This window comes from Janthinobacterium svalbardense (genome assembly GCF_002327145.1).
GTDB lineage: Bacteria > Pseudomonadota > Gammaproteobacteria > Burkholderiales > Burkholderiaceae_D > Janthinobacterium > Janthinobacterium tructae.
Genome location: NZ_CP023422.1, coordinates 1,382,101 through 2,286,826 on the forward strand (window position 1 = coordinate 1,382,101; position 904,726 = coordinate 2,286,826).

The window sequence follows — 904,726 nt, forward strand, 5'->3', positions numbered from 1 at the left end:
CATGGCCGACGATGAAACGCTGGTGAAAAGCTTTTCCCGCTCGCTGGAGCTGGGCGCGTTGCCCACCGTGCATGCGGAAAACGGCGAGCTGGTTTTTCAGTTGCAGCAAGCCTTGCTGAAAAAGGGGATTACCGGGCCGCAGGCGCATCCCTTGTCGCGTCCTCCCGCCGTGGAAGCAGAGGCGGCCAACCGCGCCATCGCGATTGCCAATGTGTTGAATACCCCCGTGTACATCGTGCACGTCTCGTGCGCGGAGTCGCTCGACGCCATCACGCGGGCGCGCGCCAACGGCCAGCGCGTGTATGGCGAAGCGCTGGCGGGCCACCTGGTGATCGACGACAGCGTCTACCAGAGCGATGATTTTGATTTCGTGGCGGGCCACGTCATGAGCCCGCCGTTTCGCGGCAAGCACCATCAAACGGCCTTGTGGCACGGCCTGCAAAGCGGCAACCTGCACACGACGGCTACCGACCACTGCACCTTCTGCGCCGAGCAGAAGGCGGCTGGCAAGGACGACTTCACGCGCATCCCGAACGGCTGCGGCGGCGTCGAGGAACGCATGGCCGTGGTGTGGGATGCGGGCGTCAATTCCGGCATGCTGACGCCCTCCGAATTCGTCAAGGTATCGTCGACCAATGCGGCGCAGATCTTCAATATGTATCCGCGCAAGGGCCTCATCGCTGCGGGCAGCGATGCCGACATCGTGCTGTGGGACCCGCAGGGCACGCGTACCATTTCCGCCGCCACGCAGTTCGCCAAAGGGGGCTTCAACGTCTTCGAAGGGCGCACCGTGCGCGGCATCCCCCACACTACGATTGCCGCCGGCAAGGTGGTGTTTCACCAGGGCGAGCTGACGGCCGTCGAAGGGGCAGGGCGCTATATCGAGCGCCCGGCGTTTGCCGCCACCACCGCATGAAGTCAGGAGACAATAATGGATGATCTACGCATCAATGGCGAACGGCTGTGGGCAGCCCTGATGGAACTGGCGCAGATCGGCGCGACAGTGAAGGGCGGCGTCAAGCGCCTGGCCCTGACGGACCTCGACAAACAGGGGCGCGACCTGGTGGTGCGCTGGGGCCGCGAGGCTGGCATGAGCATTACCATCGACCAGATCGGCAATGTCTTCATGCGCCGCGACGGCACGGACAACACCTTGCCGCCCGTGATGACGGGCAGCCATATCGACACGCAGCCCACGGGCGGCAAGTTCGATGGCAATTACGGCGTGCTGGCGGGCCTGGAAGTGGTGCGCACCCTGAACGATTTACAGATCAAGACGCGGGCGCCCATCGAGGTGGCGTTCTGGACCAACGAGGAAGGCTCGCGCTTCGTGCCCGTGATGATGGGTTCCGGCGTCTTTTGCGGCGCCTTCTCGCTCGAAACCGCGTATGCGGCGAAAGACACGGAAGGTAAAACGGTGGGCGAGGAGCTGGCGCGCATCGGATACAAGGGCGACCAGGTGCCGGGCGACCATCCGATCGGCGCCTATTTCGAAACGCATATCGAGCAGGGCCCCGTGCTGGAAGACGCCGATAAAGTCATCGGCGTGGTGCCTGCCGTGATGGGCCTGTCGTGGTACGACTGCGTGGTGACGGGCATGGAAGCGCATGCGGGTCCCACGCCCATGGGCTTGCGCAAGGATGCGCTGCAGGTGGCCACCGTCATCATGCAGGAAGTCGTCGCCATTGCCAACCGCTACCCGCCGTATGGGCGCGGCACGGTGGGCATGGTGCAGGTGTTCCCGAACAGCCGCAACGTGATCCCCGGTGAAGTGACATTCAGCATCGACCTGCGCAATGTGAACGACGAACTGCTCAACACCATGCATGGCGAGATCACGGCCTTCATCGACGCCACGCGCGAAAAAACAGGCTTGGGCATTTCACTGGAAAGGGTGTCCTATTACCCGCCATGCCCGTTCCATCCCGACTGCGTGGGCGCCGTGCGCAATGCCACCGCAAAGCTGGGTTACTCCGTGATGGACGTGGTCTCCGGCGCCGGTCACGACGCCATCTACGCGGCCCGGCTGGCGCCGGCCGGCATGATCTTCGTGCCCTGCAAGGACGGCATCAGCCACAATGAAATCGAGGATGCCAAGCCCGAGCACCTGGCAGCGGGCTGCAATGTGCTGCTGCACGCGATGCTGGAGCGGGCCGTGGCCGTTTAAGTAATCTTCGGGGAATTATTGTGAATTTATAGCGAACAGAAGCGGATGCGATGCAAGGCGCCCGCCGCGACGCAGTACAGGCACTGCTAAGTAGTTCGTCAATTTTTGCTGTCAAAGCCTGACAGGCAACGACGCAGGAGTTGATGTGATGAAACTACTGATATTGCGGCAGGTTGAACAGCAGACATTGCGCGAGATGGGTATTTTTCATCCCCACCCACGTGTACGCATACGCGCCCAAGCGATAGTTCGGCTGAGCCAAGGATTGACGTTGCCACAAACCGCGAACGAATTCCATGTCCACCTGAACAGCATCGAAGCGTGGCGGCAGCGCTGGAACAAGCAAGGCCTGATGGGCCTGTACCAAGGACGTCACACTGGGCGCAAGCGCAAGTGGACGGCCGCACAGCAGCGCGCCGCTTATGGAGGCTAGATTAATTCCCGGCCGCCGCTATCGCGTAGCTGGAACTTGCTCCAGGTCACGCTCAGGGCGGCATGTCGTCAATTCTTCTTTTCAAGAAAGTACAGCGTCCGGTTGCCGGCGACGAGTGGCTGTTTTTTCTCGATGGTGTATTTTTCGCAAAATACGCGTTCAAAACTGTCGATCGACATCCCCGCATACAGTTCTTCATTGATGCCGGCGATTTCGGCAAAACGCCGGTCCTGCGGTTCTATCCATTCCAATACCAGGAAGCGCGGCGCTAGCGACAGGAAGAATTCCAGGATCATCGGCAGACTGGCGCGTTCGGAAACGAGCAAGTGATGCACCAGACCCAATGCCATGATGCAATCGAACTTGCCCGCAGCCCGCGCCATGAAACTATCCACCTCCTGGTTCATCCAGCCCACCGCCGGCGTGGGGCGTCCGATGTCGAGCAGGATCGGGGAAATCGGCAACGCCACGTCGCGCAATTGCTGGTACAGCCGCGACAACGCACCATGATCGTAATCTGCCGCCACCACTGTTTTTCCGGCGTTGGCCGCAACCTTGCTGAACTCGCCAGCGTTGCAACCAAGATCGAGCACTGTGGCGATGTCGGGCCGGTCCACGGCAGCGCGCACGAAAGCAGTTTTCACCACGACGTCGGGCGCGCTGTAGTGGTCCCGGTCAGCCTCGTAATTTTCCCATTTGGACGGTTTGGCCGACGCGGCGGGCTTGAGCGCATCGACATGTTTCTCCAGCCGCTTCAAGGTACGCGCCAACAAGAACATCGCCAGTTCGGCTGACCTGGCTTTCGGCGCGCTGGCGCCGCCGCTGGTACGCGATTGGCCCATTCCGCCGAAAAACGTCGGCAAGGTCACCGCTTCCAACGCCGGCTGCACATAGGCGCGCCAGCCACCGATAATGCGTCTGGCCTGCTCAGGCTGCACGCCATCGCGGTACTGGACAAACAGAGCGGACGTCTGCATGCCGGTGTGGCGATAAAGCAACAAGGGGATCAGAAAATGCCGGCAAAACTGTGCATACGCGATCCAAACGCCAGACTCATCCATACGCTCGAATGACAGGATATCGCAAAACCTCGGCTTGCCATGTTCGAACAGGATATTCCACGCCGATGCATCCTTGATGATCCAGCCGTGTGCCAAAGCTGTCCTGGCGATTTGCAGTGTCATTTTTGCCGCGTCATACAACTGCAAAGCGGTAATTTCATGCGGATAGCATGGGAAATCGACAGCGCGGTGTTCCAGCCAGCGTAAAGGCGCCGTATCAGTGACAGATTCGACGCGGCCGGCGACCCACTCGGATTGCGGGAACCAACCATCGGCGACTCCTTGTCGATACCAGGGCGCGTTGATCAACGTTTCTACATCATCGACTTTTTGCGTACTGACGGCGCGAAAAATACGGCCATTTTTCTTTGCGACAAAACCGGACGGGTCGCGCCAGGAAACTTTTTTCAGGATTTCAATATTTGTAGCCATCCGGCGCGCTCCAGGTTTCATAATAGGGTGTACGCCGCAACGCATCGGCCAATTCAGGCTGGGTATCGAGTTTTCCGGACAAAAAATCCAGCGCCAGTTGCTTGCTATGGACGGTGCTGATGCGGTCCGGCAAGACAATGGGCTCACTGGCGCCCACCTTCCAGACGACAAAGGGAATCGCGGCCGGCTGCTTGGAATGTGTCCTCAGCCAATGATCGGAAGAAACGACAAGGAGAATATTTTGTTTGTCGGCAAGCGCTTGCAGATCTTTGACGACACGTCCAAGCACCATGTCGGCGCCGATCAAATTTTGTCTGTAGGCATCGGTGTCATTTTCTACCGGCTGCTTCAACAGGCGCTGCACATAGATATTGGGCAAATGCGGCAAATTCATATGGATGAAATCGAATGAACTGCGCTGGTTGGCAAGTGTTGCGTCGAGGTGAGACAGCACGTTATCGGACGCACGGTACATATGATCAAAATGATATAACACGAATTCCGGCAAAATTTGGGTGGCCCCTTTGATATTCTTGATCGCTGAAATCAGTGCTGTGCTGAAAAAAGTCAGGCTGTCAAACCATCTGCCCGCATTGACTGCATAGGTGCTATTGCAAGATTGCAATGACGGGAATATCTTGCAATAGGGGTGATAAAAACCCAGCACCGTTGCGGCCTGTGGCCCGCCGGGCAATTGCGAAAATATGGCGCTATCCGGGCCAAAACGTACCATCTTGTGCTGCTGATCCACCAAATCGAGTCTGTTTTGGGATCTGATCGTGACCCCCGATAGCGCTGTGCCCGTCAATAACGCAGGGATGGAATATGACGTGTCCTGGCCAGGTGAAAACGCCTGGTTTGCACTGATCGCACGCGCCGTCAACGCCGAAAAATTTGGCATGGCAGCGGCCATGCCGGAACCCGGCTTCAAGCTCAGTGCATAGTCCATTTCATCAAAAATAACCCATACCACGCGTCGATCGACGGTGGTCACCGCGTGATCCGGCGTGACCGCCGCAGGTGCCTCGGGTTGAAAAAAGAAGTCAAGAGCGATACAACGATACAGCGCAAGAAAGACAAAGGCATATCCCATCGTTGACAGCGCGCGTATCCACTTTGACAAGTTGTTTCGGGTCAGATATAGACATCCGAAGATAATCGCCAGCGTAGCGCCGACCAGCATGATTTTCCCGATACCAAATCGATTCGTCGATTCAAAAACCGATGGCAAGACGAGTTGTGCGAGATTACCCCATGGATAATCCGCCGCATTAAAAGCGCTTTTTATCGCCACCAGTGTCAACGCCGCAGTACCAAAAAACATCAACTTGCGCTTGATGCCGGCACTTGGCAGGGAACTGGTCGCCAGCAAAATAACCGGTACCAGGCAAAAAACGGTGACCAGCGACGGATAAACAATATAATCAAAAAACGATGGCACAAAATAAAGCGTCAACGGATTTAAAAAATTCAGAAAATAAGCCGATGCATAAAGCAGGGACAAACCTGTTGCCGTATTCAGACGCGTCATTATTTTTTATTTTTTCTTGAAAAAAAATTCCGGATCAACTTGAATAATTGGCCAGGCCGTGAAATATAAAACATCACCGCGCCGAAGACGGTGATCAAAAGCTGCAGCAGATAGGCCCCGGTTCCCGGATCGACATAGGCGAATGCAGTGCCGGGGAAAAGGAGAATAAAAGCGGCCATAAAAATTGATTTTTTGTCAGGCATGGTATTACCTTGTCGGAGGTTATCCCATTAAATAAAAATTTCAATCAATGAAATTAAATTCAAATATGAATAATGTGGAGTGGCGCTTGATTCAAGCGAGGCTGCGACTTCTTCCTGCTGATTGACTATTATATACGCAACAGGGCTGATTCCGCCTCCTCCCTGAATGCTCTTCGGCATCACAAGGGATGGCGTTAATGCAACACTGCGATTTTCCGGTTATGCTGCCGTGGCGTCAACTGCCGTCTCCTGACCATGTCCTCGCAAGTATGCGCGCCATTTAATATTTGTAATCGCCAGACATATGATTTCCGCTTTTCCTCTGCAGCGATGCCTCCACCGCACCGATGACTTCGTTGAGCGCATATAAGCGGTCAACGCCAGACAGCATGGCCAGCAGGGTTTTCAATGCTGGATGACAAATCAGCGTGCTCCGCACTTAACAAACTGCCGTTAGCTGCCGCTGCGCGGCGGTGCTATGCTGGGCGCCTTGCGACAACAGGCGGCCCAGCGATGAGCATTTCCGATACCGATTCCGATACCCGGCGGCGTCCGGCCGCGCTGCATGCCGCGCGTGGCGGCGAACTGCTGTCCATGGGCGACGTGGCGGGCGCGCAGGCGTGTTTCCAGCAGGCGCTGGCACTTGACCCCGACAACGTGTTTGCCCTGGCCAACCTGGCCTGGATGCGGGAGCAGGAGGGCGCGCTGGAACAGGCCGTGGCCTTGTACCTGCGCGCACTGGCGCACATGCCGGACGACGCGCATCTGCTGCAAAACCTGGGCGCGCTGCTGCTGCGCATGCGTCGCATGGACGAAGCCGGGCAAATCTTGCGCCGCGTGCTGGCGCTGGAGCCCGAACGGTCTTCCGCCTGGTCCAACCTGGGCGTGCTGCAGGCCAGCCTGCAGCACGAAACACAGGCCGAGCGCAGCTACCGCCGTGCCATGGAACTCGATCCGGCCTACGCGAACGCGCGCTATAACCTCGCCTACTTGCTGCTGCGCCAGGGCCGCCTGGCGGAAGGCTGGAAAATGCTCGAAGCGCGGCCGCAACCGTCAGCGTTTGGCGACTACTTCCACTTCCCGCGCTGGCAGGGAGAGTCGCTGGCCGGCAAGTCGCTGCTAATCTGCCCCGAAGCTGGCATGGGCGATATGCTGCTGCTGTGCCGCTACGTGCCCTTGCTGCGCGATCTGGGCGCGGCCAGCGTGTCGCTACTGTGCCATGCGCCGCTCAAGGCGCTGCTGCGGACCGTGCCTGGCATCGACGAGGTGCTGGCCATCGGCGAGGCGGTCGCGCAGGGCGGACGCGATTATTGGGTCGCCCTGCTGAGCATTCCCGGCCTGTGCGGTACGGTCCTGGAAACGATACCGTCGAACGTGCCGTATCTGCACGCGGATGCGCGCGCCGTGGCTGCCTGGGCCGCGCGCTTGCCGCCCGCGCCGCTGCGCGTGGGCCTGGCCTGGAAAGGCAATCCCGCATTTGAAAACGATGGCGAGCGTTCTCTGGCGGCGCTCGACACGCTGGCGCCGCTGGGAGGGGTGGCCGGCGTGCAGTTTGTCAGCTTGCAGAAGGGCGCCGGCGAGGATGACACTTCGGCGTCACTGACCCTGGTCGGTGGTGGCGCGGCGCTGGGCGACATGGCTGATACGGCGGCGCTGATCGCCAACCTGGACCTGGTGATCAGCGTCGATACGGCCGTGGCGCACCTGGCGGGCGCGTTGGGTACGCCGTGCTGGTTGCTGCTGCCGCACTATCGGCCCGACTGGCGCTGGCTGGCGGGGCGCAGCGATAGTCCCTGGTATCGCGCGATGCGCCTGTTCCACCAGCCTGCGCCAGGCGGTTGGGCACCGCTGATCGCGCAGGTGGCCGAGCAACTGACGCACTGGCGCCAGCAGGCGATGTATTCATCTACCGGGATAGACTCTTAGTCTTTGGGCTTGGGCTGGAAATCGCGCAGGAACGCCAGCAGCGCGCGCGCCGCGATGTCGGCGTCGTCGGCCGTCATGGTTTCCAGCGGGTTGTGGCTGATGCCGCCATTGCCGCAGCGCGTAAACAGCATGGCCACATCGGTGATGGCGGCCATGGCCATGGCGTCGTGGCCGGCGCCCGACAGCAGCGCGTATGGTTCGATGCCGACCGATTCCACGGCTTGTGCCAGCTGCGCCATCAGCCATGGCGCGCACGGCGCAGCACGCGCCGACAGCAGCAGTTCCAGCTGGTAGTCGATCTGGCGCCGCGCGCAGATGGCGGCAATGCCATCGAGGATGTCGTCGACGGCCGCCTGGCGTACGGCATCGCTGGCTGCGCGGATGTCGAGCGACAGGGTGCAGGCGCCGGCGATCACGTTGACGGAACCGTTAGGCACCTGCAGTTGGCCGACGGTGCCCACCAGCGCCTCGCCCTGGTTGCAACGCTGTTCCACCAGCAGGATGATTTCGGCCGCCGCGCTGGCCGCATCCTTGCGCATGATCATGGGCGTGGTGCCCGCGTGGCTGGCCACGCCGCCAAGATTGAGCAGGTAGCGCGAGCTGCCGGCAATCGCCGTGACGATCCCCAGCGGCAAGTCGCGCTCGAGCAGCACGGGGCCCTGTTCGATATGCACTTCCACATAGCCCAGCAAATCGGCCGGATTGCGCGCGATGGCGCCGATGGCGCTCGCCTCGTGACCGGCGGCGGCCAGCGCGTCGCGCATGCTCACGCCATCCGTGTCGCATTGTTCCAGCAGCGACAAGTCGAACCTGCCCGTGACGGCCGTGCTGCCCAAAAACGTGCTCTTGAAGCGCACGCCTTCCTCTTCGGCGAAGCCGACGACCTCGACGTGGAAGGGCAGCTTTTCGCCCCGTTCGTGCAGGTGGCGCACGACGGCGATCGGCAGTACGATACCCAGCCGGCCATCGTACTTGCCGCCGTTGCGCACCGTGTCGTAATGCGATCCCGTCATCAGGGTTTTTGCACCGGGCGCGTCCGACAGATAGCGGCCGACCACATTGCCGACGGCGTCGATGTGCACCTGCATGCCCGCCTCGCGCATCCAGTCGGCCAGCTGCGCGGCCGTTTTCTGGTGCGCCGGCGTCAGGTAGGCGCAGGTCAGGTTGTAATCGCTGTCGCTCCAGCCGGCCAGTGTTTCAGCGTGCTGCATGATGGCCGGACCGAAGTCCAGACGCACGTCGAACAGGTCGTTCAGGCGCAGCTCGGCGATGCGCTTGATCTGCCGCAGCGATTCGGCCAGTTCATCGGCGCGCCGGTTCTTCAGGCGCCGGGCAAAGGTGGCGATGATGTCCTGGCGCGTCAAGCCTTCGCCCGTCGGGCCCTTGACGGCCAGGATAAAGGGAAAGCCGAACTTGGCGTTGTACTCGCTGTTGAGGCGCTGCAGGGTGGCAAATTCGTCGGCGCTGCACAGGTTCAGACCGGACTTGGCCTGTTCGCGCGTCGACTCGGCCGTCAGCTGTCCCGCGACGGCGGCCTTGCCGGCCAGTTCGGGGTGGGCGCGGATGAGTCCCAGTTGTTCTTCGGACGAGGCCAGGGCCAGCACGCGCTGCAATTCCGTCTTGAGCGCCGTCAGGCTGGCAAACGGCCGCGCGGCGGCTGCGCGCTGGGCGATCCAGGGTGAATGTTCGTAGATGCCATGCAGCTGTGCGATAAAATCGGCCTGGCTGCCGGCGTTCAGGTCTGAAAGGGTGGTCATGGTTTTCCGATCATGCAAGCAGTGATGATAGCGCCCCGTTCCTGCATCCATTATATGCGCGTGCTGATAGCGGCTATCGCTGCACCAGCGCCTTGGCCGCCGCGCTGACCTGGTCGCGCAGCCATTTATGCTCGGGCGCCTGGTGCACGCGCTGGTGCCACAACTGGTAAAAGCGCATCGGCGGGAATTTCAATGGCACGGTATATGTTTTCAGCGGCAGGGTTTTTTCATAGAAGCGCATGAACTGGCGGCCCGTGGTGAGTACCAGGTCCGTCTGCGTCAGCATGTAGGGGATCAGGCCGAAATACGCCGATTCCACCACCACGTTGCGCTGCAGGTTTTGCCGTTCTAGGAAGGAGTCGATCACGCCGTGGTAGCCCGGCATCATCTGCGACGGCGCCACGTGGGGCAGGCTCAGATAATCGTCGAGGGTCATGGCGTCGCTCGCCGTGCGCCGCGCATAGGCGTTTTCCGCATGCATGGCGCAGACGATGGGATCTTCGAACAGCTTCGAAATGTGCAGATGGGCGGGCGGCTCGTCCCAGTTGGCGATGACCAGATCCAGCCCTCCATCGGAGAGTTGGCGAATATGATCGATGCCCGGTCCCAGGCTGTGCAGCACGACGCGGCTTTTCGGCGAACCGCGGCGCAGCTGGGCCACCACATTGGGCAGGAACTGGCTGTCCAGGTAGTCGGGCGCGGCGATATGGAAGGTGCGCGCCTCTTCCTGCGCCACGAACGGCGTCTTCTTGATGAACAGGCTCTCCGTCTGGTCGAGGATGCGCTTGGCCGGATTGAGCAGGCTTTCGCCATGCTGGGTGGGCACCATGCCGCGCGCGCCGCGCACCAGCAGCGGGTCGCCCGTGAGTTCGCGCAGCTTGCGCAAAGAGGCGGAAATCGAAGGCTGCGGCTGGTTGAGTTTCAGCGCCACGCGCGAGACATTCTTTTCCACCAGCAGCAGGTAGAGGATGCGGATCAGGTGCAGGTCGAGGTGTTGCGGCAGGCTGGACATGTGGCGGCGGCTCTGTTGTATATCGATTTGAATATGTCAAATATACGATATTTTTCATGTGAAGGGCGGTAAATCCGTTTATCTTGTGTAGATTGGCACGAATATGGGTTCGGTCTGACTAGAGGAAATTTATGGAAGTATTTGCCTACCTGATTCCGTACGGCCTGGAGTGGCTGAACCTGATCGTCCGCTGGCTGCACGTCATCACGGGCATCGCCTGGATCGGCGCCTCCTTTTATTTCGTCTGGCTCGACAACTCGATTCGCCCGCCCGCGCCCGGCTCCGAGCTGGCGAAGAAGGGCGTCTCGGGAGAGTTGTGGGCCGTGCATGGCGGCGGCTTCTATAACCCGCAAAAATACCTGCTGGCGCCCGCCGAACTGCCGCAGGAGCTGCACTGGTTCAAATGGGAAGCGTATTCCACCTGGTTGTCGGGCTTTGCGCTGCTGACGATTGCCTATTATTTCAATGCCCAGGCCATGATGATCGACAAGGCCGTGGCCGATATCTCCAGCGGGCAGGCCGTGGGCATCGGCATCGCCACCCTCGTCATCGGCTGGACCGTGTACGACCTGCTGTGCCGCTCCAGGCTGGCACAATATGAGCTGTGGTTTGGCGTGACGGTGTTTGCGCTGATCGGCGCCGCCGCGTACGTGCTCACGCATTTGCTCAGCGGGCGCGCCGCCTACATCCACGTGGGCGCCATGATCGGCACCATCATGGTGGCCAATGTGCTGATGCTGATCATTCCCGGCCAGCGCAAGATGGTCGAAGCCATGGCCGCCGGCAAGCTGCCCGACCCGAAGCACGGCCTGAAGGCCAAGCAGCGCAGCGTGCATAACAATTACTTTACCTTGCCGGTGCTGTTCATCATGATGAGCAACCACTACGCGATGACCTACCGCAATGATCACGCCTGGCTGGTGCTGGCACTGATCATGGCGGCCGGCGTCTTCATCCGCCACTTCTTCAACCTGCGCCACAAGGGCAGAGTGGAGTGGCGCTATCCTGCCATCGGCGTGGCCCTGCTGCTGGCCGTAGCTATCGCCATCGCGCCGAAAGCGCCCGTGGCGGCCGCGCCTGCGGTGGACCCTGCCGCGCAGTTCAAGCGCGCGCATGCGATCATCGCCCAGCGCTGTGCCACCTGCCATTCGGCCCAGCCCACGCAAGCGGGTTTCGCCACGGCGCCGGCCGGCATGATGCTGGATAATGAAACGCAAATCCGCCAGCACGCGGCGCAAATCTACAAGCAGGCCATCGAGCTCAAAGCCATGCCGATCGGGAACCTGACCAATATGACGGAGGCCGAGCGCAGCGAATTGGGCGCCTGGCTGCAACAGACCATGTAAGGAGCAAAATGACTACGCACGCAGAAAAAATCACGGCCTGGATCGACGCACACTTCGACGAGGAAGTCGCCTTTTTGCAAAAGGTGGTGCAGCAGCCGACGGATACGCCACCCGGCAATAACGCGCCGCATGCGGAGCTGGTGGCGCAGCTGCTGCAGGCATATGGCTGGCAGGCGGAAAAACACGCGGTCCCAAACGACCAGGTGGTGGCCTATGGCATGCAGAGCATCACCAACCTGATCGTGCGCCGCCCGTATGCGGCAGGCGGGCCGACGGTGGCGCTGAACGCGCATGGCGACGTGGTGCCGCCCGGCGACAACTGGACGTATCCGCCATATGGCGGCCAGATCGACGGCGGCTATATGTATGGCCGCGCGACGGCCGTCTCGAAGGGCGATTTCGCCACCTACGTGTTTGCCGCGCGCGCGCTCGAAGCGCTGGGCATTCCCTTGAAGGGCCAGCTGGAACTGCATTTTACCTATGACGAGGAATTCGGCGGCTTGCTGGGGCCGGGCTGGCTGCTGGAGCAGCAGCTGACGAAGCCCGATTTCGTCATCGCCGCCGGTTTCAGCTACGGCATCGTCACGGCGCACAACGCCTGCCTGCAGCTGGAAATCACCGTGCACGGCAAGTCCGGCCACGGCTCCATGCCGGAGACGGGGCATGACGCGCTGCAGGCGGCCAACAAGATCCTCAACGCCATCTATGGCCAGCTGCCGGAGCTGAAAAAGATCAAGTCAAAAGTCGCCGGCATCGATTCGCCCACCATGCTGGTGGGCCGCATCGACGGTGGCACGAATACCAATGTGGTGCCGGGCAAAGTCGTCATGAAGATGGACCGCCGCATGATTCCGGAAGAAGATCCGGTGGCGGTAGAAGCGCAGGTGCGCGCCCTGATCGAAGACGCCGTGCGGGGCGAACCTGGCATCCGCATCGAGATCCGCCGCCTGCTGCTGTCGCACGCGCTGCGGCCCTTGCCCGGCTCCGAACAGCTGGTCGGCAGCCTGCAGAAAAATGCGCAAGCCATCCTTGGCGAGACGATTCCCGCCATCGGCACGCCGTTGTATGCGGATGCGCGCCTGTATGGCGAACGGGGCATCCCCGCCGTACTGTATGGCGCCGGTCCGCGCACGGTGCCCGAGTCGAACGCGAAGAAGGCCGATGAGCGCCTGGCGCTCGACGATTTGCGCAAGGCCAGCAAGATCGTCGCCCTGACCCTGCTCGACTTCCTGGGTGAAAAATAGGGCAGGGCGCTTTGGCTTACAATGGGGCGAACACTCACACTGTGAAGATGAGTCCCCATTGATTGAAGAGCCAAATTGAATACCCGTTTTCTCGAAGCGTTTGTCTGGGCTGCGCGGCTGGGCAGCTTCCGCACGGCGGCCGACAAGCTGCACATCACGCAGGCGGCCATTTCCAACCGCATCGCCTCGCTGGAGCAGGATTTCGGCACGCGCTTGTTCGACCGCGACGCGCGTGAAATCCGCCTGACTTTCGCCGGGCGCAACCTGCTCGTGTACGCCGAACGCATGCTGGAACTGTGCCGCGACATGTATGCGGCCAATTCCTCGCCCGCGCAGATCACGGGTGAGGTGCGTATCGGCGTCATCGAAACCATCGTGCATACCTGGCTGATCCCGTTCCTGCAGCGCGTGCAGGAGCGCTATCCGGGTATCGAGATTCAATTGACGTCGGAATCGACGCGCCGCCTGCACGAACAGCTGCAGCAGGGCGAGCTCGATATCGCGCTGCAGACGGACATGCTGACGGGCGACCATATCCGCAGCACGGGCAGCGGTGCCATCGCCATGGGTTGGGCGGGCAGAAAGGCCGACTGGCCAGACACGGGCACACCGTTCACGGTGGCGCAACTGGCGCAGCACCCGATCATCACCATGAACCGCGGCTCGCAGCCGCATTCCGCATTGAAGGCGCTGTGCCAGGACGAGGGCGTGCAATTGGGCCGCGTGCACTGCGTCAGCTCGATCTCCGCCATCGTGCGCCTGGTAAAAGCGGGCTTCGGCATCGCCGTGCTGCCGCTGGCGCCCCTGCGCGAGGAAATCGAGCAAGGCAACATCGCCCTGATTCCCTGCGCCAGCGCCCTGGCACCGCAGCGCATCGTCATCAGCTACAGCGAAGACATCACCACGGAAGCGATCCAGCTGGTGGCCATGCTGGCGTGCGAAGAAGCTGCCAGGTTCACCCTGGGCCTGGGCGAGGAGTATGGCGCCGGTACGCGGGCGTGACAATTAAATTGCTGTTATCACTGCGACCCACAAGAAAAACTTATCAGTCGCGTTCAGAATAACCCGTTTGCCAAGTGATGGCGCGCCACCTATTCTGGGTTGGCACACCACCCATAACGCAGAACGGAACCATCATGACGACGTCCCCCACCTTGCCCGGCATCCTGTTTGTCTGGACCAGCGCCGACCCGGAACACGAGCTCGATTTCAACCGCTGGTACGACCGCGAACACGTGGAAGAGCGCGTGCGCATTCCCGGTTTTGTCAGCGGCACGCGCTACCAGAGCGTGCGCGGTCCCCGTAAATACCTGGGCCTGTACCGCACCGACTCGCTGGATGCCTTCCAGACCCCCGACTACTTCAAGGCCTTCGGCCAGCAGACGCCATGGTCGGTGACGAATCTGCAGCGCATGCTTGACCCGATGCGCCGCGTCTGCGCCATCGAGGCGGAAACGGGCATGGGCACGGGCGCCTGGCTGGCCGTGCTGCGCCTGGGGGCGCCAGCCATCGGCCAGGACACGCACGCGGTGGCCACCATGGCCACGCTGGGAGCGACATTGCTGCAGATCGACGGCGTGATTTCCACGCGCTTGCTGACGCCCGACGCGAAGCTGTCCGGCCCCCTGCCGGCAGAGCAGAAGGAGGGCCGCGTGCTCGACCCGATCTTCCTGATCGACGCCTCGTCGGAAAGCGCCGCCGTGGCGGCGGCCGATGCGGCCAGTGCGGCGCTGGGGCTCGACGGCGAACAGGCGGCCATCCTGCAGCTGTCCTGGCAGCTGCGCGAGGCCGACCTGCACGCCGCCTGACGCGGGCACGCGCATCTTGCCGGCACGGATAACACGAGACACGGGCCACGGCGCAGGGCATAGCATCCTGCGCCGGGCCTGCAAAAAAAACTGACGAGAGAGGTAGGCAATGACTACACACACCACCGCGCAAGGTAGTACGCACATCAGCGCGCACACAGACGCACCGGCCGAAAAACCCAAGACGGGCCGCCTGGCCACGGCCAGCATGGTCGGCACGACCCTGGAATGGTATGACTTCACCGTCTACAACACCATGGCCGCGCTGATTTTCAACCATCTGTTCTTCCCTTCATTCGATCCGCTGACGGGTACCATCCTGGCCTTTTCCACGTATGCCGTCGGTTATATTTCGCGTCCCATCGGTGGCGTGATCTTCGGCCACCTGGGCGACAAGCTGGGACGCCGCTGGGTGCTGGTGGTCACCCTGATGCTGATGGGCGTGACGACGGGCCTGATGGGCCTTTTGCCAACGTATGCCACGGCCGGTATCTGGAGCCCGGTCCTGCTGGTGGCGCTGCGCTTCGTGCAGGGTATCGCGCTCGGTGGCGAATGGGCAGGCGCCGTGCTGATCTCCGTCGAACACGGGGCAGCGGACAAGCGTGGCCGCAACGCCTCGTGGACGCAGGTGGGGCCATCGTTCGGTACCTTGCTGGCGACGGGCTGCATCGGCCTGATCACCTATCTGCTGCCGCATGAAGCGTTCATGGACTGGGGCTGGCGCATGCCATTCATCGCCAGCCTGCTGCTGGTGGCCTTCGGCATGTGGATACGCAGCGGCATCGAGGAAACCCCGCTGTTCAAGGAGCTCGACCAGCAGGATGCGAAGGCGGAAGCGCCGATCGGCGACGTGCTGCGCATCTACTGGCGCCGTCTGCTGATCGCCGGCGGCGTGCGCATCGGCTCGGACGTGCTGTATGCGCTGGTGGTGGTGTTCACCCTCACGTATGTGACAACGGTGCTGCACCTGTCGTCGACCCTGGCGCTCACCGCCATCATGATCGGCACGGCTTGCAATGCGCTGTCGGTGCCCCTGTTTGGCGCCCTGTCGGACAAGATCGGCCGCCGTCCCGTGTATGCGCTGGGCGCCATCCTGGGCCTGGTGTGGGCGTTTGCCTTCTTCACTTTGTTGGATACGGCCAGCCCAGCCGCCATCGTCACGGCCGTCGTCGTGGGCCTGGTCATCCACGCCATTATGTACGGCCCGCAGGCGGCTTTCGTCATCGAGCAATTCCCCACCAAGGTGCGCTATGCGGGTTCCTCGCTGGCCTACACCCTGGCCGGCGTGATCGGCGGCGGCTTCGCGCCCCTCGTCATCGCCAGCCTGTACCGCTCGTACAACAGCACCATGGCCGTCTCGCTGTATGTGGCGGCGGCGTTGCTGATCACCGGCGCCGCCGTTTTCGCGGCGAGAGAAACGGGCCGCGGCCCTCTTGAGGAATAACATCATGACGACATTGAGTTTTCAACTGGCAGGCCACGGCCCCGTTACCTTCGACATCGACAATCTCATCATCGCCGGCTGGACGGGCCGCGACGTGGCGATGGTCGAACACCATATCGCCGAACTGGAAGCCATCGGCGTGGCGCGCCCGAAAAGCGTGCCGACGTTTTACCGCGTGGCGGCGGCGCTGCTGTCCAGCGATGCCGCCATCGAAGTGCCGGGCCTGGACTCGTCCGGCGAGGCCGAGTTCGTGCTGTTTTCCACCGAATACGGCTTGCTGGTGGGGATAGGCTCCGACCACACGGACCGCAAGGTGGAAAGCTATGGCGTGACGGTGTCCAAGCAGATGTGCGGCAAGCCCGTTGGCGACACCTTGTGGCGTTATGCCGACGTGGCTGGCCATTGGGATCAGTTGCAGATGCGCTCGTGGCGCGAACGCGCCGGCGTACCTGCCCTGTATCAGGACGGCCCCGTGACGCGCATGCTGTCGCCGGAAGATCTGATCTTGCGCTACACGGGGCAAGCGACCCTGCCCGTGGGCAGCGCCATGTTCTGTGGCACGCAACCGATCATCGGCGAGATGGGCCATGGCGACGCGTTCGAGCTGGAGCTGTATGATCCAGCCTTGCAGCGCTGCCTGCAGCACCGCTATGCCGTGCAAACCCTGCCCGTGGAAGGATAAGAGAATGACCCAGTTGACCAAGACCATCCGCGAACTGGCGTTTGAGCTGGCCGCCGGTCGTATCACCAGCGTGGCACTGACGCAGCAGATGCTGGCGCGCGCCGAGGCGCACCGGGCGCAAGGCGGCCATGCCTATGTCAGCCTCGATGGCGAACAGGCGCTGATGGAAGCGCGGGCCAGCGATGCGGCGCGCGTCGCGGGCATCGTTGCCTCGCCGCTGGCCGGCGTGCCTATTTCCATCAAGGACTTGTTCGACGTCAGGGGGCAGGTCAGCAGCGCCGCCTCGCTGGCGCTGGCCGATGCGCCGCCCGCTGACGTGGATGCGGGTGCCGTGGCGCGCCTGCGCGCGGCCGGTGCTGTCCTGCTGGGCCGCACCAACATGAGCGAATTTGCATTCTCCGGCCTGGGCTTGAATCCCCATTACGGCACGCCGCGCAATCCGCACGACGACGCGCGCGTGGCGGGCGGTTCCACCTCGGGCGGCGCCGTCACGGTGGCCTTGGCGATGGCAGCCGGCGCGCTGGGCACGGACACGGGCGGCTCGATCCGCATTCCGTCCGCCTTTTGCGGCCTGACGGGCTTCAAGCCGACAGCGGCTTCCGTGTCGCTGGCGGGCACGCTGCCGCTGTCGCGCTCCCTCGATTCGGCCGGCCCTATCGCGCACAGTGTCGATTGCTGCGCCATTTTGTACGCAGCGTTGTCTGGCCATGACATCGGCGCGCAGGCACCAGCATTGAAAGGCTTGCGCTTCGGCTTTACCCTTGACTACGTCGGTACGCACGTGGAGCCGCAGGTGCAGCAGGCTTTCGATGCCGCGCTGGACAAATTGCGCGCGGCCGGCGCGCAGGTGGAACAGTTTGATTTCCCCGAATTGCTGGAACTGCCGGGTATCAATGGCGGCGGCGGTCTGGTGGCGGCGCAAGCCTGGCACTGGCACAAGGTGTTACTTGAAGAGAAGGGCGCGCAATACGACCAGCGCGTGGCGGCGCGTATCCGCCGCGGCCAGCAGCAGGGCGCAGCGGACTACATCGATCTGCTCGATGCGCGCGCGCGCCTGATCGCCATCGCGAAGCAGCGCCTGGCGCCATTCGACGCCTGGCTGATGCCCAGCGTGGCTATTCTCGCACCGGAAGTTGCCCCGCTGGAAGCGGATGACGCCACCTTCTTTGCCACGAACGGCCTGGTGCTGCGCAACGCCAGCGTGATCAACTTCCTCGATGGCTGCGCGCTGTCGCTGCCTTGCCACGCCGAGGGTGAGCTGCCGGTGGGGCTGGGCATTTGCGGTCTGGCCGGCGCCGACGATACCGTGCTGCACATTGGCCGCGCCGTGGAGGCGCTGCTGCGGGGGAGTGGAAAAGAATAGTGCCTCAGTGCAGGAAAATGCCGGGTTTGTAATATGATAGCTGGCATTGACATGGGATAGTCGCGCTTCGGGCGCCGGCAAACTTCAACTGTGCACCGATACGACCTGATTAGCTGTCATGACTGCGGCGTGCTGTACCGCAAACGTCCGCTGCGTCCGCGCGAAAAGGCGCGCTGCATCCGTTGCCGCTCGGTGCTGTATCGCGGCGCCCACGCGCGGGGCGCCTCGGCCGAATTGACCAAGGTGGTGGCGCTGACCCTGGGCGCCGCCTTCGTCTTCCTGATCGCCCAGTTCTTCCCCATCGTCGAACTCGACGTCAATGGCCTGACCTCCAGCGCCACCTTGCTCGGCGCCATCCGCGTGCTGTGGCTTGAACAGATGCAGATCGTGGCGACGATGGTCTTCCTGTTAACCATCCTCTTTCCCGCCATCGAACTCGCTTCCCTGCTGTATGTGGCGCTGGGCCTGCGCGGCGGCGTCAAGGTGCCGGGCTTTAACCGCGTGCTGCGCGCCGTGCAGACGGCGCGCGAGTGGGGCATGACGGAAGTGCTGATGATCGGCATTCTGATCACCGTCGTCAAGATGACCAGCCTGGCCACCGTGCTGCCGCAACCGGGGCTGTTCGCGTTTGGCGCGCTGACCCTGATGCTGGCCATCGTCGTCTCGTTCGACCCCAAGGCCCTGTGGAACCTGGGCGACGACCTGACCCGTCAAGCGCTGCCGGGCATCCGCTACAAGGCCTTCGCGCCGGGCGCGAAGATTGTGCCCTGCCACGCCTGTGGCCTGGTGGCGCCGCCGCTGGGCAAGGGCAAGCATCTGGCGTGCGTGCGCTGCGGCACGGCCCTGCATGTACGTAAACCGGACAGCATCAATCGCACCTGGGCCTTGCTGATCGCCGCCATGATCCTCTACATTCCCGCCAACCTGCTGCCCGTGATGGTGACGTATTCCCTGTTTGGCGCACAAAACGACACCATCATGAGCGGCGTGGTGCTGTTCTGGACCAGCGGCTCGAAAGGCCTGGCCATCATCATTTTCATCGCCAGCGTGGTCGTGCCGATGTTGAAACTGGGCGTGCTGGCGCTGCTGGCGTTCACGGCGCAGCGGCGTTCGCGCTGGCGGCCGCGCCAGCGCACCATCTTGTACCGCATGGTCGAATTCATCGGCCGCTGGTCCATGCTCGATATCTTTGTCGTCACCCTGACGGTGGCGCTGGTGCGCTTCAAGTCGCTGGCCGTGATCACGGCCGGACCCGGCGCGCTGGCCTTTGGCGCCGTGGTGGTGCTGACCATGCTGGCGGCGATGCAGTTCGACCCGCGCCTGATCTGGGACCCCGTCGACGGGCAGGTACCTGGCGAGGAAGAACCCGTGGTGGTGGCAAATACCGGAAACAATACAGTGATTGGAGAACAGCATGTCTGACAAAGAAGCAGGCGACCTTGCCGAAACGGGTGGCCAGGGCGTCCCCCGTTGCCGCAACCCGATGTGGAACAGGGCAGCCGCTGGCTGCCGTCGCTGGTATGGCTCATTCCACTGCTGGCCGCGCTGATCGGTGCCGGCCTGGCCGCCAAGTCCATCCTCGACCAGGGCCCCACGGTGACAGTCAGCTTCAAGAGCGCCGAAGGGCTGGAGCCGGGCAAGACCAAGGTCAAGTACAAGGACGTCGACATCGGCCAGGTGCGCGCCATTACCCTCGGCGAGGACTTGAGCAAGGTGCTGGTGACGATCGACATGAGCAAGGAAGCGCGGCGCTTCGCCACCGCCGATTCGCGCTTCTGGGTGGTGCGCCCGCAGATCGGCGCCAGTGGCGTGACGGGGCTGGGCACCTTGCTGTCGGGCGCCTACATCGGCGTCGACACGGGCAAGTCGGAAGCCAAAAAGGAGAACTTCGTCGGCATGGAAAATCCGCCCGCCGTGGCGGGCGACCAGAAGGGCAAGTTGTACACCCTGCATGCGGACAGCCTCGGCTCCGTCGACGTGGGCTCGCCGCTGTTCTTCCACCGCCTGCGCGTGGGCAAGGTGGTCAGCTTCGCGCTGGACAAGGATGGCAATGGCATCACCATGTCGGTCTTCGTGAACGCCCCATACGACCAGTTCGTCGGCAAGAATGCGCGCTGGTGGCATGCCAGCGGCGTCGACGTGCGCCTCGATTCGAGCGGCTTCAAATTGAATACGCAGTCGCTGGCGGCCATGCTGGTAGGCGGCATCGCCTTCGAGGCGGAAAACGGCCGCAAGCCCGAGGAGCCCGCGCCGGCCAATACCAATTTCCGTCTGGCTGCCGACGAGGCCAGCGCCATGCGCGAACCCGATGGCGAGGCGATCACCACCGTATTCTATTTCGACCAGTCCCTGCGCGGCTTGCAGCCAGGCGCCACGGTGGACTTCCGCGGCATCGTGCTGGGCGAGGTGCGCTCGGTGGGCATCGAATTCGATCCCGTGAAGAAGAACTTCCGCATGCCCGTCACCGTCAATCTGTATCCGGCCCGCCTGGGCATGCGTTTCAAGACGGCCGTCGACGATGCGGAAGGCTCGGCCGGCCACCAGCTGCTTGAACGCATGGTCAGCCGTGGCTTGCGCGCCCAGCTACGCACGGGCAACCTGCTCACCAGCCAGCTGTACATCGCGCTGGACTTCTTCCCGAAAGCGCCGAAGGTGGCGCTGGACTTGAACAGGTATCCGCTGGAAGTGCCCACGGTACCGAATACCCTCGACGAACTGCAGACGCAGATCGCCAGCATCGCCCGCAAGCTCGATCAGGTGCCATACGCGGAGATCGGCAGCAACCTGAACGCCACCATCAAGCAGGCCAATACCCTGTTCAAGCAGCTCGATGGCCAGGTGGTGCCGGAAATGCGCGACACCCTGACGGCGGCGAAACAGACCTTCGGCACGGCCGAACAGGTGCTGCAAAAGGATTCGCCGCTGCAGTCGGACGTAAGACTGGCCTTGCAGCAACTGACGCAAACCCTGCAATCGCTCAATGCCTTGTCGGATTACCTGGAGCGTCACCCCGAGTCCCTGATCCGCGGTAAAAAAGGAGATGAAAAATGATGAAGCCGATGTCTGCCGCGCTGCTGGCGACCGTCCTGCTGGGCGCCTGCTCCACACCCCAGCCCGAGCATTTCTATACGCTCAGCGGCGGCGCCGACGCGCAGCCGGCCAAACCCGTCAAATACTATGTCGAGGTGCTGGCCGTCAGCGTGCCGCAGCAGGTGAGCCGCAACCAGTTTGTTGTGACGGCGCCGTCGGGACGCATCGAATTGCTGGAGCAGCAGCGCTGGGCGGGGCCGCTGGCTGGCGAGATCGGCCAGGCCCTGTCCACGGCCGTGACGAACGATCTGGGCGCCATCGATGTGTTCCGCACGCCGCATCCCGACAACCTGCCCGTGTACCGCATCAGCACCAATGTGCAGCGTTTCGAGTCCGTGATGGGCCAGTATGCGCTGATCGATGCCGTGTGGAGCGTGCGCCAGCTGGCCAGCAACAAGGTGGTCACTTGCCGCACGCTAGCCAATGAAAAGGTGGGCGGCGGCTACGATGAACTGGTGCTGGGCCACCGCCGCGCCGTGCACCGCATCGCCGCCGATGCGGCCAGCGTGGTGCGTGCTTTTGACAACGGTAACGCTGCCTGCCCGGCCGTCTGAGCGGCATTGCGCTACCCAGTCCCGGCGGCCGCTGGTAAAATGCGGCCATGGGAATGACCTTGTTCACGCGCCGCTTTGCCGCCTGGATCGCCTGCTTTGCGATCCTGCTGGCGGCGCTCGCGCCATCGATTTCCCAGGCCGTCGCCAATGCCAAGCAGGAATCGGGCTCCGGCTGGGCGGAAATCTGCTCGGTGGCCGGCATCCGTTTTGTCCCGCTTGTGCAGGCTGATGATGGCGCCGCCGATGAAAAATCCGGTGGCAAGGCCATGCAGATGGAGCATTGCGCCTTCTGTTCCACGCATGCGGGTTCCGTCGGCCTGACGCCCACCAGCCCCGTGCTGCCGCTGCCCGTCGCCAGCGGCACGGCGATTTTCCCGGCGCTGTACTACCAGTCCCAATCCCCGCTGTTCATCTGGTCCACCGCGCAGTCGCGCGCGCCGCCCGCCCTCGTCTAAGTTTCTGCATTTTTAATGTTTGCGCTGTCCACCTTCTGGTGTGACGCGCCGCATCCGCACACTTAAACGAGAATCACATGCACAAGAAATTATTGGTACTGGCCGTCGCCATCACCTTGGCCTACCCCTGCGCGCAGGCGCAGCAACTTGACCAAACCGACCACTCCATCGACACCGTCGTCGTTTCCGGTTCGCGCGCGCAATCATGGCTGTCCGAGACGCCGCAGGCCATCGGCGTCGTCAATGCCAAAACGCTGGAACGCGACAAGCCCAAGACCATGGGCGATATCCTCAACCGCATCGCCGGCGTGTACTGGAATGACCTGGGCAACGAGCAGCACAGCATGAGCATCCGCCAGCCCATCGGCACGAATGCCGTCTATCAGTACCTGGAAGACGGCATCCCCATTCGTCCGCTGGGCGTTTTCAACCACAACTCGCTCAATGAAATGAACATGGCAGGGGCCAGCGGCGTGGAAGTGGTGAAGGGCGCCGCTTCTTCGCTGTATGGCAGCAATGCCGTCGGTGGCGCCGTCAATTTCCTGACGGCCGGCGCCAGCGCCACGCCGACGGCCAAGGTGGGCGTGCGGCGCGATAACGTGGGCGGCTACACCCGTTACGACACGTCCGCCAGTGATACCTGGGGTCCGCTGGGATTGCGCTTTTCTCATTACAGTTCGCGCCGTTCGCGCGATAACTGGCAAGAGTACAGCTATGGCGACAAAGATTCGTTCTCGCTGCGCGCCGACTATGCGCTCAGCCCCACCTCGCAGCTGCGCGCCACCATCGTCCACACGGATCTCGATGCGGCCATGACGGGCAGCCTGTTCGAGAATGACTACCGCGCCAATCCGGGCAAGAGCCTGAACACGTTTACCTACCGCAAGGACAAGACCACGCGCATGAATCTGGCGTGGGAGGGTGCGACGACGGCCAATGGCACCAGCACCGTCACCGTGTTTACGCGCAAGAATGACCATGGGCAGATTCCCGCGTATTCCATCGGCAGTTGCGCGGGCATGCTGTGCAAGGGCGTCATCAATAACAACCACGTCGATTCGCTGGGGCTGGACGTGAAACACCAGCAGGAATTCGCGTGGCTGCGTTCGCGCCTGATCGCCGGCGTTTACGTGGACAAGAGCGACAATCCCTTTGTCAGCGATAACCTGTCCATCGTGCGCGATGCGGCCACGGGCCGCTACCTGCGCTATACGCTGGCCAATGCGTCCAATCCGCAGGGCGTGCGCGACTACCAGACGGACATTCTGAACACGGCCGTCTTCGCGCAATGGGAATTTTCTCCGCTGGCCGGCACGCGCGTGGTGCTGGGCGGCCGTTCGGACGCCATCCGCTACGACTACCATAACAATCTGGCGCCCGGCGGCAGCGTCAATTATGGCGCGCCCGACGAGTCGCGCAGCTTTTCGCATGTGAGCCCGAAGCTGGGCGCCACCTACGCCATCGGCCAGGCGGGCAGCGCGTATGCGAACGTCAGCCAGGGTTTTACCCCGCCCGAGGTGAGCCAGCTGTATGGCAAGACGGGCATCGCCGACCTGCAGCCGTCCGTCTATAACAACTATGAACTGGGCTTGCGCTGGGCCTTCTTGCAGGGCCGCTTGAAACTCGACACGGCCCTGTACCGCCTCGACGGGCGCGACACCATCGTCAGCTATACGCTCTCGCCGGGCAACAGCGAAAACCGCAATGCAGGGCGCACGCGCAGCGAAGGGCTGGAGCTGGGCCTGAACTACGACAGCGGCCCGTTCGACGCGCGCTTCGCCACGGCCATCGCACGCCACCGCTACCTGCGTTACCAGGTCTCCGCCAGCCTCGATTACAGCGGCCGCAGCATGCCGCAGGCGCCGCGCGACATCACCTCGATCGAGATCGGCTACAAGCCCGTGGCCGGCGCCAGGGTGGCGCTCGAAGCCGTGCACCAGGGCCGCTACTGGATGAACAACGCCAATACGGTGGAGTACAAGGGCCACGCCTTGCTGAACCTGCGCGCCAGCTACCAGCTCGCGCGCGGGCTGGAAGCGTGGGCGCAGGTGCGCAATCTGATGGACAAACGCTATGCCGATTCGGCCAGCAGCAGTTATTCGGGTGTGGGCAGTTACGCGGCCAATACGCAGAACCAGTACACGCCCGGTGCGCCGCGCAGCGTGATGCTGGGCCTGGGCTATACCTTCAACGCACTGTGAGGCTGGCCATGGACGATCACACCTTTCTTATCGCACGGCGTAAAAGCCTGTACTGGCGCATCCACTTCTGGGCCGCGCTGATCGCCTCGCCGTTTGCGCTGGTGGCTACCCTGACGGGCATTTTGTATGTGTTCACGCCGCAGATAGAGGCAAGGCTGTACCAGCACCTCGACCATGTGGTGCCGCAAGCGTCCATGCTGCCGCTGGACGCCGCCGTGGCGGCAGCCGAACGGGCGGCGCCGCGTGGCTGGGCGGTGCAGCACGTGGTGCCGCCGTTGCAACAGGACGACGCGGTGCAGGTGGCGTTCGCGCCACCGGGCGGCGCGCAGGATGAACATGCAGGCCATGGCGGACATGCCGCGCCGGCCACGCCCCCCAAACCGAAGTTCGGCCTGCCCGCGCAAGCCATCATCGTGTATGTGAATCCGTATGACGCGCGCGTGCTGGGCAGCCTGGCCGGCAGCGAACGCTTCGGCAACTGGGCGAAAAAGCTGCATTCGCGCCTGCTGCAAAACGATGGCTGGCGCTGGATGATCGAGCTGGCCGCCAGCTGGCTGATGGTGATGCTGGTGACGGGCGTGGTGCTGTGGTGGCCGCGCGGCGCGCAATCGGGCTTGCCGAAGCGTGGCGCGCGCGGGCGCAATGGCTGGCGCCAGTGGCATGCTTTTCTCGGCGTGGCGCTGGGCATCGTCAGCGTCGTGATCCTGACGACAGGGCTGACGTGGAGCCAGCAGGCGGGCGGGCGCATCCGCGCACTGCGCGATGCCAGCGGCCAGGCGCCGCCGCCCGTGCCGCGCGGTTTGCATTCGCGCGAGGAGGGCGCTCCGCTCGACTGGCAGGATGCCTGGCAAGTGGCGCGCAGCCATGCACCGGCCATCGCCGTGCAGCTGACGGCGCCGGCCAGCCAGGACGATGTGTGGCGCGCCACCATGGCCGACCGCAGCCAGCCCACCTTGCGCTTCGACCTGCAATTCGACGCCTACAGCGGCAAGCCTTTGTACTATGCGGGGTGGCAGGCGCAGACGGCGTTCGGCAAGGCCACGGCCATCGGCATTCCCTTTCATCGCGGCGAATTCGGCTGGTGGAACCAGGCCTTGCTGCTGCTGTTTGGCGCCAGCGTGCTGTTCTCGCTGGTATCGGGCTGGGTGATGTTCTTCAAGCGCCGCCTGCCAGGCTCGCTGGGCTTGCCCCGGCTGCTGCCGGGCGCCTGGACCTCGCCGTCCGCGCTGGCCTGGCTGGTGGCGGCCGGCATGTGCGCGCTGATGCCGCTGCTGCTCATTTCCGGCTGCATGCTGATGCTGCTGGAGCTCCTGCTGGCGAAATGGGGTGCGCGTATCGGCAGGATGCGTCTGCGCTAGAATAAGGGGCGCGGCCAGGCTCGTTGCCATGGGCCGCACCCTTGTACTGGTTGACGCATGTTATTCATCGACTTTCCCGCCTTGTCCGTACTGGCCGCCGCGTCGGCCCTGGTGACAAAAAAATGCAGCTGCTGCGCCGTCCCGCTCGATGCCTGGCAACGCCTGCCCACTTCGCTGGAGCTGGACCGGTTTGAAGAAATCGGCACCCTGCGCGAAGATCCGTACGAAGAACCGACGTTTGCCGAGTACCACCCGCACGGCACGCGCTATGACAGCATCGATGCGCCCATCGCGCCGCGCTACTATCCCGCCAACCTGAGCCAGGTGGCGCGCTGCCTGAACTGCGGCCGCCACTACCTGCGCTACAACGAGGCGGGCGGCTATTTCACGGAACTGCGTATCCGCGCGCTGCGCCCGGCATTGCTGGCCGACGCCGCCCTCTAGCTGCTACAGGCTTTCCTTGACGTGTGCAATGCCGAGTGCATCGTAGATCGAATATACGGCGGCGAGGAGGTTGTCCAGTTCCGGCGAGCGGTCCCTATGCCGCATGCTGAATAAAATGGGCGAGAACGCATGCTTGTCGTCCAGCTTGCGGTACACGACGTTCCGGTGATGCATCGCTTGCACGCTTTCGGGCACGATGGAAATGCCCTGGCCGGCCGCCACCAGTCCCATGGAAATCTGCAGTTCGCGCACTTCCGTGACGGGGCCGGGCGTGACATTGCCTACACTGAACATGGCCAGCACCTGGTCGGCAAAGCTGGGGCGGGGCGCTTTCGGATACACGAGCAGGGTTTCGTGGATCAGGTCAGTCAGGCGCAAGCCGCCTTCCCCCTTGGCCAGCCGGTGACCGGGCGGCAGGGCCACCACCAGCCGCTCTTCGCGCAGCAGGATGCGGCGGATGCTGGGGTCTTCGCTATTCAGGCGTCCAAAGCCCACGTCGATGCGGCCTTCCTTCAGGGCCTTGAGCTGCTGCACCGTCGTCATTTCATGCAGGGTCACGTCGACCTCGGGATGGCGTTCGCAAAAACGGTGCACGATGTCGGGCAATTCGCCATACAGGGTCGAGGCGACAAAGCCGATCGACAGGGTGCGTTCCAGCTTGCCCACGCGTTGCGTCATCGCCTTCAGGTCGCGCACCTGGTCGAGCAGGGGCCGCGCATGGGCGAGGAAAAACTCGCCCGCTTCCGTCAGCCGCAGGGGCCGTGAGCCCTTTTCGATCAGCGCCACGCCGAGGATTTCTTCCAGTTGCTGCATCTGCCGGCTGAGCGGCGGCTGCGCGATATGCAGGCGCGCAGCGGCCCGCGTGAAGTTCCTTTCCTCTGCGACCGCAACGAAGTAGCGCAAGTGCCGTAATTCCATCTTCATACCTTTCAGGTATAGGTTTGATACCAACTCGGTGTTGGACGTGGCCACATTCGGGGCATATCGTGTCACCACCCTACGGAATTATACGGAATAAATATGATTCAAAATATCGAGACCTACCTGGTCGATGTGCCAACCATCCGCCCGCACCGGATGTCCGTCGCCACCATGAACACGCAGACCCTGGTGCTGGTGCGGCTGCGCTGCGCTGACGGCATCACCGGCTGGGGCGAGGCGACCACCATCGGCGGCTTGAGCTATGGCGGCGAAAGCCCGGAAAGCATCAAGACGAATATCGATACCTATATCGCGCCGCTGCTGGTCGGCATGGAAGCGAGCGCAGTGGCCAAGGCCATGGCCAAGGTACGCAAGGTCATTCAGGGCAACCGCTTCGCCAAGTGCGCGATCGAAACGGCGCTGCTGGACGCGCAGGCGCGCCGCCTGAACGTGCCGCTGTCGGAATTGCTGGGTGGCCGGGTGCGCGACGCGCTGCCCGTGGCCTGGGTGCTGGCCAGCGGCGACACGGCGCGCGATATCGCCGAAGGGGAAAAAATGCTGGAACTGCGCCGCCACCGCATCTTCAAGCTGAAGATCGGCCTGCGCGACGTGATGGACGACGTGGCCCACGTGCTGGAGATCAAGCGGGCGCTGGGCGAACGGGCCAGCGTGCGCGTCGACGTCAACCAGGCCTGGAGCGAGACGGACGCCGTGCGCGGCATCGCCGCGCTGGACGCGGGCGGCATCGACCTGATCGAGCAGCCCGTCAAGGCCGGCAACCGCGCCGCGCTGGCGCGCCTGAAGCAGCGCTTCGACGTGGCCATCATGGCCGACGAAGCCTTGCACGGCCCCGCCGACGCGCTGGCGCTGGCGCAGGCCGATGCGGCCGACGTGTATGCGGTGAAGATCACCCAGTCGGGCGGCTTGCTGCCGGCGCTGGAAGTGGCCACCGTGGCGCGCCTGGCCGGCGTGGGCCTGTACGGCGGCACCATGCTCGAAGGCGGCGTCGGCACGGCTGCCACGGCCCACGTCTGCTCCACGTTTGCGGAACTGGCCTGGGGAACGGAACTGTTCGGCCCCTTGCTGCTGACGCAGGAAGTCTTGCGCGAGCCGCTCGTGTACCGCGACTTCATGCTGCAAGTGCCGACGGGTCCGGGCCTGGGCGTCGAGATCGATATGGACAAGCTGCGTTCCATGCAGCGTCAATAAGAAAGTCAAAGGAGAAACCATGTTATTCCATGTACGCATGAACGTGAACCTGCCATTGAACATGCCGGCGGAACAGGCGGCGCAGCTCAAAAAAACGGAAAAAGAACTGGCTCAGCGCCTGCAGCACGAGGGCAAGTGGCGCCACCTGTGGCGCATCGCCGGGCAGTACGCCAACGTCAGCATCTTCGACGTCGACAGCGTCGACGAACTGCATGATTTACTCACCTCGCTGCCGCTGTTTCCCTACATGCAGGTCGACGTGATGCCGCTGTGCCGCCATCCCTCGTCGGTCCGCGACGACGATTCCTGAGGAGGCATGCAATGACGCATACAAGCAACGACACTGCCAGGAAAACGTGCGAGGTGGACGGTATTCGCATGCATTACCGCACGGATGGCGAGCGCAGCAAGCCTTGCCTGGTCCTGTCGAATTCCCTCGGCACGGACTTGTCCATGTGGGATGCGCAAGCGGCCGCGCTGGCCGGCGACTTTTTTGTTGTGCGCTACGATACGCGCGGCCATGGCCAGTCTGCCAGCGGCAGCGCGCCATTCGGCATCGACCGGCTGGGACTGGACGTGGTGGCGCTGCTCGACCACCTCGATATCGCCCGTGCCGCCTTCTGCGGCATTTCCATGGGCGGCTTGACGGGCCAGTGGCTGGGCATACACCAGCCGCAGCGTTTGACGCAACTCGTGCTGGCGAATACGGCGGCGCGCATCGGCGGCGCCGCGCCGTGGCAGCTGCGGGCGGAGCAAGTGCGCCGCGACGGTATGGCCGCGGTGGCCGGGAGCGCTGCCGCGCGCTGGTTCACGCCGCAGTTTATCGAACGCGCGCCGGACACGGTGGCGCGCCTGGTCGGCACCTTGCGCGGCCAGGATGCCGGCGGCTACGCGGCCTGCTGCGACATGCTGGCCCAGGCGGACTTGCACGGCTGCGTCGGCATGATAGCCGTACCGACTCTGATCATCGCGGGCGAGCACGATCCCGTAACCACCGTCGACGACGCGCGCTGGCTGCAGCAGCAGATCGCGTGCGCCCGCCTGGCAAGCCTGCCCGCCTCGCATATTTCGAACATCGAGGCGGCTGACTTGTTTACGGCGCAGTTGCGGACCTTTTTGGTGTGAGGCTTGCTGTACCGTATCGGTACGGCAGGAATTTGACTTTCCCCTGAGCACCGCCACCGGCTGGTCCGGCACGCGGCAGGGGAAGCTTTCTTGAAAAATAATAATAAGAAAAGCAGACTTGGAGTAGACGAATGGAAAACAGATTAATCATCATCGCTGCGGTCACGGTGGGCTATTTCGCCCTCATGTCGTACATTACGTATAGTGTGCGCAAGCATGCCAACAGCGCCGAGGGCATGACAGCGGGCGGGCGCAATTATCCCGCCTACCTGATCGGCGCGCTGCTGTTGTCGGAATTCATCGGCAGTTCCGTCAGCATCGGTACGGCGCAAAAAGGCTATGAGCTGGGCATTTCCGCTGCATGGAATCTGGTGGCGCTGTCGTTGGGTTTCCTGCTGCTGGCCATCGTGCTGGTCAAAAAATACAAGGAAAGCGGGCAGTCGACGATTTCCGGCATCCTGGCGCAAACGTATGGCGAACCCGTGCGCTATGCGGCGTCCATTCTTACCATCGTCGCGCTGGGCATCGTTGCCGTCGCCCTGTACGCGAGCGGCGGCGCCGTGCTGGCGGCCGTGCTGCACATCAATAAAACCGTGGCCATTTTGCTGGTGGGCGCCATTACCGTGATGTATGTCAGCCTGGGCGGCATGCGTTCGGTGGTGTACACCAATTTTGCCCACTCCATCGTCAAATACCTGGGCGTGATCCTGGCGCTGGCGTATGCGCTGGAAGCCTCCGGCGGCATCGGCGCGCTGCAGGCGCAGCTGCCGGCCAAGATGTTCAACTGGGTCGAGATCGGCTGGGGCCAGATCATCGCCTGGATGATCGGCGGCATCGGCTCCATCTTCGCCACGCAATATGTGATCCAGGCTCTGGTCAGCACGGACAACCCGGCCGTGGCCAAGCGCGCCTGTTATTACGTGTCGTCGCTGATGATACCGTTCGGCCTGATGGCGGCCCTGATCGGCATGTGCAGCGCCGTGTTGTATCCGGGCATGAAGTCGATCGATGCCTTCCCGACCTTGATCGCCCACATGCCGGCGTTTTCCGCCAGCATCATGATCGTCGGCCTGGCCGGCGCCCTGTTTGGCGGCATTTCCGCCACCACCCTGGCATCGGCCACCCTGGCCATGAAGGATTTTTATGATCCCTGGTACAATAAGGCGAAGAACGACGCGAAATCGCTGATGTTCCTGCGCATCGCCATCATCGTGGCCGGCCTGCTGCCGCTGGTGCTGGCGCTGTATGCGGAAAAACTGCTGATGATCGCCTTCCTCGGCAAGGCCTTGCGCGCCACCCTGGCCGTGCTGGTGCTGATGGCCTTCTATGCGCCGAAATTCGGCACGCCGCGCGGCGCCTTTGTCGGCGTGATCGTCTCGGTGATCGCCACCATCGGCTGGTTCCTGGCGGGCAATCCGTACGGCGTGGACAGTTCCTACCTGGCGCTGGCCGGTCCGCTGCTGACCATGGGCATCAGCCATTTGTTCAAGTCAGGCCCCGCTCACACCAGCCCTGTCAGGTAGTAGATGGCGATGACGAAAAATACCACCACGGTCTTGATGATGGTGATGCCGAAAATGTCGCGGTAGGACTGGCGGTGCGTGAGGCCCGTGACGGCCAGCAGGGTGATCACGGCGCCATTGTGTGGCAGGGTATCCATGCCGCCGCTGGCCATCGCCACCACGCGGTGCATGACTTCGAGCGGAATGTGCGCCTGCTGCGCGGCCTGGATAAAACTCTCCGACATGGCGGCCAGCGCGATGCTCATGCCGCCCGAGGCCGAACCAGTAATGCCGGCCAGGGTCGTCACGGACACGGCCGCATTGACGAGGGGATCGGGCACGCTGCGCAAGGTATTGCTGACGGCAAGAAAACCGGGCAGCGCGGCGATGACGCCGCCGAAGCCATACTCTGACGCCGTATTCATGGCCGCCAGCAAGGCGCCGCCCACGGCCGCCTTGGTGCCTTCGGCAAAGGCGGCGCGGATGCGCCCGAAGGCCGTCACGCAGACGAGCAAGATGCCCAGCAACAAGGCGCCTTCCACGGCCCAGATGCCGGTCACGGAGGCTATCGCCGTCGTCACGGGCGCATGCAAGCCTGGCAGGGCGTCGGCGGTGAGCACGTAACTGGCGCCATACCATTGGGGAATCAGCTTGGTCAGCGCAAAGTTGGCCACGCCCACCAGCACCAAAGGCGCCACCGACAGCAGCGGATGGGGCAGCTCGCCACCGCCGGTTTTGGCCTGTTCCGCTTCCACGCCATACCCTTCGCCCGTCGCCATGACGGAGCGCCGGCGCCATTCCAGAAAGGCCAGGCCCATGATCACCGTCAGCACGGCGCCGATGGTGCCCAGCCATGGCGCAGCCCAGCCGGTCGTGTTGAAGAAGGTGGTGGGGATGATGTTCTGGATTTGCGGCGTGCCCGGTAAAGTGTCCATGGTGAACGAGAACGCGCCCAGGGCGATGGCGCCCGGCATCAGCCGTTTGGGGATATTGCTCTGGCGATACAGTTCGGCTGCGAACGGATACACGGCAAACACCACCACGAACAGCGACACGCCGCCGTAAGTCAGGGCCGCGCACACCGCAACGATGACGGCATTGGCGCGCGAACTGCCGATATAGCGGATGGCCGCCACGACGATGGACTGGGAAAAGCCGGACATCTCGATCAGCTTGCCGAACACGGCACCGAGCAAAAAGACGGGGAAATACAGCTTGATGAAGCCCACCATCTTTTCCATGAAGATGCCGCTGAAGACGGCCGGCACGGCGGACGGATCGGTAAGCAGCACGGCACCGAGCGCGGCGACGGGTGCAAACAGGATCACGCTGTAGCCGCGGTAGGCGGCCAGCATCAGGAAGGCCAGTGCGGCCAGAACTATCAGGAAAGACATCGGTCAGGCCCTTGCGCGATGGAAGTGTTTAATTAATCAATTGTTCAATTAATATCATACTTCTCGGCAACATGCCAACGCGTGGGTCAAGGATTGCGCGTAGATATAGACGCCAACGGCCAGCTATCCTACTGTGGCGTTGACCTTGCCAATGAGCGAGCATCTGCACGCCGTCTTGCAGCCATGGACGGCCGACGGAATACCGCCGGTGGTCAATCAGCGGGGGAGATTGCTTCCTATTTGGACCAAACTGGGCGTCTATTTTCCGGGATCTCCGGTTGAAAGAATGATTCAATCATACGCAAGGTATTGATGTCATATAAGGATTGGGTTCCTGCAAAATGCCGACCACCACAATCGATGGCGACCTGCCTGCCTTGCATCCAAAACCAATAATCTCGTATGAATGGCTCACACTTTATATGTCGAAGCTGACCGTCTCTGTAAATTGCAAGCTGGCTGGCACCTGGTTCGGTATCTCCTTCCGCAATCCATGAATTTAGCACTCGCCAGGCAGCGCTACGCTTATCGGGTGACAAGGTCGCGCCTGCCGCATCGCCGCTCTTGCTTATTTTTTCATCTCGGCCCTCTGCAGAAATGATATGAACATTTTTTCGTTATCAATATAAACGTTTTTTAAGTAACTATGGATTGCATGACAGTTTGTTGTTGATAGCATTAGAAATATGGATATGATTTTCTTTATCTGTCACTTCCTAAATACTTTGTCGCGATTTGAAGCATGCCTCGCTGCGGTGTCTCGTGAGCAACTTTGACCGCTTCAGCTTCGTCGCAGTTATTACCACCCGGGGCCCCTCAATTCTTGCCCCAGTTGCTGCAGGAAAATCAAGAACCGCACCACGACAATGAGTGTTGTAATAAAAACCAATCCATACTGCTCGCCCATTGCGATTTGGCCTGATTTTTGCAGCTTGAACGATGCCCAAAGAAACAGGCACAGAGCGACGCACGCAAGCGGAATTTTCAGTGGTCTGTCGTTGAAATCAGGCACGCTGATACCTGTGAATATCCCAATTAACTCAGTCGGGTGATCGATCAGGAGCAGGAAAAAGGCGAGGATCGGGAGAAATCCGATGAGCAGCCCAAGCAGATACGCTTTCTTCTTGTTTACTGGTTGCTCTGGAAAATGATTCATCATGGCATTGACGCTTAGCTCAGCAATTGATCGTGTACGAACGCAAAGCATGCGGTCAGTGTTCAGCAGTTTGCTTGAGTTGGCTGACGTCTCTCAGCACCTGTCCATATGATCGATACAAGTTGGCCGCCGGCAGGCGGCCTTGTTGCGCCATTAGTGCATGCACCTGCTGCAGGCGATAGAAGGGTACGCGTGGATATTCATGATGCTCGATATGGTAATGGATTCGATGGGGTCCGACGAAAAAAGTTTGCCAGCTGCGCCGGACGACGGTACGCGCACTGAATCGCTGATCTTCCGACGCCCGGTAGCCGGCATGCTCGGTGATCGCGCGTATGCGCCCGAACAGCGGTAGCAAGGTCAGCGCTGGCAAGATCCAAAGCCCGAAATACAGCGCTGCATGTCCCGCCGCCGCGAGCAGGCCGATCATCACGCCCTGCACCGCAACGATGCTGGCGATTGCGTAGAACCCCTTGCTGTGGCCGGCAGCCTTGTGCGGATTGCGGCCACGCTGCCTGGTGCGCACCAGATTGCGTGCGCTGAGGAAGTAACCAATGCCGGTGGCATCTTTTAACAAACGCCACACCAATTCCCTACGCGTCACGGGGTAGTCGTCGATGCCGAATATGGTGGCGACCGGATCGTCGGCCACCATCGGCGCGCGGTGATGCTGCAAGTGCCCGCTGCGATAGAAGTCCATCACCAGCAGCAGTGGCGCTGCAGCGAACAGCTGGCCTGCGATGTCGTTCAGGCGCCGATACGACAGCAGGGTACCGTGAGCGCTTTCATGCATCAGCACGGCTAGCGCGAGCTGGGTGCGGGCGATCAGGATCGCGCTCAGCAGGAACACCAGCGGATGGGAAAAGCGGATAGCCGCGACGAAGCAGGCAGCAATCAGCGCCCAGTCAAGCGCGACGGCGAGTAGTGCGCGCGGATTGCTGATCGTTGTGAGATGCGCCGGTAATGGGGGCTTCATGATGGGCGCCTCATCGGTGGACAGACCGCGCGGCCAGCTGGTACAGCAACGCTACCCAGCTCTGCAGGCGTGCGCCGGCTACCGCGCGGCCGTCCGGCGCAGGCAAGGTGGGGGCGCTCTGTAGCAGATCGGCGCACGCGCTGCACAGGTCGTGGGCGAACGTTGCCGCGTCGCCGCGCCAGACGACGATGCGATGTGCCAGCCCCAGCGCCGCCGCGCGCGCCGCGTTGATTTTCTGCTCCGGCTGCTCGGTTAGCACCAGCACGATGGGCCGACCGTAGACCAGCGCCACCGACAACGCTGCCATGCCGGGTGCGGAGACGATCAGGTTGCTGGCGGCAGCTTGCCGCACCCAGTCGGCGTTCTGCGCCCCCCATCGCGCGCGTCCGGCATAGCCTTCGCCGACCAGCGTTGCGTGCATGCCGGCCAGGTCCAAGCCGTTTTCGACGCCATCGGCCAGACAGGGGTCGCGGAAATGGGGATTGAGGTAGACGGCTGCGCACGCTTGCGCGCGCGGCACTGCGGCGTCAAACAGCGCGGCCACAACGACCGGAGTCGGCAGGCGGAATGTGGCGCCGTCGTAAGTCGCCTCGTAGCTGAAGTCGTGCTCAATGCGCGCTAAGCTGGCGTTGATCTGCCATCCGACGATGCGATGGAACAGGCGTGACAGGATAGCTGGTAGTCGCCCGGAAAAATTGTTTTGGACTGCCTGCCGCAAGCTGGCGCCGTAGACGTGTACCACCTTGCCCCGCCATGCCGGCATGCAGCCCATGAACAGTAGTGCCGGGTGAAAGGAGTCGTTGATGATTAAGTCCGCGCTGTGCAGAGCGACGCGTAGTTGCATAATGTCGCGGCACATCCGCGACGGTCGGAACAGATAGTTGGCGATATTTGCGTCGGTTTCTGCGGGCAGCATGTTTTGTCGGGTGTCGAACTGGACTGCGTAGTGTTGCGACAGCACGTGCGCAGTGATGCCGAAGCCGGCCAGGAAAGCGACCCCTTCGTCCGACGTGGTCAGTACATCGACATCGGCGCCGTACTCGCGCAACGCATGCGTGAGTAGTTGCGCGCGCATCAGGTGGCCGCGGGCATCTGCCGTTGCCAGATAGGTCACTTTGATGGTGTTCATGGACGTACGGGCCACAGCCGCAACGCGGCGCCGGCCAGATACATGATGAGTGCGCTGGAGACGCCCCAGGCACGGTCGATGGCGCGAATCTCATCGAGCAGCGATGCCAGGCTCCCGTGTTCGGACGGCAGCACCAGACGCGTCAGCGTATGCTGGCACAAGCGCACGTGGCGCTCTTCATCGCTCAGCACGCCAACCAACAGCGGATATAGCGGATGAACTGCGCCAATCAGCGCGCAATGGCGCCGTAGAACGCGGGTGAACGTCTGTTCGGCGCACAAGCCGATAGCGAACGCCGGGATGAGGTGGCCTGCGGAAAAGCTGGTAGCGTAGCGATGCGCGAGTGTGCGCCATTGCGCGATCTTGCGCAGGGTGAGCGCATCGGGCCGCGCGGACAAAGGCATCGGCGCTATCCCGCCCCGCGCCGTTAGCGCAGCGGCAAACAGCGAAGCATGATGCCGTTCGTCCGCCAGGTGCTTTTCCATTTGTCGCGCCAGCCAGGCCGGCGGCTGGCCCAGCAGGTCAGACTGCAGCGCGATTTCGCTGGACTCCTCGCCGATCAAGTAGATACGCAACAGCAGCCTTTCACCGGCCACGCTGGCATGCAGTTGGCGCAGGGCGGCACGCTTGATGCTGTCGACCCAGCGTGCCTGCATGGCCGGCAAGCCGCGTAGTGGCGGCGCTGCCAAGCGGGCCGGCAGCGGCCATCCATCAGCGTGCAAGCGCATCGCCTGCCGCCAGTTGATTGCCCAGCACCAGCCCGATAAAGCTTTGCTGCAGGAAAGCCGCCGCCGCATCGCCGGCCCCGGCAAAGGCCTGTTGCTGATCGCCGTAACGCAGGTAGCCCTGGCCGTGCACGGCGCCGATGGTCAGCTTGTCGCGCGCGGCGAAGCCACGCTTCATCAGCGGCTTGAGCAGCGGCTGGTCGCTCAGGCCGTACAGGAACAGTTCGCGCTGGACCACGTGGTCGGGGATTTTACCGGTCAGCGCTTCCAGCTCGAATGACCAAGTGCCGTGCGCCAGCAGGCCGCCGGCGTTGCCGGCGCTAGGCGGATCGCTGCGCAACCGTGCGCGCATCACCGGCTTGGCTACCTTGGCCGCACCGAGCGCGATGGTGATGTCGGGATCGCCCGTGTTCGCGCCGCGGTTGTCACGTACCTGCACCAGGTGGCTGGACAGGCGCGTTGCCAGGGCGGGATCGGACACCAGCTTTGTGGCTTGCTCGAACGATACCAGCACACGTCGGCCACTTGCTGCCGGCACGTCCACCAGATAGGGGTCGATGCGTACCGCGCTGAACGCCCCCTTGACCGGTGTATGCGCATGGCTGCTGACTGACCAGCCGTCTCCGGATTTGCTCAATATCAGGTGGACGCTGACCGGTACGCGGCGGCCCGCTTTGTCCAGTGCCGAGCCTTGCAACAGCACGTCGCCGACGATGGTCTTTTTGTCATAACTGCGGGCATTGTTGAAGTGGATCTGGTGCGAGCTGGTGTCGACTGCTGCCGTGGTGGCAAGGTCGTCGAGGCCGATGCGGTTGCACATCTTGGCGCGCATGCTCACCTCGGGAAGCGGGCAGCCGCTGTTTGATGCAAAATAGTGAACGCCACGCCCCTCCATGTCGGTGGCGCGGGCGCTACCGGTCAGCGCCAGCGCGCTCAGGGCTGCCCATTGGAAAATGGTGTAGGAACGGTGCAAGGTCATGGCAGGGTTTCCCGTGGTTAGCGTTCATGGTAGGACAGCGATTCTGCGTCGGCGCCCTCGGCGGCAGCGCTGCGGATACCCAGGCCCCGGCACAGTGCGCCAAGCATGTCCAGCCCGGAAAAAATCCCGATCAGGATGACGGCCGCCACCCAGCGCAGGCCGCGCACCGGCGCTGCATCCTGATGGTTGAGTGCGCGCAGGCTGTACCACAGCCGCGCCGTCAGCACGCAGAGCGGTCCGACAGGGCCGCTATGACCCAGCCATTGCATGGACCTTGGCAGATAGGTACGCACCAGGTGGGGCGTCAGGCCGAGCGTGTCCTGTCCGCGCATCCAGCGCAATTTGAGCAGCTCGAAGCGGGTATCGGGCAGCTTGTGCTCGGTGTGTGCCCGCGCCGCGTAGTGCAGAGCCACGCCCGCAGCTTGGAGGCGCAGGCCCAGCACCTGACAGTGCGCGCGGTACACGCCGTCGAGTGGCTGATAGCGGTGCTGCGCGAACACCTCGCGCAAGAACACCACGTTGTTGGCGTAGAAGTTGCGCGTCGCGTGAGCTTGCAGTTGGCTGGGGAAGTACATGAAGTCAATCGTGGTTAGTGCGGTGCCTGACACGGTGGCGGCGTAGCTGGTGCGGCCGGCCACCACTGCCGGTGGCGCTGCGTCCGTCAGCGGCGCGATCAACTGTTCAAGCCAGTCTTGTTCGGGCTTGCAGTCGGCGTCGGCGAAGCAGACGTAGTCGCAGCGGTCGGCATGGATGGCGTCGAAACCGTCGTTCTTGGCCTGGTAGTAGCCGGTGCTGGCATTGATCCGCACGAAGTCGATGCTGCGGCCTGCCAGGCGCTCCGCGCTTGTGCGAATGCGCTCGCACAAGCCGTCGTGCGTGACGACCACTTGCGCGAGTGCGCTTAGTGCTACGCTCTGTTGTGCCAGCAGGCCGATCACATGCAGCAGGCTGGTGCCGGCCGCATCCAAGCCGGCGCCGCCGCGCAGGTTATTCGTCTCCAATACCAGAGCGGTACGCGCGGTGACGTGTTCATGCGGCATATTGTTTTCCATTGCCCAAACATGACGAGGGCCGTTAATTGGTCAAATCGGTGCACCGTTGCGTGGCCGGCCCTTCAACTCTACCCAGATGAGGCTGCTAACCAAGCCAAGCTGCAGGCGTACGGATTGTCTATTCCGAGATGCCATTTTGCTTTGCTAGTTCCTGCCCCATCTTGTTTTTGGACAAGATCATCATGAGTTTTCCCTGGGGTATTTATTGGATCAGCTTACTGCCGTCATGCTGGCGAACGGCGGGCCACGGTGAGTCATGGAACTCCTGGCCTCACGTCCGTATTCTGGTTCGAGCAGGCTGATGCAGTGCTATTGACTTGGCAATATTTGCCTCTACGCTATCAGCCGAGCCCGGCCGATTGGTACTGGGGACGATTCCGGCCACACCGAGCCAGAGGAGTTCAGCTGAGATTGTTTGTGCGTTGTGTCGCGCTACTGACAAAGCCCAGTAACTGTGGCTTTTTTAAGTTCCTGATTTGTAAAAAAGAAATTTGGTCGGGGTGAGAGGATTCGAACCTCCGGCCTCTGCGTCCCGAACGCAGCGCTCTACCAGGCTGAGCCACACCCCGCTTTCCTTCATTACAGCAGATGGCGGGGTGGCTTTCAAGCGGCTGCGTCAAGGCCTATTTCTTTTCCTGCTGCGCTTTCTTGATGTCCGCTTCGCTGACTTTTTTTGCCGGTGCATGCGTCGCTGGTGAAGTGGGGGCCTTGCGCGTGGCGTTCGCTTGCGCCATGACGGCGGCGCAGTCTGTGTCGGGGGCTTTGTCGATGTTGACCAGCGGCAGCAGGGCGGCCAGCGGGGTGACGATGGTGGCCAGCGCCACGGCGGCGCCGGCTTTCAGGGCCAGCGGGCCTTTTTGCGGGCCCACGTCCGGGTTCTTGAACGTGCCTTTCGCGTACAGCGGCGTGCGCAGGGTGATGATGCGGGCGCCCTTGGTGCGCGGGCGCACGTCGAGGTCCAGGGTTTCGCTTGCCAGGTTGATGTTGCCCGTGACATTCACGACGGCCGTGTCCGTGTCGAGCACGAAGCGGCGCACGTCGGCCTGGCCGTTCGTCACGGAAAAATCGCTGGCCAGGCAGTTCAGATGCACTTGCTTGTCGCCAAAGATTTTCACGAAGACGGCATTGGCCAGGTTCAGGCCGGCCAGTTCCAGCATGAACTGGCTGACGGAGCCTTCGCTGACAGTGGCCGCCAGTTCGCCATTCGCGCTGGCCAGCATGGCCGAGACGGAATTGCCGTGGCCCGTCAGTGCCGCGTCGCCATACACTTCGCCGAAGCTCGCTTGCATCGATTGCAGCTTGGGAAACAGTTCGCGAATTTTGAGGTGGCGTGCCGCCACCTTGGCTTGCGCGGCGATGGTCTTTTGACGGCCGTCGAGCGTGATATTCGAGGTGATGTCGCCACCGGCCATGCCGAAGTTGAGCGGCGTCAGACTCAGCACCTTGTCTTTCATGTGGATATTGGCGACGACGTTGTTGAAGGGAATGTCATGCGTGCGCACCAGTTTCTTGCCCGTAAACTTCACGTCGGCGTCGAGCGCATTCCATTTGGCTGTGTTGAATTGTTCCACGGGCAAGGCTTTGCTATCCGGCTGCACGGGCGCTTTGCCGCGCGCCTGTTTCTGCGCATTGCTGTCCGCACCGATGGTGGGGCCCAGGTCTTCCAGGCGCAACTGCTGCGACGTCACTTCGCCGCGCAGCAAGGGACGCGGCTGGCGCGGCAGGTATTGCAGGGTGCCGGCCAGGTCGCTCTGGCCCACCGTGCCCTTGAAGTTTTGATAGGTCCAGGTCCAGCTGGCGCCATCCTTCTTGCCCAGCAAGCGACCCTTGGTGGCGTAGTCCGGCGTTTCCGGCAGCAACACGCCCGTCAGCGGGTACAGGTCGGCCATGCTGGCGCCCGCCAGGCTCAGCTGCAAATCGATGCCCGACAATGCGCGCGGGTCCGTCAGGGTGCCGGCGATGCTGGCCTTGTTCTTGCCCAGCACGGCGTGCGCCTGCACGGGATACACCGTGTTGTTGTCGGTCAGGGACAGCACGGCGCCCGCCTTGCCACCGCCCGTCACGGGCGCCTTGCGGTAGCTGCCGCCCAGGGTAAAGGCGATGCCGTATTTTTCCACTGGCGCGCTGTTTGGCACCGCATCCGGCGTGGCGTCGGGCGCCGTCGAGCTGACCTTGGCGCGCAAGTCCAGCGCGATGCCTTCGTCGAGGTAGCGGATGGTGCCGTCGCCAAAGGCCATGCGCTGGATTTCCACCTCCCATGGCGAAGGGCCGTTATCCTTCAAGGTCCAGCTATTGCTGCCATCGGCGCGCCGCTGCAGGGCAATGTTTGGCGCTTCGAGCGCCAGGTCCGTCAGCACCACGCGATGCTGCAACAGGGGCAGTGGATGGAGGGCCAGGTCGATGCGTTTCGCGCTGGCCAGTTGCGGGCCTGCCGTGGCCCAGTCCGGGTTGCTCATGCGCACGTCCTGCGCGCTGATGACAGGGCGCGGCACATAGCGGCGCCAGCCCTGCTCCGTTTTGAGGCCTTGTTTCCATTTGACTTGCAGGTCACCTTCGATGACGAAGCTGCGGCCCGTGCTCTCCGACACCTTCTGGTTGATGTAGGGGCGGGCGCGGTTCCAGTCGAAGGTCAGCACGAAGATGACGAGGAGGGCGATCAGGGCCAGCAGGGCGGCCAGGCTCCAGCCGAGGATTTTCAGGGGTGTCGAACGTGTCATGGGGATGCCAATCGCAGTGATTTGTCATCAAGGTAGACCGATAGGCCCTATCGGTCGGTGCGCTGGGTTACGTACGCATCGCGATTGCTGGCATTGATTCCATAATTCGATTATTATTGAAGTATGGAAAATGAAAACGTAATGACGCTGCAAGCGGGGCCGCTGACGAGCACAGCCGCCATCGCGGCGCTGGCGGCGCTGGCGCAGGAATCGCGGCTGGCCGTATTCCGCCTGCTGGTGCAGACGGGGCCGGAGGGCATGGCCGCGACGAAAATTGCCGAGGCGCTGTCCATTGCGCCCTCGTCGCTGTCGTTTCACCTGAAGGAACTGGCGCACGCCGATCTGGTGACGGCGAGCAAGGCGGGCCGCTCCATCATTTATGCCGCCAACTATGCGGGCATGAACGGCTTGCTGGCCTTTTTGACCGAGAACTGCTGCGCTGGTACGCCTTGCTGCGTCAGCGAACCACATTTACTGAAGGAAACCACGACATGACGATCACCATTTATCACAACACGGCTTGCGGCACCTCGCGCAATACTCTGGCACTGATCCGCAACACGGGCGTCGAGCCCGTCATCATCGATTACGTCAAGCACCCGCCATCGCGTGAAGAACTGGTCGACCTGATCCAGCGTGCTGGCCTGTCCGTGCGCGCCGTGATGCGCGACAAGGGCGCCCTGTACGACGAGCTGGGCTTGGCCAATCCCGAGCTGAGCGATGCGGCCCTGCTGGATGCCATGCAAGCCCATCCTATCTTGATCAACCGCCCCATCGTCGTCACGGAACTGGGCGTGCGCCTGTGCCGGCCGTCGGAAAAAGTGCTGGAGATCCTGCCGCTGCCGCAGCAAGGCGCCTTTGCCAAGGAAGATGGCCAGGCCGTGGTGGGCGCCGACGGCAAGCCGGTGGCTTGAGAGGCCGGCCATGGAGGATCTACCGAATATCAGCGCCGCGCACTTGGATGTGCCGGATCTGGACAAGCTGGCGCCAGCGCAGGTGTCCACCCACGCGCCGCGCATCCTGCTGCTGTACGGCTCCTTGCGCGAGCGCTCGTACAGCAAGCTGCTGACCCTGGAAGCAGAACGCATCCTGCGCCATTTTGGCGCCGACACGCGCGTGTTCGATCCGCACGGTTTGCCCATGGTCGACAGCATCTCGCCCGAGCATCCGAAAGTGCAGGAGCTGCGCGCGCTGTCGCTCTGGTCGGAAGGGCAGGTCTGGTGCAGTCCCGAGCGGCATGGCGCCGTCACTGGCGTCTTTAAATCGCAGATCGACTGGCTGCCGCTGGAAACGGGCAGCGTGCGGCCCACGCAGGGACGCACCCTTGCGGTGATGCAAGTGTCGGGCGGTTCGCAATCGTTCAACGCCGTCAACGGCTTGCGCGTGCTGGGACGCTGGATGCGCATGGTCACCATTCCGAACCAGTCTTCGGTGGCCAAGGCGTACCAGGAATTCGACGATGCGGGCCGCATGAAGCCGTCGCCGTACTACGAGCGCCTGGTCGACGTGATGGAGGAATTGTACAAATTCACCCTGCTGGTACGCGATCGCCGCGATTACCTGGGCAGCCGCTACAGCGAGCGGCTGGAGGCGGAGCCGGCCATCGTGCAGGCATTGGCGGGCGCGGCCATGGAGCATGAACGCAGCAGCGGCACATAAAGAAAACGGCGCCAGTGGCGCCGTTTTTTATTGCTGAAAGTGAAACGTGATCAGTGATTGCGGTCCACGGCAAACGAGCACAGTTGCAGCATGGATTGCTTGTAGACGCTGTCCGGCCAGCCGGCGATGGCATCGGCGGCGCGCTGGCCGGCGATTTCCGCCTGCTTGCGCGTGTAGTCGAGTGCGCCGCTGCTGGTGATGGCGGCCAGAATGGCATCGAAATGCTGTTCATCGCCTTGCTCGATGCAGCTGCGCACCAGTTCGCGTTGCTCTGGCGTGCCGTTTTCCATCAGCCAGATCAGCGGCATGGTCGGCTTGCCTTCGCGCAAGTCGTCGCCCACGTTCTTGCCGATTTCGGTGGCGTCGCCTGCATAGTCGAGCACGTCGTCGATCAACTGGAAGGCCGTGCCCAGCGAGCGGCCGTATTCGGCAGCCGCTTCGATATCGTCTTCGCTGGCACCGGCGATCAGGGCGCCCAGTTGCGCCGACGCTTCGAACAGTTTGGCTGTCTTCGAGCGGATGACGTTCAGGTAGCTCTCTTGCGTCACATCCGGATCGTGCATGTTCAGCAACTGCAGCACTTCGCCTTCGGCGATCACGTTGGTGGCGTCGGAGAGGATTTGCATGACGCGCATATTATTGAGCGACACCATCAGCTGGAACGAGCGCGAATGCAGGAAGTCGCCCACCAGCACCGAGGCGGCATTGCCGAACAGGGCGTTGGCCGTCTGGCGTCCGCGGCGCATCGACGATTCATCGACGACATCGTCGTGCAGCAGGGTGGCGGTATGGATGAATTCGACCACGGCAGCCAGTTCATGGTGCGCCGTGCCGCGATAAGCGTGGGCATTGGCCACCAGCAAAATCAGCACGGGACGGATGCGTTTGCCGCCTGCACTGATGATGTATTCAGCGATCTGGTTGATCAGAATCACGTCGGAGTGCAGTTTTTGGCGGATCACCGTATTGACTGCGTCCATATCGGCGGCAATCGTTTGCACGATGGTGTTTTGGTTAACGTGTTTGTTAGCGTCAGACAAGGCGAACCTGCATTAGATTGTGGGTGCGGCGATTATACGACATGGCTTGCGCGAGCGTGATGTTTGCCTATGACTGTAGAGCAATTGTTTGACCTTGTTGGCACTGGCGCGTGCTTTTCTGTCGGCCTGGCGCAAGCCTGACATGATGGTCAGGTTGTCGACATACCACGATCGTCAAGCTTTGTGAATAGTTTTTGACGCAATTTCTCAGTCCGTGTATAATCGCTGGTTCCCCCTGTTGTGTACGGCTTGCTTTGCGTGACAGTGGGACAAATTCTTTCAACATTTGATGAGGTTTCAAATCATGTACGCGGTCATAAAAACCGGTGGCAAACAATACAAAGTTGTCGCTGGCGAAAAACTTAAAGTAGAACAGATACCGGCAGACATTGGTTCCGAAATCACCATCGATCAAGTTCTCGCAGTAGGCGCGGGCGACACCATTAAGTTTGGTGCGCCATTGGTCGAAGGTGCAACGGTACTGGTTACGGTTGTGGCGCATGGTCGCCATGATAAGGTCAAAATTTTCAAGATGCGTCGTCGTAAGCATTACCAAAAGCATCAAGGCCATCGCCAGAATTTTACCGAAATCCAAATCGTTTCGATCAACGGCTAATCGCCGCTGTTTGAATTAATCAGCTATCAAGGAGTCTTAAATGGCACATAAAAAAGGCGGCGGCACAACGCGAAACGGCCGTGATTCAGAATCAAAACGTCTGGGCGTTAAAGTCTACGGCGGCCAAGCTATCAATGCTGGCGGCATCATCATTCGTCAACGCGGCACGCCAGTGCGCGCCGGCGAAGGCGTAGGCATGGGCAAAGACCACACCTTGTTCGCGTTGATCGCGGGCAAAGTGAAGTTCGTTGTCAAAGGTGCTGGCTCGAAGCAATTCGTGACCGTTGTACCTAACGCAGCAGTACCAGCGTAATTCATCGCGGGGCGCCAGTTCGCTCCGCCGTGATCGCATGATGTAAGGCGCAAGCCTTCAATCGAAAGGCTCTGCCCAAGGTAGAGCCTTTTTAGTTTTATGGCGGCAAAATTATGAAGTTTATCGACGAAGCAAAAATCGAAGTCATCGCGGGCGATGGCGGCAACGGCTGCGCCTCTTTCTGCCGTGAAAAATTCCGGCCTTTCGGCGGTCCCGATGGCGGCGATGGCGGCAAGGGCGGCACCATTTGGGCAGTCGCCGACCGCAATATCAACACGCTCGTCGATTTCCGCTTCTCCAAAATGCACAAGGCTCGCAATGGCGAGCCTGGCCGTGGCGCAGATTGCTATGGCAAGGGCGCCGATGACATCCATCTGCGCATGCCCGTCGGCACCTTGATCATCGACAACGCGAGCGGCGAAATCCTGGCCGATTTGACCGAACACGGCCAGACCGAAATGCTGGCCAAGGGCGGCGAAGGCGGCTGGGGTAATATCCACTTCAAGTCCTCGACCAACCGTGCACCACGCCAAAAAGGCGAGGGCAAAGAAGGCGAACGCCGCGAACTGCGCCTGGAACTGAAAGTACTGGCCGATGTGGGCCTGCTGGGCATGCCGAACGCCGGCAAGTCGACCTTCATTTCGGCCGTCTCGAACGCGCGCCCAAAAATTGCCGATTACCCATTTACCACCCTGCACCCGAACCTGGGCGTGGTGCGCGTGTCGCACGAGAAGAGCTTTGTGATCGCCGATATTCCCGGCTTGATCGAAGGCGCTTCCGAAGGCGCGGGCCTGGGCCATCAATTCCTGCGTCACTTGCAGCGCACGGGTCTGCTGTTGCACATCGTCGACCTGGCGCCGTTTGAAACCAACGTCGATCCTGTCAAGGAAGCCAAGGCGCTGGTCAAGGAACTGAAGAAATATGACGAGTCGCTGGTCGACAAGCCGCGCTGGCTGGTGTTGAACAAGCTCGACATGGTGCCGGAAGAAGACCGCAAGAAGCTGGTGAAGGACTTCCTCAAGCGTTTCGCCTGGAAAGGTCCCGTCTTCGAGATCTCCGCGCTGAACCATCAGGGTTGCCCGGAACTGGTGAATGCGATTTATCAACATCTGGAAGCGAAGAAACACAGCGAAAGCCGTGCCGAAGAAACGCAGATGACCGAAGAAGCACGCGGTATCTCGTCGATCGACCCGGATGATCCGCGTTTCAAGATCCTCGACTAAGGTAGTATCCTGATGTCAGTACAGGCGGTCGCTGTCGCGTCTTCGCGCAAGCAAGCGTGGCAGCGCCGTGTATTGCATCTGATCGCGTATGCTTACGGGCTGAGCGCGGTTACCTGCCTGCTGTTCGCCGATGAAATGGCGGCCGGCATGGGCATCTTCCTCAATGGCGTCAATGGCTACAGCCAGTTCTACGCCTCCCATGTCGGTGTCTGGGGCGCTACCGTGCTCCTGGCGCTGTTCGCAGCACGGCAGGGCGAACCGCCCATCCTCGGCGATATCACTGCAATGTTGGTCCTGGCGCAGCCCGCCGGCCGTTTGTACGCGGCCATCAGTTTCGGCTTGCCCCAGGGTTTTGTGTTGTTCATGTGCGCAATCGAGCTGACGGTGGGGCTGGCCTTGCTGCTGCTGCGTTCTGCGCGCTGACGTCTATTAAGTGAAGAGCGCCGCCCCATGGATTCCGTGATTCAAAAAGCTACCCGCATCATCATCAAAGTCGGCTCCTCGCTGGTCACCAACGATGGCCGCGGACTCGACCATGCTGCCATTGCCCGCTGGGCTGCGCAGATTTCCGGCTTGCGCGCCTTGGGCAAGGAAGTCGTGCTGGTCAGTTCCGGCGCCATCGCCGAAGGCATGCTGCGCCTCGGTTTCGAGCGGCGCCCCACCGATATCCACGAATTGCAGGCGTGCGCCGCCGTTGGCCAGATGGGCCTGGCGCAGATCTATGAAAGCAGCTTCCGCGCCCACCAGCTTGGCACCGCGCAAGTGCTGCTGACGCACGCCGACCTGGCCGACCGCGAACGCTACCTGAACGCCCGCTCGACCCTGACGACCCTGCTGCGCCTGGGCGTGGTGCCGATCATCAATGAAAACGACACGGTCGTCACCGATGAAATCAAGTTCGGCGACAACGATACGCTGGGCGCCCTGGTGGCCAACCTGATCGAGGCCGATGCGCTGGTCATCCTGACCGACCAGCACGGCCTGTTCTCGGCCGACCCGCGCAAGGACCCGAATGCCTACCTGATCACGCAAGGCGTGGCGGGCGATCCGGCCTTGGAAGCGATGGCCGGCGGCGCCGGCAGCAGCTTGGGGCGTGGCGGCATGCTGACGAAAATCCTCGCCGCCAAGCGCGCCGCCAAGTCCGGCGCCCATACGATCATCGCCTGGGGCCGCGACAGCGACGTGCTCAGCCGCCTGGCCCAGGGCGAAGCGATCGGTACGCAGTTACTGGCACAAACCGGACAGTTGACGGCGCGCAAGCAGTGGATGGCCGATCATCTGCACACGGCCGGCGCCGTCGTGCTGGATGCGGGCGCCGTGCAAAAGCTGCGCCAGGAAGGCAAGTCCCTGCTGCCGATCGGCGTGACGGGTGTGAACGGCGAATTCGGCCGCGGCGCCGTCATCACCTGCGTCGATGCCGATGGCGTGCCCGTGGCGCGCGGCCTGTCGAACTACACGAGCGGCGAAGCGCGCCGCATCATGCGCAAGCCCTCCACCGAGATCGAGTCGATTCTCGGCTATATGGAAGGCCATGAGCTGATTCACCGCGATAATATGGTGTTGCTGTAAACACCAACTTGCTGTGCGTGACATATCGAAACGGCCCTTGCGGGCCGTTTTTTGCTTTACACCACGGCCGGCATCGGCGACTTGTCCTTGTAATCGCACAGGTCGGCAATCATGCAGTTCCAGCATTGCGGCTTGCGCGCCGTGCACGTGTAGCGGCCATGCAAGATGAGCCAGTGGTGGGCGTCTTGCAGGAATTCCTTGGGAATGAATTTCAGCAGCTTTTGCTCGACGATATCGACATTCTTGCCTGGCGCGATGCCGGTGCGGTTCGAGACGCGGAAGATATGCGTGTCGACCGCCATGGTCGGTTCGCCAAACGCCGTGTTCATGACTACATTCGCCGTCTTGCGGCCCACGCCGGGCAAGGCTTCCAGCGAGGCGCGGTCGCGCGGTACCTCGCCGCCGTGCTGTTCCAGCAGGATCTGGCAGGTGGCGATGACGTTCTTCGCCTTGGTGCGGAACAAGCCGATGGTGCGGATGTAGCTGGCCAGCTCGTCGACACCCAGCGCCAGTATCTTGGCCGGGGTATTGGCGACCGGATACAGCAAGCGCGTCGCCTTGTTGACGGACACGTCCGTCGCCTGCGCCGACAGCAGCACGGCGATCAACAGTTCGAACGGCGTCGTGTATTCGAGTTCTGTTTTCGGCGACGGATTGGCGGCGCGAAAGCGCGTAAAGATTTCCAGGCGTTTGACAGCGTTCATGCGTCTTTTTTCGGCGTGTTGGGGGCGGGCGGTTCGGTCTGGGTGGCGGCGCTGGCGGCGGCCTTGGCGCGCGCGCGTTCCATAGCGGCAGCGATGATGGCGCGCTTGCGTTCCTTTTCCGCCTGTTCATCGGGCGTGACGGGTACTTCCTGCGTCACTTCCTGCATCTTGGCGACGGCCTTGGCGGCCAGGCGCGCGTCGTTGGCCTGGGCTTCGCGGCGCAGCCGCTGCGTGCGGAAATCGTGGCGCGCACGCGCCTCGTCGGCGTCCATCTGGCTCCAGGCATCCCAACCCGTGGCGTCGCCGCTGACGGGATACATCACGATACAGTCGACGGGGCAAGGCGCCACGCACAGGTCGCAGCCCGTGCACAGGCTTGTCACCACCGTATGCATCTGCTTGGCGGCGCCGACGATGGCGTCCACGGGACAGGCCTGGATGCACAGGGTACAGCCGATACACAGCGATTCATCGATATAGGCGACCGATCGCGGACGTTCGAGGCCGTTGACGGGATTGAGCGGAATGACTTTTTTGCCCAGCAAGCCGGCCAGGCGCACGATACCCTGCGCGCCGCCCGGTGGGCACTGGTTGATGTCGGCGCTGCCTGCGGCAATCGCTTCCGCATACGGGCGGCAGCCGCTGTAGCCGCATTTGGTGCATTGCGTTTGCGGCAGCAAGTCTTCGATCTGGTCGGCAAGTGAGGGAGAGGCGGGATGCGGCACGGTCATTTTCAATACGCTAAAACGTTATTATCGGCCATCTGGGCCGCGCACAAGTAAAAACCTGTTTTGTGAGAGGGGGATAACGTGCGCCGTGCCCGGCTGTTGCAGGCACGCCGCAATCGTATTTTATTTCTCACGAGAATGCCAAAGTGTAAATAAACAACTTTGAAATTTCTTTTTTTTGTGGGAGCATGATTTTTATCAAGCCAGTAATCCAAAAAAAAAGCCGACCGCCAGTCCTGTTGCCGCGCCTGCACTGCAAGACGCGCCAGGCCATAGGAGCAAAACATGCGTTTCCTCCGGACAGTTGGTTTGCCCTTCTGTTTGCTCATGCACTTTACGCTTGCCCTTGCGCACGGGCAGGCGACTTCCCCCATGGCGGCACCGGGTGCTGCCAGTTCGCGTATCGTCCGTTTCGCGGCGGAAGACTGGCCGCCCTTCATTTCCCATAGCCTGCCTGCCGATGGCATGTCGGGCGCCATGGTCAGCGCCGTCTTCGAGCGTCTCGGCTATACAGTCAGGTATGAATATTTTCCGTGGAAGCGCGCCATGCAGTTCGGCCTGGCCAGTCCCCGCTACGCGGGCTTCCTGGCCGTCTGGCGCACGCCCGAACGGGAAAAACTCTGCCACTTTTCTGTTGCAGTTGGCAACACACAAGGCGTGCTGGCCTACCTGAAGGAGGATGGCGTGCCCGGCGCCACCCTGGCCGAACTGGGCAAGCTGCGCATCGGCACCGTGGCCGGCTATTCGAATGGCGAGCAGTTCGATGGCATGGTGGCGCGTGGCGAACTGAAGACGGAAGAGGGCTTGAACGATGCGACGAATCTGAAGAAACTGTTCATCAAGCGTTACCGCGTGATCGTCATCGAGCGCCACGTCCTGCAGCACTTGCTGATGGGACGCAACTTCAGCAAGGCCGAGCGTGAGCGCATCGCCATTATCGATACCGTTTTCAAGGAGCGCCCCGTGCATGTGTGCTTCCAGCGCACCGCAGACGGCGCGGTACAGCAAAAGCGCTTCAACGAGGCGGCGCGCGATATCGATACGGCCCGGCTGGAACGCGATTACTGGAAGCGGCTCGACCAGAGCCTGGCGACGGCTCCACCGAATCCCTGAGCTGTCGCGCCACTGTTGTTCGTTGCCAAAACGAAATATCTAAATACGAAACCATTCGTTCTTGTTTGTTTGTCCATCCTTTAGTCTGCAACCACTGTGTTGACGACTTTGAAGGGGTGTTTTCGTATGCTGGAACTGATTCACAAGCACTACCCCGCAGCACGCCTGCGGCAACTGGCGCACGCCGTCTCGGTGGCCGTGCTGGCGCTGGCAGCGCCCGGCGTGGCGCATGCGCAAGCCGCCCTGGATGGCGCTGGCGCGCTCGACGCCGTCATCGTCACGGGCGCGCGCGGCACGGGCCGCACCGTGGCCAACAGCGCCGCACCCATCGACGTGATCAGCGCGCAGCAATTGCAAGCCACGGGCAAGTTGAACTTGCTCGATGCGCTGGACACTGCCTTGCCATCGTTTAACTTGCCGGCCCGCGTGCAGCCCGATCTGGGCAGCATCGTGCGCGCCGGCCAGCTGCGCAACCTCGACCCATCGCATACGCTGGTGCTGGTGAATGGCAAGCGCCGGCATACGACGGCCATCGTCAATGAAGATGGCTTTCCCGGTTCCGTCGCGACCGACCTGGCCCTGATCCCCACGGGGGCCATTGCCCGCGTGGAAATCCTGCGCGACGGCGCCTCGGCCATCTACGGCTCCGACGCCATCGCCGGCGTCATCAACATCATCTTGAAATCCGATGACAAGGGCAGCTTCAGCACGCAGCTCGGTTCCACCTACGATGGCGACGGCACGAACGGTTCCGCGCGCATCGATGGCGGCACGCGCCTGGGCGAGCACGGCTTTGCCCACTTCGGCGCCGAAGTCCAGCGCCAGGGCATCGCCGTGCGCAATTTCAGCTTGAATCCCGGCTATCTGTCGTATCCGGCCGTACGCAACAGCGATGGCCAGCTGGTCAAATTGGGGCCGAACAACAGCTTGCCGGCCGGCGCCTCGCCGAACCCGGTCGAAGCGAACCGCAACAGCAATCCGTGGCGCAATACGGGCGTGCCGCAAAGCACGACCGCGTCGCTCAGCGCCAACCTCGGCTATGACGTGTCGAACGAGGTGCAACTGTACGGCTTCGGCACGTATGCCCACCGCAATGCCCGCTCGGCGCAGAATTTCCGTATTGCCCAATACCATTTTCAATAACAACAAAGGCTTGCTGTCCGTGTATCCCGACGGCTTCACGCCGTATGAAACGACGAGCGAAAACGATTTTTCCTTGACGGGTGGCATCAAGGGCGAGACGGCGGGCTGGAGCTGGGATATCAGCAGCACCTACGGCCGCGACGATATCGACGTGGGCGTGGAGCACTCGGCCAATTACTCCCTGACCTATCCGGGTGGCAAGACCGATTTTGACATCGGCAACCAGCGCTACAGCCGCTCGACCACCAACGCCGACCTGCGCCGTCCCGTGCCGCTGGGCTTGAGCGAACCGGCCGACCTCAGTGTCGGTCTCGAGTATTCGCATGAAACGCAGCAGCGCAGCCCGGGCGAACCTGCTACCTGGCAGGGCAGCGGCTCATCGGCGCTGGCCGGCTACCTGCCCGTCGATGCGTCCGACACGGCGCGCCACAGCTATGCGGCGTATATCGGCCTGGGCGCCAAACTGACGCCGCAATGGCTGCTCGACACGGCCCTGCGTGCCGAAAAATATTCCGATTTTGGCAGCAAGACGACGGGGCGTTTGTCTGCCCGCTATGACGTCACGCCCGCCGTGGCCGTGCGCGGCACCGTCAGCAATGGTTTCCACGCCCCCAGCCTGGTGACGCAATCGTATTCGAACACCTCGGACCATGCGGGCGTGCCCTACACCCTGGCGCAGCCGAATTCGGCCGCGGCGCGTGCCCTGGGCGCGCAAGCGTTGAAACCGGAAAAATCGACGAATTTGTCGGCCGGGCTGACCTTCAATCCCACGCCCACCCTGCGCCTGGCCGTTGATGCGTATCAAATCAAGGTCAGCGACCGCCTGGGCGTGTCGTCGAGCATCGGCATCGACCGCAGCTCGGGCGTGGCACTCGACGGCAGCGGCCGGCCGTTGACGGCGGCGCAAGCAACCGTCATTGAAAACCTGCTGCGCTCGGCGGGTTTGACGGTAGGCAATGGCCTCGTCGCGCATTACTTTGCCAACGTGGGCGACACGCGCACGCGCGGCATCGATTTCACGGTGGAAGATGTGCTGCGCGTGGCCGAGGGCAAGCTGCGCTGGACGGCGGCGGCGAATTTCAACCAGACGAGTCTGGTGGGCAAGGCGGCACTGCCAACGGTGCTGCAAGGCTTGCCGAATATCGGCACCCTGAGCAAATCGGCCGAGTACGACTTGCTGTACCGGGCACCGCGCGACAAGGAAATCCTCACCCTGGCGTATGAAAAAGCCGGCTGGACGTTCAACCTGCGCGAGACGCGCTACGGCAAACTCAAGCGCCTGAACGCCATCACAGGCGGCGATTATCAACTGAAAGCCGCCTTCGTGACGGATGTCAGCGTCGGCTACGACATCAGCAAGCGCATCAACCTGACGGTGGGCGCCAACAATGTCTTCGACCAGAAACCCAGCCAGGTGCCGCGCGAGGCACGCAGCGCGTCGAATCTGGCGCAGTACACGGGCGCGTATGACAACTCGGGGCCATTAGGCGTCCTTGGCGGCTATTACTACGCCCGCGCCACGATTCACTTTTGATCTGCCATCGCTATCTCCATACTTATAATCAAGAACGGGAAATCCTCTATGTCTGACAAAAATCAACACGCGGCCATCGATCTGGAATGGGCCAATCTCCTTTCGCCGCAACGCCGCACGGTCTTGCGCGGCGGCGGCCTGGTGGCGGCGCTGGCCGCCTCTAGCCTGGCTGCTTCGGCGCTGGCGCAGGATGGCGCCGTCAAACGCGCGCAACCAGCACCCGGTAAAAGTCCGTGGGGCGAGCATACGGATACGGCGCCCACGCCGCGCCCTGTCAGCGTGCGGCCCGGCGAGGAAACCTTGCCGGGCAAGCCGCGCGCCTACACGGATATCGAGAGTTATCACGCGCATATCTATTTTGATGAAGACAGCTATCAGAAGGCGGCGCTGATACGCAAGTGGGCGGCCGAGCGCTTCCAGATCGAGCTGGGCGACTGGAACTTGGAGCCGCGCGGCCCGCACGTGACGCCCTCGTTCTATTTCGGCTTTACCAATGATTTGCTGCCCGTGATCGTGCCATGGTTGCAGCTCAACAGCCTGGGCTTGACGATATTGATCCACCCGAATACGGAAGATCCCCGTGCCGACCATCTGTATTACGCGCTGTGGGTGAACCGTTCGCAGCCCGTGAATGGCTATGCGATGAAGAAGCCGGGGCCGGGCGAACCGCGAGTCGAGCAGATCGTTGTCAATACGCGCCCGACAGTGAAAATCGAAACGTCGCGCGCATGAGCTGGGCATAAAAGAAAACGCCACGCCAGTGTGAACTGGCGTGGCGTTTTGATGGATATGCTGTGTATCAGCCGTGTTTCTGGATGAATTCGCCGATTTTCGGGCAAATGACCTCGCGCCAGCGGCGGCCCGAGAAGATGCCGTAGTGGCCGCATTTCGGCGCCACGAAATCTTGCTGCATCTCGGCAGGGATGCCGGAACACAAGTCATGCGCCGCCTGCGTCTGGCCGGCGCCGGAAATGTCGTCCAGTTCGCCTTCTACGGTAAACAGCGCCACATTCGTGATGTCTTGCGGACGCACCAGCTGGCCGCCCACTTTCCAGGTGCCCGTCGGCAGGCTGAATTCCTGGAACACCGTTTTGATGGTTTCCAGGTAGTACTCGGCCGGCATGTCCAGCACGGCGTTGTACTCGTTGTAGAACTGACGGTGGCCTTCCGCCGGCTCGTCATCGCCCGTCACCAGGTGCATATAGAACTCGCGGTGGCTTTGTGCGTGGCGGCCCGGGTTCATGGCGATGAAACCGGCGTGCTGCAGGAAGCCCGGATACACCTTGCGGCCAAAGCCAGGGTAGTTCGGCGGCACCGCGTAGATCACGGTGTTTTCAAACCACGAGAATTTCTTTTCCGTCGCCAGGTTGTTCACTTGCGTGGGCGAGCGGCGCGGGTCGATGGGGCCACCCATCATCGTCATGGTCTTCGGCATGTGCGGATCTTTTGCCGTTGCCATCAGCGAGATGGCGGCCAGCACCGGCACGGTCGGTTGACAGACGGAAATCACGTGCAGGTCAGGTGCCAGCAGGCGGATGAACTCTTGCACATAATAAATGTAGTCGTCCAGGTGGAACGGGCCTTCCGTCAGCGGTACCATGCGCGCGTCCGTCCAGTCGGTGATGTAGACATCGTGCTCGGCCAGCAAGCCGCGCACGGTATCGCGCAGCAGGGTCGAGTGGTGACCGGACAGGGGGGCAACCAGCAAAACTTTGGGCTGTTGCAAGCCAGTGGCTTCTTTTTTGAAGTGAATCAGGCGGCAAAACGGTTTTGTCACGACAACGTGTTCGCGGATCTCGACGCTCTCGCCCTGGACGAGCACGGATTTGATGTCGAATTGCGGTTTTTCGTAGTCTTTGCCAAGGCGGTACATCAGCTCGTAGCCGGCTGCGATGCGTTGCGAAAACGGAGTGTGGGCCAGTGGGGAAACCGGGTTGGTAAATAACTTGGAGGACATGTCTGCCCATTGCATCACCGGAGTGAGGAAAGAGCGTTGCAGTTCGTGCAGTTGGTAAAGCATATAGAGTCCTTGTTTAATTCCAAGCGCCAATATCGGCTCAAATATCATAATCCAATTCTACGATATTTGTTGAGGACAAAATGTGCTTTACCGCGCATAGGTCCATAGTTTGCGCATCGATGTGACAGCGCGCCACACTTGCGTGGATAGACCTGCAACGATGTTTTAAAAGCAAAAAAAGCAGCGTTTCCGCTGCTTTTTGTACCTTTATTTGCCGCTACGCCCCGGCGGGGAAGGCGAATCCCCGCCAGAACGACTGCCGCAACTGCCGTGCGTTAGCGCACAAGCATGTCGAGCTTGTCCTTGACGTCCTTGAATTGCTCGGCTTCCGGCAAGGCAGCCTTCGTCTTGGTGATCGAAGGCCAGTTGCGGGCCAGATCGACGTTGATCTTGATGAAAGCTTGCTGGTCGCCCGGCACGTCTTCTTCCGCGAAAATCGCGTTCACCGGGCACTCTGCCACACAGACGGCGCAGTCAATACATTCGTCCGGATCGATCGCCAGGAAGTTCGGGCCTTCCCGGAAACAATCTACCGGGCAGACATCGACGCAGTCGGTGTAGCGACAGGCGATGCAGGATTCGGTGACAACGTGGGTCATAACAGTCCTATCAATTTTTGGGGGAGGTGCTGTAGCGCCTGCAGGAACCTCGGCGGCGCATACTAAAGCAAAGCATTGTATTTTAAGGCAATTCGCTATTTCTCACAAATCCCGCTTATATACAATACGTATAAGCAAATTCATTTTTTCGCGTTGCCGTTGCCGTGCAGTGAGTGCAATTCAGCGACTATCCGGGACGTTGCCATGACGAACGCGGCAAGAAAGCGACAGTCGCCCGATGCGGCAGGGCGCAGTGCGGGCGGCGTGCCGACTTGCCGTGTGGTGTTTTTGTTTTACTCAAATCAAGATCGACACATAATACATGCCAGAAAAATCAGGCGCTGGCACGTATTTGCGTCAGTAACTGTTGCCAACGTGCATTTTCAGCACTGCCATCCTCGGCAAACGTGATGGTGCGGCGCGCAGTGGGCGCGTCGACGGTGATCTGCCAGCGGGGGATATCGGCACCCAGCTGTTCACCCGTGGCTTGCTGATGCGTGAAAAAGCCGCTGCTGGCCAGTGCCGCTTCCAGTCCGGGGCCAGCCGGATGGGCTTGGGTATCGATGTCATACTGTTCACTCAGGCCGGCAAAGCCGCCGCTGCTGCGGGCTGAAATTTTCATGCTGCTCCTTGTTGTCGATGGTGGTGGGGGCCAGTCCGGCAGGCCTGAAGCGGGCGTGCTGGTGCGCTGCTGTACTGCGTGCTTGTGCTGCGCAGTTGTACTGTCTAGCGGGCGCCGTAACTGCGGCACCAGGCGGCCAGCGCTTCGCGCTCCGCTTCCAGCAATTGATCCGACTCGCTGTATTCCGCATGGTTCATGGTACCGCAGCAGGCGCGCCTGTCTTGCACTGCGCCGTCCCCGTCGACGACGCCGGGGGCAAAGCTCATCTGGCCATCTTCTGTCATGGCATGGGCCTTGAGTACTTCGCGCACGGTAAAGCTGTTGCGGATGTAGTCCAGGTAGGCGCCATTGCCATCGGCCTCGGCGATCGTCAGCATGTGGCCGGCTACGTCGGCATACGTGGCGGCTTGCTCGGGCGATGCCACCAGGGCGCGCAAGACGAGGCTGCGCAGGTAGTCGCCACAGCGGTGCAGCACGGCCGCGTCGTCTTCCAGCTGGGGCTGGCGTTCGTGGGCAAAGATGTCGGCCAGGATGTCGTAGATGGCGCCCGTAAATACTTGCGAGATGGCGTGCACTTCCGTGCCTGCTTCCGATAGCTTGATGTCGTTGTCGGCATTGCGCAAGCCGTTTGGCCGGCCCAGGGCCAGGCCGAACTGTTCCGCCAGGTCGGCCAGGAAGGTCTTGTCGTGCAGGTCGGACTTGGTTTGGGCGATCACCGCTTCCACCTGGTCCAGCTGCGACAGGGCCAGGAAGATGGCGGTCAGGTCGCCGAACGATTCGTGCAAGCCGCCCGTTTGCGGTGGATTGTTACTGAGCAGCCAGTTCGGTTTCAGGCCATCGAGCACGGCGTGCCCCGTTTCATGCGAGACGATGTCGAGCGAGCGGCAGGTGTAGACGCGCTCGGTGGCGCCGCTGGGGATGAAGTCGCCGAACTTGAGGGCCTTGTCGCTGCGGCTGTAGTACGCGTTCATGACATTGGGCAAGCCGTGCGGAAACACACGCAGGGGCGCCGTATTGCTGGCGCTATTCCATTGCCAGGGCAGGGGCGGCGCCGTGTCGTTGCTGGCCAGTGCGCGCTGGTACATGGTGAGCGTCATGCGCACGATGGCAAAGGTGTGCACGGCGTCGAACTGGTCTGTGTTGGGCGAGACGATGAAGTCGCCGAAGGCATTCGGGCTGACCTGCGCGATGCCCGGTTCGCCAAACGTGATGCGCGCGTCGCGTGGGCCTTGCAGGATCAGGCCGGGCAAAAAAGCCTTGCGCGTGCCCAGGTCGCTGACGGACGGGTCTTGCTTCCAGATCAACACGCGCGAACCGACGGGCACGGCGGCCAGGTTGCGGGCCGTTGCCTCGCTCAGGCGGGGCGGGCCTGGCTGCAGGGTCAGTTGCGCATTCTTTCGGTGCTGGCGGTATGGCGCCGAGGGGGTAGGGACATAGCCGACGGGCAGGGACACGCATTTGGTCAGCACGGCTTCGACCGGCACGATGACTTTCTGGTCCATGGTAGCTCTCCAAGATACGCGCAGCTGGAACTGGAATAGTCGTCCCGCTTCGGCGTGTCCGGTTTGATCCCGCGCAAACGAGATGCGGGACGGCGGGCGTTTTTTTGCCAGGTCAGTGCCCGCTGCGGCCGTGCCTGCCGCATGGCGGCTGGTATGATGCTGGCCGTATGGCCCCCGTTTTTATAATAAAAGGATCGTTTGATGGCGGATATAAATATAGTTCAGCAACATAAGCTGACAGCAGCAAAGGCGCGCGAAGCGGCGCAGCAAGTGGCCGACAAGCTGGCCCAGGAATATGACCTGGCGTGTGCCTGGGATGGCGATGTGCTGCGCTTCGAGCGCAGCGGCGTCGATGGTTCGCTGACCCTGGAAAAAGAGCAGGCGCAACTGCAAATCAAGCTGGGCTTCATGCTCAGCGCCTTTGCTTCCACCATCGAAGGCAAGATTGCCGAGAAGATGCGCAAGGTGTTTACCGAAGCAGTTTGATGGTGTTCTACCCGCTTGTCTGGCGCCCTGTCTGCTGCTAGGGCAGGCGTCGCAGCGATGGGCGAAAAGACGATGCCAGCACATCTCTTTTCGCCTTTTTTACGTATGACTGTACGCTGGCGAACATTGCTATCACATTTCTATTTGGAAAGCCATTGGACTTTAGTGTCTTTTTGCGTTATACTTGAGTCATATTTACAACAGCTACACCGCGTTTCACCTTCTGCTTCGCAGTACTCTCCGCTCGCTGAGTGGTGAATAATTCTTTGGGTTTTACACCCGCATCCAGTTAAAAGTAGTTTGGTCGATTTTTCGGTCAAATACATTTGGTGCCATGTATTTGCATGGCGCTAGCGTTGTTAAAAGTCCTGAACCACAGCCTCTTTTAGCACGCACACGGCACCCAGGCATCGGCTTTGGCCATCCGCTGGTCACACGCGTGTCACCCCCTGTTTACTGTCGCTCCCGTGTGCTTTTGCGCCGTGGCGTAGCCGACGCAACAGGGTTTGCAGATTCCCGCCGCAAGCTAGCAGCTTGCTGGGTTTCATTCCATTCGTCAAATCGAGGGAGAACCACATCGTGGCAAAACAAATCATTATCGACCATGTGTTCAAAGTGTTCGGCGACAAGCCAGAAGAAGCACTTGAACTCGTCCGCAAGGGCGCCAGCAAGCAGGATATCCTGGCCAAGACCGACTGCACCATCGGCGTCTTCGACGCCACCTTTACCATTGAAGCGGGCGAAATCTTCGTCATCATGGGCCTGTCCGGTTCGGGCAAGTCGACCCTGGTGCGCATGCTGAACCGCCTGATCGAGCCGACCGCCGGCCGCATCCTGATCGACGGCAACGACATCAATACCTTGCCGGACGCCCAGCTGCGTGCCCTGCGCCGCAAGGACATCAGCATGGTGTTCCAGTCGTTCGCGCTGCTGCCGCAAATTACCGTGCTCGACAACACTGCCTTCGGCATGGAACTGGCCGGCATGCCCAAGGCCGAGCGCCATGCGCTGGCCCAGCAAGCGCTGGAGCAGGTCGGCCTGGACGGCTACGGCGCCAGCTATCCCGACGAATTGTCGGGCGGCATGCAGCAGCGCGTGGGCCTGGCCCGTGCGCTGGCTTGCGATCCATCGATTTTGCTGATGGATGAAGCATTTTCCGCACTCGATCCGATTATCCGTACGGAAATGCAATCGGAACTGCTGCGCTTGCAGCAAATCAAGCGCCGTACCATCGTCTTCATTTCGCATGACCTCGACGAAGCCATGCGCATCGGCGACCGCGTTGCCATCATGAAAGACGGCCACGTGGTGCAAGTGGGCACGCCGGAAGAGATTTTGCGTAAGCCTGCCAACGATTATGTGCGCAACTTCGTGCGCGGCGTCGATGCGGCGGCCGTCTTCAAGGCCAGCGATATTGCCCGCAAGAGCCAGATCGTCGTGTCCGAGTCGCCGAGCCGCGGTTCGCGCGCCGCGCTGTCGATGCTGGAAGAGCAGGATCGCGCGTTTGCCTACGTCGTCAATCCGCAGCGCAAGTTCCTCGGCGTCGTCTCGGTCGATTCGCTGCGCAGTGCGCTCGACGGCCATGTGGGCCCGCTGGGCCTGGCACATGCCTATTTGCCCGACGTGCAGACCATCAATGCAGAGGAGCCAGTCGCCGGCCTGTTCGGCCAGGTGGCGCAATTGCCTTACGCCGTCCCTGTGGTGGCCAATGACGGCAGCTTCCGCGGCGCCATCAGCAAGACGACCTTGCTGAAGTTCCTCGACCGCGATACGCCAGCCATTGCCGAGCCACAATTACAGAAAGGACAAGCATGAACCCAAGCACCGTTTCCACAGTAGAACCTGTTGTTGAACAGGCGGCCCAGATCAATCCCTGGCTGCCGGCAGCGCCGAGCGATACCTCCTGGCTGGACGCTGCCGCGTCTGCCGCCACGCCCGAACACGCCAGCGGCTTTCACCTGACGCAACTGTTTGACGGCTCGCTGCCGCTGGAAGCCTGGATCAACCAGGGCCTGGGTTGGGTCGTTGCCAATTTCCGTCCGTTTTTCCAGGCCGTGCGCGCGCCGATCGACAGCACCCTGAATGGCGTGAGCGAATTGCTCCTGGCAGCCCCGTCGCTGACCGTAATCGCCATCGTCGGCTTGCTGGCCTGGCAATTTACCAGCCGCACCCTGGCCATCGGCACCGTGCTGGCGCTGCTGGTGGTATCGATGCTGGGTATCTGGCCGGAAGCCATGATCACCTTGTCGCTGGTGCTCACCTCCTTGGCTTTCTGCCTGGCCATTGGCTTGCCGCTGGGCATTTTCCTTGCCAGCAGCGACCGCGCACAGAATATCCTGCGCCCCCTGCTGGACGCCATGCAGACCACGCCCGCCTTTGTTTACCTGGTGCCGGTGGTGATGCTGTTTGGTATCGGTAATGCGCCAGGCGTGATCGTGACGATCATCTTTGCCCTGCCGCCGCTGGTGCGTTTGACCAACCTGGGTATTCGCCAGGTGCGTCCGGACCTGATCGAAGCGGCCCGCGCGTATGGCGCCTCGCCGTGGCAGTTGCTGACCCGTGTGCAGTTTCCGCTGGCCATGCCATCCATCATGGCCGGTATCAACCAGTCGCTGATGTTGTCGCTGTCGATGGTCGTGATCGCCTCGATGATCGCCGTCGGTGGCCTGGGTCAGATGGTGCTGCGCGGTATTGGCCGCCTGGACATGGGCCTGGCAACGGTGGGTGGCCTGGGCATCGTGCTGCTGGCCATCACTCTCGACCGTTTGACGCAAGCGATGGGCCAGCCGCGCCGTGGCGTACGCCATTGGTATCAGACGGGTCCTGCCGGTTTCGTGCTGCGCCTGGTGCGCGGCAATGCGAAGAAAAATAATGTTGAACAGCAAGCAACGCTGGCCAACGCACAATAAAGGAAGCACATGCATCAAATTGACAATTTTAAAGTGACGCAAAAATCGCAACGCAAGTTCCAGCTGTTTTCGGCCCTGGCGCTCGCCGCCCTGGCCCTGACCACCAGCCTGGCCATGGCGCAAACGCCGGCTGCGCCCGCCGATGCGTTGCCCGGCAAGGGCATCAAGGTGCAGGCGCTGCAAAGCTCGATCGCGGAAGAAACCTTCCAGACCATGCTTGTCGAGCGCGCCCTGGAAAAGCTCGGTTATGAAATGCAGCCGATCAAGGAAGTGGAATATCCGACCGCGCATATCGCCATCGCCAACGGCGACGCGACCTTTCTGGCCGTGCACTGGGATCCCTTGCACAAGGACTATTACAACAATGCCGGCGGCGACACCAAACTGCTGCGCACGGGCCAGTATGCCGGTCCTGCCGCGCAAGGCTACATGATCGACAAGGCGACGGCCGAGAAGTACAACATCAGCAATATCGACCAGTTGCGCGATCCCACCCTGGCCAAGCTGTTCGACCATGATGGCGATGGCAAGGCTGATTTAACGGGCTGCAACCCCGGCTGGGGCTGCGAGGCGATGATCGAAAACCACATGGACGCCTACAAGCTGCGGGCAACGGTCAAGCATGTGCAGGGCAGCTATTCTGCGCTGATCGCCGATACCATCGGCCGCTACAAGCGTGGCGAGCCGATCCTGTACTACACGTGGACACCTTACTGGGTCAGTGGCGTGCTGGTGCCGGGCAAGGATGTTGTGTGGCTGAAAGTACCGTTCTCGTCCACACCCGAGAAGACGAATACCCGCCTTGACGATGGCAGCGACTATGGTTTTGCCGTCAATACCACACGCATCGTCGTGAACCGCGACTGGGCCGCCAAGAATCCGGCGGCCGTGAAACTGTTTGAAGTCATGCGACTGCCGATTGCCGACATCAATGCACAGAACGAGCGCATGCGCATAGGCGAAAACACGCAGGCCGATATCGCGCGCCATACGGCCGGCTGGATCAAGTACCACCAGGCTACGTTTGACGGCTGGATCGCGCAAGCGCTGGCGGCAGCGAAAAAGTAATTTACGGCTGATACCGGCGTAAAAAAAGTGGCTACCGATTCGGTAGCCACTTTTGCGTTTTCGGCCTGTTTTCACCTGTTTTGGTGGTTTTTCGTGAGTTTTCAGCCGTTTACGGCTGATTTCTCTGTCAAGCAGGCGTTGCTCGCGTTTAATCCTTCAAGTCTTCGATCAAGTCGATGTATTGTTGCTGCGCATCTTCCTTCGAGGTGCCGGCCAGGGCCGCCCAGGCGTCGAACTTGGCGCGGTTGACGAAGTCGGTCATGCCAGGACGCTCGCCCGTGGCGTCGCCGCTCGAGGCTTGCTTGAACAAGGCGTAGATTTTCAACAAGGTCATATTGTCCGGACGCTCGGACAGGGTCTTGGAATCGAGCTGCGCTTGTTCGAATTGCTCTTGTAAACTCATGATGGCTCCTGTGTGCTGATGGAATCGCTGGAAAAGTGCGGCAGGCGCGGCGGAGTGGCCACCGTGCGTGCTGCAGTGCCTGACATCATAGTGAAAAAAGCGCGCCGTGCATTAGAGGACACACTCAAAACAAAAGCGCCGCCGCTGAGTGAACAGGGGCGGCGCCAGAGACAGTCGCTTGAGCGCTGCGGAGTCCGTTCTTATACGCCCAGCAGTTCGACGTCGAAAATCAAGGTGGCGTTCGGTGGAATCGCACCGCCGGCGCCGCGTGCGCCATAGCCCAGTGCTGCCGGGATGATCAGCTGGCGCTTGCCGCCCACTTTCATGCCTTGCACGCCTTCGTCCCAGCCTTGAATGACGCGGCCTGCGCCCAGCGGGAATTCGAATGGGTCGTTACGGTCCTTGCTCGAATCAAATTTCGAACCGGCGCTGCCGTCGTCGTTTTGCAGCCAGCCCGTGTAATGTACGACAACATTGTTGCCGGCTTGCGCTTCAGCGCCTTCGCCGACGACGGTATCGATGTATTGCAGGCCGGAAGCGGTAGTGGTGGTGGTCATGATAATCCTTGTGTAGGCGATGAAAGCTTCAGATTGTAGAGCAATGAGTTGCAAAGCGCCATTCCAGGCGCGGGACAGGGAAAAAGGGCAAATGACGGCGATGTGTGGCTGCCCGCAGCATTTAAGGGGGATTTCACACAATAAATACAGTGTTCCACGTAAAATGCCTGTTTTGTATTTAACAGTGATTTCTTCCATGTTCCGCAGTCTACGCCGCCTTGTTTTTTCCTCGCTGTGCCTGGTTTCCGCAATATCGACGGCGCAAGCCGAAGTGGTGGTGGTGCTCAATTCCCGTGATGCTACGGTGCAACTGCTGGACCAGAAAACCCATGCTCCCCTGTCTACCTTTGCCGTCGGCAAGGAACCGCATCACCTGATGGAAACGCCGGACGGCAAGTCGCTGATCGTCGCCAGTTCCGTCGGCAATGAGCTGATCTTCCTCGACCCCGTATCGGGCCAGATCCAGCGCCGCATCAGCAATATCCTCGACCCTTACCAGATCGGCTTTTCGCCGGACCAGAAATGGTTCATCTCGAACTCGCTGCGCCTGGACCGCATCGACCTGTACCGCTACGACGGCAAGAACCTGACCCTGGCCAAGCGCATTCCGCTACCAAAATTGCCCAGCCATATGGCCTTCACGGCCGACAGCACCATGGCTTTCATTACGCAGCAGGGCAGCAACCAGGTCAGCGCCATCGACCTGGCCACGCAAACGGTGAAATGGACCATGCCTGTCGGCCCGGCGCCGGCCGGCATCACGATGACGCCCGATGGCAAGCATTTGCTGGTGGGCATCATGGGCAGCGATTACGTGGAAGTGATCGACTGGCGCACGCAAAAGACCGTCAAGCGCATCAAGGCGGGCGCCGGTACGCATAATTTCCGCGCGCTCGGTGATAACCGCATGACGTTTGTCTCGAACCGCGTGTCGAACACGATCAACATCATCGACCAGCAAACCCTGGAAAACGTGGGCACCATCAATGTGCCCGGTGGCCCGGACTGCATGGAAATCACGCCCGATGGCAAGACCATGTGGGTGACCTTGCGCTGGATCAAGAAAGTGGCCGTGATCGATCTGACCACGCGCAAGGTGATCAAGACGATACCGGTGGGCCGCTCGCCCCATGGCGTGTATTTCGCCACCCATTCGCCGCGCATGTGATGACGGGTGTGATGATGCAACGCCTTATTTTTGCGGGCCATGTGCCCGCCATGCTGCTGTGCGTCAGCACCATGCTGTCGCCCGCGCATGCCGCCGCACCTGTCGCTCCAGTCGCATCTGCCACCGCCTTTGCTACCCCTACTGCCGCGCCTGCCGCCTGCAAGGGCACCATCTACATGACGTTCGATACGGGCAGCCAGTCGCAAGCGCAACTGATCGCCGACGTGCTCAATCAACGCCATGTGAAGGCAACCTTCTTCCTGGCCAATGAAAAAACCACGCGCGGCGACTATTCGCTCGATGCCTCCTGGGCGCCGTACTGGAAAGCCAGGGTCGCCGAAGGCCATGCGTTCGGCACGCATACGTTTGACCATGTGTACTGGAAGAAGGATCTGGCCAATGGCTTGATCCAGGTCAAACCCCAGTTCGGCAAGGATGGCGGCAAGCTGGCCTCCTTCACTGATAAACAGTTCTGCGAGGAGTTGCGCCGCGTCGATACACGCTTCCAGGAGCTGACCGGGCGCAAGCTCGATCCGTTCTGGCGCGCGCCAGGCGGCTACACCTCGCCGCGTACCCTGGCAGCCGGCAGCGCTTGCGGCTACCAGCACGCGGGCTGGGCGCCGGCGGGCTACTCGGGCGATGAGCTGCCCAGCGAGAAGTATCCAAACGCCATGCTGCTGAAAAAAGCGCTGGCCAACTTGCGCAGCGGCGACATTTTCATTTCGCACATGGGCATCTGGTCGCGCAAGGAGCCGTGGGCGCCCGCCAACCTGGATGCCTTGATTTCCGGCTTGCAAGACAAGGGTTTCTGCTTTGCCACCCTGCGCGAGCATCCCGCCTACGCGCAGAAGAAGGGCCAGCCATGACCGTTGCCGACATCGTCAGCCTCGTCACGCCCGCCATCGATGCCGTGGTCGACGCCTTTGGCGTGGCGCAAGGCTGGCTATTCCAGACTGTGGTGAATCCCCTCGTGTATCACCTGGGCTTTGGCGAATTCACGGAAGAGGCGTTCGAGGGCACGGAATGGCTGCTGATCGGCCTGTGCGAACTGGTGCTGCTGTTTCTCGTGCTGCGTCCGCTCGAAGCCTTGATTCCCGCGCAAAAGATGACCGACCCGCGCGCCCGCTGGAACGATTTTCTGTATACCGTCCTGCACCGCATCGGCCTGTTTTCCGTGCTGGTCTTCTTTACGCTCGATCCGCTGATGGATGCCTTGGCCGGTGCTTTGCGTTTCGATAATATTCATCCATTCAACCTGGAGTCGCTGTTGCCCGGCATCAGTCCCTTGTTCAGTTTCATCATTTATTTTGTGATACTGGACTTCGTCGATTATTGCTACCATCGGGCTTCGCACCGTTTCGGCTGGTGGTGGGGCTTGCACAGCCTGCATCACAGCCAGCAAAACATGAACTTGTGGAGCGATGACCGCAACCACTTGCTCGATGACTTCCTGCGCGACGTGGTGATGGCGCTGGTGGCGCTGGGTATCGGCGTGCCGCCGGGCCAGTATGTGCTGCTGGTGTCGATTTCGCGCATTCTGCAAAGCTTGCAGCATGCGAATGTGAGGATGCACTTCGGCCGCATCGGCGAGCGGCTGCTGATCTCGCCCCGTTTCCACCGCACGCACCACGCGATCGGCGTGGGGCACGAGTCGAAAGGCAAGGGCAGCATGGGGGGCTGCAACTTCGGCGTGGTCTTGCCGATTTGGGATATGCTGCTGGGCACCGCGAATTTCTCGGCGGGCTATGCGCGCACGGGCGTGCGCGACCAGTTGGCCCGCATCGACAGCAATGGCGTAGGCCGGCCGGGACGCGAGTATGGCCGCGGCTTCTGGCAACAACAATGGCTGGGCCTGCGCCGCATGGTGGAATTTGCAAGATTGAAACGAAAAGGACGCCGTTGATGCGTAATGTGTTGAATTCGTATGGCCGCGCCTTGCTATCGCAATTGCACGGCAAGATACTGCTGCTGAGCGTCGCGCCCTTCATCCTCTCGCTGATCCTGTGGGGCGCCCTGCTGTATGTGGGCCTGCAGCCGCTGATCGACAGCCTGCATGCGCTGTTCACGCAGTACGATTTCTTCCGCACCAGCGGGCAGGTGCTGGCCACCTTCGGCCTGGGCGTGCTGAAAGCCGTCATCGTGCCGCTGATCGCCATGTTCATGCTGTTGCCGCTGATGATCTTGACGGCGCTCATTTTCATGGGCCTGTTCGCCATGCCGGCCATCGGCCGCCATATTGGCGGGCGGCATTTTCCGCAGCTGGAAAAGAAACACGGCGGCAGCCTGCTTGGCAGCGTCGGCACCTCCCTGGCTACCTTTTTGCTGTTCATCGTCGTCTGGGTGCTCATGCTGCCGTTGTACGCGTTTCCGCCCGCCGCACTGGTGGGGCAAGCCGTGCTGTGGGGCTGGCTGACCTACCGCGTGATGGCGTATGACGCCATGGCCGACTACGCCAGCGTGGAAGAGCGCCACGCCATCATGCGCACGCAGCGCTGGCCCCTGCTGGCCATCGGCATGGTCTCCGGCGCGGCCGGCGCCGTGCCGGGCATGCTGTGGATGGGTGGCGTGATGTCGGTGGTGTTCTTCCCCTTCCTGGCGGCGTTCGCCATCTGGCTGTATGTACTGATCTTTATCTTTACGGGTCTGTGGTTCCAGTATTACTGCCTGGAAGCACTGTCGCGTTTGCGGGGCGTACGCGGCATGACCGACGTGGCGCCGGCGGACGCTTGAGTATTTTTATCGAATTCTACGAGGGAGCTTCATGGCTATCGGATTGATTATCATCGGCGACGAAATCCTGTCGGGCAAGCGCACGGACCAGCATTTCCCGAAAGTAGTGAGCATGCTGAAGGCACGGGGCTTGCAGCTGAGCTGGGCGGAATACGTGGGCGATGAACCGGCCCGCCTGGTCGCCTTGCTCAAGCGCAGTTTTGCCAGCGGCGACATCGTTTTCAGCTTTGGCGGCATCGGCGCCACGCCGGACGACCATACGCGCCAGGCGGCTGCCGATGCGCTGGGCTTGCCGCTGGTGCTGCATCCGCAGGGCAAGGTCAATATCCAGCAGCGCATCACGGAAATGGGAGCAGAGGCGGGCGTGCCGGCCGATTTGAACTCGCCGGAAAACCTGCACCGCCTGAAAATGGCGGAATTTGTCGAAGGCGCCGAGCTGATTCCGAATCCGTACAACAAGATTGCCGGCTTTGCCGTGCGCGAGCATTATTTCGTGCCGGGCTTTCCCGTCATGTCCTGGCCCATGATCGAATGGGTGCTCGACACGCATTACAGCCATTTGTTCAATCAGGTGCCGCATGCGGAACATGCCTTGCTCGTGTACGAAACGGCCGAATCCCTGCTGACGCCGCTGATGGTGCGCCTGGAAGCGGAGTTTCCGCTGATTAAGGTGTTCAGCCTGCCCAGCGTGGGCGATGCGCAGACGCGCCGGCATATCGAACTGGGCGTGAAGGGCGAGCCCGCGCAAGCGGCGGCCGCCTTTGCGGACATGCGCGCCGCGCTCGATGCCCTGCAGGCGGAATACACCACCATCTGAGCTGCTGCCAGTCCGGCGCCGGCGGCTTTTTCGCTGGCGTCCAGCCCGCCTTGCATCTAATCTATGTACGCAAGCGACCGTTCCAGGACGTTGTTTTTTTGCGAAAATCTTCGATGAAGCAAGATTTTTGTGTGCGCTCGCCAGTCGTTTTCATGCCGATGTGGTGGAATGGTGAACAGGAGCCTGGCGTGTCAAACGCGGGGTTGCCTGCCTGTGCAGCAGCGTGTTTTTTTGATTCACCGGTATGGACATCATGTTAAGCAAGTTCTGTAGTGACCGGCCCTGGCCGGCCCTCGTCTTATCCTGCGCGGAGCGGTATTGCTACCGTATTTTCCGCGCCGTCCAAACCCAACCTTACCCCAGCATCCCATGAAAGACACAGGCGTCAACCTGGCTGCGCAAGAGCGGCCCCCCTCTGATCCAGCTGCCGAGGCGCCGCCGCCGGCGAGCCCGCCGAAGAAGCGCCGTTCGCGCATCTGGCCGATCTTTGCCATCATCGTGCTGGCGCTGATCGCCGGCGTGGCGTGGTTCGTCATGCGCGAAGTGCGCACCTCGGCCCTGCAGGCCGAGTTTTTCACGCGTCTGGACCGCCAGCTGACGTTCAAGGTCGAGCCTGGCCCCGCGCCGGCGGGCGCCATTCGCTATCCGCAGCACGGCCCATACGATGAGCGGCTCGGCTATGCCAGCCTGCCTGACTTCATCACCAAGCTGAATGCGCGCGACTATGCCGTCACGGCGCAGGCGCGCATGTCGCCGAAGATGGTGGAGCTGGTCGACCGGGGCATCTTTGCCACGTATCACGAGAAAAATCGCGCCGGACTGACCATCCTCGATTGCCGCGCCGCGCCCCTGTTCGCGGCCAGCTATCCCGAGCGCATGTTCGACGGCTTTGCCGACGCGCCGCCCGCGCTGGTACAAAGCCTGCTGTTCATCGAAAACCGCGAATTGCTCGACCCGGGCACGCCCGAGCGTAACCCGGCCGTGGAATGGGACCGCCTCAGCAAGGCCGCCTTCGACAAGGCGCTGAACCTGTTCGGCGGCCACCGCGGCGGTGGCGGCAGTACCCTGGCCACGCAGATCGAAAAATACCGCCATTCGGAAGACGGCCGCACCAGTTCCATGCAGGATAAATTGCTGCAGATGATTTCGGCCAGCCTGCGCTCGTACCAGGATGGCGAAAACACCATGGAAGCGCGGCGCAAGATCGTCGTCAATTACCTCAATACCGTGCCGCTGTCGGCCAAGAGCGGCTTTGGCGAAGTCAACGGCATTGGCGACGGCATGTGGGTCTGGTATGGCCGGCCGTTTGCCGAAGTGAAAACTTTGCTCAAGGGTAATATGGACCAGCCGGACAGTGCGCTGGCCTACAAGCAGGCGCTGAGCCTCTTGATTGCGCAGCGCCGTCCTTCGCATTACCTGGTGGCCGGCGGCGCCGACCTGGAAGAATTGACCAACAGCCATCTGCGCCTGCTGGCGCAAGCGGGCGTGATTTCGCCGCAGCTGCGCGATGCGGCTATCGCCGAGAAGCTGCGCCCGTCGACGGCCTCGGGCGTGCAGTCGGAAGCATCGACCTCGTTCGTCACGCGCAAGGCGTCGAATGCCGTGCGCAATCATCTGGCCAGCATGCTCGGCGATCCGCGCTTGTACAACCTCGACCGTCTCGACCTGAAGGTGGTCAGCACGCTCGACGCCCAGGCGCAAAACGCCGTCACCAAGGTCTTGCGTGAGCTGCGCGACCCGGAAGTGGCGAAAGCGGCCGGGCTGACGGGCAAGGGCATGCTGGGAAATGGCGACCCGGCCAACGTGGTCTACAGTTTTACCCTGCTGCAAAAGGGCGAGCAAGCCAACTTGCTGCGCGTGCAAACGGATAATTTTGACCAGCCGCTCGACATCAACGAGGGCGCCAAGCTGGACCTCGGTTCGACGGCCAAGTTGCGCACCCTGGTCACGTATCTGGACATCATCGACCAGCTGCACCAGCGCTACAGCGGCATGGGCGCCGCCGAACTGAATAAAATCGCCGTCGATCCGAAGGACATGCTGTCGCAGTGGGCGATTGCCTACTTGAAACCATTGCCGCTGGGCGAGGCGCGCAACTTGCCCGCCATGCTGGCGGCCGCCATGCAACGCCAGTATTCGGGCAATCCGGGTGAAGGCTTCTTCACGGGCGGCGGCTTGCATCATTTCGGCAACTTCTCCAAGCTCGACGACAGCCGCATCATGACGGTGCAGCAGGCGCTGCGCCAGTCGACCAACCTGGTGTTCGTGCGCCTGATGCGCGATGTGGCCCGCTACTACATGTTCTCGCGTCCCGATTCCTCGGCCTCGCTGCTGGCGGACGCGGACGATCCGCGCCGCGCGCAGTACCTGAGCCGTTTTGCCGACAAGGAAGGGCGCGAATTCCTGCACCGCTTCTATCAGAAGTACCGCGGCAAGAGCGTCGACGAGCAGGAAAAGATCCTGCTGGCCAGCATCCGCCCGACCCCCGTGCGCCTGGCAAATATCTTCCGCACCATCAATCCGAAGGGCACGGTGGCGGAATTCGGCGATTTCCTGAACGCCAACTTGCCGTCGCAAAATGAAGTGCCGCCCGAGCGCGTGGCCAAGATGTACCAGCAGTATGCGATGGAAAACTGGTCTTTGGCCGACCGCGGTTATCTGGCCAATGTGCATCCGCTGGAGCTGTGGATGGTGGCGTATCTGCGCCAGCACGAGGGTTCCACCCTGTCGCAGATGGTGGCGGCCAGCGAAAAGGAACGCCAGGAAGTGTATAAATGGCTGTTCAATACGCACCGCAAGCATGCGCAGGACCGCCGTATCGCCAACTTGCTGGAAGTGGAGGGGTTCCTGGAAATCCACCGCCAATGGAAGAAGATGGGCTACCCGTTCGATTCGCTGGTGCCGTCTTACGCGACGACCCTGGGCGCGTCGGCCGACCGTCCCGCCGCGCTGGCCGAGTTGATGGGCATCATCATCAACGATGGCGTGCGCAAACCAAGCGTGCGCATCGATTCCATGCATTTCGCCGCGAATACGCCGTATGACACCATGCTCAAGCGGGGCAGCAAGGTGGAGGCGGAACAAGTGCTGTCGCCGGACGTGGCGAAAGCCGTGGCCAAGGCCATCCGCGAAGTGGTGTCGGATGGTACGGCGAAGCGGGCCAAGACGGCGTTTGTCGGTGCCGATGGCGTGCCGATTCCGATGGGCGGCAAGACGGGCACGGGCGACCAGCGCTTCGACGTGTATGGCGCCGGTGGCCGCCTGATCGAGTCGCGCTATGTGAACCGCTCGGCCACGTTCGTGTTCAATATCGGCGAGCGCTTCTATGGCAGCATGACGGCGTATGTGCGCGGGCCGGAATCGAAAAACTACGATTTCACCAGCGCCTTGCCCGTGCAATTGCTGGTGTCGCTGGCGCCAAGCCTGATGCCGCTGATCGAGCCGCCCGCGCCGGCCGAGGGCGTGGCGAAACAGTGCACGAATTAAGGTATTGTTGCAGCTGAAATCCGGCCTTCACGGGCTAATGCCGTTCAGTTAAGCTGTCCGACGCATTTAAAGGCAAAGGTGTAAGGCGTAAAAACATAAAAATGGCGGGCCGGAGACGCGAGCCCGAGAAAATGCCGATGGCGGCGTTGCAGCTCCTAGCCGTACATGCGTACTGTCTTCGTCGCTGCGCCTTGCCCTCGACATTTTTCAGGCTCGCTTGGCCCGGTACACCTGTGCGGGCGACCGGGGCTTTAATCCGTGTTGCAGGTCTACTGGTCGCATAGGGGCGCTCTCTGAACGGCATTAGCCTTCACGGGCCGGTTTTTTTTGAGGGAGTGCAATTGGACAAGACGCAGCAGATTTTTCAGCAATATCACCGCTTTGACGATGGCGCGCTCGTGTCCATCGAGCAGCAGTATCAGCCCGGGGGCGTGCAAGCCGTGCGCATCGTCTTGTATGCAAGAAATCATGCGCTGGATGGCGATGTTTGGCGCCAGGTCGCCATCACGGTGGGCGAAGTGCGGGAAGTGCTGCTCAAGACGCCGGGCAACTTCATCAACCGCATCTGCTGCGGCGTGAAGTTGCTGCGTTTCGGCGACGTCTGGTGCGTCGATGTCGACGGCACCTACACGCACGACGATCCCGCGACACTGGACGAAGTGCGCCGCGATGGCGATTGCTACGTCATCGGCGGCACGGTCGAGGCAATCGAACTCGATTAGCCGGCAAATACGGCGGTTTTATCTTCCAGGCGTGCGTGATACGCGGCAATGGCCGGAGTCTCTGGACGTTGCATCGGCGCCATCAGCCAGCGCTTGACGGACAGACCCAGCACGATATCGGCCAGGGTGAACGTTTCACCGCAGACATAGGCGCCCGTGCGCTGCAGCTGCTGTTCCAGGATGCCCATCATCTTGTTCCATCCGGCAATGCCGGCTGCCAGCTGCGCCGCATCCTGGTGTGCGGGGCTGTGGCGCACCAGCGACATGAAGGCGTAGCGCCAGCTGTTGTTGAGGTCGCCCATTTGCCAATCCATCCATTTTTCCACTTCCGCGCGGGCGCGGGGTGTGCTTGGCAGCAAGTCGTCGCGGCCCGCCTGGGCGCACAGGTAGCGGCAGATCGTGTTCGATTCCCACAGTACCAGGTCGCCGTCAAGCAGCACGGGCACCATGGCGTTCGGATTCAGGGCCAGGAAGGCGGGGTCGTCGGTGGCGCGAAAGCCGCTGCCCCAGTCTTCGCGTTCGTACGGCAGATCGAGTTCCTCGCACGTCCACAGGACTTTGCGGACATTGATCGAGGCGGCTTTTCCAAGAATTTTCAGCATGCGGGGCTCCATGGGGCAGGTGATCGATCTATCACTGTAGCGGATTTTGCCACGCGGCGCCGGTGAAAGTGCCTTGCATAGTTGAGGTTTTCTTGGCATCGTAGCCACCCATGAAACCTATGCGCCACCACATGTCCAAAATCCTCGCGTTCAGTCGCTTTTCCGTGCGCGATTTCCTCGCCACTGCCGGTCCCACCCTGCTGCTGGTCGGCGCGTTTTGCGCGCTCGCTTATTGGCTGGTCGACCCGGCGCCACCGCGCCAGGTGAGCCTGTCGACGGGACAGGACAATAGCGCGTATGAAGAATTCGGCAAGAAATACGCGGCTACCCTGGCCAGGCACGGCGTCAAGGTGACCTTGCAGCCGTCGCTGGGCTCGCAGGAAAACCTGCAGCGCTTAAATAGCGGCAAGACCGATATTGCCTTCGTGCAAAGCGGCTCGACGGAGCACGCCGATGCCGAACGGCATGGCCTCATATCCTTGGGCAGCCTGTTTACGGAACCCGTGTGGCTGTTCTTGCGCGAAGACAAGGCGGTGACGGAACTGACGCAATTGAAAGGCATGAAGCTCAACCTGGGACCGGAAGGCACGGGCGTGCCCAGCCTGTTCCGGCAGTTGCTGTCCGTGAATGGCGTGGAAGCGAATGAACTGACCGTCAGCGACTTGCAGAACACGCCCGCCACGGTGGAGCTGCTGGAAGGGCGCATCGATGGCCTCGTGTTCAGCTCGGCGCCGGAAGCGCCGCTGATTCAGATGCTGCTGCAAACGCCGGGCATCAAGCTGTTTGATTTTTCCCAGGCGGAAGCTTATACGCGGCGCCTGCCTTTCCTCACACATGTGGTCTTGCCACGCGGTATCGTCGACCTGGGGCGTAACATCCCCGCGCAGGATTACCACCTGATCGCACCGACCGCCACCTTGGTCGCGCGCGAAGACTTGCATCCGGCCTTGATCGACCTGTTCGTGCAGGCGGCGGCCAGTATTCACGGCGGCACGGGCTGGTTCCAGCAGCAGGGGCAGTTCCCATCCGCGCGCTATACGGAAATTCCCGTCGCGCCCGAAGCGCTGAAGTTCTACAAGGATGGCGCACCCGTGCTGCAGCGCTATATGAGTTTCTGGCTGGCCAATTTCTTCGACCGCATGTGGGTGCTGGTGGTGGCGCTCGGTGCCTTGATATTGCCGCTGTCGCGCGTGGTGCCACCGCTGTACGTGTGGCGCATCCGCTCACGCGTGTACCGCTGGTATGGCCAACTGCGCACGGTGGAGCAGGCGCTGGAAGATGTGCCGCCAGAGCAGCGTGCACAAGTGTATGCGGCGCAATTGACGCGGCTCGACCAGATCGAGGAAATGGTCAACCAGATCTCGATTCCCCTGTCGTTTGCCGATGGCTTGTATGGCTTGCGCAGCCACATCAATTTCGTGCGCAAGCGCATCTTGACCTTGATGGGCGAGCACCAGCCGGCGGAATCAAACTAAGGTGATCGACAGCTTGCGCCCGACCAGCGCGGCGGCCCGCTCCAGGGTGGACAGGGTCACGTCGCTGGTAGGATCGAGCAGGCGGTCGAGCTGCGAGCGGCTGGTCTGCAGCAGGGCCGCCATGCGCGTCTTCGACATCGCTTGTTCCTGCATCGCCTGCGTCAGTTGCCAAGCGATCACTTCCTTGATGGCCTGGGTTTGCGTTTTCTCGAAGATGCCTTCTTCCTTGAGGAAGTCGTCCAGGCTGCTGCCCAGATGGGGCGAGGTGGCGTTCATGTCAGTTCCTTGTAGCGTTTGCGGGCCAGCGCCAGGTCGTCGTCCGGCGTGGCGCGGGTTTTCTTGATAAAGCCGTGCAGCGCCACCAGGCAATCGCCATGATGGCAGATCAGCACGCGGGCGATGCGGTTGCCGGGCAAGCTGCTGCGAATTTCCGATAGACCTTGCCCCAGATGCCGGCACAGGGGCATGCCCACGGGCCAGCGCCATTGCGCATGCATCAAGTCTTGCCCGATCACATGGCGCTCTTCGATGGGCAACGATTTGAGCCAGTCGCGCACGGGTTCGCCGCCATTGCCGTTTGCATAAAACAGCAGGGTAATCTGCCGCAAGCCGGAAGCATCCATGACGCACCTCTACGTTGTACTATATAAGGTACATGTTCGCAAGGGGAATTTGCGCCGCAATGGAAGAAAACAGGCGCGCATGGATGGTTGTAGCCCATGGCGAGCCACAAGGTGGCCCGCCAGATCAAACACGGTTCAGATAGTCAGGCGGCCAGCGTCAGGCGCCCAGCCACGGCAGCCCGGCCTTGCACCAGCCACCGATCTGCTTGCGGTGGCCGTCCGCGTCCTTGTCGCCTTCAAAACCTTCGAGGATGTCGAAGCAATTGATATAGCCGTGTTCGGTCGCCAGCTTGGCCGCATGGCGCGAACGCACGCCGGAGCGGCACAGGAACAGTAGCACCTCGTCCTTGCCGGCCTGGGCCGCCAACTGCGCGAGGAAGTCGGGATTCGGCACGCCGCCCGGGTAGGTGGCCCACTGCACCGCGCCATGCTGGGTATCGGCGATGTCGACCCGGCCGACCCAGTCGCGCTCGGCATTCGTGCGCACATCGATGAGCTTGACGGCGGCATCGCCCTGCAGCAGCTCGTACGCTTCCTGCGGCGTGATGGCGCCGGCATACGGCGTACCTTCATTGGCCCGGCTGCGGGCGGTGGTCAGGATGTCGGCGGCGGTAGTCATGGCGTCCTCGATGAAAGTGGATAGGTGTGAACGATTATAGTGCGCCGTCCGCGCCCCGCAAACGGGAAAGCACGGTGCACGGCGCATGCACCACAAGAAGGCATTTTTCAGGAAGTCGTGAAAAATGCACGATAATAGTGCGTTATTCGTTTTTTGCACTTGCATAGTGCATTCTTGATGTGGCGCAACCGCGCGTGAAAAGCGCGGGCAGGAAAACTTTCACTGGGATGGCAGTCATTTTGCTGCCGGGGCCAAGGCGCTTCAGGAGCTGGCATGGAATCTGCTATGATCCTTATGAGTTTTGGTGGCACGCAATGTTTGCTTCGCTTCATCAGCCCAGACGCATTAAGGTCGGCTCACCCCACATTCATTTAGGAGATACGCATGGCAATGACAGCCGCAGAAGTCTTGAAGATGGTAGAAGAAAACGAAGTCAAATTCGTTGATTTCCGCTTTGCTGATACCCGTGGTAAAGAGCAGCACGTGACGGTTCCCGTGTCGCACTTCGACATGGACAAATTCGAGTCGGGCCACGCCTTTGACGGTTCTTCGATCGCTGGCTGGAAAGGCATCGAAGCGTCCGACATGATCTTGCTGCCGGATCCAAACACGGCCAATATCGACCCGTTCATGGAAGAAACGACCTTGTTCATGCAGTGCGACGTGATCGAACCGTCGGACGGCAAGGGCTATGACCGCGACCCGCGCTCGATCGCGAAACGCGCCGAAGCCTACTTGAAATCGTCGGGCATGGGCGACACCGCCTACTTCGGCCCTGAGCCAGAATTCTTCATCTTCGACAGCGTGCGCTGGAAGATCGACATGTCGGGCTGCTTCGTCAAGATCGGTTCGGACGAAGGTTCGTGGTCGACCGGCAAGGACATCGAAGGCGGCAACAGCGGCCACCGTCCTACCGTCAAGGGCGGCTACTTCCCCGTGCCACCAGTGGACAGCTTCCAGGACATGCGTTCGGAAATGTGCCTGATCCTGGAGTCCTTGGGCATCCCGGTTGAGGTACATCATCACGAAGTCGCTGGCGCAGGCCAGAATGAAATCGGCACCCGCTTCTCGACCCTGGTCGAGCGCGCCGACTGGACGCAAAACCTGAAATACGTGGTGTGGAACGTGGCGCACAGCTATGGCAAGACCGCCACCTTCATGCCGAAACCTATCGTTGGCGACAACGGTTCGGGCATGCACGTGCATCAATCCGTATGGAAAGATGGCAAAAACCTGTTCGCTGGCGACGGCTATGCCGGCCTGTCCGATTTCGCCCTGTACTACATCGGCGGCATCATCAAGCACGCCAAGGCACTGAACGCGATCACCAACCCGGGCACCAACTCGTACAAGCGTCTGGTGCCAGGCTACGAAGCTCCGGTGAAACTGGCGTACTCGGCGAAAAACCGTTCCGCCTCGATCCGTATCCCGCACGTGGCCAATCCAAAAGGCCGCCGCGTCGAAGCGCGCTTCCCGGATCCACTGGCGAACCCGTACCTGTGCTTCGCCGCACTGCTGATGGCTGGCCTGGACGGCGTTGCCAACAAGATCCATCCTGGTGAAGCCGCCTCGAAAGATCTGTACCATCTGCCGCCAGAAGAAGACGCATTGATCCCGACCGTGTGCGCTTCGCTGGAAGAAGCACTGGAAGCCCTGGACAAGGATCGCGAGTTCCTGACCCGTGGCGGCGTGTTCAGCGATTCCATGATCGACGCTTACCTGGAACTGAAAATGCAGGACGTGCAGCGCATGCGCATGACCACGCATCCTGCCGAGTTCGACATGTACTACTCGCTGTAATGGCGCCATGCCGGCAACTTGCCGGTAGTGAATAAAAAACGCGGGTGAGGCGATCGGTCTTGCCCGCGTTTTTTTATGCGGCGCGCCAAGGCGGCGCCAGTGCAGTGTTGTATAGTCGGCCCAGGAACGATGCGGCATGTGCCGACAGGAGTGAAGATTGACCAAGCATTACAGAACGGCGCTGATGGCAGGATTGCTGGGCGCGGCGACACAGGCGCATGGGCAGTTGTATGTGTGCGCCGATGCGCAAGGACACAAGACGTACACGGACAAGCGGGCTGGCGCGCATTGCCAGCTGCTCGATTTGCCGGGCGCCATGACGGAGCCGCCACGCAAGACGGCGCCGCTGGCCGGCGCGCCTGCGCGGCCCGCCACGCAGGCGGTGGCCACGGCGGCGCCTGTCGCTGGCGCGTTTCCCAAGGTCGATGGTGCAGAGCAGCGTGCGCGCGACCTGGACCGGCGCCAGATCCTGCAGGACGAATTGCGCAGCGAAGAGCAGAAACTGGCGGCCCAGCGCCTGGAGTTCAATGAGGGCCAGCCTGAACGCCAGGGCAATGAACGCAACTATGCCAAGTATCAGGAAAGAGCGGCGCAGTTGAAAGAGAATATAAACCGGACCCAGCAGAACGTCGAGGCCCTGAAACGCGAGATTGCGAATATTCGGTAAAGCACATGACAATAGACAACCATTCCAGCCGTCCCGCCCACCTGGCCGGCCTTGATTTGCTCGCTTCGGCCGTGATCCTGCTTGACGGCGACGGGCGCATCAGCTATGCCAACGCGGCCGCGGAAAACCTGCTGGAAAGCTCGTTGAAAGCCTTGTCGCGGCAAAAGCTGACGGCGCTGTTCCTCAATCCCGAGGAGCTGGCCGGCATCTGCGCGCAGGCGCTTGAACACAAGTTTTCTGACTTGCGCCAGGACCTGAGCCTGGAGCGCCTGGGGCGCGAACCGCTGCGCGTGCACAGCATCGTCAGCGCGCTCGACGCGCCGCGCGACGGCGTGCTGATCGAGCTGCGCGAAAACGTGCAGCAGTTAAAACTCGACCGCGAGGAGCGTATCCTCGACCAGAGCCAGGTCAACAAGGAGCTGATCCGCAACCTGGCGCATGAAATCAAGAACCCGCTGGGCGGCATCCGCGGCGCGGCGCAGCTGCTGGAGCTGGAGTTGCCGGCCCTGCACCTGAGCGAGCTGCGCGAATACACGCAAGTCATCATCAAGGAAGCGGACCGGCTGCAAACCCTGGTCGACCGCCTGCTGGCGCCGCACCGCCGCCCGCACATCGTGGGTGACGTGAATATCCATGAAGTGTGCGAGCGCGTGCGCAGCCTGATCCTGGCCGAGTTTCCCAGCGGCCTGACCATTTCGCGCGATTACGATGCTTCGATCCCCGAGTTTCGCGGCGACAAGGAGCAATTGATACAGACCGTGCTCAATATCGCGCACAACGCGGCGCAAGCGCTGGCCGAGCGCATCGAGGCGGGCGATGCAGAGCTGATTTTCAAGACGCGCGTGGCGCGCCAGGTGACTCTGGCCAAGGTCCGCTACAACCTGGCATTAGACTTGCATATCATTGACAATGGACCGGGCATCGCACCCCAGATCCGCGACCGGATTTTCTACCCGCTGGTGTCGGGCAGGGATGGCGGCAGCGGGCTGGGACTGACCTTGGCGCAAACCTTCGTGCAACAGCACCTGGGCGTGATCGAGTGCGAAAGCCGGCCTGGATACACCGATTTCAGGATCGTTCTCCCCTTGCCATAAGCGAGGAAGTATCCCACCCATGAAATCCATTGCGGGACGCACACACTAATGAAGCCAATCTGGATAGTTGACGACGACGAATCAATCCGCTGGGTGCTGGAAAAAGCCCTGGCGCGGGAAAATCTCGCCACCAAGAGTTTTGCCAATGCACGCGACGCCATCGCTGCACTGGAGTTTGACACGCCGCAAGTGCTCGTGTCCGATATCCGCATGCCGGGCGCGTCCGGCCTGGAGCTGTTGCAGACGGTCAAGTCGCGCTTTCCCGGCTTGCCTGTCATCATCATCACCGCCTTTTCCGACCTCGATTCGGCCGTCGCGGCCTTCCAGGGCGGTGCCTTCGAATACCTGGCCAAGCCCTTCGACATCGACAAGGCTGTCGAACTGATCCGCCGCGCGCTGGAAGAGAGTCTGCGCGAGACCAGCGTCGAGTCGGGCCCGTCGGAAACGCCGGAGATCCTCGGCCAGGCACCGGCCATGCAGGAAGTCTTCCGCGCCATCGGCCGTCTGTCGCAATCGAATGTGACGGTGCTCATCACGGGTGAATCCGGTTCCGGCAAGGAGCTGGTGGCGCGTGCGCTGCACAAGCACAGTCCGCGTGCGGCGCAGCCCTTCATTGCCCTGAACACGGCGGCGATCCCGAAAGATTTGCTGGAATCCGAATTGTTCGGCCATGAACGGGGGGCGTTTACGGGCGCGCAGACGACGCGCCGGGGTCGCTTCGAGCAAGCCGAGAACGGTACTTTGTTCCTCGATGAAATCGGCGACATGCCGTTCGACCTGCAGACGCGGCTGTTGCGCGTGCTGTCCGATGGCCATTTCTATCGCGTCGGCGGGCACCAGCCCATGAAGGCCAACGTGCGCGTCATTACGGCCACGCACCAGAACCTCGAGCAGCGCGTGCGCGACGGCCTGTTCCGCGAAGACTTGTATCATCGCCTGAACGTGATCCGTTTGCGCCTGCCCAGTTTGAGGGAGCGGCGCGAGGATATCCCCATCCTGGTGCGCCACTTCCTGGTGCAAAGCGCGCGCCAGCTGGGGGTGGAAGCCAAGCGCATGAGCGAACCGACGATGCAATTTCTCAGCGGCCTCGATTTGCCCGGCAATGTGCGCCAGCTGGAAAACCTGTGCAACTGGATCACCGTGATGGCGCCCGGCCAGACGGTGGAAATCAAGGACTTGCCGCTGGAATTGACGCAGGGGCAGGGCGATGCCGGCGCTCCCGCAGCGCATGGCGAAGCGCCGCCGCCGGCCGTGGCTCATCCGCATGGCGGCCAGGTATTTGACGCCGCCGCGCCCGCCACCGGTGCGCCGCCGGGCTGGATCGGTTTGCTGGAATTGCAGGCGGCCGGCATGCTGGGTGCCGGGCAACAGGAAGTCATGGCGGTGCTGGGGCGGCAATTCGAGTCGGCCCTGATCAAGACGGCGCTCAAGCATACGCACGGGCGCAAGAACGACGCCGCCGTGCGTCTGGGCATCGGCCGCAACACCATCACCCGCAAGATCTCCGAACTGGGCATCGACGGCGCCAAGGACGATTGATCTATCTTCCGGACGGGACGTCTGTCCCGTCCGCGTTCCCTCCCGGTGTTTCTTGCACGCCACAACACCCACAGCAGGCGATAAGGTAAGCTGGCGCTTGCCGGACGGTTTCGTCCGGTCTTAACTTTCATTGTGGAACTGTATGCTGATTAACTGCGTGGCCTACCAGGATGGCAAAAAACTGGCCGACTTGCCGATTGACGATATCAGCGATTACGTCGAGCGCCCCGATTGCTTCGTCTGGGTAGCCCTGCTCGATGCCACGCCGGACGAGCTGAAACAGATGCAGCACGAGTTTTGCCTGCATGAACTGGCCGTCGAGGATGCGCAGCGGGGCCACCAGCGTCCGAAGATCGAGGAATATGGCGACTCCCTGTTTGCCGTGGTGAAAACCGTGGAAATGGTCGAAAACGAACTGGTCATGGGTGAAGTCGACATCTTTGTCGGCGCCAATTACGTGCTTTCGTCACGCAGCAACAGCTCGCAAGGTTTTCTTGGCGTGCGCGCGCGCGCCGAGCGCGAACCACACTTGCTGCGCCAGGGCTCGGCCTTCGTGCTGTACGCGCTGATGGACGCCGTCGTCGACCGTTATTTTCCCGTGCTCGACGCGCTGGAATCGGAACTGGAACTGATCGAGGACCGCATCTTCGACCGTGGCACCGAGCGCGACAATATCGAACGGCTGTATCAATTGAAACGCAAAGTCATGGTCTTGCGTCACGTGGTGGCGCCCCTGATGGAAGCGGTGGGCAAGCTGCACGGAGGGAGGGTGCCGCCGCTGTGCCACGATACCCAGGAGTATTTCCGCGACGTGCACGATCATCTGGCGCGCATCAATGGCACGCTCGACACCATCCGCGACACCATCAGTACTGCCATCCAGGTGAACCTGTCGATGGTGGCCATCGACGAGAGCGAAGTGAACAAGCAGTTGGCGGCCTGGGCAGCTATTTTCGCCGTATTTACCGCGTTTGCCGGCGTGTGGGGCATGAACTTCAAGTTCATGCCGGAGCTGGACTGGCAATACGGCTATCCCGTGGCCGTGGGACTGATGAGTTGTGTCTGCGGTTATATGTATTACTTGTTCAAGCGTTCCGGCTGGCTATAAAAAATTCCTGCGTATCTGTATTATTAAACAATAGCCAGGGGTACAATCGCGGCAGGTCCGCTCGGGCGGGCCATGGCTGAGGGTTGCCACGCCGGCAGGTTGTCTGGCGCTTCCAATGCTGCGCAGGAGCATTCATGAGTATTCCGTTGTTTGATGTGAATTCGCAAGAACCCCTGTTCGATCCCGAGCAGCGACGCACCCTGGCGGAAGCGGCCCTGCGCTCGATTACGGCCTCGACGGCGCACGCCCGTGGCGACGACTTCCTGCGCATCCTCGTCAAGGACCTGGCCGAAGCGCTCGACGTGCACTATGTGATCGCCGGGCGCCTGGTGCACATGGACGATGGCAGCGAAGGCATCCGCACGCTGGCCCTGTGGGGCGGCGACGGCTACCAGCCGAATATCGAATACAGCCTGCAGCACACGCCTTGCCAGGACGTAACCTGCCAAAGCATGTGTTTTCATGGCAGCGATATCCAGCGTCGCTTTCCATTCGATAGCCTGCTGGTCGACATGCGGGCGGAAAGCTATGTCGGCATGCCGCTGATCGATACCGATGGCAAGACCCTGGGCATCCTGTCGGCCATCGACACGCGTCCCATCGATGAAAACAAGCGCTTGCTGGCCTTGCTGCTGCTGTCGATCTTCTCGGCCCGCGGCGCGGCCGAGCTGCAGCACCAGGAGCGCACGCAGCAGCTGGAAGAAATCGTGCGCGTGCGTACCGAATCGCTGCTGGCGGCGCAAGCGAACCTGGTCGAGCAAGAACAGATGGCGGCCCTCGGTTCGCTGGTGGCGGGTGTCTCGCATGAAGTCAACACGCCCATCGGCGTGGCGCTGACGGCCGCGTCGAGCATGGGCAGCTATGCCGACCAGCTGGTGCAGCTGCTGGGCGGCGCCAAGGTCAGCCGCGCCGAACTGATCGACATTGCCGAATCGCTCAAAGGCGCAGCGGCCTTGATCGAGCGCAACCTGGCGCGCGCGGCCGACCTGATCGGCAATTTCAAGCAGCTGGCCGTGGACCAGGTCAGCGAATACGTGGCCGACCTGGCGCTGCACGACTATGTGCACGGCCTGGTGTCGGCGCACAGCCCCGAGCTGCGCAAGGCGGCGCTGGGCGTGGAACTCGATATCGCGCCCGATTGCCAGGTGCGCCTGGCGGCCGGCAAGCTGTCGCAAATTATCTCGAACCTGCTGATGAACAGCGCCCGCCATGGCTATCCGCAGGGTGGGCCAGGGCGCATCACGATACGCGCGCGCATCGAGGCGGACGGCGATGAGGCCGATTTGCGCTGGCTGCTGCTGGAATTTTCCGACGACGGCATCGGCCTGGCGCCGGCCGTGCGCGAACATATGTTTGAACCGTTTTTCACCACCAAGCGGGGCCAGGGCGGCTCCGGCCTGGGCATGCACATCGTCTACACCATCGTGCAGCAACTGGGCGGCCAGGTGTGCGCCATCGACTGCACTCCCGGCTGTCACATACAGATCAGGCTGCCGCTGGCCTCCACGCAGGCGTGAAAAAATCTCACTGACATAGTGCAGCGACGCTTATTCCTGGTGCATACCGTACACCATGATTGTGCAAAATAGTATTACTGAATTATAAATTGTTGTTTTCTATTCCCACGCTCAGTACATCGTTGACACCTCCCAATTCCGCGTGTTTTGATGGCTCATTAAGGTTTAGTTTTGCCAATGGCAGCTGGGCCTTTGACCGGTAGTGGCATGGCGGCTATGCATCATTCATTAAATTCGGGAAGCCCTTTGGCGCAAGCCTGAATGCGGTTTTCATAACGATAAAAATGTTAATGAGCAGATAGCCTCCCTGCACGGAGCGCCGCATGCGTAGTTCAGTGGCGCCGAGTTTACATGATAATAATGCAACATAAAACTATATCAAAGGGAGTTTGCAATGATGATGGAAACAGTCTTGTCTCGTTCTTTGCGTTTGATGTTTACGGGTAGCGCCGTCGTGGCTGGCCTGACCATGCTGGCCCAGCCAGCCATGGCACAACAGAACGATGCACCCATGCAGCGTGTTGAAGTCACCGGCTCCGCCATTAAGCGGATCGATGGTGAAACCTCGGTGCCGATCACCATTATTAAAATGGATGATCTGAAAAAACAGGGTATTACCACCATCGAGCAAGTGATGTCGAACCTGAGCGCTTCGCAGGCTTCGCAAGGCACCAGCCAGGTCGTCGGCCTGGGTACCGGCGGCGCGTCGTTCGCCGACTTGCGCGGTATTGGCGCGAACAAGACTCTCGTCTTGCTGAATGGCCGGCGCATGGCCAACAATGCGCTCGACAGCTCGGCGCCCGACTTGAACATGATCCCGTTTGCCGCGCTCGAACGCGTCGAAGTGTTGCGCGATGGCGCGTCGTCGCTGTACGGCAGCGATGCCGTCGGTGGCGTGATTAACTTCATCACGCGCAAGGACTTCCAAGGCGGCATCGTCAGCATCGGTGGCGACATGCCGGAACAATCGGGTGGCTTCTCCAAGAATGCGAATGTCGGTTTCGGCTATGGCGATCTGGATAAAGATGGCTTTAATATTTTCGGTATGCTCGATACCCAGAGCCAGCGTGCCATTACCGGTACCCAGCGCAATTACAACAAGCGCTATCCAGGTGGCATTTCGCCTACCACCAGTCCCGCCAATTACTATCAGGACGACCTGACCGGCAATCCGACCGCGCCTAGCTGCGCTGCGGGTACCTTCCTGGTACCTGGTGGCGATGGTCTCAGCTGCAATATGTCGACCTCGAACTTCGTCGACTATGTACCGAAAAGCAAGCGCACGACTGGCTTGCTCAAAGGCGTCTTGAAGCTGAACGCGAATCACGAGATCAGCCTTGAATACCTGAACAGCGAAAGCAAGGTCTACAGCGCCATCGCCCCTGTACCGTATGGTGGCCTGCGCCAGAACCGCACGCGCCTCGATGGCTCGCCGAATCCGTTCTACCCGGGCAATGGCAATTTCACGCCGAACATTCCGCTCGATGCCAACTACGTCGATCCCAACTTCATGCCTGCAGGCGTCAATCCTGGCTTCGTGAACGTCAAATGGCGCGATTTGCCGAACGGTTCGCGCGCTGATGAAAATATCAACAAGCAACAGCGTTTCGTCGCTGGCTTGAATGGCAACCTCGCTGGCTGGGATTACAACGCGGCGCTGACCTTCAATGAAAACAAGGTCGCTGTGAATCTGATGGGGTACAGTGACGGCGGCATTATCACGAAGGGTGTCTTGAACGGCATCATCAACCCATTTGGCGAGCAAGATGCGGCCGGCATGGCCTTGATTCAAAGTGCTGCTTTGAACGGTAATGTCCGCAATGCCAAGGGAACGACCAAGGTCGCCGACTTCAATGCAAGCCGCGAGCTCGGTGACTGGCTGGGCGCTGGCCGTGCTGCCGCTCTGGCCGTGGGTGCGCAAGCGGGACATGAGAAATTCCTCAGCACCGCCAATTCGGAATATGCGGCCAAGGTCGTTGCCAGTACCGGCATCGATCCGAACACGCATGATGAAGGTTCGCGCACCACGCAAGCCGTGTACGCCGAGTTGAACGTGCCTATCCTCAAGACACTGGACGTGACCGCCGCCGTGCGCTATGACCGTTACAGCGACTTCGGCAATACAACCAATCCGAAAGTGGCGTTCCGCTTCCAGCCGACAAAAGAAGTGCTGTTCCGCGGTTCGTATTCGACCGGTTTCCGCGCGCCATCGCTGTATGAGATCAATTCTTCGCAAACGTACACCAATACCAGTCAGCGTGATGATCCGATCAATTGCCCTGGCGGCAAGCCATTGCCAGGCAAACCCAAGGCAACGAATTGCGAACAGCAATTCCAGGCCTTGTTTGGTGGTAATAAAAAGCTGTCGCCTGAAGAGTCGCGCAACATCACCGTGGGTGTCGTACTCGAACCGGTCGCCAACCTGAGCATTGGTATCGATTACTGGGATATCAAGCTCGACCATTCGATCGGTGCCCTGCAGGAAGACGATGTGTTTGGCGACCCGGTTACCTACGCTGCCGTGTACCACCGCACGGCCAACGGCAACCTGGCTACCGACGGTTCACAATGCCCGAATCCGGCCACCTGCGGCTATGTCGACCTGCGTACCCAGAACCTGGGTGGCGTGAAGACCCGCGGCCTCGACTTGAGCGTCAACTACCGTTTGCGCACCAGCGACTTCGGCACTTTCGCCCTGATCACCAACAGCACTTACGTCAACAAGTACGAGTATCAAAGTGCCGAAGGCGGTAAATGGAAGCAGAACGTCGGCGTCTTCTCCGGCTCCGGTCCGATCTTCCGCTGGCAGCACACGGCTAGCGTGAACTGGAACAGCGGTATTTTCAGTGCCGGCATGTCGGGTCATTACAAGTCTGGCTACCTGGACCAGGATGAAGAGAACAAAGTGGCGTCCTACACCACCTTTGACGCTTTCGGAACGGTTGCTGCCACCAAGAACGTGACCCTGACCGTCGGCGTGCGCAATCTGTTCGACCGCGAACCGCCACTGAGCTATCAAACCAACACTTTCCAGGCTGGCTATGATCCACGTTACGCGGACGCCATTGGCCGTACCGTGTATCTGCGCGGCAGTTATACCTTCTAAGTCTGTTGCAGGCTGAAAGCTAAAACGCCCGGGTGAAAACCCGGGCGTTTTTTTTGCCTGGCCGTGTGGCACGGCAGCCGTTGCTTATTTTCCGCGCGCCGCCATCGACAGCGCAACCGCCTCTGCCACCTTGATGCCATCGACGGCCGCCGACAGGATGCCGCCCGCATAGCCGGCGCCTTCGCCTGCGGGGAACAGGCCCCGCGTATTCAGGCTTTGCAGGTTGTCGTCGCGGCGCTTGATGCGGATCGGCGAGGAAGTGCGCGTTTCCACGCCCGTCAGCACGGCGTCGGCCTTGTAGTAGCCCTTGATCTGCTTGTTGAATGCCGGAAACGCTTCACGCATGGCCGTGATTGCGTACTCGGGCAGGGCCGGCGCCAGATCCGTCAAGTGCACTGCCGGCTTGTACGAAGGAATCACACTGCCGAACTCCGTCGAGGCGCGGCCCGCCACGAAGTCGCCCACCAATTGGCCTGGCGCATCGTAGTTGCCGCCGCCCAGGGAAAATGCACGCTCTTCCAGGTCGCGCTGCAGGGCGATGCCGGCCAGCGGGTCGCCCGGATAGTCGGCCGGCGTGATGCCGACGACGATGGCGCTGTTGGCGTTGCGCTCGTTGCGCGAGTACTGGCTCATGCCGTTCGTCACCAGGCGGCCTGGCTCCGAGGCGGCAGCCACCACCGTGCCGCCCGGGCACATGCAGAAGCTGTAGACGGAGCGGCCATTGCTGGCGTGGTGCACCAGCTTGTAGTCGGCCGCCCCCAGAATCGGGTGGCCGGCGCTGGGGCCGAAGCGGCAGCTGTCGATCAAGGATTGCGGGTGTTCCACGCGGAAACCGATCGAGAACGGCTTGGCTTCGATGTACACGCCGCGGCGGTGCAGCATCTCGAAGGTGTCGCGTGCGCTGTGGCCGATGGCCAGCACCACGTGGTTGCTGGCGATGGTCTCGCCATTGTCCAGAACCACGCCGCGTACCTGGCCGCCGTCGGCACCCGGCACGATGTCGAGATCGACCACTTTGCTGCTGAAGCGGTATTCGCCGCCCAGTTGTTCGATATTGGCGCGCATTTCTTCCACCATCTTGACCAGGCGGAAGGTGCCGATGTGGGGCTTGCTCACATACATGATTTCCTCGGGCGCGCCGGCCTTGACGAATTCCGTCAATACCTTGCGGCCATAGTGCTTGGGATCCTTGATCTGGCTATACAGCTTGCCGTCCGAGAAGGTGCCAGCGCCGCCTTCGCCGAACTGCACGTTCGATTCCGGGTTCAGTTCGCGCTTGCGCCAGAAGCCGAAGGTGTCGACCGTGCGTTCGCGCACCTGCTTGCCGCGTTCCAGGATGAGGGGGCGCAAGCCCATCTGCGCCAGGATCAGCGCCACGAACAGGCCGCATGGCCCCGTGCCGATGACGATGGGACGCGCTTCATACGTGTGGCCGGCCAGCTGTTCGCCGCCGGCGACGAATTTGTAGTCGGTGTCGGGCGCGGGCATCAGGTGGATATCGTGGCCCAGGCGCGCCAGCACGGCCGCTTCATTCTTGACGTCCACATGCAGCGAGTAAATCAACACCACGGCGCTGCGCTTGCGCGCGTCATAGCTGCGCTTGAAGACAGTAAAGCCGAGCAGCTCTTCCGCGGCAATGCCGAGGCGCGCCAGGATGGCGGCAGGCAGGGCTGCATCGTCGTGTTCGAGGGGGAGTTTTACTTCGTTGAGTCGCAACATAATATCTGTCTATATAAATGGCCGGGCTCCGTATCTAGCGGAGAGTCTGTGAGGCAGCGCATGCGCGCTACCATCAAGCCGCCATTTTACCTGCAGCTGGCGTTTTTTTGAGAAGACCGGGCCTGGGTCGCTTGGGCTGCGGTGCGGCGGGGTAGTGGTGCAAGCATGCCGTGAAGGCCGCCGGGCGCAGTGCCAACAGAAATATAACGGGAAGCATAACGTGACTTAAGGCAGCCGCAAGCGACTACGGCGCGCCGCATCCGGTATGCGCAGGCGTACGAACCGGCTCGCGTCAAGCACCGCAGATGGACAAGCACAGGAATGCAGGAGGGAATCATCCGGAAGCGTACCAAAACCGTGGCGCGCACCGATGAAAAGCATTTTGTATCTTATAACCGGCGTAGCAGTTTTATTTTTTGAGAAATGATCAGGCGAGATACATCAGCCGGTGTATTGAGATTTACTCGGTTATATTTGGGCAGGACGTGGCTATCTTTTATTCCTGAAAATATAATTTATCTTTGGAATAAAAATGGAGCGCGGATTGTTTTAAAAAAAAGCAATTTGCATTTGGGTGCGCATGAATATCTGTATTCATGGCCGAGCGTGCAGATGAGGAGAAGCTTTTTATTTACCCCTGCATCATATAATGAAAAAATGAGATTGTGACGGATTTAACTTCCATTGTTGTGTTTTTGCAACTCTTGGCCGTTATCCCATGCCTCTGGCGCAAAAAAATCGCATCCATGCAAAGTCGCGATTGGAAAAACACTGTTTTTTTCTGGCGTTGCACCATTTTTGTGCGTTTGATTTAAGCGAGAACGTGGGGATTTGATGCTTTTGCTGGTAGTTGCAGGTGGTTTGCGTACCATTCCCTATTTTTCCGTACGCCAGGCAAGCGTCGACAGCGCACTGCAATGCAGCAGCCGAGTTCGTATCAGTCCGACTATTGCTCACGCCTGGTGCATCCGGTATTGCTATCGAGCACTACATGCTCTTTTTTCTACGGGAAACAGGAAATGCTTAGAGGAAAAGTGTTGTTTCTTTGATGAATCCATTTTCAACGATTATTGACAGTGCCGCTTTGGAAATGGTTTGATGATGAGATGTCATAGCAATCTTGCTGACTCGCTCATAAAGCGATAAACGGTTGGGCACATGGCCGACAGCACCAGGTTAAGAAAGACATTAGACATACTTGCTATGTCTACAAGAGCCTGACTAGATCAGTAGGTATAGTATTTTCAAATCGGAGAACTTATGCATCAACGCACTAAAATTGCTGTAGCAGTGGCAATGGCATTGAACTCGCTGACCGTGTTTGCCCAGGCACAAGCTGAAGCTGAAGCACCGCAGCGCGTGGAGATTACCGGCTCGCGTATCCGCCAGGTCGATCTCGAGACCGCTCAACCTGTTCTGAAAATGACGGCGCAACAGATCCAGGCGACCGGTCTGGTTACCGTAGGCGATGTTTTGAATCAACTGACTTCGGCCGGCCCTCCAGCGTTCAGCAAGGGCTCGACGCTGACGTCGAACCGCGAGCAAGGCGGCCAGTACATCGATATGCGCGGCCTCGGTTCGCAGCGCCTGCTGGTGTTGGTCAACGGCAAGCGCTGGACTACCACCGTTGCTGGCTACACCGACATGTCGACGGTACCGACCTCCATGATCGAACGCATCGATATCCTGAAAGATGGCGCATCGTCCATCTACGGTTCCGACGCGATCGCTGGTGTTGTTAATATCATTCTGAAAAAATCCATGCAAGGCGCCAACCTGAGCGTCTACCACGGCCAGAACGACAAGGGCGACGGCAAGAATTCGGACTACAGCTTCTCGTATGGCGCCGGTGATGAAAAAGCCTCGCTGATGTTCGGCCTGTCGCATACGACGTCGGGCGTGGTCTGGTCGAAGGACCGTGAAGCCACGCGGACCACGTACGGCCCGAATCATCCAACGAATGGTCTGGGTGTAGGTGAGTGGGGTCGTTACCGTCAAGTCAGCGCCAGCGGCGCTGCGACGGGCGTCAACCAATACCTGAACCACACCGGCACGTGGCAGAACCCGAACGGTGTTGGCCAGGATTCGCGCAATCCGCTGAACTACCATGTGTACCCAGCTGCCGCTCCTAGCCCTGACGACCTGTACAACTCGACGCAGCAAATGATGTTCGAATCGCCGAACGCGCTGACGACGATGTTTACCAAAGGTACGTTCGATCTGCCGATGGGCATTCGTTTTGCCAGCACGGCCATGTTCTCCGAGCGCAATTCCAGCCGCCAGAACGCGGGTTACCCTGTCAACAGCCTGAGCCAATCCAAGTATCCTGTCTATCTGGACAAGAACAGCTACTACAACCCGATCGGCGCTTCCGTCACAGGCGGCACGGGCGCGGATGCATTCTTCTACCGCCGCATGGTCGAAATGCCGCGCGTTACTGAGAGCAAGAACCAGACCGTGCACATTGATGCATCGCTGGAAGGCGACTTCACCTTGCGCGGTCTGCCATGGAGCTGGAGCACGGGCTACAACCACAATTCCGTAACCGGCCTGTCGTCGAGCACTGGTAACCAGAACCTGATCAACCTGAAAAAGGCTCTGGGTCCATCGTTCCTGAACTCCAGCGGCGTGGTGCAGTGCGGTACCGCTGCCAGCCCGATTTCGCTGGCAGAGTGCACCCCCTTCAATATCCTGGGCGGCCCATCTGCCTCGACCCCGGCAGCGCTGAAATACATCACGGCCAATGGTCAGGCAACGTACGGTAGCACGGTCAACAGCATTACCGCCGATGTCAGCGGTGAACTGCTGACCCTGCCGGCAGGCGCCCTGGGCGTTGCCGGTGGTCTGGAGCGTCGTGAAGTGCGCGGCTATGACATCCCGGATCAATTCGCGCAGTCGAACCTGACGACCGACCTGGCTGGCAATGCCACCTATGGCCGCTACACCGTCAAGGAAATGTACCTGGAAGCGAACGTGCCTTTGTTGAAAGACGCGCCATTCGCAAAACTGTTGTCGATCGACCTGGCTACCCGCTATTCGGACTACAGCAACTTCGGCACGACCACCAACAGCAAAGCCAGCTTCATGTGGAAACCGGTCAACGACCTGTTGACACGTGGTACCTGGGCTGAAGGTTTCCGCGCACCATCGCTGAACGATACCTTCGGCGGCGGTTCGCAGTCGTACGACAGCTACCTGGACATTTGTGACAGCAAGTATGGTCAAACGGCCAATCCGACGATCGCTGGCAATTGCTCCAGACTTGGTGTCCCTGCTAACTTCCGTCAGCGTAATGCTACCGGTGGTGAAGTGACGGCTGCAGCACAAACGCCAGTTCCATTCAACACGGGCGCTGGCAACAACAGCCTGAAACCAGAAACGGCGAAGACGAAAACCCTGGGTCTGGTGTACAACCCATCGTTCGTGCCTGGCCTGAGCGGTACCCTGGACTGGTTCAAGATCACCATCGAAAACCGCATCACGGCAGTTGGCGTGGCATACACCCTGAGTCAGTGCTATCTGTACAACGTCTCCGAGTTCTGCAACAACGTGACGCGTGATACGACTGGTCAGATCGTCGGCCTGAGCCGCGGCAATACCAACCTGGGTACCATGGAAACCGAAGGCGTCGATATCGGCCTGTCCTACCGTCTGCCTCGTACGGCATACGGCCAGTTCGTTGTCAATTCGCAATCGACCTGGGTGAAATCGTTCCTGACCAAGAGCAGCGCGACTGCCGATTGGTACGATTCGAACGGTGAGTGGGGTTCGCCACGCCTGAAGTCGAACCTGACATTGGACTGGAGCCTGGGTAACTGGAGCGCAACGGTCACGTCGCGTTACACTTCCGGCACCAAGGCTGCTTGCGCGTTCGGCGCGAACATCGAGTGCTCGAACCCAGTATCGCCAACTGGCGCTTACAACAAGATCGGCGCCTATGTTTATACCGACCTGAGCGTTGCTTACGCAACTCCATGGAAAGGCCGCATCATGGTAGGCGCGAACAACGTGTTCGACAAGGCTCCAACCGTCAACTACAGCGCCAACAGCAACTACTCTGGCCCGTCGTCGTCGTCGTCGGTAGATCCTAACCTGCCTATCGACCGTTTCGTGTACGTACGCTACAACCAGTCGTTCTAATCTGAGGCTCCGCAAGGAGCATCTGATGAACGTTTGAATAAGGTCCGCCAGGATTCCCTGGTGGACCTTTTTGCTTTCTACGTCCGTTGCCGGACGCATCTGCAACTCCATATTGCAAATTGGCGGGACGTCGCTGCTACGTCGAGCCACTGGCGCAGCGCGGATCCGTGTGTTGTGGGCGAAACCTCGCTACATCCCACCCCACAATGCACTCAGCGTCGCCAGCGCCGTCAATCCCGCCGTTTCCGTGCGCAGGATGCGCGGCCCCATCGCCAAGCCGATGGCGCCAGCCGCGATGGCGGCTTTTTCTTCCGCCTCGGTAAACCCGCCTTCCGGCCCCACCATCACGGTGATCGCTTGTGGCGGCTGGTGACGCGCCCAGTCGGCCAGCGACTGCTCCGCGCGCGGCGTCAAAATGATGCACTTATGCAGATCTTGCTGGCTGCTCCAGCTACTAAAATCCTGCAATGGCGCCAGCTGGGCCAGTCGGTTGCGGCCGCATTGTTCCGATGCGGAGACGATGATGCCTTGCCAATGCGCGAGCTTTTTCTCGGCCCGCTCGCTCGACAAGCGCACCACGCAGCGCTGCGCCGCCAGCGGCACGATGCCCGCCGCGCCCAGTTCGATGGCTTTTTCGATGATCCAGTCCATTTTCGATGCTTCCGGCAGCGCTTGGGCCAGGGTCACGGCATACGGCAGTTCCGCTTCGCGCGCCACGTGCGCCTGTATTTCCGCCGTCACGCTGCGCTTGGCGACCGCCACCAGGCTGGCCTGCACTTCGCCGCCTTCGCCATTGAACAGGGTGATGACGTCGCCCGGCGCCAGGCGCACGACCTGGATATGGTGGGCGACAGCCTCCGGCAGGGAGACGGTGGCGCCGGCGACGAGCGGCTGGGGGCAGAAAAAACGCGGCATGCAAATCCTCAACGGGGGTAAGTGGGGTGGAAAGACGTCAAAGTATAGCCATTTGGCGGGCCAGTACGCCGCAATTCTAATTTGCAGCCCCCCAGTCTGGTAAAATAGTTGACTACATAAAGCAGCCGGCCTGGGTTCTTTCTTGTCCGTGCTGTTGCAAACGAATCCCAAACTCGCGACTGACCCACACCATCATGACAACTACGCTCCCGACTACCAAAATGGCCAATGCGATCCGCGCACTGGCAATGGACGCTGTACAAAAGGCCAACTCCGGCCATCCAGGCATGCCGATGGGCATGGCCGAGATCGCAGTTGCCCTGTGGAGTGGTCACTATCGCCACAATCCCGCGAATCCAAAATGGCAGAACCGCGACCGTTTCCTGTTGTCGAACGGCCACGGCTCCATGCTGCACTACGCGCTGCTGCACCTGACCGGTTACGACCTGTCGATGGATGACATCAAGGCCTTCCGCCAGATGCATTCGAAAACCCCGGGCCATCCGGAAGTCGATGTCACGCCAGGCGTGGAAACGACCACTGGTCCGCTGGGCCAGGGCATCGCCAACGCCGTCGGCATGGCCCTGTCGGAGCAATTGCTGGCCGCTGAATTCAACAAGCCTGGCCACGACATCGTCAATCACTACACGTATGCTTTCCTGGGCGACGGTTGCCTGATGGAAGGTATTTCGCACGAAGTGTGCGCGCTGGCCGGCACCCTTGGCCTGAACAAGCTGATCGCCCTGTACGATGACAACGGCATTTCCATCGACGGCAAAGTCGAAGGCTGGTTCACGGACGACACCCCGGCCCGCTTCGAAGCGTACGGCTGGAACGTCATCCGCGCTGTCGACGGTCACGATGTTGCCGCCGTGGCTGCCGCCATCGCCGCCGCCAAGACCGCCAGCAAGCCAACCTTGATTTGCTGCAAGACCATCATCGGCAAGGGTTCGCCGAACCTGCAAGGCGGCGACAAGGTCCACGGCGCCGCGCTGGGCGACAAGGAAATCGCTGCCGTGCGCGAATACATCGGCTGGGATGCCGCACCGTTCGAGATGCCGGCCGACGTGTACGCCGCCTGGGATGCCAAGAAACAAGGCGCCCTGCTGGAAGCGGACTGGAACGAGCGCTTCGCCGCCTACACCCGCGAATTCCCGCAGCAAGCCGCTGAACTGACCCGCCGCATGCAGGGCGAGTTGCCGCAGGCATTCGAAGCGGCCTTGAGCGCCGCCATCGCTTCCTGCGTGGAAAAGAAAGAAAACATCGCCACCCGCAAGGCCAGCCAGAACGCCATCCAGGCACTGGCGTCGTCGCTGCCGGAATTCCTCGGCGGCTCGGCCGACCTGACCGGTTCGAACCTGACCAACTGGAAAGAGTGCGTGGCCGTGCGTTCGGGCCAGCCAGGCAACCACATCAACTACGGCGTGCGCGAATTCGGCATGAGCGCCATCATGAACGGCATCACCTTGCACGGCGGCTACATCCCGTTCGGCGCCACGTTCCTGACGTTCTCCGACTACAGCCGCAATGCCCTGCGCATGGCCGCGCTGATGAAACTGCGTTCGATCTTCGTGTTCACCCACGATTCGATCGGCCTGGGCGAAGACGGCCCGACGCACCAATCGGTCGAGCACGTCTCGTCGATGCGTCTGATCCCGAACCTGGACAACTGGCGTCCATGCGATACCGTCGAGTCGGCTGCTGCCTGGGGCGCCGCCGTGCGCCGCAAGGATGGCCCGTCGACCCTGATCTTCTCGCGCCAGAACCTGCCGTACCAGGAGCGTTCCAGCGAGCAAATTGAAAATATCTACCGCGGCGGCTATGTGCTGAACGACGTGGCGGACGCCAAGGCGATCCTGATCGCTACCGGTTCCGAAGTGGAACTGGCTGTCGCTGCCGCCAGCGCGCTGGCCTCGGAAGGCATCGCTGTGCGCGTGGTGTCGATGCCATCGACCGACGTGTATGATCGCCAGGACGCCGCCTACAAGGCCAGCGTACTGACCAAGGGCGTGCCGCGCGTGGCCATCGAAGCGGGCGTGACCAGCTTCTGGTACAAATACGTGGGCCTGGAAGGCGCCGTGGTCGGTATCGACACGTTCGGCGAATCGGCGCCTGCCGGCGTGCTGTTCAAGCATTTCGGTTTCACGGTCGAGAACGTTGTCGCCAAGGTGAAAGCCGTTATCGCTGGCTAATATTGATTTTTAACGGTCCTGGCGATGTGCTCGCCGGGGGCGTGCATGTACCTTCTTTTTTAATCAGGAGCAGAGTATGACGATCAAAGTTGCAATCAATGGCTACGGCCGCATCGGCCGTAATGTGTTGCGCGCTTTCTACGAAGGCGGCAAGAAACAGGATATCCAGATCGTTGCCATCAACGACCTGGGCGATGCCAAATCGAACGCCCACCTGACCCGCTACGACACCGCGCACGGCAAGTTCCCGGGCACGGTCACCGTCGAAGGCGACAACATGATCGTCAATGGCGATCCGATCCGCGTGTTTGCACAGCGCAATCCTGCTGAAATCCCATGGGGCGAGTTGGGCGTGGACGTCGTGCTGGAATGCACGGGTTTCTTCACCACCAAAGAGAAAGCTTCGGCTCACTTGAAGGGCGGCGCGAAAAAAGTCATCATCTCGGCACCAGGCGGCAAGGACGTCGATGCAACCGTCGTGTTCGGCGTCAACCACTCGGTACTGAAATCGACCGACACCGTCATCTCGAACGCATCGTGCACCACCAACTGCCTGGCACCGCTGGTCAAGCCACTCAACGACGCCATCGGCATCGAAACGGGCCTGATGACCACCGTGCACGCCTACACCAATGACCAGGTGCTGTCCGACGTGATGCATGAAGACCTGCGCCGCGCCCGTTCGGCCACCATGAGCATGATCCCGACCAAGACGGGTGCTGCTGCCGCCGTTGGTCTGGTGTTGCCTGAGCTGAATGGCAAGCTGGACGGCTTCGCCATCCGCGTGCCGACCATCAACGTGTCGCTGGTCGACCTGACCTTCATCGCCAAGCGCGATACCACCGTGGAAGAAGTCAACGCGCTGATGAAGGCCGCGTCGGAAGGCGCCCTGGAAGGCATCCTGACGTACCAGACCGAACCGCTGGTATCGATCGATTTCAACCACAACCCGGCTTCGTCGAACTTCGATTCGACCCTGACCAAGGTCTCGGGCCGTCTGGTGAAAGTATCGTCGTGGTACGACAATGAGTGGGGTTTCTCGAACCGCATGCTCGACACCACCGTTGCACTGATGTCGGCCAAGTAATTTTTGACCGCATAAGAAAAAACGCCCTTAAGGGCGTTTTTTTCGTCTGTATGATTAAAAACGGCGTCGGTAGAAGCGCCACAGCACGCGCAAGTCGCGCAGCACGGGCACGCCGGACAGCAGGGTCAGCACGCCGGCGAGCAGGATGGTGGCGGCCGGAAAGCCGATGTGCTTGAAGGCCAGGGCGCCGCTGACGCCGCCGATGAAAAAGCAGCTGATCAAGAGGCTGTGCGTTCTCAGCTTGCCGCGGTTGACCTTGACCATCCGGTCCGGCAGGTGGCGCCGGTTGTAATACGCCATCTTGCCCAGTTCGATGCCGATATCGGTGGACAGGCCCGTCACGTGGGTGGTGCGGATGACGGCGCCCGAAATCTTGGTGATGATGGCGTTCTGCAGACCCATGACAAAGCACAGCAGCAAGATGGTGACGGGGCCCAGCACGTCGGGCATGGTGGCAAGATAATTGCCCGTCAAGCCGAACAGCAATAGCAGGGCCGCTTCCAGCAGCAGGCTGGCGGCAAACTGGCTGTGCAGCCGGCGCCGCTTGCCCCAGTTCACCATGATGGCCGTCACGGCCGCACCGCTGACAAAGGCCAGCCAGGCGCCGAGCGCGGCCAGGGCCAGCGTGATATTGCCCAGCGCCAGGTCGTCCGCCATGCCGGAAACGATGCCCGTCATGTGCGAAGTATAGCCGCCGATGGCGAGAAAGCCGCCCGCATTCACGGCGCCGGCCACCAGCGCCAGCACGCAGCCCAGTTGCAAATTGGCTTGCGTGTCGCGCGCCGCGCCGCTCAGGCGGGACAGGTAGTGCAATGGCATGGCGGTAGATTTCCTTCGTCAACGCGGCAGTGACCTCCATCATACGCCCTGCCGTGGCCGTGGAATATCTTCAAAGAAACTTTCACTGGGTGCCCGCTACTGAATGCGTACCACCTTGGGTGAGCGGGACGCCCCTTCGATGTCGAGATAGATGGCGCCCAGCATGCCGCGTACCAGAGTGGCTTTTAAATCCTTGCCGACCACCACGCCATCACTGCCGTCGACTACTTTCCAGCGCTGGCCATTGGCCAGGGTGATGGTCTGGCCCGGCTGCCAGCCCTCGAACTTGCCCGGGATATGGCTGCTCAGGCTGGCAAGCTGCGGCGCCGGCATGGCATCGATGGCACGCTTTTGCCTGCCTTCCATGCCAAATGCCTGTTTTTGCTGTTCCACGGTGGGAGGCACGGCCGCCACTGCCGGGCCGCCGACGGGCATGGCGTCATAGCAGGCCAGTCGTGCCGCACCGTCGCTCAGCGTGCGACAGCGCAAGGTTGCCGCGTCGTCGGCCTGGGCGGGGCCACAAACTGCCAGCAACAGTAATAATTTTCTCATGTCGGTTCCCCTTGTTTTCTTCTGCGGAAATGAAAACGGCGCGCCGTAGCGCACCGTTGTTGCGAGGATGGCTGGCCGTCAAGCCCGCCATCCCGTGCAGGATTACATCGTCACGCGCACGCCGACATAGTAGCGGCGGCCAATCGGGTCATACGTACCCGCGTTGGTGTTGGTGCCGGTGCTGTTGCCGGTCACGCCACTCAAGATCATTGGTGCGGATGTGTCGAAGGCATTGTCGATGCCCAGATACAGTTGCACTTGCTTCTTCACGTCGAAGGTGAGCTGGAAGTCCTGGTAGGTACGCGAGCCAACCTTGATGGAGTCGGCTGGGAGCTTGAACTGTGCCAGGTACTGATCATCCAGCGCCGAACTGCCGATGAAGGTCGTGGTGCTGCTGATGCCGAAGGTGCCCCATTTGTAGGCCAGGTTCAGGTTAGCCTTGTTCTTGGCTGCACCGATTTCGCCCGCAAACAGATCCCTTTTTTCCTTGCTCTTGTCCGCATCTTTCAGAGGAATGACGTAACCCTCTTTGACATACGTATATTGAATCTTGGCGCTCAGACGGCCTGGGCCAACCATATCGACCCAAGATGCGGTCAAGTCGACACCTTCAGTGGCCAGGCCGCCGCTGTTCGACACGGCCGAGTCAATATAGGTGAGGGCGCCGACGTTGTTGTCGCCACTGGTAGCGGCACGGCGCGTGATGAAGCTGCAGAATGCCGGGTTGCCGCCACCGTAGCATTGGCTCAGGGCATACTGGCGCGGCGTGCTGACGATGGCATCCGAGATCTTGATGTCGAAGTAGTCCGCCGTGAAGGTAAACTTGCTGAGCATCGGGATCGAACGCGGGGTAAGTACCACGCCGACGGTTGTCGAACGGCCTTGCTCGGCCTTCAGGTCAGGATTGCCGCGGTTGTAGCCACTGATGCCCTGCAAGTCCGATTGCGACTGCTTGAACGTGCCATTTGCCTGGATATTAGCCAAGACGTAAGGATTGGCGCGACATGCGTCTGCGGTTGCGCCAGGCGTGCCGGCCGTGACGCCCAGGCATGGATCGGTCAGGCCGCTTGGGAAGTCCTGGCTCGGTGGCGAATACAGTTCGTTGATGTTCGGCGCGCGGGTCGAGATCGAACGTGTGGCTCGGAACTTCACATCCGATGTCGGCGCCCATTCCAGGCCCATGTTCCAGCTGTTGGTGTGGCCGACGGTGGAGTAGTCACCGACGCGGTAGGCGGCGCGGAAGTCGAGCTGCTTCGCCAGGAACTTGTCTTTCAGCAGCGGTACCAAGGTTTCCAGGTAGGCTTCCTTGACATTGAATTTGCCGTACGTCGGCGGCGTAGCGTTGCCTGCATTCAATCCAGCTTGCGTCAGCGGATCGGGTATGCTGCTCGATTCTTCCTGGCGCCATTCGAAACCGCCGGACAGGCCGACTTTACCCGCTGGCAGCTGGAACAATTCGCCGCTCAAGTTACCACCAGCAATTTTTTGCGTGGTTGAGGTGATCAACGAACCTGGCGCCGTGACGTATTTCAATGCTTCGGGCGAAATCGTGTTGTAGCCAAAGATATTGATTGGCACGCAACCTTGCTGACGCGCGATGGCATCCGAACATTGCACGCCGCCGGCGCCGTCAGGCGTGCCAAGCAAGGCATTGCGGAAGTTTTGCACGTTCACCTGGCCGCTCGAATTCTGTGCTTCCTTGGTCTTGCCGTACGACACGAAGGCTTCATAGTTCCAGTCCATGATCGTGCCCTTCAAGCCGGTCGCCAGGCGGAAGGTATCGCGTTCCGCCGTGCTGCCGCGCGTGCCGACTTCGGACAGCCGGCGCGTGAACGAGTAATCGGGAATACCATCGCCATCGTTGTCGGTAATACGGTCATACAGGTATTGCGGAACCAGTGGATTGCGCACCACGACGCCATTGACCAGGGTGCCGGCAGGAACCTGGCCCGTATCCGGGAAAATGTCGCCAGCTTGCAGGGCGAATGGTTCGATGCGCGATGTCACCTTGGTCGACGAATACGTGCCTTCAAAGAAGGCGCTGTGATTCTCATCGAAGGCATGGGTACCATTGGTGGCAAACAGGAAACGTTCGGTCGGTACGGCGATGGTACGGAAGGCATTGCGGTTGAAGCCCGTCGCCGCCAGGGCGGCAGTGCCGTTGGTGCTCCATGGAATGACGTTGCCGGCCTTGTCGTACGTGAAATCGCCTGTGTCATGGAAGAAACGACCCTGTGGCGAGATACTCGAGTAGAACGGCGAGATGGGGGTGAAGATGTCGGCAGCTTTACCTGTGATGGCTGCTTTCGACTGGTTGTCGACATCGGTGCCATTGCGGTCACGTGAGTACACGGCACCTTGCTTGGAGTAGCCGAAATGGCCCATGACATTGCTGGCGCCGTCTGCGCTGCTGGTGCCGAAGGTGATGGCCAGTTTTTTCTTCGAATCGTCGTGGTGGTCGCTCTGGCCCAGCGATGCATCGACCAGTACTCCATTGAAGTTGCGTTTCAAGATGATGTTGACTACGCCTGCCACGGCGTCCGAGCCGTATGCGGCGGACGCGCCACCGGTCAGCAATTCCACACGTTCGATGAAGTCGGTCGGAATGGTGTTCATGTCGACCGCGGATTCGCCTGGAATGCCGGAGACAAAGCGGCGGCCGTTGACCAGCACCAGGGTGCGCGACGTGCCCAGGTTGCGCAGGTCAACCGTAGCCACGCCGACACTGGCGGTCTGGAAGTTGGAATTGGTGCGGCTGATGGTTGGCGTGCCTAATGTTGGATTTTTCAGCAACAGTTCCTGCAAGTTGGTGGCACCGGAAGCGGCGATATCGGCCGATGTCAGGATTTGCAGCGGGGATGGTGATACGGCATTTGGCGAGGTCAGACGCGAACCGGTGACTTGCACCCTGGTGACGTTTTCCTCTTGTGTCTGAGCAAATGCGGAGTGCATGGTGAGCACGATACTGCCTGCGCATATGAGCCTGACTGAACGCGCTAGAACTGTTTCATTCAACATTGTCGATTCCCTTGTGCTGTAAGTTAATAGTTATGTTTTAAGAACTTTACGACGATTGACTGTACCTAGGCACAAGTTGCAAGTCAATTTAATACTTGCAATATTTAAAGAATAACAGCAAGTTGCATTTTAATTAACTTTTGTGCGGTCGCATATATTTTCATGATGAGTAACATGAATATTCATGCAGCGGTAACTGCAATGAAAGCGCAGGCAATATTTTCGTTCACTAAAAACTCTGCCGTACCCAATCCCTGAATTTTTGTCTTGCCTGTCTAGACAATATGCGGTGAAGAGGGGGAAATGCCGTCTTCTTTTTTTCCCGGAAGGATTAAATCGGCCTTGCTCGGGAACTTTTTTTTAAATTAACTTTAATTTATTGATATTTTATTGCGGTGATTAATTTCGGGTTAATGGATATTAATTAGTATATTTTATTTTTTATTTAATATATTGCAATTTTGAAACTTTTGATATTCTTTTGCAATCCTCGCATATAGAGAGCATAGGTAGTTTGATGACATTTTTTCTCCTGCATGCCAGTGGGCGGTGATGTGGTGGAAACTGGAAATGGATAGCGCCTTTCGCATGCGGCTATCGCTCGTTCACGGCCGTGATCGCCGATATACAGGCGGGGAATAATTTGATTATTTTTTGGTATGAATAAAATGTGGCCCGCGCTCATGATGTTTATTGAGAAACAACGTGCGACGGGAATCTGCGGACTTTTATTGCGTGTTAACGAGGATAATGAGCGTTGCCAGAAATGCAGTGGCTTGGCGTGCTTGATTCGTTTTGTCTGGGCGCCTGGTACTGCGTTCATGGCTCGCTGGCGCGCCAAGGGAGGCATGTTGGACCTGGCTCAGAGGCGAGAGATTCTTCCGTTCGCTGTGGTAAGTTTGCGACAGCAGCGAACGGGAGGGCAGGTTACGGCAGACCTGTCAGCGCGCATCCTGGAAGATGGCTTGCCATAAACGCCGCACATTGTCGGCATGCACGCGCACTCTTTCCGGTTCCACCCGTGCCAGGTCGTGGCCCTGCAGGCGCAACTGGTGCTGCAGCTTGCGCAGCGCGCGGTAGGCGTCGGCCACCAGGGCGGCCAGCTGCGCGTCGATCAGTTTTAACTCTCCGCAGAGGCGCAGCAGGGCGATATTGCCCGAGTTGGCCGTCAGCTGCGGATACTGCGCCGCATGCTGCAGCACCAGGTATTGCACCATGAACTCGATGTCGATCATGCCGCCCGGATCTTGTTTCAAATCAAAGCTGCCAGGGCGCGGCGGGTGGGCGTCCAGCATTTTCTTGCGCATGGCCACCACTTCGCCCTTGAGCGGGCCGTTTTCCGGGCGCTCCTTGCGCAAGATCGTGTCGCGGATGCGTTCGAAGTGCTTGCCGATGGCGACGTCGCCGGCGCAGAAGCGCGCGCGCGTGAGCGCCTGGTGCTCCCACACCCAGGCCGCGCTGCCCTGGTAGCGCTCGAATGCCTGCACGCTGGAAACCAGCATGCCCGAGGCGCCATCGGGGCGCAGGGCGATATCGATGTCGAACAGGATGCCAGCCGAGGTGTGCGAGGTCATCCAGGTGATGAAGCGCTGCGCCAGCTTGGCGTACAGGCCGGGCGCTTCCTGGTCGTCGTCGTCGAACAGGAAGATGACGTCGAGGTCCGAGACATAGCCCAGTTCCTTGCCGCCCAGCTTGCCATATGCGATGACGGCGAATTTCGGCACTTCGCGGTGGCGCGCAGGTAACGTTTGCCACACGGCTTGGACGGTGGCGGCGACGATGATGTCGGCCAGCTGCGACAGGTAATCGGCCAGCTTTTCCACGCTGAGGTCGCCCGCCAGGTCTTGCGCCAGGCACTGGAACAGCTGCGCATGGTGCGTTTCGCGCAGGATATCCATCTGCCGCTCCGTGTCGCCGGGCGCGTCGTCGAGCTGGCGCTGCAGGTCCAGCGCCAGCGCGTTTGGATCGGGCACCGTGTTGCGGATGCGTTCATCGAGCAGTTCGTCGAGCAGGATAGGATGTTGCGTGAGGAAGGTGGCGGCCCAGCCGCTGGCGCACACCATGCGCACGACGCGCTCGAGCGTATGTGGATATTCCGTCAGCAGCGACAGATAGGCCGAGCGGCGCGCGATGGCTTCCAAAAAGTCCAGCAGGCGGCCCAGGGTGGCCAGCTGGCTGGCGTTGCCATTGGAAACGGAGCAATCGGTGATCAGGGGCAGGGCGGAATTGACGAGAGCCACCAGGCGCGTGCGGCTCGCCTCGGGCAAGGATTGCAGCCGCGGCGCCTGCCACGTGGCCAGCAAACGGCGCGCGCAGGCGGCCGGCTCGTGGAAACCCAGGGCGGCGAAGCGCGCCTCGATGGCTTCCTGCTGGTCCGAGGCGGCGCAGTCGTTCGACGTCTGCGGGTCGATGCCCGTGTCGGCCGGCGGCGTACCGCTGCTCTTGTCGCTGAACATCTCATCGAACTGTCCTGCGACAAACACGCGGTGCGCTTCGAGCTGGGCCAGCAGGGTAGGCGTGTCGGGCAAACCCATCATCTGCGCCACGGTGAGACGGTCGGCGTCATTCGCGGGCAGGGTGTGGGTTTGCGCATCGTCCAGGTATTGCAGCCGGTGTTCGAGGTTGCGCAGGAAAGTGTAGGAACCGAGTAATTGCTCCACGATGGCCGGTTCCAGCAAGCCCTTGTCCGCCACTGTGCGCAGGGTGGCGCGTGTGGAACGCTCGCGCAGTTCGGCATCGCGCCCGCCGCGTATCAATTGAAACACTTGCGCGAGGAATTCGATTTCGCGGATGCCGCCCCGGCCCAGCTTGACGTTGTTGCTGCGGTCGGGATGCAGCCGCTCCTGGCGGTTGACCTCGGCGCGGATCTGGCCATGCATGGTGCGGATGGCATCGATGACGCCGAAATCGAGGTAGCGGCGGAAGACAAACGGGCGCACGATGGCGTCGAGCGACGCAATGTCTTCCGGCTTGCCCGTCACGGCGCGCGCCTTGACCCAGGCATAGCGCTCCCATTCGCGCCCTTGCACGATCAGGTATTGTTCCACCATGCCCAGGCTGGCGGCCAGCGGACCCGAGTTGCCGTTCGGACGCAAGGCCATGTCCACACGGAAAGTAAAACCGTCTTGCGTGATCTCGGCCAGGGAGGCGATCAGTTTCTTGCCCATGCGAATGAAAAACTCGTGATTCGACAGGCTGCGCTGGCCCGGCGCGGTGACTTGCGTGTCGCCATCTTCCGGGTAAACAAAGATCAGGTCGATATCCGACGAGACATTCAGCTCACCGCCGCCCTGCTTGCCCATCGCCAGTACCATCAAGGCCTGTTCCTCGCCCGATTCTTCGCCGACGGGCATGCCGTGCAAGGCCACCATCTCGGCCATGATGGCGTCCACATGCGTGCGGATGGCGAAATCGGCAAAGCCCGTCATGGCCGTGACGACTTCGTTCAAGTCTGCCTGGCCGTCCAGGTCGCGCTCGATCAGGCCGCAGACCAGCAGGTTGCGCAGGCGGCGCATGGCCCGCTCGGCCGGCAGCGGCGGCGTGGCGGCGTTCGCTTGGTCGGCCAGCGCGGCGGCAAAGTCGAGTTTGTCCAGCGGCGCGCGCACCAGTTGCGTTATCTGCGCGGCGCGCTCGGGGGCGGCGCTCAGCCAGCGCTGGTAGAAACGGGAGGCGGAGATCAAAGGCTGTGTGCTCATGGTGTCGGTAAGGCTCTCGTGAATGCTGCTTGCATGGTTCTTGTTTAACTTGGCTGTGAACGGCGGGGGATGCGGTAAAATTGTGCCGCTGGCGCGAATGCCGCCGGCAGTGCATGCTCTTCCGGACGATGGTAAGGGAGGCTTTGCTCAGAAGCAAGCGCAAGGATGCAGGCGCGCACCACGAATGCAGACGATTTTTGCCATTATTTGACGCCGGGCCAGTTTATTAGCTTATTGATGCAAAAACCGCCAGAAGCAAGCGTGACAGAACATGTGCCATTGGCCCTGCGCTGGCAGCGGCTGCGTGCCGCCTATCGCATGGCCAATCTGGCCACCCATCATGTGTTGGGTTTTACCATCAAACTGGTGCTGCTGGCGTATTTCGCCTTCGCCGTGCTGTTTTTATTCCTGCGCTACGCCATCTTGCCGAATATCGATTACTACAAGGGCGATATCGAGCGGGCGGCCAGCCGCGCGCTGGGCAACCCTGTCAGCATCGCGCGTATTTACGCCTCCTGGCATGGCGTGCGGCCGAATCTCTTCCTCGGCGACGTGAGCCTGCGCGACCAGGCGGGTCGCCAGGTGCTGAGCCTGCCGAGCGTCTCGGCCACCGTGTCGTGGTGGAGCGTACTCGGTTCCGTGCGCTTCGAGGCACTGGAAATCACGCGGCCCGACCTGGACGTACGGCGCAGCAAGGATGGCAAGCTGTATGTGGCAGGCGTACTGGTCGACAGCACGCAAGGCAGCGATGGCAAGGGTGCCGACTGGCTGCTGTCGCAGCATGAGATCATCATTCGCGACGGCAAGGTGCGCTGGACCGACGAAGCGCGCGGCACGCCGGAGCTGGCTTTAAGCCAGGTCAACTTGCTGCTGCGCAACCGCTGGCGCAGCCACCGGCTGGGCTTGCAGGCCACGCCGCCCGCCAGCTTGGCCGCCCCTGTCGATGTGCGCGCTCACTTCACGCATCCGCCCTTCAGCACGCGCATCTCCGATGTGTCGATGTGGAAGGGCGAGCTGTACGCCGACCTGAAAAACGCCGACCTGGCCGCCTGGCGCCGCTATCTCGATTACCCGTTCGAGCTGAGCCAGGGCAAGGGCGCCCTGCGCGCCTGGCTGAGCCTGGATCACGCGCGCCTGGCCGGCTTCACGGCCGATGTGGGCTTGACGGATGTGCAGGCGCAACTGGGCGAGCATATCGCGCCGCTCGACTTGCTGTCGGTCAGCGGACGCATTTCGGCAAAGGAAGAGCTGTCGGCGCAGGTGCCGGACGGCAAGCCAACCTTTGGCGCGAATGGACACCAGGTGGAGTTGACGAATTTCGCAGTGGAAACCCGCGATGGCCTCAGCTTGCCGCCCACGACCTTGTCCGAGCGCTACATTGCTGCAAGCAAACGCAAGCCGGCGCGTACGGAAATCACGGCCAGGTCGCTCGATTTGCACACCCTGGCCGCGCTGGCCGACAAGCTGCCGCTAGGCGAGCAGCAGCGCCAGCGCCTCGATGCCCTGGCACCGCGCGGGCGTTTGCAGGATTTTTCAGCGCAATGGGAAGGCGATATGGCCACGCCCGCCAGCTACCGTTTGCGCGGCAAGCTCATCGATCTTGGCCTGAATGCGCAGCCGGCGCGCCTGGCTGTGGCGAAGACGGCGACCAGTCCTGCACAGGCGGCTGCGCCGGCCATTCCCGGCTTCGACCACTTGAGCGGCAGCATCGACGCCAATGACAAGGGCGGCAGCATTGCCATCGACGCGCAGGACCTGGTGTTGCAGTTCCCCACCTACCTGAGCGAGCCGGCCTTGCCGTTCGAACAATTCGCCATGCAGGCGCGCTGGACCTTTGAAGCGGGCAATATGCTGCAAGTCGGGCTGGACAAGCTGGACTTCGATCAGCAAGGCTTGCGCGTCGCCTTGCAGGGCACGCACCGCATGCCGCTCGACGGCAAGAATCTGGGCCAGGTCGACTTGACGGGCACGATCGACAATTTCCAGATCAACACCATCGGCCGCTATCTGCCGCTGCAAACGCCCGAGCATCTGCGACACTGGCTGACGGGCGCGCTGGAAGGCGGCGTGGCGCGCGATGTCAGCCTGCGCCTGCGCGGCGAACTCGAACATTTCCCCTTCAAGGCCGACACGCTCGCCCAGCGCAATCGCGGCGACTTCCGCGTGGCCGGCAAGCTTGAGAACGGCATCCTCAATTATGCGCCGGGCGAATTGGCGGAAAACGGCCCGCTGGCGGGCAAGGCGCCGTTGTGGCCGCAGGCGGAAAAAATCAAGGGCAGCTTTATTTTCGAGCGGGCACGCATGGAAATTCGCGGCGACACGGCCACCACGGGCGGCGTGGCTTTGACGAATGTCAAAGCCGTGATCCCCGACCTGACCGTGTTCGACACCTTGCTCGATATCGAGGGCAATGCGGCCGGCCCGATGCAGGAATTCCTCAAGTACGTGACGGCCAGTCCCGTACTGGGCTGGATCGAGCATTTCACGGACGAAACGACGGCGACGGGCAACGCCAGGCTGGCCCTCAAATTGCACTTGCCGATCGAGCGCATGCTCGAGACGACCGTGCAGGGCAGCTTGCAGCTGGCGGGCAACGACGTGGTGCTGTTCCACGACATGCCGCCCGTGCTGGGCACGCAGGGCAAGATCGAATTCAACGAGAAGGGCGTCAACCTGAATGGCTTGAACGGCAGCTTGCTGGGCGGGCCGCTGGCCATCTCGGGCGGCACGCAGGCGGACAATTCCATCCAGGTGAAAATTGCCGGCAACATGACCATCGATGGCTTGCGCAAGACGTATCCGGCGCCCGTGTTGCAGCGCCTGGCGAAGCATTTGAATGGCGGTGCCCGTTACAGCGGCTTGATCACGGCGCGCGACCACCAGGTGGTGGTCAATGTCGAGTCGCCGCTGACGGGCCTGGGCCTGGATTTTCCCGCGCCCCTGAAAAAGCCTGCCGGCGACAGCCTGCCCGTAAAATTCACCCTGACGGGCAATGCTGCGAACGGCGCCGGCCTGCGCACGGACGATATCCGCATCGCGCTGGGGTCTGGCATCGCAGCCCGCTACCAGCGCCAGAAGCAGGGCAAGGATGTCTGGCGCCTGCTGCGCGGCGGCATCGGCGTGAACGTGCCGGCGCCGGAACCGGACAGCGGCATGATGCTCAACGTGAATATGAAAACCCTGGACGTGGACAGCTGGATCGACGTCGGCGGCGAAATCGCCGGCAACGCCACGGCACCGGCCGAGGCGGGTGGCAACGCCGATGACGCACCCGATATCGCGCAATATGTGGTGCCGGACATGATGGCGGCGCGCGCCGGCGAACTGATGCTGGGCGAGCGCAAGCTGGAAAACGTGGTGGTGGGCGCCACGCATCAAAAGGACGTGTGGCAAGCCAATATTGACGCGAAACAAGTGTCGGGCTATGTGACGTGGCTGGAAACGCCGTCCGGCCTGGGCAAGATGACGGCGCGCCTGTCGTCGCTGATCATTCCGGAATCGGCCGCCAACGATGTGAAGAGTTTACTGGAAGGCAAGAGCGGCGCCCAGTCGATTCCGTCGCTCGATATCATCGCCGAGCAATTTGAACTGTTCAACAAGAAGATCGGCCGGCTGGAGTTGCAGGCCTATAACACCATGGCGGCGGGCGGGCGCGAGTGGCGCGTGGGCAAGCTGCAGTTGTCGAATCCCGATGGTGCGCTGAGCGGCAATGGCAAATGGGTCATCAAGGATGGGCAAAGCACGACCAGCCTGCGTTTCGGCCTCGATATCGTCGATGCGGGCAAGTTGCTCGACCGCTTCGGCTTTGCCGATACGGTGCGTCGCGGCAAGGGGCGCCTGAGTGGCGACATCGCCTGGAACGGCTTGCCGTATTCGCTCGACATTCCCACCCTGTCGGGGCAGATCGAAATGAATGTGGAATCGGGCCAGTTCCTCAAGCAGGATCCGGGCGCGGCCAAGCTGTTGGGCGTGCTCAGCCTGCAAGCCTTGCCCCGTTTGCTGAAACTCGATTTCCACGATGTGTTTTCCGAAGGGCTGGCCTTCGACGGCATCACGGCCAACGCCAGCATCAAGCGGGGCGTGGTGAGCACCGACAACCTCAAGATGCACGGCGTGGCGGCCACGGTGCTGATGGATGGCAAGGCCGACATCGCCAATGAAACGACGAATTTGCACGTGGTGGTGATCCCGGAATTTAACCTGGGCACGGGGCCGCTCGTGTATGCGCTGGCCGTCAACCCCGTCATCGGCCTGGGTAGTTTTCTGGCGCAATTGTTCCTGCGTGCCCCCGTGATGAAGGCGCTCACCTATCACATGCAGATCGCCGGCCCGTGGAAGTCGCCCGTCGTGACCAAGCTCGATGGTGGTAAATTGGAGCCTGTCGCCGTGCCTGCTGCCGCAGCCGTGGAGGCGGTGGCGAAATAGGCGAGGCGTTCGAATGGAGAAGAGGTGGCAATGATGCATACAGTCGCAGCAGTACAAATGATTTCCTCGCCTTGCGTGGAAGAGAACCTGGCCACGGCGCGGCGCCTGGTTGCACAGGCCGCCGCCGCTGGCGCGCAGCTGGTGGTGTTGCCCGAATACTGGGCCATCATGGGCCAGCAGGAAACGGACAAGCTGGCCCATGCGGAACAGCCCGGCAGCGGACCCATCCAGGATGGCATGGCGCAGATGGCGCGCCAGCACGGCATCTGGCTGATCGGCGGCACCTTGCCCTTGATTTCCGGCGAGGAGGGCAAGGTCTTGAATACCACGCTGGTGTACGACCCGCAAGGCGAGCCGGCCGGCCGCTACGACAAGATCCACCTGTTCGGTTTTACGCGCGGCACCGAGTCGTACAATGAATCGCGCACCATCGTGCCCGGCGCGCAAGTGCGCGCGATCGAGACGCCGTTCGGCCGCGTCGGCCTGTCCATCTGCTATGACTTGCGCTTTCCCGAGCTGTACCGCGCCATGGGCGATTGCGCGCTGATCGTCGTGCCGGCCGCATTTACCTATACGACGGGCAGCGCCCACTGGGAAGTGCTGTTGCGCGCGCGCGCCATCGAAAACCAGTGCTATGTGCTGGCCTCGGCGCAGGGCGGCTTGCATCCGAACGGCCGGCGCACCTGGGGCCACAGCATGCTGATCGACCCGTGGGGCGAAGTGAGAGCCGTGTTGCCCGAAGGCGAGGGTGTGGTCAGCGCCGAGATCGACCTGGTGTTTTTGGCGGGCGTGCGCGAATCCTTGCCCGCGCTAACCCATCGGACGATGTAAATTGAATGTTGAGAAAAGATAGCCATGATTCCATTTGAACCCAATCTGTCTAGCCTGGCTGTGGCGCGCGACATCCTGCTCACGCCGTTCGGCCTGGACGAAGACAAGCTGCTCAAAGCCCTGGGCACGATGTTTACGCACAAGGTCGACTATGCGGACCTGTATTTCCAGTCGACCAGGAGCGAAGGCTGGAGCCTGGAAGAGGGCATCGTCAAGACGGGCAGTTTTTCCATCGACCAGGGCGTGGGTGTGCGCGCCGTGTCCGGCGACAAGACGGCCTTTGCGTATTCCGACGACATTTCCGAGCGGGCCTTGCTGGAAGCGGCAGCGGCCACGCGCACCATCGCGCGCGCGGGTGCCGGCAGAGTCAAGATCGCGGGCCAGATGCAGCCGCAGGGCGGGCGCTCCTTGTACCTGCCCAATGATCCGCTCGCCTCGCTGGACGCCACGGCCAAGGTGCAATTGCTTGAGCGCGTGGAAAAGATGGCGCGGGCGAAAGATCCCCGAGTCGTGCAAGTGATGGCGGGCCTGGCGGGCGAGTACGACGTGGTGCTGGTGCTGCGCAGCGATGGCGTGCTGGCGGCCGACATCCGCCCGCTGGTGCGCGTCTCGCTGACCGTGATCGCGGAGCAGAATGGCCGCCGCGAAACGGGTTCGGCCGGTGGTGGCGGGCGTTACAGCTATGACTATTTCAGTGATGCCGTGCTGGAACAATACGCGGCCGACGCCGTCAACTCGGCCCTGGTGAACCTGGAAGCGCGCCCCGCGCCCGCCGGCCCCATGACCATCGTGCTGGGACCGGGCTGGCCCGGCATCCTGCTGCACGAGGCGATCGGCCATGGCCTGGAAGGCGATTTCAACCGCAAGGGTTCGTCCGCGTTTTCCGGATGCATCGGCGAGCGCGTGGCGGCCAAGGGCGTCACGGTGGTCGATGACGGCACCCTGGCTGGCCGGCGTGGCTCCCTGAATATCGACGACGAGGGCAACCCGACGCAGTGCACCACCCTGATCGAGGATGGTATCCTGAAGGGTTACATCCAGGACACGATGAATGCGCGCCTGATGAAGATGCCCGTGACGGGCAATGCGCGCCGCGAATCGTTCGCCCACCTGCCCATGCCGCGCATGACGAATACATATATGCTGGGCGGCGACCGGGACCCCGGTGACATCCTCGCTTCCGTGAAAAATGGCTTGTATGCCGTCAACTTTGGCGGCGGCCAGGTCGATATTACCAACGGCAAGTTTGTCTTCTCGGCCAGCGAAGCGTACATGATCGAAAACGGCAAGCTCAGCTATCCGGTCAAAGGGGCGACCCTGATCGGCAATGGCCCGGACGTGCTCAACCGCGTCTCCATGATCGGCAACGACATGCGCCTCGATTCGGGCGTGGGTGTGTGCGGCAAGGAGGGGCAGAGCGTGCCTGTGGGCGTGGGGCAGCCGACTTTGCGCCTGGACGGCATCACCGTCGGCGGCACGGCCTGACCTTCAACCCAACGTCGAATGCTGGGGGCGGACCTGCATGGTCCGACCCCGGTATTTGCTGTTGGGGTAAGCGTGTTTTACATCAGAATTTGTACTTTACCCCCGCACTGATAAAGCGTCCCGCCGCGCCCGCGTAGTCGAGCGGGTTGTAGCCCGTGGCGCCATACGTGAGCGGATCGAGCGGGGCGATCTTGTCGAACAGGTTTTGCACCGTTGCAAACACTTCCAGCTTGGGCGTGGCCAGCCAGCGGGCCGTCAGGTCCACCGTCGTGAACGAGGCGATGCGGCAGCCGCGCGGCGCGTCCGTGCCGTCGGCAAAGTGCGTGGCGCAGCCGTCCGGATCGTTCTTGAAGCTGATATTGTCGAGCGGCGCGCGGTAGTTGACATTGGCCGAAACGCGCCAGTTCTGACGCTCCCAGGTGGCGCTCAGGTTGACCCTGTCATCGGGCGTGCCCATGCAGTTGGAGACATCGCAATTGCCGTGCGTGCCGGCGAAATCGCGCTGCGTGCCATCCTGTTCCGTGCGCAGCCATTTGTACAAATGCGTCCACTTCAGGTCGAACACCAGGTTGCCATGGTCGCCGCCCAGGTTGAAGCGCTGGCGCGCGTCGATATCGATGCCGCGCACCGTGGTTTGCGCGGAATTGACATAGCTGGCCAGCACGGCCGTGATGGCACCCGGATCGCCGGGCTTGTCGCTGGCCGTGGACGGGTCGCGCGCCACATGGCCCTGCGCAATCGCCGTGTCCGTCTGTTCCTGGTTGATCTCATTCTTGCGGCGGATTTGCCACAGATCGACCGAGAGGCTGGTGCGCGGCAGCGGGTCCCACACGGCGCCCACGGAATAGCTGCGCGAACGCTCGGGCGACAGTTTGGGATTGGGCGAGGTGATGACGGCGATCGATGCCGGGTCGCAGGCCAGGGTGACGCCCAGCGCGCAGCGCAGCGGGTCGCTGGCGGTGGAAAACGCGGCCAGGCCGCCGACGCCGTTTTCCGCCGCGCTGGGCGCGCGGAAGCCCTTGGCGAAGGTGCCGCGCAGGGCCAGTTCGCGCAGCGGCGTCCATTTTACGCCCACTTTCGGCGTGTAGGAATTGCCCACATCGGTGAAGTGGTCGGCACGCAGGGCGCCCGACAGCTCCACGCTTTTCAGCACGGGCGCCAGCACTTCGGCATACAGGGCCGAGGCGTTGCGGCTGCCCTTGTAGGCGGAATAGCCGAGACCGATGATATTGCCCCGTTCCGTGCCTGTGGTCGGGTTGAGTTCCGTCGCTTCGTGGCGGAATTCGGCGCCCACGGCCACGCCCAGGCCGCCACCATCGAGCTTGGCTACCTCGCGGCTCGCCTTGAAGTCGATCTGCGCGATATGCGTTTTGGCGTCGTTCGAGATGCGCGGCGACAGGGCCGCGTACAGTGCGGGCGAATTGAGCCCCGCGTTTTCCCCGATGCGCCATACGCTGCCAGCGGGCAGGGCCGCATAGGCCGGGTTCAGGCTGGCCGCGGCCACATTGGCGGCAGTGGGGTTGAGCAGGGCGAAGGCCACATCGCGCAGCAGGAAGCCGCTTCGCTCGTTCGCGACCTTGTTTTGCGAGTACAGCAGGGCGCTGTCGATATCCCAGCCCGCCACGCTGCCCTTGATGCCGGCGACGAAGCGCGCAAAGGTGGAATCGACTTCCGAGGTGCGCGGGCCGACGTCGGCGGCCAGGTAACGCAGCCGCGCCTCGCGGCCGAAGTAGGGGTTGTCAGGATGGCCGGCACCCAGCGCCACAGCCGCATTGCTGACCGGGCCGCCTGGATAGCCGACTGAGCCGCTGATGGTCGACGGCGTGGTGACGGAACGCGATTCGCTGTGATACAGATTCAATTCCATATAGGTTTGCAGTGCCGGCGTCAGTTGCCAGGCGCCGCGGCCAAAAAAATTGATGTTCTTTTGCCTGGGCTGGATCTGGCCGTATTGCTGCGCCGCATCGATGAGGCAGCCGCCGCCCGGATCGCCTTGCGGGTGCGTGGTGAAATTGCCGCAGGCGGCGCCGGGGAAGGTGCGCGTAAAGCCCGCGCCGGCCAAGTTGCCGCGGTTATAGTAATCGAAGGTGTCGGGATTGCGCACATTGCCGTTGACGGCGCTGCCGGCCGCATTGTTGTCGGTGATGGCGCCGGCGCCACTGAGCGATTCCTGCGCGCTGAAGCCCAGGTCGCGCAAGTCGCTGCGGCCGACGGCGCCCCGTCCGGCCCGGTCGCGGTTCGAGATCGCCCCTTTTTCGCTGTATTCCAGGTTCAGCAGCACATTGTAGCGGTCGTTGTCGATATCGCCGAAGCCGTGCGTGATGGACGCACGCGCCTCGCGCCCGTCCCAGTTCTTGGTCTTGCCGTAATTGCCCTTCACGGCCGTGCCCTGGTAATCGCGCCGCAGGATCACGTTGACGACGCCGGCGATGGCATCCGAGCCGTAGATGGCCGAGGCGCCATCCTTGAGGATTTCCACCCGTTCCACCGCTTCCAGAGGGATGATGTTCAGGTCGGCAAATACCTTTTGGCCGTCGTCGGCCAGGCCGTAGGGCGCCACGCGGCGCCCGTTCAGCAAGACCAGGGTCGACGCCGTGCCCAGGCCGCGCAGCGAGATGCCCGACGCGCCGGCGGCAAAGCCGCCGCTGAAGCTGGTAGGGACGGAACCCTGATTGTCGACGGCCAGGGTTTGCAGCAGTTCGGCCACGCTGGCCTTGCCCGATTTTTCAATGTCGGCAGCGCTCAGGGTTTGCACGGCCGAGGCTGTTTCAGCCTGGGCGCGGCGGATGTTCGAGCCGGTGATTTCCACGCGCTGCAGGGGCGCGGGTGCAACATTGTCCTGTGCCAGGACGGGTAGACTCAGCAGTGCGCTGGCCAGTGCCAGGCCCAGGCGTGGTGGCGAAAAGGCAGCGGGCTGAAGCAAGGGGGTAGGGCTCATTGTGTTCTCCGGAAAGGTCAGGCAATCAAAGGTCGTCGATGCGTCCTTGAGTCTTGTCCGTCCGGTCTGCCCGCGATTAGATCTTGATCAGTAGTGTGTCGCTTGCCGTCGCCGCAATGGGCGTCGTGTGGTGTGCGCGCCACGACGGGCTCAGCACTGGACTGGACCGACCATGCCGGTCTAACGGCGCGCAACTTTTTATGCTTTTTTACGCGCTTTGCCGTCTAAAACGGCAGCGGCATGCGGCTTTGCCGACAAATATACTTGCCAATCCTTGCAATTTAGGTTTATAGTCGTTCATCACTTATGGATGACTCGCATGTTCGCTCGCCACTTTTTTACCGCTTATTTTTACTTTAGCAATTCCAACCCAAAGGCGGTGGAGTAGCGGTCGGTTCACGTAGCAGCAAAAAACGAGATCCCAGCAAATTCTAAAAAACCGCCACTGATGGCGGTTTTTTTTTACCCAGATGTTTTACCCTTCCTTAAATTTTGGAGAAAATGATGCCCCGCACCGATGATTTGCGAATTCGCGAAATGAAGGAATTGACCCCGCCGTCCCACCTGATCCGCGAATTCGCCTGCTCGGAGCAAGCCGAACAGACCGCTGCCAGCGCCCGTATCGCCCTGCACCGCATCCTGCACGGCCAGGATGACCGCCTGATGGTGGTCATCGGGCCTTGCTCCATCCACGATACCAAGGCGGCGATGGAATATGCGCGCCTGCTGGTCAAGGAGCGTGCGCGTTTCTCTGGCGAACTGGAAATCGTCATGCGCGTCTACTTCGAAAAACCGCGCACCACGGTGGGCTGGAAGGGCCTGATCAACGACCCGTACATGGACAACAGCTTCCGCATCAACGACGGCTTGCGCATGGCGCGCGAACTGTTGCGCAATATCAATGAGCTGGGCTTGCCGGCTGGCACGGAGTTCCTCGACGTCATCAGCCCGCAATACATCGCCGACCTGATCAGTTGGGGCGCCATCGGCGCGCGTACCACGGAGTCGCAGGTGCACCGCGAGCTGGCCTCGGGACTGTCCTGTCCGGTCGGCTTCAAGAATGGCACGGACGGCAATGTGAAAATCGCCGTGGAAGCCATCAAGGCCGCCTCGCAGCCGCACCATTTTCTCTCCGTCACGAAGGGCGGCCATTCGGCCATCGTCTCGACCAACGGCAACGAGGATTGCCACATCATCTTGCGCGGCGGTAAAACCCCGAACTATGACGCGGCCAGCGTGGACGAGGCCTGCAAGGCGATCGCCGCGCAAGGCCTGGCGGCGCGCCTGATGATCGACGCCTCGCATGCGAACAGCTCGAAAAAACCGGAAAACCAGATCCCCGTGTGTGCCGACATCGCCAGCCAGGTGGCGGGCGGCGACAGCCGCATCGTCGGCGTGATGGTGGAATCGCACTTGGTGGCAGGGCGCCAGGATTTGATCCCGGGCAAGGAATTGATCTATGGCCAATCCGTCACGGATGGCTGCATCGACTGGAGCGCCAGCGTGGCCGTGCTGGAAAACCTGGCGGCGGCCGTGAAGCAGCGCCGCCTGCAGGGCGACGCGCAATAAGGTGGCGCGCAGCATGAAAAAAAGCCCGGAAAGCTAAAGCTTTCCGGGCTTTTTTACTTAATTCAAGACGCCTGACAAAAGCGTAGCGAGCGGCAGCGAGTTGCGGCCGAGACGCGGAACTGTGCTTGAGCCAGTGAGCATCGCAGGCCGCAACTCGCGACGCGCAGTAGCTTGTGTCAGGTGTACTTAGAACTTGTACGTGGCGCGCACGTAGAAGGTGCGGCCCAGCGGATCAGCGTAACGCGGATCGTAGCCGGACTGGAAGGTGCCGATCTGGTTACTGAACGGTGGATCTTCGTTCAGCAGATTTTTTACGCCCACGGTGACTTCGGTATTCTTGAAGCCGGAGTACGCGCCCGACAGCGACCATACCGAGTAAGCCTTGACGCTTTGCTCGAATTGCGGATCGACATAGTTCTGGTCGCGGTAGCCGCTCATGTACTTGTTCGACAGCGTGGCATTCCACTTGTCCATATTCCATTGCAGGGAGGCATTGTGTCTCCAGCGGAATACCGGTGCATTGTCGCCATACACGCCCACGTTTTGCACGAATTCACCGCCGCGTTCGTTCTGGTACTCATACTTCTGTACCCAGGTGCCGTCAAAGGCGAACGTGAAGTTGCCATACTGGCTACGTGGCAATTTCCAGTTCAGGCCCAAGTCGATGCCCGAGGTGTGCATTTCGCCTAGGTTGCCCAGGGTGGCCAGCACGTAATCGAGCTTGCCATCAGCGGTATAGATGAAGTTGTTCTGATACTTGGCGTAGTTGTCGAACAGGGTCTGTTCGGCCACGGTACCGATCTTGTCGCGCAGCTTGATCTGGAAGTAATCGAGCGAGACGGTCAGCGACTTGGTAGGTTCGATGACGATACCGGCGCTGAAGGTTTTCGATTTTTCCGGGCCGACCTCCGGATTGCCACCCGAGCGGATGTACTGCTGCGCGCCGCAGGCGACATTGCTGTTGGCGCCAGGAATCGGTACGCCGCCTGGGCACAGGCGTGGATCGTCGTACTTGTTGGCCGTGAAGGTCTTGGTTTGCGGACCATGCAGGTCATACAGTGTTGGCGCGCGGAAGCCTGTGTTGTAGGAGCTGCGCAGCAGCACCTGGCTCGTTGGCTGCCAGCGCACGCCGACCTTCGGATTGAAGCTGCCGCCGACGTCGTTATAGTGGTCATAACGGGCTGCCAGCGACAGTTCCAGGTCTTTCACGACAGGAATGCTCAGTTCCGAGAAGATGGCGGCGATATTGCGGCTGCCCGACTGGTTCTGTGCTTCGGCGTAGCCGGAGCTCGACGCCTGGCCGGCCAGATCCCGATTCACGTTGTACTCGGCCTTGTCGTTGCGGAATTCCGTACCGACGGCGAAACCGACGGCGCCAGCCGGCAGGTTGAACAGCTCGCGGCTGACCTTGGCATCGACCGCGGTGCTGGTCATCTTCGCGCTCAGGTATTCGCCTTTCAGGACGGAGTCCTTCAGGTACGCATCGCCAGCGCTACTCTGCGCGCCGAACGGGTTCAGTATGCCATTGCCGATGCCGTCGATGATGCGCTGGTCATTCAGGTAGCCGCCCGTGAAGGCGCTGGTGGCCTTGCTGACGGAGTAGCTGAGGCCGACGTTGTAGTCCCACGCACCCAGGACGCCTTCGGAAGCCAGTACCAGGCGGTCCGAGGTGCTGGTGTCGAAGCCGCTGCGCTGGCCCGACGCCACCGGACGCCAGCTGATGTCCAGCGGCTCGCCCGACAGGCCCGCCACGGCTGGTACACCGCCGCTGCCGCCTGGATAGTAAGGGGAGCTCGACGACATGAGGATGCCGATGTTCGACATCGGCGGCGGCGAGATGCGCGCCTCGTTGGTGCTGCGCGAGTGCAGGTATTCGATGGTGGCCAGGTGATCCTGGTTCAGCTTGAAGCTGGCCTTGCCGAGGAAGGATTCCTGCTGGGTTTTCGGGATGGCCTGGATGAATGGTGTGACATCCATGGCACAGGTGCTCTTGCCCGAAGTATTCTTGTACAGGTTCTCACCCACGCAACCGCCGGCGAAGGCCGGGTTGCCGATCAGGCCATTGCCGGTATCGTAGAAGTTGGCAGGGAAGGTGGTGCCGCTCAGGTTATCCACGCCCTTGCTTGGGATGTAGCCGCTCTTCGAGAAGGAACGGTCGGCCGTGCTCAGCGCCGACTGGCGATGTACGTCAACCACGCCGAAGACGTTGAAGCCATCTTTGTTCAGATCGCCGTAGCCGCCGGACAGGTTCAGGCGTGACTCGTCGCCGCCACCCGCTTTTTGTGGCTCGTAATGTTCGACCGTGACGGAGCCGCCCTTGACGGAACGCTTGGTGATGAAGTTAATCACGCCGCCGATGGCATCGGTACCGTAGATGGCGGAGGCGCCGTCGCGCAGCACTTCAACGCGTTCCAGGGCCGAAATCGGAATGATGTTCAGGTCGACGGACGAACCGTTGAATGGGTGGCTGGCGATACGGCGGCCGTTCAGCAGGACCAGGGTCTTGTCGCCGCCGATGCCGCGCAGGTCGGCGACGGACTGGCCGCCCGTACCGGAGCCTACGGATTGCGAGCTGCTTTGCGAGCTCTGATTCATGGAAATGGTGGACAGGACTTCCTGTGCCGTCGTCAAGCCTTGCTTGGCGAAATCATCGGCCTTGATCGAGGTGATCGGCAGCGCTGTCTCCGATGCCAGGCGCTTGATGCTCGACCCCGTGACTTCCACGCGTCGCATGGTGCCATCTGTTGTTTCTTGTGCATACGCGGCGTGCATGCTCAGGGCCATGCCGCCTGCAAACATCAGGCGCAGCGACCGCGATATTACATTTTCTATCATCATCTGAAATTCCTTGTTATTGTGATAAAGGCGGCAATTATTTTGAAATAACTTGTTGCTTGCCAACAATTTATTTGCCTTTTTGAAAATCCACCAATGAAAATTCTGTAAATTTTCTGGGCCCTCATCAAAACATTCATGATTCAGATTGTCAATTTCGTGCAGACTTTTTGGATGAAATGCAACATTTTCCTGTTTTTTTTATAATCCTTCAGTAATAAAGTATCGTGAACCCTTGTCAGGCGTGCTCAGATGGGTAAAATAAAACGGCGCACATCATCGCTGATGGCGCCGCTTTTCTGTTGCTGGCACGCTGTTGCCAGCGCTGCCTGTTTTATCTATCGACCTGAAAATTCCCCTTAAAACGTATAGCTGCCGCGCAGATAGTAGGCACGCCCGATCGGATCCGTGTAGCGCGGGTCATAACCTTTCTGGAACAGCGTGCCCTGGTTCGAGAACGGTGGTTCCTTGTCGAACAGGTTTTTCACGCCGGCCGTCAGCAGCAAGCCTTTCCACACGTAGCTGCCCGACACGTTCAGCAGGCTGTAGGAGGGCACATCGTGCCGGTACTGCGGATCGACCTGGTTCTGGTCCGTGTAGCCGGACTTGAATGATTGCGACACGGTGGCGCCCCAGTTTCCCAAGCGCCAGTTGAGGGCCGCCGTATGTTTCCAGCGGAACACAGGATTGTTGTCCGCATAGCGTCCGACGTTGGCAATGAATTCGCCACCGCGCTCATTCTGGTAGTCATACTTGTGGGTCCAGGTGCCGTCGACCGACACGCTGAAATCGCCGTAGGCGCCGCGCCCCAGGCGGGCATTCAGGCTGACGTCGATGCCGTCGGTTTTCACTTCGCCGAGGTTGTCGTTCAAGTCCAGGATGGCGAAAGGCGAACCGTCGGGATTGCGCAGGAACAAGGCCTTGTATTTTTCGTAGTTACCGTAGATCGATTGTTCGGGCAAGGACGAAATCTTGTCCTTCAGATGGATGTTCCAGTAATCGATGGCGACGGTGACTTCCTTGACCGGTTCGAGCACCAGGCCGAAGGCGAAGGTGGTGGATTTTTCCGGTTTCAGCTTTTCATTCCCGCCTTGCAGCTTGAATTGCTGCAAGTCGCAATCGCGCAGGGGATTGGCGCCCGGCTGCGGCACGCCGCCCGGGCAGAGGATGGGGTCGTCGTAGGAATCATTGGTATCGTTCTTCGACGGCGGCGCGTTCTTTTCAAACAAGGTCGGTGCGCGGAAACCCGTGCTGGCCGAACCGCGCAGCACCAGCGCGCTGCTGGCCTGGTAGCGCAGGGCCAGCTTGGGATTGGTGGTGCTGCCCACGTCGCTGTAATGGTCGAAGCGGGCCGCCAGCTGGACTTCCAGATCCTTAATCAATGGCAAGTTGACTTCGCCGAAGACGGCCTGGATCGTGCGCGAGCCGCTTTTCGACAGCGAACCGGACAGGCCGGAACTGGTGGCCTGGCTAGCGATCTCGCGGTTGACATTGAAGTCGGCTTTTTCGCGCCGCAGTTCGCCGCCCAAGGCGATGGCCAGCGGGCCGCCGGCCAGTTGCATCAGTTCGCGGCTACCCTTGATGTCGAAACCCGTGGTGGTGACCTTGGCGCTCTGCACTTCGCCGCGCAGGGCCGTGCTGTCGAGGTAAGCCTTGCCGGCCGCATCCTGCACGCCAAACGGGTTCAGTATGCCGTTCAGCACGCCAGCGGCAAAACCCGCATCCTGCACATAGCCGCCCGTAAATTTCTCGGACGACTTGCTGATCGCATGGCTCAGGCCCGTCTTGTAGTCCCAGCCAGCCAGCTCGCCTTCGAGCGCCAGCACCAGGCGGTCCGCCTTGCCGGTGGAATCGATCTGCCGCTGGCCCGCTTCCACGGGGCGCCAGTTGACGCTCAGCGGCTGTCCCGACAGCCCCGGCTGGGCCGGCACGCCGCCCGCATTGCCCGGGTAGTATTTGCTGCTGATGGGCAGGATCAAGCCCGTTTGTGGTGGCGGCGCCGTGCGCGCCTTCACCTTGTTTTCCGAATGCAAGTATTCGAGCGTGGCCAGGTGGCCGCCGCCCAGCTTGAAGGCGCCCTTGCCGAAGAATGCCACCTGCTCCTGTGCCGGCAGATCGTCGATCTGCCGCGTGTAGTCCTGGCGACAGGTGCCGTTGGCAGCCGCCACGGACAGGGGCGGGTTGCAGCCCGTGGCCGCATACGGATTGCCGGCCAGGCCCTTGCCGCCGTTGGCCGCGGCATCGAAGTAGTTGCCGGGGAAAGTGGTGCCGCTGGTGAGCGACAGGCCGCGTTCGGGAATGATGCCCGTTGCCGAGAAGGCGCGGTCTTGCGAGGTCAGCACATTTTGCTTGTGGTAATCGACCACGCCGAAAATATTGTAGCCGTCCGTATCGAGCTTGCCGAAGCCCGTCGACAGGTTGATGCGGTGTTCGCCGCCGCCCTTGTGTTCGGGCGCGACGACCTCGGCGGTGATGTTGGTGACGTTGATGGAGCGCTTGGTGATGAAGTTGATGACGCCGCCGATGGCGTCCGTGCCGTAGATGGCCGAGGCACCGTCGCGCAGCACTTCGACGCGCTCCAGGGCGGCGATGGGAATGATGTTCAGGTCGACGCTGGCGCCGTCATACGGATGGTTGGCGATGCGCCGGCCATTGAGCAGCACCAGGGTCTTGTCGCCGCCCAGGCCGCGCAAGTCGGCGCTGGCCTGGCCGCCTGTGGGCAAGCCGCTGGTATTGCCGCCGACGGCATTGCCGCTGCCCATGCTGGAGGAATTCGAGGGTATCTTGCTGAGCACTTCCTGGGCCGTGGTCAGGCCCTGCTTGGCAAAGTCTTCGGCCTTGAAGATGGAGAGAGGGGTGGCTGTTTCCGAAACCAGCCGCTTGATGGAAGAACCTGTGACTTCTACGCGCTGCATGCCGGTTGTTTCACCGGTTTCCTGGGCCAGTGCCGGCTGGCTGAGGATGCCGGCGGCGAGGCCGCCGGCGCAGATCAAACGGATGGAGCGGGACAGGCATATTTCTCTAATCATGTTCAAGACTCCTGATAAAGCGGTTGGCTAAAAGGGCAAGAACGGCCGCGCCGGTAAGCACGTCCGAGAATATTGAAAATGCGAAATGATTTATCTCTTTTCAATTGATCGAATGTAATGATTAACAAAACTCTTTGTCAACAGGGTGTTGTACTTTGTGTTTTTAAACAACGGCTTCCATTCAGTGATGTTGATTTGAAACAAAGTGTCCTCGTTTAGTGATGTATTCCCCGCCGAAACTGTTTTTTGCTGCGTAGCGTGCGCCCCGGCACGCAATGCTGTACTGCAGCGTAGATGTCCGGCCGGTCTTTTCCTTGCCGATGAAAATCGGGTGTGGTGCAATGCAGCAAAATCGGATGGGTAGCGGGCCGGGAGTGGCGGCCCCTGCATTTCTCTTTGTCGGCGAGGGCGAAACTGCGTTATCGTTACGCGTTTTTCAGGCAGTCGAGACGGCTGCGAACAAGGCACAGATCTTGCGAGGATGGACTGGTTTTGGCGGTGGAATCCTGTATCCCAGGGGGAAGCCAGTACAAGCGCACCAATACGGTGCGACAGATAATCGAGATGAAGGGTATTACATGAAGTCACCATGGATGCGGCGCGTGGCGCTGCTCGCCTGCCTGGCCACCCTGCCGCTGGCGGCCGTTGCCGCTGCCGCGGATGCCACCCCTGCCCCTGCGGCCGCGCCGGTCAAAACCTTGCGCTATATCTTGCCGGCCGCCGAGACGGGCTTCGATCCGGCCACCGCGCGCGACCTGTATTCGAACCACATCACGCAGGCCGTCTTCGACACCCTGTACACGTATGACTACCTGGCGCGCCCCGTCAAGGTGGTGCCGGCCGCCGCCGCCGCCATGCCGGAAGTATCAAGCGACGGCAAGACCTACACCATCCGCCTGAAAAAAGGCATTCTGTTTACGCCCGACGCCGCGTTCGGCGGCAAGCGCCGCGAACTGACGATGGCCGATTACGTGTATTCGTGGAAGCGCTTGTTCGACCCGCGCCTGGCGTCGCCGCACAGCTGGCTGTTTGAAGGCAAGGTGGTGGGCCTGGACGACCTGGCCAAGGAAGCGGCCAAGACGAACAAACTTGATTTCAACAAGAAGGTGGCCGGCCTGGAAATCCTCGACCCGTACACCTTGCGCATCACGCTGACCAAGACCGATTTCAACTTCCCCATGATCCTTGCCTACGTGCCGACGGCCGCCGTGGCGCGCGAAGTGGTGGACAAGTATGGCGACGTGAAGGGCGAAGTGGGCTCGAATCCCGTCGGCACCGGCTACTACACGCTCGGTGAGTGGACGCGCGGCAATCGCATCGTCTTGAACCGCAACCCGCAGCACTTGCCCGAGACGTGGAATTTCATGGCCGGCGACGACCCGGATGATCAGCGCATCGTGCGCCAGATGCAGGGCAAGCGCATTCCCGCCATCGACCGCATCGAAATTTCCGTGATGATCGAAGACCAGTCGCGCTGGCTGTCGTTCCAGAGCGGCGGCACGGACGTGTTCTGGCTCGACGGCCCGCTGGCGCCGAAAGCGCTGCTCAACGGCAAGCTGCGTCCCGAGCTGGCGGAGAAGGGCGTGCAACTGTCGCGCCTGCTGGACCCGGAAATTAGCTATTACTACTGGAATATGCAAGACCCGACTCTCGGTGGCTTCAGCAAGGAAAAGATCGCCCTGCGCCGCGCCATTGCCATGGCGCACAATATCGATGAAGAAATCCGCATCATCTGGAATGGCCAGGCCAAGCGCCTCGACTATCCGATACCGCCGGGTGTGGTCGGCTACGATCCGCACTACAAATCCCTGCTGCAATACGATCCCGTGCTGGCGAATAAATTGCTGGATAAATTCGGCTACAAGAAGGGCGCCGATGGCTGGCGTACTTTGCCAGATGGCAAGCCGCTGCTGATCCGCTACGCTTCGCGCAACGAAGCCAATGGCGTGCTGCAGGCGGAAATGTGGCGCAAGACGTATAACTCGCTGGGCATCCGCATGGAAAACGACCGCATGATCTTTTCCGACATTTTGAAGACGGAAAAGCAGTGCAAGATGCAGACGCGCACGGCGCCATGGCTGGCCGATTATCCGGACGGCGACAACTTCATGCAGCTGTTCTATGGCCCGAACACGCACCAGAACAACAACGGCTGCTACCAGGATCCCGAGTACGATAAATGGTACGCGGCCAGCCAGGCCATGCCGGCCAGCCCCGAGCGCGATGAGCTGTTCCACAAGATGGCGCGCCGCCTGGAAGTCAATGCGGGCGCCCTGATCGGCTATGCGCGCTACCGCAACATGCTGGCGCAAAAGACGGTGCAAGGCTACAAGAAGCACCCGATCCTGTTCCAGGAGTGGGCCTTCATGGACATCGACAGCAATGGCGCACCAGCTCCGGCGCCAGCCGCTAAATAAGCGCGGCTTATAAAAACAAGGAATCATTATGTTTGCTTATATCCTGCGCCGCCTGTGGCAGATGCTGCCTACCATGCTGGGCGTGGTCCTGCTGGTGTTTATCCTGTTCAACTGGGTAGGCGGCGATCCCGCGTATATTTTGGCCGGCAAGATGTCGAGTGCGGAAAGCATCGCCAACATCCGCCGCCAGCTCGGCGTCGACCAGCCGTATTATGTGCAACTGTGGATCTTCATCAAGCAGATCGTCACGTTTGACTTCGGCCAGAGCTGGGCCACGGGGGAATCCGTGTCGCACATCATCACCTCGCGCCTGGGGCCGTCGATGATGGTGCTCATTCCGCTGACCGTGCTGGAAACCTTCTTTGGCGTGGCGCTGGCGCTGGCCATCGCCTTCGTGCGCGGTTCGCTGACGGACCGCATGGTGATGATCGCCTGCACGGTGGGCATGTCGATTTCCATCCTCGTCTACATCATCGTCTTCCAGTACGGCTTCGCCTACAAGCTGGGCCTGTTCCCCGTGCAGGGCTGGGGCGACAGCTTCTGGGAAAACCTGCTGCGCTATTCGACCCTGCCGATTTTGATCGGCCTGGCCGTCTCCATCGCGCCGACCCTGCGCCTGTTCCGCACCTTCGTGCTGGACGAGGCGAACCAGGATTACGTGCGCACGGCGCGCGCCAAGGGCCTCAAGGAAGGCCGCATCATGTGGGTGCACGTGCTGCGCAATGCCGGCATTCCCATCATTACCTATGTGATGTCGAACTTGCCGGCCCTGCTGATCGGCGCTTTCCTGCTGGAACGCTTTTTCGGCATCCCCGGCATCGGGCGTGAAGTGATTTTGGCCGTCGAGCGCAGCGACTTTCCGGTGATCAAGGCGATCACCGTGTATGTTGCCGCCGCCACCATGCTCTTCAACCTGCTCACCGACCTGCTGTACCAGGCGGTCGATCCTCGCGTACAACTGAAGTAGAAAGAGACGATGTCGAAACCTCATACATCGCCCGGCCTGTGGGCCCTGGCGTGGCGCCGTTTGCGCGGCGACAAGATTGCAATGGTATCGCTGGCCGTGGTCGGCGCCTTTTTCCTGCTGGTGCTGGCCTCCGCCAGCGGCCTGCTCGCCTCGAACTGGGAAGACGAAGTGGCCGTCAGCTATGCGCCGCCCACGTTTGTGGGCGCCGACAAGGATGTCGCCGCCGATGGCGCGATTCCATTGCCCGATGAGCGCAGCGCGCCCACACCCGTCAACGTGCTCGATCCGCTGGCCGACGATATCGCCGAACTGCGCGCGCAGATGGGTAGTAACCCATCGGCTGGCGTCGAGATGTACGGCGTCACCGACCCGCTGGCCGACGACTTGACGGCCTTGCGCGCCGGCATGGGCAAGGCCAAGAAACTCGTCACGCACAAGGCGGCAACCTTGCCGTTCGGCGCCGACAAGTGGGGCCATGACATCGTGCAGAAAACCATCAAGGGCGGCGAAACGTCGATCGTCGTCGGCCTGGTGGCAGCCTTGCTGGCCGTGGTGCTGGGCACCTTGTTTGGCGCCGTGTCCGGCTACTTCGGCGGCATCGTCGATGATTTCTTCAACTGGTTCTACAGCATTTTTACCTCGATTCCATCGATCCTGATGATTCTCACTGTGGCGGCCGTGCTGCAGCAAAAGGGCGTGCTGACCATCGTGCTGATTCTGGGCTTGACGGGTTGGACGGGGCCGTACCGTTTGATCCGCGCCGAATACATCAAGCACAAGGCGCGCGAATATGTGATGGCGGCCGACGCCATCGGCGCCTCGCACTGGCGCAAGATGTTTTCGCACATCTTCCCCAACGTGAGCCACGTGGCGCTGGTGCAAATGTCGATTCTGGTGGTGGGCTTCATCAAGGCCGAAGTGATTCTGAGCTTCCTCGGCTTTGGCGTGCCGGTGGGCACCGTCTCGTGGGGCAGCATGCTCAACGAGGCACAAAATGAACTGATCCTGGGCAAATGGTGGCAGCTGACCGCCGCCGCCACGGCGATGGCCGTGCTGGTGACGGCGTTCTCGCTGTTTACCGATGCCTTGCGCGATGCGCTCGACCCCAAAGTGAAATAGGAGTTGCTCATGGACCAGAATAACCTGTTGGAAGTGCGCGACCTGCGCGTCACCTTCCGCCTGGACAAGAAGACCACGTTCGAAGCCGTCAAGGGCATCTCGTTCAACGTGCCGCGCAACAGCACCGTCGCCCTGGTGGGCGAATCGGGCAGCGGCAAGTCCGTCAGCTCGCTGGCCGTGATGGGTTTGTTGCCGCCAGATAACACCATCATCGATCCTGTATCGAGCATCCATTTCGGCGGGCGCGACTTGCTGCAACTGTCGATCGCCGAGCGGCGCACCATGTGCGGCAAGGATATCTCGATGATCTTCCAGGAGCCGATGTCGTCGCTGAATCCCGTCTTCACGGTCGGCTTCCAGATCGCAGAAGTGTTGCGCCAGCACATGGGCATGAACCGCAAGCAGGCGCGCGCGCGCACGCTGGAGTTGCTCGACGAAGTGGGCATACCCGATCCAAACACTAAGATCGACGCCTACCCGAGCCAGATGTCGGGCGGCCAGCAGCAGCGCGTGATGATCGCCATGGCGATCGCCTGCGAACCGAAACTGCTGATCGCGGACGAGCCGACGACGGCGCTGGACGTGACGATCCAGAAGCAGATCATGGACTTGATCGCGGCGCTGCAAAAGAAACATCAAATGTCCGTGCTCTTCATTACCCACGACCTGGGCCTGGTGGGAGAGATCGCCGACCAGGTGATCGTCATGCGCCACGGCGAAGTGCGCGAAACGGGCGAAGTGCGGCAAGTGTTTGAAGCGCCGCAAGACAGTTATACGAAAGCCCTGCTGCATTGCCGCCCGTCCTTGGACGAGCGCCCGTGGCGCTTGCCCGTCATCGCTGACTATATGGACGGCAAAGCCGGTCCCGGCATCGAAATGAAACAGCGCACGCGCGGCTACACGCCGGGCGATGAACCGGTGCTGGTAGTCAATAACTTAAGTAAAAGCTTTTATACGCGGGTAGGCCTGTTCGGCAAGCGTGAATTCCAGGCCGTCAAGGACGTGTCGTTCACTTTGCCACGCGGAAAAACACTGGGCGTGGTGGGCGAGTCCGGTTCCGGCAAGACGACGGTGGGCCTGACCTTGCTGCGCCTGCACCAGGCGACGGGCGGCACGGCCATGTTCCACGGCAAGGACCTCATTGCCATGCCGAACAAGGAGTATTTGCCGTATAAACGCCGCATCCAGATCATCTTCCAGAATCCATACGCCTCGCTGAACCCCCGCTTTACGGTGGGGCAGATCTTGCTCGAACCGATGCGCATCCACAAGATCGGCGCGAACGATCAGGAACGCATCGCCAAGGCTTACTGGCTGCTCGACAAGGTGGGGCTGCCGGAGCAGGCTTTCCACCGTTATCCGCACGAGTTCTCGGGCGGGCAGCGTCAGCGCATTGCGATAGCCCGCTGCCTGACCATGCAGCCGGAAATTCTGGTGTGCGACGAATCCGTGTCGGCGCTGGACGTGTCGGTGCAGGCGCAGGTACTCAACTTGCTGCAGGACTTGCAGGATGAGTTCGGCTTGTCCTACATCTTCATCTCGCACGATTTGTCCGTGGTGAAATACATCGCCGACCAGGTGATGGTGATGCACAAGGGGCAAGTGGTGGAGCTGGCCGATTCGGACGAGCTGTACCGCAATCCCGTGCATCCGTACACGCGCACCCTGTTGAGTGCGATCCCGAAGGGCGTGCAATTGTAGGGGGATTTTTACGGTAAGATAGCGGCCATGCCCAACCTCATTTACCTGCTCGAACATTACGGTGTCCTGATTGTCTTTGGCATCGTGCTGGTGGAGCAGCTTGGCTTGCCGATTCCCGCCTTTCCCATCCTCGTGGTGGCGGGGGCGCTGGCCGTCGATGGCGACATGAATGGAGGGCTGGTGCTGGCCGCCGCGCTGGGTGCCTGCCTTATCAGCGACTTCACGTGGTTCCGCGCGGGCCGCCATTTCGGCAAGCGCATCCTGCGCCTGCTGTGCCGCATCTCGCTGTCGCCCGATTACTGCGTCAGCCAGACGGAAGACAAGTTCAAGCGCTGGGGGCCGAAAGCCCTGATTGTCTCCAAGTTCGTGCCTGGTTTCAATACCGTGGCCGCGCCCATGTCGGGCGCGCTGGGCACGCCGCCGGGCCTGTTCTTCCTGTATGCGGGCCTGGGCGCCTTGCTGTGGAGCGGCACGGGCATCGTCGTCGGCGTGATTTTTCACGCCAGCGTGCAGCAGGTGCTCGACTTGCTAAGCACCATGGGCAGCACCGCCTTGCTGATGCTGGCCACCTTGCTGGGCTTGTTCCTGCTGTATAAATTCCTCGAACGCCGGCGTTTCCGCCAGGCCTTGCAGATCGAGCGCATCGGCATCGATGAATTGCTCGAACTCATAGAGCAGGGAGAAGAACCGTTGATGGTCGACGCGCGCAGCGCCACGGCGCAAGCACTGGAACCGGCCGTACCGGGCGCCTTGTTCTTCAATGGCAAGGAACCGGTGCCCGCCATGATCGCCATGGACAAGGACCGCCACATCATCGTGTATTGCAGCTGCCCCAACGACGTGACGGCCGCGCAAGTGGCCAAGCTGCTGCACCAGCACGGCTTTCACCGCGCCAAGCCCCTGCATGGCGGCCTCGATGCGTGGAATGCCGCCTACCGCTCAGATCAGCCGGCGCCTGCCAGCCTGCTGGGTGAAGGCATGCCCACCTGATCAGTAAAAACCGGTAGTAATAATACGAAAACACCGTCGCCGGGCCACCGGGACGGCAGCGCCACGCCTGCTCCGTTCCATACAAAGCGGCTTTGCGCAAACTGCGGCATACTCTCCGTGAAGGGCGACTCCTGCTGCTGTGCAGCATGCTTTTCGTGCGCTTGCCGAGTGCAAGTACTTACTATAAATTATTTTTTTTGAGTAGTTTTGGCGCCACTTGTTGCATTTGGAGTGGAACTACCAATAAAGGCTGATTTTGATGTACTTAAACTACAAACTTTGCTTGCCTCCGGGCGCATTCATCCTTTAAGCTTGGCGTCCCATGCGTCCCACTTCATCATTTAAAATCATGAGCGCTTCGTCTTCTCCCGTACTGCCGACTTCCGCCTTTGCCGATGGACCGCGCCTGCTGGCCGACGTGGGCGGCACGAATGCCCGTTTCGCCCTGGAAGTGGCCGCCGGCCACATCACCCTGGTGGAAGTGCTGCCCTGTGCCGATTACCCGAGCCTGTCAGCCGCCCTGCAAGCCTACCTGGCCCTGCCGCACATCGCCGCCGCCGGCGGGCAAGCCGTGCGCCATGCCGTGATCGCCATCGCCAACCCCGTCGACGGCGATTTCCTCAGCATGACGAACCATCACTGGTCGTTCTCGATCCGCGCCATGCGCGAAGAGTGCGGTTTCACGACCCTGGACGTGGTCAACGATTTCACGGCCCTGGCGCGTTCCTTGCCGCAGCTGTCGAGCGAGCAAAAGCACCAGGTGGGCGCGGGCACGGCCCGACCGAACACGGCCATCGGCCTGATCGGCGCTGGCACGGGCCTGGGCGTGTCGGGCCTGATTCCCTCGCACGGCGGCTGGATCGCCCTGCAAAGCGAAGGCGGCCACGTCAGCTTTGCGCCGTTCAATGAAGTGGAAGTGAGCATTCTGCAATTTGCCTGGCGCGAATACGAGCACGTCTCGGCCGAACGCCTGATTTCCGGCGATGGCCTGGAGCTGATCTACCGCGCCCTGGCCGACCGCGCGGGCGTGCCGGCGGAAGCCTTGCCGGCGGCGGAAATCACGCGCCGCGCGCTGGCCGGCGAATCCCAGCTGTGCGATGACGTCATCGAAGCGTTCTGCTGCATGCTGGGCACGGTGGCGGGCAACGTCGCCGTCACGCTGGGCGCGCTCGGCGGTATTTATATTGGCGGCGGCATCGTGCCACGCCTGGGGCCGCGCTTCGACCGTTCCGGTTTCCGCGCCCGCTTCGAGCGCAAGGGCCGCTTTGCCAATTATGTCTCGCAAGTGCCGACCTTCGTCATCACGGCGCAGTATCCAGCTTTCCTGGGTGCATCGGCCATTCTCTCGGAGAAACTCGCCTCCCTGTGATGCGGGCAGTGGGTGATGTGTCGCGCCAGGGCCGGGTAAAACGCGTGTTTTGCCCGGTTTTGCGCTTTTCCGCTTTTTATCAGGTACAATTGGCATCGTTGGATGAAACGACGACTGTCGCTCTCCTGTCTGGCTGAATCTTCGCCACGGGAATTGCAGCTGCTCCGGAGATCGTTTCATTGCTGGTTACTTAGTGAAGGTTAATTAAGGCCAGCACCATGGATGGCAGGACTTTCACTGCATCCGCTTTAATCCCGCTTTGCGCGCATCGGCCAAGGCGTCGGAAAAACAGCCTCAACTTGTAACCCAGCACGGCGTCATCATCGATGTCTGCCATCTGTTACGTTGAAATGAACGTTTTTGATTTCTTTCTCTGCCTACGAATTGCAATACACATCCGCACAGAATTGCTATGAATACAATTGAGGCTAAAAAAGTCCTCGAAACCGCGTTGCTGTGCGCTCGTGAGTCGCTGACGATCCACAGCCTGAAAAAGCTGTTCGTCGATGCGGACGAGAACGGTCGCGTGCGCGGTGTCGGCGTCGGCGCCGACACGATCAAGCAATTGCTGGAAGAATTGCGGCAGGAGTGGGAAGGGCGCGGCATCGAGATTGTCAGTCTGGCTTCGGGCTGGCGCTTTCAAAGCCGCCCGGAAATGAAGATGTATCTGGATCGCATGACGCCCGAGCGGCCGCCCAAGTATTCGCGGGCGACCCTGGAAACCCTGGCCATCATCGCCTACCGCCAGCCGGTGACGCGCGGCGATATCGAGGAGATTCGCGGCGTTGCCGTCAATTCGCAGACGATCAAGATGCTGGAAGACCGTGGCTGGGTCGACGCCATCGGCTACCGCGACGTGGTGGGACGGCCGGCCTTGCTGGCCACCACCAAGCAGTTTTTGGATGACCTGGGTTTGCATTCGCTGTCCCAGCTGCCGCCTTTGCAGCAAATCAGTGAAATGCAGGGCAATGGGCTCGAAGCCCTGGAAGCGGCCCTGCAAGAAAATTTTGACAAGGCAAGCAATGAGCTTGTCCCCCAGCTTGGTGCAGGTAGCAATACGGCTGTGACAGATGTAGATGTGACAGCAAGCCTTGATACCGGCCCCGATGCTTCGCCCACGGACGAAGCCTACACTCACGACCCTGCGCCAGAACTAACGGTTGACGCTGCGCCAGGTCAGCACAGCCAAGAAACGAAGAATGAATAATCCGAACACACCCGAGACAGTAATCGCCAGCGACGAAGCCATCGTTGCCAAGCCCAAGCGCCGCACCAAGGCCCAAATCGAAGCCGATGCGGCTGCTGCCGTTGCAACGGTTGCTGCCGGCGACAGCGTCGCTGCCAAGCCGAAGCGCCGCACCAAAGCCGACGTGGCCGCCGACGCGCCCGTCGCTGCTGCTGGCGATTCTGCTGCCGAAGCTGCTCCAGCCGTCAAGAAAACCCGCGCCAAGCCGGCCCTGAAGGCCGTCGCCGACGCCGCCGAAGCCGCTGCCGAGGCGGTTGCCGCCCCGGCGCCGCGTCCGCCGCGCGCCCGCGCCGCCGCCAAGGCCGCTGCCGCCGTCGCTGAAGCGGAGCCGGAAGTCGTCGCTGACAAGCCGGCCGAAGCACGCACTACCCGTGGTCCGCGCCAGATGCGTGGCGTGCAAGCGGAACGCGCGCTGCGCCAGCCGCCGCGCGCCGAAGCGCCGCAGGCCGCCGAAGCCGTTGCAGCAGCGCCTGCCGCCGAGCAGGCAGCTGCGCCTGTCGCCGATGTGTTCGATGCCGAAGGCAACCTCGTGTCCGGCCCGCGCCTGCCGCGCGGTCCACGCAACGACGTGCCGGGCGCCGGCAAGAATGCCGGCAAGAGCCGCAAGAAGGGCAAGGGCCGCCAGGCTGCGCCTGGTAAGCTCAGCGACGCTGATGCGGTCTTCTCGTTCGTCACCTCCGACGCGTTCGACAGTGAAGAAGGCGGCACGGGCCGCGTGCAGAAAGTGGCCGTACGCCGCGACCTGACGTCCGATGACGACGCGCCGAAGCTGCACAAGGTGCTGGCCGAAGCGGGTCTCGGTTCGCGCCGCGACATGGAAGACCTGATCATGTCGGGCCGCGTGTCCGTGAATGGCGAGCCGGCCCACATCGGCCAGCGCATCTTGCCAAGCGACCACGTGCGCATCAATGGCAAGTTGATCCAGCGCCGCGTCAGCAAGAAGCCGCCACGCGTGCTGGTGTACCACAAGCCGGCCGGCGAAATCGTCAGCCACAACGACCCGGACGGTCGTCCATCCGTGTTTGACCGCTTGCCGACCATGAAAGCCGGCAAATGGCTGGCCGTTGGCCGCCTCGACTTCAACACGGAAGGCTTGCTGCTGTTTACCACCTCCGGTGACCTGGCCAACCGCCTGATGCACCCACGCTACGGCATCGACCGCGAGTACGCCGTGCGTACCCTGGGCGAGCTGGAAGAAGGCATGCGCCAGAAGCTGCTGGCCGGCATCGAGCTGGAAGACGGCCTGGCGCAGTTTTCGAAGATCGCCGATGGCGGCGGCGAAGGCATCAACAAGTGGTACCGCGTGGTGATCGGCGAAGGCCGTAACCGCGAAGTGCGCCGCATGTTCGAAGCCATCGGCCTGACCGTCTCGCGCCTGATCCGTACCCGTTACGGCGCCATGACCCTGCCGAGCGGCTTGAAGCGCGGCCGTTGGGAAGAAATGGAAGAAAACACCGTGCGCGATCTGTTGACCGCCTATGGCATTGAAAAGAAAATGCCGGCATCGGGCGACCCCCGTGCCGCTGGCGCAGCCAAGGGCCGCGAAGCGCGCAAGGTCGAACGCAAGGACCGCGATGACGAGCCGAATGGTAACCGCATCGATGTCAGCAACCGCAACGCCGATCCATTCCCGGTCGCGCCGCGCCGTGGCCAGCCGCCAGGTCAGTTTGCACGTCCGCAAGGCCAGGGCCGTCCAGGCGGCACCGGCCGTCCAGGCGAAGCGCGTGGTCCTGGCCGTGGCCAGGCGCAAGGTCCGTTCCAGGGCGGCCAGCCGCGTTCGTCGGCATCGTTCGACGGTGCGCAAGGCCAAGGCCAAGGCCAGGGTCGTCCGCCGCGTGCGGCAGGCCAGGGCCAGGGGCAGGGACGTCCGGCCGGTGGTGAAGGCCGCGCGCCGCAGCGCGCACCGCGCCAGCCCGATCCGCTGCAAACGACCTTCGGCTTTGCCAACACGGGTCCGCGCCGCAATGCGGGCGGTGCAGGTGGGCAAGCGCGTTCCGGTGGCCAGCCGCGTGGCGGCATGGACCGTGGCGGCATGGATGGCATGCCGCGCCGTCGCAGCAAAGGTTAAATCAGGGGATTTCTTCTTGCGCGCCCGCTAATCTGCTGCGTGCGCGCGCTCTTGTAACTGTTGTAAGCCGGGCCGCTCCTTGTGTGCGGCATTGCGGCGAAGTTAATAAGAGGTTATAATCTGCAGCCTAATAAAAGTTCTCCGCAGGGTTGTTTGGCGGGGAGTGCTTATCTGGTTGGGGAAATACAGAAAGATGGGCAGATGCCCATTTTTTTTTTGTTGAACCGTTTGTCATGGCTCCGCAAGGGGCCATATATGACTTGAATGCGTGTTTTTGCATGTTGTCGGCGCTCAATGCGGCGCTGTCATGCCGAAAACGGGCCTTATTTCTGGAGAATTTCTTGCAGCAGTTGGGATTAATTGAAAAGACAGTTACAGGTCTGGGCTATGAGCTCGTTGATGTCGAACGTGCCGAGCGCGGAATGCTGCGCGTCTTTATTGATTTCAGCGCCGCCGATGCCGCTGAAAAAGGTCCGATCACGGTCGAAGACTGTGCCACGGTGAGTCACCAGTTATCGCATGTGTTGACGGTAGAGAACGTTCCTTACGAGCGTCTCGAGATTTCTTCCCCGGGTCTGGATCGTCCGGTGCGCAAGCTGGAAGACTTTGTCCGTTTCGCAGGCCAGGAAATCATCGTCAAGCTGAATGTGGCGATGCCGGGTACGAACAACCGGAAATCGTTCCAGGGGATCTTGCAAGAACCCGTGGGCGATAAATTGTCGTTGGAATTTGAAGGTAAGGATGGTCCGGCGATGTTGGAGTTTACGCTCGCGGATGTGGATAAGGCACGCTTGGTGCCGCAGGTGGTTTTTAAGGGACGCAAAGCATGAGCCGCGAAGTTTTATTATTGGTTGACGCGCTGGCGCGCGAAAAAAACGTCGATAAAGATGTCGTCTTCGGCGCCCTCGAATTCGCGTTGGCGCAAGCCACGAAGAAACGGTATGAGGGTGAGGTAGACATCCGCGTTTCGATCGACCGCGAAACGGGCGAATTCGAATCGTTCCGCCGCTGGCACGTGGTGCCCGATGAAGCGGGCCTGCAATTGCCGGATCAGGAGATCCTGCATTTCGAAGCAAAAGAACAGATTTCCGATATCGAAGTCGATGACCACATCGAAGAGCCGATCGAATCCGTTGAATTCGGCCGCCGTTTCGCCCAGGATACCAAACAGGTCGTCCTGCAGCGCGTGCGTGACGCCGAACGTGAACAGATCCTGGTCGACTTCCTGGAACGCGGCGATTCGCTCGTCACCGGCACCATCAAGCGCATGGAACGCGGCGACGCCATCGTCGAATCGGGCAAGATCGAAGCGCGTCTGCCACGCGACCAGATGATCCCGAAAGAAAATCTGCGTATCGGCGACCGTGTGCGTGCCTACATCTTGCGCATCGACCGCAATATGCGCGGCCCGCAAGTGATTCTGTCGCGCACCGCGCCAGAATTCATCATGAAGCTGTTCGAACTGGAAGTGCCGGAAATCGAGCAAGGCATGCTGGAAATTAAATCCGCAGCCCGCGATGCCGGCGTGCGCGCCAAGATCGCCGTCTACACGGCCGACAAGCGCATCGACCCGATCGGTACCTGCGTCGGCATGCGCGGTTCGCGCGTGCAGGCTGTTACCGGCGAGCTCGGTGGCGAACGCGTCGACATCGTGCTGTGGTCGGAAGATCCGGCGCAGTTCGTCATCGGCGCCCTGGCGCCGGCGAACGTGTCGTCGATCATGGTCGATGAAGAAAAACACGCGATGGATGTCGTCGTGGATGAAGAAAACCTGGCAATCGCGATCGGCCGTTCCGGCCAGAACGTGCGCCTGGCCTCGGACCTGACCGGCTGGAAGATCAACATCATGACGGCCGAAGAATCGGCTGACAAAGCTGCCCAGGAAACGGCTGCCGTGCGCATCCTGTTCATGGAAAAGCTCGATGTCGACCAGGAAGTGGCCGATATTCTGGTGGAAGAAGGTTTCGCCAGTCTGGAAGAAATCGCTTACGTGCCAATTTCCGAAATGCTGGAAATCGAATCGTTTGACGAAGATACCGTCAATGAACTCCGTACCCGTGCGCGTGATGCGCTCGTGACCGAAGCGATTGCTTCGGAAGAGGGTCTGGAAGGCATGGACGAGGCGTTGGTGGGTCTGGAAGGCATGGACCGCATTACCGCCGGCAAGCTGGGTCTGGCTGGTATCAAGACCGTTGAAGCATTTGCAGCACTGGCATACGACGAATTTGGCGCAATCCTGGCCTTGTCTGCGGACCGTGCGCGTGAACTGATTACAAGTGAATTTAAAGATGTGACCGACGATGAGATGAAGTTGGTTGACTCGAAATATGACGATCGTGCCAAGGCGTTGCAAGCCAAGGCATGGAGTCTGGCCGAATCCGCAAAGGCTTAATTTGAGTATCTTTATCATCTCCGCGACACATAGAAAAGAGGACTGAATGGCGAGTAACAACGTAGCCCAATTTGCCACCGAACTGAAGATGCCTGCAGATTTGCTGCTGACGCAGCTGCGTTCTGCCGGCGTCGAGAAAAGTTCGACGTCAGATCCATTGTCGAAAGATGATAAGGACAAGCTTTTGGATCATCTGCGCCGCACACACGGCGCAGCGGCTGACACAGAAAAGAAAAAAATCACCGTGACCCGCAAGGAAACGACTGAAATCAAGCAAGCTGACGCCACCGGCAAGTCGCGCACCATCCAGGTGGAAGTGCGCAAGAAACGCACTTTCGTCCAGCGTGACGAAGTTGCGCCGGTCGCAGCAGAACCGGTCGCGCCTGCCGCGCCGGTGATCGATCCCGCCGATGTGGCGCGCCGTGAAGAAGATGCCCGTAAACAGGCTGAACTGATCGCCCGCCAGGAAGCCGATCTGCGCGAAAAGCAAGAACGTCTGGCCAAGCTCGACGCGGAAAAAGAAGCCCAGGCGAAAGCCACGCAACAGGCTGAATTGGCTGCGAAGAAAGAAGCTGACGCGGAAGCGAAGAAAGCGGCTGCCAAGGCTGCTGCTGCGCCTGTCGCCAGCGCCGCTGCGCCTGTCGTTGACGACGCCGCTGCCGAAGCGAAAAAAGCTGCTGCCGCTGAAGAAGCGAAGAAGAAAGCCGCTGCCGCCGCTGTTGCCGCCAAGGAAGCCGCTGACAAAGCGGAAGCCACGGACCGTGCACGCAAGGCTGTTGCCGACGAAGTTGCCCAGATCAAGGCCATGATGAACGCGCCACGCCGCGCCATCAAGGCACCGGAACCCGTACCGGTTCCGGTCAAGCCGAAGGCGCCGGAAGGCACCTTGCACAAGCCTGCTGACAAGAAACCTGGCGACAAGCCGGGCGACAAGAAGCCTGCTGTTGCAGACAAGAAATCCATCAAGTCGGCCAATGTGTCGTCCACCTGGTCCGATGACGCGAAAAAACGCGGCACCACCGGTGGTCCCAAGCCACGCGGCAATAGTGGCCCAGGCGGCCGTGACAGCTGGCGCGGTGGCGCGAAGGGCCGTCGCCCGACGCACCATGACGACCGTGAATCGAACTTCCAGGCACCTACGGAAGCCGTCGTCAAAGACGTGCACGTACCGGAAACGATCACCGTGGCCGAATTGGCACACAAAATGTCCGTCAAGGCATCCGAAGTCATCAAGCATTTGATGAAATTGGGCCAGATGTGCACGATCAACCAAGTGCTGGACCAGGAAACCGCCATGATTCTGGTGGAAGAAATGGGCCACAAGGCGTTCGCCGCCGAGCAGGATGATCCGGAAGCGTTGCTGGCCGATGTGGGCGAACACGCGCACTTCGAGTCGAAGCCGCGCGCACCGGTGGTCACCGTCATGGGTCACGTCGACCACGGCAAGACCTCGTTGCTCGATTACATCCGTCGCGCCAAGGTTGCCTCCGGCGAAGCGGGCGGCATTACGCAGCATATCGGCGCTTACCACGTCAATACGCCACGCGGCATGATCACCTTCCTCGACACCCCGGGCCACGAAGCGTTTACCGCCATGCGTGCCCGTGGCGCCAAGGCAACCGACATCGTTATTCTGGTGGTTGCCGCCGACGATGGCGTGATGCCGCAAACGAAAGAAGCGATTGCCCATGCGAAAGCAGCCGGCGTACCGCTGGTGGTGGCGATCAACAAGGTCGACAAACCGGGTGGTAACGTGGACCGCGTGACGCAGGAACTGGTCGCCGAGCAAGTCGTGCCGGAAGAATACGGTGGCGAATCGCCATTCGTGCCGGTGTCGGCCAAAACGGGCCAGGGTATCGACGATCTGCTGGAACAAGTGCTGTTGCAAGCCGAAGTGCTGGAACTGACGGCACCGGTCGATGCGCCTGCGCGCGGCCTGGTTGTCGAGGCACGTCTGGACAAGGGCCGTGGTCCTGTTGCGACGATTCTGGTGCAGTCCGGTACCTTGAAACGCGGCGACGTGATTCTGGCTGGCTCTTCGTATGGCCGTGTTCGCGCCATGCTGGACGAGAACGGCAAGTCCATCGCTGAAGCGGGTCCTTCGATTCCGGTCGAAATCCAGGGCTTGACGGAAGTGCCGGTTGCCGGTGAAGAAGTCGTCGTCATGGCTGACGAGCGCAAGGCGCGTGAAATCGGTCTGTTCCGTCAAGGTAAGTTCCGCGACGTGAAACTGGCCAAGCAGCAAGCTGCGAAACTGGAAAACATGTTCGACCAGATGGCCGAAGGCGAAGTGAAAAACTTGCCACTGATCATCAAAACCGACGTACAAGGTTCGCAAGAAGCGCTGGTTGGTTCGTTGCAGAAACTGTCGACCTCCGAAGTACGCGTACAAGTGGTTCACGCGGCAGTCGGCGGCATCACGGAATCGGACGTCAACCTGGCAGTCGCCTCGAAAGCGGTCATCATCGGCTTCAACGCCCGTGCTGATGCCCAGGCACGCAAGCTGGCCGAGTCGAATGGCGTGGACATTCGCTACTACAACATCATTTACGATGCGATCGACGAGATCCGATCGGCGTTGTCGGGCATGTTGGCACCAGAGAAACGCGAAACCGTCATCGGCCAGGTCGAGATCCGCCAGGTTATCCTGGTCTCGAAAGTGGGCGCGATTGCCGGTTGCCTGGTCACCGATGGCGTGGTCAAGCGTGCTTCTTCCGTCCGCCTGTTGCGCAACAACATCGTGGTGTGGAGCGGCGAGATCGACTCCCTGAAACGCTTCAAGGACGATGCGAAAGAAGTTCGCGCCGGTCTGGAGTGCGGCCTGTCGCTGCGCAACTACAACGACATTCAGGTTGGCGACACCCTGGAAGTGTTCGAAGTCCAGGAAATCGCTCGTACCCTGTAATCACAGCAGTATTGGCGCGGACATAGTGATGTCCGCGCAAACACGTGGGGCGCATTGGTCAACGGGCAACCGTTTGACCCATGCGCCCTGCGGCACTTAGGACAGCATAAAATCATGGCTAAACATAGCAAAACCATGCCAGCGCGCGGCTTGCGCGTGGCCGACCAGATCCAGCGCGATCTGGCTGAAATCGTCGCCTACGAATTGAAAGACCCGCGCGTGGGCACGATGATCACCATCACCGAAGTGCAGATCACGCCCGATTACGCGCATGCCAAGGTGTTTTTCACGATGTTGAAAGACAGCAAGGAAGCCATCAAGAACACCACCGAAGGCTTGATGGCCGCGTCTGGCTTCATCCGTGGCTTGCTGGGCAAGCGCCTGCACATCCATACTCTGCCGATGCTGCATTTCGTGCACGACAGCTCGACGTCGCGCGGCATGGAAATGTCCTTGCTGATCGACAAGGCCAACGCCACGCGCGCGGCCGACGCCGAGCCGGACGAAAAGCCTGCTGACAAAGCGGACGAGCAATAAACGTGGCGGGTCCGAAGAAACCACCCGGCATCAAGCGGGTGCGCGACCTGGTCGATGGCGTCTTGCTGCTCGATAAGCCCGTGGGCTGGTCCAGCAACGATGCCCTGATCAAGGCCAAGCGCGTGCTGAATGCAAAAAAAGCGGGCCATACGGGCACGCTGGACCCGTTCGCCACGGGCTTGCTGCCGCTGTGCTTTGGCGAAGCCACGAAGTTCTCGCAGGACTTGCTGGAAGCCGATAAAACCTACGAAACCCTGGTGCACCTGGGGCAGACGACGGCTACGGGCGATACCGAGGGCGAGGTGCTGGAAACGCGCGACGTCAACGTCACCGAAGAGCAGATCGAAGCCGTGCTGGCGCAGTTCCGCGGACCGATTTTGCAGACGCCGCCCATGTACTCGGCCTTGAAACGCGACGGCAAGCCCTTATATGAGTATGCAAGGGCCGGCATCACCCTGGAGCGCGAAGCGCGCCCGGTGACCATCCACAAGCTCGAGTTCCTCGGCTACGAAGCCCCGTTCCTGAAATTGTCCGTGATGTGCAGCAAGGGCACGTATATCCGCGTGCTGGGCGAAGACATCGGCCATGCCCTCGGTTGCGGCGGCCATCTGAACGCCTTGCGCCGCACGCAGGTGGGCAGCCTGACGTTGGACGGCGTCGTCACGCTGGACGAGCTGACGGCGCATGCCGCGCCGCTGAGCTTGCTGGCGCCCGTCGATGCATTATTGTCGAGTTTCCCCGCCGTCCAGTTGACCGAAGAATTGGCCAAGCGTTTCCTGCATGGCCAGCGCATCGCACTGGGCAAGGAAGAGGTCGCCGTACCAGCCGAACCGGGCAGGGTGCGCGTGTATCACGACAGCAAGCTGTTGGGCACGGGCCAGTTGCAGGAATACAGCATCCTGGCGCCGGAACGCTTGATTGCCACGGCACATCAATAAGTCACAGCAACGTCATATTACCCAGCGACACTCGTTAAACAGTGTCGCTTTTTTAAACAAATCGTCCCCGACTGTGGGAGCCGCCAGCATTTTTAGATAGCGTTGCAACGCAACATGCTATACTACGCGGTTCCGGAAATAGATTAGCATTCGGGTATCTCGTACACCTTGTACGCACTCCGCAGTTTTTCAGTAACTACTACGACCATGTCAAATACAAAACGCGCAATTCGTAATATCGCCATTATCGCCCACGTTGACCACGGCAAAACCACGCTGGTGGATCAGCTGCTGCGCCAATCCGGCACCTTCCGTGAAAACCAAGCGGTCGACACCCGAGTCATGGACTCGAACGACCTGGAAAAGGAGCGCGGCATTACGATTCTGTCGAAGAACTGCGCTGTTGAGTACCAAGGCACCCACATCAACATCGTCGACACCCCAGGCCACGCCGACTTCGGCGGCGAAGTGGAGCGTGTTCTGTCGATGGTCGATTCGGTATTGCTGCTGATCGATGCACAAGAAGGCCCGATGCCGCAAACCCGTTTCGTCACGCGCAAAGCGCTGGCGCTAGGTCTGAAGCCTATCGTCATCGTCAACAAGATCGACCGTCCAGGCGCACGTCCGGACTGGGCCATCAACCAGACGTTCGAACTGTTCGACAAACTGGGCGCTACCGAAGAACAGCTGGATTTCCCTATCATTTACGCTTCGGGCCTGAACGGCTATGCCGGCCTGACCGAAGACGTACGCAGCGGCGACATGAAGCCGATGTTCGACGCCATCCTGCAACACGTGCCTGTCCGTGATGACAATCCGGAAGGCCCGCTGCAGATGCAAATCACCTCGCTCGATTACTCGTCGTACGTCGGCAAGATCGGCATTGGCCGCGTCAACCGCGGTACCGTCAAGGTCGGCCAGGACGTGCTGGTCATCAACGGTCCAGGCGCCACGCCGACCAAAGGCCGCATCAACCAAGTGCTGAACTTCAAGGGCCTGGAACGCGTGCTGGTAGACGAAGCTGTCGCCGGCGACATCTGCCTGATCAACGGTATCGACGAAATCGGCATCGGTTCGACCCTGTGCGCACTCGATACCCCGGAAGCGCTGCCGATGCTGACCGTCGACGAGCCAACCTTGACCATGAACTTCATGGTCAACAACTCGCCACTGGCTGGCCGCGAAGGCAAGTTCGTGACCTCGCGTCAATTGCGTGACCGTCTGGACCGCGAACTGAAAGCCAACGTTGCTTTGCGCGTAGCGCCGACCGACGACGACACGATCTTTGAAGTATCGGGCCGCGGCGAATTGCACCTGACGATTCTGATCGAAAACATGCGTCGCGAAGGCTTCGAGCTGGCCGTATCGCGTCCGCGCGTGGTCTACAAGATGGTCGATGGCGTGCGCCACGAGCCGTTTGAAAACCTGTCGGTCGACGTGGAAGAAGTCAACCAGGGCGGCGTCATGGAAGAGCTGGGCCGTCGTCGTGGCGACCTGCAAAACATGGAATCGGATGGCAAGGGCCGCGTGCGTCTCGAGTATCTGATCCCGGCGCGTGGCCTGATCGGCTTCCAGGGCGAATTCATGACCCTGACCCGCGGCACCGGCTTGATGAGCCACGTATTCAACGAATACGCGCCAGTCGACAACACCCGTGGCGAAATGGCTGGCCGTCGTAACGGCGTGCTGATCTCGCAAGATGACGGAGCCGCTGTTGCCTACGCCCTGTGGAAACTGCAAGATCGCGGCCGCATGTTCGTGGTCCACAACGATCCAGTGTACGAAGGCATGATCATCGGTATTCACTCGCGTGACAACGATCTGGTCGTCAACCCGATCAAGGGCAAGCAGCTGACCAACGTGCGTTCGTCGGGTACCGATGAAGCAGTGCGCCTGGTACCACCAGTGCAAATGTCGCTGGAATACGCGGTGGAATTCATCGCCGACGACGAACTGGTGGAAATCACGCCTAAATCGATCCGTCTGCGCAAGCGCTTCCTGAAAGAAAACGAGCGTAAGCGCGCCGGCCGCGACGCGTAATTGTTGTAGTGGTGCGGCGCTGCGTCGCCGCGCCAACCAGACCCGCTGTGCTTGCATAACCTTGCGGTGATGCGACACAGCGGGTTTGCCGTTCTGGATTCCCTTTTTTGTAGCGAGCGTATTGTGACTGTCCCAACCCTGCCTTCCCGCCGCCTGTCCGTTGCCCCCATGATGGACTGGAGCGACCGCCATTGCCGCAAGTTCCACCGCGAAATCACGCGCCACACCTGGCTCTACACCGAGATGGTGACGACGGGCGCGCTGGTGTACGGCGACGTGGAACGCCATTTGCGCTTCAACGAGGAAGAGCACCCGGTGGCGCTGCAGCTGGGTGGCAGCGACCCGAAGGACCTGGCCACCAGCGCCAAGCTGGGCCAGCAATGGGGCTATGACGAAATCAACCTCAATTGCGGCTGCCCGTCCGAGCGCGTGCAGAAAGGCGCGTTTGGCGCCTGCCTGATGGCCGAGCCGCAACTGGTGGCCGACTGCGTGAAAGCCATGCGCGACGTGGTCGATATCGACGTCACGGTGAAGCACCGCATCGGCATCGACGACAGCGAGTCGTACGACTTCGTGCGCGATTTCGTCGGCACTGTGGCCGATGCCGGTTGCAAGACGTTTATCGTGCATGCGCGCAATGCCATCCTGAAAGGCTTGAGCCCGAAGGAAAACCGCGAAGTGCCGCCCCTCAAGTATGACTATGCCTACCGCTTGAAGCGCGAGTTTCCCCAGTTCGAGTTCATTATCAATGGCGGCATCAAGACCCTGGACGAGATCGACCTGCATCTGCAGCACCTCGACGGCGTGATGCTGGGCCGCGAGGCGTATCACAACCCGTACGTGATGGCGCAGTTCGACCAGCGCTACTACGGCGACGACACGCCCGTGAAAACGCGCGAACAGGTGCTTGAAGCGATGATTCCGTATATTAGTGCGCAGCTGGAGAGGGAAGCGGGGCGGCTGAAGCTCAACAGCATCACGCGCCACATGCTGGGCTTGATGCAAAACCTGCCTGGCGCGCGCGGTTTCCGCCAGACACTGTCCGACTCGAAGAAGCTGGCCTCGGGCGACCCGCGCCTGCTGCTGGAAGCGGCGGCGCGCTTGTCTCTGCCCGCCTGATGCGCGGTGACTGCCACAGCCATGCGCGCCTGATCGACGGCTACCTGCTGGCCGTCAGCGCGCTCAAGGGTGATGGCAGCCTCTTTGGCTGTACCTATCTGGGCGCGTTGCCGCCGCAGGCGTCCTTTGACGCGCTGTGCCGCGCGCTGGAAATAGCGCCGGACGGCCTGCGCCTGCAGCCGATAGAAGCAGTCGTGTGCAGCGGCGCCTTGTGCACGCCGCGCCAGTGGCTGCTCGAGCGCTTGCACCCGATCAGCGAGGCGGACCGCCAGCCGCTCGACGCGCGTCTGTTCGACGGTTTCGAGCGCGAACTGGCCGAGCTGCTGGGCAGCGAGCCGCACTGGTATCAACTGGTATCATCGGGCCAGCGCAGCCTGGCCAGGCAATTGGGCGCCATCTGGAGCGTCTTTGTCTTTGGTACAGAGTGTCACGCCTATGTGATGCATTGCAGCTGGGACAATTGATCCAACTTGTCTATACCGCTGCCCCGGCGTAGTGGTATTGTCCGCACTACCCCCTCCTCTGAGTACCTCTCCAAAAACGATGCAATATGGCTACGCCATGTGTTGTAAATGCGCTGTTTCGGCGCACGCCCGCACTGTCGTGGGGCATTTCTATGGGGCAAGAAACGGCGTTGTTGCCATTTCCCCGAAGAAAGTTAATCAGGCATTTATTCAGGTACTTATTGCTTGCTTTGAGGCAAAATTTACACCTATAATTGATTATAGACAAATATTTCTCATATGAATTTTTGATGTTGATTTCATATTAACGGTGTCAACAATTCAGTGTGTGGAACAAATTTGCATTCGCAGTCACTGGCGTTTTCAGGGCTGTTGTAGACCAGGAAGTACACCAGGCTGCGTGCGGCCGGATACCGCCAGCATACCAATGGGTAAGGGCGGATACCGGTGTCTCGCGGCCTTCGTCTTGTCGTGCCGGGCAAAAATTCTTATCAATAGTTTCATTTACGAAGAGCCGAAATGAATTTAGCAAAAATGAAGGTTGGTACCCGCCTGGGCCTGGGATTCGCCCTGGTACTGGTTCTGCTGGTGGCCGTGACCGTCCTCGGCATCGCGCGCATGGCGCAAATCCAGGAACGTCTCGATCACGTGATCAATGTCAACAATGTCGTCACCCGCCTGGTGATCGACATGCGTGGCAACGTCAGCGACCGCATCACCTCGCTGCGCATCCTTACCCTGATGACCGACGCGAGCGATATGGAGCCGGAAATGGCGCGTATCAAGACGCAGACCAGCACCTATCAGGAAACGCAGAAAAAGCTCGAAGAGAAATTCGCCGTCGAGTCGACTGCCGAAGAAAAAACCTTGCTCGCTTCGATCAAGGAATACGAGGCGGCCGCCATGCCGGCCATCGCCAAGGCGTCGGCACTGTGGATGGCCAACGATGCGGAAGGCGCCACGCGCGTGATGATCAAGGAAATCCGCCCGGTACAGAAAAAATGGATCGATGCGCTGGAGCAATTGGCCACCCTGGAAGACAAGTTGAACGAGCAGATGCAATCGGATGCTCGCAAGGCGTTTGACAGTGCGCGCCTGTTCATGATCATCCTCGGCGTACTGGCCGTGGCGATGGGCGTGGCGGCGGCACTGATGATTACCCGCGGCCTGCTCAAGCAGCTCGGCGGCGAACCCGACTACACGGCTTCGATTGCCGGCAGCATCGCCAAGGGCGACCTGTCGATCGGCATCCATACGCAAAGCTCGGACAATTCCAGCCTGCTGGCGGAAATGAAAGAGATGCGCAATAGCCTGGTCGGCGTCGTCGGCCAGGTGCGGGTCGGTACGGAAACTATCGGCACGGCCTCGCATGAAATCGCCGACGGCATTATCGACCTGTCCTCGCGCACCGAAATGCAGGCCAGCGCACTGGAAAAAACCGCTTCCGCCATGGAAGAGCTGACCTCGACCGTAAAACAGAATGCGGACAATGCGCGCGAAGCCAACAAGCTGGCCGCCACCGCCTCGGACGTGGCCCTGAAGGGCGGCTCCGTGGTGTCGCAAGTGGTTGACACCATGAGCTCGATCAATGAATCGGCGAAGAAAATTGTCGACATCATCGGCGTCATCGATGGCATCGCCTTCCAGACCAACATCCTGGCGCTGAACGCGGCCGTGGAAGCGGCACGTGCCGGCGAGCAAGGCCGCGGCTTTGCCGTGGTGGCCTCGGAAGTGCGCAATCTGGCCCAGCGCTCCGCTGGCGCCGCCAAGGAAATCAAGATCCTCATCGACGATTCGGCCGAGAAAACGGAACGGGGCACGCGACTGGTCGGTCAGGCTGGCGTGACGATGGGTGAAGTGGTCGACAGCGTGCGCCGCGTCACCGACATCATGAGCGAGATCGCCAGTGCCAGCCAGGAGCAAAGCGCCGGCATCGAACAGGTCAACCTGTCGATCATCGAGATGGATGGCATGACGCAGCAAAATGCGGCCCTGGTGGAACAGGCGGCCGCTGCGGCGCAGAGCTTGCAAGACCAGGCGGCCGAACTGGCCCACGTGGTCAGCATCTTCAAACTGGTCGAAGGCGAAGAGAAACCGGCAGCGTATGTGCCGGCACCCGTGGCCGCCGCACCAGTGGCCGCGCGCAAGCCGGCGCCGGCATTGCGTCCGCTCAAGTCGCTGACACGCAAGACGGAAGCGGCCGCTCCCGCAGCGGCTCCTGCGCCACGCAAGGCGGCAGGCGCCGGCAGCAATGACGAGTGGGAAGAGTTTTAAGCGCGACCAACAGCGCTCAGGAAGTTGTAATTACCGTATCTGATAATCATGGGGAAGCACATGTTTGAGAATAAGCGTTTGATGAGTGTTGCAGCAGCCTTGCTGGTGTCCGTTTCTTCCGCCGCCTTCGCGGCCGAGGTGCCGGCGTCGTTCGATGCCAAGAACTGCAAGGCCGACTATCCAAAAGCCTCGCTGATGAACGAAGAGCAGGGCACCGTGTCGATGTCCTTCCTGGTCAATGCCGATGGCAGCGTTGCCGATTCGAAACTCGACAAGAGCAGCGGCTTCAAGAACCTGGACAAGGCCGCCATCAAGGCCCTGACCGCATGCAAGTTCAAGCCGGGCACCAAGGACGGCGCCGCAGCGCAAACCTGGACCAAGGTCGATTACGCCTGGAAGCTGGACTGATCCACGTAGCGCCGGGAGCGTCGCTCCCGGCATGGCCACTCCGCTACGGGCGGCGCCTGCAAGGGTGCCGCCCGTTCTGTTATGTGCGCCAGCCAACGGCACCGTCGCTGCCGATTCTGTTACCCTCGAAATATACCTTCGGGAAATCCCATCACAAGAGGCTTACCATGCAGCGCATCCTGACACTTTCCACCCTGGCCGCCAGCGGCTTGCTGCTTTCCGCTTGCGCATCGCTGGGCACGCCTGCGGGCTTGCAGGCGGGGCAGACCGTGGCCGTCGTGAATAGCCTGAGCTGGGACAATCCCCTGACGGGCAAGCGCGACGGCGTGCGCACCAGCTGGCCCATCAAGGATGGCAAGATTGTCCCTGAGTATTTTCCGCTGGCGCAGTTGAAACAATGCGGTACGGACGGCAAGCCTTGCGCCTGGGGCGTGATGCGGGCGCAGCGCGGCGCGCCCACGCTGGCCTATGTGGACGGCGGGGTCGACCTGGCCGTGAGCGTATCGATCGACGTGGCGCGGCGCCAGGATGCGCGCCAGGGTGAGACGCAAACGGCGATGGCGATTCCGCAGGATGTGGCCGCGCTGGCGGGCAAGCAGCGCGTGCAGCCCAGCTGGAAATTGAAGTATGGCAAGGTCGAGCAAGTCGAACTCGATTACGGCGTGCGCTACCAGGTGTGCGTGCAGCGCTACGATGCCGCCGGCAAGGCCATCGACACGTGTGCGATTCCGTTTATTTGAGGAAACATGCCGTCTGGTCTGCTTGTGGTCGCATTGCCACATTTCATGTTGCGGCGTGCGTCGGCGTGTAACAATCGGTAAAAGCGCAGCAAAGCCCGGCGTAATTTCTTATAGTACTGATAGTACACATTAGGAGAATTGCGATGAAAACCCTGTTGGCAGTAATCTCGCTGGCCGCCTTGGGTGGCTGCGCCGTGGCGCCCCCCGGTCCCGCGTATTACGGTTCGCGCGCGCCGCAGGGGGCCTACAATCCCTATGAATGGCATACGGTCTCTTCCGAGCCAGTGCAGTCGGGCCGTGTGATGAGCGCACCGCGCGTGGAATACACGAATGAGCCCGTCTACGTGCAGCAGCAGCCTGTGTACGTGCAGCAACCTGTGTATGTGCCGGCGCCCGTGTACGCGCCACAACCGTATTATTACAATCCACCCGTATCGATCGGGCTGGACTTCATGTTTGGTTTTGGACGCTACGGTGGACACCGGGGCGGCTGGGGTGGGCATGGCCGCTACCACGGCCGCCGCTAATCTATTGCGCTTGCATGCAGGACATAGCCGGACAAGCGTTGCTTGCCCGGCTATCTCATTTTACTAGTGGAAATATACCGAACTCTGGTGCAGCACATCCGCCGAGCACAGGATATACATCGCCGCCGCTGCCAGACCTATTTGCAAGGCGCCAAAGCTGATCGGGATGAGGCGGGACATGTCGTACTCCTGAGTGGTGGGAAATGTGTGGTCAGGCTTTCATCATAGGTTGAGTCGATGCTCTGGGGCATCGGATGAATGTCCGCCGCGATGTAGGACAACGCCTCGTGCCTGGCGCCCCGCCTAGCTCTCCGCTCTCTATCTGTTTTTCCAGCGCACCACAGGCTCTTCCGGCCCTGTGTCCGCCACGTTCGAGATCGCCAGCCAGTGCGTCAGGCGTTCCGGATGCTTGAGATTGATGCCCATGCCATCGATGATGCCGACCTGTTCCAGCATGCGCGCATCGATTTTCGCCTTTGACACCGTGGGCGCGCCCATGACCATGCGGTCATACGCCTTGCGCGCCTTGTGCTCCCACTTGTGCAGAGTGCTTTCGTCGAAGCGGTTCGCTTCGAAATACACGGTCAGGGTACCATCGAGGTTGCCGAAGCCGACGATGCCCGCGCCCTTGCGAATGGTGGTGGTGTTGTCGAGGTCAAATTCCGCGGTGGGCACGAAAATGCCGGCGCGGCCATCGATGTCGGGACGTCCCACGGGCGTATCCTTGCCGTAGGAACTGGTTTCGGTAATGGTTTTCTCTGCAGACATGGTGCGTGTGTGGCGGCCGTACCGGGAGCACAATCGGGCCCGGCAGCGCCAGTCATCCTGTTCAAAAAATGCGTGCTGATATTCAGGGCGGGGTAGGGGCCCTGGCGGAGCGATGCTTGGCATTGCTTGATACCTCGCTATTGTAGCGCCAATTTAATTCTTCTTTGCAACATTTCCTGAGGTAATGCACCCGTTTGCCCATGAAAAAGCCGCCCGGCCAAGTGGCGGAGCGGCTGTTGTGCAACGACCTAGGATTTAGGCGGCAGTCTTGCGGCGTGCCATGAAACCCAGCAAGCCCAAGCCCAGCAGCATCATGGCGTAGCTTTCCGGTTCCGGCACGGCGGCCATCACCGAGACATTGTCCAGGTAGGAGCCATAGGTCGGTGCGGAGACCGGGCCGATACTCACGCCAAAAAACCAGGGCCGATTAAAATATTTGCAATTGTGAAATTATTTATGTCTGTAATGCAATTAATTTCCATTGCGAGGCAATTGCTGGCGTGATGCAAGGCGAGCGCGACTATGAACCTTCTTGCATGGCAGTATTTTTGTAACATCAGGGCGTAAAAAAACCTGCATCATAATAACAACGATGCAGGTTTTTTGAGGGTATGTGCGGCTGCGGCGTCACCGATTCGATAGGCACTGCCGCATGCAGCGCTCAGAACGCCAGGCGGCCTTGCAGATAGACCATGCGCGGTGCGCCCACCAGCTTGCCCAGGTTGCCGTCCGAAGTGCGTGTGAAGTAGCGCTTGTCGGCGAGGTTGTTGACGCCGGCGACCAACTCCAGACCCTTCTGGCCCGGCACTTTCCATTTTACTTGCGTGTTCCAGGTGCGAAAGCCGGGAATCACGCCCAGGTTGCCGGCCGGGTTTTCCGCCACGGTGTTGGCCTCGTCGGCGAACTGGCGGCTCTGGTGGCTGCTCGACAAATCAAAACCCCAGGCGCCCAGCTGGTAGTGGGCGCCGATGGTGTCCGTGGTGCGCGAATAGAAGGGTACGTCATTGCCCGCGTTCACGCCATCCTGCAAGGTGGCCTTGGTGTAAGTGTAGGTGGCGTAGGCGTTCACGCCGGCCAGCGGACCGGATTCGTCGAAATGGTAATCGACGGCCGTTTCCAGGCCCCGGTGATGCGTGGCGCCCACGTTGTAGAAGACGGCGTTCTCGCCGCTGCCGACAGACTGGATCTGGTTGTCGAACTTGATGTTGAACAAGGTCGCCTCGGCCGACAGCTGGCCACTCTTCCAGCGTGCGCCCAGCTCGGCTGTTTTCGCCAGTTCCGGCTGCAACGGGTTCTTGCTTGACTGCGAGTTCAGCTGCGTATTTTGCACGGCGCCAAACGAGCTGTTGTAATTGCCGAACAGGGTCACGTTGTTGCTCAGCAAGTAGGCCACGTTCAGCGAAGGCAGGGCCTTGTTGTTGAGCAACTCGATCTTCTGGTCGAGCGGCAAGTGGTTGTAGCGTTCCGTCTTGATGTGCTCGTAGCGCACGCCGGGCGTGATGCGCCAGGCGCCGATGGCGATCTTGTCGTCGATATACACGGCTTGTGCATCGGTGGCATTGTTGGCGAAGCGCGTCGGCTTTTGTTGCACGCCGCTGGCGATGACCACGTTGTAGATGGTTTCGTCGGCCCGTTCGGCCAGGTAGCGGTAGCCGACGGTGACGTCCTGCGAAACCTTGCCGGTGGTAAAGCGCTGCGTGTAGCGCGGCTCGATGGCCGTCGTTTCATAGTTGCGCGGCTGGTGGCCCAGGCCTGTGCGGCCGGCGTTGATCAGTGTGCTTTCGCGCGAGCTCTTGTAGTAGTAGCTGCGCACCTCGAATTCCTGCGTGCCGGACAGGGCATTCAGATAGCCGATGTCGAAGGCCTTGCGCTCGCCGCTCCAGAAGTCGGTCGGACGCGTGTTCTGGAACGGATCCGCCTTGTACTGGGCTGACGTCAGGCCGCCCGGCGTGCGCGACGTCACGTCGTAGTAGGACAGCTTGGCGTACACCTCGGCCGTGGGGCTCAGGTCGTAGCGCAATTTCAGGGCGAAGTCGTTGACCTTCTCGTCGCTGCCGACGCGCCAGTCGCTGCCGCGGATGCCCGAGTACAGCACCGCCAGGCCCAGGCCGCTGTCGAGCTGGGTGCCGGCAAACACGCTGGCCTGCGTGTTGTGGCCCACTTCGCTGTAAGAGTTGTAGCGCACGCTGGCGTCGCCCGTGATGCCTGGCGTGGTGGGCACGCGGCGCGTCTTGAAGTTGATGATGCCGCCCACGTTTTGCGGACCGAAGCGCACGGCGCCGCCGCCGCGCACCACGTCGACCGTCTCGACATTGGCCAGGCTGACGGGCGCGAACGACAGTTGCGGCTGGCCATACGGCGCCACCGACATCGGGATGCCGTCGAGCAACACCGTGCTGCGCGGCGAATAGCGTCCGGCCAGGCCACGCACGCCGATATTCAGGGCGATGGCGCTGCCGGCGCTGCCCGAGTTGTCGCTGATCTGCACGCCGGGAATGCGGCGCATCACGTCGCTGAGGCTGGTCGCGCCCGAGTTGTCGATATCGTCCTTTTGCACCACCGTGCGGGCGCCCGCGAAATTTTTCGTGCTGGCGGCCATGCTGGTGCCCAGCAGGTTGCTGCTGACCTGGATCGATTCCAGGATGGGGCCGGCATTCTCGGCGCTATTGGCATCCTGTGCCTGCGCGGCAAGGGAAGTGCCCAGGCAGGCGAGGGCAATGGCCAGCGCGCATGGGCGCAGGGAAAACGGCAGTGGGGAAAGTGTGGCGGCCATGCATGGATCTCCGTAATGACAATGTTTGCGCGGGCAAGCAGGCGGCGCGACAACAGCGTAGCGTGGACATCCGGCGCAAGGGGATAAGAATGATAATGATTCTCATTTTATCCGTCAATTGCGCAAACTGCGTAGGCCTGCTTTCTCCGCTCGGGGGTAGGGAAGTGTTGCTGGCGCGGTACAGCGGGGCGCCTGGATTGCTGCTTGGCAGCATTGCTGGGGTGCGACGGCATTGCGCGCGCTTCTTGTATACTGCCGTTTTTGCAGCCGTCAGACATGAAGGTACAATGAGCCAGACAACTGAAACGACACCAGGCAGTTCCTCCGTGGAACGCCGCCAGGACGGCCAGCCGGCAAGTGCTGCGCGCAAACTCAATCTGCTGGTGGTCGACGACAACCAGGAAGTGGGCGAATCGCTGGCCATGCTGCTCGAAGCGCTGGGCCACCACGCGGTGGTGGTGCGCAACTGGCAGATGGCCGTCGAGCAAGTCAAGCTGTGCGTGCCCGACGCCGTCTACCTCGACATCGAAATGCCCGGCATCAGCGGCATCGAAATCGGCCGCCGCCTGCACCATAATCCCGAGACGGCCAACGCCGTGCTGATCGCCGTCACGGGCCACAGCCTGCCCATGTACATGGACGACGCGCTGGCCGTCGGCTTCCGCCACTTCCTCGTCAAACCCGTGCGCCTGGAAGACCTGGCGACGACGTTGCAGTCGGTGTTAGCGGGCTAGGTTTTCGCATCGTCAGGCACTGCCTGGCGAGCCTTTGCTTGCCTATTTTGCTTGGGATTCAGCTGCCCCGCTTGCACGAAAGGGCTCCGTCCCGCAGGTGCCTGTCTTCCTTTACCGTGCGCAAGCGGGCCAAACCTGGTGTGCTAAGGCTGGGGATTTTGGAAGTTGACATTCAAACATATTCAAATGATCATGCGATAGTTTTATTGCTCGCTGGCAGTGTATTTGCACGGCCGGTGCATTCTCTGACGTTGATCTTTGAAGGGTGGGTATGAAATTTCTGAAGTACTTGCTGATTGCTGTGGTGGTGCTTGTTATTGGCGTGCCATCGTTAATGGCTGCAGGTTATTATGTGCGTAACAAGATGGCCGGACCCGATGGCTGGGCTAAGGACGATGCTCTCAAGGCATTGAAGGCGAAAATGAAAGATCCCGATTCGACGGTAATCCGCTCTTCGTATCTCGTTCACAAGCGCAAGGACAGCGAAACGATGGAGATCGTCGTGTGCGGTATCGTTGACGGCAAGAATGGCTTTGGGGCATATACCGGCGGCACGCGTTTTGTTTCCGTCAGTGCCGATAATGAAAAGCTCAACACCTTTGATACGTATATTGTCGAGATGGATGAGGCCAGCATGCAGGACAAAGAGGCGTCAAGAAAAGGGATTTCCCTGACCTCGTTCGAGGAAGTGTACTGGAACGGTTATTGTGTTGATGCGCAGCACCCTGCGCTGGCGGCGAAATCGTAAAATCGGGCGGCCCTGTGTGGGCTGACGGGCAGTCTAGGCTGCCTGTCATTAACATGTACGATGATGCTCGCAATGAATTATCCTGAAAACAAAAAAGGGTTACAAGCCGAAGCATGTAACCCTTTTATTTGCCGCTAATTCTGTGGGGTGGCTGATGGGGAACCACCACCTACCCGCAGACCCCAGTGTTCATGCGGGTTCGCGGCGTGTTGTTACACAGCTATGTGTAGCAGTTAGTGTAGCAGATTTACCGTTCATACCGACGTTAGATGCCAGTATTTCTGAAATTTTTGGCTCTGTTTGGCGACGATTACACCTCCAGCAAAACAGCCGGTCATTAGTATTTAGCTCAGGTCCCATTCGCGGTTGTGGTCGCGGCCGAAGTCCCAGTCACTGCCTGCCTTGACACCGACTGGGTCGGCCTGGGAGTCGTGTCAACGTAACCCGCGGCTGGGAGAACCGCCAGCAACGAAACCGGCGGCCTTTGACAACATCCTGTTGGGCAAGGAGTACCAACGAAATAGCGGGACGAAAAAAAGCCCCCGAAGATTTCTCCACGAGGGCTTGAATCAATAATTCACTTTACCCTGCTTGCTGTGCGGTGAGCATCTCGATTGCGCCAACGTATTCCGGTCGGCTCATCATCGTCATCATACGCAGATGCCTAGCAACCGCATACCGCGCTTTCGAATCCCGCTCGTCATCACCGCCCTGGGCTGCCTCAGCTGCTACGGCGTCGCACTGGTGAACAATATCCAGTAGCGAGCTCAGTAGGCCCCCCATGCCAACTTCAGTGTAACCCTTGGTAATGACTTCGCAGAGTCCCTCGATAGCGTACTTTTCATACTCCAGAAGGCCTTCTTCCGTGGTACTAGCCTGTTGGAATAGGTTTGAACGTTCGATACGCGCATGTTCTTTGCTAAGCTCAGCGCTTGCCGCGCATGCAACTTGTTTTGCAGCCTTGCCAAACACGTAACCGCTCTCCGGATTGCTCACTGCTTTTTTCTTCGTCGACATTTTCAGTATCCTAAGTAATATGGTCCTACGCATGTATAGCAACACTTTCAGAAATTCTGTACTGGAATGTTTTCTATAGGAAATTTATGTTGTGCCCTGTGCTAGGCGGCAAGAACTCGATGTGGGAAGGGCGTGCGACGGCGACGGGCGGGTATTTCAAGACGAAAGTATCGACCTGACGGCGTTACTCTCGCAAAAAAAGACACTCCGCCCCTTCACGTGCGTCTTGTTGTCAGGGTTAGGACATCTTCCGTCTGGGGCGGCTCAGCGCCGATATCCTGTTCTCCTTTTTCGATTTGCTGAGTTAAGCGTCGGTGCTGCGCAATTTGGCGTTCCCAAGCATGGACACGACCGTATGCTCGGGGCTGAAAACTGGAAGGGACTTATTGACCACCGTCCCCAAGAGTTGAAGATTGAGTTCGGTGTGCCAAAGGCGAGGAATATCAGCGTTCATAATGAGCGCCTTCTTCTGCCGATTGATGCCTTGAAATCCGGGCACCCGGCGCAGAGATTCCACCAACTTGATGAGGAAGTCTGGCTTTCTTTCTTTGCTTGAGCGAACTCGGCCGGCAGCCTTGGTGAGTACGTGGCGCCATCGTGCGATGTAGTGCTCCTGCATCACCCACGTCCAGACGTAGGCCAGCTCGCCATTGCGCCGGCGAACCGGTCGGGACACCAAGTTGTACTGCTTCAGCCAGGGCAGGCGTGTCGCAGGCTGGCGCGCGTCAAGCGTACATTTTTCGCTAGCGAGTGTGCCGATGCCATCGGTGGCCATGAGCCAAAATAACCATTCACGTTCGGGACGCTCCACCGGATAGCTATCTTTCGGAAAAAGTACAAGCCGCGCACAGGAGCGTCCCCGCAACCTGTCATTGTCACGCATCCCGCGCGTAGCCAGCACGCGGTATTGTTTGTCAAATTTCTCGATAAGCTGCAGAACCTTTTCAGCCGATACCGTGCCGGCCTGAAATAGGTGATAGCCATGTCCGGCGGTTTCCGCGATGTAGCGCATCGCCGCAGATTTGGTGATTGCGATTGAAAGGTCGTAATTTTTCCCGGTCATTTTAAAGCCCCTGATGTTTTTGTTCCTTCGTATAGCGACAGGGACGCACGGAGCAGATTTCAGGCGCCATAGATACCGAAAGGGTCGGAATTTCGATGGCTCCAGCCGGAGGCGTGTGGTTTCATCCCCTGTGCCGAAGGCACCTAAAAAGAGGCCAAGAAAATTTTTGCGAAGGATTTTGCGAAGTCGCTATACAGGCCAGGACACTCATTGCAAGTGTTATGCAGGGGCTAGCCACCCTCAAGCCAATTTCGTTGGCTCTGGGGGCGCGCCAACGCCCCCTAGAGCCAGACACACACAGTTGATGCACTGCAAGCTGCTTTAGTCGAGCAGGAGGCAGCAGCGTCGGGACCGCCGGATGCACGTAATTGTGCCCGTCCGGCGATAACGGGCAGCCAGGGAGCGCCACTCCCTGGTTGACCCACACCGCCACACTCGAGGTTGTACGCGAGAGGGCGCGAACGTCTCAAAGGACCGCCTCGCAAGAGAGCGGCGCTGCAGGAGCAACCGGTGTCCGCAAGGGCTCCCGGTATGTGAAAGCAGATGAAATCCGAAGCTATGGAGAGACCAGGTAGGCAATCCTGGACTTGTATCGGGGCGCGAAAGCGTCCGCAAGCTACCCACACCTAGAACTCTGCCAAGTACCTGTAAAGGGCTTGGTGCGCATCTCAACTACCGAAGAGATACGACCGTGACCTCGAAAGAGAGCGGCGTAAACGCGGGGCACCATCGTGCGCAAGCATGATGGGTTCGGGGAGAGCTTAAGGGTGTAATTGCGACTAACGTTGAGGGCAGGGATGCTATCGACCAGGCGTTGCATTGGGAGAAAAAGAAACGGACCGCAAGGTCTTGCCGTGGGATGAGGCGGGTGGTACCCCTCGTCGGTGCGAACTGATGGAACTTCGAAGAAGCGCAAGCGTTTGGGCCTCTTGGCTGCGCGACGGGACACCATGGTGTTCGCCCGCTGGAAACGGGATTCGATGATTCTTAGGCACGGCTACTTTTTTGTAAATACTCCATTGTGAAGACGGGAATGTTGGCCGGTGACGGCATTGTTGATGATGGGGCTGACTACCCTGTAGACAATGCAGAATCCGAGATGCGGGAAACCGTACCGTGCCGACGGCTGCAAGATGATTAGTGATGGCGCAAGCCAGGCATCAGGAAGATTCGCACGAAAAACCTGTTTGCTTGCTCCCCCAGGAGCGACACGAAAGTCCTAACCGACGCGAAAGGCGTCAACTGTGTGTTTCGTTATGGCTTGGTCTGTGCTGCTTGGCGGCGGCGCAGATTCCGATTCCTTGGCCGGATTTCGGAGAAGATTAGGCACCTTGGCGGGTGCGAACGATGAAGGTATATCGGATATTTTTATTAACCAAAACGGGGGCGGCGAACCTGCCCCCGTTTTACCCATGCCCCGCAACCCAAGTGTGACCGCATCCCTGAAAGAGGGGGCTTGAGGTCGCGCCAGCATGATGAACGGGCCACCGACTAGAGCTATTCGCCAGACGAGGTGACGAAGTGTGAACATTTCAGGATAGCAAGATGCTATCCTTGCTTGGCCGGTCGAATTCGTCCACAACTGGACGGTCGCGCAAAGTGCACCGCCGATATCAATCGTGGGATTTCTAGGTTTACCAGACCTTTTCGATGAATACAAAATCAGAAAACTATTTAAACGAATGCAGAGCTGCCCTCAGCTCCGAGCAGACCCACTCTCTTGCCATAACGGCGAACTGGGCTCACGTCGATAAACAAAAGGTACATGCCGATTGGGATGAGCTATATCGGGAAATGGTACCAGTGATAGGGGTGCTTCTTCCTTCCGCAGAACCGGTACAAGCACTTATCGCAGAGCATTACCGCATAGTTTCCCGATTCTATAAACCATCAAAGAAGGCATATATTGGAATGAGCCTTTTCTACGGCGAAGACCAAGACATGATGAAATTCCACAATGGCTATCATCGGAATATGGTCCCATTCCTAGCTCAGGCAATATCAATATATGCCGAAGCCAATTTGTAGCGTTGTTTCGCCGTAGCCGTAACCACCAGCCTAGCTTACGGGCCGTAATCTCTAATGACGGATTTGAGTCGATTCTGGCTTGTCGTCGTTGCCGTCTGACTTTCAACTTGGCAACCACTATGTTTAGCCAAAGGGCCGGGTTCGGCCAAAAGCGGCCGCCCGTCGTAAGATGCACTTGCCTTAAAACTGAGGTGTGTGACGCTAACAGTCTGGTATTTTCTATCCGGTATCGGGAGTAATTTTGGAAAAAGAATCTGAACGTCGAGCCGTAGCGGTAAGAGTCGCAAATTCGGCAAATGATTTAGAGCGTGAGGCGTTACTTCTCTGGATGTTTCAGTTGATTCAAGTTCGTGAGAGTCATCTTTCAAACTGGAAGAAGGCTCGCAGTGCAGTGAAATTAACTTTGGAAAGTAAGGTAGTTTGGCCAATTGTGAAAATACTTTCACTCGAAGTTAAGAGGCTTGGCTGGGACGAACGAGGAACCAAAAGCAGGTTTGGCATTATTGGAAGCGGCATTGGGCTTACACTCTTTGGGACGCAAGGGGCGGGAATAGCAGCGCTTGGTACCGCAATAGGAGTTCCTCTTTGGGTTGTGCTTGGAACTGGGGCATATTTTGCTCCTGTCCTAATTGATGAACTTAAGAAAAAAATTCCGAGGCATCGCCAGCCTATTGTGGCGCCGCAAGAGCAATTGCTTAATTTCGATGGCCTATCTTTCAGCAGCCTGAAAAAGATAGACTTACTTAATAGCTCACCAGCTGCGCTTGACGAAAACCCAACGCTAGACAATGTAAAGTTTGAAAGTGAGAATGGGCAAGAACTGGTCGTAACTCTGCCGCAAGGTGCTGATGTTAACGATGTGATTGAATGTGCAAAGTGCCTTCACAAACTCACAGTGACGCACGTATGGCTAGACGAATTAGCGCAGCGAGTTGGAGCCTCTAGGCTTCTACGTCTTGACCAGGGAATGTTGAAGAGGCTGAGGTGCACGGAGTGCAGTAGTAGAAATTTTATAGTTGTCCAAGCCAGGCTGCCTGACGTCAATATAGCGGATGAAATTAAACCGTTTATGTGTGGGATATGTGGCGGAGATGGCGGGGCAGGTGGTCGATGCTGGAAATGTGGTGGCACTGGATTTGCGGATGCTTAGCAAATAAATTTGCTACCATTTTGACTCGAAATAAAAAATCCAATGTCCGCTTAGGGGCGTAAGCGGTCGTTCGACCTGCCATCCATTGTCATTGTAGTTTATGTCATGAAAAAAATAGCGAAATCAAAAGATTTCGCTATTGGTAAATAAGAGATGGGCCGATTTTCCCGTACCTGTTGGTGCGGATTGGCTCTTCTAGTCTGAGCTTTTGGTTAAATTAATGATGCACTTCGAGCCCCGTTTTTGGGAAGGTGAACATCCAAGGGGTGCCGCCATCCCGTGCTAAGCGCATCAGGTAAAACTGATAGCTGATAATCAGCCAGGCCGTCAACTCCGAGAAGGCTCGTGGCTTGGCTTCAGCAGTAACGTCCTCGCACGCTGCAAACGATGATTCAATCCGTTCGATGAGAAACGGGACAGCGTCTTCAGGCAGTTCCTTCTCATGCTCCATACGCTGAGCTAATTCCGGACTGTAAGTGCGTAAGTCCAAGAGTCTGTCAACGATATCTCCAATGTCGATTGGTCGCATAACGATGTCCTAATTGTTGTGACGCCGCTCGCGTCTGCGCCGGCCGTCCTGGTTGATGGGGCTGACTTTCAAATGAAGACGATGGCTGAGGCATTAAGCTTCAGCCAGTGCATCTTCGATGGCATCCTCCAAAGAACGTAAATGTTTCTCGAAGAAAATCGGTGCCCTACAGAGGGTGCCTTTCTCGACGACCCTCACTTTACAGCCTTGAGGTATACGGACCAGGTGGCTGACGAGCTGAGTACGGCGCCGCGCCTGTTTCTTACTTTTTGCCTGAATGAACGCGATGACTTGGCCCGATTTTGTGAATTCAAACATATCCTTGGTACTAATCATATCGTATGTCCTTATACTCCGGTTGACAGGGTTTATCGCTGTTAACACGTATAGCGACAGATTTTTGGATGTGATGATTTTTCTTGGGTGGCTTTAAAAAATATTTCGATTAAAAATAACTCGTTCTTTTTATTTGATTAAAAAATAGGCATATCTATTTAAGAAAAATGCTGCTAGAATTTTAAATCCTATAATAGAACAAAAGAAAAACAGATGAAATTTCTGGCGCACCTCTACGACCTGCTGTTCGCTCCAGCCGGCGTTTTCGATTCTGATTCGAGTGTGATATGCACAAGCGACGCAAACGATTTTCTATGGTCCGATGAATTTATGGTCAACCCGGCGACTGGTCTTCCGATGACTGGCGGTATGGGAGGCTTTGACGGTATGGGAAACGCGTTCGGATTCGACACGAACCACAACGATGACAGCGCGTCAATGTTTGACAATTGTGAGTTCGAGTAGACGTTCAATACCGGTCCGCCCTTCGACTGATAGCTCCGTTGGAAGCGGTCCGGCCTTGGCCTACTGAGACCTAACCCATAGTAGGGCCAATGCGCTGCCGGCAGACGCGGGCAGCACCGCTCTATGCTCGTTGGGTGATGGTTCGATAGTGGGAATTATCTCGCAAAGCTGGGCGACAATTATTTCTTCTTGCCAGCCTTCCAGTGTGCTGCATACGACGCAGCAAATTCATAGACAAACTTCTTCTCGCGCGCCGGCAGGTCTTTTATGACCTCGACCAGCATATCCGCCATTGCGCTGTCCTTGTCTGTGTCGGCCAAAAGGGCGGTGAGGGAGACTTTCAATACCCTTGCAACTTCATCCAAACGTTCAATGGAGGGTAGCTGGGCACCCGTTTCAAGGCGCGATAACGTGACATTTTCGAGGTCAAGGGACTCGGCGACCTGCGCCTGTGTGAGTCCGAGGGCGAGCCTGGCGATTTTGATGTTGCGGCCAATACGAATGCCGAGGGTGCTCCCGTTGGCGGCCTTGGGTTTCCTGGGCATGTGACTTTCTCACGAAAATGCAGCATGGTCGGATGGTCACCATTTTATTGAAATGACATAAAACGATATTAAAATTGATGTAAAATGTTGTTTTACGTAAACTATCGGTGCTTGGCATACGGAAAGGACGCAATGATGGCTTTAAGCATAAAGAAATTAATTAGGGCGTTTCAGGCCTTTCTTGCATTTGTCATTCTGCTACTTCCCGTAGTCAGCCATGCCTATTCCGCCGTCGCCGGTGCGGATGGAAACTCGGCTACTACTTATGTCGGAGGGAATTTTCCCACACAGAAGATTGCGGACTCCACGGCGTTGAACGGTTGTAGAACGGTAGCAAAGGAAGCCGGCCTGTCGAAGTTAGCGACAAATTGCAAGGTGTGGCACAGACAAAAGGGGGCGGGAGCGGGAGCAGTTGTTTGTGGCAAAAAGGGATGCGCAGTAAGCACTGGCTACGAGAGCGAGCAGGTTGCGGTAGACCGGGCATATCAACAATGCGAGGAGCAAAAGTATGTTGAGTGCCAAAAAACCGCAATAACTAGCTGGTGGGACGATGCCGGATACCGGAAACAAACCGCACAAAATTCTGCTCCAGCTAAAGCCTGTGGACCACCGCCTGGCCGGACTGTACGGTCGACCTATCAATGCAATAACGGTGACTGCACCAGGACATTCGAGAACGGATGCACTGTCCGATTCCAAGCCCCTTATTGTCATGACCCATTCACCGGAAAATGGGAGTGGAAGGCTGACGGCTGTTAGCGAAAATGCCGATATCCGCCGGTTGCGTCGCTCTAAACGTAAAACTTGGTATAGAGCCCGAACATCAGCATGCCGCTGAATATATTTCAAATTTACTGGGATTTATATGTATAGACTTGTCATCGCTATAACTTTTCCTGTCGTTGCGACGCTCACCGGTTGCGCCGCAGGCAACAGTTATCTCGCCAACCGCACCACCACGGTCGAGATGTACCACATCTTTGATATCAAGACCAATGCTGGCACCGGCATCGTAGTCAAGGCAGCGGCCGATGGATTGGCTCAAAACACGAGTGACATCAATCAGGTTACTCCGCTGCAGATGGGTAAAACGGTGCCAGTTGAACCTGGGAGATTCGTCATTGAGGATGTCGGGGCGAAACTTGCTGCCTCGAACGCTGGTCTGGGCGCGCTGATGCAAATGGGAGCGATGCAGAACGGCGGCGTGAGCATGAAAGCCGCGAAATGCGATGACGCGGTCTGGACGTCGCGCGCTCAGCGCAGTATCGCAGGTTCGAGCAATTTGACGTTGTATAGCTGCTTGTACAAATACCAGGCCGGCTACCGCCTTGACACCTATGCTGTGTTTCAGAAAACCGAAGGCGGCCTAAGCCAGGTCTCGCGTGACATTGCCAACTCGCTGGTTGGTACACCAGAGCAATGGGTCAACAAAACGATTCTCGACACGGTGCACGCCATCGAAAACGTAACTGGCACAAAAGCCGTCCGCATTGAAGGCCAGCCTGAACTCACCGAGTTGCCAAGTGGGGCACTCGTTGGCAAAAGCTAATGACTGTCGATGAGCTAGTTTAGGGGCTGTTTAAGTGGCCTGTTTGTACTTTACATCAAAAGGAATGCATGAAGACATTGAAAATTTTGGCGGTAGCCGCGATGGTCGTGGTGGCCGGCTGCGGCGGTGGTGGTTCGAGTAGCAACGGTAACGCGGCGACCCCGACCACGCCCTCGACGACTCCCCCGGCGACGGCTGGAACTATGGTGACTAACCCGCTGACCGGTGCAGTTGCGCCAGGCGTGGCGACAACGGCCATTTTCGGCACAGCCAGTGTAGGCGCCGTCGTGACAGCCTATGGTGTGCAGTCTGACGGCAGCGCTGGCGCTGTGCTAGGTGCGCCGGCCACTGCCGACATCAATGGCGACTTCAAAATTGGCGCTACTCAAGCGCCGCTTGGCATGGTGCGTTTGGTCGCAGTTGGAGGCAAGACGACGCGTGCGGCGGACAACACTGTACAGCCAAGCGGCACGCTCGAACTCGTGGCACCGTTCGTGACCACCGAGTACAACAACTTCAAAATCAGTCCACTGACGGACATCGCCGCCAATGCGATGACCTATCAAGCACGCAAGGGTGCTACGCTTGCCAATGCGTTCTCGACCGGCATGCAGAACCTGCTGGCTTTGGACTCTGCGAATCTATTAATGATGCAAGACAAGACGGTGTACCTCAATGTCCTAAAGGGCTCCGTCAAGAGCGACACGTTGTACTTTGGCGGCCAGTCGCTGCAGAGCCGGGAATTGCTCGATGGTCTGGAATACCTGGGCGTGATGCTGGACCTGCCGGCCAGCGCAGTGGCCAAGGCGGTCGGTGCTTCGGCTCAGGGTGGCTATGCAGCCGGCGGCGTGGACGGCGCTGGCAGCGCCATCAACGTCGGCGCCTGGTCCAACGGTGTGTTTGTGACGTCCGCAGCCATGACGCTTAAGACGCTGATGGACACGAAGACGCCGGAGACCCAGAAGGTCATTGATGCTGGGGCCAAGGTTGCGCCACGCCTGGGCGAGTACGTGAGCCGCTACATGATTGCCGACTTTGTGATGGACACGGCGTGCCGCAGCAATGCGTCGGTCTACTACACAAGCCGCTATCCGTTCTACCAGGTTGACAGCCAGGGCAAGATGGCTGCCGCCGACTGCAGCGCAGCCGCGCAACGTATCGCCGACCTGAAGGCGCGCATCGCCACTAACAGCAGCAGCGCGATGAAGTAATAGGCTTGTTGCTATTGCGACTCTACCCCGATTGCCCGCCAAAACACCAGGTAGGGTATTTGGGTGTCATAGGTGTGTAAAAATACCGTTATAGCGCGATGAGCGTTATAACGGTATAGAGTGAATCAGCTTTTCCTGCCAGGCACAAGCTTTTCAAGCCGGCCAAGTAACTCGACTAATTGTTGAGCACTGAGCAGACCCAATGCATGCAATCCTGCACGCACAACCTCACTTTTGCTGGTCGAACTTCGACCCTCCTTGTTGGCCATGATGCGCAGTTCCTCGATTCGTGCATAGTCATCCGGGGGCATGGAGAATGTATCCCGTACGACGGATGATTTTTTTGCAGTTGGCCTGGTTTCGGTGGCGGATTCGGGCGCCTTCAGCAGGATAGAATCTGCCTTGTCGAATCGCTCCACCAAGGCTACATCCTGTTGCGTGACGGTCGCCCGAACCTTCACATTGTCGAACATCTTTTTCGTCATTTTCCGTCTCCCAGTAGCGCCAATACCTCGTCGGCAAGTGCTTTGACCTCATCTGCGGCCGCCTTCGCATCGCGGCCCAAAGCCGACACCGATACGCCGCTCACGACCGCTTCCTGATACGCGGTTCGGTTCGTCAGCCTCGACGACATCAATGGGATGCCGAATTCACTCAATTCTTGCATGATGGCGTTTGATAGCGATGTCCTTACGACTCTGTTGGGCAAAATGACGGCCTTCAACGCTGGATTGAAATCTGCTCCCCGTTCAATCAAACGTTTGACTCCACGAGCCGCCCATAAGTCTGCAGGCGAGGGCGGCAACGGCACGATGACCAAGTCGGCTACGAGAATCACCGACTGCGGGCTTAACGAATCCAATCCCGGCGGACAGTCGACGATGATGAAATCATAGTTATCGAGGTGCTTTTGAATCTCACGATGTACTTTTCCCGCGTACGCCGATAGGTTGACCACCGCCGCTGGAAACGGCTTGCCCTCCGGTGCTGCATTTGCCCAGGCGGACGCTGATGCCTGCGCATCGCAATCAGCGACGAGAACGCGATGCCCCCGCTCAGCGAGTTCTGCAGAAAGGACCATGGTAGTGGTTGTTTTACCAACTCCGCCTTTTGGATGGGTTACGGCGATTAAACGTGCTTGAGTATGCATATAGTTTTCCTCTTATTGACAGTGCTTTCGGTTGGAACGGTGGTATTCGTTCTACTGATATGTAGCCAATGGATTTATATCGGCGGTGGAACGCGGCCCAAGCTGGAGCGGTCTTCGGAGCGAACCAGGCGACTGCAGAAGGCAGTGACAGAGTGCGATGGCGCGCATACCGATGTGTTACAAATCCTGTTCGCGTTGGGGTCTATGCACGTATAGCGAACGCGCGGTGGAAACAGCGCTGGCGATATCAAATTTTTGAGCAGAGGGATGACGTTGCGAATGGCTGGCTGGGGGTAGGCGACTTCTGGTGGTGGCAGCGGTGAGAGTTGAGAGTTGAGAGACGGTACTGGTCCGGCCAGAAGTGGAGCAGCACGCAACAAGCTATTACGATACAACCTGTGCGACAGAATGGAATGAGTTTTATGGTATAAATAATATAAACGATATTAATGGTCTATACGGTAATTTCAACATCCTAAGTGTGTTTGCCAGGTCAGGTTTAGTGACTGGACAGCACCCGAGCGATGGGTGCCGTTAATAACGTGTGGGTTTCTGTACGACCTCAGCCTACCGAGGAGCCGCGCGTGCGCTCCAGGACGGGCGATGCCGAACGACACCCCGCATCGTAGATTGAGGGCTGTGGAAGTAATATGTGCGATAAGCGTGGGAGCGCGGCACGCCGCGCGGCCAAGGCTACAGTGCGACGGACAGGCCAATTCTGTTGGCCAAGGAACAGCAGATGCCGGTGGGTGGCCCTGGAATTGTGTGCCGCATTGGCGCACTGCGTCTCACGGTCGCTGTCTGAGTCCCCGTTGACGCGTTGCGGTATCGATTGCGGATGGTTTCCTGTGCGCGCCAAACGCTCTTGGCCAACCGCATTTAGGGCACTTTTTTTCAGAACAAGTTTTATAAGAAGAAAGTCCCTGCCCGTCTTTCATTGCCAGGCAAGTCCGTTTTTTCAAGCGAGGACGGCGCCACATAGGCGCGGACCGAAGCGTCGCCATAGTCATTCCTAGTGGAGGTCTGGCTGTGGCCCTCCTACGGTACTTTGGGGTGGATTTTTTCCTGTGTTTCGTGCGTTTTTTTGCCGTCGTCGATAGTTCCCGGCGCGCGGCGATAGTTCCCGGTTTTGTCGTCGATAGTTCCCACTTTTCTCCGAGGTCAGCATCCCACTTCGAGGAAGGCCGTGCAGTTCCGGCAGGTATGCAAGCGGTCATCCATGGGCGAATACCGCAGCGGCGCCGGGACGCGGAATTGGGGCAAGCGGCCCCTTGGACAACTGCGCGCCAGCGCCACTTTCATTTTTTCTTAAAATAAGTTTTTTAAGAAGGAGTCTGAGTACGGGTCTCGTTGCCAGGCAAGCCCGTTTTTCAAGCAAGGGCGGCGCCCATAGGCGCGGACCGAAGCGTCGTCGGTAGTTATTCCAAGTGGGGGCTCGGCAGTGGCCCCGCAGACGTTGTTTCTGGGTGAACTTTCCCTTTGTTTCGTGTGTTTTTTTGCTGTCGTCGATAGTTCCCGGCGCGCGGCGATAGTTCCCGGTTTTGTCGTCGATAGTTCCCACCTCTTTATTCGGTTTCGAATATTGTGTCCTTCCCTGAAGGCCGCGTGTTTTTCGACGACGCTGCAGCATCCCGAAGCCATACGGGCTTTGAAGGTGGCCGGTAGCGGAAGCGGTCGCCCAGGGCGTGGGCGGCGGGAATTGGTGGAAAGAGCACGCCGGCGTGAAGAGCGTTCAGTGCCGGGTTGACCGAGGTGTTGTGCGCCCCCCAATGCACGGCTTCTTGCTCGGAGGCTGCGGCGCTCCTCGGTAAAGCAGGGTAGGGATATTAGTGGCGGGCTGTGGGCTTTGCACCGGCGCCAGGCGCGCCACTGCAGCTATGCGTGGGCCAGTCAAAGATGTGCTCTATCGCCGGCGTCCGGGGACCTCCAATTTGTCGTTGTCAGGACGCTCGCCGGACGCTTGCGGCGAAAGTTCCGCGCTCGCTCCGAGTAAAAGCCCCCGTCACACCCAACAAGCCCGTTCTGGCCCGCCGGCTGGTACGATATTTTTTGGACAGCTATTGTATTTGAAGAGAAGGGTTGAACCATCCCGTTGCCAGGCATGCGGACTCTCCGCTCGCGCTACGAGCCGCGCGCAGGTGGAGGGCGCGGCGATAGCGATGGCACTTCCAGAACCTCCGGCGAAGTCGTCGCCGTAGCACGCCATCAAAAAGGGGCATCTACCGATTGCATCGGAGCCGTTAGCGCTAGGCGCTGCTTTCTGGTGCACGGGGATTGTCAGCCGTTTTGCCGTCGATAATGTCCCGCTTGATGCGATGGATGTCGACCTGGCCGCGAGGTATTAGAATGCAACGCCACGCGGGCAGCAGGTCAATTGCCAGTAGCGCGGCACGCAGCTTATTATCCCTGCTGCGGAGTGTACTTCCCGTCGCTTCGCCGCTCCAGATATGCGCGTGCAGCTTGCTGATAGTCAGACGCCGCGTTGTGCCAGTGCGCATAGAACCGCTGAGGTAGGCATGCAGGGCCTTGGTCGATTCGTCCGGCAGCGCATTGCGTTCGCCCAGTGAAATTTTGATAAACTGGCGGCCGTAAATCGCCTCTGTCGCTCGCCGATTTAGCGCAATAATTACACCATTATCATTGCCGCGAATCCAGGACAGTAGCCTCGACTCATATTCGATTCCGTCACGGCATTCCCAAATAGTGGTCTCCGCCAGCCGTTTCACAGCGGATTTAATGTTCGTGATGTTGTTCCCGCTATGAGAACTGTAACCGGCTGCAATTTCAATCTTTCGCCAATGTGCGATTACGACTGCGACGTCAGATTGCGGGCCCTCGCAGGATAGTTGTTTCAGGAGCTTCGCTTTGTCGCCTACCGCGCTATTCGGGTCGATGGAAAACGCTTGTTGCCCCGCAATAGACAGCAGTGCTAATAGTGCCGATTGCTCCGGAATGCCCAGTGCATCGGGGCCGCGCCAGCGCACCGAGGAGACTCCAAACGAGCGGGTAACGTCGAGCTTTGCACGCGCTGTTTTCTTCAGTACCAAAAACACCGGCGCGATGGCCAGAGCGGGTTCTTGAAGTGCAAAGTCGAAACGCATCTCACCAGTCATAGATTCTCTCCTTACTAGCACTTGTTGCCGCGCTATTGCTTTCCTTACCGCCGTGTTGCGTGGCACCCAACACCCCCTTCAAAATCGTGTGCGTCATCACTCCGCCTTCGTTTCGTTTGAGCCATATTGTCGGTTCGGGCGCGATGTAATTTGCCTTGGCAAAATCGAGTCGGGCATACGATTTGTGATGTCCCAATAACCGATGCTTCCGCGCTACGGTCTCGGACATGGCTGACAGGTTGACTTGCCAACGCACGGCATCGGTAAGCGCGCTGGAACCGCGCGATGCTGCCGCAAGGTCTGTGGCGTCGTTGTATATCGCCCCTTTGCCTATGTGATGCGCCGCAATCACGGCGGCGCCGGTGCGTTTTGCCAGCGCCTCAAGCACCTGCACGATGTAGGTCATCGACGAAGAGCTATTCTCGTCGCCGTCGTGCAATCGCCGTAAAGGGTCGATGATGACTAATCGCGCTCCTGCACAGAATTTACAAAGGGTCTCGAAAAATTCGGTGGTCGCGCCATTGTCAATCAGGGCAACCGACTGTCCTGCCGCTGGCACGAGCAGCAGGTTCTTTTCCAGCAGAGTAGTAAATTCGCTTTCGGCGGCCACGGTCGAGGCCGAACATTTTTCACGTTGAAGGTCCATCCATTTCTTTATCGCGTGTAGGCGAATGCGAAGGATGTCGGACGATTCCTCGGCCGCAATGAGCACTACGCGCGCCGGCGCGCTGCGTGGCGTCAGAGGATTGTCGAAAGCCGGCGAGCCGGTCGCCACTGCCATCCCTAGTTGGGTCAGCAACATCGTTTTCCCCACTCCCCTGCACCGACCACAGTGCCGACGGACCCGGCCGTTAACCCGGGAAGGACGAAGTCGAGCGTGGGTGCGTTGGCGCTAAGTGCGGCGCGTATTCCCAACGGAATTATCTTCTTCATTCCAAGTCCCCTGGCGGCTTTCAACATGGCTGGCGAGCCAGTGGTCTACATCGATTTGCCGCCAGCGGAGTAATCGTGTTCCTGGAATGTGAAGCCGCGGCGGCACAGCAAGCCGATTCCGTTTCATGTCTTTCTTAATCGTTTCCGGGCTGCGGCCAAGCATGGCGCTGAGTTCGTTCAAATCTAGTAGTGCGTTATTCATGCAGGTCCCATTGGTGACGGTGGATGTACAGGCCTGCGTTGGTATGTTGCCGGCCATACGTGCCAGTACGTGGCGTACTGTTGAGCGGTATAGCGGATGAATTTATATGCGCGCTCGGTCATCAAGGCCGGCGGCGATTGATACTGGCCAACGCTGAGGCAGGTATGTTCATGGCGCTCTTCCTGCGCCGAGCACCATGTGCCCACTTAAAGGGGACGTCGACTTGCCCAGGCAACGCGTGCTGCCGTAAGCCGACTCTGATAGAGCAAGCGACAGGTTACGAGAAGAACTAATAACAGTTGACAATAAAGTTGCCGCGTGGAATACTGAATTTATCGCATCACAATGATGCGGCGTCCCCCCATAAAGCGGACGTGGTTTTCTGGGCCCTAATGCCATGTGCAATAGGGTTTGGAGAAAAAAACCTCTATGGCCAAGTGCCATTAGAGGTTTTTTTTCGTCCACGTTTTCTTATGGGTTGGCTTTTGCTCTTTAAAAACCAAACGAATGGACAGCCACGCGCATCAGGTTTACAGACCCGGCAGTGGATATGGACCATTTTGTTTCGCCTTCAATTTCCCCACTACTTCGGTAACCTAAGAGCCCATTTCGGACCGGTGAAAGTGCTTCCATGGAAGAGCTCCGCTGGAAAATAAAACAAAAAATCGGTACGGGTGACTTATGGCCAATTGGACTCTCGTCAGCGCCTCAGCTTCGACCGCGATACATGTGATATGTATTCCTCAACAATGAACCTACGAATTTGAACACCGCCTCAACCAAAGAGTACCGCGGGTTATCCCTGATTTTCGCAGTCCATGCGAGAGGCCGAAAAATTATTTGACTTGTACCACAAGAATTCGAATTTGTACCTATACGAGGTAAGGGAGCAGAGAAATCTCTCCACATAGGTCAATCGCACACGCCACTTAGGCCAATAAAAATCACAGGAAAATAATGGAAAACAAAATTGTACTTTCTCTCTACAAAAATAGTCGTAATGCTGTTATTGGGAACCTCTTTGTTGGAGGAGGAAAGGACAGGGTAATCGCGACAACACATCCAGCGACTATTGCTGCTTCAATTTTCGCAATGGAAGGGCGTACGTTAGTGTTCAAATCCGACAAGGGAGAAGCAGAATTCGCCTTTCCGATTAAAACGGAGGATTTGGTCGTGCTGGCGTCTCTGCTCAGCAATCAGGACCAAGCCGATTTCATGAGTGGTTTTGCAACATTTTCCCGATTTGATTTTTTACACCCGTTGCCGTTCGACGACCAGGCGGACCTGCATTTGCGCACTGCAATTTATCACATGGACAAGAGTCTAATCCGAATCGCTCCGTTATCACCGGCACCGAAGGGATTCAAAAAGGAGTTGCGGGCGCGGAATTGCTACGTGTATTACCCGTATTGCTGATTCAGTTGGAGGCTGTGGTGTTTGGTGTTTGGTGTTGAGTGAGTCGTAAAAGGAACAATTCAATGTCCGTGCTGCAAGCAATTCTGAACATGGCATATCTGATAATCGCGATTTTTGCATTGCTCGGTGCCATAGACTTCATAAAAGAGAGTCTGGTTATTTTCAAAGAAGCTCTCCGCAAGCGAAGAGAGCGCGATGACCAATAAAAGGTCTATTTAATTTTTGGCCCCCGCATCTTAGGGGCCATTTTTCATATCTGCGCTCCCCTCAGTTGGGAGCCTGGTGCGCGATTGTGGAAAACTCATTGAGGTTGAATTACACCGGGAATGGGGTGCCGCGTGGTGTCCGAGGTCGATGCTGACAACAGCCTCGCCTTAGAGTTTAACGGCCAGGCCGACGGGCGTTAGCGGCGCGGACTATATTTCGCGGGTCATAACGTTGGCTGTCCAAGTTTCCCGCGGCGATTAGCGTTTCGTACAATCCGTGCAGTGCATACAACCCGTCCAACTCGTCCAACCTATACAACCCGTGCAACCTGTGCGACCCATCCAAGCCGCGCAAATCGTGATAACGGTGCAATTTTAGACCGATAGCGGAAGCTATGTCTCTGGCGTTACAACCCAACGGGTGGCTACCGGCTACGCTTCAGGCGTATCTCTTTCGGCAGCCTGCGCGCAAGCCCCGCTCCGCTGTCAATCTCTGGCACAACCGGCGAACAGTTCATGAACGGATGAGTATGTCACCGAACATGAAGTGAAATATGCAGCCGCCGCGACGTGGCCGTAACTGGTACAGCAGAAATCGGTAGAAAATTGTGCGTTCACGCACAATTTGCCCAAATAATCGGCGACACGTGAAAAATTCCTGACTACGATGGCGTCTGTCGATGAGGTTGGCGTGATGCAACTTTATCTTAGAGTAATATTTTGTCATATTTGCATGATGGAGAGGAAATTTATAAACCAATTTTCGAGGAAAATGTTGATATTACGGCCATGTCAGATTTAGAGCCCGGTACGGTAGCAGACTATTACCTCAAAGGCGCTTCGCCCATCCCTCAAAGGTGTACAGTGCCCATCGCAGCGAACCCACGATAGCTCTGAAAATGTCATTGCATTAAATGACTTGTTCGGTGGCCAAGGTGCAGATAGAGGGAATCTACGCTGGTTGGCATCATCACATTTCCGACTGATACGTGAGGCCCATAGTCAGCGCTGCCCGTCGCTCTGATTCTTACCCCTGATTTAAATTGAGGTTTTCAATCGGCATTGCAGATGTCGAGGGATTCGTGTTGCTAAAATTTATTGATATTGCTCGACTAACCTAGCTGAAAATCTTTTTCTATAAAAGGAAATAATATGCAAGATGCTGAATTGAATGCGGTCGAAGTCGCCATCGAAAAATATCACTCCGGCGAAATGAGTGTGGCTGATGCGCAATGCTTACTACGCGACGCGTGGGAGTTAGAAGAAGTCAATGGACGTAAGCGTGCACTGGAAGTTTTTTCGTCAAGTGCCGAAGGTACCATCGGGGACCGATACCGTTTTCGCGCCGAATGCAGTAGAGATGCTGAGTTATTTATCCAGGCAATACAGTGCTTCATTGAGCCGGCAGGGAGCATTTCTCCACATTCGTACTACGCAGATGTCGGGGTCAAATTCTCCATCGTCAAGAAAATATCGCCGAGAGACCTTCTCTGGATTGCTTCATTTATCGTCGATGGTCATGTACTTGTACAAACGTTAGAAAAGGAAGATAGGTACACCGGAAAACGCGATTACTATCGCCGCTTAGATGTACACGAGCCTCGGTACAAACCTTCGAGAGACGTGCTCAAAGAAGTAAGAAAAAACGTGGCTCACCGCATACAGAACCTCAAGCATCTCCTTGCTGACTCCAGACAGTTTGCACAAGATTTGAAGGTATTAACCGCGTAATTTCTCAGCGTCCACTTTGGCAAACTTGCCCTTGCGTGTTGAAGCGTTTCACATAATTAATATACATAGAGGCGAAAAATCCATGATTGAGTATAAAACTAAATGTAATGGCGTAATTAACGTTCCGCCGCAAGTCGAACAACATTTGAACGCTCATCCGAATGTTGTTGAACATCTGAGTGCAGCTATCGGAAAGATACGTTTGCCTACAAGCCAGAAGAAGTTTGAGTGCGAAATCGAAATGGACAGAATCATTGGGCGGGTTGGCATTGTAAAAACCGGTCCGCTTCAAATTGGAGAGCGCGCGCTATTTGCTCTTCGGGAGAATCGCAAGCTGCCATCACGTGTTGCAAGTGTTGGCGAGTTTGGACAGGAGACGTCGCGGATTGTGGTAGTGGCCAAGCCGAGCCATATTGATGGGCAGTATGACCTCATCACAGCTTGGATTGGAAAACTAGCGGAGAAGGAACCTTGGGACCGGAACATATCCGGACGGCGGGAATTTGAGGACTGCTTGAACTTTTGGTGCTGTTCGGCATTGGTCTACGACCCAGCCCTCATGGGGCCTATGTTTGAAAGCAGCTGGAAAGATATTCTATCTCTAGGCAAGTGTCGATTTCTGTAGATTCGATGAGTTATTCAAAGGTATTGATACGATTGCCGTGCGGCGTTAGGTTCAGGGGCTGCTATGGCTATCCATGCACCTCTTTTATCGGCGATGGCGCCCGCGGTCGGAATCGGCTCGGAACCGGCTAGTTGACATCGTCAATTAGCCTAGCAGGCACACATTTAAATGAAAGCGGTTTCAATGATTTCTTGGCACTACACCACAGGCGATAAATACGAGCTAATCAAAAAATCCGGTTTGCTTCTACCCGCCGACATCGGAGTAATTGCTCCCGAACGCCCAATTCTTTGGTTCTCTACGCACCCGAAGTTTGAACCTACGGCTATGAAGCCATTACACGGAGCCCAAGGTTTTATTCGTATGCTGACGCTGGAAGAGCTGCGTGAAATGGCGGGCGGGTTGGTTCGTTTCCGTTGCCCAGTTAGCCGTCTTAAGTTTGGCGAAAACTTGCGCAAGGAGGCAAAGATGAAATCAAAGATATGGCGCGGTCTCGCAAAGGCTGCTGAAAAAGTTAACGCGAGGCAGAGTGATTGGTGGGGCCATGTTGGCACGATGGAAATCGCTGACCTGAAAGTCGAACTGATGAGTAATCGCATGACTTGGCTGCCGGAGAATGCTTGATTCTAGCCGGTGTTTTCCGCGACGGGAATATTCGGGATGGCGTCAGCCAACGTGGCGTCGGCGATGATTGCGTGCCAACGCCCGATGGGTAGCCGGCCGGCACGCCTTTCAGCTGACTGCGCTGTGCTTGAGCGCAAGTATGCGGGCCGTCTTCAGCAGGATAATGTCCTGCCTTGCCCCGCTATGGCGCGCACCCGTAAAAAACGGGGAGCACGCTGCGGATGCTACCGCTGACCCCATAACCGCTCGGCCAAAGTCGCTAAGCGTGGCCGGACGGCTTCGGCCGCACGTTGAGCACCTCCGCTGCCAAGTCGGCCACATGGCAATGCGCCAGCAACATATGACCGGCCACCGTCGTGTGCGCCACCCGCCCGTTAGCCTGAGCCGCAACCACCGGACTGCTCCGAGTAGCGGTGCCCACATTGACCTTGTAGTTGACGCCGATGTCGCAATCTTCCGTCCGGCGTATTTATATCGCGGCTCGGGCTGCGAGTGAATGGCCCACTTGTCCGTCCAGGTGAGGTTCTCGCGCGGCCGCTTGCTAGCTTCTTGACGCGTCGCTGGTTCAGGTTGGCAAGTAGAGAGGCCGTTGCTGGTTGAGCTTGTTGAGCTTGAGAGCGTTTGTGGCGTAGCCGCGCCGTCGCCGGCGCGTGGCCTCCAGCACGCCGTGCTCGACTTTGGCCTTGCCCTATGTTGGAGCCTGGATGTCGGCGGCTCGACCGCGCAGCAATGGTCGGTCAGGCTGCGCTAGGGAGAGCTGACGTCGGACTCATAGTTCGAGGGCAGCGAAGTGCCCCTGCGGAGTTCTTGGGCACCTGCAGCCCGATGCCGCCATCGAAGAATTCGAGCGGGTGCGCACCCTCGATGGCGATGGCGATGGCGATTGCTCTGGCGCGGCTGCGGGGTCCCAAAGCAATCGTTGGGGCGTTCGCGCTGAATCGATGTCATTCCAGATTTTAGATGAGATTCTCTAAAATTTCTTTATCCCTTATAAATCCTCGTTTTTTCAAAATCATCAGCTAGCTTCAGCCCTTTTTCTCTGGAGAACTCTGGATAAATATAAACGCACTTCCTAGATTTCGGGTGAGTGACGAATCACTTACATATCAAACCTTAACCAACATGGAGCCAAAACATGACCCGCGTATTTATCCTGAATTCACCCGTTCGCAGCATCAGAAACTTGACATCAGCAGAGTGCGCCAATCTGCGCGCCGAAGGTGTGAGCTGCTCTCCCGCGTGGATAGTTTCACCTGACGGTAGCGAGAGCGGCAGCGGAGGGCGCTTGTATTCCCCAGCTCCGGGTGGTGGTCACGACAACGCAGATATCTACGCGTTGCAGTCGTAATCATCAGCTCAAGAATGGGAGCCGCAATGAACAAATTCGAAAGCCGTACGGCGCAAGAGCCGACCGCCGTTACAGCAGCACGTTTCCTCGCGCTGCTGAAACGCCGAGGTCTGGAATACGGAATCGCGTACGAGTGGGTTGGCCGCTGTCGGCACGGAATCATTGAGGTCTTCGACGCGGCTCTGGGGCCCTTCGATGGCGCTGTAGCGTGCGAGCGGTTTAGCCGCAGTACGCATCTCTGGACCGAGGCAGACGGACGCATCGGGACTATGCGCACAGATTCGCCAAAGCATCTTGCGGTCAAGGCCCTGGTGGCCACGCTTGAAGATTAATCGATATAGACACCGAAGGCTATTCGGAACCGGCTCTCAAGCTGCGCTGCGCCGAACGGCTCGCCGAAAAAATCAGCATCACTAAATTCAGGAGTTCTCAATGATTGACTTGCCAAAAATTACCACTATCGATTCCAAGTTTCATTTGGATGTGCCGTTTTGGCTTAATGGCATATTCCGGACGATTTTCAAGACGGCGAAATGGAATCCTCACGGTAACGTGTTCGTGACACCAGCAACTGACCAGAATCTACAAAAATGGAAGAAATTCCATGGGTATGCGATGACGGTGGCAGAGTCTTTGAAAAAGGCCAATCTGGTGCCTTATAGTCGCGTCCCGGTCATCTACGCGCTCACGCATATCAATGCGTTTCCACTGCTGGGCGGATTTATCTGCGCAGCTCGTCGTGCCGGTTGGACTGAGACCGAAATTCGCGAGGTTGCCAAGCTCGCAACTTCCAGCCACAATGGACACCTACACTGGGTACTTGGCGTTTTCTGCTTGGAGCCAAGTCGGCGGTGCCGACGCTGATTTGGCAGTGCACCTGGGAGCCGTCGTGTGACGGCATCGCGGGTGTCGCACCGCTACCAGGCTTGTCCGACGCTGATTTGGGATGGCGACCCCCTGCATGAGCAGCCGCTGCTGTCGAACGAGCAGACGTGAGCCGGGCGCTGCATTAAACGACTTCGGGAAGTCTACAATAGCCAGTTGGCACTTCTTGTCGGGCGACGACCATCGGTTTGCTTTGTGCCGGCTGCAAGGGTGCCCACAGCACTCGGTATGGGGCCGGAAAAATCGGTGGTATAACCTTCCAACCCAGACGGCGCGCCGCGTAAGCGCTTCCCTGCAGGCGGCGGTATCGCTCGAGTTGTCCAAAGGGGCGCTGCGTTCGCCGACCGAGTAGTAACATCGGTTCGCGTACACGTGAGCGAAGCATTACTCGGCACCTGCGTTGTAGCCTATCCAGACGTTCGACTGCTTTGAGTCGATGGGCGACCGGGTACGCAATTGCCAACTTCTAACGGAGGTCGAAATGAACAAGAAAATTGCGCCTAAGGACAATAGTGCCAATATCGGGAATGCCAACAAGGGCACGCCTGGCAGAAACCGACAGTACGACCAGGCCCAAGGAAATCGAGGCAAGCAACTAGCAGAAACGCCAGACGCGACGCCTTCGGTTAAACCTAAAGATGCCACGAAAGGTCAGGGAAGGGACGGTTGAGCCTTAGCCAGCGCCGATGGCGCAAACGATGGTATGGATTGACATGCCGCAAATGGTATAAACAATATTACTGGCTTAACTCGTGCTACTCGTTGGAATCGTCCGATTCATACAACGCGTGTGGTAGCTAGAAACCTTGTCCCGGCGTTGGAGCTGTTTGGATGCCGGCGACCGCAGTCTGCGCTTACTGCCGCCAGCTCAAAATAGTTCGCTCTGCTTGACAATGGGTACCTTTGGCGCCGACTGTCCTGCCATCAGTTCGGCCGGGTAGGGCTGTAGGTATGTCCGCGCGCGTTCGGGGTCCTTGCATCCAAGCCATTCGTCATAGTCCGACGCCGGAACAATGACCAGCGAATGCTTTTCCTCGCCCTTCCGGTGGAAGCGTTTCATGAACGGATTGTCGTCGGCGTTGATGGTCAACTGGGTGAAAGAAAACGACTTCTTTCCATTCTCTTCTTCCCATTCCCGGTAGAGGCCGGCGACGGCAAACGGCTCACCAGTGGCCATCCCGATGGACCACCGAACATGCGTGGGTTGCTCTCAATTTGGTTCGAAGAAGCGGACCATAGAGACAAGGCAGAGCTGAGACTTGGCCCGTGCGGACTTGTACGTTCTCAGTTGGCCAACGGTTTCGGCACGGGCGTTCATTGTCGTCAGACGCTAACCAGGCGGCATGTGCCGTCTTCCGATGAACCCGATGGCACGGGTCCACAAGTCTCTTTGCAGGGTTTGCACGGCCACGAGGCTGTGACCCGTCAAGCCTTGCTGATTAGCGGTTCGGTAACACGGAATTCGCCAATATGGCCGTCCTCGACCTCGAAGAAGACGTAAGTCGGCGCGTCATGCGTCAGCAGGGACGTGTGCGATACTCTCACTTCGGTCTTGGCCTCCGAGGTGGCATTACGCAGGTCGCTCGCCAGCGCCCGCGCCGCTTCGCGTACGTTGGTTCTGCGAATAGCCAGCGTTTCTTTCTTGTTCCAAAAGGAAGTGAACTGCCGGCAGTCGCGCTCAGCGCTCTCCTCGATGCTCTGAAGGCGGTTTGCAACCTCTTCGGCGCTGCGCAGCAACCCTTCCATTCTCGCCTGTTTGAGCGCCGGCTCACCTGGGTATAGGGACAACACGTGCCAAGCCAGTGCACGGGTTTTAAGCGTCAGACGCATGTCCTTGGCAAGGTCTTTGAGTTTCTCATACTTGGTCACAGCTTCTTTTTCCAGGTCTCCAGTGCCCGCCAGTTCGTTATGTTCGATGGCTTGAGTGCAACGGCGCTCAAGCTCTTGCTGCAGATGGTGCTGTATCTGCAGCAGCTCGCGGTCGCAACTCTCGAGTTCGCTTCTAATCGCTGCCGACAGTTCGCCTTTGGCAATCGCAGATGCTGCCAACTCTAGATACTCATAGGTTCCTGAGACCTTTGCCCGCCGTCCTTCGTCGAGGAAGTGAGCGACGTTCTGTATCCCCTTGCGGATGTCCTCTAGTTTTGCCGAGATATCAGCCAGGTGCTTTTGTGCCACGATTACTGAAGCGATTTGCCAAACTGCGGCAGCATTAACCATACTTTGCAAATCGTTAGCGTCGAGGAGCTTGGCATGCTCCGAGATTTTGTTATCAGCACCAACCGCCCATGCGCGCAGACCCACGCCATCTTTCGCTCGAACCAGTTCGCCGCTAATGACCACCTCCATCAATTGCTTGCCGCGATGCCCCTCTTCGACCAGCAATGCGGGAACAGCCTGGAATCCTGCACTCAGCCGCGCTCCCAAACCAGATTCTTTGGGAAGTGCTTTTGCTGTTCGAAAGCGCTCTCCATCCGAAAGCGAGGTGATGCGGACACCTGGACGTTGGGCGTCCTCACCCAATACGATGGCAAGTGGTAGCCATGGCTTGCTCTCGACTGAGTCTGCGACCGAAGTCAGAACTGCTTCACCCCTTGGGATGAGCTGGAGAGCCTGCGTATTCGACGCGTGAGGCATGTTGTCTGATTTGCGTCGCTGGAAAAACATTAGGCCACCCGTGACAAAAATTACAGCGATTCCCAACCAAACGATGTACTGCACGCTCATGACCTCTCCTTTAAATTGGCTTTTACCAAGGACGCTTAACGATTCTGGGTTCGTTAGCCCTCGCCACCCGCCTTGCGAAGCGGCCGATAGACTGTGCCATGTCCGAGTGCTGCAATGCAATGCTTAACTACGTGGTTGTCTAGCCGCGTAGACAATTACGTCTTTCCCAGTGCTGTTGCGCGCGAAATAGCATAGTACTTGGCCACATACAACCGACGGGTGTTCATCATCGCAGACAAGTTTGGTTGAGCGTTTGTTCAACGCATCCTAAAATGCCACCCATCAACAAGGAGAAACTGAGTGAGCAACGAAACCGTAGAAGACCCATTATTCAGCGATGTCTCGCGATGTTTCGTGGAGGCTCTCCGTCGGAGTATGAGGGTAGCAGGTGAAGACGAGGACGGCATACCTGATGCGCTGTCGCAGACCGAGCTTGCCGAACGTGCCAATATGGGTAGGACGACTTTGAACAAGTACCTGGGAAGTAACTCAGAAGGTACCAACCCGGACCTGAAAATCATCTGTCAGTTGGCTGAAGCGGTGGGAGTCCCCCCTGCTATCTTGTTGATGCGTCCGCAGGACTGGGCCAGCCTAGGAAGCGGGATGTTGACCTTTCTTCAGGCGATGTCGGACCCAAAATTCACGGAGCTCGCGGCCGAGCTTCAATCGCTCGATTCGACGACCTCGTATCGCATCGCGGAAGCGGCACTGCGCGTTGGAAAACTTCTCAAGACTGTTGAGGATTCCCATGACCCACGGGTCTCGCAAGAGGTCCGCGCCTTTCGACACGCGTCGAAGGTGTCCATCGTAACTATAGCCGCATCGATTCCGTTTCGCATGGGCGGCGTCGCTACCTCTCACCTACCTGCGCTGCTGACCATCTGCAGCATTCTTGGAACTACTACCGCAAGGGCAAACCAATGAACGAAGAATTTATCAAAGAACCGGGCAGTCTCTCGTTGTTGCTCGCGCAAGCAGATGTCGCTGACTTGGATATCCTCGTCGACTACATTACCGATAATGGTGAAGGCCGAATTTCGCTGAATAACGATGTCTGCGCGAGGCTTGTTAAGTGTAAGGCGCGTAAGATTTATTCGGAAGAGGACCGCTCACGCATTGGGCGAGAAATTCGTGCCTTCGGCGGCAACACGCTTACAAATGTTTATCGTGACGTCCGTAGTAGTCTCGCGTTTGGTTCGCTTTTAGACAAGGTTCTCCCTGATGTTGAAGCTGCCATCTCCTACGATGAGGTAGTTAAGGACGTGGCGTCGCACCTTAAGGTTCCTTTCGATAAGAACGAGGATGTACTGGTTGTCGAAAGCGGTATCTTGCGTAAAATTCTGCGAGACTCTTTCGAAAGGATGTCGCCTGATGAGAGAGCCGCAGTGCTGAAAGAGCTGAATGTCGCTGACTTAGGAATGCTTGCGCCGGCTGCAAGCGCTGCGCTTATCGCGGCTGGGCGCGCTGGTGGCTTCGCTACCTATAAGCTCGCTCTTGTCGTAGCGAACGCGGTCTCCAAGGCGCTGCTTGGTCGAGGATTGCCCTTCGTCGTCAACGCGGCGGCAACGCGGACTATCGGCTTAGTCCTTGGACCAATCGGAATGGTCGTCACCGGCCTTTGGACGCTCGCTGACATGGCGAGCCCTGCGTACAGGGTCACAGTGCCTTGTGTGGTGCAAATTGCTTATATGCGACAGAAGGCTATCGTCGAATCGAGTAGCACGGCATGTACTGTTTGCGGTGCACGGAATGACCGAGCCGCACGTTTCTGTAACGAATGTGGCGAAGCCATCAAAGGAGATTGACATTTTTCCCAGCCCTATGGAGTTTCTTAAGTCTCACGCCATCGCCTTCTTGGCCGGGGCCGTCACTGTCGCCGCCGCGCAACTCTACGGCCGGCTCATCAGTAGACAAGCCCGAGGCTAAACATTGATTTGTCTTGATGGTAGTCCGTCACCCGATTGGAGAGCTGCTACATTGTTACTATTGGATAGTTTTCATATTAAAAATTAAGTTACTATTGGGAAATTAATTTCTAAACATTAACTTATTCGAGGAGTGAACTTTATGAGCGATAATGATAAAGGTGCCGCATTTGCAGGAATTGGCGCTGGCGCGGCTGGCGCGGCCGGTTCGGTTGGAGCCGTTGCTGCATCAGGCACAGTTGCCGGTTTAGGTGCTGCGGGAATTACCTCTGGCCTTGCTGCTGTTGGTGGGGTTGTTGGGGGTGGCATGCTGTCGGGCCTGGTTATCACTGCTGCCGCGCCGATAGCAATTGGTGCAGCAGGCTACGGCCTCTATAAATGGTTAAAGAAATAGTTTTGCGCTGGAATTCAAGCTAGACAGAAAAGACGTATGTAAATCGATATAGATTTTTTATTAATTCAAGGGGAGTGCCGTGAGTTTTTTTTCAGATTTAATCGGCGTCCCATTGTCTGTTGTCGAACTTGCAGGAAAAGCGATTGAAGTTATCGGTGAAGTTACTGATAATGATGCGCTTAAAACCGCCGGCAAGTCGATACAGGACTCTGCAGATACTATTTCAAAGTAGTTTATAAGCGCACGCAACCGCAGTTGCCATGTTCCTTTACTTGTGGCTTGCTGAGTTATGAGGTGGTTTCGTACTGTAAAAACCGTCATAACGGTATAAATCGTTATGACGATACAATCAGTCTGACGTCTTGGAGCCTGGCTACAGGCGCTCGGGTTCGTTGATGGCTCAATGAACTGAACATCTTGAAGCGCCGCCAGCGCATGTATGACCGTGTGTAAGGCAACTGGACCTGCGAACTTTACCCTCTGAGCGTGCGTTCAACGACTGATTAATGACGGTGATGGTCGGAAAGTTGAATGACGATTTTGGCGAGATAACTGCTGGTCCTCGAAGGTCATCTGTACCTGAACTCGTCCATTGCCCCTCTTACTCAATGAAAATTCCGCGACTTGGTGCCCAGTTCCTAAGCAATGACTCAGGTCCACGAGTCGCTTGGCAACCAGATGTCGCACATTGCTCTCGCACTGCCACGCGCCGTGCAATGTCAAGTAACTTTAGAACCATAATGGCTGACCATTTCGGAACGTAGAGATTTTCCTTGTCATCTTGTCGGTGTTTCGGTAACACTGGGGCGCGTTGGAAATTTCGCGCTTCTTGCGATTTCTTTGGTGATTATTGGGGAGAATTGCTCGCAATTTCCATTGGTGCGTGGCTTCAATCGAGAATTAATCGAATTTCATCGTTTTCTTGCCGGAAACGTCTTTGGAATAGCTTCGAAGACATTGCACTAGCAGAATGTCATCAGTTAGACTGACCAGCCCAAGGAATAATCTGTTTGAGAGCCATGAAGCAGGTCACCACCACCCAACTACAGCATTTGTATGACGCGGTATAACGCAGAAATCTATGTAGGCGCTTTGCTGCCGCTGGAGAGCCGACGCATTGCGCGATTGTTGCTGACCGAACCGGACCAGCGAGCATGGACGAATGCCATCGAGATAGAAAATATCCTGCAGAAGAGGACCGCAGCCACTGCGGCTCGGCAGGCCAGACTGTTACGTAGGCGGTTGACAACGTTGGATGCCGAAGGCTGGAAGATGATTTCCGAGCGCGAGAGCGAGGTGGTCATTCAAATGCTCATGTCTGCAGCCGTTAAACATAGCCTACTTTTAGGTGATTTTTTGCTTCGCGTTTATGCGGCCCGGCAGCGACGCCTCGAGCCAGCTCTGTCTCGGTCCGATTGGCAGGATTTCTTGACTGAATGTGAACATCACGACCCATCATTGGCCGGATGGCCCCAATCCACGAAGGACAAGATGCTTCAGGTCATCCTGCGCATTTTGGTCGAGGGGAAGTACATTGATAGTTCAAAATCGATGAAGTTGACCCCGCAATCTTTGCATCCCGACGTGCGGCGTTATCTGAGCGCACGTAATGAAACTTATGTCCTTGACTGTCTGGAACGTGTGAGATGAATCTGAGCTTTGACGAACGCCTCAACCAAATCCTGCCTCGTGTAACCTCGCGTGATTTCCTGTACAGCAAAGGCCTGGGCAATGAAATTGGATTCTGGATTTTTGATTACCCGCCTGACCGCGAGCTGGATATGCGCAGCTTTCTCCATGGCACCGTACTACCCGCGTTGACGAAACATGTGCCGGCTCTGCGCGCCGAGGCTATCGATTTGCTGCAACTGGTGAAGGGCTTGCTCGAGGAGCGCAACCTGCTCGACAAAGCCATGGATATGCAGCTCAGCAAAGGTGACGACAGCGCGCTGGCTGCGCTGCGCTCGGTTCTCAAAGAGGACAAGATTGCCCAGAAAATCGCATCTCAACATGATATCGCCAACCTCGACCTGTTAATTTTGACTGGCGTTGGCGCCGTTTATCCGATGCTACGCACGCACACCTTACTGTCTGCGCTGCATCCCATCATGGGCAACACGCCCTTGCTGATGTTCTTTCCCGGCCGCTACGACGGCCATTCATTACGACTGTTCAACACATTGGCCGAAGACCACTATTACCGCGCCTTCCGTTTAGTGCCAGAGAACACGTAGAGCAGCCCCGCCAGCACATTCCAGTCAATCACGGAACCATCACAATATGAAAATCAGCGAACTTTTCCTCAAGCCCATTGACCGCCCAATTAATGGCGTCATCAAAGCAGACCAAATGGACGCCGCCAGCGTCTGGCAAGAACTGGAAGAGTACGTCGTCACCAAACAGATAAGTGAATACTTGCGCAAGTTCTTTGACGCCTACTTGGCGGCCATCGACCGTCCGCATGATGCGGCCATCACCGACCGCATGGGTGTCTGGGTGTCCGGCTTCTTTGGCTCGGGTAAGTCGCACTTCATCAAGATACTTTCCTATTTGCTGGAAAACATCGCTGCTCAGAATCCTGAGACAGGGGAGAAGCGTAACGCCGCCCAATTCTTTGACCACCAAAAAATCAAAGACGCGATGCTGCACGCTGACATTCAGCGCGCGGTGCAAGGCACCGCCGACGTCATCCTGTTTAACATCGACGCCAAGGCCAACAAGTCCGACCCCGACGCCATCTTGCAGGTCTTCTTGCGGGTGTTCAATGAAAAGGTGGGCTTGTCGGGCGATACGCCGTACATCGCGGACATGGAACGTCATCTGATAGCCAAGGGTGCTTTCGAAAACTTCAAGGCCGCCTTTGCCGCCTCCAACGGTGGCACCTGGGAGCAAGAGAGTGATGCGGTCGCATTTTATCGTGACGATATTGTGACGGCACTTGCGCAAGCCTTGAAAATGACGCCTGAATCCGCTGGCAAGTGGTTCGACAATGCAAGAGATGACTATCGCATTACCCTTGAAGGGTTCGCCAAGGTCGTCAACGATTACCTAACTACTCGGCCATCCAGCCACAAGGTTATCTTTTTGGTCGATGAAGTAGGTCAATTCATCGGGGCCAGCTCCCCGCTCATGCTCAACCTGCAGACAATCACCGAGCAGCTCGGTGCCCAGTGCAAGGGCCGCGCGTGGGTCATCGTCACGAGTCAGGAAGACATCGATGCGGCAATTGGTGAAGACAATAAGTCCAAGGGCCAGGACTTCTCCAAGATTCAAGCCCGTTTTCACACCCGTTTGTCGCTGGCCAGCAGCAACACCGACGAAGTCATCGGCGAGCGCCTGCTGTCCAAGACGGAGGCCGCTCACGTTGCTCTGCGCGATACCTTCGCCAGCAAAAGTGACGTCATCAACAATCAGCTCGGGTTCTCGGGCAACTCGGTGACCTTGCGTGGTTACAAGGACGCCGCTGAATTCGTCACCTACTACCCGTTCGCGCCATACCAGTTCACGCTGCTGCAAAAGATATTTGAATCCATCCGCAAGGTGGGCGCCACCGGCAAGCATTTGTCGCGCGGGGAGCGTTCGCTGCTCGACGCCTTCCAGTCTGCGGCCGTGCGCAATGCGCCCCACGGCATCGATATTCTGGTTCCGCTTTACGATTTCTATCCCGCTATCGAGAGCTTCATCGACGGCGTCGCCAAGCGCTCGATAGACCAGGCGCCGGACAATCCCGGCTTGCAGAACTACGACAGTCTGCTGTTGAAGGCGATGTTCCTCATTCGCTACATCCCCGACATCGTCAAGCCGTCCATCGATAATCTTGCCACGCTGTGCATAGACCAGATTGACGCGGACAAGCTCGCACTGAAGCGCAAGATTCAGGAAAGTCTGGCGCGCCTCGAGCGGGAGCGCCTGGTCAGTCGCAACGGTGACCTGTGGTTCTTCTTGACCAATGAAGAGCGTGATGTCGCCCGCGAAATCGGTCACGTCGAGGTCTCCGCCGCTGAAAAGTCCCGCGAACTGGCCAAGCTGATTTTTGAGGATATTTTCAAGGACCAAACCAAGGTGCGCCACCGCGACACCAAGGCTGACTACGAATTCAACCGCCTGCTGGACGGCGCACCTTGGCGCCAGGCAAGCCACGCCCTGAGCTTTGAAGTGCTCACACCGTTGGGTGATGATTACGAACGTCTCCAGCCCGACCGCTGCATTCTGCGAAGCAGTGAGGGCAATGGCCGGGCCCTGGTGCGCTTGGGCGAGGGCGAGCGCCTGGACATTGAGTTGGCGCTCTATCTGCAAATCGAAAAATACATCATCAGCCCCAAGGCGGACCAGGCTTCGCCGTCTCTGAAGCGCATCCTGACCGACCGCAAGGACGAGAACCGCGAGCGCCGGCTGCGCCTGGTGCATCAGTTGTCGGAACTCATCACCACGGGTGACTTCTATGCCCTGGGCCAGCCTGTGCAAATCAAGTCCACCAGCACCGACAAGGTGCTCGATGATTTGCTCAATTACCTCATCACTAATACCTACAGCAAGCTGCCGTATCTCAAAGTGCGCCAAGTTGACCCGATAGGCGAAATCAAGGCCGTGCTCAACGCAGACGACTTGGGCCAGCATTCGTTAGGCCTGGACGGCGAGGCCGGCAACGCACTCGCCATCAAAGAAATGCGTGAATATTTGCAACTGGCTGCCAGCCAGAACCGGGTCTTGCTGTCAGACGTAGTGGACCGCTTTGCTGGTATCCCCTGGGGTTGGAAACCCGAGTGGGAAACCGTGTTGCTTATCGCCCGCCTGTTTATGTCCGGCGAAATCAAGCTCATGCTCGAAGGCTCTGACCTCGACCCCGCATCCGCAGCCGACCCGCTCACCAAATCCGTCCGCTTCAAGCAGGTGTCTATCCTCAAGCGCAAGACTGCCGATGCCACTGCAATCAAGCGCGCCCGCGAGTTGTACAAAGACTTGTTCCAAAAAATGGGTCGTGAGGAAGAAGACAGCCTGGTCGCCGACTTCCGTATCCGTTTAACGGATTGGCAAGCTGAACTCAAAAGCTACGCTCACACAGCCGCTACGCCGCACCACCCCGGCAAGACAGACATCGACGTCGCGCTCACCCGCATCGCCCAGCAACTCAGCATACGTGACAGCTTCGCCTTCATCGAAGCCCTGCTGGCGGCCAAGAACGAGTGGCTCGATGCCGCGGATGATATCCATGACCTGGTCAACTTCTACAAGACCCAGATTACCGCCTGGCGCAAGCTGCTGGATGGACTTAGCGCGTTCGAAAGTAATCGTGAAGCATTGACCAAAGTGCCTCAAGCCGCAGCCGCCTTGGTTGACCTGGCCCAAATCCGCGACAATCCCAAACCCTACGGCCAAGTCAACCGCATCGAGCCGCTGCTGGCCTCCGTCACCGCTATCAACGAGCAACTGGCGCAAGAAAAACGCGAAAGGGCCTTGCTGTCCCTTGATGCCAAGTTGGCTGAAGTTCAAACCAAACTTGGAGCAGCGGCTGCCACACCTGACCTCAGCAACAAAGCTCTGCGCCCGCTGCAAGACCTGAAAGCGCGCATCGCCAGCCAGACCAGCATTGCGCAGATTATGCTGCTACAAGGGGCGGGCGGCGATGCGATGGACAATGCCATCAATCTCATTGAAGCGGCTGCGACCAAAGTCCCTGACCATGTTGCGATGCCCGGCAATACCGCCAAGTCGCTGCAGACTGGCCAGCCCAACGTAGCAGCGCCCGTCGCCAAGACCACGCGCGTCATTCGTGCCGCCGAACTCTCCAGCAAGACATACCTGGAAACCGAAGCCGATGTCGACGCCTATGTAAGCAAACTGAAAGACGCGCTACTGACAACCGTGCGCGCCGGTCAAATAGCGCGGATTCAATAACGCATTCGACAACCGCTATCCCCCTCACTCAACCTATTCAAACGCTGCCCGTGTGCCATGCACGGGGCAGCTGAAAACCTTATCTGACCCATGAACAAAGCCAAACTCAAGTCCTACGCCCCGCAAGCCCGAAAAGACTTCATTGCCGCCGTCACCGCTCGTGCCAACTTGCTCGGCTTGTCAGAAAAGGCGGGCAATCTGGAAGTGGCTGCCAGCCAGCCACAGGGCGACGTGACAGTGATTGCAGGCCAAGCTTGGTCCATCAAAGTCCACAGTCAACGTCAGCAACTCATCACCCGTATCCAAAAAGACGGTTTTGCCCAAACCATGGAAGCGGTGGCCTACACTTGGTTCAACCGCTTTGCGGCGCTGCGCTACATGGAGTTGCACGACTATCTGGGCCACGGCCACCGGGCGCTTTCCAGTCTGGAGGGTACGTTGCCAGATATCCTGGCCCACGCCACAGACCTGGCGCAGATTAGTGCTGTAGACGGCGGATTGCCAGGGCTGAAGCCTGCGCTGGTCACTGAGATGAAGTTGGCGGGCAACCGCGACGGCGAGTTATACAGCATGCTGCTGGTTGCTCAGTGCAACGCGCTTAGCAACGTCATGCCGTTTTTGTTCGAACGCATCGACGACGAAACCGAGTTGCTGCTACCTGACAACCTACTGCGCACCGATTCCGTCATTGCCAAGCTGGTCAGCAGCATTGCCGAAGAGGATTGGAAACAGGTCGAGATTATTGGGTGGCTCTACCAGTTCTACATTAGCGAGAAAAAAGATGAAGTCATCGGAAAGGTGGTCAAGAGTGAAGACATCCCTGCCGCCACTCAGCTGTTCACGCCCAACTGGATAGTGCAATACCTGGTGCAAAACAGCGTCGGGCGATTGTGGCTGATGGCCAATCCGGCTAGCACCTTGAAGGCTCAGTGGCCGTACTACATTGAGCCTGCCGACCAGGCTGTTGAAGTGCAAGCCCAGCTCGATACCCTGATTCAGAACCGCGTTCGTGAGGACGGCGACAGCCTGAATCCAGAGTCCATTACCTTGCTAGACCCGGCCTGTGGCTCTGGCCACATTCTTGTAGAAGCCTACGAGGTGCTCAAGGCCATCTACCTGGAGCGTGGTTATCAGCCGCGCTCCATTCCACGCCTGATTCTGGAAAAGAATCTGTTCGGTCTGGATATTGACGACCGCGCTGCGCAAATGGCCGGTTTTGCGTTAATGATGAAAGCCCGCACCGACGACCGGCGCCTGTTCAATGAGCCGGTCAAGCTCAACGTGCTGTCCTTGCAGGAGAGCAAAGGGCTGGATGCAGACGAACTCGCCCGTGCCTTGCAGGTTGGTGGCGTCAACCTGCAGAGTGCGGACGGTGTAGCCAGCAGCGAATTTGGCGAAGGCTCCCTCTTCCCCTGCACCCGCCCGCAATTAAGCCTTGGTGAGTCCAGCGCGGCGTATATGGGGGTGGACCAGATGCGACAGACGATTGCCGAGCTTATAGCTGCCTTTGCACATGCGAAGACCTTTGGTTCGCTCATTCAGATTCCTCCGGTGCTGAACGCGAAACTAGCAACGATGCTCGAGCGTTTGCAGTTGGCACTCCAGAACGGTGACCTTTACGCCCAAGCTGCCGCCGAGGACCTCTCGCCGCTGGTGGCGCAGGCAAAGATGCTTGGTATGCAGTTTGATGCGGTAGTGGCAAATCCTCCATACATGGGAACGAAATACCTGACACCGATTTTGAAAGACTACGTAAAAGCCAAATATAATGGTTTCGAGAAAGACCTTTTTTCTGCTTTTGCTGCGAGAAACGCAGTGTTCGCAAAAAGTGGTGGCGAAGTAGCCATGATGTCGTCTAATGTTTGGATGTTTTTATCTTCATATGAGGAAATGAGAAAATGGCTTCTCGGTGATAATTCGTTAAATACATTAATTCAGTTGAGTAATAGCGGTTTTGACGGGGCAACAGTTTTCATATGTGCTTTTACATTTACAAACATACATGTTTCTAATCGTTTTGGAGAATTTATTCGTCTTGTGGATTTTAGTCGTCCATCGGAACAAGGGCCGAAAACGCTTGAATCCATTCAAAATAGAAAGTGTGGTTGGTATTATTCCGTGAAGCCAGATGACTTCAAAAAAATTCCTGGGAGCCCTATAGCTTATTGGGTTAACGACAATTTTAGAAGTCTGTTTTCCAGTTCCCGGCCATTCGGCAGCGCCATAAAGGTTGCAGTTGGATTGCAAACTGGTGAAAATAATCGTTTCGTAAGATATTGGTTTGAGGTAAGTAATAAGAATATATACTTCAATAATGGAGGTGTAGATAATTCTTGCCATTTGAAGAAAAAATGGTTTCCATATAATAAAGGCGGAGACTTTAGGAAGTGGTATGGAAATCAGGAATTTGTTGTAAATTGGGAAAATGATGGGTATGAAATTAAGAATTTCATGGGCGTCAATGGACGGCTGAGGTCAAGACCACAAAATGTTGATACCTATTTTAGAGAGTCACTTAGTTGGTCTGATATAACATCCGGCAATACCGCATTTAGATATTTTCCTCGTGGTTTCATACATGATGTGACAGGTATGTCTGCATTCTCAGATGATAAGACGCTCACATTAAAAATGTTGGGTTTCTGCAATACTAATTTGGCTAGATGGATAATAGAAACAACAAACCCAACTTTGCATTTCCAAGCTGGCAATTTTTCGACTCTACCATTCCTTGAAGTTGCCTTTCGTAGTGTTAGTAGCGAAATTCCGGCACAAGCCATTGATATTTCAATGGACGACTGGAATACCTCGGAAGTTTCATGGAATTTCAAATCTAATTTTTTGATTAAATTCGGCGAAAACAATCGAGAAATTGCCAGCTGTTGGCGGCGTTGGGTCGACCATACTCTAAATCAAATTAAAAAACTTAAAAATTTGGAAGAAGAAAACAATCGGCTCTTCATTGAAGCTTATGGCCTGCAAGGCGAAGTCTCGTCCGAAGTCCCAGATTCCGAAATTATCCTAGCTCGTGCCGACCGTGAGAAGGATTCACAACGATTAGTTTCCTACGCCATCGGTTGCACGATGGGTCGTTACAGCCTAGACGCGCCTGGCCTGATTTATGCAAGCGCCGGTAACGTTGGCTTCGACATCGGCCTATACTCTAGCTTTCCCGCAGACGCCGACGGCATCGTGCCGTTCACCGATGAACTCTGGTTCGAGGACGAAGCCGCCAGTCGAATCCGCGAATTCCTGCTCGCCGTCTGGGGCGTCGATACCTTGGCTGAAAACATGGCCTGGCTGGCGGAAAGCCTTGGCACCAAATCCGGCGAAACCCCGGATGAAACCATCCGTCGCTACCTCGCCGACAAGTTTTACAAAGACCACCTGCAAACCTACAAAAAGCGCCCCATCTACTGGCTCTTTTCCAGCGGAAAACAAGGTGCCTTTCAGGCGCTGGTCTATCTGCATCGCTACCACGAGGGTACGCTGGCCCGTATGCGCGCCGAATATGTCGTGCCCCTGACCGGCAAGATTCAGTCGCGCATCGATATGTTGGAGAAAGATGCGGCAGCCGCGACTAGCACCGCCGCCCGCAACAAATTGGCCAAGGAAGTCGAAAAACTCAAGAAGAAACACGTCGAACTGCTGGCCTACGATGAACTGCTGCGCCACCACGCCGACATGCGCATCACGCTCGACTTGGACGATGGTGTTAAAGTCAACTATGGCAAGTTCGGGAGTTTGCTGGCAGAGGTGAAGGCCGTAACTGGAGGGGCAAGCGATGATTGAACCGATTTTGTGCAACAGGCTGTTGCACTTTTGCCGTGAGGGAAGGCCCTGCTGCTGAGCAAGCTCAAGCTCAAGACTCACGAAGAGCGGGTTTGGTACAAGCCCAAAGTCATCGAATATGGTTGCTCACGGGTGGTGGTGTAATACGTCTTGCTGGGCATGGTGGAAAGGATAATGAGTGAATATCGACCAAATTGAAATAGCGGGCTTTAAGAGCGTAGCTCGGCTGACATTGAATCAACTGAAACCATATAGCGTGTTTGCGGGGCCTAACGGCTCGGGCAAAAGTAATTTAATGGATGCCCTGGCTTTTGTGAGTGCCGTCATTGAGTTGGGTGCAGTCAAAGCCATACGCAAATTCAGGGGTTTTCCACAGATTCACTGTTACAAGTTGCGCAGAAATAATGCAAGAACGTTTGAATTTGATATTCATGCAACGATGAACGAGCAGAAGCTTGCTTATAGTTTGAAGATTCATGACCTGCACTTAAATCCGCAATTGGAAGAGCGTTTGAGCGTGGACGGGGAAACTCTGCTGAGCCGAAAAAAAGGAGGGGTTCCAACTATCACCAAGGCGGATGGTAATAAGTCAACTATTGAGTTGTTGCCAGTCGATTATTCAGCCTTGATGTTCATACAAAGTGTCCCCTTATATGAATACCTGACCAATATTCAGGTATTTCGTTTTGACCCCATGGGTGCAAAGGAGCCGGATGCCTCTAGTGCCGATGCCACTGTGCTGGACCCGCATGGTCACAACGTGGCAACCATGCTTGCCACGTTGGAAAAAAATGACGAATTTCGTGCCCAAGTAACTGATTGGATGACACTTTTGGTGCCGGGCATGGAGCAGGTACGAACTGAACCTGAAAGACTAAGCGGTGGTACCGTCATTAAATTCAAAGAATATGGAATAAAATCACATTTTCCTGCTAATTTGATTTCCGATGGCACTATCTACGCCCTGTGCATCATGACTGCGGTGTTAAGCCGTTCAGAGGGATATGGCATCACCTTAATAGAGGAGCCTGAACGAGGTATCCACCCAAAAGGTATCGAGGCCTTGGCAGACCTTATGCGGGAAAATGCGACTCCTGAGCATCCAGTTTTTGTCACGACACACAGCGAATCGCTGGTGCGCGCATCCAGTGTGGAAGAGCTTTGGTTAGTTAATAAAATGGATGGTAAAACTGTGGCAAAAAATGCTGCGGAAAGCAGTTCCAATATTGGTCAGTTGAATCTCGATACAGCATGGCTTATGAATTTGTTTGATGGAGGGTTGCCATGGTGAAAATTGGATTTATCGTGGAGGGTGATACAGAAAAAATTCTTATTGAATCGACAGCTTTCAGGTCTTGGACGAAGGCTAATAATATTGAAATTTGTGCACCTGTCATCAATGCTAAAGGTGGTGGAAATCTGTTGCCACATCATATAGAGCCTATGCTTGCACAGTTTCATCAGGCCGCTCCTGAGCATATCGTCATCCTGACCGACCTGGAGAACGAAGCGGATATCGACAGTGTCAAAGCCAGGATTACAACGACACACACAGAATATATATTTGTGGCTGTCAAGGCAATTGAGGCATGGTTTCTGGCCGACACGCTTGCACTTCAACGATGGCTCAAAATTGATAATGTGCATGAGGCAGCGCCTGAGAATACCCCTGGTATGCCATGGGAACGCCTTAAGGCCCTTGCAATGGAAAAAGGGGCACGCGGACCAGGTCCCAATAAACCTGCGTTTGCAATGCAGATGTGCCGGCGTCATGGATTTGAAATAGCGCAAGCTGCCAATCACCCCGCCTGTCATAGCGCAAAATTATTTCACGATACGCTGCTTAGCCTTGGAAGTAATCAGGTGCCCCCCAACGGGGCGAGAGTCAGATAAAAACAGATAGGGGCGGTGATGGTTGAAGTTAGACACGTGAGAAATTTCAAGCCTTTGGGCGCAGTGTCGTTGCAACCAGATTAATCAAAGCGCCTGATTGGTATGAGTGGCGCTGGCAAGAGCATGTTGCTGCGAGCCTTTGATTTACTCTCGCATTGAGTCAGCAATTCAGAAAAACATAAGACAAATCACCGATGAGCCAACAACGCCTGTTTGAAAGTTTGACCACTTTATTCACTACCCACCCGGTGGTTTTTTGGCACGACGTGGAGGCCGAATTTGCTTCCGCAGTGGATAGCCTGCAGCTCGACGGCGTGCAATTGGTGCGCTTGGACGACATGCCAGCGCTGCGGGTGAAGCTCGACATTGAGGGTGCCCCAGACCAGCGCTGGCTGATTTATAGCGCCAAGCCCGAGCCGGAGCCGACCAAAGACTGGCTGCTTGATGTGCGCATGCGCAGCAAGTCGTTCCAGGCGGATACCACCTCCATCTTGCTGGAAGACCTGGGCCTGACCACCCAAGGGCTGCGTCAGCACCTGAAAGAGCGTGCCAAATTCCTGCGTGCCAAAGACAGGGTGGACCGCCTCAAGCGGATGGTGCTACCGGGCGATGACGCACAGGACCTCGACCGCAAGATGTTAGCGGTGCTGACCCGTGCCGACCAACCCGAGTTGTTTGCCATGCTGCAGCGCCTGTACGGTGCCGTGGTGGTGGATGGCGTGGCGGACTTGTCGGCTGAGCCGAAAGCCTGGCAAGATATCGCTGCCAACGATTTGACGCCTGCATTCTGGGAATTGGTGCAACTGCAACTGGGATATCTTGAGGCCAGCCCTAGCTTGCGCGACCTGTTGTTCCGTATTCTGGTGACGGATTTCTGCCGGGGCCTGCAGGGTGATGCGCCCCCTCAATTGGCGCACTTTGTGCTGCCTGACCGCACCCTGGCTGCGAATGCGTCGGTGTTTGTCGGGCGTTGGCGCTCGGATATTGCGCAGTTTGGCAATTACAACGCGCTGGCGCAGGCTGTGGCCAATGAACTTGAGCTGGTAAGTTTGTTGTCGAGCCAGTCTGCCGAGCAACTGGTGGAATGCATGACGTTTGAAGATGTCGAATTGCGGATGGTGCAAGAGCTTAAAAAACGCATCGTTGCCGGTGCCGGCGCCAACATGGATGTGGTGCGCGCGCTAATGGCGCGCCGCCGCGATGGGCATTGGGCGAATCCCTTGCTGGCCAGCGCTAACGAACGCACCCGCGCGCTGGCTGCTTGTTACGATGCCTTGACCGCTGCTGCCGATTTCTTCAGTCTGAAATCGACCCATGCCGCAGGCTTCAGTTTTGCTGACGCAGGCACCGCATTTGCACATTATCGCGATGAGCTGTTCCGCTTTGACCAGTTGTACCGGCACTTTCACACGGCGGCTGACGCGGTCGAACCCACCGGCTGGGCCGTGCTGCACGAGTTGCGCGAGACGATTGAGGGCGTGTATTCCGGTTGGTTCATTCCGCACTTGAGCACTGCCTGGTCTAAAGTGGTAGAGGGGCCGCAGGGCTTGCTCCAGCACTGGACGCTACCTGAGGTGACGCCACAACAGGCATTCTATGAGCGCAAGGTGCTGCCGCTGTTTGACGGCGGGGTGAAGCGAGTCTTCGTTCTGATATCCGACGCATTTAGGTACGAGGTGGCTCAGGAGCTGGTGCAGCACACAAACAGCAAGAGTCGCTTCAAGGCGTCGCTGGACGGCATGTTGGGTGTGTTGCCGAGCTACACGGCGCTGGGCATGGCCGCGCTGCTGCCGCACAAGACGCTGGCCTACAAAGAGAGTGCCAACCTGGATGTGCTTGCCGATGGGCATGCCGTGGCGACGCTGGAACAACGCAGCGAACATCTTCAACGATTTGGCGGCTTGGCCATCAAGGCCGAAGACCTGATGGGACTGGGCAAAGAGAAGGGCCGGGAACTGGTGCGCGACCAGCGGCTGATTTACGTCTATCACGACCGCATCGACATGACTGGCGACAAGCAGTCGTCAGAGACCAAGACTTTTGAGGCGGCGGCACAAACCGTGCAGGAGCTCTCCAACGTGCTGGGCTTCATCATCCATAGCCTCAATGGCTCTGCGGTGCTGGTCACGGCTGACCATGGATTCATGTACCAGGAATCGGCGCTGGATGAATCGGACAAGTCCACTCTGGACGAAAAACCCGCTGGAACATTGAAAGCCAAGAAGCGCTACCTGATTGGCCGTGATTTGGGAACTACCCCCAAAGCCTGGTCTGGCAATACGGCGGTGACGGCGGGCACCACACTGGAAGGCAGTCTGGATTTCTGGGTGCCCAAGGGAGCCAGTCGGTTCCACTTTGCCGGAGGGGCACGCTTCGTCCATGGCAGCGCCATGCCGCAAGAGGTTGTGGTGCCGGTCATCACCGTGCGGGTCAGCGAAGCGGAAAATGCAAAGACAAAATACGTGAGCGTCAGCCTGTTGGGTGCCGTGAACAAGGTGGTGACGAACACCCAACGCTTCGAGTTCATTCAGACCGATGCGGTGTCGGAGCGGGTGCTGGCGCGGTCCGTGGTGGTCTCGCTGCGCGATGGTTTGGATAACGACAAACCCATCAGCAACGTGCAATCCATCACTTTTGACAGCACATCACAGTTGCTCGATGAACGTAAACGTTGGATTCTGTTAACCGTCCTGGCTGGCGCGCATGACCCGCACAAGCACTATGACCTGGTGATGCGCGATGCCGTGAGCAACGTGGAAGTGTTGCGCCTGCCCGTCAAGGTAGACTTAGCCTTTGGTAATGACTTTTGAAGATTGAAATGATGGAAAACTCGACACCCGCCGACACATCTGCCCATGAACTGACGGAAAGCAGTCTGGACACGCTGCTCAACACCCACTTTGCTGGGAAGGTCGTGCGTAAAGACCTGACCAAGCTGATTAAAGAGGGGGCGAACGTGCCAGTGTACGTGTTGGAGTACCTGCTGGGCATGTACTGCGCAAGCAATGATGAAGCCGTCATCCAGAACGGTCTGGTCAACGTCAAGCGCATTCTCACGGAAAACTACGTGCGCGCGGACGAGGCGGAGAAGGTCAAATCCAAGGTGCGCGAAAGCGGCACCTACAAGGTAATCGACAAGGTCACGGTCAAGCTCAATGAAAAGCGGGACGTGTACGAGGCGCTGCTGTCCAATCTTGGGGTGAAGAACGCGGAGATTTCCAGCAGCTATGTGCGTCAGTTCGAAAAATTGCTGGTAGGTGGCATCTGGTGCATCGTCACACTGAAATACTTCTATGAGGAGGACCAGAAGGGGTCACCGTTTACGGTAACGGAGCTTAAGCCCATTCAGATGCCGAACATGGACATGGCAGCTCTGTTCGAGGCACGCAAGTCGTTCACGGATGAGCAGTGGATTGATGCTTTGATTCGCTCGACCGGAATGGAGCCCAGCCACTTCAAGGAACGGGTCAAGTGGCACTTGCTTGCACGCATGGTGCCACTGGTGGAAAACAACTACAACTTCTGCGAGCTCGGCCCACGCGGCACCGGCAAGAGCCACATCTACAAGGAAATCAGTCCGAACAGTATTCTGGTGTCGGGCGGACAAACTACGGTGGCCAACCTGTTTTACAACATGAGCGCGCGCAAGGTCGGTTTGGTTGGCTTGTGGGACGTGGTGGCGTTCGATGAAGTGGCCGGCATCAATTTCAAAGACCATGACGGCGTGCAAATCATGAAGGATTACATGGCTTCGGGCTCTTTCAGCCGGGGGAGGGAGTCCATCAATGCCAGCGCCGCAATGGTATTTGTGGGCAACATCAACCAGAGCGTAGAGTCGCTGGTCAAGACCTCACACCTGCTGGCGCCATTCCCTGAAGCGATGATTGATTCGGCATTTTTTGACCGTTTCCACGCCTATGTGCCAGGCTGGGAAATTCCTAAAATGCGGCCGGAGTTTTTCACCAACCAGTATGGGCTGATTGTCGATTATCTCGCTGAATACTTGCGCGAGATGCGCAAGCAAAGCTTTGCGGACGCCATCGACAAATGGTTCAAGCTGGGCAATAACCTGAATCAGCGCGACACCATCGCTGTGAGGCGTACGACTTCAGGCCTGCTCAAGCTGGTGTGCCCGAACGGCGAATACACCAAGGATTCTGTGCGCAAGTGCCTGGAATATGCGCTGGAGGCACGCCGTCGCATCAAGGAGCAGCTCAAGAAGATTGGCGGCATGGAGTTTTACGACGTGCATTTCAGCTACATCGACTTAGAGGATGGCGTTGAGCGCTTTGTGACCGTGCCCGAGCAGTCGGGCGGGGCTTTGGTGCCTGAAGGGCGCCTACAGCCAGGAACGCTGCATACAATCAGTATGGGTGCGGCAGAGATGCCCGGCATCTATCGGTTGGAGATTCAATCCATTCCCGGCACAGGCAAAGCGAACGTATCGGGCGTGGCGCCTCGTGAAGCAGTACGGGTGGCGTTCGATTATTTCAAAGCCAACTCTTCGCGGGTCAGTGCCTCCATCAGACCGGGGGAGCGTGACTTCCACACCCATCTGGTTGAGTTACAGAACAGCGGTGCCCCGCAGGCGCTGACTCTGGCCGGCTTCATCGCGCTGTGTTCGGCAGCACTGGGCAAGCCCGTGCAGTCGCAGTTGGCAGTGATGGGTGATATGAGTCTGGGCGGCACCATCGTGCAAGTGCGCAACCTGGCTGAGTGCATGCAGGTGGCGTTTGATGCTGGTGCCAAACGCATTCTGCTGCCAATGTCGAGCGTGACCGATATTGCGACGGTTCCTGGGGAGTTGTTTGCCAAGTTTCAAACAAGCTTTTATTCGGACCCGGTGGATGCCGTATTTAAAGCGTTGGGTGTGGAATAGCATGGCCAAGGTAATCAGGGTGTTAAACCAGAACGGATGAGGTATGAAGGAAACTGAACAAAAACAAAGGCAGAAATTCTTTGATGCAATAATAGAGTACCCCTACATCAGAGACGACGGCCGGTTAGAGCTGGAGCCATTTTGCGTCTATTTATCGCATTGCTTCGGTTTCGATGGAATCCTCGAGATTTCTCCGCAGCCAAGGGATGTGTATCTGCTATTGCTGGACATCATCCGAGAAACTCTAGGTCCCACGGACGCCAATCGCTACATCCGGCATCAGAGAATATCGGACTGGACTCCAGATATGGCGTACATCTTTCCCGAAAAAACAAAAACTTGCATTCATCCCTCTGCGCTTGTACACGTATCGCACATCTGGATTTATGGCATCGGTCACGACTTGATGCGCATTCCGGAACCAGCTGAAGGGGGCAAATACTTTGCATGGGTTAAAGAGGATTGGCTTGCAGTTCACACCTTCATAAACGGCTATCACAATGCCTTTTACGCATTTCAGAAGAGAATTGATAAGGCTAGAATTGCAGAAAAAGGATACTCGCTGTTTGAGGCACTCCATCTGTCGCGTAGAAAAAACATCGACTTTGACGAAGCCGAGGAACTGCTGAAGGCGCGTCATGCGTCATATCAAGCGGCACTAAATAGAATTGAAGCAGCAATTAATGATGGCTATTTCTTAGAAGCTATCACTTTAGAAGAGTGTCTTGTGAGTAATTGCCTTTTTAACTTTTTAGATAACGTCGGCGTCCGTCTTACGAATCCATCATTTCATACACTGTTGAATAAAATTTTGACTAGCGATAAAGCGCACCAAGAATTGCCTACAGAGCTTTTTACCGCGATTGATGAATGGCGGCAGGCCAGGAACACATCCATTCATGGGTATGTTACGTCGCGCAGCGATGGGCTAGACCAATCACGAGCTGATTTTGACGTAATGGCAACGTCCACCGCAAGACAAGGAAGGGATTTCTGCCAATCCATAGTCGCATGGTATGAATTGGAGTGTGTAAATTTTATTCGCCATCAGTTTCCCTCAAAGCGCAGCGGAAATATACATTAGCGCTCCCGGCCGCGCCGCTTGATAGCGGCGGTACGCACTGCCGTTGTGGAGCTCATCAAGTGAGCAAGGTAGTTCGGCCAGTAATACTTCTGCTCGTTGCCGGCGCGATGAATGGCCGGTCCCGAGCTGACGGTAGGTGAAGACTCTCCAGCACCGATGAGGTAGGTTAGGTGGCCAACTGGCTGCTCAACATCCGACCGGCGAATTCCCCGCCACCGCGGTTCGCAGCAATAATCGCCCGCACGTCCGCTTTGGCCGCAGCCTCATCCATGCCCACAGCGCCGGCCGCCGCGATAATCGCATCGTATGCGTTCAAGACGTCGGCACCTGTGATGTCGTAGCCCCACCCATTCACGATACCGCGTAGCGCCGTCATGCCGGCCGCCAACGCAAATTCCGGTCGCTCCACCGCAAAGTCCCTAGCCGCGCGCATGAGCGTACGAGGGTCTGACGGACTCTGATTCGCCAGCTCGATGGAAAGCTCAAAAAATCCCGCATCTTTGGCTGCAGCAAACCACTTGCCTTCATTCCCCGGCTGGCTCGCAACCAGGTCTCGCAAAATGGTCTCCCTTGGAATGTGGGGATACTTCTTCACGATGGCCTTGAATGTCGCCAAGTTGGTAGTTGAGTACGTCGCTGTAACCGCGTAGCGCGCATAGGCGAGGCGCCCGGCTTCCGCTCGAACGCCGGCGGCGCAAATCGCATGTTAGCCTTTTTTTGCGAGCAAGAGCCTCTGCGAAAGAAAGTAGTTTTGCACCTGTCGTTGGGGGACTATTGCTCGCCGGATGCGTCAGTAGTGACTTCGACGAACTGGGTGGATAGGACGGCCAGCCAGTCGCGGTGCAGCTGCAGCGCGACGATGGCGCTTGCCTGTCCCGCTAGGCATGCCTCGAACAGGTCAGACGTTTCTGGATAGAGTTTTCGACGTGCGGCGCGGTGCGACTTTACCCATTCCGGGTCGACTGGGCCCCCGAACGGAGAGAAAAGCATCATTTCCAAATCCTGGCAAAATTCAAACGAAGTCCACAGCTCTGCGTAGTTCGCTGGCATTCGGGGGAAGAGCCACTTGCGCAGCATCCGTTGCACTGCTAGGTAGGCTGGGCCGTTGATAGCAACCGGACCTTGCGGACTCTCGCTGCGGTGGATGTAGTCCCAAGGAATGTCGATGTTGTAGGCAGCCTTGTCCGCCTTGAAAGCGCTGAGGACGCGGTGATTGCGGGCCGCTAGTTCGATACCTTTTGCCGTTAAAGGGCTGCCATCTTCTTTGTAGCCGGACGCGCGCTTGAACCGGTTATTGACGCGCAACTCTAGGGGAACCAAGGCGATAGCGTTGGGCAGCTTTTCGCGCTCCCAGCCGTCAAGCGAGCCCAGCGGAGCGCGTTTCGAGTTGCGCGCGGCCCGGAGCGCTACATGCAGTCGCTTAAGGAACCAGAATTCGGCACGTTGGCGCTTTGCCTTCATGCTCTTGCCAGCAACATGCTCCAAGTTGTCTAGTTCCACCGGTGCCTGGCGACTGCCCGAAAGGATGATAACTTCGCCAGCGAGGCTCGGGGCGAGCACTTCGACGGAGCCAACATTCGCGACATAGGCGGCCAGGCCAAGCTGGATTCCGTCGAGCGACTCGATGGTATGCTTGCCAATAATAAGCCGACCGCGAACTGCGTCTTCCAGGTAAAGGTTGGTAGTGGGGGCGACAGGAAGCTGCTCGAGCTCAAGGCGGGCGCGAACAGGTTTAACTGGCTGGGGTTGCTCAGCTGCTTGCCGAGACTTGAATGTGAGTACGGTCATAGCGGTCAATTATGCCTGACGGCTAGCCAGCTCGTAATCGAATTAGTTCGTGATTCGGAACTGTTCCTTATCCTTGCCATCAAGCCAGCGTGGTGCACGACCACGCCCAGTCCACGTCTCGCCTGTTTCAGGATTTTTGAATTGTGCTGCAACCGTGCTCTTGACTTTTGCTGGCTTCGTGCGAGCTCCCGAGGACAGGTCTTCCACGGTGATGCCATGCAGCTGCATCAGTTCCTTGATTTTCTGGATTGCGCCACTGAGTTCATCTTTGCGGGCAGCTTCGGCAAGGGATTGCAATTTTGCGATTTGTTCAACATACTCTGCGTACGACGTCATAGCGTCTCCAAAATGTAAATGATTTAAAGGGATAAATATATGCAATGTAACATGATGGCGCGAAATGAGACAGGCTTGAGCTGATTCCCTTCCCACTGATTAGTAGACGGGGTAGTCAATCTCTATCAGCAATGGTTTGCATAGGCCAATTAGCACAATCTTGGCAGTGTGCTGTTTGCGTTCAGGACTGCCAGCAGTTGGCTATAATCCGACTGTCGTCGCGAATACTTTCAGAGTGATGTGAAGAATTCTTAGAACCAAGACATAATTGATGAAATGCTATCCTTGTATCGAACTACAGCACCGAGAGCGCCGGCGAAAAAAATTACACCTAAAACAACTGGATTATTCCTAGCGACTTCTAGTATTGCTACAGGGTGGATTCCGTACTTGTCAGAAAAAGAGGCCTCCGTCTTAATGCTTTTGTCGTGGGTTCTGTCAAATATATTTGCCAAAACATCGACTTTACGAAGTGTGGACTGTTGAAGCTTGATGAACTCGCCATTGACGAAGGCTGCAGCTTCTTCCGCACCTTGAAGGGCATCGGCATCAGCTATCCTGTTTAACTCAATTACACTCATTAATCGCCCTTTCCTTCCTTTTGAAGAGGTATGAGCTGCGTAGCGTTTGCCGAAAAGCGTTATTAATTCACGAGCCAAGTCAAATTTCTTGTTATCCTGTAGCATTATAGGATTTCCACCTAAAACCCGAAATCGATGTTCAAGAGCAGAAAATCCGTAATTGTCGTCTCGCATGTTCCAGTGAATATACGTACTGTCAGAATGGTCGCCAAGAAATGAAAAATATCCTTTCAGCATATCGAACTCAAGCGGATTAAGTATCTCACGGATATGTGCGGTCGAATCCGCTTGCTGCGTCTGAGAAATTTCGTCTTGAGTAGCTAGTGGTGCATTTTCCTTAATCAATTTGCTCAAGTTTTGTAATTGATTATTCAACTCGGCAGACTTGTGAATGGACCACGTTTTGGTCTGACCAGATTTCAAATTTCTCACAGCGATGGAGGTAACCCTTGTCGAGTGCTCTAGCGGAGATTTAGCATCCGGTGCATAGAAAGATTCACAAGAGTAGTGAATCAAATATGCGTTGATTGCCTCATCGTAAATTTCATTTAATCGCTTACGGCACTTAGACCGTTCCCGCACACGCGATATTTCTGAAGACGCCATGTTTCCCTTTTTGTATTATTAAAGACCGTCGTGAGGCACTTTTCCTTGTTAAGCAATTATCCATGATATGGGGTAGTTCAGTGCGACTAAATTGAAGAACCCTAAAGAAGGTGCACTCCGCGTCCGACTTCTCGGAACACGTATGATGTCAAGCTTATGTAGTGAACTGCGATTGTCCGCGATGAGTGTAGTTCCCGTTACCGTTAGCACTCCTAGGCCTGAATAACTCCAGCCGTTAGGGAGGGAGATTGACGGATTTCGGTGGCCCTAGGCATTACCTTAACCAACAGCCGATGAATCAACTGCGTAAATTCGCACTACCGCGTACCTGCGCCCCTCCTTGCTGGCAACTGGAACACACGCGACGCCTCAGGCATGAACTTGGGGCTATCATCCTCAACCAGCCCCAAGCCATCCGAATTCCGTGCGCTTACCACTACAAGGCAGTCCACCAAGGGTTTCAGGCCGCCATACGCGTTGTCCCAGTCCAAACTGCCGGCGCAGTACCGTTCTATCTCCAGCGCGCTTCTGGAAATCGGCGCCGCGGGCGCTTCGTCGCCAATCGCCGCCAGCACACTGGCGCGCCACCCGTTGCGCAGTTTTTTGTAGGCATGGAAATGCATGCCTTTGATTGCATTGTTAGAAGGCGTTGGTTCGGGCAGGTGAAATTCGTAGATGAGTTCGCGTGGGGGCATTGGAGATGACCGGGGAGGGGAGTGGTATCTCGTATAGCTACGTCAAAAAAAGGAAACACCCCGAAGGGCGTTTCAATTGACTCATATGGTGACGGGCAACAATTAATTCATATATCCGGTGCTGGCCGCGATGCTCGTAACGCTCATTTCGTCGCCGGGTTGCGTTTCTCTTTTCTCCAATATCCCACGCCTGGCTGCCAAGGAAGAGCGGGAATCGCTGGAAATTTAATCTTGCTGAACTCTTCATGTATCACATCGAATGGAACGCCCGAGCCGTAACCATCTGTGATGGTGCCGTCGCCGCTGGCATGACCAAGTATCCGTTTCAAGGGCTTGGTCGGTATTTTAGCGGCTTCCAAGAGGTCTTTCATGTTGTGCCTGAGCGAATACAGGACCTTTTTTGGCGAGGTAAAGCCAAGCTCGGTCTTGTAGCGCCCGAACCATTTGGAGAACGCGCCGCCCAATTTCCCGTGAAAATCTTTGGACAAAGTGGGGAACAGACGCGTCGCATCTTGACCGCGTACCCATTCGACATATCGGAGAAAGCCAAGCTCAATCAACTCCTTGGCAATCGGAATTTGCCGACGCGATGCGTTATTTTTGAGTAAGCGTTTTTCTGATGCATCTTTTTCGGCGCTCGATTCTTCATCGAAGAGACAGTCATCACCGTCTGTCAAATCGGTAATGTCGAAGCGCCAGCCGAATTTTTCGTCTCGTTGAATATCAGAAAGCTCTAATCCTGCGATTTCTTCGGGGCGAGCTCCCGTATAAAACATCATGAGAGGAATCCAGTATGAGGCCTCATCCGCCTGGCCGGATGAGCGCAGATGTTGAGTAAACACTGATGAGCCGAAAATCACATCGATATCCTGCGGCGTAAATGGCAGGCGCTTTTTTTCGCCCTTTTCCTTCTTGGACGCCTTGAATCCTAGCGTATTCTCGACGGGATTTCTCAATAGCAGTTCTTTTCCGACTGCGATTTTGAAAATCTCTCTTAGTTTGAGGATGCGGCCGTTGATGGTCGGCACTTCCAGCCCTGCCTTCTTCATGCCGCTTACAAATGCAGAGATGTGCTTTGGAGTCAGTTCCCCAGGGTCTATCAAGTTTAGGTCTGCAGCAAACGTCTTCAGTTGTCCCCATGGCGTCTGGTAGCCTATAACAGTGGATTTGGGACGGTCACTGACGTAATCTTGCCATGACTTGAACACGTCATCCCATCCGGAGCCAGTGGAGGTTTCGATTCCGATTTTTGCTGGGTGCGGGACCTCGGGGGCGACGACGTTGGTATTAATGACGTTACCGGCTTGACGTGACAATTGAAGGTCCAAGGTCTTCACGACGGATTCTAGGAAGACATAACCAGCTTTATGTGCTGCTTCAGAGCTCAGTTCCGCATCGATACCGCAAAGGTGCATGAAGCCGAACATTGCCGGCAAAATCGGTTTGACATGCCCACGCGCAAGTAATTTCCCGAGCTCCGTACGTTGATGCGAGAGAACCTCTCCATGTTCATCGAACTCGTCTTCGTCCATTCCTTTTTGGCGGACCTGCTCGTCGCGTAGCAGGACTCCGTGAGCCCAGTACTTCGCAAGGCCGCAAATCTGCTCGTCGGTTAAAGATTTAACATGGGATAGCTTTAATGCTTCATTGCGCTCTTTCAGCGAGAGCGAGTGTGCGGCGAACTCCGCGTCGATGCGAACCTGTTCAAGCCGAAGCCGTTTGGTCGCCTCAGCTTTGTCGGAAGTGCGCAGACTACGAATTATTTCGGCCTTACCTGTAGGGTAAGCTGCCAAGATTGCAGTGGGTATGCGGCGGCGAATGTAGAAATTGCCAGTTTTTCCGCGGGAGAAGAGATGCTCTGATGTGGATTTCACGTTTTTGCTCCAGTCTGTTGTTGTGTAACAGGCTGTGTAGCAACTACGTTTATTTATCCTATATGCCGCCTTGTTTTCAAGTGAAATCAAGGGGTTAGGGGACAATGGGGTGGCTGATGGGGCTCGAACCCACGACAACAGGAATCACAATCCTGGACTCTACCAACTGAGCTACAGCCACCACTGTCTTACTTGCCTGTTTAGCTGTTTTGCTGAACAGGTGCCGAATTATACAAAGAACTCGGCGAAGTGGCAAATCTAAATGCAGTCTTTTTTAAAGAATCGAAAGATTGCATGAAAACGGTCGCTTTTGCTCACACTACTCACACGGACAGGTGCGCGACGGGCGGCTGCAAGTCCAGCAAGCCGGCGAAGGCTTGTGCCAGGGACTCGACCTTGGCCGTCGTGTAGCCTTGCAGTTGCGGTGCGTCGTTGTTGGTGCGGCGCAGGCTTGCCGCGTCGAGCAAGCGGGTCAGCTGGCGCGCCACGGCGTCGCCTGTGTCCACCAGGGTGATCTGTTCCTGCGTATGCGCGCGTACCGTGCGTACGATGGCGTCTTGCACGAACGGGTAGTGGGTGCAGCCGAGCACCAGGGTGTCGACGCCTTGCGTCAGCATGGGCGCGATGTAGCGTTCCAGCATGGCGCTGGTAGCGTCCGTCGGATCATTGCCCAGCTCGCACTGCTCGATGCGGTCGGCCAGGCCGATGCAGGGCTGCAAGATGAACGTGGCGCCCGTGGCGGCGCTCACCTGTTCGCGCAGGGCCAGCAGCTTGTCGCCGCGCAAGGCGCGTTCTGTCGCCAGCACGGCGATCTTGCCGTTGCGGCTGATGGACGCCGCCGGTTTCAGGCCCGGTTCGACGCCGACGATGGGCAGGTCGGGGTAGCGCGTGCGCAGCGCCTTGATGGCGGCGATGGTGGCCGTGTTGCACGCCACCACCAGTGCTTTCGCGCCTTGCTGCAATAAGAAGGCGGTGATCGCCAGCGAACGGTCGACCACTTGCTGTTCCGTCTTGTCGCCATACGGCGCATAGGCGGAATCGGCAAAGTACATCAAATCTTCCTGCGGCAGCTGCGCGCGGATATGGCGCAGCACCGACAGGCCGCCCACGCCGGAATCAAAAATGCCGATGGGCGCGTCCGGGCGGGCAATGCTTGCAGTAAAAGTCATAGGGAACCGTTGAAGATAAAAAAACGCCGCGCTGATGTTGCCGCGCGGCGTCTATGGTAGAGCTTGTTTAAGCGACCGTCACGGGAATCTTGCTGACGCTATTGAGTTGCTCGATCTTCGCCTGCCACTCTTTCGGACCCGTGTTGTGCACCGAAGTGCCTTTCGCATCCACGGCCACCGTCACCGGCATGTCGACGACGTCGAATTCGTAGATCGCTTCCATGCCCATGTCGGCAAAGCCCAGCACCTTGGCGTGCTTGATGGCTTTCGACACCAGGTAGGCGGCACCGCCCACCGCCATCAGGTAAGCAGACTTGTGGCGCTGGATCGATTCGATGGCGACGGGGCCACGCTCGGCCTTGCCGATCATGGCGATCAGGCCCGTTTTTTCCAGCATCATGTCGGTGAATTTGTCCATGCGCGTGGCGGTCGTCGGACCGGCCGGGCCGACGGCTTCGTCGCGTACCGGGTCGACCGGGCCAACGTAGTAAATGACGCGGTTCTTGAAGTCGACCGGCAACTCTTCGCCCTTGGCCAGCATGTCCTGGATGCGCTTGTGCGCGGCGTCGCGGCCCGTCAGCATCTTGCCGTTCAACAGCAAGGTCTGGCCCGGCGTCCACGAAGCGACTTCTTCCTTCGTCAGGGTATTGAGGTCGACGCGCTTGGATTTTTCCGTGTCCGGCGTCCAGTGCACTTCCGGCCACGACGACAGCGATGGCGGCGTCATGTAGGCAGGGCCGGAGCCGTCGAGCACGAAGTGGCCGTGGCGCGTGGCGGCGCAGTTCGGGATCATGGCGACCGGCTTCGACGCGGCATGCGTCGGGTGCATCATGATTTTCACGTCGAGCACGGTCGTCAGGCCGCCCAGGCCTTGCGCGCCGATGCCCAGCGAGTTGATCTTGTCGCACAGCTCGATACGCAGTTCTTCCAGCTTGTTTTGCGGGCCGCGCTGTTTCAGCTCAAACATGTCGATGTCTTCCATCAACACTTCTTTTGCCATCAGCATGGCTTTCTCGGCCGTGCCGCCGATGCCGATGCCCAGCATGCCAGGCGGGCACCAGCCAGCACCCATCGTTGGCACGGTTTTCATGACCCAGTCCACCAGCGAGTCGGACGGGTTCATCATGATCATCTTGGATTTGTTTTCCGAACCGCCGCCCTTGGCAGCGACTTTCACGTCGACGGTATTGCCTTCGACCAGTTCCATGTGCACCACGGCTGGCGTGTTGTCCTTGGTGTTCTTGCGGTCGAAATGCGGGTCGGCCACGATGGAAGCGCGCAGCTTGTTGTCGTCGAAGTTGTACGCGCGGCGCACGCCTTCGTTGACGGCGTCGGTAACCGTGCCGGAGAAACCTTCGAAGCGCACGCCCATGCCGATTTTCAGGAAGACGTTGACGATACCCGTGTCCTGGCAGATAGGACGCTTGCCTTCCGCGCACATGCGCGAATTGGTCAGGATTTGCGCGATCGCATCTTTTGCCGCCGGGCTTTGCTCGGCCGCGTAGGCGCGCGCCAGGTGCTCGATGTAATCAGCAGGGTGGTAGTAGCTAATGTACTGCAACGCTGCGGCGACGGATTCGATCAGGTCTTCTTGCTTTATGACAGTCATGGTGTTCTCGCGGTGGATAAGAAGGGTAAGACTTTGATGCTGTTTGCTGTTGCTAATCAGTATAGGAGCGCCCGAACTTAGTGGGGTGCCCTGGCTTGGTTCTGCGTCACCGTCATGATGCGGTCCGTGTACGCAATCGCCATCGCCGACAGGATGAAGACCATATGGATCGCCGTTTGCGCGATGACCACATTCGGTTCCTTGGCATACGCGGTGGCGTTGATGAAGGTCTTCAGCAGGTGGATGGACGAAATGCCGATGATGGCCATCGCCAGTTTCGTCTTCAGCACGGACGCATTCACATGCGACAGCCATTCCGGCTGGTCCGGATGGTCATCGAGGTGCATGCGCGAGACAAACGTTTCGTAACCGCCGATGATGACCATGATCAACAGGTTCGAGATCATGACCACGTCGATCAAGCCCAATACCACCAGCATGATGGTCGCTTCATTGAGCTTGACCGGTGGCGGCACGCCGGCCACGGTGACGGCGCTGATGACGTGCTGCAGGGCCGCATCGTTGCCGAATACGGCGCCGATCAGGTCCGACAGTTCCACCCAGAAGTGAAATACGTACACGCATTGCGCGAGGATCAGGCCCAGGTACAGTGGCAGCTGCAGCCAGCGCGACATGAAGATGAAGGCGGACAGGGGATGCAGTTTGCTATGTTTGGGTTTTTGTGAATGGTCGATCATCTGGAGTTTCCTGGGGGTAAATACCAATTTTTGGTATGCCCGACATTTTACACTTGCTGCTGATCCCTGCGCATGCCCTCGATTTCGATTCTTGGCCTTGATGAAACACAAAGTGGCATCAAGTAGTTGGTGAGTTATCAGTTTTTCCATCCAGAATGCTGGACGGCGCGCTCTTGACGCCCATCGCCGGTGGCGACTATGGTTAGGGGATCGAGGAAAACGCTGCATGTAAGGCGTCCGTAAGACAGCAGGAATATGGTGTTACCAAACAATTACTACACTGGAGACTAGCATGGCCGCTATAGAGAACCAAGGGCAGGGCACTGAGCAGCAGGGACCGGAAGAGTCGCGCGTATTTCAACCGTCGGCAGCGTTTGCCGCACAGGCAACGATTTCCGGCATGGACGCCTACCGCGCCATGGTGGCCGATGCCGAACGCGACTACGAAGGCTTCTGGGCCAAGCTGGCGCGCGAAAACCTGAGTTGGAAAAAGCCGTTCACCCGCACCCTGAACGAAGACAACGCCCCGTTCTACAAATGGTTCGAAGACGGCCTGCTGAACGTGTCCTACAACTGCCTGGATCGCAACATCGAAAATGGCTTGGGCGACAAGACGGCCATCATCTTCGAAGCGGACGACGGTACCGTCACCAAGGCAACGTATACAGAGCTGCACGAAAAAGTCTGCAAGTTCGCCAACGGCCTGAAAGCCAAGGGCATCGCCAAGGGCGATCGCGTGATCATCTATATGTCGATGTCCGTCGAAGGCGTTGCAGCTATGCAAGCCTGCGCGCGCATCGGTGCCACCCACTCCGTCGTGTTCGGCGGCTTCTCGGCAAAATCCTTGCAGGAACGCATCATCGACGCGGGCGCCGTGGCCGTCATCACGGGTGACGAGCAATTGCGCGGCGGCAAGAAGCTGCCATTGAAATCCATCGTCGACGAAGCGCTGGCGCTGGGCGGCTGCGAGTGCGTGAAAAACGTCATCGTCTACAAACGCACGGGCAGCGACTTGCCGATGGTGGCCGGCCGCGACACGTGGCTGCACGACCTGGTCGAAGGCCAGAGCGCGCAATGCGAACCGGAATGGGTCGATGCCGAGCATCCACTGTTTATCTTGTACACCTCCGGTTCGACGGGCACGCCGAAGGGCGTGCAGCATTCGAGCGGCGGCTACCTGCTGTGGGCCGCGTTGACGATGAAGTGGAGTTTCGACATCAAACCGGACGACGTGTTCTGGTGCACGGCCGACATCGGCTGGGTAACGGGCCACAGCTACATCGCGTATGGCCCGATGGCCGTGGGCGCCACGCAAGTGGTGTTCGAAGGCATCCCGACCTACCCGAACGCGGGCCGTTTCTGGGAAACCATCAAGAAGCACAACGTCAGCATCTTCTACACGGCGCCGACGGCCATCCGTTCGCTGATCAAGGCAGCCGACGTGGACCCGAAAGTCCATCCAAGCAACTACGACCTGACCAGCCTGCGCCTGCTGGGTACGGTTGGCGAGCCGATCAATCCGGAAGCGTGGATGTGGTACTACAAGCACATCGGCGGCGAGAAATGCCCGATTGTCGATACCTTCTGGCAAACGGAAACGGGCGGTCACATGATCACCCCGTTGCCAGGCGCCACGCCCATGGTCCCCGGTTCCTGCACCCTGCCATTGCCAGGCATCATGGCCGCCATCGTCGACGAAGCGGGCCACGACGTGCCGAACGGCCAGGGCGGTATTTTGGTAGTAAAGCGTCCATGGCCATCGATGATCCGCACGATCTGGAACAACCCCGAGCGTTTCAAGTCCAGCTATTTCCCGGAAGAACTGGGCGGCAAGATGTACCTGGCAGGCGACGGCGCCATCCGCAACAAGGACACCGGCTACTTCACCATCACGGGCCGCATCGATGACGTCCTGAACGTGTCGGGCCACCGCATGGGCACGATGGAAATCGAATCGGCCCTGGTAGCCAACCCGCTGGTGGCCGAAGCGGCCGTGGTGGGCCGTCCGGACGACACGACAGGCGAATCGATCTGCGCCTTCGTGGTGCTCAAGCAAGCGCGTCCGACGGGCGAGGAAGCGAAACGACTGGCGCTTGAGTTGCGCAACTGGGTCGGCAAGGAAATCGGCCCGATCGCGAAACCGAAGGAAATCCGTTTCGGCGACAACCTGCCGAAAACCCGCTCCGGCAAAATCATGCGCCGCCTGCTGCGCGTGCTGGCCAAGGGCGAGACGATCACGCAAGACGTCTCGACCCTGGAAAACCCGGCGATTCTGGATCAGTTGAAGGAAACGTCGTAACAGACAGGCCAGGCCCTCCGGAAGGGCCGTGCGCACCACTGTGGCGCATCCTTCCGCCAGGCCTGGCCAAACTTTTACCCCAGGGTAAATAACTTTGGCAGTCTGTAGAATCTTTGCTATAATCTGCGGCTTCGCGACAAGCGATATGCAGTACACAATGTGAGCAAGCAAGACGCGCACATTGCCTTCAGGAGAGATGGCTGAGCGGCTGAAGGCGCACGCCTGGAAAGCGTGTATAGGGTAATACTCTATCGGGGGTTCGAATCCCCCTCTCTCCGCCAAAGATACAAATTGGCTAGTTCAAGGAAGTCCAAGAACGTCCACAAAAAACCGTTTTAGCCCGTGCTAAAGCGGTTTTTTTGTATTCTGGCGTCCAGTACTGTCCAGCTGCATCCAGCTCATCGGGGGCATTACCTAGGTCGTATGCCCCCGGCTCTAGGAACCTTGCCCCCGGAAGTTGGTCAAAAGTAGTTTCCGGCATTGTGCCGAGGGAGACTACCATGGCCAAGAACAACGTTTCGCTGACCGAGATGCAGGTCAGGAATGCCAAGCCCAGGGAAAAACCTTACAAGCTATTTGATGGTGGTGGACTCTATCTTGAAGTCGCAACCAGCGGTTCGCGCATTTGGCGTTTGAAGTTTCGCCAATTGGACGGCAAGGAAAACCGGCTCACCTTCGGCCCTTATCCAGAAGTGACGTTACAGGATGCGCGAGAAAAGCGTCTGGAGGCGCGCCGGATGCTGCTGAAAGGAATAGACCCCGCCAAGCACCGCGACGACGTCAGGCGGCTCGCCGCCGAAAAAGCATCCAATACCTTCGAGAAAATCGCCAGAGAGTGGTACGCAAACAAGGTGCCAACCTGGAGCGAACGCACAGCCAAGAACATGCTGCAGCGCCTGGAAGCCGATATTTTTCCACGCATTGGCGACAGGCCGATCACGGAAATCAGGCACCGTGAATTGATTGACACCCTGCGCAAGATCGAGGAGCGTGGCGCCACCGAGATCGCGCATCGCCTGAAGGCCGTCTGCTCGCAGATATTCAGCTACGCCATCCAGTGCGGCCTGGCCGACCGCAACCTGGTGGTGGACATGAAGGACGTCCTGAAGACCAAGCGCGTTTCGCACTTCGCCGCCATCGATACCGATGAATTGCCCGTTTTCCTGGACACGCTGGCGCGCAACGAGGCGCGCATGTTCGAGCCGACGCGCATCGCGCTGCGCCTGATGCTGCTGATCTTCGTGCGCACCAGCGAACTGATAGAGACGCCATGGAGCGAAGTCGATCTGGAGAAGGGCGAGTGGATCGTTCCCTGGCAGCGCATGAAGCGCGGCAAGCTGACCGTCAATCCAGACATGACCAACCACCACGTCTGCCTTTCGCGCCAGGCGCTGGCCTTGCTGCGCCAGCTGCACACCATCACGGGCCGCGGCACGTACCTGTTTCCAAACCAGCGCGACCACGACAAGCCGCTGAGCAACAACACGTTGCTGGTGGCGCTGGCCCGCATGGGCTACAAGGGCCGCATGACCGGCCACGGCTTCCGGGCGCTGGCCATGAGCACCATCAAGGAGCGCCTGGGCTACCGCCATGAAGTGGTAGACCGCCAGCTGGCACACGCGCCAAAGGACAAGGTGGCCAGCGCCTACGACCGCGCCCAGTTCCTGTCCGAGCGGCGCAAGATGATGCAGGAGTGGGCCGACTACCTGGAAGCCGTGGAGCGCGGCGATACGCCGAAGCCAGGCCATCATGGATCGCTGGAACTGGTGTGGCCAGCGCCACGTCGTTAAGGAGGCAGCCATGCCAAGACGAATTGAACCTCTGACAGAGCAGCAGCTGATACAGGCGGCGCCTGGAGACAAGCCATTCAAGTTATTCGACGGCTACGGGCTGTATGTTGAAGTCATGCCGACTGGAACAAAGGTCTGGCGCATGAAATTTCGCCAGACGGACGGTAAGGAAAATGCCCTGACATTCGGCCACTACCCGGAAGTCTCGTCGGCGCTTGCTCGATGCCGCCGCGCAGTCGCCCGCCAGATGTTGCATGACGGGCTGGATCCGCGCACCGAGTTCGACGCGGCCCATATGCGTCCACCGAAGCCCGTCAGGCGGCATTGCCTGCTTCCCGTTGCCATGGACGATAGAAAGATGGAGCGCTGCGTAAGCCAGGTTGGCAGGCAGGCGCTGGAGCGCTTGCTCGGCCTTGTATTCCCGGCGCTGAGCCGCGTCGTGGCCGACGAAGGCGTGCGAAACGACATGCAGATCATGCTGGAGAAAATCCAGAAGGAGCGCAGCGCAGAGGTGATTGATTTGCTGTACGACTACTGTGCCGACATGATCTTTGGCTGCCTTGGATTGGGCATTGATGAAGATGATTTGATCGAGGCCATGAGGGATGCCAGGGTAGTGCAGCGGCGGAAGTGAACGGCGCTATGCCGCAGGTATCCCGGTATCTCCCGGCTTCATTCGGCTCTGGTCCCTTTGTTGCCGATTGGCCTGGTGCTTGATGAAGTGTCGATTATTGAGCATACCGTGTCTGCAGGTCTGCTGGCCTCGATACACGCTTGCATCCAGCGTAGCACCTCGCTCCTGAGCCAGGCGGAGGAACGTCCCTGCAGCTTGACAGGGGCAGGGAAGGTGCCTTCCTTGATGCCTGCATAAACGCTGCTGCGCGACTTGCCGCAGGTTGCCAGCACTTCGCCCAGGCGGATGAAGCGCTCTTCGCCCATGCGAGGTTCCACGCGGCGCTCTTTCAGGAATTCGGCTGTCGCTGCTTTCATGGCGTCCCCCTTCGTGAATCAAAAATGCCAGCGGCAGCACCGGGGCGAATGGCATATGCCGCAGGCCTTGCCCTGCGACCGATTCGTCTTTCGTCTAGACGCGCTCGCAATCATTATTCCGAAAACATGGGTCCAGTATCGAATGCCGTAATCGCTGGTGCAACAAGAATCGGCCTGCCATGCCACTTGGATCAAGCCTGCCGCGCACTTTGTGTGAGATCAAGGCTGGACACAGGAGCGGGTTCGTGGAAGCTTTAGCAGCTAAAAATTGGGCAATCGACAGTGCATTCTTCATGCGATAGATGCATTGCCATCGACTGGTTTTCGTTGGCCCCTTTGCTGTACAGTCGCCACACGCGCATGCGACTGCTTGCATTCCGCGTCATTAATACCTTCCAGCAATCGTATCGACCCGCCCAGCAGGGGAAGTTTTTCTGTCCGTGCAGAAAGGCGCAGCCATCGGAGGAGAAGTGCGCTATTGCCGTGTAGAACTCGTAAAGCAGCCTATGAAAATTTGTTGCTGACATTGATCAAGGTTGGCCCAGATGCATGTCAAATGTTCCCACTTGGACGCTGCCTATTGCCGCTGATCAACCGTGCTACTTTCGGCATACATTCCTGCTAAATCTGCTCTCGTACCTGCAAAAAAATGGTTCGACCGAGGTATTGCCCGGTGATTTAAGGGTTTCAGTCGCTGCAAAGGGCGGAACTACCGTGCTAGTTTTGGCATACATTCCTGCTAAATTTGCTTTCGTACCTGTAAAAAAATGGTTTGGTCGAAGTTGTGTCCGACGATTTTTGTGGTTTAGTCGCTGCGCGAAGCGGGGCAGGATAGGTGAAGTTAGCTAACCTGCGGTTAGCTAACTTCACATCCCTTATTCGCGCCTGCGGCGCTCAACGGTATCCTGCTCTGCGAGGCCCGGCGGCCGAGGGCGCGTGTGTTGAACACGTGCGTTCACGCGCTGGTGCATAATTGCTGGGCCACGCCAAATAAGGTTGTACCCGAAACATTCATCACGCGCTGCGGATTTGACGGTTGCCGCTATGTCAACGCATACTTTGCCGTGCGCAAATGTTATATTATCGCCCCCTCTTTGAATCCCCTTCATCAACCTTCATGCCAATTACACTGCCACAGCTGGAACGTCATCTATTCAAGGCCGCCGATATCTTGCGCGGCAAGATGGATGCCTCAGAATTTAAAGAATATATCTTCGGGATGCTGTTCTTGAAGCGTTGCTCCGATGTGTTCGATCAGCGTCGCGAACAGGTGGTCGCGCAGGAAAAGGCGGGGGGCAAGTCAGAGGCTGATGCACAGGCAAGTGCCGAGCTCAAACGCTGGTACGGTCAGTCCTTCTACGTACCGCCTACCTCGCGCTGGGACTATCTGGTCAACGAGGCCCACGTCGATGTCGGCGGCTTTCTCAACCGTGCGCTCGGCGGCCTGGAAAGTAACAACTCCAGCCTGGCCGAGGTGCTCGAACACATCGACTTTTCCCGTAAGGTCGGCCAGAGCAAGATTCCCGACATCAAGCTGCGCCAGCTGATCAGCCACTTCGGCACCTACCGCCTGCGCAACGAGGACTTTGAATTTCCCGACCTGCTGGGCGCGGCCTATGAATATTTGATCGGCGAGTTCGCCGACTCGGCCGGCAAGAAGGGCGGCGAGTTTTATACGCCGCGTTCGGTCGTGCGCATGATGGTGCGGCTGGTCAAGCCCGAGCAGCAGCACAGCATCTACGATCCCTGCGTCGGCTCGGGCGGTATGCTGATTATGGCCAAGGAGTACATCGATGAGCATGGCGGCGATGGTCGCCGCGCCGACCTGTGCGGCCAGGAGGCGAATGGCACCGTCTGGTCTATCGCCAAGATGAACATGCTTTTGCACGGCATCAGCACTGCCGACTTGCGCAACGAAGACACGCTGGTCGAGCCTCAGCACGTGGAAGGGGGCGAGTTGATGCGCTTCGACCGCGTGCTGTCGAATCCGCCCTTCTCGATCAACTGGGGCAGCGCCGACACAGACCGCAACGGCCAGTCCGTCTGGGCGCCCAAGTTCCGCGTCGAGCGCTTCCGCTATGGCGAGGTGTCCCTAGGCAGCAAGAAGGCCGACCTGATGTTCCTACAGCACATGGTGGCAGTGCTGCGCGACGGTGGCCAGCTTGCCACCGTGATGCCACACGGCGTGCTGTTCCGGGGTGGCGAAGAGCGTGCCATCCGTGGCGCGATGATCGAGGCCGACCTGGTCGAAGCGGTAATCGGCTTGCCCGCCAACCTGTTCTACGGCACCGGCATTCCCGCCTGCGTGCTGGTGATGCGCCAGCGCCAGGGCAACGCCAGCGGCAAGGAGGCCGGACGCCGTGGGCAGGTGCTATTCATCAACGCCGACCGCGAATATTTCGAGGGCCGCGCACAGAATTACCTGCTACCCGAGCATATCGAAAAAATCGTCAACACTTTTGAAAACTTCAAGGCCGAGCCGGGCTTTTCTGCCATCGTCAGCACGGCAACCTTGCGCGAGAATGACTACAACCTCAACATCCGCCGCTACGCCGACAACGCCCCCGCGCCTGAGCCGCACGACGTGCGCGCCCACTTGCTCGGCGGTGTGCCCAAGGCCGAAGTGGCGGCGAAGATGGAAATGCTGGCCACTCACGGCCTCGATCCGCTGGCGCTGCTGACCGAGCGCGATGTCAGCTACTTCGACTTTGCGCCGCACCTGTCGACGCGCCAATCCATCAAGCTCGCCATTGATACCAACCCCGGCCTGCTACAGCGCGAACAAGCGGTGCGCGACGCCTTTGACGCATGGTGGCGGGCGCACAGCCCGCGCATCACTGCCATTGCCGGCGCGGCCAGCATCGTGGGCCTGCGCAACGACTTGTTGCACAGCTTTGCCGAGGCGATGGAGTCGGCCGGTGTGTTGGGACGCTTCCAGGTGCGCGGCATCGTGGCCGGCTTCTGGGACGATGCCAAGTACGAGTTCATGACCTTGATGGCGCGTGGCGCCAAAGGCGTCGTCGATGCCTGGCGCACCAGCATACTGGCGGCGATGGACGACGAGCAAAGCAAGGACCAGCCATTTGAACATAAGCTGGTCAAGTTCTTGATGGCCGACTTCGTGGATGCGCAGGCGGTGCTGGAAACGCGCAAGGCCGAGTTGGATAGTCAGATCAAGGCGGCTATGGCCAGCAAGAGCGTGGTTGACGATGGCGATGAAGCCGAAGCGGCTGGCGACGAGCCTGCCGTGGACGAGGCGCAGATCAAGGTTTGGAAAACGCAGCTAGTCGCGTTGAAGAAGGAGATCAAGACGCTGGAGCAGGGCTTTACCGTTCGGCTCAATTCGGCTGTCGATGTGCTGGACGAGAAAAAAGCCGCTGACCTGTTGCTGACCATTCTGCGCAACGACATGGAGGCAATTCTGGTGCGTTGCATCGACGCGCACAGGCAGCAAGTGGTGATCGCGTTTGAGAACTGGTGGGACAAGTACCGTGTGACGTTGGCGGCGATTGAGCGTGAACGGGATACTGCTGCCAAGACGTTGCAAGTATTTCTTCAAGGACTGGGATATGTCTGAATTGCAGATTCCGACGGGGTGGATTAGAACAAACCTTGCGGCACTTGGTGAATACGTCAATGGCTTTGCGTTTAACGAACGATATTGGTCCAAAGCTGGACTCCCAATTGTTCGTATTGCTCAAATCACCGGAACGCAAGATGTTGTGGATAGATTTGCCGGGCGACTCCCAAGTTCTTATCGGCTCGAAAGCGGTGACCTTATTTTTTCGTGGAGTGGGACGCTAGCAGTCGTAAGATGGCAAGGCGGTGCAGCTTGGCTAAATCAACATTTATTCAAAGTGATCCCAGCGCGAGCGGTTGAGCGACTATACCTCTTTCACATCTTGCAAAAATCAGTTGCGGAGATGGACAAGCGTGCACACGGCAGTACCATGAAACATATCAAACGGGGCGAACTGAGCGAGTTTGCTGTCGTCATACCGGAAGGGCTTGCGGAACAGGCGGCCTTGGCGCGTATTTTAGATACCCTTGATACTACTATTCGCCAGACTGAAGCGATCATTGAGAAGCTCAAGTTGGTCAAGCAGGGGCTGCTGCACGACCTGCTGACCCGTGGCATCGACGCCAACGGCGAACTGCGTCCGCCGCAGAGCCAGGCGCCACATCTGTATAAACACTCACCACTGGGCTGGATTCCAGTCGAATGGTCAGCAGGTCCTTTGTCCGATTCGCTGGATGGCCGACCAAAAAATGGTTATTCTCCGCAGGCAGCGGGGCGTTGGACGGGAAGTCAGATGCTTGGGCTTGGTTGCCTTACTCCGGATGGATTTCGAGCACGGCAACTTAAAGATGCGCCGGTAGATGACGTTCTCTTGAGATCTGCCCTACTTTCAAACGGTGATTTTTTGATCAGTCGAGCGAACACACGTGATTTGGTCGGACTCGTGGGAATTTACCGCGACGTAGGTACGCCTTGCTATTACCCTGACCTGATGATGCGATTGAGTCCGTCAACAAAGACATCAGCGGCCTTCTTAGAAGTCGTTCTTGGATCACCGTCAGTTCGACGGCAAATACAGGCGAGCGCATCTGGTACGTCGAGCAGCATGGTTAAGATAAGTAGCCTGACGGTCATGAATTTGAGTGTGGCCATTCCTGATGCGCAGGAGCAAAATCGAATACTCGACACGCTGGCGGCGGCAACTGCACACATCAACGGTGAAACTCAATTTATCGAGACTCAACGTAAGATCAAATTGGGACTGTCAGATGATCTTCTAACCGGCCGTGTCCGCGTTACCGAACTACTCGAAACGTTAGGCGCGTAACCATGATCCCTATCCTGCCCCAGCACGAATCCCTCACCGTCGAGTTCAAGAGCGACCGCAAACGCCTGTCCGACAACGATCTGGTCGAGGCCGTCATTTGCCTGGCCAACGCCGATGGTGGCGAACTGTGGCTGGGTGTGGAAGACGATGGCACGCCGACGGGCCTGCACGCCGAGCATATGCAACTTGCCGGACTGGCGGGGCTGGTGGCCGCGCGCACATCGCCGTCGCTGGCGGTCACGGTAACACCGGTCACACTGGGCGCTGTGCATGTGGCGCGTATCGCCATACCCAAAGCGCATGGCGAAGTGGCGACCACCGGCGGCATGTATCTGCGCCGGCGCCTGAAGGCCGACGGCCAGCCCGAGTGCGTGGCGATGTTGCCGCATGAGCGTGCCAGCCGCGCCACTACCTTTGGCCTGGTGGACGCCTCTGCCCAGGCGGTGACCGGTGCCAAGCTGAGTGACCTGGACCCGCTGGAGCGCGAACGGCTGCGCCAAAGCGTGCAGCAATATGGCGGTGACCGCGTGCTGCTTGAACTCGATGACGAAGCGCTCGATGGCGCGCTTGGACTGACCGCGCGCCAGAGCGATGGCACGCGCGTGCCCACGCTGACGGGCCTGCTGTTGCTGGGCAAGGAGCTGGCGCTGCGCGAACTGGTTGGCACGCATGAATTCGCGTTCCAGGTGCTGGCGCGCGAGGCGGTCGGCTTCAACGAATTTCGCCGCTTCCCCCTGCTCAAGGCGCTGGACTGGCTGGAGACGAATTTCCGCCCTTACAATCCAGAGCGTGAAATACAGGTCGGCCTGTTCCGCGTCCCCGTGCCCAAGGTAGACCTGGGCGCCTTTCGCGAGGCGGTCGCCAACGCGCTGGTACATCGTGACTATCACCGCATGGGCGCGGTGCATGTGCGGATGGACGACGAAGGGCTGACGATCAGCAACCCGGGTGGCCTGATGGATGGCGTGACGCTGGCGAACTTGTTGACCACCGAACCGCGCCCGCGCAATCGCACACTGGCCGACGCGATGAAGCGCATCGGCGTGGTCGAGCGCTCGGGGCGTGGCGTCGACAAAATCTATCGCGGCATGTTGCGCTTCGGGCGTCCCGAGCCGGATTACCGGCGCACCGATGCCACCAGCGTCATCCTGCGCCTGGCTACGACGGATGCCGACGAGGCTTTCCTGAAGCGCGTGGTCGAGGAAGAGGGGCGGCGCGGCAGTGCATTGCCGATCGACAGCCTGATCGCCCTGGCAGCGCTGCGTGGCCTGAAGCGCCTGACGACTGAGGAACTGGCCATCCATATCCAGCGCGAGCCGGCGCAAGCGAAGCGCACCCTGGAGGCGTTGGTGGAGGCTGGCCTTGCGCAAGCCCATGGCACGACGCGTGGCCGCACCTATACGCTTGCAGCCGGCGTTTACCAGGCTGAAGGAGGCAAGGCTGCTTACACGCGGCAGATGGGTTTTAGCAATCTCCAGCATGAGCAACTGGTGCTGAACTATGTACGCCAGCATGGCGCAATTCGACGCGCCGAAGTGATTGAACTTTGCCGTCTATCCGAGGGGCAAGCAAAAGACCTGCTCAAGCGGATGAAGACGAATGAACTGCTGTTGCTGGAAGGGGCGGGCCGCAGCGCTGCCTACCGGCTTGGTCCAAAGGGATAAGCGGCGCCTAAACGGATGGAATCGGATGGAATCGGATGGTTTTGGATGTCGCTATTTCCTATAGTGCTAATGAAATCAATGGCTTAACGATTGGATTGGATATTTATGCATTGGGAATTGGACGAAGTCGAACGTCCGTTTGTTGAACAGTTGACTGCGATGGGCTGGCGCTATGTGGCAGGTGACCTGGACCAGCCTGCCAATACCGGCCGCGCCAGCTTCGCCGAGGTGGTGCAAGAAGCTACGCTGCGCCGTCAGCTCTACGACCTGAATCTGCGCGATGTGGCCGGGGTGGCGCAGCCCTGGCTGGATGACGAACGCCTGTCGCAAGCCGTCGGCGCCATCACGCGCATCCCCACGCACCGCTTGATGGAGGCAAACCGCGTGGCCACCGAGTTGCTGCACGGAGGTATCACGGTCGACGGCATGCCGGATTGGGATGGCGGCCGCGTCCAGACCATTCACTATATCGACTGGACTCACCCTGAACGCAACGAATTTACCGTTGTTAACCAGTACCGGGTGGACTGTCCGCCGGGCTACAACCGGGGCAAGGCGTTCATCGTGCCCGATCTGGTGCTGCTGGTAAACGGCATTCCGCTGGCGGTGATCGAGTGCAAGAGCCCGTCGGTTCCCGAGCCATTGGCCGAGGCCGTGGACCAGTTGCGCCGCTATAGCAACGCGCGCCGGGCCAGCGGCGAAGTCGATGACAATGAGGGCAATGAGCCACTGTTTCACACCAATCAGCTGTTGGTGGCGACCAGTTTCGATGAGGCCAGAGTGGCTTGCATAGGCGCAGAATTTCGTCATTACGCGGCCTGGAAGACTGTCGCGCCGATGACCGAGGAAGCCGTGTGCGAGAAGCTGGGCAAGGCCCAGCTGTCCGAGCAGGAGCGCCTGGTGGCCGGCCTGTTCGAGCCACGCACCTTGCTCGACGTGCTGCGCCACTTCATGCTTTTCATGAATATGGATGGCCACACGGTCAAAACCGTATGCCGCTATCAGCAGTACCGCGCTGTCGTCCGCGCCATCGAGCGTCTGCGCAGCGGCAAGACGCGCCTCCAAGATGGCGAGCATGACCGGCGCGGCGGCATCGTCTGGCATACGCAGGGCTCTGGCAAGAGCCTGACCATGGTATTCCTGATCCGCAAGCTGCGCACCGATCCGCAACTGCGGCGTTTCAAGGTGGTGGTGGTGACCGACCGTACCGATCTGGAACGGCAGCTTTCCCTGACCGCCGCATTGACGGGTGAAACGGTGGAGCGGGCCACATCGGCAGACAAGTTGAAGGCGATGCTGCGCCGTCGCGGCCCAGGTCTGGTGTTCGGCATGATCCAAAAAGCACGCGGTGATGCTGCCGGCGAGGCTGGTCTGCAGCCTGCAGACTTGCCACGGTATGCGGTGCGCCAGTCGGCGCCCGCCGAAGTGCTCAACGAAGACGACAGCATCCTGATCCTGGTGGACGAGGCGCATCGCAGCCAGGCCGGCGACTTGCAGGCAGCGCTGCAGGCCGGCTTGCCCAACTGCGCGCGCATCGGTTTCACCGGCACGCCGATTCTGATGGGCGACAAGAAGCGCACGTATGAAATTTTCGGCGAATTCATCGACCGTTACACGATCCGCGAAGCCGAGCAGGATGGCGCCATCGTCCCCATACTCTACGAAGGCCGCACGGCCAATGGTGCGGTCAAGGAGGGGGCCAATCTGGACGAATTGTTCGAGGACCTGTTCCGCGAGCATACGCCTGAGGAACTCGAAGCGATCCGCAAGAAGTACGCGACCAAGGGGCAGATTTTCGAGGCGCCCGCGCTCATTGCCGACAAGGCGCGCGACATGCTGCGCCACTATGTGACACACATTCTGCCCAATGGCTTCAAGGCCCAGGTGGTGGCATACAGCCGACTCGCCGTGGTGCGATACGTGGATGCCTTTTTTGTGGCGCGCGATGCGCTGCTGGCTGAAGCCGAGGCCTTGAGCCCGGAAGACAAGGCGATGGACGACGAGGCTTTGTGCCGCCGGTCGCCGCTGTTGCAGGCGCAGGTTCAGGCGTGGCGCTATTGCGACACCTTGCGCGCGATCGAGTTCGCGCCGATTATTTCCGGTGGCAATAACGACGATCCCGTGTGGAAGCAGTGGACCGACGGTGTGGCGCAGGAGCAGCGCATTAAGCGTTTCAAAAAGCCACTCTTGCACAAAGACGCGGCGAAGACGGATCCGCTGGCCTTTCTGATCGTCAAGTCGATGCTGCTCACCGGCTTTGATGCGCCGATCGAAGGCGTGATGTACCTGGATCGCCCGATTCGCGAGGCCGAGCTATTGCAGACCATCGCACGCGTGAACCGCACTGGGTACGATAAGCAGTTCGGCATCGTGGTCGATTATTTTGGCCTGGCCCATCATCTCAAGCAGGCGTTCAATGTTTATGCGGATGAAGACATCGACGGTGCTTTGCAAAGCTTGAAGGACGAAATTCCGGTACTGCGTGACCGGCATCTGCGTGTCGTCGATCTGTTTCGTAGCAGGGGTATTGAGAGCCTGAACGATTTCGATACTTGTGTCGAAACGCTCGCCGACGAACGGCTGCGTGCCGAATTTACGGTCAAGCTCAAGCAGTTTTTGAATACGCTCGATGTGGTGCTGCCAAGGCCGGAAGGCTTGCCCTTCGCGCCGGATGCGAAACTGTTGGCCTTCATCTACGCCCGCGCCCGCAATCGCTATCGCGATACGCCGGTGCTGGGCAAGGACGTGGGCGCCAAGGTGCGCAAGCTGATCGATGAGCACGTCATATCGTTGGGCGTGGACCCAAAGATAGCACCCGTCTCACTTACCGATGCCGACTTTGCCATGAAGGTGGCGCGCGAGCCGAACGACCGTGCCAAGGCGTCGGAGATGGAACACGCGGTGCGGGCGCACATCCGCGAGCACATGGATCAGGACCCGGTGGCATTCCGCAAGTTGAGCGAACGCCTGAAGGATTTACTCGATAAGCTGGGTGATCATTGGGACCAGCTGGCGCTAGCATTGAAGGGATTGGTTGACGAAATTCGCAGCGGCTGCGTGGACCACGACGACCGCCTGCCTGACCTGCCCGAACAATACGGTCCCTTCCTTCGCTTGCTGGTCGATACGGCCGTCGGCGACGCTGCAATGGCCGATGTCGAGCGCAAGAAGCTGGTGGATCTGAGCGTTGAAGTAGTGGACACCATTACTTCGGAGTTGACGCCCAACTTCTGGCGCCCCAACCGCCAGCCGGCGCAGGACGCGTTGAACACGCGCATTTTCGAACTGCTGATGCGCTCACGCTTGCTACCCACGCCGCAGATCGAAGCTCTGGTCGACAAGCTGATGGAACTGGCGCGCGCCAACCACGAAAAACTAGTGACGACATGAACATGCTGACTGTCGATGACTTGTGCTTTGAGGTCCGACGCAGCGCCGTGCGTCGGACCTTGGAGATTACTGTTGACCGTAATGGTGATCTGATTCTGTCAGCGCCTGCAGAGACTCCAGAGGCCACCTTGCGCGATTTCGTCCAACGCAAGCGTATGTGGGTCTACCAGCAGCTGGCGCGCCAGGAGACCTTGACGCGCGAGGTGCCCAACAAGATGTTCGTCGATGGCGAGGGCTTTCTCTACCTCGGCCGCAATTTTCGTCTGCGCCTGGTTGACGAATCGATTGCGCCAGTCAAGTTAGTTGGTGGACGTTTCGTGATGTCCAAGATACTCGCGAGCGAAGGGCGTGAACACATGATTCGCTGGTACTGCGGCAACGCAACGCGCTGGCTATCGGCGAAAGTCGAAGACTACGCCGCGCGGATGGAGCTTGCGCCGGCCGGTGTGAAGGTGCAGGACCTCGGCTACCGCTGGGGCTCATGCGGCAAAGGGGGGCTGCTGTACTTCCATTGGAAGACCATTCTGCTGCCAGCGCGAATTGCGGAATATGTTGTTGTCCACGAGATGGCGCACCTGCATGAACCACATCACACCCCCGATTTCTGGCGACGCGTTGAACGTGCGCTCCCCGACTACGAATTGCGGAAAGACTGGTTGAGTAGGAATGGGGCATCGGTCGAGGGATTGTAGTATTTGGGTAGCAACTGAGAAAGTATTTCGCAAGGTGCTTGCCGCGAGTTGGCCAGGCGAGGAGCGCATTTTGAATGCTGCGCGTGAGCGGCCATTTTTAGTTTTGTAGAGGAACGGTGATTCTCTTTCTAGCTTCACATGCTCGTGGTGGCTCTGTAAGATTTCCTCTCTGCGCAGGCCGGTTAGAATTTCCGGTGACGACTTGCTTTCGCTCGACCACGGCTATCTCTGCGACTGGATGCCAGCTATCTTGAATCAGTGCGGCATTTCTTTCTGCATACGTGTGAGACAAGCGTGTGTCCGATAATGTGATTGAGCAAGTGATCTGTCCGATCGCCGTGAGCTACGCATTTAGCATATACCCTGCTATGCGCGTGTATAAGTTTTCTATTTTAAATATTCATCCAGTTTGGTATAGTTGTTATTCTTTCAAGCGGTGGTGCCTGTGCTGCACGATGCTGCGCTACTGGACGGTGACATGGACGTGCTGGCAACTAACTCAGTGAAATCCTGGCTAGGGGAATTCTTGTTGCTACGGGGACTCTCCCGGCCGGACGGGCGTCCGTTACATGCATACCGGGTCACTGAAACCGAGTACGAGGAACTGCACGCGTTGCTGCTGGCAACTTGGAGAAATCCGCAACCACGCCCGCGCTGGGCGGCGGTCTTTTGCCTTTTCATTGCCGAATGCTACCGACGTGAATACGACGCCGGCGGGGACGGTTGGTCTTGGAAGACGTTTGAATGCCGCATCGGCGCGCGCGTCACCTTCACAATTGCCCAACACGCAGAGTTCACGGACGACGGTCTCGCCGGTTACTGGAAGCGGCCGATTCGCCTGCGCGCAAGTGGACGGGATTTGTTGGGGTCGCTGTTTGCGGAAGGCGGGTTGCCATGGATGTTGTTGCAGGCAGATGGGCATGGATTTGGACGTGCCATCCACGCAGGTCTTCGCAATTTCTACAGGGCACAGACCGAGCGGCGCACCACCTCCGATCTAATGAGTGAATTTTTGCGCTATCTGCCTCAGGTTTTTCAAAACCTGGAAACCAGCCAGCTGCTTGCGGGCATAGTCCAGCAATTGATGCATCTTGCCGAGACCTATCCTCTGCGCGGCCATGCCGATCCTTCCGCCTTTCTCGATCAGACGATCCAGGGTTGGCGCGCGACTTTTCCCATCCCTCTTGATGAGGCGAATGGCCGGCGACTGCTCAACGACTGGCTCAAGGATGCGGAGCAACAGCGCCATCAACGTGCCCAGGAAATTGCACGGACGGTCGCCTTCACCTGTGCGCACCGACTCACCGGCGCGTTGCCCGATTGGCGCCTGAGGTCCGAGCTGGTACTCGGCGAGTCAGCATGGTTCGACGCCAGCGTGACTCCATTGCGCAATACCCGTCTCGAGCTTGCTGTGTTTGAAGGAGACCGGTTGCTCGCAAAGGGCGGCGCCGTCTATGTGCAGCAGGCCGAGTCCGGCTGGAAAGTGCGTTTTCCGCAACCCCGGCTGGAGATCGCGCGGCGCGATATCACGGCGCCACTCAGTCTTAGGCTGCTGGAAGATGGTCTTGCGGTCCACGCTTTTCATTTCGACGCTAGTGCCGTCCAGTACGACGATGTCCCGCTGGTATTCGAGCCGGACGGCAGCGGATGGAAATTGATTGGCAGCGCATCCTGCGCGCTGGCCTGCGCCTATGTCCGGCTGCGCATTCCGGCTGGGTTCAATGTAACGGGCGATGCCATCACGCACGTCGCTGGCGAGGCGAACGGCGCCCGCTGGATCGACGCCCGCAGCGACATCTGTTGCAGCAGCGACGGTGAAGTCTTTCGCATCAGGCTCGGGAAGGAGGCGGACGAGCTTTCTTTCCTCAATGTCAGGGGCCACTGCCTGCCATGTGAATCGTCGCCAGCGCTGGTCTACATCGGCTGGCCGCGTCTCGACCTGCCAGTCGACTATCCGCTAGCGCGCGAGACGCTGCGTGAATTCGTGAACGGGCAGCCGCTGGCGACGCTTCGGGTGCAAGAACGCGTCGGGCTAATTCATTACAGCGTCCGCACGCTAGAGGGAGAAACCCTGCTGCGGCGCAGTTTCGGGGTCGTGCCGGCGGATTTTGGGATCACCCTGCACCCCGGCGTGCCAGCCCGTGCCGTGCTGCGCCACAGCACCGGCCTCGACGTAAAGGTAATTAATGCGAACGTCACTGCAGCGGCGAAATGCAGCGCGGATGAAACGACCATCACGTTGAATGCCACGCCGGGACAGTTGCCGGAAAAGTTGGTACTCAAACTGCGCCGCGCTGGACGTACCGAAGGCATCGAACTGCGGTTCCCATACCCATACCAAGGCGCCTGCTTCTTCGGCGCCGATGGCCGCCCCGGCACCCCGTCTGGGTTGCTGCTCGACGAACTGCTTGGCGCCAGCGTTGTCCTGTTTTCAGGAAATTCCTGTGGCCAGACATTCGAGCTGCAACTCGAACTTTTCAGTACTGCGCTGCCACATCCGCGTCCCTGGCGACGCTACCGCCTGCATGCGGGCGTGGCGCCACTGGCAGTGAATCTTTTTAGCTACCAGAATGACATCATTCAGATGCTCGGCGTGGTCAGTGAACAGGATGCATATGTCCGCCTGACCGTCGAGGGGAACCGTAAGCTGCTGTCGATGGACATCCGGCGCTACCATGCCGCGCTGACTCTCCTCGACGACGGTGCATTTGCCATCGTCAGCGCTGGCGCCCGGCAGTTGCATTCCGGCGCACTAGTGGCGGCGATGCAACTGGCCGATCCCGGGAAACCGTCGCTGATGCTGAAGGAGCGCACTGGCCCGGATGAGCCGGTCGGCGAATTCGAGGTGGCCCTTGAAATGCAGCAGGGTGGACCATGGTTGATCTACCCCCTCCCGGAGTCACCGGTGCTGTTTCGTCCTCGCCTGTACATTCCCGCGCTGGTGGAAGCTGCACCGCTTGTCATCGCATCGCTGCACGATGCGGCGGTGGCGTTCCATCCGAAGCGCGCCCCCCATGTCATCGATGAACAGATTGTTGCAATGACGCAGGATTTTGCGCACAGCGGCTGGCAATATCTCGCGGATCTGCGGCGTCATTTCGCGCACCTGCCACTCTCGACTTTCTTGCCCTGGCAGTCGTTGGCCGCCAATCCGGAAGCGGTGGCAGTGGCGGTATTTCGACTCGAACTCGATACCGCCTTCTGCGAGCGCATCCGCGACGAACTGGCGCTGATCTGGGAATCGATTCCCCTGCCGCTCTGGGTCAAGATCTACGGCCTGATACGCGACTGGCTGTTAAACAATGGCCTGCCCGATAGCTATCAGTCGAACTTACTTGCGAACCGCACGGCGGCGCTCAGTACGGTGGTGCCCGGTTTCGATCAGTTTGGTCCCTATCTTGAAACTGGTGAGCGGCGCTCGCTCCCCAAAGTGCCGCCGCTGGAGTTCATCCTACCTGACTGGTATCAGACCCTGCGCCGTACGCATTCAGGCAACCTCGACTGGCCATCCATGCTCGGGGAACGGCTGAAGGATTGGATGCAGCATCGCGAGCCGGCGTTTTCGCGAGAAATCACCAGCCTGTCAAATGCCAACTTTACCGATGCTGTGACCTACCTGCCAATTTTTCTTGCGCATGTGACCAGCGGCAAAGCCACGCTGGACGAACTGTCCGACGACCCGCTGACGCTGAGGTTCGCGCTTAAGCTTATCGCCGATTTCGATCGTGCCCTCTGGTACAACCCGGTCTATGCGCTCCTCGTTTCGTACCTAACCCGCCAGTAGAGGCAAAAATACATGCACTATTTCAGCGAACTTATCCAACAAAGCCTTAATCGAAGCCGCGAAGCCAGCCTTAGCGTGCTGGGCATCAGCGACCAAGCTCTGCGTGCGCATCTTAACGAGCAGTTCAGTGACGAACTAGGCGCCGAGGGCAGTTTTCTGGCGCCGCCCGTCTTTGAACATACCTTCGGCTGGAAGGAGGCACCTGAGATCCTGGGCGAGCTGCTGTCACCCGCGATGCTCGCCAACCTGGAGCATGCCCATGCCTACCGTTTTTTGCCAGCGTCTCATCCTTACACCCACCAGGTCCAGGCATGGAAAACGCTGCTGAGCGAGCCACCCATGTCGGCGGTAATCACCAGCGGCACAGGCTCGGGCAAGACCGAGTGTTTCATGGTTCCTATCTTGGAAGACCTGATTCGCGAGCAGGCCGAGCGGAACGCATCGCTGGTCGGTGTGCGCGCACTATTTCTTTATCCGCTGAATGCGTTGATTAATTCTCAACAGGAACGTCTCGATGCCTGGACGCGTCGGTTCGGGGACAAGGTGCGTTTCTGCCTCTACAACGGCAAGACGAAAGAGAGCGATGCGCAGGTTCGCCATCTGCAACGCGACAATCCGGATAAATTTGGTCCTAATCAGGTGCTGTCGCGCCAGGCGTTGCGGCGCGCGCCGCCGCCGATCTTGTTGACCAACGCTACAATGCTCGAATACATGCTTGTGCGCCAGGTCGACAATCCCATCCTGCAAATTTCACGTGACGCAAGATCGCTGCGCTGGATCGTGCTTGATGAGGCGCACACGTACGTCGGCTCGCAGGCGGCCGAGTTGTCGCTGCTACTGCGTCGGGTCGTGCATGCGTTCGGCAAGCAGTCGGAAGAAATCCGATTCATCGCAACCTCTGCCACCATCGCCGATGACAACGCCAGCAAGCGGTTGCAGGATTATCTCGCCGGCTTGGCCGGCGTCAGGCCCGAACGGGTCGTGGTCATCGGCGGATCGCGCGTCGTACCGGAAATCATTGCAACGACTCCCCTGAAGAGTGCCGGCCCGGCCACGATCCAGGAAATCGCTCCTGACCAGGCGGTCTCTCCCGAGCGCTTCGCCGCCTTGTCGGAAAATATGGTTGCGACCCGGATACGCCATCACATCGTGGGTAGCGGAAAACCGGTCGGTCTGAACGAACTGGTAGCCAACGTTGCGGAAGAACTTGCCCCCGGTGATCTGGCATCACAACAGCGGCAGGTGCTGGCATGGCTCGATCTGATGACTGGTACTGCCAGGGCGCCCACCGAGCCGCCGTTCCTGAAACTGCGGATCCACCTGTTCCAGCGCATGCTGCATGGCTTGTGGTCATGCGTCGATCCCAACTGTGGTTATAAGACCGCACGCCTTGCCGAGTGGGCGTTCGGGAACGTGTACGTGACGCAACGCGCGCGTTGCGACTGCGGAGCGCCCGTCTACGAACTTGCTTTCTGTGATGAGTGCAAGACGCCCCATCTGCTTGCCGAAGACATTGACGGCAAACTGATGCAATGCAACGTAAATGCGGGAGATGAGTTTGCCCTGAGATATGAAGCAAACGACGACGACCGCGACCTGAACGAGGAAGTGGGAGGGCACCATCGCGGGGCAGTGCGCAAACTGGTGCGCACCGTCGCCAGTGAAAATGCCGACGCTTACATAGCCATCGGGCTCGATCTCGACAGCGCAGTGTTGGGCGGCGTATCCGCATCGCGCCAGTTGCCGGTCTACTTGGCCGACGAAAAGGACAGCGTATGCGCTTGTTGCAGCGATCATGCAAATGAGCGTGTGTATATGCGCAAGTCATACCTTGGTGCCCCTTTTTTTGTCGCCAACGTCGTGCCCACCGTGCTGGAATATTGCCCAGATCCGGACCCCGCCGACCTGAAAGGCAAGTCACCGGACGAGTTGCCGGCGCGAGGACGCCGACTGATTACGTTTACCGATAGCCGCCAAGGCACGGCACGGATGGCAGTGCGAATGCAGCAGGAAGCCGAGCGCTCAAAGCTGCGTGGCCTGGTGTTCGAAATTTTGCGTAATGAGCAGGCAGCCGAGGACCTCGCGCCGCGCGACACACCGATTGTTTCGCCAGAAGCGTTGCTGGCCCAGGCCGACAAACTCGAGGGGATGGGGATGAAAGCGATGGCCGAGCAAATCCGCGCAGATGTCGCGGCCATACGTGCCGGCCAGGCAATGACGGTGGCGCCTCCGATGGCATGGCAGACGTTGGTCGAGCGACTCGCGTCCCAGCCGGCCGTCAAGGAGTCCATCCTCAACTACAATCGCTATGCAAACCCGGCGCTGTTTGCCGGTGGTGGTGGCGAATCGACGATGGCCAGGTTGCTGCTGGCACGCGAATTTGCGCGGCGTCCGAAGCACCAGAACAGCTCGGAAACGCTGGGACTGGTCAAGGTCGATTATCTCGGTCTCGGACGGCTACCGGCGCCCGCTGAATGGCTCACCACGCGTGCTGTTAGCGTTGTCGGTGCCGATGGCTACGGTGAGCACCTCACCGAGCGCGACTGGAATGATTTTCTGAAGGTTACACTCGACTTTTTTGTGCGCGAAAATACTTACATCCAGCTTGAGCAGACGATGCAGTTCTGGATGGGAAGTCGGTTCAGTCCAAAAACACTGGTGCCGCCCACCCGCGACATTGTCGACACCACCCGCGTCAAGCGCTGGCCCCAGTTGCGCGGTGGGCAAGGTGGGCGCCTGGTCAAGCTGCTCGAACGGGCCACCGGATTTAACGCGCGCACTGACAACCGACAGCGCGTTCTCATCAACATGTGGTTGGAGCAAGCCTGGCGCGACTTGGTCAACGCACACATTTTGCAGGAGACCGATGGCCTTTACTCGTTGTCCCTGTCGCGCTTGGGATTCTCACTGCCAACGCAGGCCTGGATTTGCCCGGTAACGAACCGCCTTCTCGACACCGCCTTCCGCGGCCTGACGCCTTACCTTCCGTCCAAGAAGGTGGCTGGACTATTCCAATGTCGCAAAATCGACCTGCCTCAGTTATCGGCGCTGAAGACCGATGGTGGCATCACCGGCAAGCTGGCGCAGATTCGCGCGCTGACGGCATCTGACCCGGCAGTTTCCCGCCTGCGATCGGAGAACCTGTGGACCGACATGTCGGACCGGACCGTCGAGGGTGGCTTCTACTACCGGACTGCCGAACACTCGGCGCAGCAGTCGGCGGACAAGCTGCAGCGTTACGAGGAAATGTTCAAGGAGGGGAAAATCAACGTGTTGAATTGCTCGACTACGATGGAGATGGGCGTCGATATCGGTGGCATTTCAGCAGTCGTGATGAACAACGTGCCGCCCCACCCAGCCAACTACCTGCAGCGCGCTGGCCGCGCCGGCCGCCGCAACGAAGCCCGAGCCATTGCATATACCTTGTGCAAGGGAGACCCACACAACCGGCGCGTGTTCAGCCAGCCCAAGTGGCCCTTCATCACCGCCATCCCGGCGCCCACCGTGATGCTTAGTTCTGACAGGATCGTCCAGCGTCATGCGAATTCGTTTTTACTTTCCGCATTCCTGCTCGAAAACAGTCCGGCCGACGAGGGTGACCGCACCAGGCTGCACGTTAAGTGGTTCTTCGACGGTGGCGAGGACGCGCCAGCGCGGCGGTTTGCCGACTGGCTCGGCGCCTTGCCAGTGCAGACCGGCGCGGATCTGCGGGGAATTGTGCGCGGCACCGGGCTGGGAGGACGGTCCTTTGAGTCGATCGCTGCCGATACGTTAGGCGGGTTGCGGCGGATCGCCGATTATTGGGTTTCGGAAGCGGACAAGCTGCGCACCAAGCTCCTCGGCGCCAAGGACGGACCGTACACACGTGCACTGAAGTTCGAGCTCAAGCGGCACGAAGAGGCATTCTTGCTACACGAGCTGGCCGCACGGGCGTTCCTTCCCGGCTACGGCTTTCCGACGAACGTCGTCAACCTGAATACCTACAACATCGCCGAATTCGCAGAAACCCGGCGCCAGCGTGACACGAATGAACGGGAAGACAATATCTTCACAATGAAGGAACAGCCGACCCGCAGCCTCGACGTGGCGATCCGGGAATATGCGCCAGGGGCGCAGGTCGTCATTGATGGCCGCGTGCATCGTTCGGCCGGCATTGCATTGCCGTGGCAAGGCGATGGGACGCGCGAAGCTCAGAAATTCGACAAGTCGTGGCGCTGCGCTACGTGCGGCTGCACTGGCGTCATGGAGAACGCTTACCTGAACAGCGAAAATCTGCAATGCAGCAACTGCAACGTGCCGATTCCCGATACGGAACAAAAACTAGTGTTGCGTCCATCTGGGTTCGTCACCGACTTCTGGGAGGAAAGCACCAATGATATCGATCATCAAAAATTCATCCGTGTGGCGCGCCCGCGCGTCGCCCTCGATGGCGAAGTACTGGCGCTGCCTGATGCACGTTGCGGTTTCCTGCGTTTTGGCCACAACGGCACGGTGTTCCATCATTCCTCCGGTGAGCACGATAACGGGTATGCGATCTGTTTGACCTGCGGCCGCGCCGATTCAATGACCGCCGACGACCAAGTTCCGCTTGACTTGCGCGCCGACCGTAGCCACCGTCCAGTCGGCGGTATTACTGGCAGCAAGCGCGAAGAAGTCTGCCCGGGAACCGGCGTGCAGGCGCACGTGCATCTTGGGTTCCAGACTTGGACCGATGTACTCGAACTATTCCTGCGGAGTCCCACGACGCATCTCTGGCTGAGCGATTCAGCGGAGCATCAGGTCGTCGCCAGGACGCTGGCCCTGGCGATGCGCGATACCATCACCAGCAGCCTAGGCATCGCCAGCAGCGAGATCGGCTACGGTTTCCGGCTTGACAAGGATCTTGTCTCGAACAGCGGCCGCTCCGTGATCCAGCTTTTCGATCAGGTCAGTGGAGGCGCTGGTTTCGTCCTGGCCGCGCTTGACGATATTGTGGTATTCCTGCAGGCGCTGGCCAGTAAACTGGTGTGCCCAGCCAACTGCGACAACGTGTGTTCAAGCTGCCTCGCTGGCCAGGACAGCCGTGCCGAATCCGAAGAGCTAGACCGCCTCGGCGCCAAAAAATGGCTCGACGAGAATGTCTACCTGAGTCATCTCGCGCTGCCGCCCGGGATCGCCGGAATCGCCGGCGCGCGCTATTGTTCGTTCGAGCCGCAGCGCTTCATTCGCCAGACGATCAACCAAGGCGCCACCGGCATCACCTTGGTCCTGCGTGGTGAGCCGGAAGACTGGGACCTAAACTACCCGGAATTTCGTAACCGGATCTTGACCTGGTCAGCCGTGGACAAGCTGGAGGTCTGCATCGCTGTCCGGCTCCCGGCCGAACTTCCCGACGAGTCAAGGCGCGTGTTGGCCACCTATGGCGCGCTGGGAGTACGGATCGTTGCACTGAGCGGTAACGGCGCCGTGTCCGATGTGCCGGTGGCTGCCCAAATCGTTGGACAGGGCAAAGTCCGTTCCCTGTTCGCGACTGACTACAGGTGTCTGGTGCCGGGCGAGCAGTGGCTTGCGACCGACGCGGCGACAGTCTGGGCGACGTCGGAAGAGATCGGTGTGCTGGACGCCGGGATCGTCGACACCAGTACTTGGAACCAGGTGCCAACCGGGGCGACAGTACTGGAAATTGTTGCGGAACTGAACGGTACGGTCGCGTCGCTAGGCGCTAGGCTTCGCGAACTGTTCGCGACCAAGGTACCGACGCTATCGGCGCTGATCGACAACGACCGTGCGGTCGCGATCAGTTACTCCGACCGCTACATCAAGTCACCATGGTCGGTGATGTTGTTGAGTGGATTGCTGTCAGTGTTTAAGAACGAAGCACTGCGCAGCGTACAGATCCAATCGCTGGTGCCGGAATTAAAGCGCCCATCGAATGAACTGAAACATGACTGGGAAACGGAACGGGTGCAGTCGGAGATGCTGCGCCGCTGGCTCTCTGAGGAACTCGATACAGCACTCGCGATCGATATCCGTCAAAGGCCAAACGAGGTTCAGCACAGTCGGATGATTACGGTTACCTGGTCCTCCGGAAAACAGAGCCGCATTATGCTCGACCAAGGCATGGGATATTGGGCGCCACGCGCGCTGTATCGTGATCAACTGACGTTCAATTTCAACGCGCCGGTTGACGTACAGCTGAAGGCGATGCGCGAACGGCAGGGATGCGTCCTAGTCAGCAATCTTGGGGTTTGGCCAACCTATATGACGGTACTAGCCGATTAACGGGAGGCATGCGCTGTAGAACGATTACCATCGCATACACAAAATGACACTTGGCGGCATACAGCAAACACGGCTTTCCGGTTGCCGCCAATGTGTTGAACCGTGAGTTCAATTCGGTGGCGCCGAACAGCGCTTTTGCGAAATCACTTACATTTGGACCGAGCTGGATGGCTATACTTAGCGACGGTCAAATCACCGACACAATGATTTTCAATCCTTAGCTCGAATGGATATTTTGTGTTGCATTAATTCATAGTGCAGGTAGGCAACTTTTTGGTAAGGGCATCGTTGAGGGTATTCTTCAATCTACTACCCGTCAAAATCAGCCATCCATGCGCTTTGCCAGCTATGATTCGAATCCCCCTCTCGCTTCGCTGCCAGCCGACTGGACTGAGACTGGCTTGGCACGCGGGCGCGGTTTTGCATTGCTCCCCCGCAAACCTTGTCCCTTTTCAACTCCCCCATAGTTTCCCGCATGTATCGTAAGCCTCTCCCACCACCCCCGGAGAGTCCCATGTCCTACACCTACACCAAAGTCGACGACCTGGAAAAAACCACCATGGTCGGCAACCATCAATGCGTCGCCCTGGTCCGCCACTACGCGGGCGCGCCGGCCACGTTGGCCTGGAAGCAGGGGGAAGCAGTGCTGGGAAATCGCTTGCTGCGCAAGGGCACGGCCATTGCCACGTTTATCAACGGGAAGTATGCGAATCATCAACAAGGCAATCACGCAGCCCTGTATATGGGACAGACGCTGGACGGGATCATTGTCATGGATCAGTGGTCGGGCAAGCGCCTGGGCATCGTGACTTCGCGCACCTTGCGTTCCAAAGGCCAGTACAAGAATGGCTTGCATATCGATCCCAGCAACAATGCCGATGCTTTTTTCGTCATCGAATAGGGAGTATCCATGCAAGCTAAACGTTTGTTGACCGGCGCCGCCTGCTGCATTTTCCCGGTGCTGTCGCAGGCAGCCATGACCGCCTCATATGCTTGCCCGGAGAGCGTGCCTGCGGCATCGATCAGCCTGAATGCCGTGCCGGCCGGCTGGACGCCGTATATCGACAGCCCGCTCTACCTGAGCGCCGCAGCGCCGATCGATGGCGCACCGGAGCGCAGGGGGCAGCTCGTGCCCAGCGGGGAGCGCAAGAAGAAAGGGAAAACGACGCTCAGCTACCGTCTGGAAGGCCGCTATCCAGACGGCAAGTGGCTGCAATGCAGCTACGGCGTGCATGGGGAAGTTACGCTGTCGAGGAGAATGGACGACAGCGTCAGCCTTTGCCAATTCACCTACAGAAAAGGCAGCAAGGCCGGGCAGAACGAGATCGATATCGACTGCCGGTAAGTGAGTTGGTATCAGCGCTATTGCTGGGGAGATCGCAGGCCGCAAAGCCGATGCGCCTGCGGCCGTGCATGTCGGCTTACGCGTTCGCTAAGCCGACCTACGAAATTGCCGCCTGCCTGCAGCGCAGACGCAAAAAAACCCGCCGAAGCGGGTTTTTTACTCTACAGCCAAACCAAAAACTTAGAACTGGTTCATGGTGTTGTCTTTACCAGCTGCTTTCAGCGCCGCTTCGCCGCTGAAGTAATCCTTGTGATCGTCGCCGATGTCCGAGCCGGACATGTTTTGATGTTTCACGCAGGCGATGCCCTGGCGGATTTCCTTGCGCTGCACGCCGGCCACGTAGCCCAGCATGCCCTGGTCGCCGAAGTATTCCTTGGCCAGGTTGTCGGTCGACAAGGCGGCCGTATGGTAGGTCGGCAGGGTGATCAGGTGGTGGAAGATGCCGGCTTCGCGGGCCGAGTCGGCTTGGAAGGTGCGGATTTTCTCGTCGGCCGTGATCGCCAATTCCGTCTGGTCGTATTCCACGCTCATCAGCTGGGCGCGTTCGTAGGCGGACACGTCCTTGCCGTCGGCCTTCATGATGTCATACACCTGCTGGCGGAAGTTCAGGGTCCAGTTGAACGATGGGCTGTTGTTGTACACCAGCTTGGCGTTCGGGATGACCTTGCGGATTTCGCTGACCATGCCGCCGATTTGCGCGATATGTGGTTTTTCCGTTTCGATCCACAGCAGGTCGGCGCCGTTTTGCAGCGAGGTGATGCAATCGAGCACGCAACGCTCTTCGCCGGAACCGGCGCGGAACTGGAACAGGTTGCTCGGCAGGCGTTTTGGACGCAGCAGCTTGCCTTCGCGCTTGAGGATGACGTCGCCATTGCCCAGCGCGTCGGCCGACACTTCTTCGCAGTCGAGGAAGGCATTGTATTGGTCGCCCAGGTCGCCTGGTTCATTGGTGACGGCGATCTGCTTGGTCAGGCCAGCGCCCAGCGAATCGGTGCGGGCAACGATGATGCCGTCGTCCACGCCCAGTTCCAGGAAGGCGTAGCGGATGGCGCGGATCTTGGCCAGGAAGTCTTCATGTGGCACCGTGACTTTACCGTCCTGGTGGCCGCATTGTTTCTCGTCCGATACCTGGTTTTCGATCTGGATGCAGCAGGCGCCCGCTTCGATGAACTGTTTTGCCAGCAGGTAGGTGGCTTCCGCATTGCCGAAACCGGCGTCGATGTCGGCGATGATGGGCACGACGTGGGTGATGTGGCCGTCGATCTTGGCCTGGATCGCTTGCTTGTCAGCACCTTGGGCAGCGTCCAGCTGGCGGAACAGGCCGCCCAGTTCGCGTGCATCGGCCTGGCGCAGGAAGGTGTAGAGTTCGCGGATCAGGCTGGTGACGGCGGTCTTTTCATGCATCGACTGGTCTGGCAGCGGGCCGAACTCGGAGCGCAGGGCTGCGACCATCCAGCCGGACAGGTAGAGGTAGCGGCGGTCGGTGCTGTTGAAGTGCTTCTTGATCGAGATCATCTTCTGTTGACCGATGAAACCGTGCCAGCAGCCGAGCGACTGGGTGTACTTGGATGGGTCCGCATCGTAGGCAGCCATGTCGTTGCGCATGATCTTCGCCGTGTAGCGGGCGATGTCCAGGCCGGTCTTGAACTTGTTCTGGGCGCGCATGCGGGCGGCGGACTCGGGATTGATGGCGTTCCAGGCGCTGCCTTGTTGCTCTTTCAAACCAGCAACAGCTTTGATGTCGTCTTGATATTGGGACATGTGAATCTCCTAAAAAGAAAAACTAAGTTTGAGAAAATGGGGAAGTGCGTCGCCGGTGCGCCAGCGCGTTTGTCGAAGCCAACTGCATGACTAAATAGTAGGCCGATTGGCGCCAATGTTCAAGTCTTATATAAGACATATAACTTAAATTAAGTCTTTGTTTTTCAATGGTTTAATTATGATTTTTCAGGATGTGAAATGAATTTTCAAAAAGTGAGAGCATCAATGTCTGAGTCTGCTGTTTGAAATTTCGCGATGTGAAACGCCTTTTCAGAATTTGGTGCAGCGCGACATATCGGGGCGAAAAAAAACCACCCGAAGGTGGCTTGGGGCGCAGGCGGCGCGTTTATCGTCCCACGGTCTGCCGCTGGTCCTTGATGAACAGCGCCGTCAGCATGCCCACCACGCACACGCCGATCACATAATAGGCAGGGCCCAGCACGTTGTTCTTCAGCATCAAGGTCACGACCACGGGCGTCAGGCCGCCGAAAATCGCATACGACAAGTTGTAGGAAAACGACAGTCCCGAGAAGCGCACCTGGGCCGGGAACGCTTGCACCAGCACGTAGGGCACGGCGCCGACGACGCCGACGAACAGGCCCGTCATCGCGTACAGGGGCAGCAGCAGGTCGGGGCGGCTGCCGACGGTGGTGTAGAAAATATACGTGGAAATGGCCAGCAGCACGGAACCGACGAAGATCACGCGCTTGCCGCCCAGGCGGTCGGCCAGCATGCCGGCGATGATGCAGCCGAAGGCCAGGCACAGAGTGGCCACGGTATTGGCCACCAGGGTGGTGCGCGGCGCGATGTGATGGATCTTTTGCAGCAGGGCAGGCGTCATCAAAATGACGACGACGATGCCGGCCGACAGCATCCAGGTCAGCAACATCGACACGGCGACGGCGCCGCGGTGGCTGCGCAGCACGGATTTCAGGGGCATTTCCGTGGACAGCGCCTTGCGTTGCTGCATTTCCGCAAAGACGGGGGTTTCATGCAGCCAGCGGCGCAGATACATGGCGCCAAAGCCGAAGAGGCCGCCCAGCAAGAACGGATAGCGCCAGGCGCCATCGGTGATTTCTGCCGGCGTGTAGACGGTGTTGAGGCCCGTCGCCACGAGCGAACCCAACAAGATACCGACAGTCAGGCCGGCCGTCAGCACGCCGCAGGCAAAGCCCGTGAAACGGCTCGGTACGTGTTCGGACACAAACACCCAGGCGCCCGGCACTTCGCCGCCCACGGCCGCGCCCTGGAAGACGCGCATCAAGAGCAGCAGCAGCGGGGCGGCCAGGCCGATGGTGGCGTAGGTCGGCAGCAAGCCGATCAGCAGGGTCGGCACGGCCATCATCAGGATGGACAGGGTGAACATGCGCTTGCGGCCCAGCAAGTCGCCGAAGTGGGCCATGACGATGCCGCCCAGCGGACGCACGACGTAGCCGGCGGCGAAGATACCGAAGGTTTGCAGCAAGCGCAGCCATTCCGGCATCTCCGGCGGGAAGAACAGCTGGCCGATGGCGTTGGCAAAGAAGACGAAGATGATGAAATCGTAGAATTCCAGCGCGCCGCCGAGGGCGGCCAGCGACAGGGTCTTGTAGTCTTGTTTGGTGAGGGGACGGCTTGCGGCGTTGATTGCGGCGGTGTTGGAAGTAGGCATGTGTCTCGTTCTTGTGTGTTATCGGAGATTGCCAGACCTAGCATACGCATTTCCGCCGTGTGAGTAAATGCGGTGCGTATGGGGAACAGCCTCAGCTGTGCTTAATACAACGCCGCTATCATCAGCGTTGACTTCATTGGAAAGGACACACAATGCACATCATGATCGTGGGCGCCAGCCGGGGCCTGGGACGCGCGCTGGTGGACGGTTTGCTCGCTGACGGCCATACCGTCATCGGCGTATCGCGCCAGCAACCCGCCGACTTGCCTGCTGGCCAGGGCACACAGCTGCAATGGATCGCGGCGGACCTGGCCGTGCCCGCCGAGGCCGTCGAACGCATCGCGCGTGTCGCGCCCGCCGTGCTGGACGCGGTGATCTACAACCTGGGCGTGTGGGAAGAAAAAGCCTTCAGTGATGACTACGCTTTTCTCGGCGATGCGGACGAGGCCATCGTCGACATGGTCAATACCAACATCACAGCGACGATATTGCTGCTCAAGCGCCTGGTGCCGCGCTTGCTGGCCAGCAGCAAGCCGCAGCTGATACTCACGGGGTCCACTTCTGGCCTGCGCCAGAGCGGTCGCCCGGAAGTGACGTTCAGCGCCTCGAAATTCGCCTTGAACGGCATCGCCGATGCCTTGCGCGAAGGTTTCCGCGCGCAGGGATTGGCCGTGACGGCGCTGCAGCTGGGCTATCTGAATACCTACGATGGCTTGTCCGTGCCGCTGGCGGACGCTAGCGCGCGCGGCGAGGGCGAGCTGATCCCCGTGCATGACGTCGTTGCCGTCGTGCGCATGCTGTTGAGCCTGTCGAATGCCTCGTTCGTGCGCGAGCTGGTGCTGCCGGCGCTGCGCGACGAGCGTTTTTAGGCATTGTTTCCAGATATTATGCGTCCTCGCCGTGGACCTGGGACAAACACCCGGCGCACGCAGCGCGCGTAGCCGTCGCACTCGCGTGCATTCTGATAGCTGGCGCCCGCGTAGCGCTCGCCGGTGACGGCGCCCTGGTCGTTATGCTTGGCGCGCATACGCAAACATATGCTGCACATACTCGGCCTTGCCGAGCGGTACGCCGTTATGGCGCAGGATGTTGTAGGCCGTCACCAGGTGAAAATAGAACTGCGGCGTGGCCCAGTTGAGCGCATATTCCAGACCCGTCATGTCGAAGCTCAGGCCATCGGCCAGGGTGATCGACACTTGCTGCTCCGCACCCGCGTCGATCGCTGCGCGGTCCGCCGCAGCGAGCATTGCCAGGGTATCCTCGATCAACGCCTTGGCTTGCCGCATGTCGGCGGGCGTGGCGAGCCGGGGCAGCGCTTGCTGCGTCAGCCGGCACACGGCTTCTTGTGCCTGCGTGCACGTAAATTCCACCTGGCGCGCCAGGGTGTGCATGTCGGGCGCCAGCCGTGATTCGAGCAGGTTTTGCGGATCGAAGCCCAGCGCCTGGGCGTGTTCCTCGCCTTTGCTTAACAGGGTGCTCAGGGAGCGCAGCATTTGCGCGAAGCAAGGGATGGTAATGGCGTAGACCGACATGGATAGTCCTCGATTGAGTGGAGATGCAGGGGGCCTGGCGCCAGATGGGGCCAGGGCATGCCCAAGGCGGACCAGATATTAGCATATTGAAATTTGTAATGATTTGCTAAAGGACTGCCGTTCCCGCTACCATGGCAGCCTCGGATGGCAGCCCTGGCTGGCTGCCCGGGTTTGCGTATTTTCCCTCGATAGGAACTCCATGAAATCACTCGTCACCAGCGCCGTCTTCGCTTCCTTGCTGGGCTTGCTGCCGGCCGCTGCGCAAGCGCAAGATGCACGCGATCAATTCTTCGCGACCCTGAAAAGCCTGTGCGGCCAGCAATTTGACGGCGTGCTGGTGTATCCCACGGATCCGCGGCATGATTTCGCGGGCAAGCGCCTGCATGCGGACTTTGCCGCTTGCGGCGAGCGGCAAATCAAGGTGCCGTTCCAGGTGGGCGAGGACAAGTCGCGCACCTGGATCATCAGCCGCACGCCGGCGGGACTGGCCTTGCAGCACGATCACCGCCACGCGGACGGCACGCCCGACGCCGTGACCATGTATGGCGGCATGGCCAGTACAACGGGCTCGGCCTTGTCGCAATCGTTCCTGGCCGACGACTACACGGCCAGGCTGGTCAAGGGTGCGGCCACGAATGTGTGGACCATCAGCGTCAGCGCCGACGGCTCAACCCTCACGTATCACCTGGAGCGCGACGCCCAGCCGCGCGCCACCGTGGTGTTCCAGCGTAGCGGCGCCGGTTAAGTTCAGTTCGATCCCGTTGCCGGGTTCTTGCTGGAGGAGCTGCCGGGCCGTGTTCCAGCGTGCCCATCGGACATGCTACAGTCTGCCATCGCCGCCTTCCTCGATCATTATCGATGTCAACCTGGACTTCCCCGCCTCAACTCGTCGCCCTTGCCGCCTTTTATGCGCAAGCGCAAGCCCAGCCGGATGCCTTCAGCGACGCGGCCTTCCTCGACGCCGTCAAGGTTGCCCACTGGCCCACCAACTGCTGGAGTTACATGGAAGCGTCATTCGCCATCATCGCGCCCGCCTGTCTGCTGCGTCCGCATTTGACCGCCGAGCTGATCGCCATGCCTATCGACGCCATGATCGCCGGCTGCCTGGACGATGCGGGGCAAGTCATTGATATCGGCCTGGCGTACGCCAGGCGCGACGCGCCGTATGTGGTGCCCAGCGAGGAGGGCAAGCGCTGGCTGACGCAGGTGTGGCCGGGATTGGGAGAACTGATCGGGCAGGTATTTGCGGCCAGGCTGCAAGCGGCGCTGGCCGATGAAGATTGATGTAACTATAAACTGACAGGAATACACAGGATTGCAGGAAATTTCTTCCCTCCCGACTATAAAACTTTTCCTTTCAAGCAAGGAGATCTGCTGATATCTCAAGACGAGGGCGGCAACTTTTCTGTTTCCAAGGTGTTGAAGATAGATACAGTCGAGGTCGGCTGCGGCGAGGCGATTTACATGGGCGGCAAGGACATCGTGGCAACGAAGGACGATAACCTGTTGATCATCGGCTGTGCGTACGGCGAATACGAGTTTGACACGGCCGAGGAGGCGCAGGCCGCTGCGCGGGACGGTAGCTGGACAGTCAGGATAGGCCACGCTCCGAATCGCAGTCCGGGCGCGGCGGCGGGGCAGTCATTGATTGGCCATGAACCCGTTCATGAAAGCGAACTGGAGGGCTACCATCTGTGGAAAGAAGCCTTTGATGCGGGCGAGGCTGGCGTGTTCTGATATCGGCGTAGGCTGTTGTGCGGCGGCTACTTCTTCTTCTTCTTGACCAAGGAAACTGGTTTACGTTAGGGTATACGTAACTACTTACATATATCCCGATCTCATGTCCTCCAACTTGCAATCCTACGGCTCCCTGATGCTGGCCAGCCGCCTGCGCCGTCTTTCCGATCAACTGTATGCCGGTGTCGATGCCAGCTATCTGGCCGCTGGCGTCGAACTGACGTCTCGCTGTTTCCCCTTGTTATTGCTGCTGCGCGACAACGGTCCCACGGCGATCACGGCCCTGGCCGCGCAAATCGGGCAGACGCACCCGGTAGTGGTACAGCTGGGGCGCAAACTGCTCGACGCTGGCGTGGTGGTGGAGATGCCGGACGCCAAGGATGAGCGGCGCCGCCTGCTGGCGCTGACCGACGCCGGGCAAGCTTTGCTGCGCACCATGGCGCCCCTGTGGGATGACGTGCGCGCAGCCGTCGATACGGTATTCGAACACGGTACGCCGCAGTTGATGGCCAGCCTGGACCGCGCGGAAGCGCGCTTGCAGGCGCAAGGTTTCGGTGAGACGATCGCCGCCTGCCGGCGCCAGCGCGAGCGGGCCGCCGTGGAAATCATCGACTACGCCGCGCCCTACGCGGCCGATTTCAAGCGCCTGAATATCGCATGGCTGGAGCGCTATTTCTATGTCGAGGCGCTGGACGACAAGGTGCTGTCCGATCCGCAGCGCTCGATACTCGACGCTGGCGGGCAGATCTTCCTCGCGCGCCTGGACGGAAAAATCGTTGGCACTTGCGCCCTGATCCGCGCCGGCGACGCCAGCATCGAGCTGTCGAAGATGGCCGTCACGCCCGAGTGCCAGGGCCTGGGCATCGCGCGCCGGCTGATCGAACGGGCCTTCGACGCCTTCGAGGCCAGCGGCGCGCAGCTGCTGTTCCTGGAATCGAACAGCAAGCTGGCGCCGGCCATCCGTCTGTACGAAAGCAGTGGTTTTACGCACGTGGCGCGGCCCGCCGGCGACGCGCATTACCAGCGCGCCGACGTCTACATGGAGTGGCAGGGCCGGTAGCACCCGCCAGGGCGCCACGCGGCGCTCCCCATCGGCCGTCTCCCGCGTTACAATACGCGCACCCATAACGGAACTCAGGTTCCACTATTCGAGACGCCGACGCCGCATGCCTTCCTTCCCGATGCCCTTCCCGCAGATGATCGTTCCACCGGAGCCCACCCAGGCGCGCAGCAAGCAAGCGTTCGAGCGCTTGCTGCTGGTGGGCGAACAGTTGCTGGCGGAAAACCGTTTCGATGAAATCGGCGTGGCCGACCTGGCCCGGCTGGCGCAAACCTCGGTTGGTACCTTTTATCGTTTATTGGGCGACAAGGACACCTTGAGCCGCTTGCTGCTGCAGCGCTTTTTTTCCGATATGGTGGAAAAGGTCGAGACCCTGACGGAGTTGCGCCAGTGGGAAGGGCGCAGCCTGGAAGACTTCATCCGCGCCATGGTGGCCATGTTCGTGGCCGTGAATGGCGGACGCAGCGGCGTCTTGCGGGCCTTGATCACGCGCGCGTCGCAGGATGCGCAATTTCGCGACAGGGTGCATCAGATCAATCATTTGATCTCGCAACGCACGGTCGCCGTGCTGGCCAGCAAGTCGGCCAGCATCCGCCACCCGAATCCCACGCAGGCGATGATGGTGGTGCCGCCCGTGCTGCTGGGCATCCTGAACCAGCACACCCTGACGGGTTCGCTGTCCTTTTTATCGGGCGCGGCACTGGAAGATGAATTGGTGCGTGTTGCTTTAAATTACCTGACCTAAGATATTTAGCGATTTAACTTGAAATCGGAATTCGGATTCCGTATTATGTTTTCCAACAGCAGGAAAACATATTCCTGCACCTGAACACAAAGCATGTTCAACAGCAAGGAGACAGAATGCGGCGTCACACGACATCCGATGTTCCATTGCATTACCTCGACCTGAGTTCCGGCACAGAGACGGAGCAGGGCGAGCCCGTGTTTTTGTTGCACGGCCTCGGTTCCTGCGCCGCAGACTGGCGCCCGCAGATCGACGCCCTCGGCAGCAGCTATCGTCTGATCGTGCCCGATATGCGCGGCCATGGCGCCAGTCCCGCGCCAGACGGCGACTGGCAGATCGGCGACTTTGCCAACGACCTCTTCAACTTGATGGACCAGCTCGACGTGCCACGCGCGCACATCGTCGGCTTTTCCCTGGGCGGCATGGTGGGCCTGGAAATGGCCAACCGTGCCCCGGACCGGATAGCCAGTTTGTGTCTGATCAACTCGCAACCGTTTCAGGGCAGCAAGCCGGCGTCTTTGCTGTTTGCCTACTGGCTGCGCCGCACGGTGATCGCCACCTTCGGCCTGAAAGCCATGGGCAAGATCATCGGCAAGAAACTGTTTCCTGATCCGGCCCAGCAAGCGCTGGTCGAGCGCTTCGCCACGCAGATGGCCGGCATGGACAAGCGCGCCTATCTGGCCGCGCTGGACGCCATTTTCCACTGGGATATCGACATTCATTTCCAGGCCCTGGCCATGCCCGTCTTCATCATGGCGGCCGACCAGGATTACACGCCCGTCGCCAGCAAGCGGGCCTTTGCCGCACAGTTTCAGCAGTGCGAGATCGAGATTATCGCGAACTCGCGCCACGCCACGCCCCTGGACCAGGCGCAGCGTGTGAATACCTTGTTGCAGTCCTTCCTCGCCACACATTCAAAATAAACAGGCCACTCGCCGCACGGGCAGGGGCCGGGAAACAGTCATCGCAGGGCAGGTGCACGCTTTTTGCGCACGCCGGTACCGTTACGTCTTGCGCTTCTGGAATCCGGCCGTCTTCCCTGGTGGCAAGCAAGCCTGACATTGGAGACGCTATGAAACTTGCTTTGAAATTAATGCCCGCCGCCCTCGCCGTTGCCGGTGCCTTTGCCACCCAGGCCCAGGCGCAGGAAGCCACTCCCGCTGCTGCCAGCACGGCTCAGGAAGCCAGCGATGCGAAAGAACGCATGGAAACCGTGACGGTCTCTGCCCGCCGCCGCGAAGAGCGGCTGCAGGACGTGCCGCTGGCCGTCACGGCGTTTTCCGCCAAGGCCCTGGAACGGGCGAATATCCAGAACCTGGCCGACTTGCAGGAGCGCGTGCCGAACCTGACCGTGTACGCCTCGCGCGGCACGAATACCACCTTGACGGCCTTCATTCGCGGCGTGGGCCAAGCCGACCCCGTATGGGGCGTGGACCCGGGCGTGGGCATTTATTTTGACGACGTCTACATGGCCCGTCCGCAAGGTGCGCTGCTCGACGTGTTCGACGTGCAGCGCATCGAAGTGCTGCGCGGCCCGCAAGGCACCCTGTACGGCAAGAACACCATCGGCGGCGCCATCAAGTACATTTCGCGCCCCTTGGCGAAGGAAAATGGCGCCTCGGCGGAAGTGGGTATCGGTAATTACAACCAGCGCAACTTCAAGGCCGCCTTCAACCTGGCCAACGAGAGCGGCACCTGGCGCGCGCGCCTGGCGGCCGCCAAGCTGGACCGCGACGGTTTCGGCCGCAACACCTTCAATGGCGAACAGGTCAGCGACCAGGACAGCACGGCAGCGCGCCTGTCCGTCGGCTACTTTCCGCAAGACATACCTTTGACCGTCGTGCTGAGCCTGGACGCCACGGACGACAAGTCGGGCGTGCGCGGCTTCCAGCGCATGGGCGTGAGCGCCTTCGACCCGCTCAAGCGTCCCGCCAGCACGGATGCGTATGACATCCAGAGCGGCATGCCGGGCAACAACTTCACGCATAACCGGGGCGGCTCGCTGGTGGCCAACTACACGCTGTCGAACGAGTGGTCCGTGAAAGTGATCGGCGCCAAGCGGCGCAGCACGTCCGAGCAAACCATCGACTTCGATGGCTTGCCGCAACCGATTGCCGACGTATTCGGCGATTCGCGCGACGAACAGAAAAGCCTGGAATTGCAGGCCTCGTACAGCGGCGATGACGGCGCCGGCGTGATCGGCCTGTACCGCTTCGAAGGCACGGCCGGCGGCGGCATCTACAACAACTTCCTGGGACGCCAGTTCACGGCCGCCGTCAGCACGGTAGAGACGGACAGCACGGCGCTGTACACGGACTGGACCTGGCCGCTGGGCAAGGTGTGGAGCATCAATGCGGGCTTGCGCCACACGCGCGAGGAAAAGCGCGCCATCGTGCTGAACCGCGCCTTTGCCGACGTGGGCTTCACGCGGCCCATCCAGACGGCGGCCGACTTCGACAAGTCCTTATCGGTCAGCAATACTTCGCCGAAAATCTCCGTGCGCTATGAAGCGTCGAAGACGACGAATTTCTACAGCAACCTGTCGCGCGGTTTCAAGTCGGGCGGCTATAACGTGCGCGCCAACAACCTGGTGGTGCCCGATTCCGCGCGTCCTTACAAGGATGAAAAACTCGACGCCCTGGAAGTGGGCATGAAATACGCGGCACCCGACGACACGTTTGACGCCAACGTGGCCCTGTTCTACAACCGCTACAAGGATATTCAGTTGTCCGTCTTCACCAGCTATGTGCAGCCGGGCGGCGTGCCGGGCTTCTATGGCGACTTCACGAATGCGGGCAAGGCGACGGTCAAAGGCGCCGAATTCGAATTCTCGTGGCGGCCGAATCGCCAGTGGGAAGTCAACGGTTTCCTCGCCTTGCTCGATGCCAACTATGACGAGTTCATGAGCGGCGGCAAAAACATTGCGGATACGCAAAAGTTCAGCAATACGCCAGCGCGGCAAGTGGGCTTGAATGTGACGCGCACGGACCGCGACGTCTTCGGCGGCGCCCTGCGCAGCATGGTCGGCTACGGCTACCGCAGCAAGGTATATCCGACCACGGACTTGAGTGCAACCCTGGCGCAAGGCGGCTACAGCATCTGGACGGCCGGTGTCGTCTGGGAAGCGCCGAAGAACTGGACCTTCAGCCTGCACGGCAGCAACCTGGGCAACAAGCGCTACCGCACGGATGGCTACAACATTCCCGCCGTCTTCATCCTCGACGGTTTCTATGGCCCGCCGCGCCAGATCATCGCCAAGGCAGGCTACAAGTTCTAAGAGTTTGTTGAAGTGCCAGCCTGGTGAGCGCCAGGCTGGTTCATTGTCGCTGTTTTCGTCGTTAATAATAATCAGGAGACTGGCATGGTACATCTGCATCAGCAACTGCGTCACTTCTTATCCGCAATCATCGCCGCTTGCGGCTTGCTGGCCGCGCTGCCGGCGGCCGCTGGTCAGTGGGAATTCGGCCTGTACGCGAGCCTGTGGGGCACGCGCGAATACCAGGTCTGGCTACCGAGCAATTACAACCCGAACACGCCGCTGCCCGTGGTGCTGATGCTGCACGGCTGCGGTTCCGAGCCCAACAGCATGGCCGCCGTCAGCCGCTACAACCAGCTGGCCGACAGCGAGAATTTCATCGTCGTCTATCCGCGCCAGAACGCCACGGCCAACCCCATGCGCTGCTGGAATTTCATGTTGCCGCTGAATCAGGAGCGGGGCACGGGCGAGCCGGCCGTGCTGATGGGCATCTTGAACAAGGTCAAGAGCAAGTATGCGGTGCAGGACAGCCGCGTGTACGTGACGGGCATCTCGGCGGGCGGCGCCATGGCTTCCATCATGGCCGCCTGCTACTCGGACGTGTTCGCTGCCGTGATGGTGCATTCGGGCGGCATGTACAAGGGCGCCATCGGCATGCTCACGGCTGCCGATTCGCTGTTCAACGGCAGCTCGTTCGACCCGAAAGTACGCGGCAAGGATGCCTGGCGCTGTTCCGGTTCGCCGCGCCGGCTGATGCCGACGATGGTGTTCCACGGCACGGCCGACATCGTCGTCAACCCCGTCAACGGCGAGCAAACCATCGAGCAATTCCTGCAGACCAGCGATGTTGGCGACGATGGCCTCGACAATGACAGCGTGCGCTACCGTGCCGACAGCATCGTGCGCCAGACGGTGCCGTATGGCCGCAGTTACTCCATCGACACGTATCTGCACAACGGCGCCGTCATCGCACAAAAGTACACGGTCGAGGGCATGAATCACGCGTGGAGCGGCGGTCCTCCCGGCTGGCCATTCAGCGATGAACTGGGCCCGGACGCCACCGTGATCAGCTGGAATTTCTTCAAGCATTACCAGCGCTGATGGTGTGAGGAAATGTCCAGCTTGTACAATGGGACGCCGCGCTTGCGCCCCATTTTTCTGATGCCTGTGAATATCCCCATGCCTGTTTGCCGCCTGCTGTTCTGTCTTTCCCTTGCCTGGCTGTCCGCCTGCACCAGCGTCGGCCCGTCCGCGCCATCGGCGGCCGACGTGCAGGCGTTCGAGCGTGCCGCCCAGCAAGACAGCATGCGCAGCGAATGCGACTGGAGCGTGCGCTATGCGCCCGTCGCACCGAAGGACGCCAGCGTGGCGCAACTGCAGGCGATCGCCACGGCGCGCCTGGGGGCCTTGCAACTGCTGCCCGCCTGGACCCTGGCCATGCCCGACAGCGCGGCGCGCGCCTTTACGGAGTCGGAGCAAGACCGCGCCGGGCTGCAATTGTTGCTCAGCATCGTACTGCCCGCCATGGAGCGCTACCCGGCCGGCGTCTTCGCGCGCACGGGCTTGCGCCACGTCGTGCTGGTCAAGGATCTGAGCGTGGACGGCCAGCGCCGCCTGGCCATGCCGGCGCCGGAAATCGACAGCGTCGTCTACGCCGACAACCTGCTGGCCGCCCTGTGTCCATCCGGCATGGAGCTGCGCGTGCACCACGAGTATTACCACTTCATCGAACACCGCCTGTTCAACGATTTCTATTACCGCGACCCCGCCTGGCTGGCCCTGAACTCGCCCGGCACGGCCTACGGCCAGGGCGGCGCCACGGCCTACGGCAAGGGCTTCCAGAACCTGGGCCACCCGCAGCCGGGCCTCGTCAGCCTGTACGCCGCCTACGGTCCCGAGGAAGACAAGGCGGAAGTGTTCGGGTGGATGATGACGCCGGCTTACACCGTGCGCCTGCAGCAATGGACGGCATTTGATCCCGTCCTGCTGGCCAAGCGGGAAAAGTTGAGGGAAGTATTGGGAACCTTGGCGGATTCTTACTAAATATCAAGTATTTCCTTGCCATCCCATGGCATTGTCGGCTCTCCAGCTTGATGTAGGAACGAGGAGAACGCCATGGACGGTGATGAGTGGATATCGGGTACCCAGCGTCCCTTGCGCCTGCGCCTGGGTATCTCGCCCAAGGTGCCTGCCGGTGTGCTGATACCGCAGCGCATCGCCGGCAGCGAGGCCATCTGTGGCGGGATTGAATACCGTGTGCTGTGCGTCTCGACGCATGCGGATTTGCCGCTCAGTAGTTTGATTGCCTTGCCGGCCGCTATCGATATAGTCACCGACCAGGGGCAGCTGCGCAGCATCTGCGGCCTCGTCACGCAAGCGAGCGCCGGTGACAGCGATGGCGCGCTGGCCAGCTATCAGCTGGTGCTGATGGACGCCTTCGCCATCATGGAAAAACGCTGCAATACGCGCGTCTTCCGGCGCCTGACGGATATCGAGATCGTCAAGACCCTGCTCGATGAGTGGATACGCAGCAATACGGTGCTGGCGCATGCCTTCCAGTATGCGTTTGCCGATTTCTTCGAGGCGCAGACGTATCCACAGCGTGAATTTGTCATGCAGCACAATGAATCCGATGCGGCCTTCGTGCGGCGCCTGCTCAAGCGCAGCGGCGTCGCCTGGTTTTTTCGTGCCGAGGGCAATACGAATGCACATGCCGAGCCGGCGCATACCCTGGTGTTATTCAACCACGCCGATGGCTTGCGAAAGAACATGGCGGACACCGTGCGCTATCACGCGGACCGCGCGACGGAACAGCGCGACACCCTGACGTCGTGGAACGAAGTGCGAAAGCTGCAGTCGGGCAAGGTGACGCGCCATAGCTGGAATGAGGAACATCCGCGCGCGCGGCCGTTCATGACAGCCGATGCCTTGGGGCAGGGGCAGCAGGGCATGCATGGCAATGCCATTGCCGCCACCCTTGATGATTATCGCGTGCTGCCGCCGCGCGCGGGCATCGATCATGATGCCTTGTGTCAGCTGGGCATGTTGGCCATGCAGCAGCACGATTACGAGAGCCATTGCTTTCATGCCGAAGGCAGCGTACGCGACCTGTGTCCGGGTGAATATTTTACGCTGGCCGAGCATCCGGACATTGACGTCTTGCCAGCGGCCGCGCGCGATTTTGTCGTCACGTCGCTGCACGTGGCGGCGCAAAACAATTTACCCAAGGAGCTGGCCGCCCGGGTGGCACGCCTGTTTGCGCGCAACCGCTGGCTGGCCGATGACGCATTGCTGCCGCAGCGCGAACTGGCGGCGGCCGTGGACGGTGGCGCCTTGCGCATGCGTATCGAACTGACGGCAGTGCGGCGCGGCGTGGCCATCGTGCCGGCCTACGACACGCGCATCGATCTGCCGCCAGTCACCATGCAAAGTGCCATGGTGGTGGGGCCGGCGAATGAGGAAGTCCATTGCGATGCGATGGGCCGGGTCAAGGTGCGCTTTCCCGCCACACGCAAGCTGGACCATGAGCATGCAGGCGGCACGGGCGCCTCCGACACGGATGCCGATTCGGCCTGGGTGCGCGTTGCGTCGAACTGGGCGGGAAACGGACCTGGCAGCATGCAGCAATGCGGCTACCTGGGCTTGCCCCGCGTAGGCAGCGAAGTCTTGCTGGCTTTTCTGGGCGGCGATCCGGACCGGCCTGTCATCGTGGGACAGTTGTACAACCACAATGCGCAGCCGGTTGCCTTGAGCAAGGCGGGCGACCTGCCGGGTAACCGCTATTTGTCCGGCATCAAGAGCCGCGAGATCAAGGGTACGCGTGGCAACCAGCTGCGCTTTGACGATGTGCATGGGCAAATCAACGCTCAGCTTGCCAGCGATCATGGTTCCACGCAGCTCAACCTGGGCTGGCTGACGCAGGACCGGCGCAATGGCCAAGGCGAAGCACGCGGCGAGGGCGCCGAGCTGCGCACCGACGAGCAACTGGCGATGCGGGCAGGCAAGGGCATGCTGCTCTCGGCCTGGAAGCGGCTGAATGGCGATGGTGGCCACATGGCGCGCAGTGAATATCTGGGCCTGATGGAAAACTGTCTGGAATTGTTTCGCTCGCTGGGCAGCTATGCTGCCACGCATCAGGCGTTGGAGAACGCGGACGAAGCGCAGCAGGAGTTGCAGCACAGCTTGAAAAGCTGGGAAGGCGGCAGCAATACGCAGCCCCGTGCCGAACTGGGCGGTGCGGCGGCGATTGCCGTCACGGCGCCGGCCGGCATCAGCTTTGCCAGTTCGAAGGCCATTGTCAGCTATGCCGTCAGCAATATCGATACGGTGGCGCAGCAGCACCTGCAAGCGGTGGCAGGCCAGCGCTACAGCGTGAACGCCGGCAAGGGCATCTCGCTGTTTGCTCATGCGGATGGCATCCGCGCCATCGCCCACCATGGCAAGTTCTTGCTGCAAAGCCAGCATGACGACATGGAACTCAATGCCGGGAAAAACCTGAAGCTCACGGCCAGCGAAGGCAAGCTGACGGGCATGGCCGATGAAATCGTGTTGATTTCCAAGCATGGCGCTTTCATCCGCATCGCCGACGGCATCACCTTCGGCAGCAAGTCGCCGCTGCAGTTCAATGCGCCCAATTTCGTCTTCAATGACCCGCAAAGCATGGAGGTGCAATTGCCAAACTTTGCCGAGGGCAAGGCCGATCAGCAATTCATTTTTCAGTATGAGGGCGACGACAGCGCCGTCGATGGCGGGCCGCAACAACCGCAGTTGGCGCCGCAGGCGCACTTTGCCGTGAAGCTGGGCGATGGTTCATCTGCCGATGGCCGCAGCGACGGGGGTGGCAAGACGGACGTGCTGGAGCGCGCAGCGATGCACCTGGCCGCCATCGAAGTGTTCAACAACAAGGATTGATGACGCCAGGAGAGTGCGATGGGCAGCTATCCGAAAGTACCGTACGTGGTGGGCGAGGAAGTGGCGCTCCTGCATTGCGAACGCACCGTCTGCAAGAAGGTGAAAATACGCCGCAACTTGCCGGGCAATATCATCGTCATCCATGGCGTCAACGATGTGGGTGTCAGCTACAAGGCGGTGGAGCACGGCCTGTGCGAGGGCTTGACGCAAAGGCTGGGACGCGGCTTTACGCCCGCGTCGTATCGCATGCCCGTGGCGGCGGACAAGGACAAGCTGGAAGATGACCCAGATGCCGTCTTCTTCAAGCGCACGATCACCAAAGATACCAACAGCCCCGTGATTCCGTTTTACTGGGGCTACCGTGAAGTGGGAGAGAAATGCCGCACCGTCAATGGCCAGTTTGTTGACCGCTACGGAAACCGCCTGGACAAGGATCTGTCGAAGGAAGGTGGCCCTTTCGGCAACGCCACCAGCAGCTTGCCCGACATGTGGCGTCCGGGCATGTATGCGCCTGCGGACCCCATGGGCGATGCCTTGCGGCCACTGAAAACGGCGCCCGGGCGCATGTATATGGTGCTCGCGGCGCAGCGACTGGCAGCACTGATTTCCATGATCCGCGATTACGACGCGGATGATACCGTCAGCATCGTTGCGCACAGCCAGGGTTGCCTGCTGTCGCTGCTGGCGCAAGCCATGCTGATGGAGAAGGGGTTGGCGCCGGCCGATAATTTGATACTCACGCATCCGCCATACAGCCTGGTGGACAGCCTGCCTCTGCTGATGCGAGGTGCTGCTTGGTTCGATGGCGGCGAGGATGCGGCGATGAAGCCCTATTACCATTTGCTCAGTGGTGCGCAGACCATGGGTGCGCGCCTGAAGACATTGGTGAACATAGTTTCCGGCGTGGTGAAGGGGAACGGCCAGGCTTGCAAGCCGCCGTTTGCCGAGCTGAAAAAGGACGAATATCGTGGCATGGTCGGCAGCCGCTGGCAGAGCGCCGACGACCGCGACAACCGCCGCAAGGTTTATCTGTATTTTTGCCCTGAAGACATGACGGTGGCGCTCGATAACATCCAGGGCATAGGGTGGGATGGCGTGCCCGATCATGCATCGGGAAGTGAATTGGTGGAAGAAGAGGAGACATCCAGTCTTGATGGGTACAGTATTTCCTCCGGACATACCAAGATAGTGGAACACAAGCAGGTACGCGGCGCGCTGGCGGAACTAGGTGGCAGATTTTATCAGCGGGTATTCAGCAACAAGACCCGGCTGGATCCGGCCACGGGAAAGACCACGGTGTCGTTGGTCGGCAAGGCGCCACCGTTTGACTTTCCGTTGCGCCTGCCGACGGAAACGGAGCAATCGCACGTGGAGGTTTCTCTGCGAAAACACCGCGCACAACATCAAGCGGTGGCCTGGCCTGTCAATACCCGGTTGAGCAAGACGGAGCAGCGCAATGGCATTCGTACTATCACGGGCGAAGCATTGAAGCAGCCTGTAGCCGCCGACCTGCGCGGCACATCGCAAATCGATCCGGTGAATATCCCGGCTACGTCCATGATGAGAAATCGTCCTGTTGCCGATCAGGGACCTGCGGACGAAGTCGATCCCTGCGATGCATCAGTGGCACTTACCAGCGGAAGCGGCCTGCATGCAACCGCCGAGGATCGCCCGGATCCGGCCGGCTATCGCCGTTTCCCAGAGCGCGATGAAGCCATACGCGGGGCTGAATTGGTCTTGATGACGGCTGCCTATAACAAGGAAAAGAAACTCGATGGCAAAGGACCGCTCGATCAACGCAAGGTCATTGCCGCTACACGCTACACGGAAGGAAATGTCTTGGCAACCATCCAGGAAAGCCCGAATGAGGCACGCTTGCGCTGGCAGCGGGAAGTCAGTGCCAAGTCCTTCCACAGTTCGATTATCGGAAGCGCCAAAAATCACAGCCAGGTAACTGCGTACGACGTGGCGATTGGCAACGGCAAGGCGTCATCCGATCCGCAGTTCTATGCGTATTTATGTGCGGTGGCGGATTGGCGGGTGAAGATATCGTACGAAAGCGGAAAACGACGACCAGGAATCCTTTTATGGTCGGAGTTTCTTGAGAATTTTCGTATGTATTTTGATACGGAAGATAGTTGGAGGAAAAATGTCATCAAAGGGAACATATCTTATTACAACTCAGGTGTCTTGCCCGCTGATCTACCGTTGCTGACAGGACCTTTGTGGAAAATCGTCATATCAGAAACCAAAAGCGGTAAAAAGACTTCTGACGTCAAGCAGTCGAAGACTTGAGTAACTTTAGATTTCTATAATTTTCTGCTCGCTCTGCGATTAACTGAGGAGCGATACCCTTCAATAGTTAGAGCAGGAGGTCATCATGACCGTCGTTCGTTGGATTGGTATTCCATTACTAGTACTGTTTCTTGTCCTGTTTTTTAGGTGGATTAGTGTATCGGCACAAGCAAGTGAAAGAGAGTCAGCATCGAAAAAGAGATCTGCGCAGGTTCAGAATGAGAGTGTAAATAGTATGACATCACGGGATGAGTATGTCTTGGAAGTGATAGGCCTTGGTGTGACTTTCGATAGGTATCGGCAAGCTAGGCTATGGGATGTCTTACAAAAAGGAAGTGCTTTTACTTCTATCCGAGAACAGGACAAGAGCAAGTACGCGTGGAGCGCTTTGGATAAAAATGGGGTGAGCGGAGGGCGTGCATACGATGCGATGGAGAACGGAATCAACTTTACGCCGCTGTACTGGGGAGTGCCGTCATTTTATGCTGGGCCACCAATTCGCGATTCTAAGCAACAGGCTGAAACTGGAGTGCCGATGGCTGGATTAATTGCCGGCGCGGGAACTTCCGGCATGGCATGGCATTTGTTTTCGATAGCGCCTTGGAGTCTAGCTGAACATCCTGATAAATTGCTGCTCAACATCTTTGAGTTTTTTGATACCCATCCTGACGTACCGTATGTGGTTCTGATGTCCGATGATAGTGCGGGGACGAGAGATGGTATTCGCGCGAAAGGGGATACAAAGATGTTGCAGGATGGATATTACATCCCCGATATGCCCGATACCACCGTGGCATTTGTGCTGGCACGGCGCGAACGTGTTGATTTTTTGCGGCCAGCGATATGGGACGATCCCGGAAATAAGTTCGTACAAGAGCAATTCAGAGCGATGTATTATCAATTGATGGAATCTCTGGCGAAACCAGATAAGGAACTAGGAGCGGATTTTCCTCCCATCCCTCGTCAACCCACCGTCGCCGAATGGCTCGCCGCCGCTGCCGCCTTCGCCCAGCATCCCGATATCCGCGGCATCGGTTTGCAGGCGTTCGGCAAGCTCAACCCCTGGGAAAATCGCCCCCCGCGTGACTGGAAGCCGACGCCGTGGTTTCCCATTCCGTGGAACCGGGAACAGATGGAAACATTTGACCGCCTGCCCTCGTTCGGTTTCGTGCACCGACCCGTATTCGTCAAGTTCGCGGATGAGGAAGGCAAGCCCGTCACGCGGCGCGACGCTCGCCAGAAGATATTCAATGCAGCCTGGCAGCAGGCGCTGCAGACCTTGCCGGAAGCGGAGCGTGGCAAGGGGCCGGTGCGCATCGTGGCTGGCACGGGAAATCAGCCGGAACAGTTGCTGATGCTCGAAGGCCTGTTGCATGACTATGCGTCACAAGGCGGGCCGGAAATCGACAGCGGTAAGAGCGCGCAGTTCATCAATACTGATCTTCGCCTGGGCAACACGGGCGCAGCCACCTGGTTCATGCAGATGGCCATCGGCGTGATGGGCAGCTATCGCGATGGTGGTGCCAGTGCGGCGATTAATTTACGCGATAGCAATGAGGCCAGCATCATCTTCATCACGCCGCCATCGGATGCGAAACGCCAGCAGCAGGATGCCAGCGGCGATATCTTCCGCAGCCGCGTCACGCCGGCCGTCGACCCGGCCAACTACGCGGCGCCATCGGTGGAAGCCATCCTGGAAAGCTCGGCGGGACAATAATTCGGGAGACAGCATGCGCAAAGTCATCCGTTTGGGCGACACTACTTCGCATGGCGGCAAGGTGCTCAGTTGTGCCGCCACGCACTTCACGGTCAATGGTATTGCTGTGGCCTGCGTCGGGGACTTGTGCAGCTGCCCCATCAAGGGGCATCAGGGCTGCAAGATTGCCAGCGGCTCGTCCCGGCATAGCATCAACGGCATTGCCATCGCATTCGAAGGCGATACCACCACCTGCGGCGCCAAGCTGCTCGCTGGTGGTGTCAACTTCCACACGGCCTGACGCCGTACGCTCCCGGCATTTCCTGGTAACTATATAATCTGCGCTTGGGCGATCCCCGCCCCTGAACGTCGATTGAAGGAATGCCATGCCAGGATATTTCATGCGCTCTGTAGCGCTCTTTACCGTATCGGCCGTGTGCATCTCAGCCAGTGCCGCCGAGGTGGTGGCAGTGGATGCGCAGCAGCGCGCGTCCTTGCTGGAATTTTATGCGCAGCAATATCCGGGTGAGCCCGCTGCGCGCACCGTGTTCGAGAGCGTGCCGGTGGTAGGCGGCCGTGGCAGCGAAGTGGTGGGCAGCGTGGAAACGTCGCCGTATCGTGGCCATGGCGCGCTGTGCCGCACGCAGCGCACCAAGTTCGTGCTGCACGGCGAGGGCAAGCAGGCGCGCTGGCAGGAGGCGGGCATGGAGTATTACGCCTGGCTCGACCGTGGCACTTGCCGCGCGGTGGCTGAACCCGTGCGCATGCTGCAGCGCGTCCCCGATGCGGAACTGGAAGGCGTGTTGCTGTACCAGAAGCCGCTGCTGGAGCGGGCGCGATTATTGATGGCGGGTAACACGGCCTGCGCGCCGCTGCGCGCGCTGAAGTTTACGCTGGCGGCCGTCGACGTGGGCGCCGCCGCACCGCGCGCCGAAGAGCGTTATGCACTGGTGTTCAAGAGCGACCGCGACAGCTACGCCCGCGTCTGGCTGCGCAAGAGCGGCGCCCAGTATGACGCCTGGAATGTGACTTGCCCGCCCGTGCTGTAAGCTGCGCCTCCTCGATTTATTTTTTTGACTGTTGCAACCATGAACGAAAATTCCACTTCCGCCCGCAGCTGGGGCACCATCGTCACGCATAGCGACGAAATGGCCATCATCTACCGCTATGTCGACACCTTCCATGATGACTGGGACCTGTCGTCGCAACCGGACCGCATCATCATTGCCTGGCGCTACGAAGATGAAACGGGCATGCCTGCGCCGAACGAGCGCGAGCACATGGAAGAGCTGGAAGCGGCGCTGGCGCCCGTGGTGGAAGAGGGCGGCTTCGCCACCCTGGCGCTGGTGTCGACCGGTGAAAACTTGCGCGAATGGATTTATTACACGCAGTCGGGCGAAGAGTTTTTCAACCGCCTCAACACGGCGCTGGCATCGCGCCCGAAATTCCCGATTGAAATCCGCAGCGCGGCCGACCCCGCCTGGTCGACTTACGCGGGTTTCATGGCGGCCTTACCGAAGTAATTACATCAACGCGGCCGTCACGATGCGCGTGGCGGCCGTGATGATGGCCTGGTTGGTGTCCGCGTTTTTCTGTTCGCGCGTGTAGTACACGGCGATCACCAGCGGTGCGCCGCTGGGCGGGTAGGCCACGCCGATATCGTTGACGCTGCCATACGCGCCCGAGCCCGTTTTATCCGCCACTTGCCAGCCGGCCGGCACGCCGGCGCGGATGCGCTTGTCGCCCGTCGTGTTGCCGCGCATCCAGGCGTCCAGCTGCTGGCGTTGCGGCGCCGGCAAGCTATTTCCCAATAACAATTGCTGCAAGCTGTGCGCCATCGACGCAGGGCTGGCCGTGTCGCGCACTTCGCCGGGGATGGCGCTATTGAGTTCCGTTTCCCAGCGTTCCAGCTGGAATACCGTATTGCCGATGCTGCGCGCAAACGCCGTCACGGCTTGCGGCCCGCCTAATAATGTCATCAAGAAATTGGCTGCGCTATTGTCGCTGTACTGCAAGGTGGCGGCGCACAGGTCCGCCACGCTCATGCCGTCGGCCAGATGCTTTTCCGTGATCGGTGAATACGTGACCAGTTCCTTTTTCTCGTAACGCACGTGCTGGTCCAGCAAGCCCGGCTGGCTGACGCTGCGGGCCAATACGGCGCCCGCCAGCATCGCTTTGAAGGTGCTGGCCAGGGGGAAACGTTCGTCGGCGCGGTAGGTCACGCGCAGCTCGCTGCCCTGGCGCCAGGCGGCAACGCCGAGGCGTCCGCCTGCGGCCTGTTCCAGCGCGGCCAGCTGTGTCTGGGCGGCGGCGATGCCGGTGGCGGGCGCGGCAAACAGCAGCGGTGCCGGGCACAGCAGGGCGGCGCCACTGGCCAGCAGGAGGTGGCGGCGGATGTGGTTCGGGGATTCAGTCATGGTTTGTCGGTGTTTTCGGTGTGGAAAGGGTGGCCAGCAGTTCGCCGATGGCGAGCAGGTTGGCCGGTTTGGTCAGATGGTGGTCGAAGCCGGCCGCGCTCGACTGGCTGCGGTCGTTTTCGGCGCCCCAACCCGTCAATGCGACGAGCACGACGTTGGCGCCGGCCGGTATCCGGCGCAGCGCGCGCGCCACCTCGTAGCCGTTCATGCCGGGCAAGCCGATGTCGAGGAAGATAACGTCTGGCAAGAATTGCGGCGCCACGGCCAGCGCCTGCGCGCCATCGTGGGCCACTTGCGTAGCATGGCCCATCATATCGAGCACGGCGGCCAGGGTATCGGCCGCATCGATATTGTCGTCGACCACCAGCACGCGGAAGTGGGGGCCGCTGGCGCTGTGGACCGGCGCGGCTGGTGCGGCGGACGCTTTCGCTTCCGCCAGCAGCAGGGGCAGGCGCACGCTGAAGGTGCTGCCCAGGCCGGTGCCGGGGCTGGCCACCGTGGCGCTGCCGCCATGCAGCTCGGCCAGGCGCCGCACCAGCGACAGGCCGATGCCCAGCCCGCCCTGCGCCCTGCCCATGTTTTGCCCCACCTGGGTAAACATGTCAAAGACGGTGGCGATCGACTCGGCGGGAATGCCCACGCCGCTGTCCCTGACCTCGATCAAGACCTCGTTGCCATCACGTACCGCGCGCAAGCTGATATGGCCGCCGGCGGGTGTGTACTTGGCGGCATTGTTGAGCAAATTGCCCAGTACCTGCGCCAGCCGCGTGGGATCGGCATCGAGCGGCAGCGGGTCTTCAGCGAGTTGCATCTGGAACTGGTGGTGGCCCGCTTCGATCAGCGGCATGCTCGTTTCCACGGCGCTGGCGATGATGGTTTTCAAGTCCGCGCGTTCCAGCTTGAGTTCGATCTGGCCCCGCGTGATGCGGGCCACGTCCAGTAAATCATTGACCAGGTGCACCATCTGATTGACTTGCCGCTCCATCACGTCGCGCACTCTCGCCACGGTGGCGGGCTTGTCGGCGGCCAGGCGCATGATCTGCAAGCCGTTGCGGATTGGCGCGAGCGGGTTGCGCAATTCGTGCGCCAAGGTGGCCAGGAATTCCGTCTTGCGCCGGTCCATCTCGGACAGATTGTCGGCCAACTGGCGCAATTGCTGCTCTGAGCGCTTGCGTTCGCTGATGTCGCTGAACAATACCGTCAGCAGGCGGCTGCCGGGGCCGCCCAGGCGCGCGGCGAAGACTTCGAACCAGCGCTCCATGGCCACGGCTTCATTTTCGTAGCGCACGGGTTCGCCCGTCTTGACGACTTGGTCGTACAGGTCGAACCAGTGCTGGTCGTGCTCGGGCACGAAGCTGCGGATGGTCTTGCCGATGGCATTGTCCAGACCCGACTGCTTGACGAAGGCGGGGTTGCCTTCCAGGTAGCGGAAATCGATGGGGCGGCCTTGCTCGTCGTACAGCATTTCGATGACGCAAAAGCCCTGGTCCATCAGCTCGATCAGGGTGCGGTAGCGTTCCTCGCTGCGGCGCAGCGCATCTTCCACCTGTTTCTGGCGCGTGATGTCGAGCAGGACGCCGGGCAATTGCAAGGGCGTGCCATCGGGCGCGTATTCCGCGCGGCCCCGTGCGATGACCGAGCGGTACTGGCCATCGCCGGCAGCGACGCGGTAGCTGGCCTCGAACGGCATGTGCGCATGCACCGCCTGGCTTATCTGCGCGCTGACTTGCGCGCGCTCATCGGGATGGATGATGTCCAAGTAGCGCGCCAGCGGCGCCGCCGTGGCCGCTTCGGCATTGACGGGGAACCAGCGTGCCATATTGCTGTCGGCCGTGACCCGGTCGGCCACGATGTCCCAGTTCCAGGTGGCCACTTCACCGGCCTCCAGGGTCAGGCGCAGGGTTTCCTCGTTCTGTTTGCTGGCCGTCAAGTCGAGCGAGATGCCGGACAGGGCGATCACGTGGCCGGCACCGTCGCTGCTGCAGGTGCCGCGCATGTGCGCCCAGTGCAGCGATCCATCGGGCCAGCGCACGCGGATGTCGATCTCGAAATCGCTGGCGCTGGCGATGGCGGCGTGCACCACCGTCTGCCAGTGCTGCAGCTCGCCGTCGAGCATGGCACCAGTCAGTTGCGCGTAGTCGATGTGGCTGGCAGCTGGCAGGCCCAGATTGGCCTTGAACGCGTCGGAGCAGGCCATGCTGCCGCTGCCCAGGTCGATTTCCCACGTGCCCATGCGGCCGCCCTGCATGGCCAGGCGCAGCCGCTGTTCCGTCTGCCGTTGCTGCGTCACGTCGCAATGCGAACCCAGCCATTCAACGATGCTGCCGTCGGGCGCCAGCACAGGCAGCATGCGCACGAGCATATTGCGGTAGGTGCCGCTGACGTGGCGCAGCCGGTATTCCGCTTCGAACACGCTCGTCAGATGTGACGGCATGACGTAAGGCAAGTTGCGGTCGTCCGGATGCAGCGCATTGAGCCAGCCGCGGCCCAGCAGTTCGGCTTCGGTCTGGCCCGTGAAGGCGCGCCAGGAGGGTTGGTCGGCATCGAACTGGCCGAAGGTTTTCGTGCTCCAGACGATGTCGCAATGGGCGCGCAGCAGCGAATGGGCGGCTTGGGCGGCCTGGGCGGCAGCGATGGAGGACGGGACGGCGTTGCTGGGCTGGCTCGGTTCTGGCATGGAGGCGATCGATGATGGTGCGGGGTACCGCCGCCGCACTGGGATGGGGCGGCATGGCAGCTCAATTATGGCGATATTACAACTATTTTTACCCTCAGGGTTGTCTTGCAGGATGCCAATTCTGCTTTCTGCAGGCTATGAGAAAAAGGCGCGTAGTGCGGCAAATCATCGGGTGAAACAGCACTGCACTGGCGCTGTTGTGGCTGAATAACCACTAGTCAGGCCTTTATGTTGATGAATGAATATTTTACATAACAATATTCTTGCAGCGCATAAGGCGCTTGAATTAAATTGGCGCCTTACTTAAAAGTTGGTGTTCATCAGACATCCCAGAGATGCGGCCGCCACCGCTGTCAGCTTGGACGACAGCCAGGGCAGAGCCAGTGACGCCAGGAGCGGAGAAACATCCGTTCGCGCTGCTGCACCATGACGGTGCAGAGAACGCCAGCGCCGTACATAAGCCGGAGACAGGTTGGAAGACAGATTTCGCAATTCTTTTTTAAACTTCTGGGAAACAACATGATCAAGATGTCCAAGATGCACCAGCGTTTGTGCGCCAAAAGCGCCGCCATGCTGGCACTGTCCGCTGCCTTGCCTATCGGCTCGGCGTATGCTGATGAAGTCGCTGCTGATACGACCGCTGCCGCCAGCCAGCTGGAAACCGTGACCGTGACGGCGCAGCGCCGCAAGGAAAATATCCGCGACGTGCCCGTTTCCGTATCGCTGCTGCGCGATGAGAAGCTCGACGTGCTGGTATCCGGCGGACAAGATATCCGCGTGCTGGCCGGCAAAGTGCCTAGCCTGAACGTGGAATCGTCGAATGGCCGCACCTTCCCCCGCTTCTACATCCGCGGCTACGGCAATACCGACTTCAACATCTTTGCATCGCAGCCTGTTTCCCTGATTTACGACGATGTCGTGCAAGAAAATCCGATCCTCAAGGGCTATCCGATTTTCGACGTGGCTGGCGTGGAAGTGCTGCGCGGCCCGCAAGGCACCTTGTTCGGCCGCAACACCCCTGCCGGCGTGGTCAAGTTCGAATCCGTCAAGCCGAACCTGGACAAGGTTGAAGGCTATTACAACGTCTCCGCCGCCACGCACAACACGACCAATTTCGATGGCGCCGTCAACGTGCCACTGAGCAAAGAATGGGCCATGCGTGTCTCGACCCTGCGCCAGCATCGCGACGACTACGTCGACAACAAGTTTACGGGCAAGAAAAACGCCCTGGACGGCTACAACGAACACGCGGAACGCGTGCAATTGATGTATGCGCCGAACGGTACGTTCAACGCTCTGTTCAATGTGCATCAGCGCAGCACCACGGGCAGCGCGCGCGTGTTCTTCGCCAACGCCATCAAGCTTGGCACGAATGACCTGGTCGACGGTTTCGATCCGACCAAATCCTACACCGATGCCTTGAATTTCCAGGAGCTGCGCACCAATGGCGCCAGCGCTCGCCTGAGCTGGGAACTCGACGGCGTCAAGCTGTACTCGATCACTGGTTTCGAACGCGTGGGCAAGTATGTGTCGCATGGCGACATCGACGGTGGCGCACCAGGCATGGTGCCAGCTATTCCATTCCCGGTGGAAACCGCTGGCGGCATCAGCAGCGTGAAACAGTACTCGCAAGAATTCCGCGCCGAATCGAAAAATGCCGGTCCGCTCAATTGGCAGGCTGGCGTGTACTACTTCAACGAAGATGCCAACGGCTATACGGATAACTTCGGCGGTAGCGACCATGCGCTCGTTTCGCACCTGGCCAGCCGCCAGAAAAACACGGCCTGGGCCACCTTCGGTTCCGTCAACTATGCCGTCAACGATGACTTCATGCTGCGTGCCGGCTTGCGCTACACCAAGGACAAGAAGGATTTCAACACGGTAGTAGCGAACAACGTCCCGCAAATCAACCCAACCAGCGCCGATGTCAGCAAAGCCAAGGTCAACTGGGATCTGAGCGGTACCTACAAGTACAACAAGGACGTGAACTTCTACGGCCGTATCGCCACTGGTTTCCGCGCGCCAAGTATCGCGCCAGCCAGCAAGGATGTGTCTGTGACCGTGGCCGATGCGGAAACGATCACCTCGTTCGAAGCGGGCATCAAGGCCGACCTGTTCGAGCGCCGCGCCCGGGTTGCTTTCAGCCTGTACAACTACCAGGTGAAAAACCAGCAATTGACGGTCGTTGGCGGCACCTCGAACGTGACGCGTTTGATCAATGCAGCCAAGACGAATGGCCGCGGCGCGGAACTGGAACTGGAAGGTTTTGTCACGCCTAGCCTGAAGATGTCCCTGGGCGGCAGCTACAACTTCACGGAAATCAAGGATCCATCCCTGTCGGTGGCCACATGCCGCAGCTGCACCGTGACCGATCCGAAAAACGCCGCCGGCTTCGCCATCATCAATGGCAATGCGTTGCCGCAAGCGCCGAAGTGGACGGTCACGGCCACTGGCCGTTATTCGATCCCGATGGAAAACGGCGAATTCTTCGTCTTCACGGACTGGGCTTACCGCAGCAAGATCAACTTCTTCCTGTACGAGTCCACTGAGTTCACCGGCAAGCCGATGGTCGAAGGTGGCTTGCGCGTGGGCTACACCTGGGATGCCGGCAAGTATGAAGTGGCCGCGTTTGGCCGCAACATCACCGATACCCAGCGTATCACGGGCGCCATCGACTTCAACAATCGCACGGGCTTCATCAATGAGCCACGTCAATTTGGTGTGCAATTCAAGGGCAATTTCTAATTGCCTGATGCCTGGCGCCGGCCCTTGCGGCCAGCGCCTGCTTCAACCCGCCCGGTTTGCGCCGCGGCGGGTTTTTTTATGTGCACTCGGGAAGGCGCGCCAGCCGCTGCGCCCAGGCGGGAATGGTTTGCCGCCAGAAGTCTTCCACGTCGTCGGCGCGCACGTCGAGACCGAGGAAGCGGGCGGCCGGCAGCAGCGCCGACGCCAGCAGTTCGCCGGCATGCGTGCCCGTATCGAAGGCGAGGGCGCCTGTCTGTTTCGAGAGTTTCTCGCCGCTGGTATTGTTGACGACAGGCACGTGCAGAAAGCCCGGATGCGGCAAGCCCAGCACATCGTGCAGATACAGCTGGCGCGGCGTGGAGTCGAGCAGATCCGCCCCGCGCACCACCTGCGTGATGCCCTGCACGCCATCGTCCACCACCACGGCCAGCTGGTACGCCCAGTAACCATCGCCGCGCAGCACGATGAAGTCGCCCACTTCGCCAGCCAGGTCCTGCCGCTGCGGACCATGCCAGCGGTCGGCAAAGTCATATACGGCTTGCGGCGCCTCTGGCACGCGCAACCGCAAGGCCCGCGCCGCCTTGCCCGGCGCCAAGCCGTGGCGGCAAGTGCCCGGATACACGGCGGCGGCGCCCTTGGGGACACCTGCCTGCAACACCGAATCGTGGATCTCCTTGCGCGAACAGCCGCACGCATACACGAGGCCAGCGTCCTGCAAGCGCTTCAGCGCCGCCTGGTACAGCGCCAGCCTGCGGCTCTGCCACGTCGCCTCGCCATCCCACGTCATGCCGCAGCGTTGCAGGGTGGCCAGGATCGCCATATCGGCACCCTCGACATTGCGGTCATAGTCCAGATCCTCGATGCGCAGCAGCCACGTGCCGCGATGCACCTTCGCATCGAGATAACTGGCCATGGCGGCTACGAGCGAGCCCATGTGCAGGGGACCGGAGGGAGAGGGGGCGAAGCGGCCGATGTAGGGGGCGGTGGAAGAGTTCGGAGACGGCATGCTGTTAGTGTAGGCGGTGGTGGCAGGCGCTGATGGTTTATTGCTCAGGGTGGGGAGCTTTGGCGACAGCGGCAAGTATCGTGCAGGGCGATGGGCAAGTCAAATCCTGGGCTGTTATCGGAATTACCTAATTGATAATCAAATGCGTAACGTTATCTTCAACATATGAAATTTCTTCCTTGCAGTAATGCGCGTCATTCAACGCTCTGAAATGTAGATCCTTGTCGAATTCCTTCGTGCTGAACGTGTTACTCAGCAGTGCTACAACGCTCCCCTCATCTGGCCAGCCTGAAGAATGCATTGCTATCAATGAATTTCCTAACGAAATCTCATTGAGAAGACAGTTTTTTATTTTTTTGGGTAGCTTCTTCAATAAATTCAGCCAACGTATCTCACTTGCTTTTGGAAAAAATGTATCACTATTTTTTATGGATGCTACTATTCGTTGCTGCACTTCTATAGATTTATCTATATTGGTGTACGATTCACAACGATCGTTCATTTTCAATCGGATGGGTGATTTTCTGGCTATTTTGTACTGCAAGATTATGCATGATGAGGATATTTTTATGTCATGCTGTACGACAACGCTTCCCCAGGAAAATTGAAATACTATTTCTGATAGTCCTTTCACCTGGCCGGGAATTCCCAACTTTCTTTGAATTTGTTTGACTAACGATGATTCAATCACGCCGTTGCCTACAGAATTATTTTCAAAGTAATGCATTATTATGTAATCTATTTCGGGGAAATTTTCTTTTATAATAATCAACTCGACAACGTAATCGCCTACCCATCCATTGATATCAAAAATATAAAGTCCAGTCCCTGTTGTTGTGGGTTTTGTATGGAATGTATTGATAATGCTATTTATGAAATAGTTTGCTGGAGTTTTTTTCGATAAGGCAATCTCTCCATTGACGAGCAGTAATCCATCAATAAAATCAAAAATATAGCCTGGGATTTCAAATTTTTTCATTCTGTTATGCGGGATTTTGAATGAGGCATCTCGTATGAATTATTGCAGTGATTCAGCACGGTTCGTAGAGGCAAATATTGTTCCCCATAGGATCTTCGACGTTCAGAAAACTTGCGTAGGGAGCCTCTACGTAATTGACGAAAAAAGCAGTTTTTTCCAGTCGCTCCTTGAGCGTGTCAATATTTTTCGTTGGTAAAGTGAATAGATTGATCGTGCCACCTTTGCTACCTACGCGATGCGCTTGCTCAATATTTAAAGGATGCATGAATTCTATTGAGAATTTTTTGTTGGACTCGTGCGCCATCGTGAGGCGGCGACTGGTACCTGAATCACACTGAATGATGCTATCCATCGTAATAAAAAACCCGAGATTATCTATGTAAAACTCTTTTGCTTCGTCAAAATTCAGGCAAAGTATTCCTATATTGATTGTGTTTAACATGTGTTTTTTTCTGTATTTCATGGTTATCCTTGGAAGAGAGGATCAATACGAAAATATTTTTTTAAAATTGCACAAACCAGGATTTTATTATGAATAAAAAATTTTCACATGCTTCATGTTCTTCTTTGAAAACGCGAAGCCCTGTCTTTATTCCTCGTTCATAGTAAAAAACCTCCCAATATCCATTTTTTCTCTGATGCACAGACTCTCATCCTGAGTCGGATCGCCAATCGAGAAAGCATTTGATGGTATGTTTAAAATTGCCATCTCGTGCCCAATATGTGAAATATTAATCTATATGGTAATCTGAATTTAATATTGATTTTATTGATAAGCGCAAAAAACTGATGTGGTGTGATTATGTGGATCGTGGCAGGCGTCTATTTCCCCCCCCACGGCCCTGCTTGTGGCAGAACGATGTCAAACTCATCCAGAAACCAGCGTCTCACTCTTCTTGTATATTTTCCTTCTGGTTTAGACTGAAAACCATCCATGCAATTTTCCGGACCAAAATCCCAGTATTTTATGGGGCCATCATCTTTCTCAAAAAACAAATAATGATTATTCTCAATTTCTTTAGTTTGAACCTTGTTTTGTAGGCGATTACCTCCTCCTCATGCTTTATCCATGCTTCCCAGTCTTGATCCATTGAGTGTAGATTTTTTCTTTTCATTCCTCTAAATAGAATGATTGATTCGTTTGCAGAAAAATATCCATCTTCAAATTTAACATCACGAATTATATCCATTGTCAATAATTTTAATTTTGTGAAATTTTATCAGTTTCTTATTTTTATCAACTAGGCTTATCTTATAGTTTTCTGATTGGGCATAAAAATAAGCGGAAAAGAAACTCGGATTTAGAAAAATGCAAAAAACATATTTCCAACTCTTTTCCTCTGAATTTTCATTGATCAGTAGATTGATTATTTCTGATGTGATTAGTTTGGCATTCCAAGCCTTGGATAGCTTAATGTAGATTTCAGTTCCATTTCTAATTTCAAAATTGACAATTGACAAAAATTCCTTATGTGGATAAATAAGGATTTTCATTTTTGTCCTTTGATTTATTGAGTGTGAAATTAATAAATATTCCAGAATAGTCCAATTGATGCCATCGTTGATTGAAGAGATGCTGAAGCTGAAATGTTACCCCATGGAAAATTAAATGCGGAAAACGTTTTTTTTATCTCATCAGGACCTTTTCCCAAGACTTTAGAAAGTAAGTTGGCTAGCCTGTTTTTGTCGGCTATTAATTGGTACTCTGTCGTGTTATATCCATATTTTTTTGTATTCCCTCCATCCCACGATAGCCAAACGCTTTTCATACAATAATTCTCAAAAGTAAAATTTATGCCAAATTCAAATTCATTCAAGCTTCCGCACTTTGATAAAGTGTGCACATAAGTATTTGTTTTGTTGTCTTCTATTTCAATGTAATTTTCTTTTGCAATTTTAATAAACTCAGATTCGTTAAGTGGTGCCATCATAATGCCGTCCAATAGGAGGTAACCTTTTTTTGTATCAAAGGATACTTTTTTCATTTTTTAAAACCTTCCCGGATGAGTTGGTTACGGAGTGGTGGTACGATAATCCCCAACCGGAAACTATACATTGACCGTTAACGGATTAGATTTTCGCATATCCACTCTAGAGTCTTGGCATAGGAAATATTTCCTTTTTTTCGTTCCAAGGCCGCTTCATGAAGAAAAGAGTTCTGTAGTTCCGGAGTTCTCTTTTGCGCGATCCACATGCAAATAGAATCAGCGATAGCATGATCTATATTTTTCTCATCAAGTATTTTTGCCATCATGCGCAAACCTTTCAAAACATGATTTTTCCACATGTGGAATTCGGCCACAATCATGCGCAATCTCAGGGATTTGCTTTTTTCGAAGCTGTCAAGAATTTTCTCTTGTTCATGGCTTGGTGAGTTGTGTAGGTAGTAACTAAATATAGGTTCAATATGGCCATTGAAAACATTGTCGTCGTCGGCAGATACATTGATGGCGATGATATTTTGTGCAATTTTTAACATGGCTGCGTTTGCCGGACTTTGCCATGCTATATCCCAGATGACCTGATGTAGTTCCGGGCTATAAAATTGGTGTTCAAGCAAGCGGAAAAAAAAATCAAGTTCGTTGCTTGTAAGTGGCGCAGTTTTTTTTGCGATAATTTGTCTTCGCAAATTTTTAAGATATTTTTCTTCCAGACGCAATTTTTTCATGACTAATTAGAGTGAACTCTATTTCATTGATGGTCTGGTTTTATCTATGATAGTTTGAACTGATGATTTTTCTCGTTTTTTTTGAAATGGTATAAGTGATGGATCTTCCCAGTGATGTTTTTCCACCTAGTATTTTTTCACCGAGTGCAAAATTTGGTACGAAAGTTATTTTAATATCTTCGTTGTTGTCTTGAATGTATACTTCAAAATCTGAAATATTTCTTTGCTCTTTCTTGAATTCATCCAAAACCATGAGCAATTTCTCAAGATTTTTTCCGGAAATTTTTTCTTCTAAGTTTTCTATGTCGGGTGTGTATTTTTCCATATCTCTATCGGAGCAGGAAAGGTTTGTTGGAGTACTCTGTTAATTAATATTTATTCCTCATCATATGTTTGTATTTTTGCCATATATTATCATTATTGAGCAAAGTGATGATTTTTGATCCGCTTTTACCATTATGTATCCCCACGAGAAAGAAAAAAAATCCTCATACTTTGTCGATGTTTCAGCTGATTGACCTAGTGACTTTGAAATTAACTTACTTAGATATTTTTTTTCATTGATCATGTCCGAGTGACTGGTGTCATATCCAAGTCTGTTTGTTATTCCATCTGTCCAGATTATTTCAATAATGTAAAGGATTCCATTTTTAAATCTGAAATTTACTCTTGTTTCCAGATTGAGAAATTTAATATTTTGCATGCTATATGTTTCAAATTCATTTATTTCCCCAAAACTTTCAAGAAAATTTATGTTTTTTATTTCTTCGCTTGATGTGTTTTTGTTTACGTGAAAATTCTCATTTATTTCAATATCTCCAGTATTCTTATTTATATTCATTTACGGCCTCGGAAATTTAAATATTTTTGCGTTAGCTTTGAGTTTTGATATATCTGAATCATCAATAAAGTATTGATTTCCTCCTCCTGCGCCTAGTAATGTATTTGCTAATGCTTTTCCCGTGCCTGCACAGATATCTTCCGATAGTTTGAATGCTTGAACCTGATCTCTCATCGGTCGCGCCCCTGGAGTGTTTCCGGAATGTGAGATTTGCGTTAAATTATTGTATGTCAATGCGCTTCCATTTGCGGAAATAAGGGTTATTCTGTCGCTGTAATAATTTCCGGGTTTGGGACCATACGGATAAAGGGAATATAAGATAGTCCCTTTTTTTAAAACAATATTTGTATATGCATCGACTCCTGGGTAGGGCGGCTTACCTTGCCATTTTGTTGCTGAAGCTGATGGATTTTTACCAATGCAAGGATTGCATGGTGTGTTTTTTGCACATTTTTTTGCTAATCCTAATGGATCATTCCAGCCAGTGGGATTTGGTGCATATGTATATGTATTTAATCCACCAAGCAAGCCAACTGGATCTTGCGTCACGTACCTGGCTACATCCGGATCATAGTAGCGGTAACGGTTATAAAACAGCCCCGTTTCCCCATCCTCATACTGCCCCTGAAACCGCAGCGGCTGCTCGATTTCTCCTTCGACGTGCTGCAAGCGCCCCCAGGTCTTGTAGCGCCCGCTCCAGACCACGTTCCCTTGCGCGTCCGTTAGTTCGCGCGGCGTGCCCAGGTGGTCGCAGTGGTAGTGGGTGATGCGGTCGTGTGCTGCCGCGTCATCGGCTGCCGCCTGGGTACGCTGCCATGCCGATACCTGATTCGCCTCTATGTCCGCCTGTTCTTGCGCAATCGCCGTCTGCAGTTCGGCGTCGTGCCGCGTGGCAGGTAAATCCCATTGCGCGACGCGCGGCAGGTGGACCGTGCTGGCCTGGCGACAGGCTGGCGAAGCGATCCTGGCCAGCGGCACAAAGCTGTCCGGCTCGTACAGATATGTGACCGTTTCTGCGTGCCCAAGTTCCTGTGCCAGCGTGTCACCATCCCAGACGAAGAAAGTGGTGGTGCCGCTCGTGCGGGCGGGCTGGTCTTTGCTGATGTCTTGCTGCTTGCTCCAGCGGGCCTCTTCTACCCGCTTGGCGATGCGGCGGCTGAAGGCGTCATAAAAATAGCGGGCGCAATGGCGTGACTGGCGTTCTATCCTGGTAGCGTGGCTGAGGCGGTTTTCGGCGTCGTATTGCAGTTCCAGGTCGCTCCACGTTGACTCCCTGCCCGGCGGATGGAAGCGCTTGCCGGTGGCATTGCCTTGCTCGTCGTAGGAGTAGTCGGTATCGCCATAGCTGTTCAGGACGTTGCCGGGCGCGGGAGCCTTGTCGAGCAGATTGCCTGCCGGATCGAAGGCGAAGTGTTCGTCCAGGCCCGGTTGCACGGCGGCCAGCAGTTGGCCGACGGGGTCGTAGGTGTAGCTGAGTTTGCCGAGCGGGCCGGTAGCGGTGGTGCCTGTTTGAAAAATGGTGGTCAGGTTGCCCTGCGCATCGTATTCGAAGCGGCGTTCGCGCACGGGGGCGGGCGCATCGGCGCCGCGCGCCAGGGTCATTTGCGTGAGCCGCGATTGCGGGTCGTACTGGCGCGTGGCGAGCAAACCGCTGCTGCCCAGCTGCCGTTGTTTTTCCCGGTGCAGCTTGTCGCGCTCGACATCGACCACGGTCTGGCCCTGCCACAGCACGCCATGCCAGTGGCCGGAACCATAACGCAGGGTGTCGATGCGGCGGCCGTTCGGCAAGACCGTCTGGATGCGGTTGCCCAGCTCGTCATAGGCGTGCGTCATGACGAAGCTGGCATCCGGCACGCGCGGGGCGTTGGGCAGCCTGCCGGCGTCGGGCAGGGATTGCAGGAAATATGCGCTGCGCTCTTCGGTCAGCTGGCCCAGCGCATCGTGGAAAAAGCGCTGTTCGGCTTGCGGTGCGGAAACGGCTGTCAACCGGCCCAGTGCGTCGTAGGCGTAGCGCACCTCGCCGTCCGCCGTGGTCTTGACGGATAACAAACCGAGCGCGTCGCGTAGCAGCTGCGTGCGCTGGCTGCCGCACTCGCTAGCGGTCAGGTTGCCAGCCTGGTCATAGCTGTATTGCGTGCGCTTGCCGTCGAAGCCCGTTTCCGACTCCAGCCAGCCTTCCGCGTGATACGCGAGTCGGTAGCTTTCGCCCTTGGCGTTGATCAATTCCGTCAGTTGCAGCGCACTATCGTAGCGATACTGTAAAGACTGGCCGATGGCGTCCAGGCGTTCCACCGGCAAACCCTGGCCGTTGTAGCGGTAGCGCGTCTGCTGGCCGGCGCCATCCTCGTGCAAGAGCAGATTGCCGTCTGCATCGTAGGCGTAGTGTTCCCGTGTTTTGTCTGGTGCGATGAGCCCGGTCAGGCGGCCGAGGCCATCGTACTCATAGCTGCTGACGTGGCCCATGGCATCGCGTGCAGCCATCAATCTTCCCTGCTTGTCGTAGCTGTATTCGCTGCTGTAGCCGGAACAATCCGTGTAGCTGGTAAGCAAGCCCTGGCGGTTGTACTGGAAATGCTTGCTGCCGCCCCTGGCGTCGATCAGTTCCACCAGCTGGCCGCGCTGGTCGTAGCGGTAGCGCGTGACGTGGCCCAGCGCATCCGTGATGCTGACGGGACGGCCTGCCGCATCGTATTCGCGGCGTGCGGTGTTGCCCAGCGCATCAATGAAGGCGACGGGCTGATTTCCGGCATCGTATGCGACGCTGCTGCTGTGCCCCTTGGCATCGGTGCTGCGGGTCAGGTTGCCGGCTGCATCGTAGGCGTAGCGGATAGCGGCGCCGTTGGCGTCGATATCGGCCAGCAGCATGCCGTCGCTGTCCCATTCGCGCCGGCCCAGCGAGGCGGCCTTGTTGCCATTCACGCGGCGCACTTCGGTGACCAGCCAGTTGGCGTCGAATGTGTATTCGAGGACGCCGCCGTTTTCCGTGACGCGGCTGGTGTCGTTGTCCACGTAATCGATGCGCATGTGCTCGCTGCCATCTTGGGCGCGCGTGGCGATGGCGCGCGCCTGGTAACTGTTGGCCAAGCTGATGGGATGGCGCTGCGCCAGCTCCGGTTCGCTCAAGGGGGAACCGCTCCAGCGGGCGCGCAGCGCGTCCAGGCTGATCCAATCCAGCTCGTAACTAAAACCCGTGTAGCTGCTGCACGACGTGAGCAGGTGGTGACGATAGCTGTAGCGGCGCGTGTCGCCCAGCGCGTTCGACTGGCTGACCAGGTTGTGGCGGGGCGCGAAGGGTGGCTGGGCATCGTCCGTTTCGCTGGCATAGGCGTAGCGGACATGGCAGAGGCGGCTGCCGTCGGGCAATACCTCGTCGATGCTGCCGATGTAGATGGCCTGTTCCTCGTGCCCGCGCATCGCTTCGAGCACGCTGCCATCGTCGCTGCGCAGGCGCAGCAGTACTGCGCCCGGTTTTGCATCCATCAACCGGTCGATGCTGATGCCGCGTCCATCGCGGCCTTCGCTGCGCACCAGTGCAAAGCGCTGCGTGGCGACGGGCGCGGACGGGGCCAGCATGGCGTTGACGCCGTCGTAGCCGTGCGGCAGCCAGCCGCCTTCAGCGCGCGCGTAGCGCTCGACGCTGCCGTCGCGCCACAGCAAAGCAAACGTGTCGGCGCCGTCGCGCGTCAGCGTAAAACCTTCCTTGCGGCTGTCGTGCTGCTGGCCCGGTTCCAGGCCCGGCAGGCGCAGGGCGCGGCCGCTGTCGTCGTGCAACACGATGCCGGCTTCGCACAGCGACAGGCTGGTGGTGTAGGGCGTGGACCAGCGCGCGCCCAGCAAGCCCCAGTCTTCGCATTCGGCGCCGGAGCGATAGCAGCGCGTCCAGGTGATGGGGATGCTGCGTTCGAGCGCGAAATCCGTCTGGTACAGGATTTCCTGCCCCGTGCCGAAATGCACGGGCTTGCGGCCCTTGACGGGTTTCTTGGCCGGGCCGCTATCCTTGGGGCAGCAGTCGGAGGGGGCTTCCGATATCGGTTCCTTTTTGCCCCGGCTCTTGCCGTCGTCGCCGCCATTTTTTGGGGGAGGTTTGTCGAGTTTCGGGAGCGGCTTGTCCGGTTTTTTGCCGACAATCTTTTCCTTGACCTTGTTGATGCTCGGTGCCGCTTTCTTGCCGAGGAACTTGCTCAGTATTTTTCCGCCGGGAATCTTGCTGAACACCGCCGTTTGCAATAATGTGCCTGCCGCATTCATGACGATGTCTGAGGCGGTATTGAGCAAATCGGGTGTCTTGCCTGTCAACAGGTAGTCGGCCGCCTGGTCGAGCACCGTGGCCGATGCTTCCATTGCCGTGCCTGTCGCAACGGTCGCCGTGCCGGCAACTGCGCCGGTTGCTGCCGCTGTTTCCATCGCGGCAGCTGCCGGCAGGCCAACGCCGGTTGCCGCAACGCCCACTCCGGCGACTCCCAGCACGGCGCTGCCTGTCAGGATGGTGCCACCCGCATCCACGAGGTCTTCGGCGGCGCCATGCATGCTCTTCGATCCATGATCCTTGTAGTCTTGTGCCGCTTCCCGTATCGCCGCCTTCAGGTCCTTGAGGACAGGCTTGGCCGCCTCCGCGCCCCGCTCATAAATCTTGCCCACGGTATTGCGCGAATTCATCCATACTTCGCGCCCCATCTGCACAAGGCTGGCACCGTTGGCGCGATGGATGGGGCTGGCGACCTTGGTGTCGACCTGCTTGCCGACGGTGCCGCTCTTGACGCCGCCCGCCTTGCCGGCCGTGTCGCCCTTGACGGTGGGAATGATGCTGCGCTGGTGCAGGATGACGGGTTCGCTGTGCGACTTGACGTTGGGCGAAGCGTTCTGTGCTTCCGAGAATTCACCGATGATGCTGTAGGGAATAGGCGGCGTGCTGGAGCCGACGGGCGTCTTGCAAATGTCGGGGCTGAGGCTGACGCAATAGAAGCGCGAGGCCTTGGTGACGGTTTCATTCGTCATTTGTCTTTACCTTGCTCGGCCGCCTTGCCCAGTGCTTCCTGGGCCTGTTCCAGCAGTTCGATGCGTGCGATCTGCGCCGGCTCCATCGCGTGCAGCAGGCGCGACGCGACCTGGCCCGCGTCGGCCGGCACGATGGCGCGCCAGACCAGCTCCACAGTGGCCGCTTCGGGGTTGACCAGCACTGTATCGATGACCAGGCGCCAGACGAGCAACTGATCGTTCTTGTCCGCCAGCAGCAGGCACAGTACTTGTTCGGGCAAGGCGAAGCGCAGCACGGTGTTGCCGCGCGGGTCGATGCGGGCCGAGCGATGGTCGTGGCGGCACAGATTGGTCAAGGTGAATTGTTCCAGTCCCGCCAGGTACGGACATTGCTGGTCCAGGGGCGTGCTGTTCCAGTACGCGAAATCGAAGTCTTCCGGCAGGGCAGGGACTTCATCGGCATCCCATTTGTCCTTGACCAAGATGCTGCCGGCCAGTGCGCGGCGCGGCAACCAGCCACGGCCGATAGCGGCCAGCCCCGTCGGCGCGGGCAGCTCCTTGCCGCCCGCGCCTTGCCAGAACTGGGCGGCCGTGCATGGGTGCGTCGCTGGCGTGACGCGGGGCGCAGGCACCTCATCGATCTGTTTCGCATCCAGGTACCAGTGCCGTGCGAAACCGCGTCCCAGCGGATTGGCCTGGCAGGAATCGTGGGCCGCCGCGTTGCAGTCATCGGCCTCGATGCGGCATTGCCCGCCATATGCGTAGGCGTAGTGCAGCGGCAATTGCAGGAACGCTTCTGGCGCCGACAAGTGCCACGGGTTCGGTCGCAGCAAACCCACGGTGGCAATGCGGGCGCAGCCTTGCGCCAGGCGCGTCAGGATGGCTTTCTTGCGGAAGGCGCGCTCGCCGCATACCTGCAGGGTCTTGTCGATCAGGGTCTTCTTTTCTGACCGCACCTTCAGGTTGACGAGAAATTGCGGCATCGCCTGCCCGCGCGGCGCGTGCGCCACGCCATTGACGATCACGTCGCAGCGCGGTTTATACGGCGCGAAGTCGCTTTCCTGAACGGTGCCCGCCTGCGTGTCGCCGTCCAGGTGCCGGTCTTCCGTGGCCAGCGGCGACTGACGCACCATGGGCAGCAGGCTGGCCAGGCCGTCCGCGCCGCAGGGGCCCAGGGTGTAGCCCATGCGCGCCACCACCACATGAAAGGCCTCGCCAAACTGGTCGACCATGTCGAACTGGCTGGCCGCGTGCGGCGTGCGGTTGTCGAAGAGCAGGTTGGGAATGTTGAAATGGGCTGTGCCGGTGTCGTTCATCGTCAGCCCGGGTTGTTGTCGATGTCGTCGCCATGGATCTGCACCTTCGATCTGCCGCGGATGATGATTTCATCGGCAACGAGTTCGATGCGTCCCGGCGTGATGGTGATGCTGGACGTGCCAACAGTCATCGTGTGCGAATCGGTGGCCGTGAGCGTGCTGTCGGCGCCGACGATGACGCTTTTCGTCAGGCCGACTTGCTCGGCCTGCGCCAGCACCACGGTGGTGTTCATGGCGCCGATGACGGTGGTCTGGTAGGCGGCGCCGATGGTCAGCACCTTGGCCAGGCCGATCGTTTCGTCCTTGGCCAGGGTCACCCGTTCCGAACGGTGGCCGTCGATTTGCACCTGCTCGTTGCCGCCCACGTGTTCGCGGCGGTTGTCGCCGATGTCGATGTGTTCGTCATGGCCGACGCGTTCACGGCGGTTGTTGTGCACGGTGATGTCTTCATCGTGGTCCACCGTTTCCGTGCGGTCGCGCTTGACGTGCACCGTTTCATCGCGGTCGATGGTTTTGCGCCGGTCGTTGCCGACCCAGTGCGACTCGTCATGCTCGACTTCGATGCGCTGGTCTTTTTCTGCATGCAGCCACAGTTCTTCCGCATCCTTGCGGTCTTCGAAACGCAGGGCGTTGGCGTGCGCGGCGGAACCTTTTTTTGAGGAACGGCTCAGCATGCCGCTTTGCGTCTTGTTGGCTGGCAAATCCCACGGTGGCATATTGCGCGCGTTGTAGACGCAGCCGATGATGATGGGCATGGCGACGTTACCGTCGAGAAATTGGACGGCCACTTCCATGCCCACCCGGGGCAGGCTGATGTGGCCAAAATTCGGCCCGGCCCAGTTTGATATCACTCTTATCCACGGCGAACTTTTGTCGTCGAAGCTGCCCAGGCGGTCCCAGTGGAATTGCACTTTGACTCTTCCGTAACCGTCCGTATGGATTTCCTCTCCGGGCGGCCCGACCACGGTGGCCGTCTGCACGCCATAGATCTTCGGTTCGCGGCTATGAAAATTGCGGCCCGGGCGCCAGGGAGTGGCGCGGGGGATGCAGGTAAATGTGTTGCTGTAGTGCGAGGTGGCGCCGTGCCCTTGCTGATAGTTATTGCTGGCGTAGTGCTGCACGGAGAGGATCAGGTATTCGCCGGCTGCGCTGTCGAAATGCCCGTCCAGGGTGAACCAGCGCCCAGGTTGCGCCGTGCGGTCATTGCCCTGCGCCTCGAACAGCTGGCCCTGGGCATCAAGCTCTTCCATGCGGCGCTGGGCCAGGGCCTCGCCATCGTCGATGTTTTTGAAACCGTAGCTGCCCGTGTTTTCATACACTTCCAGGGACGGCACGGCGCCTTGCCGGTTCAGCGAGTCGCGGCTGGCGCGGGCGCTGCGTGGATTCTTGAAGTTGAAACTGGCCACCGTCATCTGGGCCGGGGCCATGCGCCGCACCGTGCTCCATTGATGCACGCCATCGTCTTCCAGGGAACCGGCCTGGTGCTGGAAAGGTATTTCGCTCAGATCGCCATCGATGGGCTTGCCCGTGGTGCTGTCGTCGTCCAGCCACAAGGTGTGGCCGTCAAGGCGGTGTTCGTAGCGGTAGTGCCAGCCCAGCTGTTCCCAATGGCGGTGCAGCAGGTTGTGGTCGCTCTCGTTGTGCTGGCACGTGTAGGTGATGGCGGGGTCCAGGCCGCTGGCGGCCAGCTTGTAGTCGCGCATCAGGTAGTCATCGAAGACCTTGTCCGTCAGCGCCGCCACCGTCAGGCCGTGGAAGGCGACATTGTTTTGCCGCAAGTGCAGATGCGCCAGCCATGGCTCCAGCACCATTTCATAAAAGGCGAAGCCGCCGTCCGTGCGCAGGAAGCGGAATTCGAACACATAGCCGTTGAAGTAGCGCAAGGTGCCGTCTTCGCGCACCAGTTCGACGGTCACCATCTTGCCCATCACCTTGTCGAGCGCGATGGCGGCGTCGTCGGACAATACTTCCACCACATGGGAAAAGTCGCGCGACAGGCTTTCGCTGGCGGCCAGGCTGTTGGCCAGGAACTGGACGTTGACAGGGCCGTCGCCATGCGGAAAGTGCAGGCGCAGCAGGCGCTGGCCCTGCATGTCGTCCGCCAGTGTGGTGAACGCCGCCGTCATATCGGAGAAATCGCTCATCGCGCATCGCTTCACGGTAGGGATCGTTGAGCGACTGTAGCAATAGCGAACACAAGCGTTTTGCGCCGCCGCAAGCTTCAATCTTTGAGTGAGGGCATCAATTGCATTTCGTAATGCATGTCGTCGCGGTGGCGCGGTGATGCTGCAGCGCCGAGGAAACTGTTGCAGCCGAGTCCGCCTTGTGGCGCGCTCGTCAATGCCAGTCCCCGCACCTCGCTGGCGTGCAGCACCAGCACGATCTGGTAGCGCACGAGCGGCTGGCCGAACAGCATCAGCATGTGCCGCAGCGCTTGGCAAGCAGGGGCGCGCGGCAGGAAGCTGGCGTGCTGCTGCGCCGTGAGCGGACCGAGGCGCAGGCGTACGGCCAGGTCGGGGCGGCGGCAGCGTTCGCCGATGGTGGCGCGCTGGCCCAGCACGGCATTAGCCATGCCCAGCGCTGTTTGTTCGCGCGGCGCCAGCGCGTCCATGGCGCCCGTCGCTTCGTCGATGTGGCAGGGCACGCCGAAGTGGTCGCTGAGGATGCGCGCCATGACGATGGACGAGATGTTGCGTTGCTGCAGCAAGCCGCTGTACAGGCCGATCGCCGCCTCGTCCTGGCCCTGGCTCTGGCCCGACTGGCACGCGGCCAGGTCCAGCAGGCGCGACAGGAAGGCGCCGCTGTGGCCGGCATGCTCGATGCGGTATTTTTGCCAGGCCTGGTAAAACAGGGTCACGGCACGGCTGGAAAACAGGTCGAGAAAAGCGCGCGCGCTGGTGTCGCGTTCACCATGCTGGTGCGCGGCGATGCGCTCCGAATAGTGGCTGGGCAAGCTGCCCTGGCAACCCAGCAAGCCCATGAAGGCGGGTGTGAGGTGGATGTGCTGGCTGTGGCCGGACAGCAGCGCTTGCAGCAAGGCATCGGCATCGGCGATGCCGTTGGTCGTGAGCGCCTCGATCTGGCTGGCGGGAAAGCGCAGCGAGACGCTGTTGTCGAAGCGCATGATCTTTGCCAGCGCCGTGTGTTCATCGATGCCGTGTTCGGCCAGCCACGCCAGCAGCAGGCGCAGCGCCTGGAAGCACTCGAAGCGCTGCGGCGCGTCGAGCAATTGCTGGATCACGCTGGCGTGGCGTCGGCGCTGCGTTCCGGGCATCGTATCAGTTCCTCGCCGCTGCGCTGGGACAGCAGCGTCAGTTGGCTAAAGCAGTTGAGCTGGCTGTTCAGGGCGAAGTAGCGCTGCAGCACCTGGGCGAAAATATAGATGCTGCTGCCGACGAAGGCTTGCTCGTCGATGCCCAGGCGGATGGCGACGCCGGGCATCAGGGTGGGAAACGGCACGGTTGGCATCCATGCGCGCGTGCTGCCGTGTTCGAGCGTGACGATGCCCTGGATCAGGCGCTGCGTGGTGGGTGAACGGGGCAGGTCGTACAGGCTGAGCATTTTCTGGAATTCGCCCAGGCCCGTTTGCGTCAGGCTGGCGTAATTGAGCGACAGGTGCGCAATCAGCCGCCAGTGCGTGTCCGCCAGGAAGCGCATGCTGGGCGTGGGCTTGCGCAGGAAGCGCGCGGGGATGCCGTCGGGCACGTCTTCGGCCAGCAGGTCGCCGCCGGGCAAGCCGTAGTGCAACTGCGTGGGCAAGTCGCGGTTGCTGCACAGCAGTTGCGTCGAGACGGTGGCGCAGGCCGCGCTACCCGGTGAAAATTGCGGGTCGATCAGGCTCAACCGCATTTCATGGCCGGGGCTGATGGCCGCCACGGCTTCGTCGCGGCGCGCCAGCCAATACTGTCCATGCTCTGGGCCATGCTCTGCCTGAGAACCTTGCAGCGAGGCATACAGCGGCAAGAAAGTGCTCAGGCGCTCGCCGGCCTCGTCCTTGCGCACCACGGTAACGGCCTCGATGCTGTGGATGTCGTAGGCAAACGCATGTGTGGCATCGGCCAGCAGGGCGTAGTCGGGCTCGGTATGCGTGAGGCGGATCGGCACGCCGGACTTGGCGAACAGGTTGACGACGGGCGTGCATCCCAGCAAGAGGTTGTCGCGGCTGACGCCGGACAAGAGCCGCGCCTCGTGGCTGTCGCTGCGCACGCCCTTGAGCGGCAGGTGCAAGGTGAATTGGCGGCATTGCTTCGGCAACAGGACCGCCAGGCTGGACCAGGCGATATCGATGAAATGGAATTTTTCCGGAAAGGCGAAATACTCGGTCAGCAGGCGCAGTGCCGGGTGCGAACGGGCGGAAATGGGGATCAGCGCGTCGTCGTCCGCATAGCCGGCCGGCGTCAACAGCATGCCATCGACAGCCAGCCACGGGCTGTGGTCATCCAGCGCCACATACGCGCCCGCACCGCGCAGGAACAGGGCGTCGAGCAGGGCCGCGCGCACGGAGGGTTCGCCGTCGGCAAACAGGCGCAGGCTGGAAACGCCGGCCTGGTCCAAGTGGTAGTTGTCGCTGCTGCTGGTGAATTGAATGCTGAGCAAGGCGCTGGCGCCGTCGGGCAGGCGCAGGCCGGGCGGCGCGTCGATGATGGCTGAAAAATGCAGGCGAGAAATGGCCAGCGGCGCCAGGGTCACGTCATACGTGCTGGTGAACTTGCAGGCCACGCCTTGCACCGGCTGCGAGCGCAGCACGGTGCCGCGCGCAACGTGCGCAAGCTGGGCCAACTGGGCGCCACCGGGCGTCTCGTCGGCAGCGATGCGCACGATGGAGCATGCGGGAAACGGCCGCAGATAATGCGGGTACAGGGTGTCGAGCAGGGCATGGGTGAATTGCGGATAGGCGTCGTCGAGGCGCTTGGCGACCCTGGCCGTGAGCAGGGCGACGGACTGGATCAGGCGTTCGACATGCGGATCTTCGCAGGTGTCGCCGGCGATCAGCAGACGCCCGGCCGCTTTCGGATAGCGGCTGGAAAACTCGCGCGTGTACTGGCGAAACAAGCCCAGCTCACGCTCGTAATACGGCAGCAGTTGTTCCACGGTCGCGCTCTCCGCCAGCTGGAAAGCTTCATGCTGGCATCAGGCGCTACCGTGGATGTTGATGCGTGACAATGATTCTTAGAAATGGTACTCCGCGCGTATCATCGGCGTCTTCGCCGTCTGGCCCACATTACCCGTGGTGGCGGCCGAGTTGCCGAACTTGTTTTTCCAGTACTGGTATTCCAGGCCCACGCGGAAGGTGTTTTTCGGACTGCCCAGAGCCGCGCCCACGTCGAACATCACCTGCATGTCGATATTCGTTTCCACTGCCGTCTTGCGTCCCACTTCATCGTTGCCTTTGGAGTCGATGAGGTTAAAGAAGCCTTCGAACGAGAACAGCGGCGACAGGGGAATGCCCCAGGCGCCCGTCAGCATGGCGTGCGTTTTATACGTGTAGCGGCCCGTCACTTGCGAGATGGGCGGGAAGGCGCCGCTGGGGGCATTGCTTTCACGCAGCAACAGCAGGCTGGTGTTGAAGAAGCCGGGCACGTCCCACATCAGCGTCGGGCCGGCCACCAGCATGCGCTTGCGCGAGTTGTAGCCGACGTCATTTTTCGTGTTGACGTCGAAGCCCAGGGTGACGCCGACGCCGCGCACGGGGCCGAACTTGATGTCGCTGCCGCGCACCTTGCCGATGTCGATGGTGTTGCGGTACACCAGATACGCTTCTTGCGCGCCGGACGTTTTACCCAGCGCGCCAGGGTCCTTGCTGTCGGACATGAGGAAATCGAGGTTGACGAAGTTGCTGCCGTATTTGTAGCCGCTGGCGTGCGTGATGGCAAAGATGTTTTTCTTGATGTCATCGGGATTGAATGGCTCGCGGTAGTCACTGCCGGCGCGCCAGCTGAGCGCGGTGTCGCTCCATTCGGCAGCCTGGGCGGTCGCTCCCAGGCCCAGGGTCGTGGCAAGGCATAGGCAAGGCAACAGACACGGTAAGATTTTTGGCACTTTCGGCTCCTGATGGCGGTGTTGGAAAACGGATACAAGGAATGGCGGGGCGAGTAGAGCGCATGATGCGCTGCGTTGCCGCAGAATGCGCGCCGTTCAATCCATGATGCGAGAGGCGCGGCATCAGACAATATGCAGTATTTACATACTTACTATCATTTCTTGCATATAATCATCGCATCTTCCAGCCCCTGTGGGGCAAGGCGGGGGCTGCAAAGCAGCTAATTTTTTTCAAAATTGTATACAGGTGTTGTTTTTTTGTAGAAATAGAAATGGACTGCCAAATGCCAGCCCCCAAGCATCCGCGGATGCCGATACGATAGCTATCGCGATGGCTTGATGCCGCGCCGATCGATAGACGGACAACTTAGCGAGGCACGAAAAAAACAATGACGGCACGTCTCGAATTACACGACATCAGCAAGCGCTATCCGTCCGTGGTGGCGAATGACGGCATCCACCTCACCGTGGCGCCCGGACAAATTCACGCCGTGCTCGGCGAAAACGGCGCCGGCAAATCGACCTTGATGAAAATCATCTATGGCGCCGTGCAGCCCGATGGCGGGCGCATCCTGTGGAATGGCCGCGAGGTCGAGATCGCCAACCCGTCGGCCGCCCGCGCGCTGGGTATCGCCATGGTGTTTCAGCACTTTTCCCTGTTCGACACGCTCACCGTGACGGAAAACATCGCCCTCGGTTTGCCCGCCGGCACCAACATGGCGGAACTGGCGCAGCGCATCGAGGCGACGGCGCGCCAGTACGGTCTGGACCTGGAACCGCAGCGCCACGTGCACACCTTGTCGGTGGGCGAATGCCAGCGCGTGGAAATCGTGCGCGCCTTGCTGGCCAAGCCGCAACTATTGATCCTCGATGAACCGACTTCCGTGCTGACGCCGGGCGCCGTGGAGAAACTGTTTACTACCTTGCGCCAGCTGGCGGCCGAAGGCTGCAGCATCCTGTACATCAGCCACAAGCTCGACGAAATCCGCGCCCTGTGCCATACCTGCACGGTGGTGCGCGCCGGCAAGAACGCGGGCGTGTGCGATCCCACTCAGGAATCGGCGGCCAGCCTGTCGCGCATGATGATCGGCGCCGAACCGCCCGCCGTCACGCGCGTGGCACGCCCGCCCGGTGCCGTCATGCTGAGCGTGCGGCAGCTGGACTTGCCGAAGAGCCACCCGTTTGCCACGCAGTTGACGGATATTCATTTCGATGTGCGCGCGGGCGAGATCGTCGGCATCGCGGGCGTGTCCGGCAATGGCCAGCAGGAATTGCTGGCCGCGCTGTCGGGCGAGGACATGCGCGCGGCGCCCGCCAGCATCGTGCTGAACGGCACCCAGGCGGGACGCTTGCCGCCGGGACGCCGGCGCGCGCTGGGCTTCGGCTTCGTGCCGGAAGAGCGGCTGGGACGCGGCGCCGTGCCCGACATGGGGCTGGCCGATAACGTGTTGTTGAGCTTGCAGACCCCCGCCACCATCCGCCACGGCTTCGTGCGTCATACCGTCATCGCGCAGCGGGCGGCCGCCATCATCGCCCGCTTCCAGGTGAAGGCGGGCGGGCCGCAGGCGCTGGCGCGCAGCTTGTCTGGAGGCAATTTGCAGAAATACATAGTCGGACGCGAAGTCATGCGCGAACCCAGCGTGCTGGTAGTGGCGCAGCCGACCTGGGGCGTGGACGTGGGCGCAGCCGCGCAAATCCGCGCCGAATTGCTGGCGCTGCGCGACGCCGGTTGCGCACTGCTGGTGGTATCGGAGGAACTCGATGAATTGTTCGAGATCAGCGACCGCTTGCTGGTGATGGCGAAAGGAAAAATTTCACCTTCGCTGGACGTGGGCGAGGCCAGCGTGGCGCAGGTGGGGCAATGGATGAGCGGGCTGTGGCCACAGGAGGTAGCCCATGGCTAAGTTTGCCTTGCGCCTGGAAGCCCGTCCAACCCCGTCGCGGCTGATGTCGTGGCTGTCGCCCGTGCTGGCCGTGCTGCTGACCGTGTTGTGCGGCGCGCTGCTATTTGTTGCGCTGGGACACGATCCGCTGGCCGGACTGGCCGTCTTCTTCGTGGAACCCTTGCGCGACGCGCACGGCTGGTCCGAGCTGGGCCTTAAAGTCGCCCCTTTGCTGTTGATCGCCGTGGGCCTGGCCATCTGCTTTCGCGCCAATATCTATAACATCGGCGCGGAAGGGCAGCTGACCCTGGGCGCCATCTGCGGCGGCGCGGCAGCCCTGTACCTGGACGATGGTGTGGGAGGCGCGACCGTCATTGGCGTGTCCCTGCTGGCCGGCATGGCCGGCGGCATGGCGTGGGCGGGCCTGGTGGCGTGGCTGCGCGACCGCTACAACGCCAGCGAAATCCTTGTCTCGCTGATGCTGGTCTACATCGCCCAATTGCTGCTCAGCTATCTCGTGTACGGCGTGTTGCGCGACCCGGAAGGCTTCAACTTCCCTCAGTCGAAACTGCTGTCCGACGGCTTGCTGTTGCCGATGGTGATCAGCGACACGCGCTTGCATGTGGGCATCATCTTCGCCTTGCTGGCCGCGCTGGGCGGCTGGCTGTATTTATCCAGGAGCATTGCCGGCTTCCGCTTGCGTGTGGGCGGCATGGCGCCGGCCGCCGCGCGGTATGCGGGCTTTTCTTCGCGCAAGACTTTATGGTCGTCCCTGCTGATCTGCGGCGCCCTGTCGGGCCTGGCGGGCGCCTGTGAAGTGCTGGGACCGATGGGGCAGCTCACGCCCACGGTATCGCCCGGCTACGGCTTTGCGGCCATCATCGTCGCCTTCGTGGGGAGGCTGCATCCCGTCGGCGTACTCTTTTCCAGCTTCGTCATGGCCCTGTTCTATATCGGCGGCGAACTGGCGCAGTCGCGCCTGGGTCTGCCCAGTGCGATTACGGGCGTGTTCCAGGGCATCTTGCTGTTCGCCTTGCTCGCTTGCGACGTGCTGATCCAATATAAATTGCGCTGGAGAAAACATGGATAACCTGGCCCTGACGATAGCGCCATTGATCGCCGCCAGCATCAATGCGGGCACGCCGCTGATGCTCGCCGCGCTCGGTTTGCTCGTCAATGAAAAGGCGGGCGTGGTGAATCTGGGCGCGGAAGGCATGATGCTGGTCTCGGCCATCACGGGCTTTGCCGTGGCCGTCAACACGGGCAGCCCCACCCTGGGCTTTCTGGCTGGCGCGGGCGCCAGCATGCTGCTGTCCGGCTTCTTTGCCTGGCTGACCGTCTGGCTGGGCACGAACCAGTACGCGACGGGCCTGGCCTTGTCGCTGTTCGGCGCGGGCGCATCCACCTACATCGGCCTGAAGTATGTGGGCAACAGCTTGCAGAATGGCCGCTTCGGCATTCCTTTCCTGGAAGATATTCCCGTGCTGGGGCCGGCCCTGTTCCGCCAGCATCCGATGGTGTATCTGTCGCTGCTGCTGTGCGTGGCCATCGCCTGGTTTTTGTACCGCACGCGGGCGGGACTGGTGCTGCGCGCCGTGGGCGAGTCGCCCGCGTCCGCGCATGCGCTCGGCTACCCCGTGCGCCGCATCCGCCTGGCGGCCGTGCTGTTCGGCGGCGCCTGCTGCGGCCTGGCCGGCGCCTTTTTATCGCTCGTGTACACGCCGCTATGGGTCGAGGGCATGGTGGCGGGGCGCGGCTGGATCGCGCTGGCGCTGACCACCTTTGCCACCTGGCGCCCCGCGCGCGTGGTGGGCGGCGCCTACCTGTTTGGCGGCATCACCATTTTGACGTTTCACGCGCAGGCGCTGGGCGTGCCCATCGCTTCGCAACTGCTGTCGATGTTGCCGTATGTGGCGGCCATCGTCGTGCTGGTGCTCATTTCCAGCAATGCCAATTACATCAAGCTCAACATGCCCGCTTCGCTGGGGAAAAATTTCAATCCCGGAAATTAATCACTCACCACAAGGAAAACCATGTCCAAGAAATTACTGTGCGCCGCCGTCTGCAGTGCTGTTTTGATGCCTGCCATGGCCGCCGCGCCCGCGACAGCGCCGCTGAATGTCGGTTTTGTTTACATCAGCCCCATCGGCGACGCGGGCTGGACCACTCAGCATGACCAGGCGCGCAAGGAAATGGAAAAGGCGCTGGGCAACAAGATCACCACCAAGTTTGTGGAAAACGTGCCGGAAAGCGCCGATGCGGAAAGGGTGATCCGTGACCTGGCGCAAACGGGCAGCAAGCTGGTCATCACGACCTCGTTCGGTTACATGAATCCCACCTTGAAAGTGGCGAAGCAATTTCCTAATGTGAAGTTCATCCACCTGACTGGCTACAAGACGGCCGTCAACGTGGCCAACACCAACGCCCGTTTCTACGAAGGCCGCTACCTGGCCGGCGTGTTGGCAGGCAAGATGAGCAAGACGCATGTGGCCGGTTATGTGGCGGCGTTTCCCATTCCGGAAGTGTTGCAGGGCGTCAACGCCTTCACGCGCGGCATGCGCAGCGTCGACCCCAAGGCGGAAGTGAAAGTGGTGTGGGTAAATAGCTGGTTCGACCCGGGCAAGGAACGCGACGCGGCCATCACCCTGATCGGCCAGGGCGCCGACGTGGTCACCCACCACACGGACTCGACCGCCGTGGTGCAGGCGGCGGAAGAGAAGGGCAAGTATGCGATCGCCTACCACTCGGACATGAAAAAGTACGGGCCGAAGGCGCAACTGGCCGCCGTCACCCACCATTGGGGCGAGTACTATACGAAGCAGGCACAGGCCGTGCTGGACGGTACGTGGAAGTCCAGCAGCACCTGGGGCGGCATCAAGGATGGCATGGTCAAGCTGGAAGGCATCAACGCCGCCGTGCCCGCCGATGTGAAACAGTTTGTATTGGCTCGCGAGAAAGAATTGGTTGCTGGCAAGCTCAATCCTTTCAGCGCGCCGATCAAGGATAACGATGGCAAGGTGCGCCTGGAGAAAGGCGTGCTGGACGATGCGGCGCTGACGAAGATGGATTATTTTGTCGAAGGCGTGGCAGGGAAAGTTTCCGGAAAGTAATAGGTTTGAGTTTGAACTTGCTGTAATATTGCCGGAAACGGGAGCAAGGCCGGGGATACATGCGCATTCCCGGCCCATCCACATAGCAGAGCCTGCATAGGCCCGTACCGGAGATCGACTCATGGACAGACTGGAAGTATTCAAGATTATCGCGCTGCAAGCGAGCAAGGGCGAGCTGACGTTCCCCGCCAACGTCAAGGCCACCTTGAAGCTGCAGGAAGCGCTGGACGACCCCGATTGCCATATCGAGGCGGCCGCCCGCATGGTCATGGCCGAGCCGCTGCTGTCGGCGCGGGTCGTGGCCTTGGCCAACTCGGCCGCCTACAACCGTTCCGGCAATGAAATCGCCAATGTGCGCGCAGCCGTCTCGCGCCTGGGCTTTGCCACATTAAAGTCGATGGTGGCGTCCGTCATCGTGCGCCAGCTGGGCAGCCAGATTACTGACCCGCAATTGCGCGCCAAGGGGGCCAAGCTGTGGGAGCACACGGCCCACGTGGCGGCATTGAGCCAGGTCATCGCGCGGAAAGTCACGCATGTGGACGTGGAAACGGCCATGTTCGCCGCCATCGTGCACGAGGTGGGCGGCTTTTATCTGCTGTCGCGCGCCGAGGAATATCCGGGCTTGCTCGACGACAACACGGAAGACTGGATCGAATACGGCGAAAAACTGATCGGCCGCGGCGTACTGCGCCAGCTGCAAGTACCGGACATGGTCTTGCAGGCCGTGGAAGGCATGTGGCATGGCGGCAGCCCGTTCCCGCCCCGCACTCTGGGTGCGACCCTGGTGCTGGCCAACGATCTGTCGCCTGTCGGCTCGCCCTTGCACCCGCCGGAAAGCGCCGAGCGGCGCCTGGCAGCGGCGAAGATCGACTTCGGGATTGGTGGCAGCACCCTGCACACGATACTCGAGGAATCGGCCGAAGAGATCGAATCCTTGGCGGCGGCACTGCTGGTCTGACGCTTTTTCCATCGCCTATCCCCGCCCTTGCTGCGGGGATTTTTTTCGTCCGCATTTTGATCCATCTTTCCCCATGGCATACAATCGCCGGCCCGGCTATCCGCCGGCCCGCTTTCCTCCTCTTACCCAAAGGATCTTATGCAGAAGCTGTTTTCTTCCCTCGCCTTGACTGCGCTGGCGTTTTCCGCGCACGCCGCTACCGGTTTGCCCGTGGTACAGGAAGCGCCGCTGCGCGCCCACCTGGCCTTCCTGTCCAACGATTTATTGGAAGGCCGGGGCACGGGTCAACGGGGCGCCGACCTGACGGTGGCGTATCTGGAAACCCAGGCGCAGATGGCCGGACTGGAACCCGTGCGCGGCAACAGCTACCGCCAGAGCGTGCAAATCGCCGGCGTGAAGTCGCTGCCTGCCGCGAGCAGCCTGCAGGTGGTAGCGGGCGGCAAGGGCGTGCCGCTGGCGTTCGGCCCGGACTGGGTCTGGGCCACGGGCGAATCCGTTGCCGCACACACCTTCGATGCGCCGCTGGTGTTTGTCGGTTACGGCATCACGGCGCCGGAAGAAGGCTGGAACGATTTCAAGGGCGTCGATGTCAAAAACAAGATCGTCGTCATGATGGTCAACGACCCGCAGCCGACCACCGCCGAGCCGAACCGCTTTGCCGGCAAGGCGCTGACTTATTACGGTCGTTGGACGTACAAATTCGAGGAAGCCAGGCGCCAGGGCGCCGCTGGCGTATTGCTGATCCACACGAAACCGTCGGCTTCGTACGACTGGAGCGTGGTGCAGAATAGCTGGAGCGGCAGCGAGCGCTTCCAGCTGGCGGATCGCACTGCCGGCACTCCCCTGCAGGGCTGGATTGCGGAAGACGCGGCGCGTCGCTTGTTTGCGGCCGGTGGCCAGGACCTGGACGCCTTGCGCGCGCAAGCGGAAAGCAAGGATTTCAAGGCCGTCGCCTTGAACGCCAAGTTGTCGGGCGACATGAAGTCCATCGTGCGCAAGGTGGAACAATTCAATATCGCCGGCATGGTGCCAGGCACCGACCCGGCATTGAAGGATGAAGCCGTCATCTACAGCGGCCACTGGGACCACCTTGGCAAGCAAGGTGACAGCGGAGACACGATTTACAACGGCGCCGTCGACAATGCCTCGGGCACGGCCGGCTTGCTGGCCATGGCGCAGGAAGCCGTGAAAAATCCGGCGAAGCGCACGCAGATTTTCCTGTGGGTGGCGGCCGAAGAGCAGGGTTTATTGGGCAGCGCCGCCTACGCGGCCGACCCGCTGTGGCCTTTGAACAAGACGGCGGCCGCGCTGAACCTCGATAGCTTGAATTTCGTGGGTGCCACGCATGATATCGGCGCGCAGGGCAGCGAGCGCACGGAGCTGGGTGCGATGGCAGCGGCGACCGCCAAAGCCATGGGCATGCACATTGCTGCCGCGCGTCCCGACCTGGCCGGTGGTTATTTCCGCAGCGACCATTTTAGTTTTGCCAAGGCGGGCGTGCCCGCGTTTTCCATCAATGGCGGACGCGAGTACATCAAGGACGTGGCAGAGTCGAAAGCCAAGGCGGCCGCCTACGGCCCCCGCTACCATCAAGTCACCGATGAGTACGATGCCAGCTGGGATTTGTCGGGCATGACGCAGCAGGCGCAATTCACGCTGAACCTGGGGCAAGCCGTGGCCAACGCGGCGAAAATGCCGGCCTGGAAGGCCGGCGATGCGTTCGGCAAGGCGCGCGCGCAGGCTGCAAAGTAAGGGGTGGTTTGTGCCAACAATGTTGGCGCCACAGCGCCGGATCAAGCCGTCCGTTCCAGCCGCCGTTGTGTATGCCTGTACTTGCTCCACACGATCAGCAGCAACAGCGGCATGGCGCCGCCCACCATGCACAGGGCGGGCCAGCCGCCAGCGGCGAAGCTGGCGCTGGCCAGCGCCGAGCCGGCCGAGGCGCCGATGAAGCCGCCTGCGATGAACACGGTGGTGACTCTTGCCCGCGCATGCGGCGCCAATTTATATATGATGGACTGGTGCGTCACTTGCAGGCCCATCACTCCCATGTCCAGCAGGACGATGCCGATCAACAGCAGCACCAGCGAATGGGCGCCGAAGCCGATCAGGGCCCAGCCCGCGATGGAGGCGACGGCCAGCAGCCAAGTGGCCTGCCGTGCATAGCCGCGGTCGGCCATGCGGCCCGCCGTATTCGCGGCAAAGGCGCCCGTGGCGCCGGCCAGGCCGAATAGACCGATCTGCATTTCCGAATAGTGGTAGGGCGCGCCGCTGAGCAAGAAGGTCAGGCCCGTCCAGAACACGCTGAAAGTGCCCAGGCCCAGGCCCGAGAACAGGGCGCGCTGGCGCAGCAAGGGTTCCTGGCGGATGATGTCGGCCAAGGAGGCCATCAGCTTGCCGTATTGCAGCTTGCCACGCGGCGCCTCGTTTGGCAGGATGCGGCGCAGCATGACGAGCAGGGCCGCCACGACGATGGCGGCCAGTACGTAGACGCTACGCCAGCCGCCGCTGATCTGCGACACCGTGCCGGAGACGGTACGCGCCAGCAAGATCCCCAGCAACAAGCCCGTCATGACGGTGCCCACCATGCGGCCCCGGCTATGGTCGGGCGCATACGAGGCCACCATGGCCGTCACCACCATCAAGGCGCTGGCCGTGATTCCCATCAAGACGCTGGCGATGGCAAAGACGATGATGTTCTGGCTGGTGGCGGCCAGCAGCAGGGCGCCGATCTTGGCGATCAGCATCCATGTCAGCAACTGGCGGCGGTTCAGCACGTCGCTGAGGGGCACCAGAAACACGATGCCTAGCACATAGCCGATCTGCGTGGCCGTGACCAGGTAGCCCGCTTGCGGCACGCTCACGCCAAACGAGGCGGCCAGCATCGAGGTGAGCGGCTGCACGTAGTACAGGCTGGCGACGAGCACACCGGCGGACAGGGCGAACAACAGGATGCGGGTGGAACTCAGCAGGGTGCTGGCGTCGATATGCGAGGGTGCGGATTTCATGCGATACAACTTTCTTGGAATGACGCTTTTGGATCAGCATGATAGCGGGGCTATGCATTTCCTGCCGGACAGGGCCGATTTTGCGGCTGTAACGTAGACAAGATGCAGGCAAAAAAATCCCGGCGATCGATGCCGACGGCCGGGAAAAGGGTATATGGGGATATACCGAGGGAGGAAGTTAAAACGTGTTCTAAACTTACTGCGCGTCGTTAGTCGCGGCCTGCGATGCTCACTGTGCACCCGCACAGTTCCGCTTCTCGTCCACAACTCACTTCCGCTCGCGACAGTTTAGAAAACGTTTTTATGACCGCTTGCCAGCTCCGCATGCACCTGCGCCGTGATTTCATACGAGCGCAGGCGGTGCTGGTGCTCGAAGATCTGCGAGGTGATCATCAGTTCGTCGGCGCCCGTCTCGGCAATGAAGGCGGCCATCTTGGCCTTGACGGTGTCCGGCGCGCCGATGGCCGTGCAGGACAGGACGGAGTCGAGCATGGCGCGTTCCTGCGGGCCCAATTGCTCCAGATAACCGGGCACGGGCGGCTGCAGGCGCGACGGGCGTCCCGTGCGCAGGTTGACGAACGCCTGCTGCATCGAGGTGGCGCGCAGATGTGCCTCGGCATCCGTGTCGGCGGCGAACACATTAAAGCCCAGCATCACGTACGGTTTGGCCAATTGTTTGGAAGGCTTGAAGTGTTCGCGGTAATACGCCACCGCTTGCAGCATCATCTGCGGCGCGAAGTGCGAGGCGAACGCATACGGCAAGCCCAGGTGGGCAGCCAGCTGGGCGCCGAACAGGCTCGACCCCAGTATCCACACGGGCACTTTCGCGCCCTTGCCGGGCACGGCAAGCACGCGCTGGCGCGGCTCGTCGGACATGTAGTCGATCAATTCCAGCACGTCCTGCGGAAACTGTTCCGCGTCGGACTGCAAGTCGCGGCGCAGCGCGCGCGCCGTGGTCTGGTCGGAGCCGGGCGCGCGGCCCAGGCCCAGGTCGATGCGGCCCGGGTGCAGCGCTTCCAGCGTGCCGAACTGTTCCGCGATGACCAGCGGCGAATGGTTCGGCAGCATGACGCCGCCCGCACCCACGCGGATGGTTGTCGTGCCGGCCGCCACATGGGCGATGACGACGGCCGTGGCGGCGCTGGCGATGCCGGGCATGCCGTGGTGTTCGGCCAGCCAGTAGCGGTTGTAGCCCCAGCGTTCACCGTGCTGCGCCAGGTCGAGCGTGTTCTTGAACGACTGGCTGGCGTTGCTGCCTTCGGCGATGGGCGCGAGGTCGAGTATGGAAAATGGAATCATGGTAGCGATATCGGGACGTGGTGGAAAATCACAATGGACGATTTGTCTATCCCCTGACGCTGGCAGGGTCACGCATGACGGCATGGCGGGGAAGACAGGCTGGACACATGATAATGCGAATCGGGAATTTGCGTACTGATCGGTAAAAAACTCGGTAGGCGATGAACGCGATCCAGGATAAACATGTACCGCTGAGCAAGTGCATCGCGCTGTATGTGTACAAGTCTGAGGCAGGGACTGGGAAGCGTTGCAACCGTTCCTGAAAACCCATGCGCCGCCGCAGGTGAACATCAGCATCGATGCGCAATACCCGCTGGTGCCGGCAGCCCTGCAGGTGCAGATCGGCGATGTACACGGGCATGCCGAACACGGGTTCACCACGGAAAAGCAGCTGCTGCTGCATCTGCAAATGTACACGGCTGTCTTGATCGAACTGGCGAAATAGCCGCTTGTAAAAATGGACGGAAGTCATAGACTGCAAGCCTGAGACGAATCCGGGCGCCGAACTTTTCATGCGCATGCGGGTCAGACGTTTCCATATAGGAAGGGAGCAGTTATGCATGAGCAACAGGAGGCCCGGCTGGCGCCAGGCAGGGCAGGCGGGGTGGTGCCGCGCCTGAACCCGGACGAGGGGCGGCCATGAACTGGCCGCTGGAACTGGAAGTGGCGCACAAGCTGGCGCAGATGCGGGGCTGGCTGGAGCAGGAACGTGCCGGTGCCGTGCGCCTGCGCGGCGTGGACTGGTTTGCGTGGGCCACGGCGGGCGCGTCGAACAGCCATAGCCATACGGCCGAGTGCGGTTGCGCGGAAGTGCTGGTGACGCGCGACGCGGCCTACATCCTGACGGACGAAGCCGAAGCCATGCGCATGCGCGAGGAAGAAGTGCGCGGACCATGGACGTGGCAAGTATCGCCTTGGATGCAGCCGCAGCTGTATGAGTTGCGCGAGCATTTCGTGCAGCATGCGGCCGGTGGTGCGCCTGTCTTGTCTGACCGGCCAGGCTTGCACGAACGCAGCCTGCCCGTGGCCCTGCGCGAAGAGCGGCTGGTGCTGCTGGAATCGGAGCAGCAGCGCTATCGCCAGGTGGGGCAGCTGGCTGCCGGCGCGGCCGCCGATGCGCTGCGCCAGGCCCGCCCCGACTGGAGCGAGCAGGAACTGGCTGCCGCCTGCGTGCGCGCGCTGTGGCTGCGGGGCTTGCAGGCCGTGCATGTGCTGGTCAGCGGCGCGGAGCGCCAACAGCGGTATCGGCGCGCGCCGCCGGCCCAGCTGGTGCTGGGCACGCAAGCCGTACTGGCCCTGTGCGCGCGGCGTTTCGGCCTGTGCGCCAGCCTCACTCGTCAACGCCGCTTCGGCCCGGCGCAGCATCGCGCCGATGGCGCGGCGGTGGCCATGGACGATGCCGATGCCGCCATGCTGGCGCTGGAAGCGGTGGCGCTCGACGCTTGCGAAACGGGCCACGCGCTGAGCATGGTGTATCACGCGCTCGACAGCGCCTACGCGTATGCCGGCCAGCCCGATACGGTGCGTACCAGCCGGCAAGGAGGCATCCATGGCTACCTGGCGCCCGAAGTGGCGGCCGGCGCGCACACGGAAATCATCCTCAAGCGAGGCATGGCGCTGGCCTTCCACCCCAGCCTGCCAGGCAGCACGGTGGAAGACACCTTTCTGCTCGACGGCAACCAATTGCACAACCTGACGCATGACCCGGCCTGGCCCTCGGCCATGGTGCAGGGGCGCAGTCGCCCGCTGACCCTGGCCTTGGCCTGATGCGGCCCTGTGCAGTAGCTATTGGCAGGGATCGGCAAGCCCCGGTAAGCCCCGGCACCTGTCAATAGCGCTGCAGCACGCCTTGTTGCACGCTGACCCGGTCGCCAATCTGGAAGACGGGCGGGGTATTTTGCATGAAGGTGCGCGTCGTGCCGTCGTCCAGGCGCAAGGTGACGCGGTACAGCATATTGCCCGCCGCACCCGAGGTGCTGCCAGCGGTACCCGATGTACCCGCCTGCATGTCGGCACTGCCTTGATCCATGCCACGCGGTACGGTCACTATCGACTGCACCGTCGCTGAATTGATGTTCATGCCGGACTGATCCGTATCGCTGCGCATGCTGCTGGCCGGCATGCTGCTTTGCAGCGTCGTGCCGGCCGGTACGGCGTAGGTTTCGCCGCTATTGCTGCGCGCCACGCTGGTACTGTCCGTGGAATGACAGGCCACCAGCAAGGTACAGGCCAGGCCGGCCAGCAGCAGGGTTTTTTTCGATCTCATCTTGGTCTCCTCATGGTCGAACACTCAGGATCGGTACCCGCGATGATGCGGATAGCAGCGATTGCTGCATGTAAGAGCATGGCGGCGCGGGGATGTTCTGCAACCGTCATGAGCGATTGAGCTAGATCAAGTGTCTAATTGCCGTGCTTGGTATAAACGATGCTGGTAATCACTAGGTCGTGCGCCCGCACGTTTCCTCACTGTTGAATCGGGAGAAAAAATGTCATCTGGTCCTACCGCAAAACTGATCAATGAACTGGTGCTGGCCGTCGGCGGCACCGCGCGCGATGCCCGTGCGCGCCATGTACTGGCGCAGGCCTTGCATGGCCTGGTGCGGCTGGCGCGCTCGGAACAGTTGCTGGACATGCAGCGCGATGCGGCACGCGCCATGGGGGCCGGCAGCCGGCGCGAGACGCGTGCCCTGATGCGGCGCCTGGGCACGGGCAGCCAGGGGCAGTTGCCGCTGGCATTGCAGGATAGCGAAGCGGACCGCGCCTGACGGGCGGTCATGCCGCATTCAGGCATTCGGTTGCGGCGTTCCCTTGCCGAGGGCAGAGGCGACCATTTTGGGCCAGAGGAAACACAGCGGCAGGCAGACCGCCGCCGCGGCCGTGATATCGACCACCCAGTCGCTCACGGCGCCACGGCGGTAAGGCAGGAAACTCTGGATGAATTCGTCCAGCGCGCCCATGGCCGCCACCATCAGCACCGACAGCAGCGCCCGGCGCGCCATGCCGCCGTTCGTGCCGCTGAACAGGATCAGGGCCAGCACGCCATAGCCGAAGGAATGCAGTACGCCGCCCGACGCATACTGGCCCACGTCCGCGCGCACGCCCGGGATATCGCCGATCAAAATCACCAGGGCATACAGCAGCAGCGCGGTGCGGTAGCGCAGGCGTGCGTGGCGGTCGGCAAAACAGAGTTCGGGCAATGCTGCAGGCATGATGCGTCAGGATAAATGGAAAGGCAGTCACAATATCATGTGCGTGGCGGGTCACCATGTTTTTGCGCAAGAGCTTAATGGACAGGCAAAAAAAGGCCCGCGGAGACGCGGGCCAAAAACCCAAATGAAATGGGTCAAGAGTGAGAGTTGCTCGGTGCTCACCATGTCGCGCGCCTTGCCGGCGCGCGCCACGATCATGAAAGGGGAGTGGTGTGCCATCGCGGCACACCTGTCTGTAGTCAGGCATATCGGTTGCCTGTACAGCAGATGAAGCAAGTATAGGGGGCGAACATGACGGGCCGATGACACGCCGCAACATTTTTTTTCGACCGGCAGAATGACCGCGAAGATTGGGTGTCATGGCAAGAATGGCCATGTTTCAAGGGCGACAGAAAAAAAAAGCCCGCTGGTGAAAGCGGGCTTAAAACTATTTTCTTGGAGGAGAATAGTGGAGACAGGTGCATTATGCTGCGTCGCACGATATGTGTCTAATTGTCTTTCTAGATATCTATTATGCATTTTTGATATAACTCGCTTGTTTCACTCCTTCACGGGCACCGTATAGTTGAGTGCCATGCGTCCGCCATCGACATAGATGGTCTGGCCCGTCATGTAGGTGGCGTCGTCGCTGGCCAGGAATGCGGCGATACCGGCCACTTCTTCCGGTTCGCCGCAGCGGCCCAAGGGGGTGCGCGACAGGATCGTGTGGCGCGCCTCGGGGCTCGACAGCACCGCCTGCTTGGCCAGTTCCGTCAGGATGGTGCCCGGGCCGATGCCGTTTACGCGCACGCCATGCGAGGCAAGATTCAAGGCCATGACCTTGGTCAGCTGGTTGATGGCGCCTTTCGACACCACGTACGGCACCTGGTTCGGAATCGCCAGCTCCGCATTCACGCTGGACATATTGATGATGCAGCCGCTGTTGCGCTTGACCATCTCGCGCGCCACGGCCTGGCCGCATAGGAACATCGATTTCAGGTTGATGCGCATGACCCGGTCGAAATCGTCTTCGCAGACATCGAGGAAATCGGCCGCGTGCGTCACGCCCGCATTGTTGACGAGGATATCGATGTGGCCGAACTGGGCCAGGGTTTCCTTCAGCATGGCGTCCACGTCCGCCTTCTGGCTGACGTCGGCGCAAAAGAAGCGCGCCTGCGGACCGAGGGCGGCCGCCGCCTGCGCGCCTTCTTCCTTGATGTCGACCAGCATCACCTGCGCCCCTTCGGCGATCAGGCGGGTGGCGCAAGCCAGGCCGATGCCTTGCGTGGCGCCCGTGACGATGGCGGTTTTATTGAGTAGTTTCATGTAATCGCCTCGGCGGGAAGGAATCAGAGGAGGATGGGTTCGTTCGGCAACTGGTTGCCGCGCGTGCCATCGGCGGGGAAGTGGCTTTGCAGCAAGGTATTTAACTGCTGCAAGGCATCGAGTGTGCTGTCGTGGTAATTGCCATCCTTGAAGCCGCCTGTCATGGTGCGGCATACGCCTTGCCACTGTTCCGGCGTGACGCGGCGGCCCACGTTGCGGTCGGCCACGATATCGACCTGGTGTTCGGCCAGGTTGATATAGATCAGCACGCCAACGTTGTCTTCCGTATCCCACACGCCATACTGGGCGAACAGTTCGCGCGCCCGCTCGCGGTTGCTCACGCCCTGGTAGGCCATGCCAGGCGTCAGGGCCGCCTCGACGATCAGGCGCACTTCCGCCTGGTGCATCGCTTCACCGCCGGCAATCGCCGTCTCGATGGCTTTCAGGGTGCGTTCTGGAAACGCCTGGCGCGCCGTCGCGGGCGTGCCGCGCAAATGTTTTAAAGCGCGTCCGCAGCGCTGTCCGAATGTCAGTTGTTTCGTCATTACCAATCTCCCGAGGCGCCGCCGCCGTCAAAACCGCCGCCGCCCCCACCAAAACCGCCGCCGCCACCGCCACCGCCAAAACCACCGCCACCGCCGAAGCCTCCGCCGCCACCGCGGTTGTTCAGCGCCTGGCTCAAAATGCTGCCCAGCACGACACCCGTAGCGCCGCTGGACCAGTTGCTGCCGCGCTGCAGCCTGTTAGGCCCGCCGCGCGAACGGAACACGGTCAGTAGCACAAGAAAGCCGAAGAACAGCAGCGGCAGCCAGAAGGTCAGGCCGCCCGCTTCCACCGTGGCCGGGGCCTTTTGCTGGGCGGGTGCGGGGAATTGCTCCTGGTTCAGCAAGGTGGCAATCGACCCCACGCCGGCGACCAGACCGCCGTAATAATCGTTTTGCTTGAAGTGCGGGGCGATCACGTCTTGCAGGATGCGTTTCGATTGCGCATCCGTCAGCACGCCCTGCACGCCGCGGCCCGCTTCGATGCGCAGGCGGCGCAGCGAGGATGGATTGTCTTTCGCCACCATCAGCAGCACGCCGTCATCGACGCCCTTGCGGCCCAGCTTCCAGGCATCCGTCACGCGGATGCTGTATTGCTCGATGGCTTCCGGTTCCGTGCTCTTGACCAGCAGCACGGCGATCTGGCTGCCCGTCTTGGCTTCGTAATCGGCCAGCACGCCTTCCAGCGCCGCTTTTTGCTTGGCATCGAGCATGCCGGCATTGTCCGTCACGCGCGCGGCCAGCGGCGGCACGGGCTGCAAGCCCTGCGCGCCGGCTGGCGGCATCGTCCACAGCAGCAGCGCCGTCGCCAGCGCCGCGAGGTAGGACCAGGCTTTCATCTTATTTGCCAAAGTTGACGGTCGGTGCGGTCGAGATGGCTTTTTCGTTTTCCACCGTGAACGATGGCTTGACCTTGTAGCCGAAGACCATGGCCGTCAGGTTGTTCGGGAAGCTGCGCGCATGCACGTTGTAATCCTGTACTGCGACGATGTAACGCTGGCGCGCCACGGTGATGCGGTTTTCCGTGCCTTCCAGCTGCGACTGCAAGTCGCGAAAGCTGGTATCGGCCTTCAGGTCCGGGTATTTCTCGGACACTACCATCAGGCGCGACAGGGCCGACGACAGCTGGCCCTGCACTTGCTGGAATTTCTCGAACGCGGCCGGGTCGTTCAGCACTTCTGGCGTGATCTGGAAACTGGTGGCGGCGGCGCGCGCCTTGGTCACCGCTTCCAGCGTTTCGCGCTCGTGCGTGGCATAGCCCTTGACGGTATTGACCAGGTTGGGGATGAGGTCGGCGCGGCGCTGGTACTGGTTGACCACTTCGCCCCAGGCGGCCTTGGTGGCTTCATCCTTGCTCTGGAAGTCGTTGTAGCCGCAGCCCGTCAGGATGCCGGCCAGGACGGTGATGCTCAGCGTCAGGCGCAGCCATTGGGTGAATTGTTTGGTGATTTGCATGATGGTTTCCGTGCAGAGTAAAAGGGATGCGGCAAATATACCTGAAACGGCCTGCAATGTCGGTTTAATCAGCGCCGGCCGCCAGCACCGGCTGACTTGATGGGACCGCGCCGCGTTACAATACGGGGTTTGCAACTGAATATAGAGGTGTGCCGTGAATTTCATCAATAAATTATCCGCCGCATGGACGGCCAATAATTCCCTGCTGTGCGTGGGACTGGACCCGGACCTGGCGAAACTGCCGGCCGAACTGCGCGATCTGCCCGATGGAATCACCACCTTTTGCACGCGCATCATCGACGCCACGGCCGACCTGGCCTGCGCCTTCAAGCCGCAGATCGCGTATTTCGGCGCGCTGGGCGCGGAAAAACAGCTGGAAGACATCTGCCGCTACGTGCGCGAACATTACCCGCACATCCCGCTGATCCTCGACGCGAAACGGGGCGACATCGGCGCCACAGCGACGCAATACGCGCGCGAAGCGTTCGAGCGCTATGGCGCCGACGCCGTCACCGTCAACCCCTACATGGGCGAGGATACACTCGACCCTTTCCTGGCGTGGAAAGACCGCGGCGTGATCATCCTGTGCCGCACCTCGAACCCGGGCGGCTCGGACCTGCAATTCCTCGACACGGACGGCGTGCCCCTGTACCAGCGCGTGGCGCGCCTGGTGGCCGAGAAATGGAACAAGAATGGCCAGTGCGCACTCGTCGTCGGCGCCACCTTCCCTGAAGAACTGGCGCAAGTGCGCGCCATCGTCGGCGACATGCCGCTGCTGGTGCCCGGCATCGGCGCCCAGGGCGGAGATATTGCCGCGACCGTCGGCGCGGGCCAGACGGCGAACGGCATGGGCATGATGATCAGCTCGTCGCGCGCCATCATCTACGCCACGCCGCAAGCGGGCGAAGACTTCGCCGATGCGGCGCGCCGCGTGGCGATTGAAACGCGCGATGCGATCAATCAACACCGCGCAGCGTAGGTCGGATTAGCGGCGTAGCCGCGTAATCCGACAACACCGGTAACGTCAACAATGTTGTCGGATTACGCGGGGCTTTGCCCCGCTATTCCGACCTACGGCTGTCTTGGGTTTCAGTCGCGCATGGGCGCCACCATCTCCGCGTAATCGTACAGTTCACCGAGAATTTCCTCGCCCCGCTCATCGACCGATTCCGACAGCACGTCGATTTCCGTAAACAGCATTTCGATGGTGCGGGCACCGCCGTCGCCGTCGAACAGGCGGGCGGCGCGGTGCTGTTCCCAGCGCAGGTTTTCCGCTTCGCTCAGGGTTTGCGGGAAATTGCGGGCGCGGTAGCGGAACAGCAATTCCTGCAAGCGTTCGTCGGCAAACGAAGGGCGAGCCGTGGCCAGCTTGGCCGGCGTGTCGCGGCGCAAGGATTCGAGCAGGCGGCGGTCGTCGTTGCTGACGAAACCGTTGTACAAATCCTCATCCACGTCCAGCGCCACGTTCGCGCCCGGGCGCTGGAACACTTCGGCCCAGATCGCATCCATGTTCGGCGCCGTGGCGGCCAGCTGGGCGTTGACCTTCGCCGCATCCATGTCGATGCCCCATTGCGTGGCCATGGCCGGCGACAGGGTCTTTAAATTGCCGACCAGCATGGGCGATTTGTTCAAATGTACGCTTTTCACCGGCAGGCGCGTCATGCCTTCCGGCATGGCTTCCTTGCGCGTAAACAGGCGCGTGCGGATGGTGTCGGCGTCCAGGCTGAACAGTTCGCGCGGGTCGTAGGCGCAATCCCAGACGAGGATTTCATTTTTGTTGCTCGGGTGCGTGGCCAGCGGCCAGACGACGCCCAGGCAGCCCCGTTCGGCGGGGAACATGCCGGACACGTGCAGGAAAGGCTGGCGCTCGGCGGAGGCCAGGTGCATGCCCATTTCACTGGCGACCCTGTCCTTCTTGTGCAGGGCCAGGCAGAATTCGAACAGTTTCGGCTGTTTTTCGCGGATCAGGCGGGCCAGGGCGATGGTGGCGCGCACGTCGGACAGCGCATCGTGCGCCGCTTCGTGCAGCAGGCCATTGGCCTTGCTCAAGTGTTCCAGTTTAAAACTGGTCTGGCCATCGTCGCGCTTCGGCCATTGCATGCCTTCCGGGCGCAGCGCGTGCGTCATGCGCACCACGTCGAGGATGTCCCAGCGGCCGCAATGGTTCTTCCATTCGCGCGCATACGGGTCGATCAGGTTGCGCCAGAACAGGAAACGCGTGACTTCATCGTCGAAACGGATGGTGTTGTAGCCCACGCCGATGGTGCCCGGTTCCGAAAAAGCCGCTTCGATGGTGGCGGCGAACTGGTGCTCGGGCACGCCCAGTTGCAAGCATTGCTGCGGCGTGATGCCCGTGATCAGGCACGCTTGCGGATCGGGTAGGAAATCATTGGCAGGCTGGCAATACAGCATGATCGGCTCGCCGATCTCGTTGAGTTCGGCATCCGTGCGGATGGCTGCGAACTGGGCCGGGCGGTCGCGGCGCGGCTGGGCGCCAAAGGTTTCGTAGTCGTGCCAAAGAAATGTCTGGTTAGTCATTGATGTCGTTGCTTGCTTAATTGTTATCTTAATTGTCCGGGCCGCTTCAGTTTTCTGAAAACCTGCCGATACTACACGAGAGGATGGTCATCACGGCGTTTCCCGCATGGTGGCATACATTGTCCGTTCAAGGAGGTCTATCGTGTCAATTCCCATCGCCGCAAGCGGCAATTCCACCCCTTCCGTGACTTCCGTCAGTACGGGCGTTGCCGGCAAGGACGATAAAGTCCAGAAAAAGGACGGCGTCAACACTGAAATGAGCGTGAACGAGCGCAGCAAGCTGCAGTTGAACGCCTCCATCATCCAGGCGTCGCTGAATGTCTCGCTCGGTTCGGAAAACGAGCCGCTGGCGCTGCTGTACAAGACGGCCATCACGAATATCAATGAAGCGCTGAAGGGCCAGTACGGCGACGATGCGATCCAGAACGCGGCCTCGCAAGACAATAGCGCCGAAGCGACGGCAAGCCGCATCGTGTCGCTGTCGACGGGTTTTTTTGACGCGTTCAAAAAACAGAATCCCGGCATGGACGACGATGCGGCTCTGAGCAAGTTCATGGACACCATCAGCGGCGGCATGGAAAAAGGCTTCAAGGAAGCGCGCGACATCCTGGACGGCTTGAAAGTGCTGAATGGCGATATCGCCGGCAATATCGACAAGACGTACGAGCTGGTGCAGAAGGGCTACGCGGATTTCATCGCCGCGCACAGCAGCAAGAAGGATGATGCGGCCAAGCCGGCCGACAGCAAGGCTGCCTGAGCTACAGCATGACCCTGTTGCGGCCTGAGGCTTTTGCCCGGTAGAGCGCCGCGTCGGCGGCCGCGATCAGCGCTTCATCGTCCTGTTCGGCCGCCAGGCTGGCCACGCCGAAGGAGCCCGTGATATGCGGCAGCGCGCTGCGCATGTCGGCGAAGATGATGGCGTGCTGCATGCGCTCGCACAGGCGCTCGGCCACCCGCAGGGCCACGTGTTCGTTGGTATCGGGCAAGATCACGATCATTTCCTCGCCACCATAGCGCACGGCAAAATCCGTCGGCCGCAGGGCTGCACCCAGCACTTGCGCGGCGATGCGCAGCGCCTGGTCGCCCGCCTGGTGGCCGTGCGTGTCGTTGAAACGCTTGAAATGGTCGAGGTCTATCATCACCAGCGATAGCGGCGAGCCGCTGGCGTGGGCGGTGATGATCATGTTCGGCAGTAAGTCGGTCAGCCAGGCGCGGTTGTACAGGCCCGTCAGGCTGTCGACCATCGACAGCTGGCGGTAGAATTCGCCCAGTTTCTGGCGCCGGCGCAGCAGGGCATTGGCGGCGCGGATGCGGAAGGACAGCAAGCGCAGCAGGTTGCGCGCCAGGCCGTTCGATTGTTCGATCAATTCCCAGACGACGGCCGCGTCGATCACCAGCAAATCGGTTTCTTCCAGGGCGGAAATGGCGGCCAGGTTGCTCGCTTCATCGAGCACCGATTGTTCGCCCACGCTTTCGCCGGGCAAGACCTTGCTGACGGTGCCGTCATCCATGCCCGTGTGGGTGTCGGCCGCGACGGCCAGCGAGCCGCGCAGGACGATGTACAGGCTGGTGCCCTGGCTGTCGGCAATGGCTTCGCCCGCTTCGAGGCGCATGACGGGGCAGGGCGCCAGCATGGCGGCCGTCTGGCTGTCCGCAGCATCGCTAAATAGCTGTAAATCGCCGATGTTGCAGCCTGAAGCGCCGAAGTTGCCGATCTGTTCCACAATCATACTTTCAAAAAGCCGGTGCGCGCGAGCAGAGGACCGGTATCTTCATGATAGCGTAAAGCGGCCTTGGCTGTAACGGCAAAGGCTTGCTTGATGTCACTTACTGTGGGAAATACGACAATTATTTCATTCTCGCGTCCATGCGCTGGAATGCTGCCGGTTTTGGCATTCTTGTTGCAGAGCGCGAAAGGCGGGGCGGATGTGCAAAGGCAGCCTTGAACGGCTGCCTTGGTCACTGAAGAGTGCTGCAGTTTGGGGAGTTACTCGGCGGTTTCTTCCGCTTCAGCCGTATCGATCACGGCATTCTTGCCGGTGGCGTGGCGCTTGCTGTCTTGCAGGCGGCCCAGGGCACTATCGATGGCGCGTTTCAGTTTGTCAGTGGCGCCGGCAACGGATTGATGCACGGTGGCGTTCTGTTCGGTCACGGCAATCGGTTGATAGCCAGCAACGCGTGCTTCCATGACGCAGCGGATATCGTCGGCGCCGCCTTTCGGGCCATTCGTGTCGCTGATGTGGACTTCGATGCGGGTCAGGTTGTCGCGGAAGCGGTTCAGTGCGCTTTCAAGTACGGATTGCACATGTTCGTTCAGTCCAGCGGTGTTGGCGATGGTGCTGTCGGTATGAATATTGATTTGCATATGCTTACTCCTGTCAATTCAAAAAAAACCCATCTCAGGCGTGCTGCGGCCTGGTTGCTGCCTCATGCACATGACCTCTGTGCATGGAACTTATCTTACTCCTCTTTCTGGTATTTCAAGAGGGTGCGCACGATTAAGATGAGCTTAACCCTACAGCCAGGTCAAGTTTCCTCGCAGAATCTTTTCAAGCCGAGTCAGCTTTATCCATTGATGAGGCCGGCGGCAATATTGATCGACAGGCCCAGCACGACCAGGTTGAAGAAAAAGCTCAGCACGGATTGCCCCAGCACGATCTGCCGCATCAGGCGCGTCTGCACGCAGACATCCGACGTTTGCACGGCCACGGCGATGGTGAAGGCGAAATACAGAAAATCCCAGTAATCGGGGTTTTGCTCGTCGTCGGGAAACTTCAGGGGGCGTAGCGCGGGGTCGGCCTGGTAATACAGGTGGGCATAATGAAAGCAGAACAGGGTGCCGACGAGAAACCAGGAACCGACCAGGGTGAGGATCGTCAAGCCGTAGTGCAGCGCGCGCTCGTCCGGCGCCATGTCTTTCATCGAAGACAGCTGCGAGACGATGGCCACCAGGCTCATTACGGATGCGACGGACAGGGCCGACAGGACCGTGGCGGCCCGCTCATCCTGGCGCGCGGCCATCACCTTCACCTTGTGATGGTTGGCGCGCATCATCATCCAGGCCATCGTCGCCAGGTAGAACCAGACGGCAACATTCCACGCCGTCAGCAAACGCGTCATCTCTTGCCAGGACGAGGGCAGCAGCAGGCCGGCCGCCACGCCGATGGCCGTGGCCATGCTCAGGTGGGGGCGGCTGCGGATGAAGCTGTGCAAGGGAAGCGTGATTTTCATGGTGCGAGTTCGCAGTGGTAATAGCGCATCTTAGCTCTTAGCTTGCGCTTGCGGTGGCCGTTATGGCGGCCGTTTCCTTCTCGTGGTGGGGGAAGCGGTCCATGCGCGACAGCACGGGGAACAGCACGGCCCACACGCCCGTCACGGCCAGGGTGGCGGCGCCGCCGAAGAGCACGGCGCGCACCAGGCCGAACCAGCCGGCCGTCAAGCCCGATTCGAATTCGCCCAGTTCGTTCGAGGCGCCGATGAAGACGGCATTCACGGCGCTGACCCGGCCACGGATCTCGTCGGGCGTCTCGAACTGCACCAGCAGGTGGCGGATGTAGACGCTGACCATGTCGCCGGCACCCATCAGGAACAGCGCCGCCAGCGCCAGCGGGAAATAGCTGGTGCTGCCCAGCACCAGGGTGCCCAGGCCGAAGACGGCCACGCCGCCGAACATCCACGCGCCCACGCGGCGCGTGATGGGGAAGATGGCCAGCGCGATCGAGCACAGGGCGGCGCCGGCGCCCGGCGCCGTGCGCAGCAGGCCCAGGCCGCTGGGGCCGATATGCAGCACGTCGTGCGCGAGCGCCGGCAGCAGGGCCGTCGCGCCGCCGAACAGCACGGCAAACAGGTCGAGCGAAATGGCGCCCAGCACGATGGGTTTCGACCAGACGAAGCGCAAGCCTTCGAGCAGGGTATGCCAGCTCACTGGGGCGCGCTGCACCACTTGCGGCGCCGGCGTGGTGGCGCGCATCAGCAGGACGGACAGCACCAGCAGCGCGGACGAGATCAAATACACCACCTTGGGGCCGAAGTAATACAGCAGACCGCCCACGGTGGGCCCCAGGATGATGGCGACGTGCGAGCTCGACGAGCTGAGCGCGACGGCGCGGCTGAAGTGTTGCGTGGGCACCATGTTGACCAGCACGGCTTGCGTGGCTGGCATCATGAAGGCGCGCGCGCTGCCGAACAGCACCAGCACGGCAAACACGGGCCAGACGATGGAAATGTTGCTTAACGTAAACGCCAGCAAGGCCAGCGCGCAAGCGAGCTGCGCCGCCAGGCACCAGGCGATGATGTTGCGGCGGTTGTAGCGGTCGGCCACGTGGCCGGCCGGCAAAATCAATACCAGGAAGGGCGCGAACTGCGCCAGGCCGATCAAGCCCAGGTCGAACAGGCTGCCCGTGATCTGGTATACCTGCCAGCCGATGGCCACGCTTTGCATCTGCACGGCCACGGTGCCCAGCACGCGGGCGGACAGGTAACAAGCGAAATTGCGGTGACGCAGGATACTGAAGCCGTTGCCGGCGGACGCGAGGGACATGACATTTCCAGGGGGCAGCGGGGAGGGGGGCAGCGGATGCCGCGCCAGCAGCCCCCCGCTGTCTGGATGCTTACTTGGCCAGGTCGGCTTCCGTGGTGAAGGCGTCCGCGTAGAACTCGTCGGCTGGAAGTTGACACAATTGTACGAAATCGCGGTTGGCCGACTCGACGACGATCGGTGCGCCGCAGGCATACACCTGGTACGCGGACATGTCGGGCAGGTCGGCCATGACGGCCTGGTGCACGAAGCCCGTGCGGCCGCTCCAGGCGTCTTCCGGCAAGGCTTCCGAGACGACGGGCACATAGGTGAACTGCGGCAAGTCGGCGGCCCACTGGCGGCACAGCGCATCCATGTACAGGTCGTGCGGCCGGCGCGCGCCCCAGTACAGGGTGATCGGGCGCGGCGATTGCTCGTTGATCATGTGCTCGACGATGGCTTTCAAGGGGGCAAAGCCCGTGCCCGAGGCCAGCAGCACGACGGGCTTGTCGGAATCTTCGCGCAGGAAGAAGGTGCCCATCGGGCCTTCGAAGCGCAGGATGTCGCGCTCCTTCATGCTGCCAAATACCTGGTCGGTGAACAGGCCGCCCGGCATGTGGCGGATGTGCAGGCTCACGGGGCCGCCGTCGACGGGCGCGCTGGCCATGCTGTAGCTGCGGCGTTTGTTATCGCGCAGCATGATTTCGATATACTGTCCGGCGCGGTAGTGCAGGCGCTCGCTGGCCGGCAATTGCAGGGTCAGCACGACGACGTCGGGCGCGACTTTTTCAATCGTGGTCACGCGCGACGGCATTTTCTTGATCGGGTAGTCGCTGCTGCCCGCCACTTCGCGCGCCTGCACCACCAGGTCGCCCTGCGGCACGGCGCAGCACAGCAGCGAGTAGCCAGCGGCCGCTTCATCTTCCGTCAGGGAGCGGGCCTGGTATGGCTTATGCTGTACGCTGCCGGACACGATCTTGCCTTTGCAGGAGCTGCAGGCGCCGCTCTTGCAGCTATACGGCAAGCCCACGCCGGCGCGGATCGCTGCCGACAGGACGGTTTCGTCCGCTTCACAGCTGAATTGGTGGCCGCTGGGCTGAACAGTAATTTGAAAAGTCATACAATCCTTGAGATGAAAAATATGTTAATGCACTCTTTGCGCAAGCCGGTGGGCTTGCCGCGCTTGCTGATCCTGGGCTGCGGCGACGTCGGCATGCGTCTGCTGCCCCTGCTGCGCGCGCGCTTTCGCGTCTTTGCCGTCACCAGCCAGCCGGCGCGTTGCGCGCAACTGCGGGCGGCCGGCGCCGTGCCCATCGTGGCCAACCTCGACGACCGCGCCAGCCTGAAGCGGCTGGCGGGACTGGCGACGATGATCGTGCACCTGGCGCCGCCCCTGTCGTCGGGCTTGCTGGACCGGCGCACGCGCAATCTGGCCGCCATTTTACCCGAGCATGCACGCCTGGTGTATGTGAGTACCAGCGGCGTGTATGGCGATTGCGGCGGCGCCTGGGTCGATGAGACGCGCCCGACGGCGCCGGGCAATGCGCGCGCGAAGCGGCGCGTGGATGCGGAACAGGTTTTGCGTGCCTGGGGCGCGCGCTGTGGCGCCAGCGTGGCCATCCTGCGCGTGCCCGGCATTTATGCGCCCGACCGCCTGCCCCTGAAGCGCCTGCGCGAAGGCACGCCGGCCCTGGCCGCGGGCGACGATGTGTACACCAACCATATCCATGCCGATGATTTGGCGCGCATCATCGAACGGGCCTTGTGGCGCGGCAAGCCGGGACGCGTGTATCACGCCAGCGATGACAGCGAACTCAAGATGGCGGAATATTTCGATGCCGTGGCCGATACGTTTGGCCTGCCGCGCCCGCCGCGCCTGCCGCGTGCCGAGCTGCGGCAAGTGGTCACGCCGATGCTGCTGTCGTTCATGTCCGAATCGCGCCGCCTGCACAATACGCGCCTCAAGCGCGAGCTGGGCGTGCGCCTGCGCTACGCGCGCGTGGCCGATGCCTTGCAGTCGCTGTCTGCCGATACGGCCGGCATCGGGTAAAATGGCCGGTTATCTGCGCACTTTGCCGGGCCGGTGCGCAGCGCCATTCACTTAAGGACTACAGCATGACCACCCTCACTTACGAAGAATACCTGGACGAGGTCACCACCGTCCTGACAGAACTGTATGACCTCGACGACGACGCCGCCATCAAGCTGGTCGTGGCGGCGCAGGATGCCGAATTTTTTGTTCCGCACGATGCGCATGAGGAAATGCGTACCGCCGAGCAAGCCAAGAAAGATGCGGTCACCCTGTTTGAGCGCAAGCAGAATCGCCAGCAAACGCAGGAAAAACAGCAACAGCGCGTGCGCCAGCAAAAGAAATAAGCTCCAGCCATCGGCCGCCAGGCCGCTGGAGCATGGCGCAGTGTGGGCTGCGGCGCAATGCCGGGGCCTGGCCATTTGATGCAACGCAAGGGCAGCATGGCGAACTGGCGATATGCTGAGCAATGTCGTCACGCGGCCTGGCTGGTTGTGGCGGGCTCGGCATCTACAATTAGCGTGACGTTGTTTCCCGTCAGCAGGAGCGATCCATGCGAGCTACGAGTCACCCCAGCAAGGAACAGGTGCGTGCCTATATGCGCGGCCGCGAACATGCGTTGCAGCCGCCACCGCCACCCGATGAAATTCGCCGGCAACTGGCCTGGTGCCGCGTGGACGCCTTCCCCGGCATTTGCCTTCCGGCCACCCCGGCCGGCCTGGCCGCGCAAGGCTGGCATTTATCCGCCGACATGGCCCGCCTGGGCACCCTCATGGCCATAGCCTGGCTGATGCACGGCGGTGTTGCTCATCGTAAAAATTGATGACGTGCAGCAAATTTTCCCGATTTGAGTTATCCTCTAGCACATTCCAAGTGCGTCAATTCTCTTCAATTATCACAATTTTGCTTTAAGTTACGCAAAAATCAACAATAGCGTGTATTATATTGTTTGTGGCGTAAAGGCCGCATAAGTGATGGCGCTTTTTAGTGTGTTTACCCTGAATTATTGCAGAAGAGACATTCGGTTTCTTTGTGCACTAATACAACAAGTACGGATTTTTGATCATGTCTCTCAAACAAATTACCTCTTTGCCTACCTACAACCCGAATCGCGTCCTCGATGCGATCATCGACAAGCTGCAACTGAAAAACGATGCCGCCCTGTCGCGCGCGCTGGAAGTGGCGCCACCGGTCATCAGCAAGATTCGTCACAACACCTTGCCGATCGGCGCCACGATCCTCATCCGCATGCATGAAATCAGCGATTTCAGCATTCGTGAACTGCGCGAGTTGATGGCTGCCTAAGAGCGCCTGACAGACGGCAAACTGAGAGGTGCCGTCTGGGTAAGTCAGGCTTGCCGCGTGCGGCAGCCACATCTGTTTTTGCTATTGCGGTTCGCTGTTCAACACCGGACGATCAACATAGAAACGCCCCATTTCCAGGCCGGTCGCGGACGACTTGACCACTGCGGCGGCCAGTGTCGCGGGCGCGCTGGAAAATGCGGTGTTGGCAGCCCCCGTCGCGCGGCCCGAATACGCTGTCGCCTGCACCGCTGCGCTGGAAAACGCCGTTTGCACGGCCCGGCCCGAGTACGCTGTCGCCTGTACTGCGGCACTGGAAAACGCTGTTTGTACAGCCCGTCCCGAATACGCCGCCTGCACGGCCCGTCCCGAATACGCCGTTTTTGCGCGGATATAATCTTCCCCGAACGTTTGCTCATACAGCTGCTTCATGCGCTCGCCCACGCGCTGGTGCGCCGCTTCGTCGTCTTCGCCGCGCAGGCCGATGTACGGAAAGTGATGCAGGAAGTAGCCGAAGACCTGTTCGCAGTCCGCCGCATATTTCAGGGTGTCGAGGATGTGGTAGTGCCAGAAGGTATCGACATCCATCAGCGGCGCTGTTTCTTCTTGCGGAAACTGTTTCATCAGGATCAGAAAGCGCCGGTACTCGAACTCCACCGCATTGGCCTTCTCCAGGCTCCATCCTTCGCCTGACTCCCGGTGCATCAGCTTGACTTTGATCGCGTCCAAATTCAAATCGGCAATTGCCTTGAAACTGTCGTTCGTATCCATGAATGTCCTTGTGGTAAAGAGCGTTGTGGGAAATACAGTGCAACAAGGGAGAGTGGTGGGTGTGTACTCCTGATAAATAGTTGAGGAATGCCTGGCCCATGGCGGGCAGGTGCTGAGTTGTTCTACATCAATATTGCATCTAATTGCAAAATACGCAAGCTGAGCTTGTTTCATGCGGGACGTGCCTGTCAGGTGCTGGCCCGGCTGTCTTCCTGGTAGGGAAATGCCGTGGCGTCCGCACCCAGCGGCACGCTGACATGCACGCGCATGCCTGCGCCGGGGCTGCTTTCGATGTAGAAGGTGCCACCCAGTAGCTTGATGCGCTCCTCGATGCCCACCAGGCCAAACGAGCCCAGCTTGTTGCGTCCGTCGATGGCCGCGCCCACGCCGTTGTCGCTGACGCTCATCGACACGGTGTCGCGGCACTTTTCCAGCTTGACTTGCACGCGGCTGGCATTCGCATGCTGGGAAATATTGCTGAGTGACTCTTGCAGGATGCGGAACAGGGCCGTGGCGCATTGATCGCTGAGGCAAATGTCGTCATGGCTTTCGCTGACTTCGCAGGCGATGCCGGTGCGCTGGCGAAATTGCGCCACCTGCCATTCGACGGCCGCATTCACGCCCAAGTCCAGCACGGTGGGACGCAAGTCGTTGATGATATGCCGCACGCTTTTGATCGTGGCGTCGATCTGCTCCAGGGTTGAGCGGGCGCGGGCGTTCAGGCGCGGATGGCGGCGCTGCGTACGCGAGGCCAGCATGTCGGCATCGATGCGCAGCACCAGCAGGTTCTGTCCCAGGTCGTCGTGGATTTCGCGCGCGATGCGCTTGCGCTCCTCTTCCTTGATCCGGTCGGCGTGGGCTGCCAGTCGGCGCAGTTTCTGGTGCGACAGCTGCAGGCGGATCTGGCTGGCGCGCAATTCCTCCGTCATGCCCGTCGCCATCTGGATGGCGCGCCGGCGCGACGACGCCAGGGTGTGGAACAGCATGTACAGCAGCATGGTGCTGGCAAAACCGGTCAGCAGGGCCAGCCACGGCAGGAAGGCGTCGAAGCGCGTGTACAGGTCGCTCTTGCGCACGCTGAACAGCGCTTGCCAGACGCGGCCATTGTGTTCGATCAGCATTGTGCTGCTCAGGTAGCGGCCCGAGTTGCCGGGCAGCCACCATGGCGCATGCATGCCCGCCGTCGTGCTGTCGAAGATGGGGCGCATATCGTGCGGCAAGTCCGGCTGTTCAAGCGCCTGCTGGCCGATATCGAACAGGGTCAGGCGGACATTGCGTACCGGCATGTCGGCCAGCGCGCTGCGCATCATCGCCACCAGGTCGTAGCCGATGCCGACGGAGCCCTGGTAAGCCGCGCGCCTTTGCTCCAGCGTATCGGTCGGCATGCGGTAGCGGTACACGGGCAGGCGCATGGCCATGCCCGTCAGCTGCGGCCGGCCATCCATCGGCACGGGCACGCCGGAATTGCTGAGCTGCCCGGTATCGCGCGACTGTTCCAGTGCTTCGGCGATCAGGGGCCGCGCAGCGATGTCATAGCCATACTTTTCCGGGGCGCTGGCAATCGGCTCAATGTACACCAGTACGGAATAACGGGGGCGCGGACCGGGCGGATGGATGGCAAACGCCGGATAGCCGTCGCGCCCGCGCGGATAGTCGCGCTGCATGGCCGCTTCGAAGGCGGCGCGCTGCGACTCGTCGAGTTCCTGGCTGTAATTGAGATTCATCACGCCCGGGTAGTTCTGTTGCAAGGTGAGGTTCGCCACGTAGCGGTGAAATTGCTCGCGGCTCACGTGTTCATTCGCGTGGAACAGGCTGGCCGTGCCGCGCAGCAGGTTGGCATACGACTTGAGGCGCGATGTGATGTTTTTCTGGGTATTGCGTGCCAGATTGTTGAACAGCTCGCTGGCATCGTTTTCGATCGATAGCGAGGCGGCCATGTAGAACAGCAGGCCCGCCATCAGCGACATCACGAAGCCGAGCAGCCAGAGGGGTTTTCTTTCAGCAGATAAGGGGTGTTTGCCGGCAGTAGAAGACATCGCCATCCGCATCAGGAAGAGGAATCGGGTGCCGCCTGTGTGCTGGAGGCTGTACTGAATTGCATAATCACTATCGGCATTGCAAATTGCTCAATAGCTGCCTAATATACAAAATTATCGTGAACATAGTCAACAGGCAATATTTCGCTGGTACGATGCTGCTAAGACGAAAAAAAACCGCCGCAGCGGTTTTTTTTGTGGCTCGTCCGGCGCCTTATTTTGCCGGCTGCCAGCTGTCTTTCAGGGTGACGATGCGGTTGAAGACGGGCTTGCCCGGCTGGCTGTCGACGCGGTCGGCCGCGAAATAGCCGTGGCGCTCGAACTGGAAGCGCTGTTCCGGCTGAGCCAGTTCCGCGCCCGGTTCCAGCCACGCTTGCACCACTTCCTTGGCCAGCGGGTTCAGGGCCAGCTTGAAGTCCTTGCCGCCCGCGTCCGGCTGCGGATCGGTAAACAGGCGGTCGTACAGGCGCACTTCGGCGGGAATTGCCGTCGGCGCGCTGACCCAGTGCATATTGCCCTTGACCTTGTAGGTCGAGCTGCCTTCGGTGCCCGACTTGCTGTCTTCAAAGTAATTGCAATGCACGGCGATGACCTTGCCGTTTTCATCCTTGTCAAAGCCCGTGCATTCGATCACATAGCCGTAGCGCAGGCGCACACGGCTGCCCGGCTTGTCGGCTATCGGTGGATACAGGCGGAAGTAACCCTTGTTCGGCACTTCCATGAAGTCGTCTTCTTCGATCCACAGCTCGCGCGAGATGGGGAAGGTGCGCAAGCCCCGTTCCGGGAAGTGCGGGTGCACGGGTGCCGTGCATTCCACGCTGTCGTTTTCAGGGAAATTGTCGATGATCAACTTCAACGGACGCAGCACAGCCACCGTGCGCGGCGCCTTCGGGTCCAGGTCTTCGCGCAAACAGCCTTCCAGCACGCTGTAGTCGATCCAGCCGTCGGACTTGGTCACGCCCGTGCGTTCGCACATCAATTGAATCGCTTCCGGCGTGTAGCCGCGGCGGCGCATGCCCACCAGAGTCGGCATGCGGGGGTCGTCCCAGCCGTCGACGATGTGCTCTTCCACCAGCTGGCGCAGCTTGCGCTTGCTGGTGACGATGTAGGTCAGGTTCAGGCGCGAGAATTCGAACTGGCGCGGCACCGGTTGCTGGAAGAAGCCGCCGGCCGACAGGGTTTCCAGCAGCCAGTCGTAGAACGGGCGGTGGTCCTGAAATTCCAGTGTGCAGATCGAATGCGTGATGTTTTCCAGCGCGTCCGAGATCGGGTGCGTGTAGTCGTACATCGGATAGATGCACCAAGCGTCGCCCGTGCGGTGGTGGTGCGCATGGCGGATGCGGTAGATGGCCGGGTCGCGCAAGTTCATGTTCGGCGAACGCATGGCATCTTCGCTCATCTTCGCGCGCAGGATGTGCTCGCCATCTTTGTATTCGCCCGCCTTCATGGCGCGGAACAGGGCCAGCGATTCGTCGCGCGGACGGTCGCGGAACGGCGAATTCTTGCCGGCCTGGCCGAAATTGCCCCGGTTGGCGGCCATGTCTTCGGCGCTCTGGCTATCCACATAGGCAAAGCCGGCCGTGATCAGGTACTCGGCCATTGCGTACAGCTGGTCGAAATAGTCGCTCGCGTAGTGCAGGTGGCTCTGGCCATCGGCATGCTTCGGTTCCCAGTCAAAGCCCAGCCATTTCACGCTGTCCATGATGGTGTCGACGTATTCCTGCTCTTCCTTCGCCGGATTGGTGTCGTCGAAGCGCAGGTTGCACTGGCCGGCGTAATCGCGCGCCAGGCCGAAGTTGACGCAGATCGACTTGGCGTGGCCCACGTGCAGGTAGCCGTTCGGCTCCGGCGGGAAACGCGTGATCACCTGGGGCAGGCCGGGACGCACGTGGGCGCCGGCAGCCAGGTCGGCTTCGATGATGTTACGCAAGAAATTGGGCGCCAGCGCTGGCGCGGCGGTATTCGGTTTATCGTTGCTCATTGATCAATGCGGAAGAGTGACAGTAAAAAGCATTTTACCGTACCGCAAGCGCTTTATAAGCACGTATTTGCCCCCATATCCCAGCATGCAAGCGACGCGGGCGCCGTTCTATAGGATAATCTGCCTTTAATTAGCAAACAAAACGTGACCCCGGAGCCATTTATGGAAAATTTATATAACGTCCTCGGTGTCGCGCCCAATGCCAGCGACGATGAAATCAAGAAGGTTTACCGTTCGCTGGCCATGCGCTTCCACCCCGACCGCAACCAGGCTCCCGGCGCCGAGGCGCGCTTCAAGAGCGTCACCAAGGCGTATGAAATCCTGGCCGACCCGGTCAAGCGCGCCGAATACGACCAGAGCGTGAACCACCGCATCATCATCGATCCGGAAGCGGAAGCGTATGCCCTGTGGTGCGGCGTGTTCCGGCTGCATGGCACAGTACTGCCAGCAGACTAAGCCTGCCGGCGGGTGCCCGGCCAACCCGCATGATTTGAAAAACAACAAACAATGGTGCTTTTGCTTTTAAGTAAAAGTGCCGCGCATTACATTGGAAAGCACAGCATGAGAAGAGTACACCCTGAATTCGCGTACCAGTCGCGCGAGCTGGAAGGCCAGATCGATGGCATCCTTGGCGACCCGCCAAACCGCAAGAACTATAAAAGCATGGTCGACACGCTGGTGAGCGAGTACGCCAGCGGCGGCGGCATCGAAGACGTGAACATGCTGGCCTTCGCGCTGGTCGACCACATCACCTTCAGCGACCCGAAAGGCTTGCTGGCCGAAAGCGAAGACTACGAGTTCGGCGACCCGGCCCGTGTGTTTTCCATGGCCACGTGCGCCGCGCCGGAAGCGGCGAAGATGTACGCCGCCATCGAAGAGAGCTTCCCCGACCTGGCGCGCCAGGCCATCATCACGGCCTTTTTGCACAAGAACCCGCGCCTGTGGGACGACGACGACCAGTCGCTCGACCAGCTGGCGGCCAATGACGACGGCGACGACGAGATGGATGACGACGAAGCCACCGATGATTTCGCCCAGATGTTTGACCAGGATGGAGACGACCATGGCCGATAACAAGGATGAACAAAAAAGCAACCTGCCCGCGCTGACCAAGCAGGTCATGGAATTGGTGCTGTCCGGTTCGCTGGGCCACGCCGAGCAGGCGTTTGCGGACGCGGCCGACCAGTACGGCGATCTGGCCGTGGTGGAAGTGCTCAATGCCATCCCGCCGCAAGTGACGGCCCTGCACCTGGCCGGCTTTGATGGCGGCAAGATGTCGCTGGCCACCTTGCTGGTGCCGCCGAAGGCCTGGGCTGACAGCCTGGCTTTCATCGCCGCCACCTGGAGCGACGACCAGATCGAAGATGATCCGGAACGCATCGCCGAATCGCTGTTCGCGCACATCCACGGCGTGGTGTTTTCCACCGACGACGCCGAGCGCCGCCGCGAGCTGCTGCTCGAAGCATCCGCCACCGACTGGGGCGCCACCGCGTTCGCCATCCTGTTCTCGATGGCGCCGAAGGAAATCCTCGAAGTGGCGGGCGAAATCGTCATCAAGGGACCGTACGTGACGGGCGTGACCTCGTCCGACAACGACATCGTGCCGCTGGCCATCGAGCTGGCGCAAGCGAATGAAGATGGCTGGGACCGCTCGCTGTTCGAACTGTTCCCCGACTTCCGTCACAGCGCCGACCTGGCCGATGCCGAATATTCGGACGACCCGGACGAAGAACCGACCATGTTGCAGCGCAGTACCAAGGAATTGCTGTACCGCCTGCGCAAGCAAGTGCCGAGCACGCGCAGCGCGCCGCGTTCCAGCACGCGCCGCAGCCTGGGCACCGGTATTTTCTCGTAATGAAAGCAGGGAACGTCTAATGCTGCCAGCAATTGTTGTAGAAAATCTTCCGCGCCTGGTGCGCGCCATCAAGCTGTTGCCGAACGACCCGCGCGAGGATGCGGCGCTGGACCTGGCCGACGAGTTGACGGGCATCACGGCCATGGTGGCCGAGAAGTTCACGAATGAACGCACGGCCGACGGCATCCAGAAAGCGCTGTTCCTGACGGTGGGCGGCGTCTCGCTGGGCCTGGAGCAGGCCGTCACGCATGAAGGCGACCAGGCCGCCCTCGATTTCCTCGTCGAGCACGGCGCCGAGCACGCGTTCCAGGTGGGCTTTCGCCTGATCAAGGAATTGTCGCAGCTGCCGGAAGATGCCCTCGTCGGTGAATACGACCAGGACCCCGTCTACCTTGCGCGCCGTTTGCGCGAGCTGTTCATCGATATTTGCCAGGCCGACCCGAACCAGAACTGGGCCGGCTATGAAAAGTATGCGCTGCAGTTGCAACAGCGCAAGGAAGTGCAAGCCGTGGTGCGCCTGGCCAGCTGGCTGCGCCGCCACCATGACAACGGCCCCGTCAGCGATAGCGACCTGAATGCCGAGGGTGTGATTGCCGTGGCCATCATCTTCGCCATCGAAGGCGGCGGACGCATCATGGCGCGCACGGGGCAGAAGGAATTTGAACGCTTTGTGCGTTCCGTGCGCAAGAACAAGCCCGATTTCGAGGAAGGCTGGGCCGCCCTGGTGGCCAAGGTGCCCGTGCAGCATCACCCGGTGTTGCTCGACCGCATAGAATCCTACCGCCGCAGCTGCACCGTGGTGCATAAAATCCTGACGAGGGCCAGCATGAAGAGCCTGTTCGAGGACCTGGAAAACTACGCGGGTTCGGAGCTGGATGCGGATTATTCCTGATCTGCGTCCATGTGGGCCGGCACGCGCCGGCCTATTCTTTTTCTTCCAGCGCCGCTGCCTCGGCCAGTGTCACGAATGCCGCCACCAGCGGCGACGTCTCTTCTTCCCTTTGTGCCAATAACAGACTGGTGGTCGCCTGCGGGTCGGCGATGGGACGGTAGCACACACCATCCATGCGGATGCGGTCGAACGAGGCGGGCAGCACGGAAATGCCGCAGCCGGCCGCCACCAGGCCGATGATGGTCGACGCTTCGCCCGCTTCCTGCGTCACCTGTGGCACGAAGCCGGCCGCCTTGCACAGGCGGAAGATCTGCGGATAAATCCCCGTGCCCGCATCCTTGGGGTACATCACAAAACCTTCGCCCGCCATGTCGGCAATGGCAATCGCCTCCTTGGCCGCCAGCGCATGGGCGACAGGCAGCACGAGGAATAGCGGGTCTTGCCGCAATTCGGTGAGGCGGATGTCGTCCGGGTACGTCGTTTCCGGCGGGCGTACGAAACCCAGGTCCATCGTCCTGCCCGAGATCGCTTCCAGCTGATGCAATGTGGCCATTTCGTGCAAGGTCAAGGTGACGTGCGGGAATTGCTGGCGGTAGCGGTTGATGACGGTAGCGAAGTAGGGCGTAAACGGCGTGGAAAACGTAAAGCCGATGCGCAACTCGCCCGCTTCGCCCCGCTGCGCCCGGCGCGCCGTGACGGCCGCTTGTTCCGACAGGGCCAGGATGCGCCGCGCATCGTCGAGGAAGAGCGCGCCCGCCTGCGTCAGGCGCACGGAACGCTTGTTGCGCTCGAACAACTGTGCACCGAGTTCGGCTTCCAGCGCCTGGATTTGCTGGCTCAGCGGTGGCTGGCCGATGTGCAGGCGCTCGGCCGCGCGCGTGAAGTGCAGCTCTTCGGCGACGGCGACAAAGTAACGCAGGTGGCGCAGTTCCATGTTCGTCCAGTAATCGTTTCAAAGTATGAGTTGGACCTTAAATATATATTGGACGATATGAGTTGGCAATCCTAACATGCAGATTCGCTTCTCTTTTGAAACACGGCCATGTCTGATTCATCGCTCGCTTTTGCCTCTGCCGCCACCCCGGCGCTTTCTCCTGTTGCTCCCGCCGCTCCCGCTCCCCGTTCGGCCATCGCCAAGGGATCCATCGAATTCAAGCGCAGCAACCGCGCCCTGTTCTTCGGCGGTTTTTCCACCTTCAGCTTGCTGTACTGCATCCAGCCCCTGTTCCCCCTGCTGTCGCAGCAGTTCCACCTGACGCCGGCGCAGAGCAGCTGGTCCCTGTCCGTGTCGAGCGGCTTGCTGGCCATTTCCTTGGTGCTGCTGAGCGCCGTCTCGGACAGAGTGGGACGCAAACCGCTGATGGTGGCGTCGATGTTTTTCGCCGCCATATTGACGATTTTGTCCGCCTTCGCGCAGGATTACGCGCAGCTGCTGGCGATCCGCGCCGCGCTGGGCGTGGCCCTGGGCGGCATGCCGGCCGTGGCCATGGCTTACCTGGGCGAGGAAATTGAGGGCCCGTCCTTGGGCTTGTCGATGGGGCTGTATATTGCCGGCAGCGCCTTTGGCGGCATGTCGGGGCGCCTGATCGCTTCGATGCTCAGCGATTTCCTCTCGTGGCGCTGGGCCTTGGGCGTGCTGGGCGTGGCTGGCGTGCTGGCGGCGGCGGAATTCTGGCGCAGCCTGCCCGCATCGAAAAATTTCGTGCCCAGTACCCGTGGCTGGAATGCCTTGCCGCACGCCATCAAACAGCATTTTTCCGACCGGGGCTTGCCGTGGCTGTTTTGCCTGGCGTTCGTGCTGATGGGCTGTTTTGTCAGCCTGTATAACTACATCGGTTACCGCCTGCTGGCCGCGCCGTTCAACTTGCGCCAGAGCACGGTCGGCTTGCTGGCCTTTCTGTACCCGATAGGCATCTTCAGTTCTGTCTGGGCGGGACGCCTGGTGGACCGCCTGGGGCGCCGGGGCGTGCTGTGGATCATGCTGTCGCTGATGCTGTCCGGCATTGTATTGACCCTGTTCGATTCCCTGCCGCTGATCGTCATCGGCATGGCGCTGGCCACCTTCGGCTTCTTTGCCTCGCATTCGATCGCCAGCAGCTGGGTCAGCCGCCGCGCGCGTGCGCCGCAGGCGCTGGCGTCGGCCTTCTATCTGCTGTTCTATTACCTGGGATCGAGCCTGATCGGTTCCGCCTCGGGCATGATGTGGGGCTTCGATGGCTGGACGGGCGTCATCATCATGCTGGGCCTGTGCCTGGGCGGCGGCGTGCTGATCGCCTTGCGCTTGCGCCATCTGCAACCGCTGGGCGCGCGCGAAGCGGTGGGTTGAGCGGCTATTTGGGGCAGTTGCCGATCATCGTTTCCCCCTGCTTGCCCGCGCGCGTGGTCACGCACAAGGTGCCCAGCGCGCTGGTGATCTTGTAGGTGCGGCTGCCTTTGGCCGCATTCGCGCCCACTTCCTCGATTTTTGACGCTTCATACCATTTCGGCGGCACGGCCGCGTAGGCCTCGGCAAAGCCTTGCTGCATGCGCTTGAAGCCTGTGTCGTCCAGTTTTTGCTCGCCGCGCTGCGGGAATTCCTTGCGTAAATCCTTGTCGATCTTGCCCACGTCGCGCTTGGCTTGCGCCAGGATCTCGGCCGCGCTGGGCGCTGGCGGCGCCGTGATCGCTTCCGGTGTTGCAGGCGCTGGCACCTGCTCGACGGTGGGGGCGGGCAGGGGGCGGCTGATGGGCGCCGCCATTGGCTGGCGCGGCGGGCGCGCGGCGGCCGGTTTGATGCTTGGCAACGGCAGGGGCTTGGGCGGCGCCGGGAGCGTGTGGCGCAGCCAGCTGATGGCCGGACCTTGCGGCAGGTTCTCGTCAGTGGCAAGGCGGGGCCGCGACTGCACGATGACATAGGCCAGTCCCGCGTGCAGCAGGACGATCAGCAGCAGGCCGGGCGCGCGGCGGGGCAGAGGTGGCAAAGAGGTCATGGAGGGCATGGTGGTTCAGGTACGCCAATGTATCCGAGGTATTTGATTATTATCTAAAATGTCACAAGCGCTTACAAAAAAGTGCCTCATGGAAATTTCAATGCCTTGGCGGGCGGTGGGGAACCTTGGATCGGCCTGACGATCCAACTGCAGATAGCATGGGAGGACACATCATGATGCAGGTAAAGGAAGTGGCACGGCGCTTTGGCGCCATCGAACACGCGATCGGCCAGGCGGCCCAGCTGTGCGGAAAACAGCAGGGCATGCCGATGGACTTGAAAGATTGCATCAACCAGCTGGACCAGCAAAAGAGCGCCGTGCGGCAAGCCATCGACACGCAAGACGATGCGCGCATCCGCCAGGCCGTCGACCAGATGGAGTCGCTGGGCGACCGCGCCAAGCGGGCCTGTGGCACGGCGTCCAGCGTGACGCCCGAAATGAAGAGCGCCGTGCTCAAGGTGCACGATGAATTATCGGACCTGAAGCACCAAATGCACTAGCTTACATCTGGCGGAACAGATGGGCATATAGCGGACTGACGCGCAGCTGTGCCGGATGCTGGCGCAGGGTCAGCGACAGCTTGCCGGCCTCGTCGCGCACGGCCGTGGCGATGGCGCTGGCATTGACGATGGTGCCCCGGTGAATTTGCCAGAATTGTTGCGGGTCCAGCTGGGGCAGCAATTCCTTCAGGCTTGTGCGTATCAGTGCTTCGCTGTCCTGGCACACGACGTTGATGTATTTGTCCAGCGCTTCGAAATACACGACGTCGGCCAGGGCGATCATGCGCACGCTGTTGCCGACGGCCGCCCGTATCATTTGCAGGCGCGGCGCGGGCGGCAGCATGGCTTGCAGCTGGCTCAGCAGTCGGGCCAGGTTGTCATCGCTGGCGGACGCTGTTGTTTCCGTCGTCGCCAAGGGTGCCGTCGTGGTGGATGCCGCTGGGCTTGCTGTTGTTGTAGCGTTGCTGCTGTCGCGCAGGCGCTGCTGCAGGCGTTCCACCGTCTTGCCCAGGCGTGCATCGTTGACGGGTTTTAATACGTAATCGGCGGCTGCGTGCTCGAAGGCGGCCAGCGCGTATTCATCGTAGGCCGTGACGAACACGATGTGGGGGAAAGGCACGCCGTCGGGCCACTGTTCTGCTAATTCCTCGGCCGCTTCCAGGCCCGTCTTGCCTGGCATCTTGATGTCGAGAAAGAGGATGTCGGGCTGCAGTGCCAGGCCTTGCCGCAAGGCTTCCACGCCGTTGGGGCAGGTGGCGACAATGTCGAGTTCCGGCCACAGCCGTTGCAAGGCGTGCGCGAGGGCGGCGGCAAGGATGGGTTCGTCTTCGGCGATCAGGGCGCGCGGGATGTGGTGGCTCATGCGAGGGGGCTCGTGATGGTGGGTGGAAGGGGGAGTGTCAGGCGGGCGATCGCGCCTGCCGGATGGTTGGCGGCCAGCGACAGGCTGGCGGCATCGCCATGCATGCCGCGCAGGCGTTCGCGGATATTCGCCACGCCCAGATGCGTGCCCTTGGTCTGGCCCGGATGATCGAGGCCCAGGCCATCGTCGGCAACCGTCAGGATCAGCACACCGTCGTTCGTGGAAGCCTGCACGTGGATATGGCCGCCTTCGATCTTTGCTTCCAGGCCATGCTGGATGGCGTTTTCTACCAGCGGCTGCAGCAGCATGGGCGGCACTTTGATATCGCGCAAGGCCTCGGGCAAGTCCAGCGTAAAGCGCAGGCGCGCGCCCATGCGGGTGGACATCAGGCCCAGGTAGGCTTGCATCAGGGAAAACTCCTGTTTCAGGGTGGTGGACCCGGCGCGCGAGGAAGAGAGGGTGGCGCGCAAATACTGGATCAATTGATCGAGCAGCAGCTGGGCGCGGTCCGGATCAAAGCTGATCAGACCCTGCAGATTGGCCAGCGTGTTGAACAGCATGTGCGGTTCGATCTGCGCTTGCAGCAGTTGCAGTTGCGCTTGCATGGCTTGGCGCGCCACGGACTCGGCGCGGGCCTTTTCCTGGGCTGCCTCCATTTGCAGGCGCGCAATCTTTTCGCGGCTGCCAAAGAACAGGATGGCCGCTCCCGCCACCGCCAAGGTGAACACCGTCATGCCGACATTGCGTGGCGACATGGAAACGGGCGCGGGAACGTCGATATTGGCGAGCCAGCCGAACAGCATGGTGCCGGCCACCTGCGCCACGGCGGCACTGACGATGACGAGGATGCTGAACGGCAGCAATGGGGCGCGCCGCTGTTCGCCCCACCATGCCAGGCGGATGCCGTCGATGAGCAGGAAGACGATGCCGCCGATGCACATCGAGGCCAGCAGGTTGAGCCAGAAGCTTTGCCCGCCGCTCAGCACGAAGGTGACGAAGAGGGCGCACAGCACATTGAGCAGCAGCGCATAACGGGCATCGGCCAGCAGGCGCCGGTAGGGAAAGCCCGTCTTGCGGGGGGCTGCGTCGGTAGTGTGCATGCGGGACTGCTTTCAGGTGGGCGCTCGGATTGGCAATGCGGCAATTATGGGCGGCTCTGCACGCGGGCGCAACGCGGTTGCGACGAAACTGTGCGGATGTGGCGCCAATCGCCTGATCGTGTCCTTTACGTCGCGTCCTTTACACAGTGGCGCTTGCGCGCGATGATGGCACGACGTCTTGATCGACAACCTCATCACGATAAAGGAACAGCATGTGGCCCTACCCACGCACCCTGGCGCACCGCGGCGGCGGTACCCTGGCGCCTGAAAACACCCTGGCCGCCCTGCGCTGCGGCCTGGCCTACGGCTACCGCGCCGTGGAGTTCGACGTCATGCTGGCGTCCGACGGCGTGCCCGTCGTCGTGCATGACCCGGAACTGGGCCGCACGGTGGCCGGCAGCGGCCATGTCAACGATTACACGGCCGCGCAACTGGGCGCCATGGAAGCGGGCGCTTGGTTCGGCCCGGAGTTCGCGGGCGAGGGCGTGCCCACGTTTGACGCCGTGGTGGCGTATTGCAAGGCGCAGCGCATCTGGATGAATGTCGAAATCAAACCGGCACCCGGCGTTGACGTGGCCACGGGCGCGGCGGTGGCGCGCGTCACGCGCGATTATTTCGCGAAGGAACTGACTGCAGGAGAGTTATTGCCGCTGCTATCGTCGTTCAGCATCGCCGCACTGGAAGCGGCACGCCAGGCGGCGCCGGAACTGGCGCGCGGCTGGCTGGTCGAAGCGATACCATCTGATTGGGCGCAAAAGTCAAAGGAACTGGACGTGGCGGCGATTCATTGCGACCACCAGCAGCTGACGCCGGAACTGGCGCGAGAGGTAAAGGCGGCAGGATATGGGCTGTTCTGCTACACCGTCAACACGCCTGAACGGGCCAGCGAGCTGCTGGCCTGGGGCGTGGATGGGTTTTGTACGGACAGGATAGATTTGATCAAGCCAGTCTGAACGTAACCCAAAGCAACATCTGGGGTCGTACCCTGCAGGGTACGACCCCAGTCTTTGCCGTTGGGTTCAGCGTCTAGAAAGTCACGCGCATGCCGACCGTGACATTGCGCCCCATCAACGGCGCCGCATTCTTGATGAACGAGGTATGGCTGTACGCCAGTTCATTCGTCAAATTATTCGCCTTGATGTAGAACTGGGCCGGCGTCGTGCCGATGCGGGTGTCGTAGTTGGCGGACAGGTTCAGCATGTTGTAGCCCGGGGTTGCCGTTTCGAACGCCGCCACTTTATCCTGCTTGCCCACGCGGTAGAACTCGGCCACGCCGCTCCACGCCTGCCAGTTGGCGTCAAACTTCACGCCGACGCGCTGGGCGGGGATGCGGGGTAAATTGCCACCACCGTCGGCCAGCTTGGCTCGCACATAGTCGCCGAACACGCTGGCGCCGAACATGGGGGTCAATTGCTGGCGCACTTGCCCTTCCACGCCAGTGAACGTGGCGTCGCGCTGGGCGTACTGGATCAGCTGGAAGCCTTCGTGGTTGTCCAGCGTGGAGCCGAAGATATAGTTGTCGACCTTGTTGCGGTAGGCGCTGGCCGAGAAGGTCGTGGCGCCCGCATATTTACGCAAGGTCAAGTCGATATTGTTCGACGTTTCCTTGCTCAGGTTTTGGTTGCCCAGCTCATACGTGGCCGTGGCCATGTGCACGCCGTGCGCATACAATTCCTCGGCGCTAGGCAAACGGTGCGTGCGGGAAATGGTCGAGCCGAGCGAATACTGGGGCGCAAATTTCCACACGGCGCCCAGCGAGACGGACGTGCCCTTGGCGCTGCGGTCTTGCAGGGTGGCGCTGTCGACCGTGATGTCTTGCCATTCGTGGCGCAAGCCCGCCTCGAAGCGCCATTGGTCGAGCTTGTATTCTTCCACCAGGAAAGCTGCGTGTTTCTTGGTCACCGTTGGCGCTACATACGCTTCTTCGCCCAAGGCGGAGAAATCGCGCTTCGACGTTTGCAGGCCGACCACGCCGCGCCAGCCGAAGACGGGATGGTGTTCCATTTCGAGGCGCGCATCGTGGCCCTTGTTCTTGAACGTGGTGGCAATTTCCGTGCCTTCGATTTCGTCGTGCTTGTAGTCGGTGAACGCGGCGCGCAGGCGCAGCTTGGCGAAGCCTGGCACGGGATCGCGCAATTCGCCGCGCACATCCCAGCGCTCGCTTTTCAGCTTCACGTAGGGCACGGCGCTATGTTCGTGGTCGTGCTCATGTTCGTCGCCATGTTCCTCTTCAGCACCGTGGTCGTGGCCGTCGTGACCGCCGCAATGCAGGTGCGTGCCGTGCGGGTGGCAGCTCTCGAATTCATGGTTGTGGCCAGGCAAGCCGTATTGCGCATGCTGGCTGGTGAAGGCCAGGCCCAGGAAGCCGCGTTGACCCACCCACGATACGCCCACGCTGCCCGTGTCCGTCTTGTTGTAGCTGCCGGCCACCTTGGAGCCGCCTTCCCAGCCGCTGCCGACCTTGTATTCTTTTGCATCGCGCTTGACGCCTTCCGCATGGACAGCGATGTTGCCGGAGCCGCCAGTGACTTCAAAGGCGCCCGCTTTTTCGCGCGCGGCCGAATTGGCGCGCACTTCCGCGCTGCCTTCGACACCTTTCGCTGGCACGCGCGTGGGGATTTTCTTGTCGATCACGTTGACCACGCCACCGACGGCGCCGCCACCGTAAGCCAGCGCGGACGGGCCGCGCAAGACTTCAATCTGTTCCGACAGCATCGGCTCGGCCGCGACAGCATGGTCGGGGCTGATGGTCGAGGCATCCTGCACTTCGGCGCCATCGGACAGCACCTTGACACGCGGGCCATCCATGCCGCGGATGATGGGACGGCTGGCGCCGGCGCCGAAATGGCTGGACGTGATGCCGGGCTGTCCCGCCAGGGTCTCGCCCAGGGTGGCAGCTCTTGCCAGCACCAGTGCTTCACCTTCCAGTACGGTCACTGGCGTGCTCATGTCGTCGCTGCCCAGGGCCAGGGCGCTGGCCGAAACGGTGACGGCTGGCAAGGTGGCCGCCTGCTGCGCCAGGGCGCTGGCAGGGGCGGCAAAGGCCAGCATGATGGCCAGCGCGAGGGGAGTGGGTTGTTGAGGACGGACGGACATGGGCAAGAGTTCCTTTATCGGCTATCGGTGTTGGCGGGGTTTGGGCAGGCGCTTGCCGGATGGGGTGACTGCCCGAAGATGATAATGATAACCCATTATCATTACTGTGTGACAGTTTTTCCGGGCGGTGGAAGAAGGCGGATGGTGTATTCTGTCGGCTATGGAACGCACAACACGTCAAAAAACCGCTATTCAAGCCGCCATCGAGTCGGCCCAGCGCCCCCTGTCGGCGCAGGAAATTCTCGAACAGGCCAGCTTGCAGGTGACGCAGCTGGGTATCGCCACCGTTTACCGCAACTTGAAGTCCTTGGTGCTGGAAGAAAAGGTGCACGTGGTGACCTTGCCGGGTGAAAACCCGCGCTACGAGTCGAACACGGCCGCCAATCACCACCACCACCATTTCCAGTGCACCACGTGCCAGCGCGTGTTCGATGTGCATGATTGCCCGGGCGACTTGAAGCGCATGGCGCCGCAAGGCTTTGTCGTCGAGCGCCACGAATTGACCTTGTACGGCCGCTGCGCCGATTGCAATGCCGCTGCCGGCGCCACGGCCGCAGCGGGGAGCGCGGCCGTTGCCACCACTGTGCACGCCTGTGCCAGCGGCCACGACCCGGCCTGAGCGGTCCAGCCCTTCGTGTTGGCACGGGCGCAACAATGCCCTGGCCAGCCGTCATTGCCGCACCCCATATCACGTATAATCTTCTCTTTAAAGCTGCCGCCACTCTTTGCCAAAAAAACATGAAATCATCTGAAATCCGCGACAAGTTCCTCAAATTTTTCGAATCCAAGGGCCATTCCATCGTCCGTTCCAGCTCCCTGGTGCCAGGCAACGATCCGACCTTGCTGTTGACGAACAGCGGCATGGTGCAATTCAAGGATGTGTTTACGGGCACGGACAGCCGTCCGTACACGCGTGCCACCTCGGTGCAGCGCTGCGTGCGCGCCGGTGGCAAGCACAACGACCTGGAAAACGTCGGCTACACGGCGCGCCACCATACATTCTTTGAAATGCTGGGCAACTTCAGCTTCGGCGACTATTTCAAGCGCGACGCGATTCAATACGCGTGGGAATTGCTGACCAAGGTGTATGGCTTGCCGGCTGACAAGCTGACCGTCACCGTCTACATCGAAGATGACGAAGCGTACGATATCTGGGCGAAAGAAATCGGCGTGCCTGTCGAGCGCATCATCCGCATCGGCGACAACAAGGGGGCGCGCTACGCGTCGGACAATTTCTGGCAGATGGCTGATACGGGCCCATGCGGTCCATGCACGGAAATCTTCTACGACCACGGCGCCGACATCCCTGGCGGCCCGCCGGGCTCGCCGGACGAAGATGGCGACCGCTTCATTGAAATCTGGAATTTGGTGTTCATGCAGTTCAACCGCGACGAAGCGGGCGTCATGCACAAGCTGCCGAAGCCGTGCGTCGACACGGGCATGGGCATGGAGCGCCTGGCCGCCGTGCTGCAGCACGTGCATTCGAACTATGAAATCGACCTGTTCCAGCATTTGATCCGCGCCGCCGCGCGCGAAACGGGCGCCACGGACCTGGAAAACAAGTCGCTGCGCGTGATCGCCGACCACATCCGCGCCGCCGCTTTCATGATCGTCGACGGCATCATTCCGGGCAGCGAAGGCCGCGCGTATGTCTTGCGCCGCATCATCCGCCGCGCCTTGCGCCATGGCCACAAGCTGGGCCAGACGAAACCGTTCTTCTACAAGCTGGTGGCCGACCTGGCCATCGAGATGGGCGGCGCCTATCCTGAGCTGGAAGAAGCGAAAGACAACGTCGCCAACATGCTCAAAGCCGAGGAAGAGCGTTTCGGCGAAACCCTGGAAACGGGCATGAAAGTGCTGGAAGCGCAGCTGGCCAAGGATGCCACGGGCATCGACGGCGCCACCGCTTTTACTTTGTACGAAACCTACGGCTTCCCGCCGGACCTGACGGCCGACATTTGCCGCGAACGCAATATCACGTTCGACCAGGTGGGCTACGACGCGGCCCTGAAAGAAAGCCAGGAACTGTCGCGCAAGGGTGGCAAGACGCACAAGGACAGCAAGGTCGAGTACAAGGGTGAGAAAAACAAATTCGTCGGCTACGATCAATTGACGTTCAGTAGCAAGGTCGTGGCGCTGTACGCGGCCGGCACGCCCGTGCAGGAACTGAAGGCCGGCCAGGAGGGCATCGTGGTGCTCGACACCACGCCGTTCTACGCGGAATCGGGCGGCCAGGTGGGCGACCAGGGCGTGATCGCCTCGGGCGCGGGCAGCTTTGCCGTCAGCGACACGCTGAAAGTCCAGGCTGACGTATTCGGCCACCACGGCGTGCTCGAATCCGGCGTGCTGAAGGTGGGCGATGCCGTCTCGGCCGAGGTCGACACGGCCAAGCGCGCGCGCACCATCCGCAACCACTCGGCCACGCACTTGATGCACAAGGCCTTGCGCGAAGTGCTGGGCAGCCATGTGGCGCAAAAGGGCTCGCTGGTCGATCCGGACAAGACCCGTTTCGACTTCAGCCACCATGCGCCGATGACGGCGGAACAGATCGTCGCCGTGGAAACCATCGTCAATAAAGAGATCCTGGAAAACCGCGCCACGCAGGCCCATCTGATGTCGTTTGATGATGCCGTCAAGCATGGCGCGATGGCCCTGTTCGGCGAGAAATACGGCGACGAAGTGCGCGTGCTCGACATCGGCAGCTCGAAAGAGCTGTGCGGCGGCGTCCACGTGCAGCGCACGGGCGATATCGGTTTGTTCAAGATCATCGGCGAAAGCGGCGTGGCCGCCGGCATCCGCCGCGTGGAAGCGGTGACGGGCGAGGGCGCGCTGGCGCTGGTGCAAACCATCAACCGTCGCCTGGTCGAAGCGGCGCAAGCGCTGAAGGCGCAGCCGGAAGAGCTGACTGCCCGCATCGTCCAGGTGCAGGACCATGTGAAGGCGCTGGAGAAGGAACTGGCTGCATTGAAATCGAAACTGGCTTCCGGCCAGGGCGATGAGCTGGTCACGCAAGCCGTCGATGTGAATGGCATCAAGGTGCTGGCCGCCGTGCTCGATGGCGCCGACGTGGCCCGCTTGCGCGAAACCATGGACAAGCTGAAAGACAAGCTGAAGACGGCTGCCATCGTGCTGGCCAGCGTGACGGATGGCAAGGTCAGCCTGATCGCCGGCGTCACGGCGGACGCCACTTCCCGTGTCAAAGCGGGCGAGCTGGTGAACTTCGTTGCACAGCAAGTGGGCGGAAAAGGCGGCGGACGCCCCGATATGGCGCAAGCGGGCGGTACCGATCCGAGTGGTCTGGCGAACGCTCTGGCCGGCGTACCGGCCTGGGTCGGCGAACGCGCAACACAGGCGTAAGCTAGAGGATATGCGGGGTTTGCGCCCCATAGCCCCTTGAAAACGGCCCGCAGACGATGTTTGCGGGCCGTTTTGCCGTGTGGAATCTCGTTGTGACACCACAACAGCCGATGAACTATTTTGGTGCAGCGCGTCAATGCCCCTGATTTAGAGTAGTATGTCGAAAATCAGTACAACAAAACAATGGTGGGATATTGATGATGAGCGACACACTACTTGATACCGAGATTATGGAATTTCACAAAGAACTCGACGCGCGCGGCTTGAATTGCCCGTTGCCGATTCTGAAGGCGAAAAAGGCTTTGTCAGAGCTGCAGAGCGGGGAAGTGCTGCGCATCATGGCAACCGATCCCGGTTCCGTGCGCGACTTCCAGGCTTTCGCCAAGCAAACGGGCAATGCCCTGTTGTCGCATGTGCAGACGGGTACCGAATTCGTCTTCCTGATGCAACGCAAATAATTCTGCCTGCCGGGGCCGCCGTGGCGCGGCCTGCTTGTACCTTGCCGTGCTGCGTCATTTTTGCGTCACTTTCGCGCCCTTTTGCTGCCCTGCAGCGTAGCGGCAGACTCCCCTGAAATCCTCGAAGCTGGACAGTTTAGATGGATTGCTCTAACAAAAAATCGCACGATCGTGCTTAAATTCGGTTCAGGATTCAAATTTCTCTTATAATCGAACACACAGTCAGCACTTGATCCGTCATTTTTATAATTTCCCAAAGGCATAGCTATGAAAGTCTTGGTACCCGTCAAACGCGTGGTCGACTATAACGTCAAAGTCCGCGTCAAGAGTGACGGCACTGGCGTCGATACCGCCAACGTCAAAATGTCGATGAACCCTTTCGATGAGATCGCGCTGGAAGAAGCGATGCGCCTGAAAGAAGCCGGCAAGGTCACGGAAGTGGTCGCCATCTCCTGCGGCGTGACGCAGTGCCAGGAAACCCTGCGCACCGCCATGGCCATCGGCGCCGACCGCGGCATCCTGGTGGAAACGACGACCGAACTGGAACCGCTGGCCGTGGCCAAGCTGGTGAAAGCCCTGGCCGAGAAAGAGCAGCCGCAACTGATCATCCTGGGCAAGCAAGCCATCGATGACGACAGCAACCAGACCGGCCAGATGCTGGCAGCCCTGCTGGGTTGGCCGCAAGCCACGTTCGCCTCGAAAGTCGTGGTGGAAGACGGCAAAGTCACCGTCACGCGCGAAGTCGACGGCGGCCTGGAAACCCTGGCATTGACCTTGCCAGCGATCATCACCACCGACCTGCGTTTGAACGAGCCACGCTATGTGACTTTGCCAAACATCATGAAGGCCAAGAAAAAGCCGCTCGAGACCGTGAAGCCGGAAGACCTGGGCGTCGACGTCGCGCCACGCCTGAAGACCCTGAAAGTCGTCGAGCCAGCCAAGCGCTCGGCCGGCATCAAGGTGCCGGACGTGGCCACGCTGGTCGCCAAGCTGCGTACCGAAGCCAAAGTCATCTAAGCGGCTTTGCCGTCTACCCAGAACAATTACAGGACATATCATGGTCGCATTAGTTATTGCTGAACACGACAACGCTACCTTAAAGGGCAGCACCCACCACACCGTGACCGCGGCTGCCCAGTGCGGCGGCGACGTGCACGTACTCGTCGCAGGTTCGAACGCCTCGGCTGCTGCCGCTGCCGCCGCGCAAATCGCCGGCGTGACGAAAGTCATCGTGGCCGACGCGCCATACTTCGCCGACGGCCTGGCCGAAAACGTGGCCGAGCAAGTGCTGGCCATCGCCGGCAACTACAGCCACATTCTGGCGCCAGCCACCGCCTACGGCAAGAACATCCTGCCGCGCGTGGCTGCCAAGCTGGACGTGGCGCAAATCTCGGAAATCACCAAGGTCGACTCGCCTGACACCTTCGAGCGCCCGATCTACGCCGGTAACGCGATTGCCACCGTGCAATCTGGCGACAAGATCAAGGTCATCACCGTGCGCACCACCGGTTTCGACGCCGCTGCCGCCACCGGCGGTTCGGCTGCCACCGAAACCGTCGCTGCTGTTGCCGACAATGGCAAGTCCACTTTCGTGGGCCGCGAGCTGGCCAAGTCCGACCGTCCTGAGCTGACCGCCGCGAAAATCATCGTGTCCGGTGGCCGTGGCATGGGTTCGGCCGAGAACTTCCACATCCTGGAACCGCTGGCCGACAAGCTGGGCGCCGCCATGGGTGCTTCGCGCGCCGCCGTCGATGCCGGCTTCGTGCCGAACGACTGGCAAGTGGGCCAGACGGGCAAGATCGTCGCGCCATCGCTGTACATCGCCGTCGGTATCTCGGGCGCGATCCAGCATCTGGCCGGCATGAAAGACTCGAAAACCATCGTCGCCATCAACAAGGATCCGGAAGCGCCGATCTTTGCCGTGGCCGACTACGGCATCGTGGGCGATCTGTTCGAGATCGTGCCGCAACTGGTCAAGGAACTGGGCTAAGTCTTACCCATTCAGGTTTTGTTATTGACAAAGCCACGCCGGCCCGCCCCACACGGCGAGCCGCGCGTGGCTTTTTTCTTGGAGAAATAGATGAGCTATCAAGCCCCGCTGAAAGACATGTTGTTCGTCATGAACGAACTGGCCGGCCTGGCCGAAATCCATACTTTACCTGGCTGTGAAGACGCCACGCCCGACACGGCCGAAGCCGTGCTGGAAGAGAATGCCAAGTTCTGCGGCGCCGTGGTGGCCCCCCTGAACTGGCCCAGCGACAAGGAACCCAGCTTCTGGCACGACGGGCAAGTGACCACCTCGAAAGGCTTCAAGGAAGCCTTCAAGGCCTACGGCGAAGCGGGCTGGCAGGGCGTGCAGCATCCGACCGAATTCGGCGGCCAGGGTTTGCCGAAGTTGCTGGCCACGCCCTGCATCGAAATGCTCAACTCGGCCAGCATCTCGTTCGCTTTGGTCGCGCTGCTGTCGGACGGCGCCATCGAAGCGCTGCTGACGGCCGGCAGCGACGAGCAGAAGGCGGTCTACCTGGAAAACCTGGTCTCGGGCAAGTGGACGGGTACCATGAACCTGACGGAGCCGCAAGCGGGCTCCGACCTGGCCGCCGTGCGCACGCGCGCCGTGCCGCAGGGCGATGGCACGTATAAAGTATTCGGCACGAAGATTTTCATCACGTATGGCGAGCACGACATGGCGGAAAACATCGTCCACCTGGTGCTGGCCCGCACGCCGGACGCGCCCGCTGGCGTGAAAGGCATTTCGCTGTTCATCGTGCCGAAATTCCTCGTCAATGCCGACGGCAGCCTGGGTGAGCGCAACGACGCGCACTGTGTGTCGATCGAGCACAAGCTGGGCATCAAGGCCAGCCCGACGGCCGTGCTGCAATTCGGCGACCATGGCGGCGCCATCGGCACCCTGGTGGGCGAGGAAAATCGCGGCCTCGAATACATGTTCATCATGATGAATGCGGCCCGCTTCGGCGTGGGCTTGCAAGGCATCGGCCTGGCCGAGCGCGCTTACCAGCAAGCCGTGGCGTTCGCCAAGGACCGCGTGCAGTCGCGCGACCTGGCCGGCTCGTCCGGCCCGGTGTCCATCATCCACCACCCGGACGTGCGCCGCATGCTGATGTCGATGCGCTCGCAGACGGAGGCGGCGCGCGCGCTGGCCTACGTGGGCGCGGCCATCAGCGACGTGGCGCACCACCATCCGGAGGCCGAAGTGCGCGCGGAAAGCCTGGCGACGTATGAATACCTGGTGCCCGTCATCAAGGGTTGGGCCACGGAAATGTCGCAGGATGTCACGCGCGATGGCGTGCAAGTGCATGGCGGCATGGGTTTCATTGAGGAAACGGGCGCCGCCCAGCATTACCGCGACGCCAAGATTCTCACCATCTACGAAGGCACGACGGCCATCCAGGCGAACGACCTCGTGGGCCGCAAGACGGTGCGCGACGGCGGCGCCGTGGCGAAAGCCATCATCGCCCAGGTGCGCGCCACGGAAGCCCAGTTGGGCGAGCTCTCCGGCGCCGACTTCCAGGCCATGCAGCGCCACCTGGCCGAAGGCAGCGCCGCGCTCGAAGCCGTGGTCGAGTACGTGGTGGTGAACATGAAGACGGATATCAAGGCCGTCTTCGCGGGCAGCGTGCCGTATCTGAAGCTGGCCGGCATCGTGCTGGGCGGCTGGCAAATGGCGCGCGCGGCCGTGGTGGCACAGCAAAGGCTGGGAGAGGGCAGCGGCGACGCCTCGTTCTACAAGGCAAAAATCGCCACGGCGCGCTTCTTTGCCGATCACATCCTGTCGCAGGCGCCCGGCTTGCGCGCCACCATCATCGATGGCAGCGCCGGTGTGATGGCGCTGTCGGAAGAGCAGTTCTAAGTTTAGCCAACCCAACAGCAAATGCCGGGGTCAGTCTCTTCGAGATCGGTATCAGTTCCATAGGAACTGATACCCCCGTCGGGTCTGACCCCAGTACTTGCTTTTGGGTTCAGCTTACCTTCTGGCAATACCATTACCCGAATTGCGCACCAGGTCGCCAGCGGCCAGGCCAGGGTCCTGATCAAACGCGAAGTCGGCCTTGGCGCCCGTCTCGTATTGCACGGTGACGGTCCAGGTCTTGGCATTTTTCATGTGGCCTTCCACTTGCTTGCCGGCATACGCGCCGCCAGCGGCGCCGGCCAGGGTGGCCAGGTCCTTGCCGCGTCCGCCGCCGACCTGGCGGCCCAGCAGGGCGCCAGCCACGCCGCCACCGATCATGCCCAGCGCGCCGCCTTCACCGGCCTTCTCGGCGACATTGACTGCCAGCACCTTGCCGCAATCGGCGCAGATCTGGTGTTGTGGCTGCTTGGAAGGCTGGCTGGCGTAGGAATTGCCCGCTTTCTGTGCGGCCTTGGCATTGATGATGGCCTGGTCGTATTCGCTCTTGGCGTCGCGCAGGCATTGCATGCGGGCTTTCGAGCTGCTTTCTTCCGCACATAATTTCTTGTCGTCTGCATAGCGCGTGTTCGCTTGCTTCGTGTCGTAGGTGTATTGCGCCTTCGGCGACAGGTTTTGCGCGAAGGCGGAGGTGCTGAACAGGGCCGTGATGGCGACTGCGAGGATGAGTGGGCGACGAATCATGATCTTCTCCTAGGGGTGTGAAATATGCCAGTAATGTCGGCATTGTGAATGCAGTATAGGGGAAAATCATGATTGCTTACCAACACTTACATGTGCGCGTGCCGCGCGCCATGCGATGTCATTTCTATATGGGAATTAACCGTAGGCGCCGCCCGTGTACAGCAAGTCGAACAGGCGCGCCATGGTGGCGATCAGCACGCCTGCGCCTAGCATCAAGGTAGCGACCAGCACCACGGCCAGGGGCCAGCCCGTGTCCGACAGGCGGCCGGAGCCGACGTTGTAGCGCGCATCCCACTTGTCGTCCGGCATCAAGCCCAGCACCAGCGCTTCCAGGAAGCCGACCAGGGCGGACAGGGTCAGCGGCAGTATCTGGTAAAACCAGTCGGCCTCGGGAAGCAGCTGGTGCAGCAGCAAGGAGGCGGGCAGGGCGGTCAGGTGCAGCCAGCCCCAGCGGTCTTTGCTGCCATGCAGGTAGAAGCGGTGCGCGCCCAGCATGCCCAGCAGGAAGGCCAGCAAGGTGGTGAAGGCTTTGTTCTTGTGCGACTGTTGCAAAATGGTAGCGGTGGTCATGGGACTCCAGAGTTGCTCATCGGTAAAGATTGTCAGTATCGGTCATTGTCTCGCACAACCATAGCACTTTCCTGTGGCGTTTATACAATGATTTGGCGTGATTTCCAGCCATGGCCGGCACGATAGGCGCAGACGCCTATTGCGTCTTCGGCCATGACTGGTCATAATGTTTGATTAGCCCAAATTACACGCCCGTCATCATAACGCTTGCTGCCTGGCGGTAAAGCGCGCTATAATTTGCGGCTTTTTCCGCCTCAGCACACTTTTTGGAAATATTATGGTCGTTATTCGTTTAGCTCGTGGAGGCGCCAAGAAGCGCCCGTTCTTCAACATCGTCGCTACAGATTCGCGCAATCGCCGCGATGGTCGCTTCATTGAGCGTATCGGTTTTTACAACCCGATGGCGCAAGGTGGCGAAGTTCCACTGCGTATCACCGCAGACCGTCTGGCCTACTGGCAAGGCGTTGGCGCACAATTGTCGCCAACCGTTGCTCGCCTGGTTGCCAGCAACAACAAAGCAGCAGCTTAATTAGATCACTGGTTTGACGGTCAAGACTGCATCCGGGGTGAAAGTCCCCGATGACCTGGTACAGGTAGGCTATGTCTCCGGTGCTTATGGCATTGCTGGCGGAATCAGGATCACTCCTTTCTCCGACGACGCGGATGCATTATTAAGCGTCAAAACCTGGTGGTTTGATAAACCGACCTTGCATGATGTTGAAGTCAGGCAAGCGAAGTTACACGGCGGCGACGTCGTGGCCCAGCTGGTGGGTGTGGTCGGGCGGGATGCCGCAGAAGCGCTGAAAGGCGTCTCTGTGCAAATTCCGCGTAGCCATTTCCCGACGCTGACGGCCGATGAATTTTATTGGTCCGATCTGATCGGACTGACAGTCGAGAATTTGCAAGGCGAGTGCCTCGGCACAGTGCACGACATGATGAGCAATGGTCCGCAGTCGATCTTGCGCGTTACGCCTGTGGCCACTGCCGATGAGACCGTTGAAAAGGCGCCTGAGCGCCTGATCCCGTTTGTTGGCCAGTTTGTCATTAATGTTGACAAGACCGCCAACAAGATCACGGTCGACTGGGGCCTCGATTATTAAACCGCCTGCGCATCATTTTGCGCCGGGCAAACATTGCAGAATGGTGAGCGATGCAATTTGATGTCGTGACCCTGTTCCCGGAAATGTTTGCCGCGCTGACGCAGTCGGGTGTGACCCGGCGCGCCTTCGAGCAGGGGAAATGTGGCTTGTCGCTGTGGAATCCCCGTGATTTCACGACCGACAATCACCGTACCGTGGATGACCGCCCGTATGGCGGCGGCCCCGGCATGGTGATGATGGCGCGTCCCCTCGAAGCGACAATTAATGCCGCGAAGCAACACCAGACCGATCTCGGCCTGGCGGCGCCCCGCGTGGTGTTCATGTCGCCGCAAGGCCGTGCACTGACGCATGAGCGCGTCACGCAGTTGAAAGCCGAACCTGGTTTGGTGATTCTGTGTGGCCGCTATGAAGCCGTGGACCAGCGTTTGCTGGACCGTTGCGTCGACGAAGAAATCAGCGTCGGCGACTTTGTCCTGTCGGGCGGTGAATTGCCCGCCATGGCGCTGATGGATGCGGTAATCCGCCTGTTGCCGGGTGTCTTGAACACCGAGGCATCGGCCATCGAGGACAGCTTCGTCAATGGCTTGCTCGATTCGCCGCACTACACGCGGCCGGAAACATATGAAGGCATGGCCGTGCCGCCCGTCTTGATGGGTGGCAATCATGCCGAGATCGTCAAGTGGCGCCGCCAGCGCATGCTGGAAGCGACCGCGACGAAGCGGCCTGACCTGCTGGTCAGTGCACGCGCCGCCGGCTTGCTCAGCAAGACCGACGAAAAATTCTTGGCCAGCCTGTAAGCCGTCTCTGACGGCCGGCAGGGTGGCCAGTAGTGCCGGGCATGTTGCCCAAATTGTGTTACCCATCCTCTACCGGGCGGATACTTGCTATCCACAGTGCGCCGGCATGATGGTTTTCGGAGTGTTAAAAATGGACTTGATTCAACAATTAGAGCAGGAAGAAATTGCTCGTCTGGGTAAAACCATTCCTGACTTCGCACCAGGCGATACCGTTATCGTCAGCGTCAACGTAGTCGAAGGTACGCGCAAGCGCGCCCAGGCTTACGAAGGCGTCGTTATCTCCCGTCGTAACCGTGGCCTGAACTCGAACTTTATCGTTCGTAAGATCTCGTCCGGCGAAGGCGTTGAGCGTACGTTCCAACTGTACTCGCCGCTGATCGCTTCGATCGAAGTGAAACGCCGTGGTGATGTTCGCCGCGCCAAGCTGTACTATCTGCGTGAGCGTTCGGGTAAATCGGCGCGTATCAAAGAAAAATTGCCAAATCGCCGCGTTGTGGCGAAAGCAAGCGCGTAATATCAGCGTCTGCGTTGGGAAAAGGGGTACCGTATTGGTGCCCCTTTTTTTATTCTGAATTGCTATTGAGGCAAGCTGCCATGGCCACCATCGCATTTGATCCCAAACAACTCGCCATCGATTCGATCGCCGGCGAGGCGGCGCTGGACGCCGTGCGCCTGACGCCCGCCTGGTTGCGCCAGCGCCTGGCCGAACAGCCTGACTGGCAGCCCGAGATTACCCAGGATTTCCTGTCCGCCCGCGCCGTGCCCGTGCGCGCCGCCGTACTCATTCCCCTGGTGCAACGGCCGCAGGGCTTGACCATCTTGCTGACCATGCGCACGGACCATCTGAGCAGCCATGCGGGCCAGGTCAGCTTTCCCGGCGGGCGCAGCGAAGCCTTCGATGCGTCGTCCATCGCCACGGCCCTGCGCGAAACGCAGGAAGAAGTCGGCCTGGCGCGCGAGCACATCGAAGTGCTGGGCCGTCTGCCTGACTACCTGACGGGCACCGGCTATCAGGTGACGCCCGTGGTGGGCCTGGTGACGCCGCCGTTCGAACTGCGCGCCGACCCGTCCGAGGTGGCGGAAATCTTCGAAGTACCGCTGGCCTTCCTGATGGATGGCCTGAACCACCAGCGCCTGTCGGTGGAATTGCCTGGCGGACGGCGCTCGTTCTACGCCATGCCCTACGAACGCTTCTACATTTGGGGCGCCACCGCCGGCATGCTGCGCAATCTGTTTCACCTCTTGCGCGCGTAAAATGGTGCCGCGCACGTAATAAGTTTGATTCCAGCACGGCACTGCGCTATCGTAGCGGGCATTGCGGTATTGCTGAAAAAGACAAAAAGGACGTTTGATGACATTTCTCTCCATACTTTGCGCATTGCTGATCGAGCAGCTCAAACCTTTGCGCGCGGACAATCCGATCTACGCCGAAATCAAGAGCCTGGCAATGCGCATGGAGACCTGGTTCAATGCCGGCCATGCCAACCATGGCCGCATGGGCTGGTTCCTCATGATCGGCGTGCTGATGCTGCCGACGGCAGGCGTGTACTGGCTCTTGCAGCATTACCAGCTGACCCTGCTGGCCTTTGCCTGGAACGTCCTCATCGTCTACCTGACCCTGGGCTTTCGCCATTACAGCCACTACTTCACCTCGATCCAGCTGGCCCTGAGCGCCGGCGATGAAGCGACCGCGCGTACCTTGCTGGCCGACTGGACCAAGCTCGACACGGTGGGCATGGAAGCGAGTGAAATCGCCCGCATCGCCGTGGAAAAAGCCCTGATCACCACGCATCGCAATGTATTTGGCGTCTTCTTCTGGTTCCTGATGCCGCTGGGCCCTGCCTGTGCCGTGATGTACCGCGTGGCTGAATACCTGGCGCGCGCCTGGAACGAGCCCGAGCACATGCGTAATGAAGCGTTCGGCCAGTTCGCCGCGCGCGCCTTTTACTGGATCGACTGGATCCCCGTGCGCTTGACGGCCGTGGCGTTTGCCGTGGTCGGCAATTTCGAGGATGCCATCTACGCCTGGCGCAATTTCGCCCAGCGCTGGCAGGACGAGGCCATCGGCATCATCCTGACGGCCGGCGGCGGCGCCATGGGCGTGCGCCTGGGCACGCCAGCGGAAACAGCGGCCCGTGTGCTGGTGACCCCCGACATGGCCGTCGATGACAGCGACAGCGAAAGCGATATCCTGCCCGGCGAAGAGCCGGGCGCGCGCGCCTTGCAGAGCACGGTGGGCCTGGTCTGGCGCGCCTTGCTGCTGTGGATGCTGCTGCTGCTGTTGATGTCGGGCGCCGTTTTCCTCGGCTGACGCGGGCGCACACGCGCTGTTCATGCGCCTTGCGCGTGGAACAAGGTTAAAATAGGGGCTGGCGCGTTACGCGTGCCGGCCCCTGTTTGCAGCGTCAGGGCAGATCGAGGTAGAACCCAAGTCTTCTATAAGATATAATACTGGCTTACCGCAGCAAACGTAGTTGACTACCAGCCCGGCTTACCCGCCGGGGCCATTCACGCAATCCAGTCCCGACAAGCCACATGGCCGAGTTATCTCAAAAAACAGGGGAACTCTCAGACGAGTTCTTCATCCTTGGTCTCACCAGCAATGGCAAGCAATTCCGACCCAGCGATTGGGCCGAGCGCCTTTGCGGAGTGATGTCCTGTTTCAATCCCGAAGGTGGCGGGCGCAATGCGCACCTCCAGTATTCGCCCTACGTGCGCCCGACCGTCGTCAATGGCGTCAAGTCGGTGGTGGTCAACACCAAGCTGCGCGAGATCGAACCGATGGCGTTTCACTTCGTGCGCGAGTTCGCCAAGGATAACGACCTGCAGATCGTCGAAGCCTGCTTCCTGCCGCCCCCGAAGAAAAGTAAGACCCGTTTCATTTGAGCTGGCGCAAAGCCCGCTAGGGCGGGACGGCGTAGCGTGGACACTCTGCCTCAAAAACGCAGTGGCGACATGCGTATCGGCGACATCTGTACCCTGCACCCCACCCATCGCGTCGCGCTTTGCGGCCGGCGATGCTCACCGGCTCGGCGCCCCCATACAAAGTACGGTTGCGCTTCTCAGTCACAAATCACTGCCGCTCGCTACGGCTTTGTCAGGTGTTCCGCTCGCCCGGTATTGCGCAATTCCGGTCAAGTCACGGCTTGCTGAAAATGCTACAGTCGCTGCTCGTTCAATGGGAAGCGTTCATGCACTATCTGGCCAAAGCACTCTGGTATATCGAATCGCATTACGCGGAGAATATCTCGCTCGGTGATATCGCCCACATGGGCGGCGCCTCGCCGTGCCACATGACGCGCGCGTTTGGCCTGGCCACTGGCCATTCCGTGATGCGTTATGTGCGGGCGCGCCGGCTCAGCGAGGCCGCCCTCGTGCTGGCGCAGGGCGCGCAAGACATTCTCAGTGTTGCGCTGCAGGCTGGCTACAGTTCCCACGAAGCATTTACACGGGCTTTCCGCGAACAGTTCCAGATGACGCCGGAAAGAGTGCGGGCCCAGCGCCATGTGGCCAACCTCGCGCTGGTGGGGGCCATCAAAATGGACGTGGCGCCTGGCGTGCCCCTGGAAGCACCGCGTTTCGAGCAGGGGCCCGCCTTGCTGGTGGCGGGCCTGGTCGAACGTTATCGCGTGGAAACGTCTGCCGGCATTCCCGCCCTGTGGCAGCGCTTCCTGCCCCACGTGGCGCCCGGCCAGCTGGTGTATGGCGTGTGCTGCAACAATGACGATGCAGGCAATTTCGATTACCTGTGCGCCATGCCGGTGAGCGACTTTTCCCAGGCCCCCGACGGCTGGACGCGGCTGCGCATCGCGCCGCAGCGCTATGCCGTGTTTCACCACCGCGGGCATATTTCCACCATCCGCGTCACCTGGCATACGGTGTGGAACGAGTGGCTGCCCCAGTCCGGGCTGGAAGTGGCCGACGCGCCCGATTTTGAACGCTATGACCAGCATTTCGATCCTGCCAGCGGCATCGGCGGCGTGGAAATCTGGCTCCCCTTGAAAGCCTGAGCATGTTCCCAACCTTGTCTGCACCGACTGCCGGCGCCACCGCGCTGCGCCAGCGCCTGTTGCAAACCGCCGCCGCGCTGGCGGCGGGCCTGCCCCTGTACTGGGTGCTGGGGCCGCAGCCGCTGGGCTGGCTGGCCTGGTGCGCGCCGTTGCCCGTGCTGTGGCTGGCCCTGCGCTCGTCGCGCCGCGATGCCGCCTGGATGACGTTCCTGGCCGCCATGCTGGGCCTGTCATCCAACTTTGCCTATTTCCGCCTGCTCATGCCCTTGCCGGCCGTGCTGGCCGTGATGCTCGCCAAGGCATTGCTGTGGCTGCTGGTAGTGCTGGCCACGCGGCGCCTCGTGCTGCGCTACCGGGCATCCTGGACGGTGCTGGCCTATCCCGTGCTGTGGGTTGCCATCGATACCCTGATGGCGGCCCTGCTGCCGGATGGTAATTGGGGCAGCCTCGCGTATTCGCAAGCGGATAACGTTGCCGTGCTGCAGGTGGCGGCCTTGGCGGGCGTGCCCGGCTTGCTTTTTTTGCTGTGCCTGGTGCCGTCCGCGCTGGCCTTGCTGCTGGCGGGCGGCCGCGCGTATACGTCAGCGGCGGGCGTGACCGTGTTGTTGCTGGCGGCCGCGTTCGCTGGTGGCGCCTGGCGCGTGCAGGGCGTGTCGGCATCAAGCGAGCCGGCACCAGGCGGGCCGCTGGCAGGGCTGGTGGCCATCGATGACTTTATCGGCCCGGCCACGCCGCCGGCGCGCGCGCAAGCCATCTGGGACCAATACGTGCGCCACGTTGAAGAGCTGGCCGGGCAGGGCGCCAGGCTGGTGTTGTTGCCGGAAAAGATCGCCGTGCTGGCGCCGGCGCAGGCGGACGCCGTGCGGCAGCGTTTCCAGGCGCTGGCGCGCAGTGCGGGCGTGTGGATCACCGTGGGCATCGGCGTGCACGACGCTGCCGGCCGGCGCAACCTGGCCTGGCTGTTTTCTCCCGATGGCGCCGCGCCTGTCAGCTATCAAAAACATCATCTGGCGCCGCCCGAGCGCGATTTTCTTGCTGGCAGCGCGTATGCCGTGCAGCCGGTGGCGGGGCAGGCCATGGGCCTGGCCATTTGCAAGGACATGCATTTCGCGCCGCTGGGGCTGGCATATGGCAAAGCTGGGGCGCAGGCGATGCTGGTGCCGGCCTGGGATTTCCAGTTTGACGCCTGGATGGGCGCGCGCATGACCGTGGTGCGCGGCGTGGAAAACGGCTACGCGGTGCTGCGCGCGGCGCGTGAGGGCATGCTGACGGTCAGCGATGCGTATGGAAGGGTACTGGCGGAGCGGGCCAGCAGCAGCATGCCGGGCAGCACCTTGCTGGCGCCGCTGCCGGCGCATCCGTCCGTCTCCACCTGGGCGGGATGGCTGGGGCCGCTGTTCGGCTGGCTGTGCGTGGCGCTGGGCGTGATTTTGCTGTGCCTGGGCCGCCGCGCGGTGCCCGCTGCCTGACGCATAACGGCACGTTTTGCTGCAATGCGCAAAACCGCATTGTGCGCCCTTCCTTTATATTCGCCGCACGCAGCCACATAATCGCCGCCGATGATTGCACCATCGCCGTGCATATACAGGCGCGTTGCCGGTATATATATATTGCACTGCAATAAGTGGTGTTATCTGGTATTGAGAAATTCGGGCGGCTGGTATTAATTGGTACTTAATTCGGCCACGAAGTCATACATATCGCCGCGGAAGTAGGAGCGGCAAAATTCCACGGCGCGGCCATCGCGCAAAAAGCCCAGTCTTTCCACCGACAAGCCCGCGTCGCCTTCCTGCGCCTGCAGCAGGCTGGCCTGTTCCCCCGTCAACAACAAGGCGCTGAGGCGCTGCAAGGCGCGCACGGGCCGGTTGCCTGCCTGTTCCAGCGCGTCATACATGGACACGTCGACGGCGTCGAGCGCCGGCAGGCAGCTGGCGACGATGGTCGCGTACTCCAGGCACATCGGTATCTCGTCCGCATAGCGGATGCGGTGGAAGCGGTACACGGGCGCGCCCGGCGACAGTCGCAGGCGCAAGGCCTCTTCCGGCGTGACGGTGCCCTCTGCGCGCTTGAGCCACACGCTGCGGGGCGTGCGCCCGCGCGCCCGCATATCCTCGGAAAACGAGGTCAGCTTGGCGAAATTCTTCTCGATGCGCGTATTGATGAAATTGCCCGAGCCGGGGCGCCGCACCAGCAAGCCCTCGTTGACGAGGCCATCGATGGCCTTGCGCACGGTGATGCGCGAGACGGACAGGTCGCTGGCCAGCTGGCGCTCGGCCGGCAGAGCTTCCTCGGGGCCAAGGATGCGCTTGTCGATCGCTTCGCGCAGCGCGCGCTGCAGTTGCTGGTACAGGGGCAGGCTACTCGTCTGCCCCAGGCCTTGCATGATGTGAGCCAGGGTTGTCATACGCTGAGGGTCTCCGTTACGGCGCGTTGCAGACGCGCTCTGTATCTGTTTTGTGTCGCTGGATAATACCAAAAAAGACCGTTATAAAACCAATTTGAATTATCAGGTCGGCAATTTATGCCTTGCCTCGCTGGTATTTACCTCGCTCATACGGGCTACGGATTGATTCAGCTGAAGTGGTCTGTGTGATTCAAACAACGTTATAAAAAAAAAGTTGCAACTGGTAGTGTTCTGGTATTGGATAGTAGTATATTGGCGTTGAATTGGTTTTGTAAGTGGTTGTGCCGAAGGGTCTGCAGCATGCCGGCGAGAGTGGGCGGGCTGGAAAGAAGATCTACGTTAAAAATGAAAAGGGTCCAATCCTGGAGCCTAAATCAAGGGGGAGTACATGAAACGCAATTTGACACCTGCAGCTGCCGTCGTGAAATCCGGTTCGCGTAGCCGTACGCCGATCGCTACGGCCGTTGCCGTGATGGTCGCTGGTCTGGCCTTTTCGGCGCAGGCGCAGGAAGCACCCGCCGCCGACGTGCCCACCGTAGTGACGGTGACCGGCGTGCGTGCCTCGCTGGAAAAATCGCTGAAGCAAAAACGTAATGCGGATTCTGTGGTGGAAGTGGTCACCGCCGAAGATATCGGCAAGATGCCAGACCGCAACGTGGCTGACGCGATCCAGCGTCTGCCAGGTGTGAATACCCAATCGTCAGCCGGTGGCGAAGGCGGCTTCGGCGAAAACGACCGCGTCAGCCTGCGCGGCACCAGCCCGAGTTTCCAGCAAACCCTGTTCAATGGCCACGCCATCAGCACCGGCGACTGGTTCGTCTTGAACCAGTTCGGCGGCAACGTCGGCCGCAGCAGCAGCTTTTCCTTGCTGCCATCGGAACTGGTGAGTTCTGTCGTCGTGCACAAGAGCGCCACGGCCGACCTGCCCGAAGGCGGCGTCTCGGGTGTGATCGACGTGATTACCCGCCGTCCGCTGGAATTCAAGAATCAGGTCACGGCCGAAGGTTCGATTCAGGGCTTCCATAATGACCTGGCGGGCAAGACCGATCCGCAGTTCTCCGGCCTAGTGAACTGGAAAAACGACACGAACACCCTGGGCATCATGGTGCAGGGTTTCTCGCAAAAATCGACCGTGCGTCGCGATGGCCAGGAAATCCTCGGCTACACACCGATTCTGGCCAACAGTGCCGCAGCGCTGGCCCATCCTGAACTGGCTGGCGTGAAAGTGCCGACCTTTATCGGCGCGAGCCTGTTCGAACAAAAGAAAACCCGCGAAGGCGGCGCGTTCGACATCGAACTCAAGCCGAACAAGGACTTGACCCTGGATGTGAACGGCTTCTATTCGCAGCTGAAGGCGCCGCATCAAAATACCAACTGGCTGGCCGCACCGGCGAACTCGATCAACAGCGCCAACCAGGTACCGACCAACTACACGGTCAAGAGCGGTACCCTGACGGCTGCCACGTTTGCCACCAACTCAGGCGAGGTCGACAATATCTACCGTCCTGACGCAGGCGGCGAATCGTACTACCTCGATTTCAACTTCAAGTACCGCGCCACCAAGGACCTGACCCTGAGCGGCAAGCTTGGCAAAACCCACGGCGTCGGCTATGACCGCGACGATGTGTACTACCAGAATAACGTCGACGGCGGCATGGTGTACCAGTTGAACGGCATGAGCCCGGCCAACGTGTCCTATCCAGGCGGCACCACCACCAAGCCAGGTTCGACGGCATGGGCGGGCGGTGGCGAATCGCGTTCCGTCGACCAGGAAAAATATGCCCAGATCGACGCCGAACTGCGCCTGTCCTCGGGCGTCTGGGACTCGATCAAGTTCGGCGGCCGTCTGACCGACCACAAGCGCGCTGCCGAGCATCCGTTTGAAACCCGTCCGGGCGCACTGGGCTTCTCCAATCCGGGCCCGATCTGGAATGGCACGATGTACCCGAGCGACTTCGCCAGCAACCTGGGCGGCAACCTGTCGAGCAACTACTTCAAGTACGACGGCGCGGCACTGGGCGCCTGGGGCGCGGCCAACGGCAACCGCCTGTTCGACTACGTGCGTCGCCACAACTGGACGGACGAATTCAAGCTGCAGGAAAAAACCTCGGCAGTCTATGCCATGGCCAACCTGACGGGCGATAACTGGAGCGGTAACTTCGGCCTGCGCGCCGTGCACACCAAGCAGTCGACGCTGGTCAACCAGGCCGGCGGCCCGATCACCGGTTCCGACTGGGGTCCGTACTCGCAGCACCTGTACGAGCGCAGCTACAATGACTTCCTGCCTAGCGCCAACATCAAGTTTGATGTGCGCAATGACCTGGTCGTGCGTGGCGCCATTGCCCGCACCATCGCCCGTCCTGACTACAGCGCGCTGGGCGGCTCCGTCTCGCTGAACGACGATGCATTGAGCGGTGCAGGCGGCAACGTGAAGCTGAACCCGGTCAAGTCGGATAACGCCGAAGTCAGCGCCGAATGGTATTTTGCGCCGAGGTCGGCCGTTTCGGCGGGCCTGTTCTACATGGACTTGAAATCGGTCGTGTCGAACGGTACCACCAGCGCCACTTACTTCAACAGCAAGCGCAATGCCAATGCCGTGTACCTGATCACGTCGCCCTTCAACACCAGCGGCAAGAACAAGGGCGTGGAATTGAGCTACCAGCAACCGCTGTTCGGCGATTTCGGCATCCTGGCCAACTACACCTATGCCGACGGCAAGCTCGACAATGGTGACGAGCTGGTCAATGCATCGCGCAACACGTACAACCTGACGGCTTTCTACGAAGCCAATGCCCTCAGCGCACGCCTGGCCTACAATTACCGTTCGGCTTATAAAGCGGGTGTGGACCGTGGCGCCAGCCAGCACGTTGCAGGTGCGGGCGGCCTGGCCGGTTCGCTCAATTACAAGATCAACGAACACTTCACGGTCACGTTCGATGCGCTTAACCTGACGAACACCACCATCAAGATGTACGCTGAGAACAAGGATCAGCCACGCGCTTTCTATAGCAACGGCCGTACCTTCTACCTGGGCCTGCGCGGCAAGCTGTAAGCAAGACGATCAGGCCTGATGCGCCCGCATCAGGTCAGGTCTTCCTCGGTCTTTCAAGCAAGTTCCTGCTTCAGGGGCTTGCTTTTTTTTTGCGCTCACCGGCAGGGCCGCTACTGTCTTTTTTGCGCCAGGACTGTCCCTGCCGGTCGCCAGCATGACTTGCGCCCGCTAAGTTTGTATCCGGCGGCGTGAGGTTTTCTGCCACCTCCTTGCCGCAAGCAGGAAGGCGGTTTTTCTCATCTGGAACTGTTTGATCATGACTATTGCATCTCAACGCTACCTCGCCCTCGACGTCCTGCGCGGCCTGACCGTGGCCCTGATGATCGTCGTCAATACACCGGGCGACTGGGGTGCCGTGTATGCACCGTTCTTACATGCCGAATGGCATGGTTTTACCCTGACGGACCTGGTCTTTCCCAGCTTTTTGTTTGTCGTCGGCAATGCGCTGGCCTTTGCGTTGGGGAAATATGAGCACCTGGGCCATGGTGCCGTGCTGGCCAGGCTGTGCCAGCGCAGCGCGCTGATCTTTTTACTGGGCTTCCTGCTGTACTGGTTCCCCTTCTTCAAGCTCGACGATGCGGGCCAGTTCGCCTGGTCGCCGCTGTCGCACACGCGCATCCCCGGTGTGCTGCAGCGCATCGCCGTGTGCTACCTGGCCGCCGCCCTGATCCTCCATTACTGGAAGACACGGGGCGCGCTGGTCTTTTGCGCCTGCGCCTTGCTCGCCTACTGGGCCATCCTGGCATGCTTTGGCGACTACAGCTTGCACGGCAATGCGCCGGCCAAGCTGGATTTGTTCCTGCTGGGCGACAGCCACCTGTATCACGGCGAAGGCATTGCTTTCGATCCGGAAGGTATCCTCGGCACCTTGCCGGCCATCGTCAATGTGATTGCCGGCTATCTGGCGGGCAGTTTTTTACGCCAGGCGACGCCGGCACGGCTGCGCTACAGCCTGGTTCAGCTGGCCGTGGCCGGCGTCATCTGCGTGGCGGTGGCCCTGTGCTGGAATGAAGTATTTCCGATCAACAAGAAGCTGTGGACCAGCTCTTACGTGATGCTGGGCATCGGCCTGGACTTGCTGCTGCTGGCGCTGCTGATGTTCATCATCGACGTGCGTCAAATGACGGGCTGGACGTATTTCTTTGAAGTCTTCGGCAAGAACACCCTGTTCATTTACCTGGTGTCGGAAGTGCTGGTGATCATCGCGTTTACTGTGCGCGTCGGCAGCGGCAACCTGTACCAGTGGCTGTACCAGCAGTGGTTTACGGGCTGGGCGCCGGCGCGCGTGGGGTCCTTGCTGTTTGCCGTCAGCTTCATGCTGCTGTGCTGGCTGATCGCCTATGCCATGGACAAGCGCAAGATCTACATCAAGGTATAGCATTAGAACTTCAGCTTCAGGCCGTAACGCGTGGCCAGCGCGGTGAAGAGCAGCATCAGGGCGGTGACGGCGGCGGCATTCCACAGGCCGGCCGCGCCGCCCGTTTCAAGGTGCGGCCACCAGAAGCGCGGCAGGTGCAGCACGGCCGCCAGTTGCTGCCACAGGTCGGGCACGATGTAGGCGAACAGGGCATTGGTGCCGGCGGGCAACAGCACCACCGCCCAGGCGCGCCAGCGCCACACATCGATGACGATGTAAAACACGAGGAACAGGGCCAGGATGAGGGCGCTGCAGACCAGGGTGTACGATTCCGTCGCCGCAATCTTGTTGATGTGGTGATATGGCCGCAGCAGCAGGCCGGCCGCCAGCAGGCCCAGCGCGAACCACGCCATGAAACGGATGCGCTGCCCATGGCTCAGGGCGGCGCCGCGCAGGAAGAGCTGGCCCACCAGGGTGCCGGCCAGCACATTGGCCGCCGTCGAACCGAGCACTTGCGGCACGTTGACGATGGCGTTCACGCCAGCCGGCAGGAAATCCAGGCTGCCCGCCGTGCCGCCCATGTACAGCACGAGCAGCAGGGAAAACATGCCCATCAGGGCCGTGCCGCTACCCCGGCACGCCAGGTACAGCAGGCTGCACAGCAGGTAGGACCAGCCGATCATGCCGAGAATGCCCCACCATGACGGTTGCAGCCAGGTGCTGGAAAATTCCGCATTCAATTCACCACGGAACGTCGCCAGCAGGAACAGCATCAGCGCGCCGCCGGCGGCCAGCTCCCGCTTGCCCGCGCCCTGGCGCCACAGCAGCATCATGGCCATATAAAACAGAAGCAAGTACACGGCTTGCGGCAGCAGCGCCGCCTGTGCATCGTAGCGGTAGGCATTCGCCAGTACCACGCCGGCCAGCATCAGGCTGGCGGAGCGCCACAGCAAACGTCCCAGCAAGGCTGGCGTGACGTGGCCGCAATGGCGCTGCAAGGCCAGCGGAATGGCCATGCCGACCATGAACAGGAATCCGGGAAAGACCAGGTCGGGCACGCTGATGCCGTCGGCGCGGGGACCCGCATGTTCGAGCCAGAAGGCGATGCCGGGCATGCCGGCCAGGTAGTTGACCCAGATCATGGTGACGATCACGCAGCCGCGAAAGGCATCCAGGCTGGTCAATCGTTCAGGTGCAGGTGCAGGTACGGCGGCGGTGGCTGGCGGCATGGAAGGATTAAAAAGGTCGAAAAAAAAGCAGCCCCGGCCTCAGCCGGGAACTGCTTTGCGCATGCTGCGGGGAGCAGGAATTACTGCGCCGCTGCTGCCGGTGCCGCCGCCGCCGTGGCAGGACGGTTCAGCCACAGGATCCAGTAGCGGGCCAGATCGCCCACGCCGTCGCCGCCCTTGACCGTTTCCAGGACCTTGATGGCGTCGTCTTTTTTGCCGGCCATGGCGTAGGAATAACCGAGGCGCAGTTTGGCGTCTTCTGGACGCTTCAAGCCGCCCTTGGCGATGCCTTTCTGGATCAGGTCGATACCTTTGTCGAACTGGTCCATCGTCACGAAGGCGTAGCCCAGGTTGATCAAGCCCGTGCCATCCTTGCTCTTCATGGCCGAAGCTTCGCCGCTGGCGATGCTTTTCGCATCGTCGGCGGCAGCCTTGTTGGCCTGGTCGCGCAGTTTCTTGTGCTTGGCGGCATTCGCGCCCGTGCCCAGCACGCCTTTGGCAAAGCCCGCGTCGAGGACTTTTTTCGCTTCCGTCGGGAAGGCGTTCTGCAAGGCGATTTCAGCCATGTCGCTGTAATCTTGCGGCGACATGGTGCCCACGGCCTTGAATTGCAGGCGCAGCACGTCCAGCGCGAAGCGGTCCGAATAGCCGGCCTTGCCTTGCGTGCGGCTCAGCAAATCGCTCCAGTAGTCATCCGACGGGTAGTAGCGCACCAGGTTTTCCATGGCGACCAGGTAGGTGGCCGGGTCCTTGCTTTTCGAGCCCGTATTGGCCAGCAATTGCAGTTCTTCGATGGTCGGCGTCTTGCCCGCTTGCTGCTTGGCCGTCAGGTCGGCCATCAGTTCCTGTTTCGCGCGCGCGAAATCGTTGCTGAAGTAATAGGCGCGGATGATGTAGGGACGCACGGTGGCCACGTCGCCTGTTTCCGTCTGGTAACGGGTGAACCACTTGATGGCGTTCGGGTAATCCTTGGCGTTGTAGTGGTAGTTCGCCAGCGCCTGGATGAAGTCGCCCTGGGCTTTCTTGTCCAGCTTGCCCGATTCGATCACCGCTTCCAGTGCCGTCATGGCCATGGCCGCATTGTTGGTAGTGGAGGCCAACGCTACGCGCAGGCGGTTCAGCACGAACAATTCGTAGGGTGTCAGCGCGGGAATGGCGGCTGCCTGGTCGATGCGGCTTTGCACGTCGGCATAGTTTTTCGCATCCATCGAGGCTTTGACGGCGGTCGGATCGAGCAGTTTGAATACTTCAGGACGCACCGTGTCTGCGGGCACGGCGGCGGGCGCACCGGCGGCAGCGGCTGGCTTGGCATCCTGCGCGTGCGACAGGGCAGGCAGGACATTGAGGCCGATGGCGGCCAGGAGCAGGCTGAGACGGGCAAGACGGAATTGGGACATGGGTTATCCTTCAATCAATAACAAAAATACGCTCCGGTACTGCTTGCCGCAACAGGGTGCGGCGGCATTGCCGGGGGCAGGGAATCTAAAAAAACACGTATTCTGCCATCCTGACCGCACAAGTCAAAGGGCGGCAGCATGGTAAACAAAGGCTATTGTCACATAAACGGCTGGGCTGGAGCGCCAAACGTGCGCGGCAGCGCCTGGCCCTCCGCATTGAACAGCAGGCAGTGCGCGCGTGGCAAGTGCAGGCAGAGGGCCTCGCCTGCCTGGCGCAAGCCCTCCTCGGCCGGCAGCTTGACGGCCAGCATCTCGTTTACCCCCGGCATGCTGGCGTAGACGATGGCCACGTCGCCCAGGTACTCGACATGGCTGACGGCCGCCTCGGCCACGTTGTCACCCGCATGGGCATGCGCGCGCAGGCTGAGATGCTCGGCGCGCACGCCCAGGGTCAGCGGGTCGCCCGGCGTCACGGCGTCACCGTGCGCCTCGACCTCGATCACGGCGCCGCCGGGCAGGCGCACGGCCACCGAGCCGGGACCGCAGGCGACGGCCTCGCAAGCGATGAAGTTCATCTTCGGCGCGCCCAGAAATCCGGCCACGAACAGGTTGCCGGGATGGTTGTACAGCTCGTGCGGACTGCCCACCTGCTCGATGCGCCCGCCGTTGAAGACGACGATGCGCTCGCCCAGGGTCATGGCCTCGACCTGGTCGTGCGTGACGTAGATCATGGTGGTTTTGAGTTCCTGGTGCAGGCGCGAAATCTCCACGCGCATCTGCACGCGCAGCGAGGCGTCGAGGTTCGACAGCGGCTCGTCGAACAAAAATACCTTGGGTTTGCGCACGATGGCGCGGCCGATGGCCACGCGCTGGCGCTGGCCGCCCGACAGGTCCTTCGGTTTGCGTTTGAGCAAAGGCGTGATCTGCAGGATCTCGGCCGCGCGTTCGACGGCGGCGCGCACCTCCGCCTTCTTGTGCCCGGCCAGGCTGAGGGCGAAGGCCATGTTCTCGTACACCGTCATGTGCGGGTACAGGGCATAGCTCTGGAAGACCATCGCCAGGCCCCGCTCGGCGGGCGCGATATCGTTGGCCAGCTTGCCGCCGATATGCAGCTCGCCGTCCGTGATGTCTTCCAGCCCGGCGATCATGCGCAGCAGGGTCGATTTACCGCAACCGGAAGGCCCCACGAAGACGACGAATTCGCCGTCGCCGATAGCGAGGTCGATGCCGTGGATGACGGGGTGCTTGTCGTCGTACAGCTTGACGATATTCTTTAAAACGATATGTGCCATGGAGTGGTTCTATCCTAGCTGGCGCTGGCTGGCGCCTGGGGGAATCGGCCTTGCTCAGGTCAGGCGTACCGGCATCGGCCTTGGCGCCGATGCGCATGAAGCGCGACAGGATCAGGACGGGCAGGGCCGACACCAGCACCCACAGGAAAAAGGTCTTGTAGCCGAGCGCCGTCTGGATGTCGCCGCTGATCATCTTGAACAGCACGAAGCCGAGCTGCATCACGCCGGTGGCGAACGCATAGTGGGCCGTCTGGTACTTGCCGACGGAGACCACCTGCATCATGAACAGGATCAGGCCGACGAAGCCGAAGCCGTAGCCGAACATTTCCACGCTGAGTGCGGCCGTGATCAGGGTCAGGTCGGTGGGCATGCTGTGGCTCAGGTAATAGAACACCAGGTTCGGCAAGTTCATGGCCAGGATCAGGAACAGCATGGCGCGTTTCAGGCCCAGCCAGGAAGTGAAATAGCCGCCGCCTACGCTGCCCAGCAAAAAGGCGACAGTGCCGGCCGTGCCGTACACGGCGCCCACTTCCGTCGTCGACAGGCCCAGGCCGCCCAGCTCGCGCGCTTCGCGCAGGAACAGCGGGCCGATGGTCTGTACTTGCGCCTCGCCGGCACGGAACAGGATGATGAAGGCGATCATGCCCCAGATGCCGGGCTTTTTCAGGAAGTCCACCAGCACGTCCCACAGGGTGCTGCTGATGCCGGCCACGCTCTTGTCGGCCACGGCCGCGTTGCGCACCTGCGGCAGCGCCCACAGGTGATACGCGGCCAGCGACAGCATCATGGCGCCGATGATCAGGAAAATCACCGACCAGGCAGGCTTGACGCCGATATTTTTTTCCAGGTAGCCGGCCAGGATCACCAGGCCGCCCAGCGAGATGAATTTGCCCGCGTTGAAGAAGGCGCCCTGCCAGCCCGCGTAGGCCGCCTGCTGCTTGTCGGACAGGCTGGCGATGTACAGGCCGTCGCAGACAATGTCGTGCGTCGACGAAGCCAGCGCGGCGACGAACAGCACGGCGATGCAGGCGGCGAACCACAGCGGCGTTTGCAGCGCCAGCGCGATCAGGCCCAGGCTCAGGCCACCGGCGAACTGGAACAGCACCACCATGGTCTTCTTGCTCGACGCCAGTTCCAGGAAGGGGCTCCACAGCGACTTGAAGACCCAGGCAAAGCCGATCAGGCCCGTCCAGCGGGCGATCTGGTCGTTCGGCACGCCCATGCTCTTGAACATCAGGCCGGCCACCAGGGCCACCGCGTAAAACGGCAGGCCCTGGGCGAAGTACAAGGTGGGCACCCACGAAATCGGGCTGCGGACGCCGCCCTTGCTACGGTTGCTGCTGCTGGTCTTGTCGTTCATGGATGCTTCCTCGGGTCGTCTTGAAAGTGCGGTTTGATTCGGTGGCAAGGGTGGCGTTCACTGGCAGCGCCGCCTGGCCTCGGCCATGATGATGCGGTCGGCCGCCTCCTGCGCGTACACGCCGCTGGCGGCCGGGTAGCGTGCGGCCATGGCCGCCAGGCGCTGCAGCCGCGCGCCCACCGCCTGCAGCGGCAGGGCGCCAGAGGCCAGCGCGGCGCTGACGTCGTCCAGCGCTGCCGGCAACTGCGCGGCATCGGCCAGCAGGGCCATGTCGGCGCCGGCGGCCAGAGCGCGCGCGCCGACATGCCCGCCCTGCGCGTCGATGCCGGGCGTCAGCAGCACGCCGCCATAGCCCCACTGCTGGCGCAGCAAGCCATGCATCACCGCGTGCGACAGACTGGCGGGCTGGCTTGCGTCGAGGGCTGGATAGGCTACGTGTGCGCTCAGCATCGAGGCTGTCTGCGTGGCGGCCTGGCGAAACGGCACGAAATCATGTTCTTCCAGCTGCGCGCGGGTCTTGTCGACGCTGGGCAGCTGGCCACTGGCAGCGTGCTGCGGCAGGTACAGCCTGGCGCAGCACGCTACGCCCTCGGCCTGGCAGCCCGCCGTCCAGGCTTGCGCCATGGCGGCCGCTTGTGCCGGATCACCGCCAAACGCCTGCGCCGCGCCAGGCGCCCGTGCGGCGCCGGTGTCGAGATTGATCAGGGGCGCCAGCAGCCAGTTGATGCCCAGTGCGCGCAAGCCGCGCGCCGTCGCCGCGCCCGTGCCGTTGGCCAGCTCCGCGTCGCCAAGGACGCACAGGTCCATGGCGCCCGGCGGCTGCGGCAGCCAGGCCGGGTAAGCCGGGGGCATGCCGGCCGGGTCGATGGCGATCAGCGCCTGCGGGCCCAGGGCACGGCGCAAGTCCGCGCTCAGGCGCGTCAGCTGCGCCGCGTCGCGCAGATTGGCCGCGCGCAGGCACACGGCGCGCACGCCGCTGGCCTGCAGCCATTGCGCCGTGGCCGCATCGAGTTCGGTACCGGGGATGCCTGTCATCAGCAGCTGCCCGGCAAGCCGGCGCAGGTCGGTGGCGATGGCGGCGCTCATTTGACGGCGCCGTCCATGCCGCGCATGAAGAAGCGCTGGGTAAACAGGAATGCCAGCAGGGTCGGCACGATGGTGATCAGGGTGCCGGCGGCGATCACGCGCGTGCTGCTGCCAAACGTGCCGCGCAAATACAGCACGCCCACCGACAGGGGGAATTCATCGGGTTTGCTCATGACGATGGAGGGCCAGATGTATTCATTCCACGATTCGACGGCCGTCAGGATGCCGACGGTGGCCAGCCATGGCGTGATCAGGGGCAGCATGATGCGGCTGAAGATGACCCACTCGGAGGCGCCGTCGACACGCGCCGCGTCGATCAGGTCTTGCGGTACTTCCTCGAACGCCTGCTTGAGCAGCAAAATGGCCACCGCCGTCACCACGTTGGGCAGGATCACGCCCGTGTAGGTATCGACCAGGCTCATTTGCGTGATGGTGATGAAGTTGACGAGAAAATTCACCTCCGACGGCAGCACCAGGGTGGCCAGGATCAGGCCGAACACCAGTTTGCGGCCACGGAATTTCAGGCGCGCCAGCGGATACGCGGCCAAAGAGCACAGCAGCAGTTTCCAGAAGACGGTGAACACGGCGATCAGCACGGAGTTCTTGAAGAACGACCAGATGGGGATCGCATTGAACACTTCGATGAAGTTCTCAAAAGACGGCGCCTTCGGCCAGAAGGTGGGGGGAAGGCGAAGATATTGCCTTGCGTGGAAATGGCCGTCACCAGGGTCCACCAGAACGGGAAGACGCAGACGACGGCGATCGCGCACAGCACGGCATAGTGGCCCAGTATTTGCAGGCGGGTTTTCAGGGGGCGGGAACGGGTTTTCATGGTCAGCGGTGCTTCGGTTTGAGGTAGCGCAGGCACAGCAGGGCGATGGCTATGCAGAACAGCGAAACGACGAAGCTGGCGGCCAGCGCGCGCGGCAGTTTCAAGTGCTTGAGGCCCTGGTCGTAGGCGTAGTACAGCGCCGTGAAGGTCGAGTTCATCGGGCCGCCCTGGGTCAGCACGTCGACTTCCTGGTAAGCCTTCAGGGCCGCCAGCACGGACAGGATGGAGCACAGCATGATGGTGGGGCGCAGCATCGGCACGGTGATCTTCCAGAAGCGCTGCCAGCGGTTGGCGCCATCGAGCATGGCCGCTTCCTGCATGTCCGACGGGATCGACTGCAGCGCCGCCAGGTACATCACCATGTACCAGCCCAGGCCGCGCCACAGCGTGACGAACATGACGGCGAACAGGGCCAGGCTGTCGTTCGTCAGCCAGCCCACGGGCGCGTTCACGAGTTTCAGGGTCAGCATCACGTAGTTCAAGGCGCCCTGCTCGTGGAACATGAAGCCCCACATGATGCCGACCACGGACACGGTGGTCACCACGGGTACGTAGAAGGCGGCGCGGAATAAACGGATGCCGGGCAGGCGGTTGTTCACCAGCACGGCCAGCACGATGGCGCCCACCTGCACGAAGGGCACCATCAGCAAAAACATCAGCGAATTCTTCAGGCCCGAGACGAACATCTCGTTGTTGAAGATGTAGCGGAAGTTATCCAGGCCGACGAAGCGCGTCTCGCGTATCAGGCTGTAGTCGGTGAACGCCAGCACGGAGCCGTAGCCGACGGGCCAGAAGGAAAAGGCGGCCAGCAGCAGCAGGGCGGGGGCGAGAAACAGCCAAGCTTGCAGGGTGTGGCGGTGGGTGAGTTTCATGCTGTCCTCAGTGGCGCGGCAGGGTGGCCAGCTTGCGGTTCCAGATGGCGACGGCCTGGTCCAGCGCCTGTTTCACATCCTGCTTGCCCGTCACGCCCGCCTCGACGGCTTTCACCAGCGAGCGGCGCAATTCGTCGTAGTCGTCGATGCCGGCCACGTACAGGGTGCGCGAGTGATGCATCGACAGGGCGCCGGCAGCGACGGCTTTCTCGGCCGCACCCGCGTTCTGCGGCGTGGACAGAAAAAACGGGTCGGCCGCCGCCTTGACGGTGGTGGGGAAGACGCTGGCCTGCCTGGCGAATTCCAGCTGGTTGGCGTCGTTCGTCAGGAAGCGCGCGAACTTGCCGACCGATGGCAGCAGGCGCGCCGGCACGCCTTTTGGAATGGCGAAGTGCACCAGCCAGCCGCCGTCGGCGATGCCGGTGGGGCCCAGCGGCGCGGGCGCCACGTCGGTGATGGCGTAGATGTCTTTCGCGTCGCCGCGAATGCGCTGCATGGCCGTGGGGGGCGCCAGCAGCATGCCCAGGCGGCCACCCTTGTAGGCGTCGATCACGGCCGGAAAATTGTCTTCGGCGAACAGGCTTTCCTTCAGCAGGCCGCCGACCTTGTAGGTGTCGGCCAGTTTTTGCACCAGCGCCACGTGCTGCGGCGAATTGAAGACGGCGCGGTTATTCTGGACCACGCCCAGGCCCTGCTGCATGAACAGGCCATCGATCTTCGACAGGGCGGGGGCGATGCCGGCCTTGCCCGTGCGTTGCGCGATCTGGCGCGCGAACGCCAGCTGTTCATCCAGGCTGGCGGGGCCGCGCGTGAGGCCCGCCTGCTTGAAAATATCGGTATTGAAGGCGATCACCGCGACATTGCTGTACATGGGAAAACCGTAGGTGCGGCCCTCGAAGCGCAAGTCTTCCAGGGCGCTGGGAATGTAGCTGGCGCGCGCTGGCGCGATCAGGCCATCGACTTGTGTGAGCAAGCCGTCGCGCGCAAATTCATCGGCCCAGGGCACGTTCAGGCTGACCAGCGCGGGCGGCGTGCCGGCCACGATGCGCGTGACCAGCTTGGTCTGGATGATGTCCCACGGGAAGTCGATCCACTCGATTTTGACGCCGGGATTTTGCGCTTCATAGCGCGCCACCACCGCATTGAAATACGGCGTGAACTTGGGCTTCATGCTGAAGGTCCAGAATTCGATTTTCTCGGCAGCCCATGCCTGTGGCGCGAGCAGGCCCGCGCAGGCAAACACTGCCAACAGTCTCTTGATCATTATTATTATCCCGACCAGTGGCCCCGCAAGTGCCGGGGTCGGACCCTCAGGGTCCGACCCCCGTCTCTGCCTTTGGGGGGTAAGTTACAACTTGTTGCTTAGTTTGTTTTTGTTACTTTGCTCAGGTGGCGCGGCGCATCCGGGTCCATGCCGCGCGCGGCCGACAGCTTGGCCGCCATCACGTAGAAGGACTGGATGGCGACGATCGGATCGAGATCCGGCGTGGCCGCCACGGGCAGGGTCAGGTCGCGCTCGGCCACGTCGGCGGGCGCCGCCAGCAAGACCTTGGCGCCGCGGCCGCGCATTTCTGTCGCCAGTTGCAGCAGGCCGGCCTGGGTCGGGCCGCGCGTGGCAAAAATGAGCAGCGGGTAGCCGTCTTCGATCAGGGCCATCGGGCCGTGCTTGATTTCGGCGCCGCTGAAGGCTTCTGCCTGCAGGGCCGAGGTTTCCTTGAATTTCAGTGCCGCTTCCAGCGCCACGGGGAAGCTGATGCCGCGCCCCACGACCATGATGTTGCGCGCCGGGGCCAGCACGTCTATCGCCGGCGACCAGTCGATGCGCGTCGCTTCGAGCAGCGCTTCGGGCAACGCTTCCAGGCCCGCCTGCAGCTCGGGGTCGTTCTGCCACTGGGCCACCATGCGCGCACCGGCGACCAGGCTGGTGATGAAGCTTTTCGTCGCGGCGACGCTTTGTTCCTTGCCGGCGCGCAGGGGCATGGCCCATTCGGCGGCGTGCGCCAGCGGCGAATCGATGTCGTTGACGAGGGCCACGGTGGTGGCGCCGCCATCGCGGAAGTAGCGGATCGGTTCGACCACGTCCGGGCTCTGGCCCGATTGCGAAATCGAGATGGCCAGCGTGTCGCGCGTCACCAGCGGCGACTTGTTCAGGGTCACCAGCGACATTGGCAGCGAGGCGACGACGCGGCCCAGGCGCGCCATGATCAGGTAGGCGACGTAGTTGCAGGCGTGGTCGGAGCTGCCGCGCGCGATGGTCAGCGCGGTCGAGAACGAGGTGCTCCTCAATTTGCGGCCCAGTTCCGCGTAGCGTTCCGTGTCGCTGGCCAGTTGCAGGGCGACGCATTCGGCGGCGGAAATGGCTTCTTTAAGCATCATTGAGGTCACAGATTTCTCCTTCTATATACACAGCTTTGAGTTTGAGATCGCGATCGAGTACCACCAGATCGGCGTAAGTGCCGGGGGCCAGCCGGCCGCGTTCTTCCAGGCCCAGGTAATCGGCGGCATTGGTCGAGACGCGCTTGGACGCGTCGGCCAGGTCCAGTCCCAGTCCCACCAGGTTGCGCAGCGCCTGGTCCAGGGTCAGGGTGCTGCCCGCCAGCGTGCCGTCGGGCAGGCGCACGCCGCCCATGCATTTCTGCACGGCGTGGCGGCCCAGCATGTATTCGCCGTCCGGCATGCCGGTGGCGGCGGTCGAATCGGTGACGCAGTACAGGCGCGGGATGGCGCGCAGGGCCACCTTGATGGCGCCCGGGTGCACGTGCAGCAGGTCGGGGATCAGTTCCGCGTATTCGGCGTGCGCCAGGGCGGCGCCGACCATGCCCGGCTCGCGGTGGTGCAGGCCGCTCATGGCGTTGAACAGGTGCGTAAAGCCCATGGCGCCATGCTCCAGCGCGGCCACGCCGTCTTCATAGGAGCCGAGCGTGTGGCCGATCTGCACGCGCACGCCGGCGTCGGACAGGGCACGCACCAGGTCCAGGTGGCCGGCGATTTCCGGCGCCACGGTGATGACGCGCAGCTTGGCCAGGGTTTGCAGGCGTTCGATTTCGGCCAGGGTGGCGGCGCGCGCATAGTTCGGCTGCGCCCCCAGCTTGCCGGCATTGATGTACGGGCCTTCCAGGTGGGCGCCCAGCACGCGCGCCGTGTTCGGGCGGCGGTGGTTGGCAGCGATGCCGATGGCCGTCAAGGCCATGTCGATGTCTTCCGGCGGCGCCGTCATGGTGGTGGCCAGGAGGCTGGTGGTGCCGTGGCGCGCGTGGATGGCCGCGATGGTGTAGACGGCGTCGCCGCCTTCCATGATGTCCTTGCCGGCGCCGCCATGCACGTGCAGGTCGATAAAGCCGGGCAAAATATAGTCGTCGCTATTGGTCGACGGGTGGAGGGAATCGCCCGTGATGCTGTCGACGCGCTCGCCGAAGGCGATGGCGCCGTGGATCCAGCCGCCGGGGGTAAGGATATTGCCTTTGATAGTGCTGCTCATCTGCGCGACTCCGCTACGAATTCATAATAATCACTGCGGCAATACGAGTGGGTCAGTTCCACCGCTGCGCCGTTGTCGAGATAACTGACACGGGTGATGTGCAGCATGGCTTCACCCGTCTTGATATTGGCCAGCTTGGCCTGTTCCGCCGTGGCGTTGACGGCGCGGATATGCTGCAGCGCGCGCATCGGGATGGTGCCGCGCGACTCCAGGTAGCCGTACAGCGAATCGGTCACCTGCTGCGGGTCCGGCATGTACAGCGCGGGGATGGTGGTCGTCTCGATCGCCATCACCACGTCATCGGCCGTGCGCAAACGGCGCAAACGCGCCACCGGCATGTGCGGCGACAGGCCCAGCGACAGCAGTTCCAGCGGCGCCGCCGCGCCGATATCGCGCTGCAGCCAGCGCGAGCCGGCCGTGAAGCCCCGCTGGCGCAATTCCTCCGAAAAGCTCGTCAGGCGCGACAGCGGCTGTTCCAGCTTGGGCGTGATGTAGGTGCCCGAGCCGCGCCTGCGCGTCAGCATGCCCCGGTCGCACAGCATGTCGATGGCCTTGCGCGCCGTGACGCGCGAGATTTCCAGGATGTCCGACAGCACGCGCTCGGAGGGCAGGGCCTGGTTGGCGCGCCAGTCGCCGCTGGCGATGCCGTCCGACAGCATGTTCGCCAGTTGCATGTAGAGCGGCGTGTCGCTGGCGGGATTGGGTTTGAAGGCGGACAGTTTGGTCAGCATGGTCATTGCTCCTGCAAGTGCTTGCTGATCAGGCGCAGGCCGCCTGCGGCCGAGTCGCCCTGTGCCGGCACGACCAGTTGCAACAGTGCCTCCGGCAGGTAGCTTGACAAGGGTGCCGCCAGGCCGCCGCACAGGGCCACGGGCAAGGTGCCGGCCGGGTCGAGCGCCCTGGCGATGAGGGCGATCTGCTGGCCCGCGTCGCTCAGGATGGTGCGCGCCACCACGTTGCTGGCCGCATGTTCGAGCACCAGCCGCGCCAGTTGCGCGAAGCTGGTCTGGCTGGCGGCCGCCAGCCACACCTGCATGGCGTTGCGCTGGCCGCCGCAGGCGTCGATGACGGCCGTGGCGAAGGCGCTGCCGGGCACGCGCCCGTCGGCTACCTGCTGCGCGTGGTTGATGGCGCGCATGCCGATCCAGGCGCCGCCCGCTTCGTCGCCGGAGGGAAAGCCCCAGCCGCCCACTTCGTGGCGGCTGCCATCCGCGTGCAACACTTCGCCCACGCTGCCGGTGCCGATGGCAACGATGACGCCCGGCTGGCCCGCGTGCGCGCCGAGCAGGGTGGTCAGGGCATCCGATTCGAGTGCCACCAGGGCATAGCCGGGATTGTGTTCGACAAAGCTGGCGGCCCATTGCTTGTTGTGCACGCCGGCCAGGCCCAGGCCGATGGCCATGCGCTGCAGCGACGGCTGTTCCAGGCCGGCGGCGCGGAAGGCCAGGGTGACGGCATGCGCCACGGACGTCCAGGCACGTTCGATGCCGTGCATCAGACCGGAAGGACCGCTTTGTCCCTGCGCCAGTTCCTGGCCATCGAGGCGCGCCAGGCGTACGCGGGTGCCGCTGCCCCCGCCGTCGACGCCGATTATGTATTCGATCATGTTGTGCAGTCCCGCATATGGTTGATTGCGCCTGTCTCGTTTTTTATTTGTCGGGCGGCGAAAAAGCTGAAGGCACTATATTGTCGCCTCGATGGCTTGTCAACAGGTATTTAAGTGGTATTAACAAATGCCGTGTGCGATGCCATGCCATGCCCGAGGGCGTGATTGCAAGTTGCTGTTAATAAAGGGTTTTTTGTGTGTTGTGAATGGTATTGAAATTGGCCTTGTTTAATGCCAATTTTTTCAGACTGGTCTATGTCTGGTGTTGCGCTATTGCTTGTATGCATGCTTGGCAAGGGACGCCATGAAGAGTAAAGTCCGCCTTTTACACCTGAGTTGGAAGAGCATGATGAACGACAAGGCAGCAAAGAGCGATTACTGGGACGACTGGCAGCAAGAGGCGCTGGCCGCCGGCGTGTCGGCGCCGCTGGCCAAGCTGGGCATGGAAATGATGCGCACGCACCGCAAGAACCGCTGGCCGAAGGATTTCCTGGGCCGTGAAAGCGATGGCCCGGTCATGCTCGAGATGTGCCTGGAAGATGAAGCGGAAACGGAATTGTTCTTTATCGAGAACCTGTATCCCTACGATGCGGAGCTGATCGAAAAGACGCGCCGCCGCCTGTGCCTGCACTGAGTGGGCGCTGATGCCTGACTGGAACGGCCGCCTTGTGCGGCCGTTTTGCTTTTCGGGTGGCATTTTCATGGGGGAGTGTCATAATGGCCCTGGCATTTCCGCCCAAGCATGGAGTAGATGATGAGCAAGGCACAGGACAGCAAGAAAGAAGCCAAGAAGGAACCGGCCAAGAGCATGAAGGAAAAGAAGGAAGCCAAGAAGGTCAAGAAAGAAGAGCGCAAGCGCTGATCATGCGCGTGCGCCGTGCATTGATGCGCCGCTGGCGTGCGCCGGCCCTGCTGGCGGCGTTCGCCTTGCTGGCCTTCGGTGTGCCCGTGTCCGGCGTGCTGGCGCAGGCCAAGCCGCCGCCGTCCACGTTCGGGCAAGTGGTGGGCAATGCCGTGCTGTGCATCGACCAGATCGACAACAAGGCCTTCTATGCCTATTTGCTGACGGCTTTCGGCCCCGCCTACAAGCATGAAGGCGGCGCCTACTGGTTCCGCACGGATGCCACTTTGTGGGGCGCGCCCGTTACCGACGTGATCGTCAGCGACGATACCAGTCCCCTCGTTTTCATGGGCGTGGTGGCGGACGCGACACCGGAAAAGCTGGAACCGGCCATCCGCAGCGCCTCGGGCCTGCGTTTCAATAAACTCGACAATTCCGCCTTTCCTGTCCGTGTTTCCATGCCTGGCAGTAAAATCGTCTACTTTCGTAGCAAGGCGAAAGTGTATTGCGCCAAATACAAGCCGTTGCCGCCCGCCCGCACCCGCTGAGGGGTTCGGCTTGCCGCCGCGCATTTTGATCGTTTCATCCGCAGGGTCTCCATGTACACGCATTATTTCCAGCTCAAGCAATCGCCGTTTTCGATCGCCCCCGATCCGCGCTACCTGTTCATGAGCGAACGCCACCGCGAAGCGCTGGCGCACCTGCTGTATGGCGTGGGCAGCGGCGGCGGCTTCGTGCTGCTGACGGGAGAAATCGGCGCCGGCAAGACTACCGTGTGCCGCTGCTTCATGGAGCAGATTCCGGAAAACTGCCAGCTGGCCTATATCTTCAATCCGAAATTGTCCGTCGAGGAATTGCTGCTGTCGATTTGCGAGGAATTCCGCATCGCCGTGGCGCCCGGCGTGTCCAGCGTGAAAGGCTATGTCGACGCCATCAATGCGCATTTGCTGGCCAGCCATGCGCAGGGCAAGAATAATGTGCTGATCATTGATGAAGCGCAAAACCTGTCCGCCGCCGTGCTGGAGCAGCTGCGTTTGCTGACCAACCTGGAAACGAGCGAGCGCAAACTGCTGCAAATCATCCTCATCGGCCAGCCGGAATTGCGCGCCATGCTGGCCCGGCCCGAGCTGGAGCAGCTGGCGCAGCGCGTGATTGCCCGCTATCACCTGGGCTCGCTGACGGCCGAGGAAACGGCCAGCTATGTCCGCCACCGCCTGGCCGTGGCAGGCAGCACGGCGCAGACACCGTTCGCGCCGCGCCTGATGGCGCAGATTCACGCCTTGAGCAAGGGAGTGCCGCGCCGCATCAACCTGCTGTGCGACCGCGCGCTGCTGGGCGCCTATGTGGAAAACCAGCCGCAGGTGACGCGCCAGATATTGCGCCGTGCCGCCGAGGAAGTGTTTGCCGAAGAGGGCAAGCCAGCTGCCGGCCGGGGCTTGCGCTGGCCGCACGTGGCCGGCGGCGTGCTGGCCGGTGCGCTGGTGACGGCTGCGCTGGCATGGCAGTTCATGCCGCGCTCGTCCGCCGTACCCGCTGTACCTGCCGTGGCCAGCTCCGTGCCGGCCGCGTCCGCAGCGGTGGCCGCCGCCGCATCCACGTCCGCGTCCGTCAGCGTGCCGGACCGCAACGCCGTGCTGCGCCAGCTGGCCGCCCTGTGGGGCGAGCAGTTGCCGGCCGGCGACGCTTGCCAGGCGGGCGCCCGTGCCGGCCTGCGCTGCCTGCACAGCCGGGGCGGCATCGCCGAGCTGCGCGTGCTGGATACGCCCGCCATGCTGGCCTTGCGCGATGGGCAAGGAGCAGAACAGCTGGCGCTGCTGACGCGCTTGCAGGGCGAGACGGCCACCTTGATGCTCGATGGCAAACAACAAAGCCTGCCGCTGGCCCAGCTGGCGCAGCGCAGCGATGGCAGTTTTACGACCTTCTGGCGCGCCCCGCGAGGCTGGCGCGACGAAGTGCCGCTGGGCGCCCGCGGCGCGGACGTGGACTGGCTGGCGCAGCGCCTGGCGCAGCAGCGGAGCTTGCCGGCGCCGGCCGCCAATCTGCCACTTGATGCCGAGATGCAAGGCCAGCTGCGTGCTTTCCAGCAGAGCCAGAAGCTGCGGGCCGATGGCCTGGCAGGTCCGAAAACGTACATACGCCTGAGGCAACTGGGTGACAACGCGGAGCCGCGCCTGAGCAGCGCGGCTCCTGCCGTGGCAGCACCCGCTGCGACGGCGATGGTGGCGGGGAAATAAGATGTCCTACATACTTGAAGCATTGAAAAAATCGCAGGCCGAGCGCCAACTGGGCGAGTTGCCGTCGATCCACGCACCGCAAGTGCAGCTGCATGATGGCGCAGCGTCCGCTTCTGCGCGGCGCATGCCCGTCTGGCTGGCGCTGGGCGGCGTGACGGTGGCCGTGGCTGCCGCATTGCTGCTGTGGCAGCCTTGGCAGGCGGACGCGGCGGCGCCTGCTGCCGTTGCTGTCGTCCCAGCCGTGCTGGCCCAGGCCGTGCCCGCGCCCTTGCTCGTGGCTACCCCGCCAGCGGCGGTCGCCCCCGCGCCTGTGGCGTCCTTCGTACCGCCAGCGGCCACCGCCGCGCCCGTACACCATGCCAGGTCCGTGGCGGAGCCGAAGCAGGAGACGCCCGGTCAGGCCGTGTCACCGCCCGTTGCGGCCCCGGCGCCTGTAGTGCCGCCCACGCCCGCCGCCGAGGAAAGCGTACCCGGCATGCGCGACTTGCCCGAGCCGATACAGCGGCAAATCCCCGCCATTGCCATCGGCGGCTATATTTATTCGAAGAATCCGGCCGACCGTCTGTTGCTGATCGACAAGGTGCTGCGCCACGAGGGCGAGGAGCTGGCTCCGGGCCTGGTCCTGGAAAAGCTGCAGCCGAAGGCGGCCATCTTCAGTTTCAAGGGCTACCGCTACCGCGTGCCGTATTGACTTGTTGCGCATCAAGGCCGGGTCACCATCGCTGAACTAACCTGGCCTGGTCGAACCAGAGTCGCTGCGCCCGTGTGCGCGGCCGGGGAGTTCCCATGAGTGCTGCCGCAGCTGCAGGTGAGGGTGCGCTTGATGCGGATGCGCCGGAAAATCTGGCGCGCATCGAGCATATCGTCGTGTTGATGATGGAAAACCGCTCGTTTGACCACATGCTGGGCTACCTGAGCCTGGAAGGGGGACGCGCCGACATCGATGGCTTGCAGGCCCGTCATGCCAACCTGCATGCGGGCGTAACGTACCCCGTGCACCATTTGCAGCGCACGGCCTTCGGCCCGCAGCAAGACCCGTCGCATACGGGCCTGTCGGTGGCGCAGCAATTGCAAAACAATAACGGCGGCTTCGTCGACGACTATGCGCAAACGCATCCGGGTGACCCCGACATCGACCTGGTAATGGGTTACTACAATGCGGCCGACTTGCCCATGTATGATTTCCTGGCGCAACAGTTCTGCGTCTGCGACCGCTGCTACAGTTCCGTGCCGGGCGCCACCTGGCCCAACCGCCTGTATGCGATCAGCGGCAAGGCGGCCGGTAGCCGCGACAGCAAGCGCGTGCCCCTGTATGCGAACAAGTCCTTCGTGCGCCACCTGGACCGCGCCCAGGTCGGCTGGAAATTTTATTCCGCCTGGAAACCCTGGAGCCTGGCCTTCAGCGACGACCATTACCGCTCGTCCGAGTGGTATGAGCCCTTCGGCTCCAGCGGGCGCCGCTATGGCTTCATCGGCGATGCGCTGGCGGGCACCTTGCCGTCTGTCAGCTGGATCGATCCGCATTTCTTCGACAATGACGACCACCCGCCGTTTGACATCCGCGCCGGCCAGGCGCTGGTGGCGCAGGTCTACCAGGCCCTGTCGCGCGGTCCCGCCTGGCCGCGCACCTTGCTGATCCTCAGTTATGACGAGCACGGCGGCTTTTTTGACCATGTGCCGCCGCCCGCCGCCGCCGACGACGACCCCGCGTTTCGCCAGTACGGCGTGCGCGTGCCCATGCTGCTGGTGTCGCCGCTGATCGCGCCGGGCAGCGTCAGCCACGAGGTAGTCGATCACACGTCGATCATCAAAACCATCCTGCAGCGCTTTTGCCGCGCCGCCGATGGTGGCTTGCCCCAGATGGGCGCGCGCGTGGCGGCCGCCAGCGGCCTGGGCGCCGTGCTGACCCTGGCGCAGCCGCGCGCGGCGCCCGTCGTGCCCTTTGCTGTGCTGGCGCAGCGGGCCGCATGGGAAGCGGATGTGCGGGCGCACGATTTCGCCCCGCTGGCGCAGGCCGGCGAGATGGCTGCCGTTGCCGCCGTGCCCGTGCAATCCGATGCCGAGGCGGGCGTGATCGCTGCGCATCGGCAATTGGCGCGCTGGGCCAGGTATGCGCAGGCAGCGCCCGGGCCGTCGGGCCGGCGCCGGCGGCAGGGTGGCAAAGTCGCAGGCGCTTGAGCTGGACAATGAGCTGGACAATGAGCTGGACAATGAGTTGGGCAATGCATGGCGCCCGCGCCGGGCGCTGGCGCCGCTAGGGCTGCGTATAATCACTGCTTCTCAATCAAGGAGTGACCATGCACGATGCGATGCCCGCCCACCCGGTACTGGGTGTGATCGGCCGTTCCGGTAGCGGCAAGACGACCCTGCTGGAATTTGTGGTGAAGGAACTGGCGGCACGCGGCTTGCGCGTCAACCTGGTCAAGCACAGCCATCATGACCTGGCGCTGGAGCCGCCGCAAAAAGACAGCGCCCGCTTGCGCCTGGCAGGGGCGGCGGAAGTACTGGTGGCGTCGCCGTACCGCTTTGCCATCGTGCATGAGTTGCGCGGCGCGCCGGAACCGAGCATGGCGCAGCAGTTGGCACGCATGGGGCCGGCGGACCTGACCCTGGTCGAAGGTTTCAAGACGGACCCCATTCCCAAGCTGGAAGTATTCCGCCCGGAAGTGGGGCAGGCTCCCCTGTATCCGCATGACCCGCATGTGATCGCCGTCGCCTCCGATAGCCCGGCGCCGGCCGACCTGCGCGAGGGCGTGCAATGGCTGGACTTGAATGCGCGCGAGCACGTGCTGGCCTGGTTGCTGCTGCAGCTGGAAAATAAGCTGGAAAAATAAGCTAAAGGTTTGCTGCCGCCATCCGTTAATACTGGTAGAACCTCATTGGAGAAATGTATGGACGTCGGAAGCATTGCTCAACTGTCAACCACGATGGCGGAGACAGGCACGCGGCAAGCCGTCGGTTTGACTGTCCTGAAAAAAGCCCAGGATATTCAAAGTTCGACCGCCACTGCCTTGCTGGAAGCGTTGCCACCGATACAGTCGGCGCCAAGTCTGCCGGCTCACCTCGGTAACCGCATCAATACGACAGCCTGAGCGCAGGTCTGTAGCGCCCGTCTGGCGCTTTGCCGTGCCCATGCCCAATCCACCGTCATCGACGGTGGCGTGGGCGTTTTTGTCTGTCTTTTCGCTTTTTCCCTGCTCCTGTCAAGTTGATTAATTGACCATGGTTCGCCATGGCGCCGCCGATTCAGTAAAATGACGTCCATCACCTCGCGTTGCCCATAGTGTAGCCTGGGGCGTGCCATTACTTTGACCCATGCAAGAGGAATCCCCATGAATAAACGTCAAGCTTTCATCGCCGCCGCCCTCGCGGGCCTCTGCGCCGGCACCACCGTCAACGCGGCCGCACACGATGGTCCCGCCCCTGGCGACAAGGAAAAATGCTACGGCGTCGCCAAGGCAGGGCAGAACGATTGCGCCTCGTCCGATGGCGCGCATTCCTGCGCGGGCCAGGCCGAGGCGGACAACCTGCCCACGGAATGGGCGTATGTTGCCAAGGGCACGTGCGAACAGGCGGGCGGCTCCGTCAAACCCATCAAGGCCGGGAAGGCCGCCAAACCGGCCACGCAGCCGTAAGCTCTCGCCGCTTGCCCATGCCGCAGCCACTTCGAGCGCTTGCCGGCGTCGGCCTGCGCGCCGCGCACTACCGCGATTTTCTGACGCACCGGCCCGCCGTGGGCTGGCTGGAAGTACATACCGAAAATTATCTGCAGCCATCTGGCTGGGATAGTCATGTGTTGCAGACCCTGCGCCAGGATTACCCGCTCAGCCTGCATGGCGTGGGACTGGGCCTGGGTTCCGCGCGCGGCTTTTCCGAAGCGCACCTGCAGCGCGTGCGCGCCGTGGAGGAGCGCATCGAGCCGGCCCTCGTGTCGGAACACCTGTGCTGGGGTGCCGTGGCGCAGCAGCAACTCAATGATCTGTTGCCGCTGGCCTTGAATGGTGCCGCCCTGGATTTGCTGTGCGCCAGAGTGGGGAGGGTGCAGGATGTGCTGAAAAGGCCGATCTTGCTGGAGAATGTCTCGACTTACCTGCGTTTTGCCGACGATGCCATGAGCGAGGCGCAATTCCTGGCGGAACTGGCGCGCCGCAGCGGCTGCGGGCTGCTGCTCGATATCAACAACTTGTATGTGAATCAGTGCAACCACGGCGAAGACGCCCTGCTTGCCATGCAAAGCATCGCGCCGGGCAGCGTGGGCGAACTGCACCTGGGCGGCCATCTGCTGACGCCGCACGCCGTGATCGACCACCATGGCGCCGCCGTGGCCGAGCCCGTCTGGGACTTGTATGCGGCCGCCTTGCTGCGCTTTGGCGCCGTGCCCACCCTGGTCGAATGGGATACGGATTTGCCGCCGCTCGATATCCTGCTGGGCGAAGCGGACAAGGCGCAAGCCATGCTGGCGCGCCATGCGCCGCAAGCGCCATGGCAGGGAGCAGCGCTGCCGCCACCGCCTGAGTCGCCGCCTGTGTCCCATGCTGCGCTGGCGGCCGGCCAGCAAGCGTTTGCCACGGCCTTGCTCGATACTGCGGCAACGTTGCCATCGTTCGCGGGAGAGGCGGTGCCGCAGCGTTTCGCACTGTACCGCGGCAATCTGAGCGCCACCTGGCGCCGTACCCTGGGCCACGCTTATCCCGTCGTGCTGGCGCTGGTGGGCGCGGATTTTTTTGGCGGCCTGGCGCGCGCGTACGGCCGCCAGTATCCGTCAGATAACGCCGATTTGACGCAGTTTGGTGCCCGTTTCGCCGATTTTCTGGCTGCTTTCCCGCCTGTGGCCGCACTCCCGTATTTGCCCGACATGGCGCGCCTGGAATGGGCCGTGCACCTGGCCCATTACGCGGCCGATGCACAGGCGCTGGCGCCCGAGTCGCTGGCCGCCTTGCATCCTGATCAACTGGAGGCGCGCCGTTTTACCTTGCATCCCGCTTGCGCCTTGCTGGCATCCGACTGGCAAGTGGCGGCCCTGTGGCAGGCGCATCAGGAGGGTGAAGGGCTGGGGAGGTTTCCGCACGATATGCAGGTGGCCAGCTGGACATTGGTATGCCGGGCGCGCTGGAAGGCGCAGGTGCTGCGAGTGGATGCGGCCGCGCATGCGGCCTTGCTGGCCTTGCGGCAGGGGCAAACGTTTGGCGCCGCGCTCGATGCGGCGTTCGAGCGGGACCCGGCATTCGACCTGGCCGCCCACCTGCGCCAGTGGCTGGCGCATGCGGTATTGGCGGCGTGACTGTTTACGCGAAGGCCCGCAGCAGGCGCGCTTCGCCCGTCTGATCGCGGTACAAGGCATTCGCGGCCAGGGTGGCGTCCATCATGCGCGTCACTTGCTCCTCTTCAAAGCGGGCCAGTTCGGCCGTGGCCGCGACGAGGGCCAGTTCCAGCCTGGCGCGCGCGCTCTGATACAGGCTGCTGGTGTACTTGTCTGTATTACGCAGTAATTCTTCCGCGTTTTCTATCACCTGGCGCAAGTCGCCGATCAGGCGTTCCTGGCTGCGCGTACCTTGTTCGGGCTGGTCCATGGCGCTCCCCTTCTGCAATCGATATTTATCTGACAATAACGACGTGTCGCAGCTTGACTTGGGCAGCCGGGCAGGCAGGTTGGCTGGACGCATGGGTCTGCTTTCGCACCCCATGCCGGAATCAGGCGGGAGCGACGACCGTGATACGGATATCGCCCACGCTGACGACCTGGCCCGCGCGGATCTTGGCGGTCTTGCGCAATTCCTTCTTGCCATCGACCTTCACCACGCCACTATCGACCATGACCTTGCCTGCGCCACCGCTGTCGCACAAGCCGACCAGCTTCAACAGCTGGTTCAGCTCGACGAACTCGGATGTTAAATCAAAGCTTACTTTTTGCATTGTATCCCTTATTGCAACGATGTGTTTTCAACACTGAAAGACAGTGTCAACTAAGGTCATAGTTTACATGAAGCGAGGGGGAATGCAGGCTGAGCCTTAACTTTTGTTGGGCTGCGTCATCTCCAGGGGCACGATCCACGCACTGAATTGCTCTTCCGTCACAAAGCCCAGGGCCAGTGCCGCTTGCTTCAGGGTCGTGCCTTCATGCTGGGCCTGCTTAGCGATTTGCGCCGCCTTGTCGTAGCCGATGTGGGGCGCCAGGGCCGTGACCAGCATCAGGGAACGTTCCATCAGTTCGGCGATGCGACCACGGTTCGGCGCGATGCCGTGCGCGCAATGCACGTCGAAGCTGCGCATGCCGTCGCCCAGCAGGCGCGCGCTTTGCAGGAAGTTGTGCGCAATCAAGGGCTTGAAGACGTTCAGCTCGAAATTGCCCGAGGCGCCGCCAACCGTGATGGCCACGTCGTTGCCGAACACCTGGCAGCACAGCATGGTCAGTGCTTCGCACTGGGTGGGATTGACCTTGCCCGGCATGATGGAACTGCCTGGCTCGTTTTCAGGGATGGTGATTTCACCGAGGCCGGAACGGGGACCGGACGCCATCCAGCGCACGTCGTTGGCGATTTTCATCAGCGCCGTGGCCAGGGTTTTCAGCGCGCCATGGGCGGCTACCAAGGCATCATGGGCGGCCAGGGCGGCAAACTTGTTGCTGGCCGTCTCGAATGGCTGGCCCGTCAGGCGCGCCAGTTCTGCGGCAATGCGGCCGGCAAATTCCACGTGGGCATTCAATCCCGTGCCCACGGCCGTGCCGCCGGCGGCCAGTTGCAGCAGCGGCGGCAGCGCTGCCGTGATGATGTGCTCGGCAAACTCCAGCTGCGCCACATAGCCGGAAAATTCCTGGCCCAGGGTCAAGGGCGTGGCATCCTGCAAATGCGTGCGACCGATCTTGACGATGTCGGCAAACTCCGTGGCTTTCGCGTCGAGCGTCGCGCGCAGCTGGCGCAGCGGCGGCAGGACCGTGTTGGCGACGCTCAGGGCGGCCGCCACATGGATGGCGGTGGGAACGATGTCGTTCGAGGACTGGCCCAGGTTGACGTCGTCGTTCGGGTGCAGCAGGCGCGCCTCTCCCCGCAAGCCGCCGATCAGCTCGGAACCGCGGTTGGCCAGCACTTCATTCATGTTCATATTGCTTTGCGTGCCAGAGCCCGTCTGCCAGACGGCCAGCGGGAATTCTGCGTCATGCTTGCCGGCCAGCACTTCGTCGGCCGCTTGCGTGATGGCGATGGCCTTCTTGCCATCCAATAGGCCCAGGTCCAGGTTGACGTGGGCGGCCGCGCGCTTGACGGTGGCCAGGGCGGCGATCAGTTCAGGCGGCATCTTTTCCGTGGAGATATGGAAGTGCTCAAGCGAGCGCTGTGTTTGCGCTCCCCAAAGCCGGTCGGCGGGTACGTCGATCGGGCCGAAACTGTCGCGTTCGATTCTGCTACTCATGGCATCCCTTTCATCGATGGAGGTGGATCGAGTGTACTCCAGACGTCAAAAAGACACAGGATGATGCTGTATTGCATCATTTTTGCCATGGCCCATCTATATTTTTGCGATTTCCTGCCGTTAAAGAGAGACGAGCTCCCCTTCCTATCTTGTTATCAAAGCGATCAGTCCATGCAAAGCAGCATTGTTCCTCGTTGGTCCCTGATCGCGTGCGCCGCCGCCAGCCTGGCCTTGCCGCCCGTGATGGCGGCCGAACTGGGCGAGATGGCGGTGCTGTCGCATGTGGGGCAGCCCTTGCTGGCCGAGATTGAATTGACGGCTCTGGCGCCCGAAGATGTCAACGGCGTAAGCGTGCGCCTGGCCTCGCCCGATGTGTACCGGGGCGGCGGCATCGGCATGGACCCGGCCTTGCAAACCTTGACGATCAGCCCGCTGGAGCGGGGTGGGCGGCAGTATGTGCGCGTGACTACCCGGCAAGCGATCCAGGCGGGGCATGTGCATTTGTATTTGTTACTGGGCAATGGTAGCGGCGCCCTCGTGCGCCTCGGTACGTTGTGGCTGACGCCGGCGCCACCTGTCACTGCCGCCGCCGCTGCCAGTGCGCCTGTCCGGCCCGTCATTCCGGCGCCCGTGCCTGTGCCGCTGCCGCGCGCTGCGCCCGGCGCGCCGCCGCCCGATGCCGCCGCGCTGGCAGCCCGCGCGCGCGCCGAGGGTCTGGTGCGTCCGAAGCGCGTGTTTGTGCCGCCGCGCGCCGCGCCCATGGCGGCTGCCCCGGCGCTGCGCCCACTGCCGTTGCGCCGCGCCAGGGCGCCCGTGGCCGCCTGCGCGCCCCAGGCGGATGCTGGGCAGGCGCAAGCGTGCGTGGCGCTGGATGAGAAAAACGCGGCCCTGAATGAAAAGCTTGGTGAATTGGAAGGCAAGATCGGCGCCTTGCAAAAAGCGCTGGCGCTGCCCGCCGCCGTTGGCGCCGTTCCGTCTGCCGCAGCGTCAGTCGTTGCGGAGGCGCCCCATGCCAAGCCTCAGCCCCTGCACGCGGCGCCGGCAGCCGACAAGGAAAAGAAAACGGGCGGCAACGGCTTGCTGTGGCTCGGTATCGGCACCCTGGCCTTCCTGTTGTTGACGGCGCTCATCGTGTATGTCGTGCGCAAGCGCAAGCAAGCGGCGGGGCCGGGCGCGCCGTCGAAGTACTGGGTCCTGCTGCGCAAGCCGTTCGGCCGCAAGAAAGAAGTGCCGGTGCTGACGGAGGCGGTGGGGGAGGACGTGGCCGACGCGGAAGCGGAGCCGTTCTCGCGTTAATGCTGCTGCAAGACCGCGCTAAAAATTTGATATAAAAAAAGATATTCAAAAAATACAGAAAGTACCTGGCTATCGTGTTGCCTATTTTTCAAAGATGGTGATATGATTAACTCAGTGGACTTGCTCTACGACAAAACAGTCCCAGCCTGTCGCAGTCACCAACGATAGTGTGGCGCGGCAAAACAGGTGTAGCGTTGCATAAACGCCTGGGTCTGGAAGCGGTTTGCGATGCCGACGATGTGCTCGCGAACGCCGGATGCAACCGGCAGCGAGGCGACGCCAGGAGATACCTGGGGTTCGCCTTCCAAATTTTCCCTCCTTGCTTTTTGAGTGCCGCAGATGGCGCGCTCCCCGGCACGGCGGCAGACGTAAAAAAAGCACCCGAGGGTGCTTTTATCGTTTCTGGCGTGGCAAGCTTGCATATTGAATTACATGCGAGCGTGCGATCCTGGCATGGAATTCGACAGCTGCGTCATCCACGGTTCCGTGATGGCGCGGATTTCGCGGTCATTCGCCAGGATTTGCTTGAGCAAGTCGATCTTGCGCAAACGCGAGGCGCCGACCTGGGCAGGCATGCTGCCCGTCAAGGTCGCGCTGGCGGCGCTGGCGCACTGGTTTTCCAGGGTATCGAGGCCATCCCAGTCGCTCGAACGTGCGGCCACGACCATTTTGTTGGTCATTCCTGCAATATTTTCATACATCGAGAGAACGTCGTTGGAGGTCATGAGCACACCCGTAACTAGTGAATGGATTACCGCTTGTCCAGATTAGCGGCAGGTTCAGCGGGAACTTGAGGGTGTTTTTGAAAAAAAAGTAAAAATAATGTGTATGGTTTTGGCTGGCCGCCGGAATCGCCCGCAAAACCCGCATGGATGCTGGGGTGACGATTCCGGCCGCGAGCGGTTTATTTGACGAGTTCTTCCAGCCCAGCGCTCAGTTCGGCAGGCGGCGGCATCTTGTCCACCAGCACCGAGGGCGGTAAACCCAGTGCTTCAGCCACGTCGCTGGGGTAGCAGGCGATGATTTCTTCATTGCTCAACTGGTTTTCATCGATGCGCGCGCGCCAGGCGGCCAGGTGCACGATGGCGGCCAGGCGGTTCAAGGGCGCTTTGGCCAGCGGATCTGGAAAGGCGGCGATGGCCTCGGCAAAGGTGGCGGGGAACTTCCAGCGGCGCGTCAGTTCTGCACCCACTTGCGCATAGTCATAGCCCAGCGACACCCGTTCCGCATCGAGCCGGCGCGCATCGAGCGGCGGCGCGATCTTGTCGAGCTGCATGGCTTGCTCGGGCATGGCGGCATGGATCACCAGTTGACCGATTGCATGCATCATGCCGACGGTGAACGCCAGGTCCTGGTTGTCGCCCGTCTGCCTGGCGATCCAGCGGGCCGACACGGCGCTGTGCAGGCTGTAGCGCCAGAACTGCGGCAGATCCAGGCCGGGCACGGTCTTGTAGCCGCTGACCAGGCCCGAGCTGATGACGAGGGTGCGCACGGTCACAAAACCGAGCATCAGCACGGCGTCTTCCACCGTGCCGACGCTGCGCGAGACGTGGTAATAGGCCGAGTTGGCCAGCCGCAGCAGCTTGGCGCTCAGCACCGGGTCCGCTCCCAGTTGGCGCGCGATGTCTTCGGTGGCAATGGCGGGGTTGTCGAAACTGCGCACCAGTTCATTGACGATCTTCGGGGCGACAGGCAGGGCGTGGGGTTGCTGGAACAGCGCTTCCAGTTGCATGGCAATCTCCTTTGGCGTACACGCGGCACGGGGTCGTGCAACTATAAGCCGATTTTTTGTCCGCATGAAAAAAAGTTTGGGGACGGTTTTTGGGCTCAAAAAAGGTATGATTTCAGGCTATGATTTTCTTGTTTTCATCGAAAGGATCGCCATGCACAGTTTGCGTTTTTCCTGGTCCCGGACGCCAGTCCAGGCTGCCATCGTCCTCGCCCTGGCCGGCGTCTCGCTGGCCGGTTTGCCGGCCCAGGCGCACGGCCAGGCCGCCGGCGCCACTGCCGCTGTCCCCGTCAAAGTCTTGCCTGGTGACGACTTCTATGACTACGTGAATGGCGACTGGCTGCGCAGCACGGAAATTCCCGCCGACCGCAGCAGCTGGGGCTCGTTCGCCATCCTTGCCAACGCGACCAACGAGCGCATCATCGGCCTCGTCGAAGGCCTGGCGGCGGCACCACAGGCGGATGCCTGCGCGCGTCAGGTCAGCGATTTTTACCGTTCCTGGATGGATGAAGCGGCTATCGAAGCGAAAGGCTGGGCGCCGATCAAGCCGTTGCTCAAGAAGATCGATGGCATACGTGACCAGGCAGGGCTGGCCCGTGCGCTGGGCGAGAGCTTGCGCGCCGATGTCGATCCGCTCAACGCCACCAATTTTCATACGGAAAACCTGTTCGGCCTGTGGGTGGCGCAAGACTTGAACGACACCACACGCAATGTGGCTTATCTGCTGCAGGGCGGGCTGGGCTTGCCGGACCGCGCCTTCTACCAGGGCGACAGCGCGCGCATGCAGGGCTTGCGCACGGGCTACCAGGCGCATATCGCCGCCATGCTCAAGCAGGCCGGCTACAGCGATGCGCCGGCCCGCGCCGCGCGCGTGTTTGCGCTGGAGCAGCAGATTGCCGCCAGTCACGCCAGCCGCGAAGATTCGGCCGATGTGGCCAAGGGCAATAACGCCTGGCGTGCCGCCGACTTCGCCAGCAAGGCGCCGGGCCTGGACTGGAAAGCCTTCTTCCAGGCGGCAGGGCTGAGCCAGCAGACGGATTTCATCGTCTGGCACCCGGCGGCCATGACGGGCAGCGCCGCGCTGGTGGCAAGCGTGCCGCTGGCCACGTGGAAGGATTTCCTGGCCTTCCACGCCATCAACCATTTCAGCACGATTCTGCCGAAGGCGGCCGCCGGGCAGCGCTTCGCCTTCTATGGCAGCACCCTGAGCGGCACGCCGCAGCAGTCGCCGCGCAGCAAGCGGGCGCTGGCGGCGACGAATGCGGCCTTGAGCGACGCCGTCGGCAAGCTGTACGTGGAACGTTACTTCCCGCCGGAATCGAAAGCCCGCGTGCAAGACATGGTGACGAATATCGTCGCCGCCTTCTCGCGCCGCATCGACAAGCTGGACTGGATGGCGCCCGCCACCAAGGCGCAGGCGCAGGAAAAACTCAAGACCCTGTACGTGGGCGTGGGCTATCCCGAGCGTTGGGACAGCTATGCGGGCTTGCGCGTGGTGCGCGGCGACGCGCTGGGCAATGTGCAGCGGGCGGAACAGTTTCATTACCGGCAGGAACTGGCCAAGCTGAGCCATTCCCCCGACCGCAAGGCCTGGGCCATGCCGGCACAGCTGGTCAACGCCGTCAACCTGCCGCTGCAAAATGCGTTGAACTTCCCTGCCGCCATCCTGCAGCCGCCATTCTTCGACCCGCAGGCGTCCGATGCGGCCAACTATGGCGGCATCGGCGCCACCATCGGCCACGAGATCAGCCACAGCTTCGACGACCAGGGCGCCCAGTTCGACGCCCAGGGCAAGCTGCGCGACTGGTGGACGCCGGCCGACCTGGCGCATTTCCAGTCGGCATCCCAGCAGCTGGTGGCGCAGTTCGCGGCCTACAAGCCGTTTCCCGACCTGGCCGTGAATGGCCAGCTGACACTCAGCGAAAACCTGGCCGACCTGGCCGGCGTGGCGGCCGCGCATGATGCGTTCACCCTGTCGCAACAGGGCAAGCCGGCGCAGGCGAACGCGGACCGCGATTTCTTCATCGGCTACGGCGTCAGCTGGCGCAGCAAGGCGCGCGAAGCGGCGGCGCGCCAGCAAATCCTCACGGATGGCCATGCGCCGGCGCAATACCGCGCCGCCACCGTGCGCAACCTCGACGCCTGGTACCCGGCCTTCGATGTCCAGCCGGGACAGCAGCTGTACCTGGCGCCGCAACAGCGTGTGCGCGTCTGGTAGACATGAGCGCTGCCGGACGGGGAGCCGGCCGGCAGCGTAAAATGCGCCCATCGATGACAGGAGCGCCATGAAGCCGACCCCGCAGCAAGATCAGCAAGACCCCATCCACGCCATCACGGGGCGCACCTTGGCCCATTACGATGCCAGCGCCGAGCAGTTTTTCGAAGGCACGCGCGAGCACGACGTCAGCCAGAACATCGCCGCGCTGCTGGCCGCCATCGGCCGGCCCGCGCCCCTGGACATTCTCGATCTGGGCTGCGGCCCCGGCCGCGACCTGAAGGCGTTCACGGCCATGGGCCATCACGCCACGGGCGTCGATGGCTGCCCGCGCTTCGTCGAGATGGCGCGTGCCTACAGCGGCTGCACCGTGTGGCAGCAGGATTTCGTCGACCTCGATCTGCCTGCCGCGCACTTCGACGGTGTGTTCGCCAATGCCGTGCTGTTCCACGTGCCCAGCGCGGCCTTGCCCGGCGTGCTGCGCGCCCTGTATGCCTGCTTGAAGCCCGGTGGCGTACTGTTCAGCTCGAATCCGCGCGGGCAGAACCAGGAAGGCTGGAATGGCGCGCGCTACGGCAGCTACCACGACGAAGCGACGTGGGCCGCGTACGTGCAGGCGGCCGGTTTTACCTTGATCGAGCAGTACTACCGTCCACCGGGCTTGCCGCGCGACCAGCAGCCGTGGCTGGCCACCGTATGGCGCAAGGATTTGGCGGCCTGATCGACGATGTTGGTACTGTGTTAGGAACCGTACAGAGCCTTTGATCGCCACTGCGTAGTATGGACACATCGACACGCAGCAAGCAGTTTGCAACAGCGTGTGAGCCGCAGTACCGGCCCTTGCGGGCTGGACAACAGATGTACCAACTACAGTGAGGATCCACCATGAACAAAGATCAAGTCGAAGGTAAACTGAAGGAAGTCGGCGGTAAAATCCAGGAAGCCGCTGGCAAAGTCGTCGGCAACGAAGAACAGCAAGCCAAGGGCCTGGCAAACCAGGTCGAAGGCAAAGTGCAGAAGAAGGTTGGCGATGTCAAGGATGCAGTAGAGACCATCACCCGCAAGCCTTAATTCTGGCAGCACGAATGTAAAAAAACCGCCGCCTGTCGCAAGACAGGCGGCGGTTTTTTATTGGATGCAGCGCAAGCTTACTGTGCTGGCTGCATCAGGTTCTGCTTGAAGAACATCTCAATTTTCCTGTACACGTGACGCTGGCCCGCGCGCGACGAGATGCCGTGTTTGGCGCCCGGATATGTCATCAGGTCGAACTGCACGCCGCGGTTCACCAGCGCGTCGATCAGGCGCGTGCTGTTGCTGAACAAGACGTTATCGTCGGCCATGCCGTGCACCAGCAGCAGCGGCGACTGCAAGCCGTCGAGGTGGGCGAACACCGTGCTGGCCTTGTAGCCATCCACGTTTTCCTTCGGCATGCCGAGGAATTGCTCCGTGTAGTGGGTGTCGTACAGCGACCAGTCGGTCACGGGCGCCACCGAGACGCCCATGGCGATCTTGTCGGATGCTGCCGACAGCAGGCGCAGGGTCATGAAACCGCCGTAGCTCCAGCCGAACACGCCAATGCGTTTCGCGTCGACGAAGCTTTGCTGGCCCAGCCAGGCTATGCCGACCAGTTGATCCGCCACTTCGGCCGCGCCAAGGTTATGGTAGATGGCGTCCGTGAAGGCGCGCTCGCGGCGCGACGATCCCCGGTTATCCAGGCGGAAGACGACAAAGCCTTGCTGCGCCATGTATTGGTCGAAGTTGTTGCCCCAGCGGCGAGCCACGTGCTGCGAGTGCGGGCCGCCATACGTCGACAGGTAGACGGGATAGCGTTTGGTCGCGTCGAAGTTTGACGGCTTGACGATCGAATAGTGCAAGGTCTGGCCATCGTTGGCTTTCAGGGTGCCGTACTCCGTCGGCAGGTGATCGGCCTTGTACTTGAAATACGGGTGGCTGGCGTTGAGCGCGTTTTCTTCCAGCCAGCCCACCATCGAACCGTCCGGGCGGCGGATGCTCACTTGCGGCGGCGTGGCCGGGTCCGAATACGTGTCGACGAAGACTTCACCATTGCGCGAGAACGTCGTGTCGTGCCAGCCATCGGCTTTCGTCACGCGCTGCGGCTTGCCGGCCGTGCTGCCGTCCAGGGCCAGGGCGTAGGTCTGCTTGTCGATCACGGCGTCGCGGTTCGATGAGACGAACACTTTGCCGTTTTTCTGGTTTACGGCCAGCACGCCGTTGATGCCCCACTCGCCGGAAGTGACCGGGTGCAGCAGCTTGCCGCTCATGTCGTATAAATACAGATGGTTGCGGCCCGTGCGCTCGGACGACCAGAGGAAGGTGCCGTTCGACAGGAAGCGCAGGTCGTCATGGATGCTGACCCAGGTCTTGGACGTTTCCGTCAGCAGGGTGCGCTGCGCCAGGGTGGCTGCATCGACAGCCACCAGATCGAGGGTCTTCTGGTCGCGCGACTGGCGCTGGTAGACCAGCGATTTGCTGTCAGCGCTCCAGTCGGCGCGTACCAGGTAGATGTCCGGGTTCGTGCCCAGGTTCACCTGGCGCTGCACGCCCGTCTCCGGCGAGACGATCAGCAGCTGCACCAGCGCGTTCGGATCGCCGGCGGCAGGGTAGCGCTGCTCGACGACGTCGGTGCGGTCGGCGAAGATTTCGAAGCGGCGCACGACGGGCACGGGCGCTTCGTCATAGCGTTTATAGGCGATGGCGGAATCGTCGGGCGCCCAGTAGTAGCCGGTGCGCTGGCCCATTTCTTCCTGCGCCACGAATTCGGCTTCGCCGTTGTGGATGGTGCCCTTGCCGTCGGTCGTCAGCTGGCGTTCCTGGCCCGTCTTGAGGTCGATCACATGGATGTTCTGGTCGCGCACAAACGAGACGTAGCGGCCTTTCGGCGAAATTTTCGGGTCCAGCACATTGCCCTTGGCGACCAGGCGCGCCTGGTCCGGGCGGGCCGCGTCGACCAGGTACAGATTGCCGGCCAGCGGCACCAGCAGCTGCTTGCCATCGGGCGACCAGCTGTAGCTGAGAATGCCGTTCAGGCTGGCCGTGCGCTCGCGTTCGCGGCGCGCCTGCTCTTCGGGCGAAATCGTTTCATTCGGCACCAGCGCCTTCGAGTCGACCAGGCGGTGCGTGCTCTTGTCCTTCAGCTTGAATTCCCACAGGTCGAGCTGGAACTGGTTGTCGGCGCGGCCGCGCAGGAACGTGACGCGCTCGCCGTCGGGCGAGACCTTCAGGTTGCGCACGCCGGGGCCGGCCAGCGCCGGATCGGCGTGGATGCGTTCCAGGGGCAGCTTTTCAGCCGATGCGGGAACGCTGGCCATCGCGGCCAGAAAACAAAGAATAAAACGCATGGGTGTCTCGGTGATGGTAAAGGGATGGTCAAGCAGATGCTTGACGGCAAACGATACCAGAGCACGGCGTTTAATGCGATAGGGCCAGCCACGGAATAATCCGGAAATTGCCTTCTTTACTTTGGTGTAAAGAGTGGACCAGCGGTGCTTTGTATGGCGAAGCAGTAAGGGCGGTACGCATAAATTGTGTGCCGCTCCGTGTTCAATGCACTGTTTCAATACGTCATGCGTAGGCGCTGCAGCGACAGCCGGTTCAAGTACCAGGTCAGCAGCACGGCGGCCACCGTCAAGCCCGTGACGAGGCCGATCCAGAAGCCGGCGGCGGCCATCGGTTCGGCCGGCGACCAGATGAAGCCTTGCGGCGCGAGGCCCAGCACATAGCCGATGGGCAGCGAGAAACCCCAGAACGCCAGCAGCTGGATCAGCATCGGCTGGCGCGTCACCTTGTAGCCGCGAATGGCGCAGGAAGTGGCCACCTGCGTGGCGTCGGACAGCTGGAACAGGGCGGCGAACAGCAGCAGCTGCGCGCACAGTTCCTGCACCTGTGGATCGGACGTATAGGCTTGCGCGATCTGGTGGCGGAAGACGGTGATGACGGTGGCCGAGACGATGGCCGCCGTCAGCGACATGGCCACGCCCACCCACGAAATGAAGCGGGCGCGGCGCAGATTGGCTTCGCCCACGGCATGGCCCACGCGCGTCACCAGGGCAATGCCGAAAGTGAGCGGCACCATGAAAACGACGGAGGAGAAATTGAGCGCGATCTGGTGCGCCGACACCTGGATCACGCCGAAGCGCGCCACCAGCAGGCTGATGACGCCAAAGGCGCTCACTTCGGCAAAGTAGGTCACGCCGATGGGCAGGCCAAGGCGCAGCATGGGGCCGATGGATGACGGCTGCGGCCATTCCCAGTGCGTGAAGGGATACGTGGCGTGGTAGGCGGGCGCGATCCTGATCCAGGCCAGCATGGCCAGCAGCATCATCCACACGCAGCAGGTGGTGGCCACGGCGCAGCCCACGCCGCCCATCTTCGGCATGCCCCAGTGGCCGTAGATCAGCAGGTAGTTGACGAGAATGTTCAGCGCCAGCGCGGCCAGCGCGATGACCATCACGGGCTTGGTCTGGTTGATGCTGGTGCTGTAGCCGTACAGCGCGCGGTAGGCGGCGAACGGCGGCAGTGCGCAGCTGATGATGTGCACGAACAGCTTGGCCTTGGCCGCCACCGCAGGTTCGAGCATCAGGTGGTCGAACACCAGCGCCGCCATGTTCGTCAGCAGGCAGGCCACCAAGCCGACGAGCAGCGCCTTCCACAGCGACTGGCGCACGATGTGCGGCACCTGGTCGTGGCGCGCGGCGCCGATTTCATGCGCTACCAGGGTATTGATCGCCATCATGATGCCGCTCACGGTGACCAGCACGATGGACCAGATGGCCGCGCCCAGCGACACGGCCGCCAGTTCCTCGGGATTCGTATGCCCCGTCATCGCCACATCGGCCGCGCCCATGCCGACGGTCGCCAACTGGCCGATCAGGATGGGCCAGGCCAGCTTCCATAATGAAGATACTTCGGTGCGGACGGCGGGCAGGGTGAACGAGGTCGTGTGTGGCATGGGTGGCAAGCTTAACTAAACACAAGATTCTACCGGCATTCGCCGTGCTTGTCCGCTGCGGCGGCCGAGCCGTCCGGCGCCGGTGAACTGCCCCTGTATTCGCGCGACGACTTTGTCGGCCGCAGTCTGACCGTGCGCAATGGCGCTGCCGACTTGCGTGAGCGCGATTTCAACGATACGCTGCAAAGCGTGCGCGTGCGCTCCGGCTATTGGGAAGTGTGCGAGGACGTGGATTTCCGTGGCCGCTGCCGCACGCTGGGTCCCGGCGAGTACGCGAGCCTGGAACGCCTGAGTAAGCGCATTTCGTCGGTGCGCGAAGTGCGCTGACGCGGGGCAGGCAAGAGTGGCCGGTCCCTGCGGGGGCCGGCTATTGCTTTTGGTAACAATTTATTGTGCTTTTCCCATACTTTGTTACACCGTTTTTTCTACGGATGGCTACACTGACATCAGTTGTCATGTAGAACACTCACCTTTGCCGCCCCGGAGACCGCCCCATGAATCGCCCATTCGCCTTTGCACTGTTGTGCGCCAGTTCGCTGTTTGTCCACCTCGCGGCGCAGGCGGGTGAAATCCGCCTGTACACCGATGACAACTTCAAGGGACGTGTGGTCGTCTTGCGCGATACGACCGATGACCTGTCGCGTGTCAATTTCAATGACACCGTGTCGAGTATCCAGGTCGATTCGGGCAGCTGGGAAGTGTGCACGAACGCCGATTTCAAGGGCGATTGCAAGACGCTGGAAAGGGGCGATTACCGTTCGTTGCCGGGCATGAACGACAAGATATCGTCCGTGCGCGAAATCGGCGGCGGGCAGGGGAGCGGCGGCAGCGGTGGCCGCCGCGCAGCGCTGGAACTGTATGCCGATGGCGGCCAGCGCGGCGCGTCGGCCGGCGTGAACTCGGACCGCGATGACCTGGTCGACATCAGCTTCAACGACCGCGCCAGCAGCGCGCGCGTCGAACATGGCTACTGGCAGCTGTGCAGCGATTCCAACTACCGTGGCAGCTGCCGCGTGTTCGGCCCTGGCAGCCACGATGACCTGGGCAGCTTGAATGGGCGCGTGTCGTCGGCGCGCCTGGTCGATCCGCGCGAGGAGAACCGTCCGCAACATGACGAGGGCCTGGTGGTGCTATATGGCCGCGCATTCCTGAAGGGGCCCGGGCTGCAGGTGAACCGCGACGTCAGCGACCTGGTACGCCTGAACTTCAACGACCAGGCAGAGTCCATCGCCATCAACGAAGGCACCTGGGAAGTATGCACGGACTCGCAGTTCAACGGCAGCTGCGAGCGCATGGGGCCGGGCAAGTATGAAGTGCTGAACACGGCGCTCGACAAGCGGATTTCCTCGCTGCGCCGCCTGTACTGAGCGTGTGATCGGGTTTTGTCCCTGGCCTTGTATTTGTTACACTAACATCCTGGCGCAACAGCCAGGAAAATCATCACCAAAGAATGAAGAATGGAGTTAATCATGACGGGCCCTTTCAAACACGCGCTGGCATGCGCCGCGACCTTGCTGCTCTCGCTGGGGGCGCATGCAAGCGCCCATGCGGGCGATATCACCTTGTTCGAAGACGTTGAATTCCGTGGTCGCGCAGTGAACCTGCGCGAGACGACGGACGATTTGTCGCGCATCGGTTTCAACGACAAGACGTCGAGCATCCTGGTGCGTTCGGGCACGTGGGATGTGTGCACGGACTCCGGTTTTCGCGGCAATTGCAAGACCCTGGGGCCAGGCGAATACCGCTCGATGCCAGGCATGAACGACGCCATCACGTCGGTGCGCGAATCGGGCCGCGGCGATGGCTACAATCCGGCGCGTCCGGGACGTGATCCAGATCGTGGCAACGGCGGCTATGGCCGTGGCGGCACCCTGGAAGTGTATTCGGGCGCGGGACAGAATGGCGGCTCGGCGCGCCTGAACCGTGATACGGACGATTTTGTCAGCATCGGCTTCAACGACCGCACCAGCAGCATCGTCATCCATAACGGCTACTGGCAACTGTGCAGCGACTCGAACTACCAGGGTACTTGCCGCATTTTCGGCCCCGGCCGCCACGATGACCTGGGGCGTGGCCTCGATGGGCGCGTGTCGTCGGCGCGCATGGTCGACGAGCGCGAAGCGCGTCGCCAGCAGCAGTACGAGAATCAGTACCAGCAGCCGCAGTACCAGCAGCGCGGCGCCGTCCTGTTGTTCCCCGAAGCGGGCATGCGCGGCGAGCCGCTGGCGCTGGACCGCAATGCGGATGACCTTGTGCGCTACAACTTCAATGACCGCGCCTCGTCGATCATCGTCAACGAGGGGCAGTGGGAAGTGTGCAGCGATTCGAACTTCCGTGGCCGCTGCGAAGTGATCGGACCGGGCGAATATGGACGCCTGAGCGGCATGGAAAACCAGATTTCCTCGCTGCGCCGCGTGCGCTGATTTTCGACCGCCGCCATGCTGACAGACCGCCTGCCGGGTTGATCCCGCCGGGCGGTTTTTACATTCGCTGCCGTGCGCTGACATTTGCTTGCCCTTTGTTACACTCGCCGCCTGCCGCCTGGACTACACTGGCGAAAATGTAATCAGTATTGGAGTTGTCATGGTTCGATCTTTCCGGCCCGCGCTGCTGTGCGCCGCCACCTTCCTCGCCCCTCTTGCCGCATCCGCGGGCGAAATCACCCTGTTCGAGGACGCCGGTTTCCGCGGGCGCCCCGTCACCCTGCGTTCCGACGCTGGCGATTTGTCGCGCATGGGCTTTAACGACAAGGCCTCCAGCGTCATCGTGCGCTCGGGCACCTGGGAAGTGTGCAAGGACGCCAACTACCGTGGCAACTGCCGTACCTTCGGGCCGGGGCGCTACGGCAGCATGCCGGGCATGAACGACGCCATTTCTTCGGTGCGCGAAGTGGGCCGCCCGGGCCATGGCGGCGGCGATCACCGTCCCGATCACCGTCCCTCCCCGCCGCGCCCTCCGCGTCCGGAGCCGGAGCGTCCTCATCCCGGTTATCCCGGCCACGGTCATGGCGGCGGACACCGTCCCGACATGAATGGCGCCGTGCTGCTGTTCCCTGATGCGGGCATGCGCGGCCGGCCCGTGCGCCTGGACCGCGAAGTGCATGACTTGGGCCGCTATGGCTTCAACGACCGCGCCGAGTCGATCGTCGTCAACTACGGACGCTGGGAATTCTGCGTCGATGCCAACTTCCGTGGCCGCTGCGTGGTGATGGGGCCAGGCAGCTATGGCCGCCTGCACGGTGGCCTCGACCGCCGTATTTCCTCGCTGCGTCGCGTGCGCTAGGCGTTTTTCGCTGCCACTTGCACCGCCCGCGCGACCCGTGTCCCGCGGGCGGTGTTGTATTGTGTGCACGCGTTGTCGGCGCCAATTCGTGTACTCTTCTCATAGGCAGTTCAACCATGGGGAGCAAGCGCGGTGGAATACAAGGACTACTACAAGGAGCTTGGCGTCGAGAAAACGGCGACCGAGGCCGAGATCAAGAAGGCGTACCGCAAGCTGGTACGCAAATACCACCCCGACGTGAGCAAGGAACCGGACGCGGACAAGCGTACCAAGGCCCTGAATGAGGCCTACGGCGTGCTGGGCGACGCGGAAAAGCGCGCCGCCTATGATGAACTGGGCCGCAACCAGGGTGCGCAGGGCCAGCCCTTCCGGCCGCCGCCGGACTGGGGTTCGGGTTACGAATCGTCGGGCGCCGACGACAGCGACTTCTTTGCCGACCTGTTTGCCCACGTGGGCGGCCGCCGCCGCGCCGGCGGCAGTTTCCAGATGCAGGGCGAAGACAGCCACGCCGCCATCACCATCGATTTGCACGACAGCTACCACGGCGCCAAGCGCCACATCGTCATGCGCGTGCCCGAAGCGGATGCGCAAGGCCACGTGGTGACGCGCGAGCGCACGCTGGAAGTGACGATACCGAAAGGCGTCACGGAGGGCCAGCAGCTGCGCATGAAGGGGCAGGGCAATCCCGGCAGCGGCGGCGCGCCCTCTGGCGACCTGTATCTGGAAATTCGCTTCCAGCCCGATGCACGCTACAAGGTGGAAGGGCGCGACGTGTTCGAGACGGTGCCCGTGACGCCATGGGAAGCGGCGCTGGGCGGCGAAATCGCCGTGCCCACGCCATCGGGCACGGTGGCCGTCAGCGTGCCGCCCAATTCGCAGACGGGGCGCAAGCTGCGCCTGAAGGGGCGCGGTATTCCCGCCGCCCAGCCGGGCGACCTGTATCTGCTGCTGGAAGTGGTGCTGCCGCCGGCGAACGATGACAAGGCGCGCGAATTGTATGCAACCATGGCGCGCGAGATGGCTTTCAATCCGCGCCAGAAGCTGGGAGGGTAAATCATGACAAACAAGGTAATTGGCGAACTGCTCGAAGATCGAGCCCTGAGCCTGGAGGAACTGGCGCGCGCCTGCGCCGTGGAGCCGGACTGGGTGGTGCGGCATGTGCAGACGGGCGTGCTGCTGCAAAATGGCCCGCCGGCGGGGCAGCTGACGGCCTGGCGCTTCACCAGCCTGGATCTGGTGCGCGCGCGGCGCCTGCACGAAATCGAATCCGTGTTCGATGCGAACGCCGAACTGGCCGCGCTGGTGGTCGATTTGTCGGAAGAAGTGGCGCGCCTGCGCCGCCGCCTGCACGTGCTGGGCGTCGAGTAACCCTCAGGCCGGGTCGCCGTGCCGCTGCACGGTGATCCTGCCGATATAAAACTGCCCATCGATGACCACCCGGTGCGGGATGCCTGCCACGTCGAAGCCGGGGCCGCCGTCTTCCATCCATTCCTGCGCCACGCTGTCGAACTGCTGCGGCGTCATGCGCAGCATCTGCGCCGTGATGACGAAGCGCGCGCCTGGTTTCTGTTTGTTGACGAAGTCGTCGATGCCGGCCATGGTGGTTCCTTATTAATGTATGCGCGCATGATACCCGCCCGCGCGCGCATCTAAAAGACTTGTTCCAGCAGCGGCAACTGCTCCGCAAAGCGCTCGGTGAGCCACTTGCCCGCCTGGCCGGGCGGCGTGTCGGCGCGCTGGATCAGGTAAATCGGATAATTCTCGCCCTTGTCGACGGCCAGCGGCAGGTGCACCAGCCGTCCCTGCGTCAAATCTTCGCGCACCATCGCTTCGGGCATGTTGCCCCAGCCCAGGCCCGCGCGCAGCAAGGCGTGTTTGGAACCGAGGTCGCCCAGGCGCCAGTTGCGCAATCCCAGCACGCCGAAGTCCTGGCCCTGCGTCAGGTCGCTGCGGTCGCTGAGCACCAGCTGCACGTGTTCGCGCGCCACGTTGGAGGCGATCGGGTCTTCCAGCTGCGCCAGGGCGTGGCTGGGCGCGGCCACGGGAATCAGGCGCACGTGACCGACGGCCAGGCGCTCGAAGACGCTGGCCGTGGCCGTCATCCAGCCGCCGAGGCCGATGTGGCAGCTGCCATCCATCACCAGCTGCGCCACGGCGCCCATGGCTTCGATGCGCAGGCGCAGGGCGACGGTGGGGAACTGCGCCTGGAACGCCTCCAGAATGCGTACCAGCACGCAGGTGGGAAACATCACGTCGACCACCACCGATACTTCCGCCTCCAGCCCGCCGGCCAGCGCCTTGGCGCGCGCGCGCATGCCATCGACCTTCAGGGCCACGGCGCGCGCATCGGCCAGCAGGGCCTTGCCAGCGTCCGTCAGGGTGGGCTTGCGCTTGCCCCGGTCGAGCAGCACCACATTCAGTTGTTCTTCCAGGTTGGCGATGGTGTAGCTGATCACCGACTGCGTGCGGTGCAGCTGGCGCGCCGCGTGGGCGAAGCCGCCTGCATCGATGACGGCGACAAACACGCGCAACTGGTCGAGCGAAGGCTGGCCCGGTTCTCTCATGGAAACTCCCTATCTAGAAATTCGATGCTAAACATTGATATTTATACGGTTTCATCGATGGTAGACCCGAACTATGCTGTGTGCAAGGGCTGCGACGTGGCCCATCCCCTCATCCATTTTCACAGGAGCAATTCATGAGCAAGGTCTTGTACATCAATAGCAGCGTGCGTAGCAGCGGTTCCCTGTCGCGCCAATTGTCCGGCGAATTCGTGGCGAAACTGGCCGCGCAGGGCGCCAGCATCGTCGAACGCGACCTGGCCGCGCAGCCCGTGCCGCACCTGACGGAAGAGGTGATGGGCGCCTTCTTCACGCCGGCCGAACAGCGCAGCGCGCAGGCGGCTGCGGCCGTGCAGTTGTCCGATACCCTGGTCGATGAATTGCTGGCCGCCGACGTGCTGGTGCTGGCCGCGCCCATGTACAATTTTTCCGTGCCCTCGACCCTGAAGGCGTGGATCGACCACGTGGCGCGCGCGGGCCGCACTTTTCACTATACGGCCACCGGCCCCGTCGGCCTGGCGACTGGCAAGAAAGCGGTTATTTTTACGGCCAGCGGCGGCGTCTACAGCGCAGGCCCGGGCGCCGCGTATGACTACCTGAGCACCTATCTGCGCACGGCGCTTGGCTTCATCGGTATCACCGACATCGAGTTCGTGCAAGCCGAAGGCGTGGCCATGGGCGAGGAGGCCGTCGCCAGCGCGATCGCCAAGGGCCGCGCTTCGATCGAAGCCCTGGCCGCCTGAAGCAGGCCTTCAGGGGGATCGTCAATCTGCGATGGTTGACATAAGCTTGCCGGCGGCACGCCCCGTGTCAGCCCGGCGAGCGGTTCGCCATGACAACTTCATCCAGCGCTAACCACAGCGTACTCCAGCATGCCATCCGCGTTCAGTACAGGGTTGCCCTGCAATAATTTTTTCGCATCGTCTATACTTTCAGCTTGCACAAGTAGATAGCCCGACAAGTGTGCCTGCACCGGCCTGGCCGTTGCAAGCAGATGCTTGTGTGTCGTCATGCATGCAGATGATGTAGTCATTCATCCTTTTCTCCTGTGCCGCGTGATAAAAAGAGAGCCGAATTGAGTATCCTGAGCAATCGCGAGCGCATGGTTTTACCCTCACCGCGTCAGTCCGTAGAGACAAGCTGTCCGGCCATGTCATTTTTGGAGCGCACATCGTGCCGATAAAGTATGTTGATTTTTATGAAGTGAATTACACGGCAGAGCGCTTGCCCGGCTGCAAACTATGGGGCGCGTACGTCGCCATCTATGCCCCCTCGTCCAACCCCATGCACCGGGTGAATTTGCTGCGCAAGCGCCGGGTGTCGGCCGACCACCCGTTTACAACGGAAGCGGACGCCATGGCGGAAGCGGGCGAGGTAGCCGTCAAGCTGGTCGAGCGGCGCCGGCGCCGCTATGTCTTCCACCCCTGATGCCATTGCGCCGCATCCTGCAGTGCGCGCCACGGCAGGAGCTGCACGCGGCCGGAATACACGGCTTCCAGTTCCACGTGCGTGACGGGCTCATCGGGCGTGGCCGCTGCGCATAGCTTGATGACGAGGAAGTGTTTTTCCTTGTTGGCTGGCGTGACGGCCGTCCATTTGCTGTTGAGTAATTTGTTCGGACGCAAGTTGTTGCGCTTTAGAAGGTGCATGGCGGCTCCCGGATTGGCGTGATGGTGATGTTGCCATTATCATGCAATATCCGCCACGCACGAGGAATGCCATGAAACGCCAGTTGCACCTGCTCGTCATCGATCCGCAAAACGATTTTTGCGATTTACCTCCCGCCTGGCTGCCGCAGGATGCGGCGCCGGCCCTGCCCGTGCCCGGCGCCCACGCCGACATGCTGCGCGTGGCGCAGCTGATCCGTGAAGGGGGCGGCGGGCTGACGCAGATCAGCGTGACCCTCGACGCCCACCACCGCTACGACATCGCCCATCCCGCCTTCTGGCGCACGGGCGATGGCGCTCCCGTCGCGCCATTTACGCAGATCAGCGCGCAGCAGGTGCGCGACCGCCTGTTCCTGCCCGCCGCCAGCGGCGCCTTGCCGCGTGTGCTAGCCTACCTCGATGCCTTGCAGCAAGCGGGGCGCTATCAATTGATGGTGTGGCCCGTGCATTGCGAGATCGGCAGCTGGGGCCAGAATATTCACGCGGCCGTGCGCGCCGCCTACAACGCCTGGGAAGTGCTCAACTTGCAAGTGGTGGCCAAGCTGAGCAAGGGTTCCAACCCGTGGACCGAGCATTACTCGGCCGTCATGGCGGAAGTGCCCGATCCTCAGGATGCGGCCACCCAGCTGAACCGCGCCTTCCTCGATACCTTGCTGCCGGCGCAGCAGATTTATGTCGCGGGCGAGGCGGGCAGCCACTGTGTGAAAGCCAGCACGGAACACATCGCCGATTATCTGCAAGCGCAGCAAGGCAAGCCGGCCCTGGCGCGTCTGGTCTTGCTGACGGACTGCATGAGCCCCGTCACGGGCTTCGAAGCGCAGCAGCGCGACTTCCTGGCCGCCATGCACGAGCGCGGCGCGCGGCTGGCCACGTCCGCCGAGGTCTTGCCCGAATTGCTGGTCAATGCGTTGGTCAATGCGCTGGCCTGAGCCATTGTCGAGCGTACCCTGCTGAAATGCTTGCGGTGGCGTACTATTCTGGCTTCAGGAAGTTGGAGAAAACACACATGACCCCGATAGTGCGCAGTTTGCTGGAAACCGATCTGTATAAATTTACAATGTGGCAAGCATTGCTGCATGGTCATCCGAATACCCATACCGAGTACGAATTTGTCTGCCGCAACGCCACCGCCTTTCCCCTGGCCGAACTGAAGGTCGAGCTGGAAGAGCAGCTCGATCACCTGTGCTCGATGTCGTTTGCCGACGACGAGCTGGCCTATTTGCGCACTCTGCGCTTCATGAAGAGCGATTTCGTCGACTTTTTGACGGTGTTCCGCTTCCAGCGCAAGTTCATCGACGTCAGCACGGACGGCGACACCTTGCTGGTGCACGCGGCCGGTCCGCAGGTGCACGTGATGGGCTTCGAGATTTTCGTGCTGTACATCATCAACGAACTGTATTTCCGCCGCTTCGACCTCGATGCGGCCATGCGCGAAGGGCGCCATCGCCTGGGCTTGAAAGTGGCGGCCGTCAAGGAATTCGGCAAGCTGCCGCGGCGTAAACACCCGTTTGAATTTTCCGACTTCGGCGTGCGCCGGCGCTTTTCCGGTGCCTGGCACGACGAAGTGGTGCAACGGCTGGCGCATGAAGTGCCCGAATATTTCAAGGGCACGTCGAATGTGTACCTGGCGAAAAAGCTCGGTATCGTGCCGATCGGCACCATGGCGCATGAATACATGCAGTCATTCCAGTCGTTCGGCGTGCGCCTGCGCGACTTTCAAAAGGCGGCACTGGAAGACTGGGTGCAGGAATACCGTGGCGACTTGGGGATCGCCCTGACGGACGTGGTAGGCATGGATGCCTTTTTGGCCGACTTCGACCTGTATTTCGCCAAGCTGTTCGATGGCTTGCGCCACGATTCGGGCGACCCCGTCGAGTGGGGCGAAAAGGCGCTGGCGCACTACGCGGCCCTGCGCATCGACGCCAATACCAAGCGCCTCGTGTTTTCTGACGGCCTGGACCTGGACAAGGCCTTCGCCCTGTACCGGCATTTCGCGGACCGCATCATGACGGGTTTCGGTATCGGCACCAATCTCACCAACGACGTGGGTTTGACGCCGCTCAACATCGTCATGAAACTGGTGCGCTGCAATGGCCAGTCGGTGGCGAAATTGTCGGATTCGCCGGGCAAGACCCTGTGCAAGGATGAAACCTTCCTCGCGTATTTGCGCCAGGTGTTTCACCATCCTGCAGTTTAGGATGCCGGCGCGGGTGTTACCAGCCCGTGCCGCCATTCCGTATCAGAAACCCGTGACCACCGTGTTCATGTGCTCGACCTGGGGCGGGGCGGCAAAGAATTCACCGACCAGGCCGCGCCATGCCTGGAAGTCGTCGCTGCCGCGGAAATGCACGGTGTGGTCTTCCAGGGTGCTCCAGCCGACCACCAGGCGGTAGGCATCGCCATTTTCGATCGAGCGCTCCAGGCGCATCGATTCGCAGCCACGCGCGCGCTGGAACAGGGGCACGGCTTTGGCGACGGCCGCTTCAAAGGCGTCATGCGTGGCTGATTTGATCTGGATGTGGGCAATTTCATAAATCATGGCAAGTTCCACTGTGGAATGAAGGAAGCTGGATCTTGCCATAGTTTGGCCGCGCGGGGGAGGGTGTCAGCCCGCCAGCGCGTGTTTGCCGGCACCTGTGCCTGCACGCCTGCCTGCCGCGTGGCTGGCCGTGCGCTGTTCGATGTCGCAGCCGTTGCAGGCCTGCACGATGGCGTGCGCCCGTTCGCGCTCATCTGGCGTGCCGATGGCCACGACGAGGCGGAACATGCCGCGCCACGCCGCCTTGCCCTGTACGGGCACGGCTTCGTCGTCGACCGTGTCAAGCTGCACGGCGTGCGCGGGGAAACCAGCGTCGAGCAGGGCGCTGCGGGCCTGCTGCGCATCTCTGAAATGGTCGAAGATACGGATCAGGGCAGGCGCAGAGTTGGCAAGGGGGCTGGTGGAGGTGCTCATGGCCAGGCTTTCAGGTTGGGGTATCCGAGTTTGACCTGCTAGCCTGTAAAAAATTCTGTCTCAGCCTGTAAAATCCTCGATCAAGGCGCGAAAATTTGATAAATATCCAGTATGGCTGCCAAGTCGCGCTAAGATACGCCTTGCGGGATCAATCTTTCATAGGAGAACTAAATGGCAGCGAAGAAAATTCTGTTTTTGACCGGCGATTTTGCAGAAGATTATGAAACGATGGTGCCATTCCAGGCCCTGCTGATGCTCGGGCATACCGTGCACGCCGTTTGTCCCGGCAAGAAAAGCGGCGCGACGATCAAGACGGCCATCCACGATTTCGAGGGCGACCAGACCTACACGGAAAAACCGGGCCATTTGTTTACCCTGAACGCCAGCTTCGACGAGATCGATCCGGCCGACTATGACGCGGTGATGATCGCCGGCGGCCGCGCGCCCGAATACCTGCGCCTGAACGAGAAAGTCATCGCCGCCGTACGCCATTTTGCCGACGCGGGCAAGCCTGTCGCCGCCGTGTGCCACGGCGCGCAATTGCTGGCCGCCGCCGACGTCATCCGAGGCAAGCGCATTTCCGCCTATCCCGCCTGCGCGCCGGAAGTGAAACTGGCGGGCGGCACGTATGCCGACATCGCCGTCACGGATGCCGTCACCGATGGCCAGTTCGTCACGGCGCCCGCCTGGCCCGCGCATCCGGCCTGGCTGGCGCAGTTCGTCAAGCTGCTCGGTACCGAGATCCGTTTGTAACCTTCACCAGCCCGGCAGGCCGCAGCGCTTGCCGGGCGCCCCACTTTTCAGATTCGAGTTCTTCATGCATGCGCCGCGCAGTCAACCTTCCCGCAAACAACTTCCAGCGTCGCGCTGGCGCCAGCGCCGCCTGGCGCAAGCTTCATCGGGCCTGAGCGCCGCGCAGGAACGCCAGTTGGCCACCCTGCATGAGATTTCCACCCTGCTGGCGGGACAGCACGCCATCGATGCGCTATGCCGTGGTTTTTTGCGCCACGTGATGCAGTTTGCGCAAGCCGAAGGCGGCACCGTGCGCATCCTCGATCCGCAGCACGATACCGTGCACATCATCGTGCATGAGGGCATTTCGGACGCCATGGTGGAAGAGGAACATTGCATCCGCAACAACGATTGCCTGTGCGGCGCTGCCGTGGCGCAGGGCGTGATCCAGATCCGCGATTTCCGCCAGGTCGATGCGCTGCAGCGCTTCCGCTGCCAGGACGAAGGTTTTATCGCCATCGCCGTCTTTCCCATCCTCGCGCGCGACCAGGTGGTGGGCAGTTTTTCGCTGCACTTTGCAGGCCCGCAAGCGGTGCATGCGCAGCAGCAGGGCTGGCTGGAAACGCTGGGCCAGAGCCTGGGCATCGCCATTGAGAACCAGCGCCTGATCGCGCGTGAGAAGGAATTTGCCGTCGCGCGCGAACGCAGCCTGCTGGCCGAAGGCTTGCATGACAGCATCGCGCAAAGCCTCAATTTCATCAGCCTGCAAGTACAGATGCTCGACGATTCCGTGCGCCGGGGCCAGCTCGACGAAGCGGCCGAAGTGCTGCCGCTGATGCGCATGGGCGTCGAACAGAGCTACCAGGACGTGCGCGAATTGCTGGTCAATTTCCGCACGCGCTGGCATGGCAGCGACCTGGAAAGCAAACTGTCCGAAGTACTGGCCAAGTTCGAGCTGCAGACGGGCGTCGCCGGCACCCTGGACATGAGCGGCAATGGCGCGCCGCTGGCGCCGGAGCAGCAGTTGCAGATCCTGTTCATCGTGCAGGAAGCGCTGTCGAATATCCGCAAGCACGCGCAGGCGAGCAACGTGGCCCTGCGCGTGGTCAACGGGCGCGATTTTGCGCTGCAGGTGCGCGACGATGGCGAAGGCTTTGCCGCCAACCTGCGCGACAAGAAAACGGAATTGCAGATCGGCTTGCGTATCATGCAGGAACGGGCCGAGCGGCTCGGTGCGCAATTTGCCATCGACAGCACGCCCGGCGGCGGCACGACGATCTCGCTGGCCTTGCCGGCAGCCCGGCGCCAGGCCGCGTAACAGAAGATTCATTCTTACCAGGTAAAAGATACAAATACGTGAACGCTCCAATCAAAATCCTGCTGGTCGACGACCACACCTTGCTGCGCAGCGGCGTCAAGCTGCTGTTGCAGCGCAATCCTCTATTCCAGGTGGTGGGCGAGGCATCGAACGGACTCGACGGCGTGCGCCTGACGGACGAGCTGCGGCCCGACGTGGTGCTGATGGACTTGAACATGCCCGGCGTGACGGGCGTCGAAGCGCTGCAGCTGATCTTGCAGGACATGCCGCAGATGGTGGTGCTGATGTTGACCGTGTCGGAAAACGCAGCCGACCTGGGCGCGGCCCTGCGCGCTGGCGCACGCGGCTATTTGCTGAAAAATATAGAAGCCGAGCAGCTGGGCCAGGCCATCTGCCGCGCCGCCGCCGGCGAATCGGTGATTGCCGACGCCATGACGGCCAAGCTGGTGTCGCAATTTCGCGCGGGGCAGAACGCGCCCCAGGCCGACTACGACAAATTGACGCCGCGCGAGCGCGAAGCCATGGCTTGCCTGGCGCAAGGGCTGAGCAACAAGGAAATCGCGCGCCAGCTGGACGTGGCCGAAAGCACGGTGAAAATCCACGTGCAAAACATCCTCAAAAAGCTTAAGCTCAGCAGCCGCGTGCAGATCGCCGTCTACGCGGTCGAGCGTGAGTTAAGCAAATAAAGATCAAACAATGCGCAAATAAATGGCAAAAAATGCGCGATTGTTTGATCTGCATGGCGTTCCGGCCTAGACAACCCTAGTTCCTTTGACGTATGGCCTTGACGCTGCCTGCGCATTACACTCTTAGTCATTCGCTAATCTAATAAGAGAGTGTCATGCATAAGGTCAACGTCGATGGCTTGTTATCGAGCCAGGCTCTGTTCCGCCATATTTCCCCTTCGCAATTAGAGCAATTGCGCCAGGATGTCGTGCGCGTCGAAGTGGAAAAAGGCAAAGTGCTGTTCCGCAAGGGCGAAGTGCCGGAAGGCGCCTATGTGGTGGTCTTCGGCCTCGTCAAGCTGAGCGTGTTTTCCATGGAAGGTACCGACAAGGTACTGGAACTGATCCGTCCGGGCCAGAGTTTTGGCGAAGCCATGATTTTCCTCGATGAACCGTACCCGTTCTGCGCCGAAGCGCTGGAGCACTGCTTGCTGCTGCGCATCCCGCCGCACGCGCTGCTGCGCCTGCTGGATCAGTCGCCGCGTATTGCACGCCAGATGATGAACAGCCTGTCGCACCACCTGATGGGTTTTATCCGCAACGTGGAACGCTGCTCCGTGCAGAACGCCACCCAGCGCGTGGTCGAGTACCTGCTGCAGGCATCGGACCAGCAGCGTTCGAACGAGGTCAAGCTGGACCTGAAGAAAAGTCTGCTGGCATCGTTCCTGAATCTGGCGCCCGCCACCCTGTCGCGCGTGCTGCACCAGTTGACGGACTTGCATTTGATTAAAGTCAGCGGTTCGCTGATCCAGATCCAGCCCGACGCATTGAAAACGTATCGCCACGGCTCCGCCACGGCCATGCTCAATTAAGTTCTATTTTTCGATAGGCAAGGTCAGCCGCCAGAACAGCAGGGCGAGCAAGCTGACCGCCGCGCCCAGCGCGCATACCGCATGCCAGCCCGCCAGCGCATACACGCTGGTGGCGGCAATCGCACCGAGTCCGCTTCCCACCGCATAAAACAGCATGTAGCACGCCACCAGGCGGCTGTGCGCGTCGCTATCGTCCTTGAAAATCAGGCTCTGGTTCGTTACGTGGATGGCCTGGCCCGCCAGGTCCAGCGCGATGATGCCGATAATCAAGGGCCACAGGGCCGTGCCGGCAAAGCCGAGCGGCAGCCACGCGGCCAGCAGCAATAGCAGGGCCGCGCCTGTCGTCCATTGCGCGCGGCCCTTGTCGGCCAGCGCCCCCGCGCGCGCCGCGCCCAGCGCACCGATCACGCCGACCAGGCCAAACGCGCCGATAGCCGCGTGCGTATAGCCTTGCTCAGTCAGTGGCAGCACCAGGGCACTCCAGAAAATATTGAAGACGGCAAACATCAGCAGCGCCAGCATGCCGCGCACGCGCAGCACCTTGTTGTGCAGCAGCATGTCCAGCATGGAAGCGAGCAGGGCGCCGTAAGCCAGCCGTTGACTGGCCGGCTGCGCTGGCGGCAGCTTGCGCCACAGCAGCAACAGCAGGGCGCAGGCGATGGCCGCCGAAACGAAATACACGGCGCGCCAGTCGGCCAGGTCCGCCACCACGCCGGACAGGGTGCGCGCCAGCAGCAAGCCGATCACCACGCCGCCCTGCGCCATGCCGACGACTCTGCCCCGCTCATGGCTGGCCGCCGCGCTGGCCGCATAGGCGATCAAGCCCTGTGTCATGGCCGTGCCCAGCAAGCCCACCAGCAGCATGCCACCCAGCAAGGCGGCCGTGGAACGGGCGCAGCCCAGCGCCGCCAGGGAGATGGCAAGCAAGCCCAGCTGGAACAGGGTCAGACGGCGCCGGTTCAGCATGTCGCCCAGGGGCACCAGCAGCAGCAGGGCCAGCGCGCAGCCGAGCTGCGTGGCCGTGATGACCATGCCGCTGGCGGCGTCCGTCATGCCGAATTCCCGCGCCAGGGTGGCGAGTAAAGGCTGGGCGTAATACACGTTGGCCACGCTGAGGCCGGCTGCGCAGGCGAACAGCCAGACGAGGGTGGGCGGGAGGGCTGTCGTGAAGGATGGGTTTGTGTCGCGCATGGGCTAGTCCATAAGTGGTTTCAAATTAAAACCAGTTGGAGTCTACGCCGAGAAGTTTTAAAATGCAACCAGTCAATCAAGGAGACACCAGTGGCCAAGCGCAAGAGTCTGAAAACCGACCCCTGTCCCGTGGCGCGCGCGCTCGACGTGATCGGCGAGCGCTGGTCGCTGCTGATCGTGCGCGACGCCTTCGACGGCATGCGCAGGTTCGGGGAATTCCAGAAAAGCCTGGGTGTGGCGAAGAACATCCTGGCCGACCGTCTGCACACGCTGGTGGAAGAGGGAATTTTCACCGTTGCGCCCGCCTCGGACGGCACGGCCTACCAGGAATATGTGCTGACGCACAAGGGGCTGGGCCTGTTCCCCGTCGTCGTCGGCTTGCGCCAGTGGAGCGAGGCGCAATTGTTTGAACCAGGCGAGGCGCACTCCACCCTGCTGCAGCGCGGCTCGGGCTTGCCCTTGCGCAGGATGGACGTGCTGGCCGAGGATGGCCGCGTCTTGCAGGCGGGCGATACCGTCGTGCACAAGGTGTCGCCACTATGAAGCGCGTGGCTGTGCTCGGCGGCGGCATCACGGGCGTCACGACCGCTTATGCGCTGGCGAAACGGGGCGTTAATGTCACCCTGATCGAGCGCCACCGCTACGCGGCCATGGAAACGTCGTATGCGAATGGCGGGCAATTGTCGGCCTCGCACGCGGAAGTGTGGAACCACAAGGCAACGATATGGAACGCCTTGAAATGGATGGCGCGGCGCGATGCGCCGCTGCTGCTCAATCCGACTCCCGGCTGGCACAAGCTGAGCTGGTTTGCCGAGTTTCTCGCCGCCATGCCGGACTACGAGCGCAACACCATCGCCACGGCGCGCATGGCGATCGCCGCGCGCGAACACTTGTTTGCGTGGGCGCAAGCAGAAAACATCGCATTCGATCATCGTCGCGCCGGCATCCTGCACGTGTACCGGGACCAGCGCGGCTTCGAGCGGGCGGCCGGCGTGTCGCGCCTGCTGGCCAAGGGCGGCTTGCAGCGGCGCGCCGTGAGCTTGCTGGAAATGCGCGCCATCGAGCCGGCCCTCACCGGCGACTTTTACGGCGGCTACTACACGGACAGCGATTCCACGGGCGACATCCACAAATTTACCAGCGGCCTGGCCGACGCCTGCGTGCGCCTGGGCGTGGCCTGCCGCTTTGGTCAGGTAGTTACTGCGCTGGCGCGCGAACACGGCAAGGTGCGCGTCAGCATCGGCGAGGACAGCACCCTGTTCGACGCCGTCGTCATTTGCGCGGGCACAGCCAGCCGCACCATGGCGGCCATGCTGGGCGAGCATGTGAATGTGTATCCCGTGAAAGGCTATTCGATCACCGTGCAGCTCGATGACGCCGCCAGCCAGGCGGCGGCGCCCAAGGTCAGCCTGCTCGACGACGCGACCAAGCTGGTCAGCAGCCGCCTGGGCGAGGACCGGTTAAGAGTGGCAGGTACGGCCGAATTCAATGGCGTCAACCACGACATCCGTGCCGACCGCATCCGCCCGCTGCTGGCATGGGTGGAGCAATGTTTTCCTGACGTGAATACGCGCAAGGTGATCCCGTGGGCGGGCTTGCGTCCCATGCTGCCGGCCATGCTGCCGAAAGTAGGGCCGGGCAAGGCCCCTGGCGTGTACTACAACACGGGCCACGGCCACCTGGGCTGGACCCTGGCGGCGGCCACGGCGGAGATGGTGGCCGATGCGCTGCTTAGTGCTTCGGCAGCAAATCGCTGAGCGCGGCGCGGCCTTTGACGGTGAGGAAAGGGCCGACCTTGCTGTAGGGCAGTAAAAAATCGTTTTCGCAGCCGCTGCCGTTCGAATCTTCCCAGAACGACACGCCTTCCGGCTTCAATGACAGGTGGAAGCGGCCACGGCCGTCGTAATCCGTGCCCTTGCACTCGGCGTCGATTGTCACATTCTTGAAGAGGGCCTGGCGCAGGCGGTCCGGCAATGCGGCCTTGTCGTCGCCATCGCTGGCGCTGGCGCCGAACCAATTCCACACGTCCGTTTCCTGGCCCGTTTTCACGTCCCAGGTGCGGAAGCGGATGGAGATGCCGCTGGCGCCATAGCCGGCCGGCCAGCGGTAAAATTTGAGCGTCACCCAGCGCGGCGACCAGTAGGTGGGCTCCGCATACACTTCGTCTTGCGTCGTGAAACCGTTGCGGCCCAGATATTCGCGGCGCGTGGCATAGAAATCGGCCAGGTCCTTTTTGTTCTTCGCCAGCACGGTGCGCAGTTGCGCGTTGATTTTCGCCACGCCGTCGCCGGGGGCGATCAATTCCACGGTGATGCTGTCGCCCACTTGCAGGTTGCGGTACTGCTTGCCTTCGAAGGCGATGGGTTTGCTGACCTTGGTACCGGGAAAGTCTTCCAGCGCCAGGTTGTAGGCATCGCTGGCGCAGGATGGATGGTCGCGGTCGCCCGCCGCTTCCAGCAGGGTCAAGGCCAGGGGCAGGGTCTTGCCGCTTTTCGGCTCCGTCCAGGTGCCGGTGAGCTTGCCGCCCTGCGGTGCATTGAGTTTCCAGGTGCCCGTGGTATCGCCCTTGGCATCGGCTTCGCTCCAGTCGCTCTTGCCGTTCGGCTTGGCCAGCATGATCGGTGTCTTGTAGCGCGTGTAGTAGTAATTGCCGCTGCGGTCAGATCCTTGCGTGGGGCTGGGCTGGTTGAAGCAAGCGACGATATTCGCCTTGCCCAAGGTGCCTTGCCACACGCCTTGCACGGGCGGCTCGGCCGCCATGGCGATATGGCAGGCGGGCAGGGTCAGGCAGGCTAGCAGTAAGCGGCGCATCGGGTTTTCCTGTGATTGGCGATGGCCGATTCTACATGGCCATCGTCTGGATATGCCGCACGCCAACTTTTACGCTGCCTTTTCCTGCGCCACCACAGCCATCGCCGCACCCAGGTATTGCAGCATGGCGGCGTCGACAAAGCTGCCTTCCATCAAACGCGGTTCCTGCTGGTGCGCCTGGCGAAATTTCAACTGCGTGGCCGGGTTCGTGCCCGCATACGAACGGAACAGGTCCAGCCATTGCCGCGCCAGTTGCAGCACGGCCGGATCGGTGGGCGGCGTGCGCGCATCAATGGCGGCGCGCACGGCGGCGATCAGGGCCGGCCACTCGCCCGAACGCTTGCCGTAATTGGCGGCCAGGTGCGCATATTCCTGCGCATCAAGGAAAGGGCGATACAGCGCGATGCGCGAGGCATTGAAGGCGGCGATGATGAATTGCATCAAGTCCGCATCGATGCTGGTCGTCGCTTGCATCGATGGTTCCTGCGCGTGCATGTCGTTCAGTCGCGCGAACAGGCCAGGGTGGGCGCCCGTGTCGCGCACCAGCTTGACCATCCATTGCGTGGCCAGCGCCTGCGCCTGCGCATCGTCGGGGCCGGCGCCCGCGTCTTTGACGGCGCGCACTCTCGCTACCAGTGCTTTCCATTCCTGTTCCACGGCCGCGTCCGACAGCAGCGGCAGTTGTTGCAGTTCTTCGTGACTAAAATATTTGTCGTACATGGTCATCAACTCCATTGTGGTGAGCCACTCGGCCAGTTCCGGTGCCTGCCCCTGCGCCAGTTGCGCTTGCAAGGTGCACAGGCGTGCGCGCAAGGTGGAAGCTTGCGCGATCTGGCGTTCCAGCATGGCGATCTGCTGCGCCACGATGGCGGAGAGCGGCAGATCCGGCCCGGCGAGTGCGTTGGCGATATCGGCCAGCGACAGCCCGAACTTGCGCAGCGCCATGATCCGGTGCAAGCGGTCCATGTCGCCGTGCTGGTACAGGCGGTAGCCAGCGGGTGTGCGCGCCGAAGGCGAGAGCAGGCCGATGCTGTCGTAGTGTTGCAGGGTGCGGATGCTCAAGCCTGTCATCCTGGCCAGTTCACCGATTTTCAACAGCATGGCGTACTCCTTTCCTGGTGCGTACGGACAGCATCGACCATGACGTAGCGTCAGGGTCAAGCCGTATTTTTAGCTGATTGTCAGCCGCTGCCGCAATTCCTGCAGCAGGGTGCCCGTCTTCGGCGTCAACTGGCGTGCCAGCGGCCAGGTCAGGTACAGGGGCAAGCCTGGCGTGGCCAGTGCCGGCAGCACAGCCACGATGGCGCCCGTGGCCAGGTGTTCCTGCACCAGCCAGGTGGCCAGCTGTGCCACGCCCAGGCCCGCCAGCACGGCGGCCGTGCGCGCTTCCGCGTCGCCCACCGTCATGCGTGGCGACGCCAGGCGGTATTCCACCTGCCCGCCGTTATCGCCGGGAAACAGCCACGGCATGGGCGAACCGTCGCCGCGTCCGTAGGCGATGCAGTCGTGCTGGTCCAGATCCGTGATGGACGCGGGCGTGCCGCGCCGCGCCAGGTAGGCGGGCGCCGCGCACAGGATCAGCTGCTCGTCGCCCAGGTGCATCTGCCCCAGCGCGGCCGGCCAGTGCGAGGGCGCGCCGATGCGCACGGCGATATCGATGCGCTCCTCGAACAGGTCGACGAAGCGGTCGCTGAAGGCGATCGATGGCTGCAGGCGCGGATATTTTTCGCACAGATCAGTCAGCGCCGGCATCACGCGCAGGCGGCCATACGCGGCGGGCACGCCGATGCGTACCTTGCCCGCCAGTGCCGTCGCGTGTTCGCCCAGCACGTCTTCCGCCTCCATCAGTTCCTGCAGCACGCGCTTGCAGGTGGCGTAATAGGCGCGGCCCGCCTCGCTCAGTTTCAGCCGGCGCGTGCTGCGCTCGAACAGCAGCACCCCCAGCCGTTCTTCGAGCCGCGCCACGCTCTTGCTGACGGCCGAGCTGCTCAGGTGCAGGCGCTCGGCCGCCTTGGTAAAACTGCCCGCGTCGGCCGTGGCGAGGAAGGGCGTGAGGCCTTTCAGATGTTCCGATGAAAACATGATTCGCGAAATTTATGCATGAATAAGGTGAAATAGTATCGCGGATAAGAATTTCAGTCGCGGATATGATGGGTTTTTATTTCGGAGGCTTTCCAACATGCACAAACACGCCCTCATCATCGGCGCCAGCGGCGTCATCGGCAGCAACCTTGCCACGCACTTGCTGGCGCAAGGCTGGCAGGTGACTGGCGTCTCGCGCGGACGCACGCCCGTGCCGGCCGGCTGCACGGCCTTGCAGCTTGATGCGACGGATGGCGCGGCCGTCGCCGCCGCGCTGGCGGGCCTGGCCGCCAGCCACGTCTTCTTCACGGCCTGGGCGCGCCAGGCCAATGAGCAGGAAAACATCCGTGTCAACGGCGCCATGGTGGCCAATGTGCTGGCCGCGCTGGGGCCGAACGGCCACTTGCGCCACGCGGCGCTGGTGACGGGTCTCAAGCATTACCTGGGACCGTTCGATGCGTATGGCAAGGGAACAGTGCCTGTGACGCCGTTCCGCGAAGAGCAGGGCCGCCAGGACGTCGAGAATTTTTACTATGAGCAGGAAGACCGCTTGTTCGAAGCGGCTGCCCAGTACGGTTTTACGTGGAGCGTGCACCGCCCGCACACCATCATCGGCTATGCGCTGGGCAATGCCATGAACATGGGCCTGACCCTGGCCGTGTACGCGAATGTGTGCAAGGCCAGCGGCGCGCCCTTCGTCTTTCCCGGTTCGCCCGCGCAATGGCATGGTTTGTCCGACATGACGGACGCGGGCCAGATCGCGCGCCACCTGGCGTGGGCGGCGGATAGCCCTTGCGCGCGCAACGAAGATTTCAATATCGTCAATGGCGACGTGTTCCGCTGGAAGTGGCTGTGGCCGCGCCTGGCCGCGTATTTCGGTGTGGCAGCGGCGGACTTGCCAGAAACGATGGCGCCGCTGGCCGAGCGCATGCAGGATGCGCCCGCGCAATGGCGTGCCATCGCGCAGCAGCATGATCTGGCGGAGCCTGATATCGACCGCCTGGCCTCATGGTGGCATACGGATGCCGACCTGGGGCGGCCGATGGAAGTGATGACGGACATGGGCAAGAGCCGCAAGGCCGGTTTCCTCGACTACCAGGATACGCAAGATGCCTTCATTGCCCTGTTCGAGCGCCTGAAGGAAGAGCGCGTGATTCCGCGCTGACCTGCTCCGCTGCGGCCGCATTGCTCTTGTGTTGCTGCGCCCGCTGCCATTCCAGGCCCGGGCGGTCGACGCGAAATTGCAGCAGGCGTCCCTGCACCACTTCCGTCACATACGCCGTGCGGCCGTCTGGGCCGCCGAAGGTGATGTTGCTGGGCTTGGCGCCGGGCACGCTGATCTCGCGCAGGATGCGCCCCTGCGGCGAGAGTTTGACCACTGTGCCCTTGCCGTAGCGCGTCACGTACAGGTTGCCATCGACGTCCACGCGCATGCCATCCATGCCGAAATCGTCAAACTTGATCAGCAAGCGCTTGCCGCTCAGGCTGCCGTCGGCGGCGATGTCATACATCCAGATATTGCGCTGCACGCTTTCATTCACGTACAAAATCTTGCCGTCAGGGCTCACTTCGATGCCGTTGGCCGTGCCCATGGTGTCGAGCGCCAGCGTCACCGTGCCGTCTTGCGCGATGCGCCACACGCGGCCCGTGTTTTCCTTCCAGTTCGGGTCGCTCGCATACAGCACGTCGTCGGCCGTGATGGCGATGTCGTTCGGCTGCGTCATGCGCGGCTCGCGCGCGTGGATGGTGAGCGCGCGCGTGGCCGGATCGACCAGGTAAATCGTGTGTTCCATGTAGTCGGCCAGATACATCTGGCCCCGGCTGCCGAAGCGGATGCCGTTGGCGATGCTGGTGCCGGGCAGGGTCAGCCACACTTCGCCGCTGCCATCGGGACGCACCTTGCCGATGGTTTGCTGGCGCGCAAAGTTGACGGCGTAGATATTGCCATCCGCATCCACGGCCGGGCCTTCGATGCCCTTGGTGAAGGAATGCGCGGGCGTGAAGGTGGTGGTGAGAAACAGCGCTTCGTGCGCGGGCGGGCTGGCGCAAGCGGACAGGTTGGCCAGTGCTGTGGCCAGCACGGCGGCGCGCAGCGCCGGCAGGGCGGTTCGGAAATCGGGCATCAGGGATCTCTGTATGGCAAAGGTGGCGTATGTTACCCGAGGCGCGCCGACCGGGGCGCCAGTCTATGCCGCCACGACCACCAGGTCGGGGAAGTCGTCTTGCCAGCCAGACCATGCATCCTGCAAATGCGCGTGCATGCCGGCGCGTTCTTGCGCCAGATCAAAGGCGTCGGCGCTGGCCAGCAGAAAATGGGCGATGGCGCGCAGGGTGGCCGGGTCGGCATGGATGGTCACGTCGGAGCAGGGCAGCGCTTGCTCGGAAGGCGTGTCTTGCAGGTAGCAGTGCAGCGATAAATGTGGGGTCATGGATGTCAATTGTTGATGTAGGCGCTCAGCATGGCGTGTGCGTTCAGTGCGGCGCGGGCCGCTTCCTGTTCCCCGGGCTGCAGGTAGCAGAAGATCCAGCCGGCATGTTCTTCACAGCGGCCATGGGCTTGCATCGTACCGCACAGCGCTTGCCGGCGCTCGGGCGGCAGCGCGTCCAGTCTGGCTTGCGTGAAACCATTGATGGGATACACATCGCGCAGGTGCGCATCTTGCAGCCCGCGCCGCTGGATGGCGGACCAGTTGTTTGCCGGGCAAGGAATGCCAAAGGTCATCGGATGGGCCTCATCGAGCTGCCATTAGCCGAGTGCGTAGCCGGTGCCATAGCCCTGCGTTTCAGCATAGCAGTACAAATATTCGCAATGGTCGTCAAACAGGCCGGGTATGGCCCGCGCAGCCTCGAACAACGACGCCAGCGCAAGCTTGTTGGCGAGTCCGACGAATACATGGCCTGCGCGTCGCAGTTGGTGGCCTCGTCAGCTTCGTCGGGCGGCACGATACGCGGCGAAAGCAGTGCGATGCTGTCGGTCTCTGGCGCGAACAGCATCTTCTCGTCATTTTGCTGTGAGAACTTGACGATCTTGCCGCGCTTGTTGCCGTAGCGCTCGACGCGCTCGCCGATGTGCGCGAACCAGGCAAACAGCTGCGCGCTGGCTGCGGCGGGAATGAAGGGACTGTTTTTTGCGAATTCGCCGACGAGGAAATGGTATTGGTCCATTGGCAATGCGGGTGAGGGTTGCGACAGGCGCATTTTTGCACGGAATGCAACATGTTGCCAATGCGCACGCGCGACCATTCCGTCAGGCGGCCTGATGCGTATGTACTTGATTTAAATGGAATTTGCGCCGCATTGTGCTTACTTTGAAGCGTATTGCGGTTACACTCAGTCTGACTATACTGCAAGGATGACCGTGGTGCTTGTTCACTGCGTCGCTGGCAATCCTACGGAGGCCTCATGTCTTATGCGAATCCCACCACCCATAATGGGTTCCTGATCTCGGCCTATGCCTGCGAACTGCCCGAGGGGTGCTGGCAGGGCCAGCTGGTGCTGAGCAAGTGCGGTTTTGAAGATGTGCGGCAAGCCAATCTGGAAAATCGCGATACGCAGCACGAAGCGGAGCAATCGGCCCTGGCCATGGGCTGGCAGCTGGCCAATTACGTGCTACCCCTGCGCACTGTTGACGATAAGTAATCTAATGCTTTCATTTGGCAAGGGAAATAGGGTATCGTGTTCGGATAAAGTAATACACCGTATGCAGCAATAGAGCTGGCGTGCGCGGCGATGTCTGAGTGAACGCCGCGGAGCGAAGAGTTGTCCTTGAGGTCGGTCCCCACAGGCCGTACACCGTTACCATGCACCATACAGCACTCTCGCCGGATCCAGAGGATGCACCCGCCCAGCAATTGCCCTCCGAGCACAATCTGCATGCCTTGCATAGCCGCGAAGTCAAGCTGCTGCGCGAGACGATCAACCAGCTGTTGGTCATGGCCAAGATGCAGGTGCAGGAAAAGGATAAATCCGACGCCTTTGGCCTGTTGATCATGCAGTTGCGCGAAGCGAATCAAAACCTGGTGCTGGCGACGTTTGGCGCGCAGGATATGCAGGCGTCCGCCGAAGCGACAACCGTGCGCCAGACAGAATTTCTGGCCATGCTTGCGCATGAGTTACGCAATCCCTTGCAGCCGCTGGCGATGGCCAATGATTTGCTGGCCAAGAAGGTCGACCTTGATCCCCAGCTTGTGGATGTGCATGGCGTGATCGGCCGCCAGGTGGCGCATATGGCGCGCCTGATCGACGATTTGCTCGACGCTTCGCGCGTCAGCAGCGGCAAGATCACCTTGCAGCTGGCGCCCATCCTGCTGAGCGACATCATCGCCAGTGCCGTAGAAGTCGGCCAGGCCAGCATCAGCCAACGCCAGCAAGTGCTGAGCGTGAGCATGCCGAAGGACGCCCTGGTCATCGAAGGGGACCTGGTGCGTCTGACGCAAGTGTTTGCCAACTTGCTCATCAATGCCAGCAAATTTACGCACGAGTTTGGCCACATCGACATCGTCGTCAGGCGCCACGATGATCTGGTAGAAATTGCCGTCAGCGACGATGGCGCCGGCATCGCCCTCGATATCCAGCCTTTCATCTTCGACTTGTTTACCCAGGGCTTCCGTTCGCTGGAACGGGCGCAGGGCGGCCTGGGCATCGGCCTGTCGCTGGTGCGCATCGTTACCCAGTTGCATGGCGGCACCGTGGATGTCTTCAGCGCCGGGGTCGGCTTTGGCAGCCAGTTTGTCTTGCAGCTGCCCCTGTCGTCGCTGGCGCCGCCATCGCAGGACATGCAGGCGGCACCTGCGGCGTGCGCACTGCCACGGCGCATATTGCTGATCGAAGATAACGCCGATGCGGCGGAAATGCTGGCGCTGCTGCTGACGCAGGACGGTCACCATGTCGACGTGCGCAACGACGGCCCCAGCGGCTTGCGCGCCGCGCTCGATGCGCCCTACGATGTGATCGTGTGCGATATCGGCTTGCCGGGCATGGATGGCTTCCAGGTCATCAGTTCGGCACGCGCGGCCTTGCCGGCGCCGCTGCCATGCTTTGTCGCCGCGTCAGGCTACAGCCAGCTTGGTCAGTTCGACCGCGCTGGCGAGGCAGGGTTTGACCACTACCTGGTAAAGCCCATCAATATCGACACTTTGTCGAAAATAATCACGGCAACGGTTCCGCGCTGATGGGCGAGGAAGTCCTGATGCTTTTGTTTAACATGCTCCATGCACCGAAAACCGCAGAGAAAAGATCCGATTATGGCCACAGTCCATGAACAGCGGCAGCGCAGGATAGAGCACGCGCTGTTACGCGACCCAGGTGCGGTGGTAGAGGTCAGTATTCGCCTGTGGGAGCAACTGGCCACTGAATTGAATCAGATCATAGGTGAGCGGGGCGTGGAGTCGATGTATGCCCGCAGCCTGCACCAGAGTCAGAAACAGTTCAGCTGGTTGACACCCCATCCGCCGCAAGCGCTGGCAGCTGCCATGACCGCCTTGCGCGCCAGCTTGCAGGGACAGGCGGACAGCGCCGCCTGCGCGGCAAGCACGGCGATGATGATGCACTTCATCAATACCCTTATTTTACTAGTTGGCGAACTCTTAACGAATAGCATCCTCCTCAAAGCCTGGGGTGATGACGTTGTGAATAATGCTGGAACGGAGCCGAACGAATGAACAAAGTCACCATCCACCGCCTGGCCACTGGCGTGCCGGGGTTGGACGAACTGCTGGGCGGCGGAATACCTGAATTTTCCTTCAACCTGGTGGCGGGCACGCCCGGCAGCGGCAAGACGACGCTGGCGCACCAGATCATGTTTTCCCTCGCCACGCCCGAGCGCAGGGCGCTGTTTTTCACAGTCTTGGGCGAGCCGCCGCTGAAGATGCTGCGCTATCAGCAGCAGTTTCCCTTCTTCGATGTAGAAAAGATCAACCAGTCGATCAAGTTCGTCAATCTGTCGGCTGACTTGCTGGAAGGCGATTTCGACCGCGTGCTGGCGCGCATCGCTGAAGAGGTCGAGGCGTTCTCGCCCAGCCTCGTCTTCGTCGATTCCTTCCGCTCCGTGGTGCAATCGGCCAAGGCCATGGACGTGGGCCCGGCCGGCTTGCAGAATTTCGTGCAGCAACTGGGTGCGCAAATGACCAGCTGGCTGGCCACGACCTTCCTGATCGGCGAATACCTGGCGCCCGAGGCCGAGTCCAGCGCCGTGTTCACGGTGGCCGACGGCATCCTGTGGCTGTCGCAGCTCGTGCACCGCGACGCCATGGTACGCAAGATCCAGGTGGTCAAGATGCGCGGCCAGGCGCAAAGCCTGGGCGTGCACACCTTCCGCATCAATGACGATGGGGTGCAGATTTTTTCCCGTGCCGTGCTGAAGACCAGCGGCATGCAAGAGGTCAGTATTTCCGGCAATGAGCGCCTGTCGCTGGGCGTGCCGGAGCTCGATGCCATGATGGGCGGCGGCTTGCCGGCAGGTTACTCACTGCTGCTGGTGGGGCCATCCGGCTCCGGCAAGACCGTGCTGGCCACGCAGTTTCTGACGGAAGGCGTGCGCTGCGGCGAGCCCGGCGTGATCGCCGCCTTCGAGAAAAGCCCGAACCGGTTGCTCAGCCATCAGATGAATGCACTCGTCAGTTCCGGCCAGATCGGCGTGATCAACACGCGCACGCTCGACCTGTCGCTGGATGAAATCCTGCATGACCTGGTGAGCATGATCACGCGCATGAAGGCCAAGCGCGTGGTGATCGATTCGCTGTCCGGCTTTGAAATGGCGCTGGCCTCGATGTTCCGCGAGGATTTCCGCGAATCGCTGTACCGCCTGGTGGCGGCCTTGACGGACATGGGCGTGTCGGTGCTGATGACGGCCGAGCTGGAAGACCAGTACACCATGCTGCGCTTCAGTTCCTACGGCAACGCCTTCCTGGCCGACGCCATCGTCATGCAGCGCTACATCGAGCTCGAAGGCCAGTTCAAGCGCGTGGTATCGGTGGTGAAGGTGCGCGGCAGCGGCCACAGCAAGGATATCCGCTTCTACGACATCGACGCCGGCGGGCTGAAGGTCGGCAGCGCCCTCGGCCAGTATCAGGGCATCCTGTCGGGCGAGCCGTACCGCGCCTAGACGCATGCTGTTGGTGACGGCTGAGTTGAGGCGTATGATGGAAGTGCGGCCATGCCGACGGTGATGGCTGTACCCAAGGGGACGGATGATGCGTCTTCTGGGTTTCCCAGCTGATCAATAGGAGATATGATGGACAAACCCGAATTTATCCTGGCCGCGAAAGTCATGGAAACGCTGGAGATGTATCAAACGTTTTATGGTCACTCCAGCGAATACCAGGCGCACCAGCAGGAAGTATTGAAACTGCTGCGCCACAAGGGCGCCTCCCTGCTGGTGTCGGATCATGGCCCGGCGAAGTTTTTGCTGGCCTTTGCCGATGCGCTGGAAGCGGCCAGCTTGCCGGGCGAGTATGTGCCGCTCAGCCGCAGATAAGGCGACCCCGGCCCTGCAGGGGAGGTCGTCTTCTCCGAGGGCGCGCGGCTAGCCGCCGTTCGCTCCCTCGCTGCGCCACACCCTGGGCAGGCGCACGGTAAATACCGTGCCGCATTCCAGGCTGGACTCGGCGCCGATGGTGCCGCCGTGCGCGCTGGCGATTTCACGCGCGATAAACAGGCCCAGGCCGATACTGGTGGCGTTGGGCGCTTTGTGATCGTCGGAAATGGCCAGCTGTACCAGGGGATCGAAAATGCTCTTCAGCGACGCCTCCGGGATCTGGCGGCCGAAATTCTTCACTTGCACCACGGCCGTATCGGCGTCGCCGCAGGCTGTGATGCTCACCGGCTGGTCGTCGGTGCGATATTGCGCAGCATTGTTGAGCAAATTGGAAAACAGCTGGGCCAGGCGGGCCGCATCGAAGTCGCCGATCATCTCGCCCGTGGTGCTCAGTTCAAACTTGCACTGCGGGTGAGCGGCAGAGGCATCCTCGACGGCTGTCTTGCAGATTTCCCCCAGGTCGCCCAGGCTGGGCGAAATGGGCATGCGTCCCCCCAGCTGCGTCCTGGCAAATTCCAGCAGATCGTTGACCATGGTTGTCATGGTGGCCGCGCTGCGGGCAACCCGTGCCCCGATCTGCACCGTGGAAGCAGAGGTCGCGCTCGGCCGGCTCAGCAGCGCACCGGCCATCGTCATCGTGCTCAGCGGACTGCGCAGATCGTGGCTGAGGATGGCGAGAAAGGTATTGCGGGTGCGGTCGCTCTGCTGCGAATAGCGTATGGCCGATTCCTGCAGCGCCTGGTCTATCGCTTCATTGAAGCGCAAGATGTCTTGCGTCGCCGTTTTCGTCGTCACCGACACCTGTGCCATCCACAGGCGCAGAACGCTGGCCCGCATCGCGCGAAATTCCGCCGTCAGCTGCGGCATCGTAAAGCCGATCTGCTGGCGCAGCGAGCCGTGCGTGGCCGCTGCCGTTTCCTTGCCCGCTATTTCCGACACGCCCGTGGTCGATTTCTTTTTCCGCTGCGCCGCGTTCTCGATGACATCCATGTCGCGCACGATGGTTTCCAGCATCTGCTTCGCATGATCGCGTAATTCGGCTTTCGAGATGGTGGCACCAGGAATGGGAAGCGACCTGGCGAAGAGTTCCCACTCTTCCAGGATCGGCTCCAGATGGCCGGTAATAAAGCGCGATAGTTTCACTGTGGACCAATGCGGTGATGGAAGAGGGGCCAGTGTACGCTGTTGCGGTGAGGGATGGGGGATTGGGCCTGCTCCGGGTGTCATATGCAGGTAGAGTCGCTCAGGCGGAAGAATTCGGCTGGCTATGCGCCGGTACAATGAGGCGGCCTTGGTTTTAGCTGCGCCAGGCAGCGCCCGGGCTCCATACATCCCTTTTCCGGTACGCAGGTCGAGTCCGAAATAGCATTCGTATGCGGCTGTATGAACGCAGGTAATATCCCCCCTGCGCCGCTCACGGTAGTGCGCCGAGGAACTGCATGCCTTCTCCTGTTTCACATCGGGGCCGAGCTGGGCAAACAGTTCCCGTGCCAATTCCCCTTTGACTCCGTTCCAGCTGGAATTGCGGTATCGCAAACAATTGCGGGCTGGAACAGGATTCACCGCCGCCATGGTGGAAAGAACACGTTGCCCGGCAAGTGTCGCGGTAGCTTTTTTATATCTTTTGTGACGATGTGTGAATATGTTGCTGCCTATTTCGTGCACACTTCACTCGATATCAAACCGGGAGTTAATCCATGACCAGGTCACGCAGCCTGCCGCCACGACTGCCGGGAGCGGGTTTCCGGGTTTTCCACTTGTTGCCGCTGGCCATCTCATTTGTCGTGCTGGTGTGCCTGTCGCTGCTGGCGCTCCAGTTATGGATGACCTTGCGTGCCCGGGAAGTGCAGCTCAATGAAGCGGCGCGTGAAAGCGCCAATCTGGCGCAATCCGTTGCGCAGCATGCCTATGACACCATCAAGGAGGCCGATACGGTGCTGGTCGGACTGGTGGAGCGGGTGGAGGCAGATGGTGTCTCCGACCTTGAACTGGAGCGTATCCATAAATTGCTGGTCACCCGTGTCGGCGAGCTGCCCCAGTTACACGGCATCTTCATTTATGCCAAGGATGGCAGCTGGCTGGTGAACTCCCAGAAAACGCTGTTGAGAAATCTGAATAATTCCGATCGAGATTATTTCAAATACCATCGAACGCATGATGACCGGGGGCCTTATGTCGGCCCGCCCGTGCGCAGCAAATCGACCGGGGACTGGATCGTCACGGTATCGCGGCGGATCAATATGCCTGACGGCAGTTTCGGCGGCGTGGCGCTGGCGACCATCCACATGAATTATTTCAGGCTGTTTTACGAACGTTTTTCGATAGGTGATAAGGGGGCTATTTTCATTGCGAATGGAGCGGGCATTCTTTTATTGCGGCGGCCGTTCGATGAGAGCTTGCTGGGACGCGATATTTCGCAATTCCCGGTATTTCATGATTATTTGCCCAAAAGCCCGGTTGGCACGGCCGTGATCAAGTCGCGCGTCGATGGCGTGACGCGTATCAATAGCTACCGCAGAATCGAGGAATACCCGTTGGTGGTCTCTGCCGCGTTGTCACAGGATGAAGAGCTCGCTGCGTGGCTCCTCGATACGGTGATACAACACGCCGTCGGTGGCGTACTGGTATTGCTGATTGCCTTCATCGGCTACCGCGGGGTACGGCAAATCGATTTGCGGGTCAAGAGCGAGGCGGGGCTGGTCGCGGCGCGTAATGAGCTGGAATTGATCAATGAAACCCTGGCCCGCCTTGCCAACCAGGATGGATTGATGGGGCTGGCGAACCGGCGCCATTTCGATCAGTCGCTAAGCGCCGAGTTCAGCCGTGCGCAGCGCGAAGAAAGTACTCTGGGACTGGTCTTGATCGATGTCGACTTCTTTAAACAATACAACGATATCTATGGCCATGTGGCCGGCGACGAGTGCCTGAGAAAAATTGGCAAAGTGGTGGCTTACAGCATGCGCAGACCGGGCGACCTTGCTGCGCGCTATGGTGGCGAGGAATTGGTCATTTTATTGCCCGGTACTGATCTGGCGGGCGCATTGGCGGTGGCGGAAAGCGTTCGCCATGCCGTGCAATCGCTGGGAATCGAACATCGGGGCAATCCTCTTGGCGTGGTGACGGTCAGCGTCGGCGTGGCGGCTTTTATGCCGTCGCATCTGGAAAACCAGGCAGTCGAGTTGGTTGAGCTCGCTGATAAGGCCTTGTACAAGGCCAAGGCAGCCGGCAGAAACCAGGTCTGCTATGAGTCTGCATGCGAGCCTGCCGAGCAGCTTGCGACTGTTTTTGCGTTTCGATAGCGATTTTTGAATGCTGAGGGCCGCCGTCAGCTTTGTGCTGCGTCCTGAGTGGCGCGTATGCCAGCGTCGTCCATGTACAATCGGCAACATACGGATCGACGTATCCGCCCCTTCATTGCGGAGTACGCTTGAGCGTGACACAAACATTGCAAACCTGGCTGCTGGCCTGGCGGGAAGCCTTCACGTGTATCGGCCTGGGACTGCGCGATGCGCGTCATGCGGGCTTGTGGTGGCGCTCCGCGCTGTGGTGCATGGCGGTCGTGGCGCTGTGGCTGGGACTGTATAGCTGCTTCGGCCGTTTCTTTGTCGAACTGAGCGCCATGCTGGCGCTGGTGTCCGTCACCGGCTTGCTGGGCCTGGGCGTGATGGATGGCGTCGGGACACTCGCCAACGGGCCTGCCACCGTCTCGCAGATGGGCAATATCGCCGGCGGCCTGGGCAGCGCCGCCAAGGCCCTGCTGTCGATCGGCCAGATCGCCCTGGCGCTGCTGGCGCTGGCTGCTTTTTTCTATGTGATGGTCTTTATCGTCGGCGCCATCGGTACGGCGCGCTTGCCGCTGCGCTGGTTGTTGCTGGAGCGCGCCAAGGCCGTGGTGGCGCGCCGCTATGTTGCCTGGCAAGCGCCAGCCAGCCAGGATGCATCCGCCGCGCGCCCCGCTTGGCGGCGGCGCCTGTTGCTGCTGCTTTCCCTGCTGATCCCCGTGTGGGCGATGTGTGTGCTGATCTCGTACTTGCTGGCCTGGAATGTGCAAATGATCTACGGCGCGGCGGCCGCAGAGGTGCTCAGCGTGGAACAACAAACGGCGTTGCGCCGCGAGCAGCGCCCGGCGATCTTTGCCTTGGGTCTGCTGCTGTGTTTGCTGATGCTCATACCGGTCCTCAATTTATTGTTGCCAGCCTTGCTGTGTACGAGCGTGTGCCACTTGCAGCGCCGCAGCTGGCGGGCAACGGGGTCACCAATCAAAGTGGAGTGAAGATGACTGAACACGCAAGACGCGCCACCCTGGAGCGCGCGATTGAAATCGCCGCCGCCACCCATGCCGGCCAGACGGACAAGGGCGGCGCGCCGTACATACTCCACCCCTTGCGCGTCATGCTGCGCGTCGCCCCTGGTGCCCAGCAGATTGTCGCCGTGCTGCATGATGTAGTGGAAGACAGCGATGGAAAAATCACCTTCGACGACCTGGCACGCGAAGGGTTTTCGCAAGAAGTCATCGACGGCGTGCGCGCCGTGACGAGGATCGAGGGCGAGTCGTACGAAGCGTTCATCGCTCGCGCGGCCCTGGACCCGGTCGGCAAGGCCGTCAAGCTGGCTGATCTGGCGGAAAACAGCGATTTGTCGAGGATAGGGGCGCCGATGCAAAAGGATCTGGAGCGGGTGGAGAAGTATCGGCGGGCGATCAAGCGATTAATGTCGCAGCAATGATTCTGGAATGTCGGGATCGTATCCGAATGGAAGGCCTGATCCCGGCACCTGCAAGCACTATCGCCGCATAGCTACCCTGTCGTTGGCCGGGGTACTTCTTGCTGCGCCTGGGCGCCGATTCGTATAACCCGGCATTGGAACCGCTGCCTTGTTTTCTGAGGCTCATACCGGTATGTAGTGCACGCGAGCTGAGGCGTCACGTCATTGGCAGTTGGCAGACCATGACTACCATTCCAATTGCAACTTTGTCTGTTTGGAAGGGGATTTCACCGCGCTCTTGAAAACCCTGTTTCGCGTAGAAGCGGCGAGCACTTAAGTTGGTTTTGAGCACATCTAACCATATCAAGCTCTCCCTGCGCTCTAGCGCCAGATCGTGAATGTAGCTCAAAAGCTGCTTTCCATAACCGCGCCCAGCCTCGGATTTGAGGAAGTATATCTTCTGCAGTTCCAGGCCCACCTCGCCGCTGATAGGCGCCGGCTTTGACAAGTTGACCTTGGCGAAGCCGACGACTTTTCCGCTTTCGTCGGAAGCGACAAGCCAGACTTGCTTCAATGAATTGAGCGAATTTTCAAGCGTGCTGGGAGAAAAATCTTGATTCAGGAAATCTGATATTCCGGTAGCGGACCAAATATCCGAAAAATGCTCGCGATAGGTCTGGCAGCCGATTTCTTGTAGAGCGCGCAGGTCTGTGATTTCAGCCTCACGGATATTAATCATATGCTTTCGATTTAGTCAGAAATGGGAGAGGCAATGATATTGTAAATTGCATCATTCCGTGGGTTCCCTATTGCCCGAGTCCTGCAGTGAACGGATTTTATGTTGCTTCCTGAGAAGCTGCGGAGGTTGGCATTAGGAAAAACCGCCTGCGGCGCAAAACCGAGTCAGAAGAGTCGGAGGGTTGCGCTCACCGCAAAATACAGACGATTAACCCGCAACGGCAGCTGTCGGACTATTGTGTTGAAAAACGCGGGTACGTTGAGCTGTAGATAGAATTCCTGCCAGCCTGGACTGGCTAGTGCCGTCGCTAGTGACCGATCACCGGCAGGCTGGAGATCTGAGGCCTCCCGAAATTGTTGCCACTCAACTTTTTCAACACAGAGGAAGCGCACGGAGCCGATTAGCGCTCTGAATTGCCACTAGTACTTAAGACCGCGAATCTCAGCGCGGGAATTTATACCGTACCAGCAGCGTAGGTCCTTTGCCGCCGGGTGGCGTCAGCAGTATCTCGTCACCCGGCTGCATCTCTTCATACATTACCGTGCAACAGGTCGGCATCGAGTGGCCGCGCGCGGGATAAACGCCAACGTCGGAGTGCAGGGTCGCAGCGCGTACGTCCACGCTGGTTTCACCGGCCTTTGCTGCTTCTTGCAACTGCTTGCGTAGTGCCGTGACGAAGTCCCCTTTGCTGAGTCTGGCAGGTGCTTGGTTTGCTTGCGGGCGAGCGGTTGCGTCGTTTTTCATGTTGGTTTCCTTCAGTGAATACATTCCCGGCACTATATCATTGGCTCCTGACACAGAGCGAGGCCCGGCATTCGTATACAGCCTGAGCCGCTAAGGTTGTCGTTAGGAAAAACCGCCTGCGGCGCAAGAGCCAGTCAGACGAATCGGAGAGGGTTGCGCTTGCAAGCGCAACCCGGTTTTGCGGCGCCGAGCTGCGCTCGCCGAAGGCCCCGCAAAACCCCCGCGCCCGTACCGGACGCGGATGCGCTGCCCGCGCTCTGCATGCGTTGAATAAATAAAAAGGGCCTCCCCGCCAAAACGGGGAAGCCTATAGTGGATCCCGAATCTGAGACGATGGTTTAAGCTGTGGTCCGCGAAAGGGATGACAGCAAATGAGTGAAGGAAAAAAACGTCGGGTACACACGGCTGAGTTCAAGGCCAAGGTCGGTCTGGAGGCCGTTCGCGGTGTCAAGACGGTGACGGAGATCGCGCAAGAGTTCGGCGTGCATCCGGTGCTGGTGGGACAGTGGAAAAAGGAAATCCTGGAGAACGCGGGGGTGCTGTTCGACACCAAGCGCGGCCCCAAGCCGATCGATGAAAGCAGCCCCGAGGATAAGCTGTACGGTGAGATCGGTCGGCTGAAGATGGAAGTGGATTGGCTTAAAAAAAAGCTGGGGCCGTGAGCCGGGAGGAGCGCTTGGGCTGGATCGAAACCGGGCACGAGAAGCTGCCCGTGACGCGCCAATGCGAGCTGGCAAGCGTGCCGCGCGCGACGGTGTACCGGCAGATCGACGCTGCATCCAGGCAGGCATGTGAAGACGAGAGCGACCTGCAGCTGCGCACGCTGATCGACGAGGAATACACCAGCCGGCCTTTTTATGGCAGCAGGCGGATGGTTGTGTCCTTGCGTGTGGCCGGCTACGTGGTCAACCGCAAGCGCGTGCAGCGCCTGATGCGCGGCATGGGCTTGGCGGGTATGGCGCCGGGGCCTAACACGAGCCGTGCGCATCCTCTGCACAAGGTTTATCCGTACCTGTTGCGCGGCGTGCCGGTGACGCGGCCGAACCAGGTGTGGTCGACAGATATCACTTACATTCGATTGGCGCGGGGCTTCGCGTATCTGGTGGCAATCATCGACTGGTACAGCCGCAAGGTGCTGTCTTGGCGCATCAGCAACAGCATGGACGCGTCGTTCTGCGTGGACTGCCTGGACGATGCCGTGCGCCGCCATGGAAGGCCTGAGGTGTTCAACAGCGATCAAGGTTCGCAGTTCACCAGCACGGCTTTCACCGATGTGCTCAAGCGCGAAGGCGTCGCCATCAGCATGGACGGGCGTGGACGAGCGCTGGACAACATCTTCGTCGAGCGGCTGTGGCGCAACGTGAAGTACGAGGATGTGTACCTGAAGGGGTACGCCAATATGGCGGAATTGATGGTGGGCCTGGCGCAGTATTTCGCGTTCTATAACGCCGAGCGACCGCACCAGTCGCTCAGCTACCAGACGCCCGACCAAGTCTACCGCGACGGCGTCGGCGGCGGTGCGCTGATCGTCGACCGGTTCGGTGACGACGATAAAAAGTCACAGGAAAAGAGCAATACGGGTCAGCGCCGGGCAGCTGAAGCAGTGGAAACGGGCACAGCTTAAATTAGTCGGCAAAGTGTCTTGACTGATGGATCCACTTTAGCCCTTTTATTTATTCAGTGGTGGGACGGCGGGAATCGAACCTACCGTAAACGTAGTATTTTTGCGACTTCAAGGAAAAATGCTGTCAAAATGTTGTCAAGAGCGGAAGGGGACTGTGCGATACTTTTTGCTTAGATGAAGTGCCAACTACGTATAGAGGGTGTATGAAAGCAAAAATTCTTTTTCCATATGATAATTATTCTGGGAATATACTTTGGAATAACGCTGAATGCGTTGGAAAAATGGAACAGATTAATCAGTCGCTGATGGTAATCAGAAGCATGGGATATTGGGTGAGCGCATTTCCTGAAGGCGATGGGGTAACGTTTAACGCCGGTTCTAGTAAGGTTTTGCCAAATGATGATACTATTTTTAGGGACTTTTGTACGGCATTTCCTTGGCTTGACTTGAAAATCAGCTCTGTGAAAAATTCAAATTTGGCACTCGCAGAACTGGTGTCAAATGAAGTAGTGAAATGTATTGTAATGGTTCCTTTGGAATGCGTTAAGATTGAGGAATCTTTTGAGATAGGGAAGTTTAGATTTGTTTGCAGACGTCAATTCGATGAAAATCCTGGCGATAGATTGAGTGATATTGAAGGGGAATATTTGGAGTTTGAGACTGATATTTTGTATTCCGATGTATTGAAAATTAACTCATCGGTTTCGCATAATGACTCTGTCATTGAAAAATGTTTGTCTCTGGCCGAACAGGCAATGGATATTATTCGATTTAAATTTAGCTCATTCGCAAAGCCCGAATTTACACCTGATCCAGCAGGGCAAAAACATGACGGATTCTATGATATCGAAATCATACCAATGGGGAAGGCTCATCTAAAACCGGTGTCATTGACAGGCATAAGTCGGCCAATTTCCTCACGGAACAATTGGTTAGGGCCAGAGTTGGAACGTGGCCAGATGGCTGGTGAAAGTGTTTTGGTTAATGCATTTGAAAATACCGCTAACGAATTGGAGTTGGCGGCAAAGAATGCAGTGCGAGGTTGCAGACAATCATTTTACTCCTCAGGTAGTGAATCAAAGTTTCTAAATCTAATATTTGTTCTTGATGCATTAACGCAGCCAAAGAGCAAATGGATAGGTTGGAAGCATCGCACATATATTTCAGCATTAATATCGCATGGTAATGTGGGTATATTCAAGAAGACTCTTGTTCGTTATTCAGAGTTGTACGCCGAAGTACGTAACAAGTTGGTGCATAATGGAAAGGATTTTTACGAGCTTCCATATGATCCAAATAGAACGAGTGAAGATGTTTATCAGTATATAAAAGATGTCATTGAGCTGATCGAATGGGGTGAGTATAAAACGTGGCAGAATTTATATGATTTTGCGCAAGAAATTTTATCTCGGGAGGATTTTGTTGACGCCTACACAGAAATTATGAGAAACGCAGGAGTCGAGGAAAAGAATTTTCCAAATTGGACAGTGCCTGCCTGAGGAGGTGGCGCCAGTTTTCTATAATAATAATAAATAATTATTATTTTTATTTTGGCGCCAATTTCATAATGATAGAAATAGTATTTCTAATTCTCTTTTCCAAAAATAGATTCTGCTCTTGAACCAGCAGCTAAATCCGCATCAGGCATCCATCGCCCGTATATCCTAGCAATCATCGTCCAGTCAGCATGCCCCATCTGCTTTGCAACCCACATCGGGTGCTCCCCGGCCGACAGCATCATGCTGGCATAGGTGTGCCGCGTTTGATAAGGGTTACGATACCGCACGCCAGCGTTTTGCAGGATGCCTGTCCATAATGTCTTGCGGATCGGCTGGTCCCCCTCCCAGCGCCGTTCCAGGCGCGGATTTTGAAAAACTTCTTCGCCCTTCGTCCAAGTGAATGTCTTTTGCTCCAGCAGCGCATGCATAGCGCGCTCGAGCAGCTTGACTTCGCGGCGGCCTGCGTTTGTCTTGGTGCTTTCTGCTGCCTTGGAGTGTTGTGTGAGGGCACGCGTCACCATCACGACGCCACGCACGAAGTCGACGTCGGCCCAGTCCAGGGCCACCAGCTCGGACGTGCGCAAGCCGGTCCAGAACGCAAACTGCAGCAGGTTGCGCCCCTGGCCGGTTGCGTGTGTGAGGATCGCGGCCTGCTCCTCCTTCGTGAACGGGTCGATATCGTCCTTTGACTGCGGCGCCTCCACCTTGGAGTAACACCAGCGCGCCAGCGGATTGACCTCGATCAGCTCGTCCTCTATCGCGTCGTCAAGCGCCTTGCGCAGCACGCTCTGGATGTTCGCCATGGTCTTGTTAGTTGCGTTCATGGGCTCCATCTTCGCCCGCACGTCTTTCTTGCGCAGAGCCGACAGCATGATGGTGCCGAACCAGGGGATCAGCTGGCCAACGACGATCTTGCGATAGCCGTTGTACGTGCTGGCCTTGAGGTGCTTTTTTTGTCTGTCGAGCCACTTGTCCAGAAACGCCTCGATGGTCTGCACGTCGCCGACCTGGTCGGCAAACTTGGCGGCATTGGACGATTGCGGAAAGGTGGCCGTGTAGTCAAAGCTGTTGGTGGCAATCGCGTGCAGGATCGCCGCTCGATGGTTCTCCGCCCGTTTCAGGTTAGCGGAGGTGGGCTTGAGCGCGATCCTTTCCCGGCACCTGGTGCCGCGATACATGAAGGTGATTTCGATGCTGCTTTCCGATGCAGCTTTAACACCTCGCCCGTCTCTACCCATGATTCATACCCTTTCACGTCAATTAAAATTCGATTGTCTGGCGCCTTGATCCAGACGGCGTCCTTCGGCCAGATCCCGTCCCGGATCTTTGTTCTGATCGCGTCGGGCGTATAGCCGGATTCGATGGAGAATTTCGGTATCGTCATGTATCGGAGCATTTTTTTTCCTACCTCCGCTCAGCGTCTGTCAAACATGCATCACACGAAAGGTCGACGGACATTTCGTACAAGTCCGATGGCTCTGCCATAACCGAACCGCAGCGATCACATGAGTGACGATGCTGGCGCGATGCAGGGCTAGTTGCCTTTACGCGTTCAGTATTTTGGGAAAATGCACCTATCGATAGTGCGAACGCTTCTGCCTCGGTGTGCTGGGGAACTTCGACGCCAGGCTTGCGGTAGTCGCGCAGCCGGCAGAATTCTTTGTATTGGTCCATTTTTCTCTTTCGTTTTGAACGTCTTATGCTGCATACAGCAGGTCAGCCTGCACGTACTTGCGATCCCAGAACGGTGAACATTGAATGCCATCCCATATCTCGGCCATCTCGCGCGGATTGTTTTTCCGGTTGTGGTTGCGGGCAATATCGGTGCTGTCAACGCTGGCAAATGGGTAGCCCCAACGCGCGGCATTCATTCCGCGCAGCATGTGGAGCCAGTTCGGTACACGGCCGGTTTGACATATCGCGTTCATCGCTTCCGTCATGCGGTGATGCCAGTTCGCGGCGCCGACCACACGAAACTGTGCTGACGATCCGATGCAGACACGCTCCCACTCGTCACACAAGCGCTTGAGGCGATCCAAGGGCTCATGCATGTGCCAAACCGGTGCACCGCGCTGACCATGCGGCCACTGCGCAATGAGGGCATCGTTAGCGCTGACATCGCCCATGATCGCGTCCGGAATAACTGCCCAGGTCGTTTTGTAGGTTAGCCAGCGTTCAGCCCAGGCGTAAAATCCCTGCCAAAAAGTGCCGTCCATCTCGACAGTCGCTTCTCCACGGGCCTTGCGCTTCATGTTCTCCGTCCAGATGGAAAATGCCGAATTGTCGAGCATGTTACTTTGCCCGTTTTCGTGGCACCACTCCACGTCATCCGGTCGAGCGAATGATATGCAGAACGAACGCCCCCTGAGCTGGGCCAGAACCTTGCGCGGCGTGATGGGCGTGCCATGGTAGTGCTGCGTCATGCACCACCCCGAACGGTCTTGATATCGACGCCGTGGTGATGCGCCATCAAGACTTGGCGACCGCCGAACTGTTTGTGCAGTGCATCGGCGATAGTTTCGTGATAGCCGGTCCGGATCATTCTGGTCGCGGTGACGATGTGCTCGACCATGATGACAGCCGTGGAGTCGATTACCAGGTCATATAAGATGTGTTCGCCATTGTTCGGGCAGGTCGCAAGAAATCTTGTGCTGTAGGTATTCATCGTATTGCCCTCACGCTGTCGCACAGCTGCTGCATTGGCGGAGCTGGTCCGCCTTGCTGGTTTTGCCACATGCGCTGCCCTTGATGAACTGCATGGATGCGGTGCCGGCCAGGCAAGCCAGATGCTGGCGTTCAGTTTGGGCTGGCTTGATAGATACAAGCGCGCCCAGCGGCACCGCACGGAACATGCCCGGCCACTGGTGGTCCAGTTCCACCCACGCATGCAGCTCCCCATTGCCCACGTCGCGGCGCAGGTCGTTGACGGTGCCGGCCTGGTAGCCTTCGTCGGTATCGAATGTCACGCGGTCGCCCAGGGCGATTTGCCGCGGCGAATTGGTCAGGGTGTTCAGCATTGCGGTGCTCCTTTCAGTTTGGCGGTAACGCCGCATACGCCGTAGCGGTCGATGGCAGCGTCGATCACGTCGCCGCTGGACGCGGCATCATCAAAAAATTCAAAGCGTTCGGTTTCCGTGCGAACGATCACGGCAAAGGTGCTCATGTGCCATTTCCTTCCTGGGGCGGGGTGTCGGGAACGATCAGCCGGGGATATGGACAGGCATCGACTGCCGCCCAGGCGTTGATAATTTCGGTTTTGCCCAGTCGGGCAGGTCAGGGATCGCCAGCGCCTGTAGCGTTTCAGGCGTGACTTGAACGTTCTGCGTACAGTTATTTACACGAGTCCGAGGAACGGCAACCCCAACAGCCACCCCGCGCCCGCCTGTGGCCTGTACGGGCGTCCAGGTATGGCGCACGGACTTGAAGACCACGCCGATCAGGTCGCTGCAGCGCACGCCGTAGGGCGTGATGCGCTGGGTTTCGCCGTAGCGGCCGATGACGGTTTTTTCGTCCTTGGCCAAGGTGACGACCAATTCCTTGCGTGGCACCAGGGCGCCGCCCTGGGCGCGCAAGTATTCGGCCCAGCAGGCGCGCTTTTCGCCGTCAATCTTTTGCACGGCATTCCAGGCGCGGCGCATGGCGGCCGGCGCTTCGTTGAGCATGCTTTTCTCGATGCGGCGTAGTTCGCGCCACACGGTGACGGGCGCGCCGCCCCATTGCTGGAATTGGCGGATGCCCCAGCACGCGGCCCAGGACTCGACGCGCGCCGATGGCGTCAGCTCGACATCACCTTCGGTGTCAGCCGTGACAACATAGCCCTCTTTGGTCTTATGGTCGGCCACGCCATCGATGTTCTTGGCCACGTACTTGGCGATATAGCCGGCGGCGCTGCCCTTGGCCCAGTCGATGCGTTTCACGTCCAGGCGGCGCGCGAAGGCGCCCGGTTCGCCACGGTCCACGCGCCAGGCGTAGCGCTTCATGATGCGGATGGCGCGGCCCGCCACGTCCTGCAGGTGGGCCGTCTTGTATTTCGCAGTCGGGCGGACGAACAGCAGCAGATGCCAATGCGGGCAGCCATCGTGGTGCGGCTCGGCGATGCGAAAGCCGTACAGGCCGATGCCACGGCGCGCCAGCGCGGAACGGCACAGCGACGTCATCTTGCCCAGGTAGGCATTGGCCTCGCGCGGCGTGGAACCGTCGAACTTGTCGTTGGCCTTGCCGCTGTGCTGCATGGCGTGAAAGCGCGATGGGCACGTCCAGGTGATGAAGATGCCCTGGTCGCCGCACTCGCGGGCGATCTGTTCAAAGCCGTTGATGCGCAACATCAGTTCGCCGCGCCGGATGGCTTTGTTCGCGGTGGTTTTCTCGGCCAGCTCGGCAATGCTGAATTGCTGACCGTTCTCGTTCTGCACCAGCGTGGCGGCCAGCGCCGCCGCGTTGCGACGGTTCTGCGCCAATCGCGACAGCACGGCGTCGTTGCTGGCGTAGGGTTCGCCGCGATAGTTCACATAGCCCAGGCGGATATTGCCCGCTTCAAAGGCGCGCTTGACGCGCTTGCGCAACTGGCGGCGCCACCAGCGGGCGTCCACCAGGCGGGCGATGGTGTCGGCCAGCGCGTCGAACTCCGGCAGTTCGATGCCATACGAGGCACATTCGTCTTCCATGATCTGCAGGGCGTGCGTGTCGGACACGGCCATCCACAGCATTTTGGTCACGCCGGCCGCTGCGCGCTCGGCGGTGGCCACGATGTCGGCGTCGCTTTGCGACAGGTCGACGCCGGCCGGCACGTACAGGTCGGCGAACTCGCGCACAAAGCCGGTGGCGACGGACTCATAGACTTTGTACCAAGACGACCAGGCCATCTTGGCCAGGGCGGCCGTGATGACACGGTTGCGCCATTTGTAGGGGATGCGGGCCAGCTCGGGCGCGAACTGGGCGGATCGCAAAAAGGCTTCGTGACGCTGCGGGGCAGGCAGCAGGATTTGTTTAGATTGCATTCAACAGTCTTTCGTACACACGGATAGCGGCAGAGGTGGCGGCGCGCAACTCGATGCGCTCTTCCTCGGTAAATGAGTGGATGGGCGATTCCCAGCGGTCGGCGTCCAGGCCGGCGGCGATCAATACGGAGCGGCGCGCGCCACGCGGCGACAATCCCCACGCCTGGGCCATGAAGGGCGCCAGGTTGCGCGGCTTGATGCTGCGTAGCTGGGCCTTGGCTTCGGCGATGGCGGCCAGCGCATGCCCGGCGCCTGGTGGCGTCGGCATATCCTTGTCGCGCGCGGCCAAAATCTCGGCGGCAGGCTGGAAGGAGAGGTGATTGTCGATAAGGGACGCCGGCATGGATCAGTCCTTGATGAAGCCAATGGCCCGCAGCACGTCGGGGGCAATGACCATCAGGAGCGATAGCAGCCAGATGCCGCAGGTTTTGGCCAGGCGCAGCATCAGCGTGCTCCTGCCTTGGAATAATGTTCCGCCCAGTACGGGAGCGTGTGCGATGCGCCGCAGCAGTGGCGGGCACCCGCTTCGGTGGCAAAAATGTAGTTCACTTCGATAGGCAGCTTGCCGACCAGGGCGCGCTGCTTGGCCGGCGCAAAAAAGCCGTCACGTTCCAGTGCCCGCGTATCGCTGACAATGAAGGTCAGATTGGCAGCGCCGTAGGCGTGATAGGTCTTGGCAATCTCATGGATATGGGCGGTCAGCGCCGCAATGCTGATGCCCGCGCCGGTTTGCAGCAGAAAACACGTTGGCGCCAAGGGGACAATACAATTTTGCAAGGTCGGGCGGATCGTGCTTGATGCCATGGATTTGTCGGCATGACTGGTGGCGTGCAGCGTGTTTTCCATCGGTTTTCCTTATTTCAGGTTGAACGAATCCCGCACGCTCAAAAGGGAGCGCTGCAGGGCACAACAAAAGAGGGGAGTTACAGCGGCCGGGTTATGGCGGCGCGAGGATCGGGATAGTCATCAGCAGCCCGCAGTCAGGTCCAGGGCCAGCTGGCTGGTGGCTGCCTTGCGCGCATGCTGTGACATCGGGATGCGAATATCGGGCTTGGGCATGGCGGACAGCGAGAGGGTGCGCAGTACTTCCAGGCCCGCCACGAAGGAGTGCCCGCAGTCGGGGTTCTGGCACATGTAGGTGATTTCCTTGAACATCGCGGACATCATGCGGCTTTTGACGGCGCGGACGGTGTATTCGCAATGCGGGCAGGGCAGGCCGATGACTCTCATTTCAGCTTTCTTTCCACTTGGTACAGGGCGCGACCGCGACCCGTCATGTTTTTTGACTGCTTGCGTAAGCGCGACTTGACGAGCCATTCCGCCGCCTGATCGATACTTGCCAGCCCCTGGCGCTGGCGCACGAGTTCCAGCACCGCGCGCTCTTCGTCATTGAGGTGAATTTGATGGTCTGGCATTTTCTGTAACTTTAGAGTTGCTCAAAAGTGACTCGGTTTAAACGCTGCGACGCTGTACGCTGTCGATGGTGGCGTCATCCAAGGCGATCACGGCCAGGGCTTCACGCATCACGATCTGGCGCACCAGCACCGCAAGCTCTTCGCCCTGGTAGTTGGCGATCGAGGAAACGAGCTGGTGCTCATAGTCATCGAGGCGCAGCATGACGCGGTGGCTGCGGATACGTTTTGCATCGGGATACATGACGTTGTCCTTAGTGAATGGATTTGGAAGCGAGTTCACGCTTGTAGTCGGCGAGGCCGCGCAGGATCAGGAAGCGGAGAAACCAGGCACGGGAGCGCTCAAGTTTTTCTGCGTAGCCTTCGACTTCGTCAACTTCATCCGATGTCAGACGAACGCCAAGAGGTTTAGTCGTGACGCCCTTCGTAGTGCGCCTCGCTATGGATACGTTTTTCATAATGTTATGATGTGTAATCGCTACAGGATGGCGTAACTATAGTGTCCAAAAACGCACTAGTCAAGAAAAAGATGTGAGTATGAGCATGTTTGGTGAAAGATTAAAGCAAGAGCGTCAACGTTTGGGCATGAATCAAGATGACTTCGCAGCGGTCGGCGGAGTCAAAAAACGCGCTCAAATTTCATATGAAAAAGATGAGCGATCTCCGGATGCTGTCTACCTGTGTGCGCTGTTAGAAATTGGCGTAGACGTTTGGTATGTGATGACTGGCAGCGTTTCAGCTACGGTGCTCAGCGCGGATGAAAGTGAACTAGTTTCTGGTTTCCGGAACCTGGATGCGCGCGGACGAGCTGGTGTTCTTGGAATGATTGGCGGCATGCGCCTGCCAACGTCCCATGCATCTTCCGTGGGGAATGCTCCGCACGTTGAAACCCACGGCAAGATTGGGCAAAATTTCGTGGGAAATATCATTGGGCCGCAGACTTTTAATGTGGCCGGCAGCGGACGAAAAAAGGAAAAATAGTCTGCAAATGATTCATCTTCTTATGCTTATTGTAATTGCAGCTTGTTTGGTCTGCATAATTTTTAGCAGCTGGAATTCCAGGAAGCGAGCGCTTGAAGCGGGCGAACCGGGAGGCTCCCTTTGGCGACATATTCAACTATGCATATCAAGCGCAAAGGTGAGAACGCCTCCATGCCTGACAGAGCGGATTGCAGCTCCGCAAAAAGTTCCTTTGGCTTGTGAGAATATTCCACAACTCAAGCAAGTCGCAGTTGAGGTGCAACCTGCTCAAGTTCCATCACGCGCAAAGAAAAAGTCGAAGAGAGAGCCACGAGCCGAAGCAGGAGATGTCGACGAAATTCAGTTTTCGTATCCGAGGCGAGACGGTTTGGGCTATGTAACTCGGAAGGTCTCAGTGTGGGCAGTTGATGCAGATTATTTAGAGGGTTATTGCCATGCAAGGCAGGGAAAACGAACTTTTTCTTTGCGGCGTATTCGTGGCAAGGTGACTTCGTTAAGGACAGGAGAAGTTCAACGTATCGGGAGGTGGGCGAGTGCGATGCGCCTCCTTCCCAACAACAGAATCATTACCGATGGTGCTGTTTATCGCCCGATGGGCATCAAAGACTATCCAATAGGTAAGTCCAATCGAAAGCAATGGCAGATAGCGGCATATTTTGCAGGTTTCCGCGAAGCTAAACGCTATGAATTGGAGTCGATAGCGAGGGCGGCAGATTGGCAGGTTCGGACTGCGTTCAGTACTTCGTTAGATGTTTTGATCGCTGGCCCGCTGGCTGGGCGTGTCCAACTGAGCAAAGCAGAATCGATGGGGATTGAATCTATTTCGGAAGCTGATTTTCGACACCGTATTTTGTAATAATCAAAAATTTCAAGGAAAAGTGCGGAAATGGAATTTTCAGAAATTAGAAGCTGGATACAGTTCCTCTTTATCATAGCGGGTGGGGTACTGGGTATGATGGCATTCTTTCAAAATATGCGACAAAGAGCACTTGAGAACGCATTGAAAATGACAAAGTGGTTTCACGATTCGATAGTCAAGGAGGACATATCAAGTTGGGCAGATCTGTTTCATAATGCATCCGAATCAGCTGGGGCGCCTCGGGGTTCTTATATAAGTGATGTTTATGGTCCTCGTCCATTGTCTGACTATTTCTCCGAAGGCTCACCGGATTCTGGGGCAGTGGGGAGAATTTCAGATTGCTTGAATGTTATTTGCCATGAGATTGTCGAAGGTGGCGTAGACCCAAAATTCATTTGGTTTGAGTTTGGTCAGTTGCTGAGAACCATCCATATGTGGTTAGGGACAATCAAAGAAGTATCGGAAACCGAAAGTTTGCTTGAAAGTGCGTATCCTTCCATCGATAAGGTATTCAGTAAATATGGAAAGAAATTTAATGCCTGGCCAAGTCGAACCTATGCATATTTGAAGTGAAAAGATTGAGCTCTATAGGGCCAATTCTCGAATGTTGGAATATTCATCGGAATGGCACAAGGTATCAAACGGCGGCGGGGGCAGGCCAGCCATCCGGACACGATCTTAGCCTTGGCATCTAAATCACAGAAAAATGTAATGTGATAATTGTTAATGTGTTAATGCGGCACGACTAAATATGCTGCGTATGCGAATTGACGTTGAGCTTACGCAGAGACTTTAGCTTGGGGATTCGCATAGTTGGGCCTGTGTCGGAATGGCAGACCTGACACTCAAACGCTCAAATGTTGTTGGGTACTGCACTTGAAGTAGTCGTAGAAATGCATAAGGATGCTGTTCAGTCTGGTTTTGGAGACGTTCAAAAACTCCTTGAAAAGAAGGTGCTCATAGCTAACGAAATTTTGAGAATTTGTGATGATATTCAGCAACGCATTGATAGGGGACAAATATTAGAATGAGTCGGCTAAAATTATTTTTAATTGGGTGTGCATTTATTGCGATAGTATTTATCGCCATGTACATGTATTTCGGTGATAAGTATAGTGTTTCTCCACTCGGTCAAATTTTTGGGTCAGGTTTGGTTGCGGCTGTGTTTTCTCAGTTATTAATTTTTATGAAAGAGCGTTCTCGAGATAAGCAGATAGAAGATCGAGATCGGAAGTTTATTGCGCTTCAATTGGCCGTTACATTGGAGCGGTATGCTATAGAGTGCGCTATGCGAATAAACAAGATTAGCGATATTCTTGAAGAGTATTATCAAACACGGTCCTTCATGGTGGCGATCCCTAGTATGCCAAATTTGACACTGCCAGATGCTGTTGAGTGGCGATGGATAGAAACCGCCTTGACATCTGAAGTGCTTTCTCTTGCTCCGAGAATCAGTTTCAGCGAAGGTTCGATTCAGTTTATTCTTGATGCCGCTGGCATGCATAGTGGAGCGGAAGAATCCCAGCGACAGTTGAAATTAATGGGACATGATGTATGGATGCTTGCAGAAAAAGTCAGAATGCAACATAAAATATCGCCGCAGACATATGTGTTAGGGCAATGGGAATTTTTGGATACTTTGAAAAAAGAAAGATCGTAATTTTTTCGCTTCTTTCTTCAACTTGCGAGGGCGGGGTCAGGTCTGCCATTCGGACACAACCTAAGCCTTGGCGCCTAGATTTGCGACAAACGGTGATATATTAATTGCCAATGCAAGCCGATTAACTATGCTGTGTATGCATGGCGCTGAGCATGGCTGGGCCGATGTCGGAATGGCGGACCTGGCCCTCCAACGTTGTTTAGGCGACAGCGGTGCCAAGAGTTACCGGCGCCGCTGAACGTGCCGTGTCAGTGCGCGTCAGCCAGTTCCAGACGCACTTCTTTGCCGGCGCGCGCCGCCAGCGTGATCAGCATATCCAAGCTGAACTTGTCCCACTTGCCACGCACCAGGTCGGATATGCGCGATTGCGCTACGCCAAAGCGCTCGGCCGCTTCGCTTTGGGTCCATTTTTTCGTTTCGATCATCAGGCGCAAGCGCGCCATCAGATCGGCGCGCAGGGCCAGTACTGCTGCCTCGCCTGGAGGAAAGCCCAAGTCAAGAAAGACATTTCCGCAAGATTCGGTGATGGTCAGGTCGGGATCAATATTGGATGCCATGGTTTATTCTCCAGTAACTTTGTAACGTTTTGCCGCCAGTGCAATATCTTCTTTTGCCGTTTTCTGGCTTTTTTTCTGGAAGCAGTGCAAGACATAGACTGCGTCAGCGCGTTTTGCGACATAAATCACGCGCCATTCACCCAGAACATGAATGCGAATTTCATAGGCCCCAGCACCCACGGTCGGCATGGCCTTCCAGTCAGAAGGCATCTTGCCAATTTGGGCCTGCCACAGTTCGAAACCAGCCATACGGCGTGCCTCAAGCGGAAAATCTGTCAGATCGTCTTGGCTTCCTCCGACGAATTTTAGTGTTTTCATAGGCTTGATTATATAAGTATTTCTATATTTTACGGTATTTTTATGCTGCCTGCTTGGTCATGATGTGTTCCCAAGGTATTGCTATTCCGCCTCGTTGTCGGGACTGGTATCACCTGGCTCTGGCTTCCACGGTTCCTCGCTGTTTTCCCTGATAATGTCCCGCACTTCCTTGATGTGGTTCCATGCAATTTTTGCCGCCCGCTTGGCGCCGCTCTTGCTTTTATAAAGGTGCTCCAGTGTCTTGAGCTTGGCCTTGGTGCCCGCCATTTCCTGCCCCGATTTTTTCTTCTTCGCCGCCACGTCCTTCCACTTGGCCACCACACCCGTGACGCCTTCGTCCGGGTCTTTCTCGTCCTCGCGCTCGGCCTCGACCGCTTCCGTTTTCGTCTCAAACTCCACGCGCGTGGTAAATCCGTTGCCGCCCAGGCTGTGCGTGACCTTGACCGATAGCCAGTCGGTGGCGTCGATCTCGGGCTTGAATCCTTGTACGGTCACCGGCGATTGCGGGAACACGGCCGGATTGCCCAGGGCCAGATTCATTTCGAAGGTGGCCAGGCCGCGCAGGATGCGCTGCCATTCGGCGACGGCCGCCGCGCGCGCGTCGGCTTCGCTGGCGAAGGTGGTGCGCAGGCGCTTGCTGTTGCCGGGCACGCCGGCCACGACGCTGCGGCGGCGCGCGTAGCGCTCGTCGTGCCAGAAGGCGCGCACGCCCGTGTAAGCATCGCTTTCGGCGCTGTGGTAGCGGTGGCCGTCGCCCAGGGCGCGCGTGATGGGGATGACGGGCAGCGCCTTGCCGCTGGCCGTGCGGCTGTCGTTGATGGGGATGAACAGCAGCTTGTCATTCTTGACGGTGGCCACCGCGTCGTATTTCCTGCCCAGCCGGCGCAGGAAGGCCGCATCGCTTTCGTGGGTCTGGTCGATGTGCTCGATGGCGGTATCGCGCAACCGCGCCGACACGCCTGATGCCAGCTCGTTGCGGAAGGCAATGGCCTCGATGATGGCGCCCAGGGTGGTCTTGTGAAAGCTGTGTTCCTGCTGCTGCTTGAACGTGTCGATCAGGTTGGCCGACCTGGCGCGCAGGGTGATGGTGTCGGGCGCGCCGCTGTGCTCCACCTCGTCCACGGTGAACTTGCCCATCTCGACCAGGCCAGAAGCTTGCCAGCCCAGCGCCAGTGCGATCTGCGCGCCGCGCGGCGGCATGGCCAGCTTGCCGTCGCTGTCGTCCAGGGCCAGGTCGAGCTGGTCGCTCTCGTCGCCGCGGCACAGCGTCAAGGTCAGATTGATGAGGCGCGGGGAGACGATGGCGGTGATGTCCTTGTCCTCGATGGTGACGCGGAAGGCGGGGATATGCGCGCTCATTTGAACTTGTCCGCCGCGCTGCCGATGGCGCCGCTGATGCCGGCGCCGATCTTGTCTTTCATCTCGCTGACGGCGCCGCCGTATTTCGAGGTGATGCCGCCGATCACGTTGCCCACGACACTGCCCACGGCATTCCTGACCGCGCCGGCCACGCTGCTGGTGATGCCGTCGATGCTGAGCATGTTTTTCAGGTCGCCAATGTCGCCCAGGCCGATCATGGCCAGTACGCCGTCGTCGTCGCGTTTCAATGCAATCGAAAATTCCACGCGCTTGGCGCCGCCGCTGCCGTCCAGGATGGTGCGGCCCTCCGTCATGCTGGTGATGCGGTAGGAGCCGAGGATGCGGCCCGTGCCCTGGATCAAAATCCACGATTTACCGGTGTCGGCCATCATGCGCAACGCATCGAGCGAATACAGGGAGCCGGTCAGTTCCGGCGCCACCCAGCCCGACAGGGTAATCGTGTCGTCGCCTGGCCCCACATACTGATGCGCGTCGCGCAGGCCCACGCGCGCCGTGCTGGCGTGCTTCCATTCCGTTTGCCGCTGCAGCTCGTGATAGGCCAGCGTGGGCAGGCTGAATACGAACATGCCTAAAATCATCATCATGGTGTGCTGTTCTTTCTTAATCGTGGTCGCGCAGGGACGAGCGGATGCGTGCGGCCTTTTCGCGGTCGCGCTGATCGAGCGCAACGCTCACCGCGCGCGCGATGGCCTGCGGATCGGTGCCGGCCTGCACGTGGAAGGTGATTTCGATCTTGTCGCCCTGGATGGTCATGCCGGCGCCGAATCCGCCCACCGGCAGCGGCGCGCGCGTGTCAAAGGCGCTGGCCGGTAGCGCCGTGGCCGTGCCGATGGCGATGCCGGCGCCCAATTGCGCCAGGCGCTGCGCCAGTCCGGAAACCTTGGCAATCGGTGCGCCTTCGCTGCGGTCCAGGCCCACGGCCAGACCTTGCATGGTGTAGTCACCCAGCTCGGCAAACACGCGGCTCGGGCTGTGGATGCCCAGCTTTTCCTTGAACCAGGCAATGGTGCTGGAACCGGCATTGCTGATGGCGTCCTTGACGGCGCCCATGGAACCCGTGATGCCATTGACCAGGCCGCGCAGGATGTTGGCGCCAAATTCCGTGAACTGGGCCGGTAGCTGGATGCCGAACCAGCTCATGACGCCCGCGAATGCCTGGTAAAACACGCCGACCGGCGACCAGTTGATAATCAGGGCGCTGATGCCCGCCAGGCCGCCGCTACACGTCGCCTTGAGCTGCGACCACACGCCGCTAAAGAACGTCTTGACCGGCTCCCAGCATTGGTAAAACACGTTCAAGGCGCTGGTGATGCCGCTGGCCATGCTGCGCAGCAGGCCGCTGCCGAAGTCGCTGAATTTGGCCGGCAAGGCGATGCCGAACCAGCCCAGCACCCCCGCGAAGACGCGATAAAACACGCCCAGCGGCGACCAGTTGGCGATCAGGGTGGTGACGCCGCCAATGCCGCCGGCAAAGGCGGTCTTGATATGCGACCAGATGCCACTAAAAAATGCCTTGATCGGCTCCCAGTATTTGTAGATCAGGAAGACGGCGCCGGCGATGGCCGTTACCGCCAGGCCAATCGGATTCAGCATAAAGGCGCGACCCAGCCACAGCACGGCGCGGCCCACCCACATGAAGGCGCCACCCAGTCCGCGCAGGATGGGCGTCAGCACGCCGCCCGTCATCCCCATTTTGGCGAACATGACGTGCAGCATGGCGTACGGGCCGATCAGGGCGGCAATGCCCAGCATCAGCGGGCCGAGCACCAGCAGCACGCCGGCCAGCACGGCGAAGGCGGTAATCATGACCTTGGCCACGGTCGGATTGCGCTCCATGAAGCCATTCAGGCGCTGCACGGCGCTGATGGCCAGTTCCATCCCACGAACATACAGCGGCAGGATTTTCTCGCCCATGGTCAGCTTGAGGTCGGCCAGTTTCGACTGCGCTTCCAGTTCCTTGCCGGCGGCCGAGTTGCGGCCCAGCTTGTCCAGGGTGCCGATGTCGGCGGCGCCACGGTTGAGCTTTTCGTTTTTGTGGATCTGCACGCGCTGCAAGTACATCTGCGAGTGCAAGTTCGATGCGGTGCGGTTGGAAAAGATGCTGCCGATGGCATCGAGCACCTGCTTTTTCTCCGTGATGCCCTTCTTTGCCAGTTGCGGCAACAGCACTTTTTCCAGCCATTCAAACTGATTTTCGCGGAACAGCTCGGAACCCAGCAGCGCGCCTGGATCGAGGAAGGAAATTTGCCCTGCCTTGTCGTGCTTGACCTTGCTCTTGTCGCCAATCAGGCCAAACTCTTCCAGCTTTTTGGCCGAACGTTTCGTGGTGCGTCCCTGGTACAAGTTCTGGTAGGCGCTCATCAAGGACGTGCCGACGCGGTTGCCGCCCATTTCCTGCACCAGCGGTTCCATCTGGTAGTAAAAGGCGTCATCTTTCAGACCCTTGGCGGCAAGGCCGCCCGTCTTGATCATGTTCAGCCATTCATTCGGGCCGACGCGCCCGCCCGTGGCCGTGATGACCTTCTGGACGATGTTGGCCTGGGCTTCGAATTTCTCCTTGCTTTCCAGGCCGCCGCGCAGCTCGATGACCTTGAGCATGTCCATGAACTTGCGTTCGTTGTCGGCGCCCTCGGCCTCACCAAAGAAGGCATGGTTGGCAAACTTCATCTTGGCCAGGGTAGGGGCGACCATTTCCGCGTGGTGTACGTCGGCAAAGGCGCTCATACCGTCGCGCATGAGCTGCAGGTTGTCGAGCTGGCTGGTGCCGTAGGTCTTCATGTTGCGCGCAAAGGCGACGGCCTCGCTTGACACCTTGTCGCCCAGGCCCAGGGCGTTGACCCTGCCCACTTCTGTTTGATAGTGCTTGGCCTCGTTCAGCCCCTTGACGACGGGCGCACCGATGACGGCACCCGTGGCGGTGGCGCCAGCGCCGGCCATGGCCAGGTTGCCCGCCTTGCTGCGCAGCTTGTCGGCGTGCTGGGTGGCGTTGGTGACGCGTTGCTGCCTGGCGGCCGCGTTGGCCAGCTTCTGCTGCTGCAAGGTCATGGTTTTGTTGGTGGCCTCGATCTCGCGTCGCAAGGTGCGCTCGTGGTTGGCCAGGTCCTTGGTGCCGATGCCGGCGCCAGCCAGGCGTTCGCGCATGAGCTGCAGTTGCTGCGCCTGCTGCTGGCCGGCTGTTTTGAGGGCGCCGGCCGCTTTGACGGCGGCGTTAAACTCGCGCGTCATGGCGCGCGTGGGCGCCTCCGTCTGTTTCATCTTGGTGGCCAGGCTGGCGACCTTCTGTTGTGCCGCTTCCAGCTTGGTGCGGGTAGCGTCCAGGCCGCCGTGCAGCTCGCGGAATTTGCTGATGCTCTTTTGCTGCGCGTTCAGGTCGCGCAAGCGGTCGCTGGTCGCCTTCAATGCCTTGGCCGTGTCGCTGGAACCGGCCAAAATTTTCTTGAGCGGGCCGGTGATTTTATCCAGCGCTGCAAACACTACCTGTAATTTCAAATCCCGGCCTGCCATTTATTCTGCTCCGCTTCGTTGCCGGGCGCGTTCGCGCCAGGCCATCAGTTCATCAATCGTAAAATCGTCCATCGCTGCCGGCGTCCAGTGGAAGACGCCGGCAATGTCGGCCATGGCGTCTTCTACTTCGCCGGGGATACCGAAAGGCGATCGGCTTTGCTCGCCAAAAAACCGGCGACCTCGGCGCCCACGGCCAGCAAGTCGGCCGGGTCCATGTTGGCGATGTCGTGCGCGGTCAAGGTCGGCTCGGTGATGCGCGGCAGCACGATCTGCAGGGCCGACACGTTCAGGTTGGCCAGATCGATCAGGGAAATGCCGCGCAGGGCACCCGCCTTGGGCTTGCGCACGGTCAGTGCGGTGATGACGGTGTCGCCACGCTTGATCGGCTCGTCCAGTTCGATGACGGCTTGGTTTTGGGTATCGATGTTCATGCTGTGTTCCTTGTGGTGGTGTGATTAAAAAGTGGGGTTACATGCCGATGGCGCGGCGTACGGCGTCGTTGCGGCTGACGCCGCCCATGATTTCCGTGCCGCTCATGAAGTCCAGTTCGATGATGGTGGCGCCGTCGATCATCAGCTTGTAATAGCTGCAAGGCATGGTGTACTTGTGGGTGGTGTCGTCGCCCATCTTCGCCGTGCCCATATCGACTTCCTTGTAACGGCCGCGCACGACGACTTCCACAGCGGCCACCGTGCCGTCATCGTCTTCCTGGTAGGCGCCGGCAAAGCGCAGTTGCACGGCGCCGTGCGAACTGGCGCCGTAGTGCTGCAGGGCGCTGGCGATCAGGCCGCCGGCGCTCCATTCCAGCTGGATGGCTTCGTTGCCGAAGTCCACGGACACGGGGCCGCTCATGCCGCCGGCGCGATACTCTTCCATCTTGCGGCTGAGTTTGGGCAAGGTCACTTCGGGCACCTGGCCCATGTAGGAAGTGCCGTCTTGAAACAAAATAAAGTCTTTCAGCTTGCGGGGCAGGCCCATGGTGTTCTCCAATGTTCAGTTGCGCCCGCGCGCGGCGGGCTGGGTGGTGTTGGCAATTACGCGGCGATGCGGGCGGCGAAGTCGGCCAGGTAGCGGTCGGTGATGCGCTGCTGGAAGCGCAGGTTTTCCAGCGGCGGCACGGGCGTGTAGTCGTAATCGATGGCCAGCTTGCCGTCTTTCAGTCCGTTCTTGTCGTTGTACTGCTCGTCATACCAGGCGTGGCCATCGATGATGTAGCCCTGGCGCTTGAGGTCGCGGAATTTGGCATTGATGCTTTCCAGCAGATCGCGCACCAGGGACGGATGCAAGGGCACGTCGACGTAGGCGAAATGCGCTTCGGCAATGGTGTCGGCCAGCACCTGGGCCGTGCGCGTGTAGCTCTCAAAGTAGAAGAAGCCGCCCGGCGCCTCGCAGGTGCGCGAACCCCAGAAGCGGTAGCCGCCCATGTTAATCAGGGTGGTGACTTCCTTGGCGTTGAGCACGCCGGCATCGGTGGCCGGGTCTTGCAGGTCGAAAAATACGTCCTTGCTGATGCCGGTCGGGCCGTTGATAACGACGTTGGACAGGGTCTTGTGCCAGCCCGTTTCCTCGTTGATCTTGGCGCGCAGGCCCATGGCGTAGGCGACGGCGGACATGCTGGCCTCGGCGTCCGTGGCGGTATCCCAGTTCACAAAATCCGGCCAGATGACCATGACCTCACGCTGGCCGAACTGGCCGCGATAGGTGGTGGCCGCCATGACGGTGGCGCAGCCATAGGCCGAGGCATAAACGAAGCCGCGCAGGCGCTGTGCCACGCTGGCCATGGCGTTGGTGACGGCTTGGGTGTCCAGGCCCGGCGCGCCCAGGATGCGCGGTTTCACGCCAAGCTTGCTTTGCGCGGCCAGCAGCGCCTGGGCGCCCAGGTACTTGCCGTCGGGCGACACGCCGCCCACGGCGTTGGTAGTCGTTTCCGCTTCCGTCTCGCCTGCGGCCACGCGCACCACGACGGTCAGGGGCTTGGTTTGCGCGGCGATGGCTTGCAGCGCGCGGCGCAGGGTGCCGCTCTTGCCGGCCTTGCCCATGGCGGCCAGCACGTTGGTGACGAGCACGGGCGTGTCCAGCGGGAAGGCGACCGGGTCGGCATCGTCGGCCGTGGCGATCAGGCCCAGCACGGCGGTGGACACGGTGCGGATGGGGCGCGAACCCTCGTTGATTTCAATGACGCGCACGCCATGGTGGTAGTCGGTGGGCAAAATTGTTCTCCTGGTAGGTGGTGAATGGGGCGTGGGTGAGCCGTTACGGGGTGGCAGGCGCCGTCAGCGTGATGCCGGCGTCGGTGAAGGCGCGCCGCGCCTCGTCGGGCAAGGTGGCGGCGATGCGCGCGTATTCGGCGCTGACGGCCGCTTGCAGCGCCTCGATGTCCTGTGCGGCGGCCACAGCGGTGCAGCTTGTGATGTCGAGAAGGTCAGCGCGTGCCCTGTGGATGGCTTGTACGGCCGCAGCGTCGTCATTTGCCAGCGCTGCCATGCCGATGCCGGCCAGGCGGTTGAGCACCACCTCGCGCGCGGTGCGCACGCTGTCGAAGTAGCGTGCGGACAAGGCGGCAAAGGACTCGTCCACCAGCGTGGGCGTGCGCAGGACCGCTTCCTCCTCCGGCGTGACGGCAACGGCATCCTCGGGCCAAGTGCCAGCCGTTTCATAGACCGCCTGTTTGCTTTCCGGATAGAAGCCGCCGGTGGCCTTCGAATAGAAATTACGCATTGTTAGTATCCAATCGCTAAGACATAGGCCATGACACTGGCGCCATTGGTGTAGTTGCTGCGCAGGCGTACGCCGGCCAGCTTGTTGGGGGCAGAGCCATCGACCGTGATGTTGACGGACGTATCGCTGCCGATATGGATGGCGGAAACAGCGACGACGGCATTGGGAAAAGCCATGTCGTAAGGCGTATCGGCTGCCGTGCCGCTGCCGCCGGCATTGGCGGCAGCGATCCATTGCAGAATGAAGCCGCCCGGCAAGGGCTGGCTTCCTGTGCTGGCCAAGTGCGGCGTAAAGTCGGCATTGCGCCACAGTTCGGCGGTAGATTCGATGACTTGCCAGACGCCGGAGCCGGTCGCCATGAGGGTCAGGAATTGCCCCGGCTTGATCGTGATGCTTGGCACGCTGCCGACATCAAATCCAATATTCACGCCTGGCGCGGCAAGGATGGTGCCGCTATTGAAGAGCCCGAAGAACCTGACGCACTTGCCGGAATTGTTGGGAATGCCCAGCGATTCGGGGGGCGGAATGGTGATGGTTCTACCCGAATACGGGAAGTACACGGCACAACCCATATCCTCGGCGGTGAGCGTGCGGCTCTCGATGACGTCGGCATAGCGCACCATGTTTCCTTGCGCGCGCTGCACAAAATCGGCATTGACCAGCTTGCCCGACGCGTCGAACTTCGGCGGCGTCGCCACCTCCTTCATGCTGTATTGCGGATGCGGATCGGCAGCCGCTGCGTGCTTGGCCAGTTGCTGGTCGCCATAGGCGCGAGCGCTGGCGTCCTGCTGATCGACATAGGCGACCTTGGCCAGGAGCGGGTGCGGATCGGCGGCGGCCTGGTGCTTGGCCAATTGCTGATCGCCATAGGTGCGTGCGCTGGCGTCTTGCTGATCGACGTAGGCGACCTTGGCCAGGAGCGGGTGCGGATCGTCAGCGGCCAGATGCTTGGCCAGTTGCTGATCGCCATAGGCAGCGACATTGCTGTCCTGCTGATCGACATAGGTGACTTTGGCCAGCAGCGGGTGCGGATCGGCCGCCGCCTGGTGCTTGGCCAGTTGCTGATCGCCATAGGCGCGCGCGCTGGCATCCTGCTGATCGACGTAGGCAACCTTCGCCAGCAGTGGGTGCGGGTCAAGAGCGGCCTGGTGCTTTGCCAGTTGCTGGTCGCCATAGGTACGCGCGCTGGCGTCCTGCTGATCGACATAGGCGACCTTGGCCAGCAGCGGGTGCGGATCAACAGCGGCCAGGTGCTTGGCCAGCTGCGCATCGCTGTAGGCACGCACGGTAATGTCCTGGTCATCGACATACTTGCGCGTGGCCAGGATGATGGATGGATCGATTTTCAGTTCGATGGCGGCCGTGCTGGCGACGATCAGCACGATGCGCACCACTTGCGTGCGGCCGCTGCCTTCGGCCATCAGCGGCTTGTAGCTGGGCGGGCAGTTGGCCACCGCGCACAGGTCGCCGGCCTCATCAAAGATACCGATTTCACGTATCCACCAGCCGCCCACGTCCTCGGGCAAGACTTGCTCGACGATGATCTGGCTGGTGTTGGCCGGGTCGACGGTTAGCTGGTTCAGGCCCGCGCGGCGCACCTCGTGCACCAGCGCTTTTTGCTTGCGCTCGGGCAGGGGGAGTGTGCCGTTGCCGTCGCCCACGGCCAGGCTTTTCAGTTTCAGGGTTTGGCCCAGGGCGATGGCGTTGGCCAGCTTGGCCTCGCCCACTTCGGTCAGGATGGCAAAGTATGTGCTCATGGATAGATGGTCAGGGTGTCGATGGTATGGGATGCGCCGGCCTGCAACAGCGTGCCGCGCACTTCGATGGTTTCCGCGATCCAGGGATACACGGTCATGGCGTCGCCGTGGTAGGCGCAAGCGCCCGCGTAGATGCTGCCGCGACTTTCCAGATAAATCGCCAGGCCCGTCATGTGGCGGCTGACGGGCTTGGCGTCGGCAATCAGGCGTTCCATTTCCTGAAACATGGCGTCGGTGATGCCGGTATCGAGCACGCCGACGTCGAGGCGGAAGGTGCCCGGCACGCCCGGCGGCGTGGTCTGCCACCATTCGGTGATGCGGATCAAATAGCCCAGGGACTCGACCACGCGGCGCACGGCGGCAATCGTGCCCTTGTGCTTGTGGATGAAATAGGCCGCCTTGATGGCGCCGCGCTTGATCGATTCGGGCCAGGCGTCGTCCCAGCGGTCGACGGAACAAGCCCAAGCCAGGAACGGCAGCAGCTTGACCGGGCAGCGGTCGGCGTTCCACAGCTCGCGCAGCGGCACGGGTACATTGACCAGCTCGGCGCAGGCCCCGGCAATGGCGCGCTCCAGCGCCGTGGTGTTGGGCGGCAGGGTGGGCACGGTCCTATTCATCGCGCACCACATTGAGCTTGATTGCCGTGCAGCGCGCGGCCTGGGTGGCGTTCAGTTCGATGTCCGCCGCCGGGCTGGTCAAGATGACCTTGCGCACGCCCTCGACGTGGACGGCGGCGCTGCAGGCGGAACGGTAGATGCTGTGGCCCAGCGGGCGGCGCGGCTGCGATACGTGCACGGCGTTGGCGCGTGCGGCGTCCAGCAGAATCGGCACTTCCGGGCCGACGCCGATAAACAAGGTGGCCTCGATCTGGTAGTCGATGACCTGGGCGGCCTGCACTGTCAGGCGGTCGCCCAGGGGGCGCACTTCCTCGGCGTTGAGCGCGCGCGCCACGGTGGCCAGCAGCGCGGCGTCGGCGATGCCTGTGTCGTTGTTGGCCAGCACCGTGACGGTGACGTGCGCCGGCGCGGGGCTGGTGGCGCTCGCGTCCTTGACGCGGCCGTCGCTGCTGCGGGCGTGGAATTCGTAGGAGGCTTTCGGGCCGGCCACGGACAGGCCGTCCGGCGCTTCCTGGATGCGCAGGCGGTAGGCGTCGTTGTCTTCCATGACGGCGGCCACGGGCGGCAGGGCGTTGGGATTGGCCGGCGTGATGACCAGGCGCGCCACGTTGACGTTGGCGCCCAGTTGATCGAGGTCGCCATCGAGGGCAAATGCCAGCATGACGGCCTTGCCCGCCTCGTTGACGCGGTTGCGCAGGATGGTTTCCTGATACGCGTTTTCTTCCAGCAGCTTGGTGGCCGGTTCCGATTCCAGCTCAAGCAGGGCCGTGACGGCCGCGCGCTGGGCTTCCGGCAGCAGGCTCACCAGGTGCTCCTTGCGGCTGGCCAGGATGGCTTCGAATTCCAGCACTTCCACCACGCTGGGCGCGGGCAATTGGGTCAGGTCGATGGGCGTGCTCATGCGGCGCCGCCTTTGACTGGCACGGCCAGCGTGATGCCCTGGCCATTCGCCGTGCCATCGAGCAGCACGGTGATGGCGCCGTCTGTGTCGCGCGTCAGCTGCACGCTGGCCAGCTGCAAACGCGGCTCCCAGCGGCGCAGGGCAAAGGCGGTGGCGGCGTAAATGCGTAATTGCGTGGCGCTGTTCAGGGGCTGGTCGATCAGCTCGGGCACTTCGGAGCCATAGCGGCGGCGCCGGATGCGCGAACCGATGGGCGTCGTAAGGATATCGGCCACGGACTGGCGCAGGTGGTCCAGGCCCGTCAGGCTGCGCCCGGTGGAAGCGTGCATGCCCATCATGCTTGCGGCCCGCCCGACTTGTCGCCGCCGGCCTTGACGCCGCCGTGCGGATGCTTGAGCAGGCTGATGACGCCGGCCAGCACATCGTCGGTCGCCTTGATTGTCCCTTGCACGGCCATGGCCACGCCACCAGCGGCGCCGGCCTTGGCGTTGACGCCACCGTTCAGAGTGGTGGCGCCGTTGACGGTCGTCGCTAGTTTGACCAGCAGATTGCCCATGACGGTCAAATCGCCCGTGCAGATGGTGCTGGGTGCGTTTGATGTGACTTTATCGGCGGTGATGGTCGCGGTACCACCGGGTAAATTGGCCGTCAGGGCGTGGGCTGCATGGTCGTACTGCACCACGGCGCCGTCGGGGTAATGCGTGGTGTGGATGGTGTCGCTGGACTCTGGCGCGTCAAACGCCTGCGAGTACAGCGCCGGCAGGATGATGCCGCGCGTCAGGTCGCCGCCAGGGGAAAAGACGATGACTTGTTCGCCCACGGTGGGCGCGGACCAAGTGCGCGTGCTGCCGGCGCGCGGGGTGGCCCATTTCAGCCATTCGGTGGTGAGTGTCGGCCCGAGCCGCACGCGCGCCTTGGCCCCTTTGACCTCGGCAATGGTGCCCAAGCGGATCAGGTTTTGCAGCAAGCGGAGGAGGTCGGATAGGTCGGCGTTCATGCATTGCATGTTGCCGAAGTCCGCGTGCGGATGCACGCGGGGGCGGGTTGATATTCAGCTTAGCGACTACCGCAGCTCGATTTATCGATAGGTAGTAGAGTTGGTGGTCATACGTTGTACCCTGCCGCCCTCAGTTCTATCTTCAAACTTTCTTTCCATTCGCCTGCGTCATCAAGAGCTAAGTAGACAACTCCGCTAATATCGTTCGGAGTCTCAATCAGTCCTTTAACAACCGCAGCAACTCTAGGACGTCCAAGCTTTCCTATTAAATACCCGTGTTCAAAGACAACGTTCTGCCTTGCCCTATAAGCTGAAGAAAGTGCGCCGACTTTGGCCCCAACGTCGCACGGCGTATATAAGACGACTCCAAATCCAACGTTAGAATAGTGTTCAATTTTTTCAATAATTGTTCTACCTGAACTAGCCTGAAGGTGAAGAATGATAGGCTCTAACTCAAGGCTCTTTACAAATGATGCCATTTCAAGTTTTGCAATGTCATCGTGCCCATGAACAATAAAAACTTGTTTCGTATTGAACTCACCAGGCCGCGTAGGAATAAGTAGCGGATCTGGGTGATTGGCGAAGATGAGTTTTTGCGATGCTTCAAATTGTTGGGCTGTTATCATTCTTTTTTCAAAAGAATATCAAAAATTGGCTCGTCTTTGATTGCCCAGTGAGTACGATTTAGCTCGTATTTTCCAAGATCAATTTGAGATCGGATATTTTCAATAGATCCCCTCGGTAATGGTGGGAAAGTTGGGCTGAATTCATACTCAATTAAAACTTTCGTGGATTGGACTCGGATGTTTGTGATACGACCAATTCGAGACTCCGTTTGTTCGTTCTCGGTCACAAATAAGGTTGGGAAGCTCTTTAATTCTTCGATAGCAGTTTTATCAAGAGACTTGTATCTTTCGCTGATTTCGTCGACAGTGTACTCAACGGCGACTCGACTTTTGTCGAATTCATAAGGTTCTCCAGACCAACTATTTGGATTAGATGAAATTAAGAGATTGAACATAAGCTATTTTTTCTGTGCTCACATGATACCCTGACGTGAGCATTAATCGGCGTGTCTCAGCGCAAAGGCTTTAACCTGTGTAAAGCATATATTTTCTTAACTTTCCTCAATTTTCTCCTAGCTATGAGTCTCATGCGACTCTAACTCATTTGATAACTAATGTCAGTTGAATTTTACATTGATGCATATTAGTTTTTTGCGATATGACGCAGAAGCGATTCGCGTATCAACGTCCGATCCGGTTCTCTCAATCCCAGCAGTGGCCGCTCCGGGTACTTGAAGGCCGGTCCCTTCTTGCTAACGCGGTCATGCCGGCCAAACTGATGCACATGCGCCACGCGTGCCACCCAGCCAAAGAAGCCGACCTCGATCTGGTCGCCGGTCGCCTTTACTTTCAGGTGTTTGGCGGTGCGCATCTTGGCGAACATGGCCGCCTTCTGGCGCTTGATGCGTCCATTCTTCCCCTTGAATTCCTTGCGCTTCTTGCGCGCGGGATAGGCCGCGCCATCCGGCCCCTGCTGCGCCTTGATGCGCTGCGCTTGGCTGCGGCGCAGGTCGATGGCCACTTTGTGATTGATGGCGCGGCGCTGGGCCGGCGCCAGCTTGGCCAGCAGGGCGCCGGCCCACGCTTCCAGCGCGTACAGGTCGTCGCTCATGCCGCCGCCTGCGGCACTTGCCATTCGGCCAGCAGGGTGTCGCCGTCGTACAGCGTCCAGAAGGCGTCCGCATAGCCGGGCGTGCCCTGCGGCTCGGCCGCGTGTTTGATGTCGTGGCGGCCGCCTTCGCCGCGCTTGACGATGACGCGCTCGCTCAAGTCCAGCTTAATCGAAATATCGACGGTTTCGTGGTTATTAAAATCCACTTCGAAGCTGATGCCGCCCTTGCGTTGTTCCTCGTTGGCCATCAGTTCGGCCTGGTGGACTTTCAGCCAGGCGATCATGGCCACCATGATGGCGTCCGCGTCGCCCGCGTAGTCGGTCACGATCAGGTTCAATTTAAAACGGTATTCGAAGGAAAGGGAGGCGGTGGCGGTGGCCACCACGTTGCCTTCGTCGACAAAAACGACGAGGCGGTCGGGATCGCGCTGCAGTTCGGGGATGGCGGCGGCCAGGTGCTGGCGCAGGCTATTCGGTTTGTACATGGTAGGTGTCTCGCACTAGGTTGTAGGCGTCGATGCAGGCGTTGAGCTGGCGGGTGGCGGCGTCGCCGTCGCTGGCGATGGCGTCAAGAGCTGCCGCAGCCGCAAGGTCAAGTTCGGCACGCGCTTGCTGGCGATCGCCGCTGGCAGCGGTGGAATCTGTGGTGCTGGCGCCAGTGCCAGCGCAATGGCTGGCGACGGGGAGTGACAGGCGCAGAGCGCCGCTGCGCACGTCAGCCATAAAGCGGTCGCGGTCATTTTGTGCATGCTGGTTTTCCTCGGTAAGTTGATCGGTGCGCGCGGCGAGCTGGCCGGTGGCCGCGCGCTCCAGTTGCAGCACGCGGCCTGTGGCCTGCACCAGCGCTGCAGCGGCCGTTGCCTGGGTGGTGGCCGCCGTGCGGCGCAAGTCGGCCAGGGCGGCGTCCTTGCGCCAGCCTTGTACGGTCCAGCCCAGCACGGCGCCCGCCAGCAGGCCCACGACCAGCGTGCACCAGGGCGGCGCCTCGATCACAGCGCCACCCGCGTGCGCAGCCAGCCGAACAGGAAGCGGCGCTGCGTCTTGTTCGCTTCCGTGATGTCCAGATAGCGCGCCGCCTGTAGTCCGTTCAGGGCGCGCAGCATGACGGTGGCGCCTTCCTGGCCGCGCCAGGCGAGAAAGGCCGCCAGCGCGCCCAGTGACTGGGTGCCCAGGTTGCCGTCGACGGTGAGCGCGGGATAGCGCGCGCCCGTGTCGTTAAAACCATTCAGCCAGCGCTGCAGGAATTCGGCGGCCACGCGCGGCCCCATGTTCACGCCCGTGTCGATCAGTTCCGCGCCGATGCCGGCGTGCATGGCCAGCACCTGGTCGAATTTCGGGCCCGTGATGTAGCGGGCCGTGTAGATGGCGCGCGCCAGCGCCACGGGCAAGTCGCGCATCGGCCCCGTGTAGCCGTTGGCGCGGGCCACGGCCACGGTGATGCCGAAGTTGGTTTCGCCGCCTTTGTCTTGCGGGTCGTTCACGTAGCCGCCTTCGGTGCGCAGCACGTCATCGATCACGCGCGCGATCAGCACATTGTTGTCGGTGCTGGCCATCAGTGCTCCTTCGCGTCTTTGACCAGCTCGGCGATGTCCTTGTCGCTGCGGCGCTGGAACCACAGGGCCACGGCGCGCGATACCCACCAGCCGGGCGCGCCCACGATCAGGTCAACGGAGGAAGCGTTGACCATGGCGCCGATGGCCGGCAGTTGCGCGCACAGCAGCTGGTACACAGTGCCGCCCAGCAGGCAGGAAAACACGCCGGCACAGGCCAGGCGGGCGACGAATTCGCCCTTGTTGAAGGTGCCGTCGCTGTTCAAGGGCGGCAGCACGATGTACAGCATGGCGGCGCCGATCATGCCCAGCGCGGCCTTGAAGCCGTACAGTTTGACCAGGGCGGCGAAGCCACCAAACGATTCTGCGGACATAGCTTGTTTCTCCATGATTAAGATGAATTGAAGGTTGTTAAAAAAGTCAGTCCCATAGCTGCACAACGTCGGCGAAGGTGGCCGTGCTGGCCACGGGTTCCGGCAGGGTGACGACCAGGCCGGCCGGCAGCACGGCGCCGTGCCGCGCCAGGGCCGGGTTCAGTTCCAAGGTTTGCTCGACGTAGCCGGCGCCGTCGTCCAGGTAGCGCCACACCAGGGCGTCTACCGTGTCGTGCTGCTGCGTGCGCACCTGCATCAGATCAATTCCACCGTCAGGTGCGTGCGCCCGACCATATCGGCGATGGCCCATTGCGCATTGCGTCGCTGGGCGCCTGGCGCTTCGTCCAGCCATTCCATGCTTTTCTTGTCGCTGGCGGACGACGCCGTGGTGTCGTAGTCGCGGTAACGCTCGATCAAGTCCGCCTTGGCCGTGCTGTACACGGCGCGCCGGTACTGCGCCAGCAAACGACTTTCGCGGTTGATGCGCGTGGCCGGCACATCCGCCAGCGCGGTGATGCCGGCGGCCGCATGCACGCCTTGCCAGGCGGCCAGCTCGCGGTTGACCTGCAGGATGGCATCGACCACGGCTTGCACCAGGCGCGCGTCGGTGACGGTGCCATCGAGGCGCATGGCGTCGCGCATTTCTTCCAGGGTGACGTCGGGAAACCAGCCATCGTTTTCCACGATGCCGGGCGTGGGGCTGGGCGCCGGCGGCGTGCTGGCGGCACCTGGTGCGCGGGAGGAAGGGCGATAAAGGACATGGTGTCTGCGGTGGGAGTGAAAGGGGAGGCGGTGGACGGGGTTCATCAGGCAGGTAAATTCGCCAGAATCCCCCCGTGCCGCCTGTGCGCCGGGGGCTGCTCTTTAGCTGGAATCGGCCGCGCGCTTGATGCGCCGCTCCAGCCGTTCCATGTCTTTCTTGACGCCGACGGACTCGGACAAAGCCCGCGCACGCTGCAACTGCGCCATGGCTACGCCAGCTTGTTCCAGCAGGGCCGGGGCGATGTCCGTTGCGTCCTGCTGGTCCAGCACGGCCACCATGGCCAGGCCGATGGCCTTGTGCAGCTTGGCGCGCGCCTGGTCGGGCGCGTCGCTGGCGACCGTCATGGCTTCGACGGCGCCCAGCACGGCCACGGCATGCTGAGGATTGTCACCCAGCTTGCCCTGCAGGTAGGCGGCGGCGAATTCATCGAGCATCATGGTGGGGATGTCGCGGCTGTAGCCATCGGGCAGGGTGAAGCCATGTTCCATGCAGTAGGCGGCGATGACCAGGGCGCGGTCGTATTCGCCCGTGTCGATGTGCCACACCAGCAGGGTGGCCACGACATCGTCTTGCGCGCCCTTGCCGCCGGCCAGCACGCCGTCGATCCATTGCGCATAGGTCGCCAGCATGGTGGCCTTGACCTCGATCTTGCGTTCGACGGACTGGATGGATTTCAGGCGGCGCCGGTCATCGGACAGTTTATAAAGCATCAGCTCATACGCGCTGCCGGTGGTCACGCCCAGCGGCTCGGCGGCGCCGGCCGTGCGCTCGGCCAGCATGCGCGCGCGGTGGCGCAGGGCAGGAGACAGATTGCTCATGGCTTAGGCTTTCAGCTCGATGTGCTCCACCAGCGCGGCCAGGCCCAGGTCTTCGAGCACGTAGGCGTCGTTGGACGACTCGTAGTTCTCGATGCGGTCGCGCGATGGCTTGTCCTCGACGCGGCGGCGGCGCGCGCCGTCCTGAAAGTAGATCGACAGATTGTCGAAGCGGGTAATCAGGATGGCGTTGTCCGGGAAGTAGGGCACGCGCACTGCCGGCAAGCCGCCAATACGTTTCTGGCTGATGATGATGTCGGTCGCCAGGGTTTCCGTGGGCGCTTGCTTGGTGTTCACCAGCGGGAAGTATTTATCGCTCAACAGCTTGCGGCCGACGATGGCGACCAGGCCCGTGTCTTCCTGATACCACGGGTCCAGCAGGTTGACGGCATCGACCACGGCCGCGTCCAGGTTGGCATAGTCGTCATCCGCGCCGGCGCCGATGATGACCTTGCCCGGCAGGCCGGCGCCGACGAGGCCCAGCACGCGCTCGGGCGCTTGTTCGCGCAGGTGCTGCAGCCAGCCCTTGTTGACGTCCTGCAGCAGAGGATTGGCAGCCAGGTCGGTGTTGGCCATGACCTTAATGCCATTAAAACCGATGACGATACGGTCCAGCGCCTGGCGAATCACGATGGCATTGGCCACGCGCGATTGAAAATCGGGGAACTTGGCCCAGGCGTCCAGCTTCGCATACGTCAGGTGCGTGTCGAAGTTGGTTTGTTCGCAGCGGTATTTGGTGCTGTCCAGGGTGGACAGGTCGCGCGTTTCGCGTTCCTTGGCCTTGGTATCGGTGCGGCCGGCAATCGGGCCGGACACGCCCAGGCCCAGCTTTTCGCCTTCCTGTTCCGCTACGCCCATGATGTTGATTTTTGAGAGGAACTCGCTCGATTCCTGCATCTTCGTTTCCAGCTTTTGCTGCACGCTGGGCGCCACGCTGAAGGTCTTGGCCACGCTGTCCGTGTCGTTGAGTTGGCCCAGGCGGGTTTCGTACTGGCTGAAGACCTGGCGGGTTTGCTTTTTCATTGATTGGTGCTCCGTTGTTGGATGAATGTGGGGTGAGGGCGTGGCCGCTTAAAACTCGGTCTGCACGGTGCCGTCGTTGCCGGTGGCGGACGGGCGGCGCGGCGCGTTGCCGGGCGCTTCGTCCATCTGCGTCTTGAAGGCGGCCAGCTCTTGCTGCGTGGCCGTCAAGGCCGTTTCCGCTTTTTCCAGGCGCGCCACGGCGCTGGCGTAGTTGTCATTCGCGGTGACGACGTGGCCGGCCAGCGCTTGCACGGCTTCGCTGATGTCGGCGAATTGGGCCGCGTCGCTGCCGGATTTATTGGAAAAGCGCGACAACAGGTTTTTGACGGCATCGGCCAGCTTCACGCCCGCCGGCTCATCGAATACCAGCTCGACTTCGACGGCAGTGCTAAACAGGTTGGTGCTTTGCTGCTTGCGGTTGGCCGAGAATTTCAGGGCGTCGGTGCCCAGGCTGGCGGGGCTGTCGGTGACGCCCAGGCCGACCAGATACGGCTGCGCCGTGTCGGCAAAGTCAGGCTGGATTTCCAGGCTGGTGTACAGCTTCTGTTTGGCCTTGTTGATGGCGACCAGTTCCGGCGTCGGCTCGATTTGCGCGAACAGGGCCAGGCGTTTGCCGCTGTCCGTGTCCACTTCCTCGGCTTTGACCGCGATCACGTCGCCGTAGGCCTTGAATTGGCTGTCGGGCAGGATGCCGCGAATGTGTTCCAGCCAGATGCGCGCGCCGTAGGTTTTCGGGTTGTAGCTGGCGGCGATCTGCTCGATGGTGGCGCGGTCGATGTTGCGGCCGTCCGTGGTGGCGCCTTCGGTGGCGACGCGGAAGAATTGGGATTTAGCCATGGTGGTGGGGTCTCGGTTGATCGGATAACGCCATGGTCAACGTTGCAGCCCGGCGATTCAATGCGGGGCGGGTTGCTATGGGCCATAGCGACTTTTGCCTTTCCCCGTTCCGCGCGCGCGCGGCCTACGCTGGCGGCATGTTAGACATTGACCAAAAAAGCGAACAAAGCCCCGACGAGAAAATCGCCGAATTGGCCGTGCCGGAATCCGAGCCGCGCCGCGTGGCGCGCGGCCTGTACTGGAAGGGCTGGCGCATTTCGTCCATTGCCCGCCACCTGGGGATCAAGCGCAGCACCATCAACAGCTGGAAAGCGCGCGACGAGTGGGATAAGGCGCAGGGCATCGAGCACGTGGAAAACGCGGTCGAACTGCGCATCATCAAGTTGGTCGAAAAAGAGGTCAAAAGCGGCAGCGACTTCAAGGAAATTGACTTGCTGGCCCGCGCCATCGTGCAGATGGCGCGCGTGCGCCGCTACGAGCAGCCGGGCGGCAACGAGGTCGATCTCAATCCCAAGCTGGCGAACCGCAATGCAGGTCCGAAGAAGAAGCCGACGCGCAACGACTTCAGCGACGAACAGCGTATTCAGCTGCTCGACGCCTTCCAGGATTCGCTGTTCGACTATCAAAAGGTCTGGTATCGCAATGGCGACCAGCGCACGCGCGCCATCCTCAAGAGCCGGCAGATTGGCGCCACGTGGTACTTCGCGCGCGAGGCGCTGGCCGATGCCATGGCCACGGGCCGCAATCAAATTTTCCTGTCTGCCTCAAAAAGCCAGGCCCACGTCTTCAAGCAATACATCGTGCAATTCGCACGCGAGGCGGCCGGCATTGACCTGACGGGCGATCCCATTGTGCTGCCGAACGGCGCGCACCTGTATTTCCTCGGGACGAATGCGCGCACGGCGCAGGGTTATCACGGCAATTTTTATTTCGATGAATTCTTTTGGACGCAGAATTTCCAGGAGTTGAACAAGGTGGCCTCGGGCATGGCCATCCACAAGAAATGGCGCAAGACGTATTTCTCGACGCCATCCTCGACCACGCACCAGGCCTATCCGTTCTGGACGGGCGAGCTGTTCAACAAGCGCCGCGCCAAGGCCGAGCAATTCAACATCGACGTGAGCCACCAGCGCCTGGCGTCCGGCTTTACGGGTGAAGACAAGATCTGGCGTCAGATTGTCACGATTCTCGACGCCGAGCGCGGCGGCTGCAACCTGTTCGACATCGATGAGCTGCGCAACTTCGAATACAGCCCCGACCAGTTCGAAAACCTGTTGATGTGCAATTTCATCGACGATTCGGACAGCGTCTTTCCCTTGAACGAGCTGCAGCGCTGCATGGTCGATTCCTGGGTGGAATGGGACGACTACAAGCCGCTGCTGGGCCTGCGTCCGTTCGGCAACCGCGCCGTGTGGATCGGCTATGACCCGGCCTTGAACGGCGACAGTGCCGGCTGCGTGGTGCTGGCGCCGCCGATGACGGCCGGCGGCAAGTTCCGCGTGCTGGAACGCCACCAGTGGCGCGGGCAGAGCTTTGAAGACCACGCTGAAGCCATCCGCCAGATGACCCAGCGCTACAACGTCGAATACATCGGCATCGATACCACGGGCATGGGCATCGGCGTGCTGCCGATTGTGAAGGGCTTCTTCCCAGCCGTCACGGCCCTGAACTACTCGCCGGAAGTCAAGACGCGCATGGTCTTGAAGGCCAAAAACATCATCAGCAAGGGCCGGCTGGAATTTGACGCTGGCTGGATCGACATCGCGCAATCGTTCATGGCGATCCGCAAGACCCTCACGCCCAGCGGGCGGCACGTCACCTATGTGGCCGGGCGCAGTGACGAGACAGGCCACGCCGATCTGGCGTGGGCCTGCATGCACGCGCTCGACCACGAACCCTTCGAAGGCAGTACCGACAACAACCAATCCATCATGGAGATTTATTCTTGAGCAACAAACGACATCAGCGTGCCCGCGCGCGCTCCGCACCTGGCGCAGACACGGCCACAGCCCCGGCACCGGACGCCGCCGGCATCCAGGCGTTTTCCTTCGGCGACCCCACGCCCGTGCTCGAGCACGGCGACATTCTCGACTGCTTCGAGTGCTGGAAGAATGGCGAGTGGTACGAGCCGCCCATCAACCTGGCCGGCCTGGCCAAGTCGTTCAATGCCGGCGTGCACCACTCCAGCGCGATCCACTTCAAGGCCAACGTGCTGGCGTCGACACTGATGCCCAGCAAGTATTTGTCGCGCGACGCCTTCAAACGCCTGGCGCTCGACTTCCTGACCTTCGGCAATTGCTACCTGGAAGACCGGCCCAGCCGCAGCGGGCGCCCGTTGACGTTCGCGCACGCGCTGGCCAAGTACATGCGGCGCGGTATTGACTGGGACACGTATTTCTTCGTGACCAATCACGGCACGGCGCACCAGTTTGAAAAGGGCCGCGTGTTCCACCTGATGGAACCGGACGTCAACCAGGAGCTGTATGGCGTGCCGCAATACCTGAGCGCGTTGCAATCGGCCTGGCTCAACGAGGCGGCCACCTTGTTCCGCCGCAAGTACTACAAGAACGGCTCGCATGCCGGTTTCGTGTTCTACATGACGGACGCGGCCGCCAACACCCAGGACGTGGACAACCTGCGCCAGGCTATGCGCGACAGCAAGGGGCCGGGCAATTTCCGCAACCTGTTCATGTACGCGCCGAACGGCAAGAAGGACGGCATCCAGATTCTGCCCGTCTCCGACGTGGCCGCCAAGGACGAGTTTTTCAACATCAAGAGCGTGACCCGCGACGACCAGCTGGCCGCGCACCGCGTGCCGCCCCAGCTCATGGGCATCCTGCCGAACAATGCCGGCGGCTTCGGCGCCGTCGAGCCAGCGGCGCGCGTCTTCGCCCGCAACGAGCTGGTGCCGCTGCAGTCGCAGTTCATGGCGATCAACGAATGGGCCGGCGTGGAAGTGGTGCGCTTCGCCCCGTATGAGTTGGCTGCAGGGGAGGGCGCGGCATGAGCGATCATATCGACAACACCGATACGATCATCTTCGCCGAGGTAGCGCGCGGCCTGGCCGCAGTCCGCGGACGGCCCGCCCTGGTGGCGCACGGCGCCTGCCACTACTGCGACGAGGCGCTGGCGCCTGGCCTGCCGTTCTGCAACGTTGATTGCCGCGACGACTACGAGAAGGAGCAGGCGGCGAAGGCCCGTGCCGGTCGCTCAGGATAGCCGCAACGCCGCGATAGCCGGCAGGGCAGGGCCGCGATAGCCAAGCCGCGCCAGAGCGCCCCAGCTACCCCACAGGCCGCCCATGAGGCGGCTTTTTCACGTCCCGACGAATGATATTGCCATGAGAGCAAGAAAAAGCCCCGTTTCGGCCCGGCGCGCGCAGTTGTCCCCCTCCACACCTGCCCGCTAGTTAGGGGTCTTTTGACTCAAATTTGCGCCAAGGCCGAAGGCGCATGAGGACTGGCGCGGCGGGGCGAAGAGGGGGCGCGCGATTTGACGCATTTTGACGCACTTTGAGCGGCTTTTAGTACTGCCGGTGTTGCGACGTGGGAACGATATTGTTTTCGCGCTGTGCCGCGACCTGGCGCGGTTCTGCGCCATGTACTGGTGTCCTTTTCTGGGCATCATTCATCTTCACGCTCTTGCATCATTGCTGGGTATTGCGACCTCAAGAACTCTTGATATACTGTATGTATGTACAGTATTTTACTTGGGTGTCACAATGATTGTTAAAATGTTAAAGATGCGCCTTGCTGGCGTGGAGGTGCCCAAGCGACGGCTGCATGATCGCTACAACTCAGCACGGCCCGGAACGTTGGAAGTCGTTGAAACGACAGATCAGGGCTTGCACCGTCTGGTAAGGCTGGCCCGCTTCACTTATGGAGAGAGCGGCAAATACGTTGACACACTGTTCGATGTGAATTTGCTCTGGTATCGGGATGGGCGCATGGTGTTGTCAGGGTTTGAGCGCAGCAAAGTGGATATGCAATTTTGCGACTATGCGCAGTCCTGGCTGTGTTTTGTCGGGACGGAGCCGCCGCCAATGCCAGAAGGCAGGTAGAATAAATGGCATGTGCGCCGACTATACCCCCAGCCGTAGCGATCAAATCGAACAGCATTTCGCTGTTCGCTCTCCTCAATTTGACCTGCCGCCGGAAGCCTGGCCAGGCTACATGGCGCCGATCATTCGCGCCTCGCATGACGTGCCCGGTGAGCTGGAAGTTGCGCCGGCATGTTTCGGGATGGTTCCGCATTGGGCCGATATGAAGCTGGCGCGCCAGACTTACAACGCCCGCACCGAAACCGTGGCGCAGAAGCCATCCTTCCGCAATGCCTGGAAGCGCAAACAGTTCTGCATTATCCCCGCCGGTAACTTCTTCGAACCCTGCTACGAAACAGGGAAGCCGATCCGCTGGCGCATCGAGCGCGCCGATGGAATGCCGGCCGCCATCGCCGGGATATGGGAATTCCGGCCGCAAGATTTGCTGCTGTCGTTCTCGATGCTGACGATCAACGCCGATGGCCACCCGCTGATGCAACGTTTCCACAAGCCAGATGATGAAAAACGGATGGTGATGATCCTCGACCCGGACCAGTATCACGGCTGGCTCAATGGTTCCCTTGTGGGCGAAGAGGATTTGTTCCAGCAGTATCCAGCGGAACGTCTGATGGCCGTAGCTGATCCGCTTCCTCCGCGTGTGAAAAAATGAACACGGGCTTGGATGGTTGCGAGTAAGGGGGCGGTCTGACAATCAGGCAAAAGCTTAACGGGGGGCGAACTTCACGGCCCCAGTTCTATGAAACCTGAGGTTGTGCCGAAATGTCAGGCCTGACCCCGATCCGTTGCTCTTGGGCGCTTGTTCAATTCTTCCGGCGCCAGGTCGCTACGACCGTTATACTGAAACTCCTGTCGATGCCACTAATTTTAAGGACGCAATATGCCAGAATTAGATTTCATGACCAGAAGTGATATCGAATCTGCGATTCGAAGGATTGATGAGCTGTTCGCCTGTCAAATATTTACTCAGGCAAACTCAAGGCATGTCCTCTTTCGGGCGGCCTTCATTGAGTTACTCATAGCACTTCGAGACTTGATGTACAAAACAGAAGCATTCTCTTCAAGAATCAATTTTGACGACGATGTCAAAAAGTTGGCCAGAGTGAACGACGTATCCGACCTCATCAAGTACGTGCGCGATGCACTGTGTCATCCAGACTCCGAGAACCATTACATTGAGGCGGGAATGAAGGCGACGTTTAACGTCGCTTTTGGGCGATGCAATCTACTGAGTATTGGCGATTTTGTGCAGGCTTCGCTCTATGAGGACGACATCTGCTTTTTTTTCGGCTCTCACGGCATTTACCTTCAGCGCCATGTCGTACGGGCATTTAATGAGGCCAAAGCAAAACTCCAGCCTCTTCTAGCGGTGCCACTATGAAAGTTCGGTGTCCAGGCAGCGCTAATCAGGCCTATAGTGTGGCGGCATAAAAAAGGCTGTCATTTTGTTGTCATTCCTAGGCTAAAACAGCCCAAAAACAACCCAAATAATGACAGCCTTCTTCTTGCTAACTACTTGATTCTAAAGAATTCAGTGGTGGAGACGGCGGGAATCGAACCCGCGTCCGCAAGCACTCTACAGACAGTTCTACATACTTAGCACTATCATTTAATTTAACTCAGCCAGCACGGATGTGCACGTTATGGGCAAGCGAGTTACCTATTATTTAGTCGGACGCTAAGTAACCCAGCATCAGACGAGTCCCTGTAAATGACTCTAGAGCTTTTGACGGCCCACCCCAGGGACGAGGTGTTCTAGAGCTAACAGCAATTAAGCTGCCAGTGCGTACGAGTTATCGTTTGCAGTTAAGTTTTTTCAGGTTGTATTTACGAGGTAGCCCGCCCTCGGTATGCCCTGCGCTGCTTTGCAACCCACGTCGAAACCAGGTCGTCCCCACAGAACCTTCATTGTAGCGCAATCTTCACACTCTTGCATGATGCATTCGTTTGTTGGCGCGCCAGATCAAGTGGAGGCCGATTTATGCGGCCAGCTGCCGCGCCTGCGCCGCCTTCACCACGCCAGTCACCAGCTCGAGCAGGGCCTGCGGCGTGTCCAGCAGGTGGTCGGCCTTCCAGTGCTGCGGCTCGACGGGGCCGCAGTAGCCCCAGGCGCAGGCGACCGTGCGCATGCCGGCGGCGCGGCCGGCCTGGATGTCGCGCAGGTCGTCGCCCACATACCAGCAGTCTTGCGGTGCCAGTTCCAGTCGGCGCGCCGCTTCCAGCAGGGGGGCGGGGTGCGGTTTCGGGTGCGCCATGGTGTCGCCCGAGATCACGCAGCCGGCGGCGCCCAGGCCGATCTGGCCCACCAGCGGGTCGGTGAAGCGGGCGGCCTTGTTGGTGACCACGCCCCAGGCCAGGCCCAAGGCTTGCAGGCCTTCCAGCATGGCGGAGATGCCGTCAAATAAACGGCTTTCCACGGCCAGAGCTGCTTCGTAATTGTTCAGGAAGCCGTCTTTCAGGGCTTCGTAGCCGCTTTCGCCAGGTTGCACGCCATACGACGCGCCTATCATGCCGCGCGCGCCGGCCGAGGCGGTGGGGCGCAGGATGTCATACGGGGTCGGCGCCAGGCCGGCGCGCGCGCGCAGCAGATTGATGGCCGCCGCCAGGTCGGGTGCGGTGTCGGCCAGGGTGCCGTCGAGGTCGAACAGGATGGCGCGCGGGGCTGGCAGATGGTCTGTGGTCATGGCGGGCAAAAGGTGTCAAGTAAGAATGAAAAATGGCGGCCGCAGCCGCCTTGTATTGTGCGTGATGGTTACAGCGGCCGGGTGCAAGCCACCAGATAATTGACGCTGGTATCGCTATTAAGTGAGTAAATCTTGGTCAGCGGATTGTAGCCCATGCCGCGCATGCTGTTGACGTCCAGGCCGGCGCTGCGCGCGTATTGCGACAGTTCGGACGGGGTGATGAATTTGTCATAGTCGTGCGTGCCTTTCGGCAGCAGGCGCAGGATGTATTCGGCGCCCAGGATGGCGAACAGGTACGCTTTCGGGTTGCGGTTCAGGGTCGACAGGAAGATGTGGCCGCCCGGCTTGACCAGGGTGGCGCAGGCCTTGACGATGGCGGCGGGGTCCGGCACGTGCTCGAGCATTTCCATGCAGGTCACGACGTCGTACTGGCCCGGCTCTTCCTCGGCCATGGCCTCGGCGGCGATCAGCTTGTAGCGTACTTTGGCACCCGATTCCAGGCTGTGCAGGTCGGCCACTTTCAGGGCCTTGTCGGACAGGTCGATGCCTGTCACGTCGGCGCCCTTGCGGGCCATCGATTCGGCCAGGATGCCGCCGCCGCAGCCGATGTCGATCACGCGCTTGCCGGCCAGCGGCACTTTCGCGTTGATCCATTCCAGGCGCAGGGGGTTAATTTCGTGCAAGGGACGAAACTCGGAAGTGGGGTCCCACCAGCGGTGGGCCAGCTCACTGAATTTTTGGATTTCGAGAGGGTCGGCGTTCATAGGTCGAATAATAGCGGCAATTTTACAATCGGGCAGCCACGGACGAAAAAAAACCCCGCCTTGGCGGGGTTTTTCATGCTGTCCTTGACTTGCGCGATGACTTGCGGCAAGTCCAGGGGCTCAGCTATTACTTGTTGCGGGTACCAACAACTTCGATTTCCACGCGACGGTTTTTCGCACGGCCTTCGGCAGTTTTGTTATCAGCAACAGGTTGTTTCTCGCCTTTGCCTTCGGTGTACACGCGGTTGCTTTCAACGCCTTTGGTGACCAGGTAGGCTTTGACAGCATCAGCACGACGTACCGACAGTTTTTGGTTGTAAGCATCGGTGCCGACGGAGTCGGTGTGACCCACAGCGATGATGACTTCCAGGTTGATGCCGCCCAGTTGTGCGGACAGCTCGTCGAGCTTGGCTTTGCCTTCTGGCTTCAGCGTAGCTTTGTCGAAATCGAAGAATGCATCAGCAGCGAAGCTGACTTTTTCCGAGGTAGGAGCAACAACGACTGGTACTGGTACGACAACGGCTGGTGCCGGTGCTGGTACGACTGGCGCTGGTGGCGCCACGCATTTGCCGTCTTGCAGGGTTTCTGGCTCTACGCACAGTGGCACGTCGCAACCTGGCACCGCGTCAGCAGGTGTCCAGTAGCCGGTGCGCCAGCACAGACCGAATGGATCGCGCACGATCACGCCGCGGGCATCTTGCACGTAAGCGCTTTTTGGGCTTGGTGCTTTGATGTCAGTGGTAACTGGCGCGAATGGTGGGGAGGTTGGGGTTTGGGCCGAAGCCGAGCCAGCAATCACTGCGGATGCAGCGAAAAACAGCGTTACAAATTTATTCATTCTTTTTTCCTTTCGGGGGGTGATATCCGCAGAACAACACTGCGCTACTGGTGCTACGTGCCAAGATTTTATCATGTAGACCATATGCGCTCGTTTCAGATTGCGAAACTAGCAATTAACTTCCCAGTCATTTTGCCACACGCATCAGGGGCACACGACCGTGGTTAAATCAAAGCTTGCCCGATTTTAGACCGCGCGTTGTTTTTGCGCAACGAAAATGCCTGTTTGTAACGCATCTGTAACAATTGATCGCTTTTTTTGCCACTTTGAAGGGCAGGCGTCTTGAACTGGTATTGCCATTGTGCATTATCGGCAGGCCGGCGTGCACGGCCTTGGTGCAATCTGACAATATTGTCGGCATGGCCAATTTGTACAGGTAGCTGGGCGCGCATGCTAAAATCGTGCGCTTGACTGTCAAGCGTGTCGAGTAATTGCCCACGACGACAGCCACCCAGGATATGCAGTATCGCGTCATACATTGCGTAACAGATAAGTTAACCACAGCCTGAGATCAGTCGAACCGCCAATGGATCAATTCGCAAAAGAAACAATTCCTATTTCCCTCGAAGAAGAGATGCGCAAGAGCTACCTAGATTACGCCATGAGCGTGATCGTCGGTCGCGCCTTGCCCGATGCGCGCGATGGCTTGAAGCCAGTGCACCGCCGCGTCTTGTTCGCGATGCATGAAATGAATAACGTGTGGAACCGCCCTTACGTCAAGTGCGCCCGCGTGGTCGGCGAAACCATGGGTAAATACCATCCCCACGGCGATGCCTCTATCTACGACACACTGGTGCGCATGGCGCAAGATTTTTCGTTGCGCTACATGCTCGTCGATGGCCAGGGTAACTTCGGTTCCGTCGACGGCGATGGCGCCGCAGCGATGCGTTACACCGAGTGCCGCCTGGACAAGATCGCCGGCGAACTGCTGGCCGATATCGACAAGGATACCGTCGACTTCCAGCCCAACTACGATGGCAAGGAAAAGGAACCGACGGTCTTGCCGACGCGTATCCCGAACCTGCTGATCAATGGCTCGTCCGGTATCGCCGTCGGCATGGCGACGAACATTCCGCCACACAACATCACCGAAGTCATCGACGGCGCGCTGTACGTGCTGCGCAACCCGGAATGCACGATCGATGAATTGATCGAGATCATTCCCGCCCCCGATTTCCCTACCGCCGGCATCATCTATGGCGTGTCGGGCGTGCGCGACGGCTACCGCACGGGCCGCGGCCGCGTCGTCATGCGCGCCAAGACCCACTTCGAAGAATACGGCAAGGATGGCGGCCGCATCGCCATCATCGTCGACGAGCTGCCATTCCAGGTCAACAAGAAATCCTTGCTGGAACGCATCGCCGAAAACGTGCGCGACAAGAAGCTCGACGGCATTTCCGACATCCGCGACGAATCCGACAAGTCGGGCATGCGCGTGGTGATCGAGCTGAAACGGGGCGAAGTGCCGGAAGTGGTGCTGAACAACCTCTACAAGCAGACCCAGTTGCAAGACACCTTCGGCATGAACATGGTGGCCCTGGTCGATGGCCAGCCGAAGCTGCTGAACCTCAAGCAGATGCTGCAATGCTTCCTGTCGCACCGCCGCGAAGTGGTCACGCGCCGCACCGTGTTCGAACTGCGCAAGGCGCGCGAACGGGGCCACGTGCTCGAAGGCCTGGCTGTCGCACTGGCCAACATCGATGACTTCATCGCCATCATCAAGGCCGCGCCGACGCCGCCGATCGCCAAGGTCGAGCTGATGGCCAAGGCCTGGGATTCGTCCGTCGTGCGCGAAATGCTGGCCCGTACGGGCGACGGCACGACGCCAGGCGGCATCGATGCCTACCGTCCGGAAAACCTGCCGAAGCACTACGGCATGCAGACGGATGGCCTGTACAAGCTGTCGGACGACCAGGCGCAGGAAATTTTGCAGATGCGCCTGCAGCGCCTGACTGGCCTGGAGCAGGACAAGATCGTCAACGAGTACAAGGACGTGATGGAACATATCGCCGACTTGCTCGACATCCTGGCCAAGCCGGAACGCGTCACCGTCATCATCACCGATGAAATGACGGCGGCGAAAAACGAATACGGCGTCGGCAACAAGGACGTGCGCCGCTCGCAGATCGAGCTCAATGCGACCGACCTGGAAACGGAAGACCTGATCACGCCGCAAGACATGGTCGTGACCCTGTCGCACACCGGTTACATGAAGGCGCAGCCGATTTCCGAGTACCGCGCGCAGAAGCGCGGCGGACGCGGCAAGCAAGCCATGGCGACCAAAGAGGAAGACTGGATCGACCAGCTGTTCATCGCCAACACGCACGACTACATCCTGTGCTTCTCGGATCGTGGCCGCATGTACTGGCTGAAGGTATGGGAAGTGCCGCAAGGCTCGCGCAATTCGCGTGGCAAGCCGATCGTCAACATGTTCCCGCTGCAGGACAACGAAAAGATCACCGTGATCCTGCCGCTGTCGGGCGAGAACCGCACGTTCCCGGAAGATCATTACGTGTTCATGTCGACCAGCCTGGGTACCGTGAAAAAGACGCCGCTGAAGGATTTCAGCAATCCACGCAAGGCCGGCATCATCGCGGTCGACCTGGACGACGGCGACTTCCTGATCGGCGCGGCGCTGACCGATGGCCAGCACGACGTGATGCTGTTCTCCGATTCGGGCAAGGCAGTGCGCTTCGACGAAAACGATGTGCGTCCGATGGGCCGCACGGCGCGCGGCGTGCGCGGCATGAACCTGGAAGAAGGCCAGCACGTGATCGCCCTGCTGGTGGCCGAGAACGAGCAGCAGTCGGTGCTGACGGCAACCGAAAACGGTTACGGCAAGCGTACGCCGATCACCGAGTACACGCGCCATGGCCGTGGCACGAAAGGCATGATCGCCATCCAGACCAGCGAGCGCAACGGTAAAGTGGTTGCCGCGACCCTGGTCGATGCCAGCGATGAAATCATGCTGATCACCACCGGCGGCGTCTTGATCCGCACCCGCGTGTCGGAAATCCGCGAAATGGGCCGCGCGACGCAAGGCGTGACCCTGATCGCCGTGGAAGACGGCACCAAGCTGTCCGGCCTGCAGCGCGTGGTGGAAACGGATATCGACGAAGTCGAGCTGACGACGGAGGCGGGCCTGGAGGCCGCAGCCGCGCCGGCAGCGGCTGAACCAGCCGATCCCGTTGATCCTGTCGATCCGGCCCAGCCGGAGTAAGATAATTGGGGCTCTTTCGGGAGCCCCAATTGCTGTTGGCGCGCCACTCGCGGCGCCAACCTGCGTGTCCAAGGTTATTTCCCCGCTTTTATAAAGTCCCGCATGCCATGAGAAAAATCGTCGCCACCTTCTTCGCCGCGTTTTCGCTGGCCTTCCTTGCGACCCTGCCGGCCCTGGCTCAGAGCACGCAAGCCACGCCCGCGCGCCAGGTCGCGCCCAGCCCCGCCATGAAAGTGGCCGTGCGGCGCATGCTCGACGCGATGCAGTTCCCGCAGCTGACGCGCAGCATCTTCGACCAGATGCTGCAATCGGTGCCCGCCATGATCCGCCAGTCGGCGCAGCAGCAAATCAACAGCAACCCGAAGCTGGACGAGCAGCGCAAGGCGCGCGCGCTGGCCAGCGCCGAGGAAGAAATCCCCGTCGCCATCGCCACCCTGACGCAGGTGCTGGCCGACCCGACCCTGATCGACGAGCTGAGCGCCGAAATGGTGCCCCTGTACGCGCGCTTTTACACGGTGCCGGAAGTCGATCAGCTGACGGCCTTCTACAAGACGCCGCTGGGACGCAAAATGCTGGCCACCATGCCGCAGCTGTCGGCCGAATCGATGGCCATCAGCCAGCGCGTGCTGATTCCGCGCGTGAATGCCGTGCTCGAACAAGTCATGCGGGCGGCCACGCAGCCGCCCCAATAATTTCATTTTACTAAGGACCGTATCGTGACCCATATCTACAATTTTTCAGCCGGCCCCGCCGTCCTGCCCAAGGAAGTGCTGGCGCAAGCGGCCGCGGAAATGCAGGACTGGCATGGCAGCGGCATGTCGGTGATGGAAATGAGCCACCGTGGTCCCGAATTCATCTCCATCTACAAGCAGGCAGTAGCCGATCTGCGCGAACTGCTGGCCGTGCCCGACAACTACAAGATCCTGTTCCTGCAGGGCGGTGGCCTGGGCGAGAACGCCATCATCCCCATGAATCTGGTGGGCCTGGCCGCGCAGCAGCCGGCCATCGTCGACTTCGTGCATACGGGCTCGTGGTCGGGCAAGTCGATCCAGGAAGCGGCAAAATATGCCAACGTCAACGTGGCCGCGTCGTCCAAGGCCACGCGTTTCACGGGCGTGCCGCCGGTGGGTGAGTGGAAGCTGACGCCAGGCGCCGCCTACCTGCATATCTGCACCAATGAAACCATCGACGGCGTGGAGTTCCAGCAGGCGCCGGGCGTGCCGGCAGGCACCACCATCGTGGCCGACATGTCCTCGCACATTTTGTCGCGCGTGATCGACGTGTCGCAATACGGCGTCATCTTTGGCGGCGCGCAAAAGAATATCGGCCCGGCCGGCCTGACCCTGGTCATCGTGCGCGAAGACTTGCTGGGCAAGGCGCTGCCGATCTGTCCGTCGGCCTTCGACTGGACCATCGTGGCCGAACATGAGTCGATGTACAACACGCCGCCCACCTACGGCATCTATATTGCCGGCCTGGTTTTCCAGTGGCTCAAACGCCAAGGTGGCGTGGCTGCCATGGAACAGCGTAATATTGAGAAAGCGGCGCTGCTGTACGCGGCGCTCGATGCGGACGACTTCTACCAGAACCGGGTCGATCCTGCATACCGCTCGCGCATGACCATCCCGTTCTATCTGCGCGATGAAAGTCTGAACGACGCATTCCTGGCCGGCGCCAAGCAGCGCGGCCTGCTGCAACTGAAGGGCCACAAGTCCGTCGGCGGCATGCGTGCATCGATCTATAACGCGATGCCGATCGAGGGCGTGCAAGCCCTGGTGACATATCTGAACGAGTTTGCCGGACGCTAGAATGCCTGCCAAAAAGTCCAGGGCGTTGTTGCATTGCCTTGTCGTACATTCGTACTGTCAGCGGCAACGCGCCTAGCCCTGATCATTTTGTCCGGCATTCTCATGAATAAGCGCGCCGGCCCGCCGCCGGCGCAGGCCGCGCGGCCATGATTGAAGTACAGCTGACGAAACAAACCACCATGACCGATAAATTGAAACCGCTGCGCGAACAGATCGATGCGATCGACGCGCAAATCCTCGAACTGCTGAACCGCCGCGCGCAAATCGCCCAGCAAGTGGGCCACGTGAAGGCCGAGACGCAGGCCCCCGTGTTCCGTCCCGAGCGCGAAGCGCAAGTGCTGCGCGGCGTGGCCGAGCGCAATCCCGGCCCCATGGGCGACCGCGAAGTGCAGACCATCTTCCGTGAAATCATGTCGTCCTGCCGCTCGCTGGAAAAGCGCGTCACCGTGGCCTATCTTGGCCCGGCCGGCACCTTCAGCGAACAGGCCGTGTACCAGCAGTTCGGCAGCGCCGTCGAAGGCTTGCCGTGCGCGTCCATCGATGAAGTGTTCCGCTCCGCCGAGGCGGGAACGGCCGACTTTGGCGTGGTGCCGATCGAGAATTCATCGGAAGGCGCCGTCAACCGCACGCTGGACATGATGCTGCAGACTAGCCTCATCATCAGCGGTGAAGTCGCCATTGCCGTGCACCACAGCCTGATGACGAAGAGCGGCAACATGGATGGCGTCACCTCCATCTGCGCCCATTCGCAGGCGCTGGCGCAGTGCCAGGTGTGGCTGAACCAGAATTACCCGCACATCGCGCGCCATGCCGTGGCCTCGAATGCCGAAGCGGCGCGCATGGCCGGGGAAGATGGCACGGTGGCAGCGATTGCCAGCGAACTGGCGGGCGCGCAGTACAAGCTGGGCGTGGTCAAGGGCCATATCCAGGACGATCCGCACAACCGCACGCGCTTTGCCGTCGTGGGCACCTTGCAGACGTCGCCGTCGGGCAAGGACCAGACCTCGCTGGTGCTGGCCGTGCCGAACAAGGCTGGCGCCGTGTACCAATTGCTCGCGCCCCTGGCGAAACACGGCGTATCGATGACGCGCTTCGAGTCGCGCCCGGCGCGCATGGGCAGCTGGGAGTATTATTTCTATGTCGATGTGGAAGGCCATGTGCACGATGCTGCCGTCGCCCAGGCGCTGGCCGAGCTGCAGAGCAATGCGGCGTTTTTCAAGGTGCTGGGGTCGTATCCGGTCAGCTTGTAACCCGGTAAGGACCGGGGTCGGACCCTCAGGGTCCGACCCCGGTCCTTGCTTTGGGGTTTCACCAATCATTCACCAACTTTTAAAGAACACCATGTCTAAAAATATCGGTCCAGAATACGTCCGCGCCATCGCCCCTTACCAGAGCGGCAAACCGATCGCGGAAGTCGCGCGTGAATTCGGCCTCGACGAGGCAGCCATCGTCAAGCTGGCATCGAATGAAAACCCGTACGGCATGCCGGAATCGGCCAAGCAGGCGATGATCGCCGCCATCGGTGACCTGGGCCGCTACCCGGACGCCAACGGCTTCGACTTGAAAGCCGTGCTGTCGAAGCGCTATGACGTGCCGGCCGACCGGATCACCCTGGGCAATGGCAGCAACGACATCCTGGAAATCGCCGCGCACGCGTTTGTCGAGCATGGCCAATCCGTGGTGTACTCGCAGTATTCGTTTGCTGTGTACGCGCTGGCCACGCAAGGCCTGGGTGCGCGCCACATCGTCGTGCCGGCGCAAGCCTACGGCCATGACCTCGATGCCATGGCGGCGGCGATTGCCGACGATACGCGCCTGGTCTTCATCGCCAACCCGAACAACCCGACCGGCACCTTCCTGTCGGCCGCGCAGCTCGAAGCGTTCCTGCAAAAAGTGCCGCAGCACGTGGTGGTGGTGCTGGATGAAGCCTACAACGAATTCCTCTCGGCCGACGAGCAGTACGAATCGACGGCGTGGGTGCGCCAGTATCCGAACCTGGTGGTCTCGCGCACCCTGTCGAAGGCCTACGGCCTGGCCGGCCTGCGCATCGGCTTCGCCATTGCCCAGCCGGTGCTGACGGACCTGATGAATCGCATCCGCCAGCCGTTCAATGTCAACTCGCTGGCGCAGGCGGCCGCGATTGCCGCCCTGAACGACAAGGCCTTCCTCGAGCAAAGCGCGCGCAACAACGCGGCCGGCTACCAGCAGTTCATCGAGGCATTCACGCAACTGGGCCTGGAATTCGTGCCGTCGCACGGCAATTTCGTGCTGGTGAAGGTGGGCGACGATGACGAAGCGGGCGCGCGCGTGAACCTGGCGCTGCTCCAGCAGGGCGTGATCGTGCGTCCCGTCGGCAGCTACGGCTTGCCGCAATGGCTGCGCATTTCCATCGGCCTGCCGCAGGAAAACGCCATCTTCATCGCCGCGCTGACGAAAGCGCTGGCCTGACGATATGACGACGCCTGCACTGAAAAAGGTTGTCAATAAGGTCGTCATCTTCGGCGTAGGCCTGATCGGCGGCTCGTTCGCGCGCGCCTTGAAGCACGCGGGCGCGGTCGCCACGGTGGTCGGCATGGGCCGTTCATCGGCCTCGCTGGCGCGCGCCCTTGAGTTGGGCATCATCGACGAAATCGGCGGCGGCATGGCTGATGCCTTGCTTGGCGCCGACCTGGTGCTGGTCGCCGCGCCCGTGGCGCAGACGGGTGCTATTTTGGCGTCCATCGCGCCGCATCTGCAGCCCGGCACCATCGTCACCGACGCGGGCAGCACGAAAAGCGACGTGGTGGCGGCCGCGCGCGCGGCGCTCGGTGGCAAGATGGCGCAATTCGTGCCCGGCCACCCGATCGCGGGACGCGAGACGAATGGTCCCGATGCGGCCATCATCGATCTGTATCAAGGCAAGAAAGTGGTGCTCACGCCGCTGGCGGAAAATTGCGCCGCCGACGTGGAACGGGTGGCAGCCGCGTGGCGCGCCTGCGGTGCCATCCTGCACACTTTGAGTCCCGAAGAACATGACAAGGTATTTGCCGCCGTCAGCCATCTGCCGCATTTGCTGGCCTTTGCGCTGGTCGACGACATCGCCAACAAACCGCACGCGGGCCTGCTGTTTCAATACGCGGCCAGCGGCTTTCGCGACTTTACGCGCATCGCCGGCTCATCGCCGGAAATGTGGCGCGACATCAGCCTGGCGAACCAGCCGGCGCTGCTGCACGAACTGGACGCCTACCTGGCGCATTTGACGACCTTGCGCGCCCACCTGGCCGCGAATGACGGCGCCGCCATCGAAGGCGTGTACGCGAACGCCCAGCACGCGCGGCAACAATGGATCGAGGCGATTGAAACGGCGGAAATACCTGCCGCGCCCACACGATAAATACTCAAGGATTCCAGCATGACCCAGACCAAGCACTACCCTCACCATATCGATTTGCAGCCGGTGATGCATGCCGAAGGCACGGTGCGTTTACCCGGCTCGAAAAGCATTTCCAACCGCGTGCTGCTGCTCGCCGCGCTGGCCAGGGGCACGACGAAAATCATCGACTTGCTCGCCTCCGACGACACCTTCGTCATGCTCACGGCGTTGACGTCGCTGGGTGTCAAATGGACGCAGGATGAATTGACGGGCGATCCGGCTACTGCCCACCAGGTGCACCACGTGGAAGGCTGCGGCGGCGTGTTCCCGCATCACGCGGCTGACCTGTTCATGGGCAACGCCGGCACGGCGATCCGCCCGCTGACGGCGGCGCTGGCCGTGATCGGCGGCGACTACACGCTGCACGGCGTGTCGCGCATGCACGAGCGCCCCATCGGCGACCTGGTCGACGCGCTGAACGCCGTCGGCACGCAGATCGAATACACAGGCGAGCAGGGTTTCCCGCCGCTGCGCATCCGCCGTGGCCACATTCACGCGCAGCGCATCGCCGTGCGCGGCAACGTGTCGAGCCAGTTCCTGACGGCCCTCTTGATGGTGGCGCCGCTGATGGCGCGCGACCATGCGGTGACCATCGATGTGACGGGCGAGTTGATCTCCAAGCCGTACATTGAAATTACCCTGAACCTGATGCGCCGTTTCGGCGTGACGGTCGAGCATGACGGCTGGCAGTCGTTCACCGTGCAGCCGGGCCAGCACTATCAAAGCCCGGGCACCATCCACGTGGAAGGCGATGCCTCGTCGGCGTCGTATTTCCTGGCGGCCGGCGCCATCGGCGGCGGTCCCGTGCGCGTGGAAGGCGTGGGGCGCGACAGCATCCAGGGCGACGTGCGCTTCGTCGAAGCCTTGCAGCAGATGGGCGCCACCATTACCATGGGCGAGAACTGGATCGAGGCCCGTTCGAACGGCGTCTTGAAAGCTGTCGACATGGATTTTAATCATATTCCCGACGCGGCCATGACGATCGCGGTGGCTGCCCTGTACGCGGACGGCACCAGCACCTTGCGCAATATCGCCAGCTGGAGGGTCAAGGAAACGGACCGCCTGGCCGCCATGGCGACGGAATTGCGCAAGCTGGGCGCGGAAGTGGAAGAGGGTGCGGACTACCTGCGCGTGACGCCACCAGCCGCAATCGCCGCAGCGACCATCGACACGTATGACGACCACCGCATGGCCATGTGCTTCTCGCTCGCTTCGCTCGATGGCGCCGCACGCCGCGGCAACGCCATGCGCATCAACGACCCGAAATGCGTGGCCAAGACCTTCCCCGAGTATTTCGCCGCGTTTGCGGGGATTGCCAAAGATACATTGATATAACCCAAGACAAGTGCCGGGGTCGGACCCTCAGGGTCCGACCCCAGTCTTCGCTCTGGGTCTCGTTTTTAAAGTGACAAAATAATGCTGACCTCCAACATCCCAGTCATCGCCATCGACGGCCCCACCGCTTCCGGCAAGGGTACGGTGGCGCACCGCGTGGCCGACAAGCTGGGTTTCCATTACCTGGACTCGGGCGCGCTGTACCGCCTGACGGCGCTGATGGCGCTGCGCCGCGGCACCGACTTGCGCGACGAGCACGCGCTGGCCAAGCTGGCCGAGCACTTGCCTTGCCATTTTGCGGGCGGCGAGATCCTGCTGGCGCAGGAAAACGTCACCGAGCAGATCCGTGCTGAAGAAGTGGGCAATACTGCGTCAAAAATTGCCGTTCTGCCAACCGTGCGCCATGCGCTGGTGGGCTTGCAGCTGGGTTTTCGCAAGACGCCGGGTCTGGTGGCCGACGGGCGCGACATGGGCACGGTGATCTTCCCGCATGCCCAATTGAAGGTGTTCCTCACCGCCAGCGTCGAGGCGCGCGCGCAACGGCGCTACAAGCAATTGATAGACAAGGGTTTTTCTGCTAAGATGGAAGACCTTCTGATGGATTTGCAGGCGCGGGACGAACGTGATACTCACCGTGCGATTGCGCCGCTGGTCCCTGCGGAAGGGGCGCATGTCCTCGATACGTCGGAAATGACGGCAGATGTTGCCGTTGAAACCGTGTTGAAATGGTATGCAGCTGCAGCAAAATAGCATGTTGTTGTGCTATGTGGTGCCCGTTGACGGCTCCTGGCCTGTCCGGGTGTGTCAAAAACCTAACCCAGTTTAAGTCGCGTCGTGCGATCTCTGCTGGATAACCTGTGTGAACCCTATGTCTACTGTTACAACTAACGAATCTACCGGTATGGAAAGTTTTGCTGCGCTCTTCGAGGAATCGTTGTCGCGTCAAGATATGCGCTCCGGCGAAGTTATTTCCGCTGAAGTCGTGCGCCTCGACCACAATTTCGTGATCGTGAACGCTGGCCTCAAATCCGAAGCATTCATCCCTGTCGAAGAATTCAAAAACGACCACGGCGAACTGGAAGTCAAAGTTGGTGACTTCGTTTCCGTGGCGATCGAATCGCTGGAAAATGGTTTCGGCGATACCATCCTGTCGCGCGATAAAGCCAAGCGTCTGGCTTCGTGGCTGGCTCTGGAAAAAGCGATGGAATCGGGCGAAATCGTCGTCGGTACCGTCAATGGTAAAGTCAAAGGCGGCCTGACCGTGTTGACCAACGGCATCCGCGCATTCCTGCCGGGTTCGCTGGTTGATACCCGTCCTGTCAAAGACACGACCCCATTCGAAGGCAAAACCCTCGAATTCAAAGTGATCAAGCTGGATCGCAAGCGTAACAACGTGGTTCTGTCCCGCCGCGCCGTCATCGAAGCTTCGATGGGCGAAGAGCGTCAGAAACTGATGGAAACGCTGAAAGAAGGCACGGTCGTGACCGGCGTCGTCAAAAATATCACCGACTACGGCGCGTTCGTGGATCTGGGCGGTATCGATGGCTTGCTGCACATCACCGACCTGGCATGGCGCCGTGTACGTCACCCGTCGGAAGTACTGACGGTTGGCCAGGAAATCACCGCCAAAGTCCTGAAATACGATCAAGAGAAAAACCGTGTTTCGCTGGGCGTGAAACAACTGGGCGACGATCCTTGGACCGGTCTGTCCCGTCGTTACCCACAAAGCACCCGTCTGTTCGGTAAAGTAACGAACCTGACCGACTACGGCGCGTTCGTTGAAGTGGAACAGGGTATCGAAGGTCTGGTACACGTTTCCGAAATGGACTGGACGAACAAAAACGTTGCTCCTAACAAAGTTGTCCAACTGGGCGATGAAGTAGAAGTGATGGTTCTGGAAATCGACGAAGAGCGTCGTCGTATCTCGCTGGGTATGAAACAGTGCAAAGCCAACCCTTGGGATGACTTTGGCGTTACCCACAAGAAGGGCGATAAAGTCCGCGGCGCGATCAAATCGATCACCGACTTCGGCGTGTTCATCGGCCTGGCCGGCAACATCGACGGTCTGGTACACCTGTCCGACCTGTCCTGGACCGAAACCGGCGAAGAAGCCGTGCGTCGCTTCAAGAAAGGTGACGAACTGGAAGCCATCGTTCTGGCCATCGACGTTGAGCGCGAGCGCGTTTCCCTGGGCGTCAAGCAACTGGAAGGTGACCCATTCAACAACTTCGCAGCCATGAACGACAAAGGCTCGCTGGTAACCGGTACCGTTAAATCGGTTGAGCCTAAAGGCGCCGTGATCCAACTGTCCGAAGAAGTTGAAGGCTACCTGCGCGCTTCCGAAATCTCGCGCGACCGCGTTGAAGATGCTGGTACGCACCTGAAAGTCGGCGATACCGTCGAAGCCATGGTGTTGAACATCGACCGCAAAGCCCGTGGTATCCAACTGTCGATCAAAGCGAAAGACAACGTGGAAACCCAGGAAGCCATGCAGAAGATGGCAGCTACCGACAACAACGCAGCTTCGGGCACCACCAGCCTGGGCGCCTTGTTGAAAGCTAAGTTCGATAACAAGAACTAAGACTGCGGATACGGCAGATGACAAAGTCCGAGCTGATCAACCGCCTCGCTGAGCGTTATTCTCAGCTGGTGGCGAAAGATGCGGAGTATGCCGTCAAGACCATTCTCGATGCGATGACCAACGCCCTGGCGACCGGTCAGCGTATCGAGATCCGCGGTTTTGGCAGTTTTGCCCTGAACAGCAGGCCCCCACGTATCGGCCGCAACCCGAAATCCGGCGACAAGGTGATGGTTCCCGAAAAACGGGTGCCCCACTTCAAGCCGGGCAAACAGTTGCGCGAGCGGGTGGACGCGATGGTCGGGCAACCGATTATCGAGGATTAATCGTCTGCTGGAAGGCGACATAAAGAGCGGCGTCCTTGGATGCCGCTTTTTTTTGTTAATATGCTGTAGAGCACTGCTCAAACCTACTGCGCGGCGCGCTTTGCGGCCGGCGATGCTCACCGTACTAAAGTACGGTTGCGCTTCTCGGCCACAAATCACTGCCGCTCGCTACGGTTTGATCAGCACTCTACGTTTGTGCCATGTGGCATGGGCATTTTTTTGTTCACTCTGGACCTATCGATGAAAATCATCTCCACCATCGTTGGCTGTGTTCTTTTCGTCCTGTTCTTCAGTTTTGCGCTGAAGAATGCGCAGGTTGTCGACCTGCATGTTTTCCTCAATTATGAAATTCGCGGCCCCCTGGTCCTGATGCTGCTGGGCTTTTTTGTCGCCGGCGCCAGCCTGGGCGTCCTGGCCTTGACGCCGACCGTGTTCCGTCACCGCCGCGAAGCGAGCAAGCAAAAAACCACTATTGCCGCACTGCAAACCGTTGGCGTGGCCAGCAACGTCCAGCCGCAACCGGACAGCGTGAGCGCGCAGTAAGCGGCGCCGTCGCTCCTATCTCTCTTACTCGAATAAAAACAATCGCATGGATTTTGAACTCTGGTGGCTCTTGGGTATCCCGGTGTTTTTCGCGCTGGGCTGGATTGCCGCGCGCGTCGACATTCATCAACTGGTGTCCGAATCGCGCAGCTTGCCGCGCAATTACTTCAAGGGCTTGAACTTCCTGCTCAATGAGCAGCATGACAAGGCCATCGATGCCTTCATCGAAGTCGTCAAGCTGGACCCGGAATCGGCCGATATGCACTTTGCGCTGGGCAACCTGTTCCGCCGCCGTGGCGAAACGGAGCGCGCCATCCGCGTGCACCAGAATTTGCTGGCGCGCCCGGACTTGCCGCTGGAACAGCAGGGCCATGCCGCCTACGAACTGGGCATGGATTACCTGAAGGCAGGCTTGCTGGACCGGGCCGAGGAAATCTTCAATAGCCTGATCGACACGCAGTATGCGGCCCAGGCGCGCCGCGCGCTGCTGGAAATTTACCAGCGCGAAAAGGAATGGCCGCGCGCCATCGAAGCGGCCGTGGGCTTGCAGGAATCGGGTGCCGGTGCGCGCCAGAAGGAAATCGCCCAGTTCTATTGCGAACTGGCGCATGACGCGCTGGTGCACATGAAGCCGGACGAAGCCATGCCGCTGCTGGAAAAAGCCCTGCAGACGGACCGCAAGAGCGTGCGCGCCACCATCCTGACGGGCGACGTGCTGCTGGCGCGCGGCGACGTGGAAGGCGCGCTGACCACCTGGCGCCGCGTGGAGCAGCAAAGTGTGCCGCACGTGGCCCTGGTGGCGCAGCGCCTGATGGATGGCTACACCAAGGTGGGCCGCGCGCAAGAAGGCGTCAACCTGCTGCGCTCCTACCTGGAAGAGGCGTCGTCGATCGACTTGATCGAGGTCGTCTTCAAGGCCGTCATCGAACTCGACGGCGTGGAAGCGGCGAAGCAGCTGGTCAGCGCCGAGCTGCGCCGCACGCCGACCCTGCTGGGCCTGGATAAACTGCTGGAAGCGCGCATGATGGATGCGCCGGCCGCCATCTGGTCCGAGCTGTCGATGGTGAAAAACCTCGTGCACGGCTACACGCAGAAGCTGGCCCGCTACCAGTGCAGCCATTGCGGCTTCAAGGCACGCCAGTTCTACTGGCACTGCCCTGGCTGCAACAAGTGGGAAACGTATCCACCGCGCCGTACCGAAGAGCTCAACGTCATGAATTAGTCGTGCCCACCACAGGGCCCATGGCTGCGTTGCAGCGCCTCGCCGTACTATTCGTACTGTCTTCGGCGCCGCGCCTTGCCCTGAACCCTGTGCTGTGCACTTGCAGGTCAGATAGACATATTACAAATACGGCACAACCATGAAAATCACCATTATCGGCACCGGCTATGTAGGCCTCGTGACCGGCGCCTGCCTGGCGGAGCTGGGCAACGACGTTTTTTGCCTCGACCTGGACGCGCAGAAGGTCGCCTTGCTCAACAGCGGCGGCATCCCCATCCATGAACCGGGGCTGGAAGAAGTCGTGGCGCGCAACCGCGCCGCCGGCCGCATGACCTTTTCCACCGACGTCGAGGCAGCCGCCGCGCACGGCGTGATGCAATTCATCGCCGTCGGCACGCCGCCCGATGAAGACGGCTCGGCCGACCTGCAATACGTGCTGGCGGCCGCGCGCGGCATCGGCAAGTACATGACGGATTTCAAGGTCATCGTCGACAAGTCGACCGTGCCCGTCGGCACGGCCGAAAAAGTGCGCGCCGCCATCCAGGGCGAACTCGATGCGCGCGGCGTGGCCGCCACGTTCTCGGTGGCGTCGAACCCGGAATTTCTCAAGGAAGGTGCGGCCGTCGAAGACTTCATGCGCCCGGACCGCATTGTCATCGGCTGCGACAGCACGCCGGACGGCGAGCGCGCGCGCGAATTGCTGAAAAGCCTGTACGCGCCATTCAACCGCAACCGCGAACGCACCTACTGGATGGACGTGCGCTCGGCCGAATTCACGAAGTACGCGGCGAACGCCATGCTGGCCACGCGTATTTCCTTCATGAATGAACTGGCGAACCTGGCCGACAAGGTGGGCGTCGATATCGAGGCCGTGCGCCACGGCATCGGTTCCGACCCGCGCATCGGCCACAGCTTCCTGTACGCAGGTTGCGGCTATGGCGGTTCCTGCTTCCCGAAAGACGTGCAGGCGCTCGAGCGCACGGCGCGCGGCTATGGGCAGGAGTTGCTGATCCTGCGTGCCGTCGAAGCCGTCAACGACCAGCAGAAGCAGGTGCTGGGGCGCAAAGTGGTCACTCGCTTCGGCGCAGATCTGACGGGCCGGCATTTCGCCGTCTGGGGACTGGCCTTCAAGCCGAACACGGACGACATGCGCGAAGCGTCGGCCCGCGTGCTGCTGGCGGACTTGCTGGCGCGCGGCGCCACGGTGGCCGTGTATGACCCCGTCGCCATGCCCGAGGCGCGCCGCGTGCTGCAACTGGACTTGACGCCGGAACAATTGGCAAGGGTGCGCTTTGCCGACAGTCCGAAGGATGCGCTGCAGGACGCCGATGCGCTGGTCATCGTGACCGAGTGGAAAGCCTTCCGCAGTCCCGATTTCGAACAGGTCAAGGCGCGCCTGAAGCAGGCCGTGATCTTTGACGGACGCAACCTGTTCGAGCCAGCCGTCATGGCCGAGGCGGGCATCGAATATCACGGGATCGGTCGCTCGATCCTGACACGCGCATGAGCGCCCACGAGGTGGCAGCCTTGACGGCGCCAGCCGCGCTGGCCCAGGTGCGCCTGCTGGTGGTGGGCGATGTGATGCTGGACCGTTACTGGTTCGGTGATGTCAGCCGCATTTCGCCGGAAGCGCCCGTGCCCATCGTGCGCATCGAGAAGCGCGAAGAGCGCCTGGGTGGCGCGGCCAACGTAGCGCGCAACGCGGCCGCGCTGGGAGCGAAGACGAGCTTGCTGGGCGTGGTCGGCGACGACGAGGCCGGCAGCCAGGTCGAGCGCCTGCTCGAAGGGGGCGGCATCCACAGCTATCTGCAGCGCGATGCGGCCATTTCCACCATCATCAAGCTGCGCGTGATCGGCCGCCAGCAGCAGATGCTGCGCATCGATTTCGAGGATGCGCCCAGCGATACGGTGCTGCGCGACAAGCTCAAGCAATTCAATGCTCTATTGCCGCACTACGACGTGGTGGTCCTGTCGGACTACGCCAAGGGCAGCCTGGTGAACGTGGCCGAGATGATCAAGGCCGCCAAGGCCGCCGGCAAGATTGTCATGGTCGACCCGAAAGGCGATGATTTCAGCCGCTATGCGGGAGCGTCAGTGCTCACTCCGAACAAGTCCGAACTGCGCCGCGTGATCGGCAACTGGAGCACGGAAGAGCAACTCACGGAACGCGCGCAGCAGATGCGCGCGCAGCTGGGCCTGGAAGCCTTGCTGCTGACCCGTTCCGAAGAGGGCATGAGCTTGTACACGGCCGATGAGGTGCTGCACATGCCGACCGATGCGCGCGAAGTATTCGACGTCTCGGGCGCGGGCGACACGGTGATTGCCACCATGGCGGCCATGCTGGGCGCCGGCATGGGCCTGGGTGAGGCCGTACGTACGGCCAACCGGGCCGGCGGCATCGTCGTCGGCAAGCTGGGCACGGCCACCGTCACCCGCGAAGAGCTGTTCCCGCAGTAACCGCCGCCGTATTCCGCATCTCGCCTGCGCCGCTCTGTTTGATCTGGCGCAGGTTTCCCCGTCATTCCGCTGTCCCGTCTTGTCAACCGTATCACGCCACAGCCGTTAAAGCCGTTAAGGCGCTGCTCCTCCCTTGCGTTCGAGTCATCTTGAAACCACACCACGGAGAGATTCCCATGTTCAAAAAAATACTGCTGGCCATCGTCACCCTGATCGCGACGATGGGTTTTGCCTTTGCCCAGGTCGATGTCAACAAGGCGGACCAGGCGGCACTCGACGGCGTCAAGGGCATCGGCCCCGTCACGTCGAAAGCCATCCTTGAAGAACGCGCCAAGGGCGGCGCCTTCAAGGATTGGGCCGATTTCGAAAGCCGCGTAAAAGGCATCGGACCGAAAAGTTCCGTGAAACTGTCGGAAGCGGGCTTGCAGGTAAATGGCCAGGCCAAGTCTGGCGCGCCAGCGGCCCCGGTGGCGAAAGCTGCCCCGGCAAAAAAGGAAACTGCTGTGAAGGAAGTTGCAGCGAAAGAAGCCGCAGCGAAGCCAGCTGCTGCGACCGACACCGCTGTGGCGCCAGCCAAGACGGCCGCTGAAACGAAAAAAGAAGCTGCTGCTGCCAAGAAAGAAGCGAAGGCTGCCGCTGCTGCCGCGAAGAAAGAAGCGAAGCTGGCTGCAGCCGAGGCGAAGAAGGCTGAAGCCGAGAAAAAGTAAGCGTGTTGCTGTAAAGCGTGTTGCGTGGTGGTGCCGCGCAGCACGAGAAGAAAACCCTGCGTGGTACCGGCCGCGCGGGGTTTTTTTTATGCGCCGCCACTTTGCCCTGCCGATGCGCCTACAGCTGCGACTCGATCGGCAGCCAGCGCATCACGCACACCAGCATGCGGCGCCAGAAGCCTGACTCTGGATCGTGCGTCCACACCTTGGCTGGCTGCTCGGTGGCGTCGGACCAGCGCAGGGCGCCGTTGTCGAGGAATACGCGGTAGCTGGTGTCGCTAGCCGTCGAGTGCAGGAACAGCGCGCGCATGTCGGCTCCCAGCGCGGCATCGTTGAACAGCACGCCCATCTCCGTGTTCAGCTGGGCCGAGCGGGGGTCGAGGTTGAAGGAGCCGACGAAACCCCGCTGGCCATCGACCACCACGGCCTTGGTATGCAGGCTGGCGCGGCTCGAACCCATCAGGCTGATGCGCTTGCGGTGCAGGGTCTTCAATTCAGACAGGTCGACGCCACCGCCCAGCAGCACTTCGCGGTAGCGCGCATAGCCCGCATGCACGAGGGCCACGTCGGTGGCGGCCAGCGAGTTGGTCAGCACACCGACCTTGACGCCGGCGGCAACCTTGTCGGCCAGGCTTTGCGTCAGCGCCGCGCCGGGCACGAAGTAGGGCGAGGTCAGCAGCGCTTCCTCGCGCGCCTCGGTCAGCAGGGGCAGCAAGCTGTGCATGAGCCAGTGCTCGCTGCGCTGCAAACTGGCCACGGGGGCGGCTTTTTCCGGCGAGTCCGACAGCACTTGTACCTGCGCGCTCCAGTGCAGGCGCAGACGGCCATCCAGGTGGGCTTGCAGCTGGCCCGTATCGGTCAGCTGCCGCAGGTACGGCGAAGCGCCCAGTTCACCCGTGAGCGCGTCGAGGCGGGCGCGCACAGCCTGCAGTTCCGGCGCGCCTGCGTTCTTGCCGGCGTGCAAGGCACCGATGGGGATGACGGCGCGGCTGTTCCAGAAGCGGTCGAAGATATCGCTCGTCTGCTGTACGGCGGGCCCCACCAGCAGCAAGTCGGCATCCTGGAAATTAACCTGCTCGGCGGCATCAAAATATTCATCGCCGATATTGCGCCCGCCGACCAGGGCCACCCTGCCGTCGACGATCCAGGCCTTGTTGTGCATGCGCCGGTTCAGGCTGACGGCGCGCAAGGCCATTTCCACGGCGCGCAACCAGATGCCGTCGCGGTTGCGGCTCGGATTGAAGATGCGCACGTCGATCAGCGGATGGCTGTCGAGCGCGAGGATGGCGGCGTCCTGGCCGCGCGCGTTGATATCGTCAAGCAACACGCGCACGCGCACGCCGCGGTCGGCTGCGCGCAGCAGTTCGCGCACCAGCAGGCGGCCCGTGACGTCGTTATGCCAGATGTAGTACTGCAAGTCGATGCTGCGGCCCGCCTCGCGCGCGCTCAGGGCGCGCAGGGCGAACGCTTCCAGGTTGTCGTCGATCAGGGCCGTGCCGCTCTGCTCCGCGCGTTGCGCCAGCTGCGGCGCCAGCACACGGTCGAGCAGGGTAGCGCCGGCTGCCACGGGCAAGGCCGTACCCGGCGCCCCCAGCGACCGTTCGGCGAAGCGCCCGTAGCTGTACAGCGCGGCGATGCTGAGCCCGGCAAACAGGGTGGCCAGCAGCAGCAATTTGACGAGCATGCGGCGCACCGTCAGCGGACCGCGCGCAGGCTGAGACTGCGGCGTGCGGGATGGAGGATGGGCTGGCGCATGCGGATGTCTTTCGTGAGCGGAACGGGAAGTGGCCGATTGTAGCAGTTTCTACAATGCACGATTTTCATCCTGGAACATCCTTGCCTGCCGTCAAAAATGCGAGAATGGCCAGCTCAATCAATCATCGGGGGATGCAGGCATGGTAAGGATTTTGACAGCAATGACGGCAGCCATGCTGTCGGCTAGCGTGGCGGCGGCGCCGGGCGCCGAACCGGCGCAGCAGCAGATACGGCAGGTGGTGGCCGACATCTCGCCGCAGCGCATCGAGGCGCACGTGCGCAAGCTGGTGGGCTTCCAGACGCGCCATACCATGTCCGATACCGTGTCCGATACGCGCGGCATCGGCGCGGCCAGGCGCTGGATCAAGGCGGAGCTGGAGCGCTGCGGCGCGCAGGCGGGCGGGCGCCTGCAGGTGGCGCTCGACAGCCATATCGCGCCCGTGTCGAAGCGCATCGCGCGGCCGACGGAAATCGTCAACGTGGTGGCGACCCTGCCGGGCAGCCAGCCGCAGTCTGCCGGGCGCATCTATGTCGTCAGCGGCCACTATGATTCGCGCGCCACCGACGTGATGGATGCGCAGGGCGACGCGCCCGGCGCCAACGACGACGCCTCGGGCACGGCGGCCGTGATCGAGATGGCTTGCGCGATGGCGCGCTACCAGTTCGACGCCACGCTCGTCTTCATGGCCGTGGCGGCCGAGGAACAGGGGTTGTTGGGTTCCGGCCACTGGGCGCAGCAGGCAAAGCTGAACAAGCTCAATATCGCCGGCATGCTCAATAACGACATCATCGGCAGTTCGCGCGCCGACGATGGAAGCGTCGACGGTGGCCAGGTGCGCCTGTTTGCCGAGGGCATTCCCGCCGTGAAGGAGATGAGCGACGGCGTGCGCGCCCTGGTGGCGACGGGCGGTGAAAACGACTCGATTTCGCGCCAGTTGGCGCGCCATGTGAAGCAGGTGGGCGAGCGCTATGTGCCCGGTTTCAAGGTCAACGTCATCCAGCGCGCCGACCGCTACCTGCGCGGCGGCGACCATATGCCGTTTCTCGCGCAAGGGTATGCGGCGCTGCGTTTCACGGAGCCGAACGAGGATTTTACCCACCAGCACCAGGATGTGCGCGTGGAAAACGGCGTGCAGTATGGCGACTTGCCGCAATTCGTCGATTATGACTACGTGGCAAAAGTGGCGCGCGTGAATGCGGCGGCGCTCGCTTCACTGGCCCTGGCGCCTGCCGCGCCAGCCGGCGTGCAGGTGCGCACGGCGCAGCTGGAAAACGCCACTTCACTGGTCTGGCAGCCGAACACGGAGCCGGACCTGGCCGGCTACCGCATCGTCTGGCGCGCCACCACGGCAGACCAGTGGCAGGGCGCGCAGGACGTGGGCAATGTCACCGAAGCCAAGGTCAAGCTGTCGAAAGATAACTATTTCTTTGGCGTCCAGGCCATCGACCGCGACGGCAATGTCAGCGTGGCAACATACCCCATGCCCTTGCGTTAGGCGCTGTTGACGGGCAGGCGCGCCAGAAAGCCGTGAATCTGGGAAACGACCGCCGCGCCTTCACCGACGGCGGCCGCCACGCGCTTGGTCGAGCCGGCGCGCACGTCGCCGATGGCGAAGACGCCCGGCACGCTCGTTTCCAGCGCGGCGCGCTCGGGCAAGTCCGCTCGATACTCGGTATGGCCGTGGCCATGGGCGCGGCATTCGGCGCGCGTGACGTCGAAGCCCGTGCGAATGAAACCCTGTTCGTCGACGGCCACGGCGCAGTCATGCAGCCAGTCCGTGTTCGGATCGGCGCCGACGAAGAGAAACACGCGGCGCACGGCGCAATCGCATTCTTCACCCGTCTGCTTGTTGCGCCAGCGGGCGCCCGTCAAGCCATCGTCGTCGCCTTCGAGGGCGATGATTTCCGTGTGCGTGTGCAAGGTGATGTTGGGCGTGGCGGCGATGCGCTCGATCAAATAGCTCGACATGCTGGCCGCCAGCCCTGCGCTGCGGATCACCATGTGGACCCTGGCCGCATGGCCGGAGAGAAACACGGCCGCCTGGCCGGCCGAGTTGCCGCCGCCGACCAAAATGATCTCTTCCTGCTTGCACAGCTTGGCTTCGATGGGCGAGGCCCAGTAATACACGCCCCGTCCTTCATATGTTTTCAGGTTCGCCAGCGAGGGACGGCGGTAGCGCGCGCCGCACGACAGTACCACCGTGCGGGCGCGCACCTGGGTGCCGTCGCACAGCTTGACGCGCAGGGGCCAGCTGTCGCACAGCAAATTGGCGGCGCTGGCCGGGGTGGCGATCTCGACGCCGAACTTTTGCGCCTGCACATAGGCGCGTCCCGCCAGCGCGCGACCGGAAATACCGGTGGGAAAGCCCAGGTAATTTTCGATGCGCGCGCTGGCGCCCGCCTGTCCGCCATACGCGCGCTGTTCCAGCGCCAGGACCGATAGCCCTTCGGATGCCGCATACACGGCCGTGGCCAGGCCGGCGGGGCCGGCACCCACCACCAGCACGTCGAAGATCTTGTCGCCGGACAAATCAGGCAACATGCCCAGGCAGCGCCCCAGTTCCGCATTGCCGGGGTTTTTCATGACCTTGCCGTCGGGACAGACGACCAAGGGCCATTCCTGCGGCGTGGGCTGGTAGCGCTCGGCCAGCGCAGCGGCGGCCGCGTCCAGGGCCGGGTCCAGCACCGTATGCGGGTGGCCATTGCTCGACAGAAAACTTTGCAGGTGGAACAGATTGCCATTGCCGCGCGGCCCCACCAGCACGGGGCCGCCTGAATTGACTTCGATCAGGGCCACGCGGCGCAGGATCAGGGCGCGCACGATGCGTTCGCCCATTTCTGCTTCCGCCACGATCAGCGCGCGCAGCGATTCCGAGCTGATAACGAGTACCTCCACGTCGCCCACGGCATGGCCATTGACGAGGGCGGGGCGGCCCGACAGCTGCGCCACTTCGGCGATGAAGTGACCGGGGCCGACTTCTCGCATCAGCGAGGTGCGGCCCAGGCCTTCGTGGCGCGTGACGGCGACGTGGCCCGCCAGGATGACCAGCATGCCGAAGCTGCTGCTGCCCGCCTCGAACAGGGTGGCGCCATCCGTATAGCGGCAGGCCTTGCCATAGCGTTGCAGGCGGCGCAGTTCCGCTGCGGTGAAGACGGGGGAAATCTGGTGCATGCGGCCCTGGATATCGAGGCTGCTGGCCTGGACGGGATCGTCCTGCGTGGTTTCGGGGATGAATTCGGGTGCGCTGCTGCTCATGACTGATCCATTGATTGAATAAGCAAATTACTAAAATAACTAACCGTCACGAGTCTAGCGCATGCGCGCGCGGCCCGCTGGCACACCGCACGCGGCACCCTTGGCAGGGGGCAAAGCCAGGCGCCATGCGGCCTGACGCACGGGCGGCCGCAGCGGGGGCAGCCTGGCGGGGCGGCGGTTTTTAGCCATACGCCGTCCAGCATCTCATATTAGAATGGGTCTTTGTTGAAATTACTCAAACAGACACGATGGCTTACAAGACACTTGAAGATACGATAGGCAATACTCCGCTGGTGCAACTGACGCGCTTGCCGGGCGCCGATGCGATTGCGCGCAACAACGTCATCCTCGGCAAGCTGGAAGGCAACAACCCGGCCGGCTCCGTGAAGGACCGCGCTGCCATGTCCATGCTCAAGCGCGCTGAAGAGCGCGGCGTCATCAAGCCAGGCGATACCTTGATCGAGGCCACCAGCGGTAATACGGGCATCGCGCTGGCCATGGCCGCCGCCTTGCGCGGCTACAAGATGCTGCTCTTGATGCCAGACAATCTCAGCGTGGAGCGCCGCCAGAGCATGGCCGCCTACGGCGCCGATATTCTGTTGACGCCGAAGACGGGCGGCATGGAATATGCGCGCGACCTGGCCGAGCAGATGCAGAAGGACGGCCGTGGCATCATCCTCGACCAGTTCGCCAACGAAGACAATTCGCGCGCCCACTACGAAAGCACAGGACCGGAAATCTGGCGCGATACCAATGGCCAGGTCACGCATTTTGTCAGCGCCATGGGCACGACGGGCACCATCATGGGCGTGTCGCGCTATTTGAAGGAACAGAATCCCGCCATCCAGATTATCGGCGCCCAGCCGGAAGAAGGCTCGCAGATTCCCGGCATCCGCAAGTGGCCGGAAGCGTACTTGCCGAAAATTTACGACAAGTCGCGCGTGGATCAGGTGGAATACGTGAGCCAGGGCGTGGCCGAGCGCATGGCGCGCAGCCTGGCGGCGGAAGAGGGCTTGTTCTGCGGCATCTCTGCAGCCGGCGCCTGCGAAATTGCGCTGCGCATCTCGCAAACGGTGGAGAACGCGACGATCGTGTTTGTCGTTTGCGACCGCGGCGACCGTTACTTGTCCACCGGCGTGTTTCCTGCTTGATAGTTAATACGGGAAAATAATATCGGCCAGAACGGCCTGAGAACTGCTGGAAATACCCCCTCCCCATGGCGGGGAGGGAAAACCTGCGAAACTGGCAGGATCAGCCTTGTGGCGTTTCGCCTTCTTTTGGCTTGAATTGCTTGTCGCTGATGCGGAATTTGTTACGACGGTCACCCATCAGGTAACGCAGGTCGCGGATGCTCAGGTCGCTCACTTCGTGCATGCGGATCAGCAGCGATGCGCCGACCGGCAGGCGGTGGTGACGGATTTTGCTGATCACTGGTGGTGCCACTTCCAGCGCGCGGGACAGTGCTGCGTCGTTTTTCAGGCGCAGGTTTTCGATCAGGGTATCGAGCAATCTGTTTGGGTTGTACTGGAGCAGATCGTCGGAGTCCGAATCGCTGTTCATATCAATGCCGACTTGGTTTGTCATGATGTTAATGTTCCTTCTGTAGTTGCACTGCAAAGTAAAAAACACTCGGAGCTCGCTCTTGCTGCGTTCATGTTCATTCTTTACTAAAAGGAACAAATTCACACATGGTACGATCCGGGATACAGTTTTTCATGGTATATACACAATTGTACAGCAGGATTCCATTTCAGGCCGGAAAGCTCTGTAATCTTGCTTTGGATAAAATAAGTGTTGTCATGTTGCAACAGCTATTTATTCTTTAATATGCTCTATGATAGAACAAAAATTGTACTTTGACAAAAGTTAAGTATAAAACCATTTCTGTATTCCGTGCCGCACAATGGCTGGCGAGCGAGGCTGGCACATGTTATCGCTGCCACCATAGACCTGTTTGCTGGTCGCTTCAACATCGCTTACGCTTTCTTACAAGTAATATTATAACTTTACACTGACTTTCGGTTAGCGTGCGCGCACTTGGCTGATGGCCTTGCCCAAGTCGATGACTGACATGGCATAAAAATAACTTCTGTTGTACTGAGTTATAGCAAAGAAGTTATTGCTTGCCAAGTGATACTCAGTTGCTTCTGAACCATTTTGCAGATCAATCAGGCCGAACAACATGTTTTGGGGCGTGGCTGCGACGGTACTCACGCCGGCCTCCTGCAATTCCTCCAGCCGGTACTTGGCTTGCAAGCCCTGGCCGATGAACTTTTCCCAGGCGTGGCTGCCCGAGACGGTGACGCGATATGTGCTGATGGCCGGGTCATCGCGCCGCCAGCCGTGTTCGACGAGGAAATGCGCCACGCTGCCGATGGCGTCGGTGGTGGAATTGCGCAGGTCGATGTGACTATCGCCATCGAAGTCCACCGCGTATTTCATGATGCTGCTAGGCATGAACTGGGGCAAGCCGATGGCGCCCGCATACGAGCCGAGCAGGGTCAAGGGATCGATGCCATCCTTGCGCGCGTACAGCAGCGCGTTTTCCAGTTCCCCCTTGAAAAATTCCATGCGCGCGGCGCGCGTCGGGCTTTCCGGGTAGGAAAACGCCAGGGTCGTCAGCGCGTCGAGCACGCGGAAACGGCCCGTGTTGCGTCCGTACACGGTTTCCACGCCGATGATGCCGACGATGATTTCGGCCGGCACGCCATATTCGCGTTCGGCGCGCGCCAGTGCTGCCGCGTTCTCTTCCCAGAATTTCACGCCCGCATTGATACGCACCGGCTCGATGAAGCGGGCGCTGTACGCTTGCCAGTTCTTCGGCTTGCCTGGTGGCGCCGGTTTCATCAGCTGCACGGTCGACTCGACATAGCGCACCTTGCCGATCAGGGTATCGAGCGCGGCGCGGTCAAAACCATGCTTGGCGGACATCTCGTCGAGGAAGGCGCGTACTTCTTTCCAGTTGGCATAGTCGACAAACTCGCCTTCGAAGTCGAATTTCGCCGGTGCTTTTTTGGCCGTCACCTTGGCGGGCGGGGCCTTGGCCGCGCGCACGGCACGGGCGCGGTCGGCAGCGGAAATATTGCCGTTTTCGCCAGCATGCGCGGCGGACAGGCACAGGGGAAGGGAGAGGAGCAGGGACAGGGCGGAGGTTTTGATCGGTAACAAGGAGCGTCTCATCGGCATTGGGTTAACAGGTGGCGCAAGCTGCGCCGCGCGCGGGATTGTTCGTCTGGGTTGGCATTACCATACTTCATGGTGGCATAGATTGCCAGAAACTGTGCGATGGCGGCGTGCGTCTCTTGTGTGGCCATGCCTGCGGCCAGGCGCGCAGCATAACCGTGCGGCCCTTCATGCGGCGCACGGCTGTAGCCGCGCCGCGCCTGCTGGCGGCAAAACTGCAGGTACAGGGCGTCGAGCGGATCGGCTTGCCGCGCTTGCCGCCACCAGACCAGTGCACCAACTGCGGCGGACAGCAGGGCCAGCACGGCGCAAGCGAGTGCCAGGGTCGTCGCTGGCAGGTTTTTCAAGCGATCGAGGATGGCGCGCTGGCGTTGCGGCGTGGTGTCGAGCACCCAGTTGCTCCAGGCGTGCTCGGCCTGCTGCCATTGCTGGCGCCATGCGGCAATCGCCCCGTGCGCGCCGCCATCGAGGCCGGCCAGCGCGCGCCAGGCCGTCAGCGGCGACGGGGCCGCTGGCAGGGCGGTATCGAGGTTGTGCTCCGTGCGCAGGGGCGCGACGGCGCTGGTGGGGTCGACGCGCACCCAGCCCCGGCCCGCCAGCCACACTTCGCTCCAGGCATGGGCATCGGACTGGCGCACGCTCAAGCTGTTGTCGCTAGCGTTGCGCAGGCCGCCCTGGTAGCCCGTGACGACGCGCGCGGGGATGCCCATGGCGCGCATCAGCACGACAAAGCTGCCCGCGTAATGCTCGCAAAAGCCCGCCTGCGTGGTAAACAGGAAGTCGTCGACGCCATTCTTGCCCAGCAGCGGTGGCTGCAGGGTGTAGCGGAAAGGTGTGCGGCGGAAGTGCGTGAGGACGGCGGCGATGGCGTCGGCGGGTGCCAGCGCCTGTGCGCCGCTGCCGCGCAGTGCGCGGGCCCAGGCCACGCTGCGCGGGTTGCTGCCAGCGGGCAAGGCCAGCCATGGCTGTTGTTGCGCGAGCGACAGGCCGGCCTGCAGCCGGTAGCGGGGCTGGGAACTGACGCGGTAATGCACGGTCGAAGTAATGGGTTGTATGGTCAGCACTTCCAGCGCAGACGACACGACATACGGATTGCCAGGCAAGCGTTCGATGCTGCGCGGCACGTCGAGCGCGAAGATGCGCCGCTGGCCGTTCGCTGGCAAGGTCACTTCGTAGTGGCTGGGCGGCCCTTCCAGCGCGATGTCGATGCGGCTGTCGCTGGCGGGCGTGCGCCGGCCAGCGCCCATGCGCGTCCAGGTGGCGCCATCGTAGTCACCCAGCACCACGCCGCGCCAGTACAGCTGGTCTTGCGGCGGGAGCGGCGTGGAAAAGCGGGCCGTAAAGACGGGTTCGTTTGATAGTGCCAGCGAGGCGATGGCGCCCGGCTGCATGCTGTCGGACAAGCCCGTGCGCGCCTGCGCCCCTTCTGGTGCTGCGCCCCACAGGGGGCCGTCGACGCGCGGCACGGCAAGAAATAGTACGCCCGCCAGGGGAATGGCCAGCGCCAGCATGCGTCCCAGCAAGCCTAGCCTTTGCGCCAGGCGCGGCTGCAGCGTGCCGTACTGGGCCGACAGCAGGGCGGCCAGCAGCACGATCACGGTGGCCAGCATCCAGGCAGCGCTGAGGATGCCTTGCGCATGAAAGAAGTTGGCCAGCAGCAAAAAGAAACTGAGGAAGACGAAGACGAAGATGTCGCGCCGGCCATGCATTTCCAGCGATTTCAAGGCTAGCAGCAGGGCCAGCATGGCCACGCCGGGATCGCATCCCAGCACGCTGCCGTAGCTGGCGTACACGCCGGCGATGCCCAGCAGGGCCAGCGGCGCCAGCACGGCGAGCCGCGGCTGGCGCCGGCCCCGCACGGTAATGACGGCGCGCCACAGCAGCGGCACGGCTGTCGCTACCGACAACCATGGGGGCAGATGCAGCGCGTGCGGCGCCAGCACCATGGCGGCGGCCAGCAACAGCAGCACAATGTCGGCCTTTTCGCGCGGCAAGCCGCTCAGCCAGGCTTTCATGGCATCGCCTGCGCTGGCGGCAAATCGTGCGGCGAACCATGCAGGGCCAGCGCGCACAGGCAGGCGTCGCGCTGGCCGTCACCCAGGGCCGGTGCCAGAGTCAGCTTGCCCAGACGCAAGCCATATGGCAAGCCCGTGCTTTCCGCCTGCAGCACCCAGGCGGCCAGGCGCGACAGGCGCGCTTCCGGCGCCAGCGCGTGCAGGTCCGCGTGGTCGAGCACAAGGTTGCCATGCGTGCCATGCGTGCCATGCGTGCCGTGCGGTGCGCCCTTTGGTGCGTCGGCGTCAGGCTGGAATTGCTTGCTGAATAAATGCTCGCCGTCATGGCGGGCGATCTGGCGCCAGGCCAGGCGCTGCAAGGGGTCGCCCGGCTGGTAGGCGCGCACGCCCGTCAGCTCCTGGGCGCCACCGGGCGAGTCTGGCCAGCTTGCCTGCCGTGCCTGCTGTATTGTGCCGGCCAGCCACGGCAGCGGCGGCGCATCTTGCTCGGGCTGCGGATACACGAGCACGCGCGCCTCGGGCTGCCAATGGCACCAGGCAACAAACAGGCCCAGCGGAAAACTGCCGGACAGGCGCACGGCTGGCGCATTGATCCAACCCCGTTGTTGCGCCGGCACGCCGATGCTGACGGCGGTTTCGCCGTGGGCGGCGATGTCGGCCAGATTGGGTGATGCCTGCGAACCGATGACGGCCAGACGGATCGCATGGCGCGGGCGGGTGCTGCGGTTGATCAGGCGCAAGGTAAACAAGGCGTGGCTGCCCGCAAACACGGGCTTGCCCGGCGTGGCCGCCAAGGCCAGGCCCGCCAGGTTGCGGCTGCTAAACAGCATGTCGGCGATGGCGCAGGCGGCCGCGAAATACGTGAGTGCATAGCCCAGGCCCAGGCGGTAATTGACGGCGGCGATCCACAGTGCCAGCAATAGCGCGGCAAACGCCAGGCCCGCACGCGAGGGACGGATGTGCACGCGCTGCGCGCCCAGCCAGGGGCGTGCCGGCAGCCATGGAATAGTGCGCCAGCGCATCTCGGTCAGACGGGGATGCTCAACAGCAGATGCTGCAGCAGCGCGCGGCTGTCCGTGGACCCTTGCGCCGCATGCAGGCGGTGGGCGCAGACGGGCAGCAGCACGGCTTGCACATCGTCGGGCGTGACGTGGTCGCGTCCGGCCAGGGCGGCCCAGGCGCGCGCCGCCTGCAACAGGGCCAGCGCGGCGCGCGGGCTGAGGCCGTCGGCAAACACGCCGGGCGCGCGGGTGGCATGCACGAGGGTCAGCACGTAGTCGACGACGGCGGGCGAGGCGTGGATGGCGCGCAGGCCCGCTTGCGCTTGCAGCAATTCTTCCGCGTTCATCACGGCCGGCAAGGTTTGCAGCATGGCGCGGCGGTCGGCGCCCAGCAGCAGCGCCCGTTCGGCGGCCGCATCGGGGTAGCCCAAGGTGACGCACATGAGAAAACGGTCGAGCTGCGATTCGGGCAAGGGGAAGGTGCCCAGCTGGTGCGCGCAGTTTTGCGTGGCGATGACGAAAAACGGCTGCGGCAGCGCGTGCGTGACGCCATCGAGCGTCACTTGCCGCTCTTCCATCGCCTCCAGCAAGCCCGATTGCGTCTTCGGCGTGGCGCGGTTGATCTCGTCGGCCAGCAGCACCTGGGTAAACAGGGGGCCTGGATGAAAAACGAAACTGGCGCTGCCCCGGTCATACACGCTCATGCCGGCCACGTCGGCGGGCAGCAGATCGCTGGTAAATTGCTGGCGCTTCCATTGCAGGCCCAGCGAGATGGCCAGCGCATGGGCCAGCGTGGTCTTGCCTACGCCGGGCACGTCTTCGATCAGCAGGTGGCCGCCCGCCAGCACGCAGGCAAGGGTCTGGCGGATCTGCAAGTGTTTGCCGACGAGAGCTTCGCCGATTTGCTGTGCGGCCTGGTGTATTTTCGAAAACATGTTATTTCTATCACAGTACAACGGATTATTTAATTTACAATCGCTTTGGCCAGGTCAAACGGCGCCGCCCGCCAGCTGCGCGCTCGTGGTAGATTAGAGTGACAGCAAAGGCGGCACAGACCAGCCAGTGATTTTATGCGAGAACGCGCAGGGCGAACAGAAATGCCATGCAGTGTTCCCGGAGAATGGACAGAGACAGAGGTAACCAGTACAGCGCATGAGCACAGCCATTTATACCCATCCCGATTGCCAGCGCCATGAAATGGGCGACTGGCACCCTGAATCGCCGGCCCGCTTGCAGGCCATCAACGATCAATTGATCCTCGCGCATATCAGCGACCTGGTCGAGCACCGCGACGGCGTGCGTGCGCAATTGTCCGACATCGAGCGCAACCACAGTGCCACGGCCATCGGCCTGGTGCGCGATAATGTGCCGTCCGAGGGCGACTACTATCCGCTCGACGGCGACACCTTGCTCAACGCGCACAGCTACGAGGCCGCCCTGGCGGCGGCAGGCTCGGCCGTGACTGCCACGGACGCCGTTATCGATGGCGAGATCAGCAACGCCTTTTGCGCGATCCGACCGCCTGGCCACCATGCGCGGCCCAGCGAGCCCATGGGTTTCTGCCTGTTCAACAATGTCGCCATCGCCGCCAAGCATGCGCTTGACGTGCGCGGCCTCGACAGAGTCGCCATCGTCGACTTTGACGTTCATCATGGGAATGGCACGGCCGAATCCGTGGCAAACGATCCACGCATCCTGATGGTGAGTTTTTTCCAGCACCCGTTTTATCCGTACAGCGATGTCGAGTCCTATACGGATACGCGCGTCAACGTGCCCGTGCCGGCCCGCTCGAAGGGCGATGCCGTGCGCCAGCTGGTGCTCGACCACTGGCTGCCCGCGCTGCACCGGCAGCAGCCGCAGATGATTTTCATTTCCGCAGGTTTCGATGCCCACCGCGAAGACGATGTGGGCGGCATGGGCCTGGTGGAGGCCGACTACACGTGGCTGACGCAGCAAATGATGGCCGTGGCCAATCAGTATGGCAAGGGCCGCATCGTCAGCTGCCTCGAAGGGGGCTACAATCTGTCGTCGCTGGGCCGCAGCGTGGCGGCGCACGTGAAGGCGCTGGCGGAGCTGTAACGGTGCCGCGAACTACAGCAAGCTGGGACGGCTGCTGGAATTGGTGTGGCGGTGGGTCTGGTAATCGAGCGCGTCGCCGGCCATGAAGCGGCGCCAGGCTTGCGTGTAGACGAGCGATGATTTCTCCGCATCGAAGCTGCCGAGCTGGAGCATGTCGCGGTGGTGCTTGATTTCATTGACCAATTGGTCATACAGCATTTGCAAGCCATAGCTGTCGGCGCTCTGGCGTTTCAGGCGCTCTTCCAGCTGCGCCACTTGCCCCTGCAACTGCCGGCATTCCCTCTTCCAGTCATTGCGTGGCACGCGCTTGGGCGCCATGCCAGTGTGTTCCTTCATCATATCGACCTATCCCCATCGCGTATCTCCCTGCACCTGGCGGAGCCAGCCTGGGAATAATTGCTTTTCATTTAAGAGGCGATATTAGAGCATACTTTTTTATTGCTTGCAGTAAATATAAAAATCCTTGTGGAAATATTTGAGCTGGCTTCGCGGGCGCCTATCACTGGCGCTGTACTGCTTTCAAGGGCGCAGCGGGGGCGGCTACGGCCATGTTGACGTCGTCGGCGTAAGTGATGGTCAGCAGGGTATTGTCGTCCCAGCTCTGGTCATGCAGCGGCGGCACGTAGCGCTGGCGGTCGTCCGTGACGCGGATCTCCAGCGTGCGCTCGCCCGAGCGCGCCTGCACGGCGGCGAGGCTGCGCGGCACGGGATACAGCACGTGGATCAGCGATGAGTGGCACGGTCCGCCCGCCAGGCGGAACAGGTTGCGCCGCACAAACGGTAGCTGGTCCTGTTCGACAGCCCAGCGGATTTCGCATTCCAGGCGCAAGTCGCCCAGACGGCGCACGTTCGCGGGCAGTCCCGGCGTATGGATGTCGGCGCGCCAGCGCAGGGTGTCGCGCTTCTTGTTGCTGACCAGGTCGGCATTCGCATCGTAGGCCGTCTTGTCGCGCGTCAAGGTGAAGCCGCCATCCGCCGCCAGGGGCACGGGGATCGACAGGTTGTCGGCCGACAGGTGCAGGGTCACGCCATCGAGCCTGGCCTGGGGCGTGGCGGGAACCAGCATGAAGCGCAGCGGCGCGCCCGGCGCCAGGCGCTGGTGGTCGGCATACGCGTCGAGTCCCTTGAGCATGGTGCGGTAGGGGCGCAAGTCAGGATCGCGCGTGCCTTGCACCTCGACAAGCTGCTGCATTTCCTGGTTCACTGGGTCGCCAGGCGCCGCCGTTTGTTCCTGGGCCATGGCGGGCAGCAGGCAGGCGCAGAGGGGGGCGAGGAGGAGGAAACGGGGAAGATGCATGGAATGCGCGCCAGGTTGAGTTTGCAATGGGGAAACCGGCCAGGCTGGACGGACTGCGGATCTTATCATTCAAGTAACTGCCAAATTATCACCAATTGTCTCGTTCGCGTCGCACGGCTGGCGCTGGGCGGCGGAAAATGCGACGTCGTGGCGGCAACCACGTAAAATAGCGGATTGACTGAACGAACTGAAGGCAAGAGCATGGCGATACAATGGTACCCAGGACACATGAACGCGGCCCGCAAGAAAGCGGCCGAGACCATGGAAAATACCGACCTGGTGATTGAAGTGGTGGACGCGCGCCTGCCGGCAGCCAGTTGCAATCCCATGGTGGACGAGCTGCGCCTGTTCCGCCAGCGCCCTTGCCTGAAGATCCTCAACAAGACCGACCTGGCCGATCCTGCCGCCACGGCCGCCTGGGTGGCCTATTTCAATGCCCAGGAAGGCGTGACCGCGTATGCGATGACGACCAAGAAGCCGGGCGACGTGGCGCGCATTCCGGACCTGGCCAAATCGCTGGCGCCGCACCGCGGCGTGCCGACGAAACCGCTGCGCATCATGATCATGGGCATCCCCAACGTGGGCAAGTCGACCCTGATGAACGCGCTGCTGAAAAAGCGTGTGGCGAAGGTGGGCGACGAGCCGGCCGTGACGAAAATGCAGCAAAAATTGTACCTGGACAAGAACACCATCCTGGTCGACACACCCGGCATGCTGTGGCCGAAGATCGCCATCCCCAGCGACGGCCTGATGCTGGCGGCCAGCCACGCCATCGGCTCGAACGCGCTGATCGAAGAAGAGGTGGCCGTCTTCCTGGCCGAGGAATTGCTCAAGCGCTATCCGGACTTGCTGGCGGCGCGCTACGGCACCAAGGTCGATGAAGTCGATGCCATCGGCGTGGTCGAAGGCATTGCCGCCAAGCGCGGCTTCCGCATCAAGGGCGGCGATTACGATTTCGAGAAAGCCTCGCATACCTTGCTGCTCGATTACCGCAGCGGCATCCTCGGGCGCATCTCGCTGGAAACGCCGGATACGCGCGCGGTCCTGCTGGCCCAGCACGCGGCCGAGATGGCGGAAAAAGCGGCGAAAGCGGCAGAGATTGCGGCCGAGAAGGCCAGGAATTCTGCGCGCGGCAAGCGCGGCACGTAAGTAAGAAAAGCCGCTTGTAGCGGCTTTCTTTTAACCCAATAGCGACGACTGGGGTCGGACCCTCAGGGTCCGACCCCGGCATTTTCGCCGTGCGGGTTTATGCCGCCGCCTGGCCAAACCTGAAGCTGGTCACCGCCAGCGCCCCAAAAAAATCCTCCTCGTGATACACCACGTGCGCCGCTTCCTGCTCGGCCGCACCGAGCGCCACCATCAACGGCAGCAGATGGTCTTCCTGCGGATGGGCCTGGCGCGCACCGGGCGCCTGGTCCCAGGCCAGCAATTGCGCCAGCCTTTGTTCTGGCGGCAAGGCCATCGCCTGGCGCAGCCAGGCATCGAACTGCTGCGAGGCGACGGCGCCCGCCTGGCCGAACTGGCGCAGATTATGGTAAGACAAGCCGCTGCCGAGTATCAGCACGCCCTGACGGCGCAAGCTGGCCAGCGCGCGGCCCACCTCGACGTGCGTGAGCGGGTCGTAGCCGTGTTTCAGCGACAATTGCACCAGCGGCACGTCCGCTTGCGGGTAGATGGGGAACAGGGCGCTGAAGGTGCCGTGGTCGAAGCCCCGCTCGTGGTCCAGGCGCGCCGGATGGCCGGCTGTATCGAGCAATTGCTTTACCTGCGCCGCCAGTGCCGGTGCGCCCGGTGCCGGGTACTGGATCTGATACGTGTGCGGCGGAAAGCCCGAATAATCGTAGATCATGCCCGGCTGCGGGCTGGCCGAGACGAGGAACTGCGGCCCTTCCCAGTGTGCGGTCACCACCAGCACGGCCTTGGGACGCGCGCCGAGCTGGCGCGGGATATCCTGCAAGGATGCTTCGAGCACGTCGTAGCGGTCGCCGAACTGCTCTTTCATGAACGGCCACGGGCCGCCGCCGTGCGACAGGAAATAGGTGGGGAAGGTGTGCTCTTGCATGGCGGCTCCGGAGTGGAATGGCTGATGCTACCGATGATAGTCATGCGCGGTCAGTTGATCAAGATTGAAATTATTGATATATCATTTCCATTTTGTTGATGATGGGATGGTCATGGATACCTTGCGCAGCATGCGCGTGTTTCGCGCCGTGGTCGAGCTGGACAGTTTCGTGCGCGCCAGCGAGCGCCTGGATGTATCGCCGGCCATGGTCAGCAAGCACGTGATGCACCTGGAGCGCCACCTGGGGGCGCGCCTGCTGAACCGCAGCAGCCGTCACCTGAGCCTGACGGAAATCGGCAAAGTGTATTTTGAACAATGCCGTGACATGCTCGACAATCTCGATGAGGTGGAAGCGACCGTCGGCCGCACGACGGTGGTGCCACGCGGCATGCTGCGTCTGAGCGCCCCCGTGTGGTTCGCCAACGCCATCTTTACGCGCACCCTGGTGGCTTACCGCGAGCGCTTCCCGGAAGTCACGTTCGACATCGACCTCAGCGGAAGAGTGGTCAACCTGGTGGAAGAGGGCTTTGATCTGGCCCTGCGCGTGAGCCAGGCGCCGTCGCCGACCCTGATCGCGCGGCCCATCGGCAGCATCGCTTTTCACCTGGTGGCCGCGCCCGCCTACCTGGCGCGCGCGGGCCACCCGCAAACGCCGCAGGACCTGGCGCTGCACGCCATGATCAGCTATTCCTTGTTGTCAAACGGTAATGAACTGGCCTTTGAGGGGCCGCAGGGGCGCGAGACGGTGAAGTTCTCGCCCGTGCTGCAATGCAATAACGAAAGCTTGCTGCATGCGGCCGCACTCGACGGCATGGGCATCGCCCTGCTGCCATCGTGGCAAACGGATGCGGACCTGGCGGCGGGGCGGCTGGTGCGTCTCTTCGACGGCTACCAGCTGGCGGGCGGCAAGGTGTACGCCGTCTACACGAGCCGCCGCTACCTGTCCTCGAAAGTGCGCACCTTCATCGACTTCCTGGCCGATGAAGGGCGCCTGGGCAGTTGACGGCCCCAGCGGCGCGCGCCGTGCGTATAATGATTCGCTTTTGCCATCCTCCCGTTTCACTACCGTGCGTGCCCCGATAGCGCACTCAGCTTGCCGCCATGATGCCTGCCCCTCCCGCCCTGACCATTGCCACGCGCGCCTTGCTGCTGTGCGCCCTGGCCATGCCGGCGTGCGCACAGGAAGGCGTGGATGGCGTCACGGCCGGCGTCACGCATGGCGACTTGTCCGCCGAGCTGGCGCAGGGCGGCCAGCACAGTCTGCGCGGCGCCCTGTCGCGCGACCAGGGCGGCATGATGCTCGATGTGGCCATCGACGGGCTGCGCAATGGCAACTACCGCGACGGCAGCGTGTTTCACCAGCGCGGCTTCAACGGCGGCGCGGAATGGAAGCTGCGCCAGGGCCGCTTCGGCTTCAGCGCCGACCAGCTGAAGCAGGACACCCGCTATCCCGCGCCCGAGGCGCCGTTCCTGGCCTTGCTGGCGACCCGCCCGGAAGACCTGTATCGCTATGAGGTGCGGCGCGCCAGCGCCTTCGTGCAGCGCTACGTGGGCAAGTTCGAGCTGGGCGTGGAGCTGTCGCAGCGGGAAAAGCGCGCCACGGCCCAGTATGCGGGCGAGGACGGCGGCAGCGAATCGAGGTACAGCAGCCGCCGCCGGCAACTGGCGCCGCGCCTGCGCCATTCCGGCAAGGTGGGGGGAGTGGGCACGGATACGGAAGTGGGCCTGGACCTGATGCAGTGGGAGCGGAGCTCGGGGCGCGATGGCGATGGGCAGCGCCGCCAGTACTCGCGCGCGCTGCTGCTGCGCGAGGAGCTGGCCTTCGGCGGCCTGTATGCGCCGCGCCTGCTGCTGGGATTGCGGCATGAACAGTTCCAGCTCGATCCGGCCGACCTGCCCGCCGGTGGCAGCGACTGGGAAAACCAGAACGCCTGGGACGTGCAGGGTAGCCTGCAACTGCGCCCGCAACTGAGCGTGTATGCCAAGGCCGCGCGCAGCTACCGTATCGACGACGATGGCTATACCCGCGCCGGCTACCGTCCCCTGGCGGGACAGCTGCGGCGCGAAACGGAAGTGGGCGCCACCTTCGGCGACGCGGCGCGCAGCGCTTCCGTGCGCATCTTCAGCGAGCGCCTGAGCAACCAGATCGTCTTCGACCAGAGCCTGGGCCAGCTGGGCTTTGCGGGCAACCTCGATCCTTCGCGCCGCGACGGCATTGCCATCGAGGCCAGCATGGCGCTGGCGCGTGACTGGCGCCTCGACGCGCAGCTGCGGCAAGTGCATGCGCGCTACGACGATTACGCCTACGATGGCCCGGATATCGCCCTCGTGCCCAAGACCCTGGCCAGCCTGCGCCTGTACTGGACGGGGCAGGCCGGCGCCAGTGCCGACGTGGGCGTGCAATGGCTGCGCGCCCTGCGCTATGGCCCGGATTTTGACAACAGCTGCCTGGCGCAAGTGCCCGCATTCGCCACCGTGGATGGGCGCTACGTGCGCAAGCTGGGTGCCTGGGAGCTGGAACTGGCCGGCAGCAACCTGGCCAACCGCCGCCATTACGGCGATGCGCCCGGTTGCCGTTCCAGCATTTACCTCAAGGATGCGCGCCAACTGCGCGTGTCGGCGCGCTACCATTTTTGAAGTCCAAGCGCGGCGGGGCTTAAATGCGGCTTAAGCGGGTGCAAAGCGGTGCGATAAACACGGCTTTTTTCTGCCCGGGCTTCATCGACCGGCGCAAAAAGTGGTAATCTCGCCCCGTTCACGACCACTTTATGATGAAGGATTAATATGCGTTTTCTGCGTTTCTTGCGTCCCCTGCTCGCCGCCGTCACCCTGGTGGCGGCCACCGGCGGCGCCATGGCGGCCGATACCGGCTTTACCACGCTCCCGACGCCAGTGCGCACGGACACGGGCAAGAAGGTGGAAGTGGTCGAATACTTCATGTATTCCTGCCCGCATTGCTACGCGCTCGATCCGCTGATGCACGACTGGGTCAAGAAGCAGGGCGACAAGATCGCCTTCCGCCGCATCCACCTGGCCTTCTCCGGCCCGAAAGACCCACAGGCGCACGCTTATGCCACCCTGGAGGCAATGGGCCAGCTGGAGCAGTTCCACGACAAGATCTTCCGCGCCATCCACGTCGAGCGCAACCGGCTGAACCGCGATGACGCCATCCTCGACCTGCTGGTCAAGAACGGCATCGACAAGGCGAAATACCTGGACATGTTCAATTCCTTTGGCGTGCAGACCAAGCTGAAACGCAACGAGCAGCTGATCGCCGCCAGCAAGATCGACAGCGCGCCGACCATCGTCATCGACGGCCGCTTCGTCACGTCGCCGTCGCAGCTGTCGCGTCCGGGCCAGTCCGAGCCGCAAACCCAGGCGGCGACCCTGCGCGTGATGGATGAACTGGTGGCGCGCACCCTGAAAGAGCGCGCTCCCGCGCCAGCGAAGAAGTAAGCGCAGAGCGCCATGAAACAGCTGCCCTGGACCTTGTGCGTACTGGCCCTCGCCCTCGTGGCGTGGCTGGCGCTTGCCGTCGTCAGCGTGGAAAACCAGCGCAATGCGCTGGCCAGCAAGGCTTGCGTGGACCCCGCGTTCAAGAACGAGGTCGACGCAAAATGCCTGGCGTCCGTGCAGTCGCGCGAGCACTGGTGGCAGCACCTCACTTACGCCATGACGCATTTCCGGAACTGAATGCATCAGTAGAAAAACCCGCCCAGCGGGTTTTTTTTCGTCCGCGTATGATGAAGCCACAACCATCCTGGAGGGACGATGAAGGAAGTGATCTTGATTACCGGTAGCAGCCGCGGCATCGGCGCGGCGACGGCGCTGCTGGCGGCGCGCCAGGGCTATGCCGTCTGCATCAACTATGTGCGCGATGCGCAGGCGGCCGAGGCGCTGTGCGCGCGCATCGTGGCCGGCGGCGGCGAGGCGATTGCCGTGCAGGCCGACGTGGGCGATGAAGCGGACGTGGAACGGCTGTTCGGCGAAGTCGATGCGCGCCTGGGCACGCTCACGGCGCTGGTCAATAATGTGGGCGTGCTGGAGCAGAAATGCCGGCTGGCCGAGATTTCCGTGCAGCGCCTGGAACGCGTGCTGCGCACCAACGTGATCAGTTATTTTTTGTGCTGCCAGCAGGCCGTGCGGCGCATGTCGATGGCCAATGGCGGGCAGGGCGGGCGCATCGTGAATGTCTCGTCGGTGGCCGCGCGCATCGGCTCGCCGGGCGAATACATCGATTACGCGGCCTCGAAAGGTGCCGTCGATACCTTGACCCTCGGGCTGGCCAAGGAAGTGGCGGCCGAGGGCATCCGCGTCAACGGCGTGCGGCCCGGCATCATCTATACGGCCATCCATGCGTCTGGCGGCGAGCCGGGGCGGGTGGCGCGCCTGGCGTCCGGCGTGCCCATGCAGCGCGGTGGCGAGCCGGAAGAAATCGCCGATGCCATCCTGTATCTGCTGGGACCAGGAGCGAGCTATGTGACGGGCAGCATTCTCGACGTGGCGGGCGGGCGCTAAAGGTTACGCGTTGGCTGGCGCGGCCTTTGCCGGCGCCGAATGGGGCGTGATCACCACGGTGCAAGTGGTGCCGGCCACCAGCAGTTGCCCCTTCGGCTGCTCGTCGATGTGGATGCGCACGGGCACGCGCTGCGCCAGGCGCACCCAGTTGAAGGTGGGATTGACGTCGGCCAGCAGTTCGCGGCCCGTGGCGGCGTCGCGATCGGTGATGCCGCGCGCGATGCTTTCGATGTGGCCATGCAGGGTGCCGCCGCTCATCAGATTCATTTCCGCCTTGTCATCCGGCGCCAGCATGCCCAGCTTGGTTTCTTCGAAATAGCCGACGACGTAGTACGAGGCGCTGTCGATGACGGCCAGCTTGGGGGCGCCGACGGCGGCGAAATCGCCCTTGTGCACGTTCAGATTCGTTACATAGCCGCTGACGGGGGCGCGCACGGTGGTGCGTTCCAGGTTCAACTGGGCCAGCGCGCGCGCGGCCACGGCGGCCTGCACTTGCGACGAGGCCGAGCTGGCGGCGTAGGCCGCGCTTTCGCGGCTTTCCGTGGAAATGATGCTGGCGTCCAGATTGGCGCGGCGCTGCGCTTCCTTGCCGCGGCGGCCCATTTCCGTTTTTTGCGTGGCCAGCACGGCGTCGGCCTGCGCCAGCGCGCTGGCGTAGCGTTCCTTGTCGACGACGAACAGCACATCGCCTTTTTGCACCACCTGGTTGTCGCGCACCAGCACGTCCGTGACGGTGCCGGCCACGTCGGCGCTGATATTGACGATGTCGGCCTTGATGCGGCCGTCGCGCGTCCACGGCGACTCCATGTAGCGGTCCCAGACGGTCTTGCCTATCCACAGGGCTGCGGCCAGTAGCAGCAAGGTGATTGCATAGCGGGTCAGTTTGCTTACCATGTCGGCAGCCTTTCCTTGATTGGGTTGAACAGTTTTTTTTATTTGCAGAGCTATTTGTACAGCGATAAGGTCAGCGCGCCGAAGATGGCGATGAAGATGCACAGCCGCGCCAGCGACGGGTGCCACACCATGCGGTACACGCCCAGCCAGCCCAGCACGCGGTCGAGCAGGGTTTGCAGGCCGATGCTGAGGATGAACAGGGGCAGCAGGGTAGGAATCAGAATTCCGAACAGGGCGAATTCACGCGGCATGGTGGTCTCCGGCGCCAGGCGCCATATGGTCGAGTAATGAGGTGTAGATCGAGTGCAGGTCGGCCAGCGCGGTCTGCAGGCGCGCGCTACGTTCGGCGCTTGCATCGACTTCCGCCTGGGCTGCGCGCACCACGGCGCCCGCCTGCAGGGTGGCGGCCAGCGCCGCTTGCAGTGCCGTGTCGCTGCGCGTGCGCAGCCAGCCGGCGATGTGCGCCACGCACTGCTGCAGCGCGTGGCGCGTGGCGCCCGGGCGGGCGGTCGCGATCAGTTCGCGCAGTTCGATCACGGAATGGCCGATTTCCAGCAGGGTCAAGGCCTGGCGCACGACGGCGCGCGTGGCCACGCCCGGCGCCGGTCCTGCCGCCGCATTGAGCTGGCTGAGGAGGTCGCGCACGCGGTTGTCGAAGCGGTGTTTGACGCGCCGTGCGGGTGCCGTGCACGCATGCAGCGCTTCGCGCCACAGGGCGCGGCCGATGTGGTCCTTGTGGCCCATCGTGTGCTCGGGCAGCAGCACGGCAAACACGAGGGCGGCCAGCATCAGGCCGACGATCAGCGCCATGCCGGTGTTCAAAAAGGCCGCGCCGTCGACATGCATCACGTTGGTCGGCGCCATCTGCGTGATGAAGGTCGATACGCCCAGGCCCACGCCCAGCTTGGCGGGATTGGTCATCAGATACAGGCCGACAGCGAGGAAGGGTGCAAAGCTCAGCACCAGCATGCGGAAACCGTCGCCATGCACCAGCACGAAATACACGCAGACGAGCGACAGGGGCATGGCGATGAAAAAGCCTGTCAGCACCTGGCGGATCATCATGATGGGGCGCGGCGAGGACGAGGCCAGCGCGCAGAACACGGCCGCCATCAGCATCGCCGTGCTGGCGTAGGGCCAGGCGAGGAAGTAGGCGCCCAGCGCCAGCAGGGCCAGGCTGATGGCCGCGCGCGCGCCGCTGGCGATGACCAGCGCGGGCGGCGTCTTCGGCGCATACGCCTGCGGCGTGCTCACTTCCAGCGGCGTATCGTGCGCCAGGCTGAAATACACTTCGTGAAAGCGGCTCATGTCGCGCGCGAAGCGTTCCAGCAGTTCGCACACGGTGTCGAAATCGATGCGCTGCGCATGCGCGATGGTCGCGCTATCGATGTCCGCACGCGCCAGCGCCAGCGCCGTTTGCAGGTACCGCTGCATGGTGTCGAGCGAGTCTTGCGACGGCGTCGCCTGCAGCGCCTCGGCGACGATGGCGTACAGGGGCGCACACGCCTGCATGACCTGGGTTTCGCCATCGCGTTGCAGGCGGTCGAACAGGCGGTGAAAGGTATAGAAGGTGGTCAGCGCCGTCATGAAAGTGGCGTTGAAGGCGTGCAGCTTGCGGTTTTGCGCACGCACGTGACCCACTTTGCTGGTCACTTCGAACAGCGCGGCCGAGCGCCCCAGTTCCAGCGCCGCCACGTCGGCGGCAAACTGCAAATGCGTCAATTCCACCTGCGCCGGCGTGAGCTTTTGCTGCAGCACGTCCTGGCAAAAGGTGAGAAATTTGCCATAGCGCGCCTGCACCGTGCGCATCACCTGCGTACCCTGGTGTCGCGGCAGCAGCACGCTGGAGACGACGGCCGAGCAGATGATGCCCAGGCCGACTTCGGCCACGCGCGTGACGGCCAGCGAGAACACCTGCATCGGCTGCTCGATGGCGGGCAACACGATCATGCAGGCCGTGTAGCCAGCCAGCACGTACACATACGACTGGGCATTACGGTGCAGGGCCGAGCCGCTCGTGCACAGGCCCACCCACAGGGCCAGGCCGGCGAACAGCAGTACGGGCTGCTGCGGGAACAGGCCGATCAGGGTCAGTGCGGCCAGGCAGCCCAGCAGGGTGCCGCACAGGCGGTAAAAGCTTTTTTCCAGCACCATGCCGCTGCTGGGCAGGGCCAGGATGATGGTGGTGGTCATCGCCGTGCTGGGTGAATCAAGGCCCAGGCGGTAGGCCAGCCACAGAGCGCAGAACGCGGCGATGAGGGTCTTGCCGACGTAGATCCAGCGTTCGCCTTCCGTCGTGCGCCAGTCTTGCAGCGCCAGCGCCAGCCAGTGGGCCGCCCGGCTCAGGGGGCCATATGTAGGTGTTGTGGCTGGCGTCATCGATAGGCTATCAGTTCTGGTTGTTGAGATTATTCAGGTTGCGCAACTGGCGCACGTACAGCTTGTCGAGCACTTGCAGCTCTTCTTGCGTAAATCCCTCGTACAGGGCCGAGGTATCCTGGTACACGTCGGGCAGCGCCGTTTCAATCAGGGCGCTGCCCTTGTCGGTCAGCGAGATCATCACCGAGCGGCGGTCGCCGGGGCGCGTGCCGCGGTGGATCAGGCCGCGCGTTTCCAGGTCGTTGCAGACGCGCGTCAGGTTGGCCGGCTTTTCATGGCACGCCATGCCCAGGGTGCAGGCATTCGAGGTTTCGTCGTCCGTGCCGTACAGTACGGCGAGCACCATGTAGCTGGCATCGACCAGGTCGTGCTTTTTCAGCGCGGCATTGGTCAAGTCCTTCATGCCTTTTTGAATGTGGTACGTCATGCGCAACAGGCGCATCAGTTCCATGGGGAAGCCTGGCATGCGCGTGCGGATGTTTTGCAGCCGCTTGGAGGTGGCGTCAAAAGCGGTCATGTCATATTCCTTCATGTGTGAATAAAGTTCTGATTGTATCTTGTTGAGCTAGGGCAATGCCAGGATTGCAAGCTTAGATCCCGCCTCCCAGTGCATTCATCAAGGAAACGTACAGATCCAGTTCGCGCGCCCCATTCTGCGCCTGCTGCTGTTCTTCCGCCAGCAGCGCCACTTGCGTGTTGAGCATGTTGATGGCGTCGCTCATGCCCGCCTTGTACGCCTTTTCCGCCAGGTCGCGTGCGCGCTGCGCCGTGGCCAGCGCCTGCACGGTCAGCTGGTGCTGCTTTGCCAGCGACTGGGCGCGGGTGACGGCGTCGGCCACGTCCGACATGGCGTTGATGACGCTGGCGTTGTACTGCTCCACGGCGCCGTCGTACACGGCCGTCTGGCTGCCCAGCTGCGCGCGCAGGCGGGCGCCCGCAAAGATGGGCAGGCTCAGCGCGGGCGAGGCGCCGCGTACCTGCGAATTGGCATCGAGAAAATGGCTGAAACCGAAGGCCTGGAAGCCGGCAAAGGCCACCAGGTTGACGTTCGGGTAAAACTCGGCCTTGGCAGAGTCGATGCGCTGCGCCGCCGCTTCGACTCTCCAGCGCTGGGCGGCGATGTCGGGGCGGCGGCCGATCAGGTCGGCGGGCAGGGCGGCGGGAATGGCCAGCGGCTGGTCCAGGCGCAGCACGGGACGCGTGAGCGCCGCGCCGGCGGCCGGACCCTTGCCTGCCAGGGCGGCCAGCTGGTTGCGCAGCAGGGCCAGCGACTCGGCCGACTGTTCCAGCTGGCGGCGGCCGGCGGGCAGGGTGGTTTCGATCTGCGCCACGTCGATATCGGTGCCGATGCCGGCGGCCTTGCGCTGGCGCGCGATGTCGAGGATGCGGGCGCGCTGCGCCAGGCTGCGTTCGATCACGTCCTGCAGCTGGAATTCATACGACAGCTGGATATAGGTGCGCACCAGCGCCGTTTCCAGGGCCAGGCGGGCCATCTGCGATTCGGCCGATGCCATCTGCACGTCGCCCAGGGCGGCGGACAGGGCGGCGCGGTTGCGGCCCCACAGGTCCAGGTCGTACGAAGCGGTGACGGTGGCCTGGTTGCGCCAGGCGTAATTGCCGGCCAGCGGCGCCGGCGTGCTGCCGTGCTGCGAATACAGTTCGCGGTTGATGGAGACGGATGCGTCGGCCTGCGGGCGGGTCTTGTCTTCCGCCGCGCCGGCCAGCGCCTCGGCCTGGCGCACGCGCGCCTGGGCGCCGCGCAGGGTGGGGCTGTCTTCCAGCGCCTGCTCCATCAGACGGTTCAACTGGGGATCGTGCAAGTCTTGCCACCATTGCGCGCGCGGCCATTGGATGGCGGCGCTGGCGGCGGCATCCATGGCTTTGCTGGCCTGAAGTTTGTTGGCGTCGAGCATGGCCGATTGCGGCGCGATATGGCCCATGTCGGCGCAAGCGCTCAAGGCAAGGGTCAGGCTGGCGGCAAGCAAACGGCGGTGCAGGGACATGCAGGGACTCCGGGAGAAATTGTGTAGGGGGGATGCTGACAGCTCGCCGCGGGAGCTTCGGGAGTGGCCCGAGTGCTGCGCCGCAACTGAGTTGTTACTGACTGAAACCGGCTGACTGGTTTCTTATTTCACGACGTGCTTGGCCGTTTGCGCGACATCAAAGTCTGCTTCCGTTTGCGGGATCAGGCCAGCCTTGCGGGCGGCGTAGAACTCGGCCATGACTTGTTCGCGCGTCACCTGGCTGGCGGCGGTGGCCGGCGTTTTCGGGTAGTCGACTTCGCTGGTGGCGATTTCGCCGGCGTTGCGGGCACGGACGTATTCGGCCGTGACGTCGGCACGCGTGAGTTGCTGGCTGGTGGCTGGCGCGGCGCTTTGGGCAAAAGCCGAGGTAGCGGTGGTGATGGCAAACAATGCTGCGATGAGTGATTTGGCTTGCATGATAAGACTCCAAAATGTGCATGATGGCTGGGTGGATGGGCCGGATCGCCACGTACCGGTCGGTTCGGCGGCATGGCGCTGGTGGGCGCCGTGCCGCCGATGAAGCAGTTTCTGGATGAGAAGATGCTTACTTGTATTAACTATAGCAATGAATAGTACATTTGTGAAGTAATTTATGAAAATAGTTGTGCGATGCCGCAATTCCTCGGGGGAAATGCCGTGCAGGCGTGCGCCGCTGGCCGGTCCAGGGGAGTAAGCTGGTTTTTTGATCAACGGGAGTCAGCCATGAGCAACAGCACACTCGATCCGGACAATTTGCCCGTCACTCCCGACCGCGTTCTGGGCAGCGGTCACGGCAAGGGCGCGCTGGGACCCAGCGACAGTTCCGACAGCGGCAGCGACATGCAGGGCGTGCCTGGCCAGGATGCGGAAGAGCTCGAAAACGACAGCGATGCGGCCGGCACGGGCGAGCGGGCCGGCGTGGAGCCGCACAATGGGGTAGCCGATGGCGGCGACATCGACGTCGATCATGTGGAAAGCCTGGCGCCACTGCCGCCGGCAGAGAAGGCTGAGGACGAATTGCCTCCACGAAGTACCGTCTCTCCTGCGCCATCAGCGTAAAATGCAGCCAAGGCGGCGTGCGCGTCGCCATGGCCAGCCGGCCGGCACAGGATAGGATGTCAGAGGATGCAAACGCAGATGTCGGAAGAGAAAGAAAAAGACGTGATGTCGATGTACCGCGAGACGCGGCCGCGCGAGTTTTTTGGCGAAAAAAGTAACACCAATCACCTGGCCTGGAGTGTGCTGGTGATGTTGCTGGCGCTGGCGTTCTGGCTCGTCGTGGCCCTGGCGGCGGCGGAAAACCAGCGCTATGCCCTGGCAACGAAGGCGTGCCAGGATCACGTGTTCCCTGCGGAAATCGATACGTCTTGCCTGAAGCAGGTCAAGTCGCGCGATCACTGGTGGCAGCACGTGGGCCACGCGCTGGTGCGCATGGGCGCCTGAGCCGGGCGCAAGCTGGCTGAACGACCTGGCTGAATCTGGCGGCGGCGAAGGCCGCTGCGGTGATGGAGCGATAGTGCGGGAGGCGCCATGCCACGCGATCACTCGCGCGAGCAGCCGCAATGGCTGCTGGCGCGCCACAGTGCCTTGACGGCGCGCCAGTTGCTGCGCGCCTATGGCTTGCTATGCCTGTTTTCCCTGGCGGTCGCCGCCGCCTTTGCGCTGCGCGGCATCTGGACCATTCCCGTCTTTTCGTTCGCCGAACTGGGCCTGGTGGCCATCGCCCTGCGCGACGGCGAGCTGATCATCGAACAGGTCAGCGCCGGTCACTGCCGGCGCCACCACTTTTCGCCGTGGCGCACGCGCATCGATGTGCCGCAGTGGCCGCGCCAGTTGATACATATCAACGATACCGGTGCTGGTGGGGCGCAGGTGGACGTGGGCGTGTACGCCACGCCCGAACGGCGCCGGCAGGTGGCGCAGGAACTGCTGGCCCTGCTGCCACCGCCCCTGTCGCCGCCGTGAATGCCTTACACGGCCCGCGACGGGCCTTCCCACAGGTTGATATGGCCTTCGCGCGCCTGCACGTCGATGGCGGCCAGCTCGTCGGCCGTGAACGTCAGTTGCTGCAGCGCGGCCACGTTTTCGCGGATTTGCGCGCTGCTGCTGGCGCCAATCAGGGTCGAAGTGACGCGGGGATCGCGCAGCACCCAGGCCAGCGCCATCTGCGCCAGGGTTTGCCCCCGCTGGGCGGCAATCTGGTTCAGGGCGCGCACGCGGGCCAGATTTTCCGCGCTCAGGTGCTGTTGCGTCAGCGAACCGCCGCCGGGGCGGTTGACGCGCGCATCCTGCGGCACGCCGTCCAGGTACTTGTCGCTGAGCAGCCCCTGCGCCAGCGCCGTGAACGTGATGCAGCCCATGCCTTGCTCTTGCAGGGTGTCGAGCAGGCCGTCTTCCTCGATCCAGCGGTTGAGCATGTTGTAGGCCGGCTGGTGGATCAAACACGGCACTTTCCATTCTTTCAGCAGGGCGGCCGCCTCGGCCGTCTTTTGCGGCGAATACGACGACAGGCCCACGTACAGCGCCTTGCCCTGCTGCACGGCGGTGGCCAGTGCGCCCATGGTTTCTGCCAAAGGCGTGTCGGCATCGTAGCGGTGCGAGTAAAAGATGTCGACATAGTCGAGGCCCAGGCGCTGCAAGCTCTGGTCCAGGCTGGCCAGCATGTATTTGCGCGAACCGCCGCCCTGGCCGTACGGACCGGGCCACATGTCCCAGCCCGCCTTGGTGGAAATGATCAGTTCATCGCGGTACGGCAGAAAATCGTCGCGCAGCAGCTTGCCGAAATTGCTTTCCGCGCTGCCATACGGCGGGCCGTAGTTATTCGCCAGGTCGAAATGCGTGATGCCCAGGTCAAACGCGGTGCGCAGCATGTCGCGCTGCGAAGCCAGATTGTTGCTGTCGCCAAAGTTGTGCCACAGTCCCAGCGACAGCAACGGCAATTTCAGCCCGCTGCGCCCGCAGGTACGGTATGGCATGCTGTCGTAGCGGTTCTCGGCGGCGTGGTAGGTCATGGCATCTCCCGGTTGAATGAAGCGTGTATTTTCGCGCAAAATCAAGGTGGGCGTGCGTGCGCCTTGCACACGACGGGACGCGCCTTACAATAACCGTTGAGGAGTCTCGCAAGGAGCGATCATGGAAATCGAATTGAAATTGCTGCTGGCGCAGGAAGACGCGCCCCGCCTGCGCGCGCACCCGCTGCTGGCGCAGTCTGCGCAAGGGCCACTGGTGCTGCAGATGCACGATATCTATGTCGATACGCCCGATTTTCAGCTGTGCCGCCACCAGGCGGGCTTGCGCGTGCGCCAGGTGGACGGGCGCTGGGTGCAAACCCTGAAGGCGGGCGGCAATGTCAGCGGCGGCTTGCACAGCCGCCATGAATGGGAAGGCGAGGTGCCGGGGCCGCAACCGGATCTCGCCGTGCTCGACTCTGCCATTGGCCGCAAGCAGCCCATCCGTGCGCTGCTGCGCCAGGATGCCATCCGCGACGCCTTGCGGCCCGTGTTTACCACGCGCATCGAGCGCACCGTATGGCAGCTGCGCACGCCGCAGGGCGACCAGATCGAATGCGTGCTGGACCAGGGTGTCATTGAAAGCGGTGCGGACGGTGCCGATGGTGCCAATGGTGTCGATGGTGTGGGATACCGCGTGGCCGTCAGCGAGATCGAGCTGGAGTTGAAGCAAGGGCAGGCCGCCAGCCTGTTCGACGTGGCGCTGGCGCTGCTGCAGGAAGTGCCGCTGCAGCTGGGCCACATGAGCAAGGCGGAACGCGGTTACCGCCTCGCAGCGCCGCAGCCTTTGCGCGCCGTCAAGGCGCAGCCCCTGGCGCTGGACGCGGCGATGTCGGTGGAGCAAGCGTTCCTGGCCATCGCCGGCAATTGCCTGGAACAGGTCAGCGGCAACCAGGATGGCGTGGCGGCGGGCGCGGATGTGGAAAGCGTGCACCAGATGCGCGTGGGCTTGCGGCGCCTGCGCTCGGCGCTGGGCATGTTCAAGTCCCTGCTGGCGCTGCCGGACGCCTTGAAGAACGAACTCGGCTGGCTGGGCGGCGCGCTGGGCGAGGCGCGCGACTGGGATGTGCTCGCTGGCTCTACCCTGGCGCAGCTCGATGGCGAAGCGCAAGCCGATGCGGCAGCGCTGGCGCAGGCGGCGCACGCGCAGGCCCGGCTCAAGCATGTGGAGGCCGCCCAGGCCGTCACCTCGGTGCGCTGCACGGCTTGCATGCTGGGCTTGCAGCGCTGGCTGCAGGCGCGCGCCTGGCGCGACAGCTGCTCCGTGCGCCAGGTGCGGCGGCTGGACGCGCCCGTTGCCCCGTTTGCCCATGCTACCGTGCGCAAGGACCAGCGCCGCCTGATGAAGCGCGGCAAGCGCCTGCTGCATGCCTCGCCGCAGCAGCGCCACCAGGTGCGTATCGCGGCCAAGAAGACGCGTTACGCGACGGAATTTTTTGCCTCGCTGTTTGCCGCGCGCACCGTGCAACCGTATGTGGGGCGCTTGTCGGCCCTGCAAGATGAACTGGGCTGGCTCAACGATGTACAGGTGGCCGACCGGCTGCTGCAGCAATTGCCTGATGCCCAGGCTGACCAGTCCGGCCAGGACGGCTTGCGGCTGCACGCGGCCTTCGTGCGCGGCTATCTGGCGGCGCGCGCGCAGGCGCAGGGCAGCGATGGCCGCATGCACAAGGCCTGGCGGCGCTTCAAGGCGGCCCGCTTGCCGGCCTGAGCCTGCCGCCCGCTCCCGTTTGCGCTGGCGCAGCTTCAGTTCACAGTTTGCTGTTCTGGCAGCCGGCACTGACGCATTCGCGCACGCGGTCTTGCAGGAATTGCGCGCGTTCGATGGTGGTCTGGGTGGCGCAATCGAGGTTCACATAAAAGCCCGACGATTCGCGTTTGGAGCAATTCTGGTTGCGGTTGCTGATCCACGCCAACTGGCCCGATTTCAGCTTTTGCTTGCCGCTGGCATCGAGCTGGGCGCTCAGTTTCTTGTAGTTGGCGTTGAGTTCCTTGTCCGCTTCCTGGTACACCTTGTTCAGGCAATACAGGCCGTCGAAGTCGTTGCGCGGCGTGTCGCAGGCGGAGTTGGCGAAGGCGGAACCGGAGGCAAGGACGAGCAGGGCAAGCAGGAATTTTTTCATTGTTTTCTTTCAGCAAGGGATGGCGGCGAGGCTGGCCGGCGAGCACGGGCGTGCGCTTGCGCATTTTACAATATTCCGCATGCTGATCTTGTTCGTTTGACCAGTGTGTGCCGCCTGCATGTACTTTCTGCCTGGACATAAAAAAAGCCCGCGCTCGCAAGCGCAGGCTTCTTTCCAGGATCCGCCACTGCGGCGCAGGCCGCGGACACGTCCGGTTTACGTTGTCAGGAACCGCTTACGCGAAGTTCTTGGCAACGAATTCCCAGTTGACCAGGCCCCAGAACGTTTCCACGTACTTGGCGCGCAGGTTGCGGTAGTCGATGTAGTAGGCGTGTTCCCAGACGTCGCAGGTCAGCAGTGGCTTGTCGCCGGTGGTCAGAGGGCAGCCGGCGTTCGAGGTGTTGACGATGTCGACGGAGCCGTCGGCTTTTTGCACCAGCCAGGTCCAGCCCGAACCGAAGTTGCCCACGCACGACTTGGTGAATTCTTCCTTGAACTTGTCGAACGACGACCATTTGGCGTTGATCGCGTCAGCCACGGCACCGGTAGGAGCGCCACCGCCGGCCGGCTTCATGCCGTTCCAGTAGAAGGTGTGGTTCCATACTTGCGCTGCATTGTTGAAGATGCCGCCCGACGATTTCTTGATGATGTCTTCCAGCGACAGGTTCTCGAACTCGGTACCCTTGATCAGGTTGTTCAAGTTGGTGACATACGCCTGGTGATGCTTGGCATAGTGGTATTCCAGGGTTTCTTTCGAAATATGCGGCGCCAGAGCGTCCATTTCATACGGCAGTGGTGGCAGAGTATGTTCCATGTGATGTCCCTTTATGGTGAGTGTTCGGAGTCTTCCGGCCCGGGCCGGAGGGTTGAGCCTGCGTGCTTGAACCAAGCATTCTTGCTGAACGAGCCACTATTGTAAAGCGGATGCGCCATTGCTGCAGATTCCCACACGCGTCGTGGATGTCGTTGGCGTAGTGATTCTCGTTTAGCCTGAATTGGGTGGAAAAGTTCCCCGTCGCAAGCCTTAGCGGACGCGCCGCGTGGTTTCCCTGACGATCAGTTCCAACGGCGGAATGGCCGCCTGCACGGCTTCGCCATTGATCAGTCCGAGCAGCGCTTCGGTGGCGATGCGGCCGATGTCGTACAGGGGTTGGTGGATGGTCGTCAGCGGTGGCGTCGTGTAGGACGAGCCGGGCAAGTCATCGAAACCCACGAGCGAGATATCGTCGGGCACGCGGATGCCCTTGCGGTACAGGCACAGGCGCACGCCGTAGGCGGACAGGTCGTTGGCGGCGAAGACGGCGCTGAATTGCTGCTGCGTATCGAACAAATGGTTCATGGCCAGCATCCCGCTTGCCTCGTGGAAATCGCCTTCCACCATCAGCTTAGTATCGATGGCGATGTCCGCTTCGCGCAGCGCGCGCTGGTAGCCCGTCAGGCGCTCGGCCGCATCCGTGTTGTTGGCCGGCCCCGAGACAAACGCGATGCGGCGGTGGCCCAGTTCCACCAGGTGGCGCACGGCCAGGTAGGCGCCGTATTCGTTGTCGAGCTTGAAGCCGATGGCGCTTTTCGTCGCCAGCAGGCGGCCCGTCGAGACGATCGGACGCTGCTGCGAGAAATCGAGCACGCTCTGGTCCGAGATGCGCCCGGACAGCAGAATGATGCCGTCGACCTTGCGCGCCAGCAGCAAACGGATGCGGTCGGCCTCTTCCTGCGCATTCCAGTGCCCGCTGACGATGACGGATGCGTAGCCCGTGTCTTTCAAGCCATCGTCCACGCCGCGCAGGCTTTCGTCGAAGAAGGGGCTGGAAATATCCTGCACCACGATGCCGATGGTCATCGAGCGGCCCTTTTTCAGGCCCTGCGCCATCTGGTTCGGCGCAAATTTCATGTGCGCGATGGCCGCCAGCACGGCGTCGCGCTTGTCGTCGGACACCCTGGCCGTGCCATTCAGGATGCGCGAGACGGTGCTGGGCGACACGCCGGCCTGACGGGCCACGTCGAGCAGGGTGGAAGGGGGAGCAGCGTGGGCGCTATCGTTCAAGGTGATTCCTGGGTATCAAGATGGCTGGTTGTCAGTGCTCTGAAAACCTTTTCATTGAAAGATTACCATAAATGGCCGATAACGATCGCAGGCCGGCGCAGGCCGGGGTAGGTCGGGTTAGCCCGCAGGGCGTAACCCGACACATCAAGGCTAACAATGTTGTCGGATTACGCGCTCGCGCGCTAATCCGACCTACGCATGAAAACGTTTTCATAAAAAGCCACAGTTTTTTCAAGCGCCATTTTTCCCGCTTTTCATAGGAGAAGGGGCAGTGTCGGCAGCATGTCGGTCAGCCATCTTAAAATAAATGACAACTTTTTCGGTTGACTTGATTTTCTTTGCGGTGTTAAATGGACACATGTTGTGAAAACGTTTTCAAGATAGAAGACGCTCAATAAACGGAGATGAAATAATGAAGTCAAGCATCCTTGGCGTAGCCATACCTGCCGCATCCCTGCTGGCCGCGCTGACCCTGGCCTTTGGAGTGGCCGCCGCGCCCGCAGCCGTCCCGCCGGCCACCGTTCTGCCGGCGCTGGCCCCGGCGACCATCACTGTCGCCTCCTTCCCCGACCTGGACCGCGCCGTCAAGACGGCTTTGCCCCTGTGGGAAAAACTGTACCCGCAAGTGAAGGTCAAGCTGGTCAGCCTGCAGATCGACGACCACCATAACTCGATGACGACGGCACTGGCGGCCGGCGCGCGCCTGCCCGACGTGATGGCCATCGACTTCCGCTATGTCGGCAGCTTCGCCGAATCGAAGGGCATGGAAGATTTGCTGCAGCCACCTTACGGGGCAGGGCAGTACCGCGCCCAGTTCGTGCCGTTCACCTTCGTCCAGGCGACCAGTTCGCGCGGCACCCTGGGCGCCATGCCGGCCGACCTGGGGCCGGGCACCCTGTTCTACCGCAAGGACTTGATGGACAAGGCGGGCATCAAGGAAAGCGATTTGACGGCCTCGTGGGAATCGTACATCGCCGCCGGCAAGAAGCTCAAGGCCGCCACCGGCACCTATCTGCTGGCCGGCGCCAGCGACCTTGCCGACATTTATATACGCGCCAATCTGAAGGATGGCGAAGGCATCTATTTCGGCGACAAGGGCCAGGTGCTGGTCGACTCGCCCCGTTTCGTCAAAGCGTTTGAGCTGGCCAAGGCGGCGCGCGTGGCGGGCATCGACGCGCGCACCGTGGCCTGGACGGGCGAGTGGGCCGAAGGCTTCAAACGCGACAAGGTGGCCAGCCAGATGATGGGTTCCTGGCTCAGCGGCCACCTGGCCAAGTGGCTGGCGCCGGCTTCCGCCGGCCAGTGGCGCGCGGCGAACCTGCCGGCCGGCGCGCTGGCGTCGTATGGCGGCTCTTTTTACGGCATCCCGAAAAAGGCCAGCAACAAGGCTCAAGCCTGGGAATTCATCAAGTTCATGACCGTCAACAAGGATATCCAGCTGCACTCCCTGAAAGAGATCGGCGCCTTCCCGGCCCTCAAGGCGGCGTATGCGGATCCGATGATGGACGAGCCGCAAGCGTATTTCGGCGGCCAGAAAACGCGCCTGCTGGCGCGCGACACGGCGGCGAAGATTCCCGTCATCCGCGTCGACAAGTTCGACGCCGTGGCGCGCGACATCGTCAACATGGAACTGGAAAGCGTGCTGGCACAAAACAAGGATATCAAGACGGCCCTGGCCGACGCCAAGGCCCTGATCACCCACCGCGCGCGGCGCTAGGAGCAGCATGACTACCTCCATGCCTTGTACCGAGGGCGCGCCCGCTGCTGCAGCGCGGCCCGCCAAAAAACGCTACAACATGAAGCAATGGGCGCCGTACATCTTCATCAGCCCCTTCTTCATTTTGTTCGCCATCTTCAGCCTGTTTCCGCTGCTGTTTTCCGTCTATCTGTCGTTCAACCAGTGGGAAGCGGCCAGCGGCGTGGAAGCCATGCAGTGGGTGGGCCTGGACAACTACAAGTACGCGCTGAGCGACCCGTGGTTCTTGCGCTCGCTGGGCAATACCGTGTGGCTGGCGCTGGCCTCGGGCGTGCCGCAGCACCTGGTGGCCATTCCGCTGGCGGCCTTCATCCACAACAGCTTCAAGCGCTCGCGCAACCTGGTGATCGGCATTTACTTTTTACCGTTCATCACCTCCAGCGTGGCCATCGCCATGGTCTTCAACACCCTGTTCTCGCGCGACTATGGCCAGATCAATGTGCTGATCCAATGGTGCGCCAGCCTGCCGCTGGTGGGCGGCTTGTTCCCCGCCGAATCGATCGACTGGCTGGGCAGTTCGCTGTTCATCAAGCCGGCCGTTGCCTTCGTGATTTTCTGGCGCTACCTGGGCTGGAACCTGGTGCTGTACCTGTCCGCGCTGCAGGTGATCCCCAAGGATTTATATGAGGCGGCGACCATCGACGGCGCCTCGAAACGCCAGCAATTCTGGTACATCACCCTGCCGCAGCTGCGCCCCATGATCTACCTGGCCGTCACGCTCACCATCATGGGCAATCTGCAGCTGTTCGAGGAACCGTTCGTGCTGGTGGCCGAGTCGAGCGGCGTGAGCCAGTCGGTGATGACGACCGCCATCTTCGTCTACAAGACGGCGTTTTCCTCGGGCGACTTCGGCACGGCGTCGGCCATTTCCTGGCTGCTGTTCCTGATCATCGCCAGTACCACCTGGGTGAATAACCGCATCTTCAGCCGCAACGAGCGCAGAGAAAAATGCAAGGAGGCCAAATGAAAACTACCCGCTGGACGGCTTACGCCATGGTGGCCATCGGCGCCCTGATCATGGTCGCGCCGTTTTACTTCATGTTCGTCTTCGCCACGCACACGAGCGCCGAGATCTACAGCCTGCCGCCGCCGCGCTGGTTCGGCACGGCCCTGCTCAACAACATCGAGCTGCTGCAGGAACGCCTGCCGTTCTGGCGCAATATCGGCATCAGCCTGTACGTGGCCCTGATGACCACGGCGCTGACCTTGTTCTTTTGCTCGCTGGGTGGCTATGCCTTCGCCATGTACGAGTTCCGCTTCAAGCGGCCCTTGTTTACCCTGGTGATGGCGTCGATGATCATCCCGTCCTTCATGAACATGATCCCGACCTTCATGCTGATGGATTTCCTCGGATGGCTGGACCAGCCGCGCGCCCTGTACGTGCCGGGCGCGGCCGGCGCGCTGGGCATTTTCCTCATGCGCCAGTACATCGGCACGGCTATTCCTAGGGACTTGATCGAGGCGGCGCGCATCGATGGCTGCGGCGAATTCGCCATCTACTGGCGAGTCGTGCTGCCGCTGATCGGCCCCGCCATGGGGACCCTGGGCCTGATCACCTTCATCAACTCATGGAACAATTTCATTACGCCGCTGGTGGTCATGCGCTCGGTCGAGAACTATACGATCCCGCTGGCCCTGCGTAGCATGCAGGCGCCGAACAACACGGAGTGGGGCGCGTTGATGACGGGCGCCGCCATCGCCGTGCTGCCGCTGCTGCTGATGTTTTTTGTCGCCTCGAAGCGCCTGATCGAGGGCCTGACGCAAGGCGCCGTCAAAGGCTAGCACTCTCTTTAATCCACTCACACTGACATGACCACCATGCATAACGACGACACCGATACCAACTTTCCCGCCACCTTCACCTGGGGCGTGGCCACCAGCGCCTACCAGATCGAGGGCGCCGCCGCCATCGATGGCCGTGGCCCGTCCATCTGGGATACCTTCAGCCATGCCGACGGCAAGATCATCGACGGCAGCAATGGCGACGTGGCTTGCGACCACTATCACCGCTATGCCGAGGACGTGGAGCTGATCGCCAAGCTGGGCGTCAACGCCTACCGCTTTTCCATGTCCTGGTCGCGGGTACAGCCGACCGGTTCCGGCGCCTGGAACGAGGCTGGCTTCGACTTTTATGCGCGCCTGCTCGACGCGCTGGCCGCCAAGGGACTTGATGCCCATCTGACCCTGTACCACTGGGACTTGCCGCAAGCCTTGCAGGACGAGGGCGGCTGGCTCAATCGCGCCACCTGCTACCACTTCGCCGCCTACGCGGCCGAGGTGGCGCGGCGCTTCGGCCACCAGGTCGCCAGCATCGCCACGCACAACGAACCGTGGTGCACGGCCGTGCTGGGCCACGGTACTGGCCAGTTCGCCCCCGGCATGGCCGATCCGGCCGCCGCCGTGCAAGTGTCGCACCACTTGCTGTTGTCGCACGGCCTGGCCATGCAAGCGATGCGTGCCGTGAATGTGCCGGCGAAACTGGGCATCGTGCTCAATCAATGGACGGCCACGCCGGCCACTGACAGCGCCCAGGACCGCGAGCTGGCCGAACTTGAATATGCGCGCTCGGTGCAGTGGTATATGGACGCCATCTTCAAGGGCCGCTACCCGGCGCTGGCCCTGAAACACCCAGATGCTTCCGCTTTAGCTATCTTTGAAAACGATTTCATAGATATCAAGCAGCCCATCGATTTCCTCGGCGTGAACTACTACACGCGCGCCTTCATGAGCGCCGAGACGCCGCCGCGCAAGCCCGAATGCAAGCTCGGTGTCAACGACATGGGCTGGGAAACCTATCCGCAAGGCTTGACGGAGCTGCTGGTGGGCTTGCACCGCGAATACCGGCTGCCGCCCGTCTACATCACGGAAAACGGCATGGCCGTGGCCGACAAGCTGCAGGGCGGAAAAGTGCACGACGAGCCGCGCATCGAGTACGTGCAGCTGCACCTGGACGCCTTGCGCGCCGTGATCGCGCAGGGCATCGACGTGCGCGGCTATTTCTACTGGAGCCTGATGGATAACTTCGAGTGGAACTCGGGCTACGCCAAGCGCTTCGGCATGCTGTACGTCGATTACGCCACGCAGCAGCGCAGCTTCAAGGACAGCGCCCTGTGGTACCGCGATTTTATTATCGCCCAGCGCGCGTCCCATGCCGTTGCCCTGGTCTGGGAGCACTGACATGGCCGCTATTTCCCTGCGCGGCATCCGCAAGACCTACGGCGACGGTCCGGAAATCGTCAAGGGCCTGGACCTCGATATCCATGACGGCGAATTCATGGTCTTCGTGGGGCCGTCCGGCTGCGGCAAGTCGACCCTGCTGCGCATGATCGCGGGACTGGAAGACATCAGCGCGGGCCAGCTGCGCATCGGCGACCTGCTGGCCAACGACGTGGCGCCGGCCGAGCGGGGCATCGCCATGGTCTTCCAGAGCTACGCCCTGTATCCGCACATGACGGCGCGCGACAACATGGGTTTTGCCCTCAAATTGGCAGGTAAACCAGAAGCCGAGGTGCGCGCGGCCGTCGGCAAGGTGGCCGAGATTTTGCAGATCACGCACCTGCTCGACCGCAAACCCAAGGCCTTGTCCGGCGGCGAGCGCCAGCGCGTGGCCATCGGCCGCTCCATCGTGCGCCAGCCCAAGGTGTTTTTGTTTGACGAGCCGCTGTCCAACCTCGACGCCTCGCTGCGCGTGCAGACGCGCATCGAGCTGGCCAAGCTGCACCAGGAACTGGGCACCACCATGATCTACGTGACGCACGACCAGGTCGAAGCCATGACCCTCGGCGACCGGGTCGCCGTCTTCCACGGCGGCCACCTGGAGCAGGTGGGTGCGCCTTTGGATCTGTACCGCCATCCGGCCAGCCAGTTCGTGGCCGGCTTCATCGGCGCCCTGCGCATGAACTTTTTGCCGTGCGCCGCCGTGCCGGCACTGGCCAGCCAGCTCGGTGGCGCGGCGGGCATGGTGGTCGGCATACGCCCCGAGCATTTGCGCCTGGTGCCGCGCAATGAAGGCTACGGCGCCACGGTCACCCTGATCGAGCAGCTGGGCGATGCGCAGATCATCCACGCAACGCTTGACGATCGCATCGACGGCGGCCCGCATGCGGTGGCCATCAAGCTGCATGGCGAGGCGCGCCACGCGCTGGCGCAGGGCAGCGCCATCGGCTTCGCGCCGGAAGAGGGCCATGCCTTTCTATTCGACACGGCCGGGCGCGCCGTGGCCACCCATAGACCCCGCACGGAGGCGACATGACTTCAGATTGACACCCAAAAAATGTGCAGCAGTAGCCAAAGAGCTATGTGATCATCATTCAACCAGCGGTACAGGAGACAACAACAATGCAACAGCTCAAACGCAATACCATCGCCCTCAGCCTGGCGCATGCGACCTTCGCCCAGCTCATCTTGCTGGGTAGCGGCGCCGCCATGGCCCAGGAGGCTGCAGCCACGGACGCGGCAAAACCGGCCGCCGAACAGATGGACCGCATCGTCGTCACGGCCACACGCCGCAACACCTTCGTGCAGGAGACGCCGCTGGCCGTCACCGCCTTCAACCAGGACACCCTGCAAAACAATCAAGTGAAAGATCTGGCCTCGCTGGCCACCATGGTGCCGAGTCTGGTCGTCGAGCAGCATGGCGACTCGGGCGGCGTGCACGTCTACATGCGCGGCGTCGGTTCGGCCAACCACACGGAGCTGGGCGACCCGGCCGTCGCCTTCTATGTCGACGGCGTGTATTCGCCGCGCCCCCAGGGTGCCACGGCGCTGATGTATGACTTGAGTCACGTGGAGGTGGCGCGCGGACCGCAGGGCACCCTGAACGGCCGCAATTCGACGGCGGGCGCCGTCAACCTCGTGTCGGCCGCGCCCAGCACGGCCAAGTTCATGGGTTCGGCCGGCATCACCGTGGGTGACAAGCGCCACCTGCAGACGCAGGGCATGCTCAATATTCCGTTGTCCGACGATGTGGCGTTGCGCATCGCCGCCATCAAGGATAGCCACGACGGCACGGTAGACTTCCGCCGCGGCTCGAACGTCATGCCGGGCACGGCAAAGTATGGTGCCGGCGACCAGATGGGCGTGCGCGCCTCGCTGTTGTGGAAGATTACGCCGCAGCTGCGCGGCACCTTCATCGCCGATTACTTCCTCGACCAGGGCGCCGGCAACGTCTACCTGGTGGCCGAACCGAAGCCGGGCGAGAAGCTGCGCTCGGCCCTGATCGACACGCCGGGCACCCTGGACCAGTCTATTCTGACCTACAAGGGCAAGCTCAATTACAAGCCGACCGATGCGCTGGACTTCACTTACCTGGGCAGCTGGAGCCGCTACAAGCGCCAGAACAGCAACGACTCGGATGCTGGCCTGTTCCCCGGCTTCAAGTCGGAAAACCGCACCGACTGGGCGCAGTTCGACAGCTATTCGCACGAGCTGCAGGCGCGCTCGGACGACGATGCGCCATTCCAGTGGGTGGCCGGTTTGTTCCTCTTCAATGAAAAGAACAAGGTGCGCTTCGATATCGACCGCAGCCAGATTTCGCAGGCGGCCGTGCAGCAGGATATCGCCAACGGCGCCGTGATTTTCGTGCAACCCACCGTGGGCCAGTATGCCTCGGCCATGTCCTTCATCCAGGGCGACCGCCAGTTGAAGTCCAAGGCCGCATTCGGCCAGGTCAGCCAGCAGGTGACGGACCAGATCAAGCTGACGGCCGGCGCGCGCTACACGAAAGACCATAAATTCGACGTCGGCGGCAAGAACTGGGCCTGCCCGAACTGGCCCGCGAATACGCCGCTGGGCACCACGGTCCTCACTGCCGACCAGCTGCGCCAGCTGGTCACGCCCGGCACGGGCCTGGCCAATACGCACAATATCGGCCCGGGCGGCGCCATCACGGCGGCCAGCTGCGGCAACACGCCGGGCGACAATACGGCCGACCTGAAATACGGCCAGGCCACCTGGCTGGGCCGCATCGAGTACAAGCTGCGCCCGGATATTTTGCTGTTCGGTTCCGTGACGACGGGCTTCCACTCGCCGGCCATCGGCGACGGCGGCGCCACCACCAAGCCGGAAAAGCTGACCAGCTATGAAATCGGCTTCAAGTCGGACTTGCTGAACCGCGAACTGACCCTGAACCTCGATGCCTTCCTGATGAAATACAAGGACAAGCTCGAATCGCAGGTGGTCAACAGCGTGCTGGCCAACTTCAATGCGGCCGGCGCCACTGTCAAGGGGCTGGAAGCGGAGTGGGTGTGGCGGCCAACGAAGGTCGACCGCCTGACGGGCAACGCCACCTGGCTCAAAGCCGTGTACGATGATTTCATGTCGTGCGATGTCGACGCGGCGCGCGCGAATGGGCAGTCCTGCGGCTCGACGGCGCCATTGGTGAACGTGGGCGGCAGCACCATGAAGCATGCGCCGAAGTTTTCCACCACGGTGCAGTACGAGCATGATTTCGCCGTCGCCGGTGGCCAGCTCACGCCGCGCGCCTCGGTGCACTACGAAACCATGTCGTATGTGGGCGCGGGGGCCTTCAACGGCGACGTGCCGGGCCACGCCGGCGTCAAGCGCCAGGAAGCCTACACGACCCTGGACCTGAGCCTGCGCTTCCAGCCGGCCAACAAGGCGTACACGGTTGAAGCGTTCGTGCAGAACGCCACCGACAAGGCCGTCAAGCTCGACGTCAATGAAATCTGCACGGATGTCGGCATGCCATGCCAGCCCACGCAGCAGATCTACGGCGCCTTCTACAACGCGCCGCGCACGTTTGGCGCGCGCGTGTCGATGAAGTTCTGATGTTGTTATCCCCAACGGCAAAAGAGCCGGGGTCGGACCCCAATCCACCCAAGTTAAGCAACAGGCTGCCATCAAGCAGCCTTGTAGGCCATGTATTTATGGGGCTTGTAGGCGTTGGTTTGCCGTGACCTTGATTGTCCTGGGCGATGTAGAAACGTTCGCTTGGCGATCAGAGCCAGCGCGTCGGCAAGCAAGTGTGCTGCCGCCAGCCCAAGCAGCAACGATGGCAAGAGCGGCTTGAGTACCGAATGGACATAGGCGCGGTTGATGCGTCTGTCCGTCGGCAATGCATCTTGCTGGCCGGCGGCACAGCTCGCCAACGCCTGCAGGTTATCGCATATTACCTTGGCGGCCAGATCCTGCATCAGGGCCTGCTGTGACAGTCCCGTCACGTGCTCCAGATGGAGGCGGTGTTTGATGCGCTTGAAGGCTTCCTCAATGCGCCAGCGTTGGTGGTAGAGGTCTCCGAACAATGCGGCAGGGAATTGTTCAACGTCCAGTAAATTGGTCATCAGAACACGCACCTTGCCGGTCGAGGCAACGTGGCGTATCAGGCGCACGGTCTGCGGTTCAGCGGGACATTCATAGTCAAGCGCATCGCGCCGATCCGGCGCCCGCAGCGTGACGATCTGCTCCTGCAGCCCCGACTTCAGAAACTGATTGACGCAGGGAAAGCCTCCGCCGCGGGCCTGCTCGACACGCATGCAGAAGGCAATGCGGCGCTGGTTCAACACGGCGGGCATCCAGTAACATGGATAGCCTCGGTCCAGCAACAGCAGATCTTCCTTGCCAAGCTGGTCGAGCTGTTCGAACAGCATCTGGCGTTCGCCGACGTCGGTACTGTATAGCGAGGCCGAGAGCATCAATTCGGCACCGGGCAGAAACAAGCCAAACACCAGTTGATCGGCCACGGCGGCGCGTTTGACATGGCTGGCGCGCAAGCCAAAGCGAACGGTCGAGGCGTCAGCGGCGACCAGCCTGAAACCGTGCCAGCGCGGCAGGTAGCCATGCTGCTGTGCTTGTGCAATGAGCCAGTCGTTAAGCTCTGGGATGGCCGTGGTAGCAAGTTTTGAGCGTGCCTGAGCGAAAGCCTGGGCGCTCACCTGGTGCGTCAGTTGCGCCTGCTGTTGCAGATGGCCAAAGAATTCATCAAGTTCGGTTTGCACGCTCTTGCGCATGCCGGTGAGCATGAGCGCCACCAAGGATGGCAGCGGCAGTTTGCGGCGACGTTGAAACGCCATCGGATGATCAGGATGGCGGGCGCTAAGCCGAAACTGGTCGGATTGAAGATGGTCGGAGAAATCGGACAGCAAGGAAGCGAGCGACATGAAGGGCCAATGAAGATCAAAAGACCTTCATTGGCCGCCGCCTTGCCGCTGTCGAAAAAAGAGAGGTCAGCAAGGCGGCGGCCGCGCAAAGCCAGTGCCACGTCAAGCACTATTTCATTGAATTGCCAGCAATTGCGCGGGCTTGCTCCTTAACTTGGGTGGATTGGGTCGGACCCTGAGGGTCCGACCCCGGGGTTTGCTTCTGGGGTTACATAAACAGTATGTGGCAGCTCTCAGTAGTATGTTTTGGCCGGGTGACGACACCCGGCCTTTTTTATTCCAAAGTGGCTTGCACGCTGGCGATGCCGATCTGCGCGCTGCCTTCGGCCAGGCGCACATTGACGTTCTGGCGCGCCTGCAGCTGTGCCGGCGAGCGCACGATGGCGCCTTTTTCGTCGCGCAAAATCGCGTAGCCGCGTTCCAGGGTGCGCTGCGGGTTGAGCAGTTCCAGCTGCGCGGCCAGGCCGTCGAGGCGGTGGCGCCGCTGCGTCACCAGCTGCGCCATGGCCGCGCCGCCGCGCCGCTGCGCTTCCACCAGGCGGGCGCGTGATGCCGTGACATCGGGCCGCAAGGCGGCCCAGCGCGAACGCAGGCGTTCCAGCGCGTACTGCGACTGGTTTACGGGCGCGCGCGCCGCATGCGTCATGGCCGTTGACAGCGCCAGCAGCTGCAAGCGCTGCTGCTGCAGCTGCGCCTTGGGGTTGAGCAGGCGACGGCTGTGGCGGTCCAGCGTTTGCGCCGCATCGTCGAGGCGTCGGCGCATGGCGCGGCGCAGGTCGGCCGCATCGGCGCGCAGGGAGGCGAGCCAGTCGGCGCGTGGCGTGGCCGCCAGTTCGGCCGCCGCCGTCGGCGTGGCCGCGCGCAGGTCGGCCGCAAAGTCGGCGATGGTGAAATCGGTCTCGTGGCCCACGCCGCTGATCACGGGCATGGAACAATCAGCGATCGCGTATGCCACGGCTTCATCGTTGAACGACCATAAGTCTTCGATGCTGCCGCCGCCACGGCACACCAGCAGCACGTCGCACTCGGCCCTGGTGGATGCCGTGCGGATGGCGTGCGCGATTTTTTCCGGCGCCTGCTGGCCCTGCACGGGCGTCGGGTACAGAATGATGGCCACATGCGGCGCGCGGCGCTTGAGGGCGATCAGCACGTCGCGCAGGGCGGCCGCCTGCGGGCTGGTGACGATGCCGATGCTGCGCGCGAACATGGGAATGGCGCGCTTGCGTTCCTGGTCGAACAGGCCCTGCGCGGCCAGTTTTTCCTTCAGGCGCTGGAACGCTTCATACAGGGCGCCCACGCCGGCGCGGCGGATGGCTTCCACATTGATCTGGTAATCGCCGCGTGCGCCGTACAGGGTGACGAGGGCGCGCACTTCGACCTTGTCGCCTTCGCGCGGCGTGAAACCGGCAAACTGGGCGCGGCCACGGAACATCACGGCACGCACCTGGGCGCCGTCATCCTTCAATGTGAAATACCAGTGGCCGGAGGCGGCGCGCGTGAAGTTGGAAATCTCGCCGGCGATCCAGGTCAGGGGAAACGAGCGTTCCAGCAGGCGCGCGACGGCCTGGTTCAGGGCGCTGACGGTCAGCACGGGCGGGGCGGCAAAGCCGCTGTCAGTCGGGGAGTCGTTCATCATCTGGCAAGGGGAAAGAAGCAAGCTGTCCACATATTATCGGCGAGGTCATGCTTATGTCATATATCGCGCAAAACAACAAGTTCTATTTCTAAGTATTTGATTTCATGCAGAATTCCCGTATGCCTGATTTGCGTGCACAGGGAAAAAAACCTTTAATATCAAGCACATCAGTGCAGCCACTGCCACTTACGCACAAAGTTATCCACAGAAAGTGTGCGGAACTTTTTGCCTTGGACAAACGTTGCCGGACAGGCCCCTGTCGGCAAAGGAAAATGCCCTGCTACATTTTTGCGCACGGAAATAAAGTACATAGGAATCAAGCGCTTAGTATCGCATGCCTGGCCTTGCGCACAATCTTATCCACAAAAAATGTGCAGAACTCTGGCGCAGCACCGGAATTATCCACTGAAATGTCCATGGCATGGTTTGCCTGAATTTTGCGCAGCATAAAAATAACCATATAAATCAAAGGTGTAGCATCCAGGTGTACGCCTTGCTCACAATCTTATCCACAGAATGTGTGCAAAACTGCATAAACCGTTTCGTGGTTTGTCCAGGTTTTCCACGGCATGCACAGGCTGCGTCGCTGCCTTATTTTTGAGCATTGAAAAAAACTCCTTTTAAATCAAGGGTCTTGCATGGAGTCAATCGGCTTGCTCACAATCTTATCCACACTTTATGTGTGGAACTGTATTGGCGGTGGAAAAGTATTGTTTGACGATGGGTTTTGGCATGAAAACCTGCGCTTTTCAGGCCCTGCTACATTTTTATGCAGGGTAATAAAAACGATATAAATCAAGGTACTTGGTGTCTATTCTTGCGCTTGCGCACAATCTTGTCCACAGATTGTGTGCAGAACTTTGACGCTGGAAATGCCGCATGTTTCGCTCTGCTTGCCACTTTTTTATGCATTGATTTAATATCCTTTAAAATCAATGGCTTAATTGAATTCCTCGGCTTTGCGCACAATCTTGTCCACAGTTAATGTGCAGAACTCTGTAACTATTAATTTATTGACATTGACTACTGTCGACAAGCTGCTATGCCTGTATTTTGCGCAGAATGATATTTTCCATATGAATCAAGTACTTGCATGCTGGACTTCATGCTTGCTCACAATCTTATCCACACAAAGTGTGCAAAACTGTGCGCTGGCCGCGCCCGCCCGCCGCGCCGTGTGGGCAAGTACGCATGCGGGCGCCACTTGCCGCCGGCGCGGCAACGCGCTACATTGCGCCATTCCCGCGCCGACATGCCATCAGTCTTCGGCGCTCGGTACAATACAGGCTGTCCGGGCGTTTCACCGCCTTCTCTTACCAGGAGTTTCTTTTGCTCGCTATATTTCAAGCCGCTGGCTGGCCCATCTGGCTGTTGTTGATCGCTTCCATCGTCGCCCTGGCCTTGATCATCGAGCGCCTGCTGTATTTGCGACGCGCCAAGATCCTGCCCCGCAAGCTGTTCGATGAAGTGGTGCAGGTGTATCGCAACGGCAAGATCACGCCCGATACGCTGGCCAAGCTGGAAGACAATTCGCCGCTGGGCGTGGTGCTGGCCGCCGCCCTGCGCAACGTCGACGCGCCGCGCGAGGTGATGAAAGAATCGATCGAAGAAGCCGGCAGTGGCGTGGCCCACACGCTGGAACGTTTCCTGACGACCCTGGGCACCATCGCCACCCTGGCGCCCCTGATGGGCCTGTTCGGCACGGTGGTGGGCATGATCGAAATCTTCGGGTCGCAAAACGCCAGCGGTTCGAATCCCGCACAATTGGCCCACGGCATCTCGGTGGCCTTGTATAACACAGGCTTCGGCCTGGCCATCGCCATGCCGGCCCTGGTCTTCTACCGCCATTTCCGCGCCCTCGTCGACAGCTTCGTCATTGACATGGAGCAGCAAGCGGTCAAGTTCGTCGATATTGTCCACAGTGGCCGCCAATGAACTTCCGCAAAGGCAAGGGGCGGGAAGACCCCGAAATCAACCTGATCCCGTTCATCGATGTGCTGCTGGTGATCCTGATCTTCCTCATGGTCAGCACCACCTACAGCAAATTTACGGAGCTGCAGATCACCTTGCCGACGGCCGATGCCGAGCAAGCCAAGGACAAGCCGCAGCAGATCGACGTCACCATCGACGCCAAGGGCAATTACACGGTGAACCGCGAACCCGTCTCGTTCCGCGACGTGGCCGGCCTGGCCGATGCCCTGCAAAATGCGGCCAAGGCGGCCAACGGCGGCAAGGCGCCCGCGCAGACGCCCGTGGTGGTGGTCAACGCCGACCAGTTCGCCATGCACCAGATGGTCATCCACGTGATGGAAGCGGCGCGCCTGGCCGGCTATGAAAAGCTGACGTTTGCTGCGCAAGCGGGTGGCAAGTAAGGCAAACCTCCAACCCCAACCGAAGTGCCGGGGTCGGACCCTCAGGGTCCGACCCCAGGTGTTGATTTTGGGTTCCAATTTTATTTGACACCCATGCCCACACCTTCCCCCGCCAAGCTTGAAACCACATTGACCCGCGCCTGGCTGACGCGCGGCCCGCTGGCGTGCGCGCTGTGGCCCGTCTCGCTGCTGTTCGGCGCCTTGAGTGCCGTGCGGCGCGGCCTGTACCGCGCCGGCGTGTTGACATCGACGCGCCTGCCCGTGCCCGTCGTCGTCGTCGGTAATATTTTTATCGGCGGCACGGGCAAGACGCCGCTGACGATCTGGCTGGTGCAAGCCTTGCGCGATGCGGGCATGCGCCCGGGCGTCATTTCGCGCGGCCATGGCAGCGCCGACCGGCTGCCGCGCGCAGTGACAGCAGCTTCGACGCCGCAGCAAGTGGGCGATGAGCCGCTGCTGATTTTCCAGCGCGGCGGCTGCCCCGTGATGGTGGGGCGCGATCGCGCGCAAGCGGGCAGGGCGCTGCTGGCCGCGCACCCGGACGTCGACGTGCTGGTGACGGACGACGGCTTGCAGCATTACGCCTTGCAGCGCGACGTGGAAATCGTGCTGTTCGACGGCCGCGGCGCCGGTAACGGCTGGCTGCTGCCGGCGGGGCCTCTGCGCGAATCGCCGCGCCGCCGGCGCGATGTGACGGTGATCAATGCGCCCGAGCTGGCGCCGGCGCTCGTGGCCAGGATCGCGCCACAGGGCTCTCTGGTGGTGCAGATGCTGCTGGCCGGTGGCGTGGCCGAACGCATGGCGAACCGCGGCGAAAGCCTGCCGCTTGCAACCCTGGCAGCCAGCGGCCAGCGCATCGTGGCGGCGGCCGGTATCGGCAACCCGCAGCGCTTCTTTTCCATGCTGCGCGGCGCCGGATTGGATTTTGCGGAGCTGCCCTTGCCCGACCATCACGACTTTCTCGACCAGCCATTTGCGGAACTCGACACGGATGTGATCTTGATCACCGAGAAGGATGCAGTAAAATGTGCGCAAATTGAACATCTCAAAGATGACCCGAGACTGTGGGTCGTCCCCGTCAGTGCGCGCATCGATAGCGCGCTGGCCCAACAAATTGTGGAGAAATGTCGTGGACGCTCGACTGCTTGATATCCTGGTCTGCCCTGTTTGCAAGGGTCCGCTTGAACACGATAAGAAGGCGCAGGAACTGATTTGCCGCGCCGACCGCCTGGCCTATCCTATCCGTGATGGCATCCCCATCATGTGGGCGGACGAAGCGCGCACCCTGCAAGACGCAGTGGAATAACGATGGCGTTCATCGTCATCATCCCGGCGCGCCTGGCCTCGACGCGCCTGCCGGGCAAGCCGCTGGCTGACCTGGGCGGCAAGCCCATGGTGGTGCGCGTGGCCGAGCAGGCAGCCCTGTCTGGCGCCGCGCGCGTCATCGTCGCCACCGACCATGACAGCATCCGCGCCGCCTGCGCCGCGCATGGCGTGGAAGTGTGCATGACGCGCAGCGATCATCCGTCGGGCACGGACCGCATCGCCGAAGTGGCGCGCACGCTCGCTTTGCCGCCGGATGCCATCGTCGTCAACCTGCAGGGCGACGAACCGCTGATCGATCCGGGCCTGCTGGCCGCCTGCGCGGCGCAGATCAGCAGTACCGTGCCCATGGCCACGTGTGCGCATCCGCTGCACGATGTGCTTGAGGCCTTCAACCCGAACGTGGTGAAGGTCGTGCTGGACAAGAACGGCCGCGCCTTGTATTTCTCGCGCGCGACGATCCCCTGGCACCGCGACGGCTTCGCGCAGTCGAAAGACAGCCTGCCTGCCGGCTATGTGCCGCTGCGGCATATCGGCCTATATGCGTACAGCAATGCTTTTTTGCAAACGTATCCGACGCTCTCCGCTTCGCCACTGGAAGCTATCGAGGCGCTGGAGCAGTTGCGCGTGCTGTGGCACGGTGTTGCCATCGCCGTGCATGTGACCGATAGCGCGCCGGCCGCCGGTGTCGACACGCCGGAAGATCTTGCCAGGGTGCAAGCCCACTACGGCGCCCTGTAGGCATTACCCGCAAAACGGCAGGCGTGCAAATATAATTTGTGCGCCTGCAGTAAAAACCACATTTTGAAACGTCCGTCGCGCTAATTGCTGGCTTTGATCAATCAGGGCATGGCAATTCGATAGCAAACTGGCGCTCCGGGGATTTTTTGTGGTAAGTTTCGTAGGGAAAGATAGCCATAGCAACATCATCTAAAAAAAATAATTACACATACCACCATCCAAAATCTGTTTTTTAGGAACTTTCAATGCGTCTGATACTTTTAGGAGCACCCGGTGCCGGCAAGGGCACCCAAGCTAACTTCATCAAAGAAAAATACAACATTCCACAAATCTCCACGGGCGACATGCTGCGCGCGGCGATCAAGGAAGGCACGGAACTGGGCCTGGCAGCGAAAAAAGTCATGGATGCGGGCGGCCTCGTGTCGGACGACATCATGATCGGCCTGGTCAAGAACCGCCTGCAGGAAGCCGATTGCGCCAATGGCTACCTGTTCGACGGCTTCCCGCGTACCATCGCGCAAGCGGACGCCATGAAAGATGCCGGCATCAATGTCGACTACGTGCTGGAAATCGACGTGCCTGACGCATCGATCATCGAGCGCATGGACGGTCGCCGCAGCCACCCGGGTTCGGGCCGTGTCTACCACGTCAAGTTCAATCCACCGAAGGTCGACGGCGTCGATGACATCACGGGCGAACCGCTGATTCAGCGCGACGACGACAAGGCGGAAACGGTCAAGAAGCGCCTGGACGTCTACCACAACCAGACCAAGGTCTTGCTCGGCTATTACAACGACTGGGCCAAGTCCGGCCTGCCGGGCGCACCGAAATACCGCCGCATCGCCGGCGTCGGTCCGGTCGAGCAAATCCGCGACAGCGCCTTTGCCGCCTTGGCGGAATAAGCAGTTTTTTAAAAGCGGACCTGAGTGTCCGCTTTTTTTCTGCCAGCTTTTCAGGCAGACTGCCAGCATGGCTGGATGCATAACGTTTTCGTGGTTCAGGTTTTTTGCAGGTCGTGTTTTCCTGGCTGCGCGTGCCTACCCGGTGCGGTCTGCAGCTGTTGGCAATGACGTCGGATAAAAACAGAAGGGGACGATATGGCAGCCAGTTTGTGGTTTGCGGTAGCCTGCGGCGTGGTCGCAGTCATTTATGGTTTGGTGTCGCGTAGCTGGATCCTGCGCCAGGATCCCGGCAACGCGCGCATGCAGGAAATTGCCCTGGCCATCCAGCAGGGCGCGGCCGCCTACTTGGCGCGCCAGTACCGCACCATCGCGTTTGTGGGCGTGGTGCTGCTGATCGCCATCTACCTGTTGCTGGGCTTGCACACCGCGCTGGGCTTTTTGATCGGCGCCGTGCTGTCGGGCGCCTGCGGCTTCATCGGCATGAATGTCTCGGTGCGGGCGAATGTGCGCACGGCGCAGGCGGCCACCCTGGGCATCAACCAGGCCCTGAACGTGGCCTTCAAGGGCGGCGCGATCACCGGCATGCTGGTGGTTGGCCTGGGCTTGCTGGGCGTGACCCTGTTCTACTGGCTGCTGGTGACGACGGGCGCGCCCGGCCTGACCCAGCATGACCTGATCAAACCGCTGATCGGCCTGGCGTTTGGCGCCTCGCTCATTTCCATCTTTGCGCGGCTGGGCGGCGGCATCTTCACCAAGGGCGCCGACGTGGGCGCGGACCTGGTGGGCAAGGTCGAGGCGGGCATCCCCGAGGATGATCCACGCAACCCGGCCGTCATCGCCGACAATGTGGGCGACAACGTGGGCGACTGCGCCGGCATGGCGGCCGATCTGTTCGAAACCTATGTCGTGACGCTGATCGCCACCATGCTGCTGGGCGCACTGCTGATGGCAGAGGCCAGCAGCACGGCCATCATCTATCCGCTGCTGCTGGGCGCCGTTTCCATCCTCGCCTCCATCGTCGGCTGCTCGATGGTGAAAACCAAGCCGGGCGCGAAGATCATGTCGGCCCTGTACACGGGCCTGTGGTGGGCGGCTGGCCTGTCGCTGGTCGGCTTTGCCGTGGTGACGTGGCTGCTGTGGCCGGACGACGCCATGCGCTACAAGATGCTGGGTTCCACCGTCGTCGGCATCGTCCTCACGGGCCTGATGGTGTACATCACCGAGTACTACACGGGTACGGACTTCAAGCCCGTGCGCCACATCGCAGAAGCGTCGACGACGGGCCACGGCACGAACATCATCGCCGGCCTGGGCGTGTCGATGAAGTCCACGGCGTATCCGGTGCTGGCCGTCTGCGTCGCCATCCTCGTCTCGTATCAATTGGCCGGTCTGTACGGCATTGCGATCGCCGCCACGGCCATGCTGTCGATGGCGGGCATCATCGTCGCGCTCGACGCGTATGGCCCCATCACGGATAACGCGGGCGGCATCGCGGAAATGTCGGGCCTGCCCGACTCCGTGCGCGCCATCACCGATCCGCTCGACGCCGTCGGCAACACCACCAAGGCCGTCACCAAGGGCTACGCCATCGGTTCGGCCGGGCTGGCCGCGCTGGTGCTGTTTGCCGACTACACGCATGCGCTGGAATCGGTGGGCCATTACATTACGTTCGACCTGTCGAACCCCATGGTTATCGTCGGCCTGTTCATCGGCGGGCTGATACCGTATCTGTTCGGCGCCATGGCGATGGAAGCCGTGGGCCGCGCGGCCGGTGCCGTGGTGGTCGAGGTGCGCCGGCAGTTCCGCGATATCAAGGGCATCATGGAAGGCACGGCGCGGCCCGAATACGACAAGGCCGTCGACATGCTGACGGCGTCCGCCATCCGCGAAATGATCGTGCCCTCGCTGCTGCCGGTGGTGGTGCCCATCGTCGTGGGCATGCTGCTGGGGCCAGCGGCGCTGGGCGGCCTCTTGATGGGGACCATCGTCACGGGGCTGTTCGTGGCCATTTCCATGACCACGGGCGGCGGCGCCTGGGACAATGCCAAGAAATACATCGAGGATGGCCACTTCGGCGGCAAGGGGTCGGACGCGCACAAGGCGGCCGTCACGGGCGATACGGTGGGCGATCCGTACAAGGATACGGCCGGTCCGGCAGTGAACCCCTTGATCAAGATCATCAATATCGTGGCCCTGCTGCTGGTGCCGCTGCTGCCGGCCACGGGCTGGCTGGCCGTCAAGGCGCCGGCGCCCATCCACGCGCCCGTGCCGCCCATCCTGGCGCCGGCGACGCCCGTGCAAGTGTTGCCGGCGCAGTAAGGCACTCCCTGCAGCCCCGCGGCACATGCCGCAGGGCAGTGCCGCGTCAGAAGCGCGACGTCAGGCCGACGAACATACGGCGTCCCGGCACGTAATAGTCGACCAGGCCGTCGGCCATCGGCCCCTTCTTGAACAGGTTTTGCACGCCACCGCGCACGGTCCACTGGGGCGTGACCTTGTACGACACGATGGTGTCGACGATGGTGTAGGCTTTTTCGGCCAGCTTGCCGGCATCGAGTTCCTTGCCCGTGTACTGGGCCGATACTTCGCCGAACAGCTGGTCGTTGACTTGCCAGCCCAGCGCCGAGTACCACGACAGCTTCGGTGTCGACAGCAGGTTGGCGCCCGTGGTCAGGTTTTTCGCTTCCGCCATGTAGGTCACGTTGTTACGCCAGTTCAGGTTTTTCGTCAGCGGGATGGTGGCTGTCGCTTCCAGGCCGCTGGTACGTGCCTTCTGGATATTCGTCATCTTGGTCCACCAGCGCTGCTGGTAAAAGCCCAGCGGCGCATAGTCGATCTTGTTCTTGAAATCCGTATGGAAGTAGGTCAAGCCCACGTCCCAGCCATTCTGCTCCCATGCCACGCCGATCTCGCCGGCCGTGCTCGTTTCCGGTTTCAAGTCCGCATTGCCGGCCATGTAGCAGGAGCCGGTGACGTAGCCCAGCGGTTTCAGGCTGCCGCAACCGCGTCCGCCCGAGTTGGTCGCCGCCGCCGGCGAGTTTTCCTTCAGGCTCGGGGCGCGGAAGCCTTGCGAGATGCCGCCCTTGATGGTCCAGGCGGGGGCAGGGTGGTACACCAGGTACAGGCGCGGGCTGTAGTGGTTGCCGAACTTGCTGTGGTGGTCGAGGCGCAGGCCGGCCGTGGCCGTCAAGTCTTCGCGCAGGAACAATTGATCTTCCGCAAACAGGGCCGAGGTGGTGCCCGACAGGGTCGCGCCGCTCACGGTGTTACCCAGGTAATCGGTGGGCACGGTGCCGATGGTACTCGTATTCGTCAGTTCCTGGTGCTTCCACTGGCCGCCCATCACCAGCATTTGCTCGATGCCGCCCCAGCCGACCCGTTTTTCCAGGCTGGCATCGAGCGTGCTGTCCTTGGATTTTGCTACCGAGCCGACGACTTCGTTATCGAAGTCGTTGTGATACAGGTTGACCATGGTCTTGCCGAAGTCCCAGCGGCCTTCGTAGCCGAGGCTGACGCTCTTGCGTATCAGTTTGTTGGCGCCCCAGCTGTAGACCAGCGGATCGCCATCTGCATCGCGCGCGGACGAATCCATCGATTGCTGCTTGCCGTAGCTGGCGTCCAGCGACAGGTTCTGTTTCTTGCCCAGCGCCCAGTTCAGCTGGCCCGAGACAGTCTGGTTGCGTTCGCCGCCCATGCTGCCCGCTTTCTCGAAGAATTTTTCATCGGGATTCTGACGCGACTGGCTTACGCCCAGGCGCATGCCGACCGTGTCCGACAGGGGACCCGCCAGGTTCACGCCCAGCTGGTGCGCCGTGCCGCGGTCGCTGTCCTGCGGCTGCGTGTAGTTGGCCGTGGCCGAACCGTTCCACTTGCCCGGTATCTTGCGCGTGATGATGTTGATCACGCCGCCCATGGCGTCCGATCCGTACAGCGAGGACATCGGTCCCCGCACCACTTCGATGCGCTCGATCATGTCGGGCGAGATCCAGTTCAAGTCCTGGCGGCCCAGGTCGGGGCGGTAGGCGGTGTCGGCCGAGCTGCCCACGCGCTTGCCATCAACCAGAATCAAGGTGTATTTGTCGGGCAAGCCGCGCAGCTTGATCTTCGACGCCTCGCCTTCGGGACTGGTGCCGCCCGTGACGCCGGGGATGCGGCGCAGCAAGGTGTTGAGGTCATACACGGGCTGGCGCTCGATTTCCTTGCGCGTGATGACGCTGATACTGGCCGGTGCATCCTTGATGTCGATGGCCGTGCCCGACGCGGTGACGACCACCGTGTTCATGGTGGGATCGGCGGCCACATTGCCTTCGGCCCAGGCGCTGCTGACGGCTAGCGACAGCAGGCAGGGCAGGAGCAGGGCGGCACGGGCGGGAGTGGCGACGGGGGCTACGATGGCGGGACTACGCTTGGTCATGGTGAACTTTCCGGATGTTGTTATTTCCTGGCTGCCTTCCGGGTGGCTCGGGTATAAATGAATGAAAAGAGAATAAGCTGCGCTCGAATTCCGCTAATGAGAATAAGAATCGTTCTTATTGTAATGCCATCCTGGCAAGAAGGAAAGTGCTGAGGGGAAATAAAAACACCGTTGCAAGGTGTGCATCGGTGGCGTGCAGCACGTGCAAACGTGAGAAATTGTTACTCACGCTGGCATCTGGCGCGGCGTGTGCCAATAATGAACGCTGTGCGATGGCTATTGGGGAAAGCGGCATGAAGACGATGATCAAAATGATGCCGGCGCTGGCCTGCGGCATGTGGCTGCTGGCTGGCGGCCATGCCTGGGCGCAGGAGCCGGCGGCGCCGGATCAACAACTGCCCGTGTGCCAGCTTGACCCGCGCGACAGCGGCAAGCTGGCGGTGGAACCTTGCCGCCCAGCGCAGCCCGTGCAGCCGCGCCGTTCCGTGGCGCAAGTAATCGGCCGCATGCCCGTGCAGCGCATGGCGCCGCCCGTCGTGCCCATCGCGCCCCTGCCGCCCGGCCCGGCGGTACCCATGCCCGGTGCGCCGCAGCCCATTGGTGCCTGCGACACGGGCGGTTGCCGCGATGCGGCCGGCGCGCGCTACAACGGCGCGGGCAACGCCACGCTTGATGCCAACGGCCGCATCTGTCACCGCAACGGCGCTTTCATGCAGTGTTTTTAGCCTTGCTATTGGTTGCTGCTACAAGTTTTCGCTGAGCGCGCGTAAAAGTGGCTACAATTGTCGCCGACATTACGTTTACGTAAACGTAATGATGGCATCATGCACCATGCAACCATCGGGCGCCGCGAACACGGCCCTCATCACTCAGGAGATTTCATGCAGATTCAGGACAATGTATTCATCATCACGGGCGGCGCATCGGGTTTGGGCGCCGCCACGGCGCGCATGCTGACGGCCGCTGGCGGCAAGGTCGTGCTGGCCGATGTGCAGACGGAGGCGGGCCAGGCGCTGGCCGCTGAACTGAACGGCGTGTTCGTGCAGTGCGACGTCACCTCGGAAGAAGACGGCATGGCCGTGGTGGCAGCGGCAGGCAAGCTGGGACCATTGCGCGGCCTGGTCAACTGCGCCGGCGTGGCGCCGGCCGTGAAAACCGTGGGCAAGGATGGTCCGCATCCGCTGGCCCTGTTCCAGAAAGTCGTCAACATCAACCTGGTGGGCACCTTCAATATGTGCCGCCTGGCGGCCGATGCCATGGCAAAACAGGATGCCACCGCTGAAGGCGAGCGTGGCATCATCATCAACACGGCTTCCGTGGCGGCCTACGATGGCCAGATCGGCCAGGCGGCCTACGCTTCGTCGAAGGCGGCCGTGGTGGGACTGACCCTGCCGATGGCGCGCGACCTGTCGCGCAACGGCATCCGCGTGATGACGGTGGCGCCCGGCATTTTCGAGACGCCGATGTTGCTGGGCATGCCGGCCGAAGTGCAGGATGCACTGGGCAAGATGGTGCCGTTCCCATCGCGCCTGGGCAAGCCCGGCGAATACGCGCAACTGGTGAAAGCCATTGTGGAAAACGTCATGCTTAATGGCGAAACTATCCGCCTGGATGGCGCGATCCGCATGCAACCCAAATAAGCCCAGCGTGATTTGATGTAGGATACCCCCGTATGGGGCGTACAGCCTTGCTCGGCTGTGCGCCCTTTTTTATCGGAGAATCCATGATCGCATTGAAGCCGCTGGCACTGAGCCTGACCTTGCTGGGGGCGTTGGCCGCCAGTCCCGTATTTGCCGAAGTGCCGCAAAAGGCGCCGGAAATCGCCACCGCGTATGCGGAAAAAAGTGGTTGGGCGGCGCAAAAATTCATGGTCGCCGCCGCCAATCCGCTGGCCGCCGATGCCGGCTACCAGATGCTGAAAAAAGGCGGCAGCGCCATCGACGCGGCCATCGCCACGCAGTTGGTGTTGACCCTGGTCGAACCGCAATCGTCGGGCATCGGCGGCGGCGCCTTTTTGCTGTACTCCAGCGCCAAGGGCGTGCAGGCGTTCGACGGACGCGAAACGGCGCCCGCCAGCGCCGATGAACACCTGTTCCAGAATGCCGACGGCAGCCCCGTCTCGCGTGCCACCGGCGTGGTGGGCGGACGTTCCGTGGGCGCGCCGGGCGTGCTGCGCATGCTGGAACTGGCGCACAAGGAGCATGGCAAGCTGCCGTGGGCGACCCTGTTCGGCCCCGCCATCCGCCTGGCGCACGGCGGCTTTCCCGTCAGCCAGCGCCTCAACGGCCTGTTGAGCTGGGACCAGGCCCTGAAGCGCGACCCCGTCGCCGCCGCGTATTTCTATGACCAGGACGGCAAGCCCTGGCCTGTCGGCCACACGCTCAGGAATCCTGCCTTGGCGCGCACCCTGCGCGAGATCGCCCGTGGCGGCGCCGACGCCTTTTACCAGGGCCGCATCGCGCGCGACATCGCCGCCAAGGTGGCCTCGCACCCGACCAATCCGGGCAAGCTGACGGCGGCAGACATCGCCGGCTACCGCGCCAAGGTGCGCGAGCCCGTGTGCAGCGATTACAAGGCCTGGACCGTGTGCGGCATGCCGCCGCCGTCGTCGGGCGGCATCGCCATCGCGCAGATGCTGGGCATGCTGGAAGTGAAGGATATTCGCCCGTATGCGCCCGTCGACGGCGTGCTCGATGTGCAGGCGATCCATTTGTTCTCGGAAGCGGGACGCCTGGCTTACGCGGACCGCAACCGCTACGTGGCCGACACGGACTTCGTGCCGCTGCCCGGCAAGGGCATCGCCTCGATGCTGGATAAAACCTACCTGGCGCAGCGCGCCTCGCTGATCGGCGACAAATCCATGCTGAAAGCCTTGCCCGGCACGCCGCCCGGCATGCAGGTGGCGTGGGGCATGGACAACGCGCTGCAGCGCCCGTCGACGTCGCACCTGGTGGCGGTGGATGCTTTTGGGGGCGGCCTGTCGATGACCACCAGCGTGGAAGACGCGTTCGGTTCGCGCCAGATGGTCGACGGCTTTTTGCTGAACAACCAGCTGACGGATTTCTCGTTCGATTCGCGCGATGCCGATGGCCCTATCGCCAACCGTGTCGAAGCGGGCAAGCGCCCGCGCAGCGCCATGTCGCCCACCCTCGTGTTTGAGAAGGGCACGCACAAGCTGGTGCTGGCGACGGGTTCGCCCGGTGGCTCTTCCATCATCAACTATGTCGCCAAGGTGCTGGTCGGCACCATGGACTGGGGCTTGAACGTGCAGCAAGCCATCAACCTGCCGAACTTCGGCAGCCGCAATGGCCCGACGGAGCTGGAAAAGGGCCGCGCGCCTGCCGCGCAAGTCGAGGCACTGCAAGCGCTGGGCCACGAGGTGCGCGTCATCGAACAGAATTCCGGCTTGCAGGGCATCATGCGCCTGAATGCGCACGGCAAGGATTTCTGGTTTGGGGGCGCCGATCCGAGAAGAGAGGGCATGGTGCGTGGCGACTGAAATTTCCACAAAGTATCAAGACCCTGCTAATCTGCCGGCATGGGAATACAAAATAAAACAGGCTTGATACTCACGGGAGGGGGCGCCCGTGCCGCCTACCAGGTGGGCGTGCTGCAGGCAATTTCGGCGATATTGTGGGAAGCGGGCTGGGCGCCGGCGCGCAACCCGTTCGACATCATTTGCGGCACCTCTGCAGGCGCCATCAACGCCACGGCGCTGGCCTGCCGCGCCGACAACTTTGGCGAAGGCGTGCAAAAGCTGCTCGACGTGTGGCAGCACATCCAGGTCGAGCAAGTCTACCGCGCCGATTCGCTGGGCGTGATCCGTTCGGGCGCGCGCTGGCTGTCGCTGTTGTCGTTCGGCTGGCTGCTGCGCCAGTGGCATGCCTCGCCGCCCAATTCCCTGCTCGACAATACCCCGCTGGTCAGCCTGCTGCACCGCATGCTCGACCTGCCGCGCCTGGACGCGGCGCTGGCCGATGGGCTGCTGCATGCGCTGGCCGTGACGGCGTCGTCGTATTCGGGCAGCCGCCACATGACGTTTTACCAGACGGGGGCCGAGATCGCGCCCTGGGTGCGCACGCAGCGGCTGGCCTTGCAAGACCAGATCGGTGTGGAACACTTGCTCGCCTCGGCCGCCATCCCTTTTATTTTTCCCGCCGTGCCCCTGTATATCGGTGGCCAGCGCGAATACTGTGGCGACGGATCCATGCGCCAGCTGGCGCCGATCTCGCCGGCCATTCACCTGGGGGCGAACAAGGTGCTGGTGGTGGGCGCGGGGCGCATGACGGAACCGGCGCCCGCCGCGTCCGAAGCGGCGCGCTACCCCAGTCTGGCGCAGATCGCCGGGCACGCGCTGTCGTCGATCTTCCTCGATGGGCTGGCCGTCGACATCGAACGCCTGAACCGCATCAACCTCACCCTGTCGATGCTGCCGCCCGAGTTGCTGGGCAAGACGGCCTTGCGGCCCGTGGAATTGCTGGTCATCGCGCCGTCCGAGCGGCTCGACGCCATCGCCAGCCGGCATATCGGCAGTTTGCCGCGTCCCATCCGCACCATGTTGTCGGGCATCGGCGCGGCTGAAGCGCGCGGCGCGGCGCTGGCATCGTATTTATTGTTCGAATCGACGTATACTAACGAGCTGATCCGTCTTGGACAGCGCGATACGCAGGCCCGCAAGGACGATGTACTGGCGTTTTTTGGTTCTTGAGACGGCCCTTGGAGCGGCGTGCGGGTTTTTCGCGTTTTTTTTGACAGGACGATTGTGCTGGTATTTCGACGTGTTTGCGAAGTGGTATTGCTGTTGTCTTTGCTGCTGCCGGGCGGCCCGGCCACGGCGGCGCCTGCACCCACCCTGCGTTTCGATCAGCTCAGCGTGGAACAGGGCCTGGCGCAGGAATCGGTGCTGGCAATCGCCCAGGACCGGCAGGGCTATATGTGGTTCGGCAGCCAGTCTGGCCTGAGCCGCTACGACGGCTATCGCATGGTCGTCTACAAGAATATCGAGGGCGACAAGACCAGCCTGGCCGACAACTGGGTCGGCGAACTGCATGTCGATATCCAGGGCCAGCTGTGGGTCGGTACCGACAACGGCCTGGACCGCTTCGATGCCGCCAGCCAGACCTTCATTCACTACGTCCCGGCCGAAAAGAGCAAGCGCGGCAACGGCAACCGGCATATTCACGCCATTCTTGACGATGGCGCGCGCGGTTTCTGGATCGCCACCTCGGACGGCTTGCAGCATTTCGACCCCGCCACGGGCGCCTTCCGTACCTGGCACCATGAAGAGGGCAATCCGCACAGCCTGGGCGACAATGAAATCAAGGCGCTGGCGCTGGACGCGCAACAGCGCCTGTGGATAGGCACCGTCACGGGCCTGGACATGCTGGCGCCGGGCAGCGACCGCTTCGAGCATTTCGCCGTCGACACGGAGCCCGGTTCGAAGTACAACGTGATCCAGTCGCTACTGGTGGACCGCCAGCAGAATCTGTGGATCGGCACCATGGCCGGCGCCGAGCGCTGGCGCCTGGGCGGCGCCGGGCAGGGGCCGCAGTCGCGCCTGCGCCTGAATGAAAAACAGGGCTTTTCCGCCATCCGCGTGGCCAGCCTGTACCAGGATATCGACGCCACCGTCTGGCTGGGCAGCAATGCCGATGGCCTGTTCCGCTGGCTGCCCGAGAGCGATACCTTCCTGCAGTACCGGCACCAGACGGGCGACAAATTCAGCGTCGCCGACAACCAGCTGTCGGCGCTGTACCGCGACCGCGCCGGTACCTTCTGGGTCGGCTCCTGGTACAACGGCGTGAGCCGGGTCGACCTGGGCAGCGGCGGCTTTTCGCGCATGGCGCGGGCGCCCGGCGATGTGGGCGCATTGGCGGACAAGAAAGTGCGCGCCGTGGCCGACGCGGGCAATGGCAAGCTGTGGCTGGCCACCAAGGGCGGCTTGAAACTGTACGATACGCGCGACGGCAGCTCGCGCCTGTTCGACCTGCGCAGCTCGCCCGGCATGTCGCGCGACGAGCAGGTCACCACCCTGTACAAGGCGCCGGACGGCGTGCTGTGGGTGGGCGGCTCGACGGGCTTGCACCGCTTCGATCCGGCACTCGGGCGTTTTTTTACCATGCGCTTTGCCGCCGGCGATCCGAACAGCGACACCATCCGCAATATCGTGAGCGACCGCAGCGGCATGCTGTGGGTCTCGACGCGGGGCGGCGTGCACCGTTTCGACCCCGCCAGCCGGGCTTTTACTACCTACCGCCATGATCCGGCCAACCCGAACAGCCTGTCCGACAACATGGTGCGGCCCGTGCTGGAAGACGCCAAGGGGCGGCTGTGGATAGGCTCATTTCACGGCCTCGATTTGCTGGACCGCGCCAGCGGCCAGTTCCGGCATTTCCGTCATGATCCGCAAAACCCGCATAGCCTCAGCCACGACGAAGTGCATTTCCTGCACCAGGACAAGCGCGGCGTGCTGTGGGTGGGCACGGCCAATGGCTTGAACCGCATGGATGTCGATGCGAAGGGCGAGATCCGCTTCCGGCGCTTCCTGCGCAAGGATGGCATGGCCGACGATGCCGTCGCCAGCATCCTGGGCGACGATAACGAGCAACTGTGGCTGAGCACCAACAGCGGCATCACGCGGCTCGACATGCGCAGTGGCCTGTTTCGCAACTACGACAGCGCCGACGGCACGGTGGAAGGCTCGTACTTCGATGGCGCGGCCCTGCGCGCCTCGGACGGGACCATGTATTTCGGCGGCTTTAACGGCATGACGGCGTTCGTGCCGCAGGATATCCACGACAACCGCGTGCCGCCGCTGGTGGCCATCACGGAACTGCAGATCTTCAACAAGCCGGTGGCCATCGGCCGCGGCGAGTTCGCGCACGTGCTCAGGACGGCGATCGACCACACGCGCCAGCTGGTGCTGACCAGCCGCGAAAGCGTCTTTTCGCTGGAATTCGCGGCCCTGCATTTCGCGGCCCCCCAGCGCAATATGTTCGCCTACCGGCTCGAGGGCTTCGACCAGGACTGGGTCATGACGGATGCGGGGCGGCGCTTTGCCACCTACACCAACCTCGATGCGGGCAATTATGTGTTTCGCGTCAAGGCGGCCAACAAGGATGGCGTGTGGAACGAGAGCGGCGCCACCTTGGCCATCACGATCCTGCCGCCGTTCTGGAAAACCTGGTGGTTCCGCACCCTGATGGCGGCGCTGCTGCTGGGCGCCGTGTATGGCGCTTACCGCCAGCGCGTGCGCGCGCTGCGGCGCCAGCAGAACGAGCTGGCAAAACTGGTCGGTGAACGCACTGCCGAGTTGCAGAGCAAGGAAATCGAAGTGCTGGCGCAGTCGAAAAAGCTGGCGCAAGCCAACAGCAGCCTGACGAAAAACGAGGAAAGTCTGCGCCTGGCCAAGCGCAAGGCCGAGGATGCGACGCGCCAGAAGTCGGAATTTTTGGCCAACATGAGTCACGAGATGCGCACGCCGCTGGCCGGCGTGATCGGCATGCTGGGCTTTGCCCTGCGCGACGAGCAGTTGCACGATGCCACGCGCGAGCAGATATTGCGTGGCCAGGCCAATGCCCAGTCGCTGCTGGTGATCATCAATGACTTGCTCGATTTTTCCAAGATCGAGGCGGGCAAGCTGAGTATCGAGAATATCGACTTCGCGCTCGGTGCGGCCATCGAGACGGTCGTCAGCCTGTTCGAGGAGCAGGCGGCCGCGCGCAGCATCGGTTTTGCCATCGATTTTGCGCCCGACTTGCCGCCCTTCGTGGTGGGCGACCCGACCCGTTTGCGCCAGGTGCTGGTCAACCTGGTCGGCAATGCCTTCAAGTTCACCCAGCGCGGCGGCGTCAGCGTCTGCGTCGAGCGGGCCGGCGTGGCCAGCGGCAGCGACGGGCACCGTGTCAACCTGATCCGCTTTACCGTCAGCGACAGCGGCATCGGCATCGATGCGGACGCGTTGGCCCGCCTGTTCCAGAAGTTCGAGCAGGCCGACGCCAGCACCACGCGGCGCTACGGCGGCACGGGGCTGGGCCTGGCGATCTGCCGCCAGCTGGTTGAACTGATGCAGGGCGAGATCGAGGTGGCCAGCACGCCGGGGCAGGGCAGCACCTTCGCATTCACCTTGCCGCTGGCCGATGGCGTGGCGCCGCCGCTGTTGCCGCAGGTGGCGCTGGCGCCGCACAGCCACCAGTTGCGCGTGCTGTGCGCGGAAGACTTCCCCACCAACCAGATCATCATCCGCGTCATGCTGGAAGACCTGGGACACCGGGTCGATGTGGTCGCCAACGGCGTGCTGGCGGTGGCGGCCTGCGTGCATACGCGCTATGACCTGATTCTGATGGACGGGCGCATGCCGGAGATGGACGGCGCCACGGCGACGCGATTGATCCGCGTGGGCGGCTGGCCGGACCAGCCCGTGCGCGACCAGGAACTGATGATCGTGGCCTTGACGGCGAATGCCAGCGAGGAAGACCGCAGCCGCTATCTTGGCGTCGGCATGGATGATTTCCTCAGCAAACCTGTCGACGAGGCGGCGCTGCATGCCTTGCTGGCGCGCGCCATCGAGCGCCAGCTGCAGCGCGGTTTCATGTTGCCGCGCATGCCGTCGAACGTGCCGCGCGCTAGCGCGCGGGGGCAGGCCGAACTCGATGCCCTGTTCGGCATCGCGCCGGCTGCCCCCGTCGCGGCACCCTCCCAGTCCATCCGCAGCGGTGAACTGCAACGGCGCATCCGCGTCGCCTTCGTCGCCGACCTGGAGGGGCGCCTGCGCGAACTCGACGCCGCCCTGGCGGCGCAGGACAGGGACAACGCCGGGCGCCTGCTGCACGGCTTGAAGGGCAGCGCCGCCTATCTCGATGAAACGCAGCTGCACATGCTGTGCACGGAAATGGAAGAGGCGGCGGATGGCGGACGCTGGACGCAGGTGGCCTTGCATTTGCCGCAATTGCGCGCACTGTTGGCGCAAATAGCCGTTTCGGGCAAGGAAATGTAAAATAGGCAATGCCGGCCATGGAGCGCGCGGCGAAACTGGGTAGAATACGGCCAGGCCCCGACGCTGCCGGCAATGGAGAAAGCAATGAAAGTACTGGTGGTTGACGATGATGTCGTGTCGCGCATGGTATTGATGCATTTGATCGACAGCTGCGGCGTGCACGATATCGTGGAGGCCGAAGATGGCGCGGCGGCGTGGGAGCAGCTCGAAGGGGGCTTGCGCCCGTCACTGTGCTTTTGCGATTTGCGCATGCCGCGCCTGTCGGGCATGGAGCTGCTGCAGAAAATCCGCTCCGACAGCACGCTCGACGCCATGCCGCTGGTGCTGGTGTCGTCGGCGAATGACCAGGATACGGTGCGTGACGCCGTGCAGGCCGGTGCTGCAGGCTACATCGTCAAGCCCTTCCAGCCGGAGCAGGTGCGCCAGCATATCGACGCCTGCTTCGACATCTCCGCATTGCCGGCCGAGGTGCCGCGCGACACCTTGCAGCGCCTCGGCATCGACAGCGAACGCCTGCTGGCGTATCTGACGGGTTTCCAGGGGCAGGTCGGCGCCGCCAGCGAACAGGTCGACGCCTTGCTGGCGCGCGGCGAGCCGGCCCAGGCGCGCCAGCAACTGGAACGGCTGCACCTCGGTTGCCGCACCCTGGGTTTGCATGGCGCGGAGGCCGGCATGATGGCCCTGCTGCAGGCATCGGTGCTCGACGGCGGCCAGATACAGGCGGCCCTGGCTGCGCTGGCGCGCAGCGTGGCGCAGCAGGCGCGCCGGCTACGGCAACAGGAGGGAATCGACTGAATCTGCTGTTTTTCGCTTGCCGGGAAAATACTTTAGGTTTAAAGTATCTGCTTCCGGGCCATGTGCACGCGCCCGCTACCAGCCAGGATGAGCATGAGCAGCGACCCTTCGCCCAGCACCGCATCTCCCCAGGACGACTTTGCGCGCGCGCACTTGCCGCCGCGCGCACTCTGGCCGCAACTGTGCCTGGACTTGCCAGAGCTGCAGTATCCGCCGCGCCTGAATTGTGTCGCCGCACTGCTCGATGCGGCCGTCGCCAGCGGTGGTGGCGAGCGCACCGCCATCCTTGCCGACGGCCAGCGCTGGACTTACGCGCAACTGGCGCGGCAGGTCGACCGCATCGCCCACGTGTTGCAGGCCGACCTGCGCCTGATCCCCGGCAACCGCGTGCTGCTGCGCGGCGCAAATACCCCGATGATGGCTGCCTGCCTGCTGGCCGTGCTGAAGGCCGGCTGCATCGCCGTGCCCACCATGCCGCTGCTGCGCGCGCGTGAACTGTCCACTATTATCCTCAAGGCGGAAGTAAACGCCGTGCTGTGCGCGCAGGGCTTGCGCGGGGAACTCGATGCCGTGCCCGGCTTGCCGACCATGCTGTGCTTTGGCGCCGACGACGCGGAACTGGAACAGCGCATGGCAGTTCACGCCACCCCGCCCGTCCCTTTTCCTGCGCACGACACGGCGGCCGACGACGTCTGCCTGATCAGCTTTACCTCGGGCACGACGGGCGTGCCCAAAGGCACCATGCACATGCAGCGCGACCTGCTGGCCATCTGCGACTGCTTTCCCCGCTCCATGCTGCAGGTGCGCGCCGACGACATCTTCATCGGCACGCCGCCGCTGGCCTTCACTTTCGGCCTGGGTGGACTGCTGCTGTTCCCCCTGCGCTTTGGCGCTTGCGCCGTGCTGCTGGAAAAACTCACGCCCGAGGGTCTGCTGCGCGCCATCGGTGAATACAAAGCCACGATCTGCTTCACGGCACCCACCTTTTACCGCCAGATGGCGCCCCTGGCCGCGCAGCACGAGCTGCGCAGCCTGCGCCTGTGCGTCTCGGCCGGCGAGGCGCTGCCGCTGGCCACGCGCGACGCCTGGCAGGCGGCGACAGGACTGGCCATGACGGACGGCATCGGCGCCACCGAGATGCTGCATATCTTCATTTCCGCCACGGGCGAAGGCATACGCCGCGGCGCCATCGGCAAGGCCATTCCCGGCTACCAGGCATGCATCGTCGACGACGCCGGCGTGCCGCAGCCGCCCGGCGTGACGGGCCGCCTGGCCGTGAAAGGCCCCACCGGTTGCCGCTACCTGTCCGACCCGCGCCAGCGCGAGTATGTGCAGAACGGCTGGAACCTGACGGGCGACACCTTCGAGATGGATGCCGACGGCTATTACTATTACCGCTCGCGCAGCGACGACATGATCGTCTCGGCCGGCTACAACATCGCCGGCCCGGAAGTGGAAGAGGCGCTGCTGCGCCATCCGGCCGTGGCCGAATGCGGCGTGGTCGGGCGCGCCGATGCCGAGCGTGGCCAGATCGTCGAAGCGCACGTGGTGCTGAAAGATGGCTGCCAGGCCAGCGACGCGCTGGCAGCCGAACTGCAGGACTTCGTGCGCCAGCAGATCGCCCCGTATAAATACCCGCGCGCCATCCGTTTCCTGCCTTCCCTGCCGCGCACGGAAACGGGCAAGCTGCAGCGCTTCAAACTTCGCACGGACACCGCATGAATATCGTTTGCATCGGCGGCGGTCCCGCCGGCCTGTATTTCAGCCTGCTCATGAAAAAGCAGAACCCGGAGCACCGCATCACCGTCATCGAGCGTAACCGCCCGTACGACACGTTTGGCTGGGGCGTGGTGTTTTCCGACCAGACCCTGGGCAACCTGGCCAACGCGGACGAGCCGACGGCGCGCGCCATCCTGCAGGCGTTCAACCACTGGGACGATATCGAGATCCACTTCAAGGGCGCGACCGTGCGTTCCGGTGGCCATGGCTTTTGCGGCATCGGCCGCAAGCGCCTGCTCAATATCCTGCAGGCGCGCTGCGAGGAACTTGGCGTGCAACTGGTGTTCGAGACGGAAGTGCAGGACGACCAGGCCATCGCGAAGCAGTACGGCGCCGAGCTGGTGATCGCCAGCGACGGCTTGAACAGCCGCATCCGCACGCGCTATGCGGCCAGCTACCAGCCCGAGATCGAGCAGCGTCATTGCCGCTTCGTCTGGCTGGGCACGCGCAAGAAATTCGAGGCGTTTACGTTTGCCTTCCGCCAGACGCCACACGGCTGGTTCCAGGCGCATATCTATCAATATGACGGCGATACTTCGACCTTCATCGTCGAAACGCCGGAACACGTGTGGCGCGCCGCAGGCCTCGATGCCATGAGCCAGGAACAGGGTATCGCCTTTTGTGAAGCCTTGTTCGCCGAGGAACTCGATGGCCATGGCCTGCTGAGCAATTCGCCGCACTTGCGCGGCTCGGCGCAGTGGATCACCTTTCCCCGCATCGTCTGCCGGCAATGGGTGCACCGGCACGATGGCGTGCCCGTCGTGCTGATGGGCGACGCGGCCCATACGGCGCATTACTCGATCGGTTCCGGCACCAAGCTGGCGCTGGAAGACGCCATCGAGCTGGCGCGCTGCTTCGGCCAGCATGGAGATACCGATGCGGCGCTGGCCGCCTACCAGCAGCTGCGCGCCATCGAGGTGCTGAAAATCCAGAGCGCGGCGCGCAATTCCATGGAGTGGTTTGAAAACGTGGAACGCTACAGCGCCATGCAAGCGCCGCAGTTCGCCTATTCCATGCTGACGCGCAGCCAGCGCATTTCGCATGAAAACCTGCGCCTGCGCGATCCCAAGTACGTGGCCGACTATGAACTGTGGCTGGCGCGGCGCGCGGGCGAACAGGCCGGAGTGGCATTGCCGCAAGCGGCTCTGCCACCCATGCTCACGCCGTTCCGGCTGCGCGGCGTGCTGCTGAAAAACCGCATCGCCGTCTCGCCGATGGCGCAGTACAGCGCCGTCGATGGCGTGGCTGGCGACTACCATCTGATGCACTTGGGCGCGCGCGCCATGGGTGGCGCGGGTCTCGTGTTTGCCGAGATGACGTGCGTGTCGGCCGATGCGCGCATCACGCCCGCCTGCCCCGGCATGTACAGCGAAGCGCACACGCAGGCCTGGCGGCGCATCGTCGATTTCGTGCATGCGAACAGCGATGCGAAGATCGCCCTGCAGCTGGGCCACGCGGGGCCGAAAGGCTCGACGCGCCCCATGTGGGACGGCATCGACCTGCCTTTGACGCAGGATAATTGGCCGCTGCTGGCGGCGTCTAGCCAGCAGTATCTGGCCGGTGTGTCGCAGGTGGCGCGCGCGGCCACGGAAAGCGACCTGGCGCGCATCGAGCAAGACTTCGTGCGCGCCACCCTGGCCGCGGCCGTCGCCGGTTTCGACTGGCTGGAACTGCATTGCGCGCACGGCTATCTGCTGTCGAGTTTTATCTCGCCGTTGACCAACCGCCGCACGGACGAGTATGGCGGCAGCCTGGAAAACCGTTGCCGCTATCCGCTGCGCGTGTTTCACGCCATGCGCGCCGCCTGGTCGCAAGATAAACCCATGAGCGTGCGCATTTCGGCCCACGACTGGGTCGAAGGCGGCATCACGCCCGACGATGCGGTCGTCATCGCGCGCCTGTTCAAGCAGGCCGGCGCCGACCTGATCGACTGTTCCTCGGGCCAGGTCAGTAAACTCGAACAGCCCGTGTACGGGCGCATGTTCCAGGCGCCGTTCGCCGACCGCGTGCGCAATGAAGCCGGCATCGCCAGCATGGCCGTCGGTTCCATCTTCGAGGCCGACCACGCCAACAGCATCATCGCCGCCGGGCGAGCCGACCTGTGCGCCGTGGGCCGGCCGCACCTGGCCAACCCGGCCTGGACCCTGACGGAGACGGCGCGCATCGGCTACAGCGGCGCCGGTGCAACTTGGCCGAAGCAGTACCGGCCGGCGCAGCTGCAACTGGAGCGCAATCTGCAGCGCGAGCGCCTGCTGGCCGCCGCCAGCACGGGCCTCACCCCGCAACAGGTGGCCGCGCGGCTGCTGGAAGGATGACATGAAGACGCAAGCATTGAAGGACAAGCATGCGTTGGTGACGGGCGCCGGCAGCGGCATCGGCCTGGCCTGCGCGGGCGCCTTGCTGGACGCGGGAGCCAGGGTCACCCTGGCCGGGCGCGACGGCGCGCGGTTGGCGCGCGCGCGCATGCAGCTGGAAGAGGCGGGCCACGCGGGCAGGGTGGCCATCTGCGTGCTCGACGTGAGCGTGGAAGCGTCCGTGCAGGCGGGCTTCGCGCAGGCGGGGGCGCATTTCGGCCGCATCGATATATTGATCAATAACGCGGGCCAGGCGCACGCGGCGCCATTCGGCAAGACGGATGCCGCCATCTGGCAGCAGATGCTGGCCGTGAACCTGACGGGGGTGTTCCACTGCTGCCAGGCGGCCATGCCGGCCATGCTGGAAGCGGGCTGGGGACGCATCGTCAACGTGGCGTCGACGGCGGGCTTGAAAGGCTATCGCTATGTCAGCGCCTATGCCGCCGCCAAGCACGGGGTGATCGGCCTGACGCGCGCACTGGCGCTGGAAGTGGCGCCGCGCGGCGTCACCGTCAACGCCGTCTGCCCCGGTTACACGGAAACGGAGATGGTGGTACAGGCCGTGCAGAACATCGTGCGCAAGACGGGGCGCGGCGAAGACGCGGCGCGCGCGGAACTGGCGGCTGGCAATCCGCAGCAGCGGCTGGTGCAGCCGCAGGAAGTGGCCGATGCGGTGGTCTGGCTATGCCTGCCCGCGTCGGCTGCCATGAATGGACAATCGATCGCCGTCGCCGGCGGTGAAGTCATGTAGACAATGGATAAAATGGACAATGAACGCGACCTCCCGCAGGCCGAACCGGTGCTGGACCTGGCCAGCCGCCTGACGCAGGACCACCACCAGTCGCTCAAGCTGTGGCTGCGCATGCTTTCGTGCACGGTGAAAATCGAAAACGAGGTACGCACGCGCTTGCGCGCCAGCTTTGGCATCACCTTGCCCCGCTTCGATCTGATGGCGCAGCTCGAGCGCTTTCCCGAAGGCTTGCGCATGGGCGAACTGTCCAAGCGCATGATGGTCACGGGCGGCAATATCACGGGTATCACCGACCAGCTGGAGCAGGAAAAACTGGTGCTGCGCGTGGTCGACCCGAAGGACCGCCGCTCGTACAGCGTCAAGCTGACGCCGGCCGGCCGGCGCGCCTTCGACGAGATGGCGCGCGTGCACGAAGGCTGGATCGCCGAACTGCTGCACGGCGTGACGCCGGACGACAAAACCCGATTGATCGACCTGCTGTCGCACATGAAACAGCAGTTGAATGACATTTCCATAAAGGACTGAGCATGCGCCACCTACCCGGCCAGCCGCAAGACCTGCCAGGCAACCGCGCCAGCTTGGGTCATTACGCCGCGCGGCATTTTCTGTTTTCCGTCGACGCAGGCGTCGCCACCTTGACCCTGCACCGGCCCGAGCGCAAGAATCCGCTCACCTTCGATTCGTATGCGGAATTGCGCGAGCTGTTCCGCGCTCTGGCGCATGCGGACGACGTCAAGGCCGTGGTGATCACTGGCAGTGGTGGCAATTTCTGCTCGGGCGGCGACGTGCACGACATCATCGGCCCGCTGACTCAGCTCGACATGCCCGGTCTGCTGGCGTTTACGCGCATGACGGGCGACGTGGTGAAAGCCATGCGCGCCTGCCCGCAACCCATCATTGCCGCCATCGACGGCATCTGCGCGGGCGCCGGCGCCATGCTGGCGCTGGCCTCCGATATCCGCATCGGCACGGCGCGCAGCAAGACGGCCTTCCTGTTTACCCGCGTGGGCCTGGCCGGCTGCGACATGGGCGCCTGCGCCTTGCTGCCGCGCGTGATCGGCCAGGGCCGCGCCGCCGAACTGCTGTACACGGGCCGCTCCCTGGCCGGCGCCGAGGCCGAGCGCTGGGGCTGGCTTAACCGCCTGGTCGAGCCGGAGGAATTGGGCGACGCGGCGCAGCTGTTCGCCACTGGCCTGGCCAGCGGCCCCACCTTCGCGCACGGCATGACGAAAAAAATGCTGCAGCAGGAGTGGAACATGGGCGTCGACGAAGCCATCGAGGCGGAAGCGCAGGCGCAAGCCATTTGCATGGCCACCAACGATTTCCACCGCGCCTATCACGCCTTCGTGGCGAAGGAAAAACCACAGTTCGAGGGTAATTGACATGCGTGATACGAGCTATCTGGATTGGCCGTTTTTCGAGGCGCACCATGCGCAGCTTGCGTCCGAGCTCGATGCCTGGGCGACGCAGCACCTGGACGAGGCGCACGGCGGCGACGTCGACGCGGCTTGCCGCGCACTGGTGGCGCAACTGGGGCAGGACGGCTGGCTGGCATACGCCACCGGCACCGATGGCAAGATCGACACGCGCGCCATTTGCCTGATGCGCGAAACCCTGGCGCGCCACAATGGTCTGGCCGATTTCGCCTTCGCCATGCAGGGACTCGGTTCCGGCGCCATCGGCCTGTTCGGTAGCCTGGAGAACAAGGCGCGCTATTTGCCGGACGTGGCCAGCGGCAAGCGCATCGCCGCCTTTGCCTTGTCCGAGCCGCAGGCCGGCTCCGACGTGGCGGCCATGGCGTGCGCGGCGCGGCGCGACGGCGACGCGTATGTGCTCGATGGCGAAAAGACGTGGATCTCGAATGGCGGCATCGCCGACTTTTACGTGGTGTTCGCCCGCACGGGCGAAGCGCCCGGTGCGCGCGGCATCAGCGCCTTCATCGTCGATGCCGACAATCCCGGCCTGGAAATCGCCGAACGCATCGCCGTCATCGCGCCGCATCCGCTGGCGCGCCTGCGTTTTGCCAATTGCCGCGTGCCCGTGTCGCAGCGCCTGGGCGAGGCGGGGCAGGGCTTCAAGGTGGCGATGGCGACACTCGACGTGTTCCGCACCTCGGTGGCCGCCGCCGCCCTGGGTTTTGCGCGGCGCGCCTTCGATGAAGCGCTGCGCCACGCGACAAAGCGCCAGATGTTTGGCCAGACCCTGGCGGACTTCCAGCTGACGCAGGCCAAGCTGGCGCAAATGGCCACCGGCATCGACGCTTGCGCGTTGCTCACCTACCGCGCCGCCTGGCAGCGCGACCAGGGCCGCAAGGTGACGAAGGAGGCGGCGATGGCCAAGCTGACAGCCACCGAGACGGCGCAGCAGGTGATCGACGCTGCCGTGCAGATGTTCGGCGGCATGGGCGTGGTCAGCGACCATCCGGTCGAGCGCCTGTACCGCGAAATTCGTGCCTTGCGCATCTACGAGGGGGCCAGTGAAGTGCAGCAATTGATCATCGCGCGCGAATTGCTGCGCGAGGCGAGCGACGCATGAAGCGCATGAATAACCAGGAGAATACGATGCAAGTGCTGCAACCACCGGGATGGGCCAAGCCGCGCGGCTATGCGAACGGCGTGGCCGCCAGCGGGCGCACGGTGTATGTCAGCGGCATGATAGGCTGGGATGCGCAAGGTCAGTTTCACACGGACGATTTCGCGGGCCAGGTGCGCCAGGCGCTGCAGAATATCGTCGCCGTGCTGGCCGAGGCGGGCGCCTTGCCCGAGCACATCGTGCGCATGAACTGGTATGTGCTCGACAAGAAGGAGTACGTGGCGGCATATCCGCAAATCGGCGTGGCCTACCGTGAGCTGATCGGCAAGCACTTTCCTGCCATGACGGCGGTGCAGGTGGCTGGCCTGATCGAGGATCGCGCCAGAGTGGAGATCGAGGTGACGGCGGTGCTGCCCGACTAACTGCCCGTGCTGAAATGCTGCACGTCAGCATCGTTTCTGGCAGGCTGTCAATGGCGCGCGCCAGCCTGTATAATGCCGCTGCGCGTGTCGCCATCGTACAATGGATAGTACAAGGTCCTCCTAAGACTTAAATGCAGGTTCGATTCCTGCTGGCGACACCACATTTCCACGCAGCGCGCGTCGGCAGCCTGACTTCATGCGGGCAACAATTACAGGTCGATAGCGATTGAAGTCCGAGATATCGGTACAATGCGTGCTTCATTCATCTAATCGGCAGCTGTTTTGCGCACCATGCGGTGTGCAGGAAACGGCGCCCGAGCACTCTTACTCATTATGGCTGTCATTTCTCTTTCATCGGCGCAACTTGCGTTCGGTCACGTCGCGCTGCTCGATCACGCGGAATTTTCACTGGAAAACTCGGAACGGGTAGGCTTGATCGGCCGCAACGGCACGGGTAAATCCTCGCTGTTGAAGGTCATTTCGGGCAAGTTCAAGCTCGATGACGGCTTGCTGGTGATGCAGCAAGGCATCAAGATCGCGTATGTGGAGCAAGAACCGCAATTCGACCCGGACATGTCCGTGTTCGACGCCGTCGCTTCCGGCATGGGCGAATCGCAAGCCTGGCTGAAGGAATACGACGAGTTGACGGGCCAGTTTGGCCAGGGTAATGACGACGAATTGATGGAACGCATGCACGACATCCAGGTCAAACTCGATGCGGCCGATGCGTGGAGCTTGCCGAACAAGGTGGAAACCGTGCTCGATCGTCTGAATCTGACGGGCGACATGCTGATGAAAACCCTGTCCGGCGGGATGCAAAAGCGCGTCGCACTGGCGCGCGCGCTGGTCTCCGCGCCCGACGTGCTGCTGCTCGATGAGCCCACCAACCATCTGGATTTCAGCTCCATCCTGTGGCTGGAAGGCCTGTTGCGCGATTTCAAGGGCAGCGTGCTGTTCATTACCCATGACCGCTCCTTCCTCGACAACGTTGCCACGCGCATCATCGAACTCGACCGCGGCCGCTTGCTGTCGTACCCGGGCAACTTCACGGCGTACCAAGTACGCAAGGCCGAGCAGCTGGAAATCGAAGACGTGGAAAACGCCAAGTTCGACAAGTTCCTGGCGCAGGAAGAAGTGTGGATACGCAAGGGCGTCAAGGCGCGCCGCGTGCGCGACGAAGGCCGCGTGCGCCGCCTGGAAGCGCTGCGCCTGACGCGCAATGCGCGCCGCGACCAGCAGGGACAAGTCAAGCTGGACGTGTCGGCCGGCGAACGCTCGGGCAAGATCGTGGCGGACCTGGAAAACGTCTCGAAGATCTATGGCGACAAGGTCATCGTCAAGGATTTTAGCGCCACTATCTTGCGCGGTGATAAGGTCGGCCTGATCGGTGCCAACGGCGCCGGCAAGACCACCTTGCTGAAGATGATCCTGGGCCAGGAAGAGTCCGATACGGGCACCATCCGCCTGGGCACCAAGCTGCAAGTGGCGTATTTCGACCAGATGCGCACGCAGCTGAACGAGGAAGCGAACCTGATGGAAACCATCGCGCCGGGTAGCGACTGGGTCGAGATCAATGGCCAGCGCCGCCACGTGATGACGTATCTGAACGACTTCCTGTTTGCGCCGGAACGCGCCCGTTCGCCCGTCAAGTCGCTGTCCGGTGGCGAGCGCAACCGTTTGCTGCTGGCGCGCCTGTTCGCCAAGCCGGCCAACGTGCTGGTGCTCGATGAGCCGACCAATGACTTGGATATCGATACCCTGGAATTGCTGGAAGAGTTGCTGGAAGAATACACCGGCACCGTCTTCCTCGTCAGCCATGACCGTACCTTCCTCGACAACGTGGTCACGCAAGTGATCGTCGCCGAAGGCGAGGGCAAGTGGCGCGAATTCGTCGGCGGCTACACGGACTGGGAGCGCGTGCGCACCTTGCCGATCGCCAAGGCGCCAGCCAGCAAGCCGGCCGTGAAGGTCGAGGCTGCCGCACCGGCGGCCAAGCAGAAAAAGCTCAGCTACAAGGAACAGCGCGAACTCGACGAACTGCCGAACATCATGGCAGCGCTGGAAGATGAGCAAGCCGTGCTGGCAGGGCAATTGTCGCATCCCGATTTCTACAAGAAAACGCCGGCCGAAGGCAAGCGCCTCAATGCGCGCGTGGCGGAAATCGAGAAAGAGTTGCTGGCAGCGCTGGAAAAGTGGGAAGCGATCGAAGCGCGCGCCAAAGGCTGAGTTGCCTGTCATTGATTGCCGCCTGCGGCAATTAATATCAAAATTGATACTGTAGTGATAAACTCTGGCTGAAGCGGGTGTTGCAGCCCGACGCGTGTAGCGTGTCGGGCTGCAACATACTCTCCGTTACAGACCCCGGAGCGGCATTGCGTCTTGTTAATGCATCAAAGACAATATTGCCGATACTATTCCCCGTGTTCTTACTGTAGCGGCGCCAGCCGCAAGCAATCTGTATTTGCCAGCCATCAGACCGGAAACGGGGGAGCGCCTTCATGTTTGACCGACTCGCGCTGCCACGCGTGCTGCCTTTTTTTACTTATCTATTTTTTATTCTTATTGCTGATGTGTTAATATGGGCGGGCTATGCTCAGGAGCAACTACGCTATTTGTATGTGGTGAAAATTGGCGTCGTTCTGGCTCTGCTATGGCTATATCGCCGGCACTATACGGAGCTGGCCTGGCCCGGTCCGGCGCTCATGGGATGGCGTGCCATTGTCTGGGCCGTGCTGGCAGGCATCGTGGTGCTGGTGCTGTGGCTCAACCTGGGCGCGTCCTGGATGGTCATCGGCGCGTCGGCCGGTTTCGATCCGCGCTCCGGTAATGGCTACGACTGGCCGCTGCTGCTGGCGCGCATCGCCGGTGCCGCGTTAGTGGTGCCCGTGATGGAAGAGTTATTCTGGCGCTCCTTTCTATTGCGTTGGTTACAATCGCCGAATTTTCTGGCCGTTGAACCGTCACTGCTGAGATTTCGCTATATTGTCATTACAGCGATACTGTTTGGCTTTGAACATAATTTGTGGTTTGCGGGCATTCTTGCCGGCTTAGCATATGGGTGGCTCTACGTGCGTTTTCGCACCCTGTGGTCGGCCATCATCGCGCACGGCGTGACGAATGGCTTGCTGGGTGTCTGGGTACTCATGACTGGGCAATGGGCTTATTGGTAATTGCGTCATCGGCGCCATTAGTTAATGCAGTAATCACAAAGATGAAAAAAATGTTGAGCTTGACTGAAAAAAAGTGTGCTGCCCGTGATGCCGCACGAGCTGTTTTTCGCACGCCGCGCCTGGGTGCGCTGTCGCTGTTGATCGGCGCTGCCTTCAGCACGGCCGTCCACGCCGAAATCAGCGACACCATCCATCCGTTCATCCGGACGTCGATTGCCTATGACGACAACTTGCTGCGCCTGAGCGAGTTTCCGGGGCAAACGCCGGATCTGAGCGATACCAGCCGGACGGTGCAAGGCGGCTTCCTGTTTGAACGGCCCATCGGCCGGCAGTTGTTCACGGGCTACGCCAAGCTGAGCCGCGTGACCTTCAACCGTTTCACGGAACTCGATTACAACGGCAAGGACGCGCTGGTCGATTGGGCCTGGCAGCTGGGCAACCACGTACAGGGCCATCTGGGTACCAGCTACCTTGAAACGCTGACGCCATTTGCCGATACCAATTCCAAGGAGCGCAATTTGCGCACGCAGCGCCGCCATTATGCGGATGTGACCTGGCTGTTCCATCCCAGCTGGCAGGTACGCGCAGGTTTTTCGCGCTTCGATGCGGACTATGAATTGCTCGCGCAAAAGATCAACAACCGCTCGGAAGACGCAACCGAACTCGGTCTCGACTATCTCGCCGCCAGCGGCAGCAAGGTGGGCGTGCAGCTGCGCCGCCTGAAGTCGGACTATCAATTCAAGGGCGGCGCAGGGCTGGGTTTTCCCGATAACGATTACACGCAGGATGAAATCAAGGCCAATGTGCTGTGGCTCGTCAGCGGACCGACCAAGCTGTCGTTCCTCGGCGGCTGGGTGCGGCGTACGCATCCGCTGTCGGGTTCGGGCAGCAGCAGCGGCGCCAACGGCCGCTTGATTGCCGACTGGGTGGCGACGGGCAAGTTGCGATTCAATGCGGCACTGTGGCGCGAATTCCAGGTGGTTGAAGGCGGCATCGTCGGTAGCAGCCTGAACAAGGGCGCCAGCGTGGCGGCCTTCTGGAGCGCTACGGCCAAGGTGGGTGTCAATGCCCAACTGCAGCACGAGAAGCGTGATTTCAGCACTATCAATGGCTTCACTGCCTTGAATGGCCTGTCCGATGCGAGCACCAGCGCTTCGCTGGGCTTGACTTACACGCCACTGCGCAATATCACGCTGGAAGCGGATACATTTCGCAGCAGGCGCAGCGGCAACCCTATCGTGGGCAGCAATAGTTACCGATCCCAAGGGGTTTCGTTCTCCGCCAATGTTCAATTCTGAAAAGTAAAATGACGATTAACGATATACCCTTGATTTCCTTTTTTCAGCGTGTGCTCGACCCCCTGGTCATTATGGTCACGCTGTATGTATGCTCGATCCTGCTCGGTTCTTCCTTCGACGGTTATGCCCTGATATTGATGATACTGGCATTTTTCATTTCATCGACCATCTATCAGCATATCGACCCGTATCGCGCCTGGCGTGCCGGGCGCATGTGGGCCTATGCGCGCGACGTGATCGTCGGCTGGGCCGTCACGGCGCTGATCCTGGTCATGCTCGGCGTGGTCAGCGGCCTGGCGCAGCATTATCATGTCAAGGCCGTGTATGCCTGGTTTGTCATCACGCCGTTGCTGCTGATTTTCCTGCAACTGGCGGTGCGCCGCGCGCATTCCATCCAGGGCAACGGCGACGAAGTGCGCTCTGTCGCCATCATCGGGGCCAATAATGTCAGCGTGCGCTTTGCCGACGCCATCAGCAAGCACCCGAACCTGTTCATGCAGGTGGATGGCTACTTTGACGACCGGGAAGAAGAACGCTGGCCAGAAGACATGTATCACCCGATGCTGGGTCGAATGGATGAGATTGCCGCTTACGTGCGCAGCAAGCAGACCAAGATGATTTTCATCAGCCAGCCCATCTCGGCGCAGCCGCGCATCCGCAAGTTGCTCGATGAATTGCAGGACACCACCACCTCGGTGTATTTCCTGCCGGATATTTATGTATTTGACCTGATGCAGGCGCGTTTTGATAATGTGTGCGGCATGCCCGTCATCGCCATCTGCGAATCGCCATTTACAGGCTGGAACAGCACGATCAAGCGCATGAGCGACCTGGTGCTCGCCTGCCTGATCCAGTTGTGCCTGCTGCCACTGATGCTGATGATTGCCATCGCCGTGAAGGTGACCTCGCCAGGTCCCGTCATTTTCAAGCAGCGTCGCTACGGCCTGTATGGCGAAGAAATTATCGTCTATAAATTCCGTTCGATGACGGTGTCGGAAGACGGTGCCAAAGTGGTGCAGGCCACCAAGGATGACCAGCGCCTGACGCGCATCGGCGCTTTCCTGCGCCGCAGTTCGCTCGATGAGTTGCCGCAGTTTATCAATGTGTTGCAAGGGCGCATGAGTATTGTTGGCCCGCGACCGCACGCAGTGGCGCACAACGAGCAGTATCGCAAGTTGATCAAGGGCTATATGTTGCGCCACAAGGCCAAGCCGGGCATTACCGGCTGGGCGCAGGTCAATGGCTTGCGGGGCGAGACGGAAACCCTCGACAAGATGGAGGCGCGCGTGCATTTCGACCTGGACTATCTGCGTAACTGGTCGCTGTGGCTGGACCTGTGGATCGTGGTGCGCACGGTGCAAGTGGTGTTGAAACGGGAAAATGCCCATTGATGGTGCGACAGACTATCAAGAAGATTGCCGCGCAGCCAAGCATTGTGGCGTGGCGACAACTCCAAGTTGGCCGGCGTCTGGCTTTTATGTTGCCTAAAGAAAATTAGTTGCAGCATTTGTGATTTCTATAATTTTGTTGCATAATTTGTACCTGTTGCATGCTAAAGTGATTGCAGAGCCTGTAAGATAACGTGCTGAAACAATGTAGTGCATGCATCGTTTTGACCCGCCTGCCCGAAAAGCGTGGCAGCGTTTGAAAACATGTTGAACCCTCTGAGATGGCGAGCCCGATGAAAATGAAACGAATTGATGTCCAACAACGCATCCTGACCGCTGGCGTTATCCTGTTGACAGTGGCCGGCCTGGCCGCCTGTGGTGGCGATAAGCAGAAGAAGGTGGGCCAGGCGCTTGCCAGCGTGAATGGCGAAGAAATCACGGCGCTGCAGCTGAACGAGGAATTGCAGCGCGCCGGCGTGCCGGCGGCGCAGCAGGAGGCGGCCAGCAAACAATTGCTCGAAGCGCTGATCGACCGCCAAGTGGTCGAGAACGTTGCGTTGAAAGAAAAGATCGACCGCGATCCGAAGGTCATGCAAGCCGTCGAGCGGGCCAAGGCGCTGATCATCAGCCAGGCCTACATGCAAAAGAAATTGAGCGGCATGGCGCGTCCGAGCAAGGCCGAAGTGGAAGATTACTTCAACAAACACCCTGAATTGTTCAGCAATCGCAAGCAGTTCGACATGCGCCAGTTGCTGATCGCCAGCAAGGATATGAACGATGCGCTCAAGCAAGTGATCGACAAGAGCAAGTCACTCGATGAGGTAGCGGCCTGGATGGAGAGCAACAAGATCGGTTTTGCGCGCGCCCAGGTGTCGCGCACGACGACGGACCTGGCGCCGGAACTGATTGCCAAGTTGCAAGCCATGCCAAAAGGCCAGCTGTTCATCATCAATGAAGGTGAACGCGCGATGCTGATGACGATCGTCGACATCAAGGATGTGCCGGTCAAGCTGGCCGCCGCCGCGCCGCAGATCGAGCAGTACCTGGTCAATACCCGCACCAAGGATGCCGCCAAGCAAGAAATGGAGCGCCTGCGCGCAGCGGCCAAGATCGAGTATCTGAACCAGCCTGCTGCTGCAACTACGGCATCGGGTGCGGCTTCTGCAGCCTCGGCAAGCGCCAGCGCTGCGGCTACCGCACGGGGCGTTGCTGGCCTGAAATAAGCATGCCTGGCCCCATTGATATTTTGCCTAACTAACCGTAATGACCGACGAGATCGAGCTGATGATGAAACGACTGATACTTTTGATAATGACTTCACTGCTGGCCTTCACGCTGGGTAGTGCCAATGCCGGAGAAGTCGTGCTCGGCGCGGGCGACGTGCTGAAGATTTCCGTCTACGGCAACCCGGATCTGGGCGTGGAAACGCGCGTCAGCGAAGCGGGCGACATCACGTTCCCCCTGATCGGCCAGGTCAACGTCATGAAACTGCCCGTCGCCGAGGCGGAAAAGAAGATTGCCAACAAGCTCGAAACGGGCGGCTTTGTGAAAAAGCCGCAAGTCAATATCATCGTTACCTTGTTGCAAAGTCAGCAAGTGTCGGTGCTGGGCCAGGTGAACCGCCCGGGACGTTATCCGGTCGACGGCCGCCGCAGCCTGCTTGACTTGCTGGCGCTGGCCGGTGGCATCGGTCCCGAGGGCGGCGATACGGTCAGCCTGATCCGCAAACGCGATGGCAAGACCACTACCGATGTCGTCGATGTCGTGGAAATGGTGCGTACTTCCGACCTGAACCGCGATTTTGACCTGGCCGCCAACGATGTTGTATTTGTAGAACGCGCTCCACGCATCTATATTTATGGTGAAGTGCAACGTCCAGGCCCCATGCGCCTGGAGCGCTCGATGACGGTGCTGCAGGCGCTGTCGGCCGGTGGTGGCCTGACCCAGCGCGGTACCGAGCGCAACATTCGCATCAAGCGCCGGGGGCCGGATGGCAAGCTGCAGATCCTCGATGCCAATCACGATGACCTGCTGCGCAGCGACGACGTGGTGTATGTGAAGGAAAGCTGGTTTTAAGAGCCGATTCCAGTAGGGAGCGTTTTCTGCTGGGATAGGCTCCAAGTGATGGTGGCAGCGTTGCTGCCTATTTTGTACCGATTGTTTTGCGATGATATGAGACGGTTTCTATGAATTTCTCCCAGTTTTTACTGATATTGCGCGCTCGCCAGCGCGTCATCTGGATCACCCTGGTGATCGTGGTGGCGGCAACGCTGGCGATCAGCCTGCTCCTGCCCAAGACGTACAAGGGCACGGCATCCGTGTTGCTCAACTACAAGGGCGTCGATACCGTCACGGGCCTGGCAATGCCGGGTCAACTGATGGCCGGCTACATGGCCACGCAAATCGATATCATCAGCAGCAAGAACGTTGCCCTGCATGTCGTCGATTCTCTGAAGCTGGCGCAAAATCCTGCCGTCATCGCCCAGTTCAACGCTGCCACGGGCGGCGAGGGCACGGTGCGTGACTGGCTGGCCGATCTGTTGCTGAAAAAACTCGAGGTCGTACCTTCGCGTGAAAGTAGCGTTGTAGAAATCAGTTTCAGCGGTTCGGACCCGAGTTTCGTGGCCGCCATCGCGAATGCCTTTGCGGAAGAGTACCAGCGCGTCAGCATCCAGCTGAAAGTCGAGCCTTTGAAAAAAGCCTCGACCTATTTCAATGACCAGACGCGCCAGATGCGCGATGTGCTGGAAGCAACGCAAAGCCGTTTGTCCAAGTACCAGCAGGAAAATGGCATCGTCAGCCTGGATAACCGCGTCGACGTGGAGTCGAACCGCCTGAACGATTTGTCGCAGCAACTGGTGATGGCGCAGTCGCAGTCGATGGAAGCGACCTCGCGCCAGCGCATGGCGCAAGGCGCATCGTCGCTGGAATCGCCCGATGTGGCGCAAAATCCGATGATCCAGAATTTGAAGATTGCCCTGGGCACGGCCGAATCGAAGTTTGCCGAGATTTCACAGCGCCTGTCGCAGAACCACCCGCAATACATCAGCGCCAAGGCGGAACTGGATAAATTGCGCAGCGACCTGGCAGCGGCTATCCATGTCACTGCAGGCAGCGTGAGCAACAATGCGCAGATTTTGCAGCAGCGCGAAAGTGCCATCCGTGGTGCCCTGGCGGCGCAAAAAAGCAAAGTGCTGGAACTGAACCGCACGCGCGACGAAATGGGCGTGCTGATGAAGGATGTCGAAAGCGCCCAGCGCGCCTACGACGCCACGTCGCAGCGTTTTTCGCAGACCAGCATCGAAGGCCAGGCCGAACAGTCGGATATCTCTATCCTCAATCCTGCCGTGCCGCCGGTCGTGCCAGCGGGTCCGAAAGTCGTCCTCAACACCGTGCTTGCCTTGTTCTTTGGCGGCTTGCTTGGCCTGGGTTTGAGTATTCTGCTGGAAATGCTGGACCGCCGCGTGCGCTCCGAACGCGATCTGTTCGATGCGCTGCAAATTCCGGTGCTGGGCGTGATCGCCTGGCAAGCGCCGAAGCGCCGCCGCTTCAAGTCCCTGAAGTCGGTGTTGTCGAGCCGCTTGCGTTTGAATTAATTAGATAGGAAACACAATGAATCATCCTGCACTGGCTGGCCATGTACCAGCGCCTGCCGCCCACACGGCGCACGTTGGCGATTCCAGCATCGGCGGCTTGCTGCTGGAATCGGGCAAGATCACGCCGGAAAATGCCGAACGCGTGCTGCGCATGCAGAAGGAACTGGGCATCCGTTTTGGTGAGGCGGCGCTGCGCCTGGGCCTGATCACCGAAGCCGATATCGAGCAGGTACTCGCGCGCCAGTTCAATTATCCCTACCTGCCGCGCGGCAGCGGCAACTTTTCGGACAAGCTGATTGCCGCGTACGAGCCATTTGGCCAGCAAGTCGAAACCTTGCGCGCCATCCGCAGCCAGCTGATGTTGCGCTGGTTCGCGCGCGGCCGCAAGGCGCTGGTGGTGGTGAGTATCAATGCGGACGATGGCGCAGCCATCTTTGCCGCCAACCTTGCCGTGGTCTTTTCCCAGCTCGGCGAGCAAACCTTGCTGGTCGATGCGAACTTGCGCGCGCCGCAACAGCAGGAATTCTTCGGCCTGAAAGGGCGCCAGGGCCTGTCGGACCTGCTGGCTGGCCGCGGCGACCTGGACGCGATCGCCAAGATCGATTCGTTTGTTGCCCTGTCGGTCATGAGCGCGGGCACCTTGCCGCCAAATCCGCAGGAATTGCTTAGCCGCACTTCATTTGCCACACTCAACGAGCAAGTCGCCTCGCGCTATGACGTGGTGCTGTACGACGTCGCGCCATTCTCCAGCGGCTCGGATGCGCTGGCCGTCGCTGCGCGCGCTGGCGGCGCCTTGCTGGTGGCACGCAAGAATGCCACTGGACTGGCCGATCTGGCAACCTTCGCCGAACAGCTGGAGCGTAACGGTGTTGAAATTGTCGGTACCGTCCTGCAAGAGTTTTAACCCCGCATTATCGCTGGCCCTGTGCATATCGTGCCTAAAGTATAGCCCGGCATGATATGCATGTTTCCTCCCCCGAACTTGCTTGGCCGCCATGTGCGGCCATTTTCATTATGTGAACCAGCGGCACACGAATTCTTTCCGTGATGAAATAGAGCGGCTTGTCCTGGCGTCGTAGCAATTACCGCTTATGATTAAACTATCGCTGCTTGCGCGGGCCATCGTTCGGCAAAGATGGCAGCGTGCGCTCCGATAGGGGAATGCCTGCCTGTGGCGACACGATGCACGTATTGACAAGGCCTGGCCATGTTCAACATCAAGCCAGGCCTGGTTTTTATTGCGCCAGCAAGGATGCGAAATGTATAGTGGACAAACGATGTATTTCCACAATGGAGGGATGGCAACATGAAATTTCTGTTCGAAACAGTCCGACAATTGAGCAGCGATCACAGGGAGCCAGATGCCGGCAGTGCCATGGCGGGCGCAGAACGCTTGCGCCGGGGTGCGCTGGGCGTGTTGCTGGCCGCGGCGATGGCCGTTGCCGTGCCTGCCGGCGCCGCTTGCCTGGACAAGGCGCCCTTGCGCGGTGTCAATTTGGCCGGGGCAGAATTCAATGGTGGTAAGATTCCCGGCACCGTATTCAAGGATTTCATGTATCCGAGCGCGAGCGATATCAGCTACTTCGCCAATCTGGGTGCGAACATGCTGCGCCTGCCGTTCCGCTGGGAACGCTTGCAGCCTGTCGCGGGCGGTCCGCTCGACCCGACGCAGCTCAGGTTTATTGCCAAGGTGGTGGAGACGGCGAAATCGCGCGGCATGTGCGTGCTGCTGGATGCGCATAACTATGGTGCCTACAACAATATTCCATTGGGCAGGCCCGGCGCGACGACCGAGGACTTCGCCGATTTCTGGGTACGCATGAGTGTAGCCTTTCCTGATGTTGATACGGTCGCGCTTGGACTCATGAACGAGCCGGTGCTGACGAGCCTGAGGCAATGGGGCGAAACGTCCAAGGCCACGCTGGCAAAATTGCGTGAAAATGACGCGAAACACTTGGTCGTCATTGCCGGCGGTACCTATAGTGGCGCGCACGACTGGGCCACGCCGCGCGATGGCGTGTCCAACGCCACGACTTTTGCTAGCGTGAAAGACCCGCTGGCGCGCACCCTGATCGAGGTACACCAGTATGTCGACTCGAATTACTCGGGAACCAAGGCCGATTGCATCTCTCCGGCCAAGCTGACGGATATCCTCGAAAAGGTCAGGGTCTGGGCCGTGGCCAACAAGCAAAGTCTGTTCATGGGCGAATTTGGCGTTGCCGACACGCCAGAGTGCCGGCCCACCTTGCAGGCGGCGCTGACGTCGATGCGTAACGCGCCATGGGCCGGTTGGACGTACTGGTCAGCGGGCGCGTGGTGGGGCAAGAATTATATCTTCAGTGTGCAGCCGGTCGTGGGTGTGACGCGCAACTCCCTATCCCTGCTCCAGGTCGAGTGGCAAAAATAGACTGTGGCGTAGCGTGCCACGTCGCTTGTTGCGCCCGCATGACCGCGCCAGTTGGCGCGGTCATGCACCCCGTTTTGTGCGGAACTTGCCGCTGAAGTACGCGTGTTGCCGTTCGTGTCAGTCCGTTTCCGTCGTGGCAGCTGCGGCAGGTTAAAGTTGACCAAGAGAATCATTTTTCCGTATGGCAAGTGATTGATTGCACAGGGATTTGTCTCTTTTGCCAATATTTGCGCGTGGACGAAAAAATAGCCTGCCCAAATGCAGTATTTCAGCTTGACCAGCGTCGCGGCTCCGTTATAATCTTAATGTTTTGTTAAAATAGTTTCTTATCCTTTAAAGGTTTCTGGGGGAGCTATGTTGCAAATACGATAGGCCGAGGTTTAACCGATGCCAACGATGCTGTGCTATGCCATTCGGTAAGGCCGGCGCTTTTGATACGACAGTCATTCATGGGGTAGTGATGCAAACCTCTTCCTTAAGCTCGCGCGGCGCCGTGATACCGTGGTGGAAGGCCGCCATTCCCGAATGGGGACCGGTCGTGGTCGGTTTGCTGGCCCTGTACGTCCCGTCCTTTTATGACCTGATCACTGGCTTGTGGATGAGCGAGGAGCAGGCGCATGGCCCGATCATCCTCGTGCTGTCGACCTGGCTGCTGTACCGCAAGTGGCCGGAAATGATGGCAAGAACCGAGGGCCAGCCTTCGTCCAAGGCAGGCTGGGTCGTCGCCGTGGTGGGCCTGGTCATGTATGTGCTGGGCCGCTCGCAACAGTTTTCCATCTTTGAAATCGGCTCCTACATCGTCCTGCTGGCCGCAGTGCTGCTGATCAAGCGCGGTACCCTGGCCTTGCGCATCATGTGGTTTCCCCTGTTCTTCATGCTGTTCATGATTCCCTTGCCCGGCATCCTGGTGGCGATGTTGACGATGCCGATGAAGACGGCTGTGTCGTATGTCACTGAACATGTGCTGTTTTTCCTTGGTTATCCGATCGCCCGCAGCGGCGTGATTTTGCAGATGGGCCAATATCAGTTGATGGTAGCAGATGCCTGCGCCGGTTTGCACACGCTGTTTACGCTCGAAGCCCTGGGTTTGTTCTACCTCAATCTGGTGCGCCATACGTCTGCCCTGCGCAACGGCGTGCTGGCCGTACTGATCGTGCCGATTTCCTTTACCGCCAATGTGATCCGCGTGATGACCTTGACCCTGATTACGTATTATTTCGGTGACGCGGCAGGGCAGGGCTTCCTGCATGGTTTTGCCGGCATGGTGCTGTTCATTTCCGCCCTGTTGCTGATCCTGGGCGTTGATTGGCTGTTGCAGGCGTATGTGCAGCGGCGGGAGAAAAAACATGCTTGATACACTGCAAGGTATGCAGCGCAAGACGCTGTTCGCGGGCCTGCTGCTGGGCGTGCTGATGGTGTCGACCTCGGTGCTGACGAAGATAGTGACGCCCACGGTCAAGATGTCCGAAGGCAAGCCCATGCTGGACCTGACGGCGCTGGTGCCGGCCGAGTTTGGCGAGTGGCATGAAGAGCGCGATGCGGCAGCCGCCGTGGTCAACCCGGAAGCCGAGGCTGCGCTGGCGAAGATTTACACGCAAACGCTGGCGCGCACCTATGTGAACGCCGCTGGCGAACGCATCTTGCTGTCGGTCGCCTATGGCGATGACCAGCGCGGCGAAGCGACGCAGGCACACCGCCCCGAAATTTGCTATACGGCGCAAGGCTTTGCCATCACCAGCAATGACGTGGGCGTGCTGAAGGTGGCCGAGCGCAACATTCCCGTGCGCCGCCTGGTGGCAGTCAGTGGCAGCCGCAATGAGCCGATTACCTACTGGGTGACCGTTGGCGACCGCGCCACCTTGCCTGGCGTGGGGCGCAAGCTGCTCCAGCTGTTCTATGGCCTGGGCGGCAAGGTGCCCGATGGCTTGCTGTTCCGCGTCTCGAGCATCCAGGCCGACAAGACGGCGGCATATGCGTTGCAGGATCAGTTCGTCAATGCCCTGTTTGCCCATATCGGCAAGACGCCGACGGAAAAACTGGCCGGCAAGTTCGATGACTAGCAATAACACGGCGTGCAGCCTGACCAATCTGTCTTATTAACCGATGATGAAACAAGCATGACTCTCTACGCCCGCACCCCCCACGCCAGCCTGCCCGACGCTGGCGAGGAGAGCAACAAGCGCCATTTGTTGCTGGCCATCCTGATCGCCGCCACGGTTTACCAGGCGGTGCTGTGCTTTGTGCACACGCATTTCTTCAAGGCATCGACGGCGCTGGTGGCGTTTTCCGAGCTGTGCATCTACGTCACTTGTGCCGTGCTGCTGTTGCGCCGCATCGAACTGTCTTTCGTGGCCATCCTGACCCTGATCGCCTCGTATTTGCTGCTGCTGGCCTTGCTGCGCAGTTCGCTCGATCCCAAGGGTTTCCGCGACGTGATCATCCTGGTGCTCTTCTATTTTCTTGGGCGCAATTTCGGTGACGAGAAATTCGCCGACCGTCTGTTGAAGATCATTATCTATATCGTGCTAGCGGTGGGCTTTTTCGAGTTGCTGCTGGTCGACGTGTATTCCAAGCTGTTCAATGTGTATTCGTATTACCTGGCGCAAGGCAATATCTCGACCAGTACCAACTGGGCTGAAGGCAGCACCCTGGCGCTGAACGGCATTCGCCCGGCCGGCATCGGCCGCACCATCCTGCCTTTCCTGCTGGGCAGCCATCGCGTTTCGTCCGTATTTCTCGAACCTGTCTCGCTCGGCAACTTTGCCGTGATCGTGGCGGCATGGGGCTTGTCCAAGGGCCGCGAGCAATGGCGTTCGATGGCCTTTTTCCTCGGCGCCGCCGCCATCATGATCACCCTGGCCGATTCGCGCTATGGCCTGGTGACTGTGGGCTTGATGGTGCTGATGCGCCTGCTTTTTTCGGGACGCGGCAATCGCCTGGTGATGATCCTGCCTTTCGTGTGCGCCGTCATCTTGATCCTGTTCGGCCTGTACTACGATGGGCGCTACAGTGACAACATTCCTGGCCGCTTGTATTCGAGCGGCATTACCATGGTGCGTTTCGGCCCGGCTGAAATTTTCGGACTGGCCGGCTACAACATCAACTTCGGCGATATGGGTTATTCCATCATCCTGACGCGCTTTGGCCTGTTTGGCTGCGTGGTGCTGTGGATCGGCCTGTGGATGATCAAGATGCGCGACGAACACGGCGAGCGCTTTCGTACCTACATCGTTATCTATATGTCGCTGATCCTGTGCATCAGCGGTACCTCCCTGTTCGCGCTGAAGTCGGCCGGCGTCCTCTGGTTCTTGCTCGGCTGTTGCGCCGTGCGCGACAAGAAATGGCTTGCCTCTCCGCTGCGCTCCGGCCAATTTGTTGCCGGGAAAGCCCATTATGCCGATTAAAGTTGCACATGTTGTTCGCCAGTACTATCCATCGATCGGTGGCATGGAAGATGTCGTACAAAATATTGCCCATTACCAAGCCCGTTGCCACGGCCACATTCCCACCATCATCACGCTGAACCGCGTATTCGTGAACCCGGCCGACATCCTGCCGGCGGAAGAGGTGGTCAATGGCGTGCGCGTGATCCGCATTCCCTACTCGGGTTCCACGCGCTATCCGTTCTCGCCCGGCGTGGTGCGATTGCTGGGCGACTATGACGTGGTGCACGTGCATGGCGTCGATTTTGCCTATGATTACCTGGCCGCCACCAAGTGGCTGCACCGACGTCCGCTGGTTGCCTCCACCCATGGCGGTTTCTTCCATACCAGCTTTGCCTCGCGCCTGAAGACGATCTTCTTCCATACCGTCACGCGCGCCACCTCGCACGCCTATGCGCGCGTGGTCGGCACCAGCGACAACGATGGCAATCTGTTCGGCAAGATCATCAAGGCGCCGCGCCTGACGGTGATTGAAAACGGCGTCAACGTGGAAAAGTACCACGCCAAGGGCTCCACCACGAAGTTGCCGTGCATCATGTATTTCGGGCGCTGGTCGTCGAACAAGGGGTTGAAGGAAACGCTGGACCTGTTTGCCGGACTGGCCGCGCGCCATCCTGAATGGCGTCTGGTGATTGCCGGGCGCGAGTATGACCTCAGCCGCGCCGACCTGGAAGCGCTGGCGCGCGAGAAGGGAATTGCCGAACGCGTCAGCATCGTCGCCAATCCCAGCGATGCGCAACTGGCCGAGCTGATGTCGCAGTCGAGCTACTATATTTGCCTGTCGCGTCATGAAGGCTTTGGCATTGCCGCCATCGAAGCGATGAGTGCTGGCTTGACGCCCGTGCTCAGCGATATCCCGCCATTTCGCAAGCTGCTGGAAAAGGCGCAGCTCGGTATCTTGCACACTGGCGACGTGGCGCAGACGGTGGCGGCAATTGCCGCCGCGCATGCGCAAGACCAGGATGCGTACGCGGCGCGGCGCCTGCAATTGCAGCATTTTTCCGAGCAGTACAGCTGGAATCATATCGGCGGGCGCTACGTGGAAATCTATGAAGAGCTTCTGCGCAAGCGAAAATAAGCTGGCGTCAAAGATTTTTCCTGACCGGAACTGTGGTGTAAACGGTAATTGTTTCAGGCCGCATGTCATAATGTGCGCACAATAAAGATTAATTTAATTATAATAGTGCTGCGCGGCGGTGTATTGACGCACCGATCGCAGGAGCAGCCGAGACGGCTATGTTTTTCCCTCATAACCGGTGAGCTATCTCAGTGAACAAGAAAATCGATTCCATCTCCGGCCTGGCCGGTTTTGCCGCCCTGATGGTGATTTATGCCCATATGGGTAGCGAAGGATTTTTGCGCCTGTCGCACCATTTCCATAACCTGGGTGTGATGATTTTTTTCTCGCTCAGCGGCTTTCTCTTGTCCTACCTGTATATCGACAAGAAATTCTGTGCCGAGGACGTGACTGCCTACAGCCTGGCGCGTTTTACGCGCATCGCGCCCGCCTACCTGTTCACGATCCTCGCGTCCTTCGTCATCTTCACTTTCTTCGACCCGCAGTTCGAGTATCAGATCGGCGCACACAATTTGCTGCGTCATCTGTTGTTCATCGGTAACGAGTCTGTCTTCTGGACGATAGGCCCGCAAGTGCAGTTCTACATCCTGTTCCTGCTGCTGTGGAGCGCGACGGCGCACTATGTGTCGACCAAGAATGCCATGCCACTGATTTTTATCGTTTTCGCCTGCGTGCTGCTGATCATGCTGCGCCGCAGCCTGCCGGGCACGTTTGTGGGCGCCAATTTGCACTACTTTGCCTTTGGCGTGCTGGCCGGCGTGGTGCGCCGGAAGATGCACATTGAATTTCACCAGCCGCAGTTGATCAATATCATCCATGTGAGCTTGTTGCTGATTTTCCTGGGCGTCGAATGCGGCGTGATTCAGCTCAGCGAGCGCATGACCCATGAAAACCTCAGCACGCTGGTGATGGCGGTGCTGGTGGCCTTCTTTATTTTCGTCTTTTCCTTCGATTCCCTCAGCGCGCGTCTGCTGTTCGGCAATCCCTTGCTGCGGCTGATGGGGAGCCTGAGTTTTTCACTGTACCTGCTGCACATGCCGGTGCTGTACTGGGTCAAGAAACTGTATCCTGACGAGATTGCCCATCCCGTCGTCGTCGCGCTGACTTTCGTGTTGATCATTGCGCTGGCAACCCTGTACTTCTATACGGTGGAACGCTATTGCGCGCTGGCCGTGAAAAACCTCGGCAAGAGGTACGCCGGACGCATCGAGGGCATGTTCACGCGCCTGGGCGTCAAGAACAAGGCCGCCATCGGCTGAGGCCATGTCCACTTTTTTATCTCTTTTTACTGATCGAGCGCCGACTTGAAAATTTTGCTTGTGTGTGCCGCCTTTCCTCCCCGCGGCAAAGGGGGCGGGCCGGAAGGCTCGTTCATGATCGCCAGCGGCTTGCTGGCCCAGGGACACGAGGTGCGCGTCGTCACTGTCGGCGACGCCGCCGGCGTGGAACAGTACAAGGGCGTGGAAGTGCATATCATGCGCTCGCCGAATGTGTACTGGGACTACTTTTTTACCAAACGCCCGGCAGCCTTGAAAATGTTGTGGCATGTGCTGGAAAATTTCAATCCGCGCGCCTACTGGCGCTTGCGCCCGCACGTCAAGGCTTTCCGGCCCGACGTCGTCATGACGGTCAGCATTGAAAACATCAATGTGGCGACCTGGTTGCTGGCGCGCATGCACAAGGTGCCCGTGGTACACGTCATCCAGAGTTACTTTCTGGCTTGCTGGCGTGGCGGCCTGTTCAAGAACGGCGCCAATTGCACGGGCCAGTGCGGCAGTTGCAAGGTGTTGTCCGTGGGAAAGAAGCCGATGTCGCACCTGGTGGACGGGGTCTTTGGCGAAACGCGTTTTGTTGTCGATCAACATCTGGAACTGGGCTACTTCAAGCACGCCACTTCGGCCGTCATTCCCGGTCCCGTGTTCCCCATCGCGGGGCGGGTGCCCAAGGCGCGCGACGGCAAGCTGGTCGTTGGCTACATGGGCGTGCTGGCGCCGCACAAGGGTGTCGACGTGCTGGCCGATGCGGCGCGCCTGATGGGACCGAACAGCAATGTGCGCTTCCTGATCGGCGGCACGGGAGAGGACGAAGCGTATGTGGCCAGCCTGCGTGAAAAATTCGGCGATGCCGACGTCGAGTTCATGGGCTGGGTCAAGCCCGATGACGTCTATCCGCTGTTCGACGTGCTGGTGGTGCCGTCGAAGTGGAAGGAGCCGTTTGGCCGCATCGTCGTCGAAGCGCTGGCCTACGGCGTGCCCGTTATTTGCGCGCGTTCCGGCGGCATCGCCGAGAGCATCCGCGAAAACGAGAATGGCTACACCTTTGCCTCGGGCCAGCACGACGAACTGATCACCTTGCTACGCGATGTGCTGGAACCGGACGAGCCTGCGCGCATGCGCCTGGCGCAAAATGCGCTGCAGCATTCGCACCGCTTCGATATCGGCACTATCGCCGCGCGCATCAGCGATTTCGTCAGCGCGACCGTGGCCAGCTACAAGGCACGCCCGTGAGCGGGGCAGCAGCATGAACGAGAGCAAAGCCGAAAGCAACGTCAAGGCGCCTGGCATGGCGTCCGGCTCCTTCTGGGCCGTGCTCGACAATCTGGCTCAGCAGGGCTTGTCCTTCATCATCTTCGCCATCCTGGCGCGGCTGCTCAACCCTGCCGAATTCGGCTTGTTGACGATTGCCCATTTGTTCATCCTGTTCTCGCGCCTGGTCGTGCTCGACGCACTGGCCATGCCCGTGATACGCGCGAAAGAACCCGATGACGGCGCCTATTCGGCTCTGTTCTGGCGCTGCACGGCAGCCGGCCTGTTGCTGTGCGCCTGCATGTTCCTGAGCGCCGGCCCCGTCTCGGCGCTGTTCAGCGCGCCATCGCTGGCGCCCGTGCTGCAAGGCATGAGCCTCTCCATCCTGTTCTTCGGCATGGTGCGTTCCTACGAAGCGCGGCTGGTGCGGCAGATGCAATTCAAGCAGCTGGCCATCCGTTCCACCGTGTCCGTCATGCTGGGTGGCGTGCTCGGCATTGCACTCGCCTACCGTGGCTGGGGTGCCATGTCGCTGGTGGTGCAGCAAGTGATGGCAGCCGGGCTGGCACTGCTGCTGGTGGTGCTGCAAAGCGGCTGGCTGCCCAGCCTGGCGTGGCGCGCACGGCCCAGCCGCTACTGGCATGATGTGCGCCAGGTCAGCGTCTCCGGCATCTTGTCCTTTGCCAACAGCAATGGCGATTCCTTGCTGGTGAGTATCTTTTTGGGGCCGTATGCGACCGGACTGTACAACCTGGCCAAGCGCCTGACTTCGGCCGTGTACCTGGTCATCACGGCGTCGCTGCTGCGCGTGTCGCTGCCCGTGTTCGCCGCCGCCAGCGGCAAGCCCGAGCAGCTGCGCCAGGCTTACCTGCAACTGCTGGCGATGATGCTGTTCCTGATGCTGCCCATGCTGCTGTTCCAGGCCGCCCTGGCCGAGCCGCTGGTGGCAACGGTATTTGGCCAGAAATGGTTGCCTGCCAGTAGCACCATCGCCGCGCTGGCACTGCTGTATTGCCTCTCTTCGGTAGCGGAACTGAACAACTATGTGCTGTTTGCCCTGGGACACAGCCGCTGGCCGCCGCTGCTCGGTATCTTGCAGCTGAGCCTGGCCGTGATCCTGGCCGCCTGCTTCAGCCAGTATGGCTTGCTGGCGATGAGCTTGTCGTTTGCCACCGCCTACCTGCTGATGTTGCCGTGGTCGCAGCACCTGGCATGCAAGTCCATGGATTTGCCCTGGACGTCCTTCCTGGTGGCGCTGCAGCCTGTCCTGGCGGGCGCTGCGGCACTGTTGCTGACCTTGTACGCGATGGCGCGCTGGTGGCAGGGCGGTGCGATCGTGCTGCTGGTGCTGGCCCTGTTTGCCGGAGCCATCGCCTATCTGCTGCCGATGTTGCTGCTGGGGCGCGCGCTGCGCGGCACGGCAGGGGGCTTTGATCCATTCTCACTGCTCAGGCAATTACGCAATTTGAAGCACCGCGGCGCGGCCGCGGATTGAAGGAGGCGCACAAGTACCATGGAAGCACCAGAAATCATCAACATCAGCCGCTTTCCCGTGCTGAGTACGACGCGCGAGTGGCTGGCGCAGCACTTGCTGGGCGTCATCGCGCGTGGGGAAAAGACGGCGCTGTTTTTTGCCAATACCAACTTTATCGTGAAGAACCGCTTCGTACTGGAAGCTGATCCCTCGCGCCGCTACCTCATCGTCAACGATGGCGTCGGCATGGATATCGCCGCCAGGCTGATGCAGGGGCGCCGTTTCGCCGCGAATCTGAATGGCACCGATTTCACGCCGTACTTGTTCGAGCAAAGCGCGCAGCCGCTGCGCGTGTTCATGCTGGGCGCGCAACCCGACATCCTGGCCAAGGCAGTGACGCATGTGCGCACGGTGCTGGGGCAGGACGTCGTCGGCAGTTGCGATGGCCATGCCGGCATCGGCAGTGCGCCCGATCTGCTGCAGCAAATCAATGCGACGCGCGCCCAAGTCGTGCTCGTGGCGATGGGCAACCCTATCCAGGAGCGCTGGATACTCGCCCATCAGGATGCCCTGGACGCCAACGTACTGGTCGGCGTGGGCGCGCTGTTCGACTTCTGGTCCGGCGGCAAGCGGCGCGCGCCTGCTTTTGTGCAGCGCATCCACATGGAGTGGTTTTACCGTTTGTTGCAAGAGCCGCGCCGGCTGCTGCGACGCTATACCTGGGACATCCTGGTATTCTTGCGCGAATGCGCCAGGTACCGCTGACGCGGTCGCCAGCAAGATGACAGTCTGTCATGTTGCAATGCGCAAAAAATAGTATGAAAAAGGTAAGAGTGTTGCCAAATTGGTGATATTCTATCGCTTCGGGTAGGCGCAAGCAGAGTTCGGCGTCCCCATCGACATTGGAGCGTGAAATGAAAGCAATGATTTTGGCCGCAGGAAAAGGGACGCGCGTGCGCCCGCTGACCTATGACTTACCCAAGCCCATGATCCCCATCCTGGGCAAGCCCGTGATGGCCTATCTGATCGAGCACCTGGCCAAGTATGGCGTGCGCGACATCATGGTCAATGTCAGTTACCTGCATGAAAAGATCGAAGAGTATTTCGGCGACGGTCACCAGTATGGCGTGCAGATCGGCTACTCGTTCGAAGGCTATATGACCGATGCCGGCGTGGTGGTGCCGCAGCCGATAGGCTCGGCCGGCGGCATGAAGAAGATCCAGGAATTCGGTGGCTTTTTTGACGATACCACCATCGTCCTGTGCGGTGATGCGGTGATCAACCTCGACATCCAGTCGGCCCTGTTCGAGCATCGCCGCAAGGGGGCGCTGGCCAGCGTGATCACGCGCGAAGTACCGTGGGACAAGGTGTCGAGCTATGGCGTGGTGGTCAGCGACAAGGATGGCCGCATCAAGGCGTTCCAGGAAAAGCCCAGCCAGGAAACGGCCCTGTCGAACCATGTCAGCACCGGCATCTATATTTTCGAGCCTGCCGTGCTGGACTTGATACCCAAGGACACGGTCTTCGACATCGGCTCGGACTTGTTTCCCTTGCTGGCAGAAAAAGGCTTGCCTTTCTACGCCCAGTCGCGCACGTTCAACTGGATCGATATCGGCAACATCAAGGATTACTGGGAAGTATCGCAAAGCGTCATGATGGGGGAAGTGGCCCACATGGACGTGCCTGGCGTACAGTTGGAAGAGGGCATCTGGGTGGGCTTGAATACGAGCATAGAGTGGGAAGGCACGCACATCGAAGGGCCCGTGTATATCGGCTCGGGCTGCAAGATCGAAGCGGGTGCCACCATCATCGGCCCCACCTGGATCGGTCATGGCAGCCATATCTGTTCCGGTGCGCGCGTGGTGCGCAGCGTGCTTTTTGAATATACGCGCGTGCTGCAGAACATTGCTCTGGAAGAAGTTATCGTCTTCAAAGAATACAGTGTCGACCGCAACGGAGAGATGAAACACGTGTCCGAATGCCTGACCGATCAATGGTCGAACGCGCGCGACCGGCGCAGCAAGCGCCGCAGCCCCGTTGAACTTGCATTATTGAAATAAATTGAGGACGTCCACCATGAAGATTTATCCCGTCATCCTGTCCGGCGGCGCCGGCAGCCGCCTCTGGCCCCTGTCGCGCGCAGCGCTGCCCAAGCAGTTGTTGCCGCTGGTATCAGATAAAACCATGCTGCAGGAAACGGCGCTGCGCCTGGCTGGCTGGCCGGAGATGATGGCACCGTTGCTGATCTGTGGCGACGAGCACCGTTTCCTGGTGGCCGAGCAGATGCGCGATATCGCCATCGAACCGTTGGCCATCATGCTCGAATCGGTGGGCCGCAACACGGCGCCGGCCGTCGCCGCTGCCGCCTGGTATTTGCAAGCGCTCGACCCGCAAGCCATCATGCTGGTGTTGCCTGCCGATCACGTCATTGAAGACCGGGCGGCCTTTCATGCAGCCATCGAAAATGCGCTCCAGGCCGCCTCGCAAGGCGCGCTGGCCACCTTCGGCATCGTGCCGACGGCGCCGGAAACGGGGTATGGCTACATCCGTCGCGGCGCAGCCATCGCGGGCAGCGAAGCGTGCTACCAGATTGACCGTTTCGTGGAAAAACCCGATGCGCAGAGCGCGGCCGGTTTTGTTGCCAGCGGCGACTACTTCTGGAACAGCGGCATGTTTCTCTTCAGCGCCGCCAGCTATTTGCAGGAATTGAAGCAATTCCAGCCCGCCATGGCCGGCGCCACCGAAGCGGCAGTGCGCCTGGCTTACCGCGACCTCGATTTCTGCCGTCTGAGCGAGAAGGAGTTCGCCGCCTGTCCCGCCGACTCCATCGATTATGCCGTGATGGAACACACGAGCCGCGCCGTGGTCGTACCGGCCGATATCGGCTGGAGCGACGTGGGCTCCTGGTCCGCGCTGCGCGAGGTCTTGCCGCGCGATGCAGCCGGCAATGCCGTGCGCGGCGATGTGTATCTGGACGACGTGAGCAATTCGCTGGTGCGCGCCGAAAGCCGCATCGTGGCGCTGATCGGCGTGCAGGACGTGGTTGTGGTGGAAACCGCGGACGCCGTGCTGGTAGTGCACAAGGACCAGGTGCAGCGCGTCAAGCAAGTGGTTTCCCACTTACAAAGCACCGGCCGTACCGAGCATTTGCAGCACACCAAGGTGTATCGTCCATGGGGTTGCTACGAAGGCATCGACCTGGGCGACCGTTTCCAGGTCAAGCGCATTACGGTCAATCCTGGCGGCAAGCTGTCCCTGCAGATGCATCATCACCGCGCCGAACACTGGATCGTCGTCAGCGGCACGGCGCAGGTGACGTGCGGCGATGAAGTCAAGTTGCTGAGTGAAAACCAGTCGACCTACATTCCTATCGGCATGACGCATCGCCTGGAAAATCCCGGCCGCCTGCCACTGCACCTGATCGAAGTGCAGTCCGGCAGCTACCTGGGCGAAGACGATATCGTGCGCTACGAAGATGTCTACAAACGCGTCTAGTACTTAAGCCCGCATGGGGCGCCAGGGCGACGGTTCTGGCGTTCCGAGGTTTTCATCGGGCAGCATTTTTCGGCAATATCGCTTGGTAAAGCAACGTCTTTCAAGGTAGATTAGCAACATGTCGCAAACGTTTCTTGCCCCCTTGACCAGTACAGGCCAGTCTCTCCGCTTTGAAATACCTGCTCTTACCCTTGCTCGCCAGCGTCCTGGTGCAGGCTGACGCCCGCGCCCAGTTCGTCGCCCCCGCCATGTCGCCGGCGCTATCGGCCGGGCAGCTGGCGCTGGTGGTCAACGACGATGAGCCCAATAGCGTGGCCATCGCCGACTATTATCGTCAGGCGCGCAATATACCGGCAGCCAATATCGTTCACGTGCGCATCGCCAATCGTCCGCATAAGCTCAGCGCCGTCGAGTTCGCCACGCTGAAAAAGCAGATCGACAGCCAGCTCAGCCCTGAAATCCAGGCCGTGCTGATGGTCTGGACGGCGCCGTACGCCGTCGAATGCAATTCCATCACTGCCGCCTACACCTTGGGCGTCGATGCGGGACTGTGTGCACGCAGCTGCAGCGCGGGCCAGCCCAGCGCCTATTTCAATGCCGCGCACGGCCTGCCGTATGCGCAATACAAGATGCGCCTGAGCATGCTGTTGCCCACCGAATCGGTGGCGCAGGCGCGCCAGCTGATCGAGCGTGGCGTCAGCGCCGGTTTTCGCCTGCAGGAAGCGAATGCGTATTATTTGACGACCGGTGAAACGGCGCGCAACAGCCGTGCGCCGTTTTTCCCGCCGGCAGGACGTTTGCCGACAAAAAAACTGAACATCAAACGCCTGCGCGCCGACGAGCTCGACGGCGCAACGGACATCATGGTCTACCAGACGGGCATGGCGCGCGTGGCCAAGCTCGACACGCTCAAGTTTGCACCGGGCGCGCTGGCCGATCATTTGACGTCGTATGGCGGCGACTTGCTGGGAACAGGACAGATGAGCAGCTTGCGCTGGCTCGAGGCTGGCGCCACGGCCAGTTATGGCAGCGTTAGCGAACCATGCAATTATTGGCAGAAGTTTCCGCAACCGACGGTGCTGCTGCAGCACTATCTGTCCGGCGATACGGCGATCGAGGCTTACTGGAAGAGCGTGGCCTGGCCGGCGCAGGGCATCTTCATCGGCGAGCCGTTGAGTACACCATACCGACGCTGACCGGTAGTGCTTAGCTGCTGCGGCGGCGCAGCGCCAGGCTGACGAGGGCCAGTCCGGCCAGCAGCATGGCCCAGGTGGATGCTTCCGGGACGGCCGGGATATTCGGATCGACCGGCGTCACCACCGGTGGCGTGACGATGGGCGGCGTGACGACGGGCGTCTCTGGCGTCTCCGCGCCCGCAACGGGCGGATTGGTACCAAACACGCCAGGGTCGCCGGAAGCGCCGCCAGTGGCGCCGGGGCTGACGAAGCTGGCAGCTGCCAGGCGTTCGGTGCCACCAGCACTCGCCGCAGGCCAGCCGACCCAGCCAGCCGGCGCGAATGGCTGCAACGTTGATGCCGTATTGAAACTGTCCGTACCCGTGCTGGTCAAGGCGCCAGGTATGGAAGCGAGCGGACGGCTGCTCACGCTGGTGAACTCCAGTGCATCCGATGGCAAGCGTTTTACGCCGGTCTTGGCATCGTCGCTGGGCAGGCTGCGGTGGTAGGCGGCATCGTCACCGACGCTGCTGACCTCGCCGGGACCGACGCCATCATTCTTGAATTCATCATAATTGATATCGCCATTGGACAGGCTGCACGGGCTGGCCACGCCTTCCATGCTGACGTTGGATGCGCCCTGGCCCTGCGCTTTCGTGTTTCCATCTTGCATCGACTGCGAGCAATTCGGTTTTTTGCCAGGCGGCACGGCTTGCGGATTGACATAGTAACCAGCGTAGGTATTCGCCTGGGCCGGCAGCAGGGGCAGCAGCAGCGATCCTGCAAGCAACAGTGTTGAGTATGAAGGGTAACTATTTTTTCTCATGATCAATCTTTCCTATCTCTGCTGTTTGCCCGTTGCCGCGGCTGCTGTTTGCCGCCGGATGTTTATCTAGCGCAAACAAATGGTAGCATACTTGTACTCTACGCAATTTCTCATAGCTTATTTTTATTATCATTTCATACATTTATGCATACTTTTATGCAACAAAATAGTGTGTGATAGACCAGCTTGCCATTCCTGTACGTGCAAAGTGCATGCATTCCCATCAACTTTTGTCATCAAGCTGTCACGCTTGAATATTACTATGGCTTAATGGTAAAAAGACTATTTAATTGACCAATGTTGTTGCCATAAATTCAGCGCCGCCTGCTTGTATTGGCAGGCCGGAACTTTAATTGCCACCAGGAATTTTTATGAAGAATAGTTACACGCCGGCTCGCCCTGCATTGCCCGGACTGTCCCTGCGCGCCGCGCCGTGGCGCCTGAGCCTCATGGCCGGCTTGCTGTCGTCGTTGGGCATGCCGGCACTGGCCGCTTCCGATATCGTCATCAGCCAGGTGTATGGCGGTGGCGGCAATACGGGGGCGCTGTACCGCAACGATTTCATTGAATTGTTCAACCGTGGCGCCAGTCCCGTGAACTTGAGCAACTGGAGCGTGCAATATGCCTCCGCCGCTGGCAACAACTGGGCAGTGACGGCCTTGCCGGCTATCGATTTGCAAGCAGGCCAGTATTTGCTGGTGCAGCAAGCCAAGGGCGCGGGCGGCACGCAGGACTTGCCCACGCCTGATGCCTCGGGCAGCTTGGCCATGTCGGGCACGGCGGGCAAGGTGTTGTTGAGCAATAGCAAGACGGCGCAAACGCTGGCCAACCCGACGGGCGCAGCCGTCATCGACCTGGTCGGCTTCGGCACGGCCACCGGTTTCGAGGGCAATGTGGCGCCCGCGCCATCGAATACCCTGTCGATTGCGCGCGCGAACGGCGGCTGCAGCGATACGGACGACAATGGCTTGGACTTCGCCAGCGGCAGCGTGACGCCGCGCAACACGGCCTCTCCGCTGAATGTTTGCGGCGGCCCCGTGGTGCACCAGATTATCACCAGCTGCCCCGCCAGCCTGGCCTTGGCCGTGGGCAATGGCGGCAACGCCGTGCTGCGCGCTTCCGACGTCGATGGCGTCGTGAATGCCGCCATCTTGAGTTCGCCCGCCGTGGCCGGCATCAGCCTGGCCAGTTTCAGCGCTGCCGGCGTGGCTGGCGAAAGCGCCAGCGTCAACCTGCTGGTGGCCGCTGGCGTGCCGGTGGGTAATTACCCCGTCATCGTCAGTTTCAGCAACGACCAGCAGCAGAGCGCCAGCTGCAAGATTGATGTCGCCGTGCAGGGCCTGGCCGCCATCAGCCATACGATTCCGCAAATCCAGGGCAGCGGCGCGGCCAGCCCGTACGCCAATTCCGTGCAGACAACCGAAGGCGTGGTGACACTGAAAGTGGGCACCGGCTTCTTCATCCAGGACGCGGCCGGCGACGGCGACCCGTCGACGTCGGACGGCATCTTTGTCTACACGGGCAATACCGGCACCACGGTGCAGCCAGGCGAACTGGTGCGCGTGACGGGCACGGTGTTTGAATACACGCCCACGGGCGCAAAGAATTCCTACACGGAATTGAAAGACGTGACGGCCATCCTCACGCAAAGCGCGGGCCACGCCGTTGTGCCGACGAATGTGACGTTGCCTGACGCCAATCTAGCGGCCGTGGAAGGCATGCTGGTGCGCTTCACGCAGCCTTTGACCGTGTCGCAGAACGCCTACCTGGGCGCGCGCGGCGAGCTGAGCCTGTCGGCCGGACGGCGCGAAGTGCCGACCAACCGCTACCCAGCCGGATCAAACGAAGCGCAAGCCTTGATCGCGGCCAATGCGAACAACCTGATCGTGCTCGATAATGGCATCTTCGTTGCACCGCCGACGATACCGTACATCGGCCAGGATGGCACCGTGCGTAGCGGCGATACGGTCGCCGACCTGACGGGCGTGGTCGACTTTGGTGCCATCGGCGGTGGCGGCGCCGCGTACAAACTGCAGCCGACGCAAGTACCGCAGTTTTCGCGCGACAATCCGCGTGCGGCCAGCCCGGAATTGCCTACTGGTAACGTCAAGGTGGCCAGCGCCAATGTGCTTAATTTCTTCACGACCTTCACCAATGGCAGCAACGTGTTTGGCCAGACGGGACAGGGCTGTACCCTGGGCGCGTCGACAAGCAAGAGCAATTGCCGCGGTGCCGACAACCTGGCTGAATTCGTGCGCCAGCGCGACAAGATCGTCGCCGAACTGAAAGCCATCGATGCCGACGTGGTGGGCTTGATGGAAATCCAGAACAATGGCGAGACGGCCGTCACCTACCTGGTCGAGCAACTGAATGCGGCCATCGGCGGCGTGAGCTATGCCGTGGTGCCGAAACCGGCCGCGACCGGTACGGATGCCATCCGCGTGGCGATGATCTACAAGCCGGCCAAGCTGGGCCTGGTGGGCGGCGCCTTGTCGGATGCCAATGCCATCAACAACCGTCCGCCGATGGCGCAAACCTTCCGCGCCGGCAATGGCGAGAAATTCTCGCTGATCGTCAATCACTTGAAATCGAAGGGCAGCTGCCCGTCGGGCGGGCCGGACGCGGACAACAACGATAGCCAGAGTTGCTGGAACGCCACGCGCGTGCAGCAGGCGCAGCGGCTGGTGGGCAGTTTCGTGCCGCAAGTGGCAGCCGCTGCCGGCGACGCTGACGTGCTGGTCATCGGCGACCTCAATTCGTATGGCGCGGAAGACCCGATCCAGGTCATCACGGGCGCCGGCTTCGTCAATGAACTCGAACGTTTCGTGCGCCCGTCCGGCATGCCGTATTCGTATGTGTTTGGCGGCCAGAGCGGCTACCTCGACCATGCGCTGGCCAGCGCCGCGCTGAGCCCGCAAGTGGCCGGTGTTGCCGAGTGGCATGTCAATGCCGACGAGCCGGAAGTGATCGACTACAACATCGATGCGGCCAAGCCGCAAGACTTGTACAACGCCTTGCCGTACCGCGCCTCGGACCACGACCCCGTCGTCGTCAGCCTGGACTTGCAGCCCGCCTACCGCGATATCACGGCCGCCGTGGCGCAAGCCAGCTCCGGCCTGGCGTATAACCGCGTGACGCAGAAATACACGGGGACGTTTGCCTTCACCAACACGGGCACGAGCACGCTCAGCGGCCCGTTCCAGGTGGTGTTTGGCGCCTTGCCGGCTGGCGTGACCCTGGCCAACGCCACGGGCAGCCATGCCGGCGCCGCGTACGTCAGCGTCAACGCGGCCAGCCTGGCGCCAGGTGCGACGGCTTCGTTTGTCGTCAGTTTCAGCAATCCGTCGAAAGTGACGATCAACTACTCGGCCAGCATCTTCGCCGGCAACTTCTAAGGACATCACCATGTTTGCAACGACACTCAACCGTACCTTGCGCCACGCCGTGCTGGCCGCCTTGCTTGCTGGCAGCTCCAGCCTGGCGCTGGCGGGCCCGCTCAGTTACCACGTGGAAATCGACACCAGCCAGTTTTCCGGCGCCGGCTTCCTCGACTTTGCCTTTATCGCCGGCAACAGCCCCGCACCGGGCGCCAGCGCTGTGCTCAGCAATTTCTCGGGCGCGTTCGGCGCGCTGGCGTCGCAGGAAGGCAATGTCAGCGGCAGCGTGCCGGGCACCTTGACCTTCGGCAATAGCGGCGCCTACAACGACTGGTTTCACAACGTGACCCTGGGCGGCAAGTTCGCCTTCAACGTGGTCTTTGGCGGCTGCTTCCTGAACACGGCCGGCAACGCGGGCACGACCTTTGGCGTGGGCTTGCTCGACGCCAGCGCCGGTTCATACCTGGGCAACGTGAATGGCAACCTGGTGCAGTTCGAACTGACGCCGGTCAACGGTGGCTTGCCCGCCAGCATCGCCGGCAGCACCTATGCCAGCATCGCGTCGATATCGGCCGTGCCGGAAGCGTCGGAATGGATGATGCTGACGGGTGGCCTGGCACTGATCGGCTTTGCCTTGCGCCGCCGCCAGCGCCTGCCAGCGGCGTAAGCACCGGCTCTGCCGGCCCGGGCCAGGCTTCAGCGCTGCGCATCGGGCACGCTGCGCGCGCCCCTGTCATTGACATGCTCTTCGGTGCTGGGTGAGACGCGCGCGACGAGGGGACTGGCGCGCAGGCGCTTGACCTCGGCTGGCGTGAGCAGGGCGGCAAAGCCGTTCAGCGTGGCCGTGTAGTGGTGTTGCACGCTGGCTTCGGGTACCAGCGCCAGCACGGCGCGCCGTTGTGCCTCGGCCTGCGTTGCCCGGGCTTCGCGCTGCGCCGCGCCTGGCGCGGCAGCCGTTGGCGCCGCTGCCGGCAATTGCACGGGTAATTGCACAATATACGCCTGGCGCGTGGGGCGGCCGATGCGCCGGCCGGCTGCGCCATGGCGCCAGCGAGAATGGCCAGACCCAGATGGAATGCGGACATGCGTGCTCCTTCGGTTCGCGGCGGCGGCATGCCACCCGTGCACTGATTGTACGCGTGCTGCGCGGCAGGCGGCGCGCGCGGCGCAACATGGCGTTTTGCGCAAGTTCAGGCTTTTTGCTGAAGTTTTGTTATTTACAATACAAAGAAAAGATTGTATTAACCATAAGCGGCATGGTAGCCTGATATGCATCAGGCAAGCGTGTCACTCCTGCGTGCGGCCATCAGCTGCGCATGGGGGGGGCAATGTCGAAGGCAGGCAAGAGGGAGTTAGCGGATGCAAGCAGCACACAGGCATAACTTGGCAGCAGCGCGCGGTGCGCGTGGTTTTACATTGCTCGAATTATTGGTCGTCATCGTGATCATCGGCTTGCTGGCGGCGTATGTCGGCCCCAAGTATTTTGCCCAGCTGGGCAAATCGGAAGTGACGGTGGCCAAGGCGCAGATCGAGGCGTTTGAAAAGTCGCTCGATACCTATCGCCTCGACGTGGGGCGCTACCCGACCACGGAAGAAGGGCTGGGCGCGCTGCTGGTGGCGCCGCCGGCTGCCGGCACGCGCTGGAATGGACCGTACCTGAAAAAGGCCGTGCCGCTCGACCCCTGGGGCCATGCCTATCAATACCGCGCGCCCGGCAGCAAGGGCGAGTACGACATCGTCTCGATGGGCAAGGATGGCCAGCCCGGTGGCAGCGGCGAGAACGCCGACATCAGCGCGCAATAGCGCCAGCGCCACTCCTCCCTCACGGATACGCCATCATGCAGTTTGAAGTTCGCGCGCTCTCCACGGACCAGGCAGCGGCCACCTTGTCGACCTGCGTGATTGACGCGCGCGACGAAGCACACGCGCGCCGCCAGGCCGAGGCGCGGGGCCTGTTTGTCAGCGCCATCCGGCCGCTGCGGGCCACTCCGTTCAGCGCGGCCGGACGCCAGCGCGCGCGCGCGCTGCCCCTGTTGCTGTTCAGCCAGGAATTGCTGGCGCTATTGACAGCGGGTCTGGGCATCGTCGAGGCGCTCGAAGCCCTGCTGGAAAAGGAAGCGGCACTGGCCACGCGCAGCGTGCTCACGCGCCTGCTGGAAGGCTTGCGCGAAGGCAAGCGTTTTTCCGCCGTGCTGGCAGAGCAGGCCGAACTGTTTCCACCGCTCTACATCGGCATCGTCAAGGCGGCCGAAGGCACGAGCGACTTGCCGCGCGCGCTGTCGCGCTATATCGACTACCAGCAGCGCATCGATGCGGTGCGCTCAAAAATCGTCAGCGCCGCCATCTATCCCGCCATCCTGCTGGCCGTGGGCGGTGGCGTCAGCGCCTTCCTGATCACCTATGTCGTGCCGCGCTTTGCCGAGGTCTACCAGGGCGCCGGGCGCAATTTGCCGTGGATGTCGCAAGTCATGCTCAGCTGGGGCCAGTTCGTCACCGAACACGGCCTGGTCCTGCTGCTGGCGCTGGCGCTGGCCGGCAGCGTGTTGCTGACCGCCGTGCGTCGCGTGCTGCGCAACGGCGGCGTGGCGCGCCTGCTGGCAAAGCTGCCCGGCATCGGCGAGCGCGTGCGCATCTATGAATTGTCGCGCCTGTACCTGACGCTGGGCATGCTGGCAGAAGGCGGCATCACCATCGTGCAGGCAATTTCCACCGTGCAAGCGATGGTCTCGCCGCGCATGCAGGCGTCGTTGCGCCAGGCGCGCGCGGCCATCGAGGCGGGCCAGCCGCTATCGTCGGCCTTTGAACAGCATCAACTAACGACGCCCATTTCCCTGCGCATGCTGCGCGTGGGCGAGCGCACGGGCGACATGGGCCCCATGCTGACGCAGTCGGCGGCCTTTTACGACGGTGAAATCAGCCGCTGGATCGACCGCTTCACGCGCACCTTCGAGCCGCTGCTGATGGCCGCCATCGGCCTGATCGTGGGCGCCATCGTGATCCTGCTGTACATGCCCATCTTTGACCTTGCCGGCGATATTTCATGATGCACACCAGTCCCGAACCCATCGCGCCCATCGCGCCCGGTCAGACCATCGACGTTGCGCTGATGCAGCGCGCGCGCGCCCTGTGCCGGCACTCGAAGCGCAGCCTGGTCGAGGAATTGCAGCAACTGAGCGGCATCGAGGCGCGCCAGGTGGTGCGCGAACTGGCGCGCCCCTTCGGTCTGGCCGTGCTGGAGACAACCGACATGCTGGCATTTTCTCCTGCCTTCGACCTGCTGCCGCTGTCGCAGGCGCTGGCGCGCCACAGCGTGCTGCTGCGCGCCGCCGATGGCCAACTGGTGGGCGTGATCGCCGACCCGTTCGACCTCGACCTGCAAACCTGGCTGGGCGCGCGCGCGGGACAGGCCAGCTTGACTGTGCGCCTGGCGCTGCAGGCCGACATCGGCGCCTACCTGTCGAAGCAGGAAGAATCGGCGCGCGCCGTCGACAACCTGCTGCCCGGCGCAGCGAACGATGCGCGCCGCGACGGAAAGACGGCCGCCGTGCTGTCGTTCGCCAGCGTGTCGGAAGCGGCCAGCCCCGCCGTCAAGCTGGTCAACTCGACCCTGTACGACGCGCTGAAGGCGGGCGCCTCGGACATCCACCTGGAAAGCACGGCCGGCGGCCTGGCCGTCAAGTACCGCGTCGACGGCGTGCTCGATCACGCCACTTCGGTCAACGGCACCGAAGTGGCCGAACACATCATCTCGCGCCTGAAAGTGCTGGCCGAACTCGATATCGCGGAGCGCCGCGTGCCGCAGGATGGCAGTTTTCGCGTCGAGGCGGGCGGGCGCGAAATCGATTTGCGCGTCTCCATCATGCCCAGCATCCATGGCGAGGACGCCGTCATCCGCATTCTCGACAAGCGCGCCATGATCGAGGCGTACGGCGCGCTGACGCTCGAAGCACTGGGCTTTGACGCCCCATCGCTCGAAGCGTTGCGCGCGCTGGCGCAGGAAGCCTACGGCATGCTGCTCGTCACCGGTCCCACGGGGTCGGGCAAGACCACGACTTTATATGCGGCGCTGACGGAAATCCATAACGGGCGCGAAAAGATCATCACCATCGAAGACCCCGTCGAATACCAGCTGCCCGGCATTTTGCAGATACCCGTGAATGAAAAGAAGGGGCTGACCTTTGCCAAGGGCTTGCGCTCGATCCTGCGCCACGACCCCGACAAGATCATGGTGGGCGAAATCCGCGACCGCGAGACGGCGGAGATCGCCGTGCAGTCGGCCTTGACGGGCCACCTGGTGCTCACCACCGTGCACGCGAACAATGTGTTCGACGTGTTTGGCCGCTTCACGCACATGGGCATCGACCCGTATGCCTTCGTCTCGGCCTTGAACGGCATCTGGGCGCAGCGCCTGATTCGCACCAATTGCCCGCACTGCGCCACGCCGTACACGCCGGACGATGGTGAGCTGGCCAGCGTTGGGCTGGTGCGCGCCGACGTTGATGCATATGAATTCAAGCAGGGCAAGGGCTGTGGCGACTGCCGCGGCACGGGCTACAAGGGCCGCCGCTCGATCGCCGAAATCCTCGTGCTGACCGATGAAATCCGTGAACTCATCGTCGACAAGAAACCGATCCGCCAGATCAAGGCGGCCGCGTATGCGAACGGCACGCGCAGCCTGCGCCTGGCGGCGCTGGAACTGGTCAGGCGGGGCGCCACCACCATCACGGAAATCAAGAGGGTCACCCTGCATGCGTAGAAGTTTTGGAATGGGTTTGCGCCTGGGCGTAGCGGCGGGCAGCGTCAGCCTGTGGCGCACCAGCCGCTGGCGCGCACCGGCATGGACCCTGCTGCGCGAGGTCGCGTATGTGCCCGACACCGGCCTGCATGGCAACTTTGCCGCCCTGGGACAGGTGCTGGAGCAGGTGCTGGAAGCGGGACAATACGCGCGCTGGCCCTTGTCCGTGGTGCTCGACGATGCGTTGGCGCGCCTGTGGCAGGTTGACCTGCCGCAAGGCGCCACGCGCCTGGCCGATATCGAGGCTGCCGCCGCGCTGCGTTTCCAGTCGCTGTATGGCGATCCTCCCGGTCTGTGGCAAAGCAGCCACGCCTGGGACGCGCGCGCGCCGTTTTTTTGTGCCGTGCCGCGCGCGCTGCTGGCGCAACTTGCCCGCGTGGCCCTGGACCGCCAGCTGGCATTGATCTTCATCACGCCGCAATTCGTGCGCCACTGGAACCGCTGGCACGGCGCGTTGAAAGCGGACGCCTGGTTTGGCCAGTTGCAGGAGAACACCTTGACCTTGGGCGTACGGCACGCTGGCCGCCTGCGCGCCGTGCGCGCACTGCCCGTGCCCCCGGACGCCGGCCATGGCTGGCTGGTGCAGACACTGGCGCGCGAGGCGCTGCTGCAAGGCGTATCGGCGCCCGTGCTGCTGCAGCTGTGCGGCGCGCCGCCGCCCGCATGGCTGACGCAGGCGAAAGAGTTCCACTGCCAGATTTTTTCCACGCCAGACGGGGACGGTAGCTTGTCGCCGGCCGCTCGGCTGGCCTGCAGCGGAGGCGTGGCATGACGCGCCTCGATATTGATTTCGCGCCAGCAGGCTGGCGCCGCAGCCTGCACCGCGTGCCCGCATGGGCATGGATCACGGGGGGGCTGGGCGTGGCGCTGATCGCCACGGCGGCGTACGGCGGCAGCGCCGCGCTGCAGCGCCAGCAACTGCGCGAGGGGCAGTTGCAGCGCGCGCAGCAGCGCGTCGCGCAAGCCACGCAGGGACCGGTACCCGTGGCGATCGTGCCGATTGCACCGGCGCAGGCGGCGGCCGTGAATGCGGCCATCCTGCAACTGAATCTGCCGTGGCGCGACGTGCAGGATGCGCTGGCCTCGGCCACTCCGCCCGGCATCGCGCTGCTGGCGCTGGAGCCGGACGCGCGCAAGCGCGTGCTGAAGATCACGGCCGAGACGACTGGCAGCGACGCCATGGTGGACTACATCGCGCAATTGAAGCGGCAGCAGCTGTTTGGCGTGCGCGTGCAGCTGCTGCGCCATGAAATCAATGAACTCGATCCTAACCGGCCCTTGCGCTTCCAGTTGGAAGCACGCTGGGGGGCGCCATGATGGCGATCGACCTGGCGATGCTGCGTTTGCGCGCGCAACTGTTGCTGCGCCGCGTGGGCGCGCCCGCCTGTATCGCCGTGGCCTCGCTGGTGCTGGGCATGGCCGCCTGGGCTTGGGCCTGGCAGCAGCGTGCCGTGGCCGCGCAGCTGGAAGCGCGTCCATTGCCGGTGGCCTCGCTGGCCGCAGTTGCTGCGGCACCGGTGGCGACATCGAGCGAGAACCTGGCGCGCTTCCATGCGACGCTGGGCCAGCAGCGCCACGTCGAGCAGCAAGTCAAGCTGCTGTTCGACCTGGCGGCGAAAAATGGCTTGCAGCTGGCGCAGGGCGAGTACAAGAGTGGCTACGACAAGGCCAGCCGCGTCGCCACTTACCAGGTGACCTTGCCACTCAAGGGCAGTTATGCGGCCGTGTGGCAGTTTGCACTGCAGGCGCTGCGCGCCATGCCGTTCGCCTCGCTTGACGAACTGAGTTTTCGCCGCGAGCAGATCGCCGACACGCAGCTCGAAGCGCGTTTGCGCCTGACGTTTTATTTAGCTGACAGCGCGGGAGGGGCGCCATGACGCCGCGCCATTATCTGCTGCTGGCCGGCGTGCTGGGCGCGGGCGCCTTGCTGCTGTTTGGCGAGCGCCAGCCCGTCTCCGAGGTGGCCGAGGCGGTCGAGCGGGCCGTGGCGCCCGCGCGCCAGCGCGCTGCCAGACCTGCCGTCGCACAGCCAGCCATCCTGGCGTTGCTGCCGCGCAGCGAGGTGGCGGGCGAGGATGGCGATACCTTTGGCGGCGCCGATGGCGTCTTCCAGAGCCAGAACTGGACTCCGCCGCCACCGAAAATGGTGGCCAGCGCCGCGCCGCCGCCACCGCCGCCGATGGCACCACCGCTACCGTTCGTCTACCTGGGCAAGGCGGCCGCCGATGGCGCCTGGGAAGTCTTCCTGTCGCGCGCCGACAAGACGTATATCGTGCGCGCCAATACCGTCATCGATGGCGCCTACCGGGTCGGGACGATCGCGCCGCCCGTCATGACGCTCACTTACCTGCCGTTGAACCAGGTTCAGCAGCTCAACATTGGAGTATTCGAGTGATGTCTCGTTCCTTTTCATCGGCGCTGCTGCCGGTACTGCTGGTGCTGCTGTCCGGCTGTGCCGGGCAGCAGGCCTACCGCGACGGGCGCGAGCTGATCGCGCAAAACCAGGTGCCGGCCGGCCTGCAAAAGCTGCAGGAAGCGCTGCAGCAGGACCCCGGCAACGTGCAGTACCGCAGCGCCTACCTGCAGGCGCGCGAACGGGCCACCAGCACCGGCCTGCAGCAGGCCGAGCGTCAGGCGCAAGCGGGGCAGAGCGAGCTGGCGCGCACGGGCTTTCTGGGCGTGCTGGAAATCGATGCGCAGAACGAGCGCGCCAACAGCGGCTTGCGCGCGCTCGAGCGCGAACAGCGCCAGGGAAAACTGCTGGCCGATGCACGCACGGCGTTTGATGCAAAACAATACGACCCGGCGCGCCAGCGCCTGAACGCCATCCTGACGGAGCAGCCGAATCATGCGGGCGCGCGCGCGCTGCTGCGCGAAGTCGATGAAAAGACGGCGCCGCCTATCGTCGAATCGGGCCTGGCCAAATCGTACAAGCAGCCGATCAGCATCGAGTTCCGCGACGCGCCATTAAAACAGGTGTTCGAACTGATCGCGCGCCGCTCGGGCCTCAATTTCGTCTTCGACAAGGACGTCAAGGCGGATGCGAAAACCTCGATCTTCCTGAAGAACAGCACGGTCGAATCGGCCATCTACTTCCTGCTGGTGACGAACCAGCTGGAGCAGCAGGTGATGGATGCGAACACGATCCTGATCTACCCGAACGTGGCGGCAAAATTGAAGGAGTACCAGGAAGTGCTGGTAAAGACCTTCTTCCTGGCGAACGCGGATGCCAAACAGGTGGCCAACACGCTCAAGACCATCCTCAAGACGCGCGACGTGGTGGCCGATGAAAAGCTCAACCTCGTCATCGTGCGCGACACGCCCGAGGCGATCCGCCTGGCCGAGCGCCTGATCGCGCTGCAGGACGTGCCCGAGGCAGAAGTGGTGCTGGAGCTGGAAATCCTCGAAGTCAAGCGCAGCCGCCTGCTGGAACTGGGCGTGGCCTGGCCGACAAGCCTGACCCTGACGCCGCTTTCCACCTCGGGCGGGATGGGCCTGACCATCAATGACCTGAATAACTTGAACCAGCGCAGCATCGGCGTGAGCGACCTGTCCGTGACGGCCAACATCAACAAGAAGGACGGCGATGCGAACATCCTGGCCAACCCGCGCATCCGCGTGCGCAACCGCGAAAAGGCGAAGTTCGTCATCGGCGACAGGGTGCCCGTGGTGACCACCACCATTTCGCCGGGCACGGGCGGCTTCGCTTCCGAATCCGTCAGCTACCTGGACGTCGGCCTGACGGTGAACGCCGAACCGACCATCTACCTGAATAACGAGGTGGGCATCCGCATTTCGCTCGAAGTGAGCAACCTGGGCGCGGCCACCATTACCAGGAGCGGCTCGACCCTGTACCAGATCGGCACGCGCCAGGCCTCGACCATGCTGCAATTGAAGGATGGCGAAAACCAGGTGCTGGCGGGCCTGATCAACAACGAAGAGCGCAGCTCGGGCAACAAGGTGCCGGGCCTGGGCGACATTCCCGTGCTGGGGCGGCTGTTCGGCAGCAGCAAGGATGACAGCCAGAAGACCGAGATCGTGCTGTCGATCACGCCGCACCTGGTGCGCACGGTACAGCGTCCGGAAGCGAAGGAATCGGAATTTTCTGCCGGCACGGAAGGCAGCTTTCGCCGCCGTCCCGACATGGCGGCCAAGGCAGCCACGCAGATGCCGGGCACGGTGATCGTGCGTTCCGGCCCGTCGGCCGTCGGTATGCAGGCGGTGGCGCCGCAGCCGCTGATGGTGCCGGGCCAGGTGCCGCAGACGCTGCCGCAGACGGTGGCCTCGCCAGAGGTGATGCCATCGCCCGAAACGCCTGCCGCCTCGCCGCTGCCGCTGTCCTCGGGCCAGCCCATGCCGCTGCCGGTGGCGCCCCTGCCGCTGTCGTCCGGCCAGCCCGTGCCGGTGGCGCAGCCACCCGCCAAATGAGGCTGGCGCATGCCGGGAAGGGGCAGGGCGGCTTCAGCCTGATCGAGCTGCTGGTGACCCTGGCCATTCTGGGCGTGCTGGCCACGCTGGTGGTGCCCGTCACGCAGGTGGCCATGCAGCGGCGCCAGGAGCAGGATTTGCGGCGCGCCTTGCGCGATATCCGCCAGGCTCTGGACGCGTACAAGCGCGCCGGCGACGAAGGACGCATCGTGCGCGTCACGGACGCCAGCGGCTACCCGAAAAGCCTGGAAGTGCTGGTTGAGGGCGTGCCGGACCAGCGCAACCCGAAACGCAGCAAGATGTTCTTCCTGCGCCGCGTGCCGCGCGACCCGTTCAATGCCGATGCCAGCCTCAGCGATGCGCAGACGTGGGGCCGGCGCAGCTACGCCAGCGAGGCGACCGAGCCGCGCGAGGGGGACGACGTCTACGATGTGTATTGCACATCCAGCAAGACTGGCCTGAACAATGTGCCTTACCGCTTATGGTGAACCATGGCTGCCGATAACCATGCTGCGCGCGCGCGCGGCTTTACCCTGATCGAACTGCTGGTGGTGCTGGGCATCGTGGCGCTGCTGCTGACTCTGGCCGTGCCGCGCTATTTTCCCAGCCTGGACAAGGCCAAGGAAACCGTGCTGGCGGACAACTTGCGCAATCTGCGCATCACCATCGACCAGTACCACGGCGATACGGGCCGCTATCCTGATACCCTGGAGCAACTGGTGGAGAAGAAATACCTGCGCGCCATGCCCATCGACCCGATCACGGAGAGCGAATCGACATGGCTGATCGTCGCGCCGCCTGACGAAACGCCGGGCCAGGTGTATGACGTCAAGAGCGGCGCGCCTGGCAAGGACCGCAACGGCACGCCGTTTGCCGACTGGTAGCTGCGATGCATGCTCGTGCGCACCGCCAGCGCGGCTTCACTTACCTTGGGCTGATCATCCTGGTGGCCATCCTGGGCTTGGTGGGCGCGGCCGGCCTGAAGATGGGTTCCCTGCTGCAGCGCCAGGCGGCCGAGCAGGAGCTGCTCGACATCGGCGCGCAGTTTTCCGATGCCCTGCGCAGTTATGCCGCCGCCACGCCCCCGGGGCAACCGCAGCAGCCGCCGACGCTTTCCGCCTTGCTGCGCGACCCCCGCGTGCCGCAGCTGCGCCGTCATCTGCGCAAACTGTATGTCGACCCCATCACGGGGCGTGCCGAGTGGGGCTTGCTGTACCAGCCCGGCAGTAATGGCATCATCGGCGTGCATAGCCTGTCGCCGGCCGCAGCGTTGAAAGTAGGGAACTTCGAGGCCCGGTTTGCCGGCTTCGACGGCAAGGCGCGGCTGTCGGAATGGCATTTCATGGTCGACGCACAAGCGCTCCAGCCGGCGGCGCAGGCTGGGGAAGCCGGCCTGGCAAATGAATCGGCCGCACGATCGCCAGGCGGTGCCGCCGCACTGCCGCCATCGTTATTTTCCCAACCTATTTCTGCGCAGCAAGAAGACGCGCCGCCAGAAGCGCCCCAGCTTCAGGCTCCGGCCGAGCTGCCAGGCGACGCAGCCGCAGCGCCAGTGCCCCGATAGCGGGCGGCTGGCAGCGGGACGACGCGTGCGGAATTATTTACCTATGGAAAGTGCCCGATATAGGCAAATAGTTCAGTCCGTAAATGGTTATCACCGATGAAACTTAGATAAAATATTTATAAGTAATTAGATGTATTTATGCTACCATTCTGTTCAGTACTTTCAGTACTAAAACTATTGGTGGCCTGCGCATCGCAGCCATAAATTAATTTTTAAGGGATAAACTATGAAATTGAAATTTATCGCTGCCGGCATTCTGGCTGCGGCGTCGTTCAGTGCTTCTGCAGGTGATCAAGTCATTAATGTTAGTGCTGATGGCGGCGCGCATGCCTTCAACGCCGTCGTTGGCAATGGCATCCTGTCCGGCGGCCTGGATGAAATCTTCCTCAACGGCTTGGGTGCTGGCAAGTACAACATCGGCTTGTCGATTACCGGCCAGCAACTTTCGTTTAATGCGCTGAAATCGAATTTGAACGGCAAGCTGGGTGAATCATTATCGATTGGCAGCCTGCGCTTCTTTGGCGTGGAATACACCGGTGTCGGTCCGTTCAAGCTGCAACTGTACGGTAACGCCTTGGCTGGCGGTAATTACTCGGGGACGTACAGCGTCAGTGCCGTGCCTGAGCCAGCAACCTATGGCATGCTGCTGGGCGGTCTGGGCCTGTTGGGCTTCATGGCGCGTCGCCGTGCCGCAAAAAAAGCAGCCTGATCACGCCACGCTGTCTTGTCGTATCGCCAAACCCGCCCGCACTTCGGCGGGTTTTTTTTCGCCCCGCCACATTGCGCGGGGCGTCCTGCCGATGGCAAGGCGCAGGCAGCGGGGCCTGCGCCGCGTGTCAGGCGCTGCGCTTGAAGTCGCGGAAGCGGAAGCCAACTAACAATAAGGTGGCAAAGTACGCCACGCCACACAGGCTCACCAGCAGGGCCAGCGCGCCGGCCCGCAGCAGCGGATGGGCTTGCATGGCGATCCAGTCGATGCGCATGGCGCCAGCATACGCCACGCCGCCCATCACGATGAGTGCCGGCAACAGGCGCAGGAAGAACTTGGCCCAGCCCGGTTTCGGCTGGTAGATGCCGCGCTTGCGCAAGCCCCAGTAGAGAAAAGAGGCGTTCAGGCAGGCGCCCAGACCGATCGACAGGGCCAGGCCGGCCACGGCGATGTAGGGCACGAACAGCAGATTCATCAACTGCGTGGCGATCAGCACGCCGATGGCGATTTTCACGGGTGTGCGGATGTCCTGGCGCGCGTAGAACGCGGGCGCCAGGGTTTTCACGAGGATGATGCCGATCAGGCCCAGGCTGTAAGCCACCAGCGGCTGCGTCGACATGGTCACCGATTCGGCCGTGAACTTGCCGTAGTGAAATAATGTCGCGATCAGCGGCGTGGCCAGGGTGGCCATGCCGACGGCGGCGGGCAGGGCCAGCAGGAAAGTCAGGCGCAAGCCCCAGTCCAGCAGGGCCGAGTATTCCGTCTTGTCGCCATCCACGTTTGCCTTTGACAGGCTGGGCAGCAAGATGGTGCCCAGGGCCACGCCCAGCATGGCGGTCGGGAACTCCATCAGGCGGTCCGCATACGACAGCCAGGAAATGCTGCCCTCCGTCAGGCGCGAGGCGATGCTGGTGTTGATCATCAGGCTGATCTGGGCTGCCGAGACGGCGAACACGGCCGGTCCCATTTTTTTCAGCACGCGGCGCACGCCGCCGTCGGACAGGCCGATGGCGGGATTGAACGACAGGCGCGGCAGCATGCCGATCTTGATCAGCGCGGGAATCTGGATGGCCACTTGCAGCAAGCCGCCGGCGAACACGGCAATGGCCATGGCGTAGATCGGCTGTTTCAGGTGCGGCGCGAGGAACAGCGAGGCGGCGATGAATGATAAGTTGAGCAGCACCGGCGTGAAGGCGGGAATCTTGAATTCGCGCCAGGTATTCAGAATGCCGCCGGCCAGGGCCACGAAGGACATGCAAGTAATATAAGGGAACATCAGCCGCGTCATCCACACGGCTGCGTCAAAAGCGCCTGCGTCCTTGGTCAGGCCCGTGGCGATGGCATACACGAACCACGGCGCGCCGACGATGCCGATGGCGGACACCAGCAAGGTGGCCCAGACCAGCGTGGTGGCCACGTGGTCGGCCAGTTGCTTGCTGGCTTCCTGGCCATGCTGGTTCTTGTATTCAGACAAGATCGGCACGAAGGCTTGCGAGAATGCACCCTCGGCAAACAAGCGGCGCAACAGGTTGGGGATGCGGAAGGCAACAATGAAGGCGTCCGTGTAGGCGCCGGCGCCAAAGGCGCGCGCGAACAGGCTTTCGCGCAATAATCCGGTTACACGGGACAGCATGGTCATGCTGGAGATGGCGGCGAGGGTTTTAAGCAAGTTCATGGGGGCAGATTATAGCCGGGCGCGCTACCGTTAAACGCTTAATGATGGTAACAATTGCTGCCGATTCGCTGCCGATTCGCCCTTGCCAGGCCCATTTTCAGGTGTTTTTGGTGTCACACACGGTTTTTTGATTTGCCCCCGCTTGAAAATATCGCTATAATCGAAGGCTGTACAGAATTCTGTTACGCAGACACTAATGTTTGACAGGCACTGGTTTGGCACACATGGTTCGGCAGACGCACAGAACGCACCGGTTGGCAAACACTAATGTTTGCAAACGCACTTTGACCCTGTTTTAGGAAATTCCATGGCAAATACCGCACAAGCGCGCAAACGCGCTCGTCAAGCAGTTAAGCAAAACGCACACAATTCGTCCCAACGTTCGACCTTGCGCACGGCTATCAAAGCTGCTCGCAAAGCGATCCAGGGCGGCGACAAGGCAGCAGCTGCTGCAATCTTCCAAGCATCCGTGTCGACCATCGACCGTATCGCTGACAAGAAGATCATCCACAAAAACAAGGCAGCTCGCCATAAGAGCCGTCTGGCAGCTGCCTTGAAAGCACTGTCCGCTTAATATTCGCCAGCAGGCAAGCCACCATGGTGGCCTTGCCTGTGCCGGTACGCTGGCACTGGTTGAAAAGCAAAAACCCGCAGATTCGTTCTGGCGGGTTTTTTCGCGTTTTTTGCGGCTGCGGCCGCCACTATCTAGCGCACCGCCGGCAGGTTGCCGATGCTCATGCCTGGCTTGATGTTTTTTTGCTTGAACCAGCCCAGGTTCATTTCCAGCGCATAGCGCACGGGCACGGTCTTGGTCGAGCAATGGCTGTCGAGCGTGTGCGCTTGCATGTCTTCGATGTTGACGATCTTGCCGCTGGCGTCGATAAAGGCCACGGACAGGGGTAGCGGCGTGTTCTTCATCCACATGCATTGCGTGGACGGGTTGCCAAAGACGAACAGCATGCCTGCATTCGCCGGCATCTTTTCGCGGTACATCAAGCCTTGTACGCGTTGCGCTTCCGTGGCGGCCACTTCGGCCTGGATCAAATGCATGCCGGCCGAGAGCTGCAAGCTCTTGCCTTGCGGTGTTTGCGCTTGCGCAATGCTGGCGCACGCCAGCAGGGCGATGGACAGGCTGAGACGGCGAGGGGACATTTTCATGGCGCGGGACGGTGGCTGCGAAGCGGCGATTAAGCCATGCTGGCGGCTGCCTGGTCAAGCATGCTGCCTGGCCGCGCCGAAAGCGTGGGGCTACAGCAACAGGGCTGCCGCCGTAACCCCGGGGGCTATACTTATTTCACGGGCTTGCCTGCTTCAGCGGCCGGCTGCTTCGTCTTGCGCGGCTGTGGAATCATGCGTGCTGCATCGGTTGCGGCCGAGGCCTTGCTTGAGGCACCGGAACGCGCCGCGTCCGTCGCAGCGGACGCGTTGACGGAAGCCGCTGCCGGTGACGCCGGCTTGGCGGCGTCGGTGGCGGCCGAGGCATGGCTGGCTGCCGATGCAGGTGGCGGCTTGACGGCATCGGTCGCTGCGGAAGCGTGTACCGTGGCGCCCGATTGCGCCAGTGCGGCGCCGGCAAGCAGGGAAGCGGCCAGCATCAGTATTACTTTTGTCATCATCTTTCCTTTTCCGTCATGTTAAGGTCAGATGATTTTAATGCATTATCTAAAAATAAATAATGCTTATTGGAAAAATTTTACTGCTGAAGCCGTTTATTCTTGTCCTGCTCACGCCTTGCCAATGTTCTCCGCCGGCACTTCACACCATTCGCCGGGCAGCAGAGGGTGGCTGGCCAGCGAGAACGGGCCGATGGCGCTGCGCACCAGGCGCAGGGTGGGCAGACCGACGGCAGCCGTCATGCGCCGCACTTGCCGGTTTTTTCCTTCCTTGAGGGTGATCGCCAGCCACGAGGTCGGCTTGTCCGCGCGCGCACGGATGGGTGGATTGCGCGGCCACAGCCAGTCCGGCTCGGCGATGCGCACGGCCTTGCACGGCTTGGTGATGAAGTCGCCCAGGTCCAGCGGCGCCTGCAGGCGCGCCAGGCTGGCCGCATCGGGCACGCCGTCGACCTGCACCAAATAGGTTTTCGCTTCCTTGCGGTCGGGGTGGCTGATCTCGTGCTGCAGGCGGCCGTCGTCCGTCAGCAGCAGCAAGCCTTCGCTGTCGGCGTCGAGCCGGCCGGCCGGATAGATGCCGGGAATGGTCAAATGGTCGGCCAGCGTGGCGCGGCCGTCCTGCGGCGAAAACTGGCACAAGACCTGGAATGGTTTATTGAAGAGGATGAGTGGCATGCTGGTAGGGGAATTGATGTAAGCGATGGTGGCTGCTGGTCGGCGCCGCAAAAGCGTGGCGCCCTGTAAGATAGTGGTGCATAATGTGAAACACAGTCTTATGTCTTATAGAAGACATGAGCGGTATGGCAACGAGGTTCTTTGGCGCCGCAGATGGCCCGGTGGTTCTTTCCCTGCTAAAGTGCGTTGTTGCCACCATGTTCGGACTTGTTTTTGTAAACTCTGCAACCGCAGAGCGCGTCGCCGGCGTGTGTTGCCCGCCAGCGGTGTGTCCCACTTCGGAGATCACGATGTATCAACATATCACTGTACCTGCTGACGGCCAAAAAATCACCGTCAACGCCGATTTTTCGCTGAATGTACCAGATAATCCCATCGTTCCCTTCATTGAAGGCGATGGCACGGGCATCGATATCAGCCCGGTCATGATCAAGGTGATCGACGCTGCCGTGGCCAAGGCCTATGGCGGCGCGCGCAAGATCAGCTGGATGGAAATCTACGCGGGAGAAAAATCGACGAATGTGTACGGTCCCGATGTGTGGCTGCCGGAAGAAACCCTGGCCGTGCTGAAAGATTACGTCGTCTCCATCAAGGGGCCGCTGACCACGCCCGTCGGCGGCGGCATCCGCTCGCTGAACGTAGCCCTGCGCCAGCAGCTCGATTTGTACGTCTGCCTGCGCCCCGTGCGCTACTTCACAGGCGTGCCGTCGCCCGTGAAAGAGCCGGAAAAGACGGACATGGTGATTTTCCGCGAAAATTCGGAAGACATCTACGCGGGTATCGAATACCAGCAAGGCTCGCCCGAAGCCAAGAAATTGATGGATTTCCTGATCAATGAAATGGGTGTGACGAAGATCCGCTTCCCGGCCACGTCCGGCCTGGGCATCAAGCCCGTGTCCATCGAAGGCACGCAGCGCCTGGTGCGCAAGGCCATCCAGTATGCGATCGACAATGACAAGCCATCCGTGACGATCGTGCACAAAGGCAACATCATGAAGTACACGGAAGGCGGCTTCCGCGACTGGGCGTATGCGCTGGCGCAAAAGGAATTCGGCGCCGAGCTGATCGATGGCGGTCCATGGTGCAAGTTCAAGAATCCGAAGACGGGCCGCGACATCATCGTCAAGGATTCCATTGCTGACGCGTTCCTGCAACAAATCCTGCTGCGTCCGGCCGAATACAGCGTCATCGCCACCTTGAATTTGAACGGCGATTACATTTCCGACGCGCTGGCGGCGCAAGTGGGCGGCATCGGCATCGCGCCCGGCGCCAACCTGTCCGACTCCGTCGCCATGTTTGAAGCGACGCATGGCACGGCGCCGAAGTATGCAGGCAAGGATTACGTGAACCCCGGTTCGCTGATTCTGTCGGCGGAGATGATGCTGCGCCACATGGGCTGGCTGGAAGCGGCCGACCTGATTATTTCTTCAATGCAAAAATCGATCGCCTCGAAGCGCGTCACCTACGATTTCGCCCGCCTGATGGAAGGCGCGACGCAAGTGTCGTGCTCCGGTTTCGGCCAGGTGATGATCGAGCACATGTAACACGCGGGGCAGGGCAGGGTGCAACGCACGCTGCGGACGAAAAAAAACCCCGTCAGGAGACGGGGTTTTTCACATCTGAGGGCCGGCGATGCTTAGGCTGCTTGGATGTTGGAAGCTTGCTTGCCTTTAGGGCCTTGCGTGACTTCGAATTGAACTTTTTGACCTTCTTTGAGGGTCTTGAAACCGTTCATGTTGATTGCGGAGAAATGAGCAAACAAATCTTCGCCGCCATCATCTGGAGTGATGAAGCCAAAACCTTTGGAATCATTGAACCACTTAACTGTACCTGTTGCCATAAAAAGAACTTTCAAAATTAAAACAAATCACACGAGCCATAAAAGCAAGAAGCTTCTTGCCCCCTCCTCGACGTCTCACTTCTTATCAAGCTGTACATTACTGCAACAGTCGATACAGCATTGTTGGCGGAATAAATAATGAAGTCAAGCGCTTTTCCATCGATATTGCCAAATTCTTCACGGCAACCAAAAAAGCAACTCTTGATTTTGACAGCAAGGTCGCCATCTGCGCACTATTAAGAAAACGCGTAAGATTGAAAACAATTGGAAAGGCGTAGATATTGCGCATGACAACCACTGTGAAAGCATTAGAATAAGCGTATGGCAACCAAGCACGACACAGAAACCCTGCTGGAGCGGCAAGTGCTGAAGCCGCCACCGCTCTATCAGGTGGCCTTGCTCAATGACGACTACACCCCGATGGAATTTGTGGTGGCCATCATTGAGGAGTATTTCAACAAGGACCGTGAAACGGCGACGCAAATCATGCTCAGTGTTCATCGCTACGGCAAAGGAGTGTGCGGCGTGTTCTCTAAAGATATAGCGTGTACCAAAGTGGAGTTCGTTTTAACGCATGCGCGCAAGGCGGGGCACCCCCTGCAGTGCGTGATGGAGGAAGTATGATTGCGCAGGAATTAGAAGTTAGTTTGCACATGGCGTTTGTCGAAGCTCGGCAGGCACGGCATGAATTCATCACGGTTGAGCATTTACTGCTGGCACTGCTGGACAATCCCTCCGCTGCCGAGGTGTTGCGTGCCTGCGCGGTCAATATTGAGGACCTGCGCAAGACCCTCACCAATTTCATCGGCGATAACACGCCGACCGTGCCTGGCACGGGCGAAGTCGACACCCAGCCGACGCTTGGTTTCCAGCGCGTGATCCAGCGTGCCATCATGCATGTCCAGTCCGCCTCGAATGGCAAGAAGGAAGTCACGGGCGCCAATGTGCTGGTGGCCATCTTCGGCGAAAAGGATTCGCATGCGGTCTACTACCTGCACCAGCAGGGCGTGACGCGCCTGGACGTGGTCAATTTTATATCGCACGGCGTGCGCAAGGACCAGTCGACGGAAAGCGCGAAAGCCTCCGAAGGCGTGGAAGACGCGCCCGTCGAGGGCCAGCCGAAGGAAAGCCCGCTCGACCAGTTCACGCAAAACCTGAACAAGGCCGCTGCCGAAGGCAAGATCGACCCGCTGATCGGCCGCGAGGAAGAAGTCGACCGCGTGATCCAGATCCTGTGCCGCCGCCGCAAGAACAATCCGCTGCTCGTCGGCGAGGCGGGCGTGGGCAAGACGGCCATCGCCGAAGGCCTTGCTTACCGCATCACGCAAAGCGATGTGCCGGAAATCCTGCAAAATGCCGTCGTGTACTCGCTGGACATGGGCGCCTTGCTGGCCGGGACCAAATACCGCGGTGACTTCGAACAGCGCCTGAAAGCCGTGCTGAAACAGCTGAAGGACAATCCGAACGGCATCCTGTTCATCGACGAGATCCACACCATCATCGGTGCGGGCTCGGCCTCGGGCGGTACCCTGGATGCGTCGAACTTGCTGAAACCGGCACTGGCGAATGGCCAGCTGAAATGCATCGGCGCCACCACGTACACGGAATTCCGCGGCGTGTTCGAGAAAGACCACGCGCTCTCCCGCCGTTTCCAGAAAGTGGACGTCAACGAGCCGACCGTCGAGCAGACCATCCAGATTCTGCGCGGCCTCAAGTCGCGCTTCGAAGAGCACCATGGCGTGAAATACTCGGCCTCGGCCCTGACGACGGCGGCCGAACTGGCGGCGCGCTTCATCAACGACCGCCATCTGCCCGACAAGGCGATCGACGTCATCGATGAAGCGGGCGCGGCGCAGCGCATCTTGCCGAAGTCGAAGCAAAAGAAAACCATCGGCAAGGCCGAGATCGAGGACATCATCGCCAAGATCGCGCGCATTCCGCCGCAAACGGTCAACCAGGATGACCGCAGCAAGCTGCAGACGATCGACCGCGACTTGCGCAATGTCGTGTTCGGCCAAGATCCTGCCATCGACGCGCTGGCGTCGGCCATCAAGATGGCCCGTGCCGGCCTGGGCAAGACGGACAAGCCGATCGGCTCCTTCCTGTTCTCCGGCCCGACGGGCGTGGGCAAGACCGAGGTGGCCAAGCAACTGGCCTTCATCCTCGGCATCGAGCTGATCCGTTTCGACATGTCCGAATACATGGAGCGCCACGCGGTCAGCCGTTTGATCGGTGCGCCACCGGGCTACGTTGGTTTCGACCAGGGCGGCTTGCTGACGGAAGCGATCACCAAGAAGCCGCATGCGGTCTTGCTGCTCGACGAAATTGAAAAAGCCCATCCGGACATTTTCAATATCCTGCTGCAGGTGATGGACCACGGCACCTTGACGGACAACAATGGCCGCAAAGCCGATTTCCGCAACGTGATCATCATCATGACCACCAATGCGGGCGCGGAGAGCTTGCAGAAAGCTTCGATCGGTTTCACCAATTCCAAGCAGGCAGGCGACGAGATGGCCGACATCAAGCGCATGTTCACGCCGGAATTCCGCAACCGCATCGACGCGACCATCAGCTTCCGCGCGCTGGACCAGGAAATCATCCTGCGCGTGGTCGACAAGTTCCTGATGCAGCTGGAAGAGCAGTTGCACGAGAAAAAGGTCGAAGCCGTGTTTACCGAGAAGCTGCGTGCTTTCCTCGGCAAGAAAGGCTTCGATCCGCTGATGGGTGCGCGGCCGATGGCACGCCTGATCCAGGATCTGATCCGCAAGGCCTTGGCCGACGAGCTGCTGTTCGGCCGTCTGGTCACGGGCGGACGGGTCACCGTCGACCTCGACGACAAGGACCAGGTCTTGCTGGAATTCCCGGAACCGCCAGACGCGGCGCCGACGGCAGCACCGGAAACGGTGGAAGTCGAGTAATCGCCTTCCGCTGCGACGCAGTGCTTAAGAAACCCGCCCCACGCAAGTGGTGCGGGTTTTTTGTCGTTTTTGTGGGCAATAAAGAAGGTTTTCTTTGGTCGCAGTTATGCCAGAATTGCTGTCCGGTATCGACATGATGTCCATGCCACCTGACCGCTATCTGGATGCTCACATGAAAATTTCCCGCAATCTTGCCTTGCTCCTGTTGTCCGCCGGCCTGCTGGGCAACGCTGCCGCTGCCTCCGCTCCTGCCGGCAGCTATTTCCGTTTCCCCGCCGTACGCGGCGACACCGTCGTCTTCACGGCCGAAGGCGATTTGTGGAAAAGCAGCGTGCGCGGCGGCGCGGCGCAGCGTCTGACCACGCATCCCGGCTATGAAACGAACGCGGCGATTTCGCGCGACGGCCTGTGGCTGGCCTTTTCCGCCGCCTACGAAGGGGCACAGGAGGCATATGTGATGCCGCTGGCGGGCGGCTTGCCGCGCCGTATTTCCTTTGATAATGGCGGCGTGCTGGTGCTTGGCTGGACGGCGCAGGGCGAAGTGCTGGTCAGCACGCAAAATACGGACGGTCCCGCTTCGCGCCGTATCGTCGCCGCCATCGATCCCGTGAAACAGACGCGCCGCGTGTTTCCCGTGGCTGACGCCAACGACGCCGTGCTCGACGACGCAGGCAAGACCTTGTTTTTCACGCGTTTCGGCCTGGCCATGACCAACGACAATGTGCGCAACTACCGGGGCGGTGCGCATGCCACCCTGTGGCGCTACGACCTGGACGGCAAGGGTGAGGCCGTGCGCATGCACACGGAAGCCGCCGTGTTGGCGGGCAACAACAAGCGCCCCATGTGGTGGCAGGGCCGCGTGATCTACATCAGCGACGCGGGCGGCAGCGACAACCTGTGGAGCATGCTGCCCGACGGCTCCGACCGCCGCGCGTTGACCAGCCACACGCAGTGGGACGTGCGCAATGCCGCGCTGGGCGACGGCAAGGTGGTCTACCAGCTGGGTGCGGATTTGCACGTGCTGGACCTGAACGTTGCTGCAACAGGCACCTCGCAGGCGCTGGCCATCAGCCTCGTGTCCGACTTCGACCAGCAGCGCGCGCGCCAGATCCGCTCGCCGCTCGATACCTTGAGCAATGTGCAGCTGTCGGGCAAGGATGAGCGCATCATCCTCACTGCACGGGGCCGTGTCAGCATCGCCGGCACGGGCAGCCTGCGCCGCGTCGACATCGCCATTCCCGAAGGGGCGCGGGCGCGCGATGCCGTCTTTTCCAGCGACGAAAAATCCGTGTTCGCCATCGTCGACACGAGCGGCGAGAACGAAATCTGGAAGTACGCCGCCGATGGTTCGGGCAAGGGCGAGCAGCTGACGACGCAGGGCGATAACCACCGCTGGAAACTGTACCCGTCGCCGGATGGGCGCTGGCTGGCGCACACGGACAAGAAGGGTCGTTTCTGGCTGCTGGACCTGGCGACCCGTGGCAACCAGCTGATCGACGACGCGGGCAAGGCGGGCGTGGACAAGCACGACGAAGTGCAATGGTCGCCCGACAGCCGCAACCTGGCCATCGTGCGCGTGGCCAGCAACGAGCAGCGCGAGCAGATCGGCTTGTACAACCTCGCCTCGAAGCAGCTGCAATTCGTCACCAGCGACCGCTACACGTCCGCTTCGCCCGTGTTTTCGCCCGATGGGCGCTGGCTGTATTTCATGTCGGCGCGCAATTTCCAGCTGGCCAACGGGTCGCCGTGGGGCGACCGCAACATGGGCCCCGTGTTTGACAAGCGCATCGGCGTGTATGCGCTGGCGCTGCAGCCGGGCAGCCGTTTTCCGTTCCAGCCCGATGATGAGCTGAGCCGTCCCGGCGTGAAGCCGGCCGAGACGGACGATGAAAAGGCGGCCGAACTGGCGGCCGAAAAGGCCCTGGAGAAAGCCGGCGGCAAGACGGCCGTGAAGAAAACGCCGGCGGCCCTGCCGGACGTCGTCTTCAAAGGACTGGCCGAGCGCTTGTATGAAGTACCGCTGGCGGCGGGCAATTACAGCGCACTGGCCATGGATGACAAGCGCCTGTATTTCCTTGAGCGCGACAGCGGCGAGAGCAAGTCCAGCCTGAAGACGCTCGCCATCGGCAATACCGGCTCCAAGCCGGAACTGCTGGTGGCCAATGTGCGCGAATTCGACCTGGCCCAGGATAAAAAGCATTTGTACTACAGGACAGCAGCGGCTACTGGGCCGGGCGAGATGCTGGTGATCGAGGCGGGCGCCAAGCTGCCATCCGACCTGTCGAAGGCCAAGGTCAAGGTCGACGACTGGACGTTTGTGTCGAATCCGCGCCTGGAATGGAAGCAGATGTTCAACGACGCCTGGCGCTTGCACCGCGACTTCCTGTACGACGCGAAGATGCGCGGCGTGAACTGGAAGGCGGCGCGCGACAAATATGCACCGCTGGTCGAGCGGGTCACGGACCGCGCCGAACTCAATGACGTGCTGGGCATGATGGTGGCCGAAGTGGGCGCCCTGCATTCGCAGATCCGTCCCGGCGAATTGCGCCGCACGGAGCAGGAAGGCACGCCGGCCGGCCTGGGCGCCGTGCTGGCGCGCACTGGCGACGGCTACCTGGTCGAGCATGTCTACCGCAGCGAGGCGGAATTGCCCTCGGCGCGCGCACCCCTGTCGCGTCCTGAAGTGGACGTGAAGGCGGGCGACGTGATCACGGCCGTCAACGGCAAGGACGTGCTGGCCGCGCGCGATATCAGCGACCTGCTGCTGAACCAGGCGGACAAGCAGGTGCTGCTGCAGGTCCAACGAGGTAAAGGTGCGCCGCGCGCCGTCATCGTCACGCCCGTCAACATGGCGAAACAGACGGCGCTGCGCTATGGCGACTGGGAGTTGAGCCGCGCCGAACAGGTGGCGGCCGCCTCGCAGGGGCGCATCGGCTACCTGCACCTGCGCGCCATGGGCGCGAACGACATCGCCTCGTTCGCGCGCGACTTTTACGCCAACATCAACCGCGAAGGCCTGATCATCGACGTGCGGCGCAATAACGGCGGCAATATCGACAGCTGGATCATCGAAAAACTGCTGCGCAAGGCCTGGGCTTACTGGGCGCCGCCGGGCGTGCAGCCATCGTCGAACATGCAGAACACCTTCCGCGGCCACCTGGTGGTGCTGGTCGATGAACTGACGTATTCGGATGGCGAGACCTTCGCCGCCGGCATCAAGGCATTGAAACTGGCACCGCTGGTAGGCAAGCGCACGGCCGGCGCCGGCGTCTGGCTGAGCGACAATACGCGCCTGGCCGACAATGGCATGGCGCGCGTGGCGGAAAACGGCCAGTTCGGCATCGATGGCCAGTGGCTGATCGAAGGCGTCGGCGTGGTGCCGGACGTCGAGGTGGAAAATCCGCCGCACGCCACTTTCAATGGCGCCGACCGCCAGCTGGAAGTGGCGCTCGACATGCTGGCGAAAAAGCTCAAAGAGCAGCCGCGCCCCGCTTTCCAGGCGCAGCCGATCCCCGCGCTGAAGTAGTCGCGTTACAGGCCGCAGACGGCCTTGAACTGTTGCGCGCGGCGGCGTGATACTTCCACCACGCTGCCGTCCAGCAGGTGCAGGTCGAGGCCATCGGCCGCATTTGCCGTGAGTTGCGCCACCTGCGCCAGGTTGACGATCTGGCGCCGGTTGGCGCGCAAGAACAGGGATGGATCGAGCTTTTCTTCCAGCTGGTTCAGGGTGCGCAGCATCAGCGGATGCTGTGCACCGAAATGCACGCGCGTGTAGTTGCCTTCTGATTCGAGCAGGCGGATATCGTCAAACGCGACAAACCAGCAGCGCTCCCCATCCTTGATGAAGACCTTGCGCGGCGCGGGTGGCGGCACGGCTTGCGCCCGTGCGCCGGCACGCGCCAGGGCCGTGGCCAAGCGTGCCGCCTGCACAGGTTTTTGCAGGTAGTCGAGGGCGCTCACTTCAAACGCCTGCAGCGCGTACTGGTCGAAGGCCGTGCAAAAGATAACGTCGGGCGCATCATCGAGCGCGGCCAGCAGGTCGAAACCGGAGCCGCCCGGCATCTGCACGTCGAGCAGCAGCAGGTCCGGGCGCAGTTTGCCGATCTGCGCGATGGCGTCGGCCGCGCTGGCCGCCTCGCCGACGATCTCCACGGCGCCCTGCTGCACATGCGGCGCCAGCAGGCGACGCAGCTCGGCGCGCGCCAGGCGCTCGTCATCGACCAGCAGCACCTTGAGCGGCTGACCGTTCATGCCAGTTCCGGCAAATGGATGGTGGCATATACCCAGCCCGCCTGCTGGCGCAGTTCCAGGCTGGCGTGCTCGCCGCAGGCCAGCTGCAAACGCTGGCGCGCATTGCGCAGGCCGACGCAGGTGGAGTTGCCTGGTTCGTGCAAGGCGCCCGTGTTGGCGACATCGATCCGCAGCATGGCGGCGCCGTTGGCAGGGTTGGCGCGCCGTGCCGTGATGCGGATGTCGCCGCCATCGGCGCTTGTCTCCACACCATATTTGACGGCGTTTTCCACCAGCGTTTGCAGGGCCATGGGCGGCACGCGCACGTGATCGATGCCAGGGGTGATGTCGAAGCTGACGCGCAGGCGCTCCTCGAAGCGTATTTGCTCGATCGCCAGGTAGGCGCGCACCGCGTCCAGTTCGGCCGCCAGCGGCACCGTCGCATGCTGGCCGGACTGCAGCGCGTGACGCATCAGGTTGGCCAGCTGATCGATCATCTGCGCGGCCGCCTCGCGGTCTTCGAAGATCAGCGCGCGCACGCTATTGAGGCTGTTGAAGAAAAAATGTGGATTGACTTGCGCCTGCAGCGCGCGCAACTGGGCGTCCTTGGCCAGCATTTCCAGACGCAGCGCCTCGGCCTCGAAGCGGCTGGCGCGGCGCAGCGACAGCGCGGTGAAGTAGAACACCGTCCAGGTCAGAAATACCCCGAACCAGAACAGCAGCGCGCCGGGCAGCCAGGCGATGCCGCGGATGGTGCCGGGCGGATACATGACGTGGAAGGCGGCTGTCACGCTGGCCGTCTGGATGACGGCCAGCAGGATCAGCGACGGCACGATGCGTTGCCAGCGCAAGCCGTTTGCCGCCCAGCCGCGCCGGCGCAAAACGCCATGCCACAGGTGCGACAGCAACAGCCCGCCCAGCGAGCCCCAGCAGGCAATCGTCACGACGATGCGCAGCTGCGAGGAGCCGCCATACACGCTGTTGAACAGGGTGAGTGCGCCCCAGCCGGCCAGCTGGAAGGTCCAGTACCAGTTGATCCTGGCCAGCAGCGGCGGCCGGTGCAAGGGCGCGTTCACTGCCTAGTCCAGGAACTGTTCGATGCGCGCATACATCCAGTCCGGCTGGTCGTACATGATGAAATGGCGCGCCGTGTCAGCCAGCGCGATTTTTACGCCTGGCAGCTGTGCATACTGCTGCTGGAAGGTCGCTTCGATGGCCGCGCGCGGCGCATAATCCTTGTAGGCGATCCAGGTGCCCAGTACCAGCGTGGGCGACTGCACTTTCGCCACGTCCTGGCGCAGGTCGCTGGCCATCAGCGTACCCATGGCACGGATGACCGTTTCGCGGTCCGAGCGCTGGCCCCAGCCGATGATGCGCTCCACGTCGGCCGGCGCGCTGGCCATGCCGGCGACGGCGCGGCGCTGGCTGGCGCTTGAGCTGGCTGCATCCTGCGCCCGCATGGCCGATTGCATCTGGCTTGACATGGCTTGCAGCTGTTCCGGCGTTATGGAGGGCATTTGCACGGCGCCCAGCGCCGGCAGCGAGTCGACGATCAGCAGCTTGCCCGTTTGGGCCGGATGGTCGATGGCCATTTTCAACGCCAGGAAGCCGCCCAGGCTATGCCCGATGATGGCTGGCCGGCCCAGTTTTTGGGTGCTGATGTAGGCAGCCAGTTGCTGCTCCGCCTGCGCCAGCAGGTCGCCTTCGATGGGCGCCACGCCGGCAAAGCCGGCCAGGGTCAGCACATGGCAGGCGCGTCCTGTTTTCGGTCCGCACAGGCGTGCCACCGTGCCTTGCCAGACTTCGCCCGAGGATGCCAGGCCGGGAATCAGGATCAGCGGGCGGCCCTGGCCCGTGACCTCGACCGTGAATGCCGCAGGCGCGGCTGCCTGGCTGGCGCCTGCCAGCAGCACGCTGGTGAGCAAGATCAATGTTTGCAATGTTCGTTTCATGGGGTATTCCTCCTTGACGACCATGCTAGCGGCACAGGCGCCCCGCAGCCAGTGCTGCGGGATGAACGGCGCCAGCGCAGGATGAGCGGTTCAGACCCATTCATCCTGATCCTGGCAGTGCTCGGGAAGATAGGTCAGGTACTGCACCATGCGCGGTGCCGGGCCGCGGTTGGGCGTGGCGCAATGGGGCAGGGCCTGGTGCCAGATGATGAAATCACCGGCCTTGCCATCGACGGCAACGGGGCGCAAGTCGCTGACGGCCCAGTCGCGCGGCGGGCAGTCAGGCGGCACACCTGCCAGCCACTGTTCCATGCGGTGCTGGAAGCCGGGTACACAATGGAAGGCGCCATGCTGTGGCGGGCAGTCGCTCAGGTAGAGCATGCCTTGCAGCTTGAAGGGAATCGGCAGGCGCAAGCTGATATCCCAGTGCAGCGGGCTGCCCATGAAACGGTAGTTCTCGTTTTCCGGCGGATTGAAGCTCACCTTGTCGATGGAGGGGTAGATCGGCTGCTGGCCATACAGTTGTTGGTAGGCGTGGCGGATGTGCGCGCAGTGCCGGTTCGCCTGCAGGGCTGGATGGTCGGAAAACTGCAGCATCAGGCCGCTTTTTCCCGGATGCGGCAGATACCAGGATGCGGGTTGCCCAGGATTGGCGCCAAGAAAGTCCCAGATGGCGGCCCGGGCGGCCGCGCATTGTTCGCGCGGCACGGCGCCGCGCAGCAGCAGATAGCCGTGCTCATTGAAGTGGCGCACGTCGGCGGCCGACAGCACATCTTCATGCGCGATGGACGCCGCTTGCGGGCGCGTGCGCGCCGTCACCCAACTGGTGAACGCGTCCAGGGACGGTTGCTCCTGAAACAGGAATTGCAAGGCATCGTCCAGGCAGATGCCGCGCGCATACAGCGCCTTGGTTTCGCCGTTGCCCCTGGACGGCGCAGCGGCGCCGGATGTGCCGCTGCGCCTGGTGCAGCGCGCCCATAAGTCGTGCAGGAAAAGCCAGTCGTCCATAGTTCGTGTCGGTGGCGGCGGGAGTTGGGGCGTCAGCCGGCGCGCAGCCGGCGCCACAGCGTCGTGCGGCTGATGCCCAGGTAGTGGGCCGCGGCATCGCGGCGGCCGCCGAAGCGCGCCAGTACTTCGCTGGCGCTTTCAGACGGGACAGGTGGCGGCGCCGGCAGCAGCGCCGCCGTGCTGGCGCCGTTGGCCAGTTCCGGCGCCACGCCCAGCACGAAGGCGGGGGTCAGCGCCTGCAGCGGTTCGGCGGCCAGGAACAGCGCCAGGCGCTCGGCCAGGTTGCGCAGTTCGCGCACGTTGCCGGGCCATTCGTAGCGGCGCAGCAGCGGCGCGCAGGCATGGATTTCCGCGTGCAGGTTGGGGTGTGGCCGGGCGCCCAGCGCGGCCAGCGCGTTTTTCAGCGACCATTCTGCCAGGCCTGGAATATCGCTGGCGCGTTCGCGCAGGGCGGGCAAATGCAGGCGCAGCACGGCCAGACGGTAGAACAAGTCGGCGCGGAAGCGGCCTTCGCGGATGCGCTGTTCCAGGTCGCAGTGGGTGGCGCTGATGATACGCACATGGATGGCGATGGGCCGCGTGCCGCCCACGCGCACCACTTCGCGCTCTTCCAGCACGCGCAGCAATCGCGTTTGCAAAGGCAAGGGCATTTCGCCGATTTCGTCGAGGAACAGGGTGCCGTGGTTGGCCGCTTCGAACAGGCCCGCATGGCCGCCCCGGCGCGCCCCCGTAAAGGCCCCGTCCTCGTGGCCGAACAGTTCCGATTCCAGCAAGGACTCGGCGATGGCGCCGCAATTGATGGCGATGAAGGGCCGGTTCGCGCCCAGGCTGCGCGGGCTTTCGCGGTGGATCGCCTGCGCCACCAGCTCCTTGCCGCTGCCCGTCTCGCCCTGGATCAGCACCGTCGCCGGCGAGCGCGCATACAGCACCACCGACTGGCGCAGCGCTTCCATCGCTTCCGATTCGCCGCGCAAATCGTGCAGGCCGTGCCGCGCGCGCAGGGTGTCGGCCACCACCGCGCGCCGTCCCCGGTTCGATTCGATCTGGGTCAGGCGCGCCAGTTCCAGTGCGTCGTCGAAGGCGCGCCGGATGGCCGTGGCCGAATACACGAAAACGGCGGCCAGTCCCGCCTCTTCGGCCAGGTCGGTGACGAGGCCCGCGCCGACGACGGCTTTGACTCCCGCCGCCTTCAATTCGTTGATCTGCGCACGCGCATCTTCCTCGGTGGCGTAGGTGCGCTGGGCAATCTGGAAGCCGAAGGTGGCGGCAAATTCGGCCAGTTCCGGCATCGGGTCCTGGTAGGTGACCACGCCGATGTCCGGCGAGATGCGCCGCGCGCGCGCCAGTGCCTGCATCACGTCGTAGCCGCTGGCCTTGGCGATGATGACGGGTACCGACAGCCGGCCTTTCAGGTAGGCGCCGTTCGAGCCGGCGGCGATGACGGCGTCACAGCGCTCCGTGGCCATGCGTTCGCGGATGTGGCGCACGGCGTCGTCGAAGCCCAGGTTGATCGGCTCAATCGTTGCCAGGTCGTCGTATTCGAGCGTGATGTCGCGGAACAGGTCGAACAACCGCGAGACGGAGACGGTCCAGATGACGGGTTTGTCGCGGTGGTCGAGCGGAGGTTGGGGAGGGCGGCGCATGCTTTATTCTAAACGATTTGTTTCATTTTCTTGCCATGCAACGCCGGTGCAACGGGCGTGTTGCAAGTGGTCTGTGGTGTTTCAGGTATTGCCAATAAGGAATATGAAAAAACCCCGGGAAACTGGTTTATGATCTAACAGCACTATGATGCCTGAGGAATATATTGTTCAGGTGCATTCCGACCGCTAACAACCGACCCATGGTGTCCATGAACCGCGTACCGACCAGTCCCGATTTCATCGCCGATGCCTTGCAGCTGATCGCCTTGCCCGCCTGCGCCTGCGATGCCTGCGGCATGGTGGTCGCGGTGAATGGCGCCTTGAGCGCCTTGCTGGGCAGGGATGTGTCGGGCCGCCTGCTGGCCGACTGTTTTACGGACGCCTACCGCGCGTCGAGCAGCAGCATGCTGCGTGGCGCGCTGGGGGCGGCCGGGCGCGAGCGGCACTGGGACAGCAGCCTGGAGGGAATCGATGCGGCCATCGCCGTGCAGGTATGGGCCAAGCCGCTGCCGGCGGGCGATGGCTTGCCGGGTGCGACCCTGGTGTTTGCCGACATCAGCGTGCAGCAGCGCGACCAGCAAGCCTTGCGCAAGACCTTGCTGGAACAGCAGGCCATCCTGGAAAGCGCGGCCGTCGGCATCGTGTTTTCCAGAGGCGGCTTCATCGAGGAATGCAATATCCGTGCTGCCGAGATGCTCGGCTATGCGCGCCACCAGTTGACGGGCATGCCGGGCGCGGTGCTGTACCGCTCCGCCGAGCATTGCCGCATCCTGGGGCTGGAAGCGGCGCCGCTGCTGTCCAAGGGCAAGCCGTACCGCACCGAACTGGAATTGCGGCGCCAGGATGGCACGCTGTTCTGGAGCCGGCTGCACGGGCGCGCCGTCGATCCCTTGAATACGCATGACGGCACGGTCTGGATCATCGAAGATATCAGCGACCACCGGCGCGATGAAGACCAGCTGCGCCGCGCCATGCTGGAAATGCAGGCGGTGATGGACAACGCGCCGCTGGCCATCGGTTTTCAGCGCGACAAGGGCGTACTGCGCTACAACCGCCGCTTCGCCGAATGCTTCGGCTTTGATGGCGACAGCGGCGTGGGCCTGGCTGTCGCCGACCTGTACCCGTCGCGCGCGGCGTATGAAAACGTGGTGCGGCAAGCGTCGCCGCTGCTGCGGCGCGGCCAGCCGTTCCAGGGCGAGATGGAGATGCGCCGCCGCGACGGTTCCACGTTCTGGGCGCTGGCGTATGGCTACGTGCTGAACCCGGAGAGCCAGACCGACCGCGGCTTGCGCGACACGATCTGGCTGTTCGACGACCGTAGCGCGCAGAAGGCGGCCGAGGAGGCCACGCGCCAGCTGATGCTGGAGCAGCAGGCCATCCTCGACAATGCCTCCGTCGGCATCCTGTTTTCGCGTTCGCGCCTGGTCTTGCGCTGCAATCCCCGCTTCGCCGAAATGTTCGGCTACGCGCAGGAGGAGATGACGGGCCTGCCCGCCGCCGAGCTGTTTCCCTCGCCCGCCGCCTACGCAGCGTTTGGCGTGCAAGCCACACCACTGCTGGGGCAGGGCTTGCCGTACGAGCAGGATGAAGTGCTGTTCCGCCGCCGCGATGGCAGCCTGTTCTGGTGCCGCATCCGCGCCAAGGCCGTCGACCAGGAGCATAGTGAGCAGGGCACCATCTGGATACTCGAAGACGTCACGGACAGCCGCCAGGCGCAGATGGAAGTGGCGGCCATCATGACGAATGCCTCGGTGAGTATCCTGTATACCAAGAACCGCCAGATCACGCGCTACAACCTGGGCTTTGCCGCGATGTTCGGCTACAGCGGCGACGAGGCGCTGGGCCTGCCCGGGCGCGCGCTGTACGTATCGCAGCAGTCCTACGAGTTGCTGGGCGCGGCGGCCTTTCCTTTCCTGTCGGTGGCCAAGCCGTTCCAGACGGAAGTGGAAATGATGCGCCGCGACGGCAGCACCTTGTGGGCGCAGCTGATCGCCTATGTCGTCAATCCGGACGATCCCGCCGCCGGCACCATCTGGATCATCGAGGACCGCACGGAAGCGAAGCGCGCCGAAGAATCCTTGCGCAATGCGCTGCTGGAAAACCAGGCTATCCTCGACAGCGCCGTGCTGGGCATCTCGGTGGTGGAGGGCGGCTACAATTTGCGTGCCAACAGCAAGATGGAAGAGCTGTTCGGCTATGGACCCGGCGAGATCAACGGCCTGTCGGTGCAGGCCCTGTATCCGGACGTGGCGGCGTGGAAGATGGCACGCGGCGAGACGGCGCGCGACTTCGCGGCCGGCAGGGTGCACATGTCGGAATACCAGCTGGTGCGCAAGGATGGCAGCCGCTTCTGGGCGCGCCTGTCCGGCCGGCCGTTCGACCTGGCGCATGCGCATGGCCGTTCCGTGTGGCTGGTCGACGACGTGACGGCGCGCCGCGAGGCGGCCGAGGCGGTCCGCCGCGCGCGCGACGAACTGGAGCTGCGCGTGCACGAACGCACGGCTGAACTGGCCGGCGCCAATCTGCTGCTGCAGGGCGAGATCGCCGAGCGGCGCCAGGCCGAGGCGCGCGTGCATCACATGGCCTACCACGACAACCTGACGGGCTTGCCGAACCGCGCGTTGCTGTCGGACCGCCTGGAACGGGCCATGCTGGCCTCGCAGCGCTCCGGGCGCAAGCTGGCCGTGATGTTCATCGACCTGGACCGCTTCAAGACCATCAACGATTCGCTGGGCCACATGACGGGCGACGTGCTGCTCAAGGAAGTGGCTGCCCGGCTGTGCCGCGCGGTGCGCGCCAGCGACACGGTGGCGCGCCTGGGCGGCGATGAATTCGTCGTGCTGGTGCCGGGCATCCGCGACGCCGACGAGGCGGCGCGCGTGGCCGAGAAGGTCATCGAGGCGCTGACGCCCGCCTTTCCGCTCGATGGCCATGTGCTGCACGTCACGCCGTCGATCGGCATCTGCGTGTATCCGGACGATGGCGGCGATGTCGACGCCCTGATGCGCCATGCCGATGCGGCCATGTACCACGCCAAGGGCAATGGCCGCAATAATTACCAGTTCTTCACGCAGACGATGAACCAGGCGGCGGCCCTGCACTTCGACCTGGAAAGCAGCTTGCGCACGGCGCTGGCGCTGCAGCAGTTCGAACTGTTTTACCAGCCCATCATCGATATCGCCACGCGCCGCCTGCATGGCATGGAAGTGCTGCTGCGCTGGCGCCGTCCCGGCCATGGCCTGGTGCTGCCTGACCGCTTCATTCCCATCATGGAGGAAAACGGCTTGATCGTGCCGGTGGGCGAATGGGTCATGCGCCAGGCGTGCGAGCAAAGCATGGCCTGGCAGCGCCAGGGCTTGCAGCCCGTGCCCCTGGCGGTGAATTTGTCGCCGCGCCAGTTCATGCACAAGGGCCTGGTGGCGGCCATCGGCGACGTGGTGCGGGAAACGGGCATCGATCCGGCGCTGCTGGAATTCGAGATCACCGAGACGGCGCTGATGCAGCACGGCGAGCATACGCTGGAGATTTTGCGGCAGATTAATGGCATGGGCCTGCGCCTGTCGATTGACGATTTCGGTACCGGCTATTCCAGCCTGGCCTACCTGAAGCGCTTCCCCGTGAAAAAGGTCAAGATCGACCGTGCCTTCATCAAGGACCTGGAACACAGCGCGGAAGACCGCGCCATCGTGGCGGCCATCATCGCGCTGGCCGACAGCCTGCAATTGTCGACCGTGGCCGAGGGCGTGGAGACGGAAGAACAGTTCGCCCTGCTGCAGGCGAACGGCTGCCGCTATGCGCAGGGCTATCTGTTTTCCGCCCCCGTACCGGCGGTCAATGCGCAGGTGCTGTTGGAACGCGTGACATAAGCTGCTGCGCGTCGGTATAGGTAGCCTGCGATGCTCACCGTGCTCGAGCACGGCTGCGCTTCTCGGCCACCTCTACCTTCCGCTCGCGACGCTTCTGTCAGGCGTTCTTGAATAATTAATCGATGGTGGCGATGACGGGCGCGTGGTCGGATGGCTGTTCCCATTTCCGTGGCACGCGGTCGATCACGCAGGCCGTGCAGCGGGCAGCCAGGGCTGGCGAGAGCAGGATATGGTCGATGCGCAAGCCCTTGTTCAGGCGGAAGCCCAGCTGGCGATAATCCCACCAGCTGAACGATTTTTCCGCCTGCTCGAACAGGCGGAAGGCGTCCGTCAGGCCGATGTCGAACAGGCGCTGCAGGGCGGCGCGTTCCTTGTCCGAAACCAGCACCTGGCCGGCCCAGGCGACGGGGTCGTGCACGTCGCGGTCGTCGGGGGCGATATTGTAGTCGCCCACGACGGCCAGCTGCGGGTGCTGCAGCGCTTCTTCGGCCAGCCAGTCGTGCAGGGCGGACAGCCAGCCCAGTTTGTACTCGTATTTGTCCGATTCGATGCTCTGGCCGTTCGGCACGTAGGCGCAGACGACGCGCACGCCACCGATGGTCGCGGCCAGGATGCGCTGCTGCGCATCTTCATAGCGGGGATTGTTCTTCACCACGTCGGTGATCGGCAGCTTCGACAGGATGGCCACGCCGTTGTAGGTTTTCTGGCCGCTGAAGACCACCTGGTAACCAGCCGCCTCGATCTCGGCGACGGGGAACTTGTCATCCGTGAGTTTGGTCTCTTGCAAGCAGAGTATGTCGACCGGGTTGTCTGTCAGCCACTGCAGCACTTGCGGCAGGCGCACTTTGAGTGAGTTGACGTTCCAGGTGGCGAGTTTCATGGGAAAAATCCTTGCTTGAATAGGTATCGATAAGCGCGAATCTTACCGCATGCGTGTCGCCGGCGTGCTGCTTGCCGCTTGTCGCGCAAGCACCTTATTTTCCCACAGGGAAAAAGAGTGTTCATAAAGTATTTGTATTTAGCCAATCGTGGCGCATGAATATTATGTTTTTGTGTATGATTGATCAACCCCTGTGTTTGATTTGGCATAAGTGGCTGGCGTGGCAGACTGCGTCTCGCCGTTTAACGCGACAAAGGTGTAAAGTTTCTCGCTGAAACGCGATAAAAACTACTAAAATGGCACAATGTAACAACTGTGTCACACGGCTTTGTTACAGCCAAGTTGAGAACCGAACAGGAAGCAGTTGTAATTAGTTGTAATTGCTATTCCGATTACATGACCACTGTGCCGGGGCGGAGCGTCAGTTCCGTCCTTGGCGCCGCCAGACTTGTTATATAAATTGCAGTACTATATCTATGAGACTGTTTTGCGACATCAATAGATGGTACTATTTTGAAATGTTGCAGTTTTAATAGTGAGACTTGCGCGTAGCATTTGCAAAGGAAGAAAATGCGAACTGCATTTGAAGCGTGGGCGCAGCGTGACGGCCACATTGTGCGGCGAAGAGAAGACAAACCGGATGAGTACCTGATTTTCGAAACCCAGCGTCGCTGGGTTATCTGGCAGGCAGCTCTGACGCATGGCAAAACGGCGGCCAAGCCGCGCGTGAGCGCGGCCGAAAAGGCGGCGAAAGCCCAGCGCGCGCTGGAAATGTCCTCCGATGAGGCGACCGTGCGCAACAAGGTGCTCAATGAAGTGCTCGACGCCTTCAGCGGCGCCGATGGCGCTGCCGGCATGGAAGGCATACTGAAAGTGATCCAGGGCCTGAAGATGAAGCAGAAGGCACTGGCCGACGACAAGAGCGAAGATTCAACGGCTTGAGGGGACGGCGATGCGTTATCGACACTACAAGGGCGGCATTTATGAACTGGTGTGCGAAGCCACGCTGGAGGCGGATCTGACGCCGATGATCGTGTATCGCGCTGCGGACGGTTCCATCTGGACCCGGCCGAAAGACGTGTTTTTTCAACTGATCGAAGTCGACGGCGTCATGGTCCAGCGTTTCGCTCCCATCAACTGATGGCCGCCTGCGTGCGTGCCCGGGATTATTTCATGCGTAAATTGCTGCCTGCCGCTTTGGTGCTGGGCTTTGCCTGCACTGCGGCGCATGCCGAAACCATCGGTTCGGTCGACACCGTGTTCAAACTGATCGGCCCTGACCACAAGATCGTCGTCGAAGCCTACGACGATCCCCGTGTCGCTGGCGTCAGCTGCTATCTGTCGCGCGCCAAGACCGGTGGCATCAAGGGCGCCGTCGGCCTGGCCGAGGACAAGGCCGATGCGGCCGTCGCCTGCCGCCAGGTCGGGCCGCTGCAATTCAAGGGCAAGCTGCCGCGCCAGGAAGAAGTGTTTACCGAGCGTGCCTCGATCTTCTTCAAGCATGTGCGCGTGGTGCGCATGGTCGACAGCAAGCGCAATGCGCTGGTCTACCTCGTGTATTCCGACCGCCTGATCGAGGGCAGCCCGAAAAACAGCGTCACCGCCGTCGCCGTGCCCGGCGACCAGCCGATTCCCGTGCGTTAAGCGAGCTACCCATGCGTGTGCCGCTGTCTGCCCCCCTTGCCGCCTTTGCCGCCGGGGCGCTGCTGTTCGCGCTGGGCGGCTGCGCCACATTGACCGGCAATACCGAGCAGATGGTGCTGGTACAAACCATCCAGGACAACCGCGAGCTCAATGGCGCCGGCTGCATCCTCAGCAACGACGTGGGCAAATGGTTCGTCACCACGCCGGGGCGCATTACCATCCGCAAGAGCCCGGAGCCTCTGAAGGTCGATTGCCGCAAGCACGGTTCACCCGCCATCGCCACGGACGATCACATCGATCCCAAGCTCAATGGCAGCGTCTGGGGCAATGTCATCCTGACCCTGGGCGTCGGTTATTTCGTCGACCGCAACACGGGCGCCGGTTTTGATTATCCATCGATTTTGACCATCGTCATGCAAGACCCGGCCCGTCTGGCGCCGCCGCCCGCGCCGGTTTCCGCGCCGCTGCCAGCTGCCGCCGTGCCGGAAACGGTGGTGCAGCCGAAGTTAGCGCCATCGCCTTTGCCCAATCCCGTCGTCTACTGATTAATACGCCACGCATGAAAAAACCGCCATGGTCAGTGACCATGGCGGCTGCCTTCTTACGTAACGACGCCTGACAAAACCGTAGCGAGCGGGAGCTAGTGGTGGCCGAGAAGCGCAGCTGTACTTTATGTACAGCGAGCATCGCCGGCCGCCAATAGCCCCGCGCAGTAGGTTTGGTCTGGCGTTCTCTTACACGCGGTTGATGAGGAACGTCGTCAGCAGGGGCACTGGACGGCCGGTCGCGCCTTTTGCGCCGCCCGATTTCCATGCCGTGCCGGCGATGTCCAGATGCGCCCAGGTGTACTTCTTGGTGAAGTTTTCCAGGAACGCCGCTGCCGTCACCGAACCGCCGCCTGGCGTGCCGATGTTCGCCAGGTCGGCGAAGTTCGACTTCAGCTGTTCGTTGTAGGCTTCTTCGATCGGCATGCGCCATGCCGTGTCGCTCGACTGCTTGCCCGCTGCCAGCAGTTCATTGGCCAGCTGGTCATGCGCTGCATCGCTGCGCGTAAACAGGCCGCTGTTGTGGTGGCCCAGAGCGACGACGCAAGCACCCGTCAGGGTGGCGATATCGACCACGGCTGCCGGCTTGAAGCGTTCGGCGTAGGTCAGCGCGTCGCACAGCACCAGACGGCCTTCGGCATCGGTATTGAGCACTTCGATGGTCAGGCCGTTCATCGAGGTGACGATGTCGCCCGGCTTGGTGGCGCGGCCCGACGGCATATTTTCGCACGCGGCGATGACGCCGATGACGTTCAGCTTCAGGTTCATTTCGCCGATGGCGCGGAAGGTGCCCAGTACCGAGGCGGCGCCGCACATGTCGTACTTCATTTCATCCATGCCAGGACCGGCCTTGATCGAAATGCCGCCCGTGTCGAAGGTGATGCCCTTGCCGACCAGGACCACTGGCGCATCCTTGGCCTTGCCGCCCATGTGCTTCAGGACGATGAATTTCGGCGGCTGTTCGCTGCCGTTGGTGACGGACAGGAAGCTGCCCATTTTCAGCGCTTCGAGCTGTTTGCGGTCCAGCACTTCGACTTCAAACTTGTAATCCTTGGCCAGCTGCTTGGCCGTGTTGGCCAGGTAGGTCGGATTGGCGACGTTGGCAGGCAGGTCGCCCAGGTTGCGCGTCAGGTCGGAACCGTTGGCAATGGCGATGGCTTGCGCCAGCGCGCCGCGCGTGGCGGCCGTTGCTGGAGCCGCCAGGACGATCTTGCGCACGCCTGCTGGCGCCGGATCTTTTTTGCTTTTTTGCGAGTCGCAGCGGTATTCGCTGTCGTGGGCGGCTTGCACCACGCAACGGATTGCCCAATTTACGTCGCGCTCTTTCACTTCCGTCAGCGGTAATGCGATAATGGCGTCCGCAGCGCCCAGCGAGCCGAAAGCCTTGAGGGCCGCTTGTACACCGGTAGCGAAGCTTTTTTCGCTGACAGTTTCATCGCTGCCCATGCCTACCAGCAGAACACGTTCGGCGGCGACGCCATCGACAGCGCGCAGCAGCAAGGTGCTGCCTGGCTTGCCGCTGATGTCGCCGGACTTCAGCGCAGCCGAAATCGCACCCTTGCTGTCCAGCGATTTTGCCGCTGGCGACAGTTTTTTGTTTTCGAATACCGCAACCGCGATGCATCCGCTTTTGGCCGTGCCGAGGGTGCTCTTGGTATCGAATGCTTTTATGCTAAAGTCCATTTGGTTCTCCGTTTTCATTTACTAGTAACGTGTTACTCAACTAACTGACCCGAATTATAAACTCCGAATGATCTTTCAACGCGCCCTTCGACGTGAATTGGCTAGTGCCGCCGGGGCCACCTTCACTGTTTTGTTCAGCATCCTGCTCACCTGGATGCTGATCGGTATTCTCGGCAAGGCGGCGGGCGGCAAGATTGCGTCGGCCGACGTCATGTCGCTGATGGTTTTTTCCGCCCTGATGCAGCTGCCCACCATCATCATCCTTACCGGTTTCATTTCGGTGCTGATGGTCGTCACGCGCAGCTACAAGGAGTCGGAGATGGTGGTGTGGTTCGCCTCCGGCCTGAGCCTGTCGCGCTGGATCTGGCCCGTGCTCAGCTTCGGCCTGCCGCTGGTGCTGGCTACCGGTGTCCTGAGCCTGTACGCCACGCCGTGGGCGCAAAAGAAAAGCGATGAATATGTGGCGCGCTTTGAAAAGCGCGAAGACCTGCAGAAAGTCACGCCGGGCCAGTTCCGCGAATCGGCCGGCAGCAACCGCATCTTCTTCGTCGAGGGCGTCAGCGGCGAGAAGAACGTGGTGCAGAACGTCTTCGTCAATACCGTCGATGCAAAAGGCAGCGCCGTCGTCGTCGTCGCCAAGGAAGGCGTGATCAATACCGACGCCAAGGGCGAACGCTTCCTGGTGCTCAAGAGCGGCCGCCGCTACCAGGGCGTGCCGACGCAGGCGGACTTCCAGACCATGGAATTCGAGCAGTACATCATGCGCATCGAGAGCAAGCAGCAGGAATTGGGCGCGGAACTGGGCGTGCGTGCGATGAGCACCATGGCCCTCATCGCCAATCCGAATCCCTACACCATGGCCGAATTGCTGTGGCGCGTCAGTGCGCCCATGATCGGCCTGATGCTGATCCTGCTGGCCATTCCACTGGGCTTTGTCAATCCGCGCGCCGGCAGTTCGGCCAACCTGATCGTGGCCCTGCTGATTTTCTTTACGTACAGCAACCTTATCAAGGTCGTCGAAGCGAGCGTGAAACAGGGGCGCCTGACATTCGGCCTGGCCTGGTGGCCGCTGCACCTGCTGGCGGCACTGGCCGTGGTGGCGCTGTTTGCGTGGCGCCTGAATGTGAATCACCGCTATCATCCGCTGGTTCTGCTGGCGTCCTTCAAGCGCGCGCGCCGCGCCGGCAAACCAAGTAAAGCGGTATCGAAATGAAGATTTTACAGCGCTATTTTGCGGTCTCGATATTCCAGGCGGTGCTGTTCGTGCTGCTCGCCTTTTTGGCACTGCAAGCCTTCATCGACCTGACGGGCGAGCTGCCCAAGGTGGGCCGCAACGGCTACACCATCCAGTATGCCTTCCTGTATGTGCTGGTGCTGGTGCCGGGGCATGTGTACGAGGTGATGCCGATCGCGGCACTGATCGGCACGATCTACACGATGGCGCAGTTTGCGGCCAGCTCCGAATTTACCATCATGCGCGCCTCGAGCATGTCGACGGCGATGGCGGCCGGTTTCCTGTTCCGCATCGGTATCGTCTTCGTCGTCATCACCTTCATCTTTGGTGAGCTGATCACGCCGCGCACCGAGCCGCTGGCCGAACGCCTCAAGCTGACGTCGCGCGGCGCGGCCGTGTCGAGCGAATTTCGCTCGGGCCTGTGGACCAAGGACATGGTCAAGAGCGACGGCCTGACGGGCACCGTCACCGGTTCGCGCTTTTTCAATGTGGGCGAAGCGCGTCCGGACGGCCAGCTGAAAAACGTCAAGCTGTACGAGTTTGATACCGATATGCGTTTGCGCACCCTGACCGTGGCCAAGGGGGCGACATATCAGGGCAATAATATCTGGCGCCTGACCGACGTGACGGAAACCTCGTTCTCGAACAGCGCGGCGACCTCGCCCGGCTTTGAACCGAAGCTGGCGAACTATTTTGGGCAGGAAACGAGCCTGGTGCGCACGGTGCAGAGCGCGAGCAAGGACATGACGTCGGAAGTGACGCCGAAGATCCTGACAGTGTCGGCTTCCGATCCCGAGCGCATGTCGGCCAGCGAACTGGCCGTGTACACGCGCCACCTGGCCGAGAACAAGCAGGAAACCGAGCGTTTCCGCATCGCCTTCTGGAAAAAGCTGATCGATCCGCTGGCCATCTTCGTGCTGATGGCGCTGGCGCTGCCATTTGCCTACATGCACACGCGCAGCGGCGGCATCAGCCTGAAGATCTTCATCGGCATCATGATCGGCGTTAGCTTCATGCTGGTCAACACCCTGTTTTCGCATCTTGGGTTGCTCAGTACCTGGCCGGCCTTCCTGACGGCGGTGGCGCCGAGTACCCTGTATCTGCTGCTGGCGCTGGGCGCCTTGTGGTGGGTGGAAAGACACTAATGGAGACGAACGTGCAACAGGCACTGATCTTGTTTGCCCATGGCGCGCGCGCCGCATCGTGGGCCGCGCCCTTCGAGCGCCTGCGTGATCTGAGCGCCGCGCGCATGCCCGGCACCAGCGTGCACTTGGCCTTCCTGGAGCTGATGACGCCGCGCCTGCCCGAACTGGTGGCGAGCCTGCTGGCCGAGCTGCCCACCGGCGCCATCCTGGACGTCACCGTGGTGCCGGTGTTCCTGGGGCAGGGCGGGCATGTGCTGCGCGACTTGCCGCTGTTGCTGGAAGAGCTGCGCCAGCAGCATCCGGCACTGCGCCTGAAGGTGGTCGAGGCGGTGGGTGAGAACGCCAGCGTGCTCGCTGCCATCGCCGATTACTGCGTGGCGGCGCCAGGCTCCAGCCCTCGCCCTTGAGCGGCATCGACATCGTCTACCTGTGGGTTGACGGCGCCGATCCCGCATGGCGCACGCGCCGGCAGCACGCCTATGCCGCCTGGGCGCAGGCGCATCCCGGCCAACTGGCCCTGCATGGCAACGTGGCGGGGCGCTATCGCGACAACGGCGAACTGCGCTACAACCTGCGCGCGCTCGAGCGCTTCTTCCCCGGCCATGGACACATCTACCTGCTGACGGACCGGCAAGTGCCCCACTGGCTGCGCGTCTCACCGCGCCTGACGGTGATCGACCATGCCAGCCTGATGCCCGATGCCTCCCTGCCCGTGTTCGACTCCGGCCATATCGAATCGTACCTGCACCATATTCCCGGCTTGTCCGAACGTTTCCTGTACCTGAACGACGACGTTTTTTTTGGCGCGCCGTTCGAGCCCGCGTTCTGGTTCGGGGAGGAAGGGGAGGGGCGTCTGAGCGTGTTTACTGAGAGTGCGCTGCAGCCCGATTTGCAGGGCTTGCGCGCCGACGTGGCGGCGCCCATCAATTGCGCCACCTTGTCGCGGCAATGGCTGTCGGCGCAGTACGCCGATTACCGGCATGAACCGCGCCTGTATGCACATGCGCCGCGGCCCATGCTGAAAAGCGCGCTGCATGAATTGGAAGGGCTGGCGCCGGCCATGTTTGCCGGCGTGCGCGCGACGGTGTTCCGCTCCTGGCAGGTGCCGGCATTGCTGCCCGACCTGGTGCCGCGCTGGATGGTGCATCTGGGCGTGGCGCGGGCGCGCATGCTCGACCCGCTGCATATCGCCAGCGGCGATGTGGATGCGCCGCAGCAGCTCGAGGCGCTGGCGGCACGTTTCGGCCGTTTGCCGTTTTTCTGTATCAACGATACCTGCGACGAGGCCGAGGATGACGATCCGCGCCTGCTGCGCGTGGCCGCGACCTTGCAACGGCTGCTGCCGCTGCCGTCTGCCTTTGAAATTTGAAGACGCTTAAGCCGCTTTTTTCTTCGGCGCCAGGCTGATGCGGGCGGCGGCCGTGCTGTCGGACAGCGACGCGAGAAACAGCAGCAAATAGGCGCCCAGTTCGAAGACTTCCTCGCCCAGCAGCGCGTAAGCATCCGGCATGCCGTGAAATACCTTCTTGTCGAAGGGCCAGCCAGCGACCATCAGCAAGCCGCCGATGGCCGTCAGGATGGTGATGCGCATGCTGAAAATCAGGCCTGCATGGGCAAACACCTTGCGCGCGCGCGGTGCAAAAAAGATCAGCACGCGTATCAGGATCAGCAATTCCACCACGCGCAGGGCTTTTTCCAGTTGCGCCCAAGCGGGCGCCGTGCCGAACTGGTCGATATCGAGTTCGCGCAGCAGGAAGCCGAACAGCAGGGCCGACAAGCCCGCATGCATGAGGAAACGCAGGGACTGGCGGTCAGGCTCTTGCCACGCGCGCACGCCGTGCACCGTGCAGGCCAGGGCCAGGAACAGCGCCTGCAGCCATTCCAGCAAATGGTTTTCATCGTCGATATTCGGGAACACCGTCCACAGGGCGATGGAGGCGAGCATGCTTAGCAGCACTGCGCTGGCGACGCCGACATTGCTGCGGCTGAGCGAAGTCAGGGCTTCGCGCATGGAAGTGAAATTCATGGTTGGATCGTAAGGCTAAAGTTGCGCGGCGGCGGTATTGCAGCCTGCGGGCGCAGCTTTTTTCGGGGAGACTGCTGCGCGGTTCCCGTCAACGGGGAGGCCGCACAGCAAGCGCTATGGCGGGTTGTAGCGGGGATTTCATTGCTATTACGCAATAACTTCTCGAGAAAAGATGCGTGAGCATCGTATCATGTTTCTTTTGAAGACGTCGGTTACTGACTTTAAAGTCGGTAAAATACGCTGTATTTATTCAGGCATGGCGCGCCAGAACAGCAGCGTCATCTACGATGGACTGATGCGCGCGTGCGGCCATGGCGTCGCCCAGCATCACCAGCACGGGGCCGTGGGTATCGCCCAGGCCATGCGCCAGGGCGCTCAGCGTGAGGCGCACGATGCGCTGGTCCGGGCGGCTGCAGTTTTCGATCACCACCACGGGCGTGTCAACGCGCCGGCCCTGGGCCAGCAGGCGCTGCGCCGTGGCAATGGCTTCTCGCCCGCCCATGTATTGCACCAAGGTATCGCAGTCGGGAATGCGCGTCTGCTCCGGTTCGCCCGGCGCCGTGCTGGAGGTAAAGAAGGCCACGCTGCGCGAGACGCCGCGCTTGGTCAGCGGTTGCTGTGTGGCCGCTGCGGCAGCCAGTGCCGTGGTAATGCCGGGCACCACTTCGACGGCGATGCCCGCTTCTTCCAGTGCCCGCAGCTCCTCGTCGGCACGGCCGAACAGCATGGGGTCGCCGCCTTTCAGGCGCACCACGACGGCGTGCTTGCGCGCATTGTCGACCAGTTGCTTGTTGATGAACGCTTGCGCCGTCGACAACTGGCCGCAGCGCTTGCCGACAAGAATTTTTTGCGCCTGCGGGCACAGCTCCAGCATCTCTTCGGTGACCAGCGCGTCGTGCAGCACGACGTCCGCTTGCGCCAGCAGGCGCGCGCCGCGCAAGGTCATCAGGTCTTGTGCGCCGGGGCCGGCGCCGATCAGGTAGACCTTGCCGGGTAGAGATGGGGAGTTGTTCATGGTGCTTGCCTTCCTCAGTCGAGACGGATCATTCCCGCCGCGACGGTCTGGTGGGTCACTTCATCGATCAGGATAAACGCACCCGTGGCGCGGATATCGGCATACGCGTCGGCCGCCAGCGCCTGCTGCACGTTCAGGCTGATGCGCGCGATATCGTTCAGCTTGAGGCCTTCGGCAGGATGGCGCTGTTGCGTATTGATATCGAGAATCGACTCGATCGCCGTCACCTTGGCCGCCGTCTGTTTCGTGCCGTGCTTGATCCAGTACTTGCGGCGCAGGTCCAGCGCGTCTTCCGACAGCCAGCACACGTCGGCCACCACTGTTTTCAGCAGGGTGGCAGGGCGGTCCGCTCCAGCCAGCAGGTCGCCGCGCGAAATATCGAGGTACTCATTCAGCAGCAGGGTCACCGACTGGCCCACCACGGCCGTCGGCAGCGAGCCGTCCAGCGTGACGATATCCTTGACTGTTGCCGTCTGGCCAGACGGCTGCACCACCAGGGTGTCGCCGATGCTGACCTTGCCCGCTTCGATGCGGCCCATGTAGCCGCGGAAGTCGTTCGCTTCGTGGCCGTTGTGGCGCGCCACCAGTTGCACCGGGAAGCGGAAAGGCGTGTCGTGCGATTCGTCGTAGACGGACAGTGATTCAAGCAGCTCGATCAGGGTCGGGCCCGTGTACCAGCCCAGCTTGTCGCCGCGTTCGACGACGTTGTCGCCTGTCAATGCCGACAATGGAATCGGCGTGATGTCCTTCAAGCCCAGCGACTGTGCAAATTCGCGGTAGGCTGCCACGATGCGGTTGTACACCGTTACGTCATAGTCGACCAGGTCCATCTTGTTGACGGCGACGACCACGTGCTCGATCTGCAGCAAGTGGGCAATCGTCGAATGGCGCTTGGTCTGGATCAGCAATTCCACGCTGCCGTCGTCACCGAGTTTGACTTTCGACACGTCGATCAGGATGATGACGGCGTCGGCCGTCGAGGCGCCCGTGACCATGTTGCGCGTGTACTGTTCATGGCCCGGCGTGTCGGCGATGATGAATTTGCGTTTCGGCGTGGCGAAATAACGGTAGGCCACGTCGATGGTGATGCCTTGCTCGCGTTCCGCTTCCAGGCCGTCCGTCAGCAGCGACAGGTCGACCGTGTCGCCCACCGTGCGCTTGTGCTTGGAGCGCGACATGGCGTCGAGCTGGTCGGCGAAGATGCCCTTGCTGTCGAACAGCAAACGGCCGATCAGGGTGCTCTTGCCGTCATCGACGGAACCGGCCGTGATAAAACGCAACATGCCGCGCTCTAAACTGTCGGTGGAGGTGGTGTTCTGGATTGCTGCGTTCATTAGAAATACCCTGCTTTCTTGCGTTTTTCCATCGAGGCTTCGGAAGTCTGGTCATCCATGCGGGTGGCGCCCCGTTCCGTGATTTGCGTGATTGCCGTCTCGGCAATGATGGCGTCGACCGTTGCCGCATCGGACGAGACGGGGCAGGTGCACGAGATATCGCCCACCGTGCGGAAGCGCACGACCTGCGTTTCCACCGTCTCGCCTTCGCGTGGCGGCGTCAGATCCGTCAGCGGCACCAATAAACCGTTGCGCGGGATCACCTGGCGCTCGTGCGCAAAGTAGATCGGCGGCAATTCCAGCTTTTCGCGGGCGATGTATTGCCACACGTCCAATTCGGTCCAGTTCGAGATGGGGAAGACGCGCATGTTTTCGCCGGGATGCACGCGCGTGTTATACAAATCCCACAATTCGGGACGCTGGGCTTTCGGGTCCCAGGCGCCGAATTCGTCGCGGAACGAGAAGATGCGTTCCTTGGCGCGGGCCTTTTCTTCATCGCGGCGCGCGCCGCCGATGCAGGCATCGAATTTGTATTCAGCAATGGTTTCCAGCAAGGTCACGGCTTGCGCTGCATTGCGCGAATCCGTGGCCGGGTTGCGCAGGCGCACCGTGCCGCGCTGGATCGAGTCTTCCACGGAGCCGATGATCAGGCGTTCGCCCAGCTCGGCCACTTTCTTGTCACGGAAAGTGATGACTTCCGGAAAGTTGTGGCCCGTGTCGATATGCACGAGGGGAAATGGAAACTTGCCTGGACGGAAGGCTTTCTCGGCCAGGCGCAGCAGGACGACGGAATCCTTGCCGCCGGAAAACAGCAGCGCAGGATTGGCCGATTCGGCCGCCACTTCGCGCAGGATGTGGATGGCTTCCGATTCAAGGCTGTCGAGGTGACGCTGGTTCAAAATATTGCTCATATGGGTGCTTTCTTGTTCTGCTGAGTCTGTTGTGTCTGTTCAAGCTGCCACGGATTTGATGCGTATCAATTTGCCGTCCACCATGTGCAGGCCGCATTCCTTGGAATCCGGGTTTTCCCACCACCAGCGTCCGGCCCGCACATCTTCGCCCGGCTGCACGGCGCGCGTGCACGGTTCGCAGCCGATGGACGGGTAGCCCTGGTCGTGCAGCGCGTTGTAGGGCACGTCGTTGGCGCGGATATACGCCCACACGTCGTCTTCCGACCAGTCGGCCAGCGGATTGAATTTTGTCATCGCGTGCGCCGCATCAATCTCCTGCACGTGCAATTCGGCGCGCGTGGTGGACTGGGCGCGGCGCTGGCCCGTGATCCAGGCCTTGTTGCCGGCCAGGGCGCGGCCCAGCGGTTCGACCTTGCGGATGCGGCAGCATTCGCGGCGCATCTCGACGCTGTTGTAGAACGCGTTCAGGCCATGCTGTTCCACGTAGGCGGCCACCGCTGCGGGTTGCGGGCGGTACAGGGTGATGTCGTGGTCGTAGCGGGTTTTCACCTTGTCGAGCACGGCCAGGGTTTCCTGGTGCAGCCGGCCTGTTTCCAGGGAAAAGATGCCGATTGGCAGCTTTGCCTTGAGAATCATGTCGGTCAGCACCATGTCTTCGGCTGCCAGGCTGGACGCGAACACGGCCGGCGAAAATTCCGCGGCGATGCGTGTCAGCGTTTGCTCGGTGGCGTCAATCAAAGAAGTCAAATCGCTCATGATAGTTCCTCAGATGCCGGCCGCGTTGTCGAGGTCAGGATTCTGGCCTTCGCGCTGGTGACGGCGGAACAGCGGCGATTTCTGATCCCACGAGGCCTGGTAGGTTTCCGAAAAGACAGATAAACCTTTCAGGGCGTCATGGATGCTGCGGTCCGGCCGGGTGGCATACGCGTCGAAGCCTACCCGGTGCATGGAAAACAGCTGGTCGCGCAGCACGTCGCCGATGGCGCGCAATTCACCCTGGAAACCCAGGCGGGCACGCAAGTTGAAGGCGATGGAATAGCCGCGGCCATCCGTGAATTTCGGGAAGTCCACGCCGATGACGGGCAGCTGCGCCACGTCGGCCGCCAGTTCTTCCGGGCGCTCGTCGCTGGCCAGCCAGACGCCGATGTCGGGCAGGCGCGCCAGCAGGGTGTCGCGCTGGGCTTGCCACACGGGCAGCGGTACGATGACCTTGCCGGCAGGCACGACCACCGTTTCCGGCGTGTCGTTTTCATCGAGGCGCAGCAAGCCCCAGGTATTTGGCACCACGGCGGCGTTCTTGATGATTTCTTCGCGTACTTCAAACATATTCGTCTTCTCCCACCAGGTTGCCGACCGTGATCGGCGTTGCATATACGTGTTCCTTGAACGGCGCCAGGCCCAGGCGCTGGGCCGTATCGACAAAGCGCTCGCCTTCATGGCGGTCGCGCACGTAGACGTGCAGCAGGCGGCCGATGACTTCAGGCATCTGCAGGGAAGAGAACGATGGTCCGATGATCTTGCCGATGGCGGCGTTGTTGCCTTGCGCGCCGCCGATCGACACTTGATACCATTCGCTGCCATCCTTGTCGACGCCGAGGATGCCGATGCTGCCCACGTGATGGTGGCCGCAGGCATTGATGCAGCCGGAAATATTCAGTTCGATCTCGCCGATGTCGTGCTGGAAGTCGATGCTGTCGAAGCGTTCCGCGATGGCGGCCGCGATCGGCAGCGACTTGGCGTTCGCCAGCGAGCAGAAATCGCCACCGGGGCAGCAGATCATGTCCGTCAGCAAGCCGATGTTCGGCGTGGCCAGGCCGTGCGCCTTGGCTTCCTGCCACAGCTTGAACAGTTTCGACTGCTCCACGTCGGCCAGCACCAGGTTTTGCTCATGCGTCACGCGCAGTTCGCCAAAGCTGTAGCGGTCGGAGAGATCGGCCGCGAAGTCGATCTGCTCGGCCGTCGCGTCGCCCGGTGGCACGCCCGTTTTTTTGAGCGACAGCACCACGGCCACGTAGCCGGGGCGCTGGTGTGGCTTGACGTTGCGCGCCAGCCAGTTCACATACGCCTTGTTGTCCGCGTGTTCGGCCTTGTAGTCGAGTTCCGGCAGGGCAAGGTAGGCGGGCGGATTGAAAAAGTCCGCCACGCGCTGCATTTCCTCGGTGGTCAAGGTTTCCGGACCATCCTTCAAGTCGACCCACTCCGCTTCCACCTGGCGCGTGAATTCTTCCACGCCGATGGCTTTCAACAGAATCTTGATGCGCGCCTTGTATTTGTTGTCGCGGCGGCCGTGCAGGTTGTACACGCGCATGATGGCCTGGATGTATGTCAGCAAATGCTGCCATGGCAGGAAGTCGCGCACGACGCTGCCCAGTATCGGCGTGCGGCCCATGCCGCCGCCGGCCATCACCTTGAAACCCACCTCGCCAGCGGCGTTGCGCACGGCCGTCAAGCCGATATCGTGCACGGCGATGGCCGCGCGGTCTTCTTCGGCGCCATTGATGGCGACCTTGAATTTACGCGGCAGGGCGATGAACTCGGGGTGGAAGGTGCTCCACTGGCGCAACACTTCCGCGTAAGGGCGCGGATCGATGATTTCATCGGCGGCGACACCGGCGTACGGATCCGATGTTGTATTACGGATACAGTTGCCGGATGTCTGGATCGCGTGCATTTCCACGGAAGCCAGGTCGGTCAGGATATCGGGAGTCTGTTCCAGTTCAATCCAGTTGAACTGGATGTTCTGGCGCGTGGTGAAGTGGCCGTAGCCGCGGTCATACTTGCGCGCGATGTGCGCGAACATGCGCATCTGCGTCGACGACAGCAAGCCGTACGGCACGGCGATGCGCAGCATGTAGGCGTGACGTTGCATGTACAGGCCGTTTTGCAGGCGCAGCGGGATGAATTCCTCTTCCGTCAGTTCATTGGCGATACGGCGCGCAACCTGGTCTCGGTACTGGGCGATGCGCTCTTTGATGATGAGGTGGTCGTACTGATCGTAATGGTACATATCAATTCCTAAAAAAGCCGGGGTACTGGAAGAATGCCTGGGATGATGTTCTGGATACTGCTCTTGCCTTTAATAGATTAGCTTTATTGCCACGCCGGTCAAGGTCATCGCCAGCAGCACTCTTAAAAACTTTTCCGGCACGGAGCGCGCGACCCAGGAGCCGAGCGTGATGCCGGGCAGAGAGCCGACCAGCAGCGAGGCCAGCAATTCCCAGTGGATGGAGCCGAGCCACCAGTGGCCCAGAGCGGCGATGGCCGTCAGGGGCACGGCATAGGCGATATCGGTGCCCGCCACTTCGGCCGAGGTCATGCGTGGATACAGCATCACCAGCAAGGTGGCACCGATGGCGCCGGCACCGATCGACGAGACCGTCACCAGCACGCCCAGCACGGCGCCGGCGATGATGGTCGCGGCGGCAAGCTTGTTGCCTTGTAATTGTTTCTCAGGGTGCGCGTTGATCCACGCCAGCATGCGGCCCTTGAAGATCAGCGCCACGACGGTCAGCAGCACGGAGGCGGCGATCGAGTAACGGATGATCTGGCCGATTTCCGGCGACAGGGTGCCGAATGATTTCAGCGCCAGGGTCGCCACGACGGCGGCAGGCAGGGCGCCGATGCACAGGCGCTTGACGATATCCCAGCGGATGGTGCCACGCAGGCGGTGCGTCAGGGTGCCGGCGCTCTTGGTGATCGAGGCGAACGCCAGGTCGGTGCCCACCGCTACGGAGGGCGGTACGCCAAACAGCAGGGTTAACAGCGGCGTCATCAGCGAGCCGCCGCCCACGCCGGTCATTCCTACGAGTAATCCTACGGCAAATCCTGAGACTATATAAGACAAAGTCATGCTTGCACCCCCAAAGTACCCGCAATAGTAATAAACTTAGTGTTTATTCCAAACTACTTAGTACGCATTTGCTTATATGCGATATGCGTATATGCATGAACGCAAAATCATGGGTAGGGCGGAAACTCGGTAAATTACGGCAATCTAGGGCAAACCAGCAATGAATCTCCATCAACTGCGCTTCGTGCGCGAAGCGGTCCGTCAGAACTATAACCTGACGGATGCCGCCAAGGCCTTGTTTACGTCGCAACCGGGCGTATCGAAAGCCATCATCGAGCTGGAGGAAGAGCTGGGCGTGGATATTTTTACACGCCACGGCAAGCGCATCCGCGGCTTGACGGAGCCGGGCCGCCTGGTGCTGGAATCGGTCGAGCTGATCATGCAGGAAATCGACAGCATGAAGCGCATCGGCAAGGAGTTCGCGGCGCAGGACAGCGGCAGCTTTACCATTGCCACCACGCATACGCAGGCGCGCTACACCTTGCCCAAGGTGGTGCAAGCCTTCATGCTGAAGTTCCCCAAGGTACGCTTATCTTTGCTGCAAGGCAACCCACGCCAGATCGCCGAGATGGTGCAGCGTGACCAGGCCGATCTTGCCATCGCCACGGAATCGATTGCCGCCATCGATGGCCTGATTACCTTGCCCTGCTATCAATGGGAGCACGTGGTGGTGGTGCCGGTCGACCATCCGCTGCTCAAATCGAAGTCCGTAACCCTGGAAGAAATCGCTGCCTTCCCCCTGATTACCTATGACAGCGCGTTTGCCGGACGCAACAAGATCGACCACGCTTTCGTGCTGCGCGGCCTGAAGCCGGACATCTTGCTGGAAGCCATCGATGCCGACGTCATCAAGACTTATGTCGAGTTGGGCATGGGGATTGGTATCATAGCGGGTATGGCCTTTGATGCCGAACGCGACAAAGGCTTGCGCTCCATCCCTGTCGGCCACCTGTTCGGCATGAATGTGTCGCGCGTGGCCGTCAAGCAGGGCGCGTATTTGCGCAGCTATATTTATACCTTTATCGAGTTGCTGACGCCGACCCTGAACCGCAAGCTCATTGAGCAGGCGATGAGCGGTAATAAAGAGCACTACGAACTATAACAATGCATGAAGTCGGCCGGGCGATGTGCCTGGCCAAGATTATTTAAGAAGAGAAGAAACAATGATTACCGATCAGCTTGCCAAATATTACGCCACCATCGCGCAGCAGTACGAGCGCGTCTATGACAAGCCCGAACGCCAGGAAGACCTGGAAGTGTTGCGCGACAAGGTTGCCGACGTGCTCGAAGGCCACACCGTGCTGGAACTGGCCTGCGGTACCGGCTACTGGACGGAAGTGGTCGCCGAGTCGGCCGAGTCCGTGCTGGCCACCGATATCAATGATGAAATGCTGGTGCTGGCCCAGGCCCGCGGCTTGCCTGACAACGTCACCTTCGCCAAGCTCGACGCATTCAACTTGCCCGATGACTTGCTGGGCAAGTTCACGGCCGTGTTCGCCGGTTTCTGGTGGTCGCACGTCAAGCGCGAAGACCAGGACAAATACCTGAAGCAATTGCGCAACAAGCTTGGCAAGGACATCCTGCTGGTGCTGATCGACAATTCCTATGTCGATGGCAGCAACACGGTCATCGCGCGCACTGACTTGCTGGGCAATACCCATCAGTTCCGCACGACGGATGCGGGCGAACGCTATGAAGTGCTGAAGAATTTCCCGTCGGATAGTCATCTGCGCAAAAAATTTGCCCACTCGGCCCGCGAAATCCGCATGAAGCGCCTGGAATACTACTGGCTGCTGAGCTGCCGCCTGAAGTAAGGTCGGCACGGCAAGACAAACCGCCTGTGGGCGGTTTTTTTTCGCCTGTTGTTTTTATGTGACACGGTGTTGTGCCAAAAAGCAACATCTTGTCGATGTCATATTGTTGAAGTATTTCGTGGGCATGATTCGGTTCAGCAGCTAAGCAGCTCAGCAGCAGCTCAACTTGTCCAACCTAATGTAGAGAATCTCAAGTGAAAAAAATTACTCTGGCAGCATTGATCATCGGCACCTTCGCAGCAGCTACGGCGCAAGCACAATCGAACGTTACCGTGTATGGTCTGGTTGACCTCGGTATCGCCAAGACCACTGGCCAGCCGACGGTACAACGCGAAAACAATGCGTCGCGCCTCGGTTTCAAGGGTACGGAAGATCTGGGTGGCGGCCTGTCCGCAATTTTCAACCTGGAAAGTGAATTCCTGGCCGACACCGGCGCGCAAAAGGGCGTGTTGTTCGACCGTCAAGCGTATGTGGGCTTGAAAGGCGCTTTTGGTACTGCCATCCTGGGCCGCACCAAGAATCTGGTCGATGGCACCATCGCCCGCGTCGACCCATTCAACACTTACGGCGTGGTTGGCAAGAACAATGAAACCCTGCTGCGTTCGGGCGTCGGCTCGTCGCGCGTGAACAACGCTGTGACTTACAACAGCCCAAGCTTTGAAGGTTTCGTGGGCAGCCTGCAATACGTGCTGAGCGAAGTCAACAGCGCTGACGCAGGCGTGATCGGCCTGGCAACCTACGACAATGGCCCGATCAGCTTGCACGCCGGCTACGAAAAAGCCGTGCAAGCAACGGCGACGGCCGCCAAGCCTGACCTCTGGTCCATCGGTGGCGGCTATAAATTCGGCCCAGCCAAGATCACGGCCGCCTACTCGAAAGGCGACACCAAGGTGGCTGCCAACGGCGAATTCAAGTCCTACCTGATCGGCCTGAACTACACGGTTGGCGGCGGCGATGCAAAAGTGTCGTATGGCAAGCAAGAGCAAAGCAACAACAAGGTCAAGGATCAGGACACCATCAAGGAATTTGGCGTCGGCTACGACTACCACCTGTCGAAGCGTACCGACGTGTACGCTTACGCTGGCCGCGAGCGCGTCAAGTCGCTGACCTCGTACCAAGTTGGTATCGCACACAAATTCTAAGCATCTGTTGATGTGAAGGATGACAAAGGCGCCTGCGGGCGCCTTTGTCGTTATGACGTGGCTGTTTCCATCACTTCGGCATGCATGGGCAGCGAGATGTCGATGCGGGTGCCGCCCAGTTCGTTATCGGTGCCGATATGGATGCTGCCGTTCAAGCCCCAGACCCGCTCGCGCATGCCCAGCAGTCCCAGGGCCGTGGCTTTTTCCAGGTCATGTTCGGCAATGCCGCGGCCGTCATCCTGAATGGTGATCGCCAGCGAGGAGTCGATGCGGTGCAGGGCGATGGTGATGTGGCTGGCCTCGGCATGGCGCGCGATATTCGTCAGCGCTTCTTGCACGATGCGGTAGATGGCCGTGCTGCGCGCGTCGTCGAGCACAAGGTCGGCCTCGTCGGCCAGCAAGTCAAAATGGATGGCGCGGCGCATCAGGAAGTCGTGGCGCAATTTTTGCAGCGCGAAATACAAGCCTCCTTCATCGAGCGCGCGCGGACGCAGGTTGCTGGCGATGCGCCGCAGCGACGTGATGGCCGTCACCAGCAAGCCGTCCATGCTGTGCAGCAACGCTTGCAGGGCTCCGGTGGTGTCCGAGTGCTGGCGCACCAGGGTCAGGTCGCCGCGCAGGGTGGCCAGCAATTGCCCCAGGTCGTCATGCAGTTCGCGCGCGATATGCTTGCGTTCCTCTTCGCGGATCGATTGCAGGGCGCTCGACAATTCACGCAATTGTGAAAAGGAGCGGGCCAGCTGTGCATGCATCTGCTGGCGCGCGCTGATATCACGCACGATGATGGTAAATACGCTATGACCGTCTTCTTGCATGGCCGAGAGCGAGCCTTCGAGGGGAAACATGGCGCCATCGCTGCGCCGTCCCGTCAGGGTGTAGTCGGTGGCGCGCCTGCCCGTCAGGCGTAGCTCCTGGCTGATGTCGCCAAACGGCGGATCTCCCTCGTGCCTGCCGAGGCTGCGCAAGTCGCGCAGGATGTAGTGGCCCAGGTGCCTGCCGCGCATGCCGTCCGGCGTGTCGCCGAACAATCTGGCTGCCGCCGCGTTCGCATGCAGGATGAATTGCCCGCTGTCGATGCTGATGATGGCGTCGCTGGGGCTGTCGATGATGGCTTGCCCGCGCGCCTGCCGTTGCCGGCGGGCTTTCAGCGGAGGAAACAAGCACAGCAATAGCGCCGCCGCCATGCCCAGCGGCAGGATGCGCAGCAGTGTGGGACTGCCTCGGTCAGGCATGGGCTTCTCCTTGCGAACGTGTACGAAGGCAGGCAAGACAGCGATGGAGAGTTGGACTTCATGTAGCCTATGCCTGCTGGGGCGGCGCGGCTTGATGTGGCGCAGGAAGGGGGAGGAAGAGATCAAGGCGCCGCGCCGGCATGGGCCGGGCGGCGGCGCGCGACTTACATTTGCTTGAACAGGTGCAAGAAGCTGCGGCTCACTTCGAGCTTGTCGGATTTGCCTTTGATGAGTACCAGGTGGCGGCCGCGGATGTCGCGCGTCACGCCTTCGATGGCATTCACGTTGACCAGGGTGGCGCGGTGGATTTGCCAGAACAGCGCAGGATCGAGCTCTTCGGCCAGATCGCGCACGGGCTTGCGGATCAGCGCCTCATACTTGGCTGTCTGCACGCAGGTGTATTTCTCGTCAGAACGGAAAAATAAAATCTCTTCCACGGGGATCATGCGCAAGTCCTGGCCGATGCTGGCCTGTATCCATTGCAGGTAGGTGGGCTTGGCCGTGATTTTCTCGGCCAGCTGCGACAGCATGGCCGTGACACTGCTGTTGACGTCCAGCGCAGGTTTGTTCAAATGCGTTTTCAGGCGCTCTACCGTCACCAGCAAGCGCTCATGCTCGGGCGGCTTGAGCACATAATCGACGGCGCCCCGCTCGAAGGCTTCGACGGCGTGGGTATCGTAGGCCGTGACAAAGACGATATGGGTCTTGCTGCCAATCACTTGCGCCGCCTCCATGCCCGTCTTGCCCGGCATGCGGATATCGAGAAAGGCAAAGTCGGGCTTGAGTTGCTCCACCAGTTCGATCGCTTCGTCGCCATTCTTGGCTTCGCCGATGATTTCCAGTTCGGGCCAGGCCTGGCCCAGGCGCAGGCGCAGCTGGTCGCGCATCAGTCTTTCGTCGTCGGCAATAATAGCGGTAGGCATAGGTCTCAAGTGTGAACAGGCGAAGATTGATTATTCAATGATTTAGCGTTTTTATCAACTGTCTTATTTAGACAGCTGATATGGCACTTCGATCACGGCGCATACACCGCTGGGCTGGTTGGGCGTGATGGTCAGGCTGCCCTGGTCGCCATGCAGCAGCTTCAGGCGTTCGCGGATGGTAGGCAAACCCAGACCCGTGCCATCGCTGGGCACCACGCCAAAGCCCAGGCCGTCATCGGTGACGATAACGCGCAGCTTGCTGTGCGCCACTTCGGCTATGATGCGCAGGGTGCCGCCTTCCGGCTTGACTTCCAGGCCATGCTTGATGGCATTTTCCACCATCGATTGCAGCATCATGGGCGGGAACGCGGCGCTGCGCAGGCCATCGGGAATCTGGAAATCGACGGTCAGGCGTTCTTCCATACGCATTTTCAGCAGGTTCAAGTACGCTTGCACCATGTCCGCTTCGCGGCCCAAGTTGGTAATCAACGCGTTGTCGCGCATTTGCGGCAGCACGGCGCGCAGATACTGGATCAGGCTGCGCTGCATCTTGGCCGCGCGCGGTGGATCGACCTGGATCAAGTGTTCGACGGAGGCGAGTGTGTTGAACAGGAAGTGCGGCTCGACTTGCGCCTGCATCATCTGCATCTTCGCTTCGCTGAGCTGGCGCTGCATGGATTCGCGTTCGGCCGCCTCATTCGCCGTGACGGTTTCCGCTTCGGCGCGTTTCTTGCCGCCGACCAGGGCTTTCATGGCGAACAGGGCCAATACCAGCAAGGATACAAAACTCTTGAACCAGGTGGAAGCTTGCTGGTGGTAGCGCGACACTTTTTGCTCCGCCGCATCATCGACCGCTTCTTCGATGGCATTCGACAGCTCTTCGCCGATTTGCGGCGGCAATTCAATATGGACTTCTTCCCCTGAAGCATTGGTGGTCACCGGATAGCTGGGTTTGGCGGGGGCGGCGGGTGGTTGAGGCGGCTCTGGCGGTACGGCACTGGCTTGCGCGTCCGCCTCGGCGGCATCGGCCGGATCGCTGGCCGCATCGGCCGTGCTGCTGCGCCGGTTCTTGCTATTGCGGGGATTGAAATGGATGCCCGTATCGTCGATCAGGATATTGGTATCCCCCGAGCCCTTGCTGCTGCGTTTGTGCGACTTGATGACAACTTCTTCGTCCGGGCTGGACGAGAACAGCTCATCTTGCAAAATGGAGCCGGCGATCAGGGCCAGCGCAGCGAACAGGAAAAATTTCCACCAAGACAGTTGGGTAACCCAGGTCGTCGTCGCGTCGAATGCCCGTTGCAACCAAGCGAGAATGGTTTTCAACAATTGGGGCAGGCTGGAAATCGGAAGCATGGGGGCACTTTCAAGTACAAGAGTTAATCGACGCAGCGGGGAAGTTTAACCCCTTGTTGAGTAGCGTCAGAGTCTGATGTTGGCACTGTGCCTAAAGACCACGAAGTGCGCCAGTCGATTGCGACAGGCTGCACAAAAAGGCGCTTGAAGTGAAGACAAGGCTTGCTGGGCGGTGAGGGGAGGCCGCGGCATCAAAATAGCCCTTGCGGCGCGCGCAGCCCAAGGCTATAATTCGCCCCCTCGCTGAACGATGCATGCAAATGCTGAGTGAAGCGGGTAAAAAAGAAGGTTGACGAAATGCTGAAAAAGCTTCATACTCTTCCTTCTTCGCAGCTGACAAACACAACGCTTTGTCGATAGCGCGAAAGCAGTACCGAATACAGTTCTTTAACAATTAACAGTCGATAAGTGTGGGCATTTGATGTAAGTGCAGCGTCAATCTTCGGATTGGCGTCTAACTTAAAATATCAAATGTTCACAAGAAATAATGAAATAGGATACTTCTTCGGAAGTAGCCTGTCAGTTTTTTGAGTGAGCAAATCTTTTGCAATGCAAAAGATTTGGATGGTAGTGATACTGTCCGACCTGTCAGAAATGACATTAAACAGAGATTAAACTGAAGAGTTTGATCCTGGCTCAGATTGAACGCTGGCGGCATGCCTTACACATGCAAGTCGAACGGCAGCACGGAGCTTGCTCTGGTGGCGAGTGGCGAACGGGTGAGTAATATATCGGAACGTACCCTAGAGTGGGGGATAACGTAGCGAAAGTTACGCTAATACCGCATACGATCTAAGGATGAAAGTGGGGGATCGCAAGACCTCATGCTCGTGGAGCGGCCGATATCTGATTAGCTAGTTGGTAGGGTAAAAGCCTACCAAGGCATCGATCAGTAGCTGGTCTGAGAGGACGACCAGCCACACTGGAACTGAGACACGGTCCAGACTCCTACGGGAGGCAGCAGTGGGGAATTTTGGACAATGGGCGAAAGCCTGATCCAGCAATGCCGCGTGAGTGAAGAAGGCCTTCGGGTTGTAAAGCTCTTTTGTCAGGGAAGAAACGGTGAGAGCTAATATCTTTTGCTAATGACGGTACCTGAAGAATAAGCACCGGCTAACTACGTGCCAGCAGCCGCGGTAATACGTAGGGTGCAAGCGTTAATCGGAATTACTGGGCGTAAAGCGTGCGCAGGCGGTTTTGTAAGTCTGATGTGAAATCCCCGGGCTCAACCTGGGAATTGCATTGGAGACTGCAAGGCTAGAATCTGGCAGAGGGGGGTAGAATTCCACGTGTAGCAGTGAAATGCGTAGATATGTGGAGGAACACCGATGGCGAAGGCAGCCCCCTGGGTCAAGATTGACGCTCATGCACGAAAGCGTGGGGAGCAAACAGGATTAGATACCCTGGTAGTCCACGCCCTAAACGATGTCTACTAGTTGTCGGGTCTTAATTGACTTGGTAACGCAGCTAACGCGTGAAGTAGACCGCCTGGGGAGTACGGTCGCAAGATTAAAACTCAAAGGAATTGACGGGGACCCGCACAAGCGGTGGATGATGTGGATTAATTCGATGCAACGCGAAAAACCTTACCTACCCTTGACATGGCTGGAATCCTTGAGAGATCAGGGAGTGCTCGAAAGAGAACCAGTACACAGGTGCTGCATGGCTGTCGTCAGCTCGTGTCGTGAGATGTTGGGTTAAGTCCCGCAACGAGCGCAACCCTTGTCATTAGTTGCTACGAAAGGGCACTCTAATGAGACTGCCGGTGACAAACCGGAGGAAGGTGGGGATGACGTCAAGTCCTCATGGCCCTTATGGGTAGGGCTTCACACGTCATACAATGGTACATACAGAGCGCCGCCAACCCGCGAGGGGGAGCTAATCGCAGAAAGTGTATCGTAGTCCGGATTGTAGTCTGCAACTCGACTGCATGAAGTTGGAATCGCTAGTAATCGCGGATCAGCATGTCGCGGTGAATACGTTCCCGGGTCTTGTACACACCGCCCGTCACACCATGGGAGCGGGTTTTACCAGAAGTAGGTAGCTTAACCGCAAGGAGGGCGCTTACCACGGTAGGATTCGTGACTGGGGTGAAGTCGTAACAAGGTAGCCGTATCGGAAGGTGCGGCTGGATCACCTCCTTTCTAGAGTTTGCACGAATCAGTAATGATTCACGCATCAAATGTTCACACTTATCGGCTGTTTAATTAAGAAGAAACAGTAGTCGTAGTAGTTCCGCGTTGGGGCTGTAGCTCAGCTGGTTAGAGCACCGTGTTGATAACGCGGGGGTCGTTGGTTCGAGTCCAACCAGCCCTACCAGTAAAAACAAACCCGGGGTAAGGTGGACACTAGTCCAGCCAGACCTACCAGTAACACAGATACCCAGGGGGATTAGCTCAGCTGGGAGAGCACCTGCTTTGCAAGCAGGGGGTCGTCGGTTCGATCCCGTCATCCTCCACCAAAGTTTTACTCGAAAGTGCAAACGTAAGCCAGTCAATAAGACTTGGGTTTAGGTTTGATCTTTTAGCGATCAAAGCTGTTTCGTTCTTTAACAATCTGGAAGAAGTAAAGATTATTTATTGATTGGTTTGCCGTAAAAAGCAAATCGATGGGTAATGATTGTATGTATCAACAAACAAGCAACAACGTTGTACTTTCTTATCCCTGTAGCGCTCTTTCATTATGTAAATGATGAGAGGCTAACGTTATAGGGACAAGCGAATAAGTGCACATGGTGGATGCCTTGGCGATTACAGGCGATGAAGGACGTAGTAGCTTGCGATAAGCTGCGGGGAGTGAGCAAACACACTTTGATCCGCAGATTTCCGAATGGGGCAACCCACCCTTTTAGGGTATTGCATACTGAATACATAGGTATGCAAGGCGAACGCGGCGAACTGAAACATCTAAGTAGCTGCAGGAAAAGAAATCAACCGAGATTCCCAAAGTAGCGGCGAGCGAAATGGGAAGAGCCTGTACGTGATAGTCGGACCGATAACAGAATCCCCTGGAAATGGGAGCCATAGTGGGTGATAGCCCCGTATGTGAAATTGGACCGGTGATACTAAGCGTACGACAAGTAGGGCGGGACACGTGACATCCTGTCTGAATATGGGGGGACCATCCTCCAAGGCTAAATACTCGTAATCGACCGATAGTGAACCAGTACCGTGAGGGAAAGGCGAAAAGAACCCCGGAAGGGGAGTGAAATAGATCCTGAAACCGTGTGCATACAAACAGTAGGAGCGGACTTGTTCCGTGACTGCGTACCTTTTGTATAATGGGTCAGCGACTTACATTCAGTGGCAAGGTTAACCGCATAGGGAAGCCGTAGAGAAATCGAGTCCGAATAGGGCGATCAGTCGCTGGGTGTAGACCCGAAACCAAGTGATCTACTCATGGCCAGGATGAAGGTGCGGTAACACGCCCTGGAGGTCCGAACCCACTAATGTTGAAAAATTAGGGGATGAGCTGTGGGTAGGGGTGAAAGGCTAAACAAACTTGGAAATAGCTGGTTCTCTCCGAAAACTATTTAGGTAGTGCCTCAAGTATCACCATCGGGGGTAGAGCACTGTTATGGCTAGGGGTCATTGCGACTTACCAAACCATTGCAAACTCCGAATACCGATGAGTGCGAGCTTGGGAGACAGACGTCGGGTGCTAACGTCCGGCGTCAAGAGGGAAACAACCCAGACCGCCAGCTAAGGTCCCAAAGATTGGCTAAGTGGAAAACGAAGTGGGAAGGCTAAAACAGTCAGGATGTTGGCTTAGAAGCAGCCATCATTTAAAGAAAGCGTAATAGCTCACTGATCGAGTCGTCCTGCGCGGAAGATGTAACGGGGCTAAGCCAGTCACCGAAGCTGCGGATATCCTTTATTGGATATGGTAGGAGAGCGTTCTGTAAGCCTGCGAAGGTGTCTTGTAAAGGATGCTGGAGGTATCAGAAGTGCGAATGCTGACATGAGTAGCGATAATGGGGGTGAAAAGCCTCCACGCCGTAAGCCCAAGGTTTCCTGTTCAACGTTCATCGGAGCAGGGTGAGTCGGCCCCTAAGGCGAGGCAGAGATGCGTAGCTGATGGGAAGCAGGTTAATATTCCTGCACCGTCGTATGATGCGATGGGGGACGGATCGCGGAAGGTTGTCCAACTGTTGGAATAGTTGGTTTTTGGCTCATAGAAGGCGCTTAGGCAAATCCGGGCGCGGAATTCAAGGGGTTGAGACGAGTGCACTTGTGCATGAAGCAATCGGAAGTGGTTCCAAGAAAAGCCTCTAAGCTTCAGTCATACGAGACCGTACCGCAAACCGACACAGGTGGGCGAGATGAGTATTCTAAGGCGCTTGAGAGAACTCGGGAGAAGGAACTCGGCAAATTGGTACCGTAACTTCGGGAAAAGGTACGCCCCGGTAGCTTGAATGGTTTACTCCATGAGGGTGAAAGGGTTGCAATAAACTGGTGGCTGCGACTGTTTAATAAAAACACAGCACTCTGCAAACACGAAAGTGGACGTATAGGGTGTGACGCCTGCCCGGTGCTGGAAGATTAAATGATGGGGTGCAAGCTCTTGATTGAAGTCCCAGTAAACGGCGGCCGTAACTATAACGGTCCTAAGGTAGCGAAATTCCTTGTCGGGTAAGTTCCGACCTGCACGAATGGCGTAACGATGGCCACACTGTCTCCTCCCGAGACTCAGCGAAGTTGAAATGTTTGTGATGATGCAATCTACCCGCGGCTAGACGGAAAGACCCCATGAACCTTTACTGTAGCTTTGCATTGGACTTTGAACCAATCTGTGTAGGATAGGTGGGAGGCTTTGAAGCGGGGACGCTAGTTCTCGTGGAGCCAACCTTGAAATACCACCCTGGTTTGTTTGAGGTTCTAACCTTGGTCCGTTATCCGGATCGGGGACAGTGCATGGTAGGCAGTTTGACTGGGGCGGTCTCCTCCTAAAGTGTAACGGAGGAGTTCGAAGGTACGCTAGATACGGTCGGACATCGTGTTGATAGTGCAATGGCATAAGCGTGCTTAACTGCGAGACTGACAAGTCGAGCAGGTACGAAAGTAGGACATAGTGATCCGGTGGTTCTGTATGGAAGGGCCATCGCTCAACGGATAAAAGGTACTCTGGGGATAACAGGCTGATTCCTCCCAAGAGTTCATATCGACGGGGGAGTTTGGCACCTCGATGTCGGCTCATCACATCCTGGGGCTGTAGCCGGTCCCAAGGGTATGGCTGTTCGCCATTTAAAGTGGTACGTGAGCTGGGTTTAAAACGTCGTGAGACAGTTTGGTCCCTATCTGCCGTGGGCGTTGGAAATTTGAAGGGGGCTGCTCCTAGTACGAGAGGACCGGAGTGGACGTATCTCTGGTGTACCGGTTGTCACGCCAGTGGCATTGCCGGGTAGCTAAATACGGAAGAGATAACCGCTGAAAGCATCTAAGCGGGAAACTTGCCTTGAGATGAGATTTCCCAGAGCCTTGAGCTCTTTGAAGGGTCGTTCGAGACCAGGACGTTGATAGGCTGGGTGTGGAAGTGCAGTAATGCATTAAGCTAACCAGTACTAATTGCCCGTACGGCTTGTCCCTATAACCTTAGCAGGTACAGAGGATAAGACGGTACAACGTTGCGTGTTTGTTGATACTACTATTCATTACCCCAATCTTTGCTTCTTCCAGATTCAGGCTTTGTCGCTCTACTGAGGACAAATGCCAGTACAAGTTATGCCTGATGACCATAGCAAGTTGGTCCCACCCCTTCCCATCCCGAACAGGACCGTGAAACAACTTTGCGCCGATGATAGTGCTGCAACCAGTGTGAAAGTAGGTTATCGTCAGGCTTGTTATTCGCAGTAGAGAAAAACCCGATCAGCAATGGTCGGGTTTTTTTTCGCCTGGCGGTTTTAGCGTTAACCCCAAGCAAAGGCTGGGGTCAGACCCTGAGGGTCTGACCCCGGTATTTTGCCGTTGGGTTAAACGACCGAGGGGGCTCACCCCGGCTGTTCTTTACGCTTGAAAGGGATATCTTGTCTGCTGTGCATACACTGGAACAATTACACACTGGCCAACTGGCCGGCGTGCGTCGCCTGACGCTGTCCTGCGGCTTGAGCGACTTCCCCCGTGAGATATTCGACCTGGCCGACAGCCTGGAAATCCTTGATTTGTCGGGCAATGCGCTGTCTTCCCTGCCTGACGATTTGCCACGGCTGCACAAGCTGCGCATCGTTTTTTGCTCGGATAATCTGTTCACCACCTTGCCGGCCGTGCTCGGTTCATGTCCTGCGCTGGAAATGATCGGTTTCAAGGCGAACCGGATCGACCACGTGCCAGCCGCAGCCTTGCCGCCCAGGCTGCGCTGGCTGACCCTGACCGACAATGCCATCGAAGTCTTGCCGGATGAGCTGGGTAAGTGCGGTGCATTGCAGAAACTCATGCTGGCGGGAAATTGCCTGGCCAGCTTGCCCGCCTCCCTGGCCAATTGCCGCCAGTTGGAACTGGTGCGCATTGCCGCCAACCGTTTCACGGCGCTGCCCGACTGCCTGTTGTCTTTGCCGTGCCTGAGCTGGCTTGCGTACGCGGGCAACCCGTTCACGGAAGTGCGCGAACTGGCGGCCCTGAGCGATGCCGGCGCGGCGACCGTGGCATGGCAGCGCCTGGCATTGGCGCAGCAGTTGGGCGAGGGCGCATCGGGCGTGATATACCGTGCCCGCCTCGATGGGCGAGAGGATGTCGCCGTCAAAGTGTTCAAGGGGGCGATGACCAGCGACGGCTTGCCGCGCAGCGAAATGGCCGCCTGTGTCGGCGCAGGTGCACATGCGGGCCTGATTCCCATCCTTGGGACGCTCGATGCGCATCCGCAAGGGGCGATGGGCCTGGTCATGCCGCTCATCGATGCTGCCTTCCGCAATCTGGCGGGACCGCCCAGCCTGGCGTCATGCACGCGCGATGTGTATGCCGATGGCGTGCGCTTTGATGCGCCGCAAGCGCTGGCGCTTGCCCATGGCATCGCCTCGGCCGTGTGCCAGCTGCATGCGCGCGGCATCGTGCATGGCGATTTGTATGGCCACAATATCCTGCATGCGGATGGTGGCGCGTGCCTGCTGGGCGACTTTGGCGCGGCGTCCATGTTTGCGCCCGGTACGCCGCAAGGGGACTTGCTGCAGGGCATAGAGGCGCGCGCCTTTGGCGTACTGCTGGGCGAGTTGATCGCGCATGGCGCGACGTCCTTGCCCGGCCTGCAGGCCATGATGGATGCTTGCCTGCAGGAAGATGTATTGCTACGACCCAAGTTCGACGCAATCGATCGGGCATTGCGAGACATGCTTCCCGCATAAAAAATGGCGCAGCCTTCGCAGGCTGCGCCATTTTCAGTTCAGGCTGAGCATATTCAGCCTTGGACTGCTTTTTCCGGCAGGGCGATCTGGTTGTCGACGCTGAACTGGTAGTCCTTGAAGACGTGTTCGGCCGTCAGGATCTGGTATTCGCCGTTGTCCAGCTTGTGCGTGGTGTCCTTCAGGCGATACGTGTAATGGCCGCAGGTCCAGCAGTTGAAGTTGCGCATGTGGGTGCACAGGCACGTCTTGTCCATCACGACGACGGTTTTTTGTTCCGGATGGGCCGCCACTTCGCGGTTGTACGAGTTGATGTACGCGCAGTTGCCCGTCGCGTCGAGCAGGTAGCCATACGATTCGCAGCCTGGACGGATGCCGGCGCCGATGGCGGGCGTGTTTTTCAGCATGCGCATCGGATAGCCCGTCGGCGAGACGCCGTTGACGATGATGTCTTCTTCCGAGGCTTTGTAGTATTCCTGCTTGACCTTGTTTGGCAAGCCGCATTCCTCGGTGACGGTGAAGCGCGTCGCCACTTGCACGCCAGCTGCGCCCGCTTCCAGGAAGGAGACGGCATCGCTGCCCGTGAAGATGCCGCCGGCGGCGATCAGCGGGATGTCCAGCTGTTCCGTCTTCAGGTAGGCGAGGATTTCGGCGGTAATCGTGTGCAGGTCGTAATTGGCCCAGTCCATGCCGAAACCCAGGTGGCCGCCGGCCAATGGTCCTTCGACGATGATGAAGTCGGGCAGGCGGTCCAGCTTGGCGTTCTTGCGCAGGAAAATCTGCAGGGCGCGCACGGACGAGACGATGATGCCCAGCTTGGCATCGCGGAAACGCGGATGGTCGGCGATCAAGGCAAACGAACCGAAGTGCAAGCCGGCCGACAGGGTGATACCGTCGATGCCCGCGTCCAGCGCCGCATTCAGGCGCACGCGCAAGGTTTCGCGGGGGCCATTCATGGTCAGCTTTTCCATGCAATTGACGAAGATCAAACCATCGCCTTTTTTCGCTTCCATGGTGCGGCCGATATGCAGGCGCTGCGCTTCGGCCAGGCGTCCCAGGTCGAACTGCACCACGGCCTTGTCGCTATTATTGATGTTGAACTTGTACAGTTTCGTCTTGTCTTTGACGAAGGTGGTGTCGAAACGGCGATCCGACACATCTTCCACCATGGCATCGGAGATATGCCCGATACCGTTCAGCCGGGCCGCTTCCAGGGCCAGCTCCGACGTGGAAATATCCACACCCATTCCGCCTATCATGATGGGCACATATTCTTTTTTGCCAAATCGCAGGCGGAAATCATCAACACGTTTCATTGCTATCCTTAGACTACCGTGGTTATCACTGAGCCAGATGTACGGTCAAGCCCGCTGCCGGTCGGGCGCGCGGGCGCATGTAGCTGTGCGCAGCTTCAATTCTACCCCAAGCGGGCAGGCTCTCCGGGGCGGCTTGCCAGCATGCTGGTGCAAGCGCGGACCGGATCGCGCGCCGCATCGAAATTAATCGCGGAAATTATTAAATTCCAGCGGCATGTCGGGCACGTCCTTGCGCAGCATGGTCATGGCCGCCTGCAGGTCGTCGCGCTTGGCGCCCGTGACGCGCACGGCTTCACCCTGGATGCTCGCTTGCACCTTCATCTTGCTGTCCTTGATGACGCGCACGATTTTCTTGGCATCATCCGATTCGATGCCATTCTTGATCTTGATGATCTGCTTGACCTTGTCGCCGCCGATCTTCTTGATGTCGCCTTCGTCGAGGAAGCGCACATCGACCTTGCGTTTGGTCAATTTGTTCGTCAGTACGTCGCGCACCTGGCTGAGTTGGAATTCCGAGTCCGCAAACGCGGTCAATTCGTTTTCCTTGTGTTCGACGCGGGCGTCGCTGCCCTTGAAGTCGAAGCGGGTCGTGATTTCCTTGTTGGATTGCTCGACGGCATTCTTGACTTCGATCATATCGGCTTCGGAGACTACATCAAATGATGGCATGGTCTGTTCCTTTTCTTGTTAAAGCGAGCGCGCGCTCGGCGCACTGGGCCTTGGCGGCTGATTCTGCGCCATGGGACGGCCCTGTTAAAGATGCGACATTTTAACGGACAACGGGCAAGTCGCCCTTGTCCTGAGGTGGTTTTTTGTCGCTTTCGCTCTATAATCGAGCAAAATTCCCCTATCCCATGCATCCAGAGCTCACCATCGAACACAATTACTCCCTCCAGCGCCTGAATACCTTCGGCATCACGGCTAATGCGGCCGCCTACGTACGCATCACTTCGCAAGCCGAATTGCAGGCCGCGCTGCAAGATCCCGCCTTGTCCGCCATGCCGCGCCTGATCCTGGGCGGCGGCAGCAACATCGTCCTGACGGGCGACTTTCCCGGCGCCGTGCTGCACATGGCCACGCGCGGCATGCGCCTGGCGCAGGCCGACTTCGAGACCATCCTCGTCACGGCCGCCGCCGGTGAAAACTGGCACGACTTCGTGCAGTGGACCCTGGCGCAAGGCGTGGGCGGGCTGGAAAACCTGTCGCTGATCCCCGGCACGGTGGGCGCGGCCCCTATCCAGAATATTGGCGCGTATGGCGTTGAAATCAAGGATTATCTGCATAGCGTGAGCGTCATGCACAGCGCCAGCGGCATCGTCTTCGACATGGACCGCGACGCTTGCCGTTTCGCTTACCGCGACAGCATCTTCAAGCAGGCGGACGGGCGCGAACTGATCGTGCTGGAAGTGACGTTTGCCTTGCCTGCCGAGTGGCAGCCGAACTTGCGCTATGCGGAACTGGCACAGGCCGTGGCCGAGCGCCATCTTGCCGAACCGACGCCGCAACAGGTGGCTGAAACGGTGATGGCGATACGCCGGCGCAAATTGCCGGACCCGGCCGTGATCGGCAATGCGGGCAGCTTCTTCAAGAATCCCGTGGTGTCACGCGAGCAGTGTCTTGCCTTGTTGGAACGTTTTCCCACCTTGGTGCACCATGCGCAAGCCGATGGCACGGAAAAACTGGCGGCTGGCTGGCTGATCGATCAGTGTGGCTGGAAGGGAAAAAACCTGGGGCCCGCGGGAGTGTATCCCAAGCAGGCGCTGGTTCTGGTGAATAATGGCGGCGCTCGTGGCGCGGACATTACCCGGCTGGCGAAAGCGATACAGGATGATGTAGAGGCGAAATATGGCGTGCGCCTGTCGCCCGAGCCTGTGTTTGTCTGATTAGCCGAAGTGGCAGACGTAGTCGACAGTTTCGACGGTTTCAATATCAAAATGGCTATTGCCCGGGACCTCGAATTCCTGGCCTGCGGCATAGCTGTTCCATTCTGTCGCGTCGGCCAGGCGGACCTTGCACAGGCCGCCGACGATTTCCATCGTTTCCGGCGCGCCCGTGTTGAAGCGCAGCGATGACGGAAAAATCACGCCCACGCTTTTCTTCGTGCCATCGGCCAGGATGACATTGTGCGAGACGCACTTGCCGTCAAAGTAGATATTCGACTTTTTGACGACGCTGACATTGTCCAGTTGTGTGCTCATGCTTCACTTTCCTTCAGTTAAAAATCAGTCTTCGACGTCATCGGCGCTCAACACGCTGTTGCGTCCGCCGCGCTTGGCCGCGTACAGGGCCTGGTCGGCGCGGTTGATCAGTTGTTCGACCGTCGATTCCGGCGACGGCACGATGGTCGCCACGCCGATCGAGATGGTGACGATGCCCGTGCTTGCCGCCGGGTTCTCGATCTGCAAGCCCTCCAGGTGACGCCGGCACGCTTCGGCGATTTGCAGCGCGCCTGCCAGTTCCGTCTCGGGCAGGATCAGGGCGAATTCCTCGCCGCCGTAGCGGGCTGCCAGGTCGGCCGGGCGTTTCAGATGCTCCGTCAGCACGGCGGCCACTTTTTTCAGGCACAGATCGCCCGCCAGGTGGCCAAAGTGATCGTTATAGCTTTTAAAATGGTCGATATCGCAGAAGAGAAGGCTCAGCGGCGTCTTGTCGCGCTGGCCCCGCTGCCATTCGAATTGCAGGGTTTCATCGAAGCGGCGGCGGTTGGCGATGCCCGTCAAGCCATCGAGGGCGGCGAGTTTTTGCAATTCAATATTCGCATCGGCCAGGTTTTTTTGGCTTTCGCGCAGAAAACGAAATGCCTGGTCGCGCTGCAGGCGGCTGATGTGCGCGTTGGAATGGTAGCGTATGCGCGCCAGTAATTCCAGTCGGTCCGGCAGTTTCACCACGTAATCATTGGCGCCGACGGCAAAGCTGTGGGCCTTCAGTTTTGGGTCATCCTTGGCCGACAAGACGATCACCGGCACATGCGCCAGCGCCGCGTTTTCGCGGTACAGTTGAATCAGCGCGAAGCCGTCGATGCCCGGCAGCACCAGGTCTTGCAGGATGACGGTCGGTTGCAAGCGCAGCGCCGTGTCCAGCGCCTGCGTGGCGTCGGTCACGTAATGAAACTCGATATCCTGCTGGTCGCTCAGCATGCGCCGGATTGCCTCAGCAATGATCAACTGGTCATCCACCAGCAGCACGCTGACCTTGAATTCGGTCAATGCGGGCTCATGCAGGGTGAAACTGGAGGAAAATTCTGGCATTGCATTCTTTTCAGATGTTAGGGGAGGACTCCCACCCATTGTTGAGTTTTGCGCCCAGGCGGTTGCGCAGGCTGGCGCCTATTCTATCCAATGGCAGGATTTGCTGCGCGGCATCGAGTTCGGCTGCCGCGCGCGGCATGCCATACACGGCACTGCTGGCCTGGTCTTGCGCTATCGTCGTCTTGCCCGCGCGGCGCATGGCCAGCAAGCCGTCGCCGCCATCGCGGCCCATGCCTGTGAGCAACACGCCGATGGCATCGCCGCGCCAGTGCTGTGCCACGCAATGAAAGAAGACATCGACGGAAGGACGGTAAACATACTCGCGTGGTGCCGCATCGTAACCCAAACGATAATTTTGATCTAGCAGCAGGTGATCATTGGTCTTGGCGACCAGCACGCTGCCGGCCACCAGTTCGTCGCCCTCGGCGATCACGCGCACCGGCATGTCCAATTGATCGTCCAGCCATTTGGCGAAATGCGAGGCGAAGGTTTCATCGATATGTTGCACTACCACGATGGCGCAGCCGGGCGGCGCCGTCCAGCCGGACAGCACCTTGGCTACCGCTGACGGCCCGCCCGTCGAGGCGCCGATGGCCACCAGGGTGGTGATCTGGCCATCGCCGCGCTCGCCGTTGGCTTGCACCTGGCGCGGCGGCGGCGCTTCGGTGCTGTGGCGTATCAGCTTGCCAATGGTCTTGATCTTGGCCAGCAGTTCGCTGTCGCCGCCCACTTCCCCCTGCAGCACGGGGGTGGCCGTGACGTCGAGCGCGCCGGCACCCAGCGCGCGGAACACCTGGTTGACATTGTCTTGCGGGCGTCCTGTGACCACCAGGATGGCGCACGGGCTTTGCTCCATGATCAGGCGCGTCGCCTCGACGCCATCCATCTCCGGCATGTTCAGGTCCATCAGGATCAGGTCGGGGCGGTTGCCCTCGCACATGCGCACCGCTTCGAGTCCCGTGCGGGCGATCCACAGCACCTGGTGCTCCTGCGTGCTGGCCACCACCCGGCGCAGGGCTTCGGCGGCCATGGCGACATCGTTAACAATGGCAATTTTCATGAAGTGCAGCTCATAAGCGGGCATCTCCTATCAGGTCCGCCACCGCGTCGAGCAAGGTCTCGTCGTGGAAGCTGCCTTTGGTCAGATAATAGTCGGCGCCGGCGGACAGGCCGCGCGCGCGGTCCTCCGGGCGGTCCTTGTACGAGACGATCATCACCGGCAGCTTGTGCAGGTGCAGGTCCTTCTTGATCAGCGAGACCAGCTCGATGCCATCCATGCGCGGCATGTCCACGTCGGTGATCACCAGGTCGTATTCGCCGCTGCGCACCACGTTCCAGCCGTCGATGCCGTCGATCGCCACGTCGACGTCGAAGCCGCGCGCCAGCAGCAGCTTGCGCTCCATTTCGCGCACCGTCAGCGAATCGTCGACCACCAGGATGCGCTTGGCGCGGCGCTGCTGCGTGTGGCCTGCCTGCGCCAGCTGGTGCAGGCCGCCCTCGTGCAGCAGCTTGTCGATCGACAGCAGCAAATCGGGCACGTCGAGGATCAGTACCGGCTCGCCGTCGTCGAGCAGGGCGGCGGCGGAAATGTCGCGCATCTTGCCAAAGATCGGATCGATGGCCTGCACCGCCAGGCTTTGCTCGCCGCGGATGGCGTCGACCACCAGCGCATAGCTCTGCTTGCCGCGCCCGATCACCACCACCGGCAAATCGTCGGCGCTGCTGGGCATTTCGCCCAGCTCCAGCACCTGCGCCGCCGACACCAGGCCCAGATGCTCGCCCTTGAGTTCAAAGAACTGCTTGTTTTCCAGGGTGTGGATGGCCGCTTGCGGCACGCGCACCACGCTTTCCACCTTGACGATGGGGATGGCGTAGGCCTCGCCCTGGATGTCGATCACCAGCGCGCGCACGATCGACTGCGTCAGCGGCAGGGTAATCAGGGCGCGAAAACCCCGTCCCTGCTCCGATTCCAGGCGCACCGTGCCGTTTTGCTGGCGTATCGTCTCGTGCACGATATCGAGGCCCACGCCGCGTCCGGACAACTGGTTGGCCGTGGCTTTCAGGCTGAAGGCGGGCAGGAATAAAAATTCCAGCAGCTCGCCCGGCGATAGCGCGGCGGCCATGGCGGGGCTGGCCATCTTGCGCTCGATGACGGACTGGCGGATTTTTTCCAGGTCGACGCCGCGCCCGTCGTCGCTGATCTCGATGCTCAGCATGCCGGCGCGGTGGCGCGCTTCCATGCGTATCGTGCCCAGCGCTTCCTTGCCGGCGTCGATGCGCTCGTACGGGCCTTCCATGCCATGGTCGATGGCATTCCTGAGCATGTGGTTCAGCGGGCTTTCGATCTTCGCCAGGATGTCGCGGTCGACCAGGGTGTCTTCGCCGTCGATTTCCAGCTGCACTTCCTTGCCCAGGCTGCGCGCCAGGTCGCGCACCATGCGCGGGAACGCGTGGATGCCGTCGCGGAAAGGGCGCATGCGCAGCGCCAGCACTTCGTCGACCATGCCCTGCGAGACGGCCAGCAAGCGCCGTTCATAGGTTTCGATATCGGCGATGTGCTCGAGCATGAACTGCTTCAGGGGCTGCGTCTTGTGCAGCGCCAGCAGGGATTTTTCCATCAGGTCCGGGTCGCCCGAGCGGGCAATGGCGACATGCAGCTGTTCGATGGCGGAAAACAGGCTGCTCTGGTTGCGCTTGAAGCGCTGCAGGGCGCCGATGAACGGGTGCATCTGGTGCGCATTGATGCGCGATTCGCTGGCCAGCGACAGCAGTTTGTCGAAATTCTGCGCCTGGGCCTTGGCTGGCGCGCCGGTGCGCGGCGCGTGGGCGGCCACCGACTCCACTTCCTCGCCCGCCAGGCCGCCGGCCACCGTCGCTTGCAGTTCTGCGGGGGAGGACGACACAGGCGAAGACAGCGAGGGCAGGGCTGGCAGTTCGGGCAGCTCGGCGATGCCGGCGATGGCGTTCAGGGTCTGGTCGATCTGCGTCGCGTTGGCGGCCAGCCACGCTTCGGCGCCGGCATCGTCGAGGCGTGACAGCTGCACGATCAGGTCGACGCCCGACAGCAGCACGTCGACCCGCTCCGGCGTGAGTTTCAAGCGGCCATGCTGGGCGGCGACAAAGCTGTCTTCCATGCCGTGCGCCAGCTGCACCACCACTTGCAGGCCGACGATGGCGGCGGCGCCCTTGATCGAGTGCGCCGCGCGCATCATCGATTCGACGGCGGCTGCGTCGCCCGCATGGCGCTCCATGGCCAGCAAGCCATCGGTGAGAATCTGGGTCTGGCTGTCCGCCTCCATGCGGAACAGGTCCAGCATGGAAAAGGCACTCAGGTCGCCGTGCTGGTCCTGGCTCATCGTAATAGTCTCGCAAGTTGAAAGCCGATCAGCGCCGTGTCCAGACAGCCGATGCGCATGTCGCCCTCGGTGATGACACCAGACAGATAGCGCGACAGGCCCTTGTTGATGGTGGCGGCAGGCGTTTGCAGGCTGCCCGAGGCGTAGCGCACGATGCCGTGCAGGTCGGCCACGGGCAGGGCATAGGCTTGCTCTTCCCAGCGCAGCAGCAACAGGCGCGCGAACGTATGGCGTCCCTTGGCGGGCGGCGCACCCTGCTCATCGATGCCCAGCAGGGTGGCCAGCGACATGCACGGATACAGTTTGCCGCCGATATTGACGATGCCAGACAGGCCGCGCCCGCTGCGGTGCGGCAGCACGTGCGGCTTCGCTTGCGGCGCCACGGCGTCGAACACGCGCGTGGGCAGCGCCAGCCACTCGCGGCCGATGCGAAACACCAGCACCGAGCTGTCGTGCACTTCGCCGCCCGCATCGATCTGGCGGAAGTGGCTGGCCCAGTCGCGCTGGTAGTGTGCGTCCACGGGCCGCTGCAGGTTGCGCTGGGCGGCGCCCGCATACACGTCGCAGTTGCGGCAATGCACGTTGGCTGGCAGCCTGGGGCAACTCTGGTCGCCGACCACGCCGATATGGTTCCAGCAGTCGTCGATGGATGCCGGGGTCTCGCTGCCGATGATGGATGTCATGCATACCCCTTAGTTGGATGCCTGGCGGCGCTGGTAGATGCGCGCGGCGCGCGCCTTCAGGGTGGCGGCGGCCGTGTGGTTGCCATTGCGTTCGGCCAGCAGGGACAGGTGGCACAGCGCCTCGTAATGGTCCGGCTGCAAATAGATGCAGCGGCGCCAGTAGTCGTCGGCCAGGTCCATCTTGCCGGCCAGTTCATTGATGATGCCCAGCATGAAATACGCTTCGGCCGCCTCGGGCACGCGCGCCAGGTGGGCGTGGCATTTTTCGCCCGCCTCGCGCAACTGGCCACGGTCGGCCAGCCGGCGCGCTTCGGCCAGCAGATCCGCTGGTGGCTGCGGTGCCTGCACTGGCACGGGACGCGGACGCGCCGCCGGCGCAGGGGCGGCGCGGGCCGGCGCGGGCCGTGGCGCGGGCGGCACGCTGCGCAGCGCGCGCGTCGGCGGCGGCAAGGCGGTCACCTGGATCACGGCGGCCGGTGGCGTGGCTTCCTTTTTCAGCGCGAAGGCCTGGCGGAACTGCAGCGGCGCAAAGCCGTTCTGGCAGAACGACGGCACTTCCGCATAGCCGGCCAGCAGCATGCCGTCGTCGGCCAGCAGGGCGGACAGGTTATGGATGGCCGCGCGCGTGGTCGGCTTGTCGAAATAAATCAGCAGGTTGCGGCAAAAGATGACGTCGTAATGGCGGCTGTAGGTGGCAGTATCGAACTGCAGCAGATTGCCCTGCCTGAAGGTCACCTGTTCGCGCAGGGCATCGATGATGCGGTAGGCGTCATCGGCCACGTGCGTGAAATAGCGCTCGCGGAAGGCCACGTCCTGCGCACGGAAGGCGTTGCGGCCATAGATGCCCGCCTGCGCCCGCTCGATGCAGCCGGGACTGAGGTCATATGCGTCGATGCTGAAGGCCTGTTTCGGCACGCCGCCGTCGCGCAGCGCCATGGCCATCGAATACGGTTCTTCGCCGCCCGCGCAGGGGATCGACAGGATGCGCGTGGCGCGCCCGCGCGCCCAGCGTTCCTGCACCAGTTCGACGCTGGCGTAGAACGCCTGCGGATCGCGGAACAGCCACGATTCGGGCACCACCACCAGTTCGATCAGCTGCGTCATTTCGGCCGGCGTGAGCGCCTGCAGGTAGGCTGCACTATCGCTAAAGCCCGTTTGCTCCATGCGCTGGCCGACGGCCCGCTCGGCCACGGCTTTGGAGACGGACAGGCCGCTCGCGCGGCGCAGCAGGGCTTGTGCCGTCATGCCGCGCTCGCGTCTTGAAACAGCAGCGCACGCACGTCCGGCGGCAGCAGGTGTGCCAGTTCGACCAGCTGCACGATGCCGTCGGCGTCGCTGGCCACCTGGCCCAGGAACGGTGCCGTCGCCACGCCGCTGTCTTCAAGCCCTTGCGGGTCGATGTCGGCGATGCCGCGCACCTGCGAGGCCATCAAGCCCAGCGCATGCGTGGCGCCGCCAGGCGCGCGGTAGTCGACGATGACGATGCGCGTGTCGAACTGCGCGGCGGCGGCCGGCAGCCCGGCCAGGCGCGACAGATCGATCACGGGCACGGGCTCGCCGTGCAAGTCCATCAGGCCGGCTACATAGTCTGGCGTGAGCGGTAATTGTTTCAGCTCCAGCAGCGGCAAGACGCGCACGATGCTGGCCAGGGGCAGGCCATAGCGGTCGCGTCCGATGTGAAAGAGCAGCACTTTCATGGGATCAGATGGTGACGGCGAAGGACGACACGCTCGACTGCAGGTCGCCCGCCGCATATTGCAGCTGGTGCACCGCTTCGCTGGTGGCTTTCAAGGATTCCACCGTTTGCTGGGTGGCGTCGTTGAGCTGCATCATGGTGTCGGAAATTTGCGACGCGCCTATCGCTTGCGACTGCATGCCTTGCAGCACGGCATCAAATTGCGGCGTGAGCTTTTGCACCTGGTCCATCACGGATGACAGCTGCTCGGCCACTTGCCGCACTTCGCCCACGCTGCGGCGAATTTCCTCGGAAAATTTATCCATGCCCATCACGCTGGCCGACACGGCCGACTGCATTTCCTTGAGCATTTGCTCGATGTCCCAGGTGGAAACAGAGGTCTGGTCGGCCAGGCGGCGAATCTCGGTAGCCACGACGGAGAAGCCGCGGCCCGCTTCGCCCGCCTTTTCCGCCTCGATGGCGGCGTTCAGCGATAGGATGTTGGTCTGGTCGGCCACCTTGGTGATGGTGATCAGCACGCTATTGATATTGCTGGCCTTTTCCGACAGGGCGGCCAGCTTGGCGTTGATGGAATCGGTGGCCGAGACCATGTGCTGCATGGTCGAATCCATGCGCTTGAGGTTGTTTTGCGCTTCGGCCGTGGCATTCGTCGTGTAGTCGGCCACGGCCGTGGCGTCTTCCATGGTTTTCAGCAACTGGCTCGTGTTGGCCGAAATTTCCTTGGTGGTGCTGAGAATTTCCACGCTCGTTTGCGCTTGCTCAATACCGGTGGCTTCCTGCTGGCGTGCCGAGGCGGCGATTTCCGTGGCCGACGTCGTCACCTGGATGCCGGCCTTTTGCACATTGTTGAGCAGGCTGCGCAGGTTTTCGAACATCTTCGCCAATCCATTGCCCAGCTGGCCGATGGCGTCGCTACCCGTGATGCCGACCTTGCCCGTCAGGTCGCCCGAGGCCGCCTTCGACACCACTTCCAGCAGCGAATCGACCTTGGCCCGCAAACTGTTGGTCGCGGCCAGTTCATTGGCCTGGTTGTCCTGGATGGTTTGCGCCATGCGGTTGAATTCTTCCGTCACCTTGCCCAGCTCGTCGCGCGAGAGGATGGCGGCGCGCGCGTTCTGCTCGCCGCCGGCGATGCGCCCGACGGCATCGGTCAGGTTGTTCAGCGGACCGAGGATGGAACGGCCCAGCAGGTAGGAAATGCCCAGCGCCAGCACGACGCACAGCAAGCCGCCCAGGGCCAGGGTCAGCAGCATGGTTTCCTGCAATTTCGCCGTGGTGGCCGTGCGTTCGGCCAGCAAACGGGACTCTTCGGCAGCGACTTCGTCGAGCAGCTTGTTGGCCTGCTTGACGGCCGGGTAGCCGCCAGGCGGCATGCTGCGCGCCACCGATTCCGTGGCGCCCGGGCCATTGCCCAGCGCGCGGCGCTTCTCGATCAGCGGATTGATCCACTCCTTGACCCAGGTCGTGGTCAGCTGGTCGATCTTGCGGAAGCGTTCCGACTGCTGTTTGTTGTCGGCCGTCATGGCGATGGCTTTTTGCGTGTGCTGGCTCAGCACCGCCATCTCGTCCGTTTCCGGGTTCAGCGAGGCTTCGTTGCCAGTCAGGATAAAACCGCGCACTTCCACCTGGATTTGCAGGATGGAATTGTGGATCTTGTCGATCTCAACCAGCACGTCCATCGTGTGGCGGTCCCATGCATTGGCTTCCGACAGGCGCGAAAAGCTGTTGTAGGCGACGCCCAGCAGGATCAGGATGATGGCCACGATGGAGCCGAAGCCCAGGTACAGTTTATTCTTGATACTCAGGTCTTTGAACATGGTGGCTCCGGAAGCGGGAAGTTTTCGACTAAGAGCGCCTAACAGAACCGTAGCGAGCGGCAGCGAGTTGCGGCTGAGAAGCGCAACTGTGCGCATGCACAGTGAGCATCGCAGGCCGCAAATCGCGCCGCGCAGTAGGTTATGTTAGGTGCTCTAAATTGCACTGTAGCATTTTGCCATGCGGACAGCAAAACGGGGGGTGATACGGGAGCTGCAGGGCAGTAAATCGCGGCCGAGTGCGTTTCAGGCGTAAAAAAGCCGCCCGTGGGCGGCTTTCGCTTGGCGCGGGAGGCGGTGCCTCCCTGTAAGCAATTACTTCTGGCCGCGTTTTTCGCGGGCGATGGCGGCGATGCGCATGCGCAAGGCGTTCAGCTTGATGAAGCCGCCGGCGTCGGCCTGGTTGTAGGCGCCGCCGTCTTCGTCGAAGGTGGCGATGTTCATGTCGAACAGCGAATCGGTCTTCGAATCGCGCGACACGACGATGACATTGCCCTTGTACAGCTTGATGCGTACCCAGCCGTTCACGGTTTCCTGTGTATGGTCGATCAGGGTTTGCAGGGCAACGCGCTCGGGCGCCCACCAGTAGCCGTTGTAGATCATCGAGGCGTAGCGTGGCATCAGGTCATCTTTCAGGTGGGCTACTTCGCGGTCCAGGGTGATCGATTCGATGGCGCGGTGGGCTTTGAGCATGATGGTGCCGCCCGGGGTTTCATAGCAGCCGCGCGATTTCATGCCGACGTAGCGGTTTTCCACCAGGTCCAGGCGTCCCACGCCATGCTTGCCGCCAACTTTGTTCAGTTCGGCCAGCACGGTGGCAGGCGACATGCGCACGCCGTTGATGGCGACGATGTCGCCTTTTTCGTATTCGATGTCCAGGTATTCCGCTTCGTCCGGCGCGTTTTCAGGGCTGACGGTCCAGCGCCACATGCTTTCTTCCGCTTCGGCGCTGGGGTTTTCCAGGTGACGGCCTTCAAAGCTGATGTGCAGCAAGTTGGCGTCCATCGAGTACGGCGCGCCGCCGTTCTTGTGCTTCATGTCGATGTCGATGCCGGCGTCTTCCGCATACTTCAGCAGTTTTTCGCGCGACAGCAGATCCCACTCGCGCCATGGGGCGATGATTTTCACGCCTGGCTTCAGGGCGTAGGCGCCCAGTTCGAAACGCACCTGGTCGTTGCCCTTGCCGGTCGCGCCGTGCGAGATGGCGTCGGCGCCCGTGGCGTTGGCGATTTCGATCAGGCGCTTGGCAATCAGCGGACGGGCGATCGAGGTGCCCAGCAGGTATTCGCCTTCGTACACGGTGTTGGCGCGGAACATCGGGAAGACGAAATCGCGCACGAATTCTTCGCGCACGTCTTCGATATGGATGTTTTCCGGCTTGATGCCGAATTTGATGGCTTTGGCGCGCGCCGGTTCCAGTTCTTCGCCCTGGCCCAGGTCGGCCGTGAAGGTGACGATTTCGCACTGGTAGTTATCTTGCAGCCATTTCAGGATGACGGAGGTGTCGAGTCCGCCGGAATAGGCCAGGACTACTTTTTTAATGTCGCTCATATTGCTTCCAGTTGTCGTTGTCGATGTATGTATTGCGATGCTGCCAGAATGGTTGTGGTACCTGGCGAATTAGTTGATTTTACCGATTAACAGGTACTCGATCAGCGCTTTTTGCACGTGCAGGCGGTTTTCCGCCTCGTCCCACACCACCGATTGCGGGCCGTCGATCACTTCGGCGGCCACTTCCTCGCCGCGGTGGGCGGGCAGGCAGTGCATGAACAGGGCGTCGGGCGCGGCGCGGGCCATCTTCGCGCCATCGACGATCCAGCCGTCGAAGGCGGCAATGCGGGCCGCGTTTTCCGCTTCGTAGCCCATGCTGGTCCACACGTCCGTGTTGACCAGGTGCGCGCCGGCACAGGCGTCCGACGGGTCGGCGAAGAAGGTGTAGCGCTCGGTCTTGACTTGCGACAAGTCGATGTCGTAGCCCTGCGGCGTCGACACGTTGACGTGGAAGCCGAACACTTCGGCCGCCTGCAGCCACGAGTACAGCATGTTGTTGGCGTCGCCGATCCAGGCGACGACCTTGCCGGCGATCGAGCCGCGGTGTTCGATGTAGGTGAAGATGTCGGCAAACACCTGGCACGGGTGGTGTTCATTGGTCAGTCCATTGATCACCGGCACGCGCGAGTTGGCGGCGAAACGCTCGATGATCTCCTGGCCAAACGTGCGCACCATGATGATGTCGCACATGCGCGACATGACCTGGCCCGCGTCTTCCACCGGCTCGCCGCGGCCCAGTTGGGAGTCGCGCGTATTCAGGTAGATGGCCGCGCCACCCAGCTGGTGCATGCCCGCTTCGAACGACAATCGCGTGCGGGTGGAGTTCTTTTCAAAGACCATCACCAGGGTGCGGTCGATCAGTGGATGGTAGATCTCGTAATTCTTGAACTTGCGCTTGATCAGATGGGCGCGTTCGATCACATATTCATACTCTTCCAACGTGAAATCGGAGAACTGGAGGTAGTGCTTGATCGGTTTTTTTATCGACATAATGACCACTTGAAGATGCGCAGGCCGCCGGCGGCGTGCCTTTCCCGCCGGGTTGCATCAGCGTACAACATCTCGTCTGATGACTGCCTCGCCCGGCGCGCTGCTGTATTGATCGGTGCCCGTGCCTGTTTGTCGCGCGGGTCGATGCGGTTTGCCAAGTTGTAAATCATGCAATGGCAGGGACTTCAGCCATTCAATTATAAGGGTTTTGCTTTTAGATTGGAAAGACTGGTCGGACGGGTACTTGTGTAGACAAGTGGCCGCGTCCAGCCAGTGTCTTGCCGGCTCAATAGATGTTGGCCGGGGTGGCCGCATCGATCTGCGGCGCCACCAGGGGCAGGTCCAGCGTGAAGCGCGTGCCGGCGGGGCTGCTGGCCACCTGGATGGTGCCGCCCAGCAGGGCCGTGACGATGTTGTAGCTGATCGACAAACCCAGGCCGCTGCCGCCCTGGCCCAGCTTGGTCGTAAAGAAGGGATCGAAGATGCGCGACAGATGCTGTTCGGCGATGCCGCCGCCATTGTCTTCAAAGACGATCAGCACGCGCGCCTCGTCGGCCGCAGCGGACAGGCGCATCCTGCCCGCGTTGCCGCCGTCCATCTGGTCGAAGGCGTGCAGCAGGGAATTGTTGATCAGGTTGGTGGTCACCTGCCCGAACGGGCCAGGATAGCTATCCATGGCGATGCCGAATGCGATGTCCGTCTCGATGCGGTGGCCCGAGCTGCGGATGCGGTTCATGACGGTGGCGATGATTTCATTGCTCACCTGTTGCAGGTCGAACTGGCGCCGCTGTTCCGTGGTGCGGTCGACGGCCACCTGCTTGAAGCTGTTGACCAGGTCGGCCGCACTGTGCAGGCCGCGCATCACCAGTGCCGACGCCTTGCCCGCATCGTCGATGTAGGCGGCCAGGTCGGAGCGGCGCAGGCCGGGACCGTTCATCAGGCGTTCCACGTCTTCCGTCTTTTGCTGCATGGTGCTGGCGATCAACAGACTGTTGCCGATGGGGGTATTGAGTTCATGCGCCACGCCGGCCATCAGGGAACCGAGGGCGGCGAGTTTTTCCTGCGACACCAGTTGCGCCTGGGCATCTTGCAGCTGCCGGTAGGCGCTGGCATTGTCGAGCGCGATGGCGCCATACGCGCACAGAGTGCGGAAGATCAGCCGCTCGCGTTCGCCGTAGGCATGGGCATGGCAAGCCTGCACCGTCATCACGCCCAGCACGCGCTCGCCCACCGTCAAGGGCACATACAGCACGCTCTGGTTATGCAGGGTGCCGGGCACGGTGTAGGCGTGGCGCTTGGGCGGCACCTGGTCGATATACACTTCGCGCCGGCCCAGCAGGCAGCGCACGGAGTAGGCGCGTGGATTGCTCAGTGGAATGGCGTTGTCGGACAGCGGCCGGCCCGCTTCCATGCCGTGCGCGCGGCGCAGCGCCGTGCCCGCCGCATCGAGCATGTAGACGGCGAAGGTGTTGACTGGCAGCAAGGCATGCACGTGGCGGTCGAGCACCTGGAACACGGCGCTGGCGTCGAGGTGGGTGGTGATTTCCTGGCCGATGGCCGACAGCCGTTCCAAGGTGTCGCTGGTCTGTTGCAGCACTTCGGCGCGGCGCGCTTCGGAAGCGGCCAGTTCGCGGTGGTGATAGCCTTCCGAGCGCGCATGTTCCGTCTGGTGGTAGACCTGCATGGCGGTGGCGCGGTTGCTGGCTTGCTGGGTGTGGCTTTTTTCGCGCGCCACGCCCGCATCGAGGGCGATATCGTAGGCGCGCGCATAGTCGCCCGCATGCGCGTATTCGCGCGCCAGCGCATCGAGCAGTTCGCCGGGCGGCACATAGCCTTCGATGGAAGAGGCTACCTGCAGCGCCTGGTGCAGGAAATGCAGGGCCGGATTGCGTTCCTGCATGCCTGACGGCGGCGGCAGCTCGTGGCGCGCATGCAGCATGGCCAGGACGCGCAGCGCCGCTACCTGGTGCATGGCGTCGCCCTGCGCCGTGGCCAGCTGGCGCGCCCGCTCGGCCGCTTGCAACGCCTCGTCCGGTCGGTCCAGGTAGGACAGCGCGTGGGCGCTGCCGCGCTGCGCCATGCTGCGGAAATCGGCCTGGCGCAGCGCTTCGGCGCGCTGCGCCAGGCGGCTGAAGGCGTCGAGCGCCGTGTCGTAGTCGCCCTTGTCCAGGCTCAGTTCGCCCAGGTGGAACAGCGCGTTGGCATACGTGCGCGCACCCGACACGGGGGTCAGGATGTGCAGCGCTTCACGCAGCAAGTCTTCGGCGGCGGCCAGGCGTCCCAGCTTGCGCATGGTTTCGGCTGTATGCGTCTGGCAGGCGCCGATGCTGCGCGGCCAGCCGGTGGGGCGCGCCAGGTCCAGCGCGCACTGCATCCATTCGAGGGCCGATTCGTTGTCGTTGAGGCTGGAGAAGCAGTCACCGATATTGATGGCGGCCGTGATGGCGCCGCGCAGCTGGCCGCTTTCCAGCGCCGCTTCATAGCTTTGCATGTAGTGGCCGGCAGCCGCGCCCAGGTCGCGCGACGTATGCGCCAGCAAGCCACGGTAGTCATGTACCCAGGCGGCCAGCGGCGCGGGCAGCTTGCCGCTGGCGCTGTCGGCCTGGAAGTGCTTGCCCCAGCGCGCCTGCGCGGCTGGCGCATCGCGCAAGACGGCCCAGCGCGCCGAGGCCGCGTCGGCCAGGCGGGCGCGCATTGCATCGCCGGCGCCGCGCGCTTGCTCCGCTGCGGCCAGCAGTTCGGCATCGCAACGGGCATGGTCGCCCCGGTCGACGGCGATCGAGGATAGCAGCCAGTGGGCGTCGGCGCAGCCGACGGCGTCGCCGTGCGCGTCGCAGGTGGCGCGCGCTGCCATGGCCAGGCTTTCCGCGGAGTCGAGCGCGCCTTGCAGCCACGCTACTTCCGCCTGCACCAGTTGCAAGCGCGCACGCGCCTGTTCCATTGCTGCCGCTTCCAGGCCGGCCAGCGGCAGCAGCAGCTGCGCTTCCTCGCTCAGCGCAATTGCTCTGGTGCAATCACGCTGGCGCAAATGCCAGGATAGCAACAGCAGCAGCGGTACGCGCCCGGCACCGCGCAACGGCAGCAATGCGCTTTCCCACTGCGCTACGTCATGTTCGAGCGCGAACATTTCCATTCAAGCATTCTCCCCCGCAAACTTAGCCCCAGCCTGCGACCGCACAGGCCATGTGTCATCGCATTGTAAGCTGCATTCAGGGGAATTGTTCAGTGCGCCGGTCAGAATTATTCATCCGGCATGGCGCCACCGGCCGGGGCGATTTGCCCCCGGCGTTCGATGCTGGACCTGGCGCTTAGCGCGACACCAGGCGGATGCTGGCGCTGCCAGCGTCGGTGCTGGCGCTGCGCATGTCGGCGGGCATGCGCAAGCCGGGCAGGAACTGGGCGTCGTCGATCACCACGCGCTCGCCCGCATTGCTGAAAACGAAGGCCGTGCCCTTTTTGCTGACAAACTGGCCCGGCCCGGTGGGATAGATTTCCACGCTGGGCTTTTCCCGCAATTCACGCTCGTCGATCAGGCGGCCAAAGAAACGGTTGTGCTGCTGCTGGACTTCCAGGCGTTGTCCATTCGACATGCGGTATTGCTGTTCGATGTCGAAGGCTTCCTGGGCTGTGACGTGATAGTAGGTGCCAGTCGTGACGCGCACGCTGTCAGTGGTTTGCGGTGCGGCGGCGGTTTGCGCCTGGGCCGTGCCGCCGGCAAGGGCGAAGATAGCGGCGAGGAGGGGGAGTAAGCGTTTGGTATGCATGACATTCACCTTCGATCAGGATGACAGGATTGGTTAGAGTTAGATCGTGTGGTCGCTGGCGGGTTTCCGGCAGGGACTGGTGTCAAGTTAGCAAACGCACCTGGCCATCGCCAGTGGCAGGCGATGGAAGGCAGGTTTGAAGCGCTGAAATGCCGAAAACAGCGGATGAACGGTTTTGGGATTAAAGTCGGATGACGGGCTCGGCAGCGAAATTAAATTTCGCTTGCCGGGTGTTTTTCGGCTCTATATTTGAATGAGCGAAATATTTATTAATACAGCGTCTGCGCCGATTCGTGCAGCAGCTGGCCATACAGGGTATGGCGCATCTTGGCGATCTTGCCTTCAGACAATGCTTGCAGGATGGCACACTGCGGCTCGATCAGGTGGCGGCAGTTGTAGAACTTGCAGCCGCCCAGATAGGGCTGGAATTCGCGGAAGGCCCGCTCCAGCATGCCCTCGGACAGGTGGTACAGGCCGAATTCCTGGAAGCCCGGTGAATCGATGATGGAGCTGTTCGCGCCCAGTTCGTCCAGCTTGTACAGGCGCGTAAAGGTCGTCGTGTGCTTGCCCGTGTCGAGCGCGGCCGAGATTTCGCGCACGGCGATGTCGGCGTCCGGCACCAGCAGGTTGATCAATGACGACTTGCCCATGCCCGACTGGCCGATCAGGATCGACGACTGGCCCGCCAGCAGCGGCGCCAGGGTGGCTACGGCGTGCTCGGGTTCGGCGCGCGCCGATACCTCATCGACGGGATAGCCCATCGAGGAATACGGCAGCAGCCGTTCGCGGGCGCGCTCCAGCGAGGCGGTCACGTCCGTTTTATTCAGGATGATGCGCGCCGCGATGCCGGCTGCGTCGGCCGCCACCAGCGAGCGCGAGATCAGGTCGTCGGCAAAGCCCGGTTCCGTGGCCACGACGATGAACAGCTGCGTCAGGTTGGCTGCCAGCAACTTCGATTTGTACTGGTCCGAGCGGTACAGCAGGGTCTTGCGTTCCTCGATGCGGTCGATGACGGCCTGGTCGTTGGAAGTGCGCGTCAGGTGCACGATGTCACCCACGGCCACATTGGTCTTCTTGCCGCGTGTCACGCATTGCAGCTTGGCGCCGTCCACGTCGGCCAGGTAGTGGCGGCCATGGGCGGCGATGATAATACCCGTCAACTTGCCTTCGCTCATGGTGCCACCTGGCTGCTCTGGTAGATGAGGTCGGCCTTGGCGGCGCAGATGAAGTCGTTTTCGGACAGGCCGCCGGCGCCCTGGTTGACCGAGTGCGTATCGTAGCGCACGGCGCAGGTTTTGTAAGTAATGATGAGCTCCGGATGGTGGTCTTGCGTATGGGTCATATAGGCCAGGGCGTTCACGAACGCCAGGGTCTGGTAGTAATTCTTGAAACCGAAGTCGCGGCACAGCTTGCCATTTTGCACCGTCCACTGGGGCAGCAAGGCGTGCAGGGTGGCGATGTCTGTGTCGCCCAGCGCCTGCTGGCGCGGTGCGCAGGACAGTTGGGACAGGTCTTGCGAAGTCGATGGCGTATTCATGTCGTAGCCCCTTTCAGGTGGCGGATGCGCACGCTGGCCGGCGGGTGCGAGTCGTAGAAGGCCGAGTGCAGCGGGTCGGGCGTCAGGGTTGACGCATTGTCTTCATACATTTTGACGAGGGCCGAGACCAGGTCGTCCGCTTGCGTGTGCGTGGCGGCAAAGGCGTCGGCTTCGAATTCATGCTTGCGCGAGCTCAGCGAGGTCAGCGGTCCCAGCAGGAAAGTGAAGACGGGCAAGGCCAGCATGAACAGCAGCAGGGCCAGCGCGTCCGTCGGCTGGCCCGTCAGTGCCAGGGTGACGGGATCGATGCCCAGGCCCGCATAAAACCATGGCTGCGTCTTCAGGAAGCCCAGCAGCGCCAAAAAGCCCAGCGAGATGACAAACATCATGGCGATGCGCTTGACGATGTGCTTGAGCTTGAAATGGCCCAGTTCATGCGCCAGCACGGCTTCGATTTCCTGCGGCGCCAGGCGCGACAGCAGGGTGTCGAAGAAGACGATGCGCTTGTTGGCGCCAAAACCCGAGAAATACGCGTTGCCATGGGCGCTGCGCTTCGAGCCGTCCATCACGAACAAGCCTTTCGAGGCGAAACCCACGCGCTGCATCAAGCCTTCGATGCGGCTTTTCAGCGATTCATCGGCCAGCGGCGTGAATTTGTTGAACAGCGGGGCAATAACTGTAGGAAACAGCACCATCATCAGCAACTGGAAGCCGCTCCAGACGAACCACGCGTACAGCCACCACAGGTCGCCCGACTTGGCCATCAGGGTCAGCACGACCCAAATCAGGGGCAGGCCGATGGCCGCGCCCAGGCCCACGCCCTTGAGCATGTCCGTGAAGAACAGCTTGCGTGCCATGGTGTTGAAGCCGAAACGTTGTTCCAGCACGAATTGGCGGTAGTAGTCGAAAGGCAGGTCGATCAGGCCGGAAATGGCGGCGAAGGCGGCGATCAGGCCGATCTGGTACAGCATGGGCGAACCCGCCCCCATCCATTCATTCAGGGACAGCGCCAGCCATTGCAGGCCGCCCAGCAAGGTAAAACCGATCAGCACGGCGTAGTTGACCAGCAAGGTCAGCAAGCCGAACTTGGTCTTCGCCACCGTGTAGTCGGCCGCCTTCTGGTGCGCGGCCAGCGGGATCTTTTCCGCGAATTCGGGCGGGACTGCCGCGCGGTGCGCCAGCACGTGGCGAATCTGCCGCGAAGCGAGCCAGAAGCGCACGGCGAGGGTCAAAACGAGGACGGATACAAACAAAATCGAAAACGCGAGTGAATACATTCTGTGCCTGTGAGAAAATGGCTGATTATTTAGTTTGATTAGGCCAAGAGAGAATTATGTCACAAGCGACCGACTTAACTGCATCCACCCCCGCACCCATTGTCCCGGCACGTCCAAATGAGATGAACCTGGTCTGGGTTGACATGGAAATGACGGGCCTGGAGCCCGATACCGACCGCATCATCGAGGTGGCGGTGGTGGTGACGGACATGCATTTGAACCTGCTGGCCGAAGGCCCCGTGTTCGTGATTCACCAGTCGGATGAAACGCTGAACAAGATGGATGCCTGGAACAAGGGCACGCATGGCCGCTCCGGCCTGATCGACAAGGTGAAAGCGTCGACCGTGACGGAAGCGCAGGCGGAAGCGGAGCTGATCGCGTTCTTGAAGAAATACGTACCGGCAGGCAAGTCGCCCATGTGCGGCAACACCATCGGCCAGGACCGCCGCTTCATGGTGCGCGGCATGCCGAAGCTGGAAGCGTTCTTCCACTACCGCAATGTGGACGTATCGACACTGAAAGAGCTGTGCAAGCGCTGGAAGCCGGAAATCGCTACCGGTTTCAAGAAACACCAGAAGCACACGGCCCTGGCCGATATTCTGGAATCGATCGAAGAGCTGAAATATTACCGCGAGAATTTTATTAAATTGTAATGGTGTTGTCGGCTTACGCGCTGCGCGCTAAGCCGACCTACGAGCCGTTACCGCCGCTGGCGTAGGTCGGGTTAGCGCCTTGGCGCGTAAGCCGACACATCCGCCGCCTCGAAGGCGAGGGCAGACCAAGCGCCATCCTCATCCTGCCACTCCAGCGCAAACGGCCCCGTTTGCCGCAAGTCCGTGATCCATACTGTTTCGCCAGGCTGGCGGAAATATTCCGCGCTCTGCCCGAACGGCTGTCCCAGCCGGCACAGCACCAATCCCTCGCCCGCCACGGCGCACCATTGTTCATCGGCATCGATCAAGGCCACGGCCGGATCGCCATAGAATTCGCCCAGCTCTTGCCGCCTTCCATTGGCCGCCGTCACGCTGGCCTGTTCATATTCATGCTGGACAATATATGTGGCGCTGCGCGCCAGTTCCCTGTTCGTCATGCGCTCTCCACGGTGGGCCAGACGGTTTCCTGGTCGGCGCGGGCCTCGGCGATCAGCCATTCGCAGAACGCGTGCACGAGGGGACGCGTTTCCGCCTGGGGCGAGCGCAGCAGGTAATAGCAGTGTGGGCCGCGCACCGCGTGTTCGAACACGCGCACCAGGCGGCCCGACCGTAAATCGTCGCCGATCAGGGGGCTGGCGGCGATGGCCACGCCCTGGCCGCTGGCGGCCGCGTCCAGGCATAAATACGTGTGCGAAAAGCGTGCGCCGCTGTTGCCGCTATTGCCGCTGTAATGCACGCCGCAGCTGTGCAGCCAGCGCGTCCAGTCGATTTCGCCGGGCAGGTGCACTTCCGGTTCGTCGTGCAGCAGCGGATAGCGCAGCAGGTCGGCGGGCTGGCGCAGGCTGGCCGCGTTGGCGCGAAAGCCGGGGCTGCAGACGGCGGAAAACCATTCTTCCATGAGTAAATCCACTTTGAGGCCCGGATAGCGGCCCGGTCCCAGGCGGATGGCCACGTCGACGCCATCGCGCGCCAGGTCGACCGGGTGCATCGAGGCCAGCACGCGCAGCTCGATCTGCGGATAGCGGTCGCGCAGGCGGCCCAGGCGCGGCATCAGCCAGCGCGAGACGAGCGAACTGGTGGCCGTCACCGTTACCACCTTGTCATCGCCCTGGCGCCGGGCCTGCTCGGAGACGTCGGCCAGCTGGTTGAGTATCGGCCCCAGCGAGGCCGCATAGCGCTGGCCGGCGCTGGTGAGCACCACGCCGCGCGGCATGCGCTGGAACAGCACGATACCGAGCCACGCTTCCAGCTGTTTCACGTGGTGGCCGATGGCGCCAGCCGAGACGTGCAATTCTTCGCCCGCGCGCTGGAAGCCTTCATGGCGGGCAGCCGCCTCAAAGGCGTGCAGGGCGGCGAGTGGGGGCAAGGGACGTGACATGGCACTCTTCAAGGGAATTGAGCCTCAGTAATATTCGGCCTATCCGTGAAGAATATTGGTTTGTTTCATTTTGCGCAAGCGAATATGATGCCGTCATCGCGTGAAGTGACCCGCAATAGGATTCACGCATGCATTTCACGCACGCATCACCTTCCAGCCTTGCTTGGCATTAATATTTACAACGCCTGGGAAAACCGTCGCGAGCGGCAGTGATTTGTGGCTGAGAAGCGCAACCGTACTTCAGTACGGTGAGCATCGCAGGCCGCAAAGCGCGACGCGCAGCAGGTTTGCCCTGGCGTACTCAAAGAGGTTTAGTCATGTCTGATCGCCGCGCCGTTGCGCTGGTGTTGCTGTCGGCCGCCGGTTTCGGCAGTTCCGCAGTGTTTGCCAAGGCGGCCTATGCGTCCGGGGTCAACCCGTCGACCATGCTGGCCTTGCGTTTCGTCATCGCCGCCATGCTGTTGCTGCCGCTCGTGTGGCTCGGTGGCTGGCGCTTGCCGCGCGGCCGCCTGCTGGCTGGTTACATGCTGATGGGCCTGATGTACACGGCCCAGTCGCAAGGCTATTTCAATGCGCTCATGTATGCCAGCAGCGGCCTGTGCGGCATGTTGCTGTACGTGTATCCCGTGCTGGTGACCATCCTCGCGCTGGCGCTGGGCTGGGAAAAGCTGGACCGGCGCATGCTGGTGCTGATGGCGCTGGCGATTGCCGGCATGGCCATCACCCTGGGCGGCAAGCTGCAGGGCCAGCCCATCGGCATCGCGCTGGCATTGATGGCGGCCGGCGTGTACGCCGTGTACATTCTGTTTGGCAACAGCCTGTCGAAAAGCCGCGAGAATATTCACCCATTGGCCGCCTGCGTGGTGATCCTGGGCACGGCCGGCCTGTCGAATACTGCGATTGCACTGTGGCAAGGCGTGGCCTTGCCTGGCACGCCGACGGGCTGGCTGGCCGTCAGCGCCATCGCCCTGTTCTCGACGGCCATCGCGATTGCCGCTTTCTTTGCCGGCGTGGCGCAAATCGGCGCGGCCAAGGCGTCCATCATTTCCACGTTTGAACCTGTGATCACGATGGCGTTCGGCGTGACCATGCTGAAAGAAACCGTCAGCGGCACGCAATTGCTGGGCGGCGCCATGGTGCTGGCCGCCGTGGTCTTGCTGGCGCAGCGTCCCGCGCCCAAGGCGGCGGCCATGCCGGGCGTGCAGGCCAGCGCATGATCCTGTTTTCCTGAACTGATCGGCTGTATCGATCGGTCTCCTTTGGCGCCGCGACGGGTTTCCTGTCGCGGCGTTTTTTTTTGCACATAAAATCTTGATTGCGAATGATTCTCATTTATAATTGACTGCAAGATTCCCCCACCACCAGCCAGCCCTCCGCATGCCAGCCAGTGTTCGCCTTGAAAGGAGACACCGTGTCGAGCACGTTCCCCATTTGCAATACCGAGCTGGTCGCCAGTGAATTTGCCCGCCTGCGCCGTGAAAAGAAGGCCCGCCACCGCGACATCGCCGAGGAACTGGGCATAGCCGAAGGCGAGCTGATTGCCGCGCATGCGGGCCTGTCGCTGGCCGATGGCGCCTTGCTGGGCGCCGTGCGCCTGCAAGCCGACTGGCCCGCCATCGTCCAGGCGCTGGAACCGCTGGGCGAAGTCATGGCGCTGACGCGCAACGCTTCGTGCGTGCATGAAAAGACGGGCGTCTACCGCAAGACTAGCCACAACAATCACGTGGGCCTGGTGCTGGGTGGCGACATCGACCTGCGCGTGTTTTACCGCCAGTGGGCACATGGCTTTGCCGTGCGCGAGATGGGCGAGCACGAAGTGCAGCGCAGCCTGCAATTTTTCGATGCCGCCGGCCACGCCGTGCACAAGATATTCCTCAAGCCGCAAAGCGATCTGGCCGCCTATGACGCGCTGGTGGCGCATTTTGCCGACGCGGACCAGGCGGCCGGCATTGCCGTGATGGCCGCGCCGCCGCCGCCGGCGGAACTGCCCGACGCGCAGATCGACGTGGCCGGTTTTCGCGCCGCCTGGGCCGACTTGCGCGACACGCATGAATTTTTCACCGTGCTGAAAAAATATTCGGTCTCGCGCCTGCAGGGCCTGCGCCTGGCCGAAGCGCGCTTCGTGCAGCAGCTCGACAAATCCTGCGTGCTCGACCTGCTCAATAGCGCCGCCCTTGAAAAAGTGTCCATCATGGCCTTCGTTGGCAATGCCGGCATGATCCAGATCCATTCTGGCCCCGTGCACAAGATCGCCGTGATGGGGCCGTGGATCAATGTCCTCGACACGCGCTTCAACCTGCATTTGCGCGAAGACCATATCGCCAGCGCCTGGGTGGTGAAAAAGCCGACAGTCGATGGACTGGTGACATCGGTGGAACTGTTCGACGCCAGGGGCGACACCATCGTCATGTTCTTCGGCGAACGCAAGCCGGGCGTGCATGAACTGTGCGAATGGCGCCATATCGTCGAACGCGTCGTGCAGGAGGGCGAACTATGCGCCGCATGATCGCCGCCAGCGTGGCGCGCCGCATCGCGCTGAAAAAAATGGGGGCGGGAGCGCTGGCCCTGGCCGCGCCGATGCAGGTGCTGGCCGCCGTGTCCGACGCGGGCACACCTGTGGTCAAAGCGCGGCGCATCGTCAGCGTCGGCGGCGCCCTGACGGAAATCGTGTATGCGCTCGGGGCGCAGGGCGAACTGGTGGGCGTCGATACCACCTCGCTGTATCCGGCCGTGGCGCAACAGCTGCCGCAAGTGGGCTATGCGCGCACCCTGTCGGCCGAGGGCGTGCTGTCGCTGGCGCCCACGCAGCTGATCGCCACCGAGGAAGCGGGGCCGCAAGCGGTGCTGCGGCAGGTGCGCGACGCGGGCGTGCCGGTGGCGGTGCTGAACGCGAATAACCAATTCGAAGGCTTGCTCGAACGGGTAAAACAGGTGGGCCGGATCACGGGCCGTGCCGACCCCGCCGCGCGCCTGGCGCAAGCCTTGCAGCAGCAATGGCACGGCGCCCTGGGCAAGGTGCGCCAGCGCAGCCAATCACCGGTGCAATCAGCCGTGCGCGTGCTGTTCATCCTCGCCCATGCGCCGAACCAGGTGATGGTGGGTGGGCGCGAGACGGGCGCCGACGCCATGCTCGCGTATGCGGGCGCCGTCAACGTGATGGGCGGTCAGGGTGGATTCGCCGGCTACAAGCCCCTTACGCCGGAAGCCGTGATCGCCGCGCGGCCCGATATCGTGCTCGTCACGGATCAGGGATTGAAAGCCTCGGGCGGCGTGGACGGCATCCTCAAATTGCCAGGCCTGGCGCAGACACCTGCCGGGCGCAAGCACCGCATCGTTTCGCTGGAAGCCATGCTGCTGCTGGGCTTTGGCCCGCGCATGCCGCAGGCGCTGGCCGAACTCGACGCCGCGTTTGCCAAAGCCATGGCCGCATGAACGTGCGCGCGATGACGCCGGCAGTGTCCTGGCCACGCTGGGGCGCTGGCGGCTTGCTGGCCGCCGCCCTGGCTTGTGGCTTGCTCATCGCCGTGCAGGCGGGCGCCGTGCCCGTGACCCTGGCCGACTGGCTGGCGCCGTTGCAAGCGGGCGACGATGCGTTGTCCGGCGGCGCCTATGTGCTGTGGCATATCCGTTTGCCGCGCGCCCTGTTTGCCATCCTGATCGGCGCCGCGCTGGCGCTGGCCGGCGGCCTGACGCAAGGGTTGTTTCGCAATCCGCTGGCCGACCCGGGGTTGCTGGGCGTGAGCAGCGGCGCCGCCTGCGCGGGCGCGGTCACCATCGTCTTCGCCGCCAGCCTGCACGTGGCGCCCGAGCTGCGCGTGTGGCTGCTGCCGGGGGCCGCGTTTGCCGGCGCCATGCTTATTTGCGTGCTGCTCGATCGCGTTGCCCGCTGGGCCACGCCAGGCTCCATCATCGGCCTGCTGCTGACGGGCGTGGCGCTGAACGCCATCACGGTGGCTGTCATGGGCCTGTGCATCTACCTGGCCAGCGACGACCAGTTACGCACCCTGACTTTCTGGACATTGGGTTCGCTGTCGGCCGGCAGCTGGCGCCAGGTGGCAGCCCTGCTGCTGGTGCTGGCCGGCGCGCTGTGGGCCACGCGTTTTCTGATGCGTTCCCTGAACGCGCTGGCGCTGGGCGAGGCGCAAGCGCTGCACGTGGGCATCGACGTGGACCGGCTGCGCACGCAGGTGATCGTGCTGGTGGCCGTGTTGACGGGCTTTGCCGTCGCCTGGTGCGGCGGCATCGGTTTTATTGGCTTGATCGCGCCGCACCTGGTGCGCACCTGGCTGGGCGCCGACCAGCGCCGCGTGCTGCCGCTGGCGATGCTGATGGGCGGCTTGCTGCTGCTGTTGGCCGACACCCTGGCGCGCACGGTCGCGATTCCCGCGGAAGTCCCCGTCGGCATTTTCACGGCCTTGCTGGGCGGGCCATTTTTCCTGATGCTGTTGCGGCGCTTCCGCCACGGCACAGCCTAGAGGTGAACATGACGCCCATACTGGAACTCGCCTTCGCCACCACGCAACTGGGCCAGCAGTATTTCGGCCCCTTCAATGTGCAGGTGCATCCCGGCGAGCGCATCGCCATTCTCGGCCCCAGCGGCGCGGGCAAGTCGACCCTGTTGAAACTGATGGCGCGCGAACTGCAGCCGCAGGCGGGCCAGGTGATATTCGCGGGCCGGCCGCTCGTGCAGTGGCCGCTGGCCGAACTGGCCCTGCGCCGCGCCGTCTTGCCGCAAGGCTCGAACGTGGCCTTCGGATTGCAGTGCGCGCTGGTGATCGGCCTGGGGCGGGTGGCACGCCTGGTCGACCCCCAACTGGAGCGTATCGTGCAGGAGGCGGCCGCCCTGGCGCACGCCGCGCACTTGCTGGGCCGCCGCCTGGATACGCTGTCCGGCGGCGAGCAGGCCAGGGTGCAGCTGGCGCGCATCTTCGCGCAGATGTGGGATGTCGACAATGGCTTGATACTCGTCGACGAACCGCTGGCGGCGCTCGATCCCGGCTTGCAGTTCGATTTGCTCGACAGCCTGCAGCAGTTTTGCGCCGCGCGCGGCCACGCCGTCATCGCCATCCTGCACGACATCAATCATGCCTTGCTGGGTTTTGACCGGCTGCTGCTGGTGCGTTCGGGCCAGCTGGTCGCCGATATCGGCAGCGATGCCGGCGCCGTACCCGCCCTGGCCGCGCTGTACGGCATCGCCCTGACGACGGCGACCAATAGCGATGGCGACGTGTGCGTCATCCCTGCCAGGAGCGCGGTGCGCAGGGCCGCCTGACTGATTCACCAGACGTCCGCCGCGCGCGGCCGCGCCATCTGGCCGCTGCCCAGCAGCCACACCATCAGGGCCTCGGCCTGTTCGCGCGTGGCGGCCACCTCCTGCACGATGCCGAAGGCTTGCATGGCGCCGGCCGCCATCGCCTGCAGGCGCGCGCGCTGCTCCGCGTCCGCCTCGACCGATACCAGGCCGCGGCAAAGGGCGGCCAGCGCCACCTTGTTATGCTTGAGCCACAGGCCGCGCCGCTTGCGGTCGATGTGCGCTTCATCGCTGCGCTCTTCCTCGAACAGCAGGACGAACGGTACACCGTGGCGCAGCAGGGCGTCCATGTCGTTTTCCCACAGCGGGGCATAGCCGGTGACGACCGTTTCAGGGCGAAAGCGCACGATGGGAAAGTCGCTGACGTCGTGGATGGAGAATTGGGTGCTATCGGGTTTCATCGTGTGTTTCCTTGTTCGCTAGTAGGTGAAAAGACTTGCCAGCCGCCGCCCAGCGCCTTGTAGACCTGGACCAGCGACAGCGCAGCGGTGGCGCGGCTGTCGACCAGTGCGGCTTCGTTGTTCAATAAGGTGTTCTGCACATGCAGCACGTTGAGCAGGTCCGTGCCGCCCTGGCGGTATTGCAGTTCCGCGCTGCCCAGCGCGCGCCGCCCCTGCTTGACGGCTTCATCGAGGCTGGCCTGGCGGCGAGCGTTGGCCTGGTAGCCAGACAGCGCGTCTTCCACCTCGTGCCAGGCGGCCAGCACCGTCTGGCGGTAGGCGATGGCTGCTTCCTGCTGCTGCGCCTCGCGCAATTGCAAGTTGCCGCGCAGGCGGCCGCCGTCGAACAGGGGCACGCTGAAGCCGGGGCCGAAGGCAAAGCGCCTGGCGTCCCAGCCGATATCGGACAGCTGCATCGCCTGCAGGCCGATGCTGCCAGAGAGGGTGATGCGCGGATAAAAATCGCCTTGCGCCACGCCGATGGTGGCCGTGGCCGCGTGCAGCTGCGCTTCGGCGCGGCGGATGTCGGGCCGCCGTTCGGCCAGGCTGCTCGGCACGCCCAGTTGCACCTGCATGGCGACAAACGGAATGTCCTTGCCGGCTGCCAGTTCCGCCTGCAGGGACTGCGGCGGCAGCGCCAGCAAGAGGGCGAGGGCATTGCCCAGGCGCGCTTCGCGCTGCGCTAGCTGTGGCAGGCGCGCTTCGATGGTGGCCACGTGGGCTGCCGCCTCGGCCTCGTCGAGCTGCGTCGCCACGCCTTCGCGCAGGCGGATGCGGGTCAGGTTCAATGTGTGGCGGGCGATATCGAGCAGTTGCTGCGTGATGGCCAGCGTCTGCTGCGCGCCGCGCAGCTCGATGTAGTCGCGCGCCGTTTCGGCCAGCACGGCCAGCAGCACGCCGCGCTGCGTTTCCACGGCCACGTCGACACGCGCATCAGCCGCTTCCACTTCGCGCCGCACGCGGCCCCACAGGTCCAGTTCCCAGGCCGCGTCGAGATTGCCTTGCCACAGGCTGTAGGCGGACTGGCCGTTGTTGCGCGACGGGTCGCTCAAGCCTTGTTCGCTGTTGCGCGCGCGGCTGTAGCTGCCATTCGCACCCAGCGACGGGCCTTGCGCGGCGCCGGCCACACCGCGCGCGGCGCGGCTCTGTTCCAGCCGGCTGCTTGCCGCCAGCAGGTCGAGGTTGGCGCCGGCGGCGCGCTGCAGCAGGGCGGACAAAGTCGCGTCGCCAAAGCTGTCCCACCAGCGCTGTTCGATGGCGCCATCCTGTGCTGCGGCGAAACGGGCGTCCTGCGCCTGGCGCCATTGCTGTCCCAGATCGTTGTGCGGGCGCTGGAAGTCGCTGCCGACGCTGGCACAGCCGGCCAGGCCCAGGGCCGTGATGAGTATCAGTGCTTTCATCGTGCGCTCACCTGTTGCAGCTGTTGACGGCGCATGGCCGTATCGATGCGCACTTCGGCCGACATGCCCACGCGCAAGCGATGTTCGCCATCCTGGCCCGGTTCGAGCGCGATCCTGACGGGGATGCGCTGCACCACCTTGGTGAAGTTGCCGGTGGCGTTTTCCGGTGCGATGGCGGCAAACGTCACGCCCGTGGCCGGCGCGATGCTGTGCACCGTGCCGTGCAGGAGCACGCCCGGATAGGCGTCGACGGCGATGCTGGCGCGCTGGCCCTGGCGCACGTGGGTCAACTGGGTTTCCTGCAGGTTGGCGACGATGAAGCTGCGGTTCAAGGGCACCACGGCCATCAGGCTGGCGCCGGGCGCCACCAGGGCGCCGACGCGCACGGCGCGGCGTCCCACGATGCCGTCGATGGGGGCGCGCAGCTGCGTATGCGACAGATCCAGTTCGGCCCGTTGCAGACCGGCGCGGGCGCGCAGCAGGGACGCTTCGGCCGCGCCTTGCTGCGCCTGAAAAATGTCCGTCTGCTTGCGGGTGGAGACCAGGGCGGCGCGGTTTTGCGCCAGGCGCGCGCGGCTCACGTCGAAGCGCGATTGCGCCTGCTGTGCGTTCTGCACGCTGCCCGCGCCCTGGCCGGCCAGATGCTGCGAGCGGGCCAGTTCCTGCTGCGCCAGTTTGTCTTCCGCCTGGTTGGCGTCGACCAGGGTGCTGGCCTGTTCGATTACCGATTGCTGGCGCTGCAAGGTAGCGCGGGCATTCGCCAGCTGCGCTTCGGCGCCGGCGACGTCGGCGCGGGCCGAGGCGGCGGCGGCCTGGTAATCGCGGTCGTCGATGCGCGCCAGCAGCTGACCCGCCTTGACAGTCTGGTTGTCTTCAACCAGCACGTCCCGCACGATGCCACCCACCTTGGGGGAGAGCACGGTGTAGTCGGCGCTGACGAAGGCGTCGTCGGTGCGTTGTTCGTCGCCATGGGCGAACAGCAGTTGCCAGGCGCAAAAGGCGAGGGCGCAGGCCAGCAGGGCCAGGCCGAGGATGAAAGCGCGCGAGCGCAGTATGGATTTTTGCATGGTGAAGCTCTTTCGTGAAGTAAAAGTCAGGCGGCGCGTGGCGGATAGACGCGCGTCGGCAGGATGGGAATGATCACAATCATGGCCAGCGCGATGGCGGCCACCGTGAGGTACAGGTCGGACGAGGTCAGGGTGACGACTTGCGCATGCATGCGCTGCGCCAATCCTTCCATGTCCACGCCGGCAGGCAGATTGCCCAGGCGCTCACTGAGCACCGTCGAATGAAAGTGGTTGCGGCGCGTGATCAGCGCATCGAGCACGCCGGTGGCGACGACGGCCGACATGCCCTTGATGGTGTTGAACCAGGCCGAGGCGAAAGGGCCATCCTGTGGCGCCAGGCCCGTGGTGGCCAGCAGCAGCAAGGGAATCACGGCCATCGGTTGCGCAAAAATCTGCACCGCTTGCAGCAGGTAGAAATGCGTGCGGATCCAGTCCGGCGACATGCGCGCACCGAGCACGCAGGACAGGGCCAGCAGGGCCAGGCCGATGGCCAGCACCCAGCGGCAGTCGACGGCGCGGATATTGCACAGGGCGGCCACCAGCGGCAGGGCGATCAGCTGCGGCAGCGCCACCATCAGCATCACGGGCGCCGTCTGCAGCGGGCGATAGGCGTGCACCTGCGCCAGGTAGGACGAGGGAATCAGGATCACGGCCAGCAGCACGAACAGCACGCCGCCCAGGGTTAGCAGGGCGTGGCTGAGGTTGCGCCGCGACAGTAGCTGCAGCTTGAAAAATGGCAGTGGGTGCGACCACTCGTTGATGAAGAACAGCACCAGCAGCAGGAGGCCGCCGCCCAGCAGCACGCAGATCAGCGGCGAGGCGAACCAAGCCAGGCGCTCGCCCTGCAGCATGCCGACTACCAGCATGCTGATGGCGGGCAGTCCAAGCAGCAGGCCGCGCCAGTCGAACTGGCGCAAGCGCTCCAGGCGCAGCGGGTCTTGCGGCAAGCCCCAGGACACCATCAGCAGGGCGACGATGCTGCCCGGGACGACTTGCCAGAAGGCCCATTGCCAGCCCAGATACTCGGTCCAGAAGGCGGCCAGCGGCGTGCCCAGGCTGGGACCGAAGGTGGCGCTCAGCGCATAGCCGCCCAGGCCATACAACTTGATATTCGGCGGCAGGAAGCGCAGCGCCACCGTCATCAGCATGGGCGGCAGGGCGCCGCCGGCCGCGCCCTGCACCACGCGCAGCAGCATCAGCACGGAGAGGTTCGGCGCGAACGGGCACAGTACGCCGGCGGCCATGCAGACAATGATGGCGGTGGCCGTCAGGCGGCGCAGCGAGAAGGTGACGGAGCACCACGGCGCGAACGCCATGGCCGACACCGAGGCGGCCGCGTACAGGGCCACGAGCCAGCTGGCGTCGTCGCGCGCGATGCCCATGGCGCCGCGGATGTCGGCCAGCGCGACCTTGGTGATGTTTTCATTCAGGCCGGACACCAGCACGGCCAGCAGCACGCCGGCCAGGCCCGTGGCCAGGCGCAGGCCGAAGGCGGGAGGTGCGGGAGGGGCGGGTGGCGCGGGTGGCGCGGCCGCGGGGGCGGCGCCGGTAAGCAGTACAGCAGACACAGGCAACTCCGTGGATGAGGATCAGTCCACGCAGTATAGGTAGCCGTGAATCTTGTGAAAATTGATAATAGGTGAAGTCTGGATTGCGTCTGGCGCAATGATGAGTGGGGTCGGACCCCGGTCTTTGTCGTTGGGTTTGGCGTCTGGCGGGTGAGTTCAAATCAAACTCCCCCCAATCAAATGCTGGGGTCAGACCCGCAAGGGTCTGACCCCGTGCACAAGTCCTTGATCATGCGCCGCAGCCAGCGGTGCGCATGGTCGTGGTCCAGACGCGGGTGCCAGGCCTGGAACACTTCCACGTTGTCGACGGGGATGGGCAGCGGGAACTGGCGCAGCTTCAAGCCCAGGCGCTCGACGATGGGCAGCAGCGGCGTGGGCATCAGCGGCAGCAGCAGGCGCGAATCGGCCACGGCGAAAATGGCCGACTGGAAGTTGGGGCTGATCAGCGAGACCCGGCGCGTGTAGCCGCGCTCGGCCAGGGCGGTGTCGAACGGGCCGCGCGCCAGGCCGCGCCGCGAGACGCTGATATGTTCGTACTCGGTAAAGCTGTCGAGGTTGATGGGGCCGTCGAAGATCGGATGGTCGCTGCGGGCGATGCCGACAAAGCCGCTGGAAAACAGCTGCTGCAGCTTGATGTCGGGCGCAAAGGCGCGCCGCGCGCTGATGTACAGGTCGATGCGGCCCGCGTGCAGGGCGTCGTTTTCCGTGGCGCCATCGCCTTCGGGCACGAAGCGCAGCACCGTGTGCGGCGCGTGCACGGCCAGCAGGTCGCGCAGCTTGCCGCCATACGCGCCGACAAACACGTCGTTGGCGCACAGGCTGAAAGTGCGTTCCAGCGTGCGCAGGTCGACTTCGCGGCCGGAAGTGAAGATGGCGTGCGCCTGCTCCACCACGCCGCGCACCTGCTCGCGCAATTCCAGCGCGCGCGGGGTGGGCGCCAGGCCGCGCCCGGAGCGCACGAAGACGGGGTCGCCGATGGCATCGCGGATGCGTGCCAGAGTGCGGCTCATGGCCGGCGCGCTCAGATGCATGCGCCGCGCGGCGGCCACGGCGCTGCCTTCCTCGAGCAGGATGTCGAGGGCAACGAGCAGGTTCAGGTCGGGGAGTTTCATGCGGCGATTATAGCCCGGGGGCCAGCGCCAGCGCTGCGCCGGCAGGACGCCGGCGCAGAGGGATGCTACTGCGGTATTACTCGGCTGCCGGCTCGGCGCCGCAGCATTTCTTGAACTTCTTGCCGCTGCCGCAAGGGCAGTCGTCGTTGCGGCCCACTTTCGGCTCTTCGCGCTTCATGGTTTGTACAGGGGCCTTGCGGCGCGGTACCCAGAAACGGTGGATGGCCGGCAGGTTCGCTTCCAGTTCCTGCGCCAGCTTGTGCGCCTTGACCGGGTCTTCCACCAGTTTCAGTTCTTCTTCCTTGATTTCGTCGGCGCCCAGCAGGTAGATCGGCTGCATCAGCTCGGCCACTTCGGAGGTCCAGATTTCACTCCACGAGCCAGGACGCAGTTCCATGCCGTCCCAGAAGCCCCAGCACCAGGCTTCGGCGTCGATCAGGGTCTGGCCTTCGTAGTCGTGCTCGACGAACAGGGCTTCGAATTCCTTGGGCGCGACTTCAAACGTCACCAGCACTTCGTTCATGAAGCGCATGATCAGGTTGACGATGCGTTCTTCTTCCTTGCTGTTCTTGAATTTCGGTGCATCTTCGGCATCTTCGCCCCACACGCGCGGCAACCACTCGGCCGGCATGATCGGTTCCGGGCCGATGGCGACGGCCGTCAGATAGCCGTGCAGCATATCCATGGTCATCGCGTCTTCGGAGCAGCGCTCCGACAACAGGAATTGGTCTAATTCGTCGAATTCTTTTTCTGATAATGGCTGTTCGAGTGACATGGCTTGCTCTTTGATGAAATGTAAGGCGCCAGTATACGCCTTGCGGCGCATCATCACCGAAGTGTTTGCACCGGCGGCCCGCGTGCGCCTTACAATGTCGCTTATGCACAATGAAAACCAGCCGCACGAGGACGACCGGCCCGTCCATCCCTTTTCCGCCCTGAGCCCCGATTGCGTGCTCGATGCCCTCGACAGCGTGGGGCTGCGCGGCGATGGCCGCCTGCTGGCGCTCAATAGCTACGAAAACCGCGTCTACCAGGTGGGCATCGAAGACAGCGCGCCGCTGGTGGCGAAATTTTACCGCCCAGCGCGCTGGAGCGATGCGGCCATCCTGGAAGAACACGCGTTCGTGTCCGAGCTGGTCGAGCGCGAAATCCAGGTGGTGCCGGCGCTGGAAATCAACGGCAGTACCTTGCACCAGTACCAGGGCTTCCGCTTTGCCGTCTTCCCCCGCCACGGTGGCCGCGCGCCCGAGCTGGATGATCCGGCAACGCTGGAATGGATAGGGCGCTTCATCGGCCGCATCCACGCCGTCGGCGCGCTGTCCACCTATAAGGAACGGCCGGCACTCGATCACCAGACGTTTGGCGTCGAGCCGCGCGAGTTCTTGCTAGAGGGTAATTTCCTGCCGCCAGAACTGCTGGCCGCGTATTCCAGCGTGGCGCAGCAGGCGCTCGATGGCGTCAAGCGCTGCTATGACCGCGCGGGCGACGTGGCCGTGCTGCGCACGCATGGCGATTGCCATGGCGGCAACGTGCTGTGGACGGATGCCGGCCCCCATTTCGTCGATTTCGATGACAGCCGCATGGGCCCGGCCATCCAGGACCTGTGGATGATGCTGTCGGGCGAACGGGGCGACCAGGTGCGCCAGATGAGCGACATCCTGGCCGGCTACGAAGACTTTTGCGATTTCGACCCGCGCCAGCTGTACCTGGTCGAAGCGCTGCGCACCCTGCGTCTGATCCATTATTCGGCCTGGCTGGCGCGCCGCTGGGACGACCCCGCCTTCCCCGTCGCCTTCCCGTGGTTTAACACGCAGCGTTACTGGCAGGACCGTATCCTGGAATTGCGCGAGCAGGTGGCGCTGATGGATGAAGCGCCGCTCTGGCCAATTTAAGCGCGCGATAAAACGCCCATGGCGGCGTTGCATTGCCTAGGCGTACTATTCGTACTGCCTTCGGCAATGCGCCTTGCCCTGAGCATTTTCTCGGACGCTTAAATCCCTGGCAAATCATGAAAAGAGCGGTAAAACAGGCTCTTCTTGCCGTGCTGATTTGCAGGCGCTTACTCGATAATGGTGTTAATAAATTCCCATAAGCAAAAGAATTCACCCGAATAAGCGAGAAATCATGCAAGCACAGCAAAATCCGCGCCAGGCCGCCTCCCTCACCGTCGCGTACTCCGCCGACGATGAGTTCGACCAGGACAGCATGGTCTCGCTGCATGATTTCAAGGACCTGGAGCGCAAGGCGGAAGCACCGGCCGTCGCCATCACGCCCGAATTGCACGCCGAACCGCAAGCCGAACCAGCAACTGACAACGACAGCAAGGCGCCTACCGCCGAACGCCAGAAAATGGAATTGAAGGCCATCCACGAGGCGATAGCCCGCGTGGAAGCGGAAGCGAAGGCCACCTGCGCCGCCGAAAGCCGCGCGCTGGCCGAGGCGCGCGTGCGCTCGCTGGCCGAGGACCGCGCCGCCATCGATGCGGCCGCCGCCGCCGCCGCACAGCAAAATGCGCAGGCAGCCGAAGAAGCGATTGCCGCCAACCGCGAGCGTCTCGATACCATGCGCGCCGCCGCGCAGGCCAGCGTGGCCCGTCTGGAAGCGGTCAAGCAGGAGACGGCCGAACTGCGCGCCCGCGTGGAGTCCGACAATGCCATCCGCCTGGCCGCCGAACAGCGTTCGCGCGCCGAACAGGAAAGCCGCTTGCGCGCCTGCGAGCAAGTGGCGGTGCAGTCGGAACTGGCCGAACAGGCCGCCCGCGCCGCCGAAGAATTGCAGGTGCAGACGGAGCAGGCGCGCCTGCAAGCCGTCGAACGCGTCGCCGCCGTGCAGGCGGCCAAGGAAGAAATGGTGGGCATCGCCTCGGCCGACGCCAGAGTCGCCGTGCTGGCGCGTGAACGCGAGCGCCATGCGCACGGTGCGCGCCAGACGGCGCAGATGCTGGCCGAAGCGGAAAGCGAGGCGCTGGACTTGACGGTGCAGCGCGAGCGCGCCGACCAGATCGCGCTGGAATCGGCCTTCAACCGCGCTGCCGCCGAAGTGCGCGCCCTGGAAGAAGCGCGCGCGCTGGCGCACCTGGAGCAGGAACGCGAAGCCATCGCCCTGGCGCAGGCGGAATCGGAACGCCATGCGGCGCAGTCCCTGCGTTTGCGCCTGCAGACGGAAAAGGAATTACGCGACGCGGCCATCCACCGCGAGCGCCTGGAAATGGTCGCCGTGGCCAGCGCGCAGGCGCGCCGCGATGCCGACGTGCGCATCCTTGCCGCCACCGAGGCGCGCATCGAGGTGGACCGCCAGCTGCGCGCCGTGGCGCTGGCCCGCGTAGCGGCCGAACAGGATGCGGAAATCGCCGGCCACGCCAAGCTGGAAGCGGAAACGGCCGCACTGGAACAGACCAAGGTGCGCGAAGCGGCCGAGCAGGCAGCCGCCGTGGCAGCGGCGCGCGAACTGGAAGAGCAGCAGCGCGCCGCCAGCCTGGCGCACGAACGCGCCGAACTGGCGCGCCAGGCGTCGGAACTGGCCGCCAGCCAGAATGACGCCGAGCAGGCCGAGGTCGATGCCGGCAAGGCGACCTTGGCTGCGCAGGCGCAGGCGTCACAACTGGCGCAGGAAAAAGCCCGGCAGGCGGAGCAGCTGCTGCAAGCCGAGCAGGAGCGCCTGGCCGCCGAACAAGCAGCCCTCGTCGCCCTGAAAGAAAAACTCGAAGCGGAAGCGCTGGCGTGCAACGCGGCGCAGGAACGCAGCGCCGCAGAAGGCGCGCAAGCGGCACTGCTGCGCGGCCAGCACGCGGCCGAACAGGCCTTGCGGGAAGCGGCACAAAAGGAAGCCGACGCCATTCGCATCCTGATGGACCAGGCGCTGCTCGAAGGCGAGCAGAAAGCCGCTGCCGCGCAAGCCGTGCAGGCGCAGGCGCGCCTGGCCGTGGAACTGGGGCAAGTGCATAGCGAGCGTGCCCGCGTGGAAGAAGACAAGGCGCAAGCTGCCGATGCGCTGCTGGCATCCGAGCGCGATTTCGTCGCGGCCGAACGCGAGTCGCTGGCCTTGATCGCGCAAAAACTGGTGCAGCAGCGCCAGACCACCAGCGCCGAAGAACGCGCTTCGCAAGCCATCGCTGGCCGCCTGGAAGCGGAAAAGCAGGCGACGGCCGCAGCTGAAACGCGCGCCGCCATGGAACAGCAAACGCTCGACGCCATGCGTCAGCGCGAGCAGCTGGAACGGGCCGCGCAGCAGGCGGCCAGCGAGAAACTCGCCGCGCAGCAAGCCTTGCTGGCCAGCGCCCAGGCGCATGCGGCCCTGCAGCGCAAGGCCGCAGAGACTACGCGCGCGATGGCGGCCGCCAGGCAGCAGTTGCTGGAACTGGACACGGCCCGCGCGCAGCAGCAAGAGCGCGAACTGGCTGCCCTGCGCGCCAGCCTGGAGCAGCCGCAAACGGTCTTTTCCAGCTCTTTGAGCGCCGCCCGCGCAAAAGCCGAGCAAGTCAGCTCGGCCAGTTTGACGCGCGAAGTGATCGAACGCCTGACGCAGCCGAATGATGTCGGTGCCGTCTGGCGTTCGCGCTAGGCTGGAACGTTTAAAACTTCCTGCCCACTCCCACCAAAATCACATCCGCATCGCGGTGATAATCGGTGATGACCCGGTTCCACGCCACTTGCGCCACCCAGCGGCGGTCGACGTGGTAGCGGGCCGTGGCCGATAGCAAGCCTGTCAGGCGCGTGCCGTGGCCCTGGGTATCGCGCGCATCCCACGCCAGGTAGGGGCCGCCGCCCATGCCGAATTCCACCTTTTCATTGAGTGAACGGATCAGCCACAGCTGGGTGGCCACGCCGCGCCGGTGCGCCAGGTCGGCATCGCCTTCATCGAGGGCGGTGACTGTCCAGTCCACGTATTTTCCCGCCGCGCGCCGGTATTCCAGGGTGAACGGGCGCGCGCTTTCCGAGCGCAAGCTGTTGACGATGGTGTGGCCCGTCGAGAGTGTCAAGGTGTCGTCGTGGGCCCAGTTCTGCAAGTGCAGCTTGGCGCCCGGCACGCCATCATAGCGGTAGCCGGCGCCGATCAGCAGGTGCGTGGTGTTGTCCTTGCCGCTGGGGCGGATGCGGTTGATTTGCGCTTGCGCATACCAGCGATTGTCGAATTGCCAGCGTGCCTGCAGGCTGACGATGGAACCCCAGCCGTGGTCATTGTCGAAGTTGTGCAGGCCGTCATCGGTCCTGGCCGTGTCGAAGAAGAAGTAGCGGCCCGCGCCGGCGCCCAGCATCAGGCCCTGCTCCACTTTTTTCGTGCGCAGCCAGAACTGGCCCGCCATGCCGTCGCGGTGATGGTCTTCCGGGTGGCCTTCGTTGATATACGACAGGCTGACGGCGTTGTAGCTTCCCACCGGCTGCGTGTAGCTGACGGCGGCCACAAAGGTGCGCTCATTGGTCGAACTGACTTTCAGGGCGCCGGCCATGCCGGAGATATCCTGTGCCGGGGCGGAGAGGGGGAGCGAGGCGGCCAGCAAGGCCAAGGCGGCGGGGCGTATGCGCATGAAATTTCCGGTGATGATGCAGGCTGAAGGTTGGCTGGCTGAGCATCATGCGATGGCGCAATCATCACGCACATTTACTACATTAGTAAAATGTCTCAGTCAGAACTAATTGTCCAAGTGTATAAGAAAGCGGGAATGTGTGCGGCGCGCCAATGATGCGGCTGGAGGGGAGGCGCCGGCCTGGAAGGGCTGGCCGGCGCGATGTTGCTGGAGTTGCTGGACTTGCGGTCGTATTACTGTCTCTATTACTGTCCCTATTACTGGCTCAATACGACTTTGTCGGCAAAATATTCCGTCTCGCCGAAGCATTGCGTGGGCACGCCCTTGTGCTGGCTGTAGGTGACGAGGATGCGTTTGCCGGCAGCGGCCGACAGTTGCTTCGCCACTTCCTCGTCGCGCACGCTGAACTGGAATTTTTCCGGGATGGTGCCCGGCAGCGCCGTCAACAGCAATTCACCTTCCCATGTCTTGCAGATCCAGCCCCGCTTGGAGAACTTTTGCAGGTAGCCCGCCCGTTCGCCTTCCGAATACGAGAAACTGAGGGCCATCCACGTGTACGCGGCCAGCAGCAGGAAGCCGGCCACGAGGAAGATGACGAAGGCGAAGGTGACTTTTTTGGTCGTAGGGGTCATGGTTGGGGGTGAATTGTTTAGTTGGAGAAAGAGTTAGTCTTTCCGGCCGGCTTTCCAGTTGAGGCCAAAATTGTATCTTTCGTCCATGGCCTGGTGCGCCGTGATTTTACCTTGGCCGCCGAAGTATTCCACCAATTTTGTCACCTGCAGGTTGCCGCCGTGGTTTTCCAGCATGGCGATGGCGCACATGGCGTGCTGGCTGTCGCTGTCGAGGCGTACTTCCACGGTCGGCTGGCCGGGAATCTCGATCGTTACCATGCCATCCGTGGCGGCCCAATTTGGCACGCCTTCGTAGATGAAGGCGTAGACGAGCACGCGCTTGATCTGGTCGAAATGGGTGCCGTTGATGAAGATGTTTTCACCGCTGCTGATGCTGCCCGTGCGGTCGTCGCCTTCCAGGTGGATGTAGGGCGGCCTGTCATAGGCGCCCCAGCTGTTGCCCAAGGCTTGCACGGCGCTCTTGCTGCCATTGCTCATTTCGAACAGGCAGCCGATATCGAGGTCGATGCCGCCCGAACGGCTGGCCGGCTTGTTGAACAGCTTGCCGAGGAAGCCCGTGTCCAGCTTCGAGGCGGGCGCCTGGCCTTGCGCGGCGTTCTGGTTCCAGTTCAGGTTGACCTTGATGCGGCCATAGCCGCCGCTGTCGCGCTTGTCGAGCGAGATTTTGTCGCCGCGTTTTTCCAGGCGGATTTTCGACAGCGAGATTTTATTCGCCGCTGGTGGCGGTGGCGCTGCTGGCGTGGACACGGGAGCCGGGGACGAAGAAGCCGCCTCGCTGCCGCCGAAGTGCTTCAGCAGCGCTGCCAGGCCACCGGCGAAGCCCTGGCCCACGGCGCCGAAGCGCCAGCTGCCGTCGCGGCGATACAGTTCGCCGATGATGACGGCTTTTTCGTCCTGGAAGTCATTGCCCGTGAAAGCGAACGTGGCGGCCTGGCCCAGCGCCATGCTGGAATTGCCCAGCGCGCGCATGCTGCCCTGTTCCGTCGCCGCCGTAAACACCAGCTTGTCGATCGAGGCGGGCAGACGGGAAAGGTCGACCTGGAAGGTGGAACGGGGGCCGTTCAAGTCCACCGTGATGGCGTTGTCCGGCGCGCTTTTCTGGTTGAAGAACACCATGTAGCGGTCGTCCGACAGCTTGCCGGCCGCATCGACGCCGAAGCAGCTGACGTCCACTTCCATCGAGCCCGAAACGATATCGAGCGTGACGGCAAAGGGACCGTTCAAGCCCAGGTCAGCCAGTTTGCCTTTTTGTCCGCGTGTGAAATTGGTCATGGTCGTGCAATCCCTTCGTCGCTTGAGAGTTGAGTCAATGAGGTAGTCGGCACGTGCGCCGGTGCCGCGTCGGCAGCATGGCGGATGCCGAACAGGCGCGCCTGTTCGATGATGCGCTGCGCCCAGCTGGAGTGGGTCGCCACTTCGCACATCGATTCCTGCATGCGGAACACGGCGGGACTATCCGGGTCGATGATGCGCAATGCCAGTTCGATGTCCGACTGCGCCACCTGGTAATGGCGCTCGATCTGCGGCACCTGGTCCGGGTGGATGGCCGTCTTGGCGATCATGCCGTGCGCCATGTCCTGCGCCACTTCGGCGTCCAGCCAGCTACCCTGCGACAGGTGCTCGAAGACGGGCGCCGTCAGCTGGAAGCCGTGCGGCTTGAAGATCGTTACCAGGCGGCCGATGACCTGGCCCAGCGGCGTCTGATAGATGGTGCCGCTGGTGGGGCGGCGCAGTCCCAGCAGGGCCAACAAGTCGTTGCCGCCGATGCGCAGCGCCAGGATGCGGCGGCGCACTTCCGGCGCCGACAGGATGATGCGGAACTGCTTCATTTCCTCGTCGTCGAACACTTCCGCCGTTTCCAGCGTCGGCATCAGCAAGTGATGCGTGTGGCGCACCAGCTCGAAGTAGGCGGCGAAGTTGTGGCGCGTGGATTTCGGCAGCACGAAGCCGCTCAATTTTTCGGCACCCGGCATGGCCAGCACGCGCGCCAGCACGTCGAGATTACGCACGCGCACGAAGCGCAAGGTATCGGACTCGTCGCACATGTTTTGCAGCGCCAGCGACAGGTTGAACAGCGCGTAACTGAGGTCGCGTTCCGCGATGGCGTCTTCGGTGCAAAGAATGACCGAGCGCAAATGGCTGAATTTGTCGCCATTGGCGATCGCCAGCAAGTCCTTGTGCGTGGTCGGCACGTACATGGAGGCGCCCAGCGCCGCCTTGTGTTCACTTTGTGGGTGTAGGGAGTTGTTATCCATCGACTGCGCTCCTGATAAGGGCGACCGCCTGGTAAGGCAGCGCCGGTTCTACTATGACGGGTATGGCTTTTTCCTGCGCCAGAAGCAGCAAATGTGCCACGTCCGGCGCATTCGTGTCGCGCACGATCAGGCGCTCGGGCACGCGGCGCAGCAGCACGCGCGTCGCTTCGCCGATGCCTGGCTTGATCAGGTTGATGTCGCTGATGCCGTATTCCTGCTGCGCAGCGGCCATGTAGGCTTGCGAGCGCACCGCCATGGCCGGCGCATCGCTCGCTTCGGCCAGCGGGATGCCGCTGCTGGCGGCAATGGCCATGGCGTCGGCCACCAGGCCGTCGGCGAAATCGCGCGACTGGTCGTGCTGCTCGAACTGCGCGTAGTACACGCAGCCGTGGAAGTCGTCGGGGCCGATGGCTTCATTGAGCACGGAGCGGCTGACCAGGCCCGAGACGGTGGCGTTCAAAATGCTTGACGGGATCAGGTAGTCGCCCGACGACGCGGCGCAGGCGGCCGTGCCGGCCAGGTCGGACAGCACGAACAGGCCGCCGTCGATCGCCGTGCCATTGGCGGCGTTGAAATCGTGCACCGTCTGGCGCAATTCGCGCGAAATCACGCCCTTGCCCGTCCAGCCATCGACGAAGACGATGGAGGCGTCACTGTGGCCCTGCGCCAAGATGTGTTTCAATGCATTCGCATCGATGCCGCGGTCGCGGATGATGGAGACGGAATAATGGCTGCACTCGCGCTGGAATACCTGGCGCAGCAAGTGCCCCAGGATGACGCCCACGGGCGTGCCGGCGCGCGCCAGCGACACCAGCGTGATGGCGCCAGTGCGGCGCGCGGCGATCAGGGCTGCCAGGCGCAGACAGTCGCGCGCCATCTGCAGGCGGTTGGCCGCAAATGCGCTCTGGAACAGGGCCAGGTAGGCGGGCGAGGGCAGGGATTCGGGCGACAGCATTTCGCTGTAGTGGCGCTGGCCGGACTGGATCAAGCGCTCTTTTTCGGCCAGGTCGAGGATGGGTTCGAGCGCCATCGGCGTGAGCAAAAACTCCACGTCTTCCTGGCGGTAGCTGCCGCTGAAATGCTGCGTGCCTTCGGTCATAGCGCCGCCACCGTGAGTGCCGCCAGCTGGGTGCCGTTGGGGATGATGGCGTAGTCGCAGGCGGCCATGAAACGCGCGTCGGAACGGCTGTCGCCCATGCCGAAGCTGACGATGGGGCCATGTTCGGCTTCCAGCTCCGCGCGCAGGTAAGCCACGGCGCGCGCCTTGTTCAAGGTCTTCGGCAGCACGGCCAGGTTGTTGCCGTTGCGGTGGATGAAGTAGTTCGAACCTTCGGTGGCGATCCACTGCTGCAGCACTTGCTCTTCGATGTCGGCCAGGCGTTCGCCGCGCGCTTCATGGTCCTTGACGACGATGTAGAACGGCGTGTTGTAATCTTCGATCAGGCGCGCGCGTGAAGGCATGCCCGCCTTGACCTGGAAATCGTCGATGATGCGTATGGCATCCTGCAGGCCGGGCAGCGCCGTCTGCATGTCGCCTTGCATCAGGGCCAGCCAGCCGGCGTCGAGCGCGCCGCCCGGCTGCAGCACGATGCCGCCGTAATCGAGCACGCTGTAGCTGGTAAACGGCAGGTCGACTCTGCGAAACGCGTCGCCATTTCTCGCCGTGGCGGGGATCAGGGTCATGCCGCTTTGCGCAAACTCAAAGAAGGCACGCTGGCGCGCCGTCGTAAACGAACAGGCGTCGCCATTTTTCAAATAGGCGGCCGCTTGCAGGTCGGTCTCGCCCGGGCATTTTTTCGGGGTCTGGAACAGTGTGTCGTCCAGATCAACAAACAGGAATTTCTTCAATTTTGGTCTCTGACTGAAAGTGGAACAGGCGGCCATTCAACTGGCCGGCGAGTTGCATGAGGGCCAGGCTGGCCGGCGTTTCATGGCAGATGAAAACGTGCTGGTACTGGCCAGGCGCCACGTTGTACAGGTAATTGGCGATGCCTTCGCCGTAATTGTCGTCGCAGTGGACGATATGGCCGACGGAGCCCCACGACAGGATGGGCGAGCGCGTGGTCGATTGCACCACCACGTTCTTGCCCAGGCTTTCCAGTTCGCGCGCGAGCAGGAACGACGGGTGCATGAATTCGCCCGTGCCCAACACCAGCACGGAGTCGCCGGCGCCGATTTCCTGCGCCAGCTGGATCGCCAGGCCTTGCGGCGGCGTGAGGGCGCGTCCCACGCCGATGCGCCCGAAGGCGGGGCTGGCGCCGCGTTCCGCATTCGCTTCGAAGCGCTGCGCGCTGGCCGCTATCGGCGCGGGCGCATCGCCGGCCTGGAAGGCGTAGTGGCCGGACAGCGCCGCGCCGACGGTGGTTGGCAGGCCGAAACGCTCACTCAAGCCCGCGTTGGCGGCCTGGCCCATGAAATTGGTGATCACGCCCAGGTGCAGTTTTTCCAGCTGCGGATAGCGCGCGCGGCACACTTGCACCAGGTTGGCGAAGGTGTTGCCGGTCGACGCTTCATCGTCGATCAGCACCAGGCTGCGCGCGGTGGAAAACAGCGCGCTGGCCGCGTCTGACAAGTGCAGAAACTGGCGTGGCGCGTGGCTGTGCGATTCCTCGAACTCGAAGAAGGGCACCGTACCCACGCGGTAGCGCGAGCTGTGCAAAAACAGCGCTTTTCCATTCGGATTGGCGCGCAGCCAGGCTTCGAACACGCCCTGGCCAAGGCCGACGGCCGTTTCCGCCATGGCGATAAAGACCACGGGGCCGGGCAGGCTGGGGGGGATTTGCGCGGCCAGGTCGTCGTGGATGGCTTGCATGGCGCGCGGCGTGACGGGCCAGTGCTTGCCCAGCACTTTCGAAAGGAACAGGAAGCCGCGCTTGGCGTTGGCGCGCGCGGCAAAGCCGATCAGCCAGTCCAGTGGAAAGCGCGCCTCGTCCACCTTCAGGGTCAGCTCGCCCGTGGGCATCTGCTTCTTGACGCTGTTCATGGCAGCTCCACGGCGTAGGCGGCTTCGCCCACGCGCATGCCTTCGTGGATGGCGGGCACGCTGAGCTTGTCAAAGCCCTGGTCGAAGCCGGCCAGCGCCAGGTAGGGCAGGTTGGGACCCGCCGCGCACGCCATGCCGATGCCGCCCGACATGCGCGGGTTAATCTCCAACAAGGCCAGGCCGTTGGCGCCTTCGCGGAACTGGATGTTGAACACGCCATTGAGGCGGTAGTCGCGCGCCAGTTTGTCGCAGGCTGCCAGCAAGTCTGTGCGCAGTTCGATCAGCTGGCCGCTGCCGCCCCCATGCAGCTTCTTGCGCGGCACGACGCAAATCAGCTTGCCCTGGTCTGCGACGCAGTCGGCGCTGTATTCGTGGCCATCGAGGTATTCCATCAGCAGCAGGGTCTTGAACGTTTCCATCTGCGCCAGGCCGCTGCGCAGCTCCTGCGCATTGATCTGGTAGGCGGCGCCGGCCAGCAGCAGCTGGGCGCTGCTGCGCTCTTCATCGAGTATGGCAAAGCCCAGGGCATACACGGATTCGGACGGCTTGATGCACAGCTTGCGGTGCAGGGGGCGCAGTTCGGCGTAGGCGGCATCGTATTGCGCGATGGTGGTCACGGCGCGGTAGTCGGCCGGGCGCGCCATGGGCAGGTCGAGGCCGTCGCAGAAGCGTGCCTTGTCGTGCATCAGGTCCAGTACCTCTTCGGTGGCCACGCTGAGTACGCGCGTACCGAGGGCGGCGAAGCGCGCGCTGGCGCTGCCGATCAGGCCCGCTTCCTTGCCGGGCCAGAAAATCGTGATACCCCGCTCGCGGCAAAACTCCAGGCACCACTCGACATAATTGTGCCCCGTCAGTCCTGACGGTTCGACCGCATATTCGTGGGCCGACAGGAAGGCGGCCGCGTGCGCGTTCGTATTGCTGCACACGATGTGATAGCGGGGCGCGCCGCCAGTGGCGGCCATGTCGGCTTCGCGGATCAAACGCATGGCCGTGCCGACCGAGGAAAATGTTTTGTTGAACCAAACTCTTTGCATGTACTGGGACCGGGTGGAAATAGGGGAAGCCGCGCGCAGGTGCGCGCGCGGGGAGTCTAAACGACCAGACTTAACCTGGCCTTAGATAGAGGGGATCAGCCGGCTTTGCCGGATGCCGTCCACTTCAGGAATGCATCGCGGTTGCGCGAGCAGATGAAGACCTTGCCCGAGCCGGAAAAGCGCAGCACGATGCCTTCGCCGCTGGTCACGCTGTTGACGATATTGCCGAGGAAGCCGCCGATGCCGCCGCCGCTGGCGCCGCCGCCCGTGGTCACGGAAATCTCGTATTTCAGGCTATTGTCCCAGCACACCACGTGGGAATTGTCGATCACAACATCCTTGCCCGGCTCGACGTCGAGCTGGAACATGGAGCCGAAGCCCGACACCACCACTTGCCCCGTGCCGGCCGTCTCCATGACGAAGAAACCGCCAGACTGGGCGAACAGCGCGTTGCCGATGCTTTGCGTGCGCACCTTCATTTCCGTGCCCGAGGTGGCGGCGACAAAGGCGCCGTCGTTGAGCAGGTACTGGCGCGCGCCCACGTCGACCACTTCGATGGCGCCCGGCAGGGTGGGCGAGAGCAGGCAGTCGCCGCTGCCGCGTACCGCTTCGATGTGCTGCTGGAAGAACGATTCGCCATTCGCGAAGCGGCGCATGATGGCGCTGCCCAAGCCGCCCGTCATCTTGCCTTTCAAGTCCAGCGCCGTCTCCATCATCACCATCGCATCCGATTCGCAATAGATGGTTTCGCCCTGCTTCATGCTGACGTGGAGGAAGGGATCGACGTCGCCCGTGACACTAAATACTGGCATGATAAATCTCCAAAAAAAAGCCGCCTGAGGATATTCAGGCGGCTGCGTTTAGCTCATGAAAAAATCAAGCGTTGACGCCGAACGAACGGGCCAGAGGGCCGAGACCGCCGTTAAAGCCCTGGCCGATGGCCTTGAACTTCCATTCGCCGTTGTAGCGGTAGATTTCGCCAAAGATCATCGCCGTTTCCGTCGAGCTGTCTTCGGACAGGTCGTAGCGGGCGATTTCTTTTTCGCCTTCCGCGTTCAGGCAGCGGATGAAGGCTTTCGAGACCATGCCGAAGTTCTGGCGGCGCGCGTCGGCGTCGTGAATGGTGACGGTGATGCTGACGCGGTCGATGTCGGCTGGTACGCGCGACAGGTCGATTTCGATGCGCTCATCGTCGCCTTCGCCTTCGCCCGTGGTGTTGTCGCCCGTGTGGACGACGGAACCGTCGGTCGACTTCAGGTTGTTGTAGAAGATAAAGTCAGAGTCGCCACGGACTTTGCCGTCGCTTTTCAGGAGGAAAGCACTACCGTCAAGGTCGAAGGTGGCGCCATCCGTGGAACGAGGATCCCAGCCGAGGCCGACGATGATCTTCTTCAGGTTCGGTGCTTCCTTGCTCAGGTTGACGTTGCCGCCTTTTTGCAAACTGATTGCCATGTGGTGCTCCTTTTAGTGATTTAGCTTAAACATGCCTTCATGGGATGAGCGCCAGGCGCTCGTGCCATTACTCTTTCAATTGGGGGCGCAACCCCCGATTTCAAGCTTGTGCCGCGTGCCGTTTGCGATAACGCAGGGATGACCACAGCGAGACCAGGATGAATGCCACGCCCGACAGGCCCGTGAACCACTCTGGAATATGGTACTTGACGGACGCCAGCATGATCAAGGCCAGGATGCCGATCGCATAATGGGCGCCGTGCTCGAGGTAGACGAATTCGTCCAGCGTGCCCTTGTGCACCAGGAAGACCGTCATCGAGCGCACGAACATGGCGCCGATGGCCAGGCCCAGCATGATGATGACGACGTCGTTGGTGATGGCAAAGGCGCCGATCACGCCGTCAAAGCTGAACGAGGCATCCAGCACTTCCAGGTACAGGAAACCGCCGATACTGCCGCGCGCCACCGACTTGACCAGGTCGCCATTGCCGCTTTTGGCTGGCGCGGCGCCTTCTTCCGTGTCATCCTGCAAGTCCGGTTCGCCTTCTTCCAGCAAGCCGCTGATCCAGTTCACACCGATGTAGACGGCGATGCCGACGATGCCCGCAGCGAGCACGCTGTATTTTTCTTCCGCAGGGCCCATCGCCACGCAGGCGGCCACGGCGCCCATGGTGATCAGCACGGCCAGGCTTTCGGTGCCCAGCGCATTGACTTTTTCCTCGGCCCAGCCCAGCCAGTGCAATTCTTTTTCATCGTCGAACAGGAAGTTCAGGAACACCAGCAGCAAAAAGGCGCCACCGAAGGCTGCCACTTGCGCATGGTTGTCCGTCAGGTGCTTGGCATACACGTCCGGCGTGGTGGTGGCCATGGTCCACACGTCGACCAGGCCCAGGCCCGTGGCGACCGATACGATGACCAGCGGAAACAGCAGCCGCATGCCGAAGACGGCCACGAGGATACCGACCGTCAAAAACAGTTTTTGCCAGAATTCATTCCAGTGACGCAAGACCGAGGCATTCACCACGGCATTGTCGAACGACAGCGACACTTCCATGACGCCCAGCACGCCCGTGATCCACAGGGCATTGATCAGGCCGGGCATGCCGCCATGGCTGTAACCCCACCAGCCCGACACCGCCATCAGGATAAAAGTGACTAAAAAGGAAATTCTGAAATGCCGCATGAGGACCCCGTTGCAAGTATGAAAGACGTTTGATTATCCGCGCCGCTGTGCGCGCCGCGCTCAGTGTTGATATACGTCAATTGTTGTATATGCCATGATTTTATATTAGTTGCCGCCGGGGGCCGCGTTTTATAGTCTGACGCCAGACAGTTCTGCTGGCGCGGATGATCTGCGATAATTGCGGCGCGCCCGTCTCTCCAGACACACTCTCTACATATAAAAGAAGGAATACCCGTGGATATCGCTTACCTCGTCACGCCCCTGATCGCCTGGATCCTGGTCGGACCGATCAAATTCCTGATCAACAGTGTCCGCACGCGGCAATGGGCGTTCGGCCTGGTCGGCAATGGTGGCTTTCCCAGCAACCACAGCGCCGTCGTGTCCAGCATGGCAACCCTGATCGCCTTGCGCGAAGGCATCGGCCACCCCGCCTTCGGTGTGGCCGTGACCCTGGCCTTCATCGTCATCATCGACGCCAACAGCCTGCGCCAGCACGTGGGCAAGCAGGCGGCGGCCATCAACCGCCTGGCCGGGGAAGCGGCCAGCGCCGCGCACAAGACCTTGCGCGAGCGCATGGGCCATACCCTGGTGGAAATCGCCGGCGGCCTGTGCACGGGCGTGGCGATCGGTTTCCTGATCAACACCGTTTTTAGCCGCTAAGCTCGCTTCCCCTGAAACGCAAAACCCCGCCTGAAGGCGGGGTTTTGCGTTTCAGGGCGTAAAAACTACGTTTCATCCATTGATTAAAGCATTACAGGAAACCGCCGATTGACATGCCCGGACACGCTCATGGATACTTTGGCGCTTGTGGTTTTAATAAAAATAAATGCCTGCTAACGCCTGCAGCCCTATCCGGGTTGCGGGACTGTCGCGGTGCTATCTATCCGGAGAATTACCCATGTTGCGCAAAACCCTGTTTGTTCTGGCAATCGCTTCTGCCCTGACCGCCTGCGGCAAAGAGTCCAAGGATCCTGGCAAAGGCACTGGCAAGGGCGCCAAGGAACAGGCGGGCGCTGCCGTCAATTTGCTGGTCTCCCCGGAAGACCTGCTGACCATCCAGAGCAATGCGCTGGCGTCGGGGCCGGTCATCACCGGCTCCGTGCAACCGGAGCGCAACGCGGACTTGCGCGCCGAAGTGTCGGCCGTGGTGATCCAGGTCATGAAGGAAAATGGTGAAGTCGTCAAGCGGGGCGACGTGCTGGTGCGCCTGGATGAAACGTCCATCCGCGACAGCCTCAATTCGGCCGAGGAAGCCAGCCGTGCCTCGGGCCAGGTGCTGGAACAGTCCGAACGCATGTTCCAGCGCATGAAAACCCTGCGCGCCTCGGGCATGACGTCGACGCAGGCGCTGGAAGACGCGGAAATTCGCCGCAACAATGCGCAAAGCGACCTGTCCGCCGCGAAGAGCCGCGCCGCGCAAGCCCGCCAGCAGTTGCAGCGCACCCTCGTGCGTGCGCCGTTCGACGGCATCGTGAGCGAGCGCAAGGTATCGAATGGCGATACGGCGCAAATCGGCAAGGAATTGATCAAGGTCATCGATCCGACCAGCATGCGTTTGGAGGGCCTGGTGTCGGCCGACAAGATCGGCGTCGTCAAGGTGGGCCAGCCCGTGCTGTTCCGCATCAATGGTTATCCTGGACAGGATTTCGCGGGCAAGGTGCGCCGCGTCGATCCTGCCGCCAATGCCGTCACGCGCCAGGTGGCCGTGCTGGTCGATTTCAATGACAAGGAACAGCCGCGCGTGGCCGGCCTGTATGCGGAAGGGCGCATCGAGACGGAAACCGTCAGCGCGCTGATGATACCCGACTCGGCTTTGGTCAAGGCGGGCGACGTGACCTACACGTGGAAGGTCAAGGACAAGGCCTTGCATAAAACCAATTTGCGCATCGGTGCGCGCGATGTGCGCACGGGCCAGTGGGAAGTGCAAAGCGGCCTGGCCAGCGGCGATACCGTGCTGCGCACGCCGGGTTCGACCTTCAAGGATGGGCAGAAAGTGGAGCTGACGGCCGGCAAAACCGTACCCGCTGCCGCCGTGGCCAGCAGCAGCACCGCCGTTGCCGGTAAAGGAAACTAAGCCATGTTCCTTTCCGATTTCAGTATCAAGCGGCCCACCGCTACCATCGTCCTGATCCTGGCCATGATGTGCGTCGGCTTGCTGGCGCTCAAGAAACTGCGCGTCAACCAGAACCCGGACGTCGAAGTGCCTTTCATCGTCGTCAGCATTCCTTACCCTGGCGCATCGCCCGATACGGTCGAGCGCGAAGTGGTGAACCGCCTGGAAAAATCCTTGCAAAGCATTTCCGGCGTGACCGAGGTCAACAGCGATTCAAATGAAGGTTCGGCCACCATCTTCCTGAAGTTTTCCTTCAATTCCAATTTGATCGAAGCGTCCGACAATATCCGCAATGCGATTGCTGCCGTGCGCTACAAGTTGCCGACGGAAATGCGCGAGCCTATCCTGCAGCGCATCGACCCGGCTGCCGAACCGATCATGCAGCTGGCGCTGTCGTCGAATACGCAAAGCCATGCGGAAATTTCGCGCCTGGCCGAGGACGTGCTGTCGGACCGCTTCCGCACCGTCGATGGCGTGGCGCTGGTCAACGTGGGCGGTTCGCTGAAGCGCGAGCTGTCCGTGCTGCTGCGCGCGGAAAAATTACGTGAATATAACGTTTCCGTCAGCGACGTCGTGACTGCCTTGCGCAACCAGAACACGAATGCGCCCGTGGGCAAGGTGCGCGGCATCCTGGACGAGAAAAGCATCCGCCTGGTGGGCCGCATCGAGTCGCCAAGCGACTTTGAAAAAGTGGTGATCAAGCGCCGCGGCGAGGAAATTGTGCGCCTGGCGCAAGTGGCCAGCATCGAGGATGGCTTTGCCGAAGTCAACAGCCTGAGCATGCGCAGCGGCAAGCCCAACGTGGGCATATCGATTACCCGCGTGCGCGACGCCTCCACCGTCAGCGTGGCCAACAAGATCCGCGACATGGTGGCGGAAATCAACAAGACCTTGCCGAAAGGCACGATCCTGCAAGTGACGCGCGACGGTGGCGAAAACGCCCAGCATAGCCTGAACAATGTGATCGAATCGCTGGTACTGGGCGCCGTGCTGACGATTTTCGTCGTCTACGCCTTCCTGAACTCGTGGCGTTCGACCCTCATCACGGCGCTGAGCCTGCCTACGTCCGTGATTGCCGCTTTCATTGCCGTGTGGCTGTGCGGCTTTACCCTGAACTTCATGACCCTGCTGGGCCTGTCGCTGGCCATTGGCGTACTGATCGATGACGCCATCGTGGTGCGCGAAAACATCGTGCGCCACATGCAGATGGGCAAGGACCGCCGCACGGCCGCGCTGGAAGGCACGGCCGAGATCGGTATGGCCGTGGCCGCCACGACGTTCTCCATCATCGCCGTCTTCATTCCCGTGGCCTTCATGCCGGGTATTTCCGGCGAATGGTTCCGTCCGTTTGCCCTGACGGTGACGTGCTCGGTGCTGGTCAGCCTGGGCATCTCGTTTACGCTCGACCCCATGCTGTCGGCCTACTGGGGCGACCCGGTCGAGGAACATGCGGCGCCGAAAAAGGGCATCGGCCGCGTGCTGGAGAAATTCAACCACTGGTTCGACCACCAGGCCGACCGCTATGGCCGCGTGATCGCCTGGGCCCTGCATCACCGCCGCTGGATGGCCGTCATCGCCTTCGGCAGCCTGGTGGGCGCCATCGCCCTGCACGCCACGCATGGCGGCACGAGTTTCCTGCCGGCATCCGATTCGGGCAATCTGATGATCAATGTGCGCACGCCATCGTCGAGCAGCATCGAGTATTCGCGTTTGAAACTGGAAGCGGCGGCCGTGCTGGCGCGCACCTTGCCTGAAACCAAGGATACCAACAGCTCCATCAATGCGGGCGGCGGCCGCGTGTATGTCGACATCGGCAAGCGCAACACCCGCAAGCGTTCGGCCAAGGAAATCGCGGTCGAGCTGCGCGAGAAAATGTCGCGCCTGGTGGGCGCCGAATACGTGGTGCAGGATGACTTGAGCAACGGTTCGCAAAAGCCCATCCAGGTGGAATTCACGGGTCCCGATTCGCGTAAACTCATGGAAATTACCAACGCCTACATGGACAAGCTGCGCGCCATTCCCGGTGCCGTCGACGTGGGCCTGTCCGAGCAAGACCCGAAAAACGAGCTGCAGATTGAGCTCAACCGTGGCCTGGCCAACTCGATGGGCATTTCCGTCAATGATGCGGCGCAATCGCTGCGCGTGGCGTTTGCCGGCGTGGAAGTGGGCGACTGGGTCGATCCGACGGGCGAAACGCGCGACGTGGCCGTGCGCCTGCATCCCGATGACCGCGTGGCATCGGAAAACATCGAACGCCTGCCGATCAGCGTGACGGGCACGTCGCAAATGGTGCCGCTCGACCAGATCGCCACCATTACCATGGGCAAGGGCCCGTCCGGCATCGAGCACAAGAATGGCAAGCGCACGATCACCGTGTCGGCCAATGCGCAAGGCCGTTCGAACGGTGAAGTGACGACCGACGCCATGAAGCTGGCCAACTCCATCGACTTCCCGCCCGGCTACGGCCTGGCACTCGGTGGCGCCGGCCAGGACCAGCAAGAGCTGTTCACGGAAATGCTGATCGCGCTGGTGATGGGTATCGGCCTGATGTATTTGATCCTGGTGATGCAGTTTGGTTCTTTCACGGCGCCGGTGGCCGTGATGATGTCCTTGCCGCTGAGTCTGATCGGCGTGGTGGTGGCGCTGGTGATTACCAACAATACCCTCAACCTGATGAGCTTTATCGGCATCATCATGCTGATGGGCCTGGTCGCCAAGAACGCCATCTTGCTGCTGGACGCGGCGCGCAAGCGCGAGGAAGAGGGCCATGGCCGCGAAGACGCGCTGATGTATGCGGGCCGCATGCGTCTGCGTCCCATCCTGATGACGACGTTTGCGCTGATCGCCGGCATGTTCCCCGTGGCGCTGGGCTTGGGCGAGGGCGGTGAGTTCTACCGTCCATTGGCGATCGCCATCATCGGCGGCACCATCACTTCGACGATTCTGACCCTGCTGGTCGTGCCGACCTTCTATGACAGCATCGAAATCGCCCGCGATGGCGCCGTGGCCAAGTTCCACCGCCGCGCCGCGCGCATGCCCGTGGCCGTGGCCATGATCCTGACCTTGATCGAGTGCGTGCTGACCCTGCTGCTGGTGCGCTTCGTCTACCGCATGCTGAAAAAGGCCGTGCTGTTCCTGATGGGACGCCGCACGCCGAAAGCGGCGTCGGTCAGCCTGCAAAAGTAATACCGGGCCAAGGCGTGGCTTGCGCTGCGCCGTGGTATTTCAAGAGCCTTCTGCGGAAGGCTCTTTTTTTGCCTGTCCGGCTGGCCAGGGTGCGCTAGCTGTTGCGCGGTGGCGAAGTGGTCCCGGTACCTGTTCCCGGTGTCGTACCGTTGTGGGGCGGCGTGGTCGATGGCGGCGTGGTCGTGCCATCGGGATTGGTAGTACCCGGTGTCATGCCAGGTGTGGTGCCTGGCGTGGCCGGCGTCGTGGTGTCCGGGTTGGTCGTGCCCGTGGTGCCCGAAGTGCCGCTGGTGGCGGGCGGCGTTGCCGGCTCGGTGGCAGCGGGCGTGGCGGTGGTGCTGGTGTCGCTGTGTTTGTTGCAACCGCCCAGCAGCGCACAGACGATGGCGCTACCGAGGACGAGCTTGCTGGTGGTCAGGAGTGGAGCCGTCATGATTGTTCCTTTTCAGTGAAAGACTGTCGTGGAAACGCATGCCTTGCCAGATTGTGTATCTGGAACAAGGCTGGCATCGCTTGCAAGGTTTAGAGTGGGTGGGGTGGTACAGGTTCACCGAACTTGCACAGGCGTGGTGTTGGCGGGGGTGGGTTGAGCGCTGGGTTTGACGTAGCGCAAACCCGCAAGGGATATGGCCAGATGGGCCAGGACAGGGCGTCCTGGCCGCGAACGAATGGTTTATTTGGCGGCAGAGGCCTTGCTCACTTCCACTTCCCAATCCACGCCCGACTCGATGTGATGCTTGGCAGCAAAGTCACCCTGGCTGATGGCGATAGCGACATCGAGCAGGCTGTTCAGGTAGACCAGGGGTTTGCCCTTGGCGACGCCGCCAAACGTGTGCTCGAAGGGTGCCGTGACCTTGGCCACTTGCTTGCCCTTGTGCAAAATGCGTACTTGCAGCGGGTCATGCAGTTTTACCTGCAATGCGTCGAGCAGCGATTTCGGAATATTCGTCCACACATTGCCATATTTCACGTCCAGCACGGGCACGATACCGCGGATGGTGTTGCCGTCGCGCACAGGTTTTTGATACGCGATCTTCACCACGGATTCGCTCGGCAATGGCGGGCCCACCTGTTCATAGCTGATGGCGCCCGAGGCCAGGCGCGCACCGACATACGCGTACACGTCGCGGCCATGGAAGGTGTACGACTCGCTCGACCCCGCCAGGCGGTTGACCTTCTCATCGATTTCGCGCAGTTCGGCCACACCGTCGCGCTCGGCGATCAGGGTGAACAGGCCATTGTCCGGCCCCACGAAGTAGCGGCCACCCTTGGTTTTCAGCACCACCGACTTGCGATTGGTCCCCACGCCAGGATCGATGACGGACACGAACACCGTGCCTTGCGGCCAGTAATTGGCCGTCTGGTACAAGCGGTAGGCGCCCAGCCAGATATCGTAGTCGGGAATCTGGTGCGTCAGGTCCGAGATGGTGAGCTGGGGATCGACGCCATAGGCGACGCCATGCATGGCCGACACGGCGCCATCGGCCGTGCCGAAGTCCGTCATCAGTACCAGCGGTGCGGTGGCCTGGGCGGGCGACAGCAGGAGGGCGCTCAGGCAGGCGCCGGCGACGAGGTGGGAGAGGCGTTTGATGATCATGATTTCCTTTGTATCCAGTGTCAGAACGTGTAGCTTAATTTAGCGTAAAAGTAAGCGCCATTGACGCCGATGGGGTTGATGAAATTGTAGGGCAGGGCGCCGCCATACGTGGCGTTATTCGTCTCGCGCACGCGCTGCGGATAGCGGTCGAGGATATTGTTGCCGCCTACGCTCACCGTCAGTTGCTTGCTCAGCTTTAACTGGCCTTCCAGGTCCAGCGACCAGACGGCGCCAAAGCGCTGTGCGGGGATGCCATCGATCAGTGGCGCATCGCTGTCATACGAAAAATCTTTCAGCTCACCGAAGCGCGTGGCGCGCGCCTGCACGCCCCAGCCGGATGCCTGCCAGTCGGCACCGACGATCAATTTGCTGTTGGGGGACGCGTGTTTGATGCGGAACAAACTCGTCTCCGTCAGCAGGGTCAGACTGGGATCGATGGCGCTCAATGCAGCGGAACTCTGGCGCACCTTGTCGAGGCTGGTTTTGTTCAGGTTCAGCGCCGCGTTCAGGTTTAGTTTGCCTGACGTGAAGGCCAGGTCGTGATTCAGCACCACGTCCAGGCCTTTGGTGCGCGTGTCGAGCAGGTTGGCCAGGTAGGCCACGGACTGGATGTCGTTGCGGCCATTCGCGGCCAGGTAGGCGGCGACGGCGTCGCTCTGCAAGTCGCTCGAGCGCGTGATGCGGTCGCGGATGCGGATCACGTAGGCGTCCACCGTCACGCTGGTGGCGGCGGCCGGTTTCCAGGCCAGGCCTAGCGAGACGTTGGTCGACTTTTCAGGTTTCAGCTGTTGCGCGCCGAAGCTGCGCGCCAGCGGGTCGCTGGCCGGCAGCAGGGCCGCCGTTTGCAAGGCCGTACCATCGGCGTTGAAGTTTAATGTGGCGAAACGGAAGCCCGTCTGCACGAGGGCCTGTGCGCGGAAGCTGTTCGACAGTGAGCCGCGTACGAGGAAGTTGTCCGTCACTTTATAGCGCGTGGATAGCTTGCCCGTGCTGGCGCTGCCGAAGTCGCTGTAGTCGGAATAGCGGGCGGCGGCGCCCACCAGCAGGCGCGGCGTGAGGTCGCTTTCCACGTCCGCATACACGGAGCGGATCTGCCGGCTGCCGTCGTAGGCGTCGGATGGGCGCAAGCCCGGTCCCGCCTGGGCGCCCGGTGGCGCGTCGGTAAAACTGCCGGCCGCATACGAGGCGGGGTCGCCGGCCGAGCTGGTGTAGGTTTCGCGCATCCATTCGGCGCCCACTGCCAGGCTCAAAGGGGCGGGCAAACCGATGTCGATGCTGCGCGTGGCATCGAGGTTCAAGGCGTTCTGGCGGAAGTCGAAGCCAGCCAGCTTGAAACGCGTGGGGCTGGCCGCGCCCAGCGAGGCGTTGACGGAGTGGCTCACGCCGTAGTCAAAGCGGTCACTGCCGTGGCGCGCGCTGGCGTCCCAGTTCCACTCGCCCGCGCTGCCGCGCACGCCGGCCACGATGCTGAGGTCGCGCTTGTCGCCGTTGGTGACGGGGCGGTAGCCGTTCGGATACAGGGCCGGCACATTCGACGGGTCGCCCGGATAGCGGAAGTAGGCGCTGCCGTCCGATTTGCGCTCGTTGAGGGTGGCAAACGAGTACAGGTCCAGGCCGTTGGCCAGGGTGAGCTGGGTGTTGTAGAACAGGTAGTTGTTGCGTTGGCGCGAGTCACCCGACTTGAATACGACCTTGCCATCGAGCGCCTGGTCGGCTGGCGTGTAGTTGTAGGAAGTCCAGCCCGCGTCGCTGGGGCCGGCCCTTTCCGTGGGCGAGCGGCGCCGCGTTTCCGCGCCGAAGCGGAAGAATCCCGCCTCGCCCAGCGGCACGCCGTAGTCGGCGTTGACGATGACGGTCTGGCCATCCGTCAGGGTTTGATCGGTCGGGTCGAAATGCGTGTGATTGGCGCCATAGCTGACGGAGGCGGCGCCGCCCGTGCGGGCTTTTTTCAGCACGATGTTGATCACGCCCGCCACGGCATCGCTGCCGTACTGGGCACCGGCGCCGTCGCGCAGGATTTCGATGTGGTCGATGGCGTTGGGCGCAATGGCATTGATGTCCACCGGCACGGTGCCAGCAAAGCTGCTTTCCGTGTCGAGCACGGCGCTCGTGTGGCGGCGCTTGCCGTTGATCAGCACCAGCACCTGGTCGGGTGCGAGGCCCCGCAACTGGATGCCGCGCACGGAGTCCGACGCGCCGCTCGACTCGATGCGGGGGAAATTGATCGACGGCGACAGGTTTTGCAGGGCCGCGCCCACGTCGCCTGTCGACAGCGCGTTGCTCACTTCGCGCGCGCCGAAGCGGTCGATGGGAACGCTGCTGTCGAACACCGTGCGGTTGCGCGCGCGCGAGCCAACGACGGTCACCTGGTCGATGCTGGCGCCGGTCGTTTCATTGGCGCTGCCGGTGGTGGCTTGCGCTTCTTGTGCCCAGGCGGAGGGTGCGCCCAGCATGGCACAGGCCAGCACGATGGCGCGCAGCGGCGTGGCGGGAAGGGAAAGGGGGGCGTATGTGTGGCGCAGGTGCACGGCGGTATCCTTTAAGCTTGTTCATCTGAAAACAATGGGATGAGCTTAAGGGAGGTTGTTGCCTAGGCGAACGATTCTTTATGGATATGCTTATGGCTGTTGTTTCCATGCCGCGCCGCTCAGGGCGCCAGCTTAGGACGCCAGATTAGGGCACCAGCTTAGGGCGCCAGTTTATGCAGCAGCACAGGAATCTCGGCCGGGATTTCGCGCGCCAGGTAGCCGAGGATGCCGAAGCGCAGGGCCAGCTGTTCGCCCGCCAGCGCATGCAGGGCGATGCCCCAGGCGCAGGCCTGTTCCAACGGCGCGCCGCGCGCGGCCAGGCCCGTGATGATGCCGGCCAGGGTGTCGCCGGAACCGGAAATGGCCAGGCCGATATTGCCGCCAGTGTGCGCCCAGCTGGTGCCGTCGGGCATGGCGAGGATGGTCAGCGCGCCTTTCAGGGCGACGATGGCATTCCAGCGCCGCGCCGCGTCCACGGCGCAGGCATGGGGGGCGGCCAACACGGCGTCCTTCGACAGGCCCATCAGCTGGGCCAGCTCGCCTGCGTGCGGCGTCAGCAGCACCGGCTGCGAAAAACGGAAGTGCGCGGGCTGGCGCACGACCTGCATGGCGCGGGCGTCGAGAATCAAACGGCTGCCGGCAAACAGGGGTAGCAGGTGGCGCATCAGTTCGCAGCAGGCCGCCGTGTCGCACATGCCTGGCCCGACGAGCACGGCATCTACCTTGCCCGCCAGCGGCGCCAGCTGGTGTTGCGCCTCGTGCCGGAAGCCGCCCTGCGCCGTTTCGTCCAGGCCGATGACCCGCGCCTCGGGCATGGCGATGGCCACTTGCGCCGCCACCGAGGCGCCCGTCGCCAGGGTCAGCTTGCCCGCGCCCGCGCGCAGTGCGGCCGTGGCCGCCAGCAGGATGGCGCCCGGCATTTCTTCGGAGCCGGCGACGATCAGCAGGTGGCCGCGCACTTCTTTATCGCCGTCGGGCTGGAGCATGGGCAGGGGCCAGGAGCGCAGCAGGGAAGGGGTAATGGCGGTGGCGTCCATGCATGACCTCCGAAGATCAGGATTTGGGCGCAGCCGGCATGTCGGGCTGGGCCGTGATGGGGGTACCGGCCGCTTCCAGCGGCGCGACGAAGTTGCACAGGTCCAGTTGCAGCTTGCCGTGCCTGCCCAGGGCGGGATTGAAAGCGTACGAGGTGACGCCGCAGTTGGGCACGTCGGCCGCCTTGTCGATGGCCAGGATGGCCTGCTCGTCGCAGCGTTCCAGCAGGTAGCGCAAGCAGTTGACGATGACCTGGTGGCCGACGATCAGCACCCGTTCGCCCCGGTATTCGCGGGTGATGGTGTCGAGCACGCTGCGCAGGCGCAGGATGACGTCGCACCAGCTTTCGCCGCCCGGTGGGCGGAAGTAAAATTTACCGACGTGCTGGCGCTGCTCGTACAGTTCCGGGTACTTGCTGGCGATGCCGTGCACGGTCAGGCGGTCGAGAATGCCGAATTCCTTTTCGCGCAGGCGCTCGTCGGCCACCACGGAGGCGAGGCTGTCCGCATCGATGCGCGCCAGCACGGCTTGCGCCGTTTGCTGCGCCCGCACGTAGGGCGAGTACAGCACGACGGTCGGTTGTTGTTCAGGGGGAGGGTGGCGAACCAGTCGCCCAGGGCGTGCGCCTGGCGCGCGCCAAGCTCGGAGAGGGGGACATCGACATCGCGCTCGGCGATGGCGATCAATAACTGTTTTTCCGCTTCGGCGGCATCGCGCGCCACGTTGCCGGCACTTTGGCCGTGACGCACGATCCAGATTTGCTGCGGCCATTTCTGTTCCATCGCCTTGCGCCTTCCTCCGTATTGACTATGTATCAATATAGATGAAAGCGGCAAGGCGCGGCGCGCCGGTGGATGGTTACTTAGGCGGCGTGTTCCGCTTCGTCCAAGTCGGGCGCGTCGTCGCTGTTGTAGACGGCCAGGTCGGTCTGTCCCATGGCCCGGCTGGTGACGGTGCCGGCCGTGATCGAGCCGCTCACGTTGAGGGCCGTGCGGCCCATGTCGATCAGCGGTTCGACGGAGATCAGCAAGCCGGCCAGCGCGACGGGCAAGTCCATGGCCGACAGCACGATCAGCGCGGCAAACGTGGCGCCGCCGCCCACGCCGGCCACGCCGACGGAACCGATGGTGATGATGGCCAGCAGCGGCAGCAGGAAGCTGACGGTGAACGGGTCGACGCCGACTGTAGGGGCGATCATCACGGCCAGCATGGCCGGATAGATGCCCGCGCAGCCGTTCTGGCCGATGGTCGAACCGAACGAGGCGGCGAAGTTGGCGATGCCTTCCGGCGTGCCCAGGCGCTGGGTTTGCGTCTGCACGCTCATCGGTATCGAACCGGCGCTCGTGCGCGACGTAAACGCGAAAGCCAGCACGGGAAAGACTTTTTTCACGAAGCGCAGCGGGTTCAGGCCCACGCCGGCGATGATGGCCAGGTGTACCAGGAACATCAATATCAGCGCGCTGTACGAGGCGACGACGAAGTTGATCAGTTTCAAGATGTCCGTGTAGCTCGACGAGGCTACCACCTCAAACATCAGCGCGAACACGCCGTACGGGGTCAGGCGCAGCACCAGGGTGACCATGCGCATGACGATGGCGTGCGCCACTTTCATGAAGCTTTCGAAGGAAGCGAAGATTTCCGGCTTTTTCGCCGCGATGCCCGTGGCCGAGATGCCGATGAAGATGGAAAACACCACCACGGCGATGGTCGACGTCTTGCGCGCGCCCGTCATGTCGAGGAAGGGGTTGGTCGGCACGAAGCTGACCAGCAGTTTCGGCAGCGACAGGGCTTTCGCCGTTTCCAGCGAGCCTTGCAACTGCACGCCACGCGCCACTTCCGCAGCGCTCGAGGTCAGGCCGACGGCCGTCAGGCCGAACAGCTTGGCCATCAAAATGCCCAGCGCGGCGGCGATCGTGGTGGTAATCAGGAGGGTGCCGATGGTCAGCGCGCTGATCTTGCCCAGGGAACTCGCATCCTTGAGTTTTAAAATGGCGGAAATGATGGAGACCATGATCAGCGGCATGATGATCATCTGCAGCAGTTTGACATAGCCGCTGCCGACGATGTCGATGTATTCATTGGTGCCCGCGATGATGGGCGAGCCGGCGCCATACAGCCACTGCACGGCCGCACCGAGCAGCACGCCCAGGCCCAGGCCCGTGAAGACGCGCACGGTAAACGTCGCGTGTTTGCGTTGCTGGTGGAACATGAAGGCGAAGACGAGCAACGCAACGAGCAGGTTCAGAATGATGTTAATTGCCATGAAGGGGGCCTTATCTTGGTTTTATTCGAGACTGCACGCAGCACATAAAACTGTACTACAACTGACAGCTGCCCCAGCCCGGGGCGGAAGGGCAAGCACTGTACAGTACTATGGGGGCGTTTTGCGCAATACCGCTGCGAATATTACGCTATATAAATATGCTTCACAGGCATAAGCGCAGGTATAGGTCTGCCGGATGATTGTGAAAAAGAAGATTTCATGCCAGCATTGCACGTTTGTTCGTTTGCTAATCTGGCGCACTATTTTTAAGGAAAAAGATGAATGCTTTAACGGAAGCCCAAGTACTCGATGCGGAAGAGCGCTTGCGCCTGGCCATGATAGCCTCCGACGTGGCTGTACTGAATGATTTGCTGGCCGATGACTTGTTGTTTACGAATCACCTGGGGCACTTGCTGAGCAAGCATGCGGACCTGGCGGCGCACGAGCAGCGCCTGCTGACCATCACCGATCTGCGCGCCTCCGAGCGCCATGTGCGCGTCAACGGCAACGTGGCCGTGGTCTCCGTGCGCATGCAGCTGACGGGCAGTTATCACGACGTGGAAACGCATGGCGACTTCCGTTTTACGCGCGTCTGGACGCAGGATGCGACCGGCGCGCTGCAAGTGACCGCCGCCCATTCTGGCGTCGTGGCATAGGGGTGAGGTAGTGGATCATCGTTCCAAAGGGCAGCTGCTTGAAGCTGTCATCGCCGCCGGCCCGGCCACCCTGGCCATTACGGCCGGCTATCCCGTGCTGCTGTACAACCTGGTGCGCACCTGGGCCGACGCCCCCGGCGCCAATGCCCTGGCCGCGCTGCTGCTGACGGGCGGCCTGTGGGCCTTGCTGGAATTCTGGCGCATTGCGCTGGCGACAGTGGCGCGCAAGGCATATGCGTTCAACTGGCGCTTCTGGCTGGCCATCGCCGCTTTTCTCGCCTGCTTCGTGCGCTTCGTGCCGGATATGCCGGCCGGACTGATGCTGCTGTTGCTGGTGTTGCCGGCACTGGCGTGGACCCATTTCATTTTGCTGCAGGTCAAACGTCCGCGCGGTGCCTGAGTTTCGCACAAGCATTGCAAGCCGTGGCAAGATCGTCATGCCACGGCCCCTGGACATCGATATAATCATTCCCGCATGCATGGCAAACGGCATGCTTGGCGCAACTTCTCTTATTTTGAAAGAATTTCGATGAAAGCTCTCTTTTTGCTGCTGTTCGTATCGGGCGCGGCCCTGGCCGATGATGCTGCCATGTTGCAATGCCGTTCGCTGGCCGATATCGCCAGCCGCGTGAAATGCTATGACGCCATTCCTCTGGGCGCCGCCGCGCCCAGCGCCACCGTTACTGCGGTGCCGACCGCGCAGCAGCGCGAGCAAAGCTTTGGCATGGAAACGGTCAAGGCGCCGAAGGCAGCCGAGCCGGAAGAAAACAAGTCGATCAGCAGCAGCATCGCCGGCAAGTTCGATGGCTGGAGCGGCAACGAATTGATCAAATTGAGCAATGGCCAGGTCTGGCGCATCGTCGATGGCAGCTCCGCCGTGCTGGCGCCGCAGAATAATCCCAAGGTGACGCTCGAACGCAATTTCATCGGCACCTTCTTCCTGAAGATCGAAGGCACGAACAACTCGCCCAAGGTGCGCCGCGTGCAATAAGCTGCGCCAGTCTCAGTCTCAGTCTCAGTCTCAGTCTCAGTCTCAGTCCTCGGCGTCAAGCCAGACGATGCGGCCATTGCCCGCCTCATGCAGATGGGCCAGCAGCGCGGTGGCCGCCGTTTCAGGCAGGCTGAAGTCGAACAGCACGGCGTCGCCGTGTGTCACGTTCAGCAAGGTGGCGCCGGCGCCATCGAGTTCGCGGCGCAGCATGCCTTCCATCGCGTACGGCACCGTGCAGCGCAAGGTGCGCTGGCGCACGATGGCCGTCTTTTCCGCTTGCAGCAACGCTTGCGCCACGCTGTCCGTGTAGGCGCGCACCAGGCCGCCCGCGCCCAGCTTGATCCCGCCAAAGTAGCGCACGACGGTCGCCAGCACGCCTTCCAGATCCTGGTGGCGCAGCACGTCGAGCATGGGCCGCCCGGCCGTGCCGCTCGGTTCGCCATCATCGACGGCCGCCGACTGCCCGCCCGCCAGCAAGGCCCAGCACACATGGCATGCCCCCGGATGCTGCGCCTTCAAGTCGTTGACCACCTGCTGCGCGCTGGCGCGGTCCGTCATCGGCTGCACGCAACCGATGAAACGGCTTTTCTTGATGATCAGTTCGCTGTGGACGGAGGTGGCAATGGTAAACGGCATGGCGGGTGCGAAGGCGGGCAAAGCAGCATGATAGAGGAAATGCGCGCCGGGGACGAGTCAGCCCGGTCGCGCTGCGGAAACTGATACCAGTTCGCACAGCGCAGAATCGCGCACTTGCAGGATATCGAACAGTCCCAGCGCATGCAGGGCGGGCAGGGCGTCCACAATGTCGCGCTCGGCGATGGCCTTTTCGTCGATGCTGCTGGCGTCGTCCAGCCATAGCCTGGCATTGGCGAGGAAGGCGCCCACCGTGCCCTTGCGCACGGTGACGCCGTTGAACTGGCCCTGGTTTTGTTGATCGGCTAAAACGTCTTCTGCACGCATGGTGAACTCCTGAAGGTTGGAAAGACTTCACTGTATGATGGCGGGATTGTCTTGCCTGCGGTGTTTATGTCATTCGATACGTCAAATCCGCCAATTTTTGCAGTGTCGCCGCCGTCGCCGCTGCGCGCCGTGCGCATTGCCCAGCCGCAGGAACGGGTGACGGCGGCGCACCACCATGCAAGCGGCCAGCTGTTCGGCGCCATGCGGGGCTTGCTTTCCGTTGCCGCCGACAGCGGACATTGGGTAGTGCCGGCCAGCCACTGCGTGTGGATGCCGCCCCATCACGTGTATGCGCTGCGTTCGCATGGCCCGTTTGCGGGTTGGAGCGTGTATGTGGACGAGGCCAGTTGCACCGGCTTGCCCGCCGCGCCTTGCGTGATGCGCGTCTCGGGCTTGCTGCGCGAGGCGGTGGGTCGTGCCAGCGCCTGGGACGAGGGCGCGCTGGACGCGCGGCAGATCAGGGTAGCGGGCGTGATCCTCGACGAGATCGCCGCCGCGCCGCTCGAATCCTTCGGCTTGCCCCTGCCCACGGACCTGCGCCTGCTGCGCGTGGCGCGCGCCGTGCTCGATGACCTGGCCGACGAGCGGGGCGTGGAAGCGCTGGCCGCCTGGGCCGGCGTCTCGCCGCGCACCCTGGCGCGCCGTTTCACGATCGAGACGGGTTTTACCCCTTCGGCCTGGCGCCAGCGCGCCCGCATCCTGCGCGCCCTGGAACTATTGGCCACCGGCCAGCCCGTGACGACGATTGCGCTGGACCTGGGCTACGATAACGTCAGCGCCTTCATCGCCATGTTCAAGCGGGTGATGGGGGTGACGCCGGGCAGGTATGGGGAAGGGAATGGCAGTGAATCGAGCAATATCGCTTTTTGATAAAGCGCAACTTGCTGCAGATGGATACGGCCAAGGCTGAAATCGTGTATGAATGCCGGACTTGACCCCGGCACCCCACGATTGCTTCCCTCCATGATTCGATGAGACATTCCGCGAATGTGGCGCTGCTGATCGCCTACGGCTGGTGGGTCTTGCTTAACCTCATAGAAGAACCTGTTGCGTTTTGTCATTTCCCCTCTACAATGAGCTATTTATGCTTTTTATGCAAAATTGCTAAGGTGACAATATGGGTCAGCTTATCATCGTACTGGGCGACACCACAGACCACGGCGGAACGGTCATCACTGCTGGGTCAACAGCGGACACCAATGACTTCCCGTGGGCACGCAAGGGGGACATGGTGTCGTGCCCGAAGTGCAAGGGTGTCTTCCCTATCGCGCAAGGTGATACGAATTTCATCTCGGATGGTGCGCCTGTCGCCTACGATGGCTGCAAGGTCGCGTGCGGGGCTAGACTCATCGGCGGTAAGCAAGGCATCACAACGACCGTACCACACGGCGGGGCCGCTTCCGGTGGTTCTGGCGGGCTTGACGACCGATTTGGCCTGATTAGCGCTGCGATGGCAGCGGCCTACGAGGACGAACCTGTAGACTCCGAGGGGCAGCGATTCAAGGGGCGCTTCCAAGTGCTTGACCGTACCACTGGTGAGCCGGTTGCAGCTACTAGCGTGCGTGTACGGTCTACGGACGGTCAGTACCTCACAGGGCAGACAGACAGCGATGGCTACACTCAGTGGGTCGAGCGTGACGCCAACGAGGCGCTTGCATTCGATCTTGTGGAATCTGACGCATGAGCGGCCCGTACCCTACAGGCGGCATGGCGCGTAAAGGCACTACGACCCCGGTTTTTGTCAACTTCGTCGAGGTCGGCGAAAGTGATAAAGACGTGCTGTGTATGGCTATCTGTGAGTGCAAGGCCGTGCCCGATGTTGGTAAGAACGGGCAAAGCCTCAGACAAGTATGTGTTTCCAAAATGCTGAATCAGCGTGACCGTAGACTGGGTAGTCAGAGCGAGTACAAAGCTGAAGTCAACTATGATATGACCAAGAACCCGCCAGCGCCGATCATGGATTACGAGATCAAAACGATGGCCCATGCTTGGGCACCCGGTTGGATTAAGAAGCACTGGGATTCGGACCCTATGCATCCGCTATGGATGCCGGGCGAAGGTTATGTGCGCCGCCCGGATGTGGTGATTGTAAAAGACCCTTCGCAGCCGCCAACTCAGGACAACATCAAGCAGGTGGTAGAGATTAAGTTCGAGAATGATAAATGGGGGCCGGAGCAAGCAACGGACTACAGTAAAATTTCAGGGCCGGGAAAGCTGGCGGAGCTAACGCCGGGCAAGTGTAGCTGCGACGATCCAGACCGGAAGAAGAAAACGGAGAAGCTGAAGGACGAGGTACTGAAGGAAGACGTGTTAGAAGCGCTTGACGCCCTCGCCAATAAAGGTCGTGGTGGAAGGCGTAGCAGACTACCTAAGAAACTGCCAAACCTAAAGGACTGAACATGGATGAACTTTCAAAAATCGACAGGATTAAACTCTTGAAAGAGAATCAGGCAAAGATGGCAATTCCCGGTGGTCAATTCATGGAACGCGAGAAGAAGGATTACATCGGCGGCTGGCCCGCGTTGACTGGAACGCTGTTTTTCAACGACGCCCATACGCCTGCTGTACGTGATGCCATCTGCGCATGTTTCAAGGAGTACGAAGCCATAGCAGGGCAATACCTAACTTGGCTCTGGCGTGAAGAGCCTAAAGATGGCAAGGATTGCCTCCCATACCGTGACGCCAAGCCCATGCCTGAGATGATGAGTAAGCTGACGGAAAACAGCGCCGTAACTTTCGCCTACACCAGCGGCAAGCAGAACGTCGATGCGGGTGAATGGGAGTTCCAAGCTTTCGGTATCCGTGGGTGGAAGGCGAAAATGGGTACTTGGGGCCTGTCTGTCGTTCGCTTTTCCATGCCCCATGTGTACGCGGAAGAGCACCCGCTGGCCTTTCAGGCGATGTTTGTCAAGTTCGCTGACTTGCTGAAGGCAGTGCATGGCTACGGAGGTCATGGACTGGTTCTATCGCTGGTACGAGCATCCGACAACGAACCTGCTGAAGCCCTCATTTCTGAGAAATACCACGGCTACGACATTGGCAATCCGGTTCGTACAACGATCGATGTAAAAGAAGACCAGATAAAGACCGTCTCATGGCTCACAGCAATCAACAATAAGTTGCTTGAAAAGGTCGGTGGTATGTCGGCGGTACGGTCGGAACTGCCCATGAATTGGTTTGCCCTATACCCGTACAGCGATGGTATCGTTATACAGGCCGGCCCGTGGGCCGATGCAGCCCCGGTTGAATACGATCCCCCAGCAAGCTACGTGCTCTCTAACATGCTGCTGAAGGACGTACGGTGCAAGGAGATGTTTGATTTGCACGCCGGTTCTAAGTATGGCGAACCGCGCATTCGTGGCGCTGCTGCTGCCCAGTGGCTTGCGCGTTTCGACGTGCCGGATGAGGAACTGCTCGATTACAAGGCTAAGCTGTTGGACGAACCGAAGCTGGACAAGGAAACGACTTTGCCAGGGCGACTCTAAAAAAATAGAAGATTGGATGTGCCTACGCCCATATGAAGACACCAATCAGACAACGCATACAACGCCATCAGACATATGAACCGACACAGTAGAAGCGCAAGGGAAACACTGATTTATTCATCTGGCACCGTTCCCTGCTGCGGTCCGACCTGAGACAATAACGGCATCCCCACCGTCCGCCATCGACCATGCAAAAGAGCTTCTCCGACCTTGAATACGCCGCCAAGAAGAAACTGACGCGGCGCGACCGCTTCCTGGCCGAGATCGACAGCGTGACGCCGTGGGGCAAGCTGCACAAACTGATCGAGCCGTTCTATCCGAAGGTCGAAGGGGCCGGTCGGCCACCGATTGGACTGGCGCGCATGCTGCGTATGTACGTGGCCCAACAATGCTTTGGTTTGTCGGATGAAGGTATCGAAGACGCGATCTATGACAGCCAGTCCATCCGTGCTTTCGTCGGCATCGACTTGGGCCGGGAATCGGCGCCGGACGCGACGACCTTGCTGAAGTTCCGTCACCTGCTTGAGGCCAACGGCCTGACGCGCCAGATCTTCGACACGATCAACGGGCACTTGGCCGAGAAAGGCTTGATGATGCGCGAAGGCACCATCGTCGACGCCACGCTGATCGCCGCGCCACCGTCGACCAAGAACAAGGACGGCAAGCGTGATCCGGAAATGCACCAGTCGAAGAAAGGCAACGACTGGCACTTTGGCATGAAGGCCCACGTCGGCGTCGATGCCACTTCTGGCCTGGTGCATACGGTCATCGGCACGGCCGGCAATGTCGCCGACGTGACCCAGGCGCACGCACTGCTGCACGGCGACGAGACCGCCGCGCTCGGCGACGCCGGCTATCAGGGTGTGGAAAAACGGCCCGAAAACATCGGCAAGCCGGTGACATGGCACGTGGCCATGAAGCGCTCCAAACGCAAGGCGCTGCCCAATAACAAACTGGGGCGCCTGACGGAAAAGTTGGAGCATCTGAAGGCCAGCGTGCGGGCAAAAGTCGAGCATCCGTTTCATGTCATCAAGAACCTGTTCCGTCATCGTAAGACGCGCTATCGCGGCTTGGCCAAGAACACTGCACAGCTCTTTACCTTGTTCGCCTTTGCCAACCTGGTACTGGCAGGAAGACGTTTTACGATCACCGAATCCCGTATCCGTCTTGATTGCAGAAAGACGCGAGGCATCGCGTCAACTTGAACGAAAAATGGGCTTGAACGGCTCACCGGTCGACCATTTGGCGCGCCAACCTCGCCAGAAAACCCAATTAATCAGCGCTTCCCAAGTACTGCAAGCGATGATAGAAGGGCTGTAAGCGGCCAGCCGCCCCACCTATGAATTTGTAATCGGCCTCGTCACACTGGCGCTTTCGGTTATTTCGAGAGGGCAGATTGTGGTCAATTCAGAACGAGTAAAGATCTGGCAAGAACGTCTGGCGCAATGGCGAGCGAGTGGCTTGTCGCAGCGCGCGTTCGCGCTCAAACACGACATCCCGTTTCGGCAGGTCGGCTACTGGGCTCGGCGGCTATCAGGTGGGCAAATGGCGCTGGCGCCGGCACTGATGCCTGTGCGGGTTGTGCCGGCGCCGGCCCCCGCAGCCCCCCTCAGCCTGCGCAGCGAGCATGGCTGGACATTGACGCTGCCACGCGATGTACCGGCCAGCTGGCTGGCCGAACTGATGCGGGCGCTGTGATGCAGCTGTCCGCCGAGGCGATCTGGCTGGCGACGGCAGCGGTCGACATGCGCACCGGAATCGATGGCCTGTCGCTGCATGTGCAGCAGGCGCTGGGGCGCCCACCGTGCGACGGCACGGCCTACGTGTTCGCCAACCGCCGCCGCACCCGCCTCAAGTTGGTGTGCTGGGACGGCACCGGCGTGTGGATGTGCGTACGCCGCCTGCATCGTGGACAGTTCATCTGGCCGCAGGCCGACGCGGCGAGCTGGCAGATCAGTGCCGAGCAATGGCGCTGGCTGGTCGCCGGGGTGGACTGGCAGCGTTTGTCGGTACCCGCCCCGGCGCAGTGGCGCCTGTGACGACGTCATCTGTTTTACTTGTAAACGTCACGCCCGCCCTGTAAATTACAGGGCATGGACCTGCTCAACGAACTTGCCCGCACCGACATCGATCCAGCCTTGCTGGCGCAGGTGCAGGCGCTGTTCGCGCAACAGCAGGCCAAGCTGGCCGAGAAGGACTTCAAGATCACGGCACTGACGCACGAACTGGCCTACTACCGGCGAGTGCGTTTCGGCAAGGCCAGCGAGGCGCTGGTCGGCGAACAACGCCTGCTGTTCGAGGAAACGGTCGACACGGACCTGGCCGCCATCGAAGAGGAGCTCGAAGGCCAGGCGCCGGCCAAGCCGCGTCGCAAGCGCGCCGGGCGCCAGCCGCTGCCGCCAGAATTGCCGCGTATCGAGCACCGCCATGAACCCGAGTCGTGCCAATGCGGCCAATGCGGCGCCGAGCTGGTCAAGATCGGCGAAGACGTCAGCGAACAGCTGGACGTGGAGCCAGCGCGTTTCTTCGTGCATCGCCACATTCGCCCACAGTACGCGTGCCGTCCGTGCCAGACGGTGACGGCCGCGTTGATTCCGCCGGCCGTGATCGATGGCGGCATGCCCGCCGTTGGTCTGCTGGCGTGGATCGCGGCCTGCAAATACCTGGATCATCTGCCACTGTACCGGATCGAACAGATCGCCGCCCGCCAGGGCGTGCCGCTGGCCCGCTCGACGCTGGCAGAGTGGATCGGCCGCATCGGCGTGGCCCTGCAGCCGCTGGCCGACCGGCTGGCCGAGCTGCTGCGGCAACATGATTGCCTGCATGCCGACGAAACCCCGGTGCGCCAGCTCGACCCCGGCAGCGGCAAGACCCGTCACGCTTACCTGTGGGCTTACCGCTCCGGCGTGCATGACGGTGGTCCGCCCATCATCGTGTTTGACTATCAGACCAGCCGCGCCGGCGCCCATGCGCGCGCCTTCCTGCAGGACTGGCGCGGCCATCTGATGGTGGACGACTACGCGGGTTACAAAGCCCTGTTCGCTGGCGGCCCCACCGAACTGGCTTGCCTGGCGCATATCCGGCGCAAGTTCTTCGACGTGCATGCCGCCAGCGGCAGCCCGGTTGCCGAAGAGGCACTGCGCCGCATCGCGGCGCTGTACGCGATCGAGCAACAAGGCGCGGGACTCGATCCGCCGCAACGTCTGGTGCTACGCCAGCAATTGGCGATGCCGGGGCTGGTCGAACTGCATGCATGGCTGCTGGCGACGCAGCGTGCCGTCGCCGTCGGCAGCGGCACGGCCAAGGCCGTCGACCATGCGCTCAAACGCTGGCCGGCGCTAGAGCGCTATGCCAGCTCGGGTACGCTACCGATCGACAACAATCCGGTCGAGAACGCCATTCGTCCGATCGCCATCGGCAAGAAGAACTGGCTGTTCACCGGTTCGGAGCGCGCCGGCCGCCGCGCCGCAGCGATCCAGAGCCTGTTCGCCACCGCCAAGCTCAACGGCCTTGACCCGGCGCGCTGGCTGGCCAGCGTATTGGAACGTCTCCCGACGGGCCCCAACAGCCAGATCGATTCACTGTTGCCATTCCCTGACTCTACCCAACGCTGAACACGCTGTACAGGTGGGGCGGCTGGCCGCTTACGTTGCCTTGAAACGTCTTGCAGGTCTAGATGCGAGTGGGAGGGTTTTTGAAGCGACCAGACACAAAAAAGCCCACGAACCGGAATTCGTGGGCTTCTCTGAAGTATTTGGTAGGCCGTGCGGGATTCGAACCTGCGACCAACGGATTAAAAGTCCGCTGCTCTACCAGCTGAGCTAACGACCCAAAAACTTTGACTACTTGCTGCGGTAATACTGTGCGGGACGTGCTTGCCATGAAGGCATGCAAGCGGACTGCAAATTCTTGGTAGGCCGTGCGGGATTCGAACCTGCGACCAACGGATTAAAAGTCCGCTGCTCTACCAGCTGAGCTAACGACCCAAGGGCGGCTATTATGACGGCCAACGGCGGTTTTGGGAAGGGCGGGGATGGAAAAAACCTTGCATGGTGTCCGGGTAGAGCATAATATAGGTAGATAGTCTACCTACTTATATATTCCTATGTCCACTACCGAAGACCTTCCCATCCCCGAACGCGCGCTGGCGCTGTCCGATGAATTGCGTACTGCCTTCAAGCGCCTGCTGCGTTCCATGCAGCGCGAAGGGGGCGAGCTGGAAGGCGCCGTGTCGATGATGCAGTACATGCTGCTGGCGCTGATTCACGAGCAGTCAGGCATCGGCGTGGCCGCGCTGGCGCGTCTGCAGAATGTGCGCGGGCCGACCGTCAGCGCGCAAGTCAAGTCGCTCGAAGAAGCGGGGCTGGTCGAGCGCAGCGCGCCCGATCCGCAGGACCGGCGCCGCTCTGGCCTGCAGGTGTCCGCGCAAGGGCTGGCCATGCTCGAAACCTTGCGCGCGCGACGCCGCGATGCGCTGGCGCGGCGCATCGCCCGCTTGTCGCCGCAGCAGATCGATGCACTGGCCGCCGCCATGCAGCCGCTGCTTGAGATAGGCCAGGCATGAGCGGCCCCGATCACGTCGCAGGCGCTGAAAAAGATGCCGCGAAGCCCGTCACCGAACGCGAAGTGCGCGCCATCTATCTGGGCCTGATGGCCGTGCTGGGCCTCGGTGCGCTGGATCAGAGCATCGTCGCCACGGCCTTGCCGCGCATCGTCGACGACCTGGGCGGCATGGCGCATCTGTCGTGGGTGGTGACGGCGTATGTGCTGGCCTCGACGGCCACCATGCCCCTGTACGGCAAGCTGGCCGACCAGTACGGCCGCCGTCCCATGATCTTCACGGCCCTGCTGACCTTTTTGCTCGGTTCCGTGCTGTGTGGATTGGCGCAGAACATGACGGAGCTGATCATTTTTCGCGCCATCCAGGGCCTGGGTGCGGGCGGCTTCATGCCGCTGGCGCAAATCATCATCGGCGACATCGTGCCGCCGGCCGAGCGGGGCAAGCGCCAGGGCATGGTGCCCATCGTGTATGCCGTCACCAGCGTGCTGGGTCCGGTGCTGGGCGGCGTGATCACGGATGCCCTGTCGTGGCACTGGATTTTCTATGTCAACCTGCCCATCGGCGCGGCCGCCTTTGTCATCATTGCGCGCGCCATGCGCAAACCCGCGCGCACGCATGCGCACAAGATCGACTACCTGGGGTCTGCCTTGCTGACGGGCGCCGTCACGGCGGCCCTGCTGGTGCTGGCGCTGGGCGGCACCGAGTGGCCGTGGGATTCCTTGGCCATCAAGGTGTGCGGCGGCCTCGCCGTGCTGCTGGGTGCCTGGCTGGCCTTCCACGTGAGCCGCGTGGATGAACCCGTGCTGCCGCCCGACCTGTTCGAAAACCGCACCTTCAATATCGCCAGCCTGGTGATGGCCATGACTTTCATGGGCCTGATGGGCGCCAGCGTCTTCTTTCCCCTGTTCTTTCAGCTGGTGATGGGCACCAGTCCGGCGGAGTCCGGCGTGATGACGGTGGCGATGATGGTGGGGCTGGTGGCGTCGTCGATGTTCAACGGCCGCGTGCTGTCGCGCTCGGGCAAGTACAAGATGGTGCAGGTGGCGGGATTGGCCGTGGCAGTGGTGGCGTTTGCGGTGCTGGCCTGGGCCATGGCAACGTCGCGCGGGTACTGGATCATCGAGCCGGCCATCTTCTTCCTTGGCACCGGGCTGGGACTGGTGATGCCGAACATGACGATTGCCGTGCAAAATGCCTTGCCCCTGGCGCGCCGCGGCGTGGGCACGGCCATGCTGGCCTTTTTCCGCTCATTGGGCGGCTTGCTGGGCGTGACGGCGTCCGGCGCCATCCTGGCGCACCAGTTGCAGCAACATGGCGTGGAAGCCGTCTCGGCGCTGGGCGCGCAGGCGGCGTTTCAGACGGTAGAGGTCTACCGCCATGCCATCGCCAGCGTGTTTGGCGCCGGCGCCGTGCTGCTGCTAGTGGGACTGGTCTTCCTGCTGTTCCTGCCGGAACTGCCCCTGGAGGGGCATCCGGCAACGGTCAAGGATGATCAATAACGTTCGAGCCAGTGCGCGTACGGCGCCGGCAGGGTCCACGAGGCACGTTCCACGCCGAGTTCCTTGGCGGCAAAGTATGCCCAGTGCGGATTGGCCAGGTGCGCCTTGCCCACCATCACCACGTCCAGTTGCTCTTCCTTGACGACGCGCTCGGCAATCGCAGGCGTGCCGAAGCCCCAGGCGGACGAGACGGGCACACCCGCCTCCGTGCGCACGCGCTCGGCAATCGGGCCCATGAAGGCGGGACCCCATGGAATCGCCACGTCGGGAATGGTAAAACCCATGCTGACGCTGAGCATATCCATGCCGGCATCCTTGAACTGGCGCACCAGGCCGATCGATTCGAGCAGGGTTTGCTCGTCGCGGCCGTCGAATTCCAGCACGCCGAAGCGGATCGTCAGCGGCAGGTGCTCGGGCCATACGGCACGCACGGCTTTCAATGTTTCCAGCAAAAAGCGGCTGCGGTTTTCCACGCTGCCGCCATAGATGTCGTCGCGCTGGTTTGAGTGGGCGGAAAAGAAGCTTTGCGCCAGATAGCCGTGGGCGAAGTGCAGTTCCAGCCATTCGAAGCCCACTTCGCGGGCGCGCACGGCTGCGTCGACGAAGTTCTGTTGCACGCGTGCGATATCGTCGAGGTCCATGGCGCGCGGCACTTTCGGCAGGCCGCCGCCAAAGGCGATGGCGGACGGCGCGATGGTTTGCCAGCCGCGCGCGTCGCCGTCAAGAATATGGTCGTCGCCTTCCCATGGGCGGTTGGCGCTGGCCTTGCGGCCTGCGTGGGCGATCTGGATGCCGGGCACGGAGCCGGCCGCCTTGATGGCTTTCACGACAGGCACGAAGGCTTGCGCCAAGTCATCGTTCCAGATGCCCGTGCAGCCGGGCGTGATGCGGCCTTCGGGCGCCACGGCCGTCGCTTCGACAATCACCAGGCCGGCGCCGCCACGGGCCATGCCCGCATAGTGCGACAGATGCCAGTCGTTGGCCTGGCCATCGACGGCCATGTACTGGCACATGGGCGGCACGGCGATGCGGTTGCGCAGGGTAATGTCTTTGAGGGTGTAGGGCTGGAAGAGGGCGGACATGGTGGCCTTTGTGTGTGTGGATGAAAAAGTAGGGAGATGCTGATTCGGTAGTTCGTAAATATTCGAATAATGGAATTAGTATAGCGCATGCTGTATGATTCTGCTCATGCGTCCACACAAACATCCTCCCGCCAGCGAATTCGTCCTCGAACGCGTACTCTACGCCTTGAGCGATTCCATTCGACTCGACATCGTGCGCCACCTGGCCAGAGTGGACGCGGCCGCCTGCGGCGACCTCGATGGCGGGCGGCCGAAGTCGACTGTCTCCCACCATTTCAAGGTCTTGCGCGAAGCGGGCCTGGTCTACACGGAAAACGCGGGCACGACGCACATGAACACCCTGCGCCGCGCCGATATCGAGAGCCGTTTCCCCGGCTTGCTCGATGCGATTCTGGCTCAGCAGCCCTTGGCGTCCGGGCCGCCGGAAGCGGAAAAGCCGGCGGCTTAGCCGCCTGCCGTGCCCCGCCATTTGCCAGGCTCGGCTATGATGTCGGCCTTTCGGTAAATCCTCAGCCGCGCGACGGGCTGGCGACACTACCTGGCATGGCAAGGGATGGGAATGACGGCAGTAGCAGCGGTATCACAGACGGACCTGGCAGGTCGTCCGCAGTTTGGCTGGATCAATGGTTTAAAGGCGAGCGCGGCGCAGTTGATCGTGTTGCATCACCTGGCGTTTTACGGCCCCATGTCCGATTACGTGCGCCCCCTGTGGCCCGAGTTGCTGGACTGGCTGGGCGGCAGCGCGCGCATCGCCGTGCAAGTGTTTCTCGTCATCGGCGGCTTCCTGGTCGCGAAATCCCTCTCGCCCGCCGGTCGTCCCGGCATCGCCACTCCCTTGCAAGCCGTCTGGCGCCGCTATGCCAAGCTGGCGCCGCCTTTCCTGGCCGCCACCTTGCTCGCCGCCATCCTTACACCCGTGGCCGGCATCTGGATGCTGCACGATTCCATGTCGGCCGCCGTCACCCTGGGCCAGCTGAGCGCCCATGCCTTGCTGCTGCACGGCGTGCTGGGCTATGAATCGCTGTCGGCTGGCGCCTGGTACGTGGCCATCGATTTTCAGTTGTATCTGCTGACGGTATCGCTGCTGTGGCTGGGCGGTCGCCTGGCGGGCCAGCGGCGCATGGGCTGGCTGATGCCGCTGGCCGTCACCGTGGGCATCACCTTTTCCTTGCTGTATTTCAATCTCGATGCGGGCTGGGACAACTGGGCGCCGTATTTCTTCGGCAGCTATGGCCTGGGACTCATGGCCTGGTGGGCCAGCGACCCCAGGCGCAAGCCCGGTGCAATGACCGCGCTCATGGTCATGGCCGCCGTGCCCGTCCTGCTGGCCCTGGCCGTTGACTACCGCAGCCGCATCGCGCTGGCACTGATCCTTGCCTGCGCCCTGTTCCTGTTTGGCCGTGCCCGCACGCCTTCGCAGGGCCGCACCTGGAACATCATCAACGCCCTGGGGCGCATCTCGTATGCCGTGTTCCTCGTCCACTTCCCTGTCAGCCTGCTGGTGAATGCCTTGTTTACCTCCTATGCTCCATTGGAGCCGGCCTGGCAGGCGCTGGGCATGCTCACCGCCTGGGGTGCCAGCCTGGTGGCCGGCGCCGCGTTTCACCGCTGGGTGGAGGTGCCGCTGGGGCAGGTGATGGGCAGCGTGGTGGCGCATCTGGCCGGGAGACCGGCGTTGGTGTCGCGTTAAGGACTGTTTTCCGATATGCCGGGAGAAGGGGCTTAAGGATATAGTTGCCGTGTATGCATGACGGCAAGAATTTCTATCGCGCTTGCTTCAACGCGATATACGACGACATAGTTTGGATGGGGAACCAGTTCACGCGTGCCGATAACTCTTCCGGTTCGGTATAGATGAGGATGATTTGGAAGTTGTGAAATGGCGTTGTCGATATCGCTGTAAAGCTGCAACGCCGCCGGCTGGTTGCGCTGCGCGATATACGTGAGTATCGCGGTCAAATCTTCCTGCGCTTCAACCTTCCATTGAATCGGCAGCATGGCCGTCAGTCTGCGGCGTGACGATTTTTCTCAGTTGCACCATGACTGCCTCGTGCGGTGCGGTAGGCCTGTCATCATTGAGTGACGCCAGCACCTTTGCATGAAACCAGTGTTCATAGGTTTCGGCTGCTTCCGTTGTCGCAAATTCTGACGTGGTCGAGGATGGGGTGGCGTTCATGATCGTCTGATTATACGGCAGTCCGACAAAGTTGTATCGCAGGTGATAAGGCGTTTGATTTGTGTCAGGATTGGCATCCCGTGCAAGTGATGCTGCTGAAAACAAAAAAGCCAACCGCGAACGGTTGGCTTCTTCATAGTATTTGGTAGGCCGTGCGGGATTCGAACCTGCGACCAACGGATTAAAAGTCCGCTGCTCTACCAGCTGAGCTAACGACCCAAAAACTTTTACAACAACTTCGGTAACACTGTGCTGTAAAAAAATGCTTGCTGGTACAACTCGCAAGCAGATCAGTACTGCGTATTCGTGGTAGGCCGTGCGGGATTCGAACCTGCGACCAACGGATTAAAAGTCCGCTGCTCTACCAGCTGAGCTAACGACCCGAAGAAGGAAGATTATAGGGCGTGCCCGGGATTCTGTCAAACCTAACGGGCAACTTTTTCCCCGCTTTTACTTTTTACCGGCCCGTTCCTTGGCCGCTTGCGCCGCGCTGGAGTCCGGGTAGCGCGAGATCAGGGCGTTCAGGGTCTTGGTCGCGTTCGGCTTGTCTTTCAGCTCCGTGTAGCAGCTGGCGATGTTGAGCATGGCGTCGGGCGCCTTCGGGCTGTCCGGGTAGTGTTTCAGTACTGCCTGCTGGGCCGTGATGGCGCTCTTGCAGTCGCGCTGGGCGTAATAGGCGTTGCCCAGCCAGTATTGTGCGTTCGCCGCGTAGGCCGATTCCGGATAGCGTTTCACGAAGGCGTCCAGTGCTGTGACGGCGCCCTTGTAGTCGCCCGACTTGAACAGGCCGAATGCGGACTCGTACGAGCTTTGCTCGGAGACGCCCACGGCCGCTTCCTGGCCATCGATGGTGACCTGGCGCGGCTCGAGCTTGCGCAGACGCGCGTCGATGTCGGTGTAGAAATCCTTCTGGCGCTTTTGCACATTCGTCAGGTCGTTGCCCAGCACTTCGATCTGGCCGCGCAGGCGGGCGATCTCTTGCATGGTCTGGTCGTGCTGGTTGAGCAGGCTCAAGGTGCTGGTCTTGTCCGCCTTGGTGTCGATGCGGCTGTTCAGGTCGCGTGCCATGGCGTCCACCTTGGCGCGCAGTTCCAGGATGGCCTTGCGCGCTTCGTCGTCGTCGAACAGGGCGGCGTTGGCGTGCAGGGGCAGGTAGGCAAACGCGGCCATCAAGGCGGCGGCGACGCCGGCTTTCGAGAATGTCATCATGGGTCGGGCTTTCAAAGGTTACGCAAAACATGCAAACGGGGCGCCGGGCGGTGAATCACCGCGCTGCGCCCCATTATTATGCCTATGACTGGCCAGTTAGGTAAGCGTCAATGCTGCAGCGCTTACCCGTCAACATCAATAAACGATGTCAGCGCGGCGGTTTTCTGCCCATGCTGCTTCGTTGCTGCCTTGAGCTTTAGGCTTTTCTTTGCCCAGCGACACGGCTTCCATTTGGCCTTCTGGCACGCCCAGGGCGGCCATCGACTTGCGCACGGCTTCAGCACGTTTCTGGCCCAGGGCCAGGTTGTACTCAGCGCCACCGCGTTCATCGGTGTTACCTTGGATCAGGATCTTGCGGCTAGGCGTTTTCACCAGGTAGCCAGCGTGGTTTTGCACGACTGCGGTGTCTGCTTCGCGCACGACGTATTTGTCGAAGTCGAAGTAGATGCTGCGGTTAGCCAGCACGCCTTTTGGATCGTCCAGTGGATCGACCGATGCGGTCGTTACTGGCTGAACTTGACGGGTGTCAACTGGAGCGACGACTTTTTCAGGAGCGCGCTCAACCACTGGGGTTTCTGCGACTTTGACTGGGGTGCTGCAGGCGGACAGCAGGGCTGCGGTAGCGGCGATGAAAGCCAAACTTTTAAAGTTACTCATTTTTATTCTCCGGGTCATGGTTAAAGGTGAAACTGTACAGCATTTACTTCATGAAAGGACCCCAGGTGGGCTCCTTGATATTGCCAGCTTGCGTAGTCAAACGCTGTTTGACGCGGCCATCCACCGATACCACTGCCAGCGACTTGCGTCGTCCGGATTCGGTCGCGTACATGATATATTTCCCGTTGGGCGAAAAGCTCGGTGATTCGTCGTTGGCGGTGTCCGACAGACGCAGTTCCTGACCACTAGCCAGGTCGAGCGCGTAGAGCTGGAAATTGCCGTCGCGACGGGAAATATAAGCGAGAGTCTTCCCGTCGGACGAAATCCGCGGGCTGATGTTGTAGGAGCCGCCAAACGTCACGCGCTTGGCGTCGCCACCGCCAACCGACATGCGGTAGATCTGTGGTCCGCCGCTGCGATCGCTGGTGAAGTAAATGCTTTGGCCATCGGCCGAGAATTGCGGTTCCGTATCGATGCCGCTGCTGTTGCTGACGCGGCGCAAGCCGCTGCCGTCGGCATTGACGGTGTAGACCTGGGTATGGCCATCGCGCGACAGGGCCACGGCCAGGCGCGCGCCGTCCGGGCTCCAGCTCGGTGCCGAATTGCTGCCTTTTTCATTCGATACGATGGTGCGCTGGCGCGTCACCAGGTTTTGCACGTAGACAATCGGCTTTTTCTTTTCGAACGAGACATACGCGACCTTGGTGCCATCCGGCGACCACGACGGCGAAATGATCGGCTCGTTCGAGCGCAGGGCGACCTGGATGCCTTCGCCATCGGCGTCGGCGATTTCCAGGCGGTATTCGCGGCCCGATTGCGTGACGTAGGCGATGCGCGTGGCGAACGCGCCTTTCGTGCCGGTCAGCTTCTCATAGATGTCATCGGCGATCTTGTGCGCCAGCAGGCGGTTGAACTGCGGCGCGGCCGCATTGTTCATGCTCGAGATCTGCGCGCCCTTGATGGTGTCGAACAGCTTGTAGCGCACGTCCAGGCGGCCATCGGCCATGCTTTGCACGCTGCCGGCCGCCAGCGCGTCGGCGCCGCGCGACTTCCATTGGTCGTAGCTGACGGGCGCCGTTTCCGATACGGGCGCATCGGCGTCGATCAGCTTGAACACGCCGCTGCGCGCCAGGTCGGCCTTGATGATGCCGGACAGCGATTGCGGCGCCGCCGATTCATTGACAAAGCTGGCGACAGCTACCGGGATCTGGTTGCTGCCGATCCCTGTAATCTCCACGCGCAGCTGCGCCTGGGCGCCGGAGGCTCCCAGCATCAGGCCGGCACAGAGCACGACATAGCTCATTTTTTTCATGGTCATCATTTAGGCAAATCCTTCATCTCGAATATGAGTTCAATCTCGCGTTCCACGGTGCCGTCTTTTTTCTTCGGCAGTGGCGACGATTTATTAATGGCGTTTTCCACCGAGCTGTCATACGCCGGCAGACCGCTGCTTTTAATCTTTCGGACCGAAATAATTTCCCCAGTTGGCAGTTGCTCGATCTTGAACACGGCGCGCGGGTTGCCCGGCACGTCCGTGCTACCGCTGTACGCGATATTGCTCTTGATCTTGCTCGTCAGGGCAGCGACATAGCCGCTGTCCTTGCGTGGCGCGGTCGCTTTCGCGGCCGTGCCCGTTGTGCCATTGCCTGCCTGCGCCATCATCCGCTTCATGTCGTCGGCACGCATTTTGTCGGTGGCGGCCTTTTCAGCCGCTGCTTTCTTCGCCTTGACCGCTTTTTCGGCTGCGGCTTTTTTATCGGCCAGTTCTTTCTCGGCTTTTTCTTCTGCCGCTTTTTCTTTGGCTTCCTTGGCTTTCTCCAGCTTGGCGGCCTTGTCTTTTTCTTTCTGCTTCTGTTTTTCCAGTTCGCGCTTTTCTTCCTCGCGTTCCTTCAATTCCTGCTTGCGGCGTTCTTCCGCTGCCGCTTTGTCTTTTTCTTCTTTCAGCTTGGCCTTCTTGCGCTCCAGGGCGATCTCCGCCTCGCGCAGGTCGACCTTCGGCTCGGGTGCTGCCACCGGCGGCGGTGGCGGCGGAGCCGGTTGCTCCACTTGCGGTTGTGGCGGCGGCGCCGGTGTCGGCTGCGGTTCCGTCGCCACTTCAGGCGGCGGCGCGGCCGTCTGCACTTTCAGGTCCCACACTTCCGCTTCGACGGCGACAGGTTCCGTATTTTGCCAGTGTACGCCCACCCACAGGAAAAACAGCAGGCCAAGGTGCATCGCCAGCGCCAGGCCCAGCGAGGGCCAGCGGCTGCGTTCGCGCGGCACGCTGTAGGGCTTGCCGAGTACATGGTCGATTTGTTTGGTCTGCAAAGTCTAGTCTATCTAAAAACGGTCAAGTCTGGAAACAGGGTAATGCGCTTACTTGGTGGCCAGGCCGACTCTGGTAATGCCCATCTTTTTCGCTTCCGAAATGAGCTGGATCACATCGTCGTACTTGCTTTCCTTGTCGCCCGCAATCATTACGGGATAGTCAGGATTGCTCTCGTGCAAGCCGCGCAGCTTGCGCAGCAGGGCGTCGCGGTTCGGTTCCGTTTCCGGCGACAGCTGTTCCTTGCCGATGACGCCGATCGACAGCGAACCATTTGGTTTGAGCACGATCTGAATATAGTCATCGGGCGGTTTCGCCGACCTTTCCGCGTTGGGCAGGTTCACCACGCTGGGATTGTTCGACGATGGCATCACCATGAAAATGATCAGCAGCACCAGCATCACGTCGATATACGGCACGACGTTGATCTCGGACTTGAATTTGCGGCCACGGCCGCCGCGCATGCCGCCGCTATTGAATGAGGAACCCATGGACCTTGCTCCCTCTTAGCGCGACTGGCGCTGCAAGATGTTGGAGAATTCCTCGACGAAGCTCTCGAAGCGGATCGCCAGGCGGTCGATGTCATGCGAAAAGCGGTTGTAGGCAACGACGGCGGGAATGGCCGCGAACAGGCCGATGGCGGTGGCGATGAGCGCTTCGGCAATGCCGGGCGCGACGGCAGCGAGGGTAGCTTGCTGCACGTTGGCCAGGCCGCGGAAGGCGTTCATGATGCCCCAGACGGTGCCCAGCAGGCCGATGTAGGGCGAGACGGAGCCGACGGAGGCGAGAAAGGCCAGGTGCGATTCGAGCACGTCCATTTCGCGCTGGAAGGCGGCGCGCATGGCGCGGCGTGCGCCGTCGAGCACGGCGCCCACGTCCAGCGCCTCGCGCGAACCGTAGGAGGCCTTGCCCTTGATGAATTCGCCCATGCCGGCGTCGAAGATGCGGGCCAGCGCGCCGCTCTGGTCGCGGTTGCCGCTGGCGCTTTGATGCAGCGCATGCAGGTTGCCGCCGGCCCAGAAGCTGCGTTCAAATTCGATGGTTTGCTTGCGCGCCTGGCGCACGGCAAACATCTTGCGGAAAATGTAGGTCCAGCTGGTCAGGGAAATCAGCAGCAGCAGGGCCATGATCAGTTGCACGATCAAATGGGCATTGGAGATGAGCGCGAGGAAAGAAAGATCTTGTGTAACGTTCATTGGCTGGCAGTCTGTTGGGTGAATTGTCCGGGGGTGGCGGGTAGGGTCAGGCGGCGCGCATGCGGGCTGCCACTGCATCAGGCACGGCGCGCGGGCGCAGTGCCGAGTCGACGCAGCCGATCTTGACGCGGGCCGTGTTCAGCAGGCGGTCGCCGCACCAGGCTTGTTGCAGGAAAACGATGGAGGCGCGCCCCATTTTTTCTATGCTTAAGGTTAATCTTACCGTGTCATCGAGCCTGGCTGGCGCATGATAGTCGGCGTTGACGCTTTTGACAACGAACATCGCGTCGTGCTGTTCCAGCAATTCCTGCTGGCCCACGTCGATGGCGCGCAGCCATTCGGTACGCGCGCGTTCGAAGAATTTCAGGTAATTTGCGTAATAGACGATGCCGCCGGCGTCGGTGTCTTCATAGTAGACACGTACGTTCCAGGTAAAGACTGAAGGCATGTTTATTGCGCCAGTAGTGAGATTGAGCAACATTTTACGCGATTTTTCTTCTTGTGACTGTGGGCGCTTGCTGGAAAGCCATGCAAAAGCTGCATATAAGTTGCACCGCAGCATTGTAAATCCGGGGGGCGCAATGGCAAGCTTCGTAACATACGCTTACATGCCGCAGCCAGGTTTACGTTCAGCTTAAGAGCCGCAGTCACGCTGCGGGGCGGCCTGTGCCTATGCCCGGGCTGCGATGGCGCGCGGCGATTATAGCCGCACGGTTGCATTCCTTGCTCAATTTGGGCACTTAACTTACAATTTGATTTCCATTACGTCTCACGTGACTGGCGAAAAGTCGGGCGATCTCCCTGGATGGCGATCGGCAAACCGGCGAAAGGTGGGCACCCACCGGGAAACGTGAGATTTTTCATCAGCCGTTCGCCTGGGTAGCCACTATGGAAAAGCACGAAGAGGCTGCCTGTCCAATGTTGTTATTCACTTAACGCCGGCTCCCCTCATTCGATCCAACCTGCCAGTACAAGCACCCTCATACTTGGAGTTTTTACATGTTTGCAAAAGATCACACCCTCGCCAACGTCGATCCTGAATTGTTCGCCGTCATTCAAAAAGAGAACACGCGCCAGCACGACCACATCGAACTGATCGCGTCGGAGAACTACACGTCGCCGGCCGTAATGGAAGCGCAAGGCTCGCAGCTGACGAATAAATATGCCGAAGGTTATCCAGGCAAGCGTTACTACGGTGGCTGCGAATTCGTCGACATCGCCGAGCAACTGGCCATCGACCGCGTGAAACAGCTGTTCGGCGCCGAATGCGCAAACGTGCAGCCGAACTCCGGTTCGCAGGCGAACCAGGGCGTGTTCTTTGCCGTGCTGAAACCAGGCGACCTGATCATGGGTATGTCGCTGGCCGAAGGTGGCCACCTGACCCACGGCATGCCGCTGAACATGTCCGGCAAATGGTTTGACGTCGTGTCGTATGGCTTGACGGCGGAAGAAGACATCGATTACGAGGCAATGGAGCGCCTGGCCCGTGAACGCAAGCCGAAGCTGATCATCGCCGGCGCGTCGGCCTTCTCGAAAAAGATCGACTTCGAGCGTTTCGGCAAGATCGCCAAGGAAGTGGGCGCCTACTTCATGGTCGACATGGCCCACTACGCCGGCCTGATCGCCGCCGGCCTGTACCCGAACCCGGTGCCGTTCGCCGACTTCGTCACCTCGACCACGCACAAATCGTTGCGCGGCCCCCGTGGCGGCATCATCCTGATGAAGGCTGAGCACGAAAAAGCCATCAACTCGGCCATCTTCCCCGGCATCCAGGGCGGCCCGCTGATGCACGTGATCGCCGGCAAGGCCGTCGCCTTCAAGGAAGCGCTGAGCCCGGAATTCGTCGAATACCAGAAACAAGTGGTCAAGAACGCCGACGTGCTGGCGAAAACCCTGATCAAGCGCGGCCTGCGCATCGTTTCCGGCGGCACCGAATCGCACGTCATGCTGGTCGACCTGCGCGCCAAGAACCTGACGGGCAAGGAAGCCGAAGCCATCCTCGGTTCCGCGCACATCACCTGCAACAAGAACGGCATCCCGAACGACCCGCAAAAGCCTTTCGTCACATCGGGCATCCGCCTGGGCAGCCCGGCGATGACGACGCGCGGTTTCAAGGAAGCGCAAGCGGAAGAAGTGGGCAACCTGATCGCCGACGTGCTGGACAATCCGCATGACACCGCCACCATCGAGCGCGTGAAAGCGGCCGTGAAAGTGCTGGCCGACGCGCATCCAGTGTACGCATAATTATTTGTCCAGAATGTGTCATACAGAGTAAGATTCTGTATGACACATTCCTTCGTGCCCAAGGGCGCCCGGAGTGATTCGGGCGCCCTTTGTACAAGGGCGGCGATTTCCCGTAATTATTACTATAAAGTTGTAGCCAGCCCATGAAATGTCCATTTTGCCAGCACGGCGACACCCAGGTTCTCGATACGCGCGTATCGGAGGAAGGGGATGCCATTCGGCGCCGCCGCCGCTGCGGCAAATGCGACAAGCGTTTTACCACGTACGAGCGCATTGAACTTATCATGCCGGCCGTCGTCAAAAAGAATGGCAGCCGGACGGAGTTCGCTGCGGATAAGTTGCGCGGCAGTTTGATGCTGGCCTTGCGCAAGCGTCCCGTCGCGGCCGCCTCCGTGGATACGGCCATCGCCTCCATCCAGGAAAAACTGCTGACCAGCGGCTTGCGCGAAGTCGATTCCGGCTATATCGGCGAGCTCGTCATGCAAGAACTCAAGCGCCTCGACAAGATCGCCTACATCCGCTTCGCCTCCGTCTACAAGAATTTCGAAGACCTGGCCGAGTTCCAGGATGCGATCGCCGAAGTGGGGCAGGCGCGCAGCAAGCCCTGACGTTCACCTTCTTGCTCAGCTTCTTGTTCACCTGATTGAAAACGGGGCCGCTCATGTGTCCCATTTCGCGCCCCGTGTGCACCACGCCAGCGTTCGCCTGGCAAGCGGTCTGATCAATCCCTACGCTGTTCTTCTCACCTTATCGCCGTGCTGTTTGCGCCAGCGCAGATCCCGTTTTTTGCGCGCGCCTATCGTGTAGCTGGGCCGCCTGTTCTTGCGACTCTGTCTGCGGAAGGGAGTAGCGCATGCGCAATGGCGGTCGCACCATGTTTCCTGCGGGTGGCAGCAGCCTTGTCGAGGTGCTGGTGTCACTGTTGCTGTTGGCGCTGGGCTTGCTGGGCGCCAGCATTTTGCAACTGCATTCCCTGCGCGCGCGCCACGAGTCGGCGCTGTTGTCGGCGGGCGTGCAACTGGCCGCCGGCATGGCCGAGCGCATGCGCGCGAACAGCGTGCTCATGAATGGCCCCGATACGGGCAATCCCTACCTGAACGTGGCCTACGCGGCGGCGGACGACGCCGAAGCAGGCGGTGGCGCGCCCGACTGTTTTGGTGCTGCCGCCTGCAGCGCGGCCGAACTGGCGCAATTCGACATCGCCGAGTGGAAACAGCAGCTGCATGCGGCCTTGCCCGGCGCGCGCCTGCATATCTGCCGCGACGCGCCCGCCTGGGATGCCGCCGCCCAGGGCTTGCCGTGGGCGTGCAGCGGCGGCAAGGGCGCACCCATCGTCATCAAGCTGGGCTGGCGGGGCCGACAGCCCGATGGATCACCGGCCGTGAATGCGGCAGGCGATTCGCTGCCCAGGCTGGCATTCCAGTTGGGAGGCGGCGCATGAACACGGTCTTGCGCCGGCATCGGGGCATGAGCCTGGTCGAATTGCTGGTGGCCCTGTCGCTGGGCGCGCTGCTGATGCTGGCGGCCAGTAGCGTGCTGCTGGCGGCCAGCGGCAGTTATGGCGACCAGTCCGCCAGTGCGCGCCTGGACGACAACGGCCGCTATGCGCTCGACACCATCGCCCGCGCGGTGCGCCAGACGGCGTATGTGAACTGGGATAGCAGCGCCGCGCCCGTCGCCCATGCCGCGCACGACAGCGCGAATATCGCCGGGCTCGACGCGCGCAGCCTGGGCAAGAACAGCGAGGGCATCAGCGGAGCGCTGCCCGGCGCCCTGTATGGCAGCGACGTGCTGGCCCTGCGCTATTACGGTGCCGGCAAGGAAGAGGGCGGCGACGGTTCCGTGCTCAATTGCGCCGGCTTCGGCGTGGGCGCCGCGCAAACGCAGGCGCAGCGGGGCTGGAGCATTTTCTATGTAGCGCAGGGCGCCGATGGCGAGGGCGAGCTGCGCTGCAAATACCGTGGCGCAAACGGCTGGGGTGCGGATGCCATCATCCGCGGCGTCGACGGCTTCCAGGTGCTGTATGGCCTCGACACGGATATGCCGCCCGACGGCGTGGCGAACCGCTATGTCAACGCCAGCGCGCTCGACGCCTTCGATGCGGCGCTGGTGCTGGTGGGTGCGGATGCGGCCGCGCGCCAGCGCGATTTGTACCGCCGCACGCACTGGAAGCGCGTGGCCGGCGTACGCGTGGCCTTGCTATTGCATGGCGAAGCGGGCCAGGCGGACAAGATGGCGGAACTGGGGCCGGCGCAGTTCGACCTGTTCGGCAAGACATATGCCGAGGCGCACGGCGCTGGCGACACGGGCGTGCGCATCGCGCGCACGGCCTTGCCCGCCGCGACGCGCTCGCGGCTGCGACAACTGGTGCAGACAAGCATCGTGCTGCGCAACGGGCCGGTCTAGGCGGGCGCCATGATGGCTGGCGCGGGCGGGCGCTGTTGCGAACCTTGGTGCGCAGCTCCTGTACGTCACGGTGGCGCCACCCTCGTGTATGTGCTGTGTCTGCTGGTGATCATCTTGCTGCTGGGCATATCGGCGGCGCAGATCGCCTTGCAGGGCGAAAAGGCGGCACGCGGCGAGCGCGACCGGCAGATCGCGTTTCAGGCGGCGGAGGAGGCATTGGTGGATGCGCAGAACGATATCGAAGGCTTGCCCGGCGCACCGGGGCGTAGCAGCCTCTTCGCACCAGGCAGTGCGGCCGGCTTCGCGGACGGCTGTGGCGAGGGAGGCGCACTGGGTCTGTGCCTGCCTGCAGCCCCGGACGCGCCAGCACTCTGGCTAAGTACGGATCTCGATGGCGCCGAAGGGAGCAGCCGCGCCGTGCCATATGGCCAGTTCACGGGCGCCGTCATGCAGACGGGGCAGGGTTTCCTGCCGTCGCGCCGGCCCCGCTACCTGATCGAACTGCTGCCGTTCCACCCGCCCGGCGCACAGGCGGCGGCAGTGAGTGGCGGCGTGGCCACGGAAAGCTATGTGTACCGCATCACGGCCATCGGTTTTGGCGCGCAGGAAAGCACGCAAGTCGTGCTGCAAAGCTACTATCGCAAAGAGGCGGCGGGAGCGGGGCCATGAGGGCTTGCTCATTCGCTTTGTGGTCCGTCTGCTTGATGCTGCTGGCTTGCCTGGCTTGTGGTGCCGTCGCGGCCCAGCCGACGGTGACGCTGGCACGGGCCGACGCGGGCTTGCACGGTGCCAGGGTGCCACCGAATCTGTTGCTCAACCTGTCCCTCACGCATGCGGCCGCCGCTGCCGCACATGGCGGCGACTATGCGCCGCAGCGCGAGTACGCCGGTTACTTTCATGCGAGCATGTGCTACAGCTATCCGTCCCGCAACAAGGACGGTGTCATGCTGCCGGACTTGCGCGTAGCGACCGCTTACTTCTCTGTGCTGAAACGGGCCGATGCGCTGCACGGCTGCGGCGGCGATAGTTTTAGTGGCAACTTTCTGAACTGGGCCAGCGCCAGCATGCTCGATATCGTCCGCTATGCGCTGACGGGCGGCGACCGCGTCATCGACGAAGTGAGCAAGACGGTGCTGCAGCGTGCCTGGCTGCCCGATGGCGACGGCGCCATCGATTTCTTTGCCCACCCGGTCTTTTTCCCGCGCAAGGTCTTGCAGGCCGGCGTGGCGGCGGCGACACCGTTTGCGCTGGCGCAACTGGCTGTCGTTTCCTGCCGTAATCGCCTGCTGTTCGGCGACGCCAGTTTGCCCCCGGGCGGCAGTTGCAACGCGCCCGGCACTGCCGCCACGCACGGTGTGTTCCTCGCCCGCGTGCGCGTCTGCGACACGCAAGAGGGGCCGCTGCGCGACGACTTGTGCCTGGCGTATGGCAAGAACTACAAGCCAGTGGGCGCCGTGCAGCGCCATGGCGGCCGGGTGCGCGTGGGCGTGTTTGGCCATTTGAGCGGCGTGCCCGCCAGTGCCGGTGCCGTGTATGGCGGCGTGCTGCGCGCGCCGCTGGCCCACGTGGGACGGCAGCGCTGGACGGCGCCCGACTATATGCCACAGGACAATGCCGACGCCGAATGGAATCGAGCCACTGGCGTCTATATGTCTCAAGCTGCGAGCCCTGACGGCGGGGTGACCGCTTACATCAATGGCCTGGGCCGAAGCAACGCCGGACATCCCGGTGCATACGCGGGGGCGGCGTCATTGGCCGAATTGCTGTACGAATCGCTGCGCTACCTGCAGGGAAGGCAGGCGAGCGCCCCGGTGCCGCCTGCCACGGCCCCGCCCGCCATCGACGAGGGCTTGCCGGTTGTGAGCGAATGGAGCGACCCGCAAACGGCCAGCTGCCAGCGCCACATCGTCGTCAGCCTCGGCGATGGGGGCATGGCGGGTGACCGCTACGTGCCCGGCAATGTTCCTGTGGCTCCCGCATCCAACGGCGACCGTGCCCGCGCCGCCGATGGCTTTGCGACGCCGCCATTCGATGCGATGGCCTGGACGCATGCGGTGGGCAGCCTGGAAAGCAGCGGCGCGCCCGGCAATCCCGCGCCACGGGCCGAACTGGCGGCGCTGGAGCTGCTGGCCCACGGGGCGGGCGGCGCCAGCTACCATGCGGCAGGGCTGGCCTACTGGTCGCATGTGCAGCCACTGCGTCCTGGCGGCAAGAACGACGGCATGGCAAAGGTCGAGCACTATGCTGGCGACTTGCGCCAGGGCGACCCGGCGGGCGTGCCCGGCTCTATGCCCGCTACTACGCCCTTGTTGTTGGCGGCCAAATATGGCGGCTTTCTCGATGCGAACGGCGACGCCAACCCCTTCAAGAGCGCAACGGGCAGCGCGCTGGAGGAGTGGAGCGTGGACGGCCGCTGGCCCGCCCATTACTTGCCCGGCAGCGACCCGGCCGCCCTGATCGCGGGACTGCGCGCGGCCTTTGCGGCCGCCGACAAGGCTACCTTGCCGGCGACGCTTGCCGGACCGGCCCTGATGGCGCTGGCCAGCGGGACGGAAGAGGCATACTGGTTCCAGACGCAGCTGCGCCTGGCCGATGGCAGCATGCGCTTGTCGCGCGCCGCGTTTGCCGTGGGCGCCGATGGCGCACTGCTTCCCGGCAAGCCATGGTGGCGCGCCGGCGGGCTGGACAAGGTGGCACCGGGTGGAACGCCAGCGGCCTTGCGTCCCGTCTACACGCTCGATGCCAAGGGCGCCCTGATGCCGCTGATCTGGACGCGGCTCGATGCGGAGCAGCGCAGCGCATTCGACGGCGGCGATGGGCAAGGGGCGGTGCGCCTGGCGTACCTGTTGGGCCAGCGCACGCACGAGGTGGGCCAGCCGGGCGGCTTCCTGCGGCGCAGGTCAAGCAGCCTGGGCGCGGCACCATACGCCAATCTGCTGTACGTGGGCGCGCCGGGGCTGGGCATGCCGGGCGCCGGTTATGGCTTGCACCGCCAGGCGCTGCTGCAGCGGCGCAAAATACTGTACCTGGGCGCCAACGATGGCTTGCTGCATGCCTTCGATGCGCGCACGGGCAGCGAAGTGTTCGCCTATCTTCCGCAGGCGCTGCTGCACGCGGCGGCAGCCGCTGCGAGCACTCACTACAGCCCGGGCCCGCTGCTCGATGGCGCGGCGGCCACGGCGGAAGTGCTGGCGCTGGGACGCTGGAAGACGGTGCTGGTGGCGGGCATGGGCGGCGGGGCGCAAGGTGTGTTTGCGCTCGACATCACGGACCCGGCGCGCTTCGCGCAAGACGGGGCGCTGTGGGAATTTACCGATCGCGACGACAAGCTGATGGGCAATGTTCGCGCGCCGCCATCCTTTGCGCGCATCAACATGGGCGGCAAGGAGGGCGCGCCGGCCTACCGCGATTTTGCCATTGTTGCCAGCGGCTACAACAACCATGTGAATGACGGCAAGGAGACGACGGCGCCCGCAGCGGCCGCCGCCATGTTTCTGCTGGCGCTGGACAAGGCGCCTGGCACACCCTGGCTGTTGGGAAGTAATTACTTCCGGCTCAAGGTGCCCGTGGCCAGTGGCGGCGGTGGCCATGAAACTGATGAGGACGCCGACGCCGACGCCGATGCCGTCCTCCACGCGCTGGCCCCGCCCGCCGTGGTGCCGGGTGGCGATGGCGCGCTGGCGTATATCTATGCGGGCGATTTGCAGGGCAATATCTGGCGCCTCGACATGGCTGGCGGGCCGCCGTGGAAGGAGGGCGCGGGGCGCAAGCTGGTCTTTGTCGCACGCGACGCGCAGGGGCGGCGCCAGCCCGTGACGCAGCAACCGAGCGTGGCGTACGCGCCCGGTGGCGGCTATGTGCTGCTGTTCGGCACAGGCAAGCTGCTCGAAGCGGCCGATACCTGGCCTGCCGCCTTTCTGTCGCAGTCGTTTTATGCCGTGTACGACGATGTGCGCGATGCCTCTCCCACGCGCAGCCGGGCCGACCTGGAGCCACGCAGCTTGGGCGAGGCGGTGGGCGGCGTGCGCGTCGATGGCGCCGAACTGCGCTACACGGGCAGCGGCGCCAGGCACGGCTGGCATCTCGATTTTCTCAATCCCGCGCAGACGGGCGAACGCAGCATCAACAGTCCCGTACTGGCCGCCGGCAAGGTGCTGTTCAATACCGTCCTGCCGGGGCGCGACCCTTGCGCCAAGCCGGCCACGCGCCTGTACGTGCTCGATGTGCTGAGCGGCTTTGCCGCCGATGGCGCCGGCGTCGTGCAGGCGGGCGAGCAGACGGGGCGCTTGTTCGATGGCATGGCGCGCGCGCCGCCGCTGGCGCTGGAACTGAACAGCACGGTGGGCGCCGCGACGGCGGCAGGGCGGGCCGAGGGGCGCAAGGAATTGGCCGTGCTGCAACCTGGCTTGCCCGGTGCGGCCAGCGGGACGGTGCTCAAGGTCGTCAGCGCGCCGCTGCCCGCGCGGCGCCTGAGCTGGCGCGAAGTGGCGAACTGGCGCGAATTGCACGAGGCGGCCAAGAAGAAATAGGCGTGGGCATGGCTGGCGTGCAGAAAGTTAAAGCGGTACAGGCCGGCGCAGCGCATGGCTGGTGCTTTTAGCAGAGGAGGGCGGTTGCATGGGGACGTTGGCAAGGCGGCACTGGCCCGCTGCACACGGTGGCGCCCCCGCCACCACCTTGGGCTTCAGCCTGATCGAACTGTTGTCCGCGCTGGCGATCATGAGCCTGCTGCTGGCGCTGGCCGTGCCCGCTTATCACGGCCATGTCGTGCGCGCCAAGCGGGTGCAGGGACAGGCGACCTTGCTGCGGCTGATGCAGCAGCAGGAGCGCTATTATTCGCAAAACAACCGCTACCTGGCCTTTTCCTCGGCCTCGCCGGCGCCGCAGGTGCAAGCGTTTCCGTGGTGGTCCGGCGACGAGCCGGCTGCCAGCGCGTATGAAATCGAGGCGCTCGCCTGCCCCGGCCTGGCGATCGGGCAATGCGTGCTGTTGCGGGCCACGCCGGGCACGTCCAAGGTCGATGCGCAATTCCAGGATGCCGATTGCGGTGTCCTGTCCTTGAGCAGCACGGGTCAGCGCGGCAGCAGCGGGCCCACCAGCCGTTGCTGGCCTTAGTTCATGGTCAAGCCCAAGCGGCCACCGCGGACCGGGCGCACCTTTGGGCGCACCTGCGGGCATACCTTGCTCGAATTGCTGGCCGTGCTGGCAATCGCCGCGCTGCTGGCGGCCGCTGCCATGCCCAGCCTGCAGCAGTTGCTGGCACGCCAGCAGGTGCGCGCGGCGGCCACGGACCTGTTTTCGGCCATCGAATTGACGCGGGCGCAGGCAATGGCGCGGGGACAGCGCGTGCTGCTGATGCCGGCCGGGCCTGGTGGCACGGACTGGGGCACGGGCTGGCTGGCATTCATCGATCGCAATGCCAACCTGGCGTTCGATGACGGCGACGAATTGCTGTTCCGCCAGGGACCGCTGCCGGCGGGCATTGCGGCCCAGTTTGCGTTTTCCTCGGCCACGGCGCCGTTTTATATCGCCTACAATGGCGCAGGACGCAGTTGCAGCGCGACCAATAGTCTGGCGGCGCGTTGGGGTACCTTGTCCCTGACTTTGGGAAAGCAGGTGCGCCATATTAAAATCAATATGCTGGGCCGGGTGCGCGTGTGCGATCCGCAGCAGCAGGCGGCCAATTGCAGCGGCGTGGCCGACAGTTCGTAACCCGACTTATCTATTACTCACTATCAAAGAAGCCCGTGGAAATACTCAACGATATCGATGGCATGCGCCTGGCGCTGGAATGGGCTGCGCGCGGTTTATACACGACCTCGCCCAATCCCCGCATCGGCTGCGTGATCGTCCGGGATGGCCAGGTGATCGGCGCCGGCGTGACGCAGGCGGCGGGGCAGGATCATGCCGAGGTGCAAGCCTTGGCGAATGCGGCGGCGCGCGGCAACGACGTGCGCGGCGCCACGGCTTACGTCACCCTGGAACCGTGCAACCACCATGGCCGCACGCCGCCCTGTTCCGATGCGCTCGTGCGCGCGGGGCTGGGGCGCGTCGTGGCCGCCATGACGGACCCGAACCCGCTGGTGGCGGGGCAGGGGCTGGCCAAGCTGGAAGCGGCCGGCATCGCCGTCACCACGGGCGTGCTGGCCGACGAGGCATATGAAATGAATATCGGCTTCTTTTCGCGCATGCAGCGCGGCAAGCCGTGGGTGCGCATGAAAACGGCGGCCAGCCTGGACGGCATGACGGCCTTGCACAATGGACAAAGCCAGTGGATCACGGGACCGGCAGCGCGTGCCGACGGCCATGCGTGGCGCGCGCGCGCCTGCGCCATCCTGACGGGCATCGGCACGGTCAAGGCGGACGATCCGCAATTGAACGTGCGCGCCGTCGAGACGCCGCGCCAGCCGCGCCGCATCGTCGTCGACAGCCGGCTCGACATCAGCCTCGATGCGCGCATCTTGCAGGGCGGCGGCACGTGGATCGTGGCCGCCGTGGCCAACCCCGAGAAAGAGGCGCAGCTGCGCGCCCTGGGCGCGGAAGTCATTCTGTTGCCGAACGCGGCCGGCAAGGTCGACCTGGCCGCGCTGATGCTGGAACTGGGACGCCGGCAGATCAATGAAGTCCACGTCGAGGCCGGCACCAGGCTGAACGGCTCGCTGATCCGCGAAGGCTGCGTCGACGAGTTGCTGGTCTACTTGGCGCCCACCTTGCTGGGCGATGCGCAAGGCATGTTTGCCTTGCCCGCCTTGACGGATCTCAAACAGCAGCGCACTTTGCAATTTCACCAGATTCAGCAAGTGGGCGAAGATTTGCGTATCCTTGCAAGATTCGCCCAGCGCAATTAATAAATTTACTCATTTTTATAGGGTTAGCTCCATGTTTACAGGAATTGTTGCCGCCATTGGCAAGATTGAAACCGTGCAAGCACTCGAAGGCGGCCTCGACGCCGGCGTGCGTCTGACCATCCACGCGGGCGGCTTGCCGCTGGCCGACGTGGCCCTGGGCGATTCGATCGCCATCAATGGCGCCTGCATGACGGTGGTGGAAAAGTCGGACACGGGCTTTGCCGTCGATGTCTCGCGCGAAAGCCTCAATTGCACCGTGGGCCTCGATACCACCACGGAAGTGAACCTGGAAAAAGCCCTGACCCTGGCCGAGCGCTTGGGCGGCCACCTGGTGTCCGGCCACGTCGACGGGCTGGGCATCGTGCGCAAGTTCGAAGCCGTGGGTGAATCGTGGGAGCTGGTCATCGAAGCGCCGCACGAACTGGCGAAATACCTGGCCTTCAAGGGTTCCGTTGTCGTCAACGGCGTGTCCCTGACCGTCAACCGCGTGGAAGACCTGGGCGCGGGCGCCGTCAATGGCTGCCGCTTCTCGATCAATTTGATTCCGCACACCATTGCCATGACGACCCTGAAGCACCTGACGGTCGATGGCAAGGTCAACCTGGAAATCGACCTGATCGCCCGCTATGTCGAGCGCATGTTGTCGCTGGACAAGGCTGCCGCCTGAAATAAGAACTGAACACAGCAACTGAACACAGCAACACACCCGCCGGCCTTCGCATCTTGCCAAGCGTGTGTTGCTTTTCTTGCAGACGCGCATACTATGAAGCTTTCCGCAGTGGAGGCTAGCCATGGACCCGATTTCGCGCGCAACCGTGCCCAACACCATCCCGGCCATGTCCCGTGTGGGCGAGACGGCAGCGCTGCTGCCCGCGCTGCCCGTGCCGTCGTCCAGCACGGCGGCGGCCCTCGCCGCTCTGTCATCGACCCAGGTCGACCTCTCCCCGCTGGGGCAGTTCCTGTCCGGCGTGGCCTTGTCGCGTCGGCAACTGCTGGCCTTGCAGGGCGCCGCAGAGCAGGCCGGCGCGGCAAATACCCCCGTAAACGTCAATGATGACTTGCTGGCGCTGGCGCGACAGCTGACGGAATCGTTCGCCCAGCTGCAAACGAGCGGCATCGATGCCAGCCAGCTGGCGACGGCGGGCGACACGCCGGGCAGCCTGGCGCAGCGCTACGATTTGCTGTCGGGCGATGGCACCACGGATGCGGCCGCTGCGCTGGCGCAGGACGGCGGCTTGCTCACCCAGGCAGGTCTGGCCCGCATCGGCATCGATTTGCGCAATGAAGATGTCGACGCAGCAACTTTGCAAGCCGCATATGCGGCCGACAGTAGCGCCACCCTGGATGCCTTGCAACAGGGAACGGACGTGCTGGCACAGGTGGGCGCCGTGCTGGCCCGGCAGCAGGGCGCGCCGCTGGCGGCCAATGTCGAAGCGGATTTGACGGGCGCAGCCTTGCCGGGCAGCGCCGCGCAGGCCACGGTTCAAGGGGCGCCGGCACAAACTGCTGCCATTGCGCAGCGGCAACTGGAACTGCAGCAGCAACTGGAAACGGAAGAGCTGAACCTGGACTTGCAGGAATTGCGGCCGCCGGCGCCGGCAGCCGTCACCATCGATGAGCAGGACTTGCTGCAGGCGCAGCGGGCAGACAGCCTGCGCGTGGATGCCCGGCGCATCGACAGCGAACGCATGAATACCGATCAGCAGGTGCAGCAGCAGGAAGCCGCAGGGGCGATACGGGCGGCGTCCGACCGGGCTCAGTCGCTGGCAGGCGAAGCACAAGTACAAGCCGATGCGGGCCTGGCGACGGCGCAAGCCCAGCTGGCCCAGCAAAATGCGCAGGCGCAAGCGCTGGCCGCGCAAAACGCGGGCATGGCCGTGCCGCCGCCCTCGTCGCAAGATCCGTCCGTGGCGGCGGCCATCGCCGCGTATAACCTCAACAATGCAGCACTGAATCCGGGCTTGATGAACCGGCCATTGCCGGCCAGCGACTCGCGCCTGCCGCTGGTGGCGCCCGTCGCTGCCGTGGAGCCCGTCAAGCCCGTGACGAAAATCTAGGGCAGCAGGGTAGCGTCCAGGGTAATGTTGGCTTTAAGTAATTTCGATACGGGGCAGCCGGCCTTGGCCTTGCCCGTCAATTCCTCGAATTTCGCCTGGTCCGCGCCCGGGATTTTTGCTTTCAGGATCAGGTGGACGGCCGTGATGGAAAAACCGTCGTCCACCTTGTCGAGGGTCACTTCGGCCGTCGTTTCCATCTTTTCCGCCGTCAGGCCCGCTTCGCCGAGGATCAGCGACAGGGCCATGGTGAAGCAGCCCGCGTGGGCGGCGCCGATCAATTCTTCGGGATTGGTGCCGGGCTTGCCTTCGAAGCGGCTGGCAAAGCCGTAGGGATATTCCTGCAAGGCGCCGCTGCGCGTGCTGATGGCGCCCTTGCCGTCCTTGATTCCGCCTGACCAGATGGCCGATCCGTTGGTTTTCATGTTGCCGCTCCTGTGTAGGGTGTCGCTGCGAGTGGGGTGCCAGCGCCGTGGCGATGACTGGCTGATCTTATGCTCTTCGCAAGGCCTGCGGCGCGCGTCTTGCCGCCTCCGTGGGCGGCGGAGCGGTGAATCGGCGCTTTGCGGGACAAGCTGCGGCATCCGTGCCGCAAAGCTGTCTTATTTCAGGTCTGCAAGCGCTAAATCCTTTAAAATAGCAGGTTATAAGAAAATTCCCGGAAATCCGCAGAATTTTCGCGCTCGACGTTTCAATTTCAGTTTCAGTTTTTAGTGTCATTAACAACGCCCGGCAAAACCGTCGCGAGCGGAAGGCAGAGGTGGCTGAGAAGCGCAACCGTACCAAGGTACGGTGAGCATCGCAGGCCGTCTATACCGACGCGCAGCAGGTTTGGCCAGGCGTCATACGAGGATGAATAATGTCTATATCCAGCACCGAAGAGATCGTCGCTGAATTGCGCGCCGGCCGCATGGTGATACTGGTCGATGAAGAAGACCGGGAAAATGAAGGCGATCTGGTGCTTGCCGCCGATTTCGTGACGCCTGAAGCCATCAATTTCATGATCACGCATGCGCGTGGCCTGGTCTGCCTGACCCTGACGGAAGAGCGTTGCGACGAGCTGAACCTGTCGATGATGACGTCGCGCAACGGCACCGCCTACGGCACCAATTTTACTGTTTCCATCGAAGCGGCCGAAGGCGTGACGACGGGCATTTCCGCCGCCGACCGCGCCAAAACCATCCAGGTGGCCGTGGCCAAGGGCACGCAGCCCAGCGATATCGTCCAGCCCGGCCATATCTTCCCCCTGAAAGCGCAAAAAGGCGGCGTGCTGATGCGCGCAGGCCATACCGAAGCCGGTTGCGACTTGACGGCCATGGCCGGCCTGACGCCCGCTTCCGTGATTTGCGAAATCATGAAGGACGACGGCACCATGGCGCGTCTGCCGGACTTGCTGGTGTTTGCCGAGCAGCATGGCCTGAAAATCGGCACGATTGCCGACCTGATCCATTACCGCAGCCAGACGGAGTCGCTGGTCGAGCGCGTTGCCGAGCGCACCCTGCACACGGCGCACGGCGAATTCCGCTTGATCGCGTTCCGCGACAAGCCCAGCGCCTCGGCCCACCTGGCCCTCGTGCACGGCGACCTGGCCCCTGGCCTGGAAGCGCTGGTGCGCGTGCACCAGCCCGTTTCCCTGCTGGACGTGCTGGAAAGCGAAGCGACCACCCACTCGTGGACGGTAGCGGCCTCGATGGCAGCCATCAAGCAGTCCGAGCGGGGCGTGATGGTCTTGCTGAACTGTGGCGAGACCTCCAGCGAGCTGTTTGCCCAGTTCGCCGCGCTCGACACGCCGCAAGCCAAGCCGAAAGGCCGTGCCGCCAGCATGGACTTGCGCAGCTATGGCATCGGCGCGCAAATCCTGCGCGACCTGGGCGTATCCAAGATGCAATTGCTGGCCAGTCCCCGCAAGATGCCGTCGATGGCCGGTTTCGACCTGGAAGTGACGGGTTTTCAGTGCCATCCAGGCCAGACGCCTGACTAAATTTTTGTCAGGCGTCGATGTGAGAGTAAACGATGGCGGCATGTGCATGTCGCCCTGAACCACCAGATTAAAGAGGCATATGATGAGCGTAGGAACTTATGAAACCAATTTTGCCGGCGAAGGTTTGCGCGTCGGTATCGTCCAGGCACGATTCAATGAAATCGTCGGTGGTGGCTTGCTGTCGGCATGCCTGGAAGAGTTGAGCAAGCTGGGCGTGGCCGATGAAGATATCCTGCACGTGACCGTGCCGGGCGCCCTGGAAATCCCACTGATTCTGCAAAAAATGGCAGAAACCGAGCAATTCGACGCCCTGATCGCACTGGGCGCCGTGATTCGCGGTGAAACCTATCACTTCGAGCTGGTATCGAACGAATCGGGCGCAGGCATCACGCGCATCGGTCTCGATTACGGCATCCCCATCGCCAACGCAGTGTTGACGACCGAAAACGACGAGCAGGCGGAAGTGCGCATGCTGGTCAAGGGAGCCGAAGCGGCACGCGTGGCAGTGGAAATGGCCAATCTGGCGCAAGCGCTAGAAGAGTTGCAGGACACAGACGAGGATTAATCGTGCTTGCGCCACAGCGTGCTGTCCAACAGTGCGCTGCGGTATTCGTCACTATCTGCAGTAAATACGTATTTAAGAACAGGTAACAATCATGACTGAGAAAAATTTGCTCGCCAATCCCAGCAAAAACCGCACGCCGCGTCACCGCGCGCGCGAGTTTGCGCTGCAGGGCTTGTACCAGTGGCTGCTGAACAATGAAGACGCGACCACCGTCGTGAACAATATTCGCGCCGCGCATGGTTTCGACAAGGCCGATGGCGATCATTTCACGGTGCTGCTGTACGGCGCCATCAAGGATTCGCTGGCGCTGCGCGACAGCATGGCTCCCTTGATCGACCGCAACATCGCGGAACTGTCGCCCATCGAACACGGCATCCTGCTGATCGGCGCGTTCGAGCTGAAGAACAACATGGAAATCCCGTACCGCGTCGTCATCAACGAAGCGGTCGAGCTGGCCAAGTCGTTTGGCGGTATTGACGGCCACAAGTATGTGAACGGCGTGCTGGATAAATTGGCAGTGAAATTCCGCGAGGAAGAAGTGGGCGCCAACAAGCGCAAGTAATAGAGAAAGTAGTTCCTGCGGCGTAGGCCGCAGGGCAAAGAAAAAGCCACCGCACGCAAGTGCCGGTGGCTTTTTCTTTGGACGCCCCTGTGAGGGCTTTTAAAGGGTCACAGGGGGATCAGAGACCCGCGATCTCGTTGTGCGGTGCAATCTTGATGGTAATGTTGCCGCTTTCCGCTGCCGGCGCCTTGGCTGGTGCTGGCGTGTTCGATGCCATCACCGGCGTGCTGGTCGGCACGCGCTGGCCAGCCGATACTTGCTTCAGGCGGCGGTATTCGGCCAGCACGCGCGAGCCGTAGCCCGAGTCGGTGGCGAAGTTGGCGGCACCGACATAGGTTTTCAAGCCCGCTTCGACGGAACCGCCACGCGTGACGTAGTCTTTCAGGATCAGCGAGCCGACACGGATGTTGGCGACCGGGTTCAGGGCTGCTTGCACGCCGCCCATTTCCTGGAAGCGCTCATGGTGCACTTTCGACATGACTTGCATCAAGCCTTGTGCGCCGACGGGGCTTTCCGCGAACGGGTTCAAGCCCGATTCGATGGCCATCACTGCCAGGATCAGCAGCGGGTCCAGCTTGATTTCGCGGGCCGTCAGGTACGCCGTCGAGACCAGCATATTGGTCGCATCGTTGGCCACGCGGTAGCGCTTGGAGAGCCAGTTGGTGACCCATTGCTGCTGCTTTTGCGTGCCCAGCAAGGCTTTTTCTTCCTTGGTCAAAGGTGCCTCGTTGGCGGCGGCCATTTGCACGGAAGCAGGCGCTTCCATCAGTGCCGACAGGGCCGGCGCTTCAACGGCTTGCGCCTCTGCCATGGGCAGCGGGAACAGGCTGTGCGTCAGTTGCTTGCCCAGGTCGGGGCGGAACATCAGCAGGGCGATCAGTGCCAGGGCGGAAATGCCGAAGACTGTCAGTGTGTGTTGCGCCGTGGTCAATACGCCACGTGCCGAAATGGCTTGTGCGCGGGCGCGCAAACGCGCCAACGCTGGCTGGCCAGCCACGGTTGAAGCAGGCAATGCTGCTTCAGTGCTACGATGAGTCATAGAGTTCCCCGAAATGTCGCGTCAACAGGCAGTCCCTCCGCGGTCTCGCGGTGTTGTGGGTACTGCCAATGCCGTGCATCAGAAATATCATCGTTTCCGCCGCGTATGGATGCGTGCGAGAAACGCCGTCATTGCTTGCTTGAGCTGATCGGTCCCATGCTGGTATTGGATCAGTCGCAATACAACTTTTACCGGGGGTAAGGCAGACGCCTTTTGAAAACACTCCTTAAAATGTCATGTGGAGCCCCGACTCCGTGAATGAAAGAGAAACGCTAAAATCAAGCTCTGGGCCGGCGTGCTCTTTCAAGTTGGGCGAATTGTAGAAGCCGTTTTATATCAAGTCAATACTAACGAATCGATTCTTTATTACTTTTATGTCTTACTTTTTGTCTTGCATTGTGCCAAAAGCCAATAAAATCAATTACTTGGCATAGATCCTTCAGCAACGGCGTCCGACGTCAAAAAAAATTAAAAACACATGAAATATTCAGATTTGCGAGATTTTATTTCTCAACTGCAACAAATGGGGGAACTTAAGCCCATTTCGACCCCCATTTCGCCGATTTTGGAGATGACGGAGGTGTGTGACCGCACCTTGCGCGCAGGCGGGCCGGCCTTGCTGTTCAACAATCCGACGGGATACGACATGCCGGTGCTGGGCAATCTGTTCGGCACCACGCGCCGCGTGGCGCTGGGCATGGGCGCGGAAGATGTCAGCGAGTTGCGCAAGATCGGCCATGTGCTGGCGCGCCTGAAGGAACCGGAACCGCCAAAGGATTTCAAGGACTTGCTGGGCCTCGGTTCGCTGGTGAAATCCGTGTGGGACATGTCGCCGAAAGAGTTGCGCGGCGCGAAGTGCCAGGAAATCGTCTGGGAAGGCAATGACGTCGACCTGGCGCGCCTGCCCATCCAGCACTGCTGGCCCGGTGATATCGCGCCCTTGATCACCTGGGGCCTGGTGATCACCAAGGGGCCGAACAAGAAGCGGCAAAACCTGGGCATCTACCGCCAGCAAGTACTGGGACGCAACAAGGTCATCATGCGCTGGCTGGCGCACCGGGGCGGGGCGCTGGACTTCCGCGAGCATGCGCTTCAAAGCAAGGGCAAGCCGTATCCGATCGCCGTCGCGCTGGGCGCCGATCCCGCTACTATATTAGGGGCCGTCACGCCGGTGCCGGACAGCCTGTCGGAATACCAGTTCGCCGGCCTCTTGCGCGGCAGCCGCACCGAATTGGTAAAAGCGATTGGCAGCGAGCTGCGCGTGCCCGCGTCGGCCGAAATCGTGCTCGAAGGCCATATCTACCCGGACGAAAACCATCCGAGCGGCTATGAACACGCGCTGGAAGGGCCGTATGGCGACCACACGGGCTACTATAATGAGCAGGACAGTTTCCCCGTGTTTACCATCGACCGCATCACCATGCGCCGCGACCCGATTTACCACTCCACATACACGGGCAAGCCGCCGGACGAGCCGGCCGTGCTGGGTCTGGCCCTGAACGAAGTCTTCGTGCCCCTGCTGCAAAAGCAGTTCAGCGAAATCACGGACTTTTATTTGCCGCCCGAAGGCTGCAGCTACCGCATGGCCGTGGTGCAGATCAAGAAGCAGTATGCGGGCCACGCCAAGCGCGTGATGTTCGGCGTATGGAGCTTCTTGCGCCAGTTCATGTATACCAAGTTCATCGTGGTGGTCGACGAAGACGTGAATATCCGCGACTGGAAGGAAGTCATCTGGGCCATCACCACGCGGGTCGACCCCATCCGCGACACGACGCTGGTCGACAACACGCCCATCGATTACCTGGACTTCGCCTCGCCCGTCAGTGGCCTGGGCAGCAAGATGGGCATCGATGCGACGAATAAATGGCCGGGCGAAACGACGCGCGAGTGGGGCACGACGATCGCCATGACGCCGGAAGTGAAGGCGAAGGTGGACAGTATCTGGCAAGAGCTGGGTATTTAAACCCAGCGGCGTAAATGCTGGGGTCAGACCCGCCGGGTCTGACCCCGGATTTTTCTTCTGAGTGCGGCTCGACTGCACGGCAATTTCCCAATCTTGCGCAGACCGGTTATAATTGTCCCTGGCGGGCCCCTGCGCATCGTGGCATGGCTAACCTGGTCAGGTCGGGAACGAAGCAGCCACGGCTATTAACCATGAGTGCCGCAGATCAGGCTCGCCTCCTTCGGGAAACAAACAGTAAAGCTGCCGATGGCGGCTTTTTTGTTTTGCGGCGCTGTGTTTTGCCAGTCCGCATGCTTGCCTGATTTTCCAGAAATGCCACTCTCCATGTTATACAATTGCTGCTTTGCCGCGTTTGCCATAGTGAATGGCCCGGCCATGAGGCTTGCGCCCGCCGCGCAGGATCACCCGCAAAATCGCATGGTAAAATCTCAGCATGTCCTATCAAGTCCTCGCCCGTAAATACCGCCCCAAGAATTTCGAGACGCTCGTCGGCCAGGAGCACGTCGTGCGCGCGCTCACGCATGCCTTGCACAGCGGCCGATTGCATCACGCCTACCTGTTCACGGGCACGCGCGGCGTCGGCAAGACGACCCTGTCGCGCATCCTGGCCAAAGCGCTCAATTGCATCGGCCCCGATGGCACGGGCGGCATCACGGCCCAGCCTTGCGGCGTGTGCGAAGCGTGCACGGCAATCGATGCGGGACGCTTTGTCGACTATATAGAGATGGATGCGGCGTCGAACCGCGGCGTCGATGAAATGGCGCAGCTGCTGGAACAGGCGGTCTACGCGCCCAGCAATGCGCGCTTCAAGGTCTATATGATCGATGAGGTGCACATGCTGACGAACCACGCGTTCAATTCCATGCTGAAAACGCTGGAAGAGCCGCCCGAGCACGTCAAGTTCATCCTGGCCACGACGGACCCGCAAAAGATTCCCGTGACCGTGCTGTCGCGCTGCCTGCAGTTCAACCTCAAGCAGATGCCGCCCGGCCACATCATCAGCCACCTGGACAATATCCTGGGCCAGGAAGGCATCGATTTCGAACAGCCGGCCTTGCGCCTGCTGGCCCAGGGCGCCCACGGTTCCATGCGCGATGCGCTGTCGCTGACGGACCAGGCCATCGCCTACGCGGCCGGCGCAGTGACGCTTGACGCCGTGCAAGGCATGCTGGGTGCGCTCGACCAATCGTACCTGGTGCGCCTGCTCGACGCGCTGGCGCAGCAGGATGGCGCCGATCTGCTGGCCGTGGCCGACGAGATGGCTTCGCGCAGCCTGTCGTATAACGGCGCGCTGCAGGATCTGGGCACCTTGCTGCACCGCATTGCGCTGGCACAAACCGTGCCCGCCGCCTTGCCGCAGGATTTGCCGGAATACGCGGACATCGTGCGCCTGTCTGCCGCCTTTGACGCGGAAGAAGTGCAGCTGTTTTACCAGATCGCCGTGCATGGCCGCAATGAACTGGGCCTGGCGCCCGATGAGTACGCGGGCTTTACCATGACCTTGCTGCGCATGCTGGCCTTTCGGCCCGGCATAGGCGGCGCCGATGGCGTGCCGGCGGCTGCACCTGCATCAGCTCCCGGCAACCGTCCCGCTGCCGTGGCCGCCGCGCGCGCCGCCGCTGGCGCGTCCGCACCGACAGCCCGCGCCGCCACCAACAGCGTGGCCAGCCATGCAACCGTGACCCCGCCCGCCGTCGTGGCCGCCGCTGCCGCCAGCATGGCGCGCAGCGCAGCGCCGCCGCCACGTGTGGCTGCACCTGCGCCAGCACCTGTCCCAGCCCCGGCACCGGCAGCGCCTGCTGCTGCTGCTGCCCCGGCAGCCTCGGGCGCTCCCATCAGTTCCGCCCGCGCCGCCATCAACGCGGCGCTGGAAGCGGCCCGCGCCGCTTCGAAAGGCCGTCCTGGCAGCGCGCCATCGGCGCCATCGTCGGCGCCCAAGCCAGCCGCGCCGGCACCAGTAGCAGTACCGGAACCTGTCGCCGCAGCGCCAGCCCCGGCCGCGTCTGTCCAGGCTGCACCGCCACCACCGGCCGCCGCAAAAGCGCCGGCGCCGTGGGACGATGCGCCACCCGTCGCCGTGATGGGAGCTCCCGTGGCCGCACCCGCACCCGCGCCCGCGCCCGTGCAGCCGGCACGCCAGGCAGCGCCACAGCAGGCGCCCGCCGACGACGACTTGCCGCCGTGGGTCACCGAATTTTCCGACGACAGCGCGTCCGCCGCCGTGTCGGCGCCCGCCGCGCAAAATTCCGAGCAGCCGGCCGTCGTCATGCCGCAGCGTGCCGCCAAGCAAGCCGCGCCCAGCGGACCGTATGTGATCACGCCCGTGCCTGGCCTGGACTGGGATGGCAATTGGCCGGCCGTCGCCGCCGTGCTGCCCTTGCGCGGCGTGGCCCAGCAGCTGGCCGTGCAGGCCGAGCTGATCGAATGCCTGCACGACGGCCACAGCACCACGTTCCGCCTGCGCGTGCCGATCGACACGTGGCGCAGCCCGGCCAACGTGGAAAAACTGGCGGCCGCGCTGACCGAGCGCTTCGGCCGCAAGGTCGCGGTCGACACGGAACTGGGCGCCGTCTGGTACACGGCCAGCGCGGAAGCGCAGGCCCACCGCGAGGCGTGCCAGCTGCAAGCGGAAGCAACCATCGCCAGCGATCCCTTCGTGCTCGACATGAAGCGTGCATTCGACGCTTTTGTCGTGCCGGGAACGATTACCCCTGCACCGGCCGGCTCCGCCGCGCCGACCCTGCATTGATGATTAACACACTCACAAACTGAATTAACGGAGCATTCTCATGATGAAAAATCAACTGGCTGGCCTGATGAAGCAGGCGCAAACAATGCAAGACAACATGAAAAAGGCCCAGGAACAACTGGCGCTGGTGGAAGTGGAAGGCCAGTCCGGCGCCGGCCTGGTGAAAATCGTCATGACGTGCAAGAACGACGTCAAGCGCGTCTCCATCGACCCGTCGCTGCTGGCTGACGACAAGGACATGCTGGAAGACCTGGTGGCTGCCGCCTTCAACGACGCCGTGCGCAAGGCGGAAGCGACGTCCGCGGAAAAAATGGCAGGCTTGACCGGCGGCATGAACTTGCCAGCCGGCTTCAAAATGCCATTCTGATGCAATCCCGCATGCGCTCGATCTGTGGCACGGGGCAGGGTTGATCCATGTCCAAGTCGCTTGAATTTTTGACCGAGGCGCTGCGGCGCCTGCCCGGCGTCGGCCCCAAGTCGGCGCAGCGGATGGCATTTCATTTGTTGCAGCATGATAGGGAAGGCGCGGCCATGCTGTCGCGCGCCCTGTTCCAGGCCGTCGATGCCGTGCATCACTGCGGCCTGTGCAATACTTTTACCGAACACGAAGTGTGCGAGACCTGTCTCGACGAAGAGCGCGACAAGCGCTTGCTGTGCGTGGTGGAAACGCCTGCCGACCAGCTGATGATCGAGCAGACGCTCACCTACAAGGGTCTGTATTTCGTGCTCATGGGGCGGCTCTCTCCGCTCGACGGCATCGGCCCGAAAGATATCCACCTCGAAAAATTACTCGGCCGCGCCAACGATGGCGTGGTCGGTGAAGTGGTGCTGGCCACCAATTTCACGAATGAAGGCGAAGCGACGGCCCATTACATCAGCGAAATGCTGAAGGCGCGGGGCTTGCGCGTGAGCCGCCTGGCCCGCGGCGTACCCGTGGGTGGCGAACTGGAATACGTCGACGCGGGCACGATTGCCCGCGCGATGCTCGACCGCAGGGCAACCTAAATCATGCAAGAAAAAACGTCGGCAGGTCCTTTGGTAGGCATTAAAGTGCTGGAACTGGGCACCCTGATCGCGGGGCCGTTCTGTGCCCGCATGCTGGCCGAATTCGGCGCCGACGTGATCAAGATCGAGTCGCCCGATGGCGGCGACCCCATCCGTACCTGGCGCGTGCTGAAAGATGGCACCTCGCTGTGGTGGTCGGTGCAGGCGCGCAACAAGAAAAGTCTGACCCTGAACCTGAAGACACCGGAAGGCCGCGCCATCGCGCACCAGCTGGCCCTGGAAGCGGACATCATTATCGAGAACTACCGCCCCGGCGTGCTGGAAAAGTGGGATCTCGGCTACGCACAGCTGAAAAAGGAAAAGCCGTCCCTCATCATGGTGCGCCTGTCCGGTTTCGGCCAGACGGGGCCGATGAAGGATTTGCCCGGTTTCGGCGCCATCGGCGAATCGATGGGCGGCCTGCGCTATGTGTCCGGCTTTGCCGACCGCCCGCCCGTGCGCGTGGGCGTGTCGATAGGCGACTCGGTGGCGGCCCTGCACGGTGTAATCGGCGCCATGATGGCGCTGCGCCACCGCGACGTGACAGGTGGGCGTGAGCACGGCGAAGGGCAGATGGTCGATGTGGCCCTGTATGAATCCGTGTTCAATCTGATGGAGTCGCTGGTGCCCGAATACGACCAGGCGGGCGTGGTGCGCGAGCGCACGGGCGGTTCCTTGCCCGGCATCGTGCCCTCGAATACCTACACGACGGGCGATGGCGAAAACATCGTGATTGCCGGCAACGGCGACGCCATCTTCAAGCGCCTGATGCTGGCCATGGGCCGCATCGACATGGCGGGCGACCCGCAGCTGGCGCGCAACGACGGCAGGGTGGCGCGCACGCAGGAAATCGACGACGCCATCGGCGCCTGGTGCGCCACGCACACGATAGATAGCGCGCTGGCCGTGCTGAAGGCGGCCGATGTGCCGTCTGGCAAAATTTACTCCGTGCGCGACATGCTGAGCGATCCGCAATTTCTCGCCCGCGAGATGTTCGAACAACACCATTTTGCCGACGGCACGCCCGTCAAATTGCCCGCCATCAGCCCGAAGCTGTCCGCCACGCCCGGCAAGACGCAGTGGCTGGGGCCGACCCTGGGCCAGCACAACGACGAGGTGCTGGCGTCGCTGGGCTACGATGCGGCCGCTATCGCGCAACTGAAGGCCGATGGCGTGGTGTGATTTTTGGGGTCAGACCCGTCGGGTCTGACCCCAGCTTTTGCTTTTGGGTTCAATTAATTTCGGAATCAGCATGCCTCAACCGTTCCATCGCGCGCGCGCCGCGCTTGCCCTGGCGTCCGCCGCCATCCTTCTCTCCGCCTGCGCCAGCTTCCCGCACGACGCGCCGATTGCCGGCCTGCGCCTGATCGGCGAACAGCGCATCGCCTTGAAGCAGGCGTTCGAGGGCACCACGGTGGGCGGCTTGTCCGGCATCGACTACGATGCGGCCAACAAGAGCTGGGTGATGGAAAGCGATGACCGCTCGGAAATCAATCCGGCCCGCTTCTACCGCGCTGCCTTGAACTATGACAGCAAGGCGTTTACGGGCGTGACCTTGAACAGCGTGCATTTCTTCACGCAGCCTGACGGCAGCCGCTACCCGAACCTGGCGCATGCAAAACTGGACCAGGGCGACCAGGTGCCCGACATCGAGACCATCCGCGTCGATCCGCAGGACGGCAGCCTGTGGTATGGCAGCGAAGGCAACCGCAAGGTGGGCCTGCACCCGTTCGTACGCCACGCCGATAGCGGCGGCCACTACCTGGCAACCTTGCCCACGCCCGCCATGTTCAAGGTTTCGCAGGAGGAAACGGGATCGCGCAACAACATGAGCTTCGAGGCACTATCGTTCTCGTCGGATGGCAAGAGCCTGTGGCTGGGCATGGAAGCGGCGCTGTACCAGGATGGCCCGCTGGCTACGCCCGACAATGGCTCCGTGGTGCGCATCACGCGCCTGGACCGCGCCGGCACCGTGCTGCGCCAGTATGCGTATCCGATTGAAGCCGTGGCGTCGCGGCCTGCGCCGGGGCGCGAAGCGGACAATGGCGTGTCGGAAATCCTTGCGGTGAACGACCATCAGGTGCTGGTGGTGGAACGGGCCGGCGTGGAGCACGCCGATGGCGTGTATTCGAACCATGTGCGCATCTACGCGATGGACACCGATGGCGCCACCGACATCCAGTCCATGCCGGCGTTGGCGGGCGCGAAGTACGTGCCGGCGCGCAAGCGCCTGCTGCTGGACCTGGAAAAGATCGGCCTGGCAAGAATCGACAATATCGAAGGCATCAGCTGGGGCCCGCGCCTGGAAAACGGCCGCCGCAGCCTGGTGATGATTTCCGACGATAATTTTAATCCGCAGCAAGTCACGCAAATCCTTGCCTTCGAAGTGCTCTAGTTTCCAGGCTGGCCAGCTGGTCGGTCTGCCTGACCAGCATGGCCGTAATCGTGTCGTGCGGTGACGGGTGGCCTAAAAAGTATCCCTGCGCCATGTCGCAGCCGTATTCTTCCAGCATCAACAACTGCTCGTCCGTCTCCACGCCCTCGGCCACCACCACCATTTTCAAGCCATGCGCCATGGCGATGATGGCGCGCGTGATGGCCGCGTTTTCCGTATCCTGCGGCAAGCCGGCGATAAAGCTCTTGTCGATCTTCAAGGCCCGCACGTCGAAGCGTTTCAAGTAATTCATTGACGAGTATCCCGTGCCGAAGTCGTCGATCGACAGGTACACGCCGATGCCGCGCAATTGCTCCAGCGTCACCATGGTGGCGCGCGCATCGTCCATCAACGTTCCCTCCGTCAATTCCAGTTCCAGCAGGCGCGCATCGAGGCCCGTGTCGGCCAGCGCCGAGAGCACGATCTGCATCAGGTTTTCATCCTTGAATTGCTTGGCCGACAGATTGACGGCCATGCGGATGGCGCGTCCGCCATCGCTTTGCCAGGCCTTGGCCTGGTTGCACGCCGTGCGCAGCACCCATTCGCCGATGGGCACGATCAGTCCCGTCTCTTCGGCCAGCGGGATGAATTCCGTGGGCGAAATGATGCCCCGCTCGGGATGGCGCCAGCGCACCAGCGCTTCCACGCCGACGATCTGTGTGCTGGGCACGTCGATCTGCGGCTGGTACAGCAGGTACAGCTCGTTGTTCTGCAAGGCTTTCCTCAAGCCCACTTCCATCTTGACGTGGCTCATGATTTCCATCGTCAGCGATGAGCTGTACAGCTTGGCGTTGTTCTTGCCGCAGTTCTTCGCGTGGTACATGGCCGTGTCCGCATATTTGAGTAGCGAATTGCAGTCCTCGCCATCTTCCGGATACAGCGAAATGCCGATGCTGGCCGTGACGAAAATCTCGTGCGCCTCGATCATGAAGGGCCGGCGCATGGCTTCCTTGACCCGATGCGCCACGTTCAGCGCGTCTTCCACCCGTTCCAGGTCGGGAATCAAAATCGTGAATTCGTCGCCGCCCAGGCGGGCCAGGTTGCTGCCGCCGAAGCTGGCCTCAAACTCGTGTTCGGCGCGCAGCACCAGGTCGCTGGGACGGATGGTTTCGCGCAGGCGCTCGGACACCACCTTGAGCAGATGGTCGCCCACGTCGTGCCCCAGGGTGTCGTTGATGCGCTTGAAGGCGTCGAGGTCCATGAACAGCACGGCGAATTTCTTGTCGTGCTCCTTCGAGCGCAGCAGTTCGCGCTCCAGGGTTTCCAGGAAGGCTTGGCGGTTGGGGATGCCCGTCAGGCTGTCGCAATAGGCGAGGCGGCGGATCTGCTCTTCCGTGCGCTTGCGCTCGCTGATGTCGCGCACCAGGCCCAGCACCTCGTCAGCCCCCGTCGCCACCAGGCGCGCCTCGAAATGGCGCGTGCTGTCTTCGTGCGTGAGCGTGTAGTCGACCGAGCCGATGTGCTGCGTGGCCAGCACGGCGTGGGCCTGGTCCAGCAGGCGCGCGGCGATTTCGGGCGGCAGCACATCGCCGATATGGCTGCCCACGCAGTCGCTGAGGGAAAAGCCGGCGCTGGCGTCGTGCCCCTGTTCATAGTCGAGATAAAAACCTTCGCGATTCAGGCGAAAGAAGGTGTCGGGGATGGCGGCCAGCACGGCACGGTTGTGCGCGTCGGCGATACGCAGGCGGGCGATGGCGTCGCTGGCGCGCAGCACGTACAGCACGCGGTGGCCTAGGATGGGCCAGTTGATGGGCTTGGAAATGAAATCCGTGGCGCCCACCTCGTAGGCGCGCGTGACGGCTTCCAGTTCGTCGCCGCCCGTGACCATGATGATGGGCACGCTGCCGCCCACTTCCTGGCGGCGGATTTCGCGGCACACGGCAAAGCCGTCCAAGGCCGGCATGTCGACGTCGAGCATGACCAGGTCCGGCCCGCTGTGCTTGTAGCTGGCCAGCGCCTGCACGCCGTCTTCGGCCTCGATCACGTCCAGGCCTACCTGCGTGAGCATTTGCCGCATCAGCAAGCGCATCACGGGATCGTCGTCGGCCACCAGCACCAGGCCGCGTGGCGGAGGGAGGGGCGCTGTCATGTCAGTGTTCCTTCACGAGAATGGCGCTCAGCGATTCGCGTACGGCCAGGAAGGCTTGCTGCATCTGCTGCAGCAGGGCAGCCGCGCCCTCGGTACTGCCGGCGCGGCCCAGTTTTTCCATCTCCTTGCATAGCTGCGCCAGGCCATCGGCGCCCACGTTGGCGCTGCCCGACTTGAGGCTGTGCGCCACCTTGCGCAGCGCTTCCGCATCCGCGCCGGCAATCGCTGCGCGCATGGCGCTCAACTGGCGCGGCGTCTCGCTGGTGAAAGCCAGGATGACGCGTTCCAGCAGCGCATCGCCATCGGTGCGTGACAGGGCGCGGATATTTTCCAGCGCCTGCCGGTTCAGCGGCCGGCCGGAAGGCGGCGCGGCGGACACCGGCGGCGGCACCTCCGGCAATGTCTGCGGCTCCGGCTCCTCGCTGTGGTGCACGCTGGCCGCGCGCGGCAGGGTGATCCAGCGCGCAATCGTGTGGCCCAGGTCTTGCTGCGTGAATGGTTTGCTCAGGTAATCGTCCATGCCAGCCGCCAGGCATGCTTCGCGGTCACCCTGCAGCGCATTGGCCGTGATGGCGACGATGGGCAGCACGCGCGCGTGGCCGCACTGCTGTTCGTGGCGGCGGATTTCCGCCGTGGCGGCAAAGCCGTCCATCACGGGCATCTGGCAGTCCATCAGTATCAAATCGAAATCCTCGGCCTGCGCCGCCTGCAAGGCTTCTTCGCCGTTGTGCGCGCACACCACGTCCAGGCCCAGGCTGTCGAGCATGGCCAGCGCCACTTCCACGTTGACGCGATTGTCCTCGGCCAGCAGCACGCGGCGGCGCTGGCGCCGGCCCACCTGACGCGCCGCGTGCGGCGGATGGATGCGCATGCCCTCGCTGGCGCGCGGCGGCGTGACGATGCAGTCGAACAGGTCGCATTCGCGGGCCGGCTTGATCAGCTGGAAGGCCACGCCCGCCTCGCGCCGCTGCACGGGGTCGGCCGCCGCCTGTTCCGTGCTCAGCAGCAGTAATTTGAGGTCGGCCAGCAGCGGGTCGCTCTTGATGGTGGCGGCCAGGGCCAGGCCGCTGGTGCGCGGCAATTCCATATCGAGCAGGGCCACGGCATACGGCGTGCCCGCCTGCGCGGCCGCGCGCAGCTTGGCCAGGCAGTCGCTGGCCGTGCCGGCGCTGTCGCAGCCGATGTGCCAGCTGGCCAGCTGCCGCTCCAGTACGGCGCGCGTGGCGGGTGTGTGGTCGACGATCAAGGCGCGTAATCCCCGTGTGGTTTTCAGGTTGAAGGACGGGTCATCGCTGTCGACCCGCCGCTTATCGAAATTTACTTCGAACCAGAAGATCGAGCCTTGCGTTAAAGCATTATCAACGCCGATAGTGCCGCCCATCAGCTCCACCAGTTGTTTCGAGATCGTCAAGCCCAGGCCCGTGCCGCCGTGCTTGCGCGTGGTCGAACCATCGGCCTGCGAGAACGATTCGAAGATGCGCGTCTGTGCTTCGCTCGACACGCCGATGCCCGTATCGTGCACCTCGAAGCGTAAGCCCACGCTGGGCGCGTCTTCGCTGCAGACGGTCACTTTCACGGTGACTTTGCCCGTTTCCGTGAACTTGATGGCATTGCCCAGCAGATTGACGATGATCTGGCGCAAACGGTTCGGGTCGCCGCAAATGGCGATGGGAATGTCAAACGCGATATCGAATTCCAGGCTGATGTTTTTCGCTTCCGCCTGCGGCGCGAACACGTGCTCTATGTCGTCGAGCAATTCGCGGAAATTGAAGCGGATGTATTCCACGCTCAGCTTGCCCGCCTCGATCTTGGAGAAATCGAGGATGTCGTTGATGATCACCAGCAAATTCTGCCCCGAGCGCTGCACCATGCTCGTGTAGTGGCGCTGCTGCGGGCTCAAAGGGCTGGCCAGCAGCAGTTCCGTCATGCCCAGCACGCCATTCATCGGTGTGCGGATTTCATGGCTCATGGTGGCGAGGAAGGCGCTTTTCGCCTGGCTGGCCGCCTCGGCCGCATCCTTGGCCTTTTCCAGCTGCGCCGTGCGCACGCCCACCTGGCGCTCGAGCTGGTCGCGGTAATTGGCCAGGGTACTGTCGCGGCTGTCGATCTGCGCCAGCATGTCGTTGAAACTGTCGATCAGCACGCCCAGCTCGTCGCTGCGCTGGTGCGCGATGCGGTGGCTGTAGGTCTGGCTGCTGGACACTTTTTGTGCCGTATCAATCAGCTTGGTGATCGGTTCGGCAATCACGCTTTTGAAACGCCGCGCCAGGAAGACGGCGATCAGGAAGGACAGCACGGTGGCGCCGCCTATGGCGCCCACGTGGCGGCCGATGTCGCGCCACATGTGGTTCAGGTCTGCCTCGATCAGCACGGCGCCGATGATCTGTTGCGGCTCGCCCGGCCGGTAGACGGGACGGTACAAACGCATGGCCGGCGCCAGCGTCGTGCCCGCGCCTTGCGTGACGGGCTGCACGGCCATGTCGGCCAGCAGGGCCGGGTCCATGTCTTCCGGCGCTGGCAGGCCGTCCGCATGCTGCGGTGCGCGGTACAGGGCGAACAGGCGCCCGCCCCGGTCGAACAGGGCCGCCTGGGCCACCTCGTCGCGCGCGGCCAGCGCGGCCAGCACCTGCGCCGCCTGTGGCTGTGCCGATTTGCCCACCAGCAAGGGCACAGCGCTGGCTGCACCGATCACGCCCGCCAGCGACAGCAATTGCTTGCCTTCATCATTCTTGTGGCTGAGTACGGACGTCAGCGCAAACGCCACGAACACCAGCAGCAGCGCGCAGCCCGATGACAGTACCGAGATCATGGTCAGCTTCTGGCTGATGCTGGAGCGTTGGAAATTGAACATGGTGGCAGCGCTTCTCCGGTCGATACGTTGACTGTTTTTTAATTCCTATTGGAAAAATATAGACGCGAAGACACACCCAGATATTGATGTGGGTCTAAGGGAGGAGAGGGGAGGGGAACTTATACGAGATGAAACAAAAAGGGCGGTCCCGCAGAACCGCCCTCAAATTATTGCTGAGCAACAACACAGGACTTAACAACACCCTCCGCGTTTTCCTGCGCCGCCATAACGGGCTTCCTGGCGTTCGCGGAAGAACTCTTCATACGTCATCATCGGCTCGCCGGGATGGGTCACTTCCCGGTGCGCCACATAGGTGTCGTACTCGGGCAAGCCGCACATGAGCCGCATGCTTTGCCCCAGATACCGTCCAGCCTTGATGATTTCGTCGATCATCATTGCACCGTGGGCATGGCCTGGAACGGCGTTTCCTTGGTGCTCGGCTGGCTGTCGCGGCGCGCCTTCAGGATGGTGCGGATGCCGAAGAACAGCACGCTGATCACGACGATGACGAAGAAGGCGGCCAGGCCGGCGTCGAGGTAATCGTTGAAGATGATCTGCTGCATCTGCGCCACCGACTTGGCCGGTGCCAGCAGAGTGCCTTCATCGAGCGCCGCCGAGTATTTCTTCGCATGCGCGAGGAAACCCACGCGCGGATTGGCGTCGAAGATTTTTTGCCAGCCCGCCGTCAGCGTGCACAGCAGCAGCCAGATGGTCGGCGTGATGGTGACCCACGCATAGCGGCCTTTTTTCATCTTGAACAGCACGCAAGTGCCGAGGATCAGCGCGATGGCTGCCAGCATCTGGTTGGCGATGCCGAACAGCGGCCACAGGGTGTTGATGCCGCCCAATGGATCGACCACGCCCTGGTACAGGAAGTAGCCCCAGGCCGCCACGCACAGGCCCGTGGCCAGCAGGTTGGCGATGACGTTTTCCGTCTGTTTCAGCGCTGGCACGAAGCTGCCCAGCAAGTCTTGCAGCATGAAGCGGCCCGCACGCGTGCCCGCATCGACGGCCGTCAGGATGAACAGCGCCTCGAACAGGATGGCGAAGTGGTACCAGAAGGCCATCATGGCCTTGCCGCCGATGGCGCCGGAAAGAATCTGCGCCATGCCGACCGCCAGGGTCGGTGCGCCGCCCGCGCGCGAGATGATGCTGTGCTCGCCAACGTCCTTGGCCGTCTGCGTCAGCATTTCCGGCGTCACATAGAAACCCCATTGCGAGATCGCCTGTGCGGCGGACTCGGCTGTCGTGCCGATCAGGGCGGCCGGGCTGTTCATGGCGAAGTAGATGCCCGGCTCGATGGTCGAGGCGGCCACCAGGGCCATGATGGCAACAAACGATTCCATCAGCATGGCGCCATAGCCGATGAAGCGGGCGTGGCTTTCGTTTTCAATCATCTTCGGCGTGGTGCCCGAGGAAATCAGCGCGTGGAAGCCGGAGACGGCGCCGCAGGCGATCGTAATGAAGAGGAAGGGGAACAGATTGCCCGACCAGACGGGGCCGGAGCCGTCGATGAACTTGGTCATGGCCGGCATTTTCAGGTAAGGCGCGACGACGATGATGCCTATGGCCAGGCCCAGGATGGTGCCGATTTTCAGGAAAGTCGACAGGTAGTCGCGCGGCGCCAGCAGCAGCCACACGGGCAGCACGGAAGCGATGAAGCCGTAGCCGATCAGCATCCACGTCAGTTCCGTGCCCGTGAACGTGAACATCGGGCCCAGCACGGCCGATTCCTGCACATATTGGCCGCCGATGATGGCCAGCATCAGCAGCACGAAGCCGATGATGGAAATCTCGCCGATGCGGCCCACGCGGATGAAGCGCGAGTACACGCCCATGAACAGGGCGATGGGAATCGTCGCCATCACGGTGAAGCTGCCCCACGGGGAACCGGTCAGCGCCTTGACGACGATCAAGGCCAGCACGGCCAAAATGATGACCATGATCATGAAGCAGCCGAGCAAGGCGATCATGCCGGGAATTTCGCCCAGCTCAGCCTTGATCAGGTCGCCTAGCGAGCGGCCGTCGCGGCGCATGGAAATGAACAGCACGATAAAATCCTGCACGGCGCCGGCAAACACCACGCCCGCCAAAATCCACAGCATGCCGGGCAAATAACCCATCTGCGCAGCCAGCACGGGGCCGACCAGGGGACCGGCACCGGCAATCGCCGCAAAATGGTGGCCGAACAGCACATATTTATTCGTCGGCACGTGGTCCAGGCCATCGTTGTGCTTGAAGGCCGGCGTCATGCGGCGTGCGTCCAGGCCCAGCACCTTGTCGGCGATGAACAGGCTGTAGAAACGGTAGGCGATAAGGTAGACGCAAACGGCGGCGATGACGATCCAGATCGCGCTGATCGGTTCGCCACGTTGCAGGGCGACGACGCCCAGGGATCCGGCGCCGGCAAGCGCAAGCGCTGCCCAGCCGAGCTGTTTGAAAATGCGGTTCATGCTTCCTCCAGAGATTGACGGGCGCTGTGCCGTGCGATGATGTGTGCTGCGGGTCCTGGTCGTCGCCAGTTTGATGTGACTTTTGGTGTATTTGCAGCTTATGGCAAGTATTCAGGAATCGTATAATTGCCGCAAGCGCACGACTACGCAGTAACGCTCAGTATTACTACGCAGGCCGATCACCGCGCCGCGACGTAAAATCACGCATTCCCACCAGCATCGACGCCGCCGGAGCGCGCCAGGCCATGAAACTCAGACAGAAAGTCATCTTCCTGGCCATCACGCCGCTCATCCTCGCCCTGTGCGCCATCGCGTTTGCCGTGCGGCACCAGGCGATTACCCTGGCCGAGCAGCAGCGCGCCACCATCCAGCAAGCCTACCTGGCCAGCAAGGAGGCCGAGCTCAAGCATTACGTGACCCTGGCCAGCCATTCCATCGCCTCGCTATATGGTTCGGGCCGCAAGGATGCCGCCACGCAAGAGGAAGCCAAGCGCATCCTGTCCGCCCTCAGCTATGGCGACGATGGCTACTTCTTCATCTATGATTTGCAGGGCAAGTCGCTGATGCATCCGCGCCAGCCCGAGCTGGTGGGGCAGAATCTGTGGGAGTTGCGCGACGCGGACGGCAATCTGACCATCCAGCGCCTGATGCAGCGCGCCAGGAGCGGCGGCGGCTTCGAGCGCTACAACTGGATCAAGCCCTCGAGCAACAAGTCCGCGCCCAAGCTCGGCTATGTGATATTGATGCCGGAATGGGGCTGGATGATGGGTACCGGTATTTATATGGATGACGTGGACCAGGCGCTGGCCAAGGTTGACGCCCAGCAGTCGCGCAATATCCGCTCGACCATGGAGCTGATCGCCGCCATCGCCATCCTCGGTTCCCTGCTGGTGGCCGCCTGCGGCCTGGTGCTGAACTTGCGCGAATTGCGCGTGGCCGACGCCAAGCTGAAAGTGCTGGCACAGCGCGTGGTCGAATCGCAGGAGGAGGAGCGGGCGCGGCTGTCGCGCGACTTGCATGACGGCATCAGCCAGTGGCTGGTGTCGATTAAACTGCAGATCGAGGCGGGCATCGCGCGCCTGGCCGGTAATGCCGAGCAAAAAGAAAAGGCGCCCGCCACGTTCGAGCGGGCCGCCGAGCAGCTGAACAAGGTGCTGGGCGAGGTGCGGCGCATTTCGCACAACCTGCGCCCGGCCATCCTCGACGACCTGGGACTGGCCGCCGCGCTCGACCACCTGGTGCATGAATTTAACGACAGCAGCAGCGCGCAAGCCAGTTTCACGGCCAGTCCGGCGGCGGCGGGCGAGGGCTTGCCCGACATGGTCAATACCGTCTTGTTCCGCATCGCCCAGGAAGCGTTGACCAATTGCGAGCGCCATGCCCACGCCCGCGGCGTGGAAGTGAGCCTGCGCGAGGCGGGCAAGGCGGTGGAATTGCGCATCCAGGATAATGGCGGCGGCTTCGACTTCGACGGCATCGCCCTGCATCCGCAGCGCGGCATCGGCCTGCGCAACATGACGGAACGCATGGAAGCCATCGGCGGCAGCCTGCACATCACCTCGTCGCCGGCCGGCACCCTGGTGCTGGCGCGGCTCGCCCTTCCCCCCACACACTGATGAACAGATACCGAGAAGATACCGAAACATGACCGAGACGATCAACATCCTGCTGGTGGACGACCATCCCCTCGTGCGCGACGGCTTGCGCGCGCGCCTGGAGGCGGTGGCGCATTTCGACGTGGTGGCCGAGGCGGGCGGCGCCGACGAAGCCCTGGCCCAGGCGCGCCTCCACCAGGTGGATCTCGTGTTGATGGATATCAATATGCGCGGCATCAACGGCATCGAAGCGACGGCCCTGTTCAAGCAGGCGTTTCCGCAGATTGCCGTACTGATCCTGTCCATGCACGACAAGCTCGAATATGTGTCGCAAGCCATCGCCGCCGGCGCGCGCGGCTATGTGCTCAAAGATGCCCCAGGGAAAGATATCGTCTTCGCCATCGAGACGGTGATGTCCGGCGGCATTTATTACAGCGCGGCCCTGGCGCGGCAGTTATCGCGCCCGCAAGTGCACGATTCCTTTCTCACCACGCGCGAGCAGGAAGTGCTGCAACACATCGCGGCGGGCCAGTCGAACAAGCAGATCGCCCGCGACCTGGACTTGAGCGTGCGCACGGTGGAGACGCACCGCCTGAACATCAAGCGCAAGCTGGGCATCGAAGGGCAGGCCGAATTGATCAAATATGCGGTCGAACATGCGCATGGCGGCGGCGCCTGAACGGCGCTCGCGTCACGGTGAATTTTTCAAACCCGCATGACAGGCGGGTCTCCCGGGGGGAGTGTTTTTTTGAATATTTATTGCCAAAATTAAACTGTTTCACGGGTGAGATTCGGATAGAATGATTCTCGCTGTCGAGGGCATCCCTGTCGGGCCAGGGTTGCCAATGCTGGTCAGTTTATTTACTATGGCGCCCTACCCACACTGAGATACCGATGTCAGCGTCTGAATCAAACCTGTTTCCGTTGGTGGGATTACAAGCAGTGGCCAATGCTCATAACGAGTGGGTCGCTGTCACCTTGCATGTACCGCAGGCCTCGACGGCGCCTCTGCTGGCGGCGCTGGCAGCTGCCGATGCGTATGCCTTCCTGGCGCCGCTCGACTGCATCATTCCCCTGGCCGACCCGCATGGCGTGGACGAGGCCGTGCTGGCGCAACTGGTGCCGCAACGCACCATTTTCCGTTTGCCGGCGCAGCTTGCCGGCGACAAGCAAATCCAGAAAAAATGCCAGCAATGGCGCGACGCCGGCTATCGCATCCTGCTCGATGGCGCCGATGCCAGTCCCGTGGTGGCGGCGCAGGTCGACGCGCGCGCGCTGAGTTTTGACGCGGCGGGCGCACGCCCGGCCCTGCATCAGCTGCTGCCCTTGCCGGGGCCGCACCTGGCCTACAACATCGTCGACGCGGCGCAGCTTGCCGCATTGCAAGAAATCGGCGTGAGCTGGTTTGCCGGCGACTACGCCTTGCAGCATGCGCGCCAGCAAAGCGAGCCGGAAGACGCCACCTCGCGCCGGCGCTTGCTGGCGCTGCTGGGCCTGCTGGCACGCGATGCCGACGCGCACGAGCTGGAAGTGCCGCTCAAACAGGACCCATCGCTCAGCTATCATCTATTAAAACTGGTCAATTCGGCCGCCTTCGGTTTCACGGCGCCGATTACCAGCTTCAGCCAGGCCATCAGCCTGCTGGGCCGGCGCCAGCTGCAGCGCTGGCTGCAACTGCTGCTGTATGCGCGGCAACAGGATGATGGCAAGATCCACGCGCTGCTGCCGCTGGCGGCCGTGCGCGCAGCGCAGATGGAAGCGCTGTGCCAGCTGCGCGGTGGCGACCGCGATGCGCAAGACCTGGCCTTCATGGCGGGCGTGTTTTCCCTGCTCGACGTCCTGCTGGGCATGCCGATGCACGAGATCATCGCCACCCTGAACCTGGCGCCCGAAGTCAACGACGCCTTGCTGGAACGCAATGGCGAGCTGGGCACCTTGCTGGCGCTGGTCGAAAGCGCCACGCCGCCGCCCGAAGTCTTGCGCCGTGCCGGCATCGATGGAGAAACCTATTGGCGCAGCCTGCTACAGGCCTACCAATGGGCCATCCAGGTCAGCCGGAACCTCTAGCATGACCTTGCTGCCGGTGTCGGATTACCTCGGTGACAGCGCCGCTCTGTGCGATGCCGTTGTGCGTTTGCGCGGTCCCGCGCTGGTGGCTGAGCTGGGCCGTATCGCCAGCGCCGTGATGGCCAGCCCGCATGGCCAGTTCCTGCCTGCGGGCAGCATGGGCGCCGCTGTGCCAGCCGCGCCGTTTCCCCGCGATACGCCCGCCTTGCTGCAGGAAATCAGTTTTGACGGCCATTGTTTCGGCCATTACAGCGTGGCGGGACGCAGCCTGTACAACGACGCCGACCGCCGCCACCTGGCCAGCCTGGCCTCGCTGACGGCCGGCGTGTTGCAGGTGCATTCGCTGGCGCAACGCTCTACCCATGCGTTTGCGCAAGTCGAAGCCTTGCTGGCGCAGCAGACGCAAATCCTCGACCAGTTGCACGAATCCGTGCTGACGATGGACTTGACGGGCTACATCACCAGCTGGAACAAGGGCGCCGAGCGCCTGTTCGGCTACACCTCGGTGGAAGCCGTGGGGCGCAACATCCTGTTCCTGTACGACGACGAAGACACGGGCTTCCACGATGCCTTCCTGGAGCAGGGAGGACGCCTGATGGAAGTGCGCCGCCGAAAGAAGTCGGGCGAAATCTTTTGGGCCAGCCTGTCCCTGTCGCCGCTGCAAGACATGGACGACAAGCCCATCGGACTCATCGCCTACCTGACGGACATCACGGAACGCAAGCTGGCCGAAGAGCGATTGCACCACCTGGCCTACTACGACCCGCTGACCAGCCTGCCCAATCGCACCTTGCTGGCCAAGCTGGTCGACCAGGCCCTCTCCGTGGCGCAGCGCAGCAAGATGCTCGGCTGCGTGCTGTTCATCGACCTGAACCGTTTCAAGCTGATCAACGACACCCTGGGCCGGCGCATCGGCGATGAACTGCTGCGTCAGGTTTCCTTGCGTTTCCGCAAGGTATTGCGCGACCAGGACCTGGTGGCGCGCCTGGGCGGCGACGAATTCGCCGTGGGCCTGTTCGACATCGGCCAGCACTTCGAGGCCAGCATGGTGGCGCAAAAGCTGCTCGCTTCCCTGGTGCCGCCGTTCCTGATCGAAGGCCACGACTTGCGCGTGGGCGCCAGCATCGGCATCAGCGTGTACCCGCAAGACGGGCAGGACGCGGAAACCCTGCTGCGCCTGGCCGACATCGCCATGTACCGCGCCAAGCAGGACAGCGGTGGCGAAGCGGAAAGCGTGGCCTTCTACAGCCAGGACATGAATGTGGGCATGCAGGCGCGCATGCGCCTGGAAACAGGCTTGCGGCAGGCATTATCGGAACAGCAACTGTTGCTGCACTACCAGCCGAAATATGCGCTGGGCAGCGGCCGCATCATCGGTGCCGAAGCATTGGTGCGCTGGCACCACCCGCAGCACGGCATGATCCCGCCCGCCGAGTTCATCCCCCTGGCCGAATCGACGGGCCTGGTGGTGCAAGTGGGCGAATGGGTGCTGGAAGCGGCCTGCGCCCAGGCGCAAGCGTGGAAACTGGCGGGCCTGCCGCCGATCCGCCTGGCCGTCAACGTCTCCGCGCGCGAATTCACCTCGGCCCTGCCCGCCAGGGTGGCGGCGACCCTGGCCCGCTACGGCCTGGAAGCGGCCTGGCTGGAACTGGAAATCACGGAAAGCACGCTGATGCACAACATCGAGCGCGTGATCGGCATCATGGACCGCATCACGGCGCTGGGCGTGGCCCTGTCGCTGGACGACTTCGGCACCGGTTATTCAAGCTTGTCCTACCTCAAGCGTTTCCCCATCGACACGCTCAAGATCGACCGCTCGTTTACCACCGGCATTCCGACCGACGCCAGCGATTGCGCCATCGCCAGCACCATCATCAGCATCGCCCAGCAGCTGCACCATAAAGTGATCGCGGAAGGCGTGGAAACGGCGGAGCAACTGGCATTTTTGAAGAGCTCCGGCTGCGACGAAGTGCAGGGCTATCTGTTCTCGCGCCCGTTGCCAGCGCTGGAGTTCGAGAAGGCGCTGCGGGAAAACTGGGGGCTGTAGAGCTTTGCTTTGGAGTGCCAGCGCAGGTATTGAACCCACAGGCGAAGAGCCGGGGTCGTACCCGCCGGGTACGACCCCAGTCCTTGCCGCTAGGGGGAAATAAGGCCACCGGAGTACTAGCCATTGGTAAGCCACTGACCTTTATGTATAATGCTGCCATCAGGAAGCGTGGCCGAGTGGTTGAAGGCACTAGTCTTGAAAACTAGCGACGGGTTACACTGTTCGTGAGTTCGAATCTCACCGCTTCCGCCAAGTACATAAAAAATTCGTGAGTATACTCAACCTATATTCAACCGAATTTCATTGAAAATCAACGACTTAGATTGATTTTCGGCCTTTCGAATCGCAGATTCGGAGGTATCCAAAAACCCTCTCGCAGAATGACGCGTAGGCGCAATTGTAGGTATGATGCGGTTTTTCTCAAAACCGTACCTACAGGATATCGCATGGCCATCAATACGCTTACCGACGCAGACTGCCGCCGTGCCACGCCAAACGATGGCAAGCTGCGCAAGCTCTTCGATGGCCACGGCCTGATGCTGGCAGTCCTGCCAAGCGGAAACAAGGTTTGGCGCATGGCCTATCGCAACGACCAGGGCAAGCAGCAAACTGCCGTGATTGGCCCGTATCCCCTGATCGGTCTCAAGGAAGCCCGCGACCGTCGCGACGCTTTGCGTTTGAAGTTGATCGACGGGGAAGACCTCAAGCCCAAGCGCAAGACGAGCCCATCCATTGCCCTTGATGCGGCAATCGATACCTACTGGGCCGGGCGCACGGACATCAGCGCCGGCTACAAGGCAAATGCATTGCGCGCGCTGGCCATGTACGTCTCGCCGACGCTGGGCGCGAAAACTGTGCGTGAAATTACCAAGGAAGACTTGATGGCCGCGCTGCGCCCGATGGATGCCGCCGGCCTGTCTGTGTACGTGCGGCGCGTGCGCATGTGGGTGGGTCAGGTGCTCGACTGGTCCATCCAGCACGGCCACTGCGAAGAGAACCCGGCATCGAACATCAATTCGAAGGTCGCCTTTTCCCGCAAGCCGCGCGAAGGCTTTGCCGCCCTGGCGCTGGCAGAGGTGCATCCGTTCATGGAGCGCCTGGCATTGGAAGATGAAATTCAGTCTGTGCTTGCTTGCAAGCTGTTGGCATTGACGTGGACGCGCACGGACGAGCTGCGGCGCATGACCTGGGCGGAAGTGGAGGGCGATGTTTGGCGCATACCCGGCAAGCGCATGAAGAAGGGCCGTGAACACCTGGTGCCGCTGTCAGTCCAGGCGCTGGGCCTGTTGGCGGAAATGAAGCTGCGTTCGCGCGGCAGCATCTACGTTTTCCCGAACGACCGGGGCGGTAGCCGCCCCATGAGTGAAAACTCGATTCTCTACCTCATTCACCGTATCGGCTTCAAGGGCAAGATGACCGGCCACGGCTGGCGCAAGGTCGGTTCCACTTGGGCCAACGAGCACGAATACAACTCGGACCACGTCGAAGTGCAGCTCGCGCACAAGGACGGCGGCGTGCGCGGAGTGTACAACTCGGCGGAATACCTGAAGCAGCGCCGCGTGATGCTTCAGGCCTTCGCTGACTGGCTGCTACAGGAGCCTGATGCCGGCCGCCTGGAGCGTTGACAGGCGCCACCCCAGCGTGCGCTGGGTGATGGCAACGTCCGCTGGCGGCAGCTTGTTTTCCTTCACCCATCTGCGCAGCGTCTCCGAGGTGACGCCCAGCATTTTGTACAAGTCCTGGCGGTAAATAATTCGGTCTTCGTTCATCAGTTTGTTCCTTTCGTGGTTTGGTTTTTCTTGCGCTGGGCTGGTTCTGTATGGCCGGCTTTGCTTTGCACCGCCAAGGCGAATGCTTCGGCCTCGGTGTGGTGTGGTACTTCGACGCCAGGCTTGCGGTAGTCGCGCAGCCGGCAGAATTCTTTGTATTGGTCCATTTTCGTAATCTCCTTCTAATCCGTGCATCCACAATCGGTTAAGGCATCATCGAAGGGGAACAGCTCCCCGTGATTCATCGCCATGTCATACATCGCCTGATAGCTGGGCCTATCCTTGCGGAACCAGCCGCCAGCACCTGATCCGGCCGTCTGAGCGTTCTTTTCCTGCTGTATCCACCACAGCGCGCGGCTGGGCTTTTCCCGGATCAGGGATAACACCTGGTTGCCGCCTTTCAGGAAGCACAGGTCGCAGTTGCCGTGCATCGTCTTGCCGCTCATATTCGGCAAGCCCAGGTCAAAATCTTGTGCTGCCCAAAACGCGCTGACGTCAGCCACGGTCAGGCCGGCTGCAGCCAAGGGCGCCTCCTTTACTTCGTGCTTGCCGTAGTCCTGGTTCGCCAGCCGTGCCACGCGCAAGGGCTCGTCGGCGCGCATGCCGATAAACGTGGTCCACTCGACCAGGCCTATCGACTTCAAATAGCGCTGCATCGGCCGCACCTTGAGTTCCGCCGTGCAAAAGCGGGCCACAGGGTTCGGCAGGAATTTCTTTTCGTCGTGCAGATCGGCGAACGGCTCGCCGCGGCGGCTGGCCGTAGCAAAGTCCACAACGGCAAATTCTTTGCCGCGCGCTTCATTGCGAGGGCGGTTTTCTATCCAGACGATGGGAACGCCCCAGCGTTCGCCGCAGTCGCGCACGAATTCAAGGGTCGCTTCCTCTTCCTTGCCGGTGTTGGCGAAGCACACCGTCACGTCTGCCGGCAGCGTGCCGCCGTAGGCCTGAATCGTCATCCACAGCATCATGCCGCTGGTGCGGCCACCGCTGAACGAAATGACGCCCGGGCCGTCGAACAGGAATGGGCTGTTCATGCGGGCACCATGCAGCGTCGCGCCAGGGAGACCAGCCAATGCGCCAGCTCGGGCGGCGTGTGTTCACGTTCTGCCTTGCCGCATTCCGGCCGCCAGCCCTGATCGCCTTTCCTGCGCCGCTGGCCGGCGCGGTTGCGGCCGGACGCGGCGATTACATGCGACGCTTCGCCCAGGACGATGGGCATGGCCGGTATTTGAGCCGGCGCACAGCCGACGATGTACAGCAAGGTGGCCTTTTCCGCGCGGTGGCCAAACGAGCTTTGGAAAATCGGCAGAGTCCATCCGCCGAATTTGTCCGTCTCGCCGGCCGCTGGCAAGCCGCAGTGTGGCCATAGGGTCGAGCGCTTCGGGTGCTCAAGCACGCCGCCGAACTTGCGCACCTGGGCGACGGCCCACACCGCGAGTTCCTTTTCACCCGGGCGCGGCTTGGCCAGGGCGCGCAGCGTGCCCCAGGAGCGGCAAGGCGGATGCGCCACCACGGGCATGCCGCCTGGCCAGGCGAGTGCGTCGCGTGCGGCATCCCAGGCGTCCACCGCCGGCATGGTCTTGTAGATGGAATTGGCGCGCACGAACAGGGCCGCCACGGCAGGTATTGAGCGTTCCGCTGTCATGCTGGGCACCCGATAGGCGCGGTTGCCTTCTTGATCGCCTCGATGGCGCCCAGCGGCACCGCCCGGAACATGCCCGGCCACTGGTGGTCCAGCTCCACCCACGCATGCAGCTCGCCATTGCCCACGTCGCGGCGCAGGTCGTTGACGGTGCCGGCCTGGTAGCCTTCATCGGTATCGAATGTCACGCGGTCGCCCAGGGCGATTTGCCGCGGCGAATTGGTCAGGGTGTTCAGCATTGCGTTGCTCCTTTCAGTTTGGCGGTAACGCCGCACACGCCGTAGCGGTCGATGGCAGCGTCGATCACGTCGCCGCTGGACGCGGCATCATCAAAAAATTCAAAGCGTTCGGTTTCCGTGCGAACGATCACGGCAAAGGTGCTCATGTGCCATTTCCTTCCTGAGGTGGGGTGTCGGGAACGATCAGCCGGGGATATGGACAGGCATCGACTGCCGCCCAGGCGTTGATAATTTCGGTTTTTGCCCAGTCGGGCAGGTCAGGGATCGCCAGCGCCTGTAGCGTTTCTGGCGTGACTTGAACGGTCTGCGTACAGTTATTTACACGAGTCCGAGGAACGGCAACCCCAACAGCCACCCCGCGCCCGCCTGTGGCCTGTACGGGCGTCCAGGTATGGCGCACGGACTTGAAGACCACGCCAATGAGGTCGCTGCAGCGCACGCCGTATGGCGTGATGCGCTGGGTTTCGCCGTAGCGGCCGATGACGGTCTTTTCGTCCTTGGCCAGCGTGACGATCAGTTCCTTGCGCGGCACCAGGGCGCCGCCCTGGGCGCGCAGGTATTCGGCCCAGCAGGCGCGCTTTTCGCCGTTGATCTTTTGCACGGCATTCCAGGCGCGGCGCATGGCGGCCGGCGCTTCATTGACCATGCTTTCCTCGATGCGGCGCAGTTCGCGCCACACGGTCACGGGCGCGCCGCCCCATTGCTGGAATTGGCGGATGCCCCAGCATGCGGCCCAGGACTCGACGCGCGCCGATGGCGTCAGCTCGACATCGCCTTCGGTGTCGGGCGTGACGACATAGCCTTCTTTCGTCTTGTGCTCGGCCACTCCGTCGATGTTCTTGGCCACGTACTTGGCGATGTAGCCGGCGGCGCTGCCCTTGGCCCAATCGATGCGTTTCACGTCGAGGCGGCGCGCGAAGGCGCCCGGTTCGCCACGGTCCACGCGCCAGGCGTAGCGCTTCATGATGCGAATGGCGCGGCCGGCCACGTCTTTCAGGTGCGCCGTCTTGTATTTCGCGGTCGGGCGCACGAACAGCAGCAGATGCCAATGCGGGCAGCCATCGTGGTGCGGCTCGGCGATGCGAAAGCCGTACAGGCCGATGCCCCGGCGCGCCAGTGCGGAGCGGCACAGCGATGTCATCTTTCCCAAATACGCATTGGCCTCGCGCGGCGTGGAACCGTCGAACTTGTCGTTTGGTTTTCCGCTGTGCTGCATGGCGTGAAAGCGCGATGGGCACGTCCAGGTGATGAAAATGCCCTGGTCGCCGCATTCGCGGGCGATCTGTTCAAAGCCGTTGATGCGCAACATCAGTTCGCCGCGCCGGATGGCCTTGTTGGCGGTGGTTTTCTCGGCCAGCTCGGCGATGCTGAATTGCTGGCCGTTCTCGTTTTGCACCAGCGTGGCGGCCAGCGCAGCCGCGTTGCGCCGGTTTTGCGCCAGGCGCGATAGCACGGCGTCGTTGCTGGCGTAAGGTTCGCCGCGATAGTTCACATAGCCCAGGCGAATATTGCCGGCCTCAAAGGCGCGCTTGACCCGCTTGCGCAGCTGGCGGCGCCACCAGCGGGCGTCCACCAGGCGGGCGATGGTGTCGGCCAGCGCGTCGAACTCGGGCAGCTCGATGCCATACGAGGTGCATTCGTCTTCCATGATCTGCAGCGCGTGCGTGTCGGACACGGCCATCCACAGCATCTTGGTCACGCCAGCCGCCGCGCGCTCAGCGGTGGCCACGATGTCGGCGTCGCTCTGCGACAGGTCGACGCCAGCCGGCACGTATTGCTCGGCGAACTCGCGTACAAAGCTGGTGGCGATGGACTCATAGATTTTGTACCAGGACGACCAGGCCATCTTGGCCATGGTCGCCGTGATGATGCGGTTGCGCCACTTGAACGGAATGCGGGCCAGCTCGGGCGCGAACTGTGCGGATCGCAAGAAGGCTTCGTGACGCTGGGCGTCGGGCAGCAGGATTTGTTTAGATTGCATTCAACAGTCTTTCGTACACACGGATAGCGGCAGAGGTGGCGGCGCGCAGCTCGATGCGCTCTTCCTCGGTAAAGGAGTGGATGGGCGATTCCCAGCGGTCGGCGTCCATGCCGGCGGCGATCAGCACGGAACGGCGCGCGCCGCGCGGCGACAATCCCCAGGCCTGGGCGATGAAAGGCGCCAGGTTGCGCGGCTTGATGCTGCGCAGCGACGCCTTCGCCTCGGCGATGGCCGCCAGCGCATGCCCTGCGCCCGGTGGCGTCGGCATATCCTTGTCGCGCGCGGCCAGAATCCCGGCGGCAGGCTGGAAGGACAGGTGATTGTCGATAAGGGACGCCGGCATGGTTCAGTCCTTGATGAAGCCGATGGCCCGCAGCAGGGCAGGGGTAATGACGATCAGGAGTGACAGCAGCCAGACGCCGCAGGTTTTAGCCAGGCGCAGCATCAGTGTGCTCCTTCCTTAGGAAAATACTTGGCCCAATCAGTCTGTGTTCTGAAGGAGCTGATGTACGGCACGACGCCCAATTCGCTGGCGAATAGATAGCGCAAATCGATAGCCAGATCGCCGAGCAGAACACGTTGGTGCTCAGGTGTGAAAAAGCCCGTAGCGTTCAGTGCTTGCGCATCGCTGATGATGAAGGTGAGATTAAGTGCTCCATAGGCGTGATAGGTCTTGGCAATTTCATGGATGTGGGCAGACAGCGCCCCGATGTCAGAGCCAGCTCCGGCCTCCAACAGAAAGCAAGTCGGCGCTACAGGAACGACGTATTTTTGCAAAGCGGGGTGGACCGTGATTGGTGCCGGAGATATACCGGCCTGACTGATGGCGTGCAGTGTGTTTTCCATCGGTTTTCCTTATTTCAGGTTGAACGAATCCCGCACGCTCAAAAGGGAGCGCAGCAGGGCACAGCAAAAGAGGGGAGTTACAGCGGCCGGGCTACGGCGGCGCGAGGATCGGGATCGTCATCAGCAGCCTGCCGTCAGGTCGAAGGCCAGCTGGGTGGTGGCCGCCGTGCGCGCATGCTGGGACATCGGGATGCGGATATCGGACTTTGGCACGGCGGACAGCGATAGGGTGCGCAGCACTTCCAGGCCTGCCACGAAGACGTGCCCGCAGTCGGGGTTCTGGCACATGTAGGTGATTTCCTTGAACATGGCGGACATCGTGCGGCTTTTGACAGCGCGGACGGTGTATTCGCAATGCGGGCAGGGCAGGCCGATGACTCTCATTTCAGCTTTCTTTCCACTTGGTACAGGGCGCGACCGCGACCTGTCATGTTTTTCGACTGTATGCGTAAGCGCGACTTGACGAGCCATTCGGCCGCCTGATCGATACTTGCCAGCCCCTGGCGTTGGCGCACGAGTTCCAGCACCGCGCGCTCTTCGTCATTGAGGTTAATTTGATGGTCTGGCATTTTCTGTAACTTTAGAGTTGCTCAAAAGTGACTCGGTTTAAACGCTGCGACGCTGTACGCTGTCGATGGTGGCGTCATCCAAGGCGATCACGGCCAGGGCCTCACGCATCACGATCTGGCGCACCAGCACAGCAAGCTCTTCGCCCTGGTAATTGGCGATTGAGGAAACAAGCTGGTGCTCGTAATCGTCCAGGCGCAGCATGACGCGGTGGCTGCGGATACGTTTTGCATCGGGGTACATGACGTTGTCCTTAGTGAATGGATTTGGAAGCGAGTTCACGCTTGTAGTCGGCGAGGCCGCGTAGGATCAGGAAGCGGAGGAACCATGCACGGGAGCGCTCAAGTTTCTCCGCATAGCCTTCGACTTCGTCTACTTCATCAGACGTCAGACGAACGCCGAGTGGCTTAGTCGTGATGCCCTTGGCAGTGCGCCTCGCTATGGATACGTTTTTCATAATGTTATGATCTGTAATCGCTATGGTATGGCATAACTATAGCTCTCAAATGAGAGCATTGTAAAGAAAAATTTGCACACAAATGAGATCAATTGGTGAAATACTAAAAGAAGAGCGTCAGCGGTTGGGCATGAATCAGGAAGATTTTGCCGCTGTCGCTGGACTAAAACGACGTGCACAGACGCTGTATGAGCAAGACGAGCGTGCCCCGGATGCGCTTTACTTACGAGCGCTGGCTGGAATTGGGGTCGATGTCCACTACATACTTACGGGTGAGAAATTGCAATCAGCAGTGACCTCGGATGAGCGAGAACTGTTGGATGGCTATAGAAGCATGGACGTTCGCGGGAAAGCAGGCGTACTTGGAATGATTGGTGGCATGCGCTCGCCAATGCCGCCAGCATCCCAAGCAGGGAATGCCCCACACGTTGAAACCCACGGCAAGATTGGCCAAAATTTTGTGGGGAATATCATTGGCCCGCAAACTTTTAATGTGGCCGGCAACGGACGGAAAAAGGAAAAATAGTCTGCAAATGATTCAGCTTCTTATGCTGATTGTAATAGCTGCTTGTTTACTCTGCATAATTTTCAGCGGTTGGAATTCTCGAGAGCGAACGCTTAAGGCGGGCGAGTTGGGCGGCTCCCTTTGGCACCATACTGTATAGCCTGCGAACGGTAGCTCACGGCCAGAAGCGGCTGCTCAATGTGTTAAATCCATCCGTGAAATTTGACATTTGGAACCTGCTTCGATAATCGAGAACGTGGTTGTCCGCTCAAGAGTCGCCGACTGCTGAATGCCCAAAATGGTATGCGTTCGGTAATTTCATTGTCAGAACTAGCCGTATTTTTGAGTTTATTGAAAAATTTGACTTATCAAGAGGGGTACATTGGGAACCTATTAATAATGGCTTTGGAAATCTTGGTACTTCGTCCGACCTGATCCTATGCTGGCAGAAAGGCTGGGGTTTAGAAGGTTTGCCCGCTGAACTAAGTCATAATGTAATTAATAATATGCTAGTAAACTTACATAAAATTAGCCCTTTACCTGATGAGGCTATTGAATTTCTAGAAGATCTCAGTCAAAGAGATTCAGTTGAGACGCTGATAATTTTTGGTTCTCGAGCCTGTGGTGATTATGAAAAATATTCAGACATTGATTTGGCGGTGATAGCCTCGTCCTTTGTCAAAGAAGATTGGATAATGTTGAGAGCGAAAGCAACCTATGATGTTCGAGTATTTTTCAGGATTTCAATTGTCAATTTTTTATCAAATCCAATTCGTTTGCAAAAACGAATTTATGAAAATGGAGAAATAGTTTATGAAAAGTCCAAGAAAGCTATTGGATAGTCTTGGTAATTTACGTAAGGCCGTTGATAAATTGGAAAGTGGATTGGAGATTCCAAAAGATCGTGAACTGGTTGTTGAAGGAGTCATTCAGCGCTTCGAAACCGTCGTGGAGTTGGTATGGAAAACTCTTAATCGCGCATTAAAATATGAAGGAATTCATGCAGGAACCCCACGGGAAACTATGATAGAGGGTTTTTCTGCTGGTTGGCTGAGCGGAGAAATTACTTGGCAAGACCTTCTAGATCATAGAAATAAGTCATCGCATGAATACTTAGATGACTCTTTTATCAGTGATTATTACGACGAGATTAAAGAACTATTTAAGCCGATCAAAGAATTTCTTGAGTTTTTGGAAAATAAATATTCCGGCTTATCGTGCTGATTTGCGATTAATTCTGTCTTGGGATTTAAAGTCAAAGCTGATCTTTGCCGTGGAGGATTAAGTGTGCGTAGTTTAACCCCGCTTTGGGTTGCCCCACGTAGTGGCCAGGATTGGCGTGATGATGAAATTTTAAAGATCAATGAATTTTTTATTTCGACAATAGATAGCCATTCTTGGGAAAAGAGATTGCATGCTGTTAGAGAAAAATTTGAAAATGGAAGGCGCGATTTAAATCTAGGAAAACATGATGCTGTACTATTTGAAAATTCCGACTTAATCGCCTGGTATATTTTCCAAGCGAATGCCTATGCGGCGCAGCGAGAATGCTGGTATGAGCCAGAAGCTTATCGAATTGTTCCTGTATTCACTCGTTTAGGTCAAATATTGCATCAGCTAAAAAATGTTAGCGGTGTTATGGATCGAGTGCTGGAATTGATGACCGGTGGTAAAAGTTGTCCAGATGACGGACTTTATGAGCTTCTTGTAGCTGGAGCGTACCAAACTCGGTTATGGAGTAGTGTTGACTTTGTTACAGCTCGCCCAGGCATTGCGAAAACTCAGGATATTCTTGTTACGAATGGTCGCCGCCGATGGGCTGTTGAGTGCAAGCGGGTGAATAAATCTGCCTACGAGCTAGCAGAGCGTCAGCGTGTAGATGTATTAACTGGGGAAGTTCATAGTCTATGCCGTAATCGTGGACGTTCCATTGTTCTCGAAGTTAGCTTTAACGTCGAGGTAGACTCATTAGCTGATAATTATCTTTTAGAACGTCTTGAGAGGTATATCGCGAATCCCACTCGTAGCCGTTGGGTGGATGTTCAAGGTCGTGGACAGATACGAGAGATACATTGGAATTTGGCGCGTTCCGTACTCAAGCATGACGACGTTTTTTATGGTTCCAGTAGAATGGTGGAGTTGCTTGCAGGATATTACAATGCAAGCATCGATCATAGCGTGGCAGCAGACTGGGATCCGGCATCAGCTAACCCCCTTTATGCCACTGCCATTAGACAAGCTAGCCTTGTGAGTTGGCGGAGTGATTCAGTCGATGCAAAAATGCGTAAGGCTCGCCATTTCCACGGAATTGTAACGAAGGCTAATAAGCAACTTCCGTTAGATTGCCCTGGAGTGGTTCATATAGGTTGCGAGGCTAGAAATGGAAACTCTGAAGATGCTTTTCGTCATATACGAAATGTTGTCAAGTTGAAGGAGTTCGATTCAGAGAAGTCTCGATTGCGATGGGTTTATGCAAACTATTTCGTACCGGAGCATACCACCGACCCCAATGAATCTTGTGCAATTACTGAGACAACTGCTGCCTATAAAATTGGTAGGCATGGCACGAATCAGCCGCTGCCAAAACATTTTCTTTTTGATAGCGAATCCGTTCCATTTAGATAAACGTGTGGACTGAATTTTCATGCTATGAATAAGTTAGAGTTGTGTTTTTTCAGGCAATGTAGGGGAAGTTGTCGTAGCTATTAGGGATTTTCTTCATTCTCTTTGAGAATTTCCCTAGACCTCCTCAATATACTTCTACGCATGTAGCGTCGCTCGCTTGTTGCCTTATCGGCTATCAGGGAATTTTGTATTGTGGGAAGAGTAGAGGTCTGTGTGGTTTGGAAAAATTCCTCCTCTGAAACTGCTGAAGAAGAGAGTCTTATGGATGTAATTAAACAGGCAAGCACGGTATTTTTCCCTGAAGTTATTGAGTGGCTTAAGGCCGAAAATGAGCGTGACGGCACCGGATTTTATTGCAATAGAAATGTTATTGAGAGGTTGTTTTCCCGTGGCGATGGACTGTGCTATATGGTTGCGGGAAGGACGGTCGGTTTCGTCGTATTTCAAATGTATATAGACGGTGGAGAAATTCACATTATTGAGATTGAACCTTCTTTTAGACAACAGGGTCTTGGTTCCCAGCTGTTAATGGCTGGAGTAGAGGCACTGCGTGGGAAGGGAGCTAAGTACGTAGAGGTTGAGTGCACCTCGTTAGAGGGGGAAGCCCTCTGCCGAAGTCAGTTATTTGAAAAATATATTGATCCCGTAAATTATAAAAATGAAGATGATAATCCGATACTGAGACGCTATTTTTCTGAATGGAGACCTTCTCCACCAAATCCTTGGGCATAAGTTATATCACTTTCACACAGTTACCGGCTTTGCATAGCGTCACCTGTTGGTAATTGAAATGCGTGAGCTGTGTGCTTAGCGCGGTTGCAATGGTTTCCGGATCAGCAGCCGCCAAAATTTTATGCCATATTTCTTTGGAGCGTACTTGGTCAGATATTCCCAGTATCTGCCGATGGATATGGCTCCGAATTTCGTTTTCTTGGCGTTCTACTTCTTCTAAATTTCTGTTGCTCATGACACTCTCCAATATTGATGCTTTTGATGTATTAACTGGCCAAATTTTTGCAAAATTGTACGAAAATTTCCCGAAGCCAATCTTCCTGGACGCGAGAAAATTTGTAGAAGGTGGCGAAGCTGCATGCTTCAATGCTGACAGCTTCACAGGTGCCGAAGTGACTCCTCCGGCAGAGGCATTTATCAACACCGCCACATGGTTGGTGCAAGAGGGCTACATTTCCGTACGCCCCAATAGCAAGACAGCCACAGGCTTCTCGGATGCGGTACTTTCCGAGAAAGGTTTGACCGCACTCAAAGCTGTCCCCGATAGTCTGGTCTGCCGCGTTAGCTTGGGCGAGAGATTGGTGCAATCAGTGAAGGCCGGAACTATGGAGACACTCAAGGGTGTAACAAATGAAGTATTGAGCGTCCTGATAAAGTCTGTGACCCTCCCGTAGTTCGTCACGCCTGCGCTTTGGAAGCCGTTTCCGCCGGCTTCCATGGCTCCTCGCTGTTCTCCCGAATAATCTCGCGCACTTCCTTGATGTGCTCCCACTCCAGTTTCGCCGCCCGCTTGGCGCCGTGCTTGCTCTTGTAAAGATGCTCCAGCATCTTGAGCTTGTCCTTGGCTCCCGCCATCTCCTGGCCCGCTTTTTTCTTCTTCCTCGCCACGTCCTTCCACTTGGCCACCACGCCTGTGATGCCTTCGTTCGGGTCTTTCTCGTCCTCGCGCTCGGCCTCGACCGCTTCCGTTTTCGTCTCAAACTCCACGCGCGTGGTGAAACCGTTGCCACCCAGGCTGTGCGTGACCTTGACCGATAGCCAGTCGGTGGCGTCGATCTCGGGCTTGAATCCTTGTACGGTCACGGGCGATTGCGGGAACACGGCCGGATTGCCCAGGGCCAGATTCATTTCGAAGGTGGCCAGGCCGCGCAGGATGCGCTGCCATTCGGCGACGGCCGCCGCGCGCGCGTCGGCTTCGCTGGCGAAGGTGGTGCGCAGGCGCTTGCTGTTGCCGGGCACGCCGGCCACGACGCTGCGGCGGCGCGCGTAGCGCTCGTCATGCCAGAAGGCGCGCACGCCCGTATAGGCGTCGCTCTCGGCGCTGTGGTAGCGGTGGCCGTCGCCCAGGGCGCGCGTGATGGGTATCACGTGCAGCGCCTTGCCGCTGGCCGTGCGGCTGTCGTTGATGGGGATGAACAGCAGTTTGTCATTCTTGACGGTGGCCACTGCGTCGTATTTCTTGCCCAGCCGGCGTAGGAAAGCCGCATCGCTTTCGTGGGTCTGGTCGATGTGCTCGATGGCGGTATCGCGCAGGCGCGCCGATACGCCCGAGGCCAGCTCGTTGCGAAAGGCTATGGCCTCGATGATGGCGCCCAGGGTGGTCTTGTGAAAGCTGTGTTCCTGCTGCTGTTTGAAGGTGTCGATCAGGTTGGCCGACCTGGCGCGCAGGGTGATGGTGTCGGGCGCGCCGCTGTGCTCCACCTCGTCCACGGTGAACTTGCCCATGTCCACCAGGCCGGACGCTTGCCAGCCCAGCGCCAGTTCGATCTGCGCGCCGCGCGGCGGCATGGCCAGCTTGCCGTCGCTGTCGTCCAGCGCAATGTCGAGCTGGTCGCTCTCGTCGCCGCGGCACAGCGTCAGGGTCAGATTGATGAGGCGTGGCGAGACGATGGCGGTGATGTCCTTGTCCTCGATGGTGACGCGGAAAGCGGGGATATGTTCGCTCATTTGAACTTGTCCGCCGCGCTGCCGATGGCGCCGCTGATGCCGGCGCCGATCTTGTCTTTCATGTCGCTGACCACGCCGCCGTATTTTGACGTGATGCCGCCGACCACATTGCCGACGACGCTGCCGACGGCATTCTTCGCCGCGCCGGCCACGCTGCTGGTGATGCCGTCGATGCTGAGCATGTTTTTCAGGTCACCGATGTCGCCCAGGCCAAGCATGGCCAGCACGCCGTCGTCGTCGCGTTTCAGGGCAATCGAAAATTCCACACGGCGCGCGCCGCCGCTGCCGTCCAGGATAGTGCGCCCCTCCGTCATGCTGGTGATACGGTAGGAGCCAAGGATGCGGCCCGTGCCCTGGATCAAAATCCACGATTTACCTGTGTCGGCCATCATGCGCAGCGCATCGAGCGAATACAGGGAGCCGGTCAGTTCCGGCGCCACCCAGCCCGACAGGGTAATCGTGTCGTCGCCTGGCCCCACGTACTGGTGCGCGTCGCGCAGGCCCACGCGGGCCGTGCTGGCGTGCTTCCATTCCGTTTGCCGCTGCAGCTCGTGATAGGCCAGGGTCGGCAGGCTGAAAACGAACATGCCTAAAATCATCATCATGGTGTGCTTCTTTCTTTAATCGTGGTCGCGCAGGGACGAGCGGATGCGTGCCGCCTTTTCGCGGTCGCGTTGGTCGAGCGCCGTACTCACGGCGCGCGCGATGGCCTGGGGATCGGTGCCGGCCTGCACGTGGAAGGTGATTTCGATCTTGTCGCCCTGAATCGTCATGCCGGCGCCGAACCCGCCCTGGGACAACGGCGCGCGCGTGTCGAAGGCGCTGGCGGGCAGGGTGGTGGCCGTGCCGATGGCGATGCCGGCGCCCAGTTGCGTCAGGCGCTGCGCCAGTCCGGAAACCTTGGCAATCGGCGCACCTTCGCTACGGTCCAGGCCCACGGCCAGCCCCTGCATGGTGTAGTCGCCCAGCTCGGCAAAAACGCGGCTTGGGCTATGGATGCCCAGCTTTTCCTTGAACCAGGCAATGGTGCTGGAACCGGCATTGCTGATGGCGTCCTTGACGGCGCCCATGGAACCCGTGATGCCGTTGACCAGGCCGCGCAGGATGTTGGCGCCGAACTCGGTGAACTTGGCCGGTAGCTCGATACCGAACCAGCCGAGCACGCCCGCGAATGCCTGATAGAACACGCCGACGGGTGACCAGTTGATAATCAGGGCCGTGATGCTGCCCATGCCGCCCGCGCAGACGGTGCGCAGGCGCGACCAGATATCGGCGAAGAATGCAGCGATAGGTTGCCAGGATGCGGTAATGCGCTGCAGGATGCTGGCGCCGAAGTCGGTGAACGTGGCCGGCAGCGTGATGCCGAACCAGCCCAGCACGCCCGCGAAGGCGCGATAGAACAGGCCCAGCGGTGACCAATTGGCGATCAAGGCGCTGACGCCGCCAATGCCGCCGGCAAACGCCGTTTTGACGTGCGACCAGATGCCGGTGAAAAACGCCTTGATCGGTTCCCAGTATTTATAGATCAGATAGGCGGCGCCGGCAATGACCGTGATAGCAATGCCAATCGGGTTCATCAGAAGGGCGCGCCCCAGCCACAGCACGGCACGGCCGGCCCACATGAAGGCGCCGCCCAAGCCGCGCAAGATGGGCGTGAGTACGCCGCCCTTCACACCCATCTTGGCGAACATGACGTGCAGCATGGCATACGGGCCGATCATGGCGGCAATGCCCAGCATCAGCGGCCCGAGCACCAGCAGCAGGCCGGCCAGCACGGCGAAGGCGGTAATCATGACCTTGGCCACGGTCGGATTGCGTTCCATGAAGCCATTCAAGCGCTGCACGGCGCTGATGGCCAGTTCCAGCCCCTGCGCGTACAGCGGCAAGATTTTCTCGCCCATGGTCAGCTTGAGGTTGGCCAGTTTTGATTGCGCTTCCAGTTCCTTGCCGGCGGCCGAGTCGCGCCCCAGCTTTTCAAGCTTGCCGATATCGGCGGCGCCACGGTTGAGTTTTTCATTTTTGTGGATCTGCACGCGCTGCAAGTACATCTGCGAATACAGGTTCGACGCGGTGCGGTTGGAAAAAATGCTGCCGATGGCGTCGAGCACCTGTTTCTTTTCCGTGATGCCCTTCTTGGCCAGTTGCGGCAACAGCACCTTTTCCAGCCATTCGAATTGGTTTTCGCGGAACAGTTCCGCGCCCAGCAGCGCGCCGGGATCGAGGAACGAGACTTGCCCCGCCTTGTCGTGCTTGACCTTGCTCTTGTCGCCAATCAGGCCGAACTCTTCCAGCTTCTTGGCCGAACGCTTCGTCGTGCGGCCCTGGTACAAGTTCTGGTAGGCGCTCATCAGGGACGTGCCGACGCGGTTGCCGCTCATTTCCTGCACCAGCGGTTCCATCTGGTAGTAAAAGGCATCATCTTTCAAGCCCTTGGCGGCGATGCCGCCCGTCTTGATCATGTTCAGCCATTCATTCGGGCCGACACGCCCGCCCGTGGCGGTGATGACTTGCTGCACAATGTTGGCCTGGGCTTCAAACTTTTCCTTGCTCTCCAGGCCGCCGCGCAGCTCGATCACCTTGAGCATGTCCATGAACTTGCGTTCGTTGTCGGCGCCTTCTTCCTCACCAAAGAAGGCGTGATTGGCAAACTTCATCTTGGCCAGGGTAGGGGCGACCATTTCCGCATGGTGCACATCGGCAAAGGCGCTCATGCCGTCGCGCATGAGTTGCAGGTTGTCGAGCTGGCTGGTGCCGTAGGTTTTCATGTTGCGCGCAAAGGCGACGGCTTCGGCTGATACCTTGTCGCCCAGGCCCAGCGCATTGACGCGGCCCACTTCCGTTTGATAGTGCTTGGCCTCGTTCAGTCCCTTGACGACGGGCGCGCCGATGACAGCGCCCGTGGCGGTGGCGCCAGCGCCGGCCATGGCCAGATTGCCCGCCTTGTTGCGCAGCTTGTCAGCGTGCTGGGTAGCGTTGGTGACGCGCTGCTGCTTGGCGGCGGCGTTGGCCAGCTTCTGCTGCTGCAGCGTCATGGTTTTGTTGGTGGCCTCGATCTCGCGGCGCAAGGTGCGCTCGTGGTTGGCCAGGTCTTTGGTGCCGATGCCAGCGCCCGCCAGGCGCTCGCGCATGACCTGCAACTGCTGCGCCTGCTGCTGGCCGGCCGTCTTCAAGGCGCCTGCCGCTTTGACGGCGGCGTTAAACTCGCGCGTCATGGCGCGCGTGGGCGCCTCCGCCTGCTTCATCTTGGTGGCCAGGCTGGCCACCTTCTGCTGTGCCGCTTCCAGCTTGGTGCGGGTGGCGTCCAGGCCGCCGTGCAGCTCGCGGAATTTGCTGATGCTCTTTTGCTGCGCGTTCAGGTCGCGCAAGCGGTCGCTGGTCGCCCTCAAAGCCTTGGCCGTGTCGCTGGAACTGCTCATGATCTTTTTCAGCGGGCCGGTGATTTTATCCAGCGCTGCAAACACTACCTGTAACCTCAAATCCCGGCCAGCCATCTATTCCGCTCCGCTTCGTTGCCGGGCGCGTTCGCGCCAGGCCATCAGTTCATCAATCGTAAAATCGTCCATCGCTGCCGGCGTCCAGTGGAAGACGCCGGCAATGTCAGCCATCGCGTCTTCTACTTCGCCGGGGATACCGAAAGGCGATCGGCTTTGCTCGCCAAAAAACCGGCAACCTCGGCGCCCACGGCCAGCAGGTCAGCCGGGTCCATGTTGGCGATGTCGTGCGCGGTCAGGGTCGGTTCGGTGATGCGCGGCAGCACGATCTGCAGGGCCGACACGTTCAGGTTGGCCAGCTCGATCAGGGAAATGCCGCGCAGGGCGCCTGCCTTTGGCTTGCGCACGGTGAGCGAGGTGATGACGGTATCGCCGCGTTTGATCGGTTCGTCCAGTTCGATGACGGCTTGATTTTGGGTATCGTTGTGCATGGTGTTGTCCTGGTAGGGTGGTGGTGAATAAAAAGGGATTACAGGCCGATGGCCTTGCGGATGGCCGCATTCGTGTCGCCGCCGCCGAAGTTCTCGGTGCCGCTCATGAAGTCCAGTTCGATGACGGTGGCGCCGTCGATCATCAGCTTGTAGTAGCTGCACGCCATGGTGTATTTGTGGGTGGTGTCGTCACCCATCTTGGCCGCGCCCATGTCGATTTCCTTGTAACGGCCGCGCACGACCACTTCCACGGCGGCCACCGTGCCGTCATCGTCTTCCTGGTAGGCGCCGGCAAAGCGCAGTTGCACGGCACTGTGCGAGTGCGCGCCGTACTGTTTCAGTGCTTCGGCGATCAGGCCGCCTGCGTTCCATTCCAGCGACAGCGCCTCGTTGCCAAAGTCCACGGACACGGGGCCGCTCATGCCGCCGGCGCGGTACTCTTCCATCTTGCGGCTGAGTTTCGGCAAGGTGACTTCGGGCACCATGCCCATGAAGGAGACGCCGTTCTGGAACAGGTTGAAGTTTTTCAGTTTGCGGGGCAAGCCCATAGTGTTCTCCGTTGTTCAGTTGCGCCCGCGCAGGAGCGGGCAGGGTGGTGACATTGGTTACGCGGCGATGCGCGAGGCGAAGTCGGCCAGGTAGCGGTCGGTAATGCGCTGCTGGAATTTCAGGTTTTCCAGCGGCGGCACGGGCGTGTAGTCGTAATCGATGGCCAGCTTGCCGTCTTTCAGCGCCGTCTTGTCGTTGTATTGCTCGTCATACCAGGCGTGGCCATCGATGATGTAGCCCTGCAATTTCAGGTCGCGGAATTTGGCGTTAATGCTTTCCAGCAGGTCGCGCACCAGGGACGGATGCAGGGGCAGATCGACATAGGCGAAGTGTGCTTCGGCGATGGTGTCGGCCAGCACCTGCGCCGTGCGCGTGTAGCTTTCGAAATAGAAGAAGCCGCCCGGCGCCTCGCAGGTGCGCGAACCCCAAAAGCGGTAGCCGCCCATGTTAATCAGGGTGGTCACTTCCTTGGCGTTGAGCACGCCGGCATCCGTGGCCGGGTCTTGCAGGTCGAAAAACACGTCCTTGCTGATGCCGGTGGGGCCGTTGACGACCACATTGGACAGCGTCTTGTGCCAGCCGGTTTCCTCGTCAATCTTGGCGCGCAGGCCCATGGCGTAGGCCACGGCGGAAATGCTGGCCTCGGCGTCCGTGGCGGTATCCCAGTTCACAAAATCCGGCCAGATGACCATGACCTCACGCTGGCCGAACTGGCCGCGATAGGTGGTGGCCGCGGTGACGGTGGCGCAGCCATAGGCGGACGCATACACGAAGCCGCGCAGACGCTGCGCCACGCTGGCCAGGGCGTTGGTGACGGCCTGGGTATCGAGGCCCGGCGCGCCCAGGATGCGCGGCTTGACGCCGAGCTTGCTTTGCGCCGCCAGCAGCGCCTTGGCGCCCAGGTATTTGCCGTCCGGCGATACGCCGCCCACCACATTGGTGGTGGTTTCCGCTTCCGTCTCGCCTTCGGCCACGCGCACGACGACGCACAAGGGCTTGGTCTGCGCGGCGATGGCCGCCAGGCTGCGATACAAGGTGCCCGTCTTGCCGGCCTTGCCCATGGCGGCCAGCACGTTGGTGACGAGCACGGGCGTGTCGAGCGGGAAGGCTTCCGGGTCGGCATCGCCAGCCGTGGCGATCAGGCCCAGCACGGCCGTGGAGACGGTGCGGATCGGGCGCGAACCCTCGTTGATTTCAATGACGCGCACGCCATGGTGGTAATCGGTGGCCATGTGGACTCCTATTGTTTAATTGAAATGATGTGGACTGCGTGAAGTTGTTTTTTTCAAGCCTGGGCGCAAAAACTGGCTACCATGCGTTGCACGCAAGATGAATGGCTGTCCCGTCAAGTTTCGTGGTCGCCGTGATAGTGAGTCCGTTGATGGCGACTGAAAATTCGGTATCCGGGGAAAGCTGCAGCGGAAAGCCAGGCTCCAGCGTGATCACGCCCTTGTGCGCGATAAATTTGATCCGGTAGCGCTGGGCGGTCGTGACGCCTGGCTGGAAAGCCGCCAGCGTAAAACTACCGCTCATGCCCTCGGGTAAGGTATAGGCGGCCGCTGTCGATCCTTTCGGCAAATTGTAAAATCGCAGACGGTCGCGTACTTCGGCGCGCCCGGTGTAATCGGTGGCCCGGAAGGCGGGCATGCCCACGGCCGAACCGATAATGCCGGCGGGGGACACGAGATTGCCGTTGGCAGGATCAATGCGCCACGCCTCGACAGGCGACTTCACGCCGTAGCCGTCCAGCGCACCTGTATTCACCTTGACCGATACCGGCGGCGTGGTCGTATCGCCGTGCTGCGGGTATATGTCCCAGGTGGCGCCGGGCAGACCCGGCCCGAATTGCACCCCGACCCCTTGCGGCAGGTTCACGCCGAAATTGCCATTGAGCATGGGCGCACGGCCGGCTTGCGCACCTTGCTGGCCGAGCTGGGCGCAGGCGTCGGCATTGCCCCGGTGGTATGCACCACGGATACCGGTCAAATTAGGGTGATTGACTTGGCCGGGGTTGAAATTGGCCTTCTCAACGGCCGTCATGCTGCCCAGCGCAAGGAGCTGCTGGGCGTATTGTTCAAACTGGTATTGCTGCGCGTCGATGACGGGCACGCCAAATGTCGCGGCAATGCACTTGATCGCCATATTGCCGAAGTAATAGCGCTTGCTGACGGTAATCGGGTGGCCGTTCTTCAGGACATCGACTTGCATCAACCCTTCGTCGGCGGGCGGCTGCAATGCGGCAGCGCTCACTGGCGCGGGAATGGCCGTAGGGTAGACCTGTGCCATGTCGCCTGGCAGCGACTGCAGGGATGGATTGCTGACGACGGCCGGATGCATGGAGGTCGTCGCCACGATATCGGCGCCGATCTTTTGCAGGGCGTACAGCACGCGGGCAAATGCGCGCTGAAAGCCTTGAAATCCCTGGCCGCCGTTATATTGGGCGGTGGCGAAGTCGTTCATCCCTGGGATCAGATACGTGATGTGCGGCGACACGCCAGCGGCGACCATGCCAGCGATGGCCGCTTCCCAGCTGGAGACGGTAGAGCCGTCGAGCGAATAGTTTCTAATGTCGAATTGGATCAGGCCGGCCGGGTCGATTTCAGCACGCAAGCGGGCAAAGAAGTCGTGTCCGGGCGCCTGCTCGATACTGGGCAACGTTGGCGCATTGCCCAGCGACGACGCAAAAATGCAGGCGACGATAGGCTTTTGTGCCGGATCGCCGTAGCGATAGCGGCGGATCGCGTCAAACAAGCGCGGGAAGGAACTGGCATCAATGCGCCCAAAGCGCGACGGCATGCGCGCCATCGCGTCGGTCAGGCGCAGCGCGTCGCCGGTTGAACGTTCCGTTACCCCGACCATGACGTCGCCGCCCACTGCGGCCAGGGCATCGAATTTCTGCGCTACGGCGCCGGCGGCAAACTGGCGCGTGGCCATGACGATGCCCGGATCAATCGACAGTTGCACCGTTTCGGCGCTCGACACGATCAGCACCATGCGGATCACTTGCGTGCGTGCCGATCCCTCCGGCATTTGCGGCTTGTAGCTGGGAGGGCAGTTGGCGACGGCCACCAGATCGCCGTCGGCGTCGAGCAAGCCTATTTCGCGTATCCACCAGCCGCCAATCTTTTCCGCGATGACGCATTCGGCGATGACCTGGCTGGTGTTGATCGGGTCCAGGCTCAACTGGTTGAGCTGGGCGCGCCACACTTCATGTACCAGTTTGGTTTGCCTGGCATCCGGGCGCGTCGCGGCGCCGCCGCCATCGCCGACGACCATGTGCGTGAATTTCAACGGTGCGCCGCCGGCCTTGGCGCCGGCGTCCTTGGCCTCGCCGATGGCGGTCAGGATGGCAAAATACTCTTGTGACATGGCTTCCTCAGGATGAAATAGGGTGAATCGTCGTGGTGTCGATGCTGTGGCTCGTGCCGGTCACGGCAGAGCGCACGGCAACGTGCACGCCTGGCGCGGCGCGGGCGTACACGGTCAGTTCGTCGCCCAGGTGGACCATGCTGCCGATGTGGGTGCCGCCGCTGGCTTGCACCTCGGGCCGGGTGCGGGCGTAGACCGTCAGTTCGTCGCCTTGCTGAATCGCGGCGCCGATGCGCACCGCGCCGCGCACGCCCACATGGATGGCCAGGCCGGCCATGTGGCGCGTGACCGGCTTGGCTTCGTCCACCAGACGCTCGATTTCCTGATACGTGCCGCTGGTGGCGCCGGAATCGAGCACGTCGAAGTCAAGGTGAAAGGTGCCGCGCGGGCCGGGCGGCGTGTTTTGCCACCATTCGCGCACACGAATGCCGGCGCTGATGGGGGCCAGCGCGTGGCGCAGGGCGCTGATGGTGCCTTTGCGCTTGTGCACGGCAAACGCCGACTGGATCATGGCGCGCTTGGTGCTGACGGGCCACGTGGGTTCCCAGTGATCCACCGAAAAGGAGGCCGCCAGGAAGGGCAGGGCCGATACCGGGCAGGTGGCAGGATTGGCCAGGTCGCGCAGCGGCACGGGCACGCGCTCGATTTGGGCGCCGGCACGGGCGAGGTTGCGCTCCAGGCGGGTAGCGTTCGGCGGCAGCAGATCAATCACAGGACGATCAGCCACGCGCGCCCCCATTGGCAATGTCGATGCCGTCGCAATAAGCTGCCTGCATATCGGCCACGGCGATATCGTCGGCCGGTTCATGCAGCACCACTTTCTTGACGCCCTCGGCGTGCAAGGCGGCGATGATGGCGGAACGGTTTACGTCGCGGCCCAGGCGGCGGCGCTCGGCGGCATACGCGGCGGTGCGTTCGCCGGCCGACTGCAGGATCGGTTCGGCCTCGGGGTGCGCATCGAGGTAGAGCGTGGCGCGGATCGTGAAATGCACGATGTCGGCCGACTGCACGCTCAGGCGGTCGCCCAGGGGGCGCACATCTTCGTCGCTCAGGGCGGCATGCACCACGGCCAGCAGCTCGTCGCTGGCAATCCCGTCACCGACATTGGACAGTACCGTGACGACGACCTCGCAGGGTTCCGGGGAAATGGCGCTGATGTCGGCCACACGCGCATCGGCGTCACGCGCATGCTTGACGTAGGCATTGCGTGGGCCGGCCACCGACAAGCCCTCAAACGCCAGCTGGATGCGCTCGCGCAGCAGGGTGTCCGTTTCCACGGTGGTGACGGAGGTATCCGCATCGAGCTGCTGCACCGTGACCAGGCGCGTCAAATTGACATTGGCGGCCAGTTGATCCAGATCGGTGCCGCTGGCAAAGGCCAGCATCAGGGCGCGTGCGCCATCGTTGACGCGCTGGCGCCAGACCAGTTCGCGGTAGGGGTTTTCCTGCAGGAGTTTTGCCATCGGCTCAGACTCGATTTCCAGCGCGCGCGCAATGGCGTCCTGCTGGCTTGCCGGGAAGTGAGCGACGAGCGCGGCCTTGCGCTCGGCATAGATGGCTTCAAAGCTCAGCACCTCCACGATGCTGGGCGCGGGCAACAGGGATAGGTCGATGGTGCTCATCGTGCGCCATCCTGGCCGATGCCGACCGCAAGCTGGACAGATTGGCCATCGGCCACGCCGTCCAGGATAAGGGCGGCCGCGCCGGCCTCGCCCGGTTCAAACTGCAGGCCGGTCAGGCTGATGCGCGGTTCCCACAGGCGGATGGCGTAGGCGGTGGCGGCGTAGATGCGCAGTACCGTGGCGCTGTTCAAGGGCTGGTCGATCAGTTCGGGCACTTCTGAGCCGTAGCGGCGGCGCATCAAGCGCGAGCCGATGGGCGTGGTCAGGATGTCGCTGATGGATTGGCGGATATGGGCCAGCCCGGACAGGCTGCGCCCGGTGGCGGCGTGCATGCCCATCATGCTTGCGGCCCGCCCGACTGGTCTCCACCGGCTTTGACGCCGCTGTGCGGGTGCTTGGCCAGGCTGATGGCGCCGGCCAGCACGTCGTCGCTGGCTTTGACTGTCCCTTGCACGGCCATGGCCACGCTGCCAGCGGCGCCGGCCTTGGCGTTCACGCCGCCGTTCAGGGCGGTGGCGCCGTTGACTGTGGCGGATTGCTTGACAAGCAGATTGCCCATGACGGTCAAATCGCCCGTGCAGATGGTGCTGGGCGCGTTCGACGTGACTTTGTCTGCCGTGATGGTGGCGGTGCCGCCGGGCAGGGTGGACGTCAGGGCATGGGCCGCATGGTCGTACTGCACCACGGCGCCGTCTGGGTAATGCGTGGTGTGGATGGCCTGGTTCAGTTCCGGCGCGTCAAACGCCTGCGAGTACAGTGCTGGAAGGATGATGCCGCGCGTCAGGTCGCCGCCAGGGGAAAAGACGATCACCTGTTCGCCGACGGTGGGCGCCGACCAGCAGCGCGTGCTACCGGCGCGCGGCGTGAGCCAGTTCAGCCATTCGGTGGTGAGCTTGGGGCCAAGCTGCACGCGCGCCTTGGCGCCGTCCACCTCGGCAATGGTGCCCAGGCGGATCATGTTTTGCAGCAAGCGGAGGAGGTCGGACAGGTCGGCGTTCATGCAGTGCATGTTGCCGAAGTCCGCGTGCAGATGCACGCGGGGGCGGGTTGATATGCAGTTTAGTGGCTATAGTCGACGTTGATTTGCTGATTTAGGTGGCGATACGTCCGCACTCGGTCAAAGTAGCCTGCTATATAACCAAGTCTGACATCGAAATGTATCAAATTCGGATATCTACTTCTCCTCCCTGTATCTTAAACTCGGCTCTCGATAATCACCTTGCGGCTCTTGAGATGAATTTGGATAAATCTGATAATCCCAATATTTAAGAGATATATTCTGTAATACATGTGCTCCGATTATGACGAGCTGATGATCATTGTTTTCTTGATTAAAAGATACAATTTTAGTTTTGCATTCATCCATTCCAAAGAGCTGCCTTATGCCCAGCATCGAGAAATAAACAATTGTTTGGCAAGCATTCCGGAGAGTTCGTTCTGAAAAGCAAGAGGCTCTTCCTAGCATGGCAAGCCCATAAGTTCCCGGATCCTTAGCTCCTAGAGCATATGCTGTAAAGCTTGCCCCTACGTAACTAGGATGCACTATTTTCGAGAAATCACTAATTTCGCTGTCACGAACATCCCGCATAGCTTCACTGACCATTTGGGGTATTTTGGCTTTACGTTCTATAGCATTTAAATACTTCTTCATGCTTTTTGTCCCAAGATTTTTGTACCAAAAACTATTTATTTCCTCATCGGTAGAGCAATTGCCGAAATTTCTGCCGAGTTCTTGGTCATGTAAAAATGCTAGGGCAGCACAAAGGTGCTCATCTAGTGCCCTAGCGGTGGCTCTTGCCGAGCTATCCAGTCCGGACAGCACTAACTCTCTAATTGCTACTGAATGTGCACATGCCGCTCCTACTAGAACCAATATTGAGCGCCCAGCATCATCTAATAACTCATCTTCATTTGCATCATCAAGTAAGTGAGTTACAGCGGCTAGCCATTGAATACTATCTTCCAAAATGTGTAGCCAAGGTTGCATATTTTGTCGAATTTCTACTTGAGCTGCGCGCCTTTTGGAAGAGAGGAATTCCTGAAATTTTTGGGAGTGCTGGTTATTCCAGCCAATTTCGGAGAAGGCGGTTTCCCATAAATTTTCGGCTTCTAATGCTATATCTTGTGGTGACATATTAAATTTGGTAATTTAGAAAAGGGGGCATCAATTCTTGAATTTGGCTTCAGATCGGCAGCCGTATACTGTAACTGAAAAGATAATAAATGTCAGTTCAGATCTCTGTAAATTATCTTACCCCGGCGCCAAATGGCGTAGCAACGATTCCCGTATTAACGTCCGATCTGCTTCACTGAATCCCAGCAGCGGCCGGGCCGGGTAGCTGTATTTTGGCCCCTTCTTTGAGACGCTATCCGTCAAGCCCTCATGATGCACCCGTGCGACGTGCATCACCTTACCCACGAAGCCGACAGTCAACTGGCCAGGATCGGCATGCACCTTCAGGTATTTTGCAGTGCGAATCTTGGCGAACATGGTCGCTTTCTGCCGCTTGATCCGCCCATTCTTCCCCTTGAACTCTTTGCGCCGCTTCCGCGCCGGATAAGCTGCGCCGTCCGGCCCCTGCTGCGCCTTGATGCGCTGCGCCTGGCTGCGGCGCAGGTCGATGGCCACCTTGTGGTTGATGGCGCGGCGCTGGGCCGGCTGCAACTTGGCCAGCAATGCGCCAGCCCAGGCTTCCAATGCATGCAGGTCGTCGCTCATGCGGCCGCCTGCGGCACTTGCCATTCGGCCAGCAGGGTGTCGCCGTCGTACAGCGTCCAGAAGGCGTCCGCATAGCCGGGCGTGCCCTGCGGCTCGGCTGCATGCTTGATGTCGTGGCGGCCGCCTTCGCCGCGCTTGACGATGACGCGCTCGGTCAGGTCCAGCTTGATCGAAATATCGACCGTTTCATGGTTATTGAAATCGACTTCGAAGCTGATGCCGCGCTTGCGCTGTTCCTCGTTGGCCATCAGTTCGGCCTGGTGGACTTTCAGCCAGGCGATCATGGCCACCATGATGGCGTCCGCGTCGCCCGCGTGGTCGGTCACGATCAGGTTAAGCTTGAAACGGTATTCGAAGGAGAGGGCGGCGGTGGCGGTGGCCACCACATTGCCTTCGTCGACAAAAACGACGAGGCGATCAGGGTCGCGCTGCAGCTCGGGGATGGCGGCGGCCAGGTGCTGGCGCAGGCTATTCGGTTTGTACATGGTAGGTGTCTCGCACTAGGTTGTAGGCGTCAATGCAGGCGTTGAGCTGCCGGGTGGCGGCGTCGCCGTCGCTGGCGATGGCGTCAAGAGCTGCCGCAGCCGCGCCGTCAAGTTCGGCACGCGCTTGCTGGCGATTGCCACTGGCAGCGGCGGGATCTGCGGGGCCGGCGCCAGCGCTGGCGCAATGGCTGGCGACGGGGATTGACAGGCGGATAGCGCCGCTGCGCACGTCAGCCATAAAGCGGTCGCGGTCAGTTTTTGCATGGTGGTTGTCCTCGGTGAGTTGATCGGTGCGCGCGGCGAGCTGGCCGGCGGCCGTGCGTTCCAGTTGCAGCACGCGGCCGGTGGCCTGCACCAGCGCGGTGGCGGCCGTTTCCTGGGCGGTAGCCACGTCGGTGCGTAAGTCGGCCAGGTTGGCGTCCTTGCGCCAGCCCTGCGCCGTCCAGCCCAGCACGGCGCCCGCCACCAGGCCCATGGCCAGCGCGCGCCAGGGCGGCGCCGCCATCACAGCGCCACCCGCGTGCGCAGCCAGCCGAACAGAAAGCGGCGCTGGGACTTGTTCGCTTCCGAGATGGCCAGGTAGCGCGCCGCCTGCAAGCCGTTCAGGGCGCGCAGCATGACGGTGGCGCCTTCCTGGCCGCGCCAGGCGAGGAAGGCGGCCAGTGCGCCCAGCGACTGCTTGCCCAGGTTGCCATCGACGGTGAGCACGGGATAGCGCGCGCCCGTGTCGTTGAAACCGTTCAGCCAGCGCTGCAGGAACTCGGCCGCCACGCGCGGCCCCATGTTCACGCCCGTGTCGATCAGTTCCGCGCCGATACCGGCGTGCATCGCCAGCACCTGGTCGAATTTTGGTGCCGTGATGTAGCGGGCCGTGTAGATGGCGCGCGCCAGCGCCACGGGCAGGTCGCGCATGGCGCCCTGGTAGCCGTTGGCGCGGGCCACGGCCACGGTGATGCCGTAGTTGGTTTCGCCGCCCTTGTCTTGCGGGTCATTCACGTAGCCGCCTTCGGCGCGCAGCACGTCATCGATGACGCGCGCGATTAGCGCATGGTTGTCGGTGACCATCAGTGCTCCTTCGCGTCTTTGACCAGCTCGGCGATGTCCTTGTCGCTGCGGCGCTGGAACCACAGCGCCACGGCGCGCGATACCCACCAGCCCGGCGCGCCCACGATCAGGTCGACGGCGGATGCGTTGACCATGGCGCCGATGGCGGGCAGCTGCGCGCACAGCAGCTGGTACACGGTGCCGCCCAGCAGGCAGGAAAAGACGCCGGCACAGGCCAGGCGGGCGACGAATTCGCCCTTGTTGAAAGTGCCGTCGCTGTTCAAGGGCGGCAGCACGATGTACAGCATGGCGGCGCCGATCATGCCCAGCGCGGCCTTGAAGCCGTACAGTTTGACCAGGGCGGCAAAGCCACCAAACGATTCTGCGGACATAGCTTGTTTCTCCATGATGAGGATAAGTAAAGGTGTTGTTGAAAAATCAGTCCCATAGCTGAACGATGTTGGCCACGCTGGCCGTGCTGGCGACAGGTTCCGGCAGGGTGACGACCAGGCCGACTGGCAGCACGGCGCCGTGGCGCGCCAGGGCCGGATTCATTTCCAGGGTTTGCTCGACATAGCCGGCGCCGTCGCCCAGGTAGCGCCACACCAGCGCGTCTACCGTGTCGTGCTGCTGCGTGCGCACCTGCATCAGATCAATTCCACCGTCAGGTGCGTGCGCCCGACCATATCGGCGATGGCCCATTGCGCGTTGCGCCGCTGCGCGCCAGGCGCTTCGTCCAGCCATTCCATGCTTTTCTTGTCGCTGGCCGACGACGCCGTGGTGTCGTAGTCGCGGTAACGCTCGATCAAGTCCGCCTTGGCCGTGCTGTAGACGGCGCGCCGGTACTGTGCCAGCAAGCGGCTTTCGCGGTTGATGCGCGTGGCCGGTACGTCCGCCAGCGCGGCGATGCCGGCGGCCGCATGCTGGCCCTGCCAGGCGGCCAGTTCGCGGTTGACCTGCAGGATGGCATCGACCACGGCTTGCACCAGGCGCGCGTCGGTGACGGTGCCGTCCAGGCGCATGGCGTCGCGCATTTCGGTGAGCAGGATGTCGGGAAACCAGCCATCGTTTTCCACGATGCCGGGCGCGGGCGGGGTGCTGGCGGTACTTGGTGGGCGGGGAGGAAGGGCGATAAAGGACATGGTATCTGCGGTGGGAGTGAAGGGGTAGGCGGTGGACGGGGTTCATCAGGCAGGTAAATTCGCCAGAATCCCCCGTGCCGCCTGTGCGCCGGGGGCTGCTCTTTAGCTGGAATCGGCCGCGCGCTTGATGCGCCGCTCCAGCCGTTCGATGTCTTTCTTGACGCCGACGGACTCGGACAAGGCCCGCGCGCGCTGCAACTGGACCATGGCGGCGCCGGCCTGGCCCAGCAGGGCCGGCGCGATATCCGTTGCGTCCTGCAGGTCCAGAACAGCCACCATGGCCAGGCCAATGGCCTTGTGCAGTTTGGCGCGCGCCTGGTCGGGCGCGTCGCTGGCGGCCGTCATCGCTTCGACGGCGCCCAGCACGGCCACGGCATGTTGCGGATCGTCGCCCAGCTTGCCCTGCAAATAGGCCGCGGCAAATTCATCGAGCATCATGGTGGGAATGTCGCGGCTGTAGCCATCGGGCAGCGTGAACTTGTGTTCCATGCAGTAGGCGGCAATCACCAGGGCGCGGTCATATTCGCCCGTGTCGATGTGCCATACCAGCAGGGTGGCCACCACATCGTCTTGCGCGCCCTTGCCGCCGGCCAGCACGCCGTCGATCCATTGCGCATAGGTTGGCAGCATGGTGGCCTTGACTTCGATCTTGCGCTCGACGGACTGGATGGATTTCAGGCGGCGCCGGTCGTCGGACAGTTTATAAAGCATCAGCTCATAGGCGCTGCCGGTGGTCACGCCCAGCGGCTCGGCGGCGCCGGCCGTGCGCTCGGCCAGCATGCGCGCGCGGTGGCGCAGGGCAGGGGACAGATTGCCCATGGCTTAGGCTTTCAGCTCGATGTGCTCGACCAGGGCGGCCAGGCCCAGGTCTTCGATGACGTAGGCGTCGTTGGACGACTCGTAGTTCTCGATGCGGTCGCGCGAGGGCTTGTCCTCGACGCGGCGGCGGCGCGCGCCGTCCTGGAAGTAGATCGACAGATTGTCGAAGCGGGTAATCAGGATGGCGTTGTCCGGGAAGTAGGGCACGCGCACGGCCGGCAGGCCGCCAATGCGTTTCTGGCTGATGATGATGTCGGCGGCCAGGGTCTCCGTGGGCGCCTGCTTGGTGTTCACCAGCGGGAAGTATTTATCGCTCAACAGCTTGCGCCCGACGATGGCGACCAGGCCCGTATCTTCCTGATACCACGGGTCGAGCAGGTTGACGGCATCGACCACGGCCGCGTCCAGGTTGGCATAGTCGGCATCGGCACCTTCGCCGATGATGACCTTGCCCGGCAGGCCGGCACCCACCAGGCCCAGCACGCGCTCGGGCGCCTGTTCGCGCAGGTGCTGCAGCCAGCCCTTGTTGACGTCCTGCAGCAGCGGATTGGCGGCCAGATCGGTATTGGCCATGACTTTCACGCCATTGAAACCGATGACGATGCGGTCCAGCGCCTGGCGGATCACGATGGCATTGGCCACGCGCGACTGAAAATCGGGGAACTTGGCCCAGGCGTCCAGCTTGGCATACGTCAGGTGCGTGTCGAAGTTGGTTTGCTCGCAGCGGTATTTGGTGCTGTCCAGGGTGGACAGGTCGCGCGTCTCGCGTTCCTTGTCTTTGGTGTTGGTGCGGCCGGCAATCGGGCCGGAGACGCCCAAGCCCAGCTTTTCGCCTTCCTGTTCGGCCACGCCCATGATGTTGATTTTTGAGAGGAACTCGCTCGATTCCTGCATCTTCGTTTCCAGCTTCTGCTGCACGCTGGGCGCCACGCTGAAGGTCTTGGCCACGCTGTCCGTGTCGTTCAGTTGGCCCAGGCGGGTTTCGTACTGGCTGTAGACCTGGCGGGTTTGCTTTTTCATCTATTTTTGCTCCGTGATTGATATGGGTATTGGTATGGGAGATACGAGGGCGCGGGCGCTTAAAACTCGGTCTGCACGGCGCCGTCGTTGCCGGTGGCGGACGGGCGGCGCGGCGCATTGCCGGGCGCCGCGTCCATCTGCGCCTTGAAGGCATCTAGGTCGGTTTGCGTGGCGATCAAGGCCGTTTCGGCTTTGTCCAGCCGGGCCAGGGTGCTGGCGTAGTTGTCGTTGACCGTGACGACGTGGCCAGCCAGCGTTTCCACGGCTTCGCTGATGTCGGCGAATTGCGCCGCATCGGTGCCGGATTTATTGGAAAAGCGCGACAGCAGGTTTTTGACGGCATCGGCCAGCTTCACCCCCGCCGGTTCATCGAGCACCAGCTCGACCTCGACGCCGGCCGAGAACAGATTGTCGGCCTGCTGCTTGCGGTTGGCCGAGAATTTCAGGGCGTCGGTGCCCAGGCTGGCGGGGCTGTCCGTGACGCCCAGGCCGACCAGGTAGGGCATGCCCGTGTCGGCAAAGTCAGGGGCGATTTCGAGACTGGTGTACAGCTTTTGCTTGGCCTTGTTGATGGCGACCAGTTCCGGGGTCGGTTCGATCTGCGCAAACAGCGCCAGTTTCTTGCCGTTGTCGGTGTCCACTTCTTCCGCCTTGACGGCGATCACGTCGCCGTAGGCTTTGAATTGGCTGTCGGGCAGGATGCCGCGAATGTGTTCCAGCCAGATGCGCGCGCCGTAGGTTTTCGGGTTGTAGCTGGCGGCGATTTGCTCGATGGTGGCGCGGTCGATGTTGCGGCCGTCCGTGGTGGCGCCTTCGGTGGCGACGCGGAAGAATTGGGATTTGGTTGCCATGGTGTCTGTCTCGGTTGATCGGATAACGCCATGGTCAACGTCTTGGCCCTGCGATTCAATGCGGGGCGGGTTGCTATGGCCAATAGCGACTTTTGCCTTTCCCCGTTCCGCGCGCGCGCGGCCTACGCTGGCGGCATGTTAGAGATCGAACAAAAACCCGAAGACAAAATCGCCGAACTGGCCATGCCCGAATCCGAGCCGCGCCGCGTGGCGCGCGGCCTGTACTGGAAGGGCTGGCGCATTTCGTCCATCGCCCGCCACCTGGGGATCAAGCGCAGCACGATCAACAGCTGGAAGGCGCGCGACGAGTGGGACAAGGCGCAGGCCATCGAGCACGTGGAAGCGTCGGCCGAGCTGCGTCTGGTGAAACTGATCGAAAAAGAGGTTAAGAGCGGCAGCGACTACAAGGAAATTGATTTACTCGCCCGCACCATCGTGCAGATGGCACGCGTGCGCCGCTATGAGCAACCGGGTGGCAATGAGGTCGATCTCAATCCCAAGCTGGCGAACCGCAATGCCGCACCAAAAAAGAAGGTTCATCGCACTTTGCCGGGGAAGGCGTCCTTGATTTTCAGGAAGAAATATGCCGAGTCGCGAAATCCATAGGCCATGCGCTTGATGACTTTAATGCGATTATTGACGCCTTCCAGGATGGAGGAATTCATCGGATAGATGGCCGAAGCGATGATGCCTCGGACGTATTTTCGCAGCCGCTTGGCGAACTGGATGACGGGCGCAATCTCGCTATCGCGCGCCAATTTCATCCAACGCTTCCAACGCCGGGCACCCTCACGAACGGACGGCGCATACCAGATTTCCTTGAGCTCAGTCTTGAGTAAGTAGACCGTGGCCAAAGGGACATTCGCGGCGAGCAGTTCTTCAAGTTTGACGGCATGATCATCGTCCAGATTGTCACGATTGCGCAGCAACAGCCATCGGCTACGCTTGATGATCTGGCGTCCTTTGGGATCAGCGCGCAATGCATTGGCTTGATCGACGCGCACCCGATCAACGACGTCGCGGCCAAAACGCGCCACCACATGAAACAGATCGTAGACGACTTCGGCGTTGGGACAATGCTCACGTACTTCGAGATCCATCGCCGTGTTCATGTCCATCGCCACCGCCTCAATCCGGGCGCAGCCTTCCGTGCCCAGGAGTTCAAAAAAGGGGCGGATCGCGGCCCTGCTATTGCCTTCGCCGACCCACAATACACGCATGCGCTGGGCGTCCATGACAACCGTGGCATAGCGATGTCCCTTGTGCAGGGCGAATTCATCCATGACAAGGCGACGTACTTCCGGCGCGGAAAACTCGCCATGCAAGTGCTCAAGGCGGCGCAGATCGATCGCCTTGATCGTATGCCAATGCAGACCAGTGAGTTTGGCGACATGCGCGATGGGCAGCATTTGCACCAGGGATTCCACCCAGATGCGCACGCGGTGCGTCATGCGTGAACGGCGGTCAAGCCACGTAATATGTTCGGCAACCCGGGCGCCGCAATGATGGCAGTCGAGACGGCGCACTGCAACCTTGATCCAGACACGCCGATCCAGAATATCGCGGTCACGTACCTGCCGCCATCGCCGCTCATGAACCAACGCGCACGCTTGGCGGCAGGCGCCGCATAGCGCCTCAGCTTCGGGCGCGGCATCGAGCGTAATTAACAGCGAACCTTCGTCCAACTCGGTGATGGAATCGACAACATGCCCTTCCCAAAATGGAAGAGAAGACATAGCATTGAGCATGGCGGTAAAGTGGTTAGGTAAATTGTTCGTTTGGCGACAACTAATTTACCAACTCAAACCCTTTACCGCCACCCCCTCCGCAAACCGTCAAGCCCATCTTCCCCCACTAAACGCGAAGAACCAAAAAGAAGCCGACCCGCAACGATTTCAGCGACGAGCAGCGCATTCAGCTGCTCGACGCCTTCCAGGATTCCCTTTTCGATTATCAAAAGGTCTGGTATCGCAACGGCGACCAGCGCACGCGCGCCATCCTCAAAAGCCGCCAGATCGGCGCCACCTGGTACTTCGCCCGCGAGGCGCTGGCCGACGCCATGGCCACGGGCCGCAATCAAATCTTCCTGTCCGCGTCCAAATCGCAAGCCCACGTCTTCAAGCAATACATCGTGCAGTTTGCGCGCGAGGCCGCCGGCATCGACCTGACGGGCGATCCCATCGTGCTGCCGAACGGCGCCCACCTGTATTTCCTGGGCACGAATGCGCGCACGGCGCAGGGCTATCACGGCAATTTCTACTTCGATGAATTCTTCTGGACGCAGAATTTCCAGGAACTCAACAAGGTGGCCTCGGGCATGGCCATCCACAAGAAATGGCGCAAGACCTATTTTTCAACACCATCCTCGACTACGCACCAGGCGTATCCGTTCTGGACGGGCGAGCTGTTCAACAAGCGCCGCGCCAAGGCCGAGCAATTCAACATCGATGTGAGCCATCAGCGCCTGGCGTCCGGCTACACGGGCGAGGACAAGATATGGCGCCAGATTGTCACGATTCTCGACGCCGAGCGCGGCGGCTGCAACCTGTTCGACATCGATGAGCTGCGCAACTTCGAATACAGCCCCGACCAGTTCGAAAACCTGTTGATGTGCAATTTCATCGACGATTCGGCCAGCGTTTTTCCCTTGAACGAGCTGCAGCGCTGCATGGTCGATTCCTGGGTCGAATGGGACGACTACAAGCCGCTGCTGGTCTTGCGCCCCTTCGGCAACCGCGCCGTGTGGATCGGCTACGACCCGGCCTTGAATGGCGACAGCGCCGGCTGCGTGGTGCTCGCGCCGCCGATGACGGCCGGCGGCAAGTTCCGCGTGCTGGAGCGCCACCAGTGGCGCGGGCAGAGCTTTGAGGACCACGCCGAAGCCATCCGCCAGATGACCCAGCGCTACAACGTCGAATACATCGGCATCGACACGACCGGCATGGGCATCGGCGTGCTGCCCATCGTGCGCGGCTTCTTCCCGGCCGTCACGGCCCTGAACTATTCGCCGGAAGTCAAGACGCGCATGGTGCTCAAAGCCAAAAACATCATCAGCAAGGGCCGGCTGGAATTTGACGCCGGCTGGATCGACATCGCGCAATCGTTCATGGCGATCCGCAAGACTCTCACGCCCAGCGGGCGGCACGTCACCTATGTGGCCGGGCGCAGCGACGAAACGGGCCACGCCGACTTGGCCTGGGCCTGCATGCACGCGCTCGACCACGAACCCTTCGAAGGCAGTACCGACAACCACCAATCCATCATGGAGATTTATTCTTGAGCAAAGCACGACATCAGCGCGCCCGGGCGCGCTCCGCACCTGGCGCAGACACGGCCGCAGCCTCGCCGCCACAGCCCGCCACCGCCGGCATCCAGGCGTTTTCCTTCGGCGACCCCACGCCCGTGCTCGAGCACGGCGACATTCTCGACTGTTTCGAATGCTGGAAGAACGGCGAGTGGTACGAGCCGCCCATCAACCTGGCCGGCCTGGCCAAGTCGTTCAATGCCGGCGTGCACCACAGCAGCGCCATCCACTTCAAGGCCAACGTGCTGGCGTCCACCCTGATGCCCAGCAAGTATTTGTCGCGCGATGCGTTCAAACGCCTGGCGCTCGACTTCCTGACGTTTGGCAATTGCTACCTGGAAGACCGGCCCAGCCGAAGCGGGCGCCCGTTGACGTTCGCGCATGCGCTGGCCAAGTACATGCGGCGCGGCATCGATTGGGACACGTATTTCTTCGTGACCAATCACGGCACGGCGCACCAGTTCGAAACGGGGCGCGTGTTCCACCTGATGGAACCGGACGTGAACCAGGAGCTATACGGCGTGCCGCAATACCTGAGCGCACTGCAATCGGCCTGGCTCAACGAAGCGGCGACCCTGTTCCGCCGCAAGTACTACAAGAACGGCTCGCACGCCGGTTTCGTGTTTTACATGACGGACGCGGCCGCGAATACCCAGGACGTGGACAACCTGCGCCAGGCCATGCGCGACAGCAAGGGGCCGGGAAATTTCCGCAACCTGTTCATGTACGCGCCGAACGGCAAGAAGGACGGCATCCAGATCCTGCCTGTGTCGGACGTGGCCGCCAAGGACGAATTCTTCAACATCAAGAGCGTGACGCGTGACGACCAGCTGGCCGCGCACCGCGTGCCACCGCAGCTGATGGGCATCCTGCCGAACAATGCCGGCGGCTTCGGCGCCGTGGAACCGGCCGCGCGCGTGTTCGCCCGCAACGAGCTGGTGCCGCTGCAGTCGCAGTTCATGGCCATCAACGAGTGGGCCGGCGTGGAAGTGGTGAAGTTCGCCCCGTATGAGCTGGCCAAACCGGAGGGCACGGCATGAGCGACCATATCGACAACACCGACAAGATCATCTTTGCCGAAGTGGCCCGCGGTCTGGCCGCGGTGCGCCGCCGGCCGGGCCTGGTGGCCCACGGCACCTGCCACTACTGCGACGAGTTGCTGGCGCCCGGCCTGCCGTTCTGCAACGTGGACTGCCGCGACGACTACGAGAAGGAGCAAGCGGCCAAGGCGCGCGCCGGCCGCGCAGGATGACCGCCACGCCGCGCTAACCGGCAGGGCAGGGCCGCGATAGCCCAGCCGAGCCAGAGCGCCCCAGCCACCGCACAGGCCGCCCACGAGGCGGCTTTTTCACGTCCTGACGATTGGTATTGCCATGGAGGCAAGAAAAAGCCCCATTTCGGCCCGGCGCGCGCAGTTGTCCCCCCTCCACACCTGCCCGCTATATAGGGGTCTTTTGACTCAAATTTGCGCCATGGCCGAAGGCGCATGAGGACTGGCGCGGCGGGGCGAAGAGGGCGCGCGCGTTTTGACGCATTTTGACGCAGTTTGAACGGCTTTTCGCGCGGTGCGGCGTTGGAGTATATATCGACGTTAAAGCGCTGAATTATTGAGTTCCGATTCGCGAACCAGTTCTGTAAATTTTGAATCGTGCTTATCGGATATATTTAAAAAGTATGCTATAAATGCAACTTATCGCGTGGCGGCATCCCATTCAGGAGCATCATTTGAACAGACCCCTCATCGTCATGGGCGACAAGACCAGTCACGGCGGCACAGTCATCAGCGCCGATCTCACCGTCGACATCAACGGCAAGTATGTCGCGCGCGTGGGCGACATGACAGTGTGTCCCAAGTGCAAGGGGACTTTCGCCATCAAGTCCGGTCCGAGCGACCTGGTGGATGGTAGCGGCAACGGTTATGCGCGTCACATGGACATGACCGCTTGCGGGGCGAAACTGATTTCCGGCCAAATAACCACGAGCTGGTTGGACGAATCGTCAATGGGCGACCCGGCAGCCGAAGACAAGATTGCGGCTCTGGAGGCCACGCCCCAGATCGCGGCCGCCACATCGTCGGGTATCTGTCTTGATTGCCTGCTCAAGGCCGCTCACGTTGGCAGTCCCGTGGTGATCCGCGAATGACTATGCTTGACGTCAAAATTCGGTGGGAACAGCGACGCGACGCGATGCCCGAGCAACACTTATACGCCTTGGTGGATGGTGCTCAGTACCAAACCCAACGCAATAAGGGGTTATTGGCCGGCACCGGACTTTTCCCCCTATTCAAAGGCACCCCGGACGCTGCTCTCAGTCATGCCGGGCCTTGGCTGGTCGATGTGGCCAGGGTGGCGGAGTCTTTTGTCGAAGAGCTGACCGCGCTTGAGCGCGATACTCCTTCTCTGTCTTGGTTGATCTCGCCACAAGACTTGGATGGACTCGCGCAACTGTTGCAACTGAAGCTGGAGGTGCGCCTGCCGGATGGCCGCAGCGCCTTGCTGCGTTTTTGGGACCCACGCGTCTTGGCCAACCTTGCTCAGACGCTCGATGCCGGGCAGCGGGAGGAATTTTTCAGCCATATTTACGAATGGCACCTGCTGCACAACGGGCAGCGTGTTTGGATCGGGAGGCATCATGCTGACGCTCAATGAGGCGCAATGGCAGGCCCTGCAGCAAGGCGAAGCCCGCCAGTTTGTCTCAATGGTATGCGATGAGTTTCTTGCTAACCGGCCTGACATGCTTGCACAGCCGGGCCGGGAGGCCGTTCTGGCACGTATGCAGAATGCGTACGACTATGCCGCCCGTGTGGGTTTCACCAGTACGCCGCACATTATGCGGCTGATGTACCTGTCTGCTGATGCCGTACGCATTCATGACGACCCGTTGGTCAATGGCTATCTGCGTAAACGCGGCGCGACCCCGGAACAGCGCCTAGATGAAATCGATGCAATCATGCGTAACAAATTACAGGGAATTAACTGATGGCTGCAATTCTCATTCCTGTCGTTGAAGCCGTTGCCGTGCGTGTACTCGCTGCACTCGGTGTCGGCCTCGCCGCCGGCGCAGCGGGCGAGGCGGCGCTTAAGCAGGCACGCAAACGCCAGGAAGAGGCCGATAAGGCTAAATCAGCCGCGATTGCGCGCACTGAGGCCACAACGAAAGAAAAAGAAAAGTGCAAAGAGTGCCCGCCGGACCGTGGCGCTCTTATGCCAGTCAATCATCACATGTCCCAAAACTCGATGGAGTATCAGGCCAGAATAACGGGATTTCCTCCAGGCATGGAATGGTTGTTTGAAGGGAAAGACTTCGACGGCTTCAAGTCCAGTATGTGCTTGTTACAAGAGGCTAAAGCGGATTACGACCAGTTCTTCAATGCAAAAGGTAAGTTGGAATACCCTTTTCAAGAACAACTTTTCGTTGGCAAGATGCAAAAACAGGCTATAGCCCAAGCAATGATCGTCAAAATAAACAAACCGACCGTATTAACGTGGTACTTCCAAACTCCCATGGCTTTCAAATACATGAGACCAATCCTAGTCGATATGGGAATATCTGTCCTTCACATTCCATAATATTATGACCATAATTAAAGCTATATTCAAAAATCCCACACCCGGAGCATCGTTAGCCTTCCGGCCCAATGTCGAACAGATCCGGCCTATCATCCGATTTCTGCAAGAAACTGATCCCCTAGGAAAACGGTGGTTCCTGATGGGGGATACTGAAGAGGAGTCGCTTCTATACTCAGCATTCGATGCCTCAGGGGACCTCTCTTCTGCGGCCGAAGCCGTACTCGAAACACAGTTCAAGGGCGAGAATATTCGTTATCTTGCTGTATGGAATGGCGAATTTAAGGAGGATGACGGGGCGAGTTTTAATCTGATGTTTAACGATGAGGACTGGCCAGCTTGGAATCTCAGGATTAATTATCAAGGCGCAGGCATCCTACGTTTAGGAGGGTTTAAGGGCCTAGTGGAGCTACTATCAATCGTTGCCGGCAGTCTTCTTCCTATCTACATTAGTGTTGCGCGCAATGAGTATTTTGAGAAACAGGTATTCCAGGATCGGCCTGGTGTCGGCTGGATGCTCTACCTTCCACGCGTGCTGACAGTCCAGCAAGTGCCAGAGGCCCGCGCGCTCGTGCCTGTGATGATCAAGGACGAGAAGGGCAAAGACAAACAAATCGGCACCATCATTGTTAGTGTCACCGACGTGCCGTTCTCGGACGAGAACCCCGAGCACGTCAAGATCGCCAACGCCATCGAAATCCGTTTGGTCGATCAAGACTTGCTGCCTCTTTTTGCGGACCTCTAAGCGCTGCTGTACAGACCACTCTTGCACAAAAAAACGTTTCCGCATCGTCCGTATGGGGTGGTGAAAACAGTGCGTTGCAAGGTAGTGGAAAAACATTGCGTGCGGAACAAAATTACGCGTAAACATTTGAACTGTATGAAGTATTTTGAAAACTAGCGACGCGCTAAACTGTTCGTGAAATTTGAAGGCCTTGCGCCTACCGGCGCATGAAGCTACGAATCGTTTGTCTACCGCCGCTGCGCGGCAGATGCGCGAGCTGTGGGTATGCGTCATTTATAGGGATATTGATTAAGGCTTAGCAAGACGTTGGCGTATCCACTGGGCAACCTGTTGCTCGGTCAAGTCACCGGCAGCAACTGCCAGCATGAAGTTGATGGCATCGACTTCACTGAATTTGAATGTCTCGCCATTGATTGCCAGAAACAAGCGGCCAATCACCCAGGCTGTACGCTTGTTGCCGTCGCTGAACCCGTGACTAGTGGCGATACCGTAGACGTAGGCTGCAGCCAGGTCGGCTACATCGGGCGGTGGATTACCATACGTGTGACGGTTCAGTGCACGATTGAGCGCCGACTCGATGGCGTTCAGATCGCGTACACCCGACAGCCCGCCGTGTACTGCAAGCTGCTTGTCGTGGACCGCAAAAACCGTATCTCGCTGTACCCATTGCCAGCTCATTTAGCGAGGACTCGCAGGATTTCACGGTCGTCGTGCATGATCGATTCGGCCAAGGCCATCTGGCGCTCAAACTCAGGGTTGTACGGGGTAATGCGCATCGCCCCGTCCGGCGCCTCGGTCAGATACAGCGTATCGCCTTTCTGCACGTTCAAGATACGCTTCGCTTCCTTGTTCAGGATCAGCCCCTCGGATGCACCTACAGTAGTTACTTTGAACGTGAGCATGATGCCCTCCTTGACCTATATAACTTTTATTATATACTCGCATTGTGGCGTGTCAAGAACGCCAGGCCGCCTGGCGGGGTTGATGTTGCGTAGAGCAAAGGGCCTCAGCGGCAATGTACACTTACATCATGGGCGGCACGCGCCTCAAGTTGTTGGTTCAGCATTTTCATACCAAACGACGCTTGTAGGTAGATTGGTAGGTATTATTTAAAATTGTTCCGTGCAAGTCGCATGGATGCTGGTTATTTGCATTACACCGCTTCCGCCAGGAAATAGAGAAACCGCCTTCGGGCGGTTTTTTATTGCCTGGCGGAAGCGAGCAGGGCGCCTTCGCGCCCTGCGTGTGAGATTCGAAGGGCTGGGCCTACCGGCCCAGCCCGCCCCGAATCCTCCACCTGCTGCCGCTGCGCGGCAGCTCCGCGCGCCGTGGGCGCGCGTTCGTAGTTCTCATTAGGTCTCCAATTGAGCCACCTTCCACGCCACCCAACCCACCAGTCCGTGTCCGAATGGCGGACCAGACCCTCGCGCCCCAATCAATGCCATGTGTACACAGCTTGAATCTGCGTGTGATGTATATTGGAAGTGAAATAAGCCTGTCTCTTGGTGGCCAGTCGGGCGGACTAGGAGACGAGCCGCTGTACGAGACATTCTTCGGACAAGTCCAGGCGGTGCACCGTTTGACGGCACCCTGCAGGCACTCGTTTGTCAAGCATACGAAGTGATCCCTCTGCGTTCTGTTGCCGCGATTTTTCGTCACTAGCTTCCCAGCCAACACCTTGCAGCTCCCTGCTTGCGGAAAGTCGTAGGTAGCGCTGCGTTGCACGTTTTTACAAAGGATAAATACATATGAGCAAACTCATTTCTGCGGTCGTTATCACAACTGTGGTCGCTATTGGTTTAGCAAATGCTCAAGTACCCGCTAAACCTCACATGAGTGCAATGACAAATGGCGCGGTCGATACTGCAACTACTTCTGCTACCGTCGCTGCAAAAGCTACGGTGACCAGCAACGCTCCGGTTGGGGCGTTGAACGAGTGCTACAGCGCTATTGGCGATCAACCCCGGACAGCGTTGCAGTCTTGTCTTGAGGGGAAACGTCGGGAAGCCAAGTCGCAAATGAATAGCGCCTACAAAAAATTGGAGGCGAATACAAAGGAAATTGATTCGAGTGCGACTGTCAAAGCCCTGACCTCGTTGCGCAATTCTCAGAAAGCTTTCGAGAGCTTCAAGGTTGCGCAGTGCCGGTGGGTCGGCGACTCGGTGATGGGAGGCTCCGGCTCCGGAGATCTTTTAAATTCGTGCGAAGTCGATTTAATGCGCTGGAGAACGAATCAACTTGCCAATTGACTTTATTGCTCGCTCAGAGTCGAAATCGAGCTATTTTCGCTTGCTCGATAATACGTGCCAACCACTATGATCCCCTCGCAGTCGGGTACGCAAAGACTTCTTGTGCCGATTTTCATGCATAGGTAGTGTAGTAGGTACGATTGGCGTATGGCGGCTTAGGACATATCGTTATACACAAGTCGGCAGGCGTCCCACACGCAGCCCTGAAAGTCGTTAACTTTCAAGGACTTACCTGAGGGGCTTGTAAACTTTGCCGAGATCGCGTTTACTCTTTGACTTTGGGTGACGCATTGGTCAAGGTATCGAGCCGCTGGACGGAGCAAGAGTTTGCTGGACTGGACTTGGGCGATGCTCGCCTCGACAAACGAGCGAGAACACTGATGGAACGATTTACGGCAAAGCCGACGGCGAGCATTCCCGAAGCCTGCGACAGTTGGAGCGAAACCTGCGCGGCCTACCGCTTTCTCGGCAACGAGGATGTGTCTTGGGAGGCCATCCTGGCCCCGCATTGGGAGCGCACCCGCGAGCGCATGCAGGCCCATGCTGTCGTGCTGTGCATCCAGGACACGACCGAACTCGATTTCAACGGCCAGGAAGCGCAGGGGCTGGGGCCGCTGAACTATGAGGCACGGCGCGGCATGTACCTGCATCCGACCTACGCCGTCACGCCGGCGCGCGAACCGCTCGGCGTGCTCGATGCCTGGATGTGGGCGCGCGCGAAGCGTGGCAAGGACGGCGTGCGTCCCGGGCAGAAAGAAAGCGCGCGCTGGATTGAGGGTTACGAACGCGTGGCCGAGATGGCCGCGACGTTGCCTGGTACACGGCTGGTGTACGTGGCCGACCGCGAGGCCGACGTGGTGGCGTTGATGCGCCGTGCGCGCGACTTGGACACGCCGGCCGACTGGCTGGTGCGCGCCACGCACAACCGCAGTGTGGACGACGGCGAAAAGCTGTGGGAGCACACTTGCAGCGGCGCGGCACTGGGAGAAATCAGCTTCACCATGCCGGCCGGCGAAGATCAGAAGGCGCGTACTGTGCGCCAACAACTGTGGGCCCGGCAGGTCGAGATTGCCGACGGCAAAGGCGGACGCCTGGGCGTGACCTGCGTGGTGGCGCGCGAAGTGGGCGCGCCAGCCGGCAGCGAGCCGGTCGAATGGCGCTTGCTGACCAATCGGCCCATCGAGACGGTCGAGCAAGCCGTCGAATTGATCGAATGGTACCGGGCGCGCTGGGAGATCGAGATTTATTTCCATGTGATCAAAAATGGTTGCAAGGTCGAAGCGCTGCAGCTATCGGCCATCGACCGCATCGAGCGGGCGCTGGCCTTGTTCATGGTGGTCGCCTGGCGCGTCACCTATCTGATGCGGATGGGCAGGACCTGCCCCGATCTCGATGCCGCGCTGTTCTTCGATCCCGACGAGATTCGTGGCGCCCATTTGCTGACCAAGAAGAAGATGCCAGCCTCGCCGCCCACCTTGAACGAGATCGTCCGCCTGATCGCCCAAGTCGGCGGCTTCCTCGGCCGGAAAAGCGACGGAGAACCTGGCGTCAAAACCATCTGGCGCGGATTGAGTCAAGTTCACGCCGCAGCCGAAACATTACGCGCACTGCGCGATGGGCTTGGCTGACTTATGTATAACGATATGGGCTTAGGAGGCTCATATGGCTGAGATATTCGCATTAACCGCTCCGCCAGAACTATGGAATAAGTCCTTGTTTTTAAAGGGCTTATTTTTTTGATTTATGTTTTCCAAAAAGATAATAATTTTTTCTTTTCTTAAGGTGACTAATTGCGGAAGTGATTTCCGCAACTAGTCTGGATGCTCGTCGTGAGCGTAGCTTACCAGCACCGCCTCGTACGCTCTTGCCGAGTTGGCGCTACCGTTGCCGATTCAGCTGTCCGGGCTGCGGTGGGCCTTGCGCCCCCCGATTAACAGCAGGTCTTGGGCGCCATCCTGCATCAGTTCGATGATGTCGCCGGTTTCGGGGGACACCAGGCTGTTTTTCCCGGTCGGCACCAGCCGGGTAGCGCCGATGTCCGGCATCACCATTGTCCAGTCCTTGCCGTCGAAGCGCAGTTCGTAGCGGTTGGCGAAACGGCCCTCGAAGTTGTCGAGCTGGTAGATGCCGACGTGGCGTGTGGCCGTTGCCAGGTCCAGCGGCGCCGTCTGGGCCAGGCGAGGTTTGAAGTCCGGCCAGTCGTAGGCGGACGCCACCGCCTTGACGATCTCGCCGCCAAGATAGCTGCCGTTGTCGCCGTCGGTCATTACTACTACACCGTTGCCGCTGTCGAGATACATCGCGTAGGTGCTCTTGAAGCCGGTGTTGCCGCCGGAATGCATGAAGCGTTTGTGCTCGCCATCGCCGACCACGAAGAAGCCTTGCGCATAATTGTTCAGCGCCGGCGTCAGCAGATCGCGCGCCTTGGTGGTGCTCAGAAAGGCCGTGCCGATTTTCCACGACTGCTGGACACCGATGGCGAAGCGCGCCAGGTCGCTGGCCGTGGTCCACAGGCCGGCGGCCGCCAGTTCGGGATAGACGAAGGCCCCGCCTTCGACTTCGCTGCCGTCGGCGTAGTGGCCGCGCGCGCGGTTGTGTTCTGCCGCCGGCAATGGCTGCGCGAATGTGCTGCGCCGCATCCGCAGCGGCTGCAGTACTTGCTGGCGCATCAACTCCGCAAAAGGCGTGCGCAGACATTGCTGCATGGCGACTTGGGCGATGGTGTAGCCGCCGCCAGAATACGCATGGGCGGCGCCCGGGATGGTCTGGATGGCGACCGCCGGCGTGAGCGACGGCGGCTCGCCCTTGATTACCTGAAGGTCCGTAGGGATCGCCTGCGACGGCGGATAGCCGGGGAAGCCGGACACGGTCGCCCCTGCGGTGTGGTTGAGCAAATTGCGCAAGGTCACCGGATGCTCGGGGCTTTGCTGTCCGGAGGGCAGGCTCCATGGCCGCAGGCAGGCGTCCACCGAACTATCGAGCTGGAGCTTGTTGCTACCTGTCAGCCGCTGCGCCAGCGCGCCGGTCAGGCCCTTGCTGATGGACGCGGCTTGATACAGCGTGTCGGTGTCGGCCGCAGGTGCGGACGGTTGCCGGTAGACGCCGGCCCAAGCGATCTTGCCGTCGCGGATGACCGCCACGCTGACGCTGGAGACCTTATAGCGGCGCAAGCGCTGCTGGATATCGAAGGTCTGCGTCGCCTCGCCTGCGATGTCCACCCGCTGCCGCAGCCCGCTGGCGATACGCTCGGCTATATCGGACTCGCCCGCGTGGGCGGGGCCGCTACATGCCGCCACCCCCAGTAAGGCTCCCAGACGTAGCGCGCGGCTTGAAGCATGGACAGGCAATAGCCATAGACGAATGCGCATAAGTTTCCCTTCCATTAATTGGATGGGCTAATCTTATCGAGTGTTGCCCGAGGCTCCCTGTATTTGCGACGGACGGTGGAATGATTGGTCCAGGCCGTTTGTTTTCACCAAAATCTCTACGCGGCGCTAGCATTGCCAACAAAAACAGCGGGGTCAGTGCCGACAAAAGCGGGGAGGAGCAGCCATGCTCATAGCAGCAGACTGCCATTTGCTCGCCCTGGATCTAATGGCAGGGGGGCGGAACCAATATCGCCGATCATCCGGTCAGCCGGTCGACGACTTCCTGCCCTGGAACTGCGCCGCGCAGCTCCCCTCAGCTTAAAAAACATGCCGCTTCCCCGCAGTGTGATGCCATCATCTGCCAAATCAACGCCAGGCTCAAGGCGGCGCTGACTTTACGCTTACCTTGATGTCGTCGCGCCTGGGGGGCGTGTGCGCAAAGAATTTTTGTTCCAATGTTCATTCGTAGGTAGGATAGTAGGTACGAATGTTATTTGGCTTCAGCCGTGAAAACCCTCGCCGCCAGCTGGCGAAAATGGAAGGATTGGAATTTTGAGAACGCAGAAAAGATGCATGGGGTATGTGGCCATCGTCGTCGACGATTACGATCGGGCTATCGAGTACTACACAGAAAAACTCGGATTTACGGTGGTCGAAGACACGCCACAAGCAGGGAAACGTTGGGTGGTTGTAACGCCGAACCCAGAAAGCGATTGTAATCTTTTGTTGGCTCGTGCCTCAAACGACAGCCAGCAGGTATTTATTGGCAATCAGTGTGGTGGGCGGGTTTTCCTTTTCCTCCACACAGACGATTTTTGGCGAGATTATGCTGCCATGAAGGCCGCAGGCGTTCACTTTTGTGAGGAACCGCGTCAGGAAGAGTACGGAACGGTCGTGGTATTTGAGGATCTCTACGGAAATCGCTGGGACCTATACCAAAACAAATGATGACTGGTCAGCAGCTAAGCAGATTTGATATTGCGGAACTTGTTTCTGAAACTCCAAAAGCTCTTGGGGCAAAGACTTCTACCTTTTCTGGAATTACTCGAAAATTCTTTAATGAGTATTTTGAGGGGCGTCAGTTGGCGCAGGCCTTTAAAGTCACCTCGTTATACACAAGTCCGTACCGCTGCCCAGTCGGCGTAAAAACACGTTTATATTCAAGGATTTAACACGCCCCTTGTAAACTGGCCTCGATTCAGGTTTACTCTCGCCTTTTGCGTGGACGAATTGGCGATAGCACCAGTAGCAATATCTTGGACCGAGAGGGAATTTGAACAACTCGACCTGGGCGATGCACGCCTGAACAAACGAGCGAGGATATTGATGGAACGATTTGCGGCTGACCCGACGGCGAGCGTGCCGAAGGCGTGCCAAGGCTGGGGCGAAACGATGGCGGCGTATCGCTTCTTCGACAACAACAGCGTCGACTGGCAGGCGATCATGGCGCCGCATTGGCAGCAAACCGCACAGCGCATGGCCGCGCTGCCGGTGGTGCTGTGCCTGCAGGATACGACCGAGCTCGATTTCAATGGCCAACGCGCGTTCGGCCTCGGTCCGTTGAGCTACGAAGCCCAGCGCGGCATGTACCTGCATCCGACGTACGCGGTCACACCTGCGCGCGAGCCGTTGGGTATCATCGACGCGTGGATGTGGGCGCGTGAAAAGAAGGACAAGACTGGCGCTCGCGGCGGCCCGAAGGAAAGCCTGCGCTGGATCGAAGGCTACGAACGGATCGCCGAGATGGCGGTGCAGTTGCCCGCCACACGGCTGGTATATGTGGCCGACCGCGAGGCCGATCTGGTGCCGCTGATGCTGCGCGCGCAGGAATTGGGCGCGCCGGCCGACTGGTTGGTGCGCGCCAAACACAACCGCTGCCTGCCCGACGGCGACAAGCTGTGGGAGCATACGGGCGCAGGCGCGCCGATCGGCGAGTTGACGTTCGCGATGGCGGCACGGCACGGGGTGAAGGCGCACACGGTGCGCCAGCAGTTGTGGGTACGCACAGTGAGTCTGCCTGCGGGCAAAGGCAAGAGCGTCGTCGCGACCTGCGTGATCGCGCGCGAGATCGATGCGCCAGACGGCGTCAAGCCGATCGAATGGCGCTTGCTGACCAACCGCAAGGCCGCCACGCCCGAGGCGGTCGTCGAGCTGATCGACTGGTACCGCGCGCGGTGGGAAATCGAGATGCTGTTTGACGTTCTGAAAAACGCCTGCCGCGTTGAGGCGATGCAACTGGGGTCGATCACACAGCTTGAACGGGCCTTGGCGCTGTTCATGGTGGTGGCCTGGCGCATTGCGCGTTTGATGCGCTTGGGCCGCACCTGTCCGGACTTGGACGCGGAACTGTTCTTCGACCCCGATGAGATTCAAGCGGCCTACCTGCTGCGCAAAAAAACACCGCCAGACAAACCCCGCCTGAATGACGTTCTGCGCCAGGTCGCCTGTATCGGCGGGTTCCTGGCTCGCAAGAGCGATGGCGAGCCCGGCGTTAAGACGATCTGGCTTGGATTGAAGGATGTTCACGTGGCGGTGGAAACGATACGCACGCTACGTGAAATTGGGGCGCTCAAAAGTTGTGTATAACGAGGTGGGTTGTAAGGTCAGGCGTGGGAGGATTGCTTTTATTCGCCAATGGGCCGGTTCCCTTGATATCTATTTCATGGCACACGGCGCATCGTTGTATATAGAGATTTTTCCCGTTGATATTATCCGCGAAAGATGGCGATGCTTGAATTAGCGATAGCATTCCTAGCGAGGCGATGAATGATATTTTTATTTTCATGTGGTCTTGTATCAATAAAATCTGAGTCGATTATTATATCTGCCGTTGTTCGGTTGCACCAGATTAGTGATTCAGAAGCGAAATTGTGGTGCCAGTGATAAGGCCGCGTCGCGTGGTTCCGCCTATCTCCTCGGTTGAGCCAGCCTCTACGACGTCCAGCACCTCAGTTCGTGTGCAATGCCATGGAATGACCCCGATGTGCTCATTTATGCGCCATCGGCCCCTTGTTGATGGGTACGAACACTGCCCATTTCTTTTGTATCGTGGGCTTTACGGTCTGGTCGCAACTTACAGCAACATTCGGTCCAGACAGGCCATGGCTCTTCGGAACCCATTTCACGCGCAGAGATACCGCACATTTGGCAACCAGAATCTTCCGGTTCGGCTCCATGGCCTGCCACTTTGTTCCATTTTTTAGATTCTCTGCTGCAATGAACTGTACCGCAGCCTCCCTTATCTCAAACAATCCATGTATGTCACCTCGTGTCCTATCCTCGTCAAGAGTGGTAGCAAACGCCGATGAGACGCCAGCAACAAGAAAAAAGGATCCAGCAATAGTGGCGTACATGCGTTTATTCAATCGTAACGGTAGCAACATATTTATAATCCTTGCCAAGTTTGTTCTTTATCAGATAAGTTTCAGCGTGCCTGCTTGCGTGACCTGGCCACCTCGGTCTTGATGAGCGTTAAATGCGGGCATGCATCTTTTCTACGGCGCGACTGGAGCCTCATGACGCGCCAGCTTCTGCCCGCAAGACAGAACCGCTTATTGCGCCATTATCTGGCAGAAGAGGTTTCCCATGCGCGATCTCCTTACACTCGTGAACCGATGAAAAACCTCGGACCTGGCCGTCAACAAGCAATACCAGGGCCTGGGTATCGGCAAGGAGCTGGTCAAGCGCACCCAGGCCATCATCGGCGACGAAGTGTCCCTGATATTGCTCTCCGCTCCCGATGCCATGTCCTACTATCCCACGCTCGGTTTTGAAGCTGCTGGCAATGCATACGTCATTCGGCGCAAACATTGAGTGAGCGCTTGCAAGAACTCTTGCACCTTTATGATACCTGTCTACACCCTCGCCGGAGCCCTGGCACAAGACCCCGCTCGCGTCGCCAAGACGCAATCGCTCACCCTCGACAGCGCCAAGCCCCACATGGGCCTGAAAGGCAGGCACGGCCTGTTTGCCTCGGACGCATGGTGGGACAGCGTCAAAGCCGGCCGCATCCAGACGCAAACGGTGACGGGCAGCATCGAACGCACGTATTTTGCGGGCCAGGACAGCCGCCGTGGCGCTCAAGTCAACAGCTGACGGATCGACAGTCGACGAAAGCATCTACATGCACCGCAAGCAGGATATCGGGCTGTTCGTGCCCGGCGCCACGGTGACGATGGTGTATGCGCTGGACGAACTCAAGGCACAGCCGGCCGCGGATGGCAGTGTCGATGTGGCGCGTATCGTGCTGGAAGGGTACTGCGCTTTGCCGCCACACCGCCCATCTGCGCAGAATTGATCCCGGACAAGTTTCCTGCCGAAATTCGTTTGACCGCCCCCCGCGCCAGGTCTAGAGTCGTCGAAGAGACCTCAACCGACTGTATCCCCACGCCATGGCCAAGCCTTTTCCCTTGAACCCCAAGAATCCCGAACGCATCTGCTGGGGTTGCGACAAGTATTGCCCGCCGGACGCCATGCGTTGCGGCAATGGTTCCGAGCGCACGCAGCATCCTATCGAGCTGTTTGGCGAAGGCTGGAATGACTGGGGGCTGGCGGCCGCTGACAAGAAAGAGGACGAAAGCAAGCCTTAAGGCAAGCGCACCACGCGGCGCGGCGCTACAATTGCCCATCGCACACGCGCCCGCGCTGAGAAAATCACCATGCAAGAAACCCTGTTCCGCTGGCTGGCAAGCAGCGCCGGTGACTACACTTTGGTCGAACACCCGGCCGTGCACACCATCGATGAAGCACTGATCCACGTGCCAGCCATGCCCGGCCTGATGGTGAAAAACCTGTTCGTGCGCGACGAGAAGGGCCGGCGGCATTTCCTCGTCATCGTGCCGTTCGACAAGCGCATTGACCTGGCGGCACTGGGGCGCTTGCTGCTGGCCAGCAAGCTGAGCATGGCCTCGCCCGAGCGCCTGCTGCAGCACCTGGGCATCACGCCCGGCTCCGTCAGCCTGTTTGCCCTGATCCACGACGGCGCACAGGCGGTGGAACTGGTGCTGGACGAGGCTGTATGGGGAGCTGATTCTGTGCAAGCCCATCCGCTGCGCAACACGGCCACTGTGGCGCTGTCGCATGCTGGCTTGGCTCGTTTCCTCGCGTATACGGGGCATGTGCCGCGTATCGTGACGGTGCCGGCGGCTAATGCATAGCGTCATCTCAATGCCCGGCCACGGGCGCGCTGCCGCTGCGCCGGCCCGGCCGGAAACCGTGCGCGCTGGCCGACCAGGCGATCACGAAAGCTAGCACCAGCAACGCCACCATGGCCCAGGGAAAGGCGCCCGCCCCCCAGGTTTCCAGCAAGGCGCCGCCCGCCACGCCCGCAGCTGCAATCGCCCCATTCCACGCCACCACATTCATCGACAAGGCCACGTCGGCGCCGCTGCCGGCCGTGTCGGCCAGCGCCGTTTGTAACAGCGTTGCCGCGCCGCCGAAGCTCAGGCCCCAGACGGCCATGCCCAGGTAGACGACGGCAGGGAGGTGCGACGCGATGCCCAGCACCAGGGCCGTCGCGGCGAACACGGCCAGGCTGGCCAGCACGCTGGCGCGCAGGTGGCGCTCGACCAGCTTGCCGGTGATCCAGATGCCGGCCATGGCAGCGGCGCCGAAGACGAGCAGGACCAGGTCGATGCGCCCCGTCAATCCGGCAGGGGCCACGAACGGGGCGATGTAGGTGTAGAGAATGTTGTGCGCCAGCATCCAGGTGATGACGACGGCCAGCACGGGCCGCACGCCCGGCGTCGTGAAAACGCGGCGCAGGGGCAGGCGCTCATGGACGGACTGGCCCGGGTAGTCCGGCACTTTCGCCAGCACCCAGGCGATCAGGACCAATGTCAGGGCGGAAATGATCCAGAACGCGGCGCGCCAGCCCACCAGCGAGCCGAGCAGGGTACCCAGCGGCACGCCCAGCGACAGGGCGATGGGCGCACCCACCATGGCCAGCGCCAGGGCGCGGCCTTGCTGCTGCGGCGCCACCATGCGTCGCGCATAGCCGGCCAGCAAGCTCCACGCCAGCCCGGCCGCCATGCCGGCAAAGAAGCGGGCCACCAGGGTCAGCCAGTAGTGCGTCGACAGGGCCGTGACGGTATTGAACACGAGAAAGCCGATGATGGTCAGCAGCAACACGTTGCGGCGGCGCCAGCCGCGCGTGGCGATGGTGAGCGGAATGGCTGCCAGCAGGGAACCGAGCGCGTAGGCCGTGACCATTTGCCCGGCCAGCGCGGCGCTGATGCCGAGGCCCGCGCTGATCTGCGGCAGCAAGCCGGCGGGCAAGGTTTCCGTGACGATGCAGATAAAACCCGTCATGGCCAGGGCCAGCAGGCCGGCGACAGGGAGGCGGTCGGCCAGCGCGGGGCTGGTTCCGGTGGTGAGCGTAGCGTGATTCAAAGCTGAATATCCTTGGAAGTGTGACGAGTCGGCCGGGCGCAGGAGTGCTCACGACCGTCATGGCGATATATATGTACCGATCAGTATAAATATAGGCGATGACGCGCTCCGTTGTCAACGAGTTCTGTATCGAGTAGTATGTAAGTAGCATATAAGTAGATGAGAAGGAGCGATGGATGGCGCAAATGGGACGGCCGCGCACGTTCGACCGGCAGGCAGCGGTCGAGCAGGCCATGTTTTTATTCTGGCAGCAGGGGTATGAGTCGACGTCCTTGAGCCAGCTCAAGGCGAGCCTGGGCGGCGGCATTTCCGCGCCCAGCTTTTATGCGGCGTTCGGCTCGAAAGAAGCGCTGTTCCGCGAGGCCGCGCAATGCTATCTGGATACCTTTGCGCGCGTGACGGCGTGTTTGTGGGACGATGGCCTGGCGCCGCGCGCGGCCATCGAGCAGGCCTTGCGCCAGTCGGCCCGCATGCAGTCCGATCCGGGGCATCCGCCGGGCTGTATGGTGGCGCTCGGCTGCATGAGCGCACCGACGGCCGAACATGCGGCCGTGGCCGCACCGCTGACCGCTTCGCGCGCGCGCACGCGCGCCGGCTTCGTGCATTGCGTCGAGCGGGGCATGGCCAGCGGAGAGTTGTCCGCGCAGACGGATGGGGTAGCGCTGGCAGCCGTGTTTGACAGTTTTTTATCGGGCGTGGCTATTCAAGCCCGCGATGGCGTGGGCTACGCCGTGTTTGACCCTGCCATCACGCAGATCCTGCGCGTGTGGGATGCCAATCGCGTGCCGGACTAGGCGCTAGGCCGACCAGCGAAACTCCAGCACGTCGTCGCCATACTTGTCGCTCTCTCCCGTCGCGGTCCAGCCCAGGTAGCGGTAAAAGCCGTAGGAGCGCGAGGCGGGGTCGCTGGAGCAGCCGAGGAACAGCCGTTGATGGCCCTGCGCGCGCAACTGCCCCATGATCTGTTCCAGCAAGGTCTTGCCGATGCCCAGACCTTCGAATTCCGGCAGCAGGGCCAGGACGATGATTTCGCCCGTGTCGCGCTCGCCAAAGCAGTAACCGACCAGCTGGCCGTCATGATGGCAGACCTGGCCGGGCAGGCTGCCTGAGCGCATCATGTCCGCCCAGGATTCGGCCGTGATGCCCACTTCTGCCAGGCGTTCTCTGGAAATGGCGTTTTGCCGCGTCTTGCCGCGCAATGCGATGAAAGCCGGGGTGTCTTCCGCCTTGGCGGCATGGAAGGTGATCGATGCTGGATGTGTCGTCATGTGTGCGTTAATTGTTGGATGGTATTGAAGGATTGACTCTCCGGGATTTACTCCCAGGGTTTGCGCATGCTGCGCGCATGGCGCTGCCAGTCATAGGCTTTGGTATTCTCGATGGCCTGCTGGCCGGGATTGCCGCTGTCGATGATTTCATCCTTGACGATGATCAAGTCCTGCTTGTCATTCAAGCGATATTCCCGGTAGCGCTCGCAATCCTGTTCGCGCCGGGCGATGGTCATTAATTTGCCGGCTTGCCACGCATAGCTGTCTTCATAAAAACACTGCGCCGCGCAGCCGCAATTGGCGATGCCGCCTGTGATTGCTTGATCGGCTATGCTGATATCCAGATTCGGAATCGCCGATAAGGGCTTGTTGAAACTGTATTGCTTCGCTGGCGCATCCCACAGCCACACATCGGAACAGCGGACGCGTCCCTGGCTATCCGTGTAACCGGTCACCCACAGGTCGGCATGGCCGTCAAAATTCATGTCCAGCAGCAGCGCATGCAAATTGCCCGTGCCACTGCTGCTGCAACTGCCAGCGACCCACTGCTTGCCGATTTTTAACTGGTAGGTCTGCTTTTCATCGTGATTGACATAGCGGATATCGGCCGCTTGCCGCACTTTGCCTGTCGCGGCTTTGTCCAGGTGCAGCGTGGCGCCATAAGCGGAGGTGGAAAGCAGGGATAAAAGAAAAACAATCAGTTTCATGGAGATATTCCGGGGCTGGCATTTGTCATTGTGCCGGGATTAAATCGTGCGATGAACGATCATAACGCAGGATTTTGGCAATGCGCCACACCATTCCCCCACCGTTCCTATCGTGCATTCTGCGCGGAACAGTGCTGTGTACAATGCCCAAAATCCCCGAACAAGGAATCTTCATGAGCGTATCGACAGCATCTTTTAATGAAGCGGGCATCCTCGCTTATAACGACGGCAATTACGCCGAGGCCTTTAAACAATTCGACGCGGCTGCGCGCACCGGCGATCCGGCCGGCCAGCATTTATTGGCCAGCCTGTATTACCAGGGCCATGGCGTGACGCAAGACGTGCCGAAAGCGGTGGAATTGTTCACGGCGGCGGCGCAAGCGGGCTTCCCGCCGTCGCTGGCCAACCTGGCCCTGATGTATGCGAGCGGCGATGGCGTGGTGCAAGACATGGCGCAATCGCTGGCGTACGGGCGCCAGGCGGCCGAGGCGGGCGATGGCCAGTCGCAATTCAATCTGGCGCAGGCCTACCGCAAGGGGGTTGATGTACCGCAAGACTTTGCCGAGGCGGCGTTCTGGTACAAGCAGGCGGCCGAGGCCGGTTCCCTGTCCGCGCAGAACGAGTACGGCTTGCTGTACGCGCAAGGGCAGGGCGTCGAGCTCGATTACGTGCAGGCGTATGCCTGGATCGCCATGCCGGCCGAGGCGGGCAGCGCGCAATCGATCAAGAACCGCGACCAGTTGCTGGAAATCCTCACGCCGTCACAGCAACAGGCGGCGCGCGCGCTGGCCGCTGAATACGCTGCTCAGTACGGCGTCAATCCCCACTGACCGGTTGTTAGTGGGATTTCCCCGGTAGCTTGCTGAGTACGCCCGCCGCATCGAGTTCATAGCTGTCGAAATCGCGCGCCAGGAACAATTCACCCGAGTAATGCAGGCGCGCTTCCGCTTCCAGCTCGGCCATGCCGTCCGCGTTGTGATAGCGGGCGCTGAAGTGCGTCAAAATCAGATTGGGCAGGCGCACCGCTTCGGCAAACTGCGCCACGCGCTGCACGGAACTGTGCGTGGGGCCGGGGCCCACCTTTTGCAGCATCGCTTCCGTGTAGGTGGCTTCATGCACGAGCAATTGCGCACCGGCACAGGCGTCCGTCAGCAACGCCGGCGTGTCGTTATCGCCGCCGATCACCACCGTGGCGCGCTGCGTTTCCGTCTGGCGGAAAGTGGCGGCGCGCAAGAGCGTGCCATCGTCCAGGATCGCATCCTGGCCCGCCTGCAACAGTCCCCAGGCGGGGCCGGGTGGCGCGCCCGCTGCCTGCAGGGCCGCCTTGTCCAGCTTCCATCTGCTCGTTTCCAGCGCAAAACGGTAGCCGACGCTGGGCGCGCGGTGCGACAGCGCATGGCGCGAGATGGTCAAGCCCGCTTCCTCATGCACGACTGGCGCGCTGTCCACGTCGATGTGGATCAGCGGATACGTCAAAAATAGTTCCGTGTGCAGCAAGGTCGCGTCGATCCAGGCCTTGATGGCGGCCGGGGCGATCAGCAGCAGGGGTTTTTTGCGCCCCGTCATCGAGGCGCTGGCGAGCAAGCCCGGCAGGCCATAGCTGTGGTCGCCATGCACGTGGGTGATGCAGATGCCCACCAGGTCGTGCACGGACAAGGGCAGTCGCTGCAGCCGGTGCTGCGTGGCCTCGCCGCAATCGATCATCCACCAGTCGCGGTTGTGCGTGGTTTGCAGGGCCAGCGAGGTGACGTTGCGGTGGCGTGTGGGCACGCCGGAAGACGTGCCGAGAAAAGTCAGTTTGAACATGCCCGCATTATGCGGCAGGCGTGCCCGCTTGCCAATGTTCAGCCCACCGGTGGCACCTCGTCTGCCGTGTAGTCGACGAAGCCGTCGCGGCGGCAAAAACTGAGCAGTTGCATGCCGGCCTGGCGGGCGTCAATTTGTCGGTTTCTGCCGCGATATCACGGTGAGCATGGGCATGCTGCGGCAAATGTATGGCGTAGGCTATGATGGTGTCAGCAAGACGGACAGGCTGCTGGATTTTTCCACGCCGCTTTCGTCGGCGATCTATTTCGTGCCCAGCATCGATGCCTTGCTGGCTGTGGGTATTTCGCCGGCCGATCCCGGCTAAGGGCCGCGCCGGCGGTTCCCGGTCCTGTCTCTATTCTTTACTTTACAAGGAGTTTTCCATGCGTATTCGTCCCGCCACATTGCTGTCCGCCCTGATCTTCGGCAGCGTCGTCTTCAGCGCTTCCGCTTCCGCCGTCGGTCTGGGTTTCCTGGCCGATACGCCGATGGCTTACCTGAACAAGAACGACAAGCCCGTCTTCGTGAAAGCCGTCTCCGACGTGCTCAATGACAAGAAGGATGGCGAAACCGTGCAATGGAGCAATGAAGGCTTGCGCAATTCCGTGCGCATCACCGCCGAGATCACGGCCAGCGACACGCAAAAGACGGACGCGCAAACCTGCCGCAAGGTGCAGGTGGGCTTGAGCGCCAAGGGCCAGGAACAAACCCTCAAGCTGAAAGTCTGCAAGGCCGGCACGGCTGCCTGGAAAGTGGCGAAGAGCTGATTGCCCGTGCATTGCCCTTGCCGGTTCTGCACCGGCAAGGTGCGACTTTCCTCTAGGTAAGTCTGGCAGCGGTTAGAATCACGCTTTACCCTTACTTTTCTCACCTGCATGCAGCAAAGTCGCCTCCTGTTCTTCCGCCTGGCCGGCCAGTTTCGCCGCTATGGCGCCATCGTTGCCGCCACTTTGCTGGCTGTCGGCGTTGCGTCCGCCACCGATGTGTTGTTAATCCGCCAGTTGCAAAACGTCGTCGACGCCATGCGCACGACGGCCAGCGAGCAGGTCGCGCCCGTGTCCGGCGTGATGGGCATGCTGCAGGGCTGGGTTGACCGTTTCCTGCCGGCACAGGCTGGGCAGGTCGATTTGTGGGTGATTCCCGCCACCATCCTGGGTCTGGCCGTGCTGCGCATGGTGTCGAGCTTTGCCGGCGACTACGGTTCCGTATGGCTATCGAGCCGGGTGCAGGCCGATTTGCGCGAAAAAATGTTCGCCACCATCATGCGCCTGCCCAGCCGCTTCTTCGATACCACCACCACCAGCTTGACGCAGTCGCGCGTGGCCTTTGACGCCAGCCAGGTGTCGCAGGCGGGCTTGAACGTGCTCAACGTGATGGTGCGCGATTCCGTGGCCACCATCGGCTATCTGATTTTGCTGTTCAGCATCGACGTGAAACTGGCCCTGTTCTGCATGGCCTCGATGCCCATCGTGGCCATCGTCGTGACCCTGGCGGGACGCCGCATGCGCCACCTGAGCAAGAGTTCGCAGCAAGCCGTGGGCGAGCTGACGTCCGTGCTGGACGAAAGCATCGCCGGCCAGCGCGTGGTGAAAATCTTTGGCGGGCAGGATTATGAACAGGCGCGCTTCGTCGACGTCGTCAAGCGCAACCGCCAGCTGGCCGTCAAGCATGCCGCCACCTCGGCCATGAATTCCGGCTTCATCATGATGCTCGTCGGCATTACCTTGTCTTCCGTGATTTACTTTGCCATGCTACGCGCGCAAAGCGGCGCCATCACGCCGGGCGCCTTCGTCGCCTTCATGGGCGCACTGATGGCGATGCAGTCGCCGATCAAGAATTTGACCAAAATCAATGAGCCGCTGCAGCGGGGCCTGGCGGCGGCCGAATCCGTCTTCGGCCTGATCGACACGCCGCTGGAGCCGGACCCGGGGACTGTGGCCCCGGCGGCCGTGCAGGGCAATCTGTCCTTGCAAAACGTCCACTTCCGCTACAACAGCGACGACCCCGATGCGCCCATGGCCTTGAGCGATATCACGCTCGACATCCGCGCTGGAGAAACGGTGGCCCTGGTGGGAGGCTCGGGCGGCGGCAAGACGACCTTGCTGGGCTTGCTGCCGCGCTTCTACGACGTCAGCGGCGGCCAGATCCTGCTCGACGGCGTCGACCTGCGCGACTACGCGCTGCTGGCCCTGCGGCGCCAGTTCGCCCTCGTCAGCCAGGATGTGATTTTGTTCAACGACACCATGGCGGCGAATATCGCGTATGGCGACCCGGCCCCGGACATGGCCCGCATCGAAGCCTCGGCGCGCGCCGCCTACGCGCACGACTTCATCATGCAGTTGCCGCAAGGTTATGAAACGCAGGCGGGCCAGAACGGTTCGCGCCTGTCGGGCGGACAACGCCAGCGCCTGGCCATCGCGCGCGCGCTGTACAAGGATGCGCCGATTTTGCTGCTCGACGAAGCCACCAGCGCGCTGGACACGGAATCGGAGCGGCAGGTGCAGGCGGCGCTGGAAGTGCTGATGCGCAACCGCACCACCATCGTCATCGCCCACAGGTTATCCACCATCGAAAGCGCCGACCGCATCGTCGTCATGCAGGGCGGGCGCCTGGTGGAGTCGGGCAGCCATGCCGCCTTGCTGCAGCAGGGCGGCGCGTATGCACGGCTGCATGCGAGCCAGTTGTCGCCCGTCAAGAATGACGTGGCTTAGAACACGTGAATGTCCTGTAATACCAGCTTGGCACCCGACGCCGCGCTTTCCACGCGAAAGGTGGCAGTCAGGTCCGACCAGGCGCCGTTCAGGGGCAGGGAATGGCGCGCTTCGGCAATCGCCTCAGCGCCATCCTGGCCGTCAGGGCGTTCGACGCAGCGCTCGTGCGGTGCGCCACTGGCCAGCGCCGCGGGCGTGACGCGATACACGCTGCCATCCGCATACGCTTCCGGCGAACCATACCCTTCGATCACGGCGCGCAACAGCGCCGGCGTCCAGCCGTAGTAGGCGTCGTGCGCCGTGCGCGCATGGGCGCACGCGTAATCGCCGCGCGCCAGGTCGGCGATCCAGGCATCGATGATGCCCAGTATCTGGGTGTCGCTGGGGGCGGCTGGCAAATGCATGGCTTTCTTTCGTGACAGGGAAAACCGTTGCTTTCCCTTATGATGGCAGCCGCAGAATAACATTGCTACGGAACACAATGCACACATCACAGACGACGCGCGTGGCCCTGGCCGCCTTGCTGGGCATGGCACTGGCCTTGCCGCTGGCGGCGCAGGAACAGCCCGAAGGGCAAACGCCAACGCCAACCTTGCAGGAGGAAGACCACACCATGTATTTGGATCAAAATTTCATGCCCAGCAACCAGCGCCGCGCTACATATGCGCTGCGCACGCCGCCCGTGCGTGACGAGGCGCTGGGCGCCTGGCATGTACGGCTCGAATTTCCCGACACGCCGGGCGTGCTGGCCTTTGAAACCTATGCCACCGACCTGGACTTGAGCCAGGTCAGGTTCGTGCGTTTTCGCAAGTATTACTACGAGAATGGCCAGCTGCTGCGCGAAACCTACTTCAATGCCCAGGGTGAGGAGTTGCTCGGCGGCTGCGTGTACTTCGAGAATGGCCAGGTCAAGCAGAGAGTGACCGCCTTGCCGAACGGGCGCGACAGTATCTCGGAAACGTATCACGAGAATGGCCAGCTGGCCTACAAGACGCTGTATCACGATGACGAGATGGCCGATGGCGAGCAAGTGTCGTATGGCGCGAACGGGGCCGTCAGCGACCGCTCGTATCGACGCAATGGCAAGATGGATGGCGTGCAGGAATCGTTTTATGCGGATGGCAAGGTGCACCGACGGGGACAGTTTGTCGATGGCAAGCGCGAGGGCGAGTTTGTCCGGTATGCCCAGGATGGCAGCGTGCTGGCCAGGACCGTGTGGGTGCACGACCAGCCCGACGGCTGGTCGTTTGAAAGCCATGACAATGGCGTTGTGTCGAACAAGACGCTGTACAAGAAAGGTGCTGAACTCAGCTTGCAAACGTGGGGGCCGAACGGCCGGCCCATCTTTGCGTGGCAGAAAGACGCGCGGGGACGCGACCATGGCGATACGACGGACTGGCATGCCAACGGTGTGCGCGCCAGCGTGACCCCGTTTGTCAGAGGCCAGCGCCACGGCTTGCTGCAGACCTGGTACAGCGACGGCAGCCTGCGCCAGATCGTGCCGTACGAGCACGGCAAGAAGCACGGCATCGAGCGCCAGTGGGACCAGGCTGGCAAGCTGGTGCTGGAGCAGACATGGCAGGATGGACAGCCGGTAGCGGCGAAGTAGGGGGGGCGCATGCCATATCGACAGACTATGCGCCTGGCGCTGCTGGCGGCGTTGATTGCCTTGCCGCTGGCGGCGCAGGGCGATACGTCGTTCTATGACAACGGCCAGCTCAAGCAAAAGGTGACGCTGCTGCCAAATGGGCACGACCGCATTGTCGAGACTTACCATGAGAACGGCCAGTTGATGAACCGCATCCGCTACCACGGCAGGCAGATGGCCGATGGCGAGTATGTGTCATACGGGCCGAATGGCAAGATGAGCAGCCACGCCTTCCTGAAAGGCGGCAAGATGCATGGCTTGCAGGAAGTGTTTTACGCCGACGGCAAGCTGTTCCAGCGCAGTCACTTTATCCATGACAAGCAGGATGGCGAGTCCCTCACCCTGGCCGAGGATGGCAAGGTGCTCGCGCGCAAGGTCTGGGTGGATGGCGAAGCCGATGGCTGGTCGTTTGAAAGCCATGACAATGGCCAGCTGGCGCAAAAGGCCCTGTACCGCAAGGGCAAGCTGCTCAGCATGCAGAAGTGGGGCAGCAACGGCAAGCCGTCGATCGCCTGGCAGCAGGACGCGCTGGGGCGCGAGCAGGGCGATGTCACGGAATGGTATGACAATGGCGTGCGCGCCAAGGTCATCCCCATGCGCGATGGCCAGCGCCATGGCTTGCTGCAAGTCTGGGCCAGCGACGGCAGCCTGCTGCAGCTTGTGCCGTATGAGCATGGCAAGAAGCAGGGCATCGAGCGCCGCTGGGACCAGCGGGGCAAGCAGGTGTGGGAGAAGGCTTGGCAGGCGGGAGCGCCAGTGCCTGCCGGGCTATAGGCAGTAGGGGCGCGACCGCCTTTGCAGGTATCATGCAGGGATTCCGGCCCGCCAGCAGGCGCGCAGCCGGGTCTGACAACTGGAGGCAATGGTGGTGGAAGCGGAAGTTTCGGCGGTGGCCCGGGCACAGGGTATGGCCTTGCAAAACATGCGCGTCGTCATGCGCGCGGCGCAGCGGCACTCGGCGCAGATCGAGAAGCAATGTGGCGTATCGGGCGCGCAATTGTGGGTGATGCAGGAATTGCTGGAGCGCCCAGGCCTGCGCATGGGTGAGCTGGCTAGCAAGATGTCGATCCACCAGACGACGGCCAGCAACCTGGTCGACGCGCTGGTGAAAAAAACCTATGTACGCAAGGCGCGCGACCAGCCTGACCAGCGCGTGGTCACGCTGACCCTGACGGCGGAGGGCCAGGCCGTGATCGCCGGCGCGCCGCAGCCGGCGCGCGGCTTGCTGCCCAGCGCGCTGGCTCAGCTGGACCCCGACAGCCTGGCGCACCTGAACCAGGGCTTGAACGCCTTGCTGGCAGTCGTCGCCCCCGATGACAGGCAGGCGGGCATGCAGCCGTTTCCTTTCACCATGTAGTGACGCGCAAGCGTGTGGCTGGAGCGCTCCGCTTGCCATTATCATCGGCGCTGTCGCAGCGTTGATGAAAGCATGCATTGAAGATAATCAATTCCGTTTTGCTGGCCGCCGTCCTGGCCAGTTCTTCTTCCCTTGCCACCCCGGCCTTGCCTGCCGAAGCGTTGCCCGCGACCCTGTATGTCGACGCGGAGTACCAGCCCGCCGCGCCCGCTGCAGCCATGTACGAGCAGCGCGCGCCGCTGCGCCATGATGCGGCCCGCCAGGCCTGGCATTGGCAGCTGTATTTCGCGCAGCCGCCAGGCAAGCTACACATGGATGCCTGGTTGCTGGATGCCGACGTGGCGTCGCCGCGCTACGCCTATCAGCGCAGCGTGTATTTCGCCGATGGCCGGCCAGCCCTGCTGGAAGAGCGCAACGGGGACGGCGATTTCGACGGCGTGAACGTCGCCTACCATGCGGATGGAACAGTAAAAAGCCGCAAGGCTTACCGCGCCGGCGAGTACGAAGGCGTGCACAGCCATTACCATGCGAATGGCCAGCTGAGTCATGCATTGTTGTACCACGCGGGCCAGCCCGCCGATGGCGAGTACCTGAGCTTTGACGAGCATGGCCAGATCAGCAACCGCGCGCATTTTGCCGACGGCGTGCTGTCGGGCGAGGCGCAAGCGTTTCATCCGAATGGTCGGCTGGCCGAGCGGGGGCCGTATCTGGAAGGCCAGCGCAACGGCCTGCACCAGAGCTGGTGGCCGGACGGCCACGAAAAGTCGCGCCTCAATTTCCTGCATGGCAAGCCGCAGGGCTGGTCGCTGCTGTATTTTGCAAATGGCCAGCTGGACCAGAAAAACCTGTTCGAGGATGGCGTCATGCTGAGCACGCAAAGCTGGCGCGACGATGGCACGCCGCTGCATGCCGTGGAGTATGTCGACGGGCGCAAGCACGGCCTGGAGCGCCGATGGGGCGAGGATGGCACGCGTACCGTCTGCGCATGGCAGGACGGCAGCTTGCTGCGCCCCTGCAGCCATTTTTAGTTGGGCGGCGCCGGCAGCCGTTGCAGCTGCAGTTGCGCCAGCGCCCCGTACAGCGGTTCGCTGAGCACGCGCGAGACGGTGCTGGCCACCACGGCGCAGGCCATCAGGCTCAGCACCATGCCGTGGCCATCGACCATTTCCATGACAATGATAAACGCCGTCAGCGGCGCCTGCGTGGCGGCGGCCAGAAAACCCACCATGCCCAGCGCGATCAGGGCCGGCGCGTGCGGGTAGTGCAGCAGCACGGCGATATCGTGGCCGATGCCGGCGCCGATGGCCAGCGACGGTGCGAAGATGCCGGCCGGCACGCCCGACCAGACGGTCAGCCATGTCGCCACATATTTGAAGGCGACAAAGGCGGGCGAGGCGTCGCTGGAACCTTCCAGCATGGCGCGCGTGGCCACGGTGCCGCTGCCGAACGTGGCGCCGTGGCTGGCGATGCCGATGGCCGCCACCAGCACACCGCAGACGGCGGCGAACAGCACGGGACGGCCCTTTCTCCACGCAGACAATTTGCCCAGCGGGTTGCCGCGGGCGGAGGCCAGCAGCAGCCGGGCGAACAGGCCGCCGGCCACACCCGCGACCAGGGTCACGAGTAAACCTGGCAATGCCAGCGCCAGGCCGATGGGGCCGGGATGGATGATGCCGAAGTGGGTGGCGTTGCCGTGGATCGAGACGGCCATCATGCCGGCCAGCACGATGCCGGCGACGATCAGGCCGCTGTTGCGCTGCTCGGGCGAACGCGAGAGTTCTTCGATGGCAAACATGACGCCCGCCAGCGGCGTGTTGAAGGCGGCCGCGATGCCGGCCGCGCCTCCGGCCACCAGCAGGGAGTGGGCGCTCACCTGCGAATGACGGGGCAGCAGGCGGCGCGCGGCCAGCATCACGCCGGCGGCAATCTGCACGGACGGCCCTTCGCGCCCCAGCGAGAGTCCTCCCAGCAAGCCGCCCGCCGTCAGGACGATTTTTGCGGCACTCAGTTTCAGGGACACGAACAGCGAGCGCTGCTCGGGTGCCACGGCCGGGTCCAGGGTGGCCATCACTTGCGGGATGCCGGAACCGGCCGCGCCCATGGCGTAGCGGCGCGTCAGCCAGACCAGCAGGGCGGCGCAGGCGGGTGTCCACAGCAGGGCGAACCACCAGGCCTTGCCGTTAAAAAAGAGAAACAGGTCCAGCGCTTCCTCCGCCAGCCACGTAAAGCCCACGACGACGAGCCCCGCGATGGCGGCCATGCCGACGACGACGGCGCGCGACCACCACAGGCGCGGGTTGGCAAATTCATGCTTGAAGGCAGAGGGGATGTCGTGCAAGTGCTTCATTGCGGCAAGTCCAGGAAGGGGCGCGCAGGGCGTCGGGAAGACTTGTCATTATATAGATGTATTTGTTCAAATGTATTTACGGGGTTTTAATTGTGGAACGTCAGTTGTAGAACTGCTACACGAACAGCTCGTGCCGCGCGCTCTGGCTGATGGCGATGGTGGCCGGGTGGCTCAGGCGCCGTTCCGTGGTGATCGCATACACTTGCTCGACCAGGCTGTCGACCCGGCCCAGCGCCACCACGGCGTATTGCTCGCATACCTGGGGCGCGATGACGGTGGGCGCGAAGAACAGGCCGGCGCCGGACTGGCCGAAGGCCTTCATCATGGCGCTGTCGTCGAATTCGCCCACGATGCGCGGGTGCAGATGGTTGTCGCCGAGCCATTGCAGCAAGCGCCCGTAAATGGCGAAGTCTTCGCCTGGCAGCAGCAGCGGCGCGCCGTCCAGGCATTCGGGGAAGCCCCCGTTCAGGGTGGTGGCCAGCGCAGGTGTGCCGAACAGGGTCATGCCGCTTTCACCCAGCAAATGGTTAAAGCCGCGCACGCTCAAATGGGCGGGCATGGGGCGGTCCGCCATGATCAGGTCGAGCCTGTGCACGGCCAGGTCCGCCAGCAGGCTGGCCAGCCGGCCTTCGCGGCAAATGATGCGCAGCGGTTCGGCCAGGCCCAGCGCGGGCGCGACCAGGCGGCAGGCGATCAGTTTCGACACGGAATCGGCGCAGCCCACGCGAAACGTCGTCGTCGCCGTGCGCGACTGGTCACGCACGATTTCCAGCAGTTCATCGCCCGTGTTGAAAATATTTTCGGCATGGCTGAGGATGCGCCGGCCCGTGTCCGTCAATTCCAGCTGGCGCCCGCTGCGGCGGAACAATTCCACGCCCAGGGTGTCGGCAAACTCGCTCAGCTGGCCGGAGATCGATTGCGGCGTCAGGTGCAGCTGTTCGGCCGCGCGCGCGATGCTGCCCGTCTTGGCCACCATCCAGAAATAGCGCAAGTGCTTGAAGTTGAGTGTCGACATGCTTTTCCCTGACGTTAATACATCGAATTCTTCGATGTATTCGTCAATTATATTCGATTTGTTCGATGTTTATATTCAGACTATGATGGCTGCTCAATTCATGCAAGGAGAGTGCCATGGTCATCAGGATAGAAACAGACAGTTGCGGAGGCCAGCGATGAACGGCCTGGAGAGTATTGCAACGGCACCCATGTGGGCCGGCTTCATCGCCTTTGTTCTGGTGATGCTGGCGCTGGACTTGTTCGTCTTCGGCGGCAACAAAGCGCACAAGGTCAGCGTCAAGGAAGCGGCGACGTGGTCGCTGGTGTGGGTCAGCCTGGCCCTGCTGTTCAACGGCGGCCTGTGGTGGTATCTGAACGGCACGGCCGGTCCCGAAATCGCCAACCAGAAGGCGCTGGAATTTTTCTCCGGCTACCTGATCGAGAAAGCGCTGTCGGTCGATAACGTGTTCGTCTTCCTGCTGATCTTCAGCGCCTTCCAGGTGCCGATCCAGTACCAGCGCCGCGTGTTGATTTATGGCGTGCTGGGCGCGATCGTCATGCGTGCCGTGATGATCATGGCCGGCGCGTGGGTGGTAAGCGAGTTCAGCTGGGTGCTGTACCTGTTTGGCGCCTTCTTGTTGATTACCGGTATGCGCATGCTGGTGGCGGCCGATGCAGAGCCGGACGTGGCGAACAACCCCGTGTTGCGCTTTGCCCGCCGCCACTTGCGGGTGGCCGATGGCGAGCATGGCGAGCGTTTCTTTGTGGCAAAAGGCGGGTTGCGCTATGTCACACCGCTGTTCCTGGTGCTGATCCTGATCGAGGTGACGGATCTGGTGTTTGCGGTCGACTCGATCCCGGCGATTTTCGCCATCACGACGGACCCGTTCATCGTCTTCACGTCGAACCTGTTCGCCATCATGGGATTGCGTGCCCTGTACTTCCTGCTGGTGGACGTGGCTGACCGCTTCCACATGCTCAAGTATGGCCTGGCGATGGTGCTGGTGTTCATCGGCGCCAAGATGCTGATCATGCCGTGGTACCACGTGCCGGTGGAAGCTTCGTTGCTGGTGGTGGCAGTGCTGATCGTGTCGAGCTGCGTGGCGAGCGTGTTCATCACCCGCAGCGACAAGAAGTAAATGCAGTACGGCGCGCCCTGCCTGGCGGTGGCGTGCCTTTTAATTGACTAATAGAAAGAGTAGAAAATCATGCGTACTTATGAAGCGAACAGTCCCCAGGCAGCGGGACGTATTCTGGCCCTGATGATGGTAGTCGATGGCAACCTGGCCAGCGCCGAGCTGCAAGCCATGCACCGCAGCAAGATCCTCGAGCATATCGACCTGGCGCCGGCCGCTTTTCAACAGTTGCTGCAAGACCTGTGCGACGACATGCTGACCTCGACCGTGCATGGCGCCGTGCAACTGGCCAATGGCGTGATCGACAGCCTGCTCGATGAAATCGATGATCCGGACTTGCGCCGCAAACTGCTGCAAGCCATGTGGAAGATCGCCGACGCGGACGACTGGCTGGCCGATGGCGAAGCCGTGTTGCTGGCCCGCGCCAGCGCCGTGTGGTCGGCGGAAACGAACTTCCGCGCGCACGGTGCCTGATGCACGTCAAGCCGTCTTGTGCCCCATGGCAATGACGGCGGCGCCGGCCAGGGCCAGGGCCACGCCGGTGATATCCGTCCAGGCGGGCGTGATGCCGTCGACCAGCCACAGCCATCCCAGCGCCGTGGCGATATAGATGGCGCCATACGTGGCATACACCCTGCCGCTGGCGGCCGGATGCAGGGTCAGCAGCCACACGAAGATCAAGAGGCTGATGGCAGCCGGCAACAGCAGCCAGGCGCTGCCCTTGTTGCTCAGCCACAGCATGGGCAGGTAGCAGCCCAGCAGTTCAGCCACGGCCGTGACGGTAAACAGCCCGAAAGTGCGGGCCAGACTGGTCCATTCGATGGCGTCGTTCATTGCATTCCTGTTCGTGATCAAGCCGCCATTGTAGCCTCCGGGCGGCGCCGTCCCTGCTATGATCGGGTTCGGATACCGGAGGAAACACCATGACGACGACCCCAGCGCCGCGCGCCTTGCTGCAAGCCATGTTCCAGGCCGCCATCGAAGCGGCCCAGCCATCGCACTGCATCCCGCCCCATCTGCCGCCCGCGCCCAAGGGACGGCTGATCGTCATCGGCGCCGGCAAGGCGTCGGCCGCCATGGCGCAAGCCGTGGAGCGGCACTGGCCGGGTCCCCTGTCCGGACTGGTGGTGACGCGCTACGGTTACGCCGTGCCCTGCGAGCGCATCGAGATCGTGGAAGCGTCGCACCCCGTGCCGGACCAGGCGGGCATGCAGGCGGCGCAGCGCATGCTCGATCTGGTCGCCAACTTGCAGGCGGACGACACGGTGCTGTGTTTGATTTCGGGCGGCGGCTCGTCGCTGCTGGCCTTGCCGCTGGACGGCATTACATTGGAAGACAAGCAAGCCTTGAACCGCGCGTTGCTGGCGTCGGGCGCCAGCATCGGCGAAATGAATTGCGTGCGCCGCCATTTGTCCGCTATCAAGGGCGGGCGCCTGGCGGCCGCCTGCCATCCGGCGCAAGTCATCACCCTGGCCATTTCCGACGTGCCCGGCGACAAGCTGGGCGATATCGCTTCCGGCCCCACGGTGGGCGACGCGACCACCTGCGAGGACGCGCTGGCCATCGTGCGCCGCTACGGCATGGACTTGCCGAACAGCTTGCGCGCAGTGCTGGAAAGCGGGCGTGGCGAATCCGTGAAACCCGACGATCCGCGTCTGGCGCGCACGCAGACAACCCTGATCGCCACGCCGCAGATGGCCCTGGAAGCAGCCGCTGGCGTGGCGCGCGCGGCCGGCGTCACGCCGTATATATTGGGCGACAGCCTGGAAGGCGAGGCGCGCGACGTGGGGAAAGTCATGGCTGGCATGGCGCTGCACGCGGCCAAGCGGGGCCAGCCGTTTGCAGCATTTTCCGCCCCGTGCGTGCTGCTGTCGGGCGGCGAAACGACGGTCACCGTGCGTGGCAACGGGCGCGGCGGGCGCAATGTGGAATTCTTGCTGGCGCTGGGCATCGCGCTGGAAGGGCACGAAGGCATCCACGCGCTGGCCGGCGACACGGATGGCGTCGACGGCCAGGAAGACATCGCCGGCGCGGTTCTGGCGCCGGACACCCTGCAGCGCGCCTGGGATCTGGCTATCCGTCCCCGCGACAGCCTCGACAACAACGATGGCCACGGCTTCTTCCAGGCGCTGGGAGATTCCGTGATCACTGGCCCGACCTTGACGAACGTCAATGATTTCCGGGCCATTTTGATTACCTGATTTTAAAAGCCTTCGAGCACGATCTTGCCTTTCGCCGTGTTGCTTTCCAGCAGGGCATGCGCGCGCTTCAAATTTGCCGCGTTGATCGTGCCGAAGCGCTCGGCCAGGGTGGTCTTGATGGTGCCCGCATCCACCAGCTGCGCCAGTTCTTCCAGTAGTTCATGCTGCCGTACCATGTCGGCCGTCTGGAACAGCGAACGGGTAAACATCAGTTCCCAGTGCAGCGACACGCTCTTGCCCTTGAACTTGCGCACGTCGATGTGCTCGGGGTCGTCGATCAGGGCGAACTTGCCTTGCGGCGCGATCAGTTCGACGATCTGCTCGAAATGCGTGTCGGTCTGGTTCAGGCTGATGACGTAATCGACGGGCGGCAAGCCCAGGCGCGTAATTTCTCCTGCCAGCGGCAAGCTGTGGTCGATCACGTGATGGGCGCCCAGTTCCCTGACCCAGTTAGCCGTTTCCGCGCGCGAGGCCGTGCCGATGATGGTGACACCCGTCAATTGCCGCGCCAACTGCACCAGCACGGAACCGACGCCGCCGGCCGCGCCGATCACCAGCAGGGACTTGCCCGTCAGACTCTTGTCGCGGCTGATCTGCAGGCGCTCGAACAGCAATTCCCAGGCGGTAATCGCCGTCAAGGGCAGGGCGGCTGCCGGCGCAAAGTCCAGGCTGGCCGGCATGTGGCCGACGATGCGCTCGTCGACTAATTGAAATTCGCTGTTGCTGCCGGGGCGGTTGATGGCGCCCGCGTACCAGACCTTGTCGCCCACCTGGAACAGGGTGACGTCGGGGCCGACGGCCGTGACGACGCCGGCCGCATCCCAGCCCAGCACTTCCGGCTGGCCTTCTTTCGGCGCGCGGTTCTTGCGCACCTTGGCGTCGACGGGGTTGACGGAGATGGCCTTGACGGCGACGAGCAGGTCGCGCCCCGTGGCGACCGGTGTGGGCAGCTCGATTTCGAGCAAGGCGGCTGCATCCGTGATGGGCAGGCTGTGGTGGTAGGCGATGGCTTTCATGCTAATCCTTGGGCTAGAGTGGGGAGGCGATGACGTATGATGGTTGCTTTCGCGTCCGGGAAAAAGAGGGCGCGTAGCGAAACACTTTCAAAGGAATGCTGAAAATTGCTGCGACTCGATGACTTGCAGGTGTTTGTCCGTACGGCCGACCGGAGCAGTTTGTCGGCGGCCGCGCGCGAGATCGGCATTTCGCCCGCGCTGGCCAGCGCCGCCGTCAAGCGCCTGGAAGGGGAGCTGGGCTTCCGCCTGCTGACCCGCACGACCCGTTCGCTGAGTTTGACGGCGGAAGGCACGCAATACCTGGAACACGCGCGCGAAGCCTTGCGCCTGCTGCGCGCGGGCCATGACGCGCTGCTGGCCGGCAAGGACAGTTTCGGCGGAACCTTGAAAATTGCCATGCCGTCCGACCTGGGCCGTAACCTGATGCTGGGCTGGCTGGACGAATTCCAGTTGCGCCACCCGAAGCTGCAGTATCAGCTCAGCGTCAGCGACCGGGTGGCCGACATGGTGCGCCAGCAAGTCGATATTGCCCTGCGTTACGGCCAACAGGACGATTCGAGCATGGTCGCCATGCCGATTGCGCCTGCCAACGACCGCGTGCTGGTGGCTTCGCCCGCTTACCTGCGCGCGCACGGCCCCCTGCTGGCGCTGGAAGACTTGTCGCAGCGCAATTGTTTGCGCTTCGCGCTGGAAGATGGCTTGCACGACCGCTGGACTTTTTACCGCCTGCCGCAGCGCGAGCAAGTCACCGTGCCAGTGAGCGGCAATCGCAGCGCCGACGATGCCGACCTGGTACGGCGCTGGGCCGTGGCGGGCCTGGGCATCGCCTATAAATCGCGGCTCGACGTTGCCGGCGATGTGGCGGCCGGCCGCCTGCAGGTGCTGCTGCCCGAGGTGGCGGGCGAGGCCACGCCCTTGCAGCTGCTGTGCATGCACCGGGCGCAAGTGACGCCGCTGGTGCTGCAACTGCGCGATTTCCTGCGTGACAAGTGTGCGGAGTTGGCATAACAGCACTATTAATTACAACTCGTTGCAAATGGCAATCATGCGCAGGTCAACCTGGGCGTACCCTCAGGCATTCTGCATGAAACCGCTTGAAGGATGGCCATGAACCCGAACCGACTGTTGCCGACGACCTTGATGTGCCTGCTGTTGCTGGCCGGCTGCGCCGCGACGGCGCCGCCGGCCGCGCAGCATGCCGCCGCCGCGCCCGACAATGCCGCGCAAGGCATCGCCATGCTGGAACGGGTCAGCTGGGGCGTGAATGGCGGCAGCGTGCGCCAGTTGCAAAAGGACGGCTGGAGCGCTTACCTGCAGGCGCAGTTGCACCCAGGCAAAACCAGCCTGCCGCCCGCCGTGCAGGCGCAGATCGACGCCCTGACCATCAGTCAGGTACCGCTCGATCAATTGGTGATGTCGATAGAGCAAAAGCGCAAGGAGTCGGCCGCCGTCATGGACGACATGGCGAAGCAGCAGGCGCAAAAGGATTACCAGCAGGAACTCAACCGCCTGGCGCGCGAGGCGGCCACGCGTTCGCTGTTGCTGGACGTGTATTCGCCGAACCAGCTGCAGCAGCAGTTGAGCTGGTTTTGGCTCAACCATTTCAGCGTGCACCAGGGCAAGCACAACTTGCGCGCCATGGTCGGCGATTACGAGGCGAACGCCATCGCGCCGCATGCCCTGGGGAAATTTCGTGACTTGCTGGGCGCGACCGTTCACCATCCGGCCATGCTGCGCTACCTGGACAATGAAGCCAACGCCGCCCGTCGCATCAATGAAAACTATGCGCGCGAACTGATGGAGCTGCACACCCTGGGTGTCAACGGCGGCTATAGCCAGGCTGACGTGCAGGAACTGGCGCGCATCCTGACCGGCGTGGGTGTCAATCTGGGAGGGGACACGCCGAAGGTGAAACCGGCGCTGCAATCGCAATACGTGCGCCGGGGCTTGTTCGAATTCAACCCGAACCGCCACGATTACGGTGACAAGCAATTCCTCGGGCAAACGGTGAAGGGCAGGGGGCTGGCCGAACTCGACGAAGCGCTGGATCGCCTCAGCCGCAGTCCCGCCACCGCGCATTTCATCAGCGGCAAGCTGGCCCAGTATTTCGTGGGCGACAATCCGCCAGAGCCGCTGGTGGCGCGCATGGCCGCCACCTTTCAGAAAAGTGACGGCATGATTGCCGACGTGCTGCAGACCATGTTCAACAGTCCCGAATTCAGGCAGTCGCTGGGCAAGAAATTCAAGGACCCCATGCATTATGTGGTGTCGGCCGTGCGCCTCAGCTATGACGACAAGCCCATCCTGAACGCGGGTCCCATGCTGAACTGGCTCTCGCGCATGGGCCAGCCCCTGTATGGACGCCAGACGCCCGATGGCTATCCGCTGACGGACGCCTCCTGGGCCAGCCCCGGTCAGATGAATACGCGCTTCGATATCGCCCGCACCATCGGTTCGGGCAGCGCCGGCCTGTTCAAGACGGATGGCCCGCAGCCGCAGGAAAAGGTGGCGTTTCCCCAGCTGGCCAGCGCCTTGTACTACCAGTCGCTGCAGCCGACCTTGAGTCCCGCCACGCGCCAGGCTCTGGAACAGGCCGCTTCGCCGCAGGAGTGGAATACATTTCTTCTTTCTTCACCCGAAATGATGCACCGCTAAGTTGAAACCGGAGGATTGCCATGCACCGTCGTGACCTGTTGAAAGCCCTGGCCGCCGCGCCCCTGTTGTCGCATGCAGGCAGCTTGCTGGCCGCACCCGCCACGAATGCCAGGTTGCTGTTCGTCTTTTTGCGCGGCGGCTATGACGCGAACAACTTGCTGGTGCCGCTCGGCAGCGATTTTTACTATGCATCGCGGCCGAATATCGCCATTGCAAAACCCGGCGCGGACAACGGTGCGCTGGCCCTGAATGCGGACTGGGCCTTGCATCCAGCCTTGCGCGAGACCATCTACCCCATGTTCAACGGCGGCGAGGCGGCTTTCATTCCATTTGCGGGCACGACGGATTTGACGCGCAGCCATTTCGAGACGCAGGACAGCATTGAACTGGGGCAGGAGATCGGTGGCCGGCGCGATTTCCGCTCGGGCTTTTTGAACCGGCTGGCGCAAAGCCTGAATGCCAATCAGGGCAAGCACGCCATTTCCTTCACCGACCAGCTGCCTCTGATCTTCCAGGGCGGCGTGCAAGTGCCGAACATGGGGCTGCGCTCGGTGGGCAAGTCGGGCATCGATGCGCGTCAAAGCCAGGTCATCGCCGCCATGTACAAGGGCACGCCCCTGCAGCAACCGGTCAGCGCGGGTTTTGCCGTGCGCGACGATGTGACGAAGGAATTGACGGGAGAGATGCAGGCGGCCAACCGCAACGCCATCAGTACCAAGGGTTTTGAACTGGAAGCGCAGCGCATCGCCCGCTTGATGAAGGATAAATACAATATCGGCTTCGTCGACGTGGGCGGCTGGGATACGCACGTGGGGCAGGGCGGCGCCAACGGCTACCTGGCGGGGCGTTTCGATGAGCTGGGGCGGGGCCTGGCCGCGTTTTCGCAGGAAATGGGCAGCGAGTGGCGCAATACCGTGGTGGTGGTGGTCAGCGAATTTGGCCGCACCTTCCGCGAAAACGGTAACCGCGGCACGGATCACGGCCACGGCAGCGTGTTCTGGGTGCTGGGCGGCGGGATCAAGGGCAAGCAGGTGGCGGGCGAGCAGGTGGCGATTTCGCAGGCGAATTTGTTCCAGAACCGCGACATGCCTGTGCTGAATGAATACCGCGCCGTGCTGGGCGGCTTGCTGCGCCGCACCTTCGGTTTGACGCCGGCGCAACTCGAGCACGTGTTTGCCGGCGTCAAACCGGTGGAGCTGGGGCTCGTGTAAATCAGCGAACCTCCGTGTTACGCTACGCCTGCGCAACTGGCGCGTAACCAAGCCCCGTCCCTGTCCCCGGTGCGAGGCACGAATGGAGCGGTATGACCGATACCCAGCGCGACATCGTCAGCGCAGGCTTTTCCCTGGCCTTGATTGCCGTGACGGCCTTCGTCATGCAGCGTTTCTTTTTGCCGCTCGTGTGGGCCGGCATCTTGTGCGTGGCCACCTGGCCCTTGTACCTGCGCGTGCGCGCGGCGCTGGGCCAGCGCACCATCATCGCGGCGGCCGTGCTGACCCTGGCGTTCGCCTGCATCTTCATCATCCCCGTGCTGTTCGGCGTGGCGCAGGCGGCGCGCGAAGTGCCCGTGCTGGCCAATTTTGTCGTCCATGCGAATACCGACGGCTTGCCCGTGCCGGACTGGGTGGCGCATATTCCGCTGGCCGACAGCGCCATCGGCGACTGGTGGCTAGCCACCCTGAGCCAGCCCCATGGTCTGGGCCACTTTTTTGCGGGCAGCGCCGTGGGCGGTTTTCATTCCGCGCGCGACATCCTGAAAATCCTTGGCGCGGACGTGTTCCACCGCCTGGTCGACTTCGGCCTGGCCTTTTTGTGCCTGTTTTTCTTTTACAAGGATGGCGAAGCGCTGACGCGCCAGATCACGGCCGTCGGCAGCCATTTCCTGCGTCCTGAGCGCTGGGGCCGCTATGCGCAAAAGATTCCCACAGCCATACGCGCGACAGTCAACGGCCTGGTGCTGGTGGGCCTGGCTGAAGGCGTGCTGATCGGTATCGCCTACGCCATCGCCGGCTTGCCGTCGCCGGCCCTGTGGGCGTTCGCCACCGGCATCCTGGCCATCATCCCCTTTGGCGCACCGTTGGCTTACCTGTGCGCGGCCGCCTTGCTGGTCATCCAGGGCAATGTGGGCGCCGCCATCGGCGTGGCCGTGTGGGGCACCGTGGTGCTGTTCGTGGCCGATCACTTCGTGCGTCCCGGCATGATCGGCAACGCCACCCGCTTGCCCTTCCTGGCCGTGTTGTTCGGCATTCTGGGCGGCGTGGAAGCCCTGGGCCTCGTGGGCCTGTTCATCGGTCCCGTCGTGATGGTGCTGTTCGTGACCTTGTGGTACGAAGCGAATGTGTCTGACAAGGTGCTGCCAGTGCAAACACCTGCCAGCCCGGCCGCACCGGAACGCACACAGTAGTGAGGGGTCGGCCAGCGTTGCCGCTGGCCGGTACTGGGCGCGTTCCCGGCGTGGCCGGGCGGAACACCTGGACCGCTACGCGGTTAAGGTGGACTTAATGCGCTTTAGATAAGATTAAAAGCCAGCGGCGCATCAGCAGCACTTCAACATAGCCCGGCTCGATGCCCGTACCGCACTCGATCAGGGGATTGACGGTGTAGTAGCGCTTGCGGAAGTCGCGGCAGACGAGGATTTCGCGCTTGCCCATGCGGACGAGGAAAGAGCTTGGGGCGTATTCCAGGCCGAACCGTGAGCCAAAACCGCTATTCAATGTTGCCATGACAATTCCTTTGAGGGAGATGTGTTGAACGAGTCATCAGAATAGCATAACTACTGTATGAAAACACAGCTACTGTATGAATAAACAGTATTTTTTTAATGGTGTGGTTTTTTGATCATCACCAGGAACATGAAAGAGAGATGAGTTTGCAAGAGAAAAATGACATGGGCGTGACCACGGGCTGGACCATGAAACTGCGCCGCTTCGTCGAGGCGCGCCTGTCGCCCGAGGGTGAGCTGGGCCTGCACATGACGGTGGGTGTGGCGCTGATGCTGGTGGCCATCGTGGTGTTCCACGAGATCGCCGAAGCCGTGATGGGCATGGCCCAGATCACGGTGATCGACTTGCAGGTGGCGCACTGGTTCAACCAGCATGCGGTGCCGTGGATCACCAGCTGCCTGCTGGTCGTCACGCACCTGCACGGCGTGCTCGGCGCCATTACCCTGGCGACCCTGCTGGGCTGGTATCTGCAACGCAAGGGCGCCACCTACTGGCTGTTTACCCTGGTCATTACCATGCCGGGCGTCATGTTTTTGAACCTGCTGCTAAAGTACATTTTTGTCCGCGCGCGGCCCAGTTTTGACGAGCCCCTCCTGCAGACGGCCCTGAGCACGTACAGCTTTCCGAGTGGCCACACGGCCACGTCGACGGCCCTGTACGGCTTGCTCGCTGCCTACCTGATTTGCCAGACGGCGCCCGGTGCGTGGGGCAAGCGCATCGCCATCGCGCTGGGCGCCTTCCTGATGGCGTCACTCGTGGGTTTCAGCCGCATTTACTTGGGCGCGCATTACCTGAGCGATGTGCTGGCGGCCATGGCGGAAAGCTATGGCTGGCTGGCCATCTGCATCGCCGGCGTGTCGACCCTGCGCCGCCGCCGGCATATCCGGCAAACCAAATAAGGGGAATGATCCTGAGTAAAATTGCAGTCATCATCAACGGGGGCGCCGGCTGCGGCTATGCGCCCGACTGGGCGCAGCAGCTCGAAGCACAGTTCCAGGCCGTGGGCCTCGACGCTGCCATCACCCTGGCACAAAGCGGCGCCGACATGATCGCCACGGCCGAGCAGGCCTTGCGCGATGGCGCGCCCATCGTCGTGGCCGGTGGCGGCGACGGCACCATCAATGCCGTCGCCTCCGTGGTTGTCGGCAGCGGCACGCCGTTTGGCGTCTTGCCGTTGGGCACCTTGAACCATTTCGCCAAGGATTTGAATATTCCTTTGGCGCTCGATGCGGCCATCGCCAATGTGGCGCACGGCGTGCTGCACCAGGTTGACGTGGGCCAAGTGAATGGCCGCATCTTCCTGAACAATTCCAGCCTGGGCCTGTATCCCGATATCGTGCGCGACCGCGAAAAGCAGCAGCGCCGGCTGGGACGGGGCAAGTGGCTGGCCTTCAGCTGGGCGCTGGTGGCGGCCTTGCGCCGCTATCCCTTTCTCAGCGTGCAATTGAAACTCAAGGACGCCGTGCATGCGCGCCGCACGCCTTTCGTTTTCATCGGCAATAATGAATACCTGATGGAAGGCTTGAATATCGGCGAGCGCGAGCGGCTCAATGGCGGCCAGTTGAGCCTCTACGTGGCGCAGCGCCCGGGCCGCCTGGGCTTGCTGAAACTGGCCTTGCACGCGCTGTTCGGCAAACTGTCGCAAGCCAAGGATTTCGATATGCTGATGGCCAATGACCTGGAAATTGCCACGAAACACCGCCGCCTGCGCGTGGCCACCGATGGCGAAGTGACCATCATGAATACGCCGCTGCGCTACCGCATCCGTCCCGCCGCGCTGGAGGTGATCGTGCCCGCGCCGGCGCCAGCCCAGGAGTAGACCATGCGTACCCTCGTGCATTTATCCGATTTGCATTTTGGCAGGGTCGATGCGGCCTTGCTGGCACCCCTGCGCGCCCTGGTTGAGCGCCTGGAGCCGGACGTAGTGGTGGTCTCGGGCGACCTCACGCAGCGCGCCCGCAGCGTTCAATTCCAGCAGGCGCGGGCTTTTCTCGACAGCTTGCCGGGGCCGCAGATCATCGTGCCGGGCAACCATGACGTGCCCCTGTATAACGTCTTTTCCCGCTTTCTGACGCCGCTGGTGAAATACCGGCGCCATGTGACGGACGATTTGTCGCCCGAATACGTGGACGAGGAAATCGCCGTGCTGGGCATCAACACGGCCCGCTCCCTGACGTTCAAGGATGGCCGCATCAGCCACGAGCAGATCGATGTCCTGCGTGAACGCCTGGGCCGTTTGCCGCCTGGTTTGACGCGCATCATCGTCACGCACCATCCCTTTGACTTGCCCGAGCATTTCGACAAGGATGACCTGGTCGACCGCGCGCCGCTGGCGCTGCAAATGTTTTCCGAATGCGGCGTGGACCTGTTGCTGGCCGGCCATTTGCACGCCAGCCATGCGGGCGACACCTCGGCGCGCTACAAGATCGACGGCTACGCCGCCCTGATGGTGCAGGCGGGCACGGCCACGTCAACGCGGGGCAGGGGCGAATCGAACTCGTTCAATGTCATCCGCATCGAAGACAGCGGCATCAGAGTCGAGCGCTACAGCTGGAATGAGGATAGCGCCGACTTTGAAAAGGTCAGCACGGAAGCGTTCGAGCGCGAAGGCGGCGTGTGGGCCAGCTTGCGGCCGCTGTAGTGGGAGTAAAGGGGATATTGACAGACGAATAGCACGGTATTTACAGGTTTGATCGGCAAATGATCAGCAGGCGGAGTCGTTATAATCGCGATAATATATTGTTTTGGAGAAATATATGTTAATCGACTCAAAAATGACCACTGCATCATCCGTCTCCCCGCGCGTCGTGGATACGCTTTCCCGCCCTGAAAACAAGTCCTTTGCCGCAGTATTTGCTTCGGTAACGGAGTCGGCGGCAACTTCAGCCGGGAATGCCAACAGGCAAGGCGCGTGCGGTAGATGGCGCCACTGGCGCCATCTACCGCACGCGGTTGCTCGATAGCGCCAAGGCCGACCCGGCAGAAGCGGAAAAACTGCTCGCTATCAATACGGCACCGGATAACGGTGCTTTTCCCCTGATCGATATTTCGAACTGGCCGACAGTGCGCTATTCCGCTTCTGGCGAACTGCAGACACCAGAGTCCGAAGCCTATTTCGCTGGCGTTGCCGCGTCGGCATCGAAGGCGCGCGCGGAGCTGCTGCAACTGGAACGCTCGAAAGGCACACCCACAGCCGCTATCCTGGACAAGGTGCTGGCCTTGAATAGCGCCTTGCCTCCGCGATATAAAGTCATGGCGAATATCGCGTATTGAGCATGCGGCAGGCCGCGATTACAGCCAGTAATTCATGAAGCGCGCGGCCCACTCCTTCATGCGGTCCGAGATGGGCCGCGTTTCCCATTTCGCTTTGGTGATCTCTTCCGAGTCGCGCAAGTCTTCCTGGAAGGCGTTTTCCATTTCACGGCCGAAGCTGTCGCCCAGCACGATCACGTTCAGTTCGCTGTTGTGCAGGAAGCTGCGCATGTCGATGTTGGTCGAACCTACCGTTGACCAGGCGCCGTCGATGACGGCCGTCTTGGCGTGCAGCACGGCCAGTTTCAAGTGGAAGATACGGATGCCGCCGGCCAGCAATTGATCGTACAGGGCGTGTCCCGCATGAAATACCAGGCCGCTGTCGGACACGCCGGGCAGCACCACGGTAACGTCCACGCCCCGCTTGGCGGCCGCCACCAGGGCGTCGACCGTCTGCTGGTCGGGCACGAAATAGGCAGAGGTGATGTGGATGGATTTCTTGGCTTCCTGGATGGCCAGGATATACGCCTTGTAGATTTCAAAGCCGCCGTCCGGTTCGCTGGCCACCACGCGCACCAGCTTGTCGCCCACTTCGGACAGGACGGGAAAATAATTGGCGTCCGGCAAGTCAGCCTGGTCTTGCTGGGCCCAGGTGCGGATGAACAGCCACTGGAAGGCAGCCACGGCCGGACCTTCCACTTTCACGTGGGTATCGCGCCAGCCCACGTCCTTCTTGTCGGTGGCTTTCGATTTCGAGCGGAACAGCGAGCTTTTCGCATAGGTATCGCTGATATTGATGCCGCCCGTAAACGCCATCTTGCCGTCGACGATCAGCACCTTGCGATGATCGCGGTTGTTGATCTTCCAGTCGTCGCCCTTGAGCTTGGCGGGATTGACGGGATTGAAGGCCACCAGGCGCACGCCGGCCGCGCGCATGCGCTCGAAAAACGCCTGTGGCACGCCGAGCGTGCCCACGCTGTCATAGATGACGTTGACCGTCACGCCCGCTTGCTGCTTTTCGATGAGCATATCGGCAAATTTCAGGCCCAGCGGGTCCTGGTCGAAGATATACGTTTCCAGGTTGATGCTGTTCTTCGCCTCGCTGATGGCCTTGAACATGGCGTCCATCGTTTGCGGGCCGTCAAACAGCAGGGTCACCTTGTTGCCCTTGATTAAAGGTACGCCCGTGGCCGCCTCTTCCAGCGCAGCCTGGGTCTTCAAGTCCATGCCGGACTTGGCCCAGCGCTTGTTGAGCAGGGCGGCCCGGCTGTTGACGTTCAGCAAGGCGCCCTTGCCCGTGATCACATTGGGCCTGGCCACGGGGGCCAATGTGGTGTTGAGGTTCTTGACATCGGGCAGCGAGGCGCATGCAGCCAGGGTCCAGCACAGCAGTAGGGCGGTGAGGCAGGATTGCATGCGCCTGGTGATCATTTTTGAGCCTTGGTCGTGGGTGACAGGTTTGCCGAGTCGTCAAGCAGTGCCAGCGGTGGCGGGTTTTTCGAGCCGAAGAAGAAGACGATGGGCGCGCGCAGGAAGCGCTTGCCCAGAATCTTCAACAATTGCATGCCGTGCTTGAAGCGCACCTGGCGCGAACGCAGGGCTACCCACAGGGCCAGGCCGAAGCTGACCAGCAGGTTGGCCGTGCCGATGGCGAAGATGCCCGACAGCGACTTGACGGCCAGCTGCCAGCTCATGTTGTGGTCGAGGCCCACCAGCGCCGTGGCAAAGTTGGCGGCCGAGAAGGTAATGTGGCGGATATCGATGGGCAAGCCGATCAGGAAACCCAGGGTGCCGATGGAGCCCAGCAGGATACCGAAATAGAAGTTACCCATCAGGCCGCCCAAGTTGTTTTCCAGATACCAGCCCAGGCGCTGCAAGCGATCCTGGCCGATGATGCGGCCCAGGCCGCGCAATTGCGCGATGCGCTGTGCCCAGCGCGTGTACAGCGCCTGGTTGTCATAGTAGCCGGAAATCAGGCCGGCCACGAACAGGCACACGCCGGCGATCATGGCGTAAAAGATGGCGGGGCTGCCGATGGGGTCGATATCGTGCAGCAAGTGCATGGCTTTTTCCGGTGATACCAGGTGGTGGCCCGTGATCGCCTTGTAGCCGAGCGCGATCAGCCACGCCGTGGGGATAGCTGTCGCCAGGTTGCCCAGCACGGCCATGTTTTGCGTGCGGAAGACCTTGTTGATCAGTTCGGCCATGCTGTCGAGGTCGATATTCCGGCCATCCTTGCTGTGCAGGCCGGCGGCGATGCGCGAGGCCGTCATGGCTGGCTGCTTGGTGGCCACCGTGAAGTGCAGCAAGTGGATGAACATGAAGCCGATCGAGTAATTCATGCTGAACATGAACGCTTCCACCAGCGGCGCCGAGCGCAGATACGACATCAATATCTTGAACAGGGCCATGAAGCCGATGATCACGCCCGCGCCCGCCGACGAGAGGAACATGGCGCCCATCTCGCGCCGGTTTTCCGCGATGTAGTGCTCGCCCGTGCGGCTGGCGTTTTCCGTCACATTGCGCGCCAGTAAGTTGATATTGTCGGAAAACAGGTCGCTGACCTTGTACTTGTGGTTATGCGCGCGGATCAGTTCCAGCGCCAGCCCCACGGCGCCCGCGCGGCGGCGGCTGACCGGTTGCGGGTGCAGCAAGTCTTGCGTGGCGTCCACCGTGATGGCGGCGATATCCACGTTGCACGATGCGGGCAGCTCGCCGCTCGTGTCGACCAGGAACAGCAGCTTGCGCAGGCGGTCGATGCTTTGCGCCAGCGCCACCAATAAATAGGTGAGGGGAATGCTGGTGCCCTGGTACAGCGCCTTCTTGCGGATCTTGGCGATGACGGCATCGCACTGGTCCAGCATCACCAGCAGGTGGCGCGCGTCCTCGATGTGCTCGATATTGCCTTGCAGCAGATTCGAGTAGGCGTCCAGGTAGGCGTTCACTTCCGTGTTCTGCACCATGAATGGGGACTGGAACACTTCGATTTCATTGTGAAAGCGTGTCAGCTCCGGCTCCAGGCCCATGGCGCAGACGCGATAGGACAGGGTGCGGATGGCGTCGAGTATGCCGGGCAGCATGATATTGCCATCGCCGACGGCCAGTTCGATATCGTCGCTGGTGAGCACGTCGAACAGTTCCAGCCAGTCAGTGGCGGGCACGTTGCTGATCCATAAATAATCGGTCTTCAGGTACAGCACCTGGTCGAGTGCGTCGTTCAGGTATTCGTCGCCCAAGGCGGGTGGCAGCATGCGGTAGGCGATGCGGCGTTTCAATTCGGTGAAAAAACCGCTGTTCGACAGCACGCCGATGTCCGTGTACAGGCTGGCGTGGCGGCGCGCGGCCAGCACGCGCAGCACGTATTCGTGCAGGGCGCGCGCTTGCGCGGGGTTACCTTTGAGTAGCTGGCGCAGGGTGCGCACGTTGGCGATCGCGGTAGCGCTGTCGTGCGGGCGCTTGGGACGCAGTGAGTTGAATAATGCCACCAGCAAGTCGATATTGCTGGAGTTCGGGTCAATGCGTTCGAGGATAGCTAGCATGCAAAAAAAACGGGCGAGCCGCTGTCGGTAAAACCAGTAGTGTACCGCCTGCGTCAAATCGCGCAACGTTCGCCACCGAACATTGCTTTGCGGCAGGGCCTGCTTTTAACCCCATTTTGCCGCAGATTGCCACAATCATGGTCAAATTTGCGTGTTGTCAGTGCGCGACGTGTTTCCCGGGGCTAAGCTGAAGTTTCTGTTGTACAACGCACGGATGGCTGGACAAAAAGCGAGGATAAGGTAACACTGGGATGTGACACACAGCGCATGTCCTGATCAATACCGGGAAGTTTCACCCACGTCACCGAGATATTTATCATGAAGACCTCGTATTTTGCGCTTGCTGTGATAGGGATGGGGCCGTTCGTGCTGGGCGCAACGGCCCAGGCCGCCGATGGCGCAGGCAGTGCCGCATCGAGTAACGTTGCCGTGTACGGCGTGCTTGACGCAGGCATCGTTGCCGAGCGAGGCTGTGCCGCCAATTGCGCCAGCAGCAAGGTATCCGGCGGCGTTGCATCCGGCTCGCGCCTGGGGCTGCAGGGCCGCGAAGCGCTGGGCAATGACGTGTCCGCCGTATTTACCCTCGAAGCGGGCGTGCAGAACGACACGGGCCAGTCGGAAGACGGCCGTCTGTTCGGCCGCCAGGCTTACGTGGGCCTCGACAGCCGCCTGGGCGCGCTGACCCTGGGGCGCCAGTACAACCTGCAATACCTGGCGCTCACCGATGTGGCCGACCCGTTCAAGGGCGGCATGGCCGGCAGCGCCAGCAACCTGGCCGGCTACAGCGTGAAACGCTACGACAATACCGTCAAATACGTGTCGCCCGCCTTGCGCGGCGTGTCCGCCAGCGCCATCTACAGTTTTGGCGAGTCGCCGTACAGCAGCGCCAACAACCGCGCGTATGGCGCCACGCTCGGCTATTCGGCCGGCGCAGTGAATGTCAGCGTGTCGCACCAGCGCAAGAACAACTTCATCCTCGCCTCCGGCACCTTGCCCGCCATCGACATGTCGTCGCGCAATACCCTGATCGCGGCAAATGTCGACCTGAAAGTGGCCACCGCCTTTGCCGCCGTGGGCGTCAACAAGGGCTATGGCAGTTCGCCGTGGGATCCGAACAACGCCTACAGCTCGCTGGCCCTGTCGATGTCGTCGTCGGACAGCCGCGACACCCTGCTGGGCGTGTCCGTGCCCGTGGGCGGATTCAAGCTGCTGGCGTCCTGGGTGCACAAGGATGACCGCGACCTGGCCAACCGCGACGCCAGCCAGGTGGCCGTCGGCCTCACGTATTGCCTGTCAAAACGCAGCGATTTCTACGCGTCCTACGCGAAGATCCACAACAAGAACGGCGCCCGCTACACGGTGGGCAATGCCAGCGACGCGGGACGCGGTGACGCGGCTTTTAATCTGGGCTTCCGTCACGGCTTCTGAACTGCTGTCGTAGCAGGGGCCGGGCAGCTGGCGCCCAGCCACCTGCCGTTGCTCGTCACATTCACCTGTTCCGGCGTGCCGCGCGCGCTGGTCGTCACGGCCAGTTGCATGCTGAACGCCTGCTCGCCGCTGAATAACACCTTGCCTTCGCCGCTCGATTTCGGATTCGCGCACGTGAACGATACGTGCATGCCGCCCGCGATATCCGTATTTTTCGATTTGCAGTCGCCGGGCTGGCCCGTGGGAATCTGCTTGCGCGCAGCCATTTCCGGCGTCACGCAGGCCGTCACGCGCACTGCGCCGTCGGCGCCCACGGTGGGCATGGCCATGCCGCGGCTGGCGGCCATGCTTTCCAGCTGCTTGCGTTGATCGGGAGGAAGGTTGCCCAGCTGTTGCAGCACCATGGACATGGCGTTGTCGGTGGCGGCATCGGGCGAGGCCATCTTGCTGTCGACTTGCCACAGGCCCGGCTTGATGGCGGCGGCCTGCGAGGCGGCCATGACATTGGCTTGGGCGCCCAAGGCGGCGCAAGCCAGCAGGGTCAGGCGTAGCAAAGAGTGTTTCATGTTGGCGTCTCCAAAAAAGGCAGACCCCAGCATACGGCATGGCAAGCGGGGTACGCTTGCCATTGTGTTACAAACTGTGATCGGGCTCGATGCGGCGCACGTCCACGCAGGCGATGCGGCGCTCGTCCGCTTCGACAATTTCATAGCGTAGATCATCGAGTTCCAACACTTCGCCCACGGCCGGCATGTTTTCAAAATGCGCCAGCAGGAAGCCGGCCAGCGAGTTGTAGTCGCCGTCTTCGCTGACCAGGGACTCCGTCTCGAACACTTGCTCCAGGTAATGCAGGTCGGTGGCGCCATCGATGCGCCAGTGGCCGGGGCCCAGCACCTCCACGTCGGGTAGCTCATCCTCGTCGGGGAATTCGCCGGCGATGGCTTCGAGGATGTCGATGGGCGTCAGCACGCCTTGCACGGTGCCGAACTCGTCAACCACCAGCACCAGCTGGCCGCGCGAGCGCTTCAGGGTTTCCATGGCTTTCAGCACGCCGGCCGCTTCCGGCACGACGACGGCTTCGCGCATGCTGGCCGGGTCGATCTTGCCGTGCGAGACGAGGTCTTCGATCAGGTCCTTGCTGCGCGCGATGCCGGCCACATTGTCCAGGTCATCATTGCAGACAGGAATCATGCTGTGCGGCGTTTCGCGCAGCAGTTGCAGCATCTTTTCGCTGCTGTCGTTCAGGTTGACCCACGAGACGTCGCCGCGCGGCGTCATCACCGAGCGGATCGAGCGTTCGGCCAGGGTCAGCACGCCGCTGACCATGTTGCGTTCTTCCACGCCGAAGGCGGAGACATCGGGCATTGCCTTGACTTCATGCTCTTCGACGGCTTCGCGGCCCTTGCGTCCGCCCAGCAGGCTCAGGACGGCTTGCGCCGTGCGGTCGCGCAGCGGCGCGTTCGATTGCAGCTTGAGGAAGTTGCGGCGCGCCAGCTGATTGAAGAACTCGATGACGATCGAGAAACCGATGGCCGCGTACAGATAGCCCTTCGGAATGTGGAAGCCCAGGCCTTCGGCCACCAGGGAGAGGCCGATCATCAGAAGGAAGCTCAGGCACAGCACCACGACGGTGGGGTGGGCGTTGACGAAGCGCGTCAGCACCTTCGACGCGAGCATCATGACGACGATGGAAATGACCACGGCCGCCATCATCACGTACAGATTGTCCACCATGCCGACGGCCGTGATGACGGCGTCGAGCGAAAAGACGGCGTCGAGCACGACAATCTGCGCCACCACCAGGCCGAAGCCGGCGTAGACTTTCGGGCCCGTCTGGGCGTGCGTGATGCCTTCGAGGCGCTCATGCAGCTCGCTGGTCGCCTTGAACAGCAGGAACAGGCCACCGAAGAGCAGGATCAGGTCGCGCCCCGAAAACGAGAATGTCCATAGGGAAAACAATGGCGTGGTCAGGGTGACCAGCCAGGAAATCAGGGAAAGCAGGCCCAGGCGCATGACGAGAGCCAGGGTCAGGCCCAGTACGCGCGCCTTGTCGCGCTGGTGCGGCGGCAGTTTCTCGGCCAGGATGGCGATGAAGATCAGGTTGTCGATACCCAGTACGATTTCCAGTACGACCAGCGTCAGCAGGCCGACCCAGATTGTCGGGTCAAATAACCATTCCATGTGTGTAACCTTGTAAATTCAGTAAGTATCAAATTTGCCTGGCGGCAAGTGCCCCAGGCGTGATGGGTGCTGCGGTGTCAGTGGCGGACGCGCGGCGGCCGGGTGGCCTGCCGCGCGTCGGCTTCGGCAAGTGCGCCCGGTCCCGCCTGCCAAATGATGGCGCAAAACGGCGCGCCCTGGCGCGAGGTCGGGTACAGCGTGATGGGATCGTTGTCGCATTCTTCGGCGTCGCAGCTGTCACCAAGCAAGCCGGCGTGGAGGCTGGCGTCGGGACAATCGATGCCGAAGACGGACGTGGCGGTAGCGCCGGCCGCGATTGCATGCTGGAATGGGGAAGGGCTGGCGTAAGCCATGCTGGCGAACGCCTGGGGCAAGGCGATGAAAACAAAAAGGCAGAGCAGGACGAGAGCTCGTCTCATATACAGGCAGATAGTTCTGGAATCGCGAGTATAACACGGGCACATAACAGCTTGATGACAGGGACTTGCGTAACTGATAAGTATGCCGTAAATTGCGTGAATGCAATCATTCTCCGGGCAGCGAAGACGCAGCGCGGGCCTTGTGACAATGCTTGCGTTTGTATCGTATGGCGCTTGCGCTTCTTTATCTAACGTAGTGTTACCAGGACTTTGCCTTGAAACCAATTACCGCCCTCCTGCTTGCCGCCGGCATCCTCTCGCCGTCGTTCATCCTGGCCGCCACCCCGGTGGAAGCCGCACCGACCCAGAAAGCCGGCAAGGCTGCACCCAACCGCGGCGCCGCCGTCAAGGTCACCTCCGTCGAAGGCATTACCGAATACCGCCTGGCCAATGGCTTGCGCGTGCTGCTGTTTCCGGACGCCAGCAAGCCCACCCTGACCACCAACATCGTCTACCTGGTCGGTTCGCGCCATGAAAACTATGGCGAAACGGGCATGGCCCACTTGCTGGAACACCTGCTGTTCAAGCCCAGCGCCAACTTCGGCGTCAAGAAGGGCACGAAAACTCCCGTCGAGATCCTGAACTCGACGGGCGCGCAGTTCAACGGCACCACCTGGTACGACCGCACCAATTACTACGCCACCTTCCCCGCCAACGACGACAACCTGCGCCAGATGCTGGCCATGGAAGCGGACCGCATGGTCAACGCGGCCATCGACCAGAACGACCTGTGGAATCCGAAGACGCAAAAGGGCGAAATGACCGTCGTGCGCAACGAGTTCGAGATGGGCGAGAGCGATCCGATCGGCGTGACGAGCGAACGCATCCAGGCCATCGCCTACGACTGGCACAACTATGGCAAGTCGACCATCGGCGCCCGTTCCGACATCGAGCAAGTCAACATTCCCCGCTTGCGTGCGTTTTACCATAAATATTATCAGCCGGATAACGCCGTGCTGATGGTGGCGGGCCGCTTCGATGAAGCCAAGGTCTTGCAGCAGATCAATGCGCTGTTCGGCAAGATCCCGAAACCCACGCGCGTGATCGAACCGACCTACACGGCCGAGCCCGTGCAAGATGGCGAGCGCGCCGTGACGGTGCGCCGCAGCGGCGGCACGCAATTCGTCGGCGCCGGCTACCACGTGGCACCGTCCGGCAACCCGGACGCCGTCGCCATCGAGGTGCTCGGCCACGTGCTGACGGACGCCCCGGCTGGCCGTTTGCACAAGGCGCTGGTGGAAACCAAGCTGGCCAGCAAGATCGAATACAACTCGGTGAGCAACCTGGAGCCGGGCTACAACTTGTTCGGCGCGCTGGTGCCCGTCGATGGCAACCTGGATGCGGCGCAAGCGGCCATGCTGAAAGTGCTGGAAGACTTGAAGTCGCAGCCGATCACGGAGGCGGAAGTGGCGCGCGTGAAGCAGCAATTGAACAAACAGATCGAACTGGCCACCTCGAACACGGCGCGCCTGACGATCGCCCTGACGGAGTCCCTGGCGGCCGGCGACTGGCGTTTGTTCTTCCTGCAGCGCGACCAACTCGACAAGCTGACGACGGCGCAGGTGCAGGCGGCGGCCGAGAAATACCTGAAGAGCTCGAACCGCACCCTGGGCCGTTTCATCCCCACCGATGCGCCGGACCGCACCGTTGTGCCGGCCTACGCCGACGTGGCGCCGCAACTGGCCGGCTACACGGGCCGCGCCGTGGTGGCGCAGGGCGAGGCATTCGACCCGAGCCCCGAGAATATCGAAGCGCGCACCCAGCGCTTCACCTTGCCGAACGGCTTGAAGGGCGCCTTGCTGCCGAAGAAAACCAAGGGCAGCACCGTCAGCGTCGTGCTGAAACTGCAGCTCGGCAGCGAAGAGAGCTTGCGCGGCAAGGGACAAGTGGGCAGCTACACGGCCAATCTGTTGTCGCGCGGCACGGATAAACTGTCGCGCCAGGAAGTGAAGGACAAGTTTGACCAGCTGGGCACGCAAGTGGCGATCACGGGCGGCGCCGAGGGCGTGACCGCGATGCTGATGGGCAAACGCGAGAATTTGCCGGCCGCCATGGATCTGTTGGCGCAAGTGTTGCAAAAGCCGGCCCTGAACGCAACGGAATTCCTGGAATTGCAGCGCGAAAGAGTCGGCCGCGCCGAGCAGGAATTGCCTGAACCGCAGCCGCTGGCCGTGAACGCCTTCCGTCGCCTGCTCGACGCCACGCCGGAAGGCCATGTGCGCCACGTGGCCACTCTTCCGGCTGAACTGGCACAATGGAAAGCCATCAAGGTGACCGATGTGCAAGCCTTCCATGGCGCTTACTATGGCGCGTCGAACGCCACCTTTGCCGCCGTGGGCGACTTTGACCCTGCCGCGCTGAAGGCGCAAGTGGCCAGCCTGTACGGCAGCTGGAAGGCGCAGCAGCCGTATGTGCGCATTCCCGACGCCGTCAAGCCTGTCAGCGGCGAGAAAGTCACCCTGGAAACGCCGGACAAGGCGAATAGCGTGCTGTTCGCCATCCAGCCGATTCCCCTCAAGGATGACGCCGCCAGCTATCCGGCCTTGCTGATGGCCAATCACATGCTCGGTGGCGGCGCCTTGCGCAGCCGTCTGGCCGACCGCATCCGCCAGAAGGAAGGCTTGTCGTACGGCGTCGGTTCGCAAGTGAGCATCCCGTCGCGCGAGCCGGCCGGCTACTGGATGGCCTACGCCATCAGCGCGCCGCAAAACACGGTCAAGGTGGAAGCGGCGCTGCGCGAGGAAATCGCCAAGGTGCTGGCCGACGGCTTCACGGAAGCGGAACTGGCCGAGGCGAAGAAGGGCTGGCTGCAATCCCAGGAAGTGGGCCGCACGCAGGACAGCGGTCTGGCGCGTGAACTGGCCGGCTACCTGGCGCAAGACCGCACCATGGCCTACGACAAGGACCTGGAAGCGAAAGTGGCAGCATTGACCCTGGCGCAAGTGAACCAGGGCTTGCGCGAGTACCTGAAGCCATCGGCCGTGTCGGTCGTGACGGCGGGCGATTTTGCCAAGGTGGCGAAAGAGGGTGAGAGCGGCGCCAAGGCAACGACGTCGAAATAAGCTGTTTTGGATGGAAAAAACCCGCTGGCAATGACATTGCCAGCGGGTTTTTTTATTGATGCGAGTCAGCTTAGCGTGGCGCTAACTCTGCGACATAAATTTCCACACGGCGGTTGCGTGCGCGTCCCGAGGCATCCGCATTCGAGGCGATCGGCTCGCGGGCGCCGCGGCCTTCCGTGACGACGCGCGTTGGCGAGACGCCGCGCATGGCCAGGTAGTCGCGCGTGTGGGCCGCGCGTTCGACCGACAGCGGTTCGTTGATGGAAGCGCTGCCCGTGCTGTCCGTGTGGCCGATGATGCTGACCGTGGTGTTCGGGTTGTCATTCAGGGTGGCGGCAAAACGGTCGAGGATGGGGCGGAAATTACCCTTGATGTCGGCGCGGTTGGTGTCGAAGGAAATATCGCTGGGGATTTCCATTTTCAGGCGGTTATCGGCCGTCTGTGACACTTGCACACCGGTACCCTGTGTCGCTTGTTCCATCGCGCGCTTCTGGTTTTCCATGCGGTTCGACCAGATATTGCCGACCACGGCGCCCGCTGCCGCACCCAGCAGGGCGCCGCCGGCCGTACGGCCGCCGCTGCCGCCACCGGTGGTGCCGCCGATCAAGGCGCCCAGGCCCGCGCCGATGCCGGCGCCCGTGGCCGTGCCACGTTGCGTCGAGGACATATCCGCGCAGCCGCTGGCGGCCAATGCGATCACCAGCATGCCGATCAGGGATTTGGCGCCAGGGCCTTTTTTGAATGTTTCTTTCATGGATTTTCTCCTTGTTTTGTTATTGGGACATACCCAGGACTACCCGTACACGTTACTGCAAAATACAGTTGCTTGCCAGTGCGTGCCCATTGTCGGCAAAAGAGCGGCGCCCGTTTGCACGCGCGCCGCTCTTCTCAGGCCAGGCTAACGGCCTGGGCTATAAACCGCGCCCGCTGATCAGGCGCAGCAGCACCATGATCACGGCGACCACCAGCAGAATGTGGATGAAGCCGCCAATGGTATAGGAAGTTACCAGGCCCAGCAGCCAAAGAATAATGAGTACGACGGCGATTGTATACAGCATGATATGTCCTCCGAGAGTAATGTGTGGATGACGGCGACTGCCTTGGCCTTGCAGGCGCTGGCGCGTGGCGCCGTCATCGGTTTTTTGTCATTGCGCGGCGATTGGGTCGCTGAACGCTGATGCCATGACTAAGTGTCTACTTTGTTTCGCTTGAGTTCTGTACGCTGTCGTACACAAGGATCAACTAGCGGGACCGGTCAGCGTGGTCATCTGCCATGCCCGGTATCCAGGCCAGCATGCCGGCCATGCCGACGGCGCCCGCCAGGCAGCTGACCATGCCGCCGGTCAGCAACAGCATCACGCCGAACACGGGTGCGCTCGCTTGCAATGGCGCCAGGTCCAGCGCGCAGAAGCCCAGCGCGGTGGCGAGGATGCCGGCCCCGATAAAGCCGAGCCAGATCCGCTTACTGCCTGCTTTGTCGTTTTCCATCGCAGCTCCTTGAAGATATTCGTTGAACTTTCCTGAGTGCATCATCTCGCGGGACGGCAAACTCATCTGTACGCCAACGAACATGGCTAAAAAGAAAACACCCGGACAGGCCGGGTGTGTGTTGGATTTGTCACGCTGGCGAGCGGCCTGCTTGCCGCCAGCCGCTTAGCCGATGGCGCGCAAGCCGCCGTTGACGACGCGTACGCGGTCGCCCTGGCGCCAGTTCGGCGCGGCACTCTGGTGCACGGTGCGCGTCTTGCCGTTATCGAGGCGCACGACGATGTTGTAGCTGCGCGTGGAGCGCACGCTGCCTTCGATCTGGTTGCCGGCCACGGCACCGCCCACGGCGCCCAGCACGGTGGCCAGTTGCTTGCCGTGGCCGCCGCCCACCTGGTTGCCCAGCAAGCCGCCGACGACGGCGCCGCCGGCCGCGCCCACGCCGCTGCCTTCGGCGCGCGTATTGACTTCATGGATGGCTTCGATCACGCCGCAATTACTGCACACCTGCGGTGCCGGGGCTGCCGCATATTCTTGCTGAGATTGTTGCTGTGGCTGCTGAGGCTGCGGCTGGCGCACGGGTTGCTGCGGCGGCAGGGCAGCCAGTGCTTGCGCGCCGGCAGGCTGCAAGTTCGTTTGCGGCTGGTTCGCCTGCAGGCTGGCCAGCTGTTCGGCCGAGGTGCTGGCCGCCAGTGGCTGGGCATCGCGCTGGGACGAGGGCAGCCAGCCCATCAGGGCCGCCGTGCCCACGCCGCAAAACAGCAGGACGGCGACGGCGGCGGCAAGCACCAGCGGATGGAGGGATTTGGTGGTGGTGGTCATGGAGAGCTCCTTGGTTTTTTGAAATAATGAAATGGGTAGTGCGTGTTATCCGTGCATGCAGCCAGTGTGCTGTGCCGCGTGCCCCGCTTCCGTGCGTCACCGTACATACAGGCACGGTACTGCACCGTAGGCTAAGTAAAAATTATGTCGAGTTGTAACGACACCAAGGAAAAGCAATGCCACCAACGAACGCCAGCATGACCCTGTCCCGCGATGCAGGCCGATCCGGCATGGGCACGCCTGCGGGCGCGCTTGATGCCGGTAACCGCTTGCTGGCCAGCCTGCCCGAGCACGACTTGCGGCACCTGACGGCGCTGTTCGAGAGCGTCACGGTCGAGGTGGGCGAGGTGCTGTACGAGCCGGGCCAGCCTATTGGCCACATCTATTTCCCCGGCGATTGCCTTATCTCGCTACTGGCCGTGGCGGAAGGCCGCATGACCCTGGAAGTGGGGTCCGTCGGCCGCGAAGGCGTGCTGGGCGCTTCCGTCGCGCTGGGCCATGACCTGGCACAGGTGCGTGCCGTGGTGCAACGTTCTGGTACGGCCAGCCGCATCGGGCGGGCCGAGTTCTGCGCCGAGTTCGCCCAGCTCGAGTCCCTGCAGCGCCTGCTGTACCGCTACACGGACACCTTGCTGGCGCAAGCCATCCAGATTGCCGTGTGCAGCCGCTTTCACGTGCTCGAGGCACGCCTGGCCCGTTCGCTGCTGATCACGCGCGACCGCCTGCAGTCGGAAAAATTTCACCTGACGCATGAATTCCTTGCCCATACTCTGGGCGTGCGGCGGGTCGGCGTGACCAAGGCGGCCAGCGCGCTGCAGCAGCAAAAACTCATCACCTACAGCCGTGGCAATATCGAGATCCTCGATTCTGCCGGCCTGGAAGCAGTCTCCTGCCGCTGCTACGCGCTGGTCAAGGACAGCGGCGCCATCGGCATGGCCAACGTCTTCGTCTGATCTTCCTCATTCCCGTGCCGCGGACGCAAAAAAGCGGGGCGGGCGCCTGGGCACCCACCCCGCTTTCTTGCGTACCAATTACTTCGGCTTGACCTGGTTACCGATCACGCCGCCGACGGCGGCGCCGCCGATTGCGCCGACGGCGCTACCGCCCGTCAGCACGGAGCCGGCAACGGCGCCGACACCAGCGCCGATGGCCGTGTTTTTATCCTGGCCCGACATGTTGGCGCAAGCGGTCAAGCTCAGCAGCAGAGCGGCAACGGAAGTGGTAGCGGCGATTTTTTTAATGATTTGCATGATAGTTCTCCTATGAATTCGGACCTCGTGGCGCCGGCATGGTGTGGGCCGGTGGGACTTCGTATCGCCACGTCTTGGTGTTTCAGGCACGATCACAGAATAGGATTGTGGCAAGGCAGGGTCTGTTCGGCAACGCACATAGGGGTGTAACAATTGTAATCATGCACGGCCGCGCTCTCTTGCCATCTTGTTCAGCGGTGTTTGCGCGGTGTCTTGCCCGGTTTCGGCGCCACCGGTTTCACGCGCGACTGGGCCAGCAGGGCGGCGCATTCGCTATCCTCGCCGGGACCGCTATTCACCAGCGGCAGCAGGGCGGCGACAGGCGCCACCACGGCCAGCGCCAGGGCGCCACCGGCGCGCAGGGCCAGCACACCCTTGTCGACGCTCACGTCGGGCCTGCTGAAGGTACCCTGCACATACAGGGGCGAGCGCAGCGAAAAGATGCGCAAGCCCTTGCTGTCCGGCTGCAAGGTCAGGTCCAGCTGCTCATTGGCCAGGTTCACCGTGCCGTCGACATGCAGCACGGCATCGTCCGTGTCGACGAGGAACTGGCGCGTGCGCATCAAGCCCTTGGTGACGACGAAATCGGCGGCCATGCAGTTCAGCTTGACCTGCTTGTCGCCCACCAGTTTGGTCAGCACGATACTGCCGATATTCAAGCCCATTTCTTCCAGCAGCAGCTTGCTGATGCTGCCCCGGTTGATCAGTGCGCGCACTTCGCCGTTTGAACTGCCCAGCAGGCTGGCGACGGAATTGCCCGTGGCCGACAGCGACGCGTCGCCATTGATTTCGCCCACGCTCGCTTGCAGGGCCGGCAGGCGGGGAAACAGTTGCTGGATGTGCAGATGGCGGGCGCTGGCCTTGAGTTCGGCCGCGATGCCGTTGGCGATGACCTTGCCGCTGCCGTCGAGCCTGATCTGCGACGTCAGGGTGCCGCCCGCCACGTTGAAGTTGAGCGGCGTCAGGGACAGCACGCCATCCGTCAGCACCACATGCGTGTCAAGCTTGCTGATCGGCAGCTCGGCGTCGCGCGTGATTTTATCGGCCGTGTAGCGCACGTCGGCGTCGAGGCTGGTCCAGCGCTCCGTCTTGAAGGTTTCCACCGGCAGCACGCGGCCGGCCGGCTGCGTCGACGGCACGCCCCGTTCCTTCTTGCTGGCGCTGGAATCGGCGCCCACCAGGGGGCCCAGGTCGGAAAATTGCAGCAGGCGCGAGTGCACCTCGCCCGTCAGGCGCTTGCGCGGCGTGCTGGCGGAAAACGCCAGCTTGCCACTGATGTCGCTGGAACCCACCTTGCCGCTGAACTGGTCGTAGACCCATTCGCCGCCACGCGGCGCCAGGGTGCCCGTCAAATGGCCTTCCGTACTGAAATGCGGCGTTTCCGGCAGCAGCACGCCCGTCAAGGGATACAGGCGCGCCATGCTGGGCCCGGATATTTTCAGGCGCACGTCGAGCGCGGCCAGGTCCGCCGGGCGCGTCAGCGTGCCTTCGATGGCCACGCTGCTGCCGTTTGCGCGCATGTCGGCCTGGATGGGGAAGGGCGTGCCTTGCTGCTGCAGCGACAGCACGCCGCCCGCCTTGCCGCCGCCCTGGATGCTTTCGCCGCGGTATTTGCCCGACAGCTTCCAGGCGATGCCGTAGCGCGCATCGTCCGCGATGGTGTCGACGTCGGCGCGCATCGCCGTGTGCGTGACGGCATCGTCCAGGGTCACGCTGCCCTTGCTGAAGACCACGCTTTGCAGTTCCAGCTGCCACGGCGACGGTTGCTCCTGCTTGTCGAAGGTCCAGTTGTTCTTGCCGTCCTGGTTGCGCAGCAAGCGCACCTGCGGCGCGTCGAAGCGCAATTGCGGGATGATGATTTTCTTGTCCAGCAGGGCCAGGGGATTGAGTGAAAACGCCAGCTGGCGCACGCTGGCCAGCTGCGCCGGCTCATCCGTTCCTGTCATGGCGTTTGGGTTGCCCAGGCGCACATCCTTGGCCTGCAAGTGCGGCCACGGCAGGTAGGCGCGCCAGCTTTGTTGCCCCGCAGTGCTTGGCTGCTGCCACGTCAGCGACAGGTCGCCTGCAATCGCAAACGGCCGGCCCAGCGCTTCGCTGGCGCGCGCATTGAGCCAGGGCTTGGCGCGGTTCCAATCCATATTCAGCAGGACGGCGGCGGCAACGACGGGTAATGCGATGAGTGCGGTGGCACTGGCGAGGGTGATTTTCTGGCGGCGGGAGAGCGGCATTAGCTGAGTCTTTCTGGTCAAGTAGACACGATGCTACAGGAATCGCTGCAAAACCGGTCCCGTTTCAGGTTTTGCAGGCGTGCAGGTGCGCTGGCACACCTTGCTCAAGCAAGTATTGTCGATTTCTTACTCTATGTGCGGCACCGAACGGATATGTGGGGAGCCGGGGCCTATAACGTCATACATCAAACGCAGTTCCTGATTCCAGATATACCGACGTTGATACCTACCGCTTAACATTCTCCAGGAGAAAAAAAATGACAAACCGAGATTTCATCAAAACCCCCATGACCGCTCTGGCCGCCTGCCTCACCGCCGTTGTCCTGATGACGGGTTGCTCCAGTCTGAAAACGCCGGCCACGGCCGATGTTGCCGTGTCGCGCGCCGCCGTCGATAACGCCGCCAGCGCCGGCGCCGCCGAACTGGCACCCGATGAAATGCGTTCTGCCCGCGAAAAAATGCGCATGGCTAACCAGGCTTTGAAAGACCGCGACTACAAACTGGCGCGCGACCTGGCCGACCAGGCGCAAGCCGATGCCAAGCTGGCGCAAAGCAAGGCCAACTCGGCCAAGGCCACCAGCGCCGCCGATGAAATCAACGAGAACATCCGCGTCATGCGCGAAGAACTCGACCGTGCCAATCAGCAAGCGCCAAAACAATAAGCAACAACAACAATAACTAATAACAGGATTCCATCATGAAAAAATCTACCTACACCACCATTCCCGGCCTGCTGGCCATGGCCGCTTTAGTTGCCGCCTGCAGCTCCGCACCGACCACCACCAGCCTGCTCGATCAGACGCGCGGCGACTACATGGCAGCGCAATCGAACCCGATGGTATCGACCTATGCGCCACGCGAATTCCGCGAAGCGAGCGCTGCGCTGGAAGCGGCGAACGCGGCCGCCACGCGCCAGGATGACAGCGAAAAGGTCGACAAGCTGGCCTACCTGGCCAAGCAAAAGATAGCCACGGCGCAAGAAGTCGCCAAGCAGAAGGCCGCGGAAGCCGATGTCGCCAACGCCGGCAAGCAGCGCGACCAGTTGCGCCTCGATGCGCGCACGCAGCAGGCTGACCAGGCCACGGCCCGCGCCCAGTCGGCGCAAGCGGATGCGGAAGCGGCCAAGGCCCAGGCGCAAGCGGCTGAAGCATCGGCCCGCGATGCGCAAGCCCGCGCCGCCGGACTCGAAGCGCAGCTGGCCGACCTGGCCGCCAAGAAAACCGAACGCGGCATGGTCATCACCCTGGGTGACGTGCTGTTTGGCACGGACAAGGCAAACCTGACGGCCGATGGCACGAATACGGCGCGCAAGCTGGCCGACGTACTGAAAAACAACCCGCAGCGCACCGTGCTGATCGAAGGCTTTACGGATAGCACGGGCGGTTCCGCGCATAACCTGGAATTGTCGCAACGCCGCGCCGAATCCGTGCGCAATGCATTGCTGGAACAAGGCATCGGCCGCGACCGCATCGCCACGAAAGGCTATGGCGCCGCCTATCCGGCCGCCGGCAATGATACGGCGGCAAATCGCCAGCTGAATCGCCGGGTGGAGATTGTTCTGTCGGAAGACAATACCGCCATTCCCGCCCGCCGTTAAGCTGCGTCAGTTGACGCGGCAGTAGAAAGGCAGCATCGGCCGAAGGTTGGCCGGTGGATACCCATGCAAGACTTGAAAGGAAACATCATGACCCAAACATCTGTTGAGATTCCAGCTGGCATCGATACGGCCGCCATCCGCGCAGCCGCCAAAAACCTGGGCGACGGCGCCGTGACGGCCGGCTACCAGGGCGACCGCCAGGAGTTGATCGCCCTGCTGAATGGGGCGCTGGCCACCGAACTGGTGTGTATTGCGCGCTACAAGCGCCATTACTACACCGTGAGCGGGCGCGACAACGGCAGCATCAAAGCCGAGTTCCTGGAACACGCGCAGCAGGAGCAGGAACACGCCGACTGGCTGGCCGAACGCATCGTGCAATTGAACGGCAAACCAGATTTTAATCCTGCAACATTGCTTGCACGTAGCCATGCCGAGTATGATGACTCCGAAGACGTGCAAAGCATGGTGCGTGCCAATCTGATCGCAGAACGGGTGGCGATCGAGTCGTATCGCCAGATGATCGTGAAAATTGGCGACAAAGATCCGACCACACGCCATTTGTTGATCAAAATCATGGCTGTCGAAGAAGAGCACGCCGATGATATGCGCGATCTAATGGAATAGTGTTTTTGAGTAAAGTAGGTATAGTAACTACATTCATCCACAGCTAAGGAGCTACACCATGTTGGAAAACAATATCACCACCGTCAATAACGATGTCAAAACCCTGGTCAAGGATGCGCAAGCCCTGTTCAGCGCCGCTGCCGCCCTGACCGGCGAAAAAGCCGATGAAGTGCGCGTCAAGGGCATGAAAACCCTGGATGCCGCCCTGGCCAAGGCGCACGAAGCGCAAGCATCGGCCATCGTTGCCACCAAGCAGCTCGCCTCCCAGGCGGACGGTTATGTCAAGGAAAACCCATGGCGCACGGTGGCCGTCGCCGCTGGCGTCGGCGTGCTGGTCGGCTTCATCCTGGGCCGCAAGTAATCCACTGTCAGGAGCGATATGGACAAGTCTGCTTCGTCTCACCAGGGGCCGGGATTGATCGGCTCGGTCGCCGGCCTGGCCAAGAACGCCGTCGGACTGATGTTGTCGCGGCTGGAACTGGCCACCATCGAACTGTCGGAAGTGCGCAATCACATGCTGCAGCTGGTGGTCATTTTCGCGCTGGCGACGGTGGCGGGCTTGTTTGCCATCGCTTACGGCAGCGTGCTGATCGTTTTCCTGGCCTGGGATAGCCTGGGTTGGAAGATCCTGGCGATCATGACGGTCGTGTTCGTACTGCTGGCGATCGCCCTGGTCATGTATGCGCGCGCCATGCTGCGTCAAGGAAAGTTGTCCATGCCCGCCACCATGGCGGAATTGAAAGCCGACCGTGACATGCTGATGTAAGAGCCTATTCCAGTAGTGAGCGTCATCTGCTGGTAGTTCATCAGGAGCGCGGACAAGGCGTGAGGAGGACGCGTGGCGAGCCACGCGACGACGAGCAACGCCGTCCCCGCTTCTGAGGGGCGCCAACAGGGGATGTATTCATCTACTGGGATAGGCTCTAAGCTGCCTTACTAGGAGAATTCATGTCGGAAAACGACAAACTGGCGGCGCAAGCCGCCCGCAAGCGCCTGCTGATCGCCCAGGGCGAAATGTATCGCGTCGGCATCGTGCATGCGCGCGCCAACGTGGGCTATGCATTGCGTCCCGAATCGCTGTTGCAGGGCGTGGTCGAGACGGCGGTCGGCTTTGCCGGCCACCGCGTCGAGTCCCTGCTGGCGCCGGGCGGCATGCGTTTGCAAGGCGCCATGCCCTACGTGCTGACGGCGCTATCGTTTATCGGACGCAAGAAGCTGGTCAAGCCGGCCCTGGTCCTCCTGGCCGTGGCCGCCGTTGCCGCCAGCTGGCCGCGCCGCAAGCGCTGAACGCCAGCCATGTTGCACAGGAACGCCGTCATTGACGGCGTTTTTTTTGCCTGCACCCAAGGTCCGACACGCACGGACGCAATCCCTTACAATGATTTACGCCGCATTCCGCGCGGTGGACAGAGGGGCCATCTTGATGACGAATTCAAAGACACCGATCAATCAGTTAAATCCCTCGCGCCTGCGCATCGTGCTGGTACTGCAGGGCGGCGGCGCACTGGGCGCCTACCAGGCCGGCGTCTACCACGCGCTGCATGAACATGGCCTGGCGCCCGACTGGGTGGTGGGCACCTCGATCGGCGCCATCAATGCCGCCATTTTGGCCGGCAACAAGCACGAGGACAGGCTGGTGCGCCTGAAACAGTTCTGGCAGCGCGTGGCGCACCGCGACAGCATCGACATGAACCTGGTATCGGACCAGCAGCGCCGCTCGAACATCTGGCTGGCCACGCTCGATACGGTGCTGCGCGGCGTGCCCGGCTTCTTCAAGCCGCGTGCCTTCAGCCTGTTCCCGGCAGGAATCGCCGTCAAGCCGGAAGAGGCCAGTTACTACGACACGAGCGAGCTGGCCAGCACCCTCGATGAACTGGTCGATTTCGATTACCTGAACCAGCCGGGTGGCATGCGCCTGACGGTCAACGCCCTGCGCGTCAAATGCGGCAGCCTCACCAGTTTCGACAGCCAGCAGCAACCCTTGACAGCGGACCATATCCGCGCCAGTGGCGCCTTGCCGCCCGGCTTTGCCGGTGTGCGCGTCGATGGCGACCTATACTGGGATGGCGGCCTGTACTCAAACACGCCGCTGGAAACCGTGCTCGACGACACGCCCCACGTCGACACGCTGGTCTTCATGGTGGATTTATGGAGTTCGGAAGGCCCGGAACCGACCACCCTGGATGAAGTGCAGACGCGGCAAAAGGATGTCACCTTCGCGTCGCGCTCGAAGCGGCATATCGCCGATTATGTCAATACGCATACCTTGCAGCGCAAACTGCGCGAACTCTACGCCGGCTTGCCCGACACAAAGCACAACCGCCAGCAGACGGAAGAGCTGGTAGCGCTGGGCTGCGACAGCACCATGCACATCGTGCGCCTGCCGTACGCGGGGCGCGACTGGCACATGGCGGCCAAGGACATTAATTTCTCCAGGGGCTCCATCGAGTGGCGCTGGGAGCAGGGCTATCAAGACGGCTTGCGCGCGATCAAGGCGGCCGGCTGGCTGGCTTTTGTCACGCAAGACACGCCGCTGGTGGTGCACGAACTGCCACCCTACGAGCGCGACGCGGCCTGATCAGGCCGCGTCGAAATCACATGCGCATCACTGCGGATGCGCCGCCTCGCGCAGTTTTTCCGCGTTCGCCATGTCTTGCCGGTACGTGTCTTGCGCATCCTTCAGGCAAGTGGCGCGCGTGGCGGAGGGTTCCGAACGGCAGGCTTTTTTGGCCTCGGCCAGAGCGGCGGCGATTTCCTTGCGCAGGGTGCGCAGCTGGGCTTGCGCCGTACTGTCTTCCTGGTACCAGCGTTGCGGGTCGCCCGGCTGCGGCGTGGCCGTCTGGGCCAGTGCCAGTGGCGCCAAGCTGCAGGCGAACAGGGTGGTCAAGAGTGTGTTGTGGATAGTCATGATATTTCCTCCTTGAATTAAAAAAGGCGCCGCGGCGCCTTTTTTTACAACCTGCCCGTCAGTAATAGCAGGATCAGTATCACCACGACCAGGCCGGCGATGCCGCTGGGGCCGTAACCCCAGTTGCGGCTATGCGGCCAGGTAGGCAGGACGCCGACCAGGGCGAGGATCAAGATGATCAGAATGATGGTGCCCATGGCAACTCCTTGTTATGGTACGACTTATGCGGGATGGCGGACGCTTGCTGGCAAGCTCCGCCGAAAATTAATAGCGGTAGACGCGGCCGTCAACGACGCGCACGCGGTTGCCCGGGCGCAAATCATTCGCGCTGTCCTGCACCACGGTGCGGTATTCGCCGTTATCGAGGCGCACGCTGATCTGGTAGGCCTGCGCTTGTTGCCTGCGGCCTTCCACCTGGTTGCCGACCACGCCGCCAGCGACGGCGCCCGCCACAGTGGCGGCCGTGCGTCCGCCGCCCGAGCCGATGGTATTGCCCAGCAGGGCGCCGGCGATGCCGCCGACCACGGCGCCGGCGCCGCTGGTTTGTCCGCCACCTTGCACGATCTGGATGGAGTCGACGGTGCCGTACATGGCGGATTCAGGCTGGTTGGCCGGGTAATATTGTTGTGACTGGGTAGGGCCGGTGGCGCAACCGCTGAGTACGGCGGTGGCGGCGAGCATCAGTGCAGCCAAAGTGGCGTTGGTTTTCATTTTATTCTCCTGACGAGGTGAGGGTGTAGTGCCATCTTAGTCACGCCCCTGTCCTTGGTCTGTACGCTGCCGCACGCACTTATTTGCTGTCGAATCTGGCATTGTGGGCTGGGGCGATCCAGCAAAACGTTGTTATTTCTCCCTGTCTGCCTCCTGCTTGCAAAATAAATTACTTGTGTACGGCAGCGTACAGAAGAGCGGCGGCGATCCACGTAAAACGGTAGTCATGCCAAGCAGACATGCTTGGTACCACCAGGGAGAAATACAATATGAACAAGAATAAGCTCTTCACCGCCATCGTCGTCAGTCTGGCGTGCGCCGCCTGGGGCGGCCAGGCAGTGGCCGCCACGCCGGAAGCGAAAGCAGCCTACAAGGCAGCCAATGAACAGGCTGGCCTGAATTACAAGCTGGCGCATGCGGAATGCGAAAAAATCACGGGCAACCCGAAGGATGTCTGCATCGCCGAAGCGAAGGCCGTGCGCACCTACGATGAAGCCGTTGCTCAGGCGCAATATACGAATACCCTGCGTGCCTACACCAAGGCGCGCATCAAGATTGCCGATGCCAACTACGACGTCGATCTGGCCCGCTGCAATGCGCTGACGGGCAACGACAAGGATGTCTGCGTCAAGCTGGCCAAGTCCACCAAGGTGGCGGCCCTGGCCGACGCCAAGGCAGACAAGAAAGTCATCGAAGCGCGCAGCGATGCGCGTGAAGCAAAGAGAAAAGCCGAGTACAAGGTCGCGACAGAAAAATGCGATGCATTGGCCGGCGCAGCCAAGGATGACTGTATCAAGGCTGCAAAAACCCAGTTTGGCTACTGAGCTCCCTCGGGCGCGCAGTTACCACACTGGTATAAGAAGCTCATTGTGAGCACATTGATTGACCACTCCTAAGGAAAAAACCATGAAATTCACTAAATCTATCGCTACTGGCCTGTTCATCGCTTCCCTGTTCGCCGTTGCAGGTTGCGCTTCGACCCCAACCAAAGAAGGCACGGGCGAGTACATCGACGACGCAGCCATCACCACCAAAGTGAAAGCCAGCATCTTCAATGAGCCTACCCTGAAATCGACGGAAATCAACGTTGAAACCTTCAAGGGCGTGGTTCAGCTGAGCGGCTTCGTTGCCCAGCCAGCCGATGCCGCCAAAGCGGGCGAAATTACCCGTGGCGTCAAGGGCGTGAAGTCGGTGAAAAACGACATCCGCGTCAAGTAATGGCCTGACCTGCCGCAGGCCCAGCCCCACGGCTGGCTCTGCGGCCCTCCACCGACCGTCGCGGGAATCGCATGCATATCCAGCCTACAGATACCCCGCCCGAGCCGGTGGCGGCTGCCTCCGCCGAGCCTGCCGGGCCACCTCCCGGCATGCCCGGGGAGCACCTGGACGCATCCTTGCGTCTGCCGCTGCATGTCAATGCGCGCGGCCTTGCCCTGGGCATTATCGCCACCGTCAGCTTCATCTATGCGTTGCAATGGGCGCAGAAATTCCTCATTCCCGTCATCTTCGGCATTTTCATTGCCTATACCCTCAATCCTGTCGTCGCCTGGCTGGAAAAGCTGCGCCTGCCGCGCGCCATCGGTACCACCATCGTCACGGCCCTGATACTGTTCGGTTCCGTCGTCGTGGTCGACCGCGTGCAGGGCGAATTCGAATCCATCGTGGAAGAGTTGCCGGCCGCCACACAGAAACTGTCGCGGCTGATCGCCGAGAACACGGGTGGCAAGAACAGCACCTTCCAGAAGATGCAGGCCGTGGCCAATGCAATCGAGCAAGTGGCCGCCGGCGCCGAAGCGCGCCGCAACAACCGCCGCGCCGCCGCCGAGGCGCCCAACTTCAAGATCATGGACTGGGTCTGGGCCGGTTCGCTGGGCCTGGTGGGCTTTCTCAGTCAGGCGACCATGGTCATCTTCCTCGTGTTTTTCCTGCTGCTGTCGGGCAATACCTTCAAGCGCAAGCTTGTCAAGCTGACGGGACCGTCGCTGAGCCGCAAGAAGGTCACCGTGCACATCCTGGAAGACATCAATACCTCGATCCAGAACTATATGTTCATGCTGCTCGTCACGAATGGCTTGCTGGCCGTTCTGATGTGGATCGCTCTGCGCGTGATCGGCCTGGAAAACGCGGGCGCCTGGGCCATCGTGGCCGGCTTGCTGCACATCATGCCGTATTTTGGCCCGCTGCTCATCACCATCGCCACAGGCTTGGTCGCCTTTTTACAGTTCGAATCGCTGCAAATGGTCTTGCTGGTGACGGGCACGTCGATGGCCATCGCCACCCTGGTGGGCACCTTTGTCACCACCTGGATGACGGGACGCATCGCCCGCATGAATCCCACGGCCGTCTTCATCAGCCTGCTGTTCTGGGGCTGGCTGTGGGGCGTCTGGGGCTTGTTGCTGGGCGTGCCCATCATCGTCATGGTGAAGGTGGTGGCCGAGCGCGTGCAGGGCATGGAAGTGGTGGCCGAGCTGTTGGGCGAGTAGTTGTCTAAAATGCAAACGGCGCCCGCAGGCGCCGTTTTGACATGCGTCAGCCTGCTCAGGACTGGTGGCGTTTCAATATCTTGACTTGCACATCGCCGTCTTCCGTCTTCGGCATATCCTTCATGCTGCCCAGCTGCAGGGCGAACTGGCGCGTGAATTCGGCGCCCAGGAAGAAGATTTGCGCCGAGTAATACACCCACAGCAGCAGGGCCACCAGCGAACCGGCCGCGCCATAACTGCTGGCCACGCCGCTATTGCCGATATACACGCCAATCGCATACTTCCCCAGTGAGAACATGAAAGCCGTGCCCACGGCGCCGATCAGCACGTCGCGCCAGGACAGGCGCACGCGCGGCAGCATTTTATAGATGACGGCAAACAGGCTGGCGATGACGGCAAAGCCGATCAGGTTCGACAAAATGGTAAACAGCACGGCCGTGTCTTTCCACACGCCTTCCCAGAAGTTGGCCAGAATGGCCATGGCGGCGTTCACCACCAGCGAGACCATCAGCAGGAAGGCCAGTACCAGCACCAGGCCGAAGGACAGCAAACGCGTGCGCAGCATGTCCCAGGCACCCGCTTCCTTCAGCGGTGGTACTTGCCAGATTTCATCGAGGCTCGCCTTCAGTTCGGCAAACACGCTGGTGGCGCCAAACAGCAGCAGGGCGCTGGCGATGAGGGTGGCGATGCGCCCTTGCTCATGGTTCTTCGCGCCGGCCAGCACCAGCTGGATGGCTTCGGCGCCTTGCGTGCCCAGCAAGCCTTGCAATTGCCCCATCAGCTCGCCGCGCGCGGCGGCCGGACCATAGAAAAAGCCGGCGATGGCAATCACCAGCACGAGGATGGGGGCGATGGAAAACAGGGTGTAATAGGCGAGGGCGGCGCCCTTGCTCGAGGCGCGGTGTTCCAGCCATTCGGTGACGGAACAGACGATGACACTGCGCATTTGCTTGCTGAACGGCACCAGGCCGGCCAGTCTGGGATAACGGGTAGAAAAATTCATGCTGGCTTTCAATGCAAAAAAGGGGCGCGAGCCCCTTTTTTTATTCACAAGTGGCGTACCACTGTTGAGTTTACTGCACGCGGCGTTCGATGGTGATTTGTTCCACTTCAACGCGGCGGTTTGGTTCCAGGCACTTGATCAGGTCGGCACGCTTCTTGTTATCGCAGGTGACGACAGGATTGGTGGAGCCCTTGCCTTCGGCTGTCAGGCGGTTGGCGGCGACACCGTGGGCGACCAGGTATTCCTTGACTGCATCAGCGCGCTGCTGTGACAGTTTCAGGTTGTACTTGGGCGAACCGATGCGGTCGGCATAACCACTGATGACGACGTTGTTGACGTCCGGCGCTGCGTTCAGCACGCGGGCGATCTCGTCGAGCTTGGTCTGTGTCGGACCCAGCTTGGCGCTGTCGAACGCGAACAGTTCCGTTGCCGCCATCGTCACTTTTTCAAAGCGTGGCGGTGGTGGCGGTGGTGGCGGCGGCACGACCACGACGACTTCTTCGCGCACTGGCGGCGGCGGCGGTGGCGGCGGCGGTGCAGGCGGTTTGTCGAACGCGAAGTTCAGGCCCACGGTGACGTAGTAGTTGTTGGCCTTGCTGCTTGGGTCGAAGGTATTGCCGCGCAGGAAGCCGTGCACATTGCGTACGTCAGCCTGGAACGACAATTGATCGTTGATGGTGGACTGGAAACCCAGACCTACGCTGGCGTATGGCGAACTCTTCGAGCGTTCACCGAAGGCGAAGCTGGTGTCCTTGTCGCGCTGCATGCCGGCACCCACCAGCAGGAAGGGGCGGAAGGCTTTGCGCGAGAACATGTACAGACCGTCTACGCCCAGCGTATTTTGCTGATAGCGCTGTTGGCCATCCTTGGAGCGGGCATACGTGGTGCCCAGCTGGATATCCCAGTCCTGGGAAACAGGTTTACCGAAACGCAAGCCTGCGCCATAGCCGGTTTTATCCGTGGCAAAGTCGGAATCTGGCTTGAGTGCGTTGAGGCTGGGTTGAATGTACCAGGAGGGATTGATTTCCTGGGCCTGTGCGCCGAGGGCGGAGCACAGTACTGCGGCGGCAACGGCGATTTTTTTTAGATTATTCACAAGTAACTCCCAACGTTGATAAGAGATTTTCTCTGCTGCATCAATTCGACAACTGCCAGACATGCTATTGCTAGAGATAGACAACAATTCCAGGTGCGCTTTCTTGCGATAAATGCACTGCTGTTGGACTAGAGAATACGGTTGCAGGTTCAAGCGGTCGGTGCGTTGGCGCACAAAGCATTGTGGTATATCAATGATGTTGTAAATTCACGACAAAGACTTTTGTGTTGAAAAAAACTAATTTGCATCTGCAAAGTTTTGCAATCACGGCCATTTCCTGGCGCCGCGACGCGAGGCAATCGTACGACTTCTTACCCGCATGCCACTGTATATTAGCAACAATGATGAGCTTGATAACTACTATTACATTGATGTTGTATTCCTGCCGCATTCGCTTGCCTTGTCTGGCTTCCTCCAGGCAACTTTTGCGCGCCGCAGCCAGCTCCGCCACTTTTCATCAAGGAGTCACCCGTGCCTGACCTGTCCCGTGTTGTTTCTTCCCCGCTGTCTGGCAAGCTGGGCCGGCTATATTTGCTGCTGTCGCTGGGCCTGGCTATGCCGGCCTGGGCCGATAGTGGCGTGGCCCTGTTTTCACCCAGCGGCACGGTCAAGGCCGTGCGCCAGGTGCGGGCCCAGTTCGCCACGCCGATGGTGCCGTTCGGCGACATGGGCTTGCCCGCGCCGTTCGCCATCGATTGCGGCAAGGCCGAGCCTGGCGTCGTGGCGGGTGCGGGGCGCTGGGCCGACGAGCGCAACTGGAATTATGATTTCGAGCGCGACTTGCCGGCCGGCGTGGCTTGCAGTTTTAGCTTGAAAGCGGGGTTGAAGGACCTGGCCGGCAAGCCTTTGCAGGGGACGGCGTCGTACCGCTTTTCCACGGGGGGCCGGCCATCGTCGAGGCCGTGCCGTATGACGGCCAGCCGTACATCGATGAAAACCAGATCTTCGTGCTGGGCCTGGACGCTGCGCCGAACGAGGCCAGCGTGGCCGCGAACGCGTATTGCCGCGCCGATGGCATCAATGAAAAGATTCCCGTACGCCTGTTCAAAGGCAAGGAACTGGAGCAGGTATTGACCCTGCGCAAGAGCTTCCTCGAGCGCTACCTGACTGTCTACTTCAAGAAGCGGGGCACGCTCTGGAAAGTGGGCATGCCCGTCGCCAGCAAGGGCGCGCCGCCGCTGCCCGTCACCGTGTTGCAATGCAAACGCAGCTTCCCCGCCAACGCCAAGGTCTCGCTGGTGTGGGGCGAGGGTATCGCCAGCGCCAGCGGCATCGCCACGGAGAAGGCGCAAACTCTGCAGTTCAAGACGCGGCCCGATTTCACGGCCAAATTCAGCTGCGAACGCAGCAATCCCAAGGAACAGTGCATCCCCTTCCTGCCCATGCGCGTGCAATTTTCCGCGCCCGTGAGCGCGGCGCAGGTGCGCGCCATGACCCTGAAGGGCGGCGGCAAGACGTATGCGCCGACGATTGCAAAAGACGAAGAAAAGGCGGAATTCCTGTATGGCGCCACCTTCAACGGCCCCTTCCCCGTGCAAGCCAGTTTTGTGCTGAACCTGCCGCCGAAGCTGACGGATGACGCGGGCCGCGCCTTGCTCAATCGCGCGCGCTTTCCCATGACGGTGCGCACGGGTGAACAGCCGCCGCTGCTGAAATTCCCGGCCCCGTTCGGCATCATCGAAGCGAAGGGCGACGGCTTGCTGCCCGTGACCGTGCGCAATATCGAGCCTGTGCTGTCGGGCAAGGAAGTCGCTCAGCCATCGGCTGCTGCCACGGGTGCCACCTTGCGCGTGCCCGACAATGATGACAAGTTCATCATCGAGTGGATGCAGCGCCTGGCCGGCAATGGTGACGGGGGCGAGTACTGGCAACCGTACGCCCAGTATGCGGGCAACATGAGCAAATCCGTGCTGGCCGGCGCCGCCGGTACGCGCCCCATCAGCCTGCCCCGTCCCGATGGCAAGAAAACCTTTGAAGTGATCGGCATTCCTTTGCTGAAACCGGGCTTCTACGTAGTCGAGCTGGCCAGCCCCATCCTCGGCAAAGTGCTGCTGGGCAAGCCGACCACCGCCTACATCCGCACGGCCGCGCTGGTGACGAATCTGGCGGCCCACTTCAAGCATGGCGCGCAATCGTCGCTCGTGTGGGTGACGTCGCTGGACAAGGGCGCGCCTGTCGCGAAAGCGCAAGTGGCCGTGCGCGACTGCGCCGGCAAGCTGCTGTGGCAGGGCGCCACGGGCGCGGACGGCGTGGCGCACATTCCCGGCGAGCTGGCTGCATCCAGCTGCAAGAACAATGGCGGCTACTTTATCAGTGCGCGCAGCGGTGGCGACATGACGTTCACCCTGTCGGACTGGGTGGGTGGCATCGAAGCCTGGCGTTTTAATTTACCCACGGACGACACGCGCGCCGACAACACTTTGCTGGCCACGGTATTCGACCGCACACTGCTGCGCGCGGGCGAAACCGTGCACATGAAGCATTTCATCCGCAAGCACACGGCCGAGGGCATGAGCCTGGTCGACAAAAATAACGGCCCCGGCAGCGCCACCTCCGTCGTCATCACGCACCAGGGCAGCGACCAGAACTATCAATTGCCCCTGCGCTGGACGGCCGGCGGCACGGCGGAAAACGACTGGGTCATTCCCGCCGACGCCAAGCAGGGCGAATACAGCGTGACCATGGCGGGCCGCCCGTCCGGCAGTTTCCGCGTGGAAGCGTTCCGCGTGCCGACCATGAAAGCCATGCTGCAGGGGCCGAAAGCGCCCGCCGTGCAGGTGAAGCAGCTGGCCCTCGATGCGCAAATTACGTATCTGGCCGGCGGCGCGGCCACCAACGCGCCCGTCAAGCTGCGCACGGTGCTGCAAGACAAGAGCGTGACGTTTGCCGATTATCCCGATTTCAGCTTCAGCAATGGCGACGTGAAGGAAGGCCTGGTGAAGCAGGGCACGGGCTACGACGACGATGAGGGCGAGTGGCAGGACGAAGGCCGTGGCGGCGCCTCTGGCGCCGGAGCGGCTGCCGCGCGCACGCAAAGCTTGACCCTGGACAAGGCCGGTGGCGCGCGCATCGTCGTCGACCAGCTGCCGCAGCTGTCCGTGCCGCGCGACCTGGTGGCGGAAATGGCTTTCCAGGATGCAAATGGCGAGACGGCCTCGGTTGCCACGCGCGTGCCGCTGTGGCCATCGAATGTTGTGATCGGCATCAAGCCCGACGCCTGGGCCTTGAGCAAGGATGCCTTCAAGTTCACGGTCGCCGTGCTGGGCACGAATGGCAAGCCCGTGGCGGATGCCCCGGTTGCCGTCGATTTCTTCCAGCGCAACAGTTACTCGCACCGCCGCCGGCTGATCGGCGGCTTCTATGCGTATGAAAACAGCAGCGAAGTGGTCAAGCTCGGTCCTGCCTGCAATGGCAAGACGGACAACAAGGGCCTGTTGATTTGCGACGTGAAGGCACCCGCCAGCGGCAATCTGGTGTTGCGCGCCCGCACGCAGGATGCGTCCGGCAACGCGGCCGTCGCCAACCGCGAAACGTGGGTGGCCGGCAGTGGCGACTGGTGGTTCAACGCCAGCGACAACGACCGCATCGACGTGCTGCCGGAAAAGAAACGCTATGAACCGGGCCAGGAAGCGAGCTTGCAGGTGCGCATGCCGTTCCGTGCGGGCACGGCCCTGATCACGGTCGAGCGCGAAGGCATCCTCGACACCTATGTGCGCCAGCTCAATGGCCGGGAACCTGTGGTGAATATCCCGGTCAAAGCGAATTACGCGCCGAATGTGTATGTCTCCGTGTTTGTCGTGCGGGGGCGTGTCGATGGCGTGCAGCCGACGGCCCTGGTTGACCTGGGCAAGCCGGCCTACAAGATGGGCATCGCACCGCTGAACGTGGGGTGGCAGGCGCATGAGCTGAACGTGATGGTGGTGTCCGACAAGGAAGTGTATAAAACGCGCGACAAGGCGGAGGTGTCCGTGCGCGTGCGCCGCGCCGACGGCAAAGCCTTGCCGGCGGGCGCCGAAGTGGCGCTGGCGGCCGTCGATACGGGGCTATTGGAACTCATGCCCAACGATAGCTGGAAATTGCTCGACGCCATGATGGCGCAGCGCAGCCTGCAGGTGGAAACGGCGACGGCGCAGATGCAAGTGATCGGCAAGCGCCACTTCGGCCGCAAGGCCTTCCCGGCCGGCGGTGGCGGCGGCAAGGGTGCCAGCCGCGAACTGTTCGACACCTTGCTGTTCTGGAAGGGCACCGTCAAGCTCGACGCCAAGGGCGAAGCCACGGTGCAAGTGCCGCTCAACGATTCCTTGACGGCGTTCCGCATCGTTGCCATTGCCAGTGCCGGCAAGGAATTGTTTGGCACGGGCAGCACGGACATCCGCAGCTCGCAAGACTTGATTTTGATGTCGGGCTTGCCGACCCTCGTGCGCGAAGGCGACCAGTTGCGCGCGGGCTTTACGGTGCGCAACACCTCGGCCACCTCCTTGAGCGTGGAACTGAACGCCACGGCGGCAGGCAAGGCGCTGCCGCGCCAGAGCTTGACATTGGCGGCGGGCGAAGCGCGCGAAGTGGGCTGGGATTACCAGGTGCCGCTCGGCGCGCAAACGGTCGTGTGGGACATTAGCGCCAAGGCGGGTAGCCACACCGATAAACTCAAAATCACGCAAAAAGTGGGCCAGGCCACGCCCGTGCGCACGTACCAGGCTACCTTGCTGCAGATCGACAAGCCCATCAATATGTCCGTGCAAATGCCGGCCGGCGCCTTGCCGGGCCGGGGCGGCATCCAGACCAGCTTTGTCGCCAAACTGGGCGGCGAGCTGCCCGGCGTGCGCGAGTACATGGCTGCGTATCCGTACACCTGTTTCGAGCAGAACACGTCGAAGGCCATCGCCCTGCAAGACCAGGAGGCGTGGAACAAGCTGGCCGCCAGCTTGCCCGCCTATCTGGACAGCGACGGCCTGCTGAAATACTTCCCCATCATGGAGCAGGGCAGCGACAGCCTGACGGCCTACGTGCTGTCGGCAACGAAAGAAGCGGGCTATGCGATTCCCGAACAGACGAAGAACCGCATGGAAGCAGCCTTGACGGCCTTCGTACAGGGCCGCATCGTGCGCCGTTCCGCGCTGGCCACGACCGACCTGGCCGTGCGTAAACTTGCTGCGCTGGAAGCGCTGTCACGCTCCAATAAAGTGCCGCCCGATGCGCTGGAAAGCATCAGCATCAGCCCGAACCTGTGGCCCACGTCCGCCGTTATCGACTGGAGCTTGTTGCTGCAACGTACGCCCAGCCTGGCGCACCGCGATGCGCTGCTGGCCGAGGCACAGCAGATTCTGCGCAGCCGTTTGAACTTCCAGGGCACGACCATGGGCTTTTCCACCGAGCGCAAGGATAACTGGTGGTGGCTGATGGTGTCCGGCGACGTCAACGCCAACCGCTTGTTGCTGGCCGTGATGGATGACCCGGCGTGGAAAGATGACATCGGCCGCCTGGTGCGCGGCAGCATGGGACGCCAGAAGAAGGGCCGCTGGGATACCACGGTAGCCAACGCCTGGGGCACCCTGGCCATCAGTAAATTCTCGGCCAAGTTCGAATCCACGCCAGTGACGGGCGCCAGCGCCGTCAAGCTGGGCGGCGATACGCAAGCGCTCGTGTGGAATGGCGCGGCGAAAGTGGGACCCGTGCTGCAGGCGTGGCCGAAGGGCACGGACAGCCTGGGCCTGGCGCACAGCGGCACCGGTAAACCGTGGGCCACCGTGCAAAGCCTGGCGGCCATTCCGCTCAAGGCGCCCGTCTCCAGCGGTTACACGATCAAGAAAACCATTACGCCCGTGGAACAGAAAACCACAGGCCACTGGTCGCGCGGCGATGTCTACCGCGTGCGCCTGGATCTGTCGGCGCAGGCGGACATGAGCTGGGTGGTGGTCGATGATCCGATTCCCGCCAGCGCTACGGTGCTGGGCAATGGCCTGGGCCGCGATTCTCAGCTGCTGACGGCCGGTGAAAAATCCACGGGCTGGGTCTGGCCCACGTTCGAAGAACGGGCGTTTGATGCTTTCCGCGCGTATTACGCGTTTGTGCCAAAAGGTACGTGGAGCGTGGAATATACGGTGCGCCTGAACAATGCCGGTGACTTCAGCCTGCCGGCCACGCGCATCGAAGCCATGTATTCGCCCGAGATGTTTGGCGAGTCGCCGAACGCGAATATGAAGGTGGCGCAGTGAAGGGGTTTGCTTTACTGATGGGCTGCCTGCTGGCCGGCCCGGTCTTCGCTGAAGCGATATTGACGCCGGCCCAGGTGCAAGCCGCCTACCGCAGTTCGGAAGCGCAGTTGCTGGACCGCAGCGGCGCGCCCCTGCAATCGTTACGCGTGGACATGAAGGTGCGCCGCTTGGCGTGGGTGCCGCTGGCCGACATCTCTCCCGCCGTGCAGCAAGCCGTGCTGCTGGCAGAAGACCAGCGCTTCATGCGCCATGGCGGCGTGGATGTGTCCGCGCTGGCCACGGCCGCCTGGGACAATCTGTTTTCGAAAAAGCCCCGGGGCGCCTCGACCATCACCATGCAGCTGGCGGGCCAGCTGGACGCCGACTTGCAGGCGCAAGCGGGCGGGCGCAGCCTGCGCCAGAAATGGGACCAGATGCGCGCGGCGCAAGCCATCGAGGATAGCTGGAGCAAGGCGCAGATTTTTGAAGCGTATCTGAACCTGGTGTCGTTTCGCGGCGAGCTGCAAGGCATCGCCTCCGCCTCGTACAGCCTGTTCGGCAAGGCGCCGTCCGGCCTGAACCAGACCGATGGCATCATTTTGGCCAGCCTGGTGCGCGCGCCAAATGCGCCGCCCGCTACCGTCACGCGCCGTGCCTGCGCGCTGGCGAAGGAGTGGCGCATGGACAGCAGTTGCCAGCTGATCGGCCAGCGCGTGCAGACGGCCTTGCAGCGCACGGCCCTGTATGCCGACCTCGCGCCGGCGCCGCAAGTGGCGCAGCAGCTGCTCAAGCAATCGGGCGCCTCCGTGCGTAGCACCCTCGACGGTCCCCTGCAGCGTTTCGCGCAGAAAAATCTGCGCCAGCAACTGGCGTCCTTGCGCGAGCGCAATGTCAACGATGGCGCCATCATCGTGCTCGACAACCGCAGCGGAGAAGTTCTTGCCTATGTCGGCAATGCGGGCGGCAGCCATGTCGATGGCGTGGCGGCCTTGCGCCAGGCCGGTTCCACCCTGAAACCGTTTTTATATGAACTGGCCATCGAACGCCGGCTGATGACGGCCGCCTCCGTCATGGACGACTCACCGCTTGACGTCGCCACGGCGTCCGGCATGTATGCGCCGCAAAACTACGACCGCAATTTCAAGGGCTATGTCAGCGCCCGCACCAGCCTGGCCAGTTCCCTCAATATTCCCGCCGTGCGCACGGTGCTGCTCACGGGACAGGACGGTTTTTATAACCGCCTGAAGGACGTGGGCCTGTCCAGCCTGACGGAAGCGGCCGAATACTACGGCCCCTCGCTGGCGCTGGGCTCATCGGAAGTGACCCTGCTGGAACTGGCCAACGCCTACCGCGCGCTGGCGAATGGCGGGCTGTACAGCACGGCCAGCCTGCAGCCGGGGCAGGCGGGCAAGGATCGGCGCCGCGTGATGGAGCCGGGCGCCGCCTTCATCGTCGGTGATATCCTGGCTGACCGCGCCGCGCGCAGCATGACCTTTGGTTTACGCAACGAGCTGGGGACGAATTTCTGGAGCGCCGTCAAGACGGGCACCAGCAAGGACATGCGCGACAACTGGTGCATGGGCTACTCGGCGCGCTACACGGTAGGCGTGTGGGTGGGCAACTTCGACGGCAAGCCCATGTGGGACGTGTCGGGCGTGACGGGCGCCGCGCCCGTGTGGCGCGACGTGATGGACTACCTGCACAAGAACGTTCCCAGCCATGCCCCGAAAGCGCCACCCGGCGTGTTGCAGCAAATGGTCGCGTACCAGCCCGCGCTGGAAGCGCCGCGCCGCGAATGGTTTATCTTTGGTACGGAAAGTCCCATCATCGCCGTGCTGGGCGACACCGTGAAGCCGCCCGCCATCGTATATCCGGCCGAGGACAGCATCCTCGCCATCGACCCCGACATTCCGCCCGCCCTGCAGCGCGTGTTTTTCCAGGCCCAGGGCAGCCGCGACTTGCGCTGGGTGCTCGACGGCAAGGATATGGGCGCGGCTATTGACAGCATCAGCTGGCGCCCCGTGCCGGGCAAGCACGCGCTGGCTCTCGTCGATGATGCCGGCAAGACGGTGGCGCGGGTGGCGTTCCAGGTGCGGGGCAATGCGCTGGCGTCGCTGAACTAGGCGGGGCGATCCGTGCCCTCGGTCAGCTTGCTGTCCGCCAGCCCCGGCGCGCCCCACAACAAGCCCATCCAGATGCAGAACGACAGGCCGCGGTGCAGCGACGTGAAGCACAGGCCGAAAATCAGGCCGCGCGCGAACGGATTCGTGTTTGGCACGTTGGCACTGTCGAGCAGGAACAGGGTAGCGACGGCGGCGACCGTCATGACGGGCAGCATGAACCACCATTTGCGTTCGATCGGCGACATGATTTCCTGATAAGAAGAGTATGTGCCGATTCTAGCGCAGTACTGTCAAAAAGTATTTACGGCGCACTGATGATTTTCGTCAGCGCGATACGATACGCCGGCTGCACGTCGCCATCCTGGTCCAGCTTGTCCGTCATGATCACGCCGTAACCTTGTGCGTACCACACGTATTCGCCGCTTTTGCCTTTGCTCTTGCCACCCACGTCGCGCAGTTCGAACTTGCAGGCGTCGGGGAAGCGGCGCCCGCCCAGTTCCAGGCGTTCCCAGCCCAGGAAGGTGATCGAGAAATCGCGTTTATCCGTGCGCGTGGAGGTGGTGATCTTGTCGGACAGGCCAGCCAGCGGGTAGTGGGTGCTCGTTTGCGTGTCCGTGAACTGCACGCGCACTTCCTGGCCGGGGCGCATGGTGGCGGGAATAGCCGACTGCGCCGCGTAGACGTTCTTGCTGCGCACGCTGCCGTCTTCGTTGTAATGGACCATGCCCGTCAGGAATACCTGGCCGTCGCGGATGTCCTGGTAGGACGTGGCCAGCAGGACGCCGCCTTCGAGTATCAATTGGATGCCCTTGAGTTTCTTGCCCTCGAAGGTTTCCTCGACGTTGACTTGCGCGTCGCCATTGTTCTTGCTGAACCTGATGCCCGTCGTCAGTTCCATGCACTCGCCCACCGTGGGCGCCGCCTGTACGCCTGCGGCCGCGAATACGCCTGCCGCCACCATTCCACACCATGCTGCTTTCATTGTCATCCTTGCTATTTCTAAAGGATGTGATGATAGCTTGCCTGGGAGTAATGTGGCGCAGCCCTGGAGGCCGACTTAGCGGGCCGGTGCTGCCGGCGTCGCTGGTGGCGAGGTGGCCGCTGCGCTGGCAGCCGGGGTGTCCGGGGTGTCCGGCGTGGCCACGGGCTTGCCGCGCCGTGTGCGCTTGTCCGTGCGCGCCTTGGCGGGCTTGGCGTCGTGCACCAGCTTGCCCTTGTTGTCGAGTTTGTCGGACTGGTCCGATTTCTGGCCCGGATCATTTGGATTGTTGGTGTGGTTGCCCGTCTGGTTGACATTCGTCGTCGACTGGGCTTGCACCCAGGCGCCGCCGACGGTCATCAGGGTGGCGGCCAGCAAGAGAGCGGCGGTCTTCATGGCAGTGTCCTGTGCAAGTGTTGATGTGAGCTGGCATTCTCACACAGGAGGCCGCCCGCACGGGTAGGACGCCACCGCATGGCTGTGTCGGCCATTTGCTTCAGATCAACGGAATTGTTCCGTCGAGATATCAAATCGCTTGAGCTTGTCGTACAGGGTTTTCTTCGGGATATTCAAGGCAGCCGCCGCCTCGATGACGTTGCCATTGTGGCGGCGCAAGGCTTCCTCGATGATGGAGATTTCGAAAGTGTCGACTTGCTCGGCCAGCGAGGCTTCGCGGCAGCCGGCCGGACTCAGCGTGTCGTCGAGCAAGCCCAGCACGAAACGGTCGGCCACATTGTGCAGCTCGCGCACGTTGCCGGCCCAGCGCTGCGCCATCAGGGAGGCGATCAGTTCGCCGCTGACGAGGGCGGCCGGCTGGCCATAGCGCAGCGCCGCCTGCAGCACGAAAAACTCGAACAGCAGCGGGATATCCTCGCGCCGGTTGCGCAGGGCGGGCAGGGTGAGGCTGGCCACGTTCAGGCGGTAATACAGATCGGGCCGGAATTTCCCCTGTTCGGCCAGCACGCTCAAATCTTCCTTGGCGGCGGCGATGACGCGGAAATTCACGGATATCAATTTGTTCGATCCGAGGCGCTCCACTTGCCGTTCCTGCAGCACGCGCAGCAGTTTGACTTGCAGGGCCAGCGGCATGCTTTCTATTTCATCGAGGAACAGGGTGCCGCCGTTGGCGTATTCGATCTTGCCGATGCGCTGGCGCTGCGCACCTGTAAATGCGCCTTCCTCGTGGCCGAACAGTTCCGACTCGAAGATCGATTCGGGCAGGGCGCCGCAATTGATGGCCACGAACGGGTGGTCGCGCCGCTCGCTGAAGTCGTGCAGGCAGCGTGCAATCAGTTCTTTTCCGGTTCCCGTTTCACCGAGGATGATGATGTCGGCCGACTTCGGCGCCAGGTTCAGCACCAGCTGGCGCACCTTGGCCATGGCCGCGCTGCGGCCCACAATGCGCGCTTCGATGCCGACCCGCTGTTCGAGCTGGCGGCGCAAGTTCATGTTTTCCAGCACCAGGTGGCGTTTATCCAGGGCGCGGCGGCACACTTCCACCAGCAGGTCGGCGGAAAACGGCTTTTCGATGAAATCGTAGGCGCCACGGCGCATGGCGCCCACGGCCATCGACACGTCGCCGTGGCCCGTGACGAGGATCACGGGCAGGCTGGCATCCTGCGCCACGGCGATATCGAGCAGTTTCAAGCCATCCATGCCGGGCAGCTTGATATCGCTCAATAAAATGCCCGCAAATTCGGGCACCAGCCAGGGCAGCGCTTCCTCGGCCGTGGCGACGGCCGTCACTTGCAGTCCTGCCAGTTCCAGCGATTGCCGGGCGCCCTTGCGCACGACGGCATCGTCTTCCACCAGCAGCACTTGCATGCCTTCAAAATTATTCTCGTGCATCAGATGTTTCCTTCGTCTCTATCCCCCGGGTCGCAGCTCAGGGTGATGGTAAATTGTGCGCCGCCCCCTTCCTGCGCGCTGCGGTTGCGCACGGCCAGTGCGCTGCCGGCCGCGCGCAGTATGCCTGCGCTGATCGACAATCCCAAGCCCAGCCCGTGTTCCTTGGTGGTATAGAAGGGATCGAAGATCTTGTCGAGCGAGGCCAGCGGGATGCCGGGGCCATTATCGGTGATATGCAGCACAGCAAGGCCGCCTTCGCGGCGCACCTGGAACCATATCTGCACGGGCTCGCTTTCCGGCACGGCATCCATGGCGTTGGTGATCAGGTTGGTAAACACCTGTTCCAGGCCGATGGCGTTGCACAGCACGATGATGTCGTCCTCCAGCCAGCTTTCATGCAGGGTCAGGCGTTGCGAATGCTTGCGCGTGCGGATTTGCAGCATGGTTTGCGCAAACGCCTGGCGCACGCTGACGGGTTTGCGGGCATCGTCGCTGCGCCGCGCAAAGCCTTTCAGTTGCGAGGTGACATAGCCGAGACGCTTGACGAGGTCGGAAATGGTGGACAGGTTGTCCAGTGCATCGTCGATGCGGCCGCGTGCCAGAAACACCTTGGCATTGTCGGAAAACGTCTGCAGGGCGGCCAGCGGCTGGTTCAGTTCGTGCGTGACGCCGGCCGCCATCTGGCCGATGGCCGCCAGCTTGCCGCTTTGCACCAGTTCCGCCTGGGCATAGCGCAAGGTTTGCTCGGCGCGCTCGCGTTCGGCCACTTCCGCCTGCAGCCGGCCATTCGCGTGCACCAGGTCGGCCGTGCGCTGCTCGACCTTGATTTCCAGCTGTTCATAGGCGCGCGCCAGGGTTTGTTGCGCATTGAGTTTGTCAGCGATGCGGCGCCGGCGCTGGCGCGCATACATCAGGGCCAGCAGCAGCAAGGCCCAGCCCAGCGCGGCGGCCATGGCTGCGTTGCGCGCCGCCTCGTTCACCTGGTCGAGTTCGGCCAGCACGGTGATTTGCCATTGCAGCGGGCCCAGCGCGCGGTTCACGGCCAGATAGTCCACCTTGTCGGCGTTGCCGGACAGGGCCGGCGTGTCGCCCGACTGCTGGCGCTCCAGGGTCATGACGCTGGCGCCGTCGGCGAACTGGCGCAGCACCTTGTGCGGCAGGATGGGCAGGTTTTCCTGCAGGAACTGTCGCTGCGCGCTGATATCGTTCTTCGCGGCCGGCGACAGGGGTGCCAGGGTCTTGAACTTGAAGGCGGGTGTGGTGGCCAGGATGATCACGCCATTCGCATCCTTGACCCAGATCTGTTCGCCCGCACCGGGCGTGCGCCACGATTGCTCGATCCAGTCCAGGTTGACCTTGGCGGCGACGATGCCGATGATGCGCCCGTCGCGCTGCACGGGCTGGGAAATGAAATAGCCGGCTTCGAAGGTGGAGAAGCCGATGCCGTAGAAGCGGCCGATGCCGCCTGCGATGGCGTTCTTGAAATAGGGACGGAAGCCGTAGTTGACGCCCACGTAGGAGCTGCGGTCTTGCCAGTTGCTCGATGCCAGGGTCGTGCCCTTGTCGTCGAGCACGTAGACGGCAAAGGCGCCTGCGCGGCGGTTCATGTCGACCAGGTAGGCGTTGATCTGCGTGACTCTGTCGGCGCTGGGCTGTTCCAGCAATTGCGCCACGGCATCGCTCTGGGCCACGGCCAGGGGCAGGAATTCGTATTTGTTGAGAGCGCCGCCGATGGACGCTGCATACAGTTCCGCGCGCGAATCGAGCGTGCGGTGCAATTCATCGAGCTGGCGCTGCTTGACCCAGGCATACGACGCCCACGTCAGCAGGACCAGCGAGCCCACGGCCAGCAGGGGGGCGAGCGCGGGTCTCAAGGGCCATTTGCCGAGTGCCATGGTGCTCCGTGTGTTTGTTTGTTCAGATGTAACCCCAAAGCGAAGGACTGGGGTCGGACCTTAAGGTCCGACCCCGGCACTTGCTTTGGGGTATGGTCGCACAACGACTAATCTGCCGTACTCGCCATCGTTTCCGCATTGTGATGACGCTGCTGCTCTTCCATCACCATCTCGCCCAGCATGCGCTTGAGGCGGTTGAACTCGGGGTCGCTCGGATCGCGCGGGCGGGGCAGGTCGATGGCCACGTCGCGCTTGATGGTGCCGGGACGGTAGGTCATGACGATGGTGCGGTCGGCCAGGTAGATCGATTCCTCGATCGAGTGCGTCACAAAAACGATGGTGGTGCCGAAGACTTTCCAGATTTTCAGCAATTCATCTTGCAGGTTGCGCCGCGTCAAGGCATCCAGCGCGCCGAACGGTTCATCCATCAGCATGATGGGCGAATCGAGGGCCAGCACGCGGGCGATGGCCACGCGCTGGCGCATGCCGCCCGATAAGTCTTTCGGGTAGCGGGCACGGAATTCCGTCAAGCCCAGCATGCTCAGCAGCATGTCGACGCGTTCGCGGATTTCAGCCGGCGTCTTGCCGGCGATTTCCAGGCCGAAAGCGATATTACTCTCGATGCTCATCCACGGGAACAGCGCGTATTCCTGGAACACCATGCCGCGGTCGGGGCCGGGTTCGGTGATCAGTTTGCCGCCGGCCAGGATCTGGCCGGAAGTCGGCTGTGAGAAGCCTGCGATGGCATTGAGCAGGGTCGACTTGCCGCAGCCGGACGGCCCCAGCAGGCAGATGAACTCGCCGCTGGCGATTTCCAGGTTGATATCCTTCAGGGCAATGACGTCGGCGCCGCCCGTGGTGAAGATTTTATTGACTGCATTGATAGTGATCGTGGTCATGGCCGTTCCTCTCAGTGTTCCAGGCCGCGGTGCCACTGCAGCAAATGATTATTCAGGGCATTCATGGCCATATCGATGGCCAGGCCGAACAGGCCGATGGTAAACATGCCGGCGATAATCTTGTCGGACCAGAAGTACTCGCGCGCTTCCAGGATACGAAAACCCAGGCCGCTGTTGACGGCGATCATTTCGGCCACGATCACGACGATGAAGGCCGTGCCCATGCCGATGCGCGCGCCGGCCAGAATATACGGCGTGGCCGCTGGCAGGATGACGCGGCGAAACATCGTCATCTGGCTGGCGCCCAGGTTACGCGCGGCGCGGATGTAGATACCGTCGACCTGGCGCACGCCGGCGATGGTATTCATCAGCACGGGGAAGAAGGAACCGATGCTGATCAGGAAGAAGGCGGGCGGGTTGCCCAGGCCGAACCACAAGATCGCCAGCGGGATGTAGGCGATCGGCGGAATCGGGCGCAGCACCTGCACCAGCGGGTCGAACAGTTTATAGATGGTCTTGTTGGTACCCATCAGCAAGCCCAGCGGCAAGGCCAGGCCGGCGCCGATGGCGAAGCCGCCCAGCACGCGCGACAGGCTGGCCCAGGCGTCGTGCGGCAGTTCGCCGGAGAACATCCACACCAGGTAGTTGCCCGCTTCGGGCGTGTACGCTTGCATGGGGATCAGGTATTCATACCATTTCACCACCACGGCCACGGGCGAGGGCAGGATTTGCGGGTTGATCCAGCCGAACGTGGACAGCGCCTGCCAGAACAGCAGCACGACCACGGGCACGATGGCACCGTGCGCGAAGCGTTTCATCATTTGAATATTCATCGTGACACTTTCAGATTAGCGTGGAGCGTAGGTTTTCTTGGCTTTTTCCAGCAGGTCCAGCTTGACCCAGTCCTGGGCGGCAGGCGGCTTGGCCATGCGGCCCACGCCGAATTTCACCATGTAGTCGGTGGTCAGCTGCACGTGGCTCTGCGTAATGTCTTCCGTGAAGATGGCGTTGTCGATGGCATCGCGGTAATCCTCGGACGTGATCTGGTTCTTGAACATCGATTCGCGCACGTATTTTTCCGCCAGTTTCGGGTCGGCCAAAAACGCCCGGGTGGCGGCGACGAAGCAATCCATGAAGCGCTGGGCCACGGCCGGCTTTTCCTTGTACATTTTTTCCGTCATCACGAGGGCGCGCACGGGCTCGCCCAGCGGCGTGTCATACGGCTTGAGGATGGCCGAACCGTATTTCTTGTGGATCGCCTGCGTGGAGTAAGGCTCGGACTGGCTCATGGCGTCGATGTCGCGGGTCAAGAGAGCCTGGTTCAGGTCAGGATAGCCCATGTACAGGATCTGCACGTCCTTGCCCGGCTTGTCGGACCAGGTCAGCTTGGCCTTGGAGAGTTCGGCAAACAGCAGGATTTCCTGCGGGCCGCCGCGCGTGACGCCGACTTTCTTGCCTTTCAGGTCGGCAATGCCCTTGATGTTCAGGTCGGGACGCCCGACGATTTGCACGCCGCCCTTGGCGAAGCCGCCCACCAGGTACACGGGCAAGCCCGTGGCGCGGCCCGTGATGGCCGCTTCCAGCGCGCTGGCGGAGACGTCGATTTCGCCGGCGATCATCGCTGGCACGATGTCGAGCCCCTTGGCGAAGATGCGTTCCTCGATTTTCAGGTCGTATTTCGGCGCGATTTCTTTCATGTAGGCGACAGCGCCGTAATGGGCGAATTTCAGGTTGCCCAGTCGGACCAGATCGGCCGCGTGGACGGCGAGCGGGAATTGCGCGGCCAGTGCGACGGCCACGGCCAGAGCTTTGGTGTTCAGGAAGGACGAGATACGGAAGGTGCTTGCCATGCTGTTGTCTCCAAAAAAGGTAGATGGTTTTTATATTGGGTCAGGCTGCCGCTCTGATGGCGGTTATGAAAATATAAAAGCATCTTCCGTGCCAGTGGAGCGCATTTTGGCGTTTATTGCAAGTGATTGTTTATAAAGGTTTAATTTGATTCTATCGAAAATGGGAAATATCGATATTCCGTCTTTCCGCACGCCGAAGGGAAAGCTTGTGCGGATTGCCGCATTCCTGGCGTGGCGCATGCGGGACGGCATGCAGGTGAACCTTCACGGCGTGGCCGACTCCAATCGTAAAAAAACGCGTTGCAAACAGGCTGGCAACGCGTAACTCCCCCGTGGAGTAGGGGCGGCGCGGGCGCCGGATCGATCGCCGTCTGGCGGCCTTATTTTGGCGTGGTGGCGGGCGGCAGTGCCGGTGCGGTGGCTGGGTCGGTCAGCGGCGCGGGCGGCGTGACGTGGCCTGGACCGGCTTCCGGCGCCGCTGGCGTGACGGGGGCGGGCATCACCTGCGGGGCGGAAGCGGGGTTGGGTGCCATTTCGGGCAGTGGCGCATCTGCCGGTTTTTTACAGGCGGACAGGGTGACGAGCAAGGCGGCGGCCAACAGAGCAGGTATTTTCATGATGATTCCTTTGCAAGAGTCGAGGTATCGTATCGCGATGCGGCGGCGGGCGCCGCGCGTGAAGCTTGAATTTATGGCAAGAGTGCCGATGCTTCTGTTCGCCACTTCACCTTGAGCGCAGAAATGTCACTGCATGCAGATGCTTTGCAGAAATAATTCAGCGAGGAAATATTTTTCACTTTCTTGTTCCTAATGTTCGTTAACGCACAGACCAAGGAAGAGCAGGGTGGCATTCTATGCCCAGACGCTCAGGATTCGTGGTGTTCTGGTATAAAAATTGCCAAGAACTTAACAATCCGGGCTACCGGCAATCGTTTAAAAGGAGTATTCAAATGCATGCAATGACTCAGTCTCACGTGAAGAGCGAATTAAAGGCAGCGCACCAGGAACTTCGTAGCCCCGAAAAAGGCTCGCAAATGGTAGAACGCGCAGCACCCATCCCCCCGGAACGCATGAATCCCATTTCCATGGCACCGATCGAGCGCGTGCGCTCGACGTCGGCCACTCTGCGCCGCATCGAAAACATGCAAAAGCTGATCGGCGAATTGTCGCTGCACGAGATGCTGGCCGATGAAATCGCCTGGTTCCTCAAGTTTTCGCCATCGGGCGCGCGCAAATACATCCGCGACTTGCGCGAAGCGGGCGTGATCGAACTGGCCCGCTACATCGAAGGCACCGCCACCTATCTGGGCAAGGCAGTGTACCAGTTGACGCCAGACCCTGAGCGCGTGCGCGCCTTCCTGGCCGCCATCGTCCAGCCGAAACGCGAAGGCGCGCCACCGCGCAAGGACCGTCCAGGCCTGCGCGAGCAAAGCATGGCAGGCAGCGGCCGCCACTTCCACATCCTGGCCGATGACACGCATTACGCCATCCGTGTCAACCGCGGTCCCGTGACGCGCGATCCGCTCGTCGCTGCCCTGTTCGGTGCGCCGCAGCAAAAAACGGCCGAGTAACACCCGACGATTTTGTCGGGCGGTGTGAGCTTGTAATGAAAGCCGGGTTACGTCCCGGCTTTTGGCGTTGGCGCCAGCCCTTTGATCCTGGCGGATTGAAAAGATGTTAATCAACCCCATGTGGGCTGGACTGCCCGCCCGTTCCGCTGCGGGTTCATTCGAAGGAGCTTGTCCTTGTCTGCCTACACCGTCTCTCTTGGCCTCATTGCCCTCGCTGTCCTGACGCAGGCCGCCACATGAATCCGCTGCTATGGATCGCTCTCGTCACGGCCGCCATCGTCTTGTCGCTGTGGTTTCCCCGCTGGCGCTTGAAGCGGGCCCTGGCCAGGCCCTTGCCGCCAGAAGGCCTGGCCGTGCTGGAAAAGAATATTCCCGTCTACCGGCATATGCCGGCGCCGCTGCAGGAACAATTGCGCCGGCTCGTCGTGCAATTCCTGTACCAGAAGAAATTCGTCGGTTGCGGCGGCCTGGAGATCACGGACGAGATGCGCTACACCATCGCCGGCCAGGCCTGTTTGCTGCTGCTGAATCGCCAGACCCAGGTGTATCCGGAACTCGACACCATCCTCGTGTATCCCACGGAATTCATCGTCACGCGCAATGAAGTGGGGCCGGGTGGTGTGGTCACGCCATCGGCCAACGGATTGTTGGGCGAGTCCTGGGGCGACGGCCGCGTGGTGCTGGCCTGGGACCACGTGCAGCGCGGCGCGGCCGACTGGACCGATGGCCACAATGTGGTGCTGCATGAATTCGCCCACCAGCTCGACAGCGAATCGGGCGCCGCGAATGGCGCGCCTTACCTGCCCAGCGTGTCGAGCTACCGCAGCTGGGCCACGGTGCTGTCGCGTGACTTCGATAACCTGCGCCATGACGCCATCTATCAGCAGCACAGCGTGATGGACCATTACGGCGCCACGAATCCGGCCGAATTCTTTGCCGTGGCCACGGAAACCTTCTTTGAAAAGCCGTACCAGATGGCTGAGCACCACGCAGAACTGTACGCGCAATTCTTGCAGTACTACAAGGTCGACCCGCGCGACTGGATGGCGCCGCCGGTCGAGCCCGAGCACATGGCTTCGCCATTTCCCAACTTTGCCCAGCACTGGTAAGCGCGCACTTCAGTCCAGCAGCCGCTGTTTCAGTGCGGGATAGCTGCTGCGCGACACGGGGATGCCCGTGCTGGTCTGCGTGTCGAGCGTGTATTTGCCGCCCGCCGCGATCTGCAGCCGCTTGAAACCCAGGCTGTTGACGATGTAGGAGCGGTGCACGCGCAGGAAGTGGGGCGGCAGCAGGGCCATGAGCTTGTCGATAGGCAAGTCGTGAAAGCACTGTTCGCCGCTGCGCAGCACGATGTTGCTGTAGTGGCCATCGGCCTGCACGTGGTCGATCTCGGCCATGGCGATCCATTCCAGCGCGCCCCGTTTTTTGACGGCCAGCGAGGCCGCTTGCGTGTGCAGCCCCGTATAGCGTTGCAGCGCCTTGTGCAGCCGTTCGTGGCTGAACGGCTTGGCAACGAAGTCGAGCACGCCGAACTCGAAGGCCGTGATCGAGCGCTCCGCGTGGGCTGAGACGATGATGGTCTGGAACGGGGCCTTTTGGGCCAGGCGCAGCAGGTCATAGCCATCGGCGCCATGCAAATTCAAATCCAGCAGCAGCAAGTCATAGTCATGCTGCCGCAAGGCGGCCAGCGCCTGTTCCACATTGTCATGCAGCGCCAGCGCCGTCAGGCGCGTGCCGAAATGTGCGCGCACTTCGCGTTCGAGGCCTTGCGCGATCAGCGGTTCATCTTCCAGTATCAACACATTCATGGCGCCGCCGGCAAGCTAAAGGTGAGGCGCCAGCCTGCCTGCTGCGGATGACAGGCATAGTTGGCCGCATCGCCAAACACGGCCTGCAGGCTGGCGCGGATGTATTGTTCGCCCACGCCGCCGCCCGCGTGCGGGCGCGCCTCGCCTTCGGGCAGGACCAGGGTGAGCACTTGCGTTTTCGCATGGCGTGCGCTGCGCAGGATAAACACAGCGCCGTGGCGGTAGCGGTTGTGGCTGAACGCATTTTCCAGCGCCGTCAGCAACAGGGCGGGCGGCACGCTGATGCCCGCCGCCTCGCCATCGAGCTGCAGGCTGCATGGTTGTTGCAGCCGCGTGCCCATGATGCTCAGGTAATTCTGGCACAAAGCCAATTCCTGCGTCAGGGCAATACTGGGCTGCTGCGCAAACTCGTTGAGCATGCGCAATTCGGCGCCCAGCGCCTCGATGAAGGTTTCGGCCGCCTGCGGCGATTGCGCATTGAGTTCGCTGATCAGGCTGAGGGAATTCATCAGGAAATGCGGTTGCATGCTTTTGCGCAAGAGCTGGTTTTCCAGCTGCCGGGCGCGCGCCGCCTTGCTGCGTTCGCGCAGCAGCTGCGCCAGCAGCTGCGCACTCAGGGGCAGCAGCAAGAAGCACACGACGAGGGCGAAGCTGCCTTCGGCAAACTGGCTGCCTGTCAGCAGGAACAGAGCGCACGAGGCCAGCGCGATCAAGGTGCCGCCGCGGCTGCCCGGCAGGCGGCGCCACACGGCGATCAGGTTGAGCGCCAGGCTTGCGGCCAGACCCGTCAAGAACATCCACCAGCAGCGCGAATCGAAATGCGCGGGCAGTGCGCCGGCCAGCGCGATGCACGCCAGCAGCATGCTAGCGGCCAGCGGCCAGCGCGGCAGGCGGTACGCCGTATAAAAATACAGGGGCAGCAGGGTGGAAAACAGCCACGTCAGGGCGCTGACGGCATACAGGCGCGGCATGTGCCAGGGATAGGCATAGCCGGCAAAGCTGCGCCAGATTTCCACCACCAGCAGCAGCGTCGCCACCAGGCACAGCGCGGCAAACATGGCCCAGTGCCGCTGCCGCTGGTACAGTGCCGTCAAGACGAGGAAGAGCTAGGCGACGGCGCCCAGCGCCCCGGCCAGCAGCAGCGGCGGCAGCCGGTACCAGGCCAGCCCCGCGCGGTAGTCTTGCCGGTCGACCAGGTACAGCGCATAAAAGGGCGACGCCAGGCGGGCCGGCACCTGCTGCGTCGACAGCAGCAGGCGCAGGTGGTGCTTGCCCACCGTCAGTTGTTGTGGCGTCAAATGGATGGCGAAATCGATGTCGCCCGGGCGTTCCCCGCTGGCCTGGCGGGCCGGCTGGCCATTGCTGCCGATCCTGTCGCCATCGAGCCAGAGCTCGCTGGCGGCCAAGGCTGACAGCACCAGCAGCTGCGTCGACGAGGGCGTGGCGGCCAGCGTGACGTCGCGCTCGACGCACAGCAGTTGGCCCGGCTGGAGCAGCTGGTGCAGCGCAGCGGCGGGCGCCGCAGCACTCGCGCCGCAGGTGCGCCAGCCCTCGTCCAGCGATAGCCTGTCCATGCCCATGGCGAAAGGGGGCAAGGCCAGGCAGCACAGCAGAAGGTAGCGGAAGCAGGAGGGCATGGCGGCCATTGTAGCTGCTCATTTGCTCCCCCGTTGCCAACCCTTTGCAACATTTTCATCCTCTTCGGTGCCGTTCATGCGGGCCACGTGCATTTCGTGCACGGCCCGCCAAAAGTGTGTGAAATACACTTACCATGCATCAGCGCCGTGCAGTGCGCACGGCCCTCACCATGGAACAATGACTATGCAAAGCAGCAAATACTACGCTTTCACCGGCGCGCTGGCACTGTTGTGCGGCGTGGCGCAAGCCGCCTCCGCGCCCGCTGTTGTTCCCTCTCCTGCGCTGGCCGCGCGCCTGGCCGATTTCGACGGCTGGGCGGCCCAGCGCATGGGCACGCAGCGCATCCCGGGCGTGACCGTCGGTTTCAGCCAGGGTGAGGTGGAATGGGTAAAGGGTTATGGCTATGCGGACCTGGAAAACCGCGTGCCGGCCACGGCCCGCTCCAGCTACCGGCTGGCGTCCGTCACCAAGCCCATGACGGCGGTGGCCATCCTGCAGCTGGTCGAACAGGGCAAGGTCGACCTGGACGCGCCCGTGCAAACCTATGTGCCGTATTTTCCGGTCAAAGCGTTTCCCGTGACGGTACGCCAACTGCTGGGCCACCTGGGCGGCATCGACGCCTACCGCGACAGCCAGGCGGAACAGCATTTCAAGGAACACAAGGATACGCGCCAGTCCATCGCCGTCTTCGAACAGTTCGACCTGATCGCCGAACCGGGCACGCGCTTTCGCTACACCAGCTATGGCTACAACTTGCTGGGCGCCGTCATCGAGGGTGCCTCGGGCGAAAGCTATGGCGGCTACATGCGGCGCCATGTGTGGGGGCCGCTGGGCATGGACGCCATCGTGATGGACGATCCGGATGCCGTGATCTCCCATCGCGTGCGCGGCTACCGGCTCGACGGCCAGGCCTTGAAAAACTCGGAATTCGTCGACATCAGCAGCCGCTTTTCCGCCGGCGGCACGCGCGCCAGCGTGCCCGACATGCTGGCGTTCGGCAGGGGCGTCCATGCAGGCAAGATATTGTCGGCGGCCAGCGTGGCCGCCATGGTGCAGCCGATGGCCACGCGCGCGGGCCGCTTGACGGACTATGGCATGGGCTGGGAAGTGCTGCCGACGGGCGGGCGCTACGCCATTGCCCACAGCGGCCAGCAGCCGGAAACCGTCACTTATCTGTACAGCTTTCCTTCGCGCAAGCTGACCATTGCCGTCGCCGCCAATCTCGAGCGCGTCAATCCCGAGGCCTTTGTGCAGCGCCTGTTCGAAGTGGTCACGGGCGAGCCGTGGCAGCTGAACACGTATATCGCCGAGGCCGGCGCGCAGCGCACTTACCAGGTGGCGCAAGGCCTGTTCGAGGAGGGCAGGGCATACGCCGAACGCACGCATGAACCGTATGCCGATGCGGCTGCCACGCGCGAGGCATTCCTGCAAATCAACCGGCAGGCGCTGGCGCCCGATGCCAGCGCGGCGCGCGCCTACATCGAAACGGCGCGCCATCCAGCAGGCGGGCGCGCGTTTCTCACGGCCGGCGCCAGCATGGCCGCCCAGCTGCGCCAGTCGGGTGTCGACCTGGACACCTATTCACGCGGCGGCGCGCTGGCGTTTGCGCGCGACTATATTCTGTTGTCGCAAGGCGCCAAGGCCGGCGCCTTGCCGCGTTTTGAGGCCGCTTTCGAGCAAGCCATCGTGACCTTGGCCGCCAGTTGGGACCGCACGGCCGCCATCGCCTGGCCGGCCGCACCCGCATCCATTCCCGCACTGGATAGCCAGCTGCGCGCGGTCTTTAGCGGCCAGCGCGCCTATCCCGATTTCGTGCCCGAACTGCAGGAGCTGGCGCAAGCGTCGGTCGCGCGTGGCGAGACAGACGCGGCGCTGGCGGCCAGCCGCCTGGCCGTGGAACTGTATCCGCTCAGCGACCGCGCACATGCGCTGCAAGGCTTGATCTTGCTGCGCGCCGGCAAGGGGGAAGCGGCCCTGGTCGCCCTGCGCCTGGCGCTGGCCCGCGACCCGCTGGGCGCGGCCAGTGCGGCGGCGCTGAACCAGGAAGCGTATCGCCTGAAAGGCAGCGGCGCCGTGGCGCAAGGCATGGCCGTGCTGCAGGCGGCCGCCAGCCTGCATCCGCAGGACGCGAATTTGCAGGACAGCCTGGCCGAGTTTTATGTGGAGCAAGGCTTGCGCCCGCAAGCTGTCGAGGCGTATCGCCAGGCGCTGCGGCTCGATCCCCGCTATCCGGGCGCCGTGGGGGCAAAAGCGGCGATCCTGCGCCTCGGTGGCACCACACAGGCGCTGGCGCCTTAGATGAATTCTTCATATCTCTGCTGCTGGTGATTTTCGGGGTGTATTTCTTCCTGCCCTGCAGACATGATTGAGCGGCTGTGTGCGCAAGCGAACGGTATCCGGCGGCCGGCAGGCGCAGGCTATCGAGGTGGCGCACGGTGCGCCCGCAGCCGACCAGGAGGGCCGTATCATGTCACGCATCATCGCAGGTCATTTTCAGTTGCAGGAACAGATAGACGCCGCGCGCGCCGCCCTGAACCAGGCGGGTTTTTCCGATAGCCGCATCAGCGCCTTCTTTGTCAACCAGCCGGGGCAGCACGACTTGCATGCGCTCGGCGGCGACCGCGACATGTCGCCCGGCGCCAAGGAGACGCCGGAAGGCGTGGTGGAGGGCGTGGCCGTCGGCGCCGCCGTGGGTGCCGGCATCGGTGCCGCCGCCACCCTGGCGACAGGGCCGCTCGGTCCCGTCGTCGGCGCGCTGGTGGGCGCCCACGTGGGCTCGCTCTACAGTTTCAATAAAATGAAGGAGGCGGGCGAGTCCGAAAAACATGGCGAAAACAAGGGTGAAAACCGCCGCCAGCCGCGCCATCCGGGCATGCTGATCGCCGTCGCGCTGGGTGGCCTCGACGAGCGCGAACGGGCGCTCGAGGCGCTGCACCGGCTGGGCGCCGAGCATATCGAGGAAGCGGAAGGCACGATCGCCAATGGTGACTGGCACGATTTCGACCCGCTCAGCATTCCCGTGCTGGTGGCGTGAATCGGCGCGCCCGCCGTGCAATTGCATAAATGCCGCGCTGCATGCAATTTTAGGTATGATACTTGTTAGTATTGGTAATTATTGGTAAACAATGCCGACAGGGATAGTTTCCGCGCGCCCGTAGTGACACTGGACCAAGGTGACTGCCTGTAGTACTTGCCTCGCATGCTAACGAGTATGAATAGGAGGGCGCGTCATGACACAGGCATGGTTCATTCTGACACGGGCCGATGGGCGCGACATCTGCGCGCCCTCGCCGGCACAGCTGGCCGATGCGCTGGCCGAGGTCTACCGCGGCGCCACATCGGACGGCAGCCCGGCCGCCGTCTTGTTGCGCTTTGGCTACGACGACGGCTTGATGTATCAGGTCGAGGTCGCTAGCGGAGGTGAAGTCACTTTCGAGGAATGGTCGGACCGCGATTGCGAAATCGCCCTGGCCAGTCCGCGCCACATGTCGGCCCTGCCGCAGGGCGACGCGCTGCAGCTGTGGCAGTGGCTGGCGCAGCGCCAGGTGGCGAAGATCCGCAGCCAGCCCTGGCAGGGCGGCTAGTCCGAGCGTTTTATCAAAGGCCTAGTGCGCCATCAGCACGGGAATCGTCATGCTCTGCAAAATCGTGCGCGTGACGCCGCCCAGGATGGTTTCGCGCAGGCGCGAATGGCCATACGCTCCCATCACCAGCAAGTCGGCCGACAGGTCGGCGGCCTGCGACAGCAGCGCTTCGCCGATATCGCCGCGCCGCACGCCACCGCCATCGAGCAAATGCAGCCGCGCTTCCACGCCGTGGCGCGCCAGGTAGTGCGTCAGTTCGGCGCCCGGCTGTTCGCCGTGCTCGGCGGCATGCACCTGGGCATCGAAGATGGCGACGTGGACTTGTCCGGCGCGTTGCAGCAGGGGCAGGGCGGCGCTCACGGCGCGGCTCGCTTCCTTGCTGGCGTTCCAGGAAATGAGCACATTGCGCGCGGCCGCCGGCGGCGCCAGCAGGGGCAGCGGCGGCGCATACGGCACGATCAGCACGGGGCGGCCAGAATGCAGCAGCACATAGGCGGGAAAGTCGCGCATCACGGACGGCGATTTATCCTTGGCATTGTATTGGCTGATGACGACCAGGTCCGCATAGCGGGCCAGCAGGCTGATGCCGCCCGCCGCCTCGTCGTCGAGCACGCGCTGTTCGAACGAGGCGACGCCGGCCGCGCGCACCTGTTGCTCGAAACCGTCGAGGGCGCGCGTCGCCCGTTCCCGCAGGAAGTTCAAATGCAAGCTCAGGTTCGGGTCGGCGTCGAGGTCGGGCTGGTTCTGGTACAGCAGGCGCGACACGCCCGTCAGCGCCACCCCCGTCAGATGGCCGCCGCACGCCTGGGCGATGCTGGCTGCCGCGCCGATGCGGGCGGCGCGCCCGGCGCTGTCGTCGATGTGGAGCAATACGGTCTTGTACGTCATGGCCTGTCCTCTCGCTGTGCGGTAGGGGCTATTCTGGCACAGTCCGGGGTGCCGGCCGCGCACGACTGCATCAGGCTGAGCACTTGATCTGGCGCAAAGCTGGCGATAAAAACTGCTCCTACACTTGATCCCACGCAGAACAACCATAACAAGCGGGGAGAGACAGCAATGAAGGAACAAAAAATAGCACTGGTCACGGGCGGCATGGGCGGCCTGGGCACGGCCTTGTGCCGCCGCCTGCATGCGGCGGGCTTTGCCGTTGTGGCGGCGCATACGCCGGGCAATGCGCGCGTGGCAAGCTGGCTCGACGAGCAACAGGCGCAGCAGTATTATTTTCACCCGCTGGCCATCGACGTGAGCGATTTCGCTGCCTGCAGCGAAGCCGTGTCCAGCGTGCTGGCGCAGTTCGGCCGCATCGATGTGCTGGTCAACAATGCCGGCATCACGCGCGACCAGAGCATGCGCAAGATGGAATTGCCGCACTGGGCCGAGGTCATGCGCACCAATCTCGACAGCCTGTTCAACATGAGCAAGCAGGTGCTGGAACCCATGCTGGAAAAAAAGTGGGGCCGCATCATCAATATCTCGTCCGTGAATGGCCAGAAGGGCGCGTTCGGCCAGTGCAACTACGCGGCCGCCAAGGCGGGCGTGCATGGCTTCAGCAAGGCGCTGGCGCTGGAAGTGGCGCGCCACGGCATCACCGTCAACACGGTCTCGCCCGGCTACCTGCGCACGCAGATGGTGACGGCCGTGCCGGCCGATATCCTGGAAACGAAGATCCTGCCGCAGATTCCCCTGGGCCGCCTGGGCGAACCGGACGAGGTGGCGGCCCTGGTGGCTTACCTGGCATCCGACGAGGCGGCGTTCGTCACGGGCGCGAACATCGCCATCAATGGCGGGCAGCACATGAGTTAAGCAAGCGTAGAGCTTGCGGTAGGGCAATGGCAGTAGAGGAGACCCGTCCACCCAGCCGGCACGCACGATGCTGGCGCAGGACGGAAGGCAATGGTAGTCACGCTGGAAAACAGGGGGCAGGGCAGCGATGCCTTGCCCTTTGTTGTTGCGCCGCCGTCATGGTACGGGCACGCTGCTCAGCGCTGGGCTTTTTCCAGCCGCGTCTGGCAATCGATGCACAGGCGCGCTTCCGGGCGCGCGTTCAGGCGCGACAGGCCGATGGCTTCGCCGCAGTTGTCGCACAGGCCGTAGCTGCCATCGGCAAATTTGGCCAGCGCGTGCCTGATGATGGCCAGTTGCGCCAGGTTGTGCTCGGCCGCTTCGCTGACGAGGGCGTTCAAGGTGCGCACGCTGGCGTTGTCGGCCGGCGAGGCTTCGATTTCATTGAGCAGCGAGGCGCGCGCATCCGCTTCGGCCGCCTCGTTCTCGATCTGTTCCAGCAACGCCAGTTTGCGTTGCTCCAGCACGCCTTGCAGGCGCTGCAGCTGGTCTTGCGGCAATCCATTCATGGCTGTCCCCGATAGGCGTCTGTCCTATATGGTAGTCCAGTATGGGCGACTCTGCTTGCGCTACTGCCCGCGCCGCGTTTGATGCGGCGCAGGCAGGCAAGGGCTGTTCTATGCTGGTTCTTTCAGGCAGTTGACCATCCAGGCGACGCCGAACTGGTCTTTCAGCATGCCGAAGCGCTTGGCCCAGAACGTTTCCTCCAGCGGCATCTGGATGGTGCCGTCACGCGCCAGCGCGTCGAAAGCCCGTTCCGCCTGCTCCGGCGTATCGAGGGTCAGGCAGACCGAGCTGCCGCTCATGCCCTTGGCGCCATCCTCGGTGCAGCCGCCGTCCGAGCCCATCAGCATGGTGGGACCCAGCTGCACCGAGCCGTGCATGATCTTGTCGTACCAGTCTTCCTTGACCTGCTCCTGGCCCGGCGAGCCGCGAAACGGCATCAGGCACAGGTCTGTGCCATGCAGGTGCTGGCGGTAGTATTGCAGCGCTTGCGCGCAATTTCCATTGAATTGCAAATACGGTTCGATACGCATATTGGCCTCCTCTGGTGCTCCCGCGGGCACGATTACCACGCAGGGACGTCCCAGTATAGGCGCTCGCCGGACAAATTCAATCAGTCCGGCGCCATCTCTTGCAGCCGCTCACGCACCTTGCTCAGGGTGCCGAGGATGCGCTCGGGATTGCCAGCCAGGACAGCGCTGCCCAGGTGCAACAAGCTCGTCGCCAGGCTGATCCAGTGCCGCACGTCGTCGTTGCGGGCGATGCGCAGGCGCACCGTGTCGAGCAGGCCGCTGAGCTGGCGCTGCGCCGTTTCCAGGCCGGCTACCGTATGCCCGGCGGCATCGGCATACAGCTGGTTGGCTTGCTGGCGCAAGGCGACTTCCAGGGCGAAGACGGCTTGCGCCTGACTGTGGCTGATAGCGTTTTCGCCCTGGCTGGCGCGCTTGCGGATGGCGCGCATGACGGCGCCATGCAGGGTGACGGCCGCCTGCGACAGGCTGTCGGCCAGTTGCTCGACGCGCATGGCGCTGCTCAGAGCCGCTTCGCGGCGTTCGCTGTCGCTGCTCCTGCCTACTGATCCGTCCATCTTGCCTCCGTGGTGGTGAGGGCGGCAGCGAGCTGGGCGTGTTCGCGCCCCAGTGCCGCCAGTTGCCGGCGCGCCAGGGTATGGCGCAATCCAAACAGGCGATATTCCTCGGTTTTGCTTTGTTGCATGTTTTTCGCCAGCACGGCCAGCAGGCGCTGCTGCGGCGTGTCGGCATACGCGATTTCCACGTCCAGCAAGCCGAGCACCATGTCGCGCTCGTTGTCGCCGCTCTTGTCGTACAGCGCCAGCAAGTTGTCGAGCGCGGCCAGCAGCGCTTGCAGCGGCGCATCGCCGTCGTGCAGTACCTGCGCCAGGTGCGCCTGCTGGCTGGCCGCGCCGCCCAGACGCGAGAGTTGCTGCAGCAGCAAGGTGTAGGCGCTGACATGCCGGTCATCAATGCCGCTGCCCGGCCAGGCGCGGATGGCGGCGCCGGCACTGGCCAGTTCCGGCTGCACGTCATACGCGTCGTCCTGCGCCAGCCGGCCCAGCGCCTGCAGGTACAGGCGCACGGCTTGCGCCAGGCGCGCGACATCGGCTTGCGCGGCACGGCGCTGCGCATCGAGCAGGCGTTCGCGCGCGTCTACGGCCGGCGACAGATAGGGACGGGCGCGCCGGTAGGTGTCGACGTGGCGCTGCGACAGTTCGCTGAAGGCGGTCAAGGCATCGGTGCCGGCGGCCAGGGCGCGCACCTGCGCCAGCTCGGGGCGTGGAGTGGCGCAGCCGCACAGCACGCCAGCCAGGCAGAGGCTCAAGTACAGGTGCAGGCCAAGGGCGCGGCAATGGCGGGCGGGCAGGGCGGACACGTTACCTCTCGACAGGAAATACTGTATGGAAAGGTATTGTCGTGCCGGCCTGCGCTGTGCGCCTTGTGCGGGCGCAAGCGTGCTGCGATCAGGCGCCGCTTGTGCCCGTTAATTGTTCGCGCCAGCCCAGTCCGGCCACGCTATCGCCAACGGGACGGTATTCGCAGCCGACCCAGCCTGCGTAGCCGACCTGGTCGAGCAGCTTGAACAGATGGCGGTAATTGATTTCGCCCGTGCCCGGTTCGTGGCGGCCCGGCGTGTCGGCGATCTGGATGTGGCGGATCAGGGGCAGCAGGGCGCGGATGGTGTTGCTCAGTTCGCCTTCCATGCGCTGCATGTGATAGATGTCGTACTGCAAGAAAATATTGCTGCGCTGACAGTCGGCGATGATGTCGGCCGCTTGCTGGCTATGGTTCAGAAAGTAAGCGGGCATGTCGTAGTGGTTGATCGGCTCGATCAGCACGTGGATGCCGTGCGGACGGCAGGCGTCGGCGGCAAATTGCAGATTGCCGATCAGGCTTTGCCGCGCCCGTTCCAGGCTCATGCCGGGTGGCACGATGCCGGACATGCAGTGCAGCTGTTTCGCGCCCAGCGCCAGCGCGTAGTTGAGCGCCAATTGCACGTTGCTGCGAAATTCTTCGCCCCGGCGCGGATCGCAGGCGATGCCCCGTTCGCCGTTTTCCCAGTCGCCGGGCGGAAAATTGAAGACGGCCAGCTGCAGATGGTGGCGTTCCAGCCGCATGGCGATCTGCCGCGCCTCGACGGCATAGGGAAACAGGAATTCGACGGCATCGAAGCCTGCTTCTCTGGCGGCGGCAAAGCGGTCCAGGAAGGGCAGTTCGGTAAACATCATGCTGAGGTTGGCAGCGAAGTTCGGCATGGCAGCACGCAGGTGAGGATGATGGACACTATCCTAGCCCAAATCGGCAATCGGTGGCGTGCATAAAAAAACCGTTCCAGAAACAAGTCTTGGAACGGTTTTTATTGCTGCAATACGCTTACCCGCGCGTATTAACGGCCACGGCCGCCGGAGCGATGCGAAGCCGCCGAACGCGGCGCATTGCCGCTGCGGTTGCCGCCGCCACCGCCGCCCGCCGGGCCGGCGCTGCGTGGTTTGGCGCCGCTACCGCCGGTTTTCACGCGCACCACGGCGCCAGCTGGCGCGCGGCTGTTGTTGCGGTGACCGCCGGTGCCGCTGCGCAATTGCACAGGCTGGGCGCGGGCGTTCAGGTCTGGCTCGAAGCCTTCGATGACTTCGCGCGGCAGGGTTTGTTTGATCAGCTTTTCGATGTCTTTCAACATTTCGTGCTCATCCACGCAGACCAGCGACACGGCTTCGCCCTTGGCGCCGGCACGGCCCGTGCGGCCGATACGGTGCACATAGTCTTCCGGAATGTTCGGCAAGTCGTAGTTGACGACGTGCGGCAACTGGTCGATATCGATACCGCGCGCGGCGATGTCGGTGGCGACCAGCACTTGCAGGCTGCCATCCTTGAACTCGGACAGCGCGCGCGTGCGTGCCGACTGGCTCTTGTTGCCGTGGATGGCCAGGGCGCCGATGCCGTCCGCGCCCAGTTGCTCGACCAGTTTATTGGCGCCGTGCTTGGTGCGTGTAAACACCAGTACTTGCGTCCAGTTGTTCGACTTGATCAGGTAGGACAGCATCGGGTGCTTCTTGTCGCGGTCGACAGGATGGATCTTTTGCTGGATCACTTCCACGGTCGAATTGCGGCGCGCTACTTCGATCATGGCAGGCTTGTTCAGCAAGCCGTCGGCCAGGGCCTTGATCTCTTCCGAGAACGTGGCCGAGAACAGCAGGTTCTGGCGTTTCGGTGGCAGCACGGCCAGCACTTTCTTGATGTCGCGGATGAAGCCCATGTCGAGCATGCGGTCGGCTTCGTCGAGAATCAGGATTTCCACTTTCGACAGGTCAACCGTGCCCTGGCCCATGTGGTCCAGCAGGCGGCCCGGCGTGGCGACGAGCACGTCGACGCCGTGTTTGAGCTGCTTGATTTGCGGGTTGATGCCGACGCCGCCGAAGATCACGGTCGAATTCAGCTTGGTGTATTTGCCGTAGGTGCGCACGCTTTCCTCGACCTGCGCGGCGAGTTCGCGCGTCGGTGCCAGGATCAGGGCGCGGATCGGGCGCGTGGACGTGTTGCTGGTGATGGCCGCGCCATTCGCGTCAGTCGACAGGCGGTGCAGCAAGGGCAGGGTGAAGCCGGCCGTCTTGCCGGTACCGGTTTGTGCGCCGGCCAGCAAATCGCCGCCAGCCAGCACGGCGGGAATCGCCTGCGTCTGGATAGGGGTCGGCACGGTGTAGCCGTGTTCGGTAACGGCACGTACGATAGCGTCGGACAATCCGAGGGAGGAAAAGGACATGGTAACTTTATTGTGAGATCGGCCTGTCGCCATCGGGGGGCGCCAGTCGCAGGCAATCAGATTAGGGGTCGAAAGACAGCGGCAAGGGGACTGGTCATATGTGCCGCACACGCGAAGTATAACAGCATGGCAAAAAAGCGCCGGGTTTGTTTCAGGTACGCAATGCCACAGGTAAAGGAAATGCGTGGCTAGGGCGCGCTCCGGATTGGCGTTATTCACTATGATCGCCTGTAGCACTCCATGCGCGGGACTCACCGTGGCGCCGGGGTGTTCATTCCTGGAGGAATATCATGCGTATCGCCGATCTTCGCATCGCCACCCGCCTGTATGGCGGTTTCGGCACCATCGTCCTGTTGCTGGCCGCCCTGGTCACCGTCGCCACGCTGAATGTCTCGCGGCTGGCCGACGCCAATGCCATCAATACCCATACTTACCAGGTGCTCGCTGAAAACAGCGCGATGCTGGAAAGCCTGATCAACATGGAAACGGGCCAGCGCGGCTACGTGATCACGGGCGCGGAGGCGTCGCTGGAACCGTACAAGGCGGGGCAGGCCGGGTTTGGCACGCATCTGGCCAAGGCGCGCGACATGACCAGCGATAACCCTGCCCAGCAGGAGCGCCTGATGAAGCTCGATGCTGCCAAGCAAGCCTGGTTGGCCGGTGCGCTCGATCCCGTGATCGCCATGCGGCGCGCCGTGGCGCAGGGCACGGCGGCCATCGAGCCCGTGCTGGCGCTGGAGAAGGAAGGCCGGGGCAAGCAGGGCATGGATGCCATGCGGGCACTGCTGGGCGAGATCGGCCAGGCGGAAACGGTGTTGCTGGCCCGCCGCTCGGAAGCGGCGACGGCCTTGCAGGCGCGCACGCACTGGACGTTACTGGGCGGCGGCGCGGCGGCGCTGATCCTGGCCGCCCTGATCGCCTGGTGGCTCGCCCGCAACATTTCCGGCCCGCTGCGCGCGGCTATCGACGTGGCCAGGCAGGTGGCGCACGGCGACTTGACGGTGCAGGTGGACGTGCGCTCGAAGGATGAGACTGGCGAGCTGATGCAGGCATTGAAAGACATGACGGCCAGCCTGCTGCGCATTGTCACCGAAGTGCGCGGCGGCACGCAGGCCATCGCCACGGCGTCGCGCCAGATTGCCTCGGGCAATATCGACCTGTCCGCGCGCACGGAACAGCAGGCCAGTTCGCTGGAAGAGACGGCGTCGTCGATGGAGGAACTGACCAGCACGGTACAGCGCAATGCGCAGAATGCCAGCGAGGCCAACGGCCTGGCGGCGTCGGCCTCCACCGTGGCCGGCAAGGGCGGCGCAGTGGTGGCGCAAGTGGTGGAAACCATGGGCTCGATCAACGACTCGTCGCGCAAGATCGTCGACATCATCGGCGTGATCGACGGCATCGCCTTCCAGACGAATATCCTTGCCCTCAACGCGGCCGTGGAGGCGGCCCGGGCGGGAGAGCAGGGGCGCGGCTTTGCCGTCGTCGCCACGGAAGTGCGCAATCTGGCCCAAAGATCGGCTGGTGCAGCGAAGGAAATCAAGGGCTTGATCAACGATTCGGTGGCGCAGGTGGAAAACGGCGCGCGCCTGGTTGACGAGGCGGGCCACACCATGCGCGAAATCGTCGATAGCGTGCACAAGGTCAGCAGCATTGTCGGGCAGATCTCGGCCGCCAGCGACGAGCAGCGGGCTGGCATCGAGCAAGTCAACCAGGCGATCGGCGAAATGGACCAGGTGACCCAGCAAAACGCTGCGCTGGTGGAAGAGGCTGCCGCAGCGGCGGAATCCATGCAGGAGCAGGCCGCCCGGCTGGCCGATGCGGTGAGCGTGTTCAGGACCGCGCAGGTGGATGCCATTCCGGCGCTCGCGTCCCGGCCCGCCGCGCGCCGTCCGGTGCCGCTCAAGGTGGCGCACGCGCCTGCCCGCGTGAGTGGCAAGCCGGTGGTGCGCCATGCGCCGCAAGTACCGGCCGGCAAACAGCGCTCGGGGGAAGATGAGTGGGAAGAATTTTAATGAGGTAGTGCATGCGACAAATGTCGCACGTAGTGCTTGCGTTCGTGTGACTGTTGTCGCATAATTGTGTCAACAGTCACTGAAAGGAATCTCCGTGAGCACGCCCTCCGTCACCGAACTGTCGTTATTGAAAGCCTTGTGGAAAGACCATCCGCTGTCCGCGCGTGAATTGCACGCCAGGGTGGAAGACGAGCTGGGATGGTCGTTTTCGTCCACGCGCAAGACGCTCGAGCGCATGCTGGACAAGGGCATGCTGCTGCAGCGTAGCGTGCATGGCGTGCTCGTGTATGAGGCGAACGTGGACAAGGTGGCCACCCTGGCCGCGTTTGCCCACGACTTTGGCCGGCGCGTGATGGAAATCGACAGTCCCTTGCCGGTCAGTATGTTTACGGGCAGCAAACTGGTGGACCAGCAGGAACTGGCGGCGCTGGAACAGCTGCTGCAGGACTGGCCGCTCGCGGGAAAGGCATAAGCGATGCTGCTGTTTTCTCTCACGCTGTTGCAGGCCAGCGCCGCCTGTCTCGTGACCGGCCCGCTGCTGTGGGCAATGCTGAGCCTGGCGCAGCGGCGCTGGCCCGCGCTGGCGGCGCAGCGCAGCGTGTGGCTGGGCGCCCAGCTGGTGCTGGCCGCCGTGTTTGTGCTGCCGCTGCTGCCAGACACGCGGCAGCTGAGCTTGGTGCCCGAGGTGAGCGTGCCCGTTTTCCTGGCCAGCGCAGCACCCGGCGTGCCAAAGGCCATGGCTGCGCCAACTGCCGCGCTGCCATCCGCAGCTTCGTGGCTGGCCCTGGTGCCTTCCGCCTGGGGCCTGATCTATCTGCTGGGCGTCGCTTGCGCAGCCTGGCGCTGGCAGCGTGGCCACGCCATGTTGCGCACCTTGCTGCAGCTGGCGCGGCGCCGCCGGCTGCATGGCATGGATGTGCTGGAAGTGGCTGCGCCGATCTCGCCGATGCTGGTGGGCGTGTGGCGGCCGCGTTTGCTGTTGCCGGCGCACCTGGCGCAATTTACGCCGGAACAGCGGCAACTGGTGATCGCCCATGAGCTGACCCATGCACGCCGGCGCGACCCCTTGCTCCTGCTGCTGGCCAGCATGCTGCAGGCGCTGCTGTGGTTCAATCCGGCCGCGCGCTGGCTGGCCGGCAAGCTGGCTTGGGCGCAAGAGCTCGGTTGCGACCGCCAGGTCCTGGCCCGCCGCGCGCCGCGCCAGCGCCAGCAATATGCGGCGGCCCTGGTCAAGCAACTGGGGCTGCAGACGCAGACGCAGCCGTTGCCTGGGCTGGCCTTTGGCGGTGGCCGTATGGCCGAGCGCCTGCTGTGCATGCGTGACGGGCAGCGACGCCCACCTCGGGCCTTGCGGGCGCTGATGGCGCTGCTGCTGTGCGCGATCGGCGCGGCCAGCCTGGCGCTGCAACCGGCACTGGCGTGGGCTGTGGCAGCCGCACCGGCAACCATGCTCACTGGGCCGGCGACGGCGCCAGCTGTCTGGCGCAATCCCCTCGATACCATGCGCGTGACCGGCTTCTTTGGCGTGGTGCGCCAGCTGACGCCGCAGGGTCATAGGGGCATCGATCTGGGCGCCAGGCGCGGCACGCCCGTGCATGCGGCGGCCGACGGCATCGCCAGCGTCAGCGAAGATGCGCGCCTTGGCAAGGCCGTCCGCATCGACCATGGCGGCGGCATCGAGTCGCTGTATGCCCATCTCGACCGGGTCACGCTCACGACCGGCATGGCCGTCACGGCGGGGCAGGCCATCGGCACCGTGGGTGCCACCGGTCTGGCGACGGGACCGCATTTGCATTTCGAGGTCTCCCGCGACGGGCGCTTGCAGGACCCGCAACAGTGGCTGGCCGATCTCGATGCCACCGCCACCGCACGCGCCCTGCGCACGCGCAAGGAGCAATTCGGCCATTAGCGTGAGCTGGCCGCAAGCCGGCACCACCACAGACCTTTCAGGATTTCCCATGCGATTGAGTATTCTATTGTGCAGCCTTGTGCTGCCGTTGACGGCGCACGTCCATGCCGAAGACGTTCTCCCTTCCGTGACGGTCAATGCCGGCAAAGTGGATCAGCGCCGCAACGACACCGTCGCCGCCATCGTCGTCGGTCACGAGGAACTGATACGCCAGGGCGACCGGACCCTGTCCGACGCCTTGAAGCGCCTGCCCGGCATTACCATCGGCGGCACGGCTTCGGGCACGACTGGTGGGCAAATCCAGCTGCGCGGGCTGGGCCAGGGTTATACCCTCGTCATGCTCGACGGCGTACCCGTGCCGCCCGGTTTTTCGCTCGACTCTCTGGATCCGGAACTGGTCGAGCGCGTGGAAATCATGCGCGCCGCCACGGCGCAATTTTCCGCCCAGGCGATCGCCGGCTCCATCAACATCGTGCTGAAAAAATCGGGCAAGCGGCGCGAGCGCACCTTCAAGCTGGGGGCGTCCGGCAGCCATGGCATGCCCGCTGGCAGCGCCACCGTGCAGTGGGCGGACAAGGACGGCCGCCTGTCTTATGCGCTGGCCGGCACGCTCGCGCACACGGGGCGCCGGGGCTTGTTCGATGAATGGAATCGCGCATACGATGCGGATGGCAGACCCACGGTGGTGCGCCATATGCCGCTGACGGAACGCGTGACGAGCGATACGTTGGAGCTGGCGCCCCGCCTGCAGTGGGCGCTGGCGGGCGAAGACAGCCTGGCCTGGCAAAGCCTGGTCACCTGGCGCCGCCTGGCCAGCCGCCGCCAAGTGGTGGAAACGTCTTACCTGGGCGGCCATACCGACTATCCGGACAATGACGCCACCTTCAGGCAGGACAGCGGCACCGTGCGCAGCGATCTGCACTGGCTGCGCAAGCTCGGACAGGGGGCCAGCCTCGATATGAAACTGGGCCTCGATGTCAGCCACCGCGGCAGCGATTATCTGTTCCAGGGCGTCAGTGCCGCGCCCGGGCCGGCGAATGTGCGCCGGGTCGATGCGGGCGTGGACGAGGTGGGCGTGCAGACCAGCGGCACCTATCGCCGGACGCTGGGCGAGGGTCACGCACTGGCGGCGGGCTGGGATGCGGGTCACCGGCGGCGCGCGGAGTTTCGCCGCGAGCGCCAGCTGTCGCCGGGCGGGCCGCCTGTGCTGCCGGACGAAGACTATGCGACCACAGTGCGGCGCCTGGCCCTGTTCGCGCAGGATGAATGGGAAGTCTCCGCGCGCTGGTCGCTGTATCTGGGGCTGCGCTGGGAAAGCTTGCGTACGGCCAGCGCCATCGGTGGCGCTGGCCCCGTCGACGTGCGCGCGCAAGTGTGGAGCCCCGTGCTGCAAAGCTTGTGGAAGCTGGCCGGCAAGGATCAGCTGCGCCTGGCCGTCACGCGTACTTACAAGGCGCCGCAGATTTTCCAGCTGATCCCGCGCCCCTACCTCAACGACAACGGCAATAGCCCCGCGAATCCCGACAACCAGGGCAACCCGGCGCTGCGTCCGGAACTGGCGTGGGGCCTGGACGCGGCCTACGAATACTATCCTGCGGAAGGCGCCATGCTGGGCGCCAGCGCTTCGCTGCGGCGCATCGGTGACGTGATGCTGGACCGGCTGTACCAGGACAAGGGGCGCTGGGTGGCCACGCCCGTCAATCAGGGCAGGGCGCAGGTGCGCGGCATCGAACTGGAAGCGAAGCTGCCGTTGACGGCGCTGTGGGCGGGCGCCCCCGCGCTGGACCTGCGGGCGAACGTGGCGCGCAACTGGTCGACGCTGGACGCCGTCGCCGGCCCGGACAACCGCCTCGATGGTCAGCTGCCGTGGAGCGCCAACCTGGGCGCCGATTACCGGCTGGCCAGCAAGCCGTTGACCCTGGGCGGCAATCTGCATTACCAGGGCGGTGGACCGTCGCGCGAGTCAAACCAGCTGCTGGCCTGGCAGGGCGCCCGGCGCGAACTGGATCTGTACGCGTTGTGGAAGTTCAGCGACCAGCTGCGCCTGCGCCTGTCGGGCGCCAATCTGCTGCGCCAGCTTGAGCGCACGCGCAGCCTGTATGCGGATGGCGCCGGCAGCCTGCTGCGCACGGTTGATGTGAGCAGTTACCGCACGCTGCGCGTCATGCTCGAAGGCTCCCTGTAGGCATTATTCAATCGTCGATCTCTTCGATGGCATAGCCTACGCCCTGCGCATCGAGCCAGGCGCGCAGGGCGGCCAGGCCGTGCCACGGGTCCGGGCGCAGGTGCTGGCAGACATACAGGCCGGCGTCCGTCAGCCTGGCTTCGGTATCGGGCCTGGCGCTGCCGGGCGGGCGCGGCGCCGGCGCCGCCAACTCTGGCAGCTGTGCAAGGTGCTGGCGCTGTTCCTGCGTCAGGCTGGCCGTGATCCTGAATTCAAATCCCATGTTTTCTCCTTGATGTGTGGGTTGCTGTTGCGTTTATTTCGTATCATCGAAAAAATTGCATATAGCTTGGCATTCTTTCCGTTTTTGTTTTCAAAATATCTCGTTCATACTGCATAGCACTGGCTCGGCACACACAGCGTGACGCAAGGGCAGGAGCAGAAACACCGTACAACGACATCCCTCTTCATATTCAATTATTTTCACTAAGGAAAACATCATGCCTGTCGCCACCGCCCAAGCCGCACAAAAACTGCTGACCCCGAACGATCATACCCTGATCATGATCGACCACCAGTCGCAGATGGCGTTCGCCACCCGCTCCATCGACCTGGCCCTGCTGCGCAACAATGCGGCCCTGGTGGCCAAGGCGGCGGCGCAATTCAAGGTGCCGGCGATTTTGACGACGGTGGCCGCCAAATCGTTCTCCGGTCCGATCTTCGATGAAATCCAGTCCGTCTTCCCCGAACAGGCGCCGATCGACCGCACCAGCATGAACACATGGGAAGATGCGCGCATCGCCGACAAGGTGAATGGCTACGGCAAGGGCAAGATTGTGCTGGCCGGCCTGTGGACCTCCGTCTGCATCGTCGGACCCGCGCTGTCGGCGCTGGAGCAGGGTTTTGACGTCTACGTGATCGCCGACGCCAGCGGCGACGTCTCCGACGAAGCCCATGCGATGGCCATGCAGCGCATGATACAGGCGGGCGCGCAGCCGCTGACGTCCGTGCAATACTTGCTGGAACTGCAGCGCGACTGGGCTCGCGGCGAGACCTACGACGAGACGGTGGCGACGGCCGTGGCGCACGGCGGCGGCTATGGCCTGGGCCTGATCTACGCCAAATCCATGTTCAACGCCAGCGAAGGCCACTGATTGTTCATCGATGTATCGTCCAGCACCTTATTCAGGAGAAGCAGCATGAGCGCAAGCACGATCTTACTCAATGGCCGTTTCCACACGGTCGACCGGACGCAGCCGCTGGCGTCCGCCGTCGCCATCGTCGATGGCAGATTCCTCGCCGTGGGCGACGTGGAAGACGTGATGCGCCATCGCGGCCCTGCCACGCAGCTGATCGACCTGGCTGGCCGCACGGTGATTCCCGGCCTGAACGACTCGCACTTGCACCTGATCCGGGGCGGCTTGAACTACAACCTGGAATTGCGCTGGGAAGGCGTGCCTTCGCTGGCTGACGCCTTGCGCATGCTCAAGGAACAAGCCTTGCGCACGCCGAACCCGCAATGGGTGCGCGTGGTGGGCGGCTGGACCGAATTCCAGTTCGCGGAAAAACGCATGCCGACGCTCGACGAAATCAACGCGGCCGCGCCCGATACGCCCGTCTTCATCCTGCACCTGTACGACAGTGCCCTGCTGAACCGCGCCGCCCTGCGCGCCGTCGGCTACGATAAAAATACGCCAAACCCGCCGGGCGGAGAAATCGTGCGCGACGCGGCCGGCAACCCCACCGGCTTGCTGATCGCCCGGCCGAACGCCATGATCCTGTATGCGACCCTGGCGAGAAGCCCGAAGCTGCCGCTGGAATGGCAAGTGAATTCCACGCGCCAGTTCATGCGCGAACTGAACCGGCTCGGCATCACCAGCGCCATCGACGCGGGCGGCGGCTTCCAGAATTATCCCGAGGATTACGCCGTCGTCGACGAACTGGCGCAAAAAGAGCAACTGACCATCCGCATCGCCTACAACCTGTTCACGCAAAACAAGGGCGCGGAATTGCAGGATTTCCAGAAGTGGACCGGCATGATCCAACCCGGCGACGGCACGGATTTCTATCGGCATAACGGCGCCGGCGAAATGCTGGTGTTTTCCGCCGCCGACTTCGAGGATTTCCTCGAGCCGCGCCCGGAACTGGCGGCCGGCATGGAGGATGAACTGGAAAAGGTCGTGCGCCACCTGGTCGAGCAGCGCTGGCCCTTCCGCCTGCACGCCACCTATGACGAGTCGATCAGCCGCATGCTCGACGTGTTCGAAAAGGTCAACCGCGACACGCCGTTCGGCGGCCTGCACTGGCTGTTCGACCACGCGGAAACCATCAGTCCGCGCAATATCGACCGCGTCAGGGCGCTGGGCGGCGGCATCGCCATCCAGCACCGCATGGCTTTCCAGGGCGAATATTTTGTCGAGCGTTATGGCTTTGATGCGGCCAAGGCCACGCCGCCCGTGCAGCGCATGCTGGACGCGGGCTTACCGGTCGGCGGCGGCACGGATGCCACGCGGGTGGCCAGCTACAACCCGTGGACGGCGCTGTACTGGCTGGTCTCGGGACGCACCGTGGGCGGCTTGGCCCTGACGGAGGCGGCGGGCAGATTGTCGCGCGACACGGCACTGGAGTTGTGGACGGCGGGCAGCGCCTGGTTTTCCAGCGAGCAAGGCAAGAAGGGCCGCATCCGCGCGGGCATGCTGGCCGACTTGTCCGTGCTGTCGGCCGATTACTTTACAGTGCCGGAAGAGGCGATCAAGTCCATCGAGTCCGTGCTGACCATGGTGGGCGGCAAGATCGTCTACGGTCAGGCGGAATTTGCGACCCTGGCGCCGCCGCCGATACCCGTATTGCCCGAATGGTCGCCCGTGCACACGGTGCCCGGTCATTACCGGCCTGCGGCCAGGCCGGCGCAGGCCGCCATGCCACACCAGTGCGCGGGCGCCTGCAGTGTGCATGCGCATGCCCACGACCGGGCGCGCAAGTCGGCCGTGCCGATCAGCGATTTTTCCGGCTTCTGGGGTACGCTGGGCTGCAGCTGCTTCGCCTTCTAGGCGGCCGGGCCTTATTTGGAAATGCGCAGGATGGCCGAGGCGAGCCGCGTAAAGCAGGGGCTCAGGTCGCTCTCGGTGGCGGCATAGCAGTACAGGCCCATGGGTTCGGTCGGCTTGCGGCAACGCATAGGCGCATCGCTCGTGTTGGCCATGCAGCGTAGCAAGTCTTCGCCCAGTTCATTATCCGGCCCCTCCGGCGTGATCAGCGATGCGCCCATGCCCAAGGTGAAGACGAAAATGCCTTCCTGGCGCGCCTTTGCGGCCATCGCTTCGGCCAGGTTGCGCGAGGCGCGGTGCACATTTGTCCATTGCACCTGCGCCGAGGCGATGGAAGCGGTCACGACGCGGGGAGTGTTGGTCACGATGGGAAATTCGCGCAGCGTCACGTCGTTGGCTTGGGCGAACTCGTTATGCGCGTTGTACCAGGGTGGGATCGCGGCGATTTTGCTGGCAGCGCAGTCCCCGGCCTGCACGCTGTTAGTCTCGTTCATTGCGTACAAGCCGACCAGCGGGGAGCTTTGCAAAGTGGGATAGGTGGCGAGCCCGCCTGCCGTAATGCATTTGCTGCCGGAGTTGGGGAAATATGAGGAAAATGCTGCCGGCGAGCCATCGGAAAAAAACACGATGACGCGCAGGCTGGAACGGTTGATCTGTTGGATATCTTTCAGCTGTTTGCGTGCCTCGAACATGCCTGCGGAAGAATTGGTGCCGCCGACAAAAGCAAAATTACTAATTTTTGCCGTGGTGGTGGCGCGGTCAAATCCGCGGTTGAGTGGCTTGATGGGAAGGTCGATTTGCGCCTCGGAGGCGAAATGCAAGAGGCCAACCCGATCCACGGTGGAATTGAATTTATTCAGAAAGGAAATGCCCGCCGCCCGCACTGCGGTAGCATTGCCAACCAGCGAACCCGAGGTATCCATCACCAGCACCATGTCCAGGTCCTTGCGGATGGTTTGCGCGGCGGCTGCCACGTTCAGGGTCTTGAAGCCGAGTATGCCCATCAGCGAGACGGGCAGGGAGGCGGTGGCGGAGACGTCGATGGTGACGGTGCCCTTGTCGAAGGTCACACCGACGGGGTTGAGTACGGGCGTGGAGAGCAGGAATTTGTCGGGATAGTTGATGTCAAAAAATTCCTTGGCCGATTGGCGCGCGTTGGCCGCCTGCGCCGCCTGTGTATCGCCCAGGGTCACGCCGCGCGCCGCCGCCAGGCTGGCCGAATCGACTGCCGCGTTGAGCTTGGCCTTGACGAAATAGCCGAGCGCCGAATCGATGGCCAGGCCCACGGAGGCGATCAGGACGACGGCCGACAGTGCCACCATGATCAGCACTTGGCCGTTTTGCCGCTTGTGTGGGATGCGCATCAGAATACCGTCATCGAATTAAGGTTGGGGCCGAGGACAGGCGTCGTGCTGTCGCCAATTTTCAATGTGCCAAACAGCATGTCGAAATTATAGAAAGTCTCCACGGCATAAATCAGTTCGCCATCGGACAACTGGCCCGACATCAGTGACACTGCGGGGGCACTGTCGGCCTTGGCGATATTGGTGCACGTGCCATTGCTCCAGCTGCCGCATTGCCACACCTGGCTGGCGGGCAGGTAGCCACTCACTTTCGCGCCGGCGTCCCAGCGGTACTGTTCCAGCACGATATTGCGCAAGCCGCTCTTCGCGGTGTAGCCCATGATCTTGGTAATGTAGATCATGCCGCGCTTGTTCATGTCCAGCGGCGGCGTGCTGGCGGCCAGCGCATTCATGATGGTCTGGCTCGATCCGCTCAGGTCTGACGTCGAGCGCGAGGCCAGGTTGGCGCCTTCGCGGCTGATGTTGAGCAGGATGATCTTGGCCTGGATGGCGCGCGACAGGTCGACCACCATGAACAGCAGCAGGGCCAGCAGCGGCAGCACGATGGCAAATTCCACGGCGGCGATGCCGCGGACGGCACGCCGCGGCAGAAGGCGGGAGCGGCGATGCATCATAGGCCGCCAAAGCTTTCATTGCGCATGGTGGCGGCGACGACGTTGGACGATTTGCCGTCCTTGTAGAAGGCTGCCATCATCGGCGTGGCGAATTTCCAGTCGTATGCGACGGAGATGACGACGATATCGCCCGCGTTGCCGAACATGCCGGCACTGGTGCCGCTGACGCCGTTTACCGTGATGACGGGATTGACCTTGTCGTAGATGCCCATCGAACTATCCTTCATTTTTTGAATGACGGCCTGGTAGCGCTGCTGGTTGCTGCTGGCGGAATCGAGATCGCTGTTGCCCGTCACGGCATAGCGCGCGCCTTCGCGTACCGCGTGCTGCATGGTGAGATTGGCGAAATATGCCATGCTCAGCTCGATGATGCCTATCATGAGCAGCAGGAAAACCGGTGCGATGATGGCGAATTCGATGAGGGTGGAGCCAGATTGCCTGAATCTGCCTTGCGGGGACCGGAAGGGTGTGGCCTGGTTGAGCATCATGTCTGGTATCCGTATCAAGGCTCGCGCCGGCATCGGTGTGATGGCGGGCCTGTTGCCCATGGGGCGGTCTGCATTGTATCTCGCTTCGAGTGCGCAAGGTTGGCATCAAAGTGCATATAAATCAAGTTTATTGTAATTAATGTAGTTAATTGATTACTCCCTACCCCTGATTAACGTTCCTGAGAGTAAGATGCTGAGGCTTAAGAAATTAAAAAATAATTAACCATTGTCCTGGCGATCCAGCCGATGGTGTTTTTGAAAAGTGAATAAATCAGCATGCTGCAACAGCAACAACTGCAAGAGGAACCAAATGCCGATATGGCATTGCCATTGGTCGATCAGGCAGATTTGGTCATGATCTCTGGCATGCGCCTGCTGCTGTCGGTGACGGCCTTATTAACGCTGATCATCAACCCCGGCAAGCTGGGTGTGCCGAATCAGCTGGCCTGGCTGATCCTGTGTTCGTATGTGCTGCATAGCGCAGTGCTGTTTGTTTTTCTTTATTTCAAGCATCCGGTGGTGCATGGCAAGGTGATATGCTGGCTCGACGTGCTGTGGTGCGGGCTGATCGTGTATGGCACCGGGGGCGCTGATAGCTATTTTTTTCCCTTCTTTTTCTTCGTCATCCTGGCGGCGTCGTTTCAGCGCGGACTCGATGAAGGCGCGCGCATCACGCTTGCCTCCTGTGTTCTGCTGGTGCTGGCATCGGTGGCATCGACCCCTGAGCTGATCATTTCGCACCTGTTGCTGCGCACGACTTTTGTCATGGCGCTCGGCTACATGATTGCGTACTGGGGTGGCCTGGGGCTGTTGCAGAAGCGCCGCCTGGCGTTGTTGCGCGAGGTCAGCCAGCAATCGAATCCCCGCTTTGGCGTTGACCATACGGTGGCGTCGGTCTTGCAGAAAGCGCGAGTTTTTTTTGACGCCAG

Annotated in this window: 842 protein-coding genes, 11 tRNA genes, 3 rRNA genes, 2 other RNA genes, 6 pseudogenes and 1 riboswitch (2 of these 865 running past the window's edge); of the genes and pseudogenes, 469 read left to right on the forward strand and 395 right to left on the reverse strand. The window is 61.2% G+C overall.

Going from position 1 to position 904,726, the window contains the following annotated elements; genetic code table 11:
* The 3 genes from hydA to CNX70_RS06135 all read left to right on the forward strand — a co-directional run.
* On the forward strand, positions 1–916 hold the 3' portion of the coding sequence (gene hydA, locus CNX70_RS06125; RefSeq protein ID WP_096233971.1) for a dihydropyrimidinase. Its footprint begins 476 nt before the window's first position; the window shows 916 of its 1,392 coding nt (coding positions 477–1,392); its start codon lies off the left edge, out of view; its stop codon occupies positions 914–916.
* A gap of 15 nt (positions 917–931) precedes the next feature.
* Entirely contained in the window at positions 932–2,167 is a 1,236-nt protein-coding gene (locus CNX70_RS06130) for a Zn-dependent hydrolase (protein WP_096233972.1), read from the forward strand.
* A 148-nt stretch (positions 2,168–2,315) separates the two neighbouring features.
* Positions 2,316–2,600, forward strand: a complete 285-nt coding sequence (locus CNX70_RS06135; RefSeq protein ID WP_096233973.1) for a helix-turn-helix domain-containing protein — start codon at positions 2,316–2,318, stop codon at positions 2,598–2,600.
* Positions 2,601–2,668: 68 nt separating this feature from the next.
* Here CNX70_RS06135 and CNX70_RS06140 read toward each other — a convergent pair whose 3' ends face one another.
* The 3 genes from CNX70_RS06140 to CNX70_RS06150 are packed head-to-tail and all read right to left on the reverse strand — an operon-like array spanning position 2,669 to position 5,827.
* Complete coding sequence (locus CNX70_RS06140) at positions 2,669–4,093, reverse strand: class I SAM-dependent methyltransferase (protein WP_096233974.1); 1,425 nt, start codon at positions 4,091–4,093, stop codon at positions 2,669–2,671.
* A complete protein-coding gene (locus CNX70_RS27990; protein ID WP_157750913.1) occupies positions 4,077–5,624 on the reverse strand; it encodes a sulfatase-like hydrolase/transferase in 1,548 nt (515 codons plus the stop codon). Before CNX70_RS27990 ends, CNX70_RS06140 begins: the two co-directional genes overlap by 17 nt.
* Positions 5,624–5,827: a hypothetical protein gene (locus CNX70_RS06150; protein WP_208624496.1), complete on the reverse strand. Its 204-nt coding sequence runs from the start codon at positions 5,825–5,827 to the stop codon at positions 5,624–5,626. The genes CNX70_RS27990 and CNX70_RS06150 overlap by 1 nt, the downstream gene beginning before the upstream one ends.
* 513 nt (positions 5,828–6,340) lie before the next feature.
* Here CNX70_RS06150 and CNX70_RS06155 point away from each other — a divergent pair.
* On the forward strand, positions 6,341–7,753 hold the full coding sequence (locus tag CNX70_RS06155) for a tetratricopeptide repeat protein (protein ID WP_096233977.1): 1,413 nt from the start codon (positions 6,341–6,343) through the stop codon (positions 7,751–7,753).
* Here CNX70_RS06155 and CNX70_RS06160 read toward each other — a convergent pair.
* Entirely contained in the window at positions 7,750–9,510 is a 1,761-nt protein-coding gene (locus CNX70_RS06160) for an allantoate amidohydrolase (protein WP_096233978.1), read from the reverse strand. The two genes, CNX70_RS06155 and CNX70_RS06160, sit on opposite strands and share 4 nt — an antisense overlap.
* A gap of 73 nt (positions 9,511–9,583) precedes the next feature.
* A complete protein-coding gene (locus CNX70_RS06165) occupies positions 9,584–10,522 on the reverse strand; it encodes a LysR substrate-binding domain-containing protein (RefSeq protein WP_071079255.1) in 939 nt (312 codons plus the stop codon).
* A gap of 131 nt (positions 10,523–10,653) precedes the next feature.
* On the opposite strand from CNX70_RS06165, the gene CNX70_RS06170 reads away from it, so the two are divergent.
* The 14 genes from CNX70_RS06170 (at position 10,654) to CNX70_RS06235 (ending at position 26,511) form a co-directional block, all read left to right on the forward strand.
* A complete protein-coding gene (locus CNX70_RS06170; protein WP_096233979.1) occupies positions 10,654–11,868 on the forward strand; it encodes a urate hydroxylase PuuD in 1,215 nt (404 codons plus the stop codon).
* An 8-nt stretch (positions 11,869–11,876) separates the two neighbouring features.
* The gene (locus tag CNX70_RS06175) at positions 11,877–13,112 is read left to right on the forward strand and encodes a M20/M25/M40 family metallo-hydrolase (RefSeq protein ID WP_096233980.1); all 1,236 of its coding nucleotides are present in this window, start codon (positions 11,877–11,879) and stop codon (positions 13,110–13,112) included.
* A gap of 75 nt (positions 13,113–13,187) precedes the next feature.
* Positions 13,188–14,114 (forward strand): LysR family transcriptional regulator, encoded by a 927-nt coding sequence (locus CNX70_RS06180; protein WP_096233981.1) that lies wholly within the window; start codon positions 13,188–13,190, stop codon positions 14,112–14,114.
* A gap of 134 nt (positions 14,115–14,248) precedes the next feature.
* A complete protein-coding gene (locus tag CNX70_RS06185) occupies positions 14,249–14,920 on the forward strand; it encodes a DUF4286 family protein (RefSeq protein WP_096233982.1) in 672 nt (223 codons plus the stop codon).
* 109 nt (positions 14,921–15,029) lie between these two features.
* Positions 15,030–16,364, forward strand: coding sequence for an MFS transporter (locus CNX70_RS06190; protein WP_096233983.1), 1,335 nt, complete (start codon positions 15,030–15,032; stop codon positions 16,362–16,364).
* A 4-nt stretch (positions 16,365–16,368) separates the two neighbouring features.
* Positions 16,369–17,046 (forward strand): DUF2848 domain-containing protein, encoded by a 678-nt coding sequence (locus CNX70_RS06195; RefSeq protein ID WP_096233984.1) that lies wholly within the window; start codon positions 16,369–16,371, stop codon positions 17,044–17,046.
* Between the two features lie 4 nt (positions 17,047–17,050).
* Entirely contained in the window at positions 17,051–18,409 is a 1,359-nt protein-coding gene (locus CNX70_RS06200) for an amidase (RefSeq protein WP_096233985.1), read from the forward strand.
* Positions 18,410–18,538: 129 nt separating this feature from the next.
* Positions 18,539–19,831: a paraquat-inducible protein A gene (locus tag CNX70_RS06205; protein ID WP_425269227.1), complete on the forward strand. Its 1,293-nt coding sequence runs from the start codon at positions 18,539–18,541 to the stop codon at positions 19,829–19,831.
* A 48-nt stretch (positions 19,832–19,879) separates the two neighbouring features.
* Complete coding sequence (locus CNX70_RS06210; RefSeq protein WP_096233987.1) at positions 19,880–21,460, forward strand: PqiB family protein; 1,581 nt, start codon at positions 19,880–19,882, stop codon at positions 21,458–21,460.
* The gene (locus tag CNX70_RS06215) at positions 21,457–22,053 is read left to right on the forward strand and encodes a PqiC family protein (RefSeq protein WP_244199048.1); all 597 of its coding nucleotides are present in this window, start codon (positions 21,457–21,459) and stop codon (positions 22,051–22,053) included. Before CNX70_RS06210 ends, CNX70_RS06215 begins: the two co-directional genes overlap by 4 nt.
* Positions 22,054–22,100: 47 nt before the next feature.
* On the forward strand, positions 22,101–22,508 hold the full coding sequence (locus CNX70_RS06220; RefSeq protein ID WP_244199049.1) for a DUF2946 domain-containing protein: 408 nt from the start codon (positions 22,101–22,103) through the stop codon (positions 22,506–22,508).
* 77 nt (positions 22,509–22,585) lie between these two features.
* A complete protein-coding gene (locus CNX70_RS06225; protein ID WP_244199050.1) occupies positions 22,586–24,709 on the forward strand; it encodes a TonB-dependent receptor family protein in 2,124 nt (707 codons plus the stop codon).
* A gap of 8 nt (positions 24,710–24,717) precedes the next feature.
* Positions 24,718–26,067, forward strand: coding sequence for a PepSY-associated TM helix domain-containing protein (locus CNX70_RS06230; RefSeq protein ID WP_096233991.1), 1,350 nt, complete (start codon positions 24,718–24,720; stop codon positions 26,065–26,067).
* 57 nt (positions 26,068–26,124) lie between these two features.
* The gene (locus CNX70_RS06235; RefSeq protein WP_096233992.1) at positions 26,125–26,511 is read left to right on the forward strand and encodes a hypothetical protein; all 387 of its coding nucleotides are present in this window, start codon (positions 26,125–26,127) and stop codon (positions 26,509–26,511) included.
* A 3-nt stretch (positions 26,512–26,514) separates the two neighbouring features.
* Here the strand turns inward: CNX70_RS06235 and CNX70_RS06240 are convergent, their stop codons facing one another.
* Positions 26,515–27,429 (reverse strand): LysR family transcriptional regulator, encoded by a 915-nt coding sequence (locus tag CNX70_RS06240; RefSeq protein WP_096238299.1) that lies wholly within the window; start codon positions 27,427–27,429, stop codon positions 26,515–26,517.
* Positions 27,430–27,531: 102 nt separating this feature from the next.
* Here CNX70_RS06240 and CNX70_RS06245 point away from each other — a divergent pair, with 102 nt between their 5' ends.
* The 4 genes from CNX70_RS06245 (at position 27,532) to CNX70_RS06260 (ending at position 31,289) form a co-directional block, all read left to right on the forward strand.
* Positions 27,532–28,641 (forward strand): muconate/chloromuconate family cycloisomerase, encoded by a 1,110-nt coding sequence (locus tag CNX70_RS06245; RefSeq protein ID WP_096233993.1) that lies wholly within the window; start codon positions 27,532–27,534, stop codon positions 28,639–28,641.
* Between the two features lie 19 nt (positions 28,642–28,660).
* Positions 28,661–28,951 (forward strand): muconolactone Delta-isomerase, encoded by a 291-nt coding sequence (catC, locus tag CNX70_RS06250; RefSeq protein WP_096233994.1) that lies wholly within the window; start codon positions 28,661–28,663, stop codon positions 28,949–28,951.
* 11 nt (positions 28,952–28,962) lie between these two features.
* On the forward strand, positions 28,963–29,766 hold the full coding sequence (gene pcaD, locus CNX70_RS06255; protein ID WP_167389618.1) for a 3-oxoadipate enol-lactonase: 804 nt from the start codon (positions 28,963–28,965) through the stop codon (positions 29,764–29,766).
* A 131-nt stretch (positions 29,767–29,897) separates the two neighbouring features.
* The gene (locus CNX70_RS06260) at positions 29,898–31,289 is read left to right on the forward strand and encodes a sodium:solute symporter family protein (protein ID WP_096233996.1); all 1,392 of its coding nucleotides are present in this window, start codon (positions 29,898–29,900) and stop codon (positions 31,287–31,289) included.
* Here CNX70_RS06260 and CNX70_RS06265 read toward each other — a convergent pair.
* From CNX70_RS06265 to CNX70_RS06305, 9 genes are all read right to left on the reverse strand, one after another.
* Positions 31,268–32,662 carry a GntP family permease gene (locus CNX70_RS06265; protein WP_096233997.1) on the reverse strand — a complete coding sequence of 465 codons (1,395 nt, stop codon included), beginning with the start codon at positions 32,660–32,662 and terminating at the stop codon, positions 31,268–31,270. The two genes, CNX70_RS06260 and CNX70_RS06265, sit on opposite strands and share 22 nt — an antisense overlap.
* Before the next feature lie 799 nt (positions 32,663–33,461).
* Positions 33,462–33,821: a hypothetical protein gene (locus CNX70_RS06270; RefSeq protein ID WP_096233998.1), complete on the reverse strand. Its 360-nt coding sequence runs from the start codon at positions 33,819–33,821 to the stop codon at positions 33,462–33,464.
* A 52-nt stretch (positions 33,822–33,873) separates the two neighbouring features.
* Complete coding sequence (locus CNX70_RS06275) at positions 33,874–34,794, reverse strand: fatty acid desaturase family protein (RefSeq protein ID WP_096233999.1); 921 nt, start codon at positions 34,792–34,794, stop codon at positions 33,874–33,876.
* A gap of 10 nt (positions 34,795–34,804) precedes the next feature.
* The gene (locus CNX70_RS06280; protein WP_096234000.1) at positions 34,805–35,923 is read right to left on the reverse strand and encodes a glycosyltransferase family protein; all 1,119 of its coding nucleotides are present in this window, start codon (positions 35,921–35,923) and stop codon (positions 34,805–34,807) included.
* Positions 35,920–36,651 carry a hypothetical protein gene (locus tag CNX70_RS06285; protein WP_096234001.1) on the reverse strand — a complete coding sequence of 244 codons (732 nt, stop codon included), beginning with the start codon at positions 36,649–36,651 and terminating at the stop codon, positions 35,920–35,922. The genes CNX70_RS06280 and CNX70_RS06285 overlap by 4 nt, the downstream gene beginning before the upstream one ends.
* Entirely contained in the window at positions 36,635–37,627 is a 993-nt protein-coding gene (locus CNX70_RS06290; RefSeq protein ID WP_096234002.1) for a hypothetical protein, read from the reverse strand. The genes CNX70_RS06285 and CNX70_RS06290 overlap by 17 nt, the downstream gene beginning before the upstream one ends.
* A gap of 17 nt (positions 37,628–37,644) precedes the next feature.
* Positions 37,645–38,679, reverse strand: a complete 1,035-nt coding sequence (locus CNX70_RS06295; RefSeq protein WP_096234003.1) for a glycosyltransferase family 2 protein — start codon at positions 38,677–38,679, stop codon at positions 37,645–37,647.
* Positions 38,680–39,171: 492 nt separating this feature from the next.
* Positions 39,172–39,248, reverse strand: a tRNA-Pro gene (locus tag CNX70_RS06300).
* Positions 39,249–39,302: 54 nt separating this feature from the next.
* Positions 39,303–41,396: an AsmA family protein gene (locus tag CNX70_RS06305; RefSeq protein WP_096234004.1), complete on the reverse strand. Its 2,094-nt coding sequence runs from the start codon at positions 41,394–41,396 to the stop codon at positions 39,303–39,305.
* A gap of 141 nt (positions 41,397–41,537) precedes the next feature.
* On the opposite strand from CNX70_RS06305, the gene CNX70_RS06310 reads away from it, so the two are divergent.
* Genes CNX70_RS06310 through arsH form a run of 3 tightly spaced genes read left to right on the forward strand, consistent with a single transcriptional unit; the run spans position 41,538 to position 43,055 of the window.
* Positions 41,538–41,891 carry an ArsR/SmtB family transcription factor gene (locus CNX70_RS06310; RefSeq protein WP_244199051.1) on the forward strand — a complete coding sequence of 118 codons (354 nt, stop codon included), beginning with the start codon at positions 41,538–41,540 and terminating at the stop codon, positions 41,889–41,891.
* Positions 41,888–42,310 carry an arsenate reductase (glutaredoxin) gene (gene arsC / locus CNX70_RS06315; RefSeq protein WP_096234005.1) on the forward strand — a complete coding sequence of 141 codons (423 nt, stop codon included), beginning with the start codon at positions 41,888–41,890 and terminating at the stop codon, positions 42,308–42,310. Before CNX70_RS06310 ends, arsC begins: the two co-directional genes overlap by 4 nt.
* A gap of 10 nt (positions 42,311–42,320) precedes the next feature.
* Positions 42,321–43,055, forward strand: a complete 735-nt coding sequence (gene arsH / locus CNX70_RS06320; RefSeq protein WP_096234006.1) for an arsenical resistance protein ArsH — start codon at positions 42,321–42,323, stop codon at positions 43,053–43,055.
* Between the two features lie 50 nt (positions 43,056–43,105).
* Here the strand turns inward: arsH and ispB are convergent, their stop codons facing one another.
* Entirely contained in the window at positions 43,106–44,095 is a 990-nt protein-coding gene (gene ispB, locus CNX70_RS06325; RefSeq protein WP_096234007.1) for an octaprenyl diphosphate synthase, read from the reverse strand.
* Positions 44,096–44,399: 304 nt separating this feature from the next.
* On the opposite strand from ispB, the gene rplU reads away from it, so the two are divergent.
* From rplU to proB, 5 genes are all read left to right on the forward strand, one after another.
* A complete protein-coding gene (rplU, locus tag CNX70_RS06330) occupies positions 44,400–44,711 on the forward strand; it encodes a 50S ribosomal protein L21 (protein WP_038500602.1) in 312 nt (103 codons plus the stop codon).
* A 40-nt stretch (positions 44,712–44,751) separates the two neighbouring features.
* Positions 44,752–45,024: a 50S ribosomal protein L27 gene (gene rpmA, locus CNX70_RS06335; protein WP_010395157.1), complete on the forward strand. Its 273-nt coding sequence runs from the start codon at positions 44,752–44,754 to the stop codon at positions 45,022–45,024.
* A 113-nt stretch (positions 45,025–45,137) separates the two neighbouring features.
* Entirely contained in the window at positions 45,138–46,247 is a 1,110-nt protein-coding gene (gene obgE, locus CNX70_RS06340) for a GTPase ObgE (protein ID WP_096234008.1), read from the forward strand.
* Positions 46,248–46,259: 12 nt separating this feature from the next.
* The gene (locus tag CNX70_RS06345) at positions 46,260–46,670 is read left to right on the forward strand and encodes a hypothetical protein (RefSeq protein WP_096234009.1); all 411 of its coding nucleotides are present in this window, start codon (positions 46,260–46,262) and stop codon (positions 46,668–46,670) included.
* 27 nt (positions 46,671–46,697) lie between these two features.
* Entirely contained in the window at positions 46,698–47,816 is a 1,119-nt protein-coding gene (gene proB / locus CNX70_RS06350) for a glutamate 5-kinase (protein WP_096234010.1), read from the forward strand.
* Between the two features lie 56 nt (positions 47,817–47,872).
* Here the strand turns inward: proB and nth are convergent, their stop codons facing one another.
* Genes nth through CNX70_RS27995 form a run of 3 tightly spaced genes read right to left on the reverse strand, consistent with a single transcriptional unit; the run spans position 47,873 to position 49,577 of the window.
* A complete protein-coding gene (gene nth / locus CNX70_RS06355) occupies positions 47,873–48,520 on the reverse strand; it encodes an endonuclease III (RefSeq protein WP_096234011.1) in 648 nt (215 codons plus the stop codon).
* Entirely contained in the window at positions 48,517–49,251 is a 735-nt protein-coding gene (rsxB, locus tag CNX70_RS06360) for an electron transport complex subunit RsxB (RefSeq protein ID WP_096234012.1), read from the reverse strand. The genes nth and rsxB overlap by 4 nt, the downstream gene beginning before the upstream one ends.
* Positions 49,252–49,253: 2 nt before the next feature.
* Complete coding sequence (locus CNX70_RS27995) at positions 49,254–49,577, reverse strand: hypothetical protein (protein WP_157750914.1); 324 nt, start codon at positions 49,575–49,577, stop codon at positions 49,254–49,256.
* A gap of 43 nt (positions 49,578–49,620) precedes the next feature.
* On the opposite strand from CNX70_RS27995, the gene CNX70_RS06365 reads away from it, so the two are divergent.
* The 4 genes from CNX70_RS06365 (at position 49,621) to CNX70_RS06380 (ending at position 53,770) form a co-directional block, all read left to right on the forward strand.
* Entirely contained in the window at positions 49,621–50,361 is a 741-nt protein-coding gene (locus CNX70_RS06365; protein WP_096234013.1) for a substrate-binding periplasmic protein, read from the forward strand.
* 126 nt (positions 50,362–50,487) lie between these two features.
* Positions 50,488–51,504, forward strand: a complete 1,017-nt coding sequence (locus tag CNX70_RS06370; RefSeq protein ID WP_096234014.1) for a TonB-dependent receptor plug domain-containing protein — start codon at positions 50,488–50,490, stop codon at positions 51,502–51,504.
* Entirely contained in the window at positions 51,482–53,038 is a 1,557-nt protein-coding gene (locus tag CNX70_RS06375) for a TonB-dependent receptor plug domain-containing protein (RefSeq protein WP_157750915.1), read from the forward strand. Before CNX70_RS06370 ends, CNX70_RS06375 begins: the two co-directional genes overlap by 23 nt.
* 48 nt (positions 53,039–53,086) lie before the next feature.
* Positions 53,087–53,770 carry a DOPA 4,5-dioxygenase family protein gene (locus tag CNX70_RS06380; protein WP_096234016.1) on the forward strand — a complete coding sequence of 228 codons (684 nt, stop codon included), beginning with the start codon at positions 53,087–53,089 and terminating at the stop codon, positions 53,768–53,770.
* Positions 53,771–53,837: 67 nt separating this feature from the next.
* On the opposite strand, the gene CNX70_RS06385 is transcribed toward CNX70_RS06380, so the two are convergent.
* The 4 genes from CNX70_RS06385 to CNX70_RS06400 all read right to left on the reverse strand — a co-directional run bounded on the left by CNX70_RS06385 (position 53,838) and on the right by CNX70_RS06400 (position 57,781).
* Positions 53,838–55,058, reverse strand: a complete 1,221-nt coding sequence (locus tag CNX70_RS06385) for a polyhydroxyalkanoate depolymerase (RefSeq protein WP_071079215.1) — start codon at positions 55,056–55,058, stop codon at positions 53,838–53,840.
* 275 nt (positions 55,059–55,333) lie between these two features.
* Positions 55,334–55,657 (reverse strand): ferredoxin FdxA, encoded by a 324-nt coding sequence (fdxA, locus tag CNX70_RS06390; RefSeq protein ID WP_034782458.1) that lies wholly within the window; start codon positions 55,655–55,657, stop codon positions 55,334–55,336.
* 334 nt (positions 55,658–55,991) lie between these two features.
* The gene (locus CNX70_RS06395) at positions 55,992–56,279 is read right to left on the reverse strand and encodes a protealysin inhibitor emfourin (RefSeq protein ID WP_071079214.1); all 288 of its coding nucleotides are present in this window, start codon (positions 56,277–56,279) and stop codon (positions 55,992–55,994) included.
* Positions 56,280–56,383: 104 nt separating this feature from the next.
* On the reverse strand, positions 56,384–57,781 hold the full coding sequence (locus tag CNX70_RS06400; protein WP_096234017.1) for a gluzincin family metallopeptidase: 1,398 nt from the start codon (positions 57,779–57,781) through the stop codon (positions 56,384–56,386).
* A 201-nt stretch (positions 57,782–57,982) separates the two neighbouring features.
* Between CNX70_RS06400 and CNX70_RS06405 the strand changes: the two genes are divergently transcribed.
* The 4 genes from CNX70_RS06405 (at position 57,983) to proX (ending at position 62,244) form a co-directional block, all read left to right on the forward strand.
* A complete protein-coding gene (locus tag CNX70_RS06405) occupies positions 57,983–58,267 on the forward strand; it encodes a polyhydroxyalkanoic acid system family protein (RefSeq protein WP_070219270.1) in 285 nt (94 codons plus the stop codon).
* Between the two features lie 579 nt (positions 58,268–58,846).
* Complete coding sequence (gene proV / locus CNX70_RS06410) at positions 58,847–60,082, forward strand: glycine betaine/L-proline ABC transporter ATP-binding protein ProV (protein WP_096238301.1); 1,236 nt, start codon at positions 58,847–58,849, stop codon at positions 60,080–60,082.
* Positions 60,079–61,176, forward strand: a complete 1,098-nt coding sequence (proW, locus tag CNX70_RS06415; protein WP_096234018.1) for a glycine betaine/L-proline ABC transporter permease ProW — start codon at positions 60,079–60,081, stop codon at positions 61,174–61,176. The genes proV and proW overlap by 4 nt, the downstream gene beginning before the upstream one ends.
* Positions 61,177–61,185: 9 nt before the next feature.
* Positions 61,186–62,244 carry a glycine betaine/L-proline ABC transporter substrate-binding protein ProX gene (proX, locus tag CNX70_RS06420; RefSeq protein WP_096234019.1) on the forward strand — a complete coding sequence of 353 codons (1,059 nt, stop codon included), beginning with the start codon at positions 61,186–61,188 and terminating at the stop codon, positions 62,242–62,244.
* A 148-nt stretch (positions 62,245–62,392) separates the two neighbouring features.
* Here proX and CNX70_RS06425 read toward each other — a convergent pair whose 3' ends face one another.
* Complete coding sequence (locus CNX70_RS06425) at positions 62,393–62,647, reverse strand: acyl-CoA-binding protein (RefSeq protein WP_034760268.1); 255 nt, start codon at positions 62,645–62,647, stop codon at positions 62,393–62,395.
* A 200-nt stretch (positions 62,648–62,847) separates the two neighbouring features.
* Positions 62,848–63,204, reverse strand: coding sequence for an FKBP-type peptidyl-prolyl cis-trans isomerase (locus CNX70_RS06430; protein ID WP_010395194.1), 357 nt, complete (start codon positions 63,202–63,204; stop codon positions 62,848–62,850).
* Positions 63,205–63,400: 196 nt separating this feature from the next.
* On the opposite strand from CNX70_RS06430, the gene CNX70_RS06435 reads away from it, so the two are divergent.
* The 7 genes from CNX70_RS06435 (at position 63,401) to CNX70_RS06465 (ending at position 72,127) form a co-directional block, all read left to right on the forward strand.
* Positions 63,401–64,372: a YVTN family beta-propeller repeat protein gene (locus tag CNX70_RS06435; RefSeq protein WP_096234020.1), complete on the forward strand. Its 972-nt coding sequence runs from the start codon at positions 63,401–63,403 to the stop codon at positions 64,370–64,372.
* A 50-nt stretch (positions 64,373–64,422) separates the two neighbouring features.
* On the forward strand, positions 64,423–65,238 hold the full coding sequence (locus tag CNX70_RS06440) for a polysaccharide deacetylase family protein (RefSeq protein WP_096238302.1): 816 nt from the start codon (positions 64,423–64,425) through the stop codon (positions 65,236–65,238).
* Positions 65,235–66,275, forward strand: coding sequence for a sterol desaturase family protein (locus CNX70_RS06445; RefSeq protein ID WP_096234021.1), 1,041 nt, complete (start codon positions 65,235–65,237; stop codon positions 66,273–66,275). Before CNX70_RS06440 ends, CNX70_RS06445 begins: the two co-directional genes overlap by 4 nt.
* Complete coding sequence (locus tag CNX70_RS06450) at positions 66,275–67,102, forward strand: EI24 domain-containing protein (protein WP_096234022.1); 828 nt, start codon at positions 66,275–66,277, stop codon at positions 67,100–67,102. Before CNX70_RS06445 ends, CNX70_RS06450 begins: the two co-directional genes overlap by 1 nt.
* Positions 67,103–67,133: 31 nt before the next feature.
* The gene (locus tag CNX70_RS06455) at positions 67,134–67,919 is read left to right on the forward strand and encodes a competence/damage-inducible protein A (protein ID WP_096234023.1); all 786 of its coding nucleotides are present in this window, start codon (positions 67,134–67,136) and stop codon (positions 67,917–67,919) included.
* A gap of 369 nt (positions 67,920–68,288) precedes the next feature.
* Positions 68,289–71,405 carry a transglycosylase domain-containing protein gene (locus CNX70_RS06460; RefSeq protein WP_096234024.1) on the forward strand — a complete coding sequence of 1,039 codons (3,117 nt, stop codon included), beginning with the start codon at positions 68,289–68,291 and terminating at the stop codon, positions 71,403–71,405.
* Between the two features lie 341 nt (positions 71,406–71,746).
* Positions 71,747–72,127 (forward strand): hypothetical protein, encoded by a 381-nt coding sequence (locus CNX70_RS06465; protein ID WP_096234025.1) that lies wholly within the window; start codon positions 71,747–71,749, stop codon positions 72,125–72,127.
* Here the strand turns inward: CNX70_RS06465 and CNX70_RS06470 are convergent.
* Entirely contained in the window at positions 72,124–72,729 is a 606-nt protein-coding gene (locus tag CNX70_RS06470; RefSeq protein ID WP_096238303.1) for a glutathione S-transferase family protein, read from the reverse strand. The genes CNX70_RS06465 and CNX70_RS06470 overlap by 4 nt on opposite strands.
* 131 nt (positions 72,730–72,860) lie before the next feature.
* Between CNX70_RS06470 and CNX70_RS06475 the strand changes: the two genes are divergently transcribed.
* Positions 72,861–74,204 carry a TAXI family TRAP transporter solute-binding subunit gene (locus CNX70_RS06475; protein ID WP_096238304.1) on the forward strand — a complete coding sequence of 448 codons (1,344 nt, stop codon included), beginning with the start codon at positions 72,861–72,863 and terminating at the stop codon, positions 74,202–74,204.
* Here the strand turns inward: CNX70_RS06475 and CNX70_RS06480 are convergent.
* The 3 genes from CNX70_RS06480 to CNX70_RS06490 form a co-directional block, all read right to left on the reverse strand.
* A complete protein-coding gene (locus CNX70_RS06480; RefSeq protein WP_096234026.1) occupies positions 74,196–74,480 on the reverse strand; it encodes an XRE family transcriptional regulator in 285 nt (94 codons plus the stop codon). The genes CNX70_RS06475 and CNX70_RS06480 overlap by 9 nt on opposite strands.
* Entirely contained in the window at positions 74,477–74,827 is a 351-nt protein-coding gene (locus tag CNX70_RS06485) for a type II toxin-antitoxin system RelE/ParE family toxin (protein WP_096234027.1), read from the reverse strand. The genes CNX70_RS06480 and CNX70_RS06485 overlap by 4 nt, the downstream gene beginning before the upstream one ends.
* Positions 74,828–74,984: 157 nt before the next feature.
* Positions 74,985–75,446: a rhodanese-like domain-containing protein gene (locus CNX70_RS06490; protein ID WP_096234028.1), complete on the reverse strand. Its 462-nt coding sequence runs from the start codon at positions 75,444–75,446 to the stop codon at positions 74,985–74,987.
* A 384-nt stretch (positions 75,447–75,830) separates the two neighbouring features.
* Here CNX70_RS06490 and glnA point away from each other — a divergent pair, with 384 nt between their 5' ends.
* The 7 genes from glnA (at position 75,831) to CNX70_RS06525 (ending at position 86,277) form a co-directional block, all read left to right on the forward strand.
* Positions 75,831–77,246: a type I glutamate--ammonia ligase gene (gene glnA / locus CNX70_RS06495; protein WP_071079202.1), complete on the forward strand. Its 1,416-nt coding sequence runs from the start codon at positions 75,831–75,833 to the stop codon at positions 77,244–77,246.
* 157 nt (positions 77,247–77,403) lie between these two features.
* Positions 77,404–77,913, forward strand: coding sequence for a DUF4124 domain-containing protein (locus CNX70_RS06500; RefSeq protein WP_341865559.1), 510 nt, complete (start codon positions 77,404–77,406; stop codon positions 77,911–77,913).
* 5 nt (positions 77,914–77,918) lie between these two features.
* Entirely contained in the window at positions 77,919–79,007 is a 1,089-nt protein-coding gene (glnL, locus tag CNX70_RS06505) for a nitrogen regulation protein NR(II) (protein WP_096234029.1), read from the forward strand.
* Between the two features lie 48 nt (positions 79,008–79,055).
* Entirely contained in the window at positions 79,056–80,546 is a 1,491-nt protein-coding gene (gene ntrC, locus CNX70_RS06510) for a nitrogen regulation protein NR(I) (protein ID WP_096234030.1), read from the forward strand.
* Between the two features lie 142 nt (positions 80,547–80,688).
* Positions 80,689–81,654, forward strand: coding sequence for a magnesium/cobalt transporter CorA (gene corA, locus CNX70_RS06515; protein ID WP_071079199.1), 966 nt, complete (start codon positions 80,689–80,691; stop codon positions 81,652–81,654).
* 134 nt (positions 81,655–81,788) lie between these two features.
* On the forward strand, positions 81,789–83,171 hold the full coding sequence (locus CNX70_RS06520; RefSeq protein ID WP_096234031.1) for a GAF domain-containing sensor histidine kinase: 1,383 nt from the start codon (positions 81,789–81,791) through the stop codon (positions 83,169–83,171).
* 412 nt (positions 83,172–83,583) lie between these two features.
* Positions 83,584–86,277 (forward strand): TonB-dependent receptor, encoded by a 2,694-nt coding sequence (locus tag CNX70_RS06525; protein ID WP_167389619.1) that lies wholly within the window; start codon positions 83,584–83,586, stop codon positions 86,275–86,277.
* A gap of 84 nt (positions 86,278–86,361) precedes the next feature.
* Here CNX70_RS06525 and CNX70_RS06530 read toward each other — a convergent pair whose 3' ends face one another.
* Complete coding sequence (locus CNX70_RS06530) at positions 86,362–87,996, reverse strand: NAD(P)/FAD-dependent oxidoreductase (protein ID WP_096234033.1); 1,635 nt, start codon at positions 87,994–87,996, stop codon at positions 86,362–86,364.
* A 1,296-nt stretch (positions 87,997–89,292) separates the two neighbouring features.
* Here CNX70_RS06530 and CNX70_RS06535 point away from each other — a divergent pair.
* Complete coding sequence (locus CNX70_RS06535; protein WP_244199052.1) at positions 89,293–92,136, forward strand: TonB-dependent receptor domain-containing protein; 2,844 nt, start codon at positions 89,293–89,295, stop codon at positions 92,134–92,136.
* A 189-nt stretch (positions 92,137–92,325) separates the two neighbouring features.
* On the opposite strand, the gene CNX70_RS06540 is transcribed toward CNX70_RS06535, so the two are convergent.
* Positions 92,326–93,051 (reverse strand): 16S rRNA (uracil(1498)-N(3))-methyltransferase, encoded by a 726-nt coding sequence (locus CNX70_RS06540; protein WP_096234035.1) that lies wholly within the window; start codon positions 93,049–93,051, stop codon positions 92,326–92,328.
* A 194-nt stretch (positions 93,052–93,245) separates the two neighbouring features.
* On the opposite strand from CNX70_RS06540, the gene tkt reads away from it, so the two are divergent.
* Positions 93,246–95,243 (forward strand): transketolase, encoded by a 1,998-nt coding sequence (gene tkt, locus CNX70_RS06545; RefSeq protein WP_096234036.1) that lies wholly within the window; start codon positions 93,246–93,248, stop codon positions 95,241–95,243.
* Between the two features lie 76 nt (positions 95,244–95,319).
* Positions 95,320–96,330, forward strand: a complete 1,011-nt coding sequence (gap, locus tag CNX70_RS06550; protein WP_096234037.1) for a type I glyceraldehyde-3-phosphate dehydrogenase — start codon at positions 95,320–95,322, stop codon at positions 96,328–96,330.
* 54 nt (positions 96,331–96,384) lie between these two features.
* Here gap and CNX70_RS06555 read toward each other — a convergent pair whose 3' ends face one another.
* The 5 genes from CNX70_RS06555 to glnE all read right to left on the reverse strand — a co-directional run bounded on the left by CNX70_RS06555 (position 96,385) and on the right by glnE (position 104,414).
* Entirely contained in the window at positions 96,385–97,149 is a 765-nt protein-coding gene (locus CNX70_RS06555; RefSeq protein ID WP_096234038.1) for a YoaK family protein, read from the reverse strand.
* A 96-nt stretch (positions 97,150–97,245) separates the two neighbouring features.
* Positions 97,246–97,701, reverse strand: a complete 456-nt coding sequence (locus CNX70_RS06560; protein ID WP_096234039.1) for a hypothetical protein — start codon at positions 97,699–97,701, stop codon at positions 97,246–97,248.
* Positions 97,702–97,803: 102 nt separating this feature from the next.
* Positions 97,804–100,653 carry a TonB-dependent receptor domain-containing protein gene (locus tag CNX70_RS06565; RefSeq protein ID WP_244199164.1) on the reverse strand — a complete coding sequence of 950 codons (2,850 nt, stop codon included), beginning with the start codon at positions 100,651–100,653 and terminating at the stop codon, positions 97,804–97,806.
* A gap of 511 nt (positions 100,654–101,164) precedes the next feature.
* A complete protein-coding gene (locus CNX70_RS28000; protein ID WP_157750916.1) occupies positions 101,165–101,542 on the reverse strand; it encodes a hypothetical protein in 378 nt (125 codons plus the stop codon).
* A gap of 118 nt (positions 101,543–101,660) precedes the next feature.
* Complete coding sequence (gene glnE, locus CNX70_RS06575) at positions 101,661–104,414, reverse strand: bifunctional [glutamate--ammonia ligase]-adenylyl-L-tyrosine phosphorylase/[glutamate--ammonia-ligase] adenylyltransferase (RefSeq protein ID WP_096234042.1); 2,754 nt, start codon at positions 104,412–104,414, stop codon at positions 101,661–101,663.
* A 261-nt stretch (positions 104,415–104,675) separates the two neighbouring features.
* On the opposite strand from glnE, the gene CNX70_RS06580 reads away from it, so the two are divergent.
* The 3 genes from CNX70_RS06580 to tldD are packed head-to-tail and all read left to right on the forward strand — an operon-like array spanning position 104,676 to position 111,155.
* On the forward strand, positions 104,676–108,839 hold the full coding sequence (locus CNX70_RS06580) for a YhdP family protein (protein ID WP_341865560.1): 4,164 nt from the start codon (positions 104,676–104,678) through the stop codon (positions 108,837–108,839).
* Between the two features lie 30 nt (positions 108,840–108,869).
* The gene (locus CNX70_RS06585) at positions 108,870–109,670 is read left to right on the forward strand and encodes a carbon-nitrogen hydrolase family protein (RefSeq protein ID WP_096234043.1); all 801 of its coding nucleotides are present in this window, start codon (positions 108,870–108,872) and stop codon (positions 109,668–109,670) included.
* A 24-nt stretch (positions 109,671–109,694) separates the two neighbouring features.
* Positions 109,695–111,155 carry a metalloprotease TldD gene (tldD, locus tag CNX70_RS06590; protein ID WP_096234044.1) on the forward strand — a complete coding sequence of 487 codons (1,461 nt, stop codon included), beginning with the start codon at positions 109,695–109,697 and terminating at the stop codon, positions 111,153–111,155.
* An 82-nt stretch (positions 111,156–111,237) separates the two neighbouring features.
* Here the strand turns inward: tldD and CNX70_RS06595 are convergent, their stop codons facing one another.
* Positions 111,238–114,093, reverse strand: coding sequence for a TonB-dependent receptor (locus CNX70_RS06595; protein WP_096234045.1), 2,856 nt, complete (start codon positions 114,091–114,093; stop codon positions 111,238–111,240).
* Between the two features lie 504 nt (positions 114,094–114,597).
* On the opposite strand from CNX70_RS06595, the gene aroG reads away from it, so the two are divergent.
* Positions 114,598–115,662 carry a 3-deoxy-7-phosphoheptulonate synthase AroG gene (gene aroG / locus CNX70_RS06600; RefSeq protein ID WP_096238307.1) on the forward strand — a complete coding sequence of 355 codons (1,065 nt, stop codon included), beginning with the start codon at positions 114,598–114,600 and terminating at the stop codon, positions 115,660–115,662.
* Between the two features lie 186 nt (positions 115,663–115,848).
* Here aroG and CNX70_RS06605 read toward each other — a convergent pair whose 3' ends face one another.
* Positions 115,849–118,500, reverse strand: a complete 2,652-nt coding sequence (locus CNX70_RS06605) for a TonB-dependent receptor (RefSeq protein ID WP_167389621.1) — start codon at positions 118,498–118,500, stop codon at positions 115,849–115,851.
* 356 nt (positions 118,501–118,856) lie between these two features.
* Positions 118,857–121,526: a TonB-dependent receptor gene (locus tag CNX70_RS06610; RefSeq protein ID WP_096234046.1), complete on the reverse strand. Its 2,670-nt coding sequence runs from the start codon at positions 121,524–121,526 to the stop codon at positions 118,857–118,859.
* A gap of 578 nt (positions 121,527–122,104) precedes the next feature.
* Between CNX70_RS06610 and CNX70_RS06615 the strand changes: the two genes are divergently transcribed.
* The 20 genes from CNX70_RS06615 to CNX70_RS06710 all read left to right on the forward strand — a co-directional run bounded on the left by CNX70_RS06615 (position 122,105) and on the right by CNX70_RS06710 (position 147,747).
* Complete coding sequence (locus CNX70_RS06615; protein WP_244199054.1) at positions 122,105–123,943, forward strand: ABC transporter substrate-binding protein; 1,839 nt, start codon at positions 122,105–122,107, stop codon at positions 123,941–123,943.
* A gap of 28 nt (positions 123,944–123,971) precedes the next feature.
* On the forward strand, positions 123,972–124,910 hold the full coding sequence (locus CNX70_RS06620) for an ABC transporter permease (RefSeq protein WP_070219240.1): 939 nt from the start codon (positions 123,972–123,974) through the stop codon (positions 124,908–124,910).
* Positions 124,911–124,919: 9 nt separating this feature from the next.
* Positions 124,920–126,029, forward strand: a complete 1,110-nt coding sequence (locus CNX70_RS06625; protein WP_096234048.1) for an ABC transporter permease — start codon at positions 124,920–124,922, stop codon at positions 126,027–126,029.
* Between the two features lie 9 nt (positions 126,030–126,038).
* Positions 126,039–127,730 (forward strand): ABC transporter ATP-binding protein, encoded by a 1,692-nt coding sequence (locus CNX70_RS06630; RefSeq protein WP_096234049.1) that lies wholly within the window; start codon positions 126,039–126,041, stop codon positions 127,728–127,730.
* A 27-nt stretch (positions 127,731–127,757) separates the two neighbouring features.
* Positions 127,758–128,720 (forward strand): VTT domain-containing protein, encoded by a 963-nt coding sequence (locus CNX70_RS06635; protein ID WP_096234050.1) that lies wholly within the window; start codon positions 127,758–127,760, stop codon positions 128,718–128,720.
* Between the two features lie 349 nt (positions 128,721–129,069).
* Complete coding sequence (locus CNX70_RS06640; RefSeq protein ID WP_096234051.1) at positions 129,070–130,089, forward strand: glucokinase; 1,020 nt, start codon at positions 129,070–129,072, stop codon at positions 130,087–130,089.
* Between the two features lie 412 nt (positions 130,090–130,501).
* Positions 130,502–131,296: an SMC-Scp complex subunit ScpB gene (gene scpB, locus CNX70_RS06645; RefSeq protein WP_071079178.1), complete on the forward strand. Its 795-nt coding sequence runs from the start codon at positions 130,502–130,504 to the stop codon at positions 131,294–131,296.
* Positions 131,289–133,403: a 23S rRNA pseudouridine(2605) synthase RluB gene (rluB, locus tag CNX70_RS06650; RefSeq protein WP_096234052.1), complete on the forward strand. Its 2,115-nt coding sequence runs from the start codon at positions 131,289–131,291 to the stop codon at positions 133,401–133,403. Before scpB ends, rluB begins: the two co-directional genes overlap by 8 nt.
* Positions 133,404–133,744: 341 nt before the next feature.
* Complete coding sequence (gene rimP / locus CNX70_RS06655) at positions 133,745–134,233, forward strand: ribosome maturation factor RimP (RefSeq protein WP_071079329.1); 489 nt, start codon at positions 133,745–133,747, stop codon at positions 134,231–134,233.
* On the forward strand, positions 134,230–135,795 hold the full coding sequence (gene nusA / locus CNX70_RS06660; protein ID WP_071079176.1) for a transcription termination factor NusA: 1,566 nt from the start codon (positions 134,230–134,232) through the stop codon (positions 135,793–135,795). The genes rimP and nusA overlap by 4 nt, the downstream gene beginning before the upstream one ends.
* A 46-nt stretch (positions 135,796–135,841) precedes the next feature.
* The gene (gene infB / locus CNX70_RS06665; protein WP_096234053.1) at positions 135,842–138,700 is read left to right on the forward strand and encodes a translation initiation factor IF-2; all 2,859 of its coding nucleotides are present in this window, start codon (positions 135,842–135,844) and stop codon (positions 138,698–138,700) included.
* Between the two features lie 114 nt (positions 138,701–138,814).
* Positions 138,815–139,237 carry a 30S ribosome-binding factor RbfA gene (rbfA, locus tag CNX70_RS06670; RefSeq protein WP_034782531.1) on the forward strand — a complete coding sequence of 141 codons (423 nt, stop codon included), beginning with the start codon at positions 138,815–138,817 and terminating at the stop codon, positions 139,235–139,237.
* A 2-nt stretch (positions 139,238–139,239) separates the two neighbouring features.
* Positions 139,240–140,175: a tRNA pseudouridine(55) synthase TruB gene (truB, locus tag CNX70_RS06675; protein WP_096234054.1), complete on the forward strand. Its 936-nt coding sequence runs from the start codon at positions 139,240–139,242 to the stop codon at positions 140,173–140,175.
* 207 nt (positions 140,176–140,382) lie between these two features.
* On the forward strand, positions 140,383–142,215 hold the full coding sequence (gene typA / locus CNX70_RS06680) for a translational GTPase TypA (RefSeq protein WP_096234055.1): 1,833 nt from the start codon (positions 140,383–140,385) through the stop codon (positions 142,213–142,215).
* Positions 142,216–142,284: 69 nt separating this feature from the next.
* Positions 142,285–143,334, forward strand: a complete 1,050-nt coding sequence (gene dusA, locus CNX70_RS06685) for a tRNA dihydrouridine(20/20a) synthase DusA (protein WP_425269249.1) — start codon at positions 142,285–142,287, stop codon at positions 143,332–143,334.
* Positions 143,334–143,798 (forward strand): hypothetical protein, encoded by a 465-nt coding sequence (locus CNX70_RS06690; RefSeq protein WP_096234056.1) that lies wholly within the window; start codon positions 143,334–143,336, stop codon positions 143,796–143,798. The genes dusA and CNX70_RS06690 overlap by 1 nt, the downstream gene beginning before the upstream one ends.
* Before the next feature lie 534 nt (positions 143,799–144,332).
* Positions 144,333–146,072, forward strand: coding sequence for a methyl-accepting chemotaxis protein (locus CNX70_RS06695; protein WP_096234057.1), 1,740 nt, complete (start codon positions 144,333–144,335; stop codon positions 146,070–146,072).
* 60 nt (positions 146,073–146,132) lie between these two features.
* The gene (locus tag CNX70_RS06700; RefSeq protein ID WP_071079328.1) at positions 146,133–146,480 is read left to right on the forward strand and encodes an energy transducer TonB; all 348 of its coding nucleotides are present in this window, start codon (positions 146,133–146,135) and stop codon (positions 146,478–146,480) included.
* Positions 146,481–146,647: 167 nt separating this feature from the next.
* Positions 146,648–147,220 carry a hypothetical protein gene (locus tag CNX70_RS06705; protein WP_096234058.1) on the forward strand — a complete coding sequence of 191 codons (573 nt, stop codon included), beginning with the start codon at positions 146,648–146,650 and terminating at the stop codon, positions 147,218–147,220.
* Positions 147,221–147,363: 143 nt separating this feature from the next.
* Positions 147,364–147,747 (forward strand): hypothetical protein, encoded by a 384-nt coding sequence (locus tag CNX70_RS06710; RefSeq protein ID WP_096234059.1) that lies wholly within the window; start codon positions 147,364–147,366, stop codon positions 147,745–147,747.
* Positions 147,748–148,065: 318 nt separating this feature from the next.
* Here the strand turns inward: CNX70_RS06710 and CNX70_RS06715 are convergent, their stop codons facing one another.
* From CNX70_RS06715 to CNX70_RS06725, 3 genes are all read right to left on the reverse strand, one after another.
* Entirely contained in the window at positions 148,066–148,515 is a 450-nt protein-coding gene (locus tag CNX70_RS06715) for a hypothetical protein (RefSeq protein ID WP_096234060.1), read from the reverse strand.
* Between the two features lie 255 nt (positions 148,516–148,770).
* The gene (locus tag CNX70_RS28675; protein WP_208624498.1) at positions 148,771–148,923 is read right to left on the reverse strand and encodes an FxDxF family PEP-CTERM protein; all 153 of its coding nucleotides are present in this window, start codon (positions 148,921–148,923) and stop codon (positions 148,771–148,773) included.
* Between the two features lie 253 nt (positions 148,924–149,176).
* The gene (locus CNX70_RS06725; RefSeq protein ID WP_096234061.1) at positions 149,177–151,288 is read right to left on the reverse strand and encodes a TonB-dependent receptor family protein; all 2,112 of its coding nucleotides are present in this window, start codon (positions 151,286–151,288) and stop codon (positions 149,177–149,179) included.
* Between the two features lie 287 nt (positions 151,289–151,575).
* Between CNX70_RS06725 and CNX70_RS28005 the strand changes: the two genes are divergently transcribed.
* Together CNX70_RS28005 and CNX70_RS06735 are read left to right on the forward strand one after the other, a co-directional pair.
* Positions 151,576–152,022: a response regulator gene (locus CNX70_RS28005; RefSeq protein ID WP_157750918.1), complete on the forward strand. Its 447-nt coding sequence runs from the start codon at positions 151,576–151,578 to the stop codon at positions 152,020–152,022.
* A 271-nt stretch (positions 152,023–152,293) separates the two neighbouring features.
* The gene (locus tag CNX70_RS06735) at positions 152,294–152,770 is read left to right on the forward strand and encodes a hypothetical protein (RefSeq protein ID WP_096234062.1); all 477 of its coding nucleotides are present in this window, start codon (positions 152,294–152,296) and stop codon (positions 152,768–152,770) included.
* Between the two features lie 582 nt (positions 152,771–153,352).
* Here CNX70_RS06735 and CNX70_RS06740 read toward each other — a convergent pair.
* Entirely contained in the window at positions 153,353–153,787 is a 435-nt protein-coding gene (locus CNX70_RS06740) for a hypothetical protein (protein ID WP_157750919.1), read from the reverse strand.
* A 304-nt stretch (positions 153,788–154,091) separates the two neighbouring features.
* Positions 154,092–154,850 (reverse strand): hypothetical protein, encoded by a 759-nt coding sequence (locus CNX70_RS06745; RefSeq protein ID WP_096234064.1) that lies wholly within the window; start codon positions 154,848–154,850, stop codon positions 154,092–154,094.
* A gap of 1,650 nt (positions 154,851–156,500) precedes the next feature.
* On the opposite strand from CNX70_RS06745, the gene CNX70_RS06750 reads away from it, so the two are divergent.
* Positions 156,501–156,878, forward strand: coding sequence for a TipAS antibiotic-recognition domain-containing protein (locus CNX70_RS06750; RefSeq protein ID WP_096234065.1), 378 nt, complete (start codon positions 156,501–156,503; stop codon positions 156,876–156,878).
* A gap of 241 nt (positions 156,879–157,119) precedes the next feature.
* Positions 157,120–158,028 carry a hypothetical protein gene (locus tag CNX70_RS28010; protein WP_157750920.1) on the forward strand — a complete coding sequence of 303 codons (909 nt, stop codon included), beginning with the start codon at positions 157,120–157,122 and terminating at the stop codon, positions 158,026–158,028.
* A gap of 217 nt (positions 158,029–158,245) precedes the next feature.
* On the opposite strand, the gene CNX70_RS06755 is transcribed toward CNX70_RS28010, so the two are convergent.
* Positions 158,246–158,557: a hypothetical protein gene (locus CNX70_RS06755; protein WP_096234066.1), complete on the reverse strand. Its 312-nt coding sequence runs from the start codon at positions 158,555–158,557 to the stop codon at positions 158,246–158,248.
* 93 nt (positions 158,558–158,650) lie between these two features.
* On the reverse strand, positions 158,651–158,893 hold the full coding sequence (locus tag CNX70_RS06760; RefSeq protein ID WP_096234067.1) for a hypothetical protein: 243 nt from the start codon (positions 158,891–158,893) through the stop codon (positions 158,651–158,653).
* Positions 158,894–159,106: 213 nt separating this feature from the next.
* On the opposite strand from CNX70_RS06760, the gene CNX70_RS06765 reads away from it, so the two are divergent.
* Positions 159,107–159,358 (forward strand): hypothetical protein, encoded by a 252-nt coding sequence (locus CNX70_RS06765; RefSeq protein ID WP_096234068.1) that lies wholly within the window; start codon positions 159,107–159,109, stop codon positions 159,356–159,358.
* A gap of 179 nt (positions 159,359–159,537) precedes the next feature.
* Here the strand turns inward: CNX70_RS06765 and CNX70_RS06770 are convergent, their stop codons facing one another.
* A complete protein-coding gene (locus CNX70_RS06770) occupies positions 159,538–159,903 on the reverse strand; it encodes a helix-turn-helix domain-containing protein (RefSeq protein ID WP_096234069.1) in 366 nt (121 codons plus the stop codon).
* 865 nt (positions 159,904–160,768) lie between these two features.
* On the opposite strand from CNX70_RS06770, the gene CNX70_RS06775 reads away from it, so the two are divergent.
* Positions 160,769–161,452 carry a hypothetical protein gene (locus CNX70_RS06775; RefSeq protein WP_096234070.1) on the forward strand — a complete coding sequence of 228 codons (684 nt, stop codon included), beginning with the start codon at positions 160,769–160,771 and terminating at the stop codon, positions 161,450–161,452.
* 68 nt (positions 161,453–161,520) lie between these two features.
* Complete coding sequence (locus tag CNX70_RS06780; RefSeq protein ID WP_157750921.1) at positions 161,521–162,663, forward strand: hypothetical protein; 1,143 nt, start codon at positions 161,521–161,523, stop codon at positions 162,661–162,663.
* Positions 162,664–162,788: 125 nt separating this feature from the next.
* Here CNX70_RS06780 and CNX70_RS06785 read toward each other — a convergent pair whose 3' ends face one another.
* The 5 genes from CNX70_RS06785 to CNX70_RS06805 form a co-directional block, all read right to left on the reverse strand.
* Complete coding sequence (locus tag CNX70_RS06785; protein WP_096234072.1) at positions 162,789–163,148, reverse strand: hypothetical protein; 360 nt, start codon at positions 163,146–163,148, stop codon at positions 162,789–162,791.
* Positions 163,145–163,813, reverse strand: a complete 669-nt coding sequence (gene parA, locus CNX70_RS06790) for a ParA family partition ATPase (RefSeq protein WP_096234073.1) — start codon at positions 163,811–163,813, stop codon at positions 163,145–163,147. Before parA ends, CNX70_RS06785 begins: the two co-directional genes overlap by 4 nt.
* A gap of 2,246 nt (positions 163,814–166,059) precedes the next feature.
* Positions 166,060–166,926 carry a replication protein C, IncQ-type gene (gene repC, locus CNX70_RS06795; protein ID WP_096234074.1) on the reverse strand — a complete coding sequence of 289 codons (867 nt, stop codon included), beginning with the start codon at positions 166,924–166,926 and terminating at the stop codon, positions 166,060–166,062.
* Positions 166,916–167,740, reverse strand: coding sequence for a helicase RepA family protein (locus CNX70_RS06800; protein WP_279629348.1), 825 nt, complete (start codon positions 167,738–167,740; stop codon positions 166,916–166,918). Before CNX70_RS06800 ends, repC begins: the two co-directional genes overlap by 11 nt.
* Before the next feature lie 78 nt (positions 167,741–167,818).
* Positions 167,819–168,061: a helix-turn-helix transcriptional regulator gene (locus CNX70_RS06805; RefSeq protein WP_096238312.1), complete on the reverse strand. Its 243-nt coding sequence runs from the start codon at positions 168,059–168,061 to the stop codon at positions 167,819–167,821.
* A 957-nt stretch (positions 168,062–169,018) separates the two neighbouring features.
* Here CNX70_RS06805 and CNX70_RS06810 point away from each other — a divergent pair.
* From CNX70_RS06810 to CNX70_RS06840, 8 genes are all read left to right on the forward strand, one after another.
* Positions 169,019–169,477: a hypothetical protein gene (locus CNX70_RS06810; RefSeq protein ID WP_096234076.1), complete on the forward strand. Its 459-nt coding sequence runs from the start codon at positions 169,019–169,021 to the stop codon at positions 169,475–169,477.
* Positions 169,478–169,539: 62 nt separating this feature from the next.
* Complete coding sequence (locus CNX70_RS28015) at positions 169,540–169,683, forward strand: hypothetical protein (protein ID WP_157750922.1); 144 nt, start codon at positions 169,540–169,542, stop codon at positions 169,681–169,683.
* A 1,152-nt stretch (positions 169,684–170,835) separates the two neighbouring features.
* The gene (locus tag CNX70_RS06815) at positions 170,836–171,414 is read left to right on the forward strand and encodes a hypothetical protein (protein ID WP_096234077.1); all 579 of its coding nucleotides are present in this window, start codon (positions 170,836–170,838) and stop codon (positions 171,412–171,414) included.
* Between the two features lie 82 nt (positions 171,415–171,496).
* The gene (locus CNX70_RS06820) at positions 171,497–172,039 is read left to right on the forward strand and encodes a hypothetical protein (protein WP_157750923.1); all 543 of its coding nucleotides are present in this window, start codon (positions 171,497–171,499) and stop codon (positions 172,037–172,039) included.
* 168 nt (positions 172,040–172,207) lie between these two features.
* Positions 172,208–172,663: a hypothetical protein gene (locus CNX70_RS06825; protein ID WP_157750924.1), complete on the forward strand. Its 456-nt coding sequence runs from the start codon at positions 172,208–172,210 to the stop codon at positions 172,661–172,663.
* Positions 172,664–174,037: 1,374 nt separating this feature from the next.
* Positions 174,038–174,343, forward strand: coding sequence for a hypothetical protein (locus CNX70_RS06830; RefSeq protein ID WP_096234080.1), 306 nt, complete (start codon positions 174,038–174,040; stop codon positions 174,341–174,343).
* A 100-nt stretch (positions 174,344–174,443) separates the two neighbouring features.
* Entirely contained in the window at positions 174,444–174,875 is a 432-nt protein-coding gene (locus tag CNX70_RS06835) for a hypothetical protein (RefSeq protein WP_096234081.1), read from the forward strand.
* Positions 174,876–175,377: 502 nt separating this feature from the next.
* Positions 175,378–175,566, forward strand: a complete 189-nt coding sequence (locus CNX70_RS06840) for a hypothetical protein (RefSeq protein ID WP_157750925.1) — start codon at positions 175,378–175,380, stop codon at positions 175,564–175,566.
* Between the two features lie 198 nt (positions 175,567–175,764).
* Here CNX70_RS06840 and CNX70_RS06845 read toward each other — a convergent pair whose 3' ends face one another.
* Both CNX70_RS06845 and CNX70_RS06850 read right to left on the reverse strand, forming a co-directional pair.
* Positions 175,765–176,079, reverse strand: coding sequence for an SOS response-associated peptidase family protein (locus CNX70_RS06845; RefSeq protein WP_425269250.1), 315 nt, complete (start codon positions 176,077–176,079; stop codon positions 175,765–175,767).
* A 242-nt stretch (positions 176,080–176,321) separates the two neighbouring features.
* Positions 176,322–177,623, reverse strand: coding sequence for a hypothetical protein (locus CNX70_RS06850; protein ID WP_096234084.1), 1,302 nt, complete (start codon positions 177,621–177,623; stop codon positions 176,322–176,324).
* 300 nt (positions 177,624–177,923) lie between these two features.
* Between CNX70_RS06850 and CNX70_RS06855 the strand changes: the two genes are divergently transcribed.
* The 13 genes from CNX70_RS06855 to CNX70_RS06910 all read left to right on the forward strand — a co-directional run bounded on the left by CNX70_RS06855 (position 177,924) and on the right by CNX70_RS06910 (position 197,485).
* Positions 177,924–178,547, forward strand: a complete 624-nt coding sequence (locus CNX70_RS06855) for a helix-turn-helix domain-containing protein (protein ID WP_157750926.1) — start codon at positions 177,924–177,926, stop codon at positions 178,545–178,547.
* Complete coding sequence (locus CNX70_RS06860; RefSeq protein ID WP_096234085.1) at positions 178,544–179,428, forward strand: ubiquinol-cytochrome C chaperone family protein; 885 nt, start codon at positions 178,544–178,546, stop codon at positions 179,426–179,428. Before CNX70_RS06855 ends, CNX70_RS06860 begins: the two co-directional genes overlap by 4 nt.
* A gap of 262 nt (positions 179,429–179,690) precedes the next feature.
* On the forward strand, positions 179,691–179,942 hold the full coding sequence (locus tag CNX70_RS06865) for a hypothetical protein (protein WP_208624499.1): 252 nt from the start codon (positions 179,691–179,693) through the stop codon (positions 179,940–179,942).
* A gap of 79 nt (positions 179,943–180,021) precedes the next feature.
* Entirely contained in the window at positions 180,022–180,174 is a 153-nt protein-coding gene (locus CNX70_RS28020; RefSeq protein ID WP_157750927.1) for a CsbD family protein, read from the forward strand.
* An 824-nt stretch (positions 180,175–180,998) separates the two neighbouring features.
* The gene (locus CNX70_RS06870) at positions 180,999–181,592 is read left to right on the forward strand and encodes a DUF1819 family protein (RefSeq protein ID WP_096234086.1); all 594 of its coding nucleotides are present in this window, start codon (positions 180,999–181,001) and stop codon (positions 181,590–181,592) included.
* Positions 181,589–182,176 carry a DUF1788 domain-containing protein gene (locus CNX70_RS06875; RefSeq protein WP_096234087.1) on the forward strand — a complete coding sequence of 196 codons (588 nt, stop codon included), beginning with the start codon at positions 181,589–181,591 and terminating at the stop codon, positions 182,174–182,176. Before CNX70_RS06870 ends, CNX70_RS06875 begins: the two co-directional genes overlap by 4 nt.
* A 46-nt stretch (positions 182,177–182,222) precedes the next feature.
* Entirely contained in the window at positions 182,223–185,837 is a 3,615-nt protein-coding gene (brxC, locus tag CNX70_RS06880) for a BREX system P-loop protein BrxC (protein ID WP_096234088.1), read from the forward strand.
* Between the two features lie 90 nt (positions 185,838–185,927).
* The gene (gene pglX, locus CNX70_RS06885; protein ID WP_096234089.1) at positions 185,928–189,629 is read left to right on the forward strand and encodes a BREX-1 system adenine-specific DNA-methyltransferase PglX; all 3,702 of its coding nucleotides are present in this window, start codon (positions 185,928–185,930) and stop codon (positions 189,627–189,629) included.
* 178 nt (positions 189,630–189,807) lie between these two features.
* Positions 189,808–190,920: an AAA family ATPase gene (locus CNX70_RS06890; protein WP_096234090.1), complete on the forward strand. Its 1,113-nt coding sequence runs from the start codon at positions 189,808–189,810 to the stop codon at positions 190,918–190,920.
* Positions 190,914–191,522 carry a hypothetical protein gene (locus tag CNX70_RS06895; RefSeq protein WP_208624500.1) on the forward strand — a complete coding sequence of 203 codons (609 nt, stop codon included), beginning with the start codon at positions 190,914–190,916 and terminating at the stop codon, positions 191,520–191,522. The genes CNX70_RS06890 and CNX70_RS06895 overlap by 7 nt, the downstream gene beginning before the upstream one ends.
* 194 nt (positions 191,523–191,716) lie before the next feature.
* Complete coding sequence (gene pglZ / locus CNX70_RS06900) at positions 191,717–194,332, forward strand: BREX-1 system phosphatase PglZ type A (protein WP_096234091.1); 2,616 nt, start codon at positions 191,717–191,719, stop codon at positions 194,330–194,332.
* A gap of 8 nt (positions 194,333–194,340) precedes the next feature.
* Positions 194,341–196,401 (forward strand): protease Lon-related BREX system protein BrxL, encoded by a 2,061-nt coding sequence (gene brxL / locus CNX70_RS06905; RefSeq protein WP_096234092.1) that lies wholly within the window; start codon positions 194,341–194,343, stop codon positions 196,399–196,401.
* Between the two features lie 43 nt (positions 196,402–196,444).
* Complete coding sequence (locus tag CNX70_RS06910) at positions 196,445–197,485, forward strand: hypothetical protein (RefSeq protein ID WP_096234093.1); 1,041 nt, start codon at positions 196,445–196,447, stop codon at positions 197,483–197,485.
* A 166-nt stretch (positions 197,486–197,651) separates the two neighbouring features.
* On the opposite strand, the gene CNX70_RS06915 is transcribed toward CNX70_RS06910, so the two are convergent.
* The 10 genes from CNX70_RS06915 to CNX70_RS06960 form a co-directional block, all read right to left on the reverse strand.
* Positions 197,652–198,101 carry a hypothetical protein gene (locus CNX70_RS06915; protein WP_096234094.1) on the reverse strand — a complete coding sequence of 150 codons (450 nt, stop codon included), beginning with the start codon at positions 198,099–198,101 and terminating at the stop codon, positions 197,652–197,654.
* Positions 198,102–198,256: 155 nt separating this feature from the next.
* Complete coding sequence (locus CNX70_RS06920; RefSeq protein ID WP_096234095.1) at positions 198,257–199,273, reverse strand: hypothetical protein; 1,017 nt, start codon at positions 199,271–199,273, stop codon at positions 198,257–198,259.
* 42 nt (positions 199,274–199,315) lie between these two features.
* Positions 199,316–199,609, reverse strand: coding sequence for an H-NS histone family protein (locus CNX70_RS06925; protein ID WP_096234096.1), 294 nt, complete (start codon positions 199,607–199,609; stop codon positions 199,316–199,318).
* Positions 199,610–199,860: 251 nt separating this feature from the next.
* Positions 199,861–200,796 (reverse strand): hypothetical protein, encoded by a 936-nt coding sequence (locus tag CNX70_RS28680; protein ID WP_208624501.1) that lies wholly within the window; start codon positions 200,794–200,796, stop codon positions 199,861–199,863.
* 317 nt (positions 200,797–201,113) lie between these two features.
* On the reverse strand, positions 201,114–201,491 hold the full coding sequence (locus tag CNX70_RS06935; protein ID WP_157750928.1) for a hypothetical protein: 378 nt from the start codon (positions 201,489–201,491) through the stop codon (positions 201,114–201,116).
* Between the two features lie 143 nt (positions 201,492–201,634).
* Entirely contained in the window at positions 201,635–203,365 is a 1,731-nt protein-coding gene (locus tag CNX70_RS06940; protein ID WP_096234098.1) for a site-specific integrase, read from the reverse strand.
* Positions 203,366–203,470: 105 nt separating this feature from the next.
* Positions 203,471–203,546, reverse strand: a tRNA-His gene (locus CNX70_RS06945).
* Between the two features lie 142 nt (positions 203,547–203,688).
* A complete protein-coding gene (gene murI / locus CNX70_RS06950) occupies positions 203,689–204,534 on the reverse strand; it encodes a glutamate racemase (RefSeq protein WP_096234099.1) in 846 nt (281 codons plus the stop codon).
* A gap of 67 nt (positions 204,535–204,601) precedes the next feature.
* The gene (locus CNX70_RS06955; RefSeq protein WP_096234100.1) at positions 204,602–206,143 is read right to left on the reverse strand and encodes a fumarate hydratase; all 1,542 of its coding nucleotides are present in this window, start codon (positions 206,141–206,143) and stop codon (positions 204,602–204,604) included.
* A gap of 77 nt (positions 206,144–206,220) precedes the next feature.
* Entirely contained in the window at positions 206,221–206,841 is a 621-nt protein-coding gene (locus CNX70_RS06960) for a TIGR00645 family protein (RefSeq protein ID WP_096234101.1), read from the reverse strand.
* 292 nt (positions 206,842–207,133) lie between these two features.
* On the opposite strand from CNX70_RS06960, the gene acs reads away from it, so the two are divergent.
* From acs to CNX70_RS06980, 4 genes are all read left to right on the forward strand, one after another.
* Positions 207,134–209,140 (forward strand): acetate--CoA ligase, encoded by a 2,007-nt coding sequence (gene acs, locus CNX70_RS06965; protein WP_096234102.1) that lies wholly within the window; start codon positions 207,134–207,136, stop codon positions 209,138–209,140.
* A 190-nt stretch (positions 209,141–209,330) separates the two neighbouring features.
* Positions 209,331–209,421 (forward strand) — tRNA-Ser (locus CNX70_RS06970).
* Positions 209,422–209,640: 219 nt separating this feature from the next.
* Positions 209,641–210,930, forward strand: coding sequence for a tyrosine-type recombinase/integrase (locus CNX70_RS06975; protein WP_096234103.1), 1,290 nt, complete (start codon positions 209,641–209,643; stop codon positions 210,928–210,930).
* 10 nt (positions 210,931–210,940) lie between these two features.
* On the forward strand, positions 210,941–211,564 hold the full coding sequence (locus CNX70_RS06980) for an Arm DNA-binding domain-containing protein (RefSeq protein ID WP_157750929.1): 624 nt from the start codon (positions 210,941–210,943) through the stop codon (positions 211,562–211,564).
* Between the two features lie 38 nt (positions 211,565–211,602).
* Here CNX70_RS06980 and CNX70_RS06985 read toward each other — a convergent pair whose 3' ends face one another.
* The gene (locus tag CNX70_RS06985) at positions 211,603–211,920 is read right to left on the reverse strand and encodes a helix-turn-helix transcriptional regulator (RefSeq protein WP_244199056.1); all 318 of its coding nucleotides are present in this window, start codon (positions 211,918–211,920) and stop codon (positions 211,603–211,605) included.
* A 1,117-nt stretch (positions 211,921–213,037) separates the two neighbouring features.
* Between CNX70_RS06985 and CNX70_RS06990 the strand changes: the two genes are divergently transcribed.
* The 9 genes from CNX70_RS06990 to CNX70_RS07030 all read left to right on the forward strand — a co-directional run bounded on the left by CNX70_RS06990 (position 213,038) and on the right by CNX70_RS07030 (position 233,903).
* Entirely contained in the window at positions 213,038–215,497 is a 2,460-nt protein-coding gene (locus tag CNX70_RS06990) for a type I restriction-modification system subunit M (protein ID WP_096234105.1), read from the forward strand.
* Positions 215,490–216,767 carry a restriction endonuclease subunit S gene (locus tag CNX70_RS06995; protein ID WP_208624502.1) on the forward strand — a complete coding sequence of 426 codons (1,278 nt, stop codon included), beginning with the start codon at positions 215,490–215,492 and terminating at the stop codon, positions 216,765–216,767. Before CNX70_RS06990 ends, CNX70_RS06995 begins: the two co-directional genes overlap by 8 nt.
* 2 nt (positions 216,768–216,769) lie before the next feature.
* On the forward strand, positions 216,770–218,431 hold the full coding sequence (locus CNX70_RS07000) for an ATP-binding protein (protein ID WP_096234106.1): 1,662 nt from the start codon (positions 216,770–216,772) through the stop codon (positions 218,429–218,431).
* Positions 218,432–218,536: 105 nt separating this feature from the next.
* Positions 218,537–221,821, forward strand: a complete 3,285-nt coding sequence (locus CNX70_RS07005; RefSeq protein ID WP_096234107.1) for a type I restriction endonuclease subunit R — start codon at positions 218,537–218,539, stop codon at positions 221,819–221,821.
* A gap of 2 nt (positions 221,822–221,823) precedes the next feature.
* Entirely contained in the window at positions 221,824–222,513 is a 690-nt protein-coding gene (locus CNX70_RS07010; RefSeq protein WP_244199058.1) for a M48 family metallopeptidase, read from the forward strand.
* A gap of 478 nt (positions 222,514–222,991) precedes the next feature.
* Positions 222,992–226,297: an STY4851/ECs_5259 family protein gene (locus tag CNX70_RS07015; RefSeq protein ID WP_157750930.1), complete on the forward strand. Its 3,306-nt coding sequence runs from the start codon at positions 222,992–222,994 to the stop codon at positions 226,295–226,297.
* A gap of 12 nt (positions 226,298–226,309) precedes the next feature.
* Positions 226,310–232,558 (forward strand): DEAD/DEAH box helicase family protein, encoded by a 6,249-nt coding sequence (locus tag CNX70_RS07020; protein WP_096234110.1) that lies wholly within the window; start codon positions 226,310–226,312, stop codon positions 232,556–232,558.
* A 514-nt stretch (positions 232,559–233,072) separates the two neighbouring features.
* The gene (locus tag CNX70_RS07025; RefSeq protein ID WP_071079151.1) at positions 233,073–233,459 is read left to right on the forward strand and encodes a BPSL0067 family protein; all 387 of its coding nucleotides are present in this window, start codon (positions 233,073–233,075) and stop codon (positions 233,457–233,459) included.
* 9 nt (positions 233,460–233,468) lie between these two features.
* On the forward strand, positions 233,469–233,903 hold the full coding sequence (locus CNX70_RS07030; protein ID WP_157750931.1) for an STY0301 family protein: 435 nt from the start codon (positions 233,469–233,471) through the stop codon (positions 233,901–233,903).
* Positions 233,904–234,083: 180 nt separating this feature from the next.
* Here the strand turns inward: CNX70_RS07030 and CNX70_RS07035 are convergent, their stop codons facing one another.
* Both CNX70_RS07035 and CNX70_RS07040 read right to left on the reverse strand, forming a co-directional pair.
* Positions 234,084–235,664 (reverse strand): isocitrate lyase, encoded by a 1,581-nt coding sequence (locus CNX70_RS07035; RefSeq protein WP_096234112.1) that lies wholly within the window; start codon positions 235,662–235,664, stop codon positions 234,084–234,086.
* A gap of 346 nt (positions 235,665–236,010) precedes the next feature.
* Complete coding sequence (locus CNX70_RS07040) at positions 236,011–237,315, reverse strand: MFS transporter (RefSeq protein ID WP_071079147.1); 1,305 nt, start codon at positions 237,313–237,315, stop codon at positions 236,011–236,013.
* 152 nt (positions 237,316–237,467) lie between these two features.
* Here CNX70_RS07040 and CNX70_RS07045 point away from each other — a divergent pair, with 152 nt between their 5' ends.
* Positions 237,468–238,184 carry an SDR family oxidoreductase gene (locus CNX70_RS07045; RefSeq protein ID WP_096234113.1) on the forward strand — a complete coding sequence of 239 codons (717 nt, stop codon included), beginning with the start codon at positions 237,468–237,470 and terminating at the stop codon, positions 238,182–238,184.
* A 141-nt stretch (positions 238,185–238,325) separates the two neighbouring features.
* Here the strand turns inward: CNX70_RS07045 and CNX70_RS07050 are convergent, their stop codons facing one another.
* Complete coding sequence (locus tag CNX70_RS07050; RefSeq protein WP_096234114.1) at positions 238,326–238,847, reverse strand: DUF1993 domain-containing protein; 522 nt, start codon at positions 238,845–238,847, stop codon at positions 238,326–238,328.
* 199 nt (positions 238,848–239,046) lie between these two features.
* Here CNX70_RS07050 and CNX70_RS07055 point away from each other — a divergent pair, with 199 nt between their 5' ends.
* The 15 genes from CNX70_RS07055 (at position 239,047) to CNX70_RS07125 (ending at position 256,070) form a co-directional block, all read left to right on the forward strand.
* Positions 239,047–239,592 carry a hypothetical protein gene (locus CNX70_RS07055; RefSeq protein ID WP_096234115.1) on the forward strand — a complete coding sequence of 182 codons (546 nt, stop codon included), beginning with the start codon at positions 239,047–239,049 and terminating at the stop codon, positions 239,590–239,592.
* Positions 239,593–239,705: 113 nt separating this feature from the next.
* Complete coding sequence (locus tag CNX70_RS07060) at positions 239,706–240,131, forward strand: hypothetical protein (protein WP_096234116.1); 426 nt, start codon at positions 239,706–239,708, stop codon at positions 240,129–240,131.
* A 180-nt stretch (positions 240,132–240,311) separates the two neighbouring features.
* Positions 240,312–240,584 carry a hypothetical protein gene (locus CNX70_RS28815; protein ID WP_244199059.1) on the forward strand — a complete coding sequence of 91 codons (273 nt, stop codon included), beginning with the start codon at positions 240,312–240,314 and terminating at the stop codon, positions 240,582–240,584.
* A 103-nt stretch (positions 240,585–240,687) separates the two neighbouring features.
* Positions 240,688–241,644, forward strand: a complete 957-nt coding sequence (locus CNX70_RS07070; protein WP_096234118.1) for a bifunctional helix-turn-helix transcriptional regulator/GNAT family N-acetyltransferase — start codon at positions 240,688–240,690, stop codon at positions 241,642–241,644.
* A gap of 106 nt (positions 241,645–241,750) precedes the next feature.
* Positions 241,751–242,389, forward strand: coding sequence for a TetR/AcrR family transcriptional regulator (locus CNX70_RS07075; protein ID WP_208624503.1), 639 nt, complete (start codon positions 241,751–241,753; stop codon positions 242,387–242,389).
* A gap of 116 nt (positions 242,390–242,505) precedes the next feature.
* Complete coding sequence (locus CNX70_RS07080; protein ID WP_096234120.1) at positions 242,506–243,312, forward strand: alpha/beta fold hydrolase; 807 nt, start codon at positions 242,506–242,508, stop codon at positions 243,310–243,312.
* Between the two features lie 149 nt (positions 243,313–243,461).
* A complete protein-coding gene (locus CNX70_RS07085; RefSeq protein ID WP_208624504.1) occupies positions 243,462–245,666 on the forward strand; it encodes a TonB-dependent receptor in 2,205 nt (734 codons plus the stop codon).
* Between the two features lie 84 nt (positions 245,667–245,750).
* Positions 245,751–246,746 carry an extracellular catalytic domain type 1 short-chain-length polyhydroxyalkanoate depolymerase gene (locus tag CNX70_RS07090; protein ID WP_096234122.1) on the forward strand — a complete coding sequence of 332 codons (996 nt, stop codon included), beginning with the start codon at positions 245,751–245,753 and terminating at the stop codon, positions 246,744–246,746.
* 78 nt (positions 246,747–246,824) lie between these two features.
* Complete coding sequence (locus tag CNX70_RS07095; protein ID WP_167389622.1) at positions 246,825–247,688, forward strand: hypothetical protein; 864 nt, start codon at positions 246,825–246,827, stop codon at positions 247,686–247,688.
* Between the two features lie 72 nt (positions 247,689–247,760).
* The gene (locus tag CNX70_RS07100; RefSeq protein WP_096234124.1) at positions 247,761–250,556 is read left to right on the forward strand and encodes a type VI secretion system Vgr family protein; all 2,796 of its coding nucleotides are present in this window, start codon (positions 247,761–247,763) and stop codon (positions 250,554–250,556) included.
* An 18-nt stretch (positions 250,557–250,574) separates the two neighbouring features.
* Entirely contained in the window at positions 250,575–252,851 is a 2,277-nt protein-coding gene (locus tag CNX70_RS07105) for a T6SS effector phospholipase Tle3 domain-containing protein (RefSeq protein WP_096234125.1), read from the forward strand.
* Between the two features lie 85 nt (positions 252,852–252,936).
* Positions 252,937–254,568, forward strand: a complete 1,632-nt coding sequence (locus CNX70_RS07110) for a type VI lipase adapter Tla3 domain-containing protein (protein ID WP_096234126.1) — start codon at positions 252,937–252,939, stop codon at positions 254,566–254,568.
* Positions 254,569–254,581: 13 nt separating this feature from the next.
* On the forward strand, positions 254,582–254,848 hold the full coding sequence (locus CNX70_RS07115) for a PAAR domain-containing protein (protein WP_096234127.1): 267 nt from the start codon (positions 254,582–254,584) through the stop codon (positions 254,846–254,848).
* Between the two features lie 100 nt (positions 254,849–254,948).
* Positions 254,949–255,596, forward strand: a complete 648-nt coding sequence (locus CNX70_RS07120; protein ID WP_146009904.1) for a hypothetical protein — start codon at positions 254,949–254,951, stop codon at positions 255,594–255,596.
* Positions 255,597–255,635: 39 nt separating this feature from the next.
* Positions 255,636–256,070, forward strand: coding sequence for a DUF695 domain-containing protein (locus tag CNX70_RS07125; RefSeq protein WP_096234129.1), 435 nt, complete (start codon positions 255,636–255,638; stop codon positions 256,068–256,070).
* Here the strand turns inward: CNX70_RS07125 and bla are convergent, their stop codons facing one another.
* On the reverse strand, positions 256,071–256,964 hold the full coding sequence (bla, locus tag CNX70_RS07130; RefSeq protein ID WP_096234130.1) for a class A beta-lactamase: 894 nt from the start codon (positions 256,962–256,964) through the stop codon (positions 256,071–256,073).
* Positions 256,957–259,641, reverse strand: coding sequence for a hybrid sensor histidine kinase/response regulator (locus CNX70_RS07135; RefSeq protein WP_096234131.1), 2,685 nt, complete (start codon positions 259,639–259,641; stop codon positions 256,957–256,959). The genes bla and CNX70_RS07135 overlap by 8 nt, the downstream gene beginning before the upstream one ends.
* A 519-nt stretch (positions 259,642–260,160) precedes the next feature.
* Between CNX70_RS07135 and CNX70_RS07140 the strand changes: the two genes are divergently transcribed.
* A complete protein-coding gene (locus tag CNX70_RS07140) occupies positions 260,161–262,386 on the forward strand; it encodes a TonB-dependent receptor (protein ID WP_096234132.1) in 2,226 nt (741 codons plus the stop codon).
* A 76-nt stretch (positions 262,387–262,462) separates the two neighbouring features.
* Here the strand turns inward: CNX70_RS07140 and gluQRS are convergent, their stop codons facing one another.
* The 14 genes from gluQRS to CNX70_RS07180 form a co-directional block, all read right to left on the reverse strand.
* Complete coding sequence (gene gluQRS / locus CNX70_RS07145) at positions 262,463–263,392, reverse strand: tRNA glutamyl-Q(34) synthetase GluQRS (protein ID WP_096234133.1); 930 nt, start codon at positions 263,390–263,392, stop codon at positions 262,463–262,465.
* A 127-nt stretch (positions 263,393–263,519) separates the two neighbouring features.
* A complete protein-coding gene (locus CNX70_RS28025; RefSeq protein WP_157750933.1) occupies positions 263,520–264,371 on the reverse strand; it encodes a hypothetical protein in 852 nt (283 codons plus the stop codon).
* 52 nt (positions 264,372–264,423) lie between these two features.
* Positions 264,424–264,813: a VOC family protein gene (locus CNX70_RS07150; protein WP_096234134.1), complete on the reverse strand. Its 390-nt coding sequence runs from the start codon at positions 264,811–264,813 to the stop codon at positions 264,424–264,426.
* A 731-nt stretch (positions 264,814–265,544) separates the two neighbouring features.
* Positions 265,545–265,865, reverse strand: coding sequence for a hypothetical protein (locus CNX70_RS28030; protein WP_157750935.1), 321 nt, complete (start codon positions 265,863–265,865; stop codon positions 265,545–265,547).
* A 29-nt stretch (positions 265,866–265,894) separates the two neighbouring features.
* The gene (locus CNX70_RS28035) at positions 265,895–266,356 is read right to left on the reverse strand and encodes a hypothetical protein (protein WP_157750936.1); all 462 of its coding nucleotides are present in this window, start codon (positions 266,354–266,356) and stop codon (positions 265,895–265,897) included.
* Positions 266,357–266,433: 77 nt separating this feature from the next.
* Entirely contained in the window at positions 266,434–267,039 is a 606-nt protein-coding gene (locus CNX70_RS28040) for a hypothetical protein (protein WP_157750937.1), read from the reverse strand.
* Between the two features lie 40 nt (positions 267,040–267,079).
* Complete coding sequence (locus CNX70_RS28045; RefSeq protein WP_157750938.1) at positions 267,080–267,364, reverse strand: hypothetical protein; 285 nt, start codon at positions 267,362–267,364, stop codon at positions 267,080–267,082.
* Positions 267,365–267,424: 60 nt separating this feature from the next.
* The gene (locus CNX70_RS28050; RefSeq protein WP_157750939.1) at positions 267,425–267,880 is read right to left on the reverse strand and encodes a hypothetical protein; all 456 of its coding nucleotides are present in this window, start codon (positions 267,878–267,880) and stop codon (positions 267,425–267,427) included.
* Positions 267,881–272,875: an RHS repeat-associated core domain-containing protein gene (locus CNX70_RS07155; protein WP_096234135.1), complete on the reverse strand. Its 4,995-nt coding sequence runs from the start codon at positions 272,873–272,875 to the stop codon at positions 267,881–267,883.
* A complete protein-coding gene (locus CNX70_RS07160) occupies positions 272,872–274,170 on the reverse strand; it encodes a DUF2169 family type VI secretion system accessory protein (RefSeq protein ID WP_096234136.1) in 1,299 nt (432 codons plus the stop codon). The genes CNX70_RS07155 and CNX70_RS07160 overlap by 4 nt, the downstream gene beginning before the upstream one ends.
* 2 nt (positions 274,171–274,172) lie before the next feature.
* Entirely contained in the window at positions 274,173–276,314 is a 2,142-nt protein-coding gene (locus tag CNX70_RS07165) for a type VI secretion system Vgr family protein (protein ID WP_096234137.1), read from the reverse strand.
* A gap of 77 nt (positions 276,315–276,391) precedes the next feature.
* Positions 276,392–277,444 (reverse strand): type VI secretion system baseplate subunit TssG, encoded by a 1,053-nt coding sequence (gene tssG, locus CNX70_RS07170; RefSeq protein ID WP_096234138.1) that lies wholly within the window; start codon positions 277,442–277,444, stop codon positions 276,392–276,394.
* Positions 277,408–279,261, reverse strand: a complete 1,854-nt coding sequence (tssF, locus tag CNX70_RS07175; protein WP_096234139.1) for a type VI secretion system baseplate subunit TssF — start codon at positions 279,259–279,261, stop codon at positions 277,408–277,410. The genes tssG and tssF overlap by 37 nt, the downstream gene beginning before the upstream one ends.
* Before the next feature lie 78 nt (positions 279,262–279,339).
* On the reverse strand, positions 279,340–280,152 hold the full coding sequence (locus CNX70_RS07180) for an outer envelope protein (RefSeq protein ID WP_096238318.1): 813 nt from the start codon (positions 280,150–280,152) through the stop codon (positions 279,340–279,342).
* 446 nt (positions 280,153–280,598) lie between these two features.
* On the opposite strand from CNX70_RS07180, the gene CNX70_RS07185 reads away from it, so the two are divergent.
* The 6 genes from CNX70_RS07185 (at position 280,599) to CNX70_RS07210 (ending at position 287,912) form a co-directional block, all read left to right on the forward strand.
* Positions 280,599–282,113 carry an ABC transporter ATP-binding protein gene (locus tag CNX70_RS07185; RefSeq protein ID WP_096234140.1) on the forward strand — a complete coding sequence of 505 codons (1,515 nt, stop codon included), beginning with the start codon at positions 280,599–280,601 and terminating at the stop codon, positions 282,111–282,113.
* Positions 282,106–283,182, forward strand: coding sequence for an ABC transporter permease (locus CNX70_RS07190; RefSeq protein ID WP_096234141.1), 1,077 nt, complete (start codon positions 282,106–282,108; stop codon positions 283,180–283,182). The genes CNX70_RS07185 and CNX70_RS07190 overlap by 8 nt, the downstream gene beginning before the upstream one ends.
* Positions 283,175–284,104, forward strand: a complete 930-nt coding sequence (locus CNX70_RS07195; protein ID WP_096234142.1) for an ABC transporter permease — start codon at positions 283,175–283,177, stop codon at positions 284,102–284,104. Before CNX70_RS07190 ends, CNX70_RS07195 begins: the two co-directional genes overlap by 8 nt.
* 21 nt (positions 284,105–284,125) lie before the next feature.
* On the forward strand, positions 284,126–285,202 hold the full coding sequence (locus tag CNX70_RS07200) for a BMP family ABC transporter substrate-binding protein (protein WP_096234143.1): 1,077 nt from the start codon (positions 284,126–284,128) through the stop codon (positions 285,200–285,202).
* A gap of 121 nt (positions 285,203–285,323) precedes the next feature.
* A complete protein-coding gene (locus CNX70_RS07205; RefSeq protein ID WP_071079117.1) occupies positions 285,324–286,160 on the forward strand; it encodes an HDOD domain-containing protein in 837 nt (278 codons plus the stop codon).
* A 138-nt stretch (positions 286,161–286,298) separates the two neighbouring features.
* Positions 286,299–287,912, forward strand: a complete 1,614-nt coding sequence (locus CNX70_RS07210; RefSeq protein ID WP_096234144.1) for a M28 family peptidase — start codon at positions 286,299–286,301, stop codon at positions 287,910–287,912.
* Positions 287,913–287,953: 41 nt separating this feature from the next.
* On the opposite strand, the gene CNX70_RS07215 is transcribed toward CNX70_RS07210, so the two are convergent.
* Positions 287,954–289,168, reverse strand: coding sequence for an MFS transporter (locus CNX70_RS07215; protein ID WP_096234145.1), 1,215 nt, complete (start codon positions 289,166–289,168; stop codon positions 287,954–287,956).
* Positions 289,169–289,456: 288 nt separating this feature from the next.
* Positions 289,457–290,467: an LLM class flavin-dependent oxidoreductase gene (locus CNX70_RS07220; RefSeq protein ID WP_096234146.1), complete on the reverse strand. Its 1,011-nt coding sequence runs from the start codon at positions 290,465–290,467 to the stop codon at positions 289,457–289,459.
* Between the two features lie 247 nt (positions 290,468–290,714).
* Here CNX70_RS07220 and CNX70_RS07225 point away from each other — a divergent pair, with 247 nt between their 5' ends.
* Together CNX70_RS07225 and CNX70_RS07230 are read left to right on the forward strand one after the other, a co-directional pair.
* Positions 290,715–290,912 (forward strand): hypothetical protein, encoded by a 198-nt coding sequence (locus CNX70_RS07225; protein ID WP_096234147.1) that lies wholly within the window; start codon positions 290,715–290,717, stop codon positions 290,910–290,912.
* 194 nt (positions 290,913–291,106) lie between these two features.
* Entirely contained in the window at positions 291,107–292,234 is a 1,128-nt protein-coding gene (locus CNX70_RS07230; RefSeq protein ID WP_096234148.1) for a M24 family metallopeptidase, read from the forward strand.
* Positions 292,235–292,295: 61 nt separating this feature from the next.
* Here CNX70_RS07230 and CNX70_RS07235 read toward each other — a convergent pair whose 3' ends face one another.
* Positions 292,296–292,733, reverse strand: coding sequence for a hypothetical protein (locus tag CNX70_RS07235; protein WP_096234149.1), 438 nt, complete (start codon positions 292,731–292,733; stop codon positions 292,296–292,298).
* Between the two features lie 220 nt (positions 292,734–292,953).
* Here CNX70_RS07235 and CNX70_RS07240 point away from each other — a divergent pair, with 220 nt between their 5' ends.
* On the forward strand, positions 292,954–293,232 hold the full coding sequence (locus CNX70_RS07240; RefSeq protein ID WP_096234150.1) for a hypothetical protein: 279 nt from the start codon (positions 292,954–292,956) through the stop codon (positions 293,230–293,232).
* An 18-nt stretch (positions 293,233–293,250) separates the two neighbouring features.
* Here the strand turns inward: CNX70_RS07240 and CNX70_RS07245 are convergent, their stop codons facing one another.
* The 5 genes from CNX70_RS07245 to CNX70_RS07270 all read right to left on the reverse strand — a co-directional run bounded on the left by CNX70_RS07245 (position 293,251) and on the right by CNX70_RS07270 (position 296,978).
* Positions 293,251–293,676 (reverse strand): VanZ family protein, encoded by a 426-nt coding sequence (locus CNX70_RS07245; protein WP_244199060.1) that lies wholly within the window; start codon positions 293,674–293,676, stop codon positions 293,251–293,253.
* Positions 293,677–294,216: 540 nt separating this feature from the next.
* Positions 294,217–294,981 (reverse strand): SDR family NAD(P)-dependent oxidoreductase, encoded by a 765-nt coding sequence (locus CNX70_RS07255; RefSeq protein ID WP_096234152.1) that lies wholly within the window; start codon positions 294,979–294,981, stop codon positions 294,217–294,219.
* Positions 294,982–295,004: 23 nt separating this feature from the next.
* On the reverse strand, positions 295,005–295,526 hold the full coding sequence (locus CNX70_RS07260) for a TPM domain-containing protein (RefSeq protein ID WP_096234153.1): 522 nt from the start codon (positions 295,524–295,526) through the stop codon (positions 295,005–295,007).
* Positions 295,526–296,362 carry a TPM domain-containing protein gene (locus CNX70_RS28505; protein WP_096234154.1) on the reverse strand — a complete coding sequence of 279 codons (837 nt, stop codon included), beginning with the start codon at positions 296,360–296,362 and terminating at the stop codon, positions 295,526–295,528. Before CNX70_RS28505 ends, CNX70_RS07260 begins: the two co-directional genes overlap by 1 nt.
* Before the next feature lies 1 nt (position 296,363).
* The gene (locus CNX70_RS07270) at positions 296,364–296,978 is read right to left on the reverse strand and encodes a LemA family protein (RefSeq protein WP_244199061.1); all 615 of its coding nucleotides are present in this window, start codon (positions 296,976–296,978) and stop codon (positions 296,364–296,366) included.
* A 154-nt stretch (positions 296,979–297,132) separates the two neighbouring features.
* Here CNX70_RS07270 and pyrF point away from each other — a divergent pair, with 154 nt between their 5' ends.
* The gene (pyrF, locus tag CNX70_RS07275; protein ID WP_096234155.1) at positions 297,133–297,957 is read left to right on the forward strand and encodes an orotidine-5'-phosphate decarboxylase; all 825 of its coding nucleotides are present in this window, start codon (positions 297,133–297,135) and stop codon (positions 297,955–297,957) included.
* Positions 297,958–298,067: 110 nt separating this feature from the next.
* Here pyrF and sbcB read toward each other — a convergent pair whose 3' ends face one another.
* Positions 298,068–299,516 (reverse strand): exodeoxyribonuclease I, encoded by a 1,449-nt coding sequence (gene sbcB, locus CNX70_RS07280; protein WP_096234156.1) that lies wholly within the window; start codon positions 299,514–299,516, stop codon positions 298,068–298,070.
* A 142-nt stretch (positions 299,517–299,658) separates the two neighbouring features.
* Here sbcB and CNX70_RS07285 point away from each other — a divergent pair, with 142 nt between their 5' ends.
* On the forward strand, positions 299,659–300,273 hold the full coding sequence (locus CNX70_RS07285; protein ID WP_244199062.1) for a DUF5610 domain-containing protein: 615 nt from the start codon (positions 299,659–299,661) through the stop codon (positions 300,271–300,273).
* A 1-nt stretch (position 300,274) separates the two neighbouring features.
* On the opposite strand, the gene CNX70_RS07290 is transcribed toward CNX70_RS07285, so the two are convergent.
* From CNX70_RS07290 to CNX70_RS07310, 6 genes are all read right to left on the reverse strand, one after another.
* Positions 300,275–301,240, reverse strand: coding sequence for a GGDEF domain-containing protein (locus CNX70_RS07290; protein WP_096238321.1), 966 nt, complete (start codon positions 301,238–301,240; stop codon positions 300,275–300,277).
* Between the two features lie 2 nt (positions 301,241–301,242).
* Complete coding sequence (locus CNX70_RS28060) at positions 301,243–301,479, reverse strand: hypothetical protein (RefSeq protein ID WP_157750940.1); 237 nt, start codon at positions 301,477–301,479, stop codon at positions 301,243–301,245.
* Positions 301,480–301,503: 24 nt separating this feature from the next.
* Positions 301,504–301,881, reverse strand: coding sequence for an HPF/RaiA family ribosome-associated protein (locus tag CNX70_RS07295; protein ID WP_034781728.1), 378 nt, complete (start codon positions 301,879–301,881; stop codon positions 301,504–301,506).
* 200 nt (positions 301,882–302,081) lie between these two features.
* Entirely contained in the window at positions 302,082–302,747 is a 666-nt protein-coding gene (locus tag CNX70_RS07300; protein ID WP_096234158.1) for a DUF1345 domain-containing protein, read from the reverse strand.
* A 37-nt stretch (positions 302,748–302,784) separates the two neighbouring features.
* Positions 302,785–304,056, reverse strand: a complete 1,272-nt coding sequence (locus CNX70_RS07305) for an MFS transporter (protein WP_096234159.1) — start codon at positions 304,054–304,056, stop codon at positions 302,785–302,787.
* 70 nt (positions 304,057–304,126) lie between these two features.
* Entirely contained in the window at positions 304,127–305,152 is a 1,026-nt protein-coding gene (locus CNX70_RS07310) for a CDP-6-deoxy-delta-3,4-glucoseen reductase (RefSeq protein ID WP_096234160.1), read from the reverse strand.
* A 12-nt stretch (positions 305,153–305,164) separates the two neighbouring features.
* On the opposite strand from CNX70_RS07310, the gene CNX70_RS07315 reads away from it, so the two are divergent.
* From CNX70_RS07315 to CNX70_RS07330, 4 genes are all read left to right on the forward strand, one after another.
* On the forward strand, positions 305,165–306,082 hold the full coding sequence (locus tag CNX70_RS07315; RefSeq protein WP_096234161.1) for an SDR family oxidoreductase: 918 nt from the start codon (positions 305,165–305,167) through the stop codon (positions 306,080–306,082).
* Positions 306,083–306,147: 65 nt separating this feature from the next.
* Positions 306,148–306,408, forward strand: coding sequence for a hypothetical protein (locus CNX70_RS07320; RefSeq protein ID WP_096234162.1), 261 nt, complete (start codon positions 306,148–306,150; stop codon positions 306,406–306,408).
* A gap of 206 nt (positions 306,409–306,614) precedes the next feature.
* Positions 306,615–306,884 (forward strand): hypothetical protein, encoded by a 270-nt coding sequence (locus CNX70_RS07325; protein WP_096234163.1) that lies wholly within the window; start codon positions 306,615–306,617, stop codon positions 306,882–306,884.
* 242 nt (positions 306,885–307,126) lie between these two features.
* A complete protein-coding gene (locus tag CNX70_RS07330) occupies positions 307,127–307,366 on the forward strand; it encodes a hypothetical protein (RefSeq protein WP_029496207.1) in 240 nt (79 codons plus the stop codon).
* Positions 307,367–307,447: 81 nt separating this feature from the next.
* On the opposite strand, the gene CNX70_RS07335 is transcribed toward CNX70_RS07330, so the two are convergent.
* The 3 genes from CNX70_RS07335 to CNX70_RS07345 all read right to left on the reverse strand — a co-directional run bounded on the left by CNX70_RS07335 (position 307,448) and on the right by CNX70_RS07345 (position 312,151).
* Positions 307,448–308,134 carry a glycine-rich domain-containing protein gene (locus tag CNX70_RS07335; RefSeq protein WP_096234164.1) on the reverse strand — a complete coding sequence of 229 codons (687 nt, stop codon included), beginning with the start codon at positions 308,132–308,134 and terminating at the stop codon, positions 307,448–307,450.
* Between the two features lie 188 nt (positions 308,135–308,322).
* Positions 308,323–310,170, reverse strand: coding sequence for a sensor histidine kinase (locus CNX70_RS07340; protein ID WP_244199063.1), 1,848 nt, complete (start codon positions 310,168–310,170; stop codon positions 308,323–308,325).
* A 214-nt stretch (positions 310,171–310,384) separates the two neighbouring features.
* Entirely contained in the window at positions 310,385–312,151 is a 1,767-nt protein-coding gene (locus CNX70_RS07345; protein WP_096234165.1) for a glutamine--tRNA ligase/YqeY domain fusion protein, read from the reverse strand.
* 162 nt (positions 312,152–312,313) lie between these two features.
* Between CNX70_RS07345 and CNX70_RS07350 the strand changes: the two genes are divergently transcribed.
* From CNX70_RS07350 to CNX70_RS07365, 4 genes are all read left to right on the forward strand, one after another.
* The gene (locus CNX70_RS07350; protein WP_096234166.1) at positions 312,314–312,607 is read left to right on the forward strand and encodes a DnaJ domain-containing protein; all 294 of its coding nucleotides are present in this window, start codon (positions 312,314–312,316) and stop codon (positions 312,605–312,607) included.
* 105 nt (positions 312,608–312,712) lie between these two features.
* Positions 312,713–313,225, forward strand: coding sequence for a hypothetical protein (locus CNX70_RS07355; protein WP_096234167.1), 513 nt, complete (start codon positions 312,713–312,715; stop codon positions 313,223–313,225).
* On the forward strand, positions 313,215–314,006 hold the full coding sequence (locus CNX70_RS07360) for a hypothetical protein (RefSeq protein WP_096234168.1): 792 nt from the start codon (positions 313,215–313,217) through the stop codon (positions 314,004–314,006). The genes CNX70_RS07355 and CNX70_RS07360 overlap by 11 nt, the downstream gene beginning before the upstream one ends.
* A 19-nt stretch (positions 314,007–314,025) precedes the next feature.
* Positions 314,026–314,898, forward strand: a complete 873-nt coding sequence (locus CNX70_RS07365; RefSeq protein WP_071079093.1) for a hypothetical protein — start codon at positions 314,026–314,028, stop codon at positions 314,896–314,898.
* Positions 314,899–314,929: 31 nt separating this feature from the next.
* On the opposite strand, the gene CNX70_RS07370 is transcribed toward CNX70_RS07365, so the two are convergent.
* Entirely contained in the window at positions 314,930–315,832 is a 903-nt protein-coding gene (locus CNX70_RS07370; protein ID WP_096234169.1) for a LysR substrate-binding domain-containing protein, read from the reverse strand.
* Positions 315,833–315,940: 108 nt separating this feature from the next.
* Here CNX70_RS07370 and CNX70_RS07375 point away from each other — a divergent pair, with 108 nt between their 5' ends.
* Positions 315,941–317,224, forward strand: coding sequence for an MFS transporter (locus CNX70_RS07375; protein WP_244199064.1), 1,284 nt, complete (start codon positions 315,941–315,943; stop codon positions 317,222–317,224).
* A gap of 4 nt (positions 317,225–317,228) precedes the next feature.
* Here the strand turns inward: CNX70_RS07375 and CNX70_RS07380 are convergent, their stop codons facing one another.
* On the reverse strand, positions 317,229–317,867 hold the full coding sequence (locus tag CNX70_RS07380) for a hypothetical protein (protein ID WP_157750941.1): 639 nt from the start codon (positions 317,865–317,867) through the stop codon (positions 317,229–317,231).
* 173 nt (positions 317,868–318,040) lie between these two features.
* On the opposite strand from CNX70_RS07380, the gene CNX70_RS07385 reads away from it, so the two are divergent.
* Positions 318,041–318,367 carry a hypothetical protein gene (locus CNX70_RS07385; RefSeq protein ID WP_096234171.1) on the forward strand — a complete coding sequence of 109 codons (327 nt, stop codon included), beginning with the start codon at positions 318,041–318,043 and terminating at the stop codon, positions 318,365–318,367.
* A 1-nt stretch (position 318,368) separates the two neighbouring features.
* Here the strand turns inward: CNX70_RS07385 and CNX70_RS07390 are convergent, their stop codons facing one another.
* Together CNX70_RS07390 and CNX70_RS07395 are read right to left on the reverse strand one after the other, a co-directional pair.
* Positions 318,369–319,229, reverse strand: a complete 861-nt coding sequence (locus CNX70_RS07390; protein WP_096234172.1) for a LytR/AlgR family response regulator transcription factor — start codon at positions 319,227–319,229, stop codon at positions 318,369–318,371.
* Entirely contained in the window at positions 319,226–320,329 is a 1,104-nt protein-coding gene (locus CNX70_RS07395; RefSeq protein WP_096234173.1) for a sensor histidine kinase, read from the reverse strand. Before CNX70_RS07395 ends, CNX70_RS07390 begins: the two co-directional genes overlap by 4 nt.
* A 212-nt stretch (positions 320,330–320,541) precedes the next feature.
* On the opposite strand from CNX70_RS07395, the gene ugpQ reads away from it, so the two are divergent.
* A complete protein-coding gene (gene ugpQ / locus CNX70_RS07400; protein WP_096234174.1) occupies positions 320,542–321,282 on the forward strand; it encodes a glycerophosphodiester phosphodiesterase in 741 nt (246 codons plus the stop codon).
* A 73-nt stretch (positions 321,283–321,355) separates the two neighbouring features.
* On the opposite strand, the gene CNX70_RS07405 is transcribed toward ugpQ, so the two are convergent.
* A complete protein-coding gene (locus CNX70_RS07405; protein WP_167389624.1) occupies positions 321,356–323,425 on the reverse strand; it encodes a TonB-dependent receptor domain-containing protein in 2,070 nt (689 codons plus the stop codon).
* Between the two features lie 160 nt (positions 323,426–323,585).
* On the opposite strand from CNX70_RS07405, the gene CNX70_RS07410 reads away from it, so the two are divergent.
* From CNX70_RS07410 to CNX70_RS07435, 6 genes are all read left to right on the forward strand, one after another.
* Positions 323,586–324,044, forward strand: coding sequence for a Fur family transcriptional regulator (locus CNX70_RS07410; RefSeq protein ID WP_071079084.1), 459 nt, complete (start codon positions 323,586–323,588; stop codon positions 324,042–324,044).
* 119 nt (positions 324,045–324,163) lie between these two features.
* Positions 324,164–326,782, forward strand: a complete 2,619-nt coding sequence (gene alaS, locus CNX70_RS07415) for an alanine--tRNA ligase (RefSeq protein ID WP_096234176.1) — start codon at positions 324,164–324,166, stop codon at positions 326,780–326,782.
* 230 nt (positions 326,783–327,012) lie between these two features.
* Complete coding sequence (locus CNX70_RS07420) at positions 327,013–327,240, forward strand: sulfurtransferase TusA family protein (RefSeq protein WP_010395510.1); 228 nt, start codon at positions 327,013–327,015, stop codon at positions 327,238–327,240.
* Between the two features lie 267 nt (positions 327,241–327,507).
* Entirely contained in the window at positions 327,508–328,257 is a 750-nt protein-coding gene (locus CNX70_RS07425) for an electron transfer flavoprotein subunit beta/FixA family protein (protein ID WP_096234177.1), read from the forward strand.
* A 40-nt stretch (positions 328,258–328,297) separates the two neighbouring features.
* The gene (locus CNX70_RS07430) at positions 328,298–329,230 is read left to right on the forward strand and encodes an electron transfer flavoprotein subunit alpha/FixB family protein (RefSeq protein WP_096234178.1); all 933 of its coding nucleotides are present in this window, start codon (positions 328,298–328,300) and stop codon (positions 329,228–329,230) included.
* A 90-nt stretch (positions 329,231–329,320) separates the two neighbouring features.
* Positions 329,321–331,111, forward strand: a complete 1,791-nt coding sequence (locus CNX70_RS07435) for an acyl-CoA dehydrogenase (RefSeq protein ID WP_096234179.1) — start codon at positions 329,321–329,323, stop codon at positions 331,109–331,111.
* Between the two features lie 114 nt (positions 331,112–331,225).
* Here CNX70_RS07435 and CNX70_RS07440 read toward each other — a convergent pair whose 3' ends face one another.
* Together CNX70_RS07440 and CNX70_RS07445 are read right to left on the reverse strand one after the other, a co-directional pair.
* Positions 331,226–331,852: a glycine zipper 2TM domain-containing protein gene (locus CNX70_RS07440; protein WP_096234180.1), complete on the reverse strand. Its 627-nt coding sequence runs from the start codon at positions 331,850–331,852 to the stop codon at positions 331,226–331,228.
* Positions 331,853–331,987: 135 nt separating this feature from the next.
* The gene (locus CNX70_RS07445; RefSeq protein WP_096234181.1) at positions 331,988–332,422 is read right to left on the reverse strand and encodes an NINE protein; all 435 of its coding nucleotides are present in this window, start codon (positions 332,420–332,422) and stop codon (positions 331,988–331,990) included.
* Between the two features lie 277 nt (positions 332,423–332,699).
* On the opposite strand from CNX70_RS07445, the gene rpsP reads away from it, so the two are divergent.
* From rpsP to CNX70_RS07490, 9 genes are all read left to right on the forward strand, one after another.
* Entirely contained in the window at positions 332,700–332,951 is a 252-nt protein-coding gene (gene rpsP, locus CNX70_RS07450) for a 30S ribosomal protein S16 (protein ID WP_010395524.1), read from the forward strand.
* Between the two features lie 13 nt (positions 332,952–332,964).
* Positions 332,965–333,522, forward strand: coding sequence for a ribosome maturation factor RimM (gene rimM / locus CNX70_RS07455; protein WP_096234182.1), 558 nt, complete (start codon positions 332,965–332,967; stop codon positions 333,520–333,522).
* Positions 333,523–333,572: 50 nt separating this feature from the next.
* The gene (gene trmD, locus CNX70_RS07460) at positions 333,573–334,319 is read left to right on the forward strand and encodes a tRNA (guanosine(37)-N1)-methyltransferase TrmD (protein ID WP_096234183.1); all 747 of its coding nucleotides are present in this window, start codon (positions 333,573–333,575) and stop codon (positions 334,317–334,319) included.
* Positions 334,320–334,449: 130 nt separating this feature from the next.
* Positions 334,450–334,833, forward strand: coding sequence for a 50S ribosomal protein L19 (gene rplS, locus CNX70_RS07465; protein WP_071079077.1), 384 nt, complete (start codon positions 334,450–334,452; stop codon positions 334,831–334,833).
* A gap of 80 nt (positions 334,834–334,913) precedes the next feature.
* Positions 334,914–335,573 carry a CoA pyrophosphatase gene (locus CNX70_RS07470; protein ID WP_096234184.1) on the forward strand — a complete coding sequence of 220 codons (660 nt, stop codon included), beginning with the start codon at positions 334,914–334,916 and terminating at the stop codon, positions 335,571–335,573.
* 97 nt (positions 335,574–335,670) lie between these two features.
* Positions 335,671–336,630, forward strand: a complete 960-nt coding sequence (locus CNX70_RS07475; RefSeq protein WP_096234185.1) for a CobD/CbiB family protein — start codon at positions 335,671–335,673, stop codon at positions 336,628–336,630.
* Between the two features lie 224 nt (positions 336,631–336,854).
* On the forward strand, positions 336,855–337,205 hold the full coding sequence (locus CNX70_RS07480) for a DUF3579 domain-containing protein (RefSeq protein WP_096234186.1): 351 nt from the start codon (positions 336,855–336,857) through the stop codon (positions 337,203–337,205).
* 305 nt (positions 337,206–337,510) lie between these two features.
* Positions 337,511–338,329 carry an AraC family transcriptional regulator gene (locus CNX70_RS07485; RefSeq protein ID WP_096238324.1) on the forward strand — a complete coding sequence of 273 codons (819 nt, stop codon included), beginning with the start codon at positions 337,511–337,513 and terminating at the stop codon, positions 338,327–338,329.
* A gap of 14 nt (positions 338,330–338,343) precedes the next feature.
* The gene (locus CNX70_RS07490; protein WP_157750942.1) at positions 338,344–339,798 is read left to right on the forward strand and encodes a carbon-nitrogen hydrolase family protein; all 1,455 of its coding nucleotides are present in this window, start codon (positions 338,344–338,346) and stop codon (positions 339,796–339,798) included.
* Positions 339,799–339,992: 194 nt separating this feature from the next.
* Here the strand turns inward: CNX70_RS07490 and CNX70_RS07495 are convergent, their stop codons facing one another.
* Positions 339,993–340,733 (reverse strand): GntR family transcriptional regulator, encoded by a 741-nt coding sequence (locus tag CNX70_RS07495; protein WP_071079073.1) that lies wholly within the window; start codon positions 340,731–340,733, stop codon positions 339,993–339,995.
* Between the two features lie 388 nt (positions 340,734–341,121).
* Between CNX70_RS07495 and CNX70_RS07500 the strand changes: the two genes are divergently transcribed.
* Positions 341,122–343,785: a TonB-dependent receptor gene (locus tag CNX70_RS07500; RefSeq protein WP_096234188.1), complete on the forward strand. Its 2,664-nt coding sequence runs from the start codon at positions 341,122–341,124 to the stop codon at positions 343,783–343,785.
* A 256-nt stretch (positions 343,786–344,041) separates the two neighbouring features.
* The gene (locus CNX70_RS07505) at positions 344,042–345,163 is read left to right on the forward strand and encodes an acyltransferase family protein (protein ID WP_096234189.1); all 1,122 of its coding nucleotides are present in this window, start codon (positions 344,042–344,044) and stop codon (positions 345,161–345,163) included.
* 2 nt (positions 345,164–345,165) lie between these two features.
* On the opposite strand, the gene CNX70_RS07510 is transcribed toward CNX70_RS07505, so the two are convergent.
* The 12 genes from CNX70_RS07510 to CNX70_RS07565 all read right to left on the reverse strand — a co-directional run bounded on the left by CNX70_RS07510 (position 345,166) and on the right by CNX70_RS07565 (position 358,294).
* Positions 345,166–346,371, reverse strand: a complete 1,206-nt coding sequence (locus CNX70_RS07510; RefSeq protein ID WP_096234190.1) for a DUF5009 domain-containing protein — start codon at positions 346,369–346,371, stop codon at positions 345,166–345,168.
* 80 nt (positions 346,372–346,451) lie between these two features.
* Positions 346,452–347,768, reverse strand: a complete 1,317-nt coding sequence (locus CNX70_RS07515) for a tetratricopeptide repeat protein (protein WP_096234191.1) — start codon at positions 347,766–347,768, stop codon at positions 346,452–346,454.
* 158 nt (positions 347,769–347,926) lie between these two features.
* On the reverse strand, positions 347,927–349,051 hold the full coding sequence (locus tag CNX70_RS07520; RefSeq protein ID WP_244199166.1) for an ABC transporter ATP-binding protein: 1,125 nt from the start codon (positions 349,049–349,051) through the stop codon (positions 347,927–347,929).
* The gene (locus tag CNX70_RS07525) at positions 348,933–350,420 is read right to left on the reverse strand and encodes an MFS transporter (protein WP_244199065.1); all 1,488 of its coding nucleotides are present in this window, start codon (positions 350,418–350,420) and stop codon (positions 348,933–348,935) included. The genes CNX70_RS07520 and CNX70_RS07525 overlap by 119 nt, the downstream gene beginning before the upstream one ends.
* Positions 350,421–350,477: 57 nt before the next feature.
* The gene (locus CNX70_RS07530) at positions 350,478–351,506 is read right to left on the reverse strand and encodes a glycoside hydrolase family 3 N-terminal domain-containing protein (protein ID WP_096234193.1); all 1,029 of its coding nucleotides are present in this window, start codon (positions 351,504–351,506) and stop codon (positions 350,478–350,480) included.
* Positions 351,503–352,144 (reverse strand): carbohydrate ABC transporter permease, encoded by a 642-nt coding sequence (locus tag CNX70_RS07535; protein ID WP_244199066.1) that lies wholly within the window; start codon positions 352,142–352,144, stop codon positions 351,503–351,505. The genes CNX70_RS07530 and CNX70_RS07535 overlap by 4 nt, the downstream gene beginning before the upstream one ends.
* Before the next feature lie 196 nt (positions 352,145–352,340).
* Positions 352,341–353,210 (reverse strand): carbohydrate ABC transporter permease, encoded by an 870-nt coding sequence (locus CNX70_RS07540; RefSeq protein WP_096234194.1) that lies wholly within the window; start codon positions 353,208–353,210, stop codon positions 352,341–352,343.
* Between the two features lie 7 nt (positions 353,211–353,217).
* Positions 353,218–354,474, reverse strand: coding sequence for an ABC transporter substrate-binding protein (locus CNX70_RS07545; protein ID WP_096234195.1), 1,257 nt, complete (start codon positions 354,472–354,474; stop codon positions 353,218–353,220).
* A 98-nt stretch (positions 354,475–354,572) separates the two neighbouring features.
* Complete coding sequence (locus CNX70_RS07550) at positions 354,573–355,586, reverse strand: SIS domain-containing protein (RefSeq protein WP_096234196.1); 1,014 nt, start codon at positions 355,584–355,586, stop codon at positions 354,573–354,575.
* Entirely contained in the window at positions 355,576–356,688 is a 1,113-nt protein-coding gene (gene nagA / locus CNX70_RS07555; protein ID WP_096234197.1) for an N-acetylglucosamine-6-phosphate deacetylase, read from the reverse strand. Before nagA ends, CNX70_RS07550 begins: the two co-directional genes overlap by 11 nt.
* Entirely contained in the window at positions 356,685–357,419 is a 735-nt protein-coding gene (locus CNX70_RS07560; RefSeq protein WP_096238325.1) for a GntR family transcriptional regulator, read from the reverse strand. Before CNX70_RS07560 ends, nagA begins: the two co-directional genes overlap by 4 nt.
* A 2-nt stretch (positions 357,420–357,421) precedes the next feature.
* On the reverse strand, positions 357,422–358,294 hold the full coding sequence (locus CNX70_RS07565) for a glucosamine kinase nucleotide-binding domain-containing protein (RefSeq protein WP_096234198.1): 873 nt from the start codon (positions 358,292–358,294) through the stop codon (positions 357,422–357,424).
* Between the two features lie 346 nt (positions 358,295–358,640).
* Between CNX70_RS07565 and CNX70_RS07570 the strand changes: the two genes are divergently transcribed.
* The 9 genes from CNX70_RS07570 (at position 358,641) to bufB (ending at position 366,650) form a co-directional block, all read left to right on the forward strand.
* Positions 358,641–358,928 carry a hypothetical protein gene (locus CNX70_RS07570; protein WP_244199067.1) on the forward strand — a complete coding sequence of 96 codons (288 nt, stop codon included), beginning with the start codon at positions 358,641–358,643 and terminating at the stop codon, positions 358,926–358,928.
* Positions 358,929–359,158: 230 nt separating this feature from the next.
* Complete coding sequence (locus CNX70_RS07575) at positions 359,159–359,683, forward strand: hypothetical protein (RefSeq protein ID WP_096234199.1); 525 nt, start codon at positions 359,159–359,161, stop codon at positions 359,681–359,683.
* A gap of 51 nt (positions 359,684–359,734) precedes the next feature.
* Positions 359,735–361,369 carry an ExeA family protein gene (locus tag CNX70_RS07580; RefSeq protein ID WP_096234200.1) on the forward strand — a complete coding sequence of 545 codons (1,635 nt, stop codon included), beginning with the start codon at positions 359,735–359,737 and terminating at the stop codon, positions 361,367–361,369.
* Between the two features lies 1 nt (position 361,370).
* Entirely contained in the window at positions 361,371–362,060 is a 690-nt protein-coding gene (locus CNX70_RS07585) for a general secretion pathway protein GspB (RefSeq protein WP_096234201.1), read from the forward strand.
* A gap of 95 nt (positions 362,061–362,155) precedes the next feature.
* Entirely contained in the window at positions 362,156–363,547 is a 1,392-nt protein-coding gene (locus tag CNX70_RS07590; protein ID WP_096234202.1) for an alkaline phosphatase family protein, read from the forward strand.
* 119 nt (positions 363,548–363,666) lie between these two features.
* Positions 363,667–364,203, forward strand: coding sequence for a molybdopterin-guanine dinucleotide biosynthesis protein B (gene mobB / locus CNX70_RS07595; protein WP_096234203.1), 537 nt, complete (start codon positions 363,667–363,669; stop codon positions 364,201–364,203).
* A gap of 57 nt (positions 364,204–364,260) precedes the next feature.
* The gene (locus tag CNX70_RS07600; RefSeq protein ID WP_096234204.1) at positions 364,261–364,461 is read left to right on the forward strand and encodes a YjfB family protein; all 201 of its coding nucleotides are present in this window, start codon (positions 364,261–364,263) and stop codon (positions 364,459–364,461) included.
* A 240-nt stretch (positions 364,462–364,701) separates the two neighbouring features.
* A complete protein-coding gene (locus tag CNX70_RS07605; protein WP_096234205.1) occupies positions 364,702–365,004 on the forward strand; it encodes a BufA1 family periplasmic bufferin-type metallophore in 303 nt (100 codons plus the stop codon).
* A 17-nt stretch (positions 365,005–365,021) separates the two neighbouring features.
* Complete coding sequence (gene bufB, locus CNX70_RS07610; RefSeq protein ID WP_096234206.1) at positions 365,022–366,650, forward strand: MNIO family bufferin maturase; 1,629 nt, start codon at positions 365,022–365,024, stop codon at positions 366,648–366,650.
* A gap of 4 nt (positions 366,651–366,654) precedes the next feature.
* Here bufB and CNX70_RS07615 read toward each other — a convergent pair whose 3' ends face one another.
* The 3 genes from CNX70_RS07615 to fumC form a co-directional block, all read right to left on the reverse strand.
* The gene (locus tag CNX70_RS07615; protein ID WP_096234207.1) at positions 366,655–366,939 is read right to left on the reverse strand and encodes a hypothetical protein; all 285 of its coding nucleotides are present in this window, start codon (positions 366,937–366,939) and stop codon (positions 366,655–366,657) included.
* A 121-nt stretch (positions 366,940–367,060) separates the two neighbouring features.
* Entirely contained in the window at positions 367,061–367,282 is a 222-nt protein-coding gene (locus CNX70_RS07620; RefSeq protein ID WP_071079051.1) for an RNA-binding S4 domain-containing protein, read from the reverse strand.
* A gap of 96 nt (positions 367,283–367,378) precedes the next feature.
* Positions 367,379–368,773, reverse strand: a complete 1,395-nt coding sequence (gene fumC, locus CNX70_RS07625) for a class II fumarate hydratase (protein ID WP_096234208.1) — start codon at positions 368,771–368,773, stop codon at positions 367,379–367,381.
* Between the two features lie 171 nt (positions 368,774–368,944).
* Between fumC and CNX70_RS07630 the strand changes: the two genes are divergently transcribed.
* On the forward strand, positions 368,945–370,069 hold the full coding sequence (locus CNX70_RS07630) for a type IV pilus assembly protein FimV (RefSeq protein WP_096234209.1): 1,125 nt from the start codon (positions 368,945–368,947) through the stop codon (positions 370,067–370,069).
* 155 nt (positions 370,070–370,224) lie between these two features.
* Here CNX70_RS07630 and CNX70_RS28065 read toward each other — a convergent pair whose 3' ends face one another.
* From CNX70_RS28065 to CNX70_RS07640, 3 genes are all read right to left on the reverse strand, one after another.
* Positions 370,225–370,377: a hypothetical protein gene (locus tag CNX70_RS28065; RefSeq protein ID WP_157750943.1), complete on the reverse strand. Its 153-nt coding sequence runs from the start codon at positions 370,375–370,377 to the stop codon at positions 370,225–370,227.
* 120 nt (positions 370,378–370,497) lie between these two features.
* The gene (locus tag CNX70_RS07635) at positions 370,498–370,794 is read right to left on the reverse strand and encodes a flagellar protein FliT (RefSeq protein ID WP_096234210.1); all 297 of its coding nucleotides are present in this window, start codon (positions 370,792–370,794) and stop codon (positions 370,498–370,500) included.
* A gap of 179 nt (positions 370,795–370,973) precedes the next feature.
* Positions 370,974–371,801 (reverse strand): HDOD domain-containing protein, encoded by an 828-nt coding sequence (locus CNX70_RS07640; protein WP_096234211.1) that lies wholly within the window; start codon positions 371,799–371,801, stop codon positions 370,974–370,976.
* Positions 371,802–371,952: 151 nt separating this feature from the next.
* Here CNX70_RS07640 and CNX70_RS07645 point away from each other — a divergent pair, with 151 nt between their 5' ends.
* From CNX70_RS07645 to CNX70_RS07655, 3 genes are all read left to right on the forward strand, one after another.
* On the forward strand, positions 371,953–374,016 hold the full coding sequence (locus CNX70_RS07645) for a M13 family metallopeptidase (protein WP_096238327.1): 2,064 nt from the start codon (positions 371,953–371,955) through the stop codon (positions 374,014–374,016).
* Between the two features lie 67 nt (positions 374,017–374,083).
* A complete protein-coding gene (locus CNX70_RS07650; protein ID WP_096234212.1) occupies positions 374,084–374,734 on the forward strand; it encodes a class I SAM-dependent methyltransferase in 651 nt (216 codons plus the stop codon).
* A gap of 164 nt (positions 374,735–374,898) precedes the next feature.
* A complete protein-coding gene (locus CNX70_RS07655; RefSeq protein ID WP_071079044.1) occupies positions 374,899–375,084 on the forward strand; it encodes a CsbD family protein in 186 nt (61 codons plus the stop codon).
* A gap of 77 nt (positions 375,085–375,161) precedes the next feature.
* Here CNX70_RS07655 and CNX70_RS07660 read toward each other — a convergent pair whose 3' ends face one another.
* Together CNX70_RS07660 and CNX70_RS07665 are read right to left on the reverse strand one after the other, a co-directional pair.
* Positions 375,162–377,372, reverse strand: coding sequence for a S9 family peptidase (locus tag CNX70_RS07660; protein ID WP_096234213.1), 2,211 nt, complete (start codon positions 377,370–377,372; stop codon positions 375,162–375,164).
* A gap of 215 nt (positions 377,373–377,587) precedes the next feature.
* Positions 377,588–378,982, reverse strand: a complete 1,395-nt coding sequence (locus CNX70_RS07665; RefSeq protein WP_096234214.1) for an MATE family efflux transporter — start codon at positions 378,980–378,982, stop codon at positions 377,588–377,590.
* Between the two features lie 48 nt (positions 378,983–379,030).
* Here CNX70_RS07665 and CNX70_RS07670 point away from each other — a divergent pair, with 48 nt between their 5' ends.
* From CNX70_RS07670 to CNX70_RS07695, 6 genes are all read left to right on the forward strand, one after another.
* The gene (locus CNX70_RS07670; RefSeq protein ID WP_096234215.1) at positions 379,031–379,309 is read left to right on the forward strand and encodes a beta/gamma crystallin-related protein; all 279 of its coding nucleotides are present in this window, start codon (positions 379,031–379,033) and stop codon (positions 379,307–379,309) included.
* A 167-nt stretch (positions 379,310–379,476) separates the two neighbouring features.
* Positions 379,477–380,349 (forward strand): beta/gamma crystallin-related protein, encoded by an 873-nt coding sequence (locus tag CNX70_RS07675; RefSeq protein WP_096234216.1) that lies wholly within the window; start codon positions 379,477–379,479, stop codon positions 380,347–380,349.
* 102 nt (positions 380,350–380,451) lie between these two features.
* Positions 380,452–381,405: a beta/gamma crystallin family protein gene (locus CNX70_RS07680; RefSeq protein WP_167389625.1), complete on the forward strand. Its 954-nt coding sequence runs from the start codon at positions 380,452–380,454 to the stop codon at positions 381,403–381,405.
* A gap of 160 nt (positions 381,406–381,565) precedes the next feature.
* On the forward strand, positions 381,566–382,264 hold the full coding sequence (locus CNX70_RS07685; protein ID WP_096234218.1) for a beta/gamma crystallin-related protein: 699 nt from the start codon (positions 381,566–381,568) through the stop codon (positions 382,262–382,264).
* Between the two features lie 132 nt (positions 382,265–382,396).
* Positions 382,397–383,317, forward strand: coding sequence for a DnaJ C-terminal domain-containing protein (locus tag CNX70_RS07690; RefSeq protein ID WP_096234219.1), 921 nt, complete (start codon positions 382,397–382,399; stop codon positions 383,315–383,317).
* A 3-nt stretch (positions 383,318–383,320) separates the two neighbouring features.
* Positions 383,321–383,632, forward strand: coding sequence for a chaperone modulator CbpM (locus CNX70_RS07695; RefSeq protein WP_071079037.1), 312 nt, complete (start codon positions 383,321–383,323; stop codon positions 383,630–383,632).
* 3 nt (positions 383,633–383,635) lie between these two features.
* Here the strand turns inward: CNX70_RS07695 and CNX70_RS07700 are convergent, their stop codons facing one another.
* Together CNX70_RS07700 and CNX70_RS07705 are read right to left on the reverse strand one after the other, a co-directional pair.
* Positions 383,636–383,863: a hypothetical protein gene (locus tag CNX70_RS07700; protein ID WP_096234220.1), complete on the reverse strand. Its 228-nt coding sequence runs from the start codon at positions 383,861–383,863 to the stop codon at positions 383,636–383,638.
* 50 nt (positions 383,864–383,913) lie between these two features.
* Positions 383,914–384,828, reverse strand: a complete 915-nt coding sequence (locus CNX70_RS07705) for a LysR family transcriptional regulator (protein ID WP_096234221.1) — start codon at positions 384,826–384,828, stop codon at positions 383,914–383,916.
* A 134-nt stretch (positions 384,829–384,962) separates the two neighbouring features.
* On the opposite strand from CNX70_RS07705, the gene CNX70_RS07710 reads away from it, so the two are divergent.
* Positions 384,963–385,568, forward strand: a complete 606-nt coding sequence (locus tag CNX70_RS07710) for an FMN-dependent NADH-azoreductase (RefSeq protein ID WP_096234222.1) — start codon at positions 384,963–384,965, stop codon at positions 385,566–385,568.
* A gap of 430 nt (positions 385,569–385,998) precedes the next feature.
* The gene (locus CNX70_RS07715; protein WP_071079033.1) at positions 385,999–386,253 is read left to right on the forward strand and encodes a hypothetical protein; all 255 of its coding nucleotides are present in this window, start codon (positions 385,999–386,001) and stop codon (positions 386,251–386,253) included.
* On the opposite strand, the gene CNX70_RS07720 is transcribed toward CNX70_RS07715, so the two are convergent.
* Entirely contained in the window at positions 386,235–386,474 is a 240-nt protein-coding gene (locus tag CNX70_RS07720; RefSeq protein ID WP_096234223.1) for a TIGR02450 family Trp-rich protein, read from the reverse strand. The two genes, CNX70_RS07715 and CNX70_RS07720, sit on opposite strands and share 19 nt — an antisense overlap.
* A gap of 71 nt (positions 386,475–386,545) precedes the next feature.
* Here CNX70_RS07720 and CNX70_RS07725 point away from each other — a divergent pair, with 71 nt between their 5' ends.
* Complete coding sequence (locus CNX70_RS07725) at positions 386,546–387,421, forward strand: cysteine hydrolase family protein (protein WP_096234224.1); 876 nt, start codon at positions 386,546–386,548, stop codon at positions 387,419–387,421.
* A 77-nt stretch (positions 387,422–387,498) separates the two neighbouring features.
* Entirely contained in the window at positions 387,499–388,689 is a 1,191-nt protein-coding gene (gene pncB / locus CNX70_RS07730; protein WP_096234225.1) for a nicotinate phosphoribosyltransferase, read from the forward strand.
* Positions 388,690–388,731: 42 nt separating this feature from the next.
* On the opposite strand, the gene CNX70_RS07735 is transcribed toward pncB, so the two are convergent.
* Together CNX70_RS07735 and CNX70_RS07740 are read right to left on the reverse strand one after the other, a co-directional pair.
* The gene (locus CNX70_RS07735; RefSeq protein ID WP_096234226.1) at positions 388,732–389,031 is read right to left on the reverse strand and encodes an antibiotic biosynthesis monooxygenase family protein; all 300 of its coding nucleotides are present in this window, start codon (positions 389,029–389,031) and stop codon (positions 388,732–388,734) included.
* A 66-nt stretch (positions 389,032–389,097) separates the two neighbouring features.
* Positions 389,098–389,445: a hypothetical protein gene (locus tag CNX70_RS07740; protein ID WP_096234227.1), complete on the reverse strand. Its 348-nt coding sequence runs from the start codon at positions 389,443–389,445 to the stop codon at positions 389,098–389,100.
* Positions 389,446–389,616: 171 nt separating this feature from the next.
* Between CNX70_RS07740 and CNX70_RS07745 the strand changes: the two genes are divergently transcribed.
* The 4 genes from CNX70_RS07745 to CNX70_RS07760 all read left to right on the forward strand — a co-directional run bounded on the left by CNX70_RS07745 (position 389,617) and on the right by CNX70_RS07760 (position 393,032).
* On the forward strand, positions 389,617–390,198 hold the full coding sequence (locus CNX70_RS07745; protein ID WP_096234228.1) for a DJ-1/PfpI family protein: 582 nt from the start codon (positions 389,617–389,619) through the stop codon (positions 390,196–390,198).
* A 64-nt stretch (positions 390,199–390,262) separates the two neighbouring features.
* Complete coding sequence (locus tag CNX70_RS07750) at positions 390,263–391,495, forward strand: GAF domain-containing sensor histidine kinase (protein WP_096234229.1); 1,233 nt, start codon at positions 390,263–390,265, stop codon at positions 391,493–391,495.
* A gap of 38 nt (positions 391,496–391,533) precedes the next feature.
* On the forward strand, positions 391,534–392,181 hold the full coding sequence (locus tag CNX70_RS07755; protein WP_096234230.1) for a response regulator: 648 nt from the start codon (positions 391,534–391,536) through the stop codon (positions 392,179–392,181).
* Positions 392,182–392,336: 155 nt separating this feature from the next.
* The gene (locus CNX70_RS07760; protein ID WP_071079024.1) at positions 392,337–393,032 is read left to right on the forward strand and encodes a Crp/Fnr family transcriptional regulator; all 696 of its coding nucleotides are present in this window, start codon (positions 392,337–392,339) and stop codon (positions 393,030–393,032) included.
* Between the two features lie 3 nt (positions 393,033–393,035).
* On the opposite strand, the gene CNX70_RS07765 is transcribed toward CNX70_RS07760, so the two are convergent.
* On the reverse strand, positions 393,036–394,223 hold the full coding sequence (locus CNX70_RS07765) for an MFS transporter (RefSeq protein WP_096234231.1): 1,188 nt from the start codon (positions 394,221–394,223) through the stop codon (positions 393,036–393,038).
* A 90-nt stretch (positions 394,224–394,313) separates the two neighbouring features.
* Here CNX70_RS07765 and CNX70_RS07770 point away from each other — a divergent pair, with 90 nt between their 5' ends.
* Entirely contained in the window at positions 394,314–394,766 is a 453-nt protein-coding gene (locus tag CNX70_RS07770; protein WP_096234232.1) for a winged helix-turn-helix transcriptional regulator, read from the forward strand.
* On the forward strand, positions 394,763–395,980 hold the full coding sequence (locus CNX70_RS07775) for a D-amino acid dehydrogenase (RefSeq protein ID WP_096234233.1): 1,218 nt from the start codon (positions 394,763–394,765) through the stop codon (positions 395,978–395,980). Before CNX70_RS07770 ends, CNX70_RS07775 begins: the two co-directional genes overlap by 4 nt.
* Here CNX70_RS07775 and CNX70_RS07780 read toward each other — a convergent pair.
* The 3 genes from CNX70_RS07780 to CNX70_RS07790 all read right to left on the reverse strand — a co-directional run bounded on the left by CNX70_RS07780 (position 395,955) and on the right by CNX70_RS07790 (position 399,116).
* The gene (locus tag CNX70_RS07780; protein ID WP_096234234.1) at positions 395,955–397,034 is read right to left on the reverse strand and encodes a hypothetical protein; all 1,080 of its coding nucleotides are present in this window, start codon (positions 397,032–397,034) and stop codon (positions 395,955–395,957) included. The genes CNX70_RS07775 and CNX70_RS07780 overlap by 26 nt on opposite strands.
* A gap of 69 nt (positions 397,035–397,103) precedes the next feature.
* Complete coding sequence (locus tag CNX70_RS07785) at positions 397,104–398,135, reverse strand: MerR family transcriptional regulator (RefSeq protein ID WP_096234235.1); 1,032 nt, start codon at positions 398,133–398,135, stop codon at positions 397,104–397,106.
* Positions 398,136–398,204: 69 nt separating this feature from the next.
* Complete coding sequence (locus CNX70_RS07790) at positions 398,205–399,116, reverse strand: LysR family transcriptional regulator (RefSeq protein ID WP_096234236.1); 912 nt, start codon at positions 399,114–399,116, stop codon at positions 398,205–398,207.
* 97 nt (positions 399,117–399,213) lie between these two features.
* Between CNX70_RS07790 and CNX70_RS07795 the strand changes: the two genes are divergently transcribed.
* Positions 399,214–400,281: an SDR family oxidoreductase gene (locus CNX70_RS07795; protein ID WP_096234237.1), complete on the forward strand. Its 1,068-nt coding sequence runs from the start codon at positions 399,214–399,216 to the stop codon at positions 400,279–400,281.
* Here the strand turns inward: CNX70_RS07795 and CNX70_RS07800 are convergent.
* The 4 genes from CNX70_RS07800 to CNX70_RS07815 form a co-directional block, all read right to left on the reverse strand.
* The gene (locus tag CNX70_RS07800) at positions 400,232–401,239 is read right to left on the reverse strand and encodes an SMP-30/gluconolactonase/LRE family protein (RefSeq protein WP_244199069.1); all 1,008 of its coding nucleotides are present in this window, start codon (positions 401,237–401,239) and stop codon (positions 400,232–400,234) included. The genes CNX70_RS07795 and CNX70_RS07800 overlap by 50 nt on opposite strands.
* A 63-nt stretch (positions 401,240–401,302) precedes the next feature.
* On the reverse strand, positions 401,303–401,545 hold the full coding sequence (locus tag CNX70_RS07805) for an Imm32 family immunity protein (protein ID WP_096234238.1): 243 nt from the start codon (positions 401,543–401,545) through the stop codon (positions 401,303–401,305).
* Positions 401,546–401,550: 5 nt separating this feature from the next.
* Positions 401,551–401,838: a hypothetical protein gene (locus tag CNX70_RS07810; protein ID WP_096234239.1), complete on the reverse strand. Its 288-nt coding sequence runs from the start codon at positions 401,836–401,838 to the stop codon at positions 401,551–401,553.
* Positions 401,835–402,314 (reverse strand): hypothetical protein, encoded by a 480-nt coding sequence (locus tag CNX70_RS07815; RefSeq protein WP_167389626.1) that lies wholly within the window; start codon positions 402,312–402,314, stop codon positions 401,835–401,837. The genes CNX70_RS07810 and CNX70_RS07815 overlap by 4 nt, the downstream gene beginning before the upstream one ends.
* Positions 402,315–402,518: 204 nt before the next feature.
* Between CNX70_RS07815 and CNX70_RS07820 the strand changes: the two genes are divergently transcribed.
* The 5 genes from CNX70_RS07820 (at position 402,519) to CNX70_RS07840 (ending at position 406,590) form a co-directional block, all read left to right on the forward strand.
* Complete coding sequence (locus CNX70_RS07820) at positions 402,519–402,755, forward strand: hypothetical protein (RefSeq protein WP_096234241.1); 237 nt, start codon at positions 402,519–402,521, stop codon at positions 402,753–402,755.
* A 161-nt stretch (positions 402,756–402,916) separates the two neighbouring features.
* Entirely contained in the window at positions 402,917–404,287 is a 1,371-nt protein-coding gene (locus CNX70_RS07825; protein WP_244199070.1) for a hybrid sensor histidine kinase/response regulator, read from the forward strand.
* Between the two features lie 72 nt (positions 404,288–404,359).
* The gene (locus CNX70_RS07830) at positions 404,360–404,776 is read left to right on the forward strand and encodes a hypothetical protein (RefSeq protein WP_096234243.1); all 417 of its coding nucleotides are present in this window, start codon (positions 404,360–404,362) and stop codon (positions 404,774–404,776) included.
* A complete protein-coding gene (locus CNX70_RS07835) occupies positions 404,773–406,218 on the forward strand; it encodes an ATPase domain-containing protein (protein WP_096234244.1) in 1,446 nt (481 codons plus the stop codon). The genes CNX70_RS07830 and CNX70_RS07835 overlap by 4 nt, the downstream gene beginning before the upstream one ends.
* 129 nt (positions 406,219–406,347) lie before the next feature.
* Positions 406,348–406,590, forward strand: coding sequence for a hypothetical protein (locus CNX70_RS07840; RefSeq protein WP_096234245.1), 243 nt, complete (start codon positions 406,348–406,350; stop codon positions 406,588–406,590).
* Positions 406,591–406,638: 48 nt separating this feature from the next.
* Here CNX70_RS07840 and CNX70_RS07845 read toward each other — a convergent pair whose 3' ends face one another.
* A complete protein-coding gene (locus CNX70_RS07845; protein ID WP_096234246.1) occupies positions 406,639–407,793 on the reverse strand; it encodes a sensor histidine kinase in 1,155 nt (384 codons plus the stop codon).
* A 554-nt stretch (positions 407,794–408,347) separates the two neighbouring features.
* Here CNX70_RS07845 and CNX70_RS07850 point away from each other — a divergent pair.
* From CNX70_RS07850 to CNX70_RS07860, 3 genes are all read left to right on the forward strand, one after another.
* Positions 408,348–409,949 (forward strand): sensor domain-containing diguanylate cyclase, encoded by a 1,602-nt coding sequence (locus CNX70_RS07850; RefSeq protein WP_096234247.1) that lies wholly within the window; start codon positions 408,348–408,350, stop codon positions 409,947–409,949.
* 128 nt (positions 409,950–410,077) lie between these two features.
* Positions 410,078–410,923, forward strand: a complete 846-nt coding sequence (locus CNX70_RS07855; protein WP_157750944.1) for a hypothetical protein — start codon at positions 410,078–410,080, stop codon at positions 410,921–410,923.
* 2 nt (positions 410,924–410,925) lie between these two features.
* On the forward strand, positions 410,926–411,375 hold the full coding sequence (locus tag CNX70_RS07860; RefSeq protein WP_096234249.1) for an HD domain-containing protein: 450 nt from the start codon (positions 410,926–410,928) through the stop codon (positions 411,373–411,375).
* A gap of 196 nt (positions 411,376–411,571) precedes the next feature.
* Here CNX70_RS07860 and CNX70_RS07865 read toward each other — a convergent pair whose 3' ends face one another.
* On the reverse strand, positions 411,572–412,093 hold the full coding sequence (locus CNX70_RS07865) for a GNAT family N-acetyltransferase (protein WP_096234250.1): 522 nt from the start codon (positions 412,091–412,093) through the stop codon (positions 411,572–411,574).
* A gap of 441 nt (positions 412,094–412,534) precedes the next feature.
* Positions 412,535–412,837: an HNH endonuclease gene (locus tag CNX70_RS07870; protein WP_096234251.1), complete on the reverse strand. Its 303-nt coding sequence runs from the start codon at positions 412,835–412,837 to the stop codon at positions 412,535–412,537.
* 371 nt (positions 412,838–413,208) lie between these two features.
* Between CNX70_RS07870 and CNX70_RS07875 the strand changes: the two genes are divergently transcribed.
* Together CNX70_RS07875 and CNX70_RS07880 are read left to right on the forward strand one after the other, a co-directional pair.
* Positions 413,209–414,461 (forward strand): IS3 family transposase gene (locus tag CNX70_RS07875; RefSeq protein ID WP_244198854.1). Its coding sequence is split into 2 segments (ribosomal slippage): positions 413,209–413,488 and positions 413,488–414,461, totalling 1,254 coding nucleotides; the frame shifts between segments, so codons are not numbered across the junction.
* 203 nt (positions 414,462–414,664) lie between these two features.
* Positions 414,665–415,960: a hypothetical protein gene (locus tag CNX70_RS07880; protein WP_096234252.1), complete on the forward strand. Its 1,296-nt coding sequence runs from the start codon at positions 414,665–414,667 to the stop codon at positions 415,958–415,960.
* An 86-nt stretch (positions 415,961–416,046) separates the two neighbouring features.
* Here CNX70_RS07880 and CNX70_RS07885 read toward each other — a convergent pair whose 3' ends face one another.
* From CNX70_RS07885 to CNX70_RS28070, 12 genes and pseudogenes are all read right to left on the reverse strand, one after another.
* Positions 416,047–417,198: an Arm DNA-binding domain-containing protein gene (locus CNX70_RS07885; RefSeq protein ID WP_096234253.1), complete on the reverse strand. Its 1,152-nt coding sequence runs from the start codon at positions 417,196–417,198 to the stop codon at positions 416,047–416,049.
* 459 nt (positions 417,199–417,657) lie between these two features.
* Positions 417,658–418,383, reverse strand: a complete 726-nt coding sequence (locus CNX70_RS07890) for a hypothetical protein (RefSeq protein ID WP_096234254.1) — start codon at positions 418,381–418,383, stop codon at positions 417,658–417,660.
* A complete protein-coding gene (locus CNX70_RS07895; RefSeq protein ID WP_096234255.1) occupies positions 418,380–418,625 on the reverse strand; it encodes a hypothetical protein in 246 nt (81 codons plus the stop codon). The genes CNX70_RS07890 and CNX70_RS07895 overlap by 4 nt, the downstream gene beginning before the upstream one ends.
* A gap of 10 nt (positions 418,626–418,635) precedes the next feature.
* Positions 418,636–418,977 carry a hypothetical protein gene (locus CNX70_RS07900; protein ID WP_096234256.1) on the reverse strand — a complete coding sequence of 114 codons (342 nt, stop codon included), beginning with the start codon at positions 418,975–418,977 and terminating at the stop codon, positions 418,636–418,638.
* Entirely contained in the window at positions 418,971–419,123 is a 153-nt protein-coding gene (locus tag CNX70_RS28510; RefSeq protein WP_167389627.1) for a hypothetical protein, read from the reverse strand. Before CNX70_RS28510 ends, CNX70_RS07900 begins: the two co-directional genes overlap by 7 nt.
* A gap of 20 nt (positions 419,124–419,143) precedes the next feature.
* Positions 419,144–420,957 (reverse strand): annotated as a pseudogene (locus tag CNX70_RS07905) (replication endonuclease); the annotation flags it as partial.
* Entirely contained in the window at positions 420,947–421,300 is a 354-nt protein-coding gene (locus CNX70_RS28820; protein ID WP_035820917.1) for a hypothetical protein, read from the reverse strand. The gene CNX70_RS28820 and the pseudogene CNX70_RS07905, both read right to left, overlap by 11 nt.
* Before the next feature lie 101 nt (positions 421,301–421,401).
* Positions 421,402–421,803, reverse strand: a complete 402-nt coding sequence (locus tag CNX70_RS07915; protein WP_096234257.1) for a hypothetical protein — start codon at positions 421,801–421,803, stop codon at positions 421,402–421,404.
* Positions 421,804–421,923: 120 nt separating this feature from the next.
* Complete coding sequence (locus CNX70_RS07920; protein ID WP_096234258.1) at positions 421,924–422,187, reverse strand: Ogr/Delta-like zinc finger protein; 264 nt, start codon at positions 422,185–422,187, stop codon at positions 421,924–421,926.
* Positions 422,184–422,372, reverse strand: a complete 189-nt coding sequence (locus CNX70_RS07925; RefSeq protein ID WP_096234259.1) for a hypothetical protein — start codon at positions 422,370–422,372, stop codon at positions 422,184–422,186. Before CNX70_RS07925 ends, CNX70_RS07920 begins: the two co-directional genes overlap by 4 nt.
* 37 nt (positions 422,373–422,409) lie before the next feature.
* On the reverse strand, positions 422,410–422,613 hold the full coding sequence (locus CNX70_RS07930; protein WP_035820909.1) for a hypothetical protein: 204 nt from the start codon (positions 422,611–422,613) through the stop codon (positions 422,410–422,412).
* A 10-nt stretch (positions 422,614–422,623) separates the two neighbouring features.
* Complete coding sequence (locus tag CNX70_RS28070; RefSeq protein ID WP_070305601.1) at positions 422,624–422,827, reverse strand: YlcI/YnfO family protein; 204 nt, start codon at positions 422,825–422,827, stop codon at positions 422,624–422,626.
* Positions 422,828–422,906: 79 nt separating this feature from the next.
* On the opposite strand from CNX70_RS28070, the gene CNX70_RS07940 reads away from it, so the two are divergent.
* The 4 genes from CNX70_RS07940 (at position 422,907) to CNX70_RS07955 (ending at position 425,869) form a co-directional block, all read left to right on the forward strand.
* The gene (locus tag CNX70_RS07940) at positions 422,907–423,350 is read left to right on the forward strand and encodes a helix-turn-helix domain-containing protein (RefSeq protein ID WP_096234261.1); all 444 of its coding nucleotides are present in this window, start codon (positions 422,907–422,909) and stop codon (positions 423,348–423,350) included.
* A gap of 7 nt (positions 423,351–423,357) precedes the next feature.
* Positions 423,358–424,206: a hypothetical protein gene (locus tag CNX70_RS28075; protein WP_157750946.1), complete on the forward strand. Its 849-nt coding sequence runs from the start codon at positions 423,358–423,360 to the stop codon at positions 424,204–424,206.
* A gap of 30 nt (positions 424,207–424,236) precedes the next feature.
* Positions 424,237–424,782 (forward strand): hypothetical protein, encoded by a 546-nt coding sequence (locus CNX70_RS28080; protein ID WP_157750947.1) that lies wholly within the window; start codon positions 424,237–424,239, stop codon positions 424,780–424,782.
* A 454-nt stretch (positions 424,783–425,236) separates the two neighbouring features.
* The gene (locus CNX70_RS07955) at positions 425,237–425,869 is read left to right on the forward strand and encodes a hypothetical protein (RefSeq protein WP_096234264.1); all 633 of its coding nucleotides are present in this window, start codon (positions 425,237–425,239) and stop codon (positions 425,867–425,869) included.
* 248 nt (positions 425,870–426,117) lie between these two features.
* On the opposite strand, the gene CNX70_RS07960 is transcribed toward CNX70_RS07955, so the two are convergent.
* The 27 genes from CNX70_RS07960 to CNX70_RS08085 form a co-directional block, all read right to left on the reverse strand.
* Complete coding sequence (locus tag CNX70_RS07960) at positions 426,118–426,426, reverse strand: helix-turn-helix domain-containing protein (protein WP_096234265.1); 309 nt, start codon at positions 426,424–426,426, stop codon at positions 426,118–426,120.
* 3 nt (positions 426,427–426,429) lie between these two features.
* Positions 426,430–426,744, reverse strand: coding sequence for a type II toxin-antitoxin system RelE/ParE family toxin (locus CNX70_RS07965; RefSeq protein WP_096234266.1), 315 nt, complete (start codon positions 426,742–426,744; stop codon positions 426,430–426,432).
* Between the two features lie 81 nt (positions 426,745–426,825).
* Positions 426,826–428,103: a phage late control D family protein gene (locus CNX70_RS07970; protein WP_096234267.1), complete on the reverse strand. Its 1,278-nt coding sequence runs from the start codon at positions 428,101–428,103 to the stop codon at positions 426,826–426,828.
* On the reverse strand, positions 428,100–428,708 hold the full coding sequence (locus tag CNX70_RS07975; RefSeq protein WP_096234268.1) for a phage tail protein: 609 nt from the start codon (positions 428,706–428,708) through the stop codon (positions 428,100–428,102). The genes CNX70_RS07970 and CNX70_RS07975 overlap by 4 nt, the downstream gene beginning before the upstream one ends.
* A gap of 16 nt (positions 428,709–428,724) precedes the next feature.
* Complete coding sequence (locus tag CNX70_RS07980; RefSeq protein ID WP_425269229.1) at positions 428,725–431,628, reverse strand: phage tail tape measure protein; 2,904 nt, start codon at positions 431,626–431,628, stop codon at positions 428,725–428,727.
* Positions 431,629–431,742: a GpE family phage tail protein gene (locus CNX70_RS07985; protein ID WP_071650277.1), complete on the reverse strand. Its 114-nt coding sequence runs from the start codon at positions 431,740–431,742 to the stop codon at positions 431,629–431,631.
* Positions 431,743–431,750: 8 nt separating this feature from the next.
* Complete coding sequence (locus CNX70_RS07990; protein ID WP_096234270.1) at positions 431,751–432,059, reverse strand: phage tail assembly protein; 309 nt, start codon at positions 432,057–432,059, stop codon at positions 431,751–431,753.
* A 37-nt stretch (positions 432,060–432,096) separates the two neighbouring features.
* The gene (locus tag CNX70_RS07995) at positions 432,097–432,606 is read right to left on the reverse strand and encodes a phage major tail tube protein (RefSeq protein ID WP_096234271.1); all 510 of its coding nucleotides are present in this window, start codon (positions 432,604–432,606) and stop codon (positions 432,097–432,099) included.
* 56 nt (positions 432,607–432,662) lie between these two features.
* A complete protein-coding gene (locus CNX70_RS08000) occupies positions 432,663–433,838 on the reverse strand; it encodes a phage tail sheath protein (RefSeq protein ID WP_096234272.1) in 1,176 nt (391 codons plus the stop codon).
* Between the two features lie 43 nt (positions 433,839–433,881).
* On the reverse strand, positions 433,882–434,346 hold the full coding sequence (locus CNX70_RS08005; protein WP_096234273.1) for a hypothetical protein: 465 nt from the start codon (positions 434,344–434,346) through the stop codon (positions 433,882–433,884).
* A 2-nt stretch (positions 434,347–434,348) separates the two neighbouring features.
* Positions 434,349–436,103, reverse strand: a complete 1,755-nt coding sequence (locus CNX70_RS08010; RefSeq protein WP_096234274.1) for a phage tail protein — start codon at positions 436,101–436,103, stop codon at positions 434,349–434,351.
* Positions 436,100–436,720, reverse strand: a complete 621-nt coding sequence (locus CNX70_RS08015; protein WP_208624505.1) for a phage tail protein I — start codon at positions 436,718–436,720, stop codon at positions 436,100–436,102. Before CNX70_RS08015 ends, CNX70_RS08010 begins: the two co-directional genes overlap by 4 nt.
* Positions 436,713–437,621 carry a baseplate assembly protein gene (locus CNX70_RS08020; protein ID WP_096234275.1) on the reverse strand — a complete coding sequence of 303 codons (909 nt, stop codon included), beginning with the start codon at positions 437,619–437,621 and terminating at the stop codon, positions 436,713–436,715. The genes CNX70_RS08015 and CNX70_RS08020 overlap by 8 nt, the downstream gene beginning before the upstream one ends.
* A complete protein-coding gene (locus CNX70_RS08025) occupies positions 437,618–437,959 on the reverse strand; it encodes a GPW/gp25 family protein (protein WP_096234276.1) in 342 nt (113 codons plus the stop codon). Before CNX70_RS08025 ends, CNX70_RS08020 begins: the two co-directional genes overlap by 4 nt.
* On the reverse strand, positions 437,956–438,618 hold the full coding sequence (locus CNX70_RS08030) for a phage baseplate assembly protein V (protein WP_096234277.1): 663 nt from the start codon (positions 438,616–438,618) through the stop codon (positions 437,956–437,958). Before CNX70_RS08030 ends, CNX70_RS08025 begins: the two co-directional genes overlap by 4 nt.
* Before the next feature lie 107 nt (positions 438,619–438,725).
* Positions 438,726–439,244 carry a TIR domain-containing protein gene (locus CNX70_RS08035; RefSeq protein WP_096234278.1) on the reverse strand — a complete coding sequence of 173 codons (519 nt, stop codon included), beginning with the start codon at positions 439,242–439,244 and terminating at the stop codon, positions 438,726–438,728.
* Complete coding sequence (locus tag CNX70_RS28085) at positions 439,241–439,639, reverse strand: hypothetical protein (RefSeq protein WP_157750949.1); 399 nt, start codon at positions 439,637–439,639, stop codon at positions 439,241–439,243. Before CNX70_RS28085 ends, CNX70_RS08035 begins: the two co-directional genes overlap by 4 nt.
* A 188-nt stretch (positions 439,640–439,827) precedes the next feature.
* A complete protein-coding gene (locus CNX70_RS08040; protein ID WP_096234279.1) occupies positions 439,828–440,295 on the reverse strand; it encodes a phage virion morphogenesis protein in 468 nt (155 codons plus the stop codon).
* Positions 440,292–440,780, reverse strand: a complete 489-nt coding sequence (locus CNX70_RS08045; protein WP_096234280.1) for a phage tail protein — start codon at positions 440,778–440,780, stop codon at positions 440,292–440,294. The genes CNX70_RS08040 and CNX70_RS08045 overlap by 4 nt, the downstream gene beginning before the upstream one ends.
* Positions 440,764–441,288 (reverse strand): lysis system i-spanin subunit Rz, encoded by a 525-nt coding sequence (locus tag CNX70_RS08050; protein ID WP_244199071.1) that lies wholly within the window; start codon positions 441,286–441,288, stop codon positions 440,764–440,766. The genes CNX70_RS08045 and CNX70_RS08050 overlap by 17 nt, the downstream gene beginning before the upstream one ends.
* Positions 441,285–441,848 carry a glycoside hydrolase family 108 protein gene (locus CNX70_RS08055; protein WP_208624506.1) on the reverse strand — a complete coding sequence of 188 codons (564 nt, stop codon included), beginning with the start codon at positions 441,846–441,848 and terminating at the stop codon, positions 441,285–441,287. The genes CNX70_RS08050 and CNX70_RS08055 overlap by 4 nt, the downstream gene beginning before the upstream one ends.
* Complete coding sequence (locus CNX70_RS08060) at positions 441,848–442,219, reverse strand: hypothetical protein (RefSeq protein ID WP_096234281.1); 372 nt, start codon at positions 442,217–442,219, stop codon at positions 441,848–441,850. Before CNX70_RS08060 ends, CNX70_RS08055 begins: the two co-directional genes overlap by 1 nt.
* A 46-nt stretch (positions 442,220–442,265) precedes the next feature.
* On the reverse strand, positions 442,266–442,475 hold the full coding sequence (locus CNX70_RS08065; protein WP_096234282.1) for a tail protein X: 210 nt from the start codon (positions 442,473–442,475) through the stop codon (positions 442,266–442,268).
* Positions 442,475–442,903 (reverse strand): head completion/stabilization protein, encoded by a 429-nt coding sequence (locus tag CNX70_RS08070; RefSeq protein WP_244199072.1) that lies wholly within the window; start codon positions 442,901–442,903, stop codon positions 442,475–442,477. Before CNX70_RS08070 ends, CNX70_RS08065 begins: the two co-directional genes overlap by 1 nt.
* Before the next feature lie 180 nt (positions 442,904–443,083).
* Positions 443,084–443,800, reverse strand: coding sequence for a phage terminase small subunit (gpM, locus tag CNX70_RS08075; RefSeq protein WP_096234284.1), 717 nt, complete (start codon positions 443,798–443,800; stop codon positions 443,084–443,086).
* Positions 443,801–443,803: 3 nt separating this feature from the next.
* A complete protein-coding gene (locus CNX70_RS08080) occupies positions 443,804–444,820 on the reverse strand; it encodes a phage major capsid protein, P2 family (protein ID WP_096234285.1) in 1,017 nt (338 codons plus the stop codon).
* Between the two features lie 48 nt (positions 444,821–444,868).
* Entirely contained in the window at positions 444,869–445,657 is a 789-nt protein-coding gene (locus tag CNX70_RS08085) for a GPO family capsid scaffolding protein (protein WP_096234286.1), read from the reverse strand.
* Positions 445,658–445,794: 137 nt separating this feature from the next.
* Between CNX70_RS08085 and CNX70_RS08090 the strand changes: the two genes are divergently transcribed.
* From CNX70_RS08090 to CNX70_RS08115, 6 genes are all read left to right on the forward strand, one after another.
* Entirely contained in the window at positions 445,795–447,606 is a 1,812-nt protein-coding gene (locus CNX70_RS08090; RefSeq protein WP_096238331.1) for a terminase ATPase subunit family protein, read from the forward strand.
* A complete protein-coding gene (locus CNX70_RS08095; protein WP_244199073.1) occupies positions 447,603–448,664 on the forward strand; it encodes a phage portal protein in 1,062 nt (353 codons plus the stop codon). Before CNX70_RS08090 ends, CNX70_RS08095 begins: the two co-directional genes overlap by 4 nt.
* A complete protein-coding gene (locus CNX70_RS08100; protein ID WP_096234288.1) occupies positions 448,661–448,876 on the forward strand; it encodes a hypothetical protein in 216 nt (71 codons plus the stop codon). Before CNX70_RS08095 ends, CNX70_RS08100 begins: the two co-directional genes overlap by 4 nt.
* Before the next feature lie 283 nt (positions 448,877–449,159).
* Entirely contained in the window at positions 449,160–449,717 is a 558-nt protein-coding gene (locus tag CNX70_RS28090) for a hypothetical protein (RefSeq protein ID WP_157750950.1), read from the forward strand.
* Between the two features lie 10 nt (positions 449,718–449,727).
* A complete protein-coding gene (locus tag CNX70_RS08110) occupies positions 449,728–450,366 on the forward strand; it encodes an SOS response-associated peptidase (protein ID WP_096234290.1) in 639 nt (212 codons plus the stop codon).
* Positions 450,367–450,594: 228 nt separating this feature from the next.
* Positions 450,595–451,095, forward strand: coding sequence for a hypothetical protein (locus tag CNX70_RS08115; protein WP_096234291.1), 501 nt, complete (start codon positions 450,595–450,597; stop codon positions 451,093–451,095).
* Positions 451,096–451,249: 154 nt separating this feature from the next.
* On the opposite strand, the gene ssrA is transcribed toward CNX70_RS08115, so the two are convergent.
* The 5 genes from ssrA to CNX70_RS28095 all read right to left on the reverse strand — a co-directional run bounded on the left by ssrA (position 451,250) and on the right by CNX70_RS28095 (position 454,392).
* Positions 451,250–451,610: a transfer-messenger RNA gene (ssrA, locus tag CNX70_RS08120) on the reverse strand.
* Between the two features lie 83 nt (positions 451,611–451,693).
* Positions 451,694–452,398: an HAD family hydrolase gene (locus CNX70_RS08125; RefSeq protein WP_096238332.1), complete on the reverse strand. Its 705-nt coding sequence runs from the start codon at positions 452,396–452,398 to the stop codon at positions 451,694–451,696.
* Between the two features lie 68 nt (positions 452,399–452,466).
* Positions 452,467–453,162, reverse strand: a complete 696-nt coding sequence (gene ubiG, locus CNX70_RS08130) for a bifunctional 2-polyprenyl-6-hydroxyphenol methylase/3-demethylubiquinol 3-O-methyltransferase UbiG (RefSeq protein ID WP_096234292.1) — start codon at positions 453,160–453,162, stop codon at positions 452,467–452,469.
* Positions 453,163–453,289: 127 nt separating this feature from the next.
* The gene (gene ompA / locus CNX70_RS08135) at positions 453,290–454,000 is read right to left on the reverse strand and encodes an outer membrane protein OmpA (protein WP_096234293.1); all 711 of its coding nucleotides are present in this window, start codon (positions 453,998–454,000) and stop codon (positions 453,290–453,292) included.
* A 164-nt stretch (positions 454,001–454,164) separates the two neighbouring features.
* On the reverse strand, positions 454,165–454,392 hold the full coding sequence (locus tag CNX70_RS28095; protein ID WP_157750951.1) for a hypothetical protein: 228 nt from the start codon (positions 454,390–454,392) through the stop codon (positions 454,165–454,167).
* A 134-nt stretch (positions 454,393–454,526) separates the two neighbouring features.
* Here CNX70_RS28095 and gyrA point away from each other — a divergent pair, with 134 nt between their 5' ends.
* The 15 genes from gyrA (at position 454,527) to CNX70_RS08210 (ending at position 471,608) form a co-directional block, all read left to right on the forward strand.
* Complete coding sequence (gene gyrA, locus CNX70_RS08140; RefSeq protein ID WP_096234294.1) at positions 454,527–457,220, forward strand: DNA gyrase subunit A; 2,694 nt, start codon at positions 454,527–454,529, stop codon at positions 457,218–457,220.
* Positions 457,221–457,327: 107 nt separating this feature from the next.
* A complete protein-coding gene (locus CNX70_RS08145; protein WP_096234295.1) occupies positions 457,328–457,912 on the forward strand; it encodes a DUF2059 domain-containing protein in 585 nt (194 codons plus the stop codon).
* A gap of 24 nt (positions 457,913–457,936) precedes the next feature.
* Positions 457,937–459,028, forward strand: a complete 1,092-nt coding sequence (gene serC, locus CNX70_RS08150; RefSeq protein ID WP_096234296.1) for a 3-phosphoserine/phosphohydroxythreonine transaminase — start codon at positions 457,937–457,939, stop codon at positions 459,026–459,028.
* 179 nt (positions 459,029–459,207) lie between these two features.
* Positions 459,208–460,278 (forward strand): prephenate dehydratase, encoded by a 1,071-nt coding sequence (gene pheA, locus CNX70_RS08155; RefSeq protein WP_096238333.1) that lies wholly within the window; start codon positions 459,208–459,210, stop codon positions 460,276–460,278.
* A gap of 91 nt (positions 460,279–460,369) precedes the next feature.
* Positions 460,370–461,476, forward strand: a complete 1,107-nt coding sequence (hisC, locus tag CNX70_RS08160; RefSeq protein ID WP_096234297.1) for a histidinol-phosphate transaminase — start codon at positions 460,370–460,372, stop codon at positions 461,474–461,476.
* 4 nt (positions 461,477–461,480) lie between these two features.
* Positions 461,481–462,401 carry a prephenate dehydrogenase gene (locus CNX70_RS08165; RefSeq protein ID WP_096234298.1) on the forward strand — a complete coding sequence of 307 codons (921 nt, stop codon included), beginning with the start codon at positions 461,481–461,483 and terminating at the stop codon, positions 462,399–462,401.
* Between the two features lie 18 nt (positions 462,402–462,419).
* Positions 462,420–463,775, forward strand: coding sequence for a 3-phosphoshikimate 1-carboxyvinyltransferase (gene aroA / locus CNX70_RS08170; protein ID WP_096234299.1), 1,356 nt, complete (start codon positions 462,420–462,422; stop codon positions 463,773–463,775).
* An 81-nt stretch (positions 463,776–463,856) separates the two neighbouring features.
* Positions 463,857–464,525 (forward strand): (d)CMP kinase, encoded by a 669-nt coding sequence (cmk, locus tag CNX70_RS08175; protein ID WP_096234300.1) that lies wholly within the window; start codon positions 463,857–463,859, stop codon positions 464,523–464,525.
* Between the two features lie 118 nt (positions 464,526–464,643).
* Complete coding sequence (rpsA, locus tag CNX70_RS08180) at positions 464,644–466,356, forward strand: 30S ribosomal protein S1 (RefSeq protein ID WP_071650172.1); 1,713 nt, start codon at positions 464,644–464,646, stop codon at positions 466,354–466,356.
* Positions 466,357–466,373: 17 nt separating this feature from the next.
* Positions 466,374–466,679 carry an integration host factor subunit beta gene (locus CNX70_RS08185; RefSeq protein ID WP_008446215.1) on the forward strand — a complete coding sequence of 102 codons (306 nt, stop codon included), beginning with the start codon at positions 466,374–466,376 and terminating at the stop codon, positions 466,677–466,679.
* A 240-nt stretch (positions 466,680–466,919) separates the two neighbouring features.
* The gene (locus CNX70_RS08190) at positions 466,920–467,222 is read left to right on the forward strand and encodes a LapA family protein (protein ID WP_077400759.1); all 303 of its coding nucleotides are present in this window, start codon (positions 466,920–466,922) and stop codon (positions 467,220–467,222) included.
* Positions 467,223–467,268: 46 nt separating this feature from the next.
* On the forward strand, positions 467,269–468,444 hold the full coding sequence (lapB, locus tag CNX70_RS08195) for a lipopolysaccharide assembly protein LapB (protein ID WP_096234301.1): 1,176 nt from the start codon (positions 467,269–467,271) through the stop codon (positions 468,442–468,444).
* A 139-nt stretch (positions 468,445–468,583) separates the two neighbouring features.
* Positions 468,584–469,951: a UDP-glucose dehydrogenase family protein gene (locus CNX70_RS08200; protein WP_096234302.1), complete on the forward strand. Its 1,368-nt coding sequence runs from the start codon at positions 468,584–468,586 to the stop codon at positions 469,949–469,951.
* On the forward strand, positions 469,948–470,901 hold the full coding sequence (rfaE1, locus tag CNX70_RS08205) for a D-glycero-beta-D-manno-heptose-7-phosphate kinase (RefSeq protein ID WP_096234303.1): 954 nt from the start codon (positions 469,948–469,950) through the stop codon (positions 470,899–470,901). The genes CNX70_RS08200 and rfaE1 overlap by 4 nt, the downstream gene beginning before the upstream one ends.
* Positions 470,902–471,077: 176 nt before the next feature.
* A complete protein-coding gene (locus tag CNX70_RS08210) occupies positions 471,078–471,608 on the forward strand; it encodes a ComEA family DNA-binding protein (RefSeq protein WP_096234304.1) in 531 nt (176 codons plus the stop codon).
* Positions 471,609–471,726: 118 nt separating this feature from the next.
* On the opposite strand, the gene CNX70_RS08215 is transcribed toward CNX70_RS08210, so the two are convergent.
* A complete protein-coding gene (locus CNX70_RS08215) occupies positions 471,727–473,292 on the reverse strand; it encodes a phospholipase D family protein (RefSeq protein WP_096234305.1) in 1,566 nt (521 codons plus the stop codon).
* Positions 473,293–473,524: 232 nt separating this feature from the next.
* On the opposite strand from CNX70_RS08215, the gene CNX70_RS08220 reads away from it, so the two are divergent.
* A complete protein-coding gene (locus CNX70_RS08220; protein WP_244199074.1) occupies positions 473,525–474,859 on the forward strand; it encodes a M20/M25/M40 family metallo-hydrolase in 1,335 nt (444 codons plus the stop codon).
* On the opposite strand, the gene CNX70_RS08225 is transcribed toward CNX70_RS08220, so the two are convergent.
* Positions 474,856–476,619, reverse strand: coding sequence for an FAD-dependent oxidoreductase (locus tag CNX70_RS08225; protein WP_096234307.1), 1,764 nt, complete (start codon positions 476,617–476,619; stop codon positions 474,856–474,858). The genes CNX70_RS08220 and CNX70_RS08225 overlap by 4 nt on opposite strands.
* 248 nt (positions 476,620–476,867) lie before the next feature.
* Here CNX70_RS08225 and cysM point away from each other — a divergent pair, with 248 nt between their 5' ends.
* Positions 476,868–477,770, forward strand: a complete 903-nt coding sequence (gene cysM / locus CNX70_RS08230; protein ID WP_096234308.1) for a cysteine synthase CysM — start codon at positions 476,868–476,870, stop codon at positions 477,768–477,770.
* 100 nt (positions 477,771–477,870) lie between these two features.
* On the opposite strand, the gene CNX70_RS08235 is transcribed toward cysM, so the two are convergent.
* From CNX70_RS08235 to CNX70_RS08255, 5 genes are all read right to left on the reverse strand, one after another.
* Complete coding sequence (locus tag CNX70_RS08235) at positions 477,871–478,203, reverse strand: hypothetical protein (protein ID WP_034751784.1); 333 nt, start codon at positions 478,201–478,203, stop codon at positions 477,871–477,873.
* Between the two features lie 438 nt (positions 478,204–478,641).
* Positions 478,642–479,787 carry a lytic murein transglycosylase B gene (gene mltB / locus CNX70_RS08240; RefSeq protein WP_244199075.1) on the reverse strand — a complete coding sequence of 382 codons (1,146 nt, stop codon included), beginning with the start codon at positions 479,785–479,787 and terminating at the stop codon, positions 478,642–478,644.
* 8 nt (positions 479,788–479,795) lie between these two features.
* On the reverse strand, positions 479,796–481,817 hold the full coding sequence (locus CNX70_RS08245) for a transglutaminase TgpA family protein (RefSeq protein ID WP_096234310.1): 2,022 nt from the start codon (positions 481,815–481,817) through the stop codon (positions 479,796–479,798).
* Positions 481,814–482,839, reverse strand: a complete 1,026-nt coding sequence (locus CNX70_RS08250) for a DUF58 domain-containing protein (protein ID WP_096234311.1) — start codon at positions 482,837–482,839, stop codon at positions 481,814–481,816. The genes CNX70_RS08245 and CNX70_RS08250 overlap by 4 nt, the downstream gene beginning before the upstream one ends.
* Before the next feature lie 5 nt (positions 482,840–482,844).
* Positions 482,845–483,753 (reverse strand): AAA family ATPase, encoded by a 909-nt coding sequence (locus CNX70_RS08255; RefSeq protein ID WP_096234312.1) that lies wholly within the window; start codon positions 483,751–483,753, stop codon positions 482,845–482,847.
* Positions 483,754–483,970: 217 nt separating this feature from the next.
* On the opposite strand from CNX70_RS08255, the gene CNX70_RS08260 reads away from it, so the two are divergent.
* Positions 483,971–484,897 carry a histone deacetylase family protein gene (locus tag CNX70_RS08260; protein ID WP_096234313.1) on the forward strand — a complete coding sequence of 309 codons (927 nt, stop codon included), beginning with the start codon at positions 483,971–483,973 and terminating at the stop codon, positions 484,895–484,897.
* Between the two features lie 12 nt (positions 484,898–484,909).
* Here CNX70_RS08260 and CNX70_RS08265 read toward each other — a convergent pair whose 3' ends face one another.
* A complete protein-coding gene (locus CNX70_RS08265; RefSeq protein WP_167389628.1) occupies positions 484,910–485,236 on the reverse strand; it encodes a hypothetical protein in 327 nt (108 codons plus the stop codon).
* 160 nt (positions 485,237–485,396) lie between these two features.
* Entirely contained in the window at positions 485,397–486,194 is a 798-nt protein-coding gene (locus CNX70_RS08270) for a hypothetical protein (RefSeq protein WP_096234315.1), read from the reverse strand.
* A gap of 201 nt (positions 486,195–486,395) precedes the next feature.
* On the opposite strand from CNX70_RS08270, the gene ylqF reads away from it, so the two are divergent.
* The gene (ylqF, locus tag CNX70_RS08275) at positions 486,396–487,343 is read left to right on the forward strand and encodes a ribosome biogenesis GTPase YlqF (protein WP_081344871.1); all 948 of its coding nucleotides are present in this window, start codon (positions 486,396–486,398) and stop codon (positions 487,341–487,343) included.
* Positions 487,344–487,440: 97 nt separating this feature from the next.
* On the opposite strand, the gene CNX70_RS08280 is transcribed toward ylqF, so the two are convergent.
* Positions 487,441–488,256: a DODA-type extradiol aromatic ring-opening family dioxygenase gene (locus CNX70_RS08280; protein ID WP_096234316.1), complete on the reverse strand. Its 816-nt coding sequence runs from the start codon at positions 488,254–488,256 to the stop codon at positions 487,441–487,443.
* Positions 488,257–488,368: 112 nt separating this feature from the next.
* On the opposite strand from CNX70_RS08280, the gene CNX70_RS08285 reads away from it, so the two are divergent.
* The 5 genes from CNX70_RS08285 to CNX70_RS08305 all read left to right on the forward strand — a co-directional run bounded on the left by CNX70_RS08285 (position 488,369) and on the right by CNX70_RS08305 (position 492,774).
* Positions 488,369–489,259 carry a LysR family transcriptional regulator gene (locus tag CNX70_RS08285; RefSeq protein ID WP_096238334.1) on the forward strand — a complete coding sequence of 297 codons (891 nt, stop codon included), beginning with the start codon at positions 488,369–488,371 and terminating at the stop codon, positions 489,257–489,259.
* A gap of 98 nt (positions 489,260–489,357) precedes the next feature.
* Positions 489,358–490,893, forward strand: a complete 1,536-nt coding sequence (locus CNX70_RS08290; RefSeq protein WP_096234317.1) for a TonB-dependent receptor domain-containing protein — start codon at positions 489,358–489,360, stop codon at positions 490,891–490,893.
* A 147-nt stretch (positions 490,894–491,040) separates the two neighbouring features.
* Complete coding sequence (locus CNX70_RS08295; protein ID WP_096234318.1) at positions 491,041–491,712, forward strand: thiol:disulfide interchange protein DsbA/DsbL; 672 nt, start codon at positions 491,041–491,043, stop codon at positions 491,710–491,712.
* 12 nt (positions 491,713–491,724) lie between these two features.
* Entirely contained in the window at positions 491,725–491,949 is a 225-nt protein-coding gene (locus tag CNX70_RS08300) for a hypothetical protein (RefSeq protein WP_071078945.1), read from the forward strand.
* 78 nt (positions 491,950–492,027) lie between these two features.
* On the forward strand, positions 492,028–492,774 hold the full coding sequence (locus CNX70_RS08305) for an SDR family oxidoreductase (protein WP_096234319.1): 747 nt from the start codon (positions 492,028–492,030) through the stop codon (positions 492,772–492,774).
* A gap of 3 nt (positions 492,775–492,777) precedes the next feature.
* Here the strand turns inward: CNX70_RS08305 and CNX70_RS08310 are convergent, their stop codons facing one another.
* From CNX70_RS08310 to CNX70_RS08335, 6 genes are all read right to left on the reverse strand, one after another.
* Positions 492,778–493,668, reverse strand: coding sequence for an efflux RND transporter periplasmic adaptor subunit (locus tag CNX70_RS08310; protein ID WP_096234320.1), 891 nt, complete (start codon positions 493,666–493,668; stop codon positions 492,778–492,780).
* A gap of 50 nt (positions 493,669–493,718) precedes the next feature.
* Entirely contained in the window at positions 493,719–493,919 is a 201-nt protein-coding gene (locus tag CNX70_RS08315; RefSeq protein WP_071078940.1) for a DUF1656 domain-containing protein, read from the reverse strand.
* Positions 493,909–496,047, reverse strand: coding sequence for an FUSC family protein (locus CNX70_RS08320; RefSeq protein WP_244199076.1), 2,139 nt, complete (start codon positions 496,045–496,047; stop codon positions 493,909–493,911). Before CNX70_RS08320 ends, CNX70_RS08315 begins: the two co-directional genes overlap by 11 nt.
* 10 nt (positions 496,048–496,057) lie before the next feature.
* A complete protein-coding gene (locus CNX70_RS08325) occupies positions 496,058–496,564 on the reverse strand; it encodes a MarR family winged helix-turn-helix transcriptional regulator (RefSeq protein ID WP_096234321.1) in 507 nt (168 codons plus the stop codon).
* Between the two features lie 73 nt (positions 496,565–496,637).
* Complete coding sequence (locus CNX70_RS08330) at positions 496,638–498,050, reverse strand: efflux transporter outer membrane subunit (protein ID WP_096234322.1); 1,413 nt, start codon at positions 498,048–498,050, stop codon at positions 496,638–496,640.
* A 123-nt stretch (positions 498,051–498,173) separates the two neighbouring features.
* The gene (locus CNX70_RS08335; RefSeq protein WP_096234323.1) at positions 498,174–498,488 is read right to left on the reverse strand and encodes a DUF4148 domain-containing protein; all 315 of its coding nucleotides are present in this window, start codon (positions 498,486–498,488) and stop codon (positions 498,174–498,176) included.
* 285 nt (positions 498,489–498,773) lie between these two features.
* On the opposite strand from CNX70_RS08335, the gene CNX70_RS08340 reads away from it, so the two are divergent.
* From CNX70_RS08340 to CNX70_RS08350, 3 genes are all read left to right on the forward strand, one after another.
* Positions 498,774–499,109 (forward strand): hypothetical protein, encoded by a 336-nt coding sequence (locus CNX70_RS08340; RefSeq protein WP_096234324.1) that lies wholly within the window; start codon positions 498,774–498,776, stop codon positions 499,107–499,109.
* Between the two features lie 66 nt (positions 499,110–499,175).
* A complete protein-coding gene (locus CNX70_RS08345; protein WP_096234325.1) occupies positions 499,176–499,493 on the forward strand; it encodes a hypothetical protein in 318 nt (105 codons plus the stop codon).
* Positions 499,494–499,580: 87 nt separating this feature from the next.
* On the forward strand, positions 499,581–500,015 hold the full coding sequence (locus tag CNX70_RS08350; RefSeq protein WP_096234326.1) for a DUF2244 domain-containing protein: 435 nt from the start codon (positions 499,581–499,583) through the stop codon (positions 500,013–500,015).
* Positions 500,016–500,020: 5 nt separating this feature from the next.
* Here CNX70_RS08350 and mgrA read toward each other — a convergent pair whose 3' ends face one another.
* On the reverse strand, positions 500,021–501,061 hold the full coding sequence (gene mgrA, locus CNX70_RS08355; protein ID WP_096238336.1) for an L-glyceraldehyde 3-phosphate reductase: 1,041 nt from the start codon (positions 501,059–501,061) through the stop codon (positions 500,021–500,023).
* A gap of 121 nt (positions 501,062–501,182) precedes the next feature.
* On the opposite strand from mgrA, the gene CNX70_RS08360 reads away from it, so the two are divergent.
* Complete coding sequence (locus CNX70_RS08360) at positions 501,183–502,769, forward strand: CYTH and CHAD domain-containing protein (protein WP_096234327.1); 1,587 nt, start codon at positions 501,183–501,185, stop codon at positions 502,767–502,769.
* Positions 502,770–502,809: 40 nt separating this feature from the next.
* Here the strand turns inward: CNX70_RS08360 and CNX70_RS08365 are convergent, their stop codons facing one another.
* The 3 genes from CNX70_RS08365 to CNX70_RS08375 all read right to left on the reverse strand — a co-directional run bounded on the left by CNX70_RS08365 (position 502,810) and on the right by CNX70_RS08375 (position 505,225).
* The gene (locus tag CNX70_RS08365) at positions 502,810–503,181 is read right to left on the reverse strand and encodes a lysozyme inhibitor LprI family protein (protein WP_096234328.1); all 372 of its coding nucleotides are present in this window, start codon (positions 503,179–503,181) and stop codon (positions 502,810–502,812) included.
* 235 nt (positions 503,182–503,416) lie between these two features.
* Positions 503,417–503,995, reverse strand: a complete 579-nt coding sequence (locus tag CNX70_RS08370; RefSeq protein ID WP_096234329.1) for a superoxide dismutase — start codon at positions 503,993–503,995, stop codon at positions 503,417–503,419.
* 210 nt (positions 503,996–504,205) lie between these two features.
* Positions 504,206–505,225 carry a LacI family DNA-binding transcriptional regulator gene (locus CNX70_RS08375; protein ID WP_096234330.1) on the reverse strand — a complete coding sequence of 340 codons (1,020 nt, stop codon included), beginning with the start codon at positions 505,223–505,225 and terminating at the stop codon, positions 504,206–504,208.
* 412 nt (positions 505,226–505,637) lie between these two features.
* Here CNX70_RS08375 and CNX70_RS08380 point away from each other — a divergent pair, with 412 nt between their 5' ends.
* The 6 genes from CNX70_RS08380 (at position 505,638) to CNX70_RS08405 (ending at position 513,770) form a co-directional block, all read left to right on the forward strand.
* On the forward strand, positions 505,638–506,942 hold the full coding sequence (locus CNX70_RS08380; protein ID WP_096234331.1) for an extracellular solute-binding protein: 1,305 nt from the start codon (positions 505,638–505,640) through the stop codon (positions 506,940–506,942).
* Positions 506,943–506,949: 7 nt separating this feature from the next.
* Positions 506,950–507,948, forward strand: a complete 999-nt coding sequence (locus CNX70_RS08385; RefSeq protein ID WP_244199077.1) for a carbohydrate ABC transporter permease — start codon at positions 506,950–506,952, stop codon at positions 507,946–507,948.
* On the forward strand, positions 507,945–508,763 hold the full coding sequence (locus tag CNX70_RS08390) for a carbohydrate ABC transporter permease (RefSeq protein WP_096234333.1): 819 nt from the start codon (positions 507,945–507,947) through the stop codon (positions 508,761–508,763). The genes CNX70_RS08385 and CNX70_RS08390 overlap by 4 nt, the downstream gene beginning before the upstream one ends.
* A gap of 27 nt (positions 508,764–508,790) precedes the next feature.
* On the forward strand, positions 508,791–510,158 hold the full coding sequence (locus CNX70_RS08395; protein WP_096234334.1) for a GH1 family beta-glucosidase: 1,368 nt from the start codon (positions 508,791–508,793) through the stop codon (positions 510,156–510,158).
* A gap of 1 nt (position 510,159) precedes the next feature.
* Positions 510,160–511,233: an ABC transporter ATP-binding protein gene (locus CNX70_RS08400; protein ID WP_096234335.1), complete on the forward strand. Its 1,074-nt coding sequence runs from the start codon at positions 510,160–510,162 to the stop codon at positions 511,231–511,233.
* Positions 511,234–511,319: 86 nt separating this feature from the next.
* On the forward strand, positions 511,320–513,770 hold the full coding sequence (locus CNX70_RS08405) for a TonB-dependent receptor (RefSeq protein WP_096234336.1): 2,451 nt from the start codon (positions 511,320–511,322) through the stop codon (positions 513,768–513,770).
* A gap of 71 nt (positions 513,771–513,841) precedes the next feature.
* Here the strand turns inward: CNX70_RS08405 and CNX70_RS08410 are convergent, their stop codons facing one another.
* On the reverse strand, positions 513,842–515,098 hold the full coding sequence (locus CNX70_RS08410; protein WP_096233692.1) for an IS4 family transposase: 1,257 nt from the start codon (positions 515,096–515,098) through the stop codon (positions 513,842–513,844).
* A gap of 274 nt (positions 515,099–515,372) precedes the next feature.
* On the reverse strand, positions 515,373–516,734 hold the full coding sequence (gene xseA, locus CNX70_RS08415; RefSeq protein ID WP_096234337.1) for an exodeoxyribonuclease VII large subunit: 1,362 nt from the start codon (positions 516,732–516,734) through the stop codon (positions 515,373–515,375).
* 1,329 nt (positions 516,735–518,063) lie between these two features.
* Between xseA and CNX70_RS08420 the strand changes: the two genes are divergently transcribed.
* The 7 genes from CNX70_RS08420 (at position 518,064) to CNX70_RS08450 (ending at position 524,391) form a co-directional block, all read left to right on the forward strand.
* The gene (locus CNX70_RS08420; RefSeq protein WP_096234338.1) at positions 518,064–518,669 is read left to right on the forward strand and encodes a MotA/TolQ/ExbB proton channel family protein; all 606 of its coding nucleotides are present in this window, start codon (positions 518,064–518,066) and stop codon (positions 518,667–518,669) included.
* Positions 518,666–519,106 (forward strand): ExbD/TolR family protein, encoded by a 441-nt coding sequence (locus CNX70_RS08425; protein ID WP_096234339.1) that lies wholly within the window; start codon positions 518,666–518,668, stop codon positions 519,104–519,106. Before CNX70_RS08420 ends, CNX70_RS08425 begins: the two co-directional genes overlap by 4 nt.
* A 93-nt stretch (positions 519,107–519,199) precedes the next feature.
* Positions 519,200–520,255 carry a tetraacyldisaccharide 4'-kinase gene (gene lpxK, locus CNX70_RS08430; protein ID WP_096234340.1) on the forward strand — a complete coding sequence of 352 codons (1,056 nt, stop codon included), beginning with the start codon at positions 519,200–519,202 and terminating at the stop codon, positions 520,253–520,255.
* Positions 520,236–520,412, forward strand: coding sequence for a Trm112 family protein (locus CNX70_RS08435; RefSeq protein ID WP_010395789.1), 177 nt, complete (start codon positions 520,236–520,238; stop codon positions 520,410–520,412). Before lpxK ends, CNX70_RS08435 begins: the two co-directional genes overlap by 20 nt.
* 2 nt (positions 520,413–520,414) lie before the next feature.
* Positions 520,415–521,170, forward strand: a complete 756-nt coding sequence (gene kdsB / locus CNX70_RS08440) for a 3-deoxy-manno-octulosonate cytidylyltransferase (protein ID WP_096234341.1) — start codon at positions 520,415–520,417, stop codon at positions 521,168–521,170.
* Between the two features lie 245 nt (positions 521,171–521,415).
* Positions 521,416–522,072 (forward strand): adenylate kinase, encoded by a 657-nt coding sequence (gene adk / locus CNX70_RS08445; protein ID WP_071078917.1) that lies wholly within the window; start codon positions 521,416–521,418, stop codon positions 522,070–522,072.
* Between the two features lie 195 nt (positions 522,073–522,267).
* On the forward strand, positions 522,268–524,391 hold the full coding sequence (locus CNX70_RS08450; RefSeq protein WP_096234342.1) for a sodium-translocating pyrophosphatase: 2,124 nt from the start codon (positions 522,268–522,270) through the stop codon (positions 524,389–524,391).
* A 46-nt stretch (positions 524,392–524,437) separates the two neighbouring features.
* Here CNX70_RS08450 and CNX70_RS08455 read toward each other — a convergent pair whose 3' ends face one another.
* Complete coding sequence (locus tag CNX70_RS08455; protein ID WP_096234343.1) at positions 524,438–526,486, reverse strand: TonB-dependent receptor domain-containing protein; 2,049 nt, start codon at positions 526,484–526,486, stop codon at positions 524,438–524,440.
* 293 nt (positions 526,487–526,779) lie between these two features.
* Between CNX70_RS08455 and CNX70_RS08460 the strand changes: the two genes are divergently transcribed.
* The 34 genes from CNX70_RS08460 (at position 526,780) to CNX70_RS08625 (ending at position 569,184) form a co-directional block, all read left to right on the forward strand.
* On the forward strand, positions 526,780–527,211 hold the full coding sequence (locus CNX70_RS08460; protein ID WP_096234344.1) for a hypothetical protein: 432 nt from the start codon (positions 526,780–526,782) through the stop codon (positions 527,209–527,211).
* Between the two features lie 156 nt (positions 527,212–527,367).
* Entirely contained in the window at positions 527,368–528,126 is a 759-nt protein-coding gene (locus CNX70_RS08465; protein WP_096234345.1) for a 3-hydroxyacyl-CoA dehydrogenase, read from the forward strand.
* An 83-nt stretch (positions 528,127–528,209) separates the two neighbouring features.
* Positions 528,210–529,985 carry a gamma-glutamyltransferase gene (ggt, locus tag CNX70_RS08470; RefSeq protein ID WP_096234346.1) on the forward strand — a complete coding sequence of 592 codons (1,776 nt, stop codon included), beginning with the start codon at positions 528,210–528,212 and terminating at the stop codon, positions 529,983–529,985.
* A gap of 39 nt (positions 529,986–530,024) precedes the next feature.
* Positions 530,025–531,194, forward strand: a complete 1,170-nt coding sequence (locus CNX70_RS08475; RefSeq protein WP_096234347.1) for a patatin-like phospholipase family protein — start codon at positions 530,025–530,027, stop codon at positions 531,192–531,194.
* An 81-nt stretch (positions 531,195–531,275) separates the two neighbouring features.
* Positions 531,276–535,481: a hybrid sensor histidine kinase/response regulator gene (locus tag CNX70_RS08480; RefSeq protein WP_425269251.1), complete on the forward strand. Its 4,206-nt coding sequence runs from the start codon at positions 531,276–531,278 to the stop codon at positions 535,479–535,481.
* An 84-nt stretch (positions 535,482–535,565) separates the two neighbouring features.
* Entirely contained in the window at positions 535,566–536,276 is a 711-nt protein-coding gene (locus CNX70_RS08485) for a response regulator (protein WP_096234348.1), read from the forward strand.
* Positions 536,277–536,369: 93 nt separating this feature from the next.
* Positions 536,370–537,998: an AMP-binding protein gene (locus CNX70_RS08490; RefSeq protein ID WP_096234349.1), complete on the forward strand. Its 1,629-nt coding sequence runs from the start codon at positions 536,370–536,372 to the stop codon at positions 537,996–537,998.
* Complete coding sequence (locus CNX70_RS08495; protein ID WP_096234350.1) at positions 537,995–540,370, forward strand: bifunctional salicylyl-CoA 5-hydroxylase/oxidoreductase; 2,376 nt, start codon at positions 537,995–537,997, stop codon at positions 540,368–540,370. The genes CNX70_RS08490 and CNX70_RS08495 overlap by 4 nt, the downstream gene beginning before the upstream one ends.
* A 1-nt stretch (position 540,371) precedes the next feature.
* The gene (locus CNX70_RS08500) at positions 540,372–541,160 is read left to right on the forward strand and encodes an SDR family NAD(P)-dependent oxidoreductase (RefSeq protein ID WP_096234351.1); all 789 of its coding nucleotides are present in this window, start codon (positions 540,372–540,374) and stop codon (positions 541,158–541,160) included.
* 12 nt (positions 541,161–541,172) lie between these two features.
* Positions 541,173–541,685: a MarR family winged helix-turn-helix transcriptional regulator gene (locus tag CNX70_RS08505; protein ID WP_096234352.1), complete on the forward strand. Its 513-nt coding sequence runs from the start codon at positions 541,173–541,175 to the stop codon at positions 541,683–541,685.
* A 2-nt stretch (positions 541,686–541,687) separates the two neighbouring features.
* Positions 541,688–542,542, forward strand: coding sequence for an enoyl-CoA hydratase family protein (locus CNX70_RS08510; protein WP_096234353.1), 855 nt, complete (start codon positions 541,688–541,690; stop codon positions 542,540–542,542).
* Between the two features lies 1 nt (position 542,543).
* Positions 542,544–543,695 carry an acyl-CoA dehydrogenase family protein gene (locus tag CNX70_RS08515; RefSeq protein WP_096234354.1) on the forward strand — a complete coding sequence of 384 codons (1,152 nt, stop codon included), beginning with the start codon at positions 542,544–542,546 and terminating at the stop codon, positions 543,693–543,695.
* A gap of 26 nt (positions 543,696–543,721) precedes the next feature.
* Positions 543,722–544,114 carry a RidA family protein gene (locus CNX70_RS08520; RefSeq protein ID WP_096238338.1) on the forward strand — a complete coding sequence of 131 codons (393 nt, stop codon included), beginning with the start codon at positions 543,722–543,724 and terminating at the stop codon, positions 544,112–544,114.
* A gap of 86 nt (positions 544,115–544,200) precedes the next feature.
* Positions 544,201–544,275 (forward strand) — tRNA-Arg (locus CNX70_RS08525).
* 172 nt (positions 544,276–544,447) lie between these two features.
* Positions 544,448–546,340, forward strand: coding sequence for an ATP-binding cassette domain-containing protein (locus CNX70_RS08530; RefSeq protein ID WP_096234355.1), 1,893 nt, complete (start codon positions 544,448–544,450; stop codon positions 546,338–546,340).
* A 272-nt stretch (positions 546,341–546,612) separates the two neighbouring features.
* Positions 546,613–547,284 (forward strand): CAAX prenyl protease-related protein, encoded by a 672-nt coding sequence (locus CNX70_RS08535; protein WP_096234356.1) that lies wholly within the window; start codon positions 546,613–546,615, stop codon positions 547,282–547,284.
* A gap of 50 nt (positions 547,285–547,334) precedes the next feature.
* Positions 547,335–548,582, forward strand: a complete 1,248-nt coding sequence (epsL, locus tag CNX70_RS08540) for an XrtB/PEP-CTERM-associated polysaccharide biosynthesis outer membrane protein EpsL (RefSeq protein WP_096234357.1) — start codon at positions 547,335–547,337, stop codon at positions 548,580–548,582.
* A gap of 8 nt (positions 548,583–548,590) precedes the next feature.
* On the forward strand, positions 548,591–549,973 hold the full coding sequence (locus tag CNX70_RS08545; RefSeq protein ID WP_096234358.1) for an undecaprenyl-phosphate glucose phosphotransferase: 1,383 nt from the start codon (positions 548,591–548,593) through the stop codon (positions 549,971–549,973).
* A gap of 290 nt (positions 549,974–550,263) precedes the next feature.
* On the forward strand, positions 550,264–551,193 hold the full coding sequence (locus CNX70_RS08550; protein ID WP_167389629.1) for an EpsD family peptidyl-prolyl cis-trans isomerase: 930 nt from the start codon (positions 550,264–550,266) through the stop codon (positions 551,191–551,193).
* Positions 551,194–551,281: 88 nt separating this feature from the next.
* A complete protein-coding gene (gene epsE / locus CNX70_RS08555) occupies positions 551,282–552,046 on the forward strand; it encodes a polysaccharide export protein EpsE (protein ID WP_244199078.1) in 765 nt (254 codons plus the stop codon).
* Between the two features lie 110 nt (positions 552,047–552,156).
* The gene (gene epsF / locus CNX70_RS08560; protein ID WP_096234359.1) at positions 552,157–553,566 is read left to right on the forward strand and encodes a chain length determinant protein EpsF; all 1,410 of its coding nucleotides are present in this window, start codon (positions 552,157–552,159) and stop codon (positions 553,564–553,566) included.
* 16 nt (positions 553,567–553,582) lie between these two features.
* Positions 553,583–554,470, forward strand: a complete 888-nt coding sequence (epsG, locus tag CNX70_RS08565) for a chain length determinant protein tyrosine kinase EpsG (protein WP_096234360.1) — start codon at positions 553,583–553,585, stop codon at positions 554,468–554,470.
* Positions 554,471–554,872: 402 nt separating this feature from the next.
* The gene (locus CNX70_RS08570; RefSeq protein ID WP_096234361.1) at positions 554,873–555,973 is read left to right on the forward strand and encodes a glycoside hydrolase family 5 protein; all 1,101 of its coding nucleotides are present in this window, start codon (positions 554,873–554,875) and stop codon (positions 555,971–555,973) included.
* A 460-nt stretch (positions 555,974–556,433) separates the two neighbouring features.
* Positions 556,434–557,327, forward strand: coding sequence for an exosortase B (xrtB, locus tag CNX70_RS08575; protein ID WP_096234362.1), 894 nt, complete (start codon positions 556,434–556,436; stop codon positions 557,325–557,327).
* A complete protein-coding gene (epsI, locus tag CNX70_RS08580) occupies positions 557,320–558,033 on the forward strand; it encodes an exosortase-associated protein EpsI, B-type (RefSeq protein ID WP_208624507.1) in 714 nt (237 codons plus the stop codon). The genes xrtB and epsI overlap by 8 nt, the downstream gene beginning before the upstream one ends.
* Positions 558,034–558,090: 57 nt before the next feature.
* Positions 558,091–559,377 (forward strand): polysaccharide polymerase, encoded by a 1,287-nt coding sequence (locus CNX70_RS08585; RefSeq protein ID WP_096234364.1) that lies wholly within the window; start codon positions 558,091–558,093, stop codon positions 559,375–559,377.
* Positions 559,367–560,494, forward strand: a complete 1,128-nt coding sequence (locus CNX70_RS08590; protein ID WP_244199079.1) for a glycosyltransferase family 4 protein — start codon at positions 559,367–559,369, stop codon at positions 560,492–560,494. The genes CNX70_RS08585 and CNX70_RS08590 overlap by 11 nt, the downstream gene beginning before the upstream one ends.
* A gap of 191 nt (positions 560,495–560,685) precedes the next feature.
* Positions 560,686–561,753, forward strand: a complete 1,068-nt coding sequence (locus CNX70_RS08595) for an acyltransferase family protein (protein WP_096234365.1) — start codon at positions 560,686–560,688, stop codon at positions 561,751–561,753.
* A 45-nt stretch (positions 561,754–561,798) separates the two neighbouring features.
* The gene (locus CNX70_RS08600; protein WP_071078893.1) at positions 561,799–563,001 is read left to right on the forward strand and encodes a glycosyltransferase; all 1,203 of its coding nucleotides are present in this window, start codon (positions 561,799–561,801) and stop codon (positions 562,999–563,001) included.
* A gap of 13 nt (positions 563,002–563,014) precedes the next feature.
* Positions 563,015–564,514: a lipopolysaccharide biosynthesis protein gene (locus tag CNX70_RS08605; protein WP_096234366.1), complete on the forward strand. Its 1,500-nt coding sequence runs from the start codon at positions 563,015–563,017 to the stop codon at positions 564,512–564,514.
* Between the two features lie 18 nt (positions 564,515–564,532).
* On the forward strand, positions 564,533–565,258 hold the full coding sequence (locus tag CNX70_RS08610; protein ID WP_096234367.1) for a WecB/TagA/CpsF family glycosyltransferase: 726 nt from the start codon (positions 564,533–564,535) through the stop codon (positions 565,256–565,258).
* Between the two features lie 149 nt (positions 565,259–565,407).
* Entirely contained in the window at positions 565,408–566,553 is a 1,146-nt protein-coding gene (locus CNX70_RS08615) for a nucleotidyltransferase family protein (RefSeq protein ID WP_096234368.1), read from the forward strand.
* 16 nt (positions 566,554–566,569) lie between these two features.
* Positions 566,570–567,988, forward strand: coding sequence for a mannose-1-phosphate guanylyltransferase/mannose-6-phosphate isomerase (locus tag CNX70_RS08620; RefSeq protein WP_096234369.1), 1,419 nt, complete (start codon positions 566,570–566,572; stop codon positions 567,986–567,988).
* A gap of 191 nt (positions 567,989–568,179) precedes the next feature.
* Positions 568,180–569,184 (forward strand): TIGR03790 family protein, encoded by a 1,005-nt coding sequence (locus CNX70_RS08625; RefSeq protein WP_341865561.1) that lies wholly within the window; start codon positions 568,180–568,182, stop codon positions 569,182–569,184.
* Between the two features lie 10 nt (positions 569,185–569,194).
* Here CNX70_RS08625 and CNX70_RS08630 read toward each other — a convergent pair whose 3' ends face one another.
* Positions 569,195–569,953 (reverse strand): PEP-CTERM sorting domain-containing protein, encoded by a 759-nt coding sequence (locus tag CNX70_RS08630; RefSeq protein WP_096234370.1) that lies wholly within the window; start codon positions 569,951–569,953, stop codon positions 569,195–569,197.
* A 407-nt stretch (positions 569,954–570,360) separates the two neighbouring features.
* Between CNX70_RS08630 and CNX70_RS08635 the strand changes: the two genes are divergently transcribed.
* Together CNX70_RS08635 and CNX70_RS08640 are read left to right on the forward strand one after the other, a co-directional pair.
* Entirely contained in the window at positions 570,361–573,384 is a 3,024-nt protein-coding gene (locus CNX70_RS08635; protein ID WP_244199080.1) for an ExeM/NucH family extracellular endonuclease, read from the forward strand.
* Positions 573,385–573,394: 10 nt separating this feature from the next.
* The gene (locus tag CNX70_RS08640) at positions 573,395–574,033 is read left to right on the forward strand and encodes an NF038129 family PEP-CTERM protein (protein ID WP_096234371.1); all 639 of its coding nucleotides are present in this window, start codon (positions 573,395–573,397) and stop codon (positions 574,031–574,033) included.
* A 29-nt stretch (positions 574,034–574,062) separates the two neighbouring features.
* Here the strand turns inward: CNX70_RS08640 and CNX70_RS28100 are convergent, their stop codons facing one another.
* Positions 574,063–574,359, reverse strand: a complete 297-nt coding sequence (locus CNX70_RS28100) for a protease inhibitor I9 family protein (RefSeq protein WP_157750954.1) — start codon at positions 574,357–574,359, stop codon at positions 574,063–574,065.
* 366 nt (positions 574,360–574,725) lie between these two features.
* On the opposite strand from CNX70_RS28100, the gene gspG reads away from it, so the two are divergent.
* The 12 genes from gspG to CNX70_RS08705 all read left to right on the forward strand — a co-directional run bounded on the left by gspG (position 574,726) and on the right by CNX70_RS08705 (position 584,862).
* Positions 574,726–575,169 carry a type II secretion system major pseudopilin GspG gene (gspG, locus tag CNX70_RS08650; RefSeq protein ID WP_096234373.1) on the forward strand — a complete coding sequence of 148 codons (444 nt, stop codon included), beginning with the start codon at positions 574,726–574,728 and terminating at the stop codon, positions 575,167–575,169.
* Positions 575,170–575,204: 35 nt separating this feature from the next.
* Positions 575,205–576,410: a type II secretion system F family protein gene (locus tag CNX70_RS08655; protein ID WP_096234374.1), complete on the forward strand. Its 1,206-nt coding sequence runs from the start codon at positions 575,205–575,207 to the stop codon at positions 576,408–576,410.
* Positions 576,410–578,122 carry a GspE/PulE family protein gene (locus CNX70_RS08660; RefSeq protein ID WP_096238344.1) on the forward strand — a complete coding sequence of 571 codons (1,713 nt, stop codon included), beginning with the start codon at positions 576,410–576,412 and terminating at the stop codon, positions 578,120–578,122. The genes CNX70_RS08655 and CNX70_RS08660 overlap by 1 nt, the downstream gene beginning before the upstream one ends.
* A gap of 10 nt (positions 578,123–578,132) precedes the next feature.
* A complete protein-coding gene (locus tag CNX70_RS08665) occupies positions 578,133–578,933 on the forward strand; it encodes a hypothetical protein (RefSeq protein WP_096234375.1) in 801 nt (266 codons plus the stop codon).
* Positions 578,930–579,478 carry a hypothetical protein gene (locus CNX70_RS08670; protein ID WP_096234376.1) on the forward strand — a complete coding sequence of 183 codons (549 nt, stop codon included), beginning with the start codon at positions 578,930–578,932 and terminating at the stop codon, positions 579,476–579,478. Before CNX70_RS08665 ends, CNX70_RS08670 begins: the two co-directional genes overlap by 4 nt.
* Positions 579,475–580,038 carry a hypothetical protein gene (locus tag CNX70_RS08675; RefSeq protein WP_096234377.1) on the forward strand — a complete coding sequence of 188 codons (564 nt, stop codon included), beginning with the start codon at positions 579,475–579,477 and terminating at the stop codon, positions 580,036–580,038. The genes CNX70_RS08670 and CNX70_RS08675 overlap by 4 nt, the downstream gene beginning before the upstream one ends.
* Positions 580,035–580,556 (forward strand): hypothetical protein, encoded by a 522-nt coding sequence (locus CNX70_RS08680; protein ID WP_096234378.1) that lies wholly within the window; start codon positions 580,035–580,037, stop codon positions 580,554–580,556. Before CNX70_RS08675 ends, CNX70_RS08680 begins: the two co-directional genes overlap by 4 nt.
* Positions 580,556–582,589 (forward strand): secretin GspD/PilQ domain-containing protein, encoded by a 2,034-nt coding sequence (locus tag CNX70_RS08685; RefSeq protein WP_096234379.1) that lies wholly within the window; start codon positions 580,556–580,558, stop codon positions 582,587–582,589. The genes CNX70_RS08680 and CNX70_RS08685 overlap by 1 nt, the downstream gene beginning before the upstream one ends.
* Positions 582,586–583,077, forward strand: a complete 492-nt coding sequence (locus tag CNX70_RS08690; protein ID WP_096234380.1) for a type II secretion system protein — start codon at positions 582,586–582,588, stop codon at positions 583,075–583,077. The genes CNX70_RS08685 and CNX70_RS08690 overlap by 4 nt, the downstream gene beginning before the upstream one ends.
* Positions 583,078–583,080: 3 nt before the next feature.
* A complete protein-coding gene (locus CNX70_RS08695; RefSeq protein WP_096234381.1) occupies positions 583,081–583,473 on the forward strand; it encodes a type II secretion system protein in 393 nt (130 codons plus the stop codon).
* Positions 583,474–583,478: 5 nt separating this feature from the next.
* On the forward strand, positions 583,479–584,153 hold the full coding sequence (locus CNX70_RS08700; RefSeq protein ID WP_244199081.1) for a type II secretion system protein: 675 nt from the start codon (positions 583,479–583,481) through the stop codon (positions 584,151–584,153).
* Between the two features lie 226 nt (positions 584,154–584,379).
* A complete protein-coding gene (locus tag CNX70_RS08705) occupies positions 584,380–584,862 on the forward strand; it encodes an FxDxF family PEP-CTERM protein (protein ID WP_096234382.1) in 483 nt (160 codons plus the stop codon).
* Positions 584,863–584,989: 127 nt separating this feature from the next.
* Here the strand turns inward: CNX70_RS08705 and murJ are convergent, their stop codons facing one another.
* Positions 584,990–586,537 (reverse strand): murein biosynthesis integral membrane protein MurJ, encoded by a 1,548-nt coding sequence (murJ, locus tag CNX70_RS08710; RefSeq protein WP_096234383.1) that lies wholly within the window; start codon positions 586,535–586,537, stop codon positions 584,990–584,992.
* A gap of 307 nt (positions 586,538–586,844) precedes the next feature.
* On the opposite strand from murJ, the gene rpsT reads away from it, so the two are divergent.
* On the forward strand, positions 586,845–587,111 hold the full coding sequence (rpsT, locus tag CNX70_RS08715; RefSeq protein WP_010395935.1) for a 30S ribosomal protein S20: 267 nt from the start codon (positions 586,845–586,847) through the stop codon (positions 587,109–587,111).
* A 131-nt stretch (positions 587,112–587,242) separates the two neighbouring features.
* Here the strand turns inward: rpsT and CNX70_RS08720 are convergent, their stop codons facing one another.
* From CNX70_RS08720 to CNX70_RS08730, 3 genes are all read right to left on the reverse strand, one after another.
* The gene (locus CNX70_RS08720) at positions 587,243–587,695 is read right to left on the reverse strand and encodes a DUF192 domain-containing protein (protein WP_096234384.1); all 453 of its coding nucleotides are present in this window, start codon (positions 587,693–587,695) and stop codon (positions 587,243–587,245) included.
* A 131-nt stretch (positions 587,696–587,826) separates the two neighbouring features.
* Entirely contained in the window at positions 587,827–588,150 is a 324-nt protein-coding gene (locus tag CNX70_RS08725) for a hypothetical protein (RefSeq protein WP_157750955.1), read from the reverse strand.
* 111 nt (positions 588,151–588,261) lie between these two features.
* A complete protein-coding gene (locus CNX70_RS08730) occupies positions 588,262–588,825 on the reverse strand; it encodes a pseudouridine synthase (protein ID WP_096234386.1) in 564 nt (187 codons plus the stop codon).
* 290 nt (positions 588,826–589,115) lie between these two features.
* Between CNX70_RS08730 and icd the strand changes: the two genes are divergently transcribed.
* Positions 589,116–590,369, forward strand: coding sequence for an NADP-dependent isocitrate dehydrogenase (icd, locus tag CNX70_RS08735; protein WP_096234387.1), 1,254 nt, complete (start codon positions 589,116–589,118; stop codon positions 590,367–590,369).
* 92 nt (positions 590,370–590,461) lie between these two features.
* On the opposite strand, the gene cspE is transcribed toward icd, so the two are convergent.
* The gene (gene cspE, locus CNX70_RS08740) at positions 590,462–590,665 is read right to left on the reverse strand and encodes a transcription antiterminator/RNA stability regulator CspE (protein WP_010395943.1); all 204 of its coding nucleotides are present in this window, start codon (positions 590,663–590,665) and stop codon (positions 590,462–590,464) included.
* A 321-nt stretch (positions 590,666–590,986) separates the two neighbouring features.
* Between cspE and clpS the strand changes: the two genes are divergently transcribed.
* The 3 genes from clpS (at position 590,987) to CNX70_RS08755 (ending at position 597,112) form a co-directional block, all read left to right on the forward strand.
* Positions 590,987–591,289 (forward strand): ATP-dependent Clp protease adapter ClpS, encoded by a 303-nt coding sequence (gene clpS, locus CNX70_RS08745; RefSeq protein ID WP_096234388.1) that lies wholly within the window; start codon positions 590,987–590,989, stop codon positions 591,287–591,289.
* Positions 591,286–593,586, forward strand: coding sequence for an ATP-dependent Clp protease ATP-binding subunit ClpA (clpA, locus tag CNX70_RS08750; protein WP_071078867.1), 2,301 nt, complete (start codon positions 591,286–591,288; stop codon positions 593,584–593,586). The genes clpS and clpA overlap by 4 nt, the downstream gene beginning before the upstream one ends.
* A 172-nt stretch (positions 593,587–593,758) precedes the next feature.
* Positions 593,759–597,112, forward strand: coding sequence for a S41 family peptidase (locus tag CNX70_RS08755; protein ID WP_244199082.1), 3,354 nt, complete (start codon positions 593,759–593,761; stop codon positions 597,110–597,112).
* Between the two features lie 5 nt (positions 597,113–597,117).
* Here CNX70_RS08755 and CNX70_RS08760 read toward each other — a convergent pair whose 3' ends face one another.
* The 5 genes from CNX70_RS08760 to prpR all read right to left on the reverse strand — a co-directional run bounded on the left by CNX70_RS08760 (position 597,118) and on the right by prpR (position 602,419).
* Positions 597,118–597,837, reverse strand: coding sequence for a LytR/AlgR family response regulator transcription factor (locus CNX70_RS08760; protein WP_096234390.1), 720 nt, complete (start codon positions 597,835–597,837; stop codon positions 597,118–597,120).
* Positions 597,834–598,892: a sensor histidine kinase gene (locus CNX70_RS08765; protein WP_244199083.1), complete on the reverse strand. Its 1,059-nt coding sequence runs from the start codon at positions 598,890–598,892 to the stop codon at positions 597,834–597,836. Before CNX70_RS08765 ends, CNX70_RS08760 begins: the two co-directional genes overlap by 4 nt.
* Before the next feature lie 3 nt (positions 598,893–598,895).
* Positions 598,896–599,768, reverse strand: a complete 873-nt coding sequence (locus CNX70_RS08770) for an alpha/beta fold hydrolase (RefSeq protein WP_096234391.1) — start codon at positions 599,766–599,768, stop codon at positions 598,896–598,898.
* Between the two features lie 90 nt (positions 599,769–599,858).
* The gene (locus CNX70_RS08775) at positions 599,859–600,776 is read right to left on the reverse strand and encodes a phytanoyl-CoA dioxygenase family protein (RefSeq protein WP_096234392.1); all 918 of its coding nucleotides are present in this window, start codon (positions 600,774–600,776) and stop codon (positions 599,859–599,861) included.
* Between the two features lie 32 nt (positions 600,777–600,808).
* Positions 600,809–602,419, reverse strand: a complete 1,611-nt coding sequence (gene prpR, locus CNX70_RS08780) for a propionate catabolism operon regulatory protein PrpR (protein WP_096234393.1) — start codon at positions 602,417–602,419, stop codon at positions 600,809–600,811.
* Positions 602,420–602,628: 209 nt separating this feature from the next.
* On the opposite strand from prpR, the gene CNX70_RS08785 reads away from it, so the two are divergent.
* Positions 602,629–606,285 carry a sensor domain-containing protein gene (locus tag CNX70_RS08785; protein WP_096238346.1) on the forward strand — a complete coding sequence of 1,219 codons (3,657 nt, stop codon included), beginning with the start codon at positions 602,629–602,631 and terminating at the stop codon, positions 606,283–606,285.
* Between the two features lie 115 nt (positions 606,286–606,400).
* Here the strand turns inward: CNX70_RS08785 and xth are convergent, their stop codons facing one another.
* Positions 606,401–607,165 carry an exodeoxyribonuclease III gene (gene xth / locus CNX70_RS08790; RefSeq protein ID WP_096234394.1) on the reverse strand — a complete coding sequence of 255 codons (765 nt, stop codon included), beginning with the start codon at positions 607,163–607,165 and terminating at the stop codon, positions 606,401–606,403.
* Between the two features lie 570 nt (positions 607,166–607,735).
* Between xth and CNX70_RS08795 the strand changes: the two genes are divergently transcribed.
* The 4 genes from CNX70_RS08795 to CNX70_RS08810 are packed head-to-tail and all read left to right on the forward strand — an operon-like array spanning position 607,736 to position 609,354.
* Positions 607,736–608,107, forward strand: coding sequence for a phiTE_015 family protein (locus CNX70_RS08795; protein WP_096234395.1), 372 nt, complete (start codon positions 607,736–607,738; stop codon positions 608,105–608,107).
* Between the two features lie 10 nt (positions 608,108–608,117).
* Entirely contained in the window at positions 608,118–608,306 is a 189-nt protein-coding gene (locus tag CNX70_RS08800) for a DUF1653 domain-containing protein (RefSeq protein WP_071078859.1), read from the forward strand.
* Positions 608,307–608,338: 32 nt separating this feature from the next.
* Entirely contained in the window at positions 608,339–608,809 is a 471-nt protein-coding gene (locus CNX70_RS08805; RefSeq protein ID WP_071079295.1) for a CreA family protein, read from the forward strand.
* Between the two features lie 11 nt (positions 608,810–608,820).
* Positions 608,821–609,354: a hypothetical protein gene (locus CNX70_RS08810; RefSeq protein WP_208624508.1), complete on the forward strand. Its 534-nt coding sequence runs from the start codon at positions 608,821–608,823 to the stop codon at positions 609,352–609,354.
* 189 nt (positions 609,355–609,543) lie between these two features.
* Here the strand turns inward: CNX70_RS08810 and CNX70_RS08815 are convergent, their stop codons facing one another.
* Positions 609,544–611,037: a leucyl aminopeptidase gene (locus CNX70_RS08815; RefSeq protein ID WP_096234396.1), complete on the reverse strand. Its 1,494-nt coding sequence runs from the start codon at positions 611,035–611,037 to the stop codon at positions 609,544–609,546.
* Positions 611,038–611,104: 67 nt separating this feature from the next.
* Here CNX70_RS08815 and lptF point away from each other — a divergent pair, with 67 nt between their 5' ends.
* The 4 genes from lptF to CNX70_RS08835 are packed head-to-tail and all read left to right on the forward strand — an operon-like array spanning position 611,105 to position 614,785.
* Positions 611,105–612,250, forward strand: coding sequence for an LPS export ABC transporter permease LptF (lptF, locus tag CNX70_RS08820; protein WP_096234397.1), 1,146 nt, complete (start codon positions 611,105–611,107; stop codon positions 612,248–612,250).
* Positions 612,247–613,416, forward strand: coding sequence for an LPS export ABC transporter permease LptG (lptG, locus tag CNX70_RS08825; protein ID WP_096234398.1), 1,170 nt, complete (start codon positions 612,247–612,249; stop codon positions 613,414–613,416). Before lptF ends, lptG begins: the two co-directional genes overlap by 4 nt.
* Positions 613,416–613,823, forward strand: coding sequence for a sirohydrochlorin chelatase (locus tag CNX70_RS08830; RefSeq protein ID WP_096234399.1), 408 nt, complete (start codon positions 613,416–613,418; stop codon positions 613,821–613,823). Before lptG ends, CNX70_RS08830 begins: the two co-directional genes overlap by 1 nt.
* The gene (locus tag CNX70_RS08835; RefSeq protein WP_096234400.1) at positions 613,820–614,785 is read left to right on the forward strand and encodes a stealth family protein; all 966 of its coding nucleotides are present in this window, start codon (positions 613,820–613,822) and stop codon (positions 614,783–614,785) included. The genes CNX70_RS08830 and CNX70_RS08835 overlap by 4 nt, the downstream gene beginning before the upstream one ends.
* A 6-nt stretch (positions 614,786–614,791) precedes the next feature.
* Here the strand turns inward: CNX70_RS08835 and CNX70_RS08840 are convergent, their stop codons facing one another.
* The 8 genes and pseudogenes from CNX70_RS08840 to CNX70_RS08870 form a co-directional block, all read right to left on the reverse strand.
* Positions 614,792–615,442 (reverse strand): hypothetical protein, encoded by a 651-nt coding sequence (locus CNX70_RS08840; protein WP_157750957.1) that lies wholly within the window; start codon positions 615,440–615,442, stop codon positions 614,792–614,794.
* Positions 615,443–615,692: 250 nt separating this feature from the next.
* The gene (cobA, locus tag CNX70_RS08845; protein ID WP_096234402.1) at positions 615,693–616,457 is read right to left on the reverse strand and encodes a uroporphyrinogen-III C-methyltransferase; all 765 of its coding nucleotides are present in this window, start codon (positions 616,455–616,457) and stop codon (positions 615,693–615,695) included.
* 14 nt (positions 616,458–616,471) lie between these two features.
* Entirely contained in the window at positions 616,472–617,791 is a 1,320-nt protein-coding gene (locus CNX70_RS08850; protein ID WP_096234403.1) for a sulfate adenylyltransferase subunit 1, read from the reverse strand.
* A pseudogene (gene cysD, locus CNX70_RS28825) lies at positions 617,791–618,708 on the reverse strand (sulfate adenylyltransferase subunit CysD); the annotation flags it as partial. The gene CNX70_RS08850 and the pseudogene cysD, both read right to left, overlap by 1 nt.
* A gap of 33 nt (positions 618,709–618,741) precedes the next feature.
* On the reverse strand, positions 618,742–619,458 hold the full coding sequence (locus CNX70_RS28830; protein WP_244199085.1) for a phosphoadenylyl-sulfate reductase: 717 nt from the start codon (positions 619,456–619,458) through the stop codon (positions 618,742–618,744).
* Between the two features lie 9 nt (positions 619,459–619,467).
* Entirely contained in the window at positions 619,468–620,028 is a 561-nt protein-coding gene (locus CNX70_RS08860; protein ID WP_096234404.1) for a DUF934 domain-containing protein, read from the reverse strand.
* Positions 620,021–621,709, reverse strand: coding sequence for a nitrite/sulfite reductase (locus CNX70_RS08865; protein WP_096234405.1), 1,689 nt, complete (start codon positions 621,707–621,709; stop codon positions 620,021–620,023). Before CNX70_RS08865 ends, CNX70_RS08860 begins: the two co-directional genes overlap by 8 nt.
* 69 nt (positions 621,710–621,778) lie before the next feature.
* Positions 621,779–622,552: a sulfite exporter TauE/SafE family protein gene (locus CNX70_RS08870; protein ID WP_096234406.1), complete on the reverse strand. Its 774-nt coding sequence runs from the start codon at positions 622,550–622,552 to the stop codon at positions 621,779–621,781.
* A 160-nt stretch (positions 622,553–622,712) separates the two neighbouring features.
* On the opposite strand from CNX70_RS08870, the gene CNX70_RS08875 reads away from it, so the two are divergent.
* The 3 genes from CNX70_RS08875 to CNX70_RS08885 all read left to right on the forward strand — a co-directional run bounded on the left by CNX70_RS08875 (position 622,713) and on the right by CNX70_RS08885 (position 625,508).
* Positions 622,713–623,654 (forward strand): CysB family HTH-type transcriptional regulator, encoded by a 942-nt coding sequence (locus tag CNX70_RS08875; RefSeq protein WP_096234407.1) that lies wholly within the window; start codon positions 622,713–622,715, stop codon positions 623,652–623,654.
* 61 nt (positions 623,655–623,715) lie between these two features.
* The gene (locus CNX70_RS08880) at positions 623,716–624,366 is read left to right on the forward strand and encodes a class I SAM-dependent methyltransferase (RefSeq protein ID WP_096234408.1); all 651 of its coding nucleotides are present in this window, start codon (positions 623,716–623,718) and stop codon (positions 624,364–624,366) included.
* Between the two features lie 194 nt (positions 624,367–624,560).
* Complete coding sequence (locus tag CNX70_RS08885; RefSeq protein WP_096234409.1) at positions 624,561–625,508, forward strand: porin; 948 nt, start codon at positions 624,561–624,563, stop codon at positions 625,506–625,508.
* Between the two features lie 50 nt (positions 625,509–625,558).
* On the opposite strand, the gene CNX70_RS08890 is transcribed toward CNX70_RS08885, so the two are convergent.
* The 3 genes from CNX70_RS08890 to CNX70_RS08900 form a co-directional block, all read right to left on the reverse strand.
* Positions 625,559–626,740: a PAS domain-containing sensor histidine kinase gene (locus CNX70_RS08890; RefSeq protein ID WP_096234410.1), complete on the reverse strand. Its 1,182-nt coding sequence runs from the start codon at positions 626,738–626,740 to the stop codon at positions 625,559–625,561.
* 164 nt (positions 626,741–626,904) lie between these two features.
* A complete protein-coding gene (locus tag CNX70_RS08895) occupies positions 626,905–627,663 on the reverse strand; it encodes a LytR/AlgR family response regulator transcription factor (RefSeq protein ID WP_096234411.1) in 759 nt (252 codons plus the stop codon).
* A gap of 63 nt (positions 627,664–627,726) precedes the next feature.
* Positions 627,727–629,019: a sensor histidine kinase gene (locus tag CNX70_RS08900; protein ID WP_096234412.1), complete on the reverse strand. Its 1,293-nt coding sequence runs from the start codon at positions 629,017–629,019 to the stop codon at positions 627,727–627,729.
* A 613-nt stretch (positions 629,020–629,632) separates the two neighbouring features.
* Here CNX70_RS08900 and CNX70_RS08905 point away from each other — a divergent pair.
* The 6 genes from CNX70_RS08905 to CNX70_RS08930 all read left to right on the forward strand — a co-directional run bounded on the left by CNX70_RS08905 (position 629,633) and on the right by CNX70_RS08930 (position 636,349).
* Positions 629,633–631,163: ribosomal RNA gene (locus CNX70_RS08905) — 16S ribosomal RNA — on the forward strand.
* A gap of 98 nt (positions 631,164–631,261) precedes the next feature.
* Positions 631,262–631,338: transfer RNA gene (locus CNX70_RS08910), tRNA-Ile, on the forward strand.
* A gap of 66 nt (positions 631,339–631,404) precedes the next feature.
* Positions 631,405–631,480 (forward strand) — tRNA-Ala (locus tag CNX70_RS08915).
* Between the two features lie 250 nt (positions 631,481–631,730).
* A 23S ribosomal RNA gene (locus CNX70_RS08920) occupies positions 631,731–634,604 on the forward strand.
* A gap of 138 nt (positions 634,605–634,742) precedes the next feature.
* Positions 634,743–634,855: ribosomal RNA gene (gene rrf / locus CNX70_RS08925) — 5S ribosomal RNA — on the forward strand.
* Together the 16S, 23S and 5S rRNA genes with 2 tRNA genes alongside form the textbook arrangement of a ribosomal RNA operon.
* 195 nt (positions 634,856–635,050) lie before the next feature.
* Positions 635,051–636,349, forward strand: coding sequence for a leucine-rich repeat-containing protein kinase family protein (locus CNX70_RS08930; protein ID WP_096234413.1), 1,299 nt, complete (start codon positions 635,051–635,053; stop codon positions 636,347–636,349).
* A gap of 53 nt (positions 636,350–636,402) precedes the next feature.
* Here the strand turns inward: CNX70_RS08930 and CNX70_RS08935 are convergent, their stop codons facing one another.
* Both CNX70_RS08935 and CNX70_RS08940 read right to left on the reverse strand, forming a co-directional pair.
* Positions 636,403–637,662: a nitronate monooxygenase gene (locus CNX70_RS08935; protein WP_071078790.1), complete on the reverse strand. Its 1,260-nt coding sequence runs from the start codon at positions 637,660–637,662 to the stop codon at positions 636,403–636,405.
* Between the two features lie 183 nt (positions 637,663–637,845).
* Entirely contained in the window at positions 637,846–638,331 is a 486-nt protein-coding gene (locus CNX70_RS08940; protein WP_010396032.1) for a YajQ family cyclic di-GMP-binding protein, read from the reverse strand.
* Between the two features lie 185 nt (positions 638,332–638,516).
* Between CNX70_RS08940 and murB the strand changes: the two genes are divergently transcribed.
* On the forward strand, positions 638,517–639,545 hold the full coding sequence (murB, locus tag CNX70_RS08945; RefSeq protein WP_096234414.1) for a UDP-N-acetylmuramate dehydrogenase: 1,029 nt from the start codon (positions 638,517–638,519) through the stop codon (positions 639,543–639,545).
* Here the strand turns inward: murB and ppnP are convergent, their stop codons facing one another.
* The 15 genes from ppnP to CNX70_RS09020 form a co-directional block, all read right to left on the reverse strand.
* Positions 639,546–639,860 carry a pyrimidine/purine nucleoside phosphorylase gene (gene ppnP / locus CNX70_RS08950; RefSeq protein WP_096234415.1) on the reverse strand — a complete coding sequence of 105 codons (315 nt, stop codon included), beginning with the start codon at positions 639,858–639,860 and terminating at the stop codon, positions 639,546–639,548.
* 24 nt (positions 639,861–639,884) lie between these two features.
* Entirely contained in the window at positions 639,885–640,910 is a 1,026-nt protein-coding gene (locus tag CNX70_RS08955; protein ID WP_096234416.1) for a diguanylate cyclase, read from the reverse strand.
* A gap of 10 nt (positions 640,911–640,920) precedes the next feature.
* On the reverse strand, positions 640,921–641,970 hold the full coding sequence (gene cheB, locus CNX70_RS08960) for a chemotaxis-specific protein-glutamate methyltransferase CheB (RefSeq protein ID WP_096238347.1): 1,050 nt from the start codon (positions 641,968–641,970) through the stop codon (positions 640,921–640,923).
* Positions 641,971–641,980: 10 nt separating this feature from the next.
* Positions 641,981–644,266: a hybrid sensor histidine kinase/response regulator gene (locus CNX70_RS08965; RefSeq protein WP_096234417.1), complete on the reverse strand. Its 2,286-nt coding sequence runs from the start codon at positions 644,264–644,266 to the stop codon at positions 641,981–641,983.
* On the reverse strand, positions 644,263–644,949 hold the full coding sequence (locus tag CNX70_RS08970) for a chemotaxis protein CheW (protein ID WP_096234418.1): 687 nt from the start codon (positions 644,947–644,949) through the stop codon (positions 644,263–644,265). The genes CNX70_RS08965 and CNX70_RS08970 overlap by 4 nt, the downstream gene beginning before the upstream one ends.
* Before the next feature lie 9 nt (positions 644,950–644,958).
* A complete protein-coding gene (locus tag CNX70_RS08975) occupies positions 644,959–646,194 on the reverse strand; it encodes a CheR family methyltransferase (protein ID WP_096234419.1) in 1,236 nt (411 codons plus the stop codon).
* Positions 646,191–646,646, reverse strand: coding sequence for a chemotaxis protein CheW (locus CNX70_RS08980; RefSeq protein WP_096234420.1), 456 nt, complete (start codon positions 646,644–646,646; stop codon positions 646,191–646,193). The genes CNX70_RS08975 and CNX70_RS08980 overlap by 4 nt, the downstream gene beginning before the upstream one ends.
* Positions 646,647–646,650: 4 nt before the next feature.
* The gene (locus CNX70_RS08985) at positions 646,651–648,462 is read right to left on the reverse strand and encodes a methyl-accepting chemotaxis protein (RefSeq protein ID WP_096234421.1); all 1,812 of its coding nucleotides are present in this window, start codon (positions 648,460–648,462) and stop codon (positions 646,651–646,653) included.
* Positions 648,463–648,774: 312 nt separating this feature from the next.
* Complete coding sequence (locus tag CNX70_RS08990) at positions 648,775–650,010, reverse strand: argininosuccinate synthase (protein ID WP_096234422.1); 1,236 nt, start codon at positions 650,008–650,010, stop codon at positions 648,775–648,777.
* Positions 650,011–650,079: 69 nt separating this feature from the next.
* The gene (gene argF / locus CNX70_RS08995; protein ID WP_096234423.1) at positions 650,080–651,000 is read right to left on the reverse strand and encodes an ornithine carbamoyltransferase; all 921 of its coding nucleotides are present in this window, start codon (positions 650,998–651,000) and stop codon (positions 650,080–650,082) included.
* Between the two features lie 286 nt (positions 651,001–651,286).
* The gene (locus tag CNX70_RS09000) at positions 651,287–654,127 is read right to left on the reverse strand and encodes an ATP-binding protein (protein WP_244199086.1); all 2,841 of its coding nucleotides are present in this window, start codon (positions 654,125–654,127) and stop codon (positions 651,287–651,289) included.
* Positions 654,128–654,308: 181 nt separating this feature from the next.
* A complete protein-coding gene (locus tag CNX70_RS09005) occupies positions 654,309–654,764 on the reverse strand; it encodes a hypothetical protein (protein WP_096234425.1) in 456 nt (151 codons plus the stop codon).
* A 269-nt stretch (positions 654,765–655,033) separates the two neighbouring features.
* Positions 655,034–655,939, reverse strand: coding sequence for a ribosome small subunit-dependent GTPase A (rsgA, locus tag CNX70_RS09010; protein WP_096234426.1), 906 nt, complete (start codon positions 655,937–655,939; stop codon positions 655,034–655,036).
* Positions 655,936–656,301, reverse strand: a complete 366-nt coding sequence (locus CNX70_RS09015; RefSeq protein WP_071078777.1) for a 4a-hydroxytetrahydrobiopterin dehydratase — start codon at positions 656,299–656,301, stop codon at positions 655,936–655,938. Before CNX70_RS09015 ends, rsgA begins: the two co-directional genes overlap by 4 nt.
* Positions 656,298–657,578, reverse strand: a complete 1,281-nt coding sequence (locus CNX70_RS09020; protein ID WP_096234427.1) for a M48 family metallopeptidase — start codon at positions 657,576–657,578, stop codon at positions 656,298–656,300. The genes CNX70_RS09015 and CNX70_RS09020 overlap by 4 nt, the downstream gene beginning before the upstream one ends.
* Before the next feature lie 56 nt (positions 657,579–657,634).
* Here CNX70_RS09020 and orn point away from each other — a divergent pair, with 56 nt between their 5' ends.
* Positions 657,635–658,231, forward strand: coding sequence for an oligoribonuclease (orn, locus tag CNX70_RS09025; RefSeq protein ID WP_180278604.1), 597 nt, complete (start codon positions 657,635–657,637; stop codon positions 658,229–658,231).
* A 71-nt stretch (positions 658,232–658,302) separates the two neighbouring features.
* On the opposite strand, the gene CNX70_RS09030 is transcribed toward orn, so the two are convergent.
* Positions 658,303–658,668, reverse strand: coding sequence for a hypothetical protein (locus tag CNX70_RS09030; RefSeq protein WP_096234429.1), 366 nt, complete (start codon positions 658,666–658,668; stop codon positions 658,303–658,305).
* Positions 658,665–659,609 (reverse strand): transcriptional regulator GcvA, encoded by a 945-nt coding sequence (gcvA, locus tag CNX70_RS09035; RefSeq protein WP_096234430.1) that lies wholly within the window; start codon positions 659,607–659,609, stop codon positions 658,665–658,667. The genes CNX70_RS09030 and gcvA overlap by 4 nt, the downstream gene beginning before the upstream one ends.
* Before the next feature lie 317 nt (positions 659,610–659,926).
* On the opposite strand from gcvA, the gene CNX70_RS09040 reads away from it, so the two are divergent.
* The 5 genes from CNX70_RS09040 (at position 659,927) to CNX70_RS09060 (ending at position 664,881) form a co-directional block, all read left to right on the forward strand.
* Positions 659,927–660,826, forward strand: coding sequence for a DMT family transporter (locus CNX70_RS09040; protein ID WP_096234431.1), 900 nt, complete (start codon positions 659,927–659,929; stop codon positions 660,824–660,826).
* A 194-nt stretch (positions 660,827–661,020) separates the two neighbouring features.
* Entirely contained in the window at positions 661,021–662,115 is a 1,095-nt protein-coding gene (locus tag CNX70_RS09045) for a hemin-degrading factor (protein ID WP_208624509.1), read from the forward strand.
* Positions 662,103–663,041: a heme/hemin ABC transporter substrate-binding protein gene (locus CNX70_RS09050; protein ID WP_096234432.1), complete on the forward strand. Its 939-nt coding sequence runs from the start codon at positions 662,103–662,105 to the stop codon at positions 663,039–663,041. Before CNX70_RS09045 ends, CNX70_RS09050 begins: the two co-directional genes overlap by 13 nt.
* Entirely contained in the window at positions 663,038–664,084 is a 1,047-nt protein-coding gene (locus CNX70_RS09055; RefSeq protein ID WP_096234433.1) for a FecCD family ABC transporter permease, read from the forward strand. Before CNX70_RS09050 ends, CNX70_RS09055 begins: the two co-directional genes overlap by 4 nt.
* 8 nt (positions 664,085–664,092) lie before the next feature.
* Positions 664,093–664,881: an ATP-binding cassette domain-containing protein gene (locus CNX70_RS09060; RefSeq protein WP_096238349.1), complete on the forward strand. Its 789-nt coding sequence runs from the start codon at positions 664,093–664,095 to the stop codon at positions 664,879–664,881.
* A gap of 5 nt (positions 664,882–664,886) precedes the next feature.
* Here the strand turns inward: CNX70_RS09060 and CNX70_RS09065 are convergent, their stop codons facing one another.
* The 6 genes from CNX70_RS09065 to CNX70_RS09090 all read right to left on the reverse strand — a co-directional run bounded on the left by CNX70_RS09065 (position 664,887) and on the right by CNX70_RS09090 (position 671,282).
* Positions 664,887–665,321, reverse strand: coding sequence for a hypothetical protein (locus CNX70_RS09065; RefSeq protein WP_208624510.1), 435 nt, complete (start codon positions 665,319–665,321; stop codon positions 664,887–664,889).
* On the reverse strand, positions 665,318–666,760 hold the full coding sequence (locus CNX70_RS09070) for an efflux transporter outer membrane subunit (RefSeq protein ID WP_096234434.1): 1,443 nt from the start codon (positions 666,758–666,760) through the stop codon (positions 665,318–665,320). Before CNX70_RS09070 ends, CNX70_RS09065 begins: the two co-directional genes overlap by 4 nt.
* Positions 666,757–667,827 (reverse strand): HlyD family secretion protein, encoded by a 1,071-nt coding sequence (locus CNX70_RS09075; RefSeq protein WP_096234435.1) that lies wholly within the window; start codon positions 667,825–667,827, stop codon positions 666,757–666,759. Before CNX70_RS09075 ends, CNX70_RS09070 begins: the two co-directional genes overlap by 4 nt.
* A gap of 26 nt (positions 667,828–667,853) precedes the next feature.
* The gene (locus tag CNX70_RS09080; protein WP_244199087.1) at positions 667,854–669,395 is read right to left on the reverse strand and encodes an MFS transporter; all 1,542 of its coding nucleotides are present in this window, start codon (positions 669,393–669,395) and stop codon (positions 667,854–667,856) included.
* A 176-nt stretch (positions 669,396–669,571) separates the two neighbouring features.
* A complete protein-coding gene (locus tag CNX70_RS09085; RefSeq protein WP_096234436.1) occupies positions 669,572–670,507 on the reverse strand; it encodes a LysR family transcriptional regulator in 936 nt (311 codons plus the stop codon).
* Positions 670,508–670,583: 76 nt separating this feature from the next.
* Positions 670,584–671,282: a UPF0149 family protein gene (locus CNX70_RS09090; RefSeq protein WP_096238351.1), complete on the reverse strand. Its 699-nt coding sequence runs from the start codon at positions 671,280–671,282 to the stop codon at positions 670,584–670,586.
* Between the two features lie 103 nt (positions 671,283–671,385).
* Here CNX70_RS09090 and CNX70_RS09095 point away from each other — a divergent pair, with 103 nt between their 5' ends.
* Together CNX70_RS09095 and CNX70_RS09100 are read left to right on the forward strand one after the other, a co-directional pair.
* The gene (locus tag CNX70_RS09095; protein WP_096238352.1) at positions 671,386–672,399 is read left to right on the forward strand and encodes a serine/threonine protein kinase; all 1,014 of its coding nucleotides are present in this window, start codon (positions 671,386–671,388) and stop codon (positions 672,397–672,399) included.
* Between the two features lie 232 nt (positions 672,400–672,631).
* Positions 672,632–675,067, forward strand: a complete 2,436-nt coding sequence (locus CNX70_RS09100; RefSeq protein WP_096234437.1) for a hypothetical protein — start codon at positions 672,632–672,634, stop codon at positions 675,065–675,067.
* Between the two features lie 10 nt (positions 675,068–675,077).
* Here the strand turns inward: CNX70_RS09100 and CNX70_RS09105 are convergent, their stop codons facing one another.
* The 11 genes from CNX70_RS09105 to CNX70_RS09155 form a co-directional block, all read right to left on the reverse strand.
* Positions 675,078–676,031 carry a hypothetical protein gene (locus tag CNX70_RS09105; protein WP_096234438.1) on the reverse strand — a complete coding sequence of 318 codons (954 nt, stop codon included), beginning with the start codon at positions 676,029–676,031 and terminating at the stop codon, positions 675,078–675,080.
* Positions 676,032–676,288: 257 nt separating this feature from the next.
* Positions 676,289–676,663, reverse strand: a complete 375-nt coding sequence (locus CNX70_RS09110) for a DUF8785 domain-containing protein (RefSeq protein ID WP_096234439.1) — start codon at positions 676,661–676,663, stop codon at positions 676,289–676,291.
* Positions 676,664–676,696: 33 nt separating this feature from the next.
* A complete protein-coding gene (locus CNX70_RS09115; RefSeq protein WP_096234440.1) occupies positions 676,697–677,935 on the reverse strand; it encodes a TerD family protein in 1,239 nt (412 codons plus the stop codon).
* Positions 677,932–678,918 carry an HpcH/HpaI aldolase/citrate lyase family protein gene (locus CNX70_RS09120; RefSeq protein ID WP_096234441.1) on the reverse strand — a complete coding sequence of 329 codons (987 nt, stop codon included), beginning with the start codon at positions 678,916–678,918 and terminating at the stop codon, positions 677,932–677,934. Before CNX70_RS09120 ends, CNX70_RS09115 begins: the two co-directional genes overlap by 4 nt.
* A complete protein-coding gene (locus tag CNX70_RS09125; RefSeq protein ID WP_096234442.1) occupies positions 678,911–680,017 on the reverse strand; it encodes a cysteine protease StiP family protein in 1,107 nt (368 codons plus the stop codon). The genes CNX70_RS09120 and CNX70_RS09125 overlap by 8 nt, the downstream gene beginning before the upstream one ends.
* Entirely contained in the window at positions 680,014–680,766 is a 753-nt protein-coding gene (locus CNX70_RS09130) for an HAD family hydrolase (RefSeq protein ID WP_096234443.1), read from the reverse strand. Before CNX70_RS09130 ends, CNX70_RS09125 begins: the two co-directional genes overlap by 4 nt.
* Entirely contained in the window at positions 680,744–681,901 is a 1,158-nt protein-coding gene (locus CNX70_RS09135) for a phosphoribosyltransferase domain-containing protein (protein ID WP_096234444.1), read from the reverse strand. Before CNX70_RS09135 ends, CNX70_RS09130 begins: the two co-directional genes overlap by 23 nt.
* Complete coding sequence (locus CNX70_RS09140) at positions 681,898–682,887, reverse strand: ATP-grasp domain-containing protein (protein ID WP_244199088.1); 990 nt, start codon at positions 682,885–682,887, stop codon at positions 681,898–681,900. Before CNX70_RS09140 ends, CNX70_RS09135 begins: the two co-directional genes overlap by 4 nt.
* 143 nt (positions 682,888–683,030) lie before the next feature.
* Positions 683,031–683,747 (reverse strand): TIGR00266 family protein, encoded by a 717-nt coding sequence (locus CNX70_RS09145; protein ID WP_035826041.1) that lies wholly within the window; start codon positions 683,745–683,747, stop codon positions 683,031–683,033.
* 64 nt (positions 683,748–683,811) lie between these two features.
* Positions 683,812–684,387: a TerD family protein gene (locus CNX70_RS09150; RefSeq protein ID WP_096234446.1), complete on the reverse strand. Its 576-nt coding sequence runs from the start codon at positions 684,385–684,387 to the stop codon at positions 683,812–683,814.
* Between the two features lie 100 nt (positions 684,388–684,487).
* A complete protein-coding gene (locus CNX70_RS09155) occupies positions 684,488–685,570 on the reverse strand; it encodes a DUF475 domain-containing protein (protein WP_096234447.1) in 1,083 nt (360 codons plus the stop codon).
* A 234-nt stretch (positions 685,571–685,804) separates the two neighbouring features.
* Between CNX70_RS09155 and CNX70_RS09160 the strand changes: the two genes are divergently transcribed.
* The 3 genes from CNX70_RS09160 to CNX70_RS09170 all read left to right on the forward strand — a co-directional run bounded on the left by CNX70_RS09160 (position 685,805) and on the right by CNX70_RS09170 (position 690,869).
* The gene (locus tag CNX70_RS09160) at positions 685,805–686,230 is read left to right on the forward strand and encodes a divergent PAP2 family protein (protein ID WP_071078753.1); all 426 of its coding nucleotides are present in this window, start codon (positions 685,805–685,807) and stop codon (positions 686,228–686,230) included.
* A gap of 238 nt (positions 686,231–686,468) precedes the next feature.
* Positions 686,469–687,644, forward strand: coding sequence for an efflux RND transporter periplasmic adaptor subunit (locus tag CNX70_RS09165; protein ID WP_096234448.1), 1,176 nt, complete (start codon positions 686,469–686,471; stop codon positions 687,642–687,644).
* 3 nt (positions 687,645–687,647) lie between these two features.
* Positions 687,648–690,869: an efflux RND transporter permease subunit gene (locus tag CNX70_RS09170; RefSeq protein WP_096234449.1), complete on the forward strand. Its 3,222-nt coding sequence runs from the start codon at positions 687,648–687,650 to the stop codon at positions 690,867–690,869.
* Between the two features lie 94 nt (positions 690,870–690,963).
* Here the strand turns inward: CNX70_RS09170 and CNX70_RS28110 are convergent, their stop codons facing one another.
* The 7 genes and pseudogenes from CNX70_RS28110 to CNX70_RS09200 all read right to left on the reverse strand — a co-directional run bounded on the left by CNX70_RS28110 (position 690,964) and on the right by CNX70_RS09200 (position 698,292).
* Positions 690,964–691,302 carry a hypothetical protein gene (locus CNX70_RS28110; protein WP_157750958.1) on the reverse strand — a complete coding sequence of 113 codons (339 nt, stop codon included), beginning with the start codon at positions 691,300–691,302 and terminating at the stop codon, positions 690,964–690,966.
* A gap of 240 nt (positions 691,303–691,542) precedes the next feature.
* Positions 691,543–692,466: an SAM hydrolase/SAM-dependent halogenase family protein gene (locus tag CNX70_RS09180; protein ID WP_096234451.1), complete on the reverse strand. Its 924-nt coding sequence runs from the start codon at positions 692,464–692,466 to the stop codon at positions 691,543–691,545.
* Between the two features lie 20 nt (positions 692,467–692,486).
* Positions 692,487–694,994, reverse strand: a complete 2,508-nt coding sequence (locus CNX70_RS09185; RefSeq protein WP_244199089.1) for a TonB-dependent receptor plug domain-containing protein — start codon at positions 694,992–694,994, stop codon at positions 692,487–692,489.
* Between the two features lie 158 nt (positions 694,995–695,152).
* Positions 695,153–696,031, reverse strand: a complete 879-nt coding sequence (locus CNX70_RS09190; protein WP_096234452.1) for an NAD(P)H-hydrate dehydratase — start codon at positions 696,029–696,031, stop codon at positions 695,153–695,155.
* 16 nt (positions 696,032–696,047) lie between these two features.
* Positions 696,048–696,599, reverse strand: coding sequence for a histidine phosphatase family protein (locus CNX70_RS09195; protein WP_341865563.1), 552 nt, complete (start codon positions 696,597–696,599; stop codon positions 696,048–696,050).
* 74 nt (positions 696,600–696,673) lie between these two features.
* Positions 696,674–696,811, reverse strand: a pseudogene (locus CNX70_RS29200) (histidine phosphatase family protein); the annotation flags it as partial.
* Positions 696,812–696,891: 80 nt separating this feature from the next.
* Positions 696,892–698,292, reverse strand: coding sequence for an L-cystine transporter (locus CNX70_RS09200; protein ID WP_096234453.1), 1,401 nt, complete (start codon positions 698,290–698,292; stop codon positions 696,892–696,894).
* A gap of 278 nt (positions 698,293–698,570) precedes the next feature.
* Between CNX70_RS09200 and CNX70_RS09205 the strand changes: the two genes are divergently transcribed.
* From CNX70_RS09205 to CNX70_RS09215, 3 genes are all read left to right on the forward strand, one after another.
* Positions 698,571–698,948, forward strand: a complete 378-nt coding sequence (locus CNX70_RS09205; RefSeq protein WP_096234454.1) for a nuclear transport factor 2 family protein — start codon at positions 698,571–698,573, stop codon at positions 698,946–698,948.
* A 10-nt stretch (positions 698,949–698,958) separates the two neighbouring features.
* Entirely contained in the window at positions 698,959–699,348 is a 390-nt protein-coding gene (locus CNX70_RS09210; protein WP_071078746.1) for a hypothetical protein, read from the forward strand.
* A 129-nt stretch (positions 699,349–699,477) separates the two neighbouring features.
* Positions 699,478–699,939, forward strand: coding sequence for a hypothetical protein (locus CNX70_RS09215; RefSeq protein ID WP_096234455.1), 462 nt, complete (start codon positions 699,478–699,480; stop codon positions 699,937–699,939).
* 42 nt (positions 699,940–699,981) lie between these two features.
* Here CNX70_RS09215 and CNX70_RS09220 read toward each other — a convergent pair whose 3' ends face one another.
* Positions 699,982–700,575, reverse strand: coding sequence for an IMPACT family protein (locus CNX70_RS09220; RefSeq protein ID WP_096238354.1), 594 nt, complete (start codon positions 700,573–700,575; stop codon positions 699,982–699,984).
* A gap of 57 nt (positions 700,576–700,632) precedes the next feature.
* Positions 700,633–700,899, reverse strand: a complete 267-nt coding sequence (locus CNX70_RS09225; protein WP_096234456.1) for a hypothetical protein — start codon at positions 700,897–700,899, stop codon at positions 700,633–700,635.
* Between the two features lie 66 nt (positions 700,900–700,965).
* Here CNX70_RS09225 and CNX70_RS09230 point away from each other — a divergent pair, with 66 nt between their 5' ends.
* The 8 genes from CNX70_RS09230 (at position 700,966) to tnpC (ending at position 707,998) form a co-directional block, all read left to right on the forward strand.
* Positions 700,966–701,769 (forward strand): helix-turn-helix domain-containing protein, encoded by an 804-nt coding sequence (locus CNX70_RS09230; RefSeq protein WP_096238355.1) that lies wholly within the window; start codon positions 700,966–700,968, stop codon positions 701,767–701,769.
* Between the two features lie 247 nt (positions 701,770–702,016).
* The gene (locus tag CNX70_RS09235) at positions 702,017–702,583 is read left to right on the forward strand and encodes a PAAR domain-containing protein (protein WP_096234457.1); all 567 of its coding nucleotides are present in this window, start codon (positions 702,017–702,019) and stop codon (positions 702,581–702,583) included.
* On the forward strand, positions 702,580–703,296 hold the full coding sequence (locus CNX70_RS09240) for a VRR-NUC domain-containing protein (RefSeq protein WP_096234458.1): 717 nt from the start codon (positions 702,580–702,582) through the stop codon (positions 703,294–703,296). Before CNX70_RS09235 ends, CNX70_RS09240 begins: the two co-directional genes overlap by 4 nt.
* A gap of 2 nt (positions 703,297–703,298) precedes the next feature.
* Positions 703,299–704,384 carry a type VI immunity family protein gene (locus tag CNX70_RS09245; protein ID WP_096234459.1) on the forward strand — a complete coding sequence of 362 codons (1,086 nt, stop codon included), beginning with the start codon at positions 703,299–703,301 and terminating at the stop codon, positions 704,382–704,384.
* 188 nt (positions 704,385–704,572) lie between these two features.
* Positions 704,573–705,589, forward strand: coding sequence for an IS5 family transposase (locus CNX70_RS09250; protein WP_096234460.1), 1,017 nt, complete (start codon positions 704,573–704,575; stop codon positions 705,587–705,589).
* 193 nt (positions 705,590–705,782) lie between these two features.
* On the forward strand, positions 705,783–706,082 hold the full coding sequence (gene tnpA, locus CNX70_RS29255) for an IS66 family insertion sequence element accessory protein TnpA (RefSeq protein ID WP_425269230.1): 300 nt from the start codon (positions 705,783–705,785) through the stop codon (positions 706,080–706,082).
* The gene (tnpB, locus tag CNX70_RS09255; protein ID WP_096234461.1) at positions 706,082–706,423 is read left to right on the forward strand and encodes an IS66 family insertion sequence element accessory protein TnpB; all 342 of its coding nucleotides are present in this window, start codon (positions 706,082–706,084) and stop codon (positions 706,421–706,423) included. The genes tnpA and tnpB overlap by 1 nt, the downstream gene beginning before the upstream one ends.
* Before the next feature lie 54 nt (positions 706,424–706,477).
* Positions 706,478–707,998 (forward strand): IS66 family transposase, encoded by a 1,521-nt coding sequence (gene tnpC, locus CNX70_RS09260; protein ID WP_096234462.1) that lies wholly within the window; start codon positions 706,478–706,480, stop codon positions 707,996–707,998.
* Positions 707,999–708,139: 141 nt separating this feature from the next.
* On the opposite strand, the gene CNX70_RS09265 is transcribed toward tnpC, so the two are convergent.
* Together CNX70_RS09265 and CNX70_RS09270 are read right to left on the reverse strand one after the other, a co-directional pair.
* A tRNA-Lys gene (locus CNX70_RS09265) sits at positions 708,140–708,215 on the reverse strand.
* 79 nt (positions 708,216–708,294) lie between these two features.
* Positions 708,295–708,370: transfer RNA gene (locus CNX70_RS09270), tRNA-Lys, on the reverse strand.
* A gap of 119 nt (positions 708,371–708,489) precedes the next feature.
* Here CNX70_RS09270 and CNX70_RS09275 point away from each other — a divergent pair.
* Positions 708,490–708,948, forward strand: a complete 459-nt coding sequence (locus tag CNX70_RS09275; protein WP_096234463.1) for a MarR family winged helix-turn-helix transcriptional regulator — start codon at positions 708,490–708,492, stop codon at positions 708,946–708,948.
* A complete protein-coding gene (locus CNX70_RS09280) occupies positions 708,945–710,444 on the forward strand; it encodes an MDR family MFS transporter (protein ID WP_244199090.1) in 1,500 nt (499 codons plus the stop codon). The genes CNX70_RS09275 and CNX70_RS09280 overlap by 4 nt, the downstream gene beginning before the upstream one ends.
* On the opposite strand, the gene CNX70_RS09285 is transcribed toward CNX70_RS09280, so the two are convergent.
* On the reverse strand, positions 710,438–711,526 hold the full coding sequence (locus tag CNX70_RS09285; RefSeq protein WP_096234464.1) for an NADH:flavin oxidoreductase/NADH oxidase: 1,089 nt from the start codon (positions 711,524–711,526) through the stop codon (positions 710,438–710,440). The two genes, CNX70_RS09280 and CNX70_RS09285, sit on opposite strands and share 7 nt — an antisense overlap.
* A gap of 106 nt (positions 711,527–711,632) precedes the next feature.
* Here CNX70_RS09285 and CNX70_RS09290 point away from each other — a divergent pair, with 106 nt between their 5' ends.
* Positions 711,633–711,974, forward strand: coding sequence for an ArsR/SmtB family transcription factor (locus CNX70_RS09290; RefSeq protein WP_071078827.1), 342 nt, complete (start codon positions 711,633–711,635; stop codon positions 711,972–711,974).
* A gap of 111 nt (positions 711,975–712,085) precedes the next feature.
* The gene (locus CNX70_RS09295; RefSeq protein ID WP_096234465.1) at positions 712,086–713,216 is read left to right on the forward strand and encodes an acyltransferase family protein; all 1,131 of its coding nucleotides are present in this window, start codon (positions 712,086–712,088) and stop codon (positions 713,214–713,216) included.
* Positions 713,217–713,248: 32 nt separating this feature from the next.
* Here the strand turns inward: CNX70_RS09295 and CNX70_RS09300 are convergent, their stop codons facing one another.
* The 11 genes from CNX70_RS09300 to ybgC all read right to left on the reverse strand — a co-directional run bounded on the left by CNX70_RS09300 (position 713,249) and on the right by ybgC (position 719,517).
* Positions 713,249–713,524 (reverse strand): type II toxin-antitoxin system RelE/ParE family toxin, encoded by a 276-nt coding sequence (locus CNX70_RS09300; protein WP_096234466.1) that lies wholly within the window; start codon positions 713,522–713,524, stop codon positions 713,249–713,251.
* The gene (relB, locus tag CNX70_RS28115; protein ID WP_157750959.1) at positions 713,499–713,702 is read right to left on the reverse strand and encodes a type II toxin-antitoxin system RelB family antitoxin; all 204 of its coding nucleotides are present in this window, start codon (positions 713,700–713,702) and stop codon (positions 713,499–713,501) included. Before relB ends, CNX70_RS09300 begins: the two co-directional genes overlap by 26 nt.
* A gap of 143 nt (positions 713,703–713,845) precedes the next feature.
* Positions 713,846–713,921 (reverse strand) — tRNA-Lys (locus tag CNX70_RS09305).
* Between the two features lie 88 nt (positions 713,922–714,009).
* Positions 714,010–714,085 (reverse strand) — tRNA-Lys (locus CNX70_RS09310).
* A gap of 67 nt (positions 714,086–714,152) precedes the next feature.
* Complete coding sequence (gene ybgF / locus CNX70_RS09315; RefSeq protein WP_096234467.1) at positions 714,153–714,911, reverse strand: tol-pal system protein YbgF; 759 nt, start codon at positions 714,909–714,911, stop codon at positions 714,153–714,155.
* Between the two features lie 135 nt (positions 714,912–715,046).
* On the reverse strand, positions 715,047–715,568 hold the full coding sequence (pal, locus tag CNX70_RS09320; protein WP_096234468.1) for a peptidoglycan-associated lipoprotein Pal: 522 nt from the start codon (positions 715,566–715,568) through the stop codon (positions 715,047–715,049).
* Between the two features lie 43 nt (positions 715,569–715,611).
* Positions 715,612–716,880, reverse strand: a complete 1,269-nt coding sequence (gene tolB / locus CNX70_RS09325) for a Tol-Pal system beta propeller repeat protein TolB (RefSeq protein WP_425269252.1) — start codon at positions 716,878–716,880, stop codon at positions 715,612–715,614.
* Between the two features lie 5 nt (positions 716,881–716,885).
* Positions 716,886–717,875 (reverse strand): cell envelope integrity protein TolA, encoded by a 990-nt coding sequence (gene tolA, locus CNX70_RS09330; RefSeq protein WP_096234470.1) that lies wholly within the window; start codon positions 717,873–717,875, stop codon positions 716,886–716,888.
* A 48-nt stretch (positions 717,876–717,923) separates the two neighbouring features.
* Positions 717,924–718,364 carry an ExbD/TolR family protein gene (locus CNX70_RS09335; RefSeq protein ID WP_242428498.1) on the reverse strand — a complete coding sequence of 147 codons (441 nt, stop codon included), beginning with the start codon at positions 718,362–718,364 and terminating at the stop codon, positions 717,924–717,926.
* Positions 718,365–718,379: 15 nt separating this feature from the next.
* The gene (tolQ, locus tag CNX70_RS09340) at positions 718,380–719,069 is read right to left on the reverse strand and encodes a protein TolQ (RefSeq protein ID WP_071078726.1); all 690 of its coding nucleotides are present in this window, start codon (positions 719,067–719,069) and stop codon (positions 718,380–718,382) included.
* Positions 719,070–719,115: 46 nt separating this feature from the next.
* On the reverse strand, positions 719,116–719,517 hold the full coding sequence (gene ybgC, locus CNX70_RS09345) for a tol-pal system-associated acyl-CoA thioesterase (RefSeq protein ID WP_046682324.1): 402 nt from the start codon (positions 719,515–719,517) through the stop codon (positions 719,116–719,118).
* A 315-nt stretch (positions 719,518–719,832) separates the two neighbouring features.
* Positions 719,833–719,957, forward strand: a riboswitch (ZMP/ZTP riboswitch).
* A 111-nt stretch (positions 719,958–720,068) separates the two neighbouring features.
* Between ybgC and glyA the strand changes: the two genes are divergently transcribed.
* The 11 genes from glyA (at position 720,069) to CNX70_RS09400 (ending at position 732,624) form a co-directional block, all read left to right on the forward strand.
* Positions 720,069–721,313 carry a serine hydroxymethyltransferase gene (gene glyA / locus CNX70_RS09350; protein ID WP_096234471.1) on the forward strand — a complete coding sequence of 415 codons (1,245 nt, stop codon included), beginning with the start codon at positions 720,069–720,071 and terminating at the stop codon, positions 721,311–721,313.
* 143 nt (positions 721,314–721,456) lie between these two features.
* The gene (gene nrdR, locus CNX70_RS09355) at positions 721,457–721,921 is read left to right on the forward strand and encodes a transcriptional regulator NrdR (RefSeq protein ID WP_071078724.1); all 465 of its coding nucleotides are present in this window, start codon (positions 721,457–721,459) and stop codon (positions 721,919–721,921) included.
* Between the two features lie 245 nt (positions 721,922–722,166).
* Entirely contained in the window at positions 722,167–722,754 is a 588-nt protein-coding gene (gene pilV, locus CNX70_RS09360) for a type IV pilus modification protein PilV (RefSeq protein ID WP_244199091.1), read from the forward strand.
* Entirely contained in the window at positions 722,751–723,719 is a 969-nt protein-coding gene (locus tag CNX70_RS09365) for a PilW family protein (protein ID WP_096234472.1), read from the forward strand. Before pilV ends, CNX70_RS09365 begins: the two co-directional genes overlap by 4 nt.
* 9 nt (positions 723,720–723,728) lie before the next feature.
* Positions 723,729–724,388 (forward strand): pilus assembly PilX family protein, encoded by a 660-nt coding sequence (locus CNX70_RS09370; RefSeq protein ID WP_341865564.1) that lies wholly within the window; start codon positions 723,729–723,731, stop codon positions 724,386–724,388.
* A complete protein-coding gene (locus CNX70_RS09375) occupies positions 724,385–728,248 on the forward strand; it encodes a pilus assembly protein (protein WP_096234474.1) in 3,864 nt (1,287 codons plus the stop codon). The genes CNX70_RS09370 and CNX70_RS09375 overlap by 4 nt, the downstream gene beginning before the upstream one ends.
* A gap of 88 nt (positions 728,249–728,336) precedes the next feature.
* On the forward strand, positions 728,337–728,834 hold the full coding sequence (locus CNX70_RS09380) for a type IV pilin protein (protein WP_096234475.1): 498 nt from the start codon (positions 728,337–728,339) through the stop codon (positions 728,832–728,834).
* Between the two features lie 3 nt (positions 728,835–728,837).
* Positions 728,838–729,431 carry a GspH/FimT family protein gene (locus CNX70_RS09385; protein WP_279629350.1) on the forward strand — a complete coding sequence of 198 codons (594 nt, stop codon included), beginning with the start codon at positions 728,838–728,840 and terminating at the stop codon, positions 729,429–729,431.
* Between the two features lie 62 nt (positions 729,432–729,493).
* A complete protein-coding gene (gene ribD, locus CNX70_RS09390; RefSeq protein WP_208624552.1) occupies positions 729,494–730,567 on the forward strand; it encodes a bifunctional diaminohydroxyphosphoribosylaminopyrimidine deaminase/5-amino-6-(5-phosphoribosylamino)uracil reductase RibD in 1,074 nt (357 codons plus the stop codon).
* A gap of 31 nt (positions 730,568–730,598) precedes the next feature.
* Positions 730,599–731,234: a riboflavin synthase gene (locus CNX70_RS09395; protein ID WP_070219574.1), complete on the forward strand. Its 636-nt coding sequence runs from the start codon at positions 730,599–730,601 to the stop codon at positions 731,232–731,234.
* Between the two features lie 124 nt (positions 731,235–731,358).
* Positions 731,359–732,624 (forward strand): hypothetical protein, encoded by a 1,266-nt coding sequence (locus CNX70_RS09400; RefSeq protein ID WP_096234477.1) that lies wholly within the window; start codon positions 731,359–731,361, stop codon positions 732,622–732,624.
* Here the strand turns inward: CNX70_RS09400 and CNX70_RS09405 are convergent.
* The gene (locus CNX70_RS09405) at positions 732,621–733,046 is read right to left on the reverse strand and encodes an OsmC family protein (RefSeq protein ID WP_096234478.1); all 426 of its coding nucleotides are present in this window, start codon (positions 733,044–733,046) and stop codon (positions 732,621–732,623) included. The two genes, CNX70_RS09400 and CNX70_RS09405, sit on opposite strands and share 4 nt — an antisense overlap.
* A gap of 434 nt (positions 733,047–733,480) precedes the next feature.
* On the opposite strand from CNX70_RS09405, the gene ribBA reads away from it, so the two are divergent.
* From ribBA to nusB, 3 genes are all read left to right on the forward strand, one after another.
* Positions 733,481–734,602 carry a bifunctional 3,4-dihydroxy-2-butanone-4-phosphate synthase/GTP cyclohydrolase II gene (gene ribBA / locus CNX70_RS09410; RefSeq protein ID WP_096234479.1) on the forward strand — a complete coding sequence of 374 codons (1,122 nt, stop codon included), beginning with the start codon at positions 733,481–733,483 and terminating at the stop codon, positions 734,600–734,602.
* 82 nt (positions 734,603–734,684) lie between these two features.
* Positions 734,685–735,167, forward strand: coding sequence for a 6,7-dimethyl-8-ribityllumazine synthase (ribH, locus tag CNX70_RS09415; protein WP_071078714.1), 483 nt, complete (start codon positions 734,685–734,687; stop codon positions 735,165–735,167).
* Between the two features lie 91 nt (positions 735,168–735,258).
* Positions 735,259–735,729, forward strand: a complete 471-nt coding sequence (gene nusB, locus CNX70_RS09420) for a transcription antitermination factor NusB (protein WP_071078713.1) — start codon at positions 735,259–735,261, stop codon at positions 735,727–735,729.
* A 118-nt stretch (positions 735,730–735,847) separates the two neighbouring features.
* Here nusB and CNX70_RS09425 read toward each other — a convergent pair whose 3' ends face one another.
* Complete coding sequence (locus CNX70_RS09425; RefSeq protein ID WP_167389630.1) at positions 735,848–736,768, reverse strand: lytic transglycosylase domain-containing protein; 921 nt, start codon at positions 736,766–736,768, stop codon at positions 735,848–735,850.
* Positions 736,769–737,246: 478 nt separating this feature from the next.
* Here CNX70_RS09425 and ubiD point away from each other — a divergent pair, with 478 nt between their 5' ends.
* The 7 genes from ubiD (at position 737,247) to CNX70_RS09460 (ending at position 744,919) form a co-directional block, all read left to right on the forward strand.
* Positions 737,247–738,731: a 4-hydroxy-3-polyprenylbenzoate decarboxylase gene (gene ubiD / locus CNX70_RS09430; RefSeq protein WP_096234481.1), complete on the forward strand. Its 1,485-nt coding sequence runs from the start codon at positions 737,247–737,249 to the stop codon at positions 738,729–738,731.
* Between the two features lie 120 nt (positions 738,732–738,851).
* Positions 738,852–738,950: signal recognition particle sRNA small type (ffs, locus tag CNX70_RS09435), an RNA gene on the forward strand.
* A 214-nt stretch (positions 738,951–739,164) separates the two neighbouring features.
* Entirely contained in the window at positions 739,165–741,480 is a 2,316-nt protein-coding gene (gene dnaX / locus CNX70_RS09440; protein WP_096234482.1) for a DNA polymerase III subunit gamma/tau, read from the forward strand.
* 40 nt (positions 741,481–741,520) lie between these two features.
* On the forward strand, positions 741,521–741,847 hold the full coding sequence (locus tag CNX70_RS09445; RefSeq protein ID WP_096234483.1) for a YbaB/EbfC family nucleoid-associated protein: 327 nt from the start codon (positions 741,521–741,523) through the stop codon (positions 741,845–741,847).
* Positions 741,848–741,894: 47 nt separating this feature from the next.
* Positions 741,895–742,485 (forward strand): recombination mediator RecR, encoded by a 591-nt coding sequence (gene recR / locus CNX70_RS09450; protein WP_071078710.1) that lies wholly within the window; start codon positions 741,895–741,897, stop codon positions 742,483–742,485.
* 3 nt (positions 742,486–742,488) lie between these two features.
* Positions 742,489–743,706 carry a CaiB/BaiF CoA transferase family protein gene (locus tag CNX70_RS09455; RefSeq protein WP_096234484.1) on the forward strand — a complete coding sequence of 406 codons (1,218 nt, stop codon included), beginning with the start codon at positions 742,489–742,491 and terminating at the stop codon, positions 743,704–743,706.
* A 70-nt stretch (positions 743,707–743,776) separates the two neighbouring features.
* Positions 743,777–744,919 carry an esterase-like activity of phytase family protein gene (locus CNX70_RS09460; RefSeq protein WP_096234485.1) on the forward strand — a complete coding sequence of 381 codons (1,143 nt, stop codon included), beginning with the start codon at positions 743,777–743,779 and terminating at the stop codon, positions 744,917–744,919.
* Here CNX70_RS09460 and CNX70_RS09465 read toward each other — a convergent pair.
* The 4 genes from CNX70_RS09465 to CNX70_RS09480 all read right to left on the reverse strand — a co-directional run bounded on the left by CNX70_RS09465 (position 744,888) and on the right by CNX70_RS09480 (position 752,351).
* Positions 744,888–747,047 carry a putative bifunctional diguanylate cyclase/phosphodiesterase gene (locus CNX70_RS09465; RefSeq protein WP_096234486.1) on the reverse strand — a complete coding sequence of 720 codons (2,160 nt, stop codon included), beginning with the start codon at positions 747,045–747,047 and terminating at the stop codon, positions 744,888–744,890. The two genes, CNX70_RS09460 and CNX70_RS09465, sit on opposite strands and share 32 nt — an antisense overlap.
* A 1-nt stretch (position 747,048) precedes the next feature.
* The gene (locus tag CNX70_RS09470) at positions 747,049–749,898 is read right to left on the reverse strand and encodes a hybrid sensor histidine kinase/response regulator (RefSeq protein WP_096234487.1); all 2,850 of its coding nucleotides are present in this window, start codon (positions 749,896–749,898) and stop codon (positions 747,049–747,051) included.
* Positions 749,899–750,090: 192 nt separating this feature from the next.
* On the reverse strand, positions 750,091–750,291 hold the full coding sequence (locus CNX70_RS09475) for a YbdD/YjiX family protein (protein ID WP_010396213.1): 201 nt from the start codon (positions 750,289–750,291) through the stop codon (positions 750,091–750,093).
* Positions 750,291–752,351, reverse strand: a complete 2,061-nt coding sequence (locus tag CNX70_RS09480; RefSeq protein WP_096234488.1) for a carbon starvation CstA family protein — start codon at positions 752,349–752,351, stop codon at positions 750,291–750,293. Before CNX70_RS09480 ends, CNX70_RS09475 begins: the two co-directional genes overlap by 1 nt.
* A gap of 245 nt (positions 752,352–752,596) precedes the next feature.
* Here CNX70_RS09480 and CNX70_RS09485 point away from each other — a divergent pair, with 245 nt between their 5' ends.
* The 6 genes from CNX70_RS09485 to CNX70_RS09510 all read left to right on the forward strand — a co-directional run bounded on the left by CNX70_RS09485 (position 752,597) and on the right by CNX70_RS09510 (position 759,685).
* Positions 752,597–753,967: a cache domain-containing protein gene (locus tag CNX70_RS09485; protein WP_096234489.1), complete on the forward strand. Its 1,371-nt coding sequence runs from the start codon at positions 752,597–752,599 to the stop codon at positions 753,965–753,967.
* Between the two features lie 28 nt (positions 753,968–753,995).
* Positions 753,996–754,625 carry a response regulator transcription factor gene (locus CNX70_RS09490; RefSeq protein WP_096234490.1) on the forward strand — a complete coding sequence of 210 codons (630 nt, stop codon included), beginning with the start codon at positions 753,996–753,998 and terminating at the stop codon, positions 754,623–754,625.
* A 263-nt stretch (positions 754,626–754,888) separates the two neighbouring features.
* The gene (locus CNX70_RS09495) at positions 754,889–756,013 is read left to right on the forward strand and encodes an EAL and HDOD domain-containing protein (protein WP_341865565.1); all 1,125 of its coding nucleotides are present in this window, start codon (positions 754,889–754,891) and stop codon (positions 756,011–756,013) included.
* Between the two features lies 1 nt (position 756,014).
* On the forward strand, positions 756,015–758,060 hold the full coding sequence (locus tag CNX70_RS09500; RefSeq protein WP_096234492.1) for a putative bifunctional diguanylate cyclase/phosphodiesterase: 2,046 nt from the start codon (positions 756,015–756,017) through the stop codon (positions 758,058–758,060).
* A 162-nt stretch (positions 758,061–758,222) separates the two neighbouring features.
* A tRNA-Ser gene (locus CNX70_RS09505) sits at positions 758,223–758,312 on the forward strand.
* 194 nt (positions 758,313–758,506) lie between these two features.
* A complete protein-coding gene (locus CNX70_RS09510) occupies positions 758,507–759,685 on the forward strand; it encodes a tyrosine-type recombinase/integrase (protein WP_167389631.1) in 1,179 nt (392 codons plus the stop codon).
* Here the strand turns inward: CNX70_RS09510 and CNX70_RS09515 are convergent.
* From CNX70_RS09515 to CNX70_RS09565, 13 genes are all read right to left on the reverse strand, one after another.
* Positions 759,650–759,829, reverse strand: coding sequence for a helix-turn-helix transcriptional regulator (locus CNX70_RS09515; RefSeq protein WP_096234494.1), 180 nt, complete (start codon positions 759,827–759,829; stop codon positions 759,650–759,652). The genes CNX70_RS09510 and CNX70_RS09515 overlap by 36 nt on opposite strands.
* On the reverse strand, positions 759,829–759,996 hold the full coding sequence (locus CNX70_RS28120; RefSeq protein WP_157750960.1) for a hypothetical protein: 168 nt from the start codon (positions 759,994–759,996) through the stop codon (positions 759,829–759,831). The genes CNX70_RS09515 and CNX70_RS28120 overlap by 1 nt, the downstream gene beginning before the upstream one ends.
* Before the next feature lie 15 nt (positions 759,997–760,011).
* Positions 760,012–760,863: a phosphoadenosine phosphosulfate reductase domain-containing protein gene (locus CNX70_RS09520; RefSeq protein WP_096234495.1), complete on the reverse strand. Its 852-nt coding sequence runs from the start codon at positions 760,861–760,863 to the stop codon at positions 760,012–760,014.
* Positions 760,860–761,474, reverse strand: coding sequence for a hypothetical protein (locus tag CNX70_RS09525; RefSeq protein WP_208624511.1), 615 nt, complete (start codon positions 761,472–761,474; stop codon positions 760,860–760,862). Before CNX70_RS09525 ends, CNX70_RS09520 begins: the two co-directional genes overlap by 4 nt.
* A complete protein-coding gene (locus CNX70_RS09530; protein WP_096234496.1) occupies positions 761,471–761,710 on the reverse strand; it encodes a hypothetical protein in 240 nt (79 codons plus the stop codon). Before CNX70_RS09530 ends, CNX70_RS09525 begins: the two co-directional genes overlap by 4 nt.
* Complete coding sequence (locus CNX70_RS28515; RefSeq protein ID WP_167389632.1) at positions 761,704–761,856, reverse strand: hypothetical protein; 153 nt, start codon at positions 761,854–761,856, stop codon at positions 761,704–761,706. The genes CNX70_RS09530 and CNX70_RS28515 overlap by 7 nt, the downstream gene beginning before the upstream one ends.
* Entirely contained in the window at positions 761,853–763,691 is a 1,839-nt protein-coding gene (locus CNX70_RS09535) for a replication endonuclease (protein WP_096234497.1), read from the reverse strand. Before CNX70_RS09535 ends, CNX70_RS28515 begins: the two co-directional genes overlap by 4 nt.
* Positions 763,681–764,034: a hypothetical protein gene (locus CNX70_RS09540; RefSeq protein ID WP_096234498.1), complete on the reverse strand. Its 354-nt coding sequence runs from the start codon at positions 764,032–764,034 to the stop codon at positions 763,681–763,683. The genes CNX70_RS09535 and CNX70_RS09540 overlap by 11 nt, the downstream gene beginning before the upstream one ends.
* Positions 764,035–764,135: 101 nt before the next feature.
* On the reverse strand, positions 764,136–764,537 hold the full coding sequence (locus CNX70_RS09545) for a hypothetical protein (RefSeq protein WP_096234499.1): 402 nt from the start codon (positions 764,535–764,537) through the stop codon (positions 764,136–764,138).
* Positions 764,538–764,657: 120 nt separating this feature from the next.
* A complete protein-coding gene (locus CNX70_RS09550) occupies positions 764,658–764,921 on the reverse strand; it encodes an Ogr/Delta-like zinc finger protein (protein WP_096234500.1) in 264 nt (87 codons plus the stop codon).
* The gene (locus CNX70_RS09555; RefSeq protein ID WP_046682347.1) at positions 764,918–765,106 is read right to left on the reverse strand and encodes a hypothetical protein; all 189 of its coding nucleotides are present in this window, start codon (positions 765,104–765,106) and stop codon (positions 764,918–764,920) included. The genes CNX70_RS09550 and CNX70_RS09555 overlap by 4 nt, the downstream gene beginning before the upstream one ends.
* A gap of 37 nt (positions 765,107–765,143) precedes the next feature.
* Entirely contained in the window at positions 765,144–765,347 is a 204-nt protein-coding gene (locus tag CNX70_RS09560) for a hypothetical protein (RefSeq protein WP_035820909.1), read from the reverse strand.
* 10 nt (positions 765,348–765,357) lie between these two features.
* Entirely contained in the window at positions 765,358–765,561 is a 204-nt protein-coding gene (locus CNX70_RS09565) for a YlcI/YnfO family protein (protein ID WP_096234501.1), read from the reverse strand.
* A gap of 82 nt (positions 765,562–765,643) precedes the next feature.
* Between CNX70_RS09565 and CNX70_RS09570 the strand changes: the two genes are divergently transcribed.
* The 5 genes from CNX70_RS09570 to CNX70_RS09585 all read left to right on the forward strand — a co-directional run bounded on the left by CNX70_RS09570 (position 765,644) and on the right by CNX70_RS09585 (position 769,423).
* Entirely contained in the window at positions 765,644–766,087 is a 444-nt protein-coding gene (locus CNX70_RS09570; RefSeq protein ID WP_096234502.1) for a helix-turn-helix domain-containing protein, read from the forward strand.
* A 239-nt stretch (positions 766,088–766,326) separates the two neighbouring features.
* On the forward strand, positions 766,327–766,908 hold the full coding sequence (locus tag CNX70_RS28125; protein ID WP_157750961.1) for a nucleotidyltransferase domain-containing protein: 582 nt from the start codon (positions 766,327–766,329) through the stop codon (positions 766,906–766,908).
* Positions 766,880–767,290, forward strand: a complete 411-nt coding sequence (locus CNX70_RS09580) for an HI0074 family nucleotidyltransferase substrate-binding subunit (protein ID WP_096234504.1) — start codon at positions 766,880–766,882, stop codon at positions 767,288–767,290. Before CNX70_RS28125 ends, CNX70_RS09580 begins: the two co-directional genes overlap by 29 nt.
* Before the next feature lie 63 nt (positions 767,291–767,353).
* Positions 767,354–768,691: a hypothetical protein gene (locus CNX70_RS28130; protein ID WP_167389633.1), complete on the forward strand. Its 1,338-nt coding sequence runs from the start codon at positions 767,354–767,356 to the stop codon at positions 768,689–768,691.
* Positions 768,692–768,952: 261 nt separating this feature from the next.
* Entirely contained in the window at positions 768,953–769,423 is a 471-nt protein-coding gene (locus tag CNX70_RS09585; protein WP_096234505.1) for a GNAT family N-acetyltransferase, read from the forward strand.
* A gap of 1 nt (position 769,424) precedes the next feature.
* Here CNX70_RS09585 and CNX70_RS28135 read toward each other — a convergent pair whose 3' ends face one another.
* Positions 769,425–769,658, reverse strand: a complete 234-nt coding sequence (locus tag CNX70_RS28135; protein WP_157750963.1) for a hypothetical protein — start codon at positions 769,656–769,658, stop codon at positions 769,425–769,427.
* On the opposite strand from CNX70_RS28135, the gene CNX70_RS09590 reads away from it, so the two are divergent.
* Positions 769,657–770,097 (forward strand): hypothetical protein, encoded by a 441-nt coding sequence (locus CNX70_RS09590; protein ID WP_096234506.1) that lies wholly within the window; start codon positions 769,657–769,659, stop codon positions 770,095–770,097. The two genes, CNX70_RS28135 and CNX70_RS09590, sit on opposite strands and share 2 nt — an antisense overlap.
* Positions 770,098–770,101: 4 nt before the next feature.
* On the opposite strand, the gene CNX70_RS09595 is transcribed toward CNX70_RS09590, so the two are convergent.
* The 23 genes from CNX70_RS09595 to CNX70_RS09700 all read right to left on the reverse strand — a co-directional run bounded on the left by CNX70_RS09595 (position 770,102) and on the right by CNX70_RS09700 (position 788,912).
* Positions 770,102–771,370: a phage late control D family protein gene (locus tag CNX70_RS09595; RefSeq protein WP_096234507.1), complete on the reverse strand. Its 1,269-nt coding sequence runs from the start codon at positions 771,368–771,370 to the stop codon at positions 770,102–770,104.
* Complete coding sequence (locus CNX70_RS09600) at positions 771,367–771,975, reverse strand: phage tail protein (protein ID WP_096234508.1); 609 nt, start codon at positions 771,973–771,975, stop codon at positions 771,367–771,369. Before CNX70_RS09600 ends, CNX70_RS09595 begins: the two co-directional genes overlap by 4 nt.
* Positions 771,976–771,990: 15 nt before the next feature.
* Complete coding sequence (locus CNX70_RS09605; RefSeq protein WP_425269231.1) at positions 771,991–774,861, reverse strand: phage tail tape measure protein; 2,871 nt, start codon at positions 774,859–774,861, stop codon at positions 771,991–771,993.
* On the reverse strand, positions 774,862–774,975 hold the full coding sequence (locus CNX70_RS09610) for a GpE family phage tail protein (protein ID WP_071650277.1): 114 nt from the start codon (positions 774,973–774,975) through the stop codon (positions 774,862–774,864).
* 8 nt (positions 774,976–774,983) lie between these two features.
* The gene (locus tag CNX70_RS09615; RefSeq protein ID WP_096234510.1) at positions 774,984–775,292 is read right to left on the reverse strand and encodes a phage tail assembly protein; all 309 of its coding nucleotides are present in this window, start codon (positions 775,290–775,292) and stop codon (positions 774,984–774,986) included.
* A gap of 38 nt (positions 775,293–775,330) precedes the next feature.
* On the reverse strand, positions 775,331–775,840 hold the full coding sequence (locus CNX70_RS09620; protein WP_096234511.1) for a phage major tail tube protein: 510 nt from the start codon (positions 775,838–775,840) through the stop codon (positions 775,331–775,333).
* A gap of 57 nt (positions 775,841–775,897) precedes the next feature.
* Positions 775,898–777,073: a phage tail sheath protein gene (locus CNX70_RS09625; RefSeq protein ID WP_096234512.1), complete on the reverse strand. Its 1,176-nt coding sequence runs from the start codon at positions 777,071–777,073 to the stop codon at positions 775,898–775,900.
* A gap of 76 nt (positions 777,074–777,149) precedes the next feature.
* Positions 777,150–779,210: a phage tail protein gene (locus tag CNX70_RS09630; protein WP_096234513.1), complete on the reverse strand. Its 2,061-nt coding sequence runs from the start codon at positions 779,208–779,210 to the stop codon at positions 777,150–777,152.
* A 7-nt stretch (positions 779,211–779,217) separates the two neighbouring features.
* The gene (locus CNX70_RS09635; protein ID WP_244199093.1) at positions 779,218–779,937 is read right to left on the reverse strand and encodes a phage tail protein I; all 720 of its coding nucleotides are present in this window, start codon (positions 779,935–779,937) and stop codon (positions 779,218–779,220) included.
* Positions 779,930–780,832 carry a baseplate J/gp47 family protein gene (locus CNX70_RS09640; RefSeq protein WP_096234515.1) on the reverse strand — a complete coding sequence of 301 codons (903 nt, stop codon included), beginning with the start codon at positions 780,830–780,832 and terminating at the stop codon, positions 779,930–779,932. The genes CNX70_RS09635 and CNX70_RS09640 overlap by 8 nt, the downstream gene beginning before the upstream one ends.
* Positions 780,829–781,173, reverse strand: a complete 345-nt coding sequence (locus CNX70_RS09645; protein ID WP_096234516.1) for a GPW/gp25 family protein — start codon at positions 781,171–781,173, stop codon at positions 780,829–780,831. Before CNX70_RS09645 ends, CNX70_RS09640 begins: the two co-directional genes overlap by 4 nt.
* The gene (locus CNX70_RS09650) at positions 781,170–781,841 is read right to left on the reverse strand and encodes a phage baseplate assembly protein V (protein WP_244199094.1); all 672 of its coding nucleotides are present in this window, start codon (positions 781,839–781,841) and stop codon (positions 781,170–781,172) included. Before CNX70_RS09650 ends, CNX70_RS09645 begins: the two co-directional genes overlap by 4 nt.
* Positions 781,842–782,006: 165 nt before the next feature.
* The gene (locus CNX70_RS28140) at positions 782,007–782,966 is read right to left on the reverse strand and encodes a hypothetical protein (protein ID WP_157750965.1); all 960 of its coding nucleotides are present in this window, start codon (positions 782,964–782,966) and stop codon (positions 782,007–782,009) included.
* A gap of 117 nt (positions 782,967–783,083) precedes the next feature.
* Positions 783,084–783,551: a phage virion morphogenesis protein gene (locus CNX70_RS09655; protein WP_096234517.1), complete on the reverse strand. Its 468-nt coding sequence runs from the start codon at positions 783,549–783,551 to the stop codon at positions 783,084–783,086.
* Positions 783,548–784,036 (reverse strand): phage tail protein, encoded by a 489-nt coding sequence (locus CNX70_RS09660; protein WP_096234518.1) that lies wholly within the window; start codon positions 784,034–784,036, stop codon positions 783,548–783,550. Before CNX70_RS09660 ends, CNX70_RS09655 begins: the two co-directional genes overlap by 4 nt.
* Positions 784,020–784,541 carry a lysis system i-spanin subunit Rz gene (locus tag CNX70_RS09665; RefSeq protein ID WP_096234519.1) on the reverse strand — a complete coding sequence of 174 codons (522 nt, stop codon included), beginning with the start codon at positions 784,539–784,541 and terminating at the stop codon, positions 784,020–784,022. The genes CNX70_RS09660 and CNX70_RS09665 overlap by 17 nt, the downstream gene beginning before the upstream one ends.
* On the reverse strand, positions 784,541–785,101 hold the full coding sequence (locus tag CNX70_RS09670) for a glycoside hydrolase family 108 protein (RefSeq protein ID WP_096234520.1): 561 nt from the start codon (positions 785,099–785,101) through the stop codon (positions 784,541–784,543). Before CNX70_RS09670 ends, CNX70_RS09665 begins: the two co-directional genes overlap by 1 nt.
* Positions 785,101–785,472: a hypothetical protein gene (locus CNX70_RS09675; protein ID WP_096234521.1), complete on the reverse strand. Its 372-nt coding sequence runs from the start codon at positions 785,470–785,472 to the stop codon at positions 785,101–785,103. The genes CNX70_RS09670 and CNX70_RS09675 overlap by 1 nt, the downstream gene beginning before the upstream one ends.
* Positions 785,473–785,518: 46 nt before the next feature.
* The gene (locus CNX70_RS09680; RefSeq protein WP_096234522.1) at positions 785,519–785,728 is read right to left on the reverse strand and encodes a tail protein X; all 210 of its coding nucleotides are present in this window, start codon (positions 785,726–785,728) and stop codon (positions 785,519–785,521) included.
* The gene (locus tag CNX70_RS09685) at positions 785,728–786,222 is read right to left on the reverse strand and encodes a head completion/stabilization protein (RefSeq protein WP_096234523.1); all 495 of its coding nucleotides are present in this window, start codon (positions 786,220–786,222) and stop codon (positions 785,728–785,730) included. The genes CNX70_RS09680 and CNX70_RS09685 overlap by 1 nt, the downstream gene beginning before the upstream one ends.
* 102 nt (positions 786,223–786,324) lie before the next feature.
* A complete protein-coding gene (gene gpM, locus CNX70_RS09690) occupies positions 786,325–787,041 on the reverse strand; it encodes a phage terminase small subunit (RefSeq protein ID WP_096234524.1) in 717 nt (238 codons plus the stop codon).
* Between the two features lie 3 nt (positions 787,042–787,044).
* Complete coding sequence (locus CNX70_RS09695; RefSeq protein ID WP_096234525.1) at positions 787,045–788,061, reverse strand: phage major capsid protein, P2 family; 1,017 nt, start codon at positions 788,059–788,061, stop codon at positions 787,045–787,047.
* A 59-nt stretch (positions 788,062–788,120) separates the two neighbouring features.
* Positions 788,121–788,912 (reverse strand): GPO family capsid scaffolding protein, encoded by a 792-nt coding sequence (locus CNX70_RS09700; RefSeq protein ID WP_096234526.1) that lies wholly within the window; start codon positions 788,910–788,912, stop codon positions 788,121–788,123.
* A 30-nt stretch (positions 788,913–788,942) separates the two neighbouring features.
* Here CNX70_RS09700 and CNX70_RS09705 point away from each other — a divergent pair, with 30 nt between their 5' ends.
* The gene (locus tag CNX70_RS09705) at positions 788,943–789,518 is read left to right on the forward strand and encodes a terminase gpP N-terminus-related DNA-binding protein (protein ID WP_244199095.1); all 576 of its coding nucleotides are present in this window, start codon (positions 788,943–788,945) and stop codon (positions 789,516–789,518) included.
* Here CNX70_RS09705 and CNX70_RS09710 read toward each other — a convergent pair.
* Positions 789,449–790,660 carry an ISL3 family transposase gene (locus CNX70_RS09710; RefSeq protein WP_096232802.1) on the reverse strand — a complete coding sequence of 404 codons (1,212 nt, stop codon included), beginning with the start codon at positions 790,658–790,660 and terminating at the stop codon, positions 789,449–789,451. The two genes, CNX70_RS09705 and CNX70_RS09710, sit on opposite strands and share 70 nt — an antisense overlap.
* 122 nt (positions 790,661–790,782) lie before the next feature.
* On the opposite strand from CNX70_RS09710, the pseudogene CNX70_RS09715 reads away from it, so the two are divergent.
* From CNX70_RS09715 to CNX70_RS09750, 8 genes and pseudogenes are all read left to right on the forward strand, one after another.
* Positions 790,783–792,192 (forward strand): annotated as a pseudogene (locus CNX70_RS09715) (terminase large subunit domain-containing protein); the annotation flags it as partial.
* Positions 792,189–793,256, forward strand: coding sequence for a phage portal protein (locus CNX70_RS09720; RefSeq protein ID WP_244199096.1), 1,068 nt, complete (start codon positions 792,189–792,191; stop codon positions 793,254–793,256). The pseudogene CNX70_RS09715 and the gene CNX70_RS09720, both read left to right, overlap by 4 nt.
* Positions 793,253–793,468 carry a hypothetical protein gene (locus tag CNX70_RS09725; protein WP_096234528.1) on the forward strand — a complete coding sequence of 72 codons (216 nt, stop codon included), beginning with the start codon at positions 793,253–793,255 and terminating at the stop codon, positions 793,466–793,468. The genes CNX70_RS09720 and CNX70_RS09725 overlap by 4 nt, the downstream gene beginning before the upstream one ends.
* A gap of 473 nt (positions 793,469–793,941) precedes the next feature.
* Entirely contained in the window at positions 793,942–794,358 is a 417-nt protein-coding gene (locus CNX70_RS09730; RefSeq protein ID WP_096238362.1) for a PAAR domain-containing protein, read from the forward strand.
* Positions 794,359–794,360: 2 nt separating this feature from the next.
* Complete coding sequence (locus tag CNX70_RS09735) at positions 794,361–794,864, forward strand: DUF4123 domain-containing protein (protein WP_208624512.1); 504 nt, start codon at positions 794,361–794,363, stop codon at positions 794,862–794,864.
* Positions 794,848–795,195 (forward strand): hypothetical protein, encoded by a 348-nt coding sequence (locus tag CNX70_RS09740; protein ID WP_096238364.1) that lies wholly within the window; start codon positions 794,848–794,850, stop codon positions 795,193–795,195. The genes CNX70_RS09735 and CNX70_RS09740 overlap by 17 nt, the downstream gene beginning before the upstream one ends.
* Positions 795,195–795,785 carry a Tox-REase-5 domain-containing protein gene (locus tag CNX70_RS09745; RefSeq protein ID WP_096234529.1) on the forward strand — a complete coding sequence of 197 codons (591 nt, stop codon included), beginning with the start codon at positions 795,195–795,197 and terminating at the stop codon, positions 795,783–795,785. The genes CNX70_RS09740 and CNX70_RS09745 overlap by 1 nt, the downstream gene beginning before the upstream one ends.
* Before the next feature lie 4 nt (positions 795,786–795,789).
* Entirely contained in the window at positions 795,790–796,527 is a 738-nt protein-coding gene (locus tag CNX70_RS09750) for an immunity 52 family protein (protein WP_096234530.1), read from the forward strand.
* Positions 796,528–796,815: 288 nt separating this feature from the next.
* Here CNX70_RS09750 and CNX70_RS09755 read toward each other — a convergent pair whose 3' ends face one another.
* Positions 796,816–797,205 (reverse strand): type II toxin-antitoxin system death-on-curing family toxin, encoded by a 390-nt coding sequence (locus CNX70_RS09755; RefSeq protein WP_096234531.1) that lies wholly within the window; start codon positions 797,203–797,205, stop codon positions 796,816–796,818.
* The gene (locus CNX70_RS09760; protein WP_077238433.1) at positions 797,202–797,429 is read right to left on the reverse strand and encodes an AbrB/MazE/SpoVT family DNA-binding domain-containing protein; all 228 of its coding nucleotides are present in this window, start codon (positions 797,427–797,429) and stop codon (positions 797,202–797,204) included. Before CNX70_RS09760 ends, CNX70_RS09755 begins: the two co-directional genes overlap by 4 nt.
* A gap of 846 nt (positions 797,430–798,275) precedes the next feature.
* On the opposite strand from CNX70_RS09760, the gene umoC reads away from it, so the two are divergent.
* The gene (umoC, locus tag CNX70_RS09765; RefSeq protein WP_096234532.1) at positions 798,276–798,776 is read left to right on the forward strand and encodes a lysozyme inhibitor LprI family protein; all 501 of its coding nucleotides are present in this window, start codon (positions 798,276–798,278) and stop codon (positions 798,774–798,776) included.
* A gap of 278 nt (positions 798,777–799,054) precedes the next feature.
* Positions 799,055–800,404, forward strand: coding sequence for an IS4 family transposase (locus CNX70_RS09770; RefSeq protein ID WP_425269253.1), 1,350 nt, complete (start codon positions 799,055–799,057; stop codon positions 800,402–800,404).
* A 264-nt stretch (positions 800,405–800,668) separates the two neighbouring features.
* Here the strand turns inward: CNX70_RS09770 and CNX70_RS09775 are convergent, their stop codons facing one another.
* On the reverse strand, positions 800,669–802,144 hold the full coding sequence (locus CNX70_RS09775) for a serine hydrolase domain-containing protein (protein WP_157750966.1): 1,476 nt from the start codon (positions 802,142–802,144) through the stop codon (positions 800,669–800,671).
* Between the two features lie 573 nt (positions 802,145–802,717).
* Between CNX70_RS09775 and CNX70_RS09780 the strand changes: the two genes are divergently transcribed.
* Genes CNX70_RS09780 through CNX70_RS09785 form a run of 3 tightly spaced genes read left to right on the forward strand, consistent with a single transcriptional unit; the run spans position 802,718 to position 804,730 of the window.
* Entirely contained in the window at positions 802,718–803,092 is a 375-nt protein-coding gene (locus tag CNX70_RS09780; protein WP_208624553.1) for a VOC family protein, read from the forward strand.
* Entirely contained in the window at positions 803,089–803,316 is a 228-nt protein-coding gene (locus CNX70_RS28520; RefSeq protein WP_167389634.1) for a hypothetical protein, read from the forward strand. Before CNX70_RS09780 ends, CNX70_RS28520 begins: the two co-directional genes overlap by 4 nt.
* A 58-nt stretch (positions 803,317–803,374) precedes the next feature.
* On the forward strand, positions 803,375–804,730 hold the full coding sequence (locus tag CNX70_RS09785) for an IS4 family transposase (RefSeq protein WP_425269254.1): 1,356 nt from the start codon (positions 803,375–803,377) through the stop codon (positions 804,728–804,730).
* A 7-nt stretch (positions 804,731–804,737) separates the two neighbouring features.
* On the opposite strand, the pseudogene CNX70_RS28835 reads toward CNX70_RS09785, so the two are convergent.
* Together CNX70_RS28835 and CNX70_RS09795 are read right to left on the reverse strand one after the other, a co-directional pair.
* Positions 804,738–804,929 (reverse strand): annotated as a pseudogene (locus tag CNX70_RS28835) (c-type cytochrome); the annotation flags it as partial.
* 202 nt (positions 804,930–805,131) lie between these two features.
* The gene (locus CNX70_RS09795; RefSeq protein WP_096234536.1) at positions 805,132–805,497 is read right to left on the reverse strand and encodes a hypothetical protein; all 366 of its coding nucleotides are present in this window, start codon (positions 805,495–805,497) and stop codon (positions 805,132–805,134) included.
* Positions 805,498–805,774: 277 nt separating this feature from the next.
* Between CNX70_RS09795 and CNX70_RS09800 the strand changes: the two genes are divergently transcribed.
* From CNX70_RS09800 to CNX70_RS09815, 5 genes are all read left to right on the forward strand, one after another.
* Positions 805,775–805,957 carry a GNAT family N-acetyltransferase gene (locus CNX70_RS09800; RefSeq protein WP_279629354.1) on the forward strand — a complete coding sequence of 61 codons (183 nt, stop codon included), beginning with the start codon at positions 805,775–805,777 and terminating at the stop codon, positions 805,955–805,957.
* Positions 805,958–805,987: 30 nt separating this feature from the next.
* Positions 805,988–806,239, forward strand: coding sequence for an immunity protein RhsI2 family protein (locus CNX70_RS28685; RefSeq protein WP_208624513.1), 252 nt, complete (start codon positions 805,988–805,990; stop codon positions 806,237–806,239).
* A 28-nt stretch (positions 806,240–806,267) separates the two neighbouring features.
* A complete protein-coding gene (locus CNX70_RS28690; protein WP_208624514.1) occupies positions 806,268–806,441 on the forward strand; it encodes an immunity protein RhsI2 family protein in 174 nt (57 codons plus the stop codon).
* Between the two features lie 94 nt (positions 806,442–806,535).
* Positions 806,536–806,733 (forward strand): DUF3079 domain-containing protein, encoded by a 198-nt coding sequence (locus CNX70_RS09810; protein ID WP_096234537.1) that lies wholly within the window; start codon positions 806,536–806,538, stop codon positions 806,731–806,733.
* Between the two features lie 69 nt (positions 806,734–806,802).
* Positions 806,803–807,300, forward strand: coding sequence for a prolyl-tRNA synthetase associated domain-containing protein (locus CNX70_RS09815; RefSeq protein WP_096234538.1), 498 nt, complete (start codon positions 806,803–806,805; stop codon positions 807,298–807,300).
* A gap of 7 nt (positions 807,301–807,307) precedes the next feature.
* On the opposite strand, the gene CNX70_RS09820 is transcribed toward CNX70_RS09815, so the two are convergent.
* The gene (locus tag CNX70_RS09820; protein ID WP_208624554.1) at positions 807,308–808,453 is read right to left on the reverse strand and encodes an MFS transporter; all 1,146 of its coding nucleotides are present in this window, start codon (positions 808,451–808,453) and stop codon (positions 807,308–807,310) included.
* Positions 808,454–808,710: 257 nt separating this feature from the next.
* Here CNX70_RS09820 and CNX70_RS09825 point away from each other — a divergent pair, with 257 nt between their 5' ends.
* Positions 808,711–809,328 carry a TetR/AcrR family transcriptional regulator gene (locus CNX70_RS09825; RefSeq protein WP_096234540.1) on the forward strand — a complete coding sequence of 206 codons (618 nt, stop codon included), beginning with the start codon at positions 808,711–808,713 and terminating at the stop codon, positions 809,326–809,328.
* A gap of 3 nt (positions 809,329–809,331) precedes the next feature.
* On the opposite strand, the gene CNX70_RS09830 is transcribed toward CNX70_RS09825, so the two are convergent.
* Together CNX70_RS09830 and CNX70_RS09835 are read right to left on the reverse strand one after the other, a co-directional pair.
* Entirely contained in the window at positions 809,332–809,802 is a 471-nt protein-coding gene (locus CNX70_RS09830; protein ID WP_096234541.1) for a GNAT family N-acetyltransferase, read from the reverse strand.
* A 47-nt stretch (positions 809,803–809,849) separates the two neighbouring features.
* Positions 809,850–810,509 carry an XAC2610-related protein gene (locus tag CNX70_RS09835; RefSeq protein ID WP_096234542.1) on the reverse strand — a complete coding sequence of 220 codons (660 nt, stop codon included), beginning with the start codon at positions 810,507–810,509 and terminating at the stop codon, positions 809,850–809,852.
* A 173-nt stretch (positions 810,510–810,682) separates the two neighbouring features.
* Between CNX70_RS09835 and CNX70_RS09840 the strand changes: the two genes are divergently transcribed.
* Positions 810,683–811,339: a tetratricopeptide repeat protein gene (locus CNX70_RS09840; RefSeq protein ID WP_167389635.1), complete on the forward strand. Its 657-nt coding sequence runs from the start codon at positions 810,683–810,685 to the stop codon at positions 811,337–811,339.
* A 7-nt stretch (positions 811,340–811,346) separates the two neighbouring features.
* On the opposite strand, the gene CNX70_RS09845 is transcribed toward CNX70_RS09840, so the two are convergent.
* Entirely contained in the window at positions 811,347–812,315 is a 969-nt protein-coding gene (locus CNX70_RS09845; RefSeq protein ID WP_096234544.1) for a ribonuclease Z, read from the reverse strand.
* A 136-nt stretch (positions 812,316–812,451) separates the two neighbouring features.
* Between CNX70_RS09845 and CNX70_RS09850 the strand changes: the two are divergent.
* The 3 genes and pseudogenes from CNX70_RS09850 to msbA form a co-directional block, all read left to right on the forward strand.
* Positions 812,452–812,640, forward strand: a pseudogene (locus CNX70_RS09850) (hypothetical protein); the annotation flags it as partial.
* A gap of 58 nt (positions 812,641–812,698) precedes the next feature.
* On the forward strand, positions 812,699–813,082 hold the full coding sequence (locus tag CNX70_RS09855) for a hypothetical protein (RefSeq protein ID WP_157750968.1): 384 nt from the start codon (positions 812,699–812,701) through the stop codon (positions 813,080–813,082).
* A gap of 108 nt (positions 813,083–813,190) precedes the next feature.
* Positions 813,191–815,026 carry a lipid A export permease/ATP-binding protein MsbA gene (msbA, locus tag CNX70_RS09860; RefSeq protein WP_096234547.1) on the forward strand — a complete coding sequence of 612 codons (1,836 nt, stop codon included), beginning with the start codon at positions 813,191–813,193 and terminating at the stop codon, positions 815,024–815,026.
* Here msbA and CNX70_RS09865 read toward each other — a convergent pair.
* Positions 815,023–815,430 (reverse strand): hypothetical protein, encoded by a 408-nt coding sequence (locus CNX70_RS09865; protein ID WP_096234548.1) that lies wholly within the window; start codon positions 815,428–815,430, stop codon positions 815,023–815,025. The two genes, msbA and CNX70_RS09865, sit on opposite strands and share 4 nt — an antisense overlap.
* Before the next feature lie 77 nt (positions 815,431–815,507).
* Between CNX70_RS09865 and CNX70_RS09870 the strand changes: the two genes are divergently transcribed.
* The 4 genes from CNX70_RS09870 (at position 815,508) to CNX70_RS09885 (ending at position 819,059) form a co-directional block, all read left to right on the forward strand.
* On the forward strand, positions 815,508–816,635 hold the full coding sequence (locus CNX70_RS09870; RefSeq protein ID WP_096234549.1) for a toxin-antitoxin system YwqK family antitoxin: 1,128 nt from the start codon (positions 815,508–815,510) through the stop codon (positions 816,633–816,635).
* A 9-nt stretch (positions 816,636–816,644) separates the two neighbouring features.
* Positions 816,645–817,448, forward strand: coding sequence for a toxin-antitoxin system YwqK family antitoxin (locus CNX70_RS09875; protein WP_157750969.1), 804 nt, complete (start codon positions 816,645–816,647; stop codon positions 817,446–817,448).
* A 133-nt stretch (positions 817,449–817,581) separates the two neighbouring features.
* The gene (locus tag CNX70_RS09880) at positions 817,582–818,031 is read left to right on the forward strand and encodes a MarR family winged helix-turn-helix transcriptional regulator (RefSeq protein WP_244199098.1); all 450 of its coding nucleotides are present in this window, start codon (positions 817,582–817,584) and stop codon (positions 818,029–818,031) included.
* Between the two features lie 77 nt (positions 818,032–818,108).
* Complete coding sequence (locus tag CNX70_RS09885) at positions 818,109–819,059, forward strand: toxin-antitoxin system YwqK family antitoxin (protein WP_096234552.1); 951 nt, start codon at positions 818,109–818,111, stop codon at positions 819,057–819,059.
* Here the strand turns inward: CNX70_RS09885 and CNX70_RS09890 are convergent.
* Together CNX70_RS09890 and nhaR are read right to left on the reverse strand one after the other, a co-directional pair.
* The gene (locus CNX70_RS09890) at positions 819,056–820,378 is read right to left on the reverse strand and encodes a chloride channel protein (RefSeq protein ID WP_096234553.1); all 1,323 of its coding nucleotides are present in this window, start codon (positions 820,376–820,378) and stop codon (positions 819,056–819,058) included. The two genes, CNX70_RS09885 and CNX70_RS09890, sit on opposite strands and share 4 nt — an antisense overlap.
* 115 nt (positions 820,379–820,493) lie before the next feature.
* Positions 820,494–821,393 (reverse strand): transcriptional activator NhaR, encoded by a 900-nt coding sequence (nhaR, locus tag CNX70_RS09895; RefSeq protein WP_096234554.1) that lies wholly within the window; start codon positions 821,391–821,393, stop codon positions 820,494–820,496.
* A 157-nt stretch (positions 821,394–821,550) separates the two neighbouring features.
* Here nhaR and CNX70_RS09900 point away from each other — a divergent pair, with 157 nt between their 5' ends.
* Complete coding sequence (locus tag CNX70_RS09900) at positions 821,551–822,513, forward strand: TerC family protein (RefSeq protein ID WP_096234555.1); 963 nt, start codon at positions 821,551–821,553, stop codon at positions 822,511–822,513.
* A 69-nt stretch (positions 822,514–822,582) separates the two neighbouring features.
* Complete coding sequence (locus tag CNX70_RS09905; protein ID WP_096234556.1) at positions 822,583–822,984, forward strand: tellurite resistance TerB family protein; 402 nt, start codon at positions 822,583–822,585, stop codon at positions 822,982–822,984.
* 6 nt (positions 822,985–822,990) lie between these two features.
* On the opposite strand, the gene CNX70_RS09910 is transcribed toward CNX70_RS09905, so the two are convergent.
* Entirely contained in the window at positions 822,991–823,344 is a 354-nt protein-coding gene (locus tag CNX70_RS09910; protein ID WP_096234557.1) for a YnfA family protein, read from the reverse strand.
* Positions 823,345–823,433: 89 nt separating this feature from the next.
* On the opposite strand from CNX70_RS09910, the gene CNX70_RS09915 reads away from it, so the two are divergent.
* On the forward strand, positions 823,434–824,711 hold the full coding sequence (locus tag CNX70_RS09915; RefSeq protein ID WP_096234558.1) for a glycerate kinase type-2 family protein: 1,278 nt from the start codon (positions 823,434–823,436) through the stop codon (positions 824,709–824,711).
* A gap of 2 nt (positions 824,712–824,713) precedes the next feature.
* Here CNX70_RS09915 and CNX70_RS09920 read toward each other — a convergent pair whose 3' ends face one another.
* Complete coding sequence (locus tag CNX70_RS09920; RefSeq protein ID WP_096234559.1) at positions 824,714–825,727, reverse strand: zinc-binding alcohol dehydrogenase family protein; 1,014 nt, start codon at positions 825,725–825,727, stop codon at positions 824,714–824,716.
* 105 nt (positions 825,728–825,832) lie between these two features.
* On the opposite strand from CNX70_RS09920, the gene CNX70_RS09925 reads away from it, so the two are divergent.
* The 4 genes from CNX70_RS09925 (at position 825,833) to CNX70_RS09940 (ending at position 830,786) form a co-directional block, all read left to right on the forward strand.
* Positions 825,833–826,735, forward strand: a complete 903-nt coding sequence (locus CNX70_RS09925; protein ID WP_096234560.1) for a LysR family transcriptional regulator — start codon at positions 825,833–825,835, stop codon at positions 826,733–826,735.
* Between the two features lie 99 nt (positions 826,736–826,834).
* The gene (locus CNX70_RS09930) at positions 826,835–828,382 is read left to right on the forward strand and encodes a DUF1800 domain-containing protein (protein WP_096238366.1); all 1,548 of its coding nucleotides are present in this window, start codon (positions 826,835–826,837) and stop codon (positions 828,380–828,382) included.
* 20 nt (positions 828,383–828,402) lie between these two features.
* Positions 828,403–829,593: a DUF1501 domain-containing protein gene (locus CNX70_RS09935; RefSeq protein ID WP_096234561.1), complete on the forward strand. Its 1,191-nt coding sequence runs from the start codon at positions 828,403–828,405 to the stop codon at positions 829,591–829,593.
* A gap of 92 nt (positions 829,594–829,685) precedes the next feature.
* Positions 829,686–830,786 carry an AI-2E family transporter gene (locus CNX70_RS09940; RefSeq protein WP_096234562.1) on the forward strand — a complete coding sequence of 367 codons (1,101 nt, stop codon included), beginning with the start codon at positions 829,686–829,688 and terminating at the stop codon, positions 830,784–830,786.
* Positions 830,787–830,880: 94 nt separating this feature from the next.
* Here CNX70_RS09940 and CNX70_RS09945 read toward each other — a convergent pair whose 3' ends face one another.
* Complete coding sequence (locus tag CNX70_RS09945) at positions 830,881–831,105, reverse strand: hypothetical protein (RefSeq protein ID WP_010396348.1); 225 nt, start codon at positions 831,103–831,105, stop codon at positions 830,881–830,883.
* Between the two features lie 140 nt (positions 831,106–831,245).
* On the opposite strand from CNX70_RS09945, the gene CNX70_RS09950 reads away from it, so the two are divergent.
* The 4 genes from CNX70_RS09950 to CNX70_RS09965 all read left to right on the forward strand — a co-directional run bounded on the left by CNX70_RS09950 (position 831,246) and on the right by CNX70_RS09965 (position 834,378).
* Positions 831,246–832,004, forward strand: coding sequence for a phosphatase PAP2 family protein (locus CNX70_RS09950; RefSeq protein ID WP_244199099.1), 759 nt, complete (start codon positions 831,246–831,248; stop codon positions 832,002–832,004).
* A 5-nt stretch (positions 832,005–832,009) separates the two neighbouring features.
* On the forward strand, positions 832,010–832,924 hold the full coding sequence (locus CNX70_RS09955) for a diacylglycerol/lipid kinase family protein (RefSeq protein ID WP_096234563.1): 915 nt from the start codon (positions 832,010–832,012) through the stop codon (positions 832,922–832,924).
* A gap of 3 nt (positions 832,925–832,927) precedes the next feature.
* Positions 832,928–833,746 carry a metallophosphoesterase family protein gene (locus tag CNX70_RS09960; protein ID WP_096234564.1) on the forward strand — a complete coding sequence of 273 codons (819 nt, stop codon included), beginning with the start codon at positions 832,928–832,930 and terminating at the stop codon, positions 833,744–833,746.
* Between the two features lie 251 nt (positions 833,747–833,997).
* The gene (locus CNX70_RS09965; protein WP_208624515.1) at positions 833,998–834,378 is read left to right on the forward strand and encodes a hypothetical protein; all 381 of its coding nucleotides are present in this window, start codon (positions 833,998–834,000) and stop codon (positions 834,376–834,378) included.
* 18 nt (positions 834,379–834,396) lie between these two features.
* Here CNX70_RS09965 and cls read toward each other — a convergent pair whose 3' ends face one another.
* On the reverse strand, positions 834,397–835,788 hold the full coding sequence (gene cls, locus CNX70_RS09970; protein WP_096234565.1) for a cardiolipin synthase: 1,392 nt from the start codon (positions 835,786–835,788) through the stop codon (positions 834,397–834,399).
* Positions 835,785–837,896, reverse strand: coding sequence for a site-specific recombinase (locus CNX70_RS09975; RefSeq protein ID WP_096238369.1), 2,112 nt, complete (start codon positions 837,894–837,896; stop codon positions 835,785–835,787). The genes cls and CNX70_RS09975 overlap by 4 nt, the downstream gene beginning before the upstream one ends.
* A 318-nt stretch (positions 837,897–838,214) precedes the next feature.
* Between CNX70_RS09975 and CNX70_RS09980 the strand changes: the two genes are divergently transcribed.
* Positions 838,215–839,324, forward strand: a complete 1,110-nt coding sequence (locus CNX70_RS09980; protein ID WP_096234566.1) for a porin — start codon at positions 838,215–838,217, stop codon at positions 839,322–839,324.
* Here CNX70_RS09980 and CNX70_RS09985 read toward each other — a convergent pair.
* The 3 genes from CNX70_RS09985 to CNX70_RS09995 all read right to left on the reverse strand — a co-directional run bounded on the left by CNX70_RS09985 (position 839,312) and on the right by CNX70_RS09995 (position 841,858).
* Entirely contained in the window at positions 839,312–839,890 is a 579-nt protein-coding gene (locus CNX70_RS09985; RefSeq protein WP_096238370.1) for a DUF3617 domain-containing protein, read from the reverse strand. The two genes, CNX70_RS09980 and CNX70_RS09985, sit on opposite strands and share 13 nt — an antisense overlap.
* Before the next feature lie 67 nt (positions 839,891–839,957).
* Positions 839,958–841,505 carry a TerC family protein gene (locus CNX70_RS09990; RefSeq protein WP_096234567.1) on the reverse strand — a complete coding sequence of 516 codons (1,548 nt, stop codon included), beginning with the start codon at positions 841,503–841,505 and terminating at the stop codon, positions 839,958–839,960.
* Between the two features lie 77 nt (positions 841,506–841,582).
* On the reverse strand, positions 841,583–841,858 hold the full coding sequence (locus tag CNX70_RS09995) for a hypothetical protein (RefSeq protein ID WP_096234568.1): 276 nt from the start codon (positions 841,856–841,858) through the stop codon (positions 841,583–841,585).
* 281 nt (positions 841,859–842,139) lie between these two features.
* Between CNX70_RS09995 and CNX70_RS10000 the strand changes: the two genes are divergently transcribed.
* Entirely contained in the window at positions 842,140–844,986 is a 2,847-nt protein-coding gene (locus CNX70_RS10000; RefSeq protein WP_096234569.1) for a M16 family metallopeptidase, read from the forward strand.
* A 70-nt stretch (positions 844,987–845,056) separates the two neighbouring features.
* On the opposite strand, the gene CNX70_RS10005 is transcribed toward CNX70_RS10000, so the two are convergent.
* From CNX70_RS10005 to CNX70_RS10015, 4 genes are all read right to left on the reverse strand, one after another.
* Positions 845,057–845,692, reverse strand: a complete 636-nt coding sequence (locus CNX70_RS10005; protein ID WP_096238371.1) for a YiaD family glycine zipper/OmpA-like lipoprotein — start codon at positions 845,690–845,692, stop codon at positions 845,057–845,059.
* A 205-nt stretch (positions 845,693–845,897) separates the two neighbouring features.
* Positions 845,898–846,044, reverse strand: a complete 147-nt coding sequence (locus CNX70_RS28145; protein WP_010396376.1) for a lmo0937 family membrane protein — start codon at positions 846,042–846,044, stop codon at positions 845,898–845,900.
* Between the two features lie 184 nt (positions 846,045–846,228).
* Positions 846,229–846,474 carry a hypothetical protein gene (locus tag CNX70_RS10010; RefSeq protein WP_096234570.1) on the reverse strand — a complete coding sequence of 82 codons (246 nt, stop codon included), beginning with the start codon at positions 846,472–846,474 and terminating at the stop codon, positions 846,229–846,231.
* Between the two features lie 165 nt (positions 846,475–846,639).
* Entirely contained in the window at positions 846,640–847,293 is a 654-nt protein-coding gene (locus CNX70_RS10015; protein ID WP_096234571.1) for an outer membrane lipoprotein, read from the reverse strand.
* Between the two features lie 230 nt (positions 847,294–847,523).
* Here CNX70_RS10015 and CNX70_RS10020 point away from each other — a divergent pair, with 230 nt between their 5' ends.
* Positions 847,524–848,246: a Crp/Fnr family transcriptional regulator gene (locus tag CNX70_RS10020; RefSeq protein ID WP_096238372.1), complete on the forward strand. Its 723-nt coding sequence runs from the start codon at positions 847,524–847,526 to the stop codon at positions 848,244–848,246.
* A gap of 78 nt (positions 848,247–848,324) precedes the next feature.
* Here the strand turns inward: CNX70_RS10020 and CNX70_RS10025 are convergent, their stop codons facing one another.
* Both CNX70_RS10025 and CNX70_RS10030 read right to left on the reverse strand, forming a co-directional pair.
* Positions 848,325–848,543, reverse strand: coding sequence for a YMGG-like glycine zipper-containing protein (locus CNX70_RS10025; RefSeq protein ID WP_096234572.1), 219 nt, complete (start codon positions 848,541–848,543; stop codon positions 848,325–848,327).
* Positions 848,544–848,734: 191 nt separating this feature from the next.
* Positions 848,735–850,771, reverse strand: coding sequence for an AsmA family protein (locus CNX70_RS10030; RefSeq protein ID WP_096234573.1), 2,037 nt, complete (start codon positions 850,769–850,771; stop codon positions 848,735–848,737).
* A 257-nt stretch (positions 850,772–851,028) separates the two neighbouring features.
* Here CNX70_RS10030 and CNX70_RS10035 point away from each other — a divergent pair, with 257 nt between their 5' ends.
* From CNX70_RS10035 to CNX70_RS10065, 7 genes are all read left to right on the forward strand, one after another.
* Positions 851,029–851,433 carry a DUF4398 domain-containing protein gene (locus tag CNX70_RS10035; RefSeq protein ID WP_071078649.1) on the forward strand — a complete coding sequence of 135 codons (405 nt, stop codon included), beginning with the start codon at positions 851,029–851,031 and terminating at the stop codon, positions 851,431–851,433.
* A 35-nt stretch (positions 851,434–851,468) separates the two neighbouring features.
* A complete protein-coding gene (locus CNX70_RS10040; RefSeq protein WP_096234574.1) occupies positions 851,469–852,368 on the forward strand; it encodes an OmpA family protein in 900 nt (299 codons plus the stop codon).
* 87 nt (positions 852,369–852,455) lie between these two features.
* Positions 852,456–852,992 (forward strand): ferritin-like domain-containing protein, encoded by a 537-nt coding sequence (locus CNX70_RS10045; RefSeq protein WP_096238373.1) that lies wholly within the window; start codon positions 852,456–852,458, stop codon positions 852,990–852,992.
* Positions 852,993–853,050: 58 nt separating this feature from the next.
* Positions 853,051–853,353 carry an ElaB/YgaM/YqjD family protein gene (locus CNX70_RS10050; RefSeq protein WP_034786336.1) on the forward strand — a complete coding sequence of 101 codons (303 nt, stop codon included), beginning with the start codon at positions 853,051–853,053 and terminating at the stop codon, positions 853,351–853,353.
* An 18-nt stretch (positions 853,354–853,371) separates the two neighbouring features.
* On the forward strand, positions 853,372–853,758 hold the full coding sequence (locus tag CNX70_RS10055) for a phage holin family protein (protein ID WP_070224915.1): 387 nt from the start codon (positions 853,372–853,374) through the stop codon (positions 853,756–853,758).
* 182 nt (positions 853,759–853,940) lie between these two features.
* On the forward strand, positions 853,941–854,279 hold the full coding sequence (locus CNX70_RS10060) for a hypothetical protein (RefSeq protein WP_096234575.1): 339 nt from the start codon (positions 853,941–853,943) through the stop codon (positions 854,277–854,279).
* A gap of 136 nt (positions 854,280–854,415) precedes the next feature.
* Entirely contained in the window at positions 854,416–855,570 is a 1,155-nt protein-coding gene (locus tag CNX70_RS10065) for a patatin-like phospholipase family protein (RefSeq protein WP_096234576.1), read from the forward strand.
* Positions 855,571–855,597: 27 nt separating this feature from the next.
* Here the strand turns inward: CNX70_RS10065 and CNX70_RS10070 are convergent, their stop codons facing one another.
* The 3 genes from CNX70_RS10070 to CNX70_RS10080 form a co-directional block, all read right to left on the reverse strand.
* Positions 855,598–855,900, reverse strand: a complete 303-nt coding sequence (locus CNX70_RS10070; protein WP_096234577.1) for a hypothetical protein — start codon at positions 855,898–855,900, stop codon at positions 855,598–855,600.
* 44 nt (positions 855,901–855,944) lie between these two features.
* Complete coding sequence (locus tag CNX70_RS10075; RefSeq protein ID WP_010396415.1) at positions 855,945–856,097, reverse strand: DUF3309 family protein; 153 nt, start codon at positions 856,095–856,097, stop codon at positions 855,945–855,947.
* Between the two features lie 67 nt (positions 856,098–856,164).
* Complete coding sequence (locus tag CNX70_RS10080) at positions 856,165–856,611, reverse strand: outer membrane lipoprotein (protein WP_096234578.1); 447 nt, start codon at positions 856,609–856,611, stop codon at positions 856,165–856,167.
* Positions 856,612–856,880: 269 nt separating this feature from the next.
* Here CNX70_RS10080 and CNX70_RS10085 point away from each other — a divergent pair, with 269 nt between their 5' ends.
* From CNX70_RS10085 to CNX70_RS10095, 3 genes are all read left to right on the forward strand, one after another.
* The gene (locus tag CNX70_RS10085) at positions 856,881–857,435 is read left to right on the forward strand and encodes a hypothetical protein (RefSeq protein ID WP_046682431.1); all 555 of its coding nucleotides are present in this window, start codon (positions 856,881–856,883) and stop codon (positions 857,433–857,435) included.
* An 82-nt stretch (positions 857,436–857,517) separates the two neighbouring features.
* The gene (locus CNX70_RS10090) at positions 857,518–857,829 is read left to right on the forward strand and encodes a BON domain-containing protein (protein WP_096234579.1); all 312 of its coding nucleotides are present in this window, start codon (positions 857,518–857,520) and stop codon (positions 857,827–857,829) included.
* Positions 857,830–857,900: 71 nt separating this feature from the next.
* Positions 857,901–859,094, forward strand: coding sequence for an AI-2E family transporter (locus tag CNX70_RS10095; RefSeq protein ID WP_425269232.1), 1,194 nt, complete (start codon positions 857,901–857,903; stop codon positions 859,092–859,094).
* 55 nt (positions 859,095–859,149) lie between these two features.
* Here CNX70_RS10095 and CNX70_RS10100 read toward each other — a convergent pair whose 3' ends face one another.
* Positions 859,150–860,097, reverse strand: a complete 948-nt coding sequence (locus CNX70_RS10100) for a YihY/virulence factor BrkB family protein (RefSeq protein WP_096234581.1) — start codon at positions 860,095–860,097, stop codon at positions 859,150–859,152.
* A 70-nt stretch (positions 860,098–860,167) separates the two neighbouring features.
* The gene (locus CNX70_RS10105; RefSeq protein WP_071078638.1) at positions 860,168–861,193 is read right to left on the reverse strand and encodes an OmpA family protein; all 1,026 of its coding nucleotides are present in this window, start codon (positions 861,191–861,193) and stop codon (positions 860,168–860,170) included.
* Between the two features lie 471 nt (positions 861,194–861,664).
* Here CNX70_RS10105 and CNX70_RS28840 point away from each other — a divergent pair, with 471 nt between their 5' ends.
* The 3 genes from CNX70_RS28840 (at position 861,665) to pbpC (ending at position 869,510) form a co-directional block, all read left to right on the forward strand.
* Positions 861,665–862,267: an Ig-like domain-containing domain gene (locus CNX70_RS28840; RefSeq protein WP_244199101.1), complete on the forward strand. Its 603-nt coding sequence runs from the start codon at positions 861,665–861,667 to the stop codon at positions 862,265–862,267.
* An 821-nt stretch (positions 862,268–863,088) separates the two neighbouring features.
* Positions 863,089–867,408 (forward strand): alpha-2-macroglobulin family protein, encoded by a 4,320-nt coding sequence (locus CNX70_RS10115; RefSeq protein ID WP_244199171.1) that lies wholly within the window; start codon positions 863,089–863,091, stop codon positions 867,406–867,408.
* Positions 867,409–867,425: 17 nt separating this feature from the next.
* Positions 867,426–869,510: a penicillin-binding protein 1C gene (pbpC, locus tag CNX70_RS10120; RefSeq protein WP_096234583.1), complete on the forward strand. Its 2,085-nt coding sequence runs from the start codon at positions 867,426–867,428 to the stop codon at positions 869,508–869,510.
* Here pbpC and CNX70_RS10125 read toward each other — a convergent pair.
* The 8 genes from CNX70_RS10125 to CNX70_RS10160 form a co-directional block, all read right to left on the reverse strand.
* Entirely contained in the window at positions 869,507–869,755 is a 249-nt protein-coding gene (locus CNX70_RS10125) for a hypothetical protein (protein WP_096234584.1), read from the reverse strand. The genes pbpC and CNX70_RS10125 overlap by 4 nt on opposite strands.
* Before the next feature lie 56 nt (positions 869,756–869,811).
* Positions 869,812–870,492, reverse strand: coding sequence for a hypothetical protein (locus CNX70_RS10130; protein WP_157750970.1), 681 nt, complete (start codon positions 870,490–870,492; stop codon positions 869,812–869,814).
* Between the two features lie 75 nt (positions 870,493–870,567).
* Positions 870,568–870,885, reverse strand: coding sequence for a hypothetical protein (locus CNX70_RS10135; RefSeq protein WP_096234586.1), 318 nt, complete (start codon positions 870,883–870,885; stop codon positions 870,568–870,570).
* 105 nt (positions 870,886–870,990) lie between these two features.
* Entirely contained in the window at positions 870,991–872,337 is a 1,347-nt protein-coding gene (locus CNX70_RS10140) for a sigma-54-dependent transcriptional regulator (RefSeq protein WP_096234587.1), read from the reverse strand.
* A complete protein-coding gene (locus CNX70_RS10145; protein WP_096234588.1) occupies positions 872,337–874,232 on the reverse strand; it encodes a sensor histidine kinase in 1,896 nt (631 codons plus the stop codon). The genes CNX70_RS10140 and CNX70_RS10145 overlap by 1 nt, the downstream gene beginning before the upstream one ends.
* 107 nt (positions 874,233–874,339) lie before the next feature.
* Entirely contained in the window at positions 874,340–875,131 is a 792-nt protein-coding gene (locus tag CNX70_RS10150; RefSeq protein ID WP_071078632.1) for an ABC transporter ATP-binding protein, read from the reverse strand.
* A gap of 11 nt (positions 875,132–875,142) precedes the next feature.
* The gene (locus CNX70_RS10155) at positions 875,143–875,952 is read right to left on the reverse strand and encodes an ABC transporter permease (protein WP_373629728.1); all 810 of its coding nucleotides are present in this window, start codon (positions 875,950–875,952) and stop codon (positions 875,143–875,145) included.
* Between the two features lie 27 nt (positions 875,953–875,979).
* The gene (locus CNX70_RS10160; protein ID WP_096234590.1) at positions 875,980–876,981 is read right to left on the reverse strand and encodes an ABC transporter substrate-binding protein; all 1,002 of its coding nucleotides are present in this window, start codon (positions 876,979–876,981) and stop codon (positions 875,980–875,982) included.
* Here CNX70_RS10160 and CNX70_RS28150 point away from each other — a divergent pair.
* Together CNX70_RS28150 and CNX70_RS10165 are read left to right on the forward strand one after the other, a co-directional pair.
* Positions 876,980–877,117 carry a hypothetical protein gene (locus tag CNX70_RS28150; protein WP_157750971.1) on the forward strand — a complete coding sequence of 46 codons (138 nt, stop codon included), beginning with the start codon at positions 876,980–876,982 and terminating at the stop codon, positions 877,115–877,117. The genes CNX70_RS10160 and CNX70_RS28150 overlap by 2 nt on opposite strands.
* Before the next feature lie 24 nt (positions 877,118–877,141).
* A complete protein-coding gene (locus tag CNX70_RS10165) occupies positions 877,142–877,306 on the forward strand; it encodes a hypothetical protein (RefSeq protein WP_167389636.1) in 165 nt (54 codons plus the stop codon).
* A gap of 55 nt (positions 877,307–877,361) precedes the next feature.
* Here the strand turns inward: CNX70_RS10165 and CNX70_RS10170 are convergent, their stop codons facing one another.
* Complete coding sequence (locus CNX70_RS10170; protein ID WP_157750972.1) at positions 877,362–877,598, reverse strand: hypothetical protein; 237 nt, start codon at positions 877,596–877,598, stop codon at positions 877,362–877,364.
* Between the two features lie 452 nt (positions 877,599–878,050).
* Here CNX70_RS10170 and CNX70_RS10175 point away from each other — a divergent pair, with 452 nt between their 5' ends.
* Positions 878,051–878,551 (forward strand): winged helix-turn-helix domain-containing protein, encoded by a 501-nt coding sequence (locus tag CNX70_RS10175; RefSeq protein ID WP_226938940.1) that lies wholly within the window; start codon positions 878,051–878,053, stop codon positions 878,549–878,551.
* A 236-nt stretch (positions 878,552–878,787) separates the two neighbouring features.
* Positions 878,788–879,660, forward strand: coding sequence for a M90 family metallopeptidase (locus CNX70_RS10180; protein WP_096234593.1), 873 nt, complete (start codon positions 878,788–878,790; stop codon positions 879,658–879,660).
* Positions 879,661–879,669: 9 nt separating this feature from the next.
* Here the strand turns inward: CNX70_RS10180 and CNX70_RS10185 are convergent, their stop codons facing one another.
* Genes CNX70_RS10185 through CNX70_RS10195 form a run of 3 tightly spaced genes read right to left on the reverse strand, consistent with a single transcriptional unit; the run spans position 879,670 to position 882,005 of the window.
* Complete coding sequence (locus CNX70_RS10185; RefSeq protein WP_096234594.1) at positions 879,670–880,359, reverse strand: LytR/AlgR family response regulator transcription factor; 690 nt, start codon at positions 880,357–880,359, stop codon at positions 879,670–879,672.
* Entirely contained in the window at positions 880,356–881,453 is a 1,098-nt protein-coding gene (locus tag CNX70_RS10190) for a histidine kinase (protein WP_157750973.1), read from the reverse strand. The genes CNX70_RS10185 and CNX70_RS10190 overlap by 4 nt, the downstream gene beginning before the upstream one ends.
* Before the next feature lie 12 nt (positions 881,454–881,465).
* The gene (locus CNX70_RS10195) at positions 881,466–882,005 is read right to left on the reverse strand and encodes a hypothetical protein (RefSeq protein ID WP_096234596.1); all 540 of its coding nucleotides are present in this window, start codon (positions 882,003–882,005) and stop codon (positions 881,466–881,468) included.
* Between the two features lie 175 nt (positions 882,006–882,180).
* On the opposite strand from CNX70_RS10195, the gene CNX70_RS10200 reads away from it, so the two are divergent.
* The 3 genes from CNX70_RS10200 to CNX70_RS10210 all read left to right on the forward strand — a co-directional run bounded on the left by CNX70_RS10200 (position 882,181) and on the right by CNX70_RS10210 (position 885,581).
* Entirely contained in the window at positions 882,181–884,295 is a 2,115-nt protein-coding gene (locus CNX70_RS10200; protein WP_167389637.1) for a serine hydrolase domain-containing protein, read from the forward strand.
* A gap of 169 nt (positions 884,296–884,464) precedes the next feature.
* Positions 884,465–885,031 carry a glycine zipper domain-containing protein gene (locus CNX70_RS10205; protein ID WP_096238374.1) on the forward strand — a complete coding sequence of 189 codons (567 nt, stop codon included), beginning with the start codon at positions 884,465–884,467 and terminating at the stop codon, positions 885,029–885,031.
* Positions 885,032–885,227: 196 nt separating this feature from the next.
* Positions 885,228–885,581 carry a hypothetical protein gene (locus CNX70_RS10210; protein ID WP_096234598.1) on the forward strand — a complete coding sequence of 118 codons (354 nt, stop codon included), beginning with the start codon at positions 885,228–885,230 and terminating at the stop codon, positions 885,579–885,581.
* A gap of 21 nt (positions 885,582–885,602) precedes the next feature.
* Here CNX70_RS10210 and CNX70_RS10215 read toward each other — a convergent pair whose 3' ends face one another.
* Complete coding sequence (locus tag CNX70_RS10215) at positions 885,603–886,469, reverse strand: universal stress protein (protein ID WP_096234599.1); 867 nt, start codon at positions 886,467–886,469, stop codon at positions 885,603–885,605.
* Between the two features lie 168 nt (positions 886,470–886,637).
* Between CNX70_RS10215 and phbB the strand changes: the two genes are divergently transcribed.
* Positions 886,638–887,384, forward strand: coding sequence for an acetoacetyl-CoA reductase (gene phbB, locus CNX70_RS10220; protein ID WP_096234600.1), 747 nt, complete (start codon positions 886,638–886,640; stop codon positions 887,382–887,384).
* A 176-nt stretch (positions 887,385–887,560) separates the two neighbouring features.
* On the opposite strand, the gene CNX70_RS10225 is transcribed toward phbB, so the two are convergent.
* From CNX70_RS10225 to CNX70_RS10250, 6 genes are all read right to left on the reverse strand, one after another.
* Positions 887,561–887,932 carry a TraR/DksA family transcriptional regulator gene (locus CNX70_RS10225; protein WP_096234601.1) on the reverse strand — a complete coding sequence of 124 codons (372 nt, stop codon included), beginning with the start codon at positions 887,930–887,932 and terminating at the stop codon, positions 887,561–887,563.
* 108 nt (positions 887,933–888,040) lie between these two features.
* Positions 888,041–888,460 carry a VOC family protein gene (locus tag CNX70_RS10230; protein ID WP_096234602.1) on the reverse strand — a complete coding sequence of 140 codons (420 nt, stop codon included), beginning with the start codon at positions 888,458–888,460 and terminating at the stop codon, positions 888,041–888,043.
* Positions 888,461–888,540: 80 nt separating this feature from the next.
* Entirely contained in the window at positions 888,541–889,014 is a 474-nt protein-coding gene (locus CNX70_RS10235; protein ID WP_096234603.1) for a hypothetical protein, read from the reverse strand.
* Positions 888,999–889,817 carry a hypothetical protein gene (locus tag CNX70_RS10240; protein ID WP_157750974.1) on the reverse strand — a complete coding sequence of 273 codons (819 nt, stop codon included), beginning with the start codon at positions 889,815–889,817 and terminating at the stop codon, positions 888,999–889,001. The genes CNX70_RS10235 and CNX70_RS10240 overlap by 16 nt, the downstream gene beginning before the upstream one ends.
* Positions 889,818–889,905: 88 nt before the next feature.
* Positions 889,906–890,697: a 2-oxo-tetronate isomerase gene (gene otnI / locus CNX70_RS10245; RefSeq protein WP_096234605.1), complete on the reverse strand. Its 792-nt coding sequence runs from the start codon at positions 890,695–890,697 to the stop codon at positions 889,906–889,908.
* A 131-nt stretch (positions 890,698–890,828) separates the two neighbouring features.
* On the reverse strand, positions 890,829–892,199 hold the full coding sequence (locus tag CNX70_RS10250; RefSeq protein ID WP_096234606.1) for a DEAD/DEAH box helicase: 1,371 nt from the start codon (positions 892,197–892,199) through the stop codon (positions 890,829–890,831).
* A 290-nt stretch (positions 892,200–892,489) separates the two neighbouring features.
* Here CNX70_RS10250 and CNX70_RS10255 point away from each other — a divergent pair, with 290 nt between their 5' ends.
* From CNX70_RS10255 to CNX70_RS10270, 4 genes are all read left to right on the forward strand, one after another.
* Positions 892,490–894,211, forward strand: a complete 1,722-nt coding sequence (locus CNX70_RS10255; RefSeq protein WP_096234607.1) for a methyl-accepting chemotaxis protein — start codon at positions 892,490–892,492, stop codon at positions 894,209–894,211.
* A gap of 94 nt (positions 894,212–894,305) precedes the next feature.
* Positions 894,306–894,683, forward strand: coding sequence for a BlaI/MecI/CopY family transcriptional regulator (locus CNX70_RS10260; RefSeq protein WP_208624516.1), 378 nt, complete (start codon positions 894,306–894,308; stop codon positions 894,681–894,683).
* Positions 894,684–894,686: 3 nt separating this feature from the next.
* Entirely contained in the window at positions 894,687–896,120 is a 1,434-nt protein-coding gene (locus tag CNX70_RS10265) for a M23/M56 family metallopeptidase (protein ID WP_096234608.1), read from the forward strand.
* Between the two features lie 49 nt (positions 896,121–896,169).
* Positions 896,170–898,305: a TonB-dependent receptor plug domain-containing protein gene (locus CNX70_RS10270; protein ID WP_167389638.1), complete on the forward strand. Its 2,136-nt coding sequence runs from the start codon at positions 896,170–896,172 to the stop codon at positions 898,303–898,305.
* Between the two features lie 7 nt (positions 898,306–898,312).
* Here CNX70_RS10270 and CNX70_RS10275 read toward each other — a convergent pair whose 3' ends face one another.
* Entirely contained in the window at positions 898,313–898,567 is a 255-nt protein-coding gene (locus tag CNX70_RS10275) for a hypothetical protein (protein ID WP_096234610.1), read from the reverse strand.
* A 217-nt stretch (positions 898,568–898,784) separates the two neighbouring features.
* Here CNX70_RS10275 and CNX70_RS10280 point away from each other — a divergent pair, with 217 nt between their 5' ends.
* Positions 898,785–899,438 (forward strand): hydrolase, encoded by a 654-nt coding sequence (locus tag CNX70_RS10280; RefSeq protein WP_096234611.1) that lies wholly within the window; start codon positions 898,785–898,787, stop codon positions 899,436–899,438.
* A 45-nt stretch (positions 899,439–899,483) separates the two neighbouring features.
* Complete coding sequence (locus CNX70_RS10285) at positions 899,484–901,334, forward strand: amidohydrolase (RefSeq protein ID WP_096234612.1); 1,851 nt, start codon at positions 899,484–899,486, stop codon at positions 901,332–901,334.
* Positions 901,335–901,345: 11 nt separating this feature from the next.
* Here CNX70_RS10285 and CNX70_RS10290 read toward each other — a convergent pair whose 3' ends face one another.
* Genes CNX70_RS10290 through CNX70_RS10300 form a run of 3 tightly spaced genes read right to left on the reverse strand, consistent with a single transcriptional unit; the run spans position 901,346 to position 903,797 of the window.
* On the reverse strand, positions 901,346–902,695 hold the full coding sequence (locus CNX70_RS10290) for a vWA domain-containing protein (RefSeq protein WP_096234613.1): 1,350 nt from the start codon (positions 902,693–902,695) through the stop codon (positions 901,346–901,348).
* The gene (locus CNX70_RS10295) at positions 902,695–903,309 is read right to left on the reverse strand and encodes a TadE/TadG family type IV pilus assembly protein (protein ID WP_244199102.1); all 615 of its coding nucleotides are present in this window, start codon (positions 903,307–903,309) and stop codon (positions 902,695–902,697) included. The genes CNX70_RS10290 and CNX70_RS10295 overlap by 1 nt, the downstream gene beginning before the upstream one ends.
* A complete protein-coding gene (locus CNX70_RS10300) occupies positions 903,306–903,797 on the reverse strand; it encodes a TadE/TadG family type IV pilus assembly protein (protein WP_244199103.1) in 492 nt (163 codons plus the stop codon). Before CNX70_RS10300 ends, CNX70_RS10295 begins: the two co-directional genes overlap by 4 nt.
* A 354-nt stretch (positions 903,798–904,151) precedes the next feature.
* Between CNX70_RS10300 and CNX70_RS10305 the strand changes: the two genes are divergently transcribed.
* Positions 904,152–904,726: the beginning of a sensor histidine kinase gene (locus tag CNX70_RS10305; protein ID WP_157750975.1), read on the forward strand. 1,045 nt of this gene lie beyond the right edge of the window; only the first 575 of its 1,620 coding nucleotides appear in the window; its start codon is at positions 904,152–904,154; its stop codon lies beyond the right edge, outside the window.

What these genes read in the sequence shown, in the direction of transcription:
- CNX70_RS06610 (WP_096234046.1), bottom strand. Translation starts at nt 121,526, where the DNA reads ATGATTAGAGAAATATGCCTGTCCCGCTCCATCCGTTTGATCTGCGCC.
- CNX70_RS10170 (WP_157750972.1), bottom strand. Translation starts at nt 877,598, where the DNA reads ATGAAAATACCTGCTCTGTTGGCCGCCGCCTTGCTCGTCACCCTGTCC.
- CNX70_RS09795 (WP_096234536.1), bottom strand. Translation starts at nt 805,497, where the DNA reads ATGTACGCCACTATTGCTGGATCCTTTTTTCTTGTTGCTGGCGTCTCA.
- CNX70_RS08590 (WP_244199079.1), top strand. Translation starts at nt 559,367, where the DNA reads ATGCCGATTAAAGTTGCACATGTTGTTCGCCAGTACTATCCATCGATC.
- CNX70_RS07320 (WP_096234162.1), top strand. Translation starts at nt 306,148, where the DNA reads ATGACCACCCTCACTTACGAAGAATACCTGGACGAGGTCACCACCGTC.
- CNX70_RS09975 (WP_096238369.1), bottom strand. Translation starts at nt 837,896, where the DNA reads ATGCTAGCTATCCTCGAACGCATTGACCCGAACTCCAGCAATATCGAC.
- CNX70_RS06430 (WP_010395194.1), bottom strand. Translation starts at nt 63,204, where the DNA reads ATGACCACCACCACTACCGCTTCCGGCCTGCAATACATCGATACCGTC.
- CNX70_RS06755 (WP_096234066.1), bottom strand. Translation starts at nt 158,557, where the DNA reads ATGCGACCAATCGACATTGGAGATATCGTTGACAGACTCTTGGACTTA.
- pglX (WP_096234089.1), top strand. Translation starts at nt 185,928, where the DNA reads ATGAACAAAGCCAAACTCAAGTCCTACGCCCCGCAAGCCCGAAAAGAC.
- CNX70_RS09070 (WP_096234434.1), bottom strand. Translation starts at nt 666,760, where the DNA reads ATGAAAGCACTGATACTCATCACGGCCCTGGGCCTGGCCGGCTGTGCC.
- gap (WP_096234037.1), top strand. Translation starts at nt 95,320, where the DNA reads ATGACGATCAAAGTTGCAATCAATGGCTACGGCCGCATCGGCCGTAAT.
- CNX70_RS06775 (WP_096234070.1), top strand. Translation starts at nt 160,769, where the DNA reads ATGTATAGACTTGTCATCGCTATAACTTTTCCTGTCGTTGCGACGCTC.
- CNX70_RS06140 (WP_096233974.1), bottom strand. Translation starts at nt 4,093, where the DNA reads ATGGCTACAAATATTGAAATCCTGAAAAAAGTTTCCTGGCGCGACCCG.
- CNX70_RS09145 (WP_035826041.1), bottom strand. Translation starts at nt 683,747, where the DNA reads ATGCCAGTATTTAGTGTCACGGGCGACGTCGATCCCTTCCTCCACGTC.
- CNX70_RS07880 (WP_096234252.1), top strand. Translation starts at nt 414,665, where the DNA reads ATGAAAGCAAAAATTCTTTTTCCATATGATAATTATTCTGGGAATATA.
- CNX70_RS09830 (WP_096234541.1), bottom strand. Translation starts at nt 809,802, where the DNA reads ATGACGACACATCCAGCATCGATCACCTTCCATGCCGCCAAGGCGGAA.
- CNX70_RS08475 (WP_096234347.1), top strand. Translation starts at nt 530,025, where the DNA reads ATGGGAATACAAAATAAAACAGGCTTGATACTCACGGGAGGGGGCGCC.
- CNX70_RS09335 (WP_242428498.1), bottom strand. Translation starts at nt 718,364, where the DNA reads ATGGGTTCCTCATTCAATAGCGGCGGCATGCGCGGCGGCCGTGGCCGC.
- CNX70_RS09560 (WP_035820909.1), bottom strand. Translation starts at nt 765,347, where the DNA reads ATGTACCCCGATGCAAAACGTATCCGCAGCCACCGCGTCATGCTGCGC.
- CNX70_RS07710 (WP_096234222.1), top strand. Translation starts at nt 384,963, where the DNA reads ATGAGCAAGGTCTTGTACATCAATAGCAGCGTGCGTAGCAGCGGTTCC.
- CNX70_RS06460 (WP_096234024.1), top strand. Translation starts at nt 68,289, where the DNA reads ATGAAAGACACAGGCGTCAACCTGGCTGCGCAAGAGCGGCCCCCCTCT.
- CNX70_RS08025 (WP_096234276.1), bottom strand. Translation starts at nt 437,959, where the DNA reads ATGATGGGCATGCACGCTTCCACCGGGCGCAGCCTGACGGGCCTGGAC.
- CNX70_RS09000 (WP_244199086.1), bottom strand. Translation starts at nt 654,127, where the DNA reads ATGTTCGCGCTCGAACATGACGTAGCGCAGTGGGAAAGCGCATTGCTG.
- CNX70_RS07695 (WP_071079037.1), top strand. Translation starts at nt 383,321, where the DNA reads ATGACAAACAAGGTAATTGGCGAACTGCTCGAAGATCGAGCCCTGAGC.
- CNX70_RS28030 (WP_157750935.1), bottom strand. Translation starts at nt 265,865, where the DNA reads ATGAAAATCCTTATTTATCCACATAAGGAATTTTTGTCAATTGTCAAT.
- CNX70_RS09725 (WP_096234528.1), top strand. Translation starts at nt 793,253, where the DNA reads ATGAGCGACCATATCGACAACACCGACAAGATCATCTTTGCCGAAGTG.
- CNX70_RS08325 (WP_096234321.1), bottom strand. Translation starts at nt 496,564, where the DNA reads ATGACCGCTTTTGACGCCACCTCCAAGCGGCTGCAAAACATCCGCACG.
- epsI (WP_208624507.1), top strand. Translation starts at nt 557,320, where the DNA reads ATGCTTGATACACTGCAAGGTATGCAGCGCAAGACGCTGTTCGCGGGC.
- CNX70_RS09385 (WP_279629350.1), top strand. Translation starts at nt 728,838, where the DNA reads ATGGTCAAGCCCAAGCGGCCACCGCGGACCGGGCGCACCTTTGGGCGC.
- CNX70_RS07830 (WP_096234243.1), top strand. Translation starts at nt 404,360, where the DNA reads ATGGCCACAGTCCATGAACAGCGGCAGCGCAGGATAGAGCACGCGCTG.
- CNX70_RS09955 (WP_096234563.1), top strand. Translation starts at nt 832,010, where the DNA reads ATGATCCTGAGTAAAATTGCAGTCATCATCAACGGGGGCGCCGGCTGC.
- hisC (WP_096234297.1), top strand. Translation starts at nt 460,370, where the DNA reads ATGTCTAAAAATATCGGTCCAGAATACGTCCGCGCCATCGCCCCTTAC.
- scpB (WP_071079178.1), top strand. Translation starts at nt 130,502, where the DNA reads ATGAATACAATTGAGGCTAAAAAAGTCCTCGAAACCGCGTTGCTGTGC.
- CNX70_RS08370 (WP_096234329.1), bottom strand. Translation starts at nt 503,995, where the DNA reads ATGGAACATACTCTGCCACCACTGCCGTATGAAATGGACGCTCTGGCG.
- CNX70_RS28045 (WP_157750938.1), bottom strand. Translation starts at nt 267,364, where the DNA reads ATGGAAAAATACACACCCGACATAGAAAACTTAGAAGAAAAAATTTCC.
- pal (WP_096234468.1), bottom strand. Translation starts at nt 715,568, where the DNA reads ATGAGTAACTTTAAAAGTTTGGCTTTCATCGCCGCTACCGCAGCCCTG.
- CNX70_RS08520 (WP_096238338.1), top strand. Translation starts at nt 543,722, where the DNA reads ATGCAAGTGCTGCAACCACCGGGATGGGCCAAGCCGCGCGGCTATGCG.
- CNX70_RS09630 (WP_096234513.1), bottom strand. Translation starts at nt 779,210, where the DNA reads ATGTCACAAGAGTATTTTGCCATCCTGACCGCCATCGGCGAGGCCAAG.
- CNX70_RS07750 (WP_096234229.1), top strand. Translation starts at nt 390,263, where the DNA reads ATGCATGCGCCGCGCAGTCAACCTTCCCGCAAACAACTTCCAGCGTCG.
- CNX70_RS07615 (WP_096234207.1), bottom strand. Translation starts at nt 366,939, where the DNA reads ATGGACCAGCCCGAACAAGGTACGCGCAGCCAGGAACGCCTGATCGGC.
- CNX70_RS09740 (WP_096238364.1), top strand. Translation starts at nt 794,848, where the DNA reads ATGCTGACGCTCAATGAGGCGCAATGGCAGGCCCTGCAGCAAGGCGAA.
- CNX70_RS07985 (WP_071650277.1), bottom strand. Translation starts at nt 431,742, where the DNA reads ATGGCCGACATTGCCGGCGTCTTCCACTGGACGCCGGCAGCGATGGAC.
- CNX70_RS09105 (WP_096234438.1), bottom strand. Translation starts at nt 676,031, where the DNA reads ATGCGCATACGCCCCGCCGCCTTGGCCTTGCTGGCCGCCTCGCTCCCC.
- rplU (WP_038500602.1), top strand. Translation starts at nt 44,400, where the DNA reads ATGTACGCGGTCATAAAAACCGGTGGCAAACAATACAAAGTTGTCGCT.
- CNX70_RS09945 (WP_010396348.1), bottom strand. Translation starts at nt 831,105, where the DNA reads ATGGCAACATTGAATAGCGGTTTTGGCTCACGGTTCGGCCTGGAATAC.
- CNX70_RS07075 (WP_208624503.1), top strand. Translation starts at nt 241,751, where the DNA reads ATGCCTTCCTTCCCGATGCCCTTCCCGCAGATGATCGTTCCACCGGAG.
- CNX70_RS07470 (WP_096234184.1), top strand. Translation starts at nt 334,914, where the DNA reads ATGGCCACCATCGCATTTGATCCCAAACAACTCGCCATCGATTCGATC.
- CNX70_RS09855 (WP_157750968.1), top strand. Translation starts at nt 812,699, where the DNA reads ATGCGTATTCGTCCCGCCACATTGCTGTCCGCCCTGATCTTCGGCAGC.
- CNX70_RS09825 (WP_096234540.1), top strand. Translation starts at nt 808,711, where the DNA reads ATGGCGCAAATGGGACGGCCGCGCACGTTCGACCGGCAGGCAGCGGTC.
- rsgA (WP_096234426.1), bottom strand. Translation starts at nt 655,939, where the DNA reads ATGAGCGAAGGCAAGTTGACGGGTATTATCATCGCCGCCCATGGCCGC.
- nth (WP_096234011.1), bottom strand. Translation starts at nt 48,520, where the DNA reads ATGAACGCTGTCAAACGCCTGGAAATCTTTACGCGCTTTCGCGCCGCC.
- CNX70_RS09365 (WP_096234472.1), top strand. Translation starts at nt 722,751, where the DNA reads ATGAACACGGTCTTGCGCCGGCATCGGGGCATGAGCCTGGTCGAATTG.
- CNX70_RS08080 (WP_096234285.1), bottom strand. Translation starts at nt 444,820, where the DNA reads ATGAAAAAGCAAACCCGCCAGGTCTTCAGCCAGTACGAAACCCGCCTG.
- CNX70_RS10015 (WP_096234571.1), bottom strand. Translation starts at nt 847,293, where the DNA reads ATGACCACCACCACCAAATCCCTCCATCCGCTGGTGCTTGCCGCCGCC.
- CNX70_RS06195 (WP_096233984.1), top strand. Translation starts at nt 16,369, where the DNA reads ATGACGACATTGAGTTTTCAACTGGCAGGCCACGGCCCCGTTACCTTC.
- CNX70_RS09990 (WP_096234567.1), bottom strand. Translation starts at nt 841,505, where the DNA reads ATGGAATGGTTATTTGACCCGACAATCTGGGTCGGCCTGCTGACGCTG.
- CNX70_RS28145 (WP_010396376.1), bottom strand. Translation starts at nt 846,044, where the DNA reads ATGCTGTATACAATCGCCGTCGTACTCATTATTCTTTGGCTGCTGGGC.
- CNX70_RS06750 (WP_096234065.1), top strand. Translation starts at nt 156,501, where the DNA reads ATGAATACAAAATCAGAAAACTATTTAAACGAATGCAGAGCTGCCCTC.
- CNX70_RS09950 (WP_244199099.1), top strand. Translation starts at nt 831,246, where the DNA reads ATGAGTTTGCAAGAGAAAAATGACATGGGCGTGACCACGGGCTGGACC.
- CNX70_RS28085 (WP_157750949.1), bottom strand. Translation starts at nt 439,639, where the DNA reads ATGTTCAATCTCTTAATTTCATCTAATCCAAATAGTTGGTCTGGAGAA.
- CNX70_RS08830 (WP_096234399.1), top strand. Translation starts at nt 613,416, where the DNA reads ATGGAGACGAACGTGCAACAGGCACTGATCTTGTTTGCCCATGGCGCG.
- CNX70_RS28070 (WP_070305601.1), bottom strand. Translation starts at nt 422,827, where the DNA reads ATGAAAAACGTATCCATAGCGAGGCGCACTACGAAGGGCGTCACGACT.
- obgE (WP_096234008.1), top strand. Translation starts at nt 45,138, where the DNA reads ATGAAGTTTATCGACGAAGCAAAAATCGAAGTCATCGCGGGCGATGGC.
- fdxA (WP_034782458.1), bottom strand. Translation starts at nt 55,657, where the DNA reads ATGACCCACGTTGTCACCGAATCCTGCATCGCCTGTCGCTACACCGAC.
- CNX70_RS06625 (WP_096234048.1), top strand. Translation starts at nt 124,920, where the DNA reads ATGTCGAAACCTCATACATCGCCCGGCCTGTGGGCCCTGGCGTGGCGC.
- CNX70_RS10290 (WP_096234613.1), bottom strand. Translation starts at nt 902,695, where the DNA reads ATGCGCATCCCACACAAGCGGCAAAACGGCCAAGTGCTGATCATGGTG.
- epsF (WP_096234359.1), top strand. Translation starts at nt 552,157, where the DNA reads ATGAATTTCTCCCAGTTTTTACTGATATTGCGCGCTCGCCAGCGCGTC.
- CNX70_RS10100 (WP_096234581.1), bottom strand. Translation starts at nt 860,097, where the DNA reads ATGAATTTTTCTACCCGTTATCCCAGACTGGCCGGCCTGGTGCCGTTC.
- CNX70_RS09965 (WP_208624515.1), top strand. Translation starts at nt 833,998, where the DNA reads ATGCCAACAGGCAAGGCGCGTGCGGTAGATGGCGCCACTGGCGCCATC.
- CNX70_RS08250 (WP_096234311.1), bottom strand. Translation starts at nt 482,839, where the DNA reads ATGCGCTGGCGCACTATTCCATGGCTGCCGGCACGCCCCTGGCTGGGC.
- CNX70_RS07930 (WP_035820909.1), bottom strand. Translation starts at nt 422,613, where the DNA reads ATGTATCCCGATGCAAAACGTATCCGCAGCCACCGCGTCATGCTGCGC.
- CNX70_RS06450 (WP_096234022.1), top strand. Translation starts at nt 66,275, where the DNA reads ATGCGTAATGTGTTGAATTCGTATGGCCGCGCCTTGCTATCGCAATTG.
- CNX70_RS07295 (WP_034781728.1), bottom strand. Translation starts at nt 301,881, where the DNA reads ATGCAAATCAATATTCATACCGACAGCACCATCGCCAACACCGCTGGA.
- nusA (WP_071079176.1), top strand. Translation starts at nt 134,230, where the DNA reads ATGAGCCGCGAAGTTTTATTATTGGTTGACGCGCTGGCGCGCGAAAAA.
- glnE (WP_096234042.1), bottom strand. Translation starts at nt 104,414, where the DNA reads ATGAGCACACAGCCTTTGATCTCCGCCTCCCGTTTCTACCAGCGCTGG.
- CNX70_RS06480 (WP_096234026.1), bottom strand. Translation starts at nt 74,480, where the DNA reads ATGAACGCCACCTCGCCCCATCTGGGCAGCAGCCTGGACGACTTCCTC.
- murB (WP_096234414.1), top strand. Translation starts at nt 638,517, where the DNA reads ATGCATCCAGAGCTCACCATCGAACACAATTACTCCCTCCAGCGCCTG.
- CNX70_RS08330 (WP_096234322.1), bottom strand. Translation starts at nt 498,050, where the DNA reads ATGTCCCTGCACCGCCGTTTGCTTGCCGCCAGCCTGACCCTTGCCTTG.
- tnpB (WP_096234461.1), top strand. Translation starts at nt 706,082, where the DNA reads ATGCAGCTGTCCGCCGAGGCGATCTGGCTGGCGACGGCAGCGGTCGAC.
- CNX70_RS08460 (WP_096234344.1), top strand. Translation starts at nt 526,780, where the DNA reads ATGAAGACGATGATCAAAATGATGCCGGCGCTGGCCTGCGGCATGTGG.
- CNX70_RS09755 (WP_096234531.1), bottom strand. Translation starts at nt 797,205, where the DNA reads ATGAGCTGGCAATGGGTACAGCGAGATACGGTTTTTGCGGTCCACGAC.
- CNX70_RS07270 (WP_244199061.1), bottom strand. Translation starts at nt 296,978, where the DNA reads ATGCAAATCACCAAACAATTCACCCAATGGCTGCGCCTGACGCTGAGC.
- glyA (WP_096234471.1), top strand. Translation starts at nt 720,069, where the DNA reads ATGTTTGCAAAAGATCACACCCTCGCCAACGTCGATCCTGAATTGTTC.
- CNX70_RS09680 (WP_096234522.1), bottom strand. Translation starts at nt 785,728, where the DNA reads ATGCAGGTGCGCACGCAGCAGCACGACACGGTAGACGCGCTGGTGTGG.
- CNX70_RS06840 (WP_157750925.1), top strand. Translation starts at nt 175,378, where the DNA reads ATGAACAAGAAAATTGCGCCTAAGGACAATAGTGCCAATATCGGGAAT.
- CNX70_RS08655 (WP_096234374.1), top strand. Translation starts at nt 575,205, where the DNA reads ATGCAGTTTGAAGTTCGCGCGCTCTCCACGGACCAGGCAGCGGCCACC.
- CNX70_RS09015 (WP_071078777.1), bottom strand. Translation starts at nt 656,301, where the DNA reads ATGAATACGCCATCGACTTCGCAAGACCTGTCCCAACTGTCCTGCGCA.
- CNX70_RS07230 (WP_096234148.1), top strand. Translation starts at nt 291,107, where the DNA reads ATGAACTGGCCGCTGGAACTGGAAGTGGCGCACAAGCTGGCGCAGATG.
- CNX70_RS06805 (WP_096238312.1), bottom strand. Translation starts at nt 168,061, where the DNA reads ATGAATAACGCACTACTAGATTTGAACGAACTCAGCGCCATGCTTGGC.
- CNX70_RS08725 (WP_157750955.1), bottom strand. Translation starts at nt 588,150, where the DNA reads ATGACAAAAGTAATACTGATGCTGGCCGCTTCCCTGCTTGCCGGCGCC.
- rsxB (WP_096234012.1), bottom strand. Translation starts at nt 49,251, where the DNA reads ATGACCGTGCCGCATCCCGCCTCTCCCTCACTTGCCGACCAGATCGAA.
- CNX70_RS08635 (WP_244199080.1), top strand. Translation starts at nt 570,361, where the DNA reads ATGAAGAATAGTTACACGCCGGCTCGCCCTGCATTGCCCGGACTGTCC.
- CNX70_RS07015 (WP_157750930.1), top strand. Translation starts at nt 222,992, where the DNA reads ATGGACGTGCTGGCAACTAACTCAGTGAAATCCTGGCTAGGGGAATTC.
- rbfA (WP_034782531.1), top strand. Translation starts at nt 138,815, where the DNA reads ATGGCTAAACATAGCAAAACCATGCCAGCGCGCGGCTTGCGCGTGGCC.
- CNX70_RS09030 (WP_096234429.1), bottom strand. Translation starts at nt 658,668, where the DNA reads ATGACGAACAGGGAACTGGCGCGCAGCGCCACATATATTGTCCAGCAT.
- CNX70_RS06270 (WP_096233998.1), bottom strand. Translation starts at nt 33,821, where the DNA reads ATGATGAATCATTTTCCAGAGCAACCAGTAAACAAGAAGAAAGCGTAT.
- CNX70_RS06705 (WP_096234058.1), top strand. Translation starts at nt 146,648, where the DNA reads ATGCAGCGCATCCTGACACTTTCCACCCTGGCCGCCAGCGGCTTGCTG.
- aroA (WP_096234299.1), top strand. Translation starts at nt 462,420, where the DNA reads ATGACCCAGACCAAGCACTACCCTCACCATATCGATTTGCAGCCGGTG.
- CNX70_RS06435 (WP_096234020.1), top strand. Translation starts at nt 63,401, where the DNA reads ATGTTCCGCAGTCTACGCCGCCTTGTTTTTTCCTCGCTGTGCCTGGTT.
- CNX70_RS06585 (WP_096234043.1), top strand. Translation starts at nt 108,870, where the DNA reads ATGATGCATACAGTCGCAGCAGTACAAATGATTTCCTCGCCTTGCGTG.
- CNX70_RS06975 (WP_096234103.1), top strand. Translation starts at nt 209,641, where the DNA reads ATGGCCAAGAACAACGTTTCGCTGACCGAGATGCAGGTCAGGAATGCC.
- orn (WP_180278604.1), top strand. Translation starts at nt 657,635, where the DNA reads ATGTCACAAGCGACCGACTTAACTGCATCCACCCCCGCACCCATTGTC.
- CNX70_RS07580 (WP_096234200.1), top strand. Translation starts at nt 359,735, where the DNA reads ATGTACACGCATTATTTCCAGCTCAAGCAATCGCCGTTTTCGATCGCC.
- CNX70_RS07100 (WP_096234124.1), top strand. Translation starts at nt 247,761, where the DNA reads ATGGACGGTGATGAGTGGATATCGGGTACCCAGCGTCCCTTGCGCCTG.
- CNX70_RS09880 (WP_244199098.1), top strand. Translation starts at nt 817,582, where the DNA reads ATGGCCTTGCAAAACATGCGCGTCGTCATGCGCGCGGCGCAGCGGCAC.
- CNX70_RS07025 (WP_071079151.1), top strand. Translation starts at nt 233,073, where the DNA reads ATGTCCTACACCTACACCAAAGTCGACGACCTGGAAAAAACCACCATG.
- CNX70_RS09810 (WP_096234537.1), top strand. Translation starts at nt 806,536, where the DNA reads ATGGCCAAGCCTTTTCCCTTGAACCCCAAGAATCCCGAACGCATCTGC.
- CNX70_RS07395 (WP_096234173.1), bottom strand. Translation starts at nt 320,329, where the DNA reads ATGCACACTACCGACGCAGCCCCCCGCAAGACGGGCTTTCCCTACCGG.
- CNX70_RS06745 (WP_096234064.1), bottom strand. Translation starts at nt 154,850, where the DNA reads ATGACCGGGAAAAATTACGACCTTTCAATCGCAATCACCAAATCTGCG.
- dnaX (WP_096234482.1), top strand. Translation starts at nt 739,165, where the DNA reads ATGTCCTATCAAGTCCTCGCCCGTAAATACCGCCCCAAGAATTTCGAG.
- corA (WP_071079199.1), top strand. Translation starts at nt 80,689, where the DNA reads ATGCTGATTAACTGCGTGGCCTACCAGGATGGCAAAAAACTGGCCGAC.
- CNX70_RS09425 (WP_167389630.1), bottom strand. Translation starts at nt 736,768, where the DNA reads ATGACTCATCGTAGCACTGAAGCAGCATTGCCTGCTTCAACCGTGGCT.
- CNX70_RS08660 (WP_096238344.1), top strand. Translation starts at nt 576,410, where the DNA reads ATGCACACCAGTCCCGAACCCATCGCGCCCATCGCGCCCGGTCAGACC.
- CNX70_RS28140 (WP_157750965.1), bottom strand. Translation starts at nt 782,966, where the DNA reads ATGTCACCACAAGATATAGCATTAGAAGCCGAAAATTTATGGGAAACC.
- CNX70_RS10275 (WP_096234610.1), bottom strand. Translation starts at nt 898,567, where the DNA reads ATGGGATTTGAATTCAGGATCACGGCCAGCCTGACGCAGGAACAGCGC.
- ylqF (WP_081344871.1), top strand. Translation starts at nt 486,396, where the DNA reads ATGGCGATACAATGGTACCCAGGACACATGAACGCGGCCCGCAAGAAA.
- CNX70_RS09155 (WP_096234447.1), bottom strand. Translation starts at nt 685,570, where the DNA reads ATGCGGCATTTCAGAATTTCCTTTTTAGTCACTTTTATCCTGATGGCG.
- CNX70_RS07305 (WP_096234159.1), bottom strand. Translation starts at nt 304,056, where the DNA reads ATGTCCCTCGCGTCCGCCGGCAACGGCTTCAGTATCCTGCGTCACCGC.
- argF (WP_096234423.1), bottom strand. Translation starts at nt 651,000, where the DNA reads ATGTCGATAAAAAAACCGATCAAGCACTACCTCCAGTTCTCCGATTTC.
- CNX70_RS09660 (WP_096234518.1), bottom strand. Translation starts at nt 784,036, where the DNA reads ATGTACAAACCGAATAGCCTGCGCCAGCACCTGGCCGCCGCCATCCCC.
- CNX70_RS07510 (WP_096234190.1), bottom strand. Translation starts at nt 346,371, where the DNA reads ATGCCGCCAGCCACCGCCGCCGTACCTGCACCTGCACCTGAACGATTG.
- CNX70_RS09375 (WP_096234474.1), top strand. Translation starts at nt 724,385, where the DNA reads ATGAGGGCTTGCTCATTCGCTTTGTGGTCCGTCTGCTTGATGCTGCTG.
- CNX70_RS09085 (WP_096234436.1), bottom strand. Translation starts at nt 670,507, where the DNA reads ATGAAACTCCCCGACCTGAACCTGCTCGTTGCCCTCGACATCCTGCTC.
- CNX70_RS09485 (WP_096234489.1), top strand. Translation starts at nt 752,597, where the DNA reads ATGAAACTCAGACAGAAAGTCATCTTCCTGGCCATCACGCCGCTCATC.
- CNX70_RS08225 (WP_096234307.1), bottom strand. Translation starts at nt 476,619, where the DNA reads ATGAGCAGCAGCGCACCCGAATTCATCCCCGAAACCACGCAGGACGAT.
- CNX70_RS07575 (WP_096234199.1), top strand. Translation starts at nt 359,159, where the DNA reads ATGCGCGTGCGCCGTGCATTGATGCGCCGCTGGCGTGCGCCGGCCCTG.
- CNX70_RS08770 (WP_096234391.1), bottom strand. Translation starts at nt 599,768, where the DNA reads ATGAAACGAACATTGCAAACATTGATCTTGCTCACCAGCGTGCTGCTG.
- glnA (WP_071079202.1), top strand. Translation starts at nt 75,831, where the DNA reads ATGGCAATGACAGCCGCAGAAGTCTTGAAGATGGTAGAAGAAAACGAA.
- CNX70_RS07640 (WP_096234211.1), bottom strand. Translation starts at nt 371,801, where the DNA reads ATGCAACTGGAAGCGCTGTTCCAGCAACCCCACGCCCTGCCTGTCGCC.
- sbcB (WP_096234156.1), bottom strand. Translation starts at nt 299,516, where the DNA reads ATGACTAACCAGACATTTCTTTGGCACGACTACGAAACCTTTGGCGCC.
- CNX70_RS09400 (WP_096234477.1), top strand. Translation starts at nt 731,359, where the DNA reads ATGGACCCGATTTCGCGCGCAACCGTGCCCAACACCATCCCGGCCATG.
- CNX70_RS07655 (WP_071079044.1), top strand. Translation starts at nt 374,899, where the DNA reads ATGAACAAAGATCAAGTCGAAGGTAAACTGAAGGAAGTCGGCGGTAAA.
- CNX70_RS06995 (WP_208624502.1), top strand. Translation starts at nt 215,490, where the DNA reads ATGTCTGAATTGCAGATTCCGACGGGGTGGATTAGAACAAACCTTGCG.
- tkt (WP_096234036.1), top strand. Translation starts at nt 93,246, where the DNA reads ATGACAACTACGCTCCCGACTACCAAAATGGCCAATGCGATCCGCGCA.
- CNX70_RS08085 (WP_096234286.1), bottom strand. Translation starts at nt 445,657, where the DNA reads ATGGCTAAATCCCAATTCTTCCGCGTCGCCACCGAAGGCGCCACCACG.
- CNX70_RS07260 (WP_096234153.1), bottom strand. Translation starts at nt 295,526, where the DNA reads ATGACGAAACAACTGACATTCGGACAGCGCTGCGGACGCGCTTTAAAA.
- CNX70_RS10175 (WP_226938940.1), top strand. Translation starts at nt 878,051, where the DNA reads ATGAATCCCATTTCCATGGCACCGATCGAGCGCGTGCGCTCGACGTCG.
- CNX70_RS09675 (WP_096234521.1), bottom strand. Translation starts at nt 785,472, where the DNA reads ATGTCCGCAGAATCGTTTGGTGGCTTTGCCGCCCTGGTCAAACTGTAC.
- CNX70_RS08115 (WP_096234291.1), top strand. Translation starts at nt 450,595, where the DNA reads ATGCCAGAATTAGATTTCATGACCAGAAGTGATATCGAATCTGCGATT.
- CNX70_RS08530 (WP_096234355.1), top strand. Translation starts at nt 544,448, where the DNA reads ATGGCTGTCATTTCTCTTTCATCGGCGCAACTTGCGTTCGGTCACGTC.
- CNX70_RS07735 (WP_096234226.1), bottom strand. Translation starts at nt 389,031, where the DNA reads ATGATTTATGAAATTGCCCACATCCAGATCAAATCAGCCACGCATGAC.
- CNX70_RS09525 (WP_208624511.1), bottom strand. Translation starts at nt 761,474, where the DNA reads ATGACAGCGGAACGCTCAATACCTGCCGTGGCGGCCCTGTTCGTGCGC.
- CNX70_RS07980 (WP_425269229.1), bottom strand. Translation starts at nt 431,628, where the DNA reads ATGGCAGGCCGGGATTTGAAATTACAGGTAGTGTTTGCAGCGCTGGAT.
- CNX70_RS06960 (WP_096234101.1), bottom strand. Translation starts at nt 206,841, where the DNA reads ATGATCGACCATTCACAAAAACCCAAACATAGCAAACTGCATCCCCTG.
- CNX70_RS08585 (WP_096234364.1), top strand. Translation starts at nt 558,091, where the DNA reads ATGACTCTCTACGCCCGCACCCCCCACGCCAGCCTGCCCGACGCTGGC.
- CNX70_RS07370 (WP_096234169.1), bottom strand. Translation starts at nt 315,832, where the DNA reads ATGGAACTGCGCCACCTGCGTTACTTTGTCGCCGTCGCCGAAGAGCTG.
- CNX70_RS09600 (WP_096234508.1), bottom strand. Translation starts at nt 771,975, where the DNA reads ATGATGATGATTTTAGGCATGTTCGTTTTCAGCCTGCCGACCCTGGCC.
- CNX70_RS07600 (WP_096234204.1), top strand. Translation starts at nt 364,261, where the DNA reads ATGGACGTCGGAAGCATTGCTCAACTGTCAACCACGATGGCGGAGACA.
- CNX70_RS07220 (WP_096234146.1), bottom strand. Translation starts at nt 290,467, where the DNA reads ATGATTCCATTTTCCATACTCGACCTCGCGCCCATCGCCGAAGGCAGC.
- CNX70_RS06565 (WP_244199164.1), bottom strand. Translation starts at nt 100,653, where the DNA reads ATGCACTCCGCATTTGCTCAGACACAAGAGGAAAACGTCACCAGGGTG.
- CNX70_RS08720 (WP_096234384.1), bottom strand. Translation starts at nt 587,695, where the DNA reads ATGAAAATGTCCCCTCGCCGTCTCAGCCTGTCCATCGCCCTGCTGGCG.
- CNX70_RS07360 (WP_096234168.1), top strand. Translation starts at nt 313,215, where the DNA reads ATGGCCGATAACAAGGATGAACAAAAAAGCAACCTGCCCGCGCTGACC.
- CNX70_RS08860 (WP_096234404.1), bottom strand. Translation starts at nt 620,028, where the DNA reads ATGTTTGAAGTACGCGAAGAAATCATCAAGAACGCCGCCGTGGTGCCA.
- CNX70_RS09075 (WP_096234435.1), bottom strand. Translation starts at nt 667,827, where the DNA reads ATGCAAAAATCCATACTGCGCTCGCGCGCTTTCATCCTCGGCCTGGCC.
- CNX70_RS10010 (WP_096234570.1), bottom strand. Translation starts at nt 846,474, where the DNA reads ATGGAAAACGACAAAGCAGGCAGTAAGCGGATCTGGCTCGGCTTTATC.
- CNX70_RS09905 (WP_096234556.1), top strand. Translation starts at nt 822,583, where the DNA reads ATGCGTACTTATGAAGCGAACAGTCCCCAGGCAGCGGGACGTATTCTG.
- CNX70_RS08500 (WP_096234351.1), top strand. Translation starts at nt 540,372, where the DNA reads ATGAAGACGCAAGCATTGAAGGACAAGCATGCGTTGGTGACGGGCGCC.
- CNX70_RS07155 (WP_096234135.1), bottom strand. Translation starts at nt 272,875, where the DNA reads ATGACGAATGAAACCGTCACCAAGGCCTCGCGCTTCTATTGCGTCAGC.
- CNX70_RS09480 (WP_096234488.1), bottom strand. Translation starts at nt 752,351, where the DNA reads ATGAACCGCATTTTCAAACAGCTCGGCTGGGCAGCGCTTGCGCTTGCC.
- CNX70_RS08495 (WP_096234350.1), top strand. Translation starts at nt 537,995, where the DNA reads ATGAATATCGTTTGCATCGGCGGCGGTCCCGCCGGCCTGTATTTCAGC.
- otnI (WP_096234605.1), bottom strand. Translation starts at nt 890,697, where the DNA reads ATGCCGAACTTCGCTGCCAACCTCAGCATGATGTTTACCGAACTGCCC.
- CNX70_RS28690 (WP_208624514.1), top strand. Translation starts at nt 806,268, where the DNA reads ATGCACCGCAAGCAGGATATCGGGCTGTTCGTGCCCGGCGCCACGGTG.
- CNX70_RS06700 (WP_071079328.1), top strand. Translation starts at nt 146,133, where the DNA reads ATGTTTGAGAATAAGCGTTTGATGAGTGTTGCAGCAGCCTTGCTGGTG.
- CNX70_RS08900 (WP_096234412.1), bottom strand. Translation starts at nt 629,019, where the DNA reads ATGCTTCCGATTTCCAGCCTGCCCCAATTGTTGAAAACCATTCTCGCT.
- CNX70_RS08870 (WP_096234406.1), bottom strand. Translation starts at nt 622,552, where the DNA reads ATGACTTTGTCTTATATAGTCTCAGGATTTGCCGTAGGATTACTCGTA.
- CNX70_RS28830 (WP_244199085.1), bottom strand. Translation starts at nt 619,458, where the DNA reads ATGAGCGATTTGACTTCTTTGATTGACGCCACCGAGCAAACGCTGACA.
- CNX70_RS28520 (WP_167389634.1), top strand. Translation starts at nt 803,089, where the DNA reads ATGATGACTGGTCAGCAGCTAAGCAGATTTGATATTGCGGAACTTGTT.
- CNX70_RS06295 (WP_096234003.1), bottom strand. Translation starts at nt 38,679, where the DNA reads ATGGAAAACAATATGCCGCATGAACACGTCACCGCGCGTACCGCTCTG.
- CNX70_RS10250 (WP_096234606.1), bottom strand. Translation starts at nt 892,199, where the DNA reads ATGTCCTTTTCCTCCCTCGGATTGTCCGACGCTATCGTACGTGCCGTT.
- CNX70_RS06220 (WP_244199049.1), top strand. Translation starts at nt 22,101, where the DNA reads ATGGGAATGACCTTGTTCACGCGCCGCTTTGCCGCCTGGATCGCCTGC.
- CNX70_RS06245 (WP_096233993.1), top strand. Translation starts at nt 27,532, where the DNA reads ATGATTCAAAATATCGAGACCTACCTGGTCGATGTGCCAACCATCCGC.
- CNX70_RS06345 (WP_096234009.1), top strand. Translation starts at nt 46,260, where the DNA reads ATGTCAGTACAGGCGGTCGCTGTCGCGTCTTCGCGCAAGCAAGCGTGG.
- nusB (WP_071078713.1), top strand. Translation starts at nt 735,259, where the DNA reads ATGACTGAGAAAAATTTGCTCGCCAATCCCAGCAAAAACCGCACGCCG.
- CNX70_RS08800 (WP_071078859.1), top strand. Translation starts at nt 608,118, where the DNA reads ATGCGTTATCGACACTACAAGGGCGGCATTTATGAACTGGTGTGCGAA.
- CNX70_RS06380 (WP_096234016.1), top strand. Translation starts at nt 53,087, where the DNA reads ATGTCTGACAAAAATCAACACGCGGCCATCGATCTGGAATGGGCCAAT.
- CNX70_RS08060 (WP_096234281.1), bottom strand. Translation starts at nt 442,219, where the DNA reads ATGTCCGCAGAATCGTTTGGTGGCTTCGCCGCCCTGGTCAAACTGTAC.
- CNX70_RS06820 (WP_157750923.1), top strand. Translation starts at nt 171,497, where the DNA reads ATGATTGAGTATAAAACTAAATGTAATGGCGTAATTAACGTTCCGCCG.
- CNX70_RS06445 (WP_096234021.1), top strand. Translation starts at nt 65,235, where the DNA reads ATGACCGTTGCCGACATCGTCAGCCTCGTCACGCCCGCCATCGATGCC.
- CNX70_RS28135 (WP_157750963.1), bottom strand. Translation starts at nt 769,658, where the DNA reads ATGAGCAACAGAAATTTAGAAGAAGTAGAACGCCAAGAAAACGAAATT.
- CNX70_RS06985 (WP_244199056.1), bottom strand. Translation starts at nt 211,920, where the DNA reads ATGAAAGCAGCGACAGCCGAATTCCTGAAAGAGCGCCGCGTGGAACCT.
- CNX70_RS09180 (WP_096234451.1), bottom strand. Translation starts at nt 692,466, where the DNA reads ATGATCATCAAACGCCTCTCCCACCTCGTCGCCGGCGCCTGCCTGAGC.
- icd (WP_096234387.1), top strand. Translation starts at nt 589,116, where the DNA reads ATGTATCAACATATCACTGTACCTGCTGACGGCCAAAAAATCACCGTC.
- CNX70_RS09120 (WP_096234441.1), bottom strand. Translation starts at nt 678,918, where the DNA reads ATGGATAACAACTCCCTACACCCACAAAGTGAACACAAGGCGGCGCTG.
- CNX70_RS10255 (WP_096234607.1), top strand. Translation starts at nt 892,490, where the DNA reads ATGCGTATCGCCGATCTTCGCATCGCCACCCGCCTGTATGGCGGTTTC.
- dusA (WP_425269249.1), top strand. Translation starts at nt 142,285, where the DNA reads ATGCGACACAGCGGGTTTGCCGTTCTGGATTCCCTTTTTTGTAGCGAG.
- CNX70_RS07095 (WP_167389622.1), top strand. Translation starts at nt 246,825, where the DNA reads ATGCCTGTTTGCCGCCTGCTGTTCTGTCTTTCCCTTGCCTGGCTGTCC.
- CNX70_RS06190 (WP_096233983.1), top strand. Translation starts at nt 15,030, where the DNA reads ATGACTACACACACCACCGCGCAAGGTAGTACGCACATCAGCGCGCAC.
- CNX70_RS09580 (WP_096234504.1), top strand. Translation starts at nt 766,880, where the DNA reads ATGAAAAGTCCAAGAAAGCTATTGGATAGTCTTGGTAATTTACGTAAG.
- CNX70_RS07800 (WP_244199069.1), bottom strand. Translation starts at nt 401,239, where the DNA reads ATGCCCGATTTCCGAACCGCCCTGCCGGCGCTGCGCGCCGCCGTGCTG.
- CNX70_RS09610 (WP_071650277.1), bottom strand. Translation starts at nt 774,975, where the DNA reads ATGGCTGACATTGCCGGCGTCTTCCACTGGACGCCGGCAGCGATGGAC.
- tolB (WP_425269252.1), bottom strand. Translation starts at nt 716,880, where the DNA reads ATGAAAAAAATGAGCTATGTCGTGCTCTGTGCCGGCCTGATGCTGGGA.
- CNX70_RS06285 (WP_096234001.1), bottom strand. Translation starts at nt 36,651, where the DNA reads ATGCGCTTGCACGCTGATGGATGGCCGCTGCCGGCCCGCTTGGCAGCG.
- CNX70_RS09745 (WP_096234529.1), top strand. Translation starts at nt 795,195, where the DNA reads ATGGCTGCAATTCTCATTCCTGTCGTTGAAGCCGTTGCCGTGCGTGTA.
- proW (WP_096234018.1), top strand. Translation starts at nt 60,079, where the DNA reads ATGAACCCAAGCACCGTTTCCACAGTAGAACCTGTTGTTGAACAGGCG.
- catC (WP_096233994.1), top strand. Translation starts at nt 28,661, where the DNA reads ATGTTATTCCATGTACGCATGAACGTGAACCTGCCATTGAACATGCCG.
- CNX70_RS06400 (WP_096234017.1), bottom strand. Translation starts at nt 57,781, where the DNA reads ATGGACCAGAAAGTCATCGTGCCGGTCGAAGCCGTGCTGACCAAATGC.
- relB (WP_157750959.1), bottom strand. Translation starts at nt 713,702, where the DNA reads ATGAACGCCACCCCATCCTCGACCACGTCAGAATTTGCGACAACGGAA.
- CNX70_RS06230 (WP_096233991.1), top strand. Translation starts at nt 24,718, where the DNA reads ATGGACGATCACACCTTTCTTATCGCACGGCGTAAAAGCCTGTACTGG.
- CNX70_RS08425 (WP_096234339.1), top strand. Translation starts at nt 518,666, where the DNA reads ATGAACTTCCGCAAAGGCAAGGGGCGGGAAGACCCCGAAATCAACCTG.
- CNX70_RS09285 (WP_096234464.1), bottom strand. Translation starts at nt 711,526, where the DNA reads ATGTCCGCCCTCTTCCAGCCCTACACCCTCAAAGACATTACCCTGCGC.
- CNX70_RS10200 (WP_167389637.1), top strand. Translation starts at nt 882,181, where the DNA reads ATGCAAAGCAGCAAATACTACGCTTTCACCGGCGCGCTGGCACTGTTG.
- CNX70_RS08785 (WP_096238346.1), top strand. Translation starts at nt 602,629, where the DNA reads ATGAACCGCGTACCGACCAGTCCCGATTTCATCGCCGATGCCTTGCAG.
- CNX70_RS06370 (WP_096234014.1), top strand. Translation starts at nt 50,488, where the DNA reads ATGCTGGAACTGATTCACAAGCACTACCCCGCAGCACGCCTGCGGCAA.
- CNX70_RS07080 (WP_096234120.1), top strand. Translation starts at nt 242,506, where the DNA reads ATGCGGCGTCACACGACATCCGATGTTCCATTGCATTACCTCGACCTG.
- CNX70_RS07620 (WP_071079051.1), bottom strand. Translation starts at nt 367,282, where the DNA reads ATGCAAAAAGTAAGCTTTGATTTAACATCCGAGTTCGTCGAGCTGAAC.
- CNX70_RS07860 (WP_096234249.1), top strand. Translation starts at nt 410,926, where the DNA reads ATGACTGAACACGCAAGACGCGCCACCCTGGAGCGCGCGATTGAAATC.
- CNX70_RS10060 (WP_096234575.1), top strand. Translation starts at nt 853,941, where the DNA reads ATGTCGGAAAACGACAAACTGGCGGCGCAAGCCGCCCGCAAGCGCCTG.
- tnpC (WP_096234462.1), top strand. Translation starts at nt 706,478, where the DNA reads ATGGACCTGCTCAACGAACTTGCCCGCACCGACATCGATCCAGCCTTG.
- CNX70_RS06715 (WP_096234060.1), bottom strand. Translation starts at nt 148,515, where the DNA reads ATGTCTGCAGAGAAAACCATTACCGAAACCAGTTCCTACGGCAAGGAT.
- CNX70_RS06595 (WP_096234045.1), bottom strand. Translation starts at nt 114,093, where the DNA reads ATGAGCCCTACCCCCTTGCTTCAGCCCGCTGCCTTTTCGCCACCACGC.
- CNX70_RS06690 (WP_096234056.1), top strand. Translation starts at nt 143,334, where the DNA reads ATGCGCGGTGACTGCCACAGCCATGCGCGCCTGATCGACGGCTACCTG.
- pilV (WP_244199091.1), top strand. Translation starts at nt 722,167, where the DNA reads ATGCGCAATGGCGGTCGCACCATGTTTCCTGCGGGTGGCAGCAGCCTT.
- adk (WP_071078917.1), top strand. Translation starts at nt 521,416, where the DNA reads ATGCGTCTGATACTTTTAGGAGCACCCGGTGCCGGCAAGGGCACCCAA.
- CNX70_RS09295 (WP_096234465.1), top strand. Translation starts at nt 712,086, where the DNA reads ATGACGGCAGTAGCAGCGGTATCACAGACGGACCTGGCAGGTCGTCCG.
- CNX70_RS07900 (WP_096234256.1), bottom strand. Translation starts at nt 418,977, where the DNA reads ATGCTGAACACCCTGACCAATTCGCCGCGGCAAATCGCCCTGGGCGAC.
- CNX70_RS08345 (WP_096234325.1), top strand. Translation starts at nt 499,176, where the DNA reads ATGCAAACGCAGATGTCGGAAGAGAAAGAAAAAGACGTGATGTCGATG.
- CNX70_RS08695 (WP_096234381.1), top strand. Translation starts at nt 583,081, where the DNA reads ATGGCTGCCGATAACCATGCTGCGCGCGCGCGCGGCTTTACCCTGATC.
- CNX70_RS07090 (WP_096234122.1), top strand. Translation starts at nt 245,751, where the DNA reads ATGGTACATCTGCATCAGCAACTGCGTCACTTCTTATCCGCAATCATC.
- CNX70_RS28075 (WP_157750946.1), top strand. Translation starts at nt 423,358, where the DNA reads ATGATTCATCTTCTTATGCTTATTGTAATTGCAGCTTGTTTGGTCTGC.
- CNX70_RS09215 (WP_096234455.1), top strand. Translation starts at nt 699,478, where the DNA reads ATGAAAGCTCTCTTTTTGCTGCTGTTCGTATCGGGCGCGGCCCTGGCC.
- CNX70_RS07135 (WP_096234131.1), bottom strand. Translation starts at nt 259,641, where the DNA reads ATGCCAGAACCGAGCCAGCCCAGCAACGCCGTCCCGTCCTCCATCGCT.
- CNX70_RS09960 (WP_096234564.1), top strand. Translation starts at nt 832,928, where the DNA reads ATGCGTACCCTCGTGCATTTATCCGATTTGCATTTTGGCAGGGTCGAT.
- CNX70_RS07210 (WP_096234144.1), top strand. Translation starts at nt 286,299, where the DNA reads ATGCAGAAGCTGTTTTCTTCCCTCGCCTTGACTGCGCTGGCGTTTTCC.
- CNX70_RS07570 (WP_244199067.1), top strand. Translation starts at nt 358,641, where the DNA reads ATGATGAACGACAAGGCAGCAAAGAGCGATTACTGGGACGACTGGCAG.
- CNX70_RS08380 (WP_096234331.1), top strand. Translation starts at nt 505,638, where the DNA reads ATGAAGTCAAGCATCCTTGGCGTAGCCATACCTGCCGCATCCCTGCTG.
- CNX70_RS09065 (WP_208624510.1), bottom strand. Translation starts at nt 665,321, where the DNA reads ATGAAACCCGATAGCACCCAATTCTCCATCCACGACGTCAGCGACTTT.
- pheA (WP_096238333.1), top strand. Translation starts at nt 459,208, where the DNA reads ATGACCGATAAATTGAAACCGCTGCGCGAACAGATCGATGCGATCGAC.
- CNX70_RS28005 (WP_157750918.1), top strand. Translation starts at nt 151,576, where the DNA reads ATGAGCCAGACAACTGAAACGACACCAGGCAGTTCCTCCGTGGAACGC.
- CNX70_RS08040 (WP_096234279.1), bottom strand. Translation starts at nt 440,295, where the DNA reads ATGAGCGACGACCTGTACGCGCTGGAAGCGTGGGCCGGCGCCCTGCTG.
- CNX70_RS09445 (WP_096234483.1), top strand. Translation starts at nt 741,521, where the DNA reads ATGATGAAAAATCAACTGGCTGGCCTGATGAAGCAGGCGCAAACAATG.
- CNX70_RS06365 (WP_096234013.1), top strand. Translation starts at nt 49,621, where the DNA reads ATGGCGGCACCGGGTGCTGCCAGTTCGCGTATCGTCCGTTTCGCGGCG.
- CNX70_RS07915 (WP_096234257.1), bottom strand. Translation starts at nt 421,803, where the DNA reads ATGGAAAACACGCTGCACGCCACCAGTCATGCCGACAAATCCATGGCA.
- CNX70_RS07820 (WP_096234241.1), top strand. Translation starts at nt 402,519, where the DNA reads ATGTCTTATGCGAATCCCACCACCCATAATGGGTTCCTGATCTCGGCC.
- CNX70_RS06310 (WP_244199051.1), top strand. Translation starts at nt 41,538, where the DNA reads ATGACGCTGCAAGCGGGGCCGCTGACGAGCACAGCCGCCATCGCGGCG.
- CNX70_RS08145 (WP_096234295.1), top strand. Translation starts at nt 457,328, where the DNA reads ATGAGAAAAATCGTCGCCACCTTCTTCGCCGCGTTTTCGCTGGCCTTC.
- CNX70_RS08350 (WP_096234326.1), top strand. Translation starts at nt 499,581, where the DNA reads ATGCCACGCGATCACTCGCGCGAGCAGCCGCAATGGCTGCTGGCGCGC.
- CNX70_RS07385 (WP_096234171.1), top strand. Translation starts at nt 318,041, where the DNA reads ATGATGCAGGTAAAGGAAGTGGCACGGCGCTTTGGCGCCATCGAACAC.
- CNX70_RS06770 (WP_096234069.1), bottom strand. Translation starts at nt 159,903, where the DNA reads ATGCCCAGGAAACCCAAGGCCGCCAACGGGAGCACCCTCGGCATTCGT.
- CNX70_RS08680 (WP_096234378.1), top strand. Translation starts at nt 580,035, where the DNA reads ATGACGCCGCGCCATTATCTGCTGCTGGCCGGCGTGCTGGGCGCGGGC.
- CNX70_RS08965 (WP_096234417.1), bottom strand. Translation starts at nt 644,266, where the DNA reads ATGAGCCAGGACCAGCACGGCGACCTGAGTGCCTTTTCCATGCTGGAC.
- CNX70_RS06185 (WP_096233982.1), top strand. Translation starts at nt 14,249, where the DNA reads ATGACGACGTCCCCCACCTTGCCCGGCATCCTGTTTGTCTGGACCAGC.
- CNX70_RS06640 (WP_096234051.1), top strand. Translation starts at nt 129,070, where the DNA reads ATGAGCGCTTCGTCTTCTCCCGTACTGCCGACTTCCGCCTTTGCCGAT.
- CNX70_RS28150 (WP_157750971.1), top strand. Translation starts at nt 876,980, where the DNA reads ATGCTGTTGTCTCCAAAAAAGGTAGATGGTTTTTATATTGGGTCAGGC.
- CNX70_RS06870 (WP_096234086.1), top strand. Translation starts at nt 180,999, where the DNA reads ATGACGCGGTATAACGCAGAAATCTATGTAGGCGCTTTGCTGCCGCTG.
- CNX70_RS08395 (WP_096234334.1), top strand. Translation starts at nt 508,791, where the DNA reads ATGACCACCATGCATAACGACGACACCGATACCAACTTTCCCGCCACC.
- CNX70_RS07310 (WP_096234160.1), bottom strand. Translation starts at nt 305,152, where the DNA reads ATGACTTTTCAAATTACTGTTCAGCCCAGCGGCCACCAATTCAGCTGT.
- CNX70_RS09930 (WP_096238366.1), top strand. Translation starts at nt 826,835, where the DNA reads ATGAACCCGAACCGACTGTTGCCGACGACCTTGATGTGCCTGCTGTTG.
- CNX70_RS07420 (WP_010395510.1), top strand. Translation starts at nt 327,013, where the DNA reads ATGGAATTTCACAAAGAACTCGACGCGCGCGGCTTGAATTGCCCGTTG.
- CNX70_RS06560 (WP_096234039.1), bottom strand. Translation starts at nt 97,701, where the DNA reads ATGAGAAAATTATTACTGTTGCTGGCAGTTTGTGGCCCCGCCCAGGCC.
- CNX70_RS07760 (WP_071079024.1), top strand. Translation starts at nt 392,337, where the DNA reads ATGCATAAGGTCAACGTCGATGGCTTGTTATCGAGCCAGGCTCTGTTC.
- CNX70_RS08685 (WP_096234379.1), top strand. Translation starts at nt 580,556, where the DNA reads ATGTCTCGTTCCTTTTCATCGGCGCTGCTGCCGGTACTGCTGGTGCTG.
- ompA (WP_096234293.1), bottom strand. Translation starts at nt 454,000, where the DNA reads ATGAATAAATTTGTAACGCTGTTTTTCGCTGCATCCGCAGTGATTGCT.
- rpsT (WP_010395935.1), top strand. Translation starts at nt 586,845, where the DNA reads ATGGCAAATACCGCACAAGCGCGCAAACGCGCTCGTCAAGCAGTTAAG.
- CNX70_RS08035 (WP_096234278.1), bottom strand. Translation starts at nt 439,244, where the DNA reads ATGATAACAGCCCAACAATTTGAAGCATCGCAAAAACTCATCTTCGCC.
- CNX70_RS07885 (WP_096234253.1), bottom strand. Translation starts at nt 417,198, where the DNA reads ATGGGTAGAGACGGGCGAGGTGTTAAAGCTGCATCGGAAAGCAGCATC.
- CNX70_RS09615 (WP_096234510.1), bottom strand. Translation starts at nt 775,292, where the DNA reads ATGCACAACGATACCCAAAATCAAGCCGTCATCGAACTGGACGAACCG.
- CNX70_RS07205 (WP_071079117.1), top strand. Translation starts at nt 285,324, where the DNA reads ATGGACAGACTGGAAGTATTCAAGATTATCGCGCTGCAAGCGAGCAAG.
- CNX70_RS08640 (WP_096234371.1), top strand. Translation starts at nt 573,395, where the DNA reads ATGTTTGCAACGACACTCAACCGTACCTTGCGCCACGCCGTGCTGGCC.
- CNX70_RS06935 (WP_157750928.1), bottom strand. Translation starts at nt 201,491, where the DNA reads ATGCCCCCACGCGAACTCATCTACGAATTTCACCTGCCCGAACCAACG.
- murI (WP_096234099.1), bottom strand. Translation starts at nt 204,534, where the DNA reads ATGACTTTTACTGCAAGCATTGCCCGCCCGGACGCGCCCATCGGCATT.
- CNX70_RS07585 (WP_096234201.1), top strand. Translation starts at nt 361,371, where the DNA reads ATGTCCTACATACTTGAAGCATTGAAAAAATCGCAGGCCGAGCGCCAA.
- CNX70_RS09520 (WP_096234495.1), bottom strand. Translation starts at nt 760,863, where the DNA reads ATGAACAGCCCATTCCTGTTCGACGGCCCGGGCGTCATTTCGTTCAGC.
- CNX70_RS07545 (WP_096234195.1), bottom strand. Translation starts at nt 354,474, where the DNA reads ATGATCAAGAGACTGTTGGCAGTGTTTGCCTGCGCGGGCCTGCTCGCG.
- CNX70_RS07765 (WP_096234231.1), bottom strand. Translation starts at nt 394,223, where the DNA reads ATGCGCGACACAAACCCATCCTTCACGACAGCCCTCCCGCCCACCCTC.
- CNX70_RS08220 (WP_244199074.1), top strand. Translation starts at nt 473,525, where the DNA reads ATGACGGCAGCCATGCTGTCGGCTAGCGTGGCGGCGGCGCCGGGCGCC.
- murJ (WP_096234383.1), bottom strand. Translation starts at nt 586,537, where the DNA reads ATGAACTTGCTTAAAACCCTCGCCGCCATCTCCAGCATGACCATGCTG.
- CNX70_RS06825 (WP_157750924.1), top strand. Translation starts at nt 172,208, where the DNA reads ATGAAAGCGGTTTCAATGATTTCTTGGCACTACACCACAGGCGATAAA.
- CNX70_RS07235 (WP_096234149.1), bottom strand. Translation starts at nt 292,733, where the DNA reads ATGAGATCGAAAAAAACCCTGCTGCTGGCCGGCCTGGCCTGTACCTTG.
- CNX70_RS08295 (WP_096234318.1), top strand. Translation starts at nt 491,041, where the DNA reads ATGCGTTTTCTGCGTTTCTTGCGTCCCCTGCTCGCCGCCGTCACCCTG.
- CNX70_RS08620 (WP_096234369.1), top strand. Translation starts at nt 566,570, where the DNA reads ATGAAGATTTATCCCGTCATCCTGTCCGGCGGCGCCGGCAGCCGCCTC.
- CNX70_RS08045 (WP_096234280.1), bottom strand. Translation starts at nt 440,780, where the DNA reads ATGTACAAACCGAATAGCCTGCGCCAGCACCTGGCCGCCGCCATCCCC.
- CNX70_RS08975 (WP_096234419.1), bottom strand. Translation starts at nt 646,194, where the DNA reads ATGACGGCACAAGCCCTGCTGCGCCGCGCGAGCGGCCTGTCCGTCTCC.
- CNX70_RS09750 (WP_096234530.1), top strand. Translation starts at nt 795,790, where the DNA reads ATGACCATAATTAAAGCTATATTCAAAAATCCCACACCCGGAGCATCG.
- CNX70_RS08970 (WP_096234418.1), bottom strand. Translation starts at nt 644,949, where the DNA reads ATGACATCCATCATCGGCAGCGAGACCCCGGCATCCATCGACGACTGC.
- CNX70_RS08665 (WP_096234375.1), top strand. Translation starts at nt 578,133, where the DNA reads ATGGGTTTGCGCCTGGGCGTAGCGGCGGGCAGCGTCAGCCTGTGGCGC.
- CNX70_RS07375 (WP_244199064.1), top strand. Translation starts at nt 315,941, where the DNA reads ATGTCTGATTCATCGCTCGCTTTTGCCTCTGCCGCCACCCCGGCGCTT.
- CNX70_RS06215 (WP_244199048.1), top strand. Translation starts at nt 21,457, where the DNA reads ATGATGAAGCCGATGTCTGCCGCGCTGCTGGCGACCGTCCTGCTGGGC.
- CNX70_RS07660 (WP_096234213.1), bottom strand. Translation starts at nt 377,372, where the DNA reads ATGCGTTTTATTCTTTGTTTTCTGGCCGCGATGGCCAGCGTTCCCGCA.
- CNX70_RS10210 (WP_096234598.1), top strand. Translation starts at nt 885,228, where the DNA reads ATGACACAGGCATGGTTCATTCTGACACGGGCCGATGGGCGCGACATC.
- CNX70_RS07920 (WP_096234258.1), bottom strand. Translation starts at nt 422,187, where the DNA reads ATGAGAGTCATCGGCCTGCCCTGCCCGCATTGCGAATACACCGTCCGC.
- CNX70_RS08550 (WP_167389629.1), top strand. Translation starts at nt 550,264, where the DNA reads ATGAAAATGAAACGAATTGATGTCCAACAACGCATCCTGACCGCTGGC.
- CNX70_RS06815 (WP_096234077.1), top strand. Translation starts at nt 170,836, where the DNA reads ATGCAAGATGCTGAATTGAATGCGGTCGAAGTCGCCATCGAAAAATAT.
- CNX70_RS07165 (WP_096234137.1), bottom strand. Translation starts at nt 276,314, where the DNA reads ATGAGCGATTTCTCCGATATGACGGCGGCGTTCACCACACTGGCGGAC.
- CNX70_RS09545 (WP_096234499.1), bottom strand. Translation starts at nt 764,537, where the DNA reads ATGGAAAACACACTGCACGCCATCAGTCAGGCCGGTATATCTCCGGCA.
- CNX70_RS08605 (WP_096234366.1), top strand. Translation starts at nt 563,015, where the DNA reads ATGAACGAGAGCAAAGCCGAAAGCAACGTCAAGGCGCCTGGCATGGCG.
- CNX70_RS08305 (WP_096234319.1), top strand. Translation starts at nt 492,028, where the DNA reads ATGAAGGAAGTGATCTTGATTACCGGTAGCAGCCGCGGCATCGGCGCG.
- CNX70_RS07010 (WP_244199058.1), top strand. Translation starts at nt 221,824, where the DNA reads ATGCTGACTGTCGATGACTTGTGCTTTGAGGTCCGACGCAGCGCCGTG.
- CNX70_RS09840 (WP_167389635.1), top strand. Translation starts at nt 810,683, where the DNA reads ATGAGCGTATCGACAGCATCTTTTAATGAAGCGGGCATCCTCGCTTAT.
- CNX70_RS07955 (WP_096234264.1), top strand. Translation starts at nt 425,237, where the DNA reads ATGAGTCGGCTAAAATTATTTTTAATTGGGTGTGCATTTATTGCGATA.
- CNX70_RS09290 (WP_071078827.1), top strand. Translation starts at nt 711,633, where the DNA reads ATGCGTCCACACAAACATCCTCCCGCCAGCGAATTCGTCCTCGAACGC.
- CNX70_RS09815 (WP_096234538.1), top strand. Translation starts at nt 806,803, where the DNA reads ATGCAAGAAACCCTGTTCCGCTGGCTGGCAAGCAGCGCCGGTGACTAC.
- ppnP (WP_096234415.1), bottom strand. Translation starts at nt 639,860, where the DNA reads ATGAGCACACAACTGGACAATGTCAGCGTCGTCAAAAAGTCGAATATC.
- CNX70_RS06535 (WP_244199052.1), top strand. Translation starts at nt 89,293, where the DNA reads ATGGCATTGAACTCGCTGACCGTGTTTGCCCAGGCACAAGCTGAAGCT.
- CNX70_RS09900 (WP_096234555.1), top strand. Translation starts at nt 821,551, where the DNA reads ATGAACGGCCTGGAGAGTATTGCAACGGCACCCATGTGGGCCGGCTTC.
- CNX70_RS08705 (WP_096234382.1), top strand. Translation starts at nt 584,380, where the DNA reads ATGAAATTGAAATTTATCGCTGCCGGCATTCTGGCTGCGGCGTCGTTC.
- CNX70_RS10035 (WP_071078649.1), top strand. Translation starts at nt 851,029, where the DNA reads ATGACAAACCGAGATTTCATCAAAACCCCCATGACCGCTCTGGCCGCC.
- clpS (WP_096234388.1), top strand. Translation starts at nt 590,987, where the DNA reads ATGGCAACCAAGCACGACACAGAAACCCTGCTGGAGCGGCAAGTGCTG.
- epsG (WP_096234360.1), top strand. Translation starts at nt 553,583, where the DNA reads ATGAATCATCCTGCACTGGCTGGCCATGTACCAGCGCCTGCCGCCCAC.
- CNX70_RS09240 (WP_096234458.1), top strand. Translation starts at nt 702,580, where the DNA reads ATGAGCGGCCCGTACCCTACAGGCGGCATGGCGCGTAAAGGCACTACG.
- CNX70_RS06200 (WP_096233985.1), top strand. Translation starts at nt 17,051, where the DNA reads ATGACCCAGTTGACCAAGACCATCCGCGAACTGGCGTTTGAGCTGGCC.
- CNX70_RS09540 (WP_096234498.1), bottom strand. Translation starts at nt 764,034, where the DNA reads ATGCCGGCGTCCCTTATCGACAATCACCTGTCCTTCCAGCCTGCCGCC.
- rpsP (WP_010395524.1), top strand. Translation starts at nt 332,700, where the DNA reads ATGGTCGTTATTCGTTTAGCTCGTGGAGGCGCCAAGAAGCGCCCGTTC.
- CNX70_RS08545 (WP_096234358.1), top strand. Translation starts at nt 548,591, where the DNA reads ATGACGATTAACGATATACCCTTGATTTCCTTTTTTCAGCGTGTGCTC.
- CNX70_RS07215 (WP_096234145.1), bottom strand. Translation starts at nt 289,168, where the DNA reads ATGAAATCCGCACCCTCGCATATCGACGCCAGCACCCTGCTGAGTTCC.
- CNX70_RS07020 (WP_096234110.1), top strand. Translation starts at nt 226,310, where the DNA reads ATGCACTATTTCAGCGAACTTATCCAACAAAGCCTTAATCGAAGCCGC.
- ubiG (WP_096234292.1), bottom strand. Translation starts at nt 453,162, where the DNA reads ATGAACGCCGACCCTCTCGAAATCCAAAAATTCAGTGAGCTGGCCCAC.
- CNX70_RS09060 (WP_096238349.1), top strand. Translation starts at nt 664,093, where the DNA reads ATGACGCCCATACTGGAACTCGCCTTCGCCACCACGCAACTGGGCCAG.
- CNX70_RS07675 (WP_096234216.1), top strand. Translation starts at nt 379,477, where the DNA reads ATGAATCGCCCATTCGCCTTTGCACTGTTGTGCGCCAGTTCGCTGTTT.
- CNX70_RS06520 (WP_096234031.1), top strand. Translation starts at nt 81,789, where the DNA reads ATGAGTATTCCGTTGTTTGATGTGAATTCGCAAGAACCCCTGTTCGAT.
- CNX70_RS08390 (WP_096234333.1), top strand. Translation starts at nt 507,945, where the DNA reads ATGAAAACTACCCGCTGGACGGCTTACGCCATGGTGGCCATCGGCGCC.
- CNX70_RS07965 (WP_096234266.1), bottom strand. Translation starts at nt 426,744, where the DNA reads ATGAAAACACTAAAATTCGTCGGAGGAAGCCAAGACGATCTGACAGAT.
- CNX70_RS08365 (WP_096234328.1), bottom strand. Translation starts at nt 503,181, where the DNA reads ATGAAAAAATTCCTGCTTGCCCTGCTCGTCCTTGCCTCCGGTTCCGCC.
- CNX70_RS09475 (WP_010396213.1), bottom strand. Translation starts at nt 750,291, where the DNA reads ATGATCGACGAAATCATCAAGGCTGGACGGTATCTGGGGCAAAGCATG.
- ybgC (WP_046682324.1), bottom strand. Translation starts at nt 719,517, where the DNA reads ATGCCTTCAGTCTTTACCTGGAACGTACGTGTCTACTATGAAGACACC.
- CNX70_RS09220 (WP_096238354.1), bottom strand. Translation starts at nt 700,575, where the DNA reads ATGCCGTTTACCATTGCCACCTCCGTCCACAGCGAACTGATCATCAAG.
- CNX70_RS28815 (WP_244199059.1), top strand. Translation starts at nt 240,312, where the DNA reads ATGGGCGGCAAGGACATCGTGGCAACGAAGGACGATAACCTGTTGATC.
- CNX70_RS07315 (WP_096234161.1), top strand. Translation starts at nt 305,165, where the DNA reads ATGAAAAATATGTTAATGCACTCTTTGCGCAAGCCGGTGGGCTTGCCG.
- CNX70_RS06765 (WP_096234068.1), top strand. Translation starts at nt 159,107, where the DNA reads ATGAAATTTCTGGCGCACCTCTACGACCTGCTGTTCGCTCCAGCCGGC.
- mobB (WP_096234203.1), top strand. Translation starts at nt 363,667, where the DNA reads ATGCACGATGCGATGCCCGCCCACCCGGTACTGGGTGTGATCGGCCGT.
- CNX70_RS09665 (WP_096234519.1), bottom strand. Translation starts at nt 784,541, where the DNA reads ATGGCGGCGCCGCCCTGGCGCGCGCTGGCCATGGGCCTGGTGGCGGGC.
- CNX70_RS08450 (WP_096234342.1), top strand. Translation starts at nt 522,268, where the DNA reads ATGGCAGCCAGTTTGTGGTTTGCGGTAGCCTGCGGCGTGGTCGCAGTC.
- CNX70_RS06630 (WP_096234049.1), top strand. Translation starts at nt 126,039, where the DNA reads ATGGACCAGAATAACCTGTTGGAAGTGCGCGACCTGCGCGTCACCTTC.
- CNX70_RS06875 (WP_096234087.1), top strand. Translation starts at nt 181,589, where the DNA reads ATGAATCTGAGCTTTGACGAACGCCTCAACCAAATCCTGCCTCGTGTA.
- msbA (WP_096234547.1), top strand. Translation starts at nt 813,191, where the DNA reads ATGCAGCAAAGTCGCCTCCTGTTCTTCCGCCTGGCCGGCCAGTTTCGC.
- CNX70_RS07785 (WP_096234235.1), bottom strand. Translation starts at nt 398,135, where the DNA reads ATGCTGTTGAAAATCGGTGAACTGGCCAGGATGACAGGCTTGAGCATC.
- CNX70_RS08320 (WP_244199076.1), bottom strand. Translation starts at nt 496,047, where the DNA reads ATGACGCCAGCCACAACACCTACATATGGCCCCCTGAGCCGGGCGGCC.
- CNX70_RS07160 (WP_096234136.1), bottom strand. Translation starts at nt 274,170, where the DNA reads ATGAACGACACCGGCACAGCCCATTTCAACATTCCCAACCTGCTCTTC.
- CNX70_RS10230 (WP_096234602.1), bottom strand. Translation starts at nt 888,460, where the DNA reads ATGCGTATCGAACCGTATTTGCAATTCAATGGAAATTGCGCGCAAGCG.
- CNX70_RS07445 (WP_096234181.1), bottom strand. Translation starts at nt 332,422, where the DNA reads ATGACCACCGCTACCATTTTGCAACAGTCGCACAAGAACAAAGCCTTC.
- CNX70_RS10195 (WP_096234596.1), bottom strand. Translation starts at nt 882,005, where the DNA reads ATGGCCGCCATGCCCTCCTGCTTCCGCTACCTTCTGCTGTGCTGCCTG.
- trmD (WP_096234183.1), top strand. Translation starts at nt 333,573, where the DNA reads ATGCAATTTGATGTCGTGACCCTGTTCCCGGAAATGTTTGCCGCGCTG.
- CNX70_RS07550 (WP_096234196.1), bottom strand. Translation starts at nt 355,586, where the DNA reads ATGATGCTTAAAGAAGCCATTTCCGCCGCCGAATGCGTCGCCCTGCAA.
- CNX70_RS28680 (WP_208624501.1), bottom strand. Translation starts at nt 200,796, where the DNA reads ATGGCGTCTTCAGAAATATCGCGTGTGCGGGAACGGTCTAAGTGCCGT.
- CNX70_RS07505 (WP_096234189.1), top strand. Translation starts at nt 344,042, where the DNA reads ATGACTATTGCATCTCAACGCTACCTCGCCCTCGACGTCCTGCGCGGC.
- CNX70_RS08755 (WP_244199082.1), top strand. Translation starts at nt 593,759, where the DNA reads ATGAAAATTTCCCGCAATCTTGCCTTGCTCCTGTTGTCCGCCGGCCTG.
- CNX70_RS07410 (WP_071079084.1), top strand. Translation starts at nt 323,586, where the DNA reads ATGGAACGCACAACACGTCAAAAAACCGCTATTCAAGCCGCCATCGAG.
- ubiD (WP_096234481.1), top strand. Translation starts at nt 737,247, where the DNA reads ATGAAATATTCAGATTTGCGAGATTTTATTTCTCAACTGCAACAAATG.
- CNX70_RS08700 (WP_244199081.1), top strand. Translation starts at nt 583,479, where the DNA reads ATGCATGCTCGTGCGCACCGCCAGCGCGGCTTCACTTACCTTGGGCTG.
- ugpQ (WP_096234174.1), top strand. Translation starts at nt 320,542, where the DNA reads ATGTGGCCCTACCCACGCACCCTGGCGCACCGCGGCGGCGGTACCCTG.
- CNX70_RS08280 (WP_096234316.1), bottom strand. Translation starts at nt 488,256, where the DNA reads ATGCAAGAGCACACCTTCCCCACCTATTTCCTGTCGCACGGCGGCGGC.
- CNX70_RS08215 (WP_096234305.1), bottom strand. Translation starts at nt 473,292, where the DNA reads ATGCTCGTCAAATTGCTGCTGCTGGCCACCCTGTTTGCCGGGCTCAGC.
- CNX70_RS06175 (WP_096233980.1), top strand. Translation starts at nt 11,877, where the DNA reads ATGACTACGCACGCAGAAAAAATCACGGCCTGGATCGACGCACACTTC.
- CNX70_RS07045 (WP_096234113.1), top strand. Translation starts at nt 237,468, where the DNA reads ATGCACATCATGATCGTGGGCGCCAGCCGGGGCCTGGGACGCGCGCTG.
- CNX70_RS08505 (WP_096234352.1), top strand. Translation starts at nt 541,173, where the DNA reads ATGGACAATGAACGCGACCTCCCGCAGGCCGAACCGGTGCTGGACCTG.
- CNX70_RS06235 (WP_096233992.1), top strand. Translation starts at nt 26,125, where the DNA reads ATGTTATTCATCGACTTTCCCGCCTTGTCCGTACTGGCCGCCGCGTCG.
- CNX70_RS06440 (WP_096238302.1), top strand. Translation starts at nt 64,423, where the DNA reads ATGCTGCTGTGCGTCAGCACCATGCTGTCGCCCGCGCATGCCGCCGCA.
- CNX70_RS10185 (WP_096234594.1), bottom strand. Translation starts at nt 880,359, where the DNA reads ATGAATGTGTTGATACTGGAAGATGAACCGCTGATCGCGCAAGGCCTC.
- CNX70_RS07040 (WP_071079147.1), bottom strand. Translation starts at nt 237,315, where the DNA reads ATGCCTACTTCCAACACCGCCGCAATCAACGCCGCAAGCCGTCCCCTC.
- phbB (WP_096234600.1), top strand. Translation starts at nt 886,638, where the DNA reads ATGAAGGAACAAAAAATAGCACTGGTCACGGGCGGCATGGGCGGCCTG.
- CNX70_RS10045 (WP_096238373.1), top strand. Translation starts at nt 852,456, where the DNA reads ATGACCCAAACATCTGTTGAGATTCCAGCTGGCATCGATACGGCCGCC.
- gyrA (WP_096234294.1), top strand. Translation starts at nt 454,527, where the DNA reads ATGGATCAATTCGCAAAAGAAACAATTCCTATTTCCCTCGAAGAAGAG.
- nagA (WP_096234197.1), bottom strand. Translation starts at nt 356,688, where the DNA reads ATGAGCAGCACTATCAAAGGCAATATCCTTACCCCCGGCGGCTGGATC.
- CNX70_RS07110 (WP_096234126.1), top strand. Translation starts at nt 252,937, where the DNA reads ATGACCGTCGTTCGTTGGATTGGTATTCCATTACTAGTACTGTTTCTT.
- CNX70_RS08730 (WP_096234386.1), bottom strand. Translation starts at nt 588,825, where the DNA reads ATGCCACTCATCCTCTTCAATAAACCATTCCAGGTCTTGTGCCAGTTT.
- CNX70_RS07870 (WP_096234251.1), bottom strand. Translation starts at nt 412,837, where the DNA reads ATGAAAAACGACGCAACCGCTCGCCCGCAAGCAAACCAAGCACCTGCC.
- CNX70_RS09550 (WP_096234500.1), bottom strand. Translation starts at nt 764,921, where the DNA reads ATGAGAGTCATCGGCCTGCCCTGCCCGCATTGCGAATACACCGTCCGC.
- CNX70_RS10005 (WP_096238371.1), bottom strand. Translation starts at nt 845,692, where the DNA reads ATGCTGGTGATCGCATTGGCCGCCAGCGGCTGCGCGGATATGTCCTCG.
- CNX70_RS08125 (WP_096238332.1), bottom strand. Translation starts at nt 452,398, where the DNA reads ATGACCACAGACCATCTGCCAGCCCCGCGCGCCATCCTGTTCGACCTC.
- CNX70_RS09565 (WP_096234501.1), bottom strand. Translation starts at nt 765,561, where the DNA reads ATGAAAAACGTATCCATAGCGAGGCGCACTGCCAAGGGCATCACGACT.
- CNX70_RS07060 (WP_096234116.1), top strand. Translation starts at nt 239,706, where the DNA reads ATGTCAACCTGGACTTCCCCGCCTCAACTCGTCGCCCTTGCCGCCTTT.
- CNX70_RS07805 (WP_096234238.1), bottom strand. Translation starts at nt 401,545, where the DNA reads ATGACCCCACATTTATCGCTGCACTGCTACCTGCAAGACACGCCTTCC.
- CNX70_RS06695 (WP_096234057.1), top strand. Translation starts at nt 144,333, where the DNA reads ATGAAGGTTGGTACCCGCCTGGGCCTGGGATTCGCCCTGGTACTGGTT.
- CNX70_RS06810 (WP_096234076.1), top strand. Translation starts at nt 169,019, where the DNA reads ATGGAAAACAAAATTGTACTTTCTCTCTACAAAAATAGTCGTAATGCT.
- CNX70_RS08515 (WP_096234354.1), top strand. Translation starts at nt 542,544, where the DNA reads ATGCGTGATACGAGCTATCTGGATTGGCCGTTTTTCGAGGCGCACCAT.
- nhaR (WP_096234554.1), bottom strand. Translation starts at nt 821,393, where the DNA reads ATGTCGACACTCAACTTCAAGCACTTGCGCTATTTCTGGATGGTGGCC.
- CNX70_RS07795 (WP_096234237.1), top strand. Translation starts at nt 399,214, where the DNA reads ATGCACAAACACGCCCTCATCATCGGCGCCAGCGGCGTCATCGGCAGC.
- arsH (WP_096234006.1), top strand. Translation starts at nt 42,321, where the DNA reads ATGGAGGATCTACCGAATATCAGCGCCGCGCACTTGGATGTGCCGGAT.
- CNX70_RS06785 (WP_096234072.1), bottom strand. Translation starts at nt 163,148, where the DNA reads ATGACGAAAAAGATGTTCGACAATGTGAAGGTTCGGGCGACCGTCACG.
- CNX70_RS06395 (WP_071079214.1), bottom strand. Translation starts at nt 56,279, where the DNA reads ATGAAAATTTCAGCCCGCAGCAGCGGCGGCTTTGCCGGCCTGAGTGAA.
- CNX70_RS08850 (WP_096234403.1), bottom strand. Translation starts at nt 617,791, where the DNA reads ATGAACGCAGCAATCCAGAACACCACCTCCACCGACAGTTTAGAGCGC.
- CNX70_RS07255 (WP_096234152.1), bottom strand. Translation starts at nt 294,981, where the DNA reads ATGAAACTACTCAATAAAACCGCCATCGTCACGGGCGCCACGCAAGGC.
- umoC (WP_096234532.1), top strand. Translation starts at nt 798,276, where the DNA reads ATGAGCAAACTCATTTCTGCGGTCGTTATCACAACTGTGGTCGCTATT.
- CNX70_RS10265 (WP_096234608.1), top strand. Translation starts at nt 894,687, where the DNA reads ATGCTGCTGTTTTCTCTCACGCTGTTGCAGGCCAGCGCCGCCTGTCTC.
- CNX70_RS10280 (WP_096234611.1), top strand. Translation starts at nt 898,785, where the DNA reads ATGCCTGTCGCCACCGCCCAAGCCGCACAAAAACTGCTGACCCCGAAC.
- CNX70_RS06865 (WP_208624499.1), top strand. Translation starts at nt 179,691, where the DNA reads ATGAGCGATAATGATAAAGGTGCCGCATTTGCAGGAATTGGCGCTGGC.
- CNX70_RS10050 (WP_034786336.1), top strand. Translation starts at nt 853,051, where the DNA reads ATGTTGGAAAACAATATCACCACCGTCAATAACGATGTCAAAACCCTG.
- CNX70_RS06470 (WP_096238303.1), bottom strand. Translation starts at nt 72,729, where the DNA reads ATGCTGAAAATTCTTGGAAAAGCCGCCTCGATCAATGTCCGCAAAGTC.
- CNX70_RS07185 (WP_096234140.1), top strand. Translation starts at nt 280,599, where the DNA reads ATGACGGCACGTCTCGAATTACACGACATCAGCAAGCGCTATCCGTCC.
- CNX70_RS09915 (WP_096234558.1), top strand. Translation starts at nt 823,434, where the DNA reads ATGACGACGACCCCAGCGCCGCGCGCCTTGCTGCAAGCCATGTTCCAG.
- CNX70_RS09775 (WP_157750966.1), bottom strand. Translation starts at nt 802,144, where the DNA reads ATGCGCATTCGTCTATGGCTATTGCCTGTCCATGCTTCAAGCCGCGCG.
- CNX70_RS06425 (WP_034760268.1), bottom strand. Translation starts at nt 62,647, where the DNA reads ATGAGTTTACAAGAGCAATTCGAACAAGCGCAGCTCGATTCCAAGACC.
- CNX70_RS06710 (WP_096234059.1), top strand. Translation starts at nt 147,364, where the DNA reads ATGAAAACCCTGTTGGCAGTAATCTCGCTGGCCGCCTTGGGTGGCTGC.
- CNX70_RS09250 (WP_096234460.1), top strand. Translation starts at nt 704,573, where the DNA reads ATGCAAAAGAGCTTCTCCGACCTTGAATACGCCGCCAAGAAGAAACTG.
- CNX70_RS08760 (WP_096234390.1), bottom strand. Translation starts at nt 597,837, where the DNA reads ATGAACGGTCAGCCGCTCAAGGTGCTGCTGGTCGATGACGAGCGCCTG.
- CNX70_RS06290 (WP_096234002.1), bottom strand. Translation starts at nt 37,627, where the DNA reads ATGACCTTGCACCGTTCCTACACCATTTTCCAATGGGCAGCCCTGAGC.
- CNX70_RS10020 (WP_096238372.1), top strand. Translation starts at nt 847,524, where the DNA reads ATGGGCACGCCTGCGGGCGCGCTTGATGCCGGTAACCGCTTGCTGGCC.
- CNX70_RS10115 (WP_244199171.1), top strand. Translation starts at nt 863,089, where the DNA reads ATGAGCAAATCCGTGCTGGCCGGCGCCGCCGGTACGCGCCCCATCAGC.
- CNX70_RS07540 (WP_096234194.1), bottom strand. Translation starts at nt 353,210, where the DNA reads ATGAAACTCACCCACCGCCACACCCTGCAAGCTTGGCTGTTTCTCGCC.
- lptG (WP_096234398.1), top strand. Translation starts at nt 612,247, where the DNA reads ATGAAGATTTTACAGCGCTATTTTGCGGTCTCGATATTCCAGGCGGTG.
- CNX70_RS09510 (WP_167389631.1), top strand. Translation starts at nt 758,507, where the DNA reads ATGGCCATCAATACGCTTACCGACGCAGACTGCCGCCGTGCCACGCCA.
- CNX70_RS08880 (WP_096234408.1), top strand. Translation starts at nt 623,716, where the DNA reads ATGATTACCGATCAGCTTGCCAAATATTACGCCACCATCGCGCAGCAG.
- CNX70_RS09710 (WP_096232802.1), bottom strand. Translation starts at nt 790,660, where the DNA reads ATGCTCAATGCTATGTCTTCTCTTCCATTTTGGGAAGGGCATGTTGTC.
- CNX70_RS09100 (WP_096234437.1), top strand. Translation starts at nt 672,632, where the DNA reads ATGCAAGCACAGCAAAATCCGCGCCAGGCCGCCTCCCTCACCGTCGCG.
- CNX70_RS08670 (WP_096234376.1), top strand. Translation starts at nt 578,930, where the DNA reads ATGACGCGCCTCGATATTGATTTCGCGCCAGCAGGCTGGCGCCGCAGC.
- gpM (WP_096234524.1), bottom strand. Translation starts at nt 787,041, where the DNA reads ATGGGCAATCTGTCCCCTGCCCTGCGCCACCGCGCGCGCATGCTGGCC.
- CNX70_RS06955 (WP_096234100.1), bottom strand. Translation starts at nt 206,143, where the DNA reads ATGACTGTCATAAAGCAAGAAGACCTGATCGAATCCGTCGCCGCAGCG.
- ribBA (WP_096234479.1), top strand. Translation starts at nt 733,481, where the DNA reads ATGTCTATATCCAGCACCGAAGAGATCGTCGCTGAATTGCGCGCCGGC.
- CNX70_RS08485 (WP_096234348.1), top strand. Translation starts at nt 535,566, where the DNA reads ATGAAAGTACTGGTGGTTGACGATGATGTCGTGTCGCGCATGGTATTG.
- CNX70_RS09055 (WP_096234433.1), top strand. Translation starts at nt 663,038, where the DNA reads ATGAACGTGCGCGCGATGACGCCGGCAGTGTCCTGGCCACGCTGGGGC.
- CNX70_RS08270 (WP_096234315.1), bottom strand. Translation starts at nt 486,194, where the DNA reads ATGCATCTTCCCCGTTTCCTCCTCCTCGCCCCCCTCTGCGCCTGCCTG.
- CNX70_RS09275 (WP_096234463.1), top strand. Translation starts at nt 708,490, where the DNA reads ATGTCCACTACCGAAGACCTTCCCATCCCCGAACGCGCGCTGGCGCTG.
- CNX70_RS28120 (WP_157750960.1), bottom strand. Translation starts at nt 759,996, where the DNA reads ATGGACCAATACAAAGAATTCTGCCGGCTGCGCGACTACCGCAAGCCT.
- CNX70_RS08805 (WP_071079295.1), top strand. Translation starts at nt 608,339, where the DNA reads ATGCGTAAATTGCTGCCTGCCGCTTTGGTGCTGGGCTTTGCCTGCACT.
- CNX70_RS06780 (WP_157750921.1), top strand. Translation starts at nt 161,521, where the DNA reads ATGAAGACATTGAAAATTTTGGCGGTAGCCGCGATGGTCGTGGTGGCC.
- CNX70_RS09370 (WP_341865564.1), top strand. Translation starts at nt 723,729, where the DNA reads ATGATGGCTGGCGCGGGCGGGCGCTGTTGCGAACCTTGGTGCGCAGCT.
- CNX70_RS08570 (WP_096234361.1), top strand. Translation starts at nt 554,873, where the DNA reads ATGAAATTTCTGTTCGAAACAGTCCGACAATTGAGCAGCGATCACAGG.
- CNX70_RS09150 (WP_096234446.1), bottom strand. Translation starts at nt 684,387, where the DNA reads ATGGCAATCAGTTTGCAAAAAGGCGGCAACGTCAACCTGAGCAAGGAA.
- CNX70_RS06155 (WP_096233977.1), top strand. Translation starts at nt 6,341, where the DNA reads ATGAGCATTTCCGATACCGATTCCGATACCCGGCGGCGTCCGGCCGCG.
- CNX70_RS06475 (WP_096238304.1), top strand. Translation starts at nt 72,861, where the DNA reads ATGTCCAAAATCCTCGCGTTCAGTCGCTTTTCCGTGCGCGATTTCCTC.
- CNX70_RS28050 (WP_157750939.1), bottom strand. Translation starts at nt 267,880, where the DNA reads ATGAATATAAATAAGAATACTGGAGATATTGAAATAAATGAGAATTTT.
- CNX70_RS07960 (WP_096234265.1), bottom strand. Translation starts at nt 426,426, where the DNA reads ATGGCATCCAATATTGATCCCGACCTGACCATCACCGAATCTTGCGGA.
- CNX70_RS09500 (WP_096234492.1), top strand. Translation starts at nt 756,015, where the DNA reads ATGACCTTGCTGCCGGTGTCGGATTACCTCGGTGACAGCGCCGCTCTG.
- CNX70_RS06165 (WP_071079255.1), bottom strand. Translation starts at nt 10,522, where the DNA reads ATGTCCAGCCTGCCGCAACACCTCGACCTGCACCTGATCCGCATCCTC.
- CNX70_RS06850 (WP_096234084.1), bottom strand. Translation starts at nt 177,623, where the DNA reads ATGAGCGTGCAGTACATCGTTTGGTTGGGAATCGCTGTAATTTTTGTC.
- CNX70_RS07390 (WP_096234172.1), bottom strand. Translation starts at nt 319,229, where the DNA reads ATGAGCCACCACATCCCGCGCGCCCTGATCGCCGAAGACGAACCCATC.
- CNX70_RS07500 (WP_096234188.1), top strand. Translation starts at nt 341,122, where the DNA reads ATGAAACGCAATTTGACACCTGCAGCTGCCGTCGTGAAATCCGGTTCG.
- CNX70_RS10025 (WP_096234572.1), bottom strand. Translation starts at nt 848,543, where the DNA reads ATGCAAATCATTAAAAAAATCGCCGCTACCACTTCCGTTGCCGCTCTG.
- CNX70_RS10135 (WP_096234586.1), bottom strand. Translation starts at nt 870,885, where the DNA reads ATGAAGACCGCCGCTCTCTTGCTGGCCGCCACCCTGATGACCGTCGGC.
- CNX70_RS07430 (WP_096234178.1), top strand. Translation starts at nt 328,298, where the DNA reads ATGGTCGCATTAGTTATTGCTGAACACGACAACGCTACCTTAAAGGGC.
- CNX70_RS08675 (WP_096234377.1), top strand. Translation starts at nt 579,475, where the DNA reads ATGATGGCGATCGACCTGGCGATGCTGCGTTTGCGCGCGCAACTGTTG.
- cspE (WP_010395943.1), bottom strand. Translation starts at nt 590,665, where the DNA reads ATGGCAACAGGTACAGTTAAGTGGTTCAATGATTCCAAAGGTTTTGGC.
- CNX70_RS09890 (WP_096234553.1), bottom strand. Translation starts at nt 820,378, where the DNA reads ATGAAGCACTTGCACGACATCCCCTCTGCCTTCAAGCATGAATTTGCC.
- CNX70_RS07350 (WP_096234166.1), top strand. Translation starts at nt 312,314, where the DNA reads ATGGAAAATTTATATAACGTCCTCGGTGTCGCGCCCAATGCCAGCGAC.
- CNX70_RS07780 (WP_096234234.1), bottom strand. Translation starts at nt 397,034, where the DNA reads ATGCGCCGCTTACTGCTAGCCTGCCTGACCCTGCCCGCCTGCCATATC.
- CNX70_RS07050 (WP_096234114.1), bottom strand. Translation starts at nt 238,847, where the DNA reads ATGTCGGTCTACGCCATTACCATCCCTTGCTTCGCGCAAATGCTGCGC.
- ribD (WP_208624552.1), top strand. Translation starts at nt 729,494, where the DNA reads ATGCGCCTGGCGCTGGAATGGGCTGCGCGCGGTTTATACACGACCTCG.
- CNX70_RS10065 (WP_096234576.1), top strand. Translation starts at nt 854,416, where the DNA reads ATGACGAATTCAAAGACACCGATCAATCAGTTAAATCCCTCGCGCCTG.
- CNX70_RS08310 (WP_096234320.1), bottom strand. Translation starts at nt 493,668, where the DNA reads ATGGTAAGCAAACTGACCCGCTATGCAATCACCTTGCTGCTACTGGCC.
- CNX70_RS09700 (WP_096234526.1), bottom strand. Translation starts at nt 788,912, where the DNA reads ATGGCAACCAAATCCCAATTCTTCCGCGTCGCCACCGAAGGCGCCACC.
- CNX70_RS06260 (WP_096233996.1), top strand. Translation starts at nt 29,898, where the DNA reads ATGGAAAACAGATTAATCATCATCGCTGCGGTCACGGTGGGCTATTTC.
- CNX70_RS06150 (WP_208624496.1), bottom strand. Translation starts at nt 5,827, where the DNA reads ATGCCTGACAAAAAATCAATTTTTATGGCCGCTTTTATTCTCCTTTTC.
- CNX70_RS28035 (WP_157750936.1), bottom strand. Translation starts at nt 266,356, where the DNA reads ATGAAAAAAGTATCCTTTGATACAAAAAAAGGTTACCTCCTATTGGAC.
- ribH (WP_071078714.1), top strand. Translation starts at nt 734,685, where the DNA reads ATGAGCGTAGGAACTTATGAAACCAATTTTGCCGGCGAAGGTTTGCGC.
- CNX70_RS07865 (WP_096234250.1), bottom strand. Translation starts at nt 412,093, where the DNA reads ATGATTAATATCCGTGAGGCTGAAATCACAGACCTGCGCGCTCTACAA.
- arsC (WP_096234005.1), top strand. Translation starts at nt 41,888, where the DNA reads ATGACGATCACCATTTATCACAACACGGCTTGCGGCACCTCGCGCAAT.
- CNX70_RS10180 (WP_096234593.1), top strand. Translation starts at nt 878,788, where the DNA reads ATGAATCCGCTGCTATGGATCGCTCTCGTCACGGCCGCCATCGTCTTG.
- CNX70_RS09515 (WP_096234494.1), bottom strand. Translation starts at nt 759,829, where the DNA reads ATGAACGAAGACCGAATTATTTACCGCCAGGACTTGTACAAAATGCTG.
- CNX70_RS09005 (WP_096234425.1), bottom strand. Translation starts at nt 654,764, where the DNA reads ATGCATACCAAACGCTTACTCCCCCTCCTCGCCGCTATCTTCGCCCTT.
- tolQ (WP_071078726.1), bottom strand. Translation starts at nt 719,069, where the DNA reads ATGAACGTTACACAAGATCTTTCTTTCCTCGCGCTCATCTCCAATGCC.
- CNX70_RS07245 (WP_244199060.1), bottom strand. Translation starts at nt 293,676, where the DNA reads ATGCCTGCAGCATTGCCCGAACTCTGTTTTGCCGACCGCCACGCACGC.
- CNX70_RS07970 (WP_096234267.1), bottom strand. Translation starts at nt 428,103, where the DNA reads ATGAGCGCGCATATCCCCGCCTTCCGCGTCACCATCGAGGACAAGGAC.
- CNX70_RS07435 (WP_096234179.1), top strand. Translation starts at nt 329,321, where the DNA reads ATGAGCTATCAAGCCCCGCTGAAAGACATGTTGTTCGTCATGAACGAA.
- brxL (WP_096234092.1), top strand. Translation starts at nt 194,341, where the DNA reads ATGATGGAAAACTCGACACCCGCCGACACATCTGCCCATGAACTGACG.
- CNX70_RS08690 (WP_096234380.1), top strand. Translation starts at nt 582,586, where the DNA reads ATGAGGCTGGCGCATGCCGGGAAGGGGCAGGGCGGCTTCAGCCTGATC.
- CNX70_RS07565 (WP_096234198.1), bottom strand. Translation starts at nt 358,294, where the DNA reads ATGATCGAATACATAATCGGCGTCGACGGCGGGGGCAGCGGCACCCGC.
- CNX70_RS07085 (WP_208624504.1), top strand. Translation starts at nt 243,462, where the DNA reads ATGAAACTTGCTTTGAAATTAATGCCCGCCGCCCTCGCCGTTGCCGGT.
- CNX70_RS10165 (WP_167389636.1), top strand. Translation starts at nt 877,142, where the DNA reads ATGGGAAATATCGATATTCCGTCTTTCCGCACGCCGAAGGGAAAGCTT.
- CNX70_RS08005 (WP_096234273.1), bottom strand. Translation starts at nt 434,346, where the DNA reads ATGCGTAATTTCTATTCGAAGGCCACCGGCGGCTTCTATCCGGAAAGC.
- cmk (WP_096234300.1), top strand. Translation starts at nt 463,857, where the DNA reads ATGCTGACCTCCAACATCCCAGTCATCGCCATCGACGGCCCCACCGCT.
- CNX70_RS09050 (WP_096234432.1), top strand. Translation starts at nt 662,103, where the DNA reads ATGCGCCGCATGATCGCCGCCAGCGTGGCGCGCCGCATCGCGCTGAAA.
- CNX70_RS09735 (WP_208624512.1), top strand. Translation starts at nt 794,361, where the DNA reads ATGCTTGACGTCAAAATTCGGTGGGAACAGCGACGCGACGCGATGCCC.
- CNX70_RS08315 (WP_071078940.1), bottom strand. Translation starts at nt 493,919, where the DNA reads ATGCCGCGTGAATTCGCCCTGTTCGGAATTCTGATTCCTACCCTGCTG.
- bla (WP_096234130.1), bottom strand. Translation starts at nt 256,964, where the DNA reads ATGACTGAATCCCCGAACCACATCCGCCGCCACCTCCTGCTGGCCAGT.
- pncB (WP_096234225.1), top strand. Translation starts at nt 387,499, where the DNA reads ATGACCCCGATAGTGCGCAGTTTGCTGGAAACCGATCTGTATAAATTT.
- CNX70_RS07840 (WP_096234245.1), top strand. Translation starts at nt 406,348, where the DNA reads ATGGACAAACCCGAATTTATCCTGGCCGCGAAAGTCATGGAAACGCTG.
- CNX70_RS09280 (WP_244199090.1), top strand. Translation starts at nt 708,945, where the DNA reads ATGAGCGGCCCCGATCACGTCGCAGGCGCTGAAAAAGATGCCGCGAAG.
- CNX70_RS10235 (WP_096234603.1), bottom strand. Translation starts at nt 889,014, where the DNA reads ATGGACGGATCAGTAGGCAGGAGCAGCGACAGCGAACGCCGCGAAGCG.
- CNX70_RS09115 (WP_096234440.1), bottom strand. Translation starts at nt 677,935, where the DNA reads ATGACCAATTTCACACGCGGACAAAAAGGCAAACTGGCTGACCTGGGC.
- tldD (WP_096234044.1), top strand. Translation starts at nt 109,695, where the DNA reads ATGATTCCATTTGAACCCAATCTGTCTAGCCTGGCTGTGGCGCGCGAC.
- CNX70_RS10270 (WP_167389638.1), top strand. Translation starts at nt 896,170, where the DNA reads ATGCGATTGAGTATTCTATTGTGCAGCCTTGTGCTGCCGTTGACGGCG.
- CNX70_RS08055 (WP_208624506.1), bottom strand. Translation starts at nt 441,848, where the DNA reads ATGGCCAGCACCGACAACAATGTGCTGATCGCGCGCGTGATCGATGAC.
- ntrC (WP_096234030.1), top strand. Translation starts at nt 79,056, where the DNA reads ATGAAGCCAATCTGGATAGTTGACGACGACGAATCAATCCGCTGGGTG.
- CNX70_RS09405 (WP_096234478.1), bottom strand. Translation starts at nt 733,046, where the DNA reads ATGAAAACCAACGGATCGGCCATCTGGTCAGGCGGAATCAAGGACGGC.
- CNX70_RS06130 (WP_096233972.1), top strand. Translation starts at nt 932, where the DNA reads ATGGATGATCTACGCATCAATGGCGAACGGCTGTGGGCAGCCCTGATG.
- CNX70_RS10090 (WP_096234579.1), top strand. Translation starts at nt 857,518, where the DNA reads ATGAAATTCACTAAATCTATCGCTACTGGCCTGTTCATCGCTTCCCTG.
- CNX70_RS06980 (WP_157750929.1), top strand. Translation starts at nt 210,941, where the DNA reads ATGCCAAGACGAATTGAACCTCTGACAGAGCAGCAGCTGATACAGGCG.
- CNX70_RS07140 (WP_096234132.1), top strand. Translation starts at nt 260,161, where the DNA reads ATGATCAAGATGTCCAAGATGCACCAGCGTTTGTGCGCCAAAAGCGCC.
- CNX70_RS07590 (WP_096234202.1), top strand. Translation starts at nt 362,156, where the DNA reads ATGAGTGCTGCCGCAGCTGCAGGTGAGGGTGCGCTTGATGCGGATGCG.
- CNX70_RS06490 (WP_096234028.1), bottom strand. Translation starts at nt 75,446, where the DNA reads ATGACTACCGCCGCCGACATCCTGACCACCGCCCGCAGCCGGGCCAAT.
- CNX70_RS28000 (WP_157750916.1), bottom strand. Translation starts at nt 101,542, where the DNA reads ATGAACGCAGTACCAGGCGCCCAGACAAAACGAATCAAGCACGCCAAG.
- CNX70_RS07200 (WP_096234143.1), top strand. Translation starts at nt 284,126, where the DNA reads ATGTCCAAGAAATTACTGTGCGCCGCCGTCTGCAGTGCTGTTTTGATG.
- CNX70_RS08110 (WP_096234290.1), top strand. Translation starts at nt 449,728, where the DNA reads ATGTGCGCCGACTATACCCCCAGCCGTAGCGATCAAATCGAACAGCAT.
- CNX70_RS07035 (WP_096234112.1), bottom strand. Translation starts at nt 235,664, where the DNA reads ATGTCCCAATATCAAGACGACATCAAAGCTGTTGCTGGTTTGAAAGAG.
- CNX70_RS08940 (WP_010396032.1), bottom strand. Translation starts at nt 638,331, where the DNA reads ATGCCATCATTTGATGTAGTCTCCGAAGCCGATATGATCGAAGTCAAG.
- CNX70_RS08265 (WP_167389628.1), bottom strand. Translation starts at nt 485,236, where the DNA reads ATGATGAAGGAACACACTGGCATGGCGCCCAAGCGCGTGCCACGCAAT.
- CNX70_RS07635 (WP_096234210.1), bottom strand. Translation starts at nt 370,794, where the DNA reads ATGACCTCCAACGACGTTCTCTCGATGTATGAAAATATTGCAGGAATG.
- CNX70_RS08490 (WP_096234349.1), top strand. Translation starts at nt 536,370, where the DNA reads ATGAGCAGCGACCCTTCGCCCAGCACCGCATCTCCCCAGGACGACTTT.
- rplS (WP_071079077.1), top strand. Translation starts at nt 334,450, where the DNA reads ATGGACTTGATTCAACAATTAGAGCAGGAAGAAATTGCTCGTCTGGGT.
- CNX70_RS10030 (WP_096234573.1), bottom strand. Translation starts at nt 850,771, where the DNA reads ATGCCGCTCTCCCGCCGCCAGAAAATCACCCTCGCCAGTGCCACCGCA.
- CNX70_RS07340 (WP_244199063.1), bottom strand. Translation starts at nt 310,170, where the DNA reads ATGTCTTCTACTGCCGGCAAACACCCCTTATCTGCTGAAAGAAAACCC.
- CNX70_RS09920 (WP_096234559.1), bottom strand. Translation starts at nt 825,727, where the DNA reads ATGAAAGCCATCGCCTACCACCACAGCCTGCCCATCACGGATGCAGCC.
- CNX70_RS07240 (WP_096234150.1), top strand. Translation starts at nt 292,954, where the DNA reads ATGTCATCTGGTCCTACCGCAAAACTGATCAATGAACTGGTGCTGGCC.
- CNX70_RS07815 (WP_167389626.1), bottom strand. Translation starts at nt 402,314, where the DNA reads ATGCGCCTGTCGCAACCCTCACCCGCATTGCCAATGGACCAATACCAT.
- CNX70_RS09020 (WP_096234427.1), bottom strand. Translation starts at nt 657,578, where the DNA reads ATGTATTCACTCGCGTTTTCGATTTTGTTTGTATCCGTCCTCGTTTTG.
- CNX70_RS06275 (WP_096233999.1), bottom strand. Translation starts at nt 34,794, where the DNA reads ATGAAGCCCCCATTACCGGCGCATCTCACAACGATCAGCAATCCGCGC.
- nrdR (WP_071078724.1), top strand. Translation starts at nt 721,457, where the DNA reads ATGAAATGTCCATTTTGCCAGCACGGCGACACCCAGGTTCTCGATACG.
- CNX70_RS07630 (WP_096234209.1), top strand. Translation starts at nt 368,945, where the DNA reads ATGCAAAGCAGCATTGTTCCTCGTTGGTCCCTGATCGCGTGCGCCGCC.
- CNX70_RS09595 (WP_096234507.1), bottom strand. Translation starts at nt 771,370, where the DNA reads ATGAGCGAACATATCCCCGCTTTCCGCGTCACCATCGAGGACAAGGAC.
- CNX70_RS07440 (WP_096234180.1), bottom strand. Translation starts at nt 331,852, where the DNA reads ATGATTCGTCGCCCACTCATCCTCGCAGTCGCCATCACGGCCCTGTTC.
- CNX70_RS09380 (WP_096234475.1), top strand. Translation starts at nt 728,337, where the DNA reads ATGGGGACGTTGGCAAGGCGGCACTGGCCCGCTGCACACGGTGGCGCC.
- CNX70_RS07975 (WP_096234268.1), bottom strand. Translation starts at nt 428,708, where the DNA reads ATGATGATGATTTTAGGCATGTTCGTATTCAGCCTGCCCACGCTGGCC.
- CNX70_RS09110 (WP_096234439.1), bottom strand. Translation starts at nt 676,663, where the DNA reads ATGACCCCTACGACCAAAAAAGTCACCTTCGCCTTCGTCATCTTCCTC.
- ggt (WP_096234346.1), top strand. Translation starts at nt 528,210, where the DNA reads ATGATCGCATTGAAGCCGCTGGCACTGAGCCTGACCTTGCTGGGGGCG.
- CNX70_RS28510 (WP_167389627.1), bottom strand. Translation starts at nt 419,123, where the DNA reads ATGAGCACCTTTGCCGTGATCGTTCGCACGGAAACCGAACGCTTTGAA.
- CNX70_RS09125 (WP_096234442.1), bottom strand. Translation starts at nt 680,017, where the DNA reads ATGACCGAAGGCACGCAGCATTTCAGCGGCAGCTACCGCCAGGAAGAC.
- CNX70_RS28025 (WP_157750933.1), bottom strand. Translation starts at nt 264,371, where the DNA reads ATGAAAAAATTTGAAATCCCAGGCTATATTTTTGATTTTATTGATGGA.
- CNX70_RS06240 (WP_096238299.1), bottom strand. Translation starts at nt 27,429, where the DNA reads ATGGAATTACGGCACTTGCGCTACTTCGTTGCGGTCGCAGAGGAAAGG.
- CNX70_RS09655 (WP_096234517.1), bottom strand. Translation starts at nt 783,551, where the DNA reads ATGAGCGACGACCTGCATGCATTGGAAGCCTGGGCTGGCGCATTGCTG.
- rpmA (WP_010395157.1), top strand. Translation starts at nt 44,752, where the DNA reads ATGGCACATAAAAAAGGCGGCGGCACAACGCGAAACGGCCGTGATTCA.
- prpR (WP_096234393.1), bottom strand. Translation starts at nt 602,419, where the DNA reads ATGCGCCGCCCTCCCCAACCTCCGCTCGACCACCGCGACAAACCCGTC.
- CNX70_RS08895 (WP_096234411.1), bottom strand. Translation starts at nt 627,663, where the DNA reads ATGCCTACCGCTATTATTGCCGACGACGAAAGACTGATGCGCGACCAG.
- CNX70_RS28515 (WP_167389632.1), bottom strand. Translation starts at nt 761,856, where the DNA reads ATGAGCACCTTTGCCGTGATCGTTCGCACGGAAACCGAACGCTTTGAA.
- xseA (WP_096234337.1), bottom strand. Translation starts at nt 516,734, where the DNA reads ATGATGAACGACTCCCCGACTGACAGCGGCTTTGCCGCCCCGCCCGTG.
- CNX70_RS06990 (WP_096234105.1), top strand. Translation starts at nt 213,038, where the DNA reads ATGCCAATTACACTGCCACAGCTGGAACGTCATCTATTCAAGGCCGCC.
- CNX70_RS06620 (WP_070219240.1), top strand. Translation starts at nt 123,972, where the DNA reads ATGTTTGCTTATATCCTGCGCCGCCTGTGGCAGATGCTGCCTACCATG.
- parA (WP_096234073.1), bottom strand. Translation starts at nt 163,813, where the DNA reads ATGCATACTCAAGCACGTTTAATCGCCGTAACCCATCCAAAAGGCGGA.
- CNX70_RS09865 (WP_096234548.1), bottom strand. Translation starts at nt 815,430, where the DNA reads ATGCATTTGCCAGCCGCCCCCAGCGACACCCAGATACTGGGCATCATC.
- CNX70_RS06265 (WP_096233997.1), bottom strand. Translation starts at nt 32,662, where the DNA reads ATGTCTTTCCTGATAGTTCTGGCCGCACTGGCCTTCCTGATGCTGGCC.
- CNX70_RS08610 (WP_096234367.1), top strand. Translation starts at nt 564,533, where the DNA reads ATGGAAGCACCAGAAATCATCAACATCAGCCGCTTTCCCGTGCTGAGT.
- CNX70_RS09640 (WP_096234515.1), bottom strand. Translation starts at nt 780,832, where the DNA reads ATGAGCACCATCGACCTATCCCTGTTGCCCGCGCCCAGCATCGTGGAG.
- CNX70_RS06725 (WP_096234061.1), bottom strand. Translation starts at nt 151,288, where the DNA reads ATGGCCGCCACACTTTCCCCACTGCCGTTTTCCCTGCGCCCATGCGCG.
- CNX70_RS06635 (WP_096234050.1), top strand. Translation starts at nt 127,758, where the DNA reads ATGCCCAACCTCATTTACCTGCTCGAACATTACGGTGTCCTGATTGTC.
- CNX70_RS06160 (WP_096233978.1), bottom strand. Translation starts at nt 9,510, where the DNA reads ATGACCACCCTTTCAGACCTGAACGCCGGCAGCCAGGCCGATTTTATC.
- CNX70_RS07525 (WP_244199065.1), bottom strand. Translation starts at nt 350,420, where the DNA reads ATGAACGACAAGACCAGCAGCAGCAACCGTAGCAAGGGCGGCGTCCGC.
- infB (WP_096234053.1), top strand. Translation starts at nt 135,842, where the DNA reads ATGGCGAGTAACAACGTAGCCCAATTTGCCACCGAACTGAAGATGCCT.
- alaS (WP_096234176.1), top strand. Translation starts at nt 324,164, where the DNA reads ATGAAATCATCTGAAATCCGCGACAAGTTCCTCAAATTTTTCGAATCC.
- CNX70_RS07195 (WP_096234142.1), top strand. Translation starts at nt 283,175, where the DNA reads ATGGATAACCTGGCCCTGACGATAGCGCCATTGATCGCCGCCAGCATC.
- CNX70_RS08840 (WP_157750957.1), bottom strand. Translation starts at nt 615,442, where the DNA reads ATGAATTTCACTTCCATGCGCGAAGCCCTGACTTCGCTCAGCCGCAGC.
- CNX70_RS10040 (WP_096234574.1), top strand. Translation starts at nt 851,469, where the DNA reads ATGAAAAAATCTACCTACACCACCATTCCCGGCCTGCTGGCCATGGCC.
- CNX70_RS10150 (WP_071078632.1), bottom strand. Translation starts at nt 875,131, where the DNA reads ATGACCACGATCACTATCAATGCAGTCAATAAAATCTTCACCACGGGC.
- CNX70_RS07380 (WP_157750941.1), bottom strand. Translation starts at nt 317,867, where the DNA reads ATGACCTCTTTGCCACCTCTGCCCCGCCGCGCGCCCGGCCTGCTGCTG.
- CNX70_RS07705 (WP_096234221.1), bottom strand. Translation starts at nt 384,828, where the DNA reads ATGAGAGAACCGGGCCAGCCTTCGCTCGACCAGTTGCGCGTGTTTGTC.
- CNX70_RS08410 (WP_096233692.1), bottom strand. Translation starts at nt 515,098, where the DNA reads ATGTCGCTCGCTTCCTTGCTGTCCGATTTCTCCGACCATCTTCAATCC.
- CNX70_RS09535 (WP_096234497.1), bottom strand. Translation starts at nt 763,691, where the DNA reads ATGCAATCTAAACAAATCCTGCTGCCCGACGCCCAGCGTCACGAAGCC.
- CNX70_RS08290 (WP_096234317.1), top strand. Translation starts at nt 489,358, where the DNA reads ATGATGCCTGCCCCTCCCGCCCTGACCATTGCCACGCGCGCCTTGCTG.
- CNX70_RS08165 (WP_096234298.1), top strand. Translation starts at nt 461,481, where the DNA reads ATGACGACGCCTGCACTGAAAAAGGTTGTCAATAAGGTCGTCATCTTC.
- CNX70_RS09395 (WP_070219574.1), top strand. Translation starts at nt 730,599, where the DNA reads ATGTTTACAGGAATTGTTGCCGCCATTGGCAAGATTGAAACCGTGCAA.
- CNX70_RS08955 (WP_096234416.1), bottom strand. Translation starts at nt 640,910, where the DNA reads ATGCCAGAATTTTCCTCCAGTTTCACCCTGCATGAGCCCGCATTGACC.
- CNX70_RS07775 (WP_096234233.1), top strand. Translation starts at nt 394,763, where the DNA reads ATGAAGCGCGTGGCTGTGCTCGGCGGCGGCATCACGGGCGTCACGACC.
- CNX70_RS07030 (WP_157750931.1), top strand. Translation starts at nt 233,469, where the DNA reads ATGCAAGCTAAACGTTTGTTGACCGGCGCCGCCTGCTGCATTTTCCCG.
- CNX70_RS09555 (WP_046682347.1), bottom strand. Translation starts at nt 765,106, where the DNA reads ATGCCAGACCATCAAATTAACCTCAATGACGAAGAGCGCGCGGTGCTG.
- CNX70_RS08335 (WP_096234323.1), bottom strand. Translation starts at nt 498,488, where the DNA reads ATGCAAGCCAAATCACTCATCGCAGCATTGTTTGCCATCACCACCGCT.
- CNX70_RS08200 (WP_096234302.1), top strand. Translation starts at nt 468,584, where the DNA reads ATGAAAATCACCATTATCGGCACCGGCTATGTAGGCCTCGTGACCGGC.
- CNX70_RS09465 (WP_096234486.1), bottom strand. Translation starts at nt 747,047, where the DNA reads ATGACAGCGCCCCTCCCTCCGCCACGCGGCCTGGTGCTGGTGGCCGAC.
- CNX70_RS08510 (WP_096234353.1), top strand. Translation starts at nt 541,688, where the DNA reads ATGCGCCACCTACCCGGCCAGCCGCAAGACCTGCCAGGCAACCGCGCC.
- CNX70_RS09870 (WP_096234549.1), top strand. Translation starts at nt 815,508, where the DNA reads ATGCACACATCACAGACGACGCGCGTGGCCCTGGCCGCCTTGCTGGGC.
- CNX70_RS07925 (WP_096234259.1), bottom strand. Translation starts at nt 422,372, where the DNA reads ATGCCAGACCATCAAATTCACCTCAATGACGAAGAGCGCGCGGTGCTG.
- CNX70_RS07890 (WP_096234254.1), bottom strand. Translation starts at nt 418,383, where the DNA reads ATGACGCAGCACTACCATGGCACGCCCATCACGCCGCGCAAGGTTCTG.
- CNX70_RS09985 (WP_096238370.1), bottom strand. Translation starts at nt 839,890, where the DNA reads ATGAAACACTCTTTGCTACGCCTGACCCTGCTGGCTTGCGCCGCCTTG.
- CNX70_RS08455 (WP_096234343.1), bottom strand. Translation starts at nt 526,486, where the DNA reads ATGACCAAGCGTAGTCCCGCCATCGTAGCCCCCGTCGCCACTCCCGCC.
- CNX70_RS10300 (WP_244199103.1), bottom strand. Translation starts at nt 903,797, where the DNA reads ATGATGCTCAACCAGGCCACACCCTTCCGGTCCCCGCAAGGCAGATTC.
- CNX70_RS08020 (WP_096234275.1), bottom strand. Translation starts at nt 437,621, where the DNA reads ATGAGCACGCCCATCGACCTGACCCAATTGCCCGCGCCCAGCGTGGTG.
- CNX70_RS07685 (WP_096234218.1), top strand. Translation starts at nt 381,566, where the DNA reads ATGGTTCGATCTTTCCGGCCCGCGCTGCTGTGCGCCGCCACCTTCCTC.
- CNX70_RS09140 (WP_244199088.1), bottom strand. Translation starts at nt 682,887, where the DNA reads ATGCGTTTGATCCGCGAAGCCGACATGGCCGCCACTGGCGGCGCGCCC.
- lapB (WP_096234301.1), top strand. Translation starts at nt 467,269, where the DNA reads ATGGATTTTGAACTCTGGTGGCTCTTGGGTATCCCGGTGTTTTTCGCG.
- CNX70_RS06280 (WP_096234000.1), bottom strand. Translation starts at nt 35,923, where the DNA reads ATGAACACCATCAAAGTGACCTATCTGGCAACGGCAGATGCCCGCGGC.
- CNX70_RS06455 (WP_096234023.1), top strand. Translation starts at nt 67,134, where the DNA reads ATGGCTATCGGATTGATTATCATCGGCGACGAAATCCTGTCGGGCAAG.
- CNX70_RS06170 (WP_096233979.1), top strand. Translation starts at nt 10,654, where the DNA reads ATGGAAGTATTTGCCTACCTGATTCCGTACGGCCTGGAGTGGCTGAAC.
- CNX70_RS07990 (WP_096234270.1), bottom strand. Translation starts at nt 432,059, where the DNA reads ATGAACATCGATACCCAAAACCAAGCCGTCATCGAACTGGACGAGCCG.
- CNX70_RS10055 (WP_070224915.1), top strand. Translation starts at nt 853,372, where the DNA reads ATGGACAAGTCTGCTTCGTCTCACCAGGGGCCGGGATTGATCGGCTCG.
- CNX70_RS07300 (WP_096234158.1), bottom strand. Translation starts at nt 302,747, where the DNA reads ATGAAAATCACGCTTCCCTTGCACAGCTTCATCCGCAGCCGCCCCCAC.
- proX (WP_096234019.1), top strand. Translation starts at nt 61,186, where the DNA reads ATGCATCAAATTGACAATTTTAAAGTGACGCAAAAATCGCAACGCAAG.
- CNX70_RS10095 (WP_425269232.1), top strand. Translation starts at nt 857,901, where the DNA reads ATGCATATCCAGCCTACAGATACCCCGCCCGAGCCGGTGGCGGCTGCC.
- CNX70_RS09190 (WP_096234452.1), bottom strand. Translation starts at nt 696,031, where the DNA reads ATGGACGCCACCGCCATTACCCCTTCCCTGCTGCGCTCCTGGCCCCTG.
- CNX70_RS09695 (WP_096234525.1), bottom strand. Translation starts at nt 788,061, where the DNA reads ATGAAAAAGCAAACCCGCCAGGTCTACAGCCAGTACGAAACCCGCCTG.
- CNX70_RS09590 (WP_096234506.1), top strand. Translation starts at nt 769,657, where the DNA reads ATGACACTCTCCAATATTGATGCTTTTGATGTATTAACTGGCCAAATT.
- CNX70_RS07740 (WP_096234227.1), bottom strand. Translation starts at nt 389,445, where the DNA reads ATGAGCACCTCCACCAGCCCCCTTGCCAACTCTGCGCCTGCCCTGATC.
- CNX70_RS08030 (WP_096234277.1), bottom strand. Translation starts at nt 438,618, where the DNA reads ATGAACGCCGACCTATCCGACCTCCTCCGCTTGCTGCAAAACCTGATC.
- CNX70_RS07000 (WP_096234106.1), top strand. Translation starts at nt 216,770, where the DNA reads ATGATCCCTATCCTGCCCCAGCACGAATCCCTCACCGTCGAGTTCAAG.
- CNX70_RS10285 (WP_096234612.1), top strand. Translation starts at nt 899,484, where the DNA reads ATGAGCGCAAGCACGATCTTACTCAATGGCCGTTTCCACACGGTCGAC.
- CNX70_RS09845 (WP_096234544.1), bottom strand. Translation starts at nt 812,315, where the DNA reads ATGTTCAAACTGACTTTTCTCGGCACGTCTTCCGGCGTGCCCACACGC.
- CNX70_RS09570 (WP_096234502.1), top strand. Translation starts at nt 765,644, where the DNA reads ATGAGATCAATTGGTGAAATACTAAAAGAAGAGCGTCAGCGGTTGGGC.
- CNX70_RS27990 (WP_157750913.1), bottom strand. Translation starts at nt 5,624, where the DNA reads ATGACGCGTCTGAATACGGCAACAGGTTTGTCCCTGCTTTATGCATCG.
- CNX70_RS08890 (WP_096234410.1), bottom strand. Translation starts at nt 626,740, where the DNA reads ATGCCTGACCGAGGCAGTCCCACACTGCTGCGCATCCTGCCGCTGGGC.
- CNX70_RS07105 (WP_096234125.1), top strand. Translation starts at nt 250,575, where the DNA reads ATGGGCAGCTATCCGAAAGTACCGTACGTGGTGGGCGAGGAAGTGGCG.
- CNX70_RS07995 (WP_096234271.1), bottom strand. Translation starts at nt 432,606, where the DNA reads ATGGGCCTGCCCCGCAAGCTGAAAGACTTTATTTTGTTTCAAGACGGC.
- CNX70_RS08400 (WP_096234335.1), top strand. Translation starts at nt 510,160, where the DNA reads ATGGCCGCTATTTCCCTGCGCGGCATCCGCAAGACCTACGGCGACGGT.
- CNX70_RS08235 (WP_034751784.1), bottom strand. Translation starts at nt 478,203, where the DNA reads ATGACAAACCAAGTCGGCATTGATATGAACAGCGATTCGGACTCCGAC.
- CNX70_RS10205 (WP_096238374.1), top strand. Translation starts at nt 884,465, where the DNA reads ATGTCACGCATCATCGCAGGTCATTTTCAGTTGCAGGAACAGATAGAC.
- lptF (WP_096234397.1), top strand. Translation starts at nt 611,105, where the DNA reads ATGATCTTTCAACGCGCCCTTCGACGTGAATTGGCTAGTGCCGCCGGG.
- CNX70_RS09875 (WP_157750969.1), top strand. Translation starts at nt 816,645, where the DNA reads ATGCCATATCGACAGACTATGCGCCTGGCGCTGCTGGCGGCGTTGATT.
- CNX70_RS07325 (WP_096234163.1), top strand. Translation starts at nt 306,615, where the DNA reads ATGCGAGCTACGAGTCACCCCAGCAAGGAACAGGTGCGTGCCTATATG.
- CNX70_RS06925 (WP_096234096.1), bottom strand. Translation starts at nt 199,609, where the DNA reads ATGACGTCGTACGCAGAGTATGTTGAACAAATCGCAAAATTGCAATCC.
- CNX70_RS07070 (WP_096234118.1), top strand. Translation starts at nt 240,688, where the DNA reads ATGTCCTCCAACTTGCAATCCTACGGCTCCCTGATGCTGGCCAGCCGC.
- CNX70_RS09235 (WP_096234457.1), top strand. Translation starts at nt 702,017, where the DNA reads ATGGGTCAGCTTATCATCGTACTGGGCGACACCACAGACCACGGCGGA.
- CNX70_RS07810 (WP_096234239.1), bottom strand. Translation starts at nt 401,838, where the DNA reads ATGACCTTTGGCATTCCTTGCCCGGCAAACAACTGGTCCGCCATCCAG.
- CNX70_RS08810 (WP_208624508.1), top strand. Translation starts at nt 608,821, where the DNA reads ATGCGTGTGCCGCTGTCTGCCCCCCTTGCCGCCTTTGCCGCCGGGGCG.
- CNX70_RS07515 (WP_096234191.1), bottom strand. Translation starts at nt 347,768, where the DNA reads ATGTCCCAATTCCGTCTTGCCCGTCTCAGCCTGCTCCTGGCCGCCATC.
- gluQRS (WP_096234133.1), bottom strand. Translation starts at nt 263,392, where the DNA reads ATGCCGTCTCCGAACTCTTCCACCGCCCCCTACATCGGCCGCTTCGCC.
- bufB (WP_096234206.1), top strand. Translation starts at nt 365,022, where the DNA reads ATGCCGCAGCCACTTCGAGCGCTTGCCGGCGTCGGCCTGCGCGCCGCG.
- CNX70_RS28095 (WP_157750951.1), bottom strand. Translation starts at nt 454,392, where the DNA reads ATGCGCGCCCAGCTACCTGTACAAATTGGCCATGCCGACAATATTGTC.
- CNX70_RS10085 (WP_046682431.1), top strand. Translation starts at nt 856,881, where the DNA reads ATGAACAAGAATAAGCTCTTCACCGCCATCGTCGTCAGTCTGGCGTGC.
- typA (WP_096234055.1), top strand. Translation starts at nt 140,383, where the DNA reads ATGTCAAATACAAAACGCGCAATTCGTAATATCGCCATTATCGCCCAC.
- rluB (WP_096234052.1), top strand. Translation starts at nt 131,289, where the DNA reads ATGAATAATCCGAACACACCCGAGACAGTAATCGCCAGCGACGAAGCC.
- CNX70_RS07475 (WP_096234185.1), top strand. Translation starts at nt 335,671, where the DNA reads ATGACATTTCTCTCCATACTTTGCGCATTGCTGATCGAGCAGCTCAAA.
- CNX70_RS08465 (WP_096234345.1), top strand. Translation starts at nt 527,368, where the DNA reads ATGCAGATTCAGGACAATGTATTCATCATCACGGGCGGCGCATCGGGT.
- CNX70_RS09090 (WP_096238351.1), bottom strand. Translation starts at nt 671,282, where the DNA reads ATGTCACTCGAACAGCCATTATCAGAAAAAGAATTCGACGAATTAGAC.
- ybgF (WP_096234467.1), bottom strand. Translation starts at nt 714,911, where the DNA reads ATGATGACATTCTCGAAAGCCGGCGTCGCCGCCGCCTTGATGGCCGCG.
- CNX70_RS08815 (WP_096234396.1), bottom strand. Translation starts at nt 611,037, where the DNA reads ATGGACTTTAGCATAAAAGCATTCGATACCAAGAGCACCCTCGGCACG.
- CNX70_RS06760 (WP_096234067.1), bottom strand. Translation starts at nt 158,893, where the DNA reads ATGATTAGTACCAAGGATATGTTTGAATTCACAAAATCGGGCCAAGTC.
- CNX70_RS09625 (WP_096234512.1), bottom strand. Translation starts at nt 777,073, where the DNA reads ATGGCCACCGATTACCACCATGGCGTGCGCGTCATTGAAATCAACGAG.
- CNX70_RS08285 (WP_096238334.1), top strand. Translation starts at nt 488,369, where the DNA reads ATGGATACCTTGCGCAGCATGCGCGTGTTTCGCGCCGTGGTCGAGCTG.
- CNX70_RS07835 (WP_096234244.1), top strand. Translation starts at nt 404,773, where the DNA reads ATGAACAAAGTCACCATCCACCGCCTGGCCACTGGCGTGCCGGGGTTG.
- cheB (WP_096238347.1), bottom strand. Translation starts at nt 641,970, where the DNA reads ATGAAAATTGCCATTGTTAACGATGTCGCCATGGCCGCCGAAGCCCTG.
- CNX70_RS07405 (WP_167389624.1), bottom strand. Translation starts at nt 323,425, where the DNA reads ATGTCCGTCCGTCCTCAACAACCCACTCCCCTCGCGCTGGCCATCATG.
- cls (WP_096234565.1), bottom strand. Translation starts at nt 835,788, where the DNA reads ATGATCACCAGGCGCATGCAATCCTGCCTCACCGCCCTACTGCTGTGC.
- CNX70_RS08300 (WP_071078945.1), top strand. Translation starts at nt 491,725, where the DNA reads ATGAAACAGCTGCCCTGGACCTTGTGCGTACTGGCCCTCGCCCTCGTG.
- CNX70_RS10080 (WP_096234578.1), bottom strand. Translation starts at nt 856,611, where the DNA reads ATGAAAACCAACGCCACTTTGGCTGCACTGATGCTCGCCGCCACCGCC.
- CNX70_RS07745 (WP_096234228.1), top strand. Translation starts at nt 389,617, where the DNA reads ATGGCAGCGAAGAAAATTCTGTTTTTGACCGGCGATTTTGCAGAAGAT.
- lpxK (WP_096234340.1), top strand. Translation starts at nt 519,200, where the DNA reads ATGCCCACACCTTCCCCCGCCAAGCTTGAAACCACATTGACCCGCGCC.
- clpA (WP_071078867.1), top strand. Translation starts at nt 591,286, where the DNA reads ATGATTGCGCAGGAATTAGAAGTTAGTTTGCACATGGCGTTTGTCGAA.
- CNX70_RS09820 (WP_208624554.1), bottom strand. Translation starts at nt 808,453, where the DNA reads ATGACGGGTTTTATCTGCATCGTCACGGAAACCTTGCCCGCCGGCTTG.
- CNX70_RS08985 (WP_096234421.1), bottom strand. Translation starts at nt 648,462, where the DNA reads ATGTTCAAAGACCTGAGTATCAAGAATAAACTGTACCTGGGCTTCGGC.
- CNX70_RS09645 (WP_096234516.1), bottom strand. Translation starts at nt 781,173, where the DNA reads ATGATGGGCATGCACGCCGCCACCGGGCGCAGCCTGTCCGGGCTGGCC.
- gpM (WP_096234284.1), bottom strand. Translation starts at nt 443,800, where the DNA reads ATGAGCAATCTGTCTCCTGCCCTGCGCCACCGCGCGCGCATGCTGGCC.
- CNX70_RS09760 (WP_077238433.1), bottom strand. Translation starts at nt 797,429, where the DNA reads ATGCTCACGTTCAAAGTAACTACTGTAGGTGCATCCGAGGGGCTGATC.
- CNX70_RS06830 (WP_096234080.1), top strand. Translation starts at nt 174,038, where the DNA reads ATGAACAAATTCGAAAGCCGTACGGCGCAAGAGCCGACCGCCGTTACA.
- pcaD (WP_167389618.1), top strand. Translation starts at nt 28,963, where the DNA reads ATGACGCATACAAGCAACGACACTGCCAGGAAAACGTGCGAGGTGGAC.
- CNX70_RS08190 (WP_077400759.1), top strand. Translation starts at nt 466,920, where the DNA reads ATGAAAATCATCTCCACCATCGTTGGCTGTGTTCTTTTCGTCCTGTTC.
- CNX70_RS06735 (WP_096234062.1), top strand. Translation starts at nt 152,294, where the DNA reads ATGAAATTTCTGAAGTACTTGCTGATTGCTGTGGTGGTGCTTGTTATT.
- CNX70_RS10125 (WP_096234584.1), bottom strand. Translation starts at nt 869,755, where the DNA reads ATGTCGCCGATCGAACGCAAATGGTGGTTCATGCTGCCCGTCATGACG.
- CNX70_RS09300 (WP_096234466.1), bottom strand. Translation starts at nt 713,524, where the DNA reads ATGCTGCCGATTCAATGGAAGGTTGAAGCGCAGGAAGATTTGACCGCG.
- CNX70_RS07940 (WP_096234261.1), top strand. Translation starts at nt 422,907, where the DNA reads ATGAGCATGTTTGGTGAAAGATTAAAGCAAGAGCGTCAACGTTTGGGC.
- CNX70_RS09605 (WP_425269231.1), bottom strand. Translation starts at nt 774,861, where the DNA reads ATGGCTGGCCGGGATTTGAGGTTACAGGTAGTGTTTGCAGCGCTGGAT.
- CNX70_RS09835 (WP_096234542.1), bottom strand. Translation starts at nt 810,509, where the DNA reads ATGAAACTGATTGTTTTTCTTTTATCCCTGCTTTCCACCTCCGCTTAT.
- CNX70_RS06305 (WP_096234004.1), bottom strand. Translation starts at nt 41,396, where the DNA reads ATGACACGTTCGACACCCCTGAAAATCCTCGGCTGGAGCCTGGCCGCC.
- CNX70_RS08615 (WP_096234368.1), top strand. Translation starts at nt 565,408, where the DNA reads ATGAAAGCAATGATTTTGGCCGCAGGAAAAGGGACGCGCGTGCGCCCG.
- CNX70_RS07365 (WP_071079093.1), top strand. Translation starts at nt 314,026, where the DNA reads ATGCTGCCAGCAATTGTTGTAGAAAATCTTCCGCGCCTGGTGCGCGCC.
- CNX70_RS10155 (WP_373629728.1), bottom strand. Translation starts at nt 875,952, where the DNA reads ATGATGAAACGCTTCGCGCACGGTGCCATCGTGCCCGTGGTCGTGCTG.
- CNX70_RS09230 (WP_096238355.1), top strand. Translation starts at nt 700,966, where the DNA reads ATGTCATTCGATACGTCAAATCCGCCAATTTTTGCAGTGTCGCCGCCG.
- CNX70_RS07605 (WP_096234205.1), top strand. Translation starts at nt 364,702, where the DNA reads ATGAATAAACGTCAAGCTTTCATCGCCGCCGCCCTCGCGGGCCTCTGC.
- CNX70_RS07895 (WP_096234255.1), bottom strand. Translation starts at nt 418,625, where the DNA reads ATGAATACCTACAGCACAAGATTTCTTGCGACCTGCCCGAACAATGGC.
- CNX70_RS09620 (WP_096234511.1), bottom strand. Translation starts at nt 775,840, where the DNA reads ATGGGCTTGCCCCGCAAACTGAAAAACTTCAACCTGTTCCAGAACGGC.
- CNX70_RS07725 (WP_096234224.1), top strand. Translation starts at nt 386,546, where the DNA reads ATGAAACGCCAGTTGCACCTGCTCGTCATCGATCCGCAAAACGATTTT.
- CNX70_RS09460 (WP_096234485.1), top strand. Translation starts at nt 743,777, where the DNA reads ATGCCTCAACCGTTCCATCGCGCGCGCGCCGCGCTTGCCCTGGCGTCC.
- CNX70_RS09040 (WP_096234431.1), top strand. Translation starts at nt 659,927, where the DNA reads ATGTCTGATCGCCGCGCCGTTGCGCTGGTGTTGCTGTCGGCCGCCGGT.
- CNX70_RS09670 (WP_096234520.1), bottom strand. Translation starts at nt 785,101, where the DNA reads ATGGTCACCGACAACCATGCGCTAATCGCGCGCGTCATCGATGACGTG.
- CNX70_RS06555 (WP_096234038.1), bottom strand. Translation starts at nt 97,149, where the DNA reads ATGCCATTGCACTACCTGTCCCGCCTGAGCGGCGCGGCGCGCGACACG.
- CNX70_RS07700 (WP_096234220.1), bottom strand. Translation starts at nt 383,863, where the DNA reads ATGGCCGGCATCGACGACTTCGTCAACAAACAGAAACCAGGCGCGCGC.
- CNX70_RS08405 (WP_096234336.1), top strand. Translation starts at nt 511,320, where the DNA reads ATGCAACAGCTCAAACGCAATACCATCGCCCTCAGCCTGGCGCATGCG.
- CNX70_RS06910 (WP_096234093.1), top strand. Translation starts at nt 196,445, where the DNA reads ATGAAGGAAACTGAACAAAAACAAAGGCAGAAATTCTTTGATGCAATA.
- CNX70_RS08340 (WP_096234324.1), top strand. Translation starts at nt 498,774, where the DNA reads ATGAGCAACAGCACACTCGATCCGGACAATTTGCCCGTCACTCCCGAC.
- CNX70_RS06740 (WP_157750919.1), bottom strand. Translation starts at nt 153,787, where the DNA reads ATGTCGACGAAGAAAAAAGCAGTGAGCAATCCGGAGAGCGGTTACGTG.
- CNX70_RS07120 (WP_146009904.1), top strand. Translation starts at nt 254,949, where the DNA reads ATGCGCTCTGTAGCGCTCTTTACCGTATCGGCCGTGTGCATCTCAGCC.
- CNX70_RS09135 (WP_096234444.1), bottom strand. Translation starts at nt 681,901, where the DNA reads ATGAACAGCGTCAAGAAGCAGATGCCCACGGGCGAGCTGACCCTGAAG.
- CNX70_RS06615 (WP_244199054.1), top strand. Translation starts at nt 122,105, where the DNA reads ATGAAGTCACCATGGATGCGGCGCGTGGCGCTGCTCGCCTGCCTGGCC.
- CNX70_RS07720 (WP_096234223.1), bottom strand. Translation starts at nt 386,474, where the DNA reads ATGCACCTTCTAAAGCGCAACAACTTGCGTCCGAACAAATTACTCAAC.
- CNX70_RS08980 (WP_096234420.1), bottom strand. Translation starts at nt 646,646, where the DNA reads ATGAAAGTGCTGCTCTTTCACATCGGACGCGACCGCTATGGCCTGCCC.
- CNX70_RS07650 (WP_096234212.1), top strand. Translation starts at nt 374,084, where the DNA reads ATGAAGCCGACCCCGCAGCAAGATCAGCAAGACCCCATCCACGCCATC.
- CNX70_RS07345 (WP_096234165.1), bottom strand. Translation starts at nt 312,151, where the DNA reads ATGAGCAACGATAAACCGAATACCGCCGCGCCAGCGCTGGCGCCCAAT.
- CNX70_RS07425 (WP_096234177.1), top strand. Translation starts at nt 327,508, where the DNA reads ATGAAAGTCTTGGTACCCGTCAAACGCGTGGTCGACTATAACGTCAAA.
- CNX70_RS08935 (WP_071078790.1), bottom strand. Translation starts at nt 637,662, where the DNA reads ATGAAACGTGTTGATGATTTCCGCCTGCGATTTGGCAAAAAAGAATAT.
- CNX70_RS07115 (WP_096234127.1), top strand. Translation starts at nt 254,582, where the DNA reads ATGCGCAAAGTCATCCGTTTGGGCGACACTACTTCGCATGGCGGCAAG.
- CNX70_RS07560 (WP_096238325.1), bottom strand. Translation starts at nt 357,419, where the DNA reads ATGCTGACCAAACTGTCCGCCTTCAAACCCAATCCCGCCAGCGACACG.
- CNX70_RS09995 (WP_096234568.1), bottom strand. Translation starts at nt 841,858, where the DNA reads ATGGCTTACGCCAGCCCTTCCCCATTCCAGCATGCAATCGCGGCCGGC.
- CNX70_RS09470 (WP_096234487.1), bottom strand. Translation starts at nt 749,898, where the DNA reads ATGTTCAATTTCCAACGCTCCAGCATCAGCCAGAAGCTGACCATGATC.
- CNX70_RS28015 (WP_157750922.1), top strand. Translation starts at nt 169,540, where the DNA reads ATGTCCGTGCTGCAAGCAATTCTGAACATGGCATATCTGATAATCGCG.
- CNX70_RS08245 (WP_096234310.1), bottom strand. Translation starts at nt 481,817, where the DNA reads ATGAAAGCCTGGCTGAGCGGCTTGCCGCGCGAAAAGGCCGACATTGTG.
- CNX70_RS07190 (WP_096234141.1), top strand. Translation starts at nt 282,106, where the DNA reads ATGGCTAAGTTTGCCTTGCGCCTGGAAGCCCGTCCAACCCCGTCGCGG.
- CNX70_RS08210 (WP_096234304.1), top strand. Translation starts at nt 471,078, where the DNA reads ATGTTCAAAAAAATACTGCTGGCCATCGTCACCCTGATCGCGACGATG.
- CNX70_RS10160 (WP_096234590.1), bottom strand. Translation starts at nt 876,981, where the DNA reads ATGGCAAGCACCTTCCGTATCTCGTCCTTCCTGAACACCAAAGCTCTG.
- rpsA (WP_071650172.1), top strand. Translation starts at nt 464,644, where the DNA reads ATGTCTACTGTTACAACTAACGAATCTACCGGTATGGAAAGTTTTGCT.
- CNX70_RS10145 (WP_096234588.1), bottom strand. Translation starts at nt 874,232, where the DNA reads ATGGCACTCGGCAAATGGCCCTTGAGACCCGCGCTCGCCCCCCTGCTG.
- epsE (WP_244199078.1), top strand. Translation starts at nt 551,282, where the DNA reads ATGACTTCACTGCTGGCCTTCACGCTGGGTAGTGCCAATGCCGGAGAA.
- CNX70_RS09935 (WP_096234561.1), top strand. Translation starts at nt 828,403, where the DNA reads ATGCACCGTCGTGACCTGTTGAAAGCCCTGGCCGCCGCGCCCCTGTTG.
- CNX70_RS08535 (WP_096234356.1), top strand. Translation starts at nt 546,613, where the DNA reads ATGTTTGACCGACTCGCGCTGCCACGCGTGCTGCCTTTTTTTACTTAT.
- CNX70_RS06895 (WP_208624500.1), top strand. Translation starts at nt 190,914, where the DNA reads ATGGTGAAAATTGGATTTATCGTGGAGGGTGATACAGAAAAAATTCTT.
- CNX70_RS06225 (WP_244199050.1), top strand. Translation starts at nt 22,586, where the DNA reads ATGCACAAGAAATTATTGGTACTGGCCGTCGCCATCACCTTGGCCTAC.
- CNX70_RS09685 (WP_096234523.1), bottom strand. Translation starts at nt 786,222, where the DNA reads ATGTCCTTTATCGCCCTTCCTCCCCGCCCACCAAGTACCGCCAGCACC.
- CNX70_RS09490 (WP_096234490.1), top strand. Translation starts at nt 753,996, where the DNA reads ATGACCGAGACGATCAACATCCTGCTGGTGGACGACCATCCCCTCGTG.
- xrtB (WP_096234362.1), top strand. Translation starts at nt 556,434, where the DNA reads ATGCAAACCTCTTCCTTAAGCTCGCGCGGCGCCGTGATACCGTGGTGG.
- kdsB (WP_096234341.1), top strand. Translation starts at nt 520,415, where the DNA reads ATGGCGTTCATCGTCATCATCCCGGCGCGCCTGGCCTCGACGCGCCTG.
- CNX70_RS27995 (WP_157750914.1), bottom strand. Translation starts at nt 49,577, where the DNA reads ATGAGCAAACAGAAGGGCAAACCAACTGTCCGGAGGAAACGCATGTTT.
- epsL (WP_096234357.1), top strand. Translation starts at nt 547,335, where the DNA reads ATGTTGAGCTTGACTGAAAAAAAGTGTGCTGCCCGTGATGCCGCACGA.
- CNX70_RS09455 (WP_096234484.1), top strand. Translation starts at nt 742,489, where the DNA reads ATGCAAGAAAAAACGTCGGCAGGTCCTTTGGTAGGCATTAAAGTGCTG.
- CNX70_RS08360 (WP_096234327.1), top strand. Translation starts at nt 501,183, where the DNA reads ATGGAAATCGAATTGAAATTGCTGCTGGCGCAGGAAGACGCGCCCCGC.
- cysM (WP_096234308.1), top strand. Translation starts at nt 476,868, where the DNA reads ATGGCTTACAAGACACTTGAAGATACGATAGGCAATACTCCGCTGGTG.
- CNX70_RS08100 (WP_096234288.1), top strand. Translation starts at nt 448,661, where the DNA reads ATGAGCGATCATATCGACAACACCGATACGATCATCTTCGCCGAGGTA.
- brxC (WP_096234088.1), top strand. Translation starts at nt 182,223, where the DNA reads ATGAAAATCAGCGAACTTTTCCTCAAGCCCATTGACCGCCCAATTAAT.
- CNX70_RS10225 (WP_096234601.1), bottom strand. Translation starts at nt 887,932, where the DNA reads ATGAATGGATTGCCGCAAGACCAGCTGCAGCGCCTGCAAGGCGTGCTG.
- CNX70_RS08865 (WP_096234405.1), bottom strand. Translation starts at nt 621,709, where the DNA reads ATGTACCATTACGATCAGTACGACCACCTCATCATCAAAGAGCGCATC.
- CNX70_RS06405 (WP_070219270.1), top strand. Translation starts at nt 57,983, where the DNA reads ATGGCGGATATAAATATAGTTCAGCAACATAAGCTGACAGCAGCAAAG.
- CNX70_RS08260 (WP_096234313.1), top strand. Translation starts at nt 483,971, where the DNA reads ATGAGCACAGCCATTTATACCCATCCCGATTGCCAGCGCCATGAAATG.
- CNX70_RS09095 (WP_096238352.1), top strand. Translation starts at nt 671,386, where the DNA reads ATGCACAATGAAAACCAGCCGCACGAGGACGACCGGCCCGTCCATCCC.
- CNX70_RS07150 (WP_096234134.1), bottom strand. Translation starts at nt 264,813, where the DNA reads ATGTTAAACACAATCAATATAGGAATACTTTGCCTGAATTTTGACGAA.
- CNX70_RS08990 (WP_096234422.1), bottom strand. Translation starts at nt 650,010, where the DNA reads ATGAGCGACATTAAAAAAGTAGTCCTGGCCTATTCCGGCGGACTCGAC.
- CNX70_RS07330 (WP_029496207.1), top strand. Translation starts at nt 307,127, where the DNA reads ATGTCTCTCAAACAAATTACCTCTTTGCCTACCTACAACCCGAATCGC.
- CNX70_RS07825 (WP_244199070.1), top strand. Translation starts at nt 402,917, where the DNA reads ATGCACCATACAGCACTCTCGCCGGATCCAGAGGATGCACCCGCCCAG.
- CNX70_RS07480 (WP_096234186.1), top strand. Translation starts at nt 336,855, where the DNA reads ATGGCCGAGTTATCTCAAAAAACAGGGGAACTCTCAGACGAGTTCTTC.
- gspG (WP_096234373.1), top strand. Translation starts at nt 574,726, where the DNA reads ATGCAAGCAGCACACAGGCATAACTTGGCAGCAGCGCGCGGTGCGCGT.
- acs (WP_096234102.1), top strand. Translation starts at nt 207,134, where the DNA reads ATGGCCGCTATAGAGAACCAAGGGCAGGGCACTGAGCAGCAGGGACCG.
- CNX70_RS28040 (WP_157750937.1), bottom strand. Translation starts at nt 267,039, where the DNA reads ATGAAAAAATTGCGTCTGGAAGAAAAATATCTTAAAAATTTGCGAAGA.
- CNX70_RS08875 (WP_096234407.1), top strand. Translation starts at nt 622,713, where the DNA reads ATGAATCTCCATCAACTGCGCTTCGTGCGCGAAGCGGTCCGTCAGAAC.
- recR (WP_071078710.1), top strand. Translation starts at nt 741,895, where the DNA reads ATGTCCAAGTCGCTTGAATTTTTGACCGAGGCGCTGCGGCGCCTGCCC.
- CNX70_RS09530 (WP_096234496.1), bottom strand. Translation starts at nt 761,710, where the DNA reads ATGCTGAACACCCTGACCAATTCGCCGCGGCAAATCGCCCTGGGCGAC.
- CNX70_RS06530 (WP_096234033.1), bottom strand. Translation starts at nt 87,996, where the DNA reads ATGTTGCGACTCAACGAAGTAAAACTCCCCCTCGAACACGACGATGCA.
- pbpC (WP_096234583.1), top strand. Translation starts at nt 867,426, where the DNA reads ATGGGCTGCCTGCTGGCCGGCCCGGTCTTCGCTGAAGCGATATTGACG.
- CNX70_RS08795 (WP_096234395.1), top strand. Translation starts at nt 607,736, where the DNA reads ATGCGAACTGCATTTGAAGCGTGGGCGCAGCGTGACGGCCACATTGTG.
- CNX70_RS06920 (WP_096234095.1), bottom strand. Translation starts at nt 199,273, where the DNA reads ATGACCGTACTCACATTCAAGTCTCGGCAAGCAGCTGAGCAACCCCAG.
- CNX70_RS06605 (WP_167389621.1), bottom strand. Translation starts at nt 118,500, where the DNA reads ATGATGATAGAAAATGTAATATCGCGGTCGCTGCGCCTGATGTTTGCA.
- CNX70_RS10295 (WP_244199102.1), bottom strand. Translation starts at nt 903,309, where the DNA reads ATGATGCATCGCCGCTCCCGCCTTCTGCCGCGGCGTGCCGTCCGCGGC.
- CNX70_RS09650 (WP_244199094.1), bottom strand. Translation starts at nt 781,841, where the DNA reads ATGCACTGCATGAACGCCGACCTGTCCGACCTCCTCCGCTTGCTGCAA.
- CNX70_RS07005 (WP_096234107.1), top strand. Translation starts at nt 218,537, where the DNA reads ATGCATTGGGAATTGGACGAAGTCGAACGTCCGTTTGTTGAACAGTTG.
- CNX70_RS09980 (WP_096234566.1), top strand. Translation starts at nt 838,215, where the DNA reads ATGAAGACCTCGTATTTTGCGCTTGCTGTGATAGGGATGGGGCCGTTC.
- CNX70_RS08185 (WP_008446215.1), top strand. Translation starts at nt 466,374, where the DNA reads ATGACAAAGTCCGAGCTGATCAACCGCCTCGCTGAGCGTTATTCTCAG.
- mgrA (WP_096238336.1), bottom strand. Translation starts at nt 501,061, where the DNA reads ATGACCTACCACGCCGCCGAGAACCGCTACGACAGCATGCCATACCGT.
- xth (WP_096234394.1), bottom strand. Translation starts at nt 607,165, where the DNA reads ATGAAACTCGCCACCTGGAACGTCAACTCACTCAAAGTGCGCCTGCCG.
- CNX70_RS10075 (WP_010396415.1), bottom strand. Translation starts at nt 856,097, where the DNA reads ATGGGCACCATCATTCTGATCATCTTGATCCTCGCCCTGGTCGGCGTC.
- CNX70_RS08010 (WP_096234274.1), bottom strand. Translation starts at nt 436,103, where the DNA reads ATGAGCACATACTTTGCCATCCTGACCGAAGTGGGCGAGGCCAAGCTG.
- CNX70_RS08090 (WP_096238331.1), top strand. Translation starts at nt 445,795, where the DNA reads ATGTTAGACATTGACCAAAAAAGCGAACAAAGCCCCGACGAGAAAATC.
- CNX70_RS06835 (WP_096234081.1), top strand. Translation starts at nt 174,444, where the DNA reads ATGATTGACTTGCCAAAAATTACCACTATCGATTCCAAGTTTCATTTG.
- CNX70_RS08065 (WP_096234282.1), bottom strand. Translation starts at nt 442,475, where the DNA reads ATGCAGGTGCGCACGCAGCAGCACGACACGGTAGACGCCCTGGTGTGG.
- CNX70_RS09245 (WP_096234459.1), top strand. Translation starts at nt 703,299, where the DNA reads ATGGATGAACTTTCAAAAATCGACAGGATTAAACTCTTGAAAGAGAAT.
- CNX70_RS08385 (WP_244199077.1), top strand. Translation starts at nt 506,950, where the DNA reads ATGACTACCTCCATGCCTTGTACCGAGGGCGCGCCCGCTGCTGCAGCG.
- CNX70_RS09780 (WP_208624553.1), top strand. Translation starts at nt 802,718, where the DNA reads ATGGGGTATGTGGCCATCGTCGTCGACGATTACGATCGGGCTATCGAG.
- glnL (WP_096234029.1), top strand. Translation starts at nt 77,919, where the DNA reads ATGACAATAGACAACCATTCCAGCCGTCCCGCCCACCTGGCCGGCCTT.
- aroG (WP_096238307.1), top strand. Translation starts at nt 114,598, where the DNA reads ATGCCCCGCACCGATGATTTGCGAATTCGCGAAATGAAGGAATTGACC.
- CNX70_RS09165 (WP_096234448.1), top strand. Translation starts at nt 686,469, where the DNA reads ATGTTGCGCAAAACCCTGTTTGTTCTGGCAATCGCTTCTGCCCTGACC.
- CNX70_RS06135 (WP_096233973.1), top strand. Translation starts at nt 2,316, where the DNA reads ATGAAACTACTGATATTGCGGCAGGTTGAACAGCAGACATTGCGCGAG.
- CNX70_RS09910 (WP_096234557.1), bottom strand. Translation starts at nt 823,344, where the DNA reads ATGAACGACGCCATCGAATGGACCAGTCTGGCCCGCACTTTCGGGCTG.
- CNX70_RS09705 (WP_244199095.1), top strand. Translation starts at nt 788,943, where the DNA reads ATGGTCAACGTCTTGGCCCTGCGATTCAATGCGGGGCGGGTTGCTATG.
- CNX70_RS07495 (WP_071079073.1), bottom strand. Translation starts at nt 340,733, where the DNA reads ATGACAACCCTGGCTCACATCATGCAAGGCCTGGGGCAGACGAGTAGC.
- CNX70_RS28505 (WP_096234154.1), bottom strand. Translation starts at nt 296,362, where the DNA reads ATGAAAGCCTGGTCCTACCTCGCGGCGCTGGCGACGGCGCTGCTGCTG.
- CNX70_RS10070 (WP_096234577.1), bottom strand. Translation starts at nt 855,900, where the DNA reads ATGACTATCCACAACACACTCTTGACCACCCTGTTCGCCTGCAGCTTG.
- CNX70_RS08255 (WP_096234312.1), bottom strand. Translation starts at nt 483,753, where the DNA reads ATGTTTTCGAAAATACACCAGGCCGCACAGCAAATCGGCGAAGCTCTC.
- CNX70_RS28685 (WP_208624513.1), top strand. Translation starts at nt 805,988, where the DNA reads ATGATACCTGTCTACACCCTCGCCGGAGCCCTGGCACAAGACCCCGCT.
- CNX70_RS09170 (WP_096234449.1), top strand. Translation starts at nt 687,648, where the DNA reads ATGTTCCTTTCCGATTTCAGTATCAAGCGGCCCACCGCTACCATCGTC.
- CNX70_RS07355 (WP_096234167.1), top strand. Translation starts at nt 312,713, where the DNA reads ATGAGAAGAGTACACCCTGAATTCGCGTACCAGTCGCGCGAGCTGGAA.
- CNX70_RS06385 (WP_071079215.1), bottom strand. Translation starts at nt 55,058, where the DNA reads ATGCTTTACCAACTGCACGAACTGCAACGCTCTTTCCTCACTCCGGTG.
- CNX70_RS09200 (WP_096234453.1), bottom strand. Translation starts at nt 698,292, where the DNA reads ATGGCAATTAACATCATTCTGAACCTGCTCGTTGCGTTGCTCGTCTTC.
- CNX70_RS06540 (WP_096234035.1), bottom strand. Translation starts at nt 93,051, where the DNA reads ATGCCGCGTTTTTTCTGCCCCCAGCCGCTCGTCGCCGGCGCCACCGTC.
- CNX70_RS07335 (WP_096234164.1), bottom strand. Translation starts at nt 308,134, where the DNA reads ATGGATACGAACGACAGTTTCAAGGCAATTGCCGATTTGAATTTGGAC.
- CNX70_RS28110 (WP_157750958.1), bottom strand. Translation starts at nt 691,302, where the DNA reads ATGACGGCTCCACTCCTGACCACCAGCAAGCTCGTCCTCGGTAGCGCC.
- CNX70_RS07055 (WP_096234115.1), top strand. Translation starts at nt 239,047, where the DNA reads ATGAAATCACTCGTCACCAGCGCCGTCTTCGCTTCCTTGCTGGGCTTG.
- CNX70_RS07790 (WP_096234236.1), bottom strand. Translation starts at nt 399,116, where the DNA reads ATGTTTTCATCGGAACATCTGAAAGGCCTCACGCCCTTCCTCGCCACG.
- CNX70_RS07850 (WP_096234247.1), top strand. Translation starts at nt 408,348, where the DNA reads ATGACCAGGTCACGCAGCCTGCCGCCACGACTGCCGGGAGCGGGTTTC.
- proB (WP_096234010.1), top strand. Translation starts at nt 46,698, where the DNA reads ATGGATTCCGTGATTCAAAAAGCTACCCGCATCATCATCAAAGTCGGC.
- CNX70_RS09585 (WP_096234505.1), top strand. Translation starts at nt 768,953, where the DNA reads ATGGATGTAATTAAACAGGCAAGCACGGTATTTTTCCCTGAAGTTATT.
- CNX70_RS06860 (WP_096234085.1), top strand. Translation starts at nt 178,544, where the DNA reads ATGAACGAAGAATTTATCAAAGAACCGGGCAGTCTCTCGTTGTTGCTC.
- CNX70_RS10215 (WP_096234599.1), bottom strand. Translation starts at nt 886,469, where the DNA reads ATGACGTACAAGACCGTATTGCTCCACATCGACGACAGCGCCGGGCGC.
- cobA (WP_096234402.1), bottom strand. Translation starts at nt 616,457, where the DNA reads ATGAACAACTCCCCATCTCTACCCGGCAAGGTCTACCTGATCGGCGCC.
- repC (WP_096234074.1), bottom strand. Translation starts at nt 166,926, where the DNA reads ATGACTGGTGAGATGCGTTTCGACTTTGCACTTCAAGAACCCGCTCTG.
- tssG (WP_096234138.1), bottom strand. Translation starts at nt 277,444, where the DNA reads ATGCCCGGAACGCAGCGCCGACGCCACGCCAGCGTGATCCAGCAATTG.
- rfaE1 (WP_096234303.1), top strand. Translation starts at nt 469,948, where the DNA reads ATGAGCGCCCACGAGGTGGCAGCCTTGACGGCGCCAGCCGCGCTGGCC.
- CNX70_RS28080 (WP_157750947.1), top strand. Translation starts at nt 424,237, where the DNA reads ATGGAATTTTCAGAAATTAGAAGCTGGATACAGTTCCTCTTTATCATA.
- CNX70_RS10130 (WP_157750970.1), bottom strand. Translation starts at nt 870,492, where the DNA reads ATGAAAGCAGCATGGTGTGGAATGGTGGCGGCAGGCGTATTCGCGGCC.
- pglZ (WP_096234091.1), top strand. Translation starts at nt 191,717, where the DNA reads ATGAGCCAACAACGCCTGTTTGAAAGTTTGACCACTTTATTCACTACC.
- CNX70_RS07485 (WP_096238324.1), top strand. Translation starts at nt 337,511, where the DNA reads ATGCACTATCTGGCCAAAGCACTCTGGTATATCGAATCGCATTACGCG.
- CNX70_RS07645 (WP_096238327.1), top strand. Translation starts at nt 371,953, where the DNA reads ATGCACAGTTTGCGTTTTTCCTGGTCCCGGACGCCAGTCCAGGCTGCC.
- CNX70_RS09225 (WP_096234456.1), bottom strand. Translation starts at nt 700,899, where the DNA reads ATGCGTGCAGAAGACGTTTTAGCCGATCAACAAAACCAGGGCCAGTTC.
- CNX70_RS10140 (WP_096234587.1), bottom strand. Translation starts at nt 872,337, where the DNA reads ATGCACGAGAATAATTTTGAAGGCATGCAAGTGCTGCTGGTGGAAGAC.
- CNX70_RS07530 (WP_096234193.1), bottom strand. Translation starts at nt 351,506, where the DNA reads ATGAGCGCCGCCATCGCCACCGACCTGCGCCGGCTTGCCGGGCAGCTG.
- CNX70_RS08015 (WP_208624505.1), bottom strand. Translation starts at nt 436,720, where the DNA reads ATGAATAGGACCGTGCCCACCCTGCCGCCCAACACCACGGCGCTGGAG.
- CNX70_RS07665 (WP_096234214.1), bottom strand. Translation starts at nt 378,982, where the DNA reads ATGCCACACACGACCTCGTTCACCCTGCCCGCCGTCCGCACCGAAGTA.
- CNX70_RS09940 (WP_096234562.1), top strand. Translation starts at nt 829,686, where the DNA reads ATGACCGATACCCAGCGCGACATCGTCAGCGCAGGCTTTTCCCTGGCC.
- CNX70_RS09205 (WP_096234454.1), top strand. Translation starts at nt 698,571, where the DNA reads ATGAATGCTTTAACGGAAGCCCAAGTACTCGATGCGGAAGAGCGCTTG.
- CNX70_RS07680 (WP_167389625.1), top strand. Translation starts at nt 380,452, where the DNA reads ATGACGGGCCCTTTCAAACACGCGCTGGCATGCGCCGCGACCTTGCTG.
- CNX70_RS08775 (WP_096234392.1), bottom strand. Translation starts at nt 600,776, where the DNA reads ATGGACGACTGGCTTTTCCTGCACGACTTATGGGCGCGCTGCACCAGG.
- fumC (WP_096234208.1), bottom strand. Translation starts at nt 368,773, where the DNA reads ATGAGTAGCAGAATCGAACGCGACAGTTTCGGCCCGATCGACGTACCC.
- CNX70_RS07125 (WP_096234129.1), top strand. Translation starts at nt 255,636, where the DNA reads ATGAACGAAAATTCCACTTCCGCCCGCAGCTGGGGCACCATCGTCACG.
- CNX70_RS28820 (WP_035820917.1), bottom strand. Translation starts at nt 421,300, where the DNA reads ATGCCGGCGTCCCTTATCGACAATCACCTCTCCTTCCAGCCTGCCGCC.
- CNX70_RS06485 (WP_096234027.1), bottom strand. Translation starts at nt 74,827, where the DNA reads ATGGATGCTTCCGGCTTGCGGCAGATTACCCTGCTGTTTTATGCAAAC.
- gcvA (WP_096234430.1), bottom strand. Translation starts at nt 659,609, where the DNA reads ATGTCACGTCCCTTGCCCCCACTCGCCGCCCTGCACGCCTTTGAGGCG.